Source organism: Arsenophonus apicola, assembly GCF_020268605.1.
GTDB classification, from domain to species: Bacteria; Pseudomonadota; Gammaproteobacteria; order Enterobacterales; family Enterobacteriaceae; genus Arsenophonus; species Arsenophonus apicola.
On the sequence record NZ_CP084222.1, the window covers coordinates 807,401 to 1,730,146 of the forward strand.

The following is a 922,746-nucleotide window of genomic DNA, read 5'->3' on the forward strand; positions in this document are numbered from 1 at the left end:
ACCTTTAAATTATCAATTCTACCTTCCAGTAATTGAGGATAGTAACCGCAATATTCAAGCGCCGAAGCCTCATCGGTAATTACCGCTTTTTGCGCTAATGCTTGAGTCAAACAGTTTTTAATTAACGCTAAAGGAAAAAATTGTGGCGTCAGTGCATGCCAAAGTTCTCTTCGTTCAACAGTATGACTAATATCTTTTTTTCCTTGAACTGAACGTTTCATTGTATCTCTTACTGGCGCTGCCAAAATACCACCATACGAAGATTGCTGGCTATCAATAAAACGAATAATACTATCTAAATCAGCTTGATGTAAGCAAGGCCGAGCTGCATCATGAACTAAAACCCAGCAAGGATCTAGCTGTAAATTGTCTGATAAATAATTCAGTCCAGCTAACACTGAATCAGCCCTTTGACAACCCCCAGTGACGGTTTTAATTTTTGGATTTTTTGCAATAGCCAATTGATGAAAAAAGATATCATCTTTATTCAACGAAACAATTATTTGGCAAATTCTCGGCTGCTTAAGTAAGGCAGATATACTATGCTCAATAATTGTTTTTCCCGCTACTTGCAGATATTGCTTGGGAAAATCAGCTTTCATGCGACTGCCAATACCAGCGGCAGGTATTAAAGCAGCAACCTGCATTTTATGATTAGATATAAATTTATTCATTGCTTTAGACTGTTTTTTATGAATTACTACTTTTTCGTCATAATATTTTTAAATAATTTTGTGGCCCGACAAGATATTATTAATTAAAAATTTTATTTATGGTTGGGAAAAGAATTCTCATTCACTATACGGTAAAAAGACTCTCCAGGTCTAATCATTCCAAGTTCAGTACGCGCTCGCTCCTCAATAGCTTCACGTCCCTCATTCAAATCATCTATTTCAGCAAATAAACGTTCATTGCGTACTTTAAATGTCATGTTCAACGTCTCTAGCGCTGCAACTTCATTCTTTACACGCAAATAGTCATGGACACCATTTTTACCCAACCACAGTGAATACTGTAACCAGCAAAGCACCGCCAACAATATCAACGCTAATTTCCGCATCGAAGCCCCCTGCAAGACTCACTCATCATCCCATAACTTACTCCATGACGCTACCAATCACAGATAAGTTATTAATAAAAAATTGATAAATAAATATGAAATAGAGTCAAACGGGTGTTTTTATTGACAAAGTATAGCTTAGCTATATGTCAAAAAAAAGTTTGTTTTTACTTACTGATGGGTTAATAAATTAAAAATATTTTGTTTATCAAATGTTTTTTTTTAATTTGAAGTAAAATTCTGCTGAAAAATCATTTTCTTCTATTTTATATTCATTAAGTTATAACAAAACGCCAAGATAATAAGATAATATAAGCATATCTCATTTTTAAAATGATTAAATTATTTTTAATTGACATAATGAGATTAATTAATCAAAAGTTTCAAATATAAAAAATGCATTTATTCAGATAAAATGCTTGTATTAATACAATTGATAGGTGCCACAATGAGTGCAACAATTTTTAAAGAATTTCAATTTGAGGCTGCCCATCGACTACCCCATGTTCCCGCTGGGCATAAATGTGGGCGTTTACATGGGCACTCATTTATGGTCAGATTAGAACTAACCGGCGAAATTGATCCGCAAACAGGCTGGGTCGTTGACTTTAGCAATATTTCTAAAGCTTTTAAACCTTTATGGCAACAATTAGATCATCATTATCTTAATGACATAGAAGGATTAGAAAATCCTACCAGTGAAGTTATTGCACGTTGGATTTGGCATAAAATGAAACCCATATTGCCACAATTGAGTTCGGTAATGATTAAAGAAACGTGTAATGCAGGTTGTAAATATCGCGGGAAATAAACACAACACTTCGGTTTCAGCACCCTTTGGTGCTGAATATTATTAAGCGATGTTTAAATATTTATGCATTTGTACTGACAACCGCCAATTACGCTTAATACAGGCTTCAATACAAAGGTTAGTTGCATTAGCATTTTGACTAATTGGTTGCAAACAAATATGCGGAGCAGGATGATTGGGTGCGAGCTGATTAATCAAATGTTCTAACACCTCAATATCTTTTTGACGACCGACTGGATGTTTAATTTCATTCGCCCGATTTAACGCTGCCGGTAATATCTTAAAACCCCCACGCATCGCCACTTTTGGAGATACAGTTACCCACGTTTTTTCAGAACAATAAATATCATGTGTTCCACTTGTTTCAATTTGACACTGATAACCTTTTTTTTCTAAGTAAGCAGTTAATTCAGTGAGATCATATAAACAAGGCTCTCCACCCGTAATTACGATATGACGAGCGGTGTAATTTTTTTGTTCGAATAAATCAACAATTTGTTCTGAGCTACAGGTTGCCCACTCATCATTATCGCTTTTTTTAGCTAAAATTATCGATAATGGCCGTTGTTGTTGCTTATTTTTAGCCCAAGTATGCTTAGTATCACACCAACTACACCCGACCGGACAACCTTGTAAACGAATAAAAATTGCTGCTACTCCAGTAAAATAGCCCTCTCCCTGTATTGTTTGAAAAATCTGATTGATTGGATAATCCATAACGTTCTCTAAAATAACTTAATAATTTGCCTATTATTGCAGATATCTATCCCTAGAACACCTTTCTTTATGTTATGGTTAACAACTTGTGCTTTGTAGTTATCAAAACCATTTAGGTTGTGAACTGGGAGCATATCCAGCACATTAAAAGTAAGATGGAAAGACGACACATGAACAATACAAATCAACTTAAACGGGGATTAACTGGCAGACACATTCGCTTTATGGCGTTAGGCTCCGCAATTGGTACAGGGCTTTTTTATGGTTCAGCTTCAGCGATTCAGGCTGCTGGCCCAGCAGTTTTGCTTGCCTATATGGTCGGTGGAGCCGCAGTTTTCATGGTCATGCGAGCACTTGGTGAAATGGCGGTTCATCATCCGGTACCAGGTTCTTTTTCGCAATATGCCAGCCACTATATGGGACCACTGGCCGGTTTTCTAACTGGATGGAATTATATCTTTGAGATGTTAATTGTCTGTCTAGCTGACGTAACCGCTTTTGGCACTTATATGCGTTTTTGGTTTCCGCATGTTGATCAATGGATATGGGTATTAAGTATTGTCCTATTTATTGGCGCATTGAATTTGTGTCATGTGAAAATTTTCGGCGAAATAGAATTTTGGTTATCAATTATTAAGGTAATTGCTATTATTGCCATGATCATTGGCGGCGGTGCAATCATGTTATTTGGTTTCGGTCAAGGTACCGAACATCATGCAACAGGTTTATTTAACCTGTGGCAACATGGTGGTTTTATGCCAAATGGCGTAGAAGGAATTATCGCCTCATTAGCAATCGTTATGTTCGCCTTTGGTGGTATTGAAGTAATCGGTATTACGGCCAGTGAAGCTAAAGAACCAGAAAAAACTATCCCTAAAGCCATTAATGCTGTGCCATTACGTATATTACTGTTTTATGGTTTAACGCTATTGGTCTTAATGTGCATTTTTCCTTGGAACCAAATTGGTCAGAATGGTAGTCCATTTGTGCAAATTTTTGCCAATTTAAATATTACTTCTGCCGCCAATATCTTAAATATTGTTGTCATTACGGCTGCTATCTCTGCTATTAATAGTGATATTTTTGGGGCGGGACGGATGATGTACGGTATGACTCAAGAAGGACAAGCACCTCGCTCATTTATGAAAGTTAGCCGCACTGGTGTTCCCTGGATGACCGTAGTTGTTATGTCGGTTATTATGCTGATTGGCGTTTATCTCAATTATATTATTCCACAAGATATTTTTGTAATAATTGCCTCTTTAGCAACATTTGCTACCGTTTGGGTTTGGTTAATGATATTGCTTTCTCAAGTTGCTATGCGCCGTAAAATGAGCGCTGAAACGGCAAGCAAACTAAAATTTAAAGTCCCTTTTTGGCCGATTGGTCCACTCATCACCATCTTATTTATGATATTTGTCATCGTGCTGTTAGGCTTTTTTAAAGATACACGCGTTGCGCTGATCGTAGGAATGATTTGGATCGTCTGCTTGTCAATGACTTACTACTTATTTGTTAAAAAAGAGAATATATCAATAAAATAGCATTGCTAGATCTCGCCATAACCCGATTGCATACATACTATTTAAAATAGAAGTGCTGAAACAGCATTTCTATTTTTTCTCTTACTAAAACTATTTGATACTAAAGTTAACAGAAATGGGATTATGATCAGAAGATTCCGTTTTAATCACTTCTGCATAAAGAAGAGTCAGACTACGATAAAAAACATAATCTAATGGGTAACCAAAAATCATAGTGCGCACATCGGGGTCAAAATTGACTTCTTTCATTCGTAAACTGCGCGTAAAACGTTTAAGTGCATTTATACGTTGTCGACTCCAGGTATTAAAATCCCCAGCAAAAATCACTGGCCCTTGATGTCTTTTAATATGCTCTCCGATATTCTGTAATTGCCGACTATAAATATCCACACCAAAACTAAAATTAACCGCATGAATATTAATAATCATCAAATTTCGGCCATTATGTAGCGGATAAACAGTGATTAACGCTGATTTGGGTAAACGAAGTAATGGCTCTTTTTCACGCAATGGGCAACAATAAATTGGATGTGCTCTCGCTAGCGTCATTACCCCAGAAGCGTGTTGAGGGAAAACAATTGCCGGTACCTGATCAGCAACTAAATGTTGAGAGACGACAAAATCAATAAGTTGAGGTGAGGTTTGAGCTTCTTGCAATAAAATCAAATGCTTATCTATGACTAATTTATTTAAAACTGCATGCCAGTTTGGGCGTTGCTGTTTATAAATATTCCATGAAACAATACTTAACTCATCACTTTCTGAGAATAGTGGCAACCCTATGGGTAAATCATCATCAAGCGTATATTCAGATACAGGTAAAATACGCTTTGCCGGCTGGCCTGCAATATAGCGCACAGAATAAATTTTTTTTGCCACCTCAAATAGCCCTTAAAAATCGAATATTTATTAACCTATCTTATACATAGATAATAGATAAAACTCATCATTTAGAAGCATAGTTGCATCTTAAAGTTCAAGAAAATAAAAACAAAATACTTTATAAAAAAATATTTATATATTTAACAAGTTATTTTTAATAAACAGCAAAAAGCCCTGTGATATTTTCACAGGGCTTACTTCCGATATTATTGGCGGTGCGGACGGGGCTCGAACCCGCGACCCCCGGCGTGACAGGCCGGTATTCTAACCAACTGAACTACCGCACCACCCGATTTATTTCACTAATGGACTCAACCCATTAGCATTAAATTAACGTCTGGCAGCTCCCTACTCTCACATGGGGAGACCCCACACTACCATCGGCGCTACGGCATTTCACTTCTGAGTTCGGCATGGGATCAGGTGGCACCACCGCGCTATTACCGCCAGACAAATTCTTTTTTCGCTATCCTGTTTCGTTACGCTACTGCCTCGGGCGCTCATCTCGGCTGCCTCTCGCTATGCGCAGGCCATCTCGCCCGTTGACTTCTAGCGCCGTAACCGCTTACAGGCACCAATCTCTGAACAAGCTAAAATCTCTTCTCTCTTCTCAAAACACCTTCGGTGTTGTCAGGTTAAGCCTCTCGGGTCATTAGTACTGGTTAGCTCAACGTATCGCTACGCTTACACACCCAGCCTATCTACGTCCTCGTCTCGAACACCCCTTATAGGACATTACTGTCAGGGAAGACTCATCTTGAGGCAAGTTTCCCGCTTAGATGCTTTCAGCGGTTATCTCTTCCGCACTTAGCTACCAGGCGATGCCATTGGCATGACAACCTGTACACCAGTGGTGCGTCCACTCCGGTCCTCTCGTACTAGGAGCAGCCCCCCTCAATCTTCCTTCGCCCACGACAGATAGGGACCGAACTGTCTCACGACGTTCTAAACCCAGCTCGCGTACCACTTTAAATGGCGAACAGCCATACCCTTGGGACCTACTTCAGCCCCAGGATGTGATGAGCCGACATCGAGGTGCCAAACACCGCCGTCGATATGAACTCTTGGGCGGTATCAGCCTGTTATCCCCGGAGTACCTTTTATCCGTTGAGCGATGGCCCTTCCATTCAGAACCACCGGATCACTAAGACCTACTTTCGTACCTGCTCGCGCCGTCACGCTCGCAGTCAAGCTGGCTTATGCCTTTGCACTAACCTCACGATGTCCGACCGTGATTAGCCAACCTTCGTGCTCCTCCGTTACTCTTTGGGAGGAGACCGCCCCAGTCAAACTACCCACCAGACACTGTCCTCAGCCCGGATTACGGGCCCAAGTTAGAACATCAAACATTAAAGGGTGGTATTTCAACGTCGGCTCCATGCGAACTGGCGTCCACACTTCAAAGCCTCCCACCTATCCTACACATCAAGGCTCAATGTTCAGTGTCAAGCTATAGTAAAGGTTCACGGGGTCTTTCCGTCTTGCCGCGGGTACACTGCATCTTCACAGCGAGTTCAATTTCACTGAGTCTCGGGTGGAGACAGCCTGGCCATCATTACGCCATTCGTGCAGGTCGGAACTTACCCGACAAGGAATTTCGCTACCTTAGGACCGTTATAGTTACGGCCGCCGTTTACTGGGGCTTCGATCAAGAGCTTCGCCTTACGGCTTACCCCATCAATTAACCTTCCAGCACCGGGCAGGCGTCACACCGTATACGTCCACTTTCGTGTTTGCACAGTGCTGTGTTTTTAATAAACAGTTGCAGCCAGCTGGTATCTGCGACTGGCTTCAGCTCCATGGGCGAACCACTTCACCTAACGCCAGCGTGCCTTCTCCCGAAGTTACGGCACCATTTTGCCTAGTTCCTTCACCCGAGTTCTCTCAAGCGCCTGAGTATTCTCTACCTAACCACCTGTGTCGGTTTGGGGTACGATTAATGGTTACCTATCGCTTAGAGGCTTTTCCTGGAAGCCGGGCATCAACTACTTCACCACCTTAGTGGCTCGTCATCACGCCTCAGTGTCTTGGTCATGCGGATTTGCCGGCATAACCCACCTACACGCTTAAACCGGGACAACCGTCGCCCGGATAGCCTAGCCTTCTCCGTCCCCCCTTCGCAGTCACCCTTAGTACGGGAATATTAACCCGTTTCCCATCGACTACGCTTTTCAGCCTCGCCTTAGGGGTCGACTTACCCTGCCCCGATTAACGTTGGACAGGAACCCTTGGTCTTTCGGCGAGCGGGTTTTTCACCCGCTTTATCGTTACTTATGTCAGCATTCGCACTTCTGATACCTCCAGCAGACCTCTCAGTCCACCTTCGACGGCTTACAGAACGCTCCCCTACCCAACAACATTGCTGTCGCTGCCGCAGCTTCGGTGCATGGTTTAGCCCCGTTACATCTTCCGCGCAGGCCGACTCGACCAGTGAGCTATTACGCTTTCTTTAAATGATGGCTGCTTCTAAGCCAACATCCTGGCTGTCTAAGCCTTCCCACTTCGTTTCCCACTTAACCATGACTTTGGGACCTTAGCTGGCGGTCTGGGTTGTTTCCCTCTTCACGACGGACGTTAGCACCCGCCGTGTGTCTCCCGTGATTACATTCTTCGGTATTCGGAGTTTGCATCGGGTTGGTAAGTCGGGATGACCCCCTAGCCGAAACAGTGCTCTACCCCCGAAGATGAGTTCACGAGGCGCTACCTAAATAGCTTTCGGGAGAACCAGCTATCTCCCGGTTTGATTGGCCTTTCACCCCCAGCCACAAGTCATCCGCTAATTTTTCAACATTAGTCGGTTCGGTCCTCCAGTTAGTGTTACCCAACCTTCAACCTGCCCATGGCTAGATCACCGGGTTTCGGGTCTATACCCTGCAACTTGACGCCCAGTTAAGACTCGGTTTCCCTACGGCTCCCCTATGCGGTTAACCTTGCTACAGAATATAAGTCGCTGACCCATTATACAAAAGGTACGCAGTCACCCCATCCTCAAATGTCCCGCTTGTCTTTGCGGCCAATCTTGTCCGCTTTTTTAACTTCCGCTGCTCGTGTACTTTTAGGTACACTGCGCTGCGGCTTGAAAAAACCGAACAACCTTGTTGGCAAAGCCTGCGCTGTTATTGTGATGGTATGCCATCACCCAACTGCCGAGGCACTTGAGTGATGGGGCTCCCACTGCTTGTACGTACACGGTTTCAGGTTCTTTTTCACTCCCCTCGCCGGGGTTCTTTTCGCCTTTCCCTCACGGTACTGGTTCACTATCGGTCAGTCAGGAGTATTTAGCCTTGGAGGATGGTCCCCCCATATTCAGACAGGATAACACGTGTCCCGCCCTACTCTTCGAGCTCACCATACTAACATCTTCGGATACGGGGCTATCACCCTTTATTGCGCGCCTTTCCAGACCCTTCTCCTGATGCTAATATCGATGCTGACTCTGGGCTGCTCCCCGTTCGCTCGCCGCTACTGGGGGAATCTCGGTTGATTTCTTTTCCTCGGGGTACTGAGATGTTTCAGTTCCCCCGGTTCGCCTCGTTTGACTATGTATTCATCAAACGATAGTGCATTAATGCACTGGGTTTCCCCATTCGGACATCGCCGGCTATAACGCTTCATATCAGCTTACCGACGCTTTTCGCAGATTAGCACGTCCTTCATCGCCTCTGACTGCCTAGGCATCCACCGTGTACGCTTCATTCGCTTAACCTCACAACCCGAAGATGTCTTTATTTCACTATCATTCTGATAGGTTATGGCTGCGCGTACAGTAATTCTTTGTTGGGTAGTGCTCGCAATGCTCACGTACTTTTGTACGCTGCGCTTGCTGCGCGCTGGCCGCCTCGAATTCCTGACTGCTCGCTCATAACGCCTGCCTTCCTGACTGTGATGACACTTCACGTTGGAGTATTGAGAGTTCTCCACATTATTTTCTCAATAATGTGTGTTTCAATTTTTAGCTTGTTCCAGATTGTTAAAGAGCATTATTATTCGCAGCATACTGTTGCCAGCCTGCTCTGAATAACCTTTTATCTAGTTTTATCTTGCAATATGGTGGAGCTAAGCGGGATCGAACCGCTGACCTCCTGCGTGCAAAGCAGGCGCTCTCCCAGCTGAGCTATAGCCCCATTAAGATTCTCGTATCATTACTCCTTACCGCTAACTTCACCTTTGGGCAAAATCCGACAGCAATGTTGGTAGGCCTGAGTGGACTTGAACCACCGACCTCACCCTTATCAGGGGTGCGCTCTAACCACCTGAGCTACAAGCCTAATGATACCTTCTGCTCAATCTTCATCAGACAATCTGTGTGAACACTCACATTCCATCTATCTCGGTAAGGAGGTGATCCAACCGCAGGTTCCCCTACGGTTACCTTGTTACGACTTCACCCCAGTCATGAATCACAAAGTGGTAAGCGCCATCCCGAAGGTTAAGCTACCTACTTCTTTTGCAACCCACTCCCATGGTGTGACGGGCGGTGTGTACAAGGCCCGGGAACGTATTCACCGCGACATGCTGATCCGCGATTACTAGCGATTCCGACTTTATGGAGTCGAGTTGCAGACTCCAATCCGGACTTCGACGTACTTTCTGAGTTCCGCTTCCCCTCGCAGGCTCGCCTCTCTCTGTATACGCCATTGTAGCACGTGTGTAGCCCTACTCGTAAGGGCCATGATGACTTGACGTCGTCCCCACCTTCCTCCGGTTTATCACCGGCAGTCTCCTTTGAGTTCCCGACCTAATCGATGGCAACAAAGGATAAGGGTTGCGCTCGTTGCGGGACTTAACCCAACATTTCACAACACGAGCTGACGACAGCCATGCAGCACCTGTCTCAGCGCTCCCGAAGGCACGCCTTTATCTCTAAAGGCTTCGCTGGATGTCAAGAGTAGGTAAGGTTCTTCGCGTTGCATCGAATTAAACCACATGCTCCACCGCTTGTGCGGGCCCCCGTCAATTCATTTGAGTTTTAACCTTGCGGCCGTACTCCCCAGGCGGTCGATTTAACGCGTTAGCTCCGGAGGCCACAGTTCATGACCACAACCTCCAAATCGACATCGTTTACAGCGTGGACTACCAGGGTATCTAATCCTGTTTGCTCCCCACGCTTTCGCACATGAGCGTCAGTCTCTGTCCAGGGGGCCGCCTTCGCCACCGGTATTCCTCCACATCTCTACGCATTTCACCGCTACACATGGAATTCTACCCCCCTCTACAAGACTCTAGCTAACCAGTCTTGAATGCCATTCCCAGGTTAAGCCCGGGGATTTCACATCCAACTTAATTAACCGCCTGCGTGCCCTTTACGCCCAGTAATTCCGATTAACGCTCGCACCCTCCGTATTACCGCGGCTGCTGGCACGGAGTTAGCCGGTGCTTCTTCTGTCGCTAACGTCAATTGCTAAGAATATTAACCTTAACACCTTCCTCACGACTGAAAGTACTTTACAACCCGAAGGCCTTCTTCATACACGCGGCATGGCTGCATCAGGCTTGCGCCCATTGTGCAATATTCCCCACTGCTGCCTCCTGTAGGAGTCTGGGCCGTGTCTCAGTCCCAGTGTGGCTGATCATCCTCTCAGACCAGCTAGAGATCGTCGCCTAGGTGAGCCTTTACCCCACCTACTAGCTAATCTCATATGGGTTCATCCGAAGGTGTGAGGCCTAATGGTCCCCCACTTTGCTCCTTAGAGATTATGCGGTATTAGCCACCGTTTCCAGTGGTTATCCCCCGCCTTCGGCCAGATCCCCATACCTTACTCACCCGTCCGCCGCTCGCCGGCAAGAAAGCAAGCTTTCTCCCGCTGCCGCTCGACTTGCATGTGTTAGGCCTGCCGCCAGCGTTCAATCTGAGCCATGATCAAACTCTTCAATTAAAAGTTTGATGCTCAAAGAATGTTTTACTGGCCGTAACGCTTCTTTTTGCCACTTTGTCGACGTTTTAACGCCTTCGCTGTGGCCCAAAATCACGTTACTGCTTATTAATTCATATATGAATTAACTGTTTTGTCACTCTTCAAGACTTAATCTTCAAATAGTTTTTGATGATGTCTTGCGAGTGCCCACACAGATTGTCTGATTAATTGTTAAAGAGCGTGCGACCCAGGTCGCGAGGTGGCGTATATTACGCTTTTCACCTTAATTCTCGTTATACTTTTATTCACTAGTTGATGAATAAGTTGCGATAACAGGATGGGCATTATAGATTTATTTTATCTTTACACAAGTACTTTTTTGAAAAAAATAATTTTGCTTTATTTATGAACAATACGCTCATTTTAATTGACGCTTTTTTATCTTATTCGGTAAATCTGCCAGACTATTTATAATCCAATCAGCATATTTTTTATCATCTTCCGTGACAGACTTTGCTGTAGTAACCAATACATTTGTTCCAATATGCGCCTCTTTACCGGCTTGCATATCAGAAAGTTTATCGCCCACCATATAAGAGGCTTTCATATCAATATTGAGGTGTTTTTGCGCTGCCAATAACATACCGGCCTTCGGCTTACGGCAATTACATATTTGTCTATATTTTTGTTCAATTGCATCCGGATGATGAGGACAATAATAAATGCCATCAAGCTCAACGCCACGATCAATAAGAGACCAATCCATCCATTCCGTCAATGCAAGAAATTGTGCTTCTGTGAACAATCCTCTGGCAATACCTGATTGATTGGTAACCAGAATCAATGCATAACCCATTTTTTTCAATTCAAGCATTGCCTCAATGGCACCTTCGATAAATTGAAAATTATCTATCTCACAAACATAACCATGATCGTGGTTAATGGTACCATCACGATCAAGGAAAATCGCCGGAATACTTTGACTCACCGTATTACTCCATTAAATTTAACTTCGTTGATTATATGAAAAGCGGTTAAATAAGAACAAGATCAATATTTACATTTTTGTTGACTTAGACGTCTAGACACCTTAACATCCAGACCAAATATGATCGAATTTTCTCACCAATTTCCATTATTTAGTAGATCACAATGATAAGACTTTCTAACATTAATAAAATTTTTCACCAAGGAACAAATGCAATTCATGCACTAACCAATATTAATTTGCATGTTCCTCAAGGCCAAATTTACGGGGTTATCGGTGCTTCCGGTGCCGGGAAAAGTACGCTAATTCGTTGTGTCAATATGCTTGAGCGCCCAACATCAGGAGAAGTATTCATTGATGGACAAGCGTTGGCCGATCTTTCTGAAAAAGAGTTAATCTTCACACGTCGTACTATCGGAATGATCTTCCAGCATTTCAATCTACTTTCGTCGCGAAATGTTTTTGATAATATTGCCTTGCCTTTGGAGCTAGATAACACACCAAGAGCCAAGATCCATCAACGCGTAACAGAGTTATTAAAACTAGTCGGTTTAGCAAATAAAAAAGATGCCTATCCAGCTAGTCTATCTGGTGGACAAAAGCAACGTGTTGCTATAGCTCGCGCTTTAGCCAATTCTCCTAAAGTACTATTATGCGATGAAGCAACAAGCGCATTAGATCCGGCAACAACCCGTTCTATTCTTGAGTTATTGAAAGATATTAATCGACGTTTAGGTTTAACCATCTTACTTATTACTCACGAGATGGACGTTGTAAAACGTATATGCGATCAAGTCGCGATCATCAGTGAAGGGCGCTTAATAGAACAAGATAGCGTGAGTGAAGTATTTTCTCATCCAAAGACACCGATTGCGCAAAATTTTATTAAATCAACCCTGGTATTAGATATTCCTGAAGATTATCAAAGGCGTTTACAGATGACGCCGGCATCCGATTTATCGCCATTATTGAAAATGGAATTTACCGGCAAGTCGGTCGATGCGCCATTGATTTCAATGGTAGCTAGAAAATTTAATATCGACATTAATATATTAAGTTCACAAATTGATTACGCCGGTGGGGTTAAATTTGGTTTTATGCTGGCTGAACTTCATGGTCTTGATGAAGATATTGAAAAATCAATTACCTTTTTAGAAGAGCACCATGTAAAAGTGGAGATCTTAGGTTATGTCTGAAAAAATGATTATCCTGCTACTAAATGGTACCCTTGATACACTTATTATGACTTTTGTGTCAGGATTTTTGGGGTTTTTATTAGGACTTCCGATTGGAATATTACTTTATGTAACACGCCCCGGCCAAGTTATGGAAAACCAGACACTATACCGAACAGTATCTGCATTAGTTAATGTGTTTCGTTCCGTTCCATTTATTATTTTACTGGTTTGGATTATTCCATTAACTAAATTCATCGTCGGCACATCTATCGGTATTCAGGCTGCTATCGTTCCACTGACTATCGGCGCAGCACCTTTCATTGCCCGTATGGTGGAAAATACGCTGTTAGAGATCCCCAATGGCTTAATTGAAGCGGCTCGTTCAATGGGCGCAACGCCGCTACAAATCATTGCTAAAATCTTGTTACCTGAATCTTTACCCGGTTTAGTCAACGCAGCGACCATTACGTTAATTATGTTAGTCGGTTACTCTGCGATGGGCGGGGCGGTGGGTTCTGGCGGATTAGGTCAGATTGCGATGCAATACGGCTATTATACCTATAACCCAACTGTGATGAATACGGTACTTGCTTTACTGATTATTTTAGTTTTCGCTATTCAATTTGTTGGCAATCATCTAATGAAAAAAACACGTAAATAGAATCACTGCTTAAAAAGGTTAAACTGAGTCTTAGTGGGTCTTAAAGAGGTAATTATGTCTATCAAAATAAAAACTAGCGCCGCTGTTGCAGGACTATTAAGTATATTATTTTTTAGTGGCTGTGGTGAAAAAACAGAAAAACCTAATCACATCAGAGTGGGGGTCATTATGGGCAAAGAGTTAGCAGTGGCTGAAGTCGCACAAAAAGTTGCCAAAGAAAAATATCAGCTTGATGTAGATTTAGTTGCCTTTAATGATTTTGTCCTGCCAAATGAATCTCTAGACAAAGGCGATATTGATGTTAATGCATTTCAACATAAACCTTATTTAGAGCAACAAATTAAAGATCGCAATTATAAATTAGTCGCTGTTGGCAAAACATTTATTTATCCTATTGCAGCTTACTCTAAAAAAATTAAGTCTGTTAAACAACTAGCTGATGGTGCCCAAATCGCTATTCCCAATGATCCAACCAATTTGGGACGTTCACTATTGCTGTTACAAAAACAAGGGCTAATCAAAGTAAGCGAAAGTGCCGGTTTACAACCTACTGTATTGGATATCACTGAAAATCCTAAAAAGTTGAATTTTATTGAATTGGAAGCGCCACAATTGCCTCGTAGTCTAGATGATCCCAAGATTGTACTTGCGATTATTAATACAACGTGGGCTAGTAGCGCCGAACCTAAATTAACGCCAGCAAAAGATGGATTGTTCGTTGAAGACAAAAATTCACCTTATGTAAATCTCATCGTCAGTCGTGTAGATAATCAAGATAATGAAAATGTGAAAAAATTTATTAAAGCCTATCAATCCGCCGAAGTTGCTGAGGCAGCAAATAAAATTTTTGACGGTGGTGCTATTCCTGGTTGGTAATCGCTTTATCAAAAAGAGTAACATTTTAATAAAATAAGCGGATATAATCCGCTTATTTTATTATCAAATTCATTCAGCCAATTATTTCTATTATGATGGCTAAAACTGGTTATTAGTTCTATTTGTTTTCTTTAAAAAGGAATGGATATGCGCCTATTACTCTGTTGTCTTACACTCTGTATCTCAGGCTGTAATTTGCTTTCTGCAACTGAATATAATAAACAAGATAACTCGCTAAAAAACAAAAAAATGTTATCAAAAAAATCTCACCGCGAAAGGGATCTATGGTAAAAATTATTGATAAAACAGAAGTGTTATTAGGTAAGCCATTTAAAGATTTGGATATTGTTTCCGGTATTTCATGCCAACCTAATCGACAAGCTCCCAGTGTAAGTATTCCAATCGCAAAAAAAAACATGTTGAAAAAGGCCTCTTCTTTAGGTGCCAATGCCGTATTATTGCATCGTTGTGAAATAATTAGTACACCAGATTGTTATCAAACTGCTATCTGTGAAGGCTCTGCGCTGAATATTATCAATGAATAATTTTCAATTTAAGGTAATTGGGGTGATAGAATCACCTTATAAAGAAAAATTTGCTATCCCGAGACAACCGGGCTTAATTGATGACGGACGGGGTTATCTGCGTCTATTGCCGCCTTATAATCATCCTGATGCGGTTCGCGGATTAGAACAATTTAGCCATATTTGGGTTATTTTCATTTTTCATCAAACCATACAACAAAGTTGGCGCCCATTGGTAAGACCTCCCCGTTTAGGTGGTAATACTAAAATGGGGGTTTTTGCCACTCGTTCTCCATTTCGTCCTAATCCAATAGGTATGTCATTAATTGAATTGAAAAACTTAACTATCCGTGATAACGAAGTAGGTCTGACTCTAGGTAGTATTGATTTAGTTGATGGAACCCCTGTTGTTGATATAAAACCCTATATTCCTTTTGCCGAATCTTTACCAAAAGCGGTTGCTGGATTTGCCCAAGCTGCGCCGGTCAGTGAAATGTCTGTTGTTTTTGCTGCTATTGCCCAAAAACAGCTAATTGAACAACAAACTCGCTACCCTTTCCTTGAGCGTTTTATTCGTCAAGTTTTAGCCCAAGATCCGCGTCCGGCATATAAAAAAAATGTTGCTGATGAAAAAATTTACGCTGTCCATCTGCTTGATTTTAACGTTAGATGGCAGATTTCAACCAATATGGTTGTCGTTCTCTCCTTAGATAGGCTAAAAAATTAAGTTATCGCTTTTGACAATAGCAAGTCGCTGGTAGACTAGGAATAATTTTGTTTTAATGGTTGGTTAATGCCAACTGGAAGTAATTCGTCGTTGATGGAAGCTAATAATGCGTACAAGCCAATATCTTCTCTCTACTTTAAAAGAGACTCCCGCCGACGCTGAAGTTATCAGTCATAAGCTGATGCTTCGCGCAGGTATGATCCGTAAACTTGCTTCAGGGCTATATGACTGGCTACCAACCGGTGTTCGTGTGCTGCGCAAAGTTGAGAACATAATTCGTGAAGAAATGAACCGCGTTGGAGCAATTGAAATTTCCATGCCAATAATTCAGCCAGCAGATCTATGGCAAGAAAGTGGGCGTTGGGAGCAATATGGGCCAGAATTACTTCGTTTTGTTGATCGTGGCGAGCGACCTTTTGTGTTGGGCCCAACTCATGAAGAGGTGATTACTGATCTTATTCGTAACGAAGTAACTTCTTACAAGCAGCTTCCGTTGAACCTTTATCAAATCCAAACAAAATTTCGTGACGAAGTAAGACCACGTTTTGGCGTTATGCGTTCCCGTGAATTTATTATGAAAGACGCTTATTCTTTTCATACCAACCAAAACTCTCTGCAACAAACTTACGATGCTATGTATGCGGCATATAGTGCAATCTTTACGCGTATTGGCTTCAATTTTAGGGCAGTTCAAGCAGATACTGGTTCTATTGGGGGTAATGCATCACATGAATTTCAAGTATTAGCAGATAGTGGTGAAGATAATATTGTTTTTTCTACCGCTTCAGATTACGCCGCTAATATTGAGCTAGCCGAAGCCATTTGTGTTACGAAAGAACGAGCTGCACCCGTTGAAAATATGCGTCTTGTCGATACACCTAACGCCAAAAGCATTGCCGAGCTTGTTGAGCAACATAATTTACCTATTGAGAAAACAGTTAAAACTTTAATTGTTAGTGCCGCAAAAGAGAGTGGCCATCAGCTGATTGCCTTATTGATCCGGGGTGATCATGAATTAAATGCGATAAAAGCAGAGAAACATCCTCTGGTCGCAAGTCCATTGAAATTCGCAACAGAAGAAGAAATACGCGCCACTCTGAAAGCTGGCCCAGGTTCATTAGGCCCTGTTAACTTGCCAATACCGGCGATTGTCGACCGCAGCGTTGCCGTGATGAGTGATTTTAGTGCTGGCGCCAATATCGATCATAAACACTATTTTGGTATCAATTGGCAACGTGATCTCCCTTTGCCCGACGTTTATGATCTACGTAATGTCGTAGAAGGTGATCCAAGTCCAGACGGTAAGGGTACACTACAAATTAAACGTGGAATAGAAGTTGGTCACATTTTTCAACTTGGAACTAAATATTCTGAAGCAATGAAAGCCAGTGTGCAAAATGAAGATGGCCATAATCAATCGGTAACGATGGGATGTTATGGTATTGGTGTCACGCGGATTGTCGCAGCGGCAATTGAACAAAGCCACGATGATAAAGGAATTATTTGGCCTGATGCGATCGCGCCTTTTCAGGTTGCTATTTTACCGATGAATATGCATAAATCCTATCGAGTTAAAGAGGTTGCTGAAAAACTTTACCGTGATTTGCAAGCCAATGGGATTGATGTCCTTTTTGATGATCGCAAAGAGCGGCCTGGTGTGATGTTTGCTGATATGGAGCTGATTGGCATACCTCATACGATTGTGATCGGTGATCGTAATTTAGATAACAACGAGGTTGAATATAAACAGCGGCGAAATAATGAGAAAGAATATATTAACCTTGCTGGGATAGTTGATTTTCTGCAAGCAAAACTTAGCTAATCAGCCACGCTGAGGCAAAATGCCCAGTTATTTTTGGCTGGGCATTACATATAACTGATAATTAGTGAGATGGACAAGCTCGTAATTTATCAAATTTAATCGTGCCTGTCTGGATCAATGTTGTATCAAACAATCCATCTTCCATTGAAGGGCGGATGGTATAATAGCCCTCAACTTCAACATAAACCGGTTTACCTGCTTCAACACCAGTTGCGCGATATTGGTTTTCTAAATCGATACCATTGACAGTATAAGTACGTCCTGTTTTACACTCCTTAAATAGAGCCGCGTCGGCGATATAGCGATATTCTCCGCTCTTTTTGTCAGGTGTTACTTGCTCTAATGTATAATTTAAATTGCTTTCTATTTTATTTCCATCCTGATCGAGATATTCTATTGTTTTACCATCAGTGCTAGGTTGAAAATAGGTTTTTTGCTCTTCAGTATCAATCAAAAATAATTTAGTGTCTTTTTTTGTCCAGTTTCCGCTAGAAAAAAAAGTATTTTTTTGGTCTTCCTTACCTAAATAAGTTAATTGTTCAATAAATGTACCATTCGGATTAAAAAGAACTGTTGTTTCAATACCTGAACAATCTGCGCAAGGGAGTACGCCAGTATAAACTTTATCCACTGGCTGGCTTGGAGATTGTGGTAATTTATGCTGACAGCCAGCAAAGCTCACCGCACCAATTGTAAGCAATATTATTAATACTTTTTGATTCATCATTCGCTCCAAAATCCATCAACAAAATAGATATATTACAATAACAATCGTTTATTTTGGCCAAATCATTTTACCTGGTTAAACAATATTTAAAACTTTTTATTTGATTTCATTGAGTAGCATAAATATTAGCCAAAATCATACTGACCTTTTCTTTCTTCGTTACAAAAAAAGTCAGGGACAATTATGCGCTTTAAGCAGTAGATGCTTATAATTACAAATATTCGAAGGCGGCAAATAACCGCCACTTAACAATAGTGGTGAGGGATTATGTCTAAAGATACTGAATACAAACCCATAAACTGTGATGACTATGATTATTTAGAACTCGCTTGTCAACATAGTCTTCAATTAACCATAAAACTGAATAATGGGGAGATTATTGCAGGCAAAGCAATTGATCTACAGTTAAAGAAACAGGTTGAATATCTGATTGTTGATGTGGCTAATGAGAAAAAGCAACTGCGATTAGATCATATTGTTAGTTTTAGTCATCCTGAAATTGGAAATATCGTTATTGATCATTCTGGATCATAAAAGAAACCATGATTAAACCAGCGCAATGATAGCCCTTACTTGTAAAGTAAGGGTTTTTTATCTGTTAGCCATTTTACCTTCAATTCAGACTGCCCTTGAATACATCGCCCTGATTCGGTAATAAATACACCAACAGCCGCAATAAGTTCATCATTATAATAAATCAAAGGTGTTCTTTCTCTTAACCACGGAGCAACACCTAATTCTTGCCAAAGCTTTTTACTTCGTCTAGCGTGTTGGCGACCAATAATTTTAATATTACCTTTTAATCCAAATCGAATAGTCACTTTCTCATGGGAAAATGGTGCGCGAATACCCTCCCCCGTATCTGCGATCATTAGCGTCCCTAAGTTATCGGGCAATTTAATCGCGGTAGGTAGTTGCCAGGCTAAACAAATTTTGGTCAGATCGTTAAATTGTGGTAACAACCAAAGCTGTTGTTTAAAACGTCGAATAACATTGTTGTTAGCTAACGTAAATTGCGGTTCGGCATCTGGCCGAGCACAGATCACGTCTTGCCAAATCTGTTTTAATTGAACCCGTGAAGGCATCAAAATTCGATGTAAACTTAACCAACGGCGTAATATTGCGTTGCGTTTTATTTCAGAATAACTTGCTAACGCATCAAGCTGCAAGGCTCCCTCCGCCGTTACTAGCTGAGATAAGTAATCTTGTAGTAACTCATTTAGTAAGGCTTCTTGTTCAGCACATAAACTAGCACTTCTGGCGACTGCTTGCGAAAAATGCGGCCAGCGGCGATTAAAATGCGGCATTATTGTTAAACGTAAAAAGTTACGATCATAGCGCTGATTTTGGTTACTATCGTCCTCTATCCAGCTAAGCGCTTTTTTTTGCGCATAAACAACCAATTGCTGACGGCTAAATGATAATAGGGGTCTGATTAAATAGCTATCAGCAAACGGAATAGAAATTGGCATGGCAGATAAACCTGCTGGCCCACTCCCTCGTTTTAATGCTAATAAAAAAGTTTCTGCCTGATCATCTAAATGTTGAGCAGTTACAATAATTTCTTCTGGTAATAATATTTCACGAAACGCTTGATATCGCGCATCGCGCGCCGCTGCTTCTATCCCTTTTTTAGTCGGATCGATATAAACCTGTTGTGAATAAAACGCTACCTGCAAGTCACAACAAACTTTCTGGCAATGGATAGCCCATTCATCAGCTTTATCATTGAGTCCATGATGAATATAAACTGCGCGGATGTTAAGGTTTGGCAATGTGGTTTGACGTAATGTCACTAAAGCATGTAATAAAACTGTTGAATCCAATCCACCACTAAAGCCTACCAATATTCGGCATGTAGAGCCGATAGTTTTTATAATTTGCTTTAGTAATGCAGCCTCATCAACATTCATAATTATTTTTACTACCTCTTCCGGCATTAATTATTTGCTCTATTTTCCACTCATTATACTAATAGTATTAATATAATGTATTGTATTAAATAAAATTTACTTAGAAAACAAAATGAGGAATAAATTTTCTAACGATGATTTCTGATAACAATCAACAATCAACAATCAACAATCAACAATCAACAATCAACAATCAACAATCAACAATCAACAATCAACAATCAACAATCAACAATCAACAATCAACAATCAACAATCAACAATCAACAATCAACAATCAACAATCAACAATCAACAATCAACAATCAACAATTAACAATCAACAATTAACAATCAACAATCAACAATCAATCATTTTAAATCAATAAAAAAATGGAAATAACCATTAATAGTTATTTCCATTTTATTAGTTAGCTACCGCAATATCAGCAATAACCACATTCCATTAAACGTTGATAACGACGGTTTCTCAACTCTTCGGGACTAAATACATCAATATCACTTAAATCAGTTAAAATACGCTGCTTAAGATTATGCGCAATTTGCTCATAATTACGATGTGCGCCACCCAGCGGTTCTTCAACAATGTTATCAATCAAATTAAGTGATTTTAGACGCGAAGCGGTGATCCCCATCGCTTCAGCGGCTAATGGTGCTTTATCGGCGCTTTTCCAAAGAATAGAAGCACAACCCTCAGGTGAAATAACAGAATAAGTGCTGTACTGTAACATATTCACTTTATCCCCCACGCCTATAGCTAATGCGCCACCAGAGCCTCCCTCACCAATTACGGTACAGATAATAGGTACAGAGAGCCGCGACATTTCGCGTAAATTACGAGCAATCGCTTCAGACTGACCGCGTTCCTCCGCCCCAACACCAGGATATGCGCCCGGTGTATCAATAAAGGTAATAATGGGTAATTTAAAACGCTCAGCAATTTCCATTAATCGTAAAGCTTTACGGTATCCTTCTGGGGCTGGCATACCAAAATTACGCCGAATTTTTTCTTTGGTTTCACGGCCTTTCTGATGGCCAATAACCATGACCGGACGCCCATCTAATCGAGCCAATCCACCAACAATAGCTTTATCATCAGCATAAGCACGATCACCCGCTAGCTCCTGGAAATGAGTGAATATACGCTGAGTATAATCCAGGGTATAAGGTCGCATCGGATGACGAGCAAGTTGTGCTATTTGCCAAGCACCTAGGTCAGAAAAAATTTTGCGTGTTAACTCTAAACTCTTTTCGCGAAGTCTAGCGACCTCTTCATCTAGGTCAATATCTAGCTTGGTATCCTGACGATTTACTGCCGTTAACGAGTCTATTTTTGCTTCCAACTCCGCAATCGGCTGTTCAAAATCCAGAAAATTAAGGCTCATAATATTCCTATTTAGTCAAATTCTAATTCTACCTGCTGATTACCTAGCAGAGTTCGCAGCTCAGTTAGAAGATTATCTGTCGGAGTAACCCGCCAAGTGACGCCTAATTTTAATTTAGCGCGCGCGTCTTTCTTCTGATAATAAAGATGAACCGGTATTGTTCCTGAACGATAAGGTTCCAACGTGCTACGAAGACGGTTTAATAATTGGTCATCAATTTGTTTATCTGTCAATGAAATAGCAATGCTCCGGGCATATTTTTCACGAGCTTCACTAAGATCCATCAACTCACGAACAGACATTTTATTACCACCATTGAAATCATCAAAGCTGACCTGACCTGTGGCAATTAATATTTTATCTTTCTCTAGTAAATGCTGATACTTTTCTAATGCATCAGAAAATAACATGATATCCAAGTGCCCAGAGCGATCATCTAAAGTACATATGCCTATTCTATTGCCACGTTTAGTTGTTACCACTTTAGCTGTCAGCGCTAAGCCAACCACCGTTAACATTTGCCCCCGCGGCGTTGGATTAACATCCTTTAATCTCAATCCACTAGTATAACGTTCAATCTCAGACAAATAAGCGGTAATAGGATGGCCAGTTAAATAAAGACCTAAAGTTTCCCGTTCACCTTCTAATATTAGATGTTCAGGCCATTTAGCTACACTGGCATAAGATTGTTCAACCTGCTCGGGCGCTTCAGCTAATACACCAAACATATCAGTTTGCCCAATAGCTTCTGCTTTCGCATGTTGATCTGCCGCTTTTAAGGCATCTTCTAATGAAGACATTAAGGCGGCACGGTGCGGGCCTAAATGATCAAAAGCACCGGACATGATCAATTTTTCCATCACTCGACGATTTAACTTTTTAGTATCGACCCGCGCACAAAGATCAAAAATTTCTTTAAAATAACCGCCTTTTTGTCGAGATTCAATGATGGCTTCTATTGGGCCTTCACCAACACCTTTAATTGCACCAATACCATAAACAATTTCACCTCTGTCATTGACATGAAAATGGTATAATCCACTGTTGATATCGGGTGGCAGTACTTTCAAGCCCATACGCCAACACTCATCAACTAAACCAACCACTTTCTCGGTATTATCCATATCCGCTGTCATCACTGCGGCCATAAATTCAGCCGGATAATGGGTTTTTAACCACAGGGTCTGGTAAGAAACTAACGCATAAGCAGCAGAATGTGATTTATTAAATCCGTAACCGGCAAATTTTTCCACCAGATCAAAGATTTTCATGCCTAACTCACCGTCTATACCATTTTTAACCGCTCCCGCTTCAAAAATTGAGCGCTGTTGTGCCATTTCTTCAGGCTTTTTCTTACCCATTGCCCGCCGGAGCATATCTGCTCCACCTAGCGTATAGCCAGCAAGCACCTGCGCAATCTGCATAACTTGTTCTTGATAAAGAATGATACCGTAGGTAGGTTCTAAAACCGGTTGTAATGATTCATGCTGCCATTCAACATCAGGATAGGAGATAGCTTCCCGTCCATGCTTACGATCAATAAAATTATCTACCATCCCTGACTGTAATGGGCCGGGACGAAAAAGTGCTACTAAAGCTATCATATCTTCAAAGCAATCAGGACGTAATCGCTTGATCAAGTCTTTCATACCCCGAGATTCAAGTTGGAATACTGCTGTCGTCTCCGCCCGTTGGAGCAGGTCAAAACATTTTTGATCAGTGAGTGGGATCGTCGTGATATCAATGGGCGCTAAATTTTGTTTTGCTCGACGTTGATTAATCATATCTAACGCCCAGCTAATGATTGTCAAAGTCCTAAGACCCAAAAAATCAAATTTTACTAGACCGGCGTATTCAACATCATTTTTATCAAATTGAGTAAGCGGATTTTGCCCTTCAGGATCACAATAAAGTGGTGCAAAATCGGTTATTTTGGTTGGTGCAATCACCACCCCACCAGCATGCTTGCCTGCATTGCGCGTCACACCTTCCAGTTTACGCGCCATATCTATCAATGCCCTAACTTCTTCATCAGCATCATAAATTTCTTGCAGTTGTGGCTCGACAACAAATGCCTTTTCAAGGGTCATACCAGGATCAGGTGGAACTAATTTTGAGATACGATCAACAAATCCATACGGATGACCCAGAACCCGACCAACATCACGAATTACTGCTTTTGCTGCCATGGTACCAAAAGTAATAATTTGTGAGACAGCTTCACGACCATACATTTGCGCAACATGTTCAATGACCTGATCGCGTTTCTCCATACAAAAATCAACATCAAAGTCAGGCATGGATACACGTTCAGGATTAAGAAAGCGTTCAAATAGCAGATCAAATTCAAGCGGATCCAAGTCGGTAATTTTTAATGCATAAGCCACTAAAGAACCCGCACCTGAACCACGCCCCGGGCCAACCGGGATAGCGTTATCTTTTGACCATTGAATGAATTCCATTACGATCAGAAAATAACCGGGAAATCCCATCTGGTTAATCACGCGTAACTCGCTATCTAAACGTTCATCATATTCTACCCGTCGCTCCGCTCTCTCTTTTTCATCGGGATAAAGGAATTGCAAACGTTCTTCCAGCCCGGCTTTAGCACATTTGATAAGGAAATCTTCCGTTGCCATATCGCCAGTGGGAAATTGCGGCAAAAAATATTCCCCTAAACGCAACATGACATTACAGCGCTTAGCAATTTCGACACTATTTTCAAGTGCTTCAGGAATTTCGGCAAATAATTCAACCATTTCCTGTTCACTGCGTAGATATTGCTGAGGACTATAATTTTTAGGTCTTTTTGGATCAGCGAGTGTAAAACCATCATGAATCGCTACCCGGATTTCATGTGCGGCAAAATCATCACTATTAATAAAGCGGACATTATTGGTGGCAACGATTGGCACACCTTTTTCAGCCGCCAATTGAACTGCCGCATGTAAATAGCTTTCTTCATCAGGCCGTCCTGTCCTGACAAGTTCCAGATAATAGTTATCAGGGAAATGAGTTTGATAAAAATCCAAGCATTGCTCAACCAGTTGCTGATTGCCGCGTAACAGAAATTTACCCACATCCCCCAGGCAACCACCAGAGAGTAATAATAACCCCTCTTTATGGGTTACCAGCCATTCTCGCTTGATTGTTGGGCCAATCGCACCATAACCTTTTTGATAGGCGGCTGAAATAAGTAATGTCAGATTATGGTAACCTTTATTATCTTTAGCCAGGATGGTTAAATGAGCAACTTCATCACCGAGTAATTCACTTTCCAGATAAAAATCTGCACCAATAATCGGCTTAATACCCGCGGCATGAGCAGCGCCATAGAATTTTATTAAACCATAAAAATTAGTAAAATCAGTTATTGCCAGTGCCGGCATGCCTAATTCTGCCACTCGATTAACGAGTGGGTTAATTTTTGCTAATCCATCCATAATGGAATAGTCACTATGTACGCGCAAATGTATAAAACGTGGTTCGGCCATTTTCTTAGCTATACTCTTTGAAATTCAGTACTCGGCGAACAGGAGCAAAACTTTTACGATGGAACTGTGTTGCACCATGCAGAGCCAGTTTTTCTAAATGAAATGCCGTTGGGTAACCTTTATGTTGAGCAAAACCATACTCTGGATAAAGAATATCTAACTCTCGCATTTCCCTATCTCGGGTCACTTTTGCTAATATTGACGCGGCACTGATTTCCTGCACTAAACTATCACCTTTTATAATTGCCTGAGAAGGTACAGGAAAACCTGGGCTCTTATTGCCATCTACCAAAACAATATCTGGTATAGTGGTAAGTCCCGCCGCTGCCCTGCGCATGGCTAAAAAAGTAGCCTGTAATATATTGATTTTATCTATTTCTTCAGGCTCTGCACGCCCAATACTCCAACATAATGCCTTGTCTTTAATCTCAATATAGAGTGCATTACGCCGCTTTTCCGTTAATTTTTTTGAATCCGCCAATCCTATTATTGGCTGTTTGGGATCTAAAATCACGGCCGCTGTCACCACCGCCCCGACTAAAGGCCCTCGACCAACCTCATCAACACCAGCAATAAACTTAGCTTTAGGGTAAACAAAATTATTCATTTTTTACTTAGCTCCAAGACGGCTTCTGCCGCTTGTTGATCAGCATGGCAACGGATACTTTTATGTAGCTGCAGGAAAGTCTGCTTTAGCTGCTCAATCTTTTTTTCGTCATTTAGTAGAGATTTAAGTGAGGCGGCTAATTGTTCAGGTTGACAATCCTGCTGAATAAATTCTTTAACTAACTCTTCGCCCGCTAATAAATTAGGCAATGAAATAAAAGGAATTTTAACCAGCCGTTTAGCTATCCAATAAGTCACTGGCTTCATTCGATATCCTACTACCATTGGACATTTTACTAACATACATTCTAATGAAGCGGTCCCCGAAGCTAATAAAGTGACATCAGCTGCCATCATCGCTAGCCGTGCTTGGCCATCTAAAATGTTTAGTGGTAAGGTTGGTGAAACCTCTCGATAAATCGCTTCAAATTGCTGCCGACGTTGTTGATTAACTAAAGGAACTAAGATTTGCAATTGAGGAAAGTCTTTTATCAAAATTTGGGCAGCTTGCAAAAAATCCGCACTTAACATTTCAACTTCAGTCCGCCGACTACCCGGTAAGATAGCCAAACATTTAGCATCATGGGTTATATTGAGTTGTGCTCTGGCTGCCTGTTTATCAGGCTGTAACGGTATGATATCAGCCATGGTATGGCCGATAAAACGACAGGAAATGTTGTAGCGATCATAAAACCTTTTTTCAAAGGGTAACAAAGCCAGCACCAGATCTGTCGCCTCCCCTATCTTGAAAACACGATCTTGTCTCCATGCCCAAACAGAAGGACTAACATAATGAATGGTTTTTATCCCTGTTTGCTTTAATTTCCTCTCAAGCGTAATATTAAAGTCAGGCGCATCTATACCAACAAATACATCAGGCTGTAATTTAGCAAAACGTCTAGTTAGGTCAACTCGAATTTGTAACAAACGCGGTAGTCTTCCCAAAACTTCAACAATCCCCATAACAGCAAGTTCTTCCATTTCATACCAGGCTTCACAGCCCTCTGCTTGCATTAATGGGCCAGCAATGCCGACAAAACGCGCATTAGGGACTTGCTGTTTAAGCGCACGAATAAGACCCGCACCAAGTATGTCGCCTGATGTTTCACCCGCAACGAGACCAATAGTCAAAGGCCGTTGTTGCATTGCAACTTGATGACTATTCGCCAAAGATTTCTCCTATTTAGGCTGCTTGTTAACGAATAATACCGCGGTTAGATTGAGCTGAATTTTCTAAAAAATCACTCAGTATTTTTACCTGTTGATTTTCTTTGCCTAGTGCGACCAACTCTTGTCTGGCCTCATCTAGCGTTTTACCACACCGGTAAAGGATCTTATACGCGTTCCTAATCGCATGTAGTGATTCTTTATCAAAACCACGACGTTTTAAACCTTCAATATTCACACCATAAGGAGTTGCATGATTACCTTGCGCAATGACATAAGGCGGAACATCTTGAGCAACACCGGAACAGCCACCAACCATAACATGAGCACCAATTTGACAAAATTGATGCACCGCACTCATGCCACCAATAATGGCATAATCATCCAGTTTAACATGTCCACCAAGTGTGCCGTTATTAGCGATTATACAATAATTGCCCAACAAACAATCATGGGCGATATGAGTATTGACCATTAATAGATTATCATTACCTATTTTGGTTAAACCGCCGCCTTGTAGGGTACCACGGTGAATAGTGCAACTTTCCCTAATGCGATTGCGATCACCAATCTCAACGCGCGTTGGCTCTCCTTGGTATTTTAGATCCTGATTAATTTCACCTATAGTGACAAACTGAAATATTTGGTTATTACAACCAATTTTGGTATTGCCATCGATAACCACATGAGATTTCAAGGTGGTATCTGTCCCAATTTCAACCTGAGAACCAATATAGCAAAACGGGCCTATACGGACATTCGCACCGATAATCGCGCCCTCTTCAATAATAGAAGAGGGATGAATAATCGCTGTTTTATTAATCATTTCAGCCCTCATTTTTACGCTTCTTGACTGCGAGCACACATCATTGTCGCTTCACATACAACTTTATCACCCACTTTTGCTATACCTTCAAAACGTGTCAAACCACGCTTCGTTTTAACAAACGTTACCTCAAAAATCATCTGGTCGCCAGGTTGTACCGGATGTTTAAATCTTGCTTCATCAATGCCTGCGAAATAATAAAGTTCACCAGGTTCCAATTTCCCAACACTCTTGAAGGCTAAAATACCTGCAGCCTGAGCCATGGCCTCAAGAATTAATACACCCGGGAATATTGGTTTACCAGGAAAATGACCTTGAAAGAAAGGTTCATTAAAAGAGACATTTTTTACTGCACGTAAAAATGTACCTTCTTTAAAATCCAATACACGATCAACTAACAAAAAAGGATAACGGTGGGGCAACAACCCTAAAATTTCTTCTATATCCAGAGTATGTTTATCACTCATAGAAAAGACTCTTCTTATTTAAATTTAAAAAATTATATATGAATAATGCGGCCTGCTTAAACCTTAAATAAGGTTACTTCGCAGGCCGCAATTAACAAATCTACACAAAGGTATTTAGTTATTTTTACCAAATGCCTTACGTTCTAGTTTCTTCAGGCGCTTAGCCATTGCATTAATATTCAAGACTAAAGCAGCTGTTTTTCGCCAAACCTTATTTGGTTGTAATGGAATGCCTGAAGAGTATATTCCCGGCTCACTAATTGGACGCATTACCATTCCCATTCCGGTTATGGTAACTTTATCACAAATTTCCATATGTCCATTAATCACGCTAGCTCCACCAATCATACAATATTGGCCTATTTTCAGACTACCGGCCATAGTAACCGCACCAGCAATAGCAGTATGATCACCGATAATCACATTGTGAGCAATCTGACATTGGTTATCAATGATGACCCCATTACCAATAATTGTATTTTCCAGTGCGCCGCGATCAATGGAGGTACAAGCACCAATTTCAACATTATTACCAATGATTACTGTACCTAATTGCGGTATTTTTACCCATTGGCCTTTTTCATTTGCATAGCCAAAACCATCCGAACCAATGACTGTTCCTGATTGGATCAGACACTGTTCACCGATCTCGACATTATGATAAATAGAAACATTTGCCCATAAACGCGTAGACCGACCGATCTTGACATTTTTACCAATAAAGCAACCTGCACCGATAATAACCTGATTACCTAATGTCACTCCAGACTCGATAACGGCATTAGCTCCAATGGCAACATCTTCGCCAAGCTGAACATCTTGCGCAATAACCGCTGAAGGATGGATATTTTGTGCAGGTTTAGGCGTGGTATCCAAAATTTGAGCTAATCGCGCATAGGCAAGATAAGGATCCTTGACCACTAATGCTGCTATATTACTATCTGGTAGATCCTTCTGCTTTAATACTACAGCAGCAGCTTTACATTTTGCTAATTGCGGTAGGTAACGGCTATCCGATAAAAAAGTAATTTGCCCTTCCTTCGCTAAATGCATAGGCGCAATACCGGTGATGATAATATTACCATCACCTTGTAGCTGCGCGTCCAATTTTTGGGCTAAATCAGCTAATCGAATAGAAACCATCTATTATTTAACCTTCTTTATAACCAGATCGGTAATATTTTTCAGGCTGGAACGATTTTCAGGATAGAGAACCGCATTCTCATCAACCACAACGTCGTAACGCTCTTTCTCAGCAACAGCTTTGGTTGCCGCCTTTATAGTTTGCAATATTTTATTGCGCTCTTCTTGCTGACGACGTTGGTTATCTTGTTCAAATTGCTGTGCTTTTTTAAGAAAATCTGTCCGCTTAGCTTCAAACGCTTGCAGATCTTTCTCATTAGGCTTAGCCGCATTTTTTTGCAATTTTTCCGCCCGAGCCTGCAAATCTTTTTCCATATTTTGCAACTCGTTTGCTCGTCCTTTAAACTCTTTTTCAAGTTGCTTGGATACCGCTTTCTTGGTCGCTATGTCCTGAAAAATTTCACCAACACTAATAACGGCAATTTTCTCGGCATAAGCACTGGCAGATACGGATAAAATCAAACCTAATCCTGCTGCACACAACAATTTTTTCACACTAAACTCCTTATCTCTTATGAACTGACCACAAGCGAATTGATGAATTGACGTTTTACCACGTCCTACCGATGTTAAATTGAAACTCTTCAGATTTGTCACCTTCATAATCTTTTATTGGCTTGGCATAAGAAAAGACCAGTGGGCCAAGTGGTGACATCCATTGTAATGCAATCCCTGTCGAAACTCGAATATTGGATGCCTTACCATAGTCAGGCATGCCTGCTCTCCAGCTTGCTTGGGTATTACTCCAATTCGAATCCCAAACAGTACCCGCATCAATAAAGAAAGAGGTTCTAATTGAATTAGCATACTTTTCATCAATAAATGGGGTTGGCGTAATTAACTCTAATGACGCTGTTGCCATTGCATTACCACCAACAGCATCCGTTGATGGACTACCCGATTTTGGACTTATTACACCATTTTTATCTTCAAGATAAATCGCTTTAGGTCCGATATTATTGGAACGGAAACCACGTACCGTTCCGGCACCACCAGCATAAAAGTTTTCATAAAACGGTAATTCTTTACCGCCAAAACCATTACCATAACCCAGTTGTGCTCGACCTAATACCACCCATTTTTTATCTTCATCAATGGGATAATATTGCGACGTATCAAACCGGATCTTATAGTACTGATTATTAGAACCTGGAATAGTGATTTTACTATTTAAAGAGGTTTTATTCCCTGATGTCGGGAAGAAACCACGATCCAAGTTATTATAAGTCCAGCCTAAATTAAGGGTAAAATCATTAGCATTATAGCGCGCTTTATCATCAAAATTGAGATTTTCACCCATACTTTGTAAATAACGCCACATGCCAACTTGAGCTTTCATATCAGATAAAGAGTTATGAACAAAACCTGCTCCAATTCGAAACGCATTATTTTCATTAAAAGGAAAACTCAAGGTACTATCAACACCATATGTTTTATTATTATAGCGTGAAAGATCGGCATCCTTAGCACTAAAATCATTATAGAATAATCGCCCACCTAAACTGACACCATTCACCGTAAAATAAGGATCAGTTAATGATAATTCTGCATAAGTCGAATAATCATTCTTACTCGCACTAATACCAACGGCATTACCTGTACCAAGCCAGTTTTCCTGTTGAACTCCGACCTGGAAACTGATACCACTTTCAGTACCAAAACCAATACCAAAGTTCATCGAACCGGTATTACGTTCTTTAACTTTATAGACAACATCCACTTGATCTGGTGTGCCAGGTACACGTTGCGTTTCAACATCAACGGTTTCAAAAAAACCGGTCCGATTTAATCGTTCTTTACCCAGGTTAACCAAATCATTGCCTAACCAAGCGCCCTCCATTTGACGCATTTCACGACGTAAAACAGAATCTTTACTAACATCATTGCCGACAAAACGGATTTGGCGAACATAGAAACGACTACCCGCATCAACATTCACATGCAGTTTAACCGTTTTATCTTCATCGTTGATTTCAGGTTGGGTAATAACACGGGGATAGGCATAACCATAACGGCCAAGGAGATCCTTAATTTTGTTCTCCATGTTAGTGACTTCAGTACCATTATAAAGCGAAGCAGGTTTGATGGTGATTAATTGATTGATTTCATCATAATGACCAGCGGTTTCGCCATTCAATTCAACGCCTGATATGGTATATCTGTCGCCTTCTGTCACATTGATGGTGACATAAATACCTTTCTTATCTGGTGTGAGACTGACATTGGTTGAGTCGATATTAAATTTGGCATAACCTCGGTCAAGATAAAAACTACGTAGTGTTTCTAAATCGCCAGCCAGCTTTTGTTTTTGATATTTTTGATCAGCAATAAAATTCCACTTAGGCACATCATCACGTAATTGAAAACGATTTACCAACTCAGCCGTAGTAAATGCTTTATTACCGACAATATTAATCTGTTGGATCTTAGCTGAAACGCCTTCAGAAAAAATTAATTTTAAGTCGGCACGATTACGCGGTAGCGGTGTGACGACAGCTTTAACCGTCGCATTATACTTACCAACACTGTAATAAAAATCTTCAAGACCTTTTTCGATATTCGCCAGCTTTGTGCGATCAAGCGCTTCACCAACGCGAATATTTGAAGCCTCAAGATTTTGCTTTAATAATTCGTCTTTAACAGATTTATTACCAGAGAATGTGATGCTTGCAATGGTTGGCCGCTCTTTTACTTGAACTATTAGCGTATTTCCATCACGCAAAACTCTAACATCTTCGAAATTACCCGTTGAAAATAGCGCTCGAATAGTACGACCTATATCGTCATTATTAATCGTATCTCCTACCCGAACCGGCATATTCAATAGTGCTGCACCAACGGCTACGCGCTGAAGACCTTCAAAATGAATATCTTGTACTACAAACCCGTCTGAACCGTATGCAGTGGCGCTGCCAAATAGCAGCGATGCTATGAGCAACTTTTTCATCGCCATTGTTGTTATGAGTATTCCTAACTAGTCTCTCTCTTAAAGACGAAAGAAATCATTGAAAAGTGCAAGCCCCATTAATAATATCAATGCAATAGCACCAATACGATAGCTGAAGTCTTGTACACGCTCAGACACTGGCTCTCCTTTAATCTTTTCGATTAGCAAGAAAAGTAAGTGCCCACCATCTAATACAGGCAAAGGAAACAGGTTAATGATCCCTAAATTGACACTAATTAATGCAATAAACATCAGATAATACACTAACCCAGAGCCAGCGGAAATGCCGGCTCCTTTTGCAATAGAAACAGGCCCACTAAGATTATTGAGTTTAATATCACCAGTAACTAATTTACCTATCATGCTTACTGTCAATTTCATCAACTGCCAAGTTTTATCCGTTGCCTGATACAGCGCATAAAACGGACCATATTGCTGAGTCATTTTATACTCATCCGCAAGTGGTATTACTGATAATTCAAGCCCAGCAAATCCAATTTGCTGCCCTTTAGCTATCGTTTTTACTTCCGGTGTCAACGTTAATTGCTGTTGCTCACCTTGTCTTTCGACAGTCAATAACAATGGAGTGTTAGGACTTTGTCGAACAAAATAGGTGAATGGATGCCAAATATCTATTATTTGCTCACCCACTTTTACAATCCTGTCTCCAATTTGTAAACCTGATAATGCCGCCGCTGAACCAGGTTGAATATTACGCACAACGGGATCTTGCCGGGCACTAACTGGCATAATTCCCAAAGATAAAACTGGATCTTGAGTTTCTAGATCAAAATGCCATTCCCTCAAATCAATCACTTTGTTTATCGGCGTTGAATTTCCAATAGGTAAAACCTTCACACTTAATTCTTCATCACCAATTTTACTAATTAAGGCGAGACGAACTGCGTTCCAGTCAGGGGTTTCGATACCGTCTATTGATTTTAGTTCCATACCTGGCAAAATATTAGCTTGCTCAGCAATTGAGTTTGATTGAATATCTTCAATAACAGGGCGTACGGAAGGTATACCAATAATGAATACTAACCAATAAGCAAATATTGCCAATAAAAAATTGGCTATAGGTCCAGCACTAACCACTGCAGCACGCTGACCTACTGTTTTATTATTGAAAGCAAAGTGACGACGCTCTGGCGCTACAGGAGCAACTCGCTCATCTAGCATTTTAACATAACCACCTAAGGGGATTAGAGCGATAACAAATTCTGTTCCATGACGATCTACTTTACTCCATAAGGCTTTGCCAAAACCAATGGAGAAACGCTCCACATAAATACCACAGCGCCTAGCTACCCAGAAATGGCCAAATTCATGTACGATAATTAGCACACCTAATGCAATAATAAATGCAGCTAAACTCCAAAGAAATCCCATGATATACCTTAACAACTAAAAAAATAACAATGTCAATCCTGCAAAAACAGGTATAGCCGCTGTCAAACTATCAATTCGATCTAATATGCCACCATGTCCTGGAATTAAATGGCTACTATCTTTAATGCCAGACTGTCGTTTAAACATACTTTCCGTTAAATCACCAAACACAGAGATAATCACAACAATAACAGAACAAAAAAGTAAATTCTTGGATATCAGCAAAGCGGGCATGGATAAACTAAATAGCCAGGCAATAATACCTGCTGTCAGCATACCACCGAGCATACCTTCCAAAGTTTTACCAGGAGAAACCTTGGCTGCTAGTTTATGTTTACCAAATAAATGACCAAAAAAATAAGCGCCTGTATCTGCACTCCAAACTAATAGCATGACATAAAGCACCCACCAAGCACCGGTAAAATTGTCAATATGATAATCGACACTTTTTAACACCAACATGCCACAGTAAAAAGGTAAAATAGTTAAAACACCAAACAAAATTTTTAATATTGCTGACTGAGACCAGAATTGAGCAGAGGTAGGAAAAGTGACAACCAATATTATCGCAACTAACCACCAAACTAATCCAGCCAACAATATATAAATAATCAAAGGCTCTGTTGTTAATTGACTGAGATCTTGAAATGATAATTGTAAACTCAATAAACAAATACCAAATAAAACAGCACATATAATTCGTTTAATCTTCGCTGTCCAGCCAATAAATTGGCTCCATTCCCAAGCAGCTAACGAGCAAATAACAATGATAACATAACCAAATAAATTAAGCGGTAAGAAAAAAAGTGCAGCAATAACTAATGGAACAAGTATGATAGCTGTAATGATACGAGAATTTAAGTTTAACAAAAGAGTCCCCTATTCTTCATTGATATCATCAGGCTCAGTGTTACCAAAACGTCGTTTACGTTGATTAAAAGCCACAATTGCACTTTTGAAAGCTTCCTCATCAAAATCCGGCCAGAGCACATCGGTAAAATAAAATTCAGCATAAGCAATCTGCCATAAAAGAAAATTACTGATGCGATATTCTCTCCCAGTTCTAATCACTAAATCAACGGTTGGTTGATCATGTAGACTAATAAATTCATTTACTTTATTTTCGTTAATATTTTCTGGCAATAATAAACCGGCTTTAACTTTTTTAGCAATAAGTCGCATTGCATTGGTAATATCCCAACGACCACCATAGTTAGCAGCAATATTGAGCTTTAGTCCAGTATTATTTGCGGTTAATGCAACCGCGTTTTTAATACGATTTTGTAATTTAGGTTTAAATCGACTGATATCGCCAATAATAGTTAATTTAACATTATGAATATTTAAGTTTTTAACTTCATCATCCAGGAACCAAGTAAAGAGTTCCATCAGAGCACTAACTTCAGTCTCTGGTCGATTCCAATTTTCACTACTAAATGCATAGAGCGTTAAAGACTGAATCTCATTTTCAATCGCAAATTTTACCGCTTTTTGCACCGCTTCTGTCCCTGCTCGATGCCCTTTAATTCTTAACTTTCCATGTAGTTTCGCCCAACGTCCATTACCATCCATAATAATAGCAACATGCCTCGGAATTCGTTGCTGTGAGCTATTATTATCATACATAAGTTTCATGCCAAAAAAGTTCCTTTACTATAAGCTAACATTGCTGTTGTGCTTAATTATTTTGGATAATAAGAATAAAATTACTTAAGATAAGGTAAACAATTTTCATATTTACTAATAAGTTAATAGTTAGCTTTTTATACATTTTTAATCCCCTTAACCCATTATAATTTTATAAAAATTTAACCTGAGATAATTAGAGAAACATTTAAGTAACTAAAATTATTTATTAGTAGGAGATAGCTAATGTTTCAATATAATGAATTGCCATTTGACGAGCTTCACTATCAATCGCTAAAACAGCATCAATGCAATCAGGTTCAGCTAAACTTAACCTTTCTACTATATCCAAATTAACTTGCGCAATATCTGTAAATCGAAGCTTTCCTGCCAAAAATGCAGCCACGGAAACTTCATTCGCAGCATTTAAAATTGTGGTTGCGGCTTGTCCATGATGACAAGCATCAATCGCTAACTTCAAACAGGGGTAACGTTGGTAATCTGGCGCAATAAAAGTCAATGAAGATAATTGGTTAAAATCAAGCGCAGACGCACCTGAAAGAATACGATCTGGATAAGCCATACTATAAGAAATCGGTGTTCTCATATCAGGGGTACCTAATTGAGCGATAACACTGCCATCCTGATAACGTACCATCGAATGAATGATAGATTGTGGATGAATGATAACTTCCATTTGTTCGGCTGAAGCATTAAAAAAATACCGTGCTTCAATATATTCAAGCCCTTTATTCATCATCGTTGCCGAATCAACCGAAATCTTACGCCCCATCGACCAATTAGGATGATTACAAGCCTCATTAGGCGTCATGTTCTTAAGAGTAGCGAGGGGAATTTCACGGAAAGGACCACCCGAGCCAGTTAATACTATGCGAGTTATTCCTTGTTGTTCCAGATTAGCAAAACCTAAATTACGCTGAATTTCAGTCGGTAAACTTTGAAATATCGCATTATGTTCACTATCAATCGGCAGTACTTGAGCCCCATATTTTTTAATTGCAGCGAAAAACAGTTGCCCACTCGTTATCAATGACTCTTTATTGGCTAATAAAATACGTTTCCCTTGACGGATCGCAGCTAATGTTGGTATTAAACCAGCAATTCCAGTAATCGCGGACATAACTTGATCCACATTATCCAGTGCAGCTAGTTCACAAACTCCCTTTTGGCCGGATAAAACTTCAGTTTTACATCCTTGTTTATTTAATATGCTTCTTAGATTATTGGCTGATCTTTCGTCTGACATAGCAGCATATTGTGGCTTGAATTCCAAGCATTGCTGAACCATAGTAGCCACATTTTTATGTGCAACTAATGCGATAATTTCAAATTTTGCTGGATTTTCTTTGACTACTGATAGTGTCGTTTTACCAATTGAACCCGTCGAGCCTAAAATTGTCAGACGTATCATTGTGATATGTATGCTCTACTATTTAATTAAAAAGGATTATACCCAACTCAGCCATATAGCATAACATAAAAATGGAGCAATAAATTTAGCGATATAACAAAGCCATACTTACTTTTGTATAAAGCGTATGGCTTTATTATAAAAATGTTTAAAATTCCATCAATTCTTTTTCTTTTTGCTCCAGAGCTTCATCAACTTTTTTAATAAAATTATCGGTCAACTTCTGGATTTCATCTTGTGCACGACGTTCATCATCCTCACTAATTTCTTTATCTTTTAATAAGGCCTTGATTTTATCATTCGCATCACGTCGTGCATTACGAACAGATACACGCCCCTGTTCAGCATCATTACGCACAACTTTAATCAAATCCTTACGTCGTTCTTCCGTCAACGGCGGTAAAGGCACCCGTATTATGGTTCCTGCAGAAGAAGGATTAAGACCCAGATCTGATGCCATAATGGCTTTTTCCACTGCCGGTGCCAACGTACGATCAAACACAGTAATGGCCAGAGTACGTGAATCCTCAGCGGTAATATTTGCTAACTGACGCAATGGCGTTGCAGCACCATAGTATTCAACCACTATACCATCCAATAAACTTGGCGATGCACGGCCAGTACGAACTTTACTAATTTGACTTTTCAATGCTTCAACGCTTTTTTCCATACGTTCTTGCGCATCTTTTTTGATTTCATTAATCACATTTAAACCCTTAGCAACTGGTTATAAATATTTAGGCTATAACCGATAACCCAATTCAATTATTTTAACGATGCTGATAATATCATACCGCTAAAAATCATCCGTGTCTCTCAACAGATTAATCACGTGAGATTAGCGTGCCTTCATTTTCACCCATCACAATCCGACGTAACGCACCGGGTTTATTCATGTTGAAAACGCGAATAGGTAAATTATGATCACGAGCCAGAGTAAATGCCGCCAAATCCATCACTTTTAATTCGCGTTCTAGTACGTCTTGATAAGTTAACTTATCATAAAAAACCGCATCATAACTCTTTGATGGGTCAGCGGAATAAACACCATCAACTTTGGTTGCTTTTAAAACTACATCCGCTTCAATTTCTATGCCTCGTAAACAAGCCGCTGAATCCGTTGTAAAAAAAGGATTCCCAGTACCCGCCGAGAAAATAACAACTCGGCCATTGCGAAGCAAACTAATAGCTTCAGCCCAACTATAATTGTCACATACACCATTTAATGGTATTGCGGACATGAGCCTGGCATTAACATATGCACGATGTAAAGCATCACGCATGGCTAATCCATTCATTACTGTCGCTAGCATGCCCATATGATCGCCAACGACACGGTTCATGCCAGCCTCAGCTAGTCCTGCACCACGAAATAGGTTGCCACCACCAATAACGACACCAACCTGTATCGCTAGCTCTACCAGCTCCTTAATTTCTTGCGCCATACGATCCAAAATGCTCGCATCGATACCAAAACCTTCTGAACCTTGTAGAGCTTCGCCACTAAGCTTAAGCAAGATACGTTTATATACGGGTTTTGCATTAGTTGCCATGGTGTTTCATCCTGAGCAGATAACTTATTGAAGGTTTAAAATTCTTAGTTCAAAGTCTGAATGCAAAATACTTGATTAGTTATTTTTTTTATTTCTTTAGTAAAAATATAATTTAGTTTAAATACTAATCCTAACCCATTGAATTAAGCATATGCTGAATCAAATAATTTAGTGGCATATTTACACATAAATTATTATTGATAATGTATTAACAGACAGATAAAAAATAGATCATCGATATTAGATAAAACAGAACCGCCCATTGGCGGCTCTAGTTATCAATTGGTATCATTATTTACTCATTGCCGCTACTTCAGCAGCAAAATCAGTTTCCACTTTTTCGATACCTTCACCAACTTCAAAACGGATAAAGTTAGTCACTGTTGCATTTTTCTCTTTTAATAACGCACCAACTGTTTTGCTTGGTTCCATAACAAATTGTTGACCTGTTAAAGAGATCTCACCAGTAAATTTATTCATGCGGCCAGTAACCATTTTTTCCGCAATTTCACGCGGCTTACCCGATTGCATTGCAATATCTAACTGAATTTGATGTTCATGGGCAACAACATCGGCTGGCACATCGGCTGGTGTAACATATTCAGGTTTGCTCGCCGCAATATGCATAGCAATATGTTTAACAAGCTCATCATCTGCACCTTCAGCAGAAACAAGAACCCCAATGCGAACACCATGTAAATAACAGCCGATTTTTTCACCTTCTAGGATCTCGACTCGGCGAATATTAATATTTTCACCAATCTTGGCTACGATTGCTGTACGTTGCTCTTCAAATTTTGCCTTCAATTCATCGATATTTGACAATTTATTTGCCACAACGGCTTGCAATACTTCATTACCGAATGCAATAAAGCTCGCATCCTTAGCCACAAAATCCGTTTCACAATTCAACTCAAGCAAGGCACCAAATTTGCCATCGGCAGAAACTTCCGCCATGATCACACCTTCAGCAGCCACACGACCAGCTTTCTTAGCCGCTTTTGCTTGACCAGATTTACGCATATTGTCGATAGCTAATTCAATATCTCCATTAGCTTCAACCAATGCTTTTTTGCACTCCATCATACCTGCGCCAGTACGTTCGCGCAGTTCTTTTACCAAAGCAGCGGTAATTCCAGACATGTGATTTATTCCTCAATCTATCTGATGGGAAATCATCCCATGCAGACAATTCTCATTCTGATAAGTAAAAAGGAGCCGATCAGGCCCCTATAACCAATATATTGTAATACCTGGTTCATAAGGGCTCTTCTGTGCTTAACGAAGAGCTGGCCTTATTATTCAGTCTCTATCATGTTTTCTTCTGGTTTAATCGCCTGGTCTTGAGAACGACCTTCATGAACAGCTTTAGCAACAGCATCCAGATACAGTTTAACTGCACGGATCGCATCATCATTACCAGGGATGATGTAATCAACACCATCGGGATCAGAATTAGTATCAACAATCGCAAATACAGGGATACCTAGGTTGTTTGCTTCTTTAATTGCAATATGCTCATGTTCCGCATCAACAACAAATAAAGCGTCAGGCAAACCCCCCATCTCTTTAATACCACCCAAACTATTTTCTAATTTGCTAAGCTCGCGGGTACGCATCAACGCTTCTTTTTTGGTCAATTTATCAAAAGTACCATCCTGAGATTGTGCTTCTAAATCTTTTAGGCGCTTAATAGACTGACGAACCGTTTTCCAGTTAGTCAGCATACCACCTAACCAACGGTGATTAACGAAATACTGATCACAACTATTAGCCGCTTCTTTTATAGCTTCGCTTGCTGCGCGTTTGGTGCCAACAAACAGAATTTTGCCTTTTCGTGATGCAATTTTAGTCAATTCAGCTAATGCTTCATTGAACATAGGAACAGTTTTTTCCAAATTAATGATATGCACTTTGTTGCGCGCACCAAAGATGTAAGTTTTCATCTTTGGATTCCAGTAACGAGTTTGGTGACCAAAGTGAACGCCCGCCTGAAGCATATCGCGCATGGAAACAGTTGCCATTTAAACCTCTATAATTTAGTAAATTGGGGTTATGCCTCCACAGATCCCATTCCCCGACTCATTAGCTGTAGGTTTGCCTACATAAGAGCACCCCGGAAAATGTGCCGATCTGTGTGTGTTATAACACAGTTAAGTTTATGTTAGAGCTAATCTGCGTTTTTCCACATTGAAAATATACAGAATGCCGGCGCGCTTTATACCATAAAATAAGATAAAACACCACCCATAGTTATATTTTTCTGAACTTAAGTCATTTAGTTGAATAAAATACACTATGACTATATTTTATTGTGCGTTGTTTTTAATACCATGATTTCTATGATTTTTTCGGTTGACTAATAATAATTCAATTTGAAATAACCTAACATTACTTTTAGGCTATTTTCATATTTTTAAAAAAATTGATATGTTAAGGCGTTAGTTGGCATAACCGCGCTTCACTGCTAACATAACCGTCAACATACATTATTTATATTTAATCAACAAAATTGGCTGATGAGTGCATTATTACTGACTTAAATCAGCATAAATAGGCAGAATTCATGGCTATCTCAATTAAAACGGAAGAAGATATTCAGAAAATGCGTATCGCCGGACATTTGGCGGCAGAAGTGTTAGAAATTATTGAACCTTATATAAAACCGGGCGTTTCCACCGGTGAACTTGATCGTATCTGTCACTCCCATATTGTCGAAAAACAGCAAGCTATCCCAGCCTGTTTAAATTACCACGGCTTCCCTAAATCTATTTGTACCTCTGTTAACGATGTTATTTGCCATGGTATTCCGAGTGATGAGAAAATCTTAAAAGAAGGTGATATCATTAATATTGATGTCACTGTTATTAAAAATGGCTTCCATGGCGACACGTCCAAGATGTTTATTGTCGGTAAACCAACGATCCAAGGCGAACGGTTATGTAAGGTAACACAGGAAAGCCTTTATCTGGCCTTAAAAATGGTCAAACCAGGTATTCGTTTACGAACGATAGGTCAGGCAATTCAACAATTAGTTGAACAACATCATTTTTCTGTCGTGCGTGAATATTGTGGCCATGGTATTGGTCAAGTTTTTCATGAAGAACCTCAAGTATTACATTATGATGCTGATGACGGCGGTGTAATACTGCAAAAAGGCATGACGTTTACTATTGAACCGATGGTAAATACCGGCGATCATCGTATTAGAACGATGAAAGATGGCTGGACAGTAAAAACAAAAGATCGAGGTTGGTCTGCCCAATATGAACATACATTAGCTGTCACCGACGATGGATGTGAAATTTTAACCTTACGAAAAGAAGAAGAACCATTTATTTCGGCTATATTAGTCAATAAATAATTTTCTGCTTAGCCTCCATAATTTTGGAGGCTTTTCTGTTAATGATATTGTTTTACTGCTTTTTATTTGTTTATTAATACTATTTATTAGTAATCTTATAAATTAGATCCCCTGTAGCAATTTCGGTTACGCAACCATGATGAAAAGTAATCAACCTGTCCCACTTGTCCTTACTCTTGATAAACTATCTCAAGAGGATTTTACTTTACCTTTACTAAAACAACAGGTAGAGCGCTTGCAAAAATGGTTAGAACAATCTTTTAAGCAGGGTATTGCGGCCGCTGAACTTATTGCCATGCGTAGCCATTATCTTGATAAATTGTTACAGCGTCTTTGGCAGATTCATGGTTTTGAAGCAATTCCTCAATTATCTTTAATTGCAGTAGGCGGTTATGGTCGACAAGAATTACATCCGTTGTCAGATATAGACTTATTAATTTTAAGTCAGCATCCTTTAGCTACCACTATCACAGCTAAGATAGGTCAATTTATTACGCTATTATGGGATTTAGGTTTCCAAATCGGTCATAGTGTACGTACATTAGAAGAGTGTTTACAAGCAGGACAGGCAGATCTGTCGATTGCAACTAATCTATTTGAATCAAGGTTAATTTGTGGCGATCAATCTCTGTTTCGATCATTACAACAAGCCATATTTAACGATAATTTTTGGCCATCTAATATGTTTTTTGCGGCCAAACGTAATGAACAACACCTACGCCATCAACGTTATCATAGTACTAGTTACAACCTTGAGCCAGATATCAAAAGTAGTCCCGGCGGTTTGCGTGACATTCATATATTGTTATGGGTCGCGCGGCGACATTTTGGCGCAACCACCATTAAGCAGACAGTTCAGTTCGGCTTTCTAAGCCCAGCAGAATATCGTGAATTAAACATTTGTCTAAATTTTTTGCTGCGTATTCGATTTGCGCTGCATTTAATAATAAAACGTTATGATAATCGCCTACTATTTGCACATCAATTAAATGTTGCCCGCTTACTAGGCTATCAAGGTGAAGGCAATCAGCCTGTTGAGCAAATGATGAAAGACTACTATCGTGACACACGACGTGTCCAAGAACTCAATAGCATGCTGCTACAGCTGTTTGATGAAGCGATTCTTAGCGAAAAAAATCTAGCTGCACCATATAAACTTGATCATGAATTTCAACTTAGGGGAGATCTGATCGATCTGATTGATAGTTCACTGTTTCATCGTGATCCCACTGCCATTTTACGGCTATTTTATCAAATGGCCGAACATATAAATATTCAAGGAATATACTCAGCTACGCTACGTCAATTGCGTCTTGCTTGTCAAAAACTGGCTAAACCTCTGTGTGAAATCCCGCTTGCTCGTGAAATGTTTATTACTATTTTGCGCCATCCTAGAGCGGTCAAAGGTGCCATTGTGCCCATGCACTTACATGATGTACTCAGTGCATATATGCCGGTTTGGCAAAATATTGTTGGACAAATGCAATTTGATCTTTTTCATGCTTACACCGTCGATGAACATACTATTCGGGTATTACAAAAACTTGATCAATTTGCTGATGAAAAAAATAATCGCCAACATCCTTTATGCGTTGCCATTTATGCTAAGCTTGCTCAGCCTGAAATTTTACGGCTGGCGGCTATGTTTCATGATATTGCTAAAGGTAGGAAAGGCGATCACTCTGAACTGGGCGCAAAAGATGCAAAGCAATTTGCCCTAGCCCATGGCCTATCTGAACCTGATTCATCCTTAATTGCCTGGCTTGTACGTCAACATCTTTTGATGTCAGTGACTGCCCAACGGCGTGATATTCAAGATCCCGTTGTTATTAAACAATTTGCCCGTGAAGTAAAATCAATAAACCGTCTCGATTCTCTGCTGTGCCTGACTGTTGCCGATATATGCGCAACCAATAATACCTTATGGAATAGCTGGAAACAGAGTCTATTAAAAGAGCTGTATTTGATAACTAAAAAGCAATTAAATCAAGGTGCGCAAGCAATACCTACTTTACGTCAACGTATCCAACTCCATCGCCTACGAGCGTTAACCCTGCTACAGGAAAAAAATATTGATGAAGATGAGCTGAAAAAATTATGGTCACGCTGCCATGCTGATTATTTTTTACGTCATAACCCACAGCAACTTGCCTGGCACGCTAGCGCTTTATTAAAACACAATTTAGATAAACCACTGATACTGATTAGTACCGTATCTGTTCATGGTGGTACCGAAATTTTTATCTGGTGTCCAGATCGACCATCACTATTTGCCGCTGTTGCCGGAGAACTTGATAGACGAAATCTTAATATTCATAGCGCTCAAATCTTTACTAACAAAGATAATATGACAATGGATACGTTTGTGGTATTAGATCCTAAAGGCCAACCGCTAGCTCTTGATCGCTATGAAAATATTCGTCAAGCTTTATTAAAAGTTATTAACACTCCAGATAACCAAACATTAAAAACGCGTAACGCCCATCATAAATTTCGCCATTTTAATGTACCAACTAAAGTTCATTTTCTGCCCAATCAAAATGCTAGACGAACTTATATGGAACTTGTTGCCCTGGATCAACCTGGATTATTGGCACAAATCGGTAATATATTTACTGAAATGGCCATGCTGTTACACGGAGCCAGGATCACAACCATTGGCGAAAGAGTTGAAGATTTATTTGTACTTACTGATCAAAACAACCAAGCACTCGATCAAAATAGCCAACAAAAACTGGCAGAGAAATTGACCCAAGCCTTGACTTCAATAGATAAAGAAAAAAGTAAACATGTTAAATAATTACAACCCAGAGGATAAGTAATTTTATGGAGCAACTCAAAACCATTATTGAAAATGCTTTTGAACGTCGAGCAGAAATCACACCGGCGACGACCAATGTGCAATTAAGTGATGCAATCAATCAAGTGATCAGCCAACTGGATAAAGGACAGTTAAGGGTTGCTGATAAGATCAATGGACAGTGGATAACTCATCAATGGCTTAAGAAAGCCGTACTACTCTCTTTTCGTATTAATGATAATCGATTAATCGAAGGCGCAGAAAGCCGCTATTTTGATAAAGTAGCGATGAAATTTGCTGACTATGATCATGCCCGTTTTCAACGCGAAGGTTTTAGAGTTGTTCCACCCGCAACGGCTAGAAAAGGGGCCTTTATCGCGCCAAATACCGTTTTGATGCCATCTTATATTAATATCGGTGCTTATATTGATGAAGGATCCATGATCGATACCTGGGCAACGGTTGGCTCGTGTGCGCAAATTGGTAAAAATGTTCACTTATCCGGTGGTGTGGGTATTGGTGGTGTGCTTGAACCCTTACAAGCTAATCCAACCATTATCGAAGATAACTGTTTTATTGGGGCTCGCTCTGAAATTGTTGAGGGTGTCATTGTTGAAGAAGGATCAGTTATCTCAATGGGCGTCTATATTGGCCAGAGTACCAAAATTTATGATAGGGAAAGCGGTGAAATTCTCTATGGCCGAATTCCAGCTGGCTCTGTCGTCGTCGCAGGTAACTTACCCGCCAAAAATGGCAACTATAGTCTATATTGTGCGGTTATTGTCAAAAAAGTCGATGACAAAACCAGAAAGAAAGTTGGCATTAACGAGTTACTAAGAACAATAGACTAAAATTTATTATAGCGGATTATTGTTATCTATCCGCTTCTTCTTATTATTATGCTAACCTATAATAATTGTTAAATAACCTTTTTCCAGCAATATTAATATGTATGATAATCTAAAAAGTTTAGGTATTACTCAACCTGAAGATATCGATCACTACACCCTTCGCCAAGAAGCAAACCATGATATTCTTAAGATCTATTTTCGCAAAGATAAAGATGAACATTATGCTAAAAGCGTAAAATTCAAATATCCACTACAACGAAAGCTGATTAATCTTGACAATAATCTCAAAGAAATCAATGAAATTAATCTCCACCTACGGGATGTGATCGAAGAATTAAATCAAATTTGTCAACATGACCAAACCAAACATGATTTAAAAAGTAAGATATTAAATGATTTATGCCATTTAGAATCTGTAGTAATAAGCAAAATTGCTGAAATTAAATCAGATTTAAAAAAGCTCTCCTGAAAAATCCATAGCAGCTTATATGCCAATACTAACTGGCTGTTAAGCCATATTTACCTATCAAACACATTAACATAATAATTTAGTATTAAAATTTATATCATTGATAAATATTGACTCTCGAGTTCAGGCACCATGCCTAACCAACCAAACTGTGATAACAAATGCATCCAAGCATCATCCCACTTTGCAGTTAATTGCAATTTATCGCCTGTTATTGGATGCTTAAAAGATAAATAACTCGCATGTAACATTAAACGGTTGGTAGCAAAATGGTGTGCAACACCCCGATTTTGACGCAGATCGCCATGGGTGGTATCACCAATTATAGGATGACGGATATGTGCCATATGACGTCTTAATTGATGTTTGCGACCCGTCTTCGGCTGCAACGCTAACAGCGAGGAACGTGATGTAGGATAACGACCTATCTCTATCGCACATTCAACTCTAGCTAATGGCGAATAATGAGTAATACACGCTTGAGGCTGGCTTATTTTGCTAGCATATTTGTTTGCAATTTTATCTTTCTCCTCCGTTAATGGATAGTCTATAATATCAGCTGCATTAACATAGCCACGTACAATCGCATGATACTTTTTTTCTATTGCATGGTGCTCAAATTGCTGCGCTAAAAGACAAGCAACTTCACTAGAAAGTGCCATTAATAACACCCCTGAAGTTGGTTTATCTAAACGGTGAACAGGGAAAACATACTGACCAATTTGATCACGCACTGTTTGCATAATAAAACGAGTTTCATGACGATCAAGCCAACTCCGATGTACAAGCCATCCAGTGGGTTTATTTATGGCAATCAAATGCTGATCCTGATAAAGCACTTCAAGCATCCGTTGAATTACCTTGTGAAAAAATTTTATCTAACGCTCGTAAATATTCCAATAATTGGCAATATCGCCCTTCTTGTTGTTCTTTATAGATTTCTTCAAAATAGGGAGTGATAGCGAATATGTTTGGCAAAACAATATCTTGTTCAATAATCTTATAGAGTTTTGGTAATAATACCCATTGCAACCATTCATGTGCCTCCATGGTGTCAATGGCAAAAGGCAAATGACTAGCAAAAGCTTCCGCTGACGGCGGTGTATTATTCCAAAGATTAAGGTTTTTCATTTCAGCTTCAATGAGACGCAGTTTTTCTATAACTATCAAATTGGTATTCATTTCCTACACTAGTATCATAAGTAAAAATAAATGAATCATAACATTATTAGCTATCAAACAAAAAAGTAGCCGGCGATATTAATTTTATTACTCATTATTAAATCACAATAAAACGATCTAGCTATCGAAATTTTAATCAATAAAAATACACCTATTAATAACATTATAAGTAAGTAATGTTATATTTTTATCAGCGACTAGGTCATTAAAATAATCTTTTGTTGAGCTATCTTAACCATAAAAAAACCAGCCTATAAAATCGACTGGTTATATAATATGTAACGCTATTAAATAGAATATTTATGCATCCTGAATTATCAGCATCCTGCTGAATAGATCTTCCTACTATTTACGAGGTAGTTATTTGTAAGCAATCATACTTATCAATCGTTATCCCTAACACTACCCTTCTTATTTCTCTATATTATTAAAAATTTAATAATTTCAAAGTTAGAAAATAAACTCTCATTCACCACTTATTATTAGTAACAATCACTGAATTTATTCCGTGCAATAAACTGCTGTTAGGTTATTTCTACTTCTCGTTACGATTTATGGTTCATTTGATAAATGCTAACTTATCGGCGGGCATAAGAATGTCGGATTTATCTGAGGAACACAAGAATAGAAAAAATAGTTTTTAATCATTTTTTCTCGATAATTACAGAATATTTTTTTATCCTACTGAAATAAAAAAATATTTCATCTCGCTTCATGGTTTTAAAAGCAATAAACGCAGATATAACTTACATAATTTGTAAGCTATATCTCACAAAAAAATAAGTAAATATCTCAATTATATTGCTCTTCAATTACAGGAATAAGTTGTTTTAAAAATTCAATCAGATTACAAGCTAAGACGCTACGCGTTGTTTGACCCAATGTTTCTAATATAACTTGGCCAGTGAGATTATCTACGGAAATAATTTCAAATTCAGAATCTAGACTGGCAATAAAAAGAGTTGGGGTTAGTCTACGTCTTTTTTGCGTAATTAAATGTCCAATTAAGTTCTCTTGTAAACGAGTAAAGTCTGTCATATTCCATACTTGAATTAAATCCAGTTGCCTACCTTGAAATTTTACTCGCATATCAGCCGCTAATTGCGTGGTATAAAATTGGTGAATATTAGGATAAAAATGAATTTCCAACGCTTTTTCAACAGAATGTAACTTTTGATTTGGCATCGGAAAAGGTTTTGGTAACCAAAAGGTGACTTCATCTTTACTATATTCAATACAAGGCGAAGGAATACTGTAAAAACTCTTACTAGCCGGTAAACCACCGGTCTGCTGTTGCCAGTAAGTAATATAACGCTGTGTGAGTTCCTTTAATGCATGAGAAATCGTTGTTTCCATGGTCAATTATTCTTATTGGTGACGAATTATAGCAATAAATCATTCTAATATATGAAAGTATCATTAGGTATTATTATCTATCTACACAATTTGTTGTTAAGCTATACATTGAATAACAAACTTACTCTAATATATCGATTAAGCTAGCAACTATCATACTGATTTTCTATTTTAGAAGGAACTCTATGCCAATTTATCAAGATAATGGCGAGCTACAACACCTAACGCTCGGAAAAAAAACCGAATATCAAGATAACTATGCACCGCATCTACTGCAGGCTGTTCCACGTCGCTTAAATCGGCAACCTTTAGGATTATCATCAGATAAATTACCTTTTCATGGCGCAGATATTTGGACACTGTATGAGCTTTCATGGCTAAACAGTCGAGGAGTTCCTCAAGTTGCTATCGGCCATGTTACCATTGATGCTAATAGCGTAAATCTAATTGAATCCAAAAGTTTTAAACTCTATCTAAATAGTTTCAATCAGACAAAATTTATCAATTGGCAAGAAGTTGAAAAACAACTAAACCAAGATCTTACAACCTGCGCTGTAGGAGAAGTGACAGTAAAATTACAGCCTCTTACTATATTTTCCGATCAAACTATTCACAATTTGCCTGGTGAATGTATTGATGAGCAAGAGATAGAAATTACTGATTATAAATTTAATCGTGATTATCTTAAAAATGCAACCGCGAGTATTAAAGTAGACGAAACATTAGTTAGCCATCTGCTAAAATCTAATTGCTTAATTACCAACCAACCTGATTGGGGCTCAATACAAATTCATTATTTTGGCCCTAAAATTGATAGAGAAAAGCTACTGCGTTATTTAGTCTCTTTTAGACATCATAATGAATTTCATGAACAATGTGTCGAGCGCATTTTCAATGATATTCTTCAATTATGTCAACCAGATAAGTTAAGTGTTTATGCCCGTTATACACGCCGTGGCGGGCTGGACATTAACCCTTGGCGTAGCAATGAGAATTTCCAGCCAACAATAATGCGATTAGCACGGCAGTAAGGAGTTTAATTTGATAACACATGTCAGCCCGTTAGGTTCAATGGATCTACTATCTCAAATTGAAGTTAGCATTCTTAAACGTACTGCCAGTAGCGATCTTTATCAACTATTTAGAAACTGCTCCTTAGCTGTGCTTAATTCAGGCAGTAAGACAGATAATAGCAAAGAATTAATCGCTAAATATCCCAATTTTGATATCAATGTTCTCCAGCGTGAACGCGGCGTGAAACTAGAATTAATTAATCCGCCAGAAAAAGCTTTTGTTGATGGTAAAATTATCCGTTCACTACAAGCAAATTTATTTTCTGTATTAAGAGATATTCTTTTTGTTCATGCCCAGATTATATCCGCAGAAAAACTGCTGGCATTAAGCCTGCATAATAGTATCAATATCACTAATATTATTTTTACCATTCTGCGTAATGCCCGAGTCCTGCATCTGGATGAAGATCCAAATATCATTGTTTGCTGGGGAGGCCATTCAATAAACGAAATTGAATATCTTTATGCCCGCAAGGTTGGCAATGAATTAGGATTACGTGAATTAAATATCTGCACTGGCTGTGGCCCTGGTGCAATGGAAGCACCGATGAAAGGCGCCGCAGTAGGCCATGCACAGCAACGCTATAAAAATGGCCGCTTTCTTGGGTTAACTGAACCTTCGATTATTGCAGCTGAACCACCTAACCCTCTGGTTAGTGAACTTGTTATCATGCCAGATATTGAAAAACGCCTTGAAGCATTTGTGCGGATAGCTCATGGTATCATTATTTTTCCAGGCGGTGCAGGCACGACAGAGGAACTACTTTATTTATTAGGTATTTTAATGGATCCGGCCAATAATAATCAGGCATTACCATTGATACTAACTGGCCCAAAAGAGAGCCAAGCCTATTTTGACACTCTTGATGATTTCATTAAGCATACTCTTGGTGAGCAGGCGTGTAATTATTATCAAATTATCATCGATGATCCAGAAGCCGTAGCCCGTGAAATGAAAAAACTGATGCCTCTAGTCAAAGAAAGTCGTCTCAATACTGGTGATGCCTACAGCTTTAATTGGTCAATAAAAGTTAATTCAGAACTGCAAAAACCCTTTGCCCCTACCCATGACAATATGGCAAAACTTAATCTATTTTGTGATCCGCAGCAGCCAGAAAAATTGGCCGCTAACTTACGAAGAGCCTTTTCTGGCATTGTTGCAGGTAATGTGAAAGAAGTAGGTATGAAAGAAATTGAAAAGCATGGTCCTTATAAACTCCATGGTGATGCCATAATTATGGCTCACATGGATACATTATTACGCGGGTTTGTTAGTCAACATCGAATGAAGCTACCTAGCAGTTCAGCCTATATACCCTGCTATGAAATAATCAAATAACTGACCAGACAAACGATGCACAAAAAATCATGATCCACTTACTTATTGTTGATGCTTTAAATCTAATCAGACGTATTCATGCTGTTCAAGGAAGCCCTTGCGAACAAGCTTGTATTTCAACTCTTCGCCAGCTGATTAACCATACTTTGCCCACCCATGCAGTGGCAATATTCGATAGCAAAGAACAGCAGACAAATAACTGGCGGCAACAACTTTTACCTCAATACAAAGCTGGCCGACAAGCCATGCCGGAGGATCTGTATCATGAAATAAATAACCTTGAAATCGCATTTAAAGCGCAAGGATTAGCCTGTTGGCATGCCTTCGAAAATGAAGCAGACGATCTGGCGGCAACATTAGCAATTAAAGTGGCTACTGCCGGATATCGTGTCACCATCATTTCAACAGATAAAGGCTATTGTCAGCTACTTTCATCATCGATTTATATTCGTGATTATTTTCAAAAACGCTGGCTTGATTTATCTTTCGTTAATAAAGAATTTGGTGTTAAACCTGAACAATTACAGGATTATTGGGGACTAACTGGCATAAACAGCAGTAAAATCCCCGGTATAACCGGCATAGGTCCTAAAACCGCAGCAACCTTACTTCAGCAATATCCTACCTTAGAGGCTATTTTTGCTAATATCAACTCGATACCTGAGAAATGGCGCAAACGGATTGAACCGGCGCAAAAAATAGCTTTCATTAGCCGACAGGTGGCTTCTCTTAAAACGGATCTACAGTTAAATGGAAATTTGCAACAACTGAGATTTATCCCATAACTCAGTAAAAAATATAAATTTTTATTATTAATTACTTCTTTTCTAATCCCGTTCTGGTATAGAGGCTGACCAAATTCGTCTTACATGTACCGTTATCTCTTCGCGATCATGGTAGAGTTGCTTCGCTTGAATTTGAGCATTAATACCATTTTCGTTTAGTGTCTGTGATATTTTGTGCAAAATATGTAAAACTTCTTGATAACGTTTTTTCATCGGTAACTTTAAATTAAATATTGCTTCCCGGCACCATCCTTTTAACAACCAACCTGTTATTAAAGCAGCAACTTTTGCTGGTTTTTCAACCATATCACAAACCAACCAAGTAATATTCTTAGTGTGTGGGATAAATTTAAAACCATCAATACGATGATGCCGTACCTGACCTGTTTGCATTAAGCTTTTCGCTATTGGGCCATTATCAATCGCATCGACCATCATACTGCGCTTCACTAATTGATATGTCCATCCACCTGGACAAGCGCCTAGATCAACTGCCTTCATACCCGATGCTAAACGCTCTTCCCATTCATCATAAGGAATAAATAGATGAAATGCCTCTTCCAGTTTTAATGTTGAACGACTTGGCGCATCAACTGGCAGTTTTAACCGAGGGATCCCCATAAAGAAAGGTGAATTGTTATTCACATAAGAATAGCCAACATAACAACAACCGGCCGCAATAAAAAATACATGTATAACTGGACGCTGATGGTTTTCTTTTAATAACAATATTTTTTGTTGACGAAGCGCATGACGTAAGGGCACCGTAAATTTACGGCAAAATTTCAGTAGTTCTTTACTCTCATTGGTATCAGGCACCTCAACCCGTAATTCACCAGCCCGTTCAACGACACCTTGCAATAACGCAACAATCGGCGATACGCGATCGTCGGATGGCAAATCTTTCAATAAATTGCTAACAACTACTAATTGGCGAGCAAATATTAATGTGGCAAAGGGTATCTCTTTAGCCAAACGCTCTGCATCAGTAGACTGATAGCATTCAAATAAGACATAACCGCTATTATCTTTTACTTTAGCATAACCATACACACCGATCTGCGTAGCCTTCTCGGTAATTTCTGCCGCACACTCTTTTTCAAATCCTGCACGGCAATATAAAATAATATTTTTATTCATGACGTATTATTGGATTCCTAAGCCGAGTTGCGCCAATAACAATTAATATCCAGCCAATCAAAAAGCAAAAGCCGCCTACTGGTGTCAAATGAGCAAAATATTTTACCTGCAATAGTGCCATACAGTAAAAACTGCCACTGAACAATAAAATGCCTATACTGAAGAAAATACCTCCCCAGTAAAACCATAATATGACTTTACGTAATAAAATAGCACCTAATATCATCAGTACTAAAGTATGCATTGATTGATAACGTAAACCAATACAAATCCATTCTCTTTGATCATGGTTTAGTAAAGGTGATAATAAATGTGAACCTATTGCGCCAAATGCAACGCAAAAAAATCCACTAATTCCTGCAAATATCAACATTAAACGAGCATTCACGTTAATATCCTTTCCCTTTTTAAATTAATTTTTTTACTTGTCATATAGTTTACGGCTCACCAGTAACAAATCCCCATTTTTGTTGCTCGCTAGCTGCTTTTGCAAGGATCCATTGACGAAATGCAGCAATCTTACCTAACTCCGCTTGAGTATCATGACAAACCAAATAGAAAGCTTTTTTACTAATTAAAACATCATTAAACGGACATACTAAACGACCTGTATCAAGTTCATTTTTTGTCATAATGTTATTAATCAATGCGATACCTTGACCATGTATGGCGGCTTGAATAACCATAGCACTATGACTGAAAATGGGTCCTTGTTCTACATTAATAATGTCTTGTAATGATAATTGACGTGCATAAGCTTGCCAATCACGCCGAGAAGAATCATGTAGCAATGTATGATGAATTAAATCTTGCGGTTTTTTCAATGGATAACGCCCCGCTAATAAGGCTGGCGCACAAACTGGTATTAAGTATTCCGCATACAAACGATCTGTTCTTAAGCCTGGCCAATTACCATAACCATAAAAGATGGCCACATCAACATCATTGGCCATTTTATCTCCCTCATGATAAACAGCCTGTATACGTACATCAATATCAGGATAAGCATGATTAAAACTCGATAAACGCGGCACTAACCATTGAATAGCAAAACTCGGTAATAAACTGACGGTTAATGCTCCCTTTGCGCTAAGTGCCTGTAATTTCCGAGTAGCTTCACGTAATGAAGAAAAAATTTCTTTAATATCTAAATAATAACTTTGCCCTTCTTTAGTTAATAATAATGAACGATTACGCCGACGAAATAATTTCAAACCCAAGAAATTTTCTAAACCTTTTATTTGATGACTTATTGCCGCCTGAGTAACATAAAGCTCTTCTGCTGCTTTAGTAAAACTTAAATGACGGGCTGCAGCATCAAATACCCTTAATGCATTAAGAGGAGGCATACATTTTGACATGATCGCTTCTTACTCATCCTTATATATCCATTAGTTTTTATAATCTGAAGCATTATAAATTGTCCATTGTAGATAAACCAGTATATGTCTATAGTAAGGCTGCTTCCTGGGCCTGAATGAATCGCTAAATTGTTAATTTATATAAAATTCTTGGCTTTATGGATGTGATGTTTTGTTTGCAAATTATCTGGTTTTTCCAGGTTGAATAGTTAATACTACTATTTTCACTCCTATACTTTTACCTTGTCTGTCCATAGTAATTTTATCGCGCCGCATTTATCGCGGCGTTTTTTTATCCACTAAATATATATCTTTTTCATCGCCGAATATAATCGGATAATATACTTATGATACAGATAGAATAGATATTATTAATCAAGACTAGTACTATTTTTCTAATTTTAAGTGAATATAACAAACCTGGTGAGAAAGATCATTTTTGACAAGATAAAATTGCAATAATTAGATATAGAGAGCCTAAATATTTTGATAGCTGTGCTTTTCATGCCAATAACATTTTCTATAGCACTATTTCGCCAATATTTCCCTGTTATCCAAGACAAAACTAGCGCTCAAATTTTATCTCTTGATTAGGTAGATATTTTAAACAAATGGGACTCGCTCAACAACTCAGTACTTCAAGAATTGATGACATTCAATCACGGGTTTAAGCCTGCCAAAAAATCGCTCAAAATGCGCTTTGATTGCTAATAATTAGCAAATTATTTCATTTTCTTTCGCTAGCCATCATTTTACGCTGTAATTTTTTTAATACATGCGCAACCGCAACAAAACCAAAACTAGCTGTTACCATTGTTGCTGCTCCAAAACCGGCGGCACAATCCATACGCATTGTTCCTCCCACATTACTTTTAGTCCTACAGACGGTGCCATCACTTTGTGGATAAACTAATTGTTCGGTCGAGAAAACACAGTCAATACCTAATTTACCTTTGCTATTTTTGATTATTTTAAAATCACTTTTTAATTTTTCACGTAATTTGGCAGCTAAGGGATCATGGATCGTTTTCGCTAAATCTTTGACTTGGATCTGGGTAGGATCAATTTGTCCACCGGCGCCACCAGTGGTCACAATGGGGATTTTATAACGACGACAATAAGCTAATAAAGCAGCTTTAGGCCGTATGCTATCGATAGCATCAATTACATAATCAAATTGCATTGATATCAGCTCAGCAAGATTAGTCGTCGAGACAAAATCATCAATAATATTAATTTGACATTCAGGGTTAATTTGCAAAATACGCGATTTCATGACTTCAACTTTTGATTGACCAATAGTTTCGCTCAATGCATGCAATTGTCGATTAGTATTTGTCACACATACATCATCCATATCAATCAGTGTGATAGTGCCGATCCCTGTTCTTGCTAATGCTTCCGCAGCCCATGAGCCTACACCACCAATACCAACAACACAGACATGGGAACGAGCAAAAAGCATTAACGCTTTTTGACCATAGAGACGGCCGATACCAGCGAAGCGCCGTAGCCAAGCTTGTGAAAGGAGTAATTGCATGTCTAACCTTAGTTAATAAAAATAGCGTGTTCACCAATAATAAAAAAGAAACTAATTTATTAATTCAAATCCTGATTATATCTATTATGATAATAAAACCGACTCGTTATCTATTTATCTGCAGGCCGTAATAACCGATTAGCTAATAACGATTAGCTTATATTATCTGTTTCATTCTTATCTGCTTAATTGACCTCATTCTGGATATTTAAATTAGTAATAAATTATACCCTCACCCGATCATCAAGATAATTTCTGATAAAATATTTTACTGATTTAAGATAATAATTAAATAACTACTTTTATATTACCATTAAAAAAATAAGTATTTATTTGTTGATTACTTTTTTGGCTATCATTTTTTGCTGACTTCTTATATCAATAAGCATGATACCTAATATGCATAAAAGAACAAAAATTAATCATCAAGTCTTTTTTATGTACAAGATATAATAAAATATCGCAATATTTAAGAAAAAAACTTGCATCGGATCTGATCCTGAGTATAGTGAGCCGCTATCGGACGCGGGATGGAGCAGCCTGGTAGCTCGTCGGGCTCATAACCCGAAGGTCGTCGGTTCAAATCCGGCTCCCGCAACCAATAAAAAACATTAACCATTTCAGGCGCGGGATGGAGCAGCCTGGTAGCTCGTCGGGCTCATAACCCGAAGGTCGTCGGTTCAAATCCGGCTCCCGCAACCAATATTAAAAACAAGAATCATTTCAGACGCGGGATGGAGCAGCCTGGTAGCTCGTCGGGCTCATAACCCGAAGGTCGTCGGTTCAAATCCGGCTCCCGCAACCAATATTAAAAACAAGAATCATTTCAGACGCGGGATGGAGCAGCCTGGTAGCTCGTCGGGCTCATAACCCGAAGGTCGTCGGTTCAAATCCGGCTCCCGCAACCAATAAAAAACATTAACCATTTCAGACGCGGGGTGGAGCAGCTTGGTAGCTCGTCGGGCTCATAACCCGAAGGTCGTCGGTTCAAATCCGGCTCCCGCAACCAATAAAAAACATTAACCATTTCAGGCGCGGGATGGAGCAGCTTGGTAGCTCGTCGGGCTCATAACCCGAAGGTCGTCGGTTCAAATCCGGCTCCCGCAACCAATATTAAAAACAAGAATCATTTCAGACGCGGGGTGGAGCAGCTTGGTAGCTCGTCGGGCTCATAACCCGAAGGTCGTCGGTTCAAATCCGGCTCCCGCAACCATCTTTCGTTTAATATCAGATTAGTTTCCCGACAAAGCTATTATTTATCTAATTAACACGCTTAACGCAAAGCCAGTTTTCCACCGTTGTCAAAATAAGCTTTAATACCCCGGAAAATAGATTCCGCCATCTGCTGTTGGAATTTTGCTGTTTTTAATTTTCGTTCTTCTTCAATATTACTAATAAAAGCCGTTTCAACCAGAATAGACGGAATGTCTGGTGCCTTTAATACCGCAAAACCCGCTTGATCAACGATGTTCTTATGCAACTTGTTCACGTTACCCATCCGTTTAAGCACTTCGGTACCAAATTTCAAGCTATCATTAATAGTCGCTGTCTGAACTAAATCAAACATGGTGTGATCAAGATATTTATCACCACTTTTACTGACACCACCAATCAGATCTGCCTCATTCTGTGTTTGTGCTAAATATCGAGCGGTATTACTGGTGGCGCCTTTGGTTGATAATGCAAATACGGAGGAACCTCTCGCTTTACGATTAGTAAAGGCATCAGCGTGAATAGAAACAAATAAATCAGCCTGCATTTTTCTTGCTTTTGCAACTCGTACTTTTAAAGGAATAAATACATCTTCATTACGAGTCATATAAACTTTCATCTTAGGTTCACGATTAATTAATATTTTTAATCGCCGCGCAATTTGCAATACAATATCTTTTTCCCGCGTTTTATATTTTCCTATCGCACCAGGATCTTCCCCACCATGACCAGGATCGATCATAATGACAATCGGCCTATCTCTACCTGCTTTACCTGGCTTTTTCGTTATAACCGGCAACGCATCATCCAATTTACCTTTATTGTAATCTTCTAGTAGTGCTAATAACGGATCGTCATCAGTGTAAACACCAGAAGCAGGATAAAAATCAACAACTAAGCGATGTTTAAAACCAGCAACAGGTGCAATAGTAAACATTTGTGGTTCAACATGAGTTTTCACTTCAAAAACTAATCGAACCGTTTTTTGATCAAATTGCCCTACTCTGACTAATTTCAGATAAGGATCACGCGAACTGATTTGCTTGCCTACCCCTTGCAAGACACTATTTAATTGTACGTTTTCTAAATCCACGACAATCCGATCAGGAGCAGACAAAGCAAATTGACGATATTTTAAAGCAATATTCGATTCTAAAGTTACTCTGGTATAACTAGAAGCAGGCCAAATACGAATAGCAACTATACTTGAAGACAAGGCTAGCCCCAATGGACTAATACTTAACAGTATAGTCGCAGCTGCTCCTTGCAGAAGACGTCGTCGTGAAAAACCGTGTTTTGAATGATCCATCGAAAAACCCACTTAAAACATCAAATAATTACAAACCGCTCAATATTATCAACAACAAAAAAATAACTATAGAAAACTTTAACCAAACATTAATGAGCTGTCATTAATAAATTACTCTCTAAAAATAATTAGTCACTCATATATTCTGAAACAATAATGATGATTTTTCATGCATTTTTTCTTGCTATTTTGTGTCAAAAATCATAAAAAGACTTTCATTAGGAACAATCATTTATATGAGAAACATATGGAAGGACGTAGTACTGATTTAGTTAATGGATTTCGCCACTCTGTTCCCTATATTAATATACATCGCGATAAAACTTTTGTTATTACATTGAACGGTAACGCTATCGCAGATAAAAATTTTACTCATATCATTAGCGATATCGGTTTATTACACAGTCTGGGTATTCGATTGGTTTTAGTTTATGGTATACGCCCACAGATAGATAAAAAACTCTTAACCCGTCAATATCCGGCAATCTACCATAAAAATATTCACGTCACAGATGCCAATACCATGGAGTTAGCTAAAAAAATATCAGCTACATTACAATGGGATATTACCGCTCTGTTATCGATGAGTCTCAACAATACTCCATTACAAGGTGCCCATATTAATGTCGTCAGTGGTAATTTTATTATTGCTCAACCTTTAGGGATCGACAAGGGTGTTGATTATTGTCACAGCGGAGGTATACGCCGAATCGATGATATCGCTATCAATTATCAATTAGAGCGCGGTTCCATTGTATTAATTGGTCCAATTGCTGTTTCTGTAACGGGAGAAAGTTTTAATCTAGCCACGGAAACCATCGCAAGCCAATTAGCGATTAAGCTCAAAGCAGATAAATTAATTGGATTTTGCTCTTCACAAGGTATCAGTGATAAAAATGGCAATATATTATCGCAACTCTCACCGAATGATGCTGAAATACATATTGATGAACTGGAAAAACAACACAATAATCATTCTGACATACTCCCTTTTCTACGTAGCGCAACTAAAGCATGCCGGCAGGGTGTTCGTCGTAGCCATTTAATAAGCTATCAAGAGAGTGGCGCTTTGTTACAAGAACTTTTTTCTCACAAGGGTATTGGTACCCAAATTATAATGGAAAATTCTGAACAAATTCGTCGAGCTAATATTAATGATATCAGTGGAATATTAGAATTAATTCAACCGCTAGAACAGCAAGGAATACTGATTTGCCGTTCACGTGAACAATTAGAAATGGAAATCGACAAATATACTATCATCGAACGAGAAAATTTGGTCATCGCTTGCGCAGCACTTTATACCTATTTAGAAGAAAAGTCGGGAGAAATGGCTTGCCTGGCTGTACATCCTGACTATCGTAATTTATCAAGAGGAGAAAAACTGCTTGAACACATTACTCTGCAAGCCAAAAATTTAAAATTAGAAAAACTTTTTGTATTAACAACCCAAAGTACACATTGGTTTCAGGAAAGAGGTTTTTTGCCGGCAAAAGTTGATATGTTGCCAATAAAAAAACAATCTCTTTATAATTACCAACGATGCTCAAAAATTTTAATACTTAATATTAATTAGATTACTATAAAACTAATTAAAAATTTAATTAATAAACTCTATTGTAATAAAAAATACATTATTTAAATAAACAAAAATTTCTATTGCTATTAAGCAAAAAAATAGCGGATCTTCTCTATTTAACCAAGAGAAGATCCAAAAATAAAATAACGGTTAATTAGTTGTTTCAATTGCAGGCTTTGGTGCTGACGCTGCAAGAGAATCACGCAAATTCCACATCGTTGAAAAATGATTAACCATTAGATTATCAGTAGGCATAGCATTTATAACCCCACTACCAATATTTAATGCCTGAGCATAGACCGTCGAATCCAAAACAGTACTAGCCGATAGAAAACTTGCTACAAAAGCTTTTCCTCTATTTTCAATTACTACTTCTGGCTCATCTAGCTGATTTTTTATAGGCAAATTATTGTAAATGTGATCTGCCTTCTTTTTTGCAACCGCTATTTCTGAAATTATATCAACCGGTTGATAATCATGCACAATCCCGATGGCTAATCCAGCTTGATAAAACCTTTTCGTCTGCTCAGTGGACTCAGGGTATTCGAGATAACTAGAAGATGTGAATTTTTTTTTAACTGCATCAAATAAATCATTTTCTTTTATTTTTATCTCGTGCAAATCAATATAAGAATTTCATACTGTTAGAAATTGAGAAACTATTTTATTTTCTGTATTTGCCCCTGTTAAGGCAGAAGCCACCTGTTGGTTAACTACCTGAGATGAATGATCACTAATCTGAGATGTATGATTGATTGAATTTAACATTTATTTGCATCCTTCCATCGAATAATAATAAGGTTCAAATATTTTATGCAGCATCTCAAATATCGACCATTTATACTTCTAAAAAACAATTAATATAAAAATAAGAATAATAACTAATACAAATAACTTATTCATTGATAAAAGCGGAAACTAAAGTTATATACCGCAATATTCTAATCCTGTTCATTATGCTTAAAAATTTATTTTTTTATTGCGTTGGCTATGAATAATATAAAACAAACCAGCAAGCTAAATAAATTCTACTTTCATCAAACTAAACGCTCAGTCAAACCACTGCGCCGCTCTGTCGGCGTCACTAGCGCTTTAGCAAAAACATGACGATCAGCATAAATCGTCAGCTGATTTTTCGCTCGTGTAATTGCCGTATAAATAAGCTCTTTACTAAGAATAGGTGTAAAAATTGGTGGTAAAACCAATGCGGCATGTTCAAATTCTGACCCTTGAGATTTATGTACAGTTATCACAAAGGCAGTTTCATGCTGAGGTAAACGACTGGGTTGTATTCTTTTAACCACCCCATTTGGCAACTGAAAATAAGCTTTTAAACCCTGTTGTCCATCGCGTAGCATGATACCAATATCCCCATTAAATAAACCAAGAGGACGATCATTTTTAGTGATCATGATTGGGCGGCCTTCATAGTTTTTATTCCAGCTATACGCTGAACGTCGAATACTTGCCTGACGATGCAAAAGCTGTTCTAACTTGTCATTTAGCCCTATAACCCCGTATGGTCCCTCCCTTAGAGCAGCTAATAAGCGATAACGATTAAAAGCAGTCAGGATCTCTTCAGGATCGCGACCCGCTTTTATCATATCCAGATAATAACGGTAGCATGCAGTAGCATCAGAAATTAATTTGCCATATCTCACAGGCGAATCAATTGAGTGAAAAGCAATATCCGCACTTGGCTGTGTTAATAGCTGCTCAACATATTTGATATTAGCTTGGTTAATTGCCGTAGCCAGTCGACCAATTCCTGATTGTGCATCAAAACGATAGCTCTTTCGTAATAAGCAAATCCGATCTTTAACATCTGGTCCTTCGTTCGATATAAAATCAGATAAATCACAGTCAGTGATTTTAGTCAGTTGTGCTGCTCTTGTACGACTATATCCGCATTCGGAAAAACGACAAAGATCACCGAGAACAGCACCCGCTTCAACCGAAGCTAATTGATCTCTGTCACCTAACAAAATAACACGTGCGTGGTGAGGCAGGGCTTCAATCAATCTGGCCATCATAGGCAAATCAATCATCGATGCTTCATCAACTATTAATACGTCTAATAACAGTGGATTGTCTTTATGATAACGTAATAACTGGCTATCTGGTTGAGCACCTAATAAACGATGAATAGTCTGCGCTTGTTCGGGAATAACCGCTTGCTCAGTTGCAGATAAATTCAGTTTTAATAATGCATTATTTAATGATTCAGTTAATCGTGCAGCCGCTTTTCCTGTCGGTGCTGCTAACTGAATGATTAACTTTTCATGACTTAATTTGACTAAAGTGGCTAATAAACGTGCTACTGTCGTTGTTTTACCAGTACCTGGCCCACCAGAAATAACAGCAATCCGACTGGTTACTGCAACTGCCACAGCTATTTTTTGCCAATCTTGTGTGTTCGAGGGCGTAAAAAAATGCGTTAAAATAGTTGCTAGCCGCTGTTCATCAACGGTTTCTAACACATGACGAGAAAAAAAGTCAGCCACTAATCCTTCATCAGCCCACATCCGCTGAAAATAGAGTTTGTTATCTGATAACACTAATGGCTTAGCTGTGGGTTGCTGAGCATCACAAACAGCATTACATTGTTTAAGCTCAGCATAGATCCTGCTACTATCAGGCGTTCCCGCCATTTCCCATAGGGCAAAAGCCATTTCAACCTGCCTACCTTCAAATAAATAGAGTGGTTGGAGCTTATCAATAAACAAACAAACATGCCCTGCTCGAGTTTCAGCGCTCAATAATGCAAATATCAATAATAATAACGGGTTTTCATTTTCCACTAACCGAATAGCAAGCTGTACGTCTAAAGAATTAAACAAATTAAGCTCAGCAGCTCGCTTTAGTAAAGTTATCATCCTTCTTCACCTCGATTAGTTGCATTAAATAGCTCATCCAAGCCATTAATTAACTCATAAGCAGGAATTGTATGATAAATACCATAACCAAGGTTATTAATATCAACCCCTCGCAAAAAAAGGTAAATAACACCACCAAAATGGTTTTGATAATCATAACCAGGCAAACGATTTCGTAAATAACGATGCAAAGCTAATGTATAAAGCTGATACTGTAAATCATATCTATGATCAATCATCGAGCTCTGTATTGCCTGCTGACTATATGCCAGACTATTTTCTCCTAACCAATTTGATTTATAATCAAGCAGATAAAATTTGTCTTGCCAGCAGAAAACTAAATCAATATAACCTTTTAAAACACCTGTTACTGGCTCAAACCTAAGTGGTGGACAACGTTGGGATAAGACATCATATTGATGGGCCAATCTGTCTAATTCAGATGGCGATAATAATTTTTCTATTGGTAAATGAAATTGCATTTCATTTAATTGATACTCAGGTGTGATCTTTGACAAACTGAAATTATTTTTAAGTAATGGAGTGTCAAAAATATTTATTAGCCACATTTTTAGCAAAGGTGCCCAATCAACAGAAAAACCGGCTTGTGCTAATTTTTCAGCTAACCAAGACTCTTGCGGATGTTGATTAAATGGCAATAATTCCAACAAGGAGTGTAAAAAAGTTCCTGCTGTGGCGCCCTTAGGAAAGGTATGAACACTTCTATCTGCTATTTCACCTTGAACCAACAAATCGTCACCTTGCGCATCAGCGTCCATTTTAGGTGCCAAAGCTTGGATAGCAATCTCAATATTTACATCACTAGCAGTAAACTTATCAGATAAAGAATATATATCATGATAAGTTAATCCTGAGTAGCTAGTAACTCGCCAGCTATTTTGGATCTGACCTGTAAAATTTCGCGCCAATAACTTCACAGGTTTATTTTCTTTAGGATACCAAGGCGATAGGTTAATATCACTAATGGCTGTGATACTAATATTTTCACTAGCTAATGCGCCTAAAGCATCGCGTAAAAGAGCGGCATTGCCTTGTTGGCCGTTTTGTAATAAGTAACCTAATGCGCTTTGATGTAAATCAGTGTCACCACTTTCCCTACTCACGCGACCTTTTATTAAAGGGGCAATACCAACACTACAATGAAATTTTGAGCGCGTTAGTGCAACATATAACAACCGCAAATCTTCTGCTAAACGTTCTTCATTAGCCAGCCTAATGCTCTCTTCTTGTTGTGTCAGATCAAGACATGTTTGAAAATTATCACGATCATGAAAAGTGGCCAATTTTTGCTGAGAGAATTGACAAGCAAAGGGTAGCCAAACAATCGGGAATTCTAAACCTTTAGATTTATGGATGGTACTAATACTAACTAAGTGCTTATCACTCTCTAAACGTATCTGCTGGTTTTCTAATAAAGCATCCGGTTGGTCTATCTGCCGTGCTAACCAGCGGACTAGAGCATGCACACTATCAAGTTGTAATTCAGCCTCTTGCAACAATTCACTAAGATGCATCACATCCATCAAGCGCCGTTCACCCTCTATATTATCCATTAGCAGGTTTTCAGCAATTCGGTGGTTAACCATAATAGCTCGTAATATAGGCAAAATACCATGTCGCTGCCAAAGCAATAAATAATTGGCAAACTCTTCAACCCGTATTTCCCACTGATTTTCATCCTGGTTTAATTGTTCAATATCTTGTGCATTTAGCCCGATTAAACGGGTAGCCAATGCACAACGTAGCGTGCGTTCCTTTTCAGGTGAGAGCACGGCTTGTAATAACCATAATAAATCGCGCGCTTCATCAGTAGCAAAAACGCTTTCTTGATTAGAAAGAAAAACTGACGAAATATTAAATTTACTTAACGCTTCTCGTATTATTACTGCTTCACGACGGCTTCTGACTAACACCATAATATCGGCAGCCGTTACCGGCTGTTTTACATTATCTCGATACAGCCAGCTTGTCCCATTCTCGCCCCCTTTAAGCCAATCACATATCTGACTAGCACACTGGTGGGCCATCGTTTGCTGATAATCCAAAGTTGAAACATTTTCTTTGTCTAAATAACAAAAATTTAATGCTGATAGTTTTTCTGTTTTATGAATAAACGCTAAATGCTGATTCGCAGGGGCTGGATTAACGGCATTAAACGGTATTTGCTCAAATACAAACGGCTTTGCTACCCGACTAAATAATTGATTAACTGCCGCAATCATATTTGGTGAAGAGCGCCAATTGGTATCAAGGGTATAGTGTGATTCAATCTGATCCTTAGCTTTAAGATAAGTAAAAATATCCGCACCACGAAAAGCATAAATAGCTTGTTTAGGATCACCAATAAATAATAGACAACAATGATTATGCCCTTGATAAATACGCTGAAAAATTCGATATTGTTGCGGATCCGTATCTTGAAACTCATCGACCATAACAACTGGGTAGCGATTACGAATCGCGTTAGCTAATCGCTCTCCACCTTCGGCCTGCAATGCCTGATCTAAATAACTTAATAAATCATCAAATCCAATTTCTCCACGCCGTTTTTTCTCTTGAACAATCGTTTGCCGAATGTTGATAATTGCTTTTGAAATAATAAGATCACGTAATGTAAGTGATTGTTGCAATAAATTATCAATAGCAAGAAAAACCTCATGTTCTGGTACATTACCCGTTGGTGTCTTATCTAGCAGTTCAGATTGGGAAAAGCGAGCCAGTTCTTTCGGTGTTTTATAATCTACGGTCGCTGACTGTGCCCAGCTATTGACCGTGGCTAACCAAACCGGTAAATTACGGCGACTATAGCTACGTTTATTTACAGCGGAATTACTAATTAAATCAAGGAAACTGGCCGAATTTATAAGCCACTGCTCTTTTACTATTTTTATCGTATCAATTAGCGTTTTATGACGCTGTTTTATTGATTGAGCTTCAATGGGTTGGTTGATAAAGGCTGGAATATCTCCTTGTAAATAAGGCTTTATTTCAGCTAACAGTGTTTCTGGATCACTCCATTCGTCAACAATAACCTTTGATATAGAATAATCCAATGGATAGCAGTTACAGCGCCAAAAATCAGCACAAGCCTGTTGCTGTAAGGTATGTTCGTCTTTTATTATTGATTGCTCAAATAGCATGCCTGACTCAAAAGCATTATGCACCAACATGCGTTGACAGAAACCATGGATGGTATAAATCGCTGCTTCATCCATTTGACGTTCAGCAGCAAGTAACCATTGAGCGGCCACATTTTTATCTGCAATAGAAGATAGTAAGGTTCGATATATTGAATTTTCATCAAAACCAATACCATCTCTAATACAAGCCATTCTCATCTGATGAATATTGTGGCGAATACGTGATCGTAACTCATCGGTTGCCGCTTCTGTAAAAGTTACCACTAAAATCTCTTCTACACTTAATGGACGAGAAAATGCATTTTTTTGCCCAACACCCAATAATAATCGCAAATAGAGTAAAGCTATCGTATGGGTTTTTCCTGTTCCTGCTGAAGCTTCTATCAGCCGTTGACCATAAAGAGGCAAACGATAAGGATCCAGTTGATAAGCTTGTATTCTCCTATTCCTCACTTAGCATCTACCTCAATTGGCAAAATCTTTTGTAATTCAGACGCCGTGGGATAAGTTATCCAATCTTTTAATTGAGCATAACCCTCTTTATTAACACCTTTGGCTATAATTTGTGAAACAAAAGCTAAACCTTTTTGTTGCAAGATGGCATTATTATAAAAAGTTACTAAATCCTGTTGTGTAACTGTTTTCAACATTTTGATTATTTTTTCTCTGCTATCAAAAGCAAAATTATTCCTCGCAAAATCGGGTAAAAAACGATCTATCTCTTCATAAAAAGTTTGCGGAGGCTGTTCCATTTCCGTCAATAGTGCCTTTTTATATTGCTCAAAATCTTTTTTTTGCAACGCATTTAATTTTTTAAAGGCTAATTGATAAAAATTTTGATAACGTCCATTCAAATAGGCGGGAGTTTTATTATTGCTTTGTAATAAAAAACCTAATCCCCATTGCTCACCAAAATTAGTATTAAAGGCAAATACAGCATAGCCCAATTGCTCTTGCGTCCTCAGTTGTTCAAAAAACCAAGGATGCAAAATATTGGCCAAAATATTTGATAATACAAATCCACTATAACGGTCATATCCTGTCGGAATAAATATTTCTGCTAACGCATTATCCGTACTATTTGCTTGATGTTGAAAATTTACTTTATGCTGTTTATCTACAACAATAATATCTCCTCTCCACCAATTTTTACCTTTATTATTTAATAAATGATAAATGGACTTAATAATATCAATCCCTTGCTTCTGTGTTAGATTGCCAAAAACAATTGCTTGTAGGGCTGCATTTGCAATAGTATCTTGACGGTAGTTTAAGATGTCATTTGCTGTAATCGTTTCTAAGGCCTTTAAGCGCTGTCCTTGCTCAAAATAAGGTACATTTTCTAAACGTTGTTTTGGCTGCATTGCCAACTCAAAGTCTTTAAGGTTATTAGTAACTTCAAGCTGTTCTCTATACCATGATTTTGCTTGCGCAACTTCGTCAGCAGAAACTGTAAAGGTAAGAAATTCCTTGATCATTTTTGTTGTCAATTCAGCTAGATGTTGAGTATAACCACTCGTTTTCAATTGCAACCCTAAATTTGAGGAAACCACAAGCTCCATTCCAGCGACCGACGCTTGGTAACTTAATTGAGACAATTTCAAAGTGGCTAAGTATTCTAATAACGCTGCACTAACTTGAGATTTAGCCGTTTTATTGCTCTGCTCATTACGTAAATCTAAAGCGATACCCCCTTTAGGTTCATCAGCGAAATATTGACTTGGCATATAAACTATCCGCACATTTCCTTGCTCATATACTAATTCAGGATGCTGATAATGACGGGAACGTTTAATTAAAGAAAAATCATTAGCAATATAAGGGTTCAATTCAGGTAACGAAAAATGGATTGTTTTTTTTAACTCAGCCCAGCGCTGATATTGCTGGCTGTTAATTTTATCAACTTGATAAGGCGCATTGAGAAAATAGGCTTCTTTATTATGGGGTTCATTTGGTGCAATAAACCAAATTCTAGCATTCTTGGCAGTTAATTGTGCTAAACGGCTACTTATTGCTTTAGGATCAAAACGATCAGCAATGTAATTGGCATCAAGCACATGGGCGATTGGCACATTCAACATTTGATTAGATAGTTGTTGAATATAATTCATATCACGCACAATGGAATCATGTTGAAAAGAAAGTTTTAAAACATTAGCGATCTCGTTAAAATAATTGTTCTTAATACCTTTCTCTTTTAATAAATCAATATAAGAAAATATTGCTGCAATAATCTTATCTCTATTTTCCAATCCCTTATCTGTCAATAAAACATTAATCGAAAAAATGCCGTTATTACGATCAACATTGGGTGCCACGTCTACATTAATTTCTTCAGCAAGTCCATCTTTTAGCAACCAATCAGCAAGGGTATTATGACTGCGGTTTCCTATTAAATAACCAATATATTCGTCAGTCTTACTACGAAATTCAGTTATATTATTTGCAATACTAAATTCCAGTTGTAAAGCTTTTTTAGGTTGTGCTGGCACATAATGAATAATTATTCCTTTTTCTTTATCGGTTATAGCAGGTACTGTTATCTCTGGAACAATAACCTTTCGATCCGGAATGCGGCCGAAAGTTTCAACTGCAATTTTAGCTAATTGATTTAATGATTGATTGCCATACAAAATACCTTTCATCAAATTAGCCGAATAAAAGCGATAATAAAAATTCTTGAGCTCAGTCTGTAAACGACTACCTGGTTTATCACTTAACGTTTCTAAATTTCCACCAGAAAAACGTGAATTAGGATGAGCCGGATTAAGTGTCTCAGAACGAACCTGCCATAATCGCATTTCATCACGAGCTCGTGCCATTGTTAATTCTGCATTAACAGCATTACGTTCTCGAGCCGCATTTTTTGGATCAAGCAATGGCTCAGCTAGTGCGCTTGCCAAGCGATCTGTGGCAGCTCTTAAAGCACCATTTTCAACCTCTAAGTAGTAAGCCGTAAGATTTGCAGTCGTACTAGCATTATGACTGCCGCCATGTTTTTGCAAAAACTCTGATATTGCACTTGGTTCAGGATAGCGTTTAGACCCCATCAATACCATATGTTCAAGATAATGCGCCAAACCAAGTTGTTGATCCGGACTTTCCATTGTACCTACTGGTAAAGTGATTGCAGCTAATGATTTACTGGCCTTCGGATCAGACACCAACAATACAATCATATTGTTAGCAAGTTTTATTGCCTGATACCCTCGAGTATCTTTTTCACTTTTATTTATCTTATCAGGCAAAACTTGCCAATTCTGCTTAGCAAAGCTTACGGTACCAAATAATAATAAGAGCACGACTATCATGTTTTTCATAACAACCCTTGTCATTTTAAGCATCTTATTACACCCTCTTTCTATTTTTTTCTAAAAATTGCCATTGGCAATAAGTAAGTACGTGCCTTTTTTTGTATTATTTTAAGCAAATTGTTATCTATTTTACTGAAAGCCCGGCCAATATAGCTATCTTCTATCTCGCCTGGCTGATTATATGTGCCTTGTAAAGATTGGATAAATTGCATTTTTGCTTTTTGCAAAACAGCATCAGACTCAAAATCAAATTGATCACTCTTTTTGTTATAGCATGACATTAACCAATTCCAGCCACTTTTATTAAAAAGTGGCAATGGCGAGTTCATTCCCTCTTGATAACCATTAATAAGCTGTTGTAAATATATTTTCGCCTGATATTTATCCACTGGTACAAAACACCATTCACTATTATCTCTCCCCCAATAGTAACTTTCACCAGCTCTAACCGTTAAACAAAAAATTAAATGTTCTATCCATAGTGATAAACCATCATTAATCGTTAAATTTGCAGGACGATAACGAATAATACCGTTTTGCTGAATATTTCGTAATTGTCCGACCAAGCGAGCATTGTCAAAAGGTTCAACGAATAGTTTGTTAAAACATTCATGACAATTTATCTTTACTTTATCTGCTAATGGCTGCATATCTTGGATCTGTTTTTCCCAATAAATTTGACCAAAATGTTCTGCCGGTAATCCACCCGTTGCTCGTAAAGTCGCGAACAGCTCCTCCAGTGACGCTTCATAAATCATAGCGTTAAGTAAGCGCTCATTAAATTTATAGCGTTGCAAATTATTTACAATAAAGGGCTCATTCTCCGGTAATTGTACTTCTTCATTAAAAAAATTAACTTTTAACCTTTGTTGAAAAAAAGCTCGGATCGGGTGGCGATAAAAAGAGAGTAACTGCTCTAATAATATTTCATTTTCATGTTCTAGCATTGGCGCCAACTGCGTACAGAATTCAGTCGGTGGATTACCTTGTTTTTTTGCGGCTGCTAACCATTCGGTGGCATAACTCTGATGAATGCTATTAGGTACATAATTCTCTGTCGCAAAAGGTACTCGAGTGTGCTTAGTAACTAAATGTTCTTTTACTCTGTCAGCACTATCATCAACATTTAATTGTTCATCGCCCTCTAAACAAAAACTTTGGCTGATATAATCCAGTAATTCATTTACTAGCACTGAGGGATTCTGTGGTTGATTGTCACGCATCGCATGGCCAATATAGCTAAGATAAAATAGTTGAGAAGCGGAATTTAAAGCCTCCAAAAAGAGATAACGATCATCATCTCGACGCTTTCTGTCACCTCGTTGTGGCTGTTCAGCCATTAAATCAAATCCTAATGGCGGTATAGAACGTGGATATATCCGATCGTTCATACCTAATAAACACACAACTTTAAAAGGGATAGAACGCATTGGCATTAGAGTACAAAAATTAATTGCACCAGCAAGAAAACGTTGACTAATCTTTTCATCATCAAAACATGCGACTAGCTCATCACGAATAAGCGATAGAGGAACCCTATCTTCATATTTTGTCACTATTCCAGTCTCAATAGTTTTCTGCCATTGTTGAAGTATAAAAATGAATATCGATTCAATTTGTTCATCAGTCTCAAAAAAAGCATCTAACAGACATTGACATAATGGCAACCATTCTGACAGTTTCCTTTCCTGATTAAGGATACTTCTCCAGTTGGTTAATGAATCAATAAATGTGGCAAGCTGCCCCGCTAATTGTGCGGCCAAACCTGTACATTCATCATAAGGCAAAATTTTATTCCAAGTCCCTACATGACTATCCATCGCATAGCCAAGCAGCATTCTATTTAAACCAAAGGCCCATGTATTCTGACCTGTTACCGGTAACTCCAACATTGCAATATTTTCATCATTAAGCCCCCAGCGTATACCTGATTCGTTGATCCATCGACGCAATAAAAGTAATTCATCATCATAGATAGAAAATCGTCGAGCCAGGGCAGGTACTTCCAACAATGCTAATACTTGCTCTGTCGTAAAACGACTTTGGGGTAAATCAAGTAATGAAATAAAAGCTTGTAAAATAGGATGCACCTGCCGAGCTTTTCGATCTGAGATAGAAAAAGGGAGCTGACGTTCAGTTGATACATGACTAAACACAGCCTGAATATAAGGTGCATAACTGTCAATATCCGCCACCATCACAATGATATCTTTGGGGGTTAGGGTTGCATCTTCCTCAAATAGACGTAACAAATAATCTTGCAGTACTTCTACTTCACGCTGTGGGCTATGGCATGAATGAAATGTCAGTGATTTATCCTGTTTGCTTAATTGCCTTTTTAAAAAACTATTATTGTAACTTGCTTCGGTTAAACCCAGTTGAGCATGATCTTCTAAATCCAAAATATCTCTTTGAACCTGGTGCAATAAACTATCACATGGTAAATCTACAAAGGCAGCAATTTCATTCGATTGCTCCAATTGAGAAAGAAAATAGAGATTGTCACGTCCTAACTTGCCCCAAGAAGCTAAAAGTGGATTAGTCAGAAATTGTTCACCTTGTTGATTAAATAAAGTATCAGATGAACCTTCTCTCTTAAAACGCATAATTTCATGTTGATCACGATAATCCTTTAACTTACGCCGCTCAAGTTTTGCCAAAAAAGCATAGCTCTGAATATCTCCCCAATAATAACGACATGGGTTAGTAAACATTAAATGAATATCTATATGTTGGCCGAGGGCATTTAATGCCTGCAAATAGACGGGGGGTAATGCAGCAATACCACAGATAAATACGCGTTTTGGCAAGGTAATATGTGAAGGCACATTAACCTGCAAACTTTGTATAAATTGTTGATAGAGATTTGCGCGATGCCATTTAGGTTGATTAAGTTTTTCAGTATACTCAATTAATGCTAACCAAAGGCGTTTTTGCCATTGCTGATTATCACTTAATCCCTCAATTAGTTGTTTCTTATGCCAGCTTTCTAACCATTGTGGACGGTAAACTAAATATTGATCAAACAAATCGGCAATACGACCGGATAACTGATACAACTTGCGTTTACCCGTATCCTCATTCAGATATTGTCTTAGTGGTTCAAACTCCGGCTCGTGTAGCAAGGATGGTAAAATTGTCATTAATTTCCAAGCCATTGCCCCTTTGCTAAAAGCACTCTCTTTTGGAATATCAGGTAAAACCCGAGTAAACATGTCCCAAATAAAAGTTGCCGGTAGAGGAAAAGAAATATTAGCAGCAATTCCTAAACTTTGTGCAAGCTCTATTTGTAGCCATTGCGACATACCTGGACTTTGAACCAAAATAATTTCTTGTTCAAACGGATTGGCCAAGGGATCATTTTTGATCAAACTAGAAATCAGTTCTTTATGAATTTCTAATTGATTAGAATGATAAATTTGTAGCATACCCTCTCCCTGACGAACAGTACCACCTTGATGCAGTTGTCAAATGATTGTAAGGCATCTTAAATGTAATTAACATTTGCTTACAAGTATCTGTAACATTCACATAATGATATGATAAATCAGTATTTTTAAGTGTATTATTCGTTATATCAGCGATAGTAGAATCAATGCTTAGCATTGCTTCTTCACTTTCAAAAAAAGTGTGCATCAATCTAAATTGTTGTGTTTTTTGCCAGGCAAGAAAAAAGCCTGCCTTTAGATTATGAACATATTTTATTAATGCTATAGCTGAAATAGCAAATAACGCTATAGCAATCATCACTTCGGTTATTGCCATGCCAGATTGCCTATTGAGTTTAGCGCGTTTCATTGACAAAATTCCGTTCTTTTAACTAGACAAAAATCCAGCCATCCTTGCCTTAAAGGAATAAAACCAGACATTACATTTTTATCTGCTTTGAGCCATAGATAAAGTGAAAATACCGTTTTATTGTCAAAATAAGCATGGCCGGCTAATAGAAAATAATCATTTTTATAGTGGCGCAAACAACTTTTGAAATTAGCACCTAACGGCTGCTGACAAGACCAGGAAGAATTTTTTTCCTTATTAATAATCCAAGGTTGATACTTTCCCCATGCTAATGCAGACTCTGCTTGCTCAAAAAAAAGCCAATAATGTTGTTCACTTTCCAACATCTGCAATAGATTATCCTGATGATGATGCAATGCTTTTAACATTAATAAACTCATAGTAATCAGCATTATTATTGCCATTAATAAAATGCTCCCTTGCTGTTGGATTTTGTGGGAAAAAAACCAATTTATTTGTTTCATATTGATTGATTTCTTAAATAAATTTTCAGTTTATATTCCCTTAATAGATCTGGATATGCTCGTGGAAATAGACTTAAAAACACAGTTAAAAAACGTTTCTTATCCATTGTTACTGCTGTTAATGCAAATTGCGAAACCACTATTTTTTTGGGATCAAATAGGTTTATCCATCCTTGTCCTTCACAATCTTCTCTACTACGGTGTATTTGCAACCTACCTTGATGCATACGATAGATAAAGAAATCAGAAGTCTCATCTTTTGCTTTTTCCCATTTGCCATCTAAATTGTAATCGTAAATAAGATGGATGCAGGAATGCTCTGCTTCCCCTTTTTTTTCACTGATTTTCAATGCCATTCCAACACAATCGCCAAAACAATAACCTGAACGTCGAGCATCCTTTTCCAACATTAATAAGAATTGTCTTGCCATCATATCAAGATGATAAGTTTGATATAATCGATTAATTTGCTGCGTTAATAAGGGATATAGCGTTATAATAGCGAGAAAAACAATACTACTTATCATTAAGCTGATTAGGACTTCAATCAGTGAAAAACCTTGTTGCTTTAGACTAAAAGAAATTGGTCTATTTAGCACCTGGCTATTCCTCCCAGCCTTTGATGACTACATAAACGCACTCGCCCCAAAGCAGAAATAATGATCAAAATATCTTCTGAGTGATTGCTAAAACGTAAAGTAGTTGGTAATGCTGTTCCTCTTTTGCCAAGCAACAAGGTCGATACTCGGCTGTAATTTTGTAACACAATTTCATTATGCCTATTGATCAACTTCATCTCTTTACTTGGTTGGCTATCCTTTTTACCTTTAATTGTTACTATCAGCATCCAATTTGAGGTTTTATCCGTTTTAATTATTAATTTCCTCTCCTGATTCAAATATGCTGCCTGCATTTGGTGACGGGCAATAAAAGCAGCAACTTTTTGTGTGACAATAATTAAATGTATTTTATGTTGATAATTTCGCCATCCCTTAATACTAACAACAGCAATCAACGCAGTTATGGCAATCGCAATGATAATTTCAAGCACTGTGAACCCTTGTTGGCGCATCTGTTTTTGCCATATGTAGCCCAATTAACACAGACTATTGTTATGTATTTAGGATAAAAAAATAAATCGTCAAATGAGATAGAAGGGAAACAGGTCTATTAAAAATTTTGTATTACAAAAAATTGGAAAACAAAAATAGAAACGCCTCCCAAATTTTAATGTTTTCAGAAGCTATTTATTTACTAATGCAACCATAATATTAATTAAAAATAGTCATGAGAGGATCGTTACTGATTGCACATTGGATGATTACAGTAACCGATAAAAGTCGTCATACCGTAAATGGATATTTAATTGCATCATGAAATTGATAACCAATGACCTCAAAATCATTACTACTTACCCAGCTTTCAATATCTTTTAATGTCTTAATGTCAGGATTAATCCGCAATTGTGGCAAAGAATAAGGAGCACGCTTCAACTGGATATCACGCATGATTGAAAGTTGATTTTCATAAATGTGAGCATTCACTATCTTATGATAAACCTTACCTGGTTTGTGACCCGTGATCTGGGCAATGAGTGCCAGTAAAACAAAACATTGAATTTGATTAAAGTTCAGTCCTAAAGGAACATCACAACTACGTTGGTATGAAGTTAAATAGAGTGTGTCAGCTAACAGAGAAAAAGTGTGAGTATGCATACAAGGGCGTAAACAACCTAATTCAAATTCACCCGGATTGTAAAAAGTGATTATTTCCGCACGATCATCTATCCCAACCGAAAGGTTACTAATGACTTTTTGTAGCTGATCTAAATAAGTACCATCAGGCCGTTGCCACGAACGCCCCTGAACACCATAAACCCGCCCCATGTCATCTTCACCTTTACGGTTCGGATTATTGAGCCATGCCTGATTTTCATTTGCATTGGCATTCCATGTATTACAGCCAATATCTCGAAATTGTGCAGCGCTTGAATAACCTCTTAGGTAACCTAGTAATTCAGCAATAGCTGCTTTATAAAAACTTTTACGAGTTGTAATTAAAGGAAACTGGTTATTTGCGACATCGTATTCAAGATCAGCATTAATAATTGTTAAACACCGAACACCTGTGCGTTTATTTTCTACCCACTGACCTTCATCAATAATACGCTGACATAAATCCAGATATTGTTTCATTATTATTACCCGCTAAAAATTTATTATTTAATCCTATAAATAAAAAAAACCTATTGTTATCCTCTGCTACTTACTCTTTTCTACCTTGCTAGTAATAGAATAATTTGTACAATGGCTATCCTTCTTATATGCCCAGACCATCATAAAAATACCAATAATAATCATAGGGATTGATAGAATTTGTCCCATACTTATACCACCAAATAGCCCCAACTGCGCATCTGGCTGCCGGAAAAATTCAATAAAAATACGGAAAGCACCATAACCAATCAAAAATAATCCTGAAACACTCCCCATTGGACGGGGCTTACGAATAAACAAATTCAAAATAATAAATAAAATAATCCCTTCAAAAAACATCTCATAAAGTTGGGAAGGGTGACGTGGTAATACACCATACTGTTGTAAAATTGGTAATAAAGAAGGGTCTTGACTGACGATTTGAATATCTTCTGTTCGTGAACCTGGGAATAATATTGCCCATGGCGTATCTAATGTTATACGTCCCCAAAGCTCGCCATTAATAAAATTACCAATACGTCCCATGCCTAATCCAAAGGGAATTAATGGTGCAACAAAATCGGCAACTTGAAAAAAATGGCGATGGGTTCTGCGAGCATACCACCACATGGCACATATCACACCAATTAACCCGCCATGAAAAGACATTCCTCCGTCCCAGACTTTAAATAGATACAACGGATTGTTCAAGAAGACAGGCAAATTATAAAATAAAACATAGCCTAGACGCCCGCCAATAAAGACGCCTAAGAAACCGATATAGAGCAGATTTTCAACTTCATTTTTCGTCCAACCGCTATTCGCTTTACCAGCCCTTCGCTTTGCCAGCCATAAAGCAAAAACAAATCCCACCAAATACATTAAACCATACCAATGAAGGGCTACTGGATCAATCGAGAATATAACAGGATCAATATTAGGAAACACAATATAACTATTATTCATCGTCTCCACTCTTTAGTTTTATAGAGTTTGATAGAATTGCATGACTGCATGCGGTTTAAAATCTAATGGTATCCTATTGATTAAATACATTAACCAATCTATTCAATGCCTATTTTGGCAAGCAAATTCTGTCAAAAAACAAACAAGAGTAGTTTTCACTACTCTCACTTTGCTTTATAAGCAACTAAAATCGGCCATTAAAATATTAACCTACTTTTGTTAAATTTATTTAGCCACGTTTACGCCTATAGTTATGACTCTTATATGATGTCACTACACTACTTTGCAGTGACATAACGATCGGAGCAAATTCTTTCATCACACGCCGATAAACATCGCGTTTAAAAGAAACAACCTGACGAACAGGGTACCAATAACTCACCCAACGCCAACTATCAAATTCAGGCGTTTTACTTGTTTGCACATTAATATTATGTTCATTACAAACCAATTGTAATAAAAACCAACGTTGCTTTTGCCCAATACAAACTGGCTTTGTGTCCCAACGCACCAAACGTTTAGGTAATTTGTAACGTAACCAGTTCCGGGTAGATGCCAATATTTTAACATCTTTACGATCCAACCCAACCTCTTCGAATAATTCCCGATACATCGCCTGTTCTGGCGATTCTTCAGAATTAATGCCCCCTTGAGGAAACTGCCATGAATGTTGTCCATAGCGACGAGCCCATAATACCTGGCCTTGTCGATTACAAATTACAATTCCTACATTCGGGCGGTAGCCATCATTGTCAACCATCTGACTACCTCGTTAAAAATTTAAAAGATAGCTTATTGTTTCATACTACTCTATATGGTAAGCCTTTATCAAATATAGTATTTGCAATTATAAGATAACATCTTACAATAAGGCCATCTCAACGGGGTGTTAGCTATGCTCAATATTGTTAATAGCTGGCTGAGAAAAACTCGTCGAACCTGATCCGATTAACATCGGCGTAGGGATTTGAGCCACTCTAATGATTTATTCATCAATAAATAGCTTCATTACTGTCTATTCCTCAGATCCTATAGCATCACTATTATTTAATTATATAGGAGAACTCAGTATTGAAGAATGTACTGCTAAAAATAGTTAGTGCTAGCTTAATTTGTTGTTCAGCTTTCGCGCTCCAAGCAAAACCGATATTAACCGTTTACACTTATGATTCCTTTATCGCAGATTGGGGGCCAGGGCCTACAATCAAGCCTGCCTTTGAACAAATATGTAACTGTGAGCTCAAACTAATTGGTCTAAATGATGGAGTCGCGTTATTAAATCGACTTAGAATGGAAGGAAGAAATAGTCCTGCCGATATTGTCCTTGGACTTGATAATAACTTAATTGATCTGGCAAAAAAAACTGGCTTATTTACTGTAAGTCAAATTGACATGAGTCAACTGAAATTACCTATAAAATGTAATAACAATATTTTTATCCCTTATGATTATGGTTATTTTGCTTTTATTTATGATAAAACGCGGGTCACTGAAGTACCAAAAAGTCTCGATGAACTGATTAATAGTCCCCAACCATGGAAAATTATTTATCAAGATCCACGTACCAGTACACCAGGCTTAGGGTTGTTACTTTGGATACAAAAAATTTATGCAGAAAATAGTGCCCAAGTTTGGCAAAAAATAGCCGCAAAAACCGTAACTGTTACCAAAGGTTGGAGCGAATCATATGGACTGTTCTTAAAAGGTGAAAGTGACTTTGTCCTCAGTTATAGCTCTTCACCCGGTTTTCATCTGTTAAATGATAAAAAAAATAATTATGCTGCGGCAATATTTAGTGAGGGCCATTATCTGCAAATTGAAGTTGCTGCCCAATTAGCAACGAGTAAACAACCTAAACTAGCTCAACAATTCATGCAATTTATGCTATCGCCAACCTTCCAAAAAACGTTGCCGACAACCAACTGGATGTATCCGGTTATTGATATCCCCTTACCTAACGTTTATCAACAAATACCTGTGCCGAAAAAATCATTACAATTTAATGCAGAAGATATTACTCAACATCGCAATGATTGGATCTATTTATGGCAAAATGCCGTCAGCCACCAATAGGCAGTTCACTTTGGCCTGGTGTAGTCGTGTCCGGCCTATTAATCACTATTGCTGTAGTTACGTTCAGCACTTTATGGTTACACGCACCTCAAATAAGTTGGCGAGGATTTATTGATGATAGCTATTTATGGCATGTCATTGGTTTTACTTTTTGGCAAGCATTACTATCAACCTTATTATCGGTTATCCCAGCGATATTTTTAGCCAAAGCCCTTTTTCGGCGCCATTTTCCCGGTCGTACACTATTTTTACGCTTATGCTCTATGACACTGGTATTGCCTGTTCTGGTGGCTATTTTTGGTTTATTAACTGTCTATGGTCGAGTGGGATGGATCGCTCAATTTTGTCAATGGTTAGGTATTAATTACCAATTTACGCCTTATGGCCTAAAAGGTATTTTATTAGCACATATCTTTTTTAATTTACCATTAGCTAGCCGAATGTTATTGCTCGCACTAGAAAGTATAGCTGTTGAGCAACGCCAGCTTGCCGCTCAGCTAGGTATGAACCAATGGCAACATTTTCGTATTGTTGAATGGCCTTATCTTAGGCGACAGATTTTACCAACATCCAGCCTGATTTTTATGCTGTGCTTTGCTAGTTTTGCTACTGTACTAACGCTTGGTGGGGGACCTGCTGCAACCACTATTGAATTGGCTCTCTATCAATCGTTAAGTTATGATTTTGATCTAAATAAAGCCGCTTTGCTGGCCCTGATCCAACTTTTTTGCTGTTTAGGCTTAGTATTATTAAGCCAAAAATTAAATGTTATTTTTTCCGTCGGCGTTAGTCGACAATTTCAGTGGAAAAACCCAGCTGATAATCGCTGGCAAAAATGGTGGGACAAGCTACTGATTAGTATTACAATATTTTTCCTACTTCTACCTTTATTGGCGATTATCATTGATGGTTTAAACTTAACACTATTACACGTGTTACAACAGCCTGGCTTATGGCAAGCATTTATTAATTCGGTTTTTATCGCGATTAGTGCTGGCGTACTTTGTATTATTTTTACTATGATGCTGCTTTGGAGTAGTCGCGAATTACGTCTGCGCCACTCAATGCTCCCCTATCGAATTCTTGAATTGAGTGGATTATTGATACTTGCAATGCCAGGCATAGTTTTAGCAACTGGTTTCTTTTTATTGCTGAATAATACCCTTAGTTTAACTTATTCACCTTATACTTTAATCATCTTAACAAATGCTTTAATGGCTATTCCTTATGCTTTAAAAATATTAGAAAATCCGATGTATGATTTAGCGGAACGCTATAATTTATTATGCCTTTCATTACAGATCAAAAGTATAAATCGACTCATTCTAATTGAATTAAAAGCCTTAAAACGTACAATAGGACAAGCCTTCGCTTTTGCCTGTATACTCTCAATAGGTGATTTTGGTGTTATTGCATTGTTTGGTAATGAAAACTTTCGCACCCTACCTTATTATCTCTACCAACAATTAGGCTCTTACCGTAATAATGATGCGGCAGTTACTGCATTGTTAATGCTATTACTTTGTTTCAGCTTATTCAGTTTATTAGAATATTTATCAGGAAAAGAGCATGATTAAATTAGATCACCTTGTCTATTGTTATGAAAATCTAACCATGCAGTTTGATTTTCAAATAAATAAAGCCGAAAGGGTGGCGATATTAGGCCCTAGTGGCGCAGGCAAAAGTACGCTATTGGATTTGATCGCCGGATTTCAATATCCAAGGCAGGGTGAAATTTGGCTAAATAGACAAAATCATACTGCTACCTCACCCGCCAAGCGGCCGGTTTCCATGCTTTTCCAGGAAAATAATCTGTTTTCTCATTTAACTGTTTGGCAAAATATTGCGCTAGGTATTTCACCAAATTTACGTTTGAATCAAGCGCAACATCGCGCAGTAAAACAGATCATAGAACAAGTTTCGCTTAATAATTGTATCACTCGTTTACCCGCTCAAATATCCGGCGGACAACGTCAACGTACTGCGTTAGCGCGTTGTTTGATCCGCCAAAAACCAATTTTATTGTTAGATGAACCTTTTTCTGCCCTTGATCCGGCTTTACGTAATGAAATGTTAACATTACTTAAACAGGTGTGTGATGAACGCCAATTGACCTTACTGATGGTTTCCCATAATTTGGAAGATACGAGCCAAATAGCAACTCGCGCTATCGTCATTACAGAAGGAAAAATCGCCTATGATGGTCAACCAGACTGTCTAATTAATGGTTTAACCCCAGCAAGCATACTGCTAGGTATATCTCATTCCTGACATTAGTTATAAAATTAATTAATCATTAATTCACTCTTTATCAAATAATTGGAGGATATTTTTTACATTTATAATGCGGTGCCTTATATTAACAAAAGGCAATATCATTTTTCGCTATAATAAAGAGAGATGTTGCCACAATTTTGTTAGGGACATACCTGCTTATTTTTTATTTAAATAAAATCTGTTTTAAATATTAAAAAATATCAAGTACCAAAAAATTTTATTTTTTCCATAAATTAAAGAAACACAAATATATCATAAATTTCACCAATATTTAATAATTATCTTTTTTAATAATATAGAAGCAATAATTCTGTAAATAAAACTGACATTAACTTATCGCATCATTTTTCTTATATTGATATTCATTATCCCATCTCGCTTTCAACAAAATAAATTTGAAAAAAGCTATTAAGCACACTATTTACTTAATGAAATATTAAATCAATTGTTATATGGATTTGATAAAAACAACTGGTATGTTAAATAGGATATTTAAAATAGTGTGAAATTTTATTAAATATAACGGCCAAACTACACTGGACATTTTACTATATATCACTCCTTTAGCAAAAGATAAGATTGTTGCTCACTAATTACAATAATCAAGTAGTTAAATAATAATTTTAAGTGACTAAGAAAATAAAAATTATTAATATGCAAAATTAATTAATTAGAAATAATCAAGCTATTTTTAGCTTACTAACCCACTCAAATATTATAAAATATTGATGTTAACTACTTCGTTGAAGTAATTTTATATATATTTTAAAAAATAATAATAAAAAATTTAAATTATTATAATAACTACACTAATTGTATGATATTTTCATTATAATGTTATATCTCTGTTTTATTTTTTCATGAATAAATTTTATTTTTTATTCTTTAAATGAAAATCCATTTTTTCTATAAAAATAAAAAAACAATAGCGAAATTTAATAATGAAAATGCTAAATTTTGAATTTGATTTTATATATCTCTTAAAGCAATGTAGTTCTTGTTTTATATGAAATATAAATACGCATTTTATTAGTCAAATTTTAATATACCAAACAATAAATGAGGTTATATATGTCAAATAATCAAGAACAATTAGCCATTCGTTTTTTAAACAAAACTGGTGATGGTTTTCCTTACCGGGCGTTTATCCGTGTGCATGGAATTGACTAAGCAGCATATATCGATTCAGACAAAGATTTTGTTACAGTAGGTAAAATTCTTGATGATGGTATGCAACATGTTGCTCATCTCGTCATTTATGATAAATATAATTTAGTTAAATTTAACACTGCGACTTACTTTGAATACAATGCTACTACAAATCAAATTGAAGTCAATTCAGATACCCTGCCTCTTGAATTAGAATTCGAGAGAGTCGATGGCTTTCGCTTTAATTTACTTTTAAAGAATGACGATTAATTATATTTTTCCACAAATTATTGAAAAAAACTAATTAACTACCCAATCTTAATCTAATATTGAGGTATTATTTATACTAAAGTTTATTAGATTAAGTTGGGTTTTAAGGATCAAGCAGATAATTTTAATAACTATGATAAAAAATTTTACTACAGCCAAGATTTTCACATAATATAACTTTTTTATTTCTATACTTTATTTTTTATCAATATTTAATTAACGATAATATCTATATAATTTGCTTTATATATGAGTTAATTATAAATTAATGGGCAAAACGGTAGGATATAGATTTATAAAAAATGGTAATTTGTTCTTTTTTTCATCTGCTTAATACGTTAACATTCTCTGTTACAACACAAATAAATGATAATATCTTATCAAAAAGCATTTTTATAGGTGACTATTGGCACCGCATTTATTAACATACAGTCCTTTCAAAAAGAGAGTAAGATATTATTTTATGATTAATATAATTTACTCTCTTCAAAACAAACAACCCATAATTTTCTCAAACATACGGATAAACTGAGTTAAAATTTATGCCATTTATTCTTGGTCAACGCTGGATAAGCGATACAGAAAGTGAACTTGGATTAGGTACCGTGGTGGCTATTGATAACCGCATGGTTACATTACTTTTCCCCGCAAGCGGAGAAAATCGCCTTTATTCGATAAATGATGCACCAATTACACGCGTTATGTTTAATGAAGGCGATCTGATCACCAGCCATGAAGGCTGGCAGCTTAGAGTTGACTATGTACAACAAGAGGAGGGAGTACTTGTCTATACAGGAACTCGTATCGATTCCGATGAAAAAAATGTCAGTCTGCGCGAAGTGTTTCTTGATAGCAAATTAACATTTAATAAACCACAAGATCGTTTGTTTGCCGGTCAACTTGATCGAATGGATCGTTTTGCATTACGCTATCGCGCGTTGAGTTTCCAATACCAACAATTTGGTCACCAAACCGGTGGACTAAGAGGTATTCGCGCCAATTTGATCCCCCACCAACTTTATATTGCTCATGAAGTGGGTAAACGTCATCATCCACGCGTTTTGTTAGCGGACGAAGTTGGATTAGGCAAAACCATTGAAGCAGGAATGATCATTCATCAACAACTACTTGCTGGGCGTATTGAACGGGTCTTGATTATTGTACCTGAAAGTTTGCAACACCAATGGCTAGTCGAAATGCTGCGCCGTTTTAATTTGCATTTTTCACTGTTTGATGACAGCCGTTATAGTGAATCATTACACGATAGCGAGAATCCTTTTGAAACAGAGCAGTTGGTTATCTGTTCTCTTGATTTCGTTCGCCGCAATAAAAAACGTTTTGATCATCTGCTGGAAGCTAATTGGGATATAATGGTTGTTGATGAAGCCCATCACCTGGTCTGGAGTGAACAGTCGCCTAGCCGTGAATACCAAGCTATCGACACGCTCGCTCAACAAATTTCTTCAGTGCTGTTATTAACTGCAACTCCTGAACAATTGGGGCAAGAGAGCCATTTTGCTCGTCTGCGTTTACTGGATCCTAATCGCTTTCATAGCTATCAACACTTCATTGAAGAACAACAAAATTATAGTCCTGTTGCCGAAGCCGTTAGCTTGTTGCTCTTAAGTGAAAAATTAAATAATAGGCAGCAAAATTTACTGACAGAATTAATTAAAGAGCAAGATATTGAGCCTCTGCTTAAAGCCAGTAATAGTGATAATGAAGAAAGTGAAAAGGCACGCCAGGAATTGATTAGCATGTTGATGGATCGTCATGGAACGAGCCGTTTACTATTTCGCAATACCCGTAATGGTGTTAAAGGCTTCCCTCGGCGTGAACTACATGCTATTAAGTTACCGTTACCCCCACAGTACCAAACAGCAATTAAAGTTGCTGGCATAATGAATGCTAAGAAATCCGTTGATATCACTGCTCGGGAGATGCTCTACCCTGAGCAAATTTATCAGACATTCGAAGGTGAAAATGCAACTTGGTGGAATTTTGATCCTCGCGTTGAATGGCTTAAGCAGTTCTTAACAACCCATCGGCAAGAAAAAGTTTTAGTTATCTGTTCTCAAGCGACGACTGCCATACAATTGGAACAGGTATTAAGAGAAAAAGAAGCGATTAGAGCGGCCGTTTTTCATGAAAATCTAACATTACTGGAACGGGATCGGGCGGCAGCCTATTTTGCCTCCCAAGAACAAGGCGCTCAGGTATTACTATGCTCAGAAATTGGTTCTGAAGGACGTAATTTCCAATTCGCCAACCAGTTGGTTATGTTTGACTTACCTTTTAATCCCGATTTGCTTGAACAAAGAATTGGTCGTTTGGATCGGATCGGTCAAAACAGGGATATCCAAATTAGTGTAACTTACCTTGAAAATACGGCCCAAGCTATTTTGCTACGTTGGTATCATGAGGGGCTTGATGCCTTTGAATATACTTGTCCAACTGGACGCGCTATTTATGATAAATATTATCCGCAACTGATTGATTATTTGGCTAAACCGACCCTGCTTGATAATTTTGAGGATTTTATTAAGTCCTGCCGAGCCAAACATAACCAACTGAAAACCCAATTAGAGCAAGGACGTGATCGCTTATTAGAAATGAATTCTAATGGCGGCGAGGCTGGTCAAATATTAGCCAATCAAATTGCAGAACAAGATAATAGTATCGATTTAATTAATTTTTCATTAAATTTGTTCGATATCATTGGTATTAACCAAGAGGATCGTAGCGATAATCTGATCGTTCTTACACCTGCTGAACATATGTTGATACCTGATTTTCCTGGCTTGCCTCAAGATGGTTGTACTATTACCTTTGATCGTACTCAGGCACTCTCTAGAGAAGATACCCAATTTATTAGCTGGGAACATCCCATTATTCGTAATGGGATGGATTTGATTCTTTCAGGCGAAATTGGCAGTTGTGCAGTGTCACTATTAAAAAATAAAACCTTACCGGTTGGAACACTGCTTACTGAATTGATTTATGTTGTTGAAGCACAAGCACCCAAAAATCTACAAGTCACTCGCTTTTTACCACCTACACCAATTCGTATCCTAATGGATTTAAAAGGCAATGATCTTGCTAAGCAGGTTGAATTTGAAAGTTTTAACCGTCAGCTAAAAGCGGTCAATCGCCATACAGGTAGTAAGTTAGTAAATGCCGTACAAAAAGAGGTACATAATATACTCCAACTTTCTAAAACCATGATAGAAAAAGAAGCAAGTAGGTTGATTACTGAAGCAAAAGCGCAAGCGGATAAAACATTATCATTAGAGTATTCGCGATTAGAGGCATTAAAATCTGTCAATCCGAATATTCGCCCTGATGAATTAAGCGCTATTGAACATGAACGCCAACAGCAATTGCTCAATATTGAGCAAGCTAATTGGCGATTAGATGCTATACGCCTGGTGATTGTTACCCATCAGTAATTATTAATTGCCAGAAACAATAAAGTTTCTGGCCACGTTGGAGCAAATGAGATGTTTTACCATCCGCCTACCGATCCATGGCTGCATATTCTTTATCAAGATCAGCATATTATTGTGGTTAACAAACCTAGTGGCCTGTTATCAGTACCGGGTAAAGCGGCCGAACATAAAGATAGTATAATGACACGAGTTCAGGCGGATTTCCCAACCGCAGAATCTGTTCATCGCCTGGATATGGCAACCAGCGGAATTATGGTCGTGGCATTGAATAAAACCGTAGAAAAAGAGTTAAAACGTCAATTCCGCGAAAGAGAACCGCAAAAAATTTATCAGGCAAGAGTTTGGGGTCATATTAGCAATAAAAAAGGACTCATCGATCTGCCGCTGATCTGCGATTGGCCAAATCGACCTAAACAAAAAGTGTGCTTTACAACCGGTAAACCAGCACAAACTAAATACGAAGTGTTAGCTTACGAAGAACAAACAACGCTGGTCAAACTTATTCCGATTACAGGTCGTTCCCACCAATTACGTGTTCATCTGCTTTCACTCGGCCATCCCATTATTGGTGATCGATTTTATGCCCATAACGCGGCGCTAATACTCTCCTCACGCCTGCAATTACATGCAGAAGAGCTTTACATTACTCACCCAATTTATGGATCGCCTATCCATTTTACTTGTAAAGCAGATTTTTAGCAGTTGGAAAACTTATTCAACAAACGTTTAACACTATAAATTATTTGAAATGACGTTCTTTCTTGATCAAATCATAAGCAGCTTGAATTGATTGTGCTTTTTGTTTAGCAATTTCCATCATTTCTGGTGGTAACCCTTTAGCCACCAATTTATCTGGATGATGTTCAGCCATTAATTTGCGATAGGCACGTTTAATTTTGGTTTGTTCATCATTAGGTTGCACACCTAATACCTTACAAGCATCTGCTAATGTTGGTCCTTGGGCAGTATGTCGATAGCGATTGGAACCATAAGAATAGTTACTACTATGTTCAAACCGTCGGCCACCTTCCATCATATGCAAGAACTGTTCAAACTGATTATGTGAAATGCCTAACTCTTCTGCAATAATAAACAACACTTTTCGCTCATTAGGATGTAAAGCGCCATCAGCAAAAGCAGCTTGTATTTGAATTTCCAGAAACATCTGAATAAGATCAAATCGACCAAAACAAGCTCGACGTAATTTTTTCAGCGTTTCCCTTAGAGGAAATTTTTGCTCTTTACCTTCTCTAAAAGCATTTTGTGCTGAAATTCTGGCATCACCATGCAACTGCATTCTGTCCATTAGGTTTGTTGCCAGTTTAATATCAACTTCAGTGACTCGACCTTTTGCTTTAGTCAGATGGCCTAAAATTTGAAATGTGCTGACGAAAAAAAGTGCCTGACGGTTCTGTTTAGCGCCTGTTTTCTCTAAATTTTGCTGTTCTGATGCTTTATCATATGCATGACCGATAATGAAACCGATGATAACACCCCAAATATGAGTGCCAGACATGATCCCCAACATTAGACCAATAATTTTTCCCCAATACCGCATAAACTTCTCAATTCCCCAATGCCCTGAGTATAATTTTGCATTATCATACTACTCATTCTACTCTGTGCCTAATAACCTGAAATATATAGCTGATGGTTTTATACAGACAAGAACCGTTAAGTACGTTAATTGTTGAACTTTTGCCTACACGATAATATCGATGAAGGAACTACATACAGAATGATGAAAAAAAGTCACCCGACACTACTTGCTACCATGATTTGGATAGCTGTTCATAGCCAACATGCCCATGCTGATCTAACAGAACAATGCATGCTAGGGGTACCGGTATATACTAAACCCATCGTGAAAGGTAATCCCAATGATCTACCCGTCCATATCACCGCAAAAGATGGGGCTGGTGAATATCCTCATTTCATCGCGTATAAAGGTAATGTAGATATTCAACAAGGTAACCAGACCCTCACTGCCGATGAAGTTAAATTGACCCAAACAGAAACGACGAGCCAAAACCCAGTGCGTACGGTGGTCGCAACGGGAAATGTACATTATGATGATCCACAAATTATCCTAAAAGGGCCTAAAGCATGGTCAAATCTGAATAATAAAGATACCGATGTTGAAAAAGGTGATTATTTAATGGTAGGCCGTCAGGGACGCGGCTACGCAAATAAAATGAAATTGCGGGGTGAAAATCGCTATACCATTTTAGAAAAAGGCATGTTTACTGCTTGCCTCCCCGGTAATGATAGCTGGAGTGTTGTTGGCTCAGAAGTTATTTTAGATCGCGAAGAAGAAGTTGCCGAAATATGGAATGCGCGCTTTCGTATTGCTAATGTACCGGTTTTTTATAGCCCTTATTTACAATTACCTATTGGCAATAAGCGTCGTTCCGGTTTTTTATTACCTAATGGTAGTTATTCTAAAGGTTCAGGATTAGATTTCGCGCTTCCCTTTTACTGGAATATTGCACCTAATTACGATGCCACCATTACACCACAATTTATGACTTTTCGTGGCGTAAAACTGAATAACGAATTTCGTTATCTAACTATTGCTGGAGCCGGTACCCTTGCCGTTGATTGGCTAAAGCACGATCGCAGCTATATTAAAGATAAAAATAGTGGCAAGTATCCCGCTCGTGATAGTGATGATCGCTGGTTGTTATATTGGGGCCATTCTGGCGTACTCGATCAGGTATGGCGCTTTAATTTTGATTATACAAAAGTCAGTGATTCAAAATATTTCACCGATTTTACTTCTAAATATGGTAATAGTACTGACGGTTATGCCACCCAAAAATTCAGTGTCGGTTATGCACAACCAAACTGGAATGCAACCTTAACACATAAACAATTTCAGGTTTTTGTTGATTCACCTAATAGTAAAGCCTATAAAACTGAACCTCAATTAGATCTTAACTATTATAAAAATGATTTGGGGCCATTTGATCTAAAAACTTATGCTCAAGCAGCGCGTATTACTAGTGTTGGAGCCAATAATCCGGATGCCACACGGTTACACATCGAACCAGAACTTAATCTGCCATTATCTAATGATTGGGCAAGTATTAACAATACGGTAAAGGTGATGGCGACCTATTATGATCAGGATATCCCTGCCAACCTGGCTAATAGCAATCTGAAAAAACAGGTTACTCGTATCTTACCCGCGTTAACTTCTGATGCAAAACTGGTTTTTGAACGCGACCTATTGATCAATAGCAATTATGTACAAACGTTAGAACCTCGGGTTCAATATCTTTACGTGCCTTATCGTGATCAAAGTGATATTAATAATTATGATTCTTCCTTACTACAGGCTGACTATAACGGTTTATTCCGTAACCGCATCTATAGTGGACTCGATCGTATCGCTTCTGCTAACCAATTGACAACCGGTATTACTACACGTATTTATGATGAAGAATTAACTGAACGGTTTAATTTTTCTGTCGGCCAAATATACTATTTTGAACGTCCAAGAACCGAAGATTCCGATTTGCCTATTGAAGATAAAAGTAATACTGGCTCACTATTATGGGCGGGCGATGCTTATTTACGACTAACTGATAACTGGGGATTACGTGGCGGACTCCAGTATGATAGACGTCTGGGTGATATTACTATGGGTAATGTGATAACAGAATATCGTCTGGATTCAGATCGCTTATTGCAGCTGAATTATCGTTTCGTCGATCGCGATTATATTCAAGCAACTCTTAAAGAAGCCGCACCAGCCTTTCAAAAAGGAATTTCCCAAATTGGCGCGGTAGTAAGTTGGCCTTTAGGCGATCAGTGGGGCTTCGTTGGCTCATACTATTATGATTTGAAAGAAAACCAACCCGCGAGTCGATTGATCGGTTTACAATATAGTACTTGCTGCTGGTCAATTAATATGGGTTATGAGCGTAAAATTGTGGGATGGCAACAACAAAACTTCAGTAGTGACTATGATAATCGATGGTCAATCAATGTGGAACTAAAAGGCCTAAATAATAATCATAATTTGGGAAGTCAGGATATGCTTGCTAGTGGTATTTTACCTTATCAACGAGCCTTCTAATAAAATTGATATTTTTATCTATCAAATAGAAGAAACCTGAAATAGGATCAAACCGTAATATAATCGAACAAAATGAGAATTTTATGAATTATTGGAGAAAACTGATTATTGGCTTGTTGTTCTCAGTCAGTACCACCACACTAGCAGCGCTACAGCAATTGGATAAAGTGACTGCTATCGTTAACGATGGCGTTGTGCTACAAAGTGACGTAGATAGTATGCTAGATATCGTAAGAATAAACGCCAGAAATGCAGGAAAACAAATTCCCGATGAAAATGCATTACGTCACCAAATATTAGAACGTTTGATCATAGATAAAATTATTATGCAAATAGCTGAAAAAATGCAGATCCAAATTCCTGATCAAGCCATAGACGTTACTATCGCCAATATTGCAGCACAAAATGGATTAACTCTTGGCCAATTGCAACAACGATTGTCGATGGATGGCATCAATTTACAAAATTACCGTAGCGATGTTCGTAGAGAAATGATGATCGCAGAAGTACGTAATAATGAAGTTCGTCGGAGGATCACTATTCTGCCGCAAGAAGTCGATTCATTAGCTGCGCAACTTAATTCGCAAGCCGGCCAGGATGCTAATGTAAACTTAAGTCATATTTTGATCCCATTACCAGAAAATCCAACCAATGCACAAAGTCAATCAGCAATGGATACGGTAAATAAAATTATTGCTCAATTAAAGCAAGGCGCTGATTTTGGTAAACTTGCCATTACTTACTCTGCCGACCCTAATGCCTTAAAAGGTGGGCAAATGGGCTGGAGTAAAGCGGAAGAATTGCCAACCGTTTTTGCTCAACAAGTTCAGCATGCGAAAAAAGGTGATATCATTGGGCCTATACGTTCTAGTGTCGGATTTCATATCTTAAAACTTAATGATATACAACGTGGCAATATGCCCATTTCAGTCACCGAAGTAAAAGCTCGCCATATTCTTATTAAGCTCTCACCTATTATGAATAACGAACAAGCGCACGCAAAAATACAACAAATTGCGCAGCAAATTAAAACGGGTCAAATAACTTTTGCCGAAGCAGCTAAAAAATACTCACAAGATCCTGGTTCTGCGTTACGAGGTGGTGAACTTGGTTGGAATATGCCCAATGTTTATGATCCAGCATTTCGTGATGGTTTAATGCGGTTAAGTAAAGGGGAAATAAGTCAGCCAATCCACTCTTCTTTTGGTTGGCATCTTATTCAGTTAGAAGATACGCGCCAAGTTGATAAAACCGATGTAGCACAGAAAGATCATGCCTACCGTCTGTTATTCAATCGTAAATTTAATGAAGAAGCACAAATTTGGATGCAAGAGCTACGCGCATCTGCCTATGTAAAAATTCTTAATGATAGTGATGCACAATAATTTTTATGGGAAAAATAACTAACGCTATCGTTCTCACCCCGGGTGAACCGGCCGGGGTAGGTCCTGATCTTTTGATCCAACTGGCTCTACAAAATTGGCCGGTTAGATTAGTTGCTTGTGCTGATCCAGACCTGCTACTAACTCGGGCTAATCAACTTTGTTTAGAATTAGAATTAACTATCTATTCGCCTGATTCTCTGAATAACGGCCAAGCTGCCAAAACACTGACGGTTTTACCGATAAAATTACCCACAGAAGTCAAAACAGGCCAACTAAATAAACAAAATAGCCCGTATGTAATAGAAACCCTTAGTCGCGCATGTGATGGCTGTATGACCGGTGAATTTTCAGCATTAGTTACCGGCCCTGTCCATAAAGGAATTATCAATGATGCAGGCATTTCTTTTACCGGTCATACTGAATTTTTTGCTGATAGAAGTAAAGCCCAAAAAGTGGTCATGATGTTAGCGACAGAAACATTGCGTGTCGCGCTGGCAACGACCCATATACCGCTCAAACAGGTTGCAGATGCCATTACTTTTGAGAGCCTACAACAAGTTATTTATATTTTAAATAATGAGTTAAAATCTAAATTTGGCATTAAAACACCCGCTATCTATATCTGTGGATTAAATCCTCATGCCGGCGAAGGCGGACATATGGGACATGAGGAAATCGACACTATTATCCCAGTTATCCAGAAATTGCGTCATGAAGGATTGCAACTTTATGGCCCTTTCCCAGCGGATAGCCTATTCCAGCCAAAATATCTGAACCAAGCTGATGCAATCTTAGCCATGTATCACGATCAAGGTCTACCTGTGCTAAAATATCAAGGTTTTGGTCACGCGGTAAACATTACTTTAGGCTTACCCTTTATCCGTACATCGGTTGACCATGGTACCGCCATCGAGCTGGCAGGAAGTGGGCAAGCAAATGCAAACAGTTTTATAACTGCCTTAAAATTAGCTATTAGCATGATACAAAATAACAATGAATAAACGAATCCATCAAGGGCACTTTGCCCGTAAGCGCTTTGGGCAAAATTTTTTAACTGACCCATTTATTATTGACAGTATGGTGACTGCATTTAACCCAAAACCTAATCAAGCTATTGTTGAAATCGGTCCTGGTTTAGGCGCCCTGACGTTACCCATCAGTGACCAGATAGAGAATATGACAGTAATTGAGTTAGATCGTGATCTTGCTGCCCGTTTAGCCGCCCACCCTGCACTTAGGGCGAAACTAACAATTATACAAAACGATGCCATGACGATCGATTTTGGCGCAATAGCGAAAGAAAAAGGTCAACCCCTTAGAGTGTTCGGTAACCTGCCTTATAATATTTCAACCCCATTAATGTTCCATCTTTTCACTTATACTACCGCTATCGCTGACATGAACTTTATGCTACAAAAAGAGGTTGTTAATCGCTTAGTCGCAGGACCAAATACTAAAGCATATGGTCGTCTTAGCGTTATGGCGCAATATTATTGTCAGATAATCCCTATTCTAGCCGTACCTCCCTCGGCTTTTACCCCAGCACCAAAAGTGGATTCAGCTGTAGTACGTTTAATTCCTCATCAACGAAACCCTTACGCTATTTGTGATGTCAAATTATTAAGTCGTATTACTACCCAGGCATTTAATCAACGCCGTAAGACGATTCGTAATAGTTTAAGTGATTTATTTAGCGTGCAGGATTTTGAACAATTAGGTATTGATCCTAACTGTCGCGCGGAAAATATTTCAGTAGAAAATTATTGTAAGTTAGCCTGCCAATTGGCTAAAACCACGATCTGATAGTGATAAACTTTGGGGGCACTATGCTAAATGAACCAAACATCTGCATACAAGTTCAAAGTGTCTATATTGAAAATCAATCTTTACCAGAAGAAGCCCGGTTTGTTTTTGCCTATACGATTTCTATTCGTAATCTTGGCCGTACACCAGTACAGTTAATCAGCCGCTATTGGCTAATTACTAATAGTGATGGTAAACGCACCGAAGTACAAGGCCAGGGTGTTGTAGGAGAACAACCCATCATTCAACCCGGCGCCGAATATCGTTATACCAGTGGCGCTATTATAGAAACGCCAATGGGAACTATGGAAGGCCATTATGTAATGTTAGATAATGATGGTAAAAATTTTTATGTTGATATCCCAGTCTTTCGTCTTGCTATCCCAACACTTATAAACTAATTATGGCTACTTATCTTATCGGAGATATTCACGGTTGCTATCGTGAACTTAAGGCACTTCTCAAACAAGTAAAATTTGAGCCACAAAAAGATGTTTTATGGCTCACCGGTGATCTGGTCGCCCGTGGCCCGGATTCTCTAAAAGTTTTACGTTACATTAAAACATTAGGCTCATCCGTCAGAATGGTACTAGGTAATCATGATCTCCATCTTATCGGTGTATATGCCAACATTAGTCATAATAAACCTAAAGACAAACTGAAAAAATTACTAACCGCCCCTGATGCTAATGAACTAGTTAATTGGTTACGACGTCAGCCGCTATTACAAGTGGACAATAAGGAAAAAATCATCATGGCACATGCTGGGATCACACCGCAATGGGACTTAGCAACAGCCCAGATGTGTGCTAGAGAAGTAGAGGCTGTTCTTAGTAGTGATACCTATCCTTTATTTATCGACTCTATCTATGGTGATATGCCGAACAACTGGTCGCCCAATTTAACAGGATTATCCCGTTTACGTTTTAGTACCAATGTCCTAACCCGGATGCGCTATTGTTTTCCTGACGGTCAGTTAAATATGGCCTGGAAAAATAAACCTGAAAACACCCCTCCGCCTTTAAAGCCTTGGTTTGATCTGCCACGAAAAATTCCACCAGAATATGCCATTATTTTTGGTCACTGGGCTTCCCTGGAAGGGAAAGGAACGCCTAAAGGGATTTATGGACTTGATACCGGTTGTTGCTGGGGAGGAAAACTGACTTTACTTCGTTGGGAGGACAAAAAATATTTTAGCCAGCCTGCATTTACTAAAAGATAACTAACACTATACTTGTCGCTAAACAGCAGATAATAGAATATAACTAATAAACTAATTAATTTTGTTTTAATATTACTAAAATAATGATTATAAACCTATTTAAATAAACCCCTATTTATAACTATTTGACTTAAATTATTTAATTAATAATACAAATTTAATTTTTATTTATATATTTAACATCACCTAATTCAAATTAATAATAAAAAACCGAAGTGTTAGCCTTCGATTTTTTATTACCACTAGGAGTCTCACTTAGCTTTGTGAGCGACGTTCTAATATCTCAAAACAATAATTATGAGAATTTTTTTCATCTGCTTCATGGTATTCAGTAAATACGGAATCCCACTCATCAGGTTCATAAACAGGAAAATAGGTATCACCAATCACTTCTGCATCTACATGCGTTAAATAAAGACGATTTGCCAGAGGTAAGAATAATTCATAAATTTTCCCCCCGCCTATAATCATTATTTCTTCTACTTCCCCAGCTGCGGCTAGTGCCTCGTCAACTGAGTTAACCCAAACAACGCCTTTATCATTACTCGAATGTGTTTGACTAAGAATAATATTCAAACGTTGAGGTAAAGGTTTACCTATAGCTTCATAAGTTATACGTCCCATTATAACTGGCTTATTTAACGTATTACGCTTAAACCAGGCTAAATCACCGGATAACACCCATGGCATGTTATTTTCCAAACCAATTACCTGATCCGCCGCCATTGCTGCGATTAAACTAATATTCATTAGGTCACCATATTGGCATAATAGAAAATTGGATTTTACATTTAAAAAATCCAATCACTCTTCAATAAATCTACATTTTTATAAAAACAATCAAATCATTAATTACTATTATATAGATAATTTTAAATAATAAATAACAATCAAAATAATAAAAACATAAAATAATACAAATTACTTTTTTATTAATCAGCCGCAAAAATATTCTATATTATAGAAATAAATTAAGCTGATGGGTTGATCACCATCTGTGCAGTTGAGCCTTTATCCGCTTTCTCTAAATTTTGACTAAAATACAAAAAAGGAAAATGATCATAAGACGGTTGTAGCATATTAACTAATAATTCACTGTAGCCATTTATCCATACTGTATCTTTCCAGCCATAATCCTCTGGGCCAGGTACAACACCATTATGATTAATAACTTTGAAACGAACACCTTCAATATGAAATGCTTGAGGCTCATGCGCTTTTACTATCCAGCGTTCCCATGCTCCCTGCTGAGTGATTAAGTCAATACGATTTACATCCCGCATCATACCATTAATGCCAAAAGGTTTACTAAGGGTCACTTCACGATTACGAATAGTCGATGTGATTTGGCTAGTGTCATTAACCAGTGTTTTTGGTAAATTATCGGTTACCAATGATAATAGCCCTGATGAACAAATGGTTAAAACCTTGGTCGAATTTAATAAAGTTGATGGTTCGAAAAGTCCTTTAATCCGATCCATAATACCTGCCGCTCTGCCAGCCGTTATCGTCAATAACTCTGTTTTGGACATATCAATTAATACTTCTCGACGCTCGCCAGGCGCCATAGGTAATTTATCGATACTCACCGGAGCAGGTAGTAACCCTTGATCACTCGCTATCAAAAAAAATGGTCGCTTATCACTGATTTCCAATACGTAGCGTCTTGAATTTGATGCATTAAGTAACCGTAAGCGGATCCAGCCGCGAGCGACTTCAATATACGGCTCCTGCACACCATTAACTAATAAAGTATCACCTAAAAAACCTTCCGCTGTCGCTTTATAGTGTGGTGTTCCAAAACTATCTAGCCGTTTATCTTGCATAATAATAGGAAAATCATCCACGCCGTAATGATTAGGAATATTTAAATTCTTACTGGTCTTATCAGACACAATCCACATACCAACCAAACCATCATGAATTTGTCTTGCCATCTTGCCAGGTGTATTCGCATGATACCAACAGGTCGCAGCGGGTTGACGGATCGGCAGTACCGGCGACCAATCAACATTGGGTGACATTAATCTGGCTGCCCCACCAATTTGAGTACCTGGAACTTGTAACCCACTGACTGTCATAGCAACTTCTTCAGAGAGTCGATTACTATATACCAATTTCAAATCACTATCCGTTTCTACTCGAATGGTTGGCCCTAAATAATAACCATTGCAACCAATAGTCGTAGTACGATGGCTACCATCAAAAGACCAATAAGATTTTTTCAACGTAAGAAACAACGGTTGACCCAAATGAGATTCTAATAGAGGCGGGATTGGTAATAATGGGTATCCTGCATTTTTTTCTGCTCTAACCGCAGTAGGAAGCATAGAAACACTCATTGCTATACTTGATAGCTTAAGAAATCGACGCCGACTTAGTGACATAGCCTCTCCACAAAATCATTAATAAGCTAGCGCCATTTATTGTTCATAAAGGAAATATACTTATCCTACTATCTGCTAGTAATTGTGTTATCCCAATTATTTGATAACTCTATTCAATTAAGACAATAGATTGCTACAACGCCAAATATTAATATATTGTTAAATATGATCATTTAGAAACTAATTTGCTTGAAAATGAACTTAAATTTTATTTCATTTTTTGCTCTATTTCTGCTACTTCTTTATTTAATTCTGCAATTTTAGCTTTAAATAAATCATGGCAATAATCTGCCAATTCACGCACGTTTTCTCGATTATACTTTGTTGTGTCAATAGACGGTAGCATTTCGACGATCACTACTCCATTATTCCAACGATTTAGTTTAATGCGCCCTTCTGTTTCAGATAAACAGACCGGTATTATTGGCACACCTGCTGCAATTGCTGCATAAAATGCACCGGTTTTAAATGGCAGTAAACCTCGACCACGACTACGGGTTCCCTCAGGAAACATCCAAACAGAAATTTTTCTTTTTTTGATCTGTTGAACAACCTGCGAAATGGTATTGTGCGCTTTAGTTCGATTAGCCCTATCAATAAGAATATTACCAGACAACCAATATAGCGGACCAAAAAAAGGAATAAAGACTAAGTTTTTTTTCCCAACAGTAACGGTATTTGGCTGTACTGCATTTGACATCGTCACCATATCATAGTTATTTTGATGATTACCTATATAGATACTGGGACCGTAATCTTTGGCTTCAGCTGGCACTCGACTAATAATGGTAATACCAAAAACATAAGATAATTTACCAAACAGCCGGCCAAAGCGCATAACATGGCTTGGATTTCTTGGACTAAATAAGCAAAAAAAACATCCTAACACGCAAACCAATATCGTAAATAGGATCACAATAATAATACGAACTATAGCTAACATATTTACCTCAAGTAATAAGTAACTTCACCCATCTATAAAAACAATCGAAGATTATTTATTACTAGCAGGTGTTACTTCTATACGCTCAATACTCTGTAATCCACGAGGTAATGGAGAACCTTTACGACCTCGTTCAGCACGATATTTTTGCAAATCTTCTGGATTTAATTTCATTTTTCGTTTACCCAAATAGAGTGTAATTGAAGACTGAGGCTGCAAAAATATTAACCAAACTAGCAGATCCTCTCCGCTGGCTGATTGAGCAGCAGAAATATTAATAATTTTATTACCTTTTCCTTTAGAAAGCTGTGGGAGATCGCTAACAGGAAATATTAGCATTCGGCCTGCTTTAGTAATTGCTAATAATAAATCTTGCTGTTCATTGTTAACTTCTAATGGTGCTAATACCTTAGCATTATTCGGTAAGGTAATTAATGCCTTACCTGCTTTATTTTTTGCTACTAAATCACTAAAGGTACAGATAAACCCATACCCCGCATCCGATGCCAACAAATATTTTTGCTCTTCAGGCGCTGTCAATACATGTTCAGTCGTTGCGCCAGGTGGTAATGCCAATTTGCCAGTAAGAGGTTCTCCCTGCCCTCGTGCAGAAGGAAGATCAAGCGGATCTAATGAATAACTTCGCCCTGTGCTATCAAGAAAAACGACCGGTTGATTAGTTTTACCTTTTGCTGCACTACGGAAACCATCACCCGCTTTATAATTAAGGTTAGTCGGATCAATATCATGACCTTTTGCGCTTCTCACCCATCCCATAACAGAAAGGACAATAGTAACCGGATCAGAAGGCAAAATATCATGTTCATTCATGGCTTTTGCTTCAATACGCTCCTTAAGCGGTGAGCGACGATCATCCCCATAGGTCTGTGCATCTGTTTCAATTTCTTTCTTGATTAAGGTGTTTAAACGACGTTCAGAACCCAAAATAGCTTGTAGTTGATCACGCTCTTTCGCTAATTCATCTTGCTCGCCACGTAACTTAAACTCCTCTAGTTTAGCCAAATGACGCAATTTCAATTCCAGGATAGATTCAGCCTGAGTTTCTGAAAGAGCAAAACGAGCCACTAATACGGCTTTAGGCTCATCTTCATTACGGATAATATGGATAACCTCATCTATATTCAGATAAGCTATTAATAAACCGTCAAGAATATGTAAGCGTTTTAATACTTTTTCTAAACGATGATTTAAGCGGTTACGCACAGTTTCTCGTCGAAATAATAACCATTCATTTAAAATTTCAACCAGTCCTTTAACTGCTGGGCGATTATCCAAACCAATCATATTCAAATTGACCCGATAACTTTTTTCTAGATCCGTCGTGGCAAATAAATGCGTCATCACTTGTTCTAAATCAATCCGATTACTTCTTGGTACAATCACTAAACGTGTCGGGTTTTCATGATCTGACTCATCGCGTAAATCTTCTACCATCGGTAATTTTTTGGCGCGCATTTGTGAAGCAATCTGTTCTAACACTTTAGCACCAGATACCTGATGAGGCAGTGCAGTAATAACAGCATTACCATCATCCATTTCCCATACGGCACGTAGCCGAATAGAACCACGGCCTGTTTGGTAAATTTTTTGAATATCTTCTTTTGATGAAATAATCTCTGCTTCTGTTGGGTAATCAGGAGCAGGAATAAAATTCATCAACATATTAAGATCAGCTTTTGGATTTTCCAATAAAGCAACTAATGCACTTGCTACTTCACGAGCATTATGTGGCGGAATATCGGTCGCCATACCAACTGCAATCCCTGTGGTACCATTTAACAGTATATTGGGTAATCTTGCCGGTAGGGTTTTGGGTTCAGTTAATGTTCCATCAAAGTTAGGCGTCCAGGCTACTGTTCCTAATCCTAATTCACTAAGTAGCGTTTCCGCGTATTTTGACAATCTTGATTCAGTGTAGCGCATCGCAGCAAATGACTTAGGATCATCGGGTGCTCCCCAGTTCCCCTGGCCATCAACTAATGGATAACGATAGGAAAACGGTTGTGCCATCAACACCATAGCCTCATAACAAGCACTATCACCATGTGGATGATATTTCCCCAATACATCACCGACTGTACGTGCTGATTTTTTGTATTTAGCCGCATTACTCAAACCAAGCTCAGACATGGCATAAACAATTCGGCGTTGAACAGGTTTTAACCCATCGCCAATAAATGGCAATGCTCTGTCCATGATGACGTACATGGAATAATTGAGATAGGCATTTTCGGTAAAGGTGTAAAGTGGTTGTTGCTCTACACCATCGTGAGTTATCTCACTCATTCATTTAATTCCTCAGTCTCTGATTAACAGTGTCGATTACACTTCAATTTCTATCGCATCGCCTTTATCTTGTAACCAATTTCGACGATCTTCTGCCCGTTTTTTCGCCAGTAGCATATCCATCATCGCTAGTGTTTCTTGATAATTATCATCATTAATAATGAGTTGGACTAAGCGTCGTGTATTAGGATCAAGCGTGGTTTCACGTAATTGCGTCGGATTCATCTCACCTAACCCTTTAAAGCGCTGGACATTCGGTTTGCCACGCTTATAACTTAGCCGATCGAGAACAGCAGCCTTTTCACCTTCATCGAGGGCATAATAGACTTCTTTACCTAGATCAATACGATATAAAGGTGGCATAGCAATATAAATATGGCCTGCTTTTACTAAAGCGGGAAAGTGGCGAACAAAAAGCGCGCAGAGTAATGTTGCAATATGCAATCCATCCGAATCTGCATCGGCCAGAACACAAATCTTACCGTAACGGAGCTGGCTAAGATCATTGCTGTCTGGATCGATACCAATAGCCACTGAGATATCATGAACTTCCTGTGAAGCTAAAACTTCATCGGAAGAAACTTCCCAGGTATTCAGTATCTTGCCTCTTAACGGCATAATCGCCTGATATTCACGATCACGAGCCTGCTTAGCCGATCCACCGGCTGAATCGCCCTCAACTAAAAATAGTTCAGTGAAATTAAGATCTTGAGATGTACAATCGGCTAGCTTACCGGGTAACGCAGGCCCGCTGGTCAGTTTTTTGCGCACAACTTTTTTCGCTGCGCGTAGACGCCTTTGCGCACTAGATATGGTGAGCTCCGCTAATTGCTCAGCTTCTTGAACATTTTGGTTTAACCACAAACTAAAAGCATCTTTTACCACACCGGAAACAAACGCAGCGCTCTGGCGAGAAGAAAGACGTTCTTTAGTCTGGCCGGCAAATTGAGGATCTTGCATTTTAACTGATAGAACATAAGCACAGCGTTCCCAAATATCATCACCCGTTAATTTCACACCGCGGGGAAGTAAATTACGGTATTCACAAAACTCCCTCATCGCATCCAGCAAACCTTGACGTAATCCATTAACATGGGTACCACCTTGTGCCGTTGGAATAAGGTTAACATAACTCTCGGTTAATAGTTCCCCACCCTCTGGTAACCAGAGCAATGCCCAATCGACCATTTCTAATTGGCCAGCGAAATTACCAACAAACGCTTTTTCCGGTAAAGTAACTAAACCGTTCACTGCCTCCATTAGATAGTCGGTTAAGCCATCGTTATAACGCCATGTCTGCTCAGTATTATTTATTTTATCCTTAAAGATGATTTCAACACCAGGGCATAGCACAGCCTTGGCTTTTAATATGTGTACTAAACGTGAAATAGAAAATCGTGGGTTGTCAAAAAAATGGCTATCGGGCCAAAAACGCACACCAGTCCCGGTTGTCCGTTTAGCACAACTACCAATTACCTCGAGTTCCTGAACTTTTTCGCCATTTTCAAAAGCTATTCGGTATATTTGGCTATCACGACTGACAGTTACTTCAATACGTTTTGATAACGCATTCACTACGGAAATACCAACACCATGTAGCCCGCCAGAGAATTGATAATTTTTATTAGAAAATTTTCCCCCAGCATGTAAATGCCCCAAAATCAGCTCTACAGCTGGCACTTTCTTTTCCGGGTGGATATCAACGGGCATACCTCGGCCATCATCAATCACTTCCAGCGACTGATCTTCATACAAGATGACATCGATACGTTTGGCATAACCGGCAAGCGCCTCATCGACACTGTTATCAATAACTTCCTGCGCCAGATGATTTGGTCGAGAGGTATCGGTGTACATGCCCGGGCGACGACGTACAGGTTCTAAACCACTGAGGACCTCGATTGCCTCTGCATTATAATTAGATTGAGTCATATTATTTTCTGCGGTAATTGACGATTAATTAGGCAAATAAATGCTGAGATACTGATGATAATAACAGTGATTCAGCTATTTTGAATAATTTTTTACTTATTTTGTCTTTGCCAAAGCTAAAAAACGCATAATTTGTGGAAAATAGTAGTCAAATCCAACAAAAGCATGGTTACCTCCTGACTCAATTGTTTGCTTACACTCCATAAGATAGGTAACAGCTTGACGATAGTCCAATATTTCATCACCAGTTTGTTGTAATAACCAAATCAGATCAGGTGCCGTTAATGTCTTAATTTGTATCTCTTGCAGTTCATTTAAATGATGGGGTTGCAAAATGTAGCATTCCTTTGTGTAAGGATTGACTTGCTCACCTAAATACTGTTGAAACAAATCAAAGGGGCGTACTGCTGGATTGACAATAACTGCGGGTAAACTAAATTTTTGCGATAACCAAATAGCAAAATAACCACCCAAGGAAGAACCTATCACGCCAATCGGCTCTCCCGCATGGGCCGTTACGAGATTCTGTAGTAACTCAATCGTTTCTGCCGGATAACAAGGAAGCTGGGGTATCAGCATATTAACTTCTGGGTGTTGCCCGCTTAACCAAGTTTTTAAGCTATTTGCCTTCTGTGATAGAGGGGAACTATTAAAACCATGAATATAAATTAATGTTGACATTAATAACCGCCTGAATCGAAATCTGGACGGTATTTATCACTAGCCAATCTGAAAACTTGGGTATCCAACACATTTTCACCGTCATCATTGATAGAAAGATCAAGATAACGCCATCCCGGTGCCAGAATATCTAATGTAAAATTAGTACAATGAGGTTTAAATTGGATACAAGTTGATGGTGTTGCCATCATGCGGATCCCTTGCCAATATTCATCTATTTCTTGATGAATATGCCCACATAAAATTGCTTTAATTTGCGGATATTGCTTTAAATAGTCAGCCACAATATGAGAATTACGCAAGCAATGTTGATCAAGCCAGGTACAACCTGTTGACATCCTCCCCACCTTCACACTTCGTGACTCAGGAGGGGATTCCTGTTAGTCGGAGACTATCTGATCGCTCAGAAGCCTGGTTCCTGCTGCTGACGGCATTACTGCACCGTTCACTTCACAGGCTAACACGGCATGTCCTGCCGCTAAAATGTTACGAGCTCCGTTGATATCTGCGTTCTCTGTATACCCGCACTCAAGGCACTCGAATCTACTTTGTGATTGACGATTTTCTTTCGCTGTATGACCACAACATGCACACCGTTGACTTGTATATGCCGGAGGCACAGCTAATACCTGACCACCGCGCCATAGCTGCTTGTACTCAAGCTGACGGCGCATTTCATACCAACCCTGATCCAGTATCGAACGGTTAAGTCCTGATTTTGCCCTGACATTCCGTCCGTGCTGCTCTTGTGTACCTTTTGCCGATTTCGACATGTTACTGACCTTTAAGTCCTCAATGACGATCATCGCGTGGTTTTTGCTGATTTCACTGGTGACTTTGTGAAGGTAGTCTTTGCGGATATTGGTTATATGCGAGTGGAGACGTTGGATTTTTCGCTTCTGTTTTTCCAGTTATTGCTGAATTTAACTTTACAGCTTAACTGACGCTGGAATTTCGCCAGCTTTTTTTGGTTGGTTTTAAAACTGTTTACAGGTTCAAACACTGTGCCGTCTGACAGCGTGGCGAGTCTGGTTACACCTGCATCCAAACCAATCATTGTTGCTGACGAATGAGGCTGAATGTCCATTTCCAGTTCGACCTGAAACGATATATACCAGTGTCCCGCATGTTGGCTAACGGTTGCGTTTTTAATCTTACCGTACAGCTTTTGCGACTGCCGGAACTTTACCCATACCAAACCTGACGGTAATCTCACTCTGCCATTATCGAGCTGACAATATTTATCAAAATTAACAAAACGAACTGAATCACGCCCGTCATTTTTCCTTTTAAATACAGGAGCTTTTGCTGCCAGTTTTTTATCAAAGCAGCGTTTCCATGCCCCGTGCAGATCTTTGAGTTTCTGCTGAAGATTATCCGTGTAGGCTTCTTGCAAAAGGAATGTTCCGGCTTTTTTTCCATTCTGTGAGCATCCGATTTAGTTCAAACGCTGACGGTAGTTTACCGCCGGATTCAATAATGCGTTGCGTCTCTGCTAGCCCGTAATTCCAGATAAAACGAGCGCATCCGCACAACTGCCGCAAACGTTGCGACTGTTTTTCGGTTGGTTCGAGTCTGAATTTGTAGGCTTTTAGAATTAGCATTATTACTCAGTGTGTAGTAAATTATCTCACTATCTTACCGTATATCCGGTTAATTTCAATGCAAAAATATAAAATCAACCGTTCAAGACATGCAGCGTTTCTTTTACATGTTCACCTTGTCTTTGTGACTAAGTACCGAAAGAAAGTACTCAGTGGCTTGCACTACAAAGCATTTCATCAGTATGCAGGTGAAGTGTGTCGCGACTTTGGGGCTGATTTAAAGGAAAGTAACGGAGAGTCCGATCACGTTCATATGCTGATCGAGTACCCGCCCACAGTGCAGTTGTCAGTACTAGTAAACTCGCTGAAAGCGGTAACGTCTCGTCGTCTGCGTAATGAGTTTCTAGACTTGCGTGGGGCTTACGGCAAGCCAGTGTTGTGGTCTCGATCATACTTTGCAGGTTCGTGCGGGGGAGCACCGCTGGAAGTTGTTAAGCAATACATTCAAAATCAGCGTGGCTGATCATTCTTCGGGCTTTTCAAGCCCGACCAAATTCCCCTCCCACCTTATGTCGGTGGGAGTACCCTTTGGAGGTTAAGATGGTAAAGGATGATGATGTAACATCAGTAAATGACTACGCTCATTGTAGGCATCAAAACAGCTTTTCATCCATAACAATTGTTGATTGGACAATTTCCCATGTACCGCACCCTGAATTTGGCTGTCCAACATAAGGATTTGCCTATTATCATTAATTAGCACCTGTTTAGAGGGTAAAATTCCTGCTTTCGCTAAAGTAGCTACCATTGCCGGTTGATAATCATGATTGCCTGGCAACCAAACACAAGGAGCAGCCAACCGTTTGATCCCTTCTGCAAAATGCTGATAGGCTTGGGCGGATTGATCTTGAGCCAAATCACCGGTAGCGACAACCAGATCAACATTTTCATTGCGCGCTAAAATTGCATCAATCACTGCATGAAAACTAGCAAAAGTATTGACGCCAAGTAGAGTATCATCAACATTAGCAAAAAGGTGAGTATCAGTAATTTGTAAGATCCTCACTAAATTTTTTTGCTTTGTTGTTAATTTAAACAGACTATCCAAGCAATTTCCTTAGTTTCTACCTACTTTATACGTTATTTTAACATTAATACTTTATCAATAACTGTTGGCTGATACACACTTCTTTTTTATATCTATGAATAAGTAGTTATTTTAAGTTATTCAACCAATTGTTTTTCAATCTAAGATGATTTAATTGTAACCACTGTATTGCGATTACAGTAGCCGCATTATCAATTACCCCTAATTCCACCCATTGATAAGCTTGTTCGCGACTAACAACATGGACACGAATATCTTCATTTTCGCTGTTCAATCCATGTATGGTGCCGGGTTTGATTGCTAATGCATCAATTTCACCGATATGTACATAAATACGCTCAGTGGTGCCGCCTGGGCTAGTAAGATAACTTAGTGCATAGTGACAACGCAAAATGGTAATACCCGCTTCTTCTTTAGCTTCACGACGAACTAGCTGTTCTAAGTTTTCATTTTGTTCTACCATGCCAGCAATAGTTTCTAATAGCCACGGTGTTTTGCTAGTTTCAATCGCCGGGAGCCGTACTTGTTCAACTAACACGACCTTATCAAGACAAGGATCATAAGGTAAAATAACGCCCGCATTGCCCCGTTCTAAAACTTCACGTCGAATTTCCTTGCTCCAACCCCCGTTAAACAACTTATGTCGAAAACGGTATTCTACAAAACGAAAAAAACCACTATAAAGATCGAACTTAGCCGTAATTTCCACATCATTTTGGCTAAACTTGAAGGGTAAATTTTTTTTATCACTCATAAAAACTCTCTGAATTTATATGCATTAACTGACAAAAAAGTGAGACTTATATAACGTTTTTTAAGGAAATTAACTTATAAATAATGTAACATCGACCAGATTTAACATGCTAGATGGCACAAACAGCTACCATGGAATAATGACATATTCTGCTAAAATTAGCGGTATTAATGTTTTTCTGAGATAACTAAAGCAAAAAATTGCATAATAAATTGCATAATCAAGGAATAAGAATGAAAAAATTTATCTCTCTTTTTATCACCATTAGCCTAATGGGACTAAGTGCCACAGGGCAAGCTGAAAATTTATTGCAAGTCTATCAGAAAGCAAAAGAAAGTAATCCAGATTTACGTAAATCACTAGCAGAACGCGACCAAGCATTTGAAAAAATTAATGAAGCTCGAAGCCCTTTACTGCCGCAATTAGGTTTAGGTGCAAATTTCACCTATAACAGCGGTTATCGTGATAACCGAGACACAGAAAACAACCAACTTGGCGCCAATATTAAACTCACCCAAACCATCTTTGATATGTCAAAATGGCAACAGTTAGACATACAAGAAAAAACCGCCGGTATTGCTGATGTTACTTATCAAACTAATCAACAAAAATTAATTCTTGATACTGCCACAGCTTATTTTGACGTGTTACGCGCGATTGACTTATTAGACTATATTGAAGCCCAGAAAAAAGCCGTTTATCGCCAGTTAGATCAAACAACCCAACGTTTTAACGTAGGATTAGTGGCTATTACTGATGTACAAAACGCCCGTGCTAATTATGACAGCGTATTGGCGCAGGAAGTATCGAGCCGTAATCAATTAGAAAATGCGTTGGAAAAATTACGCCAAGTTAGCGGCATCTATTACAGCCAATTAGCCGTTTTAAATATTGATCACTTCCGCACGCAAACACCTGCTCGAGTAGAAAAACTATTAAAAGATGCTGAAACGCGCAACTTAAGTTTACTCAGCGCGCGTTTGTCACAAGATTTGGCGCGAGAAAATATTCGCTATGAACAGTCAGGACATTTACCTACCCTTGGATTAGAAGCATCAACGGGCGTTAACAACACTCATTATCACGGTAGTGCTAATCATCTATGGAACCGAAATGATACTAGCTATACTGGCCAAAATAGCGTCGGACTAACGTTAAGTGTGCCGTTATATACCGGTGGCAAAACTAACTCACGCGTTGAACAAGCACAGTATGGTTATATTAGTGCCAGCGAACAGCTCGAAAGTACTTATCGCAATGTTATTCAAATAGTACGCTCTTCCTACAATAATGTTATATCTTCTATTAGTAGCATCAAGGCTTACCAACAATTAGTCATTTCAGCACAAAGTTCGTTAGATGCGATGGAAGCAGGCTATCAAGTCGGCACGCGAACAATCGTGGACGTGTTGAACGCAACAACAACCCTTTTTCAGGCAAAACAGAATCTAGCTAATGCACGTTATGACTATCTGATTAACGATCTGAAAATCCAGTATGCTCGTGGGACGTTAAATGAAAGCGATCTGATCCGTTTAAATAATAGCTTAGGCAAAACATTATCAACCTCACCGGATACAATTATTAATCCGATGAATGTTCCACAAATACATTAAATAAATACTCGCTTATTAATGCCCACATATTGTGGGTTTTTTTAGTGTAGCGAAAATTAATTAGAAAAGTTGTATTTTTACCACTTAAAATAAATAATCCGATTGATAGCCATATTTCTGTCAGCTTTATGCTTTAATTTCCACCGTAATTACCCTATTCTATCCTAGTTTGACGATTTTTATTTCGACCTTTAGGATAGGTAAATGATGATGAAAATAAAGCGCACGAAGAATATTAATCAAGATGCTTTTCGTAAAAGCTGGCGCGCCTACCGCTTAGCACCTGTCGCCTTAGCGATTAGTACGGTATTTATGTTGTCCGCTTGTGAACAAAGCGACGAAAGCGTATCTTTATATACTAATGCAGAGGATTGTGCCCAGAAAAACCCCGCTCAAAGTGAACAATGTTCGCTTGCTTATAAAAATGCATTGCAGGAAGCAGCAAAAACTGCACCTAAATATGCGACACGTGAAGATTGTGTGGCTGAATTTGGTGAAGAAAAATGTACTCAGGCTTCCAGCCAAATTGCAACGCAAACTACAGCTCAAACTGCAACACAAACTCCAGCTCAAGCCGGTTTGGCAGAAAATCAAGCCAGTGGACAAAGTGGTAGTTTCTGGATGCCATTAATGGCAGGTTATATGATGGGACGCCTAATGGGTGGTGGTGCAAATGCCCCAGCGCCTGCAGCGCAACCTCTGTTTAGCTCAAACAATCCTGCAAGTCCGGCCAATGGAAAATTTGTGGATGCCAGTGGCAAAAACTATGGACCGGCGGTAGCGGGAGGCAGAACAATGACTGTACCGCCATCAGCTCTTGCCCCCAAACCGGCAACGACGACCACTATCACTCGTGGTGGTTTCGGCGAATCAGTTGTTAAACAACAGGCTCACATGCAGCGTCAAAGTGCCACTTCGTCTTCTCAGCGTTCTATGGGAGGTTAATGGCGATGATAAGGATGCCCATCACTGAACGCCCTGATTGGAAAGAAAAGGCAACTGAATTTGGTTTTCATTTTCACACCTTATACGGTGAACCTTATTGGTGTGAAAATGCCTATTATCAATTTACTATGCAACAAGTGGAAGATCTTGAAGCAACCACCGCTGAAATACATCAAATGTGCCTGCAAGTGGTGGAAAAAGTAGTGAATAACGAGGAATTATTGTTAAAATTTCAGATCCCTAAACATTGTTGGGAATTTGTTAATCACTCATGGAAAACTAATCAACCTTCACTCTATTCCCGATTAGATTTAGCTTATGATGGTAAAACACCGGCAAAATTATTAGAAAATAATGCAGATACACCCACATCTTTATATGAAAGCGCATTTTTTCAGTGGATCTGGTTAGAAGATCAGATCAATGCTGGCAATTTACCAGCCAATGCTGATCAATTTAATAGTATACAAGAGCAACTTATTGAACGCTTTACGCAACTACGTGAATCATTTGGCTTTAACTGGTTACATTTTGCCTGCTGTCAAGATAGTGACGAAGATCGCGGCACTATCCAATACTTACAAGACTGTGCTTACGAAGCCAATATTGCAACCGAATTTCTCTATGTTGATCAAATTGGTTTAGGTGAAAAAGGACAATTTACCGATCCTAATAATCAAGTTATTAGCAATCTGTTTAAATTATATCCTTGGGAGTTTATGTTTAGAGAGATTTTTTCTACTAAGTTAGCCGATGCCGGAGTAAAGTGGTTAGAGCCAGCCTGGAAAAGCATTATTTCTAACAAGGCATTACTACCTATGTTATGGGAAATGTTTCCTAATCATCCCAATCTGTTACCTGCTTATTTTGCTGAAGCTAATCCGCCGAAACTGGATCGCTATGTGATCAAACCTATTTTTTCACGCGAAGGGGCAAATATTCGTATCATCGATAATGAACGTGAAATTGCCTCAATAGATGGCCCATATGGCGAAGAAGGTATGATTATTCAACAATTTTATCCCCTGCCTCAATTTGAAAATAACTATACCTTAATCGGTAGTTGGCTGGTAAATGATCAACCGGCAGGAATTGGTATTCGAGAAGACAAGCAATTAATTACCCAGGATCTGTCCCGTTTTTATCCGCATATTATTCTAAACTAACTTTTGCAACATAGGCGCAAGATAATGACAAGCTAATCATTATCTTGCTGTTGTTACTATTATGATTAGCAGATTAAAAATAGACAATAAAATTAGCCGGCGGACAAATTAATTAGCAACTATTTTTTGTCTGAGCACTCCACCTCAGTTCAGCCAAGCAAATTTATTCGTTTAAGCACTCAGCCTATATTTCCACTCTATAGCGATAGATTTAAAATGTGTTTGTTATTTAATAAACACTTTCCAGTATGACAGCACTGGTTAACCATAAAACTCATATAGGACAAAATTCCATCATGAAATATGGCTTATTCCGTCGGCTAACCGGCCTTTTGAGTAAATTGCTGACGATAGGTTACCAGATCTTCAATCGTTATTACCGGCATATCATGTTGCTTGGCAAAGATAAGCACTTCTGGCATACGGGCCATGGTACCATCGTCATTTGTCAACTCACATAAAACGCCTGCTGGCTTAAAACCGGCTAAAGTCACCAAATCAATGGTCGCTTCGGTATGACCGCGACGCTGCAATACTCCCCCTTGTTGGGCTCTTAACGGAAAAACATGCCCTGGCCGATTAAGATCGGTAGGCTTTGCATCATCGGCAATGGCTTTACGAATAGTCATTAAACGATCACTGGCCGAGACCCCGGTTGTCACCCCTTCAGAAGCCTCAATAGTGATAGTAAATGCGGTTTGAAACTGACTGGAATTTTCTTCAACCATCATTGGTAATGCTAGCTGCTTACGGCGTTCTTCCGTTATACAAAGACAAACAATTCCACTGCCATGGCGGATAGTTAATGCCATCTGTTCAACTGTCATTGTTTCAGCGGCAAAAATAATATCACCCTCGTTTTCACGGCTTTCGTCGTCAAGTACCATAACACCTTTACCTTGACGTAATGCCTCAAGAGCGCGCTCTATACGTTCGATCGGAGTGCCATATACGGAAAGTGACGTCTGATTCATGGTAAAACCTCATCAATAAATACTAAATTACCAGAACCAGGGCGAGCTTGGGAGTATAAAAAATCAAACTAGTATCTTAAAAACCTGCGCACAATTGGCAGATCGCAAAACTACAGATATCGTTATTCTCTCCCATCCGGACTATAACCGTCGGTTCCAGAATCTCACTGGATCTGCTGACTTCCATCGCACATTGCTACAACGGAACGCTCGCGGACTTGGTTATTCAATTAGCAGAATAAATATCACCGCCGGTGGGGAATTTCACCCCGCCCTGAGATAAACAGCTAAACTATATCGTGAATATAGATCTGTGGCAATCAACAACAGCAAAATATATGATTGAAACAGTATTATCATCTATATAGTCAGCCAACTTGGTTTTATGTGGTTATTTCCGCTAATTTAGAGCCATTTTTATCACCAAATTTATTAAAAATAATTTTGTCAAAGCTAGCTGATTATTTTAAGATCTATTATTAAATAACCGATAGATTATAATTTGTGACCTGAAAGGATATAGTAATGCTTGACGCGAAAAAAATTGAACAAGTTGTTCGCCAGATCAAAGATACCTTACCGCAAGGGATACGTGACTTAGGCGAAGATCTTGATAAAAAGCTACGGGCAATATTACAGTCCCAATTAGGAAAATTCGATTTAGTTTCGCGTGAAGAATTTGATATTCAGACACAAGTTTTACTGCGCACCCGTGAAAAAATGATCGAAATGGAAAAACGCATCGAACAATTAGAAAAAAAAGAGGTAGCTAACGAAAACAAAAATGAATAACAAAAATGCCACGATATTACTATCGTGGCATTGCTATTTTTTATGCCAAAATATTAATCATTTTTCATAATGCTATTAATGATATTTGTTGTAGACAGCCCTTGTTCAAAATTAAGCACTTTAACTTCGCCACCTGCCGCCCAGACCTCTTGGCTACCGGCAATATCTTCCGGCTTATAATCACCACCTTTAACTAATACATCGGGTAAGATTTCACTGATCAGGCGTTGAGGCGTATCCTCTTCAAACGAGACCACCCAATCTACCGAACCTAGCGCTCCTAATACGGTCATACGTTGAGCTAATGGATTAATAGGACGATCATCACCTTTTAGCCGTTTAGTTGAAGCATCACTATTGACAGCAACAATCAATCGATCGCCTAGTTTACGCGCATTGGCTAAATAGATAACATGCCCGGCATGTAAAATATCAAAGCAACCATTGGTCATCACGATCTTCTCACCACGACTACGAGCCGCAGCAACCGCATGCTTTAGTTGCTGTTCATTCATCACCCCAAAACCATCATCAGCGCGACCATGAATGGCATTCTCCAACTCAATCGGTGATACAGTTGAAGTACCTAGTTTTCCAACCACAACTCCAGCGGCCGCATTAGCTAATACACAAGCTTGATGAAAATCCTGTCGCGCGGCTAACGCCGTGGCCAACACAGCAATAACCGTATCGCCGGCGCCGGTAACATCATAAACTTCCTGCGCTTGGGTCGGTAAATGTAAAGGCGGTTTTTCACGTTGTAATAATGTCATCCCTCGTTCTGAACGAGTGATCAGTAATCCTTTAAGATCAAGGGAATCAATTAACTTCATTCCTTTCTGCTCAATTTCAGCATTGTTAGCACATTTACCAACAATGGCTTCAAATTCAGACATATTGGGGGTCAATAAAGTCGCTCCACGATAACGCTCAAAATCATTACCTTTCGGATCAATAAGTACCGGTACTTGAGCAGTATTTGCTAATGCAATGATCTGTGAAATTTGTGCTAAAGCACCTTTACCATAATCAGACAATACCAGTGCCCCAACATGTGGCAAAGCTTGCCGAATACGATCTAACAGCGGATTTATATCGACACTAGCAAAGCCTTCTTCAAAATCAAGCCGAATAAGTTGTTGATTATGAGATAGAATTCTCAGCTTAGTAATAGTAGGATGCGTTGATAAGGTAACAAAATCACAACATACATTGGCTTGATTGAGTTTCTCTGTTAATACTTCAGCAGCATCATCAATACCTGTCAGCCCTACCAGACGAACATTAGCGCCTAAAGCAGCAATATTCATAGCAACATTAGCTGCACCACCTGGCCGTTCTTCTTTCATTTCCACTTTGACAACTGGAACGGGCGCTTCTGGCGAAATTCGGTTAGTTAATCCATACCAATAACGATCTAACATAACATCGCCGATCACCAAAATATTAGCCTGTTTAAAATCAGGGAGAGTGATTTTCATCCTTACTCCAATTACAAATAAATTACCGCAATCAAGATTGCTACCAATAGTAACATAGCCCAGCCCTATCAATCATATTAAAAAGTATGGCCAGTCAATTCTATTTCAACTTAATTGGCATAAAACCATTTTTGCCAAATAAGCAGGACTTTTTCACGTTGTTGTTTAAACTGAGAGACTAACACTTTGCTGGGCAACGCCTGTAATGACAAATGATGCAATGTGTCTCGCATTTCAGTATAAATCTTAATTAGCTGTTCAGCTTCCTCGTTAGACATTACCGCATATTCAGCTAACAAGGTAAAAATACGCACATTATCTGACCAACGAAGTAATGCTACATTATCTGCACAGTAACGTAATACCAGATATTGAGCAATAAATTCAATATCAGTGATACCGCCAGGATCGGTTTTTAAATCAAAATATGCCTGCTGCCGGTTAGCTTGGTGCTGATACATTTTTTGTCGCATCTTAACGACCTGCTGACGCAATATCGTTTCTTCTCTTGGTATGAGCAGAGCTTCTCGTCGAATTCGGTTAAACGCTTGTTCTAATTGCGGTTCAGCAAAAACCATTCGCGCTCGGATCAAAGCTTGATGCTCCCAAGTCCAGGCTTGCGTTTTCTGATAATCCTCGAATGATTGGAATGTACTCACCAACATGCCAGATTCACCTGATGGGCGCAAACGAGCATCTACCTGATAAAGGATACCTGAAGAAGTTCGGGTACTAAAGAGATGAAGAATTTGCTGGGCGAGTCGTAAATAAAACTGGCGACCTTCAATGACGCGTTGCCCATCGGTGACAATACCTAATGGGCAATCAAACAAAAAAACTAAATCTAAATCAGAACCATACCCCAATTCAAAGCCACCCAGTTTACCATAACCTACAACGGCAAAACCGGTTACGCCAACTGGTTGTTGAGATAGATGAGCAGGTTTACCATAACGCTTAGTTAATTTATTCCACGCCAGTTGTACCACTACTTCAATAATAGCTTCGGCCAAATAGGTCAAATGATCACTCACTTTCATAACCGAAAGCACGCCAGCAATATCTTCAGCAGCAATGCGTAAAAGCTGAGCTTGTTTGAATTGCCGCAATGCTTCAAGCTGCTGTTCATCATCATTTTCATCAATGCGCAATAAATATTGGCGTAATTCATCGCGATAAGCGGTAACGGGTAATGGCTGGTAAAGTGAGAAGGGATCGATTAATTCATCTAGTAATAATGGATGACGAGCTAATTGCTCAGCAATCATTGGTGATGCTGCACAAAAACGGATCACATGCGTTAATACCTGTTCAGATTCTAAAATTAATTCTAAATAAGTTGTCCTACTAACTATACTGATAAGCAAGGGAATAATTCGTTGTAAAATCCGATTAATATCATCTCTATGATAGATTTTAGCTATCAATTTTGGCATTAATTGATCAAGTACCTCGCGACCACGGGGACCAATGGTTCGCTTAGCTAAATCTTGGCGAAATGGCCATAACTGTTTAATAATATTTTGTTTTTTCTCGTCTTTACACTCAGATAATAGGGTTTCCAGTTCACTTTCACTACTAATTTGTTGCCAGAAATAAACAAAAAATGTTAACAGAGTATCATCGCTTTTCTCATCATTTCGACCAATAATTTGCACAAATATCGCGTGGACACTTTGCATTCTAGCTGTAAGTTGCTGATAAAATGCCGGCCAATCGTTAAACCCCATCGCCCATGCCAGTCGCGCCTGTTGTAAAGCTTGCTTAGGTAACATCTGAGTTTGTTGATCATTAATAGATTGCAATATATTTTCTGTTCGCCGTAAAAACAGATAATTATCCGTTAATTGCGTTACCTGTTCTGTTGTCAGCAATGAAAGCTCATCAATAGCGATTAATGTAGGCAACAAAGCCGGCGAGCGTAAGCTAGGTTCACGGCCACCTCGAATTAACTGGAAAACTTGGCCAATAAACTCTATTTCACGGATACCACCGGCACCCAATTTAATATTATCTTGCCAACCCTGGCGACGGACTTCACGCTCAATCATGTTTTTCATATTACGCAACGATTGAATAACACTAAAATCGATATAGCGGCGAAAAACAAAGGAACGCAACATATTTTTTAATCCATCACTATAAACTGAGTTATCATCACCTATAATGCGCATTTTGATCATCGCATAACGTTCCCAGTCGCGTCCCTGTTCCTGGTAATAATCTTCTAAAGCAGCAAAACTAAAAACTAATGGCCCACTATCACCAAACGGACGAAGGCGCATATCAACCCGATAGACAAAACCATCTATCGTTTTCTGCGCCAATAAGTTAATTAATTTTTGGCCTAATCGGGTAAAAAACTGGCTATTTTCCATCTGACGGCGTCCCCCTTGGGTAGCACCATTTTCAGGAAAGGCAAAAATCAAATCGACATCGGACGAGAAATTTAACTCTCCACCGCCTAATTTGCCCATAGCAAGGATCAGTAATGGTTGTGGTTGTCCCTCTGGATCACAAGGAGTTCCCCAATTTCGACAACACACCGCATACAGCCAATCTCTCGCAACGATGATTAACGTTTCGGCTAACTCACTCAAATGCCGTAATATCTGCAGCTTACTATTGCTATCATCATGGAATAGTTGTAACCAGGCGATCCTAATTAGCATTTGATGACGAAATTGCCTTAGGATCCGCTGCAACTCCTCCTCACCAGCAATATTGGCTAGCTGTTTGGTTAACCATTGATGATAATGTTGCCATTCGCCTATTTGCGGTGGCTGTTGACGAATAGCCGTCCACCAAGCTGGATGGTTTTTGATCTGCTGATAGGCAAAATCACTTAAGGCAAAAAATATTTTTTCTTGCGGCGATAGCGGTAAAAGTTCAGGCGCATGACACTGAAAATCATCTACCACCCATTGCGCCTGCTGAACCAATATTGATGGCAGCAATTTCATAAAATGCCTTTCATTAGGCTAGTGTTAACGCGGTAAGCCATTGGGTAAAAGCCAGTTTGCAACGCAACCAATTCGCACTATAACAGAGTATTTCCGGTTGTATATCGGTAGCCATTGATAATATTGTTATTTCCTTTAATGGCAGTGTTTGAATAAAATGAGGTACAGAATAAGCATAATGAACTAAAAATTGCTCTATTATGACTAACAAATGACTTAAATTTTGCTTTGCTTGCAACTGATTCTCTAACCAACACTCCTCATAGCACTGCCAATATACTAATAACTGGCTTAAACCCTGTTCAATCGGCATAGTAAACCAATTAGAAGGAGGCAATAAGAGCTCAGTGTCTACATGATCGCTAGTTTGGATCAGTGAATAGCCTCGTTCAGCCTTACTTTTATTTGCTAAGCGCAATCCTTCAATATTAACAAACTCTTTTGCTAACGCTAAAAGCTCAATTAAAGTGCCCCTTTTCAGTTCCAGTTCAATTTCCATAATAGGTTTTTTTCTGGCGCCAGCATAAATACTACCTTGATCTAATACAATTTCAATTTCACTACCTAGATAAGTAACAATCCATTTTTCACGAGAAAAATTGGTATAAAATAAGGTTGTTAACTGAGACTGTAAACGATTAACATCGGTATCCTTAGGCCATATTTCGGCCGGAAATGCTAAAAGATTGATCTCAGGTTTATGAATTTCAATATTGTATTCAGGTCGTTGATGTAAACCACCCATAACCTTACCGGCGGTTTTCATCGTCATTTCGTAACGACCATCGCAACCGCGGATCCTTAACCCCATATCCCAGCGACGTAATTGATGATCCACTGTCTCAAAATAGATATTTGACAGCTTATGTAAGGAAAAATGCGTATAGGGAAAGGATATGATTTTTTCACGGATCCGCTTAATAGCTTCCGGACGAACCGACAACTTTAATTCAATTTCTAGATGACTCATATTTAGTCCAGATTTTCTGACATCTTCTATCCCTAAGAATAAACGTTACAATTTTTATTTATACTGTCTAGACTCATACTTAATGTAGATTATCATTTTCAATTTACTATGTTGTTGACAAAAACTAACGGACAACCTCATGACTAACGATTGAAAAGATCTACAAGTTTAACATAAATAAGCTAGAAAACGGCAATCAATGCGGGTTCACTTTTCTTACCGTCAGCAACATATATTTGCTAAAAAAAAATAATTATAATATTGAATTAAACTATATTAATAACTAAATACCAGAAAAATAACTGATAGAGAATTTTATTCTATGTTTTTGCCTGAAAATAATAAAAAATGAAATATTATTAATAATGGCAAATCAATTTAAAGAATCATTATTTTACTTTTTTAGATTTGCATCAATACATTTAACGCATTAGTATCAGCTAATAGCACTTTTTTTCACAGTTTGAAGATAGTTGAATACAATGAGAAAATTTCCTTTATTTATTCTAGCATTGATAGGATTAAACCTCTCAATGACGACACAAGCGGAAGAAACTCTTTATGTTTCTGATGAACTCCCCACCTTTATCCACCGAGGGCCTGGAACCGATTATCGTATTATTGGTAGCCTAAAAAGCGGTGATCAAGTTCAATTATTAAGCACAGATCAAGAAACCGGCTACGCTCAAATTCGTGATTATAAAGGCCGAGTCGCCTGGTTACCCAAAAATCAACTTAGCCAAACACCCAGTGTAAAAGCACGTATTCCCTTACTCGAAAAGGAAAATCAAGAATTACGTGAAAAATTAACTAACATTGATAGTAACTGGAATAATCAAACCAGCGAAATGCAAAGCAAAGTTGCCGCCAGTGATCAAATTATTGCTAACCTAACTGCAGAAAACGAAAAACTAAAAAATGAATTAATTCGCTCAGGAAAAAAATTAGAAATTGCGCAAATTAATCTTGATGATAATCGCCGTGAACTCATTTTGCAGTGGTTTATGTATGGCGGTGGGGTTGCCGGTGCTGGTTTAATTTTTGGTTTGTTATTACCTCATATTATTCCTCGACGTAAAAAACGTAATGATCGCTGGATGAATTAAAGAAAATAGCATGCAGATTTATCTTGTTGGTGGTGCGGTAAGAGATCAGCTATTAGGATTGCCAGTCTCTGACCGTGACTGGGTCGTGGTTGGCGCTACTCCAGATGATTTAATCAAATTAGGTTTCCAGCAAGTAGGCAAGGATTTTCCCGTTTTTCTCCATCCCAAAACACGTGAAGAATATGCCCTTGCCCGTACAGAACGCAAAACCGGTGTAGGCTATACCGGCTTTTCTTGCCATGCCGCACCTGATGTCACGATAGAAGAGGATCTGTTACGTCGAGATCTGACAATTAACGCCATTGCCCAAACTGAAGATGGCAAACTGATTGATCCTTTCCAAGGTGAACAAGATATAAAAAACCGCTTATTACGCCATGTTTCCACAGCTTTTGCAGAAGATCCTTTACGCATACTTAGAGTGGCGCGTTTTGCTGCTCGACTGGCTAAGCAAAAATTTACTATTGCCAATGAAACACAGTCTTTGATGAAAAAAATGGTTTCTAATCATGAAATTAGTACAATTAGTGCAGAAAGAGTGTGGAGCGAAACAGAAAAAGCATTACAATCATCTGCGCCAGAAACTTATTTTCATGTCTTACGTGATTGTGGCGCACTAGCTATTCTTTTTCCTGAAATTAATCAATTATTTGGCATACCCAGCGCAACAGAATCACATGCCGAAATGGATACCGGAATACACACGCTGTTAACCTTAAAAATGGCGGCATCATTAACTGACAATATCGAAACTCGCTTCGCTGCCCTCTGCCATGACTTTGGTAAGGCATTGACCCCGCCAGAACAATGGCCTGCTCATGGGGATCATGCAATCAAGGCTATTCCCTTGATTGAGGCTATGTGTAACCGATTGCGTATTCCTAGTAGAATCAAGGAATTAGCTAAATTAGTTGCCCGTTTTCATCAACAAATCCACCAAATTAATCAGTTACAACCTGAAAGTGTGATCAATCTATTCAATCAATTAGATAGTTGGCGAAAACCAGAGCGTATCAATCAACTGGTTATTGCCTGTGAAGCCGATGCCCGTAGTTGGCTGGAACGAGAGCATATCACTTATCCACAAGCAAAATTTGTTATTGAGGCATTTGAAACAGTACAAAAAGTATCAAGTAAAAATCTTATTGAACAGGGTATTAAAGGTATCGCGATCAGGGATGAGCTTACTCGACAGCGTATTCAGGCATTAACTGATTGGCGGCGGCAACAAACCATTTTACCCATTTAAGTTAACCTAAAGCCGATTTTGTTCGTTCAATAATCACACCAACCTGCTTAGCACGTGCCACCGCACCAGGTTTAAAGACTTTAACGCGTACCCAACAGCTATTGAATTGATTTAAAATAATATCAGCAACCTCCTGCGCAACCCGTTCTATCAAAGCAAATTTTTGAGTTTCTATATGTTCAATTACCACTTGGCTAACCTGAGCATAATCTAAACAATATTCCACTTGATCATTTTTAGCCGCATGCTGAGTATCCCATCCCATTTCGATATCTAGTAACAGTTTTTGTTGGATAGTTTGTTCCCAATCATAAGCTCCAATAGTTGTGAATACTGATAACTGCTCAATAAATATAATGTCCATTTACCCTTCTCTCATGTTTAATCTATACCAATAAATACTATCCAGATACTTGTCTATTTTCATTGGGAAAATGACCCTATGATCACACATTTTAGTAAAATTTGCGGTAATAATAGGGGAATAAAAATTATTATGCGGCCAAATAGTGCTAGAAACCCAAAGGTTGAAAAAATAATTCATCATAACTTAAAAATAAATCTAGATAGATATTTGTTAGTTTTACTTACTACTATACTGTATATTTTATTAATGTTCTGATATTACCCTGATCTTCAAAATTCGGTATGCAAATAATACTTCGATAAAATACAATTATTATTAATACCTTAAGTTAAAAGATCTTGATTATTTGGAGTAATGATATGAGTGCAATCGCACTTGGCATGATTATCTTCGCCTATCTCTGTGGTTCAATCTCCAGTGCCGTCTTGATCTGCCGATTGATAGGTCTTCCTGATCCTCGATACCATGGTTCCGAGAATCCTGGAGCAACAAACGTGTTACGAATCGGTGGTAAAGCAGCTGCCGTAGCCGTGCTCATTTGCGACATTCTAAAAGGAATGATCCCTGTATGGCTAGCCTATTATTTAAATGTCCCGCCCTTTTATCTTGGAATTATCGCCATTGCCGCCTGTTTAGGCCATATTTACCCGATTTTCTTTCATTTTAAAGGCGGAAAAGGCGTTGCTACAGCTTTTGGCTCCATTGTCGCCATTGGCTGGGGGTTATCTGGCGTTATCGCTGGTACCTGGCTACTCACTGTACTACTCAGCGGATATTCATCATTAGGCGCGATTGTCACTGCTATATTAGCTCCCTTTTATGTTTGGTGGTTTAAACCAGAGTTCACCTTCCCGGTGGCGATGCTTTCATGTCTAATACTCTTTCGTCATCATGATAACATTCAGCGGCTATGGCGGGGACAAGAGAGCCGTATATGGCAAAAAATAAAGAAAAAAAGCGAAAAAACTGATAAAGAAATTATTCAAGCCACTAAAAAACAAGAAAAAAATGATTGATCCCATTATTAATTTTTATGCTTTAATTCGATTTATGCAACGATTTGAATGTTAACGGTGACAAATCTGCCAGTGGCCAACGCGCTTTAACCGTGATATCCAGACTATCACTGACGCCACTTTTTAAACGGATCATACCAGCTAGTGCTATCATTGCGCCATTATCGGTACAGAATTCTGGGCGAGCATAAAAAACCTGTCCGCCAATTTTTGTTATCGATTCTGCCATTTTCAGTCGTAATGTACGATTTGCACTTACACCACCCGCCATAACCAACCGTTTAGCACCCGTTTGCTCTAAAGCGCGTTTACATTTGATCACTAATGTATCCACAACGGCATCCTCAAATGCCCGAGCAATATCCGCAGCGGTTTGTTGATCCATCCTATTATTACGAATGGTATTGGCAGCAAACGTTTTTAAACCGGAAAAACTAAAATCTAGTCCAGGGCGATCTGTCATCGGACGAGGAAATATAAAACGATCCACCTGTCCTTGTTGAGCCATCAATGATAATGCCGGCCCACCCGGATAATCTAATCCTAATAATTTTGCTGTTTTATCAAAAGCTTCACCTGCAGCATCATCAATTGATTCGCCTAATAACTGATATTGACCAATCGCCATGACATTAATTAACTGAGTATGACCACCGGAAACCAATAGCGCCACAAAAGGGAATTCAGGACGGTTTTCTTCCAACATTGGCGCCAGTAAATGCCCCTCCATATGGTGAATAGGGATAGCCGGCACTCGCCAGGCAAACGCCAACGAACGCCCTATTGTTGCTCCCACCAATAAAGCGCCGATCAAACCTGGCCCTGCGGTATAAGCAACAGCATCAATATCACTATCGGTTAAATCCGCTTGTTGCAATGCCGCTTTAATTAAAGGAATTGTTTTACGAATATGATCGCGAGAAGCTAATTCAGGCACTACACCACCATAATCGGCATGCAATTTTACCTGACTATATAATTGATTGGCTAATAAACCGACTTGATCATCATAAATCGCGATACCCGTTTCATCGCAAGATGTCTCTATACCTAAAACACGCATATATTACTCACCACCTTCGCTAATAACGCAAGTTTATCACTATTTATGTAAAAAAGGTGCAACTTCTCAGTAAATAAATAACTGTCTATCTGGATTAAATCAGTTATAATTAACATAAATAATTTGTATGGCTTATCCATTATCAGCTAGATTATGCCAACTATTTTTTTATTAAAAATAATTAATTGGCCGATTTTGTGCGTTTCGTTTTTATACAGCACTTTACAAAGCCCTACACATTGAAGTAAAATTCCGCACCATTTTGAAGAGAGCTGGCTATGATATTGCTAGCAAAAACCGATTTTTTTGAGGTGAAAGGCACATGCCGGTAATTAAAGTACGTGAAAACGAGCCATTTGACGTAGCACTGCGTCGTTTTAAGCGTTCTTGCGAAAAAGCAGGGATATTAGCTGAAGTGCGCCGTCGTGAGTTCTATGAGAAACCAACGACTGTACGTAAACGTGAAAAAGCATCAGCAGTAAAGCGCCACGCTAAAAAATTGGCTCGCGAGAACGCACGCCGTACTCGTTTGTACTAATTGCTACGGTTCAATAACCGTAACAATTCGACAGCAGTGATTAAGTGATTACAAAAAGGCCGTGCTTCCTAATAAGAAGCACGGCTTGTTATCTTTCTTCAATGAAGAGTTTATGGCTGGACGAATTCCGCGTACATTTATCAATGACTTATTGGCTAGAACCGATATCGTTGATCTTATTGATACTAAAGTGCCGCTAAAAAAGCAAGGCAAAAACCATCACGCGTGTTGCCCATTTCATAATGAAAAAACACCTTCATTTACTGTTAATGGCGATAAACAATTTTATCACTGCTTTGGCTGTGGTGCTCATGGTAATGCCATTGATTTTTTGATGAATTATGACAAGCTTGATTTTGTCGAAACAATTGAAGAGCTTGCTACCATGCATGGGCTGGAAATTCCTTATGAAACCGGTAACAGTTCAAATCAAATAGAGCGGCATCAGCGACAAAATCTTTATCAATTAATGAATGATATTAATCAATTTTATCAACATTCATTGAATAAATTAGACTCACATAATGCAAAACAATATTTAATACAACGCGGCTTAAGTGATGAAATTATTCATCGTTTTTCTATCGGTTTTGCACCAACCGGCTGGGACAACCTACTTAAGCATTTTGCAAAAAATGCTGAGAGCCGTAAACAGCTAAATGCTGCCGGTATGTTAGTTACCAATAATAATGGTCGTACCTACGATCGCTTTCGTGAACGGATCATGTTTCCGATCCGGGATCGTCGAGGACGTGTTGTGGCTTTTGGTGGTCGTGTTTTAGATAATACGTTACCAAAATATCTCAATTCACCAGAAACTGAGATTTTTCATAAAGGCCGCCAATTATATGGCCTATATGAAGCAAGCCAAAATAATCTGGCACTTTCTAAACTATTAGTTGTCGAAGGTTATATGGATGTTGTTGCTCTGGCGCAATTTGGTATTAATTATGCCGTAGCGTCATTAGGTACATCAACAACGGCAGAGCATATCCAGTTACTTTTCCGCACAACGGATACAGTTATTTGTTGTTATGATGGGGATAAAGCAGGTCGCGAAGCCGCATGGCGAACGCTCGAAACAGCACTTCCCTATTTGAGTGATGGCCGCCAGCTACAATTTATGTTTTTACCTGATGGTGAGGATCCTGATTCACTAATACGTAAAGAAGGTAAAGCAAATTTTGAACAACGAATGGATAAGTCACACTCTTTGTCTACATTTTTGTTTGATACATTGGTTGCACAAGTTGATTTAGCTAGTCATGAAGGTAAAGCAAAATTCAATCGTCTAGCTATGCCTTTAATTAAAAAAGTGCCAGGTGATACTTTACAGTTATATTTGGCACAAGAATTGGGTAATTTTATTGGTATTCCTGATACTTCGCGTATTCTTGCCATGATTGAAAAAGGTTCGGCTGAAAAAACAAATTATCAGACACCAAAAATTAAACCAACAACCATGCGAATATTGATCGCATTATTGGTACAAAATCCAAATTTTGTGAGCCTAATTCCTACTCTTGATGGCATTAAGCACTCACAGTTACCAGGATTAATGCTGTTTTTAGAGTTAGTTGAACTTTGTCAATCTCATCCTGGTATAACTACGGGTCAATTACTGGAATGCTATCGTAATAATAAATTTGTTAAACAACTTGAAAAACTGGCAACTTGGAACGATATAGAGATAGAAGAGATAGCGGAAAAAATGTTCAAGGATGCCTTGGAGCATTTATTTATTACCGCGCTTGATGAAAGGTTCGAATCTCTGATGGCAAAAGAGCGGACAGAAGGTTTAACCAGTGAAGAACGTGAAGAAGTTCGTTTAATTACTGTTGCAAGAATAAAACAGTAATCTTGAAAAAGTAAAATAGATCCGGCTTGAGTGCCGCATAACGTAGGGCAAACGCCTGTAAGTTGCCATGATGTAAAGGGCATGGCACAAAAAATAATTAAATTCCCTTTAATTTTATTGTTGGCTGACTTGTTTTCGCCGACCAACACCAACCCAAATTATGAAGTGTGGATACCGTCTTATGGAGCAAAACCCGCAGTCACAGCTGAAGCTACTAGTTACCAAAGGTAAAGAGCAAGGCTACCTGACCTATGCTGAGGTCAACGACCATCTGCCGGAAGATATCGTCGATTCAGATCAGATTGAAGATATCATCCAAATGATTAATGATATGGGCATTCAAGTGATGGAAGAAGCGCCTGATGCCGACGATCTTATTCTGGCAGAAACCGCCACTGATACTGACGATGATGCTGTTGAGGCTGCTGCCCAGGTATTATCCAGTGTTGAAAGTGAAATAGGCCGCACAACAGATCCTGTGCGAATGTACATGCGTGAAATGGGTACCGTAGAACTACTGACCCGTGAAGGCGAAATTGATATTGCTAAACGCATCGAAGATGGCATTAATCAGGTTCAGTGTTCTGTTGCTGAATATCCTGAGGCTATCGCTTATCTATTAAACCAATACGAACGTGTAGAAAAAGGTGAAACCCGCCTATCTGATATTATTACCGGCTTTGTTGATCCTAACGCTGAGATAGATTTAGCACCGACAGCAACCCATATCGGTTCAGTGTTACCGGAAGAAGCCTTAAATGATGACGAAGATGAAGATAAAGACGAAGATGATGATAGTGACGACAGTGATGAAAACAATGTCGATCCAGAACTCGCTCGGCAAAAATTTTCAGAGCTTCGTGAACAATATGAACGCACGTCCCTTGAAATTCAAAAAAGTGGCCGTAACCATGCTAATTCAATCGCAGAAATTGAGCAGTTGTCTGAGATTTTCAAACAGTTCCGTTTAATACCAAAACAGTTTGATTATTTAGTCAACAATATGCGTGATATGATGGAGCGTGTTCGCTCTCAAGAGCGCCTCATCATGAAACTCTGTATTGAGCAATGCAAAATGCCAAAGAAAAACTTCATTACCTTATTCTCAGGTAATGAGACCAATGTTAATTGGTTAGCTGCGGCGAAAGCAATGAATAAACCCTGGTCTGAAAAATTAGTTGAAGTCGAAGAAGAGATCCAACGCTCTTTGCAAAAACTACAACAGATTGAAGAAGAGACCGGTTTAACCATTGAACAGGTAAAAGATATTAATCGCCGGATGTCTATTGGTGAAGCAAAAGCGCGTCGAGCGAAAAAAGAGATGGTTGAAGCTAACTTACGTTTAGTTATCTCTATTGCTAAAAAATACACCAATCGAGGCTTGCAATTCCTTGATCTGATTCAGGAAGGTAACATTGGTCTAATGAAAGCGGTCGATAAATTTGAATATCGTCGTGGATATAAGTTTTCAACTTATGCAACCTGGTGGATCCGACAGGCGATCACTCGTTCAATTGCTGATCAGGCACGCACTATCCGTATCCCAGTGCACATGATCGAAACGATCAACAAACTGAACCGTATTTCTCGCCAAATGTTACAGGAAATGGGACGCGAACCCTCACCTGAAGAATTGGCAGAGCGTATGTTAATGCCTGAGGATAAAATCCGTAAAGTACTAAAAATTGCCAAAGAGCCTATTTCAATGGAAACACCAATTGGCGATGATGAAGATTCACATCTTGGTGATTTCATTGAAGATACGACCTTAGAGCTACCTTTAGACTCTGCTACCTCGGAAAGTCTGCGTTCAGCCACCCACGAAGTTCTGGCTGGCTTGACGACCCGTGAAGCAAAAGTTCTGCGTATGCGCTTTGGTATTGATATGAATACGGATCACACATTAGAGGAAGTGGGTAAACAGTTTGATGTTACCCGCGAGCGGATCCGTCAAATTGAAGCAAAAGCGTTACGTAAACTGCGCCATCCAAGCCGTTCAGAAGTACTGCGTAGTTTCTTAGATGAATAAAACAATTATTTATCTTTAGAATAGTAGAAAGCACCTATCTTGATAGGTGCTTTTTTATTGATAGCTATCATTAATCAAACAGATCATTAGTAAAACTTTTAGCCACTGTAATAACATAAAACAGTAAAAATGCCCTATCAACACTAGTTTCTTAAACACCGTCATTCGAATTTTGCTAGCTGAGATTTAATTATCCATCAACATGAACTGAACTCATTGCTAGTTTTGCTACAGAAATGGCTGTTTTAATTGCTCTAAAAAACATCAATAATTATTGCCGCAGTAGCTTCTACCTTGCAGCAATAGACCATTCCTGCATTTAGCTACAATAGCAAAACACCACTCATTAGAGTGGTGTTAATTGGCTGCTAACACAGCTTAAATTTGGTGGCCCCTGCTGGATTTGAACCAGCGACCAAGCGATTATGAGTCCTTTAAATCGCCTAACAAAAACAATAATTTACTTTAATTTCAATGAGTTAATAAACGAATAAACACGAATAAATGCGGTGATAGTTTTTTTTGCTGCCATTTTGCTGCCATTAAATTAGTTTTTGTAGTGGATTGAACTCTATTGCTTCAGAAAGATGATTAGGCGAAAAGTGAGCATATCTCATTGTCATCTTGATATCGGTGTGCCCTAGTATTCTTTGCAATACTAAAATATTGCCACCGGACATCATAAAGTGCGAAGCAAAAGTATGTCGTAAAACGTGAGATGATTGACGTTCAGGCAATTCAATATCTGTACGTTCTAAGGCAGAGCGAAATGCAGAATAACAAGATTTAAATAATGGATTGTTGCCCTTCACTTTTGGCAATGTTTTTGCAAACTCTTCACTGATGGGAACTGACCTATTACGCTTACCTTTTGTCTTGATAAATGTGATTGTGTTATTTCTGATTTGTGATGCTGTCAGTTTTTCGGCTTCTGACCATCGCGCACCAGTTGCTAGGCAAATTTTAACGACATGAATCAAATCTTTTGAGCTACTTTTCTCACATTCAGTTATTAGTAGTCTCATTTGCTCATCATCAAGGAAAGCCATTTCCTGTTCGTCAGTTTTATATGACCTGACTTTTGCTAATGGGTGTTCTTTTGTCCATTCATCCAGCCTAATTAGTTCATTGAACATAGCCCTAAAGTAAGCAAGTTCTAAATTAACCGTGCGCGGAGTAACAGTTTTTAATCTATCTGTTCGCGTGATTTCGCCACTTAAGCGTTTTTCACGATATACAGAAAAAACCTTTGCATTAAATTCAATAGCGAGAGGGTCACCCATGGCATCACAGGCAAATATCATTAAAGATTTACGCTTTTCACCATCACCAAGGGTCACACCATGAGCACGGAACCAAGTTTCAACTAATTCAGTAAGCTTACGTTTATCTTGTTTTTCGCCCAGCCACGGCTTATCTTGTGTTTCATCAAGAATATGGCGTTCAAATGCAATGGCTTCACCTTTGGTTGTAAAAAGCTTACGAACTCTTTTACCCTCACGACCATTTGGAAAACATTGAACAAGCCAACGCCCGTCAGGCTGTTTTTTAACTGTCATGACAACCCCAAATTAACGATGTTCAGTAAAGTCACCTGTATCTAAAACGCCACGAAATTGCTTTTCGCTTGAAATAATAACTCCCATTTCGCGAGCTTTATCCATCTTCATTTGGCTTGCGTTATATCCATAACAAAGTAATTTTAAAGCTTTAGTTACTGATTTTCTAACATCCATACCAGCATCACTAGCTAGCTTTTCTAATTCAGACTTATCGTCTTTTTTAAATCCAGTAAAATGGACGTCAAAAGTTTCAGGTTTTGGTTCCTTTATTTCAAAATCACCGCATTCAATCATGTTATCAATGAATAGTTGTGCTTCATCTAAACTATCGAAATATTCAATTACACGGTCTTTTCTAAAAGTTTTAAATTTACCCTTTTCATCAGGATTAAGGCTTATTCCTTGAATATATGTATCATTATGAGATATATCATCAATTGCTTGTATTGATACTATTTCTCTTGAATTAACATACACAAATAATAAAGATTGTTTCATAACGAGACATTACTGATTATCAATAATAGTAACTACACGCCCAATAATAGAAATGTCTTTTAGCTCACAGTCAAAAGCCATACCTGCGCCAGAAACTCGAACACGCTGCATAGGCATGCGAGTAAGTTCTCTTATGCTTATCTTATCGTCAATTCGTACCAGCCACTTGCCGTCGTAAACTTCACCAAATTTACGGTCAACAATAAAATAATTTTGCCCATCTTGAACCACTATTGGTTCCTTAGGAAATGGTACTCCTTGTTTGAACAGCACTTTATCAAACATGGCCATGCCAGCATCAAACTCTTCACCATCGATTATTTTATATTTTTTCAGACGAAGTATATCTAACTCTTCATCGTCAAATTTTTTACCGTGACCAGTTGCTAGCCATTGTAAGCTAACCCCTGTTTCAGCTACACATCTAACTACCATATCGGCGGGGAAATTGTCTCTTTTATATCGACCTGCGAGACTGCTTGATGCTATTTCAAAGTGTTGTGCCAACATAATTTTAGAGTTAAAGCCATAAGCTTCAATAATGCGGTCAAGAACTGGCTCACTCTTGCCAAACATTTCTAGATGAAATTTTCCCATATTCATTCCGTCACCTTCGTAAAATACGACAAATATCTTGACTTGTAGTTAAATACGAAATAGACTCACCTTATATTGTAGTTAAATACGAATAAACTCGGATACCACCGGATAAAACCCGAATTGGAGATTTTGCACTATGCGCCCTAATATTACAATCACCATTCCTGAGCCGTATCTCACTATAGAAGCCTACTGTGAAAGATTTGGAATGGCTAAAAGTACAGTTACAGACATGATTAAGGATGGTCGCTTACCTGTCCGCAAAAAGCACAAAGAAATGAAAAATGGTCGTGTTTTTATAAATATGGCAAAGCTAACCGTTGAAGCATTATCAGACTGTAATATTTCGCTTAATGCATAATTAATTATTCGCTTTAGGAGAATAAAAGCCATGTTTGATTATCAGGCTTCCAAACAAAATCACTTTGATAATGCATGCCGCGCTTTTGCGATTGCTCACAAAGGTGACCTTGTTCAGATAGCGGAAGCAATCGGCATGAATGCGCAAATATTGCGTAACAAGTTAAATCCTGAACAACCGCATCAATTTACTTGTGCTGATATTGTAAGCGTAACGGATGCAACAGAAGATGCAACTTTAATTGATGGTTTGTTAGAGCAACTTCAATGTCAGCCGTCAGTACCTTTAAATAATGCCAGTGGGGGAAATTTCCCTACATATATTTTAAATGCAACAGCCGAAGTTGGAAAGCTAGCAAGCCAAGTAGTTTTGGCAGGTCGAATTAATAATGCCCGTTCTGCTGAAATTAAACAGTGTGTGAATAATGCGATCCGTTGTTTAGCATTAGTCGGTGTGACAATTTCAGCTCGTCTACATTCATCTCCTGCGTTAGTTACTGCAATAGATACAGTTGCGGGATTTAGTCAATCAATGGTTTGATATAGCTTTATGAGAAATTTATTAGGTTATAAATAAAGATTTTGGAGATTATACAAATGACTCAGATAGATAAGCAGCAGTTTAAATATAAATTAACGGGCGATTCATTTAAAAATAAACGTAACAACGATTTGAAATATATTGTTCCTGTTATTTTATTCGCCATAGGTTATTTAATTTCGAGAATATAGGTGATTTCGATGCAACATGATCCAGCATTATCAGAAACGCAGTACAACCCTATGCCTATTAAACAACGTGCTTACGGTTTACATAAAATTAATCAATTAAAAAATGAACTATTTGGTTCAGAAGATAAAGCACTTCAAGAGTTCATTGATAATATGCGTGATAAATTTAATGATGATGCCAGTAATAATAAAAAATTTTTAGGGATGATTTTATATTATGCAGGAATTAATAAAAATCGACATGATTGTAAATATGAAGAGTTTACAAAAGAAGAAATTAAATTAATTGTTAATGCGATTAATATAATTAAAAGTGGCGTCGCCATGTTTCCTAAAAAACTCCCTTCAATTTTTAAATAAATAATTCTAAATCAATTAAATGACGTTTGCGCGTCAGGGATATTTACATTTTAAATTTAGGAATGACATAAATGAATCTATCAGAACCAACATTTACCCCTGTATTAGATGCCGCTTCAACAGATGCATTTTTAATTAATGATTGTATTAACTGGAATCGTCAGGATGAACGCCAAGTTTGTAATGACCGTTATGCGTCACGCCTGCGTAAATTACAAAGGTATGTGCTGACTGAAAAACCTGATTATGTGGCTATCAGTCAGTTATTAGAAAGTGAAATTAATCACATTGAGAATATGAAAGGAACTATGTAATGAGTATTACTCTTTTCTCTGGGTATATTGAGGGTATACCCCGTTTTCCACTTTTGGCGTCAGTCCAGAATCAACCTGAGCAACCCAAGCAGGATAAATATCACCAGACACCAAAGACGCTAGAAACTCATTCATGCGTGAAGGCACAACAAAAACATCCGTTTTTACGGTCAAATGTCGGTTGTCTCCACTCTGAAAAAGCAAAATTGTCTTATAAGTTGTCCGAATCGCAAGGTGTAAGTCTGTCTCTAATTCTTCCAAAGAATCCCAAAACTCAGATTCAGATATACGGGGGTGGTTACGTCCATGAATCATACTTTCCAATCCGTGCTCAATTAGTTCTGTCCATTTTGCGTGCTCTATCCATTCGTTTGGAAAAATCGTGCGCAGGTGGTGCGCCAACGCATTTCGACAATCTTTTGATGGAAGCCAACGCCTTTCTATATGGTTTCGAGTGGCGCGCTGAAAAATGCCGCAAACCTCGTACAACTCGCCATTTGATAAGAGCCTTACTTCGTTTGGAGGAACGCTTACAGAAGACAAAAACTTGATGTTGTCTTCGTACCAATTGTTAGCGGGTTTATTCATCGAACGCCTCGTAGCTAAAAACAAATAGCGGCATAGCCAATAACATGCCGCTGAATTTATTAAAAAACACCCCAGTTTTTCTTTTTCATGAGGTTTTAATGACTATAGTTTCAAGCAACACAGTTAATCAAACCTTATATTACAAGCCAAGTCAGCCTATTGAAAGGCCGTTTCCAACTTATCCTGAACTTCATGAAAAAGAAAAAAGAGCCAAAGCATTAGCAAATGCGCAAACGTTACTTTCAGAACAACCTAAAATTGTTCAAATTACCGTTAATAAACGCTTTGATACGTTATTAAAAGAACAGGGTCGTGAGCGTGCGAATGCTTATCTTGCTAAAAATTTTTGTGAACGGATATATCCAAGAATAGAACTTGTCACTAATCGTTATTGTGTAAGGAAAAAGAATGCAGAAACTTATCGATTTTTCAGTCGATTCAATCTGATACCCGATATGTCCCGAAAATCACTAGAATCATTGGCGTTTGATCTGTCGGGTTTTGTGTTTTTGGCACTCACTAATATCAGTAAAAACCGAACCGAAGAAAGCGATTTGAAAATAGCCTATCTTCTTTATCTTGAAGCCGCGACAATCACACGCGCATACCGTCAAGATCCCCCTCGCGCAGCTAAATTATTAAAACAATGTTTTAACGAAAAAGAGGCTTTTATCGCTATTGCGCAAATGACGTCTGAAAAATGGTGGTTAGGCCGTTTGCGTAAACATGCGGCAAAGTGGCGAGAACATTTACAAATTGCGCTAACAAACGTCAGCAAGCGTACCAGCATTTATGCAAGCGCGATGACGAAGAGTGAGTGGAAAGAACAGAAACGGCGGACCCGTGAATTTTTAAAATCCATGGAATTAGAGGACGAGGAAGGTAATCGCTTTAGTTTGATTGATAAATACTATGGCAGCGTAGCAAATCCTGCCATTCGTCGTACTGAAATGATGGTACGAATTCGTGGTTTTGAAAATATCTGCAATGAACTCGGTTATATCGCTGAATTCTATACACTGACCGCCCCTTCAAAATATCATGCAACAACGATCCATGGTCATCGCAATAGAAAATGGAACGGTAGTAGCCCTGCGGATACTCAACGCTATTTAAGTCAAGTATGGAGTAAAATAAGAGCGAAATTGCATCGTAAGGATTTACGGATCTTTGGTATTCGCGTAGCAGAGCCCCATCATGATGCAACACCCCATTGGCACATGCTCCTTTTTATGTTGCCTGAACAAGCGGATAGTATCCGTGAAATTCTCAGAGAATATGCATTCCAAGAAGATGAAAGCGAGCTTTCTACCCTTAAAGCGAGGAAAGCACGTTTCCATGCTGAGGCCATTGATCCCGATAAAGGTTCAGCAACCGGTTATGTTGCTAAATACATTTCTAAAAATGTCGATGGTTACGCATTAGACGGCGAGCTTGACGATGAAAGTGGACGCCCTATGAAAGAAGCGGCAATGGCTGCCGCTGCATGGGCTGGTCGCTGGCGAATACGTCAGTTTCAATTTATTGGTGGCGCACCTGTTACCGTTTATCGTGAATTACGCAAGATGGCCGATCATGATACTGCGGTGGGGCTAGATGTGGAATTTGCCGCTGTACATGATGCTGCTGATTCAGGCGATTGGGCGGGTTATATCAACGCACAAGGTGGTCCGTTTGTGCGTCGTGACGATCTTATTGCTCGTTTATGGTATCAAGAAAGCGAAGAAACCAACGCTTACGGTGAGGAAATCATACGGGTAAAAGGTGTGTTTTCGTCTTTAGTGGGTTCTGATAGCCCCATTATCACCCGACTCAAAAGCTGGAAGATTGTTAAGAAGTTAGACGAAGCGATAGCGGAGTCTGCTTTTAGTGATGCGAATGCATCACCTAGGAGTTCTGTCAATAACTGTACGGGGGTTCTAAGTAAAGTTAAAGATAAAAAATATGCTGTGACGGAAATTGTGAGAAAAGCGAAGGAAATTGGCATCATTTTAGACCCAGAAAAGGACAAATTTATGATCCATGCAGTCGCCAGAGGGGCAATTTGTACTGGAAATGGTCAGCGAGTGAGGTTTCATGCGAATGGCCACATTCAAAAAAATAGTTATTAAATCAGATAAACAGCTAAAAATCCGCGAGAAATTAACTAATGCAATGGCTCGTATCCAACAACGGATCGAAGAAAATGGCAAAAACAACATCAGAGTGCATAGCAGAGCAACGTAAAAAGCAAAAAAGATAATGTTGAAAAATAATTGCGCTGATCCGCAGACCATCGCGATAGCCTTACGAAATGAATGAGTATATTCAGCTTGTTGGCTAACAAAAGGTTAGCTTGAATTGAGGTTAGATAATTTTGTCTAGACGTGTCACAAAACAGATAGTTTATTAATAAATTATATGAAATTGTAATTAGCACAAATTTTTATTAATTTCTGTAATATAGTGTTTTCTAATGACTTTATTTATGTATACTGTATATATGTACAGTATAAAAATGGGAATTTGAGTATGAGCGATTTTTTTTCAGAGTCAGTCGTGTTTGAGCGTATTAGTGTTATTGCAAAACTGGCGAGTTTAGAGTGTTGCAACCATTATGAGCGTCAAGTTGTACTCATACTGATTACCGAGCTTGCGGACAATGCAAGAGAAAAAATAGTCAAAAAGAACAACCAAAATTTAGACGGCTTTGTAGCCGTCCTGAATCAAGCATAAAACAATCATGCAGTTTTGATGTTAATAAGTCCAGCGCCAACTGGCGCTGTTTAGTATTAAAATTCTCAATCATTGATTGAATCAAGTCATTAGAATGGGCGCTAGGGCTTATCGTGTGGCTAAATGTCAGATTTAAAACAAAAGTGTGACCACATTCAACATCATTACAAGCGCAGTAAAGGTCTGAAATTTCACGATGTTTACGATTTGATTTGCGAATTGTCGCACGTTGTCCGCAAATGGGGCAGAATATTTTTAATACTCTCACGTTCCAGACCTCCGATTGATAATAACGACTTAATTTTACCTTATTTTTAGACATTATTCATTTTCCTTGGTGATATTTTGACGAAAAATTAATTTAAGTGATTCATTCCTACCGACTTCATTATTTATGGCATTCATGAATAGATTTTGAACAGGGATTACTTCATCTTGTCGATAGGCTTCCCTTGCTTTTAATGGGTCACCTAAACCGCCAGAGCCTAAGCCGGGAATGATGCCAGCAAGCCCAGCAGGGAAACGATGTGCATTTAAAACGTCTTGTGCGCTGATACTTTTTACATTGCTAAATTCATCGTTTGCTGAAATATCACCAACGGGAATAAATTTAATGCCATCAGGGTCACCATTTGGCACACTAACAAACATCGTTTCAAAATTGCCGATTCCCTTACTTTGGCTGAGTTTTTGAATAATTTGTTCTTCAACTTCATCAGTCATGTTTGGGTCATTGCAATAAATCATACCGCCTGTATGTGCACCGTTGTGGTAATAACGACGACGAAATATGGTTGCTTCACTGTTTAGTAATGCCGCATGAATACCGCCGATGTAATCCGGTAAACCGTAGACTTGCTGTTGTGGGTCATACATTTTGATGTAAATAATATCGTCAGGCTTATAAGCCAGCGGCTCACCTTCTTGTAAAATGACAAAATCCCCATCTTTGCGGCGTCGCAAGTAAAGTGAGGGTAAAACCGCTAATCCGATTATCTCCCCCCAACCGTTACGCACTTTTAAAATTGCCACATCACCGAACAGAAAATAATTAAAAACGGCCGCTTTTAATTGCTCATGAGTTAGGCCACCGCCGATATAGTCACTCGTCACCATATTATGACGAGCGTAAAGCACACCGCCATGCTGTCCATTTAAATTAACGAGCTGTGCGAGTGCTTCACGGTCAATCGGGGGTGTCCAGTGGTCAAACTCGTTGTCATACCAAATATTTTTATAGTCAGTATGCGTTGTTAGAATGGGCGTAGGCTTACCCAGTGTGATACTAAACCCTTTTGATGGTGCTTTTTTTGACTGCACCATTTGAGTATTTGAATTCCGTTTCTTTTTCATTATGCCGCCTTCGATAAAATATATTTAGATTTGCGCTTTTTATCCGTATTAAGCGGCTCTTTGATCACGGCGTGAGACGTTGCCCAAAAAACGTCAGCGTGGCCTGTTTCCTGTGTTCTATCGGCAACGAAAGTCATTGCGCCCCCTTTGCCCGTCATGGTGTGTCTGATACATAAAAATGACGCAGGGATTTCTTTCTGATCCCTATCCCACTCGATACGTTGCTCATCAACGATATCTATCATTTTCATGACAAGTTGTGTTTTCATTTGTAAGCTGTAAAGAATAGGTTGTGTGATCCGTGGTGCAAAATCTTGTACCATTTCATACACAGATTGACCTATCCCTGTTGTATCGATACCGATATGAGTAAAGCGATATTTCTTTGTTAAATCTTCAATTAGTTTGGCTTGGTGTCGCCAGCTAAAGCCCTGCCAGTAAAATGTCGCTAATACTCTGAAAACTTCCGGTGCCATTATCGGTGGCGCTACAATCACAAATGTTGAGGTATCGCCAGAGCGAGCGGGGTCATAGCCGCCCCACACTTCGCGGTTACCGAATGGGCGCGGTTCTTTTGGCTTGTGGTCCTCCCATAAATTAATATCTACACCGCATTTTTCGAGTTGATCATATTTAAAAACGGATGCGCCACTGTCGATAAAGACACACATATACAACATGTTAAAGGTGTCAGTGTTATAGCGCTGGCGTAATTTATCAATCGATGCTAAGTTAAAGCCGCCTTTAATTGCATCTTCAAGGGTAATAACATAGCGCCATTGACCATCAGGGCAATCACGACCACCGTCGCGCATTTCATCTTCACTTGGAAACTCAACTTTTTTACGCTTTGGATCATTGCCGCGCCATTCATCACCCATCCAAAATTTATAACCTGCATGCGTTTTAGAACTCGGTGTTGATAAATATGTAGTACGCCATTTGTCGTGTGTCGCCATCGCTGATGCAACGTCATTTAAGCGTTTGAAATCAGGCACCCACAAGTATTCATCACAGTACAAATGACCACTGTAAGATTGAGCCGTATTTTTATTGGTAGAAAGAAAGCGTAACTCTGCACCATTACTTAATCGGATGGGGTTACCTGTTAATGTCACACCAAAAAACTTCTCGGCAATATTGACAATATAAGACCGAAAAACTTCGGCCTGTGGGCGTGATGCAGATAGAAAGATTTGCGGATCACCCGTTAAACAGGCATTTTCAAACGCTTCAAAAGCAAAGTACCATGTCGCCCCGATTTGACGACTTTTTAGAATGTTACGGATCGCTTTTGTAATGTTAATGCGCAGATGTTTTTGATAACCAAATAGCATTTCATCAGCGAATTTCTGAAAATCTTCCTCAGTAATACCGGATATATCGTTTTTCCTGTACCGCTTTTTCTTTTTAGGTTTATCGTCACTATCCAACAAATAATCGCCACGCCCTTGCATTTCATCCGATTGTGCTTTGAGTGCAACTATTTTTTCCGTGTGCTTATTGGCTTGCGCCATTAATTTAACGTGATGGGCAATAAGGCGATCGAGTTCGTCTTGTTCTAACTCTGTCTTTTTATCACGGCCTGTTAAAAGCACAATTCGACGATTAATTGCCTCAATAACCGTTTCATGACTGAGCATGGCTGCCCAGTCCCATTTTTGTGCCCAATAGTAAACGATCCGTCGATTGGGCAAGCCTAATTCGTCCGCAATTTCAGCAGGCGTGTAATGTCGTAAATACAGGGATTTAGCGACTTGTATTTTTGCATCGTTATATTTAGCCATAATGCAAACATTGTGCCTCGACCTTTAATCGCTGGCATCAAGATGCTTTCGGCAAAGGATTTATAACCGAATTGAACGGGTCGCCAGTGAAAGAAATGTGGGCGATACTAAAAACCTAACGAAATGGAAGCAAATTTACCCATGGATGGGAGCAACATGTAAATATGTCTCAATTAATGACAAATTGGATTTGCATCGCGACTGAGGGTGACACGGTTGACGGTCGAAAAATTGAGGCTTCATGGATAGCGGAAGCCGCTGAACTTTACGATGCGAATGTATATACCGCCTGTATTTGGCCTGAGCATGAGCGCTATTTTGGTTCAATGGGTGAGGTATTAGCCGTTAAGGCTGAGAGAGATAAAGATGGGGTATTAAGGTTATATGCTCAATTGTGCCCAAATCACCATCTATTACAAGCCAATCGCGACGGGCAACTTCTATTTACCTCTGCAGAGTTTACACCTGATGGTAACTTTAGAGGCACAGGCAAAACGTATTTAGAGGGGCTTGGTGTTACCTGTTCTCCCGCAAGTATTGGAACAACACGATTACGCTTTAAATCAGGAAAAAACCAATATCGATACGGCTCACTGAAACCGCTTGTTATCGATGAAGTTAAACAGTTTAAGGACAAAATAAAAATGGCTAAAGAGAAAAAAAGCGGTTGGAAAAGTTTTTTCAATATTGAAGATTCAAACGATGGTGGTTCATCTTCTACCGATGAAATCACACTGGAAAATATTAAAGAAGCAATTCAGGATCTCCACACACGATTGATTGCAATTGAACAGCGCCTTTCTACAACAGAAACCGATGTTGAAGAAGTTCAAGAAGACATTGAAGTCGTCAAAGACGTTGTTGATACCGCAGAATTCAAGCAGTTAACAGACAATATTTCAAATATTGTTAGAAATTTCAGTAAACTAGACTCTAAGGTAACGAGGTTACCCAGCAAAAACCCGCGCGGTGATAAAAATAAAGAAAAACGTTTCAATCACTTAGTTTAATGCTGCTTAATTAAACTAAAAATTTGAAATTGGAAAAATTAGGAGAGGGATTTCCATGTTATTAAACCAAAAAGCGCGTGAGTTTCTACATAATTATGCAATTGCGTTAGCTAGCGAAGTTGGCGTTGATGATGTATCGCGTTATTTTGCAATTACTGACCCAAAAGAAACACAATTGCGCGATGCGTTGTTAGAGTCAGTTGATTTTCTTAGCATGATCAACGTGCAATACGTCGACCAGCTGCAAGGCCAAGTAGTGACCACAGGTAACCCCGGTATTTACACAGGGCGTCGTAAATCTGGTCGTTTCTCACGTAACTTAGATGTTGATGGTAATACTTATCAACTTTATGAAACAGATTCGTGCGCTGCGCTAACATGGCATTTATTGTCTGTTTGGGCTAACTCAGGTAGTGAAGATGAGTTTTTCCAAAAAATGCAAGGTTTTACACTGAAATCCTTTGCATTAGATCAATTACGTATTGGTTTTAATGGAACACATGTTGCCGATGATACGGATCCGAAAAAATATCCAAACGGTGAGGATGTTAATATCGGTTGGCATGCTATCGCTAAGAAATGGGATGGTGGTAAACAAGTTATCACAACACCTATTACATTAGATGAAAAAGGTGATTTTAAATCGTTGGATGCAATGGCACAGGATATTGTCAATAGCTGCATTCCAGCAGAGTTTCGCAATGACCCGCGTTTGGTAGTACTTGTCGGGGCTGATTTGGTCGCGGCAGAACAATATCGCTTATACCAAGCGGCAGACCGTCCAACAGAGAAGATTGCGGCACAAATGCTAGGTTCAACCATTGCAGGTCGTACAGCCATTATTCCGCCATTTATGCCGGGTAAACGTATGGTAGTTACACCATTAGCTAACTTGCATCTGTACACGCAAAGTGGTACCGGTCAGCGTAAGGCTGAATTTGTTGAAGACCGCAAGCAATTTGAAAATAAATATCTGCGTAATGAAGGGTATGCGCTTGAATATCCGCAGTTGTACGGTGCTTATGATGAAAGTGCGGTAACCATTGGTAAATTAGAAGAACCCAAGGAAACCGTAGAGTAATGCTATCACCCGCACAGCGCCACCGCCAAGCTGTAGAGCTACGCCAAAAGCTAGAACGGCAAGAAGCCGTCACTATCTTCGATGGTGGCAGTATGCACTTACAAGCGAGGGCGATTGAGCGGGATGTCAAAAGACTGCGTGAGCAACCGACAACAGCAGACAGAATAGAGATGAAAAAGCAGGAGTTACTCCCCGCTTATCTTCCCACCGCTGAACGTTATTTGTCCGAGGGCGAAGTGTATCGAAACCCGATTTTTGCTTACTGCACAATTTGGCTATTTGATGTGGGGGCGTTCGATAAAGGATTGGACTGGGCGGATATCGCTATAGAGCAAGGACAGCTCACCCCTGACAATTTCCGCAGTAATTTTCCGGCCTTTGTCGCTGATACCATATTAGCGTGGGCACACTTAGAAAATGAAACGGGGAACAGTATCGAACCTTATTTTTCACGCACATTTAAAAATGTCACTGAAAAGTGGAAGGTGCATGAAAAAATCAGGGCAAAATACTACAAATTTGCAGCATTGAATTTGCTAAGAAGCAATATCAATGAAAATGCGAAAGCCAGTGCCATTGATTGTGTTGATACATTGGAACAAGCCGCATCATACATGCAAAAAGCACGACAGCTTAATCCTAAAGTGGGTGTTAATACGCACTTAAAACGAATAGCTATGCGCATTCGAGCATTAACCGCCGAATAAAAACGACTACCGCAAGCCAAACGGGCGCGGTGGAGGCAAAGCAAATTGATTGCGATTGACCATGGAAACCGGACAGCCCGTTTTTTACAAGGAGTGTTATGTTTAACGGCAACGACTTAAATTATCAGGATAATCCGATTATTAATGATGGTTTTTGGCCTGATTTGAATTTGGAAGATTTTCAAAAACAACGGCAGGTGCCCTTGGATTTAGATGTCGATTTGCTAACGGACTCACTATTAGCCAGTGCTGCCGAGATTAATTTATCGCTGGCGTCATTGAAATCGCAGTTAATGGTAATGGGGTATAAAACAGCTAATGACGTGCCAGGTGTAAAAGCCAATGGACAAAATGCGCTTTCTGCACAGTATAAAAAAGCGGTCTATGCTCGAGCCAAAGCGGATTTAATCGGCGAATACACTTCAATTGTGAGCCGAGCACCTAATCAACAGCAAGAAAGCCCCGAAGTCCGCATTAGATTACTCGCAGAAGCCGCCTTTGTTATTCGTAATATGAAAGGCTTAAAACGTGTAACGGTAGCAATGATATGAGTAAATTACAACGTCTCACCCAATTTTTAAAAACCAATTTGCCGGACCGCGTCTGTAAGGTCGAGTTTAGCAGCGAAATGGATGAAATACAGTTCATTCCGGCTCACAAAGATTTAGGCTTAGAACAGTATCAAATGATGATACAGCAATATATTGCAATAATTGCGTGGGGACGATTCCCATATCGTGAGCTTGATCCACGTTATATACCCCTTTTGATTGATGCGTGGTTTGCAAAGCAAGATAACGAATTAGGCGATAGTAATATTGCACAAGAGCCACCCAGTATGGCTATTGACATAGATGGGGAGCATGCAGAAATTATCGTTTCTTTGTCGATTTCTGAACCAATAGTAATGAAGGAAGACCAAAAAGGAATCGTCCCGTTTGATGGTAAGCGCTGGTCTTTAACTAAAACTGATTTGTGGCTAGCTGAACAGGCGGAAATTTATAGTGAGATAGAAACATAATGATTAATGGTCAACTCAATGATGAACAACTAAAAAAACTTAAAAAATTATTGAAAGACCTTGAATTTCCCCCTGCAAAAAAACAAAGGTTATTGTGGCGACTGGGAAAAATGGGCGTTATCGCATCGTCAAAGAGGTATGCAAAACAACAACAATCTCCTGACGGTAAAAAATGGGCTGCAAGGCAATCTCCATGGCGAGTAAAAATGCTCAGGAAATTACCGACACACCTTCACATTAAAGAAATGCCTGCTATCAGCGCAATAAAAATTTATATGCAAGGGGGTGGCTATAGAAATGGTAAAAAACCCGTGCCAGCAGGTGTTGTTGGTTATGCTCAGCAAAATGGTATGGATGTCACGATTTCAAGTAATAGTTATAAAAAAAATAAAAAAAAGACTGAGCTTGAAGACAAAAACAAGTCTGACAAAGATGTGCCCAAAAAAGCGGTAAAAATGGCTACAGACAAACAAGCTAGACGATTAAGAGCGCTTGGATATAAAGTTAGCGCAGGCAAAAAACTAAAAACAATTTCCGCTAAGAAAATTGCCGCCACAATGACATATAAACAAGCGGGGGTCATTATAAGGAAAATGAAAAACCAAAAAACAAAAAAATCGTGGCGTGTAAAAGTTCCTGCAAGACCATTTCTAGGCATTAATGATGCGGATTTTAATAAAACCTTAGCAAGGCAGTTACAAGGAATAGGCTTTGGCTGGGATGTCAAAGCGCAAGATATCAAATAAAAGGACTTAACTATGTGGCCTAATGTTCGGGTTAATCAAGTCAATCAGTTACAAGGCGAATCCAAAGAAATTGAACGTGTTTTGCTGTTTGTGGGCAAAGGGAAAAACCATATTGGTGAAACCTTAGCTATTAATACTCAAACGGATTTAGACACGTTATTGGGAGCAGAAAATAGCCCTTTAAAGTCGAATATCAAGGCAGCAATGGCGAATGCGGGGCAGAACTGGTTTGGTTATGTTCATATTCTTCCCGCAAATGCCACTGACACCGATTTTGTCGATGGTGTGCTCAAAGCACAGTTAATCGCCAGTGTAGAGGGTTATGTTTACATTGGGGAAACTACCAAAAAAACCATCAAGGCCGCGCAAACACTCAGAGCAACGTTACTGGCTAAATATGGACGTTGGGTGTGGGCGCTATTGTCTGTTGCAGGGTTACAAGATAAAGAAACATGGCAAACAGCATTGACCCGTTTATGTGATCTGCAAAAAACCGAAACCGAATCGTCTATTCAACTCGTGCCGATCATTTGGGGGCATGAGGCAGGAGTATTAGCGGGTCGTTTATGTAACCGTGCGGTAACTATCGCCGATAGTCCGGCGCGAGTGAAAACAGGCGCGTTAATTGATTTAGGTAGAGTTGATTTACCCAAAGACAGTAAAGGTGTCGAAATTGATTTGGCCACGCTTCAAGCGCTGGAAAAACTGCGTTATAGCGTGCCGATGTGGTACTCAGATTATGACGGTATGTATTGGTCAGATGGGCGAACGTTAGATGTTGAGGGAGGCGATTATCAATCTATCGAAAGTCTACGCATCGTCGATAAAGTCGCGCGTCGTGTACGTTTGCAAGCCATCGCAAAAATTGCAGATCGTAGCTTAAACAGCACGCCAAACAGCATTGAAAGTCATAAGTCCTATTTCTCACGTACCCTACGTGAAATGTCACGCAGTGCAGAAATTAACGGTGTCACGTTCCCCGGCGAATGTCTGCCACCGCGTGATGATGATGTCGTCATTGTGTGGAAAACCAAAAAAACAGTGGAAATTTATATTACTGTGCGTACCTATGAATGTCCGAAAGGGATTACCGTCAGCATCTTACTGGATGCCAGCTTGGAGGCGAATTAATGAGCCAGCGTTTATCGGGTCAAAGTTTTGACGTTAATATCGACGGTGATTTAATTCACGTCGAAAAAATAAATTTATCTATTACGGATAATTCAGCAGCAGCTCAAACGCGCGGCATGCCTGACGGTTTTATCTCGGGTGATGTGAGCGCAGAGGGTGAGCTAGAACTAACCGCAAAATATTTTGCGATTATTACCGCAAAAGCACGGGCGGCGGGGTCATGGCGTGGTATTAAACCGCAAGACTTTCTTTGGTATGCCAAGGCTGGCAATGAAGAAATGAAAGTGGAAGCGTTTGGTTGCAAATTAATTGTCAGTGATATTTTAGATATTGATCCGAAAGGTGGTGCGGTCACTACCCATAAAATCAAATTCTTGGTCACTAGCCCTGACTTTGTGCGCATCAATGGGATTTCCTATTTAGAATCAGAATTGACGCAATCCCTTATTGGATAAGGAAAACTGTTCATGGAAGAGCACGAAAAGACATTCATTGCGCTATTTTTTTATCGGTATATTTATTGCGATTGGTAAAATCTTAACCAGTGAAGAGCAAATTACTACCCGCCTGTTTTTTGGTCGGGTCATTTTGGGGTCGGCAGTTTCAATGTTAGCAGGCGCAGTTTTAATTTGGATACCGGATATTTCACCGCTTGCGATTACTGGCCTTGGGTCAGCATTTGGCATCGTTGGTTATCAATTAATTGAACTGTGGTTAAAAAAACGTGGAAGCGCACTATTAAAAGGAAAATTTAAACAATGAATGTGAAAGCAGCGCGAGGAATTCGAAATAATAATCCCGGTAATATTGATTACAATCCTGTAAATAAATGGCAAGGACAATTGCCCGTAGATAAAAGTATTGAATCACGTTTTGTCGTTTTGTTAGTCCTGAATATGGTATTCGAGCTTTAATGAAATTGCTTCAAAATTATAATCTTTCCGGTTTCAATACCATTGAAAAGATGATTAATCGATGGGCACCGCCCGTTGAAAATAAAACGCATAGTTATATTTATAGTGTAGCCAAAGCTCTAAATGTTAAACCAACAGATTGTGTAAACCCATTTGATAATAAAACTGTAATAGAGTTGGCAAAAGCGATCATCTTTCATGAAAACGGTCAACAGCCTTACGATGATGAGATTTTTGAAAAGGCATTTGCATTATTATGACTAAACAACTCGCACTGATAATGACTTTATTGCTCTGTGCCTTTGGTGCGGGTTGGAAGGTCAACGGGCTTTATCACGACAGCTTAGAACTGACCGCTCAAAAAGTGGCTGATAAGACCCGTCTTAACCTTGAAGAAATTTCTAGCCAATCAGGCCAACGGCTAGAAACAAAATTGGAGGGGATCGCCAATGCTGCCCCTAGAGAAATACGTACTGAGATTATTAAGCCTGTATTTACTAACATTTGTGTTAGTGATGAGTTTGTCAGCATGTACAACAAAACGCTCGACATTATCGGACGTGAATTATCAGGAAAACCTGCTAAAAAAATGCTCGACAGAAATCCCGAAGTTGACAGGAACAACAGGCTGTGATTTATCAATAGCGTTAATAGATTTAGCTTTTTATATGGCGAATGCGCCGCACGACATAATGTATTAACGGACGAAATTAAACAGAGAAAGGAATTGTCTCATGACTAAAAAAATTATCACTTTAACGATTAACGAAAAAGACATTAGCTTTGAGCCAAACATCACCGCGTATAACAGCATGATTAATGATATGGCCATGGATAATAAAGTCGCCCCCGTCACCACTTATCTAAAACGTATTGTTTGCCCTGAAAGCAAAGAATTATTGGATGAATTACTTGCCATTCCAAGTGCAGCAATGCAAATCGTTGAATCCGTTAACAAAGAATATGCGCCTAAACTGGAGATCAGCGTAAAAAACTAACCAACCGTGTCACTGCGATTGAAAATAATCCGCTGCAACAGTTTTTAATCCTGCGACAGCGGTATTTACCGCATGAACCAGACACGGAAGATAATATTGCCGCCGCGATTTGGCTAGATAATCGCTATTGGGAAAACCACAGAATATCTATCGCAAATGGCATAACAACCGCCTTTAAGGGGGATTCATGAGCGAATTAGATTTCACACTCAGTCTTATCGACAACATCACAAAACCCATTCGGCAGGTACAATCTGCCGTTTCTACTTTTGCCCGTGATAGCCAAGTCGCATTTGGCAAAATTGCCGTGGGCGGAGCAGGTCTTGCCGGGGCTTTTTGGTCTGTTAAAAGTATTCTTGACCCGGCCATTGAAATGAACGATGCCATGATGACTGCATCATTACAGGGTATTGATAGCGGTGTCATGGATAAAATATCAAAAGATGCCCTAAAATTTGCGGCGCAATACGGGAAATCGTCTATTGATTTTGTTCACTCCACAACCGCAATAAGCCGAGCGATAAACAATGTCACTCAGCAAGATTTGCCGCAACTCACTCGTATTACCAACACGACTGCCGCCGCACTCAAAAGCACACCGGAGGAAGCATCCCAATACATGGGGCAAATGTTCAATCAATTTGAACGTTACGCGAACCAAGTGGGTCAAGTGCAATTTGCGGAAGAATTTGCGGGAAAAGCCGTGACTATGTCGAAAGCCTTTGGCGTGTCCATGGCAGACATTACCGGACTCATGGAAGGCGCAAAAAATGCAGGGACACAATTTGGTGTCGGCATTGATGAACAGTTGGCTGTACTTGGGGAGCTACAAAGAACCCTTGGCGGCGAGTCATCCAGTGCTTATGAAGCCTTTATGAAAACGGCGGCTGATGGTGCTAGAAATTTAGGACTATCGTTTGTCAATGCTTCTGGCCAAATGCTCTCAATGCCTGAAATGTTGGATAAATTACAAACCAAATATGGCGCAAGTATTGAGGGCAATTTAAAAGCCCAAAAGAAATTGAAGCCGCCTTTGGTGATTCAGCGGTAGTCGTTAAACGGCTTTATGGTAATGTCGATATTTTGCGTAAAAATATCGGTTTCTTGGGTGCGAGTGATGGTATGAAACGCACGACGGAACAAGCGGAAAAGTTAGCCAACCCTTGGGAACGGCTTATGTCAATTTGGCAATCCATCCGCATTGCTATCGGCATGACGCTATTACCTGTCATTACACCGCTAATCAATAAATTGGCGGAGGGCACTCAAACCCTTGTGCGTTGGTTTACCTTGTTCCCCAATATTGCGCGATGGGTCGGATATCTTACGATGGGAATGCTCGCTTTTGCAGCGGCTGGCGCATCTGCCAATATCGTGATGGGGGTTTCAAAGTTCATTATGACGGGCTTACTGCCTTTGCTTAACTTAATAAAGTTTGCGGCATTGGGTGCTGCAACAGGATTTACAGCTATCTCGTGGCCTATCCTTGCCATTATTGCTGTTATAGCAGCATTAACCGTGGCTGTTGTGCAATTCTGGCAACCCATTAAAGCCTTTATTGCTGGGTTTATTGAGGGCTTTCGTAAAGCATTTGGCGTACTGCCCCCTATTTCTGATGCATTTGTTGAAATCAGTGGCGCAATAAAGTTGATATGGGATGGGATTAAGTACGTCTTCTCTTTGTTCACTCGGTTACTTAAACCCATTCAATACACCTCAGATGAACTAAAAGGCGTCACAGAAGCGGGCAGTTCGTTTGGTTTTATCGTGGCGAGTGCAATTAAAGTGATCCTCCTTCCTTTTTCGTTGGTTTTTGATGCCTTTAGGCAATTAAGTAACATGATGTTCGAAGTGGGTAATTATATTTATGAAAATTGGAATTCTATTTGTGATTTCTTCAGTAATTCCCCTATAGATACTGTATTTGCAGCGATGGGAGACAACATTAAAGCCATTTTTTCAGGTGTTTGGCAATCAATAACCGATACTTTTTCAGGGATATGGAACAGCATTGTTGAAAAACTCAATTACTTGCCGGGTATCAATATTGGAACCAAATTAACCGGAACCGTTGACGGTGCGCCAGCCACAGCCAGCGCGGCAGGTTTATTGATTGGTGGCCAACTAAAAGACGTCGAAAAAGGTGGCATTAGTCGGCAAATCAGCAATAACCGAACCCAATCGGTTGATAATAGCAAGCGATACGATACAGTAAATATCAATGTGACAAATGGAATGTCACCCTCGGATTTAGCGGAATGGACTGCGCTTGAAAATGGATAATTTACGCTACTTTGATTTATTAATTACTGACAGAAACTTTACGCTCAACTCCGGCAATGAGCCAAAGTTGTGTAATAACCGACAGTCAATCACACAAGATGTGGCGCACAGTATCATTGAAAGTGGGCTAGCAACACAATTAGTGGCAGAGCGAAGCCCAACCCTCCGCGCTGATATTCGTACGCAAATGGAGATCTTAGTCGAAAGTGACGAGCGATTAGTGCCCGGTACGATTGTAATAGATGAAGAAAGTACAAAACGACTTTGGGTGACGGCGGAAACCTATGATTTTGGCCGTATTAATTTGGGGGTAAATTATGAACTGTAAAAACATCCCTAACATTGATTATGAACAAGTCTTGCGCGATAGCGGAATGCCTGTTTCCGAAGATGAAATTAGCGACAAATTCGTGTCGCTTGTCCATGAAGAGGGGCTGATTACTAACACGTCGAATATGTCTCCATTTTGGCGTTTGATTAATACGATTGTGACTCGGCCTGTTCGTTGGCTGACCGAAGCATTAATTAATGTCACCTTGAAAAATATGTTTTTAGCCACTGCATCGGACAATTGGTTAGATATGTTCGCATGGGGCGTTAATTTAACTCGCAAACCTGCTACCGAAGCAAAAGGTGTGATCCGTTTTTATCGTGATGTGGGCGCGGGAACTATCATTGTTCCAGCGGGAACGGTTATTCAAACAGAGCGTATTAATGACATCATTTACAGTGTCAAAACCGTTGAAACCAAGGCGATTGATACTGATAGCGCATTAGTGCCGGTGATCGCTGAAAATGCCGGAGGGGCTTACAATCTTGCCCCAGGTTATTTCCGCATTTTACCCGTGTATATTTCAGGGATTGAGCGCGTACAAAACGAAGATAATTGGTTATTGGTGCCGGGAGCAGATGCAGAGAGTGACAACGATTTGCGTGATCGTTGCCGCAATCAGTACAACTTAGTCGGCAGCTATCACACTGACGCGGTTTATCGTGGCATGATTGCCAGTGTGGTGGGATTGAGTATTGACAGAATTTTCTTTTTGCATGATGCGCCGCGGGGTCCGGGTACCGCAAATGCCTATTTGCTCCTAGACAGTGGCGTAACAAGCCAGCCGTTTATTGATAAAGTGAATGATTACATCAACAAACAAGGCTATCATGGTCATGGTGACGATATGCAGTGCTTTCCGATGCAGGAAACGCAGCATGTTTTAACCGTAACACTATTTGTGCAGAGCGTGGAAAATTTCAGCGCGGAAGAACTGAAAAAATTAAAGCAAGATGCAGGCGATTTAGTGCGTTGTGCTTTTCGTGAAAACGCACTTTATGATGTTAAAAAGACATGGCCCTACTCCCGTTTTTCATTCTCAAATTTAGGACGCGAGCTGCATAAACAATTTATTGTGCTGGATTCTATCGTTTTTAGCATTCCCGATATTGTCAGTGATTTAAGCGTACCACGTTTAAAGTCGCTCACCGTTGAGGTGCAAAATGCCAGAATTTAAAACGCGATTAAAACGACTGCAATTGCCGTCGTGGATGAATAAAGGCGAGCCAGCAACGCTACTGCGAGCAACGAAACGTTTTTGGGAAATCATTCACGTTTGGATAACGTGGCCATTAGTGCAATTGGATGTAGAAACCTGCACTGAATCATTATTAAATTTGCTAGCTTATCAACGCGATATTCATCGATTTAATAATGAACCGTTGGATTTATACCGTAAGCGCGTAAAATACGCGTTTATCAATGCGAAAGATTCCGGCAGTGTCGCCGGATTTATTGAGATATTTAAACGCCTTGGCGTAGGCTATGTCGAAATTAACGAGCGACAACCGGATATTGACTGGGACGTCATTATCTTACGCGTTAGCGACGGACAAATAGCGAATAACCCAGATTTATTGTTAAACATCATCAGGCAATACGGGCGTACTTGTCGCCGTTATCGTTTTGAAGTGATGGCTGTACACTTAATAGCGATGCGCGTTGGTTTTGTTGAAGCTGAATATATTTGCTATTACGCCACATTACCTAATCAGCCGCTCTATATTCGAATTGGACAATTTTCAGCGTCGAGCCAAGTCTACGGCGCTTCATTAATGTAAGGGACTGCATTATATGGCATCAGTTATTACACTCGCTTTTGAAGGATGGAAAGCCCAAGAAGGCGCAAGCGGTAAACCCGTTTTACTTGATGAATTTGTGTTTGCGAATGTGTCGAACCTTGACCCATCAAAACCCATTGACCGCAACGAAAAGCTACCCCCTGAAAATCAAATTGTTCACCGTCAAGCAGTTAATAAAGCAGGATTGGTGAGTGAGAACGCCGTCGCATACAGCGTCACTTTAGGTGCAGAAGTCGGCGATTTTGATTTTAACTGGATTGGATTGCTCAATAAAGAGTCTGGTACAGTGGCCATGATCACCCATGCCCCTATACAGAAAAAATTGAAAACACAAAATGGTCAACAGGGTAACGTGTTGATCCGTTCATTCTTGCTTGAATTCAACGGTGCAGCCGAAGAAACGCAAATCAAAACCAGTGCGGAAACATGGCAAATTGATTTTACTGCGCGTTTGTCTGGCATTGATGAAATGCAGAGGCTTATTAATCATGATCACTATGGTGAAGCCGCTTTTTTTGACGATGGGTTTGAAGTCACCCGAAAGGATGAGCAATACACGGTTAGCAAAGGGTTAGCTTATATCAGTGGTCTTCGTGGCCAATTGGAAAAAAATCAAATACACAATGGTCTGCGTAACACGAATATTTATGCGGATTTTAGCTACCAAGGCAATATCGTTAGTCAGTGGAATACCGTGGTAAAAACGACTATCGCTACCTCGCTTGCTAATTATGTAGACGAAGCTGGATTTACACATTTTGTCTTTGCGATAGCCAGTATTGATGCTAACGGAAACGTAAAAGATTTACGTCCAAAAGGGTCGCTGAGTCATCAATCGATGATAGCGTTTGAAACGCAATTTAAATTGAATTTAACCAAAAAGGTCGATAAGACCAACATTTCAGGTGTCAAGGGCAATAATAATGACAAAGTGCCAAGTTTAAATTTATTCACAACCGAAGTGGACAAACTACAACAAAAAGGCGATTACGCCACAAATGGTACAGTAATTTCAAAGTTTGAAATAGCGAATAATAACGCTAACAGTCGGGTTCCTGATATGCGCAAAGTGAATGGAAAGCAACTAAACGCTGATATTTCCTTAAGTGCGAGTGATGTGGGGGCGTATACCAAAACCGAAACTGATAGTAGAGTCGCTGAGGCAAAAAAGACTGGCACAAATGCACAAACTACTGCGAATGCTGCGAATACGGCGGCGACAAATGCCAATAACAATGCCAACGGACGGGTCCCAAGTGGGCGAAAGGTCAACAATAAGCCACTCAGTACAGATATTAGTCTTTCTGCGGCTGATGTGGGGGCATATAGCAAGACAGAAATGGATGACAAACTCAAAATCATTAGTGGAAAAAATACTGCAAATAAATCCATTAGCGGTTGGTGGAAATGTGGCGATACGGGTGTCATTATTCAATGGGCACGCTATGGGAAAGGAAAAGGCGCGGGAACCTATAATTTTCCGTTACCTATGAAATTTCCGAACACAGGATTATTCTGTATTGGTTATGTGGCTACGGCTATAGCTTATGATAATGACCGCCAATCTCAATCTGCTCATTTAGTTAATGCCGCCACAGTTAGAGTTACTGTAGATAATGGACTTGAAACGCTAGTATTAGCGATAGGCTTTTAAAGGAAAAAATATGTATTATTACAGCGCAAAAGAGAATACCTTTTGTCCAGCACAGTTTAAACAAGATTATATTGATGCAGGGAGCTTTCCTGAAGATGCATGCGAAGTAAGCGAAGAGGTTTGGCTTGAATTTGCAGGCAATGCGCCACCTGATGGCAAAGAACGTATCGCAGGACAAAACGGACTGCCAGTTTGGGTTGATATACCACCTTTGACGCAAGATGAACGCATCGTAATGGCTGAAAAAGAGAAAGCCATTCTTATGAAAATTGCTTCAGAAGCCATATCTCCCTTACAAGATGCAGTTGACCTTGGCATAATCACAAATGAAGAGTTCGTCGTACTGCAAGAATGGAAAAAATATCGCGTATTATTAAACCGTGTTGATACTTCAACTGCATCGGATATCGAATGGCCAAAGAAACCGTAATTCTTCCAAAATGGTGTAAAAGCCTGATGAAAATGTCCCCTACCCTGTCGAGCATAACCTGTTCGATGGTGCAAGCTCACCCATTTGTGTATGGATTAGGACAGAAAACAGCAACTGGCAGCTATTTAAGCCCAACCAATGCAATCAACCACATTGCAAAAAAATTGGTAGGCGCAGCAGAGACCGAAATAGTCGTCATGATGATCTGTGCGAAAACACAAACCGAATTTATGACACTCTTACAGCAATTTTCGACGGTTTTCTCACTGCCTGTTTTTTCACAGGTTGAGCGTATGGCAAAAACAGCAGGATCACTGCAAGTCACTAAAATGAAGCTGCCAGCACCTCAATTCGGCGGCTTACCGAAACCGCAAACACTATCAACATCAAACAGCCGTGACACGATTAACGCTCAGTTGGTAGAGCAGGCAAAAAACAGTATAGGCAGTGCAAGCGGTATTGATGCCATGAAATCGACTATGTCTGGATTCAAGTCTGCGAGGGAAAATGCGCTTAAAAGTATTAGTGATAAATTGACTGATCTACTGGGTAGATCCGTGTTCATTTGGAGTTTTACAGGCAAAGGCACGGGCGATTATCTTGCTGAACACCTGCAAAAGAGATCCCAGAGCAGGACGCCATTTTTACACTTGCAACACTGTTCGCAGGGAGCGAACTATCGTCATTACAAGGAATGCTTCATGATCCAACAAAACCAATTAACAGCACAGAATCCGACAATAACCTTAGCCCTTGATGGTGAAGCTATTCCGCTAAAAAACATCAAAGTTAATCCGTCGGTACAATTTCAGGATAAAGACCAATCCGGTCAAACTTCCAGCACAGCTGTTGCAGAGCATGGAATTAAGCCAAAAGAGCTACGAGTAAATGGCGTGATCAACTTCACTGATGACAAAATTCTCACACGCTTATTTGCCCTTGCAGAAGCGAAAGAAGGTGGAAAATTGAAGCGCTATCGCGTGGCTAATCATACCGCAAAAGCGATTAATTTCCGCATAGCCACGTTTACCGGAAATATTGACGCCAGCGAAATCGACGGGCAAATGGCTTGGCAAGTCACATTCACGCTCAGAGAGCATTTATCTGTCTCAGAGAAAAAAGACGCTCGGGCAGCAGGCCAAGTGCAAGCTAAAATTCAAACAGGCAACCCGAAAGTACCAACGAGCGCGGCAAAAGAAGAAAAAGACGAACTGACATGGTTTGAAAGTACGGTTTTGAAACCCATTGATGATTTTGGGAATAAATAATAATGAAACCAATTAGCCGCTGTTATTTATCTAATGATGACGTCCATATTATTGACGCAAAAATCATGTTGGAGCTATCGGCCTGTGGTCGAGGCTTTTTAACGGTTGAAACCGAAAGTGATTACACTGGCAAATTAGTTCGCTTTGACACGGGTTACACCGATTCATTGTATCGATACTTCACAGGCTATGTAGAACGTGCAATGCCAGCGGATAACGGTTTTCAAAAATTGTTCGTGCGCGAGCTGGTCGGTGTTTTTGATAAAATGTGGCCTTGCGCATTTCAGCACCCAACCTTAAAAACTATTACCGATTATTTACAGGAAAATAGCGGCTTAACCTTTATTTTACCTGATGCAAAATATATTAACTCGCCTATCCCTCATTTCACGCACAACGGTACAGGTTTTCAATTATTAGCCAATCTAGGCCATGTTTTTGCCATTTCTGATTACGTGTGGTATCAAATACCTGATGGGAAAATCTTTGTCGGCAGTTGGTCTGATTCGATGTTTAAAAATGATAACCACAGTGTACCCGCTGAATTCTCAAAAGGGCAGTCAGCAGGTAACAGCGCCACCTTTCCATTAATACCCGCCTTACGAGCCGGAACAGTGGTAAACGGTAAGCGCGTGCATAAAGTCCAGCTTGATAACGATGATATCACGCTTTACTGGTTGGCGATTAATCCACTTACTGGAGAGGCCAAAAATAAAACCCCAATTCAAAGCCAGATAGATAAAGCTTACCCCGAATTATCAGCAGGTTTGCATTTACCAAAATTCGCGCGAATTGAATCACCAAGTGAAGCAGTCAGTGCCGGTGATATTTCTGATCCGTTCCGGCCAAAATATGCTGTAGATGTGCAATTACTGGATAGTGATGGCAACGAATCAGCCGCACCTACCTACAAAGCAGTGCCGCTGCCTTTACCCATGGCAGGGGTTGAATGTGGTATGTTTCAATTTCCACCGGAGGGAACTTTAGTTGAAATTGCTTTTGAAGGTGGGAGGCCCGATAAACCGTTTATCCGGCAAACACTCAGTCAAAATAATACCCTCCCAGACATACAACCAGGGGAACAATTGCAGCAGCAACGCAAAGAAGTTTTTCAGCGCGTGACACAAGATGGTAGCTGGAATCGTGAAACAGACCAAAGCATCAATGAAGCATCAATGATCCGAAATATCAAAGCGGACAAAGAACAACGCGAACTGGTCGCGAGAGAAACCACAGTACAGGCCAATGACACATTAACCGTTTTAGGTACTAGAAAACTATTAGCAGGTGCAATCCAGAATTTAGCCGAGGGTGACTACGCAATAGCAACATCATCAAACTATGTCGGCAGTATTGAAAAAGACATGACTATTGAGGTTGGACAGAATGCCACTGTAGAAATTGGACAGAAGCTAATAGAGAAAGTTGGGCAAATAAAGCAAAGTATTGCTGGCGTACAACAACAAATCATAGCCCCTATCATTTGGATAGGTAGCCAACAAATCAACGTTGCTCAGCTGATGATAGATACGTTAGATGTGGTCAAGGAATTAGCAGAACTCACCGCATCACATACTCACAGTAATACAGGCACACCAACTAACGCATCAGCTATCAAAGGCACTGGCACCAAGTCAGACAGCTTGAATAAAAAGTATTCCCCTGTTATTGGTAAGTAAAGTTATCGTCCACCATTTGCCCATCTAACGTGGGCTTTTTGTACCTTCAATAAAACTGTCTGAGCGCCATTCTGAGCGCATCACATAACAAACCACATCAACGATAAACAAAATGGAACGCACCTGCTGCATAGCCCTGAGAAATCACAGCGCCCACGAAATAAAAGTTTTCACCACGTAAAGAATGATGAGGAAATAGAAAATGTCAAAGTGTACTTAGCTCATTAATTAGCGTTGGATTACGCTCAAGCATTTTAAGTAATTTAAGTGCTGAACCAGAAGGAATACGGCGGTGTTGTTCCCAGCTCTGAATTAAGGATGCAGAAACGCCAACAGCTTCGGCAAATTCACTTTGCTTTAAGCCAAAGGTTTCACGTAGGTTTTTTACATTAGGCAGACGATGGCGATGAATATTTTCAGAAGGAATAGAACGTTCCCCTTTTTCCATCGCTACCATCTGATTCATGCTTTCAACCAGATCGCCAAAAAGTTTTTTGTCCATCGTGCCTCCGTTGTATGAATATGTCGCGTATCTACGCAGCGGTTGATTATTGCAATTTATTAATGATGGCTTTAAGTACTTCTTTTTCTTTTGAGGTTAAGTCATCTTTTTTATTTTTTGGGTAGATTAAAAGAAGATAGATCTTTCCAATTTTCGTCATGGTGTAGTAAATGATTCTGACACCGCCCTGTTTTCCCATTCCTTCCCTCAACCAACGGATCTTTTTACATCCTCCAGTAGCGCTAATGGTACTGCCTTGTTCATGATTTTTTAGTAAGTATTGTTGTAGTTGTCTAAATTCATCATCGGTTAACAGTTCTGTACGTTCTCTACTAAATACAGGGGTTTCAATAAAAAGTAGGTATTCCATAAAAAACATCCTTTCCTTCTATAGTTAATAGATTACTCGTACTACGTACGATTGTCAAGATATTATCGTACATGGTACGAAAATTTAATATTCAAAGGAATATATAGTTGACCTTCCGAAAGTAATTCATTAAAGTTCTGCACACGAGGACTCAAAACCTCTTAAAGCGGTACAAACCAACCCCGTCAGTGTTGGATTTTTTATGCCTATCATTATTGAGCGCATTATGCGTTCATACCCGGAACAATGTCGGGAGGGCGACTAATACAACACCCTAGAGGGGAATAAGTCCGCGGTATCTTTAAGCCGTTTTGAGCCTCCCGACGCCATATTATTGGTATAAATATAAATCTCAAAAAAATTAAAGAGGCTATAATGGCTAGCTTATTAATCACTCCTTTCATGTTTGAAAATCATCAATTACGCACATTTGTTAAAAATGGCATCCCTTGGTTTGTTGCTCAGGATATTTGCGATGCTTTACAGATTACAAATAGTCGAAAAGCTATCGCAGCACTTGATGATGATGAAAAGGATGTAACTTTGAGTTACACCCTTGGCGGAAAACAGAGAATAAACATTATCAATGAATCGGGAATGTACACTTTAGTACTCCGTTGTCGTGATGCTGTTAAACAAGGAACGCTACCTCATCGATTCCGCAAATGGGTAACAAATGAAGTATTGCCTTCAATTCGCAAAACTGGAAGTTATCAAACTTCAAAGAGAGTTGCTTCAACCGCCACCCTTGTGACTTGTCCTTGCTGCAAAAAGCCAGCAGGTATAATCACGATACATAAGACCCATAGAGAACATACAGAAATAGTAGCTATATGCCAAGACAGGCATTGCCAGAAAGAACCATTCAAGTATGACTTAACCTTTTCATATTACATAGAACTTAGCAAAATAAAGATCGATAATAAGGCTAAAAAGGTCATAGATAAACTCTCATAAAAAAACAATTAGCTCTTGCGAAGTAATTGTCTCATTAAATGATTATTTGCCCACATTACGTGGGCTTTTTGTACCTGCAATAAAACTGTCTGAGCGCCATTCTGAGCGTATCACATAACAAACTACATCAACAGATAAACAAAATGGATCGCATTCACTGAATAGCGCTGACGACTCACAGCACCCACGAAATAAAAGTTTTCACCACGTAAAACGCACTACACCGCACCCGCCTGCACAATTTGGATCTAAAAATTATTTCAGTTTTAAAATTCTACAAAACATATCGCCAAGCCGCGCCAATACTAAGGACTTGCCGAAAACTTCAAATTGAAATGTGTGAAAATAATTTCAATAGATTTCCGTTTTTAGATCACGAACTGGATCGCACAAAAATACAACGCAATGAAATATAAAAGAAAATTCTATTTTACGTGGGTTTGATTGGATCGCGAAATGAGCCGCATAATTTCAAAAAGCTAGTAAACATGCGGCTTGAGAGGACATGAAATACTGAAATACATGTAACAATTATTTTTCTTGTTCTTCTTTATCGTCTGCATGAGCAATGCGAATTGTGTCGCTTGCTTCGATTAAGCGGAGGGCTTCTTCTTCTGAGTAGCCTTTTAAATCGACATTCTTTTTGTCGGTATAAACTTCAATTCTAACGTTACGTTCTTGACCAAACATTTTTAATATCCCTATAAATTTTTTAGCCATTTCGGACTTAGCAGCAGTTTCGTATAGCACTCTTATGATGCTAGGCGGATTTGTTGAAAAGCATTTTAATTCACCAGCATCAACGCCAGCCTGTTCACATTCTAACAGAAATTGTTCTTTCAAGTCCGCAGGTATAGTCATGCGAATGGAACTGTACTTAGCTACAGAGTTAGTATTGCTCATACAAACTTATCCTAAAAAATATCAAGTTTGTCTAGTGTGACATATTTTAGAAAAAATAAAACACGGCGTGACATGTCACGAAAATGATTATGTGGTTAGAATGCTATTGACCTCAAAAGGATAATTATCTACTGTTCATATTGATGGTAAATACATCCTATTCAGTAATGTCGGGAGGGTGGCAAATATAACACCTGAAAGGGAAATAAGCCCACGGTACTTGTAGCCGTTTTGAGCCCCCTGACACCATCATATTATAATATTATTGACCTTTAGGACATTATTATTTATTGTCTACTCGCGAGGCGTCGAAAACCTCTAAAAGCGGATCACACCAACCCCGTCAGCGTTGGCTTTTTTGTGCCTATAAACGGCTCTCTGGCATAGTTCCATCCGAATTATGTTGGGAGGACGGTGAATAAAATACCCTTAGGGGAAATAAACCGTGTGGTTACTTTTGGCCATTTCGAACCTCCCAGCACCCAACTTATTCGAAAAAAACAAAAGGAGTCAGTAATGGCTAATCTATCATTAACCCCATTTATATTTGAAAATCAGCAAATACGCACATTGATTAAAAATGGTATCCCTTGGTTTGTTGCTCAAAATATTTGCAACGCCTTGCAGATCACAAATAGCCGACAAGCTATCGCCACACTTGATGATGATGAAAAGGGTGTAACTTTAAGTGACACCCTTGGCGGGAAACAAAAAGTAAACATCATTAATGAATCTGGTATGTACACATTAATGCTGCGTTCTCGTGATGCCATTAAAAAAGGTTCGATATCCCATAGGCTGAGAAAATGGGTTACAAGTGAAGTAATTCCATCTATCAGAAAAACAGGTAGTTACTCACATAATAAAAATCCTAATCAAATAGAATTTATATGCCCTGAGTGTGGATCAAAAGCAAACATTATAGAGAGTCAATATAGGCATCGTTGCTTAACAGAGTGCTATATAAAATTTACGAACAAGCATTGTTTAACTGCAGCATTGCTGGACATTCAACTTAGACAAATTCTGACATATCCCAATAAAGATAAAGTTAAAAAGACAATAATGTCTATGAGCAAAATGGATAGGGCAATAGCACTTGATATGCTGATGAGCTAATTAAAAGTGTCCACTTGATTATAAGTGGTGGACGCAAAGTGGTCATTAGGTAAATCAAAGGGGCTACGTTTTCACGTAACCCCTTGTTTTATTTGGTGGAGCTGGCGGGAGTTGAACCCGCGTCCGAAATTTCTACATCCTCGGTACTACATGCTTAGTCTAGTCTTTACATTCGCCAGCTAGCTGTGGACAGACACACTACTAACAGACTAGCCTGATTAAGTTTAACGCTTCAACCCCAGGCTAGGCATCCACGCGATCTCTTTTAGGTTTGACCTCTCTTGATCCCCGTCCTAAGAGCGGAGGCTAGGGAGAGAGGGCTCTAAGCAGGTTATTAAGCTGCTAGAGCGTAGTTATCGTCGTTTGCGACTATTTTTTTGCGGCTTTTTACGAGGCCAACCGCCCCTCGGCATGCACCTTGGGTTTCGCAAATCCCGTCGAATCCAGAATCAGCCCCAAGTTGATTATTCAATTATATCAGAAAAAAACTTAATAATGCTAGCACTTAGCTCATTAGCGGCCAGCATTTTTCATAATTCTTGCTTTGTCTAACTTCCATTCGCGCTCTTTAATATCTGAACGCTTGTCGTGCTCTTTTTTACCCTTGGCGACACCAATTTTGATTTTACACCAGGCATTTTTCCAGTAAAGGGATAATGCTACCGCAGTGTGTCCTTCGCGATTGATTTTACCAAACAGCGAATCAAGTTCACGTTGATTTAGCAATAACTTTCGGGTACGCATTGGATCACACACCACATGGGAAGAAGCCACATTTAGCGGGGTAATTGTGGCGCCAAAAAGATATGCTTCACCCTCTTTTAGTAAAACATAACTGTCACTAATATTGGCTTTGCCTGCGCGTAGTGCTTTAACTTCCCAACCTTGCAAAGCTAGACCCGCCTCGATTTCTTCACTAATGAAGTATTCATGGCGTGCTCTTTTATTTAGCGTAATCGTTGCCGAACCAGGCTTGTGTGCTTTTTTCTTTGTCATAATCGGCGATTATACTGTATGTATAACTAAATGGCACGGTAAGGATCTATTATTTGGTGTTAAGTGAGCATTTATTAGACTAAGTTGCCGCCCAGAATTTTTATTTCAGTGTATATCAATGTTATTATTGTTTTTGATTTACTTGGTGAGAATGGTTATGCCGCAAATTAGTCGTTCTGCATTAGTGCCTTATAGTGCGGAGAAAATGTACAATTTAGTCAATGATGTGGATTCATATCCGCAATTTTTGCCCGGTTGTGTGGGTAGTCGGGTGTTGAATTATGCTAATAATGAAATGACCGCGTCTGTTGAGGTTGCTAAAGCAGGTATTAGTAAAACTTTTGTTACTCATAATATATTAAAGGATAATAAGAGTATTAAAATACAGCTGGTAAAAGGGCCATTTCGTAAGTTAATGGGTAATTGGTTATTTACACCATTGAATGAAAATGCCTGTAAAGTAGAGTTATACCTTGATTTTGAATTTACTAATAAACTGATAGAGTTGGCTTTTGGTCGTATTTTTAAAGAGCTGGCTGGAAATATGGTGCAAGCTTTTACTCAACGGGCGCACGAGGTTTATCGTGGCTGATATAGATATTGAAGTGGTTTTTGCATTGCCAGATAGGCAATTTCTGTTGCACGTCAAGCTAGCAGAAGGCGCTTGTGTTGAAGAGGCGATTGTGCAATCAGGTATTTTGGCGCTTCGTGATGACATTGATTTAAGTAAAAATAAAGTGGGTATTTATAGTCGACCCGCTAAATTATCCGATATTTTATCTGATGGTGATCGGGTTGAAATTTATCGTCCGTTACTTGCTGATCCGAAAGAAATACGGCGAAAGCGGGCAGAAAAAGCCAAACAAAAATCTTAGTAACTTATTTGTAATGAACTAGAGTGACCGCCAATTGTGTTGCCGTTTAATTGGCGGTCTAGTGATAATTTTACATAAATATCAATAGCATTGCGTAGGGGTTACATGAGTGTTGATGCTTTCTGTGCTGCTAAGCTATCGTTATTTTTGATATCGACTAAAATACCATTGCGATCAAAAGTAAGGGTTAATGTTTGTTGTTTAACCTTTTCATGTCCAGGCTGTTGACGGAAAATATAATACCAAATTAGCTGGCCAAACGGATCCTTTAGCATTGGTGTGCCTAATGTATAGGCGACTTGCTGTTGAGTCATCCCTTTTTGGATTTTTGCAACATCACTGGCAGAAAGATAGTTGCCTTGATTAATGTCAGGACGGTAAACAAGCCGTTCTGCCATAGAACAACCTGCTGTTAAAACAACAGACATTGCAGCAGCAATTAACAGTTTACAACGCATGGTCATATATTCCTTTGAGAGTCAGAATATCGATAATAATCGACATTGATGAAATTGAAAACCTTTCCTCATTATTCTATGAGCCATAATATACAATAAAGTTGAGGATGTTTTTAGGCAGCAAGTAGATCTTTTGCGCTAGCTAGGATGTTTTTAGTTACTTCGCTACCGCCCAGTAACCGGGCAATTTCTTGTAAGCGGTTTTTTTTATCTAATAATTGCATTTGCGTTTCTGTTTCACAACCATTAGTTTGTTTGCTCACATAAAAATGGTGATGACCACAGGCTGCAACTTGAGGTAAATGGGTAACGCACATAACTTGAGTTGAATTGCCTAATTCGCGTAATAGTTTTCCAACCACCGCGGCGGTAGGACCACTAATCCCCACATCAACCTCATCGAAAATGAGTGCGGGCGTATCCATTTTTTTGGCTGTTATCACTTGTATGGCCAGTGCGATACGTGAAAGTTCTCCACCTGAAGCAACTTTTATTAATGCTTGATGAGGTTGTCCCGGATTGGTTGTAACGTTGAATTCGACTTGGCTTGCTCCATCAATTTGTAAATGTTCAGGATTAAAATTGACATCAACCGTAAAATAGCCATGCGGCATTGAAAGTTGATGCATACTGTTGGTGATTAATTGACTTAATTCACTGGCATATTGTTGCCGTATTTGATGCAGTTTGCTGGCTATTTCTAACGCATATTGATGATGACCTTCGACTTGAGTCGTTAGGTGGTCACAATCATCTTGTTGCTGATTGAGCTTTTCTTGTTCTGCCAGTAGTTGTTGATGTAATTCAAACAGTAATTCGGGCGCAACGCGATGTTTACGGGCTAAATTGACATATTTTGCGATGCGTTGTTCTAATTCGAATAGTTGGCTAGGATCTAGCTCTGTCCGGTCACCATAATGACGTAATTCATTACTCACTTCATGAATTTGGATCGAGGCTTCTTCAAGCATATCAAGTAAATGACTGAATTGATTACTAACAGAAGAAAGCTCATTAATCTCTTGCTTTACATGATTTAGCATACTGATAATATTTTGTTCTTCATTGTCATTAAGGATTTGTAATGCATTTTGACTTAAGGAAAGAAATTGTTCATGGTTGGCCAGTTGTTTATATTCTTGCTCTAGTTTTTGATATTCATCCGCTTGTGGTTTTAATTCATCCAATTCTTTCAGATGATATTCAATAAGTTGTTGGCGTGATAGGCGTTCAGCGGCTTGTTGTTGAAATTTTGTTAATTCTTGGCAGCTTTGATGCCAATTTTTCCAGGCTGATTTCATTTCAGCTAAGATAGCGGTTTGGTTGGCGTAAGTATCCAACAGATATTTTTGATGCTGATTATCTAATAGTAATTGGTGAGCGTAATGGCCATGTATTTGAATAAGTAATGTCCCTAGTTCACGTAATTGAGATAAGGGAACCGCGGTGCCATTAATAAAACCGCGTGATCGTCCATCAGCCGTGATGATTCTGCGTAGCAAACATTCATTATGGTTATCTAATTGGTAATTTTTTAGCCAATCTTGTGCTGTGGGAGTGTCAGTAAGGGAGAAATGGGCACAAATATCGCTACGAGAAGCACCAGGACGCACGATATTGGTATCAGCTCGGTTGCCTAAACATAAACCCAATGCATCGATTGCAATTGATTTACCAGCGCCTGTTTCGCCGGTAATGGCGGACATCCCTGGATAAAAATCAATTTCCAGTTTGCGGACAATGGCAAAATTATTGATGGTTAATTGAATAAGCATGTGCTTCTCCTGTATGTAAAAACACTACTGTTAATAAATACAGTATAAACTGGTTTTTTATACAGTAAAGTAGTAATTAAAAAAAATCAAAAGGTTTTCTTTGACCAGCCTAGTTTTGAACTTAATGTATTGAAATAATTATAATCTTTTGGATGGATGAGATTAAGTTTTTTATTACTTCGTTTGATTAAGACCTCATCATCATCTTGGATAGGTAAAATGATTTGGCTGTCACAACTGATTTCATAATTGATGTTTTTTTGTCTAAATTTTAATTTAATACTACTGTCACTACTGATAACGAGAGGTCGTGATGAAAGAGTATGCGGAAACATAGGAACTAACGCGATAGCCTCAAGGTTGGGGGTGAGGATTGGGCCTCCGGCAGAGAGCGAATAAGCGGTTGAGCCCGTCGGTGTGGTAATAATCAGTCCATCGGAGCGTTGAGAAAAGGCAAAGCGATCATCTATATAAACTTCAAATTCGATCATATGAGCCACTTTGCCTGGGTGTAAAATGACTTCATTAATTGCCGTACTCATGCGCGGTTTGTGATTTTTTTTGCTGATTTGGGTTTCCAATAAGAAGCGCTGTTCTTCATAAAAATGGCCAGCTAATACGTCTGTCAGTTGCTGTAGCGCGTTATCTGGCCCCAGATCAGTTAAAAAACCAAGGTTACCGCGATTGATGCCAATAACTTTATTCTCATAGCGTGATAGGACGCGAGCAGCGCCTAGCATATTACCATCACCACCAACAACGATTATTAAATCAGCGGTTTTACCAATGTCTGTAAATCTACCGATGTTGGCATTTTTTAACTTAAGCTGTTGGGCAATTTGTTGTTCAACAATAACTTTATATTTTTGCGCTCTTAGCCAGTTATAAAGTTGTTCATGAGTTGCCAATGCCTCTGGATGTCTAGGGTGACCGACAATGCCAATATATTCAAATAATGCCTTTTTTGCTGGTTTTCCGGTCAGCATGGTTTATTTCCTCTTACAAGTTGGCGTGCTCTCTTGAATCCCAAACTTTTATCCCCATAATAAGCTAATAATCTGGATTAATGCTAAAAAGAATGTGGAGATACTCATGAGTAGTAAAGATCATAAAGTGCATGATGAGCAAGCCTCTAAACAAAAAGAATCAAAAAAATCACAAAAAAATGAGGCAAAAGAACCAGCAATTCAGACCGAGCAACCAGTGAGTTCTACGGAAGAAGTATTAATTGATCCACGGATTACTGAATTAGAGCAGCAGTTGCTAGAAGCGCAAAAACGTGAGCGTGAAGCATTGTTGCGCGCTAAGGCTGAAGTGGAAAATATTCGTCGCCGTACTGAGCAAGATGTTGAAAAAGCGCATAAGTTTGCTCTAGAGCGGTTTGCTAATGAATTGCTACCTGTGATTGATAATCTGGAAAGGGCCATCGAACTTGTTGATAAGGAAAAAGCTGAATCAATACCAATGCTGGAAGGACTTGAATTAACCTTAAAATCTTTTTTAGCCACAGTAGGCAAATACGGTATTAAGGTAGTAGCGGAGAAGAATGTTCCTTTCAACCCAGAACAGCATCAAGCCATGACGATGATCGATTCTGCAGAGCATGAACCTAACCAAGTTATTGATGTTATGCAAAAAGGTTATACCTTAAATGGTCGTTTATTGCGTCCGGCAATGGTGATTGTGTCAAAAGCAAAGTAAATGCAGATAATGCCACCCATATGGTGGTGGCATTCAGTTTATTCTTCAGGAATGATCGGCGTCCAGTCAATAGGGCTTAACCCCTGTCTTATGAGTATTTCATTGGTTTTAGAAAAATGTCGGCAACCGAAAAAACCTCTATGGGCAGAAAGAGGGGATGGATGTGGTGCTTTAAGGACAAAATGTTTATGGTTATCAATAAATTGACCTTTTTTCTGTGCATGGGCACCCCACAGTAAAAAAACGACACCAGTGCGGTATTGATTAATTGCTGCAATTACCTTATCGGTAAAGGTTTCCCAACCGAGATGGGCGTGAGAATGTGCTTTGCCTTGTTCCACGGTTAAAACCGTGTTTAATAATAATACTCCTTGCTGGGCCCAACTGACCAGATAACCGTGATTGGGGTAGTGGAAATCTGGAATATCTTTTGCAAGTTCTTTGTACATATTAACCAGTGAAGGTGGCGCAGGAACACCTGGTCGGACAGAAAAAGAGAGACCATGCGCTTGATTAGGGCCATGGTAAGGATCTTGTCCTAGTATCACCACTTTTACTTCACTCAGTTCGGTATAACGGAAAGCATTGAAGACATCTTTTTGTGGTGGAAAGATTGTCGTACCTTGTTGGCGTGCTTTAGCAACATAAGCCAGGGTGTTACGGAAATAATCTTGTTCTTTTTCTGAACCGATGACATCGTGCCAGGTGGGCAAAGCGGACATAACCATTCCTTTAGATTTTGATTAATATAAGGTTTAACTTAACATTTACGTTATGTGAGGTAAATTTTAAAACGGAAATCGCTTGTTTTTCATTATAATTTTCGGATTAAAATTATTTTCTAAAAAATATAAATTTTTTTTAAACAAAAAATTGATTTAAAACAGAAAGTTGTCGATCTCATTATTAATTGCGAACCGAAATTATTGATTTATATCAATGAATTACCGATATTTAATTGTTATATAGTCTATAGAAATAATGGTTATAGCAAATAGCAAATTTGAAAATAATTTCAAATTGTTATTTTAATCTTGTTCGAATTTGGAGGTCGACATGGTTATTGGTATACAGATTACTAAAGCAGATAATGCAGCATTATTAAATTCTTTTTGGTTATTGGATGACGAAAAAAATGAAGCTCGCTGTATTTGCGCTAAAACTGATTTTAATGAAGGACAAATTGTTGCCAAGAAGATGTTAGGTTCATTTGAATATCGGGAAATCCCCCTTGAAGTTAAACCGCAGGTAGCGGTAGAAGGAGGACAACATCTTAATGTTAATGTTCTATCTCGTGAAACTTTAGAAGATGCGATTGAAAATCCGGAAAAATATCCACAATTAACCATTCGGGTTTCAGGTTATGCAGTGCATTTTAATTCCTTAACACCTGAGCAGCAACGTGATGTAATTACGCGTACTTTTACGCAAAGTTTATAATTAAATAGTACTTAATAAGTTGAGAAATAATATCTAACAGCCTGATAATGGTTTCAGGCTGTTAATTTTTGTTAGTTAAGCAGAAAAATTAATAAGTGGTTGGGATAATCATTCGCTGTTATCAGTTTGCTTTACTGATGGTTTACGACGTTTACCGATATTTTTACTGTCGCGATGGCGCTCTTTGGTTTTTTTCTTTTGTTGTTGGTCAGTTTTTTTCTTTTCTTGCCGTTTTAGTCGAATTTTTTTCGAGGGTTTGGCTTTACGTAACGAACCTTCAGACGGTGCTTTTGTGGTTGGCCGAAGGCTATCGATGACGCGTATTTTTAATGGCTCTTTAAGATAACGGCTGATTTTACCTAATAGCGGCTGATCATGGGCTTCGACTAAGCTAATTGCTATTCCTTTGCGCCCAGCGCGTGCGGTTCTACCAATACGGTGCAAATAGACATCAGCAGTACGCGGTAAGTCAAAGTTGAATACATGACTAATATCGTCAATATCTAGGCCACGTGAGGCCACATCGGTTGCCACTAAGACGTTAATTTGTCCACTATTTAGACGTTTAACCGCTTCAGTCCGCTTTGCCTGAACCATTTCTCCTTCGAGTAACCAGGTTTTTATATTGGCTTGCTGTAACCATTGAACCAACTCATGCGCTCTTTCGCGTTTGCGGACAAAGATAATCGATTTGGTAGCATCGGGTTGCTTTAGTAGATGGCAAAGTAGTGCGGTTTTATGTTCGAGGTTATCAGCGCGGTAATAGTATTGTTGGATCTTTTTTCGTTCGCGTCTTGAAGGATCAGCATCAATTTCATGAGGATTATTCAGTAACCGATTAGCAAAATCGTGAATGGCTTCACCTGCGAGTGTTGCTGAAAATAACATAGTTTGTTTGCGCCAACGTGTTTCACCTGCAATAGTTTCAATGTCGTTGGCAAATCCCATATCAAGCATTCGATCGGCTTCATCTAAAATTAAGGTTTCAATTGCCCGACAATCAAAATTTTCTTCTTTAATATACTGTAATAAGCGTCCAGTAGTTGCGACAACAATATCTTGATTTTCACTAAAAATTTCAGCGTGGTTAACATAGGATACCCCGCCGGTAATGGTTGCGATATCAATATGGGTGTATTTGGCTAACGCTTTTGCCTGTTCAGCCACTTGCATTGCTAGTTCACGAGTTGGCGCTAAAATCAGAATACGTGGAGGTCCAGATCGTTTACGCGGAAAGTCAAGTAAGTGTTGGATCACCGGTAGTAAATAAGCGGCGGTTTTTCCTGTTCCGGTAGGCGATGAACCTAAAATATCGCGTCCTTCCATAGCGGCAGGGATAGTTGCAAGCTGAATGGCTGTCGGGCGCTCATAGCCTTTATCATCCAGTGCATTGAGCAGACTTTGGTCTAACTCAAGTTCAGAAAATGTAGTTGCAGTCATTGTATACCTCTGGTTAGGCAATGGATTATAAACAGAACGCTCAAATTGTTCATCTATTAAAATGGTTTGTTGAGTGATGATATAAAGAATTATTAGCAATCAATGACAAATCAGCTAGCAGCTTTGTCCAGTATAGATAAAAGGGGGTAATTATATTCCCCTCTTTAGTCATTTAATTGAAAGGGCTCAGAATAGTCGCTTTAGCATCCGGTTGCTGTTGCGGATAATCTAATGTGTAATGTAATCCACGACTCTCTTTACGCTTAAGTGCACAGCGGATCATTAATTCAGCTACTTGTACCAGGTTACGCAGTTCCAATAAATTATTTGATAGACGGAAATTTGAATAGTATTCATCTATTTCTTGTTGTAGTAATTGGATACGATGTAATGCCCGGGTCAGTCGTTTGGTCGTTCTGACAATACCCATATAGTCCCACATAAACAGTCTTAACTCATGCCAATTATGTTGAATGACAACTTGTTCATCTAAATCATGGCATTGATTTTCATTCCATTGAAAGAGTGTTGACGGTTTATCAATTTGTTCGATTTGTTGCATTATCTGTTTTGCCGCAGACCATCCATAGACAAGACATTCTAATAATGAATTTGATGCTAGCCGGTTGGCACCATGTAACCCGGTATAACTAACTTCACCAATAGCATAGAGGTGTCTCAGATCCGTTTGACCATACTGATCAACCATAACACCACCGCAAGTATAATGGGCAGCCGGTACAATTGGAATTGGCTCATTAGTCATGTCAATACCTAATGTGGCTAATTTTTGATAGATAGTTGGGAAATGTTGTTTTATCGCGCTTTCGGGCTGATGGCTAATATCAAGAAACATACAATCTGCCCCTAAACGTTTCATTTCATGATCAATGGCACGAGCAACAATATCACGAGGGGCGAGTTCCGCTCTTTTATCAAAATCGGGCATAAAGCGGCTACCATCAGGTCGTCTAAGATAGGCACCTTCACCTCGTAAAGCTTCGGTTAGTAGAAAATTGCGTGCTTGTGGATGATAAAGACAAGTCGGATGAAATTGATTAAATTCAAGATTAGCCACCCGACAACCGGCTCGCCAGGCCATGGCAATGCCATCGCCTGATGAAATATCGGGATTAGTGGTATATTGATATACTTTAGCGGCTCCTCCGGTTGCTAATACAGTTACTTTTGCATGACAAATAACAATCTGTTGTTGGTCGAGATCCCAAATGTAAGCACCGGTAATTGTCGCTGGATCTTTGTCTGAACGGAGCAAATCGATAGCATTGTGTTGCTCCTTAATCGTGATATTCGGATGCTTAATAGCTTTTTCAACCAAGGTTGTTTCTACCTGTTTACCTGTTGCGTCGGCATAATGAAGAATACGACGATGGCTATGGCCACCTTCTTTTGTTAAATGATATTGTTCTTTACCCGCTTGATTGATCTGTTTATCAAATAAAACACCTTGCTCAATTAACCACTGTACACAGTGGTAAGCATTACAGGCGACAAATTCAACGGTTTTTTTATCACACAACCCGGCCCCAGCAATTAAAGTATCTTTAACATGGGCTGCTATGCTATCTGTTTGATCAAAAACCGCTGCAATTCCACCTTGGGCATAGTAAGATGCGCCTTCAGTTGAAATGTTTTTACTAAGTATGGTTATTTGGTATTGTGATGCTAATCGAAGCGCTAACGATAGACCGGCGATGCCACTACCAATGATTAAAATGTCCGTATAGTGTTGTGTTGATGGCATAATGTTTGATTACTGAGCTTTGATAATAGAGTAAATTACCATGTTAGCCTATTCTTTTATTTAGAGTAAATATGGTGGCCTTGAAAGAACTTTTCTTATGGTTTAGCTTAAATTGAATATGAAATAATTTAAATTGACTGGAACTTTGCAAGTTTTTGTCACTCAAAAAAATGCTTGCTTACAAATGAGAGAAAACATGGCGGGTTCAAATAAGGAAAATATGAGGCTTATTTTCGGGAGAAGTGACCTCGGATGAGCGAGCAGTTGACAGACCAGGTGCTGGTTGAACGGGTACAAAAAGGGGATAAAAAAGCTTTTAATTTACTGGTTATTCGATACCAGAATAAGGTTGTGAGCCTTGTTTCTCGTTATGTACCGCAGGGAGATGTCCCGGATGTAGCCCAAGAGTCATTTATTAAAGCTTATCGCGCTATCGGTTTATTTCGTGGTGAAAGCGCATTTTATACTTGGCTTTATCGGATCGCAGTCAATACAGCTAAAAATTATCTTATATCCCAAGGACGTCGACCGCCATCGAATGATTTGGATGTAGTTAATGCAGAAAATTTTGAAGCTTCTAATGCATTAAAAGAAATTTCGAACCCTGAGAATTTAATGTTGTCAGAAGAATTGAAAAAGGTAGTTTTCCGGACCATAGAGTCACTTCCTGAAGATTTACGCCTGGCAATTACGCTGAGGGAGTTAGATGGACTGAGTTATGAGGAGATAGCGCTTATTATGGATTGTCCTGTTGGTACAGTTCGTTCGCGCATTTTTCGGGCAAGGGAAGCTATTGATAATAAAGTGCAACCGCTAATACGAAATTAAGTGTGGTTCACATTTTACTGAAGGGTACTTTGGCATGCATAGAGAGAGACTTTCCGCTTTAATGGATGGAGAGATCTTTGATTCAGAATTGATCCATACCATTTTACAAGATGTTTCGTTACAGAAACGATGGGAGAGCTACCATCTTATCCGCGACAGTTTGAGAGGCGATATCAACGAAGTTATTCATCTTGATATTACCGGTAAAGTAGAGCAGGCGCTGGCAAGTGAGCCTATCCAAATTGCGCCTGATGCAATACCGGAGTCACAACCTGAGCCAGCTAGCTGGCGTTTAATGCCTTTTTGGCGTAAGCTTCGCCCTTGGGCTAATCAGATAACGCAAGTTGGTGTAGCAGCTAGTGTTGCCGTAGCTGTTATTGCTGGTGTGCAGAATTATAATACGTCTAATATAGAGACGGATGGCAAATCTGACTCACCCATATTTAATACAGTACCTATCATGGGTGCTGCGTCGCCTGTGAGTTTAAATGTTTCCAATGATCAATTGTTTGCTCAACCGCAAACCGAACAGTTAGAACAACGTAATCGCCGACTTGGTTTGATGTTACAGCAATATGAACTTGAGCGTCGTTCAATGCTGAATCAAAGCGTAACATCGTCTTCACCAGTAGTGGAAAAAACTCACTCAGGAGCAGAATAGCAGTAATGAAGCATTGGTTATCCGCCCTCTTTTTTTTGCTGGGCGGTTTATTGTTGCCTTTACATTCCTATGCTAAAGAATTATCGGCTGAAATTTTATTAACTGATATGGGTAATGCGGTAAAATCTTTACCTTACGAGTTATCATTTATTATTATCAACCCTCAAGGTATAACGCCGATCAGATATCGTCATGTCATTATTAACAATAAACCCATTGCTCAAATAATGCAGATGGATAGCTCTCGTCGTGAAATTATTCAAAAAGGTAATCAAATTAGCTATTTTGAGCCAGGCTTTGATTCTTTTACCCTAGATGGCTCTTATATCGTTGATTATTTACCATCAGTTGTTTTTGCTAATTTTACTAAACTGCAATCTTATTACAATTTTATTCAGTTAGGCAGAACGCATATAGGTGATATAAGCTGTCAGGTTATTCGGGTTATCCCAAAAGACAATTCACGGTTTGGCTATATCTTATTAATTGATGAAAAAACCAAGTTACCAATGCGCATTGATCTATTAGATAGTAAAAATGAAATATTGGAACAATTTAGAGTTGTTTCTGTAGTTTTTAATAGTCAAGAGTTGCTAAAATCGATGCAAGTGATTGCATCATTGAATATGCCTCCTTTGTTACTTATTCCCAAATCAATTACTAAGCAATTTAACTGGCAAGTAAACCAACTTCCGTTGGGATTTGAAGAAATATCTCGTAGCTGTAATGAGATAGCAACCGATGAATCATTAGAGACCATGATATTTGGTGATGGGTTATTTAGTTTTTCTATTAATGTCACTAAAGCAGGAGAGCGACCACTTATTGAACAGCCATTTCGTAAAGGTGGTTTAACCATTTACACGGTAATAAAGGGGCAATACGAAATTACAGTTATTGGTCAATTACCTTTGTTAACTGCTAGTCAGATTGCTGCTAATATTAGTTTTAAAGAGGCAAATTAATGGTTAAAGAGTGGGCCACGGTAGTGCGTTGGCATAATGGTCGTGTTGTTTTGCGATATGGTTCTAATTCCGGTTGTGGTAGTTGCGCTGCTCGTTCAACCTGCGGATCTTATATTCTAAATAAAATAGGACCGAAAACTGAGTATCAATTAGAACTTGAGATCAGCCAGCCTCTGGTTGTTGGTCAGAAAGTGGAAGTAGGGATCCCAGAAGGCAGTTTATTACGTTCAGCCATGCTTGTTTACCTTACCCCATTACTTGGGCTTTTTATCGCCGGTGGCGTTATGCAATTTTTCTTTTTAAATCAATTAATTATCTTTTTTGGTGCCGTTGTTGGTGCAAGTGTTGGTTTTTTTCTGGCAAAAAAAATTGCGCATTATTGGGAAAAAGAAACCCTATATCACCCCACCATTTTGCAAATCGGTTTACCGCCTAATGAATTAAAAGAGCAAGTATGAATGACATAGTCAGTCAAAATGCTTATCGATAGTAAAAACAAATCGTCACTAATCATGCGTATAAACGCCTTATTCATAAAAACGACTTTTCATTATTAATGATTCTTTGAGTTGTTTGTCGCTTATATGTAAAATGCATTCCCAAGATTGTTATAACAGCTTTTATTAGTTTTAGCTTTGTAGGCTAAACTATCGCTAAAACTGATTTTATAAGGCCATTTAGAAGAAGATATAACCTTGAAAATCAAACATATAAGAAATTTTTCCATCATCGCTCACATTGATCATGGTAAATCAACTCTGTCGGATCGTATTATTCAGATCTGCGGTGGCCTTTCTGATCGTGAAATGGCCGCCCAGGTATTAGACTCGATGGATTTGGAGCGAGAACGAGGGATCACCATAAAAGCCCAGAGTGTTACCCTTGATTATAAAGCCAGTGACGGCGAAACTTATCAGCTTAATTTTATTGATACTCCCGGTCATGTGGACTTCTCTTATGAAGTATCCCGTTCTTTAGCTGCTTGTGAAGGCGCATTACTGGTTGTTGATGCCGGGCAAGGTGTGGAAGCGCAGACCCTTGCTAATTGTTATACCGCTATTGAAATGGATTTAGAAGTTGTTCCTGTGCTAAATAAAATCGATTTACCAGCGGCTGAGCCTGATCGGGTGGCTGAAGAAATTGAAGATATCGTTGGCATAGATGCACATGACGCGGTTCGTTGTTCGGCAAAAACTGGGTTAGGGGTACAGGAAGTAATTGAACGTTTGGTTAAAGAGATCCCACCGCCAAAAGGTGATCCGGCAGCTCCTTTGCAGGCATTGATTATCGATTCGTGGTTTGATAATTACCTAGGCGTTGTTTCGCTGGTACGAATTAAAAATGGTACTCTTGGTAAAGGCGATAAAATTAAAGTGATGAGCTCAGGTCAGCTTTATAATGTTGATGGCTTAGGTATTTTCACACCCAAACGCATTGATCGCCAACAGTTAAATTGTGGTGAAGTAGGTTGGTTGGTCTGTGCCATAAAAGATATTCACGGCGCGCCGGTTGGTGATACATTGACCGGTGCTCGTCATCCGGCTGAACAGGCGTTGCCTGGCTTTAAAAAAGTAAAACCACAGGTTTACGCCGGTTTATTCCCCGTTAGCTCTGATGATTATGAAGCATTTCGTGACGCTTTAGCTAAATTAAGTTTGAATGATGCTTCGTTATTTTATGAACCAGAGAGTTCAACTGCTTTAGGTTTTGGATTTCGCTGCGGTTTCCTTGGTCTACTTCATATGGAGATCATCCAGGAGCGTTTGGAACGTGAATATGATCTGGATCTTATTACCACTGCACCTACAGTTATTTATGAAGTTGAGTTAACGAATGGTGATGTCATTTATGTTGATAGTCCCTCTAAGTTACCGGCGCTTAATAACATAAATGAATTACGTGAACCCATTGCAGAATGTAACATGCTAATGCCGAAGGAATATCTTGGTAATGTCATTACGTTATGTGTAGAAAAACGCGGTGTGCAGACTAATATGGTCTATCATGGTAATCAGGTCGCATTAACCTATGAAATTCCTATGGCTGAGGTGGTGTTAGATTTCTTTGATCGTTTGAAATCGACTTCTCGGGGATATGCTTCATTAGATTATGGTTTTGTCCGTTTCCAAGCGGCGGATATGGTGCGTGTAGATGTGTTAATTAATGGTGAAAGAGTGGATGCTTTAGCATTGATTACGCATCGTGCAAATGCACCATACCGGGGTCGTGAGCTGGTAGATAAAATGAAAGATCTGATCCCGCGCCAGCAGTTTGATATTGCAATTCAGGCCGCTATTGGTACCCACATTATAGCGCGTTCAACGGTGAAACAATTACGTAAAAATGTATTAGCTAAATGTTATGGTGGTGATGTTAGCCGTAAGAAAAAATTACTACAGAAACAGAAAGAAGGTAAAAAACGAATGAAGCAGGTTGGTAATGTTGAACTACCGCAGGAAGCATTCCTAGCTATCCTTCACGTAGGTAAAGATAACTAACCGTTATAAGGAGTCATAATGGCTAACACTTTTTCTTTGATTTTGACGCTGGCGACCTTAATTACAGGGATTATCTGGCTTATTGATCGTTTTAAATTAGCTCCTGCTCGCAAGAAAAAAATGGCACAGCAGCAAAAGGTGATTGAGGGAAGCGTAGAGCAGACGCACTTAGCTGAAAGTATACATAAACCATCATGGGTTGATACTTGTTCATCTATTTTTCCGATATTAGCGATTGTATTAGTAATACGCTCATTTATTTATGAGCCGTTTCAAATTCCATCAGGTTCAATGATGCCTACTTTATTGGTTGGTGATTTTATACTAGTAGAAAAGTTTGCTTATGGATTAAAAGATCCTGTTACACAAACAACCTTATTGGAAACAGGAAAACCTAAACGTGGTGATATTGCGGTTTTTAAATATCCTAAAGATCCTAGTGTAGATTTTGTTAAACGTGTTATTGGTCTACCTGGTGATAAAATTGTTTATGATCCTGAACAAAAAGAGTTACGCATATACCCGAATTGTTCAAGTTCAAACTGTGCGCGAGCATTACCAATTATCTATTCTTCATTAAAAGAGAGTGAATGGGCCTTATTTTTTAATATGGATTCAATGGTAGAAAGCCAGAAAGGGGGTTATCAAATTCCATTGGGTGAACCAGTTCCAACTAACGCATTACGTCAAGCGGAAAGAATTGAAAAATTAGATGATGTTAGCCATGAAATCTTAGTGATCCCACAGGTATATACCCAGTCACGTTATCAACAGCCCGGTTTACCAGACAATGAATGGATTGTTCCGCCTAAACACTATTTTATGATGGGAGATAATCGGGATAATAGTGCAGATAGCCGTATGTGGGGTTTTGTACCTGAAGAAAATTTAGTTGGGCGTGCCGTTATTATCTGGTTTAGTCTTGATAAGCACGAGGGTGAATGGCCAACTGGGGTGCGTTTAAGTCGAATTGGTGCAATTAACTAATAAAATAAACTAATCATTGATGCTAAATTGATTTATATAGCAATCGAGATAGAATATAGCGAGACAATCAAATATGATGGTTTCCTAAGTGATATCAGGAAACCTACCAACGCAGCAGCTTTGTAAAAATTAATTTTACAGATCTGTTGCGTATGCTTTTTGTAATTTGATAATAAAATAATTGGTAGCACATGAATTCTTCTTTAATTGAGTGGTCAGAGCGGCAAGAAATTAAACAGCTACAGCGTAAGCTTGGTTATGCTTTTAAACAAATTGAATTATTGAAACAAGCATTAACTCATCGTAGTGCCAGTAGTAGTCATAATGAAAGATTGGAATTTTTAGGCGATTCAATTCTTAGTTTTGTGATTGCTAATGATCTTTACCATCGTTTTCCTAAAGTTGATGAAGGTGATATGAGTCGTATGCGCGCAACATTGGTCAGAGGAAATACTCTGGCTGAGCTTGCACGAGAGTTTGATTTGGGAGAATGCTTGCGCTTAGGGCCAGGTGAATTAAAAAGCGGTGGTTTTCGTCGAGAATCAATATTGGCAGATACTATCGAAGCTTTAATTGGCAGTATTTTTTTAGATAGTGATATTCAAACCACTGAACGAATTGTTTTGGCCTGGTATGACACTCGATTAATAGAAATTAGTCCCGGCGATAAACAAAAAGATCCTAAAACACGTTTACAAGAGTATTTACAGGGACGCCATCTACCTTTACCGAATTATTTGGTCGTTCAAGTTCGCGGTGAAGCGCACGATCAGGAATTTACTATTCATTGTCAGGTTAGTGGCATAAAGGAACCTGTTCAAGGAGTGGGTTCAAGTCGTCGTAAGGCTGAACAAGCAGCCGCTGAGCAGGCATTAAAAATATTGGAGCTTGAATGAGCAAACCGAAAACCTATTGTGGATTTGTCGCTATTGTAGGGCGTCCAAATGTGGGTAAATCAACATTACTGAACCAATTACTTGGGCAAAAGGTTTCTATTACTTCACGTAAACCACAGACAACCCGTCATCGCATCATGGGAATTGAGACAGAAGGTAATTATCAAACAATTTATGTCGATACCCCCGGATTGCATGTAGAAGAAAAGCGCGCAATAAATCGTTTAATGAATCGGGCAGCAAGTAGTTCAATTGGTGATGTGGAACTGATTATTTTTGTTGTTGAAGGTACACATTGGACAATCGATGATGAGATGGTGGTAAATAAACTGCGTCATGTGCCTTGCCCGGTATTATTAGTGATCAATAAAATTGATAATGTAGTGGATAAAACCCGCTTACTGCCTCATATTGGCTTTCTTAGTAAGCAAATGAATTTTCTGGATATTGTGCCGATTAGTGCGGAAAAAGGTACTGGTATTGATATTATTACTAAAATTGTTCGACAACATATGCCAGAAGCGGCGCATCATTTTCCAGCAGACTATATTACCGATCGCTCACAACGCTTTATGGCTGCTGAAATTATTCGTGAGAAGTTAATGCGTTTTCTTGGTGATGAATTACCCTATTCGGTCACAGTTGAAATTGAACAATTTGTGGTAAATGAACGCGGTGGCTATAACATTCATGGTCTGATTCTGGTTGAAAGAGATGGCCAGAAAAAAATGGTTATTGGCAATAAAGGTAGCAAAATTAAGAAAATTGGCATTGAAGCTCGGATGGATATGGAAAAACTTTTTGCGACTAAAGTTCATCTTGAACTTTGGGTCAAAGTTAAAGCTGGATGGGCTGATGATGAACGTGCACTGCGTAGTTTAGGCTATATAGATGATCTTCATTAAGGCGGATTTCAGTGGACGGTTGGCAACGTGCATTTGTACTTCATACTCGCCCTTATAGTGAAACGAGCTTATTATTAGATTTTTTCACCGAAAATGAGGGTCGAATTCGACTATTGGCCAAAGGTGCTCGTAGCCGTCGTTCTAATCTAAAAGGCTGTTTACAACCCTTTACGCCCTTGCTGATCCGTTGGGGAGGCAAGGGAGAAATGAAAACGTTACGTGGCGCAGAACCAATTTCTTTAGCGCTACCATTTACCGGTACCGTGCTGTACAGCGGTCTATATGTTAATGAATTGCTTGCGCGAGTTTTAGCCTACAACATCCCTTTTCAAAGCCTATTTTTTGAATACCTTACCTGTTTGCAGATATTGGCTGGCAGTGAATCTACGCCAGAACATGCATTGCGTCGTTTTGAATTATCATTGTTATCTCATTTAGGTTATGGTGTTGATTTTTTACACTGCTCTGGTAGCGGTGAACCGGTGATAGATAGCATGACTTACCGTTACCGGCAAGAGAAAGGTTTTATTGCCAGTTTGGTTATTGATCACTTGAGTTTTACCGGCAAGCAGCTTAAGGCATTTGCCTATCGTGAGTTTCCTGATATTGATACATTGAGAGCAGCAAAACGTTTTACACGCGTTGCGCTTAAACCTTATTTAGGGGGAAGTCCATTAAAAAGCCGCGAGCTTTTTTGCCAGCTTATATTGCCTAAAACGCGTTGAAGTGGGGTCACTAACACCTATTTCAAGATATTATGATTGCATGGATAAACGAAATTCTAACTATGAAATGGATAACAGGAGTTTAATATGGCAGAGTTATTATTAGGCGTTAATATTGATCATGTTGCGACAGTGCGTAATGCACGGGGAACTCAATATCCTGATCCAATACATGCGGCATTTCTTGCTGAACAGGCGGGTGCAGATGGGATCACCGTCCATTTGCGTGAAGATCGCCGCCATATTACTGATCGTGACGTTAAGTTACTTCGCCAAATGTTACAAACGCGGATGAATCTGGAGATGGCAATAACAGATGAGATGGTCAATATTGCCTGTCAGATCAAACCTCAATTTTGTTGCCTGGTACCAGAGCGACGTGAAGAAGTTACGACGGAAGGTGGGCTTGACGTTGTTGGCCAACAAGCGTTAGTCGCAACGGCTGTCAAACGATTAGCCGAAGCAGGTATCACGGTTTCTTTATTCATTGCTCCTAACGATAAACAAATTGATGCGGCAGTGGAAATTGGGGCGCCCTTTATTGAAATTCATACCGGTGCTTATGCTGACGCTAACAGCGAGTTAAAGCAGGAAGAAGAGTTTAAACGTATCAAGCAAGCGGTAAGTTATGCTACGGCGAAAAAGCTTAAGGTCAATGCGGGTCATGGGCTAACTTACCATAATGTCCAGCGTATTGCACAGTTGCCAGATATATATGAACTTAATATTGGTCATGCGATTATTGGGCGAGCCCTTTTTAGTGGTATGGCAATGGCGGTCAGTGATATGAAGAAAATTCTTCGTGAGGCGCGTGGTTAATGGCGATTATTGGATTGGGTACCGATTTGGTTGAAATTATACGTATAGAGCAGATTATCGAGCGTTTAGAAGAACGCCTGGCAAAACGTATATTGTCTGCTCAAGAATGGCGACAATATCAAAGTCACTCTCAGCCAGTCCGTTTTTTGGCAAAGCGCTTTGCTGTCAAAGAAGCAGCGGCAAAAGCTTTAGGAACCGGTATTCGAAATGGTTTAGCACTTAATCAATTTGAAGTTTTTAATGATGAATTAGGTAAGCCAGGGCTGAATTTGTTAGGGCAAGCAAAAATATTGGCTGATTCATTAGGTGTGCAACACATACATGTATCATTATCTGATGAACAAAATTATGCTTGTGCCACGGTGATTATGGAAAGTTAAATTTTATCGGCATGGTGTAATAAGACAAATTTATCCCATAATTGTTCTTCTGTTTCAGTGTTATTCGGATCTTTAATAATGGTATTGCTGATCGGACAAACGGATTGGCAAGTTGGCTTATCATAGTGGCCAATGCATTCAGTACAGAGATTGGGGTTGATTTGGTAAAATTCTTCTCCCATTGAAATCGCTTCATTAGGACATTCTGGTTCACACATATCACAGTTGATACAGCGATGAGTAATTAATAGTGACATTTTAAGCTTTATTTAAAATATTAGTTATATTATTAAGTAAGTAAAAAGCTGCATTTATTATTAGGCTTGAAGCGAAAATAAACACAGCTTATTTTATATTGTCTAGCGTAAATTATCACGCTAAAACAATAATATTATTACCTTATTAACCGGTTTGCTCTTTGGCATACTGCTATGGTGCCATATCGGCCGGTAATTTTGTATAGTCAATTCGTTTATTGCTAAAGTCAATGACACTATTTTGTTGTGAACAAATATCGTTTGAAATCATATTACAGGAATGGTCAATACTGGGATGGTCAATACCTGACCATTCAGAAAATAGACTTAAAAAGTTAATTCCACTTCTGGCAGCGTTGATGTACTGCCGGTCGTTAGAATTATAAGCACTAATAAACAGTGGTACTTCGTAATCCTGACGATATTGGTCGTTATGGGTGAGTTTAAGGTCACTCGGATTGTTTTTATTGACGAAACCCAGACCATGATCAGAAAAGTATATCATGCTCCATTTTGACTGGCTGTTAGTTAAATATTGATGAATCGTTGCTAGTAGCTTATCAGTATTTTTTATGCTCTGGATATAACATGAGATTTCTTTACTTTTATAAAAGATATCATAATGATTATCAGTTCTTACGCAGGCACGGGGATGGCTGCCAATTAAATGAACAATAATCAATTTTTTGGCAGGAGGAGCTTTGATTGCTGCCGCGATTTGCGGTAGCAATTCATCATCGTTGGTATCTTTACTATTATTATAACTTCCTCTTTTAAGGAAAAACGGCTGGTCGGCTTTTTTACCCATTGAGGCAATCGGTGTGTCATAGATACCAACCGCTCCCTGATTTGATAGCCAATAGGTGGTAAATCCCCATTTTTTAGCGAGTGCAATAATATTATTGGCTAATTTAGGTGGCTGAGCTAGGGAATGAGTTAATGATGGTACGGTTGTTGAGGCGGCTGAAATATAATGATTAAATATAATACCATTTGCACTATCCATAAATGGGGTATTATTAATTGGAAAGCCATAAACATGCATAAAGTCACGTCTGGCGCTTTCTCCAATCACTATAACATAGGTATCATAAGGTGTGGCAGCATTGTTTGGTTGGAAATCATCTTTCTGCGCAATTAAACTAAAAAGTTTTGTCGCCTCTTGTTTAGCATAGTAAAAATCGTTGATAAATTTAATTTCAGGATAACCACTATTTAAAATATCAAATTTACCCATTTCTTTATAATCTTTTATTGGACCATAGAGAAGAAACAGTACAAAGGTAATAAAAGCCCAAATCTTTATTTTTTTTGAGCTTTTAAGCTTAAATTTTGCACAGGAAAAACCGAACAGCAAAATAAATACTGAGCCGGCGTAAAGATAGTATGGAATATTAGTAATAAATTCTATTGCTTCATGTAAATTGGTATAAGTAACCGATGTTGCTATGGTGAGTGAGGGCGCACCGTACAGAAACCTGGCTGGAAAATATAGCGCTGCAATAACTGAGAATATGATAATAAACCCACTATATATTATCCGTAATGGACTGATAACGATGAGTAATGCGACGATACCCGCTGTATAGTTTAGCCTTGCTGGGTAGCCCATAGCATAATGAATTAGGCTGAATAATATAGTAAGGAGCAATATTTTTAGCCAAAAATACTGATTGTTATTTATTAATTTTTTTATCATTTAATATACACATGTTAAATAGGTTATTATCTTTAATTTAAAGATGTGCAAGGTCAAATAGGCTAATTTTAAGTAATAGCATAGATTATTTTACAGATAGTTTATCAACGTGATTAACTATCTTCATTAGTTTCATTAAACCATAAATTGATATTATGTTATAACAATTTTTGTCGTGTAAGTTAATTTTTGAGGTTTTTATTCGTGGAGCAAGCCGAAAAAGATGTTTATTGGATGCAAAAAGCTATTTTACTCGCAGAAAATGCGCAAGCAAAAGGTGAAATTCCAGTAGGTGCAGTATTGGTACATGAAGATAAATTGATTGCAGAAGGTTGCAATCATCCTATTTCCGCTCATGATCCATGCGCTCATGCAGAAATTTTAGCTTTGCGCGCAGGTGGTCAATATTTACAAAATTATCGCTTACTTAATACTACCCTTTATGTGACACTAGAACCTTGTATTATGTGCGCTGGGGCTATGATCCATGCACGTATTGGTCGCTTGGTTTATGGTGCCCCGGATCAAAAAACCGGTGCTGCGGGATCAGTAATTGATGTTTTTAATCATCCTGATATGAATCATCGTATTTTGGTATTGGGAGGGATTTTGGCCGATGAATGTTCGGAGATGTTAAGTTGTTTTTTTAAACAGCGGCGAGCAGAAAAAAAGTTGGCCAAGAAAGCGCCACGTTGCTAAATTAAATCTGCCTAAGTAGCTTAGTGAGGCTACTTAGGCAGAAATAGAGGCTAATACTATTTAGTGATTTTTGGCTAAATTAATCACTACTCTCTTTTTTGCTACTGGTTCTAGAGAATAAAAGAGGATCCCTGGCAGCAAGCTGCATATTTTGATTCATTTCCTTATTCTGTAGGTAACCCACCAAGCTCTGGTGATAACGGCGAATATTTTCCACATAGCGATAGGCTTCATAACCACGCGCATAACCGTAAGTTAATTTAGCAAAATATTTTTTCTTGCTAAGTAAGGGAAGTCTGGCTTTTACATCTAACCAACTGTCTGGATCACCGCCTTGCATGCGTGTCAGTTTCCTGGCATCAAGCATATGTCCCAACCCCATATTATAAGCTGATAATGCAAACCAAATGCGATCATCAGGCGCAATAGTGGTTGGTAAGCGTGAAATTAGGTATTGTAAATAAGCGGCGCCACCTTTAATACTTTCCTCTGGATCCAGCCTATCTGACACACCCATAGTTTGTGCAGTAGGAACCGTTAGCATCATCAAACCACGAACCCCAGTTGGTGATGTGGCAAGTGGATCCCAGTGTGATTCCTGCCAGGAAATTGCTGCGAGTAGACGCCAATCCATATTTTCTGCATATTTTTTAAACAGATGTTTATAGGTTGGCAAAGTTTTATTAATCGCAGTAATAAAAGTAAGCGTATCAAAATAATCAAAGCTAGCTACATGGCCAAAATATTTTTCATCTAGGCGTGTTAAAAGTTCTTCTTCTTTGCTTTTATTGAAGAAGTCTAACATTGCTGCATTTAGACTATTATCTTTTGAACGTTTCATATACCAATTAAGGCTATGATCGTCGCTAACATTAAAAGCTACCGCAATGTTTGGATGAATACGTTGCTGCATGGCGACGACAATAGAGTTTTCTATAGTATAATCAATTTTCCCTTCGGCTAGCAGTTGTAATAACTCAGTCGCATTATAATGACTGGTTTCTTCCCATTGAAGATTAGGATATTTTTGCTTCAACCGTTGCAATGTACTAGCGTGTACTGAATCAATGGCAACGACAAACTTGCCTTTTACATCATTCAAGGATCGTGGACGATTTATCCCTTTACGATAAATCAGTTGTTGTGAAACGGTATAGTAGGCAGGGCCCGGCTGTGCTTTATCGAGGCGCTTCTCATTGTAAAGAAGTCCTGCAGTAATGAAGTCACTATTACCGTTTTCAAGATCATTAAAAAGTTGATTGATATTTGAACGTACATTGATACGTAGCTTTACGCCAAGGTAATCGGCAAAGCGTTTAGTCAGTTCGTAATCAAATCCGCTTGCTTCTTGCTTATCGTTAAAGGACATAAGTGGTGAATTAATGGTACTTACACGTAGTTCACCACGAGAAATAATTCTCTTCACCTGGTCTTGCTGCTGGTTGGGCCACTCAATATTAAGTGCAATGACACCAACAGAAATTATAGAGACGATAACGATAACAAGATAATTAATTCTAATATTAATCAAATGGTTATATCTCGTTAGTTAAACATATTATCTTAATTAAAATGACCAAATTATGGTCAATTTTTTAAGAGCCCGACATTTTGCTTAACAAAAAAAGGATTTGCAACGTAATTTAATCTATTTTACATATCTTTAACATTTCCCAGTGAGTGATAAATGTTCACGCAAACGGTTTCGTAACGGCTCATGATGCTTTATAATAGTCAGCCAGTTTTCCTGATACTTATCTTCAGGCCAGCTTTATAAGTTAAGAGAATCTATTACTATGGAACTTCTGCGTGGCTCACCCGCTTTATCGACATTTCGCATTACTAAGCTTCTTTCTTTATGCCAACAACAACAACTGCCGGTTATTGACATTTATGCTGAATATGTACACTTTGCTGAACTTGGTGCGCCATTAAATCAGGAAGATCGACAAAAACTGAGTCAATTGCTCCATTATGGCCCTTCATTAACTGAGCAACAGCCTAAGGGCCAGTTACTCTTAGTTACTCCACGGCCAGGCACTATTTCACCTTGGTCTTCAAAGGCAACGGATATTGCTCATAACTGTGGATTACAGCAGGTGATCCGGCTTGAGCGTGGCATTGCTTATTATATTATTTGTTCTGCGCCATTGGATATATCACAATTGGATGATTTATCTGTCATTTTGCATGATCGTATGGTTGAAGCTGTTTGGACTTCTTTTGAACAGGTAAAATCCCTCTTTATGCACCATAAGCCGGCGCCGATGGTAACGATAGAAATATTAAAAAATGGTCGTCGTGCACTGGAATTGGCAAATACTGAATTAGGGTTAGCGTTAGCCACAGATGAGATTGATTATTTAATGCATGCCTTTCAAGCATTAGGCCGGGATCCAACGGATGTTGAGCTCTATATGTTTGCACAAGCTAATTCAGAACATTGTCGGCATAAAATTTTTAATGCCAGTTGGGTTATTGATGGTAAATCTCAACCTAATTCTTTGTTTAGCATGATAAAAAATACTTATCAACAAACCCCTGATTATATTTTATCGGCATATAAAGATAACGCTGCCGTAATGGAAGGATCGAATATCGGGCGTTTTTTTCCTGATCCAGTAACCGGTAAGTATGATTATCATCATGAAAATGCGCATATTTTGATGAAAGTAGAGACGCACAACCACCCGACTGCCATTTCTCCTTGGCCAGGAGCTGCAACCGGTTCGGGTGGAGAAATACGCGATGAAGGTGCAACTGGACGTGGTGCAAAGCCTAAAGCAGGCTTGGTTGGATTTGCAGTTTCTAACTTACGTATTCCAGGCTTTAAACAACCTTGGGAACAAAATTTTGGCAAACCGCAACGTATTGTTAGTGCGCTGGATATTATGCTTGATGGGCCATTAGGGGGCGCCGCTTTTAATAATGAATTTGGGCGACCCGCTTTGTTAGGTTATTTTCGTACTTATGAACAACAAGTGGATAGTCATAATGGAGCAGAATTACGTGGCTACCACAAACCGATTATGTTAGCGGGTGGTATAGGTAATATTCGGGCAGAACATATTCAAAAAGGGAATATACCCGTTGGCGCTAAATTAATTGTATTAGGCGGCCCGTCAATGAATATTGGACTGGGAGGCGGCGCAGCTTCATCGATGACTTCCGGGCAGTCTGATATTGATCTTGATTTCGCCTCGGTACAACGTGATAACCCTGAAATGGAGCGTCGTTGCCAAGAGGTTATTGATCGTTGCTGGCAGTTAGGTAAGGATAATCCGATCCTATTTATCCATGATGTAGGCGCGGGAGGGCTTTCTAATGCCATGCCTGAGCTCGTGAATGATGCGGGTCGCGGGGGAGTATTTGAACTACGCCAAATATTGAATGATGAACCAGGTATGGATCCACGTCAGATTTGGTGTAATGAATCTCAAGAGCGCTATGTATTGGCAGTGTTACCTGAACAACTTCCTTTATTTGAGTCTATTTGTCGTCGAGAACGCGCGCCATATGCTGTAGTTGGTGAAGCAACGGAAAATCGGGATTTGGTTCTTAATGATAGTTATTTTAAAAACCAGCCTATTTGCATGCCGCTTGATGTTTTGTTAGGTAAAGCACCCAAGATGCAACGTGACGTTAGTTCTCAATATGCAGCCGGTAAACCGATTAATCGCGAGACGATAACTCTAACAGAAGCAGTTAAACGGGTATTACATTTACCCGCTGTCGCAGAGAAAACTTTTCTGATTACTATTGGTGATCGAAGTGTTACCGGAATGGTGGCGCGAGATCAAATGGTGGGGCCTTGGCAGATCCCGGTTGCTGATTGTGCGGTCACGACTGCTAGTTTAGACAGTTATTATGGTGAAGCTATGTCTATCGGTGAGCGCTCACCAATAGCACTTTTGGACTATGCGGCATCTAGCCGGATGGCGGTTGGAGAAGCGTTAACCAATATCGCTTCTGCTTATGTTCAGGAGCTAAAACGGGTGAAGCTTTCCGCTAATTGGATGGTCGCCGCGGGACATCCTGGTGAAGATGCAGGTTTGTATCAAGCTGTGAAGGCGATTGGTGAAGAGCTATGTCCAGCATTAGGTTTAACCATCCCGGTTGGTAAAGATTCAATGTCAATGAAGACCACCTGGCATGAAGGCGAACAGATTTGTGAGATGACCGCGCCACTTTCTGTTGTTATTACGGCTTTTTCTCGGGTTGAAGATGTTCGTTTAACGGTTACACCTGAACTGAAAAGTGATCAAGATAATGCATTATTATTAATAGATCTCGGCCAGGGGCATAATGCATTGGGTGGTTCAGCATTGGCGCAGGTTTATCAGCAATTAGGTGATCATGCACCGGATGTGCGTGATGCTAACTTATTAAGAGGCTTTTTTAATGCGATTCAGGCGCTTATAAAAGAACAAAAATTATTAGCTTATCATGATCGCTCTGATGGTGGCCTATTTGTTACATTAGCTGAAATGGCATTTGCTGGTCACTGTGGTTTGAATATTGATATCGGTCATTGTGATAAAGATATTCTTGCGGCTTTATTCAGTGAAGAATTAGGTGCAGTCATCCAAGTCAAGCAAGCGGATAGGGAAATGGTGGAAGCTTGTTTAGCTGAGCATGGATTGGCTGAGTGTGTTCAGTATATTGGTATGGCAATTAATGACGATATTGTTGCTATCAACAGCCATGGCAAAGAAATTTATCGTGAAAAGCGTAGTCAATTGCGATTATGGTGGGCTGAGACCAGTTGGCAAATGCAACGTTTACGAGATAATCCTGAGTGTGCCGATCAAGAACATCAAGCTAAACAAGATCTGACAGATCCGGGATTGAATGTAAAATTAAATTTTGATCCAGCAGATGACATTGCTGCGCCCTATATTATGACAAACCGCTCACCAAAAGTGGCTGTTTTACGTGAACAGGGGGTCAATTCCCATATTGAAATGGCGGCTGCATTTTATCGTGCAGGTTTTACTGCCATCGATGTGCATATGAGTGATTTGTTAGCTGGTAGAGTAACACTCGCTGATTTTCAGCTGTTAGTTGCCTGTGGCGGCTTTTCTTATGGTGATGTATTGGGTGCCGGAGAAGGCTGGGCAAAATCAATTTTATTCAATTCACGTGTACATGACGAATTTGCTGACTTTTTTACTCGCTCTGATACTTTATCTTTAGGCATATGTAATGGGTGTCAAATGATGTCTAATCTCCATCAGTTAATTCCAGGTGCTGAACATTGGCCACGATTTGTACGTAATCGTTCAGAGCGGTTTGAAGCGCGTTTTAGCTTGGTAAAAGTGATGGAAAGTCCTTCGCTATTTTTACAAGATATAGCCGGTTGCCAGCTACCAATAGCGGTTTCTCATGGTGAGGGACAAGTTGAGATGCGTAACATGGCTGATGTTAACCAGTTGGAAAAAAATCATTTAGTCGCGCTACGCTTTGTTGATAATTATGGTCAGGTTACTCAACAGTATCCTGCAAATCCAAATGGTTCGATTAATGGTATTACTGCGGTGACGAGCTTAGATGGGCGGGCGACTATCATGATGCCGCATCCGGAGCGAGTATTTCGTACAGTTAGCCATTCCTGGCATCCACCAGAGTGGGGCGAAGATAGCCCCTGGATGCGTATTTTCCGTAATGCTCGTCGTCAGTTGGGTTAATTAGATATTTTCTTCTGTGGCTAATTTTAGTGATAAAAAAATGGTTAGAGATAGGCGATAAAATGTAACGATAATTTTTTGATTGAAAATAAGTAGAATAGGTTTGATGATCAGCTAAATTTAGTTGAAACTCAATGTTAATTATTATTAAAATTAATTAATAATTGGTTAAATTGTTGGTTAAGTTCTCTAACTGTCGCTAATTGACAAGTAATCAAAATAAATTGTCTCAAAACGGAGACATTTAATTGTATGATTTTTTATTATTATCTCATTCACTCTATGAAATGTCGCAAATAGGCGACATTTTTACTAAAATAGAGGCATTAAATTTAACGAAACACCATTTTAAAACCTTAAAAATTTTATTTTTTATTAAATTTCAATCAATTATAATTTCTTTTAAAAAGATGGCATATAAAATGCATATTATGTTGGGTAGTTGCTCATTCAACTTTTTATGTCGGACCCAATGTAGAGGGATATATACCACATAAACCAGGAATGATGCCAAAAGTAAGGTGCCTACCGTCCAGCAGCATGATATTGCTTATTAACTGGCTTTATCAAACATCGGGCGACACGTGGAGTGAGGCACCATTTATAAAAATTCGCTGCTCTCCTCGCCGATATGGGCGGGGTGCAGTGAGTTATTAGATAAAGTATTTATTGCTGCTTTAGCCCATGAATATTATTTACCTTCCTTGTCTTACTTCCTTATTGATTATTTAAAATTTCATCCTTGATATTCGTGATTAACAGGCTGTTTTTAACATAACAATTGATTAGATATTTTTATTAAATTACGAGACAAATTCACTATCGCATAAAAGTTCTGTTACCATAATAGTATGAATAGGTAATGAGATGATTTCTTTGAATAAATGGCATTCTTTTCCGCGCTCACTACGCCAACTGGTGGTGATGGCTTTTTTATTGGTTCTATTGCCATTATTAATATTGGCCTATCAGGCCTATCAAAGTTTAGATGAGTTGAGTAATCAAGCAGCTGATATTAATCGTACTACCTTGCTTGATGCCAGGCGAAGTGAAATCATGACCAGCACTGCGCTTGAAATGGAACGTAGTTATCGTCAATATTGTGTGTTAAACGATCAAACTTTTGCTGCGCTTTATAAGAAAAAACGGCAAGAATATAGTGATATGTTAGCGCGTCAACTGGCTATTTTGCCCGATAAAAGCCAAATCGCCACTATTCAAACCTTACTGGAAGATCTCTCCGATTTAAAATGCGAAAATAATTCGCCTATTCCAGAAATGGCTACGGCGCTTGAACGTTTTTCGGTTACCAATAACCAATTAGTACAATTAACACGGGATGTCGTATTTGGACGTGGTACTCAATTGCAGAATGCGATTGCTGAGAAAGGGCAATATTTTGGTTGGCAAACACTAATTGTCTTTTTATTGAGTGTATTATTAGTTGTTTTATTTACTAGAATGATTATTGGTCCGGTGAAAGCTATAGAGCGTATGATTAATCATCTTGGGGCAGGAGGAACACTTTTTACTAGATTAGAGCGTTTTAAAGGCCCCAGTGAACTACGTTCATTGGCTCAGCGTATAGTTTGGTTGAGTGAACGACTTCGTTGGCTGGAGTCACAACGACATGAATTTTTACGTCACATTTCTCATGAATTAAAAACACCTTTAGCCAGCATGCGTGAAGGGGCTGAACTATTAGCTGATGAAGTAGCAGGACCTCTAACTTTAGATCAACGAGAGGTTGTCGCTATATTGGATAATAGTAGTAAACATTTGCAACAACTTATTGAGCAATTATTAGACTATAATCGTCAGTTAGCTGATGGGCCGGCACAGATTCAGCAAATTGATTTAACCAAGTTGGTGGCAAATGTCGTTTCTTCACATAACCTAACGGCTAGATCTAAAAATATGCAAACTGAAATTGAGTTGAATATGACTCACTGTCGTGCAGAGCCTACATTTTTGGCTAGAGTGATCGATAATCTCTATTCTAATGCAGTGCACTACGGTTCTGAATCGGGTAAGATTTGGATAATAAGTAATGAAACTGATGATAAACTCCAAATCGATATCGCTAATACAGGAACACCCATTCCAGAAGCTGAACAAAATATGATTTATGAACCTTTTTTTCAGGGATCTTTATTGCGTAAAGGGGCAGTAAAAGGTAGCGGGTTAGGATTAAGTATTGCCCAAGATTGTATTAAGAGAATGAATGGTCAATTGTTGCTTATCGACTGTCCGTTTGCTGATGTCTGTTTTCGTATTGAACTACCACTAACCACAGAGTATGAATAATGCCAAATTGGTCTAATTACAACACCCTAATAGCCGCAGGGATAATGCGGAAAACATGGCATATTGCATCAGCTAGTCTAAGTTGTGAGGGATTTTTTTCCACTAGCTGGAAAATAAAGTTAACAACACTTTTTTTACCCTTTTTATTAATAGCATGTAGTAAGTCTCATCATCCATTACCTCTGGATATGATAAATGAATCGATGCCAATAGAAGAACGTATAACAGATTATCGCTACGTAAATTGTGAAAAAATATGGAATATAGACAGTGAGAATGCTACCGATAATCCGCTTTACTGGTTGAGAATAGTTGATTGCGCTAATCGATTGAATAAAGAGCAAGCGCGTTTGATGACTAAAACGATCCAGTTAATTAATTGGCAGAATGTTTTTCGTCATAGTATCTTACTCGATGTTACAGAACCAACAGTCATCGCCCGGCGTAAAATGATTGATAATTTGAATATTTATAGTTTGCAGTTTCCTGCACCTATTCGCCCACTATTAGAATTATGGCGCGAAAATCAAATACAGACTGTTTATCTTGAAGAAGCAAATGCTAAATATTTACGTTTACAACAAGAAAGCGATAATAAATTAGACCGTCTTACTGAACAAAATGCTCATCTCACCTATGAATTAAATATTATCTCACGTAAGTTGGAAAATCTGAAAGATATTGAACGACAACTTTCTTCACGTAAACAGGAACAAGCAGTAGCAAGCGGAAAAATGGATAAAAGTAGTGCCAATTCTGCACCAAATAGCACAGAGTCAAAAACACCAGATGTGACTAAAGAGTCGCATTCGGTTGATAAAAGTGGAGAAAATCCGCAATGACAGTGCATAAATCAGCCAACTTACTGTTGGTAGATGATGATCCCGGTCTGCTGAAATTATTGGGCATGCGTTTAACCAGCGAAGGATTTAAAGTGGTTACCGCAGAAAATGGTGCGGATGCCTTGAAAATTTTAGCAAAAGATAAAATTGATCTGGTAATCAGTGATTTGCGTATGGATGAAATGGATGGCATGGCACTTTTTGCTGAGATACAGAAACAACAGCCAGGTATGCCGGTTATTATTTTAACGGCACATGGTTCAATCCCTGACGCGGTAGCTGCAACACAAAGAGGGGTATCAAGTTTTCTTACTAAGCCGGTTGATCGTGATGCCCTTTATAAAGCGATTGGTGAAGCCTTGGCTATGTCAATTTCCGTTTCTGATGAAAATTGGAGTGAAGAAATTGTCACCCGGAGCCCGATAATGCTTCGTTTATTAGAACAGGCACGTATGGTGGCGCAATCTGATGTTAGTGTATTAATCAATGGCCAAAGTGGCACCGGTAAAGAAGTATTGGCGCGTGCAATTCATCGTGCTAATTCTAGAGCTAAAAAGCCCTTTATTGCAATTAACTGTGGGGCTTTACCTGAGCAGCTTTTAGAATCTGAGCTGTTTGGCCATGCCAAAGGCGCTTTTACCGGTGCGGTTACCCATCGTGAGGGTTTGTTTCTTGCCGCGCAAGGGGGAACATTATTTCTTGATGAAATTGGTGATATGCCTTTGTCGCTTCAAGTGAAACTATTACGGGTTTTGCAGGAACGTAAAGTACGCCCTTTGGGCAGTAACCGGGATCTAGATATTGATGTTCGAATTATTTCAGCCACTCATCGTGATTTACCAAAGGCAATGGAAAAAAATGAATTTCGAGAAGACCTCTATTACCGTTTAAATGTGGTAAATATCAAAATTCCTGCCCTTAATGAACGTCCAGAAGATATTCCTTTATTAGCTAATCATTTGTTAAGGGAATCAATAAAACGTCATAAACCTTTTGTGCGTAGCTTATCGAAAGATGCGATGAAATGTTTAATGGCGGCAAGTTGGCCGGGTAATGTAAGGCAATTAGTGAATGTGATTGAGCAGTGTGTTGCATTAACCACGGCGCCAGTTATTAGTGAAGCATTAGTCATGCAGGCGCTGCAAGGCGAGAATACCGCATTACCTACTTTTGTTGAGGCTCGCAATCAATTTGAACTGAATTATTTGCGCAAATTATTACAAATGACAAAAGGCAATGTTACCCACGCAGCACGTATGGCAGGTCGCAATCGAACTGAGTTTTATAAATTATTAGCCAGACATAAACTGGATGCTAATGATTTTAAAGAATAATTATTATGTCTGGAGAGTGAAATTTTATGAACCGAACGCTGAATATTGCACTAGCACAATTAAATTGGCTGGTAGGTGATATTGAAGGCAACTGTGAACGCATGTTGCAGGAAGCTAAGGCTCAACAGTTACAGGGTGCGGATCTTATTCTGTTTTCGGAATTGGCTTTAACTGGCTATCCGCCGGAGGATTTACTTTTTCGGTCGGATTTTTACCAACGTTGTAACAAACAGCTTGATCGCCTTCAAGAGGCTAGTCAAAATATAGCCATTGTCGTAGGTCATCCATGGCAGCAAAATGAAAAATGTTATAATGCATTGTCATTTTTCTGGCAGGGACAAATGGTGGCGCGTTATTTTAAGCAACAATTGCCTAATTATGGTGTTTTTGATGAAAAGCGCTATTTTTATGCTGGTCACGAAAGTTGTGTATTATCTTTTAAAGGTTATAAATTAGGTTTTTTAATTTGTGAAGATGTTTGGTTTGATGAACCAGTTGATAAAATTAAAGCATTAGGCGCTGATGTTCTGATTATCATTAATGCTTCACCTTATAATCGCGAAAAACCCCATATCCGTACAAAGTTATTAAAATCTCATAGTCAAAGAACGCATTTGCCAATTGTCTATTTAAACCAGGTTGGCGGGCAGGATGAACTTATATTTGATGGTGGCTCAAAAGTATTTAATGGAAAGGGTGAGGTAACGCATTATTTAGCGCAGTTTGCTGAGCAAGTTATCCTGTGTAAATTTAATGATTACGAACCGCTGCCAGTAGCTAATTTAGCTAAAACTTTATCGCCTACCGCTCAAGTTTATGAAGCATTAGTCATGGCAACCCGTGACTATATTAATAAAAATGGCTCCTCTGGCGTTATTTTGGGATTATCAGGTGGAATTGATTCAGCTTTAACCTTGGCTATTGCAGTAGATGCTTTAGGAAAAGATAAAGTTCAGGCTGTAATGATGCCTTTTAAATATACAGCTGAGATAAGCATCCATGATGCCAGAGAACAGGCAGAATTGTTAGGGATTGAATTTGCGATAGTATCTATTGAAGCTATGTATGATGCATTTATGGCTGGTTTGTCGCCCTTATTTGCAGACATGACTGCCGGCACAACCGAAGAGAATTTGCAGGCTCGCTGTCGGGCTATTATTCTGATGGCAATATCCAATAAGAGTGGCCGTTTAGTATTAACGACCAGTAACAAAAGTGAATCGGCAGTAGGTTATACTACTCTCTATGGTGATATGGCCGGTGGTTTTGCGGTATTGAAAGATGTACCGAAGACGTTAGTATTTGAGCTGGCAAAATATCGTAATACCATTTCAGCAAACATCCCTCAGCGCGTGATTGAGCGGCCACCTACTGCTGAGCTAGCGCCAGGGCAACTCGATCAGGATAGTCTACCACCTTATCCTGTGCTGGATGCGATCTTGGAAGGTTATGTAGAACAGGATAAATCGGTCAGTGAATTAGTTGCGGCTGGATTTGATGAGGTAACAGTACGTAGGGTGATCAAGCTAGTTGATATTAATGAATATAAACGACGTCAAGCACCAGTAGGTCCGCGCGTTACAATTAGAAATTTCAATAAGGATAGGCGTTACCCAATTACTTCGGGTTTTGGTCGTAAAAACTGGTGATAATAGGATAAATTTGATGAAAAAAATTGATGCAATTATCAAACCTTTCAAGTTAGATGATGTAAGAGAAGCTTTAGCCGATGTAGGCGTAACCGGAATGACAGTCACGGAAGTAAAAGGGTTTGGACGGCAAAAAGGTCATACAGAACTTTATCGCGGTGCAGAATATATGGTTGATTTTTTGCCTAAAGTAAAAATTGAAATTGTTGTTTCAGACGATATTGTTGATAGTTGTGTCGAGACGATAACGCAAACCGCACAGACAGGAAAAATTGGTGATGGTAAAATCTTTGTTTATGATATTGCTCAGGTGATCCGAATTCGAACCGGTGAGCAGGATGAAGCGGCTATTTGATTTTAAAGGGTAACAGATGGTTGAAAGTTACAAAGGAGTTGATATGGAATCTGTAACCTCCTATCCCACCTGTTACCACTTATCTTGCTTTTAGTGTTGGTTTTAATGGTTATTGTCTATTTTCCTCAATAACTTTATGTGGCCCAAAACACTCATAATGGATGTGACTGGTATTTACTCCCATGGCGAGCAACTGTTTGGCAATAAATTGCATAAAGTTGACAGGGCCACAGAAGTAGTAATGCATATTTTTAATATTAAGCCGTTGTTTTACTTTTGATAGATTCATTAGTCCTTGATATTGATACTGTTCGTGTTGTCTATCTTGCTCTCGCGGATTGTTATACCAAATGGCACTGAAGCCATGGATAAAATCAGTTAATTTATTTTTCACTTCATTAGCAAAAGCGTGATGTCCGCTATGCTCTGTCGCATGTAGCCAATTTAATGGTGCTGCATGTTGTTGTTGATATAGTTTTTCCAACATACTTATCATCGGCGTTAAGCCGACACCGGCTGAAATCAGTGTCACTGGCGTATTGCTATTGGCCGTCAGAAAAAAATCTCCGCAGGGTGGTGCCAGTTTGACGATATCACCTTCGTTTATCTCGTTGTGCAGATAGTTTGATACACTACCTTTTTCTTCACGTTTTACCGCTATAGAATAACTTTTACCATTAGGCGCATTAGTTAATGAGTATTGCCGAATTTGTTGATTGGTTAGTTTTTCACGATCTTGTAAATAAATGGTTAAATATTGTCCTGGTAGAAAATCGACTACCTCATTACCATCTTCTGGAATAAATTGAAAACTGGTAATTGTTTCGCTACGAGGGATCTTTTTAGCCACTTTGAAGCGACGTAAGCCACGCCAACCACCGATACTTTTTTCATTTGTTTTATAGATTTGTTCTTCACGGTTAATAAAGATATCGGCCAGCACAGCAAAAGCTTTAGCCCAGGCCTCAATAATTTCTTTTCCAGGCTGAAATAGCTCATCAATGGTATGTAGAAGATGATGACCAACAATCGAATAATGTTCAGGTTTTATATTCAGACTAGCGTGTTTGTGGGCAATTTTTTCAACGGCGGGTAGTAAGGCAGAAACATTATCAATATTGGTGGCATAGGCGCAAATGGCATTAAATAACGCTTCTTTTTGATCCCCATTAATTTGATGACTCATATTGAAAATATCTTTTAATTCAAGGTTATGTTGAAACATACGTTGATAAAAATGAGCAGTTAATTTAGGGCCGGTGGAGACTATGAGAGGAATAGTTGATTTAACGGTCGCAATAGTTTGAGTATCAATCATATAAAATTCCTAAATTAGCTAATGGTTTTAAAGTTGCATTAAAAATGCAACTTAAATTGTTTCCGATTAAAAGTAAATAATTAATTGTAAAAATGAGATTGAGTTAGCGTATTTAAGTTGGCAATAAAATCGCTATCGAGAAATGTTTTATTTGATGCTACATATATAGCAATCGTTTGCGTAATTTTTTATTTTGGGGCTATCTCAGTGAGCTAAAAGAGTTTACACTGTGTGCTATTCATTTAATTGAATAGCGATTTAAAATGTGGCTGAGTCAGGAGAAGTAAATGTTAAAGCGTGAAATGAGTATTGCAGATTATGATCAAGAACTATGGCAGGCAATGGAAAATGAAGTTAAGCGTCAGGAAGAGCATATTGAGTTAATCGCTTCAGAAAATTATACCAGTCCAAGAGTTATGCAAGCTCAAGGTTCCCAACTTACGAATAAATACGCTGAAGGTTATCCAGGGAAGCGTTATTATGGTGGTTGTGAGTATGTTGATATTGTTGAACAACTCGCTATTGATCGCGCGAAAACTTTATTTGATGCGGATTTTGCTAATGTTCAGCCACACTCAGGTTCACAAGCTAATACTGCTGTTTATATGGCCTTATTGCAGCCCGGCGATACGGTATTAGGCATGAATTTGGCACATGGTGGACATTTAACCCATGGATCACCGGTCAATTTTTCCGGTAAGCTTTATAATATCGTTCCTTATGGTATCGATGAAAAGGGTAAAATTGATTACGACGATATAGCCACTCAGGCACAAAAATATAAACCTAAAATGATTATTGGTGGTTTTTCCGCTTATTCAGGCGTGGTAGATTGGGCTAAAATGCGTCAAATTGCAGATAGTGTAGGTGCTTATTTATTTGTTGATATGGCGCATGTCGCTGGTTTGATCGCTGCTGGTGTTTATCCTAATCCTGTTCCTCATGCACATGTTGTGACCACCACCACCCATAAGACTTTGGCCGGCCCTCGCGGTGGTTTGATTTTGGCTAAAGGTGGTGATGAAGAGTTTTACAAAAAACTAAATTCTGCTGTATTCCCTGGCGCTCAAGGTGGTCCGCTAATGCATGTTATTGCTGGGAAAGCGGTTGCACTAAAAGAAGCGATGGAGCCTGAATTTAAAACCTATCAACAGCAAGTGGCTAAAAATGCGAAAACGATGGTTGATGTTTTCATCAAGCGTGGTTACAAAGTTGTTTCTGGTGGAACTGAAAACCATTTATTCTTATTAGATTTAGTGGATAAAGGGATCACCGGTAAAGAGGCGGATGCCGCACTGGGTCGTGCTAATATTACCGTCAATAAAAATAGTGTACCAAATGATCCAAAGGGTCCATTTATTACTTCAGGTATTCGTATTGGTACACCCGCCATCACTCGTCGTGGGTTTAAAGAAAAAGAATCTGCTGAATTAGCTAATTGGATATGTGATATTTTGGACAATATTGATAATGAAAGTGAGATTCAAAATATAAAACAAAAAGTATTGTTAATTTGCCAGCAGTTTCCGGTTTATGCATAAATAAGTTAAAATTTTGTTATCCGTTTCAGCCTGTTTTAGTTATTTACTGAAATGGGCTTTTTACATCGATAATTAAATGGCAATAAATAATGATTATTCCATCAACACGTTGGCTTGCGTTAGATTATTTCACTTATTTTTTTGCTTATGGCATTTTTTTGCCTTTTATCGCAATTTGGCTAAATAGTGAAGGGCTTGAGGCCGATATAATCGGTATTTTGTTAGCATCGGGCCTAATTGCGCGTTTTATTGGTTCTTTGCTGATCGCACCAATAGTAACAGGATCCCGTCACCTAATTACCACCTTGCGTCTATTTGCTGGTTTAACACTGATTTTTGCAGTTGGATTTACCGTTAGTTCACATTGGTTATGGTTATTATTTATCATGTTGGCTTTTAATCTTTTTTTTTCACCGATGATACCTTTAACCGATGCGTTAGCCGCTAGTTGGCAAAAACAGATAACATTTGATTATGGTAAAGTGAGGGTTTGGGGTTCGATTGCATTTATTATTAGCGCTTCTTTGATCGGTTATTTAGCGAATAACTGGGGACATAAAATAATTATCTATGCATTACTTGTCAGCATAATAATTATGCTGTTGGCGATGTTATTACAACCTACTATTATGCCTAAAGCTACTTATCGCCAGATCGCCAATACAACTATATCATTGAAGCAATTATTGCTTGAGAGCTCAGTTTGGCGTTTTTTACTGTGCACAACCTTATTACAGAGTTCTCATGCCGCTTATTATGGTTTTTCTTCAATTTATTGGAAAGAAGTGGGTTATTCCGATACTACTATTGGTCTGTTATGGGCTTTAAGTATTGCTGCTGAAGTGATTGTATTTACCTTTAGCTATGTGCTTTTTCGTCATTGGCAGGCAAGTGGATTATTATTGTTAGCAGCAAGTTGTGCGGTTATTCGTTGGGGATTAATGGCTAGTTTTACCGCTTTACCAATATTGATAGTGAGCCAACTTTTACATAGTGGTACTTTTACTGTTTGTCATCTTGCGGCAATGCGTTTTATTAGTGGACGTAGCGAAGATGAAATTATTCGTCTACAAGCATTTTATTCGGCATTGGGGCTAGGAGCGGGGTTAGCGATAGTGACAATCGTGGTGGGTTTTGTGTATGAATTTTTCCCTTTTCACCATAACTGGGTATTTTGCTTAATGTCATTGATTGTCATTCCAGCATTATTTATTCGACCGAGTGAAAAATCACATCAATAAATTTGATGGTATAGTCGAACTAGTTAGCTAAACTTGTTCATTTAACTTGAATAACAGATAAATATTAACCAAGGATGCAAATAAAATTTTTTATATTAAAACTAAGCAAGTTGGCCAATCATTAAAATCCTCCTTTGCTAGCAAACAGCAATTTAATATTCCCTCATTACGTCTATTGCTTACGACTTTAATGGCGAATTGCTGATTAAATCTTTTCCACCATGTTGAAATATATAACTTATCACGCAAGCGTATTATATCCAAAATTACTTTGTCTGGTTGATAAATTATATTAATAAAATTAGTTATTTAATATTATTTATATATATATTTATTACAAAAATGTATAAAAAACATAATGGAAATGATTATTATTTGCTTTATCATTAGCAACATTGCGATTTAGATTATTCAACTCAATCGTAATGAATAAGGTCATCTATTAATTAGGCGTCACAATACCCTAGGAGATTGAAATGAATTATTCAGTAAAATACGGATTATTAATATTATCAATTTGTTACATGATTTCAATTTTGTTCCCTTCCATGGCGATGGCGGCCAATGACAAAAAAGATAAGCAATATATGTGTCACGGTTGGCACGGTTATCCAAACAAGCAAATGGATTTATTTGATCAGCCTGTTACTGCTGCTAATGAAAAAGAAGCCTTACAATCAGCGATGGGGCTAATAGGAGAGAAAGTTAAAGCGTCTAGTGATGCTAATCAGAAAATTCATACTCAAAGATGTGATGAACTTTCAGCTCAGTAAAGTTAACTAAAAGCGTTGGTAAAATACCCCTTAATACCTAAATAGGGTTAGGGGGTTTAATAGACAATCATTCTATAAGACGGCATCGACAATAACAGCAAATCTGGAAAATATTTGCCAGTTTATCTAAGCAGCTAAGTCGTGGCGAATCTTATATCTATTTGAGAGCCGCCGCCAACGAGTTAATGACAAAACCACGTCATCAAAGATTACAAACTAAATAATAAATATTGGCTAGGGCTATTTTTATTTTTTTAGCTTTTTAGTGGATCGCTTAACTCAGTCTGTATTTCTGGTACCATTTTTTTCACCATACGTGGACTGCCTGCCAGCAAATTGCCTGAGCAGAGATAATTATGACCGCCAACAAAGTCAGTTATAATACCACCTGCTTCACGTACTAACAGCTCACCGGCCATAAAATCCCATGGTTTTAAGCCAATTTCAAAAAAGGCATCGACGCGACCAGCCGCAACATAAGCTAAGTCTAAAGCTGCTGACCCTGTACGGCGAAAATCGGCGCATTTTTTAAATAGTTTAGCGATAATATTAATATATGCGGCTGAATGTTGTTTCGCTTTGAAAGGAAAACCCGTGGCAATAATTGCCCCTTCTAATTCATTGGTATTTTTAAGACGAAGGCGGTAACCGTTTAATTGTGCTCCTTGGCCACGTACTGCAGTAAATAGCTCATTAAGCATAGGATTATAAATGGTGGCAACTTCTGTACGGCCGTTAATACGTACCGCGATAGAGACGGAAAAATGGGGTAAACGTTTAGTAAAATTGGTTGTGCCATCCAAGGGATCAATAACCCACTGAATATCATTCTTCTCACCAAGTATTTGACCACTTTCTTCAGTAATAATGGTATGGGTAGGATAAGATTTCTGGATGACTTCAATAATAATTTGTTCCGCTTTTTTATCGATATTGGTCACAAAATCATTTTGGCCTTTTGCCATTATTTCAATAGAATCCGGTTTTTCATAGCTTTTAGCAATAAAGTTGCCTGCTTGGCGAGCTGCTCGAATAGCAATAGTTAGCATTGGATGCATGGGTTATTTCCACTGGAATGTTAAAGAACAAGGATTAAGCAAAGGTGGCAGTATAACAGAGATTCGTCAACATGACTATGATTGTGGTAGAATAGCCTGATGATCAACGCCAAATAAAGACAATTATGTTAGAAAATATTCGCATTATTTTGGTTGAAACCTCGCATACTGGAAATATGGGATCAACTGCCCGGGCGATGAAAACGATGGGACTAACTAATTTATACTTAGTTAATCCACTTATTTTACCGGATTTACAAGCTATTGCATTATCTGCTGGGGCCAGTGATGTGATTGGTCAAGCGACTATCGTGGCGACATTAGATCAAGCTGTACTTGGATGCAGTTTGGTAATTGGAACTAGTGTGCGCGCTCGTACTTTATCATGGCCACAGGTGACACCACGAGAGTGTGGTGAAAAAACCATTCGTCAGGCAATAAATTCCCCGGTGGCTATCATTTTTGGCCGCGAACGCGTTGGCTTAACCAATGAAGAACTACAGAAATGCCAATATCATCTTCATATTCCAACCAACCCTGAATATGGTTCACTCAATTTGGCAATGGCTGTTCAATTGATCAGTTATGAAATTCGTATGGCATACTTGACAATAAATGAAAAAAAATCCTCGGTGGATAATAAAGATAAGGTACAATATCCGCCAATTGAGGATATAGAACGTTTTTATATCCATCTTGAAGCAGTGCTCAATGCATCTGGATTTATCAGAAAGCGTCACCCTGGACAAATCATGAATAAATTGCGACGTTTATTTACTCGAGCGCGTCCTGAAATGCAGGAACTCCATATTTTGCGTGGTATTCTCACATCAATTGAAAAATGGCATAAATAATAGTTGAGTAAAATACTAGGTTAAATAGTTGACTAAAATACTCAGGAATGACACAATTTTTGTCACATTTAACTATGGGGATATATTATGAGACTAACATCTAAAGGACGCTATGCAGTAACAGCCATGCTGGATGTGGCATTGCATTCAAAGACTGGGCCAGTGCCATTGGCTGATATATCGGAACGCCAGGGAATTTCGCTTTCTTATCTTGAGCAACTGTTTTCTCGACTTCGCAAAAATGAATTAGTTGCCAGTGTTCGTGGCCCTGGTGGCGGATATTTATTAGGTCGGGAGGCAAAAACTATTTTCATCGCTCAAGTTATTTCTGCTGTTGATGAGTCGGTTGATGCAACTCGTTGTCAGGGAAGAAAAGAAGGATGCCAAGGTGGAGAGCGTTGTTTGACCCATGCATTGTGGCGTGATTTAAGTGACCGTATTACCAGTTTTCTTAGTAATATTAGCTTACAAGAGTTGGTCAATAATCAAGAAGTACAAGAAGTTGCTGATCGTCAAGATAACGATAAACATCCGGTGAGAGCGACTCATCAATCTGAACCCATTATTAATATGCAAGCATAAATTGAACGGTTCAACAAAATAGAGTAATTGCAAAGTAATAAAATTTTGAGACGTTTTTCGTCTTATGGAGCTAGTGAGTTAATGAAACTACCGATTTATTTAGACTACTCGGCGACCACACCGGTTGATCCTCGTGTCGCTGAAAAAATGATGCAGTGTATGACTATGGATGGCAATTTTGGTAATCCGTCATCCCGTTCTCACGTTTTTGGCTGGCGGGCTGAAGAGGCTGTTGATATTGCGCGTAATCAGATTGCTGAGTTAATTAATGCGGATCCGCGCGAGATTGTTTTTACTTCAGGAGCGACTGAATCAGATAACTTGGCTGTGAAAGGGGTTGCCAATTTTTATCAGAAAAAAGGCAAACATATCATTACCAGCAAAACTGAGCATAAAGCAGTTTTGGACACTTGCCGTCAACTTGAGCGTGAAGGTTTTGAAGTGACTTATCTTTCGCCAAAAAGTAGTGGTCTTATTGATCTACATGAACTTGAAGCCGCTATGCGTGTGGATACAATTTTGCTGTCAATCATGCATGTTAATAATGAGATCGGTATTATTCAAGATATTGCCGCTATGGGTGAGCTTTGCCGCAATCGCGGTATTATTTTTCATGTTGATGCGACCCAGTCAGTAGGTAAATTACCGATTGATTTAAATGAACTAAAAATTGATTTAATGTCTTTCTCAGCACACAAACTGTATGGACCAATGGGAATAGGCGCACTTTATGTACGTCGTAAACCCCGTATTCGACTAGAAGCCCAACAGCATGGTGGTGGTCATGAACGAGGGATGCGTTCAGGGACATTACCAGTACACCAGATTGTAGGAATGGGTGAAGCTTATCGGATTGCTAAAGCAGAAATGGCAGTAGAATCTGTTCGATTACGCGCCTTACGCCAACGCTTATGGAACGGTATTAAGAATATTGAAGAGGTTTATCTTAATGGGGATCTGACCAACGGCGCTCCTCATATTCTCAATGTTAGTTTTAACTATGTGGAAGGTGAATCATTGATGATGGCGCTTAAAGATTTGGCGGTCTCATCAGGTTCAGCATGTACATCGGCAAGCCTTGAACCTTCATATGTACTAAGAGCATTGGGAATGAATGATGAGTTAGCACATAGTTCAATTCGTTTCTCTTTTGGTCGATTCACTACAGAAGAAGAAATCGACTATGCCATCGAGCTAATCCACAATGCGATAGGTCGGCTGCGCGATTTTTCTCCCCTATGGGAGATGTATAAGCAGGGTGTCGATCTTAATAGCATCGAATGGGCTCATCATTAATAGACGAATAGACGGTTTCAGGAGTTTACAATATGGCATATAGCGAAAAAGTAATTGATCATTATGAAAATCCACGCAACGTAGGTTCGTTTGATAATGATGATCCCATGGTAGGTAGTGGGATGGTAGGGGCACCAGCTTGTGGTGATGTGATGAAACTTCAGATCAAAGTTAATGACGCAGGTATTATCGAAGATGCGCGCTTTAAAACTTATGGTTGTGGTTCGGCAATTGCCTCTAGTTCATTAGTAACGGAATGGATGAAAGGTAAGACTTTGGATGAAGCAGAGACTATCAAAAATACGGCTATAGCTGAAGAGTTAGAGTTGCCACCAGTTAAAATTCACTGTTCTATTTTGGCAGAAGATGCGATTAAAGCGGCCATTGCAGACTATAAAAATAAACGGCAAAGCAAATAGTTAATTAATATAAAATCCCTTTTAGGCGTGATACTGGTTTACTTTTATTTATCGTATCCGCCTGTACTGGTTTTGATTGTGAAGTGTTGTATGTCAATTTCTCTGACTGAAAATGCGGCAGAGCGTATTCTGACTTTCTTACATAACCGAGGAAAAGGTGAAGGCCTACGTTTAGGTGTAAGGACTTCTGGCTGTTCAGGCATGGCTTATGTGCTTGAATTTGTTGATATCATTAATGAAGATGATACTGTCTTTGAAGACAAAGGCGTAAAAGTTGTCATTGATGGTAAAAGTATGATTTACCTCAATGGAACAGAATTGGATTTTGTTAAAGAAGGTCTTAATGAAGGTTTTAAGTTTAACAATCCTAATAGCAAAAATGAATGTGGCTGCGGTGAAAGTTTTAACGTATGAGAATTTATTTATTATTTGATAAACCTAAAGCTGAATAGACGAAGGCTGTGACATAAATTTCCCACTGCCGGTTTCATATTTTCAACCTAGAGCATTTATGGACTATTTTACCCTTTTCGGTCTGCCATTTTCATATTCTATTGACCTTGAGCAATTAACTTACCGTTATCAGGAATTACAGCGTCAGCATCATCCTGATCGCTTTGCTAACCAACCTGAAAGTGCCAAACTAGGTGCACTCCAACAGGCTGCGACAATCAATGCCGCTTATCAAGCCTTAAAACAGCCGTTAAAACACGCTGAATATATGCTAACTCTATATGATATTGATATCAATAATGAGCAATATACTATGCATGATACGGCTTTTTTAATGGAACAACTTGCGCTGCGTGAAGAGTTGGCGTGTATCGAAACCAATGAGCAAGCAGAAGAGGCATTAGCCTTATTTTCCTCTGATTTAGCTAAAACAATAACAAGCTACTTGCAGTAAATGGAAAAACAGCTGAATGATGAACAGTGGACGAAGGCGGCAGATATTGTTCGCAAACTTCGTTTTCTCGATAAGTTGCAGCAACAAGTTGAACAATTGGAAGAGCGTTTATTCAATCGTTTTTAGAGTAAATTTTATGGCATTATTACAAATTAGTGAGCCGGGCATGTCGTCGATGCCACATCAGCGCCGTTTAGCGGCTCGTATTGATTTAGGTACAACAAATTCTTTGATTGCAACGGTTCGCAGCAAAAAAGCGGAAACACTGCCTGATCCGGCAGGATGTGAATTGTTACCTTCTATAGTCAGTTACCAATCAGCGGCTATTACAGTAGGTAATCAAGCGAAAGCAAAAGTGGAACAAGATCCGGCTAATACCATTATTTCAGTTAAACGCTTATTGGGCCGCTCATTGACTGAGATCCAGCAACGCTATCCTAATTTACCTTATCAATTGACAGCAAGTAAAAATGGCTTACCGTTGATCCACACAGCCATAGGGCAAGTTGATCCTATTCAAGTTTCTTCTGAAATATTAAAGTCATTGGTACAGCGGGCAGAGGAAACCTTGAATGGTAGATTAGACGGTGTAGTGATCACCGTGCCTGCTTATTTTGATGATGCGCAACGTCAAGTAACTAAAGATGCGGCGCGTTTAGCCGGATTGCAGGTATTACGCTTATTGAATGAACCTACTGCGGCGGCTATTGCTTATGGTTTAGATTCACAGCAAGAGGGCATCATCGCTGTTTATGATTTAGGTGGTGGTACGTTTGATATTTCCATTCTTAGGTTGCAGCGTGGCGTATTTGAAGTGTTAGCAACGGGCGGAGACACAGCATTAGGTGGAGATGATTTTGATCAATTGCTGGTGGATTGGATATATCAACAAGCGGGTATTACTGATCGCCAGGATCATCGCTTACAGCGGCAGATTTTAAATATAGCTAGCCAGGCGAAAATAGCATTAACGGCTGATGATCAGACTGAAATTGAAATCAATGGTTGGCGAGGAACCCTGTCAAGGGAGCAGTTGAACGTATTAATTCGGCCATTGATCCAACGCACTTTATTAACCACTCGTCGTGCATTGAAAGATGCCGCAATTGATATTGATGATATTTTGCAGATTGTAATGGTGGGTGGTTCGACCCGGGTACCGTTGGTACTTTCTATGGTTGAGGAATTTTTTGGCCTCACAGCCTTAACTTCAATTGATCCAGATAAAGTTGTAGCCATTGGAGCGGCTATTCAGGCAGATATTTTAGTCGGTAATAAACCGGATAGTGAAATATTGTTACTTGATGTTACTCCTTTATCGCTTGGTTTAGAAATCATGGGGGGATTGGTTGAAAAAGTGATCCCACGTAATACGACACTACCTATCGCTAAGGCGCAGGAATTTACTACCTTCAAAGATGGACAAACAGCCATGACATTTCATGTTGTATAAGGCGAACGTGAAATGGTTAATGATTGCCGTTCTTTAGCGCGTTTTACCCTACGTGGAATACCGCCATTGCCGGCTGGAGGTGCGCATATTCGGGTCGTTTTCCAAATAGATGCCGATGGATTATTGAGTGTTAGCGCGGTAGAAAAATCAACGGGTGTCAGTTCTTCGATTCAAGTTAAACCTTCATATGGTTTAACCGATGACGAAATTGCCAATATGATCACTGACTCAATTGTCAATGCGCAAGATGATATGGTAGAGCGTCGTCTTACCGAGCAGAAAGTTGAAGCCAGGCGGTTAATTGAAACGTTACGGGTCGCATTGAAAAAAGATGCTCATTTATTGAATAAAGAAGAAAAAGCAGCGATTGATAAGGCTGTAAATGAATTAGTTAACAGCACACAGGGAAGCTCCTGTGTTGCGATTGAAAATGCACTTAAACAACTGGATAAGCAAACACAGGATTTCGCAGCTCGACGTATGGATATCTCTATTCGTCAAGCATTGTCAGGTCATTCTGTGGACGAGATATAATAATGCCGAAGATAATTTTTTTACCGCATAAAGAGTTATGCCCGGAAGGGGCGGTTGTGGAAGTGGAGAAAGGTGAATCCATTCTTGATGCTGCTTTACGTAGTGGCATTGATATTGAACATGCTTGTGAAAAATCTTGTGCTTGTACAACTTGCCACTGTATTGTCCGTGAAGGCTTTGATTCTCTGGAAGAAAGCTCTGAACTAGAGGATGACATGCTAGATAAAGCATGGGGATTAGAGCCTGAGAGCCGTTTAAGTTGTCAGGCCATTGTGACTAATGAAGATCTGGTCATAGAAATTCCTAAATACACGATTAATCATGCCAGAGAGCATTGATCCTTATATTTAATTGTAGGAGGGGTGGTGAGTTTAAAGTGGACCGATAGCCGTGCAATTGCAGAGGCACTCTATGATAAATATCCTAATATTGATCCGCAAACGGTTCGTTTTACCGATATGCATCAGTGGATTTGCCAACTAGATGGATTTAATGACAATCCGCAAGCTTCCAATGAAAAGATCCTGGAAGCTATTCTATTAATATGGCTTGATGAGTATCAATAATAGCTGATTAAAAGATTAAATTACCTACAAAGCTGGGAATTGCCAGCTTTTTTATTATTAACATTTATCGTGCAATGTATGAACTCATGATAACCTCTATTATTAATATCTTATATTTATCAATGATTCCATAAACACATATGACAAACTAAGGTGGGAAGAGGGGATGGAAAAGCAGATCATGCAAGTCTCGCTATCTTATCAAGCAGCGGCGCCTTGCTGGGGAAAGAATGCATTAATTAGCTTCTGTGAGCAAGGGATAGTTATTCACTTGCAGCCACAAGCAAAGCTGTGTGCGATCCAAAGTGCAGGTCGTCGATTAGATAGCCAAGGCATTCATCATGTCATGTTAGTAGGTGATGACTGGGACTTGGAAAAAAGTTGGGCATTTTGGCAAGGTTTTAGAGCACCCAAGGGAGTCCGTTCTATTGAATGGCCAAATTTATCTGAACATGAGAAAAAAGAACTACATTATCGCACACGAATTATTGATTGGGTTCGCGATATTATTAATACACCGGCTGAAGAATTAGCGCCTGAGCAGTTAGCGCAGCGCAGTGCCGACTTATTATGTAAAACAATAAAGGATAATATCAACTACCGTATCATTCAGGGTGACGAATTAGCAAAACAGAAATATAGTGGAATTTATACCGTAGGCCGTGGCTCGAGTCGCCCGCCCGCATTACTTGTGCTGGATTATAATCCAACAGGTAATTTAAAAGCGCCAGTATTTGCTTGTTTGGTTGGAAAAGGGATTACATTTGATTCTGGTGGTTATAGTATAAAACCCTCTTCATCAATGAATTCAATGAAAGCAGATATGGGTGGGGCAGCTATGCTAACTGGGGCGTTGGCCTTAGCAATAAGCCGAGGTTTAAAACAACGAGTAAAACTTTTCCTCTGCATTGCGGATAATATGGTCAGTGGTAATGCCTTCAAATTAGGTGATATTATTCGCTACCGTAACGGCAAGTCTGTTGAAATTATGAATACTGATGCGGAAGGAAGACTGGTGTTGGCTGATGGATTAATCGATGCGGGTAAAGAAAAACCAGCATTGATTATTGACGCTGCAACATTAACCGGCGCAGCCAAAATGGCAGTAGGTAACGATTATCAAGCGGTATTAAGTTTTGATGACAAGTTAGTGGCTGAATTGATGTCTGCTGCGGAAATGGAAAATGAACTCTTCTGGCGTTTACCTTTGGCGGAATTTCATCGTCGCCAATTACCTTCTGCCTTTGCCGATCTAAATAATATTGCATCACCCTCTCATACTGCTGGTGCCAGCACCGCCGCTGCTTTCTTATCACATTTTGTTGAAAATTATCGTAAGGGATGGTTGCATATCGATTGTTCAGCTACTTATCGTAAATCTGCCATGAATTTATGGGCGGAAGGTGCAACCGGCATTGGCGTCAGAACTATTGCTAGTTTATTACTGAAAAAGGCAAAATAGCCATTTCTTGTATGATTATTTACCAAGAAATTCATTTCTCTGGTAAATAATTAGTTGGCAAGAGAGTATTAATTATAAAGGAAGCTAAAATGGCGGCCGATAAAATCAATCAAACTGCGCTGATGACAACAATTACAGTGCCAGTCGATAGTGCTATTAAATTGAGCATACTTGAAACCTTACCACAAAAATTAATCAGTGGGCTGTGTCATTTTTTTCAACAATATAAAATCATACGCCGTGCTTTTTTACTACAAGCAAAGGATAAGACAACAGCAGAAGAGCCGGTGATGCTTATTGCTTTAGAAATTAGTCTTGGTTATGAAAAGGAAGGGCAACAATTAATACCACAGTTAGGAAACATAGCGCTTGATTATCTTGAAGATAATCAGTCAATTGATTTTTATTTTTTGCAACCTAATGGCACAGGTATTGATCATTTTATTATTCACCATACGCAGCCATTTTATCAACGTAAAATAGGTGGTTGGTTGCGTAACACTATTGCTGTTAAAAATTGTTAAATTTTGCTAGCCATTGTTTCCTTATTGATATCAAGCTGATTTTTATATTTAAATTTATCTAAGCCTAAAACGTTAAAAAGAGTTGAGCTGATTATTTTGATAATCGAATTTATGGTTTTAAATTTTAGAAAAATGTGATTTAAGCTAAAAAAATAAAAAAATTGTATAAAAAAAATTAACAAAATTTGTCGTCAAGTGGGCAATTGAATTGCCAATATCTATAATAGCCAGCTATTTTGCCTTAATAAAAATGATGATAAATCTTTTTCTTGGCAGGCAGTATGGATGCAAGGCAAAAATATCATGATGAAAAATAATAGCTAAGAGGATTTCTAATGACGATGCAACGTACGTTTTCCATTATTAAGCCAAATGCGGTTAAAAAAAATGAAATTGGTGCGATTTATAACCGTTTTGAGCAAGCTGGATTGGAAATTATTGCAGCTAAAATGGTGCATTTAAATCGTGAACAGGCTGAAGGTTTTTATGCTGAACATAAGGGTAAGTCTTTTTTTGCTGGATTAGTCGAATTTATGATCTCAGGCCCCATTATGTTGCAAGTCTTAGCGGGTAAAGATGCTATACAGCGTTATCGTGATTTAATGGGAGCAACGGATCCCTCAAAGGCATTGGCAGGAACATTACGTGCAGATTATGCAGATAGTTTCACCGCCAATGCAGTACATGGTTCAGATTCTGTCGTGTCCGCAGAACGAGAAATTGCTTATTTCTTTACTGACGACGAAATATGTCCGCGTTAACAAACAGAAATAGGATATTATTAGCAAAATATTAATAAAGTTTGTAAAATGCCATACCTTGTTAAGAGATTTATTGGCAAGGTTATGGCATATAATGCTATTAAAAATAATATTTAATCCAATAAATAAAGTTAATTGTTATAATACCTACAGTTTTCGCCGAAAAGTGTAATAACGAGGCAATAGAAATGTTTCAATCTAAAACAACAGCACAGTGTGTGCCTTCTTTTTCTCCTGTCAGCCAATCAGCAAAAGTCAATTTGTTGGATATGGATCGTAAACAGATGCGGCAGTTCTTTAGTGATATGGGGGAAAAACCATTTCGCGCCGATCAGGTAATGAAATGGATTTATCACCACTGTTATGATGATTTTGATTTGATGACAGATATCAATAAAGTGCTGCGGAATAAATTAAAGGAAGTAGCTGATATTCGGGCACCTGACATTGCGCAAGAGCTGCGTTCTACTGATGGTACCATCAAATGGGCAATAACGGTCGGTGAGCAACAAGTAGAAACAGTCTATATCCCTGAAGATGATCGCGCGACACTTTGTGTCTCTTCTCAAGTTGGCTGTGCCCTTGAATGTAAATTTTGCTCAACCGCACAGCAAGGTTTTAATCGAAACTTACGCGTTTCAGAAATTATAGGCCAAGTGTGGCGGGCTGCTAAAGTTATTGGCTCTTTGAAATCCAGTGGTCGGCGCCCGATTACCAATGTTGTGATGATGGGAATGGGAGAGCCCCTATTAAATCTAAACAATGTTATTCCAGCAATGGAAATTATGATGGATGATTTTGGCTTTGGATTGTCAAAGCGACGGGTAACTTTATCGACTTCGGGTGTAGTACCGGCTCTTGATAAATTGGGTGATATGATTGATGTTGCTTTAGCAATTTCCTTACATGCGCCGACTGACGAAATTCGTGACGAGATTGTACCGATTAATAAAAAATATAACATTGAAACCTTCCTGGCCAGTGTCCGGCGCTATCTGACTAAATCTAATGCCAATCAGGGCCGAGTTACTGTTGAGTATGTCATGTTAAATGGTGTAAATGATAGTATTGAGCATGCACATCAGCTAGCTGAATGTCTTAAGCATACACCTAGCAAAATTAATTTAATTCCTTGGAACCCATTTCCTGGCGCGCCTTACAGTCGTAGTTCAAATAGTCGTATTGACCGTTTTGCCAAAGTATTGATGAAATATGGTTTTACTACTATTGTGCGTAAAACCCGTGGCGATGATATTGATGCGGCCTGCGGTCAATTAGCGGGTGATGTTATTGATCGAACAAAACGAACCTTGAAAAAACGTCGGGTTGGTGAACCAATTATAGTAAAAGCAGTCTGAATGTTAATTATGTAAATAAAGGGAATTAGATAATAGAATTCCTTTTATTACCAGCAATATAAATAAATGAGAGTGATATGATAAGGATATCTATCATTAATATTCTATTGTTAGTGGGTTTATTAATAGGATGTACTAGTATTAATAAAGACGTTGATATTGCGATTGTGACACGGACACAGCTAGGCATTGCTTATTTATCAGCAGAGAATTTTCCAGCAGCCTCTTATCATTTTGAGAAGATACTGCTGGCGGAACCGAAAAACGGGATTGCTAATTTAGGAATGGCGGTCATTATGCGTCAGCAAAAGCAACCAGCCTTAGCATTAAAATATTTTAAAGTGGCAATTCGTTCATCTGCAATCAATAATAAAAGTATACGAGATTATTATTTAGACTTTTTATGCTCTGAAAATGTATCTGAGGAGATGGTTAAACTGAGGAAAGAAGAAGAACGTAGAGGGCTTAATTGTCAAAATATTTCCAAATAAGGTAAGAAATATTATCGGTATGAAGGTTTTTGATTAACTTTATAGATGAAGTTTTTTTGAAAGTCTTCATGATGTTAAAACTCAAAAAAGACCAATAATTCCGCGAATGAATAGCAAACCTAAAACAGAAAAAACAGAAATCACCGTTGGCCAACGTTTATTGCAGGCGCGGGAAACGCTTGGTCTTTCCCGAGAAATCGTTGCCGAGCTACTTTGCTTAAAAGTATGCACCGTACGTGAGATAGAAGAGGACAGCAATTCCAATAGTGTTGATCCTACTTTCTTGCGTGGCTACATTCGTTCTTATGCAAAATTAGTGAAAATTCCAGAAAAAGAAATTCTTGAATTATTGGATAAACATACGCCAGCAAAAGCAGCTGTAGTTTCTCCTATGCAAAGTTATTCCCTAGGTAAAACGCGCAAAAAACGGGAAGGCTGGTTAATGAAATTTACCTGGCTAATTATCATTATTTGTATTGCTATGGTAGGTATTTGGTGGTGGCAGGGTTATAAAGTACAAAAACAAGAAATTGCCACTATGGCTGAACAGAATCGCTCGAATGCTGCTCAAATGCCGGCAGAACCACCCTCTTCTACGCTTGGCGCAGCAGCTACGACTGAACAAAATAATGTCAATACGCCGTCAACCGAAACTAGTATGCAGCCGGCAACCTCAGCGATAGCTAATAATGTCATATCCCCGGTACCTCAATCTCCATTACCTTCTGAAACACTAAAAAATAGTGATATCAATGTTAATACCGAGTCAGTCAATCCGGCAGAAGTAAAAACAGTACCCTTGCCAGGCAGCATGACCAATAATAGTAATCCAGAACGGAGTAGGGCAGAAGAAGCTGCTGTTGATACTGCTAGTATAGAATCTGGTGATGGGATTGTAATGAACTTTAAAGGGCAGTGCTGGTTAGAAGTTCGTGATGCTAAAGGCAAAATTTTATTTAGCGGTATGAAAAATGCAGGTCAGAAACTTGAATTAAATGGTGAACCTCCATATGAGTTTAATATTGGAATACCCGCCAATGTTAATTTGTTATTCAAAGGTAATTCGGTTGATCTAAATCGTTTTATTAAAGCTAATCGTCCAGCTAAGTTTAAATTGCCTGGATTGTAAATGAATATTGTAAGACAACATCTATAAATAATGATAAATTGTGAACAAATAAGAAGCCATCGTCAATCCGATGGCTTCAATTATAGAAATAGCGTAAATTATTAAACATGGATGTTGAGGGAGAGTAATATGCATAATCAATCACCGATAAAAAGGCGTAAATCAACACGAATTTATGTAGGTAATGTTCCTGTTGGTGATGGTGCACCAATCACAGTTCAATCAATGACCAACACGCGTACAACGGATGTTGCAGCGACAGTCAAACAGATTAAATCTTTAGAGCGCGTGGGCGTTGATATGGTACGTGTTTCTGTACCCACAATGGATGCAGCAGAAGCATTTAAGCTCATTAAGCAACAAGTTAATGTTCCGGTTATTGCTGATATCCATTTTGATTATCGTATCGCACTAAAAGTTGCTGAATATGGCGCGGATTGTTTACGCATCAATCCAGGTAATATTGGTAATGAAGAACGTATTTGTCAGGTTGTTGAATGTGCACGTGATAAAAATATTCCTATTCGGATCGGTGTTAATGGTGGTTCATTAGAAAAAGATATTCAAGAAAAATATGGTGAACCCACGCCGGCAGCGTTAGTTGAATCGGCTATGCGCCATGTGGATATATTGGATAGATTAAATTTTGATCAGTTTAAGATTAGTGTTAAAGCTTCAGATGTTTTTTTGGCCGTAGGCGCTTACCGGTTGCTGGCTGATAAAATTGATCAGCCTTTACATTTAGGTATTACCGAAGCGGGTGGTGCGCGAGCAGGTTCGGTCAAATCAGCTATCGGGCTGGGAATGTTATTGGCTGAAGGGATTGGTGATACATTACGTATTTCATTAGCTTCTGATCCCGTCGAAGAGGTTAAAGTTGGTTTTGATATTTTAAAATCACTGCGTATTCGTTCACGAGGTATTAATTTTATTGCCTGTCCAACCTGTTCACGACAAGAATTTGATGTCATTGGTACCGTTAATGCATTAGAAGAGCGATTAGAAGATATTATTACTCCGATGGATGTTTCAATTATTGGTTGTGTTGTTAATGGTCCTGGTGAAGCTGAAGTTTCTACCCTTGGTGTAACTGGAGCAAGGGCAAAAAGTGGATTTTATGAAGACGGTGTTCGTCAAAAACAGCGGTTAGATAATACTGATATGATTGAACAGTTGGAAGCTAAAATTCGGGCAAAGGCTATTATGTTGGATGAAAATCGGCGGATTGATATCAAACGATTAGATAAGTAGTTTAGTAATATTGGCTCAATATTGTGGTGAGCCAATTTTGTTTATGGATTGCACCCTGTTAATATTCACTTTTATAATCCATATTATGGTAGATTTTTAAATAGAGAAATAACGTGGCTAAAAACATTCAATCTATTCGCGGTATGAATGACTGTCTTCCTGCCGATATTCAATTCTGGCAAAAAATTGAAAACAAATTAAAACAAATCCTTTCTAGTTATGGTTTTAGTGAGATACGAACTCCCATCGTAGAACAAACCGCATTATTTTCGCGCGCAATAGGTGAAGTCACTGATGTGGTTGAAAAAGAGATGTATAGTTTTGATGACCGGGATGGCGACAGTTTAACATTGCGCCCAGAGAATACCGCAGGTTGTGTGCGCGCTGGAATCGAACATGGTTTATTGTACAATCAGCAACAACGTCTTTGGTATTTAGGACCGATGTTTCGTTATGAGCGACCACAAAAAGGACGTTATCGCCAATTCCATCAGCTAGGTGCTGAAGTTTTTGGTTTAGCCGGTCCGGATATTGATGCCGAACTTATCATTATGACAGCACGTTGGTGGCGTGAGTTGGGAATTGCTAAACATGTCTCACTGGAATTAAATTCGATTGGTTCATTAGCAGCACGAGCAAAGTACCGTCAGGCATTAGTCGCTTTTTTGCAACAATATGAAGATAGATTGGATGAGGATTGCCGGCGTCGACTATCGACTAATTCATTACGCATCCTTGATTCAAAAAATCCAGACGTGCAAAAACTACTTAATGATGCTCCATTATTGGCTGATTATCTTGATGATGATTCGAAACAACATTTTACTGGACTTTGTAAATTACTTGATGTAGCAGGTGTTCAATATCGAATTAATCAACGTTTAGTTCGTGGTTTAGATTATTATAATCGCACCGTATTTGAGTGGGTTACTGATGCATTAGGTGCTCAGGGTACGATATGTGCGGGTGGGCGTTATGATGGTCTGGTTGAACAGCTTGGGGGAAAAGCGACATCAGCAGTAGGTTTTGCAATGGGAATGGAGCGTATGGTGTTATTGGTGCGCCAGATAAATCCAGATTTTGTTCCTGAGTGTTCCTTAGTTGATGTTTATTTGGTTGCTTGTGGTGAGGCAAGCCAACAGGCAATATTAGGCCTGGCGGAAAAAATTCGCGATCAACTGCCAGTGTTGAAATTAATGACTCATCATGGTGGTGGTAATTTTAAGAAACAGTTAGCTCGAGCAAATAAATCCCAGGCGAAAATTGCCTTAATTTTAGGTGAAGATGAGTATCAATCAGGTGAAGTCACGATAAAAGATTTACGTACGGGTGAACAGGAAAAAATTTCTCAGCAGAATATTGCAGTACGTTTGGCTGAACTTTTAGGTTAAAGGAGACTCTGTGGAAGTCTATACCACTGAAAACGAGCAGATAGATGCTATTAAACGTTTTATTGCCAACAATGGCAAAGCGTTATTAATTGGGCTAGTTATCGGAGTTGGCGCGATTATTGGTTGGAATTATTGGCAATCACATCAAGCGAAAAGCTTGCAAGAAAGTGCTCAATCTTTTGAGCAAATTTCTTCTCAATTGCAGACCGGTTCACACCAAGCTATGGCCGCTGCTGAGCGATTTGCTAGCGAAACAAATAATATTTATGGTGTTTTGACCAATATTGAGCTAGCCAAAATTGCGGTGGAAAAAAATGATATTGCTGGTGCAGAAAAAACATTACTAAAGGCATTAGCAATAGCTAAATTAGATGATCTCAAGGATTTACTTAATGTTAGATTGGCGCGCGTACAGCTAGCGTTAAATAAGCCAGATCAAGCTCTAATTACTTTGACGCAAGTGCAGGATAAGGGGTGGAGTGCGATTGTTGAAGATATTCGCGGAGATGTATTACTGAAAAAAGGTGATATTGCCGGTGCTCGTGCTGCTTATTCTAAAGGAATTGAATCAAGTGGAGCTGAAATGATGAAGACAATATTAAAAATAAAAATTAATAACTTGCCAAACTAAGAGGAATATTAACATGCAATTGGGTAAAACGCTCTTGGTTGGTTTATTGGCAGTGACTTTATTAATGGGATGCTCAACGGAAAAAGATTCTATCGTGATGTCTCCTCTACCTGAGGTTGAGAATCAATTTACTCCTTCTATCATCTGGCATCGCTCGATAGGGGATGGCAGTGGTAAATATTATTCTCAACTTTCACCGACTTACGATGATTCTGTGGTTTATGCCGCAGATCGTAAAGGAACGGTGAAAGCAATAGACGTTGATTCAGGTGAGATATTATGGTCAATTGATTTATCGCAACAAGTTGGTTTTTTCACCGCTAATTTGCCGGCATTACTTTCTAGCGGTTTAACGGTTTCAGGGGATAAACTTTATATAGGAACAGAAACCGGTAAAGTTATTGCACTGAATAAAGCTGATGGAGAAATGGCATGGGAAACGGATGTTGCCGGAGAAGCGCTTTCGCAGCCAGTAGTTAGTGATGGTTTAGTATTGATCCATACCAGTAATGGTGTGTTACAAGCATTAGATGCGCAGAGTGGACAGAACAAATGGAGTCTTAATTTAGACAGCTCAACATTATCAGTCAGAGGAAAGTCAGCACCGGCTACCGCTTATGGCGTCGCCATTGTTGGTAGTGATGGTGGTCGTATCAGTGCCGTAATGCTTGCTCAAGGACAGATTGCGTGGCAACAATATATTTCTCAGATCCGTGGTGCAACCGAAATTGATCGTTTACACGATATTAATATGACGCCGGTTATTGATATTAATTCAGGCGCTATTTTTGCTATTGCGTACAATGGTGATTTAGTGGCAATGGATATGCGTTCTAGCCAAATTATTTGGAAGCGGGATCTAGGATCGGTGAATGATATTATTGTTGTTAATGATATTATCTACTTAGTTGATCAAAATGATCGCGTGTTGGCAATTCGCAAAAGTGATGGTGTTACTCTATGGACTCAAGATGCCTTATTACATCGTAATTTAACTGCACCGGCTATTTATGATGGTTATTTAGTGGTTGGTGATGGAGAAGGTTATCTCCATTGGTTAGATACCCAAGATGGTCAATTTGTGGCACAAAATAAAGTTGATAGTTCGGGATTACGCAGCCGTCCGGTGATTGCCAGTGACAAGTTACTTATTCAGGCAAAAGATGGAACCGTATATCTGATTGAACGTTAATTTTCTGACATTTTTTTATTTTCCAGATAGAATTAACGGCTGCTAATTTTCGCGGCCGTTTTATATTTTAGTATTCTGAAGATTGAAATCAGAATACCGATTTTAATTTTTATGAGGCATCTTAAAAATGATACCTGTCATTGCGCTAGTAGGGCGTCCAAATGTAGGAAAATCTACCTTATTTAACCGATTAACTCGAACCAGGGATGCACTGGTTGCTGATTTTCCTGGTTTAACGCGTGACCGAAAATACGGTAAAGCAGAGTTTGCAGGGCAGGAATTCATTATTATCGATACCGGTGGTATCGATGGTTCAGAAGAGGGGATAGAAACCCATATGGCTTCTCAATCCTTACTGGCAATTGAAGAGGCTGATATTGTTTTTTTTATGGTTGACGTGCGTTCGGGATTAATGCCAGCAGATCATGTGATTGCTAAACATTTGCGCAGTCGTAAGAAGGATACTTACCTGCTAGCAAATAAAACCGATGGTTTGGATATTGATACGGTATTAGGTGATTTTTATGCACTTGGCATTAAAGATATTTATCCGATTGCCGCATCCCATGGCCGTGGTGTTACTCAACTGATAGAAAAAGTGGTTGCTCCCTATTCTGTGCAAAAAATAGCCAATGATATGGAATTATCGGAAGAGGAAGCCAATGCGGCTTATTGGCAGGCTCAGGAAGAGAAACTGGCGATTGAAAATAGTGAAGAAGAAACCTTTGATCCGCGTTCACTACCCATTAAATTAGCGATTGTTGGTCGACCAAATGTGGGTAAATCGACATTAACTAACCGTATTTTGGGCGAGGAGCGGGTCGTTGTTTATGATCTGCCTGGTACCACGCGTGATAGCATTTATATTCCGATGGAACGTGATGGATGCGAATATGTACTGATTGATACTGCTGGTGTTCGTAAACGGGGAAAAATAACTGAAACCGTCGAAAAATTCTCGGTGATCAAAACATTACAATCAATTGAAGATGCTAATGTTGTTTTACTTGTTATTGATGCCCGGCAAGGGATCTCTGATCAAGACTTATCATTACTAGGCTTTATTTTGAATGCTGGACGTTCTTTGGTGATTGTCGTCAATAAGTGGGATGGTATGTCACAAGAAGATCGTCAATCGGTAAAAGATATGCTGGATTTACGCTTAGGTTTTATTGATTTTGCCAAAGTTCATTTTATTTCAGCGTTGCATGGTAGTGGTGTAGGTAATCTATTTGAGTCTATTCATGAGGCTTACGAATCGGCAACCCGGCGAGTGGGTACAGCATTATTAACGCGTATAATGAAGATGGCAGAAGAAGAGCATCAGCCACCACTAATACGAGGCCGCAGAGTTAAAATGAAATATGCGCATGCCGGTGGTTATAATCCACCGATTGTAGTCATCCATGGTAATCAAGTTGCTGATTTACCGGATTCTTATAAACGTTATTTAATGAACTATTTTCGCCGCACATTACAGGTTATGGGGACGCCGATACGCATCCAATTTAAAGAAGGTGATAATCCTTATGCCGGTAAAAAAAATAAATTAACGCCAACACAGTTGCGTAAGCGTAAACGTCTAATCGCGCATCTTAAAAAACGTTAATCACAAAAGGCACGCTTAAAAATAAGTGTGCTGTTCAGCTTTATACCCACTCTTTTGCAATTAAAAATTGGTTATAAAGTTTTTCTTCATCTGAATTGGATTCAGGATGATAATTATATTCCCAGCGAACTAGTGGTGGTAAGGACATTAAAATTGACTCTGTTCTGCCGCCAGTTTGTAACCCAAATAGGGTTCCACGATCGCACACCAAATTAAATTCTGCATAACGTCCTCGACGATATAACTGAAATTGGCGTTCGCGCTCCCCCCAAGCTATCTGTTTTCTTTTTTCAACAATCGGCAAATATGCATTAAGAAAACCATCTTAACCTCCAAAGGGTACTCCCACCGACATAAGGTGGGAGGGGAATTTGGTCGGGCTTGAAAAGCCCGAAGAATGATCAGCCACGCTGATTTTGAATGTATTGCTTAACAACTTCCAGCGGTGCTCCCCCGCACGAACCTGCAAAGTATGATCGAGACCACAACACTGGCTTGCCGTAAGCCCCACGCAAGTCTAGAAACTCATTACGCAGACGACGAGACGTTACCGCTTTCAGCGAGTTTACTAGTACTGACAACTGCACTGTGGGCGGGTACTCGATCAGCATATGAACGTGATCGGACTCTCCGTTACTTTCCTTTAAATCAGCCCCAAAGTCGCGACACACTTCACCTGCATACTGATGAAATGCTTTGTAGTGCAAGCCACTGAGTACTTTCTTTCGGTACTTAGTCACAAAGACAAGGTGAACATGTAAAAGAAACGCTGCATGTCTTGAACGGTTGATTTTATATTTTTGCATTGAAATTAACCGGATATACGGTAAGATAGTGAGATAATTTACTACACACTGAGTAATAATGCTAATTCTAAAAGCCTACAAATTCAGACTCGAACCAACCGAAAAACAGTCGCAACGTTTGCGGCAGTTGTGCGGATGCGCTCGTTTTATCTGGAATTACGGGCTAGCAGAGACGCAACGCATTATTGAATCCGGCGGTAAACTACCGTCAGCGTTTGAACTAAATCGGATGCTCACAGAATGGAAAAAAAAGCCGGAACATTCCTTTTGCAAGAAGCCTACACGGATAATCTTCAGCAGAAACTCAAAGATCTGCACGGGGCATGGAAACGCTGCTTTGATAAAAAACTGGCAGCAAAAGCTCCTGTATTTAAAAGGAAAAATGACGGGCGTGATTCAGTTCGTTTTGTTAATTTTGATAAATATTGTCAGCTCGATAATGGCAGAGTGAGATTACCGTCAGGTTTGGTATGGGTAAAGTTCCGGCAGTCGCAAAAGCTGTACGGTAAGATTAAAACGCAACCGTTAGCCAACATGCGGGACACTGGTATATATCGTTTCAGGTCGAACTGGAAATGGACATTCAGCCTCATTCGTCAGCAACAATGATTGGTTTGGATGCAGGTGTAACCAGACTCGCCACGCTGTCAGACGGCACAGTGTTTGAACCTGTAAACAGTTTTAAAACCAACCAAAAAAAAGCTGGCGAAATTCCAGCGTCAGTTAAGCTGTAAAGTTAAATTCAGCAATAACTGGAAAAAACAGAAGCGAAAAATCCAACGTCTCCACTCGCATATAACCAATATCCGCAAAGACTACCTTCACAAAGTCACCAGTGAAATCAGCAAAACCACGCGATGATCGTCATTGAGGACTTAAAGGTCAGTAACATGTCGAAATCGGCAAAAGGTACACAAGAGCAGCACGGACGGAATGTCAGGGCAAAATCAGGACTTAACCGTTCGATACTGGATCAGGGTTGGTATGAAATGCGCCGTCAGCTTGAGTACAAGCAGCTATGGCGCGGTGGTCAGGTATTAGCTGTGCCTCCGGCATATACAAGTCAACGGTGTGCATGTTGTGGTCATACAGCGAAAGAAAATCGTCAATCACAAAGTAGATTCGAGTGCCTTGAGTGCGGGTATACAGAGAACGCAGATATCAACGGAGCTCGTAACATTTTAGCGGCAGGACATGCCGTGTTAGCCTGTGAAGTGAACGGTGCAGTAATGCCGTCAGCAGCAGGAACCAGGCTTCTGAGCGATCAGATAGTCTCCGACTAACGGGAATCCCCCTCCTGAGTCACGAAGTGTGAAGGTGGGGGAGGATGTCAATACCTACATCCTGAGCGAAGTGAAAGCAGGTAGTAAAATCAGGTTGGTTTAAATCATCAAAAAATAGACCACCAACGCCACGTGGCTCATTGCGATGTTTGATAAAAAAATAGCGATCACACCATTTTTTATAGTTAGGATAAATTTCTTTTCCATAAGGTAAACATACAGCGAGTGCCGTCTTATGCCAGTGTATAATATCTTCTTCAAAACCATAATAGGGAGTTAAATCAAATCCCCCACCAAACCACCATACGGATGGTTCACCTGGTTTTTCTGCAATGAAAAAGCGGACATTAGCATGAGCTGTTGGAATATAAGGGTTGAGTGGATGCGTCACTAAAGAAACGCCCATTGCTTGATAGCGACGTCCTGCTAGTAGTGGGCGATTTTCTGAGGCAGAAGCAGGTAATTGCTCACCACTGATATGTGAAAAGTTAACTCCCGCTTGCTCAAAAATTGTCCCATTTTTTAATATACGACTCCGACCTCATCCTTTTTGTTTATGTTGCCAGTTTTGTTCGGCAAATTTAGCGTTGTTATCGACATGTTCAAGTTGTTGACACAGCTTATCTTGCAAAGTGAGAAGAAATGCCTTCACTGCATTAATATCAGGTATATTCATAACATTAATTTTGATTATTAGAGCAGGAGATTAGCGTTTAAGTATACACTTAATGCTGTCTGAGTGCATTTTGTTATTAATAGATTGGTTAGTATGGCAATAACGCTAGCAAAATATTAAATATGATTGCCTATTGATACTAATCGTAGAGTGATACATGTTTCCGTTAGTTCAGTAAGGGAATTGCAGCCTATTTAAAAACTGTCGTTGTTACCAGTTTAAGTCTATGGTTAATACTATAATTATTGGGTAGTAAAGTTAATCTTACCCAATATCAGTTTAAAAGCGGAAGTATTTAGCTATTTTCTTATCGTCAGAATGGATTTAATATAAAATTAATTTTAACAAATAAAATTCTACAATTATTTAATGCTGTTATTATTATTTTAGTAAATTTAAATTATTTGGTATTAAAAAGCTAAGCAGCGCGGTGTTAAGTAAATAGAATAATAGGTTTAAGTGATAACCATATGGTTTATTGTAAATAAATTAAATTATTTAAAAGTGAAATAATGATTTATGGGGCATAAAATCAACATTTTGGCGCTATCTTATCCATTTTATTTTGCTACTATCATTTTTGTTTAGATGATAAGAATGCAAATCTTTATTCCTCGCTAACTAGGTAAGAAAATATGGAAATAAGAACCTTTCGGCAAGATGATTTTGAAGAAATCATCACACTATGGGAGCTTTGTCAGCTAATCCAAACAGATAGAGATCCTGAAGCGGATATCGAGCGCAAGATGCTATCAGGCCCAGATCTTTTTTTAGTCGCTGAAATGGCAGGTGAAGTTGTTGGTACTATCATGGGAGGATACGATGGTTATCAAGGCTCTGCTTATTATTTAGCTGTTCATCCTGAATATCGCGCTAGAGGGATTGCCAATGCATTAATTAGTCGTTTAGAAAAAAAATTAATTGCTAAGGGATGTCCACAAATTATGTTTTTAGTACCGGAAGAAAATGATGCGACCATCTGTATGTGTGAGAAAATGGCTTACGAAGAGTTGCAACAGGAAAATATTTTATATACAAAACGATTAATTGATGATCAAGCGTTTAAGTGATTAACGCAATTAATTTGATGATAGCAATATTTCTCTTTTTTGATATAAAATTTTATTGATTTTTTTTTGGAAAAATTTTTTATGAGTATTAGTGAGTTATTTCAAAATTGTCAGATTAATAAAAGTTAATTTGCCTCTATATTTAGAAAAAGCTTGTTTTGCTTGATTTTTTGTAGATTGTTAACCTGTATTCTATCATGCTGTTAACTTCACATATTATAAACATATATTAAATAAAATTATTAATATTTTTTACTTTTTTATTATGTTGTAAATTAATTTCAAGGGGTTTTTATGCCACAACTTTTTGGGAACAGCCGATTAAATTGGTTAAAAGTGTCATTTCTAACGAGCTTATTTTCACTTACAGGATGTAGTAGTATTTCATGGTCAAATTTATATCCAATGAATTGGTTTGCTAGTTCAGTTAAAATTTCTGCTACCGGCATGGGTCAGATTAATAAAATGACCCCGATGAAAGAGCAGATTATTGCAGCAGCATTAGATAACCGATACCATTTTCGTTCTGGCATGCAAACTGAGCAAGGGCAGTTAATATCTCTTTTTCAAGGTATAAAAAATGATCAAGAAAAAATAGTCATTTATGGTGTTGAAAAGGGGGAAGTTAAGCGAATTGAAATTATGGATGAAGATATAAAAACTGTGTGGGAGACACAAATAGGCACAGCATTTTCACAAATCTACCAAAATGCAGTGCAAGGTAGTTGTTACCCTGAGCCAGATCAAACTAATATGTTAACCATCAATTGTGTTTCTCCCCAATCTACCTATGTCACTTATCGTTTTACTGGCAAATAGTGGGCCTAAAAATTTAGTGCCATCAAATGATATTTTAGCTAACTGGAAAGTTAGTAGTATTATTTGGTCTGCACAATAATAATTTAATTTAGTAGTAAATTATCAAAGCATGACATAAACAATGAATTATTACATTCTTTAATTAACGTGGCATATTATAAATTTATCGCCGGGATTATCAGCTATTTTTGTTGTGTATAATAATTTTAGCGTTATTTTATTCTTTACTATAAAAATAATCAGGTAAATAATGTGAGTTATTTGGAAAAATTTATTGGTAATACGCCATTAGTTAAACTTAAAAGATTGACTAAAAATTGGGATGCTGAGATTTGGGTAAAACTAGAGGGGAATAATCCTGCCGGTTCAGTCAAAGATAGAGCGGCACTTTTTATGATCCAGCAAGCAGAAAAGCGCGGTCAAATTACACCTGGTGATACCTTAATTGAAGCAACTAGTGGTAATACAGGAATTGCATTGGCAATGATAGCCACCATAAAAGGATATAAACTAAAATTATTAATGCCGGAAAATATGAGTATTGAGCGTCAGTCAGTGATGCGAGCTTATGGTGCTGAAATAGTTCTGGTAAGTGAAGCGGAAGGAATGGAAGGGGCACGTGATCTTGCATTAAGGATGCAATCTCGATATGAAGGTAAGGTACTTGATCAATTTAATAATCATGATAATCCATTAGCCCATTTTATGACGACAGGCCCTGAAATCTGGTGCCAGACGGCGGGGCGGATCACACATTTTGTCTCCAGTATGGGGACAACCGGGACAATTACCGGTGTCAGCCAATATTTAAAATCCAAATCAAATAAAATAGAAATTATTGGTTTGCAACCGGCAGAACATAGCTATATTCCAGGAATTCGGCGTTGGTCGCAAGATTATATTCCTAGTATATTCAAATCTGAACAAGTTGATAGAATATTCGATATTACTCAGATAGAAGCAGAACAAATGATGAAGAAATTAGCAATAGATGAAGGCATCTTTTGTGGTGTTAGTTCAGGCGCCGCAGTGGCAGGCGCATTGCGCGTTGCTAAACAAAATCCTGGGGCGATTATTGTGACTATTATTTGTGATAGAGGGGATCGCTATCTTTCTACCGGGTTATTTGATTGAATTAAATTATATTAAAGACAAATTGTTGCTTACAGGAAACAGTTCTTGCGACTAAATCGTGATATGAAGGCGAAATTCCCTTCATAAATAATTCATGAAGGGAAGAATTGTAGTTTATTTTTTGATCTGCATAATAACGGTTTCACCTACAACGACAGAGCCAGTTAGTTTAGTTAGCTCTTTTATTTCATCCATATTAGAAATCACCACGGGTGTTAATGTCGATTTTGCTTTTTCTTCTAATAGAGGAAGATCAAGTTCAAGCACTAAATCGCCTTTTTGAACTTTTTGCCCTTCCTCTGCTAGGCGAGTAAATCCTTCACCCTTTAACTCAACTGTATCAATACCAAAATGGACAAATAGCTCAATACCATTATCTGATTCAATAGAAAATGCATGGTTAGTTTCAAATATTTTACCAATCGTCCCATCAACTGGAGCAACAATTTTGTTACCAGTAGGCTTAATAGCAATACCATCACCAACAATTTTCTCGGCAAAAACAACATCTGGAACATCTTCTATATTAACAATTTCACCTGAAATTGGGGCAATAATATCAATATTACCGGTGCTATTTTTATCATCTGAAACCAGTGATTTGAGTTTGTCAAACAGACCCATGGATCTTCTCCTAATTAATTGTTTTCTTATGGGGTCAAGAGTTGGTTGATGATTTTAGCAAAGTGTTTTTTCTTTAATAAATGTTTCAACCAAATCCATCAATTCCTTCGCTGTCGGTTGATTAAGAGCTTGTTCTGCTAATGTTTTTGCATCTTTGAAATTTGCATTTCGGATAATTTTTTTAATACTTGGGATTGAGATTGCACTCATACTAAACTCATCTAATCCCATACCAAGTAATAATAGTGTAGCACGTTCATCACCAGCAAGCTCACCACACATGCCTGTCCATTTACCTTCTGAATGAGAAGCATCAATAACTTGTTTAATAAGTTTCAATACGGAAGGAGACATTGGATTATAAAGATGAGAAATCAGATCATTTCCGCGATCAACGGCTAAGGTATACTGTGTTAGATCATTGGTTCCGATACTGAAAAAATCAACTTCTTTTGCTAAATGATGAGCAATAACGGCAGCTGCTGGTGTTTCAATCATTATTCCAACTTCAATCGATTGATCGAAAGCGTGCTTTTCCTCGGTTAACTGTTTTTTAAGTATTGCTAATTCTTCTTTCAAGGTACGAATTTCTTCTACAGAAATGACCATAGGAAACATAATACGTAGCTTACCGAAGGCAGAGGCTCTTAAAATAGCACGTAATTGAGCATGAAGGATTTCCTTGCGGTCAAGGGAAATACGAATTGCTCGCCAGCCAAGAAAGGGATTCTCTTCTTTCGGTAGGTTCATATAAGGAAGATCTTTATCTCCACCAATATCCATGGTACGAATAATAATAGCTTGTGGATCCATCGCTTCTGCGACTGCTTTATAAGCCTGAAATTGTTCTTCTTCGCTAGGAAGATTATTGCGATCCATAAACAGAAATTCAGTACGATATAATCCTACACCTTCAGCGCCATTACGCTCCGCACCTTCTACATCACGTACAGTACCAATATTTGCACAAACTTCAACTTGATGACCATCTAAAGTTATTGCTGGCAAATCTTTCAATTTTGCGAGCTCGCTTTTTTCACGTAAATATTCTTCTTTAATTTGTTTAAGCTTGTCAATCTCGCTATCAGATGGATTTTGATAAATATGATTATTGATAGCATCTAAAATAATATAATCACTTTGTTGGATATTCTTGGTTGCATTGCTGGTGCCAACAATAGCCGGAATTTCCAGCGATCGGGCCATAATTGAAGTATGAGACGTGCGTCCGCCTAAATCGGTAATAAAGCCAAGCACTTTCTGCAAGTTTAATTGTGCTGTTTCAGACGGGGTAAGATCAGCTGCAACCAAAATGACTTCTTCTGTAATTGAACCAAGATCAACAATAGGCAATCCGAGAATATTTTTTAGCAGGCGTTTACCAATATCTCTGACATCAGCGGCACGCTCTTTGAGGTATTCGTCATCTAATTCTTCTAATGCTGTGGCCTGTTCTTCAATCACTTTTTGCGCTGCAGCATCTGCAGTTTTGTGCTCTTTTTTTATGAAAGAAAGAATTTCCTGCTCAAGTTCTTCATCTTCAAGCAGCATTATATGACCTTCAAATATTTCCGCTTTTTCTTCACCAAGATTTTTTTCTGCGGTCTTTTTTATCGTTTTTAATTGTTCTATTGCTTTTACGCGTCCAGCAATAAAGCGGTTAATTTCACTGTCAATTTGGTCATCAGAAATTTTCTTTTGATTGACAACAATTGGCGCTTCTTTAAGAATTAGTGCCTTGCCGAAGGCGATACCTGGTGATACTGAAATTCCTGAAATCATAAATGTTACCTTACTACCAATGGGCGAAAAATAGTTAGCTCATAGGACTATGGCTTTAATACTTACGGTTAAATAGATATCCCCGGATAAAGGTATCCAGGGATAAAAAATAGAAGATAAATGCTATATTGCCCGTATGTCATTACTCCAATTCAGCCATCAGCTTAACCAGATGTTCTACTGCTTTCTGCTCATCTTCACCTTCGGCAGAAATAGTGACAACAGTTCCCTGAGTCAATCCGAGTGTTTGCAGTTTAAATAGGCTTTTTGCGCTAGCCGATTTGCCATTATAGGTAAGTGTTATTTCAGAAGAAAAACTTTTTGCCTCTTTGACAAATTGAGCCGCCGGGCGAGTGTGAAGACCATTAGGTGCTGTGATGGTGACTTCTTGTTGGAACATATTATTTCCCTCAACAAACTTAATATTTTTTATTAGTAAATCCAAAATATTTTAGCTGAAATAATTTGAATTTGCGTATTACTTTTCAGTGATAATATAAGAAAAACGTTTTCATTTTATTATCAATCATAAATTTTATGTATACCGACATTATAGCCAGGCATGATAATTTGCCTAGTTTATGTTCTATCAGTAAAATTTTTACTGCTCATTTTTTGATTAATTTCGATTGTCGAAATAATTAGTGACTTAAATACTAAACTCGTTTCAAGAAATCATCTTAATCCACACTAAACTTTGATCTACAACACAAAAAAAGCACTTTTAAAGTGCTTTTTTAGCTAATTGTGCTCAAAAATAGTTATTAGCGTGGTTGGGCAGCAGAAAATAAATCTGTACTCAAATAACGTTCACCGGAAGAAGGTAAAATAACCACAATATTCTTATTTTGAAATTCTGGTTTTGCGGCTAATTTTACCGCGGCTGCAACCGCAGCGCCTGATGATATACCGGCTAAAATACCTTCTTTCTGCATAATTAACTGAGCGGTCTGTATCGCTTCGTCGTCGCTAATAGCAAATACACCATCAATAAGAGAGAGATCAAGGTTATCAGGAATAAAACCAGCGCCAATGCCTTGGATTTTGTGTGGACCCGGCTTTATTTCTTTACCAGCTAATGTCTGGCTTATTACTGGTGATGCGGCAGGCTCAACAGCAATCATTTTAATGGCCTCACCGCCTGCTGTTTTTTTTAAATAACGGCCAATGCCAGTAATTGTACCACCAGTACCAACTCCCGCGACGACAGCAGCGATTTGACCATCTGTATCTTGCCAAATTTCCGGTCCGGTTGTTTTTTGATGAATTCCAGGATTTGCTGGATTATTAAATTGTTGCAAAAGAAGGTATTGATCAGGTGCACCGGCAACGATTTCGATTGCTTTTTCAATTGCGCCCTTCATGCCCTTAGCACCTTCAGTTAAGACTAGATTAGCACCAAGCGCTTTTAATAATTTACGCCGCTCAAGGCTCATTGTTTCAGGCATAGTCAAGGTAAGCTTATATCCGCGTGCAGCGGCTACGTAAGCTAGGGCAATCCCGGTATTGCCACTAGTCGGCTCGATTAAAGTTTTATTGGTTGCTAATTTGGATAGTTTAGGGGTTAACAGTCCCTTTTTTTCTGCATCCCAAATCATATTTGCGCCAATACGGCATTTTACGCTAAAACTCGGATTACGTGATTCGATTTTTGCTAACAAATTTCCGTTACCAAAGTGTTTCAAACGAACTAATGGAGTATGACCAATAGTTAGTGAGTTATCTTCATAGATGTTACTCATCGATCGTCCTTAGTATTTTTCAAAAGCTATAAACATGCCTAAATATAGTACTAATCACCATACGCTAAGCGAATTATTTTGGAAATAAAAATTTATATTATTGTTATATTGAAGAGGTAGTTATCGCGTCTTGATAAATTTTTACTAACGGATATAACACAATATTTAGTGCTAACTAAGGATTATGTTGCCATGAATTAAGCGCAATTTTTTAGCTGATTGTGGTTATTAGCATCAAATAGGCAACCCTCTTTTTTATGATTATTGTTGCCATCTGAGAATAGCTGAAGTCAGTGTAAAAAATTTTAGCTAACTTCAGCATTTGAGTTAAGAGCTGGTATGGCGCAGACGGTAAAGATCAACCCACATTGCTGTTGCACCACAGATTGCAACAGGCATGATAACCAGATTGATAATCGGGATCATGGTCAACAAATTGACTAATGCACCGAACTGGATACTGGTTGCTCGATTCGTAGCAAGGGCCAACTTCATTTGATCAAATTTTACTTTATGATTATCAAAAGGATAATCACAATATTGAATTGCCATCATCCAAGCACCAAATAAAAACCATAAAATCGGGGCGATTGTTTGCGCAATACCGGGAATAAAAAATAGGATAAGCAACGGAATAACACGAATAAGGTAGTAGCATAATTTGGTTACTTCCCGCGCTAAGATTCGCGGTATATCTGCAATAAGTACCGCAAAACTGCTATTGGGTGCCGGTGTTCCCGTTAATTCGGCTTCCAATTTTTCTGCTAGCCAGCCATTAAAAGGAGAAGCAATAAAATTGGCGATAGTACTAAAGAAGTAGCCAAATATAAGCAAAATCGAGATCACGGCAATAGGCCATATTAGATAACTTAACCACTGCATCCAGCTGGGAACATAAGAGAGTAACGTTTGGATCCAGTCGCCTAATTTACTATAAAGCCACCAAAAGGCACTACCAAGTAAAATAATATTTGCTAATAGAGGTAAGATAACGAAACGTCTTATACCAGGGCGAGTAACTAGCTGCCATCCTTGAGCAAAATAATAGAAACCGTTCGCAGTTTTTAGTGATTTTATTGAATTAATCATACTTCATATTTTCTCCTTTAGATTTGATCTTGTATCATATAGATAGGATTTTTAGCTGGCTAGTATTTTGTTGGCTAAAAAAACAGCAAAAAAAGAATAAATATCTAACTTTTTGTAAGAAAATTATGTAGAGGGTTGCACTTAACGTTATTGGCAAATACTCTTAATATAATGATAGCGCCATGGTGGCGATTATTTTTCAAACAACAGAGATAGAGCGATGCAGGATTTGCGTCTAATATTAGTGGTCGTTGGTGCGATAGCTATAATAGCTTTACTGTTACATGGCTTTTGGACAAGTCGTAAAGAGCGTTCGAAGCTATTTAAAGATCGCCCTATGAAGCGCCGTAAACAACCTAACCAGGATACACCTGAGAGTGTAGGCTCGCCATCGCTTGATGATAAAACGGTGGAGGCACAACAATCGGCATCTAAATTAACTGATCAGCAGGCAAATCAACAATTTGCTTCCCGAAAATCTGAATCATCAAAGGTCGTTAAAACCTTTAACGATGATCCACATTTAGCTGATACTGAAGTAGAAATTGGATCGGGTGTTAAGCAAGAAAAAAACGTTCAAACTAAACAGCTTGAACTGGAAATTTCTGAGCCTGCGCTAAATTCAATGAATAGTGAAGAAAGGGAAGGATCTTTCGTAGCAAACACAGCAGAAAGCAACCAGCAGGTTGTTGGTCAAGTTGAACATTCTGCTGGAGGAGAGCAACACAGTAAATTAGCTGCTGAAGCTAATAAAAAAGATCTTGTTGTTGTTTTACATGTTGCGGCTCTGCAAGGTCAAGTTTTAGGTGGTGATCTATTGTTACAAAGTATTTTTCAATCAGGTTTTCAGTTTGGTGAAAAACAGATATTTCATCGTCATGTTGATCCTTCTGGTTCTGGGCAGATTTTATTTAGCTTAGCTAATATGGTGAAACCTGGTTCTTTTGAGCCCGAAGCCATGTCTGATTTCACCACGCCGGGTATTTCTATATTTATGATGGTACCTTCATATGGTGATTCAGCCCAAAACTTCAAATTGATGTTGCAAGCAGCCCAACGTATTGCGGCTGATGTTGGTGGTGTCGTACTTGATGAGGATCGCAAAATGCTGACTCCCCAAATGATTGAGGTATATCATAGCCGAATTAGAAATGCATTAACTTAAATAGTAGCATGATTAGTAATCGACCCCCGTGATAGCGGGGGTTTTGTCTTTAGTTGTATGGTGAATAATGAAAGAACAACAAAATTATCTTGCACGGCTTAAACAGCAATTACGGCATCATGAATATCTTTATCATGTATTAGATACGCCTGAAATACCTGATGCAGAATATGATCGGATGATGCAGGAATTGAAAAAATTAGAGGCTGAGCATCCAGAATGGATCACGGCTGATTCGCCAACACAACGAGTCGGTGCTGCGCCATTAACGGCTTTTGAGCAGGTACGCCATGAAATACCGATGCTGTCTCTAGATAACGTTTTTGATGAAGAGAGTTATTTAGCTTTTGATAAACGAGTGCATGATCGTTTAAAAAATAATAGTCAGTTGACATTTTGTTGTGAGCTTAAATTAGATGGTTTAGCAGTCAGTTTGTTATATGAACAGGGTGAACTGGTACAAGCAGCTACGCGGGGTGATGGTACCACCGGCGAAAATATAACTGCCAATATTCGTACTATTCGAGCAATTCCGCTGCGTTTAACCGGCGATAATATTCCTGAGCGGATTGAAATTCGTGGTGAAGTTTTTATGACCCATCGGGGGTTTGAAAAGCTAAATGAAGAAGCTCGGCGTGATGATGGTAAAATTTTTGCCAATCCACGTAATGCCGCGGCAGGCTCATTACGTCAGCTTGATCCCCGTATTACTGCCAAAAGGCCCTTGTCCTTTTTTTGTTATGGTTTTGGCCTTCTGGCCGGTGGGCAATTACCTGCTAGCCATTATCAATGTCTTATGCAGTTTAAAAAATGGGGATTACCCGTTAGTGATAAGATAGCGCTTTGCCAAAATAGCCAACAAGTTTTAGCCTATTATCACCAAATTGAGCATGAACGTTTAGGCTTAGGTTTTGATATCGATGGTGTCGTTATAAAAGTGGATCCATTGCAATTGCAAGAACAGCTCGGTTTTGTTGCCCGTGCGCCGCGTTGGGCGACAGCATTTAAATTTCCAGCTCAAGAACAGATAACTTTATTACATGATGTTGAATTTCAAGTGGGGCGTACCGGTGCTATTACGCCAGTTGCTCGATTAGAGCCTGTTCAGGTTGCAGGTGTTACTGTAAGTAATGCAACATTGCACAATGCTGATGAGATAGGCCGATTAGGTGTACGCATTGGGGATACCGTCGTTATTCGCCGAGCGGGTGATGTGATCCCGCAGATTGTTAATGTACTGGCTGATCGTCGTCCTATTGATAGCCGAGAAATTCGGTTTCCTATTCACTGTCCGGTTTGTGGTTCAGCCATTGAGCGTATTGAAGGTGAGGCGGTGATCCGTTGTACTGGCGGTTTAATTTGTGCGGCACAACGTAAAGGCGCCTTAAAGCACTTTGTTTCACGCCGAGCAATGGATATTGAAGGAATGGGTGATAAGATTATTGATCAATTGGTTGATAAAGAGTATGTAACGACAGCGGCTGATCTTTACCGTTTAAATCTGGATATTTTAGCCAGATTAGAGCGTATGGGGCCAAAGTCGGCACAAAACTTAATTAATGCGCTTGATAAATCCAAACAAACCACATTAGCCCGCTTTATTTATGCGTTGGGTATTCGGGAGGTAGGGGAAGCAACGGCAAGCAATTTGGCGACCCATTATACCACGTTAACTTCTCTTATGGCTGCCGATATAGAGTCGCTCAAAAAGGTTCAAGATGTTGGCGAGATAGTGGCGAAGCATATTGTTAATTTTTTTCGCGAACAGCATAACCGGGATGTTGTTAATCAATTAGTGAACGAAATTGGTATTAGCTGGCCAGCCATGCCGGCTAAGAAAACCGATAGTGCATTCACTGGTAAAACAATAGTTTTAACCGGTACATTAAATCGTTTAACACGTGATGAGCTAAAAGATAAATTAATATTACTTGGCGCAAAAGTCACGGGCAGTGTTTCTAAAAAAACCGATCTAGTGATTGCAGGTGAGGCCGCTGGTTCTAAATTGGCCAAGGCCAATGAGTTAGGAATAAGAACTATTAATGAGGATGAATTAATAGTGTTACTCGAAGATCATTAATATTTTATAGCTTTTTGGCGTAGTAATTCGCAGGATATTGACTGCTTTGATTTTGCAATGGTTTTATTCATTATCAATTAGCTATCTGCAAGTTAAATCACTAACTTACTCACTTAATGTTATTTTTAGTGATTAAAATCACGCCTGATTATTTTCTATTACATAAAATAATATAACTATTTGTTAAATTAAAAACCGACTTGGAAATATTTTTGTCTGCAGTTTTTCACTTTCTTTTATCCATTATTCTCATTGGTGGATTATCGATTTTAACCAGTAGCGATCGTGCTAGTATTCGCATTCGTTACGTTTTGCAACTATTAATTATTGAGTTACTGTTAGCTTGGTTCTTCCTCAATTCAGATATTGGACAGGGATTTATTGCTGGATTTGCTAAATTTTTTGATTATCTATTAGTTTATGCAGCGGCGGGCACCGATTTTGTATTTGGTGGTATGATGGATGCAAATCTCGCTACCTTCTTTTTACGCGTATTGTGTCCAATTATTTTTGTCTCAGCGCTAATTGGCATCTTGCAACATATCAAAGTGTTACCTTTTATTATTAAAATAATCGGCACATTACTGGCTAAAGTTAATGGTATGGGAAAGCTGGAATCTTTTAATGCGATCAGTTCATTAATTCTCGGTCAATCAGAAAACTTTATTGCATATAAAGATATATTGAGTCAAATGTCGCCACGTCGTATGTATACAATGGCAGCAACAGCCATGTCGACGGTGTCTATGGCGATTGTTGGCGCTTATATGGGAATGCTTGAGCCTAAGTACGTCGTTGCGGCACTGATCCTAAACATGTTTAGTACATTCATTATCCTATCGTTAATTAATCCTTATTCAGTAAAAGAGGAAGAGGATATTCAAGTCAGTCATCTGCATGATGGACAAAGTTTTTTTGAAATGTTAGGCGAATATATTCTGGCGGGTTTTAAAGTTGCTTTAATTGTCGCGGCCATGTTGATTGGTTTTATTGCGATTATTGCCGGAATTAATGCCATTTTCAGTGCAGTGATAGGAATAAGCTTTCAGGATTGTTTAGGCTATGTGTTTTATCCATTAGCTTGGATTTTGGGTATTCCTGCTGAAGATGCACTTCAAGTGGGTAGTATTATGGCCACCAAATTAGTGTCTAATGAATTTGTAGCGATGGGCTATTTGAAACAAATTGCCGCTGAGTTATCTCCTCGTTCAGTGGGTATTTTGTCGGTCTTTTTAGTCTCTTTTGCTAACTTTTCATCAATAGGAATTGTTGCCGGCGCAATTAAAGGCCTCGATGAAAAACAGGGAAATGTCGTTTCTAGTTTTGGCTTAAGATTATTATATGGTTCCACGCTAGTAAGTTTCTTATCTGCCGCGATAACGGGCTTAGTTTTGTGATAATTTAATCGTCAGTTTTACCAAGCGGCATTCTTTATTAACGAATGTCGCGTTTGCTTCAATCAACGAATACATTGGAATGCTGTATGCAGAAACAGGATCTGATCGATATTGCTAATACTGTTATCCCATTTGGTAAATACAAAGGAAGGGTTTTGATCGATTTACCCGAAGAATATTTACTTTGGTTTGCGCGTAATGGTGAATTTCCTCAAGGGAGATTAGGTTATTTAATGGAAATGACATTAACAGTGAAAGTAGAAGGACTAGACAATTTAGTTAAACCACTAAAGCGTTCATAGTAAACAATGTGGTTTTAAGATCGATTAAAACTATTTGGCTGGAATTTAAATTTGGTGGAGCTAAGCGGGATCGAACCGCTGACCTCTTGCATGCCATGCAAGCGCTCTCCCAGCTGAGCTATAGCCCCTACACAAAGTCGATTAGACGAGCGCATGATATGCAAGCTGTATAAGACTGTCAATCGATTAATATAAAAATAGCGGTTAACCGATGAAAAAATGCTCATACAGCCTCGTATGATAAATAAAGTTACAATAATAATGTGTTTTTACGCTAGCCTAATTTCATTAGTTAGCACTTTTTTCACGTTGATTAATATAAACCAAAGCGTTATCAATACGTTTTAATGAACGAGTTTGGCCAATAGCATGCACAGTGGCATCAACACTTGGCGATTGGCCTGTTCCTGTCACGGCGACCCGTAGTGGCATACCCACTTTTCCCATCCCAATTTCAAGTTCTGTCGCCGTTGATTCAATTGCCTGATGGACATTTTCACATGTCCAATTGCTAATTGCTGCTAATTTTGCCCGTACCGTTTCTAATGGCAAGCGCGCTATTGGGCGTAAATGTTTTTTAGCGGCGCCGGCGTCGAACTCAGCAAAATCCTGATAGAAATAGCGACATGAAGTGGCTATTTCTTTTAAGGTCTTACAGCGTTCACCGAGAAGCTTGACTATATCTGCTAAGCTTGGTCCGATTTGGGTATCGATACCTTGCTGCTCAATGTGCCATGCTAAATGAGTAGCAACATATTCGGCAGGTAATGAATTGATATAATGATGATTAAGCCACAATAATTTGTCGGTATTAAAGGCACTAGCGGATTTGCTAATCGCATCTAAGGAAAAATAACTGATCATTTCATCCCGGCTAAAGATTTCTTGATCGCCATGGGACCATCCGAGACGTACCAAATAGTTTAATAAGGCTTCTGGTAGATAACCGTCATCGCGGTATTGCATGACACTGACCGCCCCATGACGTTTAGATAATTTTTTACCATCATCGCCCAAGATCATTGAAACATGCGCATATACAGGTATTGGCGCGCCAAGTGCTTTTAATATATTAATTTGTCGCGGAGTATTATTAATATGATCTTCACCACGGATCACATGAGTGATTTTCATATCCCAGTCATCAATAACAACACAGAAATTATAGGTAGGAGAGCCATCGGTACGGCGTATGATAAGATCATCTAGCTCAAGATTACTAAATTCAATTGGGCCACGGATTTGATCTTCAAAAATCACAGCGCCTTCTGGCGGGTTACGAAAGCGCACTACGTGAGCTTCATTCGGTGTATGATTATGAGCATGATCACGGCAGCAGCCATCATAACGAGGTTTTTCGCCTCTAGCCATCTGCTCTTCACGTAAATTGTCTAATCGTGTTTTAGAACAGTAACAGCGATAAGCTGTCCCGGCGCTAAGCATTTGATCGATAACGGCATGATAACGTTCGAAGCGTTTAGTTTGATAGTAAGGACCTTCATCCCAATTTAAACTCAACCAGTTCATTCCATCCATTATGGCGTCAATGGCTTCTTGTGTTGAACGCTCAAGATCGGTGTCTTCAATACGTAAGACAAAATCGCCGTTATTATGTCGACTATAAAGCCAAGAATAGAGTGCAGTACGAGCGCCGCCGACGTGAAGATAACCAGTTGGACTGGGTGCAAAACGAGTTTTTATTTTATTCATTAGGATTGCCTTAATGACCTTTTTTTATATCGAATCTAATCAGTGATAAATTTACAGTCGGTTATTTTATCACTGCAACTTAATTCCTCAATGCTGTTAGCACGATATTCATACTTCATTTGTTAATTTTGCAGTAAAAATGCTTAATTTATCCTGATAAGATCTAGACTAAATAAGTTTAAATAAATATTATTTTGTGGCGATAATATTAGGTGCATCTTGCTTAATTTTGCAACGAACGGATATTTTCCTTTGAAAAACCGTTGACTCATGCAGAACTATCCCTATAATGCACCTCCAACACGACGGGCGATTAGCTCAGTTGGTAGAGCATCTCCCTTACAAGGAGGGGGTCATCAGTTCGAATCTGGTATCGCCCACCAATTGTCGTGATGATTTTATTATGATTGGGCGATTAGCTCAGTTGGTAGAGCATCTCCCTTACAAGGAGGGGGTCATCAGTTCGAATCTGGTATCGCCCACCAATCATAATTAAGAATCATGCTTAAGTAAAAGTGTTGTCTGTTTTTGTTATGAATGGGCGATTAGCTCAGTTGGTAGAGCATCTCCCTTACAAGGAGGGGGTCATCAGTTCGAATCTGGTATCGCCCACCATTCAAGCCAAAAATGAAGCATTATTTGTTTAAGTTATTTATAATGTGTTTTGCTATTAATAGGGTCGTTAGCTCAGTCGGTAGAGCAGTTGACTTTTAATCAATTGGTCACAGGTTCGAATCCTGTACGACCCACCATTAATAGTATTAGATAAGATTTTTGTTTATTTTTTTTGCTATTCACTAAGAATGATCAAGATCAGCAGAATCCAGCTTAATCAGATGGGTCGTTAGCTCAGTCGGTAGAGCAGTTGACTTTTAATCAATTGGTCACAGGTTCGAATCCTGTACGACCCACCATCTAAAAAATTCTTCATACTTTCCAACAAAACTAAAATAATATATTGCAATGCGAGTACAGGATGAGAAGCTGTGTAGGTTCGAGCCGAGCGTAGCGAGACAGCGTTGTGCTTTGCACAACGACCCGCAGGGCGAGGCCGTAGGCCGAGTGATCCTGTACGACCCACCATCGATATTACCTCAGCAACGATGATTTGCTACCCAACTTTGGCGAAATTGAGCAAATCATTCTACAATCATTAACATAGAGATATATTTATTTACTTGAAAAACTATTAGATAAAAATAGAGTAAGTGGATAGTGTGTAGCTTGAGCGCTTAATTTATTATCTAATAGATTGAGGCTTAGATTTATTTCCTCAAAACTAAGTGATGGAGGTTATATGGGATTATTTGATTTCTTAAAAAGCGCCGGCGACAAACTATGGGATCCTGCTACGGCGACTAAAGATGATAAAGAAAAAAAACTGAAAGAACATCTTGATTCACTAGGGATCAAAGGGGCGGATCAGGTCAATGTTAATGTTGATGATAATGGTAAAGTCACCGTTTCGGGTGAAGGCATTGTTGCTGACATGAAAAATAAGATTTTGGTTGCGCTAGGCAATGTTGCTGGTATTGAAAAGGTTGAAGATCATACTGGCGGTGGTAGTGTTGATGTTCAGCACTACACAGTAGTAGCGGGTGATACCTTAAGTGCTATTTCAAAAAAAGTTTATGGTGATGCCAATCTTTATCAGCAAATCTTTGAAGCAAATAAGCCGATGTTGAAAGATCCGAATAAAATTTACCCTGGACAGGTATTAATTATTCCTAAACGGTAAATGGGATAATTATTAACCATCAATTAATGTTAATAAAGCCGCTTATTAGTTTAGCGGCTTTATTGCTTAATGCTGTTTTTTTAATCTGTAGGATCGTGACCTATGTGATGTTAGTTAGTATCCTGTTTGGCAAGTAATTCAAGTAAATTGTAGCGCTTAAGTGCCGCTATCTCTGCTTGCTTGGCCAGTATTTCCGCCTGTTCAGGGAATTGTCTGGTTAATTGAGAAAAGCGCTGCTCTTTTTGTAAGATATCCGTTAGCGATGCTGTCGGTGCTCTTGAATCAAGTATTAACGCCGGTTTTCCTGCCTGTCTACGTTGTGGATCAAAACGATATAATGGCCAAAATCCAGCTGCTGTAAGCTGTTTGCTTTGTTCATGACTATAGGCAAGATCATAACCATGCTCTTCACAAGGACTGTAAGCGATAATCAATGAAGGGCCAGAATAGGCGGCTGCTTGTTGAATAGCTTTAACAGTCTGATTCATTTGAGCACCAATAGCGATTTGTGCTACAAATACATGTCCATACATCATCATGGTTATTCCCAGATCTTTACGGCTCTTTTGTTTACCATTTTGACCAAACTTAGTTACAGCACCAATTGGCGTTGCTTTTGATTGTTGGCCACCTGTGTTGGAATAGCATTGTGTATCTAGCACCAGAACATTGATATTTTCACCACTATTGAGTACATGATCTAAGCCACCATAACCAATATCGTAGGCCCACCCATCTCCACCAATGATCCATACTGATTTATCAATCAAATAGTGAGCATCGGTGCTTAATTGTTGGGCTTCAGCGGTATTGATTTTATTCAGTAATGATTGTAATTGAACAATTAATTGACGCTTTAACTCAATTGATAAAGAATCATCCTGTAGTTGATTAATTAGTGTAATCGGTAATTGTTTAGCTAAGCCATTTAGCAGACGAGAGACTCTTTTTTTATGCTGCTCTAATGTTAAACGAAATCCCATACCAAACTTTGCATTATCTTCAAAGAGGGAATTTGCCCATGCGGGTCCTCGCCCCTCGTTATTCTTGCTATAGGGGCTAGTAGGAAGATTACCACCGTAAATAGATGAACAGCCAGTGGCATTGGCAATCAGTAGCCTATCACCATATAACTGAGTCAGTAATTTAATGTTAGGGGTTTCACCATAACCGGCACAAGCTCCTGAATATTCAAACAACGGTGTAATTAATTGTGAAGTCCGAATATCTATACGTTCTAGTTGATGTGGGGCAATATCGGGAATTTGCAGGAAAAAATTAAAATTTATTTTTTCCTCTATTAGATGTTCAACCCGAGGCTGCATATTAATGGCGCGGATTTGTGGATTTTGCCGATCTTTAGCCGGACAAACTTCATAACAAAGATTACAGCCAGTACAATCTTCTGGCGCGACTTGTAGTACATAATTGAGTCCTCGCATATCTCGTGATTTAACGGCTAAAGAGGGTAAGCTAGGCGGTGCAGCTGCCAGTATTTCGGCAGAAGTGACTTTTGCACGAATCGCAGCATGTGGACAGGCGGCAACACAATAATTACATTGGGTACATAGAGCCGGTTGCCAAATAGGGATCGTTTCGGCGATATTGCGTTTTTCCCATTTTGTCGTGCCTGTTGGCCAGCTACCATCGGGTGGAAATACTGACACGGGAAGGGTATCACCTAAATCTGCGATCATTTTTGCGGTTACGTTTTTTACAAAATCAGGGGCATTATGAGCTACCGTTGCGGGTCGGCAAAGGCTGGTGATATCAATCTCCTGTAAATCAAATTTTTTTATTGCCCTGATGGTGAGATCAACGGCGTTAATATTATTTTCAACGACATCAGCCCCTTTTTTGCTATAACTTTGGCTAATTGCCTCTTTTAATTGCTGCTTTGCTTCAGACATAGGCAATAGTTGGGTCAAATAGAAAAAAGCCGTTTGCATAATGGTATTGATACGACCACCTAATTGGCATTGTCGGGCGATTTGATAAGCATTGATGGTATAGCATTGTGCCTGTTTTTGTCGTAACAAATATTGTATTTCCTGCGGCAGATGATGCCAGATTTGATCAGATCTATAAGGACTATTGATTAAAAAAATACCACCTGGTTTTAATTTTTCAATTAACTGGTATTTGTGGATAAATTGCCACTGATGGCAGCCGACAAAATCTGCTTGCTTAATAAGATATGATGAATAGAAGGGATAGGGGTTAATACGTAAATGTGAAACCGTTAACCCACCTGCTTTTTTAGAGTCATAAACAAAGTATCCCTGTGGAAATAAAGGGGTATGGTTGCCAATAAGTTTAATCGTATTTTTTGTTGCGGATACTGAGCCATCGCTACCTAAACCATAAAATAGGGCGGCTAATTTGTGGGTATTAGGGAGTGATGCTTTAATAATCGGTAAAGACAGTCCAGTGACATCATCCTGAATGCCAATAGTAAACCGTGTTTTGGGTTTAGTCAGTTTAAGTTGGTGAAAAATGGTGATCACACAGTCAGGATCAAACTCTTTGGAGGATAAACCATAGCGACCCGAGATAACATTAGGTAATCTATCACGTTGGTCCTGGCTAAAAGACTCCGCTAATGCCGTCATAATATCCAGGAACAGCGGTTCCGCTTGTGCCCCTGGCTCCTTAGTTCGATCAAGCACCGCAATAGATTTTACTGCTAGTGGCACCACTTTAAGAAAATGTTGGGCAGAAAAAAAGCGAAAAAGATGCACTTTTACCATGCCGACTTTTTCATTTTGTGTTAACAGTTGATCGATAACTTCAGCACAAGCTCCGGCCGCTGAACCCATTAAAATGATGATTCGTTCAGCATCAGGATGGCCATAATATTCAAACGGTTGGTAGTAACGCCCGGTAACATTACCAAAGACCTGCATGGCATTTAAGACATGCTGGTAAGCATCAAGATACCAAGGATTAATCGCTTCGCGAGCTTGAAAATAGGTGTCTGGATTGGCTGCGGTTCCTCGGATAGTGGGTGCCTCTGGTGACAAAGCGCGTTGACGATGTTCTTGTATCGCTTTTTCAGGTATTAGTTGTTGCAGTATTTCATCGGAGATTGGATGAATTTTGTTGATTTCATGTGAGGTACGAAAACCATCAAAAAAATGGATAAATGGCAATCTACTATTCAGAGCGGATATTTGTGCAATAACGGCAAAATCCTGGGCTTGTTGCACATTATTAGCACATAGCATAGCACAACCTGTTTGACGTACGGCCATCACATCGGAGTGATCACCAAAAATAGATAATGCATGGGTGGCGACAGTTCGGGCGGCGACATGTAACACAAAAGGCTGTAATTGGCCGGCGAGCTTATAAAGTGTTGGGATCATCAATAACAATCCCTGAGATGAGGTAAATGAGGTAGCCAGTGCTCCGGTTTGTAGGGCACCGTGTACTGTCGCAATGGCACCTGCTTCGGATTGCATCTCAATTATTTTAGGTGTGTCTTGCCAAATATTCTTTCGATTATCCGCTGCCCATATATCTGCTTGCTCAGCCATACTGGAACTAGGGGTGATAGGATAAATGGCGATAATTTCATTGAGTCGGTATGCAACAGAAGCAACGGCAGAATTTGCATCTGTTGTTATATAAGAACAAGTTAAATTACTCACAAAAATGGCCTTTTGATTTTTTGATAATAGTTTATAGGTCAAAGAAATTAGCAAAATAAGCAAGTAAAATTTATCAATATTGTGGGGAATTGAATTTAATTAAAAGAGAAACAAAATATTTAAGTTATTAAATTTATAGATTATTTTACATTAAGTGATCAATTTTAATTTTTGGTGAGTAATTTGTTATTATTCATAAAGTAATAAAGGCGACTTTTGTAATTGATCAGCCTTTGATTTTAGAATATTAATTCAATTAATTAAGTTGTTTTTTTAGAAAATGGCTATAAGCATCCAGCCATTTTTGTAAGAATACTTTCGTTCTTTCCAGCAAATTACCTTGCTTGTCAATAATATTCTCATTCCATTGGATAAAAGCCTCTGGTTGATTTAGTGTTGGCATATCGAGAAAAGTTAACACATTTCTTAAATGTTGTTGTGATAGTGCACTTCCCATGGCGCCAGGTGAAGTACCGATAACGCCTGCTGGCTTTTGTGCCCACACGTTTTTTCCATAAGGTCGAGAACCTTGATCGAGGGCATTTTTTAATACGCCAGGAATAGAACGATTATATTCAGCAGTGACAAAAATAACGCCATCAGCATCGGCGATTTGTTGTTTAAAATCTTGCACCACTTTACTTGGCTGTTCATCATCATCTTGATTATAGAGTGGCAGTTTTCCTATTTCGACGAAAAAAAATTGGATTTGTGGATGAGCCAGTTTGATTAATTCGTTAGCCAGTTTTTTATTATATGATCCTTTTCGCAAGCTACCCACGATGATAACGACTTTGTATTCTCTCATATAGCACCTTTAACTTATTTAAGGTCAAGCCAGTAATAGATTTGGCAAAAATTAATTATGTGATTTAATCATATATACCAATGGATGATTTCTCTTAAAATAAGAATAATAATTAATTAGTGATATTACCAGCTAGGCGGGATGATTATTCCCGCTCAACCGTGTTTATCTAATCACTAAAACCGGAATTTTAGCGTAATTCACCACTGCGGCAGCGGTTGAACCTAGTAAATGGGTTTTAAAGTTAGGCCGGCGAGAGGCAATAACAATCAAATCAGCGTTAACTTCATCGGCAATTTCTAAAATAGCGTCTCTTGGTGGTTCTGCTTTAATTAAACAGTGTACTTTTTCTTCTGGTATAGCAAATTTCTTTGTCATACTTTGTAGGGTTTGTAGAGCTTGCTGCACAATTTCATCGTCATTGCGAATTGGCTGTTTAGAATAGACAATTTTGCTAGCAATGAAAAAAGAAGGCGCATAAATAGCAGAGATAAAATAGAAATCGGGATTATCCGTTTGACTTAGCGCGTTAATATGGGGAACAACTTTTTGCGTTAAGGTCTCTTCAGACAGATCGATCGGGACTAAAATAGTTTGGTACATATTGTCTCCTGTCTTGACATGATTTAACAAAATTTCAGACGTTATTATTTTATCATCAAATAAATGAAATGGCCTCAGTCATGACGATCAGCTAATAGCAGGTTATGTTATTTAATTTTTAATGGTAGTGAAAATGAAAATAATTATTGCCCCGGATTCATTTAAAGAAAGTCTGACGGCTAAGCAGGCGGCATGTGCGATCAAAGCTGGTTTTATGGCCGTTTTTCCAGCAGCCGAATATGTATGTTTTTCTATGGCTGATGGTGGGGAAGGCACAGTTGATGCATTTATTGCTGCAAAAGGGGGGCAACGTATTGAAGTGACCGTAGCAGGGCCTTTAAAAACTCCCGTAAAAGCTTATTATGGCTTACTAAATGATGGTGATACCGCCGTGATAGAAATGGCGGCAGCCAGTGGATTAATGCAAGTTCCTTTAGACCAGCGTAATCCGTTATTGACAACTAGTTTTGGTACCGGTCAATTAATACTTGCTGCGCTTGATTACGGCGTTAAAAAGATCATTTTAGCTGTTGGAGGAAGCGCTACGGTGGATGGTGGTATTGGTATGATGCAGGCGTTGGGCGCCCGCTTTTATCGTAAAGATGGTCACTTATTAGAACTTGTTGCTAAAGAAATGGTTGCACTGCAACGGATAGATTTATCAACTTTAGATAGCAGATTGCAACAGTGTCAAATTGAAATAGTCTGCGATGTTAATAATCCCTTAATTGGTGAACAAGGTGCGGCAAAAATATTTGCGCCTCAAAAAGGGGCTACCCGCGAAATGGTTAGCCATCTAGAACAGGGTTTAATTCATTACGCCGATATTATTCAATCCATGACTGGCACTGATTATCGGTATCTGCCAGGATCTGGCGCTGGTGGTGGAATTTCTATCGCGGCATTGGCTTTTCTCAATGCAACATTGCGCTCTGGAATTGAAACAGTCTGTCAGGCGATGCAGTTTAAAGATGAATTAGCTACGACCGATTTAGTTATAGTCGGTTAAGGAAGTATGGATGGACAAACATTAGGTGGAAAAGCGCCAATTGGTATTGCTAAGCTTGCGGCTAAAAGTGGTATTCCCGTTATCGCCATAGTGGGTATCCAAGGAAAAAACATTGCAGCTGTTTACCAGCAAGGGATCAATGCTGTATTTAGTATTTTACCCTGCCTGTTATCACAGCAAGCAGCTTTAGCGCAAGGAGAGCTAAATCTACAGCATTGTGCATATAATGTTGCAAAAGTTTTACAAACCGGGATAATACTAGCCAAAAATTAATAGTTTTAGCTTTGAAATTAAAACTTATTTTTCGCTCATTTTTAGCAAATTTAATTAAATTAGCGTTTGATAGATAAAATGCTGACTTATTGGCTATTGAGTAAATGATTGGATTGTACTTGTTAATCTATTCTTAACAAAGCCCTTATTCATATAGCTAAATAAAATAGTACTTAATTAGGCTAGCTTTAATAGTGGAAAATATATTTTAAATGCTTCGCAAAGCCATTTCTTTGTTATAAAAAAGTAATAATCTAATTTAATATTAATAATTTTGAGTTTTGCTACTTGTTTAATATATATCATTATTTTAGTGCTTGAAATTTAAATACAGTTTTATTTCGCTAATAAACATTATTTACTGATTGTTAAAAGTTTTATTAGCAAAATATAAAGGAGAAGCGTTGATGATAGGACTGGTGAAAATTTCCAGTCATATTAGGTGGTTTACATTCCTCAGTTGGACATTAATTTATTTTATTTCGGCTGTTATTTCTAAGGAAGTACAAGTACCGTATGATGAATCGCTAGTTGTGGTATGGTTTCCTGCTGGTGTGAGTATTGTGGCGTTTTTAATATCACCAGTCCGTGCTTGGCCGGCTTTTTTGCTTTTATTTAGTTTGGTCAATTGGTATCTGGAGCCATTCGATATTGTCTCTTCTGCGATGAGCATGATTAGTGCAGTTAGTTTACTTATTTCTCCATTATTAATTGCTTCTATTGTAAGATATTTAGCACAATATCAATCGCCATTAAATACCATTATAACTTGGATTATAATTTCAGCAGTAGTATGTGCTATCGATAATTGGTTGAGTGTCCTGTTGTTGGGATCTCTTGATGAGAAGATCAATTTAGATGATTTTCTTACCAGTTGGCTGGCCGATATGTCAGGTATCTATTTTGCCGTCGCTATGTTATTAGGTTTAGTACAACCACAATCATTAAAGCGACTTAACAGTATTAAAAAAATATTATTAACATTATGTTGGTTAATATTGCTGGCAATCAGTAGCTGGTTAATTTTTTCTGATCAGATCACAGGGCTGAAAGGTTATATTAATTATCATTATGGTTCAGCATTAAATATTATATTGGCTTGCATACCCATTATTTTTATTATTCTTTTGATCCTGTTTTTGCAAGATTTTGGTCGAGGAATTGGATTATTAGTGTTGGGAACCATTGTTATTTTCTATTGTGAACAGGGCTATGGACCTTTCTTTTTGCCTGGTTTATTAAGAGAAGAGCCTCTATTACTTGCTCAAACTTACCTGTCCGTTATTGCCATTTTTATGTTGCTACTTTCATTGCTTGCTGCATCTCAATTAGAAAGAACGATAAAACAAGCATCAAAATCCCTTATTCGTTACCAACTATTTATTTACGAAAACAAAATAAAATTTGATCCACAAATTAAATTAATCACATCGTTACCGGTGAAAAGTGATGTTCACCATATATTACAAGCGATTGAAATTTCAGCCCATGAAATGTTAAAAGAGCATTGGTCATTAGTAAGCTCTTATCATGGTATTCCGGTTAGTTTTCAGTTAAAGGGGTTAGATGGGGCATGGCTCAATGTGCGTGATCGAATATTAATTACTATTGCTGATAAAACCAATCCAATGCTATTAGGTGAATGGGAAATTCTTTCAAAATCAAAGGTTGATTTATAACGGATTGTCTATGTTGCAAATTGCTTGTTTACTGATAGGTAAAAAATTTATGCACCAGCAGGCGATTTGGTTGCTAATTGGTGGGTTATTATGGGCTTTATTGGGCTTAGTGATATTTTGTGATGAAGTAGCACAAACGCGTTATATTCCGGTGGTCTGGATAAGTATATTCACATTAATAGAGAGTTTAATTACCTTAAGTGTTGCCAATAGTGGCATTGGCAGCCAAAAATTTATTCTTTTTCTCAAAGGTGGATTATTTTTTCTGGTATCTGTTTCTCTTTTAATTGATGATAATTATAGCCATTTGATTTTATCAATAGTGTTAGGCTTTAATTATTTATTGCTTGCTATATTTAGCATTGTGTCTGCTTTAGTGGTTCGGCATCGTCTATGGAAACGTACTATTTGGTTAGGTGGATGTTATTTATTCTTTGCTATGGTGATCTTATTTCCTTATCCGCTTAGTTATCAATCGACATTTCCAATCGTTTTGGCTGTGTTATTAATGCATAGTGGAATATCTGCCATCCGTTTCGCCAGTAAATTACGGGTTATTCGACATGGCCAAACGATATTTACTTTAATGGCTGATAGCGCATTATCACAAAGAGAATTTGAACAGCAAGAAATTAACATAGATGTAGTTATGCCATTGACGCCAGAGCAGCAAACGAATATCAATCTGTCTCATACTTCACCGCTCACGGTGCATATTTGGACGCCAGAAGGCTCGGCTGATTTACCGCCCAGACCTCGCCCCGTAATTAATCGTTACATTGCCGCTGTTGATGGTAATGGTGTTATTTCTACTGGTCACGCGGCATTGGAGATCAGACATCAGATTTATATTAGCTTATATCCAATCGATGATATTGATCGTTCTCCTTCCGAATTTTTAAATAAATTAAAAGCTACCGCAGAAAATAATGTTGCTGGTGAATTTCAGCCTGATTATGACACTGAAGTTTCACAGTGGTGTCGCTCCGATTTTCAGATCCATTTTTATCATTATAACGCGGTTACTTTGGCAATTTTTTGGCAAAAGTATCGGCAAAGAGCGCTTTATAATTTAACTTACCGCAATTGCTCTAGTAGTGTGGCTTATGCGCTAGAAGCTGCGTTAGAGGGGGTACTGGCTGATAAAAGCAACAATTTTTTAACGCTGGTGAAATTATTGTTGGCGCCAGAATTATGGGTTGCATCGCAAATTCGCCAGCGAGCGATATCCATGGCGTGGACGCCGGGATTAGTTATGGATTATTCTCGCGCCTTGAATGCATTAGTACATCCTACACCATATTGCTGGTATCAACGTTTTTTACGTATTTTTCATTCTAGTTGAGGGAAATAGCCAGTCAAATAAATTATCATGAGCAATTTGGTTCACTTTAACTTATTGTTTTAATAAGCCAATAGTATAAATTGAGTTTTTTATAAATCACTAGTTATTGGTTATAATTTATGCAAATTATTAATGAAAATAGTAAGCCCACTTTATCATTTTTTGTGTTAATTGATGGCATGCAATAAATAGAAGTATTAGATTTATTTTCGACCACTACCTATTTAGGCTTAAGTTTAATTTAATATATTAAGATTAATGTTGTCATTTTTCTGATGATATTGCTTTTAATTTTGTGTTGCTGCGTTTATCATTCTGTCTTTATTCAATTTATTGGCGCAACTGGTTTTGGCTATTGCTGGGAGTCTTCCTGATTAGCTAATACAGTCTTTTTCCTGTTGCGGTTCTATCTGCATTACTATAAGGGATAGAGTGATATTTTAAATGACTGAGACAACCTCTCTTACACCATTAATCGAATTAAAATCCTTAACTAAAGGTTTCGATGGCAAAAATATTATTTCACAGTTTAATCTTACGATTAATGATGGTCAATTTCTTACTATATTAGGTCCCTCAGGATGTGGTAAAACGACTATTTTGCGGTTAATTGCTGGATTAGAGCACGTTGATAATGGGCATATTTTCCTTGAAGGTCAGGATATTACGGATATTCCGGCTGAACAGCGTCATGTAAACACTGTCTTTCAAAGTTATGCCTTATTCCCCCATATGTCGGTATTTGATAATGTTGCGTTTGGTTTACGTATGCAGAAAAAATCTTTTCAAGAGATAAAACCGAGAGTGGAAGAAGTGCTACGTATGGTGCAGTTAGAAGATTTCGCCAAGAGATATCCACATCAGTTATCGGGTGGACAGCAGCAAAGAGTGGCAATTGCCCGTGCAGTTATCAATAAACCTAAAGTTCTTTTATTAGATGAGTCCTTATCGGCGCTGGATTATAATTTGCGTAAAAAGATGCAAAGTGAATTAAAATCCTTACAACGTCAGTTAGGGATCACTTTTATTTATGTCACTCACGATCAAGAAGAAGCGTTAGCCATGTCTGATCGTATCTTAGTTATGCGAGATGGGCATATTGAACAAGATGCATCGCCCCGTGAAATATACGAAGAACCAAAGAATTTATTCGTTGCACGGTTTATCGGCGAAATTAATATTTTTGATGCGATTGCTTTACATCGTATCGATGAACAGCGTATTAGAGCCAATGTTGAAGGCTATGAGTGTGATATTTACACCAAGCTTGCTGTATCAGAAGGTCAGCCATTAAAAGTTTTATTGCGGCCAGAGGATTTACGCGTTAAAGAGATAGACGACGAACAACAGCCAACCGGACTAATTGGACATGTACGTGAACGCAACTATAAAGGTATGATGCTTGATACTGAAGTAGAAATGAGCAATGGTAAGCGGGTGATGGTGAGTGAATTTTTCAATGAAGATGATCCGGATGTAGACCACTCGTTGGCACAAAAAATTGCCGTGACATGGGTAGAAAGTTGGGAGGTCGTCCTTCTCGATGAAGAATAATCGTAAATTTTTTCAAAATGTTATCGTTATTGGGTTGGTTTCATGGTTGCTATTGTTTGCCTTCTTACCAAATTTAATGATCATTATTACCAGTTTTTTGACCCGTGATGATGCAAATTTAGTCGACATGGTTTTTACTCTCGATAATTATACCCGGCTATTTGATCCCTTATACGTGGAGGTGATGTTCCACTCACTAAATATGGCAATTATTGCCACATTATGTTGTTTAGTCATTGGCTATCCATTTGCATTTCTTCTGACGCGATTATCGCCAAAATTACAGCCATTAATGTTATTTTTATTGATTGTACCATTTTGGACTAATTCACTTATTCGTATTTATGGGTTGAAGATTTTTTTGAGTACCCGCGGCTATTTAAATGACTTTTTGCTCTGGATTGGGTTGATAGATAAACCTATTCGTATCATGTATACGCAAGAAGCCGTCATTTTGGGATTGGTTTATATTTTGTTACCATTTATGGTGATGCCGCTTTATTCAAGTATTGAAAAATTGGATAAATCCTGTCTTGAAGCTGCACGGGATCTTGGCGCTAACAAATTTCAGACTTTTTTACGCATTATAGTGCCGTTAACTATGCCAGGTATAATAGCGGGATGCTTATTAGTGCTATTACCTGCAATGGGATTGTTTTATGTAGCGGATTTGATGGGCGGGGCAAAGAATTTATTAATTGGTAACGTTATCAAGAGCCAATTTCTTAATTTGCGCGATTGGCCTTTTGGCGCAGCCACTAGTATTGTATTAACTATTGCGATGGGTCTACTACTCTATGTTTATTATCGTGCTGCAAATTTGCTGAATAAAAAGATGGATTTGGCATGATTGGACGTTTTTTACGAAGTGGTTTTCTCACCATCATTTATGCCTATTTATATATACCAATTATTATTTTGATTGTTAATTCATTTAATGCCTCACTCTTTGGTAATGTGTGGCAAGGATTGACTATAAAATGGTATGACATGTTGTGGAATAATGATAGTTTATTACAAGCCGCAGGTCATTCAATAACGATAGCAATGATTTCAGCTAGTTGCACTACTTTGATTGGTTCATTAGCAGCGGTAGCTCTATTTCGCTACCAATTCAGAGGAAAATCATTTGTTAGTGGTATGTTATTTGTTGTCATGATGTCTCCTGATATTGTAATGGCAATTTCATTACTATTAGTCTTTATGTTGTTAGGAATTTCTTTAGGTTTTTGGTCTTTACTCTTCTCTCATATTACATTTTGTTTACCTTTTGTCGTTATTACTGTTTATGCGCGGCTAAAGGATTTTGATGTGAAAATGTTAGAAGCTGCGCGAGACTTAGGCGCTGGTGAATTAACTATTTTACGGCAAATTATTTTACCACTAGCATTGCCAGCTGTAATTTCGGGTTGGTTATTGAGTTTTACCCTTTCAATGGATGATGTGGTTGTATCTTCTTTTGTTACTGGACCAGCATATGAAATATTGCCTTTGAAAATTTATTCGATGGTAAAAATAGGAATTTCACCAGAAGTTAATGCACTAGCGACAGTTTTATTACTATTTTCATTAATACTTGTACTGCTGAGTCAATGGATGTTAAAAATAAAATCGGTAAAAAATATCAATTAAGCTAGTGCAAGAATTAAATGCGGTGGATCGCAAGTATTGGCATATTATCAGTATGCTAATTAGTTGTATTTTGGTTAGCTATTATTTTTTATTTTATTAAAAATCCGAAATAGTTTTTTCTAGTAAAATTCATCACTAAATGGCATTTATAAGCTTTACCAATTACAGGTGCCCATATAATAACTTTTTTACCTAGACAAAAAAGTCTATTGGGTTTTCACTCACTATTGTTTTATGAAGGAAACACTATATGAAAAAGTGCTCCTCATGGCTTGCAGCAGGGATCATAGCCGCGAGTATTGGCTCAGCTGTAGCAGCTGATGATAAGGTAGTCTATTTTTATAATTGGTCAGAATATGTTCCTCCCGGGCTACTTAATCAGTTTACTAAAGAAACGGGTATCAAGGTCATTTATTCTACTTATGAATCTAATGAAAGTATGTACACCAAACTCAAAACTTATACTGAAGGTGCTTATGATTTAGTGGTACCTTCAACCTATTTTGTGGCGAAAATGAGTAAGGAAGGCATGCTACAAAAAATTGATAAAAGTAAATTGAGTCAATTTAAAAACCTTGATCCAAATCTATTACATAAATCATTTGATCCTGAAAATGATTATTCAATTCCTTATATTTGGGGAGCGACAGGAATTGGTATTAATAGTGAGGTTATCGATCCTAAAACCATTACCTCTTGGGCAGATTTATGGAGACCCGAATATAAAAATGGACTGTTATTAACTGATGATGCACGGGAAGTGTTTCAAATGGCGCTACTTAAGCTGGGTCATTCAGGTAATACAACCGATCCGACATTGATTAAAACAGCCTATGAAGAGTTAAAAAAATTAATGCCAAATGTCATGGCATTTAATTCTGATAATCCGGCTAATCCTTTTATACAAGATGAAGTCGATGTCGGCATGCTATGGAATGGTTCTGCCTATGTAGTGCGCCAATCAGGAGCCCCAATACAATTTATTTGGCCGAAAGAAGGGGGCATTTTTTGGATGGATAGTTTAGCGATCCCAGCCAATGCGAAAAATGTTGAAGGGGCGCTTAAGTTAATTAATTTTTTGCTGCGACCTGATATTGCGGCTCAAGTAGCGCAACAAATTGGTTATCCAACGCCCAATTTAGCCGCCAAGCAATTATTACCAGCAGAACTTGTGGCAGATAAAACCCTCTATCCTGATGAAGAAACCTTAAAAAAAGGAGAATGGCAGAATGATGTGGGCAATGCTAATATTTTGTATGAAAGTTATTTTCAACGATTAAAAGCAGGTCGTTAAATTTCATTAGACTATTTTTATCTTGAACAAAATTATTACAAGAAGCACCATCATAACATTATGGTGCTATATTATTTACTGCTAGCTATTAAATCAAAAATCATAATCATATTTAATAGTTTTGTTAAAAAATTAATTAAGTTATTCTAAATTAATAAATTTAGAGCTTTAAAGTCAGAGATATATTTACTAATTAAAGATGGTGTAATAGCTGGTATTGTATTTCCCACAGCAGAAGAGAATTTATTAGGCAGAAGCCAAAAATTGCTAGTTATTTTTCTGGCTGCTTTAATTTTCTAATAACAGGTAACATAGAATACTGTTTTAAATTATTAGGTAATTTTTGCATAGCTAATTTAAATTGTTGATACCATTCTTCATAATCATCTATTTTCTTAATATTAATCCCTGAATTAATTAACCAATCAATAATCGTGTCAAGAGACACTTTATCATTTTGTGGATTAACCATATTGAAAGTAAGTTGCTGATTGTCATTATTTTTTGATAATTTGATTATTGATGAAACAACAAAATCAACCGCTAATCCATTATAATGAGGGGAGAGATTACTATTTGATTGATAAAAAGATTTTGGCGCAATTTTAGTATTAACGATACTTAATAATAATCGAGTAAATACATCAATAATATTAAGCTCAGTAGCATATTGGCGATGTGCCAGTATCATACTAGGGCGAAAAATGGTAACGGGTAATTTAAAACGGTTATATGCCTCATGGAGCAAAATTTCACTCGCCCATTTACTAATAGCATAGCCATTCGCGTATTGATTATAAATTTCTTGGTAAGGTATTGCATCACATATATTATCATCTTCGTTTAATGGTTTATTATTATCGGAAGGTATCGCAACGATAACGCTGGAAATGAAAACGAAATGTTTCAATTGATTGACTAGCGCTAATTTAATTAATTCTGCTGTACCTAGCACATTTGTTTCAAACAAATGTTGATATGGCAGTACATGATTAACTAAAGCGCCAGCGTGAAAAATATGATCAATAGTCTGTGATAAATAATGCCATGTTTTTTCATCAACTCCTAGCTGTGGCTTAGTTAAATCACCCGCGAATACTGTTAGATGTTTATCGGCAAGTTGTTTAAATTTAAACATTAACTCGCGATTGTGGGGACTAAAAGTATTAATTAAACGTTGCCTGGCACTATCATTATCTTTTTCGCGTATTACACAAATTAATTTACCATCAGTTTTATTTAATTCTTCGAGTAGCGCTAAACAAAGAAATTTTCCCAGATAGCCATTGGCTCCAGTCAATAATATGTTATGAAAGCTCGATAAGGATCGCGAAGAATTTTTTATTGGTTGGAAAATTTCCGGATCGATAAACTTATCTAAAGCTAATTGATTGGCATAAATTTTCTTCTTATCTATTCCGTGGATAGTAGCGAAACTTGGACGTGAATTTATTAGATGTTGATTTGATTTTATATAATCAGCAATATCATCTAGTGTACAAGTTGGATTGGCAATCTTATCGACAGGGATCATGACATCCCAAATTTTTTCTATTTCTAATGAAAATTGTAATGCAGATAAAGAGTCGCCACCAAGTTGGCGAAATGTTACTGCTGAATGAATAACCATATCAGGAGAGCCTACTAGATATTGAGTCAGTTTTATTAAGGTTTCTAATATATTACTTTTATTAATATGTTGTGAAAAATTAGAGTAATTATTATTGTAAATTTCTTGATATAATTTATTTAAATCATCAATATAATGAGCTTTAATTTTTTGCCTTAATGGTTTTCCTAGTTCGGATAATAAGTTATTTTTCTGACTGAAAGGTTCTGTATCGATTAAGAAATCTCGTGGCACTTCATAGGATTTTAAACCGGCGTCTTTAGCAATTTTTTCGAGTGATTGGTGAATTAATCGTTTTATTTCGCTCTGTTGTTTATTATACCGATATAATAATTCTGGTGTAGGAATAATAACAGCTAATAAATAAGACCACTCACTATTGCCATAAATAAAAATATCTTTTATTAAAGGGCTATCTTTATACAAAGTCTCAAGCATTGTTGTAGTTATAAACTCACCTTGAGAAAGCTTAATAACGTTTTTTCTTCTTTCTAAAAAGACTAAATGATCTTTTGCTGTCTCTTTGACGATATCTCCAGTTTTATAATAACCTTGTTCATCAAAAAGTTGGCTATTTAATTTAGGATATTTGTAATAACCGGGAATAATGGTAGATGTTTTAAGTAATAACTCACCTCGTGGATAAGGTTTATCGGTTGAATAATAACCTAGTTCAGGAACATCGAGAAGTTTATAATCCTCAACCGGTGGTTTTAATACCTTATTATTGTTACAGATAGCTAATGTTTCTGTACTACCATATTGATTATATAATTTTATTTCAAATAGTGATTCAATGAAATCAGCTAACTTCTTAGCAAGAGATCCTGAACTAAAGCTTATATGTGTTATTCTACCGCCAAAAATATTGATACGTATCTCTCTTTTAAGCTTGCTATCAAGCAGTGGTTCATTGGTGGTTTTTTTTCTAGCTTCTAATTCACTTTGATATTGTTGAAATATCATTTCAGCTACCCTGGGTACTAATAAAAGTTCAGTAGGTTTTGCTAAGGCAATATCTTCGAATAACGTGGATAAGTTACTTTTAGCGACCAGATAACAAGTACCACCTCTAGCTAACTGATTGTTAAGTAGTTGGCTTGCCAAACCATGACTTATCGGTAGATACAGAATAGTCGTATTTTCTTTATTCGTATTATTAGCAAATAGGTTAGCGTCCCACATATTTGCTACCAATTTTTCTGTATAAATAGCGCCTTTGGGTGCACCAGTACTACCTGAGGTATAAATTATCATTGATATTGAGGATGTATCATCACTATTTTCGGGATAAGGTACTTTCGGTAACTGGCTACCAAAACGGATAATATTGGCTAATACTTCGATTTTGATAGTTAATTGACTTTGTAATTGTTCTAGTTTTTCTGCATTGTCATGGGAAGGGTCATAATCGAAAACAATGATTCGTTTTATTGAGTTATTATTTTTGGCTAACTCTACTGCCATAGGTAAGTATTCTATGCTGGCTGCGATTATTTGTTGTTCTATTTTTTGTAAAATAAGTGTTAATTCTTTTTTTGATAAATTAGTTTGTAGAGGAACTAGAATTGCATTAATTTGAACACAAGCGAGATTAATAGCAATATAGTCACTATGAATAAAGGATAGGATAGTTACTTTATCACCGGCTTTTAGTGGGTATTGGTCATTGTGATACCATTCATTAGCAATACTTTCAGCTCTATTCCATAATTGTTTATAAGTCATTGTTTGATATTTTGCTGCTAATTGGCAAACAATGCGCTTGGATTTAGTATCTTTTATATAATGCTTAACGCGTTCGCCAATAGCAGGGCGATTATGATATTTTTTTATAATATTTTCAATAATATAAACTAAACGCATAACACCTCCTTGTTATTTTTTTGCTCAAAATAAAAGTATATTAATTATACAAGTAGGCTTAACGTATGTTCAGTGATATTAAGTGAGTTGCAAATCATGGGAAAGATAAATTTACGCAAAATAGGGTAGGGATGGTAATTAACAATAAGAAATATATGAGAGAGTAACTATAACTTTTTGTTGATTAAAATAAATTATTACAAATATGTTAATGGTGTCCCCTGCAGGAATCGAACCTACAATTAGCCCTTAGGAGGGGCTTGTTATATCCATTTAACTAAGAGGACATAAATCTTTTTAATCTAACTTATCTTAATATGCCACTCATTCTACTATTAAATCCCTATTAAAATCAAGTTGTTGAATGCCATTGGTTTAATTTTATTGCTGATGACTAGATTTGTGTTTAATTGGTTTGTTTGTTAGTTATGTTATATAAATAGATTATTTGTAAATTTATAGTTTTTATAAATTATAAATTAATGAATGATTTAATAATTATTGTTATTTAATTTAGTTGTCTATTTTACATTATGCCGTTTTCATCATATTGAGAATAATTTTTATTATTTTGTTTTTGTTAATATTTTTTGTCTATAACTTGGAGTAATTTATTTGTTTTTTTAACCTATCTGCTTATTTCAAATAATGGCCTGCACATTATATGCTTAGATAAATAGTGATTAAATTCTTATCATTAAATAAAAAAGTAAGTAAGATTAAATTAATGTGGATATATAATTATGAATGGACAATCTATGTGAGGGTGTTTTGTTGAATAGAAAAACAAGATTTAAAACATATCGCTTATGCGGAGTATTGTTTGCAGTAGGATTGCTAACGAGCTGTTCCAGTACACCTACTGATAATCAACAGCGCTCTGATCCGCTAGAGAGTTTTAATCGAACAATGTTTGATTTTAATTACCATGTGCTTGATCGTTATGTGGTGCGTCCAGTTGCGGTCGCCTGGCGTGATTATGTTCCTATGCCTGCTCGTAATGGTCTAGTCAATTTTTTGGCTAACCTGGAAGAGCCTGCAAGTATGGTGAATAATTTTCTACGTGGCGATATCTATCAAGGAATGAAACATTTCAATCGTTTTTTCCTAAATAGTGTTTTTGGTATGGCAGGTTTGATCGATATTGCTTCAATGGCTAATCCTAAACTTGCTAAACAAGAGTCTAATCGTTTTGGTAGTACCTTAGGTTATTATCAGGTTGGCTATGGTCCATATGTGGTATTGCCAGGTTATGGTAGTTTTACCTTACGAGAAGATGGGGGCGATTGGGCTGATAAGGCTTACCCGATGCTAAGTTACCTTACTTTTTGGATGTCAGCTGGAAAATGGGTATTAGAAGGAATCGAAAAGCGGGCACTTTTATTAGATTCTGATGGTATTTTGCAAAACTCTTCCGATCCTTATTTAATGATTAGGGAAGCTTATTTTCAAAATAAAGATTTTAAGGCGCAGGGAGGTGTGTTGAAACCGACGATTAATCCTAACGCCGCAGTGATTGAAGAAGATTTGGATTCTATCGATTAGTAAAAGGTGGGTATATTTAATTTAAATGTTCATTGGTAAAAAATAACGAGCAGATGATTTATTGATTTGTGTGGTCACGGTCACTTGATTCTCTATAAATTAAAAAGGCAATTAATAATATAATTTTTTACTAATCATCATCTTCGATGAATTATTTATTATTATTTAATTAGTGGATGCTGGTATTGCTACGGTATTAAGATTTAAGATTATTATCACTAAATATTTCCTACTAACCGATTTTAGGAAGGATAGCTGTGGCTATCCCTTTTATGTTTTCAGCAAAAATTAAAATTTGTAGTTAAAGTTAACGCCAGCTAACCAAGCGCTTCCACTAGATTTAAATTCATAGGCCGGCAGAGCTGGGCTAGCAGGTATTGCCGGCATTTCTTCTTTGATTTTTACGTTTTGACCATGCATGTAGGAAATTCCTACGTCAACTGAAGCATTTTCGTTAAAGGCATAAGTCGTACCGGCACTGATCCAAAAGCGATCTTGATCAGGAATTGAGATCGAGCGATTTTTAGCTGGCACCGGGCTATCATCAAAGGCTATACCAGTACGAAACGTCCAATGATCATCATGATAGTAGGTAGTGCCTAACGCAATTCGGAAAACATCTTTAAAGCCTTCATGTTTATTGAATAAAACTCGTCCGTCATCTTTTGCGGTGGCTTTCAGTTCTTTGAACTGACTCCAACTGGTATAGGCTAAACTATAATGAACAGCCCATTTAGGTGCGACTTTATTATAACCGGAGATTTCCCAAATTTCAGGTAGATTCAAATTGAGTTTACCTTTAATGCTGTTGCCGCCTAAACCACCAGGTATAAATGTGGGAAGCTCATTACTATAGTCGCCGTTAAACTTTATTTTAACTTCTGAACGATAAGTAAAGCTGTAACGATTATTCTCATCTAATTCATACAAAATACCAGCTTTCCAGCCATATCCCCAATCATCACCTTTAAGTTTGGCAATAGTGGTTGATTCAGGTAGCCCTTTTAGACGTCCAAGCTCCCCCATATGACGGGTAATTTCTGCATCGGCATAAACTGCATTTAAACCCAAACCTGCACTGAAATGCTCATTAAACCGATAAGCCCCACTTAAATTAAGGTTAAGTGTGGTCAGATCGGTTTTGCCGCCAATAGGCCCGGCATTATAGTTGTGATTGAATTCGGTGGCTAAGCCGTAATTAGTGGTAATTGAAGAACCAACCGCCCATTTTTCATTTACTGGAAAAATAAAATGGGCATTGGGTATCCAGGCATGAGGAGCGATGTTTCTTGAAGTGGTACTGTTACCAGTGACAGGTGATTTTCCTTTTATATCAACGTCAGGATTAATATAAATTGCACCAAAAGAGAGCACAGGGTTATTGAATAACATCATAGCAGCTGGATTGCGACTACCAACGCTAGCATTATCGCCAATCGCACCTTCGCCTGAAAAAGCACGCCCCAATGCAGAGGTGGAATATTCGTTTAGTTGAAAGCCAGCAGCGCTAGCATTTGTTGAAATAAAACTTACAGCCATTGCCAAAATTGTATGTTTGAACAGGTTTTTCTGGTTCATGACCAAAACCCCTTAAATTATATTTATGATAAGAGCGACATTGTTAGTCGCAATAGAAAGGCCAGCAATTGTATTGGCTCCATGCCAATATGGCAAATCAGACCAGTTGACAGAGTATAGAATTGAATACCGGTTTTATTACAAGCATGTTCACCGCGTATGTGTTATTTGTTTGTAAAAATGTGATTTATTTAACATAAATTGATGCATCATTTATGCGAAGTGGTTGAGACAGGGTAACAATAGGATATTAGATCAAATAACTATTTGATATTTTATAAATTATTAGATAGTGACTAGTATCTTTTTGTTAATTGGCGTTATGATTATATTTTGTTAATGTTTATTGTTGGAAATAATTATGTCGGATGCTAAAAATCGTTGTCATGCTGAAGAAACTGCTGCTTGCTGTTGTGTTGATGTGGGTACAGTGATAGATAATCAAAATTGTACTGCTTCTTTTGAAAAAATTTTTTAAATCAACATGAAGCTGAAACAATGTTAGCACAGTTGATGGAAAAAGCGCGCGCCGTTGAATCGGAGCCTTGTAAGATCGAACATCAGATTCAGCCTATTGCTGAGGGTGTCAAATTAATAGCGAATTTTACCTTTTGTTGTGAAGCTGAAACGCTAATTTTTCAATTAAATTTACGTTAATTGAGTTTAACCCTGCCTACAGATATTCTGTAGGCATTTGATCCTTGAGCTGTGCTCAATATTTTGACTTGTTTAACAAATAAATATTCATATCTTGTGTGCCGCCTCTCAGTTTTTAATTTTTATTATTTTTCTTTCACTACATTTGAATAACAATTGATTATCAGATCAGACCTCTGTGAAGTATTGGCAATGATTAACTATAGTTTCATTTTTCATTTTTTATAAAAAGGGAAGCGAGATCTGCTATGAACTACAACGTTAAGAATACTGATCGTATCGCAATTGTTACTGGGTTACGCCTTCCTTTTGCTAAACAGGCAACGGCTTATCATAATATACCTGCTGTCGATTTAGGCAAAATGGTAGTTCGTGAATTAGTTATTCGTAGTGGTATTGATTCTCAATTTATTGATCAAGTGGTTTTTGGCCAAGTCGTTCAGATGCCTGAAGCGCCGAATATTGCTAGAGAGATTGTTTTAGGGGCAGGGCTACCTGTTTCAGCAGATGCTTATAGTATTTCTAGAGCCTGTGCTACTAGTTTTCAGGCTATTACCAATATTGTTGAAAGTATGATGGCAGGCACCATCAAGGTAGGTATTGCTGGTGGTGCTGATTCATCATCAGTTTTACCTATTGGGGTAACTAAAAAAATGGCAAGTACTTTAGTTAACCTTAATAGAGCAAAATCAATAAGCCAACGTTTGCGACTCTTAAGCACATTAGGTTTTCGTGATTTTCTTCCAGTCTCACCCGCAGTAGCCGAATATTCTACAGGTTTAAGAATGGGAGATACTGCCGAACAGATGGCAAAAACCTATCATATCAGTCGTGAAGAACAAGACGCTTTTGCTCATCGTTCCCATATTCTAGCTGCCCAGGCTTGGGATAGTGGTGTATTACATAAAGAAGTTATGACAGCCCATATACCGCCTTTCCGAGAGTCATTATCGGAAGATAATAATGTTCGAAAAGACTCAACCCTTACTTCTTATGCAAAGTTAAAACCCGCTTTTGATCGTCAACATGGTACTGTTACCGCTGCGAACAGTACGCCAATGACTGATGGTGCTGCTGCCGTAATGTTGATGTTTGAATCCAATGCGAAAACATTAGGTATAACCCCATTAGGTTATATCCGTAGTTATGCTTTTTCGGCTATTGATGTATGGCAGGACATGCTGTTAGGCCCTTCTTATGCAACACCATTGGCTCTTAAGCGCGCTGGATTAAGTTTAAAAGATCTTACCCTAATTGATATGCATGAAGCTTTTTCTGCTCAAGTATTAGCCAATATAAAAATGTTTGCGAGCAAAAAATTTGCTCAAGAGAAATTAGGGCAATCTGAAGCAATTGGTGAAATTAATATGGAAAAATTTAACGTACTAGGCGGCTCTATTGCTTATGGCCATCCATTTGCTGCTACAGGCGCTCGTATGGTGATACAGACACTTAATGAGTTACATCGTCGTGGTGGTGGTTTGGCGTTAACAACCGCTTGTGCAGCAGGCGGTTTAGGTGCAGCAATGATTTTGGAGGCTGAGTAATGATAACCAATAAAAATGAAGAAAAGAACTTACCTGCAATTACTAGCTATCCGGTATTTCATTTGTCCGTCCAACAAAACAATATTGGTGTTATTTCTATTGATGTTCCTGGCGAAAAAGTTAATACATTAAAAGCTGAATTTGTTGATCAATTTTATATGATATTACAGCAGGCGCAAGCAATCGCGGGTTTGAAAGGTATCGTTATTATTTCAAATAAACCAGGGTGTTTCCTTGCGGGTGCTGATATTAGTATGATTTCCAATTGTAGAACAAAAGAAGAAGCTACACAGCTTGCTATGACAGGGCAAAAATTATTCACCCTGCTTGAAAATTATCCACTACCGGTGGTCGCAGCAATTGATGGTGTATGTTTAGGCGGCGGATTAGAATTAGCGCTTGCTTGTCATATAAGAATTTGTACTCTGTCAGAAAAAACGCGTCTTGGTTTACCTGAGGTGCAATTAGGCTTAATACCTGGCTCTGGAGGAACACAACGTTTACCTCGTTTAATTGGTTTAATTAATGGATTAGATTTGATTTTGACTGGTCGACAATTAAGACCAAAGCAATCATTAAAATTAGGTTTAGTTGATGATATTGTTCCGAGCGAAATTTTATTGGAAACGGCAATTAGCTGGATTGATAAAGGAAGAAAAGACAAAGCATGTTTGCCTCTTAGACGGCGTTTATCAGAATTACCCATTATCAGAAATATCTTATTCGCCATAATTAAAAATAAAACAAATTCAAAAAGTAAAGGTCATTACCCAGCGTTAGAAAAAGCGATTTCAGTAGTTACTATTGGCTATGAAAAGGGTATGCAAGCCGGGCTTGAAGCAGAAGCAAAAGCCTTTGGGGAGCTGGCAATGACACCAGAATCCGCTGCTTTACGCGGTCTTTTTTTTAGCTCGACATCGCTAAAAAGTGAAATGGGTAGTTTTGAAAAATCTGCTACAATTCATCAGGTGGGTGTGTTAGGCGGCGGTCTCATGGGAGGCGGTATTGCCTATGTGACAGCAACGCGTGGAAAATTACCTGTTCGAGTGAAGGACATTAACAATAGTGGGCTTAATCAGGCATTAAAATTTAGTTGGCATCGCTTAACGGAGCAAGTTAAACGTAAACGCATTTCTGTACGAGCACGTGATCAACAGATGATGTTAATTTCAGGCACATTAGATTATAAAGGCCTTGAAAAAGCACAAATTATTGTAGAAGCTGTTTTTGAAGATTTAGCATTAAAGCGTCAAATGGTACAAGAAGTGGAGGCCATGACATTAAATGAAGTTGTTTTTGCCTCTAATACATCTTCGTTACCTATTCATAAAATTGCAGAGTTTGCTAAACACCCAGAACGTATAATTGGACTTCATTACTTTAGTCCAGTCGATAAAATGCCATTGGTTGAAGTTATCCCTCATAGTAAGACGAGTAATAAGACGATTGCTACTGCTGTGGCATTGGCAAAAAAACAGGGTAAAACTGCAATTGTTGTTGCTGATGGTGCAGGTTTTTATGTTAATCGCATATTAGCACCTTATATTGCTGAAGCGACCCGTTGTCTGTTAGCTGGTGAATCAATTGAGCATATCGATAATGCTTTAGTTAAATTTGGTTTTCCCGTTGGCCCATTGACCTTGCTAGACGAAGTTGGAATTGATGTAGGCACTAAAATTATGCCGGTGCTTGTTGAACAATTTGGCGAACGATTTTCTGTTCCTTCAGAACTTAATATCATATTGGAAGATGATAGAAAGGGACGTAAAAATGGCCGTGGCTTTTATCTTTATAAGAAAAATAAGATTAGTTGGCCTTGGTGTAAAAAACAGCGTCAAGTCGACACAACCATTTATAAATTACTTAATATTCAACCGAAAACAATTTTATCTGATCAGGAAATTGTTCAGCGCTGTATTATGCTGATGCTGAATGAAGCTACTCGTTGTCTTGACGAAGGGGTTATTCGTCATGTAAATGATGGTGAGATTGGTGCAGTTTTTGGAATTGGTTTTCCTCCTTTTACTGGTGGACCATTTCGATATATGGATCAACAGGGTATAGCGAATATTGTTGACATAATGCATCAATTGGCACAGAAATATGGTAACAATTTTGTTCCTTGTGAAAGGTTAATTCAAATGGCTAAATCAAATAAAAAATTTCATCAGTAGTCGTTTATTGCTAGTACTTTTAAACCTTACTAATTTCATGGCCTTAAGCGTAATTTCTATTTAACTTAATATAAAATAAACTTTTTTTTCGATTTTTATGAAAATAAAGCGGTTCCTTTTTTTGTGATTTTAGTGCAGAATCTCGGGTTGCCTTGCCCTGCATATTTTCCGACAACAACATTAGCGAGTAATTAGAGGGCTCCTATGTAGGGGGTTAGGTGAAAATATTTTACTCAAATGGTGGATTATGCAAGTTTTTATTATGCGTCATGGTGACGCAACTCTAAATACAATTAATGATGCAGCAAGAGAACTCACTCTTAAAGGAATAGAAGAATCTAAATTAATGGCCAGTTGGCTAGCACAACAAAATCCAGTCTTCGACCGAGTGTTTACCAGCCCATATGTAAGAGCAGTACAAACTTATCAGGCAATGCAGCCATTATTGCCATATTCAGGTCAACAGGAAGTATTAGCGGAACTTATTCCTGATGGCGATCCGCAATCTATTGCTAATTATTTGCAATTACTTGCCGAGGGAGGTGTAAGCACAGCATTGATTATTTCACACTTGCCATTAGTCGGTTATTTGGTATCGGCTTTATGCCCACAAGAAATCCCACCTATGTTTGCAACCTCTGCAATTGCTTATGTAGAGATAAATACGGAAATGCGGCACGCGGAATATAGATGGCAACGGGCACCTTCTCAAATTTTGCAAAGTGTTAATAAACTAGCTGCACATTTCTAGTTGCTTTTAGCTGTTATCTGCGTTGAGTTTCATCGGTTTCGACCAGGATCAGCAACGAAGCGCTACCACCCCAAACTTTGGGGGCTTGATGAAAAGCAGTGATATTAGGATGTTGAGCAAGCCAAAGGGGAATTTGCTGTTTTAAAATGTGTTTTCCGTGACCATGCATAATACAGGCACAATGGATATTATCTCGGTAGCAAGCTGCGATTAGTGCTGCAATTTCTTGTTTAGCTTGTCGTTGAGATAAACCATGTAAATCGAGAAACAGTTCAGGCGTATAATCACCCCGACGTAGTTTTTTTAATTCATAAGGATTTATATCGGGTCGTAGATAACGAGTAGGCCCTTCTTCTGCCAAAAGGGGTTGATATTCATCGGAAAAGTAATAACTAACATCGAGTTGCTCTTGGAGCAAACGTTTTGCCGCAAATTGCGATTTTATTCGATGATGTCGTTGTGGTGAGTGACTAACGATATCATGTAGTAAAGGTTTAGTCCCTGCGACTGTTTCCTTGAATAGTTTTATTTCCTCAGCACTCAATTTGAACTTATTTTTCATTGTCATTCTGTTAATCAATTAGTCAATTATTCTGTTAATTTTATCTTAATTTTTCTGTTATTACCTTCCTTATAAGCTGTAAGCTTTATCAGATATGGCTAGTATTCGAATGTTAATTAATGTAGTTGCTATAAAATTCCTAAACAATAAGCTGATTTGTTGAGTTGTTCATGGCAGACTATCAGTATTAAATAGATCAACCTTTTATTGGTTAGGAGGAGTTTTGGACAAGATTTTTGTAGATGAGGCGGTTGCGGAACTACATACCATCCAAGATATGTTGCGTTGGGTAATTAGTCGGTTTAATGCAGCAAATATTTATTACGGTCATGGAACAGATAATTGTTGGGATGAAGCTTTGCAACTTGTTTTGCCATCACTTTTTTTGCCCTTGGATATTCCTCAACCATGGTGGGTTTCTCGTCTGACGCTAAGTGAACGTCATCGTATCGTGGATCGAGTATTACGTCGTATTAATGAGCATATCCCCGTTGCTTATTTAACCAATAAAGCCTGGTTTTGTGGACATGAATTTTATGTTGACGAGCGTGTATTGATCCCCCGTTCTCCGATAGGCGAACTAATTAATAAACATTTTGCCGGCATCATTAATTATGAGCCAGCAACTATTCTAGATATGTGCACTGGTAGTGGATGTATTGCTATTGCCTGCGCTTATGAATTTCCGCAAGCACAAATTGATGCGGTTGATATTTCGGCTGATGCATTGGCAGTCACTGAACAAAATATTATCGATCATGGCCTGGCCGATCGGATAGTACCTATTCGTTCAGACCTGTTTTTGAATATGCCACAAATTAAATATGATTTAATGGTTACTAACCCACCCTATGTGGATGCTGAAGATATGTCTGATTTACCAGCTGAATATCTGGTCGAGCCTAAATTAGCGCTTGCAGCAGGGTCTGATGGTTTAAAACTTGTCAGGCGAATTCTAGCCAATGCCTCACGTTTTCTAACAGAAAATGGAGTGCTAATTTGTGAAGTTGGCAATAGTATGTTACATCTTATTGAACAATATCCGGATATGCCGTTTACTTGGTTGCAGTTTGAACAGGGTGGCGATGGGGTGTTTATGCTAACGCAGAAACAACTCATTGAACATCAAGAGAAATTTAAATTATTTATTGATTAACGGGTAATTATCTTTTTTCATACAATAAAATAATTTATTCATTAATTATTATTATGATAAATGAGAAAAATAGGAAGCAGAGGGGATGGCGGGAAATTCGATTGGACAGCTTTTTCGTGTAACCACATTTGGTGAATCGCATGGTTTAGCACTAGGATGTATTGTGGATGGCGTTCCTCCTGGTATGGCGTTATCAGAAAAAGATCTGCAAACCGATTTAGATCGTCGTCGGCCTGGCAATTCTCGTTATACGACTCCACGCCGTGAACTTGATCAGGTTAAAATTTTGTCCGGTGTTTTTAATGGCATAACGACCGGAACGCCTATTGGTTTGTTGATTGAAAATCAGGATCAACGGTCGCAGGATTATAGTGAGATCAAGGATATTTTTCGCCCTGGGCATGCAGATTACACTTATCAACAAAAATATGGTTTACGTGACTACCGCGGTGGCGGGCGTTCTTCAGCACGTGAAACGGCCATGCGTGTTGCTGCGGGTGCGATCGCAAAAAAATATCTGCAACAAAAACTAGGTATAACTGTTCGGGCTTATTTAAGTCAAATGGGTGATATTTGTTGTGAACTAAAAGATTGGGATTTAGTTGAACAGAATCCTTTCTTTTGTCCTGATGCAACAAAATTGGATGCTTTGGATGCCTTATTACGTTCATTAAAAAAAGAGGGTAATTCAATTGGGGCTAAAGTAACTGTTGTTGCTGAGCATGTTCCAGCCGGATTAGGTGAACCTGTTTTTGATCGATTGGATGCGGATATTGCCCATGCAATGATGAGTATCAATGCCGTTAAAGGTGTTGAAATTGGGGCTGGTTTTAAGGTGGTCACATTAAAAGGCAATGAAAATCGGGATGAAATAACCCATGACGGATTTGCCAGTAATCATGCCGGTGGTATATTAGGTGGCATCAGTAGTAGTCAACCGATTATTGCCCATTTAGCTTTAAAGCCGACTTCGAGTATCACCATACCGGGTAAAACAATTAATCAGCAAGGTGATGAAGTTGAAGTGATCACCAAAGGACGTCATGATCCCTGTGTCGGTATCCGGGCTGTACCGATAGCCGAAGCGATGATGGCAATTGTACTTATCGACCATTTTTTACGCCATCGAGCACAATGTGGTGAGCCAGATTTTTAATGGTATGATGTAAATATCAATGAAAGAACATAATTATAATCATCTTATTAACATTTTTAGTATTTGTTTTGAGAAATAGTATTGCACACGTTTAATTAAAGGAGATGATGAACCTATCTATCTGCCTGCAGATAATGAAATACCCTATCATCGAATTATTTTTGCACGTGGTTTTTATGCGAGTGCTTTACATGAAATTTCCCACTGGTGCATTGCCGGCGAAATTCGGCGCCAACAAATAGATTTTGGTTATTGGTATTATCCAGATGGCCGGAATGAGCAAACACAAAACGCTTTTGAAAAAGTTGAAGTTAAACCGCAAGCACTTGAATGGATGTTTTGTGTGGCGGCAGCATTTCCCTTTAATGTTAGTTGCGATAATTTGGCCGCTAATTTTGAACCTGATCGGTTTGCTTTTCAGTGCAAAGTTTATCAGCAGGTGCTGGATTACCTAGCAAATGGTATCCCGGCCCGAGCGGAGAGATTTATTCAAAATCTACAATTGTTTTATAATACGCCTCCCTTAGTGAAGCAAAATTTCATTTACCCCAAAGAGCTATAAAAAATTTAGCTAGTATAAAGGAACAAAACCATGCTTGCGGAATTGGAAACGCGTATTTTAACGCAAATTGATAACAATGTTGATGATGCTAGTCAAGATGAGCTTTTTGCGGGTGGTTATTTACGTGGCCATTTAACATTAGCTATTGCTGAACTAGAAGCTGAAAATAAAAATAATATTGCAGCGCTTTCTGATCGTGTTGAAAAGAGTATTGATCAGGCAATTAAGGCTGGTGAATTAAGTCCCCCTGATCAGCGATTGATATTAAATACTTGGCGCAAGTTGTTAGAAAATGCGCTTCAATAAGCATAAAGTGAGTAACTTTAAATAGTGTATTGTCGCATTTTTAAATGGGGTAACGATGTTGGTAAGATTGGCACTACCCACTGAAGCAGAAAAATTAGTCAATATTGAACGGTCAGCGGCGACTTTATTTCGTCAAATTCCCGAGCTTGCTTGGCTTGCTGATGCACAAGGTAAATCCATTAACCAACATTTAGAGTTTATTGTTGATGGCGATTGTTGGGTAGCCGTTGTGGAACAACAGCTTGTTGGTTTTATTGAAGTTGAAGTGATGGATCAAGCTTTGCATATTTGGGAATTATCCGTTGCTAGCCGATGGCAGAGAAGAGGAATTGGTCAGATTTTATTGCAACAGGCCATTATTCAAGCAAAACAGCTAAGCTGTGATCATGTTACTTTAACAACTTTTCGTGATGTTGCCTGGAATGGCGCTTATTATCAAAAATTGGGTTTTACAATTATTCCGGCCGAAAAGCTTACTTTGCCACTACAAGCTATTTTAAAAAGAGAAGTGGCGTATGGATTTACTGCATCTTCGCGTTGTGCAATGCAATATACTCTTTAATAGAGATTAAATATTTTTTGTTAAAAAGTTATTTATCTAGTTTAATCGCTCGGCCTTGCAACAATTTTCTGATCCAAAATCGGTTAGGATGGAGATTAGCCAGTATATCGTCGGCAAAAGGTAATGGTTCAGCAAAAATTTGGCTGCAAAGTAATTCCGCGCAAATTGGCGCACTACACAATCCTCTTGCTCCCAATGCACCAATAACAAATAGATTGGCATGAACAGGCGCTTGCAAAATATGCTGCTGCTCATTGAGCTGTTTATCTAATTGTGTATATTGAAGAATAAGTTGATTAACATCGGGTACATTACCGACCATTGGTAAATGATCACGTGTAACACAGCGAATGCTTTGACGTGATGCATTTTGGCTGATATCAACTTCTTTTGTCCATCCAACATCAGGCAAACAAGTTAACAAGCGAGAATGGTTTTCTTGTTGCTCCAGTTTGGAATATTCTAATGTCAGTTGATGACGTTTATAACTCGCGCCTAAGCAGTGATATTGATGATTAGCTGGCGTTAAATATCCGGCATAACAGAGTGTTGTTTGCAGTTGGTTGAGTGTCAAAGTGGTCGGAATATGACTAACTTGTCCTCGAACAGCACTAACTGGCAATTTTTCCGTTTGAGAAAATAGAGGTAATTGATGGCCATTAGCGATAATAACGGTTTTATGCGTTATTTGCCGTTGCGCTTGTCCTTGTTTCAATATCAATTTCCAGCCAGCGGGAGTATTTTCAAGTTGAATAAGACGATGATTAAAATAACTTTTTAAACCTTGTTGTTGCGCATATTGCCAGCTATTGAATGTCAACTCGGCTGGGCATAACCAGCCGGCAGTTGGATAGTAAATGCCATCATGGTTAACATCAACACCACAAATAGTTTGTAATGTTTGTCGAGTTTCATAGCGCGCAAAGTCAGAAGGCCAGTTTTTTGTCAATATTTGCTCGATTTTTTGTTGGCTTTTTACGCCATAACCTAATTGCACTAAGCCGCTCCAGTCATGTTCAAATGCAATGCCTAACTGTTCAAGTTGACTATAGTAACGTTTTGCATAAGAAAAAGCGGTAATAAAAAAGCGCTCTAAGCTATCGTGACGACCGGTTAATAATGGATAAAGTGCACCTTGACGATTGCCAGAAGCGTTTTGTGCCACGCAGGGATCTTGGCAATATAAAGTTATCCGACTACCTCTACGTAATAAAGCAAGCGCAATCATCATACTGGCAATACCGCCGCCGATAATGGCAATATCTTCAGTGGTGGATGCAGCTTGTCGAGCAAACCAGGGCTGTGGAGCAAGTTGCTGATTTGCAGGTAATTGACCGATTAGCATTTCACGTTTACGGCCAAAACCTTTGATTTTTTTTACTTTAAAACCGGCTTTTTCTAATCCACGACGAACAATACCGGCTGAAGTGAAAGTGGCAAAAGTGCAACCATTACGTCCCCAATTTGCCATTGTAGTGAACAGTTGTTCACTCCACATTTCGGGATTTTTAGCTGGAGCAAAACCATCTAAAAACCAACTGTCTATTTTATTGAAAAAATTAGCTTTTAATTGAGGTAATTGTATATTTATATCGCCAAACCAGAGATCGAGGATTATTGCCCCATTTTCTATAACTATTCTATGACAACCAGGTAACGATTGAGGCCATTGTTGACAAATTTGTTTAGAAAAAGTGGCGAGCTCAGGCCAAAATTGATGAACGCTTATTAAATCTGTAATAGACAAGGGATATTTTTCAAAACTGATATAGTGTAAAAGTTGTAATTGGTTTTTAGGTGCTTGTTGGCGAAACTGGATAAATAACTGACAGACTGCCATAAAGTTTAGTCCAGTGCCAAAACCCGTTTCTGCAATAACATACTGTTTAGCTGAGTGAGAGAAAAAGCGATTTGGCAACTGATTGCCGGCTAAGAAAACATAACGGGATTCTTCTAAACCATTTTGGTTACAAAAATAGACATCATCAAACTGTTCAGAGATGGGGATAGCTTGTTCATTCCAGCTTAATTTAGCTTGGCTGATCTCATTTGTATTCACAAAATTATCTACAATATTTTAAATAATTAGCCAATTGTAACGAATTTAATCTGAGTGTGCTAGCTAGCGCTAAAATATAAAAGTGACCAAAGATAATATTTTCTGCAAATTTTTACCTGATCGGACTTGTTCAGCTTACAAGTGTAAGCTAAAGTAACAGGCTAAACTCCCAGTAAATGAATTTCGACTATGAGGTAATACAATCAATGAAGCGTGCAGTCATCACTGGTCTGGGCATTGTCTCCAGCATAGGTAATAACCAGCAAGAGGTACTGGCTTCTCTGAAAACGGGTCGTTCTGGCATCAGGTTTTCAGAAGAATTTGAAAAAATGGGGTTACGCAGCCATGTCTGGGGTAATATTCAACTAACGGAAGAGTATATTAAACAAAAAATTGACCGTAAAATTCTTCGTTTTATGAGTGATTGTTCTATATATGCTTACTTGTCGATGGAAGAGGCTATTTCGGACGCTAAATTGACGCAGGCGCAGATCTCAAATATTCGTACCGGTTTAGTGGTTGGCTCTGGTGGTGGCTCACCGCGTAATCAATTGGCTGGCTCTGATGGTATGCGGGCAAAGGGATTACGCGGTGTTGGTCCCTATATGGTCACCAAAGCAATGGCTTCAGGTGTTTCAGCTTGTTTAGCCACGCCGTTTAAAATTAAGGGCGTTAATTATTCTATCAGCTCTGCCTGCTCAACTTCCGCCCATTGCATTGGCCATGCTGTTGAGTTGATCCAATTAGGTAAACAGGATGTTATTTTCGCTGGTGGTGGTGAAGAGTTAAGTTGGGAATTAACCTGTGAATTTGACGCAATGGGGGCATTATCGACTAAATATAATGCAACTCCAGAAAAAGCTTCACGCACCTATGACCAGGATCGGGATGGTTTTGTAATTGCTGGCGGTGGAGGTATTGTTGTGGTAGAAGAATTAGAGCATGCTTTGGCGCGTGGCGCACATATTTATGCTGAAATTGTCGGTTATGGTGCAACCTCAGACGGTTATGATATGGTTGCCCCTTCCGGTGAAGGAGCTGTGAGATGTATGAAAATGGCATTGGCAGATGTTAAACAGGTTGATTATATCAATACTCATGGCACTTCAACGCCAGTTGGCGATACCAAAGAATTAGAAGCAATTACTGAAGTGTTTGGTAGCAATACGCCAGCGATTTCAGCGACTAAAGCAATGACCGGCCATTCTCTGGGGGCAGCAGGGGTTCATGAAGCTATTTATAGTTTGTTAATGTTAGAGCATGGATTTATTGCCCCAAGCATTAATATTGATAATTTAGATGAAAAAGCGCAAGCAATGAATATTATTACGCAGGCCACTGAGCAGAAATTAAATACGGTAATGTCAAATAGTTTTGGGTTTGGTGGAACTAATGCCTCGTTGGTAATGAGTAAATATCATTCATAAGTATTTTACTATAAAAAACAATTACCTACTGATAATTTATCAGTAGGTTTTTTGTTATTTACAATATAATCAATTGATTAAATAAGTTATTATTCTTTTTTATTAGCGTTAGATTGGTGGTGATTAAAAAGTTGTGTTAATGGAGTGCTTAATTGCTGCGCTAAAATAACACCGAGTAACACACCCCCACCACCAATTAAATGGTAGCTGTGCATTTTTTCTTTTAAAAATAAAACAGCGATAATGGCCGTAAATACCGGTGCTAAATTCATAAATATTGAGGTTGTATTAGCGCCAAGTCGAAACACTCCTTGGATCCATAAATAGGGTGCAATCAGCGAAGCGGCAATTCCGGCAAATAAGATCAAATTAATATTTGCCGAGGTAATCTCTACTGATTTAGCCAGTAAAAAGTTAGGCAATAATAGTATCAAAGCAAAACTAATTTGGATGTAAAGTGATTGCCAATTGGGTAATGGGATCGCCCAATGCTTGGTTAATACCCCATAGAGTGAATAAGAAAGAGCAGCAATAAACATCAGTAATTGCCCTCGATTAATTCCCTGGCTAAAAAATATCATTGGTTCACCTTGACTAACAAGCCAGATAAGCCCCAGTAAGGATAAAAGGCTACCGATCACTATACCAATAGTAGGAATAGTACGTAGCACAAAAATGCTGAGTATCACCGTTAACAAAGGAATAACTGAATTTAATACTCCCATAAAGGTGGCACTAACCGTATGAGCAGCATAATAAGCCAAACTTTGGTAAAGAACCATGCCAAGGGCGCCTAATATAAACAGTTTGCCGCCATATTGTCTTATTATTGTGCGATTTTTAACTATCCCTTTAATCATAAAAGGGGTGAGTACTAAAAAGGCCAATAACCAGCGATAAAAGGAAATAGCGGCAGGATCAATAACATTTGCCGCGGCTTTACTTACCACCGCATTAATTGACCATAATAAAACCGCGAGCAGGGGAAAAAGAAAATTTTTCATTATTGAGTCATATTTACCTTCTGATAACTATTATGCTATTTTAACATTGTCTATTTTATTATATATATTTATAATCAGCCAATTGATCCACCCTTTTTGTCAACATTACTGTGATGAAAAAAATTAGACATAGACTTGAGCCTAATATTATTGAGCCAAAATTTATAGTTTTTCGGAATAATGAATGGTTAGGTGATACTGAGTGTCAATTACATCGCCATAGCTTTGGCCAATTAATTTATGTAGTGAAAGGTGTGATAGAGATGCAAGTGGCTACGCAGCATTATATTGCGCCCCCGGAATTTTGTATCTGGATCCCATGCGGTGTTGAACATGCCACTTACAACAAAAAAAGTGTTAAGTTTAATATATTAGATATTTGTCAAACAGTTAGTCATGTTTTATGTAAAAAAACCTGTATTATTCGTCAAACACCTATTTTTCATACCATATTATTAGATTTTTATGCGCGTAACATAACCCAACCAACAAGCGCAGAAGATATTCGCTTAGCTAATGTATTGATTGATCAATTAAAACGTTCACCTATTCAAAAGACCTATTTACCCGCCAGTAAAGATAAATTTTTAGCGCCTATTTTAGCGCAATTACAACAAAATCCAGCAGATAATACCGCTTTAGCGATATGGGCCAAGCGGGTTTATACCTCAGAACGTACCTTGTCACGTCGTTGTCAGCAGGAACTGGGGATGTCATTTAGTGAGTGGCGCCAGCGGTTACGTTTTTTACATGCCATAATGAAATTGGAGCAAGGACAGACTGTTCAACAAGTGGCTTTTGATGTCGGTTATAGTTCTGCATCAGCATTTATTACCATGTTTCAACAGATTTCAGGCACAACACCAGAACGCTTTCGCCAAAAAAGTGACGCTGAGCAAACCAGTTGTTAGGATTTATATCATTAACATGGCAAAATAGCATCTTGCTACCTAATCGAATAGTAAAAAGCGATGGGTTAATTTTAATAAAGATAATTGGGCATTAGATAAGTGAAAATATTGGTTGATGAAAATATGCCTTACGCAACTCAATTGTTTGCAACATTAGGTGAAGTTAAGGCAGTTTCTGGGCGATCAATCTCATCGTCACAGCTAGCAACAGCAGATGCTTTAATGGTGCGTTCTGTTACTCAAGTCAATGAAGTATTACTTAAAGAGAGTAAGGTAAAGTTTGTTGGTACTGCAACAGCCGGATTTGATCATGTTGATAGGCAATGGTTAGCGCAAGCGGGTATCGCTTTTTCTGCTGCACCGGGTTGTAATGCGATCGCGGTGGTAGAGTATGTTTTTTCCGCTTTGTTGTTACTGGCTGAACGTGATGGTTTTGATTTGCGAGAAAAAACAGTCGGTATTGTTGGAGTTGGCAATGTTGGCAGTCGTCTTAATGCACGTTTAAAGGCTTGGGGCGTGAATACATTACTTTGTGATCCGCCTCGGGCAGAGGCAGCTGTTAATAGCGAACAATTTTGGTCACTAGAAAAACTAGTTAGTCAGGCGGATATCTTAACTTTTCATACCCCTTTAAATAGATCTGGCCGCTATTCATCTTATCATTTATTAAATGAAGAGTTGCTAGCTGCCATGCCGGCGGGACGTATTTTGCTAAATACTAGCCGCGGGGCTGTTGTTGATAATCAAGCATTATTAAAAGCCTTAGAAAATGGTAAGAAAATCGACGTGATATTGGATGTTTGGGAACATGAGCCCTCTCTTTCCTTACCTTTGTTAGCTAAAACTCGCATTGGCACGCCACATATTGCCGGTTATTCTCTAGAAGGTAAAGCGCGTGGTACTACTCAGATTTTTGCCGCATTTAGCCAGTTTTTAGGCCAAGAGGCGCAAATTAAACTAGCTGATTTATTACCTATTGCAGAGTTTAATGAGATTACCTTTCGCGGTGAATTAACCCAGGCAAATTTAAAACGTTTAGTACATTTAGTTTATGATGTTCGTCGTGATGATGCGCCATTAAGAAAAGTTGCTCATCTTGTTGGCGAATTTGATCATTTACGCAAATATTATCCAGAACGCCGTGAATGGTCATCGCTAAAGGTCAGTTGTGATAATGTCGATGCCGCTAACATATTAAAAATGCTGGGTTTCAATAGTAAATTAATTTGAGCGAAATGCACAGAAGATTGGAGAAAACCAACATGACAGAAGGTTGGAGTATTGCACTATTAGGCGTTACCGGCGCGGTCGGTGAAGCCGTATTGAGTTTATTACAAGAGCGCCAGTTCCCTGTTGGTGAGTTATTTCTATTAGCTAGTGAAAATATTGTCGGAGAAAGTATCCGTTTTAATGGAAAACAACACTCTGTCATGGATGCACAGTTATTTGATTGGACACAGGCACAAATCGCTTTTTTTGTTGCCGGTACAGCAGCATCTGCGCGTTATGCAGAGCAGGCGGCACAAGAGGGTTGTATAGTCATTGATAGTAGTGGTTTATTTGCGCTAGAACCGGATATTCCATTAGTCGTACCTAATGTTAATCCTCATGTGCTGGCTGATTATCGTAACCGTAATATTGTTGCCATTGCTGATAGTTATGTCAGTCAATTGTTAGTCGCCATTAAACCGCTAATCAATGTTGCCGGTATTCAACGTTTAATCTTAACCAATTTATGTTCAGTTTCAGTGCATGGTAAAAGTGCAGTGGATGAATTGGCCGGTCAAAGTGCCCGATTATTAAACGGTTTACCCGTTAATAATGACCGTTTTGCTAAACAGTTAGCATTTAATCTATTACCCTTACTAAGTGATATTGAAGGTTCTGTCCCACAAGAGCGCTGTTTAGTTGATCAAGTGCGTAAAATTTTACAGAATGATGGATTATCGATAGTTGTCAGTTGCATACAAGCGCCGGTTTTTTATGGTAATGCACAAGTGGTTCATGTGGAAACATTACGTCCAATGACCGTGCAAGAAGCCTGGCAAGAAATTGCTCAATTTGATGATATTCAGTTAGTTGGCGAAGATAACTTTCCAACTCAGGTAACCGATGCTTCAGGTAGTGATCAATTAAGTATCGGTTGTATGCGTAATGATTATGGCGCACCTGAGATATTACAGTTTTGGTCGGTAGCCGATAATACCCGGTTTGGCGGTGCTCGAATGTTAATAGAAACTGCGGAGCAATTAGTGCAGGAGCAATATTATTAATGTTGGAAAAGCAACCTTCTTTGCCGATGACTAAAATTGCCTTAGGCATTGAGTATGATGGTAGCCATTATTATGGTTGGCAGCGACAACAACAGGTAAAAAGTATCCAAGCTTGTTTGGAGTTTGCGCTTACTAAGGTTGCGAATGAGTCCATCCAAGTCTGTTGCGCTGGACGCACTGATGCGGGGGTGCATGCAACAGGCCAAGTGATCCATTTTGAAACTTCTGTGATACGTAAAGACTCTGCCTGGACAATGGGTGTTAATAGCCATTTACCTGCTGACATTGCCGTACGTTGGAGCAAAGTTGTTGAACCGGATTTTCATGCTCGTTTTAGTGCCACCGCGCGTCGATATCGTTATATTATTTTTAATCACCGATACCGACCAGCGATATTAGCCGCAGGCGTCACTCACTATCATGCACCTCTAGATGCTGAAAGAATGCATATTGCTGCTCAGGCCTTGGTTGGTGAGCAGGATTTTACTTCATTTAGAGCTATTCAGTGTCAATCTAAATCGCCTTGGCGTAATATAAAGCATGTTCATGTCAACCGTTATGGTGACTATATTGTGGTTGATATCAAAGCCAATGCCTTTGTTCATCATATGGTACGCAATATTGTTGGTAGTTTGCTGGTGATAGGCTGCGGTGAGCAGGATATTAGCTGGATAGCCGAGCTTTTAGTATTGAAAGATAGAACTAAAGCGGCGGCAACTGCAAAAGCAGAAGGGCTTTATTTAGTTGCTGTCGATTATCCGTCAAAATATAAATTACCTAAAACGACCGTAGGACCACTTTTTTTACCAGAATAATGAATTTAATTTTGCGTTTAAATAGGCAGTGTTAAAGTTGCCAACTATTGGATTTTTTATGGAATTTATTACTTTTATTATTGATTTTATTATACACATCGATCTTCATTTAGCTGAATTAGTTGCTAAGTATGGCATTTGGCTATATGCCATTTTATTTTTGATAGTATTTTGTGAAACTGGACTCATTGTTACGCCTTTTTTACCGGGTGACTCACTATTATTTGTGGCTGGGGCATTAACGGCATTGGAGAGTAATGATCTAAACGTTCATTTAATGGTAGTATTAATAATTATTGCTGCGATTATTGGTGATGCGGTTAATTATACTATTGGTCGCTTATTCGGCGAGCGTCTATTTCGTAATCCCAATTCAAAAATTTTTCGCCGGGTCTATTTGGAAAAAACGCATCAATCTTATGAAAAACATGGCGGTAAAGCGATTATTTTAGCTAGATTTATACCTATTATTAGAACGTTTGCTCCATTTGTCGCAGGGATGGGAAAAATGTCGTATCGGCATTTTGCTTTTTATAATGTGGCCGGGGCTTTATTATGGGTTCTATTATTTACTTATGCGGGTTACTTTTTTGGCGATTTGCCAATTGTTCAGCAGAATTTAAAATTATTAATTGTGGCAATTATTTTAATTTCTATTCTGCCGGGTATTATTGAGATTTGGCGCTATCGTCGAGCATCAATTAAGGAAAAACAGGTTGTTAAACCAAAAGAATAGATAGTCATTAGCAGGTTTGATCAGTTTTTTATCCACTATGCTTTGGCATTGTGGTTTAATGATTAACATAATAATGAGACTGATAATGTAATTTCAGACAGAAAGGTCTATTAATGAGCTGGATTGAAAAGATTCTTAATAAAAGCAATATTACCCAGACCCGTAAAGCGAGTATCCCAGAAGGGGTCTGGACAAAATGTGATAGCTGCGGGCAAGTGCTCTATCGTGCTGAATTAGAAAGTAATTTAGCCGTATGTCCAAAATGTGATCATCATATGCGTATTTCGGCCCGTCAACGTCTGGCTTCTTTTCTTGATGAAGGAACCACGGCAGAATTAGGTAGTGAATTAGAACCGAAAGATATTTTGAAATTTCGGGATTCAAAGAAATACAAAGATCGCATATCAGCGGCACAAAAAGCGACACATGAAAAAGATGCTTTAATTGTGATGAAAGGCACGCTTAAAGGTATGCCGGTTATCGCGGCAGCTTTTGAATTTGCTTTTATGGGTGGCTCAATGGCGTCGGTTGTTGGTGCACGTTTTGTACGTGCGGTTGAGCAAGCACTGGAAGATAATTGTCCACTGGTTTGTTTTTCTGCCAGTGGTGGTGCTCGTATGCAAGAAGCATTAATGTCGTTGATGCAAATGGCAAAGACTAGTGCAGCACTGGCGAAGATGCAGGAGCGAGGGCTTCCCTATATTTCAGTACTTACCGATCCAACCATGGGTGGAGTATCAGCAAGTTTAGCCATGTTAGGGGATATTAATGTTGCCGAACCGAAAGCGCTAATTGGCTTTGCAGGGCCTCGAGTTATTGAGCAAACAGTACGTGAAAAATTGCCAGCTGGTTTTCAACGTAGTGAATTTCTGATTGAAAAAGGCGCGATTGATATGATTGTCAGACGGCCTGAAATGCGGGATAAATTAGCTGAATTACTGGCTATGTTAACTCATCAAACCGTTCAAGACGAAAGTCAAATCGATGTTATTACCTTAGTTGACGATGATCTGGAGCCACCCTATCGTGAGAAACCCGAAATTGATAACAAATCCGATCAAAAATGACAATATATCTGATCCCTTGATGATACCAGAGGCGTCTTCTTCTTTAGCCAGCTGGTTAACTTATTTAACCAATCAGCATAGTAAAATTATCGATATGGGGTTGGAGCGAGTTGGTATCGTTGCTCGGCAATTGGATCTTTTGCATCCTGCACCGAAAGTGGTTACGGTTGCTGGAACAAATGGTAAAGGAACCACTTGCCATACACTGGAATCTATTTTAATTGAAGCCGGATTAAAAGTCGGCGTTTATAGCTCTCCACACCTGTTAGATTATACAGAGCGTGTCAGGATCCAAGGTGAGACGTTGCCTGAAGAGGAGTTTTGCCGTGTTTTTGCTGATATTGAATCTAAACGCGGCACAACTACGCTGACCTATTTTGAATATGGCACCTTAGCTGCGTTGCAATTATTTAAACAAGCTAAACTTGATGTGGTTATTTTAGAAGTCGGATTGGGTGGCCGGTTAGATGCAACCAATATTGTGGATGCGAATATTGCTGCGATCACCAGTATTGCACTGGATCACATTGATTGGCTGGGTAGTGATCGTGAACAGATTGGCTATGAAAAAGCCGGAATTTTTCGTTCAGGGCGCTATGCGGTTGTGGGTGAGCCGGATATGCCAAAGTCGATTAATGAGGTAGCGCAAGCCGTTGGCGCAAAGTTATTTCGTTGTGGGGTAGATTGGCAATTTGCGCCACAAAATGATCATTGGGATTGGCAATCTCTTGAGCACAATTTTAAGCAGTTACCTTTGCCAAATGTCCCATTGGCCAATGCTGCCACAGCATTGGCAATTATTGATTGTTTAATCAAAGAGGGTGATGCCATTAGTCAGGCCATATCATTGCAGGCTATTCACCGGGGATTAATCAAGGCAAAATTACCAGGCCGTTTTCAAATTATTAGCCAGCAACCTTGTGTAATTTTAGATGTTGCCCATAATCCTCATGCGGCGGCTTATTTAGCTGATAGACTCTCTGGCTTGCCCAAACAGGAAAATACTAAAGTCCATGCTGTTGTTGCTATGTTAGCCGATAAAGATATAAAAAGTACTTTATCTTATCTGGCTCCTCAAGTTGATAAATGGTATCTCGCTTCATTAAGTGTCATACGCGGCGCTGGTGCTGAACAATTAGCACAATATGTTGATTCACCTTACCAATTTGATACGGTTAAAGATGCCTGGTTGCAGGCCATGGCGGCAGCTAACGAACAGGATATTGTAGTGGTTTGTGGCTCGTTTCATACTGTCGCTGAAGTTATGGAACTGCAAACAAAAGAGGAAAGCTTAAGTGGCCAGTAAGTTTCAAAACCGTTTGGTGGGAACGATTGTTATTGTTGCAGTTGGCGTTATTATATTACCGGTATTATTGGATGGTAATAAGAAATATAATGAGACTGAATTTGCAGCGATCCCTTTGGTGCCTAAAGCCAGCGATGAATATGAAATTGAACCTATTGCGCCAATTAATCCTAAACCACTAGTGACACCTTCAGAAAGCGCTGCACAAGCAATGATTTCTGCAGCCATTTCTGATTCAAAAGCCAAAATAGCAGATAGCCAGTCCACTCAACAACAAACAAAATCAAAAGCCGCAGCCAAAGTTGAAAAATCAGCGTTGGAGCCAGAACAAAATACTAAATCGAATGAGAAAACCCAAGCGCCACAGGGACGGGCTTATGTCATTCAATTGGGCGTATTGAAAAATGCAGCAAAAGTGGAAGAGATTATTGCCAGATTACGTTTATCTGGCTATCAGGTCTACACTGAACCCACAATACCGGTTAATGGTCAATTGACACGAATTTTTATTGGCCCGAATGCGTCGAGAGAAAAATTGCAGTCCAGTTTGCCGGAATTGAAAGATTTAACCGGCTTACAAGGTCAAATACGCAGTTATAAACCTTAAAGTGGGTATGTACTAATAGACAAAACATATTAATACTAATCGATTATATTAATTATTTACGCGGCGATGATGATTTATCTTTTCGCCGCAACTTTTTGCGGCTTTTCAGCAAAATATCTAACGCAAACGTTTTCGTTTTCTGCTAGAATGCGTTCGACCATGCTGAATGTTTAATTTTTGGATTAAAATTATGGTTTGGATTGATTACGCTATTATTGCCATTATTGGTTTTTCTGCTTTAGTTAGTTTAATTCGTGGTTTTGTACGAGAAGCTTTGTCTCTGATTACCTGGGGTTGTGCTTTTTTTGTTGCTAGCCAATTCTATTCTTATCTGGCGACTTATCTGACTCGTTTTGACGATCCGCTGATCAGAAATGGTATTGCCATTGCGATCTTATTTATCGCAACGTTAATTGTAGGTGCTGTAGTCAATTATGTGATTAGTTCGTTAGTTGAGAGAACTGGATTATCAGGTACAGATCGTGTGTTAGGCGTCTGTTTTGGCGTATTGCGCGGTATATTAATTGTGTCGGCAATTTTGTTTTTTCTAGATACTTTTACACCCCTGCCAAAAAGTGAAGATTGGCAACGTTCTGAATTGATACCCCAATTTAGTCATATTATTAGATGGTTTTTTGATTATTTAAAAAATGCATCAAGTTTTTTACCGGAAAGTATTACTCCGCTTGGCTGATGAGGAAAAAGTAGATGTGCGGTATTGTCGGTATTGCTGGTTTCACACCAGTTAACCAATCAATTTATGATGCGCTAACAGTGCTTCAGCATCGTGGGCAAGATGCTGCAGGTATTGCGACGATTGATGAAAATAAGCAATTTCGTCTACGTAAATCAAATGGCTTAGTAAAAGATGTGTTTGCTGCTCGCCATATGCTACGTTTGCGGGGCAAAATGGGGATTGGCCATGTGCGTTACCCAACCGCCGGTAGCTCCAGCGCTTCCGAAGCACAACCTTTTTATGTTAATTCACCTTTTGGCATTACATTAACCCATAATGGTAATTTGACTAATGCACATGAATTAAGAAAAACGCTATTTGAAACGGCCCGTCGTCATGTAAATACTTCTTCTGATTCAGAAATCCTACTCAATGTCCTGGCTCATGAACTGGATCAATTTGCTCATTTTCCCCTGACAGCAGAAAATATTTTTACTGCTATTGGTGCAATGCATAACAAAGTTCGCGGTGCTTATGCTTGTGTTGCGATGATTATTGGTCATGGTTTAGTGGCGTTTCGTGACCCGTTTGGTATTCGCCCTTTGGTGCTTGGTAAGCGCACATTGGAAGGCGGCCAAAATGAGTATATGGTTGCTTCGGAAAGTGTCGCTTTAGATACCCTTGGTTTTGAATTTTTGCGTGATGTAGCACCAGGGGAAGCAATTTATATTACTGAACAGGGGCAACTTTTTTCCCGTCAATGTGCAGAAAATCCACAGCTAACCCCTTGTCTATTTGAGTTTGTCTATTTAGCCAGACCCGATTCTTTTATTGATAAAATATCGGTTAATAAAGCTCGTTTGCGGATGGGGCAAAAATTGGGTGCCAAAATTGCTCGCCAATGGCAGGATTTGGATATTGATGTTGTGATCCCCATCCCTGAAACTTCTTGTGATAGCGCGCTAGAAATCGCCTATATTTTGGGTAAACCTTATCGCCAAGGATTTGTTAAAAATCGTTATGTGGGGCGCACTTTTATCATGCCGGGGCAGCAAGAGCGACGTAAGTCGGTACGTCGTAAGCTGAATGTTAATCGAGCCGAATTCCGCGATAAAAATGTTTTATTAGTGGATGATTCTATTGTGCGCGGAACCACTTCTGAACAGATTGTTGAGTTAGCGCGCGAAGCAGGAGCTAAAAAGGTCTATTTTGCTTCGGCATCACCAGAAGTTCGTTTCCCCAATGTGTATGGCATTGATATGCCGTCGGCTAATGAGTTGATTGCCCATGGGCGTGAAGTGGATGAAATTCGTCAACTTATTGGTGCCGATGATTTAATTTTCCAGGATCTTTCTGATTTAATTGCCGCTGTTAGAGAGGAAAATCCAGATATTTCCACTTTCGAAAGTTCGGTCTTTAATGGTATTTATGTCACGAAAGATATTGATCAAACTTATCTGGACTATCTGGAAAATCTCCGTAAGGATGATCAATTAAAAGAACATAATGAAATTGAAAATTTAGAAATTTACAATGAAGGCTAATTTGTTGTTATATTTTGAATTTAGACTTCATCGGATATCGTTAAGCCTACAGTAGTGAAGTCTATTTTATCGTTATTATTGAGCAAAAATGATGCAGAGAATAATTATCGGACTCACAGGCGCCAGTGGTGCGATTTATGGTATTCGATTACTTGAAGTTTTACGTTCTGTTGCTGACGTTGAAACCCATTTAATTGTTAGCGCAGCCGCCAAGCAGACGTTAGCATTGGAAACCACTTATAGTCTACGTGATGTTCAAGCAATGGCTGATGTTGTTTATGATAATAGGGATATTGCTGCGGCCATTTCTTCAGGTTCATTTATTACTTCCGGTATGATTATTATGCCGTGCTCAATAAAAACCTTATCTGGTATTGCTAATAGTTACAACGATACCTTAATTGCGCGCGCGGCTGATGTGATTTTGAAAGAGAAGCGTAAATTGATTTTGGGTGTCAGAGAAACACCTTTACATCTAGGCCATTTGAGATTAATGATGAATGTTATAGAGATTGGTGCGATAATTTTTCCACCGATGCCAGCTTTTTATCATCAGCCCCAAACAATACAGGATATTGTCGATCAAACTGTCAATCGTGTATTAGATCAGTATGGTATCACTTTACCCCAAACTTTGTTTACTCGCTGGCAGAATGTTAAGTAATTGTCTCTTCGGATGAAGTTAGTAGTAATGATTCTAGCGCTTCTTTTAGGTCAACATAGTGAAATTTAAATCCAGCTTCTTCAAGCCGCTTTGGAATAGCTTGCTGTCCACCTAACATTAATGCAGCGGATTCTCCCATAATCGATTTAATAACAAATTCTGGCGTTCTAATCAGTGCTGGGCGATTAAGAACTTCAGCCAGGATGGCACTGAACTGATCATTATGAACGGGATAAGGCGATGTAATATTAAACGCGCCAGATAATGTTGGCGTCTCAAGTAGGTAAAAGATAGCATTGATCACGTCATCAAAATGGATCCAGGGAATATATTGTTTGCCTTTGCCTATTGGCCCGCCTAACCCGGCTTTAAATATTGGTAACAACTTCTTCAGTACACCGCCCTCTTTTGCCAGTACGACTCCGGTTCGTAGCAAACAAACACGTGTTTTATCACTTTCGGCTTGTAATGCCAAGGATTCCCATTTTTGGCATAGCTGGTTAGTGAATTCGGCATGAGGTATATCAGATTCAGTAACAACGGTTTGTCCCTGATCACCATAAAAGCCAACCGCTGAGCCAGAAATAAATGTTTTTGCTGGTTTTTTGCTAGCCTTAATCAGTTGGCTTAAGCGTTCGGTCATTTTCCAGCGGCTTTCACACAGAATTATTTTTTGTTCTTTAGTCCAAGGTTTATTTGCAATTGGCTCACCGGCAAGATTAATAATGGCATCAAAGCCATCAAGGTTATCAATTTCATTTAAGTTTGTCAGGCAATCAACATGTCGACCAAATAGGGTGTATACTTTTTGACATGATCGGCTCAAGACGGTGATGGCATGTGAATGCATCACAAGTTTTTGTACCAAACGCGAGCCAATTAAACCTGTACTACCAGTAATAAAAATCCGCATTATCACTCCGTGGTTTTCATTTACGTTATAAGTAACTATAGCATTGATATTTAAAGAAACAGCAGATAATTAGACTGAGGTTATAATCAATAAACTGGCCAGAAAAATGATTGCCAATTTATTATTTTATAAAAACTTAGCCAAAATTGGTTAATTAATAATATTTGTGTGGCTAATATTAATTTTTAGTTAGTTTATTGGTTAATTAAAACTAATACAAATTAAATAGTAAGTTTTCTAATAATAGTTTATTCATATATCTTATGAAACTATTAAATCAATGTTTAAAATCATATTATACAAGTTTATTTATTTTAATTTTTCATGAAAAGAGATTTATATTCATGAATAAACTAATTGTAAAAACAACCTGTTATTTTACAAATTGTTAGTATATAAACAATGAAATTAAAGAGATAGTATCGATATATTCAAACAATATTTTATTAATTATTGTTGATATTGTTTATTATTTATAAAAATAACTCTGATTATAGATAAAAGTAATTAATATTGAAATAGATAATATATTTCAGTCATTTTTTGTCGTTTATTTAGCGGCTAAAAGGAGTCTATTTTTTTTTATATTTTACTAAATTAGCGCTTATTATCATTTTATTACGGTTATAAAATTTATAGATGTGATTTTATGCCTATTTGTTTATTTCATCTATCATCGACGGTAACGGTAAGGGCTTTTGTATCTGCTAATAACAGACTATGATTATTTAGGCTGTAGTTAAAAAATGTAGTGCGGAAAGTGCGCAGATGGCTATTTAAGTTTGAGACTTGGTTTGCATCAAAATGTTACTGAGTTTAGACTCAAGTAAATAGATTGATGACCGCTTAATAATGAGAAAGGTTTTAAGATGGGGCAAGTAATAAGCGAAGTAGTTGATGCAGAATGGATTGATATTGTTGACGATAAAAATAAAGTCATTGCCCAGGCAACACGCCAGCAGATGAGAGCGGAGAATTTACGTCATCGAGCGGCGTATATTATTGTACATGATGGTATGGGCAAAATTTTAGTTCAACGTCGTACTGAGATAAAAGATATTTACCCTGGTTTACTGGACGCCACCGCTGGTGGGGTGGTAAACCAAGGTGAAAGTATGTTGGCTGCTGCACGCCGAGAAGCAGAAGAAGAGTTGGGAATTGCCGACGTACCTTTCGCTGAGCATGGACTTTTTTATTATGAAACCCCTAAATGTCGGGTATGGGGCGGCTTATTTAGTTGTGTTAGTCATGGCCCTTTTGCTTTACAGGAAACGGAAGTGGAATCGGTTTTTTGGTTAACATCAGAAGAAATTCATGCCCGCAGTCATGAATTTACGCCCGACTCGCTAAAAGCCGTGTCACTTTGGTTAGCGCGCAATAACAATGAGTTGCAAAAGACTAAGTTATGCCAGAAGGTTGATTAGCGATTAGTTAGCAACTTTTACATCATGATATAGAACAATAAAAATAAGTTTTAATTAGCAGTAATCTATCAATTTTTATTGACAATATATTGTAATATTATTTGGCAAGAAATTTTTATGTTTTCTTTTCCATATGCTAGTAAATCATGACGCCATAGTCGCTAAAACAGACAAGACACTCAGACACCATATTCTGCTGCCAGGAGGCAAATTTTTTGCAATCGGTTTTTATTGATCATATTCGGATTATATTTTAGTCACGTCAAGGTTATTTTTTGTTCATATTGGTGATAGTATTGCCATACAGATACTATGGTAAACAACAAGGAAGTTGTCCTATGAAAAATAAAATGACTGCTGTAATGATGCTGGCTGCGACAGCAATTAGCAGTACTGTGCAAGCCAGTGATATAAATATGTGGCGTGAACCTGCACCGGTTGTCAAAGAAGGTAAATTTTTCTCCGTTATTCAGGACCGAGGAACTTTGCAAAAGGCGGTTAAAAGTAGCAATAACGAATTTCTTTTTTCAGAAAAAGGTGCTGGCGTTAAGCCGCTGGTACTCATCGGCTCAACTGTGGAGATTTTTGAATATCTGAAAAAAAATGAAACCTGTGGCATCGAAAACCATCTACAGGAAATCCCTGAAATATACATGGGTATCACAAGCTACATACCGCGCAAACGTTTTAGTGGACTTTTCCCGTTGCAGGATTTTTTAGTTCAAACCCTTGAGCAGGTGCTTAAATTTGTACCTGCCGGGACAGTTATTACCGATGCAGCGGGTATTCCTGCGGATCTAAAAGAACTTTACAGCATTACAAATTCGTTAAATAGTAAAGAAAAATCTGATGGTGATATACTCTACGTAAAATTTAGTTATCTTCCAGAAGATGGAATGCAAAAAATTGGTAGTCGTTCGGTTAGTTTTGGTCGTGTATTATATTTGATGCAGAATAAAAATTAACAGTCGGGTCTGTTAAAAGTAATAAAAATGGCGTTTAGGGTTAGGAAAATTAAAAATCTGTTTTATAACTATCCTGACCATGAATGTTATTGCCACGCTACCAATGATAGTAAACCGTCTGCTGGGGAATTCGCGCCCACTGGCGCCAAAGTGCTATCTTATCCATGAATATCGTATTACCAGGTAAGTGATAGCATATTATCTTTTTTATTTTAGATAATATGCTATTGGTTTGAAAAAATGACTAATTTGTTAAATCTGCTGCAGTATCATTTTCATCTTCACTGACAGTCAACCAGGGATAATATTGTTGGCGTCGCTCATAGCCTTTAGCGGTAACCGTTCGTATTTCCCGCCCTAACGGATCGTAATAGTGGGTATCAGCATAGTAGTCATCACGGCCGCTATCATCAATAATATAATGCCAGCTATTGCTAAAAAAAGGTTGATATTGGCGAACAACTAACCCCTTATTATCATATTCTACCCGACCAGTAACTGCCCATCGGGTGCTGGTAGGCGCTTGTTTTGCTGTACCACGTTTATTTTTGGCTAAATTGCCAGCTTTTGTGACGATGTAAGCATCACCCGCGGGAACCCTTAGTGCTGTTTGTAGCGAGCGGCCGGCGCCATCAATAAAGTTAATTTGTTGGCGTTGCTGCTGTTGAACATCAGGATAATAACGATCAGTGGTGACAGTTAAAATATAGGGAGGTTGCCTTTCAGTATCATTTGCAAACTGAGTGTTATCTACCGACGTTTTGTTATTCCGTAACCAGCGTTGATAACCAATAACATTAATATTATCTTTTTCATCAATAACTTGCTTATAGTCATAGGAGGAGTTTGCCACTATTGAGACAATCTCTTTTGTTGCCGGTTTCATCCATGCTTCTGGTGCATAAAAGTAAAATTGGGCGACAGGTTGTGGTGATGGCATAGTCAATGCGGCATCAATCGAGTCAGGTGGAGTAAAAGGAACAACATCAGGTAACGGAAATCCCGCCGGCTGTCCTTCTTCAGTGCCCCAAATTCGACTGGAAGAGACGCGTCCAAAGGCATCAAAATTGGCATAACTGATATTATCGTTAATATCTATAATCTGATAAGGTGTCAGAAAACGGTAATCATAATCCGCATATGTAAAGTAGCCGGCAGCATCAGTCGTACTTACTATCACACAGTAATAGGTATCCCATTGATAATCGGTTGCGCCGGTTAGTAATGAATGTCGCTGACGATAAGGGTAATAGAATCCCTTTGCGCTATAATATTCACTATAGTTAAGTCGGGTTACCCAAATACTTTTATTTTCTTCCCCCGGACGAGGGAACAAGTATTCAGTTTTGATATAACCGGCATTGGTTAAATATTCTTCAATTTGTGCCTCAGTGAGTACCGGTTCAAATGCCACCAAACTCAGTTGATCAAACTCGGCTTGTTCAGTAAAGGCGACCAAGGCTTGGAGAGTGGGAACCGATATTAGTTTATTTTCCCCGCCAGCAAGGTAGTATATTTTACTTTGTCCGGCATACTCTCGCGGTGTATTTTCACTCAATATACCATCGGGATTTAATAGTGATTCTAGCGAAAATCCTTCAGTTGGCACATCGCTGGCCGGCAAGGTAATCATATCTGTTCGTTGCGCATCAGCAATATTTAACCGCCACTGTTCTTGGGTTTTTAAATTGTGATAGCGGATTTGATTTTCGCTTATGCGTAATAGTTGTTGTTGCGGATCATAACTCTGCTCAAAGGCACCCTCTGGTAACCAGAGCGAAGGCGGTATTGTACTGTTTGGCCGACGAGGATAATTGATGGCAACATTATGAATTAAGGTGCCGTTGTCATCAAAAGCAAGATTAACGTTTTGGCCATAGAGGGGGTCTTCTGCAATACGTTCATAATTGTAATCCCATTGCTCCAAAGACATTGGTGCCATCGCTAGGCCAGTTTTGGCGGTTGTGACAGCCGGAATTAGCCTAACTTGATAACGGTAATAGCTAACGCTATAAGGATTTTCGGCGTCAACGGCATGATCTAAACCATAAAGTTCACTACGTAATAGACTGCCTTTTAATGATCGATAAGCCCAGAATTTTTGCTGTTCATCCGGCGAGATGATCGGAACATCCTGATCTTGCTGGTATTGGGTGAGGCGGGTTTTACCGGCAGGAAACGCCTGTTTATCCCCTTGCCAGTATTCGCTAGTAAAAGACACTTCGTCATTAATATTACCGGTATGAAACCATTGGCGTAAGAGTGACGGCATACTACGTTGGTCGGTGTTACCGGTTGCGTCTTCTGTTGAGTCGACAATATCGACGCGGCCAAATCCACGGAATTCGCGCTCTATACCATCATACATGCCATGAAAATAATTAACACTTTGGCTAAAACAACTCATGGTAATTTCATCAAGCTGATTAATTTTATTGAGTAGTTGGATGGGGAATGGCAGGTGGCTGGCATAGCTTTTATTTTGTTCGATTGCTTGTTGTTTTTCATCTAACCAGAATTGGACTGAACTGCGATAGTAAAAACTGCTATCGGTACCACAATTATTATTTTGCCGATTAAGCAAGTAAGGTTTTTGACTGGCTAAATCATAACGCCAGTGCTGTTGTTGCATATGCGGTTTACTCAAGATCAAACTGGCGACGCCTAAGCCCTGGATATCAGCAATCCACAACTGACAGGTATCATCATAAGCCACACCGTCAGGCAGTGGTATAGTTACCGGTGCGGCGAAGCTATTGCCGGACTGATTCAGGTAAATCAACAGGTGATCGGACATTAAATAGATAATATCGGTTGTGCCGGAGCCATCTAGATCGGCTAAATAGAGTTGTTTTGGATCAAAGCTATCTTGTGGTTGCTGAAAACCATTAAGCTGGATCGGGTCACCAAATAAACCCTGGCCAAGGTTAGGCCAGCAGGTCACTTCGTTATGGCGAATACTGACCAAATGTTGCTGGCCTGAACCTAATAGATCACTAAAGGCGACTAATTGGCGCTCATCTTTGCCCATAATCGGTAATTCGACAGATGGGGCTTGTGGGCAATTGATTGCCGCAGCAAAACTTTCCCGTTGATTAGCATAAAAACGCACGCTTTTCGGGCCAATTAGGCTAATGTCCGCTAAACCAGCGCCAGTAATATCGGCAAATTGGGCTTGGTTATTTTGTAATTCGTTAGGAATAGCTAGCAGTGGGATATAATCACTCCAACTTCTATCTGGATGTTGGGCATAATAACCAGCAATATTGATTTGGCTTACAAACCATTCCAGCCGTCCATCACCATTGATATCCATTAAAGTGCCACCGTGGAGTAGGGTGGGTATATTAGGTAACTGTTGTGGTGGTGAATAAGTGATCTCATCGGTTTGTAGTTGGCCACGTATCGGGTCACGATAGTACCAGGCATAATTATCTTCATACAAAATACCGGCAGTACCTTCACCATACAGATCAACCAGATAATACTGTTGTTGATCTTTCATGCTGTTAAATTCGATTAAGGGCTGCCAATCACTAGCGGGAGGTGGGCCAAATGGTTGATAATCAAATTCAATCGGTGGCAGCAGTAGCGGGTTATTTTCATCGTGGGCCAATTGTCGGCAACGGATTAACTGGCTAACAATGGCTTGTTGATTCATAGTGTAACTGTAAACGACGAACCAGTGTTGGAGGTGTGTTTTCATGAGGTAAGCCTTGCAGTTGTCGCAGGTCATGAAACATGAGTATTTGTTGGCATAGACGGCGAGTGCGGATATCAAAACCATATTCATAACGAGAAAAGGGATCTTGCCGCATAGACCAGGCTTGTTGTGGCAGAAATTCAGGCGCTTTATCGGTTTGATTACTCCGCTCGCCATAATCCAATATTAGATAAAATAACCAATCGGTTGGTGGCGGTATTGTGTCGGTTAAGCTATAGAGTGGCGCATAGGGGCGTAGGTTACCGTAACTTACCGTCGTCAAATATCGCTGAGCAGTGGCTAATGGATGTTGTCGCCGTTCTTGCTCAGAAGTTGCTTGGTCATTTTCCGCTTGATATTGATAAAAAATGTGCTCTCCGCTAGGTGTAACTGATTCTTCCAGTAACCATACGGCAATGTGTTGCTCTTCTTTAGGGTCAAAAATTCTGGCATTAGCCGATTTGCCAAAACAGTGGATTTGCCCATCTGGTGAGAAGATCAACCAAAATGGCATTTGACTGGATTGCGCCGCTACTGGTTGCCAGTATTCGACACGTTCGGAGCCAGTGCCAATGCGTGATTGATATTGAGTAATTTGATAGCTTTCAGCTAGTTTTATATTTTGCCAGCTATCTTTTTGATAACGGATAGGTTGGCCGGCTTGATCAACGGCGACAACCAACACTTCATTATCTATGCCAATATAGGTATCGTCTAACTGATAAAGTGGCCGGCCGTGACTGGTTTGGCGACGTATGCTGGGTAAGTCAATATTCCAGCCGATAGCAAAGGCACTGTTACCAGAGCCACTGTTATAATTTAAGTTCAAAGAAGGTGCATAACCGCGACCGCTGGAAATAGGTAAAGGTAGTGTAATATGCACCATACCATCAGAGCCTGGTGTGCCAACGGTTTCGCCCATGCCTTGTAAGCTTCCGCCACCTTTCGGTAACGAAAGAGGCGCAATAGATAATTTATCTTGATTATTTGGATTATCTAACATTTTTAAACTCCCATAAGGCCCTAAGTAGGGCCTAACGAAATTAATTAAACGATAAAAAATAGTGATTAACCGTTATAACGAATGGTGTAGCGAATATGCAAGATGATATCGGTTAGACTATTTAATAAGGCTTTCTGTTTTTCGGTCGCATTCGGGAATTGTAAAATTAATCCTCCTTGATCTTCGATGGGGATCCCCTCAAAAGGCAGGTACTTACTGTCGTTAAAATCCAGTTGGAATTGGCCACTATCATTAGTACCGCGAGAAATAGCGATAGCTTTACAGCCATTACTGAGTTTTATAGCACCTGTGTATTCCAGCACGGCTTGTATATCTTGATAAGGGCCAATTAGCGCAGGTAACGACACACTAATTTGTTTGATACGTCGGACGTTACCCAGGTTAAGATCACTGGGGTAGTCATCCTGTATTTTTAAATCGGCAATTTTGATGGCGGCGGATAAGGTATTTTGATCCAGACTGACTTTATTATCCCCATTCCCGACCGGCCCGCTACTTTCGCCATTAATCAATTTACGAATGGTTTCTCGTAGATCAAATCCATCGGGCATATCCTGATAGAATTCAGCCAAAGAAACGGTACGGTCAACATCGAGTGCTCTGGCTTCCCATTTCAGATAAGCTTCTTCCATGGTAACTAAGTTGAGCATCAAGGCTTCACCACACAGTAAGCCGGCGTAAGTACTTTGCCAGGCGCCAGGTTTTATAAATTGGCTAGATTTTTGTGTTTCCCACTGGAATGAACTTTGGGCGCGTAAACAGCGAGCAATAACCAAATCATAGAATTGGAAATAGATGGCGGATAAGCGACCGCGCAGCCAGTTATACAAGGCTTCATTAGTGAACTTGTTTTTCAATAAATTAAATTGCTCTAAGGTATTGGTTTGCTGGGTTGCCAGGTAGTTATATTGTTGATTAGCTGCGGTAAGGCGTTGTTCTAGCGCCGCTAATTGAGCGGTCAATTGTTGCTCTTCATAGTCAGCAGTTTGATACATTTGTTGCCAATCTTGACGGCGACGACGGTATATCTCTGATTGGGTCGTTTTATCAGCGCTAGTCAAGATACCACTGGCTGCAGTTTCTATACCTAAGGCTATTGCAGTAGGAACAGCACCATATTGCATACCGCCATCGGCTAAACCAAAGATATTGGGTGCTAGATTAGCTAACGCGGCGGCCATATAGATTGGTTTGGTTGTCGTCATTAAAGTATCGGCGGCGATATGTAAATCGATAACTTTTTGTTCACCCGTATTCATATTTTGATCATACAGGGCTTTGTAGTGATCTTTACGCTCTTTGGCCGCGGTGATGGCAATTTGCAGCGCCTTTTTTTCCTCATTTAATTCGTCTTGGGCGGTTTTCTGCATTTCCAGGCTTTGCTTTGATAAGGCTAAACCTTGGGTTTGCAATAGCATTGCCATTTTTTCTGCATCTTGTCGTTCAATAATAGCAAGCAAGGTATTACCGTACTGGGTAAGTTGTGTCACTACCCCTTTGGCACTTTCAAGGGTTGGTGGAAAACGATACAAGCCCAAAGTAATATCGGTTGGTAGTGGAATACCTCCTTGCGCATTGGCAACCGCTGCACTTAATAGATCGGCTGGATTAGCTGGCGTGGCAAACAAGGGTAAGGAGAGTGGTTTACCATCGATAGTGAGATTATGACGTAAGTTGTACAGTTTTTGTATCAACGTGAAGCGTAGCTCTTGCCACTTGGTATTTTTTTCAGGTTTAAATATTGCGTGTTCTTCTAATTGGGCGGCATTTTTTAGCGTCGGATTTTGCCAACTAGTTGGTCTGGAAGGTTCATCTTCACCCATCAGTTCCAGCGCTTGCACATACCACATTTTGGCTTCCGCCAAGGTATCCCGCTCTAACTGACGATAATCTTGATCACCGCGGGCGATGAGTAGCTCTATCATATTCATCAAAGTGGATAACTTATAATGCATCGGATCGGCTTGCGCAATCGCATCGGGATCGGTGATATCCTCAGGCACTTCATTCCAGCTAGTATCTTCCAGCAATGGGCGCGTATTCCAGTACTGATTTTGCTGACCACGATCATAACCTGCCGAGCTAAAAATAAATTTTAACCAGCTGGCTGAATCGGCAAAATTTTGCTCTTGCATCAGGCGTTTCATTACTAGCATTGGTCCGTAATAGAATAGCTCCCAGAAATAGAGCGCATTAGCACCAGCAAAGTCCATTGGTTCAGTTGTATTGTCCATTTTAGCAAAGAAGCTTTCGACGTTATCAATACTTTCTAAGCCGGGAAAGGTACCACCATGATAATTTTTGTCTAATTGCCATTCTTTCTTACCATCTATCTTATGAAATAAAATATCCGGTTGTTTGCCACTTTGATATTCTGCTTCTAAATAGAGATTATCTTTATTACCATGGGCATCGTTATAACGATTTAAGAAACAGGTCACGGTAGTCGGTTGATCACTCAGTTCGCCGGTGTAAATTAGTAATGAATCACCACTTACCCAAATATCAGTCTCTCTAAGTTTAAAGATTTTGTTACTGCCATGAATAATTTCATTATAAGGTTTTAGCGTTAAGGTTACTTGCACACCGGTACGTGGCAGGTTAGGCTCAGGCATATATTGGGTATCAAGGCTTAATAAAGTATCTAGCCCACGATCAGCGCGAGAAGTCAGTTCTTTAGCAAATAGTGTATTTAAGCGGACTTGATAAATACCGCTATGCTTTTCCAGCTTGTTGGATTGATAAATATAACTTAACCCGCCTTCCATATATTGTGCTTTATTACTGGCCGTTTTAAGTAATAGCGGTTGAGTATCATCGGCAGTTTTTCTTTCTAATGGGATAACATGTGTTACTGAACCTAAGTTGCCATTATCTCGATCTCTGACCGTGATAGTTAATTCTATATTTGATGCTGAAGAAGTTATGTTTTCATTTATATCAAAGTTCCATGATTGATTTGCTAATATCATGTTCCAAGTACTATCACCATTAACGATTTCCTTCGGCTGAATCGGAACAACAAGTCCGTTTACAATAGCTCTAGGCGCTAAAATGTATTTATACGGTCGTTGAATAAGCATGGATGGTTCAGCATTACCATCTACAGTAAATACCTGGCCATTGGCTTGAGTATAGATTTCGGCAAGAGTAGAATTATCTGGCGCATCAATAACATCGGTTTGCCAGTTATCAAAGTTCTGTTGTTTATTTGGCAAAACTATACCATTAAAGGTACGCATAATAGAGCTAGCGAAAAAGGAGGTGTTATTCGTATAGGTGACTACGGTGTATTTATTGGCTGCCAATTTTAATATTGCGGTTAGAAAAACGAATTTAGTTGGAAAATTAGGCACATTATAATAATTGACTAAAACCTGACCGTAAGGGGTTGTTTGATATATTTGCTGTAAATGATCCATGAAGAGATCTAAATCATTATCACCAGTATTTAAGTAATGGTTGTCCTGGCCCTTGGCTTCTATACGGATAATTGTTCCAGTTAAACTATATTGATTATTGATTATTTCTTTTGCTAGCAATAATTGGCTTAAGCCCTGTGATAACGGCGCAAGACCATTGGGTATAGCAGGGGCAATAGAATAAAAAGTTGTAATAATATTAGTAGGAACTTGAACTTTATTGTGTTCGATAAATGGTGCGGGCACACCGAGATACCTGGTGGTGTCTAATTCACGTTTAATAACTTGTAGACTGAGGAAATAATTTGTTTGCTCATTGTTGTCATGGATAAGGGAAAAATCTTGGGTAATTTCCCAAGCTTGTCCCTCAGGAATAAATGCTTGGTCATATTTTTCGTGCTTTTGGTACAATATGACTAAAATATCTTTTTTAGTCAGGTCGCTACTAACAAATAAACCCACTTGTTCATGGATGTCAGGGTTGTCTTTATCTAAAAGAAGAAGCAGTCCATCACGGATGTTGAGTGTGGTGTAAGTATATGGCGTGCTCCAATTACCATCGTACAATAGATGTGAATGTTTTAAATCGTAAGTGTATTCGGGAATAGACGGTTCTTTGGCTTTTTTAGCGTTATCCTTTTTCTCAACATTAATTTGCCGCTGTTCTAACCAAAACAGATATAAGCGTGATTTATAGATCATCGGCCGAATAAGATTTCGATACGGTTTGGCTGAGGCGGTAATGGCTTGCCATTCACTCCAGGCATCAGCAGGAAATCCTTGGTTGATAAACATATTATGATTAAGGCTACGCCAAGAATAAGTAGGAGAAGCCTCTTGGCTGGCACCAAGAAGATAGGTAAAACCTGTTTCAACATTCAATTCATCATGATAGCCACTGATTATGGTTAAGTTAGCAACCAATTCAAAATCCGTCAGGTAGTTATGATAAGCTTGTTCAACGATATCGCTGGTTAATTGACTTTGATTAATTGCTTGTAGCAGCTTATTCATCATCTGGGTTTGGCCGATCCGTTGGGTTGGATCAATATAGTTTTCCGGATAGTAATCTAGTTCTCTGATACCAGCCCAGCTACTGTAGCGGCGATTATATTGCTCCCAGTTTTGGAAAAATGACCGTTGTAGCGCGGAATAATTTACCCCAACTTCATGCTCTGGCTGCTGGATACAGCGGTTAATATAGAGTTGCACACTAGCATTGGCTGCGGCTATCTGGCTGGTGGTGACTTGATAACTGTCTTGGTTATCAATTAGCAAGTAACTATACAATTGATCTCGATTGGTAAGGGCAAGACTGTTATCGGCAACATGCTCCAGATAATAATAAGATTGAGCGCTACTCAGGTTTTCAGCCAGAAGGCCGTCTACGGTTTTGCGTTGTGTCTTGTTAAGAGCATTTAACAAGCTGGTGGCTAAGGAGAATAAAAAGGGATCCAGATCCGGCTGAGTGGGAATAGCAATCTTTAATTCTGTCGCCAGTTGGTCGATAAAACTTTGTGTTGGATAATCTTGCCGTTGGAAATTAACTGGGCTGATGGTGGTAATCGGATCACCGTGATCACATAATACCAACGTAAGCATATCCGTATCTTCAATCTCATGCCAATCAATGTAAGTGGTCAATTCATAATGTGAGCCCGGCTCGTTTTCAACGTCTTTGACATTGCCTAAGTATTGAAACCCTTTTGGTGATAACCAGCCCCAACCCAATTTTCTACTATCAGGATGCTCGGTTTGATAGATAATTTTAAATTGATTGTTACCGAACGGGTAAACTTCTACGTAAAGATAATAAGCATCTATCTTTTGCCGCACTAAATCCCATAGCTCAATATCACCATCATTATCAATAACAGCGGCTTGATAGAAATTACCCTTATGATACTCTTTGGTTATGTTGGCAATACCTACTTTTAATTGATTGAAGGGAAGTTGGGTTTGTAGCTGTAGTGATGAAAGCGATAATGGATAATTATTACTAGGATCATATAAACTGCCAACTACCGTTGCATCAACTGCTAAGATTTCTCCCGCCTGATACCACTGCTGAATAAATAAACAGTGTTGCACATCAGTAATAATGGTGTCGCTGGTGGCAAGAGGATCCACTTGTTGTGCCGCAGCAGTGAATTCATCAAGTGGTGCATTAATGGCTTTGGCCAGCATGCTAACCGTCAGTTGATCTTTAGATAGGGTGGTAATAACGACTGGCGCTTGAGTCATTAATTGCATTGTCCAGTTGTGGAATTGTGTAATAAACTGCAAATTTTCCACCGTTGGATAAACTTTAGTTAAGTTTTTTTTCAAATGGTCAGGTTGATTAACAATCAGTGTCACTTCAGCTAAGGATAGTTTAAAGATATTGGTGATAAGCGCTAATTGCGCAATGCGGTGACAATAACGGATGGCTTCTTGACTAAGGGTAAAAGGCTTATCAATATCGATTTTAGACACTTGCTGCCAAAATTGATTAGTGTCCAGATCTTCCGGATGGATTTTTATATTATCTAGCCAAACCAATAATTGATAAGCGATGTCTGGCGAAGAGAGGGCCAATTGAGAGGCAAAATAGGGAGCCAAAGCCTTTTTGAGCGGGTTATCTAATAAAGTCGTGTCGTGTAAATTACTGTTTAAAGTAATAATTAGATTTTCGATTTCAGGTGATTGATTAGTATCAAAATTGTTAGTTGTTAGGGCAACTAAGCTTGCGACATTAAGATTTTGGTTATTGAGCCATTCAACGGTGGTATGGAGTTTGTTAATAAATGTTTCAATGGGAATCTGATGATGATCTAGTAGGTCATATAAAATTGTTAATTCTGCAATAGTCAGTTGATTAGCAGTAGCGAGCAAATAAAATTCATAAAAAGCCGTGGTGTAAGTTATATTATTTTTACAAAGGCTACTATTATCATTATCGTTAAATATCAGGAACATTTGATATAGTTCTTGATCATTCACTGCAAATGCTTGCTTTAAGTTTGATTTAAAGACGTTTTGCGCGTTAGGGGCTACATCATACTCTTTATCGTCTGGGGCGAATTTTTGGCCATATAAAGGCGGGTTATTAAATAGTTGATCGTATTGACTAAGCTGGCCATTAACCGCAGTTTGACTGATTTTTATACCGACCCAAATGCGCGCTTGCTGCTCTTGCAAGCGGTAGAATTGCTCATACTGTTTGATATGCAAAATATCAACGAGAGTGTTATCAGTAATATTATCGCTATATTCGGTCATTAATTCCGACAGGGTTAATGGGGTCAGTTGTGTGGTTTTATGTAATAAAACGATTTTATGCACTTTTAATAGATGCTGTTTTAATTGTGCTTCCGTATCATCTTTATTGGGTAGTAATAGTTCAAAGAATTCAGGTGGTAAATAGTAATGTTCTGCCAGCGCAATCGCTGTCATCAGGGTTTGTGGCGCAATGGCGCCAAACACTTTTTGATACTCAGCGTTAAGATTATCGGGTGTAATTGCCGTCGTTAGCAATGTGTAAATGGGTGGCGATATTTTCAAATCCGTACATATGATAAATGTTTGATTGGTATTTGCGGGACGATTTTCCGGCTGAATTAATTGGGCGAGTGTGACATTATGGTTTTGCAATACTTGTTGGATGGCGTCGGTGTAATAATAATAGGGGCCATCGGGGTTTAATGTATCTTGAGCTAAGGCATCGAGAATTTTTTGCTTATCGTCATCACCGATTTTTTTACCAATTTGCGCTGCTAGTATTTGATTGGAAAGTGACAAGGTGGATAGTGGTGTATCCATGTTTTCCTGACTTAAAATCAGATCGGCCAAATCAGGGCGACGATTATCGATATTATAGGGTGAATTTGCAGGTTGCAGTGTTTGCGCTTCGCGATAAAGTCTTACCAGATAAGCGGCAGGTGAAAACATCGACGCAATATTACCCTGATTAACAAAATCGGTATCACGATTGGGGATAAAGTTGTTACTAAAAGCCATTGTTTCGTCATACTGGAGTTGTTGCGCTTTAGCGTTGCTAAAATTTGTCTCTAGTTGCGTCGCGACGAGGTGTGTTGATTGTTTAGGAATGGCTTGACGAGTAATTTGTTGCCGGTATTGAGTACTATTTTTGGCCTGGATTTTTTTAGCCTGAGCTAAAAGTAGGTCACAATCATGTAAGCTTAATTGATCATCAGCAACTTGATAAAGTTCTTCTTTAGCGTAATCAGCCAGTTCACTTAATGATTTAGCGTTAATTAACTAATAATATTCTGAATTGCATTTTCATTAATTTGGTGTGACATAAAACCCTCACTTATATTAGATGGCTTTATCGGTGTTTTAAAGAAAAGGAATATGAATTAATAGAATATAAAATCTTTGATGATGATTTATATTCATATTTTTTAATTTATTATTTATTAATAAGAAATGAATAGAAAAAAATCATAACATATTTTTTTTTTTAAAAGCTAGCGGTTTTTTTATTTGAATTTTTAATAAAATTTTTAATAAAAACATGAAATAATTGAGTTAAGTTTAGTTGAGTAATTAAATTTATTTTTACTATTAGGTGATTTCACATTTTAATTTACCAATAGTTTTTAATAATAAATTAACTGTAATTTCGTTTTTGTTAATTATTTCCAACTGTAATTAAAAAATTAATAGAGGATGTTTTTTCATTAGCTGAAACGATTAATCTAACAACTTTTTTTGCATAATTATTTGGTTTTTTATGAATATTTAATTGAATAATTATTGATAGTTATTGTTGTTGATTTTGAAAATATTATTTTTATCAAAATTAAATATAGCTATTTATATCGTTATAAAATAAAAGTTTATTTTGCGGAAATTTTTTTGTGCGGTTTTTGTGTCTTATTTATTTTTATTTTCTATATATTTATGTACAGTAACTATTCCTTTGCTGAAACCTTGTATATTATAAAGTTTAATCGTATTAATTTTCTTTATTAGAACCTTTTGAATATTTTTCTATTTGCTTTTGTTTTTATATTTATAAATTAAATCGTTAATTTAAGTTAATATAAATGTTAAATGCTAATCATGAAATTTTATTATGAAATTTTTTAATAATTTTTTTATATGTAGTTGTAATTGTTTTGATTAGAAATTAATTTATTTATTAATATTAAATATAACAATACAAAGGAATAGTAATGAAAAACTCAACTCAATATCAGCAGGCAAGCTATCGTGGGCGTTATCCATCCGATGAGAATGGCACAGTAATAATAATGAACCCGGAACGGGGTTTTAGATATGAAAATATGATTTTATTAAACGAAGATTTAATAAATCCTTTTTCTAGAGAAAAACAAAATGGCAATATTTTACTCGAATTATATAAAAAAGAGATTGTCGGTGAACGTTATCAAATTGTTCAGCAATATATTTATCTGACAGAATATATAAATAGCGATCTTGATGACAAGGCTATCGAGCTAATTAATTATATTTTTAGCCAGGCTAAATTAGCCGGTGTTAAGCTTTTGGTTAGATTTGTTTATAAATATGCTAACCATATCCCAGAGCCTGAGGTAGAAAGAGTAAAACAACATATGCGACAATTAAAGCCAATATTGGCCAATAGCATAATATATGCCTTTCAGTACGGTTGGATTGGTACCTGGGGCGAGCAACACGGTAGTTGTTACAAAGATGAGCAAAAGCGGCAAATCTACCATACATTTTATATCGACTTTATGCCAGCTAATAGAAAAATAACCATGCGCTATAAGGCTAATCGAGATATGTTGATTAACTCACTTAGCCCATTACAGTTTAATGATCATTTGCGTATCGGTTTTAATAATGATTACTATACTTAGATGCGCATAAATATGCTGCTGGCAATGACTTTACCTGGCGAAGTGAAGTGTATCAAGATCTAAAAAAAATTGGCGTAAATTCTATTTATGACGTTGAAATGCCTTACAACGATGATGGGCGTGATCCCTGGTGCCTTAATACAATTCCTGCTGATTTTGGCTGGGGTACGATTTGGCGCTTTACTGAATTAGGCGCTGCAACATTTAGTATTATACATAATTTAAATTTATGTATAGCGGCTCTACGTAAAGCGGTTATTGATTTAAAAAGGTTTGAAAATGCTGGGTTTGTCTGTGATCGCGACTATTTTTGGGATCACACAAAGACAAATTATACCACCAGGAGTGCCTTTGAATATATTAGAGATCATCTTGGCTATAGGCTGATACTTGAAGAAGCGACTTACCCATTATATGTTAAAAATGGTGATTATTTTGATTTAAAGTTTAGCCTAAAAAATTATGGTTTTGCCCGACCAGTAAATAACAGACCGATTGTTATTGTATTCCTCGATGAGCAAGATGAGATCAAATGGCAACTCTTTATGCCAGAAGGAGCTGAGTTGTGCGCAGCGGGTAGGGGTTATACATTTAGTATTTCCAGTCAGCTTGATAATATAAAAAGCGGAAAATATCAGTTAGCATTATGGTTACCCGATGAAAGCCCCTTGCTAAGAGATAGTCCCCTATATGATATACAATTGGCCAATGGTGGAAGTAATTTCCGTTTAATTGAAACGGAAAGACATCGCTTTAATGTTTTCGCCGAGGTACAAGTTATTGAATAAAATCCAGCTAGTTAAGAACGCTAGCCGGTTTTTAGCCATTAATTGCCGTTTTTCCATTTAGTTAGCGATGAATAAAACTTAATTTTATCGATTAAAGTGAGTTATAAATTAAGTGGTTAGTGAGTAAAAAAAGCTGAAATACTCTGTATTTCAGCTTTTTTTGTCAGCCAGAAAAAATCAGTTATTTTGCGTTGCCTGAATCGCGGTAAGGGCAATGGTATAAACAATATCATCAACCAATGCGCCACGGGACAAATCATTAACCGGTTTACGCATCCCCTGTAGCATTGGGCCGATAGAAACCAGATTAGCTGAGCGTTGCACCGCTTTATAGGTAGTATTGCCAGTATTAAGATCTGGAAAAATAAACACCGTTGCTTGACCGGCTACCGGTGAATTCAGTGCTTTAGATTTAGCCACATCGGCCATAATGGCTGCATCATATTGTAATGGACCGTCAATCACTAAATCGAGTCGTTTGTTTGTGCCAGATAGATAGGATATTTTATGCAAAAAAATCACTTATTTCATGAGTAATAAGTGATTTTAAGGCTTTTTATTTTTTATAGATTATTATAATCGAGTGGAAACATTTGCACTAGCTTGCGGTTTTTTAATTTGATAACGAGTAAATTCACTGAGTTTTTGCCTATATATTTCACGTTTTTGACTAGGGGTAACATTTTCTGCAATTAGTGTGTCTCTGGCAATGTTGGTTTCAGTTGCCTTAAGGCCTTTTAAATACATACTCTCTGCACGATATATAGTCTTTTCATATAAATAGCCTGGCCCATCAACATCTATTACTTTAGCTTGGGATAAATCAGCATTATTTTCTTTAAGATAGTCAATTGACGCTAATTTTTGCTTTATTGTTGGTTTATAATGACCACTTTTGGTGGTTAATGAAAGAATTTGTCCATTGAGTACACTTATCATTCCGGCGTCCAATACATTTGCTCCAGCCATAAATGAAGAGTGATGGAAAGATTGTGGTACGTGCTTATTAAGATAAAGTTTTTTATCTAAACTGATAACGTAAGCATAAACAGTTGCATTCCATACACTATGATCACCTGATTCTCCGTACTCATTAGTTTGATTAAAAAGGCTTTGACTTATTTTATTACGTAATAGTCCTTCATTATCAACTTCTACTTCATAATACATTCTTTCCTGTTCACTTAAATATTTTATGTTTGTTTGTCTATCAATTTGTTGGTACATACTGTCCATAACAATTTGGGGTAAGTATTCTTTTTGTTCAGGTCGTTGGATGGCTAATGGCGCTGTAGCTGCTGCGATACTTTTTGTCGGTTTGTTATTTTTGCCAAAAAGTTTTTTAAGTGGCGAGTTCCCATTGGGATCATATAAGTTAACGGGATTATTCCTTACCATTCGATAGAGATTTAATCCGTCAATAGTACCGGCTGGATCAGGATTTAGCCATCGTCCAATCCATGGCTGATAATAGCGAGAACCATAGTAATATAGCCCGCTAGCAACCCGTTCTTTGCCTGAATAACGATAGGTTTTATAATAAGCTTCAAGCTGATTTTGCGCTGCCCACCAGGCAGTACCACCATAAGGGAAAAATTCTTCTTCACTACTTAATTGGCCTGCTTCATTTAATTCTAAAATGCAACTGTCAATTTGATTATTTATACTATAACGCAACGCATTATTGCCGATTTCAGGCGGGGCATCTTGAGCATTCGCCCAATGCAATACTCGTACGTTTTCTAGCATGATGACAGTCCGTAAGGATTGTCGTTGTGGGGGTTGCCCTTCTGCTGTTTGTAGATCATGAGTGATTATTTCAATTCCCGGTAAATAACAACTGGTTTTAATATGGGTTACATTGCCAGCTAGATACTGTTCTTGTTTGACTAAACGCACTCCCTGGCTATCATAACAGTAGATTTCACTATCATTTTCCGCTGTTTCCCGTGTAATTGGCGTAACTGAAGCTAATTGATTTTGACCATTCCAAGTTAAATTTTGACCGATTTGCAATTGGAGTTGATTGCCAGCAGCATCAAAGTAATCTTCAATAGGCAAGTCTGATGTTGAGGGGAAAAAAGAGTCAGATAAAGCATGGTTACTGGTAGCAGAAACATAAATACGTTTTGTCCATTGACTAGCGCCCAGATGTTTTATCATCGTTAAATTACCTGAAGCATCATATTGATATTGGCGGGTATATGGAGTGCTTTGATAGGCAGCATCAGCAGGGGAGGAAAGAAAACGTTGAGTAAAAGGATGGCGATTTGTTAGTGATTCTCGTCCAGTCGCTTCAATGAGCTGATAGAAGGTATCATAGCGGTAGTGATTTTCAGGAATGGATTTTTGATTATGATAAAAGCGTGATGCATGGGCATCATTCTGAATAAGAATAATATTACCGACAGGATCATAGGTGTAGCGTAAATCTTGGAAAGTTAAATAACCTAAGGGATGATGCACTGGACGGTAAGTTTTTGCCATTAATAGATAACCTGTTTCAGCTTCATAGCTATAATCAGTAATTACGCCATTGCCAAGTATCTCCTGTCTGATTTGTCCATTAGCTACATAATCAGCGGCTCGTAAGACAATTTGTTGAGGTTGATCTTTAACTTGTAATGAGCGAGAAATTAACTGTCCCGCACAGTTATAACGCTGTTGTTGAATGTTGCCATCAGCATCGATTTGCTGTAGTAGGGCACCGCCGATATCATAGTCCTGGCGGGTAATAAAGGTATCTGTAGAGAGTTTTTGTTGCCACTCTTGTTCTGTACCCTGCCAATCGCTTGGATAAGAAAAATCAGCCAGCAGTTGGCGTTGTTGAATTTGAAGATAGCCGTTGAGAGCAACACTTTATATTTGTTGACAGCCAGCGGTATCATAGTGACGAATGACTTGGCCACATAAATTATATGCTTGGTTTTGTCGTGTTACTGGCGCATAGATTAAGCGTTCAAGAATTCGTGATGCTTGATTAGCTACTTGCTCATCGATAGCAAGTAACCTTCCCATAAAAGGCCTTTCTGTAGATTCATATAACCAGTTACGCTGAGTATGTCTGGCATCTTGTTGGTAAAAAGGTCGTCCTTCAATATCATTTAACGTTAATAAGTTACCACTGTCCTGGCTTTCAGTATGGATGATATTACCGGTTAATGATGTTTGATAAGAGAAATTGGGGATAGGAAGTCGAGGATCTTGTTGCGAGAGGAGGTGACCTGTAGCGGTAAATTTTTGCTGGGTCAGCCGTAACTCTGGTGGATCTTCGCTGGTTGTCCGATAAAATTGTAATGTTCGAATTGCTAGACCCCGGTTATCTTGAACTTTGATAGTGGGTGTCCCTTGATGGATTGTAGCAAAAGAAATAGACATAAAACCTCCGATGTTAAATTTAAGGGTTATGAATATTACCCTCACCACTACTTACTTATAGGTATTTTAGCGGTGAGTTTGGTTAGTATAACGAAAAACTTAGCGTTAAATAAATCTATTATTAATTCGCCTTTTATCTAAAGATAATATTTTGTATTAAATTAAATCAGAATATAAATATTGTGTATTTAGATTAACGCTTTTTATTATTAATTATTGTTATTAGTTAGTGGGAAAATTTTATTCTTTGAGGTATGTTAACTTTGTAATAAATTGATTTTTAACGCTTTTTATAATGTATAACACAATTTCTTTCAATTTATTAGTGGATATTGCCTGTATTTTATGTAAAAAAAAGCTGAAATACAGAGTATTTCAGCTTTTTTGATAGCCAGAAGAAATTAGTTATTTTGCGTAGCCTGAATCGCGGTAAGGGCAATGGTATAAACAATATCATCAACCAATGCGCCACGGGACAAATCATTAACCGGTTTACGCATCCCCTGTAGCATTGGGCCGATAGAAACCAGATTAGCTGAGCGTTGCACCGCTTTATAGGTAGTATTGCCAGTATTAAGATCTGGAAAAATAAACACCGTTGCTTGACCGGCTACCGGTGAATTCGGTGCTTTAGATTTAGCCACATCGGCCATAATGGCTGCATCATATTGTAATGGACCGTCAATCACTAAATCGGGTCGTTTTGCTTGTGCTAAACGGGTTGCTTCTCGCACTTTGTCCACGTCACTGCCGGCACCGGAGTTACCGGTAGAATAAGAGATCATTGCCACTCGCGGCTCAATACCAAATGCTTTGGCCGAATCTGCCGACTGGATGGCGATTTCTGATAATTGTTCCGCCGTTGGATCTGGATTTATTGCGCAGTCACCATAAACTAACACCTGCTCAGGTAATAGCATAAAGAATATCGAAGAGACGATTGAGCTGCCAGGGGCAGTTTTGATCAGTTGTAACGGTGGGCGAATAGTATTCGCCGTGGTATGAACAGCGCCGGAAACTAAACCATCAACCTCATTTTTTTCCAGCATCATGGTGCCTAACACCACATTATCTTCTAACTGTTCACGCGCTACAATTTCAGTCATGCCTTTATTTTTGCGCAGCTCAACTAAGCGCTCAACATAGTTTTTTCGTACTGATTTAGGTGCCACAATTTCGATTCCGGCACCTAATTCAACCCCTTGCGCGGCGGCAACCCGTTTTATTTCATCGGGATCACCTAGCAGGATACAGGTGGCAATCCCCCTTTCAGCACAAATAGCTGCCGCTTTTACCGTACGAGGTTCATTACCCTCCGGTAGTATGATACGTTTGTTAGCTTTACGCGCTAATTCAGTTAATTGATAGCGGAAAGCGGGAGGTGATAGCCGTTTAGGGCGTTCTGAGTCAGCAGTGAGTGAATCAATCCATTGCTGATTGATATGCAAGGCAACATAGTTTTGAATTTTTTCAATCCGTTCATGATCATCCGCATGCACTTCTAAACTGAAACTTTGCAGACTTAACGAAGTTTGCCAGGTATTGGTATCTACCATCAATACCGGTAAACCGGTTTCGAAAGCGCGGTGACAGAGGGAGTGTATTGGCTTGGCAATAGGGTAACCACCCGTTAATAGTAATGCTCCAATTTCGACACCATTCATGGCGGCTAAACAGGCAGATACAATAACATCAGGGCGATCAGAAGAGGTTACTAGCAATGAACCGGGACGAAATAGCTCTACCATATTGGGCACACTGCGGGCGCAGAAAATAACCGATTTTATACGCCGGGTTTGTAGTGCGCCTTCATTGATAATGCTGGCATTTAGATGATTAGCAATATCAATACCACGGGTGGCGATTAGATCAAAATTCCATGGAATACAACCCAATATTGGCAGTGGACTATTGTTAGCTAACGTTTTGCTATCAATTTTTGTGATTGTAGCTTTAGTCGACTCATCAAATATCTCCGATAAATCAGGGCGGGTACGGCCATGCTCATCAACTGGTGCATTGAGTTTATTAATAATTACCCCGGTGATATTTTTATTTTGTAAACCACCAAATTCTGCGCGGGCTAATTCAATGCGCTCTTTTAACTGTTCCGGGGTGTTGTTACCTAATGCGGTAACAAAAATAACGTCAGCGCCTAACGTCTTGGCGATATCATAATTTAACGATTGGGCAAAAGGGTGCTTACGGGTAGGCATTAAACCTTCGATTAGAATAACTTCAGCCTGTTGCGTATTGTCATGATAACGAGCAACAATCTCTTCCATTAAAATATCTTTTTGATCATTAGCCAGCAGAGATTCAACATAACTCATTTTTAGTGGTTCAGCGACCTGAACACTAGAATGGGAGCGTAATACTTCGGTTGTCTGATCTTTATCACCAAAACGGGGTTGAGCAATGGGCTTAAAAACCGTTAGACTAACCCCTTTTTGTTCCATTGAACGGACGACCCCTAAACTGACGCTGGTTAAACCAACACTAATGTCAGTCGGAATTAACATTATTGTACGGGACACAAATACCTCTTTAACAGTTGCAAGATGTTTAACCTCTTACTGCCAATTGGTAAACTGGCAGCTTCTAATCTATTTATGCCGTTAGGCGGCTAGCGTCCTGAGCAATAACTAACTCTTCATTCGTTGGAATAACCAGAGCAGGAATGCTATCGTCAGTCGTAATCTTGCCCGATTTGCCAAATCGTGCAGCTAAGTTGCGCTCGTGATCATACTTAATACCAATTAAAGATAATTTTTTAAGTGTTAATTCACGTACTAGAGCTGAGTTTTCTCCAATACCACCGGTGAAAATAATAGCATCTAATCGCCCTTCCATTAATGCGCAGTAAGCGGCGATATATTTGGCTAAACGATGACAATAGACATCCATTGCCCGTTTTGCATCTGGTTTAGTGTCATAATTGTCTTCGACATAACGACAATCGTTGGTGACTTCAGTTAATCCAAGTATGCCAGACTCTTTAGTTAATAATGAATTGATTTTATCAACACTCATACCCAAAGCGTCATGAAGGTGGAACACAATAGCCGGATCGATATCACCACTACGCGTTCCCATCACTAGGCCTTCTAGCGGTGTGAGACCCATCGAGGTATCAACAGATTGTCCATTGACTATTGCAGTAACCGATCCACCATTGCCCAAATGGCAGGTGATAACATTCAGATCATTGATCGGTTTATTCAGTTCTTTGGCTGCTTGCCGGGAGACATAATAGTGGCTAGTACCGTGCGCGCCATAACGACGGATACCATGTTCTTTGTAAAGATTATAAGGTAGAGCATATAAATAAGCTTCAACCGGCATCGTCTGATGGAAGGCGGTATCAAATACAGCAACATGTTTGTCATTTAAATGTGGAAATGCTTTTTTCGCTTCTTCAAGTCCAATAATGCCAGCAGGATTATGTAATGGCGCAAATGGAATAGATGCTTTAATGCCTGCAACGACTTCATCATTGATAATAACCGATTGGGTAAATTTTTCACCGCCATGCACAATACGATGACCAATAGCAGAAATGGCTTGGGCTAATTCTGGTTTTTGGGTAAGAATTTGATTGACAATGAAAGTCATTGCTTCACTGTGTGCAGCGCCTGCGCCTAAAGCAGCTTCGTTTTTCGTGCCATCTATTTTCCATTTAATGCGGGCTTCTGGTAGATGAAAACATTCTGCTAAACCAGATAGTTGTTCTTCGCCGTTAACAGGATCAATGATAGCAAATTTAAGGGAAGAGCTACCGCAGTTGAGGACAAGTACCAGCTTACTTGACATGGAATTACCTACTATATCGTTATCATGGAGTCTTCTTTGTCGGGTTAACCAGGAAGACTAGGGTTAAAAAACATCAATCCAATAGAATGCTAGTAGCCTAGCTTATCCCTGGGATTATATTGAATGATTAATATCATATTTACGCAATATTATGATATTTTAATCGTATTTATCGACTAAATAACTATGTTTGCCATGTTGATATTAAAGATGCAATATAATATTAACATTATGGATTGAAAACATAGTAATAGACCAAATATAAACTTTATATGATATAAGTTTTTCTACAGATTATAGAAATCGTGGCCTCCGGCAACCGATGTTGCCCTATAAATTCTACTAAAAAGATTTTATGCTTTATATATATTTTTTAAATTTTGCATGAAAAATTGATTGAAGTCATGTGAGGTATTGATGAATACGACACCAGAAACGACCCCGGGTTTCATACAAAAGTTGAAACTAGGGAGGCAGTATGCCAAGACATTTCCGTTAGAGAAATGTTTGATACCTATTTTTCCCGAGCATCGCGTAATCACCGCTAGCCGATTTGCGATTCGTTACATGCCTGCGGTTGCTATTTTTACCCTTAGCTGGCAGATTGCATGGGGTGGTCTGCTGGGACCGGCTGTGGGGACAGCTCTTTTTGCTTGTAGCTTACCATTGCAGGGATTATGGTGGTTAGGTAAGCGTTCAGTTACGCCGCTACCTTCTGCATTACTTAGTTGGTTTTATGAAATTCGTGAAAAATTTAAACAAGCTGGAATTACCATCACGCCAGTTAAAGGTACCCCGACTTATCAAACACTAGCAGAATTGTTAAAACGCGCTTTCAAACAATTAGATCGCTCTTTTGTTGATGGTATTTAACTTAATTTGAAATGATAGTGGAGTAGCTGGTCAGCGAGAGAGATAATTGGCATTAGAAAATAGTTTTTTAATAGTTAAAAATTGAAAAGCCTTTTTAGATCAATAAAAGGTGTGTTATCACTATAAAAGGCAGGGCGGTAATGCGATGATTTAGCAAATTTCCTAGTATAGGAGAGCCATAATGGAAATGACCAATGCACAACGCTTAATTCTGTCTAACCAATATAAAATGCTGATCATGCTTGATCCGGATAATGCTAAACACTATCGACGCTGTCAAACCATCATTGAAGGTGGTTTTGGCTTGCAAATGAAAGAGTTAGCACAAGATTTTGCTGAGTTGTCAGAAGAAAATTGCCAGACTATCATTGATATTATGGAAATTTATCATGCCTTACAAGTTTCCTGGGAAAATTTGCCGTCTAAAGCCGATATTACGGACAGGAGAGTTATCTTTTTAGGCTTTGATGCTGTTACGGAAGCACGTTATCTTAATTATGTTCGATTTTTGGTGAGTAGTGAAGGTCGCTATCGTCATTTTGTTAATGGTAGCGATAATTTTAATGCTCAGACACCCATGTGGGATAAGTATCTGAGAATGTTAAGTGTTTGGACATTTTGTCCGCGTCAGTATCATCTTTGTGCAGTAGAAATTAATCAAATCATTAATGCATGATTTATTTAAGGAGCATCAATGGTATTAAAATGTAAGGGATTTCTATTTGATTTGGATGGCACGCTGGTTGATTCTTTACCAAATGTTGAACATTGTTGGCGAGAATTTAGCCATCGGATCGGTGTTTCAGAAACAGATGTTTTACACTATATTCATGGCAAACCGGCAATTAATTCTATTCGTCATTTTATGCCAAATGCTACTGAAACTGAAATTGATGAAGTTTTCTATTGGCTAGAAAATTTGGAAGCAGCCAATACGTCAGGTATTGTGGCACTACCCGGTGCGATTGCTCTACTTGAACAACTAAATGCATTTGCTATTCCATGGGCAATAGTCACTTCTGGCACCATTCCGATTGCTTTTAATCGTAGTAAAGCCGCAGGCTTGCCGGAACCCAAACACTGGGTCACGATTGAACGGGTGGAACAAGGTAAACCGCAGCCAGATCCATTTTTGCTTGGTGCACAACTACTAAATTTACCGCCAGAAGCCTGTATCGCGGTTGAAGATGCGCAGGCCGGCATCTATTCGGCCTTAGATGCGGGGTGTCAGGTTATCGCTGTACATGCGCCGGTAGGTATGCCACGGCGAGAAGAAATTTCGCTAATTATCAAATCATTTACTGAATTAAATATTTCAAAACCAGATAACCAAGGTATTGTTACGGTGACTCAGCGATAAACGTATGTTAATTTCATAAAGTAGGCCGGCAAATTTGTACTATTTATGACAAATTTGCCCTATGAATAGACTTAATTTGAGGTCATTTTGAATAGCCAACTGGTATGGGTATTAATTTTACTGCTAATCGTGGTCACTCTTTTTATGACTAATAAGATCCGTATGGATGTGGTTGCATTATTAGTCATTGTGGCTTTAGTATTAAGTGGAACTCTAACGCTTAAACAAGCAACAATCGGCTTTAGTGATCCCAATGTGCTGCTAATTGCTGCACTTTTTGTTTTTAGCGAGGGATTAGTGCGCACAGGTATTGCTTACCAAGTTGGTGATTGGTTAGTCGGTGTAGCCGGTAATAATGAAAATAAGATGCTGATTTTTTTTAATGATAACAGTTGCAGGTTTAGGCGCATTTATGAGTTCCACCGGCATTGTTGCCATTTTTATTCCAGTTGTTCTTAATGTTGCTAAACAAATGAAAATTCCACCAGGACGCTTGATGATGCCATTAGGCTTTGCTGGACTTATCAGTGGGATGATGACGTTAGTAGCGACACCGCCAAATATGATAGTTAATAGTGAACTAGTCAGAGAAGGTTATACGGGATTCAAATTCTTTGCTATTACACCCATTGGGATTGCGGTACTGTTGCTGGCAATTATTTATATGTGGATGGTTCGTCATTGGTTAGGTAACCGTGAAATTACAGTGGGTAAGGATCCTCAGCGGCGAACATTTCACGACTTTATTCGTGATTATAAGCTAACCGGTCGTGCTCGTTGTTTGGCCATTTGCCCGGGTTCCCCCTTAATAGGTTACTCTCTTGATGAATTACATTTGCGTTCACGTTATGGTGCCAATGTTATTGGTATTGAACGTTGGCATCGTTTTCGTCGACTTATGCTAAGTGTAACGGCCACAACGGAGTTACATGAACGTGATGTGTTATTAGTCGATATGGCTGATAGTGAAGTTGATCTCAATGAATTTTGTCATCAACAAAAATTGACACCAATGATTTTGCGCGGTGAATATTTTTCTGCTCGCTCGCGTGAAGTTGGAATGGCGGAGTTTTCCTTAGCGCCGCAATCTGAGTTATTAGGCAGTACATTGCGAGAAATTAAATTTCGCACGCGTTATGGTCTTAATGTTGTTGGCATATATCGGGAAGGAAAAACTATCGATGATAAATTAATTGATCAGCCAATGCGTTTAGGTGATATTTTACTGATCGTGGGTGACTGGAAATTAATTCGCTTATTGTCAACTGATAGACATAATTTTATTGTATTAAATTTGGCCGCTGAGGTAGAGGCGGTGGCGCCTGCTGCATCGCAAGCGCCACATGCGATCTTTTGTTTAGCATTAATGGTTACTATGATGGCAATAGATGAGATCCCTAATTTTATTGCTGTACTTATCGCCTGTCTTTTGATGGGAAAATTTCGCTGTATTGATATGGAAAGTGCTTATCGAGCCATACATTGGCCGAGTATTATGTTGATTGTTGGATTAAATAAAAGTAATTATATTTCAGAGTGTTATAAGTGAAGTATCACTATAATTCACTATTTATTCACTATAAATTTTTAAATTTCAATCCAATTATTCTGCCTATCATCCTGATATTTAGCTGTCATTTCTGCTGATTTATGGCCTAACAATTTACGAGCAAATTCACTTCCATTTTTTTCTGTATACAATCTGGCAGACAAACTTCGGATTTCATGAAATGATGGAGGTGTACCTTCCCATGTTAGATTTGTTTTATCCCTAAGTTTTGCAAATCCTTTTGATATTTTTTCTATTGAAACTTTTTTGCCCGTATCATTAATAATATATTCTGAATCGTGTTCGTTAATTTTTATTATATCTGATAACCTGATATTTATTATTTCAATATTTAAAGGAATTGTTATTTTAGTCTCGGTTTTTTGTTGAATGACCCATAACTTGTTATCATGAATATCTTCATACCTCATTTTTGAAATATCAGATATCCTCTGACCAGTAACTAAAGCCAGTTTCATTGCATGAGTTAACCAATGATTACCATCGTTATTCAAGTTCAAAATAGTTTTAAAATCATTGAGAGATAATCTTACTCTTTGAATTTTAGCTTTTGGGGTTTTTGTTAGCTCAGCAGGGTTCAATTGTACTAAACCACTAGCTAATGCTTCTTTAAAGCAATCAATTATTGATCCTCTCAATAATTTTGCAGTTGTAGTTTTTCCTTCATTAATAAAAGGATGGAGAAAATCTGCAATATTTTTTGTAGTTATGTTTTGTACCGGTGTATCTAGAAATCCTTTTCTGATTATTCTTATTCTTTGCCTATATTCTTTTAATGTTGTTTCCCTCAATCCTCTTGTTTTCAATATTTCTTCATATCTATCTAAAAACTCATGAAAATAGACAGTTCCCTGCCCGTCGATCCTTTCTGTTAGTGGCTTTACTTTCTCTGCTTTCATCAATAACTGATTTGCACTAATAGCCTCGTTAATTGCATAGGCTTTGTTTCTACCCAAACCGTATTCCTTACGTGTACGTGGGTCCCTATAGGAATAATACCCGTTTCTTTTGTATAGGTTAGGGGGCAAATCCCGATTTTTTGTTTTTCTGATTCTGGTCATGGCCTATCCTTTGCAGCAACATACTTTTTTGACTAACTTCGTTAATGCTGTTAACTTTGATTGCACTCTCTTCAACTAAATATTCTCTTCCATCCTTGATGGGGGGAGGTTGAATTAGCCCATTTCTAACCCAACCCCTGACTGTGTCCATTCTTCTTGGTCTATCCCTCCTTGCATTCCATTCCGCTAAAGTAATCATGTTTATTTATCCTCATTCAAAAACAGATAGCCTAAGCACACATTGTTATGTGTTGAAATATGATCAGTTATGAATTATCTGTGGTAAGATTATTGCTGTTGTGTTCGTAACCACATCATTTCCCTAATATTGCCAGCCTTGCGTTGGTCTTTTTTTGAGTGATTCAGAAATACCAAATAGTGGTCAATCTCTAGTGAGTACGTTGGCTATTAGCAAATAACGATTTCAGATTGATACCGTATACCTGTAGCCATGATTCAGCAGGCCATGACTTAACCTGACCATAACGAATATCAGGCACTTCGGTTGCTTCCATCTGGTTCTCACGGCACCATCTGCGAAGTGGGGCAAATTTGTATTCTTTCCCTGTGGCATTCTTTACAGCTGTGATGGTGGCATGTTTAACACTTTCTCCCAATCGTTCTGTCAGTTCCCGATTTTTACGGGTAGCAACGCTGAGTTTACCCATTGCAGAAGCTTCACGAGTGCGGCTGATTTGTGATTTTGTTCTAATAGCTTCATCACGCTCACTGCTTATTTTTTCCACTTGCTCGGTATAGCTAATCAGCATTTTTCGTAATTGTGCAGGATTATCTAACCAGTCTGTTGTTGGGGTGACAGGAGCTAATCTTCCTGTTTTGTAATCCAGGAAGGTTTGATTAACCATCAATCTGAATTTTGGCGAAATCCAGCCAGCATACTCAATGGCTAACAGCTCATGAGCAAAAGTGCCTGGATTTATGCCGCCTTTTTGAACTTTGATTACTTCTTGACCTAAGGCGGAATTCTGCCTTAGCTCTTCAATTAACTCTTTGGCTTGTTTTGTCTCAAGCCATGTTTTAGGGCGTTTAGCATCTTGCCGCCACTGGCTTTATGTAACGCATTTAGGTTGAAACGACCATCTGAGTCTGTCGTGATTTCTACGCCAGCAATGATAGGGTAATGTTCATTTGTTAAATTTCGCATATAGTTATCCTTCAATATTAAAATTGATGAACGGGTATTAATTAAGTGGAATAGATTAGGGTGGGTAATGATTTCTTGTTTTGCAACTACTTCTTCATAGTATCGATAAATACTCCCAAAATGATCATAAGTGCTGGCACCAGCATGACACCAATAACCAGTAGCTCTTGTCCGCCTAAATGAATATTGCCTAATTCACCACGTTTAAACCTGATTTGCGGGTCAATGACGGCATCGGCGTGCGCGAGATGTCCAACAATGAGTTCAAAGGCAAACGCTGCACCGATAAACAAAAATGTTGTGATTAGTAATTTAATGATGTTAAGTTTCATGATTGAACCTTTTAACATTGGATTATTTCTTAATGCAAATTGCTTTTGCGTTGATATCCTTGAAAGTTTCAAATTCACGCTCAAACTGTTTAGCGGCGAATTGGCACATATTCTCAGTGTCAAATTCCTGAGTATGAACACTTGCAAAGTCATTTGACGCGTAAGGGCTGGCGTACATGGATAGGATTAAAACCCACATGGTAGGAACTCCTTGTCTAAAAAAGATTAAACTCATTATTTACTGGCGTATGAGTTGGTCTACGCTCGTCTCTATCTTTTATAGTGCGCAACAAGTTTTTAACTGCTTGTGCGGGTTTGTTTTCAACTTTTCTAAAAGCGTTTGTCCAGTGTTTGCTACAAATGGCATACGGATATCAAAGCTGTAACTTTCATCGCCATTTTTCTTCGTTCTTAGAACTTTTGCAAAACAAGTCCTACTTTTTTTGCCATGGAATTCTGGCGCAACCAGGTTATTGTTGTGGACAACCGAGGTTACTCGCTGAATTCCAATGCATCCCATCATGGCATTGACCATATTTTGACCGAAAGGGTTTACCGTGCCGTCATTTTTCTTACAACAAATACTTAGATAGTTAACTTTTCTGCCATCCTCCGATTCACCTGAGAATTCAATAAACTCAGCGCCTTTATCACTTTTGCTTAATTTTGCCTCTGCAATTGTGATCACATACGCGCCTGATTCATTAATGAACCCCCCTTGATAGGTTAATAAGGCTGACTCCTCGCTGTAGGTAAAGATAATGTTGTGGTTCATGCTGTTTTCTCCGTTATGTTAGTTTTTTTTAAGCTGTAATAGTCACAAATCGCTGTATCAACTGCGTTTATGTCGTTTTCAATTTCGGGTGTTTCAAACATTCCCATTGGGGATTTGACGGTATCATAACCGCTGTTTTGTGTTGAAAATAAGTATTGACCATCCTTAACTATCGTTTTCAGTACAATAGTAAACATGCCCTCAACGGTTATTTTTTCATCAAGCATTTTGCCAATTGTTTTCATCTTGACTTTACCTAATGGTGTTTCTTCGGTATGCGAGAGAAAATATATCCTTAGATCATCTGATGATGATTTTACTGCCGCATTGATCACATTCCATGTGTGAGCGCCTATTTCTGTGAATTTATCGAAAGATTTTTCATCTGATCTGCGCATGAATTCATTTGCCATCAGATATTGAAAATCATCAATAACAACTATCTTTTTTTCGTAACTTGAGGCTTTTTCGATAGCTTTCATGATGTATTGCCAACAGTCACTGACAAATATTGAGGTTGTGGCATCTTTTTGATCCCAATTTCGCCATTGAGTTGATTTAAACGGCAAAGGTTTTTTTAACGTTTGGATTAATAAAGTTTCTTCAGGGCTTAGATGTCTAAGGCTAGCGGATTTTCCTGTCCCTGACTCACCCAGTATTAGTGTTGCGGTCGCCATATCTAATCACCTCTTATTTTTCCACCTAACGGTCCATCTCTTAGTTCTTGATCAATGAAAGGATTGTATTCTTTATTTTGAACATATATAGGATTGTAAGTATTTGGCGAGGATTGAATTATTAGTTTTTCAATCTCTTTTGCTTCTTTGTCATACATTTCCATTGCTTGACGCTTTTCTTTCATCGATGGCGACAATGGTTCTTTTCCTTGCCTGGTTGCCTCCATCTGTTGTATTGCATAGGCAATAGCGTCTTCTTTTGATTGGCATCTCCTTTTATCCGTTAGCCTCGGCATTTTCATGTAAAATCTCCTCGAAAATCCTGCCAGCTAACAGGAACATTTTGTTGCCCCAGTACCTCACGTTGATGTTCATATTTGTAATGTTCCTTAAGCTCATTGCTTTTTCTTTGCTCCTTGAGCAACTGAGTTAATTCAAATAAAGTCATGAGTTATTCCTATCTTGCTAACAATAAAACGAGGCTTGCCAACGCAATGATTAGCACGGTGGGGATAATTTTTAAGCTGTCTTTTCTGGCGAAGCTGTCGCTATTTAAGACGTAGCGAAGCTCCTGCTGTTTAAGCTGGTTCATTTTTTTGGCTCCTGGTTATTTAACGATTGAACAGGAAAAGGTAATCAGTGTTTAAGGTAAATACCGTTAATAGACTTGTCATGAGTATGTGAACCATTCCACGTCAGTTTCATGGGTAGCTTGTAATCCAGATACAAATCATAGAGACGTTGCGCCCCTTTTTTGAGCAATACAGGCTGATAACTGATGAATGGGTTAGCACCGTGTAGGCTTATTTCGCTTTGTTTTTCAGTTAAATATTTATCCCGTGCATAAGAAGCAACACGCCAGCGTATGCCGGATTTACTTTCGTTGTAGAGCCATTTACGCTCTGCCAGAAAATGATTTATCTGCTGACTGTTTACGCCATTAAGCATTTTGCTAAATTGGGTAGGGGTCATACCTTCCTTAAAGAGATTTTTAAGACAATCGTTTTCGGTTGAGAGACTTTTATTTTCCAGTAATAACTGTTCTTTCTCTTCTTCAGCACGAACAACCATGAGAGCGAGTTCTTTTTTTGTTGGTAGTAATGTTTGAATGTGAAGTTGAGGTTGTAAAACACGTCTTTCGCATTCAATAAAATACTGCCTTGCCTGTTTCCCTTTTTCATTGCGTTCAACCATGGATAGCTCTTTCGCCATATCGATGGCGATATAGTAGTCTTTCATCATACGTTGGCGAGATTTTGCACTACTCAAATTTGAGTAGCTCAAATTTTCAGCAATAATATAGTCAATGTTCTCTTCAAAACTATATTCTGCTATACGCCTATTTATCCAATCATTAAATCGCGTAGTAATTTCTAAAAACGCATGTAAATCACGGGCATTAACCGTTTGGATTAATTCACCACTGATGTTTTTTGTTTCGATGTTGATCAAATTTTGCATGCAGAGATTCCTCAAAGTTAATTGATGAATAAATATTGGTGTTTGTTAATGTGGTGCACGCTTCCGTTTGAAACGGAGACGTGCTAAGGAAAAAGCAAGTTATTCAGAAAGTTTTTTAATTAATTCATCTTTGTGAATAATCATGTAACCAGCACGACGACCAATTTCGAACAATGACTCTAGTGAGGCAACGTATTCGTTATCACGAATAACACGGGCACTATCTACTTTCCCATTGGGAAGTAAGGTGAGAAGAACTTTATTAGTGGCTCCAGTTACGGTAACAGCATTGTTTAATTGTGCTTCCATACGATTAAACTCAGCAATATAGGCTTCTTTGAACTGTGCTGCCTTTTTGCCTGTAAATCCCATAACCAAGAATACGAAGCCGTCTTTGGTCATTTCGTACATTGGTCGAGATTTCTTTTGTTCATCTAAATATTCAGCCGCCTCAAAATTGAGGGCGCTAAATTTTTCTGAGCAATCAAGGTTATCAATAGAGCGTAAAACATTATCATGGCGCTTGCCGAAATAATCAGCAACGTCTTTAGAAGTGGTTACAGCTTTGTTATTGTTGATAGTAACTTTAGGAGTGATGGTAGATAATTGAAGGGTCATAATGACCTCCTGATAGTGACTTAAGTTTATCACCACTTTGAGGTTCCAAGCTCTATATTGGTGGTGAACTGAATAGGGTTGGAACTACCGGAGTCACCGCCGGCCAACCTTTCGGTTGCCCCATCCAGCCCACCATTGAATATGGCTAGATTACGACAATAAAAAACACGCTCGCGGCGTGTACTGTCGCGATGACTCTAACGGTGTTCCAATCCCGACACCTGATTTATCAGATGCGGTTAAACTATAGCGCATGATTTGTTCTTTCGTCAATGGTTATTGTTAGGTTATACTTACCAAAAAGGAGGATTACCTATGGGTCAGGTTGCATTTGATACACTAAAATTTGTTGAAACGCTTGAAAGCGCTGGATTACCAACAGAACAGGCGAAAGCGATTTCTATTGCTGTGCGTGAGTCACACGAAGCGGTTGATGTAGCAACAAAGAGAGATTTAGATGATGTCCGCAAAGATTTAAGCGCGCAAATATCTGATGTTCGTAAAGACATGGAAATAGTCCGCAAAGACCTACAGCTAGAGATGTCAGGCATTCGTGCTGAACAAAAATTAATACGCTGGATGTTGGGGGCGGGTATTTTAGGTATCCTTTCTCTTGTGGTAAAAGCCTTTTTGATGCCTGCCTTATGATTGTCAGTGAACTGTTAGCTGAATGGTAAAGCAGTAAATGAAGTTTACTTATTGCAGGTTCAAATCCTGCACAGCCCGCCAATTTCACGGTATATCTTCATCAGTCTCCGGTTCTCTTTCTTAAGACGATCATTTTCATTTGTTAAGCACTGTATGATTGTCTTAAAAGAGCGTACTTCTCTGTCATCATCATCACTAATATCAATACTGCTTAAGTATATTGAATCGCTCAAATGGCGACTGCCATTAGTCACCCCAACCAGATTACCCATATTAGGGTGTTTTGCCGTTACAATGCGTGGATTGTCCAATTTCATCGTGTTTAATCCTTCTTATTGTGCCGTTTGGTTTAACCAGTCAGGGCGCTCACCTTTTCCCAGGTAAAAATCCAGCATATCAAGTAAGCGAGGGTAGAACTCAAGCGCTTTTCTGCCATCCATATTTGCGATGTCTTCTTTGCTAAATTGTCGCCACTTTTCTACCGAATGATGTTGACATCCTGCACGAAGATTTTCTCCATTTGTAATCATTATTGGATAGGGTTCACCCATAATAACGAATGTATCATGGGGTAAGTCAGCTCCACATAGGTTTGCTCCATGTAGGTTGGCTTCACGGAGGTCGGCTTCATGTAGATTGGCTCCATGTAGGTTGGCTTCATATAGGTCTGCTCCACGTAGATTAGCTCCCCATAGGTCTGCTCCCTGTAGGTCTGCTCTAATTAAGTTGGCACCACTTAGATTGGCTTTACGACCATTCTTGCCCATCGAATCTACCCAAAACTTATGCTCATCAAGAATTTTTCTTAATTCATCGTTATTCATTTAATTACCTTCAGGTGAAAAAAAAGACCTAATTAGGTCTTATGCATGAGTTAGGACGTGTGCCCAAGTGCCTCTTGGTGTCCGATTACAGTCATCACGGACGGGTAAACGCAATCAAACTATATTTAGCTATTTGAAAGATAATTTATAGTCTTGACTGTCCCACGAGCGCATAGCCGCATTCACACATCCCAAAACTAACTTGATGCCTGTCTTTTAACCACTTCAGGCTCGGTGGCATCGTTTATTGAGGCTATTGATGCGCTAACTGGTTGCCACCCAGAAACTCAGTGATGCTTATTAGCCATCTTTCCCTCACTACGCCGCAGTAGGAACCAGACCTATTTTGTTTATTAAACAACGTCGTCTTTCACGCGCTACACTCTCGTAGTAGCCAACGCTCGATGCCATCGAGACCTCTTTTTGGGTATCCCTAGGATCCCTCATCACTAACCGGTGTCTGATTGGTCGTCAGACAGAAGTACCGGCACGTCTTCTTCTTCATAACCCTAACCAGCGCGTGTGCAGTTCGACCTGCTTCTGGCTCCCAAAGAGACTCGGGGCTACTTCATGACAGTAGCTTGCAAGTTGCCCATCACTTAATTCACCATAACGATATCTCCATATTTTATTTTAATTTACTTCATCAATTTTTTGTTATCTACAAGGATTAAATTAAACGCTCATGGGTAAAACAATAATGAATGTATTTTCGTTTAACTCGACAATTGCGGCACTGTCATTACCGTTAGGTTTAATTTTTATTGATTTATATTTCGGGTTATAAATTTTTGCTACTTTTTCGATATCCGCAAGATAGCTGGCATTGAAGCCAATCTCTGAAACGGGCTTGCTTTCTTTAGGAATTACTCTGTTAATGTCAGGATATTTCCCTTCAATAACCTCACAGATTGCTGCACCAACGCGTAACCCGTCTTTATCAAGATAGGTCACAATTCCATATTGGGTATCAATCTGTGCCTTGTCAAAGCGAGTAAATTTTGCGCCTTTAATTGAAATTATCACGCTTTCATGTAGCGATTCAGTCTCATGCTCACCAATAAAAACTCGATAGCCGTCAGCAGCATACAGCTTTTTATCAGGGGCAAAACAAATGCCGTTTAGATAATATCTGACATCACATTTAGCCTGAAAAATCATTGCACTGAGAAGTGCTTTTTTACCGACCGTCAAAATCATTTTGATACCTTTAACAGTTAGCAGTGACTCCAAAGTTGGATTTAGGTTTACTGTTAAAACGTCTAGAAGTATACAAAGCTGCTATAGGCAAACAGCAGTTACTAAATGCGTCATAAACTTTAGTAGGACGAATTGATATTGCTTTTTCTACACGATTAATCACTTTTCTTTTTAGTGAAAGGATAGGGCGTTTAGTGTTTGTTGGTGTTTTTTGCTGAGAGGGTTTACTTCGATTTAAGGCTGCTTTCAGTGCCATATTAAGTGCTTTGTTATATTCATAAGCTACTTGCTTGGCTCTTCTACGCTCATTTCTACGACGACGAGCATTATCATAACCATGAAAGTTACACATATTACCTCCTGACAATAAGTTTTGGTGGTGTGTGCCGGAGGTATCCGGTTCATATTTACAGTCATCTTGGTAGTATCCTGGTGTTGGTTTCAACTTTATGGCTGTATTTTGGTTATTTCACACACCCCAAAACCGACTGTTTGGGTGTTTTGTGGTTACGCTTTTTCAGCGAAAGAGTGTTAAAGAGCGGTAGTATTCAACTGTCGTCACTTGCCTTCATGTTCATATGCCTCAGGCTGGCTACTTGGCAACGTCCGGCAAGGTTTCAGATAACTCATGGTATTGTCTGGCGTTTGCCTGTTGCAGTGAGTTGATAGGGTAAATTTATCTTAATGATAAAATAAAATCAAGCGAAATTGATAAATAATTTATCAATGCATGTGATAAAAATTTAACTATTTGAATAATATTGATAAATTATTTGCTTAAAAATTTACCATAAAAAACCAGCTATTTAGCTGGCGTTAGTTGTGATTGATTGGCGAATAAGTAGCTATCCTAGCCTAGAGTAATTTATATTCCATTTACCTATTGCAAACCCATTTATACTGAATTGTTCTTCGTTATTGCAGTTTATTTCCCATTTTTCATAGAGGCTGTTATCACTAATTACTAATAATTTATCCCCAGCCAATTGTAGTCGTTTTATATGCATATTTTCACCAAAAGTGAATGCATATATCCCATCTCCTATGTATTGTTTAATCGTTTTGTCAATAACTACAAGAGAACCAGGATCTATTGTACCCAACATGCTATCACCTACAGCTGTAATAATAGCTAATGATGTAGACGGTCTTTCTCCAAACATTTTTAAGGCATGATCCGGGTTTATTTCAACTGCCTTTATAATAACTGGATACTCACTATACACTCTACCACCTCCACAGCTATACTCTGTATCGTAATGGTTTATCCTGTATACATGATCAGTATAGTTTTTGGAGGAATTTTGCAAAATGCAACAATCATCTTTTTTAGATGGATTTAAAGTTTTGTTATGAATAACATCCATCCATCCTATAGGAAGGTTTAAGGATTTCTCAATACGACGGGCAATTTTATCGCCTATATTACGTATTGGATTATTACCGCTGATCTGACTAAGCTGCGCAGCAGGTATGCCTATTTTATCAGCCAACTGAGATTTCTTATTTTTTCCTGATACAGTGAAATCCTGAATCAAGGCATGCAAATTAGCACGTCTAATGTCTTTTGTTTCCATATCTACATATTGGCATCTTTAATCAATTTGATAAATGTACAAATTGGTAAATTAATCTTGTTATTTATTTATCATTAAGATAAAGTGATTGTGTTATAATCAACTTTAAAGGTAAATTGTATGACAAACGATTTACTCCGTTGGAGAAAAGAGTCTACCCAAGATGATTGGGTACGTCTTGCTCAACTAGCAGGGACAAGTGTCGGTTATTTAAATCTAGTAGCTTATGGATACCGCAGGGTATCTCCCAAAAAAGCTGAGCAAATCGAATTAGCAACTAAGTATTTTAATTACTTACCCGTAAAAAAAGAATTATTAGTTTTTACTACTTTAAAGACTAGCACAAATTAGCAACACCGCTCTTTAACAACCTGGCCTCCCTGAAATTGGGAGATTTATAAATTCCCAGCCCATCGGGAGGGAATACTATTATCTGAAACTTGTGGAATTAAGTGTAGAACATGATTGCTGCAAAGACTATCAAATTGTCAGGCAACTCTTAACTTAGTGAATCTTGTTCGTGATACCGCAAAGATTGAAGCATTGGGAAGTAAAGCAGCATTTTTATGTTTTACTGGCTTACTCTGACCATAACATTTACGGCGTACATCACGAATAATAGCTAATTGATAGTCACTTGCTGTTGGGTGAAATTCTTTAATGTGTTCGTAAGATTTATTCGGATTGAAACGTTTAGAACATACAGGGCATATAGCAGATGTTTTTTTCATAATATTTTTCCTTAACAAATTAGATGAATAAATAGTCCTGTTTGTAATGGAAAATGGGTTCTGCCACTTCGGTACATTGTCTCTTAAGAGATACGCCGTCCGCCCGTGCGTTAGAGTGCGCCGTTCACTTTTTTCAATCTCTGGCTGTTTGCCTTTGATAAATATTATATTGAACTATAAGTACAATAAACACAAGTACTAAAAGTACATTATTTTGGTAAAATTTTTTTAATGAATATTATCTTCTTGATTTATAGAGGATTATTTTTTTTCTTTTTTAACATTTCATTGAAAACAGAATCAAAATATTTTTTTTGTTTTCTCATTTCTTCAAGGAAATATAAAGCTTTTTCTTCTGGAAGATCATTAAATAATTCGATTAATTCAATATGTTCTGGAGTTAAAGTTTCTTGAAATGATTTTAGATTATTATCAAAGATGATATGTGAAGCAGGGTTTATTTTACCATGTTGCAACCAAATAGGATCACACTTTAAAAAATTAGCAAGAGCATAAATTTTATCTTGTCTTGGCAAAGACTCAGCATTGAACCATTTACTAACAGCCTTAGAAGTGACACCTATAGCTTTAACTATAGCTGCACCTCTACCGTGTTGGCTTAACCCAGCTTGTTCACAGGCTTGTGCTAGCCTCTGGGAAAATTCTTTACGCACTTTTTCACTCTGTACCATAGGTACAATATAAACCTCTTGCAAAAAACTATCAGTACGATAATATACGTACTGTAAGTACATAAGGAGAATGTCATATGAACAATCTATATGACCCAATTAAGAATATAGGTATATCTAAAGTTGCTAATGCATGCGGTGTTAGTGATAGAGCTGTTTATAAGTGGTTAAAAAATGGATTTTTACCTAAACAGAATTTTTTGGTAAAACGAATTATGCCCAAACGATACAAACAATATCCGATGGAAAATACAAAGCAGAAGATTTACTTAATTTGAGTAAGAAAAATCTTCTCTCAAATTGAATAACATATCTACATTTTACCGAACGATGCGGTATACCATCGGGCGACCGGATAGCATTCTGCTAAATGGCTGAAGCGGCAAAACCCACTTAATAACTCACAATCTCACTCTATCTATTATTTTTTCACAAACCTCATAGGAATATTGAGGTAGGGAATTTTATTACTTAAGGATTATAACCATGGAATATTCAAATACTATCAAAATCACTTGCAAACCAGAGCATCTAGAATCTTACTTCTACCAGAAGATGGCATCAGAAGGGGGTAATAACGGGTTTGCCAAATCACTAGGGATACACCCCTCAACAGCGAGTCGGGATAAAACCAGAATATTTAAATTAGCCTGTCAGGTCGTTTCAGAATACGGCTTGCCTAAGCATGTGGTGAGTGTGCCTAATTCATCGACGCAGGAAGTGGTCATAACAAATATCTCAGGTGAAGAGATACGCAAGCTGATAGATATGCTGGAACATTTGAGATTGCCAAAAAAAGAAGCTCCAGAGTTAAAAAACAATGGAGCCTGCAAACATCATATCCAACTTTAAGTTTGGGTTGCCTTTCAAGGAGAAGGGAAACGCCAGTTTTCCCTTTTTTCTTTCAATTTCAGCGAGGTCATTATGGCAAATAAACGCCGATTTATCAATAAAAACCATGAAGAAAAAGCCCATCCAGATAGTCCTGATGGGCTATTGGTTACTGCATCAAAAAATAAGCTTTTCGCACATCGGTTTGTAGCAGAATTCAGAAAGTCACAAGGAGTTAAAAATGGCTGCAACAGTCACCATTGAGAATTACAAAACTAGAGCTAAAAAGTTACTTCCTCAGCTACCGAAAGAAAATGGTTTTACTTTTATCCCCAACAGATTTCTTGATGATCTTCTGAAAGAGGATTTCTCAGTAGAGCAACTCAACGAAATTCTTAGCATTTTTAAACAGGAGGTTGTAAATGGGTAATTTAGCAATAGATAACGTCGTCCAATTAAGACCAGCTGATGGCATGGAGAAAAAAGTGGCAAAAATAGAAGACGGATACACAAAGCTTGCGAATGAGCTTTATGAAGCCTTTATTGGTGCTGATTTAACCAGAAATCAGGCTAAAGTTGCTCATGCCATTTGTCGTAAAACTTATGGTTTTAACAAAAAAATAGATCGAGTTTCAGATAATCAATTAAGCGAGTTAACTAAGCTGCCGAGACAAAAAGTCAATAAAGCTAAAAACGAACTTATCGCTATGAAAGTTATCGTTAAAGTTGGGATGATGATAGGTCCAAACAACAATCTTTCTGAGTGGGAAATTTTAGAATGTCACCAAAACAGTGACAAATTAAATAATGTCACCAAAACAGTGACAAAAAGTGTCACCAAAAGCGTGACAGGGTTGTCACCAAAACAGGGACACACAAAAGAAACTATTACAAAAGAAAATAAATATAATAATACACCCCTCACCCCTCACGAGGTGAAAGGGGAAGAATTGGCTAGACCTGAAAAGCGAAAACCCCAAACACTGAATTACAACGATTATCTGGTTGCCTACAACGAGGAAGTGGGTGACAGACTACCCCACGCTGTTGAAGCCAATCCCAAGCGTAAAACCCGTTTGAAGAAAATTGTTGGCTTACTGGCTAATCCAAACCTAGATGGCTGGCGAGCCTACGTGAGAGCATTCGTTGGCATGGCAAAGCCGTTTTACTTTGGTGAGAACAACACGGGCTGGACAGCGGATATTGATTACCTGCTGAGAGAAACCACGCTAACAGGCGTTCGTGAAGGGAAGTTTGCCGATAGGGGGTATTAACATGGTCAACTATCAACTTGAGGCAAGCGTGATAGGGGGTTTGCTGATTTCAGGTTTAACGCCAGACGCCAGTGATGTATTGTCTACGCTTGAGCCTAATGCTTTTTCCTCCCATTTCTGTCGTGAAATCTACAAAATAATTCAATGCCAGGCTAAAACCAGAAGCATGATTGATATGGTGATGGTGGCTGAACAGATGGGAAAGGGTAATTTTATTCAGGTTATGTCGATGGCTAAAGATTGCCCGAGTGCAGCCAATTTGAAAGGTTATGCAAAAATGGTTGCTGAGAATTATCAACGACGGGAATTTTTAGCGATGATAAATTCGGTCAAGGATGTTGTTGCTAATGGGTCTATCCAGTCAGCCACGCAGGCTATTGATGATTTTTTGTCGAAAGCGACAAAATTGCGAACTTCGAAAGAAGAAATCAAGCCTGTAAATTTGAAGGAACTTATTAGTGATTACACCGAGTTACTGGAAAATCGTCTACAAAACGGTGAACAGTCAAGCGCCTTAAAAACAGGTATAAGTGAGCTGGATGAGATAACGGGAGGTATTAATCCGGTGGATTTAGTGATTGTTGCTGCCAGACCGGGTATGGGGAAAACCGAATTTGCATTGAAGATTGCCAGAAGTGTTGCCAGTCAGGAAATCAGGGACATAAATCAGCGGCGTGGCGTGCTTATTTTTTCAATGGAAATGGATTCAGGCCAAATCATTGAAAGACAGATTGCCCAGGCGTCAAATCTCCCCGTTTCAATGTTGAGAAATCCCTCACGATTAGAGCAGGAACACTGGAATAAGATAACTGGTGCGATTGGTTTGTTGCATGATTTAGATGTATGGATAGTGGATGCAAGTAAACTTACTGTTGAGCAGATAGCCTCTGTTGCCACCAGACAAAAAAAAGAATATCCCCAACTGTCGTTAATCATGGTTGATTACCTCGGATTAATTGATAAACCGAGAGCTGAACGAAATGACCTTGCGATAGCGCATATTTCCGCGAATTTGAAACGGCTGGCAAAAACATTAAAAACGCCCGTAATCTCATTGAGCCAGTTATCAAGAGAGGTTGAAAAGCGGACAAACAAGCGCCCAGTTAACGCTGATTTACGGGATTCTGGCAACGTTGAGCAAGATGCAGACAGCATTATCATGCTGTATCGTGACGGGGTTTATAACGAAAATTCACTCTCAGCGAAGTATGCTGAAATTATTGTAACCAAAAATCGATTTGGCAAAACGGGTACGGTTTATCAGGAGTTTAAAAACGGTCATTTTATCGATACCAATCAACAGGAAGCAGGAGCAATCTCACAATCATCTCATCAACAAAGTTTAAGGCGCTACGCTCAAGGCGCAACGATTTAATCAGGACCCCCCCAATGAAATACCAAATTGAAGCAACCCTTGTTAAGGATGGCGGCGAGCCTGTGCATTGGTATCGCTTTAGCGACAAAGCACTATCAGAAAAAGATTGCCTGAAAATGTTATCCCAGCCGTCCATGTTCAAAATGCAATTTAGCGAGCTTGATTACTACTGGACTGCTGTCAATCTAAAAGCTGGAAAGCCAGCTCAAATCAAGTTGATAAATTTTATCTGTAAGGAGATTTAAAGTGATTGTGAAAACAAGCGAGCTTAAAGACTGTCCGTTTTGTGGAAGTAATGATTGCTTGATTTGCACAATGAATGGGACACCAACAGTGAGGTTTGCTGATGGTTATCAGGCTTTATGTCTGAAATGCGGAGTAAGAACGGCCTGGCATTCAAAAAGAAAAGAGGCGGTGAAAATTTGGAACAAGAGAGTTGATAATGAGTGAAATCATGATTTTGTTATTGGGTGGCTGCTGGCTATTTATGTTACTCGGTATCAGTGTGACTGCGGGAATCTTTCTCTATGAAGAAAACGTCGAATTTCTCATTGCAAAGTTTATATCGATGCTAGCTTTCGCCTGTTGTATGGTTTTGGGTGTTTATTTCATGTATCAGTATTTTTCTAATTTATAACATGGAGAAATATGGAAGAAAACTTACTCTTCCACGAATCAACTAAACAATCCGTCTGGCAAACTTTAAAAGCTGTTCTTGCAACAAACCAACCGCATCAACTTGTTATCAAGCCCTTCAAGCAGACTCGAAGCCTATCGCAAAATGCACTTTTTCATTTGTGGGCATCTGAGATAAGCAAATATCTGTGTGCAAATGACGCTAATTACACTCCAGAGCAGGTGAAAGAAATGTTGAAACATACATTCTTAGGTTATGAAGTTGTAGAGCGTATCGATGTGACCACACAGCAGCCAGAGCGCGTCAGAACGCTCAGGAGGACATCAAAACTTGATACGGGGGAAATGCATGTCTTTATGCAAAAAGTGGAATGTTGGGCGATTGGCATACGTTGTTTTGTGACGATACCGGAAAGTTCGGAGTATATGAAATTAAAACAGGCATAGGAAAATTAAATGGCACTAAAAAGGGATAAATACGATGCCGTGTTCTCTGAATTAGTTCGCGAAAGAACGAACTGGATATGTGATTATTGCGGACGACATTTTCAGCATGAACGCGCTAAGCTGCACTGCTCACACTTCAAATCAAGACGACATAAAGCCACCCGTTATCACCCCTTAAATAGTTTTTCGCACTGTCAAGGCTGTCATCGTAAATTAGGCGAAGACCCTTACGAGTTTACCGCGCATGCAGAAATTACCTACGGTGAGATGACCATTGCCAAAATAGCGATGCTAGCAAATACCCCTGTAAGGCTCAAGGTGGGTGAAATGGATGAAATCTACCGTCAAATGAAAAGTGAGCTAAAAAGAATGAAAACGATGCGACTTAAAGGTTTTTTAGGGCGCATTGAGTTTTTCTTGCCGGATTGGTATCAGGCCGGCATTACCTTTCGAATGGGCGAAGAAAAAGCCCACACACTTTAAAACACCATTACTATTCAACGCAGGGCATTGATACCATGCCTCAATTCATATTTTTGCCGGAGGGGAGATGAGTAGGCACGTAAAAGATTTACTGGAAGCATGGGGAAACTGGAGCATGAGCCGCATTGGAACCGAGTACAAAGGTATGTCTACCATTGCTCCTATTAAATTCGATGATGACAGACCTTGGCTAAGTGATGAGGAAGGCGAAATAGTTGATAAGGCCGTAGCAGGATTAAAGAAATATGACATCGATGGATATAACATTATTTGCTTACATTATCAGCATCATATTTCATGCCGAATGATAGCTAAAAACTGGAAGAAAAGACCTGATTATATCACGGCTTACATGGGTAGGGCTGAATCCTACATAGCGGGCACAGTTCACACACTCCTTAAAGCAACAAATTGACAACACCGTATAGACTATCGTATGCTGACCGCACTAGAATTCACAAGCGGTCATCCGCACCCGATAGCCCTGCGGCTTTTTTATGCCTATAAAACGGCGTAAGCACATCCGAAGGCCGGGTGGAGAGGCGTAATAAAACACCCGAAAGGGGAATATGCCCGGAGCGTCTTGTGAAGCTCTAGTTGACGCCCGGCTACCAGCTACTGACTGGCAGACGTAACTAAAATTCGCAAGGAGTTTAATCATGGCTACTATAGCTATTAAATCTGTTGAATTTAAATTTGAAGATCAAGACATTCGTACAATCATCAGCAATGGTGAACCGTGGTTTATCGCAGAAGATATTTGCAATGTTCTTCAATTAAGTAATCCCTCTATGTCATTGAAATCATTAGATGAAGATGAACGGTCTAAGTTTAACTTAGGGCGTCAAGGTGATGCTAATATCATCAACGAGTCTGGTCTTTACACTCTAGTATTACGGTGTCGTGATGCTGTTAAGCAGGGGACTTTACCTTGGCGATTTCGTAAATGGGTAACAAATGAAGTCCTTCCATCGATCCGCAAAACGGGTAAGTATGAGCACCCGCAATATTCTCCAGAAGCCAGAGAATTATTAACCGCAGATGACACCTCACATCTTTCTCGTTTAATTTGGACGATGGCCAACGGCTTCCGATTTGAGCGTTCATGGACACAAGGCATCTGGTATGCTTTACGTCATGCAACAGGCGTAGAGTCACCACAAAACTTTGAAGTTAACCAGATACCGATAATAGCAAAAGAATGCGAAAAGATTTATAACTTCACCAATGGCGTTAAAGAAGCGATCTATGAAGCGGAGAAACAGGCCGTAAGGCGAGTACTACGCAAACGTGAGGACGCAGAGAAGGTTTTAGCTGAGATGAAACAATTACTTAAAGAGAGTAATCAGGAGCATACCTTTGTTTTGACCGATACATTAGCACGCTGGCAACAAGCAGAGATACAGCAATTTTTACAGCGGCGTTAAATACTGATCAAATCCTCAGTAAAATACTTGACTGTCCGTACATCCGTACAGTATTATATGCTATAGTAGCGTAAAGCTATTGAGTTAGCGCTTAAACATATATTAGAACCTCGCTTTTTGCGGGGTTTTTTGTTGCTTCATTAACCAAATAATAATATCTTATCAACGCACTACTTTTTGTAAGCTCGTATGGTACATATAGGTAAATAAGGCAGTAGTGCATAGCCCCATGTGAAAGCGTGGGGTTTTACTTTTTATGCTATTTTGAAAACGGATTGATAGCCGTGATTATATGACTCAAAAGCATCTTTATGACGAAGAGCGCCAGCTTGACTATCTGAAATTTGAGTTAAAACTGAGTCGTCATAAGCTTTTTGCGCTCCAGTAAGCGCATGGTGACGACCTAATTCATAGGCGCATCCCGCACATTTGTGACGACTATTTTGACCTTGATTATTAGAAAGAGATGTAAATAAATGGTTGTAGCGATGAGGCTTTTGACAAATATTCTTATTCATTAAAATCAGTCCTGTATATAAACAGGGCTTTACACAGATCACCAAGTGAAATAAACTAAATGCGTGATCACATGTAAAACCTTGTCGTTTTATCTTCTGTCCCTGATAGTTGTCGCTATCAGGGATTCCTATATATAGTATTTAGTATTCAAAATATATACTATATGTCGTTATTATATTCTTGAGCAAAAAAAGATCAACGAAAAGATCGACTTACGAATTTTCACCCCTTGTTGATGGTGGGGCTTTTCGTTTTCGCCACCGCAAAACTGTCAGTTCAAATAGCTTAAACAAGTAAGGCGGCTGTCTTCCTGTTTAATTGTTAAACATGAGGTTAAAGTATGGACGAACGTATAGAAGTATTAGAAAGTAGAATAGCTGAATTGGAAAAACAGTTCACAGAGATGAATAAGGTGAACTGCTGTACTAAATCAGAACATGGTGTTAATGCTATTGTTCAAAACGTTTTAGATTTAACCCGAGTAAAAAAGGCTACATCCAATTTTAAAACAAATTGTAAAGTCAATTATCAACACAGTGTCGATGCGGGGATGTGTATTAAAGCTGATTTGCGTCAATCAGCTTAATATTTTTAACTACGTCTTTCATTATTGGTGAGTTAATCTCTGACAGCCCATCTAACACAACTTGTCTTTTCTCATAGTCAGTTGCAATTATCGCCAATAAAACTTGCTTAATAGCTACAAGCTCGTGTACAATGGGTTCTGGAATAGATTTATTCATGTTAAATTTAAATGGGTAAAATTTTTTCTCAATCATTTTTTCATTCTCTAGTTTATTAATTTAAGTATCAGCTAATTCATCAATTAGCTGTATCGCAATCTTAGCTTAATTTAATCAAATTAACATTTATTCAAAGCAATGGAACCCTCAATAGGAGGGTATATGCGTATGTCTGAAAAATACTCAACACCTACCGCCTACCTTTGGGGCATCATGACGACTGTTCTAGGTTTCTTTACCCTTGAGCAGTGGGTAGCCGTAGTAGGCATTGTCTGCACGATAGGGACATTTTTAATCAACGTGTACTACCGCAAAAAGGAGTACAAACTTAAGGAGCGTCAATATGAAAATACCGAAAAAAATATTGATGGCAACAGGCGGTAGTGCATTGCTTTTAGCGTCAAGCATGATAACCCATTTCGAAGGGCTGAGACTTAAGCCCTATTTCGATGGTGGCGGTGTGCTTTCTGTTTGTTACGGTCACACAGGTAACGATATTCACCGTAACCGGACTTACACACAAGAAGATTGTGATAAGTGGCTTGATGACGATTTGAAGGTGGTTAAACGGTATGTTGACCCGCTGGTCAAGGTCAATATCAACACACTGACTCAAGCAGCGCTTTATTCATTTTCTTACAACGTGGGTGTGGGAAATTTTGCCAAATCGACATTACTCAAAAAGCTCAACGCTGATGACCGAAAAGGCGCTTGTGAAGAAATGAAACGCTGGGTTTATGTCGATGGCAGAAAGTGGAAAGGATTAATGACCCGTCGGGAAATAGAGAGCGTAATATGTTATGGAGACCTTACGCATTTGGCGTAGTGATTATTGTGGGGTTAATCGTCTGGGCGTCTTGGTTGTTGACATCCTTAAACGAAGTCAAGGCATTAAATAAAAACCTCACCGTTGACCTCAATAAACAGATAGCCATCACCACTAATGCTTTTCAGTCAATGAAGGTAATCAATGATATTGCACGAATTAATAGTGAGACCCGTCAGCGTAAAGCAGTTGACTCTCAGGCAACACAAGCAGCAATTAAAACGCATGTCGTCCATCAGGATTGTGCCAATCGCATTATTCCTCATGGGGCTATTGTCGAGTTGCAGCAGCACACGAAACGAATACGTTCAGACGCCTCACATTCCGATACCCCCTTACCTACTCGCTGATTGCTTACCGCCAGCCATCACAGATATGATGACATGGCGTGATAGTCTGGTACTCAATGAGCAGTTACTGACAGTGATTGAGCTGTGTAATCTTGACAAACAGGCGATAAGGCGAATTGAAGAAAGTAGTTATAAAAATTTAAATGATATGATTGAGCCACCCCACAATTTAGTGAGATAGCTCAACAAGATTATTTCGCCTTGGAAAATATTGGTTAAAAACTAAAAGCAGATAAATCTTCTGCAAGAAAATATTAAAAACGAATATTACCAGTTTTTATCTTGGACAAATAAGCTGCACTTCTCCATCTGGCTGGATGAAATGACCTAATGCTTCAGTTTTTCCAAACTGAGTATCACAAAAATATTTTGGTTCATTTTTAGTTTGGGACTGCTCTTGGTTATTTTCTTGAGCTAATGCGGTTAAGCATGTAGATAGAATAGAACAAATAATTATTGATTTTGATAATAGTCTCATTTGTAACTCCTATTTGGTTAATGAAATAATATTCAAAGTATCGTTCAGATATTAAATATTTCAACTAATTTTCGTTACTGCGCCCTCACTGCGCATTAATCAAACACAGAACCTAACAGAAAGTCGAGCCTGAGAATTGCCGTTTAAAATGGTACTTTTCTGTGGGCGGCTTTTCTGTGTGAGCAGGCTCGACTTTCTGTAAGGAAAAGTACGATGAAAGCAGTAACAACTATGAGCAATGTTAAAATCTATTAATTAACAATTTTAAAACTTACCACCCAGCGTACCACATGCGCAACTAATCCAAACATCGAACCCGTTATTTAGGAATGAGCCTTTGAGGTAATCAGTTTTGCTGATGTCACTTCGATGGGCTGATTTCCTATGTGGCAAAGGTTCATTACCTAAGTAAGGAAGACATCATGGATCATGTATTAACATTTAAAACACACAATATTGCTCCCTTTAATAACGGTGACGGGAAAATCTGGTTCACTAATAAACAACTATCTATCTTACTGGAATACAAGGACGAATCTTCTATTACTCGCATTTTTAACAGGAATAAAGATGAGTTTACAAATGAGATGTCAAGGACGGTCAATTTGACCGAGACTAATAAAAACAATGAGTTACGCTATAAAAAAATAAGAATTTATTCAGTTCGTGGTGCTCATCTAATCGGAATGTTATCTAAAACCAAAGTTGCTAAAGCACTGCGTAAGTGGTTACTGGATTTAGCGGAAAAGAAAGCCACCCAGCAAATCTTGCTCTGTTAGATATGGAAGGATTGAAATCATTAACGATTGGCGAAATGCAAAACAGGTTGGTTGCTGCAAATAAATGGTCGTTTGACAATTTTGGTAGAAAGGGAAGCGACTTAATGAACCTACGTAAGCGTCATCTGAATAAGATACGTAAAGCAGAAAAAACAATTATGGCACTTTCTCAATTAAGACTACCAGGATTTGATGATACGCCAAATGGAGAAAGTCAAGCATGACTCCTGAACAATTCATTGAGACGAATGTCAAGGCCGAGTTAATGAAGCTTGGTTTTTCTCTATCTGTAGCCAGTTTAGCAACAAATGAAGCTATTAGATACTATCGACAATCTAAATCAACACAACGCGGTAAAATGATGGCCAACTGTCTTGATGTAGCTAAACAGTGGGTGGGAAGAAATTCAGTAAAACAGTGGTAGATTTGTGATGAACCTCTTCAAAGTAAGAATAGTTATGATTGGTTTATTATTGTTTCTGTCTAGATGGGCTAGCGCAATAACCGTGACCTTCAGGACAAAGAAAGCACTTATGTTTCTTATGATATAATTTTAAACATTCAGCGTTATTTGTACCTTCAGTAGGATAATCGATTATTGGCTCTTGGGTTACAGCAAAAAAAAGGACTAATGCTTAAAAAACCAATCGAAATAATCAATGCATTGGATAATGATTTCATGTTTTATCCCCCAGAAGAAAATGAATATTATTACTAATAATATCTCTTTAATTTAACATTTAAATAACTTTTTTGTAAAATAATAAAAATTCTATAAAAGTGAAATTATCAGCATTTTATGTAAGTTTATTCGATGTGCTGTCTCAAATATTCCCGATGTTACACAAATCAAACCAGCATAATATTCTTATTGGCATTCATTAAATACACTGATCATATTGTGAAATTTTTTAAATTAAAACAAACAAGGTAAAGATATGGCACTCACAGACAAGCAGGAAGCATTTTGTCGCGAGTACCTGATTGATTTGAATGCGACTCAGGCAGCAATTAGAGCCGGGTACAGTGAAAAAACAGCAAAAGATATCGCATGCCAAAACTTAGCAAAACTCAACATTCAAAACGCATACAAACCCTCATGGAAGAACGTAAGAATCGCATTGAGGTTAATGCTGACTACGTGCTTAAGCGGCTGGTTGAGATCGACCAAATGGATGTACTCGATATTCTGACCGATTCTGGCGATTTAAGACCGATCAAAGATTGGCCTAAAGTTTGGCGGACAACATTAAGCGGTTTAGATATTGCAGCCATACGAGTTGATGGTGCAGAAGCATTGCTCAAAAAAGTAAAGTGGCCAGATAAAGTTAAAAACCTTGAGTTACTTGGCAAGCATGTCTCAGTACAGGCTTTTAGAGAACAAGTAAAAAATGAGCATGATGTGGTCGGAACGTTATCTAATCTTATGGACGAACTTTCACAAAAATAACTATGAAGCCACAACATTTAGCTTTATTGCGCGATAAGCTTTGGCGACTAAATCATCTTTATTGGATAACGGATAAAACCGGAAAACCAATTCGATTTGACATGACCCCTGAGCAGTTATTCTATTTTGAAGGAATGCATACCAGAAATATCATTCTAAAGGCGCGTCAGCTAGGGTTTACGACTGAAGTGTGTATTATTCAGCTTGATGCGGCGTTATTTGAATCTGCCAGGTGTGCATTAATTGCGCATACTCTTAATGATGCTAGGCGATTATTCAGAGAAAAAACCAAATACGCTTATGAGCGACTACCGGCTGAAATAAAAGCGGCTAACCCAGCCAGTAATGATTCAGCGGGTGAGCTGGTATTCCATAAAGGGGGTTCACTTTACATTAGTACTTCATTTCGCGGTGGTACATTGCGTTATCTGCATGTTTCTGAATTTGGCAAGATTTGTGCAAAATATCCTGATAAGGCACGTGAAATTGTAACTGGTGCTTTTGAAGCGGTATCCAATGATTGCTTTGTCACTATAGAAAGCACGGGCGAGGGAAGATCTGGTTACTTTTATGATTATTGTCAGTCTGCTGAAAAAGCACAACTTCAAGTAAAAAAACTTTCACAGCTCGATTGGAAATTCTTTTTCTTCCCATGGTGGGAAAACAATAATTATGCAATTGATCCGGTTGAGCCCATTCCAAAGCGGCTAATTGATTATTTCACTGAGCTGTCCGGCAAACATGGCATTTGGTTAACCGACAAACAGAAAGCCTGGTATTACGCAAAAGAGAAAACGCTTGGTGATGATATGAAGCGGGAATATCCCTCACTTCCCGCTGAAGCTTTCCAACAATCAGTAGAAGGCGCCTACTATGCCAGGCAGTTTCGTTATCTTTATCAAAATAAACGCATTGGGACATTGCCTAATAACAGCCATTTGCCAGTACATACATATTGGGATATTGGGGTAGGTGATTCAACGTCAATATGGTTTGTACGTGAAGTGGGAAATGAATTTCATATTATTGATCATTACTCAAATAGTGGTGAAGGGTTGCGGCATTACATGAAGATACTGAAAGATAAAGGCTATACCTACGCCAGTCACAATGCACCTCATGATATTGATAATCGTGAATTTGGTTCTGACGCAAAATCCAGGCGTGAAATTGCCAGAGAAGGCTATGAGATTGATGGGCAGAAATATGCAATACGATTTGATGTAGTGCCAAAACTTTCCATTGATGAAGGGATTGAGGCGGTACGTGAAATATTGCCAAATTGTGTATTTGATGAACATCGATGTGCCGATGGAGTTGCTCATTTAGAAGCTTATCGCAAAGAGTGGGATGACAAGCTGGGTTGCTGGAAAGATAAACCCCTACATGATTTTACGTCACATGATGCTGATGCATTTCGATATTTTGCGATTAGCCGAAAAAATAAACAGCGTCCCGCCTTTGAGATTAATTTAGGAACCACATTCTAATGAGTATGTCTAGTGTTGATTTTACCCGTCCTGAATATAAATTGTTTGTGTTGCAATGGGCATTAGTTCGGACAGTTTGTAAAGGGGATGATTCAGTAAAAAACTATCTGCCGATATTAGAAGAATCGAATAAAGAACGCAAAAGGAAACGTAATAGCGATTATCAAGATCGTGCGGTGTTTTATCCGATAACCGGTCATACCCGTAATGGGATGATAGGAATGGCTTTTAAAAAAGATCCGCTGGTTGAGATTGATGAAAGACTGGCTTATCTGAAAGAGGATGCTGATGGAGCGGGTTCAAGTCTTTATCAGTTAGCCCAATCGTCATTGGAATCCGTCTTGGAAGTGGGACGACATGGCTTATATGTCGATTATAATAACGAGTCAAAGCAAGTCTATTTTTTTCAATACAAAGCCGAAGATATTATCAACTGGCGAATGCAACGCATTAATGGTCGTAATCGCTTAACTCTGGTGGTATTACGTGAAACAGTAGAAGAACAAGACGGTTTTGGATTCAAGGATACCATTCAATATCGTGTTCTGGCTATTGAAAAAGGGAAATTTATCTGTCGCGTTTATCGAAAACCTGCAGGAAACAGTGTTTACCAAATAGATGTTGAATATATCCCTGATCGCGGTGGCTCAGGTGCTTGGGAGGAGATCCCGTTTACCTTTATAGGTGCTCAAAATAATGATCACACTATTGATGAAGCGCCGTTACTTGGACTCGCCAAAATCAATTTGGGTCATTATCGAAATTCCGCCGATTATGAAGATTCGGTTTTTTTCTGTGGTCAGGTGCAACCCTATATTAGCGGCTTGAAAGATGAATGGCGTGACTGGTTAGAGAAAAAGGGTATATTAGTCGGCTCCCGCTCACCCATTTTGTTACCTGAGCAAGGTTCCTGTGGTTACATTCAAGCACAGCCTAACATGCTAGCGAAAGAAGCGATGGACAGTAAGCGTGATTATATGGTGGGGTTGGGCGCTCAATTAGTTTCTGCTGATAATAAAGTGAAAACCGTTATTCAATCAGTGGGTGAATTAAGTGCACAAACATCTGTCCTGAGTATCTGTTGCGCGAATGTCTCAGAAGGTTTAACTAAAGGGTTAAAGTGGTGCGCTGAATATGCGGGTGCTGAACCTGATAAATGCGTATTTGAAATTAATAGGGACTTGGTCAATCACATTGCCGATAGCACGATGATACGTGAGATAGTGTCAGCCTGGCAATCTAGCGCCATTCGTCAATCTGACCTGGTGCGTAACTTGCAAAAATTTGACATTATCAATCCGGCTGATGAGGTTGATGTGGTGGTGGATGAACTCAATAATCAGCAACCCACTATGATAGGTGAGCGATGAGAACGGTGAATGAGCGCCTGATGGATGAATTACTTGCTCACTCGCTGTTTTCTGGTCGTTATGCTAGTGGGGTTGCTAAAAAGATGGTTAACACCCTGAATGCATTTGACGCTCAGCTCAGTGCATCCTTAATTGTGGCACTGGATGATGCCAATATCGATGCTGATAGTTTTACTGTCAGGCGATTAGAATCTTTGCTCGCCAGTGTTAAGGCTATTAATAAAAATGCGGTAGCCAACGCGTTTTCCCTTTTAAAGGGCGAGATGAAGGCGCATGCACAATATGAGGTAGATTATTATCCCGCTTTATTTGATTTTCTAATGCCAGAGGTTGTTCTTCGTCAATATCCATTGATGAGTCTCACCACAGATATGCTTTATGCAGCGGTGATGGCGCGCCCATTGCAGGGAAAACTGTTATCTGAGTGGGCTGAGGGTCTGGAAAAAGACCGCATGACGCGCATTAATAATACCGTTCGCAATGGGTATTTGAATGGCGATAGCGCTGTAGAAATGGGTCGTAAAATACGTGGTAATGTCAAGCAAGGCTATAAAGACGGTGCACTACAAATCAGTCGGGCAAATGCAACCAGTATTGCCAAAACCGCAATTAATCACCTACAAGCCACCGCCCGAAATCAGTTTGCAGAGGCTAATAAAAAACTCCTTGAGGGTAAGCAGTGGTTATCGACGCTGGACAACAAAACCTCTCATGCCTGTATTGTTCGCGATCGATTGAAATATACCCTTGAAAGTAAGCCAATCGGCCATAAAGTGCCCTATTTGCAAGGACCAGGAAAAATTCACTGGAATTGTCGTTCGACTGAAACATTGATCACTAAATCATGGCGTCAATTGGGAATTGATGTTGATGAAATGGACGAAAACACTCGGGCCTCGATGGATGGACAAACACCAGCCGAGACAACCTTTCTTCAATGGATACAACGACAATCCGCTTGGCGACAAAAGCAGGTATTTGGTGAAGTACGCTACCGGCTAATGAAAGAGGGTGGCATGCATCCGGCCCAGTTTTATAGCGATAAAGGTGAGTTTATTACTTTGGCACAATTACGAAAGATAGATGGACAGGAATTAAAAGAAGCTGGGATGGGATTTTAACCAGTATACATAGCAATCAAGGTCACTTCGGTGGCCTTTTTTGTTTGCTAAATTCGGCCTAGGGCTGAGGTAATTTAACGCGCAAGGCGCATAGATAAAATCCCAAGGGGACATAATGAGCATTTTAAACATCGGTAGCAACTATCATTCATCAGTAGAAGACCCGAATGGTGGTGGCGGGGCTAGCGGCACAGCAATCACACCGGAAGTTCAGGCTATTATTGATAAGCAGATTAATGAGCAGGTGACAGGACTAAAGGCAAAAAATAGTGAATTACTCGGTTTGCTCAAAAAGCAAACTGATAATTTAAAGCGCTTTGAAGGAATCGATCCTGAACAGGTCAAAGGCATTTTGCAACGTTTTGACAATGATGAAGAAGCGAAGTTGATTGCCGAAGGCAAGATTGACGAGGTTATCAATAAGCGCACGGAACGATTGCGCCATGATGTAGAAAAAAAACTACAATCTGAGAAGCGACGGGCGGAAAAGGCAGAAGAATTTGCCAATAAATTCCGCAGTCGGGTTTTAGGCGATGAAATTCGTGCAGCTGCAAGTCAATCCGGCGCGTTAGCCAGTGCTCAGGAAGATTTAATATTACGTGCCAAGGGCATATTTAAAATCAATGACGAAGGTCAGGCCGTCGCTGTTGATGAGGAAAACAATCCGATTATGGGTAAAGATGGCCGTACACCTTTAACCCCCGCTGAGTGGATTGATTCGCTAAAAGAAAGTGCCCCCCATTTATTTCCTTCTGCATCCGGTACAGGTTCAGGGGATAGTAAGTCAGGGGGCGCACATTTTAAACGTTCTCAGATGTCTTCATCTGATAAGGCCGCATATATCCGGCGATTCGGTCGTGAAGCTTATCTGGGATTACCAAAGTAAGGAATTAATATAATGGCAACGACGGTTAATAGTGATTTAATTATTTATAATGATTTGGCTCAAACCGCATTTTTAGAGCGCAGACAAGATAATCTTGAGGTGTTTAATCAGGCATCAAATGGCGCAATTGTACTGGATAATGTTTTTATTGAAGGCGATTTACGTAAACGGGCATTTTATCAGATAAGCGGTTCGATTGAACATCGTGACGTGAATTCTACGGATAAAGTTACCGGTAAGAAAATTGGTGCGGGAGAATCCGTTGACGTTAAAGCCCCTTGGAAATATGGCCCCTATGAAATCACCGAAGAGTCATTTAAACGACGTGGCAGGGATGTTTCAGAATTTTCTGAGCTTGTGGGTACGGATGCTGCTGATGCTTCGCTTGAGGGCTATATCAAGTATTCCCTAGCAGCATTGGGGGCTGCGATTGGCGCTAATACGGATATGATGGTCACAGCTAATATTGCTACCGATGGCAAGAAGACCCTCACTAAGGGGTTACGCAAATACGGGGATAAATTCAACCGTGTCAATCTGTTTGTCATGCACTCAACAACCTATTTTGACATTGTTGATCAGGCGATTGATAACAAGGTTTATGAAGAAGCAGGCGTGGTAATTTACGGCGGCCAACCTGGAACGCTAGGTAAACCCGTATTAGTCACCGATACTGCGCCTGTTGATGCTATATTTGGGTTAGTCCCAGGGGCTATCACTATCACGGAATCACAGGAACCTAATTTTCGCTCTTATGAAATCAACGATCAGGAAAATTTAGGCGTTGGCTATCGGGGTGAAGGCGTGGTAAATGTGGGCGTGCTCGGTTACAGCTGGGATGAATCAAAAGGGACTAATCCTGATCTGACAAAATTGGGCACAGCTGGCAACTGGAAGAAACATTTCACCAGTAACAAATTAACGGCAGGCGTAATGATAAAATTGCAGCATGAAGCGAGTTTAGGGTTATCTGTGGATAAAACCACCGCGACAGCCAATAACAGCGATGCGGTGACCATTTCACTTGATTACTCAAAAGATAATCAACCTGTTCAGGGTGGCAATGTTGAGTGGTCAAGCACAGGTGGAAAATTGAGTAAAGCGGCGACTAAAACCGATGCAAAGGGTAAGTCCAGCGTCAAATTAACCGCCAGTACAGCAGGACAATTTACCGTCACTGCGACAGTAGATGGTGAGATGCGCACCACAGAAAGTATCACTTTTTCATAAAGAAAAATAAAGTTAAGGGGACTTTTGTCCCTTTTTTTGAGGTGAATATGATTGATTCGGATAAAAATTCGCCAACATTTAATAGTTATGCCAGCGTTGAGGATCTAAAGCGCTATGCCCGTGAAAGAGGAATTGATATACCCACTGATGGCTCACATATTGAGTCGATGCTGGTGAGTGCGATGGACTATTTAACGTCACAGCCATGGTTAGGAAAACGAACCCACTTAACCCAACCGCTATCCTTCCCACGCACAGGGTTATTTTATGACGGTGTGCCTATTGAGAATGACGCCATCCCTAAGCAACTCATTATGGCCCAGTGTCGGCTGGCGATTGAGTCAGAGAACGAAGATTTACAGCCAACGTTAGGGGGCGAAGTGACCACAGAACGTATTGAGGGGGCTATCACGGTCCAATATGCCTCGGGGACAAATTCGGGTTTACCCAAATTTGCCTGGTTAAATGGTTTGCTTAATGGCTTGTTAGATATACGTTCTGGATTTGCCATCAACACCTTTTCGGTGAGGTGATGATGAATCTTTATACTCGAATGGGTAAAACGACTGAGCGCTTGATAAAGCAGTACGGCATGGAGTATGTCTTAAAAAGAAAAGGCAAATTTTATGTTGATAAAAAGGGTCAGGAAATTATCGAACCCGATATGGTATTAAAGGCGGTCGGAGTAAAGACACAGTTTGCTATCAATGAAGTGGACAATTCCCTCGTTTTAACCAGTGATATTAAATTCATTGCGCATGCAAAGAGTAATATTCAACAGGGGGATATCATTATCATCGATAACAGAAATCATCGAGTGATTGCTGTAAAAGAGATAAAGCCCCAACGCCAAACTATTTGTTTCATTGCACAATTGAGAGCTTGATATGACAAACAATTTTACAGCCGCCATTAATGCGTTTGTCAGTAAAGCAGAAGAAAAAATGGAAGTGGTTACAAAGGTGACATTCATTAAGATACTTGCAAGGTTAGTCATGATGTCGCCTGTCGGTAATCCTTCTATCTGGCAAGTGAATGCTAAAATAGCCGGAAAGGGAAAAGGAAAAGAAAGGAAGCCTGCAGGGTATACGGGGGGAAGGTTTCGTGGCAACTGGCAAGTGACGTTTGATGAAGTACCAATGAAAGAAACGGGACGAATAGATAAAAGTGGCGAGGTAACACAAGCTGAGGGCAATCATGTTATTGGTCAGTTTAAAGTGGGCATGAAGTCAGTCTATTTTTCCAATGTGGTTCCTTATGCTTATCGACTTGAGATGGGGCATTCAAAACAGGCACCGAAAGGTATGGTACGGCTCACGGCACAAGAATTTCAGCAGTTTTTTCATCAGGCCATCGCAGAGCGTAAAGGATGAACCCATTAACCATTAATACCGCGATACGGGCACATATTGCTCAATTTGCTGAGTCTGAAAATATCAAGGTTGCCTGGCCAAATTGTGAATTCGATGATATCAATGAACCCTATTTACAACTACACACCATGCCAGCGACAACGAATAATTTGAGTTTATCGCTCGATATGCCTGTATTTAGCGGTGTCATACAGATAAATGTAGTTGGCAAAGCAGGAACGGGCGACGCATTGGTCATGAATGTCGCTAATCGTTTAATAAATTTTCTAACAAACGGTTTTTCGTTGACCGATAATCTTTTTTTAAACGGCGAGCCATGTTTATTTCCAGCAATCTGTGATCAGGTTAATTATATTCTCCCCGTCAGCGTTGCTTATCGTTGTCACTCTACAATATAACATTGCCGCCATATGGTGGTTTTTCAACAGCCAATAATGAGGTTTTATCATGGCATATAATATTCCTAATGGTTCGCGTGTTTATGTAGCTAGTAAATATGCGGATGAGATAACAATTACGGCGGCTACCAATGCGACAGAGGCGGTATTAACTGTCAATTCGATTGGCAGTATTAAAACGGGCGATATTGTCCAGATTGATTGTGGCTGGAAAAAAATGTCAGGCGCTTTCAAAGTGAAAAAAGCAGCTGATACCAGTATTACACTGGAATCAATCGATACCACCGATAAAGCCGTTTTTCCCGTTGGTGGGGCTAAAGGAAGCTTGAAGAAAGTGGAAGAATGGGAGGCGATGCCGCAAGTCATGACATTATCGACGGAGGGCGGTGAGCAGCAAACGCAGGAAATTCAGTTTTTGGAAGATGAACAGGCAGAAACCGTTGATACCTTTAAAAACGGTATCACGCAGGTTTATACCTTTGCACATGATGCAAAATTACCTATTCGTAAGTTATTGATGAAACTGGATGACAGCAAGCAAATTACGGCAATGCGTTTTTCAATAAACGTGCCAGTGAGGATCGTTATTTTACTGCTTCGGTCTCTTTCCAGCGCGTGCCCAATACAGCTATCAACGAGGTTGAAAACGTGGTAGCCCGTTTCTCACTTAAATCTGATTTGCAAATCTATGCAGTATAATTAAGGATGCAGCATGGCGAAATTTACATTGATACCCAAGCCAACGTTTAAAGCCAATGTCCTCATTCCGGTGGCAGGCAAAAAAGAGCCAGAGGTGGTGACCTTCACCTTTAATCACAAAGCCATGAGTGAACTGGAAACCATGCGTGAAATGCCGATTGATGAGTTCTACCAGCAGATTATTGCTGACTGGGCGATTGAAGAGCCTTATCACGCTGATAATTTAAAGCTGCTATTTGACAACTATCCCTCAGCTGCGAGCGCCATTAGTACAACGTATTATAGCGAACTATTAGGCCAACGCGAAAAAAACTTCTAGCGGTCGTTGAGGCCATGTATGGCGGCATGACCGAGACCGATATCCGCAACTTTGAAGCTGCCTTTGGTTTTACGCCGGAAGACAGCGAGGTCGAAGTTTGGCCAGATGTCTGGGAGGCTTATCTTACTTTTAATGCGCTTCGTACTCAGTGGCGAATGGGGGCGAATGGCCCCACAGGGCTGGATTACAGCGTGTTATCCGACGTCATCGATTATTTGGGTATTAATCAGGATAAAGGCGCTTTATTTAATGATATACGGGTGATGGAAGCGAAAGCCTTAGCGATAATGCACCAATAAAGCGGATATTTTTATCACAGGCTTTGAAGTGGGAAGGATATCAATTTTTATTATCATACAATTTAAGTAATGTATTGAATACCATTTTCTTAACTTCTTCAGCTTGAGAATCGACTAGTTTTTCAATATCGGTTTTGTAATCTTGTGGGGTAACTGATTTATCAAGGGCATCTAGGACAATCTGCGTCAATTCTGCATTAATAGATCTGCCATTCATTTTGGCGCGCCGTTTAATTTTTTCTTTAATTTCATGGGGCATTCTGAAATTAAATTGTGGGTCATCTCTTGCCATGTCAAAATCCTTAAGTTTATTAATTATTTCATATGATTAACTTACTGGATCTATTCATTGCAGGCAGAGATATATCAATGTGTACTGCAGGTATAAGTAAATTTGTTTTTGGAATAGTATTGGTAGCGATCTTTTCTATCGGGTAACGCTGATCAAACGGTGCTAAAGAAGATTCTTTTAAACCATAAAAAAATTGCCTAAACATTGTATGTTTGTGATTAATTACTGCTAGTACAAAATCTCCATCCATAAGTACATTGCATTTAGATATATCAAAAATAACTATTGCCTTTTTGGGAAAGCATATTCCATTGGACCCAACAGTTGACATAGCAGGTTCATCGATTTCTAAAGCAAATGAACCAGAGCTTTGGATGGTTTTTATTTCGCGCTCTACACATTCATCTAATAAATCGTCCGATTTCCCTGTTGGATCCATAGTATAGTGTAGCCAGTCAATTATTCTATTATGTTTTAGCACTGGCATGAATGACACATTCATTCTAGGACGACTAACATTATCAACTGGATGCATTAATTGAATAGGAGATTTACCAAGAACAGATCCCAGCTTTAGCAAAGTGTTTCCTCTTGGTTTAGCATTACCTGACTCATAAGCTGCTATTTGTCTCTGTGATACACCCACCAATGAAGCAAGTTGGGCTTGAGTTAGTGATTTATACGCCCGAAGGATCGTTATTTTTTGGCTAAACGGAAGCCTTGAGAACTCTTCTTCATTAATGTTCATCTTTTTCGCACTTGATTTATTCATAAAAGTTCATTAATATCCTTTTTATGAATTATTATGGCTATTTATGTAGTAATAAGCAAGGTAATATAATTGGTAAAAAGCTAATGTTGTTGATTAACATTATTTAATTAACTCTCGTGATTAAAAAAGACTTACATTTGATCAAATTTTATTTAATAGCTAAATCTAGAAGCGGTTGATGTTGTGTCTAGTAGAAAAGGCGAAGCCTTGACTAATTAGGATAGTCAAGGCCTCAAGTTTGTCCGAACCACTGAAGGAAACGAACATGAATAATATATCAATAACTAAAGCAGTTTGCACGATAAATGTACCGTTCCATGGCGCTGAGCTTTATATCGTCAACTATAACGGCGAACCATTTACCCCGATGAAGCCGATAGTAGAAGGGATGGGAATGATTTGGGCTGCTCAGTTTGTTAAGTTAAAACAAAGATTTATTTCAACTATTTCGGAAATCGAAATGGTTGCAGATGATGGCAAATCACGAAAAATGGTTTGCTTACCTCTTCGTAAACTTGCTGGGTGGTTGGCAACCATTAGTCCAAACAAAGTTAAGTCAGAAATCCGTGATAAAGTTATTCAGTATCAAGAAGAGTGTGATGATGTTCTCTATGAGTATTGGACTACGGGTGAGGTTAAAGCTAAACCACGTAAAAAAAGTTAAGCAAATTGCTGGATGTATTACAGTAGAACAGCAAGAAGCCATCAAACAACTGGTACTGACTCGTGGCAAAAGCGTGCCACATGAACATCAGGGCAAAGCGACCATCACACTCTGGTCAGCACTGAAAAGTCATTTTGGTTGCAGTTATAAAGAAATCGCCGAAGAAAAAATTTACTGAGGCACTGTCTCTTGCTGCTCGTGTACCGATTGAGGGTGAGTTCATTGGCAAAGCTCCTTTGCAAAATAATTTACCCGCTATTTGTGGAAGAATTATTCTTGACTATGAAAATGGCAGTGTAACTCGGACAGAAGTCGTCCCTCTAATTATTTTATCGGGGATATTGAGACGCTAATGGAATATATAGAAAGACGCGGGGTTGTCGTGCTTGCTGATGAAACGGAACGCCGAAACTTTGTCAAAGAGAATCTCTTGCGATTAATCAACTGAGAAAACGATACATCAATCAATTGAGCACCTTAAGGTATAAATCACTTACTACGCCAGCCCTGTGCTGGCTTTTTGTTGCAAGGAATCCGGTATGACCGATATCGCCACGATTTCATTAAAAGTAAACACGGCGGATTTGGAAAGAGGTGAACAGAAGTTAAAGTCATTTCAGGGAACAGCGGAAAAGGTTGAAAAGGCTTCCTCAAATCTGGAGGGTGGATTAAAAAAAGTTAGCTTAGCCTCACTGAGAAATGTCGAAACCATTAAGACGCAAAAAAGTGAACTTAACGACCTGTTAAATCGAATTAATCCCACCAATAAAGCGTTTGATGAACTGGATAAAATTAGCCGTAAACTCGCCGCTTCACATCAAAAAGGTTTACTCCCCCTTGACCAGTTTGTTGATTACAACACGATACTGGAAGAGTCGAGAGATAAGCTAAGCCGGATGAATCTGGCACTGACCGCAGAAGGGAGGGCGCTACTTGCACAGGAAGAAGCTTCAAAACGAGCGAAGTTAGCCGCTGATAATTTTCTAAACACATTAAAACAGCAATCAGACACGATAGGCAAGACGCGAACTGAAGTTCTTGAACTAAAAGCGGCGCAGATGGGCATTTCTCAACAGGCAGCGCCGATGATTGCCAAATTAAAAGAACAAGAAAAAGCGTTTATGAATGGCGCGGTAACGATGGGGCAATATCGTCATGCAATGCGTATGTTACCTATGCAGATGACCGATGTGGTGACCTCATTGGCTTCCGGTATACCGGCCTGGATGGTATTGGTGCAGCAAGGTGGACAGATTAAAGACTCGTTTGGTGGTGTTGGTAATGCCTTTAAAGCAATAGGCTCAATATTAACCCCTACCCGATTGTTGATGGGAGGATTGGCAGGTGTTACGGCAGCTGTTGCCATCGCCGCTTATAAAGGCTCACAAGAGTTTAGTGAATTTAACAATAAACTCATTTTAACGGGTGGGTATGCAGGGAAAACGGCAGGGCAACTTGCTATGTTGGCCAAACAGTTGTCAGCAGATGGCATAACACAAGGTGGAATGGCGGATGTAATAACTAAAGTTGTGGGGTCAGGTTCATTTTCTGGCAATGAAATTGATAATATTGCCAATGTCGCTGCCAGAATGGAAAAATTGGTGGGTCAATCTGTTGATGAAACAATAAAACAGTTCCAGCGCATTAAAGATAACCCAGTTAAAGCGATTAACGAACTTGACAAAAGCCTACATTTTCTGACTACAACGCAACTAGCGCAAATATCGACATTACAGGAACAGGGAAGAAAGCATGAAGCCGCTAAAGTTGCCATGGAAGCCTATGCGACTGCAACGAAAAATAGAACTCAGCAGATAAAAGCGAATTTAGGTTATCTTGAGTCAGCCTGGGCAGTGGTTAAAGATAAAGCAAGACTCGCTTGGGATAGCATGTTAGATATTGGTCGTGAACACACATTAGACCAGAAGATACGTGATTACGAGGAAAAATTAGTTGCATTCCAGGTAAATCCGGTTGCAAGATTAAATTATTATAATGCCTCAGGGAAAACAGCGACAGATTTAAGGCGTGAACTTGATTTACTGAAAGAGAAAAAATATCAACAGGATATTGAAAATCAGAGAAAACAAGCGGCGGTAAGGGCTCAAGAGGCAGAGAAAGCACGTTTTAGGGTTGACCAGGAGCTCAAACACAAATTTGAAAATGCGGAAGAAAAGCATCAAAGTGAGCTTGAAAGAATAAGAAATTCGGGTGGTTCAAAATCCGTTATCGATGAAGCGATAAGGCGTGAAAATGCCCGTTATGCGAAAGAAAAATCAAGTTCAGACTCAAAAGCTGATGCATACCGCCCATCTTTAGGCACACGTTGGGAAGAAGAAGCGCAAGCCAGAAACAGAGCACTGCAGGCAGAATTACGAACATTACAGGATGAAAGTCAATATGTTGGGATTATCAGCCAGCAACGCAGGGAACTTTTCAAAACAGAAAACCAGCTAGTCATTCTTGAAGAGGCCAAAAGTGGCACAAACAAACGCCGTCTGAGTGAAGATGAGCGGTCATTATTATTAAAAAAAGAAGCCATTCTCTCTGAGAAGCGTGAAGCTGCACAGATAGGCGATAAAATTGAGAAACAAAAACAACTCAATGCCTTGCGGTTATCGAATGATGGATTGCAAGAAGAAATAAGACTCAGGCTGGAGAGCATTGGCAAAACCGAGATTCAAATAGCGAAGGAGCAAGAACTAAAGAAATATCGTGAAGAAATGGCCCGTAAAGGGATTGAGCAAGAAAATCCTGAGTATGGTCGAGGACTTTCACTGATTGATGAGAAATACAAAAATGAGGAGTCATTGCGGAAAAACTGGGAAGCAGGGATTAAGCAAGGATTTTCAAATTTCGAACAACAAGCGAGGGATGCTTATGGCAATGTCGCTAATGTTACCAAATTTGCCTTTGAGGGAATGAGTCAATCACTGACGGATTTTTTAGTGACGGGGAAGGCTAATTTTGCTGACTTCACTAAATCATTACTTGAGATGATTGTGAAGTTAATGACGCAAATGGCGATGCTTCAGGCGATGAAAGCGGCTTTTGGTGGACAAACAGGCGGAGTTGGAGGAGCGATTGCTAATATTTTTGGTTTTTCATCAGGCGGATATGTGGGCGGTGGGGGTAAATATGACCCGAAAGGTATCGTTCACGGTGGGGAATTTGTATTTACCAAAGAAGCGACTCAGCGGTTAGGTATCGCTAACCTGTATCGCCTGATGGATGGAAGTAAGCGAGGTTATGCGTCTGGCGGATATGTGAGCACATCTTCAACGCCCATGTACGGCATGCAACCCGTAACAAACGGTGTTAATGTCAATTTAGGCGGTATTCATGTTGACGGTCAACCGCAGCAGTCCAGCCCTTCCAATGTCGATATGCGCGCAGCGGAGCAATCCTTAACCCAGAAAATCAAATCGGTCTTAGTGGCAGAGAGTCGAGATGGAGGTGATTTGCATAAAATTATCAAGGCAGTCAATGGGCGGGGGTATTAATCGATGAGCGCATTTTTGATAGGAAAAAATTTCACTTTTGTTATGCTTGGCATCAATTTAGACTAAGTCAGTATTGGCCAAACGTAAAATCAAAGGAAAAACAATGAAAAAAACGTTACTGTTTTTAATCCCAACCCTATTTTCTGGCGCTGTAATCGCAAAGGGTGGTGAGAGTACGCTTTCGATGGGATACATACAGATTAAATCAGATGGACTTAAAAAGGATGTTAATTTATTAAATCAGTCAAACAAACTTGCTGGTGATGCTATTTCTAACAGTTTAGGGGTTTCAGCTAGAGTTGATTCTGATGATTATTCTAATCCAGGCGGTGCCTTTATACGCTACACGTATGAGTTAAATGATGGGTTCGGTGTTATTGGTTCAGCATCTTACTCTGAGAGTGATTTCGGTACTTCAGCGTTTGGAACCACAAATAAAGGGAAAGACAATTCTAGAGTTGATGGGCGCGTGAAGGGAAAATATATCTCATTGATGGTTGGTCCTACTTATCGATTTAATGAATATATTAACGTTTATGCGCTAGTCGGATTGGCAAACAAAAAAATGTCTTATGAATTTGGTGGGAATGCTTTTAAAAACGGTAAGTTAATTAAAGACGAAAAACGCTCAAATAGTGACAGTAGAAATGACCTGGCCTACGGCGTTGGTATGCAAGTGAATGTTTACGAGGGAGTTACCGTTGATGTAGGCTATGAACGTTCAGGCAGTGGCGAGTGGAAGACGGATGCATTCACGGTTGGTTTAGGATATAAGTTTTAAGCTGTAGCTCACCTGACAGTTACTCGCTATTAATGTGATAACTGTCAGGTTAACTTAAGGCAACAAAGTTACCTACATTATAAGTTTTACCCGCTAAGTTGTTTATTTTTTTAGCAACAATATAATGAAAATTCTAAGAAGACTATAAATTGAAAAATGAACATGAACATATAATAGAGGAATGATGAAAAAAGTTAATTATTGGATTTATCTCTATCGTAGCCTTGAATGGATGTATGTCAACACCAAATGAAGTGAGGCTAGATAAGCCTTTGTTTGAAGTTTATAGCAATAAATCTCCTCAAGAATTAGCAAAATGTATTTATGATGGTTGGACAAATACAAGGACGCTAATGGAAAGGGACAATACGACTCATACTGAAAATTTTGGAGATATTATAACAGTCTTTAGTTGGCACGATATAATTTTTGTTGATATAACAAAGTTAAAAGAAGGATCATTAGCAAAATGTATAAAACAACTGGCGGGGCATACGCTTTAGAAATTAATAGAAAAGAAGTCATTAAACTTTGTAAGTAGGTTTTTGAAGTGGATATTTATAGAAAAGTTTTATTGTTAATAAATTGTATTATTAACCTGATTTCAGGATGAGTGAAAGTTTTGAGAAAATAAAAATAACTCACTTATTGATTAAAAAACTTCAATCCAATCTGTAAGTTTCATTTACAGAATATCTGGAGCACATGTGCGTTTATTTTTTTATAAACTTTTTTATTTTATCCAAATCAATAGTTAACAAATGCTCGCCTTTATTTCCTATATTAATGGCAACGAATTTTACCGTATCTTCAGAAAAATTAATTTGATTTTTATTATCTAATGTATTTTGCAAGATTTTGATTATTTCTGAATTCATTGAACGTCCGTTAGCTTCAGCTCTTTTAGCTATAGCATCTCGCATTCCATCAGGAAATCTGACTGTAAACTTATCTTGAGTTTGACTTGGGAATTTTTTTCATTTTTAGACCAATAGCATTTTTAATAAAAATAGTATGGTGGCTACTTGACTTTATTGTCAATCGTGTTAAATTGACTCTAATGGCAAATAGCCATTATAAAGGAGAAAAGAAATGAATGATTCACTATATACTCAAAGAGCAACAGAAAAGTTAACATTACGGTTACCAAAGGGAGTAAAAGCTCAAGTTGAAAGAAAAGCAAAAGAAGAAGGTTTGTCTTTAAATTCAGCAATTATTCAAAGACTTGTTTGGAGCATTAATTATGATAAAAAAATGTTTGGGAAATAAAGCAAAAACCCCAACGGCGGCAACCATTGGGGTTTATAAAATGTTAACCACGAATGAAGAGATCAACACTATGACTATAGCAAATAAAAATCTTCCTGTCATTTCTGGAGTTGAAATTAGTACTGATATCGAAGGTCGTTTTAATTTGAATGCATTACACAAAGCGAGTGGTTTAGGAGAAGAGAAAGCTCCTGCTAAATTTCTGCGTAATAAAACGGCCAAAGCATTGATTTTAGAATTAGAAAAACAAACTGGACAAATTTGTCTAGTTAGCTTTGAGGGAAAAAATGGTGGTACGTTTGCCCATGAAATTATTGCTATTGAATATGCTGGATGGATACGTCCTGATTTTCGTATCAAAGTTAATCAAACTTTTTTAGATTTTAAAGCGGGAAAATTAGCGCCTGTTGTGATAGACCCTATGGTTGCATTAAATGATCCGGCCGTAATGAGAGGCTTATTGCTAAATTATAGTGAAAAAATCCTTGAGCGTGATCATCAAATAGCAGTAATGAAGCCCGATGTAGAAGCATTAGAACGTATAGCAAAATCCGATGGTGCTATGTGTGTGACTGATACAGCCAAGCAACTACAAATACGTCCCAAAGCCCTGTTTGATTTCTTAAGTGAAAATAAATGGATTTACAGACGATTAGGCAGCCCGTGGATTGGTTATCAGGAAAAGATTCAACAGGGGTTGATTGAGCATAAAGTGACAATGATTACCCGAAATGATGGGATTGATGAAACTAAAACACAGGTTCGTATCACACCAAAAGGAATTGCTAAATTGGCAAAACTGTTAAGCGTGGAGGTGGCAGCATGAATAACGCTCTCTCTACAATTAATGTCTCATTTTACGGTGATGATTTGTATGTGGTGAATTACAATAACGAGCCATATGTACCCATGAAGCCCATTGTTGAAGGTATGGGATTAGACTGGAAAAGTCAGTTTGTTAAGATTAAACAGCGTTTCAAATCAACTATGGTGGAAATCACCATGGTTGCTGGAGATGGCAAAGAACGGAGTATGATTTGTCTTGCTCTTCGTAAACTTGCGGGCTGGCTATCGACTATTAGCCCGAATAAAGTAAAAGCAGAAATCAGGGATAAAGTTGTCCGTTATCAGGATGAGTGTGATGATGTTCTCTATGAGTATTGGATGACCGGAGAAGTCAGGAAAAAAGAAGATAAATTATTGGTGCTTAATCGCTTTTCAGGAGAAAGTGGTAGAATTTTGATTACGATAAAAAATAATCAAATTTATCGCACGGACATGGTGCTCGAAAATGAGCATTTGTTAACACTGGACTCTTTCTTGGAGTTGGCTCATCGTGCAGGGTACTTAATTATTCGTAAGGATAAACTGTTGTCACTGCACAATGAGTGGTAATACGTAACAAATCAATCATCGTATAATTTACAGGTCACTGCTCAGGTGGCCTTTTTTATGGAGTCAAGTTAATGGATGAATTTAGATGGCGAACCCAGATACAAGACAGCCCAACGGGCGAGTACAGGCACCGAATCAAAGAAGTTGAATTTGGTGATGGTTACAAACAGGTAGCAGCCGATGGCATTCATCCCGAATCGCAATCCTGGCCATTTTCTTATTTAGGTAAAAAAAGCCGAAGTGATGCCTATCTTTGATTTTATTCGCCAACACACTTCAAAGTCTTTTATCTGGATTCCCCTTTGGTGTCAAGGGAGTGTATCGGGTAAAAGCTGATTCGATCAAGATGACTCCGGTTGCGCGTGATGTCATGAAAATATCAGCCACGTTTGAGGAGGCTTTCTCAGCTTGACTGCTCCCCTACCTAAAGGAAGGGATTCCCAATTCACAGAGCCTAACCTAAGCCGCATTAAGCGATTTAGGGCTTATAGGCTCTCCAGAGCTAACACCGCTAGACCAGCGGCTTTTATGTTTTAGCAGCGTTAATATCTCGGTCATGATTAACGCCACATTCAGGACAGCGCCACGACCGAATATTTAACGCTAATTTAGATAGTGTATATCCGCAATCGCTACAGCGTTTTGACGAAGGAAAGCACTGATCGATGGCAACAATAGTGCGCCCGTACCAATTAGCCTTATATTCAATTTGGCGAACAAATTCGCCCCAACTTGCGTCAGCTATCGCTTTAGATAGCTTAGGATTTCGGATCATGTTTTTTACTTTCAGGGATTCAACACAGACAACTTGGTTTTCGTTAATCAGTCTATGGGATAGCTTATGCAAGTTATCCAGTCGGCAATCAGTTATTTTCGCATGGAGTTTTGCAACTTTTAAACGTGCTTTAGTACGATTGTTTGAACCTTTTTTCTTTTGCTCAAACGGCGTTGTAGTAAAGCTAATCGTTTCTGAATATTTAGTGGTGTGGCGGGGATTGCCGGTTTTTAATCCGGTGTCGGTGACGAACAAGTCTTTTAAGCCAATATCAATACCTGTCATTTTTTCAGAAACAGGTAGTGATATTGGTTCAAATTCACACAAACAGGACGCAAAGTATCGTCCAGATGCGTCTTTAGAGATGGTAACAGTTGAAGGTGCTGAAGGTAGTTCTCGACTCCAGCGAATATCTAAAGGTTCTTTACTTTTCGCTATGTACAGCTTGCCGTCACGGTATTTAAACGCACTAGCGGTAAATTCAGCAGATTGTTTGTGGTGTTTGGTTTTAAAGGTCGGGTATTTGGCGCGCCCTGAAAAGAAGTTAGAAAAAGCTGCTTGTTGGTGTCGTAAAACCTGCTGTAACGGTACGCAAGAAACACTGTTAAGCCATTGTACATCCGTTTCTTTCTTTAAGGCAGTCAATCGTGCGTTGGCTTGAATATAGCTAATTTTTTCTTTTCTTTCGTAGTAGGCATCGGTGCGCCAGCGAAGAATTGAGTTATAGACAAAACGCACGCAGCCGAACGTATTAGCTAAAAGCTCAACTTGTTCAGATGTTGGGTAAAACCGATATTTATAGGCGCGCTTCATATTCACATTATCACATTAAATATGTGAGGTTGTAAATGTATATAGTAAAAGTAATGTTAGTTCCCTCTTTCCTCCTCCCCCTGAAGGGCAAGGTTTCCAGAGGGCATTATTGATGATAATCCATTCAGATGTGCAAAAATTAGAACCCGGTGAAAAAATCCAGTTGGTGGAAGTAGACGGCAATGCATTTGGTGGCCCTGTTTTGCGTTTTCATGCTTACAACCTTCGTTACACACCCGAGGAAATTGAAAAGGCAGAAGATAAATTAAAACCGAAGCCTATCTGGTGGCAAGGTAACGAATATGGCGCATGGCCTTATGAAATTTCGGGTTTATCAAAAGTAGTGAAGGCAGCCAAGCCAGACCGATACTGAAAGTGGGTAATATTGATAGTCTGATATCATCACTGTGCCTGGAATTTGATGATATGGTTCAGGCAAAAGTAACCATTTATGAGACCTTTTCGCATTATCTGGATAGGAAAAATTTCCCTGATGATAATCCTACTGAGAATCCTGATGAATGCTTTAAGCAAGTATTTTATGTTGACCGAAAAGTCATGAAGAAGCGGGGGAATTATTCAGTTTGAACTGGCTTGCCCGTTTGATTTACAAGGCGTTATGTTGCCAGTACGTCAAATTCATAATCTCTGTTACTGGTGCATGCGGGTTGGTATCGTTCAGGTAATGGGTGTGCCTATAATGGTAAACGCTATTTTGATGAGAAAGGCAATTCGGTGGATGACCCCGCCTTAGATGTTTGTGGTGGTCTGATGAGCGATTGTAAAAAACGATTTGGTGAAAATGTGCCCTTGGATTTTGGCGGATTCCCTGCGGCAGGTTTGATAAGATGATAACAAAAAGTCTTACTGAAGCAATATTCAACCACGTTAAAAAGGTATTTCCGCAGGAAGCCTGTGGGGTAATTTGCCAAAAGAGTCGTGTGAAACGCTATTTTCCTTGCCGTAATCTTGCTGCAAATCCCACTGAACAATTCGAATTATCACCAGAAGACTATGCCAATGCGGAAGACTGGGGACTGCCGGTTGCTATCGTCCATTCTCATTGTGGCGATGGCGTGACAACACACCCAAGTGAAATAGATAATCTGCAATGCGATGCTAGTGAATTACCGTGGGTAATTGTGTCGTGGCCTGAGGGGGATTTGCGTATAATTCAACCAAGAGGTGAGCGTGAATTAACGGGAAGAACGTTTGTTTTGGGTTACTCCGATTGCTGGACGCTGATTGTTGATTATTTTCGGCAAGAACACGGTATTACATTGAATAATTATAGTGTCACTTATCCTTGGTGGGAGCAAGGTGAAAATCGTTATATGGAGAATTTCATCAAAGAAGGTTTTGTTGAAATTAATGACATATCCAAAGTCAGTGATGTGGTCATTATGCAGGTTCAGTCTGATGTCGCCAATCATGCAGGTATTTTGCTGGATAACGGCATGCTACTGCATCATTTGTACGGGCAATTAAGCCGTGTCACGCCCTACAGTGATTACTGGCGTGACCGAACCGTCAAGATTGTCAGAAGGAAAGAATGGGCATGAGTGAACTGAGAACCGTCAGGTTATATGGAAAACTGGGCACAAAATATGGACGCGTCCATCAACTGGCCATCAGCTCCCCAAAAGAAGCCATTAAAGCATTATGTGTGCTTTACTCAGGTTTTGAGCGTTATCTGGCTGATGCCCATTTGAGAGGCGTCGAGTTTGCGGTCTTCAAGGGAAAGCATAATATCGGCGAAGATGAGTTTCACCTTGATACAACACAGGATATTCGTATTGCCCCGATAATTAAGGGAAGCAAAACGGAGGACTGTTCCAAACTATATTAGGGGTAGCCATGATAGGCGCAGCAATGATGTTGGGGCCTGTTGGGTGGGCAGCCTTTGGGGCAGGCGGTTTTATGGGCGGTGCTTTAGCGTTAGGTGGGGCATCAATGGCATTAGGCGGTATAGCACAAATGTTGTCACCGCAACCGCCAGGAGCTTCGGTTCGTCAGGATGCCGATAATAAACCGTCTTATGCGTTTGGTGGTGCAGTGAATACGACTGCCCAGGGTAATCCAGTGCCGTTGCTGTATACCTTGGATAGAAAAGAGATAGGTGGGGCAATTATATCCGCAGGGATTTACACCGAAGACCAAAGATAGCATTAATCAAGAACTTTGAGTCGCTGAGGCGGCTTTTTCTATGGGTAAAATATGACAAACCTTATTTTTGGGGCAAAAGGTGGTGATGGCGGTGGGCATAACCCCGTAGAGTCACCCGATAGCTTGCTATCAGAATCAACCGCAAAATTACTCTTTGCTATCTCTGAGGGAGAAATTGCTGGCGGACTAGATGCTACCCGTATTTTTCTTGATGGTACGCCTATTGGTAATGCTGACGGCAGTAAAACTTCGAGGGCGTGACGTGGGAGTTTCGACCGGGCAGTGAGCAACAAGAATACATCAAAGGCATTCCGTCAGTTGACAATGAGATTAGCATAAGCAGGGAATTAAAAGATGAACAACTGTATATCAGGTCGATAAATAATATCCAGCTGTCAGCTATTCGGTTACGTTTCTCTGTACCACAACTTCTAGAACAACACGATAATGGCGATACCTCCGGTTACCGTATTGATTATGCCATTGACCTGTCAGCGGATGGGAGTGGCTACAAAGAAGTGTTGCGGGCTGCCTTTGATGGAAAAACAACCAGCGAATATCAGCGGACGCACCGTATCGATTTGCCTGTAGCCAAAACCGGCTGGCAATTGCGTGTTCGTCGCCTCACTCCTAACAAAAAATACGGCGCGAATTGCCGATAAAGTGGTTGTTGCAGCCATTACTGAGGTGATTGACGCAAAATTAAGATATCCTAATACCGCTTTATTGTTTATCACCTTTGACGCAAGACAATTTAATAATCGCATCCCCAAAGTCAGCTTGCGTCCCAAAGGTGGTTTACTGGTAAAAGTACCCTCAAACTATGACCCTGTAAACCGAACTTATTCGGGTGTCTGGAATGGAACTTTCAAGCTAGCCGCGACGAACAATCCAGCCTGGATTTTTTTATGACTTGGTTTTAAATAACCGTTACGGTTGTGGAGAACGGATTAATAGCACACAGATAGATAAGTGGGATTTATACCAGATAGCCCAGTATTGCGATGAATACGTCCCTGACGGTCAGGGTGGTTCAGGTAAAGAGCCTCGTTTTTTATGTGATATTTATATTCAGTCTCAGGAATCGGCTTATCAGGTATTGCGTGATATTGCGGGTATTTTTAGGGGTATGACGTTTTGGGCGGATAATTCTGTCAAAGCGGTGGCTGATATGCCATCGGATATCTTTCGGATTTTCACGCAAGCAAATATCGTCGATGGAAAGGTGACCTATTCAGGCGGTAGTCAGCAAAACCGTTATACGCAGGTACTGGTTTCCTATTCGGATGCCGATAATCACAGTCATGATGCTATTGAGGCGGTCTCTGATAGCAAACTGCAGCGTCGTTATGGTGTGCGTAAAACGGATATTTCGGCGATTGGTTGCACTCGACAATCAGAAGCAAACCGACGCGGACGCTGGATATTATTAACGAATGCTTATGACAGGACGATAACCTTTTCAACTGGGCTGGAAGGTGCTATCCCAACGCCTGGGCAGATTATTGGCGTGGCAGACGCAAATCTTGCTGGCCGTATTATTGGTGGCAGGATTTCATCTGTTGATGAGAGAAAAATTACGCTCGACAGGAAGGCAGATATTAAATCGGGTGACAGACTTATCATTAACTTACCTGATGGAAAATCAGAAGCAAGAACAGTCCAGACGGTTAACGACAATATTATCACTGTAACAGCCCGTTATTCTCAACCCATTGAAAAAAATGCGGTTTGGACAATAGATGCCAACGACCTGGCAATTCAGCTTTATCGCGTAATTAGCATTCAGGACAATGCCGATAATACCTATACCATCACGGGGACTTTCCATAATCCAGATAAATATGCGCATATTGATGCTGGAGCCAGGATTGATAAAAGACCCATTACTGTCATCCCCCCTGGTGTCCAATTACCTCCAAAGAACGTACATATCTCTGCTTATACCCATATCAATCAAGGGATTGCTGTTACAACGTTAAGAGTTGACTGGGATGCCACAGAAAATGCGATTGCCTATGAGGCACAATGGCGAAGAGGGAATAATAACTGGGTAAGTATACCTCGAACGTCAACACCGAGTTTTGAAGTTCAAGGGATATATGCCGGACGCTATCAGGTAAGAGTAAGAGCCATAAACTCATCGGATATCTCATCTATCTGGGCGAATGCTCCTGAGACAATACTGAAAGGTAAGGAAGGCGAACCTCCTGCACCTGTTAACTTCAGGGCTTCCACATTGGTGTTTGGGATAAAATTAGACTGGGGATTTAACGAAAATACGGAAGACACGTTAAAAACAGAGATTCAGTACAGCGAAACCAATGACGGTGAAGGTTTGATGTTACTGGCTGATATACCTTATCCTTCAAAAAGCCATGAAATGTCAGGGTTGGCCGCAGGGACAGACTTTTATTTTCGCGCAAGACTGGTTGATAAATCCGGTAACCAGTCACCGTGGACAGAATTTGTGCGGGGTGAGGCAGAATTTGATGCTAGCAGTATCATTGATGAAATAGACAAAAAAATTAACGATACGGAAGCGATTAAGCAGTTAAAGAAAGGGATAGACAGTAGCACAGAAGCGATACTGGAAAACGCGAAGGGACTCAACGGCAATACGCAGTATTTCATGCGTCAAAACGGCAAAATGAAAGCGGAAATTGTCAGGGTTGATAATTATGTGGTAACCGAGACTAAAGCCTTAGCCGAGTCTATCCATCAGGTCAGAGCGACAGCGGATAAGTCATGGGCAGCCGCTCAGAATTCACTACAAGCTAAGTACGACATGAAAAAGGGTGAGGCTTCTGCAACTTGGACATCGTTAGTCAAGATTCACTATGACGGCGTCTCTTATGATGCAGGAATGGTGATTGGCGCTGAGCTCAAAAACGGTAAAGTTAGTACACAGATTGGCTTTAGCGCCCAAACATTCATCGTATACAATCCGGCCAATGGCAAGATGGAGCCGGTTTTTGCCATCAAAAACGGTCAGGTTGTTATGAGTTCAGTTTTTATTGGTGATGGAACGATAACAAATGCAAAAATTAAAAATGGAGCAATCACAAGAGCCAAAATAGTAGAGTCGTTAGAATCAGATAATTATGAGAAAGACAAAAAAGGAATAAAAATTGATTTTGCTAATGGGATTATGGAGATGAATAGTTATGAAGAAGGGCAGGGTCGGATGGTTATTAATAATAATAAAATTGATGTGTTTGATGGATCTGGTGCGCTAAGAGTGAGGATAGGTAAGTTATGAGTAATTTTGGTTGCCAAGTTTTTTTAAAAAATGGTGCTAACATAGAGACATTAGTCGTGCCAGTTTTCTTTTTAGACTTTATAACAAATGGAAATGGCGAAAAGACATACACAATACCAGAAAATCGATCCCTTAAAGTCTTGCATTCAAATACTTTTAGTGATGGTAGCGCTAAAAAAACTGAAGCAGATATAAAAGGAAATAAAATAACTTACAGAAACACATCAGAAGAAAGACCATTATTGGTTATTGCGGAGTAAATTATGTATGGAGGAAAGATAATTTCAGAAAAAGGCACAGTGTGGATATCGCCTGATGTAACGCCCCTTAATTTAGTAAAACGCGTTGATTTGACTATTACAACTGGCACATTCGGTCAAATTATAAAAACAGAAATACCAAATAATAGACCCATTGTTTTTTTTACTCGTGTCTTCTCTGACAAAATAGGAGTAGCAGCAGTGCCACTCAATAGTAATGGGCAATGGAGCTTAGAAATAAGAGCCGCAAGAAATGCAAAAGGTACAACGGAATCAGTGAAAATAAGGTTTTACATATTTAGTAATTTTGTCCCTAAAGATGTAAGTTCAGACTGGGGTATTCAATACTTTAATGCGAAAGGAGAGCTAACTTGGACTGGAGACATGATACCTTTAGAAGTTTATTCTGGAGTAGCTCCTAACGATAGTAATTACAAGGTTGATGTAGGATTTACTTGTGCAGTTGCGCCTTATTTTTCTGCATCCTACACAGCAGGATTTATCCCCGGTAAACCCCCAGTCTATATATGGATTACTAACGCCTGGAAGGCGTATGGAAATGTTATATCATCATACATAGTTGACAATATTAATTCATCTAGCTCAGGTTATGATCAATTTTACTCTAACAATTACTACTATATAAAAGCTAGTAATTACGATTACTAATGTCTTTTTTATCAAAAACAACAGTTAAATTAACAAATTTTTTTTGGTTTGTTTTTTTCAAATCTTTGTTTGTATAAAGCTTTTTTCACAGCCTGATCAAACATAAATGCTGGTTTAGATTCTAAAATCTTTATGTTCTCAACTGAGCCATTTTCGTCAATATCGTAAACAACCTTAACATATCCATTCTGGTTTAAATGCCATGCTCTATCTGGGTAGTCAACTTCAATGGCAGTGCAAAAAGAGTGGTATAAATACGCTATTAACAAGATCAAAACTGATTTCATAGACTTTCCTTTTTCTAAATATATTTGGATATGTAACATGATATACAACACAGGCACAATTACAACCGCGTCAGGGTCTTCTGTTGTCAAAGGCACAGGCACGAAATGGAATAGTAATAATCCACTCGTATCACCAGGCATGTTAATGCTGATTAAAAACGGCGATATAAACTATCCTTACATGATATTGGCAGTTAATAGTGACACTGAATTAACGTTAGCAGATAAGCCGACTTTTAGCGCAACAGATACCACTTACAGCATTAATCTCACTGAACCCAATAATAATTCTGATGCGGCAAGAGCACTAGTTGCAGCTAACACTTACATCCTTTACTTTCTGCAAAACATGGATACCTGGATGGGGGACAACGGTGTCGTTGAAATAACGTTACCGAGCGGTAAAACAGTCAAGTTAGAGTCGATTAAAGCACTACAAGAGTTAGTAGAAGGAAAAGCTGATGCGAGTAGTGTTGAAGAGATAAAAACAGCAGTAGAAGGAAAAGCTGATGCGAGTAGTGTTGAAGAGATAAAAACAGCAGTAGAAGGAAAAGCTGATGCGAGTAGTGTTGAAGAGATAAAAACAGCAGTAGAAGGAAAAGCTGATGCGAGTAGTGTTACTGAAATTAGCGAAAACTTAGATAAAAAGTATGATAAAACTGGCGGTCAGATAACCGGCGATGTGCAATTAAACACAGGAAAAATAAAAGCAAAGAATGCAAACAATGTTACTGATCATGTTTTTCAAGATAAGAACGGTACATTGATGCATGTCGGAGATTTTGGCATCGGTATTGTTAATCCAGCCTCCCTTAAAGATATAAATGTAACACTTGAAGCAGGATTTTATAGTGCTAATGGAAATGCTACTGGTGTACCGAGTGGCGCAGGCGGAACAAATTTCATACAGTCCAATGGTGATAATTATTGTTTTCAAATAGGAAAGGAAAATTTAACTAATGACTTGAAGTTGCGCATTAAGAAAAAAAACGTATGGTCTGCATGGGTAAATATTTTAACTAAAGCAAATACAACATTTGATGCAAATGGGTTTTTAAAAAGAGCATCGCCAATAGTCAAAATCCATCCATCCGGAAGCTTTGAAACTAACGAAGAATCAGCAGGAGTCAATGTCCAGCGAACTGGATTAGGAGTCTATTTCATCTCAGGTGTTATGGGCTATAACTCGGATGGTGGATGGGGTACAAACTCCGGCGCATCAGTACCTAAAAATAATAATGGTTTGGAGCTTATTTATATTAAAGATAAAATCCTACCTGACGGTAATATTGAAATACAAACATTCCACCGTCAGCACAGTCATTTGCCAGAAGATTTTCAGAATTGGCGAGTTAAAGAAATTATTAACGAAAAACCAGTTTATTACGCTGACGGTGAACAAGTTGATATTCCACCTTCAACATGGCTAGATATCCGTGTAGAAATGCCCGTTGATTCAATCTGGAATCGGCAGCATGCGCAAAACTAATAGCCCCGTCACAGGGGCATCCTATTAGCAGCGTTGGAGGAAGTGGGTCAATTCCGCTTTATGCCAGTTTGATAGCGCACCATTTAGCATTAGCTGGTTATCCTGTGTAGTCTGAGATAACAAAGTTTCTATCTCAGCAATAACTTTGTCGGCATTTTCACGTTTGCGAATAATGCGTTTAATCGCTGTTTTTTCTGCATCGGCTATTTTATCCTGAAGCTCTTCCGTTACGTGCCAGATACGCTCACACTCTGTAGCGATAGAAGGGACTAGTAGTACTTCCATTGGATAGGGTGAAGGAATGCCGGTAACTTCTCTCAATGCATACCAGATAGCATTATTCCATGCGTCCCTGAAACGAAAGTTTTGCGTCATCAGTGCAATGATACGGGCGAGATTTTGGGTATCTTTGCTGCTGAACTTTTCGTGAGCTTCGGGTTGGTATTTTGGTGCAGAATGTAGCTCTGCTTCCATGCGGTTGAATGCATTTATGTAATTGACTTTCCATTGTAATGCTTTCTTTCCCGTAAAACCCATTGCTAGTAATACAAAACCATCACGTGTAAGTTCAAACATTGGCATTTTACGTACCGCTCCATCACCACCAATAACGTCCCTGACCACCTCGTTAAAATTAACGAGGTGGTAATTTTTATCGCAGTCAGTAATAACTGACCGTATTTTTTTGAGTACGTTGTCATGTGTTTTTTGAAAGTAATTAGCTATAGCAACAGACGTTGTTACAACCTTACCGTTATGGATTACTACTTCTGGATGGAATAAAGAAAGTTGGTTGTTCATTTTTTGTCCTCTTAGATTGTTGAACCCATTAAGTATGGGTGATCGGGTGCTTCAACACCGCTAAGAGACGGCCCGTAGTTTTTCCGTAAGGTATTGTATGTTCTACACGCCACCCGATCATAAATCTAGGACATAAAAAAGCCGCATGGCTATCGGGTGCGGTATCCGCTCTTAGATGGTATGTTGAGTACCTTGTAAGAACTATAGCGCATGATTTGTTCTTTCGTCAATGGGTATTTCATATTCGTAGTTAAACGAATGATCAAGGTTATTTGGGAATTAAAAAAGAGGGTGAATTTAAACTGAGATTTCAGTCAAAATTAGGTAAAATTGGAACTCACTATGAGCGGTAACTAATTGATTTATAGTGAGTGAAATCGCTTGTTTTTACGTGTAAATGCGTATATTAAGTGAGCTATATATTTATAAGTAACTGATTTTTAGTTATTATTTATTTTTAAACCCACTATTATGTTGATTGTAGGTATGATGCCCTTTGCATTAGCATTACAAAAAACCGGTGGGATCGATTTGATTGTTAATTTACTCATGGATATTGCTGGTAGCATGGGACCAAGGATAATGCTGCTTTGCTTATTTATTGTTTGTGCAGTGACTGGATTATTTATTTCTAATACCGCAACAGCAATATTAATGGCACCGATTGCTATTGCTGTCGCTAATCATATGAATGTTTCGCCGATACCTTTTGCTATGGTGGTCAGTGTTGCTGCTTCTGCCGCGTTTATGACCCCAGTTTCTTCACCGGTTAATACCTTAATTTTGGCGCCTGGTGGCTATAAATTTAGCGATTTTGTTAAATTTGGTGTCCCTTTTACTTTTTTAGTTATGGCTATCACTATTGTTATTGTTCCTGTATTGTTTCCATTTTGACATTATCACCTATAATATGTAACAAATGGTAAGATAATGATACTGTTCATATTTTGTATGTTCTGTTAACTACTAATTTCATCTAAAGATAGACTAAATCCAGGAACAAAAACTTCAATAAAGTATTGCATTTCTTCGCTATAACGTTCAGAAAGCGTTTTTTCCAGTCGCGTTTTAGCTAAATTAAATTCGGTGTTACCCGCAGATAGCTCTTCTAAGCATTTTAAATAGGCACAAAGTGCATCAGCTTGTTTAACGATAGCCCGTTCTTCCTCAGTATGGTATTGATCATCCAAAATCGGCTGAAAATCTTGTTGTAATTCTTTTGGTAGCATAGCGATAAGTTTTTGTTGGGCGAATTTTTCAATTTTTTTATATTCGTTCGCAATTTGCGGGTTATGATATTTTATCGGTGTTGGCAAATCACCAGTGATCACTTCACTGGCGTCATGATACATGGCAAGTAATGCGATACGTTCAGGATTAATTTGACCATTAAATTTCCGATTTTTAATGCAAGCCAGTGCATGAGCGACAAAGGCAACTTGTAAACTATGCTCTGAAATATTTTCTGAACGTACATTGCGCATCAATGGCCAACGATTAATTAATTTCATACGAGAAAGATGGGCAAAAAAATAACTCATAAACTTTCCTCATGCGATTGTTATAGTGCTAAGCATTGTGAATTTATTAGATAAATAAGTAAATAATTAAATAACAAAATAGAACATCCTTAAGTAAATTAAGGATGTTCTATGGTTGGGCAACTATTGGCGATAGTTTAGCAGGAATTGGCTAAATTTATTAATTGCAGCTTCAAGCTGGCCAACATAAGGTAGGGTAACAATTCTGACGTGATCAGGCTCAGGCCAATTAAAAGCAGTTCCCTGCACTAATAAAACTTTTTCCTGTAATAGTAAATCAAGTACCATTTTTTGGTCGTTTGAGATATTGAACTTTTTAATATTAATTTTGGGAAACATATATAAAGCACCTTGCGGTTTAACACATGATACCCCAGGAATTTCATTAATTAGTTCCCAGGCCCGATTACGTTGTTCATATAATCGTCCACCGGGACAGATAAATTCGTTAATACTTTGATAACCGCCTAACGCAGTTTGGATCGCATGTTGCATAGGAACGTTAGCACAAAGCCGCATGGAAGCTAATATTTCTAAGCCTTCTATATAACTTTTGGCATTATCTTTCGGGCCACTTAGCACCATCCATCCCTGACGAAAACCAGCAACCCGATAAGTTTTTGATAAACCATTGAAAGTGATAGTTAATAGATCCGGTGCTAGTGCGGCAATTGAATGGTGCTGTGCATCATCGTAAAGTATTTTATCGTAGATCTCATCGGCAAAAATAATCAGTTGATGCTGACGGGCGATTTCGACAATCTCCATCAATAATGCTTTGCTGTAAACAGAACCAGTAGGATTATTAGGGTTAATGATGACAATGCCCCGTGTGCGCGGCGTAATTTTTTTGCGAATATCATTTAGATCGGGAAACCAGTTTTGTTCTTCATCACATCTATAGTGCACCGCTTTGCCGCCGGAAAGCGATACCGCAGCAGTCCATAACGGATAGTCAGGGGCAGGAACTAACATTTCATCGTTATTATTCAATAAGGCTTGCATTGATTGCACGATAAGTTCAGAAACACCATTACCAATAAAGATATCTTCAATATTAATGTCAAGCATTCCTCTTGCTTGATAGTGTTGCATGATTGCTTTACGAGCGGAGTAAATTCCTTTTGAATCACTGTAACCTTGTGAGTGAGTAAGGTTGCGTAGAACATCAAATAAAATTTCATCTGGCGCTTCGAAACCAAAAGGTGCAGGATTCCCGATATGAAGTTTAAGAACTTTATGGCCTTCTTCTTCAAGACGCTTGGCTTCTTTAAGAACTGGCCCTCTTATGTCGTAACATACGTTATCCAATTTATTGGATTTAGTGATTGTATTCATTTACTCGGTTTAAACCTCAATGTTAATAGTATATGAGGAAATTTTTCTGCATATTTATGTTCACACTCTACTCTTAGTTGGAAAATTTTTGAAGATACCGCTTTATCTTTGGTAGAAAAGATTGACTTGAATAATTAAACAAGGTCAAAAAAACTTTTCATCTAACTTAGTTAGATAAATAAATTCAAAAATATTATATAGGTTAGTCTTATATTTTAAACATGCGCTGATTTTTAGTAAACAAAAAATAAATCAATTAGTGTTAATGGTTTGGTAATGCATTTTTTGTTACAAACCATTGGTGGTTTCATGATAGAAATATTGTTTTTATAACATATAATTAAAGTTAATATGTTATCGCCGTATCTGAGCAAATAAAGTTTTGCTGCTGATTATCAATTTATATTTTTCCAAGCTGCATTATCTTTGACGGTTATTTTGTTGACAATAACGTATTTTTTCCCTGTTTGGAAAATCGTTATTTTGGCATAGATTTGGAATTAAAAATTATTCTAATAAAAACGAGAAGAGGAACATTCTCATTGGCATTTTGTTTATCAATATGTAAAACATGCTTATTATTAAACAATTTAAGTTAATAAAAGTGCATACACAGTAATAAATACTGCATTAATAGAAATAAATTTTAATTTGTAAGGTTTTATCTTTTATTTCTTTAACTATCAATGATTTTAATATCTATTGAATTCGTAAAAACACCAGGAATGATATAAGAGAACAAAATGATAAATTCAAATCGCCCAATTATGAATCTCGATCTTGATTTACTTAGAACTTTTGTTGCAGTTGCCGATCTTAATACATTTGCTGCAGCCGCTGCGGCTGTTTGTCGTACTCAATCAGCTGTTAGCCAACAAATGCAGCGTTTAGAGCAGTTAGTTGGCCGTGAGCTCTTTGAGCGCCATGGCCGTAATAAATTATTAACGGATCATGGTTTGCAGTTATTAGGTTATGCGCGGCAAATATTACGTGCTAATGATGATGCTTCAGCTTCACTAACGTATAATGATGCAAAAGGCGAGTTGCGAGTAGGTGTTTCTGATGACACTACCAATACTCTATTGCCATTTCTGCTTAATCGTATTGCATCAGTATATCCACGTATGGCTGTCGATATTTATATAAAACGCGCTCATCTGATTAAAAATATGTTGGATAATGGTGAAATTGATTTAGCACTCCTACCGACAGAATTGAGTCAATATCCAAGTACTCTTTTACGTTCTGCGCCAATTCTTTGGCATTGTGCACCTGATTTTCAGCATCAATTGAATGAGCCAATTCCGTTGGTTGTAATGGATGAAACCAATCCTTTTCGTGAAATAGCAATAAGTACCTTAAATGCTGCGGGTATCAAATGGCGTATTGCTTATGAAGCCGCTTCGTTATCAGCAGTGCTTGCAGCAGTTAATGCTGAAGTCGGTATCACTGCGCGTCCGTTGGAAATGCAAAATGGCGATCTAAAAATTCTAAGTGAAAGTGATGGTTTACCTCGTTTACCTGAAATTCGTTATTGGTTTTACCGTAATATTGATGAACAAAATGAGGCTATTTTAACTGTATTTGGTGCAATTAAAAATAAGAAAACACCTTATATAGTACAGCCGGTTAGCGAGATAATTAATAAAGAAATATTATAAATCTGAAGGTTAGAAAATTACGCTTTAGTCTAGGTTGTTATTTAAGTTAAATATCGCGAGCGATTCTATTATTCCAGCACTGTTTCTCTATTTTTAAATAGTTATAACAGTGCATTTTTTATTTCCCATAAAAAAGCTTATTTTATTTCGCTGACAATAGCCCAAAATATTAGTACATAAAATATTCTTTATTATTGCAATAAGGAAGGCATTGATTAACAAAAATTATTTAAATATTCTTATCAATAGTACTAAATTTTATTTTGGCAAAAATTTATTCTGCCTTAAAGAGTTTTGATTTTATCTAAAAATTAGGCTTATTTATTGATTTGTGAAAAATGATAGTCGTTAATATAATCATATAAAGTTGATTGTTTTTTGAACAACTGTATTTTTTCAACAGAATTGTGCGCATGATCAAAAAATAGCGGAAGTGATGCTGTTTTAAAACAGGTTTTTCCTGAGATAATGGTGTAGAAAAAACGAAATATCAGTTACACTAGTTACTAGCTGTGAGTATTAGTTGAATGAGCTGTCCCGTTTTAGCTAGCGATGTTTTTAATTTATAGTTTACGGTAAAAGGTACAAACAGAGCATTATTATATAAACAAAATAGTGATGAGAGGGGCAAAGTTGAAGAAAATGGATGTTTGTCTGTCTATTTTGATTTTTTCTTCTCATCTAATTATGGTTAGTGTGGTGTAATATTGCGCTAATTCAAGAGCAAAGCAATGACACCGTTTTTATTTATAATGAGTAAGCAGCGAGTATGTCTACATCTATTGAAGTATTTGCTCATCATTGGGCTTTTGCAATCTATCTTATCGGTGCTCTTGGTCTGTGTTCCTTAATGTTACTTGGTGCCTATTACCTTGGTGGTAGATCCCAAGCCAAAGCAAAGCATATCCCTTATGAATCGGGTATTAATTCTGTTGGTAGTGCCCGTTTGCGTATATCAGCCAAATTTTACTTGGTTGCAATGTTTTTTGTTATTTTCGATGTTGAAGCGTTATTCCTTTATGCGTGGGCAGTCTCAATTAAAGAAAATGGTTGGTTAGGCTTTATTGAGGCAAGTATTTTTATTTTGGTGTTATTGGTGGGCTTATTCTACTTGGTTCGTATTGGGGCACTTAATTGGACGCCAGTGCGTTCACGTCGCCATGTTACAAAACCGAGGGAAGTAATTAAAACCAACAATCGTCACCCCTAGTAAAATTGAGGCATTTAAAGATGGATTATACGCTCACTCGCATTGACTTAAATGGTGAGAATGACCGTTATCCCTTGCAAACACAACAAGTTGTCGGGGATCCATTAGAGCAGCATGTTCATCGTAGTGTTTATATGGGTAAATTAGAGCATGCTTTACATAATATGGTAAATTGGGGCAGAAAAAATTCTCTCTGGCCGTACAATTTTGGCCTTTCCTGTTGTTATGTTGAAATGGTGACCTCTTTCACGGCTGTGCATGATGTTGCTCGGTTTGGTGCTGAGGTACTACGGGCATCACCGCGACAAGCTGATTTTATGGTTGTTGCCGGAACCTGTTTTACTAAGATGGCACCTGTTATTCAACGACTTTATGATCAAATGTTAGCGCCTAAATGGGTGATTTCGATGGGAGCTTGTGCTAACTCGGGGGGTATGTACGATATTTATTCTGTTGTTCAGGGCGTTGATAAATTTCTTCCTGTTGACGTCTATATACCTGGTTGTCCACCACGCCCGGAAGCTTATATGCAAGCTTTATTATTATTACAAGAATCTATTGGTAAAGAACGTCGCCCATTATCATGGGTAGTCGGTGACCAGGGTGTTTATCGCGCGAATATGCAATCTGAAAAAGAGAGTAAACGTGGTGAAAGGATAGCGGTCAAAACGCTACGAACACCCGATGAAATATAAGGCTTTAAAATAAGCTATTCAGCGTAACAGAAGCAATGTGTTGCGGTCGTAATAAACCTGATCAAGCGTTGTGGTGCAGAATGATAACAGATCAGATAACGCAAGAGAGTGTCAGGCCAGTATGGCAAACTTATGATCATTGCGATGATCCCATAATTTTGGCACTGCGTAACCAATTTAGTCCTGATGCTTTCACCATTCAATCAACTCGTACGGGAATGTTGGTCATCTGGATCAAACGTGAACAACTTCTTGCCGTAGTTGAGTTTTTGAAAAAGCAGCCTAAACCTTATGTGATGCTGTTTGACTTACATGGGGTTGATGAGCGGCAAAGAGTATATCGGCAAGGTTTACCTGAAGCTGATTTTTCCGTTTTTTACCATCTCATTTCCATTGAGCGTAACCGCGATATTATGTTGAAAGTGGCGCTTAGTGAGAAAGATCTTAATATTCCATCTCTAGTGTCTTTATTTCCCAATGCTAATTGGTATGAACGTGAAGTATGGGATATGTTTGGCATAACATTCAATGGCCATCCAAATTTGCGCCGGTTATTAATGCCAATGACCTGGCAAGGACACCCGTTATGTAAAGATTATCCGGCCAGAGCCACTGAATTTGATCCTTTTGTTTTAACCAAACAAAAACTTGATTTAGAGATGGAGTCACTGACCTTTAAACCAGAAGAATGGGGGATGACGAGAGGCAATGAACATGAGGATTTTATGTTCTTGAATCTGGGTCCTAATCATCCTTCATCTCATGGCGCTTTTCGGATTGTACTGCAACTAGATGGTGAAGAGATTATCGACTGTGTACCGGATATTGGTTACCACCATCGGGGTGCAGAGAAAATGGGCGAGCGCCAATCCTGGCACAGTTATATTCCTTACACTGACCGCATTGAGTATTTAGGTGGTTGTGTTAATGAAATGCCTTATGTCTTAGCGGTAGAAAAGCTGGCAGGTATTGATGTACCTGATCGCGTTAAGACTATCCGTGTCATGTTGTCAGAGTTATTTCGTATTAACAGCCATTTACTCTATATCAGTACTTTTATTCAGGATGTCGGTGCAATGACACCGGTTTTCTTTGCTTTTACTGATCGGCAAAAAATATATGACATTATTGAAGCGATCACCGGTTTCCGTATGCATCCAGCTTGGTTTCGAATCGGAGGTGTTGCCCATGATTTACCACAAGGTTGGCAGAAACTGTTGCAGGAATTTCTTGATTGGATGCCAAAGCGTCTCGATTCTTATGTAAAGGCTGCATTGCAAAATAGTATTCTTAAAGGGCGTTCAGTGGGTGTAGCCGCTTATACAACTAAAGAAGCATTAGATTGGGGGGTTACAGGCGCTGGATTAAGGGCGACGGGCCTTAATTTCGACATCCGTAAATGGCGACCCTATTCAGGTTATGAAAACTTTGAATTTGAGGTTCCAATCGGCAACAACGGCGATTGTTATGATCGTGTGATGTTAAAAGTAGAAGAGCTACGGCAAAGCCTGCATATTCTTAAGCAATGCTTAAATAATATGCCGACCGGACCATTTAAAGCCGATCATCCACTCACGACTCCGCCACCGAAAGAGCGCACATTACAACATATTGAAACCATGATTAACCATTTTCTACAAGTTTCATGGGGGCCAGTTATGCCTGCAAATGAGGCTTTTCAGATGATTGAAGCAACAAAAGGGATCAATAGTTACTATCTTACCAGTGATGGTAATACGATGAGCTATCGCACACGCGTTCGCACACCAAGTTTTGCTCATTTACAGCAAATTCCTGCGGTGATCAGAGGCAGCCTGGTGTCTGATCTTATTGTCTACCTTGGTAGTATTGATTTTGTCATGTCAGATGTGGATCGTTAATAATGCAAGATGAATTTAATCCAAATCAACAGCAGAAGCGGCTCGATGTCGCTAATAGGATAGAGTCTCACACCAAATATGATTTTGCTTTGACCGAAGAAGAGCAAGAAGCGATTGAGCAAGAAAAACATCACTATGAAGATCCCAGAGCCGCTTCAATTGAAGCATTGAAAATTGTGCAAAATAAGCGCGGTTGGGTGGAAGATGGTGCTATTTATGCAATTGCCAATCTGTTAGGTATTCCTGCTAGTGATGTAGAAGGCGTAGCGACCTTCTACAGTCAAATTTATCGTCAACCTGTTGGTCGCCATATTATCCGTTATTGTGACAGCGTGGTTTGTCATATTACCGGTTATCAAGGTATTGAGAGTGAAATTATCAAGTTATTACAGATTGCGCCCGGACAAACAACCGCCGATGGCCGTTTTACCTTATTACCAACTTGTTGTCTGGGTAACTGTGACAAAGGTCCTACTATGATGATTGATGAGGATACGCATAGTCATGTCAAGCCATCTGATATTCAACGGTTATTGGAGCAGTATCCATGACAACCCAGCGACAAATTACCCGTAATAAGCAGACCCATCCATTAACTTGGCGTTTACGTGAAGATCAGCAGCCCGTCTGGTTAGAGGAATACTTAAGTAAAAATGGTTACCAAGGCGCTAAAAACGCCCTGTCAAGCATGTCGCCAGATCAGGTGGTTAGCTTGGTTAAAGATGCTGGTCTTAAAGGTCGTGGTGGTGCTGGCTTTTCTACCGGTCTTAAATGGAGTTTAATGCCGAAAGATGACAGCATGAATATCCGTTATCTACTTTGCAATGCTGATGAAATGGAGCCAGGAACTTATAAAGATCGTCTTTTAATGGAACAGCTACCGCATTTGTTGATCGAGGGAATGCTAATTGGCGCTTATGCATTGAAAGCATATCGTGGTTATATTTTTTTACGTGGTGAGTATATTGAGGCAGCCAAACATTTACGTAAAGCGATTGAGGAGGCGAAAGCAGCGGGTTTATTAGGTAAAAATATTCTGGCTAGCGGTTTTGATTTTGAGCTTTTTGTGCATACCGGTGCTGGGCGTTATATTTGTGGTGAAGAAACAGCGCTAATTAATTCCCTTGAAGGACGCCGAGCAAATCCGCGTTCAAAACCGCCTTTTCCGGCAACATCCGGTGTTTGGGGTAAACCAACTTGCGTCAATAATGTGGAAACGCTCTGTAATGTGCCGGCGATTATTACACATGGTAAAGAGTGGTATCTGGGCCTTAGCGAAGGTAAAAGCAAAGATGCTGGAACGAAGCTGATGGGATTTTCTGGCCGGGTCAATAATCCCGGCTTGTGGGAATTACCTTTTGGTATCACTGCACGTGAAATCCTAGAAGATTATGCAGGTGGCATGCGTGCAGGTTTAACGCTTAAAGCCTGGCAACCAGGCGGAGCAGGTACCGATTTTCTAACGGAAGCGCATCTTGATTTAGCCATGGATTTCGACACTATTGCTAAAGCTGGCAGCCGTTTAGGTACCGCACTGGCCATGGCGGTTGATCATGAAATTAATATGGTTGCTTTAACCCGCAATCTAGAGCAATTTTTTGCCCGCGAATCGTGTGGTTGGTGTACACCGTGTCGTGATGGCCTACCTTGGAGTGTAAAAATTTTACAGGCGTTAGAGCGTGGTGAGGGGCAACCAGGTGATATTGAAACATTAGAGCAACTTTGTCGTTTTCTTGGGCCAGGTAAAACTTTTTGTGCCCATGCCCCCGGTGCGGTTGAACCTTTGCAGAGTGCTATCAAATATTTTCGTGCTGAATTTGAAGCTGGCATCAGCCAACAAAATTTGGCCAACTTGAGTCCAATTGCAGGTATTCAGCCAAATTTGTTAAAGCAGCGTTGGTGATAACCTACGCTAAGCTAAATAAAAAAGTATTTAAGTCGACTGAATTTTTGATTAACGCCTGCTAACAAGCAGGCCATTAGGAAGCATGCTGACTATGGCTACAATATATGTAGACGGCAAACGATATGATGTTAATGGGGCTGAAAATCTATTACAGGCCTGTCTCTCTCTGGGGCTGGATATCCCTTACTTTTGCTGGCATCCAGCGTTAGGCAGTGTTGGTGCTTGCCGTCAATGTGCAGTTAAGCAATATCAAAATGCAGACGACACCCCTGGTCGTCTAGTAATGTCCTGTATGACACCGGCTTCTGATGGAACCTATATTTCCATTGACGATGATGAAGCCAAGCAGTTTCGTGCAAGTGTTGTTGAGTGGTTGATGACAAACCATCCACATGATTGCCCGGTTTGTGAGGAAGGCGGCAATTGTCATTTACAAGATATGACAGTGATGACTGGTCATACCATGCGTAAATATCGTTTTACCAAACGAACCCATCATAATCAGGATCTAGGCCCATTTATTGGTCACGAAATGAATCGCTGTATTGCTTGCTATCGCTGTGTCCGTTATTACAAAGATTATGCTGATGGCACGGATCTAGGTGTTTATAGCGCACATAATCATGTCTATTTCGGCCGCGTAGAAGACGGTACGTTAGAGAGTGAATTTGCGGGTAATTTAGTTGAGATCTGTCCTACGGGTGTTTTTACTGATAAAACCCATTCTGAACGTTACAATCGCAAGTGGGATATGCAATTTGCACCAGGAATATGTCAACAGTGTAGTATCGGTTGTAACACTAGCCCTGGTGAACGTTATGGTGAATTACGTCGGATTGAAAACCGTTACAACGGTATGATCAATCACTATTTTTTATGTGATCGTGGCCGTTTTGGTTATGGTTATGTTAATCGTAAAGATCGTCCCCGCCAGCCTCAATTAGCTAAAAAAGGAAAACGACACACTATTTCGGCAGTAGAGGCGATGCAAACGGGGGCGAAAATTTTACGCCAAGCAAAAAAGACTATTGGTATTGGGTCGCCACGAGCCAGTATCGAGAGCAATTATGCATTGCGAGCACTGGTTGGCGAAGAAAACTTTTATTCCGGTATTTCCACAGCACAGCAGCGTCGTCTCGAATTAATGGTCAACATTTTGCAAAAGGGTGGCGTCTATACGCCGACATTGCGCGAAATTGAAAATTACGATGCGGTGCTGGTTTTGGGAGAAGATTTAACTCAAACTGGGGCGCGTATTGCATTAGCGGTTCGTCAGGCGGTGAAAGGTAAAGCCAAAGCAATGGCTGCAGCACAAAAAGTGGCAGATTGGCAAATCGCCGCCGTGTTAAATATAGGCCAACATGCTAAATATCCCCTATTTATCACCAGTATAGATGATAGCCGGTTAGATGATGTTGCGGCATTTAGTTATCGGGCACCGGTTGATGACCAAGCTCGCTTTGGTTTTGCTATTGCTCACGCTTTGGACAGTAAAGCGCCAGCCGTCAATGATTTGCCGGCGGATCTCAAAACGAAAGCAAAATTAGTTGCTGCAGCTTTATTGCAGGCCAAAAAGCCGCTTATTATTAGTGGCAGCAATGCCGGTTGTGATGCACTTATTCAGGCCGCGGCTAATATTGCCTTTGCATTAACAATGAATAATGTGGCAGCAGGAATTACCTATATTGCCGCTGAAGCGAATAGTTTTGGCTTGGCTTTGATGAATGCTAAGCCGTTAGATATGGCAATCGAGCGTATTGCATCCGGTGAGGTTGATACCGCCGTTGTTATGGAAAATGATCTTTATCGCCATAGTGATGTTGACAGCGTTAATAATGCTTTGGGTAAGCTTAATAAATTGATTGTCGCAGATCATCAGCGTACCGCTATTATGGATCATGCCGATCTTATTTTACCCGCCGCCAGTTTTGCTGAAAGCTCTGGAACGTTAATTAATAATGAAGGCCGTGCACAACGTTATTTTCAGGTGTTTGATCCGACTTATTATCAACCTAATATTGCCATCAATGAAAGTTGGCGTTGGTTCCATTCATTGCAGGCAGAGTTTGAAACACGTCAGATAGACTGGTCACAATTAGATCACGTGATCAAAGCCTGTGTAACAGCTATGCCTCAGTTTACTGCGATTGTTGATGCGGCACCTAATGCGACATTTCGTATTCGGGGGCAAAAACTAGCGCGCTCTCCTCAACGTTATAGTGGCCGTACCGCAATATTGGCTGATATTTCAGTTAGTGAACCTGGTCAGCCACGTGATATTGATACGCCATTTGCTTTTTCGATGGAAGGTAATAACAGCCCCATGGCTAAACGCCAACAAATTCCATTTGCTTGGTCGCCAGGCTGGAATTCACCTCAAGCATGGAATAAGTTTCAAGCTGAAGTCGGCGGGCCATTACGTTTTGGTGATCCGGGTATCCGATTATTTAATTCGACCGATAGCCGCCTAGATTATTTTACTGCTATTCCGCTGGCGTGGCAGCGGCAAGATAACCAATGGACGGTTGCCCCTTACTATCATTTATTTGGTAGTGATGAAACCTCACAGCGCGCGGAGGCAATACAACAACGTATGCTAGAGGCTTATATTATGCTCAATATTCAAGATGCTGAAAATCTAGCGGTGAAAGTTGGTGCCATGCTTGAATTCAGTTATGGTGAGCAAGTTTATCGATTGCCAGTTCGTCTCAGCTATCATTTGGCTCCAGGGCAGATTGGCTTACCGCTTGGTATGCCCGGCATTGCGCCAACGATGGCAGGTGTTGCTGTGAAAAATTTACGGAGGGCAACATAATGACGCTGTTTTCTGCCGAAATCACTGCTGCGATTATTGCTGTTATACAAGCAATAGTTATTTTGCTGGTAGTGGTTATCTGTGGCGCTTTAATGAGTTTTGGCGAACGTCGCTTATTGGCACTGTTCCAGAATCGATATGGACCTAATCGGGTAGGGTGGGGTGGTTCATTACAGATTGTGGCTGATATGATAAAAATGCTATTTAAAGAAGATTGGATCCCACAATTTTCAGATAAGCGCATTTTCATGTTGGCACCGGTAATTGCTTTTTGCTCCATGTTATTGGTGTTTGCTATTATTCCAGTTAGCGCAACTTGGTATGTTGCCGATCTTAACATCGGTCTGCTGTTTTTTTTCATGATGGCTGGATTAGCGGTTTATTCAGTACTATTTGCGGGTTGGGCAAGTAATAATAAATACTCTTTATTAGGCGCGATGCGCGCTTCTGCTCAGACCTTAAGTTATGAAGTCTTTTTGGGACTTTCATTAATGGGAGTCGTCGCTCGCGCCGGCTCCTTTAACTTAATGGATATTGTCAATTCACAAGTAGGACTATGGAATATTATTCCACAATTTTTCGGCTTTTTAACCTTTGTCATTGCTGGCGTTGCAGTTTGTCACCGTCATCCATTTGATCAACCTGAATCAGAGCAAGAACTGGCTGATGGCTATCATATTGAATATTCTGGTATGAAATTTGGTCTATTTTTCGTCGGTGAATATATCAGTATTGTCACGGTTTCCGCATTAATTGTGACCTTATTTTTTGGCGGCTGGCTTGGCCCATTTTTACCTGGTTTTATTTGGTTAGCCTTAAAAACCGCCTTCTTCATGGTGATGTTTATTCTGGTTCGCGCCTCGTTACCACGTCCGCGTTATGATCAAGTGATGGCTTTTGGTTGGAAAGTGTGTTTGCCATTGACGTTGATCAATCTGTTAGTAACCGCAGCGGTTATTCTATGCAACGCTTAATAAGGGAGGATTGAGCCATGACATTAAAAGAGTTAGTGGTTGGTTTAGCCACCCAGATACGTAGTATTTGTATGATTGGCCTACATGCTTTTCATAAACGTGAAACCAAAATGTATCCGGAAGAACCGGTTTATTTACCTCCCCGCTATCGTGGGCGAATTGTATTAACCCGTGATCCTGATGGTAAAGAGCGTTGTGTGGCTTGCAATTTATGTGCGGTAGTTTGTCCAGTAGGTTGCATTTCACTACAAAAAGCGGAACAGCCAGATGGCCGTTGGTATCCAGAATTTTTCCAGATTAATTTTTCCCGTTGTATTTTTTGCGGTTTATGTGAAGAGGCTTGTCCGACTACTGCTATCCAGCTAACGCCGGATTTTGAAATGGGCGAATATAAACGCCAAGATTTGGTTTATGAAAAACAGGATTTGTTGATTTCAGGGCCAGGTAAATATCCAGATTATAATTTTTATCACAAAACGGGTATGGCGATTAATGGTAAAGATAAAGGTGAAGCAGATAATGAAGTTAAGCCAATTAATGTCAAAGATTTGTTGCCTTAAGGAGCGATGTTTATGGAGTTTACATTTTATGTCGCCGGATTGGTTGCTATTTTGGCGACGCTAAGGGTAATAACACATACCAATCCAGTTCATGCGCTGTTGTATCTGATCGTTTCCCTGTTAGCTTTATCAATTGTTTTCTTCTCGGTTGGATCCTATTTTGCTGGTGCCTTAGAGATTATCGTTTATGCCGGTGCGATCATGGTGCTGTTTGTGTTTGTTGTCATGATGCTCAATTTAGGTAAATCAGTCGTTGAGCAGGAGCGTGCCTGGCTACAACCCAAAGCATGGCTTGGCCCAGCTATTCTTTCAGCCATTTTACTTGGCGTTATTGTTTATGCCATCGTGGCCATAAAACATAGCCAGATCAAAGGCGAGATGATCAGCGCTATGGCGGTTGGCATAAGTTTATTTGGTCCTTATGTGTTAGCTGTTGAACTGGTTTCTTTATTGTTAATGGCGGGTCTTGTCGTGGCATTTCATATCGGGCGTGAAAAGCGGCTTCATGCTGTTGATAGTCATTCTGAGGTGGAGGAACAAGTATGATCCTTCTGCAACATGGTTTAATTTTAGCGGCGATTTTATTTGTTTTAGGTTTAACTTGTTTGCTGATCCGGCGCAATCTTCTCTTTATGTTAATTGGATTAGAAATAATGATTAATTCAGCTGCATTGGCTTTTGTGGTGGCTGGTAGTTATTGGGGACAAGCTGATGGCCAAGTGATGTATATTCTAACAATTAGTTTGGCTGCCGCAGAAGCAAGTATAGGATTGGCGTTGTTATTGCAACTTCATCGTCATCGCCAGAACCTTAATATTGATGAAGTCAGTGAGATGCGCGGATGAATTTACTCTATTTAACCATTTTGCTGCCACTATTGGGATTTCTACTGCTCGCATTTTCTCGCGGACGTTGGTCAGAAAATTTGTCCGCTACCATCGGGGTTGGTTCGATAGGTTTGGCAGCATTGATAACATTTTGGCTAGCGATTGATTTTTATGCTAATAATGCTGATGGTGGCTATGTTTATCGTCAGACGTTGTGGAATTGGATAGCAGTAGGTAACTTCAACATTCCTATTACACTGGTGCTTGATGGTTTATCATTAACCATGTTAGCGGTTGTGACCGGCGTCGGCTTTTTAATTCATCTATACGCCTCTTGGTATATGCGTGGTGAAGAAGGTTATTCACGCTTTTTTGCTTATACCAATTTGTTTATTGCAAGTATGGTTGTTCTCGTGTTGGCTGACAACATGATGCTAATGTATCTTGGTTGGGAAGGCGTCGGTTTATGCAGTTATTTGCTAATTGGTTTTTATTATACCAATCCAGAAAATGGCAAAGCAGCTATGAAGGCTTTTTTTGTCACACGTATTGGTGATGTATTTTTAGCCATTGGCATGTTTATTCTCTATAACCAATTTGGCACACTGAATTTCCAGCAATTAAGCATATTAGTACCACAGCAAATTAGCGCTGGTTCGCCCCTTATCAATTGGGCAACCTTAATGATCCTTGGCGGTGCTGTTGGTAAATCTGCTCAATTACCTTTGCAGACTTGGTTAGCCGATGCAATGGCCGGTCCAACCCCAGTATCGGCACTTATTCATGCAGCAACCATGGTCACTGCAGGGGTTTATTTAATTGCCCGCACGCATATTTTGTTCTTGATGGCGCCGGAAATATTGCACTTAGTCGCTATTATTGGTGCGGTTACCCTAATATTGGCTGGATTTGCGGCCTTAGTACAAACCGATATCAAACGTGTATTAGCTTATTCGACAATGAGTCAAATAGGTTATATGTTTTTAGCTTTAGGTGTTCAGGCTTGGGATGCGGCTATTTTTCATTTGATGACCCACGCGTTTTTTAAAGCTTTACTCTTTTTATCCGCTGGTTCAGTAATTGTTGCCTGTCACCATGAACAAAATATATTTAAAATGGGTGGCTTACGTAAAACGCTACCCTTTGTTTATGCTTGCTTTTTAATCGGTGGCGGGGCGTTAGCGGCAATACCACTAGTCACTGCAGGTTTTTATAGTAAAGACGATATCTTATGGGGAGCTGCTCGGCAAGGCGAAACTGTTTTATTGTGGGCTGGCATAATTGGTGCATTTATGACCGCTTTCTATACCTTCCGTATGATTTTTATTGTCTTTCATGGCAAAAAACAGGCTAAAGCTCAAGCTGTTGGGGGGATTAGTCATACCCTGCCGTTAGCGGTATTAGCCGTATTATCCACGGTGGTTGGTGCATTGATTGTGCAACCTTTAGCCGGTATATTCCCTATCAGTGAAACAATCAATGAGTCAGGTAAAGTTAGGCTAGAAATAGTTTCAGCGATTGTTGCATTACTCGGACTGGCACTAGCGATATTTCTCTATCTAGGTAAACGTAAGGTTGTTAAATTCATTGCCAAAAGTGCGGCAGGACGTTTTTTTACTGCTTGGTGGTATCAGGCATGGGGGTTTGACCAACTTTATAACCTTATTTTTATAAAACCCTTTAAAGTAATTGCTCAATTATTGGCAAATGATCCTGTCAATTCATTAATGAATATTCCAGCTGTGATGTCACGTTGGGGCAATAGAGGCTTAACTTTTAGCCAGAATGGGCAGATCCGTTGGTATTTGGCTTCTATGGGGTTAGGGGCAGTGTTGATGTTAGCACTGTTACTTCTGGTTTAATTAAGGGACACATTGCGCCATGCTATTACCTTGGCTAATACTTCTTCCCTTCATCGGTGGTGTGCTATGCTGGCAGTCCGAACGATTTAATCAACGGGCGCCACGCTATTTGGCACTGCTTGTGATGGGGTTAACACTACTCCTCTCTGTACTACTTTGGTTACAGGGAAATTATTCGTTGACTAACACTTTGGCATTACCCCAATGGCAGGCGATCTTTTTTATGCCATGGATCACGCCATTAGGTATTAATATTGCCTTGGCCATTGATGGTTTATCATTACTAATGATAGTGCTAACGGCTATCATGGGAATTTTTTCGGTATTGAGTTCGTGGAGTGAAAATCAACCAAACCAAGGTGCTTATCACTTTCATTTAATGTGGATTCTAGCTGGCGTGATGGGAATTTTCCTGGCGGTGGATCTGTTTTTGGTTTTTTTCTTCTGGGAAATGATGCTGATCCCAATGTATTTTCTGATTGCTAATTGGGGGCATAAAGGCTCGGAAGAACGTGCACATGTCAATGCAGCTAGTAAGTTTTTTATTTATACCCAAGCAAGCGGTCTGATTATGTTGGTGGCAATTGTTGCATTAGCATTAATTCATTATCAATCAACGGGTAATTGGTCATTTGCCTATCACGATCTGTTAAATACCAAAATGTCAGCGCTGACGCAGTATTTATTAATGCTGTGTTTTTTTATTGCATTTGCGGTGAAGATGCCTTTGGTACCTTTTCATGGCTGGATGGCAGACACACAAGAACAATCGCCAACAGCTGGCTCCGTTGATATATCTGGTATCATGCTTAAAACGGCAGCTTATGGTTTATTGCGTTTCACATTACCGCTCTTTCCGACCGCATCGATTCAATTTACCCCTATCGCGATGACACTTGGCGTGATCAGCATATTTTATGGTGCATGGTTAGCATTCAAACAGACAGATATCAAACGCCTGGTGGCTTATAGCAGTTTGTCGCATATGGGCTTTGTTACCGTCGCTATTTATGCCGGTTCTATCCTGGCTTACCAAGGAGCAGTGTTACAAATGATTGCTAATGGCTTATCAGGTGCGGCTTTAATAATTATTAGTGGTCAACTTTATGAACGTACTGGAACCCGTGATATGCGCATGATGGGAGGATTATGGAAACGGATCATGTGGCTACCTGCACTATCACTGTTTTTTGCCGTGGCAACGTTGGGCATGCCGGGTACCGGAAATTTTGTTGGTGAATTTATGATCCTATTTGGTACTTTTGGGCAATTTAAATTGGTGACAACAATTATGGTATTCGGTGTGGTATTTGCGTCGATCTATGCACTTTGGATGATGCAACAGGTCTATTATGGCACCACAAAATCAGAAAAAGTACTACCCGCTTTAAATGGTCGCGAGATGTTGGTTTTAGTGACATTAGCATTGTTATTAGTGGTATTAGGTTTTTATCCGCAACCCGTATTAGATACTTCAAAAAATGTGATGGAATCGCTGCACAGTTTGTATTCTATTTCGTTTTCAACCTTAAGGCCATAATTCGTCATGACCATAACTTTTGAACAATTGATCGCATTGTCTCCACTTTTGATCGTTGGGCTATTAGTGGTGATTGTGATGTTATCCATTGCCTGGCGGCGTCATCATTTACTCAATGCCATATTAACAATAGCCGGTTTTATTATTGCTCTTTTGGCCTGCTGCTTAATTGGCGATAAATTACCGCTTGAAGTCACCCCATTAATCTATGTAGATAAATATTCACTCTTTTATAGCGCACTGATTTTGCTTGCTGGTATTGGCACAGCAATTTATGCCTATGGATGGCTTACAAGATACCCGGATAACAAAGAAGAGTTTTATTTATTATTAAGTATTGCGGTAGCTGGTGGGATCTTGTTATCAATGGCCAACCATTTAGCAACCTTATTCATTGGTATTGAATTAATTTCATTGCCATTATTTGGCTTGGTCGGCTATGCCTTTACCCAGAAGCGTTCATTAGAAGCTAGCATTAAATATATGTTGCTATCCGCCGCCGCCTCTGCATTTTTATTGTTCGGTATGGCATTACTTTATGCTGAATCCGGCAGTTTGCTATTTGCCAAATTAGGTTTAAGCCTAAATGAGCATATTATTCACTATCCAGTCATTATGGTTGGTGTTGGCATGATGTTGGTCGGCATTGGTTTTAAACTCTCTTTTGTACCTTTTCAATTGTGGACACCGGATGTTTATCAAGGTGCGCCTGCACCGGTGGCAACATTTTTAGCAACAGCTAGCAAGATCGCCATTTTCGCAGTTTTAATGCGTTTACTAATGACATCAGCGATAGCAGAAAGTCAGGCATTATTGTTAGTACTTAGCATTATTGCCATGGCTTCTATTCTGTTTGGTAATTTAATGGCCATCTCGCAACAGAGTATTAAGCGGCTGTTAGGTTACTCATCTATTGCCCATATGGGATATTTGCTATTGCCGTTAATTGCGTTACAGACTGATAGTGTTGCCGCACAAATTACCGTCGCAATTTATTTTATGGGGTATTTATTGGCCAGTTTAGGTGCTTTTGGTGTTGTCAGCATTCTCTCAAGCCCCTACTGTGGTGATGATAAAGACGATATTAATGCTTATCGGGGATTATATTGGCGCCAACCGGTGTTGGCGATTATTTTGACCATTATGATGCTGTCGTTAGCGGGCATACCAATTACCCTAGGTTTTATTGGTAAATTTTATCTCATCATTACTGCTATTAATGCCGAATTATGGTGGTTAACGGCAGTCGTGATTATCGGTAGTGCGATGGGGTTATACTATTATTTACGTTTTATGGCTATTTTATATAGCCGTGAGCCGCTAACTAATGGCCAACCGCACAAACAATTAAATGTTAATTTAGCCACTTTATTTGCGTTATTGTGTGCTGTTATTACAATTTTATTGGGAATATGGCCATAACCTTTGTTTGAGATTGCACTTGCTGCTTTGGCGGCATAATTATCAGTATGCGTTAATAGCCCAGCGTTAATATCGCTGGGTTTTTTATGATTGAGATTGTTAATAGCAAAAATTTAATAATAGTTTGCTAAAGCAACAAATAGCAGAATAAATACATGATTAGCCAATTGGTTTAATAAAATGATTTATTGGAGTCAAGAGGATAGTAATAGTGGTTAATATTAGCGAGTTCATGGCAAGTGTTTATCAATTTTTATCTGAACGACAAATCGATGGGACAAGTGGGCAACAATATCAATTTCCTTTACCCGCTGATATTAAATTTCCTGCTTTAGACTGGCTAGCCAGTCAGCAATTTTATCCTCAATTTTATTGGCATCATCGCGATGGTCACGAAGAAGTGGCTTTACTCGGTGAGGTAAAACATTTTACTAATATTGTCGATGCTGAACAATTTTTACAGCAACAACCCGCTACCACAACCATGCGTATCTGGGGATTGAATGCTTGGCAGCCACTGCCTAATAATGAATATTATGCTGGTTTTGTTGGTGTTGAGAGCTATTTATTCATACCGCGGCTCGAGTTTCGTTATGGTCAGGGAAAGTGGATATTAGCTATCAATATTATTGATCAACAAGATCTGCCGCACGCCCTGCAATTTTTATCTGGATTGCAATCAGTTAAACCCATTTCTCCACTTAATAGCAGTATTAAGCGAGTTCAACATCTGCCTGAATACCCACAGTGGCGAGATTTAACCACTCAGGCAATACAACTGATTAATAGTGGGGTTATGGATAAAGTGGTGATTGCCCGCCAAACGGATATTTAATTAACAAAACCATTAAATGCGGCCAGTCTGATGTTGGCAAGTAAAGCGGTTAACCGTCAATGTTACCATTTTATGCTGTCGTTTAACCCTCAACATACCTTTTTATCATCAACGCCAGAGCGTCTTTATTATCGTGAATTTCAACAACTTTATACTGAAGCATTAGCTGGAACGGTAGTCAATTCATCAGATCAGTCAGTCAGGCAAGCCCATTCGGATTGGTTAATGAATGATGATAAAAATCAGCATGAAAATCGACTGGTCGTAGAGGATATTTGTCAAAGATTACAAAATAATTGTGAAAGGATTAGTATTTCCTCACCTGATATTATTTTGTTACGTAAAATTCAGCATTTGCGTCGTCTTATTCATGTCACGCTACGTGATGCTAGTGATAGTGACTGTTTATACCTTTTACAGCCGACAGCGGCGGTTGCGGGTGTGCCAAGAAAAATAGCGAAGCATTTTCTACAGCAAAATGAGCCTATTTGCCGTGGTTGGTATGCAGGTAGTGCCGGCTATCTATCACTAAATCAAAGTGAATTTGTTGTAGCGTTACGTTGTGCACATATAAATGACACTCGTCTTCGACTTTATGCCGGTGCCGGTATCGTTAACGATTCAGATCCATGGCAAGAATGGCTTGAAGTGGAAAATAAGGTTGCAGGTTTACAAACATTACTAAATACGGAAACATTTTGTTGTGAAAGTTGATTTTTACAACAAAAATAATTTTTTAGCGTCATTTTATTGAACTGGAATAAGGAAAATAACGTAATTTCACTTAAAATTGCTATTATTTTATTTCTTATTTCTGCTTTGAGTAAAGTATGTCGCATAGTGTTTTTAACCGTCAATGGGCGCAAGTCATTCTGGAAGCATTAACACGACATGGATTAAGCCATGTTTGCATTGCGCCAGGTTCTCGCTCGACACCATTGACATTAGCCGCCGCGGCAAATAGTAAGTTAATTTGTCATACTCACTATGATGAACGTGGATTAGGCTATTTTGCTCTGGGCTTGGCAAAAGTGGTTAGCAAACCGGTGGCTGTTATTGTCACTTCTGGTACCGCAGTGGCTAACTTATATCCCGCTTTAATTGAAGCCGGCTTAACGGGTGAAAATATCATTTTTTTAACTGCCGATCGGCCAGCAGAATTAATTGATTGTGGTGCTAATCAAGCGATTCGGCAAACTGCTATTTTTGCTGATCATCCAGCACAAACATTAACATTACCCAGTCCCACCCAAGATATCAGTGCGCAATGGTTGATTAGTACCATTGACAATGCAATGAATAATCTTTCCCATGGCGCTGTGCATATCAATTGCCCATTTGCTGAACCTTTATATGGTCAAGCTTCAGCACAAATTGACTGGCAAAATTCATTGGCTAGTTGGTGGCAATCTTCTACACCCTGGTTGAGCGGTGGTGGCTGTCACTCGTTAGCATTGGTAACAAATTGGCATGTTTGGCGACAGAAAAAAGGTCTAGTGATCGCGGGCAGAATGCGACCTGATGAGGGAGCGCAAGTTGCACAATGGGCAGAAATGTTAGGTTGGTCAATAATTAGTGATGTTTTATCACAAACGGGACAACCCTTACCCTGCGCCGATCTTTGGTTATCCATAACAGCAGTGAAAAACATTTTGCAAAATGCCCAATTAGTCGTCCAATTTGGCTCAAGTTTAACCAGTAAACGTTTATTAGAATGGCAAGCACAATGTCAACCTGAAGAATATTGGATTATTGATCCTATTCCTGGTCGGTTAGATCCGGCTAATCATCGTGGTAAGCGATTGGTTAGTTCAGTGTCTAACTGGTTAATTGGCCATCCGGCAATAACTTGTTTACCTTGGGCGAACGAATTGATTGCTATTGTTAATAGCGTTTATAGCGGCGTCAGGAAACAATTGGATCAACAATTTTCAGAAGCCGCCATTGCGCATCAACTGGCACAATTGTTACCGATAAACGGGCAACTTTTTGTTGGTAATAGCTTGATTGTCAGATTGATTGATGCTCTCTGCCAATTACCGGCAAATTATCCAATCTATAGCAATCGTGGAGCTAGTGGCATTGATGGTTTGATTGCTACCCTAGCCGGTGTGCACGCGGCCAATGCGAAGCCTACGCTAGGCATCATCGGCGATATTTCGGCGCTTTATGACTTAAATAGTCTGAATTTATTACGTGCTTGCTTGGCACCCACGGTGTTGATTGTAGTGAATAATAATGGTGGCCAAATCTTCTCTATGCTACCTACCCCTGAAGCGGAAAGAGAACGTTTTTATTGCATGCCTCATCAGTTGCAATTTAAGCATGCGGCTGCCATGTTTGGTCTATCTTACGCGGCCCCGTCAAATTGGCATGAGTTGAAAGATACCATCAATGATTATTGGCAGCACGGTGGTAAGGCGTTGATGATTGAATTGTTAGTAGCAGGTGATGAAGGGGCAAAAACACTCAATCAACTTGTTAATCAGATGATGCAATTATGATGTTATATACTCGACGATACCATGAAAAATGTGCTGGAACATGGTTAGTTTGGTTACATGGTTTACTTGGCGAAGGCGGCGAATGGCTACCTATTATTGAACAATGCAACAATCATCCATCACTGACAATTGATTTACCGGGCCACGGGCGTTCACCATATATTCAACTGACAGATTTTTCTCACTTAAGTCGGTTAATTGAACAGGCAATTCAAGCTAATCAAATTGACAGTTATTATCTAATTGGCTATTCGTTGGGTGGTAGGATTGCTATGTATTACGCTTGTCAGTCTCAACCTACTAAATTGAAAGCATTAATTGTTGAGGGGGCCAATGTTGGTTTAAAACAGCCCACTGAGCGCCTGCTACGTTTAAAGCATGATCAGTCTTGGGCAAAACGCTTTCGATGTGAGCCTATGGATAATGTCTTATCCGATTGGTATCAGCAAGCCGTCTTTCATGACTTATCTGTCGAGCAACGACAACAATTAATAGCTGAGCGCAGGAATAATTGCGGCGAATATGTTGCCCATTTATTGGAAACGACTTCATTAGGTAAACAACCTTTTTTAGTCAATAAATTATTACAGCGAAACTACCCTTTCAGCTACCTCTGCGGTGAGTATGACGAAAAGTTTTGCGCTATCTCACAACAATTCTCGTTACCACTTATTCGGATACCTGAGGCTGGGCATAATGCCCATCGTAGTAATCCTATTGCTTATGCTAAAGCAGTGGAGCGTTTTTTAAATTTTCTGACGGAAGGAATTGAATATGCAGTGTCTGAATAAAGAACAACCTTATGCTGCTGCACAATGGCATGATCATTCGGCCCAAGTTGAAGATATTCTTTATCATAAAACTAAAGATGGGATTGCTAAAATTACTATCAATCGTCCCCATGTGCGTAATGCATTTCGGCCGCAAACCGTCAAAGAGATGATCCAAGCATTATCTGATGCCCGTTACGATAATGCGATAGGTTGTATTATTTTAACCGGCCAGGGAGAAAAAGCCTTTTGTGCCGGCGGTGATCAAAAAATTCGTGGTGATTATGGTGGCTATCGAGATGATAATGGCGTCCATCATTTAAATATTTTAGATTTTCAACGCCAAATTCGAACCTGTCCAAAGCCGATTGTTGCTATGGTTGCCGGTTATGCGATTGGCGGTGGACATGTATTACATATGATGTGTGATTTAACCATTGCTGCTGACAATGCCATATTTGGGCAAACTGGGCCTAAGGTGGGTTCATTTGATGGTGGTTGGGGCGCTTCTTATATGGCGCGTATTGTTGGACAAAAAAAAGCGCGCGAAATTTGGTTCTTATGTCGTCAATATGATGCCCGGTCAGCATTGGATATGGGATTGGTAAATCAGGTTGTACCTTATGCTGAACTTGAGTGTGAAACAGTAGGTTGGTGCAGAGAGATACTAAAAAACAGCCCAATGGCACTACGCTGTTTGAAAGCCGCGCTGAATGCGGATTGCGACGGCCAGGCAGGTTTACAAGAGTTAGCCGGTAATGCCACGATGTTGTTTTACATGACTGAGGAAGGTCAGGAAGGCAGAAATGCTTTTAATGAAAAACGGCAACCGGAATTTTCAACCTTTGAGCGTAATCCATAATGCGTAAGGCGGCAATATATCAATTTAGTTTACCAATGGAAACGGGGATCATATTACGGCAGCAACGATTAAAAACCCGTGATGGCTTTCTTATTCATTTACAAGAAAATGGTTCTCAAGGTTGGGGGGAAATTTCACCTTTACCGCAGTTTAGTGTTGAAACACTAGAAACGGCTCGATTGGCACTGCAAACCCGTTTACGTGATTGGTGTCAGGGGGCAACAATAGAAGAATGCGATATCCCATCAGTGGCTTTTGGACTTAGTTGTGCACAGGCTGAATTAATGGCCGAATTACCAGAAATCACCCATTATCCAAAAGCTCCCCTTTGCACCGGTGATCTGGATGAGCTTATTTTACAATTAAATGCTGCTAACAGTGAAAAAGTGGCTAAGGTTAAGGTTGGGTTTTATGAATCAGTGCGGGATGGGATGGTAGTTAATTTACTACTTGATGCTGTTCCTTGCTTGCGTTTACGCTTGGATGCTAATCGAAGTTGGAATCAATCCCAAGCGGCCGCATTTGCCAAGTATATTAAACCTGCTAATCGCGCTAGAATTGATTTTATTGAAGAGCCTTGTAAAACCATGCTTGACTCGTTGGCTTTTGCTCAACAAACGGGGATCGCCATTGCTTGGGATGAAAGTGTGCGTGAGCCGGGCTTTCAACTTAAAAAGCAGCCGGGCGTTAGCACCATCATTGTTAAACCCACCTTACTAGGTAGCTTAAATCGTTGTAAGCAACTTATTCATGACGCTCAGGCTTTGGGATTAGAGACCGTGATTAGTTCTAGTCTAGAAAGTAGTTTTGGCTTAACCCAATTAGCGCGAATAGCAAACTGGTTAACACCAGAAAGCGTGCCAGGATTAGATACCTTGTCTCTACACCAGGCTCAACTTGTCCGTCAATGGCCTGAAAGTTCGTTACCGCTAATCGGATTAAATGAATTAGCACAAATATGGCAACATGAATGACATTTAATCAATGGCCCTGGCTTTATTAGGCTGAACAATCACCGACTGACATTGCACTGATAACCGAGAATAGACAATATTGCTGGCGTCAATTGGTGGTAAAAATTAATACTATTGCCGCCCATTTTCAACGTCAGCTGTTTGCTCCCCAGCAGATGACTATCATGCTTAGGGGTAAAAATAGTCTTTCTTTGCTGTTATGTCAGTTGGCATTATTACAATTGGGTGCTCGGATTTTGCCCCTCAATCCACAACTGCCAGAGAGCACAGTAACAGAATTAACTGCCAGTTTGGCGATTGATTGTATGATTGACTTTACTGATAAGCCGTTGTTTTTGCCGCATGTAAAATTGCTAGATTATCGAGCAGCTACAATAAAATCAGCTAATTATCAATATGATATCACTAGCGCAGTGCCTTTTATGTCATTGTTGCCTGCGACATTAATACTAACCTCAGGTTCGACCGGTTTAGCGAAAGCGGTAGTACATAATATTGCCGCTCATCTCAATAGTGCAAAGGGAGTGCTTACGTTATTGCCATTTCAGCGTAAGGATTGCTGGTTGCTTTCGTTACCGCTTTTTCATGTCTCAGGCCAGGGAATTGTTTGGCGGTGGTTATTTCGCGGTGCTAGGTTAGCAATAAAAGCCACCCGTGAATTACCTCATGCATTACAGCAATGTAGCCACGCTTCTTTAGTGCCTACTCAATTATGGCGTTTATTGCAGATAAAAAATGTTGAGCAAAAAGCCAGTTTGCAAAACGTGTTATTAGGCGGCGCGATGATCCCGCACGAACTAGTTGCTGCGGCAAAACAGCATGGCATCCGCTGTTGGTTAGGTTATGGTATGACAGAAACAGCTTCCACCGTTTGCGCTAAACCAGCAGATAGCGGTAAGGGTGTCGGTTTACCTTTAACCGGCAAGTCGCTTCGTTTAGTCAATAGTGAAATTCATATTCAAGCTGACAGTTTGGCATTAGGCTATTGGTGGCAGGGCAAAGTGCTACCATTAGCATTAGCTAATGGTTGGTTTGCTAGCCGTGATAAAGGGGCATTTACGGCAGTAGAATGGCAAATTTTAGGTCGATTGGATAATCAATTTTTTAGTGGCGGGGAAGGGATTCAACCCGAAGATATTGAAGCTATCATAAATAGCCATCCCGATATTAAACAGAGTTTTGTTATGCCAATACCCGATAAAGAATTTGGTCACCGCCCAGTTGTGGTTATTGAGTCTGATAATAAACAACTGGTAACCAGTTTAAATCAGTGGCTAGATCCTCAGCTAGCCGCTTTTCAACGGCCTATTGCTTATTATTTATTGCCTAGAATGTTAACACAGAATGCCGGCATTAAGCTTTCCCGTCACAATATCCACCAATGGCTTTTACAGCATCATCATAATAATAAACGGATTTAAACTAGTATAGCGTTGGCTCTAAGGCGATGAGGAGATCTTTGGGTAAATCCATTTTTTAGCCAGTCATTAATGTAAAAATGATTTGGAGAGGTTTTAGCCTCTCCTTGACTACTAAAGCGTTTTATTTATGGTGTTTTTTTCGCTGTTTTTCTAATGCTTTTTCAACCCCTTTACCATATTTAGGGTGTACCTTATAAAATAACGCAACCTGCCGCTGCTGAGTTTCAATTGATGCTTCAACTAATTCACTGGCGATCCTTTCAAACATACGTTTATGTTCATGTTTACTGAGCAATTCAAAAAGTGCGCGAGGCTGGCTATAATAATCATCATCTTCGCGATGATTCCAGTGATCGGCTGCTCCCGTCAACGTTAATGGCGGTTCTTTAAATTGCGGCTGTTCTTGAAATAGGCCGGCGCTATTCGGCTCGTAAGTCACTCCGTTGCCGCTATTACCATCCACTCGCATAGCGCCATCACGGTGATAGTTATGAAATGGACAAGTGGCAAGAGGCTTATTGACTGGGATCTGAAAATTATTGACACCTAAACGATAACGATGGGCATCTCCATAAGAGAATAGCCGGCCTTGTAACATTTTATCTGGTGAAAAACTAATCCCTGGCACAATATTAGCTGGGCTAAAGGCGGCTTGTTCCACATCAGCAAAGTAGTTATCAGGATTGCGGTTTAATTCAAATTCACCCACATCGATTAATGGACAATCTTTATGTCGCCATACTTTAGTCAAATCAAATGGATTGTAGGGTAATTTAGCAGCATCGGCTTCAGGCATGACTTGGATTTGCAATTTCCAACGCGGATAATTTTTGTTTTTAATGGCATCAAACAGATCCCGTTGCGAACTTTCACGATCTTTACCGACAATTTTTTCTGCTTCGTCATCCATTAAATTTTCAATGCCTTGTTGGCACCGAAAATGAAATTTAACCCAGAATCGCTCATTTTTTTCATTAATGAAACTATAGGTGTGACTACCGAAACCGTGCATATGACGGTAAGATTTGGGGATACCTCGGTCACTCATATCGATAGTTAATTGATGAAGAGATTCAGGCAAATGTGAGAAAAAATCCCACTTATAAGCAGGGTTACGTAAATTAGTGCGCGGATCCCGTTTTACAACATGGTTAAGATCGGGAAATTTTAATGGATCACGTAAATAAAAAACCGGTGTATTGTTACCCACTAAATCCCAATTACCCTCTTCGGTGTAAAACTTTAAGGCAAAACCCCGAATATCTCGTTCTGCATCAGCAGCGCCCCGTTCGCCAGCAACGGTAGAAAAACGGATAAATAATTTGGTTTCTTTACCTATTTGAGAGAAGATTTTTGCCCGCGTATATTGGCTAATATCATGGGTAACGGTAAAAGTACCAAATGCACCTGAGCCTTTAGCGTGCATACGGCGTTCAGGTATAACTTCACGGTCAAAGTGTGCCAATTTTTCTAAAAACCAAACATCTTGTAACAGCATTGGGCCTCGAGGGCCTGCGGTGATAACGTTATTATTATCAACGACGGGTGAGCCTGCAGAGGTCGTAAGACCTTCTTTTTTCTCCATTACACATCTCCAGTTTTTTTGAAATAGAAAAATGTATTTAAAAACAATTAGCAGGTGTTACATAATTTCATTAATCTTATTAAAGTTATATCAAATGAATTATCTAAGCCAATAAGATATATAGCCAATCAAAAATACCTATTGCTGCGATATATCTGAGTCAAAAATATTTTTTACAAAAAAATAATAATAATTCGCAAGAAAATGAAATATATTGTCGATATTTTAGTAACCAGAATAATTAATGACTTAGGATAACTATTTTGATGAAAAGGTTTTTATTACCCGTAACAGTTGGATGTTTTTTATTCTCAGGCCATTCTAATGCCGCTTCTGTCAGTGCACAAGTAGGAAAAGATTTTACTGAACTTACGGCTGGTATTGGTAGCAAAGGGGCAGGCCTGGGCATAAATGGCAATTGGACACGTAGTGATCATGATGGTCAAGTAGCCAGTTTAGGCGCGACTTTTGGTTTACCTTTGGGGCCTTTTAGCGCTTATATTGGTGGAAAAGCTTATTATTTATCACCGCAGGATAATAATAACGGTTTTGCCTTTGCTGCTGGTGTTGGCGCTAATTGGCAGATTATGCCATCATTGGCTTTATATGGGGAAATTTATGGCTCACCGCGTGATTTTACTTCAGGTAATTATGCTTATCAGGAAGCGGATGTTGGCATCAAATATGAAGTGATTAAACCACTAGCCATTAATTTGGGTTATCGTTTCATTAAAGTACAAGGTAAGCATCATCATCCTAATAATACTATTGCTGATGGTTTTTATCTTGGTGCAGGCGTCAGTTTTTAGCTGCTTCAATGTTTGCACCATATAGTTTATGGTGCTTTCCCTTATATTAAAGCGTGTTATCCCACAGCAGGTAAAATGTCAATAACAATGGCGATCTGTATTAAAATCATAGCAATACCACAAATCAATACTACCAGTAACGCGGCTGTTCCACCTTTAACTCGATAACGATTAGTTTTGTCAGTTTCAATCTTTCTGACCCGCATAACCATCAGCGCGGGTAGGATGAGTGCTAAGATAGATAAAGCGACGGCAGCATAAGTTAAGGCTTTAACAAAACTGCTAAAAAAAAGTGCACAGATTAGTGGTGGCAGGAAGGTTAATAATCCACTTTGTAAGCGACCAAATGCGCTATTTTTACGTTTAAACATATCGGCCAAATAGTCAAATAAACCCAATGTGACCCCCAAAAAAGAGGTTGCCAACGCCAGATCCATAAATAGGTTAACCGCAATAGTAACTTGTGAAGTGGCAACGATATCATTAATTGCAATGAGTAATCCGTTTAAACCGGACTGGGCAGCTAAAATACCGATAAAGGTGTTTTGGGGGATAGCTCCTAAGGTGGCTATTTGCCATAAAATATAAGCGAATAATGGGATCGCACTGCCAATAATAAAAATTTTACGTAACTTTTTGATATCCCCATTCATATAGCTTACCAGGCTAGGAATACTGCCGTGAAAACCAAAAGAAGTAAAAATAACCGGGATGGCTGATAAGACTAAACCTTTTTCTACTGGCATAGCGGTGAGATTGGTATTTTTTACGTGTGGCATCATAACGACTAGCATGATGAGCAGAAAAACAATTTTAGCGATAAACAGCATGCGATTTATCAAATCGACAGAATGCGTACCAATACAGACAATCGTACCTCCAATAAGAGTGAATAAAATAATAGCACAATTGATGTTAATATTTATTCCAATCCAAGATGAAAGACTATTCGCGAGCAAAATACCTGCTCCGCCGATATAAGCCGTCGCTAATGCATACATCAGTAGTAGCATACTTAAACTGGTTATCACTTTTCCCGGTAAACCAAGATACCGTTTGGCAATAGAGCCTAAACCTAAATATGAAGGATTGTATTGATATACTTCGACTAACAGTAGCGCGGTATAACTCATTAAAGCCCATAGCCCAATTAGCATAAGCGCTATCATGGGAAAGCCAACGCCTGATGCGGCAAGCGGCATCGCTAACATACCTGCACCAATTGTTGTGCCAGCAACAATCAAAATACTACCCAGTGTGGGATTTTTCACAAGTGATCCTGAGTTTTATCGCTAAGTTTATTATAGCGGCAGAGTAAATGATTGCTTAGTGTGTGTCAAATTAATATTACATTATTTGGAACTTTATGTTTACATTGTGAGATTGAGTATTGGTGAATTGAATAATGATCAGGCATAATATAAAAATTCGATTAGTGAGTGATAGTTAAGCTAATTTTATACCAATCATTGGAATTTTAGTTATGAAAGAAAATATTTATGATCAGGATGATTTTTTTATCGCCTATAGCCAATTTCCGCGTTCTGTTGATGGATTGGATGCCGCCGGCGAATGGCCTGCATTGCAACGTTTATTACCTAATTTTCAAGGTAAATCAGTATTGGATTTAGGCTGTGGTTATGGCTGGCATTGTATATATGCAGCACAACAGGGTGCGATAAAAGTGATTGGCACAGATATTTCGCAGAAAATGTTAAAGGTGGCAAAAGAAAAAAATCCCTTTCCTACAATCATTGAATATCGGCAACAAGCGATAGAGGATATGCAATTTGCCAATGCTAGCTTTGATGTAGTCGTCAGTTCGTTAGCGTTACATTATGTCGCCGATTTTGCGCAAATATGCCACAAAATCCACGCTTGTTTAACAGAAAAAGGCCAGTTTATATTTTCGCTCGAGCACCCGGTTTTTACTGCTCATGGTTCCCAAGATTGGTGTTATGATCATTCCGGCGCTAAGCTTCATTGGCCTGTAGATAACTATTTTAGCGAAGGGGCTCGTCAGGCAGAATTTCTCGGTCATAAAGTGACTAAATACCATAAAACTTTAACAACTTATTTAACCAGTTTATTAACGGCTGGATTTTCAATTGAACAACTTATTGAGCCTCAGCCGGCTGATTATCTGTTAGATAAAATTGCTGGCATGAGGGATGAACTACGGCGTCCGATGATGTTACTGGTGGTTGCTAAAAAAGCGTAAATAGTTTTACTGTTAGCGTCTGATGCTGTTATTAATCACTATCAATATCAATATCGCTAAGGGGTTGGCAACAGCAGGCTAATATCTCATTTTTATCAATGAATGCAATCGGTTTATGACGATATCTCACTTTCCCTTTGCATAGACGAAGCCGGCAGGCACCACAAAAGCCTTCTCGACATTGAAATTCAATCTGAATTTTACTCTGTTCAAGGGCATCAAGTAGACTAGTATGCTGTTCGGTATGAAAAGGAATTTGTCTACCCTGCGCGTTGCGCAGGGTAATTTTATAGCTAGCCATAACAGTTATAACTCAAAACTACGTAGTTCATCGGTATCAACCTGAGCATCAATTTGCCCTACTAAATAGGAGCTCACTTCCACTTCTTGTGGTGCTACCTGAACATTATCAGAAACTAACCAGGCGTTGATCCATGGAATAGGATTAGAGCGAGTTTCAAAAGGTAATTTTAATCCAACCGCCTGCATGCGAATATTGGTAATATATTCAATATATTGACATAAAATATCTTTATTAAGACCGATCATTGAACCACCAGAGAATAGATACTCTGCCCACTCCTTTTCCTGTTCAGCGGCTTGAACAAACAATTGATAGCATGCTTCTTCACACTCTTTGGCAATCATAGCCATTTCAGGATCATCTTGACCGGAACGCATTAGATTTAACATATGCTGAGTGCCTGTGAGATGCAGTGCTTCATCACGTGCAATTAATTTGATAATTTTAGCGTTTCCTTCCATCAATTCGCGTTCAGCAAAGGCGAATGAGCAAGCAAAACTGACATAAAAGCGAATAGCTTCTAACGCATTAACACTCATTAGACATAAATAGAGTTGTTTTTTTAGCTCATGTAAAGAAATGATTACATTTTTATCATTAATGGTATGATTGCCTTCACCTAACATATGGTAATAGCTGGTCATCTCAATTAAATCATCATAATAACCTGAGATATCTTTTGCCCGCTTTAAAATTTCGTTATTAGTTACAATATCGTCAAAAATAATTGATGGGTCATTAACAATATTACGAATAATATGGGTGTAGGAACGCGAATGAATAGTTTCTGAAAATGACCAGGTTTCTACCCAGGTTTCAAGTTCAGGAATGGAAATAAGGGGCAGCAGTGCTACATTAGGACTACGTCCTTGAATAGAATCTAATAGTGTTTGATATTTTAAATTACTGATGAAAATGTGTTTTTCATGTTCAGGTAGCGCTTGATAATCAATACGATCACGAGAAACATCAATTTCTTCTGGGCGCCAGAAAAAAGAGAGTTGTTTTTCAATCAACTGTTCAAAAATAGGATATTTTTGCTGATCATAACGCGCAACATTGACCGGCTGCCCAAAGAACATAGGTTCTTGCAATTGATCATTTTTGGTTTGCGAAAATGTTGTATATTGGTATTCCATACGTCCTCACGTTAAATCTTACAAGCTCCGCCGTCACAATCGCTATCAGCAGATTCAATAACCTCTTCAAGATCGGCTTGGGTATCTTCTGCGCCATCACGGGTATTATGGTAATAAAGCGTTTTTACTCCATATTTATAAGCGAGTAATAAATCTTTCAGTAGCTGGTTCATTGGAACTTTATTATTTGGGAAACGGGTTGGATCATAATTAGTGTTAGCAGAAATAGATTGATCAATAAATTTTTGCATAATACCAACCAACTGCAAATAACCGTCATTGTTGGGCATTTGCCATAATAATTCATAATCATTTTTCAAGCGTTCGTATTCGGGAACTACTTGGCGCAAAATTCCATCTTTTGATGCTTTAATGCTGATATAACCGCGCGGTGGTTCAATGCCATTGGTGGCATTAGATATTTGGGAAGATGTTTCTGATGGCATCAATGCGGAAAGCGTTGAGTTACGCAAACCATATTGCTTGATATTTTTGCGTAAAGTTTGCCAATCATAGTGCAGTGGTTCAGATGTTAGTGCATCTAATGATTTTTTATAACTATCAATCGGCAAAATACCTTTTGCATAAGTGGTATCGTTAAACCATGGGCAAGCACCTTGCTCTTTTGCCAGTTCATTGGATGCTTTCAATAAATAATATTGGATCGCTTCAAAGGTTTTGTGGGTTAGATTATTGGCACTACCATCGGAGTAGCGAACACCCTGTTTTGCTAAATAATAAGCATAATTAATGACACCAATACCTAAAGTACGACGACCCATAGAGCCTTTTTGCGCCGCAATAATCGGATAGTTTTGATAATCGAGGAGTGAATCTAATGCACGCACGGCCAATATCGCTAACTCTTCCAATTCATCTAATGAGCTAATGGCGCCTAAATTAAAGGCGGAAAGAGTACAAAGTGCAATTTCACCCTTTTCATCGTTAATATCATTTAGTGGTCGGGTTGGCAAGGCGATTTCTAGACAGAGATTTGATTGGCGAATTGGTGCAACATTAGGATCAAATGGGCTATGGGTATTACAGTGATCGACATTTTGAATATAGATGCGACCCGTAGAGGCTCGCTCTTGCATCATAAGTGAAAACAGATCGAGCGCTTTCACACGTTTCTGGCGTATGCTTGCGTCTTGTTCATATTTTAAATATAAACGTTCAAATTCATTTTGATCAGCGAAAAATGCTTCGTATAAGCCGGCAACATCAGAAGGGCTAAATAGGGTAATTTCTTCACCTTTGATGAGACGTTCATACATGAGTTTATTAATTTGTACGCCATAGTCCAGATGACGAACACGATTGCCTTCAACGCCACGATTATTTTTCAAAACCAATAAGCTTTCAACCTCTAAATGCCAGAGAGGGTAAAATAGCGTAGCGGCACCACCACGTACGCCGCCTTGAGAACAAGATTTTACCGCGGTTTGGAAATGTTTATAGAAAGGAATACAGCCGGTATGAAACGCTTCACCTCCCCGAATTGGACTACCTAGCGCGCGAATATGACCGGCATTAATACCAATACCGGCTCGTTGAGAAACATATTTCACAATCGCGCTGGAGGTGGCATTAATTGAATCGAGGCTATCACCACATTCAATTAATACGCATGAACTAAATTGGCGGGTTGGCGTGCGTACCCCTGCCATAATCGGGGTAGGTAGTGAAATTTTAAAAGTGGAAATTGCATCATAAAAGCGATGAATATAGTTTAACCGCGTCTCTTTTGGGTAGCGTGAAAAAAGGCAAGCTGCAACAAGAATATAAAGAAACTGAGCGCTTTCATAAATTTCACCGCTTACCCGGTTTTGCACCAAGTATTTGCCTTCTAATTGTTTAACTGCCGCGTAGGAAAAATTCATGTCACGCCAGTGATCTAGAAAACTATCCATCTGCTCGAATTCTTCTGCTGAATAATCTGTGAGCAGATGTTTATCATATTTACCTATATTAACCATATGTAAAACATGCTGATATAATGCAGGTGGTTCAAATTGGCCATAGGCTTTTTTACGTAGATGGAAAATAGCTAATCGCGCTGCAAGATATTGGTAATCAGGTGTATCAGCTGAAATAAGATCTGCCGCCGCTTTGATCATGGTTTCATGAATATCGGAAGTTTTGATGCCATCATAAAATTGGATCTGAGAACGTAATTCCACTTGTGAAACGGATACATCTTTTAGCCCTTCAGCTGCCCAGGTAATGACTTTATGGATTTTATCAAGATCAATACGTTCTTTATGTCCATCACGTTTAGTGACTAACAGACTTTGGTTCATGAGTAGATACACCTAAAATTAACTAGCTAAATATTTATTGATCACTACCCTCGAGGATTAATAACAAAAATACAAAACGGCGTGCTGTTAAATCGCTTATTAAGTTTGTATTTTGAACTAAACAGGAGAGTAGTAAACACAATATATAGTGTTTGATTGCGTTTATACTAACAAGATAATGGTATTTGCTACTTTTATCAAGTGTATAAACAATGGGGTTTTTAGCAATTATCCAGCGCTGAATTTTGCCAATTAGCCGATAACTCTGTGTGATAATAGGAGAATATTATAATTTATGTTACCAGCAATGGTGAAAAATAAATTCGTAATGACCAACTGATTGCTGTTTTATTCAGCAAATGTTAACAATTTTTGGTACTGGATAAATGCAACATATAATTAACATCAACATTCGATCCTAAGAAAAATTTATCGCTGATAGGATTATAGTGTAATCCAGTGATATGTTGTTCTTGTAAAGATGTTTTATCTACCCAATTGAGTAGTTCTGAAGGTCGAATAAATTTTTTCACATCATGCGTACCCTTGGGAACCATTTTCAAAATATATTCAGCGGCAATGATTGCTAATAACCAGGCTTTTTTATTACGATTAATTGTAGAAAAAAATACATGGCCGCCTGGTTTGACTAATGTTGCACATGATTGAACTATTGACTCAGGATCAGGCACATGCTCCAGCATTTCCATGCAGGTGACAATATCGTAAGTTTTAGGGTATTTTTCTGCATGGCTTTCAGCGGTTTCTTGTAGATAGTTAATTTGCACATTGCTTTCTAATGCATGGAGCTTGGCGACTTCAAGTGGCTCTGTGGCCATATCAATTCCAGTTACCAGGGCACCTTCTTTCGCCATGCTTTCTGATAAGATCCCACCGCCGCAACCGATATCGAGAACTTTTTTACCAAACAGGCCATCAGCATGTTGCAAGATATAATTTAAACGTAATGGATTAATCCGATGAAGTGGTTGGAATTCACTCGTTTGATCCCACCAACGAGTGGCAACAGAGCTAAATTTGTCGATTTCAGCTAGATCAACATTGGCCTGACTGAGCGAATTTTTGTTATTCATCAGAAAATTTACTCCTTAATTTTTTTATTAACATAGACTGTATAGTGGCATTAGGTCATTATACATGTTTTATTGATCATTATGCGTTTCCTGTTTTTATAAAATGGCGATTTTGTGGTATAATTTTACTCCTTAATGAATAAGGAGTATGAGGGACAGTGGCTCCATGAGTGACATAGCAAGAGAAATTACCCCAGTCAATATCGAAGAGGAGCTGAAAAGCTCTTATTTGGATTATGCGATGTCTGTAATTGTTGGACGCGCCCTTCCAGATGTACGAGATGGATTAAAACCTGTTCACCGTCGCGTATTATATGCGATGAATGTGTTAGGTAATGATTGGAATAAACCTTACAAAAAATCAGCCCGTGTAGTCGGTGACGTCATTGGTAAATACCATCCTCATGGTGATAGTGCTGTTTATGATGCGATAGTTCGTCTGGCACAACCTTTTTCAATGCGCTATATGCTAGTTGATGGGCAAGGTAATTTTGGCTCTGTTGATGGCGACTCTGCTGCTGCCATGCGTTATACCGAAGTACGCATGGCAAAAATTGCCCATGAGCTGTTGGAGGATTTAGATAAGGAAACTGTCGATTTTATCCCTAACTATGATGGTACAGAGCAGATCCCTGATGTTATGCCAACACGGATCCCAAACTTGTTGGTTAACGGTTCTTCAGGTATTGCTGTTGGCATGGCTACCAATATTCCACCTCATAATCTTAGTGAAGTTATTGATGGCTGTTTGGCTTATATCGATGATGAAAATATTAGTATTGAAGGATTACTGGAGTATATTCCAGGTCCTGACTTTCCAACCGCAGCGATTATTAATGGTCGCCGTGGTATCATCGACGCGTACCGGACTGGGCGTGGCAAAGTCTATATTCGTGCACGTGCCAACATTGAAGTTGATGATAAAAATGGACGTGAAACAATTATTGTCAACGAAATCCCTTATCAGGTTAATAAAGCCCGGTTAATTGAAAAAATTGCTGAATTGGTTAAAGACAAGCGTGTTGAGGGAATTAGCGCATTGCGTGATGAGTCTGATAAAGATGGCATGCGTATTGTGATTGAAGTAAAACGGGATGCAGTGGCCGAAGTGGTACTAAATAATTTGTATTCCCTTACCCAACTTCAAGTCTCATTTGGCATTAATATGGTCGCCTTATGTGATGGTCAACCTAGACTTTTAAACTTAAAAGAAATTCTTGAAGCTTTTGTTCGCCACCGTAGAGAAGTGGTCACTCGGCGGACTATTTTTGAATTGCGTAAAGCGCGTGAGCGTGCTCATATATTGGAAGCGCTTGCTGTTGCATTAGCAAATATTGATCCGATTATTGAACTTATCCGCCAAGCATCGACGCCTCATGAAGCGAAATTGGCCTTGATTGCTCGTCCTTGGCAATTAGGTAATGTTTCTGCCATGTTGGCAAGCGCCGGTGATAATGCAGCTCGTCCTGAGTGGCTCGAACCTCAATACGGTGTGCGAGATGGTCAATATTATTTGACTGAACCGCAAGCTCAGGCAATTCTTGATTTGCGTTTGCAAAAATTAACCAGCTTAGAGCATGACAAAATATTAGATGAATATCGTGAGCTGTTAAAACAGATTGCAGCATTACTCTATATATTAACTAGTCCAGAACGTTTAATGGAAGTTATTCGTGAAGAGCTGGAAGCTGTTAAAGAACAGTATCGTGGTGTTCGTCGCACGGAAATTACTGAAAATAGCGCAGATATTAATATTGAAGATTTAATTAACCAGGAAGATGTAGTCGTTACCTTATCACATCAAGGGTATGTTAAATATCAGCCACTCTCTGATTACGAAGCACAGCGACGTGGAGGTAAAGGTAAGTCGGCAGCGCGAATTAAAGAAGAAGATTTTATTGAGCGTTTGTTAGTTGCCAATACCCATGACACAATTCTATGCTTCTCGAGCCGTGGCCGGCTCTATTGGATGAAAGTTTACCAGTTACCGGAAGCTAGCCGCGGTGCGCGTGGACGCCCAATAGTCAATTTATTACCATTAGAACAAAATGAACGGATTACCGCAATCTTACCGGTACGTGAATTTGATGATGGTCATTATGTATTTATGGCGACGGCAAGTGGCACGGTTAAAAAGACTTCACTAAAAGATTTTAGTCGTCCTAGAAGCGCCGGGATCATTGCCGTTAACCTTAATGAAGGTGATGAATTGATTGGTGTTGATTTAACCGCGGGAAAAAATGAGGTAATGCTTTTCTCTGCTGGGGGTAAGGTAGTTCGTTTTGCAGAAAATGCGGTTCGTCCGATGGGGCGCACTGCTACGGGTGTTCGAGGTATTAAGTTAAAAGCAGGGGATAAGGTTGTTTCATTGATTGTACCTCGTGGTGAAGGTGATATTTTAACCGTTACAGAAAATGGTTATGGTAAACGAACCGAGCAGAGTGAGTATCCAACAAAATCCCGGGCTACCCAAGGTGTTATTTCCATTAAAGTTAGTGAACGTAATGGTAATGTAATTGGGGCGATTCAGGTAGAAAAAACTGATCAAATTATGATGATCACTGATGCTGGCACCTTGGTGCGTACCCGAGTTGCAGAGGTTAGTATTGTCGGAAGAAATACTCAGGGTGTCACTTTGATTCGTACTGCTGAAGATGAAAAAGTAGTTGGTTTACAGCGTGTTGTTGATCCTGAAGAAGAGGAAGATGATAACCAAATATTGCCAGAAGATACAATTAGAATAAAAGCAGAGCCTGATATTAATAACATAGAAAATCTTACGCTGAATGAATGATCGATTAGCTTTGTCTGTGCGGGCACTTTAGGTGCCCGTTTTTACGATTTATGTCAATTCACTATTAGTGATAACTTTTTATTATTTCGCTTATCGTATATGCTTTACCATTAATACACTTCTTTTATAGTTAGGACAGTGTTTGAGATATATATCTTCATTTAGAACGTCATTAAAAATTTCTCGCTATTTGTTCCGTACTCTCGGCGTTATGCTGTGGATAATGGGAGCAGTAATAACACTTTTTTATCTATTTAATATTTTTAATAAAGTTAAATCTAATATACATCAACAGTATATATCCACTTATGACAGTATGGTTGAATATGTGAATTACACAGATAAAACCCTAAGGTCAATCCAATATATGGTAGATAGCCATATCGAAAAATTAGCGCTAGATCCCAATTATATGCCCGTGTTGCCGAAACAACTTAATTTCACCTATTTACCCCTCACGGCAGATGCCGATTGTAGCAAATTGCACGAAACATCAAAGAATTACATAGTTGCATTTAATCAATTATTCTCCTTTTGGCGAAATAATATTGTGCCACCACAAGGCTTAAAAACAGTTTTTATTGTTGGCCCAGAAAGTAATTGTATGATTGATTTAGCTATCCGAAACAGTACTACCAGTCTCCAGTCGTTAAAAAAAATAATCCATGAAAATATGCGAACTTATATGAGTTTGAGAGCACAAGGAAGAGAGCAAAATATTTATTGGATCACGCCAGCCTCGGGAACTGATAATGGCTCTTTCTACATATTAGCGCCTATTTATGATAAAGGGACTTTGATTGGTTTAATTGGTTTAGAACGTTCAATACGACTGGAGCAGTTTAATTTACGTTATGAAAGACCCATTAGTACCTTTGTCTTAAATACAAATAATAGATTAGTATTGCATTTTCCTTATGATAGCAATTTAAGATCTGATGATTATGTTTATAAATTAGAAAACTTTCATTTTGGTTATGATAATGATTTTAGTCGATTAATTTATAAAAATCGCTTACTACCTTCGCTATTAAGTGTGGTTTTCTCTGTGCCTATTAGTGATATTCTTAATGAGTTTAAGCTGTCAATTATAAACGGCATACTCTTAAATATAATCTCATTTATTTTAATCACTTTTTTGATCTGGCTATTAGAAAGGAAGATGTTATTACCGGCAGAAAATAATGCCATACGTTTAGAAGAACATGAACAATTTAATCATAAAATAGTAGCGTCAGCGCCGGTTGGTATCATTATTTTACGCCTGGTTGATGGTGTTAATATATTGAGTAATGAACTTGCCCATGATTATTTTCGATTATTAAGTCATGATGATAAAAGCCGTATCCTATCAATTATCCAAGATAAATCTAGTAGCTATATTGATGTTGTTACCACCAGTCATACTCATTTACAAATAAGTTATGTTATTTCACGCTATCAAAATAAGGAAGTCGCTATTTGTGTTCTGGTTGATATTAGTGCTCGCGTTCAGATGGAAAAATCTTTACATAATATGGCACAGGCATCAGAGCAAGCTAACCAGGCCAAATCAATGTTCCTAGCTACAGTGAGTCATGAACTACGAACTCCACTTTATGGCATCATCGGTAATTTAGAACTATTACAATCTTATGAATTACCCATTCAAGCAGATCGTCTATTGGCGACAATGGATCACTCTTCATCATTATTATTAAAAATAATTAATGATATTTTAGATTTTTCAAAAATTGAATCTAAGCAACTTAATATTGATCCGGCACCATTTAATTGTCGTGAAGTTTTCTCATTTATTATTTCTAATTATATTCCTCTAATAGGCAAAAAGGGTCTTTCCATTTATTACAATATCGATCCTAATGTACCCGACATCATTAATGCTGATTCGGTTCGAGTACAGCAAATTATTTCTAATATTTTAAGTAATGCGATTAAATTTACAAAAACTGGTTTTATTCTTTTAAATATTTTTATAAAAGATTTTTATATTTATATTGAAATTAGGGATACTGGAATTGGCATACCTGATAATATATTAATGCAACTTTTTGATCCTTTCTTTCAAATTAAAGTTAATAATGAAAGTTTTTCCCAGGGAACCGGTTTGGGCTTACCTATTTGTGAAAAATTAATTAACTTAATGGATGGTGATATTGAAGTTAACAGTCAAGTTGGTATAGGTAGTAGCTTTACGGTCAGGTTGCCTTTATTTGATAGTGAATATGTAACTTATAGACAGCCAGAATATCGGCAAAATTTTAGTATTGGTTTGTATTTTTTTAATCATCATCTGCGATCTTATCTTCAAACTTATTTAAACTACAATGGCTTTAATCTAACGACAGTTTGGGATGAACACAGTAAAGGTAAAATATATGATTTGATTATCACCGATTCTGAAAGCTTAGTGACAGAAAGTAAATTTATGCTTAGGCTATTTTCAACTTTTATCGGTGAACCGCAGGAATATGCGAAAAATGATTGGTTTCATAATACTTACCAACTTGATAAATTAGCTAATTTTATTGATCAATTAGTGATGGAAAATAGTGAGCACGAAGCTGCTAATCAATCTTCAATAATGTCGCTACCAGATAAAAAATTATGTTTTCTTACGGTATTGATTGTTGATGATCATCCGATTAACCGAAGTTTACTAGCCGATCAACTGAAATCAATAGGCTTTAATATAGCACTTGCTGAAGATGGGCTAATTGCTTTGGATTATATTCGACAAAATAATATAGATATTGTTTTGACAGATGTGAATATGCCTAATCTGGATGGCTATGGTTTGACAAAGTTAATTCGAGAAGAAGGTTATGCGATACCTATCGTTGCTTTAACTGCAAATGCAATGGCAGAAGAAAAACAGCGTTGCTTAAGTGTTGGAATGGATGATTGTCTATCCAAACCGGTTACATTAAAAAAATTAAAGCAATCGCTGATGAAGTGTTGCGATGCTAGCATGTTAACAACACAAGAAAATAATAATTAAGGACTATTTTAAAATTCAACTGGTTATTAATTTATAAAACAGAATGGAAAACCGATTAATCTTATTCATTACCTATAAAATTAGGATCAATCAGTTTTTTATTTACTATCACATTACTAGTTAATTTCTTTCTCTATTGTGACTGAAGAAAGATAATTTAATAATGCTATATCATTTTCAACACCAAGTTTTAGCATAGCCGACTTTTTTTGGCTACTAATTGTTTTAATACTTCGATTAAGTTTTTTTGCAATTTCGGTGACTAAAAAGCCTTCCGCAAATAGGCGCAACACTTCACTTTCTTTTGGTGATAAACGTTTATCGCCATAACCATTAGCATTAACTTTCTCCAATAATTTCGACACATTTTCAGGAGTGAATTTTTTTCCTTTCTGTAAGGCTGCTAATGCCTTTGGTAAATCTGCAGGTGCACCTTGTTTCAAAACGATGCCTTCGATATCTAAATCTAATACAGCACTTAATATTGCAGGATTATTATTCATGGTAAGGACAATGATTGATAGGTTAGGGTAATGGCGTTTAATATATTTAATTAATGTAATTCCATCACCGTATTTATCACCAGGCATCGAAAGATCAGTAATTAGAATATCTGCATTAAGTTTAGCTATATTATTGATAAGAGATGTGGAGTCTTCAAATTGACCAACCAAATTAATTCCCTCGATTTGCTCAAGAGATTTTCTTATACCAAATAGTACAATAGGATGATCATCAGCGATAATGACATTAAGGTTATTCATTTTATTGGTTACCCTCTGGCATTAGTTTTTTGATAAAGATATCAATATCTCTAATGCTATTTAAAATCTCAAATTCATTATTATCTGCTATGTGCTGTTCTAATTGTTCACATGCTTTTTTAAGAAGCTCGAAGTTTAGCATAGCAAAAACACCTTTTAGTCTATGTGCTGTATCTTTTAGTTTTTTTAAGTTACCTTTTTCTTGGTTAGTATACAGCTTATTAATATCTATAGGTACTGTAGTAAGGAATAAATTACGATAGTCACTATCAGAAAGCTCTTTTTTATAATCCTCAAGGATTATAGGGTCTGAATTATTGTTATGATTGATGATAGTAAATATTGATTTATCTGTTGATTCTTGCTCTGCAATCAAATTATCTTCAATTAAGATAGAAATTGCGTTAATAAGCTCATCATTAAAGTTGAAATTACATTTTATCAAATTTTGTTTTACTACTCTATGATTAATAATATTATCGACAAGATAAATTGTCGGTTTATCATATTCTGTTTTATGATCAGTTATAAATAAATCATAGGATGAGTGACAATTATTTTTGCCTATATCAGAATAATGAGCTCCATAACTCATTAAATGCTGCTGAGTAATTTTATGGATTTCAGGATTTCTAATATCAAGCAGTATATTAACACCATCAAGAAGAGGTAATAGCTTAGAACTTTGTTCATTTTCTAATTCTAAGGGCAATGTCACAGTATAATGAGAACCAATTCCAACTTTGCTTTTTATGAAAAATTCACCTTTCATACGGTAACATAGCTGATGACAGAGATAAAATGTCATTCCTGAATTGGATAGGGTGCCATCATTATTTGTGGAGCTAGCAAAAGGCATGTGAATATTTGCCAGATCCATTGCATTAAGTCCGATACCGCTATCAATGATTTCAAAGGATAGACGTTTAGTTTCATAGTTCACAATAACAGTAATTTTACCAAAATTAGTTGTATTGATTGAATAACTCAATAAAAGTAAAATAATTTTAAATAAAGCGTTATTATTTGAGGTGATATATTGTTCATAATTTAAATTATTATGATAGTAAAGTGAAAGACCTTTATTAATAATCAGTGATATTTTTTCTTTTAGTATCTTATTCATCATCTCAGCGATTGAGACTGGTTTAAATTCATTTGGCTGCTCTAACTTCCATTCACCAGATTCAATGGTATTAAGTAGAGCAATATTATCTATCCAGTTAACGATATAATGTATTCTAATTAATGATTCATTAATTAAATATTTTATGTTGTGATTATCAGAAGCTTCTTTTAGTTGGCAAATAAGACTATTAATTTCTATGATGGGAGTTTGGATCTCCTTACACATATTCGACAGCATCGAGCGTCGGACTTGAATATTTTTTTCATATTCATGTTTAGCCATTAGTAATTTTTTATTTGTTAATGCTTCTTTATCTTGATCATGAATAAAAAACATATAAGTATTATCTAATAATTGATTATTTATTAATTTTATTTCATAGATAGTATCTTCAATTGAAATTTGAATGGCGCCATGATGCTGGATTGCCATATCACGAATACGTATCAAATCCATATGGGGTAAAAGCAATTCAGCTATCCCATTACTCATAATTTTGCGATTAGTAGAGAAATTATAAAGTAGGAAACCAATAGGAATGTTTGAAATAATATAGTTGCTAATTGTGTTTGTAATTTGTATTTCGTGGAACATATTTTGATTAGGGGCAATAAAACGCGTCCTAATGTGTAAACTGCCAACAATAGAAATAGTCGTAAAAAAACAAATGGCGATTATGGCCCATAAGTTATTATATAAAAGATCCCATAAAACATCCTTTATTGGTAATTGATAGACTAACAGATAAGTTGTTCCAGGAATAGGTTGGGTAAATTGTAGTGAAAGGCCATTAAATTCAATATCAACTAGGTTGCCATTGTTGTGCATTATTTCATTTGAAAAAGCAATTGATAAATATTCAGGATTTATATTTTTTGACAGTAATAAATTTATTGGTAATTCAAAAGTTATGATAGTGGTTAATTGGCCTGGTGAGTTAAACATGGTACGGTAAGTATAATAATATGAATTATCAGGGCGTGTACGATGAATGTCGGACAAGCTTTCACGTTTGTCTATTGCCGATGATAATGTCAACATTTCAGAGCGTTTTTCTTCTGCAGTTAAAGTTAAATAACTCTCTTTATAGCGTATCTCAGGTTTTAGTATCGAATGGGTAGTTACCAATAAAAGTGTATTATCAGGACCATTAAGATAGTACATCGAACTATATTCATTTTTAGCGCCCCATATTATGCCCATATAGTTAGATAATTTATATGCCAGATTGATATTCGTATTATTTTGCCGACCAAAAATAATTGCATCGACATGTCGCTCATAGTTATTGATCCAAAAAATATCAGGGCGCAATTTTATTGGTAAGGGGGTATCACTCTTAGTTTCATCTTCACCATCGTTAGCAATATAATAGAGTTGACTTGCGTAATAACGGTAATCTTCAATTTCATATTCAAGTTGTTTAGTGATGTTACTCATTGCATTTTGACTATTATTGATCCAATTATGAAAGTAATTGTAGGCAAATAAACATAACAATAATACAAGCGAGCTGATAAACATTATAAAAAAGCGAGTTAGTGATGAAAGTTGTAAAGTTGGTTGATTATAATCCATTGGTAGAAGAGGCGCCTTTTTATTAAACAAGAAAAAAATCAGGGTATTGACTACTAATTAAACAATTCTGTCTTATTATTTTAACAGGTAATTTCGCATAGTATAATTTTAGTGATCAAACTTTGAACAAATGATAAAAAAAATAATTTTTTTTCTCTCAAGGTCTAGACAAGGTCATCACATTTCGCCATAATTCCGCGCCATGGAAGGATGGCCGAGCGGTCGAAGGCAGCGGTCTTGAAAACCGCCGATGGGAAACCATCCTAGAGTTCGAATCTCTATCCTTCCGCCAAATTTCGCCGGCTTAGCTCAGTTGGTAGAGCAACTGACTTGTAATCAGTAGGTCACCAGTTCGACTCCGGTAGCCGGCACCAAATAAGTTAAAAGCTATTTAGTGTATCCCACAGCACCTTATGTTGGCTGGGATATTTCTGGGGTGCTTTTATAGCATTAATATCTATTTATTGCCGATATCTGTTGGGTAGATAGGCACATCTGTGAGATATTTCGTTTGATATCAATCCTAATCTCTATGAGGGAAATGTGTAGTTGATGTTTAAACTAGCAGATCGATATCTTAAAATCATTTGAGTAAAAGTGTTTAATATTTTAATTTGATTTTAGGCAGTATGTTAAACAATCCCTATTTTTACCTTGTCACCACAGCACAATGATTGAGACTAATATAAATGATATCGTTATAATCAACTATAGCAATTTCATTGTTTACTTTGGTTCGTAGTTAGATATTTATATCATTGTCATCAACAAGACCGTCTTTGTCCCAACAAAATCTTTCTCCCATTTTGTCATCAAAATGACATGCTGTAAAAAAACCATTTTTGTTATATATATATTTATCCACCGCTTTATCGCTAGTGGTTACATCAGCAAATGAATATGACTGAATAAGAGGTAAAGAAATAATAGATAATATTTTCAAGCTATTTTTCATTATTTTTCCTTGGTTTTTTAGGCTAATAATAAACAAAATAAGTTTATCAACAATACATTAATAATATCAATTAATTTTAAATAATTTTATTGCTCTTATCTATGAGATAATATTACTAGAGTTTTATATTAATTATTATTTGCTTGGTGTTAGAAAATATCACAAATTTAGACAAGTGAAGTTTTATATTTAATATGATTAATGTTATCATCGTAAATATTAATGTGAAAATTGATATTAATATTCAGCATAGTATTAAAATTAGTTACTTTATATGGAAATTGAATGTGGCTTTTTATTCACAAAAGTTAGAAATTCAAAAATGATTAAGCCATAGTATATTAGTAATTGGATTAGTTAAAATATAATTAAAACTTCTTGTACTTATTAATTTATAATATATGGAAATATGTTTTAGATTTTTTTAAATCAAATCAAATCAAATCAAATCAAATCAAATCAAATCAAATCAAATCAATTTAATTTATTATATAAAATTTTAAACAATAATTTTGTGAAAATTAAATTATTTTTTAAATCTAATGGCTTGTCGTTTTTTTACTTTAACTATTTGAATTTTTTATAATATTGTTACCTATAATGTTGCTTTTATACTTAGCATTAATCACTCATAGGATATATTATTGTTGTGTTTTATGATTGATCTAATATTGTTATTCCACGACGAAAATAGAAATCATTAATCCTATCTTAACCTCCAAAGGGTACTCCCACCGACATAAGGTGGGAGGGGAATTTGGTCGGGCTTGAAAAGCCCGAAGAATGATCAGCCACGCTGATTTTGAATGTATTGCTTAACAACTTCCAGCGGTGCTCCCCCGCACGAACCTGCAAAGTATGATCGAGACCACAACACTGGCTTGCCGTAAGCCCCACGCAAGTCTAGAAACTCATTACGCAGACGACGAGACGTTACCGCTTTCAGCGAGTTTACTAGTACTGACAACTGCACTGTGGGCGGGTACTCGATCAGCATATGAACGTGATCGGACTCTCCGTTACTTTCCTTTAAATCAGCCCCAAAGTCGCGACACACTTCACCTGCATACTGATGAAATGCTTTGTAGTGCAAGCCACTGAGTACTTTCTTTCGGTACTTAGTCACAAAGACAAGGTGAACATGTAAAAGAAACGCTGCATGTCTTGAACGGTTGATTTTATATTTTTGCATTGAAATTAACCGGATATACGGTAAGATAGTGAGATAATTTACTACACACTGAGTAATAATGCTAATTCTAAAAGCCTACAAATTCAGACTCGAACCAACCGAAAAACAGTCGCAACGTTTGCGGCAGTTGTGCGGATGCGCTCGTTTTATCTGGAATTACGGGCTAGCAGAGACGCAACGCATTATTGAATCCGGCGGTAAACTACCGTCAGCGTTTGAACTAAATCGGATGCTCACAGAATGGAAAAAAAGCCGGAACATTCCTTTTGCAAGAAGCCTACACGGATAATCTTCAGCAGAAACTCAAAGATCTGCACGGGGCATGGAAACGCTGCTTTGATAAAAAACTGGCAGCAAAAGCTCCTGTATTTAAAAGGAAAAATGACGGGCGTGATTCAGTTCGTTTTGTTAATTTTGATAAATATTGTCAGCTCGATAATGGCAGAGTGAGATTACCGTCAGGTTTGGTATGGGTAAAGTTCCGGCAGTCGCAAAAGCTGTACGGTAAGATTAAAAACGCAACCGTTAGCCAACATGCGGGACACTGGTATATATCGTTTCAGGTCGAACTGGAAATGGACATTCAGCCTCATTCGTCAGCAACAATGATTGGTTTGGATGCAGGTGTAACCAGACTCGCCACGCTGTCAGACGGCACAGTGTTTGAACCTGTAAACAGTTTTAAAACCAACCAAAAAAAGCTGGCGAAATTCCAGCGTCAGTTAAGCTGTAAAGTTAAATTCAGCAATAACTGGAAAAAACAGAAGCGAAAAATCCAACGTCTCCACTCGCATATAACCAATATCCGCAAAGACTACCTTCACAAAGTCACCAGTGAAATCAGCAAAAACCACGCGATGATCGTCATTGAGGACTTAAAGGTCAGTAACATGTCGAAATCGGCAAAAGGTACACAAGAGCAGCACGGACGGAATGTCAGGGCAAAATCAGGACTTAACCGTTCGATACTGGATCAGGGTTGGTATGAAATGCGCCGTCAGCTTGAGTACAAGCAGCTATGGCGCTGTGGTCAGGTATTAGCTGTGCCTCCGGCATATACAAGTCAACGGTGTGCATGTTGTGGTCATACAGCGAAAGAAAATCGTCAATCACAAAGTAGATTCGAGTGCCTTGAGTGCGGGTATACAGAGAACGCAGATATCAACGGAGCTCGTAACATTTTAGCGGCAGGACATGCCGTGTTAGCCTGTGAAGTGAACGGTGCAGTAATGCCGTCAGCAGCAGGAACCAGGCTTCTGAGCGATCAGATAGTCTCCGACTAACGGGAATCCCCCTCCTGAGTCACGAAGTGTGAAGGTGGGGGAGGATGTCAAATTTTAATTAGATTAAGTGTTTCTTTTTTCTTCTTTTGCTGCCGAATTATTAATACTATTGTAGAGTTTAAAATCAAACCAAGAGATATGAGAAATTTCATCAGTAGAAACAACAATATTTAAATCTTTTATTTTATCAGGATATACATTTGTAAATTCTAACAACATAGTATCTTTGTCTCGATAGCCTGACATAACAGGAAAGAAAGAGATATATTTATTTGGTTGTTCTTTTTCGTTTGGATCAGATAATCCGCTGATAATACCAATGTAAACTTTTTTTGAAGAGAGGTTTATCAATACAGGACGTTTAGGTGTTGACTCTAAAGCATCAAGTAACATGCAGTCGATACTACCATTTGATAATGTTTTTCTCAGTACTCTCGCATTTTTAGCTTGGTATATTTTATTGTAAGTTGCTAAATGTTTTTTGCTGTAAAAGTAACCAAGTAGATAGTTTTTTATCCAAACAATAAAAACGTATATCCATGAAAATAAAATTGATGTGACTGATAATAATGTTAACAATGCATAGATATGATCATTTCTTTCATCACCAGTTAGGATAAAATTTTTTGCAATCAGATCTATCAAATGAAAATTTGGCAAAAAGAATTTAATTAATACGGCAATTATTGTGGAACAAAAAAGGCAAAAAGTACCGTAAGTAGCTACTTTTAGGTATAAAAGTTGCCCATCGTGCCTGTGTAATCTAAAGTAGTGGTAGGGATTTTGGACTATCATAATATAGCCGCTAACTAAAATGGGAATAAGAAGTAATGCTAACAAGCTATTTCCCTGTACACGTTTTTTTCTGTTTTACTATCAAGCTAGCCATCTTTTGCATTTCTTTTACTTCGGGTAATGCTGCAATTTCATTAGAAGGAATATAAGCGGCACCACTTTTGTCAACACGTACGAATGCAGAAATTTTATCATTTTGTCTTTTGCTCGTTTTCTGATGATCATTCGGAAAGTATCTGGTAATCCAATTCCGCAATGTTGACATAATAACCACCTATGAACATAGACTTTTTATCAGTTAATTGATTGCTTGTTTGATGGTTTGAGCATCAAACAATATTATATACTTTTTGTTGTCAATTTGTATACAGTCCATCCTCTTATGGTAGTTAAATTTATCGCAGCGTATTATCTTCTATCATATTAATAATGATTTCCTATGTTAAAGAGAAATCCTGAAAAATAACTATTGATTTTGTTTTATAATCATATAAAAAGATGATACAGCTAGCGGCAATTGAGTCAAATACGTTTGGACTATCTCACATGTAAGAGTAATAAATTGAATTTCGATCAAATGGCGATATTAAATAAATTTTGCGCTATCTTTGAAAAATAGTCACGACTTTTGAAAAATTTCTACTATTATTTTTTAGTGAATCTAATAAAAATGGTTAGTGTAGAATCAATGGCTTAAATGAAAAGACTATAATTCATATTTATAATTTTCAGCTACTTAGCTTGCTGGTCTATTCATTGTTATGCAATAAGAAAATAATATGCCTATTATGTCAGGTTTTAGCTAATCTTTCCCTAGCTATTAGAGTAGCTAAGCTAACATGAGAGTGATATTGATGCTACCTATATCGCAGTCGATAATTTTATATCAGACAATTGTTTTATTTTATCAGTCATCGTTGTGAACAGAACTTTTCTTATCTTTTTAGTTGCCAAATTGTCAAATTTATCAGGTTTTGCTCGGATGTTATTATAAAGCTTTTCTAGTGAACAATTTTTATTTTTTGTCATCAGGTCAGTACAATTACATTTTTTGTCATTTAGAGTATTAAGCTGTGATGAATATCATACTAATTAGTTTTTAGATCAATATTCGAGCAAATTTGTGTTATGTTTCGTTATTCGCTGCAATTGATTGGCTTTATATTTTAGTTATTTGTCTTACATCATTATTTTTTCCTGTGTGTTTTGGCCAGCTTAGCTGGCTTTTTTTTCAACTTTCTATGGTGATGTTGTGCGTTTAATTACAGTATGTTTAGCAAAAACAAGCGATAAATTTAACCCATTGCTCATCTGATTATCAATGTCTCAGCAGGGTTATTTTTAATCAAAATTTATTACTCATTCAATTAGCAAGGAAATTTTTTGACAATTTTACCCCTGATAAATTTCAGGCACAAAAAAACCAATCATAACTGATTGGTTTTCTTGGTAAAAGCTGGTCGGCATGAGAGGATTTGAACCTCCGACCCCCGACACCCCATGACGGTGCGCTACCAGGCTGCGCTACATGCCGATATAGGCTCGCTATACTACCGTTTTTTTGGTTAAAATCAATAGCAAATGCTACGACTGCTTGATTTTTAAGCATTAATTAATATTGAAGCGGGTAGATTCGGCAAAAGCTTTTAGTAGCTGGGTCAAATCAGGTTTTTCTCCTGTTATTTTGCTACCTTTATCATCAAAGATATAAACCTCTCCATTTTGATGAAGATAAAGAGTTTTATTGGAATAATTCATAATCAGCACCTGTTCATCACCTGATAAGACCCAGGGTTGGTTACGTTTAGGGGTAAAGAGATCCTCACCTTGAGAATAGTCTTCTGGTGAATTATCAACATAAAGTAAACGTTGCATTAAGGTAGTCATAATATCTTGATGACTGGTTAACTTATTAATTTGTTGTGGCGGGGTATTGGGCCAATATACCCATAAAGGCACTTTCATTTGTTTAAGGTTGAATTTACCGTTAGTGAGCCATTTTGTTGTTGCATGTGTTTCTGTATTGCCACTATGGTTCGCCGTAATGACGATAACGGTATTGTGTAACATATTTTTTTGTTTTAACGCATCAAGAATACGTTTAATTTCATAATCTAATTGTACTTTATTGTCACTTTGCGACTGATGGTTATCAAAACCATTAATATTAAGGAAAGAGAACCATTTGGCATTAATTTCTATGTTATTTAGCCATTCAAGCCACTCACTGGTAGTTTGATAATCATTACCACTAGTATTTTCGGGTAACGAATAATCGGCCAAAATTGCATGACGAAAGAGGGGGGAGCTAAAGCCATCCGATGAAAACAGACCAAATTGGTAGTTGTGATATTTTAATGCTTCAATTAAAGCAGAGGGTTTTCTGCTATTAAGAATACTATCTAAATAATTAGGTGATAAACCATAGAATAGACCAAATAGCGCGCGTTGATTTTGAATACCTGCACTGAGGTGCTGATCGAATTGTGTACTGATTGCTTTAACAGTATTTAATATTGGCATACCCTCAATGGTATCTTGATAGCCAAGGTTATTAACCACAAGCAGCAATAAATTATATTTTGGTACTTGTTTTTGGTAGCTAAGTGGTTTAAGTGGATATTCAATAGACAGTGCAGAAGGGTTGCCTTCTTGTTGTATCTTGCGTTGATATTCAGCTTGATCGAGATAACCGTAACGTTCAAGAAATTTTCGTGCTGTCATTGGATGAGATAACGGGTAATTAGTGCGTTGCATTGTTATTGGACGATAAAAATTTGCATCAGCCCAAATATACATTAAATGCGAAGCAACAAATGCCGAGATAAAGATACCAACCAAGGGTTTAGTGAATCGTTGACGGTTTAGACTACGTAATTTTTGCCAACTCCAGGTAGCAAATAACATCTCAATTAAGAAAATGACCGGCACACAAATAAACATCAGTTGCCATTCTCGTGCCATTTCGCCGTTTTTAGGATTTATTAATAATTCCCATAGTAGCGGCGTTAAATGAAGGTTATAGCGCGAAAAAAAAGCGATATCAAAAATGAGAAAAGTCAGTATGGTTGTCGTAATAATAGTATATAGAAATCTTAATAGTCGCTGTGAACCGACAATAAAAGTAATAGGAAAGATAATTAAAAGATAGCAAGCAAAAATAACAAAGCTAAAATGCCCAAGCCAACTAACAATGGCATAAATACGGCCGAATAGCGTACTCGGCCAATCAAAAACAAACAGATATCGGCTGCTTAATACTAAACTGAGTACTATATTAAATAACGTAAACCAGTGTCCCCAGCTTATCATTTGGGAGACTTTTTCACGATAGTTTCGAGAGTTGGTCACCATGTTTTTAATTTTATCTGCTAAATTAGTGGATGTTTTCTTCATTAACGGAAGAAAGTAACGCTTGAGCGAAAGATTCTGCGATAGTTTTACGCTGAGTCAGTGTAACAGCTGTATTAATTAAATTTGTTACCATGTTACCTAATACTATCAATGATAGATTAGTGGGTGCTTTATGTTTTTCTAGCACCTTAACTAATTCTAGGAGTAGATGTTCAATTTGCTCATCACTATAACGGGATGATTGTGGCATAATAAAAATCCTGAATGAATAAAGCTTTATATTTTAGCGTATTGTTACGTTTTTTGCTGTAGCTGTTTTGTCTAATTAACAGGATAATTTCATTTAGTAATATTTTAAATTAACCCGTTTCCATAAGTTATAAATCTTATTATATGCCCATAATACAAAAATGTTATATCAATAGATACCAATTTGACCGCGGGAAAAGGTTATCGATGTTTGAATACCATTGATCTTTATGCCATAAAGAAAATAAGGAGTAAATGGTGAGTCTGGATATTTGCCAGATTGCTTTACATCAGTTGATTAAACGTGATGAACAAACACTAGAGGTTGTACTACGTGATTCTTTATTAGGCACGGATAATATCGTGCAAGAAATGATGGCAGAATTGCATCGAATTTATAGCGTTAAAAGTAAAGCCTTTGCCACTTTTAATCAAGCGAGCGAATTAGCTGAAGCCTTAGTTTCTTTAAGAAAAGGAGATGAAAACTTTTTGGGATTTAGCCGTGCGGCTACAATTCGTTTGCGTGATGAATTGGCAAAATATCCATTTGCAGAAGGTGGTGTGGTACTGTTTTGTCAATATCGTTATTTAGCGGTAGATTACTTATTAATAGCCATATTAAATAGCTGTAATAGTATGTTTGTTAATGATAATTTAGAGTTAAACACTACGCATTATCTTGATATTCCGCATGTTGATATTGTTGCTCGCATAGACTTGACTGAATGGGAAACAAATCCTGCTTCCGAACGTTATTTAACTTTTTTAAAAGGACGAGTTGGGCGTAAAGTTTCTGATTTTTTTATGGATTTTCTATCAGCTAGCGAAGGCATGAATACTAAAATACAGAATAAAGGATTACTGCAAGCCGTAAATGATTATTGTGACTCTTCTGAGTTAAACCAGGCAGCAACGCAGGAATATCGACAGCAAGTTTATCGCTATTGTAATGAGCAACAACAAGCCGGAGAAGAAATTGAATTAAAGAGTTTATCAAAAGAGTTACCCGTTTTAGGAGAGCAGAATTTTGCTGAATTTACTCAACAAAATGGCTATCAATTGGCAGAAAGTTTTCCAGCAGATCGTACGACTCTCAAACAATTAACCAAATATTCAGGTAGTGGTGGTGGCTTGACCATTAACTTTGATGCTTTGTTGTTGGATGAGCGTGTTTTTTGGGATCCGGCAACGGATACTTTAACAATTAAAGGCACACCACCAAACTTACGTGAACAATTAGAGCGTAGTAAAAAAAGCCGTTGATGATGTTGAAAAACAAATAACGCCGCAAAGGCGGCGTCTCAATTATGAATTATGCGTCTGAAATAAAAGGATTTATTTCTATCGATGTCCACATATCGACCACATCTAAAAATACCGCTTTAATTAAAGCGGTATTTTATATCAATAATCTGTTCAGCTACTTGATGACACATACTGCACATTGTTGTGATGTTTTTATGATGAAAAAAGGCGTTAAAATCATCCACTGTGATCGTTTTTAATTTCTCGATTAAAATATGCTTTTTTTTATCCTCATTTGAAAAAATCATCATAATTCACCGATAAAAATAAATATCCAAGTCCACCACCACAAACTCAACAATGGCCAAATCAAAAATTCCCAATTCCATTTTGTGCTTTCTTTTTGTTTATCTAATTTCTGTGACGAAAGGGCTAATTTTTTATTTTTTCTTTGGCTATCTTCTAACAACAAGATAAAACCAAGACCTTTTTTCATGTCTTCCTTTGTAGAAAAATCATCAAACCGAAGGGTTGCATATCGTCCTCTCAGCACCCTTAGAGCAATAAAAAAGTAAGTAAAAGCGAGTTTAGCGCGTTTTTTAAATGAAGCATGACTACAGAAGACTATTTGCATGGGAATAACCTTCTAAACGGCGAGTGACATTTGTTGCTCGGTGCAATGTGGGGTAACGGGGTCAATCTTACCCGGTGTTGAAATAAAGCGGGTTAAGCTCTCGTGGCTGACAAAGGTGGCGCCACAATTAATGTTGTGACATTGGTTATAACGTTCACGGGTGTTTTCTGAAATCTGGTGGGAACTTCGCGTATGGGCCGCATGACCACAAAGGGGGCAATTCATCATAATGACATTCTCCTTTTTTCAGCTATTTTACCAGCAAGTTAGTGACTTTTCATCTCTAAATCGGTGATTTTTACTTCCATTTCAATCGAGGTAGTAAAGCCTTTGTCATTGAGATTATGGGTCACTTTCACCACAATCCAGTCGGCGTTATCGATTTGGGGTTTAAAGCCCCGGACGTTAATCGGGGTTTCCGGGTAAATATCGGCCCGTCCTTTGGCTAACTGAATCGAAAAACTGGCGATACCGCGTTGAATTTTTGCCCAGGTGGCTTTTGCCGCCCGTGCCGCATTGGCACGATTGGCGTAGGTGTGTGAAAGCACCAGTACATTGCCGTCCTCACCGATAAAATAATCGCCCTGTTTGTTTTTTGTTGACGCAGAAGGCTTTTTGCGCGCGATTTTAACGGTGTGGGTTTTTTCAGGCTGCTGGGTGTTCAGCCAACTGGCAATCACCCCCGTATAGGCGCTGCGGTCTGCCAGTGAAAACGAATAATTATCCCCGTCTTTTCGACTCAAGGTCAGGGGCGGTATCCCTTTACCCGAGGCGGTTTGACTTTTCCCCTGTTGCAAAAATAACAGCTGGTCATTTTTCACCGTCGCCAGTGCGCCTTCCTGCTGACCTAGTCGGGTTAAAAACGCGCCGTCCGATTCGTTTGTCTGGTCGATATGAGCAATTCGGATAGGTTTAAGCGCCGCATCAATACAGGGGGTTAACTGATTGCGACCAGCAAGGGTGGTCACAATTTCTTCCAGCGTTTTATTGTGATATGAGGCTTCACGTCGCGTGTTGAGGGTCGCGCGAAAATCAGCGCTTCGCGCACGTAATGTCAGACGGTCAGGCGCGCCACTGTATTCGATTTCATCAACAATGAATTTCCCCTTCGGGATGAGACTTTCGTTTTTCCAGCCCAGTGCCAGGGTCAGCGTTTCCCCGCGTCGCGGTAAGGCCAGTTTGCCGTCACTATCATCCAGCTCAATGTCTAGCTGGTCGGCTTCAAATCCCCGATTATCGGTCAGCGTCAGTGACATCAATCGGCCTTCAATCAGCGGATTAATATTTTTACTGCCGGCTGTTAGCGCAAACGCCGGGATATTTTCCGTGTTGAAAAAGGGCATTAGAAAAGCCCCTTAATTTGGTCATTTAAATCACCAAACTTCGCCGAGAGCGAATCATCGACCCGTTTTAATTTAAGGGTAAATTCAATCTTACGGGGTGCGCCATCGGCAAAAAAAAGACTTTTGCTTTGGCTGATTTCTTCTATCACGAACATCCCGTAAATATTGCCTTCACCATCTAGAAACGGCCAGGCTTTACCGCTTTCCGCCATCGCTTCGAGCGCAATCATGGATAATCTGCCACCTGTCAATTCCGGATAAAGTGCCCCTGATAGGGTGATATCGTCATTATCCAGCCCAATAAACTGAAAGGCAGGTCGGATACCTAATCGGCTGTTAAACCCATAGCGCCAGCGCCGATTGATTTGCAGTGTCTGATAGGGCGCAGTTTTAAGCTGAAACACAAACAGTCCCAATGTGGCCATCGGCATATTAATATTCCTCAGGGTTGTCGCTAAACCGTCCCCGTTGTTGCGCCTGTTGCTGGCGTTGAAGCTTAAGAAGTTGTCGGCTCACTTCCTGTGCGATATCGTGCGCAGAATGGTTGGGGGCGGCATTAATGGTAATGTGAATTGTTGACTGGGCGCTCGTGTGCGGTGTCCGGATAACCGCCGCGTCGGTTTTATCAGCCACAAAAGGGTGGATGGGCTGGTTGGCGTAAGCATTACTCAATGTCAGCGCGGCAGCGGCAAAGGCCGCCGTATGGCGACGACTTAGTACATGCGCAGGGCCGGTAACAATTTCAGGGCCGTTCTCGCCAACAATCCCCGCCGTTCCGCGACGGATAACACCACCCTTATCAAACAGTCCTGCGCCTTTGATACCGGCATTTAACACCGTCAAGGATTGGTTCGCGCGTAAGGTTTTGGTTTCGTCAGAGACCATCCAATCGGGTAACAAATCGGTGACGGTGTTTTTAATCTCGGTAAACAGCGATTTTAACTGTTGCCATTTTTCCATCACGCCAGTTTTCAGGTTATCAATCAGTTCACTGCCAAAGTTTTTAATACTGTTCTTGATTTTTTGACAGCCGTCGGCAAAAAAACGATACGTTTTTCCCCATAAATTTTTGAAAAAGGGGGCGATATTATCCCAATAGCGATAAATCAGTAGCGCGGCGACCGCAATCGCCGTGATAGCTAACACAATCGGGTTGGTGAGTAGCACGGCTGTTAAGCGGATCAAGCCGGCACTTAACAGGCTTAACCCCAGTCTAACCGCCGCCAATGGCCCAGTCAGTGCCGCCATGGCTAATGTCATGACGCCCCCAATGGTGATCAGTGCCGCAAACCCCGCGATGGCCACGCCAAAATAGCGGGTCATTGTGGGGTGAGATTTGAAAAAATCCGCTAATTTACTCAATTGCTGGTTAAGCATTTCCAACCCCTGGGTATAAAGCGGTAACAGATTATTTCCCATCTCACGGTATAAGTCCGCTTTTTTGGCTTCCAGTTCAATTTGTTGCCCCTGGGCGGTTTTTTTTCCTTCGGCAATCAGCTGCTCAAGGCCATAAGCGGCATTGCCGGCCTTGATTTGTTTCTCAATGTTGGCATGTTCGCGATACATCGTCACAAATAAATCCGAGCCGGTACGGCTGGAAAACAGTTGCGCGATTTGGGTTTCCATTTGCGATTCGGTTAATTGCGGGTATTTCTTCCGAATACGCGGCACAATTTCGTCCATCAGATAGCGAAAAGGGTCGCGTTTGTAGAGTTCTACATTCACCAGCGCATCGTTATTCATTTTGGTGACGTGACCGGTTTTGCCGTATTTGACTGATCCTTTTTTCAAGAGACCGAGTCCCATCAGGTTTTCCATCGCACCTTGGGTCGTTTTGCCTTTTACCAGATTCTGATAAGCACTGTTTAATGAGGTGCCGGTTCGGTCACCGCCTAACTGCTGGATAAGATGTGACATACCAAAATAGAACGCATCGGTGTTCATCTGTTTGACAGCGGTGCCACCCGTTTTCATCATCGCCAGATAATCTTCCGGCAAGACCATCCCCCCACTGGCGGTCATCGATTTTGCCGTCATATCAACCGAGCGTTTAAATTGCGCAGGGGTGTTAATTTCATTACGTAACTCGGCAATTTTGAGCACAGCAGGTGACTGGTCACGTAACGCCTCGGCAGCGGATCCACTGACGCCATGTGACGACATAAATTTAGTGGCGAATTGAAGCTTAAGCAACGTCGGCGAGACCAGTTCAGTTTCATGATAATTGCGTAAAACGGAGTAAGCCTCTTTAATCACTTTCAGGTTTTCGGTCGTGCTGTTACCAAAAATATGCATGCTTCTGGCAAACTTTTCAGCATCCGCCAGCATCTCCTCTCCACCCCCGAGCGCTTTAAAGGAAATCGCTTCTTTTTGATAAATCGCCGCTTCATTGAGGGTCGGTTTGACCGCCATGGCGGTGGCGGCACCGGTGGCGACCATGCCCGCCCCATGAGACAGTAGATTGCTTCGGCGGTTCATACTCTGTTGATAACGGTTTCGGGCGGTGGTGAGGTGTTTTTCGCGGGCTGATATTTTGGCAAGCTGGCCTTCCTGGCTTTTTAACGCCTGCGTATATTTCTGCGTTTCTTGCCGGATATGGGCGGTGGCCTGGTCCGCGTGATTGACGGATAACCCCATTTTATCAAACGACGACCGGATTTTTTGATTTTGGGTGAGAAAGCCCTGATACTGACGCTCAAGTTTCGCCACGCTGGCCCACTGTTTTTCTAGTGTGGCGGTTTGTTTTTGGGTGGGATTTTGGAGACCCGCCATCTCAAGGCCCATCATTTTGCCTTTCAGGCGCGCTTTTTCCAGTGCCTGACCGAGAGTATTGATTTTGCCACTGAGCGTCTGTAACTGGGTCAGTTTTTGGCTCGCCTGATTGAGTTGCGTCAAGCGCTCGCGCGTGCTTTTAAGCTGTTTCGCCAGTCGGGTATTGGCGGTTTTGGCTTTCTCAAAGGGGCCACTGAGCCTGTCGATAGCACTTAAAATGACCTGTAGACGTAAATCTTTACTCATGCGTTTGACTTCGTAGGTAAGCCTGATGCCGCCACATCAGCAAATCTGACAATGACAGTTGGCCGGTTTCAGACGGGGGCCAGTGGAAAATGACCGCAATATCGGCTTCCAGGGCTTCGACGGTTAACGCGTCGGGAAGTCGGCCGTCACCGATTTCGGCAACAAAAAAAGCCCAAGCTCATTGGCTAGATTGACAAAATCGCCCGGGCTCATTTGTCGCATTTCCTGCTCGTTTAAGCTCGGGGTCATAATACGCGGTAAGACTTTCATCACGGTATCGACATCTATCTGCATCAGCGGACTTAACTGGACTCCCCGCAGGTCGCCGACTTGCGGTTTGCGTAGTGTCACCTGATTAATCGGTGTTTCACCGCGTGCGATGGGTTCTTCCAGGTTTATGATTCGGGTATTTGGTGTTTTTTTCATGGGTTATAGTCCTAATGCGGCGCGTTGTTTTTCAAGGCGATTAACGCCGGCCACTTTTTCAATTAAATTAATTACATCAATTTCAATCAGTTCCTGACCGTCCCACAGCAGCTTGAAATAGGTGGCTTTAAAGCTCAGTTTGGTTTGCGTGTTATCGCCGGACTTGGCACTACCCGGGTCAATTTCAGAAAATCGGCCGCGGGTGACGATTTCAACGGCGGTCACTTCCCCCGTGTCGTCGCGCTGATAGGCGCCACAAAAACGCAGTGGCACACCATCAAGGGTGCTTATCCCCCATTGCTTATAAAGCTGTGCATCAAGACCCCCTAACGTGAATTCCATATCCAGCGCACCGCCGTCAAGCCCTAAGTCAATCTGCGCTTCGCCATTCATGCCACCGCCGCGGTAGGCTTCCATTTTGCGAGTCAGTTTGGGCAGTGTGACCTCTTCAATCACGCCTAACCAGCTTTGCCCATCATCAAACAGGTTCATGTTTTTTAACTTGCGAGGTAATGCCATACTTAACCCTTAATCTTGTTGCTAAAATCCAGTAAATACTGGTCAGTAATACGCTGGCGTAATAACAGGTTTTCCAACGGCGGCACCGGCGTATAGTCATAATCCAGTGTCAGCTTGCCGTCTTTGAGCGTTTCTTTGGTATTCACCTTGTCGTCATACCAGCACTGCCCACCCAGTAAAACCCCCTCGGCAATCAAACGTCGAAGTTTGGCGTTAATGCCTTCAATAATATCGCGCGTCAGCGATGGACTGAGCGTTTTGTCTATCGCCCAGAAATGCGCCTCGGCAAAGGTATCGGCTAAAATATGGGCGGTGCGGGTGGCACTTTCAAATTGAAAAAGCGGTTCATCCGAGCAGGTACGCGACCCCCAAAACCGGAAACCATCCTGACGAATAAGCGTGGTAATGGCGTTCTGGTTTAATAATCCGGCATCGGTATTCGGGTCTTGCAAATCCCACGACAGGTCAGCGGAAATCCCCGTCACGCCATTAATGCCGACATTAGACAGTGTTTTATGCCACCCCGTGTCATTATCGATTTTTGCCCGCAACCCTAATGCAAACGCCGTGGCATAGGTGGTTTGTTCACGATGGGTGGCACTGTTCCAGGCTAAAAAATCCGGCCAAATCAGCATCAGCTCACGCTGGCTAAAATTTTTGCGATACGCTATCGCGTCGGTCACGGTATGACACCCTGCGGCACTGATATAGGCCATCGCGCGTAACTTTTGGGCGACGGTCGCCAGCGCCGTTGCGACCGCCTGGTTATCCAACCCAGGCACGGCTAAAATACGCGGTTTTACACCGAGCTGGTTGTTAGCGGATAACAGCGCCTGTAAGCCGGTTTTTTTACCTTCAGGCGTGGTGGTGCCAATGATATTGGTGGTGGTCTCCTCGGGGGTTTTCCCTTCGGCGACCCGTACGACCACTGTTATTGGGTTGGTTTGGGCTAAAATCGCGGTTAAAACAGGCCCGAGCGTTCCCTTTTTTCCGGCTTTGCCTATCGCAGCGGCGAGGTCAGTTAACCGCACCGCGGTATTAAGTGGAAAGGTGGTACTGTCGGCATCGCCTGCGGTACAGACGACACCGGCAATGGCGGTGCTGCTGGTGCGGATAGAGCGCGTGCCTTCATTGATTTCAATCACACGCACGCCATGATGATAGTCTTGCGGCATAATCGGATTCCTGATTTCGTTATATTATTCAGTGTCTATCATCAAGGGGATAAAAGCCTGTTATTGGCATTGTATCAGCGCTCAGACAATCACGCCGGTTTTATCGGCCAGTCAATATCAGGTGCTGTTGAAGTATCAGTGCGATTAACTAATACTCTGTATTTTTTCCAGTCAACCAACCGCTTTTTCTCCACTTCCGTAGCTATGTCTAAATCTATGGCATCTTGAAGAGGTGCAATTTCACAAGTGGCATCATATAATTTTTGTTGTTTGAGACCTTCTAATTTCTTTCTTTCTGCTAATTTTTCAGCTTTAATATCCTTGACCCATTTTTCACCATTCCAGACATCAAATTCGCTTTTTGGAGCTAATGGTGTCAAATATTCCGGTACTTTTCCCAATTTCATAATGGTGACAGATTGACGGTTTTTCGTATCAAACAAAACCAAGCCGCGATGATCTTCCTGATATTCCCATTCCTGATTTTTTTCATTAAAAAACAACAGCGAAACCTTCTTTTTTGTCAATCGGTTTTTTTTCGGTATGAAAAGGCAATATGTCATGCGTTTCATCCGTGTAAGCATCGCAAGAACCAATCAACTCATAGGTATCACTCGTGTAATTATAAGCTTTAAAAATTCTGGACATTTTGATTCCTTAGCTGATTCTGTACCAGCCCATCAAAGTAACAAAAGCATTCGTTATATTAATTTCGCTACCCCCTCCGGTTTTTACAGTTGTACCTGAAACCGTATGTGAATGCGGGCCGATTGCTACAGTGTGCGAGTGATTTCCACTAGAAGAAGTTGTTGCATTAACTTTTTGATTGGATGCCGCAACCCAGGCCGAACCTGATGCTCCTATATATCCACTGTTTTTGGTATAGTTATGTACGTGATTACCTGTTGTATTGGTATTTTTATTACCATAATCATAGCTACTCGTCGTTGCTGAAAAGGTATGTCCATGCGCGGGTAATTGCGCTTCGGTAAGCTTAATAGCATCAGCGCCTCCGCTGGTAAATACATTAGAGCCATCTGCTTTCGCTAACCGGATAGTTTTATTTTCACCAATGTATTGCCACTTCGTATTAGGAAATAAGGTATTGGGATTTTTGTTTTGAGCAAACCAGATAACCACCCCAACAGGGTAAAGCGTATTGATATTCATCGCATTTTGTAATGCTTTAGTCACCGCATCTTGACTTATTACTTTTTCAGTAGAATTACCGATTGTTTGCACGATTTTTGTCTTATCGATTTTGTTGTTTAATTCCTGGTTAAAGGCCAGTTGGGTGACATAATCGCCAATCGGTTGTTTGGTATCTAATGCCTTCGTGACACCTTCCTGGCTGATAACATCGGTTGGCGAATCCCCTGTTGTTTGTTTAATCGCTTGCTTGTCAATTTTTTTATTTATTTCGGTATCGACATACTGTCGGGTCGCCAGTACCACCGAGGGGTCAATTTTAAGGGTCACCGCCTCGGTATGACTGACAATAAAAACCGCCCGTATCGTCTGGGTTCGACCTGATCCTTCGGCTAATTGCGGTTTGTAGGTTTCCGGGCAGTTACCGACCGCAATGAGCACATTCTCTTTATCAAAGAGTCCCACCTCCCGTATCCACCAACCGCCTTCATTTTCGGGAATAATCTGCTCAGCAATCACTTGGTTGGGATTATTTTTATCGACCCAAAGCTGATTAATCGCGGCTCGGCGACGTTCATTAATCAGTTGGGTCTGTTGGGTGTCTGGGGTGGGTAACGAGCCACCCCCATCGCCAACGGCCATTTGCGTAATGGCGATTTTTGTACCCAGTGCTGTCGCTTCGGCAACACGGTGTTCGCCCTGGCGGGTTAACAGGCAAAAGTATTTCATGATGCGCTAATCCTTACGGTATCAATCAGGTGTAATGCCAACCCCTGTTGCACGGTGCCACTCGTGCAAATCAACGCGGGCGTGTAGGCATAAACGGTTAATTCATCGCCCAGATAGACACTCGCACCCGTAAAAAAAGTGCCGCGCGTTTCCAGTTGAATCGACAGCCCCAATAAGTGCCGACTGGCAGGCTTCGCATCTTCAATCAACGCTTCAATCTCATGATACATCGATTCGGTAATGCCACTTTCCAGTACGCCAATGTCTAATCGAAAGGTGCCCGGCGCATCGCCCGTTTTCCACCATTCAATCACCCGTATCAGGTAGCCAAGCGGTTCAACAACGCGGCGCAGTGCGCCGATGGTACCTTTATGCTGATGAATAAAGAGCGCGGCTTTAATGGCCTCGCGTTTGGTTTTCTCCGGCCAGTTTTTATCCCACCTGTCAACGCTGAAACTCCAGGCCAGATAAGGCAGCAAATGGACGGGGCACGTGTCGGGATTGACGAGGGTGCGAAGCGGAATGGGTAAGGTCAAAATCTGTGACAACGCCACTGAGGCCGCTTTTTCAAGCGCCGTGGAGCCGGTCGGTAATAACGTCTTATGCATCGGTTTTGCTCTCCATCTTAAGATTGATGTCGGTGCAAAAGCTGGCTTGCGTTTTGGCTATCTTGATATCCTGTTTCGGTGTGTGAATGACCACCCGGGTTACGCCAGTGACGTGTAAGGCGGCATACAGCGCACTTAAGGCCACATCACGGCCTAATCGGTGTTGTTCGCGCGTATAGGCGATCAACTTTTCGTGTGCCGTTTCCAAAATCGGTTCATATTCCGGTGCAGGCAACAGATAAAGCGTGGCATCGACCTGGTAGGGTATGATGTTGGCCGATTGCACCGTAACCCGGTCGGCGACGGGGCGCACATTTTCATCATTCAGGGCTTTTTCCACCGTGTTAATCAGGGTTTGACTGGCCGTGCCATTCCCGTCGCGTGACAGGATAGTGACGGTCACTTCTGCCGGTTTCGGGCTAATGACCGACGCATCGGCGACCTGTCCATCGGCGCTGCGGGCGTAAAATTCGTAGCTGCCGGTGGGGCCGGCTACACTCAGCCCTTCAAAGGCGGCCGGGATACGCAGACGTAAATCGTTATCGGATTCAAAGATGGGCAGCACCGGTGGGATAGCCGTCGCGTTGCCTTCTGTTAAACGCAGGCGTCTGACATTGTTATTTGCCGCCAGATGGTCAAGATCGGCACCTTGGGCAAAGGCCACCATATTGGCTAAGGCGGCTTCATTAATGCGGCGGCGCAACAGCAAATCATAATAGGTGTTCTCTTCCAGTAACTTGGTTAACGGTTCAGAGTGCAGCGCCAGGGTTTGCGCGATGGCATCACGGATTTCAGCCGGACACGCGGCAATCAGGGCATTTTTACGCTTGGCAAGCAGGGTGTCAAAATCCAGTATCTCAACCACTTCGGGTTTTGGTAATTGGCTTAAATCGATGGTTGTCATCTCGATCTCACGGGAAAATGAAAAGAAAACGCGGTGCCACTGTCGATAATTTGTGCCACAATCGCAATCTGCGAAGTCTCCGCGTGTTGTTCGATGTTAATTTTTTCCAGCCTGATCCGCGGCTCAAAGCGTAAAAGTGCGCTAAAGCAGGCTGCCATCAGTTGGAGTCTTAATGCCGGAGTTTGGGGTTTATCTAGCAGACTAAACAGCAGTGAGCCATAATCACGGCGCATGACCCGACTGCCCACCGGGGTCAGTAAAATATCTTGCACCGACTGGGCAATATGCGCATTTTCGCTGATAAATTGGCCGGTTTGCCGGTTCATCCCCAGGGCATTCATTGCGGTCCCTCCGTCATGGCGCTGCCGCGTTCAACACCGCCGTGACGATGGTTGTCAACACGAATGCCGTTAGACATCAAGGTACCGCCGGAGTGGGTCACATCCCCCGCCATCTGTGCGCCTTGGGTGACCGTGAGTGACGTGGTGGTCAGATTTTGGGTGCAAATAACATTGGGGGTGTCGAATTCAATATTCACTGCCGCCTTGACGGTGACTCGCTTTGCACTCACCGTCAGGCTATTTTTTGCTTCAATGCAACCTTGTTCAATGCCGGTTGCTTTTAATAGGCCGGTGGCGGGTTCATATTCAATGACGGCACCATCGGCATAGGTACGATGGTCAGCGGTCAATGAGGGGATCGGCGCAGGATGGCAATCGGAAAAAATGCCCATCAGCACAAACGCGGTGGTGAGTTCACCACCTAATGCCAGAATTAACACCTGTTCACCGGGGCTCGGTGCACTGAGTGTCCGGGTTTGTCCCGCTCGCAAGGTGAGCCATTTAAGCCAGTCTGTAATCAGTTCACCGGTCTTAACCCGGCAACCTTTTTGGCTATCCACCTCAACAACCACCCCGACCCGAATAAGATTTTGTAAGCGACGCAACAGATTTGCGGTCATTATCCTTTCCTGTCACTGGTAAATCAACGTCATAGCGATATTGTTACGCATATCAAGGTGTGTTGCTCACGATTGGTCTTGTTTGAATGCTCAGACAATTAACGGGTCAGAAAATCGAGTAGCTGATTTTCAATATAAATCATCTCTTGCGCCGTCAGCCCCAATAACTGGCGGGTAGGATAATGTACCGTTTTGCCGTGATAGCGCTCCGTCAGCCCAAAATGATGAACCCGTGCTATTCGCGCGGCAGAAGGCAAAAAGGCTAAGTTGATGCCTTGGCTGTCGGTTTTTAGGCGTAAGAATCGGGCGGTGGCCAGTTTTTTAAACATACGCTGTTGATGGGTTAATCGCCGAGCAGTGATCCGTGTTTTTTTGCTTTCAAGAAAGGTTTGAATGTCCGCCAGTTGCACGCTGCGCTTCTGGCGGCGTTTGGCGTCAATGCCGGTGATTCTTTGGCCTCGTTGCCGCACATCCGTTAAATGCACCGGTTCGCCATCAATTAACAGTGTCATCTCGCGTCGAAGGGCAATAAAACCCTTTTTTCGCGGGGTAAATGGGCTACCGTCCGGGTTTTGTTGGGCGCGAAGGCGGGCAAACTGGGATTGGCGCAACCGTTGGCCAATCGATCGTGCCAGTTTTTTACGTTCGGCGGTCGTCAGATGCGATAACAGCGCAGTAAGCTCCGCTTCAAAACGGCGTAATGTCTCGTCCATTAATCGACTCCAGGCTACTTATCGAATGGATCCTCGGGTTCAGGGATGGCTTCGACCACCTGTTTACCGCCGTTGGTTTTAACCAGCACCCGCTCGGTGAGGTCTATTTCAATACTGATATGCGCGGTCTGATTATCAATAAAGTCCATTTCAAAACGAAAATCGTGTTGCCGTCGGTCGGGATTAGCGAAGAGTTCAGGTTGATATTGCCGTATCCAGTCGACCAAAACGGCCATCAGAATATCCTGATTTCCACCAAAGCGCTCAATGATGAGGTTAATCGTATAACGATACTCAAAAGAGATTGACGGCGCCATTGTCGCTATCACGTGACCATTTTCGACAAATACCGTCATCAGTTCCGGATTGTGGTTCAAAAACGGCACGTGCTGCGATAGGTGATCACGCAGCTGTTCTGGCTTTTTCATCCTTCATCCTTATCGATTGTGCCTGCCGGATGCGTTTTTCGGCAATGTCAAAATAGGCTTTATTGGCTTCGATGCCGACAAAGTGGCGTCCGGTCTTCACGCATGCCACGCCCGTCGAGCCGCTGCCCATGGTAAAATCGAGCACCGTATCACCCGGATGGCTGAAGGTCTCGATTAAATCGGTTAGTAACGCCACCGGCTTTTGGGTTGGGTGCACACTCGGCACGTCTTTCGGGTAGTAAAAGACATTGGATTTGAATTTTTTACCCTCGGGAAGGTTAAAAGTCCGTTTAAACGGCTGCCACGCTTGTAATTGTTCATAGGATTTCCACGCGGGGAAAGCGCTAAGTGAAAAGCATTCCGTCAGCTGCTGCCAGGCCGCTTTGGTGCAAAGCGAAAATTGCAAATTTTGGTGTTTTAAAAAATGCGCAAATTGCTGACCGTGTTCGGCAATAATCGCTTTCGGTGGTTCGCCGATAAATTCGAGCAATTTTGCGACATAATCCCGCCTCGGGTCACGCTTGTTACTATCAAACTTTTTGTAAAAGACGCCGATGTCTTCAAAAAAATTCACCGGCATCCGGCGACAGGAAAGGGGATGGCCAAAATGATTTTTAACCCAAATCAGCCGATAAGAAAAGGGCAGGTTGGTATGAGGGGTCTGAATTAACTGGCTCGTCAACGGTTCTTTTGAAAAGAGTAAAATCATGCCCTTCGGTCTGACTACCCGATTGAGTTCAGCCCAGATTTTTGTCTGATCCAGACGTTCATCCCAGCGCAGTTTTTCGGCGTACCAACCGGTTTCGCCGTTGCACTTCATAATCCCGTAGGGCGGGTCTGTTAACACCAAATCGACACTATCGGGCGGCAGCGTGGTCAATAATTGATGGCAATCACCATTTAAAAGTTGGGTGGTCATGTTATTTTCCTAAACACTCGGTTTTAATCTATTTTTGCCGATATTCCGTCTGTTTTTCGTTCTCTGCGCTTCAATTCGCTTTATTGCCTTTTTGTCAAGATTACACAGCTCAATCACTGTCAGTAACTGCTCATTGAGTACCAGACTATCACGCCATGTCATCATATCTGTGATGGCTGGCGGTAAGCAATCAGCGAGTAGGTAAGGGGGTATCGGAATGTGAGGCGTCTGAACGTATTCGTTTCGTGTGCTGCTGCAACTCGACAATAGCCCCATGAGGAATAATGCGATTGGCACAATCCTGATGGACGACATGCGTTTTAATTGCTGCTTGTGTTGCCTGAGAGTCAACTGCTTTACGCTGACGGGTCTCACTATTAATTCGTGCAATATCATTGATTACCCTCATTGACTGAAAAGCATTAGTGGTAATGGCTATCTGTTTATCGAGGTCAATGGTGAGGTTTTTATTTAATGCCTTGACTTCGTTTAAGGATGTCAACAACCAAGACGCCCAGACGATTAACCCCACAATAATCACTACGCCAAATGCGTAAGGTCTCCATAACATATTACGCTCTCTATTTCCCGACGGGTCATTAATCCTTTCCACTTTCTGCCATCGACATAAACCCAGCGTTTCATTTCATCACAAGCGCCTTTTCGGTCATTGGAGTTGAGCTTTTTGAGTAATGTCGATTTGGCAAAATTTCCCACACCCACGTTGTAAGCAAATGAATAAAGCGCTGCTTGAGTCAGTGTATTGATATCGACCTTGACCAGCGGGTCAACATAGTGCTTAACCGCCTTTAAATCGTCATCAAGCCACTTGTCACAATCTTCTTTGGAGTACGCTCGGTTACGCTCAATATCGTTACCGGTGTGCCCGTAGCAAACAGAAAGCACACCGCCACCATCGAAATAGGGCTTAAGTCTCATCCCTTCGAAATGGGTTATCATGCTTGATGCTAAAAACAACGCGCTACCGCCTGTTGCCATCACTATTTTTTTGGTATCTTCATCATGGCCTCCCTTTGATGTTGCGCGCTTTTAACCGGTACTCCTTGCGTTTGTAATACCAGTTGACCAGACAGGTGATGACCGTGCAGACAATACCTATTAGGCCAACCCACTGTTCGAGCGTGAAAATGCCAATGACTGTTGTGACAATTCCGCCCATATACGACAAGGGACTGGAATACTTTTCAAACATACGCATCACTCCCCCTTTTTCAGGGTATCCATTTCCTGTTTAGTCCCATAGGACAATCTGCGAACGATTTGAGGTGGCCGCGCTGATTTCCGGTAATTGAATTTCAACGCCCATCGGCAATCTGGCAGCGTGGCTGCAAAGTCCGGGATTAACTTCAAGCACTCGCTCAACGGTGCCAACGCAAGTGCCATAGTAGCGAAAACAAATCTCATCCAGACTCTCGTTTTGTTGACTCAGTACCTTCATATCAGTGCCACCACGTTATGACCCTGCCCTTTAATTCGTGCTATCGCCCAGAGGGCATCACGTCGGTAATCATCAATCGTCGGCGACAGACTGTCAGCTTTTTTGTGGCCGGATGCCTGCGTGTCGATATCTCGAAACCGTTCAGACAAGTTAGCCTTAGCGAGGCCAAATACCGCGCGTTCATACAGCAGGCAAAGCGCACTGTCGTCATTAATATGCATGGCCGGAATATTAGCTAAATAGTTAAATCCTTCGCGTTTTTTCTGGGTTTGCCAGTCCCGCAGTTCGTACGCCACTTCAATCATCGCGTGGGTGAGTGCATCCTTAAGACGCGAAGCGATGATGGTGCCATCGTTCTCACGCATCACTGCGCGGTAATTTTGAGGTGACACGGCAGGCCAGAAGGGATCGTCGGTCACCAGATCACTTTCTTCTTTAGGCGGTTTTTCCGGCGAAATAAAATCCATATCCTCACCTCAATAGGTCGGGCGGTGGACAGTGAACATAACGCGGTCTTTCACTGTGCCGCCCGAGTGCGTGGGCACAACTCATGTTTTCGGTAACGCGGTGTTGAGCGCTTTTTCCAACTTTTTGATCTCGCCTTTGACGCCAACCCCTTGGAAAAGTATTAGCGCGCGTTTTAAGGTGTCGAGCGCGGCGGCGAGCAAGCCATTATCGCGCTGGCAAAAACCCACCCATTTATACAATTCCGCTCTGACCACATCCGGCATGTCTTCCTCATCCGTTAAGGTGACGGTTTGCGCTAAAAGCGACAAACTCAGCGGTACCTTCTGCTGGTAAGCGGTTTTGGCCGCCGCCGCTATTTCTTCTGCAATCGCGCACCCCGTCGTACGGGTATGTCCAGCCGGCATTAAAAGCCCATGCGCTAACGCATATTCGGCGATAGCCAGCGCGCCTTCAATGTCACCGGCGTCAATGCGCCAGAGCATCACCATCATCAGCGTGTCGTCCTGCTGGCCGTCGCCGTTTTCCAATACTCCGCTCACCCAAGGGGCATAACGGGGTAACACCGTTTTTTTATATTCGGCTTTCCGTTCGGTTGACTGGATGCGTTTTAACTGACGTTTGTCCTGCTGAAACATCAACAAAATTTGCTGTGTGGCGTTATCCCATAACGGATGGGCGCCCCGCGGTTTTTCACCCACCAAGCGCAGCTGGTGACATTGCCAGGGGGTGAGCATTAGCCATCGCCCTGATTAGTCTGACTGCTGCCACCTGAATCGGGTGTATTCCCACCTTGCAGTCCTGATTGGGGTTTATCTTCGGGTAAGATGTCAATATTTTCGACCAGTGCCACCCCGCGATAATCTTCCACCACATAGGCTTCATTGACCGACTCATAATTTTCAATCCGGTCACGCTCGGGCGTATCCTTGATTTGGCGCCGACGGGTGTCTTGCTGATAGTAAATCGAGAGATTATCCAGACGGGTAATGAGCAGAGATTTATCTGGGAAGAATGGGGCGCGAATAGCCGGTAATCCACCCAAGCGTTTTTGACTGATAATCACATCGGCGGCCAGCATTTCGCTATTCGCCTGTTCTTTGTTAACAATCGGAAAGTATTTATCGGCAAGCAAGGAACGACCACAAATAATCACCAAATCGGTATCATCCTGATACACTTCATCAATCACCCGTTCAACCGTGTCCATTACCAGCGCATCCAAATTTTTGTAATCGCCTTTTTCGCCAATGCGAATGGTGTTTGAGGCCACTTTGCCTTGACTATCGGTGATGTTAGCCATCACATGGGTCGGGGCATCATTGCGAATTTTTTGCAACCAGCCGATATTCACATCCTGTAATTTGGCATTTTGAGTACGGTCTGAGGTTTTTTCCCGTTTGATACCATTAAAACCAATCATAATGCGGTCAAGGGCCTGACGGCGCACAATCGCATCGCGGATACGACGCTGAAAATCGTTAAATTTGGCCCACATATCGAGCTTGGCATAGCTGATGGCAGTATCGAAATTGGTTTGATAGCAATAGTAGTCAATCGTGTCCAAGGACGTCGGGTCAATCGGTTCTCGACGTTTGCTACTCGTATCGGTGGTGCCGGCCACCGTAGAGCCCATCCCGAGTCCTATCACCTGACCTTGCTGTTCAAGTACCGGTACCAGATTTATTTTTTTCAAAAAACCGGCACTTTGCTGGATTTGACTTTCCAGTACCTGTGCTTTGGACGGTTCAATATTCACTTTCCCGGCAAAATCCTGCGGCGAGACGTGATAGATTTCCCCCAGGCGACTTAAGTACTGATTGAATTTTAATTTGGTTTCTTTTCTCATCGTCTTCTCGTTAACAGTTGGTCAGGGTATCGGTATCCCGTATCCGACCGAGTGAAACAGGGCGCGTCGGTGTTTCTTCTTGCGCCAGGCTGGTCGTCAAAGTCGTCAGTTCAGTTTTCAGTTGCTGGTGCTTTTCTGCACTGGCATTTTTTAGCGCAGTTAACGCAACCCCTAATTCGGCGATTTGTTGTTCACTCTTTGCCTGCTGGTTTGCACAATACTCAATTGCCTGCTGGATATCGCTAAAGATCTGGCCTTGCTCATTGCGCTCATGCCCAAATAAGGCTTTAACTTTTTCAAGCAGGTTGAGTGATGGATTAGAAACGGTGGTCGTTTCGTCGATAAATTCGAGCAAGGTTTCTTCGGCAGCAGTAAACACGCTATGGGGGGATAATTTACGCTCAGCGAGACAATCAGGTTTACCGTGACTGAATGCCAGCATACTGGTGCCCAGACTGGCGGGATTATCCGTCACCGCAAGACCGACGAGATAGGCTTTACCCGTATCGGCGAAAGCCGTATCAATTTCGACTGAGGTGTAAACTTTTTGCCGTTGTTTATTCATGGCAATCAATTCATCGGTGGGCGATAGCACCCCGTAAAGTCCAAGTTTTCCGGCTAATGCCCCTGTTTTGATTTCTTCCGTATAAACGGAAAGCACATCGCCAAAGCAGGGCATCCAGGGCGATTTCAAATGTTCAAGGTTAATTCGTGCCCCAAAAGTGTCCGGGTCGTAGTTTTTTTCAATATCGGTCAGCCACTCTCGCTGGACTTTACGGCCATCGGTGGTGGCACCTTCCACACAGATACGAATCGGTTTGGTTTTTTTCATTACACAGGCTCCCGCCAGGGTAGGGTTTGTTGACATCATGGGCATAGGATTAAAAAGATGAGAGAAGGAAACAAGGCGGTGGGATTGTTTGAACGGTCAAACAAATTTTCACCCAGGCAATCCTTGGGAAATCTTCGTTATGCTAGCCACATGAAAAATGAAAACCCCTTTTTACGACACCGCGCCCGACAACTGGCTTTAGAAGGCTACAGCCCGAGTCAGATTGCCCATATGTTGGGGCAAAATGTCTCCACCGTACATAGCTGGAAACGACGAGACCAGTGGAATGCGCAAAAGGCCACGCAAGCTGTCAAACTGAGCCTGGAGGCGCGACTTTGCCAGCTCATTGGCAAAGAACAGAAAGACGGTAAAGATTTTAAGGAGATTGACCTGCTTTATCGGCAACTGGAGCGCCAGTGTCGAATTGAACAATACCAACAAGGCGGAAGGGAAAGCGGGCGTGATAAAAAAAATAACCGGACTCCACCTGAAAAGAATGCCTTTAGTGATGAGCAGATTGCGTCGCTGTTAAAACATTTTCACCAACATCTTTTTGATTACCAGAAGCACTGGTATCAGGCGGGATTAACCTATCCGATACGCAATATTTTAAAATCACGCCAGATAGGCGCCACCTGGTTTTTTGCTCGCGAGGCGTTGATGGACGCGTTAACCACCGGCCGCAATCAGGTCTTTTTATCCGCCAGTAAATCTCAGGCGCATGTTTTTAAGGATTACATCATCAAGATGGCGCAGGAAGTGGATGTTGCCCTAAAAGGTGACCCTATCGTGTTAGCCAACGGCGCCACGCTTTATTTTCTTGGCACTAATGCGCGCACGGCCCAAAGTTATCACGGCAATCTTTATCTGGATGAATATTTCTGGATCCCGAAATTTCAGGAATTACGTAAAGTGGCGTCGGGCATGGCGATGCAGAAAAAATGGCGGCAGACCTACTTTTCAACCCCGTCAAGCCTGACGCATAGCGCTTACCCGTTCTGGTCTGGCAAACTGTTTAACCGGGGAAGGTCAAAAAAAGACCAGATTGATATCGGCATCAGCCACAAGTTGTTGGCGAACGGTCGCTATTGTGAAGATGGCCATTGGCGACAAATCGTAACATTAGACGATGCCATTAACGGCGGCTGTAACCTGTTCGACCGTGAAGGGTTAAAAAAGCGCTATAGTCCGGATGAATATCAAAACCTGTTGATGTGTGAATTTGTTGACGATATCGACTCGCTGTTTTCGTTTTCACTGATGCAGGCCTGTCAGGTGGATAGCTGGGACGTGTGGGCGGATGTCAGTCCCTTGATGTCACGGCCTTATGGGTCACAAAGCGTCTGGATAGGCTACGACCCCGCCAAAGGCTCCCAGCACGGTGACAGCGCAGGCTGTGTCGTCATTGCACCACCCACCACACCCGGTGGAAAATTTCGCATTCTGGAGTACTTCCAATGGCGGGGACTGGACTTTCGCGCGCAGGCCGCCGCAATTCAACAACTCACCACCCGTTATCAGGTCGACTACATCGGACTGGATGCAACGGGTATCGGCCATGGCGTTTTACAATATGTGCGCGATTTTTTCCCACAGGTCAACGAATTTATCTATAACCCGGCGCTGAAAAATGCGCTAGTGTTAAAAGCCTATGATGTTATCAGCCATCACCGGCTCGAATATGATGCCGGGGCGCAGGATATTACCCGTGCCTTTATGGCGATTAGACGCGCCACGACCGCCAGTGGGAACCGTCCCACCTATGAAGCGGATCGCAGTGAAGATGCCAGCCACGCTGATTTAGCCTGGGCCACCATGCATGCGCTGTACCATGAACCGTTAACCGGCGATGGCCAGCAACACAAACCCATTATCGAGCTATTCTAATATGCGAAAAACGAAAAACCGTACGCTCACCGCCACAAAAAAACCGTCAGTAGACGCCTTTACCTTTGGTGACCCGGTGTCCATGCTTGACCGGCGCGAGATTTTTGATTATTTGGAATGTGCACTTATCGACAATTACTACGAGCCGCCAATAAGTTTTGAGGGTTTATCGCGCATTTTTCGCGCTGCGGCCCATCATAGCAGTGCCATTTATGTCAAACGCAATATTTTAAGCAGTACTTTTGTGCCACATCAATGGTTAAGTCGTCAGGATTTTGACCGTTTTGCGCTGGATTTTCTGATTTTTGGCAATGCCTATCTGGAACGGCGAAAAAATGGCTTAAATAAAACCATTTCGCTAAAATCCATCCCAGCCAAACTCACCCGGCGCGGTGAGGATTTAGCCACTTATTACCTTTTGCATGCAGGTTTTGACAGCGTGCCGTTTACTTTTCAAAGGGGGCAGGTTTTTCATTTGCTTGAGCCGGATATCAATCAGGAAATCTACGGCCTACCCGAATATCTGGCCGCCATGACCGCCATTTTACTCAATGAATCGGCAACCCTCTTTCGCCGTAAGTATTATCTGAACGGCTCTCATGCCGGCTATATCCTGTATATCAATGATACAATTAACTTCCAGGATATTGATAATCTCCGCGAACAGCTAAAAAGCAGTAAAGGCTTGGGAAACTTTCGCAATCTGCTTTTGTATTCACCCAACGGCAAGAAGGATGGCATACAAACCATTCCGTTATCCGAAGCCGCTGCGAAAGATGAATTTTTAAATATCAAAAACGTCAGTAGGGACGATATGTTAGCTGCTCACCGCGTGCCACCACAATTAATGGGTATTATGCCACAGAATGTGGGGGGATTTGGGGACGTACAAAAAGCGGCTAATGTGTTTATCTGCAACGAATTACATCCGTTGCAACATAAAATGCAGCAGCTTAATGAGTGGCTCGGCGAAGAAGTGATTCAGTTTACCCCTTACGCCTTGAATCGGATAAAAAATAAAATCTAATCCTTGCAGAGGGTGTTTAACTGCGCCTCAGAAAGCCCCGTTGATTGGTCTGTCTTTCAACGCTTATTATTTAAGTCTTTGAGCATTGCCGCTCTTAAAATTGCGTTTAAACGCGTCTGATAGCCTTTCCCTGATCCTCTGAGCCACGCCAAAACATCGGCATCAATGCGGACAGAAGCATGCTGTTTAATAGGACGATAAAAATTACCCCGATGGGCATTTTGCCATGTCACTTCATCCATTGGTGGGATGTCACTAAAATTTATTTCACTTTCCGGCATACCAGCCAGTACTTTCAACTCTGCTTTGCGTTTATCAGTTAATGTTGGTAAGGCATTTTGTTTAATAGTAACTTTTTTCATAATGTTTTCTCTCTGCGCGCGTCGCTCTTCGGGCGCTGATTATTCGAATAATTTCTACTGAATTTTCAAAATTTATCGTGTGTGCGACAAAAACAATAATACAACCTCCAACTTGCCCAATGGTTTGCCAACGCAATTCTCCATTTTCGAAACGATCCTGATGAGATAAATGCATAGGATCATTGAAAACCTGTGCAGCTTCTTCAAATCGAATCCCATGTTTTTTTAAATTTGATGCTGATTTTTCAGGATCCCATTCAAATTGTAGTGACATTGAGCACCTGTAATGACAAAAATGTATATATATTACTGTATATACAATATTGAATTATGTCAATCGGATAGGAAGTTAAATCAAAAAAACATGAAAAATCGCAGTGGTAGCCCCGCCGCGCCTGCCCGCAAAACATGTCGTTTTTTGTGCAGTTGGACAACGCCACTTAGCGTAGGCCAGTACTGCCCTTTTCGGTGATTTCAGGTGGGCAAAAACTTGTGCAAATTTGTGCATTTTTGTGCAAATCCATGCACTTATTTTTTAATAAAAACAAAGATCACTAAAACAAGAAGAAAAAGCCTTTTTGATATTTAACATTTTAACAAAATAATAACTTATTTTGCGCTAAAAAAAGGGGGTATGCGTCGGAAAACGGTTACAACAGTTAGAATGCGCAAAAAAAGGACTTAACTCCATAATTAAAATACGATTTTTTTGTAACCTTCAAACGGTTACAGTGGGGTTACAAAACAGAATAAAAAAGTTACATTGTTATAAATCAATAAGTTAAGTTTTTAGTTTTAAACGTTTTGTAACCGTTACATGTAACCCTACTGTAACCATTTTGTAACCGTTTAAAGTTTTTAAAATATATTATATTATCAATTAATTATAATAGTTTTTTATTTTTGTAACCATTGTAACCGTTTTCCGACACATACCCCAAAATTTTGAAAATAGATAATAACGATTAAATGATGAACAGTTATGTTAAATAAATATTAACGTTTATGTATGATGAATATCTTGCTATTTTGGCTGTGAGTTAATCGCTCGTGGTGATGTCTGGAAAATATCGCTAAACGATATAGCTTAAGTCGCTTAGCGAATTTAAATAGGTCTTGGTAATGGGTAACTAAGGAAGGAATTTTTTAAGTTTATTCTCTAAAGATTTTACTTTATTATATTCTGTTGTAATCAAGTTGAACTTATCTTCAATATTCATTTTGAATGATAACCCTAGACTTATTATTGATAAGATAAAAATTATCATAATAATAAGTATTAATCCTGATAATAAGTTCCTGCGTTTTATATTATTTTTTATTTCCTCAATATCTTTTTGAATATCATTCAATGACATTTCTTGTTTCTTTTCGGTCATAAATTTACCTTATCGATAGTTAAAATCTGTGACATCCTGCCAAGAAGAATGGGTTCTTATATTACTTGACAGGAAGTTAAATGTAACCATTTATGATAGCTGACCAGTCAAAAATTGATATCAATAGTTATATAATCGCTAATATCAAGCCCTGATTTAGGGAGAGTGAAGGGTGAATATGAATAATCTGCTGAAAAACCTTTAAGATTAGCAAGGTAAATCTAAACAAAAGTCAGATTATAAACAGGAGACAGAGCAAATGGATTTATATATAAAACTGCGTCCCCTGCGTTAATATCTGATAAAAACAAAGGCAAGATAGGAGTATTCTTTCATTTTTTCAATAATTAGTTTCAAATACCCAACATTTAACGACGTCAGGTTTTTTTAGCGCACTTAAGGTTGGTAATGCCTGATTATATTGGTTATTAACGTGACTTCTCACCGTTTTAATCCCAACAAAACGACGTCTTTTACCCATTTTAAGCAGGGATTTGATTTCTGACAGATTGGGCATATTTTGGCGGTATTCACTGGCCACCTGTGCCAGATGATTAAAGTTAACCGCATAAATATTCTCTTCATTACTGTGATTAACGCCATATGGGGTATTTTGATTGAGATAATCAAACATATCCCAAAACTCAGTGACCAGGGTATTATCGGCTTCTAATGCCTGAACACGTTCTTTTGCCAGTTCGACGATAAAGGTTTCTGTTTCTGCTACTCGGCTTTCTTTGATGGGCAGAAAACAGGATAACGTGCGTAACAGAACGATGAGTTGAGCGTGATTTTTAGCAATGCGTTCATGGCCAATCGCTTCATCATCGAAGAGTTGTCGCTGAACTTCATCGAGAGAAGTTTCGTAAGCCGTTACAATCGCATTTTCACTTAACAGCGCTTTGGGCAAAAAGCCGGATAATTGTTCAATAGGGTAGCGTTCCAGGCGAATGGCCGCCTGACGGGTCTGTTCGCTTTGACCTGACTTATCGGTATGGAGATGAATAATCCGCTCTAATACCGCTCTTGAGGCTTCGACACTGCTATTCTGGGCGATAATAATGCTGCCCTTAAAGAGCGGCTCATAGGTTTCGTTCTGATTGGTTTTTATACCTGTTGAACGTGTTGCACGACCATTGTAAAGGGATTTCATTTCTTCCCAATCGAAAGCCCGTTTTACGTTATCCTGCATTCGGTCACTTTCTATCAAACAAACAGGAAGATTACTCACCTGGGCAAAATTACGCGCACGGCCTACCAAGGTCGACTTTGAAGGGTCAAAGCCTTCGTAATCAGCGCGACCCGTTAACCGCCAGAAGAACTCTATCAGGGTACTTTTGCCTGAGCCGGGTTCCCCCATAATTTCCAGAAAAGGGTAACTTTTACTTAACTTTCGTATCTGTTCGGCAAACAGTGACCCGAGCCAGAACGCAAGCACAGTATAGCCTTTAACCCCAAAAGCAAGCCATAAATCGTCCAACCAGTGAACATCGAAGTCGCTGAGTTCATGATTAATTTCCAGTCTTGGACTGCTACTTAATGTTTTGATATCGAGATGCTCCAGTGAAAAATAATCCTCTTCATTCAGGGTATATAATTTGCCGTTTTGCACGGCAATATCATTAAACACATAAACGCCCAGTACTTTGTTGTAACCAATAAAATTTTGGGTTTTTACTTCCTTGATATGCGGTAATTCGTTTTTGCAAAAGCGGTCAAGTTGATGGGTGTCCCCAGTGTAAACAGCACCTTTAGCGACATGCAAAAGCCGTTTTTTGAATTCAGAAGCGCTGGTTAACTGACTGGCGGTAAAAGTGGCTTTGACGTTGGGTCTTTGTTGCGGGAAATCCAGTTTTAAATAATACCAGGATTCGTCGGTTTCTTCGGATTTCTGAAAATAAAGCGGAGTCGGGTAACAGTTGGCGATTTCGTTGACAGCGCCGGACTCTTTTAACGCTTTTGTGGTGGCTTCTTCTTTAGTTAGCTTTTCTGAGTCTAAAATTCGTTCAACCGCCTTTAAATGCCTTTCAATATCGAGTTTAAACCAGTAAAAACGGCTATCAAATTGAAAATAGAAGTCATTACGGTGGGTATAATTGAATATTAACATTGCCTTATCGGTAGCACTTTTTGTCAGTAACAAGTCGCCATAATAACGATAACGCATTAAGTCATAACGTTCGAGCTTACCTTTGAGGTGTAAATCGTTCCAGTCTTCATTTTTAAATTGCGAAGGTAAGGCGGCACAGGATTTCCAGCCTTCTTGCTGACTGCGTGCAACGTGTTTTCTTATCGCTTTTTCGCCCGCATTACCCTTATCAAGTGCCCAGACCAATAGGGGCTTTTTGTTCGCGCCCAATGCCGTTTTAAGCGCCGCCAAGGCGTGCTCTGGGTAATTATGACAACTCATCAGGGAAACGGCATACAGTCCATTCTGAGCAAGACTAATTGCATCAAAAATCCCTTCGGTTAGCCAGATTTCAGTTGCCTTTGTTAAATTCTGTTGTGGCAGACTCCACCAATACCCTTTGTAACTGCCAAAAAAGTTAGCCTTGCGGTCAAAGCGTTGTGGGTTATCAATAATTCGCTCCCAATAAGCGCCATTGGGTAAGGTAAATTTTACGGTTGCTGAACCCAGCCCTTTAGCGTGATAACCGGATTCAATATACAATCCTTTTAATGGGGCAATATCTAATCCTCTAGCCTGTTGCAGATAGGCATCCGCTGCGGCATTTGGGGCTTGTTGTGTTTTAGGGTAGTGCGTTGACCAATTATGAAACAGCTCAGGATAAATTTCTTTAACAATAATTTCAGCCCCACATTTATTTTCACGGCCACACTTAAGTACAAAGGGTTTTTCAATAGCGGTAAATAACTCTTTTTTGTTGCACTGGGGACAAACACCCTGACGTAGATAGCCGTTTTGTTCTTTAAAATGAAAATCCGCAATTAATCGGCTGATGATAAAATCTGACTGGTACATGTTATTACCCCTGGCAAACCTTTATAAACGTGTTGGCGACTTGATTTGCATCAAGAAGTGCAAATCGTTCGGCTTTAATACGAACAGGCCAGCATTGAGTGGCAAATTGACTGTTTTTGTTGTAACAAACGTTCATTTCCTGCTCTTTTTAAAATGTTTTTGGGCGGATTCCCAAAGAGATTGACAGTCGACGCAGCGATTGCAGCCTGGGGAAGCGATACGGCGCGCTTCAGGTATCGCTTTTTCACAATCCTCACAATGAAAACGGGCGATACCCCTGTTGCGCTCGGTCACCTGTTTAATCTGGTAAATTAATTGTTGTTGGGCGAAGTCATTCGCTTTATCAATCGTGTCAGACATGGTGTAAATTCTCTGCTCGAAGTTCAAAGTGGTGACTGATTTCCACCACGTGCTGATAAGCGGTGTGATAAGACATCTTTTGATGAAGAATTTGATAGGCCAGCGACGTTAAATGAGCAGAAAATTGTCTCAATAAGTGTTTCCTTTCATCTTCCCGATTTTGCTTTAGCATATCGGTGAGTTTTAATACGCCGAATTGTGCAGTCATATTTTCTTACTTCTCCTTTCCTTATTTTGGATAAAACAATCCCTTGGTGTGGCTAACACCGTTAATTTTCATTTATAAATTAAAGTGGCAGTGCGATATTTTTAGGTATTAATGCAACGAGCACCTGTAATTGAAATAGCGCGTTAATAATCGCCTGTTTTTCTTTTTTATTAAATTCATCAAATTTCAAATGATGTTTTTTATTATCAATATTGGCTAAATAAAAAATTAAATTAACAAACCGTTTATTATGTTCTCGTAAATATTCAATAAATCCCAACAGGCATTGATTATCGGGATTTTCTTTATTTTTATTAAAATGAACGGTTCGACATTTCGCTGCCTTAATTAACCCATCGACGCGCGCATTAATGGGTAGTCCTTCATTGCGATAAATACCCGTCTTTATTCTATTAATCTCACCGGCATTATTTTGTAATGTGTTAACCGAGTGAATTAATGTATTTGTTAATGCGTGTTTATTCGTCATCATTTTATTTAATAATTAGGGTGAGAAAATAAAAAATAAATAATCCGCCAAATAACAATATTAATTTATCGATTAACGTCAGTTTTTTATTCCTCTTATTATTAATATGATAATTTTTAACGGACTCGCCCGTTAATCGATAGGGGTAGTGCTGATTAGATTTATGCATAAATATCCTCATTAAGTTATCGGTTTTGTTGCCCTGACCGAAAACAGGGTGTTGTGATATATTTTTTATGCCTGTTGATTCTTAGAAGGGAGATACAGGCATAAACTGACTTATCACAACAAGGAAAATAACAATGTCTGTTAATGAAAAAATTAAACAACAGTTAACTGAACTCATTAAGCAAGTCGAACAAATAGAAACGCTAATTATTTGTGATAATGCAGTAGAAATAAGTGCGTTATCACATCATCTATCCCAACAAATCCACGATAAAATCAGGTCACCACAGAAAAATATTGTTAAGTGGTTTTAATTTTTTCTGACCATAATAGCCATGACTGCATCAAAGGTGGATTTAAGATCCTGTTCATAAAAGCGGTTAATGTTTGAACAGGTTTCGCTTATGGCATTCATGATAGTGATCATGAGTGCTAATTTTTCTTTTGGAGTAAGATTTTTTATCTCCTGTTTTTTATTTTCTTCAGAAAGTCCCGAAAATAGCGAATGAATGGTATTAATGACTAAGTGATCTAACGGTTTAGTCTCTAGCGCTAATCTTTCCTCGTTATCCTTTTTTTGGTAGTTATTTGCCTTGTTCAATATGGATAATTCGGCAAATTTTTTATCGTCGTTAAATAACTCAATGCGATTACTATCAACGGTGAGGCCGTGAAGGTTATTTATTCCAAACGCTTTAGCATGTTCAGTAAGATGTGCGATGACTTGATAATAAACTGCCATAGTTAACCTCTTAAAAATTAGATTAGTGAGTCGGTTTTTATACCCTGACCGAAAACAGGGTGTTGTGGTATCATGTTTATGCCCACTTTTTCTTTCCAGTGAGAGGTGGACATAAAATCCAACAACAAGGCGTGAAATCCATGTCCCAAGAAAGAGAAGACTATACCCGATTACATAAACCTGCCCCGTCACAGCAAGAAGAGCAAAAGACTGGGGAGAACGATAAAAAATAAGGAGCCCCAAAATGGAACAGCCATCCGAACACATTAAATTTGAAGTCTACTACTCGATTTACCTTGCCGAAATGACAGAAATTTTTAATCGCCGAGTTGAACAATGTTGTTCTTTTTGGCAGGTATTTCTGGGTGCTTCTGTTTTTGCACATTTCCAATACGGATGGCTGTTGGGTTTTCTTATTGCCTTGATTTCCGCTATTCAGTTTGTTGTTAAATTTGGTGAAAAAGCCGGTAGCGCAAAATCTCAAGTAAGACGGTACCGAAGGCTGGCAGATGAACTTCCGCAACTGGATGAAAACCAGATTAAAGCGAGATTGCGAGAAATTGAAGAAACTGACACTCAACCCCTGACCGCGCTTTATAATCCCGCCAGAAAAAGAGCAGGTATTGCGTTGTATGGTGTTGATAGACAAGCTGGACACCCCCTTACGCGATGGGAAAAAATGATGGCTTTCATCGGCGGTGGTATTCCTAAGTAGTGACATCGGGTTACCTCTTGAATGCGTTTGGGTAATATGTGGTGACGATACTTCATGTCGTCACTCGCCATAGCAAAGTTAAAAATTTCCCTGGTGTTAAATAAAAAATAATTAGTTATATTTTTAATGATTAATTGTTTTAAAAATTTTATTTTGATTGAGTTGGTAATCTTTAATTTCTGGTTATAATTCAATCTGAATCAGTAAATGGTCATGAAGATATAATCGTAATAACTTACCGTCACAAGAGGGCACAACGGAACGTTCATCTATGCCCATTACATAAGCCAGTCTTGTTGCCTTGACGCTTACGCTAGGATTTCTCATCATTTATCCCCTGGTATAATTTATCGATATAATGGATTGCCTGAGCCATTGCATCAAATTTACCCAAAGAGTCTTTGCCATACCAGACGTGATAACGTGTGATGGGATTCATTATTTTTCTGGGTAATTTTATAATGTCAAAATCCCGATAACAAAAACTGTGAGGACTTATTTGTTTAAACGTCATGATTTCAGTCCTAACCATGTTAACCAGCCTTCTCTAATTTCTTTAGGTAAAGATTCATAAGCCAACTTCAGTCCTAAGTTCCAGGCAGGTAAATAAATATAGTATTCACCACGAGAACTTTTGGGGTTCTTCATTTCAATTACGGGCAGTTTGCCATCTTTACGCATATCTGAAATTGCTTGCTTGGTTTTTCCAACCATTTCTGCAAACTTGGCTTCAGTAACACCATCTGAAGCACTAGAAACATTTACGATTTCTTTATTCATCTGATAATCTCTTTTATTGAAGCTCTTCGTAGCCCCTATTTTCTCTTAGCTGCTAGCTATGGGAATTTCTTTTAATCTAAAATTTAGAGGATATGAAAAAATATGTCAACCCCGAAAAATGAAAAATTGAAACTTATTAGAGAATCTGAGAGATTAAAACTTAAAGAAATGACTGATTTAACAGGAATTAATTATCACACTTATCATGGTTATGAATCAGGAAAAATGAATATGTCACTTGAATCAGCAGAAAAATTATTTTCTATAGCACGATTTCGGAAGTATATGGATTGGTTTATGTTTGATGAAACCAATCCAGAAGCTGGTCAAATTGCACCAGCTCTCGCACACAATGGGCCAGAGAAAACAATGTCAGTCCAATCAAAGAAAAAGACTGGTTAACATTACATAAGGATTTTTGTCAATTCATTGACTCCAAGAGTCTTTGTGCCATTGGAGGGATTTCTTATGTCAATTAAGAAACTCGAAGATGGTCGCTATGAAGTGGACATTCGTCCAACTGGCCGCAACGGAAAGCGCGTCAGACGGAAATTTGATAAGAAGTTTGAAGCCGTTAATTATGAACGGTATGTAATGGCTAACCACTCGAAAGAATGGACACCGAAGTTGACCGATACCCGCAGGTTAAGCGAAATCGCGCAACAATGGTGGGATTTATTTGGCAAGCACCTCGACCATGGTCGGGATCAAAAGAACAGAATTAATATGTTTTGTCGTGTGATGTCAGATCCAGAGGTGCCAAAAATAAACAAATCCTTTATATCCCAGTATTGCCAGTTACGGGTAGCCCATGGGGTTAAGGCATCGACAATTAATCGTGAAATTACAGCTGTGCGCGGTATTTTTACATATTTAATTGATACCGGCCTCTACCATGGCGAACATCCTTTCAGCGGCTATAAAAAGCTGAAAGAACAGGCTACGGAAATGTCATATCTGACTGATGACGATATCAACAGGTTGCTGACTCACCTTAGCGGTGATAACTATAAAATTGCCGTTCTTTGCCTCAGTACTGGCGCACGATGGAGTGAAGCAATTAGGCTAAAACGGGAACATGTGATTCAAAATAAAATACGATTCACATTTACAAAAAACCGTAAGCCCAGAATCGTACCGATCTCTGATAACGTTGCCGGCATGATATGTGACGGAAAGAACGGGCTGTTGTTTCCTGATATATCATATCAGTGTTTCCGGAAAATTTTAAAGGCTGTTAAACCGACGCTACCGAGCGGACAGGCAACACATGTTTTGAGGCATACTTTTGCAACGCATTTTATGATGAACGGCGGTAGTATTCTGACGCTACAGCGGTTGCTGGGACATGCTAATTTATCTCAAACGATGACGTATGCACACTTTGCCCCGGATTTTCTACAGGATGCAATCAGCCTGAATCCACTGAAAGGGAAATGTCATTTTTAGATAAAAGTGTCCACACCGTGTCCACAGTCATGCTGTTTAGTGCTCTCTGTTGCACCTTGTAGCCCTATGATAACCATATGTTTTTATTGAGGATGCTGATAGAACAGAAACAAATAACGCCGCAAAGGCGGCGTTATTGATGATGGGCTTGATAAAAAGCACAATTTTTGGTTATTAAACCCGCAAGAAATCAATATGGGTTAGTTTAGGCTTAAACGGATGGCGTTGAACCGCTTGTACTTTAACTTTGGTTTTTTTGCCGTCAACCACCAGCGTTAATACTTCATAAAACTCTGGCTTACTTTCTTGGTTGATAACTTCATCATGGTTGAGTTCAATAGAAACAGGTTCTTGATCACCACCATAGACGATAGCCGGTAATTTGTTATTTTTACGCAGGCGGCGGCTCGCACCCTTACCCTGCTCTTTGCGGATTTCTGCATTAATAGTTAGCATGATTTGTTCTCATAATATAAAAAGGCTCTGCGACAGGCGACCCAGTAGCAGATCCGTTAATAAAAACTTGTTAGTGATTGCTAATCAAGCGGGCGGCATTTTAACGAAAAAACCGCTCTACAGCAAATGAAAAAATGACCTAATTTTAGGACATTTATATTCTTTTAAGCAACAACGGCTAGATAGCAAAGAGAAATAGAAACCATTATGTTAATAGAGGTCGTTAGCCAGACGATACTTTCCATGATAATCAAAAATTTTTTCTCTTATTTGCCAAAACTGGTTTTGTTTACGTGCGATAACAAAGTTAGGATGACGTAAGCTCGTTTTTTGACGTAGAATGTCGTCTACTGTTTGCCATTGGAAAGGAAGGCCTGGAGCTCGCTGGTGTTGCAACAGAAAACGTTGTTCAAAGATTTTGCGCTGAGCCGACGTTGCTAATCGAAATCTTTCTGAGACGTTGCTGCCATCTTCATCATAATAAGTGACTTTTAACCATTCTCCTTTCTTATCGTGTCCAGCCGTCAGTTGCATGCCGCCGCAGCGAAGGATCAGTGAATTTTTCAATTTTAACGCCGCTTTTAACATATCATCTGGATCAACTAAAATTGCCTGACATTGATGACAACGTCGTGCTGCAATGTCATTTTCAGCATTACAGTCGGGACATTGTTTAAAACGAAAGCGAAATTGACACTGTTTTTTTTGTCCATTATGCATTTCTTCCCAGCCTTGGCAGCGACGGCCGTAATGTTCAATTACTTGACCGTCAGGATCGCTTTTCCCCCAGAATAGATTGGCAAAATGACAAAGTGGGCAAAAAACTTGAACGGGTACGTTTTGTGGATCATTTTTGGCACTGCCAACTTCTGGCATATAAAGATCATGGGGATTTCCTGCATAATCAAGAATAATACATTGGCTTTTATTCGGAAATAGTCTTAATCCGCGACCAATTATTTGTTGATAGAGACTGACTGATTCAGTGGGACGTAAAATAGCAATCAAATCAACATGAGGAGCATCAAAGCCAGTTGTTAAGACCGATACATTAACTAAATAGCGAATTTTTTGTGCTTTAAACGCATTAATCGTTTTTTCACGATCCATTGCTGTCGTGTCTGCGCAAATTAATGCTGCTTTGTTATTAGGTAATAATGCCAAAATTTCTTTGGCATGTTCAACAGTAGCGGCGAAGATCATACAGCCTTGACAGGAACGGGCATATTCGATAATTTGCTTAATAATTAAGGGAGTCACTCTATGCTGACGTTTAATTTCCTGATCTAAGTCAGTGTGATTAAAAATACCTTCTTGACTTAGGCGCAATTGACTAAAATCGTATTGAATAATCGGCATATCTAGGCGTTTAGGTGGCACAAGGTAATGATTTTTTATCATATACCTTAACGGAAGTTCATAAATACAATCACGAAAAAAACAGTTCTCATCGCCTTTTATCATACCATGGTAGTGATACTGATATATCCAGCCTTCAGACAGACGATAAGGTGTTGCCGTTAATCCTAAAACACATAAATTAGGGTTATTAAGTTGCAATTTTTGTATGATTTGTTGATATTGACCATCGTTATTGAGACTGATGCGGTGGCATTCATCAATAATTAATAGCGAAAAGGGAGCATTAAAATCAGTTAAATTTTTTGCCACAGATTGTACGCTAGCAAAAATAACTTTATTTTTATTTTGTTTTTTATTAAGCCCGGCGGCATAAATGTCAGCCGTTAAACCATAGGCCTGATATTTATTATGGTTTTGTTCAACGAGTTCTTTTACATGGGCTAATACTAGTACACGTCCACGGGCCAATCGGGCTAATTCAGCAATCACTAGACTTTTTCCTGCGCCAGTAGGTAATACAATAACCGCCGGTTCTTTATGGCGGCGAAAATAGTTTATTGCTGCATTAACGGCATCATGTTGATATGGTCTTAGCGTAACGATCATGATTATTAATTAAGATATTAAAATAAATAATAAGTAAATTAGCATTTTTCGCTAATTCATGTCGAAGTAATCTATATTAAAAATAAAATCTACTGTAGCAAGCTATATCTTCTCTAACAAGTTATTGATATAATTGATTGCGTTATAGTTATTCACGTTACTTATTGTCTTAATTGTTTTAAAAGCAATTATTGTAATCATCCAATGATTTAGCATAATAATACATATGCATTCTAACTCTTTCATATAAATTTAAAAATTATGATGCGACTCGATAAGTTTTTATCTCAACAACTAACAATCAGCCGTGGCTTGGTCATGCGAGAATTACGAGCAGGAAAAGTTATGGTTAATAATGAAGTAATAAAAACCGGATCTTATCAAATTACATCTGAGATGGTAGTTAGTTATGAAGATGTCGTACTGCAACATATTATCGGCCTGCGCTATTTTATGTTGAATAAACCACCAGGATATGTTTGTTCGACGGTAGATAGCGTTAATCCAACAATTTTATCGTTTGTTGATGAACCAGCTATAACAAAGTTACACATTGCCGGCAGATTAGACATAGATACCACCGGGTTAGTGATTATAACAGATGATGGTAAATGGACACATAAAATGATCTCGCCCAAACATCATTGTGAGAAAACTTATCTTGTCACCTTGGCACACCCGATTTCAACTGAGGTAGTGGATAAGTTTTTAACAGGCATATGGTTTAAAGGAGAAAAATTACCCACAAAACCCGCAAAACTATCGATAGTTTCATCAAAGCAGGTACGTTTGACAATAAGTGAAGGCCGGTATCATCAAGTCAAAAGAATGTTTGCAGCGGTGGGTAATCACGTTTATGCACTTCATCGTGAACGCATTGGAGGTATTTATCTTGATCCAGCATTAGAGGCTGGCGAATACCGTTCTTTAACACAAGAAGAAATCAAAACTATTTAAATTATATTTTTACTTTCTCGATTTGGGAGTATGTTAGTATGCAACGTCAGCGTTCCTCTTATTTCAGCCTAATTTTGATTTTAGGCCTTATATCCATGTTGATGCCATTAGCCATTGACATGTATTTGCCTAGTTTACCATCGATTGCAAAAAGTTTTAATGTTGATACCGGTCAAGTTCAGATGACCTTAAATAGCTATATTTTCGGTTTTGCAATAGGCCAACTGTTTTATGGTCCGATGGCAGATAGCATAGGTCGAAAGCCCGTGATATTAGGCGGTGTGATCATTTTTGCTATTACTTCAGGGATTTGTGCACTCGCTAACAGTATTGAGCAATTTATTTTTGTCCGCTTTTTACAAGGATTATCGGCGGCGGCAGCAAGTGTTGTCATCACTGCTTTGATGAGAGATATGTTTAGTAGTGATGAATTTTCACGTAGCATGTCTTTCGTTTTGTTAGTCATGACCATCGCGCCATTATTAGCACCAATTTTAGGTGGTATGGCAATGATCTGGTTTTCCTGGCATGCTATTTTTTGGATTATATCCATAGCAGCCATCATAGGAGCTTTATTAGTTACTTTTTTTATTCAAGAAACGTTACCTCAGGAAAAAAGGCAAAAATTTCATTTACGTAATACTATAAAACAAATTCTTACCTTGTTTCGCGCTAGGCCAGTCTTTTGCTATATTCTTGCTAGTGGGTTTTCGTTTGCTGGGTTGTTTTCATTTTTAAATACCGGGCCATTTGTCTATATTGAATTAAATGGGGTTTCACCACAGCATTTTGGTTATTATTTTGGCTTAAATATTGTTTTTTTATTTTTACTGACTACGTTGAATAGCCGTTATGTACGCCATTTTGGCGCATTGAAAATGTTGCATATTGGCTTAACACTGCAATTCATCATGGGAATGTGGCTGATTTTTAGCACTATATTAAACTTAGGTTTTATTCCAATGATATTTGGTGTTGCTGTTTATGTTGGTAGTATTGCTATGATATCTTCTAATGCAATGTCAGTCATTTTAGATAATTATCCACATATCGCTGGAACAGTTTCATCTTTAGTTGGTACAATACGTTTTGGTATCGGCGCATTTTTTGGTTACTTGCTTTCTTGTTTCAAAACAACGACAGCTTGGTCGATGGTAGGATTTATGGGATTATGCGTTTTTCTTGCAATGGAGTTTGTTCTGTTAGCTAATTACAGCAAAGACTAATATAATTAGAATTATTATCTATTTAATAAAAAAATAAATTTTATTCGTGTTATGTTGTTATTTAAATACTCATTTTATTCATATGGACTCAGTATAATTTCTTATCACTAACTTCGATAACAATCACAATTTAGATAGGCTCAATCCACGAGCCGTTCAATTTATTAAATATTTTATCTTTCATTATTGCTTATTTAAGCTAATTGGTTGATATATGGTTTTATATAAAAAAATCAAATCAAATATGATCATTTTACAATTGAAAGATAATATATTTCGTTAAATTTCTTAACATATTTTGTTTTGTTTAAGCTGGATTTTTATATTACAATAACAAAAATTTATCATATTAATATGATGTAAAATACCAAGATAAGTATAAAATAGCTTGATAAGTTAGTATGTTAAGTTATTTCTTTACTTAAATAGAAAAATAATATAATTAATTAGAATATAGGGTTTTTTGTGGGTAATTTTAAGTTATCTGTCATTCATCGTTTACCGCAAAATTATCGATGGTTAACAGGGCATATAGGTAAAAAAATCGAGGTAATGCCTGATAATATATCCAGTTCCAAGTCTAATATATTAATTGGCTTTAAAGTACTTTGCTATGAAATTAGCGATAATTTAGCGGTGTTAAAGCATTTAAGTTCAGCTTTAGACGAAATACAAATTGCTAATGATTTGCTTGAATGGCAAGGTCAAATTTGTCTTTTTATTCGTTATGAAGATGAAGGTTTAGCAACTTGTCATTTTAAAACAGCGGGTGTTGCTATTGCGGAATCAATAACGCTGCCTGCTCGTCCTTATTCTCATTAAATATTAATAGCTATCGATGATTCGACGAGCGGCATAATAACGCTTACTCCAATAATCATCATTTATTGTAGAAACAGTTACACCACTACTTGTTGATGCATGGACAAATTTATCATTACCAATATAAATACCGACATGTCGGTTGGTTGGCCCAGTTCTAAAAAAAACCAGATCACCAGGGCGTAAATTTTGTTGTTTAACCCAGTGGCCGGTATATTGTTGTTCATTTGTTGAGCGAGGTAAATTAACTCCAAATTTCTCACTAAACATACGTTGGGTAAAGGCAGAGCAGTCAATACCTTTCTTAGTTGTACCACCAAAACGGTAGGCTACACCTCTCCAGTTTGCATACTGCTCTAAAATTTTAGTTTTAATTTCCACATTGCGTACTAATTGTTCAAACTCAACTTGCGATACTTGATAAAGTGAATTAGATTGTGCTTTATATAGTGACGAATTTGGTGAATTACAAGCGGATAGCAATAGAGTAATGACTAGTGCCGGTGTAGGCTTCATACAGTATTTCAGTAACGGTTGTAGTTTGACCATTATTGATTTATCCCTTGTTATCCATATGTGGATATTTGCCATAAAGTAAATTTGACGATATTTTATTTTTCCTGTTGAAGGCTAAAATATCAACAATATTGTTAGTTATATAAATGTATATAGCTCAACACCTTTTTCAAATACATTAATATGTTAAACATAAACAAGTTTATACAAGGAAATAAAAAATGGCGAGTTTTCTTGTATTAATTTACAAAAAAACAAATTTTTAAATTAAAAAGTAAAGTCGATATTGATAAATTTATTGTAAAAAAATCTAATATTTGAGTTAAGTAGACTATTTAAAAATAAAATTATTGGTGATTAGCAATGCAAATTAGCTAATTGATAAAAAAACATGCAAAAATGGTTAACAATATTTTATTAATTTATAGTTAGTTCTTTTGTTAAAAGTTTTTATAAAATTGAGTTTGTTATTTAAAATAAATGAGTCTGTTTTCAGTAGCAAAAATTTTTTAATTATGTATAAATATAAAAATTATCATTTTAAAATTTTGTGTTAATGCGTTGTTTTTTGTTTATTAGTGAATTTTTTGATTTTATAAGTCAGATAGATGATATTTATCATTTTAAACTAGTAGTTGAAATGCCTATAGAGTGCTAAATTTAAATAGCAATTAAATTAGAATGATTAGTAAATAATAAAAAAGAGTGGTAACTTATTATATTTAAACAATAAAATAGTAAATTTATTATCACATAAAAACTATGTTATGCTGAATTTCGTGGTTAACTATATTTTATGTTTCAATCAGATATTGAGTTATGGTAGTAAATGTAATTTTACTAAATCATTAGCAAATTCAAAGCAATTATTTAATAAAAATATTCAATAGTAGTTTTATATATTGACCAGGCTTAAACCTCTTATGGTTTTATATGAAAAATATAGCAATGCTCAGCCTAAGGGTTAGAAACCCTATTTATTTAAATAAGAATTTTTTGTTTATACTAGCATTAATCTTATCAGCACATATCTATAGTGAAACAGATAATGGCGGAGTAATTCATTTTTATGGCGCTATCACTGCACATGCTTATCAAAATATTGTAAATGATAATATGTTAGAAACGAATTATTGGCATAAATCTAGCGAAGTGGTAACGCGTGAAGTATGTAAGAATTTATTAATAAAACAGCGGCAAAAATCACTCGCTAAATATGCTAAAACTCGTTTTTTATGGGTTAATAAAACAAACAGCAGGGCATGCTGGAAATTAGCTATTTTTGATTTTATTTTCAAGTTAATCACTTTTTTTATTAATATTACTGCTCTTTAATTAAGAGCAGCCATTGTTTAAATTTTATCCATTTTAGTCACAACGCCCCATATAACGGCGCTCTGCAATGTGGATGCGAATTTTTTCGCCGATTGATAATTATTCGGGAACTGGTATTATTAGCCCAGTTGCCATCTTGGCAGGTTTTGTTCTTGCATTGGCTGATGCCCCTTTAATACTCGGTGCTGTTTCTACAATGAACATATCAACAGTTTGAGGAAGTTGTAATGCAATAGCTTGGTTATTTATTACTAAAACTTGCAAACCAGGGATCCCTGAGTCAGTAAAGAATAAAAGTTCTTCTTCTATATCTGTTTTTTTAAAATTGTAGAGAGTGAAATCTTCATTATCCATAAATATATATTCATCAGCATCAACATAAGAAAAACTTACTGCCCGATGAGTTAAGTGGATTGTTTCAAGATTATCATCGCCTTTAAAACGTTCTTCAACTTTTTGTCCGGTTTTAATATCAGTAAAACGCATTTTGTAGAGGGTGCTGGCGCCTCGTGCACTTGGTGTTTGAATATCAATATCTTTTACTAATAGCAACTTGCCATTTAAGTTTACTGCATAGCCTCGTTTTATTTCATTGGCTTTAGCCATATGAATTCCTTTCATTAGGTAATAATAATTTTAATTTTATTATAAAATTGCCTGCAATTAGAATACAAAGTAATGCTTAGTTCCCATTTGCCTCATGACAACTAGGATCACCTAGTATGAGGCGTTGGAATTAATCTAAGCAAGGGTGATACTATTTATAAACTGGCAAAATATCAAATAGTGCTAATATATGAATAACTGCGTTAATCAAACCAAATAGGATGACAAAATAAATTAATAGATCACCGCCAGGCGCATGATAGGCTGCTTGCGGGAATTTTTTGCGACTAGCTTTAGCCATCATTGCCGGCACAATTACTGCCCATATAGTTGCTGCTAGGCCAGCAAAACCAATGGCATGAATAAAACCATCAGGATAATATAAAGCAAAAAGGGTAGGTGGAATGAAGGTTATCAAGGCGGATTTTAAACGGCCTCGATTATTATCTTTAAATTTGAAAAAATCGGCAATGAAATCAAACAGTCCAAGTGTAACGCCTAAAAAAGAGCTCGCAAGTGCCATGTAAGAAAACAGATTTAAACACTGTTTTACAATATTGTTATTGATGCTGTGATTCATTTGTTTTAATAGCGAGTCAACATTACCACCTTCAGTCATAATTTGTTTAAAGGCTGTACGAGATATATTACCTTGAATAGCATACTGCCATAAGATATAAATGACTAAAGCAATAAGGGTACCATATAACAAACTCCGAACAACTGCTTTGCTTTCCTTATGGTAATATTTTACTAAACCAGGCACATTACCATGGAAGCCAAAAGAGGTTAGTAAGTAAGGTAAAGCAATAAATGCATAAGGTAAATAATCCGTATCCAGACTATTTTTATTGAATAAGATAGTAGATGAAACGCTATTAAACATGCCACTCACTGACATAATAAAAGTAATAACCATTCCACCAATCAAAATCGTACTTAGACGGTCAACGGCTTTAGTCGATAGCCAAACTACAAAAGCAATCAATAAGCTAAACAATAAACCGGCAACAGGATGATTTATTGGTATGAACTGATTAAGATTATGCGTAATGATCGATCCACCAGCTGAAATATAAGCATAAGTTAATATATAAAGAACAAATGTAATTGAAATGCTATTTAGTAAATTCCAGCGGGCGCCAAGTAAGTCTTTTACCATGGTATGAAAGCTGGCACCGCAAGGATAATTCATGTTGGCTTCTAGGATCATTAAACCAGAAAAAAACATACATGCCCAAGTATAAACTAATAAAATAATTGAACCTGTAAACCAGACGCCAGAAGTAACAATAGGAATAGAAAACATACCGGCACCTACAGTTGTGCCTGCAATGATCATGGCACCACCAAGTAAGGGAGGGCGTTTAAATTTTTGAATTACATCACTAGCCATTATTGCCTCTGATATTATTGCTTTTATGTACTAGCTCGATGATACACGATGAGTGATATTTAAGTAAATTAATATTTATTTCAATTTATAAAAAATTGTTTTTAACCTTAGTTTTAGAATGTTGTACTTGGTCGGTTTTTGGTGTTGATAAATTAATCAATGGGTTTTTGCTAAGTTATTGATCTATTGTTATTTACAGCTTGATAAAGAATAGCCTAGTGAGTTGAGGATTAAACAGATAGAAATGCAATATTGATTTATTATCTTACAATTTTAACTCACCATAATAACTATATATTATGGCTGGTTACAGATAAAAATTAACCATAATAGATAAATTTTCACCTATTTTCAGAACGATTGATTTGATGAAGGTTAGTTATTGTTGTGATTTTAACCAGGCAATTTCTTGAGACCAGATCTCCGGATTGATGGTTTCAAGAATCAAAGGTATATTATTGAAGCGGTTATCCTTCATAATATAACTAAAAGCGCTGTAACCGATATTACCTTGGCCTAGGCTTTGGTGGCGATCAATATGACTGGCAAATTGGCTTTTGGCATCATTTAAATGCATGGCTCGTAGATATTGAAAACCGACAATTTTATTAAATTGGGCAAAAGTATTATCGCAAGCTTCTTTTGTTCTTAAGTCATAACCTGCCGCAAAAGCATGACAGGTATCCAAACAAACACCCACTCGCTGTTTATCTTCAATATCTTCAATTATCGCTGCCAAATGCTCAAATTTAAATCCTAAATTGGAGCCTTGACCGGCAGTATTTTCAATTACAGCAATAACATTTTTAGTTTGCGCTAAAGTAATATTGATTGATTCAGCTATACGGGCAAGACATACATCGACGGTAATTTTATTCAGATGACTGCCAGGATGAAAATTGAGCAAAGTAATACCTAATTGCTCACAACGTTGCATTTCATCCAGGAAAGCGGCCCGTGATTTTTTCAGTGCTTCAGTTTCCGGATGGCCTAAATTAATAAGATAACTATCGTGTGGCAGTATTTGCTGTTTGCCAAAACCATATTTCTCACAATTGAGTTTGAATTGTTCAACTGTTTCCGGTTTTAAAGGTGGAGCTTGCCATTGACGCTGGTTTTTAGTGAAAAGAGCAAAGGCAGTGGCATTGATTTCGTGAGCACGGAGTACTGCTTGATCAACACCGCCAGCAGCGCTGACATGGGCTCCAACAAATTTCATTTTTTTCTCCTGATTTTATTTTAATTATGACACTTTTGGCTTAAAAATGAAATGTATAGCGTTAAGTCATTTCGGCCATAAGAATTTCTGTTTGCTAGCTGCAGGGGATAAAAAACAAAATTCTATCGAATGTTATTGAAAAAACGATTGCATCAAACAATTTATAAATAAGCCACCGATAGTTAGCCAGCCAAAAAGGCAGATAGCCATAACTAGTGGTTTGATCCTAGCTTGTCGAACCACACTAATATGGGTAGTTAATCCAAGTGCAGCCATTGCCATAGATAATAGAATAGTATCAAGAGTAATAATGGATTGAACTAAAATTTGTGGCAATAAATGAAAAGAGTTTATGTACGCAATGATAATAAAAAATATTGCAAACCAAGGGATCACAATAGTGGGTTTTGATTGGGATAAATTGCTGGTTATCATTTTGCGATTTAGATAACTTGATAATATCAATAAAAATGGTGCTAACATCATAACGCGGATCATTTTACTGATCACTGCACTATTTTCAGCTTCAGGGCTAATTGCATGGCCAGCAGCAACTACTTGAGCGACTTCATGCACAGTAGAGCCAATAAAGATACCAAACTGAGCCAGATCAAGTGAAAACCAGTGATAAATTTGATTTAAATGGTAAAACCACGGATAGACAAAAATAGCCAAGGTACCAAAAATAACTACAGTTGCAACTGCAATTGTCACTTTATCAGCCGATGTTTTAATGACAGATTCTGTTGCTAAAACTGCAGCGGCGCCACAAATGCTACTACCGGCTCCAATCAATATGGTCGTCTGACTATCCAACCTCAAAAAATATTTACCGATCAACAGTGCAATTAAAAATGTGGAAGTTAGCATAATCAGATCAATCATAATACCAATCGTACCAACCTCCATAATCTGTTGAAACGTCAATCGAAAACCGTACAAAATAATCCCTGTTCTTAATAAATAATGTTTAGCGAATTTGATCCCTTCGGTACGAGAGGGTTTTACGACAAAATAAATGGTATTTCCAACCACAATGCCCAACAGAATTGCCAGGCTTAAAGGACTTAATCCGATATTTGCAAACCATTCTTTATTACCAAGATAAACGGCAATAGTAGTTACAAACCCTGTCAATAGTAATCCAGGTATATATTTAAAATTTTTATGTTTTATTTGTGTTGTCATAATTGTTTTAACCATTGGTTTATGCAATCTGCACAATTTTATTCTGTTCTAAGCATATATCATTACAATATATCTTGAAAATAGATAGTTTTTCTATTATTTATTAGAAAAAGTGGTAAATTGATGGTTAGCTAGATTATTATGGTAGTCTGATTTATATGGTTAATTAATAAAGTGAGCATGGTTATGCGAATTACTTTTAGACAACTTGAAGTTTTTATTGAAATTTTTCAATGTGGCTCAACAATTCAGGCTGCTCAATCATTGGCATTATCACAATCAGCAGTAAGTGCTGCTTTAACAGATTTGGAATCTCAACTTGAAGTACAGTTATTTGATCGCGTTGGTAAACGTTTAGTAACTAATGAATATGGTCGGTTATTATATCCAAAAGTATTAGCATTACTTGAACAGGCAACTGAAGTTGAACAAATTGCCAAAAATGGATTAGCAGCGGTAAAAGTGGCGGCAAGTACCACGATTGGTAATTATATATTGCCAGGGAAATTGGTCCATTATCGTCATGATAATCCCACTATTCCGTTTGAATTAACGATAAATAATACTGCGGAAGTGATCAAAGCAGTACTCGAATTCAAGGTTGATTTAGGTTTAATTGAAGGAAGCTGTTATGAAACAGAATTGATTACTATACCATGGAAAAAAGACCAGTTGGTGGTATTTTGTTCGCCGAATAACCCACTGGTAGGCCGTCAATTAAAACAACATGAACTCGAAAATGAGAATTGGATTTTGCGTGAAAGCGGTTCTGGAACCCGTAATATTGTTGATCAACTATTATTGAGTAAACTAAGCCAGTGCAATATTTTAATTGAATTTAATAATTCTGAAGCCATTAAGCATGCTGTTATAAATGGTATGGGAATAAGTTGTTTATCTTATCTTACAATAGAGGAACAATTAAAGAATGGTTCATTGGTCGCGTTAAATATTGATGAACTCGAACTTTCACGGACATTATATTTAATTCATCATCAAAATAAACATTTATCTAAGGCGTTATTACTTTTGTTAGAATATTTTCAATGAAATTTTAATAATAAGATCCTGCGCAAAACTAATAATTTTCCGTCAATTATGAAGGTATCTTATAACTGGGAATAGTTGCTTATTCCTGGTAACTCTATCTGTTACAATCACTGATGTTAAGATCCACGTTGAATAAAAGGTCATTAATGTCAGAACAATCTACCCAGACATCACCGGGCGCTACAACAAAATTGCGTCGAGAACTAAAAGCACGTCATTTGACGATGATAGCTATCGGCGGCTCTATTGGTACCGGATTATTTGTTGCTTCCGGCGCAACGGTAGCGCAAGCGGGGCCAGGTGGTGCTTTATTATCTTATATTATTATTGGTTTAATGGTTTATTTTTTAATGACCAGTTTAGGTGAGCTAGCAGCTTATTTACCCGTTTCCGGCTCTTTCTCTACTTATGGTTCACGATATGTCGATGAAGGCTTTGGTTTCGCTCTTGGCTGGAACTATTGGTATAACTGGGCGGTCACTATAGCTGTTGACTTAGTTGCTGCGCAACTAGTTATGGGATATTGGTTTCCTGCAATTGATGGTTGGATTTGGAGCGCGATTTTTCTGTTTATCATTTTTATGCTTAATTATATCTCTGTGAAAGGATTTGGTGAGGCAGAATATTGGTTTTCGTTAATTAAAGTCATTACCGTCATTATTTTTATTGCGATTGGCGTATTGATGATTATTGGTATTTTCCGCGGGGCAGAAAATGCTGGCTGGCATAATTGGCAGATTGGGGAAGCACCTTTTGTCGGTGGATTTTCGGCAATGATTGGGGTTGCTATGATCGTCGGTTTTTCTTTTCAGGGTACGGAATTAATTGGTATTGCTGCTGGCGAATCTAAAGATCCGGGTAAAAATATTCCTAAAGCGGTACGTCAAGTATTTTGGCGGATTTTGTTATTTTATGTTTTTGCTATATTGGTGATCAGTTTAATTATCCCATATATGGATCCACGCTTGTTGCGTAATGATGTCAGTGACATTAGTGTCAGTCCTTTTACCTTGGTTTTTGAAAATGCAGGATTATTATCGGCTGCTGCTGTCATGAATGCGGTCATTTTAACGGCAGTATTATCCGCCGGTAATTCAGGTATGTACGCTTCTACCCGCATGTTATATACCCTGGCTAAAGAAGGAAAGGCGCCAAAAATCTTTTCACGCTTATCACCGGGAGGAGTTCCTCGTTATGCTTTAATTGCGACTACCGTTGTGGCAGCACTCTGTTTTTTAAGTTCAATGTTTGGTAATCAGGTTGTTTACTTATGGTTATTGAATACTTCAGGTATGACCGGATTTATTGCTTGGTTAGGGATTGCTATCAGCCATTATCGTTTTCGTAAAGGTTATATGTTACAAGGCTATGATTTGAATAAATTGCCTTATCGTTCAAGCTTTTTTCCAATTGGACCTATTTTTGCTTTTGTTCTCTGTTTAGTCATTACATTAGGCCAAAATTATCAGGCATTTTTAGTTGATAAGATTGATTGGTATGGTGTGATTGCTACCTATATTGGTATTCCTCTATTCCTTGCTATATGGTTTGGTTATAAACTGATCAAGAAAACGCATTTTGTTCACTACCAACAGATGAATTTTCCTGAGTATGATCAAAATCTAAACAAGTAATTGTCAATAATCCTCTCGATTTTCTATAAAGACACACGTATTTTATGCGTGTGTCGAGCGTTAATTTTTTACCTAGGTCAAAGAATAAATAAAAAAAAGTAACGTTAGTAATAATCGTATTGATAATAATTATTATTTTCTTTATTGTTACGCGCAAATCGGATCAGTTGAATGGAGAGGCAATCAAGTGAAGTTTGCGTGCAGTTTTATTACCAAGAGCGTTAATAGTTGTTTATTAGCGGGTATAACGTTAATGACATCATTTGCAGCATGGTCAGTAACGGTTACTGATATAGCGGGTCGCACTGTTCAGGTACCAGATAAAGTAAATCGTATTCTGTTGGGAGAAGGGCGCTTATTTCATGCGATTGCTTTACTGGAAGGAAAAAAACCTTTAGCGCGCATTGTTGGTTGGCAAGGTGATTTTCGTAAACTTGATCCGCAATCTTATGCTGTTTATAAAGCCAAGTTTCCAGAAATTGAAAAAATTCCCTTAATTGGTAATACCAGTGCCGAAAGTGTTAGTGCGGAGAAAGTATTAACACTAAATCCTGATATTGCTATTTTTGGCCTATCTGGCCACGGCCCGGGCAAAAATAGTGAATTGGTCATGCAACTAGAAAAGGCTGGTGTGCCAGTTATTTTTGTTGATTTTCGTAGTGAGCCACTGAAAAATACTTTACCCAGTATTCGCTTATTGGGTAAGGCGTTGCAGCGAGAGCAACAGGCTGAAAAATACGCCAATTTCTATGAAAAAAATCTTAAGCTAGTAACGGATATTACTAATAAAATTCCTAACGATAAAAAACCGACTGTTTTTATTGAATTAAGAGCGGGTTCCTCCGAAGACTGCTGTGGTACAGCGGGAAATGGTAATATGGGCAATTTTATTGATCTAGCTGGTGGAATAAATATCGCTAAAAATGCGTTACCCGGACCATTAGGGATGATGAACCTTGAGAAAGTGATTGCTGATGATCCGGCAATTTATATTGCAAGTGGAGGCAAGATGCCTGGTAGCAAAGAATTAGGCGTACAATTAGGTGCCTTATCAACAGAAAAAGCAGCTATAACAAGTTTAACCAAAATAACTGAACGTAAAGGTATTAACACACTCTCAGCGATTAAAAATGGACGTAGCTATGCTATCTGGCACAATTTTTATAATTCGCCTTATAACGTTATTGCCACTCAAATTTTTGCTAAATGGTTTTACCCAGATAAATTTGCCGATCTGGATCCGCAAACTACGATGAAAGAGTTATATCATCAATTTTTAGCCATAGAACCAACGGGTGTTTACTGGGTTAGTCAAGACTCATTAAAAAGCAGGTAATTATTTGCATGAGTATGACGACTGAAACTATGTCAGCTTTTAGGCAGCAAGCTAACCATGATGGCATAAATATTAAAGCGCATTATCAATATATATTGAAACGTCGGATTATATTGATATCGTCAATTATTATGTTAATTATGCTGTCATTAGTAATTGATTTTACCTTGGGCCCATCAGGTCTTTCTTTAGCTAAGCTATGGCAAACGTTGATCTCACCTGCGAGTGTTGATATTGCTACACAAGTAATTGTTTGGGATATTCGCCTACCTTATGCATTAATGGCTGTTATGGTTGGTATGTCACTTGGACTTGCTGGTGCTGAAATGCAGACTATCTTAAATAATCCGCTAGCCAGCCCTTTTACATAAGGTGTTTCTAGTGCTGCCTCTTTTGGTGCCGCATTAGCGATTGTTTCTGGCATTGGCATTGCCGGTATCTCTGAACAATGGTTTATTTCTGTCAATGCTTTTATCTTTGCTTTACTAGCGGTATTAATGTTGGATGCGATCACTCGTTGGACACGCATTGCAACTTCCGGCGTGGTACTGTTTGGTATTGCATTAGTATTTAGCTTTAATGCATTAGTTTCGATAATGCAATTTATTGCCACTGAAGATACTCTGCAGGGATTGGTCTTTTGGACAATGGGGAGTTTGGCAAAGGCAACGTGGGCTAAGCTGGCAATTATGGCAGTCATTTTTGCAGTTATTTTTCCCATCTCCATGCTGAGTGCTTGGAAGTTAACTGCGTTACGTTTAGGGGAAGATCGCGCAATCAGTTTTGGTATAGATGTTCGTCGATTGCGTTTGGGGACATTATTAAGAATCAGTATGTTGGCAGCTTTATCCGTCGCTTTTGTCGGCCCTATCGCTTTTATTGGTTTAGTTGCTCCCCATATTGCTCGAATGATGTTTGGTGAAGATCATCGATTTTATTTACCAGCCAGTGCTTTAATTGGCGCTTTAGTACTATCGATGGCTTCGATTGCGTCAAAGAATATTATTCCCGGCGTCATTATACCTGTGGGTATTGTAACTTCATTGGTCGGAGTTCCTTTTTTCTTGAGTATGATCCTGCGTCATAGAGGAAATATTTAATGATAAATGGATTACAAATAAATCAATTTAATGCAGGTTATCCTAAATGTCCGGTGATCCAAAATTTGTTCACCGGTATTTTACCTAAAGGCAAAATTACTGTTTTGCTTGGGCCAAATGGTAGTGGCAAATCTACTCTATTACGTTCTTTGGCTGGATTAAATAGCGCAGCAGGCCAGTTATGGTTAAATGGCCTGGATCTGATGACGATGAATTTTGCTCAACGCGCTAAACAAGTTGTTTATTTGCCCCAATCATTACCGGCTGGTGTTCATTTACATGTGCTGGAATCAATTATTGTTGCCCAACGTGCTGCTGGCGGAGAGTGCCATCAAATCTGCCAATTAGAGGTGATGAAACTGCTACGGCAATTAGGCATAGAGCATCTGGCCTTGTGTTATTTAGATCAGTTATCAGGTGGACAAAAACAGCTAGTGGGTTTAGCCCAATCCCTTATTCGGCAACCAAAGCTATTGTTACTTGATGAACCATTGAGTGCGCTGGATTTAAATTATCAATTTCATGTTATGGATCTAGTGGCTAAAGAAACTAAGCGCAGAGATACTATTACTATTGTTGTTGTGCACGATATTAATATTGCCTTAAGACATGGTGAACATATATTAATGTTAAAAGAAGGTTGTTTGGTTGCAGAAGGTTCGGCTGAAGAAGTTATTACAGCTGAAAATTTGGCTAATGTTTATGGTGTCGTTGGACGCATTGAGCACTGTTCACAAGGGGTTCCTCAAGTATTAATCGATGGATTAGTTGCCAATTTATTCTAATTGAAATCTCAAATTAGGTTGTGCTTTTCGAGTGAAATAAAAAATTAATAAAAAAAGACCGGGAAAATTAATTTCACTGGCATCTGAGCTTATGTTGATTTTCTGACTAATAAATAATCCTGCTATTTCTTGGAGAATAGGGAATGAATTTTTTTAATAAAAATAAATTAACATTAATAATTATCGCGTTTATTTCTGCGGCCGGTTATGCTGCTGAAGATAGTGACACCATTATTGTTACTACCGCATCTGGCTTTCAGCAGAAAATTGAAGATGCGCCTGCATCTATATCAGTCATAGATCGAAAACAACTAGAAAATAAAGCTTACCGTGACGTAACAGATGCATTAAAGGATCTGCCTGGCGTCCAAGTAATAGGGGGTGCAAGTAGCACCGATATAAGCATTCGAGGTATGCCAGCCAAGTACACCATGATTTTAGTTGATGGCAAACGGGTAGATACTCGTAATACTCGACCCAATAGTGATGGTTCTGGTATAGAACAAGGTTGGCTACCGCCATTGGTTGCGATTGAACGTATTGAAGTGGTGCGTGGGTCGATGTCTTCACTTTATGGTTCAGATGCCATGGGAGGAGTGATCAACATCATTACGCGTAAAATAGGTAAAAATTGGTATGGTAGTTTGCGGGCGGATGCAACTATTGCTGAACGTAGTAATTCGGGCAATGCGGGTCAGGGTAGTTTTTATCTGGCTGGCCCATTAATTGACGGTGTGTTGGGAGTGAAAGCGAATGGTCTTTATTCCCAGCGTAATGAAGATAAATTTGTGGGTGGTTATAAGAAACAACTAATGGGTAACGCTGGGGTAACATTTTCATTCACCCCCGATGAGCAAAATAATTTTGATCTGGATTTAAAGCACGATGAACAGCAACGTGACTCGACAATTGGTAAAACCCGAGCTTGCACAAAACGATCATGTGAAGATGATAATACTACTTATCGACGTAATAACTATGCATTGACGCACAATGGTAATTATCAATGGGGTTCAATGGATACATTTATCCAACGTGATGAATCAGACAACCCTGGTAGAAATATGCAATATAATGATAACCTACTCAAAAACCAGACAGTATTTGATTTAGATTCACATAAGCTCAGTATTGGTGGCCAATATCGTTATGAAGATTTACATGACCAAGGTAATCAATTACCGACAGCGGCCAATTTTAATAAATTAACCCGCTGGAGTTGGGCACTATTTAGCGAAGATGAATGGACTATTACTAATGACTTCAGCTTAACCGCCGGCATTCGAATGGATAAAGATGAGAATTTCGGTTCACATTGGACTCCTCGCTTATATGGTGTTTGGCATATCAATGATCAATGGATAGTTAAAGGTGGTGTTTCGACCGGCTATCGTTCACCTGATTTACGCCAAGTCGCGCCTAACTGGGGCCAAATAAGTGGTGGGCAAACGAGTAAAGGGATCATTCTTGGCAATCCTAACCTAAAACCGGAAAAGAGTATTGGTCAGGAAATTGGTTTATTATGGAATAATCAGGATAATCTGAATATTGGTGTAACGATTTTTAATACTGATTTTAAAGATAAAATTATGGAATACCGTCTTTGTGGCGATAAATTAGCGGCTTGTAGTAATGCGATTATTCCCGATGGTAGTCAATATGATTTTATTAGTACCCGTGATAATGTTGATAAGGCTAACTTGCGGGGTATTGAGGCAACATTTAATTGGCAAATTGAGGATAATTTATCACTAGCAGCCAATTATACCTATTCAGATTCTGAACAACTAAGTGGCAATTATAAGGGGCAAGCCTTTAGTCAGACCCCAAAACATATGGCAAATGCATCGTTAAGCTGGCAGGCAATAAGTGAATTAGAAGCTTGGACACGAATAAATTTCCGTGGCAGAACAAATCAATATCTTTCTCGCTCATCAATGGCCAATCAATTACCTTCTTATACCTTTATTGATATGGGAATAAACTATGCGCTAAGTAAAAATCTCTCTTTATTAGCTGGGGTTTATAATATTTTAGATAGACGGTTAGTGGATAACGATAACAACGCCTTATTAGACGGTCGTCGCTATAATTTAGGATTAAATTATAACTTTTAAAATCATTTTGAGTAAAAAAGTTAGCTAGCTATACTCATCCTAAGAGTTAGCTAAATTTTTAATAAAAATTAAAAAAATATTGCTATTTCATATGATGAAGGGCAGAATGCGCCATCAGAAATAACTGATGCTCATTAATTGCATCGGTTATTTTTTTATTTTAAGCTGATTTCTTTAATTTTATATGAGGCCGGAAACCTGGCCGGGGTTGATACCACTGTTAGAAAAAACGCGTAGTCAAACTAGAGCAGGCTACCGTCGTGAGGAATGCTATTATGGCGCAATTATCTATTTTTGCACCTGTGCCAATCGGTCATGGTTGCTGTATTATTAATGACTACGGAGCGTTCAGCTTCGAAAATACTTTATTCTCTCATTTCTCTTTTTTCTCAGCCTATAGGCGTGAGCGAACTCTTCCTTATAACTATCGATTAAGTCATAATATCAAGACAAAATCGGAAGTTGTGGGAGGTTTTGCCCATGTCAAATAATATCTCATTAGCTCTCAGTAAAGAACCGACCGAGATAAATAATCGTGCTCAACTGGTTAAGACATTAACTTTAATCCAGGTTGTCATGATGGGGTTGGCTTATTTGCAGCCAATGACGGTTTTTGACACTTTTGGTTTAGTGTCATTAAAAACTGATGGGCATGTTCCCTCTTCTTATATTATTGCTTTGATTGCTATTCTTTTTACCGCATTGAGTTATGGTAAATTGGTAAAACGGTTTCCTTCCGCCGGATCGGCTTATACCTATGCGCAAAAATCTATGAATTCACATATAGGTTTCATGGTGGGATGGTCATCTTTGCTTGATTACTTATTCATGCCGATGATTAATATATTGTTAGCTAAAATTTATCTTGAAGCCATTTTCCCGGGCATTGCTCCCTGGATTTTTGTTGTCGGATTAGTTTTATTGATGACTATTTTTAATCTGCGCGGTATCAATTTAGTCGCAAATTTAAATACGATTATCGTTATTATTCAAATCGCTGTCATGCTCGTTTTTTTAGCGGTTCTGATCCATGGATTATCTAAAGGCGAAGGTTCTGGCCAGATTTGGTCATGGAGACCTTTCACCTCTGAACAGGCACATTTAATTCCAATGATCACCGGGGCGACGATTTTATGTTTTTCATTTCTCGGTTTTGATGGCATCAGTTCACTATCGGAAGAAACACCAAATGCAGGAAAAGTGATCCCAAAAGCAATTTTTTTGACGGCATTGATTGGTGGTTTGATTTTTATTGGCGTTTCTTATTTTTTACAGATGTATTTTCCTGATGTTTCGCATTTTAAAAAACCTGACGAATCACAACCGGAAATTATGTTATATGTTGCTGGTGCTCTATTTCAGTCTATTATTTTGGTTTTTTCTTGTGCAACCGTCTTAGCTTCAGGCATGGCTGCCCATGCCGGTGTTTCGCGTCTCATGTATGTTATGGGCAGAGATGGTGTTTTTCCTGAGCGTTTTTTTGGTTATGTTCATCCTACCTGGCGAACACCTGCTTTTAATGTCATTTTAGTTGGCATATTGGCGTTAACAGCAATTTGGTTTGATATGGAAATTGCGACAGCGTTGATTAATTTTGGGGCATTAATTGCATTTACTTTTGTTAATCTTTCGGTTATTTCACAATTTTATTTTAGAGAGCGTCGTTGCCATACTTGGCAGGATAAGTTTAATTACTTAATTTTACCTATTATGGGCGCTTTAACCGTATCTGTGCTTTGGATTAATTTAGAGAAAACTTCCATGTTGTTGGGGATGGTATGGGCGGCGGTTGGCATTTTTTATATGGCAATTATTACTCGCCGTTTTCGTCGGCCATTACCACAAATGAATGACGTTTAGTGATCGCAAAAATTAACGCTATTAACAGTTTATCCGCAGCAAAGGTCAATTATTTGGCCTTTGCTACGTTAGGCTACCATGCTTTTGTATTGTATAAACATAAACGAAATTAACTGGCGATCTGATTGGCATAATCTACCAGCGCTTTTAGTTGCTGGCACTTTTGTTTATTTTCTTGATGTTCGGCAAATAATTGCTCGATAGTTTGCAGATATTGGGTTATTTTCTCGCTAGTTAATCTATCGCGGCGATGGTGTAACCAGGCAAGCTGTTCTTGTTCTGTCAGTGTGGCCGGATAGTTCCTGGCACGGTAACGAAAAAATAATTGGCTCATGCGTGGATCGTCAAATTTGAGATCTAATGCAGGTAAATTTTGTGGTAAAGTTTGACGGATAATGGCCATTGTTGAGCGATCATTATCACTAAAGAAACCGGAATATAGCATAGCATCTACATCAGTTGCGCTAGGAAAAGGTTGCGCCTCAGTAAATAGCCGAATAACTTTATCTCGCACTTCACTATGTTGTCGCAATATGGCTAAATTATTCTGACAAACATCCAGATCAAGAGCTATGCGCTGAGCATCTGCTGTCCGCAGGGTGTTGGCAGGGGCCAAAATGGGACATTTATTAATATGTATCAGTTTGATAGGAATGGCTAATTCACCGGCTAACTCGGCCTTAGGCGTATATAAACGTTGCCTGAGTGTATCACTATCTAATGTTAGCAGTGGACTAATATCTGCGGCCAGATCACAGGCAATAATCGCATTACGGTTTTCGGGATGCCAAGCGAGTGGGGCAATTAGACTGGTATTGGCTCGTATTGCACCAAACATGCCAGAAACATGAACTAGCGGGGTCATTGCAATAATATCAATCAATTGCTTAACTTCATTTTTATTTCTTAATTGAAAGAAGTAATCAAACATTTTCGGCTGTGCTTGCTTAATTAATTTTGCCATTTCGATAGTCGCATAAACATCCGCTGTTGCATCATGCGCATTGGCATGCTCAATACCGTTTGCAACGGTTAAATGTTCTAGTTTAAAACTGGGGAGTCCCTCGTCATTGCTAGGCCAATTAATACCATCAGGACGTAATGCATAGCAGGCCCGTAACACATCTAGTAAATCCCAACGTGAATTACCTTGCTGCCAGCTATAAGCATATGGATCATAAAAATTACGATAGAAGATATGGCGAGTGACTTCATCATCAAAACGAATATTGTTGTAACCGAGAATACAACTATTAGCTATGCTAAATATTTCATGAATACGTTTAGCGAATTCTGCTTCATTTATGCCATGAGCTATTGCATATTGGGGGGTAATACCCGTGATCATTACTGCTTGAGGTTGAGGAAGATAATCATCGGCAGGAGCACAGTAAAAAATTTGTGGATCTTCGATAATGTTGAAATTTGAGTCAGTTCTGATACCAGCAAATTGTGCGGGTCGATCGAGAGCAGTATGCTGCCCAAAAGTTTCATAATCGTGAAACAGAAATGAGGATTTTTGCTTATTGGCCAAAATATTTTCCCATTTTTTATGTAGCGCAATATATTGTTTAATAATATTAAAATATTCTAATCTGACAATGAATGTTTTTTTACTCTACACGTTAACTTATTTTTAATTACTCATGGGTGACTAAATCAAAGATAAGTTTTACGCTTTAAATTATCCGCAATAATCTGAATAAATAATTGAACTGAATATCCTCATGATGTAATCAATTATTGTTGTATTGGCGTTAATTTTGAAGATTTTACTTATTTGTATTTATTGGGTTAATTTAATTTGGGTTGTTAATAACACAAAATTAATAAAAGCAAAAGAGAGAATTTATTATTAACGCCAGGATAATAAAACAGAGTAAAAATGCTAGAAATTAGCTTGTTTCAATCAGTTAATCGCCGTATCGTGTAGTTTGTTATTCATAATGCATATGTTTTATTGAAAGGTGTAAGAAATGACAAGTAAAAATAAGCAGTCATTCCAAAATGTACTGGAGTTTGTGCGTATGTTTCGTCGTAAAAATAAGATCAAACGTGAATTAGCAGATAATGAAAAAAAAATTCGTGATAATCAGAAGCGAGTTCTACTGTTAGATAATTTAAGTGAATATATTAAAGAAGGCATGACCATTGAAGAGATCAGAGCAATAATCGCTAATATGCGTAGCGATTATGAAGATCGTATCGATGATTATAATATTAAGAACGCCGAATTATCAAAAGAGCGGCGAGAGTTAACCCAAAAATTAAAAACCGGCCCTGATAGCGACAGCCAATAATACGGGTAAAAAACTTTATTAACCCCCTGTGACACTATTTTACTACAGGGGGTTGGTAATGGTTATTTGATATTTAAACTTAAATTTGGAGCTATTACTGTTTAGATCTGTTGATAAGTTAGCTTATTTTCAGCAATATTAGACAGCTCTTCTATAGCAATATCTTGCCATGTAACCTAGCCTATTTGGTGGAGTTAAATCCGTTGGTGATTACCTGTAGTAGGTAAATCAAGTAGCTCACTAGGCCGAAGAATAGTGTAATTTAATGAACTGGTTTTTTAGGTAGCTCTCTATCATCGATTTATGGGCGAATTACAGACCGAAAAGCGCTTTAGATGAAAGATATTTCCATCCATCACCACAGCCGACAAAGGTCACGAGTAATAATCGTTTAAAATTTAACATTTCGGCCGATTTGATAATATTAAGATTGCCGATTAGGTAGTTATTACTACCAAGAGTACTAAATATAATACTGTTATTAGGAATATTAGCAAAAATATTTTTTATGTCGTTATATTGGCAAGCATCTCCAACAATGAATTGCGCGCCAATCTTTGTTAGTCGTGTTTTATATTTTACATTACGAATAAAAGAGATCACTTAATGACCTTGCTGAGGACCATATTATACGAGAAGATAACCCATCCCTTTGCCTGCGCCAAAAACAATCCATTGAGACATATATATTCTACTAAAAGGACTTTGATATAAAAGGTGCTTAAGTGAGTTTTAATTAAAATTCAGAATAAAAAATGCCCTAATTCGGGCATTTTTTTATTGATCATCATTTGGGTTTAAACATTTTGGATGTAGCAACATTGGTTGCTACATGACCGCCAGCACCATTTTTGCCATGGAAAGTTATTGTAGGTCGTACATAAGCTTTAATTTCCAAATAGCTTTCAGTAATTTCAGGCGCCGGTGCCTTTGTGGTAGGGGCAGAGGAAAAACCGGTTTTTTTGCCTGTTTTTAACGTGGTAATTCTTTCCTTACGATGATTGGTTTTTTTTGCAATGACATCAGTCACAGAAGATATATTTGGCTGAACATGGCTACAATTTTCATCCGATAAGATGGCTATTTTTTCCTGACTCATTTCTTGGACTGAATGTTCATCTTTATTAATTCCATCGGCTATGAAAAATTCATCATTAACAGATAGACTATTTTGTCGCTGCTCATCAGCTGCTGCACCACTTTGTACTTGCTTTTCTACCATTACATTAAGACTGTTTTCAGACATCACTTTGGCTTCAGTAAGTGGTTGACAAGCTTTTTCATTTTGTTCAGTAGCTTGATTCTTAATGGGAATAAGTAATATTTCAGCAGAGGGTAGAGACCTTTCTGTCGCCGTTGATTGGTCAGGCAAAAGCCATATTTCCGTTGATTGAATCGCTTCACTAATTGATGCTGTTTTTTCTTCTGTTTCAACCTTATCGATGATGTCATTACCATCAATTGGCTTAGCAGAAGATGCTGTTTTTTCACTAATTGTCATCATATTTTTGCTATTAGATGACATTTCATGCGATTCATTTAATTTAATCGGATACTGGATCCAGACTTTACCTGAAGATAATTCAGGAGAAGCAACGGCCATTTTTAATGGTACTAAGGATTTGTCCTGATTTTTATCACGATAGCGACGACGACGTTGTCCGCTAACGCGTAGGTGACGGGGAGAACGTCTTGATCGCCGCGGAATGATGGTGTCTTGTCGTTCATTAGCAGAATTGGTAGATGCTTCATGAGATTCAGCCTGTTCTGTCACATGCGGCATATTGATTGTTTTTTCTTTCGCTATCGATTCAGTTGGCATAATGGGTGCGGTAGTTAACAAAGCAGGCTCTGAGTCTGCACCATTTGTAATAGGCAACTTAATATCCTGATATTCTTTATCAATAGGTAGATTTTGTTGCTCTGCCACGCTATTGGTGATCCTCACCGATTGAACCAATTGACGCTGTTGACGGCGGAGCGGGACAACGACCGTTTTTTCCGTTTCAGTCTCTTTCTTATCTAGTGGCTGCGTTTTTGTCTCAAGTTGCTGTTGTCGTTTTTCCTCCTGACGACGGCGACGTTCAGCTCGCTGTTCGCGACGCTGTTGTTGAGTTTCACGTGCAGCACTATCTTGAGTATCGTTAAAATGACTTTTCTGATTACGGCTCTTACGCGTTTGCGGATCATCAGTATTGCCATGATTTTGGCGGTTATCTATATTGTCGTTCTGTTCACGACGCTGAGTTGGCCGACGATTATTACGTCGTTCACTATTACGTCGTTTGTCATTAGCGTTTTTCGATTTTTTTACTGTTTCTGCAATAGGTGGTTGGGATTGAGTAAATAATTTTTTCAAGAAAGAGGTAATACGATTAAATAGACTTGTTGAAGTCTGCTTGTTGGTTGATTTCCTCTGTTTACTTGATTTGCCCTTAACAACCACGGCATTTTTTGTATCTGCTTGAGATTGGAGAGCAAAAGTAGAAATAGCCGGTTGTTCCGGTAGCTTTTTCTCACCGCCAGCATCATCTATTTGATTATTGGTTTCAGCTTCGTGATATTGCGCGAGATAGTAACTTAAGGCTGAAACTTCTTCACCTTTACGAATGCGAATTACATTGTAATGAGGTGATTGCATCTGATCGTTAGGAACAATAATGACACGTATATTATGTTGTCGACGCTCAATTTCAGTGACAGATTGACGTTTTTCATTCAGTAGATAAGATGCAATGGGTACCGGTACAATCGCGTGTACTTCATGGGTATTTTCTTTTAATGCTTCTTCTTCGATTAAACGTAAAATAGAGAGTGAAAGTGATTCATTGTCACGAATTGTTCCTGTACCGCTACAACGAGGGCAAACGTGATGACTGGATTCACCCAGTGATGGACTCAAACGTTGGCGTGACATTTCAAGCAGACCAAATCGTGATATCCGAGCGATTTGGATACGTGCTCGATCTTGGCGTACCGCTTCACGCAAACGGTTTTCGACTTCACGCTGATGGCGAACAGGTGTCATATCAATAAAATCGATAACAATCAGTCCACCTAAATCACGTAACCGTAATTGACGGGCAATTTCATCAGCAGCTTCTAAATTGGTGTTGAATGCGGTTTCTTCAATATCGCCACCACGGGTTGAACGTGATGAATTTATATCGATAGCAGTTAATGCCTCAGTGGTGTCGATAACCAGTGCACCACCCGACGGTAAACGAACCTCACGTTGAAAAGCGGACTCAATCTGTGACTCGATTTGATAATGGCTAAAAAGGGGAACATCTCCACTATAGTATTTAATTTTACTTGCAAAATCGCCACGACCAATCGCTTCAATATGATGGCGAGCCATGTCGACAATTTTCGCATTATCAATCAGGATTTCACCAATATCAGGGCGCAGGTAATCACGAAAGGCTCGTACAATGACGTTACTTTCTTGATGAATTAGGAAAGGCGCGGCTCGGTTTTCCGCTGCTTTTTTTATGGCTTGCCAATGCTTGAGACGATATTGTAGATCTTGTTGTAGCGCTTCCGCTGATTTTCCAACACCCGCAGTACGGACAATTAATCCCATCCCATCGGGTATCTCCAATGAGGATAATGCCTCTTTCAGTTCTGTGCGATCTTCACCCTCAATACGTCGTGATATTCCACCTGCACGAGGGTTATTTGGCATTAAAACAAGATAGCTGCCCGCTAAACTAATAAAAGTCGTTAGCGCAGCCCCTTTATTTCCTCGTTCTTCTTTATCAACCTGGATAATAACTTCCTGGCCTTCTTTTAAAACATCCTTTATGTTAGGGCGACCGTGAGGTTGATAATGACTAGGGAAATATTCACGAGCAATTTCTTTAATTGGGAGAAATCCATGCCTTTCTGATCCATAGTCAACGAATGCTGCTTCCAAACTAGGTTCTATACGGGTAATTTTGCCTTTGTAAATATTTGCTTTTTTTTGTTCGTGTCCGGGATTTTCAATATCTAGGTCATAAAGACGTTGCCCATCAACAAGAGCAACGCGCAACTCTTCTTGTTGAGTTGCGTTAATTAACATTCTTTTCATTATAAATACTCATTATTCTACTAAGTCAAAAAGTTGCGACTAAAAATGGTTACTGTTGACCGATGGTTTCGTGACTTTTACAAAATCGTCAACCTCGCGGTTGTCGGTTGTATTGAAACGCAATTTTTCGGTGAAGCTACGTTTAAATAAAATGCTGCATTCTTAAATTAGTACTGTTGCTGAATTTATTCGTTCAATGTACAGTTTAGCTAATCCAGTAAACCTTTGTTCACAATTCAATAATTTATTTTGATTTTACACACCGTCTTACACCATTGCTGCGTTTATGTGTCATCAAAATAAAATAGATAGATCTCAAATTACGCCAACGATTGTTTTAATAAACATTATGGCAACTGTCCATTATTCCATTGCTTATGGGTAGATATCAAGATAACTTTTGCGATTTATTGCTTTTTTATAGGGGAAAATGTGAAAAAAATGCATTTGACAAAGGAATTGACAATGTTTAAGAAAAAAAGGCGGAAACAAGGTATCATAATATTCGGTCACACTATTTACCAAACTTAAATGTTAACAAAATGTTGTAATAAAATAATGAAAATACAGAATCAGGTTCAATTTGTTACTATCAATAATGATGAAGCAGGGCAACGTATTGATAATTTTTTATTGACACGTTTAAAAGGCGTTCCTAAGAGTATGATTTACCGGATTATTCGTAAGGGTGAAGTAAGAATAAATAGTGGTAGAGTTAAACCTGAATATAAAATTCAAGCGGGCGATTTAATTAGGATACCGCCCGTTCGACAGGCAGAGAAACAGCAGAATGTTATTTCGGCTAAATTGGATAAAGTAGCCGCACTCACTGATTGTATAATTTACGAAGATGAACATTTGCTGGTTTTGAATAAACCTTCCGGTATGGCTGTTCATGGTGGTAGTGGGGTAAATTTTGGGGTTATTGAAGCTTTACGTGTATTACGTCCTGAAGCACGTTTTTTGGAACTTGTACATAGGTTAGATCGCGAAACATCAGGGGTTTTATTAATAGCTAAAAAACGTTCAGCGCTCAGGGCATTACATCAGCAGTTGCGTCTGAAACAGATGCAAAAACAGTATCTTGCGCTGGTAAAAGGACAATGGCCATCGCATATTAAAGTTATTCAGGCTCTTTTATTAAAAAATATTTTACAAAGTGGCGAACGGATAGTGAAAGTCGGCGCCGATGGTAAATATTCAGAAACCCATTTTAAAATTGAAGAACGTTTTTCTAATGCTACTTTAGTCAAAGCCAGTCCAATAACAGGGCGGACACATCAGATTAGGGTACACGCACAATATGCAAAGCATCCTATCGCCTGTGATAACCGTTATGGTGATCTCGATTTTGATCAACAGTTAATTATTACTGGTTTAAAACGACTTTTTTTGCATGCGAGTTCATTAATGTTTATCCATTCCGCCAGTGGGGAAAAATTAACTTTTAACGCCCCTCTAGACCAACAACTTAAAAGCTGTTTAGCAATATTACGTAAGCAATAGTGCATAGCTAATCAAATTAGCAAACCAGATTGAATTATCAACCGGTTTGCTTTTTGTATGCAGTGATATTATTAATTGAGAGGATTGATGCCGTGTGTGCGTAACATATTGATTAAACTAATTAAAGGTAACCCAATTAAAGTATTAGGATCCCGTCCCACCAGTTTTTCAAATAATGTAATGCCTAACCCTTCTGACATAAAGGCCCCCGCGCATTGGTAAGGTTGTTCTTTTAACAGATAATTTTCAATTTCCATATCATTTAAATGGCGAAAATGGACGGTGAAAAGTTCACATTTGGTGTTGAATTTTCCAGTTTCACTATCAAATAAGCAAAGGCCAGTATAGAAGGTGATTTTTTTACCAGAAGCTTGCTTAAGTTGTTTGAAGGCCGCAGTATGAGTTAATGGTTTTCCTATTATTTGATTTTCTAGCAGACCCACTTGGTCAGCACCTATTATTAAATGGGTTGGATATTTAATGGCTAATGATTTTGCTTTTTCAGTGGCTAAACGAGTGACGAGAGAAGTTGCTGATTCATTGATTAATGGGGTTTCATCAATATTTGCTGCATCGGCAGTAAAAGGTAAGCCTAACTTTTCCAGGAGCTGATAGCGTGAAGATGACATTGACGCCAATACAATTGATTTCATAAAATATCTAAAATGCATAGCTAAATGAGGTAAGACATTTTAAACTAAACAGAGCTTAAATAGCGAATATTTGATGGGAAAATAGGCAAAAGCTGCCATTTCCTTTGACTATGTCTCATTACAAAGATAATATGCGCGCCTTATGCAAAAGGTAAAATTACCCTTAACGATTGATGCGCTTCGCGCAGCACAAAAAAAATTGGATTATTCAGGATATTATTCACCTGAACAAGTTTTGCGTGTCGTAGGATCAGTAGTAAGTATAGATAGTGATGTAACTTGTGAACTGTCGTTTGCAATAGATAATCAACATTTAGTTGTCATAAAAGGTGATTCTGATGTTGATGTCACGTTAAAATGTGAACGTTGTGGTAAAAATTTTAACCATCATGTTCATGTCACTTATTGTTTTAGTCCTGTCATTGATGATGAGAGGATTGCGTTATTACCTAAAGAGTATGAGCCAATCACTGTTGATCAATTTGGTGAAATAGATTTGCTAGCAATGATTGAAGATGAAATAATCCTCTCTTTGCCGGTGATCCCAGTTCATAACTCTGAACGCTGTGAAGTGTCCGACGCGGATATGGTTTTTGGTGAGCTGCCTAACGAGGCAGAAAAGCCAAATCCTTTTGCCGTATTAGCTAGTTTAAAAAAAAGTACTTAAGGAGTAAGGTCAATGGCCGTACAACAAAATAAACCCACTCGTTCTAAACGTGGTATGCGTCGCTCACATGATGCATTGACAACTGCTGAAGTGTCAGTAGATAAAACTTCTGGTGAAAGCCATTTGCGTCATCATGTGACTGCTGATGGCTACTACCGTGGTCGCAAGGTTATTAATAAATAATTGTTGTGTTAATTATTAAACGATTAATGCCTTGGCTAATTTAATCTTAGCATTAGATGCGATGTGTGGGGACAAAGGTCCTCATATCATTGTGCCTGCTGCGTTGCAGGCACTTGCATCTAACCCACAGTTAAGATTATTACTGGTCGGTATTCCCGAAATTTTAAACCCACTGCTTGCAGATCAGCCTGCTGAGCTGCGTGATTGTTTGCAAATTATACCTGCAGAATATGCTATTGCTAATGATATCAAGCCGTTACAAGCAATTAGACAAAGTAAAGGCTCGTCAATGCGGATTGCGTTAGAATTAGTGAAGTCTGGTCAGGCTCAAGCATGTATTAGTGCTGGAAATACTGGTGTACTTATGGGGTTAGCAAAACTCATATTGAAAACCATACATGGTATTGAAAGGCCAGCGCTGACAACGATTTTGCCAAATCAAAAACATGGTAAAACCGTTGTACTTGATTTAGGCGCTAATGTTAACTGCCATAGCCAAATGCTAGTACAATTTGCCGTGATGGGCGCAGTAATGGCTGAAGAGATTGCTAATATAAGCAATCCACGCGTAGCGTTATTAAATATTGGTGAAGAGGAAAGTAAGGGCTTAGATAATATCCGCGAAGCCGCCTCAATATTAAAAGCAACGTCTTCTATAAATTATATTGGTTATGTAGAAGGTAATGAATTATTGACGGGTAAAACTGATGTATTCGTTTGTGACGGCTTCGCAGGTAATGTGACGTTGAAAACAATGGAAGGTGTAATACGCGTTATTTTATCTTTAGTAAAGTCTTCAACTACAGAAAATAAGATCTCATCGTGGCTGATGAAGTTGATTAAACCTTGGTTACAAAAACGTATCACAAAACGTTTTGGGCACCTGGATCCTGATCAATATAATGGTGCTTCACTTTTAGGATTACAGGGCATTGTAATTAAAAGTCATGGAGCGGCAAACCAAAAAGCATTTAAGGCTGCAATTGAACAGGCGATTCAGGCGGTAGAAAAGCAAATTCCTAATAGAATTGCGACTCGCTTGAATACCTTACTACCCAAGAGTGATTAAAGCAAAATGTATACAAAAATCTTAGGTACTGGCAGTTATTTGCCTGTACAGATTCGTACGAATGCTGATTTAGAAAAAATGGTAGATACCTCTGACGAATGGATAACTACCCGTACAGGGATTAAAGAACGCCGTATTGCTACAGGAGAAGATAACGTATCTACAATGGGCGCTAAAGCTGCGCAAAAGGCGTTGGAAATGGCAGGCATTGCAGCTAATGAAATTGATTTAATCATTGTCGCAACGACTTCTTCGACTCATGCTTTTCCTAGTGCAGCGTGTCAAATTCAGCAAATATTAGGTATTCCAAACTGCGCCGCATTTGATATTGCTGCTGCATGCGCTGGCTTTACTTATGCATTAAGTATTAGTGATCAGTTTATTAAAACGGGGATGGCGAAAAAGGTATTAGTTATCGGTTCTGATGTATTATCAAGCGTATTAGATCCGAATGATCGTAGTACACTCATTTTATTTGGTGATGCCGCGGGTGCAATTGTTGTCGGTTGTTCACAAGAGCCTGGGATTTTGTCAACTCATTTACATGCCAATGGTAATTATGGTGATTTGTTAACTTTACGTCATCAAGAGCATAGTAAACACGCCGAGCCAACATATGTGACCATGGCGGGTAATGAGGTTTTTAAGGTAGCGGTGAATGAGTTAGCCAATATTGTGGATGAAACATTAGAAAAAAATGCGCTCGATAAATCAAAATTAGATTGGTTAGTCCCTCATCAAGCTAATTTACGCATTATTCAAGCAACAGCAAAAAAACTGGCTATGCCAATTGATAAAGTGGTTATTACTCTGGATAGACATGGTAATACTTCAGCGGCTTCAGTACCGACAGCGTTTGATGAAGCTGTCAGAGATGGCCGTATTCAGCGCGGCCAAATGGTATTGCTTGAAGCATTTGGCGGCGGTTTTACTTGGGGTTCAGCGCTGATCCGTTTTTAAGTTATACAGGAAAATAAAAATGTCTAATTTTGCAATGATCTTTCCTGGCCAAGGTTCTCAATCTCTAGGTATGTTAGCTGATTTAGCAAAAGAGTTTACCGTAGTAGAGGAAACGTTTGCTGCGTCTTCTGATGTCTTAGGATATGATTTATGGGATTTGGTTCAGAATGGCTCAGAAGAAGAGTTAAATAAGACTTGGAAAACGCAGCCAGCACTTTTAACCGCATCTGTGGCAATTTTTCGAGTATGGCAGGAAAAAAAAGGCAAAATGCCTAAACTTATGGCAGGCCATAGTTTAGGTGAATATTCTGCATTGGTTTGTGCCGACGTCATCGATTTTAAGTCCGCTGTCAAATTAGTAGAACTACGCGGGCAATTGATGCAAGAGTCTGTACCGGCAGGAATGGGTGCTATGTATGCAATTATTGGTCTAGATAATGAATCGGTATTAGCATCATGCCAGCAAGCTGCGCAAGGTCAAGTCGTTTCGGCTGTTAATTTTAATTCGCCTGGACAGGTTGTCATTGCAGGTGAAAAGAGTGCTGTTGAGAGAGCAGCAGCCTTATGTAAAGCTGCTGGGGCAAAACGTACTTTGCCATTGGCGGTCAGTGTACCTTCACATTGTGCTTTAATGCAGCCCGCAGCAAACAAATTAGCACAAGCATTAGAAGAAGTTGTGTTTAATAAACCTAACATCGCTGTTGTAAATAATGTTGATGTTAAAATCGAAAATTCGGTAGACGGCATTCGGCATGCCTTAGTCAGGCAGCTGTATAATCCTGTACGCTGGGTTGAAACCATCGAATTCATGGCGGAGCAAGGGATCGTGCAACTATTAGAAATAGGGCCAGGTAAAGTATTGATTGGTTTAACTAAGCGCATTGTGAGTACGATTAATTCAGCAGCAATTAATGATAGGGCATCATTAAACGCTGCGTTGATAGATAATTGAGGAAAACATGAGTTTTGATGGAAAAATAGCCTTGGTAACTGGAGCTAGTCGTGGTATCGGGCGCTCAATAGCTGAACTGTTGGCTGAACGTGGTGCAAAAGTAATTGGTACCGCTACAAGCGAAGAAGGTGCTAAGGCGATTAGTAGCTATCTTGGTGATAAAGGTAAAGGTTATGTCTTGAATGTGACAGATACTGAATCTATTGATACTACTCTATCTAAAATTCGTGAAGAATTTGGTGAAATTGATATTTTAGTCAATAATGCAGGTATTACCAGTGATAATCTATTGCTGCGAATGAAAAAAGAAGAGTGGAACAAAGTTATTGATACAAACTTAACTTCGATCTTTAGTTTATCCAAAGCTATAATGCGTTCAATGATGAAAAAACGTTATGGGCGCATTATCTCTGTTGGCTCAGTGATCGGTACAATGGGTAATATTGGACAGGCAAATTATGCAGCGGCTAAAGCAGGTGTTATCGCTTTTAGTAAATCGTTAGCGCGTGAAGTAGCTACCCGTGGTATTACGGTGAATGTTGTTTCTCCTGGTTTTATAGAAACGGATATGACTCGAGCGTTGACAGACGAACAGCAAGCAGGCATTTTAGCTAATGTTCCTGTGGGGCGGCTCGGTGATGCAAAAGAAATTGCCAGTGCTGTAGCATTCTTAGCTTCTGATGAGGCGGCTTACATCACGGGTGAAACATTACATGTCAATGGTGGCATGTGTATGATTTAAAAACCAATGAATCATTTGCATGATTAATGCTAAAATAGCATATAATAATGCGAAATCAGGTTCGAATAGCCAGGATTGGGTTGTGCCTTTCCTGTATCTAAACTACGAAAATCATCGTGAAAGCGAGTTTTAATAGGAATTTAAATAGTATGAGTACTATAGAAGAACGTGTTAAGAAAATAATTGGTGAACAGTTAGGTGTTAAACAAGAGGAAGTTAAAAATAATGCTTCATTTGTTGAGGATTTAGGTGCGGATTCTCTTGACACTGTTGAACTAGTAATGGCATTAGAAGAAGAGTTTGATACTGAAATTCCTGATGAAGAAGCGGAAAAAATCACGACAGTGCAAGCTGCTATTGATTATATCAATGCTCATCAAGCATAAGCCGCAAATTTAATTATAGAGAGCATTTATGCACATATTCAGGCGGTCAATCGACCGCCTATATTTTCACCAAAACTTATTTCTTTTTCTGGAGGATATACGTGTCTAAGCGTCGAGTAGTTGTGACTGGACTCGGCATGTTATCTCCTGTCGGCAACACAGTTGAATCATCTTGGAATGCTGTATGTGCTGGACAGAGTGGCATCAGCCTTATAGAGCATTTTAACACTGAAAACTATACAACCAAGTTCGCCGGTCTAGTTAAAGATTTTAAGCATGAAGATTATGGTATTTCGGCCAAAGATGCGCGCAAGATGGATCTTTTTATTCAATATGGGCTTGCTGCGGGTAAACAAGCTATCAAAGATGCAGGCATAGAAATTACAGAAAAAAATGCGCATCGTATTGGAGCCGCAATTGGTTCTGGCATTGGCGGATTAGGTCTAATCCAGGAAAACTGTAATGATTTGCTGACTAATGGTCCACGTAAAGTAAGTCCTTTTTTTGTCCCTTCAACCATTATCAACATGGTAGCTGGGCACTTAAGTATTATTTATGGTTTTAAAGGCCCCACTATCTCTATTGCTACTGCTTGCACTTCAGGGGTGCATAATATTGGTCATGCCGCGCGTATTATTGCTTATGGTGACGCTGATATCATGCTGGCAGGTGGCGCAGAAAAAGCAAGTACATCTTTAGGAATTGCTGGATTTGGTGCCCTTAAAGCCTTATCAAGACGTAACGACGAACCTGAGCGAGCAAGCCGCCCTTGGGATCAGGAGCGAGATGGTTTTGTATTAGGTGATGGAGCCGGTATTTTGGTGCTGGAAGAGTATGAACATGCTAAAGCTCGAGGCGCTAAAATTTATGCTGAATTAGCTGGTTTTGGCATGAGTAGTGATGCCTATCATATGACGTCACCACCAGAGAATGGTGAAGGTGCAGCACTGGCTATGATAAATGCATTACACGATGCAGGTATAGAAGCCGAGAAAATAGGTTATATTAACGCTCATGGTACATCTACACCAGCAGGAGATATTGCTGAAGCGCGTGCAGTTGCGTCGATTTACACAGGCCAGAGTAAAATAATGGTTAGCTCGACTAAATCGATGACCGGTCATTTATTAGGAGCAGCAGGTGCAATTGAAGCTATTTTTACGATTTTGTCGTTAAGAGATCAACTTATTCCACCAACGATTAACCTTGAAAATCTCGATAGTAAATTAGATAAATTAGTGAAGACAGGCCCGCTAGATTTTGTACCTGAAATGGCACGTAGAGTTAAAGATATGCAGTATGCATTATGCAATTCTTTTGGTTTTGGTGGTACAAATGGCTCGATTATTTTCCGTAAAGTTAATTAATTGATATTTTCTTATAAATAGGCCTCAACTTGACTTAAGTTGAGGCTTTTTTATTGCTGTAAATAGGCAATTTCTCATAAACTGTAGCGATAAATAGTAGGTATTCAGTTTGAAAAATAAGTTAACAAAATGATATGTTGGATTAATGGTGAGCAGCGAAATAATATTTCTGTAGAGGATAGAGCTGTTCAATTTGGTGATGGCTGTTTTACAACAATCCGGGTGGTTGGGCATCAACCTGCCTTATTGTCGCATCATATTTATCGATTACAAAAAGGGGTTAAACAACTACTTTTACCTACACCGGATTGGCAAAAATTGGTTGCTGATATAAACAAGATAGCGCAATTGAATAAAAAGGATTTAGCAGTTATTAAAGTTATTGTTAGTCGTGGTGAAGGTGGGCGAGGGTATAGCTTAGCGGGCTTCAACAAAGCAACAGTCATTATTTCGTTAACTGATTATCCAGCTATTTATTTAAGTCAACAGCAAACAGGTATTGATTTAGCGTTGAGTTCAATAACTGTAAATAACAATCGTTATTTGGCTGGCATTAAACATCTAAATCGCTTAGAGCAAATATTAATAAAGCAACAAATTGAGTTATTGAATGTTGATGAAGCTATTGTGACGGACACGAATGGCATATTGATTGGATGTTGTGCAGCAAATATTTTTTTGCGTAAAGGTAAACAAATTTATACGCCAAATTTAGATCACGCTGGTGTTGAAGGTATAATGCGCAAACAGGTTATTGCCTGTTTATCTGATACTGATTATGAACTTTTCTATATCAGCGACTATCCTAATATATTGGCGTATAGCGATGAGGTAATAATTACCAATGCTTTAATGCCTATATTATCGGTTAACCGTATTTTAACTCAGACAAAGCAACCCGTATGGCACTATTCTTCTCGTGAGTTATTCAATTTTCTTTTGCCATATTGTTTGAGGTTGAATTAATTTTGCGATTAATATTAGATTAATTTTTGTAGTGTAATATTAGGAAACGAGTGTTAAATGAAGTATGCAAGACGTATATTGTGGTCGATTATTTTTTTATTAATATTGAGTGGCTGTATTCTTTATACATTTTATCGTCAGATACAAAATTACGCTGATACAGCGATTAATATTGATGAAACTACTATTTTTACTTTACCTGCAGGTACAGGGCGAGCAGGATTAGAATTATTGTTGACAGAACAGAAAATCATAAATCCGACGGATATTTTTCAATGGTTACTGAAACTGGAACCCCCATTAGCGCAATTTAAAGCGGGAACATATCGATTAAATCCTGGCATGTCTTTGCGGTCAATGTTAAAAATGTTTTCTGCTGGTAAAGAGGCGCAATTTAGTTTGCTGTTCATTGAAGGTTCTCGCTTCGAAGATTGGAAAAAATTATTACAGCAAGCCCCTTATTTAAAACAGACTATTGGCAATCAATCTACGGATAAATTAGCGCAGGATCTAGGGTTAGCATCTGGCCAATTATTAGAGGGGAGGTTTTATCCAGATACTTATTATTACACAGCGGGAATGAGTGATATTGATATATTAAAGCGCGCGCATCAGAGAATGTTAATGGCGCTAGAATATGAATGGCAAGGACGGGCGGCTAATCTGCCATATAAAACACCATATGAAATGTTAATTATGGCTTCAATTATTGAAAAAGAGACGGGGATTGATACGGAGAGAGCTAAAGTAGCATCAGTTTTTATTAATCGATTAAAGAAAAAAATGCGGCTGCAAACGGATCCCACTGTTATATATGGTTTAGGTGATAAATACCGTGGGGTGCTCTATCGTAGTGACTTAAATAAATCAAGTCCTTATAACACATATTTGATTGCTGGTTTGCCACCTTCGCCAATTGCTATGCCCGGCAGAGCTTCAATTAAAGCAGCAGCTCATCCTGATGAAACTGGTTATTTTTATTTTGTTGCCACGGGTAATGGTGGGCATACTTTTACTACCAATATTAATGATCATAATCAGGCGGTTAAACATTATCGTCAGACAAAAGATAAAAATGAATGAAAAGTCGTTATATAGTTATTGAAGGTCTTGAAGGCGCAGGAAAAACTACTGCGATAAAAACGGTTGTAGAAACACTTGCTAAGATAGGAATAACTGAGATTGATTTTACCCGGGAGCCAGGAGGAACACCGTTAGCAGAAAAATTGCGTCAATTAATTAAGCATGGTACGGCTGAGGAAAAAGTCACTGATAAAGCGGAGCTACTCATGCTTTATGCCGCGCGTATCCAATTGATTGAAAATGTTATCAAGCCCGCTTTGGCAAAGGGAAGATGGGTTATTGGTGATCGCCATGATCTCTCATCACAAGCATATCAAGGTGGAGGACGTGGGCTTTCCCCCAACTTAATGAAAGTATTACGTAATAGCATCCTGGATGATTTTCGACCTGATCTAACACTCTATCTTGATATAGAACCTGCTCTAGGCTTGCAGCGAGCGCGGGAGCGTGGTGAACTAGATCGGATAGAAAAAGAGTCATTAGACTTTTTTAAACGAACCCGTCAGCGCTACCTTGAATTAGCCGCTGAAGATGACACAATCATCACAATTGATGCTAACCAATCATTAGAAGAAGTGCAAAAAACCATTCGCCATGCATTATTGAATTGGTTGACAGCTCAAGGCAAGTAAAATGAACTGGTATCCATGGTTAAATCATGCATATAGACAAATAATTGCTATGCACCAAAACAAGCAAGGGCATCATGCATTGTTGTTACATGCTAATGCTGGAATGGGAAGTGAGGCACTCGTTTATGCTATTAGCCGATGGCTAATATGCCAACAGCCGTCGGCGATGAAAAGCTGTGGTAGTTGTCATAGTTGTCAACTAATGTTAGCAAAGACGCATCCAGACTGGTATAAAATTGACGCCGAGAAGGGTAAAAATACGATAGGTATTGAAAGTATTCGTTATTTAACCGAAGTTTTAGTTAGCCATGCACAGCAAGGTGGCGCTAAAGTTATTTGGTTTCCTCGTATTGAAGCATTAACCGAAGCGGCAAGTAATGCGTTATTGAAAACTTTAGAAGAACCGACGAACAATACCTATTTTTTGTTAGAGTGTCGTGATCCTGCACTATTGCTAGCTACTTTACGTAGTCGCTGTTTCTATTATTATCTTCCTGCGCCGGAGCATAAAACGGCTATTTCTTGGCTACAAAAACAAAAAATATCGTTAGCGTTAGTTGATATTGAAACGGCCATAAAACTTAATGCGGCAGCACCTCTGGCTGCGTTAGCCCTGTTACAGCCAGAAAATTGGCAAAAAAGAAAGCAATTCTGCCAATCACTGATGCAACATTTAGCAACTAAGACACTTTTCAGTTGGTTACCTGAATTGGATCAGCCAGATGCAGTCGAACGGATCAATTGGTTGATAAGTCTATTGTTAGATGCAGTAAAATATCAACAGCAAGCAGGTAATTACTGTGTTAATCAAGATCAGCCATCATTAATTACTAAATTGGCCGCTATTAATACTGCTGATGTCTTATTAAAAAGCGCGATGGAATGGCAAAGTTGTCGTTATCAATTAATGTCAGTGATGGGGTTAAATCAGGAATTACGATTGGCATCTCAGTTAATTAACTGGCAGCGCGCACTATATCACCAAAATTAAAAGAGTTTATTATGTTTTTAGTTGATTCTCACTGTCATCTCGATTGTTTAGATTATAAGAATAAGCATAAAGATATCGATGATTTTATCGCAAAAGCGGCAGCAAACGAGGTAAAATATATTCTGGCTATTGCGACCACGCTGCCGGGCTTCATTAGTATGAAAAAGCAGATTGGTCAGCGTGACAATGTGGCATTTTCATGCGGTATACATCCACTTGATCTTAATAAAGGTTATGATTTTGATGAACTAGCCTGCTTAGCGTCAGGCTCTGAAGTTGTTGCATTAGGTGAAACAGGTTTGGATTATCACTACCAAAGTGAGAATGCTAAATTACAACAAACCGCTTTTCGTCAACATATTCGTATAGGTTGTCAATTAAACAAACCCGTTATTATTCATACGCGAGCAGCCCAGCAAGACACATTAACAATATTAAAAGAAGAACAGATTGCTGATTGCGGTGGGGTTTTACACTGTTTCACGGAGGATGAGCGGATGGCTAAAGCATTATTAGATTTAGGGCTTTATATCTCATTTTCCGGTATAATGACATTTCGTAATGCCGAACAGATCCGCCAAGCTGCACGTATGGTGCCCTTAGATCGCATTTTGATTGAAACCGATGCACCTTACTTGGCGCCCGTTCCCTATCGCGGCCAAGAAAATCAGCCAGCTTATGTAAGAAATGTGGCGCAGTTTTTGGCTCAATTAAAAGGCGTAGATATTGAAGAAATTGCGCGAGCTACTACGCAAAATTTTTGTGATCTTTTTCATTTAACCATTAAACGTGATTAACCCGCTTGCAACTTCATAAAAAGATTTAAAGGATGAAATTATGGCAGCAGAAACAATTTTTAGTAAAATTATACGTCGTGAAATTCCTGCTGATATTGTTTATCAGGATGATTTAGTGACAGCCTTCAGGGATATAGAACCACAGGCACCAGTGCATATTTTAATTATTCCCAATATTTTGATCGCTTCCATCAATGATGTGAAACCTGAGCATGAACAAACATTAGGCCATATGATCACAGTCGCGGCAAAGATTGCTGAGCAGGAAGGTATTGCTGATAGCGGCTACCGTTTAATTATGAATTGTAACCAACATTCCGGTCAGGAAGTTTTCCATATTCATATGCATTTAGTCGGTGGTCATCCCTTAGGGCCGCTATTAACAAAAAAGTATAAATAAATTTTTAAATTGTTATTTTGTGGATTTGTTATTAAAGAGACAACTAACGTTTTGTTGGTTACTCTTTTAATTATAAAGCAATTTATATTGCTATTTTGGCACAGGCTTTATTATTCAGTTTACCTTGCAATTTAAGGTATACAGGAGAAGAGTAAATGAGACGTATTTTTCAACTTATGGTCGTGACATTCCTATTAGTCGGTTGCTCATCGATAACGAGTAAAAAACCGGCACCTGTCATTACAATCGAACCCACTGAGCCTAACGAGCAACCAATAACACCAACATCGCCAGATACTGTACCGCAACTACCAAAATTAAAAACAGTAGATTGGTCAACCACGGTTATTCCTTTAGCCAATCAATTGGTGCAAGCCCCAGGGGTTGAGTCAGGCAAAGTGTTATTGATTGATTCAATAAAAAATAATACCAATATGTCAATTCAATTAATGCCAGCAACCGACGCCATTATTGATGCTGTTAATAACCAAAATGTATTCAAATTAGTTCCACAAGATGTGGTGGCAAATGCCCGTAAAGCTTTGGGCTTATCTCAGGAAGACAGTTTAGTTACGCGAAGTAAAGCTATCGGCTTAGCGCGTTATGTACAAGCTGATTATGTGCTTTATTCAGTTATTTCTGGTAATCAACAACAGAGTGAAATTGAAATGCAGTTAATGGGAGCACAAACGGGTGAGATCCTATGGTCGGGAACAAATCGCATTGAATAAAAAAGAAACACTTATAATTTTGTTATTACAAAAATACCCGACAATAGCCGCTAATAAGTGGCAAATTAAAGCATTACCAGGGGCAAGCGGAGGAAGTTTCTATGTTAAAGCAAGCCCAAATATTAAATTGATAGCCCGTTTTGCAGGAAAAAATGAGCGTTTATTAGGTATTAATCGACAAAGAGAGCGTAAAATATTACGTCTGCTTACGCAGTTTGTTGCTGCTCCCCAGATAATCGGGGCTAATAATGACTGGTTATTATTAGAATGGCTTGCAGGCGAGGTGGTTACTGATACAAGCACGAGTTTACAAGAATTATATCAACCACTAGGTCGTAGACTGGCCTCACTGCATTCCTATCCATTATCGGGTTACTCACTGCATCTTAAACAACATTTAGCCAGTTACTGGTATCAAATAGACCGACGCAGATTATCAGCTGATTGGTTAAATTTACATCATTTTTTTCAACATACCCGCCAACCTAAAACCAGCAAAAAAGTGCTCGCCCATCTTGATATCCATAGTGGAAATGTTCTATTGGCTGAGAATGGAGTTTTAAAACTGTTAGATTGGGAATATGCTGCTGACTGTGATCTGGCCTTTGCTTTGGCAACGTTATTCGCGACAAATGATTGGGATAAAAATGCCCAACACCAATTTTTGCACTATTATTGTCAGCAGCCACATGCATATAAAGATTTTTATATATTAAATCAACTAATTGCCTTATGGCAGCCATGGGTTAATTATATGAGAATGATGTGGTATGAAGTTCGCTGGATGCAGACAAAAAATCCGCAATACTTGGTATTGGCGCAACCTATTAGAGCAGGGTTAGGCTTAGTTTGAGCATACTGATATTAAACAGTGTTCATAAAGTATGATATTAAGCAGGTAATTTATGGGACCGATTATATTAGATCTTGAGGGATTTGAATTAGAGGCTGAAGAGCGTGAAATTCTAAACCACCCACTAGTTGGTGGTATTATTCTTTTTACCCGCAATTATCATGATCCTGAGCAACTGAGAGAGCTTGTCCGCCAAATTCGCCATGCAGCGCATAACCGTTTACTTATCACTGTCGATCAAGAAGGTGGCCGCGTGCAAAGATTTCGGCAAGGATTTACTGCGCTACCTGCGGCACAAGCTTTTGCTGCACTTAACGATCAGGATATAGCGGCTAAATTAGCAGCAGAAGCTGGCTGGTTAATGGCAGCAGAAATGATTGCGATGGATATTGATCTCAGTTTCGCACCAGTGCTGGATATTGGGCATTATTGTATTGCGATTGGTGATCGTTCTTTTCATCAACAACTTGATATCGCTATTGTGATGGCTGAAGCTTTTATTACAGGTATGCATGCTGCAGGAATGAAAACAACAGGTAAACACTTTCCAGGTCATGGAGCGGTTAGCGGAGATTCCCATAAACAGACACCAATTGATGAGCGTGCACTAGCTCAGCTCAGTTCACATGATATGAAAATTTTTAGTTATTTTATTCAACGAGGTTTACTTGATGCCATAATGCCAGCGCATATTATCTATACTAAAATTGATGAACGGCCAGCGAGTGCTTCGGCCTATTGGTTAAAATCAGTGTTGCGCCAACAGCTAGGATTTAGCGGAACAATATTTTCTGATGATCTTTCTATGGCCGGAGCGGCGATTATGGGAGGATATGCCGAGCGGGCACAGGCTGCTCTTAATGCTGGCTGTGATAGGCTACTTATTTGCAATAATCGTGTCGGTGCAATAAATGTATTAGATAGTTTACCGAATGAAAAATATAACCAAACGGTAAATCTTTTTCATCATGCACAGCCATACTCTTTAGCTGAATTGCAAAAAACACCACGCTGGCAAGCGGCGAATTTAGCATTAACGTCCTTGTGGGAAGAATGGCAGAGGTAGATATGATTATTTATTTACATGGTTTTGATTCAACTAGTCCTGGTAACCACGAAAAAATAATGCAATTACAATTTATAGATCCGGATGTGCGTCTTGTCAGTTACAGTACTCTATATCCCCGGCATGATATGCAACACTTACTTAAGGAAGTTGATAAAAATATTCAAAGTGTTACTGAAGAGCCAATTTTAATTTGTGGTATTGGCTTAGGCGGGTTTTGGGCTGAGCGGATAGGATTTTTATGTAATATAAAACAATTAATGATCAATCCCAATCTATTTCCTTATGAAAACATGATAGGAAAAATTACCCGGCCAGAAGAGTATTTAGATATTATGACTAAATGTGTAGATAATTTCAGGCAAAAAAACAAACATAAATGTATGTTAATATCATCTCGACATGATGAAATTATTAATAGCCAAAAGAGTGCCAATATTTTAAAAACTTATTAACCTATAATTTGGGATGAAAAACAAAATCATAAATTTAAAGATCTGTCATACCATTTAGCAACAATTAAATCATTTTATAATTAGGTTTAATATTTGATGTTATCTCTAGTAATATTATTATTTAATTATAAAAATTTAATGGTTTACTTTTAATTGAAATTTTCAAAATGGTAATATATAAAAATATATTACTAAATTAATTTGTTTTTATATATCATCCTAAATTTCTATTTAATTTTTGCTTGTTAAAAAATAAACTACTCTCTTTTATTTTTTTTATTTTTTGTTATTAATGGCATCTACTTTGACTTTTAAAAAATAATAATTTATAAGGTAAGGTACTATGCCAAATATTATGAAATATTTTTTTGATATTAGTTTTTCACAAGATAAATATATCTATAATGAGTTTGAAGATAAATTATTATTTATTTTTAGTAAATTTGTCGCAGCTAACGATAGTAAGATTACCGAAGGTATTACAGGTTTATGCGCAGCGATTAGTTCGGAATATTTAACACATGTTCGTCAGGGAGGTTTAGAACAAGGTAAAAACTACCTGGCCAGTATAAAATATTTGGCAAAAATTTTAGATAAACAGATCTCTCCCTACGATCCTCCTCTTTTTAAAGCCATGCTTCAGGCAAGAAAAATTCATGCGCAAGAAAAATTTAATCGTTTATTAATTGATTTGGCTAAGCGGCAGCGGGAATCTTTTGATATGATGGATATGGCCAGCTATTATCCCGCATACCCATTTTGGCCACACAAAGATCTAAGTGAGACTATATCCAATTATATGGAAAAAGTTATTTCATATGAAAGTGAAATGCAAAGTTTACGTAAAAATAGATATTGGTTCAAAGAACTATTTGTTGAGATAACACGTTAATTAGATAATGAGAATTATAATACTGAGGAAATTAAATTTTTCCTGAAAATGCATTTATTTCTCTTAAAAAGAAGTATATTGAAAAATATATCAAGTACTATAATGATAGAGGGTTAAAAACAATAAATAATAGTCAAAGATATATATTTAATGAAATTAATATTGATGAGTTTATCAAAAAAAATATAGACATTGATGATATAGATAAAAATAAATATTATGAATTTTGCTCTGTAGACCATATGATGGCTATTGTAATAGAGAAAAATAGTAAAACAGGAAAATTAATTTATGCTTTTTTTGACCCTAATAATGGGGTAATACAGATAGAAGATAAAGATATATTTATTGATTTTTTAAATTATATTGTTAAGATTAGACGGGATAGCTATAATTTTATTGGATTCCATGATGGAACTATTGATGTATTTATTTCTGAAATGGAATATAATGAGCAGATTACCGAACAGGCAATTTTACCTAAATTAGATGAAAACTTAATTAATATAACAACCAATAAGATCTTTTGTGAAAATCAGAATAGATTTATTCTTGATTTAAAAACTAAAATTAATTTTAAAAAATTTAATGATAATACTAGAACTACACTTATAGAATTTATTAGTGAAAAACATAAACCAAAACGTATTAATATTTTGATGGATTCTCTTTCAGTTGATGAAATATTAAAATTCTTTACTAGCCAACATAAAAATATTTTAGCATTATCAGATAATAATCTTCATGTACGTATAACTAATGAAAATTATAAGATCCGTAAAATAATCAATGGTAGCGACATTATTGATCGTTTGCCGAATAGAAGAGAACTATTAGAATTTTATCTCTCCGATCCTATTGCTATATTGTCGCGTGAACAATTTCCCGTTGAATTATTTGAACTTCATAATAATGAGGATTTGGGTGATATTGCACCAATGAAACTTGATAATTGGTGGGATCCAAGAGTTAATCCGGAACTTATTCCTCAGCAAAATAAAATGGAATTAGTAAAGCCACAGCTAGCACAAGCTAATAATCTTTATAATGTTATCATCCAGCTAGAAGGTGAAGAAATTATTAATAAAGCGGCGGCAAATTTAATTGGTAAACATCCAAATAATACAATATTAATTCAATATGATCTGGAAAATAATCAATATCGACTAGTATATGGTGATATTGATAAACTGTTAACTAGCAATAGCCGTTGGTTACTAATTGGGCATGGTCGTTTTGATGAACAGAAAAAACAACGAGTATTTGCTAATCAAAGTGCTTATACCATAGTTGATAAACTAAAAAAATTAAAAGAAACATTATTAGTCAATAATGAACCAGAAAAAATAATCTTATTGGGTTGTAAGCTTGATCAAAATAATTTACTGGATAATTTTGCTCTCAATATCAGTCAGGAGTTTTGGCATAAAGATTTTAAATCTACCATAGTGGCCTATACTAAAGATTTAGCTATTCATTACAATGGTAGGAAAGTAGTTTATTTGGATGAGAGTACAGATAGTAAACAGCCGGCAAAATACTATAAGAATCAGTATCAAAAAGATAATAATAGTGGTGAAATTATCATTAATGGTGAAGCTTTAATTTTATATCTTTTACGACAAATACATGCAGGCGATGTTTCGTTATCAAGTATAATAAATAATTATGATAATTATCTTAGCCAATATTTTCATTATTTTGATGGCAAGTTAAATTTAGATTTGCTAAAAATAATTGCTTATGATAACGAGGCATTTAAAATATTTACTGATTATTTTGCTAATCAGAATCGAATAAATAATAATTATGATATTGGTTTATTAATTGATAAGTTAAATGGAGAAAATATTTCTAATGTGCCATTATGGGCAAAAGTAAATGCAGAAAATATAAAAGGTAAATCAGCAGAAATATTAAATAAAAATAGCTCACAAATAATCTTTCGTTTTTCTGGCGATAAAAAATTTCGTCTACAGGCTGAGTTATTAGCTAAGGATAATCCAGAAAATACTTTTATTTTCCAAATAGATAAAAATTCAAATACAGCAATCTTAGAATATGGTGATTTAAATAAATTAAATAATACAGGGATTAAAAAATGGCTATTATTAGGTAATATTGTGACGTATGAGGAACAATCTCTATTCGAAGGAATGACATCGGCAAAACTAGTAGATACGCTTAGTGAAGTAAAGCTGTACCTTAGTCTAAATATTCCGGCTGAAGTTTGTTTCTTTTCTCAGCAAGCCTTAGGACAACTTGCTAATCCTTATGATCCAACTGGTATTGCCAATGAAACTGCAATAAATTTAGCAAAAAGAGCCATAAATAGTACTGTATCAACTTATCAGCAAGAAAATTATCAGTTACCATGGTTTTCATCAGAATATATAAATGAACAATATGTGCTTGCTGCTGATCATAAAAAATTATATCGATTTAATTATAATAATGAAATAAAACAGTTATATATTAACAATATTCCTATTGAACAAAGTTTGTTAATGGATATTGTGACAGAGAAAATTGATCTCAATAATCAAAGCCATAAATATGCTTATCATTTACAAAGCTATCTAGTTGATGAAAACAATTTATTAGATTTGAAAAAAATAGATCAAATTAAATTTGATCCTATTATTAATAAAAAAGTTAATAATTATTTTGAGGAGAATAAATATATTGGTACTCAGAAACTCATTGAGTGGCGTAAGTTATTTTTAAATAATAACTTACCCACTATACAACAACAAGCTTATGATGCAAAAATATTATTAGAAAATATTGCCTATCGTCCTGAAATTATTCACTATATTAGTCCTTACTCTAAATATCTATTATCTCAACTATTCGACTATCCAAATGGAATAATAAATATGCGAGAATTAATGATGTTAATTCATAATCATCAATTATTAGAGAATTTAAAAACATCATTAATAGAACTTGCAGGTATTGATGAACGGAGTGAACTCAGTCAATTAAGTTTGCCGCACGCTTTAAAAAAGAGCCAGCAATGGCATAACTATTATCTTAATAATATAATGAGCTTAGCTAATAGAGTTGCTAAAAAATCTCTTCCCATGTTTAACATAGCTATAAATCCTATGCCTCATGCTTTTTATTACCAAATGAATAGTCAATTGGGAAGAAATCTAGCATTATTATATGCTTACAATGAAAATAATATTGAAAATTTAACTCAGTTATTACAATACCATCATAGTTTATTAGAATTTTCTCGAAAACGAGCGTTAACTTATGAAGAGCAACAGTTCTTAGCAAATATTAATTCTGTATTTGATCGTATCGATTATCTTTTTACGCAAAATAAAATTGTGAATGAAAAAAATATTAATCAATTAGTAAAATTATCAATAGGTAAATATCAGTTAGATATAAATAATAATATTTTTACTATTTTAGTGCAGGATAAAAATGATGATTTTTACACTTGCAAAATTTATGATCCGAAAATGGGAGAAATAAGATTAGATTTTATTCGAAAAGATAGTGTATATGAAGATCTTCTATATTTTATGAAAATATATCTTGATGATGAAATTATTATTGGTAATAAAAAATATCATCGTTATGACATGTTGGGTATTAAAAAGGAACAGAACAATACCTATCGTATCAAATTATATGAAATAAAGCATGATGAAATATTTTATGCTAATTTAGCGAGATTAATAGTAAAATTACCGCTAAATCAACAAGAAAGCCAAGTTTCAGTTAAAATTGATGAAATTGTTATTCCACTTGCTATTTTACAGCAGGCTGGCGCATATGTTGATCAGAAAAAAATATCCCTATTCTCAATTAGAAACGTTACTGATTGGCAGAAAAAAATACGTTTTGATGTGGTAGCTTTAAATGATTACCTTAGTTTTTATCAAGACAGTCAAAATAATATTAACTTAATTAAAATTTTAAAAGCGAAAATTAATTCAATCAACAATTATACAGATCTATTCATTAATAGTGATAATTTGAACGATCTTGCTGTAATTATGCAGCGCTTTGCTTATATTGAGCAATATAATAGTCAAAAATTTGCTGATAAAAATTTACAATTAAGTTTGCAGAAAGGCATATCTCATTTGCCTCGCTATGCACTATTAGTTAATAAACTTGCTAATAGCATACCGTTATTCAGTTTGATCCAATTAGTGACCGCAACGCAATCTGTCACTATGCAACTATGTAACGACAATTTGTCTGATAATGAAAGGCAGTTATTAGAGGATAACCTCATAGTAGCCTGGGCTGCCAATATCACTAATTTTAGTGTGCAGGCTTTACAACCAATATTGTTAAAAGCGGCTTATAAAGTAAGTGGTTCATTGAGTAATGCCAGTAGGTTTGCTAATCGAGTTAACGCTGGCCTGACAATTGCCGCAACTGGTTTTGATCTTTACTATGCCTATGAAAATTTTAGCCAGTTAGAAAATGAACATGATTTGGCAATCAGGCAAGATTTGCTGGTTAATGGCATATTATCATTGATCAATGCAGGTGTTAGTGCTTCTACGGCTTTGGCTATTATGGCGGGATCATCAACGGCGGGACCATTAGGGGTGATTGTCGGTACCGGATTAATGTTAGGCGGTATGTTTTATAATGCTTATCGGCTTATTCAACGAGTAGAGGAAAAAATTGCCCTTACTAGCCACGAGAAATTTCAGCTAGCCATTGGTTCAATATTAGGACTGCAACCGAGTTATTCGATCCAAAATAAATTATTACAGCAACAAACTGCGGCTCAGTTAAGACTTTACCGACAACAGAATGAGGCAAATTTTTTTAAGCAAGTATTACAACCAGCTGGGTATAATTTGAGTATTTTCCGTTTGGAAGAAGAAAATATTGCTGAATTACCACTCTATCATTTATTTGATAACCACAATAATCGTTATCTGACTGCAAAAAAATATTATGATTATCAATATGATCTTCAATATTTAAAACATGATTTGGATATTTTGTCATTACCACTTAATTTGTGGAAGCAACAGCATATTGATGAAACACTAGAAAGCATAAAGCGCAAATTTACTAAACAAGAAGTAGAAAAAATTATTGCGCAACATCCTAATCGTTATCAAATAGAACTAACTAAGATAAAAACCTATATACCCGTTTCTTATCAGCCATCAGACGAAATAATATTATTTAGTAACAAATATAATCATGTTATTAAACTGATGTCTAATCAACCTTATTTTGATCGAAAATTACCTAGTGTCGAGACAGTAAACGCTATTTATTCATTACAAAATAATAATCAAATACAATATTCTAATGAAAGTTTGCAAAAATTTTTATCAAAAGATAATTTAATAAATTTTATAACCGGTATTAACTTTAATTTAGCCAATGGTGATGATGCCATTGTTGGTTCTCAGGTAGTTAAAAATCAGTTTATTTGTGGTAGTGGGAAAAAAATTTTTATTGGTGGTGAGTTTGACGATGTTTTTATTCTATTATTTGACAAAATAACAGGGGATGAAAATAAGTATTTCGATGGCAATAGTGGGAATGATACATTATCGGTCGAACTCTTACCTTATTATCAATTAGTCACAACTGATAGTTCCACCCAGCCAGCCAATAATCTAACAAAAGTAACAGGAACGTTTATTAATTTACCACAAGGTGAATTGAAGTATTTAACTGAAAACTATATTGATAATTTTGCCAATGTAGCAGCATTAATAAGAAAAAATTACTCAACGGAAGTTTTAGTAGATTTTATTAATATAGAGAATGTTATAGGTAGTAAACATAGCCAGGATTTAATTTTAGGTAATGAAAAGGATAATATCTTAAATGGGCGGGGAGGTATTGATATTATTTATGGGCAGGCAGGTAATGATACGTTGATATTAAATAATGGTTATGCAAATGGTGGCGAAGGAGCAGATACATATATTATCGAGCGTTATAACTGGTTGGATTATAGAGAAGAACTTCCTTGAAATGAACAAAGCTATTATTGGGATATTGATAATGAAAGATGGCAAAATTTAGATAACAATAAAATTGACTTAAAATTGGGTTATGATTTAAATGCCCATATTGTGATTGATGAAGTTGAGAAAGAGAATAGGAGTGTTATTGTTTTTAATTATAAATTAGATGAAATTATAGAGATTAAATTAGTGGATACCGATATTTATCTACAAATTTTATCAGATAAAGGGTTAATTAATGGTGAAATTAAGCCCGGTATAATCGATATAAGGTTAAAAAATGCCTATATAAGTTTAGGGAATGATGAATTTGCACTTAATCATGAATATCTATTACAAACTATGGATGGTTTTTTATTAACTTTGTGTTTACCTCAAAAGCTAACAAAACAACATATGCCAGAAAAAATATTTGAAATAATCTATTTTGATAAACTAGATAAACTTAATGCGGGCAATAATATTAGCGAAATTGAGATTAATTTAACGCAAAATAGTATAAAAAATGATCATAAAAAATATTTATTACCAGCTACAATTAAGCCTGTAACGACAATTAATAATGCGCAACATACTATTTTTCATGGTTATAAATATAACAATCATTTTACTTCAATCAAAAAAAATAATTATATCTATTTTTCACATGGTATTGATATTTATTTGCTTGATGATTTGGTTAGCACAGATAAAATAAACGATAGTATTACCTTTGATTTTAAAGAAATTAATGCTTCATTTACTAATGAAGATATTTTTATTATTGTAGTAAAAGAGTATAGTGGTTATGATTTTATTTTTGAAGACAATTGTTTATCTTATCAAGCTTCATCTCAATTAGCACAAATTAAATTTGTTAATAATTTAGGTGATTTTTATGGCAAAATATACCTTTTAGATAAAAATAATCAATATTTTTTTATTAATTATTAAAACAATAAATATCAAATTACGCCTTGTACTATAGTACAGGCACCGTCAGAATTCGATGACAATATTTTTTATCCTAAAGGTTATTCTCAAATTGAAAAAGTTAACTTATCATCAGGTAATGATATATTAACCGATATGAGTGAAACGGGAAAAATTATTATAGTAGGTGACGGTAATGATATTATTACCGCTAAAAACGGTGATAATATGGTTGTTGATGGCAATGGTAATGATATTATTTCATTTGGTGATGGTAATGATATTATTATATCAACTCAAGGTAATAATATTATTGATGCTGGTAAAGGAAATAATGTTTTAGCGATAAATCATGGTACAGGTGATATAAATGTATTGCTCAATGAAGGAAATAATAAAATTTTTATCCAAGGCTTAGGTGGTAGTGCTGTATTTGACTATCCAGATAATGATTTAGTTATATCATCACGTAATAATAATAATAAAATAACAATTTATGATTAAGAAAAATATAAAAACCAGCTTGAAATTAACACTTCATTAAATAGTGATATTTTACTTGATGAAAAAGATATTGCTTTATTAATCGATGTGGCATCTTCTTTTCAGCAAAAAAATAATGAATTTCAACTCATTTCTTTGACTGCGCATGAAAGAGATTTTGTTAATAAAGTGTTTCAATATAATAAAGTTAATTAAAATAATAACTCAATATTTAAAGTAAATATGGTCAATAAAGAAGAGTATTATTGAATAAATTTTAAGAGAATTTTTTATCAAGATTATATTATATTGCAATGGATTTCATTCATGAAATTTGAATCTTAAGTTACAAGGAATTTATTATGCCCAAAAAAAAGTATCAATTTAAACCAGGCTTTTCACAACAAAAATATATATTCGAAGCTTCTAAAGAACGCTTTGAACATATAGCTAATAAATTTATTTCATATAATGATCCGAGTATTGCAAAGGAAATAACGGGTATATGTTTAGCATTGAGTTCAGCCTATATAACGCAAGTTCGCGAAGGTGGCCTAGCACGGGGTGAAAAATATATTACCGGTATACAGTCATTAATTAAAACAATTGATTCAGAAACGGTAAGTTATGATCCTCCTTATATAAAAGCTCGGCATAAAGCCAGACAATTGCATGCTAAAGAAAAATTAAATCTTCTATTTATTGATTTAATTGGCAGGCAAAGATTATCTTTTGATTTATATGAAATGGCAAATTACCAGCCAAGTTATCATCTATGGCCACCAATACAAGAAAATGAAAATATGTATAATTATTTTACCAGGGTAGTCGAATTTGAAGGTAAACAAAAACTGCAATTTTTAGAAAGATTTTGGTTTAAAGAATTTATAGTAGAAGTACAACGTAGAATTAATATACAAGATAAGGACCTTAATAATTTCAAACTAACTGTACATAAAATCTATTTAAAATTAAAGAAAAAATATCTTACGGGATATATTAATTATTATAATGATAGAGGTTTAGAAATAACCAGAAATGATGGAAATGGTATATTAAATGACATAAAGTTTGAAGAATTTATTGAAATCTATATTGATAAAGATGATATTAGTAATAATTGTTATTTAGAACTCTCTTCTGAAGACCATATGATGGCAATTGTTATTGAGAAAAACAACCAAACCGGGCTATTAAAATATGCATTTTTTGATCCTAATTATGGCATTATTTACTTTAATGAACGAGAAGAATTTAAGCAATTTTTAACATATATAGTAAAAGAAAGAACGGATATTTAAAATTTTTTAACCTACGATAAAAATTTTTATATTAGTTCTATTATAGAATTAGAAAATAGTGATGTAATAAATAAAAGCAATATTTTTCCAATAATTGATCGTGATTCCGTAAATATAACAACGACGAAAATACTTTGTGAAGAGCAAAGTATTTTCTATCTTACAAGCAAGATAAAATTGCTTTTTAAGCGATTTGATGCAGAAATTGGAGTAACAGAAGTTATTCTTATTGATGAAAGTGAAAATTATAAATCAATAAATTTAAATATTAATTCTGTAAGTTCAGATCATATTTTAGAAATTATAACAGAGCAATATAGTAATATTTTGAAATTAAAATATAACGATATTAATTTAACTATAAATGACAATAAATGTTTTGTTTCTAGAATTAATTTTGGCAGAGATATAGAACTTATTACAGAATTGGTGCTTGAAAATATACCTGTAGACACATTGGAAATGCACAATAATGAATCTTTAGGTTCGGATGTTGCTATTGCTTTTGATGCATGGTGGGATCCAAAGATAAATCCGGAAAAAATTCCGTTACATACTGGCGCAGCGAAAAAAAGGTTAGCAGAAACAAATTATCGTCATAACTTGATCATTCAATTTGAAGGTGATGAAATCGTTAGTAAATCAGTTGCCAATTTAATTGGCAAGCATCCAGATATGACAACAGTGATCCAGTATGATCTTGAGCATGATCGTTATAGAGTGGGTTATGGTGATATTAATAAAGTGCCAGGTGAACGAACTCGATGGTTTCTTATTGGTCATGGCAGAACTGATCGCAGAACTAAAAAAAGAACCTTTGCCAGAAAAACAGCGCAATATATTGTCGCTAAATTAAAAGATTTAAAACATACTGAATTTAATAATAGTGATCCTGAAAAAATAGTTTTGCTGGGTTGCAAATTAGGGCAAGCCAGGATAGAAGATAATTTTGCCTTAGATATTAGCCAACATTTTTGGTACGAAGGATTTAGCTCAATAATAACTGCTTATACTAAAGATTTACATATTTGTCATAATGGCAGAAGAATAGTTTATTTAAATGAATATGAAAGTAGCCGTAAAGATGCCAGATATTATAAAACTATTTTTAATAAAGAAATGTCTCCAATGGGCATACAAATTAATCATGAAATATTAATTAATTATATTTTAAGAGAAATTAATTTGGGTAATATTTCATTGGATAGTGATATTATTAAAAATAGTGATTATGTAAAGCAATATTTTTACCTGCCAAATGGTAAATTAGATATTGATTTATTAAAATTAGTTGCTTTAGATAGTCGAGCATATCATATATTTGTTGATTATATGCATGAAACAAAAGCTATTTACGGTGGTTTTAACGTTAATGGTTTAATCGAAAAATTATATAACCAAAAAATTTTTGATACGCCTTTATGGAAAACCGTCAATCATGAAGCTATACGGCAAAACTTATATAAAGTCGATAAAAATGGTGTTAAAAAAATTATTTTTCGCTTTTCAGATCAGGAAAAATATCGTCAACAAGCTGAATTAATAGCGAGTGAAAATCCGGTTGATAACTTTATTTTTCAGGTCGATAAGCATTCAAAGAGAATTATTTTAGAGTATGGCCAGTTGGATAAGCTTAAAAATATCGCTGTTGATAAATGGATTTTATTAGGGAACATTGAACAGCATGATGCGAATTTCTTATTTGAAGGCATGACAGTAAAAAATGTAGTTGATGTCATGGATAATATCCATAAACAGCATTTATTAACTATACCAACAGAAATTAGCTTTTTTAATAAAAACGCCTTAGGTAAATTATCAAATCCGTATGATGTTTCAGCCATTGCCAGTCAACTAGCGATACAATTAGGGCAAGAAAATATAAATACCAATGTTACAACTTACCAAGTAAACTTAGATCCCTTTCCTATATCATCATCAGATGGTGTCTCTGAATATTTTCATTTAGTTAATGATAATAAATTGACTAAGTTTAGATATAATCAAACTAGTGAACAACTATTTTATAATGACCTTAATATTACACATGCTTTGTTAATGGATACAGCTAAGGAAAATATTGATATTGATAGTGATTTTGAAAATTATCTAGGTTATTTAAATAAATACCTATTAAATCCAGATGGTAATTTAATAACTAATAGAGTAAAAACAATTATCTATGATCCCATTATTAGTCGTAAAGTTAATAATTATTTTTTACACAACATGGATCAGCAGCCTAATGCGTCGGACCAATGGCAAAAAATTTTTTCAATTAATGATAATGAAGCATTAAATGTGAAGGTAAATAATATTAATACCTTACTAGAAAGTCTCTATTATCGTCCAGAGACCATTAATCATCTCAGCGATTATTCAAATAGTTTACTGACCGAATTATATTCTCGTACTGATGGCTCGCTAGATATCGGTGGTTTAATGCTGTTAGTTAATGATCATCAACATTTAAATCAGCTTCAAATGTCATTAACTGAGCTTACCGCTATTGATGAAAGAAGCGGACTTAATCAATTACCATTAAAACAGTCATTAATAAGAATTCAACAATGGCATCAATATTATTTTAATAATATTCTGTCATTAATTAAAATAAGCAAGGAGAATCCTAATGTTACCATAAAACCCTTGTTACATGCTTTTTATTTTGACAAAAATATTAATTTAGGCAAGTATATAGGACTATTTTATGCATTGACCTCTAATAATGCCCATGATCTAAATCTAGTATGGCAATATCATCGTGATTTAATAGAAATTTCTAGTAAAAGAAAATTATCAATTAGTGAACAGCAATTTATAAATAATTTTAATGAACTTGTTGATTTGACTACTTATATTGCTGATAATAAGGGCATATTAGAAGATCAACAACAATTAACTTTTTCTGCCAGCTTAGCAAGTGAAGCGATAGGAAAATATCAATTAAGTTTTGATCATGTGGTGTTTACCATTATTATTGCAGATAATGGTGATGGCTATTATCAGTGTAAAATATTTGATCCTCGCATGGGTGAAATAAAAATAAATCAGCTTAATAAAACTAATATAGATAGCGAAGTTATTTCTTATATTCGAAATTATCTTAATGATGATATTATAATTGATAATAATAATTATAAACGTTATGAGTTTATGGGACTAACAAAAGAGGCTGTTTTAAATGACCAATTTAAACTACAAAAAATTACTGACAGTTTACTAATTAAAACGAAAGGAAACAACTTAATTGATAAAGTCGCTATTGATGAAAGTATATTGACAACTAAAACTGATATAACGATAGCTGATAGTAACATTTCATTACAGACATTACAGCAAGCCGGTGCTCATATAGAAAATAGACCTATTTCATCATTTGCGATTAGAAATATTGCTAATTGGCAAACAAAAATAAAATTTGATGCAGAAAAACTTAATGATTACTTAATTTTATTTCAGGGAACAAAGGAACATATTGATATTATAAAATTTATTAAACAAAAAATAAAATTATTACCTAATCAGCAAGATATATTATTAACAAATAGTGATTTAAATGATTATTCTATTGCCATAGATCATCTAAACAATATTAATCATTATGATGAACCGCAGTTAATGAATAGAAAATTATGGCAAAATTTGAAAGTTAATATGGCCGGATTACCGCGCTATTCTCACATACTAAATAAGGTTTCTAACCTTACTCAATTAATGAGTTTTATCCAATTGGTTTCATCAACTCAGACGACATTAAGTTATTTAAATAATTCAGATCTTTCTGCTAATGAACGCCAGCATATTGAAAAAAACCTTATTATTGCTTGGGGTGCTGGTATCGTAAATTGGGGGGCTGAAATTTTACAACCGCGATTATTAAAATCTGTCTCTCAGATGATAGGAATGAAGTACAGTGCTAATCTGTTTGCCGCCAAATTATCAATGGGGATGAATATTGCCACTAGTGGCTTTGATTTTTATTATGCCTATGAAAATTTTAGTCAATTAAGCTATGAAACTGATCCGGCGATACGGCAAGACTTGATCGTTAACGGTACAATATCGCTACTAAGTGCGGGCGTAAGTATTAGCAGTGCATTGGCTATGCTGGCCGGTGCTTCATCAGCGGGCCCAATAGGGGTTGCTATTGGAGCAGGTTTAATGGTTGGTGGTATGTTTTATAACGCATATCGGACTGTTGAAAGAATCAAAGCTAATATTCAATTGACTGCTATGGAAGAGTTTCAAACCGGATTGAATGCTGCATTAGGATTGCAAGCGGGTTATTCGGTGCGTAATAAACTATTAAAACAACAAACAGCCAGTGCGCTTAAGGCTGATAAAATAGAAAATGAAAAAGATTTATTTATTAATGTCCTAAAACCTGCTGGCTTTAACCTTAGTATTTCTGTTTCAGAAGAAGAAAAAATTGTTGAATTACCTTGCTACCATTTATTTGATAAACAAACAAATCTTTACTTATTAAAAAATAAACAATCATCCATTCAATATGATCTTGAATATTTAAAAAAAGACTTAAGTTTTCTCTCCTTGTCTGTCAATTTATGGAAACAACAACAGCTTGAACAAGTTATTGAAGCGAGCAAACGAAAATTCACAGCAGAAGAAGTCAGAAAAATTATTGCTCAATATCCAGAGCGCTATTTAGTAGAACCAGCTAAACTTAAAACTTATATACCGATTAATGCTGAGGGTGATAATGAAGTTCTTATGCTAAGTAGAGAGCATGATAATTTAATTAAGTTGTTAAAAAATAAGCCTTACTTAGATAATTATTTATTTTCAAATGTCAATGCTATTTATTCATTATCTGGCACAGATCAACCCGAATTTATTTATGAAAATTTACAAGATTATTTAATGAAAGGTGGTTTAAAAAGAAAAATTACAGGTATTAATTTTAACTTTGGCTATGGTGACGATATTATCGTTGGTTTAGCTGAAGTAAAAAATCGTTTTCTATCATATGGTGGTCATAAAATATTTATTGGTGGAAAACAAGATGATACTTTTATTTTATTGGGCGAAAAAATAGGCGAGAATGAATATAAATATTTTAATGCCGATAACGGTAATGATACTTTAATTATTGCACAATTACCGCGTTACCATAGTAAGATATCGTTAGAAAAGGATGACAAATATGCTGGCAATGATGTGATGCTTTCTTTGACAGGAACATTTATTAATCTTGAGGAAGGTTCATTAAGATTTCTTAACGAACCTTATTTTACTAATTTTAACAATATTGAATTGTTAATTGATAATCATAATAAGACGGATGTTCATGCAGATTTAGTTAGTTTTGAAAATGTTATTGGAATAAAAAACAAGCAAGATGTTATTTTAGCTAACGATAAAGATAATATATTAAATGGTAATGGTGGTATTGATATTATTTATGGCAAGGGTGGCAAAGATACTATTATATTAAATAATGGTTATGCAAACGGTGGTGAAGAACAGGATACTTATATTATTGAGCGTTATAGTTGGAATGAATATATAGCCAGCATGGCTTGGCAAGGAATAAATTATATTTGGGATGCAGATAATGAAAAATGGATAAACGTTATAAAAAATAATAATAACATAACAGTTATTATTGATGAAAATGAATTTAAAGCTAAAAGTATTGTTAACCTTGATTATCAATTAGATGAATTATTAGTTTAGTTATAAATGGCAAAGATATTAATATTAATTTTTCGGCCACAGATAATCAGAAAAATTTAAATGCTCAACATCAAATAGATAAAAATAATATTAGTCTAATATTAAAAAATGCTTATAGATATTACGATAGTGATAGTTTAATCGCTAATCACGAATATGTTTTGCAAACAGCCGATGGTTTTTTACTATCGATGAATTTAACTGATAAAATAAAAATAAATACACCGTCAGATAAAATATTTGATACTATTCATATTAGTGAATTAGATAAAAATAAAAACGCTATGGTTAATAGTGATATAGAAATTAATTTGAAACTCAATAGTATAAAAAATTATCGGAAAAACTATATTTTACTAAACATGATTAAACCCTTATTGACTACACATAATGCACAAAATACCATATTTCATGGCGATGATGATAATAATCAATTTTTATCAATTAAAAACCATTCTTATATTAATCTTTCCCATGGTACAGATAGTTATATTATAGATGATATTAAAGTTAAAGATACTAAAAATAGTCAAGATATCATTTTTGATTTTAAGGAATTAGTAACAGGTTATACTGGGCAAGATATTATTGTTATAGTGCTAAAAAATTACAGTGGTCATGATTTTTTCTTTTATGAAGATAAATTATTATATAGTAAAGATCATGATGTCGCTGAGATTAGGTTTATTAATAATACAGATGATTTTAATGGTAAAATTTATCTCTTTGATCAAAATAACGAAAGCTTTACTATAGAATATAAAAATAACTTATATAGTATTAAGCCTACATTTGAGATAACAACTGCTACTGAGGATAATGATAATATAGTTTATAGTAAGCGTAATATTACCCAAAGAAAAATTGATGGGTTAAGCGGTGATGATATTATCACTGATATGACTGAGTTGGGTAATATTCTTATTGGTGGTAGTGGTAATGATATTATAACTGCTAAAGGTGGTAATAATGTTATCGTCGATGGAAGTGGCAATGATATTATCACATTAGGAGATGGTAATGATATTATTATAGCAATGCAAGATGATAATATTATTTCAACGGGTAAAGGTAATAATATAATAGTAATAAATTATAATAATAATGATACCAAAGTTTTTTTAAATGAAGGGAAAAATAAAATTTTTATCCAAGGAATAGAAAATATTTATCGGAATGAGTATATTGATAATAATTTAATTATTTCATCTTAAGATAATCAGCATAAAATAACAATTTATGATTATAATAAGTATGAAAATAATCTGGAAATTGATACCTCATTAAATAATGGTATACTGTTAAATAATCAAAATGTAGATTTGTTAATAAGTACCGCCGCAGCTTTTAAACAAGATAACGGTGGTGCAGTACTTACTGATTTAGCAGATAGTGAAAGAAATTTTCTTAACCAAATATATCAATATAGTGAAATGAGTAATTTATAAAAGTAATAGTTTATTTATCATAAGGATATATTCATGCCTGTTAATTATAATCCGGATATTAATTTTGCTCATAATACCTATCTCTATTTAATGGCAAAAGATAGACTTGCTTATATTGCTGAAAAATTTGTTTTACATGGTGATAAAAATATAATGAAAGATATTAATGGAAGTTTTGGTATTGGATTATCAATCTATTATATGGCTCATGTTCGACAAGGTGGTAATAAACAAGGAGGAAAATTTTTACTTGATTTAAATGATGTTATTAATATTATTGAAATGCCAATTTCAGACAATGCTCCATTATTAATGAAGGCAAAATTGATGGCGGAAAAAATTCATGCTAAAGAAAAATTAGATAGTATGCTTGCTACAGTAATTGATATTCAAAAACGCTATCTTAGTAGTATTGATATTAATAATTATGTATCAGATCCCTATATATGGCTTGATATGTTGCCGGCCGAGACGGCTCATCATTATATTGATAGAGTAAAAAATCGCGCTTTGGAATTGAATAATAGTTTAAAAAATGCCACCTGGTTTGCGGAGTTTTTTATTAGTTTAAAAGCCAGATATTTTAATAGCGATACCAGTTCGATTGATAATATTAAAGATAATTATAATGAACTATTAAGCAAAAAAAAATATGATTATTATATTGATAGTATTAGATTTACTTTAGATAATGGTGTACAAGCGATAAAATTTAGTGAAAGAGATGATCGTCATTATTATTTTTTTGATATTGATTATTTTTTTAAAAAATACCTTGATAATCCAGCAAAATATAATGCTCAGTATTTTGAGGTTTTTGCTGGTGATCATATTATGATACTATCAATAGAAAATGAACAGGATAAAATTAATTACTTTTTTTTGATAGTAATATAGGTGTATTTAATTTTGTTAATAAAGAAAAATTTAAATCGTTTTTTATTTCTTTTTTGCAAGAACATGAAAAATCTTATTACATAGTTAAAAATGAAAGTAATAATTATCAATTAAAAATAGCCGCCTATAAAGATAATAATGATATTAAATATCAATTAATTAACTTAAGTATTGAAAATGAAGTGATAGAGACAACAGCAGCAAAAATTATTTTTGAACAACAAGAAAAATTTGCCACTCGATATATTATTAGAGAACATGAGCTTTATCCGGTTGACTTTGAATTTGTAGATATTGATTTCGTTAATAAATTTTCTATTATTAAATTAACAGGCACTGTTGATAATAAAATAGTGATAAAAAAAGTAGTTATTCAGGAGTTATCCATTGATGAAATATTAAATATTCTCAGTAATGAAGTGAGCGACTTATTTTATTTGCAAAGAGAAATAACATTAATAAAATATGATCGCGATAATATCATCTATTATGAGTTTAATGATACGATTAATATTAATTAGCAACTTTCTGAAATTGAAAATGATAAAAAATTACCTTATTTGATCAAGAAAAATGATAATTTTTTATTTATGCATGATTATGTTGTTGGTAATGAGGATAATGAAAGTGTGTTTACAATGGACACTGTTTTAGATGATAAACATACCGTCATTATTCAGATTCAGGATGATAGCGTAATCAGTAATGGTGTTGAAAGATTAAAAAATAAGCATCCAGAAAATACTACTGTGATCTTTTATGATATTCGCAGTCATAAACACCAGGTTATTCATAATTCAACTGCTTTAGCAAAAGAAGGTAATGTCCGTTGGCTAATTACTGCTCATGGTTCATATTACAATGAACTATCACCGGAGTCTTTTGCTATTAGTTTACAAAATTTGAAATCTAAAATATTTGATAATCATGATCCGCAGAAAATTATTTTTTTAGGTTGTAAACAAGCTAATAATAACATAGTAAATGATAATGGCTTTAAATTTAGCCGTGCATTGTGGTCGAAGGGATTTAGTTCAACAATGGCAGCTTATACAGAAAATATTTATATTTCTGATTCGGGTCATAGGATGGCAAGAGTAAATTTTTTGGACCAACAAATGCGAGATATGCCTGCACATATATATAAAAATGTATATCAGTATCATCAAGAATCGGGGATGCTATTTGTTAATGAACAGGATTATATTTTTGCCCTATTAGATAGTATTAATCATAATCATGTATTGGATGATACCCTTTTATTAGAAAATCATGATTATTTAAAAAAATATTTTGTAAATAAGAATGGTCAATTGGATATTGACTTAATCAGATTGGTCAGTTACGAAAATGAAGCTTATCAAATTTTTAAGTCGTATTATCATGAGATAATTAATAATAATCTTAAGTTTGATAGTCAAACTTTAATATCTAGACTAAGGGAAAACGCTATAATTGAAATTCCTATTTGGCGAAAAGTCAACTTAGATTTTATATTAGCAGATAATAGTCATATACCCATTACAGCCAAAAAAAATATTATTTTAAGATTCGCTGGCGATAATAATGCTCGTCAGCAAGCTGAATTAATCGCCGCACAAGATCAGCAGAATACCTTAGTTGCTCAGATTGATACAAAACGAAAAAAATATTTTATTGAATACGGCAATTTGACTGATTTTCAAAGCCGAACTGAGCAGCATTGGTTGTTATTAGGTCAGGTTTCCCCATCAGGTAAACAATTTAGTGGTTTAGACTCACAACAATTATCACAATCTTTAATAACTCTGAAAGAGGAATTATCATTTAATAATCCGCAAGAAATATCTATTATTAGCACCACGCAGCTAGGACAACATAGTAATCCGTTTCGTGCTGATTGGATTGTATCAGGCTTAGCAAAACAGCTTTCTGCTGCTGATATTGATACTATTTTAACATTTTATACCCATAAAAAGAGTTTTTTGGTCAAACAAAATTTATTAGATTATCACGATAGTTTTTATTGCCGTTATGATCGAACCACAAAGCAGATTTTATTAAATGAAATTCCAATTACCCAAGCTTTATTGATGAGTATCGCATTAAAGGAAATTTCTATTTGGCAGGCAATAACAGAAAGCTCGTTTTACTTACAAAATTATTTCACCGATAAGCGAGGTAATATCGATGAAAATAGACTTAAACAAGCATTGTATGATCCGGTTATTAATAAAAAAATAAATCTTTTTTTTCAACAAAATTATCATATTTCTGTTAATGCCATGGACTATTGGCAAAAAATATTTATTAAAAATATTCAGCTACCAATATGGCAACAGGCGGATGAATTATCATTATTATTGGATGCAATATATGATGATCATAGCGTGTTGCATCACTTAAGTGACCGATCACGCTGGATATTAAGGCAATATTTTTCTTTAGGCCCTAATGAGATAGATCAGGGCAAACTATTCCGTTTAATTGCAAACTATCCTGAATATTTACAGCTACAGACTGCATTAAGTGATTTGATCGGCCTCTCCTCTGACAATGGCCTGGAAGGCTTATCGCTACAACTGGCATTAGAAAAAAGCAGTTATTGGCATAAACGCATACTTATCAATTTTCTCAATTGAGGCAACAAGTTAGCCACAGCGCAGATATTGAAGGGGGAATAAGATTGTTTCCCCATGCTTTTTTGTTACATGACCATAATATTTCCGCTGCTAGTATTGCAGCGACTTTAGGTATCATATATGCATATTCTATTGATTATAATGAAAATGTTCATCAATTATTGGTCTATCATCGTAAATTATATGAACAACGATTAAAGTATTCATTTGCTAGCGAAGAATTGTATTTTTTGCAACAATTTGAACATACGTTCAATAATATCAAGTATAACGAGATGATCGGTAACACCTCACAATTCATTACCAGACAATCACTCGAACAATGGTTATCAACGGCAGTAGCAGGCAGATATCAACTAAAAGCGGGCAATTTAGTCTTTACTTAGTCTATTACTCAACAGGCAGATAATTATCAATATGCTTTGTTTGATGCTAAGAGTGGCGAGATCAAACTAAGTGGGCAGGATAAACAGAATATTTCGACAGAACTATGTAAAGGATTGACTGCTTACTTAACCGTGGATCTGCCTAAGAATTTTATTATCAATAATAAGACGACTAGAGCTGCGGAAATGGGAATAGCAAAAAACGCTGTAGATCAATTTGAATTTGATATTTATCGACTCAATCTTGATCCAGTTATGAAGAATGAAATAAGTTCATTGCTATCACTATTACCCGGTAAATCTGAATCAACTGCTCTGCCATTAACTGTAAAAGTAGGCGCAATTGATATTCAATTGGCAACTTTACAGCAAGCAGGTGCGCAGATTGATAACAAACTCGTTACCTCCCAGTCAGTTAATTTATTGTCTAATCATCCAGATAAATTGACTTTTGATGTTCAGCAGCTTAATGATTATTTGACCTTGGCGAATGGTACACGAGAGAATGCAGCACTGGTTAGCCTAATTAAACAACAACTGCAGCGCTTAAATGCACAACATAGATTACTATCTAATCAACAAGATTTGGCTTCATCTGCTCTATTATTAGAAAGACTATCCGATATTAACCACGCGACTAATCTAGATAGGAGTTTTTGGTCTCGTTTTCGGCAAAATAGTATCAAATTACCTCGTTATGCCCGCATGATGAATAAAATCGGTTATGGTACCCAGGCTATTGGCCTATTCCAATTGGCTAATTCTACCCAGATGATGTTAGCAGAGCGACAGTTAGCACAATTAAGTGATGAGCAGCGAAGTACAATTGATAAAAATATTATCATTGCCTGGAGTGCTGCTGGAGCCAATTTTAGTACTGATATTTTACAACCATTACTATTAAAAATGGCTTATAAAGCCACTGGTAGCTATAGTGTAGCCGGAACTTTTACTGGACGAGCGGCCATGCTTTTAAATATAGTTGCGACAGGTTTTGATGTTTATTATGCCTATGAAAGTTTTAGTCAACTGGCGACAGAACAAGATGCTGATGTTCGCCAGGATCTGATAGTCAATGGTACATTTTCATTGCTGGGTGCAGGTATTGGCGTTGGCACGGCGTTTGCTATTTTAGTTGGTTCATCAGTGGCCGGCCCTGTTAGTATTGCTATTGGTGCCGCATTAATGCTAGGCGGAATGACGTATAATGCGGTGCGAACAGTCGAGAAAATTAAACAAAAGATTAAATTAACTTCTGAGGAAGAATTTGAAACCGGTTTACAGGCGGCTTTGGGATTGAATTTATCATATGTAATAAAAAACAGATTACAGCAACATCAGATAGCAGATACTTTTCAACGAGCGTTATTGGAAAAACAGCGCAATCAATTTGAAGATATACTTAAACCAGCAGGCTATAATTTACATTTTTATATCGAAGAAGCACAGCAGGTTGAAGAACTGCCTTATTTTCATTTGATAGATAAACAGACAAATGAATATATTGTTGACCAGGATATTGAAGAGTTAATAATAGCAAAAAATACCAATTTATTTTCAAATTCAGTGACAACTTTATGGACAACTGACAATATTGATTTTGCGATAGAACAGAATAAAAGACGTTTTTCTGAAGCAGAAGTGAAACTAATTCTACGACAATTTCCCCATCGTTATGAGGTTGATCGAGTAAAAATAAAAGAATATATTCCCACTTCTTATGTAGCTACTGAGGAAATTATTTTATTGGCACAGGATCATGATAATATATTGTCAAATTTTGGCGATATTGCTGTTGAACAAAATAAAATATTTACTTCTAATAGTGAAAAATCAAAAGTACTCTATTTCACCGCATTAAATAATCCCTATGATCATAATTATGATCTTATTGAAAACTATCTGACAGAAACTTACCAGAAAGAGAAGATTTCCGCAGTAAGTTTTAATACAGCCAATGGTAATGATGTTATTATTGGATTAGATACACTAGTCAATCGATTTGAAATTTATAATGGTAAAAAAATATTTATTGCGGGTAACAAAGATGATATTTTTATTTTCAATAATAGGCAATTTGCAATTAATGAAATAAAACATCTTTATGCTAAAGAAGGTAATGATAGCATTATTATCAATACCTTACCTATTCAACAAGATTTAGGCCTTATAGAGCCGGATTTTTCTATTTATAATAAACATAATGATACTAGTTTTTTTGGTAGTTATATTGATTTAGCAAATAGTACTGTAAAATATTTAAAACGACCTTTTCACCAATTTGAGTATTCCTGGAATGTAATGAAAAATTTTATTAATAGTAGCAGTAATACTTCCCAGCTTGTTGCGTCTATTAATAATTTTGAAAATGCCCGTGGGCCTGATAAGGCACATAATATTATTATCGGTAATGAAAAAAATAATATTTTATCTGCTGGTAATGGGCATGCAATATTACATGGTGGCGAAGGTAATGATGCGCTTTTGTTAACTAAGCGCTATGCTAATGGCGGCAGTGGCGTTGATCGGTATGTTATTCAACGTTATAACTGGATGGATCATATAAAATTTTTACCTGACCATCGTTTTTATAATCAATGGGATGCAGAACAGCAAATTTTTATTAATCCAAACCAACACAAGCCGCAATTTAAATTTAATCGATTGTTCGATTACCATTCTAACGTGGTTATTGATGAAGAAGGCGACAATGGTGAAACTATTGTTGAACTGGAGTATCAGTTAGATGAAATAAAATTATTTGCATTAAAAGATAGTGATGTCATCCTTAAAATTGAAATAGCGGTGCCATCTGAACTAAATAAAGTTGCTAAAAGTGATATCGAAATTAAATTAAAAAATGCCTATGGTTATCATAAAAATGGTAAGCATTTTTTAACTCATCAATATAATATCCTTACTCAGGATGGCTTTATATTGACACCTTACTTACCTCAGTCAGCCAATTTACTTAACGCTCAACCAATATTATATGAAGCTATGTATGTTAGGCGTTTAGAGCGTCATATTACCGCGGCTCGACCCTATTTTGTTGCCATTGATTTGGCTAAAAATAGCATAGAAACTTATAAAAAGGTTTATCACTTACCAGATAATATTAGGCCTATGCAAACCACATTGGAGGCGCTGGAAACAGTATTTTCCGGCGATCGGCATGATAATTATTTTTATAATATAAAAAGTGATAGCTATTTTCATATAACCAAAGGAGTGGATCATTATTATATTAGTGATATGTCAATATTAAATTTAGCCTCTATTTATATTACTTTTGATTATAGCAAAATAAATGAACATTATACTGACAATGACAGGATAATTATTTATCTTGCTGAATATAGTGGTTATGATTTTTTCTTTGTTAATAACGAATTAGTACATAAAGATAAAAAAAATGATATAGCCAGAATAAAATTTATAAATTGGCAGCAATTAGAATCAATAAATATTCTAATTCAGGACAAAAATCAGCAAAAATTTAATATAACTTTGTCTGAGCAGGGTAACTTTATAACACCATTGGATCCTATTCAGATGGCAACAGAACAAGATGATATTATTGTGTTGCCACTCGATTATCGCATAAATGACAAAATACTTGATGCCGGCGATGGTAATGATATTGTCACTGATGTTAGTGAAAAAGGGCATATTATAAAAGGCGGAAAAGGGAATGATATTATTACGGTTAAGGCGGGGAATAATATTCTGCTTGATGGTGAGGGTGATGATGCACTCTATGGCGGTGATGGCGATGATATTCTTATCTCCACTAGCGGAAATGTTACTTTAGCGGCAGGAAAAGGCAACAATATTATTTTTATCAATCAGCTTAATGGCGACGTTAAAATTATTAATAATGGGGGTAAAGATACCATTATTTTACAGGATAAAAAGATAGCGGATTATCAGATTGTGGATCACGATGGTAATCGCTCATATCTATCTACTGATGGTTTATCTAGCCTAGTGATCGAAGGTTATGACCAACAACATGCTGTTATTAATGCGGCGATTGGTCAGGGAGAAACGCTCAATAATAGACAACTTGATAGTTTAATTGATTTTATAGCTGCGTTTGATCCTAATGGAGAGAATGGCAGCATCAATTTAACTACTTATCTACCTACCTTTGATATTAATCTAGATTTTAGTGTTGCGACATTGATGTAAATACAATTATTAATAAATAAAAATTGAATATTAGGCTTTAGTGATTATTAACAATGACAGTTTTTTGTTTCATTTAATTATTAATAAGTAACGATGTAAAAATAACCAGCTAAATTGATTTTAATCAATTTAGGTATGAGCAAATAATCAACTATGTTATTCTTAGGCAAAATAAACTTTTTTTGAAAAATTATGCCATTTAAAGCTAATTATCAAATATATTTAAATAAGAAAAAATTATTTTAGGATAAGGTAGTTATGATGACGCCAAAAACCAAGATTATCATTGTCGGTGGTGGGGCAGGAGGATTAGAACTTGCAACTAAATTAGGGCATAAATTAGGGCGCAAGCATAAAGCTGAAATTATATTAGTTGATCGTAATCAAAGCCATTTGTGGAAACCGCTACTGCATGAAGTTGCGGCTGGCTCTTTGGATGACGGCGTTGATGCGCTGAGTTATTTGGCGCATGCCCGTAATCACTATTTTCATTTTCAATTAGGTTGTTTGACAGATATTGATCGTGAAAATAAAACCATTAAGCTTGCAGCGATACATGATAAAGAAGGGCAATTATTAGTTCCTGAACGACAGCTAGATTTTGATATTTTAGTTATGGCGTTAGGTAGTGTATCTAATGATTTTGGTACTGCCGGTGTAAAAGAACATTGTATTTTCTTAGATAACCCGAAGCAAGCACATCGTTTCCATGATGAAATGTTAAATTTATTTCTCAGTTACTCTGTGCGGCATAAACCGGATGATAAGATCAATATTGCGATTGTTGGTGGCGGTGCAACTGGAGTGGAATTGTCTGCTGAACTGTATAATGCTATCGAGCAATTAACGAGTTATGGTTTTGAAGGCTTGAATAAGGAAGCTCTTAATGTAACCCTGGTTGAAGCTGGAGAACGCATATTACCGGCTTTGCCTATACGGATCTCTACAGCAGCTCATCATGAATTAACTAAATTGGGTGTGCGTGTTTTAACCCAGACTATGGTAACTAGTGCAGATGCTGATGGTCTCAATACCAAATCGGCAGAAAAGATTAACGCCGATCTTATGGTTTGGGCGGCCGGTATTAAAGCACCTGATTTTATGCAGCAAATTGGTGGTTTAGAAACTAATCGAATTAATCAATTGATTGTTAAACCAACCCTACAAACGACACTTGATAGTACTATTTTTGCCATTGGTGATTGTGCCTCTTGCCCTAAAAAAGAGGGGGGATTTGTGCCTCCACGGGCACAAGCTGCCCATCAAATGGCGACTTTATGTTATAAAAATATTCTGGCATTACTAGAAGGTAAAGAGTTAAAAGAGTATGTCTATAAAGATCATGGCTCCTTAGTCTCATTGTCTCGTTTTAGTACCGTTGGCAGTTTGATGGGAAATTTAGTAGGCGGTGATATGATGGTTGAAGGAAAAATTGCTCGTATAGTCTATATTTCACTTTATCGCATGCATCAGATAGCATTACACGGTTATATTAAAACTGGATTGATGATGTTAGTGGGTAGCATTAATCGTATCATTCGACCGAGATTAAAATTACACTAATTTACGCTGAGTATTATTAATAGCTCTAGATTTGATATTAACCATTGCGTCTTATTTTAATTAAATAAGACGCAATGAATTAATTTATACTTGATGTGATTGAAAATCGGCTATTAATTGACCAACGAAAGAGAGCCTTTCAGTATAATTGCTTAGTGGTTTAACAAATTTCAATTTATTAGGCCCATCTAGCCGATAAATAGCGGGTGAATTTTGTAGTAATTCGATAAGAAAAGTGGCGTTGACTCTATTTTGTTCACTAAATTCAATAAATCCGCCTTTTTCATGTGCTTCTATTCGTTTAATACCTAATGCTTGCGCATGTATCCGGATGGCAGTAGATTGGAGTAACTGCTTGCCTGCATCGGGTAGGCTACCGAAACGATCGATAAGTTCAATTTTTAACTCATCCAACTCATTGTCATGTTTGGCGCTAGCGATCCTTTTATAAAAAGATAATCTGAGATTGACATCGGGTATGTAATCATCCGGCAGTAGTACCGGCATTCTTAACTCAATTTCAGTCTGTTGGCGGGTTAGCTCTTCTAAAGAAGGTTGTTTGCCTTGCTTTAACGCCTCAACGGCATTTTCTAGCAGTTCCATATAAAGTGTAAATCCGATAGTGGTCATCTGTCCGCTTTGTTCTTCACCAAGCAACTCTCCTGCCCCTCGAATTTCTAGATCATGGGTTGCTAATGCAAAGCCAGCACCAAGATCTTCCAGCGCTGCAATCGCTTCAAGCCGTTTTTGCGCATCGATGGTCATCGCTTTCGGCTGGGGTGTTAAGAGATAAGCATAGGCTTGATGATAAGAGCGACCAACTCTGCCACGTAATTGATGTAATTGCGCTAAACCAAAATGATCGGCACGTTCAATAATGATAGTATTAGCGCTAGGAATATCGATTCCTGTTTCAATAATGGTGGTGCAAATTAATACATTGAATCGCTGCCGATGGAAATCGGTCATCACTCGCTCCAAATCTCTCTCACGCATTTGCCCATGGCCAATTACAAAACGCGCTTCAGGTACCAGCGACTCCAAACGCTGTTTGGCTTTCTCAATATATTTTACATCATTAAACAGATAATAAACTTGTCCACCACGCAATATTTCACGCAAAATGGCTTCCCGCACTATTAAGTCGTCATATTGACGAACAAAGGTTTTAACGGATAATCGACGAGAAGGAGGAGTAGCAATAATAGACAGATCACGCATGCCACTCATTGCCATATTAAGGGTTCGAGGAATAGGTGTTGCCGTTAATGTCAGAATATCAACATTAGCTCGCATCGATTTAATTAACTCTTTGTGACGAACCCCGAAACGATGTTCCTCATCGACAATCAATAATCCAAGTGCTTTCCAACGAATATCATTTTGCAGTAATTTATGGGTACCAATCAAGATATCTATTTTTCCTTCAGCCGCTGCATTGATAATCTGTAGCTGCTCTTTGTTACTACGAAAGCGTGACAGCATTTCAATCCGTACTGGCCAGTTAGCAAAACGGTCGCGAAAATTATCGAAATGTTGTTGCGCCAGTAGCGTTGTTGGCACCAATACGGCAACTTGTTGATTATTGGTTATTGCCAGGAATGCAGCTCGCATCGCTACTTCGGTTTTACCAAAGCCAACATCACCACAGACTAAGCGATCCATGGCAATTGGTTGGCACATATCACTTAAAACAGCATTAATAGCTTGTTCTTGATCGACGGTGGTTTCGAAGGTAAAACCTTGACAAAAAAGTTGATATTGCATTTTATCGTGTTTGAAAGCAAAACCTGGCTTGATACTACGCTGAGCGTGAATATCTAACAACTCGGCGGCAACATCACGAATTTTTTCGGCTGCTTTTTGTTTCGCTTTAGTCCAGACATCACCACCTAATTTATGTAGTGGTGCACTTTCATCACTGGCACCACTATAGCGACTAATTAAATTTAGGGATGAAACAGGAACATAAAGTTTATCATTGCCAGCATATGTTAGCACTAAGTACTCGGCTTGAATACCGCCCGCAGCTAAAGTGGTTAAGCCCTGATAACGCCCAACACCATGTTCAAGGTGAACAACGGGTTGTCCTGGTCGCAATTCGGCTAGATTACGGATCAATAGATCGGTATTAATGGCTTTACGTTGTTCGGTATGACGTTGAATAACCCGTTCACCTAAAATATCGCTTTCACAAATAAAGGCAATTTGTTGATCTTGATTAATAAACCCCTGTTCAGCCGCACCCACTGTAATATAAAAACCAGGTTTATGAGCTTCATGCAAGGTTTTAATCCTGGTGGGATCAATTTTTATCCGTGCCAGTAACTCTTGTACTGTTTCACGTCGCCCAGCGCTTTCGGCAGAAAAAACAATCCGCCCAGTAAAATTCTTACTGAATTGATCGAGCTTATTTAGTGGAGCTTTATTCTGCTGACTGATACTTAAATCAGGTAAAGCTAAGTAGGGCAAGTTGGTATAGCCTGCTTTTTGGGCAACCGATTCAACGGATATTTTAATACGCGGCCATGCTTTAAGGCCACGATTAAGTTGTTCGCTATTTAGCCAAAGTGTTTCAGGGGGTAGTAGCGGACGCATGGGATCAACTCGGCGACTCTCATAGCGCTGATAAGTGTCAGTCCAAAATCTATCAGTAGCGGCAGCTAAATCTTGGGTAATTAGCAATGTATTGGCAGGTAAATAGTCAAACAGCGAAGATAACGGCTGATTAAAAAAAAGAGGTTGCCAATATTCAATTCCTGCAGGTAGTATTTTTTTACTGATTTGTTGATAAATATGCTCAGGATCACGGCGTACGTCGAAATGTTCTCGCCATTGGCTACGAAATAATTCAATGGCTTTATCATCAGTCGGGAATTCGTGAGCAGGCAGTAAATTTATCTGCTCAACTTCACTAATCGTAAGTTGGCTATCAACATCAAAAGTTCTTAAGCTATCGATTTCATCATCAAAAAAGTCAATCCGATACGGAAAGTCGCTACCCATTGGAAAGAGATCTAGTAACGCTCCACGTGTAGCATATTCACCATGTTCGAGCACTTGATCAACGTTTCGATAACCGGCTTTATCGAGATTATTACGCAATTTTTCACGTGCAAGTTTATCTTCTTTATGCATAACCAGGGCATTGCTGGTTAGAAAATCAATAGGGCAAACTTTTTGCATTAAGGTATTAACCGGAAGAATTAATAAACCTTTTGTCAGGGTTGGTAGTCGATAAAGGTTGGCTAACCGCGTTGAAATAATTTCTTGATGTGGTGAAAAACTATCATAAGGAAGCGTTTCCCAATCTGAAAGCATTGTGACTAAATTTGGCGAAAATTGTTGTATTTCATCACATAATTTTAAGGCATTATGCGTATCTTGAGTGATCAAAACCACAAGACCCGGATGGCGATCGACAATATCAGCACACTCAACAGCGGCTGCCGCGCCAATTAGACACCCCAAATGGCGAGTATCACCTTGCTGTTTGGGGAGTTGGTAATAATATTTTGCCGACATATGGATTAATTAATTCTCATTGATAGAAATTGTAATACTTGTTTTGTTGACACTAAAACAAACGAAAAATAGTCTAATCTGTTAAGTTAGATATAAAAAATCGTAAAACATTGGCTTAGGGTGGTTCCATTCAGTAACGCTACCCTTTATTATCGCCAAACACTTCGCTTTGGCAACAGAGGTATATCGGATTTCATGTCTCAGTCTGTTATCTTTTATATTGGTCTACGTTACATGCGTGGACGAACAGGTGACCGGTTTGGTCGGTTTGTATCGAGTTTATCTACGATTGGCATTGCACTAGGCGTTATGGCATTAATTACCGTCACTGCTGTTATGAATGGTTTTGAACGTTCATTGCAACAGAGTATTTTGGCATACATGCCACAGGCTATTTTAACGACACCTAAAGGTAATCTCAATCCCAATCAATATCCAGCAAAAAATGTAACCTATTTACAGGGAATTAATCGCATAGCCCCCATTGTTGAAAGTGATGTGGTATTACAGAGCAGGCAAAATGTGGGAGTTGCGGTTATGATCGGCGTTGATGAAGCGTCGAGCGAGCCTTTGTTAAAACATCTGCAAGAGGTTGATCCGACAGTTTTAACCGCCGGCAGTTATCATGTTATTTTAGGCATAAAATTGGCTGAACAACTGGAGGTAAAGCGAGGAGATCAATTGAGATTAATTGTGCCTGGAGTTAGTCAACTTACACCAATGGGCAGAATACCCAGTCAGCGTTTATTCACGGTAGCTGGCGTTTTTGCTACCCAAGGTGAAGCCGATAATAGTGAATTATTGGTTAATCAGCAGGATGCGGCACGATTAATGCGTTATCCGATCGGTCATATTACGGGTTGGCGTCTTTATCTTGATTCACCTTTAACTGTTGATAGCTTGAGTCAACAAACGTTACCGACAGGTATAAAATGGAAGGATTGGCGAGAACGAAAAGGAGAGTTTTTTCAGGCGGTTAGAATGGAAAAAAATATGATGGGCTTATTATTGAGTCTCATTATTGCCGTGGCAGCGTTTAATATTGTTACTTCACTTTCATTATTAGTCATGGAAAAACAGTCTGAAGTGGCTATTTTACAGACATTAGGTTTAAAGCGAGGCCAAATTATGGCTATTTTTATGCTACAGGGAGCTGGAGCTGGGATCATTGGTACCCTCATTGGCACATTATTAGGTCTATTTATCGCAAGCCAGCTTAATATAATAATGCCAATGTTAGGTTTATTAGCTAAGGGTATCGAATTGCCGATATCTATTGATCCTGGCCGTATTATATTCATTGCTTTATCTTCAATTGCTATCTCATTATTGGCTACCCTTTATCCAGCTTGGCGTGCAGCCACCGTACAACCTGCAGAGGCTTTACGTTATGAATAATTCTCCGCTACTAGTTTGCCAAGACCTCTGTAAAAGTTATCAAGATGGCAAAATTTCGACTAACGTGCTTAAAAATATCTCATTTTCTATCAACAAGAGTGAAATGATGGCAATTCTGGGTAGCTCAGGTTCTGGCAAGAGTACGCTACTTCATTTATTGGGTGGGTTAGATACGCCAACCAGTGGGGAGGTCATTTTTAATGGTAAAAAAATTAGTTCGCTTTCTACCAGTGACAGAGCAGAACTGCGTAATCAAGAGTTAGGATTTATTTATCAATTTCATCATCTATTACCGGATTTTACCGCGTTGGAAAATGTGATGATGCCATTATTAATTGGCGGAATGACACGGATAAAAGCGCAACAAAAAGCCGATGAAATGCTAGCCGCAGTAGGTTTATCGCATCGAGTAAATCATCGTCCGGCTGAATTATCTGGCGGTGAGCGTCAACGAGTTGCAATTGCCCGGGCAATCGTTAACGAACCCGCTTTAGTATTAGCCGATGAACCAACAGGTAATTTAGATTTACACAATGCAGATGTCATTTTTGATCTATTATTGGAACTTAATCAGCAAAAGGGAACGGCATTTTTAGTAGTAACCCATGATTTGCGGCTCGCTGGCCGTTTAACGCGTCAGTTGGAAATGCGGGATGGTTATTTACAGGATGAGCGGACCTTAAAGGGAGTGCAATAATCATGGCGGAATTGCCCGGTGCGTTAAAAATTGCACTTCGCTTTAGTCGAGGTAAAAAAAGGGCTGGCTTGGTTTCATTGATATCAATTATCTCTACACTGGGTATTGTGCTCGGCGTTGCTGTGTTAATTATTGGTTTAAGTGCGATGAATGGCTTTGAACGTGAATTAAAAAATCGCATACTTTCAGTTGTCCCTCATGGCCAGATTGCGGCAGTCAATCAACCTTATTTAAATTGGCAAGCTGATTTAGCTAAGGTGCGACAAACTTCCGGAGTGGTTGGTGTATCACCGTATATTAATTTTACCGGATTACTTGAAAAAGGAAGTGCGTTGAAAGCAATTCAAGTAGCCGGTGTTGATTTATCGTCAGAGCAAACTGTCAGTTCATTACCTAATTTTATATTGAATGATGCATGGCAAAAATTAAAACCAGGCAATAACGAAATTATTTTAGGTCAAGGTGTCGCAGAAACATTAAAAGTTTCGCCCGGCGATCATATTACCATCATGATCCCTAATCATGATGATAAATTACGTATTCAGCAACCGAATCGAATTAGTGTCACAGTTATTGGTGTATTCAAATTAAATGGCATGTTAGATCATCAATTGGCAATCGTACCATTGCAAGATGCCCAGCAATATTTAGCCTATGGTGATGGTATTACTGGTTTTCAGATCCGTGTAACGGATGTTTTTGCTGCCAATAAAGTTGTTTATGATGCAGGCATAAATACTGGCCATTATGTCACTATTAAAAGTTGGATAGCCGATTATGGTTACATGTATAGCGATATTCAAATGGTAAGAGGCATCATGTATCTTGCCATGATATTGGTCATTGGTGTTGCCTGTTTTAATATTGTATCTACGCTGGTCATGGCGGTAAAAGACAAAAGCAGTGATATTGCGATATTAAGAACACTTGGTGCTAAAGATAGTTTTATTCGTGCGATTTTTTTATGGTATGGATTAATAACGGGAATGGTTGGTTGTTTTATTGGTATGTTAGTTGGGGTTTTTATATCACTAAATTTAACGACTATTATTAAATGTATAGAAAATATTGTTGGTCATCCTATTTTGTCCGGTGATGTTTATTTTATCGATTTTTTACCCTCTGAGCTGCATATTACCGATGTATTTTATGTCATGTTAACAACATTAATTTTAAGTTTACTCGCTAGTTGGTATCCAGCTAAACGGGCAACAAAAATAGATCCGGCGCGTATTTTGAGTGGGCAATAACCGTTGTGGTTTTTGCTGGCATTATCTAAAAGAGGCGATTGTTTGATTGAAAGTAATGGGTCGTATAGCATGAAAAAGGATACTGTCTATGATGCGGTTTCATTGTCGGCTTAGAAAGTTACGTAAAAAGAAAAACTTACATCGACAAAGATTTCGTTGTTGTCTTTTTTACCGTGATAAACAGTTGATTGATAAGATGAAAAGAAAAAAAATTGTCATTTTAACCGGCGCCGGTATTTCTGCTGAGTCTGGCATTCGTACTTTTCGAGCTACAGATGGTTTATGGGAAGAGCATCGAGTTGAAGATGTCGCAACACCTGAAGGTTTTGTTAGAGATCCAGAATTAGTACAACGTTTTTATAATCAGCGTCGTTATCAATTACAGCAACCGGATATAAAACCCAATGCCGCCCATTATGCGTTAGCCAAATTAGAACATCTTCTGGGTGATAATTTTTTATTAGTTACGCAAAATATTGATAACTTGCATGAAAAAGCAGGTAATAGACGCATTATTCACATGCATGGTGAATTATTAAAAGCTCGTTGTTGCCAAACAGGTCAGATTATTGAATGGAAAGGTGATTTAACCACCGATGATCGTTGTCACTGTTGCCAATTTCCGCAACCTTTGCGTCCCCATATTGTCTGGTTTGGTGAAATGCCACTAGGCATGGAGGTGATTTATCAAGCTCTATCATCAGCGGATATTTTTATCGCCATTGGTACCTCGGGCCATGTTTATCCTGCTGCTGGATTTGTCCATGAAGCTAAACTTGCTGGTGCACATACTGTTGAATTAAATCTTGAGCCCAGTCAGATCGAAAGCCAGTTTGATGAAAAACATTATGGCGCGGCAACAAAAATTGTTGAAAAGTATATTGACGGTTTAGTTGCAGAGTTCAAACTATGATTAAGTATTAGTGTGTTTTATTAATATATGCTGCTAAAGCTGATTTGACGCAATAATTGTCATTAATTCCTTCCGCATAATGCGCTAACAATTCATTGAGGGAGGAGAAATGGATAGGCTTTTAGAGCGTTTTTGGGAATATATTGCGATTAACAGTCAGTCAAAGACTTATACAAAATCTAAGCCTAGCAGTTCTGGCCAAGTAAAATTAGCGCAGTTATTATTGAGCGAACTATCAGAGTTAGGAATTTCTACTAGCGAGCTGCTAGAAAACGGTTGTGTAATGGCGAAGCTACCCGCCAATATTGAACGTTCTATTCCTGCTATTGGTTTTATTTCCCATCTCGATACTTCACCTGATTTTGTCGGTAAAAATGTTAAGCCGCAACTCATTGAAAATTATCGTGGTGGTGATATCGCATTAGGTATTGGTAATTCGGTATTATCACCCGTGACGTTTCCCATTCTGCATGAAATGATAGGTAAAACGATAATTACTACTGATGGTAAAACTTTATTAGGGGCAGAAAATAAAGCGGGTATTGCTGAAATTATGACGGCGATAAGCCATCTAGAACAGCAAAATATTCCTCATGGTGATATTTATATAGTGTTTACACCCGATGCCAAAATAGGTCGTGGTGCGCATAACATCGATTTAAAAAAATTTAAGGTACAGTGGGCATATAATTTGATTGGCAGGGGGATTGGCGGGCTTGAATATGAAAATTTTAATATTGCTAATGTGAGGATAAAAATTATCGGTAAAGGGACACTTAAAGAGAGTTCTAAAGAGGGTATGGTAGATGCTTTGACATTGGCTACCCGTATTCATAATCAGATCCCAAGCCAAGAAATAGCAAAGTCAACCATAATGGATCAAGGTTTTTATCATCTAAATGGTATTAAAGGCACAGTAGAAAAAACTGAAATGAATTATATTATTTGTGATTTTGATGAGCAAAGCTTTGCCAAACGCAAACGAGCTATGTTCCATATTGCAGAAGAACTGGGAAAAGATTTGCATCCTGACTGTTACATTGAATTGACGGTCGATGATATTTGTTACAATATGAATAAAGTTGTTTGCCAGTATCCACATGTCATTGATATTGCTAAACAAGCGATGATTGACTGTAATATTAAACCTATTGTACAACCAATTCGAGATATTACCCATGGCGCACTGTTAGCCAATTATGGTATCCCTTGTCCAAATATTTTTACTGGTGGATATAATTTTGATAGTAAATATGAATTTATTTCTTTAGAGGGTATGCAGCAGGCAGTTGAAGTCATTCTTCGCATTGTCACTTTAACGGCACAATATGCTAAATCAGACCAAGTGGCTGTAAACGAATAATGATTAACCTGCCAATGAATTATCAACCAGTCAAGCTAATCATGTTTTATGATATACAGGTTAAACAATTTTAATCGTTAAAATACCAATATCCATCATTAATTAGTTTGGTTAATAATTGCATAAAACAATTGTTATTCAAAGCGTTATCTAACATATCAGCTTGGATCTGTGGTTTTTCAAACAATATATTGATGGCTGTGATAGGTGGTTTAAAAAATTTTAATTGTTCACCATTAACAAAGTATTGATCTGCTACACATAACGTACGTAAGCCATTAAGTTTGTATAGCGTATTTCCTTGGCGCAGAAGCTGAATAACTTGCTCAAGGGTATAGGATGGATCGGGCGGTGCAATATCTAACTCATGACGTGACTGAGAAATAAATGTGCCAAACCAATGAGTAAAAATTTGTGGTTGAGCAAGCATTTGTTGCATTATATGTTGGATTTCCGTTAATTCAGTGGGCAATATCATAGCAGGATGGTCACGTGTTGCTATATCTGGATCACGATAATGATAATTACCTAAGTCATTAGCGATAAGATAATCGGCAAAACTACTAAATAATTCACGGCTAGACGGTGATCTAAACCCAACGGAGTAATTAAGTGAAGTCTCTATGGAATAACCTTCATGGGGAAAGCCTGGCGGTATATAAAGAATATCACCTGGCTCAAGTTGTTCGTCAATAATGGCAGCAAAAGGTTCAACCTGGAGTAGATCTGGATGTGGACAATGTTGTTTTAGTGTGATCTTTTCACCTACTCGCCAATGACGACGGCCAAGACCTTGAATGATGAAAACATCATATTGATCAATATGGGGGCCAACCCCACCTGCTGGAACAGAATAAGAAACCATTAAATCATCAATTCGCCAATCAGATAAAACACGAAAGGGGGCTATTAGGGCCGATGCTGGATAATGCCAATGATTAACGGCTTGTACTAGTAGTGACCATCCAGTTTCGGCCAATTGATCATAGTTATCAAAAGGGCCGTGAGTAACATTCCAACTTCCAGCTTGAAAGCTAACTAATCGGCTATCCACTTCATCTTCCATAGCTAATCCTGCTAACTCATCAGCTGAAATAGGATCAATAAAATCAGTAAATCCTTGTTTTATTAATAACGGCCGCTTTTGCCAATAATTTTTGATAAAATCTGGCCAATTGATATTAAGTTGATAGTCAATCATTTTATTCTGCATATTTATTTAATTTGTTAGCTAAAAGGTAAGCAAATGGCGTTGCTATTTAGTGATATTAGCTATCTGTCACCGGGAGTTGTTGTCTAAAAGTGACAATCACTCGCGCTCCACCTAATGGATTATGAGTAATAGCAATATCTCCATCATATTGTTCAATTATTTCAGCCGCAATAGAGAGTCCCAAACCTTGTCCTGGTCGTAGAGTATCGATTCGTTGACCTCGTAAAAAAATCAAATCACTTTTATCTTCAGCAACACCAGGACCGTCATCATCTACGATAATAATTAATGAATTTTCAGTGCTACTAGCGCTAACTTCGACAAATTCAAGACAATATTTGCAGGCGTTTTCAATAATATTACCCATAATTTCCATAAAATCTATCGGTTGACCTAGCCAAGTCATTTCAGGTGAGACATCGAGGGTCAAATTGACGCCTTTTTGTTGATATACTTTTGTTAAAGCACTACATAGATTGTCTAATAAGGCGGAAACAGAAGAAATCTCTCGGATCGCGAAATGATCCTCACTATGTATACTTGCACGATGCAAATAGTAGCCGATTTGTTGTGAAATTCGGCCAATTTGTTCCAGCATGATAGGTTCAGCTTGTTCAATGGTCATTTGTTTGCTTGAGCGCACAGAACGGAGGGTTGATTGTAATACCGCTAACGGAGTTTTTAGGCTATGGCTCAGATCAGCCAGTGTAGTACGATATTTGGTATAGCGCTTTTGTTCGTTTACGAGTAAATTATTCAAGTTACGCACTAATCCGCTGAGCTCTAATGGCGGATTTTCATCCAGTGCCTCCCGCTCGCCTTTTTCGATGCCGCTTATTTGTGAGCTTAATGATTTTATCGGGTATAAACTCCAGGAAGTCACTAGCCAAAGTAGCGGAATGACCAGAATAAAATTGGTTAATATAACATAGCCAAACCATTCCCAAACTAATCCAGTTTTCTGTAGATCTAAAGGTAAGGTATCTATGACTACAATAGTAAGTTGCGGTAGATTTTCGGTTGCCTGATAATGGTTGACAGAAACTGAGTGAATTAAAGAGCGATCCTCAATATCAGTAACGTTTTTAGCCGGTTTACTGCCGTTAGGTGAAACTTTCATTAATTCACGAGTGGTATTTAAATCGGTGTCTAATTCATACAGCCCATCCTTTTTTAGCCACTCTTTTTCAATGGCTTTTTCAATGGCGGGAATATAGTGTTGTCGCCACAGAATTTCACCCTGTTGATTATAAATTAAAATAAAAGCCGAGGTATTTAAGGTGAAGTCAGTTGGAACATGAATATCTAACTTATTATTACGCCATTGAGCCAGGCTATAAAATAGATTACTTTGACTTCGTAGTAAGGTATAGGTTGTTTTATCAAAACTAACTAAATAGCCAACGATAGCAACAGCACCATAGGAGAGTGTTAATGCTAATATTATCCCTGAAGTCGCAAGTAAAAAACGAGTTCGCAACGAAAGAGGTTTTTTGCGTTTTATAAAATTAAATAGCATCATCAGGCTGTTCTGCGTCAAACCGATAACCTTGCCCACGAACGGTCACAATGACATCATTAGGCCACACTTGCATAATCTTTTTTCGTAATCGTCCCATTAAAACATCGATAGTATGACTTTCACGCAATTCTGCATCTGGATAGAGCTGGCGCATTAGTGACTCTTTACTCACCACCTTACTGTTATTGCGCATTAAAGTTTCTAAAATCTTATATTCAAATGCAGTAAGTTTGATATTTTTATCTTTAATAGTGAATTCTTTACGCGACATATCAATAATAAAATCACTCAGTTGAAGTATTTGCGAAGCAAGTCCACTGTTACGACGCATTAATGCTTGAATTCTTGCTAAGATCTCCTCCAGGTGAAAAGGTTTGGTAACATAATCATCGGCGCCACTATTTAAGGCAACCACTTTTTCTTGCCAGCGTTCACGAGCGGTTAATATTAAAATAGGCAATTTAATATTGTCTTGCCGCCAACGCCTGATCATACTTAATCCATCTTCACCCGGTAATCCTAAGTCAACAATTGCAATATCGGGGTTACTCTCTTGCAAAAAATAATCGGCTTCTTTAGCATCTGCTGCTGCATCTACTTGGTGACCGGTCTCTTTTAACTGGACAGTTAGATGGTGACGTAAAAGCGCATTATCTTCTACAATTAATATCCGCATAACAACCTCAATTTCTCAATAGCTCTACTAGAAAAAGTAGTAATAAATCCTATGTTAGAAGGATAGCTGGATGACGGCAAGATATTACTGAATGAAAAGAAAATAATTATATGGTTTGATTGACTGACTAAATGTAAAAGTAGGGTGAGCAATCAATATTGCTCACCGATTAACGTTATTTTAAATAGTCCACCAGATTAATTGAGTAACCAATATAGTTGGCCGGAGTCATTGTTTTTAATCGATCTTTTTCTGTTTGAGGTAAATCTAAGTCATCAATAAATGCTTTGATGTCATCTGCTGTAGCTCGCTTGCCGCGGGTTAACGCTTTTAGTTTTTCATAAGGTTTTTCAATTCCATAGCGGCGCATAACAGTTTGAATAGCTTCAGCCAGCACTTCCCAGTTTGCGTCTAATTCAGTTTGTAAATTTTGCTCATTAACTTCTAGCTTGCTTAAGCCTTTCAATGTCGCTTGATAAGCGACTAAAGCATAACCAATGCCGACCCCTAAATTACGTAATACCGTTGAATCTGTTAGATCACGTTGCCAACGTGAAATGGGTAATTTGTTTGCCAGATGATTTAATAAGGCATTTGCTAGTCCGAGATTACCTTCGGAATTTTCAAAATCAATCGGATTAACTTTATGTGGCATGGTTGATGAACCAATTTCACCGGCAACGGTTTTTTGTTTGAAATGGTTAAGGGCAATATAACCCCAGATATCCCGATTAAAATCGATCAAAATGGTATTGAAACGAGCAATACAATTAAATAGTTCAGCTATATAGTCGTGCGGTTCAATTTGGGTTGTGAACGGATTCCATTTTATACCTAACGAAGTGACAAACTCTTCACTGAACAAATGCCAGTTTATGTCAGGATAAGCTGATAAATGGGCGTTATAATTACCCACCGCGCCATTAATTTTGCCTAAAATTTCGATTTGCTCAAGTTGCTGATATTGCCGCTGCATACGATAAGCAACATTGGCAAACTCTTTACCTATCGTAGTCGGTGTCGCAGGTTGGCCATGGGTTCTTGATAGTAGCGGCAAAGCGCGATAAAGATGAGCCATCTCTTTTAGATTATTAATGATTTTTCGCCATTGTGGAAGAACTACTTGGTCACGGGCAGTTTTTAGCATTAGCGCATGGGATAGATTATTAATATCTTCAGAGGTACAGGCAAAATGAATAAATTCTGCCACTTTTTCTAGTTCAGGCATGGCGGCCATTTTTTGTTTTAGGAAATACTCAACCGCTTTTACATCATGATTCGTTGTTTGTTCAATTTGTTTGATCTGAATGGCATCATTTTCATTGAAGTTAGTAACAATTAGCTCAAGATAAGCCTTTGCTTCGGCACTAAAAGTGGGGACTTCTTGAATGTCAGCACATGCAGCTAATTTTTGTAGCCAGCATACCTCTACTTGAATACGATATTTCAGTAAACCAAATTCACTGAAAATTGGACGTAATAGACTGACTTTATCACTGTAGCGGCCATCAATTGGCGATACAGCAGTCAGTGAAGATAATTCCATTGCTAGTGACTCCCAAATTTATTAACAATGAGCAAGAATTTCTTTTGCTTGAGTGATCAAACTTTGTCGCGAAAACATTAATTGTAGGCGGCTGCCACCGATTTGTTGCCATAGAACGGCGCTACGAATACCCGTAAAAAGTAATGCACGCACTTTAGCTTGTACCGAACTATTTTGAAGGATATCAGGAGCACCCGTTACCTGAATACGAGGGCCAATAGGGCTAATCACATCCACATAAATACCCGCCAGCGCGTTAAAAATACCACTGGACATAGGCTCAAAATAATTTTTTTGGTGTTGAAGTAGTTCAATACGTCGTTTTAGTTCATTACTTGCCGATGGATTTTTTCTTAGTCGACGCTCTAATCCGATAAGACTTAATAAGTAGCGAGTTAAATTTGAGTAAAGGGTATTATTTGAGGCGGTAAGTATAGCAATTAAAGTATTTAAACCAATGCGAAGATTTGTCTCGCTATTGCCATAAACATCTAATGTGGAAGTTGGATTAATATTTAACGTGCTATTAATCATAACTTCTATTGCATTATCGTCAATTTTGCCATTATGAGCTATTTGGTGAACCAAATGACATGCTTGGCAGATACCGGCAAAAGCAAGTGTAATATTATAAAAATTTTTGCTCACATTGACTCCTGAATACGTGTTTCAATAACGCCACCGCCTAAACAAATTTCACCATGATAAAAGACTGCGGATTGACCGGGTGTAACGGCAGCAATAGGATAATCAAATTGCACGGCAATTTTATTGTCACTAAACTGCTCAATTGTACAGGGGATATCGGGTTGCCGATAACGCGTTTTAACTGTGCATTGCTTGGTTTCGTTTAATGCTGGTGGGTTAATCCAATGGATTTGTTGGACGATAAGTCCTGTCGACATCAAACGTGGATGGTTATGGCCTTGGGCAACAATGAGGCGATTATTTTTAATATCTTTATCGACAACGTACCAGGGATCGTCGTTAGCTTCTTTTACACCACCGATACCTAATCCCTTACGTTGACCTAACGTATGATACATTAAGCCTGAATGTTGGCCTAAAGTTTTACCGTCAACTGTTATAATTGCACCTGGTTTAGCCGGCAGGTAGCGAGCGAGGAAGTCGCGAAATTTACGTTCACCAATAAAACAAATTCCTGTTGAGTCTTTCTTTTTAGCCGTAATTAAACCAAGTTCTTCAGCGATACGGCGAACGGTTGATTTTTCCAGCTCACCGATTGGGAAAAGACTTTGTGCCAATTGCGATTGATCCAAAGCATAAAGAAAATAGCTCTGATCTTTGTTATTATCCAAGCCACGCAATAATTGATGGCACCCATCAACGGTTTTACGTCGAGCATAGTGGCCGGAGGCTATATAGTCTGCCGCCAGATCTTGCGCCGCGAATTCTAGAAATGCTTTAAATTTAATTTCTTTATTACACAGAATATCGGGGTTTGGAGTGCGGCCAGCTTTATACTCAGCAAGAAAATGGGCAAAAACATTGTCCCAATATTCGGCGGCAAAATTAACAGTATGAAGCTCTATATCGAGTTTATCGCATACGGATTGTGCGTCGGCAAGATCGGTAGCCGCTGCGCAATACTCTTCATTATCGTCTTCTTCCCAGTTTTTCATAAATAGACCAGCAACCTGATAACCTTGTTGTTTTAATAGGTAAGCGGCTACGGATGAATCTACGCCACCGGACATTCCAACGATGACTTTTTTCAACTGGTTATCTGACATGAATAAATCTCACTGCGGGCAAACATAAAAACAAATATTTTAACATGCTGTGGCAAGTTGCACCATAGTAGCATTGAATTAATCGCTATTAGCCAGCATGAAATTGATGAGCGTCGATTAATGTTAATGGGAAAAATTTTCGGGTCATAAAACAGCGTATGCTTTCTGCCACTAAAGGTGAACGAAGGCACCGACTAGATAATATTTCATCGGCAGTAAGCCATAAACATTGATGGATATCATTATCTTGTGGAGCGGTTTTAGGCATCTCATCCAGTTCAATTAAAAAAAGAAACCGCAAGAAAGCACAGCCATCAGGCGCTATCCATTGATGGATTTTTATTAATTGCTGGGGAAATGCATTAATACCGGTTTCTTCATACAGCTCACGGCTAGCGGCAGCCAAAATAGTTTCGTCGGCTTCTAGATGTCCAGCTGGTTGATTCCAGACTGATTTATTATTAATAATTTCTTCTACAACTAAAAACTTACCATTAACGTGAACGACATTAGCAACGGTTACGTGCGGTTTAAACAAGATCAATCTCCTTCCATTCACCATGTTGTAAGTTATCTAATTGAAAATTGGCAATACTATAGCGAATCAATCTTAAGGTTGGAAATCCTATGTTGGCGGTCATACGACGTATTTGTCGATTGCGGCCTTCTGATAAGGTGATCCTTAGCCAACAGGTTGGGATGTTTTTTCTGATACGTATAGGAGGGTGACGCGGCCAAAGCCAGTCGGGCTCAGCAACAAGTTCAGCTTTTGCCGGCTTGGTCATACCGTCTTTTAATAGCAAGCCACGACAAAATTTTTGTAATGCTGCTTGTTCCGGTATACCTTCTACTTGCACATAGTAAATTTTTTTTGTTTTATTGTTTGGCTGGGTCAATTTCGCTTGTAATTTTCCATCATTAGTGAGTATTAATAAACCCTCGCTATCACGATCTAAACGTCCTGCGGCATAAACATTGGTAACAGAAATGTAATTTTTTAATGTCTGGCGACCAATTTGGTCAGTAAATTGTGACAATACATCGAACGGTTTATTAAATAGTATTATTCTGCGTAAATTAATCGTATGTTTGACAAAAATTTACGCTATTTTTGTCATGGTGTTGTTTCGATTTGGACTTTTTATGATGCAAATTTGTCATAGCCATGAGTAATAAAAAATGAGATCCCTATTATACCTTAAATTAACAGGCATTGGCGTAGAAAAAGTATTCAAGTACCATGCAATATTCTTACCAAAAGTTAATAGGTATTGCGCTAAGATAACGAAAAGGAAAGATTGATGGAAAGCAAAGTAATAGTTCCTCAACAGGGTGAAAAAATTACATTGGCAGCAGGTAAGCTCAATGTCCCTAATAATCCAATAATTCCTTATATTGAAGGGGATGGCATTGGTGCTAATATTACCCCTGTGATGTTAAAAGTGGTTGATGCTGCAGTAAAAAAAGCCTATCAAGGTGACAAAAAGATTTCTTGGATGGAGATTTATACCGGCGAAAAATCAACCCAAATTTATGGCACAGATGTATGGTTACCGGCTGAAACACTCGATTTGATCCAGCAATATCATGTTTCTATTAAAGGGCCACTAACTACACCTGTGGGCGGCGGGATCCGTTCTTTAAATGTTGCTTTACGTCAACAACTTGATCTCTATATTTGTTTACGGCCTGTGCGTTATTATCAAGGTACCCCTAGCCCAGTAAAACAGCCAGAATTGACGGATATGGTTATTTTTCGCGAAAATTCTGAAGATATTTATGCTGGGATTGAATGGAAAGCGGGCAGCTCTGAAGCAGATAAAGTGATTAAATTTCTGCAAGATGAGATGGAGGTAAATAAAATTCGTTTCCCAACCAACTGTGGTATCGGTATAAAGCCTTGTTCAGAAGAAGGGACTAAGCGGCTAGTGCGAGCAGCAATTGAGTATGCTATGCAAAATAATCGTCAATCGGTCACTTTAGTGCATAAAGGTAACATAATGAAATTCACTGAAGGTGCTTTTAAAGATTGGGGATTCCAGTTAGCACAAGATGAATTCGGTGCTGAATTACTGGATGGTGGCCCATGGATGAAAATTAAACATCCAGAGACAGGTAAAGATATTATTATCAAGGACGTAATTGCTGATGCGTTTTTACAGCAAATTTTGTTGCGCCCAGCTGAATATGACGTTATTGCTTGTATGAACCTTAATGGCGATTATATTTCGGATGCCTTAGCGGCTCAAGTTGGCGGTATTGGTATCGCCCCTGGCGCGAATATAGGCGATAGTTGTGCACTATTTGAAGCAACCCATGGCACAGCACCGAAATATGCAGGTCTAGACAAAGTGAATCCAGGCTCTATAATCCTTTCTGCTGAGATGATGTTATGCCACATGGGCTGGACAGAAGCGGCCGACTTAATCATTAAAGGCATGCAAGGGGCGATTGCCGCCAAAACCGTGACTTATGATTTTGAGCGCTTAATGCCTGGTTCTAAGCTATTGAAATGCAGTGAGTTTGGCGATGCGATCATCAGCCATATGTAATTGTCTGTTTTACTTGATTGATAACGGGAGCTTAATGGTTTCCGTTTTTTATTATTCACTTTGTAACGGTTATCAAAACTTTATCAAAATAATTTATCAAAACTAGCTAAAAAATATTCAATTAAATAATAACTTTTATCCATTCTTTACCTCGATCATCATGGTATTTATCAGTTAGTAATTGACTTTTGTGGCCTAGTAAATCTTTGGTGTTGATCCCTTGTTCTCTGTAAAGGCGCTCTGATAATGAACGTTGCTCATGAAATGTTGCGGGTGTTCCTTCTCCCCAATCAATATCAGTTTTATTTCTTGCTTTTTTAAAATTAGTGGTTAGAGTGTTGGGTTTTACTTTTTCGCCACGTTTGGCTTGTGACGTTGTATAAAAATAATGAATTAGGTATGGACTAACTACATTATCACGGCAACGCTCTATTACTTCTCTTAGGGATATATTTATTGCCTCACATCTTAGAGAAAGTGGTATTGCCAATTTCGCGTTGGTTTTTTCCTGAATGACGTGCAAATCATTATCCCAAATATCGCTGAATTTCATTTTAGAAATATCACTCAAACGTTGACCAGTAACCAATGCTAGTAACATTGCGTTTCCCATGTAACGATGAGTCGTGTCAGCAATTTTAAAAATTTTTTTCCATTCATCCAAATTAAGCCGTTGTCTGGTTATTTTTCTTCTAGGTTGTTTTGTTGCTAACGCAGGATTATAACCAGGAGGAACTTCTCCTGCATGTTGTGCTTCCTTGAATACATCAATTAAAACAGAACGAATAACTTGAGCCATTCGATGTTGACCATTTATTTTATATTTATCTAATATCTGAGCGATATCTCTGGCATCGACTAACGTTAGTGGTTTTATCGATAATGCTTTTTGCATTAATTCAATGGGTTTTCTTTTTTGTTTGTAGGTGTTTAGCTTTATATCACCTTCTTTTAAACGTTCTTCTTGAATTTTCCAATATTTTTCTAACCAGGTGTTAACCGTAATCTCTTTTCCTTTAATACGCGCAATTCGGTCACTAATAGCTAAGATCTGTCGGTTACGTTGATCAGCAAACCGATTATTCGCTTCAATAGCAATTTGTTTTGCTTCAGCTTCATTACTACCAAGTGCATGATACTTTCCTGTTATTGGATGACGGTAACGCCAATAAATCTTGTTCGATTTACGACTGTATAATGGATACAAATTTGGAATACTAACATTATTTTTACGAGGTCTAGCAGCCATCATTTAAAATCCTTTGTAAGGTAGGGTTATCATTTTTATCAATAAATGGTTTTGTTAAATCTCCAACCAATTCTGCATCTTCCCTTACACGCCAAATGCCTCCTTCTTTTCGTGCTGGTGGATAAAAATGACCATTACGCGCATAACGTTGTAATGTATTTAGTTTTGGATGGTGACTTCTATATCGTTCACTAGCCCATTCTTCCAAAGTTAACATTTGCATAGTTGTTTCCTCGTGCGTATTTTCATAAAAAGAGAGCACTTAATTACATTCAAAAATTCACACTATTCTCAGGCGCTTCATTGCCCCATAGATCCCAGCCCTGCACTTTGTCACGAGCGAAAAGTTCAATACGTTTCACATCACCGTAGAGCTTCTCTAATCGGTAATGGACTTCTTTATGTTTTTGGCTATGCTCACCGAGACAGGCGTAGATAACTTGTTTGATGGATGCGTCCTTGCGTTCTAGTCCTTTCCCCTTGATGGCAATTAAACAGTCTTCTGAATTACTGCGGGTGTAGTTACCGCCATTCATGCGTGTTTCAGCATTGAGTAATGTCAGAAAATCATCAGCATAAGATAGCGCAGCTTTCTTGATAGCTTTAGAAATCCGCTCTTTGGCTAACTTATTCAACTTGACCCAGGTAAATCCCTTCATGGTTTTGACCTTAAATCCCCATGCTTCGGCTAATCGGATAGCTTCCAGCGCAAAGTTCCCCGTGTACCACATGCAGAGTACGGAGTTATCATTGACGATGGTTTCTATCGGTAGTCGGGTGAGGGAGTAAAAGTCAGTGGTGTTGTAGTGATTGTGTGCTGCGCCGTTTGATGCTTTGTTTTGGTATTGCCAGGGTGGGTCTGCGAGTATCAGGTCATACTTCACTTCATCTCCTAAACATACCAGCTTTTACTTTTATGCAAGTCGTCTATTTTTTCTAAGACAGTGATTTTATTACCGCCATTTCCGGTTAATGTTTTACTTTCTTCATCGGTATCAAATTGATATATCAATCCTTTGTTTGTTAATTTTTTTTCCTTCAATCTAATGATTTTCATCCTTTCACCATGATAAATAGCCTGCATCCCTGCTTTTACATGATGTAACGTTGTTCGGTATTCATGGATGTTATTCATACAGTTACTCCCATTACCAATCAAATGATTACCATTCTGATTAAAATTTAATCAATTTCAGTTAATTATGATATATTCATACCGTTGTGTGTTCGTAACCACATCATTTCCCTAATATTGCCAGCCTTGCGCTGGTCTTTTTTTGAGTGATTCAGAAATACCAAATAGTGGTCAATCTCTAGTGAGTACGTTGGCTATTAGCAAATAACGATTTCAGATTGATACCGTATACCTGTAGCCATGATTCAGCAGGCCATGACTTAACCTGACCATAACGAATATCAGGCACTTCGGTTGCTTCCATCTGGTTCTCACGGCACCATCTGCGAAGTGGGGCAAATTTGTATTCTTTCCCTGTGGCATTCTTTACAGCTGTGATGGTGGCATGTTTAACACTTTCTCCCAATCGTTCTGTCAGTTCCCGATTTTTACGGGTAGCAACGCTGAGTTTACCCATTGCAGAAGCTTCACGAGTGCGGCTGATTTGTGATTTTGTTCTAATAGCTTCATCACGCTCACTGCTTATTTTTTCCACTTGCTCGGTATAGCTAATCAGCATTTTTCGTAATTGTGCAGGATTATCTAACCAGTCTGTTGTTGGGGTGACAGGAGCTAATCTTCCTGTTTTGTAATCCAGGAAGGTTTGATTAACCATCAATCTGAATTTTGGCGAAATCCAGCCAGCATACTCAATGGCTAACAGCTCATGAGCAAAAGTGCCTGGATTTATGCCGCCTTTTTGAACTTTGATTACTTCTTGACCTAAGGCGGAATTCTGCCTTAGCTCTTCAATTAACTCTTTGGCTTGTTTTGTCTCAAGCCATGTTTTAGGGCGTTTAGCATCTTGCCGCCACTGGCTTTATGTAACGCATTTAGGTTGAAACGACCATCTGAGTCTGTCGTGATTTCTACGCCAGCAATGATAGGGTAATGTTCATTTGTTAAATTTCGCATATAGTTATCCTTCAATATTAAAATTGATGAACGGGTATTAATTAAGTGGAATAGATTAGGGTGGGTAATGATTTCTTGTTTTGCAACTACTTCTTCATAGTATCGATAAATACTCCCAAAATGATCATAAGTGCTGGCACCAGCATGACACCAATAACCAGTAGCTCTTGTCCGCCTAAATGAATATTGCCTAATTCACCACGTTTAAACCTGATTTGCGGGTCAATGACGGCATCGGCGTGCGCGAGATGTCCAACAATGAGTTCAAAGGCAAACGCTGCACCGATAAACAAAAATGTTGTGATTAGTAAATTAATGATGTTAAGTTTCATGATTGAACCTTTTAACATTGGATTATTTCTTAATGCAAATTGCTTTTGCGTTGATATCCTTGAAAGTTTCAAATTCACGCTCAAACTGTTTAGCGGCGAATTGGCACATATTCTCAGTGTCAAATTCCTGAGTATGAACACTTGCAAAGTCATTTGACGCGTAAGGGCTGGCGTACATGGATAGGATTAAAACCCACATGGTAGGAACTCCTTGTCTAAAAAAGATTAAACTCATTATTTACTGGCGTATGAGTTGGTCTACGCTCGTCTCTATCTTTTATAGTGCGCAACAAGTTTTTAACTGCTTGTGCGGGTTTGTTTTCAACTTTTTCTAAAAGCGTTTGTCCAGTGTTTGCTACAAATGGCATACGGATATCAAAGCTGTAACTTTCATCGCCATTTTTCTTCGTTCTTAGAACTTTTTGCAAAACAAGTCCTACTTTTTTGCCATGGAATTCTGGCGCAACCAGGTTATTGTTGTGGACAACCGAGGTTACTCGCTGAATTCCAATGCATCCCATCATGGCATTGACCATATTTTGACCGAAAGGGTTTACCGTGCCGTCATTTTTCTTACAACAAATACTTAGATAGTTAACTTTTCTGCCATCCTCCGATTCACCTGAGAATTCAATAAACTCAGCGCCTTTATCACTTTTGCTTAATTTTGCCTCTGCAATTGTGATCACATACGCGCCTGATTCATTAATGAACCCCCCTTGATAGGTTAATAAGGCTGACTCCTAGCTGTAGGTAAAGATAATGTTGTGGTTCATGCTGTTTTCTCCGTTATGTTAGTTTTTTTTAAGCTGTAATAGTCACAAATCGCTGTATCAACTGCGTTTATGTCGTTTTCAATTTCGGGTGTTTCAAACATTCCCATTGGGGATTTGACGGTATCATAACCGCTGTTTTGTGTTGAAAATAAGTATTGACCATCCTTAACTACCGTTTTCAGTACAATAGTAAACATGCCCTCAACGGTTATTTTTTCATCAAGCATTTTGCCAATTGTTTTCATCTTGACTTTACCTAATGGTGTTTCTTCGGTATGCGAGAGAAAATATATCCTTAGATCATCTGATGATGATTTTACTGCCGCATTGATCACATTCCATGTGTGAGCGCCTATTTCTGTGAATTTATCGAAAGATTTTTCATCTGATCTGCGCATGAATTCATTTGCCATCAGATATTGAAAATCATCAATAACAACTATCTTTTTTTTCGTAACTTGAGGCTTTTTTCGATAGCTTTCATGATGTATTGCCAACAGTCACTGACAAATATTGAGGTTGTGGCATCTTTTTGATCCCAATTTCGCCATTGAGTTGATTTAAACGGCAAAGGTTTTTTTAACGTTTGGATTAATAAAGTTTCTTCAGGGCTTAGATGTCTAAGGCTAGCGGATTTTCCTGTCCCTGACTCACCCAGTATTAGTGTTGCGGTCGCCATATCTAATCACCTCTTATTTTTCCACCTAACGGTCCATCTCTTAGTTCTTGATCAAGGAAAGGATTGTATTCTTTATTTTGAACATATATAGGATTGTAAGTATTTGGCGAGGATTGAATTATTAGTTTTTCAATCTCTTTTGCTTCTTTGTCATACATTTCCATTGCTAGACGCTTTTCTTTCATCGATGGCGACAATGGTTCTTTTCCTTGCCTGATTGCCTCCATCTGTTGTATTGCATAGGCAATAGCGTCTTCTTTTGATTGGCATCTCCTTTTATCCGTTAGCCTCGGCATTTTCATGTAAAATCTCCTCGAAAATCCTGCCAGCTAACAGGAACATTTTGTTGCCCCAGTACCTCACGTTGATGTTCATATTTGTAATGTTCCTTAAGCTCATTGCTTTTTCTTTGCTTCTTAACCAACTGAGTTAATTCAAATAAAGTCATGAGTTATTCCTATCTTGCTAACAATAAAACGAGGCTTGCCAACGCAATGATTAGCACGGTGGGGATAATTTTTAAGCTGTCTTTTTGGGCGAAGCTGTCACTATTTAAGACGTAGCGCAGCTCCTGCTGTTTAAGCTGGTTCATGTTTTTAGCTCCTGGTTAATTGAAGATTGAATTAAAAAATGGGTTTAGGCGGAAGGTTTTTCGATGGGTATTTAAGTGAACAGACACTCTTCAACTGTTTTGAGCGTGTTATTCCAGTCGATTCCATTCAAATCAACTTTAGCAACGAGTTCAGGTAGTTCGCTATCATCAGTTCCATCGTTTTCCCAACCAAAGCGAAAATCTTTTTTTATGGGTCTTTTTTTGAAAGACATCACGTCTCCCCATTCATCTGTTGCAATAAAGTGATGGTCTTCATTGATAGACATTTTAATACCAAAATAGAGTACAAATTTACGGTTAGCTGGAATAGCTAATTCGATGAGTTTCATGTTCATTATATTTTCCTTTAAGATTGAATTATTAAAATAAGCGTTAATTTAAGTTAAATTGATAAAAGAAAAAATTATTTCGCTTTTTGTCAATTTCACGGTATATCTTCATCAGTCTCCGGTTCTCTTTCTTAAGACGATCATTTTCATTTGTTAAGCACTGTATGATTGTCTTAAAAGTGCGTACTTCTCTGTCATCGTCATCACGAATATCAATACTGCTTAAGTATATTGAATCGCTCAAATCACGACTGCCATTAGTTACGCCAACCAGATTACCCATATTAGGGTGTTTTGCTGTTACAATGCGTGGATTGTCCAATCTCATCGTGTTTAATCCTTCTTATTGTGCCGTTTGGTTTAACCAGTCAGGGCGCTCACCTTTTCCCAGGTAAAAATCCAGTATATCCAGTAAGCGAGGGTAGAACTCAAGCGCTTTTCTGCCATCCATATTTGCGATGTCTTCTTTGCTAAATTGTCGCCACTTTTCTACCGAATGATGTTGACATCCTGCACGAAGATTTTCTCCATTTGTAATCATTATTGGATAGGGTTCACCCATAATAACGAATGTATCATGGGGTAAGTCAGCTCCACTTAGATTGGCTCCATGTAGGTTTGCTCCATGTAGGTTGGCTTCACTTAGGTTGGCTTCATGTAGATTGGCTCCACGTAGATTGGCTTCATATAGGTCTGCTCCACGTAGATTGGCTCCCCATAGGTCTGCTCCCTGTAGGTCTGCTCTAATTAAGTTGGCACCTCTTAGATTGGCTTTACGACCATTCTTGCCCATCGAATCTACCCAAAATTTCTGCTCATCAAGAATTTTTCTTAATTCATCGTTATTCATTTAATTACCTTCAGGTGAAAAAAAAGACCTAATTAGGTCTTATGCATGAGTTAGGACGTGTGCCCAAGTGCCTCTTGGTGTCCGATTACAGTCATCACGGACGGGTAAACGCAATCAAACTATATTTAGCTATTATAAGATAATTTATAGTCTTGACTGTCCCACGAGCGCATAGCCGCATTCACACATCCTTAAATTGATTAATTGCCTGAATGTTTAGCCACCTCAGGCGGCAGTGGTACACTTGGTGTTTCTCACAACAACCAAGAGGTAGAGTAATGAATGATTCATTAGCTAATTTCGATAGAAATTTACAATTTGAACTGCTTGAGTTAGCGGTGTACGATTACCCAGATGTTGTTGAAACAGAAAATATTTCTGATCATTTACGTTTAGTTGATAAATCCTGGCTACCTTCTGTATGTCTGCAAGATAACGCGCATCGAAGCCAATGATTGAAACAGGTTTATTTTCCTTGGGTATCACTTGCTCTATGTTCGGATATTTCCTGTCAATAACCTCACAGATTGCTGCACCAACACGTAACTCGTCTTCATCAAGATAGGTCACAATTCCATTTCGGGTATCAATTTGTGCCTTGTCAAAGCGAGTAACTTTTGCGCCTTTAATTGAAATTATCACGCTTTCATATAGCGATTCAGTCTCATGCTCGCCAATAAAAATTCGATAGCCGTCAGCAGCATACAGCTTTTTATCAGGGGCAAAACAAATGCCGTTTAGATAATATCTGACATCACATTTAGCCTGAAAAATCATTGCACTGAGAAGTGCTTTTTTACCGACCGTCAAAATCATTTTGATACCTTTAACAGTTAGCGGTGACTCCAAAATTTGATTTAGGGTTAGAATATAAAAAAACCGTTAGGTCTAGGTTTTTTCACTGGGTAAGAATTCAGTTGGTATTGATATTTAAGTCAATGGGATTGACACATCTAAGCTCACCGTTGGTGAGTTTATACGAGCTATTTTTTATACCTCCCGTACTCCCTATAGCCCTTTTAACCTTAATATTTCCTTGTTCAAGTTCGTTTAACCAACGATGTGCCGTGACTTCAAGTGGTTCATTTAGTGTTCCAATAATACAAGGAAGGTATCGCTCAATCTGTATCCATATGTTGCCACGCCGAGCAAAGAATTTTCCATTCTGTGTTGCATAATTTGTGCTATAAATTCTCGGAAATGCAAAAGTCATTTTAGTCGTTCCTTCTTCCGTTATTTATCAATTAGCAGTGATTCCGAAATACGATTTAGGTTTATTATTAAACCGTCTGGAAGTATACAAAGCTGCAATAGGAAGACAGCAGTTATTAAATGTGTCATACACTTTAGTAGGACGAATTGATATTGCTTTTTCTACACGATTAATCACTTTTCTTTTTAGTGAAAGGATAGGGCGTTTAGTGTTTGTTAGTGTTTGTTGCTGAGAGGGTTTACTTCGATTTAAGGCTGCTTTCAGTGCCATATTAAGTGCTTTGTTATATTCATAAGCTGCTTGCCTGGCTCTTCTACGCTCATTTCTACGACGACGAGCATTATCATAACCATGAAAGTTACACATATTACCTCCTGACAATAAGTTTTGGTGGTGTGTGATAGGGCTAACCAGTCAAATTTACAGCCATATTGGTAGTATCCTGGTGTTGGTTTCAACTTTATGGCTGTATTTTGGTTATTTTACACACCCCAAAACCGACTGTTTGGGTGTTTTGTGGTTACGCTTTTTCAGCGAAAGAGTGTTAAAGAGCGGTACTGCTTAACTGTCGTCACTTGCCTTCATGTTCATATGTCTCAGGCTGGCTACTTGGCAACGTCTGGCAAAGTTTCAGATAACTCATGGTATTGTCTGGCATTTGCCTGTTGCAGTGAGTTGATGAAGTTAATAATAACTATAGTTATATATACTGTCAATAGTTTTATGATATAAGTTATATAACTTTTTTTATTTGAAGATATTTAAGAGAATAAATAAAAAAATCCTCAATGAAGAGGATTTTGATTTGTAGGTATAATTAAATTAGCATAGCCACCCAAAATACTTTGCCAATTATATCTATTGAATCTATTGGTGCCACTTCATCAGGATACTCATTTCGATTGTAACTCCTGATAATGACTTCATTTTGAGACGATCTTATCAATTGCTTTACTCTTTTCCAACCATCTTGATTTATAGCATATACTTTTCCATCTATAATAATTTTATCGTTGCAATTGACGGATACGGTAGCGCCATCAGGAATTAATGGCTCCATGCTATTTCCTTTAATAGGAAAGCAAATTATACCACTTCCATCACTATTAGCATTAACTCGTCTAAGTGTAGATTTAGCAAATCTTAATTTAAATCCATTATAATCAGTTTCATTAAAACAACCATTACCGCAAGCAAATTCAATATCTTTTAAAAACGGTACTTCCACCTCATCATTGTCTAAGGGATCTTTACTATCCCATGTTGATACTTTAATCCATTCGTTTTCAGGAGGAATGTTGGAATCATCTACTGATGAATGCATACTTCCTTGCCCATGTATGAGCCATATCGGATTAATTTTTAATGCTAAAGCTAGATCAAATGCTTTTCTTGATGATTTAGCTTTTCCTGATATGAGTTTGGCTATAGCAGGTTGTGAAACTCCCACTATTTTGGCTAATTGCTCTTGTGACATACCAGCACCGTTAAGAGCAGCTTTTAAACGTTCGGCAAAAGTTTTCATATAAATATTATATAACTCCGGTTATTTCTTTTCAAAGAACCAAAGTTATTGATTTTTTGTATAACTTGGTTTATATATAGTTATAGCTTGAGGTTCTGAAGGATTTTTTATGAATCTTGTTATTAAGAAAGCTATTGGTATAGTTGGTGGTCAAAGAAAATTAGCCGAAATCTGTGGTGTCAGTCAACCAGCCGTTCATAAATGGCTGAAAGGTGAAAAAATCTCTCCTGAGAGAGTAATGACAATTGTTAATGCTACAGATGGCTTAATTAAGGCGTACGAACTTTGGCCTGATTTACCAATGCTATTCCCAATGAAGAAATAAACTAACCGCTCTTTAACAACCTGGCCTCCCTGAAATTGGGAGATTTATAAATTCCCAGCCCATCGGGAGGGAATACTATTATCTGAAACTTATGGAATTAAGTGTAGGATAAGATTGCTGCAAAGACTATCAAATCATTTTGTCTGTATGCTATTTGATTTGCGGTTTTTTGAGTATCTTCTCGCAGAATAGAGATAAGTATTCGGTAAGCAACAGTTATCAAATGAAGGCTGAGGCTTTTTGTCTTTTAGATTGAGAGTGAGTGATGCAATGGTATTAACGGTGTCATCCTGCTTGTTGAATATGGAATCAAGGATTTGCTCTGTAGAACGGATTTGGCATTTTTGTTCTGCTTCCTGACGTTTTTTAGCCAGAAATGCAGCTCTACGTTCATATCTACGTTGGGCGTAGTTAGTCCGTTTGATGACGGTAATCTGTGTCATTTTGACCTCCAAAGTAAGTTTTAGCTGTGATATAGCCACACCAAAACTCACTCAATGATGGTTGATTCAAGAGTGCCTGAATCCCTTCTAAGATGTTAAAGAGCAATAATGCTTAGTTACTGATGACTACACTTGCCTTCATGTTCATATGCCTCAGGCTGGCTACTTAGCAACGTCTGGCAAAGTTTCAGATAACTGGTGGTATTGTCTGGCGTTTGCCTGTTGCAGTGAGTTGATGAACAAAGTAAACCATAGATTTACTTTAAATGTCAATCTAAAATTTAATTATTGAGTTTTAGAAACAAAAAAACCGCCAAAATATGACGGTTACTTTAAAGGATAGGGTATTTTTACTTTGGTTAGCTTAATCTATTATTTTCGTCTTTATTTCTACGTTTAATATATTCTTCAACAAATTTATCTAATTCTTTAAGCCTCAATTTAAAAGCAGAAATCATGGTTTCTTGTTCATTTAGAGGTAATTGATTAAAAATATCTAATAGTTCTTTTTCATTTTGGCGTAATCCCTGTCGTTCATCAACTTCTTCTCCATATAACCATTCTAGGGAAACGCCAGCAGCTTCAGCTATTGATATAGCTGAATTTCTACTTATATTGCCCTTTACGAACCATGAATTTACGGCTTGTCTGCTTACTCCTGCTATTTTAGCCATTTCAGATTTAGACATGCCTCTATCATTTAATTCTGTAAGTCTCCGAACTAAAGGAGATTCTGATATTTTTCTTGTATTCATGAATAGCATTGTAAACTTTAACTTTATATTATCAATAAATTAAAAATTGACTTAATATGTAAGTCTATGCTTTACTATATTTACCTAAATAAGGAGATTTACATGACAGCGCTTGAAATTGCCATAAAAAAAGCAGGATCTGTTAGAAAGCTTGGGGCAATGATCGGAGTTTCTGGAATGGCTGTTAGCAGTTGGAGAACTAAGTACCAAGGTATAGTTCCTGCAAAAAGGGTAATTCCCATACATTATGCTACAGGGGTTCTTCCCCATGAACTTCGTCCAGATCTTTACCCAAACCCAACAGATGGTATCCCTGCTGATAAGCAAAATACTCTCTGAATAACACTGTTCTTTAACATTTTGACTCGCTCTAGGCTTTCTTGGAGCCACCACAACCTCATAGGAATATTGAGGTAGGGAATTTTATTACTTTAGGATTATAACCATGGAATATTCAAATACTATCAAAATCACTTGCAAACCAGAGCATCTAGAATCTTACTTCTACCAGAAGATGGCATCAGAAGGGGGTAATAACGGGTTTGCCAAATCACTAGGAATTCACCCATCAACAGCGAGTCGGGATAAAACCAGAATATTTAAATTAGCCTGTCAGGTAGTTTCAGAATACGGCTTGCCTAAGCATGTGGTGAGTGTGCCTAATTCATCGACGCAGGGAGTGGTCATCACAAATATCTCAGGTGAAGAGATACGTAAGCTGATAGATATGCTGGAACATTTGAGATTGCCAAAAAAAGAAGCTCCAGAGTTACAAAACAATGGAGCCTGAAAACATCATATCCAACTTTAAGTTTGGGTTACCTTTCAAGGAGAAGGGAAACGGCAGTTTTCCCTTTTTTCTTTCAATTTCAGCGAGGTCATTATGGCAAATAAACGCCGATTTATCAATAAAAATTATGAAGAAAAAGCCCATCCAGATAGTCCTGATGGGCTATTGGTTGCTGCTTCAAAAAATAAGCGTTTCGCACATCGGTTTGTAGCAGAATTCAGAAAGTTACAAGGAGTTAAAAATGGCTGCAACAGTCACCAGTCTTGATGATTACAGAGTTAAAAAGGAAGTCAGGGAGAATGCCGTGGCTGAGATTGAAAATGGGTATACCCAAATACCGGATGATATTCTTGATGCAATCATGTTAGCTAATTTAACAAAGCATCAATTAAATATTGTGTTAGCTGTATGGAGAAAAACCTATGGTTATCACAAGGAGTTGGACTGGATTAGTAATACTCAGTTCGAAAAGATGACAAAAATAGATTCGACAAAATGCTCTACCGCTAAGAATCAACTTATCAAGATGAAAATCCTTGTTCAGGAAGGGAGAAAAGTTGGTATTAACAAGAAGTTATCTGAGTGGGAAACGGATATTTACCGAAACAGTAAAAGCTTTACTAAAACGGTAAAGAAAAGTTTTACCGAAACAGTAAAAAGGGTTTTACCGAAACAGTCAAACACAAAAGATAATATTACAAAAGATATAAAATATAATAATACACCCCTTACCCCTCACGAGGTGAAAGGGGAAGGATTGGCTAGACCTGAAAAGCGAAAACCCCAAACACTGAACTACAACGATTATCTGGTTGCCTACAACGAGGAAGTGGGTGACAGACTACCCCACGCTGTTGAAGCCAATCCCAAGCGTAAAACCCGTTTGAAGAAAATTGTTGGCTTACTGGCTAATCCAAACCTAGATGGCTGGCGAGCCTACGTGAGAGCATTCGTTGGCATGGCAAAGCCGTTTTACTTTGGTGAGAACAACACGGGCTGGACAGCGGATATTGATTACCTGCTGAGAGAAACCACGCTAACAGGCGTTCGTGAAGGGAAGTTTGCCGATAGGGGGTATTAACATGGTCAACTATCAACTTGAGGCAAGCGTGATAGGGGGTTTGCTGATTTCAGGTTTAACGCCAGACGCCAGTGATGTATTGTCTACGCTTGAGCCTAATGCTTTTTCCTCCCATTTCTGTCGTGAAATCTACAAAATAATTCAATGCCAGGCTAAAACCAGAAGCATGATTGATATGGTGATGGTGGCTGAACAGATGGGAAAGGGTAATTTTATTCAGGTTATGTCGATGGCTAAAGATTGCCCGAGTGCAGCCAATTTGAAAGGTTATGCAAAAATGGTTGCTGAGAATTATCAACGACGGGAATTTTTAGCGATGATAAATTCGGTCAAGGATGTTGTTGCTAATGGGTCTATCCAGTCAGCCACGCAGGCTATTGATGATTTTTTGTCGAAAGCGACAAAATTGCGAACTTCGAAAGAAGAAATCAAGCCTGTAAATTTGAAGGAACTTATTAGTGATTACACCGAGTTACTGGAAAATCGTCTACAAAACGGTGAACAGTCAAGCGCCTTAAAAACAGGTATAAGTGAGCTGGATGAGATAACGGGAGGTATTAATCCGGTGGATTTAGTGATTGTTGCTGCCAGACCGGGTATGGGGAAAACCGAATTTGCATTGAAGATTGCCAGAAGTGTTGCCAGTCAGGAAATCAGGGACATAAATCAGCGGCGTGGCGTGCTTATTTTTTCAATGGAAATGGATTCAGGCCAAATCATTGAAAGACAGATTGCCCAGGCGTCAAATCTCCCCGTTTCAATGTTGAGAAATCCCTCACGATTAGAGCAGGAACACTGGAATAAGATAACTGGTGCGATTGGTTTGTTGCATGATTTAGATGTATGGATAGTGGATGCAAGTAAACTTACTGTTGAGCAGATAGCCTCTGTTGCCACCAGACAAAAAAAAGAATATCCCCAACTGTCGTTAATCATGGTTGATTACCTCGGATTAATTGATAAACCGAGAGCTGAACGAAATGACCTTGCGATAGCGCATATTTCCGCGAATTTGAAACGGCTGGCAAAAACATTAAAAACGCCCGTAATCTCATTGAGCCAGTTATCAAGAGAGGTTGAAAAGCGGACAAACAAGCGCCCAGTTAACGCTGATTTACGGGATTCTGGCAACGTTGAGCAAGATGCAGACAGCATTATCATGCTGTATCGTGACGGGGTTTATAACGAAAATTCACCCTCAGCGAAGTATGCTGAAATTATTGTAACCAAAAATCGATTTGGCAAAACGGGTACGGTTTATCAGGAGTTTAAAAACGGTCATTTTATCGATACCAATCAACAGGAAGCAGGAGCAATCTCACAATCATCTCATCAACAAAGTTTAAGGCGCTACGCTCAAGGCGCAACGATTTAATCAGGACCCCCCCAATGAAATACCAAATTGAAGCAACCCTTGTTAAGGATGGCGGCGAACCTGTGCATTGGCAGCGCTTTAGCGACAGAGCACTATCAGAAAAAGATTGCCTGAAAATGTTATCCCAGCCGTCCATGTTCAAAATGCAATTTAGCGAGATAGGTTACTACTGGACTGCTATCAATGTAAAAGCTGGAAAGCAAGCTCAAATCAAGTTGATAAATTTTATCTGTAAGGAGATTAATGATGAAGTGGATTAAATGTGAAGAACGATTGCCATTAGTAGACGAACTGGTTTTAATTTGTAAGCGTTGTAATGATGACTTTGAAATTGAAGTTGGCTGGCGAGAGAATGAGAATAGTACTTTCATTTATCATTGTAATAAAGATGAAAAATTAACTTTCGAGCCGGATTATTGGATGCCATTACCTGAGCCTCCTAAGGAAGACTGGTAATGCATGAAATAATTAACTTTATTTACAGAATTAGCATGAATCTATTTTGCTTTTTAGGTGTTGCGATGTCGGTGATAATGTTAACTATCACAACTGACAGCAGTACGTGGCTTATTAATTCTTTGAGGTTTTTGTCAGTAGTGGCTGTTACATCTTTAGCTATCTCAATGATATATTTATTTTTTGTCTTGTTTAACGATATTTTCTTGAAATAAAGATAACAGGAGGTGCATTTTGAAGATAAATCGTGAAATTTATTATGTTGACGAAAAATTTAAAACAGACAAAAGGTTTTGGATAGTAAAATTTGAGACTGATTATATTACTGAACATTATATTTTTCGTTTAAAGCCCACCAAAAAACAGGTTAGAGCAAGTAGAAAGGTTTTTAATAAATTAAATAAGTGGATGAAGGAGGAATATGGAGGATAATATAATCCTTCACGAATCAACTAAACAAAACGTCTGGCAAACCTTAAAAGCAGCTCTAGCAACAAATAAACCTCATCGTCTCATTATCAAGCCTTACCGTAAAACCCGTTCATTATCGCAAAATTCACTTTTTCATTTGTGGTGTGCAGAGTTAAGTAAGTATTTGTGTGCTAACAACGCTAACTTTACCGCAGAGCAGGTGAAAGAAATGTTGAAACATACATTCTTAGGTTATGAAGTTGTAGAGCGTATCGATGTGACCACACAGCAGCCAGAGCGCGTCAGAACGCTCAGGAGGACATCAAAACTTGATACGGGGGAAATGCATGTCTTTATGCAAAAAGTGGAATGTTGGGCGATTGGCATACGTTGTTTTGTGACGATACCTGATAACTCTCAATACATGAAACTTAAGAGAGAGCAAGATGGATAATTGGCTAATTTTTCTTATCATCTTTGTTATCATTTTTTGGTTATTAATCGCATTCGGAAACTTATAAAATATGAACTCAGCTAAAAAGCTGAGGCCGAAAATCTGTAAAATCTGCAAGAATAAATTCACTTCTCAAAAATCACTTCAACTTGTTTGCAATCATCAATGCGCAATTCAATATGCACGTCAACATCTAGATAAGTTAGCTAAAAAGCGAGTTATCGAAGAAAGACGTCAATTAAAGCAAAGAAAGACAGCATTAAAACCGCTGTCGCATTGGCTGTGCATGACGCAAAGAGTATTTAACGATTATATTCGAGAAAGAGATAAAAACGAGGGATGTATTAGCTGTGGCAGTAAAACAGCAATTAGTTATCATGCGGGTCATTACAAAACAACAGCCTCAGCTTCACAAATACGCTTTAATGAAAATAATTGTCATAAGCAATGTTCTGCATGTAATACACATAAATCAGGCGCTATATCTGAATATAGAATAGGTTTAATTAATAAAATAGGAATTAATAAAGTAATAGAATTAGAAAATAATAACGAAATAATTAAATACACGCCTGAAATATTAAAAGAAATTCGCAATAAATATAGAAAGAAAATAAAAGAACTTTGATATAATGTATTGGAGAATATTAATGCGAGACATACAGCAAGTACTTGAAAGATGGGGGGCATGGGTTGCTGATAATCCCTACGATGTAGCCTGGTCTCACATAGCAGCTGGTTTTAAAGGCGTGATACCAAAGAAAATAAAATCTAGGCCGCAATGCTGTGAAGATGACGCAATGATAATCTCCAGCTGTGTAGCAAAACTAAATAAAAATAATCGCGATATTCATGATTTATTATTTGAGTATTATGTTTTTGGAAAAACTTTTATTCAGCTAGCTCGACAATATAGTTGCTCAGATACACATATTGGTAAAAAATTACAAAAAGCGGAAGGGGTAATTGAGGGAATGTTGATGATGCTTAATATTAATTTAGAGATGGATAAATTTGTTCAAAGAATTAAATAAATAACTTTACGATCGTAAAAATAATGATATTGTGATAGTGTCTGTGTTTATAAAGACAATTTAGACACGAAATAAAATTAATTATCGATTCTTTTTGACTTGTGTTGTCACCCAAATAGTTATATCTTGTTGGTGCACTACTTTTTTTGTGAATTCGCACGATCCATACGGTAAATAAGCCAGTAGTGCATAGCCCCACGTGAAAGCGTGGGGTTTTACTTTTTATGCTATTTTGAAAACGGATTGATAGCCGTGATTATATGACTCAAAAGCATCTTTATGACGAACAGCGCCAGCTTGACTATCTGAAATTTGAGTTAAAACTGAGTCGTCATAAGCTTTTTGCGCTCCAGTAAGCGCATGGTGACGACCTAATTCATAGGCGCATCCCGCACATTTATGACGACTATTTTGACCTTGATTATTAGAAAGAGATGTAAATAACTGGTTGTAGCGATGAGGCTTTTGACAAATATTCTTATTCATTAAAATCAGTCCTGTATATAAACAGGGCTTTACACAGATCACCAAGTGAAATAAACTAAATGCGTGATCACATGTAAAACCTTGTCGTTTTATCTTCCGTCCCTGATAGTTGTCGCTATCAGGGATTCCTATATATAGTATTTAGTATTCAAAACATATACTATATGTCGTTATTATATTCTTGAGCAAAAAAAGATCAACGAAAAGATCGACTTACGAAGAAACACCCCTTGTTGATGGTGGGGCTTTTCGTTTACGCCGCCGCAAAACTGACAGATCGAATAATTAAAACCAGTAACGCGGTTGGCTCCCTGTTCAATGGTTAAACATGAGATAAAAAATATGGACGAACGTATAGAAGTATTAGAAAGTAGAATTGGTGAATTGGAAAAACAGTTCACAAAGATGAATAATGTGAACTGCTGTACTAAATCAGAAGATAGTGTGGATGCTATTTTTCAAAATGCTTTAGATTTAACGCATGTAAAAAATGCAACGTCTAATTTTAAAACAAATTGTAAAGTTACTTATCAACGAGTTTAAAATTGTCGAGCATATTTTTCACTACGCTGTTTTCAATATGTGCAGATATTTCATTAACCATCTCTTTACGTTGATTTTCTGGCAGCTTATAAAATAAATTAGTAATAATCATCTTTAATACATTAATTTCATTAAGTAATGCTTCAGGAGAACCGATGTTAGTTGTATATTTCATTTCAACAAGCAAGTTTTTTGATATTTCTGCATTCTATTTCCTCAATAATTTTTAGTGATTAGCCATTAACTAAAATTAATAGCTGAATAAATTTTATCAAATTGACAATTTAAATGCTGAGCAAAATTAGGTCTTGGCACAAAAAATCTTTCAACTCATCATTATTCAAAGCAATGGAACCCTCAACGGCAGGGTATATGCACATGTCTGAAAAATACTCAACTCCCACAGCCTATCTCTGGGGCATTATGACCACTATTTTGGGTTTCTTCACTCTTGAGCAGTGGGTAGCCGTAGTAGGCATTGTCTGCACGATAGGGACATTTTTAATCAACGTGTACTACCGCAAAAAGGAGTACAAACTTAAGGAGCGTCAATATGAAAATACCGAAAAAAATATTGATGGCAACAGGCGGTAGTGCATTGCTTTTAGCGTCAAGCATGATAACCCATTTCGAAGGGCTGAGACTTAAGCCCTATTTCGATGGTGGCGGTGTGCTTTCTGTTTGTTACGGTCACACAGGTAACGATATTCACCGTAACCGGACTTACACACAAGAAGATTGTGATAAGTGGCTTGATGACGATTTGAAGGTGGTTAAACGGTATGTTGACCCGCTGGTCAAGGTCAATATCAACACACTGACTCAAGCAGCGCTTTATTCATTTTCTTACAACGTGGGTGTGGGAAATTTTGCCAAATCGACATTACTCAAAAAGCTCAACGCTGATGACCGAAAAGGCGCTTGTGAAGAAATGAAACGCTGGGTTTATGTCGATGGCAGAAAGTGGAAAGGATTAATGACCCGTCGGGAAATAGAGAGCGTAATATGTTATGGAGACCTTACGCATTTGGCGTAGTGATTATTGTGGGGTTAATCGTCTGGGCGTCTTGGTTGTTGACATCCTTAAACGAAGTCAAGGCATTAAATAAAAACCTCACCGTTGACCTCAATAAACAGATAGCCATCACCACTAATGCTTTTCAGTCAATGAAGGTAATCAATGATATTGCACGAATTAATAGTGAGACCCGTCAGCGTAAAGCAGTTGACTCTCAGGCAACACAAGCAGCAATTAAAACGCATGTCGTCCATCAGGATTGTGCCAATCGCATTATTCCTCATGGGGCTATTGTCGAGTTGCAGCAGCACACGAAACGAATACGTTCAGACGCCTCACATTCCGATACCCCCTTACCTACTCGCTGATTGCTTACCGCCAGCCATCACAGATATGATGACATGGCGTGATAGTCTGGTACTCAATGAGCAGTTACTGACAGTGATTGAGCTGTGTAATCTTGACAAACAGGCGATAAGGCGAATTGAAGAAAGTAGTTATAAAAATTTAAATGATATGATTGAGCCACCCCACAATTTAGTGAGATAGCTCAACAAGATTATTTCGCCTTGGAAAATATTGGTTAAAAACTAAAAGCAGATAAATCTTCTGCAAGAAAATATTAAAAACGAATATTACCAGTTTTTATCTTGGACAAATAAGCTGCACTTCTCCATCTGGCTGGATGAAATGACCTAATGCTTCAGTTTTTCCAAACTGAGTATCACAAAAATATTTTGGTTCATTTTTAGTTTGGGACTGCTCTTGGTTATTTTCTTGAGCTAATGCGGTTAAGCATGTAGATAGAATAGAACAAATAATTATTGATTTTGATAATAGTCTCATTTGTAACTCCTATTTGGTTAATGAAATAATATTCAAAGTATCGTTCAGATATTAAATATTTCAACTAATTTTCGTTACTGCGCCCTCACTGCGCATTAATCAAACACAGAACCTAACAGAAAGTCGAGCCTGAGAATTGCCGTTTAAAATGGTACTTTTCTGTGGGCGGCTTTTCTGTGTGAGCAGGCTCGACTTTCTGTAAGGAAAAGTACGATGAAAGCAGTAACAACTATGAGCAATGTTAAAATCTATTAATTAACAATTTTAAAACTTACCACCCAGCGTACCACATGCGCAACTAATCCAAACATCGAACCCGTTATTTAGGAATGAGCCTTTGAGGTAATCAGTTTTGCTGATGTCACTTCGATGGGCTGATTTCCTATGTGGCAAAGGTTCATTACCTAAGTAAGGAAGACATCATGGATCATGTATTAACATTTAAAACACACAATATTGCTCCCTTTAATAACGGTGACGGGAAAATCTGGTTCACTAATAAACAACTATCTATCTTACTGGAATACAAGGACGAATCTTCTATTACTCGCATTTTTAACAGGAATAAAGATGAGTTTACAAATGAGATGTCAAGGACGGTCAATTTGACCGAGACTAATAAAAACAATGAGTTACGCTATAAAAAAATAAGAATTTATTCAGTTCGTGGTGCTCATCTAATCGGAATGTTATCTAAAACCAAAGTTGCTAAAGCACTGCGTAAGTGGTTACTGGATTTAGCGGAAAAAGAAAGCCACCCAGCAAATCTTGCTCTGTTAGATATGGAAGGATTGAAATCATTAACGATTGGCGAAATGCAAAACAGGTTGGTTGCTGCAAATAAATGGTCGTTTGACAATTTTGGTAGAAAGGGAAGCGACTTAATGAACCTACGTAAGCGTCATCTGAATAAGATACGTAAAGCAGAAAAAACAATTATGGCACTTTCTCAATTAAGACTACCAGGATTTGATGATACGCCAAATGGAGAAAGTCAAGCATGACTCCTGAACAATTCATTGAGACGAATGTCAAGGCCGAGTTAATGAAGCTTGGTTTTTCTCTATCTGTAGCCAGTTTAGCAACAAATGAAGCTATTAGATACTATCGACAATCTAAATCAACACAACGCGGTAAAATGATGGCCAACTGTCTTGATGTAGCTAAACAGTGGGTGGGAAGAAATTCAGTAAAACAGTGGTAGATTTGTGATGAACCTCTTCAAAGTAAGAATAGTTATGATTGGTTTATTATTGTTTCTGTCTAGATGGGCTAGCGCAATAACCGTGACCTTCAGGACAAAGAAAGCACTTATGTTTCTTATGATATAATTTTAAACATTCAGCGTTATTTGTACCTTCAGTAGGATAATCGATTATTGGCTCTTGGGTTACAGCAAAAAAAAGGACTAATGCTTAAAAAACCAATCGAAATAATCAATGCATTGGATAATGATTTCATGTTTTATCCCCCAGAAGAAAATGAATATTATTACTAATAATATCTCTTTAATTTAACATTTAAATAACTTTTTTGTAAAATAATAAAAATTCTATAAAAGTGAAATTATCAGCATTTTATGTAAGTTTATTCGATGTGCTGTCTCAAATATTCCCGATGTTACACAAATCAAACCAGCATAATATTCTTATTGGCATTCATTAAATACACTGATCATATTGTGAAATTTTTTAAATTAAAACAAACAAGGTAAAGATATGGCACTCACAGACAAGCAGGAAGCATTTTGTCGCGAGTACCTGATTGATTTGAATGCGACTCAGGCAGCAATTAGAGCCGGGTACAGTGAAAAAACAGCAAAAGATATCGCATGCCAAAACTTAGCAAAACTCAACATTCAAAAACGCATACAAACCCTCATGGAAGAACGTAAGAATCGCATTGAGGTTAATGCTGACTACGTGCTTAAGCGGCTGGTTGAGATCGACCAAATGGATGTACTCGATATTCTGACCGATTCTGGCGATTTAAGACCGATCAAAGATTGGCCTAAAGTTTGGCGGACAACATTAAGCGGTTTAGATATTGCAGCCATACGAGTTGATGGTGCAGAAGCATTGCTCAAAAAAGTAAAGTGGCCAGATAAAGTTAAAAACCTTGAGTTACTTGGCAAGCATGTCTCAGTACAGGCTTTTAGAGAACAAGTAAAAAATGAGCATGATGTGGTCGGAACGTTATCTAATCTTATGGACGAACTTTCACAAAAATAACTATGAAGCCACAACATTTAGCTTTATTGCGCGATAAGCTTTGGCGACTAAATCATCTTTATTGGATAACGGATAAAACCGGAAAACCAATTCGATTTGACATGACCCCTGAGCAGTTATTCTATTTTGAAGGAATGCATACCAGAAATATCATTCTAAAGGCGCGTCAGCTAGGGTTTACGACTGAAGTGTGTATTATTCAGCTTGATGCGGCGTTATTTGAATCTGCCAGGTGTGCATTAATTGCGCATACTCTTAATGATGCTAGGCGATTATTCAGAGAAAAAACCAAATACGCTTATGAGCGACTACCGGCTGAAATAAAAGCGGCTAACCCAGCCAGTAATGATTCAGCGGGTGAGCTGGTATTCCATAAAGGGGGTTCACTTTACATTAGTACTTCATTTCGCGGTGGTACATTGCGTTATCTGCATGTTTCTGAATTTGGCAAGATTTGTGCAAAATATCCTGATAAGGCACGTGAAATTGTAACTGGTGCTTTTGAAGCGGTATCCAATGATTGCTTTGTCACTATAGAAAGCACGGGCGAGGGAAGATCTGGTTACTTTTATGATTATTGTCAGTCTGCTGAAAAAGCACAACTTCAAGTAAAAAAACTTTCACAGCTCGATTGGAAATTCTTTTTCTTCCCATGGTGGGAAAACAATAATTATGCAATTGATCCGGTTGAGCCCATTCCAAAGCGGCTAATTGATTATTTCACTGAGCTGTCCGGCAAACATGGCATTTGGTTAACCGACAAACAGAAAGCCTGGTATTACGCAAAAGAGAAAACGCTTGGTGATGATATGAAGCGGGAATATCCCTCACTTCCCGCTGAAGCTTTCCAACAATCAGTAGAAGGCGCCTACTATGCCAGGCAGTTTCGTTATCTTTATCAAAATAAACGCATTGGGACATTGCCTAATAACAGCCATTTGCCAGTACATACATATTGGGATATTGGGGTAGGTGATTCAACGTCAATATGGTTTGTACGTGAAGTGGGAAATGAATTTCATATTATTGATCATTACTCAAATAGTGGTGAAGGGTTGCGGCATTACATGAAGATACTGAAAGATAAAGGCTATACCTACGCCAGTCACAATGCACCTCATGATATTGATAATCGTGAATTTGGTTCTGACGCAAAATCCAGGCGTGAAATTGCCAGAGAAGGCTATGAGATTGATGGGCAGAAATATGCAATACGATTTGATGTAGTGCCAAAACTTTCCATTGATGAAGGGATTGAGGCGGTACGTGAAATATTGCCAAATTGTGTATTTGATGAACATCGATGTGCCGATGGAGTTGCTCATTTAGAAGCTTATCGCAAAGAGTGGGATGACAAGCTGGGTTGCTGGAAAGATAAACCCCTACATGATTTTACGTCACATGATGCTGATGCATTTCGATATTTTGCGATTAGCCGAAAAAATAAACAGCGTCCCGCCTTTGAGATTAATTTAGGAACCACATTCTAATGAGTATGTCTAGTGTTGATTTTACCCGTCCTGAATATAAATTGTTTGTGTTGCAATGGGCATTAGTTCGGACAGTTTGTAAAGGGGATGATTCAGTAAAAAACTATCTGCCGATATTAGAAGAATCGAATAAAGAACGCAAAAGGAAACGTAATAGCGATTATCAAGATCGTGCGGTGTTTTATCCGATAACCGGTCATACCCGTAATGGGATGATAGGAATGGCTTTTAAAAAAGATCCGCTGGTTGAGATTGATGAAAGACTGGCTTATCTGAAAGAGGATGCTGATGGAGCGGGTTCAAGTCTTTATCAGTTAGCCCAATCGTCATTGGAATCCGTCTTGGAAGTGGGACGACATGGCTTATATGTCGATTATAATAACGAGTCAAAGCAAGTCTATTTTTTTCAATACAAAGCCGAAGATATTATCAACTGGCGAATGCAACGCATTAATGGTCGTAATCGCTTAACTCTGGTGGTATTACGTGAAACAGTAGAAGAACAAGACGGTTTTGGATTCAAGGATACCATTCAATATCGTGTTCTGGCTATTGAAAAGGGAAATTTATCTGTCGCGTTTATCGAAAACCTGCAGGAAACAGTGTTTACCAAATAGATGTTGAATATATCCCTGATCGCGGTGGCTCAGGTGCTTGGGAGGAGATCCCGTTTACCTTTATAGGTGCTCAAAATAATGATCACACTATTGATGAAGCGCCGTTACTTGGACTCGCCAAAATCAATTTGGGTCATTATCGAAATTCCGCCGATTATGAAGATTCGGTTTTTTCTGTGGTCAGGTGCAACCCTATATTAGCGGCTTGAAAGATGAATGGCGTGACTGGTTAGAGAAAAAGGGTATATTAGTCGGCTCCCGCTCACCCATTTTGTTACCTGAGCAAGGTTCCTGTGGTTACATTCAAGCACAGCCTAACATGCTAGCGAAAGAAGCGATGGACAGTAAGCGTGATTATATGGTGGGGTTGGGCGCTCAATTAGTTTCTGCTGATAATAAAGTGAAAACCGTTATTCAATCAGTGGGTGAATTAAGTGCACAAACATCTGTCCTGAGTATCTGTTGCGCGAATGTCTCAGAAGGTTTAACTAAAGGGTTAAAGTGGTGCGCTGAATATGCGGGTGCTGAACCTGATAAATGCGTATTTGAAATTAATAGGGACTTGGTCAATCACATTGCCGATAGCACGATGATACGTGAGATAGTGTCAGCCTGGCAATCTAGCGCCATTCGTCAATCTGACCTGGTGCGTAACTTGCAAAAATTTGACATTATCAATCCGGCTGATGAGGTTGATGTGGTGGTGGATGAACTCAATAATCAGCAACCCACTATGATAGGTGAGCGATGAGAACGGTGAATGAGCGCCTGATGGATGAATTACTTGCTCACTCGCTGTTTTCTGGTCGTTATGCTAGTGGGGTTGCTAAAAAGATGGTTAACACCCTGAATGCATTTGACGCTCAGCTCAGTGCATCCTTAATTGTGGCACTGGATGATGCCAATATCGATGCTGATAGTTTTACTGTCAGGCGATTAGAATCTTTGCTCGCCAGTGTTAAGGCTATTAATAAAAATGCGGTAGCCAACGCGTTTTCCCTTTTAAAGGGCGAGATGAAGGCGCATGCACAATATGAGGTAGATTATTATCCCGCTTTATTTGATTTTCTAATGCCAGAGGTTGTTCTTCGTCAATATCCATTGATGAGTCTCACCACAGATATGCTTTATGCAGCGGTGATGGCGCGCCCATTGCAGGGAAAACTGTTATCTGAGTGGGCTGAGGGTCTGGAAAAAGACCGCATGACGCGCATTAATAATACCGTTCGCAATGGGTATTTGAATGGCGATAGCGCTGTAGAAATGGGTCGTAAAATACGTGGTAATGTCAAGCAAGGCTATAAAGACGGTGCACTACAAATCAGTCGGGCAAATGCAACCAGTATTGCCAAAACCGCAATTAATCACCTACAAGCCACCGCCCGAAATCAGTTTGCAGAGGCTAATAAAAAACTCCTTGAGGGTAAGCAGTGGTTATCGACGCTGGACAACAAAACCTCTCATGCCTGTATTGTTCGCGATCGATTGAAATATACCCTTGAAAGTAAGCCAATCGGCCATAAAGTGCCCTATTTGCAAGGACCAGGAAAAATTCACTGGAATTGTCGTTCGACTGAAACATTGATCACTAAATCATGGCGTCAATTGGGAATTGATGTTGATGAAATGGACGAAAACACTCGGGCCTCGATGGATGGACAAACACCAGCCGAGACAACCTTTCTTCAATGGATACAACGACAATCCGCTTGGCGACAAAAGCAGGTATTTGGTGAAGTACGCTACCGGCTAATGAAAGAGGGTGGCATGCATCCGGCCCAGTTTTATAGCGATAAAGGTGAGTTTATTACTTTGGCACAATTACGAAAGATAGATGGACAGGCATTTAAAGAAGCTGGGATGGGAATTTAACCAGTATACATAGCAATCAAGGTCACTTCGGTGGCCTTTTTGTTTGCTAAATTCGGCCTAGGGCTGAGGTAATTTAACGCGCAAGGCGCATAGATAAAATCCCAAGGGGACATAATGAGCATTTTAAACATCGGTAGCAACTATCATTCATCAGTAGAAGACCCGAATGGTGGTGGCGGGGCTAGCGGCACAGCAATCACACCGGAAGTTCAGGCTATTATTGATAAGCAGATTAATGAGCAGGTGACAGGACTAAAGGCAAAAAATAGTGACTACTCGGTTTGCTCAAAAAGCAAACTGATAATTTAAAGCGCTTTGAAGGAATCGATCCTGAACAGGTCAAAGGCATTTTGCAACGTTTTGACAATGATGAAGAAGCGAAGTTGATTGCCGAAGGCAAGATTGACGAGGTTATCAATAAGCGCACGGAACGATTGCGCCATGATGTAGAAAAAAACTACAATCTGAGAAGCGACGGGCGGAAAAGGCAGAAGAATTTGCCAATAAATTCCGCAGTCGGGTTTTAGGCGATGAAATTCGTGCAGCTGCAAGTCAATCCGGCGCGTTAGCCAGTGCTCAGGAAGATTTAATATTACGTGCCAAGGGCATATTTAAAATCAATGACGAAGGTCAGGCCGTCGCTGTTGATGAGGAAAACAATCCGATTATGGGTAAAGATGGCCGTACACCTTTAACCCCGCTGAGTGGATTGATTCGCTAAAGAAAGTGCCCCCATTTATTTCCTTCTGCATCCGGTACAGGTTCAGGGATAGTAAGTCAGGGGCGCACATTTTAAACGTTCTCAGATGTCTTCATCTGATAAGGCCGCATATATCCGGCGATTCGGTCGTGAAGCTTATCTGGGATTACCAAAGTAAGGAATTAATATAATGGCAACGACGGTTAATAGTGATTTAATTATTTATAATGATTTGGCTCAAACCGCATTTTTAGAGCGCAGACAAGATAATCTTGAGGTGTTTAATCAGGCATCAAATGGCGCAATTGTACTGGATAATGTTTTTATTGAAGGCGATTTACGTAAACGGGCATTTTATCAGATAAGCGGTTCGATTGAACATCGTGACGTGAATTCTACGGATAAAGTTACCGGTAAGAAAATTGGTGCGGGAGAATCCGTTGACGTTAAAGCCCCTTGGAAATATGGCCCCTATGAAATCACCGAAGAGTCATTTAAACGACGTGGCAGGGATGTTTCAGAATTTTCTGAGCTTGTGGGTACGGATGCTGCTGATGCTTCGCTTGAGGGCTATATCAAGTATTCCCTAGCAGCATTGGGGGCTGCGATTGGCGCTAATACGGATATGATGGTCACAGCTAATATTGCTACCGATGGCAAGAAGACCCTCACTAAGGGGTTACGCAAATACGGGGATAAATTCAACCGTGTCAATCTGTTTGTCATGCACTCAACAACCTATTTTGACATTGTTGATCAGGCGATTGATAACAAGGTTTATGAAGAAGCAGGCGTGGTAATTTACGGCGGCCAACCTGGAACGCTAGGTAAACCCGTATTAGTCACCGATACTGCGCCTGTTGATGCTATATTTGGGTTAGTCCCAGGGGCTATCACTATCACGGAATCACAGGAACCTAATTTTCGCTCTTATGAAATCAACGATCAGGAAAATTTAGGCGTTGGCTATCGGGGTGAAGGCGTGGTAAATGTGGGCGTGCTCGGTTACAGCTGGGATGAATCAAAAGGGACTAATCCTGATCTGACAAAATTGGGCACAGCTGGCAACTGGAAGAAACATTTCACCAGTAACAAATTAACGGCAGGCGTAATGATAAAATTGCAGCATGAAGCGAGTTTAGGGTTATCTGTGGATAAAACCACCGCGACAGCCAATAACAGCGATGCGGTGACCATTTCACTTGATTACTCAAAAGATAATCAACCTGTTCAGGGTGGCAATGTTGAGTGGTCAAGCACAGGTGGAAAATTGAGTAAAGCGGCGACTAAAACCGATGCAAAGGGTAAGTCCAGCGTCAAATTAACCGCCAGTACAGCAGGACAATTTACCGTCACTGCGACAGTAGATGGTGAGATGCGCACCACAGAAAGTATCACTTTTCATAAAGAAAAATAAAGTTAAGGGGACTTTTGTCCCTTTTTTTGAGGTGAATATGATTGATTCGGATAAAAATTCGCCAACATTTAATAGTTATGCCAGCGTTGAGGATCCAAAGCGCTATGCCCGTGAAAGAGGAATTGATATACCCACTGATGGCTCACATATTGAGTCGATGCTGGTGAGTGCGATGGACTATTTAACGTCACAGCCATGGTTAGGAAAACGAACCCACTTAACCCAACCGCTATCCTTCCCACGCACAGGGTTATTTTATGACGGTGTGCCTATTGAGAATGACGCCATCCCTAAGCAACTCATTATGGCCCAGTGTCGGCTGGCGATTGAGTCAGAGAACGAAGATTTACAGCCAACGTTAGGGGCGAAGTGACCACAGAACGTATTGAGGGGCTATCACGGTCCAATATGCCTCGGGGACAAATTCGGGTTTACCCAAATTTGCCTGGTTAAATGGTTTGCTTAATGGCTTGTTAGATATACGTTCTGGATTTGCCATCAACACCTTTTCGGTGAGGTGATGATGAATCTTTATACTCGAATGGGTAAAACGACTGAGCGCTTGATAAAGCAGTACGGCATGGAGTATGTCTTAAAAAGAAAAGGCAAATTTTATGTTGATAAAAAGGGTCAGGAAATTATCGAACCCGATATGGTATTAAAGGCGGTCGGAGTAAAGACACAGTTTGCTATCAATGAAGTGGACAATTCCCTCGTTTTAACCAGTGATATTAAATTCATTGCGCATGCAAAGAGTAATATTCAACAGGGGGATATCATTATCATCGATAACAGAAATCATCGAGTGATTGCTGTAAAAGAGATAAAGCCCCAACGCCAAACTATTTGTTTCATTGCACAATTGAGAGCTTGATATGACAAACAATTTTACAGCCGCCATTAATGCGTTTGTCAGTAAAGCAGAAGAAAAATGGAAGTGGTTACAAAGGTGACATTCATTAAGATACTTGCAAGGTTAGTCATGATGTCGCCTGTCGGTAATCCTTCTATCTGGCAAGTGAATGCTAAAATAGCCGGAAAGGGAAAAGGAAAAGAAAGGAAGCCTGCAGGGTATACGGGGGGAAGGTTTCGTGGCAACTGGCAAGTGACGTTTGATGAAGTACCAATGAAAGAAACGGGACGAATAGATAAAAGTGGCGAGGTAACACAAGCTGAGGGCAATCATGTTATTGGTCAGTTTAAAGTGGGCATGAAGTCAGTCTATTTTTCCAATGTGGTTCCTTATGCTTATCGACTTGAGATGGGGCATTCAAAACAGGCACCGAAAGGTATGGTACGGCTCACGGCACAAGAATTTCAGCAGTTTTTTCATCAGGCCATCGCAGAGCGTAAAGGATGAACCCATTAACCATTAATACCGCGATACGGGCACATATTGCTCAATTTGCTGAGTCTGAAAATATCAAGGTTGCCTGGCCAAATTGTGAATTCGATGATATCAATGAACCCTATTTACAACTACACACCATGCCAGCGACAACGAATAATTTGAGTTTATCGCTCGATATGCCTGTATTTAGCGGTGTCATACAGATAAATGTAGTTGGCAAAGCAGGAACGGGCGACGCATTGGTCATGAATGTCGCTAATCGTTTAATAAATTTTCTAACAAACGGTTTTTCGTTGACCGATAATCTTTTTTTAAACGGCGAGCCATGTTTATTTCCAGCAATCTGTGATCAGGTTAATTATATTCTCCCCGTCAGCGTTGCTTATCGTTGTCACTCTACAATATAACATTGCCGCCATATGGTGGTTTTTCAACAGCCAATAATGAGGTTTTATCATGGCATATAATATTCCTAATGGTTCGCGTGTTTATGTAGCTAGTAAATATGCGGATGAGATAACAATTACGGCGGCTACCAATGCGACAGAGGCGGTATTAACTGTCAATTCGATTGGCAGTATTAAAACGGGCGATATTGTCCAGATTGATTGTGGCTGGAAAAAAATGTCAGGCGCTTTCAAAGTGAAAAGCAGCTGATACCAGTATTACACTGGAATCAATCGATACCACCGATAAAGCCGTTTTTCCCGTTGGTGGGGCTAAAGGAAGCTTGAAGAAAGTGGAAGAATGGGAGGCGATGCCGCAAGTCATGACATTATCGACGGAGGGCGGTGAGCAGCAAACGCAGGAAATTCAGTTTTTGGAAGATGAACAGGCAGAAACCGTTGATACCTTTAAAAACGGTATCACGCAGGTTTATACCTTTGCACATGATGCAAAATTACCTATTCGTAAGTTATTGATGAAACTGGATGACAGCAAGCAAATTACGGCAATGCGTTTTTCAATAAACGTGCCAGTGAGGATCGTTATTTTACTGCTTCGGTCTCTTTCCAGCGCGTGCCCAATACAGCTATCAACGAGGTTGAAAACGTGGTAGCCCGTTTCTCACTTAAATCTGATTTGCAAATCTATGCAGTATAATTAAGGATGCAGCATGGCGAAATTTACATTGATACCCAAGCCAACGTTTAAAGCCAATGTCCTCATTCCGGTGGCAGGCAAAAAAGAGCCAGAGGTGGTGACCTTCACCTTTAATCACAAAGCCATGAGTGAACTGGAAACCATGCGTGAAATGCCGATTGATGAGTTCTACCAGCAGATTATTGCTGACTGGGCGATTGAAGAGCCTTATCACGCTGATAATTTAAAGCTGCTATTTGACAACTATCCCTCAGCTGCGAGCGCCATTAGTACAACGTATTATAGCGAACTATTAGGCCAACGCGAAAAAAACTTCTAGCGGTCGTTGAGGCCATGTATGGCGGCATGACCGAGACCGATATCCGCAACTTTGAAGCTGCCTTTGGTTTTACGCCGGAAGACAGCGAGGTCGAAGTTTGGCCAGATGTCTGGGAGGCTTATCTTACTTTTAATGCGCTTCGTACTCAGTGGCGAATGGGGGCGAATGGCCCCACAGGGCTGGATTACAGCGTGTTATCCGACGTCATCGATTATTTGGGTATTAATCAGGATAAAGGCGCTTTATTTAATGATATACGGGTGATGGAAGCGAAAGCCTTAGCGATAATGCACCAATAAAGCGGATATTTTTATCACAGGCTTTGAAGTGGGAAGGATATCAATTTTTATTATCATACAATTTAAGTAATGTATTGAATACCATTTTCTTAACTTCTTCAGCTTGAGAATCGACTAGTTTTTCAATATCGGTTTTGTAATCTTGTGGGGTAACTGATTTATCAAGGGCATCTAGGACAATCTGCGTCAATTCTGCATTAATAGATCTGCCATTCATTTTGGCGCGCCGTTTAATTTTTTCTTTAATTTCATGGGGCATTCTGAAATTAAATTGTGGGTCATCTCTTGCCATGTCAAAATCCTTAAGTTTATTAATTATTTCATATGATTAACTTACTGGATCTATTCATTGCAGGCAGAGATATATCAATGTGTACTGCAGGTATAAGTAAATTTGTTTTTGGAATAGTATTGGTAGCGATCTTTTCTATCGGGTAACGCTGATCAAACGGTGCTAAAGAAGATTCTTTTAAACCATAAAAAATTGCCTAAACATTGTATGTTTGTGATTAATTACTGCTAGTACAAAATCTCCATCCATAAGTACATTGCATTTAGATATATCAAAAATAACTATTGCCTTTTGGGAAAGCATATTCCATTGGACCCAACAGTTGACATAGCAGGTTCATCGATTTCTAAAGCAAATGAACCAGAGCTTTGGATGGTTTTTATTTCGCGCTCTACACATTCATCTAATAAATCGTCCGATTTCCTGTTGGATCCATAGTATAGTGTAGCCAGTCAATTATTCTATTATGTTTTAGCACTGGCATGAATGACACATTCATTCTAGGACGACTAACATTATCAACTGGATGCATTAATTGAATAGGAGATTTACCAAGAACAGATCCCAGCTTTAGCAAAGTGTTTCCTCTTGGTTTAGCATTACCTGACTCATAAGCTGCTATTTGTCTCTGTGATACACCCACCAATGAAGCAAGTTGGGCTTGAGTTAGTGATTTATACGCCCGAAGGATCGTTATTTTTTGGCTAAACGGAAGCCTTGAGAACTCTTCTTCATTAATGTTCATCTTTTTCGCACTTGATTTATTCATAAAAGTTCATTAATATCCTTTTTATGAATTATTATGGCTATTTATGTAGTAATAAGCAAGGTAATATAATTGGTAAAAAGCTAATGTTGTTGATTAACATTATTTAATTAACTCTCGTGATTAAAAAAGACTTACATTTGATCAAATTTTATTTAATAGCTAAATCTAGAAGCGGTTGATGTTGTGTCTAGTAGAAAAGGCGAAGCCTTGACTAATTAGGATAGTCAAGGCCTCAAGTTTGTCCGAACCACTGAAGGAAACGAACATGAATAATATATCAATAACTAAAGCAGTTTGCACGATAAATGTACCGTTCCATGGCGCTGAGCTTTATATCGTCAACTATAACGGCGAACCATTTACCCCGATGAAGCCGATAGTAGAAGGGATGGGAATGATTTGGGCTGCTCAGTTTGTTAAGTTAAAACAAAGATTTATTTCAACTATTTCGGAAATCGAAATGGTTGCAGATGATGGCAAATCACGAAAAATGGTTTGCTTACCTCTTCGTAAACTTGCTGGGTGGTTGGCAACCATTAGTCCAAACAAAGTTAAGTCAGAAATCCGTGATAAAGTTATTCAGTATCAAGAAGAGTGTGATGATGTTCTCTATGAGTATTGGACTACGGGTGAGGTTAAAGCTAAACCACGTAAAAAAGTTAAGCAAATTGCTGGATGTATTACAGTAGAACAGCAAGAAGCCATCAAACAACTGGTACTGACTCGTGGCAAAAGCGTGCCACATGAACATCAGGGCAAAGCGACCATCACACTCTGGTCAGCACTGAAAAGTCATTTTGGTTGCAGTTATAAAGAAATCGCCGAAGAAAAATTTACTGAGGCACTGTCTCTTGCTGCTCGTGTACCGATTGAGGGTGAGTTCATTGGCAAAGCCCCTTTGCAAAATAATTTACCCGCTATTTGTGGAAGAATTATTCTTGACTATGAAAATGGCAGTGTAACTCGGACAGAAGTCGTCCCCTCTAATTATTTTATCGGGGATATTGAGACGCTAATGGAATATATAGAAAGACGCGGGGTTGTCGTGCTTGCTGATGAAACGGAACGCCGAAACTTTGTCAAAGAGAATCTCTTGCGATTAATCAACTGAGAAAACGATACATCAATCAATTGAGCACCTTAAGGTATAAATCAATTACTACGCCAGCCCTGTGCTGGCTTTTTGTTGCAAGGAATCCGGTATGACCGATATCGCCACGATTTCATTAAAAGTAAACACGGCGGATTTGGAAAGAGGTGAACAGAAGTTAAAGTCATTTCAGGGAACAGCGGAAAAGGTTGAAAAGGCTTCCTCAAATCTGGAGGGTGGATTAAAAAAAGTTAGCTTAGCCTCACTGAGAAATGTCGAAACCATTAAGACGCAAAAAAGTGAACTTAACGACCTGTTAAATCGAATTAATCCCACCAATAAAGCGTTTGATGAACTGGATAAAATTAGCCGTAAACTCGCCGCTTCACATCAAAAAGGTTTACTCCCCCTTGACCAGTTTGTTGATTACAACACGATACTGGAAGAGTCGAGAGATAAGCTAAGCCGGATGAATCTGGCACTGACCGCAGAAGGGAGGGCGCTACTTGCACAGGAAGAAGCTTCAAAACGAGCGAAGTTAGCCGCTGATAATTTTCTAAACACATTAAAACAGCAATCAGACACGATAGGCAAGACGCGAACTGAAGTTCTTGAACTAAAAGCGGCGCAGATGGGCATTTCTCAACAGGCAGCGCCGATGATTGCCAAATTAAAAGAACAAGAAAAAGCGTTTATGAATGGCGCGGTAACGATGGGGCAATATCGTCATGCAATGCGTATGTTACCTATGCAGATGACCGATGTGGTGACCTCATTGGCTTCCGGTATACCGGCCTGGATGGTATTGGTGCAGCAAGGTGGACAGATTAAAGACTCGTTTGGTGGTGTTGGTAATGCCTTTAAAGCAATAGGCTCAATATTAACCCCTACCCGATTGTTGATGGGAGGATTGGCAGGTGTTACGGCAGCTGCTGCCATCGCCGCTTATAAAGGCTCACAAGAGTTTAGTGAATTTAACAATAAACTCATTTTAACGGGTGGGTATGCAGGGAAAACGGCAGGGCAACTTGCTATGTTGGCCAAACAGTTGTCAGCAGATGGCATAACACAAGGTGGAATGGCGGATGTAATAACTAAAGTTGTGGGGTCAGGTTCATTTTCTGGCAATGAAATTGATAATATTGCCAATGTCGCTGCCAGAATGGAAAAATTGGTGGGTCAATCTGTTGATGAAACAATAAAACAGTTCCAGCGCATTAAAGATAACCCAGTTAAAGCGATTAACGAACTTGACAAAAGCCTACATTTTCTGACTACAACGCAACTAGCGCAAATATCGACATTACAGGAACAGGGAAGAAAGCATGAAGCCGCTAAAGTTGCCATGGAAGCCTATGCGACTGCAACGAAAAATAGAACTCAGCAGATAAAAGCGAATTTAGGTTATCTTGAGTCAGCCTGGGCAGTGGTTAAAGATAAAGCAAGACTCGCTTGGGATAGCATGTTAGATATTGGTCGTGAACACACATTAGACCAGAAGATACGTGATTACGAGGAAAAATTAGTTGCATTCCAGGTAAATCCGGTTGCAAGATTAAATTATTATAATGCCTCAGGGAAAACAGCGACAGATTTAAGGCGTGAACTTGATTTACTGAAAGAGAAAAAATATCAACAGGATATTGAAAATCAGAGAAAACAAGCGGCGGTAAGGGCTCAAGAGGCAGAGAAAGCACGTTTTAGGGTTGACCAGGAGCTCAAACACAAATTTGAAAATGCGGAAGAAAAGCATCAAAGTGAGCTTGAAAGAATAAGAAATTCGGGTGGTTCAAAATCCGTTATCGATGAAGCGATAAGGCGTGAAAATGCCCGTTATGCGAAAGAAAAATCAAGTTCAGACTCAAAAGCTGATGCATACCGCCCATCTTTAGGCACACGTTGGGAAGAAGAAGCGCAAGCCAGAAACAGAGCACTGCAGGCAGAATTACGAACATTACAGGATGAAAGTCAATATGTTGGGATTATCAGCCAGCAACGCAGGGAACTTTTCAAAACAGAAAACCAGCTAGTCATTCTTGAAGAGGCCAAAAGTGGCACAAACAAACGCCGTCTGAGTGAAGATGAGCGGTCATTATTATTAAAAAAAGAAGCCATTCTCTCTGAGAAGCGTGAAGCTGCACAGATAGGCGATAAAATTGAGAAACAAAAACAACTCAATGCCTTGCGGTTATCGAATGATGGATTGCAAGAAGAAATAAGACTCAGGCTGGAGAGCATTGGCAAAACCGAGATTCAAATAGCGAAGGAGCAAGAACTAAAGAAATATCGTGAAGAAATGGCCCGTAAAGGGATTGAGCAAGAAAATCCTGAGTATGGTCGAGGACTTTCACTGATTGATGAGAAATACAAAAATGAGGAGTCATTGCGGAAAAACTGGGAAGCAGGGATTAAGCAAGGATTTTCAAATTTCGAACAACAAGCGAGGGATGCTTATGGCAATGTCGCTAATGTTACCAAATTTGCCTTTGAGGGAATGAGTCAATCACTGACGGATTTTTTAGTGACGGGGAAGGCTAATTTTGCTGACTTCACTAAATCATTACTTGAGATGATTGTGAAGTTAATGACGCAGATGGCCATTTTAAAAGCGATGAAATCGGCTTTCGGTGGACAAACCGAAGGCTGGCGAGGAGCAGTGGCGGGTATTTTAGGTTTTTCATCAGGCGGATATGTGGGTGGTGGGGGTAAATATGACCCGAAAGGTATCGTTCATGGTGGAGAGTTTGTATTTACTAAAGAAGCGACTCAGCGGTTAGGTATTGCTAACCTGTATCGCCTGATGGATGGGGCTAAGCGAGGTTATGCGTCTGGTGGATATGTGGGGACATCTTCAGCGCCCATGTACGGCATGCAACCCGTAGCAAGCGGTGTTAATGTCAATTTAGGCGGTATTCATGTTGACGGTCAACCGTCGCAGACAAGCCCTTCCAATGTCGATATGCGCGCAGCGGAGCAATCCTTAACCCAGAAAATCAAATCGGTCTTAGTGGCAGAGAGTCGAGATGGAGGTGATTTGCATAAAATTATCAAGGCAGTCAATGGGCGGGGGTATTAATCGATGAGCGCATTTTTGATAGGAAAAAATTTCACTTTTGTTATGCTTGGCATCAATTTAGACTAAGTCAGTATTGGCCAAACGTAAAATCAAAGGAAAAACAATGAAAAAAACGTTACTGTTTTTAATCCCAACCCTATTTTCTGGCGCGGTATTAGCAAAAGCCGGTGAGAGTACGCTCTCTTTTGGTTATTTGAATGTGAAGTCTGGCGGAGAGAAGGAATTAACTGAGAAAGCGGATACTACAAAACCAGACCCTGAAGGAATTGCAACAGTTTATGCTATTGACATCCTCCCCCACCTTCACACTTCGTGACTCAGGAGGGGGATTCCCGTTAGTCGGAGACTATCTGATCGCTCAGAAGCCTGGTTCCTGCTGCTGACGGCATTACTGCACCGTTCACTTCACAGGCTAACACGGCATGTCCTGCCGCTAAAATGTTACGAGCTCCGTTGATATCTGCGTTCTCTGTATACCCGCACTCAAGGCACTCGAATCTACTTTGTGATTGACGATTTTCTTTCGCTGTATGACCACAACATGCACACCGTTGACTTGTATATGCCGGAGGCACAGCTAATACCTGACCACCGCGCCATAGCTGCTTGTACTCAAGCTGACGGCGCATTTCATACCAACCCTGATCCAGTATCGAACGGTTAAGTCCTGATTTTGCCCTGACATTCCGTCCGTGCTGCTCTTGTGTACCTTTTGCCGATTTCGACATGTTACTGACCTTTAAGTCCTCAATGACGATCATCGCGTGGTTTTTGCTGATTTCACTGGTGACTTTGTGAAGGTAGTCTTTGCGGATATTGGTTATATGCGAGTGGAGACGTTGGATTTTTCGCTTCTGTTTTTTCCAGTTATTGCTGAATTTAACTTTACAGCTTAACTGACGCTGGAATTTCGCCAGCTTTTTTTGGTTGGTTTTAAAACTGTTTACAGGTTCAAACACTGTGCCGTCTGACAGCGTGGCGAGTCTGGTTACACCTGCATCCAAACCAATCATTGTTGCTGACGAATGAGGCTGAATGTCCATTTCCAGTTCGACCTGAAACGATATATACCAGTGTCCCGCATGTTGGCTAACGGTTGCGTTTTTAATCTTACCGTACAGCTTTTGCGACTGCCGGAACTTTACCCATACCAAACCTGACGGTAATCTCACTCTGCCATTATCGAGCTGACAATATTTATCAAAATTAACAAAACGAACTGAATCACGCCCGTCATTTTTCCTTTTAAATACAGGAGCTTTTGCTGCCAGTTTTTTATCAAAGCAGCGTTTCCATGCCCCGTGCAGATCTTTGAGTTTCTGCTGAAGATTATCCGTGTAGGCTTCTTGCAAAAAGGAATGTTCCGGCTTTTTTTTCCATTCTGTGAGCATCCGATTTAGTTCAAACGCTGACGGTAGTTTACCGCCGGATTCAATAATGCGTTGCGTCTCTGCTAGCCCGTAATTCCAGATAAAACGAGCGCATCCGCACAACTGCCGCAAACGTTGCGACTGTTTTTCGGTTGGTTCGAGTCTGAATTTGTAGGCTTTTAGAATTAGCATTATTACTCAGTGTGTAGTAAATTATCTCACTATCTTACCGTATATCCGGTTAATTTCAATGCAAAAATATAAAATCAACCGTTCAAGACATGCAGCGTTTCTTTTACATGTTCACCTTGTCTTTGTGACTAAGTACCGAAAGAAAGTACTCAGTGGCTTGCACTACAAAGCATTTCATCAGTATGCAGGTGAAGTGTGTCGCGACTTTGGGGCTGATTTAAAGGAAAGTAACGGAGAGTCCGATCACGTTCATATGCTGATCGAGTACCCGCCCACAGTGCAGTTGTCAGTACTAGTAAACTCGCTGAAAGCGGTAACGTCTCGTCGTCTGCGTAATGAGTTTCTAGACTTGCGTGGGGCTTACGGCAAGCCAGTGTTGTGGTCTCGATCATACTTTGCAGGTTCGTGCGGGGGAGCACCGCTGGAAGTTGTTAAGCAATACATTCAAAATCAGCGTGGCTGATCATTCTTCGGGCTTTTCAAGCCCGACCAAATTCCCCTCCCACCTTATGTCGGTGGGAGTACCCTTTGGAGGTTAAGATGGAGTTGGCTCATCGTGCAGGGTACTTAATTATTCGTAAGGATAAACTGTTGTCACTGCACAATGAGTGGTAATACGTAACAAATCAATCATCGTATAATTTACAGGTCACTGCTCAGGTGGCCTTTTTTTATGGAGTCAAGTTAATGGATGAATTTAGATGGCGAACCCAGATACAAGACAGCCCAACGGGCGAGTACAGGCACCGAATCAAAGAAGTTGAATTTGGTGATGGTTACAAACAGGTAGCAGCCGATGGCATTCATCCCGAATCGCAATCCTGGCCATTTTCTTATTTAGGTAAAAAAGCCGAAGTGATGCCTATCTTTGATTTTATTCGCCAACACACTTCAAAGTCTTTTATCTGGATTCCCCCTTTTGGTGTCAAGGGAGTGTATCGGGTAAAAGCTGATTCGATCAAGATGACTCCGGTTGCGCGTGATGTCATGAAAATATCAGCCACGTTTGAGGAGGCTTTCTCAGCTTGACTGCTCCCTACCTAAAGGAAGGGATTCCCAATTCACAGAGCCTAACCTAAGCCGCATTAAGCGATTTAGGGCTTATAGGCTCTCCAGAGCTAACACCGCTAGACCAGCGGCTTTTATGTTTTTAGCAGCGTTAATATCTCGGTCATGATTAACGCCACATTCAGGACAGCGCCACGACCGAATATTTAACGCTAATTTAGATAGTGTATATCCGCAATCGCTACAGCGTTTTGACGAAGGAAAGCACTGATCGATGGCAACAATAGTGCGCCCGTACCAATTAGCCTTATATTCAATTTGGCGAACAAATTCGCCCCAACTTGCGTCAGCTATCGCTTTAGATAGCTTAGGATTTCGGATCATGTTTTTTACTTTCAGGGATTCAACACAGACAACTTGGTTTTCGTTAATCAGTCTATGGGATAGCTTATGCAAGTTATCCAGTCGGCAATCAGTTATTTTCGCATGGAGTTTTGCAACTTTTAAACGTGCTTTAGTACGATTGTTTGAACCTTTTTTCTTTTTGCTCAAACGGCGTTGTAGTAAAGCTAATCGTTTCGAATATTTAGTGGTGTGGCGGGGATTGCCGGTTTTTAATCCGGTGTCGGTGACGAACAAGTCTTTTAAGCCAATATCAATACCTGTCATTTTTTCAGAAACAGGTAGTGATATTGGTTCAAATTCACACAAACAGGACGCAAAGTATCGTCCAGATGCGTCTTTAGAGATGGTAACAGTTGAAGGTGCTGAAGGTAGTTCTCGACTCCAGCGAATATCTAAAGGTTCTTTACTTTTCGCTATGTACAGCTTGCCGTCACGGTATTTAAACGCACTAGCGGTAAATTCAGCAGATTGTTTGTGGTGTTTGGTTTTAAAGGTCGGGTATTTGGCGCGCCCTGAAAAGAAGTTAGAAAAAGCTGCTTGTTGGTGTCGTAAAACCTGCTGTAACGGTACGCAAGAAACACTGTTAAGCCATTGTACATCCGTTTCTTTCTTTAAGGCAGTCAATCGTGCGTTGGCTTGAATATAGCTAATTTTTTCTTTTCTTTCGTAGTAGGCATCGGTGCGCCAGCGAAGAATTGAGTTATAGACAAAACGCACGCAGCCGAACGTATTAGCTAAAAGCTCAACTTGTTCAGATGTTGGGTAAAACCGATATTTATAGGCGCGCTTCATATTCACATTATCACATTAAATATGTGAGGTTGTAAATGTATATAGTAAAAGTAATGTTAGTTCCTCTTTCCTCCTCCCCTGAAGGGCAAGGTTTCCAGAGGGCATTATTGATGATAATCCATTCAGATGTGCAAAAATTAGAACCCGGTGAAAAAATCCAGTTGGTGGAAGTAGACGGCAATGCATTTGGTGGCCCTGTTTTGCGTTTTCATGCTTACAACCTTCGTTACACACCCGAGGAAATTGAAAAGGCAGAAGATAAATTAAAACCGAAGCCTATCTGGTGGCAAGGTAACGAATATGGCGCATGGCCTTATGAAATTTCGGGTTTATCAAAAGTAGTGAAGGCAGCCAAGCCAGACCGATACTGAAAGTGGGTAATATTGATAGTCTGATATCATCACTGTGCCTGGAATTTGATGATATGGTTCAGGCAAAAGTAACCATTTATGAGACCTTTTCGCATTATCTGGATAGGAAAAATTTCCTGATGATAATCCTACTGAGAATCCTGATGAATGCTTTAAGCAAGTATTTTATGTTGACCGAAAAGTCATGAAGAAGCGGGGAATTATTCAGTTTGAACTGGCTTGCCCGTTTGATTTACAAGGCGTTATGTTGCCAGTACGTCAAATTCATAATCTCTGTTACTGGTGCATGCGGGGTTGGTATCGTTCAGGTAATGGGTGTGCCTATAATGGTAAACGCTATTTTGATGAGAAAGGCAATTCGGTGGATGACCCCGCCTTAGATGTTTGTGGTGGTCTGATGAGCGATTGTAAAAAACGATTTGGTGAAAATGTGCCCTTGGATTTTGGCGGATTCCCTGCGGCAGGTTTGATAAGATGATAACAAAAAGTCTTACTGAAGCAATATTCAACCACGTTAAAAAGGTATTTCCGCAGGAAGCCTGTGGGGTAATTTGCCAAAAGAGTCGTGTGAAACGCTATTTTCCTTGCCGTAATCTTGCTGCAAATCCCACTGAACAATTCGAATTATCACCAGAAGACTATGCCAATGCGGAAGACTGGGGACTGCCGGTTGCTATCGTCCATTCTCATTGTGGCGATGGCGTGACAACACACCCAAGTGAAATAGATAATCTGCAATGCGATGCTAGTGAATTACCGTGGGTAATTGTGTCGTGGCCTGAGGGGGATTTGCGTATAATTCAACCAAGAGGTGAGCGTGAATTAACGGGAAGAACGTTTGTTTTGGGTTACTCCGATTGCTGGACGCTGATTGTTGATTATTTTCGGCAAGAACACGGTATTACATTGAATAATTATAGTGTCACTTATCCTTGGTGGGAGCAAGGTGAAAATCGTTATATGGAGAATTTCATCAAAGAAGGTTTTGTTGAAATTAATGACATATCCAAAGTCAGTGATGTGGTCATTATGCAGGTTCAGTCTGATGTCGCCAATCATGCAGGTATTTTGCTGGATAACGGCATGCTACTGCATCATTTGTACGGGCAATTAAGCCGTGTCACGCCCTACAGTGATTACTGGCGTGACCGAACCGTCAAGATTGTCAGAAGGAAAGAATGGGCATGAGTGAACTGAGAACCGTCAGGTTATATGGAAAACTGGGCACAAAATATGGACGCGTCCATCAACTGGCCATCAGCTCCCCAAAAGAAGCCATTAAAGCATTATGTGTGCTTTACTCAGGTTTTGAGCGTTATCTGGCTGATGCCCATTTGAGAGGCGTCGAGTTTGCGGTCTTCAAGGGAAAGCATAATATCGGCGAAGATGAGTTTCACCTTGATACAACACAGGATATTCGTATTGCCCCGATAATTAAGGGAAGCAAAAACGGAGGACTGTTCCAAACTATATTAGGGGTAGCCATGATAGGCGCAGCAATGATGTTGGGGCCTGTTGGGTGGGCAGCCTTTGGGGCAGGCGGTTTTATGGGCGGTGCTTTAGCGTTAGGTGGGGCATCAATGGCATTAGGCGGTATAGCACAAATGTTGTCACCGCAACCGCCAGGAGCTTCGGTTCGTCAGGATGCCGATAATAAACCGTCTTATGCGTTTGGTGGTGCAGTGAATACGACTGCCCAGGGTAATCCAGTGCCGTTGCTGTATACCTTGGATAGAAAAGAGATAGGTGGGGCAATTATATCCGCAGGGATTTACACCGAAGACCAAAGATAGCATTAATCAAGAACTTTGAGTCGCTGAGGCGGCTTTTTCTATGGGTAAAATATGACAAACCTTATTTTTGGGGCAAAAGGTGGTGATGGCGGTGGGCATAACCCCGTAGAGTCACCCGATAGCTTGCTATCAGAATCAACCGCAAAATTACTCTTTGCTATCTCTGAGGGAGAAATTGCTGGCGGACTAGATGCTACCCGTATTTTTCTTGATGGTACGCCTATTGGTAATGCTGACGGCAGTAAAACTTCGAGGGCGTGACGTGGGAGTTTCGACCGGGCAGTGAGCAACAAGAATACATCAAAGGCATTCCGTCAGTTGACAATGAGATTAGCATAAGCAGGGAATTAAAAGATGAACAACTGTATATCAGGTCGATAAATAATATCCAGCTGTCAGCTATTCGGTTACGTTTCTCTGTACCACAACTTCTAGAACAACACGATAATGGCGATACCTCCGGTTACCGTATTGATTATGCCATTGACCTGTCAGCGGATGGGAGTGGCTACAAAGAAGTGTTGCGGGCTGCCTTTGATGGAAAAACAACCAGCGAATATCAGCGGACGCACCGTATCGATTTGCCTGTAGCCAAAACCGGCTGGCAATTGCGTGTTCGTCGCCTCACTCCTAACAAAAATACGGCGCGAATTGCCGATAAAGTGGTTGTTGCAGCCATTACTGAGGTGATTGACGCAAAATTAAGATATCCTAATACCGCTTTATTGTTTATCACCTTTGACGCAAGACAATTTAATAATCGCATCCCCAAAGTCAGCTTGCGTCCCAAAGGTGGTTTACTGGTAAAAGTACCCTCAAACTATGACCCTGTAAACCGAACTTATTCGGGTGTCTGGAATGGAACTTTCAAGCTAGCCGCGACGAACAATCCAGCCTGGATTTTTTATGACTTGGTTTTAAATAACCGTTACGGTTGTGGAGAACGGATTAATAGCACACAGATAGATAAGTGGGATTTATACCAGATAGCCCAGTATTGCGATGAATACGTCCCTGACGGTCAGGGTGGTTCAGGTAAAGAGCCTCGTTTTTATGTGATATTTATATTCAGTCTCAGGAATCGGCTTATCAGGTATTGCGTGATATTGCGGGTATTTTTAGGGTATGACGTTTTGGGCGGATAATTCTGTCAAAGCGGTGGCTGATATGCCATCGGATATCTTTCGGATTTTCACGCAAGCAAATATCGTCGATGGAAAGGTGACCTATTCAGGCGGTAGTCAGCAAAACCGTTATACGCAGGTACTGGTTTCCTATTCGGATGCCGATAATCACAGTCATGATGCTATTGAGGCGGTCTCTGATAGCAAACTGCAGCGTCGTTATGGTGTGCGTAAAACGGATATTTCGGCGATTGGTTGCACTCGACAATCAGAAGCAAACCGACGCGGACGCTGGATATTATTAACGAATGCTTATGACAGGACGATAACCTTTTCAACTGGGCTGGAAGGTGCTATCCCAACGCCTGGGCAGATTATTGGCGTGGCAGACGCAAATCTTGCTGGCCGTATTATTGGTGGCAGGATTTCATCTGTTGATGAGAGAAAAATTACGCTCGACAGGAAGGCAGATATTAAATCGGGTGACAGACTTATCATTAACTTACCTGATGGAAAATCAGAAGCAAGAACAGTCCAGACGGTTAACGACAATATTATCACTGTAACAGCCCGTTATTCTCAACCCATTGAAAAAAATGCGGTTTGGACAATAGATGCCAACGACCTGGCAATTCAGCTTTATCGCGTAATTAGCATTCAGGACAATGCCGATAATACCTATACCATCACGGGGACTTTCCATAATCCAGATAAATATGCGCATATTGATGCTGGAGCCAGGATTGATAAAAGACCCATTACTGTCATCCCCCCTGGTGTCCAATTACCTCCAAAGAACGTACATATCTCTGCTTATACCCATATCAATCAAGGGATTGCTGTTACAACGTTAAGAGTTGACTGGGATGCCACAGAAAATGCGATTGCCTATGAGGCACAATGGCGAAGAGGGAATAATAACTGGGTAAGTATACCTCGAACGTCAACACCGAGTTTTGAAGTTCAAGGGATATATGCCGGACGCTATCAGGTAAGAGTAAGAGCCATAAACTCATCGGATATCTCATCTATCTGGGCGAATGCTCCTGAGACAATACTGAAAGGTAAGGAAGGCGAACCTCCTGCACCTGTTAACTTCAGGGCTTCCACATTGGTGTTTGGGATAAAATTAGACTGGGGATTTAACGAAAATACGGAAGACACGTTAAAAACAGAGATTCAGTGCAGCGAAACCAATGACGGTGAAGGTTTGATGTTACTGGCTGATATACCTTATCCTTCAAAAAGCCATGAAATGTCAGGGTTGGCCGCAGGGACAGACTTTTATTTTCGCGCAAGACTGGTTGATAAATCCGGTAACCAGTCACCGTGGACAGAATTTGTGCGGGGTGAGGCAGAATTTGATGCTAGCAGTATCATTGATGAAATAGACAAAAAAATTAACGATACGGAAGCGATTAAGCAGTTAAAGAAAGGGATAGACAGTAGCACAGAAGCGATACTGGAAAACGCGAAGGGACTCAACGGCAATACGCAGTATTTCATGCGTCAAAACGGCAAAATGAAAGCGGAAATTGTCAGGGTTGATAATTATGTGGTAACCGAGACTAAAGCCTTAGCCGAGTCTATCCATCAGGTCAGAGCGACAGCGGATAAGTCATGGGCAGCCGCTCAGAATTCACTACAAGCTAAGTACGACATGAAAAAGGGTGAGGCTTCTGCAACTTGGACATCGTTAGTCAAGATTCACTATGACGGTGTGGATTATGACGCTGGCATGGTGATTGGGGCTGAGCTTAAAAACGGTAAAGTTAGTACACAGATAGGCTTTAGTGCGCAGACTTTCATTATTTACAATCCGGTTAATGGGGAAAAAGTTCCTATGTTTAGTATTCAGAATGGGCAAACTTTTATTAATGATGCGTTAATAAGTAAGGCAACCATTGAAAGTGTAGTAGTCGGTATGGAGATTCGTTCTAAAAATTACATTCCAGGGCGATCTGGATTTTATTGGAATATGCAAAATGGTCAAATGGAGAATATTGGCTCTGATAAACAAGGGAAGATGAAGCAAACCAATACCACAATTAGTATAGCTGATAATCAGGGACGCTTAAGAGTGCAAATTGGTAAAATAACGGGGGTTTTTTGATGTGGGGTTTTCGTACATGGGATGGAGCAGGACGAATAAATAATTCCGGCGTTATTCCGTTTTTAACGGCAGGAATAATAACAGTCAAGAAAAATCAAACCAATTTTAGCTACCATTATGATTTGCCGTCAGGCTATAAACTCGATTATACGATAATAGACGGAGGAGGAGATATCATATCCAATCTGGAGACAAAAAATACATTTGATATCAAAATCAACAATAATGAAGTGATAGGTTATCCTTCTTCATGGGGTATACCTTCTTCGACTGAAAAACAGATCTTAGTATTTTATAGGAGAAATTAATGTTCGGCGCTTTATTGACCGCCCCAGATGGAACCCCATGGATTCTCCCACAAAGTACTCCGCTTTGCCTTAAATCCATAGTCAATGATGTAAAAGATTTGCCAGGCTTGCCAGATGGCATATTGAGTTTGCGTTTCTTTCAATACGACCAGCAAAAAAAGTTGGCAAGATATTATCTTTTTACGAATGAAGAACAACAACCGCCTATTGGACAATGGGGTGTCAGTTTTTGGGATGAGAATGGGAAATGTATTGTACATACAAAAAGTAAGACACTAAATGTTAAGGGTTCTTTGCAAAACATAAGTAATGATAAAAAATATTGGCATATAAGAAGATATAAAGAAAAAATTAAAGGGAGTGTCGCTGTGTTAGATACGGTAGCGGGATATGGTTTTTTTTTAGTTAATCCTTATAATCCTGAAGGGAGCAATATATTTTTACCGATATACGTTTTCTATATACCCTATGCGTACAAGAACGGTAGCACAACTGAAATAGGCTATCGCTATGAAGGTGAAGATTTTAATTACAATGAGATTCTCTCAGAGAGATTCACAGGCATTCATAGCCGAATAGTTTATATTGACACTGCTGAATACGATTAAGGGCGCCCTCAATGATATATAACACAGGCACAATTACAACCGTGTCAGGCTCTTCTATCGTCAAAGGCACAGGCACGAAATGGAATAGCAATAATCCACTAGTGTCACCTGGCATGTTAATGCTGATTAAAAACGGCGATATTAACTATCCTTACATGATATTGGCAGTTAACAGTGATACTGAATTAACGTTAGCAGACAAGCCAACATTCTCAGCTACCGACACAACATACACCATTAATCTCACTGAACCCAATAATAATTCTGATGCGGCAAGAGCACTAGTTGCAGCTAACACTTACATCCTTTACTTTCTGCAAAACATGGATACCTGGATGGGGGACAACGGTGTCGTTGAAATAACGTTACCGAGCGGTAAAACAGTCAAGTTAGAGTCGATTAAAGCACTACAAGAGTTAGTAGAAGGAAAAGCTGATGCGAGTAGTGTTGAAGAGATAAAAACAGCAGTAGAAGGAAAAGCTGATGCGAGTAGTGTTGAAGAGATAAAAACAGCAGTAGAAGGAAAAGCTGATGCGAGTAGTGTTGAAGAGATAAAAACAGCAGTAGAAGGAAAAGCTGATGCGAGTAGTGTTACTGAAATTAGCGAAAACTTAGATAAAAAGTATGATAAAACTGGCGGTCAGATAACCGGCGATGTGCAATTAAACACAGGAAAAATAAAAGCAAAGAATGCAAACAATGTTACTGATCATGTTTTTCAAGATAAGAACGGTACATTGATGCATGTCGGAGATTTTGGCATCGGTATTGTTAATCCAGCCTCCCTTAAAGATATAAATGTAACACTTGAAGCAGGATTTTATAGTGCTAATGGAAATGCTACTGGTGTACCGAGTGGCGCAGGCGGAACAAATTTCATACAGTCCAATGGTGATAATTATTGTTTTCAAATAGGAAAGGAAAATTTAACTAATGACTTGAAGTTGCGCATTAAGAAAAAAAACGTATGGTCTGCATGGGTAAATATTTTAACTAAAGCAAATACAACATTTGATGCAAATGGGTTTTTAAAAAGAGCATCGCCAATAGTCAAAATCCATCCATCCGGAAGCTTTGAAACTAACGAAGAATCAGCAGGAGTCAATGTCCAGCGAACTGGATTAGGAGTCTATTTCATCTCAGGTGTTATGGGCTATAACTCGGATGGTGGATGGGGTACAAACTCCGGCGCATCAGTACCTAAAAATAATAATGGTTTGGAGCTTATTTATATTAAAGATAAAATCCTACCTGACGGTAATATTGAAATACAAACATTCCACCGTCAGCACAGTCATTTGCCAGAAGATTTTCAGAATTGGCGAGTTAAAGAAATTATTAACGAAAAACCAGTTTATTACGCTGACGGTGAACAAGTTGATATTCCACCTTCAACATGGCTAGATATCCGTGTAGAAATGCCCGTTGATTCAATCTGGAATCGGCAGCATGCGCAAAACTAATAGCCCCGTCACAGGGGCATCCTATTAGCAGCGTTGGAGGAAGTGGGTCAATTCCGCTTTATGCCAGTTTGATAGCGCACCATTTAGCATTAGCTGGTTATCCTGTGTAGTCTGAGATAACAAAGTTTCTATCTCAGCAATAACTTTGTCGGCATTTTCACGTTTGCGAATAATGCGTTTAATCGCTGTTTTTTCTGCATCGGCTATTTTATCCTGAAGCTCTTCCGTTACGTGCCAGATACGCTCACACTCTGTAGCGATAGAAGGGACTAGTAGTACTTCCATTGGATAGGGTGAAGGAATGCCGGTAACTTCTCTCAATGCATACCAGATAGCATTATTCCATGCTTGTTTGAAACGAAAGTTCTGCGTCATTAGGGCAATGATACGAGCAAGATTTTGAGTGTCTTTGCTGCTGAACTTTTCGTGAGCTTCAGGTTGGTATTTTGGGTGCTCATATTTACCCGTTTTGCGGATTGATGGAAGGACTTCATTTGTTACCCATTTGCGGAAACGATGAGGGAGTGTTCCTTGTTTGACTGCATCACGGCAACGGAGTACTAAAGTGTACATGCCTGATTCGGAAATAATATTAATTTCTTGTACGCGATTATCAAACATTTCTCTATGGCGAAGCCCTATGTTGAACATAGACCTCTCATCATCATCTAATTTTTCAATCGCTTGAGTGACATTTTGAATTTGTAGAGTTGTACAGACATCTTGAGCAACGAACCAAAGTTCACCATTGATAATAATTGTACGTACTTGATGGTTTTCAAAATAAAATGGAGTAATAGCTAATGTTGGAAGTGTCATATGACCTCCGTTGATAATCTGAATTTACCACCACCGTTGAGGTCAATCTTGGGTGGTGAACTGAACAGGGTTGACCTTACCGCGATTATCAGACGGCCAGCTTTTCAGCTGCCCTATCCAGCCCACCATTGAATTGTGGCTAGATTACGACATTAAAAAACACGCTCGCGGCGTGTGCATGTCGCGATAATCACAGCGAGAGGTCAATCCCGACATCTGATTTTGCAGATGCACACAAACTATAGCTCATGATTTCTTCTTTCGTCAATGGGTATTTTGTGGTTATCAAAACTAAATAAAATAAATGTATATATTCAATTAGTTATATGTCATCTATTTTAGCCATCTTAGGCTATAAGAAATTATAAAATAATAATATAAATCAATATTTTATTGAGTTTTTACCTATCTACTGTTACGCCACATGGGCTGGACAGAAGCGGCCGACTTAATCATTAAAGGCATGCAAGGGGCGATTGCCGCCAAAACCGTGACTTATGATTTTGAGCGCTTAATGCCTGGTTCTAAGCTATTGAAATGCAGTGAGTTTGGCGATGCGATCATCAGCCATATGTAATTGTCTGTTTTACTTGATTGATAACGGGAGCTTAACGGTTCCCGTTTAATTTATGCGCTATTTTTTCTCTACAAAACTTTAGCAAAACGCTTCTCCAAAACTGAACCCTTAAATGGCCATAGTTTGCCATTTTCTTCATAATTGTTGTGGTATGTTTCAGTCATTTTTCGGGATCTATCGCTGAGATTATTTGATTTCGTTTAATCTCAGCTTATCTTTTGTTGACTATCCTGCTCCTTTAGTGATTACTGTTTCATTATTTTAATTGTTTTTGCAAAGTTTTTGATTCTAATTATTGATAGGCTTTTGTTAGCAGGCAACTAATTTATGCTAGTTATAAATACATGGTAATTTCTGATTGTTTGTGTCATTTGTTTTGATTGTGGTTGGATATGAGGGACTTTATTATTGAGAAATTTAAATAATATTCTTATAAATTAATTAATTTTCAAATTGGTATATATCTATACAAAAAAATGATTTATCGATGGATGAATTTTTCTTCTTTTTTAAGATTAATTTCATCTAAAGCAAAATTTTTTCATCGTCACATATTATAAATTGTGCTCTACTTTTATTAGCAACTTCTACTGATTATCTTTCGCTGCAATTTTGATTATTGATAACTGAAATAGATACCAGTTATCTCAGTTAGTACTATGGCAAAAATATTATGCAAGGTAACGGATTTGTAACTATTTAATTTTATATGTGGATAATTTTAATCTTATGGAGTGAGGTTAATATGCAACATTTTGATTCAATAGCAATATTAAAAAATAGTGAATATACCGGCACGGTATATGTTTGTGGTTATTTCCAATCTGGCGATGGTGGCGGCGGTTATTATATTTGGGATAGTGCTAGCGCAAGAGATGACAATGGTGGTACTGTTATTGCTTCTAACGTTAGTGCTGATGGTCGTTGGTTATTAAAACATAAAGGACAGGCTCATTTTTACCACTTTGGTATTCTGGATGATAGCAAACCCGCTGATGATGCACTCGACGCTATGGTCAATGATTTGTCTATTATGCGTATTGAAGCAGGTAGTAATCTATTATTTCAACGCCGTCATCATTTTAATCGTTCAAGTATTAGTTTGAATTTTAATCATTACCATATTTCGACGCAAGGCATCGCTCCTATTGTTGGTGCAGATGATCCTTTTGCCGCAGTATTCTTCTTTCAGGGAGAAATTAGCACTGCAGAAAGACAATTTACCTTGACTGAAACATTGAATGAGCAGACTGATATTTTTCCAGTTGCTGATGCCACACAATTTAAGATTGAGGATTGGTACGCACTGCAAGTTAATCATTTAGCCGGTAGTGATGAGCGCGAATTGCAAAAATTGGTACAGGTAATCGCGATTATTGATGATGAACATATTCAAATCAATTATTCCAATGGTTGGCAACTTGATACTGGGCGTGTTATCAGTTGGCGTAAAGTCATACCAGTGCGAGACGTGACCATTAGTAACTTTCATTTTACCGGTGCTGGTATTGATGCAAAAACCGGTAGTCATCCGATAGCTTTCGAATATGCAATTTATAGCAATGTTTTTGCTGTGCATGCTATTGGTAGCTTTTGGCCAGTAATAATGCGTCGATGGAATACCCATTACATAACAAAACAATGTTCGTTGCAAAATCCTGTCAACACGGCTTATGGTGGAGCGGGTTATTTAACCCAACAAATCTACTGTCTATATGGGCATGTTAGTGATTGCTATGTTGCAAATGCTAGACATTTAAATGATTTTACTGCTTCCGCTTATTGTATGGTGGAAAATTGTCATGCCACGGGGCAAAGTGCAGAAAAAGGCCCATTTGTTACACATGGTCAGTATGAACATGATCTTACATATACAGGTAACTCTGGGCTGATGACATTTGCCAACTCTGGTGCCCAGTGGGGTGGTTGTGCTAAGCGGATTAATGTCCGGCAACATGTTTGTCCCTGGTTTGTGGATCGATATAAGATCAGTGATTTGACACTAGAAGATGTTATTGTTATCGCAGATGCGGCTATTCCTAGTTCTGGTATGTTATGGGTAAATGCAGATGGCTTACAAATGCGTGGCTGCAAAGTTGATCGTGAATTGCGCATAACACAGGCTTCGGTGCGATCCGTCCGTCGTAACCTAATTAATGGTTGTCATTTTAGCTGGCAAAATGAAACGCTACCAATTGTGCAATCTAGCGTTAAGAGTGCCGTAAATATCATAGATAGCGTGTTTGATGGTCTTAATGAGCATAGTTTTGCTAGTAGTGCGCCATTAAGTTTTGAGCGTTGTCAATTCAATGGTATGGCAAATACTGCACTATTAAAAGTAGCGGCGAATCGATTTTCGTTACGTGCTTGTGTGTTAGAGTCAATTTATCTGCAACTGTCTGGCGATAGTGAAAAACATTGGGATATTACCTTGTTGACTCAACATGGTGGTGGAATTGATTTTAGTGATTTTAGTGCCAACTCTTCATTAGTATTTGTTTATAACCGTTTGCAAAATAGTGAAATTATTGCCAAACCTGCCAGTAGTGACTATGTGATATGGCAAAATAATTTTATGTAATAACAGTATTTAATATTGCAAACAAGCGGGAAGTTTTATCTGTATTAAGCAACGGCCATTATATTAAACATATTCAATGTTATAAAAAATAAATTAAATATTATTAATTTTAATTAAATTTAATTTTGTAAAAAGAAAAATAATCAATTGTTATCTTTTTTATTTTGATTTTTTATTACAAATTAGCGACAGTTAGATTGCTTTTAAACATAATCTAAATTCGTATTTTCATTAATGGTAAACGGTTTATTAATTGATAAGTTCAATAATAGAAACCGCTTTTATTGTTAAGGAATAGGAGAATTAATATATGAGGAAACGTTTGAAGAAGCGTTTTTTATTATGAAATTAAATTCTATCATAATAATTATTGTAACATTAATATCCGCAATATTTGCCGTCATTTATAACGATTACAATCACCTAAAGTACCAATACCAACAACTCAAAGATGAATTACAACAACAAACAGAACTTAAAGACAATTATTTATACGAAATAAAATCGTTGCAACAAATTGATATTAAACGAACTCAGGAACTTAATAATGCGAAAATGGCAATACGTCAGCTTAGTAGTGATTTGCGTGATAACCATAAGCGCTTGCTCGTCAAAGCCGTATGTCCCGAAAACCATGGAATTGCCACCCCCACCACCGGCTTGGATGCTATCAGACCCACTGAATTGGCGCCAGACGCTGGACGAAATTATCTTCGTCTCAGACGTCAATTGGAAACATTAGAAGCCCAATTTTTGGGATTGCGGGCTAGAGTGCAGGAAATTTATAAACAAAAATAAATTTGTTATTCTTTTTTAAATAATAATTTTATTGTTGGTGATTAATATTGCCTTGAAATTAATTGTTACATTTTAAATAAGGAGTTAAATAATCGTTTCATTTATTATCGATAATAATTAAGCGGCCAAGAGGAAAAAAACATGTACTTAATCGATTATAATTCATATCGTTCAGTCAAAAGTTTTAACCGTAGGACTCGTTTTCTTGTTATGCATTATACTGCTTTAAACTTTCAAGCTTCAATTACGGCATTAACCGGTAATAGTGTTAGTGCGCATTATTTAGTGCCTGATCCAACTGACAAAACATATCAGGCTGCTGGTTTTAAAGATGTTAGAATTTTTAATTTGGTGGATGAAAATGAACGTGCATGGCATGCGGGTGTCAGCTTATGGGCTGGACGCTCAAATTTAAATGATACCGCGATAGGGATCGAAATCGTTAATGAAGCGGGTTATGCTAATGGAAAAATGATTTTTCCGCCGTTTAATGACAAACAAATCGATGCAGTAAAAGAATTAGCATTAAATATTATTCAACGTTATCCGGATATGTCACCAACCAATATTGTTGCACATTCAGATATTGCCCCTGGACGTAAAAGTGATCCGGGCGCTGTTTTTCCATGGAAAAAACTTTATGACGCCGGGATTGGAGCCTGGTATGAAGATGAAATAAAGCAGCAGTATATGGCGCAATTTAAAAATAAAATGCCAGAAAAAATGGAGATTGTCACCAAATTAAAGCGCTATGGCTATGATGTATCTCGAGTTGCCAATAATAATGACTATACAAAATTGATCAGAGCTTTTCAGTTACATTTTCGCCAATCAAATTATGATGGTAAAGTAGACGTTGAAACTGTGGCTATTCTTTATGCATTAGTAGCAAAATATTTTCCTTAATAATTTATTAATATTTACTTTATAAAAACTATCATGCAATTTTGATGGTTTTTATCTTTAAGTATGACAACCCAAAGTAACTGGTAGTGAAATGCTTACTGCAGCAAATATTATCTTAATTTTGCGAGTTTAAAAAATATTGGTTAAACCAATGCTTATTGGTAGTTTAGTTAACAGCAATAAGAAGAAGTCATTATATCCTTTTATTACTTTTTAGTCTTAGTCGGTATTTTGTCACATTAATCTATCTGTTTGAAAAAACATTTTTTATGGATATTAATGGTTTTAGAATATTAAAATGAGGTGATAAAGTAGTGTTTTTTTTTAATTTGAGTTTTTAATACACAGAGGATGTTAATATTTTTATTTGAAACTTAATGTTAAGATTTTATTTAAAAAATACAGTTTACTATACTGTATTCGCCAGTAAATTATTATTCTTCCATACAATACTCGGTAAAATTTACGCTATGTTAATCATTCGCGATAACCGTATGATTTTATATTTAATTATTAGGTTTTTACCTTATTTTGCTAACCAGCCATATCGGCTGGTTTTTTGAATTATTACTTTTTGCTACCAAACTGGCACGATCATCACTTTATATTAAGGATAATCTCTATTTAAATTAGCGAGTTCTTCTTCATGATTTTCTATATTGCTATTACTATTATGAACAGAACTGCCTGAGTTATGGCTGTTGGGTTTAATGCTAGTGTTACGTCTACCAGTTTGATCCATGTAATTTACGCCATTATGGAAAGTTGTTGAGACATAAGTATCAAGACTTTTTCTGGTTGCTACATTGGTTGCCTTAAAAGACTCTGTGATGCCAGTTTGTGCAATAGTTGAACTTTTATCAATGTTAGTCATTACCGTTTCTAAGGCTTTATTGGTTATAGTATTAGAAAGTTCCAGGCTGGATTTTAGCGACTCTAAATCATTTTTTACTGTATTGTTATGAATAGCAGTATATGCAAAATTAAAAGCTTTATCGATAGTAGAATCAGCGAAATTTAAATTTTCGGTAGCTACAACTTTAGTATAGTTGAGATTTTCCTGTAGCATGATTCTAGCTTGAGCCAAATTTCTTGCGTCATCGCTTTTATATCTTCACACCTATGGTAATGTCTTTTGTTGTGCTTTGGAATATCTGTAATTCTAGTCGGGAAAGGGGGCTGTATTTTGTCAGCTATTGCTGGCACAAAATGACAGATAGATAAGATAATAACAATGGATACTTTATATAATAATTTCATAGCTTATCTCCTAATATATTAATTGTTATTAAGTATAGCCGATTATAACAATTATTTAACATTTTAAGGTGTTATTCAAATGTCAGCCTGGCTGTTTAATCATGGCAGTGGTTGAAATAATGTAATTAATGGACAGAAAAGATAACTTTGTAAGATATGTTGGCTAATACTTTTTATGGTTAATAAAAAGCGGTTATTTATCATAAAATTAGTTAACTAACTAATTGAATTGTAATTTAAAATAGTTATATTATTAATATCTCTCTCTTTCATCAGCTAAATAAAAGAGAGATAGGATATGCATTTTTCATGAAGTGATAAATAGTGGTTACTAACAACGACTATCCTTGGTATGTAGTGGCAATTTCATCTTCTGTGATATTATCAATATTACTATTATCAGCGGCGTTGGCTGTACCTACCCTATTGTTATTAAGAGCTTTATTATCATTGGTTGGATCTGCAATCGTAAGAGAGCGGTTAGTAGTAGAATTTGCCAGATTAAGACCTTGATTAGTCGTTGAATTAACAAGCTCTGAACTGGCATGCGCGGTGTTAGCAGCCATATTTAAGCCATTGTTAGCGGTATCTTTAACTGCCTCTATTGTTATTTGAGAAATAGCCTTGTTTGAATCAAAAGTCTCATTAAGCGCTGTTTCCGCTGCGTTAAAGCTTGTGTCGAGAATAAGGTGAGTTATATCGAAGCTATCATTAGCAGTTTTACCCACTAGTGCTAGCGTCTTATCTATCGCTTTATCGGCAGTATTCATCCCCATGTCAATCGCTTTGATGGCCAAATCTAAATTTTCAGGATTAGGGGCATTTCCAGGTTTTCCTTTTGAAATTTTTGTAGAGTATGATGTTACTTGATGAAAAATATCGTCGACAGATTTAAAACTATTATTGGAAGTAGCCTCTACCATGTCAAGTGTTCTATTGGTGAGATCGGCTGCCATTTCTAACCCTTTTTGTATAGTGTCGTTGGCTAAACTCAAAGCGCTATTGGTCGTTTGTTGATTGGCATTTAAACCAGAGTTAGCAATATTGTCGATAAGCTGGGTGCTATTATTGACGACGGATTGACTCAACTAATTGGCAGCAGTATTTGCTTTTTCAACTGTATTATAAGTTGTTCTTACTGTTTTGTTGGCGATATTTGAACCGCTTTGCAGAACTGAGTTTACAATATCCTCATTGGTGTGTGGTTCTGGATTATTTTGTGACTTATCTTTAGCCATGGTAATCGTAGAATTAAGTCCGATCAGTATTGTGATAATAGTAGATATTTTTGATAATGACTGCATGGTTTATACCCTCGAAAATAATAATCATTATCAAGTATAGTTTATTTTTAACATTAATTTAACGTTTGATCGGTTTTATAAATTTAATCCGCTTCACATCATTGAAATGGAGATGCTTATTTTTTCTGCCATGACTAATTATAATTAATAAAGTATAGCTGCCAATGGATGGCAGCAAAAAAAGAGCAAATTGATAGTTCTTTAGTAGTTAAGTTAATCCTTTAATATAATGTTGTAAGCTTTGCCATTAACATCATGGGTTAAACAATGACGTCTCTCATCTTCGACTGACACGACGATTTTCTCACAAGCATAGATAGCAGTTGGTGAAGTAAAGGCATGGCAAATATTAACAAAGTAAGCTGTTAAAACAGATATAATAGACAAGGTGTTAAATAAAATTTTCATCGTTAGTGTTAGCATATATAAAGCGGCAATCTTAATTCAACAAGCAGATATTTCAATGTTTTTTGTAAAATACTTACCAAGTTATTTCTAAGGTTTTTTATTAGAGTTTTGTATTGTTTTTTACTCTATATCATTGTCAAAATACTTAACATATAGCTAATTTAAACCGGATTATAAGTATGCAATGATTAAAATATGATAATGTTGTTGGTTTATAAAAAATTACGCTAATTTTATTGTAACTAGTGTAAGATAATTGACCATAGTGGTTTTAGTTAATCCATAAAATGGATTAGCAATAACAATATAGGATAAAGTTGTTTTTAATATAAATTCAGTAATGGATAAAATTATTTTAATATAGCAAATAGAGATATAATAAGACTTTTAACATAAAAATTTGGTTATTAGCTAATTATGACGAGAATAAATGTAATCCCGCCTAATGAATTATGCGATCAACACTTTTTGGCAGAACATAGAGAATTAACTCGGATACCAAACTATATTGTTAAAAAAGAAGGGCATGTTGCGTTGTCGACGTTAACTGCTTATACCTTGGGCAAAGGACATGTTCTATTTTTTAGAGATAAATTGTTATTTTTATATTTGCGATATACATCACTACATCAGGAGTGTCTTGATCGAGGATTTGCTGTTACTAATAAATGGCCAGCCGAAGTAAAAAACTATTCTCAGTTATGGAACAATTATCAAGTTACTGAGGTAGATATCATGATTAATAAGGCCAGGATAGCTGAAAGAATGCCATTAAAACCTCGATTTACGCCTCATAAAAAATAATATTATTAGCAAAATTTGCTTTCGATTTGCTGTTGATTTTTCGTTATGAATATTGAAATAAGTAGAATTTAATTTAGATAAAATTAGGTTTTTACGGATTGAGGATTTTATAAAATATTTTAAATTTGATTTTTAGATATAAAAATAACGCCCCTTTTCAGATTATAATCTAATAAAGGGGCGTTTTACTCGGTGGATACTCTTCAGTATTCATTTAATCATCCCATTTTGGGCTCATCATTGCGGCGAAAATACCAGATGCGCAAATCAGGCCGAGAATTAACAAAAACATAATATTCTCCTTATTTTTGGTTAATGCATTTCGATAGAAATACCTCGCTAACATGAAAGTTAAATGCCATTATTTGGCTCAATAATTTTAGTCAGATAGCGACAAGATAAAAAGTGGTATTTTACATAAAAGGTAGGTTATTTCATTTTGTTGAACTTTCATTTAATGTTTTTCGTTTTAGCCAAAAATTGGCAGCCTTAAGGAGCATGGGCACACTTTTAGTTTGATTAACTGGCTGTTTTAGTAATGAAATGCGGCTTGTAACTATTATTAAAGTAAGATCAAGTTGCGGTGGTGTTACTAAATTAAATTCTTGCAAAACATTTTAATTATTGTAGTTAAAAATATTTTATAAAAAATTTATCAAAAGAATGGCATGTTTTTTTGATATTTTAGGGAATTTATTACTAGTAATAAATTAATGTTAGATAAATAATATATTAAATAATTGATTAATGAAATAATAAACAGGCAACTGCTTTTATATTAAAAAAACGTATTAATAGTGTAATTAAATAAAGTTATTATAATAAATTTTAAAATATAAAATAAGTAATTGTTGATTTCATTACCGCTAAATATAAAAATAATACCAGCAAATAAAAGTATCAAAATAAACTTAATGAATAAGTTGCGAAAAATGAGATTTAGGTTATAGTTAAATATTATATTTAGTTTGGCTGATATATTAAATTACATTAGTAATTATAATTAATTAGTTGATTATTGTATGTTATTTTTATTTGGTGAAATTTAATATGAATAATTACTACAGTTATAGAATTAATATTAAATATATCTACTACTATCTATAAAAATATGAAGACAATTTGCTTATTGATGTCTAATATCGCTATGATTTACCTGATAATGATATAATTGATTATATACATTTAAACTCTGCAAATTGACAAATATCTTTGTTTACCTTTGGTTATATTGTCGGTTTGTAGCTAATCATAATTCTCACTTTTAAAATAAAAAGGTTACCTAAAGAGGATGTTTATGTTACATTTTAAGGCAGTTTTACTGCTTAGTAATGTTATTACTTTTCAATAAAAGAGTGAAATTTATACAAATAAAAGGGTCATTTTTAATAAAGGTTTAGTATTATTTATTAGTGTATTTGATTTTTTGGACAGTTTTTATTAGTACAGATAAGGGGAAATGTTTTGACGGAACTGATAGACAATTTTAATAATATTCTCTGGAGTGGTGTATTAATCTATTTATTACTTGGAGTAGGTATCTATTTTACGTTAGGCACTGGTCTTATTCAATTCCGCCATTTTGGGCATATGTTTACTATACTGAAAAATAGTAATAAATCAGATAGTTCAGGTATATCTTCTTTTCAAGCTTTGTGCACAAGTCTAGCAGCTAGAGTTGGAACTGGAAATCTTACGGGTGTTGCCATTGCATTAACTGCAGGAGGGCCTGGTGCCATTTTTTGGATGTGGCTTGTTGCTCTAATTGGTATGGCTACCTCTTTTGCCGAAAGTACATTGGCACAATTATACAAAACAAAAGATGATCAAGGAAATTATCGTGGTGGCCCCGCTTACTATATGGAAAAAGGCCTTAAAATGCGTTGGATGGGAGTCCTTTTTTCTATCTTTCTTATCATCGCTTTTGGTTTAGTATTCAATTCTGTTCAAGCTAATTCAATTGCTCAAGCAACAGCCGTCGCCTTTGGCTTTAATCCTCTTTACGTAGGAATTGCGCTTGCAATAATTTGTGGCATTATTATTTTTGGTGGACTACGTTCAATTGCTCGGGTGGCAGAACTCGTTGTTCCTATAATGGCAATCGCTTATTTGATATTGGCATTTTGGGTGATGAGCAATAATATTGAAAGTTTGCCAGATGTTTTTCTGTTGATTATCAAACATGCTTTTGGTTTGCAAGAGGCTGTTGGCGGCGTAGTAGGTTATGGTGTTGCTCAGGCTATGACGCAAGGAATACAGCGTGGACTATTTTCCAATGAGGCAGGCATGGGGTCAGCGCCAAATGCTGCGGCAGCAGCTTCACCATACCCGCCACATCCGGCATCGCAAGGATATGTACAGATGCTAGGTGTTTTTATGGATACTTTAGTGATTTGTAGCGCAACGGCAATTATCATTATTTCTTCGGGGGCATTAGATAATGCTGAGGCCACTATTAGTGGAATTGAATTAACCCAGCGAGCTCTTTCTTCAGCTGTTGGTGATTGGGGCGCAATTTTCATTGCCATAGCTATTTTTTTCTTTGCTTTTACTTCAATTATTGCAAATTATGCTTATGCAGAAAGTAATATGGTTTTTTTAGAAAATAACCATACGGCCGGATTATATATTCTTAGACTTGCTACTTTAGGAATGGTTATTTTTGGCTCAATAGCAGAAATGCCCTTAGTTTGGAAATTAGCTGATGTTTCGATGGGCTTGATGGCGTTAACAAATCTAATTGCAATATTAATGCTTTCTGGTATCGCGTTTAAACTTACCAAAGATTACAACCAACAACGTAAAGCGGGCAAATTACCTACCTTTGATATAGATGCTTATCCTGATATAAAAAAGCAGGTAGAGGATGGTATTTGGGAAAAGAACAATTTAAAACAATGGAATGAACGAGGGGCTAATAGTTAGCTAATATAATAAAAACCTTCGTATAAGAAGGTTTTTATTACTATATTCATCTAAATTTTTATTTATTTGTTATTAGTACATATATTTGTAACAAAATTATAATGGAATAATATTTTACTGTAATTTAATAAAATAAAAGAGCGTATTTTTTATAAACTATTATCTATCAAAAGTTAGATAATTTAGCTTTGTATTTTAGTTATTTTTTATAATGTTAGTTAGATTTTTTTATCGAAATCAAAATCAAAGGTTTGATAAAACGCCATACCAGTATCAGCAATAATCCATAGTAGTACAACAACATGATGGCCTTTTTTTCTATCTACGGGTAATTGAATATCATGTTCGTATTTTACTGGTAAGTCATATGACCAGAATGGGACATCAGGGGAAATATCTTCGAAAAAAGGTGTCATTTCAAAATGGTTACGAGTTAATCGTGTGGTAGTGTCCCAGCCATTCTTAGTAATGTAGGCTACATAACCACGTGTTTTATGTTGTTGTGTATATTCCCATGTAAAGTGCTGTAAACCGTTTTTAGGAACTAGATGCTTAGGCCAAGCTATCTTTCCTTCTGCAATTAATTCATTATCTGTGGAATTTAAGTAAGCTCTTTCTCCTGTTCTTCCACCACTGACGATTAATCCATCTTTTGGTGGTGTACTACTCGCGACGTCTGATGGCTCACGTATACAAGGTCCACTTTTAGTTTGTGGAAAATTTTTTCCTCCTTCTAACTCATTAGTTTCCCAGCCTAATCCCCACCAGCCATTTATCGAAGCAAAGTGTCCGCGTGAAGCGGGTGTTATAATCCTACCATGAGCAGGCTGAATATTATCTAATGTTTCCCCATTATTCTGGATAAAATTATTAGGCATATTGTCTCCTGAAGTTTATTGAATGGTTAAGTGTGCTCACTTCTAAAACTAGATATATCAACACATTGGATAAAATATAGTTTTCTGTTTAGACTGAATAGATAAAATTATTTAAATTGTGATAATTAAAATGAATAAAATTTATATTTAATTATAATTTGTTATAATTTTTTTATTTTCTTTAATTGAGAAGCAATAATTAAATATTACATTGTTAAATTTCTTTTATATATTATTAATTAGTTTAAATATAATAGTATTGTCTTTAGTAAGAAAATATTTTGTGCTGACTTATTTTGATTTTATTTTAGTTAATTACTAATTTTAGTTATTCAAAGAAATATTCATTTTTGTTGGGTAAAATGTATATTATTTATATCATATGATTTTAAGAGTATAGTAATTATTTTCACTTAACAGTAAGATCATATTGAATATTAATAAAAGATGCTAAATTAAAATAAAGTCGCTGTAGATTTATGTCATCTTATCTTAGCATCTATAATAACCATTAATTTTTAATGGATTATTGATCACAGTGTTAGTTAGTTATCACTAGTTTGATTAACATATCATTTCCTTGCGGTTAAATATTTGATGAATGTTGGTAAATGAAATGTAGCGGCTCCTTGATTTCTAATTTGATATTGGGATTTTGCCGAAAATCGTAAGGTGTAATACCAAATTCTTTACGAAACATATAGGTGAAATGTGATTGTGAGCCAAAGCCAAAATCTAACGCAATATCAAAAATGGCTTTAGAACTATTTCTCAGAAGATTAACCGCTTTAGCTAGTCGACGTTGCCGAATATATTTACCAAGTGAAATTCCTGTGATCTCTTTAAAAATTTTTTGCATATGCCAAAGAGAATAACCTGAGTAGGCGGCAAGCTCTTCCAGGTAGATTATTCTCCCTATGTGTTCTTCGATCCATTTACTTAATTCGCAAACAAGTGCTAAGTGGGTATCTTGTAGCATTGTGATATCATACTAGTTATAGGTTAAAGAAGTATACACAACTTTTTTTAGGGATGACAAAGTTCGATAGCTGGATGTTTAAATAATTTATAGATAATTCATGTTTCTCTTCAAAAAGATCAGTATATCTCTCTATAAATGAGTGTTTAAACCATTTTTTATCTATAATGATTATTTTCAACAAGGGTAGTTTACTGATAAACAGTATGGACAATAAATTAATAAAAAGACTTTATTGATTTAAGCAATGGTACTATGGTTATTTCAGTAAATGACTTGATTTTTTATATCTAGTAACATATTAATTATTTTTATCCCATGTGTTATTAAAAATATGAAAAGGGTTAGATATTGAAAATAAAAAAAATAGTAATTGCGATAATCATCGTTTTACTCTGCTTATTTTTATATTTAGTTGCATTAGACAGTTATTGTGACCAAGATCAGAATGGTGGAAATTTTACCATTGGCATCTGTAAAGTAACCGGTTATTTGCCATTTTAACTAAAATTAATAGGGTTTTAATCTGATTTAATTAATTTAATATAGGCTTAAATAGAAATTAATGTTTTAATTAATAGTTTTGACATGCGCTTTTAGTTAAGGTTTGCATTGATAAAAATATTAGGAAATTAGAATAAAATGAAGGTTTAATTATGGCGGAACAAGTTGGGCAAACGCTTAAGCGCGGGTTGAAAAATAGACATATTCAATTGATAGCACTAGGTGGTGCTGTTGGAACAGGACTTTTTTTAGGAATTGCACAAACCATAAATATGGCAGGGCCATCTGTTTTATTAGGTTATGCAATAGGTGGATTTATTGCTTTCCTGATTATGCGTCAATTAGGAGAGATGATTGTTGAAGAACCTGTTGCTGGTTCTTTTAGTCACTTTGCTTATAAATATTGGGGCTCTTTTGCTGGTTTTTTATCTGGCTGGAACTATTGGGCAATGTTTATTTTGGTTGGTATGGCTGAACTGACTGCCGCAGGTATTTATGTTCAATATTGGTGGGATATACCAACCTGGATTTCAGCTGCATTCTTTTTTGTTGTGATCAATCTAATCAATCTTACGAATGTACGTTTATATGGTGAAACAGAATTTTGGTTTGCAATAATTAAGGTATTAGCAATTATTGCAATGATTATTTTCGGTTGCTATCTGCTAATTAGTGGAAAAGGTGGCCCACAAGCATCGGTAGCAAATCTTTGGCAATATGGGGGATTCTTTCCGAATGGCGTTACTGGATTGGTAATGGCGATGGCAGTTATTATGTTTTCTTTTGGTGGATTAGAGCTGGTTGGCATAACAGCTGCGGAGGCGGAAAATCCGACACATAGTATTCCTAAAGCGACTAATCAAGTTGTTTATCGTATTTTAATCTTTTATATTGGTTCTTTATTTATATTGCTCTCACTGTATCCTTGGATAAATGTTGTTAGTGGCGAAAGCCCGTTTGTACTTATTTTTCATGATATTGGCGATAAATTTGTTTCTAATTCGTTGAATATTGTTGTTTTAATCGCGGCATTATCCGTTTATAACAGTGGAGTATATAGTAATAGTCGTATGCTTTATGGTTTAGCAAAGCAAGGTAACGCTCCACATTTTTTAAATACAGTAACTAAGCGTGGTGTTCCTATAGTATCGATTGCTATTTCAGCGTTAGCAACCTCGGGTGGTATTTTAATCAACTATTTATTAGATGGTAAAGCGCTAGAATTACTAATGTCGTTAGTTGTGACAACCTTAGTAATTAACTGGGTTATGATTTGTATTTCTAATTTAAAATTTAGAGCGGTAAAAATAAAAGAAGGTGTTGAACCTAAATTTAAAGCATTATGGTATCCATTTGGTAATTATCTCTGTTTAGTTTTTTTATTTCTTATTTTAATTATCATTTTAATGACGGATGGAATTCGTATTTCAGTCATTCTTATGCCATTTTGGATTATGTTTTTATGGATAGGATTTTTATTCACAAAAATAAGAAAAAAAAATAAATCTAATTGGTAAAATAGTAACCGACAGCCCTGGATTATACCAGGGTATTAGTATAAAAATTAAAGAGTTTAATTCCATTGCCAACGTACCCAAGCAAAAAGCACATTACCGTTATTGTATGTACCAGGGACATATGTTGCTTGGATTGATAATTGCTTATATTCAATAGAAGCAATTGGAAGTGGTAATGGCAGGGGGAGATACCACAGTTCATTTCTGGCGGTTATACTTAGCGTAAAACCTGCTCCAATAAGAAATTCATCAATATTAATTGGTCGCCAAACTTTTTGAAATCCATATCCAACTATGGGCTGCACATTATTATGAGAATCAGCAAAAGCCATAGCATAAATAGAATGCCAATTACCATTTTGATCAAAGCGGTATTTACCTATACCTAATCCCCAAGGAGTTTCATTATAGTCGGAAATTTTTTTATTATCATAAGTTAACCGATTATGCCAAATTAAAAAAGGTAAATAAATTTCATAATGATGAGAATTCCATGTCTTATTAATATTATAAGTAAATCTTTGTACTAATGAGAAAGCATAATTATTTCTTGTATCAATAGGGTTAGATGAATTAAATGTCGCTATTGTGTAAGTTGGAAATATGCAGCAGGAAACTAATATACCAACTGAAACAATATTAATAAATCGTTTTAGATTCATTCTAGAGTCCAAAATTCAGTTATTATGTGACAAATATTCATATCCCTCCAATATAGTTAGAAATGTAGAATTGGTTTAATATAATTAAAGTTTTGCATTTAGTATTATAACTAATAATAAAAGAAAAATGAAAATAGTAAAGTAATTTGCTTAATATTAACAATAGAATTAATTATTATAGGCTTATATAACAAGTTTATGAATGCAACTTAAACATTTCAATTTTAGAATGCATAATGTATAAATAATTAAAATTATTGAATTGCTAATTGAAATAGATAAGACTACATGCGTATTTTTTATTGTATTTCTTTTATTTTCTTGATAGAAAATAGAGAAAAAGATTTTCCACTGTTAAGTTATTTAAAGTGACTCATAGCTCTAAGATATAAAATAATTTGCTATTGTAAATAAAGTATGTAATAGCACATATATAAGCAGTAATAATATATTGTTTAATATCTGTTGTGTTATTTAAAAATCAATTTATGGTATTAAAGGAAAAAAAATGACAAAGATCACTGGTACAGTAAAGTGGTTTAATGAAACAAAAGGTTTTGGTTTTATTACACCTGAAAGTGGTGGTAAAAATGTGTTTGTTCATTATACTGCTATTGATGTTAATGGTTTTAAAACATTGACAGTAGGTCAGAGGGTTGAATTTGATATTCAAGAAGGCAGTAAGGGTTCTGCGGCTAATAATGTAACGATTATTTGATTATTATTAAAAATGATAAGTTATGAATTACTTAATTGTAAGATAATTTATTTGATTGGCTATATCAATATTTTGACTCATCCTGCATATAACAGGATGAGTTTTATAGATAATAATAAGTTCAATTTTTATTATGTTTTATATTATATAGTTGTTAATTGGTATAATGTAATTTTAATAAAAACATAAGCTATATTTAAATAAAAAACGATTTAATGATCATTTGTTATTTAATACAAATTGACATGGATTCAGAATTTTATCCTTATCTTAGAATCCTTCATGAAATCATGTTATTAAAAAGAAAAATTAAGGCTATAATTAGTAGTAAATAAGATAAAAAATAGTTATCATATATAAGATAATCTTAATGTAATATCAAGTATTGACTATAAAGCATGCGATTAAAATGTACTTAAGCAAAATAAAAAATAATATTTGTTAATTATATGTAAAAATAGTACTGGCATTAAATTAAAATTGGAGTTTTAACTATTTTATGAAAAAATTTTTAGTAGTTTTAATTATGATTCAAGCTTTATTCGTCTCAGCGTGCTCTGATGAGAAGTCTAAAATTGAAGCATACAAGAATAATTTTGTTAAGTATTGTATAAGTTCTGCAAAAGGAACTGAAGGTAATATAAGTACTATCACTGATGTATGTAATTGCGCGTTTGATAAAATAGTTAAAAATTATGGTATGAATAAATTTATACAATTAGATAAACAATTAAAGGATAATGGTTATACTCCGCCAGAAGTTGAGCAGAATATGGTGAGCATTGTTGAATCTTGCCTGGCAGAATTAAAGAAAAACACTCATTAATTTTCTATCTTAGCGCTGTTATTGTTATTCTGATTAATCGGCGCTTTTTAAAAATTAAGTTAAATATAAAAATTGATGACATTAAGTTAACGCTAATTATTATTGGAAATTAACTTTATTTTAATCGGGTAGTTTTAAAGTGTTTTGCAAATACGAATTAGCAAAATTATTATTTCAGACTGATTTAAATTAACGTTTCATATCAAATGAATTGTTTTTGTTTTGTTAATGTTTATTTAAAAAAAAGTATATCTGTATTTTTTTAAAATAAAATTTTTAAAATCTAAATTTATAGCTTATGCTTATAATTAATAGATTAACTAAAATGGATAACCATTTATGATGAAGCGTAATGAAAGTCTAAAATATACATTAGAGTCAATGGCTTATGATCTTGCTATCCAAATAGTTTCTAAATCATCTTATTCGTGGAATTCTAATGACTTATTAGCAGAATTGGCTGGAATATTGCCAATGTGTATAGAAATAATTAAATTTCAGCAAGAAAGTATAAAGCATAAAAGTAATAAAGTTTTGCAATAATAATTAATTGATTATTTTTATATAAAATGATATTTATATTATAAATTTGTTTAATAATTTCTTTATTATAAAATTGTTTTAATACGAAATGTTAATCAATTAAAAATTATAGTATTAATAGTACTTTATTTTACTTATTATGATTATAATTTTTGTTATTAAAAATAAACTGATAATTTAACTTTAGATAATATATTGGTAATGTATTTTATCTAATATGAAATTTCATTTTTCTCTATAAAATATATGGTTATCAATATTAGCGCTATTATTTACGATTGATTTAGCACTTAGTTAGTACCGCTATTTTATAATTAATTATTATAAAATATTAAAAAACTATGTGAGAGTATTTAGGCGTAGCACTGTTTAATGCATAAAATAATGTTTAACTATTATTTTGGGTTTTATTTTAAGTAATATCACATTCAACTTATATAGATTTGTTTTTTTAAATGAAATATTTTCAGTTCACTATTATAATCAAATCTTTATTATAATTTTTTAACAATTGCATTATTATTTTATAATTATTTAAAAAATAATCATGTTAACTTTTATATTGTTATATTCCAATTAATTAATGCGCTGTCTTCGACAAAATAAATTTCTTACAAAAAATAAGTTTATTATTATATAATTTAAATTTTTTAACATTGAGTTTAATTTCAAATGGAAACTAAAATATTAGTTGATAGTCATATTTCTGCTAAAATTTGCCTATTATTATACTTTGATACTAATTAATTCTTTATTTTTTATGCATAAATGGCGTATATTGCTGTATATGCTTTGTTTACTTATGTAAAAGTTAGATGTTAAAAGCAGAATATGAAGCATATTCAAAAGTCTTAACTTATTGAATATATTTGCTATATTAGTTTTCATCCCGCGCTGTTAAAAGCATGAAAACAGCATGTTATAAATAATGGTGAGCGCATTTTTATGTCATACTTGACAAACTAACCGTGATCACTTGTTGGGATTATTTAGCTTTAATTTGATATTTTAATTTATAACTACAAAGTACACGGTGATGTTTCATGCATGTGTATATAACGTATTGGCTGTATAGAGGTAACTTGTGTCCACAATGAATAATAGCAAGAATATCAGTTTGAATGCTTTCAAACGACCACGTTCTTTTTATCTCATTTTTCAATTGAACTATGGGAAAGATTTGGCTTCAGTGGCTTACAGGGGATTTTGACAATTTATTTAACTCAAATGTTAGGAATGTCCGAAGCTCAATCTTTTATATTATTTTCTGCTTTTACTGCCTTAGTATATGGTTTTGTTGCAATTGGTGGATGGTTAGGTGATAAGGTATTAGGTACTAAAAGGGTTATTATATTAGGTGCTATCGTACTTATTCTCGGTTATGCTTTTATTGCTTATTCTAGTCACGATGTTTTATTGGTCTATCTAGGGTTAGCAACCATTGCAGTTGGTAATGGTTTATTTAAAGCAAATCCGTCTTCGTTACTTTCCACTTGTTATGATAAAAATGACCAGCGTCTCGACGGTGCGTTTACCATGTACTACATGGCTGTTAACATCGGATCATTCTTTTCTATGTTGGCCACACCCTGGTTAGCAAAGCATTATGGTTGGGATATTGCATTTTCATTAAGTGTGATTGGTCTGATTATTACTTTAGTTAATTTCTTATTATGTAAAAAGTGGGTCAAAGACTATGGTTCTAAACCTGATTTTCAATCGATAGAATTGTCTAAATATTTATTTACTATTATTGGTATAGTGGCACTCATTATACTTTCTAATTGGTTATTGCATAATATGGCTGTTGCAAGAGCCGCCCTGGCAATCATTTCATGTTTTATTGTAATTGTTTTTGTTAAGGAAACCATTACATTAAAAGGTGCAGCTCGCCGAAAAATGATTGTCGCATTTATTTTAATGATAGAGGCAGTTGTATTTTTTGTACTCTATAGTCAGATGCCAACATCATTAAATTTCTTTGCGATACATAATGTAGAACATAATATCTTGGGTATTAGTATTGAGCCTGCGCAATACCAAGCTTTGAACCCACTTTGGATCATGCTTGCCAGTCCGATTCTTGCATCTATATATAATAAGATGGGTGATAATTTACCTATGCCCCATAAATTTGCAATTGGAATGGTACTTTGTTCGACTGCATTTCTTGTCTTACCACTAGGTGCTAAGTTTGCTAATGACGCAGGCATTGTTTCTGTTAAATGGTTAGTACTTTCCTATGGTTTACAAAGTATTGGTGAATTGATGATTTCTGGTTTGGGATTAGCAATGGTAGCACAGCTAGTACCTCAACGCTTGATGGGCTTTATTATGGGTTCATGGTTTTTAACCAGCTCAGCTGCTGCTTTTATTGCAGGTTTTATTGCTTCTATGACAGCAACACCTCAAGGGGAGTCATTAAGCCCTTTAATATCTTTAGGCATATATAGTGATGTTTTCATGAAGATAGGTATGGTAACAGCGGTTATTGCATTAATTATGTTACTTACGGCGCCGTTACTTAATCGCATGACACAAGTATAAATTAGATATTTTATATCCAAGAAGCTATTGAACTTATGTTCAATAGCTTTTTTATTATTTTCATTTCAGATAATTTCTGGCTTTTGTATTATCGTATCAATTTAGCAGAAATTTTTAGAAAGTCAGCATTGGTTTGTTTGAGCAATTTATTGTTAAAAAATTAACTTTTTTGAGATGATTTATCAACATAATAACGAGCCTGATCACATATATATTATTCAAACCTTTTGGTTAAAAAATAGTTATTGATTTTAAAAAATTGCTATGTTTTTATTTAGTTATTCAATAATAAAAAGGGCATGTTTATGCAGTATGAAGGTCAATGTTTACATGGACACGTTATATTAAAAACAGAGCAACCTTGGTATGCAATCACAGCCTGCCATTGTAAGATGTGTCAAAAATGCAATGGTGAACAGTTAATGAGTTTTATTATTGAAAATGGTTTATCAATCAAAGATAAATCTACTGTAAGTCATAGTCGCTCTTCTGCATGGCTAATACGAACATTTTATAATAAATGCACTACACATCTTTTTTTTAAGATATATGAGCCTGAAAGTCATGGTATTAATGCCGCTTTATTTGAACAGAATCAAATTGGGTTTCTAGTTACTCAGTTTTATATTGGTTGTAAATATATGTATTATAACCTTATTGAACAAAAGTCATTGTTTGCACAACAACATATCCTTAATACTTAAAAATAAAATAAACTAGTTTTTGTTAGATTTATAATTCTATAATCATGAGTATCTTGGTAAAATTTTGGTTGATAGTATTGAGGAGATTCAATGAAAATAACTAAATATAATATCAATATATCAAGGTTGTTACTGTTTCTTTTGAATTTTAGCTTGGTAATTTTAGCAATATTACTGGTATTCTTTTTAGCAAGTAAAACTTACCTGTCAATATTATTATTTAGTATTAATTTAGCGAAACCATATTACTATTTACTTGAAGCTATTTTTACTTATATTCTTTCTTTTGAATTTATTGCATTAGTCATTAAATATTTTCAATCAAATAATCATTTTCCTTTATGTTATTTTATTTATATTGGCACTACAACTTGTATGTGTTTGATTATTATTGTTCACAAATATGCTATCAATGCTATTATTTATGGTGGAACGATTTTATTATTGGTTTCAGCTTTATATTTTACCAATACAGAAAAAATAAAACACAAATAATGATAGAAAATTATATTTCAAATGGTTTTATATTTATTATAAATAGTATCTAGCATAATCAATAATACTTTTATTTTATTAAATTTCTATTTTAAGTTATAAAATAGAGTGGTCATCTAGCATAAATAAATTTATATATTAAAGATAATGATATTTTTATTACTTATCAGAAGAGGGAGATTTCTTTGATCAGTGTTTTATTAGTCGAAGATAATGAGTTTATTCGATTGGGAATGCAGTCTATTTTTGATAAAACAAAAGGTATGAAAATAGCTGGGCATGTTGTCTCTTTGAATCAAGCTATCCAATGGTGCCGAAAATATACGGCGGAAATTATTTTATTAAATGGGAGAACAAGTGACTATGAGTTAATTAAAAAATTACAAAGTTTAATTAGGATGATCCCTGATATAGGCATAATTATGTATTCTACTGAAAAGAAAAATATCTATTTAATGAAGGCGCTAGAAGCAGGAACGCGAGGTATACTAAGTGTGAAAGCAAAAGAGAGCGATTTACTGCATGCCATTCGCGTCGTCAAGTTAAAGCAAAAATATTTGTCGCCTGATATTGCCCAATGGCTTGTACTACATCAATTAGATACAGAAATGAGCAACCCATTAAACCTTCTATCTAATCGTGAATTACAAATTATGCTTATGGTAACGCGTGGTATACCGGTTGGTGAGATAGCAAAACAGCTCAACTTAAATACAAAAACAATAAATAGCTACAGATATAGAATGTTTAGTAAACTAAAAGTTCGTAGTGATGTAGAATTAACTCATATAGCTATAACGAATGGATTGATTCAAACAGAGAGTTTTTATTATAGTGTCTGAACTATTTGATCCAAAAGTATTTTTGCAAACAGTTACTAATCAACCGGGTGTATATCGTATGTATGATACATCTGGGATAGTTATTTATGTCGGTAAAGCGAAGGATTTAAAAAAACGTTTAGTGAGTTATTTTAGAAAACAAGTAACAAGCCGTAAAACGGAACAACTGGTTAAAAATATTGCTCAGATTGATATTACCGTAACACATACAGAAACAGAGGCTTTATTACTTGAACATAACTATATTAAACTTTATCAGCCTCGTTATAATGTTTTACTAAGGGATGATAAATCCTATCCTTATATTTTTTTAAGTGCAGATAAACATCCACGTTTGGCGATGCATCGTGGTGCTATGAAAGCAAAGGGCGACTATTTTGGCCCATTTCCAAGTGTTCATGCCGTTAGAGAAACGCTGGCTTTATTACAAAAGCTTTTTCCACTGCGTCAGTGTGAAGATAGTGTCTATCGAAACCGATCCAGACCATGTCTTCAATATCAAATTAATCGCTGTCTTGGTCCGTGTGTTAGAGGGCTGGTTACTGATGAAGAATATCATCAACAAGTAGAATATGTTCGTTTATTCTTATCAGGTAAGGATCAGCAAGTTCTTAATCAATTAATCCAAAATATGGAGCAGGCCAGTCAAACGCTTAAATTTGAAAGTGCAGCACGTTATCGTGATCAAATACAAGCTGTTAGGGCGGTTACAGAGCAACAATTTGTTTCTGGTAATACGCAAGATCTAGATGTAATTAGCGTTGCTTATCACCTAGGTATTGCATGTGTTCAGGTACTTTTTATTCGACAAGGAAAAGTCCTTGGTAGCCGTAGCTATTATCCAAAGATCCCAGCAAACACTCAATTAAGTGAAGTGGTGCAAACATTTTTAGGTCAATTTTATTTGCAAGGTAGTGAAATTCGTTCTTTACCTGCGGAAATATTATTGGATTTTTTATTACCGGAAAAAGCGCTATTTGCTAATTTATTGACTAAAATAGCGGGACGTAAAATTAACATTCAAGTGCAACCGCGAGGGATAAAAGCTAAATATTTAAAACTAGCTCGTACTAATGCAGCGACAGCATTGGCAGCAAAAGTTGCACAACAATCTACCATTCATCAAAGAATGGAGGCATTAGCTGACTTGCTAGGATTAGAAAAAATTTATCGAATGGAATGTATTGATATTAGTCATACTTCAGGACAACAAACTGTAGCATCTTGTGTTGTTTTTGATAGTAATGGGCCCTTACGTTCTGAATATCGTCGTTATAATATAATTGATATTACGCCTGGTGATGACTATGCTGCTATGTATCAAGTTTTAACGAGACGTTATGGTAAACATGTAGATGAAAGTAAAGTGCCAGACGTGATTTTTATTGATGGCGGTAAGGGACAATTGGCCCAAGCAATTGGTGTATTCCAGGCATTAAATGTCGATTGGGATATTACGCGACCCAAATTGATAGGGGTAGCTAAAGGACATGATCGCAAAGCCGGCTTAGAAACATTGTTTTTTAAACCTGATGGTGAAGGCCTTGCGTTACCGCCTGATTCACCCGCACTACACTTAATACAAAATATTCGTGATGAATCACATAATCACGCGATTACCGGACATCGTCAGCGTAGGGCGAAAGTTAGAAATACCAGCACCTTAGAGTCTATTGAAGGTGTCGGTCCTAAACGCCGGCAACTGCTACTTAAATATATGGGGGGCTTACAAGCTCTGCGTAATGCCAGTATTGATGAAATCGCAAAAGTGCCAACGATTTCATATGCTCTAGCAGAAAAAATTCATAATGCGTTGAAGCAATAAGCTTAGTGGAATTGTATATATATTTTATTTTGGCCAGACAATTATAGAGCATGATGCAATTAAATATCCCAACTTGGTTAACACTTTTTCGTATCATATTGATTCCGTTTTTTGTGTTATTTTTTTATCTTCCTTTTCATTGGGCGCCTTTAGTTTGTGCGTTTCTTTTTGTTATTGCTGCGTTAACCGACTGGTTTGATGGTTTTCTGGCCAGACTCTGGCAGCAAACAACTAAATTTGGTGCATTTTTAGATCCGGTTGCTGATAAGATTATGGTAGTAACAGCATTAGTATTGGTAACCGAATATTATCATACTTGGTGGGTTACATTACCCACAGTGACGATGATTGCGCGTGAAATCATTATTTCCTCATTACGGGAATGGATGGCTGAAGTCGGTAAACGCAGTTGTGTAGCTGTTTCTTGGATTGGAAAATTTAAAACAGCTGCCCAGATGGGCTCATTAGTTGGATTGCTGTGGCATCCTAATATTCAAATTGAGATCATTGCTATCATATTACTTTATTTTGCTGCAGCTTTAACGTTTTGGTCTATGTTTCAATATTTATCTGCAGCTTGGAAAAATTTGCATGAAGCTTGATCGAAATGATTGAAAAACCAGCGAACGAACCGAATTAATAAATAATAGTATTGACTCAATACAGGAAACAAGTAGAATGCAGCGCATCAAACGATGCTAGGTTTAACAAACTAACTAAGCATAGTGAAAATGCGGGAATAGCTCAGTTGGTAGAGCACGACCTTGCCAAGGTCGGGGTCGCGAGTTCGAGTCTCGTTTCCCGCTCCAATATCTGCCCTACAAATAAGCTAGATTGAGTAGGGCGCGTTGGCAGAGTGGCCATGCAGCGGATTGCAAATCCGTCTACCTCGGTTCGACTCCGGGACGCGCCTCCAAAATTTAGCCCAGGTGGTGAAATCGGTAGACACAAGGGATTTAAAATCCCTCGGCCTTAAGGCTGTGCGGGTTCAAGTCCCGCCCTGGGCACCATACTAAAAATTCGTTGAGTATCAGCGAGTTAAGCAAAAAAAAGAGCAACCTTTAGGGTTGCTTTTTTTGTGGGTGGGATCACGTTTCACTATTATTGCGCTATTAATTTTCGCTACTAACTTACCAATTTGTTCCCGCTTTTGTCCTCCAACAGTTGGGACAATAGCAACTTTACGATCATATCTTGCGGTCTGTGATGGTGTTTTATGGCCAGAAATACTTTGTTTCTCGTTCAAGGTTCCTTCTAAGTCAGAAATTCCCTTGGCCTTCAAATCATGAAATGTAAAATTAAAATCTAAATATGGAAATTTTTTTGCGGCTTCTTGTTTGGCCTTTTGCCAGCGACTATTAAATCCATCACGGGTATATTTTGCGCCTTTAGGTTGATGAATGACATAAAGACTACTGATACCAGAATTAATTGGTAATGCTTTACTTAATTTAATTGCAGCTTTCAATCGATCCGTCCAAGCTTTAATTTGTTTTTTACCTGTTTTACCTTGTTTAATGAAGATTCCGTTATCAGATAACTGCGAATAAGTAAGCGTTAAAACATCCGCTTGCCTGGCACTACATAAATAAGCAATCTCCATTGCCACTTTTACCACATCAGCTGAAACAGAGTAGAGCGCATTATATTCATCATCAGTGATGTATCTATCGCGCGCAATTTCCTTAAATTGACGCACGCCTTTGCATGGATTACCTTTTACCATTCCGCGCTCGTATGCCCAGCTGAAAAGGCGAGATAAAAAAGCTTTCTCTCTGTTGGCCTGAGTTTGGCTTTTCAGCCCTCGTTTATCCATGTATTTTCGAATATGTTCAGGTTTTATATTGTCAGGTAACATTTTGCCAAATACTGGTAATAGTTTTTTTGTGTATTTTCTATAGTCGCCCTGTGATGTTGGAGATAAGTTTGTGAAGTCAGCAGAGAAAAAGAATTTATCGACCAAAGCATTAAGCGTTTCTTCATTTTTTTGGTCATTAATAAATTTTTCATAAGCAATCCAAACTTCAGCTTGTGTGAGTGTTAGGTTACATAGTCTAATCGTTTTTCCTCCAGGTGCTTGAAATTCAAAAGCAGATTTCCCTCTTCGTACTCGAGGAGGCATCCAATTATCTTCAGCATTTTTTCTTCTTCTAATTCGAACCATAATCACATCGCTCCAAAATCTGGCTCCTCTTGCTCTGCTATTTTAGCGCTTACCGCTAGCGGATGATTAAAATGTCCCCAGGTGGTTTTTGGCCGCCCATCTGGACGTTTAATAAAAAAGATGCCAGCCCGTTGTAACACTTCACATTGTTTAGATGGAAACTGATAGCCAGTCAGTTCTACCATTTCCTCTGGTGTGATAATGTCATGCTTGTTTCTCATCTTGGTCTTGCCTTATCATTAATAAAATAATCAGGTCGGCGGTATCACAGGCGATTTTAATCTCTGTCGGTGAACAAGGTTGATGTTGTATACTGGCTGTGAGCCGACCTAACTTGATATCAAATTCCGTTAATAACGATTGTCCGGGTTGCCAGGATAGTAATTGCATGGCTGATCACTCATCAAAGTTAGAGAAATCGCCATGCTAATGGCCGTTAAAAAATAAAACTGATTATGCCTAATCAATTTTTGGTCGTATAAACTCCTCGATAGGATAACATTCGGCCAATTGTCTTTTTCTGCTTAACAATGCCTGATCAATTAAACAGCTCTGTTCGTTCTGATAGCGATAACCTGAAAGTTGGAACTGACAATTGAGTGAGCTACATATCAACAGAAATAAAGCAAACATTATTGTTTACTCCGTGAGTGAGCAGCGATAATCGGCATTGGTTCGATTTTGATATGCGCTGGAAAATCATAACAAATATTGCATCGTCGATCGGTAGAGATAAAGCCGGCAGTACCATCGGGTAACGTAATTTTGACAGGTTGATCTTTATAATGTTGGTGTCTTAGCATTGGTCTTGCCTCTGTTTAATTGGGTCATTTGCATAATGAATACTCCGTACTGATTAGCGTTAATGAAGAGCGGCGGGATTAACCGGATAATCGAACTGGACAAGCAACGCTTTTTGCATCTGAGTTAACATTTGTTGCTCCTTAGAGGTAACATCCTTAGTCGCTGCCGTTGACCATTCAATCCGGCATTGATTGCTGCTGTTATCATGCTGAATGATAATGACTAATTTTGTCGCCATAAATGTATCTCCTGAGAAAGTGCCCAAGCCTGGGCACATAAATGATTAACGTACCATCAGTGACCGTTCACCAATTTCCAGATGTGCACCTGGGACAACGCTGCCTTTTTCAATCGCTTCTTTAATGGCTTTTTTGTCCGGTGCCGTGATTGTCTGTACATCAACCAGTTCATCGGGAAGTAGTGACTCATCATCAATAATCACTTTCACCACGCCACAACGTGCTGAGAAGGTATTTTTGATAGTTTTAAGTTTTTCCAGACCGGCTTTTAACAGACAATCCAGGGCATAATGTTTTAGCTGTTTTGCTTGGATTTCAAATGATTTACTGCGCTCTTTTAGTCGCTTTGCTTCATCATCCAGTGTTTTTACCTGACCTTCGATGTTACGTACATGGATCATAATTGCGTCCAGTTTGTCACCGAGTTGGCCTTCAATGCCCTCTAAGGTGTCGGCAATTTCTTCGCTAGTAAACTCGCCCTTTTCGACTAATTGTTGCAATTTTTCGTAGTCAGCGGCTAGTGCGATTGCGGTGGTTTGGCTCATTGGGTTGCTCCTTCCAGTTTTACCAGACACTCATGTTCAATTTGATTCAGTCGACGTAAACGGTCAGAGAGGTATTTTTCATATTCTTCATCGTTACGATCTTTTGCATGCTTAAGATGAACCGACATTTCTCGGGTGATGGTGGAAGCGATGCCGCGTAATTCATTTTTGGTAACGGCGGTTCGCATCGTTGCTGTATTGCGGGTGAACTTTTCATCCAGCTCTTTGCGTAAGCGGGCCAGATCTTCGGCTTTATCACTGGCCGCTTTAATATCAAATTCAATTTTGTTATCAAACAGATATTCAGGATTATCATGCATGCCCATAAATACGTCCGCTGAGAATCCCATCATGGATAAGGCTTTTTTTATCGCATCGGTAAAAGATTTTTTAATTGCTTCACCATCGGTTTTAATGCCGTGTTTGGTTTTATAGCGATAGGGTGTTGCTCCATAACTTTCTATTTCTGCTCGTTCACCATCAATGACATACCAAAACAGAATTTTAATTGAGTGGTTTTGTTCATAAATCAGTGAACCATCAGCATCCCGTAAAAAGCGGCTGCCAATTTGCTTATAGTGGTTATCAACAATAGGTTCTAGTAATGGGATACCATTAACTAATTTCTCTTCTAAAACCTGGTAGCCCCAGCCTTTGCCTAATGCGCCAAATATTTCTGTCGCCCGCATAAACATATAGGTACTATTAATACTTGTTCCAGTAAAACCAACGCCATCTAATGGCTTGGTAAAGCGGGGATCCGTTCTTTGAACCTGTTTCCAAATGCGCAAGTTATTTTGTGAAGATGCATCTTGTTGTTTGATGGTATCTTCAATAACTGCCGCTGCTGTTGAAAATCTTCAGTTGTTTGTATTGCTGGCTTATCCATCTCAGGTTGAAGCGTTTCAATTACTGAACTGTTCTTTTCTTTGACTTTTATTTCTTTTGTTTTACGTCCACGTTTGGATTTTTCGTTAGCGGGCTGTTCTATTGCGGTTTGTTGATTGTTAGAGCCTGATAATTTCTCCTCTATAAATGACTTTCTGCCATTAGCATCATTTACTAGTTGGGGATACTGTTTACTTTCCGTGATTAGCGCAAAAACCTGCTCTCTCGGCACGGCTAAAATACCAGGGTAGGTACGTAGCTCCATCGACCAGCGCTGCCATACTTCATTTTTTTCATTAATTAATGTTTTCGCTTGTCTTACATGACTGCTTAAAATGTTTTCATGATTAAAATCATCCAGTAAGGCTAATGCAATTTCGGTATCAAGCGTTGCGTAATTACGTGCTACTACTGGCTCATTGATGGGTGCAGCAGTAGATGGTGTATCCGCTAGCCAGCTTTCGGCTAGCTTCTGTGCCTGCTCGATATTGACATTCTCATCGGCATAGTCAAACACTGCTTGCGCAATTTCATTGGTTTGTTCTGCATCCATCACCGCTACTTGGGTTATTTTCGCTAAGCCTGCGGCAATATTTCGGATTTTGGGTTGCGCTTTACTTTGATGGACGAAGTAAATGGCTTTGTTGATATCTGATTTGAAAAATGAAGTTTTAGCAAAGAGTAAAATAGCGGCAATACGAACTATAACCGCTATTTTTTTGAACTCCACTGGTTTAGCGGGTTGCCAACTTTTACCATTAAACTCATTTTCAAGCGCAAACTGTTCATCAAATTGACCGACAGCCGGGCGGGGTGAACCTACCTGATCGAGACAGATTATGGGTTCATCGGTGTTGAATTTATCAATATCATCAGGATAGCTTTCTGATAACCTGATCATGGCACTGGCAACCGCTAATTTTTCATTCGCCGCGGTTAACGCAATTGATAGCGGTAAAGCACCATCTGCCCGAGCACTTATGGTAGGCTCGAATACACAAATATAGGTCTTCATTGGTCTAGCCTCTGTTGGTCAGGGATTTTGTGTAGTTGGGTAAAGTGGTTTATTTGCTAGACAAAGCAAATTATTGCTTTGTTTCTTGTGTTGATGTTTTGTTTTTGTGTGAGCCAGTTCTGATCTACTTGGCTTGCTGAAGAAAAGAATTTTAGGTTGTGCTTTCATAGCAACTCCTGTTAAAATAAAGACTGATCGATGATAGTTATCATTGGTCTTGCCTCTTTAGCGGATTGGTCTCCGCTGAGAATTCTGGCTGACTTTGGTCGGTCAGCCAGGTAAAAGAGCCCACTGCAGTGGGTTTTTTTACGTCTGTCATTGGGTGTCCGTCTTTCCGGACTGTCAGGTCTTTCCTAGTTTCTATCGTTAATTGCTCGATAGTGTCTTGCCTTGTCGAACTTTGGTCGGCGAATAATATAGTTCCCTGGTGTTAACAAAAAACTGTCGTTTATCGTGGTAATCATGGCCGGTCGTGATGAGTGCAGCGGTTCTCCTCCAACAAACGACAGTGAATCAAATTAGTCTGAACACTTACCTAAACACTTGCTGTGTTGTTTTATATGAGCAAATCATCCAGTTATTCATATGCCACTGGCGGCTACTTCGCGGGCGTCCTGCCTGTTTGCTTTTTATCGTAGTTTAGTAAACAATAAACCAAAGTAAATTAAAAAATAAACAAAATAACTGAAATTTATTTTGTCTTAACTCATATATTGTTTAATATATTGATTATTAGAAAATTATTTTGATATATAGCGAAAGAAATTCACTAAAAAATATATAAATTATCAATTTGTTGATATAAAAATAATTAGTTAATCAAATAATTATCTAGGATAGATAGAGAGGGAGCTACAGTAGGAAATACTATAAACTGCATAAAACAAATATTAATATTGATTAGTTTGTTTTATAAGAAAATATTGTGATTCATTGCGCTTTTTTCTGTTGTTTTTTGTGTAATAATTCAGCTAGTAATTTATCATAGTGCTGTTTTTTCTCTTCAAGATTTTTTATCAAAGCATCAGCTTCGCAATCAGGTAGCGCATCAAATAGCTCTAATAATACTTTTTGTCTTGGCGTTAGCTTTATCTGGTAATGATTTTCTGAACAAGTGGCATTGAGAGCATCATCTAAATAGCCTTTAGGCATATGGTAATCTTTTTCTAATCGCCTAGCTGCTCTTTCACCAAAGGATGCCTTACCATTCAAAAGCTGTGATAAATAGCTTTTTTCCTTTTCAGGCAGTGTTTTGTTGGAAAACCATTCTTTCAATTTTTTTTGTCTAATATTCTTCATACTTATTTTATTCATAATGATTATATGTCTGGATTTCTACTTCTTATATCTGAATTCTGATTAGTATTCACTAAACAAGCAAATACTTAACAAAGGTTTAGCGTTCATTAAACTGATTTTATTTCAAATGAAGAGGTGTTTATGAAACTAAATGAATACATAGCTAGTTTAAAGCATGGTGAAGCTAAACTTTTAGCTCAAAAACTGGGCGTTTCTAGTTCCTATTTATCACAAATGGCACATGGCTATGCTCCGGTTCCGCCAACAAGGTGTTTTGCCATAGAAAATGCGACTAATGGCAGAGTGACAAGGCCTGAACTTCGACCACACGATTTGCAAAAAATCTGGCCAGAAATGAATATTAACTAAAAAAATAAACATAAACTGATTAATACTAATCAATTTTGCGACAGGAGACGCAAATCAACATGGAAATTGATATCCAAGCGCTCAAAGATGAAATAGAAATTTGGGCAATGGCCAGCGGACAGGAGCGTGTAGCGATTGAAGTAAGCCGCATGTATTTTCAGCTTAATTCAGGTGGCAAACCTAGGTTAAGCCAGATCGAAGATAAAGCAGGACAAGCAGATTGGAAAGCCATTAACAATAACCGGCAACAGATTTTCCGTTGGTTACGGGGTGACTCCAAGGCGGCAAAACAAAAGTTTTGTGATTTGATACCAGCCATTATGGCGGTTTTACCTGCTGAACAGAAGGCAAAAATTGACGGTAATCGCATCAATTATTTAGCTTCAATTGCCATCAAACAATTCGCAGCGGCAATGTCTGAGACATTGTTAGGAGGACATGACATATCACGACAAATTACTAATGCAGTAACCGCTTTAAACGCTATCCAATACCGCGCCTGACCAGCGTATAACAGACTTGGGGTAAGACTAAATGTTAAGGACTATCGATATGATCACTTATCGTGATGGCTTTCGCTTAAACGGTAAACCTGCCACGATTGACCAGATCCAACCTATTTATGATGGTCGCTATGCAGCTGCACTCTCCATTTGGCACCAATACGAACAGCAAAAAGCGAAACTGCGTCAGCTTAATCTTAATTCAACCGAGTATCAAAACGCATGCCGTGATATTGCTCGCGCGCTGGGAGTGTAATATGCAAAATTATATGACCGCGACTGTGGCAAGCATGGCAAAAATTAACATATCAGGCAATATAATACCGGCAACCTGGTGGAAGAATGTAAAAATGCCGTCAGGTAAACCAGATTGTAAAGCTATTATGCTGTTGTCTGAAATTGTTTATTGGTATCGGCCGATGGAGGTGAGGGACGAATACAGCGGAGAATTTAAGGGGTTTCGCAAACGTTTTAGTGGTGACAAGTTACAGCGTAGTTATCAGTCATTTGCTGATCGCTATGGCTTTACTAAACGGGAAGTCACCGATGCGATTAAGCGATTATCAGCGCAAGGCTTAATCACTATTGAATTTAGGACCATCAATACCGCTAAGGGTGTGGCGAATAACGTATTATTTATCGAGCCGGTGGTCGCTAAAATAGAAAAAATTACTCATCCAGGCCAGCAAGATAATTTTTCAAGTGATGCCAGTCATTCATCTTTAGACCCTATCACCAATAAACGGGATAGCTCCTGCGAAAATTCGGCAGACCTATCACAAAAAAATGCGATAGCTCCCCCGAAAATTCGGCAGACAAATACAAAAGATTATAACAAGATTAATAAAGATATTACTGATGGTGTATCAGACGGCGCTGACACACCGATTACAGAAGCAAATAAATTAAACTATCAACAAATTATTGCAGCCTACCATAACCTCTTGCCTGATATGCCAGAAATCCGGGTTTTGACCGATGCCCGAAAGCGCATGCTTAAAAATTTCTGGCAGAAATTTAAATTCAATCAGCAGCGATGGGAAAATTATTTAACTTATATCGCTGACCATTGCCGTTGGATGCAACAAGATCGGGAAAATGGCCGTGGCGGATTGTGGCGAAGAAAAAATTTAGATTATTTGATCACTGAGCGTTGTTATGTTGCCGTCAAGGAGGAGCGGGCAAATGACAAATAACTTCATGCAGCCACCTCATAATCTTAGTGCTGAACAGGCAGTGCTTGGCGGTTTGATGTTAAGCACCGATGACGAGAAACGCTATTTGGTTACTTCGCTAATTAAAGCCGGATCGTTTTATCAAGGGTCACATCAGCGTATTTATGCCGAGATTGTTAAACTAATAAAATCCAATAAGCCGACGGATATTATCACCGTTAGTGATTCATTGAAGGAAAACGGCGAATTAACCAATGTGGGTGGTTTTGCCTATATTGCCGAGTTGTGCCAATTACCGACCACGGCAAATATTGTCAGTTACGCAAAAATCGTCAGAGATAAATCCATCCAACGCTACGCAATCGATAATTTAAATTCCTGTATTGAAATGATGATGGCCAATGATGGGATTGAGACAAATATAAAATTATCCCATATGCAACAAATGATCAGCCAGCTGATAGAGCATGCCAGAACAGGTAAAAGTAAAGGTTTAAGGCCGGCCAAAGAGGTTATTGGCGATTGGCTGAATGAGGTAGAAAGGCGTTTTGCTGATCCACAAAATGCCGCCGGGTTCACATTAGGCATTGGATCATTAGATGAAATTATGGCGCCTAAACAGGCATTACGTGGCTCATTAGTGGTTATCGGCGCCCGGCCTAAAATGGGGAAAACTGCTTTTTTCAACCGTGTTGCCAGCCATTTTCCTTAAATCATCAATTGCCAACTTTGTTATTTAGTCTGGAAATGACCGACAGAGGCATTATCGAGCGAATGGTTGCGCAGGAAGGCAATGTGTCGGCAGATATTTTTTACACCGGCGCTTATGATGATAGTGATATGAGTAGGGCACTAGCCAGAGCGCAAGAGATTGCTGAATCCAATATGTATATTGATAGCACGCCCGGGGTTGATATTCACCATATCATTGCAGAGTGTCGAAAAATAAAACGAGCAAAAGGACAAATTGGCCTCATTGGGGTTGATTATTTGACGCTAATCAAAGCAGGTAAAGCCGAACGGCGAGATATTGCTTATGGTGATATCACTACTGAATTAAAAAATTTAGCCAAAGAGATGGATTGCGTCGTTTTGCTGCTGACGCAACTGAATCGCAAATTAGAAGAGCGAGCGGATAAAAGACCTTATCCAGCCGATAGTCGCGATACAGGCCAAATCGAGCAGGATTGTGACGTCTGGATCGGGTTATATCGGGATGTGGTATATAACCAAAATAGCGATGCGTCATTAATGGAAATAATTTTGCGACTAAATCGTGATGGTAAAACAGGTACCGCTTATGCGCAGCTGGTCAATTCCTATATTAAAAATATCGATAACAATGAAGCCAAGTGGTTACTGCAGAAAGGGAAAAGTCAGAGTGAACATTATGCGCGTAAAAGGGCAAATCATTATCAGCGAGAAACGCAAGGGTTTTGAGTGTAGTAAGTTGCTTTGTCTAAAAATTAATTTTAATGTGATATTTCTATCATTTTTGTTATCAGAAATTGCACTTAATAAATTTATCCATATGATTAATAATCAATTTTTATTGATTGAGGATTGTGATGCGTAGTCGTTTTAAAGGATTTTATGATCTGACCACTAAAGAAGAAAAAGCAATATTTAATAGTAAAGATACAATTTTAGTATTCGATACTAATTGCTTTTTCAATCTATATAGGTGTGAAGAAGATAGCAGACAAGTTTTTATTAATGTTTTGGAAAAAATCGAAGATCGATTATGGTTTCCCTTTCAAGTATGTTTAGAATATCAAAGAAATAGACTATCAACGATCCAAAGTTCGTTAAATGAGTTAAAAAGTATAGACGCTGATTTTAGAAATATTGTAGACCAGTTGAATAAATTATGTAGTGATAAAGGAAATATTAAGAAAAAATATCAGAATTTACATGGTGAATTATGTAAGTTACGCAATGGTGTAAAAAATGATTTAGAAGATTTTATCACTAAAAATATCGAACCAAGAATAAGTGAAAATGACTATATATTTAATACTGATGAAATTAGGAATTGGATTGATGAAATTTCCAAAGATAAAATAGGCGAACAATTAACGCAGAAAGAAGTAGATGAAATAAACACTGAAGGTGAAAAACGTTATAAAAATAAAATAGGTCCTGGATGGGGAGATGAGAAAAAAGAAAAAGAGCATTGTTTTAACGGAATTTATTATAAAGGTAAGTTTGGTGATTTGTATTTATGGAAGGAGTTATTAAAAAAAGTATCTAATAAAAAGATTAAAAATGTAATTTTCATAACGAATGATGCAAAAGATGATTGGTGGTATAAGCTTGAAAAAATAATAGAACCTTTAGGTTCTTTAGAAATATTAAAAACAGAAATAACTAGCAATGGGGCTGATACATTTAAAATGTATACCCAGTCATCATTCCTTCTTGCCGCGAAGAATTTTATAAAAGACGCTGAAATTAGTGATTCGTCTATTACAGAATTTGAATATTTAAATGATAATACAAACGATTATACATCATTAGTAAAATCAATATATGATCAATTAGATGAATGTGAATATCCATTCACAGAATTTTTAGAAGCTAATCCTAGTTTACTTAGCTATATATTTGAACGTGATCATTTCAAAAGATCTTTTATTAGTAAAAATAATAATTCTGATTGGAAAGCAATTCTTGAATTCATTAATAATGATTCATCTTATTGTCTAGATGAGTCTACTAAAGTTAAAAATTTAAATTATTATAATGTTAGTTCGCGTTATAGATTAAAATTCTTAGGACAGAAATAAATATAATACATAAGAAAATTAAAGAATTACGTGATAGTAATATAAGTGAGAATGATTGCCAAATTGAAGATTTAATAATTAAATTAGAACATAAAATTAATGAATTAAAACAATTGGAAAAATTGCTTGAATAAGGTATATCTTAATCTATAGCATATGTATAATATACTCAATTGGCCTGAACACCCAATAACCTAAACACTTGCTGTGTCAACTAAGAGAAAAGTATGACACAGCATAACTTTATCAAAATTTCAAACGACACTCTGGTCGCAGCAGATCCGGCGACTAAAGATTACCTCCATTACAAAATCAAATGTGGTGATGTGCTTTATGCTGATGTTAAAAAGGCACGCAATCCACGCTTCCACCGTAAATACTTTGCCCTCCTCAATCTGGGTTATCACTATTGGCAACCGACGGGCGGGACTATATCGCCGACGGAAAAACAGCTTATTAATGGTTATGTAAAGTTTCTTGCTTATTACACCGAGCATGCTGATGCACTGCAGTCTGCAGCAGATGTCTATCTTGCCGAAATAGCGCATAAGCGCGCTGGTAATATTTCTATCACTAAATCCTTTGATGCCTTTCGCTATTGGGTTGTTGAACAAGCCGGCCATTATCAAACTTATCAAATGCCTGACGGAAGCTTAAGACGGGTCGCTAAATCAATCAGCTTTGCCAAAATGGACGAACTTGAATTTGGCGAACTGTATAAATCTACCCTCGATGTGCTATGGAACTTTATCTTACACCGCAATTTTCCAAACCAACAAGCGGCTGAAAATGCCGCTGCCCAATTGTTAAATTTTACTTAAAGAGGCAAGACCAATGACTAAAGCAAAAAACAAAGATGAACAGCAGTGGCTGGCAGATGTCGCCCAGTTAGGCTGTATTTGTTGTCGTAATATGGGCTGTGGTGCAAGCTTAGCGGAAATTCATCATGTTCGTACAGGACAGGGAATGGGGCAACGGGCTAGCCACAAGGAAGTGTTAGGTTTATGTCCACCTCACCATCGAGCCAGTTATCCTACTGGTTTTCATGCGGCACCGAAAAGCTGGCAACGGATTCACGGTACCGAAACCGAGTTATTAAAGCAGACTGAGCGAGAAGTGATGGAGCTGCGCGCATGGCGAGTATGAAACCTGTTTCTGATAGCTTGTGTCTTACGCAGGATCAGGATCTTTGGCTACAACATTGGCTATCAAAATTTGGTGCCTGGGTATATAGCGGGCGGTTAGAGAAAAGACAAAGTAGCATTATCGCTCAATTAATGTTGACAGTGGAGCGACGGGATGAACCATGGCGCGAAATGTGTAGTGACGATGACGGACTATTTATAGCAAAAGTGGTTGATAATATATATCAGCTGGATCGGATCGCTTTTTCGTTATTACTCTGTCGTTATGTGTTTAATCGTTCTGATCGGGCGATTGCACGCTATTATCATAGCCTGGTAAAACCTCGTGTAATGATACGGCGTAATCGAACTCAGGAATACCGCAAACCTTCAATGTCAACTTGTCGTCGGGAAGTTAATGAAATTCTCAGTGCGGCAGAATATCTTATTTATCCAATACTTAAAAATGCGTTTAAAAAGCGTGAAAATGAGTCGAAAACAAGAAAAAATGACAAGAACTTGTTGACATCGTTGATCCAATGAGCCACTATTCTAATATAAGTTGCCGTTTTTATAACAGTGACCAACTGACCCAGCCGCCGCGCTGGGTTTTTTGTTTCTACAGAACTTGCTATTCACTTTGGACAGAGTTACATGTGTGTATACGCACAATAACTGACTAAAGGTTTAAAATAGCATGTTAAAACAAACTGATATGACTGCACAGGCCGCATGCGTTTTAGCGGCATTGCCAGTCAATAAATGGTTAACCGTACCGGTAATCGCAGAAATAACGGGGTTACCTGAACCCCGCTGTCAATTGCTATTAACGCAATTCAGTCTGGCCGGCCTGATAACAGGCCGGGATAACTACACATTATTTAAACGACTTTAAGCTGTGAAATGGGCGGCTGGTGGGTGTTGGTAGCACCTTACCAACCATTTGCCCGTTAAAAAGATCACGGACAAACCAAGGCCCACTGCTTGTGTGCACAAAGCAAGTTAAGCCTAGCAAAAAAGGTTTTCTTGATCTATGAAAAAAACAGTGAATTTAAATAGCGTTAATTTAATTAACGATGACTCACTTAGCTATATCAAAACACTGCCTGATAATTACATTGATTTAATTGCTACTGATCCACCTTATTTTCAGGTTAAAAACTGTGCCTGGGATAACCAGTGGGAAAATGTAACGGCATATTTGCTATGGCTTGATGCGATGCTAGTTGAATTCAAACGGGTACTAAAACCCAATGGGAGTTTATATATATTTTGTAGTTCAAAGTTGGCGGCGGATACTGAATTATTAGTGCGCGACCGATTTAATGTACTTAATCATATCGTCTGGGCAAAGCCGTCAGGTATTTGGCGCAGGCAGAATAAAGCAAGCTTGCGCAGCTACTTTCCTGCGACTGAGCGAATAATTTTTGCTGAACATTACCATGGGCCATTTGAAGGTAAAACTAATGAATATCTTAAGCAATGCCGTGAATTAAAAATTAACGTATTTAAACCCTTAATAGACTATTTCAGACAAGCGAAGGTAATATTAAATATAGCGGCAATGGAGATTAATCAGGTAACCGGTAAGAAAATGACTAACCATTGGTTTGGTTATAGTCAGTGGCAATTACCGACTGAACAGGATTATCAAAAGCTGCAGCTTTTATTTGAAGTGGTAGCGAGAAAAAAACAACTTGATAATCCATTAGCAAGAAAATATTGCTCATTGTTAACTGAACAAGACGAATTAAAAAAACAATATCACAAACAGGCAGAACAACATCAACTGTTACGTCGTTATTTTCTGGTCACCGTCAATGTAAAATATACAGATGTATGGCACTATCCGCCGGTACAGTATTACCCGGGTAAACATCCTTGTGAAAAACCGGCGGCAATGATGGAGCACATAATCAAAAGCAGTAGTCGCGAAGGCGATTTGGTTGCAGATTTTTTTATGGGATCAGGTGCCACCATCAAAGCTGCATTAAAACTTAATCGTAGGGCACTAGGGGTTGAATTGGAAAAAGAGCGATTTGAGCAGACGAAATATGAAATAACCCAATTATAAAATCATATTGATATCCTATCGCCTATTTGAACAGGGAGAGGGATTGTTATTTCCCAGAATGGAAAGTAACCATCATATAACATTTCGGTTTCTTCTTGCCAATAGAGATCAAGTCGATGTGACAGTTCGAGAGGTGTACAATTTAGGCTAAGTAGATTCATATCACCGCGATGAAAACTATCTGTATCAATTTTATAAATGGGTGAATTAGTTGGATATTGAAATTTGCCACAGAGCCATAAGGCATCTTCTTTGGTTTCACAAGCAAACACCGATTGAAAGCGAGATGGTTTTTCAGGATATTTTGATTTTCTTCGTTCCTCTAACATTATTTCGATAATAGCACTCATGTTTCTATCTGATTGCCAAAGATTAAGCTTCGGATCAAGAAGATAATTACAACCATGTCGGGATATCCCTAATTCATATAAATCAGATAAATATGTTAATTCTGGAGTGTTAGGTATAATAGATGTTAAATTAATTGTTAACTCACTGGATAAACTGTTTGCTCGATCAAGAGTAAAAAAAGTACTCACCATTGTTCCTTCTTTTTAAATTGTGATATTTGACAATAAGATAATATCAAAGAAGGATAAACATCACGCCATATTTATATCAAAACAATAATGCATTAATGTGAGCAATCTTCATATTTATTATTAGCTTAATGCAAATTCTTTTTTATTAATCACACAAATTTATGGATACACTCCTTAGGGGTGGATATGCGCATGCCTGAAAAATACTCCAGTCCTATAGCCTATCTGTGGGGCATCTTGATCACTATTTTAAGTTTTTTCACTTTAGAGCAGTGGGTGGCTATTGTCGGTATTGTCTGCACGATAGGCACTTTTTTGGTTAATTGGTACTACAAGCGTAAGGAATATAAATTGAAGGAATATCATTATTATGAAGATACCTAAAAAGATTGTAGTGGCGGCGGGTGGTGGAGTGATGTTACTTGCTTCCACCATGATAATGCATTTTGAAGGGCTAGAGTTAGCGCCTTATTTTGATGGCGGTGGAGTGCTTTCAGTATGCTATGGTCATACGGGAAAGGATATTGAGCGTAAGCAAACGTACACCAAAGCAGAATGTGAACAGTGGCTTAACAATGATCTGCAGACGGTTAAGAAACAGGTCGACCCGTTAATACAGATCAAAATCAATACGCTGACCCAGGCCGCTATTTACTCTTTTGTTTATAACGTTGGCATTGGCAATTTCCAGCGTTCCACACTGCTCAAGAAGCTCAATGCCGGTGATCAAAATGGCGCCTGTGAAGCGATGAAACAGTGGGTTTATGTCGGTAAGGAAAAATGGCAGGGACTGATGACGCGTCGTGAAATTGAGTCAGCCATATGTGCAGGCAATATATGAAATTAAATAGCTTGCCATTTTTTATCGCCATATTGGCTTCTACATCGCTTGTAATTTTATATAACTATTATGCCCAACTTAAGTATCAATATAATCAGCTGGTGGCTGAATTAGACAAAGAGACAGAACTCAAAAACACATATTTAAAAGAAGCTAAATTACTGTATCAACTGGATACCAAACGGACACAGGAACTTAATCATGCTAAAGCTGAAATTACCAGGCTTACTGACGATCTGCATAATGGCACTAAGCGGTTGTATGTCAAAGCGGTGTGTGCAAAGTCCGACAATATTACCGCCTCCTCCGGCCTGGATGATGCAAGACCCGCCCAATTGGCGCCTGACGCTCGGCGAAATTATCTCCGTCTTAGACGTCAGCTCGAAACCTTAGAAGCACAGTATTTGGGATTAAGGGAGAGAGTCAGTGAGATTTATAAGCAACAGAGCAAGTAATTGTCTAAGTGGAGTAAAGGCAGAAGTCATTTTGAGATTAACCTCTTCAAATTAAGAAGAGGTATGAAATTTGGTTTCTTTTGTATTCTACTTGTTATTGTAATCTTTGTTTAATTCTGGAGTTAATATTTTGAGAGGTTTTGAAACTAGAATAAGCTCTCCGTCTTGATTTAAGCAAACATCTCTCCCAAATTCATCGACCCCGCAAAACGATTTGAACTGATTGTTAATTGGGTTGTCATTAGCCAATGACAAGTAACTAAACCCCAAAAGCGATACAATTGTTAATGTTTTGAATAATGATTTCATAATTGATCCTCTTGAAATAAATAATAATCATTATCAGTATTCATGCTTATTATTAACAACTCAACAACATTAATGTAAATGCAACAAAATCTCACAAATAAAATTTTTTTAATTTTTTATATAAGTTTTTACACTAATTGGACTTATACGTTATCAATAAATATCAATGTGGATGATGTAAGACCTAATTGCACCTGACGCTCGGCGAAATTATCTCCGTCTCCGACGTCAACTCGAAACCTTAGAGGCGCAGTATTTGGGTTTGAGGGAGAGAGTGAGTGAGATTTATAAGCAACAGAGCAAGTAATTGTCTAAGTGAAGTAAAGTCAGAAGTCATTTTGAGATTAACCTCTTCAGATTAAGAAGAGGTATGAAATTTGGTTTCTTTTGTTTTCTACTTGTTATTGTGATTTTTGTATGGATTCTGGAATTGATTTTGGCATAGATTTTGGAACTGGAACAAACTGTCCATTTTGATTTAAGCAAACATCTTTCCCAAATTGATCCGTCCCGCAAAGCAATTTCCACTGACTATTAATTGGGTTGTCATTAGCCAATGAGAAGTAACTAAATCCCAAAAGCGATACAAGTGTTAATATTTTGAATAATAATGTCATAATTAATCCTCCGGAAATAAATAATAATCATTATCAGTATTCATGCTTATTATTAACAACTCAACAACATTAATGTAAATGCAACAAAATCTCACAAATAAAATTTTTTTAATTTTTTATATAAGTTTTTACACTAATTGGACTTATACGTTATCAATAAATATCAATGTGGATGATGTAAGACCTAATTGCACCTGACGCTGAGCGAAATTATCTCCGTCTCAGACGTCAGCTCGAAACCTTACAAGCGCAGTATTTGGGGCTTTGGGAAAGGGTTAAAGAGATTTATAAGTAAAAATAGTAAAAGACATAAATTTCTTAAGAATAATTTTTTACAAATAAATCAAAAGATAGAAATCTATTGGTTAGATCTGTTAGGCACTGAATCCCTATCTGGAACAATCTTGCAACCATTCAAATCTTGCTGTTTGCAAAATCTGTCTCCATTGGGAACGTTCCAGCATACCTTAGGGCATCCTGCATCGTCAAAGTCAGACGTGGTATCTAATTCTCCTCCCATAAAATCAGTCTGTTTTGCATAAGAAATAGCAGTAATACTAAAACCAAATAAAAATGCAATAGGTAATATTTTAAAGTAGTTTTTCATAAGTTCTCCTTATTATTGATAAAACAAAAGCTATTAAAAGTTAGTCACATTTAACAATTTTGCAACAAAAAATAAATTAATGAGTATTTCCGATAGCGGAATACCGATGTCGTTCAATTTCGTTGCGCAATGCACGCACAATCAATAAATTAAAACAAATAAGGTAAAAATATGGCACTCACAGACAAACAAGCCGCATTTTGTCGCGAGTACCTCATCGATCTTAATGGCACACAAGCTGCTATCAGAGCTGGTTACAGTGAAAAAACAGCCAAAGATATTGCCGCTGAGAACCTAGCAAAACCCAACATTCAAAATCGAATTCAGCAATTAATAAATAGCCGCAATGAACGTCTGGATGTTGATGCGGACTATGTTCTGAAACGTCTTGTTAGTATTGATCAAATGGACATTCTCGATATTTTGACGGATGAAGGTGATTTAAAACCTGTCAAAGCGTGGCCAAAAGTCTGGCGCACTAGCTTAAATGGTTTAGATATTATGGCCATTTCATCGGCGGAAGATACAACTGAGGCGCTACTAAAGAAAATTAAGTGGCCAGACAAAATTAAAAACCTTGAGTTACTTGGTAAGCATATCTCAGTCATGGCATTTAAAGAGCAGATTACGCAAAAAATAGAAGCGACCTGTAACATTATGCCAGTTCCTGCCTGTGACAGTGTCGATGATTGGGAAAAAGTCGCTCAGCAACAACAAAGTGAGGCACTAAGTGGATGAATTACAAGGTAGTGTGGAAACCTTTGCCGGGCTCTCAATCGTTATCGCTAAGTTGTCCTTGCAATGAAATACTGTATGAAGGCACTCGCGGCCCAGGTAAAACCGCTGCCCAGTTAGCGCGATTCAGGCGTAATGTTGGTATCGGTTACGGTACATTCTGGCGAGGTATTATATTCGATACTGAATACAAAAACCTGGCCGATATCATTACTCAGTCAAAGCGTATCTATCGCCTGTTTAAAGATGGTGCACGGTTTCTGGCCTCAGCTTCAGAATTAAGATGGGTATGGCCAACAGGTGAGGAGTTACTTTTTCGCTTTGGCAAAGAAGCCGATGACTATTGGGATTACCATGGGCAAGAATTCCCCTTATTCCCGTAGCAGGTCAAAAAGCGGCTGAAATTGTAACTTTCACTTTTAATCATAAAGCGATGAGTGAACTGGAAGCAATGCGCGAGATGCCGATTGAAGAGTTTTATTGCCAGATTATTGCTGACTGGGCGATAGAACAGCCCTATAACGCCGACAATCTAAAATTACTGTTTGATAATTATCCCGCGGCGGCCAGTGCGATCACGACCACCTATTATCAGGAATTATTAGGACAACGGGAAAAAAACTAATCGCGGTCGTTGAGGCCATGTATGGTGGCATGACCGTGACCGAAATCTGCAATTTTGAAACCGCATTCGGCTTTACCCCGGAAAGTTGTGATATTGAAGTTTGGCCAGATGTCTGGCCTGCCTATCTCACCTTTAATGCCATGCGTACCCAATGGCGAACAGGCATCAATGGCCCAACAGGTTTAGATTATGGCGTTCTGTCACAGGTTATTGATTTATTAAACCTGACTAGCGATAAAACGACTTTGTTTAATGATATACGGGTGATGGAGGCGAGGGCTTTAGTGATGATGTATCGGTGAGGTTGTAATTTCAAAATATAATCGTTTTTGAAAGATTATACTTTTGGGAAAGTGATCACATATGCTTATGTTTTTAGTGTTTAGAATTCTGTTTTGTAAATATACAATCAGAGGTAATATTAATGCATTATGCTCAAATCACTGAAGAGTAAAAAAAAGTTTCTTTTTATTTTTTTTACTGGTTTTCCAGGTTTGAATATCTTATCAAAGCTCAGAGATTACTTAAAAGTGAAAAAATTGGTGATATAGCTGAGCCAGATTGGGATAAATTTGTAAATAAATATAAGGATAAATATCATATTACTGATGAGGCTAATAAATTAATTAATTTACATCCTAAAAAACAAGTTGTTTCTCGTGGTGATGAGTTTGCTTGGAAACCAACAGGAATCGCTCACTGCAATAATGATTTATGTAAAGTTGTAGCTATGTTAAGAACGTTAAGAAATAATTTATTTCATAGTGGTAAACATGGTGATAGAGAGGTTGATGATATAGAAAGGAATAAACAACTTCTTAAATTGGGAAAAATAATTTTAGATGATCTAGCCGATAGATTTGATATTAGTGGTGATTACGAAAGAGTGTATTAAATGCGTTGTATTTTACCATAGGATCTACAATTAATCGATAACCTAAATTTTATTGATAAGCCCCATCTGGGGGCTTATTTATACTTTTTTCTATAGCTAATGACTGGTAAGTAACAGATACAGTAAGCCAGGAAGGCTTACTGTCATCGATTGGAAGAAAATTAAATATTCACATACTAAAAATTATTGTTTTATAAAAAATAATGGCACAATTGGTGTTGTGATTTTGGTTTAAAAGATTTACTATTTTTGTATGAATAAAATGAGTTTTTAGCTAATAAAGGTACGTATAGGATAGGAGGCTAAAAATGAGATTACATTGTATGATTTATCCTCAAGGTAATGTATATGTGGCTGCTTGCCTTGATTTGTCGTTAGCAGCACAGGCTGATTCTCTAAATGAAGCAAGAAAAAAACTTGAAGAACAAATTGATAGTTATCTTTTAGAAGCGCATTCTGAGCTTGAATATACCGAAGAACTACTAAAAAGAAAAGCATCATTATCTATGTGGTTAAGATATATAAGTATTTATATGAAGTGTATATTTAATCGGATTATTACAGGAAAAGGTGATAGTTTTATTATATTTAAGGCGGAAAGTAAGCCAGCATAATTATAAAATAGAATGGCTAAATATGGTTTTTTATAAATTAACACCACTGAAATATAAAGAAGTTGTAACAGCTTTAAAAATTTTAGGTTTTGAGTTAAAACCCAAAAAGGCAACATCACATGAGCAATGGATAAAGAAAGAAACGGAATATAAATGGGTTGTTACAGTTGATAAGCATCATGCGCCATTTTCAAAAGATTTAATAAAATCGATGGCAAAGCAGGCTGGGATGAAACCTAGAAAATTTCATTCATTATGCAAGGGAAACATTGAACATAAAGATGTTCTTAATGATGATTTGTCTAGCGAATAAGAGAAAATTTAATTTGAAATCAATTATCATTAAAAGTTAACTACTAAGCCACCCAGCGTGGCTTTTTGTATTTTAAACTGATTAAAATAAAATTATAAATAACCCGTTGCTTAGGCGGGTTTTTTCTGCCCAAAGGAAAGCGCAATGACTGATATCGCGACCATTTCATTAAAAGTGAACACCGCTGATCTGGAAAGAGGTCAACAGAAATTAAAGTCTTTTCAGCAAACGGCAGAAAACGTTGATAGGGCGTCGTCAAATCTGGGCAGCGGATTACAAAAAGTCAGTCTGGCGTCACTGAGAAATGGGCAAACCTTTAAAGCGCAAAAAAATGAACTTAATGACCTACTGAATAAAATTAATCCTACCAATAAAGCCTTTGCTGAACTGGATAAGATCAGCAGTAAATTGGCCGCTTCCCATAAAAAAGGCTTACTGTCACTTGACCAGTATATCGATTACAACACTATATTGGAGCAATCGAGAGATAAATTAACCAAAATAAGTATGGCGTTAACGGCGGAAGGTCAAGCGTTACTGGCTCAAGAAGCGACATCAAAGCGGGCAAAGGTCGCGGCGGATAGTTTTCTGGTATCACTGAAACAGCAGTCAGAGACGGTAGGTAAAACCCGAACGGAAATGCTGGAACTGCAAGCGGCCCAAATGGGCGTTTCGCAACAGGCAGCGCCGATGATTGCCAGGTTAAAACAACAAGAAAAAGCGTTTATGAGCGGTGCTCTGACAGTGGGGCAGTATCGCTACGCCATGCGCATGTTACCTATGCAGATGACCGATGTGGTGACCTCCTTGGCTTCAGGTATGCCAGCCTGGATGGTATTGGTGCAACAGGGTGGACAGATTAAAGACTCGTTTGGTGGTGTAAGTAATGCCTTAAAAGCGATGGGTTCAATATTAACGCCAACCCGTTTGTTAATGGGTGGATTGGCTGGCTCTACAGTGGCCGCTGCTATTGCCGCCTATCAGGGAGCGAATGAATTTGATCAATTTAATAAACAGCTTTCGCTCACGGGCGGCTACGCCGGAAAAACGGCAGGCCAGTTACAGGATTTAGCCAAAAGATTATCAGCAAACGGTATTACGCAACATGCTATGGCTGATTCTTTGGCCAAGGTAGTTGGTAGCGGAACATTTAAAGGCAATGAACTGGAAATAGTTGCTAGCGCTGCAGCAAAAATGAAGTATGCGGTAGGCAAAGAAGTTGATGAAACCATTAAGGAGTTTGAAAAACTTAAACAAGATCCGCTTAGTGCTATTGAAGCACTGAATGACAAAATGCATTTCATGACAGCGGCACAATACGAATATATCAATTCTCTCGTTGAACGCGGAGAAAAAGAGAAAGCATCAACAGCTGCAGTAAAAATTTTAGCAGCGGCTTCTGATGCTGCTGCCAATGCTGTTGTACGAAATCTTGGCTATATGGAAAAAGCCGCTAATGCGGTAGTTAATTCGCTTAAATATATTTACGATCGTCTACGCGATATTGGTAGACCCGATACACTGGAAGATGCCTTACAAAAGGCGCAAAAAGTTAAAAAATTATTAGCTAATGACAATACCCCATGGGCTAGCTGGTCAAAGAAAAGAGCAGACGACGAAATAGCTGGCTTAACGGCGGTTAAAAATATGACTGAGCTACTTAATAACGCGAATAATGAACGCATAAAATATGAAGAACAGCAAATTGACAACATAAAAACGCGTACTAAATATGAAAAAGAGTATGCAACAGAAGCGGAAAAAGTAGAAAAGAAAATAAAAGCAATCAATAAAGCCTATGCAGATGGTGCAATATCAGCGGCAAATAGAGATAAGTACATTGCGACAGAACGTGAAAAACTGAATAAATCTAAAGCAGCTACTTATAAAGTGGACTATGGTAGCCAAGTCAATGAGTCCAATAATGCGGCAATATTAGCCCTGCAGGCTCAGCTTAAAGTACTGCGAGAGCATCGTGATGTTACGGCGGTTATTAGTGCTGAACGGCGTAAACTTTGGCAGATGGAAGCGAAGTTTTCGATTATTGAAAGCGTTGCATCAAAGCGTAAGCTGACTAACCATGAGCAAGCGCTTATTGCGCAAAAAGAGTCCGTGTTAGCATCCCAGCGTGAGTTAGCCATTCTTGGTGATAAAGTAGAAGCTGAAAAACGATTAAATACTGAAAGGCAAAAGCAGCAGAAACGGCTGGCTGAAATTGCAGCCAGAACGAAGGCAATGATGGCAAGCGCCGGATTGTCTGATAGACAATATCAACAACAGATTGCAATAGAAAAGGTTGAAACCCCAGCAGAAAAAGAAGCACTAAAAAAACACTTTCAGCAAGAAGAATCGCTAAGAGGGAATTGGGAAAAGGGTGTTAAAAAAGGCTTTGCTGAATTTCAAGATCAAGCTACAAACGCCTATGCCAATGTTGCCAATATTACCCAGTTTGCCTTTGAGGGAATAAGCCATTCTCTGTCGGATTTCCTGCTGACCGGCAAAGCCAATTTTGCTGATTTTACCAAATCGGTACTTGAAATGATTGTCAAGATAATGACGCAAATGGCAATTTTAAAAGCGATGGAATCAGCCTTTGGTGGTACTTCTTTTGGTGGTTTTTTAGGTCTTAAGGGGCATGCATCAGGCGGTTATACCGGCGATGGTAATAAATATGATATTGGTGGCTATGTGCACAAGGGTGAATTTGTGTTTACCAAGGGAGCCACTAGCCGCCTTGGTGTAGCCAATCTCTACCGTTTAATGAATAACACTAAAAAAGGTTATGCGACCGGTGGTTATGTTGGTCCTGCGCCAACCCCGCTGTACGGTATGCATCCGGTTGCTGGTGGTGTTAATGTCAATTTGGGCGGTATTCATCTTGATAATCAACCCTCACAATCTAGTCACACAAATATGGATATGCGTTTGGCAGAACAATCATTGACGCGAAAAATAAAGTCAGTGTTAGTGGCAGAAAGCCGCGATGGCGGTGATCTACATAAGATTATTAAAGCGGTTAATGGCAGGTAGTATTAAATCCTGTTTAAGTAACAAATAATGCCTTCTGTTTGCTTCATTTTACTCCGCATCTTAGTTAAAATTTTCAAATTTGATTAATTCGAGGATGTAATAAATGGAAGTAATATTTTATGCTATTTTTTTAGGGTTAATACCCGCCATGATTGCAAATAGCAAAGGGCGATCATTTGCACTGTGGTGGATTTATGGCACATTAATTTTTATCATTGCGCTAGTACATTCTATTTTGATCAGAAAAGATAATCATGTAATTGAAAAACGGCTAGCTTCTGATGGACTGGTTAAATGTCCATTTTGTGCTGAAATGATCAAACATGAAGCAATCAAATGTAAGCATTGTGCTAGTGACTTACCAAAAGCGCAATTACACGCTTCCAACCATCCAAATGACTTCGATGTAACCGCATTAACTATTAGAAAAAAAGAGGGTTACCTGATTAATGATGATGAAGTCAAAAGTTTGTTGAATATTTACTTAAAAAATCATCAGAAGAGTGTGACATTGATGTTGAATTTAAGGATGAAATTAATTCCGTCAGAACAGCACTACCTAGTGAGGTACATGAATCATTTGATAGAAGGATACAATACTGGCAGTCAGCATTAGCAAACTAAAATGTTCAGCCCCAATTGGGGCTTATTTTTTTCCTTTGTTTACCTATATACGCCATTGACTTATAATTTAAAGGCGTATAACATGTTCTCAAATATACACCAATGGCGTAGTTAATATGATATTCATTGAGACGGTTATTTTTACTGAAGATTGCAAAGGGTTATTGACCGATGATGAATATCGCGAGTTTCAACAATATCTTGCAGACAACCCTGATGCTGGCGATGTTATTCAACGTACCGGTGGATTACGTAAAGTCAGATGGGCGTCAAGTGGTAAAGGAAAACGCGCTGGTGTCCGGGTAATTTATTATCACAAGGTTGATGTATCTCATATCAGGCTATTACTGATTTATAAAAAGGGCATTAAAGATGACCTGAGTGAGTCAGAAAAAAAAGTACTGAGAACACTAAATGAGGGGTGGTAACAATGGATAAAAAACTATTTTCCAGGCTAACTGAAAGCATGGAACAGATGAATGAAATTATCAGTGGTGAACGAGCACCTTCTCGTGAAACGATGGTTGAGGCAGTAAAAGTAAAACAAATTCGTAAGGCAACAGGCTTGAGCCAGGCCGGTTTTGCTAAATTAATCTCGGTAAATGTTGGCACACTTCGTAACTGGGAACAGGGCAGGCGCGACCCGACGGGTCCGGCCAAAGCGTTATTAAGAGCGATAGAGAAAGATCCAGTCCACGTTTTAAAAGCTTTATCTATCTAGGGAATGGCTGTAAAGGTCATCACCGTGCGATAAATAAGTTACTACTTTAAGTATTACGAAGACCTATTTTATATATCTTTTGATTGCCGCTTGACACGTACTTTTGTAAAACCTGTTGCATGATAAATATAGTAATGTACAATTGTAATACAAACGTCATTACATTATGGTGATATTATGAGCACTATTCAAATAAGAGTGGATGAAGAGCTGAAAAAAAATGCCTATCGCGCATTTGATAAAATGAATCTTTCCCCTTCTGATGCTATGAGGCTTTTTTTACGCTATGTGGTAGAGAATGAAAAACTGCCATTCACAGAAGTATCGGTATTGATCGCAGAGCAAGATGATGACAATGACATTTTAGAAGTTGTGCGCGAACGTCTAAAGAAACCAGCTAGACGAGTCCGGGTAAACCTTGATGAAATTTAGTATAGAATTTGATGAACGTGCGCTAAAAGAATGGCAAAAGTTGGATATAAATATTCGCGAGCAGTTTAAAAAGAAGTTAAGGAAGTTACAAGATAATCCCTATATCGAATCAGCCCGATTACATGGTGAATTAGCGGGATGCTTTAAAATAAAACTCCATTCATCGGGCTACCGCCTGGTCTACCAGGTGATAGACGAAGAAATTGTGATATGGGTGATAGCAATTGCTAAACGCGAAAAATCAACAGTTTACAAATCAGCTACTGGCCGTATTGCGCGATGAGCTGTACTCTTGTCATATAATTGTTTTATATGTTTTTTGTTGGTTTTTCCTGTTCAAGAGAAATGCTTTATAAAACTAGATTATTTTTCAGTCGAGCAGATAAAATAGGCACGGCTCGCAATAAAAATCATCAATAGAATGATAAAGACTCATTCAAAAAAATAAGCTGTTATTGAAATTAAATAATTTCCCTAAAACCCGCCTTGCGCGGGTTTTTCTTTTATAGGTACAAATAGATATGGCGATGGAAGAATTCAAATGGCAAACACAGATTCAACATCAACCGGCGGGAGAATTTTCACATCGGATTAAAAAAGTCGAATTTGGTGATGGTTACAGTCAGGTTGCTGCTAATGGCATTAATCCAGAAACACAATCATGGGCATTTATATATTTAGGCAAAAAAGAGCAAGTGATGCCGATATTTTATTTTATCCGCCGCCACACCTTTAAATCATTTATTTGGATGCCGCCGTTTGGTGATAAAGGACTCTACCGGGTCAATGCGGACTCAATCAGCATGACCCCACTAGCGCGTCAGGTAATGAAAATATCCGCTATTTTTGAAGAGTCTTTTTGCGCATGAATATTCTATCTGATGTACAACAATTGGAGCCAGGCGAAAAGATCCAACTAGTGGAAGTGGATGCCAGTATTTTCGATGGTCCAATATTACGCTTTCATGCTTACAATATTCCCCATACTGCAGAAGAAATTAACACTGCAGAGGGTCAATTAAAACCGAAACCCATATGGTGGCAGGGTAATGAATACGGTGCCTGGCCATATGAGATAACCGGGTTAACAAAAAGTAGCGATGGTAGCCCGGCCAGGCCAACATTAAGTGTGAGTAATATTGATAGTCTGATCTCGTCACTCTGTTTGCAGTTTGCCGATATGGTGCAGGCCAAAGTGACAATTTTTGAGACCTTTTCCCATTATCTGGATAGCAAAAATTTTCCGGCTGGCAATCCTGCCGCCAACTTGGATGAATGCTTTAAGCAGGTTTTCTATATTGATCGTAAAAGCCGTGAAATAGCCGGCGGCATGATTGAATTTGAATTATCCAGCCCTTTTGATTTACAGGGTGTTATGTTGCCAATGCGTCAGATACACAATCTGTGCTATTGGTGTATGCGTGGCTGGTATCGAAGTGGTAATGGCTGTGCTTACAATGGTCAGCGTTATTTTGATGAAAAAGGCAACATTGTTGCCGATCCGGCCTTGGATGTTTGCGGCGGTATGATGAGTGATTGCAAAAAACGATTTGGCGAAAACCAACCATTAGATTTTGGTGGCTTTCCAGCAGCAGGGTTAATACGATGATAACAGAAAAAATCAAGCAAGCGTTATTTGCCCATGTTAAACAGCAATATCCCAATGAAGCCTGCGGGGTTATTTGCCAAAAAAGCCGAGTAAAAAAGTATTTCCCCTGCCATAATCTCGCTAGCCAGCCAAGCGAACATTTTACCTTATCGCCAGCAGATTATGCCAACGCCGAAGATTGGGGCACACCTATCGCGATTGTCCATAGCCACTGTGGGGAAGGGGTAACAACTCAACCCAGTGAAATTGATTGTCTGCAATGTGATGCTAATGGTTTCCACTGGATCATTATCTCATGGGCAGAGGGGGATTTACGGTTCATACAACCAAGAGGTGAGCGTCAGTTAACTGGGCGTCCATTTGTTTTGGGTTATGCCGATTGTTGGACATTAGTGATGGATTATTATCGGCAAAAACACGCTATTCAGCTACATAATTACAGTGTTGATCGCCACTGGTGGGAACAAGGCGAAAATCGCTATATGGATAACTGGCAACAAGCCGGATTTGTCGAATTTGACGGGGCGGCCAAAGACGGGGATATGGTAATTATGCAGATCCAGGCCAATGTGGCTAATCATGCCGGTATTTTGCTGGAAAATGGCATGCTGTTACACCATTTATATGGCCAGTTGAGCCGAATTATTCCCTATAGTGATTATTGGCGCGACAGAACCGTGAAAATTGTGCGCAGGGAAGAATTATTATGAATGAACTTAAAACAGTCCGCCTGTATGGACAACTGGGAGTCAGGTTTGGCCGTGTTCATCAATTAGCGATTAGTTCACCAAAAGAAGCAATTAAAGCCTTGTCGGTGCTGTACCACGGTTTTGAGCGCTATTTGGCTGATGCCCATTTAACCGGTATTGAGTTTGCCATCTTTAAAGGTAAGCAAAATATGGTTAAACAGGAATTTCACTTGAATACCATAGAGGATATTCGTATAGCACCGATAATAAAGGGCAGTAAACGAGGTGGTTTTTTTCAAACCATGCTAGGGGTAGCCATGATTGGGCTAGCGGTCTGGAATCCAGCATTTTTAGCCATGTCTTCTACGGTTGCTGGTGCGTTAATGGCCGGCGGGGTTTCAATGGCCTTAGGTGGTGTAGTGCAACTATTATCACCTCAACCGCAAGGCCCCGCAATTCGTCAAGAGGCGGATAATAAGCCCTCATATGCTTTTGGTGGTGCAGTAAATACCACCGCTCAAGGTAATCCAGTGCCATTACTTTATACCTTGGACAGAAAAGAGATCGGTGGAGCGATTATTTCCGCCGGTATTTACACCGAAGATCAAAAATAAGCGTAATAAATCTAATTAAGTCGCCGCTGGCGGCTTTTTTTATGGGTGATGAATGGCAAAGATAATTTATGGCGCTAAAGGAGGTGATGGAGGCGGTCATACTCTGGTTGAGTCCCCAGATAGCCTATTATCGGAATCAACAGCAAAAATTCTGTTGGCTATTTCAGAAGGTGAGATTGCGGGTGGATTAGATGCAACGCGTATTTTTTTAGATGCCACTCCGCTGGCTAATGCAGATGGAACAAAAAATTTTGCCGGCGTTAGCTGGGAGTTCCGGCCAGGTAGTGAACAGCAGGAATATATCAAGGGGATCCCTTCGGTTGATAATGAAATTGGCATTGACATGGAACTTAAGGATGAAACACCCTATGTCAGGGCGATAAGCAATACGCAATTATCCGCTATTCGGATCCGTTTTTCGCTACCGCAATTGCTGCAACAACACGATAACGGCGACACTTCAGGTTATCGCATTGATTATGCCATCGATCTATCGACTGATGGCACAGGTTATAAAGAGTTATTGCGCTCATCCTTTGATGGTAAAACGACCAGCGAATACCAGCGCACCCATCGTATTGATTTGCCAACAGCTAAAACCGGATGGCAATTACGCATTCGGCGCTTGACGGCCAATAAAAATACCGCGCGAATTGCCGATCGGCTTTTTATTGCTGCGATAACTGAAGTCATCGATGCCAAACTGAGATACCCTAACACGGCGCTGTTATTTATTACTTTTAATGCCAGACAATTTAATAACCGAATTCCCAAAATAAGCCTGCGCCCTAGAGCTGGCTTATTAGTAAAAATTCCAACCAATTATGATCCAATTAATCGAAGTTATTCCGGCGTTTGGGATGGCACCTTTAAAATGGCCGCTTCGAATAATCCGGCTTGGATTTTTTATGATTTAGTATTAAATAACCGTTATGGCTGTGGTGATCGAATTAATGCCAGTCAAATTGATAAATGGGATTTATATCTGATTGCTCAGTATTGTGATCAGTTAGTGCCGGATGGCTATGGCGGCGAAGGTAAAGAGCCACGTTTTTTATGTGATATTTATATTCAATCGCAAGAGTCGGCTTATCAAGTATTACACGATATCGCGGGCATTTTTCGTGGTATGACATACTGGGCGGATAATGCGGTTAAAGTGGTCGCTGATATGCCAGCGGCGGTAATTAGGGTTTTTACCCATGCCAATATCGTCGGTGGTAAGCCTGAATATTCTGGCGGCAGCCAACAGAATCGTTATACGCAGGTTTTAATTTCCTATTCTGACGCCAATAATCATAGTCATGATGCGATTGAAGCCGTATCTGACAGTAAATTGCAACGTCGATATGGTGTCCGTAAAGTGGACATATCAGCCATTGGCTGCACTAGACAGTCAGAGGCTAATCGCCGTGGTCGTTGGCTGTTATTGACCAATGCGAATGATCGCATGATCACTTTTCCAACGGGTTTGGAGGGGGTTGTCCCTTCACCCGGCCAGATTATCGGCGTCGCTGACGCTAACCTGGCCGGGCGTATTATCGGTGGCCGAGTGTCAGCGGTTGATAACCGCAAAGTCACTTTAGACCGGCCAGCGGATGTAAAAGCCGGTGATCGGTTAATTATTAATTTAGCGAATGGCAAATCAGAAGCTAGAACGGTACAAACAGTTAATGGAAAAAAAGTCACTGTCACCACGGCTTATTCCCAACCGATAGCAAAAAATGCGGTCTGGTCAGTGGATGCGCCTGATCTGGCAATTCAACTTTATCGGGTAATTAATATTAGCGATAACGGCGATCATAGCTACACCATTACCGGCACTGTGCATAATCCAGACAAATATGAACATATTGATGCTGGAGCCAGGATCGACGAAAGACCTATCACTGTTATTCCACCCGGTGTTCAGCCACCGCCAAAAGCGGTACGCATCACTGCTTATTCACAAATCAATCAAGGCATTGCTATCACCACACTAAGAGCCGACTGGGATGCGGCCGAATATGCCATTGCTTATGAAGCTGAATGGCGAAGGGGCAATAATAATTGGGTATCTGTTGCACGCACTTCGACATTAGGCTTTGAAGTTGAGGGAATTTATGCCGGCCGTTATCAGGTGCGGGTGCGGGCGATTAATTCCTCTAATATCTCATCGATATGGGCCAATGCGCCGGAGACAGAATTGCAGGGCAAAATTGGTGACCCACCGCCTCCGATCAATTTTCGTGCATCTACACTGGTATTTGGTATTAAATTAGATAGGCAATTTGCCCAAAATACCGAAGATAGCCTAAAAACAGAAATCCAATACAGCAAAAGCAAAGATGCTGACAATCTAATGCTGTTGGCTGATGTTCCCTATCCACTAAAAACCTATCAAATGTCAGGATTAGCCGCGGGTGTAATTTTCTATTTTCGTGACCGTCTGGTTGATAAATCGGGCAATCAATCGCCCTGGACAGAGTTTATTCGTGGTGAAGCGGAATTTGATGCTAGCACTATTATTGATGAAATCTCAGACAAAATTGCCGACAGTGAGTCTATCAAGCGCTTAAGGGAAGGGATAAACGGTAATAGCGAAGCGATATTGGAGAATGCTAAAGGCTTAAATGGTATTTTTCAGCACTACATGCGTGAAAACGGCAAAATGAAGGCCGAAATTATTGAAGTTCGCAATTACGTAGTGACCGAAACGACCGCATTAGCTGAAAAGTTAGATCAGGTCAGAGTCACGGCTGATGATTCGTGGGCAGCGGCGCAAAACGCCTTGCAGGCTAAATATGATCTAAAGAAAGGCGAAGCTTCGGCTACTTTTACTAACCTGGTTAAGATTGTTTATGACGGAGTTTCATATGATGCAGGCATGGTGATCGGTGCTGAGCTTAAAAATGGCAAAGTAACTACGCAAATCGGCTTTAGTGCTCAAACCTTTATTGTTTACAACCCAAGTAGCGGCAAGTTGGAGCCAGTCTTTGCCGTCCAAAATGGCCAGGTGTTTTTTAATTCGGCTTTTATTTCTACTGCTTCTATTACTAATGCCATTATTAAATCTGATATTCGTTCACCTAATTATGATCCAATCACTAAAACCGGAATGCGGATTAATTTTGCGGGTGGCACACTTGAATTTTATGGCAATGTTGCAGGTAAAGGCAGTATGACACAAGATAATAATCGTCTTGTAGCCAGAGACAATAAAAATGTAGTTAGAGCGGTATTCGGTTATCTGGAGGGTATTCAATGAGTTATGGCTTAAAAACCTATGATCAGCAAGGAAGAGAAATTATCTCATTAACAGACAGGTTAGGAAGAATTGTAGGTTATCATCGCATCCAACTAAAATTAGGACAACATTATCAAAATACTTTCAATCATCCGGAACTGGCGGGTTTAGGTCAGCTTTTTTACTGGATGCGAGACTGGGAATTTTGGAGTTTGGAGGGGCGAGGTTCGGTTACTATTTCTGGCACGGCTTTACGTGTTGATCTAATGGTAACTAAAGGTGGATCGGGAGCCCCTGGCTTGGGGCCGGTTGATATCTTTTATGGAGTCCGATAATGACCTACGGATTAAAGATTTATGGTCAACATGGTGTCTTACAGATAGATAATAGTTATGAGAAATTGAGTCTAGGGGTTAAAAGTAGTATTCATTTAAAAGGCGGAAACGAAGGCAGTAGTGCATGGGGTGAAACGGGAGCCTATAACCGCTTTAATGCTGACTGGAGTAATGATATTTCATTTTTTGCCTACACTTCATCAACCTGGATAAAAAGAGGCAATAAAGGGATTTGGCAACCTCTTGATCAAGGTTCTGGTAATTGTGTACTTTATGGATTTGGCACACAGAAAATAGACTGGTTTCCTTCATCTTATGAAATAGTGGTTAGAAATCAAGCCGGCGTAAATATATTTAAAAGCAGTTGGGCAATTTGTCGGATAATTGATGTTTTTAATTTATCTTTTACCGAATATTGGTCTTATAATGTGCCGGCGGGTAAAACCTATGCTATAGCTTTTGGTGGCGGGCGCGATCAATACAATGCAGTTAATGATGAAATGGAAGGTTATTCACACTATTTTAGAACGACCGGCAGCAAAATAGAAATAAGTTACCTGGCTGGATCGTGGTGGTTCAAAGATGGCGATGAACGGACTTATACCGCGAAAGAATTTCCGCTTTCAATTATTATTATTGATGTGACAAATTATTAAATATGACAAAATCATTCTTAATTTTATTTATAACAGTATTAGCTGGTTGTAATGGTATTAATTGGCAAGTCAAAAAAGTAGATTGTGCCGGCATCATTCATATTCAATCAGTCAAAAAGAGCGAAGCAGTCAGATTAATTAAATATGATGTAATTAATAATCAATATTATAGCCCTGGCAAACCTTTTCTGGGCATGATGGGATGGTTCGATCCTGCTGCTTTTGATGAAATTCGTTGCAGTCACTAACCCCCCTTAAATATTCAATAACGACTTATTATAAGTCGTTTTTTTATGACAAAATTTTAGGAAAACTTATGATATATAACACTGGCACAGTCACAATAGTGTCAGGATCAGCTATTGTTAGCGGTACTGGCACCAAATGGAATAGTAATAATCCGGTTGTTTCGATTGGCATGTTAATACTTATAAAACATAACAATATTAATTATCCCTACATGATCAAAGCGGTTAACAGTGACAATGAATTAGTTTTAGCCGAAACCGCAACATTTAGTGCAACAAATACCACCTACACCATTAATCTTACTGAACCCAATAACAATAGTGACGCCGCACGTGCCTTGGTCGCCGCGAATGCCTATATTAATTATTTTCTGCAAAATATGGACACATGGCTGACAGAGACTGGCGTGGTTGAAATTACGTTACCAAGTGGTAAGGCAGTTAAATTAGAGTCGATTAAAGCACTGCAAGAACTTATCAAAAAAACAGGCAAAACTGTGGGTGATAAATTTGATAAAAACAGTGTTGTGCAAGCAATTGGTAGCGCTACTGACAAAGTGATGAGTCAAAAAGCTAACACTGATACTTTTGCGAGAAAAACTTCGAATGAAATTTTTACTGCAGGTCAAATATTATCACAGGCAAATTATGCTTCTATTATCTTAAATAAAACTGAAGATAATAGCCGATTCTACATTGAGCATGGCCCTGGAAGTTCTCAAGCTTACATGCTGTATAGAACGTCAAATAATGAAAATCGAGGTAAAATCGACATACCTTATGGCAAAAACGGTATGGTGGCATTAAAACATGAAAGTTTTGATGCTGACATATCAAGAACAATACATGAAAATGTCAAAGGTGGTTTACGAAACTATGACAGCTGGCCTGTAAATAGTATCGCGTTTGGCTACACAACCGGCATTCCTGATGGCCCTGGTATTGTGGGGCCAGGTTTGTGCTGGGGAAGAGGTGAATATAAATGCCAACTTGTTGGTGGATATTCAAATAATAAGATTAAATATAGAGTCAGAAATGGCGATAATAAAACATGGTCAAAATGGTTTGACATATTAACTAATACAAATACAACGTTTGATGCAAATGGGTTTTTAAAAAGAGCATCGCCAATAGTTAAAATTCATCCTGACGGCAGCTTTGAAACCAACGGTGAATCAGAAGGCGTCAATGTTCAACGAGTTGGAGTCGGATCTTATTTCATCACAGGCGTCATGGGTTATAACGCAGACGGTGCGTGGGGCATAAACGCCGGCATATCTGTGCCTAAAAATAGTAACGGCCTAGAACTTATTTATATCAAAGATAAAGTATTATCTGATGGCAATATTGAAATACAAACATTTCAAAGGCAGCACTCGCATTTACCAGATGATTTCCAAAACTGGCGAGTTAAAGATATTATTGAAGGCAAACCGGTTTATTATGCTGACGGTGAACAAGTTGATATTCCGATGTCGACATGGCTTGATGTCAGGGTAGAGATGCCACCTAATTCTGTGTTGCAGCAGAAATAGGAAGATAAAATTTAAATAGATATTAACATAATTTATTTTTTAACATGTGAGATATAAAAAAGTAAATTTTTGTCATTTTCATAAATATCACCAATCATCATTGCTAATGCTTCTCTTGCTGGTCGATACTGCAATTCATCATATACTATATCTCCATCTCTTAAGCATTTTAAAATTATGAAATCAAATAATTTTTTAGATGTAATTTTTTTATTTTTCATTAAATAATATAAAATAGAATATTCTTCATCAAATTTATCTAATATGTTAATTCCGTTAACAATAAGTGCTGTTGCCATTCTAGATTGAATTAATGGCTTTTTTTCATTTTCATAATATATTTTTAACCAATCGCTAAATTTAATTAATGTAATTTCATCATATTTTGATGCAGAAAAATTGAATAAATTTTTTATAAATTTCATTGTGGACATCTCATTTCAATAATTCGTAAGCCTCATTAAAACCTTTTGTTGATATTGTGTACGTTTTACCTCGTATTTCAATTTTGACAGGTTTATCTTTTTTAAGTGATTCAACAATATTTTCAGGATCTAATACGGCATACATTTGTCTTGAGGCTACCCGACCCTTTCTATATCCGGTAAAATCTTTGGCATCGACACATTTAGTTCCCCATATTTCCATCACCCCATTTAATTTCACATATACTTGTTCGATATCATTTTCTGTTGGACATGAATACCCTACTGCAATAGAGTCAAGCGGAAAGAAGAGAAAGCCCTTTCCTTTGTCGTCACTCTGAATTTGAGCTAATACAATGTTATCCATAATATAGATATTATTAGGATCTGATGCTACCCATCCAACACTTTCGCTTGCGCTCGCTTTCATACCAGTTAATATCGCTATAACTAAAATAAAAATTTTCATACATTCCTCTCAAAAACTTCCTGTTAGCCAAGGGAAAAAATTATAGTAGATAGATAAATGGTGATATATTTACGCAGCAAATGATTAAATGTTTTTTGATTTAGCGCATAATTAAAATAATTATTTTAATTGATTATAAATTTTGAAAATTGAGTTATATGAAGTCCTTGGTACATTCAATTAATCGAAGAATAGGAAAACCAGAAATAATTATTGGGCATTTTACAACTGGTGAATTTAGGCACAAAAAAACCAATCAGTTACGATTGGTTTTTTGTTAAATCCAGGTTGATATGAAAGGATTTGAACTTATACCTCCATCCACTTGAAGTTGAGAGAGATTATTTTTCATAACTCCTCCAAAACTCTGTCTAGAGGGAATATGATTATACCTAATTGATTCTTGGTTTTTTGTTTAACTTATCTTTCGAATATATTTCATTTAGCCAACTTTTCTATAATCTCATCTGAATGCATAAAAATATAACCTGATTTCTTGGCAATAAACGCTATTGAGTCTATGGTTGTTACAAATTCATCATCATGTAATTCCTTAACGCTGACAACATTGCCGTTCTCGACAGAAACTATTGCCTTAAAGTTAAGGTTGTTTTGTGATTTTTTGTTAAGTTCGGTTTCCATGCGGTTGAACGCATTGATGTAGTTTATTTTCCATTGTAGCGCTTTCTTTCCTGTAAACCCCATAGCGATTAGCACAAAACCATCACGAGTTAGTTGATAATATGGGCTTTTTCTTTTTGCGCCTTTTGCAACTTCCACATCTAGGAACATCTCGTTAAAATTAACGACATGATAATCATAGTCACAATCAGCAATAACTGAACGTATTTTTTTGAGTACATTATCATGTGCTTTTTGAAAATAATCGGCTATAGCCATAGATGTTGTTACAACTTTATCGTTGTGGATGATGACTTCTGGATAAGATAAAGAAAGTTGATTATTCATTTTATATCCTTACTATATTTTTGAATTACCCATTTTAGGGTGGTCAGGCGCTCAAAACCGTAGTAAGTCGGCGGGCATATTTCCCTTTCAGGTATTGTATTAGCCGCACGCCCGACCATATCAAAATTATATGGATATAAAAAAACCACAATCTTTCGGGTGTGGAGACCGCTTACTAAGGTGTTTTGAGCACCTTTGTGGAACTATAGCGCACGATATATTACCTCGTCAATGACGATTATTAAATGATGTTTTTAGGTTATGCTACAGTAAATTCATTTACCATGATAGCTAACAGGAGAGGAATATAATCTGGTTATGTCAGAGGGGAGATGCCAGCGTGTTCGGTGTGGTGTAAATTTCAGAGGAAAAATTACATAATGAATTATTTGTTATAAATGTTAATTATCAATGACAATATTTTTAATAATTTAGACATCATTACACATAAAACGATATTTTGTTGAAATAAACTCATCTAATAGATCAGCAAAAATGATGGATTGTTCATCTTTATAAACTTGAACTACCAATATTTGCGAATTGTTTTTATTGTTATCAGGAAAATAATAATTTATTGTTTTTATTTCACCGCCTTTTTCCAAAGGAATACTTTCATCTTTTTTAAACCCTATAAATACCGTTGCTCTATCTTGTGTATTCCTTTTTTCATCTCCCAGTGCATAGTTAACATTAGCTCTATATTCTTCACCTTCATCTGTTAAATGTATGAAGATATTTTGTGGAAGCATATTAGCATTATCATCATAAGCTGTGCATATATAACTTTTTTCCATTCCTATTACAAAAATGAAAGATCATAATAATTAGCATTAAGAGTATTTTTTTCATTTTATAGATTATTTTATTTTTATCACTAGTTCTGATAGTGTACCTCCAATTTGCTTTAAAAAAACTAACATCTTCTTGTTTTTACACGATTTTTGAACGGCCATGATTGTTTGTCGATATAATTTCTAATATTTAGATTATCCTGTAGTGATTTTATTCATCATGAGACATCATGGCATAAGAAAGTAACTCAGTTAGATAGGTTGAAGGTAAAACTACTAATTCAATTTAGAGTTAAATTTATACTATTTTAGGAAAATATAATTTTACATATTGATAACAATGTTTATTATGTAAAAGTGGTAAAATATTTGTTCTTGAAAATTAATTTTATGCACTGAAATTAATGGATTTATGTATGCAACCACCTGTTTTAGATTCAAATTTTATTCACAAAATATCTGAAGAAGCTGATGAGATTTTGGAGTCGCGTAATCATGAAAAGCTTCAATCTTTTATAAGATCACATTTTGATATTGAATATAGATTTGCAAGTTTGTTGGATGAAGCTCAATTTTTCTATGTATTAGGTAATTGCTATCAAGTGTTCTATAACAAAAATAATTCGGAGTGGTTTTCTAACGATTTAAGTCGATCTGTTATATCCTTTAGGCGGGCACTATATGCTATAAATCAAATAAAATTTTTAACTGATAAAGAAAATTACCTATATAGCTGTATTGAAACAAATCTTGGTATTGTTTTAAGAGCACAAGGGCGGGTTTTTTGTTGTATTCCTTTATGGAATAGTGCTTATAAACGTACTCAAAACCATGTGGCTATCATATCTAAAGCACGACATGAAATTTTTCTTGCTAATTGTATTTATGATACTATCCAGAAGGAGTGCCATTATTTTAATGCATATAAATTGATTAATTTATATCTTACATGCTTTTGTCCAAAATTAGAAGGCATTTATCCTGAAACAGATCAAAAATTTTTAGAATTCAAAAAATGGTTTGAAAATAATTTCAATATAAAAGAATTTGATAATTTAGAGCTATTTGATAAAAAAACAAAGAAAAAAAGGATGCGTGATTATTGGCAATGGTGTGGTGATAATGGATTATTTATAAATGATTTAAATGATAATTGTGCATATGATATTTGTTATAATGATAGTCTGGGATTGCCGGGGTTTTCTTTTCGTATAAATAATTCTTTATCATTGTATGAAGAGCTTACATATCATGGTAATTTTGATGAATTAAAAGATGATTATTGCTATGCACGTTATTTAGTTTTTTCTGCTAAAAATATGACCAATGATCAAAAACATTTTTTTAACGATACATATTATCATGTGGATGATATGTAACATTCTATTACTAATTTAAAAGCACAACATTACAAAAGTGCATTTAAAAATTTATATGCAATTTTTGATAAATTGCTTATTTTATGAATAGATTTTTTGATTTAAATAATATAGAAAAAGATAGTAAATTAATATTAATAGTGTATTTAAAGATTTTAATAGCCGTAGTTGCTGGAAGCCAAATAAAAAAATAGAAGATAGTAAGAATATTTTTATACATGCACTATTTTATGTTCTTAAAGATATTCGTGATGTTCAGGATTCTGACTCTGTTAGTCGCTGGCTTGATCCTGATACTAAGTCATTTTATGAAATTAGAAATGCTATAGAACATCGTTCTTTTAAGATTGTTGATAATTTCGGTTATACCTTAACACAATCTGATAAAAAAATTAAACAATATAACCTTATAAAGATTAAATATAAGAAAGAAAATCTTAAGAAACGGTTAGATGAAGTAAATAATGAAATATCTGAACTTAATAATAGGAAAAATTTTTCCACTCACAAGTTAGATATACTAAAAAAAGAAAAACAAAAAATTGAAAACAAATTGAATATTATAGAAAAACTAATATACGAACAAAAAAAATGTTCAAGTCATTCTATGATGATTACAGAAAATGAATTTGAAATGGAATTAATGACACTAATGAAGCTAGTCAGAAATTCAATTATGTATCTTGCTTTAGCTCTTCATATGGAGGAAAAAAATAAACCCGAGCATGAAGGAGCAGTCTTTTCTAGAGAAGTTCCAATGAAAAGTGAATAGATAAAATTAGTTAGTATTAATTATAAGAAAACTGTATTGGATAGTTTTCTTTTTTTTAAAAAATAGGTGTATTTTAAAATCATTGCTTTAAATTTATTTAAATATTGTTAAATGAATGAAATTAGCGGTTTAATGGATTACAAATTTTATTAAATATTAAGAAATTGATGGAAATTAAGGGGTTAGACTGGTAGTGTAATTCTTGCGTATGTAGGTAGATTTGTTGGTTGTGTATCGCAACCGGTCATTTTAATGGCGGGAACTCTCGCTTTCCTTGAATTGTTCTAATGGCAATGCGGTAATTAAGCTGCGCGAAAGAGTACCTACATACGTTTTCTTTTCTAGGATGAAGAATTAACATGACGGATACCAAAAAAATAGATGCGTTGAAAAATGCATCATCTCGTAGTGATTTGGCAAAATTATTAAATGTTAATGTGATTTTTTTGACTAACATTCTTTATAAGGTTGGAACGGATAACCAATATAAGCAATTCTCTATTCCTAAGAGAGGGACAGGGATAAGAGTTATTTCTGCTCCGAATGATAAATTAAAAGACCTCCAGCGTAGAATAGCTAATTTGCTGATAGATTGTAGGCAAGAGTTGTTCAACTCTAAAAAAATTAAAAATAATTTCTCATTTGGCTTTGAGAAAGATAAATCAATAATTTCCAATGCGAGTAGGCATAAAGGTAAACGGATAATTCTTAATCTTGATTTGAGAGATTTTTTTGGAAGTTTTAATTTTGGTCGAGTTAGAGGATACTTTATTTCAAATAGAGATTTTAAGTTAACGCCGGTTGTTGCGACAACACTGGCTCAGGCTGCTTGTTATAAAGGAGTTTTACCGCAGGGGAGTCCCTGTTCACCAGTTATAACTAATTTTATATGTAATATTATGGATATGAGATTAGCAAAGTTAGCTAAAGAGTTAGGCTGTACTTATACTCGATATGCGGATGATATTACTTTCTCAACCAATAAAAAGATTTTCCCTGAAGAGTTAGCAATACCTGAATTAGAAGGTGTAATTTTAGGCTCTCGACTTGTTAATGAAATTACAAAGGCAGGATTTAAAGTTAATGATGCTAAAACAAGGCTTGCTTATAAATCATCTAGGCAGGAAGTTACAGGACTGACTGTCAATCAGATTGTTAATGTAGATAGACGTTATGCCAAAAAAGTCAGAGCGCTAGCGCAAACACTTTACAGTACTGGAAAATATAAATTGCCTGATAAAAATGGTAATATGATTCTCGGAAACCTTGCTCGTTTAGAAGGCATGTTTAGTTTTATTAATTTCATTGATAAATCTAATAATATTGAAAATAAAAAAAATAAACAACCTGAAAAATACGTAAAAGTCCAAGAAAAATTAAATGGCTATCGTTTGCGACTAAATGCTAGGGAAAAGGCCTATAGCAAGTTTATTTACTATAAGTATTTTCATGGTAATACTATTCCTACAATTTTAACAGAAGGTAAAACTGACCGAATTTATTTAACAACAGCTTTGCATTCACTTTCGGCTATCTACCCTAATTTAATTGAAGAAACTAACAATGGCAAAAAGATTAAGCTTAATATCTGCAAGTCTAATACTAAGGCAAGTTATTTTTTAGATTTGTCAGGTGGAACTGCTAATCTTAAAAAATTTGTTATGAGATACAGGGATGAATATGAACTTTATTATGGAACTGATGCTAAAAATCCTGTGATTATTATACTTGATAATGACTCAGGTCCAAACAAGTTACTTGACCATCTAAAAAACAAGGTTGAAAACTGCCCTAATGACGTGAAGTCTATGAGAAGAATGAAATATATTCACGTAACTCACAATTTATATATAGTTCTTACACCATTGAGTGAGTCAGTGAGGGAAACCTCTATGGAGGATCTTTTTTCGCCAGAGGTTTTAAACATAACGCTTAATGGAAAATATTTTAATAAAGCTAATGATCAGGACACTGAAACAGAGTATAGCAAGCATATATTCTCCACCAAAGTAGTTCGTGATAAGAACAGGAATATCGATTTCAAAGGATTTAAGCCAATATTTGATGCTATTGAAGCAATCATTAAACATTATCAAGAATTGTCAAAGTCTCGAATTATAAATAAAGCTCGCTAAATTGTTTCAGTATTATTTAAATATAAATTCCTTATTGTTTTTTCACTATATCAACCCTATCATCTTAGATAACTCATTGATTTTATTAGATCATGAAAATAGTTTTTATAGTGAAAATTGAGGCTAACCTATTAATATTTAAATAAAAAAAGATGAATTTAAAATCCCTCGGCCTTAAGGCTGTGCGGGTTCAAGTCCCGCCCTGGGCACCATATTAAAAATTCGTTGAGTATCAGCGAGTTAAGCAGAAAAAAGAGCAACCTTTAGGGTTGCTTTTTTGCGTTTGGAGCTTGTCATTAAAAATCAAAAAATGGCAGCAAAAGGGTAGTAAATTGGCAGCACCGGTTGTAACGACCGTATGGGTTTAAATGAATTCTTTTTTGCATATGGTCTTTATAGCAAAAATGACAAGGGGAAACTGGCTGTGATTACATGTTTTTTCTTGTCCATATCGTATTTTTCTATGTTCATTACAATTTAAAAATAAAAAGAGCAAATATGTCACATCAAATTTCTGATTGGAATGCAATAGCGCAAGATTTTGTCGATGGAAATGGCGCATTGCTTATTGGTAATGGTGCTAGTAGGGCAGTTGACACTCGTTTTGAATATATCTCTTTATTTAAACACGCCAAAAAAAAACTTATGACTGCTGATGTACAAAAATTGTTTACCTTTTTTAAAACTAAAGATTTTGAATTAGTATTAAGACTTGTATGGCAGGCAACAAATATTAATCAAGCGCTGGGTATTAGTGATAATAAAACTAGAGATGCATATTTACACATTCGTGATTGTTTAATTGAGGTAGTAAGGGAAATTCATCCTGACTACCAAGAGATAGCAGAGCAAACAATATCGACAATTTACTCTTTTATTAAACAGTTTCATACCGTCCTATCTCTAAATTATGATTTGATATAATATTGGGCGGTAATGTATGGCCGTGATAAAAAAGATGGGTATGAAGTAAAAGACTGTTTTATCAATAAAAGGTTTGATGATGATTGGAGACGTTTTCGCGAGCCGTTAAGAAGAAATTCAACTAACACTACGCTTGTTTTCTACCCACATGGCAATTTAATGCTTTGTCGGAATAAAATAGAATCAGAATATAAAATAACTGTAAGCGGTGAAGATAACAATCTTTTGAAGTCAATACTTAAGCAATGGAAAACAGAAAACTATGTTCCCTTATTTGTAAGCGAAGGAACTGCTACGCAAAAAATTAATGCCATAAAGAGCAGTAATTACTTAAACACTGTCTATCGTGAGGTTCTTACTGATCTTGGGAAAAAATTAGTGATTTATGGTTGGGCTATTAGTGAGCAGGATCAACATATTTTAGACAGAATAAAATTATCAAAACCCGAAAAAGTAGCAGTATCTGTTTATGATAATGATCAAGTATATTGCAACAAAGTAGAACAGATAATAAGTGATAAGTTTGGTGCGAATACTGACATTGTATTTTATAAAAGTGATAGCTCTGGTTGTTGGAAAAATTAAGCTATCGTACTTAAAAGAGCCATAGTTGTATGGCTCTTTTATTATGAGTGTGAATGATATTGCTTACAGATTAGCTACCGATTAGGTGCTGCTGCATTAATCAACTGCGGTTTTATAATATACCTCGCCACTGTTTCATGACTAACAAATATCGTGCTGCAATAGACATTTTGACACTGGTTATAGTTTTCTTTGGTTTCGTTGGTAATATAGCGGGAACTACGAGCGCGGGCTGGCTGGCTGCAAACAGGACATTTCATCATGATATTCTTACCTTGGCCATGATGTGAATATTGTCGTCAATGGTTTTATTGTAATAAGACATTTAACATTTAGAGATAAACGAAAATCTGTGCTACGACGACGACTACGTAAGGCTAATTACCCGTCGCTGTCATCTAATTCAATATTTTGCTGGTCAATTTCAAATCCGCGATTGTCCGTTAGAGTTAAGGATATTAATCGGCTCTGTATTAGCATATTGATATTACAACGGCTGGCAGCTAACGCATAGGCAAGGGTATTTTCTTCACTTGTCCCATTCAATCAATATATGGCATTATTGTTATTTTCAACAATGCCATTTTATTTTATTCCTAAGCGACTCTATTTGAAGCGTTTATCGCCAAGCTGGTGGGATAATTTTTTGTAATATGGGCTTGCAGTGCTCGTTAGCATAAACAATCATCTGATCAGCCAGCAGAGCGCTACAAGTGAAGGCGCCATTTTTACCAAGTAATCGATTTTCCCAATCATTAAATGTATGTTGACCGATTAAGCTGGGATCAAGTTTATGCGCTTTTTCTAGTAAAGCATAAGCATAATATCGCAGCATCGTAGGAGAATCCCATTCGGTACCAAAGATTGCACTGGAGGAATAACGAGTAAAAACCGCCGATAGCGAGAAGAGATGTTCCGCTTTTTCTCTATTTGAACTTGATGTTAGTTCGTAGATATTAATAATCTGGTCATAATTTTCATTTTTCAATGTGTAACCCCGTTCAAAATCAAGCACACGAGAAAAGGTTTGGCTAAGTGCTTTTTGACTAGCATTATCTGTCAGTTTTGTAGCAAATACATTGGATTTAATGGCATCCAAGAATAAGGTTTAAGTTGGTCACTTAAATTTAATGTCGTAATTAATTTATCAAATGCTGTTTTATAATGAATATGCGAGAATGGATTAGAGAATAGGGGAAATTCTTGATTGTAACACTGTTGCAAACTATATTCTGCTGGACTTAAATTCTTGCCATCCTGAAAAAGAAAAATATTATTCCATTTTGTTTCCAGTTCAGGATGCAACATTTGATTGAGATCATTTTCAGTAATTACTAACACTCTACCGGGTTTTGTTGGAGACAATAGTAGATAATTTGCCGCTTGATTATCTGCCCAGTCCGCATGGCCGGCATAGTCACCAAAAATGCCCTCAATTTCTGCATGTTGTAGTTGTTGCTGAATAGCGGGCAAATCCAGATACTTTTTATACAACTGCTGCGCTGCAGTTTTCATTCCCTCAGTTCCTTTTATTCTGGCTGCTAGTATGGTTTGAATAAAGGCACTATTCAATTCGTCGGAAACCATCAACCGAGGGTGTTGGTTAAAATAATTGATAAAAGTATCAATTATTGTCGGATGCGTTTTCAATTTACTGAGTAGATGTGATGTATTGTTTTCTAGATATTTATCAATTAGTTTGTTAACAAACTGATTAATTTCTGAATTTTTTATGAAGGGCATTTTTCCTAAAGTATCTAACAACGGTAATGTGACAGAAGCAAGATTAAAAGTACTATTATCAATTTCTTGAATTAATTGCAGTGCCAATTTGGTTTTTAGCGCACTATATTGATTATCGATACTATCAATAGCGGTTAGAACACTTTTTCCACTATTATTAAAATGATTAAGCTCAAGATCTAGTATATCCATATAATTCATATGAACTCTAGAATTGAAATAATTGTTAAATGGGAGATTAAGAGAGAAAGTATCAATTGTGTTGTCCAGATTGGCGCCAGTGAAATTAGCACCACGAATAGTTACTGCGCTTAAATTAGCATGATTTAAATTTGCTTCAATTAGATTAGCATTAGTTAAATTAGCTAATTATAGGTTAGCTTCAGCCAGATTAGCCTGCTTCAGAACGCTATTTTTCAGGTTAGCCAAACTTAAATTAGTCTGAAATAAACAAGTATTCACTAAAGTAGCATTTATTATCTTTGCTTCATATAAATTAGCTTCAGTGAGATTAGCTTTATCTAGATTAGCTTCACTCAAGTTAGCCCTATTCAAGTTAAAATTACTTAAGTTTGATTCAGATAGGTTACTTTGTGTTAGCATAGCGTCAGAAAAAATGATTTTTCTCTTGTTAAGTTTAGTGAAATTTATCTTACTTAAGTTCTTCCTCATTAAATTAATATTTTGTCCTTGTTGTGTTAATAAATTTTTTAGCCTATAAAGGGAGATCCTCGTTAATGAATCTCCCATTTGGTCTTGCTCTCCCCAAACTCTCTCAGCCATTTTATATCCCAGTCCGCCCAACCCCTGAGTTCTGAGATGATAAAGACGCTCACCGATTGGAACTGGCGCTAACTCAAGATTACCGGCGGCATCCCGCAGATATTTTCGGCCAAATGGCTCGCCAGTTGCCGGATTTACCTGTACATAAATCGCATTGCCCCGTTCATGACCGATGTTAATAACCGAAACCTCTTTTGCCAGATCAGGTCGATAAGCGGTTTCTATATTAATTTTCTCAATTGGCGCAGCCGGAAAATCAGAGGCCTTTTTTTCGAGTGCTTTTATTAGTTTATTTAATCCACTGATTTCTATTTTTGACTGACTCGCAGCTTTTTTTAACGCATTAATCCCTTTTATTCCGCCGGATGTCAGCAATTCAAATCCCGGATCGACGCTGCGCAGAAAAGCGGTGCCTAATTTAGCTACCACATTGGGAGGCAGGATATTTGCTACATGAGGAATGCCAGATTTGACTAATTGTTTGCCTCCTTCGCTTAATGCCTGGCGGAATGTAGCCTGCTTTAATGCGGTTTGCAGTCCGTTAAGGGCAGCTTCTCCCGTGGCTATACTAAATCGTCCGCCAATATATACCGTTAAGCCAATAAAAGACAAAAAACCGGCCATATCCCATAGCCCTGCTTGAACAGCTTTGTCAGTATTCCCTTGTTGAGCTTCAGTAATTACCGTGTAGAAAGGAATAAGACTCAAGAAAAAAGCATCGCCTCTTTGGCGGGCGGTTTCCTGATAACCTTCTTGTTGGAGTTTATTAACTAATTTGTCGCGATGTAATGTCGCTAGTTGGTCAATTAAAACTTGCGGTTTTTCAGCGGTTTTTTTTAGCAAAGATGCGGAATGAAACTTTAATTGATACTCATTGTCAGTGCGAATTTCCGGCTCATGAGGAAACAGGTCGAGGATGTCATTTTTATTATTATCGACCCGAGAGAGTTTATAGCGTCCTATTTTTGTATTCGGTTGTTTTTGTAATGCATAGATCCGTTCTTCGCCGTTAAAGGTACATTTAAGCATATCAATCGAATCGGGAACGGGTGTAATAAATACACCCGAAGCCATTATCCCATCCCTGGATGATGGCGACAATGAAACGCCTCGAATACTGCCGAGGGCATTAAATTCGGCTTTTACCAGTTCAATTTTTGCACTTTCAATAAATTGCTGTTCTGCTTCTGTAAGCGAGTTAAAAACCTGAGGTAATAATGCCAGTTCTGTTTGTTGTGCAAAATCGGCAATTTTTTGATTCTGTTGGTTAAAAATAGTGTCGATATTGGGTAATAATACCGTCTGACCTTGTCTGTTTTGATATTCCACCGCACTATTTTTATACAGATAGTTATTTAACCAACTTTCATCAATATCATTTTCTTTTAGTTGCTGGCGGGCCAGAGCTGGCCGGCTATGCCAATTTTGTGATAAATTACTGAGTTGGATAAATGGATTATTATTGTTATGGTGCTGGGTTAAATGGTCAAAATAAGCGTGATAAACTGAGGCCATCGCTTTTTTATCACTCTCAGCCACTCTCGCTTGATCAGCATTTGTTAATACATCATGGATCATGGCCGGTAATTTGAAATAGTGAACATAGGTAGCCGGTACGGTTTCCTTAGATATTGAGGTTTCAAGCCACATACCGATATCGATAATTTCATCCAGACTCATGTTATTTAAATCCGCACCACTTTCACTCAGTAATCCGGCACCTGCATGTAAGTAGCCCCATTCGGGTTCATTTAACACCATCTTTTGCAGCCGTTGCCTTTCATCTGGGGTTTTTGGTTGCAATGTCAGTGTTGGCAGAATGCGATTTAAAATCCGTTGTTGATAATAATCACGAATTTCTGCATAGGGCAAAGTTAATTCGATATGATTGTGGTGATCATTTTTCAGATCTTGATGGCGTAACAAAAAATTCTCGGATGATTTAATCTGTTCTGTCTGCATTAAACGCCAGCTATCTGATGGAATACCTCCCATTATCATTTGTTGCAATTTATCGGTGATGGTGGCCGCTTGAATAAAGGCATTCTGCTGTGGTTGATATTTTTTTATCTGTGCTAGCAGCCAGTTATCAATAGGCATACCAAAAATTGCGTATTGCAGCCAGTTGGTAATAGCTGCCTGCTGACGTGCATAAGGTGCAGTTTCACCTTTACTAGCGCCATATTCTCCTAAAGGCTTTAACAGTAACCTGGCGAGCTCCGCTATCTTATCTTTGCTATAATCATAACGGTTAAGATAATCAATAATGCCGTTAGCAAGCTCCCGGGTCGGTATCGCCTTATCCTCTTGATTAATTATCTTTTCTTTAATTAACAGCGAACGCAACAGTCGATTTTGTTCATCATGGGCAAGCTTATCAAATTCTTCAATAGCTATTGATAGTGGTGGGTTAATAAATTGGTTAATTAAATTGAGGGTGTCATTTTTGTGCTGAGCTTCATTTTTATTTGACAATATAGTTATTGGTTTTTCTTGTTGGTTATGTATTTGCTCTTGTGGATTTACGTTGTTATTCGCTGGAACTTTATTCAAGATATTTTCGAGATTTTTTTTATCATTCTGGGAAAAATCTAATATTGATGTCATCCATGTCGTAGAGTAAGGAGAGTGAGTTATTGCTGGCATTAGGGATCCTATATTTACGTTTAAAAAATTAATTATATTGAAAACAAAATGTTAAAAAAATAAAAATTGTTTGTGTTTGTCAGTTAAAGTAATAATATTATTGATAAATTGTTTGGCGTGGCTGTTTAACTCCGTTAGAACAGCGTTGAAGACAATGACATTCTAGAAATTATACGTGAACGACTAAAGAACCCAGCTAAACGCGTCCGGCTAAACCTTGATGAAATTTAGTATAGAATTCAATCAACGCGCATTAAAAAAAAGGGTAAAAGCTGGATAAAAATATTCGTGAGCAGTTTAAAAGAAGTTAAAAATTTACAAGATAATCTCTATATCGAATCAGCAAGATTGCATGGTGAATTAGCAGGATGCTTTAAAATAAAACTACGTTTATCGGACTACATTATAGCCTACTAGGTGATAGAAGAAATTGTGATATGGGTAATAGCAAGTGCTAAAACGAAAAAATCAATAGCTCACAAGTCAGCTACGGGTCATATAACGCGATGAACTAAGATTTTGTTATTTAATTGTTTTATCTGTTTTTTTGTTGGTTTTCCTGGTTTAAAGAAATGTTTTGAGAAACTAGACTATTTTTCAGCCGCGCAGATAAAATAGGCATGGCTCGGGATAAAAATTACCGATAGAATGATAAAGATTCATTCAAAAAAATAAGCTGTTGTTTGAAATTAAATAATTTTGCTAAAACCCGCCTCGTGCGGGTTTTTCTTTTACAGGTACTGATATGGCGCGATTGAACAATTTAAATGGCAAACACAAATTCAACATCAACCGGCGGGAGAATTTTCACATCGGATCAAAAAGTCGAATTTGGCGATGGTTACAGTCAGGTTGCTGCTGGTGGCATTAATCCAGAAACACAAGCAGGGTCATTTTTATATTTAGGCAACAAAGCTCAAGTAACGCCTATATTTTAGCCGCCGCCATATATTAAAATCATTTATTTGCCCACTGCCATTTAGTTTTTTAATGGTCAACGATGATATCGCGTGCAGCCATTATTAAAAAATAGCATGTTAATTAATGACTACTTAATGCAATAGAAACAGATAGGTGGTTTAAAGTCTCACGGTTGGATAAGTGAGACATTTAGCTGATATTAATATTTTTATTCTGCATACTTTGGTATGCATGTCGTTATTTTATGAAGATTAGTAACGCAGATGTCTTTATTGTAAAGAGGTATTTATCATGATAACTAGCGTCCATCAATACTTAAATCTTGCTGGTTGGTTATCACCCATTTCTTTAAGTATGATATTTGTGTATTCAACAATAGGCCCTCTGTCATGTTCATTATCTTTATCAGGCAGCATTGTTAAAGCATGCACAATTTCATGCATAAATGAACGAAGCAAGCTAAAAGGCACGCGACTGCCATCTTCTATTTGGTATGTATCATAAGGATCTGGCTTTTCGAGAGGATCCATATTTAAGGAAATAATTTTTTTACCATCAGCAGCGGCTATCTGTTCGGCTGTGATAGTAGTACCAAACTCCTCATCTGCGGCTAATATCCATCCACCTTCATGGAGGATTTGGTCATAACCATAATTGAATAATCGTCTGAATGTTGAACTTTTGTCATAGGCAAACTCCATGATATTGGATAGAGCCTGTTCGCATTTTTTTGCTGCTTTTGATTTAGGGCTTTATCAGGGTCATATCTTCCGGCACCAGGAATAAATAGAGATTTTATTTCGGCAGCTGCATGTAATCGTTCGTTATTTGTTGCCAGTTTATCATGTTCAACTCTCATTAGTGATGGGTTGATAGATTGCATATTTAAGTCTGAATATTGTTTAGCTAACATCTCATCAATATTAGTTTTTATAGCTGCATTATCATTTAAGATAGTAGCAGGATAATGGCAGGCAGGATTAATTTTATGCATAATGAATATCCCCTTGGTTTGATAACTGAGAAGAATGAGTTTGTGATTTTAAATGTTAAATTTTATATGAAAAAAATAATTATTTGCATATTGGATTTTAACAATTATAAAACTAAATGAATGTTTTATATTATTTGAATGGGAAACATATTAAAGAATAAGAAAAGAGGGTTTGTGATCTGGTAAGACTGCGCATTGAGAAGGAATACTTGTGTGCTATGTTATTAAAAGCAATTATTCAAAATACTTTAACTTTACCCCGTGTAAGGAAACTATCCCGTTCGTTCTTTCACTCAATATATTAAGTAGGATAATTTACCATCTCGATAATTTTTTTATAGCAATTTTAGGTGCCTTATTAAGATGTCTAATCACTTTAAATGGCTGTATTTTTTGTGTTCCATCTAGGAATAACAAAAATGCTGAGAACAATATTTTCAAGTGCGGCAACTTTTACTTAAAAAAATATTTTTGCTATTATTTTTTTTGACATTAATCAGCTATTACTCCAATTAATTTATATTACGCTGAGTTGAAATCTTAACTTAAATATTAATCAGTAACTTTAACTTTTCACATTTAAACATGGACACACGCCTGAAGGGTTGAATATGCCCATGGCTGAAACACACTTCCGGGCGATAACTTATCTTTTCGCTTTCCTGATCATGATTTTATATAACCATTATGTCTAATTTAAGGATTAACTATAATAGATCAGGGATCAATTAATAAGCAGACAGAACTCAAAAACAGTTATTTAAAAGAAGTAAAATTACAGCTTCAACTTGATACGCAACGGAACTCGCAACTTAATTATATGAAAGCCAAGTTGATTGACGATTTGCAAAATGGCATAAAGCAGTTGCTCATCAAAGCGGTGTGTGCAAAGTCCGATAGTATTATTGGCATCACCCTTAGCACGGATAACGCAAGAACTGCTAAACAGGTGTCTGACGCTGAAGAAAATTATCGCTATATTAAGCTGTGAATTGAACCTCAGGACCTTTTTTGGCAGTTAGAAAAAAACAAAGAGGTTTATTGATAAAAACAAATACATTATCTAAAAATTATTTTTTGCTTATGAACAGCTATAGATAATTTTGTAACCAAAAATAAACCTACAATTAAGTAGGTTTATTGATATCTCATTTAACAATCTATTTAAAATATAAACTATTTCATTTGTGCTGGCATGCTTCTTTATTAGGTGCGGGTTCGCAATGGGTAGCGCCTGTTGCGAGATAATAACAGAGATCACCATTATTATTTATCCAGCAAAGCGGGGTTGTTGGGCTCCCGGTACTGACTGGATGTGCTCCTGTTGCTTCGGAATTTGTACCAGCTAGCGAATGATTATTAAATGTTAAAATTGCAATAACGATAAATAAATTAAATAATGCTTTCATAATTTTATCCTAAAAAATTTAAGAAAGGTTATTTTTTATCTAACACTATGATTTCTATGATAACATCATGTGTGCTCATGGCGCTATATTAATTTCATCTGCAGGCTGATATTGTGAATTAGATGCTTGCGTTTTGCTAGCTTCTTGATGAGTGTCTTTATCATTACTGGCTTCTTCTGTATTCGCTGTTTGATTATCAACATGCGCCGTAGCCGGTAGCGTGCTGAATGCAAAAACAGATAAAATAGTCATTAGTTTAAAAAAGGTTTTCATAAGTTGTCCTTGTTATTGATGAAAAAGCTATTAAACAATAGACGATATTAACAACTTTGCAACAAAAAGTGGTTAAGGTAATAAATATTCACTATATATTAATTACATCAAATGGTTAGCTTTAAATGGCGCAGCTACATTGGGTGACAATGGGATAAAATAAAGGACAAATATTATGTCACCGATCTGGGTGAGGCAAGATCCTCCCAATTGACGTTTGAAGTTGAGCAAAATTGTTTCCATTGCTATTAATTAAACAAAAACTCTTAATTTACATCAGATTAACAACATCACATATGAATGGTTTTTTTATAAGGAAATGAAAATGGCGCTCACAGAAGAACAAGAAGCATTTTGTCGTATATGGTTAATCAATTTTAATGGCATAAAAGCCGCTAGCAGACTTGGTTACAAAAAAATCAAAAAATAGCCTTTGAAACTTCATATTCAAAAAACGTATTCAAATTGTAATGGCAGGGTAAACTAACTGCTGAAGATTGATAAAGTGCCTGCTATTTTTTATCAGTAATATATCGATCTCTGGCTTGTTTTTTAAAATTGTCTAACTTCTTTATCAGGATTTCACTTTACTAATTCACGCTGTTTATCACAACCAAATATTCGGCAACATAATTTTTTTATCACTTAACCTAGGTTCTACTCTTTATACCTTTTTTATCCATATATTTTAAACCTGCTGGGGCTTAATATAAGTTGCCGTTAGGTAACAGTGACCAACTAATACAGTCAACGAGCTGGTTTTGTTATTAAAAAAGACAATTGTCTGTGTGATAAAGCTATCTATTGTTTTGTTGGATGAGTTAATATTCATCTAAAGATAAAATGGCTAATCCAAAGCTCCACTCTAAACACGTGGAGCTTTATTTTTTTACTCTTTAGGACTCCAAGTGCCAGTTACAGGATCACATACAACTCCGCTACTAGCATTGGTTGGGCAGCAATTACCATTAGGTTTATCTAATGGACATTCAATTTTTGTATTTATTGCAGAAACATTTGGTGGTTTTCTTTGTCCTTCAACTTTATCACTTGCGTAGGATAAACAATTGGCTGTCAGAATAAATAGAATAAAAAGTGTTTCGAAAAATTTGTTCATTATATTTCCTCATTATAATTTTTGATAAAGATAACTATAATCTTTTATAAAATTAGTATGATGTTTTAATTATGCAAAATTTTTTATTAGAGATATTTCATTAAGGTTGTCATAGAAAATAAAAATGAAATTATTTGGTAGCGAGCCAATAAAAAGCGAAAGTATGGCATCGACATGATACGTAAAGAATAAAATATAAAACAATATTAAGGTTTATCTATCGTTGTGAATAATTTTTCATCTCTTTTCTATATATTCTATTTGGTAACGTCATTATTTTATAATTAATTACTTTTATTATGTCATTTCTGGATTAATAAAATTCATCAAATTTAATAATCTTTCTCTCCGTTACTTGATTAAAACAGCGCTATTCTGGCAAAAATCGCAAAATACAAAGTAAAACGCGGATATTAGTTTACAAAGCAAAATAAATATTAGTTGCATCGCGAAATAACAGAATTTTATTTGAGCATCACATTAATCCTTTAACAAACTAAAGAGCAAAACATGAATAACCAATTTACCAGTCAGTCTGGCAATTTTGTCAGTGCCATGCAAACGGGTGTTGATCCGCGCACCGGACAGTTTCAAGTCAATTTCCCCCTCGCCCAGTTTACGGCCAATCGGTTACTGGGTCCTGAGTTATCTTTGTCATTAAGTTATTCGGCACTGGCGAGCGATAACTGGGGATTTGGTCAAGGGTTTTCCTTAGGCTTAACCCAATATGATAATCGCAGCCAGCTGTTGTCGCTAAGTAGTGGGGAAAAATATCGCATAGCGGCGGGCAGTGATGTTGTTCGTCATCAAAAACTAAAAAATGTTCGCTTTGTGTTTACCAATGGCCATGATGATAGTCAAGGTTATCAGGTGATTTGGAAGGAAGGCAAAATAGAGTACCTAACCTTAGTGGGACGTGGCTTCTTTGTTGTTAGCCAGATAGTTTCGCCCTTAGGTCATGCAGTAACGTTGAAGTGGGATTTTAATGGTCAGGTGCCTTTATTAAGGCGTATTCAGGATGCGTATGGTGAGTTATGCACGATAGATTATCGCGATAACGGTGCGAGTGTGACGGTTTGGCCACAGACGACGGCGCGTTATCAACTGGATTTTGTGCTCACCAATAGTCGCTGGTTAGATAATGTGATGCGCCGCAGTCAGAGCGGGCCGGCTTTAAGCTGGCAGATGTATTATAGTCAGGCGGGCCAGCGGCAAGAATATCGCCTATTGTCGGCGGTGGATTATCCGACTGGGATGCGCGATGAGGTAACTTACCATGGTACCGAAGGATTACGTTTTCCCACCGCATCGGGCAGGACGGACTACTTACCGGTAGTATTACGCCATCGTCACCTACCGGGCGGTGGTCAAGCGGTGAGTGAGACGGAATATCGTTACAGTACGCAAAACTTCCTGGGTTTTAATGGTAACTTTGGTGACTGGGCGGCAGACAGTGACTATTTATATAACACGTTAACCAATTATACCTATGATTCAATTGCCACGACTCGCCATGAAGAGCAAGTGGTGACGGTGAAGCGCACCTACAATAATTATCATTTACAAATTGAAGAAGAAGTGTGGCGTGATGGGCTCATCCAACGCAGTGAGAGTGAGTATTATGCGCAACCGGGGGTGTTTATTGAGGGTCAGCCGGCACAGTTTTTATTGCCGCGCAAAACGACGCAATATTATATTGATAACAGCGGTGCGACTCGTCAGGAAATCACCCTGACTGAATTTGATGAGTATGGTAACCCAACCCGACAGGAGGGGCCAGATGGTACGGTGACTGAGACGATTTATTATCCGGCTGAGGGAGAAGGCAGTGCGTGCCCGGCAGAGCCAAATGGTTTTGTGCGATTTATCAAACAAAAAGTGATCACGCCGCGGCCGAGTGATTATCCTGATACACCCGCGATGAAAACGCAGTATACCTATAAAGTATTGGGTAATAATCGTGGTGTTGTGCAGGCCAGTGAAGCGCAATATGGTGACCAGCAGTTGTTGGTGATGCGCGAAACGGACTACCAAACCAGTGGGAGTGAGCTGGGACGGATCACATTGATAACGGAAACGCGCTATCAGGACGGTACTCCTTATTGCAGTCAGCAGCGTTTTAGCAGCCAGGTCTCCGGTGAGCAGTTGGTGCAGACGGTATTTTCTACCGGTCATGATGGATTAACCAGTAACATGACCCGGGTACAGCAAGTGGATAATGGTCAACTATTGCAGGAAACGGATATCCAGGGAATTACCATCGCTTACCATTATGATGATTTGGGGCGCATTCTGCTGAAGACGCATGCCGCCGGCACCGGTTATGCAAGCCACACTCGTTGGAGCTATAGTCTGGAGGCCAGCGGGCCGGTGACTATCGAAACGGATGCTAAAGGTGTACAAGTAAAAAGCTGTTTTGATGGCCGGGCCCGCCAGATAGGCCAGTATCGTTATGAATCGGGCCAGTGGTATGAGATAACCCGCCAACGTTATAACGCGTTAGGCGAGCAACAACATGGTAGCGGCCAGGACTGGTTATTGAGTATGTCGGGTCAATTAACGCAGGGTTCGGGTTTAAAAATCGCCTGTGAGATGGAGTATGATGGCTGGGGTTTGCAACGGACATTGCGTTTTTCCGATGGTTATCAGCAGCATCAGGAGAATAATCCCGTACAACTAAGTCAAACGGTCTATGGTAGCGGCGGTGGGTTAAGCAGCGGTAAACACTGGTCACAGCAGGATAGGCGAAGCCAGTTACTGCAACAGGAGGTCTGGTATGATAGTCGTGGCAACGCGCAGGGCAGTAAACAGTATCGCTGGGATGGATTGGGGCGGTTACGCCATGAGACCGATGAACTGGGTCAGGTCACGCAGCGCAGTTATGATATTCATGGGCGGGTATTAACGCAAACCCTGGCCGATGGCACGATATTAAGCCGCACCTATGCGCCGCATTTAACTGGAGAGCAAATAACCAGTATTAGTGTGAGTGGGTTAGATGGCCAAGGCCAACAGCGCAGTTGGCAATTGGGGGAACAGCAGTTTGATAGCCTGGGTCGAATAATACGTCGGCAAAGCGGCGGGCGGGTAACCCAATATCAGTATGACGGGGTGTCGCCGTTACCCAGTCGGATTATCAGACCATCAGGTGAGGTGGTGAGTTTTGATTATCTGCCGGCTTTAGGTAATGTGGTCAGAAAACTCACCACGACCAATATCGAGCAAACCTTTCGTTATGACAACCAGACCGGCGAGATGCTGTCGGCCGAGGTGAACGGTCAAACAATTAGTTACCAGCGGCGGGCGGATGGAGAAGTGATAGCGGAGACATTCCAGCAAGCCGGTCAGGCGCGCACGGCCAACTATCAACGCAGCTTATTAAGTTTACTGACTGGGATGATGGATATTAGCGGGCAACAAACGCGCTATCAGTATGATGAACTTGGTCGTCTGATAAAGATAGCCGATAGCACGCTGGAAACGGAGTTAGCGTACGATGGATTAAAGCGGTTGGTACAACAAACCACCCGTAGTGCCGGTGGTGATAATCAGGTCACGACCCGGTTAAGTTATGATGATTTGGGGCGCGAGATAAGCCGGCAGATAGAGACGACCTCCGGTGACGTGCTGACGATAAGCCAAAGCTGGCTAGCCAACGGATTACTGGCCTCACGACAGGTGAGCCAAAACCAACAAGTATTACAGCAGGCGCAGTATCGTTATGATAACCGTAATCGACTGATTGATTATCAATTAAGTGGCAATGAATTACCGCAAGATGGCTATGGTCAAAGGATGAAGGGGCAAACTTACCAGTATGATGCACTAAATAACCTGCAAAAAGTCACCACCACCTTAGCGGATGGGAGTGGTAATGAGAGCCACTATTTTTATACTAACTCCCAGGACCCGACCCAGTTAACCGCTTTGACCCATAGCCACCCGGCTTATCCGCCGCAAATCACCCTTGAGTATGATAACGAAGGTCGATTGACAAAAGATGAGGCTGGCCGGCGGTTACGCTATAACGCTTTAGGGCAGTTGGTGCAAATCGGCGGTCAGCAAGGCAACAGTCACTATAATTATGATGCACTTAATCGGTTAATCAGCCAACAGCTCGATGATGAGCCGACGCGCGCTTTATATTATCAGGGGCAGGAGCTAGTGAATGAAGTGACGGGCGGGCAGGCGCGGCGCTTTATTAAGGCAGGTCATCAATGCTTAGGGGTGAGTGATGACAGCGGGGTAACACTAACGGCGACCGATAGTCACGCCAGTGTATTGTGGTCACAAGGGGGTCACCATCCGGCGGGTAAAAGGCACAACTGGTCAGCCTATGGTAGCGGTGAGTCAAGTGACGGGTTATTGGGCTTTAATGGTGAACGGCCAGACCCGTACAGTGGCGTTTATCATTTAGGTAATGGTTATCGCGCGTACAGTCCGGTGTTAATGCGCTTTACCTGCCCGGATGAGTTAAGTCCCTTTGGCGCCGGAGGCATCAATGCTTATGCTTATTGCGCGGGCGATCCGATCAATCACACCGACCCATCAGGACATCTTAGCTGGCAGAGTATTGTGGGGATCATCGGCGGGATTATTGGTTTTGGCTTGACGGTTATTACTGGCGGAATGGCGATAGCGGCAGCTGGCGGGGTGATGGCTGCGATAAGCGCCGCTTCGACGACCACACTACTGGTTGGTGCAGCTGGCGTGGTATCCGATATTACCGCGATTGCCAGTGGAGCAATGGAGGACAGTCACCCAGAAGCCTCCTCAACTTTGGGTTGGATCTCTTTTGCTGCGGGATTGATTGGTGCCGCTATTGGTATTGAGTTATTTGCCAGATCTTTGTGGCGCTCTATTGGTTAAATAAAGCTGCTACAGCAATGAAATCTGGTATGCAATATACCAAGATTAGAGAGATGAGAATTGACTCGCCCAGGGTTCTTGGATCTCACGCATTTAATGGTTTTAACCCAAATCCACATATTCCGTCTCAAGGCGTTCATCTTTCTTATGTGGCAATTGATACTGATAATTTTGTCCGTAGATTAAATATTGTATCCCATGGTACACCGGGACGTGTATTTCTAGATGGAGTCAATGGCTTAAATGCTGAGGGGCTCTATCATGCATTGTTTGAGCACGGTATTATGGATTATAACTTTACTGAAATTAGAATGCTGGTTTGTCATAGTGCTGATATGACGAATGAGGGTATCAGTGTGGCTGAGCGCCTTTCACAGCTAACACAGAGGCCGGTACAAGGATATTATGGTACGATGACAATGTATGAAACCATGAATATTGCCGGTGCTAGTATCCCAGCACACTACATGGTTAATGACGCTTTTATGCAAGGGGGGGCGTTTGGTGCGACAGCTTGGATGCATCATAATCGTTCTTTTATATCAATCGGGGAATATCCTTTTCCACGAATACCTAATCATTCTGAAACGTTTTATCCATTTTATTAGGGAGTAAGAGAGTTTTTGTACTACTGGTGGCTGAATGATTTTGTTCATTGCAACGCAGATACTGCAAAATAGTCTAGAAGAGAGTATGTCGAACCAGTGTCAAATATTAAGATTACTATTGATGAACTGGGTAGAGATATTGGAAATCAAATAGGGCGTTAATAAATAATAAGGAGCATTACATCTCTTTTTCAGTTAGCGGATTTTAATTTGAAAATATGGTTGAGCATTAACAGTTAAATTAATACCATAATCCAGTAGAGTTTTGATAAAGATTAGTATGGCATCATTTATTAAATTGATGCTATTTAATTTCATCCTTGTTATCATCTTATTAAGCTGCTTCATATCATTTTGATTTATTTAAACTAATATTTGGCTTAATTCTTTAAATCCTGGATATTCTTAAAAGCAATAATAAAAGAAACACCAATTTATAGGGTTCCTGGTATTCGAAGGAGATTTATATTAACAGATAAAAAAATGCTATTCAAAACACCTAATTTCCTGTATTGATCTTCATAACTTATTTAACTTACACCTCATTTTAATGATTATCCACTTGTTATTTCATGCTTTTGTATTTAAAAAAGGTCTTACAAGGTTACAAAGATTATTTTTGTCAATTATAAATGGAGATCTTAACATCTTGTTATTGCTTAGCTGTTACAATATTAATATAGAATATAGCTATTTAAATGAAATAACTGTCAGTTTTTCAATCAGTGGTAAATTTCGGATCAATTTCTGTGTTAATTTCTTTTATCATTCAGTTGTATTAATACCAAAATATTCAGTTTGCTAGAATAAATAATTTTTTAGTTAACTAAAAGGTAAAATTTCTCTAGAGGGTTGATAATTTAATTCTAAATAGCAATTTAATTATTTAAACAATATATGTAAAGGTTTAAGTTTTATTCTTGTTATCATAATAAAATTATTTTATTTTGGTATTTAAAGTAAATGTTTTATAAATTAAATAATTAATTATTATCATGATAATAATTAATTTTATCTTAGTAATCAATATAATTATTGACTTATTATAGTTGTTTTTTACGTTATTTTAAACTCTTTTACTTATTATAGTTAATTGATGTTTAATGGAGTTGTTTTTATTTATAAAAAAATAAAATAATTTTTTAATAATTACTTTTGTTTTGGAATTTTTTTTTAAACAAATTAACTATTAATAACAACATGATTTTAATTTTTTTTGATAATATTCCAACTGATATTTATCCAATATCAATTACGTTTAGATATTCTTTCAAATATATGAGGTAACAGATGAATAATATTAATATAGATGTAATATGGGGTAATTTCTATCGTTTGGATAGCCTTGATTTATCTTTTGTAGGGAATGCAACAGCTGAAAAAGCAATTATTTTTTGTAATGATACCAATCAAATTGCTATTTCAGTAAAAGTTAAAATTGTTGATAAAAATAATCAGCCATTAATTATTCCTTCTGATGAATTACTTAAACACTTACATTTAGTTTATTTTAGAAATGGGGAACCATTAAATAGGGAGAATAACAGTTCTAATTCTAGCGATCCGTGGGTGTATTCAGAAAAGAGCAAGGGTTATACTAATGTACCCTCCTTTGATATAGCTTTTAGCAACAGCAAAGTTGTAAATGATACAGCAAAACTGGAGGTTATCTTTTATCTCTCGTCTAAAAAAGAGAGTAGTATCGATATCGCAGCCGGAATCTATATTCCAGAAGTAGGTTATTTTAATACCAGTCAAAATGGTACAAATACAAAAAATGGACCAGGTGGAAGAGAAGGCTCACCGTATATCGTTCCGAAAAAAAGACATATTGAGGCGCTTGAAGAAATTGTTTATGACAAAAGTAACACTGAGCTAGTTGCCAGTCCTTTAGTCTTCAAAAATAATTTTAATTGGGCATCACGTTTTTGGGCACGAATTTTTAAATCGCATAATGATGGAAAAGTAGAATTTCGTAGTGTCCAGTTAAAACCAAAAGCAGCCAGCAAAATTACTGGGTTTGATAGCTGGCATTTTTCTAGTGGGGGGAAATTAACCAATAGTAGTGTAAACAGAGGTCCGATTGAATGGGATTATGATAATGAAGTGACGGAAGATGCCTTTTCTTGCATTAGAGATGGTTCTCAAAAGGCATGTGCTATTATTCATAAGAGCGCGGCAGGGGCGGGAAATAATGATAATCATGTCAATATGTGGTTTTTTTCCTCAGTTGACAGTGAAGCTTCTCGTAAACACACACCTATTTCAGTAAATGGCCAATATTTTGTAGTTGATAGCAATTATACCTATCGAGCAGCGGTTTACACCTCTGATAGCCAATATGGTGATGAAAAGATCCCTGAACTATATCTGTATAAATTTGTGCTGCCAACATGTGGTGGTAGTTGGCAAACACAGTGGGTAAATGCTGTTGATACACCAACAATTAGTGTTACTGATAAATATGGTAATACAGGAAAAATTAAGTTTGGCTTTAATGACGGTGAGCATTTTGATCTGCCTGGCATTATATAATGCTGAATTTGTATTAATTATAGAGGCTAATTAATTATTTAACTAGCATAAGCTTATCTGATAGTTATGAGTAATTTATTTTAATTTTATATTTTTAAAAGGGTTTATATCCCTATTTAACAAATTATTACTTTAGAATAACTAGATATTTTACCGCAATTATCAGGTTGTTTTTGTCACATTCAGTAATAGTAAGTGCTAGTTCTATTGCAAGAGTGATTTTCGGCTAGTGTTTAATATATAGCTAGTTAAATATACTTTTTGTCGCTAGGTTGATTTATAAATTATTAATATTGACACCACTAAACATACAAATTCGTTATTGTTATTATTTTTACTGCAAAAAATGTTATTAGTACATACTAGAATTTATATAAATAATTTATTTTATTTGTTTAACAAAAGTATAATTATCGACCATAAAGAAAAATTTTACCTGCGCTTAATTCGTTAAAAAATAAACAATTAATATTTATTGTTTAGCGAAAGCCATAATTTTTCCAATTAGTTAACACCTTATTTTTTATACTCTTTGGATATGAATGTTGGAAACAGGCGGTCGTGGCATGCATTTTGCCATCGTACTGTTCCGCTAGCAGGCAATTAATAATTGCTTTACCGCCACAGCCTAGTATTTTATCTCCATGATTAAGATAAGGTACCATAGGAAATTCTTTAATGGCAGGGAAAATAAAATGATCTCTGGCTGGATGTGAACGGGTCGCCAGCGCCCAGACAACCTGATTGATATCACTAAAATCAATATCATTGCTAACTAATATAAGCTTGGGAATTAAGTAGCCGGCATGAGAGTTGAAAACCACTTGCGCAATCTGTGCTGCAAAATCGCTAGCATGGGTTTTCAGTGCGGCAAGTTTTACTATATCAATAGCAATCACCGCCCAACATGTTGCTGCTTCATAAGAACACCAGACAAAATCAACGGGTAACTTTGCCTGCTGCATAATTTCCAGCAACTAAGCAGAGATCATTGTTCCCCAAATCGTATGATTTTCATCTTTACTCTATTGAAAGGAACGATTTTCTATTGATCTACGGGTTTTAAATAGTATGGTTATAAATTAACAATCTGTAGCAATTTAATTTTATATTATAAATAAAATTTATAAAGTCATTAAGAACGCAAGAAAAATATATATTGTTAGTAGATTTATTATATTGCTGTATTAAAGAAATAAGAATAATGGCGATGATAATTATTATCGCTAATATCAAGATATTGGCTTTTACTTTCTCTAGTCTATTCTTATTAATAATAAGCCATTATTTATAAACTATGTTAGGTATGCATAATAAATATTTCCATTAGCTAAATCTATTGAATTTTTTTTTTGCAGTGATTTTTTTATTGTCATTTCAATAGCCTGTTTAATTGTGGGATTAGCTTGTATTAGTATTGTACCATTCTTATATAAATAGATGCTTACTCCCTGCGGTAACTGATAACAAAAGCAATATCCTTTTGTTATTAGTTCTATTTTACCTAAACCACATTTAGCTAAAAAATTACTAAAAGTATCAAAACAATATGGATATTTTAACATTATTTTTACCTCCTTGTGATATTTCTAACGTTATTTAATTTATAAAATATAAAAATTGTGATCTTTAATCAACATAATGATAATGGAAATATTAATTTCATGGATTCAATAAATAATATTAATCACTCGCGACCTAGATCTAATAAATAAAGTGATAATTAGCAAGGAAGCTTGATCAGTTATTTATTGCAACACTCTACCATTATTGTTATTAATTTGCTCAGGAGCTACTATATTTGGCTTTTTGTAATATATCGACATTAACCGATGGTGAGAATTTCAATATACAGAGTAAATGATTTGCTATATTTATTGGATTTAATAAAAATAAAAAATTATAAACGGTGATACAAAATTAGCATTTATCACCGTCAACACATATATTATTAATAACACAATACTATTTAATTAAGTGGTAAATACTAAGCAATGGTTATTTTTTTATTTAAGTAAACATCTTGCACTGCATTTATAAGGGCAATACCTTCTTTCATCGATTTTTTAAACGCTTTTCTGCCAAGAATTAATCCCATACCACCGGCTCGTTTATTGATAACTGCGGTACGAACTGACTCTTTTAGGTCATTTGAACCAGCAGCCCCGCCGGAATTAATTAACCCAGCTCGACCCATATAGCAATTTGCTAATTGATATCTCACCAAATCGATCGGATGATCGGTTGTCAAATAGCTATATACCCGTTCATCGGTATAACCAAAGCCAATAGCCTTAAAGCCACCATTATTTTCTGCCATTTTTTGTTTAATAATGTCAGCACCAATTGTTGCTGCTAAATGGTTTGCTTGGCCAGTAAGATCGGCACTAGTATGATAATCATTTTTCCCTTTTTGAAAGGCTGAATTGCGTAAATATGCCCATAGCACCGTCACCATACCCAGTTCGTGGGCGCGTTCAAAGGCAGCGGAAATTTCTTCAATCTGGCGTCGAGACTCCAGTGACCCATAGTAAATGGTGGCGCCAACCGCAACTGCACCCATGGCAAAAGCTTGCTCAACACTGGCATAAAGCGTTTGATCATATTGAGTTGGATAACTGAGTGTTTCATTGTGATTCAGTTTTACTAAAAAAGAAATTTTGTGCGCATAACGACGTGAAACTGCCGCTAAAACACCATAGGTAGAGGCGACGCAATTACATCCAGCTTCTATAGCCAGTTCAACAATATTTTTAGGATCAAAATAGAGTGGATTAGCGGCGAAAGAGGCCGCCGCTGAATGTTCGACGCCTTGATCTACTGGTAGAATTGAAAGGTAGCCACTACCCGCCAGTCTGCCGTGATCAAACAGGGTTTGCATTGAGCGTAAGACTGAGTTTGGGCGGTTATTATCTATCATGACGCGATCAATAAAATCGTTGCCGGGGAGGTATAATTTTTCTTGGGCGATGGTTTGGCAGCGATGTTGTAATAGACTGTCAGCTTCAGAGCCTAGCAATGTCTCGATATCGGTCATGATTTACTCCCGTTTATTGACGATGTGATTGATTGTTATCCATTATAGTTTGAAAAACAAGCTATATTGCTTTAGTTAAGAGAGGTGGATCGCTTCAGTTTAATGTTAGTTTTCAAGTTGCTGGTTAATGTGGTGTGCACTATTTTATTAACGATTTACTGTTATTTTGCTTAACAATATTGGCTGGCAAAAGAGTAGAAATTTATCGGCTACAAAAAGAAAAAGCTAACTCAAGGGAGATTGAGTTAGCAAAGAAGGTGGTTCCTAGTCTTACTATTAATTTCTAGTTCTACATTTTTCGCTAACTATCTTATGATAATAAATATTATGTTGCTGTGATCTAATACATAAAAATGGCATTTTTTCCTTAAATTATGCATTAATATTATCGTTATTTAAGATCGCGTAAATTGATAACAAAGGGTTATAACTAAAGCAAACTTGTTACTGTTTACTTTAGTATTTGCAGTTATTTTACCGTTTGCAGTTGTTGCTTGCCGTGGGGGTCTCTGGTTGTTGTTCCAGCCAAATTGCGAATTAATAGCGCAAAATGCAGGTCAACGTCCGCAGGAATGGGGAGGTAAACTTTATAGCCATTGCCTGGTGCCACTTGAATAGGTAGATTTTTTTTATCAAATAAGTCAGTTAAGGTAAATTGGATATTACCTGCCGGTGTCATTAGCTCTAAATTATCACCCAGACTAAATTTATTTTTTACGTCCACTTCTGCCAGCCCATCTTTACGTTGGCCAGTGAATTCACCAACAAATTGTTGGCTATCAGAAACAGAATAACCATATTCATAGGTTTGGTATGCATCATGAGTATGTCGACGTAAAAAGCCCTCGGTATAACCTCGGTGAGCTAAGCCTTCTAATGTGGTTAATAATGTAGGATCAAAAGGGTTACCAGCAACGGCATCGTCAATAGCCCGACGATAAACTTGAGCAGTTCGAGCACAATAGTAGAAGGATTTGGTGCGTCCTTCAATTTTTAATGAGTGAACACCAATCTGAGTTAAACGTTCTACATGTTCAATTGCCCGTAGATCTTTTGAATTCATAATATAGGTGCCATGCTCATCTTCAAAAGCGGTCATATATTCACCGGGACGTTTCGTTTCTTCAATTAAAAAAACTTTGTCGGTGGGTTGCCCACTACCTAAAGTGGGCTGAATATTTTTTATCTTGATAGGTTCGTGATGATGAACAATATTACCGATTGCGTCTTCTTTTCCTTCCTGTACTTTATATTGCCAACGGCAAGCATTGGTACAGGTTCCTTGATTGGGATCGCGCTTATTGATATAACCCGATAGTAAACAACGACCCGAATAGGCCATACAAAGTGCGCCGTGAACAAAAATTTCTAATTCAATCTCAGGTACTTGTTGGCGAATCTCCGCAATTTCTTCAATAGAGAGTTCACGAGACAAAATAATGCGACTTAATCCCATTTGTTGCCAAAATTTTACTGTTGCCCAGTTAACGGCGTTTGCTTGGACAGAAAGATGGATTTCCATGGCTGGAAATGTTTCTCTCACTAGCATGATTAGACCAGGATCGGACATAATCAAAGCATCCGGTTGCATTTCAATAACCGGAGTAAGATCACGAATAAAGGTTTTTAATTTAGCATTATGCGGCGCAATATTAACCACCACATAAAAACGTTTTCCCATTTCATGGGCTTCTTTAATACCTTTAGCTAAATTCTCATGATTGAATTCGTTGTTACGAACACGGAGGCTATAGCGAGGCTGTCCAGCATAAACAGCGTCAGCGCCATAGGCAAAAGCATAACGCATGTTCTTTAGGGAACCTGCGGGAGAAAGTAATTCTGGCGTAAACATGATGAGTTCTCAATCTGATAACAAGTCAGTACTTATTCTTAAGCGGATAAGTTTTAAGTTGTTAATTCTAACGTCTTATGAGATGAAAGCCAAATTAACCGGCAGCTGGATTGGCAAAATTTAATTAAACTGGTTCCCAACGATAACCTAAACCGTATACTGAACGAATAAATTGCCGTTGTTTATCTAATAGTTGCAACTTGCGGCGCAAGTTTTTTATATGGCTATCAATGGTGCGATCAGTAACGATACGATAATCATCATAGAGGTTATTCAGCAGTTTATCACGGGAAAAAACTTTACCTGGATGCTGGGATAAAAATTTTAATAAGCGAAATTCAGCCGGAGTTAATTCAACGGTTTGATGTTGATAATGGATCTGATAAGCGCTGTCATCCATAATCAGCTTCAGATCGCTATTTTGGGCGTTAGTTTGTCGATAGCAACGACGTAAAATGGTTTTAATTCTAGCTATCACTTCACGGGGGCTAAAGGGTTTACAGATATAGTCATCAGCCCCAATCTCTAAGCTAACTAAGCGATCGTGCTCTTCTGTTTTGGCTGTCACTATAATAATAGGAATGTCTGAAAATTGACGTAATTGACGGCAAATTGATAGGCCATCCGTTCCTGGCAACATTAGATCAAGTAGAATTAGATCAGGTAAAAAATTTTTTACTTGCTTAATAACACTATTACCATCGAGTAGCCAATCACTCTGAAAACCTGCGGCTTGCAGATAATCAACTAACAGTTGGCCTAACTTTGGTTCATCTTCAACAACTAAAATACGGTAGCAGACATTTTCGCAACTCATACACTTTGGCTTTTATGGTTATCATCTAACGGTAATTCTAAGCTAATTTTTACCCCACCTAAAGAGGAGGCTGAAGCGATAATTTTGCCGCCATGGGCTTCGATAATATTGTAGCAAATTGCTAAGCCAAGCCCTGAACCGCCACTGGCGCGATTACGAGAGTTTTCAACCCGGTAAAAGCGTTCAAAGATATAGGGATATTGATCGTCTAATAAGCCGGGTGCACTATCTTGCCAAATGAGATAAAAGCTATGTTCAGCAACATAACCTTGAATAACCAGTGAGCCTGGTGAGTGAGTATAACGCAAGCTATTTTCCAGTAAATTATGCCATAGTTGAGCTAAACGATCAGGATCTGCATTTAACGTTATTTTACTAGGCAGTGTAATATTTAACGTTATTTGTTTATCAGCAAATCGGCTACGATAGCTACTGATAGCTAACTCAATTTGCTGGACTAAATTGATATTTTTTTTTCGATAAACCAGTGAACCGCGATCAGACAAGGATAACTGATGTAAGTCATTGACAAGTTTAATTAATGTATTTGTTTCAGCCAATAAAGAGTGTAATGTTGTAACGGAAAGCGGCCGCACACCATCCTGAATGGCTTCGAGCTCACCCCGTAATATAGCTAATGGGGTGCGTAATTCATGAGAGATATCTGCCATATAATCACGCCGCATATGTTCATTTTTTTCTAATGTTGAGGCTAACTGATTGAAATATTTAGCCAATTGGCCTAGTTCATCGCGGCTCGAGATCTGCACACGAACGGCAAAATTACCAGTAGTAAGTTGGTGAGTCCCCTCAAGAATATGTTTAATTGGTTTGAGAAAATTTCTGGCCAGTAAAAAAGTGGTGATCAGCGCCAGTAGCAATGAGAACATGGTGACCAGAGAACTGGTGATATGTTGTTGACGATCAAAATTAATATCCGCTTCACGACTGATTTTATCAGCTGCATTACTCATCACCCAACCCACGATCTGGTTATGATACTTGACTGGCTTTTGAATAATATCTTCACTAACAATCGGTAATTTTCCACGACCTGAAAGTCTGTCCATATTATGATCAACAATCCAAACTTGCGTACGCCAGCTTTTTGCTGAAGATTGCGTCGGCAGAAAGTTTTCTTGTTCCAGGGTATTAATGATCCTGGTTACTGCGCGGCCATTATGTTGCAAAAAAGACCAATTACCGGTTTGCTGATATTGTTCCGTCAGGGCTTGAGCAATTAGGCTGGTACGTAATTCATTGGTTTGTTTTATGTAGCCAATAAAACCTTGCTCAAAAGTTAATCTAATTCCCCAATGCATAGTAAAAACGATCAACAGACAGAGGGCGAAGATAGCAAAAAAAAGCTTACTGGTAACACCGCTAAAGTGTATTTTCATGCAAGCCTCGCCAACTGGCGTTTTTGTTGTAGATAGCCTTGAAGCTTATCGAAAGCGAGATAAACCACTGGAGTGGTATAGAGTGTTAATATTTGACTAACAATTAAGCCGCCAACAATGGTTATACCTAGTGGTTGGCGTAATTCTGCCCCATCACCATTACCTAGTGCTAGCGGTAGCATGCCAAAAATCGCCGCGATGGTTGTCATTAATATGGGTCGAAACCTTAATAAGCTGGCTTTAAATATGGCATCGTGTGCGCTTAGTTGACCCTGCCTTTGCGCCTGGATGGCAAAATCCACCATAATAATGGCATTTTTCTTAACAATACCAATTAATAACATAATACCAATCAGTGCAATTAAACTGAAAGGGGTATTAAACAGCTCTAATGCTAACAAAGCACCTAAACCAGCAGAAGGTAACGTGGAAATAATGGTTAATGGATGGATATAGCTTTCATAGAGAATACCAAGGACAAGATAGACTGCACCGATGGCGGCAATAATCAGAAATAATTGGGTTTTTAAGGTTTCTTGAAATATTTTTGCAGTACCCGAGAAGGTACTACGCACTGTTGATGGCACACTTAATTGGATCATGGTTAATTCAATGGCCTCAATGGCATCATCAAGAGTATAACCTTCACTAAGGTTAAAAGAAATCGTTGATGAGGCAGATAACCCTTGATGATTAACACTTAACGGGGCATTAGCGGGTTGCCATTTGGCAAAAAAGGAGAGCGGAATTGCTTTGCCATATTTATTAATTACAAACATTTTTGCTAATGAACTGGCATCTTGGGTATATTCAGGTGCCACTTCCATTACAACTTTATATTGATTCATAGGTTGATAAATCGTTGATATTTGTCGCTGGCCAAAGGCATCGTTAAGTAAATTATTCGCTTCTTTAACATTAATGCCTAATTGTGCCATTTTGTCACGATCATAAGTTATCGCCATTTCAGAGCCTTTGTCCTCTTTGTCAGAATTAACATCGGCCAGTTGTGGCAGCTCAGCCAGGGCTTTACGAACTTGTGGTTCCCACTGACGTAATTGATTAAGATCATCAGCAAGTAGGCTAAATTGATAACTGGCAGTAGCCTGACGCCCACCCGCGCGAATATCCTGCACTGGTATAAGAAATAAATTAGCGCCTGGTTCATTTGCTAGTTGAGTTCTCAATCGCTGAATAACTTGGTTAGCGGTTTCTTTACGCAGGTTAAGGGGTTTTAAAGAGATAAACATAAAACCGCTATTAATTCGGCTGCCACCTGTAAAACCGGTTACATTGTCTATGCTTGGATCTCCTGCCAATTGGGTCATAAATTGTGTCATTTTGTTTTTCATGGCTTGAAAAGAGATACTCTGATCGGCCCGAACATAACCTAGCAATCGGCCGGTATCCTGTTCGGGGAAGAAGGTTTTTGGGATACTGATATAGAGATAAATGTTTAAAGCCATGGTCGCGAATAAAACTAATAACACATTACGTTGATGGGCTAAAACCCAATTTAATGTGACGCCGTAACTTTGTTGTATTTTTAATAATAGCCGACCTACGCCACTTATCTTATGGGTACTGTGTTTTTTGGTTTTTTTTAATAGATAAGCACACATCATGGGGGTAAGAGTAAGGGAAACAAATAATGAGATCAAAATGGCTGTGGCTAGGGTAATGGCAAATTCATGGAAAAATCGGCCAACTAATCCCCCCATAAAGAATAGTGGGATAAAAACGGCAATTAAGGAAATACTCATCGACAAGACGGTAAAACCAACCTCACTGACACCGATAATAGCCGCTTTATGTGGCGCTAAACCATTTTCTATGTGGCGCATAATATTCTCAATCACCACAATTGCATCGTCGACAACAAAACCGGTCGCGACGGTTAGTGCCATCAGCGATAAGTTATTCAGGCTAAAACCACATAAATACATAGCTGAAAAACTACCAATTAGCGAAACGGGTACCACAATAGCGGGAATAATAGTTGCTCGACCAGAGCGTAAGAATAAGAAAACCACTAAGATCACTAAACCAATTGCAATCGCTAATGCTCGCTCAACTTCCGTCAGCGAAGCTCGAATTGTCGGCGTTCTATCTTGGGCGATGGTTAAATTGATACTTGCAGGTAGCATTTTTCTAAGTTCAGGCAGCTCGGCACGAATACGATCGACGGTAGCAATGATATTGGCGCCCGCTTCTCGGCGAATGACTAAAATAATGGCTGGTTTGCCGGCAGCCATACCGGCGGTACGAATGTCTTGTACCGAGTCTTTGATATTAGCAACATCCTGTAGTCTAACTACAGAGTTATTATGGGAATGAATAATAATCGGTCGATAATCGGCAGCGGTTTTTAATTCATCATTGGTTTTTATTTGCCAGCGTGATTGTTCATCATGAAGGTAACCTTGTGGACGACGAACATTGGCATTATTAACCGCTTCTCTGACTGCATCAAGGGCGATCCCTTGATTAAATAGGGCCGAGGGATTGAGTTCAATACGTACTGCTGGTAACGAACCACCGCTAACAGAAACCTCACTGACACCGGCTATTTGGGCAAGACGTTGTGCCAGGCGCGTCGAAGCCATGTCATATATTTCACCGATGGGGTAGCTATTAGAGGTTAAGGTTAGGATCATAATCGGCGCATCGGCTGGATTAGTTTTGTAGTAACGTGGCCGTGATGGCATACCGCTAGGTAGCATACTTTGCGCCGCATTTAATGCCGCTTGTACTTCCCTGGCAGCACTATTGATGTCTTTATCAAGATCAAATTCCAGCGTAATGTTAGTACTACCGAGCGAACTGTTGGAAGTCATCTCGTTAATACCAGCAATTTGACCTAAAGCACGCTCTAAAGGGGTCGCGACCGAAGAAGCCATAGTTTCCGGTGATGCCCCTGGCAGTGAGGCGGTGACTTTAATAACGGGAAAATCCACTTGTGGTAATGGTGCGATCGGTAACAACATAAATGTTAAAACACCGCAAAGGGTAATTGCCACGCTCAGTAGGGTTGATGCTACCGGACGTTCGATAAATAATGCGAACAATTTCACAGCGATGGCTCCTCTCCTTTTGATACCTGTTGATGTTGACGGCCAGATTTCCAATAATTAGCTAGCCTGTCAAAAAGTAGATAGATCACGGGTGTGGTAAAAAGGGTTAAGATTTGACTCAAAATTAAGCCACCAACCATGCCGGTTCCTAGCGGCCGGCGTAACTCAGCGCCGACGCCGGTACTTAACATTAAAGGTAGCGCGCCTAGCAGAGCGGCCATAGTAGTCATCAAAATAGGTCTAAAGCGTAATAAACAAGCTTGATAGATGGCTTCCTGGGGCGATAAACCTTGTTCGCGCTCTGCAGCTAAGGCAAAGTCGATCATCATAATAGCGTTTTTCTTGACGATCCCAATCAGTAATATGATGCCGATCACGGCAATAATATCCAGTTCATAGCCTGCCATCATCAAGGCTAATAGCGCGCCCACCCCTGCGGTGGGCAAGGTAGAAAGAATGGTGATTGGGTGGATAAAACTTTCATATAAGATACCTAGCACAATATACATGGCAATAATAGCGGCTAATATTAACCATAAAGTGTTAGCTAGTGCTCTTTCAAATGCTAAGGTTGCTCCTTGGAACTGAGTAACAATCTCATGGGGTAATTTAATTTGATCTTCGATCTGTTTGATTGCCTTAACCGCCCCTTCCAACGAGCTACCTTTGGCAACATTGAAGGAAAAAGTGGCCGAGGGAAATTGGGCTAAGTGATTAATTGATAAAGGCCCATAATGTTGTGCAACTTTAGCTAAAGTATTAAGTGGCACCATGGTATTTTGGTTGCTTCGCAAACGAATATTATTCAATGCCGCCAGACCAACTCCTCCTTCAACGCCATGCTCAAGAATAACTCGGTACTGATTGGCTTGGGTATAAATGGTCGAGATCATTCGTTGGCCAAAAGCATTATATAATGCGTTATCAATGGCCGACATACTAATGCCTAAACGGCTGGCCGTATCGCGGTCAACCGTTACATTGGCAATTAACCCTCTATCTTGCCAATCGCTACTTACATCAGTAAGTTGCTGATCGGCATTTAATGCGTTGAGAAGCTTGGGTACCCATATTGACAGTTGTTCTAAAGATGTTGCTTGTAGAGTAAATTGATATTGGGTACGGGAAATTTGCGTATTAATGGTTAAATCTTGCATTGGCTGTAAAAATAACTTAAGACCGGGAATATTGTTAACCGCATGTTGTAGCCGAGGGATAATAACGTCAATTCGCTCATGACGTTGATTTAATGGCTTAAGGGTAATTTGCAATCGCGCATTATTGAGGGCCGAATTGCTACCATCGACACCGACAAAAGTAATGACATTTTCTACTGCTGGATCGGCTAATATTCGTTCAGCCACTTGTTGCTGCTTATCAGCCATGGCGGCATAGGAGCTTGATGGTGGTGCTTCTATTACACCTTGCAGTAATCCATTGTCTTGTAAGGGAAAAAAACCTTTTGAAATAATAAAATAGAGTAATGCGGTCAGTAATAATGTGCCGACCGCGATAGCTAATATTATCCATTCATGATTGAGAATGCGTTTAAGCCAGGCGCCATAAATCGCAATCATTTTATCAAACACTATCTCACAGCCTTGCTCGAAACGATTGTATTTGGTTTTTACCTCAGCTTTAAGTAAACGGGCACACATCATTGGTGTCAGAGTGAGGGAGACTACAGCTGAAATTAAAATTGCTACGGCCAGCGTAATGGCAAATTCACGAAATAAGCGACCGACAATATCACTCATAAAAAACAGTGGGATCAGCACAGCAATTAATGAAAATGTTAATGAAATAATGGTAAAACCAATCTCACCAGCGCCTTTCAGCGCTGCCGTTAACGGTTTATCCCCTTTTTCCAAGTAGCGGGAGATGTTTTCAATCACCACAATCGCATCATCTACCACAAATCCTGTTGCTACCGTTAAGGCCATCAGGGTGAGATTATTAATCGAAAAACCACAAAAATACATGACGGCAAAAGTACCCACCAGGGATAGAGGAACGGCGATGCTCGGAATTAAGGTTGCGACACCATTGCGTAAAAAGAGATAAATCACCATGACAACTAATGCGATCGCGAGTATTAATTCAAATTGCACATCTTTAACTGAAGCGCGAATAGTCGTTGTTCGATCGGTCAGGATATTAACTTTAACTGCTTTTGGTAAATTTTTAACTAACTCAGGTAGAATTTTTCGAATATTATCGGTGGTTTTAATGACATTCGCCCCAGGCTGGCGCTGTACATTAATCACAATAGCTGGTTTTTTATTTGCCCAAGCGCCTAATTGCGTATTTTCCGCTGCTTGTGAAATCGTAGCAATATCACCTAGCCGGATCGCGGCACCTTGCTTATAGGCAATAATGAGTGAGCGATAATCGGCTAATGATTTCATTTGATCATTAGCCGAAAGCGTAATTGATCGAGCGGGGCCATCAAGGCTGCCTTTGGCTGAATTAACATTGGCATTGTTAATAGCGAGCCGAATAGTTTCATTATCCAGTTGCTGAGAAGCAACGGCTTGGGGGTTTAGTTTAATACGGACTGCCGGACGTTGACCGCCCGCCAGGGTGACTAATCCAACCCCATCGACTTGAGAAATTTTTTGCGCTACCCGTGTTTCAACCATATCTTGCAGCTGGGTCATAGGCAGGGCATTGGTGGTCACGGCTAAGGTTAAAATGGGCGGATCGGCCGGGTTAACTTTGCTATAAACGGGAGGATAGGGCAGATCTTTCGGTAATAGATTACTGGCTGCATTAATAGCTGCTTGTACTTCTTGTTCAGCAATATCTAATGGCAGTGACAATTGAAAAGTTAACGTAATTACTGAAGAACCGCCAGCACTTTGGGAAAACATCTGCTTTAAACCAGCCATTTGTCCCAACTGACGTTCTAATGGTGCGGTGATAGCGGAAGTCATCACATCAGGGCTGGCACCCGGATAGAGGGTGACGACTTGAATAGTCGGATAATCAACTTGTGGCAAGGCTGAGACCGGTAAAAAACGGTAACCAATAATACCAGCCAATAAAATGGCAACCATAAATAACGTGGTTGCTACCGGGCGTAAAATAAATAACCGTGAGGGACCCCCACTTTTTTCCGGAGTCTCAAACTGCATTAAGATTTCTCCGTCGTATTAGCATAGGAAGTTAATTGATCGTTTGGGGTAACCACCTGAACTTTTACCCCATCAACCAGCCTATCGACACCATCGGTAACAACACCAACACCAGCGTCCAACCCTGTGCTAATAATAGTCTTTTGACCATCCTGTAAACCCACTGTTACTTTCTGTTTACTGACAACATTATTTTTATCTATTGTCCAGACAAAGTGACCAATACTGCCCATTTGTAAGGCGGCGGTTGGGATCACCACCACATTTTTTAGCGTATTAACTTGAATATGGATATTGATAAATTGGTTAGGAAAAAGCCTATTATCTTGGTTGGGGAAGCGCGCTTTCATTTTTAATGTGCCAGTGGTGCTATCAATCTGGTTATCGGTACTTAACAGATAACCGGCTGCAATTTGGGCGCTATTATTGCGATCCCAGGCGATCACTGGAATTTTAGTGTTTTGCTGTTGAGCGATTTTGATCAGCGAAATATCGGCTTCAGGTAGTGCAAAAAGAGCATCAATCGGGGTTGTTTGAGTGATGATAACGATAGGTGAAGTTGAACTGCCGGCGATGAAATTACCAATATCGACCTGTTTTAAACCTACACGACCGGCAATGGGTGCCGTAATTCGGCTATAGGTCAGTTGCAGTTTAGCATTACTGATTGCTGCTTGATCAATTTTAACACTGCCTTCTGCTTGTTGAACCAAGGTTTGCTGTTTATCTAACTCTTGTTGTGAAATAACCTTACTGGCGGCTAGTTTTTGATAACGCGCTAAATCTTGTCTGGCATTACGTAATTGTGCCTGATCTTTCGTTAATTGTCCCTCTGCTTGTGCCAGCGAGATTTGAAATGGCCGCGGATCGATTTCAGCTAATAGATCGCCGGCTTTAACCGTTTGTCCTTCGGTAAAATGGAGTGCCATTAATTGTCCCTGCACACGGCTGGTTACCGTTACGGTATTGGCAGCTTGTACGGTACCTAATGCAGTCAGAATGTGGGGAATACTTTGTCGCACTGATAATGCCGCTTGCACCGGCGGTAATGGTATTTTACGTGATTTAGTTGAGCTTTGGTTTGGTGCTTGCGTTGTTGATAAGGAACCTGACGTTGTGGTTTGTGGATAAAAATAATGCCAGGTAAACATCCCAATAAAGGATAAAAAAACAATGGCAATAGCAGATATGACAATTTTTCGGCGGCGATTATTTTTGTTCATCATGTCCTTAGCGTTCTTATTGTGCTGGCAATAGTAAATATTTTTTTAATTGCTTAAATAAATTATTTTCATTCTATAGTTTAGCGAGTATTTGCTATAAAAAAATGAAGGAAATATGGAAATTATATCAGTCAGTCAGTGATAAGCATAAATTAGCTAAAGGGTATAGGTTAAAGATAGTGATTAATAACAAATATGTTTATTACTGCCATTTAGATAAGTATGTAATAACAAAAAAGAATTGCTAGGGGTAATTAAATAGTGGTTTTTTATATCATATTATTTTATCAATAACTAACATACTATCTCGCTTTCATTATGAACTAATCAAGGAATGTGTATGCGTGTGACAACCACTAACCGTGCCGATGTTATCGTTAATTCAGCTCACAGTGCTTCAGATTCATCTTCCCGTTTCCAACGTTTAAGCCAGACAATCTTGACTATTTACAATAATCATAAAGAGGTGGTACATCGAAATAATTGTCAGCGCATAAAGAAATTAATTAACAAGGACTGCCATTTTGTTAGCCAATTTTTAATTAAGATCCGCCTCAGTGGCAATAATTTATCAGGTATTGATCTGCAAGATGCCAATTTGGCATCTTTACCCTTGAGCAGAGTCAATTTATCTCACGCTGAACTGCAACATGCTGATTTAAATCATAGTAAATTGAAAAATGCGTTATTGATAGCTGCTAATTTGACAAAAACTAATTTGTCTCAAGCAAATTTACGTGGTGCGGATTTACATGATGCCGATTTGAGTGATGCAGATTTAGGTGGTGCCAATTTACGTGGTGCAAATTTACATGGTGCTAATTTACGTGGCGTGAATTTAACTGATGTCGATTTATTTGGCGTAGATTTAAGGGCGGCAGATTTAGCTGGTGCGAATTTGACTAATGTAAAGTTAATTGGTGCGAAGTTAGCAGGTGCAAGTTTTCGTGGGGCTACTTTCGCTAAAGTGAATTTATTAGGCGTAGATTTACGGAAAGTGGATTTAAGAGAGGTGGATTTTAGAAAAACAAATATCTATATCACGACGTTACGTGGGATAAATTTAAGTGGAGCAAATTTAAGTGGCAAAAATTTAAGTGGGTTGGATTTACGTGGCGCTGATTTAAGTGGCGCGGATTTAAGTAGTGCAGATTTGTCTGGGGCTAATCTAAGTGAGGCTAAATTAGCGGGTGCAAACTTATGCGATATAAAACTACCTAGCTGGAACCAGGATAATCTGGATCGCTATCTTAATCACATAAACAATAGGACCAGTCTGCTTAAAACCATCGCCAGCATTGATCTTAAGTATCGTGACGAGAAAATAGCGCTGGTGCATCAGCTTATTAATTCATTAGACCAACGTTGCCCAGATATCTCACTGTCATCGGTGGTAGAGCCATTGTTAAATATTTTGGCTAATGCGCCTTATAATCAGGATCCGAAAATTATTAACTGGCTTAATGACAATATTTTGCCCCTTTATTTGGCCAAATATGATACCAGCATGATGCCGATACCGACTGATCCCCTGTTGCCAACCTTGTTGAGTTGTATTAGCAAGCAAAAGGAACTAATGTTTAGCCATAATGGGGCCTTTATTCAATTGATTTCACAAGCAATGGCGGGTAATAGTTGCTTCAGGCATCAGACTAAAACGCTGTACAATTATTATCTACAGGATAACCGTATTATCCCTTATACTGAAGGTAATTTTGGTGATTATGCTGGTCAGGCTGATTGGTCTACTAGAGATGCCGATAATCTTATCCTACTTTCTGTACAGTCAAATAGTGACTATGCCATGATAATGTCACAAAATCAGTTACAGCAAATGCTGGATATGCAAACGGAAAAAGCGGATATCAACTGGCATGGCTTTTATCTCTATCAGGGGCAGGAGAATATTGGCCCGGCGGATTATCAGTTAGATAATCTTTTTCAGTATCATTTTAAATTATTTATGCCAAACTATCGTTTTCATCAATCGCAAGCCAGCTTTAAAAAATTATTGGCTAGCTTGGCATTAGGTGATTTACAGTCGATCTTTCAAACAGCGATAACACAACCTTTTTGTCAAATAAAGTTAATCGATTTTGCTAGTCAGGCAAAATTGGCAGTAATATTTAACCATAAGTTTAAGCAATATACAGAAAATGGCGTGACAGGTTATCGTTTAACCGATAATTATAGGCAACAATTGCTGCAAGCTTATGATTTGTCTAACGCAGATAGATCAACGCAGGCGGAAACCTTATTAAGCCTGGCCGCCGTTTTTAGCAAATATTCTTCCAGCGCAATATTCAGTACTGAAACCGAGTCACCTAATGCATTAAGGTATTTTGCTTTTGCTCTAATGGAGCAGGCATATCAATTGGCACCTGAAATATTTTCATCTGAAGAACAGTATCAAGATTGGAGCAATAGATTGCTAGGCAACGATAATGCATTTAGTTGTACAGCAGTGTTATTCACTATTATGGTTAACCATATAAAACAACATTTTTCTACCACACTGGCTAGTATTATGCCGCCGGCCTGGAGTTAGTTGCGCTGATTATATCACCTTAAATTTAATCGATGAGTCGTCTCTGATTATTTGTTATTAGAGACGTTAATTTTGTCAGCTTTCGTCACAAGCTTGCCTAATAGATATGCAACATAATTAGCCAAAAATATTTTTTAAAACAGATAAAAAAATAATAAAAGTCAAAAAATGATTAAATAATAATTAATAGCCATTAAATAGCGGTTTTTTGCAATCATACTCTATTTAATCACTCGTATATTACCCTTTCCACATTTATAAATTAATCAAGGAGTGATTATGCAAGTTTCCTCTTCTAATGGCGCTAATTCTATCTTTCGCTCAACTACTGATACACCCTCAGAGCCACATTCTGACTTAACAATTTTAAGGCAGGTCATTTCTGATGATTGTGGTATTGATGACAAAAGAGATTTACAACAACGCAAACGTGAGATTTTAGATAAATTAATTATGCAACGTCCGGTTGGTGCTGAGCTAGATTTGCGTAAAGCTCAACTAAACGAAGTTGATTTAGCAATGCTTGATTTCGAGCGGGCTAGATTGCAAGAAGCTAATTTAGATAAAGCCCGTTTAAATGGCGCCAATCTGCAAATAGCTAATTTGACAGATGCCACACTAAAATATGCCAGATTGGATAGTGTCAATCTTGATTATACCTGTCTTAATGGTGCTAAGCTGAATATGGCAACGTTATGCCATGCTAGGTTGTATAGAACTAAATTAATAAAGGCGGATCTGAGTGATGCCAATTTAAATGATGCTAAGCTGTTTGATGTTGAGCTAAATGGGGCTAATTTGCAAAATGCTAAGTTAGTGAAGGCTGATTTACAGCAAGTCAAATTGGTCGAAGCTAATATGCGCCAGGCTGACTTTAGTCACTCTAATTTACAATCCAGTGTTTTTATTGAGGCTGATCTGGCAGAAGCTAATTTAAGCCACACTAATCTAAGCTCCACTAATTTCACTAACGCTAAGTTGAATAGTGCCAATTTAAGTAACGCTAATTTTACTAAAGCTAAGTTGAATGGGGCTGACTTAAGTAAGGCTAATTTTAAGGGGGCCAATCTGAATGGTGCTATTTTAACTGGTGCTAATTTAGACAAGGCAAAGCTAAGTGATATCGCTTTACCGGTTTGGAATATTGATAATTTAGATCGTTATCTTAATTATATCAACAATGATTCTAGTTTGTTAACGACCATTGATAGTATCGATGAAAAATATAATAAAATAAAAATTACCTTGGTACATCAGCTAATGAATTCATTAGACAACAGCGCTGAAGAAGTTTCACTATTATCGGTGGTTGAGCCTTTGTTAAATACTTTGGCAAAAGCACCCTATAATCAGGATCCAGATATCATCAACTGGCTCAATAACAATATTTTGCCACTCTATTTGACACAATATAATATCAGCATGATGCCAATATTAGACGATCCTTTGGTAGCAACTTTACTGACTTGTATGTATACCAAGCCAGAGCTGATGTTTAGCCATAATGGCGCCTTTATTCAGTTAATTTCACAAATAATGGCGGGGGATAGCAGCCTTAAAGAGCAGACTAAAACGCTGTATGATTTTTATCTGCAAGATAGACGTATTGCACTTTATACGATGATGCCTGATTTTGGTAATTATGCCGGCAATTCTGATTGGTCTAATAAAGATGCTTATAATTTTATATTGCTCTCCCCACAGCAAAATAGTCACTATGCCATGATGATGTCACAAAATCAGCTACAGCAAATGGTCGGTATACAAGCGCAAAAAGTGGATATCAACTGGCATAACTTCTATTTGTATCAGGGGCAGGAGAATATCGGCCCGGCAGATTATCAGTTAGATGATCTTTTTCAGCATCATTTTAAATTATTTATGCCAAACTATCGTTTTCAACAACAACGAGCAAAATTTAGCAAATTATTAACTACCTTACAGCTAGGTGACTTACAGTCCACCTTTCAAACCGCGACAAAACAACGCACTTCTCAAATAAAATTAATTGATTTTTACAGTCAGAATAAACTGGCAGCCATATTTAATAATAAGTTTATGCCATATACGGAAAATGATGCGGCAGGTTATCGTTTAACTGATGGTTATAGGCAACAATTGCTGCAAGCTTATAATTTGTCTAACGCAGATAGATCAAAGCAGGCAGAAACCTTATTAACGCTGGCCGCTGTCTTTAGTAAATATTCTTCCAGTGCAATATTTGGCACTGGAACCGAGTCACCAAATGCATTAAGGTATTTTGCTTTTGCTTTAATGGAGCAGGCACATCAATTGGCACCGCAAACATTTGCTTGTGAAGAACAGTATCAAGATTGGAGCGATAGATTGCTGGGCTACAATAATGCCTTTAGCTGTACGGCTGTGCTGTCAACCATAATGGTTGAGCATATAAAAAATCATTTCCCTACCACGCTGGCTAGCATTATGCCACCGGCCTGGAGTTAATACTGGCATTTTTATCGTCAGTTAGCCCCGATTTTTCCGCTCAGGTATCAGTCTTATGACTGATACTCTTTATTAGGATTGGATTTATCTGGTTGAGGATTTTGCCATCCTTGATAAGCTAGGGGTAAAAAACCAACCAAAATAGCTAATACTGCCACGATACTGACATAGTAAATTGGCGCCAACTGAGACTGTTGTAACCAGAAGCCAGTGATAATTGGCGTTAGGCCACCGAAGATCGCATAAGCGATATTGTAGGCAAAGGACAGGCCGGAATAGCGGATAACCGGAGGGAACGCACGGGTAGCGATAATCGGTGTTAAAACAACCGCGCCAACGAATAGTCCCATAATGCCATAATAGCTACTTAACGCTAAAAAGGAGAGAGAGGGTGATAATATATAATAAAAATAGCTAGTTGAAATAATAAGTCCACTATAGGCAATTAGCATGGTGATACGAGAGCCAATTTTATCACTTAAGTAACCCCAAAAAATACAACCAATTGTCAACATCAGCACGGCAACGCAATTGGCTTGCAAGGCGCTATTGCGATCAATATGGTAGATCCCGCGTAAAATAACGTCAGGCGTCATTAAAATGATCACGATAATAGCGGTAGATAAGGACCAGGTTAACGCAGCGGTGATCAAACAAGCCTGTTTATGGGATGTTAACACCGTCTTGATCGGTAACTCATTACAAAGCGCTTTTTGCGCCGCTAATTCTTTAAATATTGGAGTTTCCTGTAAAAAGCGTCGCAGATAGACAGAAATAAAGCCAAATATACCACCGATAATAAATAAGATGCGCCAGGCAAAATCAACAATTTGTTGTTCGCTAAAATGATATTCAATGCTAATGGCAACTAAAGAGCCGAGTAAAATACCACCGGTAATGCCCGAAGTCAGTGTACCAATTCCTAAACCATAACGCTGTCTTGGCGTATGTTCAGCGATAAATACCCAGGCGCCGGGCATTTCTCCGCCAATTGCTGCTCCCTGCAGAATACGCATCAATAGTAATAACAGTGGAGCTACGATACCAATCGTTGCATAAGTGGGCAGTGATCCTATGACTAAAGTAGGCAGAGCCATCATAAATATACTTAGACTGAACATGCGTTTACGGCCGATTTTATCGCCATAATGCGCCATAATAATGCCACCTAATGGACGAGCCAAATAACCGGCAGCAAATAAGCCAAGCGTTGCCATCAGCGCGAGAAATTGATTGCCACTTGGGAAAAAAAGTTGCGAGATGATTTTGGCGTAAAAGACAAAAATAACAAAATCATAAAATTCAAGTGTGCCACCTAACGACGATAATGCTAGTGTTTTATAATCTTGCCGATTTAGTGGCCTGGCAACGGGCTGACTTTGCGTGTTGGTTAGCGATGGCATGTTTTTATCCTTTTTATTTTATTTACAGGCAAAATAGTGTATTCGAATGCTGGATAAATTATTCTAACAATAGGTAAAATTTGGTGATTGGTTTTATTTTTTAAATCAGCAAAGATTAATGCAATAATGGTATTTTATTAAGCAGAAATCATTATCTATTCATGATCTAGAAGTTATAACAAATATCTTCTATTTTTATCATCATTTTCTAAATAAACATTAATAGCAGATATTATAATATCTCACTTTGAATGAGCTTTAAATAGGATAAATATTGGGTTATTAGCTTTTAATTAAATCGATAACTCGCAAAACCAAGAATGGGATTTAACTAGTTATCTATATTTTTTTAGCAATATAAATAGATTAAATTGTGATATTAGCACTCATATATAGAGAAAAATTTGCTTATTAATTTAAATAGATTGAGATGGAAAAGCTATTTAATAAATTGGGGTTTATGGCGCTATTCTAATGTTGCAATAATAGATTAGCGCTAGCGATTTAAATGAGAAAAAGGGTTGCTAAGCCTAAGAAAATAAAGAAGCCGCCGGTATCAGTAATTGCGGTTATCATTACACTTGAGCCAATGGCCGGATCTCGACCTAGTTTGACCATAATTAATGGGATAATAACGCCCATTAACGCGGCCATCATTAAGTTCAGTATCATGGCTAATGTCATCACCGCGCCCATCTCTAGGTTACCATAAAGTAAATAGGTGATGATGCCCATAATGCCGCCCCAGACAATACCATTAATTAAGGCTACCCCTAACTCTCTCAGTAAGAGAAATGAGAAATTACCAGTCTGGATCTGATGCAAGGCAATTGCCCGCACAATCATAGTGATAGTCTGATTGCCTGTATTGCCACCAATGCCAGCTACAATAGGCATTAATGTTGCCAGCGCGACAAGTTGTGAAATGGTATTTTCAAAAACGCCAATCACCCGTGAAGCGATAAAAGCGGTACATAGGTTAACGGCAAGCCAAGTCCAGCGAGTTTTTACCGCTTGCCCGACCGGGGCAAAAACATCTTCTTCAGGACTTAATCCTCCCATGCGACGAATATTGCTATCACTCTCTTCATTAAGATTATCAACTATATCTTCAACTGTTAGGCGTCCCATTAATAAACCATTATTATCAACCACAGCAGCGGAGATCAAATCGTATCGTTCAAAAGCACTTGCGGCGTCTTCTGCTTTTTCCTCGGGCAAGAAGCTTACTGTAGCGGTTTTCATCACATCAGCCACAGTTTTTGTCGGTGGTGCGGTTAAAATCGTCGTTAATGGCAATTCCCCCTGTAAGCGATTTTGTATATCAACAATAAAAATTTTATCGGTTGCTTCAGGAATATTGCCACGTTGCCGTAGATAGCGTTGAACGGTTTTCAGGCTAACGTTAGGTCTAACGGTAATAAATTCAAAATCCATCATTTGGCCCACGCTATCTTTAGGATATTGCAGGACTTCACGGATCTGATTACGTAGACTGGGATCAAGATAAGTCAATAAGCGACGCATTGTATCGCGAGGTAAATGTTCGGCGATATAGGCTTGTTCGTCAACATGTAGATTAGCCACAGCACGTAGCAATTCTCTATCTGACATGTTTTTTAGTAAACTTTCCCAGACTGAGGTTGACGCCTCAACTAATACCTGACCGCGTATATTATTATCGATTAAATACCATAACGATGAGCGTTCATCATAAGGTAACATCTCTAATAGATCAGCAATATCTGCTGCATGTAAGGCATGCAATAGTGATTTAATTTGGGTGATTTTTTGATCTTGTTTTACGCTTGATGAGCTTTGTTGTTTGCCATGTTGGGTGGCTAATATTTTAATCGCCTCTTCATTTTCCATAAAAAGCGTTAAAATATCTTGCCTAATTTGAGCCAGCTTTTGGGAATGTGGATTAATAAGTGAGGTAATATTTGATGAAGAGGCTGGTTGAGACATGGTTATCCTTAAATACTAATAGTCGTAACCTATTATCAGGTATTATCATTTATAAAACTTTTGATTAAATGCACACATTGTTTTAACAACTACTATCAGCATTAGGATAGATAAGTTATCCGATAGAAATTAAGCAATTAAATTAGATTTATATTTGGTAAATTTTATTTTTTATAATACCAAAATATCAAGTAGATTCCTCTTTAATTTTTAATTTCCAACCAGGTACCTCTTGCCAGTATTTTTGTTCTTTTTCTAAATCTAGCAGCATTAACGCATTTTGCTGTAAATAGTGAGAAGGGAAGTAGAGCGTCCAATGACTTTGATCGGTTTTTAAACGCAGTGAATTTGGCGTTGTTGTTGATTGACGTTGATTGTTAAGAAGAGTAGCCAACCGTAAAAGTTGGATCATCGGTAAAAATTGTTTTTTCTTAAACAGATTTAACTTAGGAATATCTTCCGATTTAATGCTTTTTTTATGATATCTCACCAATGTTGCCAGTAATAACTGTTGCTCTTGGTTAAATCCCGGCAGATTGGTATTGTGTAAAATATAGGCAGAATGACGGTGTAAGCCATTATGATTTATATTTAATCCTACCTCATGCAGCATAGCGGCCCAGATAAGTAACACTTTCAATTGTGGGTTAGCTAACTTGGGATTTTGTTTGGCCCATTGTTGATATAGAATTTCGATGGTTTTTGACACTCGCTGGGTTTGTTCATGATCAATATTATAGTGTTCAGCTAAACTTAATGCAGTACGCTGGCGAATGTCTTGATGACGAAAACGCCCTTCCATTTCATATAGAACTCCTTCACGCAAAGCGCCGTCAGACAGAGATAATTGTTTGATCTGTAGAGAATCAAATATACCACATAAAATGGCCAATCCCGGAACAAAAACATGAGCACGCTCTGCCGATAAGCCAGGTAGATCGAGGGATTTAAAATTTTTATACTTTAGTACTAATTTCTTTAATTTAGCTAAGCGTTCAGGGGTAATGATGCCATCTGAGTCACCCAACTGACAAAGTACCTCATGGATTGCTTTTATGGTTCCTGAAGCGCCAAAGGCACAGTCCCAACCTTTCATTTTATATTGGCAAGCAAGATTTTCCAGTTTTTGCTGGCTAGCAAAATAGGCACGCACAAAATTGGTTTCATTAATGATATTATTGGCAAAAAATTGACGGCCATAACTAATGCATCCCATTTTACGGCTTTCCATTAATACAGGCTTAAAATCTTCGCCAATAATGAGTTCCGTTGATCCACCACCAACATCAATCACCAACTTGCGGCCCTTTTCTGGCTGGGTATGTTCTACACCCATAAAAATAAGTCGCGCCTCTTCTTGGCCTGAAATAATTTCAATTGGATAGGGGATAATGGCTTTAGCGCGTTGCAAAAACGCTTTGACGTTAACCGCTTCTCGTAAGGCATGGGTGCCAACAATACAGACATTATCTGCGCTAAAGCCTTGTAAACGTTCAGCAAAAAGTGCTAAACATGTTAAGGCACGCTGAATTGACTCTTCGCTTAATTTGTTATGCTCATCTAAGCCGTCAGCCAGATGAACGCGTTTTTTAATACGGGTTAAAATCTGTAGAGCACCATTAACAATTCGTGCCACAATCATATGAAAGCTATTAGAGCCTAGATCAATGGCAGCAATTTCCATCGGCCTTGATGCTGAAGGTTTAGTTAATGGCATAGTATTAAGCTCTTGTCTCGGGATGTTCAAGTGATTTTAAATAATCGTAGACGGCAAGTTGGGCTTGGATTTTGCGTTTATTACCACGTGGTACGTAACGATTAGTTAACTCTTTATCGATATAACGAGCTTTAACTGTATCGTTAAATTGTAATTCAAGAATATCGAGCACGCGCTGTTTCAGTTGTTGATCAACCAATTTAACCGCGACTTCAATACGAAAATCGATATTGCGCGTCATCCAGTCAGCCGATGAGATAAAGACTTCTTCGTTACCATTGTTGCTAAATACATAAACTCTATCATGTTCGAGAAAGCGGTCAACAATGCTAGTAACTTGAATATTTTCACTAAAATTAGCTTGGCCAGGAACCAGTGAACACATGCCGCGGATCAGCAGGCGAATTTTTACGCCAGCATTGGAGGCATCATAAAGACGATTAATTAACTCTTTGTCGTCTAAATTATTAATTTTTAAAAATATAGCGGCCGCTTTTCCCACCTGAGCGTTGGTAATTTCCCGCTCGATCAGTTGCGTCAGCCGAGTGCGTGAATTTTGCGGTGAAACCATGAGATTTTCAAAACTGACGGGCCGGTAAGGATTTTCAATAAAGTTAAATACCCGCCTTACTTCATTGGTAATTTGTTGATTTGCCGTTAATAAGGAATAATCGGTATAAAGGCGAGCGGTTTTTTCGTTAAAATTGCCGGTGCCAATATGGGCATAGCGAATAATTTCACCTTGTTCGAAGCGGGAAATAATAAAAAGTTTAGCGTGGATTTTCAGGCCAGGTGCAGAGAAAATAACATGTACTCCGGCTTCAGTAAGATGCTTGGCCCAATGAATATTGGCCTCTTCATCAAATCTAGCTTGTAATTCAACCACCACGGTGACTTTTTTACCGTTGTGAGCAGCATTAATCATCGATTCAATGATGCGTGAATCCTTGGCTACACGATAAATATTGATTTTAATTGTCAACACGTTGGGATCAAAAGAGGCTTGCCGTAATAATTCTATCGTATGTTCAAAAGTGTAATAAGGATAGTAGAGGAGAACATCCTTTTCTCTGATGGCATCAAATCCATTACGGAAGTTATCAAAACGACGATGACGTAAGCGCGGCAGTGGCTTATTAAGTAAATTTTTATTACCTTCATTCGGAAATTTAATGAAATCTTTAAAATTATGATAACGGCCACCCGCAATAACCGAATCATCATTAGATAGTCCGAGTTTTTTTCTCAGTAGTTCGACCATTTCATCAGGCATGTTGCGTTGATAAACAAAACGAACAGGTTCGGCATTAAGTCGCTGTTTTAAACTGGATGACATCAACTCTAGCATGCTGGATTCCATCTCAGTAGTTAAATCATATTCCGCATCGCGCGTCATTTTCATAGCGTAGGCGTTTAATTGGTCATAGTCAAAAAAGCCTTTAAATATTTCGTCTAGACAATAACGCAAAATATTATCTAGCAGGATCATTGACTTCCTGCGTTTTGGCATTTCAGGCGGTAAATGAATAAATCGAGGCTGTTTGCCCGCCGGAATTTCGAGTAAAGCATATTGAATATTTTGCCCTTGGATAATCTCAACGGCTAAATAGGTATAGTCATCTTTTAGAAATTCAACTAAATCTGTTTCTGGTGTGATCAAGATAGGCGTAATATGTTGACGAAGTTGTTGGCGAAAAAATTGACGTAACCAAATTTGTTGGTTCGGTGAAATTTGCCGCTCGTTAATGAGGAAAATTTGGTTATGCGCCATTTCCAGTAACAGCTCGTTATACAGTGAGTCAAATTCTTGATCGAGCTTAGCAACTTTGCTTTCTATTCTCTTTAGTAGCTGGCGTGAACTGGATGCGCTTCCTTGTTCTTCATTAATTAATATCCGTCGCTTAACATCGGCAAATCTAATTTTATAAAATTCCTCAAGGTTATTGGAATAAATGCCCAAAAATCGCATACGTTCAATCAGCGGATTACGTTTATCTGCTGCTTCTTGCAAAACTCGCTCATTGAATGATAGCCAACTGATCTCTTTTTCTATATAGAGTCGATCTTGAGACATCTTTACTCCATAACCAATATTGTTATTTAGTAATATAGGATATTGATACTTACCAGCTTATCTGATTACTAATGATTTTTCAGATATTTTATTGCTCTCTAGTAGGGATTTTTTTTTCATTTCACTGTATTGATGTTGAAAAATACTCATCCGTATGACAGTGCGATATTTGCCATTAATAAAAAAATTCATCCACCAGATCGCCTTCAATATGAAAACCTAATTTTTTATAAATATGCAGCGCTTTGGTATTTTCTTTATCCACAATTAAGTAGACTTTATAGAGGTTTAAGACTGAAAAGGCATAATCCATCGCTAAGTTAGTGGCTATAGCAGCGTATCCTTTACCTTGAAAGGCCGGATCAATAATAATACCAATTTCTGCTCGACGATGAATGTAATTTATTTCTACTAATTCGATTAATCCAATTTTAGTACCTTCATTTTCAATAATGAACCGACGTTCTAATTGATCATGAATGTGTTTATCATACAGGTCGCTTAATTCAACAAAGGCTTCATAAGGTTCTTCGAACCAATAACGCATGACACTGGCGTTATTATCTAATTGATGGACAAATGGGAGATCTTCACGTTCTAAGGGTCGTAGTGTAATCGACTCGTTTTTTTTGCCAGTAGGCATTGGATACCTCGATTGCGAGTAAAACTTAGCATATAAAAATAGTCACTATGGATGTTCTGTATTTTTAGTTACTCTGGTCAGTCAAAAATAGCAGAATCAAGCTAAGTGATAAATAAGAGCAACTATATTTTAGCAATAAACTCAGTTTTCGATAACTAATTCGTTAAGTATTGGTTGATTATTCTTATAAAATTAATCAATTAGAATTGGTATAAGTATGGGGCAATATTAGTATACAGAATTGTGATGCCTATGGCATCACAAAGTAAGCAATAATACTAATCTTCATCATTGGCATAACCGTGTTCAGGTAGTTTACAACCATCCAGGAAAGCTGAATTATTAACCATCGCTAATCGACCTTTAACAAACCAATTAATGACTAACGGATAAATACGATGCTCTTGTGTTTGAACACGCGCAATAATATCTTGTGGTTGATCTTCAGCAAAAATAGGCACTTTGGCTTGTAAAATAATCGGGCCTGCATCCAATTTCTCGGTGACAAAATGAATTGAAGTACCATGCTCTTTATCACCATTAGCCAGCGCTTTACGGTGGGTATCCAATCCTGGGTATTTAGGCAATAGAGAAGGATGAATATTAATTATTTTGCCTAAATAATGGCTGACAAAGCGTGGTGTGAGAATGCGCATATAACCAGCCAATACAATCAGATCTGGCTGATATTGTGCTATCTCGGCCATAAGTGATACATTATATGTATGGTTATCGGCGTAATCTGCTTTTGGCAGCACAACGGTTGGGATCGCGGCTTGCTTAGCCCGTTCTAAACCATAAGCAGTTCGATTATCACTGAAAACCGCACTAATTTGTGCGGCAATAGTTTGTTTTTTGCAAGCATCAATAATGGCTTGTAAATTACTGCCATTGCCAGAAATTAATACCACGAGATTTTTCATTTGCTAATTGTCACCTGCGGTTCATTCGCGTTAATCGCGACAATTTTACCTATTTGCCAAGCATTTTCACCTAGTTGATTAAGCAGTTGTAATGTGTCGGAGACTTCTTTTGCGGGTATTATAATTAACATGCCAACACCACAATTAAAGGTGCGGTACATTTCATGGGTAGTTACATTACCCGTTTGTTGTAACCAACTAAATATGGCTGGCCATTGCCAGCTAGCACCATCAATCTGTGCTTGGGTATTTGCTGGTAAAACACGTGGAATATTTTCCCAAAAACCGCCACCTGTTATATGAGCAATGGCATGTATATCCACTTTTTCAATTAATGCTAGAATATTTTTAACATAAATGCGTGTTGGGGCTAATAAATGATCCGCCAGTGACTTATTTTCTAATTGTATTGTGACTGGATCTATTTGGCTTAGTTGTAAAATTTTTCTAATTAATGAATAGCCATTGGAATGGGGGCCGCTAGAGCCTAAAGCAATAATGACATCGCCAGCTTTAACTTTGCTACCATCAATAATTTTTGTTTTTTCAACCACACCAACACAAAAACCGGCTATGTCATAATCTTCACCATGATACATACCCGGCATCTCTGCTGTTTCACCACCCACCAAGGCACAACCTGATTGTTTACAGCCTGCGGCAATGCTTTTGATCACACTGCTAGCTATGTCCACATCTAGTTTACCGGTTGCATAATAATCGAGAAAAAAGAGGGGTTCCGCACCTTGAACAATCAGATCATTAACGCACATGGCAACTAGATCAATGCCAATGGTATCATGGCGTTTTAAGTCCATTGCTAATCGCAGTTTGGTTCCGACACCATCTGTACCTGAAACTAATATTGGCTCACGATACTTTTGTGGTAAGGCACACAGTGCGCCAAATCCGCCTAATCCCCCCATTACTTCCGGGCGGCGGGTTTCTTTAACAGCCCCTTTAATACGTTCGACCAGTGTATTACCTGCATCGATATTGACACCAGCATCTTTATAGCTGAGAGAAATTTTATCTGTCACAGCAAGCTCCCAAGGCGATTGCATTTAGTAAAATAGATGGAAACAGCGATAATTCTACCAGCCTAAGCAAACGTTTGCGAGACCCTTTATGGGTTTTGATTATATAGTGCAAAAGTGTGTAAAAAGAACTTCAGGCATAGAAAACCATGATCTAGCAGTGGAAGAGGGCAGAAAAAGCGCTATAATCTGCTAATTTTTTATTTGTAGATAGTTTTTACTGAAGGAGAGTAGCGTGAAAATCGTTGAGGTGAAACACCCGTTAGTTAAACATAAATTGGGTTTATTGCGGGATAAAGATATTAGTACTAAACGTTTTCGTGAATTGGCCTCAGAAGTGGGCAGTCTTTTAACTTATGAAGCAACAGCTAACTTAGAAACCGAGACAATTGCAATAGAAGGTTGGTGTGGTCAGGTAAATATCGAGCAAATCAAAGGAAAAAAAATTACCGTTGTGCCAATCTTGCGTGCTGGATTGGGAATGATGGATGGGGTATTGGAAAATATTCCTAGCGCCCGGATAAGTGTTGTAGGTGTTTATCGTGATGAAAAGACGCTGGAGCCTATTTCATATTTTCAAAAGCTGGCTTCAAATATTAATGAACGCATGGCATTGGTTGTTGATCCGATGTTGGCCACCGGTGGTTCAATGATTGCCACGATTGATTTACTTAAACAAGCAGGCTGTCAGGTTATCAAAATATTGGTATTAGTTGCCGCTCCCGAAGGTATTAAAGCTCTAGAAGCTGCCCACCCGGATGTTGAACTTTATACGGCAGCGATTGATGACCATTTGGATGAACATGGTTATATTGTTCCTGGTTTAGGTGATGCGGGCGATAAGATATTTGGTACTAAATAACCTTTATTGTTCAAGTTATTTTTTATTAATGATAGTCATTGAAAAAAATAAGATTGGCTAGCGATACCAATCTTATTAAGCATCAAGATTATTATTTTAAATTTAATCAGTTAATTTTTTGGCGTTTTTTTCGCTCTATTTTTATCCAACCAACGTTTTAGTCCTTCATATTTTTTATTTAATTCAATTTTGGCATTTTCTACCGTCAGTTTATTGGGATCAAAAACAAATTCTTGGGCGACATAATTAAAATTATAGCCGGAAGCGAGATTAGAATACAGACTGTAATAAAATAGTTTAGCTTGATTGTCTGCTTTTATTACTGGTTCAATAAACTGAATAAAATTATGATCCTCTTCATTAAATTTTACAAAATTGGTTAGATTGGTTGCTAACTCTTTGGTTAAATTGGCACGTTCATTATTGTCAATAAATTTATGCGTGGCAATAATATGTTCGGCTAAGTGGTGAGGATTAGTCGTTTGGAAGCTGCCTGAACGGCTATTAAAATTTAAAATATAGTTAAAGGTTCTAATTTGATAGAGATAATCTAAGTAGTTTCTTAAATAAAGCGATGCATTATCTAATGAATTAGTCGGCGCCCATTTTGCTTGGTCACGGATATTGGTTATTATTGTGGTAACGAAATTTGTCGGTGAAGCGGCCAGTTTTTTGGCATTTGTTTCTCTATCACTATTTTCATTCCATAGATGATCATCTTGGATAGCTTTTTCCTTTCCTTGACCAAATATTTCAGCACAACCTAATAAATGACTAATATTTTCATCACTATATTTTGATGTATCAATAGAATTATCGATACTATTAAATTTATTTGTATTTATCATAAAGATTCCTTTAATTAAAATAATCCATTTTATAATTTATTGAGTCTAATTTTTTTAAAAATTTTTTATCCGCTAATTTAAAATATATTGTCATAATTTTATTAAATAAAACGGTAATGGTTATTCTCCTGAAACTAACTAGATAACCTATATTATTATTTAATTTTAATATACTATGTATAATTAATTATGATATAAGAAAATCATTGGCATTTTTTGATTTTGTAATCAAAGTAGTAAAGTATATTAATTAAAACACAGCGAATAGTTATTATTTTCTACTTTAGTATTGTTTTGTTTTAACCAATCAGAAAGTAGAGCAAATTTAACTTGAATAATACTTTTTATATCTTCAGATGATAAGTTAAAATTCAAAAAATTAAGGGTTAATCTTGCTATCTTTATTACAATAAATTTTGTTTTTTCTTGGTGATTAGTCCTAAGAAATGGTTTTTATCTTACCAGAGCTTACTTAATATTTGATACAATTTTCTGTTATGAAATTAAAATATTAAAAGGTGGGCTTTATTGATCAGTTTTGATGAGTAATAATATATCAATTATTAGTTATTGAGAGGATATTGTTAATGACCCGCCGCGTAATTGGCGTAGCAGAAAGGCCGCCGCTAAGAGAAACCATTCCATTAAGTTTTCAGCATCTGTTTGCTATGTTTGGTGCGACAGTATTAGTTCCCATTTTATTTAACATCAACCCTGCAACCGTTTTATTGTTTAATGGCATTGGTACATTGCTCTATTTGATTATTTGTCGGGGGCGTATTCCTGCTTATCTGGGCTCAAGCTTTGCTTTTATTTCGCCAGTTTTATTGTTATTACCCCTTGGTTATGAGTTAGCATTGGGCGGATTTATTGTTTGTGGACTACTTTTTTGCTTGGTATCACTGATTGTAAAAATAGCCGGTAGAAATTGGATCAATATAATCTTTCCTCCTGCAGCGATGGGCGCGATTGTGGCTGTTATTGGTCTGGAATTAGCGCAAACGGCGGCTGGCATGGCAGGACTTTTACCTAAAGCGGATATAGCGGTTGATTCAAGCAATCTGATTATTTCAGTGGTGACGTTGATCGTGACCATTTTATGTTCGGTAGTTTTTCGCGGCTTCTTAGCGATTATTCCTATTTTAATTGGTGTGATTGCCGGTTATCTACTCGCATTTTTAATGGGAAAAGTTGATTTAACTCCGGTTATTAGCGCGCCATGGTTTGCATTACCCACATTTTATTCTCCACGATTTGAGTGGTTTGCTATTTTGACTATTTTGCCTGCTGCGCTAGTTGTTATTGCGGAACATGTGGGTCATTTGGTGGTAACCGCGAATATTGTTGGGCGAGATTTATTAAAAGATCCCGGTTTACACCGTTCAATGTTTGCCAATGGTTTATCAACCACCATTTCAGGATTTTTTGGTTCAACACCGAATACCACCTATGGTGAAAATATTGGGGTGATGGCGATCACTAAAGTATATAGCACCTGGGTAATTGGTGGCGCGGCAATCTTAGCTATTATGCTTTCCTGTGTAGGTAAATTAGCCGCTACAATTCAGCTTATCCCAGTTCCAGTGATGGGGGGCGTTTCCTTATTACTTTATGGTGTTATCGCGGCATCAGGTATCCGAGTATTAATTGATTCTCGAGTAGACTATAATAAGCCACAAAACTTAATATTGACTTCAGTTATTCTTATTATTGGGGTAAGTGGTGCCACAATCCATATTGGTGCCGCTGAGTTGAAGGGGATGGCGCTTGCTACCATTATCGGTATTATTATGTCGTTAGTTTTTCGCCTGATTAATATTATTCGGCCAGAAAAAACTTATATAACCACTAAGCTTGAGTCGGTTGATCCGATTAAAAAATAGCTATTTTTATTGCAATAATAGCTAGATTGCTAGTTTCATTGGATGATATTGTTTAAGTTCATCTAATTACAACTTTTGTGTTAAGCTGTATGTGTTTTCTTATCTATACAGAAAGAGGTGCTTCTGAATACGCCGTCGCAGCTTTCATTACCTTTATCTACGCCTGATGATGAAACCTTTGCCAGTTTTATTACTGGCGAAAATAGTATTTTATTAGCGGCCATTAAATCTGCTATTAATCAATTCCATAGTAGCTATATTTATTTTTGGTCTCAGCAAGAAGGTAGTGGCAAAAGCCATTTATTACATGCTGCATGTACTGAATTGTCACAAAAGGGTGAGGCAGTTGGCTATGTTCCACTGGATAAACGTAGCTATTTTGTTCCTGATGTTTTAGATGGTATGGAGCATTTAGCGCTGGTTTGCATTGATAATGTTCATTGTATTGCCGATGATGAAGAGTGGGAAATAGCACTTTTTAATTTATATAATCGTATCTTGGAAAATGGTAAAAGCTGTTTATTGATCACCGGCGATAGGCCGCCAAGATTGATTGATTTAACTTTACCTGATTTAGCCTCCAGACTTGATTGGGGGCAGATCTATAAACTTCATCCACTTAGTGATGAAGATAAGATCCAGGCACTCCAATTACGCGCTAAATTACGTGGTTTTGACTTATCTGAAGAGGTTAGTCGTTTTGTATTAAAGCGTTTAGATAGAAAAACCCGCACATTATTTACTATGTTAAATGAGTTAGATCATGCTTCGATTGTTGCGCAGCGCAAACTGACCATTCCCTTTGTTAAGGATATTCTTAAGCTCTAATTTAAGAGGTAAACTTGTTTTACCTCTTCAAGATAGCAGGCTATTTAAATAGTTTTTTTACTAATTCTGGTGGTCGACCTAGTTGAGCATGCCCATTGACAACAACGATCGGTCTCTCTATCAATATCGGATTAGCATGCATTGCTTGGAGTAACATCTCGTCTGATAACGCGCGGTCAGATAAATTAAGCGTTTGATATACTGTTTCATTGCTCCTCATCAATTGACGCGGATCAGTGAAACCTAATTGTGAAAGTAAGGTTTTTAAGCTATCTATAGTTGGTGGTGTTTTAAGATATTCAATGATGCGTGGTTTAATCCCCATATCTTCTAATAGTTGTAGAGTTTGCCGGCTTTTTGAGCAACGAGGATTATGGTAAATTGTCACTTGTTGAGACATAGGATCAGTTCCTTAGCGTTTTTGTAATTGTTTATCACGGATTTGTAACTGGCGAAGTGCATCAATGCGTGCATCATATCTGGCTTGATCATAACTACCGGTTTTTGTTAGTCGGCTGGCATCTGTAAGATATTGAATGGCGGTATTATAATTACCTTGCAAAGCCATTCCTTCAGCATAAGCGGCTAACTCTTCACTTCGCTTAGCTTGTTTAGCTGAAACTCCTGCCAGTAAAGTCCAACCATTTAAGTCATTCGGGTTATCGAAGGTATATTTACGCAACAATTGACTGCCTTGTTCATACTGTTTATTGGCAATATAGGCATTAGCTAGATTTATTTGTAACACTGGGTCATTTGGGGTTTTGGTTAGTGCACTTTGTAAACGAGAAATCGCCTTTAGTGGTTGATTTAACCCTATATCAATATCAGTCATTAGATCAATAAACCAGGGATTAGCGGGTTGTTTAGCTAAAAGTAAGTTCACAATATTACCGGCGGCCTGATATTTTTTATCTTCATTAAGTCTTAGTGCATAACCATAATCAGCTGCCATTCTTTCTTTAGTACCACCCTGGCTATATTGTGATAAAATTTGTTCAAGGATAGGTTGTTGCCCATCAGTATACATGGCAAGAATGCGCACTCGAGCCAGCATAAAATCCAGTGACGGAGGGAGATTAACTTTCGGGTATTGATTTGAACGATTTAATGCATCAGCTAAACGACTATCTGGTAATGGATGGGTTAATAGCATCTCAGGTGGTTTTGACATATAACGGCTCTGATCGGCTAAAATTCGCATAAAGTCAGACATAGCGCGTGGATCGAAGCCGGCACGACGTAAAGTTTGTATACCAATTCGATCGGCTTCTTGCTCGTTAGATTGCGTAAAGCTTATTATACCTTGTTGCACTCCTGCTAAGGTTCCCGTCAAAGCCGCAATACCTGCTTGTGGATTAGCCATCACTAGCAGTGCTGAACCAATCGCGCCTATCCAGGCTAATGGTGCATTTCGTTCACGATCTTCTAGCATACGAGCAAGGTGTCTTTGTGTTACATGAGAAATTTCGTGGGCGATCACTGAGGCCAGTTGACTTTCATTTTGGCTATAGCGAAAAAGGGCCGAATGGAGGACGACATTGCCACCAAAATAAGCATAGGCATTAATATTAGGGTTATTTATCAGATAAAAATGGAACGGTGGTTTTACTGAGTGGGCATTTTTTACTAAACGCATGCCGAGGTGATTGATATATTGATTCAATAAGGGATCGTAAATAAGTGGTGAGCTAGCACTTAATTGGCGTGTTAGTGCGTCACCAATAATGATCTCTTGATCAATAGTTAATGTACCGCCTGCTGTGGTACCAATATCAGGCAGATTATCGTCAACAGCGGTATAAACAGGTTGCATTGGAACTGCTAACATTATTGTTATTACAAGAGTAATGAGTGGTTTAGTAAATTTTGTATTCATAAACCGGAAGTATCCCTTACGATTGATTATGTTATTAAATGATATTTTTTATGATAGCAAACCTTACTGGATAATCTGTCAATTGGTATAATTTCGTGGATTAAAAGGCTAATTTACCACATTCAGGAGTGAATATATGCTGGAGATGTTTTTGCAATGGTATCGTCGAAGATTTTCTGATCCTCAGGTCGTTGCATTGTTTATCAGCTTGATTATCGGTTTTTGTATCATATTCTTTTTTCATGATATTTTAGCTCCTTTATTAGTTGCTATTGTGTTGGCTTATTTACTTGAATGGCCAACGCAAAACTAGGTAGGTTAGGCTTATCAAGGCTGGCGGCGGCGTCCATTGTGCTGACAATATTTATGGGTATTAGTGCCATGGTTTTTTTAATTATTGTCCCCATTGTCTGGCAGCAAGGAATGAATTTATTATTTGATTTACCTTCAATGGTTAATAGCTTTAATGAATATGCTAAAGCATTACCTGAACGTTATCCCGCTTTGGTCGATGCGGGTATTATTGATATGATTGCGGATAATTTACGCGGTCGTTTATCGGCTTTAGGTGAATCTGTCGTTAAGTACTCTGTTGCCTCACTTATTGGCATTATTACCATCGCAATATATCTGGTTTTAGTGCCGTTAATGGTATTTTTTCTGCTAAAAGACAAGACTAGAATGATACGTGGATTACAACGTATTTTACCTCGTGATCGGTTATTAGTCGGACAAGTTTGGCAGGAAATGAACCAACAGATCACTAACTATATCCGTGGTAAAGTTATTGAAATGGTTATTGTCGGTATCTGTACTTATATCGCCTTTGCTTTTTTGGGTTTGCGCTACTCGCTATTTCTGTCAGTACTTGTTGGTATTTCTGTCTTGATACCTTACATTGGTGCGGTGGTGGTTACTATTCCTGTCGTATTGGTTGCGCTTTTTCAATGGGGTATTGGACCCGATTTTTGGACTTTACTTATCGCGTATTTGATTGTTCAAGGGCTCGATGGCAACTTACTGGTGCCGATTCTATTTTCTGAAGCGGTTAATTTACATCCACTCGTTATTATTTTATCTGTCGTGGTCTTTGGTGGGCTTTGGGGCTTTTGGGGCGTATTTTTTGCCATTCCACTGGCAACGTTAATTAAAGCCGTAATGCATGTTTGGCCGGAAGATAATCTAGTAACTGAAAAATAGTGTTTAATTGTTAATTGCCAGCAAAACATGCAAGGGCAATTAACAATCGATTTTAATCACGGATGAGTATTAAGATAGTCCAGTACAATTTGATGGTGATCCGCGGTTTTGAATTTGTCAAACACATGCTCAATCTCACCTTTGCTATTAATCAAAAAACTAACACGATGAATACCATCAAACGTTTTTCCCATAAACTGCTTTGCTCCCCATACTCCGAATTTTTCCGCAACCTCGTGCTTGTGATCCGATAGTAATGTAAATTCTAGCATCTCTTTTTCAGCGAAACGTAATAACTTTTCTGGTTTATCAGTGCTGATGCCAAAGACTGCGACACCCATTTGTTTAAATTTATCCCATTCGTCACGTAATCCACAAGCTTGTATTGTACAACCGGGAGTCATTGCTTTGGGATAGAAATAAATCAAAACTCGTTGACCAAGATAATCAGATAAATTGATTATTTCGCCATCTTGGTCAGGAAGGCTAAATTGAGGGGCCTTATCACCGGCTTTCAATGGGCTCATTAGATTCTCTCCATTTAATTCTATGTGTTATTGCGATTTACTGATAATGCTAATTGTACCTTGGGTATTTAATTTTGTGCACAATTGTTTAAATCTATTTTTGCTAATTCATTCATTATCATCAATAAGGGGCATTTATATCAATTTCAAGTTATTCATCCTATTTGTTTGTGGCTTGATCTTATTTAATCCTAATTGGGCTAGCTCGAAGCTCTGTGTGATAAATAAGCAAGTAAATTGTTTAACTATCTCGGGAACAATATAAACAATAACCTTGAATATCGTATGGTAACCATAAAAAAAAGCTCCTGCCAAGATAAAAAACAAATATATCAATATAATACGCTGACAGAGTAATGAGTAATTAAATGATATTTAATGGAGTGAAATAGTGTCTTTTTAGCTAGTTTTTTAATTTTAAAAGATTCATTTGCTGATAAAATAATAAATTAGGCAAGAAAAATAAACAGGAAAGTAGGCTGATAATCATTATTTATTTTTCTTAATACAGCGTGGTTATTAATAAATTTCATTAAATTTTGTGTATGAGAAGGTTTTTTTCTTTAGACTGAAAAAGTACCATAATTTTAATGTCACATTTAGGAAAAAGGTTATGGTTAATAATTCTATTGAATATCGGAATTTTTTGCGTGGAAGTCTAGCTGCTATTGTTACCCCAATGGATATAAAAGGACGAATAGATAAGCCTAGTCTGAAAAAACTGGTTGATTATCATGTGAATAATGGCACAAGCGCGATTGTATCTGTTGGTACAACAGGAGAATCAGCAACCCTTGAGCATAGCGAGCACTTGGATGTGGTATTGACCACATTAGAGTATTCTGATGGCAGAATTCCAATTATTGCCGGCAGTGGCGCAAATGCCACCAAACAAGCAATTGCAGTAACTAAATCTTTGGAAAAAACCGGTGTAGTTGCTTGTTTGGCGGTAACTCCTTACTATAATAAACCTTCACAAGAAGGACTTTATCAGCATTTTAAAACCATAGCCGAACAGACAGATTTGCCGCAAATCTTATACAATGTTCCTGCGCGTACCGGATGTGATTTATTGCCTGAGACAGTTGCTAGATTAGCAAAGTTAGGTAATATTGTTGCTGTTAAAGAAGCCAGTGGTGATTTAAGTCGGGTAAATCGCATTCGCAGATTAACCAATGATGATAATTTTATTTTGCTTAGTGGTGATGATGCAACTGCGTTAGACTTTATACAATTAGGTGGGCAAGGGGTAATTTCTGTAACAGCTAATATTGCTGCCAAATTAATGGCTGAAATATGCAAGCTTGCATTAGCAGGAAAGTATGCCGAAGCGCATAAGTTAAATTATCGACTAAGTGACTTGCATCATCAATTATTTATCGAGCCTAATCCCATTCCCATTAAATGGGCTTGTTATCAGTTAGGACTTATTAATTCTGATACAATGCGCTTACCGATGACACCATTAACACTGACCGGTCAGATAGCGGTACAAAAGGCGCTAAAGATTTCTGATTTACAAAAAATTTAGGGAAATTTAATGGCAACATTATTACATGAATCAAAGGTTGTTAAGCTTGTAGCACTGTCACTTGCGGTATTTTTGGTCGCTTGCACGACTAATCAACGTTATAAGCGTCAAGTTAGTGGTGACGAGTCATATTTAAATACACCAGCCTTAAAAAATTTGACTATTCCGCAAGGTATGTCGTTACCATTACAAAACGGTGAATATGATATTCCGCCAGCTAATCAAAATGGTGCTGTAGGTAAAGCATTAGATATACGCCCTCCCATTCAAACCCTTTCGCTACTTAGCGACACTCATACCGAAAATAGTTTAACTGCGAGTCGCTTATTTTTAAGTAATACAGTTGAAAACAGCGCTCTTTGGTCGCAAATTAACGCTATTTTGCAACAAAAAACGATCAAAATTAGGCAAAAAAACGATTCTGACCATTTCTTGATTACCGATTGGATTACTTGGCCGCGAGGAGATGAAGATATTCCTTTACAAACTCGGCAGAAAATTCAATTGGATGCACAAAATACTCAAATAGTTGTTACTGTGACTAATGAAGGTATAAAGCAGGGTGAAGAGCTGATAACCGATGCGGCAGAAATACAACGCTATAATATTTTAATGTTAAATGAGCTGATTGATTCAATAAATAAATTGCGTAATACCGCAACCAGTTCTGATATCCAGGGGCGTTATGCCATTATTGATGTGCAAACGGGTAGTGATAGCAGTGGGTTGCCGCAAATCATTGTGCGTGCGCCGTATGATGTTGTTTGGGATAGATTACCCTCGGTGCTTGAAAGCATTGGCATGCAAGTTGGTGATCGTAGTCGTTCGACGGGAGCAATTAACCTCACTTATAATGGTATGAGTGATAGTGATTGGCAAGCGATTGGCGTCGATAATCCAACCATGGCAAAAGGTGATTATAAATTGCAAGTTGGCGATATGAATAATCGTAGTAGTTTGCAATTTATGGCGGTAAAAGGGACAACCTTAACACAAAAACAAAATGATGAAATGGTCTCTGCATTAAAAACGGCGTTTAGTAAAGTGAGCAGCAATTAGTTAATAAAACGGAGTTAATTTCCTGACCTAAAACATTGCCTAAATAAATGATGGATGATTTATAGTGATTTATTTACTATAGATCATCTGTTTTTTTTATTTTACTCGCTGAGTTTATGGGCTAACAAATGTTTCCTTTAAAGTTATTTAATTAACATAAATAACTGCTAATATGTTATTCTCATCTATCAAACAAAGTAAACGTTTGCGTCTTGCTTTAATGTCCTATTTAAGTGTTTTTTTATTAAAATGATCAAATTTCGGAGTCAATAAAATGCAGAAAAAAGCTGAGTTGTATCGCGGAAAAGCGAAAACCGTATATCTTACGGATGATCCTAATTTATTAGTATTAGAATTTCGCAATGATACATCGGCACTAGATGGTGAGCGTATAGAGCAGTTTGAACGTAAGGGAATGATAAATAATAGATTTAATTATTTCATTATGCAAAAACTGGCGCAAGCCGGCATTCCAACTCAAATGGAACGCATACTGTCAGATACTGAATCATTAGTAAAAAAATTGACTATGATCCCAGTTGAGTGCGTTATTCGTAATCGAGCAGCCGGTTCTCTCGTTAAACGGCTAGGTATCGAAGAGGGTAAATTGCTTGAACCACCTATTTTTGATCTTTTTTTGAAAAATGATGCTCAGCATGACCCAATGATTAATGAGTCTTATTGTGAAACTTTCGGTTGGGTTAGCGGGACACATCTTGGCGAGATGAAACGACTAAGTTATAAAGCGAATGAAGTATTAAATGCACTTTTTGATAAAGCAGACTTGATCCTCGTTGATTTTAAACTTGAATTTGGTCTGTTTAATGGTCAAGTTGTTTTAGGTGATGAATTTTCACCAGATGGTAGTCGTTTATGGGATAAAAAAACTAAGAATAAATTAGATAAAGATCGTTTTCGTCAGAGTCTAGGTGGATTAATTGAAGCTTATGAAGAGGTTGCTAAGCGCATAGGTGTTTGCTTAGATTGAAGAAGTTATTTACAAAAAAGTCTCAAATAAAGATTGTTTAATAACCAGCATTATTCATTGATTGTTCATATTAGCTACTACTTCTAATAATTGATTAGAACAGCTTAAGTATTTATTGGCTGCTCGCAGTGTTCTATAAAATAAACGAGATGGATAGACTATGAGGTAAATTGCTATCGTAAAATTTTAATCTTATTTTATAAATAGGTAATTTATTGTTTTTTTGTGGCTGCGTTTTAATCGAATTGGTGATTGTTTTTACTGGTCTTTTATCATGTTAAATTCATATTTTTATTATTTAATAAACAAAATAGTTAAATATAACTAAATAAAACGATTAAAAATAAAAAAAATTAAATTATATGAATAGCTTAAATTGGACAAAGTTGGGTATATAGTTATTTACCAATGATATGGATAAATTTCAATATTAATTTTTTAACTAAAATTATCACACTTAGATAAAGGTATAGTTAATAATGAATACAATCCTTATGAGAAAAAACAATTCAGCATATTTGCTTATGATAGCAATTAGTCACAATATGATGGCGGCTACAAGGTTGATTATGCAAATCCTCAATCCAGTTGTGCATCGATATTTTACCGCTTTGCACTGAGCTGGCATTATTTTTTTGCTTAATTTTTTATTATATAGTCATTTTCTATTTAATTCGTAGCATGGGGATGAATTTATTGAATTATATCCTCCATTGTGCGTTAATAATTACACAATAATGAAGATGATTCGCTATAATCCCATTAAGGGCTAATTATTGATGTCATAGTGGGAGATGATATGCGCTGGCGGGATCATCGTAGAAGCGATAATATTGAAGACCGACGAAATCAATCTGGTAGAATGGGATCACCTTTTGGTGGCGGCGGTATGCGGTTGCCATTACGTGGAAAAAGTGGTTTATTCATTTTGGTAGTTGTTCTCGTTGCCGGCTATTATGGTATCGATCTAACCAGTTTTATCACTGGCGGATCCAACATTAATTCCTCTCAACAAGCCAATTACCAACCAATCAGTGCTAAAGATCAGCAATTAGCTGATTTTACCTCAGTGATATTGGCTTCAACGGAAGATGTCTGGCAAAAAGAGTTTAGTCGGTTGGGGCGTAGTTATACTGAGCCTAAATTAGTACTTTATCGAGGTTATACAACCACTGCCTGTGGCACTGGTCAGGCAATTATGGGACCATTCTATTGTCCTGCTGATCAGAAAGTTTACATTGACCTGTCATTTTATGAAGAGATGAAAAATAAGCTCGGGGCAGTAGGTGATTTTGCGCAAGGCTATGTTGTGGCCCATGAAGTGGGTCATCATGTGCAACATTTATTAGGTATTGATCAGAAAGTTAGAGAAGCGCAACAGAGTATGAGTCGTAGCGAAGCGAATAAGCTTTCGGTTAAGCTTGAACTTCAGGCTGATTGTTTTGCCGGTGTTTGGGGTAATAAAATGGATGAGCAAGGTCTCCTTGAAGAAGGGGATTTACAACAAGCTTTAGCTGCCGCTCAGGCAATCGGTGATGATCGCTTACAGCAACAAAGCCAGGGACGCATCGTGCCAGATAGTTTTACTCATGGTACCTCAGAGCAGCGTTATACTTGGTTTAAAAAAGGCTATGATACCGGCGATTTTAAAAGTTGTAATACTTTTGGCGCGCTTTAATGCGATAAAAGTCGTTATATTTTAGCATAATTTTAGCCACGAGTAGGGTTTTATTATTTATTTTGCTCGGTCATGATTTATTGATAGGATAAGTTAATTATATATTTTTATTGGTAAATAATTTTATGGGTAATTTTGATCCAACATTACTTATTTTATTAGTATTGGCTGGTTTGGGAATAATTAGTCATAACATGACGGTTACCTTGGCGATGTTATTTTTGCTGGTTGTTCGAATTACGCCGCTTAATAATTTTTTCCCTTGGGTTGAAAAATATGGCTTAACCATAGGTATTTTGATTTTAACTATTGGTGTAATGGCTCCTATTGCGAGTGGCAAAATCTCACCACATGATGTTGTTAACTCTTTTTTTAACTGGAAATCGTTGTTGGCAATTGTGATTGGCATTTTAGTCTCATGGTTGGGCAGTAGAGGCGTCTCTTTGATGACTAATCAACCGTCAACTGTTGCCGGATTATTAGTTGGCACGGTGATAGGTGTTGCTGTTTTCCGTGGTGTTCCAGTTGGTCCATTAATCGCAGCCGGTCTTCTCTCTTTATTGATTGGCAAGTTTTAGTGACTATTGCTAGCCTGATTAATTTACAACTTCAGTTGTGCATTCAGGGCCAACGGCGCTTACTAGTGCTAAGTGGTCAGAGCAACTGGATCCTTACACAGCTAGTTGCGCTTAAGCAAGGGATGGTTGGTGATTGGCAAACCATTTCATCGCATTGGCCTGACGCTATAGCACCACAAAAAGCGGCGTCACTGTTAGGACAAGAGTTCTTACATGGGGTTTTTGATGCAACAAAGGGATTTCATACTGAAGCATTGCTGATGTTGGCCGGGACGCTAAAAGCGGGTAGCTATCTTATCATTTGCCTACCTGAATGGACAACCTGGTCTCAGCAGCTGGATCAAGATAGTCAACGCTGGAATGAAGTCGCCTCGATAATAGCGGTGCCAAATTTTGTTTCCTGGTTAAAGTATCATCTACAACATGATGCTAACGTTTTGCTATGGTGTGAAGGGAAACCTTTTACCGCTCTTGCGCTACCCCAAATATCCGCTTGGCATCAGCCCAATGGGCAACCAACGATTGAACAAGAAAAAATTTTGCAGCATCTACTGACCGGTGAGGACGGAATTTGGGCATTAGTTGCACCACGTGGTAGAGGAAAATCTGCCTTGGCTGGTATGTTGATTGAAAGGTGGCAGGGGGAGTGCTGGGTTTGTGTACCGGCAAAAACAGCGTCAACGGTATTAACTCACTATAGCAACAAAAAAATTCGCTATTGGTCGGTTGACAATTTATTGGCTACTTGTCAATTACAAAAACCACTTGAAATTGATTGGTTAATTATTGACGAAGCGGCGATGATCCCGATTGCCCAACTAAATCAATTAACACACTATTTTCCACGCTTACTCTTTACGACGACGGTTAATGGCTATGAAGGTACAGGGCGAGGATTTTTGCTAAAACTTTGTACTCAATTTACGCAATGTCACATTATCACGCTAACGACTCCGATCCGATGGGCATCAAATGATCCTTTGGAAAATTGGTTAAATAACAGCTTATTACTAAAAGAATATTTACCCAAACCAGCAACGATAACTAAATTAAATAACCATCACATTGCGTTGTTACCCATATCGCAATCTTTATTGATTGAAAAGCCACAATTATTATCAGCCATATATGGTTTGCTGACTAACGCGCATTATCGTACCTCCCCCCTTGATTTAAGACGATTATTGGATGCGCAAGGAATGACTTTATTGGTTGCGCAACAAAAAAAACATCTGCTAGCTGTATTATGGTTAGTAAATGAAGGGGGATTATCTGCATCGCTTGCTCATGAAGTATGGGCTGGACGACGTCGACCTAGAGGTAATTTAGTTGCTCAATCTTTAGCAGCACACAGTTATTTTCCGCAAGCGGCACAAATGAATTCTCAGCGAATAAGCCGTATAGCCGTTACTGCAGCTTTCCGTCGCCAGGGTGTAGCAACAAAATTACTTACTTTTTGTCAACAGCAGGCAATTAAAGAAGGAAAGGATTTTCTTTCTGTTAGCTTTGGCTATTGTGAACAGTTGCAGGGATTATGGCAGCAAAATGGTTTTCATTTGGTCAGGATCGGTAGCCGTAAGGAAGCAACAAGTGGATTTTATACCGCTATGGCGATATTGCCCTTATCACCCAAGGCTAAACTATGGGTGTCACGAGCACACTATTTGTTAAAACGCGACGCCTTTTATATCAACCAGTTAACTGGTTTAACTCTAACAGCTATTAAGGATGATCAATTAAATGATGAAGATTGGCAGGTTTTGGCTGGCTTTGCTCATGGTAATAGAAGTTTTTCAGTTAGCTATCCCTCAATTCGACGGTTATTAATGCAATCAAGACTGGCTTTAACAGCAACGAGAATTCATTGTGAACATAATCTACCTATTGAGGTATGCTGTCAGCAGTTAAAATTAACTGGACAAAAAATGTGGTTAAAACAGGTACGCAACGATATTGCTGATGCATTATCAGAATTAGACTGGCAGCGAGCAGAAAAACTTAAATTATGGGTTAATGTTTTTTTTGATTAGGCCAGTCATCTTCATCATCCCATTTGTCATTAAAATCACGATGAGGAGGAAGTTTGGGTTTATTATCTAAAAAACGTTTAGGATCAATTTTTTGCATCTGTTTGACAGCACTCCAGATAATGCCAATCAGAAGCAGAATGATAATCCACCAGTAATCAGCTAACCAATGCATGGACGTTTTCCTATTAGCAATGTAGTAAATAAAAGTATACTCTGTTTTCCATCATCGTATAACTATTATTGATTTCAGTATGCATTTACAACGAGTTTTACTCATTATTATGGGCTGGATTAGTATTGTCTTAGCGACATTTGGACTACTTTTACCCTTATTACCCACTACCCCTTTTTTGCTATTAGCGGCCTGGTGCTTTTCTCGCTCATCGCCACGTTTTCATCACTGGTTACTTTATAACTCATGGTTTGGTAAATATATTCGCCATTGGCAACAGCATAGAGCATTACCTAAAGGCGTTAAAATTAAGCTAATTATTATAATTTTATTTACTTTTGTTTTCTCACTTTGGTTAGTTACAAGTTGGTGGATCAGAGGGGGACTATTAATTATCTTAGCGCTATTGCTCGGTTATATATCCAGGTTGCCAGTAATCGATGGGTCTAAGAATTAGCCCAATTTATTATCTTGTTAAGAATAAAGCTAGTTAACTAAAATTTTAGGCCGGCAATAATATTTTTTGCATAATTTGCTGATAAATAAAGCTTAATTGCTGTAGATCAACAACACTTACACATTCATCAACTTTATGAATAGTTTCATTTAAAGGCCCTAACTCAACAATTTGGGCGCCCATTTTAGCAACAAAACGGCCATCAGATGTGCCGCCATCGGTTGATAGCTGAGGTTGATAGCCGCAATATTGCTCTATAACCTGGCTAACAATATTAATTAATTTACCTTTTTTGGTTAAAAAAGGATGGCCGGATAATGACCACTCAATTTCATAACTAAGTTGATATTTTTTTAGCATTGCTTCTACTTGTTGGCGAATTTGTTGCTCGGTGAGCTCAGTGCTAAAGCGAAAATTGAATTGTATAATTAACTTACCAGGAATAATATTGTTACTGCCAGTGCCAGCATGGATATTGGAAATTTGCATGCTGGTGGGAGGGAAAAATGCATTACCGATATCCCATTTTTTATTAACCAGCTCATTTAAAAACGCTAATGAACTATTTATCGGATTATTGGCTAAATGTGGATAAGCGATATGCCCTTGTGTTCCTTGGATAGTGAGTTTTGCGCTTAATGAACCTCGACGACCATTTTTGATTATATCACCTAGCTTTTCCTGACTAGACGGTTCACCTACAATGCAATAATCAATTTGTTCGTTGCGTGCCATTAATTTATCAACCACTTTTACCGTTCCATTAGTCGCTTTAGCTTCTTCGTCAGAGGTAATTAAGAAGGCTAATCGGCCAGCATGGTTGGGATAATCATTAATAAATCTTTCGGCAGCAACAATCATTGCTGCAAGCGAACCTTTCATATCAGCTGCTCCTCGGCCATAGAGCAGCCCGTTATTTAATATTGGTGTAAAAGGAGGATAACGCCAATCTTGAGTTGCACCTGCCGGAACAACATCGGTATGCCCAGCAAAAGCCAGCGTTTCCCCTTGTTCCCCATGATAGGCCCATAGATTGGCGGTATCGTCAAAGGGCATGACTTCAACTGAAAAACCAAGTTTTTTCAGTCGATTAATTAAGATGGTTTGGCAGCCATGATCATTGGGGCTAATAGAGGGTTGTTGAATAAGTTGTTGCGCTAGCTTAAGAACAGGACAAATCATAGTTAGCCTCTGTGATGCATAAATCGTTGGTACTCGTCTATTGAAAAACCGAGTAGATAATGGTTATCAGTAGTTGTTAATAATGGGCGTTTAATAATTGCTGGATATTTTAACATTAACTCTTTAGCACTAGCGACATCAATAATATTCGCTTTTTGCTCATCGGACAATTTTTTCCAGGTCATACCACGTTTATTGATCAAGGCTTCCCATCCCAAATGTTGAATAAAAATTTCGAGTAATTCAATTGAGATCCCATCTGTGCGATAATCATGAAATTGATAGATTATATGATGATTATCAAGCCACTGACGTGCCTTTTTAATAGTATCACAATTTTTTATACCATAAAGTATGTAACTTATTGATGTTGACATCATAATTTCCTTTTTGGATATGTAGCACTAAGATCTCTATAATGCTGCAAAATGCGATAATAATCTATATAAGGCTACCATTAAGTAGAATACTTATTAAATGTATTAGAAATCGATTATAAAAATATTTAATAAAATATATTTTACATCACATAAAATGATGTATTAATTAAGCAATGCATATAACTATGTATCATGGGATGATTTTTTAATAAATCATTTCTTCTTCCTTTAGTGATATTTTGTCTATGCTAATTTTATTTAGCGCGCATATAAACTAAACTGGCTTCTAAGCGAGAACGCACATTAAGTTTTTTCAATAAATTACGAATATGTACTTTGACTGTTTCTTCAGAAATAAAAAGAGATTTAGATATTTCTCTATTTTTTAATCCATTAGCAATTTCGCGTAATACTTCAAATTCACGTTTTGTTAATGAAGAAAGTGGATCTTGATATTGATGACGATTATTTAAATATTGATGAATTTGATTGCTAAAAATCGGTAAACCATTTGCTGCACTTTTTAAGCTATTAACTAACATATCTAATTCGCAATTTTTTAATAAATAACCATTAGCACCAGCATCGATAGCATTATAAACATCAATTCGATTAGCAGAAAGAGAGAGAATTAATATATAAGATTTAATCCCCTCTTTTCTAATTTGACGAATAACTTCAGGACCATACATATTAGATATATTAATATCTATCATAATAATATCTGGTTTTAATTGATTTGCTACATTAATAACATCAATACCATTACTTACTTCGGCAACAACAGTAAATTCAGGTGCGGCTTTAATGAGCTGTTTTAAACTATGACGTATAAGGGGATGTTCATCAACCAACATTATTGAATGATTAGACATAGTATATTCCTTTTTAAATGCCTGTAGAAATAAATGGTGTTTTTACAACTGATTTTAATTATTAGTCTTTAAAGTTTTTTGAAAAAATAAAACAGTGCAAGAATATAAGAAAAACAATATTAATGAAATAACCAAAAGGTAATTATCTTAAATAAAAAACACATAGAATTTAATAATTTTAAATTCAATAATCTTAAATTTTATAATTATAAAAAAATTAATAATATAAATGTAACTAGTTTTATATTTTAATTTTAATATTATTTAGTTATGTTAATTTTACTGATATGATGTTTGCGGTTTACTTGTTTCTATCGAAATTGTTGTATATGTCATGATTTCATTGATAGAGATTATTATAATGGGGATGTTTTTTGCTAATAAAATTCTTTAAGGACACACAATGGATGAAAAATTAAAACAAAGTGCGCTTGATTTTCATGAGTTTCCCCAACCAGGAAAAATTGAAGTTACCCCAACTAAACCATTAACGGCACAACGCGATCTGGCTCTCGCTTATTCTCCCGGTGTTGCTTATCCTTGTCTTGAAATCGCAGCAGATCCTTTGGCCGCTTACAAATATACGGCTAAGGGTAATTTGGTGGCGGTAGTTTCTAATGGTACGGCAGTATTAGGTCTTGGAAATATAGGTGCTTTGGCCGGTAAACCCGTTATGGAAGGCAAAGGGGTTTTATTTAAAAAATTTTCCGGCATTGATGTCTTTGATATCGAAATAGACGAATCTAATCCAGATAAACTGATCGATGTTATTGCTGCATTGGAGCCAACCTTTGGCGGAATCAATTTAGAAGATATAAAAGCGCCAGAATGTTTCTATATTGAGAAAAAACTGCGTGAAAAAATGCAAATTCCCGTTTTCCATGATGATCAGCATGGTACGGCCATTATTTCAACCGCCGCGATATTGAATGGTCTGCGTATTGTTAATAAAAAAATTGAGCAGGTACGTTTAGTTGTTTCCGGTGCAGGTGCTGCTTCTATCGCCTGTATGAATTTATTAGTGGCATTAGGTCTTAATTGTAGCAATATTATTGTCTGTGATTCAAAAGGGGTTATTTATCGAGGCCGCGATGAAGTAATGGATGAAACCAAAGCCGCTTATGCAATCGAAGATAATGGTTTACGTACTTTAGCTGATGTTATTCCAGGTGCGGATATTTTCTTAGGCTGTTCAGCACCCGGTGTATTGACGGCAGAAATGGTAAAATCGATGGCTAATGCCCCGCTTATCTTAGCATTAGCCAATCCAGAACCAGAAATTCTCCCCTCATTAGTAAAAGCTGCCCGGCCTGATGCGATTGTCTGCACTGGGCGTTCAGATTATCCTAATCAGGTAAATAATGTACTCTGTTTTCCTTTTATCTTTCGTGGCGCGTTGGATGTTGGTGCCACCACAATCAATGAAGAGATGAAACTAGCTTGCGTTCAGGCTATTGCTGATTTGGCATTAGCTGAACAGAATGACGTTGTTGTCTCTGCTTATGGTGATCAGGAATTAAAATTTGGTGCTGATTATATTATTCCGAAACCTTTTGATCCGCGCTTAATCGTTAAAATTGCGCCGGCAGTTGCTAAAGCAGCGATGGAGTCAGGAGTAGCAACCCGACCTATTGAAGATTTTAATTCTTATATAGAAAAGCTTAATGAGTTCGTCTATAGCACCCACCTATTTATGAAGCCAATTTTTTCTCTGGCTCGCAAAGAGAAAAAACGGATTGTATTAGCGGAAGGTGAAGAAGAACTCATATTGCATGCAACACAAGAATTAATATCTTTAGGTTTAGCTTATCCGATTTTAATTGGTCGACCCAGTGTTATTGAAAAGCGGATTGAGAAACTTGGGTTACAAATTAAAATTGGTGATGATTTTGAGTTAATTAATAATGAAAACGATCCGCGTTTCAAAATCTATTGGCAACAATATTATCAATTAATGAAGCGCCATGGTGTTTCGCAGGAAATGGCACGTAGGGAAGTCATTAATAACCCAACCTTAATCGGTGCGTTAATGATCCACCAAGGTGAAGCTGATGGCATGATTTGTGGTACTGTGGGTAGTTATCATCAACATTTTAATATTATAAAAAATGTGCTTGGCTTCCGGCAGAATAGTTCGGTTGCTGGCGCCATGAATGCACTTATGTTGCCAACAGGAAATACTTTTATTGCTGATACCTATGTGAATGATAATCCCACACCAGAGGAGCTGGCAGAACTTACACTGATGGCAGCACAGGCAGTAAGGCATTTTGGTATTGAGCCTAAAGTGGCACTATTATCTCGCTCATGTTTTGGTTCTTCAGACTGCCCATCGGCGCAAAAAATGCGTAAAACATTGGCCCTAGTTAAACATGCCGCTCCTGAGTTGGAAATTGATGGTGAAATGCATGGCGATGCAGCGTTAGTTGAAAGTATTCGGCGAGATATTATGCCAGATAGTACATTAAAAGGATCGGCTAATTTGTTGATTATGCCTAATATGGAGGCTGCGCGTATTAGCTATAACTTACTTCGTGTTACTAGTTCTAATGGAGTCACTGTGGGGCCGGTATTAATGGGAGTAGCAAAACCAGTACATATATTAACACCGGTTGTGTCGGTAAGACGTATCGTTAACATGGTTGCGCTTGCAGCAGCGGAAGCACAAACTCAGCCATTATAGTATAAGACTCATCACCAATTTAAACCTCTGTAATAGCAATTACAGAGGTTTATTGTGTTATGGCAATAAAATAGAGCTTGTAAATTGGGTTAATTAATTATTTATAAACTTATTTAAAAAAAGGGGTAATTAATTGCGATGGCTGTCTTTTATTGATTAAATTTTTGTTATTAAATAACTAAACAGTTGCTAATAGGGTGTTCTTGATAATGATGCAATTAAGCCACTGCTTTCCTTATCGATATTTAAACATGGTACTATTAACCTGGTTGTTAAATATAATCGTGTTTACCAGCTATGCAGGAGAAAAAATGATAATTCCAATGGCAGAAAAGCAACCACATAAAATGGTATTACATGGTGATACCCGCATTGATAATTATTATTGGTTAAGAGATGATACAAGAAAAAATAAAAAAATTATCAAATACTTGACTGAAGAAAATCAATATACCAATACGGTATTAAAATCGGGCACTGCATTAAGGGAACAACTGTTTAGTGAGATGGTCGCTCGTATGGAGCAACAAGATCAATCGGTGCCTTATATTTATAATGGTTATATTTATCGTACCCTTTATCAAGAAGGTAAAAATTATCCTATTTATCAGCGTAAACCTGTTAACCAAAATAGTGATTGGCAGATGTTAGTTGATGGTAATGAACGTGCGAAGGGACATCAATTTTATACATTGGCTGGTATTGCTGTTTCTGAAGATAATAATCGTTTGGCAATTGTTGAAGATTTCCAAGGGCGTCGTCAGTTTGAGGTTTCATTTAGACAATTAGATAGTAAAAAATGGCAAAATGGGGTAATTAAAAATACCTCGGGTAATATTGTATGGTCTAATGATAATCAAACACTCTATTATATTAAAAACCATCCACAAACATTGTTACCTTATCAAGTCTATTACCATCAATATGGAAAAGAGCGGGTTGAAGATAAAAAAATTTATCAGGAGAGTGATGACCGATTTTACTTGAGCATAGCAAAAAGTAGCTCAAAAGCGTATATCCTGTTATCGATTAGTAGTACAGAAACAACAGAATATCGATTGATCGATGCCAATAACCCCACTGAAGCGCTTACGGTATTTTCACCTCGCCAAACTGGTCGTGAGTACGACTTAGATCATTTTCGTGATAATTTCTATATTCGCTCTAACCACCAATCGGAGCAATTTGGCTTATATACCACTCAATCAATTGAACAGCCGTGGCAAACGGTTATTACACCAAATAAAGAGACTGATCTAGAAAATTTTGCGCTTTTTAACCGTTGGCTGGTGGTTGAAGAGCGTCGTAATGGATTGGTAAATCTTCGTCAAATAGACTGGCAGACAAAACAGCAAATAATGGTTCCATTTGATGAACCGGTATATAGCGCGTGGATTGATTATAATCCAGAACCTGATTGCGAAACTTTACGTTACGGTTATTCATCACTGACTACACCAATATCCGTTATGCAGATAAATATGCAAACTGGACAACGTGATTTGCTAAAACAACAACAAGTCAATGGATTTAATAAGTCACTGTATACCAGTGAGCGTATTTGGGTTCGAGTAAAAGATGGTACCGAAGTACCGATTTCGTTGGTATATCGCAAAGATCTATGGCAAAAAAGCAAAAATCCTATTTTGATCTATGGTTATGGTGCTTATGGTATTAATGTGGATCCGGTTTTTAGTTCAGCACGTTTGAGTTTATTAGATAGAGGTTTTGTATATGCATTAGTCCATGTTCGTGGTGGCGGTGATTTAGGTAAAACCTGGTATCGGCAAGGTAAGCTTGAAAATAAGGCTAACAGTTTCAGTGATTTTATTGATGCAACTAAGATATTGATTGCCAAGGGTTATGCTGATGTAAAACGGGTATATGCGATGGGAGGCAGTGCTGGTGGTTTATTGATGGCAACGGTGATTAACCAGGCACCGGAACTCTATCGAGGGGTGGTTGCTCAAGTTCCTTTTGTCGATGTTGTGACAACGATGCTTGATCCCTCAATTCCATTAACAACCGGAGAATATGATGAATGGGGTGATCCTGCTGAACAAGAAGCTTATTTCCGCCTAAAATCATACAGCCCCTATGACAATATTAAACAGCAACGTTATCCAAATTTACTGGTTACCACGGGCCTGTATGATTCCCAAGTTCAATACTGGGAGCCGGCTAAATGGGTGGCTAAATTAAGGGAGTATAAAGTAGGTAATACTGTCTTATTGTTGGAAACAAATATGAAAGCCGGCCATGGTGGTCAATCGGGTCGTTTTAACCGCTTAAAGGATACGGCACTGGAATATGCTTTTATTTTGATGCTAGATGATAATAAAAAATATTTTCCTGATTTTGATATTCAATAAATTTTTGCTGGCCTTATATAATAATTTAATATAAGGCTAATAAAACTATTTTTATATATGATAATTTATTTAAATTAAGTAATTTTATTGATCGATAAGATTTTACTTTCAAGCCAGCCATCTTTTAGGCGAGTTTTTATTTTTCCCCCAATATCTGCTTGTTGGGTATTGGTTAAAATCCTGCCATCAGGTAATTCACTGATGCTATAACCACGCGCTAATGTTGCTAATGGACTTACTGCTTGAAGACGAGAACAGCTAATAGCAAATTTTTCTCGATATTGGCTTAATGTTTGATTAATTAATTGTTTTAATTGGAATTCATGTTGAATATAGCGTTGGCGACAATTTTGTAATTGTGGTCGCGGATCACATAATATTAAACGTTGTTCCAGGCTATATTGTTGACGATTAAATTGCTGTAAATATTGTTGGGTGGCGCTAACAAGTTTTTGTTGCAGCTGAATCAAATAATTTTGTTGGCGGGTTATCCGCAGTTCAGGATGTTGTTGTTGTAGTTTATGTTGTAATTGATTAAACACACGTAGTTTACGCGCCAAGAAATAGTCCATCGCCATTTCCAGTCGCTGTTTTTGTTCAAGTAGTTGGCGGAGTAATTCTTGTTGGTTACGACTGACTAGTTCTGCCGCTGCTGAGGGTGTCGGGGCACGTAAATCGGCAACGAAATCGGCAATAGTTACATCGGTTTCATGACCAACCGCAGCAATAATTGGTAACTGACTGGCAAAAATTGCTCGCGCAACTTTTTCATCATTAAAAGCCCATAAATCCTCCAATGAACCACCACCCCGGCCGACAATCAGTACATCACACTCTTGCCTGTGATTAGCCAACTTAATGGCACGAACAATTTGGCAAGGTGCATCTTCCCCTTGCACGGCGGTGGGATAAATAATGACAGGTAATGAAGGATCGCGGCGTTTTAATATATTCAAAATATCGTGTAATGCGGCGCCTGTTGCTGAAGTAATTACCCCTAAGCGTTTGGCGGGCATTGGTAGCGCTTGTTTGTAATATTGAGCAAATAGTCCTTCAGCTGAAAGTTTTTGTTTCAATATTTCAAATTGTCGTTGTAATAACCCATCACCTGCAGGTTGAATATTGTCGATAATTAATTGGTACTCTCCTCTCGGTTCGTACATGGTAACAGTTGCTCTAACTAACACTTGTTGACCATTTTGTGGCCGAAAATTGACCCGTATATTTTGACCACGAAACATCGCAGCGCGTAGCTGCGCTTTTTCATCTTTTAAAGTGAAATACCAGTGGCCAGAAGCCGGCTGAGAAAAATTAGAAATTTCTGCATTAAGCCAAATTCTGCCAATTTGAAGTTCAAGTAATTGCCGAACAGATTGATTAAGTTGGCTAACTGAGTAAATTACACTATTTTCTGAAGTTAACATATTAAGTTAGCAACACCTTGTAAATAAAATTAATAGCTAAATATTAGCAGCTATTGTTTTTATTATACATAGCATCATAGTAAAGAATACAACTGTTTATCCCATTCATGTTGCTCAAGGTTGGCTGTTTTCATTCGTATGGTTATATTTTTGTCTTTAGGATTAGACTTTATATCGGTGATAATAAATTCTGTTTTTGGCCAGAATAATACTTCATGTTTGCCATCTTTTAATAAAGCGGAAATATTGGCACCGACTAAAGGTTCACTATATTGAATTTCATATAACACATTAATTTCATTAATAGCTAATGAATTGATGTCTTTTAAATAAGATATAACATTATCAAGGATATCACTGGTACTGAAGAAATTATCAAGTTTTTGCGAACTATTCCTTTGCAAGAACATCATATCGGCAGCTTTTCTGACTTCACCACGATAAACCATTCTAGGCACAAATTGGCTATGATAATTATCGAATAATGATAAATGCATTAAAGATAAATTTAATTGGGCCACTAAAGGGTGATGATGATTAGCCGCAGCCCCAAGTTTTAGCATACTATTTAAATAAGTGTAGCTGCTGTATTGGTAATCTTGAATACTATACCAATCAATAAAATGGCATTTCTTATAACCTTCTAATTGATTAAATTGATTCATTGTTGATACAAAATTAATTTTAGATTTATTTTCAACATAATCTTTATCATAAATTGGGGTTAAAAGTGCTAACGCTTCATCATATGAGTGTATGGGGTGACTAATATCCTCATTAGTATAGAGAGAATCCAGAAAATGAAGATGCTGTTTTTCAATTGTTGAAAGCGAGGGAGAAGCTCTTCGTGTATCTGATTGGTAAGTGGGTATTTGATTGAAGTTCGTTTTATTAATGGCGAACATAACTTTCCTTAGTTTAACCCGTTAATTTTACCCATATTTTAAGTGAGAACTAAATTTTAAAAAGTGATGTTTAGAGCAGAATAATTTAAACAAAATAACTAATCCCAGTAAAAATTTATTTGATTTGAAATTAATTAAACAATTCTGTCAATAAATTATTAACAAGTTAAAATCTGAATTTGATAATGTAATTATGCGTTTTTGTCGGCAAAAAAAGAATTTTAGTAAGAAAGTAGTGGAGTCAATAAATTTCGTCATGTATAATATGGTCGCAATATTTTATCTTTTTCCGAATTCTGCCTGGTGAGATATTGCTCATGCTACGTATAAAGAAAGAAGCGCTAACATTCGATGATGTATTGTTAGTTCCCGCACACTCAGATGTATTACCTAATACGGCTGATTTATCAACTCATTTAACTGCCTCGATCCGTTTAACAATCCCTATGCTTTCTGCTGCCATGGATACTGTGACTGAATCAGATTTGGCCATCGCATTAGCCCAAGAGGGCGGAATTGGTTTTATTCATAAAAATATGTCAATTGAGCGTCAGGCAGAAGAAGTTCGCCGAGTTAAAAAGTATGAAAGTGGTATTGTTATCGATCCAGTTACCGTCACGCCTGAAACCACAATTCGTGAAGTGTATGAGATGGAAGAACGCAATGGTTTTGCTGGTTATCCTGTGGTTAACAATAATAAAGAATTGGTTGGCATCATTACCGGTCGTGACATCCGTTTTGTCACAGATTTGGATCAGCCGGTTACCGCAGTAATGACAGCTAAACCGCATTTGGTCACGGTGAAAGAGGGTGAATCCCGTGATGTGGTTTTACAGAAATTGCATGAAAGGCGTATCGAAAAGGCATTAGTGGTTGATGATAATTTTCATCTGTTTGGTATGATCACAGTAAAAGATTTTCAAAAAGCTGAACGCAAACCTAATGCATGTAAAGATGAGCAGGGTCGTTTGCGAGTCGGGGCGGCAGTCGGTGCGGGTGGCAATAATGAACAACGGATTGAGGCATTAGTCGCGGCCGGTGTTGATGTATTGTTAATTGACTCCTCGCATGGACATTCACAGGGTGTTTTACAGCGTATTCGTGAAACGCGGGCAAAATATCCTGATTTGCCAATTATCGGAGGTAATGTTGCTACCGGCGAAGGGGCAAAAGCCTTAGCTGAAGCCGGCGCCAGTGCGGTAAAAGTCGGTATTGGCCCAGGCTCTATCTGTACAACACGAATTGTGACTGGGGTTGGTGTCCCCCAGATCACTGCAATCGCTGATGCTGTTGAGGCACTTAATGGCATGAATATACCAGTAATTGCCGATGGGGGAATTCGCTTCTCGGGTGATATTGCTAAAGCACTGGCAGCGGGCGCTTCATGCGTTATGGTTGGTTCAATGCTTGCTGGTACCGAAGAATCACCCGGCGAAACTATTTTGTTTCAGGGACGCTCTTATAAAGCTTATCGAGGAATGGGATCATTAGGTGCTATGTCGAAAGGCTCTTCTGATCGTTATTTCCAAACCGATAATGCGGCAGATAAATTAGTTCCTGAAGGAATAGAGGGCCGGGTTGCTTATAAAGGATTATTGAAGAATATTGTTCATCAGCAAATGGGTGGCCTTCGTTCTTGTATGGGGCTAACAGGTTGTGCCACCATTGATGAATTAAGAAGCAAAGCAGAATTTGTCCGGATCAGTGGTGCGGGTATCCAAGAGAGTCATGTGCATGATGTTACCATCACCAAAGAATCACCCAATTATCGCTTAGGTTAACCATTTTATCAGCGGTTTTTCCCTATAAACCGTCAAATTATTATTTGTTTTTGGAATTATTTTTAGATGACAACCGACATTCATCAATACCGAATTTTGATCCTCGATTTTGGTTCACAATACACGCAATTAATTGCCCGTCGCATTCGTGAAATTGGCGTTTATTGTGAGCTTTGGGCATGGGATGTTTCCGAGGCACAGATACGCGAATTTAATCCCAACGGAATTATTCTTTCTGGCGGGCCGGAGAGCACGACCGAGCAAAACAGCCCACGTGCACCGGAATATGTTTTTCAAACCGGCGTTCCGGTATTAGGTATTTGTTATGGTATGCAAACGATGTCCATCCAATTAGGTGGGCAAGTTGAAGTCTCTGGCGAGCGAGAGTTTGGCTACGCCCAGGTGTCAATTCAACAATCTTGTGAACTATTTCGTGATATCTATGACAGCTTAAGTGCTGATGGCAAGCCATTGCTTGATGTATGGATGAGCCATGGCGATAAAGTGACTGCTATTCCGACGGATTTTAAAGTTATAGCCAGTACCGATAGCTGCCCATTTGCTATCATGGCAAATGATGAAAAACATTTCTATGGCGTCCAATTTCACCCTGAAGTGACCCACACTCATCAAGGTGCGGCTATTTTACAGCGTTTTGTATTAGATATTTGTGGTTGTGAAGCCCGTTGGACTGCGGCGGCAATTGTTGAAGATACGGTACAACGCCTAAAGGCACAGATTGGTGATGATCAAGTGATTTTAGCGTTATCTGGCGGTGTGGATTCATCAGTTACTGCGCTATTACTCAATCGTGCGATTGGTAAACAACTGACTTGTGTATTTGTTGATAATGGTTTATTACGCTTAAATGAAGCGCAGCAAGTTATGGCCATGTTTGCTGGTAAATTTGATCTTAATATTATTCATGTGGCTGCCGAAGAGCGCTTTCTTAGCGCATTGGCGGGTATTGATGAGCCAGAATCAAAGCGTAAAACGATCGGTCGTGTTTTTATTGAAGTATTTGATGAACAAGCCGCTAAACAAACGCAAGTAAAATGGCTAGCACAAGGGACTATTTATCCAGACGTAATTGAGTCCGCTGCTTCGGCGACCGGTAAAGCACATGTCATTAAATCTCACCACAATGTAGGCGGCTTACCAGCAGAAATGAAACTGGGTTTAGTTGAGCCCTTAAAAGAGTTATTTAAAGATGAGGTGCGTAAAGTAGGCCTGGAGTTAGGACTTCCTTACGACATGTTATACCGTCATCCATTTCCTGGCCCTGGCTTAGGAGTAAGGGTATTGGGTGAAGTGAAAAAAACTTATTGTGATCTCTTACGCCAGGCAGATGCCATTTTTATTGAAGAATTACATAAAGCCGATCTTTATCATAAAGTCAGCCAGGCCTTCACCGTTTTCCTGCCGGTGCGCTCAGTTGGTGTAATGGGAGATGGTCGCAAATATGACTGGGTCGTATCATTACGAGCCGTTGAAACCATTGACTTCATGACCGCCCATTGGGCACATTTGCCTTATGATTTTCTTGGCCGCGTGTCCAATAGGATCATCAATGAAGTCGCTGGTATCTCTAGGGTAGTTTATGATATTAGTGGTAAACCTCCAGCGACAATTGAGTGGGAATAAAAAACGCATATTTGCCAAAATAACTTCCCCAAACAACCCAGTGAAAATACATTTACTGGGTTTTTTTATTAGGCAATACTTTTATAATTGTTATTTTTAATAAAAAAGTAATTTAATATTTTATTTATAATCGATACAAAATACCTATTTAAAAATTAATTTTAGTGATATGTTACATAAGAAATTACTTTGATAACTTATTTAATTATCTATTTTATTATTTAATTAAATATTTAATGTTATATATAAAGCGCATATTTACTGAACATCTATAGTATTAAGATTATATTAAAAAGTGGCTAAAAAGCATTACTATTTATTTATATTTATTAATCAGTTGTTAAAAGAAATATAAGTATTTTTTTAAGCATTAACTAATTATTTTAAATTGCTATAGTGCTTGTTCTGGGATGATAATTTTCAGTGCTGTTATTGCATTTATTACTCATTATTTCTTTGCAGAAATAAAAATTATTGATCAAGGAGTAAGCGAAATGAAAACAAGATTACTGTTGACAATGTTAACGTTAATGAGTGCCTCGAGTTTTGCCAGTATCACCACTGATATTAAATCAATGCATGGCTATATTGATAGCCCAGCGAGTCGGGCTTATTTGTGTTCAATGTTGGAAAACAAAAATTGTGGTCCAATTGAGTATGAACCGCAATCAGTGGAAGGACGAAAAGGTTTTCCACAAAGAGGGCCAGCGGATGGCAAAATAGCCAGCGCTGGTGTAGGAATGTTTAAGCAATTGGATGAACAATCAGTAACGCGCTGGACTAAGGTTAATATGAGATCAGGTGAAAATGTGTTTCACTGGACATTAACTGCCCCACATAGTACCACCGACTGGGAATATTTTATTACCAAACAAAACTGGGATCCTAATGTCCCATTAAGTCGCGCTGCGTTTGAATTACAACCCTTCTGTTCACGATTTGATGGTGGTGCAGTACCCGCCCGAGAAGTTACCATGAAATGCATTGTACCTTATCGTACGGGTTATCAAGTGATTTTAGGTGTCTGGACTATTGCAGACACATCAAATGCCTTCTATCAAGTGATTGATGCCAATATGAATGCTCGTTAGTTTTAATTGGCTAAATAGGATTATTTTTTGATATTTATTTTATTCTAATAAAAATTAATTTTATGGTAATACAATGATTAATAAATATATTTCTAACGGTATACCAGCTGAACCAGGCGAATTTCCCTTTTTTTGTGCATTATGTCTTTCTGATTCTGCGGATATCAATAGACATCGCTGTGGTAGCGTTCTTATTAATAAACGTTGGGTATTGAGTGCAGCACATTGTATTGAAAATATTGATGTTGCAAAACTTAATGTTTATGTTGGCATGGAGCACTATAACCCCGGTGCAATTTATCAAGATAAAGTAAAAATTAAACAGATTATTAGCCATCCTTATTGGCGTAATCCACCCACTGATGTAGATTGTCCTGCGCCGTTTGATGTACCTTATGATATTGCTTTACTCGAGTTAGCCCGCGAAACAATTAGTAATGATTTTGCCAGTATTAATGGTATCAATAAACATGTTGATTTACCTGAAGGTACTGAAGTAACTGCGATTGGTATGGGGGATACTGAATTGGGCAAAACATCTGAATATTTGCGAAAAACAATTATTTCGATCGCCAATCCTAAACGATGTATTGAAGTACCCAGTGGTTACCCATCAACTTGCCATAAGCCAGCCTTACATATTTGCGCAATTGGTAATAATACCATAACAGGAGGAGGGGATTCAGGTAGTCCAATATTAGCTAACGATGGTAACAACACAGTAGTAGGTTTAGTCTCGCGTAGAATAATGCAGTCAATGCAATTTACCAGAGTAAGTTATTATAGCGATTGGATCCTAAATAATATTAATAAGTAATTTTCTTGATTTTATTATGTAAATAAAACAACTTATTACCATTAGGATTTTTGCTTAACAAACCTGGTGTAGCTACTGCCAGGTTTGTTATTGATTTTTTAACGTTTTCTACCACCTAAAATACCACGTATAATTTGATTACTTATTTGACGCACCGCAGATTTAGTTGCCGTTTGCACTAAACCCTCTTTTTTACCTCCTCTGGGGCCAGTTGAACCAAATAGGAAATCTTTTAAGCCGCCAACAAACCCACTATCTTCACTATTTTTTGTGATTTGATTTGTTTGGCTAGTAGCCGTTATATTATCGCTGGTTTGATTTGCCAGTTTTTCATAGGCTGATTCACGATCCAACATTTTTTCATACTTGCCATAGAGATCTGAATGATTAAGTAGCTGACTGCGTTCTTCGCTAGTTAAAATTCCCATGCGTGAATCTGGCGCAATAACAAAAGCCCGTTGAACAATGTTAGGACGTCCTTTTTCATCTAAGAACGAAATTAATGCTTCACCTACACCCAGTTCAGTTATCGCCTGCTCAGCTTTAAACTTTGGATTTGCTCGCATGGTTTCGGCTGCTGCTTTAACGGCTTTTTGATCACGCGGCGTAAAGGCGCGTAATGCATGTTGAACCCGGTTGCCCAGTTGTCCTAGGATATTATCGGGAATATCAAGAGGATTTTGCGTAACAAAATAAACACCAATGCCTTTTGAACGGATCAGCCGAACAACCTGTTCGATTTTTTCTAGTAAAGCGGTCGGTGCGTTAGTAAAAAGTAGATGTGCTTCATCAAAGAAAAACACCAGTTTCGGTTTTTCAACATCGCCCATTTCAGGTAAACGTTCAAAAAGTTCCGATAATAACCATAATAAAAACACAGCGTAAAGCTTAGGTTGATTATATAGTTTGTCTGCCGCAAGAATGTTGATCATTCCCTGGCCTTTAGAATCGGTTTTGATCAGATCAGCAATATCAAGCATGGGTTCGCCGAAAAAGTAATCAGCACCTTGCTGTTCAAGGGTTAATAAGCCACGTTGTATGGCGCCGATTGAGGTACTGGCAATGTTACCGTATTCAGTTTGAAATTGTTTTGCATTTTCACCAACATATTGAACGGTAGCACGCAGATCTTTCATGTCTAACAATAGTAAGCCATTGTCATCGGCGATTTTAAAAATAAGTTGTAATACACCACTTTGTACATCATTTAAATTCATTAAACGAGATAACAGCAATGGTCCCATATCTGAGATTGTTGCTCTTACCGGATGTCCTTGTTCTGCAAAAACATCCCAAAAAGTGACAGGGCAAGCAGCGGGATGCCAGTCTGTTACACCAAGCGCTTCTAGGCGTGATTGCAATTTAGGTGTTAAAACTCCTTTGGCACCAATCCCCGAAAGATCACCTTTCACATCAGCCATAAAAACCGGCACCCCAATTTGAGAAAAACTTTCTGCCATTTTTTGCAGCGTTACGGTTTTACCTGTTCCTGTTGCACCGGTAATTAATCCATGTCGATTTGCTAGCGCAGGCAATATGGCTAATTCAGTTTCACTATTTTTAGCGATAACGAGAGATTTTTGCATCTAAAATTATCCTCTGTAGTCGGCATGATGGGTATAATTTTGTTGTCAGGCTCGATAGCAGATTTTCGTTAAATTTTAAATTACCAGACAAAATAGGGTAAATACGCCTGTTATAATATGATTAATTAATAAAAAATTATAAAAGAGTATAGGGTAAAGATAGCTGATGGTGGTGTATTTGGTATTTTAATAATAAAAAATTCAGTAAATGCTGCCAGATAAAGTAATCTATGGGGTAGGGAGAATTTTAGCTGACAATCATTAATTGCTGCTGAAAAATTCTCCTGTAGGATGTTTAAAACCGATGTTTTACCGCTTCAGCCAATATAGATAGTAATTGTTTGGTATCCCGCCAACCCAAGCAAGGATCCGTAATAGACTGACCATAAACTAGGGGTTTACCGGCAATGACTTGCTGGGTACCCTCTACAAGAAAGCTTTCTGCCATAATACCGGCGATTGTTCTCGAGCCTGCTTGCAGTTGTTGCGCAATGTTTTTAGCAACATCTAATTGGCGCTGATGAATTTTTTGACAATTACCATGACTAAAGTCGATAACTAATTTTTCAGGTAAGCCTAATTGACGTAACTGACGGCAGGCAACGGCAATATCTTCTGCGCTGTAATTAGGCTGTTTTCCTCCGCGCATAATTATATGGCCATAAGGGTTACCATGGGTTTGATAAACAGTCATTTGGCCATTTTTATCGGGCGATAAAAATACATGGCTAGCACGTGCAGCACGAATAGCATCCAGAGCAATATTAATATTCCCGTCAGTACCATTTTTAAAGCCAACCGGACAAGAAAGAGCCGATGCCATTTGGCGATGGATTTGGCTTTCTGTGGTTCTGGCGCCGATGGCTCCCCAGCTAATTAGATCGGCAACATATTGGCCGATTATCATATCTAAAAATTCAGTTGCTGTTGGCAGCCCGAGTTGGTTAATATTAGTAAGTAGCTCACGGGCTAATCGTAGGCCTTTATTAACTTGGCAGGAATTGTTCAGATCTGGATCGGAAATTAAACCTTTCCAGCCAACCACTGTACGGGGTTTTTCAAAATAGGTACGCATCACGATTTCAAGATAATCTTTATATTCGACGCGCAACTTAGCCAGCATTTTTGCGTATTCAAGTGCTGCTTGGGTATCATGTACTGAACAGGGGCCAATGACCACCAACAGTCGATGATCTTGGCCAGTTAAAATTGATTCAATCGCTTTGCGTGACGTTGTCACGTTTTCGATAATTTCTTTAGATAGCGGAAACTCATCCGCCAGCGCTTGAGGCGTAATAAGGCTATCAATAGGTTGAGTTCTTAACTCATCTGTTTTATACATATTTATCTCATATATGCTTCAATGTGGCAGATCTTGTTGCTAAATAAATTAGCATTACCCTAACTGAAAATAAACTGCTTCCAAGGGTTGTTTAAGATAGCGTTAAAGTAATGAATATTTCTTAGTTAATTTTGAATTATTAAAATATACGACGAGTTAGACCAAATGTATCGATGACTTTGGCTGAAATCTCTTCAACCGAGTAATTAGTTGTATTTAAATAATGGATATTGTGTCTTCTAAATAAAGCCTCTACCTCCGTTAACTCTATCCGACATTGACGTAAAGAAGCATAACGACTTTTTTCACAACGCTCTTCACGAATTGTGGCTAATCGCTCAGGACTAATTGTTAGGCCAAAAAGTTTATTCATATAAGGTTTCAATGCAGAAGGTAATTGCAAATTATCCATATCATCTGCGGTGAAAGGATAATTGGCAGCCTGAATAGCAAATTGCATCGCTAAATAGAGGCTAGTTGGTGTTTTACCGCAGCGGGAAACACCTAATAAAATTACCTGAGCCTGATCCAGATTTTTTAATGATATGCCATCATCGTGCGCTAATGTATATTCAATCGCCGCAATTCTAGCATCATATTGATTTAGATTAGATAGTCCGTGGGTTCGGTTGAGCTTTGGTTCAGGTTTTAAGCCAATCTCTTGCTGGATCGGATCAATTAAAGATTGGACGATATCATAACAACAGCCGGCACTAGTGGTAATAATTTTTTTTACTGTTGGCGAAATAATTGAGTAAAAAACCAACGGACGAATCTGGGTTTTAGAATAGATTTGATCAATTCTGTGTTTTATTTCTGTAGCACGTTTTCAGTGGTGACAAACGGTAGTGAATAAGAAGAAAAATGGAGTGGAAATTGTGATAAAACAGCATGACCGAGCGTCTCTGCTGTGATCGCAGTTCCGTCGGAAATAAAAAATACACAGCGTGCTAAATTTTTAGCGTGATGTTGGTCCATTGGTTAATTTTCCTTTTCATTTTATTTTATTTTTAAAAAGTAAAATAATAAAGATCAAATGTAAAAATTTGTTATCCGAATGATAGATTATATGGCGTTAAAAAATATTATTATGAGCTTGATCGATTCACCATTCCATTATGGGTTCAACATTATGTTAGTCTTAACGATAAGATAGTTTTACCAACTAACTAACATATTTACATTTCTATGAATTTTAATAAGGGTTCTTTTCAATGTCCGATAAAGGCCGTACTTCATACAATATACTTTGGTATAACCAGCTTACTATGAATGATGTTGATTTAGTTGGTGGAAAGAATGCTTCGTTAGGTGAAATGATCACACATTTAGCTGCTGTGGATGTTCTGGTACCAAATGGTTTTGCCACTACCGCCTGTGCTTTCAATGATTTTTTAGAGCAAGGTGGTGTTAATCAACGTATATACCAATTATTGGATGAAATTGATATTGACGATGTAGAGCAATTAGCCAAAGCGGGTAGCCAAATTCGGCAATGGATCATTGATACCCCGTTTAGCTCTAAATTAGAAAAAGATATCCGTCAGGCTTTTTTGCAATTATCTGCCGATGAGCCTGATATTTCCTTTGCAGTGCGTTCTTCTGCTACTGCCGAGGATATGCCAGATGCTTCTTTTGCTGGTCAGCAAGAAACTTTTTTGAACGTCCAAGGTATTGATGCGGTAATGGTCGCAATCAAACATGTTTTTGCTTCCCTATTTAATGACCGGGCTATCTCATATCGTGTTCATCAAGGGTATGATCATCGTGGGGTCGCTCTTTCTGCCGGGATCCAACGTATGGTACGTTCTGATTTAGCTTCTTCGGGCGTAATGTTTACTTTAGATACTGAATCAGGTTTTGATCAGGTTGTTTTTATTACCTCAGCGTTTGGTCTTGGCGAGATGGTTGTGCAAGGTGCGGTTAATCCTGACGAATTCTATGTGCATAAACCAACATTAAAAGCGGGGCGTCCAGCTATTGTACGCAGAACGTTAGGCTCGAAAAAAGTGCGAATGGTTTATGCTGATAATCATCAACATGGTGAACAGGTAAGGATTGAAGAGGTAGCAGAAAAAGAGCGTAATTGCTTTTCTTTAACTGATCATGAAGTTGAAGCGCTTGCGCATCAGGCATTATTAATTGAACAGCACTATGGCCGACCAATGGACATAGAGTGGGCTAAAGATGGCCATAATGGTAAATTATATATTGTCCAGGCTCGACCTGAGACTGTCCGTGCTAATCAGCAGATGATGGAACGCTATCAAATAAAAAAAACCGGTAAAGTATTAGTAGAAGGGCGTGCTATTGGTCAACGTATTGGTGCAGGAACGGTTAAAATTATCCACGATATTAGTGAAATGAGTCGTGTGCAGGCAGGCGATGTTTTGGTTACAGATATGACCGATCCTGATTGGGAACCGATTATGAAGCGAGCCGCCGCTATTGTCACTAATCGTGGCGGACGTACTTGTCATGCGGCGATTATAGCACGTGAATTGGGTATTCCAGCTGTGGTTGGTTGCGGAGATGCAACTGAGCACTTACATGATGGTCAATTAGTGACAGTCTCTTGCGCTGAAGGTGATACCGGTTTTGTTTATGCTGATAAATTGCCATTTGAGATCAAAAGTTGTCAGGTTGATAAAATGCCATCGTTGAAGGTGAAAATCATGATGAATGTCGGTAACCCTGATCGCGCATTTGATTTTGCTTGTTTACCTAATGATGGTGTGGGTTTGGCCCGTTTGGAATTTATTATCAATCGCATGATTGGTGTGCATCCACGTGCTTTATTAGAGTTTGAGCAACAATCGGCTGAGTTACAGGCGGAAATTCGAGCGCTAATGCTGGGTTATCAGGATCCTGTCGAGTTTTATATAGCCCGTTTAACAGAAGGAGTTGCTACTCTAGCGGCCGCATTTTGGCCGAAACGGGTGATTGTTCGCTTATCTGATTTTAAATCAAATGAATATGCTAACTTAATCGGCGGTGATCTTTATGAACCGCATGAAGAAAATCCGATGTTAGGTTTTCGAGGCGCTGGGCGCTATGTGGACAATAGTTTTCGTCAATGTTTTGCCCTTGAGTGTGAAGCGGTTAAGCGGGTGCGAAATATTATGGGATTAACCAATGTTGAGATTATGATCCCATTTGTGAGAACTGTTGCTCAAGCAGAAGCTGTTATTGAGGAGTTAGCACATCATGGTCTAAAACGTGGTGAGAATGGTTTGAAAATTATCATGATGTGTGAAATTCCATCAAATGCCCTATTAGCAGAACAATTTCTTACTTATTTTGATGGATTCTCTATTGGTTCAAATGATATGACTCAATTAACACTCGGACTGGATCGTGATTCTGCTATTATTTCTCCGCTATTTGATGAACGCAATGAAGCGGTAAAAGCATTAATTTTGATGGCGATAAAAGCCGCTAAACAGCAAGGCAAGTATGTAGGTATTTGTGGTCAAGGTCCTTCTGATCATCAAGATTTTGCGCAATGGCTCATGAAAGAAGGAATTGATAGTCTTTCACTTAATCCTGATACGGTGATGACAACTTGGTTTTCCCTGGCGGAAAATAACTAGCACTGATTAATTTTTTATTCATTAAACTGGTCTTGTAAACTGAGTCTGAAAATGAAAATAACAGACTCAGTTAATGATGAACAAAATATAATATTTATTGCTTTAGCTGGTGATTATCGATCAACTTAATCAGTTAGTGGCGTAAAAATATTTGCGGAACCTTCTTGTCTGGATGAGTTTTCACATAAAGATTAGCTCTGTACCAGCGGCGTAAATTTTCTTCTGTCATGACTTGTTGCGGTGTGCCGACACTAACCAGTTGACCCTCATACAGTAAATAAATGCGATCTGCATATAATGCTGCCAGATTTAGATCATGCAATATACAACAAACACCAATAGACTGTTGACGATTTAATCGATGTAATAAGCGTAAACTTTGTTGCTGATGATAGAGATCAAGTGCTGAGGTTGGTTCATCCAAAAACAGGTAGCTATTATTGGGCTCAGGATGCCAAAGTTGGGCGATAACACGGGCTAACTGCACACGTTGTTGTTCTCCGCCAGATAGTTGTTGGTAATTTCGATAGCGTAATGCCAGACAATCAGTTTGTATTAATGCACTTTCGATAGCTTGACTGAAATAAAAACTACCATAAGGACTTCGTCCCATTGCCACAATTTCTTCAAAGCTAAATGGAAAATTGAGTTGGTGATGCTGGCGCATTACCGCCCGTTTACGTGATAATTTATTAATATCCCAGCCTGTCAGCAACTTTCCTTCTAATAGGCACTCTCCAGTATGTGGGGTAAGAAAACCGGTCAATAAACGTAGTAAGGTTGATTTTCCAGCACCGTTTGGCCCGATAATAATACTTATTTGGTTGTGATAAAGTGACAGTGATAAATCATCAATAACATTTTGCCTAATTACGCGATAGCAGAGTTGTTTTTCTTCAATAAAAGGTATAGAGGAACGGCACATAATTTTGTCACTAACCTTGTGGCTGTTTTAAAATAAGATAGAGAAAATAGGGGGCACCAATTAACCCGGTAATTAAGCCTACTGGAATTTCTGCCGGTGTGGCTAAGGTACGAGCGAGGGTATCAGCAGTAAGTAGTAAAACGGCGCCGGCTAAAGCGCAAGCAGGTAATAACCATTTATGATTGGCGCCAAATGTCATTCTAATAAGATGTGGGACGACTAAACCAATAAACCCAATTATACCACTTGACGCGACTGCACAACCAATTAAAAGAGAGCTCAGTACTAAAAGTATAAACTTGGTTTTTTTTACTTTTAAGCCGAGATAATGTGCTTCTTCATCGCCTAATTGTAATAAATTAAGTTTCATACTTTGTTGTAAGACCATAAGCATGGTAAGGCTAATGATGGTAGCGGCAATGGTTACAATGGCAGCATTATTTTGACTTAAAGAGCCCATCATCCATAGTGTCAGGCTACGTAACTGCTGATCATCGCTAAGGTAGCTAAGAAGACCAATGAAAGATACGCATAAGGTATTAATCGCGATGCCCGATAAAAGTAATTTCGTTAAATGGCCATTTGAATAATGCGTTAATGAAAAAATAACTATTGCAACGATAAAGCTGCCAACAAAAGCCGCCACCAGATAACCATAATCACTTAACAGTGAAGAAATAGGCAAGGGAAGAACAATAAAAAGCGCAACGCTAAGAGCTGCTCCGCTACTGATGCCAAGTAAGCCGGGATCGGCTAATGGATTACGAAATAGCCCTTGCATAATAGCACCCGCAACCGCTAATGCGCAGCCGACTAATAATGCCAATAAAATACGGGGTAAGCGAATAGTTAGCCAAATTTGCCAATGATTATCCGTTAAGGGTAGTTGCCAAAGTGAATGAAACGACAAAGACATAGCACCCACATTTGCCGCCAGTAAGACAATTAAAATAACAAGACAAAATAGAATTAATAATACCGATTTTGGATAAGCGAATTGTTTCATCATTTATTGGTTTTTTTATTGGTTTTTTCCAAAGCATCGCGTATTTGTTTCATAACACTCGGCGTTGATAATCCAAATCCGAGAAGCCCTAAATCATTAACGATGAGTAATGCCTGGTTTTTGCCGGCAGGTGTCATATTAATACCGGGTAATCGCCAGATTTTTTCTATTCCACCTAAGGAATGAATACCTTCAATGGTAATTAAAATCCAATCGGGTTGACTGGCAATAATTGCTTCTTGAGAGAGAGGAAGATAGCCGTTAAAACCTTGCAGTGCATTTTGGGCACCGACAGTCGAAATAATACTATCTGCTGCGGTGCGTTGACCGGCAACAAGAGGCACAGTTCCATTATGGCTGAATATAAAAAGGATTTTTTGTTGTATAGGAGCGGTATTAATCAATGACAATTGCTCATTAAGTTTATTGATGAGCGCTTCTCCTTTTTGGGGTTGCTTAATTGTATGAGCTATGGTACGAATTTTTTCTGGTATGGCTGCCAGTGTAGGAGCTCCTGTTACTTTTACTATCTTAACGCCTGTTCGTTGTATTTGTTTTAGGGCTAATTCGGGTTTAGCTTGTTCACTTGCTAAAATCAATGTTGGCTGTAGCGATAAAATGCCTTCCGCATTTAACATACGCATATAACCGACGTCTGGCAGCTTTAATACCGAGTCTGGTTGACGACTGCTACTATCGCGAGCAATAACCTGTTTTCCTTCATTAAGGGCAAAGATAATTTCGGTGATGTCGCCCCCAAGCGTAATAATGCGTTCATTCGCTTGAGAATAGGGGATAAGTAAAGATATGATAATTGAGAGAAGCCATAATTTCATTTTAAGTTTAACTCCTGGCATTATATTTTTGTTAAGGTTGAAATTTGCTTCTGCCAATCTAATTGTTCAGGTTCTCCTTCTCTACGCTTACCAAATAATTGAATGATTTGATTACCTTGATGATCAAAAATTTCCAGGCTGGTCACGATACCATCCTTAGTTGGTTTGCGCGTTACCCAACTGTTAGCAATACCAGTTTCAATTACATTGAGGGAGAATTTTGGATTTAAAACATTAATTTTTTGTAGTGCACTTTGTTTGTCATGATAAGCTGCCAGTTTTTGAATGCATCCGGTAAATATTTGTATGCAACCCAGGTTACCAACGAAGATCATAATTTCATTTTGCTGATTAAAGACTGTATGCAGAATTTTGTAGAGAGAATGATTATCAACTTGATAAGCTAGTTCGTCGCTGACTGCGGCGAAGATTTGTTGTCGTTTTACATTATATTTTTGTAATAGTTGAAAAAATTGATGGATATTTGTCATGTTACGCCAATCGGTTTCTAGTTGTTTTTTTACCGTTTCGTTAATTTGTGGTGGTTGTGGATGAGTAGAAACAGGACGCAAATTTAACGGTGGGTTTGTGGTCATCTGATATTGATTAATCAACTTATACCAAACAGCCATATTGGTTTTTTCAGTGGCGTAGAGCTTATGGATGGCATTACCATAATAATCAAAAAACTGTATACTGTGTTTGATATTATCGCAAGATGTCTCAGTTAAGGCAAAGCTAATTGCCCAATGATCAAGAAATATACGCAAATCAAGCTCTTTGGGATTGAGTACAATACCCGTATGCTGGGTTAAACGAACGTTTTTAAACTCACCAATATGTATGTGAGTAGCATATTTATTAGCTGTAATTGCTTTTATTTCGCCTAAATTGGCCAGTTCAGGTAATAATAGTGCTGTATCTACATTTAACCGTTTAGCATCATCAGCATTAGCACACGCGTAGATTAATTCTGCTTCTGTCACATTTAAATGGTTAGCCACTTCTGCAATCGATTGTAGGTTACTTTGCTGTTTTACTTGCTGGTAGCGGTTATAAAGTGAATCGTTCATACTTTCATTTCCTTATTATGTATATTGTGTAGATCCATATATTTTTATTGCTATCATTAACCTGCTATGCCTGATGCTAAACATCGGCATAAATTATTACCTCTCACTCGTCTGTTAACCTAAAATCCTGTTTGCTAGCACTAATAGCTTAAATAGAAATCTTTGGCTCTATAAACCTCTTGTTGCTGTAGATTGTCTGATTTTTGCTGTTTTGTTTATTTTTTGCACTAAATAACCTATTTATGACAAGATTTTGAACGGATAAAGCGAGAGAGTGCCATAAAAATTAATTGTCATGAGTAAAATAAGTAATCAATTACTCATGACTTAGTAGTAGGCATATTAAAAATAATTACCAGCGATAATTTATTTTAAAATGTATATTCCTGCTTTCTTGTGGAACACCTAATGATGAGCTATATGACTTATTAAATGCATTGGTTAATGATAGGGTGGTATCTATGCCTGATAACTTACCATCACCTTGATAACGGATATAAAAATCATTAACACCATACCCCGCTTGTTGCATAATAGGTTGCGAATATTTATCTTTACCGGTTTTGCGATCGCCAGAACGATTGGTTTTGGCGGCAAATTGGCCAACCCAACCTAAGAAAAAACCGCTATTAGCCAGCGGTACATCCAATGAAGCGGTTAAACTTTCTGGTCGAATTGATGAAATGCTCATGCCTGTTATGGTGTCTTTAGCATGAGTGTGATTGTAAGCTAGCACAGCATTAAACCAAGGCGTGGTATAGTTAAGACTACTGTCGATACCATGAATGACCACAGAGGGTGTATTAATGCTTATTGTTTTCCCTAACGGTGGAATAGGGCCATAGACTTCAGTCTTGATGTAGTTAGTTGCTTTAGTATCAAAAAGGGCTGTTCGCCATTGTAAGCGGTCATTAGTTAGTAACTTATTATCAAACTGTAAGCTTATTCCATATTCATTTGTCTGATTGCGTTCAGGTTGCAAATTCGGGTTTGGTTTGAAATAATCCCGCGCGAAGTGTTTGGAATCATTATAAATTTCATTTAAGCTAGGTGTTCTGTAGCCTTCAGCATAAGAGCTGAAAAGTTCCAGCCAGTTTGTTAGAGTAAAGCTAACTGCGCCACGCGATGTCCATTGAGAATTCTGATTGCTACCGTATTTATCACTATCATTTCTATAGTTAGAGTAACGGGTGCCAATAGAAAATGTGATAGGCAAGGTGTTTAATCGGATTTCGTCCTCTAACCAGACTGCAATATTACGTAATGTTGCTGGTGGAAAGAAATCCGCTTGTTCATTAGCCTCTTGCTGTTGTTGATTAAATTCGCTACCAATGTTGAAATGGTGAGCCGCTAACTGATCATGATCCCAGATAAAATAGTTAGTTATCTTGCTCCCTTTGCTAATTAGCGAGCGTTTTTCCTCATCACACTCACTAATGGGTTTTTGTTCGATTATCACCTTACTGTAGTAAAGATCCCAATCTATAAGCCAATTTTCTGCTTGAAGTGGATAAATTTTCTGTGTTAATTGAATATCATGTTGGCTAGTATTACGATCGTAATGGCTATTTTTGTACTTGCTGGGTTCGACAATTTCTGGGTTTTTAAGCTGTATTCCATCATTTTTATAATAACGTAATTGAGCTGAAATTGTATATGACGGCGTAATCATCCAGTTTGCTTTACCAAGTAAACTGTAAATATCCTCCTTATTATAGGGAACTGAGCCATCACTTAAATGAAAGGAGCCTTTAGCTCGTCTACTAAATGCTATTAATTCATCAACTTGGTGAGTTTTACCAAAAAGTAAACTACCATATTGATATCCCTGATCGTTATGGCTACGGCTTAATGTCAAAATAGCACCATGAGATTGTTCTGGTGCCAGCAAATCTTGTGCATTAACCGTTTTTAAGGCAATCGTCCCACCCAATGCCCCACTACCATGCTGTAAACTATTGCTACCATGTATGGTAATGATTTTTTTTACCAACATTGGGTCAAGAAATGTGCCCGTGATTGTGCCGGCATCAATATCTTGCCGAATACCATCAATGGTGATGAGAACCCCAGCTCTTTCATAGCCCCGCATATTTAAAGTTTGCCCATTTGTACTACCAATGCCTGAAAGACTTATTCCTGGTGTTTTTTTTAATAAAACTAATGCATCAGTTGCATATTGATATTTTGGCTGATTAGTATCAATGACAGTATATGTTTTAGCGGTAGTAGAGATATTTTGCATAGCTTTATCCGCATATATGATAATGGTTTTGTCGTCTGATTTTGACCAGTATTGTTGCGAAATGATCAGTCCAATGATACAAGGTACACCATATAGTGAATGCTTAATATAATTAATTGATTTTAAGGCAGTTTTTTGCTTGAGATCCATAGTATCCGTTCCTATAATTATAGTAGATCTAAACGTTGGCTGCCTGATAGTCATTAGGTGGCTTGGCGTTAAATAAATTCTATTTAGTTAATATCAATTTACCTGTTCTAGTCTGGCGTAATTGATAAATTTCGCCTTGATGGTAGATATTCGCAATTCCTTTTTGATTTAATAAATGTTGGCTATTAATGGTATTAATTACCGGAGTTGATATTTGCTTAACATCTGAATTAAGCAGATTACTTTGGCTGATTTTATTCATAATAAATAGATTACTTTGGCTGAGTGTGTTCATATCGAAGAGGTATAACCAAATAATGGTAATGATAATTATTATCATTATTGTCTTGTTGTTAATCAAGTTTTTTCCTCTTCAGATAAACAGTAATAAAGTGAAATAATGATAATTAATTACAAAAATTTTTTTAAAAACAATCAAATAGAATTATTCTCATAAAGGATAGTTGAAAAAATATAAATAATTTTTATAAAGTGTAATTATCGTTTTAGAGGATATTAGAATAATCAGTTATTTTTATTAGTTTTTTATAGCTTTTTATTCATATATTGAACGGTATAATAGATAATAAATATGTTTTTTAATCTAAATTCAATTATATAATAAAATGTTATTTTTTGAATAACATTTTATATTTGCTTATATTATAGTCAGTAGCTATCGCTCAAAACTCTTATTTGATTTTCATGATTTTTTATTCACTTATTTATTGTTAACTTTAGGTTATTTTTACTATTTTATTTATATCCAGTGACGTTAAAGAATAAAACATAGTTTAATTTTGTAAATTATATGTTTAATTATGACTGGTCTGATGACAGACCAGATTATGAGATAGAATAAGTTTTATTCGCTGTTATATAATAGAAATCAAATAATAATATATGGTATTGGCTAGTCAATAAATGGGAAATGAATAACAAGTAAAGTTTATGTATGTTTTATTAATAATCAATATTTGTCAGGCTTAATTAAAAATATGAATATTTATCGATAAGTATCTTACTTATAAAAGTCGCTCTTAAGACTTGATAAACGCAACCGAATAATATCATTATAAATCAATTAATTAAAATGGATATTATTGACTGCTATAGAAAAAAAAAGCCTATCATGGGCTGACAGGCAAAGACTACACACAGCAATATTCGATAGGTTTTATCATTTTTATATTGCATAATGACGCTAAAAATAATTGAAACCAATAATTCATAAAGAGGTTAATCTATAAGCATTAGATTAAGATAACTCTAAGGTTTAATCACTAAGAATTATCTCAATAAAAATTTTACTTTCAAGTATAATTATATAAGATTATTATTTAATCATACTAATGTTAAAATTAATCGAATTTAATTACGCTCTATTTATCGATATTTTGGCAAATTTTTAGCGGAGCAATTTTTAAATAATTTAACTATAATGATTAACAAGTATATTAATTAAGTCAATCTTTTTTATTTAAGGATCTTTCTTATATAAATTAGATTTGTTTAAATTGTTTAATAATTTAGTTGGTCTCGCGACCTCATTTATCCAGGCGGTTAGTAAATTATGTGAGACAGCTAAAACTACCGGGCCAATAAAAAGACCAATCACACCGAATGATAAAATTCCACCAATAACGCCAATTAAGATCAGGATCATTGATAAATTTGCCCCCATCTTTATTAAGATTGGACGTAGTACACCATCCATTGTTGCGACAATTATGCTCCATACAATCATAATAATGGCCCAGCTGGTGTCGCCTGACCAGAATAACCATATTATGGAGGGTACCATAATCAATAAAGGACCAAGTTGGGCAACACAACATACAAAGATAAGAATTGTTAATATTGCGGCGTAAGGAATATCTGCTAAAGCTAAACCAATACCACTGGTAATCGCCTGGATTAATGCGGTTACAACGACACCTAACGCAACGGCACGAATTGATTGACCTGCAAGCACAATAGCGGTATCACCTCGTGTACCTGCCAGGCGAATAGCAAAATGTCGGATATTTAATATCACACTTTCCCCTTTTAGATAGAGTAATGCACTAAATAGTAACATTACGATAAGATGGAACATAAAGCGCCCGGCATTAATGGCTTGGGCTAAGAACCAACTGGTTGCTTCTCCAACATACGGTTGTAGTTTAGCAATTAATGTATTACCGCCATTAGCGACTAAGGTATGCCAACCATAAAAGAGTTTATTACCAATCAAGGGGAGATTTTTTAACCACAATAATTCAGGTAATCTTATTTCAGTTGGCGACTTGGCCCATTCAATTAGTGGAGCACTATTTTGTATAATGCTGCCAATTAATATTGCAAAAGGAATAACGAACAATAAGATTACTATTAGTGTCATGGCTATACTGGCTAGCCATTTTTTATGCCATAGTTTGCTTTCAATTTTTTTAAATAATGGCCAGGTTGCAATAACCACCATGCCTGCCCAGAGAAAACCAAGTATGAACGGTTTTAATACCCAAAAACATGCTGTTATCATTAATAAAATAGCAATTATACTAAAAATAAATTTGGGTAAATCATTAGGGGATTGCGTTTTTTCCATATATTAGCCTGATTATAAAAAATGACGGGTAGATATTATCGTTTATCTATTACATGATTAATCATGTTTTTGTAACTAATAAAAGCAGGGTGATAATGAAAACTGTATTGTTTACAAAATGTTAATTGCTAAATTTTATCTGGTATGTACTCTCAATCAAAGATAGTACATAAAATGCAAAGTGAACACTAATTAAAAAGAGTTACTACTATTATGATCCCACGTATAGGACGCGCTCATCAAATCAGTCAACAGGTAAACAAGTATGTAACTATATTAAAAGAAAAAGGTTTTAGCGGTGATTTAACGACCAGTTATGCTGAACGTTTATCTATGGCAACAGATAATAGTATCTATCAGCTCCTTCCTCAAGCGGTTGTCTATCCACGTTCGACTAGCGATGTTCAACTATTGGCAAAACTCGCCAGTGATAAACAATTTCAGTCATTAAGCTTTACCCCTCGAGGAGGAGGAACTGGCACCAATGGCCAGGCTTTGACTGAGGGTATTGTGGTTGATATGTCGCGCTATATGCAAAAAATTTTGCAAATTGATATTGCCCAAAAATGGGTTAGGGTTGAAGCGGGCGTGATAAAAGATCAGCTTAATCAATTTTTGGCACCTTACGGTTATTTTTTTCACCTGAATTATCAACCAGTAACCGAGCTACTTTGGGTGGCATGATCAATACTGATGCATCAGGTCAAGGTTCATTAGTTTATGGTAAAACATCGGATCATGTACTGAGTGTTAAAGCGGTGTTACTTAGTGGCGAGGTATTAGAAACCGGTCCAATGCCAGTCGAGTCGGCGGAGCGTATTTCACAGCAGCAATCTACTATTGGCCGCATATATCGCACTGTTTATCAACATTGTCGTCAGCAGCGACAGCTAATTCTAGCTAAATTTCCGCGCTTAAATCGTTTTTTAACCGGTTATGATTTGCGCCATGTGTTTGACGATAATATGACTCAATTTGATTTAACCCGAATCTTAACCGGCTCTGAAGGAACGCTGGCTTTCATTACTGAAGCCAAGCTAAATATTACCCCATTACCTAAAGTAAGACGATTAGTTAATATAAAGTATGACTCATTTGATTCAGCATTACGTAATGCACCGTTTATGCTGGCAGCCAAAGCATTATCAGTAGAGACGGTGGATGCTAAAATTCTCTCTTTAGCGCGTCAAGATATTATCTGGCATTCAGTGAGTAAATTAGTTAACGATGACGATGCAAAAAAATTATCTGCATTAAATATCGTTGAATTTAGTGGGGATAACGAAGAAAAAATTAATCAGCATTTAACCAACTTGTGCACACAATTGGATAAGCTAATTCTAGCAGGTAATTCTGGCATCCTTGGTTATCAAATATGTCATCAATTAGCAGATATTGAACGTATCTATACGATGAGAAAAAAAGCGGTTGGTCTGTTGGCTAATACTAAAGGATTAGCAAAACCAATACCCTTCGTAGAAGATACGTGCGTGCCACCGGAGCATTTAGCCGATTATATTACAGAATTTCGTGCATTGCTTGATCACAATAATTTAGCTTATGGCATGTTTGGTCATGTTGATGCAGGCGTACTGCATGTTCGCCCGGTAATGGATATGTGTGATCCTCAGCAAGAAGTATTAATGAAGCAAATTTCAGATCAAATTGCTCAACTTACGCTTAAATATGGCGGCTTATTATGGGGCGAACACGGTAAAGGTTTTCGCTCCAGTTACGGCGCCCAATTTTTTGGCGACCAGCTTTATCAAATACTCTGTCAAATTAAAACCGCATTTGATCCATTGAATCAATTAAATCCAGGCAAAATATGTTCATCGCTTAATGTAGCTCTTCCTTTAAAGCCGATCGATGCCGTGAAAAGAGGAACTTATGATCGCATTATCCCAATTAATATAAGGCAAACTTTTGAATCTGTTATGGCTTGTAATGGCAATGGTTTATGTTTTAATTTTGACGTTAATAGTCCAATGTGCCCTTCGATGAAAATATCACAACAACGCATTCATTCACCTAAAGGAAGGGCAACTTTAATGCGAGAGTGGTTAAGACTACAGGTTAAACAAGGAGTAAATCTAAAGTTATTTAGTGAGGATATGAATAATTATAAACTGCCTTGGCCACAAAAAATAACACGCCTATACCACACTTTGCGTGCTAAGTGTGGACAATATGATTTTTCCCATGAAGTAAAAGAGGCGATGGCGGGTTGCTTAGCTTGTAAAGCGTGTTCAACTCAATGCCCAGTTAAAATTGATGTTCCCACTTTTAGGGCAAAATTTTTAGCGCTCTATTATAGCCGTTATTTGCGACCAATCAGTGACAATATTGTAGCTAATATTGAATTAACTTTACCATTAATGGCAAAGCGACCACGCTGGTTTAATTTTATATTGCAGCAAAGGTGGATACAAATTCTGAGTCACAAGGTAATTGGATTAACAGATCTTCCCCAGCTTTCTACGCCCAGCTTACAACAACAATTGGTTAAGCATGCAGCCTTATCCCTGTCATTGCAACAATTAGAAAGTTTACCACAAAAGGCGCGTAGCCAATTTGTTTTTATCGTCCAAGATCCATTTACCAGCTATTATGATGCTAAGGTTGTTGCTGATTTTATCTATTTAATTGAAAGACTAGGTTATCGACCAATATTATTGCCATTTTCTACTAATGGAAAAGCATTACATATCAAGGGATATTTAAGTCGTTTTGCCAAAACAGCACAAAAGACAGCGGATTTTCTTAATCGCTTAGCTAAATTATCAATTCCTATGGTCGGTATTGATCCAGCTTTAGTGCTCTGTTATCGCGATGAATATAGCCAGATCCTCGGTAATAAACGTGGGGATTTCGAGGTTAAACTAGTCAATGAGTGGCTAATAACAGCGTTAGCATCAAAAGTAGTATCGAAGTTAACAACTGAAAAATGGTATTTATTGGGTCACTGTACCGAAATATCATTGCTCGCTGATAGTGTTCAGCAATGGATTAAAATTTTTGCTCAGTTTGGCTGTCAACTTATCAATGTAAATGTTGGCTGTTGTGGCATGGCAGGAACCTATGGTCATGAAGTTAAACATTTGACAAATTCAAAGGGAATTTATGCCTTATCTTGGGGAAATCGATTACAAAAATTACCCAAAAAACGTTGTTTAGCGACCGGTTATTCCTGCCGTAGCCAGGTAAAACGAATGAAAATGAAACCATAAAACATCCATTACAAGCATTATTGGAGATCATTAAATGATTTGGCAACGTTTTTATAGCCTTGAAGAAATTAATAGTTGGAATAATAACAGCATGTTATCCCATTTAGGAATTGTTATGTTAAGTATCAATGATGATAGCATTGAAGCAACAATGCCGGTTGATCAGCGTACTATGCAACCGTTTGGATTATTACATGGTGGTGCTTCGGTAGTACTGGCTGAGTCCTTAGGTTCGATAGCTGGATATCTCTGTACTCAAGGAGAGCAAAAAGTGGTCGGTACTGAAATAAACGCTAGCCACATCAGAACAGTATCTTCAGGAAAAGTGCGTGGCGTATGTAGTGCGATCCATCTTGGGCGTCGGCAACAGGTCTGGTCGATAAAAATCTTTGATGAACAATTAAAACTAAGCTGTATATGCCGTTTAACAACCGCAATAATTTAATTGCCTGTGATTAAGAACAAAAGTAATTTGTTTAACAACAGGTTGTTTTTCAACTGGAATATATATAAATTTACTTGTTAATTTAATTTTAAAATATATATCAGTAAGTTAAATTTATTGATAAATTAAAAATTGTCAAATAATAGTAAAATAAATGCCACTTTTTGCTGGAAAAATACCCTAATAAAAATATCCTCTTAAAATAAATGGTTGAAGTGAGAAATGTTATCATTACCATATATAGTATTAAGCAAAAAAAGTCTAGTTACACTCATAGTGTAATATAGTGAAAATATTAGTTTAGTGAGGTCAATAATGGCAGAGCATGTTGATACTTTTTCTTTACATGAAACAACTTGGCAGGGCCTTACCATGACCGATAAAGCAGCTGCTCAAATTCGTAAATTAATGAAAGAAAATCCTGCGAGTCAGGGATTATCTATTAATATCAAGCAATCAGGCTGTGCAGGATTTAGTTATGTCATTGCATTGATAGATAATCCAACCAAAGAATATTTGCTGTTTGAAAATAATGGCGCCAAACTTTTTGTGCCTCTAAAAGCAATGCCATTTATTGATGGCACTGAGGTTGATTATGTTCGTGAGGGACTTAATCAAGTATTTAAATTTAATAATCCTAAAGCTCAACACGCGTGTGGTTGTGGTGAAAGCTTTGGTATTTAAGTGAATTAAATTATGTCACAGCGTAATGTAGAAATTGGTGACGATGTTCAACAATGGTTAGCAGAGCATCGTTATAAAGAGGGTTTTTTCACTCAGGTTGCAACGGATGAATTAGCTAAAGGCCTCAATGAAGAGGTTATCAAAGCCATTTCAGCCAAACGTAATGAGCCTGAGTGGATGTTACAGTTTCGTTTAGAAGCTTATCAACATTGGTTGGGTATGGAAGAGCCGCACTGGCTTAAAGGCTATTATCCTGATTTAAATTATCAGGAATATAGTTATTATGCCGCACCCTCCTGCAATAGTTGCGATGACAATTGCCACACTGATGCTGATTCATCAGCAGACGAGGGTAATGAGCATAGCAATAATTATCTAACTGCAGAAGTTGAAGAAGCATTTAATAAACTTGGCGTGCCAGTACGTGAGGGTAAATCGGTTGCGGTAGATGCTATTTTTGACTCGGTTTCAGTTTCGACAACCTATCGTAGTGAATTAGCAAAACTGGGGATTATTTTTTGCTCTTTCGGTGAAGCGATCCAACAATATCCTGAATTAGTAAAAAAATATATTGGTACGGTTGTTTCTAATCGGGATAATTTTTTTGCTGCATTGAATTCTGCTGTTGCTTCTGATGGCACGTTTGTTTATGTGCCAAAAGGTGTTCGTTGCCCGATGGAATTATCTACCTATTTTCGTATAAATGCGGCTAAGACAGGTCAGTTTGAACGCACTATCTTGATTGCTGATGAAGGCAGCTACGTTAGTTATATTGAGGGATGCTCTGCTCCAGTGCGAGATAGTTATCAATTACATGCGGCTGTAGTTGAAGTTATCATTCATAAGGATGCTGAAGTAAAATATTCTACGGTACAAAACTGGTTTTCAGGTGGTCAGAATGAAAGCGGTGGAATTTTAAACTTTGTCACCAAACGCGCTTTATGTGAAGGTGAAAATGCCAAAATGTCCTGGACGCAGTCTGAAACAGGTTCAGCGATTACTTGGAAATATCCCAGTGTTATTCTGCAAGGGGATAATTCAGTGGGGGAATTTTTTTCAGTTGCTTTAACTAATGGTAATCAACAGGCTGATACCGGCACAAAAATGATCCATATTGGTAAGAATACGCATTCCACTATCATTTCCAAAGGGATTTCAGCTGGCCGCAGTCAAAATAGCTACCGTGGTTTAGTCAAGATTTTACCGACCGCAGAGAACGCCAGAAATTATACCCAATGTGATTCTATGTTAATTGGTACCGAATGTGGCGCACATACCTTTCCTTATATCGAAGTAAAAAATAGTAGCGCACAGTTAGAGCATGAGGCCACGACATCCCGTATTGGTGAAGATCAACTCTTTTATTGTTTGCAACGTGGTATTAGTGAGGATGATGCCATTTCCATGATTGTAAATGGCTTCTGTAAAGATGTCTTTTCTGAATTACCGTTAGAGTTTGCCGTAGAAGCGCAAAAATTGTTAGCAATTAGCTTGGAACATAGAGTGGGTTGATGGTTCCTATTAAAAGAATACTAAGTTATTCAAAGGCCAATGAAATGTTAAGTGTTAAAAATTTAAATGTCAGTATTGAAGGTAATCAAATTCTTAACGGATTAAATCTAGAAGTAAAAGCGGGTGAAGTACATGCCATCATGGGGCCTAATGGATCAGGTAAGAGTACATTATCAGCAACTCTGGCTGGACGTGAAGAATATCAAATAGAGCAGGGTGAAATTCTATTCAAAAATAAAAATTTGCTGGAGTTATCGCCGGAAGAACGTGCAGGAGAAGGTATATTTTTAGCCTTTCAGTATCCAGTGGAGATCCCTGGCGTAAGTAATCAATTTTTCTTACAAACTTCCGTTAATGCAGTCAGAGAATATCGTCAGCAGCCACCCCTAGATAGATTTGATTTTCAGGATTTTATTGAAGATAAAATTGAACTGCTTGATATGCCGAAAGATTTACTTACTCGCTCGGTTAATGTCGGTTTTTCTGGTGGTGAAAAAAAACGCAATGATATTTTACAGATGGCGGCGTTAGAGCCTGAATTATGTATTTTAGATGAAACGGATTCGGGTCTTGATATTGATGCCTTGAAAGTAGTGGCTAATGGCGTCAACTCGCTACGTACTGCTAAAAGGGCTTTTATTATCGTTACTCACTATCAGCGTATTTTGGATTATGTGCAGCCTGATTTTGTTCATGTCCTCCATCAAGGTAAAATTATTCAATCAGGTGATTTCTCATTAGCCAAAAAACTGGAGGTAGAAGGCTATGGCTGGCTTATTGACCAACAGTGAAAGAGCAGAAAAACAGCGTCAAGTCACTATGTTAAATCAACTGGCGCTAAAAGGTTTTGCGGCTCTTTTTTATGCCAGTAAAAGAGCCAATGAAAAACAAGCTCAGAGTTATTGGCAGCAGGTAGAAAAAATCGGTTTTCCGCCATTTCGCCATGAAGAGTGGCATTATACACCGTTGGCAAAAGTACTTAACGCGCAATACCAATTAAATAGTGATAGCGTTGACACCATTACTGCTAAGCAATTAAAACAGTTGGCTATCGCCATTGATGGCTGGCAAATTGTTTTGTTTAATGGATGTCTTATTCCTACGCTAAGTAGCGATAACTTTGGTCCTTATCTAATTCAAATGATGGATAAGCTAGCACAGCCTCCGGCGCCTATCGTCAACGATGAAATATTTCTCTACTTAACTGAAAGTCTAGCCGCTCAACCCTTATTGATTAAACTAGCTGCTAATCAACAGGTAGAAAAACCCCTTTATATCTTAAACATTACCTCGGGTTCAGGCCGTGGCGATTATGTTAATACCAGTCACTATCGCTATCATTTAGAAATTGGTGCTAATTGCAAATCGCAAGTTATCGAACATTTTGTTTCTATTGATAATAAACCGCATCTGACAGGTAGCCGATTAACCGCTAATATTGGTGATAATAGTCATTTCAGTCATATCAAGCTTAGTGTTGAAAACAACCAAAGTAACCATTTTGCCCATAATGACATCTTATCAGGCCGTGATAGTCAAATAAAAAGTAGTGGTATTTTTATCGGCTCAGCATTACTTCGCCACCATACCAGCGTGAAGTTAAATGGAGCAGGTAGTAGATTAGAGCTTAATAGTTTATTGTTGCCACAAAACAGTGAAATTGTCGATACCAGAACTTATCTTGAACATAATCAGCCCCATTGTGAAAGTCGTCAGTTACATAAAACGATCGCGCTAGATGAAAGCAAAGCTGTTTTTAATGGCATGATCAAAGTTGCACCAGCAGCACTTAAAACCGATGGTCAAATGACAAATAACAATTTGTTATTAGGTGAATATGCAGAAATTGATACCAAACCACAGTTAGAAATTTATGCTGATGATGTCAAGTGTAGTCATGGTGCTACAGTAGGCCGTATCGATGATGAGCAACTATTTTATTTACGTTCACGGGGTATTCCTCTCAATGATGCAAAACATATGATCATGATTGCCTTTGCGGCTGAAGTCATCGAAGCTATTGATGATGAAGGTGTAAGTAATAAGGTAATGGATATTATTCAGCAGCGCTTGGTAGGGATTTAATATGACATTTTCAGTGGCATCCATTCGCAAAGATTTTCCTATGCTGGCAGAAAAAATTAAGGATCAACAGTTAGTTTATTTGGATAGTGCTGCCAGCGCGCAAAAACCGATACAAGTGATTGAAAAGGAAAAACAGTTTCTTTGTTATCACTATGCAGCTGTACACAGAGGGATCCATAGCTTAAGCAGTGATGCAACGGCGATGGTAGAAAATGTTCGCCAACAAGCCGCTGATTTTATTCATGCTGCTAATGCAGAAGAAATTGTTTTTGTTAAGGGAACAACGGAAGGCATAAATTTAATTGCTAATAGTTATGGACGTGGTTTTATCCAACCAGGCGATAATATTATTATTAGCCAAATGGAACATCACGCTAACATTGTTCCTTGGCATCTGCTTGCCGGCCAAATTGGTTTTGATATTCGTATATTACCTATTGATAATAATGGAAAATTAATTTTTGAACAATTAGATAAGCTAATCGATAGCCGGACTCGATTACTCTCTTTTACCCATATGTCCAATGTTTTGGGTACCGTTAATCCAGCAAAAACGATTATTGCCTTTGCTCGCCAATGCGCAGCAAAAAAGGCAGCGCAATTGCATATTTTGCTTGATGGCGCCCAAAGTATTATGCATCAAATGATTGATGTGCAAGATTTAGATTGTGATTTTTATGTTTTTTCCGGTCATAAACTGTATGGACCTACCGGTATTGGTGTTCTGTATGGCAGAAAAGCATTATTAAATGCTTTACCACCATGGCAAGGTGGTGGAGCTATGATTGATAAAGTTAGTATGACGTTAGCTGAGCCCTCAAATATCCATATTACCTATGAAAAGGCACCTTGGCGATTTGAAGCAGGCACGCCAAATATTGTAGGCATTATTGGCTTAGGTGAGGCATTACGTTATGTTAATAATATTGGTTATGAACAAATATCTGCCCATGAAACCGCACTAATGCAGTATGCTAACCATCGTTTAAGTATGGTAAACTCTTTGCGTCTTTACGGCTCAGATGAGCGTCAAGGGGTTATTGCCTTTAATTTAGGCGATCATCATGCTTATGATGTCGGCAGTTTTTTAGATAATTATGCTATTGCCATCCGAACAGGTCACCATTGTGCGTTGCCATTGATGGATTTTTATCAAGTACCAGCCATGTGTCGTGCTTCGCTAGCGGTTTATACTACTAAAGAAGAAATTGATATTTTGGTTGAAAAACTACAACATATTGAAAAATTACTGGGTTAATCTATTTTAAAGTACATATAAGGGTAAAATGATGGCAGCCTTGCCTGATGAGAATAAATTGTTGCGTAATTTTTCACGTTGCCAAAACTGGGAAGAGCGATATCTTTATTTAATTGAATTAGGGGAAAAATTATTACCCCTAAGTGCTCAACAAAAACAAGCAAAAAACCAGGTTTCAGGTTGTCAAAGCCAGGTTTGGATTGTTATGCAGCCGGATAGTGACGGCCGGATCCAGTTCTCCGGCGACAGCGATGCAGCTATTGTTAAGGGATTGATTGCATTAGTAATAATTATTTTTCAAAATAAAACCGGGCAACAAATTTTGACGACAGATAGTAAAACATTCTTCCAAAAGTTATCATTGGAGCAGCATTTAACCCCATCAAGAAGCCAGGGATTGCATGCGATGATCCGAACAATCCACCAGCGAGCCGAAAAAATTATCCAATCAAGCACTTAAACATTTAGTTAACTACTGATATTATTAAAGTGACGCTTATTCATCCGATAAACTTTGTACGTTCCTTAGGAGGAAAAAGTATGAAGAGAATTCTATTTTTTATCGGCTTGTTGTTTTTAAGCGGACTGACTGTCAATGTCAGTGCTGCTGAATACTCCTTGCCATCCACTACAGCACGCTTAATTGGGGAAAATAGGCATTATGTGGTGCCTAATGATGGGCGTCCTCTGGAAGCTATTGCAAGTGAATTTCAGATAGGTTTGCTTGGTATGTTGGAAGCTAATCCAGGTACCGACCCATACTTACCTAAAGCCGGTATGACGTTGATTATTCCATCGCAAATGTTATTACCGGCAACGAAGCGTGATGGGATCATTGTTAATTTAGCCGAATTAAGACTGTATTATTTTCCTAAAGGAAGCAATAAAGTTATTGTTTATCCGATTGGTATTGGCCAATTGGGTGCCAATACGCCTAAAATGGTGACAACTGTTAGTCAATTAATTAAAAATCCAACTTGGACACCGACAGCGAATATTCGCAAGCGTTATGCTGCCGATGGCGTTATTTTGCCGGCGGTATTTCCAGCCGGACCTGATAATCCGATGGGACTTTATGCCTTGCGACTGTCTTATGGTAAGGGGCAATATTTGATCCATGGTACTAATGCTAATTTTGGTATTGGGTTACGGGTCAGTTCGGGTTGTATTCGTTTAAGACCTGAGGACATAGAAGCATTATTTAACTCTATACCGGTAGGAACGCGTGTACAGGTAATTAATGAACCCATTAAGTACTCTAAAGAGCCTGATGGAAGCTATTACATCGAAGTTCATCAACCATTATCTAAAAAGGAGTCTGATGATCCGCAAACGATGCCATTAATATATAGCAATGAGTTTAAGGCATTTTTACAACAACCTGGTATTGATCAGAGATTAGTTGCTCAAGCCGTGGCACGTCGCTCAGGAATGCCGGTAAAGGTAAATAAGACATAAATTTATATTAGGCATGGCAATACATAGGGTAGATTTGCTATTTTTATAAAAAATAGTGAATTTATTAATAATCAGATAATAGTATTATTAAAAATTAGTTGTGTGTAATAAATAATAAGGCACCCGTTGGGTGCCTTATTAATATATCGAGTGATCCATTAAATGCAATTGGATTACTTTTTATATCTACGAACTTGATTATCCAAACGTTGATTAGCACGAGCAGCTTCATCTTTAGCAGTCTGAACATCAGTACGTAATGACTGAACGTCATTTGATAGTTGATCGACTTTACCGTTTAACGTTTGAACATCTGAGGACAGTTTGTTAATTTGGCTACTGTTTGAACAGCCTGCTAACAAAGCAGAAGCCAGAACGATAGAGCCCAGTACAACTTTAGTACGATTCATTATATTACCCTCTAGATTTAGTTAATCTCCAAGTAGCAAGGTAAGTATTACACATTCCTGGCAAAACAGAGAATAAATTTCTGTCTCTAACTTTGAATTATTAGATCTTTTTCAAATTCAGGCAGAATACTTACTTATTCTTATGCTAGTACTTAATTAGAATATTTTCTACTTAAAATCTGACAAGTTGTTTAATAAAATTAAGAAAACAGAATAAATTTGTTTATTTTTTGTTCATTTTACTTGCCTGGTAGGCAATTTTTAATTATCTCATTACGTTATTTTGGCAATTATTTTTTACCACTCGATATAAAATAAAATTAACACGATAACAGTTATTTTTTAAATAACATGTCGATTATGATCTTTTTAACTGGAAATATTTGTTTTGCACTAATAGACTGGATTTTAAATAAATACTTAGTGGTAAAAGTGCCTAATGGGCATTTTGATTATAAATTACCAATATTAGATATTTGCCATCTAATATTACTTTATTAAAAAAAGAAAAAATAAATTCCCCGCTATTTTATTCAGAGGAATTTATTTTGTTAACAGAATTATAAGATATGTACAGATGAAGTATTTGTCGTACCACTTGGCACTAATGCACCTGAAACCATAACTACAACATCACCTTTTTCAGCCATATTATTTGTTAAAGCAACTTGTTTACCAATACGATAGAAATCATCTGTAGAGGCAATTTCTTTAACTAATTGCGGAATAACGCCTTTGACTAATAATAATTGACGGGCAGTCTCTTCATTGGTTGTTAAAGCAAGGATCGGGGCTGTTGGAAAATATTTGCGTACTGATTTTGCTGATTTACCGCCATAGGTTGCCACGATAATCAATTGCGAGTTTAACTTTTCCGCCATTTCAACCGCACCGCGGCAAACCGCTTCAGTAATGCGTAATTTTTGGTTTATTTTGCTATCATCAATGCGGCTTGGCATAACTCGATCGGTACGATCGCAAATAGTGGCCATAATTTTTACTGCTTCGATCGGATATTTTCCTTTCGCGCTTTCGCCAGATAGCATAACTGCATCTGTACCGTCCAAGATAGCATTGGCCACATCACCGGCTTCGGCACGAGTAGGGCGAGGGTTTTTGATCATCGAATCTAACATTTGGGTGGCAGTAATGACGATTTTACGGGCTGCAACGCATTTTTCGATCATCATTTTTTGGGCAAAGATAACTTCTTCAACTGGGATCTCGACGCCTAGATCACCGCGAGCCACCATGATCCCATCAGAGGCTTCTAAAATTTCATCGAAATTGTTTAATCCTTCTTGGTTCTCAATTTTAGAAATGATTTGGATATTTTTACCACCATGCTGGGCGAGGTGGGCGCGGATTTCTTCTACATCAGCGCGTTTACGGATAAAGGAAGCAGCAACAAAATCAACACCTTGCTGGCAACCAAAAATAAGATCTTGTTTATCTTTTTCCGCTAGTGCGGGTAAACCAATCGATACGCCAGGTAAATTAACGCCTTTATTTTCACCTAAATCGCCATTATTAAGTACTTTACAAATTACATCACTAGCGGTAACGGATAAAACTTTCATACCAATTAAGCCATCATCAACTAGGATGATATTACCTGGCTTAAGATCACTAGGTAAACCTGCGTAGGTTACAGCGACACGCTCTTGATTACCTATCACTGTAGTGTCGGTAGTAAAGGTAAAATTTTGTCCAGCGGTTAGCGATACATCCTTGCCATTTTCAAGCCGCATTGTGCGGATCTCTGGCCCTTTCGTATCTAATAATATGGCGGCCTGATGGTTTTTTTGGCTACAGACGGCACGAAGATTTTTAATGCGTTGACCATGTTCCTCATGATCACCATGTGAGAAATTTAGTCGCATAACATTCATGCCAGCATTAAGCAATTGTGACAGTTTTTCTTCAGATTCAGTTTTGGGGCCGATAGTACAAACAATTTTGGTTTTTTTCATGACAATTAATCTACAGGTTTTATAGCAGTATTTTATGAATTAATTGCGGTGTTTATATCAGTTTTTTGTTTTGATATAGGTTATACGCCGTAACAAATAGCTAAAAATCCACTGGTATTTAATAAAGATAAAGCAAGTGGCACAAGTATAAATATCATGCGTTATTATTGCAACTGGCCGCTTATTTATCAGATGCATCATTGAATAATATATAACGTATAATGATATTGTAGTTAGCGTTATTCATGCCATCAACGGAAAAACTATATAAACATAAGCCAATTGCCAGGATATTTGCTAGAAAATAATAGCGCCGATAAATTTTATCTGAAATGATAAAATTTGACTGAAAATATTCAGCAAAACTAACTGTTTATTTATATACTCGATAGGGAATAATGTTATTTAACCTTAAATAAAATTGAATATTTGATATTTAATTCTATTAAATTGTGTATTGATAAATAATTATAAACGGTTCAAGGAGGATATTTATGTTTAGACAAGTAATTGATAATCACTCGCATAGCAATATAGCCGCAATTCAGATTAGTCAAGTAGATAATATTACTATTTCTTCATCCCACCCAATGGGTTCTCAGCTTGCACAGCAAATTCGACATATTAGTAATAATCATGTCCATTGGCAGTCGGCTATGATGAATAATGAAGGGGAATTTAGTATTGCCCAATCGACTGGTACAAATCGCCTAACGGTAGCAATGCAATGCACTAATATTAGAGCAGCGGATGAACAGCTAGTGCCTAATATGAATTTGAATATGACTGTAGAGCTTGATCCAGAACCATTACCAGAGACTTTTCTTGATCCTGGCAGAAATATTGCTAATTATAGCGCTTCATCGTTTAGTGAGCCTAATGATGAATTAGCTGGACTAGAAAGCGTTTCTCGTGAACAATTTCAGGATCTTAGTCAGTATATTAATCAACTAGAGCGTGAGCGAGCCACCCAGCCAGTAGCTGAAGATGAACTTTCACCGTTGCATGCTGAAGAAAATGGTTTAAATTCTACTCTCAACGTTGAAGATTTTGATAGATTGCTGGCGCAAAATAGACAAAGGGATTTTTATGAAGCAAACATTGATAATATAAGAGCCGCCGAACGTCGAGCTGCTGAAGCTCGACCCGTAGAACGTGAAGAATTTATAACAAATAGGGATCGGGCGCCAGTGGATGATGAAGTCGAAATGGTAGGATCCGATGTGTTTGGTTTGGAGGAAAGTTTTATTCCCATTGAGGAAGCTCCTAACGGGCGACAGCCATCATCAGCGGCTGGATTATCAGAAAGGCTAAATCAAAACAGCACTGAAAATATTTCTTCAGTTAGGATGCCAATTGAAGATCATGATCCATCAATTAACTGAAAAATAGCCAAATAATTCAAAGGAAAATTAAAAATTGCAATGCCATCAGATTAATACCAAATTACACTTAGTTTTATTCATCGTATCCTAGAGTGTAATTTAGGGGTTATTTGAACAAGATTATGGCCTTGTTATTAGTGGAAATATGCCATAACAGCCATAGCTAAGCGTCTGTTATGGCTGTTTAACTGTTTAACGCTTTTTCACATCAAAGATAATAAATTATTGCAATAAATTTTGTTCAACAAATGGCCAGTTAGCAAGTGACCAAAAATTCGTCAAATATTCTGCTCGTACATTACGATAATCAATATAGTAAGCATGTTCCCATATATCGACAGTCAGCAATGGTTTATCATCACCGCTAATTGGCGTTGCGGCATTTGAGGTATTGATGATGGAAAGCTTCCCGTTTGCCTGTTTGACTAACCACGTCCAGCCTGAACCAAAGTTTTTAATTGCCGCGTCGGTAAACTGCTGCTTAAATTTTCAAAACTATCAAACTGTTGATTAATAGCCTCAGCTATTTTACCCGTTGGTTCGCCACCGGCGTTAGGTGCTAAACAATGCCAATAAAAGGTATGATTCCAAACTTGGGCTGCATTATTAAAAATCCCTCCTTGCGCGTTTTTTATAATTTCTTCTAATGTTTTCCCCTCGAAGTTAGTGCCTTTAATTAAATTATTTAGATTATTAACATAAGTGCTATGGTGTTTGCCATAATGGTATTCTATCGTTTCTTGAGAAATATGGGGTTCTAAGGCATTTTTAGCATAAGGTAATGACGGTAATTGGAAAGACATTGCAGACTCCTTTTTTATTTGTATTGCGCAACCAGTGGTTAAATACAAAATATAACCATATTGAAATTATCATTTTTAAATTGATAACTTACTAATTATATTAATCAGTTTTTATTAAATATGATTGGTACATAATAAAGATAGCAGTAAAGGGTTATCAAGTATTGATAGAAAATGGTATTCTTAATCAATGTTAAGTTTGTGTAGTGCAAAATAATAAATTTAGTTTTTAAGGAAGTGACAATGACGACGATAGAAAAAATTGAACGCCAGATAAATGAAAATCCCATTCTTTTATACATGAAAGGTTCACCTAAATTCCCCAGTTGTGGTTTTTCAGCCCAGGCGGTTCAAGCTCTTTCTGCTTGTGGTGAACGTTTTGCTTATGTAGATATTTTGCAAAATCCCGATATTCGCAGTGAGTTACCTAAATATGCAAACTGGCCAACATTTCCTCAGCTATGGATTGATGGTGAGCTCATTGGAGGTTGTGATATCCTTATTGAAATGTATCAGCAGGGTGAATTACAGAAATTAGTCACCGCAACCGCCGATAAATATCGCACGTCAGAACAGCCTGACGCTGAATGATTAAATCATATCTATAAAAAACAAATAGCAAGAAGGCAGTGAAATTATGCGTTACCACTGCCTTTGATTATTAATCGGATGTTAGCGGCCAGCCACCTAATTTTTTCCATTTATTGACAATTTCACAAAACAATAATGCGGTTCTATCGGTATCGTAAAGTGCGCCATGTGCCTGTTTGCCGTCAAACCGGATCCCGGCGGCATGACAAGCTTTAGCTAAAATTGTTTGGCCAAAAACCAGCCCACTCAGTGTCGCAGTATCAAAAGTGGCAAAAGGGTGGAACGGATTCCGTTTTAGATTGGCTCGTTGAGCGGCGGCCATGATAAAACTATGATCAAAATTGGCATTGTGGGCAACTATAATTGCACGATTGCAATCGTTATTTTTAATCCCTTTTCTAACCATCTTAAAAATGGCATGTAAAGCTGTATATTCATCGACAGCGTTACGCAAAGGATTAGTTGGGTCAATACCCGTAAAAGCGAGTGCAGTTGCTTCTATATTTGCACCCACAAAAGGCGCAACATGGAAATGACGTTTTTCATCAATCTCTAACCAACCCTCTTGATCCATTTTTAGTGTCATGGCCGCAACTTCTAATAGGGCGTCTTGCTGTGCATTAAAGCCACCAGTTTCTACATCGATAACAACAGGATAATACCCTCGAAAACGCTTTGCCAGCGTGTTAACATCATTTTTTTTATTAGACATGTGTTTAAGACTTTATACTTGGGAATAAAGATATTATGCCAAATTTTGGTTAAAATGCATTAAATTGGCTTAAGTATAGAAAATGTATGGATAGTTGCTCAATCAATGACGTTCAGGATCAGCTACCTAAAGCATTACTGGCATTTTTATTTTCAATCAGTTCAATTTTATAGCCATCAGGATCTTCCACAAATGCAATAATCGTTGAGCCGCCTTTGACTGGCCCAGCTTCACGCGTCACTTTACCGCCTGCTCGACGTATGCTATCACATGTATCTGCAACATTATCAACCCCTAGTGCAATGTGACCAAAGGCGGTGCCCATCTCGTAATGCTCAACACCCCAATTATAGGTCAATTCGATCACAGCCCCTTTACTTTCATCATCATAACCGACGAAGGCAAGTGAGTATTTATATTGCGGATTTTCACTTGTGCGTAATAGACGCATACCTAATATTTCAGTATAAAAGTGAATTGAGCGTTGCAGAGAACCAACACGTAACATGGTATGAAGTAAGCGCATACAAGCCTCTTTTCTGAGTTTAAAAACCATTCATTACATATATTAATATAACGTGAACTTTACTATTATTTCAATTTATATAGTTGGTTGATTAATTAAAATTTACAATATAATTGATTGTATAGCTTTAGTGTTGAACATTGGCTGCTTAAGAATGTCTGTATACTAACTTTATAATCGCTATTCATTATAACTAATTGCTTATGTCATTATAAGCTATTTATTATCATAATATTGTGAACGGAACAATTACTTTCATTTGTTAATTATGCATTGGTAATGCATAACAATTACTTTTTTATTATCACTAACGATTAATGCATTTATTTATTACTTAGCTATATTTTTATATTTAAATTATTTGTTGACTTATTTGCTTATTTTATTTGGTATTATTTATTTAAGATATAATATGTTTTTATTAGTTTTTTTTCAACTTTCAGGTAATTTATTAAAAATCAATATAGACTTAGTATCTAAGTATAGCTGAATAAATGCTTTTAAGAATATTTATAATAACTTGTTTTAAAATGGTTTTTATTTTTTATTGTCTATTTTTTGCAAATTAAAAATAATATTAATATAAAAACATATAGAATAGAATTTAGATGAAGGCTATTCTTATAAGGATATTTAACTAATCGCCTTTTATTTTATTTAGTAAATAAGTGGGTAATGATTAGAACACTAATTAAGTTAATTTAATACACTAATAATGAAATATAAATTTATATATTATTATGCTAAATATAAATTTAATTACTTACTCATTTCTATACTAACATCTTAGTGAATAGAATTTGATATATATTTCTAGGATATTAATTGGCAATTTAATAATTATAGATATAGATGGTATTCTATTTTTAAGGAGGAACAATTGGAATCAAAAATAGGAACTGATCTTGCGCGTTTAGTTCGAGTCTGGCGGGCATTGATTGATCATCGTCTGAAACCATTAAAGCTCACCCAAACTCATTGGGTAACCTTATACAACATTAGCCAGCTACCGCCTGATCAATCACAAATTCAATTGGCCAAAGCAATAGGTATTGAACAGCCATCGCTAGTTAGAACCCTCGATCAATTAGAAGAAAAAAAATTGATTACACGTCACACCTGTGTCAACGATAGACGAGCAAAAAGAATTAAATTAACAGAAGAATCGATGCCATTTATTAAACAGGTTGATGATGTAATTGAAAAAACACGAAAGGAGATATTAGGAGGTATTACACATGATGAATTAAATACACTTTATTCATTGATATTAAAACTCGAGCAAAATATTATTCGGTTACATAATCATTCATAATAAATGATAGAATAATAAAAAACAGATAGCATTATAATTTAATGCATACGCGGCTAATTATTTAAATTTAGCCGCGGTATGCTATTTTAGTTGAGTTAACGAGGTGAAACAGTAATGCTATTTCCACTTCCTATAATAGATACACGTTGGCCAATACGGAAACTGTTTGGATCACCTTTTTGCACCACAGAGATAATGCGTCCATTATCTAGCCTAATTTCCAATTGAACGCCTTTTGTTTTGTTAAGTGCCCCTTGAACATTTTGACCGGCAACACCGCCTGCGATCGCGCCCGCAGCTGTTGCAAGGGTTTTTCCTGTGCCCCCGCCAACTGTATTACCCAATAGTCCACCAAGAACAGCACCACCTAGTGCACCTATGATGTTTTCGTCACCACCAGCCTGAATATTAACCGGGGTTATGCGAGTAACTGTACCATAGGTTACGCTTTGTACTTGTTTAGCTTGTGAAGCGGTATAAGTGTCCCCAGAAAGACTACCTGTATTTATACAGCCGGATAAAGCTGTAACTGTAAAAATACCGACGAGAACTTGCTTTAACATGATGACTCCTTTTGGAAATCTGATTTACAGTGTAATAATAATCATGAATACACAGACATCATAATTTATTATATATAAACTAACTGGATAATCAGACAAATAGCAAAATTAATTTACTTTCTACAATCTAAATATAGTCTAAACATTAATAATTTTTCCTTAAAGTAATAAATTCAGTTTAATAAATTTATATTTAATTAACATATTTTCAAATTATTATTTTTATGTTTTATTTCAATCGGTTAAATAACTAAAAAAAACATGACATTAAGTATATTGAATGACTGAAACGAAGTATAGAGAAAAATAATCAGAGGACAAACATGAAAGCAGGTCGTTATATAGGCGTTATGTCAGGTACCAGCCTTGATGGAGTTGATGTTGTTTTGGCTGAGATTGATGACAAAAATGTAGTTCAATTAAGTGCGATTTCATTTCCTTTTCCCACAGAATTAAAAAATCAAGTCTTGTTAATATGTCAAGGTCAAGCGGTCACCCTGGCAACAATAGGTGAAATTGATTATCAGCTCGGCACCTTATATGCTGATGCAATCAATAACCTATTGAAACAGCAATCATTACCTGCCACGGAGATTACCGCTATAGGGTGTCATGGGCAAACCGTTTGGCATCAACCTACAGGCCAAAGGCCTTTTACTCTGCAATTAGGCGACAATAATAGAATTGTTGCGTTAACTAACATCACGGTAGTAGGCGATTTTCGCCGTAGAGATATGGCGTATGGTGGGCAAGGAGCACCTTTAGTACCCGCTTTTCATCATAAAGTACTTAGTCATCCAGATGAGAATCGCATTATTTTAAATATTGGCGGCATCGCTAATCTCACTACTTTATTCGGGAATTCAATAATTAAAGGCTATGATACCGGACCTGGAAATATGCTGTTGGATATCTGGGCTAATCAACATTTAAATAAACCTTATGATAATAATGGCGATTGGGCGCGAACAGGGCAAGTCAATGCGTCGCTTCTGGCTGAAATGCTAGCGGATCCCTATTTTAAGCAGCCAGCACCAAAAAGTACCGGCAGAGAATATTTTAATTCTGCTTGGTTACAAAAATAATTAACACCTTACTCAAATTTATCACCAGAGGATGTACAGGCGACGTTATCACAATTAACCATCCGTTCAATTGTTGAACAAGTTTTACTTTATGACCAGCTAGATTGTTTATTGGTTTGTGGTGGAGGCGCTAAAAATAGCTACCTTATGGCAGGCTTAAGCGAATTGTTAACCGATATTATGGTAGCACCAACAGATAAATATGGTTTGAGTGGTGATAATATGGAAGCTTTGGCTTTTGCGTGGTTAGCCGCTCGTACCTTATCGGGTTTGCCAGGCAATTTACCTTCTGTAACTGGTGCTAGTCAGGAAACAGTATTAGGCGCAATTTATCCGGCCAATGGTGCATAATATGATATCCATCAAAACAAGACAGAGGCAAAAAAATGGCAGAAAAAATGCAGTTGGATATTGCTAATTTAAGACGGGAATATACTCAAGGGGGCTTAAGGCGTAAAGATTTAACCGACGAGCCATTGGTTTTATTTGAACGCTGGTTAAAACAGGCTTATGAAGCAAAATTAGCCGATCCGACTGCCATGTGTGTTGCTACGGTAGATAGTGATGGACAACCCTATCAACGAATTGTATTACTCAAGCATTATGATAAAAATGGACTCATATTTTATACCAATTTATCTAGTCGCAAGGCACAACATATCGCCCATAACAATAAGGTCAGTTTACTATTTCCTTGGTATCAGTTAGAGCGACAGGTTTGCTTCCTGGGTAAAGCAGAAAAACTTTCTCCACTTGAAGTAATAAAATATTTTCATAGTCGACCAAAAGATAGTCAAATTGCGGCTTGGGTTTCACGGCAATCAGCAAAAATTTCCGCTAGAAGTCTATTAGAAAATAAATTTCTTGAATTAAAACAAAAGTTTAAAAATGGTGAAATTCCTTTACCTAGTTTTTGGGGTGGATATCGAGTCAGATTTGACAGTGTTGAATTTTGGCAAGGTGGCACTAAACGGTTACATGATCGATTTTTATATCAATGGCAACATGATCATTGGCAAATTGATCGCTTGGCGCCTTAAACGGAAAAATGATTTTTAACTGGCACTTATTTGACTAGCGTTTTATTCTATTGCGCTTATTTATATTATATTTATCCACAAAATCGACGAAATAAAAAAATTGATGGAGTTATTGATGGTTAGCAAGAACCTAATTGAACAATTGCAAGAGCGGGGTTTAATTGCCCAACTGACGGATGAAAAGGCATTAATAGAGAAACTATCCCAGGGATCAGTGACGCTCTATTGTGGATTTGATCCAACCGCTGATAGCTTGCACTTAGGGCATTTGGTTCCTTTGCTATGTTTAAAGCGCTTTCAGCAGATGGGTCATCAACCGGTAGCTTTAGTGGGTGGGGCGACAGGTTTAATTGGCGATCCTAGCTTTAAAGCTACTGAGCGTAAATTAAATACGAGTGAAACGGTTCAGCAATGGGTTGAAAAAATCCGTCAACAGGTCTCGCCATTTCTGGATTTTGATTGTGGAAAAAATAGCGCTAAGGTTGTTAATAATTATGACTGGTTTGGTCAAATGGATGTCTTAACCTTTTTGCGCGATATTGGCAAACATTTTTCTGTTAATCAAATGATCAATAAAGAAGCGGTTAAACAACGTCTTGAGCGCGATGATGCAGGTATCTCTTTTACTGAATTCTCCTATAATCTATTGCAATCTTATGATTTTGCTAATCTGTGCCATCAACATAATGTTGAATTACAGATAGGCGGCTCTGATCAATGGGGCAATATTACTTCAGGTATTGATCTAACTCGTCGTCTACATCAAAAACAAGTTTTTGGCCTAACGGTACCACTAATTACTAAATCTGATGGCACTAAATTTGGGAAGACGGAAGCGGGGGCAGTTTGGTTAGATCCACAAAAAACCAGTCCATATAAGTTTTATCAATTCTGGGTGAATACGGCCGATGCGGATGTTTATCGTTTTCTTAAATTTTTTACCTTTATGCCAATTGAAGAAATTGACGCATTGCAAGAAGAAGATCAAAACAGCGGTAAAGCGCCGAGAGCGCAGTATGTATTAGCGGAAAAAGTCACCCAGTTAGTACATGGTGATGAAGGCTTAAAGGCTGCCAAGAGGATCACAGAAAGCCTATTTTCCGATACCATTGCGGCATTAACCGCAGCAGATTTTGCCCAGTTAGCGCAAGATGGCATGCCGATGATCAAACTAAATGCCGAGGCAGATTTACAGCAGGCTTTAGTCGAGGCAAAATTGGTTCCTTCGCGCGGTCAGGCAAGAACGATGATAAGTTCGAAGGCGGTAGCGATTAATGGCGAAAAATGTGTTGATCCTGAATATATTTTTACTGCTGAAGATCGTCTATTTGGTCGCTATTCTTTAATTAGGCGTGGTAAAAAACATTACTGCTTAATTAATTGGCAATAATGAGTGCGCCCAGCGTAAATGTAATCATCTTAAGGTTTATCTAATATAGCAATTAACTTATTGGTATTTGTTAGATTAATTACGAATATATTAATTGCTTGTTTAGCTTGTAATCATTTTTTATTACAGCAAATATTATTAAAAATAAAATGAGTGGTATATGAAAAGCGTTCTTTCGATTCAGTCGCATGTCGTTTTTGGCCATGCGGGTAATAGCGCCTCGGTTTTTCCCATGCAACGGCTGGGAATTGATGTCTGGCCGCTAAATACTGTTCAATTTTCTAATCATACACAATATCCACAATGGACAGGTAGTGTCATGTCATCTGAACATTTAACGGATATTGTTAACGGTATTGCTCAGATCCAGCAATTAAAACATTGTGATGCGGTTCTCACGGGCTATATTGGTTCCGCTGAACAAGGAAAAGCGATTGTTGATATTGTTAGACAGATAAAAATAACAAATCCGGCGGCTTGGTATTTCTGTGATCCGGTGATGGGACATGCTGAAAAAGGCTGTATTGTTGCCCCAGGGGTAGCAGAATTTTTATGTCATGAAGCTTTACCTATCTGCGACATAATGGCGCCTAACCTGTTAGAGTTGGAAACATTAGTTGGAAAATCAATTACTAATGTGGAACAAGCAATATCAGCGGCGAGAGAATTGTGTCTGAAAGGGCCTAAAACGATTTTGGTAAAACATCTCAGTCGTGCCGGTTATCATGCCAACTGTTTTGAAATGCTATTAGTGACTAAAGCGCATAGCTGGCATATTAGTCGGCCCCTAATTGATTTTGGTAAACAGCAACCGGTCGGGGTTGGCGATTTAACCAGCGGTTTATTGCTAGTCAATTTATTAAACGGTAAATCGCTGCCTAGTGCATTAGAGCACGTAGCAGCCGCGGTTTATGAAGTGATGCTAAAAACCAAAGCCATGGAAAAATATGAATTACAACTGATTGCTGCGCAGGATAAGATGGTAAATCCTACTTATCACTTTAAGGCGCTACAGCTTGATTAATTGTGTTATCTAATGACATTGCTCTTCAAATTAATGGGAACTTGAAGAGCAAAAAATAAAAAAACAATCTCAGATTAAACCTTCTGTTGTTAATGCTTCTTGTACACTTTTACGTGGGCTAATTTTTTCTTCAATATACTGTTTTAGATGTTGATATTGACTAAGATCCACATTAACGGCTGTAGCCCAACGATTGATAGTAAAAAGATAAGCATCTGCAATAGTAAAGTGTTCACCGCAGATAAATTTCCGCTTAGCCAACAAATTTTCTATATAGCTGAATTTTGTGATCAAGGATTTTATCACTATCTCGCGGTAATTATCTGGCGTTAAAGGTGAAAATAGCGGGCTAAAACCTTTATGTAATTCCGTGGCAATATAGTTAACCAATTCTAGCTGATGATAACGTTGTAGGCTGCCCATAGGTGCAATTAATTTATCATTTGATCCTGCGGCTTGATCGGCAATATATTGTAAAATAATCGCATTTTCCGTTAAAATATCATGGTTATCTAACTGTAAGACCGGTACCTGGCCTTTAGGATTAATCGTATAAAAATCCACGTCTTTCTCGGTACATTTTTTCTTTAAATCAACCCGTTCAATACTAAAATCTAAGTCAGTTTCTCTTAACACAATGTGAGGAGCCAGTGAACAAGCGCCGGCAGAATAATAGAGTTTCATAGTGACATTCCTTTGGATTTGATAGGGTTTATTGCTGTTAAAATAACAGCATAGCAGTTGCTAAAAATTTTATTACTTTATTTTTATCTTGGCTAAGAACAATAAGAGAAAGTCGCTAAATGAAAAAGCTGCCATTATCTGCAGCTTTTAGATAAGGAATAAACAGATCAAGTTTCGCTGGTGAGATCTTTAACTTGTTTGGTTGGGCCATTTTTTTGTACTGAAGCAATCCCTTTTTGTACTGCAGCTTTGGTTTTATACATCTCACTGGTGGCAATAACTTCATGATTAGCGGCTTTTAATACAAAGTAGTATGGTTGATCAGTACTTTTACTACTTTTTTTAATTTCATAGTAACCCATGCGTGCTCCTATTGAAAAGAATGCTAATAACTTATTGAATATGGCTGACATTTTAATAACCTTAACACCCTAGAGTATATTAATTTAACCATCTCTAAATATGGAAGTAGTTTGAAAATTTGTCAAATTTATAGGTAGTTAGATTAAATTAATATTATTTACCATTTAAATAAAAACTATATTAGTGTCTCAAAGTAATATAAAAAATATTTATTATATTATTAAATGTCTAATTAAATATAATTAGTTTTTATATAAAAAGTTGCTCTGGTTATGACGATTTGAATGTAATTTGATATTTATTTTTATTGGCTAATTTATAATTATTATTAGGATAGATAAAATCAATAGGGAGTCACAATGAGTTATAACAATGCCACCATGCCAATTTCGTTAACATCCTATAAAAAGCTAAATCCAGATAGAGAGTTTATAGCGATTAAGTTGTATCCGGTTTCTAAAGAGATTAACAGTATTAACAATAGCGCTCAACGTCTCGCCAATAACGAAAAACTCAATGATAGTAGATTAAGTAGCGAAAAAAATATAGTTTCAACACTGTCCAATTTTTCTGTTTTTCTTAATTCCCATTTACATGATGTTTTTATTACTGCAAAAAATGCAGAAAACGTGTTACAGCTTGCAAAATTTCAAAGTGCAAATTTATATTCTGCGCCTTTTGATGTAATTAGAGAAAAAGAGCCTATTTATCATGTCCCTAATGATGATATTGCAAAACAACAGTCTGTCAATTACGCAGCTCATTATAGTGTTATTGGCGCCGAGCTCAATAATGACGAAGTTTATTCTTATCCGCAAGAATATGCTACGGTAGGAGAAGAGGCCCACATTTATGACGAAATTGACTATGCAACTATTGGAGAAAAGGAGGAGCATATTTATGAAGAAATTGACTATGTTACTATTGGAGAAAAGGAGGAGCATATTTATGAAGAAATTGGCAATTATGCCAGTGATAGAGCAACAAACCAGTTGCATAGCAACAAAGAGATAAATTTAACTAAGCCAAATGATTTTTCTTCTCTTGAAAAGACGGTTTTTACAGCAGTGGAGCTCATTAATTAACGAAATAAGATAACGCAGTTGGCAAAACGAACGTTTGCTGCGCCTAAATTTTTTATTTCTCGTCTTGCTAGCTCTATATGGAATACTCTGTTTGGTGCGAAAAATGAATCAGTGATAGTAGCGCCTGCTGAGTTGGTCGCTCGCGCTATGCGGACTAATATAGGCGGAATTTGCCATGCTTTAAATAAACAGATAGCAAATGGTACAGTTGACGGTATTTTTCGGCAATCTCCTGATAGTGCAACATATAATAAAAATAATGCAGCTCAACTAGTTAAAGTCTTTAATAGCGATGAGTGTTATTCAGATCCAATCGCGTCGGCATGGATGGTAAAGTACTATATAGCTGAAAATTTACCTAAAATAACTATCGAAGAATTTAATGATAGTAAAAATCAAGATGAATTTAATGGTTTACTTGATAATAAAATTAATCAAATAAACTGTGAAAGGACACGAGAAAATATACAAGCCTGTTTTAGCACTATTGCAAAAGCAGTAAATCTGGCTGAGCGATTAAAGACGAATAATGGGGAAATAAAATTAACACAAGCTAGTATTATTGGCTCAATGTTAACCGCCTTTATCGAAAAATCTACAGATCCGTTGGCTGAACTCAATTTCATGAAAGATAAACAAAGCCAATTTTCCAACATGATGGCAAAATATGTTGTTAATAACGATAAGTAAATAAATATAATTAAATGTCTGCTAAAATATGCCTTATTATTAACAAATTAATAATTATTTTGTGAGTAATATTTATTAGCAGACTTTATTTAATTATTTCTTATTAAAAATTTGTTTTTTATTTGCCGGGTTAACATAATTATTGCCAGCGGAATAATATTTGCCATCTATTTTTAACTTAATCTTAACAATAAGATATATTTTTCCTTTAATATATATAACATAATATAACAATATAATATCTAACGTTATTTTTTGTTATATTGACTATTCATATAATTATATAAACTCATTTTATAACTATTTCATTTTCTACAAATAATATATTTACTGTTTATAAAAAGTTAGTTATTTATTTTGTAGAAAATAGAAAAGCTAAATTTAGTATTGGTGTTATTTAATTATATTTACACTTGTCGATGCAAATATATAAAATAAATAATGGAGTTAAAATGCGTTTAGATAGTTTTTCCAACACCAACAATACAGAACCATCATGGACAGAAGCAACCTCAGCAACTTCGGTAATATCAACAATTCAAAGAAGCTTTAATAATTTTATCAATACAGTAACGAGTTTGGTAAATAATTTCACGGGAGTAAAAAATAGTTCCAGTGAATTTGAATGGAAATCAAGGGATGCATTTAGCTATTCATCCCAACCGCTAAAATTTCCCGTTGAATTACGTAAAGTAATTCATTATCGTCAGATGGAATGACTTTAACCAACCAAAACTCGTCAGAGGTAGCACGATCATCTTCTGTAAAATCCGAAAGCACGTTATTAAAAACACCAGAGTTGGCACGATCAACTTCTGTGAAATCCGAAAGCGCTATTTTAAATGAAAAACAGCAGAAAACTGGCCTCAATGGTTTTTTCAAATTTAACATGTCTACTTTTTGGCAGAAAAATGTTTCCTCAACCAATGATAATGTTGATCAGAATAAAGTAGCAGCAACTAAAATTGCTGAAGTTGCTAAAGCGTGTGTTGAAGAAGCGATGCACACCGGTATTGGTGGAATTTGCGCCAATTTAAATCAACATATTAGTAACAAGTGTGTTGAAGGTATTTTTAGGGGAGATCCTAGTAGCCAAATTTATAATAAAAATGATAATAGCAAACTGATTAAGGCATTTAGTACACCAGAATTACAATCTGAATCCATCGCGTTGGCCTGGATGGTAAAAACCTATTTAGGTGAATTTTTTCCCAAAGTCACAATGGATGAATTAGATATAATTATGACAATGGATAAAAGTGTGCCAGATGAAGTGCAACAATTAGATCAGGTCGTTGCACAAGAGGAATTTAAAAATTTAATTGATGACAAAATTAGTACGATTGGATCAGAGGAAACACAAAAAAATCTGAAAGCTTGCTTTGCCTCAATGGCACAGGCACTCTGTTTGATTAAGAGTGATGACAATATTCAAGGCTTAACAAAATCGAGTATTGTGACATCAATGTTACCCAGGATCATCGATATAACGCCTGCACAATTTATGAGTTATACCGCAAATACAGGTAGGATCACCGATTTGATGGCAAATTATCTTACTAGCCAGCATTAATTTATCTAACTAACAACAGCCCGCCTTTAAATGATATTCTTGATTAGCCAATATATTATTGTTGGTATATCAATTTATTGGCGGGCTGATTATCCTTATTAGGCCTTTAATTCCAGTTCATTCATTGCAGCAATACTGAATCCACCATCAACATGCAGAATTTCACCGGTAACTCCCGCCGATAAATTAGAACAGAGAAAAGCGGCACAATTGCCAACATCTTCAATCGTCACCGTGCGGCGAATCGGGGTCACTGATTCACAATGTGATAGCATTTTACGAAAATCTTTAATGCCTGAGGCCGCTAATGTGCGGATTGGACCGGCTGAAATACCGTTAACTCGAATAGCTTCAGGCCCCATTGCGTTAGCCATATAACGAACATTTGCTTCCAAAGAGGCTTTTGCTAATCCCATAATGTTATAGTTAGGGATCGCGCGTTCAGCACCCAAATAGGTTAGAGTGACCAGAGCAGAATTAGGATTTAACATACTTCGGCAAGCTTTTGCCAACGCAACAAAGCTATATGAACTAATGTCATGGGCAATGCGAGATCCCTCGCGGGTAACCGCATCAACATAATCACCATCAAGTTGATCGGCTGGTGCATAGGCAATTGAATGGACAAAACCATCAAATTTAGGCCATACTTTTGCCAGCTCGGCAAATAATGCCGTGATACTTTCATCGGAAGCGACATCACATGGCAAAACAATACTAGAGCCAAAGTTGTTTGCCATCTCTTCCACGCGAGATTTCAGCTTATCTCCTTGATAACTAAAGGCCAGTTCAGCGCCTTGTTGGTGCATTGCTTGTGCAATACCGTGAGCAATAGATAGTTTACTGGCTAAACCAGTGATCAGAATGCGCTTGCCGCTCATAAAGCCCATAAGCCGTATCCTTGTAAATTTTTAAATAATAATACTAATGTACACAGCATAAATTATCTATTGTAAATAGTATTTATGCATTATTTGTTTGATAAACGGCAAAGAGTTTATCATGACAGAAGAAAATATGTTGCATTACCTCGCTGATCCGATCAGTTTTTTTGTCTTTATACTAGATAACATCTTGTCGCCAGGCATCGGCAGATAAAAGTTCACCAAAGTGGCTAGCAATTAAGCGTCGGGTCACTTCATGTAAGGGTGAAGCCAGCACTTCGGCGGTATTACCTCTTTCGACCACAACGCCATTATCCATCACCAGCACTTTATCGCTGATATGTTTCATCATACCAAGATGTTGAGTAACATAAATATAGGAAATACCTTGTTTTTCTTGTAGTTCAAGCATTAAATTAATGATTTGAGAACGCATTGTCATATCTAGGGACGCCAGTGCTTCATCGGCAATAATAATCTCAGGTTGAAGAATTAACGCTCTTGCCAGTGCTACTCGCTGTTTTTGACCCGCGGCTAACATATGCGGGTAATAGCCAGCGTGATCAGGTAATAGCCCAACTTGACGAAGAGTCTGTTCTATACGCTCTTCACGTTCGTGAACGGAAAGTGAAGTATTTAGAATTAAAGGGATTTCAAGAATTTGACCAATACGTTGTCTGGGTGTTAAAGAAGTACTGGGATCTTGAAATATCATGCGTATGCGTTGACTACGATAACTATAATCGCCAAAGTTAAGCTGATGGCCATTAATAAAAATTTCACCACCCGTGGGTTCAATCACACCTGATAACATGCGGGCTAGGGTTGATTTACCTGATCCGTTAGCGCCGATAATAGCCAAGGTTTCACCAGATTTTAGGGTAAAACTTAACGGCTTTACTGCTTCTAACAGTTGAGTTTGAAATAACCCGGTGCGATAACGAAAGGTTTTAGTCAGATTTTTAATTGCCAGTAACGGTGTTGTCATGGTGTTTCCTCCATGTTAAGAGGAAAATGGCAGGCAAAGGCCCGACTTTTTATGCTGCGTAGCGGCGGGGTTATAATACACGTTTTTTGGGCATAGGGACAACGAGGGCCAAGACGGCAACCAATCGGCAAGTGCTCTAAAGAAGGAATCGCCCCAGGTAGTGTATTTAGTCGACTTTTATGAGGAAGTGGGCTGCCAAAATCGGGTACAGCACGTATTAAGGCTTGGGTATAAGGATGATGAGGGCGGACCAATAACTCTTCAGGAGTTGCACTTTCAACGGTTTGACCGCAATAGAGTACACTAATACGATCAACCAGTTTGCTCATCATTTGCATATCATGACTAATTAGTAGAATTGTCATATTATTGTTTTGATTTAATCTATCAAGCAGACGAAATATTTGCGCTTGCGTCGTGGATTCCATTGCATTGGTGGGTTCGTCTGCAATCAATAATCGTGGTTGGTTTGCCAGCGCAATAGCTATCATCACTTTCTGACATTCACCTTCTGTAAGCTCATAAGGATAGCTGTACATAATATCATCGTGATCTTTAATTCCGACACGATGGAGCAATTCAATTGCGCGTCGCCTACGCCAGCTAAATCGTTGCCACCACCGGCCTTTAAAAGTCCATTGAGGTATTGATTGAATGAGTTGTTTACCAATATTTTCAGCTGGATCTAAACAGGATTGAGGCTCTTGAAAAATCATGGAAATATTATGGCCTATCACTCTGCGCCGCTGCCGTGCCGTAAGTTTTAGCAGATCTATATCAAGAAAATAAAAACGATCGGCTGTCACTTTTAGATTATCTTTAGTAACGCCACAAATGGCTTTAGCAATTAAGCTCTTACCTGAACCAGATTCGCCAGCTAAGCCGCGAATTTCGCCCTCATTTAATTGTAAAGAAACATTATCGACAGCTTTTACTGGCCCTTTCGCAGTCATAAATTCGATAGTGAGGTTACGGATATCTAATAATGGCATTATTCAACCCCCGCATTAATCGCGCGATGTAAGCCATCACCAAGTAAGTTAACAAACAATACGCTGAACATAATGGCTGCACCAGGAAGAAAAACCGTCCATGGTGCCACATAAATCAACTCTAAACTATCACCGAGCATAGTGCCCCATTCAGCAGTGGGTAATCTTGCGCCTAAATCAAGAAAGCCTAACGCAGCCATATCCAAAATAGCCATAGAGAGAGTGCAAGTAATTTCCGCTACTAAAATAGGTGTAATATTGGGTAATACGGTATACCAAAGGATATAAAAGTTTGACGCACCGTCAAGTCGAGCGGCAAGAACATATTCTGTATCAAGTTCATCGCGTACAGCGCTGTAGATTGTTCTAACAATTCTTGGTAATAAGGCTAGCCAAATTGCAATCATCGCATTTTCAAGGCTTGAACCGGCAAAAGCAACAATGATAATCGCCAGTAGCAGTGAGGGAATGGATAATAGAGTATCTAACACATGATTTAAAATAGCTGATTTTAAGCCATGAGTGATACCCGCTAAGCAACCTAATATTAATCCAACCAACGTCGTGCTAATGGTGATCACTAGTGCAGAGCCGAAGGTAGATGCGGTACCAATAAGTAATCGACTTAAAATATCACGGCCCAGATCATCAGTACCCAAAAAAAATGCCACATTACCATAATGTGACCAGGATGGAGGTAGTAGCTGGTAGCCTAAAAATTGTTGGTTAATGGTATAGGGGGCTAAGTAGTTGCCAAGTAATGTCAAAACGAAGAGAAAAACAACACCATAAAAACCAGTCATTGCCAATATATCATTAGAAAAGAATCGCCAGACAACCCGGATTGGCGATGGCATTTTTTGTTCGCGATAAAAATTATCTGAAGACATACCCATCCTTATATTTAGAAGGGTTCATCATAGCGCCTAAAATATCCGATATGACATTAACGAAAATAACTAAAGTACCAATAATCATTACGCCAGCAGAAATCGCTGAGTAATCATTTTGCCGAATCGCCGTTACTAACCAACGCCCCAATCCTGGCCAATTAAAGACAAGCTCAGTGATCATCGCTAGTGTGATCATAGTAGAAAATTGCAAACCTAGCTTTGGAATAATGGGGGGAAGTGCATTGTGTAATACATGGCGTTTGATAATAGTAATACGGGATAGTCCTCTGGTTGCCGCTGCTTTAATATAATTTTCACCCATAACGGCTTCAGTACTATTTTTCATTAAACGTATCATTTCCGAAATGGGCGCAATAGCTAATGTAATAACCGGTAAAATCAAATGTTCTAAGAGATTAATAAACATTTGACTACGATAGATTGAATTAGATAGCCACACATCGATTAAGGCAAAACCAGTAACCGGTTCAAGATCATACAGTAAATTAATTCTTCCAGAGACCGGTAACCAGCCTAACTTTAATGAAAAAAGCAGGATAAATAATAAAGCCAACACAAAAATTGGCATAGAAAAACCGATAAGGGTAAAAATTTTAATAATGTAATCAATGGGTTTATTTCGCCAAACACCAGCAATAATACCGGTTGGAATGCCGATCATTAAAGCTAAGATAAATGCTAAAAAACACAATTCCATGGTGGCAGGAAAAGTGGCATTTAGCTGATCACTAATGGGTTGGCCATTAATACTGGAAAAACCAAAATTCCAATGTAATAAACTGGTTAAATAAAAAATATAGGCATCCCATAATGAAAGTCCACTTAAGGGAGCATCCGCAGTAAAATAGTTTAAACTAAAACTAATTAGCGTCAGTAGAAATAAGGTAATAATTAATAGCAATAACCGCCTTAATGCGTAAATAATCACCACGCAGCTCCTTCCGCATCATCAAAATAAGAGTCCGCTGGCAGTGGGGTTTTAATCGACTCATCACGATAGACCCCGGCAAAAGATGAATTACCAAAGGCGCTAATAACTAGCCCTTTGATATCGTAGCGATAAGCTTGTAAATGTAATGAATAAGCTAGCGGTAATACGGGTAATTCTTTGGCCAATAATGATTGTGCTTGATGGTAATAATTAATGCGTGATGAAATACTTTGGCTTACCAATGCCTTACGTAAAAGCTCATCAAAGTAGGGGTTACACCATTGGCTCAAATTAGTATGAGATTCAATTGCTGGGCAACTAAGCAGAGGACGGAAAAAGCTATCTGGATCATTACTATCCGTTGACCAACCGTCAAGAACCATATCATAGTTGCGATCATTGAGTTTATTTTCTAATAGATTGCCTTCTACAGGGTGAATATCCATCTTAATGCCTACTTTGGCTAAATCTGCCTGAATAAGTTCTGCAGTTTTTAACGGACTCGGATTATATGATTGAGAAATCACTGGCACCCAAAGATCTAATTTCATACCAGACAAGCCTAGCTCTTCCAGCATCTGTTTAGATTTTTCTGGATTATAGTCGGTTACTTTAATTTGATTATCATAAGCCCATGAAGCTCTTGGTAAAACAGAAGTTGCCGTTTCAGCGGTGCCATAATAAATAGATTGCATTAATCTTTCATTATTAATGGCATATGCAACGGCTTGTCTAACCTTTAATTGATCAAACGGCGGATTACTAGTGTTAAAAATCAGGTAGGCGATATTCATGCCAGCGCGCATTGATAGCCGTAAACGGGCATCTTCACGTAACACCTTTAATTGACTAGCAGCTGGATAAGCTAATACATCGCATTCGCCGGTTAATAATTTAGATATGCGTCCTGTACCACCTGCACCAAGATCAATTACAACTTGCTTCATTAAAGGTTTGCCTTTCCAGTAATTATCATGGCGAGTTAGTTTGATAAATTGACCGGTTTGATAACCAGCCAATATGAAAGGACCGGTACCAATAGGTTGCCAATCAATAAATTCTTTATGATTAATTTTATTAAGATATTGCGCATATTCTTGCGAAAGTATGGGAGCATAACGAGTAGCCAAATGCCAGAGAAATGATGCATCAGGCGTATATAGTTTAAATTCAACGGTATAATTATCTATCTTACGAATGCTACGGATATTGTTAGCTAATTGCAGGCTATCGAAATAGGGATAGTTGCCACCACCGACATAATGATAAGGATGGTTTTTATCAAACATACGGGAAAAACTAAACACAACGTCATCAGCATTGAGCGTTCGTGTCGGCGTGAACCAATCCGTTGTTTGAAATTGAATATTGCGTTTTAAATAGAATCGATAAGTTGCCCCTTTATCGAATGATTTCCAGCGTGAGGCGAGTTCGGAATTTAGTTTGTAGGTAAATGGATTAACTTCTAATAACCGATCGTAAAGTTGAGCGGCAAGTGGGTCAATAATCAGCCCGGTGCTAGCAATTTGAGGATTAAATGTGGTAACAATGCCATTAACGCAATAGATGAAACTGGTTTGACGAATTTGTGGTGGAAGGGTGTCTGCTAATGCATTTATTGTCACTACATTTATTAAAATAATCCATAAAATTAGGTACCGCATATAAAAACCTATTATAATTGCGAATGGCTTTATTGTAGCTTAACTCCCGCTATGCAACAAAATAGAGTTGATAAAATTATTAGTTATTTGTTGAGAAAAATTCTCAACAAACTGCTTTACAAACGATATTGATAACTACTATTATCAGCCTGTCTGCTAAACGGGTTATCATCAACTAGTCGCCTTAATTTACTGTAGACACGACATTGCTCACATTGCTTCAATTTTTTTGCCAGCATCGGGTGCTGGCTATTTTCTTGATTACTTACTTTTTTTTACATTTTTGTGATCAGGCAAGTTATGCTTTTTCAGTAATCCTCTTAATTGATGATAGGTTAGTTTTAATTGCGCAGCGGCTAGCCGCTGATTAAAGTGACTTACTTGTAATGCCTGTTCGAGCAAAATTTTTTCCGCTGTATGCTGCCATTGTTTTAAATCAATCGGAAGTTCAGGCAGTCCATCCTTTTCTTTTGTTACCACCGATGTCTTTAACCTGCTAGCAAAAGGATCGAAGATAATTAAATCTAATGGTTCAGTGCTATCACCGTGTCGATAGACGGAACGCTCAATAACATTCTTCAATTCACGCACATTGCCAGGCCAAGGATACATGGACAAATTTTGTTGCGCTTTAATGGAAAATCCAGGAAAAAACGACAAATTGAGCTCGCGGCACATATTAATAGCGAAATGTTCGGCCAGTAACATAATATCGGTTAATCGCTCACGTAATGGTGGGATGTGGATGACATCAAAGGCCAGACGATCAAGTAGATCGGCCCGAAATAAGCCTTTGCTAGCTAATTGAGGTAGATTAGTGTTGGTTGCGCAAATAAGCCTAACATCAACTTTCAGGCTTTGACTACCCCCAACCCGTTCTAGTTGGCCATATTCGATAACGCGCAATAGTTTTTCTTGCACAATCATGGGGGCGGTGGCCAATTCGTCAAGAAAAAGTGTGCCTCGGTTTGCGCGCTCAAAGCGACCTAAATGTCTTTTCTGTGCGCCAGTAAATGCGCCAGCTTCGTGACCAAATAATTCGGAATCTAACAAATTTTCATTCAGTGCACTGCAATTAAGGGAAATAAACGGCTCTTGCCAACGTGGTGACAGATAATGAAGGCGATTAGCTATCAACTCCTTACCTGTCCCACGCTCACCTATAACTAAAACCGGTTTACTCAGTTTGGCAAGGGCTGAAGTTTGCTCCAGTATTTCTAAAAAATTATCAGCAGTGCCAAGAATATTATCAGTAGTGTCTGGTGTGGTCATTTTAGCCATTTATTGGTCATTTTAATTCATATGCAAATTATAGCGAAAAGTGAGCTAAAAGATAACAAAATAAAAAGCGATTTATTTCATAAGGTTATATCAATTTATTAAGTTGGCACGAAAATTGTTTATCAATAACTATGTTAAAAATAAATGACAAATCAATCATTCAATATAAATTGAGGAATTTATCGATGGGTATTTTTACACGTTTCGCAGATATCATTAATGCTAATGTTGCTTCTTTATTAGATAAAGCAGAAGATCCACAGAAAATGATCCGCTTAATGATCCAGGAAATGGAAGATATGTTAGTTGAGTCCCGTTCAATCTCGGCCCGCACCTTAGCAGAGCAGAAAGGATTAGAACGTCGTATTGCCACTGGTGAAAAGCAAATTATTCAATGGCAGGAAAAAGCAGAACTGGCGCTAGTTAAGGATAAAGAAGATTTAGCTCGCGCCGCATTAATAGAAAAGCAAAAAGTGGCTACCCTGGTTGATACACTAAAAAGTGAGTTAATCATGGTTGATGAAACTTTAGTGCGAATGAAAGGTGAGATTGCCGAATTAGAGCAAAAACTGACTGAAACACGGGCAAAGCAGCAAACTATGGTATTAAGGCATCAAGCGGCTCAATCTAGTCGTGATGTGCGTCGCCAGTTAGATAGTGGTAAGCTGGATGAAGCGCTGGCACGTTTTGAACAGTTTGAACAGCGAATTGATCATATGGAAAGTGAGGCACAGAGTTATCAGGTAGGAAAACAAAAATCTTTAGAGCAGCAGTTTGCTGAATTGAAAGCTGATGATGAAATCAGTGAGCAATTGGCTGCGTTGAAAGCTAAACTGAACAAAGAAGATTAATCTATTGTAGCCAAAATTAATGATGAATAAGGAAATGTGATGGGCTCTATATTTATTGGGTTAGTTTTATTGATCTTTATTATCTTTATTCTACCTATCTGGTTATGGTGCCACTACGGTAAGAAAGGCGTTAGCCATAGTCAATTAACGCAGAATGAGATCCAGCGACTAACACAGTTAGCCGAGCGAGCACAACGCATGCAGCAACGGATCAAAGCGCTGGAAGATATTCTGGATGCAGAGCATCCAAATTGGAGGCAATTATAATGGCAAAAATGGGCGATAGAAAACTTTATCGACTGACTGATCAGCGTATGATTGGTGGTGTTTGTGCTGGGCTGGCGCATTACTTTGATTTACCCGTGAATTTAGTCCGGGCACTGGCAGTTGTGGCATTATTCTTGGGATTTTTTGCCATTACTATCGTTATTTATCTGTTAATGTGGTTTTTTATTGAACCGGCACCGGCGGGTTATCAGGACGAATCGGATATTAGTCTTAAGGTCACTAAGTTACTAAATGAAATTGATCAGCAAATGAAAGCCGGTGAAAAAAAGCTGCGCCAGATGGAGCGCTATATCACTTCTGATAGATTTAGTATTGATAGTCGCATCAATAAATTGTAACTATTTGTCAAATGGCGGTAGAGTAAATTATGCTCTACCGTAAAATCATTTTTCTTATCAATTAGACTTATTCTAAGTATTAACTTAATCATATGATGTTAAGCGGACAAAAATTGAAACTTCTAGGCAAAAAAACGGCAAGAATAGCCATAGTTATGGCTATTCATTACGCGCCAGCAGGAATAATCGGTCTAATGTTAAAATATATTAGCCGAAAACCTTTGCGATGGTTTATGTTAATAGTGATGCAGCCATTGCTACGTTTAGGCATTGCTAAACTTGGGCGTAATTTGTTGTGGGAGAAATATGAGAAGATTGCGAAGTGAGCTGAGTCAACTTGTCAATCGAAGTGTAGATCGTCATGTCCGTATAGCGGTTACCGGGCTTAGTCGTAGTGGTAAAACGGCATTTATTACGTCAATGGTTAATCAATTTCTGCATGTGCAAAGTGGGGCGCGTTTACCACTATTTTCCGCCGCTAGAGAGGGTCGTTTATTAGGTGCAAAGCGGATCCCGCAGAAACATTTTAATATTCCCCGTTTTGCTTATGACGAAAGTATAGCAGCATTGTACCATTTTCCTCCTCAATGGCCGATTCCTACTAGTGGGATCAGTGAAATATGTTTACAACTACGTTATCGATCACAACACAGTTTGCTACGCCACGTTAAAAACACTGCTAATTTATATGTTGAAATTATTGACTATCCAGGTGAATGGTTGCTGGATCTACCTATGTTGACTCAGGACTATTTTAGTTGGTCACGGCAAATGCAACAGCTATTAAAAGATCGTGGCAATGAGGGCGCGCAGCAATGGTTGCAACTTTGCCAACAGTGCGACCCTTTTGCGGCGGCTGATGAGAAACTATTAGCCAATATTGCCCAGGCTTATACCGATTACTTGGTTTTTTCTAAACAACAGGGACAATATTTTATTCAACCAGGGCGATTTATTTTGCCGGGTGATCTGGCCGGGGCGCCAGTATTGCAGTTTTTTCCTTGGCTTAATATTGATACAACGGATGAACAGAAATTAAAGCAAGCGGACAAACAGTCTAATATTGGTATGCTGCAACAGCGTTATAATTATTATTGCCAGAAAATTATCAAGCGTTTTTATAAAGAGTATTTTCAACATTTTGATCGGCAAATTGTCTTAGTTGACTGTTTAACTGCGTTAAATAATGGTTCGGCAGCATTTAATGATATGCAGAATGCATTGACCCAAATTATGCGTAGCTTTCATTATGGTAAAAGCACATTATTGCGGCGCATGTTCTCACCTCGCATCGATAAATTACTTTTCGCAGCAAGTAAAGCTGATCATATAACTCATGATCAACAGGCCAATTTAGTCTCATTGCTACAGCAATTAGTTCGTACGGCCTGGCAAAATGCTGCTTTTGAAGGGATCAGTTTGGATTGTATCGCGCTGGCTTCAATTCAGGCGACGGAAAACGGCAGGATTGAATATCAGCGAGAGCAGTTACCTGCATTAAAGGGACATAGATTAAGTGATGGTCAATTAATGACCTTTTTCCCTGGCGAGGTGCCCAGACGTTTGCCTAATGCTGATTTTTGGTTAAAGCAGGAATTTGATTTTGAATCTTTTCTGCCTCGCGAAACAGCGACTGATCAGCCTGTTGCTCATATTCGATTGGATAGTGCTTTAGAATTTTTACTCGGAGATAAATTGAAATGAGTAAACCGCTAAAATCCCGCATCGATTTTGATGAGTCTTTGCCATCAAATAAACAACCAAAGTTAAAAAAAGCCAAAGTATTTGATCCATTAGTATCTGAACAATTCGCCGCTAGCAGTCAGCAAACAGAAGATGATGAGCGAGAAGGTGAAATTGAGGCACTGGTTAATGCTGCGCTCAAACCGCGCTATAGTTTTTGGCGTAAACTGGTGGTTATTGCATTAAGCTTAATTGTGGTTAGTTTTTTTGCCCAAACAGCTCAATGGGTTTACCGAGCGTGGTTAAAGCAAGTTTGGGTTTCTTTAGCTTTTGTCACAGCGGGAGGCTTAATTATTATTGCCGCTATTGGCAGCATAATAACCGAATGGCGGCGGCTTTATTATTTAAAAGAACGAAGTCAAGAACGCATTCAGGCTAAAGCATTTTTGCAAAGTCATGGTATGCATGGTGGGCGTGAATTTTGTCTAAAACTAGGCCAACAATCGGCGCTTGGCCTAGATCATCCGGCGATGAAGCGTTGGCAGAGAACCATCCATGATAGTCATAATGACAAAGAAATTGTGACTCTTTATAGTCAATTAGTGCAACCTATTTTAGATGAGCAAGCTAGAAAAGAGATCAATCGCTCATCCGCTGAATCGGCGTTAATAATTGCTGTTAGTCCTTTGGCCATTGTAGACATGGCATTTATTGCCTGGCGCAATATTCGATTAATTAATCGCATTGCTACTATTTATGGCATTGAACTGGGTTATTATAGCCGTATTCGATTATTTAAAATGGTATTGCTTAATATTGCTTTTGCTGGAGCAAGTGAATTGGTGCGTGAAATTGGCATGGATTGGTTATCGCAAGACATTATGGCCAGGCTCTCAACTCGAGCAGCTCAGGGGATTGGCGCCGGTTTACTCACTGCTCGCTTAGGAATTAAAACGATGGAGTTATGCCGTCCCTTACCGTGGATGGATGATAAACCTAAATTGGCTGATTTTCGTCGTCAATTATTCAGCCAGTTAAAAAATATTATGCCAAAGGCAGTTGAGCGCAAAAATGTTTAACCAATCCATAATTAAGCTTAATAACGTCTTTTTTAATTATCTCCACTTTGATTAGATGGTGACGAGCAAAATTAGATTAATGCTTATTCGTTTATAATTTCTTGTGTTAGTGCTTATGTGTTAAAACATTTTCTATGGCAGCTTAATAAATAAAAATGCATACTTAACTAATTGAATAGTGAATTATATAGATATAAGGTTTTCAGTGATGCGATTAGAAGTGATTTGCCAAGATCGAATGGGGTTAACACGTGAATTACTTGATTTACTTGTTTTACAAAACATTGACCTTGAAGGGATTGAAATTTCACCAAATCGTCATATTTATCTCAAATTTGCTCAAGTCGACACCATGACATTTCAACAGTTAATGACTGAAATTCGGCGTATTCGCGGTGTTAAAGATGTTAAGACGGTCTCTTTTATGCCTTCTGAACATGAAAAAAAATTATTATTGACTTTATTAAATACTTTTCCCGATCCTATTTTTTCAGTTAACAGCAAAGCTAATATCGAATTAGCTAACTCTGCAATGTTAAAATTGTTTGCTATTCATAATAACCAATTAAAAGAAAAAAAATTCAATCAGCTAATAAATCATCAGCGGTTGGCAAAATTACTGGAACAAAATAATTTACAACCTTATTCGGAACGACTATTAATCAAAGGTAATAAATATCTGCTCCAGGTTACGCCAATTAACAATAATAAAATAACGGATTCGACTGACAATACAGGCGCTATTATTTTATTAAAGGCCTTGCCCGCAGAGCAGCAATATCAAGCAAATGAAAAGGGAAAAGTAGATAGTTTTAGTCAGATCATTGCGGTTAGTCCCAAAATTAGTCAGCTAGTTGAGCATTTAAAAAAAATAGCCCTACTTGATGAACCGTTGCTATTGGTTGGTGAAACAGGAACGGGTAAAGATATTTTAGCTAAAGCATGTCACTTACAGAGCATGAGAGGTGATAAACCTTTCTTAGGATTGAATTGTGCATCGATGCCAGAAGATGTGGTAGAAAGTGAACTATTTGGTTACGCAGCAGGGGCTTATCCAAATGCCATTGAGGGCAAAAAGGGATTTTTTGAGCAAGCGAATGGTGGTACTGTTTTATTGGATGAAATTGGCGAAATGTCGCCACAAATGCAGATCAAACTGTTACGTTTCTTAAACGATGATACATTTCGTCGGGTAGGTGAGGAGCAAGAAGTTAAAGTTGATGTCAGAGTGATCTGTGCGACCCAAAAAAATTTGTTGGAATTAGTTGAAAAGGGACATTTAAGGCAAGATCTTTATTACCGCCTGCATGTGTTAACGGTAAACTTACCCCCGCTGCGTGAACGACAAGCGGATATAATGCCGCTTACAGAAGAATTTGTCAGGCAATTTTCACTGGAGCAACACATTGAAAAACCGAAACTTTCACCTAAATTAGCGCCTTACCTTGCCAATTATCATTGGCCTGGTAACGTAAGGCAGCTACGTAATGTTCTCTATCAGGCTTTAATTCAGTCGGCGGGACGAGAATTAACACCGCAAGATATTAATTTGCCAGATCTAAAAGATATTTCTCTATTTTCCGCCGATCAATTAAATGGCACGTTAGATGAATTGACAAAACATTTTGAAGCTTCAATATTAGCTCGACTTTATCAAGATTATCCTAGTACGCGTAAATTAGCGAAACGGCTGAATGTATCGCATACAGCAATTGCAAATAAGTTGCGGGAGTATGGATTAAGTCATAAAAAAGAGAGTGAAACTGAGTGATAGATTAACCAGAATTGAGATAGCGATAAGTTTTATCGCTATCGAATTAGAGTGACACAACTAGTTTAATAAAAAAATATTTTCATTTAGTATTATTATCATTATTTTAATGCATTGAGGGCTGCATCATAGTTGGGTTCATGGCTAATTTCATCAACTAATTCACTATAAATCACTTTATCATTTTCATCGATAATAACCACAGCACGAGCGGTTAATCCTTTTAATGGCCCAGAAGTCATTTCTACACCATAGTCTTTACTGAAGCCTGGCGCACGGAAAACTGATAATGTAACTACATTATCTAGCCCCTCAGCGCCACAAAACCGGCTCTGTGCAAAAGGAAGATCGGCAGAAATACACAATACAACACTGTTTTCTAGTTGGCTGGCTAACTGATTGAATTTACGAAAAGAGGTAGCGCAGACACCGGTGTCAATACTAGGAAATATATTAAGAATTTTTCGTTTGCCTTGATAATCTGACAAAGATTTTTCTGCTAGATCGTTAGCGACAAGGGAAAATTCTTTAGCTTTATCACCCGGTTGCAAGAAAGTACCATTGATAGCAACAGATTGCCCTTTGAAATTTGTACTAGTTGACATCTTATCCTTTCCTCGCTTAATAACATTTAGTTCAACAATTCTAAATGAAAATAATTAAGTTTCCTATCTAAATCGTTACAACAACTTGTTATATCTAATTGTTTTAACCAAATTATTTTCTATAATTATAATAACATCGGGATATAATATGGAAATCTATATGCTTCGCTATAAAACAGCATTAGCAATATTCTTTTTTAATTGTATCGTGAATACTAAACCTGCAGTAGCTGCAGTAGCTGCAGTAGCTGCAGTAGCTGCAGTAGCTGCAGTAGCTGCAGTAGCTGCATTAGTGGCTAGAGGGGACTCATTAGCTGAAAAACAAGAGGTAGTTAGGCAAATTAATGCAGATCCAACTTCTTTTGATCCTATTAGAGAGATTGGTTTAGCCGAAGCACATGTAATACGTGATTTATTCGAAGGATTAACTAATCAAAATGAAGCAGGCCGTCCCATTCCAGCTGTAGCCAATAGTTGGACAAATGCTGGTAATCGTATTTGGTTTTTTTATTTAAGACCAGATGCCAAGTGGTCAAATGGTGACCCTGTCACGGCCAAGGATTTTGTTTATAGCTGGCGTCGCTTAGTTGATCCGATAAATCATTCACCATTTGCTTATTTTGCCACTTTGGCGGGTATTAAAAATGCGCAAAAAATTATTAATAATGAATTACCTATTGAAAAATTAGGTGTAGAAGCCCTTGATAATTATACTTTTGAAAGTGACTTTGGAACAGCCAGCACCCTATTTTCTAAATTTAACTAGTCATTTTAGTTTCTTTCCAGTTAATCAAAAAATAATTGCCAGATATGGCCAAAATTGGCTGACACCGACTAACTTAGTTGGTAATGGTGCTTTTCGCTTATCTGAGCGGATTGCCGGCGAAAAAATAGTTTTACAACCTAACCGATACTACTGGGATCATAAAAATACAATTTTAACTAAAGTGACTTTTGTGCCGATTAAGCAAAGTGCTCGCGCATGGCAAAGTTATTTTGCCGGTGATGTTGTCGAAACTGAATTTTTGCCTGAACATTTAGATAGCAAATTATTGCAGCAAATACCGGATGAGTTTTATCTGGTTGGGCAGTTGGCGACTTATTACTATGTTTTTAATACGCAAAAGCCCCCTACTGATGATAGGCGAGTGAGAAGAGCATTAACTGTATCAATTGATAGAGATGTTATTACCAACAAAATATTAGCTGATGGAGAGAAAGTCGCTTATCGCTTTATACCCGATGTCATCGCCGATTTTACCCCGGAAAGAGGTTGTTATGATGGCTATGGACAAAAAGAGTTAGACGAACAAGCTAGAGTTCTATTACATTTAGCCGGATTTAGTAGCCATAATCCGTTAAGGCTTTCTCTTGTCTACAATAATTCAGAAAATAATAAAAAGGTAGCTATAGCTATCGCCTCAATGTGGAAAAGAAAGTTAGGCGCTCAGATAACCTTGATTAATCAACAATGGAAAACTTACACTGAGAGTCGTAATTCTGGTCATTTTAATGTGCTGGGTGCAGCCAGAGTTGCTGAATATAATGAGCCCTCGAGTTTTTTAAATGTCATGACATCTTCTAACCGTGGTAATTGGGCTAAATTCCAAAACAGTGACTATGACCAAATTATTGCCTCGGCGATGATGGAAAAGAGTAGTAAAAATCGCAATCGATTTTATAATCGTGCAGAAAAAATGTTGTTAACACATGCGCCTATTGCACCGATTTATTATTACAGTCGCGGTTACTTAATTAAATCTTGGTTAAAGGGCTATCCAGTCAATAACCCAGAAAATGTAAGTTATAGCCATACACTATATGTTATTAAACATTAAGTTAATCTTTAATTAGCCTGTTTAATGCAGGGCCGTGATGAAATTTATGCCCTGACGTCATATAAGGCGATTAAGATGGCAAATTAGACCACTAGAATCGATAACCTAAACCAATATTTAATCCATTAAATGTGGGATTTGTATGATCATTATGACTATTGGCGCCTTCATAACCTATATAGAGGCTAAGCATTTTGATTGGGTGAATTTTTATTCCAGCTCCCCAGCTAAGGCCGGTGGTATGTTTCATGGAATCAATAATTATATTTTCAATCTCGAACTTTTCGGTGTTTTTTAGGGTAAAACGGGCAAAACCGATGGTGCTATATAAAGTTAAATAGTCATTTAAACGATAACTGGGACCGGCTTGTAAGCTGAGGTAATTAGTATTAACTTTATGTTTGATCAGTTGATGGAGATTATTGTAGCTGTACCAATGATTAACACCTTTATTCCAGCTTATCGATGTTAATACCCCCCAATAATTATCTATTTGGTAGTCATAGTTAAGATTTAAACCGGTAACAGAATTACCATGATAATAGAGATTAGAATAGCCTAGACTAAAGGTTTGCGATTGAGGCGAAGCTGCAAATCCTGTTGGCGAAAAAAATAAATGGGTCATTAAAGTAAAAATAACTGTTTTTTTCATAACTGTCCCTAGTTTATGGTTTTTATTATAATTATTTTAATTATTTTTTATTTGTAATCAACTTTTAATTAATTTGTTTTTAATTATAATATTTTGAATTTAAAAGTATTATTAATTAATTTGAATTTATTTTATTTTTGTTTTAATTAATTTTTATGATGTATTTTGACGAATAGAAAGGCTTAGTGACATAAAAATAAAATGTTAGTCGCAAATTAATCATATAACAATTGAGTAAGAAAGCTTTAATTAAACAGAAATGCGACTATTTTTAAAAGGAAAAAACAAAAATTCACCGTAATAGGGGGATAGGTGTTGTGGCTATTTATGGCTCAATAATACAGGGTTCTGAACCTGTGCATGCATACCAATTAGATGGTGAAGGTGGCTTCATAACGATTGATGTTAATGCGGAAGCGACACCACAGATGCCGTTTTGGCTGCACTATGATTATAGAAATAAAGCCAGTTATCAATGGATAAAGCATTCTGCATTATTCAATTCAACTATTAAAGATGGATTAACTGGAAATATTAATCGGTTGCGTATAATAAGAACCGGTGATGGCACACTGATTAATTTACAAACGATTAATAAAAATATTGGTGACCGGCCTGAACAGTTGGTTGCCTTTCGTATTTATATTAATAATCAGATAATTGTTTCCAGTCGCCACCGTAAAGTTAAATCCCTTGAGCCAGTTATCGACGATCTGACTCATCATGTTGGCGCAAAAACGAGCGGTGAATGGTTAGTCGAGGTCGCTGATTCGATTAACGATGAAGTCAGTGATTTTACCGATATATTGCATGATCGTTTAATTAAAATGGAAGAAAAAATATTAACTGAAGAGATCCCGGAGCGGGGAAAATTAGCGTTGTTGAGAAAACAGATTATTATCGTGCGCCGTTATATGTCTACTCAACGGGATGTATTTGCTCGTTTAGCCACCGAAAAATTTCAATGGATGAGTGATGATGATCGCCACCGCATGCAGGAAAATGCTGAAAGACTTGGGCGATGCATTGATGAATTAGATGGTTTTGTTGCTCGTACCGCTGTTATTACCGATGAAATTAATGCGTTGATATCAGAAGCAACTAATAAACGGATTTATACTATGTCAATGTTAGCGATTGTTTTTCTTCCATCAACCTTTTTAACCGGATTATTTGGGGTCAACCTCAATGGTATACCTGGTAGTGAGTTTAAATTTGCCTTTAGTATTTTTTGTTTATTATTAAGCTGTTTAATTACTTTTGTGATCTGGTGGTTAAAAAGGGGAAAGTGGTTATAAAATAAAACATTTTCTAATATAAAATTTACAGTTGTTTAGTTTAGTAAAAATAAATTGAGCTATATCAAGAAGTTTTATACTTAGTTAAGGCAGAATTGATTTCGCAGGTGAATGCAACGTTAAGCGATGAACGTTGTGCTCCATAATTGTAGTTTTTCTCATATTGAGTTCTTATACAGAATAATTGACCACTATCAGCCGATGTTTAATACATCGGCTTTTTTTATTCTGTTTCAACGATATTAATTCGATTTGAGTGAGGGCTATCTGGCTCGGTAAAATGGTGGGCGTTGATTATGGAAAATGTTTCGTTATCAAATGCCAAATCGCCACCATTAACAATGTTGCTGGTATGGTTAAGTTGTTTGAAGTTGAATAGGTTACTGTCGCATAAATGAGAAGGAACAATATTTTGCATTGCTTGAAACATTGTTTCAATTCGCCCTGGGTACTGTTTGTCCCACTCTCTTAACATATTGCCGATGACTTGCCGTTGTAAATTGGGTTGAGAACCACAAAGATTGCAAGGAATAATTGGAAATGCTTTAATTTTTGCGTAGTTGGCAATATCTTTTTCCCGGCAATAGGCTAAGGGTCGAATAACAATATGTTGACCATTGTCACTCATTAACTTTGGTGGCATCCCTTTGAGTTTGCCACCATAAAACATATTGAGAAATACGGTTTGTAAAATATCATCACGGTGATGGCCTAAAGCGATTTTAGTGGCGCCAAGTTCGCTTGCAGTGCGATATAAAATACCGCGACGTAGGCGAGAGCATAGTGAGCAGGTCGTTTTTCCTGCCGGTATTTTTTCTTTCACAATACCATAAGTATTTTCTTCAACTATTTGGTATTCAATCCCGAGTTTATCGAGATAAGATGGCAAAATATCAGCCGGAAAACCGGGTTGCTTTTGGTCAAGATTAACGGCAAACAGAGTAAAATTTACTGGCGCGCTTTTTTGTAAATTTTGTAATATTGATAATAATGTGTAACTATCTTTGCCACCAGAAAGGCAAACCATAATCCGATCATTTTCTTCAATCATATTGAAATCAGCGATCGCCTGGCCAACGTTACGACGCAACTTTTTTTGTAGTTTATTAAAGTTATACTGTTCTTTTTGTTGATTCATATTTATTACTGATGTATTAAAGGTAATCGATTTTATTATCAAAAGAATGATTTTTAAATCCACTGCGATAAGAAAACGCGACCAGTTTAGGCTAGTTTAAAGCAAAAGAAAACTTTTGCTGATTATTTTAGTTTTACCCCAAGACTGGCGATCAATGTTTCGATTATCTTACCATTGTGATGATATAGTTTATATTTAGGAGTATAAATGAACGGATTGGCTTATTTATTAATGTCGATTGTGGCTGAAGTAATAGCAACCACATCATTAAAGGCTTCTGATGGTTTTACCCGTTTGTTGCCATCGATTATTGTTGTTGTTGGTTATAGCATTTCATTTTTTGGCTTATCACAAGTAGTCAAAATGATGCCATTAGGCATTGCCTATGCTATTTGGTCTGGTTTAGGGATCGTGCTGGTGTCAGTGGCAGCGTTGTTTCTTTATCAGCAAAAATTAGATTGGCCAGCTATTTTAGGAATTTTGTTAATTATTTCCGGGGTTTTAGTTATTAATTTGCTGTCTAAAAGTAGTGTTCATTGATAATCGTTATAAGGTGTATCAGTTAATAATCTATTCAATCTCACACTTATTTAGCGGTTTACTATTTCCAGCTAATAACCCCGTAATATTTTCATTAAATCGTCATAGCGAAAGCTGGACTGAAAATTATTAGTCCAGCTAAAATTGTCTTAATAACTATTTTTTTTAAATCCTAAAAATTGGCTTAACAGGACAATTATTGCTAACAAAAAATAAGCAATAAAAATAATTAATAACCATACAGACATTTCTATATTTAAAAATGACCACTGTTTTTGAATGCAGTCACCATAGGCTTCAAAAACAGCTGGAAACCAGTGATTAAGTGGTAGCCATGATGGAAGGTTAACGGCAAAATCGCACGAGTCAAAAGGCGATGGGTAAAATTTTAGTCGGGTATGTTCCCAGGTTAGTTTCAATCCTTGCCAACTGCTGTATAACCATAAAATGAGAGCCACGTAGCGAAGAGTACTTTTTGGTGCGATGGCCGCGATTAAACCAGCCGCCAAGATAGCGAACAGTGCAATCCGTTCGTAAATGCATAATACACAGGGTCTAAGTCCCATACCGTGTTGAAAATAAAGTGCAATAATTTCTAACATACAGGCGCTGATAGCCAGTAACAACCAGGATTTTCTGGTCTGAGAGTAGGAGTAAAAAAATTTAAACATGTTTATTCTATTCCATTTCTTCGAAAAGTTAGTTAGGGAAGCATATGATCTTATTTTGTTTAGACCAAAAAAAATAGCTAATTTAAATTTGTTAATAAGATAGGATAATGAATTGAAATGTAAAATGAAATTTTTCTTTAGCTGATAACTTTTTGTCTTAAAGGAAAATAAAATGCTATAATTTTCAATTAAATAATAGCATTTCTAATAAAAATTATTTAGCTATATTTATCAAGCCTAATGAAGCGAACCACTCAGTTGCTGGGATCAACCATAGTTCTATTGCTAATAAACCGACTAATGTCATCACAATAGTATAAGGTAATGCCATAATAACCATTCTGCCATATGAGAGGCGAATAAGTGGTGAAAGTGCTGAAGTCAATAAAAACAGAAAAGCAGCTTGACCGTTTGGTGTTGCTACTGAAGGTAAGTTAGTTCCTGTATTAATGGCAACCGCCAGATATTCATATTGTTGGCGTGATATTAACCCTTCTTTTAAAGCACTCATTGCTTCATTTATATAGACAGTACCAACAAAAACATTGTCTGAAATAGCAGAAAGTAACCCATTGAATAAGTAGAATAAAAACAGTTGTGATGATTCAGATGACTGTAATACAAATTGAATAAATGGTGTAAAAAGATGTTGATCAATAATAACTGCAACAATTGAGAAAAATACCGTTAATAAGGCGGTAAAGGGTAAAGCTTCTTCAAATGCTTTGCCAATGGTATGTTCGTCAGTGATGCCACAAAATGAGGTAATTAAAATAATCACAGATAAACCAATTAAGCCAACTTCTGCAAGATGGAAAGCTAAAGCAATAATTAACCAAACACCAACTAATGCTTGAGTTATTAGTTGCAGTTTTTCCCGTCGATCCCGTTTTCTACTGGCATTTTTATCGTGCATTTGCAAAATATGGCGGACGCTTTCTGGTAATTCTGCTCCGTAACCGAATAATTTAAAATGTTCGACGCAATAGCAAATAATTAAGCCACATACAAATACCGGTAATGTTACTGGGATCATATGTAAGAAAAAAGCACTAAAATTCCATCCAACATATTTAGCAATAATTAAATTTTGTGGCTCACCAACCATTGTCATTACACCACCTAATGCAGTTCCAATGCCGGCGTGCATCATTAAGCTACGTAAAAAAGCGCGAAATTGTTCAAGGATTTGGTTTTTTTCCCTGGTGTCGGCGTTATTTTCCGGCTGAAAAGGTTCTTTCTGACTGGATACATAGTTATGATAAATAGAATAAAAACCAACGGCTACACTGATCACGACAGCAATTACCGTTAACGCGTCTAAAAAAGCGGAAAGAAAAGCGCTTGCTAGGCAGAAAGCCAGGGAAAGTATACGTTTAGAATGAATTGACAGCAGTAATTTTGTGAAAGCAAATAACAATAATTGTTTCATGAAATAAATGCCTGCCACCATAAAGATCAGCAGCAATATCACTTCAATATTATTAGCGATTTCATGACTAACTTGTTTCGGTGAAGTCATGCCAATGATTATCGCTTCAATAGCAAGTAATCCACCCGGCTGTAGCGGGTAGCATTTTAGCGCCATAGCAAGGGTAAAAATAAATTCGGCAATTAGTAACCAACCGGCAATAAAAGGGTTAACGAAAAAAAAGCACAGTGGATTGATTATCAAAAAGAAAATAATGGTCAATTTGTACCATTCAGGGGAATTACCCAGGAAATTTTTCAACATAATTTGTCTGGTATTTATATTCATTATTACTTGCTTTCCTTCACTAGTAGGTAAGTAAAATTGGCTAACGTAGCATACTACGTTTTTTCAATGCTAGAAATTAAAAGAACGATCTCCTAATTAACGACAAATTGTATTAACTCTTTATGATCAGATTAGTATTTCTTAATAACTTGGCTACCTCAAAGTTTTTCATTCTGATATTATCTCGTTTTATAATGACAAAAAATTTGTTTTAGGTAGAGAAAAATATGATTATTAGAGCGCAAAGTCCCGCTAATTTTGCAGAAGAGTATATAGTTGAAAGTATTTGGAATAATCATTTTCCCCCAGGTTCTATTTTACCTGCAGAACGTGAGCTATCAGAACTGATCGGTGTTACAAGAACAACATTACGAGAAGTTTTACAGCGGCTGGCAAGAGACGGTTGGCTAACTATTCAGCATGGAAAACCAACTAAAGTAAACAATTTTTGGGAAACTTCAGGACTTAATATTTTAGAAACGGTGGCTCGCTTAGATCATAGTGGGGCACCAAAATTGATTGAGGATTTATTATCGGTCAGAACCAATATTTCCGCTATTTTTATTCGAACTGCCTTTCGTAAAAATAAACAAAAATCATTGGAGATATTATCAATAAGAGAAAATATAGAAGATTGTTCTGAAGCATTTAGTAGAGTTGATTATAATATTTTTCGTGGACTGGCATTTGTTTCTGGTAATCCTATTTATGGCTTGATCCTAAATGGTTTAAAAGGACTATATACCCGCGTTGGTCGCTACTTTTTTTCTGATCCTACAGCGCGTCAACTTGCTTATAATTTTTATCATGATTTAGCTAAAATATGTGAACAAGAAAAGTGTGAGCAGGTGCTAGATAGGGTTCGTAGCTATGGCAAAGAGAGTGGTAATATTTGGCGTGAGATGAAAGATAAAGACAATATGATAAATAATTTGTCTGAATCACGTTAACCTCATTGCTCGCTGCACAATCAGTATTTTTTTATTCCCTCATCAAAAGTGAGGGCGTTGATTGAGATCGCAGTAATTCGTATAAAATGCTAATAAAATTTATCAATAGTTATCATTATTTTTTACATAAAAATCGCAAAGTTATCGCATGACGTCTTGCATTTTAATACTACGCACACCTAAGATTAATGACATCCGGGCAGGATTTTCACCTTCTGGTTGCATTGGTTGGCTAATATGAGCAGTTTCAAGACATAGCATTTTTTTGTAACCATCGCTGGTCATGTCTTTTATTGCACTGGATAGTTCAGCACCAGGATTCCAACATACTACATCACTATGATGGTAATGATGTATTTCTAAAATACGTTGCCAATTTTTATCATACACCAAATTACAATCATCGGATTCGGTATAAATACGATCAGTCCGTGCGGTTATATAAGTTTTTATCTCTTCAGGGTAAACGTCACGATCAGCCACTTTATCAACATAATGTTTACCTAATCCTTTAATGTATATTTTATTTATATCACTGACTTGTAAATAAGTATGTAATGCACCAGTAGCAGGCTCAGTACCATAATATTCAAATTCAATTTCACAGGTGGTAGCGAGTTTAAAGCGCATTATTAAGGTAAATTCATGTGGCCATATCTTTCTTGTCGTTTCATTATCAGTAAGTGTTAGCGTAAGGATCACACAATCGGTATGCTCACTATGTGCTGTCAACTGCCATTCTTGTAAACGAGCAAAACCATGGCTGGGTTGCGCGACCAGACCAAACCATGGCCAGCAAATAGGAATTCCGCCGCGAATAGCAATATTTTTTTTAAATAGACTATTTTTACTCAACCATATACAGGCTTTTTCCCCATCAGGCTGCCAGCTAAGTAGTTGCGCTCCCTAAAGGCTGACTGCAGCATTCACTTTAGGATGAGAAACAATAATGACCGTCAGTTCATCGAGCTGGCGAAGTGTAATATAGGCCGAAATTTTTTCTCTTACCGGTAAGCTAAACAGTGTCGTGTCATTCATAATTTCGACCTTTTATCTTTTTTATGATTGCCAATTAGTCAGTTTAAAAATACCGTTGGATTATATGCCAGAATGAAAAAAGCCGCCATTGATGGCGGCTTGAAGTGAGTAATTAGGCTATTTATTTAGCAATATGCGCAATTAAATCTAAAACTTTATTCGAATAACCAGTTTCATTATCGTACCAGGCGACTAATTTTACAAAACTATCGTTTAAGGCAATACCCGCTTTGGCATCAAAAATGGATGTTAATTTATCGCCATTAAAGTCAGTGGAAACAACGTCATCTTCTGTGTAACCAAGGATACCTTTTAATTCACCATTTGCGGCATGTTGGATCGCCTGGCAAATTTCTTTATAAGTAGCAGGTTTATTTAAACGAACAGTTAGGTCGACCACTGAAACATTCGGTGTTGGAACACGGAACGCCATACCGGTTAATTTACCATCTAGTTCAGGAATGACCTTACCAACAGCTTTAGCAGCACCGGTTGACGAAGGAATGATATTTTGTGAAGCACCACGGCCACCACGCCAATCCTTAGCTGAAGGTCCGTCAACAGTTTTTTGAGTTGCAGTTGTTGCATGAACGGTGGTCATCAGACCTTCAATGATACCAAATTTGTCATTGATAACTTTCGCTAACGGAGCTAAACAGTTAGTGGTACAAGAGGCATTAGAAACAATATCCTGACCATTATAGGTGTTATGATTAACGCCCATAACAAACATTGGGGTTTCATCTTTAGAGGGGCCGGTTAAAACGACTTTTTTTGCCCCTGCTGTAATATGTTTGCGTGCGGTTTCATCAGTTAAGAAAATACCCGTCGCTTCAGCAACCACATCAACACCAACTTCGTTCCATTTCAGGTTAGCAGGGTCTTTTTCTGCCGTACAGCGAATAGTTTTACCATTAACCACCAGGTGACCATCTTTAACTTCGACAGTACCATTGAAACGGCCGTGTGTTGAGTCGTATTTCAGCATATAGGCCATATAATTGGCATCTAATAAATCATTGATTGCCACGATTTCGATATCTTTACGCTCTTGGGCAGCACGAAAAACAATACGGCCAATACGACCGAAACCATTAATACCTACTTTGATAGTCATAGTATTTCCACCAGCTATATTTTAATTTAAAAGAATTTAATATTGTTTCTAACGTTACCAAAACCTTGCCATCCGTCAAGCGGAATCGTGTCAATTACCCTAAAAATTGACATATAAAGCACCTTTTGTATGTTTAATAAACAAGCCTAAGGTTAATGTTTTGATTCACTATTATCGTTCTGGACAGGGAGATTTAAAGTGAATATTGATAATATATGTGAATTATATCACAAATCAGATCACAAAAATCTATTTTGCTAGGCTAAAAATAATTGAGATAGTTTAGAGTTAACTTTTACTCATCAGCTAAATATAATTACATTTACTTGAAAATAAGGAAAGCTTTCTTATGACAGAAAAAGAACAAAAACACATTAAGTCGAAAAAACTTAATGAAATACAACATCATGTCACTCAAGAAGCCGGAACAGAGCCGCCTTTTTCAGGTAAATTATTACATAATCAACGAGAAGGTATTTATTACTGTCTATGTTGCCATGCGCCGCTTTTTCTATCGCAAACAAAATTTGATACGGGTTGTGGCTGGCCAAGTTTTTACCAACCGATTAACGATCACGCTGTCAATTATATTGATGACTTTTCCCATGGCATGCAGAGAATTGAAGTGCGTTGCCGTACCTGTAATGCACATTTAGGCCATGTTTTTGCCGATGGCCCACAACCGACTGGGCAACGTTATTGCATTAATTCTGTCGCATTAAGTTTTACTGATCAACAATCTGGTGAGGTAACTGAGGGTTAAGTAACACTTATTCGATGCAATAGAGGTTAATCAACAACAAAAAAGGGGATACAAGATGGAGCTTAATGAACTGGTTGATTTAATGACAGTTGATATTTATCAACGATTGCTGACCGCCGTTGAGTTGGGTAAATGGCCAGATGGTGTTGCGTTAACCCCAGAGCAAAAAGAAAATAGTCTGCAAGCGGTTATGCTTTGGCAGGCTAAGCATAATCATAATGCACAGCATATGACGGTAGGTACGGATGGTAATATCACTTTGAAAACAAAAAATGAGTTAAAGAGCTTATTTGAAAGTGAAAAAAGATAACCAGAGTTTGATTAAATGTTAATAAGTTGGTCACTTCTAGCGAAAATCATTAGCACAGTCATAAGATTGAACATGTAAATCAGAAGATGTTATTAGTTTGGCGCCAGCTAATGCCATTTCTTGTAATGCGTTATGACTGTCTTCTGGATGAAGATTAACGCCCCGACAACCATCTTGGATTACCGTTACTTGATAACCTAATTGTATTGCATCAAGGACGGTAAATTTTACGCAGTAATCTGTTGCTAAACCCATAATATATAAATGTTTGATTTGATTTTTTGTTAACCAACCATCTAACTGGGTTGCATGTTGATGATCATTATCAAAAAAAGCACTATAACTATCGATTGTCGCATTGACTCCTTTTTGAAAAATAGCTTGGATTGCTGACTGATTGAGTGCTGGATGAAATTCCGCTCCTTTCTGATGTTGCACACAATGAACTGGCCACCAAATTTGGCGTAAGCCATTAAGTTTACCCTCGCTACCTACCTTAGTTCCTGAGTTGACAGCAAAACTTAAATGATCAGCAGGATGCCAGTCCTGGCTGGCGATAATAGTAATTCCTTGTTGCTGACAGTAGGTGATAATTGCATTGGCTATATTGATAACACTTTCACTTTCTGATATGGCGAGGGCGCCCCCATTACAAAAGTCATTTTGCAGATCGACTAATAATAGTGCGCTATGTGTCATCATATTATCCTTAGTAATTGTCACTATAACTCAGTTCACCGCGCAAATTTTTTTGCATCAGTGTACGAATATCATTTGTTGTTAAAGATTGGCTGAGTAAATAATGAAGTTTGGTAAGTGTTGCCTCAAAAGTCATATCATAACCACTAATAACACCAACTTTGGCTAATGCGTGCCCGGTTGCATAGCCATTCATGTTAACTCGCCCAGACAGGCATTGTGTCAGATTAACGACGATAATATCGTGTTGACAGGCTTTTTCAAGGCATTTTAACAACTCAGTTTGCGAAGGCGCATTACCGACACCATACGAACGGAGAATCAGTGCCTTGGTTGGTTGCAATAAGATATTTTCGATACTTTGTACTGAAATCCCAGGATAAATGGTAACAACACCAATAGGTTGAGGTGTTATTTTATAGCTGCTGAAATCGTCGTTGTTTTTTGGCAGCGGGCAGCTTTGTAAACAACGGATATGAATACCTGCGTCAATTAACGGAGGGCAATTAGGCGAAGTAAAGGCATCAAAACCATCAGCATGGGATTTGACGGTACGGTTACCTCTAAATAATTTGTTATTAAAAAAAAGCGTCACTTCATTGATAGGGTAATTTGCCGCCAAGTACAAGGCATTGAGAAGATTGGTTTGGCCATCAGATCTTAACGCTTCCAGTGGTATTTGTGACCCTGTCACAATAATGGGCTTGTCTAGATTGTCAAACATAAATGAGAGTGCGGAGGCGGTAAATGCCATGGTATCGGTACCATGTAGAATCACAAAACCATCATAGTTTTTATAGTTATCGCTGATATCATCAGCAATACACTGCCAATCTTGTGGCGTCATATTAGCAGAATCAATTAAAGGATTATGTTCCCGGATGGTGAAATGTGGCATTTCAGCCCGGTGAAATTCTGGCATGCTGGTTAGTTGTTTTTGCAGATGGCCGGAAGCTGGCACATAGCCACGCGTGGAATACTACATGCCAATGGTGCCGCCTGTGTAAACAACATAGATGGATTTTTTTTCCATTCTCAGTACCTAACAATATGAATAAGCAAAAAAAGATAAATTTAAAGAATTATAAAGTAGTTAGTTAATAAAATCTGTGGCATGTTAAATATTAATATAAAACAAAGCGCCCATATGCTGGGCGCTAGTGTTATGACAATGTGATACCTATTTACTAATAAACCTCACCACAATTTAAACAAAATGCATAGCGATTTTGTGGATCATTCATATGGCGGTAAAATTTGATTTGTTGCTGAAGGTCACTAGCTGTCTTTTGTGGTAGTAGTAAGTTCAGTGTATCAGGCATCATTGCCTCAGCACTTGATGTTAATTCAAGTATCAATTGATCAATAAAAGAACGTTCAGGCTGCATCCAATCAAGTGTAGGGGCAGTAATTTTAGCTAATTCAGCCGCTTTATTTACGGCATCGTCAAAATCACCCAGTTTATCAACCAGACCATTTCGTAGCGCGTCTGAACCTACCCATACCCGACCTTGCGCAATTTTGTCTATCTCTGCCGGAGTCTTATGGCGCGCCTGAGCAACATATTTTAAGAAGGTATGATAGCCATTTTCAATAATGATTTGCATCATGTCAGAAAATTGTTTATTAATGCCTTTAGTCGCTGAGATATCCGCTAATGGCGTGGTGGAGACACCATCATTATAAACACCAATTGTATCTAAACTCTTTTCAAAGGTATTTATCACACCAAAAATACCAATTGAGCCGGTCAGGGTTGTCGGACTGGCAAAAATATAATTGGCTGGTGTTGAAATCCAATAGCCACCCGATGCTGCCATTCCCCCCATCGAGACCACAATAGGTTTATTAGCATCACGGGCAGCAACCAGTTCATTACGGATCGCTTCTGAAGCAGTAACACTACCACCAGGACTATTAACACGTAAAACAATTGCTTTGATATCTGGATTAAGTCTTGCTTTACGTATTTGCGCCACGGTTGTTTCGCTGCCTACCATGCCAGGCTCTTGCGGTCCATCAATAATGGCGCCTTGGGCAATTATCACAGCAATATTGCCAGGTTGATCATCCGATTGCTTTTGTTGCATCAGTTGGCTTTGTTGCGGTTGTTCATTGGCATAATCATAAATACTAATGTAATTAAAATGCTGCTCTTTATCATTCCAACCAAATTTTTTGCTTAATTCTTTCTCCATAACGGCAGCGGTAAAAATATGATCAACGAGTTTTTGTTTAACGGCATATTGCGCACTGTCGCCATTGACGTTTTTCATTTCTTCAATCAATTTATCGGCCCCAGGAAAAATATTTTCTGCTGTCGTTTGTCGGTTTTGCGCAAGGGTTGATAAATAATGTTGCCATAGTGAACCGATCCAGACTCTATCTGCTTCACGTGCTTCAGGTGACATATTGTCGCGAATAAATGGCTCTACCGCTGATTTATAGGTGCCAACACGGAAAATATGGCTATTGACTTTGAGGTTATCCAATAGCGTTTTATAATACAGTTTATTGGTTGAAAAACCGTAAATTCCAACATTACCTTGTTGTGACATATAGATATTATTGGCAAAACTGGCTAAATAATATTGTGATTGATTATAGCCATTACCTACGGCGTAAATAGGTTTTCCAGCCTGTTTAAACTCGGTCAACGCCTTACCAATATACTGTAAGGAGGGCTGATCAGAACCAATGAGATTATCCAAATGTAAAACGATACCGGTAATTTTATCGTCATAAGTTGCCCGGCGAATAGTATTTACAATATCAAATAAGGAGTTTTCTTGCATGCGGTTGCTTGATGAGCCTAATAATTCGCGGCTCATTTTGCTAAGGGGATTAGGGATTGAGACTTGATCTACAATCACACCTTGTAGGTCAATAAGCAGTGCACCATGATATTGGCTAGTCGATTTTTTTTCACTTTTATAGGCAAAATAACTACTTGCTGCGATAAAAATCAAAAAAAGACAGATAAAACTAGTGACAAATCGTCTGATAAAATTAAGTAATCGCCAACTAAATTTAAAAAAGGCTGCGATTAAATTCCATGGGTTTCGCATGTGATCTCCAATTATATGATTAACATATTTATCTTAAAAGGACATAAGATAATTGTCAGCCATGACTCATAGAATAATTAAAATATTATTTTATTGCTATTCAAGCTGATTAAAAATGTTACCTTACTATACTAATGCTGACGATAATATTCTATTTTTGGGAAACTTACTTATAAAACCGTCATTTCTAACCTATTTGTAACTATTCAAAAAGTTGCAATTAAAATTACTATTAACAAGGAGGAGTCTATGGATGCTTTAACGCTATTGTTAACCCGTCGTTCCATGAGCCATCTGACTGCACCAGCACCTGAAGGTCAATCACTAGATAATATTTTAGCAGCCGGAATGCGAGCACCTGATCATGGTGGGTTACGACCCTGGCATTTTGTCGTCATTAAAAATCAAGGGCTGGTTAAATTTGGCCAGTTACTAGAAAAAGCTGCAATTAACGCTAATTTGGGCAAAGCGGTGGAAGAAAAAGCAAAAAAAGCGCCTTTGCGAGCCCCTTTAATTATTGCTGTCATTGCCAAAATTGTCGTCGATACAAAAATTCCTGTCTGGGAGCAAGTTGTTACTGCTGGTTGTTGTGTTCATGCTATGCAGATGGCCGCTGTTGCTCAGGGGTTTGCTGGCATTTGGCGAACCGGTTCTTGGACGACGGATCCAATTGTTAGATCAGGTTTAGCTTGCCAAGAACATGATAAAATTGTTGGCTTTCTCTATTTAGGAACCCCAAAATTCAACCTTCCTATGAAGGCATCTGCACAAGATATGAAGAATTTTGTGAGTTATTATTAAAGGAAAAAAAATGCCAGCAGAAATCAAATTAACTCAATTTAGTCACGGAGCAGGTTGTGGCTGTAAAATTGCGCCAAATATATTGGAGACCATTTTATATAGTGAACGTAAAAAATTTAATGATCCTCATTTGCTGGTCGGCAATGAGACCAATGATGACGCTGCTGTTTATGATCTTGGCAATGGCATAGGGATTATCAGTACTACGGATTTTTTTATGCCAATAGTTGATAAGCCGATTGATTTTGGGCGTATTGCTGCCACTAATGCAATTAGTGATATTTATGCGATGGGCGGCAAACCCATTTTGGCGATTGCGATTTTAGGTTGGCCCATTAATAAAATTCCAGCTGAGATCGCACAGCAAGTGATTGAAGGAGGGCGTATGGTTTGTCAGGATGTCGGTATATCACTTGCTGGAGGTCATTCAATTGATGCGCCAGAGCCTATATTTGGTCTTGCCGTGACAGGTGTTATTAATACCGCTAAAGTAAAAAAGAATAGTACTGCGTTAGCCGGTAGCCAATTATTTTTAACTAAACCGTTAGGAATTGGTATACATACAACAGCAGAAAAGAAAAAGTTATTATTACCTGAACATCAAGGGCTAGCTACTAAGATTATGTGTCAATTAAATAAATCAGGCACAGAGTTGGCAAATATTGAGGGTGTTACTGCCATGACTGATGTAACAGGTTTTGGCCTGTTAGGCCATTTAACGGAAATTTGTCGGGCAGCTAATTTACAGGCAACGGTGGCTTTTTCGCAAATAGCTAAGTTACCACATATTGAAAGTTATATTGAACAAGGGTGTGTACCAGGTGGAACCCAACGTAATTTTGCGAGTTATGGCCATTTTTTAGGTCAGATAACACCGTTACAACGTAATGTTTTATGTGATCCGCAGACATCAGGAGGATTATTAATGGCTGTTTTACCAACGGCAATTACTGAAGTCAAACAAATCGCTTGGCAAAATAATTTATCCTTTAGTGCAATTGGTCAACTAGAGAAACTTAAATCTGGCAGAGCAATGATTGAGGTAGTGGAATAAGCTATGCGCCGTCTATTTATTGCAGAAAAACCTAGTTTAGCGCGTGCAATTGCTGATGTTTTACCAAAGCCACATAAACGACAAGACGGCTTTATTGTGTGTGGTGATTCACAATATGTGACTTGGTGTATTGGTCATTTATTAGAACAAGCTGAACCTGAAGTTTATGATCCCCGTTTCGCACGTTGGTCATTAACTGATTTACCGATCATTCCTGAAAAATGGCAATTAAAGCCTCGAGCTGCGGTTATAAAGCAACTTAATACGATCAAAACACTATTGGCTCAGGCTGATGAAATTGTGCATGCGGGCGATCCTGATCGCGAGGGACAATTGCTGGTGGATGAAGTATTAGATTTTTTAGCTTTGCCTAATGATAAAAAACAGGCTGTTCAGCGTTGTTTAATTAGCGATCTCAATCCGCAAGCAGTGCTTAAAGCCATTGAACGGTTAAGGAATAATCGTGATTTTGTTCCACTTTGTGTATCTGCATTGGCTCGGGCTAGAGCAGATTGGCTGTATGGCATAAATATGACGCGGGCTTATACTTTGCTTGGGCAACGAGGAGGCTATCAAGGGGTATTGTCTGTTGGCCGAGTTCAAACGCCAGTATTAGGATTAGTCGTTAGAAGAGATGAAGATATTGAACATTTTATTGCCAAAGATTTTTTTGAAGTAAAAGCACATATAATCACGCCAAATGAAGAACGTTTTACTGCTATCTGGCAACCAAGTGAAGCGTGCATTGATTACCAGGATGAAGAAGGGCGTCTTATACATCGCTCTTTAGCCGAGCATGTGGCGGCACGAATTACTCATCATCCGGCCTTAGTTGTTGCATATCAAAATAAGCAAGAATTAGAAATTGCGCCCTTGCCTTATTCATTGTCGGCTTTACAAATTGAAGCGGCCAAAAAATATGGCTTAAGTGCAAAGGAAGTTCTTGATGTCTGCCAACAATTATATGAAAAACATAAAGTTATTACTTATCCTCGTTCCGATTGTCGTTACTTACCGCAAGAGCATTTTGCCAGTCGTTATGGGGTATTAAAAGCTATCTCTATTCATCAACCCAGCCTCACAAATTTTGAGTTGGCTGAGTTAGATAAGCAAAATCGTTGCTGGGATGATAAAAAAGTTGATGCTCATCATGCAATTATTCCTACCGCTCGAGCAACAGCAGTGCAGCTTAACCAAAACGAAAGTAGGATTTATGCTTTGATTGCTAGTCAATATATTATCCAGTTTATGGCCAGCGCAAAATTCCATAAACGAGTTATTGAACTGGAGATCGCTGGTGGAAAATTTATCGCCAAAGCACGTTTTTTGGTTAAACCAGGTTGGCGAGCAATAATGAGTACCAAGGAACAGGATGCTGATAATGATGGTATGCCACTACCAGAAGTAAAGGTAAAAGATGAACTATTTTGTCAACAGGGTGAGGTAATAGAAAAGCAAACCCAGCCACCAAAACCTTTTACTGATGCCACTTTGTTGTCAACTATGACCGGCATTGCCCGTTTTGTGCAAGATAAAGCGCTGAAAAAGGTATTGAGAGCAACGGATGGTTTAGGTACAGAAGCAACTCGAGCGGGTATTATTGATTTATTGTTTAAACGAAAATTTTTAGTTAAAAAAGGCCGTTATATCCATGCTGCGCCAGCAGGAATTGCCTTATTTAAGATCTTACCGCAGGTGGCAGTATTGCCGGACATGACAGCTCACTGGGAGTCTAGATTAACCCAAATCAGTGAAAAACAGTTTCGTTATCAGGATTTTATGTCACCACTGGCGCTGACACTGAAAATGTTAATCGAACAAGCAAAACAACAAACCGATTTAACTATATTCCGTAACTTATCGCTCATCGAAGATAAAACAGAGAAAAAATTATCAGAAAAGAAGAAAAGTCGTCGAAAAATGAAATCAAATGATAACTTATAATAGTGCTATCATTTGATTTTAACTTAACTTAACCTAAATTTTGCCCAAATAGGGGCATGATCTGAAGGTTTTTCCATACTCCTGATGTCATAATCAATGCCTGTTTCAGCACAGCAGGCAAATAATGAACTTGATGCAAGGATCAAATCAATTCGCAAACCTCGGTTATCAACAAAACCTTTTGAGCGGTAATCAAACCAAGAAAATTGATCAGAAATTTCTGGGTTTTTTTGACGATAAGTATCGATCAATCCCCAGGATTTTAATTTATCCATCCATTCACGTTCTTCAGGTAAAAAAGAGCATTTCCCTGCACTTAACCAACGTTTTCTATTAATTTCACCTATGCCGATGTCATGATCCGTTGGGCTAATATTCATATCTCCCATAATAATAATATGGGATTGAGGTGAAAGATTGTTTTGTAGATAAAGTTGCAAGTCTTGGTAAAATTTTGCTTTTGCTGCAAATTTTGTTGGATGATCACGGCATTCTCCTTGTGGAAAATAACCGTTTATTATGGTAATTACTCCTTTTTCTGTCTCAATATCGGCCATAATAATACGGCGCTGGGCATCAATAGCGTCGCTAGGAAAGCCTTTTTGAATAGTGATTGGTTTTTGTTTGCAAAAAAGTGCGACACCATAATGTGCTTTTTGTCCATGATAGCAGATATGATAGCCTAATCGATTAACTTGCTCTAAAGGGAATGCGCCATCATCAACTTTGGTCTCCTGTAAGCCAATGACATCAGGTTGGTGTTTTTCTATGATGGCTTCAAGTTGGTGGATACGAGCTCTTAGGCTATTAATGTTAAATGAGACAAATTTCATTCTAATCGGTTACCTAATTGAAATATATTTATGTAAATATTTTATCAGATTGAATATATAAATGTAACCCATTGTATAAAACATTTTCTTTTATTTATTAAGGGTTTATATTTTATATTTAAATTATCTCGTGTAATTGATAATTATATAATTTTAAAAAAAATATATAATTTTAAAAAAATAATTAATTTTATTCAAATTAATAAACTATAATTAAAAAATGCACTATATGAAAATTTGTTTTTTTGTGAGGAAATAATAGTTAGATGTAATGATGTCGTTTGCTAAAAATCAATTTATGAAATTAATTATCGAGGTTTAATTATTTTTCTTTAAATTACTAGCCTAAGTGCTTTTATCTTAAAGAGCTGTAAAAAGGTATTCTTTTGAATTTCTGGGTCAGCTAAAAATTATTAAATAAAGTTTTAAATATTTCTATTTGATATTTAAGATTGAAGTGGAGTAATCATTATGTTTTTCTCAAGAAAATTAGAAGCTTTTATGGCTGTTGTTGAACAAGGTTCATTATGCAAGGCGGCAAGAATATTGCACCGCACGGCGCCCCCTGTAGCAAAATCAATTAAAGATTTTGAAGCCGTATTAGGTAAGACATTGTTTAAAAGAAAAAAATCCGGCATGACTTTAACGAAAGAGGGGCAAGAACTTTATAATGATTTAAAAAATTTATATTTGCAGGAAAAAGAAATTACTAAAAGATATGTTAGTAATGAGTTTCGTAATGTAGTTAATATTTATTATGATTGGGGTAAAGATCATCACTTGATAAAACTTTATCAAACAGCGGGTATTAATAAAATACCCATAAATGTTTTAAAATTTGATTATGATAAAGTAAATGAAATTTCAGATTATGATGGCAATATTTTAATTTTAAGTTCAGAAAAAATTGTAAGTGAACGTTTTATTTTGTTAAAAAAATTACAAAAAGAAGCTCTTGGTATTTGTTGCCGTAAACAACTTTACGAACATGCTGAAAATAATCTATTAAAATTATTGAATCAATTTCCTTGGTTGTGTGATCCTGTTTTATACAAAAGTCAATTTATTCGAGATATAGAATCAAAGGCGACGCTAGGAGCAAATAGGATCAATATTAGGTGGATGGAAAACAGCGGCTTCTGTGATGGATTAATACAAAATGGTGATTATATAGGTTTAACCGATAAATTACCGGAAAGCTGTCAATCAACCCCTGACATTATTTTTTTACCGTTAGATGAGCTTAGTATGACAAATAGTTGTTATTTTTATAAATCTAAGGCTCATGGTAGTATTTTGAATCGGTTTATTGATGCAATTGAAAAAATAAATTAATTATTAGGTAAAATATTTGATTAGCAAAATTATTGTTAACCTGCGGTTAATAACAGCAGCTTTTGCAACCTACGCGTTTACAACAATAAATAGACAGAATATTTATTTTAACCATTATAAGTACTTAACACTTAATATTTAAGAGTTTAATTAGCAGTGCTATTCTACTAATCTGTTGTTTAGGTGAGATTTAAATGTAATGAAAGTAACAGATTTTTAAACATAGTAAAAAATCATTTATCATAAAAATAATTAAATAAATTATTTTATGAAATATGAAATCTAATAGAATAATTATGATGGCTTAAAGGTAATATTATGTGCTTTATATAATAGTTACCTTTAAAAAATAAGTCAGTTTTTTTCAACTAGAAGGGTAAATTAGAGAATAATCGTACGGTTGCCATGAACAAAAACCCGTTGTGCTAATACCCAATATAAAGCGTGACTTAAGACATTTTTCTCAACGTCTCTACCTGCTCGCATCATATCCTCGGCAGTGTAACTGTGGTCAACATTAATCACATTTTGGGTGATAATAGGGCCTTCATCGAGATCATTATTGACAAAATGAGCCGTTGCACCAATGATTTTGACACCACGTTGATAAGCTTGATGATAAGGTTTTGCACCGATAAAAGCTGGCAAAAAAGAGTGATGGATATTAATAATTTTATTGGGGTAATGTTGAACAAAATCAGGTGTGAGTACGCGCATATATTTTGCTAAGATGACATAATCAGGCTCATAGAAGTCAATTTGTTGTTTTAATAAATGATCATGTTGTTCGCGCATTAAATTTTCATGGCTAATGAAGTGAAAAGGGATATTAAATTGTTCAACGAGTGATCTGAGTGTCTCGTGGTTACCAATTACAGCAGCAATTTCAACATCAAGGCCACCATAGGTGCTTTTCATTAATAGATCACCTAAGCAGTGCGCTTCTTTAGTTACCATAATCACAATACGCCGTTGATTTGAGGTACTTAATTCTCGTTTAGAGCCTAATGGTAAAGCATCTTCGAGATCGGCTAATAATGTATGATCGTTAAAAATACCTTCAAGTTCAGTGCGCATAAAAAAACAGTTCGTATGGTGATCAACAAATTCATTATTTTGAATAATATTTAATTGATGTTTATAACAAATATTTGTGATTTTAGCGATTAACCCTTTTGCGTCAGGGCAGATGGTACGAAGAATTTTTTTTTGTGTGTTCTGTTGCATGAATGGTATTTTCCTTAAAAATTTTTGTTACAAATATCGCAAAATAGCAAACTTTAATCTTATAACGATAAAATGCGGTAATTTTGACGCTTTTAGGTCAGTTATGGCAATGTTTTTTTCAAAATTTCATTAAATTTATTTTAAAAAGTATCTTTTTATTTTTGTTACTCACATTTTTATCATTTGGAATATTGATTAATTAAAGGCAAACAGACGCTATAATAGATAGTTATCAGTTATTTATGATTAATTAATCTGAAAACTTTAACAAGGTTCATTTTTATCTTTATATTCACTTTTAATTGGGTAAATAATGTTACTTAGCAGTGACTAAATCATCCCAATGCTTTTGATAATTCATCTATTTTCTTTGCTGATATGAATTTTAGATATTGATAATAAAGTAATAAATAGTTTTTTAGTTGCTAGAGTCAGGTTGAAAAAAACATAAGATAATTTTGATTTACAATAGAGATTATTTTGATTAAAGAAAAAAGGAACAAAATTAAGAAAGTAATTTCTAATTATAATAACTGTATAAAAGTAAACAATTGATTCCAATAAGTGAAAAAATAATTATATATTTCAATACAAAAAAATATATAACTTTAAGTGTAAATCCGTAAAATATTTGTTCTATCATAAGTACTATTTTCTAAAAAGATAATATCGTCAATGGCATTTTATGTTATGTAAGGCTGGCATATGAAAGGGAAGAAAATATTAATTGTAGAAGATGAGGTGGTTTTTCGTTCTGTACTGAGAAATTACCTTAAATCATTTGATGTGATTACTTATACAGCCAGTAATGGGCAGGAGGCGTTAGATATTATTAATGCTGTTGAGCATCTTGATTTGATTCTATGTGATTTAAGTATGCCCGTGATGAGTGGTGAAACTTTAATGCATAAACTAGTGGAAATGAAGTGTAAAATTCCAGTGATTGTTATTTCAGGCACAAATCGAATCAGTGATTTAGATAGAATGCTTCGACTTGGTGTAAAAGATGCTTTATTAAAGCCGATTGTTGATTTTGATGACGTCAGAGAAACAATTATACGCAATTTGTATCCAGATATTGTAGAAACAACAACCCGTTTATCTGCTGAACTTTCTCATATTAAGCAAATGATACAACACGAAAAAAATGATATTTTGCCAGTTTTACTAGAGCTGCAGCCTAAAGTAAATCAAACATTGGCAAATTATAAAATTAATTATCGGCAACTAAAAGATATTAATAAAATTGGATTAATATTTGATTTAGCAGAACTTTCTGATAAACAAATAGGTTTTTATTGCCTTGATATTGAGTATTCAGCGGGTGATGGTGTTATGGCTGCATTATTACTTAGAGTTGCATTTAATGAATTATTGCAAACCTATCTTAATAGCCAAGCCAACAGATTATTTAATATTAGTGAAATGCTTGAGCAAATAAATACTTTATTAATAGATTTAGGTATTAAAGGACAATTTCCAATTTTGTTAGGCTATTTTCACACTGAAAGCAAAACAATTGTATTAGCTTCAGCCGGACTTAATGTAAAACTAAAAACAGAGAATAAAGAAGTCAAATTATCATCAAATATGCCATTAGGTAGCTTACAACCAATGGCTTATCAACAAATAATAGAAAAGGGTACAGATTGGCAATGTAAAGTATGGAATCATAAACATCGACTGACATTAATGTTTAATTCATTGGTAGAAATATTATAATTAGTTACTTTTCACAGGATTGTTAACCTAGGCCAATTTTCTCTAGTTCGCTATTTATTTGGTACATTTTACTGCTATACTCGCCACATAAGTTGTTGAAAATCTATTTGTCTTATTTCATTAGCATATTGTATATAAGTAACTTGGAAGAAAAAATGCAACTAAAAAAAGCGGAAAAAAAAGTGAGCAAAGCAGTTATTCCTGTCGCTGGATTGGGAACTCGTATGTTGCCTGCCACGAAAGCGATTCCTAAAGAAATGTTGCCTTTGGCGGATAAACCCCTTATTCAGTATGTCGTGAATGAATGTATATCTGCCGGTATTCATGAAATTATATTAGTCACCCATTCTTCAAAAAATTCAATAGAAAACCATTTTGATACCAGTTTTGAATTAGAAGCAATTTTGGAAAAGCGAGTCAAACGGCAATTATTAAATGATGTACAATCTATATGCCCAAGTCATGTCACAATTATGCAAACGAGGCAAGGTATCGCAAAAGGGCTTGGGCATGCCATTTTATGTGCCAAACCATTGGTAGGGGATGGACCTTTTGCTGTGGTTTTACCTGATGTAATTATCGATCAATATTCATCTGATTTGAAACAGTATAATTTGACGGCGATGCTCAAACGTTATCATGAAACGTCAGCTAGCCAAATTCTTGTTGAACCGGTACCAAAAGAATTTGTATCTAATTATGGTGTTGTGGACTGTGACGGCTATGAATTAAAACCTGGTGAAAGCAAAATTATTAAAGGTGTTGTAGAAAAACCTAAAATTGACGAGGCGCCATCTAATTTATCTATTGTTGGCCGTTATGTATTGTCAGAGAAAATTTGGGCTTTATTAGAGAAAACCCCAGCGGGTGCGGGTGATGAAATTCAATTAACCGATGCGATTGAAATGTTAATAGAAAGTGAACCCGTTGAGGCTTATCATTTACAGGGTAAGAGCCATGATTGTGGTAATAAATTGGGTTATATGAAAGCATTTGTTGAATATGGTATCCGGCACGAATCTTTCGGTGACGAATTTTTTGCTTGGATAAAAAAAATATCTTAGATTGCTAATTATCAATAAATTTGACTCAAATCAATAAAAAATCCCTATGGTTTTTATATAAAATATTGCCTGCTTGTTATTATATATTTATTTTAACAAGTCCTATTTATACATGAAATTGAAAACAGTTTTATTGATTTTGTAGCTAGAGTAACATGTTGTATAAATGGAGATATTACATACTATTTCAAATAATAATAATTTGATTTATGCAGTTCATATATCGTTTTGCAGCTTGTTAAATTTTCTTATGTAAGTAAACGATTTTTTATCAATAATATTTACACTAACACTGATCATAATTATGATAGAAAAGTATAGTAATTATATTTAATTGATTTAGCATGCATCATATTAGCTATTTATTTTTTGTTCATAAGCTAATCTGTTTATTATTTCTATAGTAAATTTTTTCATAATGAATAGAATGAAATTTAACAACCTAACTAACAAAATAAATATAGAGTAATCTAATAATGAACATTGAATGCATGAGTTTATGACAATAAAAATCAACGATACTATTTCTGATAGGAATAATTTGAAATGTTTAGATGACAAAAATTTACATAACATGATGTATCGTTGATAACAAAATATTTATATTAATTGCAGTTGTATATTTTGATATAGACATCTTTATTAAGGGGAAGGTATACGTTAGCTATTAGTAAAAGGTAGCGATTAAGTAAATGTATTTAAGTATTATTAATGTTATTTTATACAGCAGGAATTTTTACTTTTGATATTTATTAGGCTTTATTAAGGTCGGTTATTTATTGTATGATAAATGTTAATAATATGTGTAATAAAAATACCCTTTATATAAAGGGTATTTTTAAAGTAGAGAAAGAACACTTAGATTAAAAAATCGTCTAATTTTTTACCTTTTTGTTCCATCGCTTTTTTAATGACAGCTGGTGTACGACCTTGACCGGTCCAGGTTTTAATTTCACCATTTTCATCTTTATATTGATATTTAGCTGGTCTTGCAGCGCGCTTAGTACGGCTGGATGTTTTTGAAGGAGCCTTTGCAGTAACTAGATCATCTAGACTGAGTCCTTCCCCTTCAAGTAATTTAATATATTTTGCAATTTTTTGACTATGAACTTCTAATTGAGCTCTCTCTTGTTTATCACTTTCGATTCGATCTTCTACAACGGTTTTGAATTTATCATATATTTCTTGCAATGATTCTAACGGTGTTTCTCTTGCTATAGCACGTAAGGTACGAATGTTATTTAATGATTTAAAATATTTCAATGAATCGCTCATTTTCCTGGTCTCGAATTAAAATGAATGTTGGCTGATGTCTACTAATAATAGAATGCTATTTTATTTTCTGCAATAGTGAAGTTACAAAATAAGGTTAAATTTATTGTTTTGTTAAACTTAAACTTCTTTGCAAAAGCAATATAAGCTTTTACTAGAAAATATTATATATCTTATATTAGATACCGAGGATACTTAAAAGTCTATACGAAAATGATAGTATTGCTTTTATATTTGAATTTCATTCATATGTAAAGACGATGTTTTTTATTTTTATTCAACTTTATGGTATGTAACATAAACTAAATTTTAACTTAATATGTGTAAAAGAGTTTGCTTATTAAGCTTTTGTTGAGTTATTACTGCTAGGTATCTATGTTTTATGATGAATGCTAGCTATTAATAATCTTTTCTTATCACATACTCTGTTAAAATAAAGACGTTGTTTGTAGAAAGTGGCATTTAAACATACTGACTTTTTCATGACTATAAACATTACTAAAAAATCTGTTATGTTAGTTATCAATATTTATAATCAAATGAAATGAAGAATAATGTTTGATAATGTATGTGGTAAACTTTCAAAATGTTTGTCTAAATAGGTAAGAGGAAAGGGCTAATGGCTCAGCTTTATTTCTATTATTCAGCAATGAATGCGGGTAAATCAACTTCACTACTACAGTCTTCATACAATTATAATGAACGGGGAATGAATACGCTTATTTTCACCGCTGAAATTGATACGCGATTTGTTCAAGGTAAAGTAACGTCCCGAATTGGTTTAGTTGCGGATGCACTATTATTTTCACAACGGACAAATATGGGAAGATTAATAAAAGAAAAAAATAGCTATCAAAAAATTCATTGTGTACTTGTTGATGAGTGTCAGTTTTTAACTAAAGAGCAAGTTAGTCAGCTTTGTGAAATCGTTGATTATGACAACATACCGGTTCTGTGTTATGGATTAAGAACAGATTTTCGTGGTGAGTTATTTATTGGCAGTCACTATTTGTTAGCTTGGGCAGATAAGCTTATTGAACTAAAAACAATTTGTTATTGTGGACGTAAAGCAAGTAGGGTTTTGCGATTAGATGATAATGGACTTGCAGTCTATCAGGGAGAGCAGATTGAAATTGGCGGCAATGAGAAATATATTTCAGTTTGCCGTAAACATTATATGGATGCAATTAATCACACTAAAAGTATTGAGGCAGGCGAAAAACCTTTTTCAATTGTTCCATTTAAATAAATTTGATTTCCTTTATTAGATTATTATTCTTAAATGAAAATTAATTACCTAAAATAACTATTTTGGTTTTAAATTATTTTCAAATAAGGATCGATAAAATATTTTGAGATTAAAAAAGCACCGAATATATATTCAGTGCTAATTATTAAATAAATGGTTACAAATAAAATGTCTATTAAATAGATTCTTTTACTCGATGACTTTTTTCCTCTGCAGGCAGAAATATATTTTTCTCTTCGGTAAAATTATTACCATAGTAAGAATCCAACATAATTTGTTTAAGTTCAGCAATCAGAGGAAAGCGAGGGTTTGCACCGGTACATTGATCATCAAAGGCATCTTCAGATAACTTATCAACTTTTGCTAAGAAATCTTTTTCTGCTACTCCGGCTTCACGAATAGATTTAGGAATACCAAGTACAGTTTTAAGTGTTGCTAACCAATTAAGGAGTTTTTCAATTTTGTTGGCCGTACGATCACCCGATGAGGTTAGTCCTAAATGATCAGCAATTTCACCATAGCGACGACGAGCTTGAGGACGATCGTATTGGCTGTATGCTGTTTGCTTCGTTGGATTATCATTAGCATTATAACGAATGACATTTTCAATTAGCAGGGCATTAGCTAAACCATGAGGTAAATGAAATTCGGATCCTAATTTATGTGCCATTGAGTGGCAAACACCTAAAAAGGCATTAGCGAAAGCAATTCCAGCAATAGTTGCTGCATTATGCACTCGTTCGCGAGCAATCGGATCCTTTGACCCATTTAGATAACTTGCTGGCAAATATTCTTTTAACAGTGTTAAAGCTTGCAACGCTTGTCCATCAGAGTATTCACTTGCAAGAACTGAAACATAGGCTTCTAATGAATGAACAATCGCATCGAGTCCACCGAATGCAGTAAGGGATTTAGGCATATGCATAACAAGATTTGCATCAACAATAGCCATATTTGGTGTAATTGCATAATCGGCTAAGGGGTATTTTTGACCGCTAGCATCATCAGTAACAACAGCAAATGGTGTGACTTCAGAGCCGGTACCTGATGTTGTGGTGATGGCGACCATTTTGGCTTCAACACCCATTTTAGGGAACTTATGGATCCGCTTGCGAATATCCATAAAACGTAAAGCAAGCTCTTCAAAATGGGTTTCAGGATGTTCATACATTACCCACATGATTTTAGCTGCATCCATAGGAGAACCGCCACCTAATGCGATAATCACATCTGGTTTAAAGGTATGCATTAAAGCGGCACCTTTACGTACAATGCTCAACGTTGGATCAGCTTCAACTTCAAAAAAGACTTCAGTTTCTACATTATAAGCTTTCAATACATTAACGACTTCATCAACATAACCATTATTGAATAAGTAACTGTCAGTAACGATAAAAGCCCGCTTAGCCCCATCAGTAGCAATTTCTTCCAGCGCTAGGGGTAGGCAACCACGACGAAAATAAATAGAATTAGGAAGTTTATGCCACAACATATTTTCTGCTCTTTTCGCTACCGTTTTAGTATTAATTAGGTGCTTAGGACCCACGTTTTCAGAAATGGAATTTCCACCCCAGGAGCCGCATCCTAATGTTAATGACGGAGCCAATTTAAAATTATAAAGATCACCGATCCCACCTTGCGATGCCGGAGTATTAATTAAAATACGGGCAGTTTTCATTTTTTCGCCGAAATAATTAACTCGCTCAGTTTGATTGTCTTGATCGGTATAAAGACATGAAGTATGACCAATACCTCCCATCTCAACCAATTTTTCTGCTTTTGCAACGGCATCAGCAAAATCTTTACTGTGGTACATGGCAAGTAATGGCGAGAGTTTTTCATGGGCAAAAGGTTCGCTCTCATCGGTATCTTTTACTTCCCCGATTAAAATTTTAGTGTTTAGTGGTACTTTTATACCGGCTAATTCAGCAATTTTTACCGCAGGTTGACCAACAATAGCTGCATTTAAATTACCATTTTTTAAAATAATATTTTGTACCGCTTTAAGCTCTTTACCTTTTAATAAGTAGCCACCATGAGTGACAAAACGTTCGCGCACTTGATTGTAAATTTCGTCCACAATGATAACCGATTGCTCTGACGCGCAAATAACACCATTATCAAAGGTTTTTGACATCAAAATTGAAGCAACTGCACGTTTGATGTCGGCAGAACTGTCAATAACTACAGGTGTATTGCCTGCACCTACACCTATGGCAGGTTTTCCTGAGCTATAAGCTGCTTTTACCATACCCGGCCCACCAGTTGCTAAGATAAGATTAACATCTGGGTGGTGCATTAATGCATTTGAAAGCTCGACTGAGGGCTCATCGATCCAGCCAATGATATCTTTTGGTGCACCCGCAGCGACAGCAGCTTGTAAAACAATTTTGGCGGCGTTGTTAGTGGCTTTTTTAGCGCGAGGGTGAGGGGAAAAAATAATACCATTACGGGTTTTTAGGCTAATTAAAGATTTAAAAATGGCTGTTGAAGTAGGATTGGTTGTTGGAACAATACCGCAAATTAAGCCAATAGGCTCTGCGATTGTCATAGTACCAAAAGTAAGATCTTCTGACAGAACACCACAAGTTTTCTCATCTTTATAGGCATTATAAATATATTCCGAAGCAAAATGATTTTTAATCACTTTATCCTCTATAATTCCCATACCTGATTCTTCAACTGCTAATTTTGCTAACGGAATGCGAGAATCAGCAGCAGCCAGAGCAGCAGCACGAAAGATTTTATCAACTTGTGCCTGAGTAAAATTAGCAAATTCTTGTTGTGCTTTTTTAACACGGGCGACAAGTTCATTGAGTTCAGTAACATTAGTTACAGACATAATGGTTACTCCTAATAAAATGTTAAATTTTTTTAGTCAATTAGCCTAGATTAGGAGCAATATAATTAAATATGAAATGACATATTTTATATAAGTGCTGGTTAGCTTTTAATAAGCTAATTAACTTAAAAAAATTCCATTATAAAAATAAAATAAAACGCTCATTATATTTATGAGTACTCAATAGATATATAGCTTACCATTTATAAATAGCGCTAAAGTGATCTTTATCAAAAAAAGTGCATACTGAATCAATTCAGTAATAAGATATATAAGGATAATTTCAATTAGCAATATAAGTGAATAGCGAAAAGTTAAGTTAACAAAATTTCGTATACCCGCTAATTTTGAAACTTATTTTGTTATTGGATTTAGTTTTTGAATTTTAGCTAGATAAGTATGCTACGCTAAGATAAAGTGTTTTTCCTGCATCAGCTAAATATTATTTGTTATGAGTAATTAATTTTTAGCTAAGCGTTAATATTTGATTGAGGGACTCAATTGTGGTTGGTACTTTACTGGATCTTCCTAATTATATTAAGTTTTTTTTAGCGCTTTTTGCGTTAGTTAATCCGATAGGAATTTTGCCTGTATTTATTAGTATGACTAATTATCAATCTGTGACAGAAAGAAATCGAACAAATTTAGTGGCTAATTTTTCTGTGGCAATTATTTTATGTATTTCGTTATTGGTAGGTGAGGTTTTTTTACAACTATTTGGTATTTCTATTGATTCTTTTCGTATTGCTGGCGGAATAGTTATTGCGGCCATTGCTATGTCTATGATCAGCGGTCGAATAGGTGAAGATAAGCAGAATAAACAAGAAAAATCAGAAAGTGTTATTCGTGAGAGTATTGGGGTTGTTCCTTTAGCACTACCATTAATGGCTGGGCCTGGCGCAATCAGTTCATGTATTGTCTGGTCTTCTCGTTGGCAGGGATGGCAAAATTTAGTTGGTCTATCGTTAACTTGTATCTTTTTTGCTTTGAGTTGTTGGTTACTTTTTCGCTCAGCAACAATTCTAGTTAAGTATTTAGGACAAACGGGCATTAATGTTATTACGCGTATTATGGGATTATTGTTAATGTCACTTGGGATTGAGTTTATCATTACAGGGACTAAATCGGTTTTTCCTGGATTACTTTAAACTAGCAATAATATCTTAACTCAGGGATCCTGATGATTTATTGATAAATTTTTGGATATTGATATTGTTATAAAAGCTATATTAATTATTTTATTTATCTAATAGTTATAACTTTTTAAGATTATTAATTCATTATAAAACTAAATTCAAAAGGTTAAAAAACGTTTTTTTGCTAAGATAGCGATATCGATTTTAGTTTAGATCTAATAGGGTGATTTGAAATTGAAGCATTTTTGTTAGTGATCCGTTTGATTATGATGCATATAAATATAAATTATACTTTGATTTGCCTAATTTAATAATTAGGTAATTAACTGTGTACACCATTAGTTATAAAAATTAGCTTATTTTTATAACTAAGATGTATATATCAATATCGCTAACTGACAATTATGGAAACAAATGTTATTCGTTGATTTAATGGCATTGGTTTAATTTAATAAAAATAATTTTAAAACCTGATCATTCTATAAAAATATTACAATAACGGACTAAAAAAATAGCAAATACGTTCAATAACACGGTTCCATAATGGGCGTTTATTCCAATTCTTTTGCATCAAAGGCGTAGAGCGAGCAATGTAGTCGTATTGAACTAATATTAGATCGTTACCAAAACTTTTATCATCAATAACAACAGTTATCTCAAAATTAAGCCAAAGGCTTCTCATGTCTAGATTAACAGAACCGATTAAGCTTAATTCACCATCAACCGATAGGCTTTTAGTGTGCAAAAGCCCATCATTGAATTGATAAATTTTAACGCCGGCTTCTAATAGCTCAGAATAAAATGCCCGGCTTGCCCAACGAACTAAAAAAGAGTTATTCCGGTTAGGGATCACCATTAACACTTCAACACCTCGCAACGCTGCAGTGCAAATAGCATGAATTAGATCATCACTGGGAACAAAGTAAGGGGTGGTAATGATCAGTTGCTTACGTGCAGAAAAAATAGCCGTTATTAGAGATTGCTGAATTAATTCCTCTGGAAAACCAGGTCCTGACGCAATAACTTGGGTTGTATGACCACTCGCTTGTTCAAATGGCATAATATTGGTATCGGGAGGAGGAGGAAGAATGCGTTGACCGGTTTCCATTTCCCAATCAAAGGCGTAAACAATGCCAAGTGTTGTGGAAACTGGTCCTTCCATTCGGACGACGATATCTATCCATTGTCCCACGCCGGCATTTTGCTTAAAAAAGCGAGGATCAACCATATTCATACTACCAACATAGGAAATATAGTTATCAATAATAATTATTTTTCGATGTTGACGGAGATCCATTCGACGCAGAAAAAAGCGGAACAAATTTACTTTTAATGATTCTATTAATTCTATTCCAGCTTCTCGCATTTTTTTCGGTTGATGGCTGTGAAAAAAAGACCAGCTACCGGCGGAATCAATCATAATTCGGCATTTTATACCTCGTTTTGCTGCATTAATCAGAGCTTCTGTAACCTCATCAACTAATCCTCCGTCTTGCCAAATATAAAATACCATTTCGATATTGTAATGAGCTGAGTTAATATCGCGAATAATGGTAGTCAAAGCATCTTGATAATTGGTTAAAAGTTGAATTTTATTACCTTTAACGCCGCCAATTCCTTGTCTTTTTTCGCATAGTTCAAATAAAGGTTCAGCCACTCGGCTATAACTTTTACAAAAAATATGTTTAGATTGTTTGAGTTTTTCTAGCCAGGTTTCCACTGAAGGCCACATACCCTTTGCCTTCATTACTCGTCGTTTGCCAAGGTGTAACTCACCAAAAGCCAGATATGCAATAACGCCAACTAATGGAATGATATAAATAATCAATAGCCAGGTTAGGGCAGAAGTAACCGGGCGTCGTTTTAATAAAATGCGTATAGTAACCGTGGCGATCATTAGCCAGTATAGAAAAAGTAAAGCCCAGTTTAATAATATATAGACGGTTGCCATAGGCAAAGATGTTCCTATCTTAGAGTTAATGAAGACTCTTGATTATCTGGTTATTCACTATAGCAAAATAAAATTTGTTATGAATATTAAAAGTATGATTTTTAGCTTAAGTGAAAGTAATTTAATGTATTTTATGAATATTTAAAATATTTTTATATTTTTTTACGCTAGATGTATGCGTCATAATTTGTCAGATCAACTAGTCATTTATTATTTTACACCACAAATGTTAAGCTCGGTTATTTTAAATGAATAAATGTATTAATGATTGGTTAATTTTTGCAGCTTGTTATGTTGATATTGTTAATTAGAAACTCGATCACTGCCTAATCTTATCGACTGCAAGATACTTTTTTAATCTTAGCAGGCTATCCTTATTGAATATGATTGCTATTTGCATTTAGAATACAACTTACTTAATTTGCTTAATTTAAGAAAGAATTTTCTCATGCGTTGGATTCGTTCGGCTTCATTTATTGGCTTATCATTATTTCTTCATGCTTCGTTAGCAATATCTTGGTTTTTACTACAGCCAACGTTATCAGCTTCGACAACTGAATCTATGTCAGTAGCGATGGTCACCTTGGCTGCACCTAATGGTATTAGCAAGTCGGTTAATGTCGCTGTTAATGAGCCAGAAGCGGTTATACAACCTAAAATAGAGTCTGATGTTGAACCCACAATGGCATTACCTATGAAAAAGAAGGTTATGCAGAAAAAGTTAATTGCTGAACAAAATCCTAAATCTAAGCAGTTATTAGAACAGCATATTAAAAAAACTATTGTTGAACAGCCAAATCAACAACAAGCTAATGTAGTAAGCAATGATAATGTTGGGGTTAATAACCATCAGCAGGCTAGCCCAATGGATTCATCATCCATTGCCATAGATGGTCCTAAGGCATTAAGAATTCAGCATCCAGATTATCCAGATCGCGCTCGCAAATTGGGTAAAGAAGGCTATGTAAATGTTCTGTATGATATTGATGAAAATGGCAGAGTTGTTAATCTTGAAGTAGTTGATTCATCACCTAGAGGTATGTTCGAAAGGGAAGTTAAGCGCGCGATGAATCGTTGGTATTATGAAAAAATTCCGGCTAAGGGATTAAAAAAGACATTCCTCTTCAAAATTGATGGTTCAATTAATCTTTCTTAAATTGGTTTGACTATAAAACTTGTTTAAAGGCCAAGTTAAATTGGCCTATTAAAAGTGCTCAAGAGGCAGTTGCATTATTGGAGTTAGATAACTGGTAATGACGTTTATCTTCAGGTAAACAACGAGGAGAATTATCCTCATTAACCGCAACATAAGTGAAAATCGCTTCTGTGGCTCGATAGCGTTGACCTACTGGCTCACTAGCAACTTTCTTAACCCATACTTCAATATTTATGGTGATAGAAGTATTACCTGTTTTTATGCAATGCGCATAACAACAAATTACATCGCCAACCGAGACTGGTTTTTGGAACGTGATCCCATTGACGGCGACAGTAACAACACGGCCAAGCGCGATTTCTTTTGCTAGAATTGCGCCGCCAATATCCATTTGTGACATTAGCCACCCACCGAATATATCACCATTAGCATTTGTATCGGCAGGCATTGCTAAGGTACGGAGAACTAATTCTCCTTGTGGTAATTGTTGTTGTGTCATGAAAAATTTACTTCTGTTATTTTCTTCAATATACCTATTATTAATAGGTATCCGTGGTTATCATATCAACTTACTTTTGTTCTTTAGGAAGATGTTTATAAATATACACCATGCTGAGTATTGTAAATATTAGCGTGACTGCGGTCAAACCAAAAACTTTAAAATTAACCCAGACGTCCTGAGGTAGCCAAAAGGCAACATAAATATTAACTAGCGCACAGAGGGCAAAAAAGATTGCCCACGATAGATTTAATTTACGCCAAATTTCATTAGCTAAATGGATCTCTTTACCCAGCATTCTTTGGATTAATGGTTTTTCGGTAAAATACTGGCTGACTAATAGTGCTAATGAAAAAATAGCGTAAATAACTGTCACTTTCCATTTAATAAAAAGATCACTATGGAAAATCAAGGTCAATCCACCAAAAATTATCACGATTACTAAAGTAATTAACGAACTTTTCTCAATTTTTTTATAGATAAAATAGATGGCTAACATAGATAAAGCGGTTGCAATCATTAATGCGCCAGATGCGTAAAAAATATCTACTTTTTTATATACAATAAAGAAAACAATGAGAGGAATAAAATCTAATAGTTGTCTCATAAGGGCGCTTGTCCTGATCCTTTGCGAGTAAATATGAAATTTTTATAATTATTTGATTAATAAATTATAAAATATCATATTGCCAATTTGTTTTATATTATATTACCTTATTTGATAAAATGTTACACGGTTTGTAGCTGTAAATTTTTATCGATAAAATTATCTTCTGATCAATAAAATTCACACATTAACATTAAAGTAATTAGTTTGTTATTATGAATGAAATTAAATTTGAGTCAGAATATTGATTCGGCGATAGATGATTAATTGTTTAAGCTGATAATAAAATCTTACCACGGCATCTAACGACAAATAATAACCGTGGTATTTTTATCTACTTAGTTTGTTGTTTTGCTGATTAACATGTAGAGACGGAAAAAATAAATCAAAGTAAAAGAGGTAAGTAAATTATTCAATGTAAAAGAAATAATATTATTCACCATACCCGGTAAAAAACGAAATTGTCCAAGTAGCATAGTAAGTAACATTTGTAATGCCAACCATAGTAATAAAATTGATAAAATCAACCACCAATGACGAAATGCTATTTTCCAACTTTGACTAATGGCTCGTAGCGGCATGATGTTTTTGTTGGTTATTAAAATGATAGGCGATAAGGAAAAACCGATAGCTAAAATAACACCCGGTAAGATGAACAGCATAAAACCAAAATAAATTATAATAGTGCATATAACTAGCAAAATTAACATGCTGGGTAATATACGTAATGAAAGTATAAAAGCTTGCAATGCACTGATGCTATTGCCGGTACTGAGTTCTGACAAATAAGTAACAACAGAAGAAACTAAGAGTATTAATCCGATAAAAACGGCAGTCAATGAGAGTAGTGAAACTCTCATCATTATCGCTTTTTCTTCATCAGATAGTTGACTTACCCAGGTTAAAAGTGAAGTTGAGTCATTTTGACCACCTAAGGTTTTGACAATAGTTACCATTTCATCGATAGGTACCAGAAAATAATAGAGTATTAGACTGATGGTAGCTGAAATGAATGACAGGATAAAAAGGCCGCTCAGCTGATTTTTAAAAAAATTAAAGCTATCGCTGATAAGTGAGTTGGCCGTAATGGACATGAAAACTGCTCCTATAACTGGTTTTTATCATCACATTTTGGTTGCATATTGTAACTGACAGTGAAGAGAGCGTATAGCATTTCTATGGTAAAGCTAATGCGATATCAGTAAATTTTGTGGTTATTCTATAAGTAAGAATAAAAATTAAAAAAGAATTATATTTATATTATAGTAATTTTGGATATAGCAATATAATTATTCATTTAAGTAATTGATATATTATAACTATTTGGTAATAAAACCGTTGTTATTTTTATTATATGATAAGAGGAGCAAATGGCGGTAAATTATATTTATTTCAGCCCCAATTGGGGCTGAAGACTAAAACCATCATCGTATTTTCATCGAATCAATAACTGACTGCACACCTGCTACACCTTGTGTTACTTGCACTGCACGTTGAGCGTCGGCACGCGAACTGACAAAGCCACTCAATTGCACACGTCCTTTAAAGGTTTCAACATTGATTTGCGTTGATTTCAAGTTTTTTTCTGCCAATAGTGCTGTCTTCACTTTAGTTGTAATAACCGTGTCATCGATATATCCACCAGTTCCTTCTGTTTTTGCTGTTGGAGCACAAGCAGAAAGGAATAATGCCATAAATAACACGGTACAGAGCGCTGTCATTGATTTAAGATATTTCATTATTCAATTCTCCATCAATACGAGGGTTATTTTTATTTATCTTGTATGAATGCGAAATGAGTATTTTCATTGCAGTCAATATACTGATTATTGATGAAATAGGGATAAATTACAAATGAATAGCTGGCACTAGTAGCGACGGGTTAGTTACAATTGCTTATTAGAATCGAAAATTAGTAATTGCAAAACTGACCAGCTATCAACCCTTTTCAATAACCTTAAAATGTCTATTTGTGTGTCGCCATTTTCATCTGTAAAACAAACTGTTTTAATTTGACCAGTAATATATCAGGTTGTTGATGATAAGTTTCAATTATTTTAACCACGGCTGAGCCAGATATTGTACCTACTACACCATTTTTGATTGCTTCAGTGACTTGTTTTGGTTCAGTAATACCAAAACCTAAAAGTGGTGGGGCAGCATGATAGTCTTGTAACTTGGTGAGTAATTGACTAACAGGAATATGGGCTTTTTTTTCTGTGCCGGTTACACCTGAACGCGAGAGTAAATAAGTATAGCCACGACCATATAAAGCAATTTTGCGTAAAAGCTGCTCATCTGCATTAGGCGGGCAAATAAAGATCGGTGCAATATTGTGCCGCACTGCCGAGATACGAAAGGGTTCGGACTCATTCATGGGTACATCAGCGATTAAAACGGAATCGATGTCGCTATTCTGACATTGGGCATAAAAGTTATCAATGCCATTACTAAAAACCAGATTAGCATAAACTAATAGGCCAATAGGAAGCAAAGGATGCTTTTTACGGATCTGTGATAATAATTCAAAACAACGGGTTGGCGTAATATTTGCATTAAGGGCACGTAAATTTGCCTTTTGAATAGTAGGACCATCAGCCAGAGGATCAGAAAAAGGAATACCAATTTCTAATGCATCAGCTTGCGCTTCAATTAATGTATCAATAATTTTTTGTGACATTTCTGCATTGGGATCGCCTAAGGTGACAAATGGAACGAATGCTCCCTGATTTTTATCATTTAAGCGCTTAAACAGTTGTTGATAACGGTCCATTAGATCTCTCCTTTGGCTCGCAAAATAGGATGTACAGTATAAATATCTTTGTCGCCACGGCCGGATAGATTAACAATCAGTAATTGTTCTTTTTCGGGGTCTGCTTTGATCATTTTTAAGGCATAAGCCAGGGCGTGTGACGATTCCAAGGCTGGAATAATACCCTCATGAGTGGATAATTTTTTAAATGCAGCTAAAGCTTCATCATCGGTAATTGAGACATAATCAGCCCGGCCAATACTATTTAAATAAGCATGCTCGGGTCCTACTGAGGGAAAATCTAGCCCGGCAGAGATAGAATAAGACTCTTTAATTTGTCCTTTATCGGTTTGTATAATGGGCGATTTCATGCCCAAGAAAATGCCAAGCCGTCCATGTTTTAACGGAGCGCCGTGAGAGCCAGTATCAATACCCAGACCGGCCGGCTCTACCCCAATTAAACGCACGTTTTGCTCAGGCTTAAAAGCTGTGAATAAGCCAATGGCATTAGAGCCACCACCGACACAAGCGATCACCGCATCGGGTAATCGTCCTTCTTTGGCTAAAATTTGGGCTTTAGCTTCATCACCAATCATACGTTGAAACTCTCGTACCAGCGTTGGATAAGGATGGGGGCCGGCAGCGGTGCCAAGTAAATAGTGTGCTTGGTGATAGCTGCCTGACCAATCTCTCAATGCTTCATTACAAGCATCTTTTAAGCTAGCTGAACCATTATTTACCGCAATAACTTTAGCTCCCATTAATTGCATACGAAATACATTGGGTGATTGGCGATGGATATCTTTTTCACCCATATAGATACGACATTTTAGCCCTAATAATGCACAGGCTAGCGCGGTAGCAACGCCATGTTGCCCGGCTCCGGTTTCAGCAATAATTTCTGTTTTGCCCATTCGTTTTGCCAATAAAGCTTGGCCTAATACTTGATTTGTTTTATGGGCACCACCATGCAATAGATCTTCTCGTTTTAGATAAAGTTTGGTTTTAGTCCCGATAGTTAAATTGCGACATAGCGTTAAGGCAGTGGGACGGCCTGCGTAATTTTGTAATAGATCGTGAAACTGTTGTTGAAAGGTATTATCTTGTTGTGTTTCGATAAAAGCCTGTTCCAGTTCGTTAAGTGCGGGGATAAGAATTTCCGGCACATATTGGCCACCAAATTGGCCAAAGTAGGGATTTAATTTCTTCATTAATTATTCCGTTGATCTATACATTAAATTGTTACGCTCATAAATAATTAAACAATTTTTCAAAGATAATCTGTAACTTGTGGCAACTTTTTATACCAGGCTGGTGTTCAGCGCCAGAATTGAAATCAAGACCTCTACAGCCTAACGCTGCGGCTTGTTGGCAGTTGTCGGCATTAAGTCCACCGGCTAGCATAATTTGCTCAAGATGATCCAAGGGTAATTTTGACCAATCAAAGGTTTTACCAGTGCCACCTTCACCGTTATCAAGTAGATAACGATCGATATTGTTTAAGTTGAAACTGGTAGCTGGTTTGGTCATATTTACCGCTTGCCATATTTCACAATTTGGCGGTAATAACGTTCGAAGTTGTTGAATATCAGCGGCTGTTTTATCACCATGTAACTGGATAGCAAATAAGCTCAGTTTATGACTAATTTCAGCAATAAATGAGTTAGCTTGATGTTGAAAAACGCCAACATAGTTAAGAGGAGCTGCCTTTATAATGATTTTGGCTTGCTCTAATGTTACTTTTCGTGGTGATTTATCGGCAAAGATCAAGCCACCATAAATCGCCCCGACTTGATAAGCACAGTGTGCATCTTGTGGCCGAGTGAGGCCACAGACTTTATTGTCACCTATAATTAGCCTACGGATAGCTAACATTAAGTTTTCCTCGCTCATTAACGCGCTGCCGATCAAAAAGCCATCAACTTGTTTACTGAGTTGACGAATTTGTTGGTGGTTATAAATACCTGATTCACTAATAACTAAAGTTTCTGCGGCTAATTGCGGGGCAAATTGTTTGGTGCGATTTAAATCAATGGACAGATCGCGAAGATCACGATTATTGATACCGACAATGTTAGCTTGTAGCCTAATCGCTCGTTTTAGCTCTTGTTCATTACTCACTTCAGTCAAAATGCCCATCTTTAACTTATCTGCCAGTGTCGCTAAAGATAGATAGGTCTGATCATCTAATATTGATAGCATCAATAAAATAGCGTCTGCCTGGTAAAAGCGAGCTAAATAGATTTGATAGGGATCAATAATGAAGTCTTTGCACAAAATCGGTTGTGGCACAGTGTTACTAACCAGGCGTAAAGAGTCAAAACTGCCGTGAAAATATTTTTCATCCGTCAGCACTGATATTGCTGACGCATAATTTTGGTACTCTTTCGCAATTTGCACAGGATCAAAGTGATGACGAATAATGCCTTTCGATGGTGAAGCTTTTTTACATTCTAGAATAAATGCCGGATGATTTTGTGAAATAGCAGTGAAAAAGTCACGCTCACTGGGTTTAACTTGCGTAATAAAGCTAGCTAATGGTTGCTTTAGTTTTTTTGCCGCTAAATCGTTCACTTTATCAGCAACAATTTTTTGTAAAATAGACGCTTGCATTAATGAAACTCCTTTCTATTTGCTAGCGTGGTTAGCCGTTGGTAGGCTTTGCCGCTACTAATAACTTGCAAAACAAAATCGGTATTGGTTTTTAGATCTTCATAATTATTGAGCTTCATCAGTAATGCCACATTGGCAGCTACAGTATTAGTATGAGCAGGCTTCCCGTTACCCTGTAACAATGTGGTAATAAGTTGATGATTTTTTTCAACCGAACCGCCAATTAATTCTGTTGAAGAATAGCTTGGTAAGCCAAAATCTTGGGCGGTGAGTTGGTAAGTTAAAATTTCATCCTGATTTAATTCAGCGACTTGAATAGGACCATGTAATGCGACTTCGTCTATTCCGCTGCTGTGTACAACGGCTGCTCGCTTATATCCTATTAATTGCAAAGTCTTAGCAATAGGTATAATGAGCTTAGGATCATAAACACCAATAAGTGCAATTGGCGGTTTAGCTGGATTTATTAATGGGCCAAGAATATTAAAGAGGGTGCGAGTTTTTAATTGACTGCGTATTGGGGCAGCATAGCGAAATCCCTGGTGATATTGTGGCGCGAATAAAAAACATATACCGATCTCATCTAAAGCACGTCGTGCAGAGCCTGGTGTCATATCGAGCGGAATGCCGAAAGAGGCCAGTAAATCGGATGATCCAGCACGACTTGATATACTACGATTGCCATGTTTAGCAACTTTTAAACCACACTCTGCGGCGACAAAAGCACTGGCAGTGGAAATATTAATACTATTGCTGTGATCACCGCCAGTACCCACGATATCGCAGAAATCGTAATTAGGTCGAGGAAAAGGTTGCGCGTTTTCTAAACAAGCTAACGCGGCACCAACAATTTCATTCGGCTCTTCTCCACGCATTTTCATGCTAATCAATGCACCTGCAAGTTGAGACTCGGTTAATTCACCTCGAATCATAGTGCTAAAAAGTAAATGACTTTCTTGTTGAGTAAGTACCTGTGCATTAAATAATTTGTCCAAAATAAATTGCATTTTGTTGCTCCTTAATTTAATGCCCATAATAGGGTTTGGTTTAATAAAGCGGTTCCCTCAGGAGTTAAAATCGACTCAGGATGGAATTGAAATCCGCAGGCTTTATGTTGGCTATGACGTACGGCCATTACTGCGTCTTGGCAGTGAGCATTAATGATCAAATCAGCAGGAATCTTTTCACCAATTAGAGAATGGTAACGGGCAATCGCGAGTGGATTGGTTAGGCCACTAAACATAAATTGGTTATCATGTATAGCGAAAGATGATTTACCGTGTATGATCTCTTTCGCCGATGAAACTTTTCCGCCATAGGCTTCAATAATTGCTTGATGACCAAGGCAAATACCAATTACTGGGATTTTACCCAGTACTGATGGCAGCAGTTTAGGCATACAGCCAGCATCGGCTGGTTTACCGGGGCCGGGAGAGAGTATTAGTACAGGCGAAGACATCCTTTTAAGCCGCTGTTCAATGATGGATCCAGGCAGTGAATTGCGGTAAATAGTGACGGTATGACCTAATACTCTTAATTGATCAACCAAGTTATAAGTAAAAGAATCAATATTATCGAGTAGTAAAATATCAGCCATTAGCATACCTCCAAGCTTTGATGAGATTGCATAATGGCATTAATAACCGCCTGGGCTTTATTGCGCGTTTCGTCCGTTTCAGACTGTGGATCCGAATCCAACACCACGCCAGCACCGACCTGAACACTGGCAATGTTGTCTTCAATATAGGCGGCACGAATAACAATACAGGAGTCAAAATCTCCATTGCCCTTGAAATAGCCTATTGCGCCACCATAGCTGCCTCGATTCTCCTTTTCATAGTTAGCAATAAGCGTCATTGCTTTGATCTTAGGCGCGCCAGTTAAGGTTCCCATATTCATACAGGCTTGATAAGCATGCAATACATCCAGATCAGTCCTTAATTTACCAACTACCCGGGAAACAAGGTGCATAACATGGGAATAACGATCAACCGAGGTTAAATTAGCAACATATCGACTACCTGGCTGACAAATACGCGCCAAGTCATTACGAGCTAAATCAACTAACATAATATGTTCAGCGAGTTCTTTCTGATCGGTTCTGAGCGCAAGTTCAATTTTACTGTCCAAATCAGCATCTATTTCGCCTAGCACAGTGCGTCCTCTTGGCCGAGTTCCGGCGATGGGATATATTTCAATTTGTCGACTTTTGGCGTCATACTTGAGGGCGCTTTCAGGTGAAGCACCAAATAGAGTAAATTCCTGATCTTGCATATAAAACATGTAAGGGCTAGGATTTTGTCTGGTAAGTCGTTGATAGGCACTTAATGGTGCGGTACATGGCAACATAAATTTACGTGAAGGTACCACTTGAAAAATATCACCTTGATAGATGTATTTTTTTAGTTTCTCTACCATCGCGCAGTATTCACTATCGTTTTTATTGACCACTAAAGGTGTTGATATCTCAGCGCCAGTTGGCAAGGGTAATAATGGTTGCTGAGTTGCGGTAATAATTGCTTGATGACGGTTTAATATCGTTTTAGCAATCGATTGTTTTGCTGAAAATTGACAACTTATGAGTTTTGCTGACTGTTTTTGATGTTCGATCACAACATAGTGTTCAGCTAAATAGATACAGTAATCAGGACAACGATTAGATTTTGCTACAGGGGGTAAATTTTCAAAATAAGCCACTAAATCGTAGGAGAATAAGCCTGCTAACAGAATTTTATCTGCATCAATGGTGTCATGTTTGGCTAAATGATGAATCAAACGTAACGCATCAAAAGATGAAGTTGCTTTTAATCGGCTATCTTCGTCAAGATGGGGATCAATTGTTGGATAATTAACCACTAATTGACCATCAGACTCGATCTTTTCTAATTCACTCGGTAATGCGAGGTAAATATGGCTTAATAGCGCATTTCCATTAGGACTAAGAGCGGCAAAAGATACTTGCTGTTGATTGGCGGTAATTCGTAATGCACTATTAACAATCAAGATACTTTGTTGATTTTGCTTGCTATCAACGGCAGCAGATTCTAATAATAATGTGTCAGAGTCATTATTGCATAAATGTTGAAATAACAAACAAGGTTCAGGGTGATAATTGATCTCATTTTGTAATATACAAAAAGTTGTTTGATTAACTGTTGTGTTTGCCATATTAATTGCCTTTTATATTATATTAATTGGCTATAAAAAAACCCGCTTCATGGCGGGTCTTGATCTGGTATAGCGTTATTTATTCACGCACAGGAAGAAACCGCCCATTTATGAGAGTTTTGCCACCAACGAATTTTGGCGATAATAAAAAATTGCAATGTCATTTTTGTTCTTCCTCGCAATGTGTCATGATAGATTAGCTATATCGCCATCCACCGTACTAGTAAACTAGATCATTCGGGTTGTGTCAAGAAATTTATGACACACTATGAATTTTCTCTATAATTGTCAGCAGTAAAATGAGGGTAAAATTTTGGCACAAGACAATGAGAAGCTATCTGTTATTTATGATTTACATAGTCATACAAGAGCTTCTGATGGTGATCTCACACCCTTAGAGTTAGTTGATAGAGCAGTATTAATGGGAGTCGACGTATTAGCTATCACTGATCATGATACGGTGAATGGAATTTTACCGGCACGGCATCATATAGATGAAAAAAATAAGCCGCTAACATTAATTGCCGGAGTTGAAATTTCCACGATTTGGCAAAAGATTGAAATTCATATCGTGGGTCTTAATCTAAATCTAGATGCTGACAGTCTTAAACATTTACTTGCAATGCAAACGGCACGGCGTAATCAACGTGGAGAAAAAATAGGTTATAAATTAGAAAAGTTCGGTATTCCTGATGCCTGGCAAAATGCTAAAGCCTATGCCGCAGGGGGACAGGTAACACGGAGCCATTTTGCTCGTTATATAATGGCTCATGCTAAACAAAAAAGTATCGGTCATGTTTTTAAAAAATATTTAACGCGTGGTAAACCAGGTTATGTTCCGGCTGATTGGTGTAGTCTTGCTGAAGCAATAGAAGTTATTCATCAAGCGGGCGGCGTAGCCGTCTTGGCACATCCTGGCCGCTACTCACTATCGGCAAAGTGGCAAAAAAGGTTAGTTTTATATTTTAAACAGCAACAAGGTGATGCGATGGAAGTTGCTCAATGCCAGCAGTCGCCTGAAGAGCGAAAAAATTTAACTGAGTTAGCTAAGCTACATAATTTATATGCTTCGGTTGGTTCTGATTTTCATCGTCCTTGTGCTTGGGCTGAGTTAGGTAGAAATCTTTGGCTACCGGCAGGTGTCGTTCCTGTTTGGCAAATATGGCAATAAAATAGGGAAGTATTTTACTGGGGTAAATATTATATAGTAAGCGGTTGATTTATATTGCTAGCTTAATTTTCAAGTTTAATTAAATAATATATAGAGATCATTCATGGGACAATCTTTGCAAATTCACCCGCAAAATCCACAACCTCGCTTAATTAGTCAATGCGTAAATATATTAAACAAAGGCGGCATTATTGTTTATCCGACTGATTCTGGGTATGCAATTGGATGTAAGTTGGATAATAAAAACGCGCTTACGCAAATTTGTCGCCTACGTCAATTGGATTCTCGTCACAATTTTACCCTGATGTGTCGTAATTTATCTGAAATAGCTGAATATGCTTATCTGGATAATCCTGTATTTAGAATGATTAAAAATAGTACACAAGGCCATTACACCTTTATTTTACTTGCAACAAAAGAAGTGCCACGTCGGATAATGAACAAAAAACGCAAGACAATAGGGATACGTTTACCTAGTAATCCAATTGCAAGAGATCTGCTTGACGGAATCGGCGAACCTTTATTATCGACTAGCTTAATATTGCCAGGTGATGATTCTGCACAATCTTCCGCCGAGGAGATCGAAAGTTTAATTGGCGAACAAGTTGATTTGATTATAAATGGCGGTTATATAAGTGAAAAACCAACTACCGTGGTTGATTTAACGGAGAGTACCCCAAATATTATTCGGGTTGGAATGGGCTCACCAACACCATTTGAATAAAAAAACTGCGGCTGGGGATAATAGAAAAACTGTGTATAATAAGCACAGTTTATTTTTTTAGTTGTTTTTATGATTATGACGCCTGTGAAGGTGACACAAGAGGTTTACGCTATGAGCGTTAAAAAGCAAAAAAGTGAAAAGTTACAAAAAGTACTTGCTCGTTGTGGTTATGGTTCGCGCAGGGAAATAGAAAGTTTTATTCAATCCGGCAGGATCAGTGTTGATGGTCAATTAGCGACCTTGGGTGACCGTATAGAAGTTAAGGCTAACACTAAAATTCGCTTAGATGGTCACCTGTTGAAGATCAAAGAAGTGGAGAAAACCATTTGCCGGATATTAGCTTATTATAAGCCGGAAGGCGAGCTATGTACTCACCATGATCCAGAAGGACGTCCAACCGTATTTGATCGCTTACCGAAATTAACGGGTTCTCGCTGGATTGCGATAGGACGCTTAGATGTCAATACCTGTGGCTTATTATTGTTTACCACAGATGGAGAACTGGCTAATCGTTTGATGCATCCACGTCATGACGTTGAACGTGAATATGCCGTTCGTGTTTTTGGTGAAATTAATGATGCTAAAATTCATCAATTGACCAAAGGTGTTCAACTGGAAGATGGTGAAGCTAGTTTTAAGACCCTGAAGTTTCGTGGCGGAGAAGGCATGAATCAATGGTTTAATGTTACATTAACTGAAGGGCGTAATCGTGAAGTAAGGCGCTTATGGGAAGCAGTAAACATCCAAGTCAGTCGTCTGATCCGTGTTCGTTATGGTGATATTTATTTACCAAAAGGATTACCTAGAGGCGGTTGGACGGAATTAGGTTTAGTTCAGATTAATTATTTACGTCAGTTGGTAGGTCTTAGCGATGAAACAGCCAGTAAGATATCGGTTGAGCAAGATAGACGTCGTATTAAAGCAAATCAGATCCGTCGCGCTGTCAAACGACATACCCAAGTTTCTTCGATGCGGGTAGCAAATAAACGAGCAACAGGAGCGGCCAAGGGGCGTAGTAAATCTTCGCGTAAAGTATAATATAAAATTAAAGGTAATATTAGAGTCTAATTTAGCTACCTAATACTTGTTTAATAGATAAAAATAGTGCTATATAAATACTTTTAATTTAATTGAGAAGAACCTCAAAATAAGCTACTGTCATTGGGTTAACTTGATTAGAAGGTTGAAATTTTATATGCCACAATTTTGGCAAATTATCGCTAGCAGCTTATTCGTATTGCTGTTAGCAAGCTGTGATGAGCGGCAATCAAGCAATTCAGCTGATGGGAAGTTTTACATTAGTCATAATAACAAGGATGCCCTTTATTTTAAGATTGATAATCATCCGATTAAACTTATTCAAGGTGAAATTAAGCACGTTGATTTACAATCTGGCAAGCATACGATTGAATATCCTATTGGTCAAAAAACTGAATTTATCGTATACCCTGGTAACCAGGGTGGAATTATTAATCCTACCCGACAATATTATTATGCTTACAGCTCGGTTTTCAAAGAAATCATTTCTAACCAATCACTCTTTTTAAAACACAATCAAATTATTGTTGATGGAATAAAAGTACAGGGTCCAATATTAAGTAGTAATGCCTTACTTATTGATAATAATGTTTTTAAATGTGATTACGCGATAGGCACATCTTTTCTGAATGTTTTAGCTTTAAATAAAAGCAAGCAATTAGATAGGCATGTGAAAACAAAATGTTTTACTAAAGAGGAGTTTATTCATTTTTTGTCACTAGTAGAATCAAAAGTTGATAATATTCATATTATTGATAAAGGCATAAATGAACAAAATACGGTCACTCATTCATTTGAATATGCACTTCCAATGGCAAATTTCAATAATTACTCTTTACAATCTTATGCTAATAAAATTGTCGAAATTGTTGATAATTTTAAAAACATTAATAACGTAGAGTCTAAAGCGCAAATCTATGAAGAATATTATCAATATCTTTACAATATGGCGAAAGTTTATAGCTCTTTCCATTTAGGGCAGAATAAACATGATCGTGATGAGTATTCTGCTTTTATTAATCAAACAAATATGATTTTTAATGCAGGGATATTGAAGCGTCGTCCAGCTAAGATCTATAAAGTTCACTAATTGCGTAATGACTTTGTTTGATAATTAGTTACATCACTCATTACTGATTTTTATTGTTATTAGTTTTTATGTGACAAAGTTAAATTGACACACCTGGTTTGCGATTAGGTTGTGCATCAAAGCTTATTCCTGATTCCTTAATACTATCTTCTCCCATTAGATAAAGATATAGCGGCATAATTTCTTGTGGGGTCTTTAGTTTCATAGGATCCTCTGAGGGAAAAGCATCCGCTCTCATTTGCGTTCTTGTTCCTCCGGGATTAATGCAATTAACCCGTAAATTAGTCTCTTTGTATTCATCAAATAATACCTGCATTAGACCTTCGGTTGCGAATTTGGAAACTGAGTAGGCCCCCCAATTAGCGCGTCCTCGTCTGCCAACACTTGAAGTGGTAAATATTAAGGAACTATTTGGTGCTTGTAAAAGCAACGGTAATAGCGCTTGGGTTAGCATAAAAGTTGCATTAACGTTTACTTGTATAACGTCGTGCCAGAGTTGTATGGGTTGATCAACAATTGGTGCGATTTTTCCTAATATACTGGCATTATGTAATACACCATCAAGATAGGAATAATTTTTGCTAATGTCAGTTGCTAGTTCATGGCATTGTGATTCGGTTATTGTTAATAAATCAAGGGTATAAATAGAAACTGAAGATGTAAATTTGTTATTAGAAATAATTTTCTGTTTAACATGTTCAAGTTTTGCCGTTGTTCTACCGACTAAAATAAGATTGGCGCCATAACTTGAATAAGTTAATGCCGCTTCACGCCCAATGCCATCACCAGCTCCTGTTATTAGAATGGTTTTTTGGTTAAGTAAATCAGCTTTAGCTTGGTAATGTAACATGATATTTTCCTACTTTTGATTATTCAAATTTATTAATGAGAGTTATAAGCATTTTATCAAGTTTTTAGTTACAATACTCCCATTGTTTATATTCTGTAAAGAAGGATAGAATTGTGGAATTTCTTTCATCGTATGGATTATTTGTTGCTAAAATAGCCACTGTAATTGTCTCTATTATATTGATTTCATTGTTTATTTTTAGTATTGGGCTGCGTAAACAGAACAAAAAAGGTGATTTAAAACTGATTGATTTAAGTGAAGCTTATCGCGAACGTCAGCGTGAAATGCAACAGGTTAAGATGAGTGATGCTGAATATAAAGTCTGGTTAAAAACCTATAAGAAACAACGTAAAATTGAAGAAAAAAAACAGAAAGCAGATGCTAAAGTTGGTCAAACAACAGTCAAAAAACCTTGTCTTTTTGTGATTGATTTTAAAGGCAGCATGAATGCTAATGAAGTCAATGCATTACGTGAAGAAATTACGGCAATTCTTTCAATTGCTGATAACAAAGATGAAGTTTTACTCAGGCTTGAAAGTCCTGGTGGTGTTGTGCATGGCTATGGTTTAGCAGCTTCTCAACTAAATCGTTTACGAGAAAAAGGCCTTAAATTAATTGTTTCGGTGGATAAAGTAGCGGCTAGCGGCGGTTATATGATGGCTTGTGTCGCCGATCGTATTGTTGCGGCTCCCTTTGCGATTATTGGCTCTATTGGTGTGGTTGCACAAGTACCCAATTTTCATCGCTTACTAAAGAAAAAGGATATTGATGTAGAGTTGCATACCGCTGGCGAGTATAAACGTACTCTCACTTTGTTGGGTGAAAATACCGAGCAGGGACGCAAAAAGTTTGTACAAGACTTAAATGAAACACATCAACTATTTAAAGATTTTGTCCATCAAAAACGGCCAACCCTTGATATTAATGCTGTTGCAACCGGAGAGCATTGGTATGGTAGCCAGGCGAAGGAAAAAGGATTAATTGATGAAATAGGGGTTAGTGATGACCTTATCATCAATCAAATTGAAGCCCGTGAAATTATTGCAGTGACTTATACACCCGCTAAACGTTTTGTTGATCGTTTAATGGGTAGCATGATAGAAAATGTAGATAAATTGTTGATACGCTGGTGGCAAAGAGGGCAAAAACCACTATTTTAAATTAAGATTAAAAATAATTACCGGCATTTAAAGCCGGTATTTTTATAACGTGATGGTTAAAATTTAATTATTTTATTGAAAATAAAATATTAATTAATTACTTAAAAACAGATAAATAATTTTATATATCATAATTAAGCTATTTTATTTGGAAATTAATTTGTTTCTAAAAATTTTATTTATTTATCCGTTTGAACTATATTTCTGATGCTTTTTATATAATTTTATTGCTTTTTTTATAATGTATTCATAACTTATTGAGGTAGTTTTCGTTGTTATAAGAATAGTAGCAAATAAAATAAGTGGTTGCGCATCGTTTTTTATCAGGTAGAGTGTAGGCTTTTTATTACTTAATATGCTTTACTTTTTGTCATTTTTTTGCTGACAAAATTGTATTATTGCATCTGATTACAGTATGAATTAACAAAGGTTTTTATCTTTATGGCGAAGTATTTAAGCAAAAAAAAGTTGATATATTGTAAATCTGACGCAATATAAAAAGAGATTTCATTTCATCTGGCTGGAAAGCCAGTACGCTTAGACAATATTTTAGGTAAAGATAACTATGGGTAAAGCTCTTGTTATTGTGGAGTCCCCGGCAAAAGCCAAGACAATCAATAAATATCTTGGTAATAATTACGTTGTTAAAAGCAGCGTAGGGCATATACGTGATTTGCCAAAAAGTGGTGGTTCCAGCTCACAAAAGAATACAAACTCAGCCAACAAGGTTAAAAAAGTAAAAAAAGATGAACATGAGGCGCTTGTAAATCGAATGGGAGTTGACCCATATCATGGGTGGAAAGCTAATTATCAAATTTTACCTGGCAAAGAAAAAGTCGTTGCTGAATTAAGATCGCTCGCTTCTGACGCTGAACATATCTATCTGGCAACGGATCTCGATCGTGAGGGGGAAGCGATTGCTTGGCATTTGCGAGAAGTAATTGGAAATGATAATCAACGCTTTAGTCGAGTGGTTTTTAATGAAATTACTAAAAATGCGATTAAGCAGGCTTTTGATAATCCCGGTGAATTAAATATTGATCGAGTTAATGCTCAACAAGCTCGGCGTTTTTTAGATCGGGTTGTTGGCTATATGGTTTCACCGTTATTATGGAAAAAAATTGCTCGCGGTCTTTCTGCTGGACGTGTTCAGTCAGTTGCTGTGCGGCTAATTGTTGAACGAGAACGCGAAATTAAAGCATTTGTTCCACAAGAGTATTGGCAGCTTCATGCCGAGTTACTTACCGTTGATACGGCATTGATTCGAATGGAGGTCACGCACGAAAAGGGTAAGCCGTTTAAACCCGTGTCGAAAGCACAAATTGATGCTGCCATTGCATTATTAAACAATGCTCACTATCAGGTATTAGATCGCGAAGATCGACCTACAATTAGTAAACCTAGCGCTCCTTTTATTACCTCAACGCTGCAACAAGCGGCAAGCACACGTCTTGGTTTTGGCGTTAAAAAGACCATGATGATGGCGCAGCGGCTTTATGAAGCGGGTTATATTACCTATATGCGTACTGACTCGACTAACTTAAGTCAGGATGCGTTAACTATGGCTCGCGATTATATTGACCATCAATTTGGTAAAAAATATTTACCTAAACAGGCGAATGTCTATACCAATCAAAAAAGTTCTCAAGAAGCACATGAAGCTATTCGTCCTTCAAATATTGAGGTTAATGTTGACTCTTTAACAGGGATGGAGGCGGATGCTAAAAAATTATATCAGCTGATTTGGAACCAATTTGTCGCTTGCCAAATGACACCAGCAGAATTTGATTCAACAACATTAACCGTCAAAGCTGGAGATTTTGAATTGAAAGCTAAAGGGCGTATTTTGCGTTTTGATGGTTGGACCAAAGTTATGCCTGCATTGCGCAAAGGTGATGAAGATAAAATATTACCAATGGTCAAAGTTGGTAATCAGCTTGAATTAGAAAAATTGTCTCCTAGTCAACACTTTACTAAACCCCCTGCGCGTTTTAGTGAAGCTTCACTGGTTAGAGAACTAGAAAAACGTGGAATTGGTCGACCTTCAACCTATCCGGTTATTATTTCAACTATCCAAGATCGAGGTTATGTAAAAGTTGAAAATCGCCGCTTTTATGCTGAAAAAATAGGTGAAATAGTTACTGATCGGTTAGATGAAAATTTTAGTGAATTAATGGACTATGATTTTACTGCTCGAATGGAAGATCAACTTGACTTGATAGCAGAAGATCGTATTGAGTGGAAGAGTGTATTAGATGAATTTTTTGCTGCTTTTTCCGAGCAGCTTGAAAGCGCAAACAAGGCTCCTGAGGAAGGCGGCATGCGACCCAATCCGATGGTATTAACATCGATCGAGTGTCCTGATTGTCACCGAAAAATGGGGATTAGAACTGCTTCTACAGGTGTTTTTCTTGGATGCTCTGGTTATAGCTTGCCTGCAAAAGAGTGTTGCAAAAAAACCATTAATTTAATTCCCGAAGATGAATTATCGAATATTCTGCTTGGAGAAGAGGAGGATGTAGAAACCCATGCTTTGCGAGCCCGCCGTAGATGCCCTAAATGTGGTACCGCAATGGATAGTTACCTTATTGATAATAAACGTAAGTTACATGTATGTGGTAATAACCCTGCATGTAATGGTTATGAGGTTGAAGAAGGTGAATTCCGCATTAAAGGTTATGATGGGCCAGTTATTGAATGTGACAAATGTGGCTCAGAAATGCATTTAAAAATGGGGCGATTTGGAAAATATATGGGATGTACCAACGATGCTTGTAAAAATACTCGCAAAATTTTAAAGAGTGGTGAAGTGGCGCCACCGAAAGAAGATCCTATTCCACTGCCGGAATTAGTTTGTGAAAAATCTGATGCTTACTTTGTATTAAGAGACGGTGCTGCGGGAATATTTTTAGCTGCAAACACTTTTCCAAAATCAAGAGAGACTCGCGCCCCATTAGTTGAAGAGTTGGTGCGTTTTAAAGATCGTCTGCCAGCCAAATTTAGCTATTTAACCTTAGCGCCGCTGGAGGATCCTGAAGGTAATAAAACGATTGTTAGATTTAGCCGTAAGACTAAACAACAATATGTATGTTCAGAAAAAAATGGTAAAGCCACGGGCTGGAGTGCATTTTATATCGATGGTAAATGGATAGAAAAAAACAAATAAAAGGCTATCTGCTTCCTATAATTAAACAAGGCTACTGAAATCAGTAGCCTTATTTTTAGATTAGTTATCTTCGCTATTTAAAATCATAACAAGGATTAATATCTATGAAATTAAAAATGTTACTGATTGTCAGTGCTTTTTTTACTGCAACTTCGCTAGCTAATACAATTACAGTGCCAATGCAGATTGTTAGTGCAAAGGATAACGGGCCATCGGTTGGTAAAATTACCATCACGGAAACGAAGTTTGGCTTATTATTTACCCCCCAATTACAACAATTAGTGCCAGGAATACATGGTTTTCATATTCATGAAGGTGCTAGTTGTGATGCTTTGCAAAAAGAGGGAGAGCTAGTAGCAGCAGGAAAAGCAGGTGGCCATTTTGATCCTAATAAAACGGCTAAACATAAGGGTCCATATAATAACAGCGGGCATTTAGGTGATTTACCGGGTTTAGTCGTTAATGCCAATGGTAGTGCTGATTATGCCATTTTAGCTCCGCGTTTAAAATTAATAAGTCAAATTAAGAATAGAGCATTAATAATCCATCAAGGTGGCGATAATTATTCAGATCATCCAGAAACATTAGGCGGTGGTGGTTTAAGGATAGTTTGCGGTATTATTAAATAAATTAATTTATTTAATGCCATTCAAAGTTAGTTTAAGAAATCTTTAGTAATAGAGAACGGCTTTGTTTGGCTTTTTATTTTTAACATTCAATCAATTAATAAATCTTGGCAAAATTTATATTCATTATAACTAATAAATATATAATTAATTGTTAGTAAAATAAGTTCATTATATAAATAATATTTTATTTGTAATTTATTTGTTGTTATATTCACAACCACATATGTTATTGATTATAATAAATAACACTTATATTTCTTTTTGTTATAATATACTTACTATAAGTTATTAAATAATTAATCCTTTATTCAATTTATAAGGACGCTGAATAAGATGAAATTACAGCAATTACGTTACATTGTAGAGATTGAAAATCATAATTTAAATGTTTCATCAACAGCTGAAGGGTTATATACATCACAACCAGGTATAAGCAAACAGGTTCGTATGCTTGAAGATGAACTGGGAGTGCAAATTTTTGGACGCAGTGGTAAGCATTTAACCCATGTTACTCCAGCCGGAAAGGAAGTTATTAAAATTGCTCGAGAAGTGATGACGAAAATGAACGCGATACGTGCAGTCGTCGGTGAACATACTTACCCTGATCGTGGCATATTAGCAATTGCTACTACACATACTCAAGCAAGATATGCTCTTCCTGCGGTTATTAAGCAATTTATTGAACATTATCCACAAGTTTCATTACATATGAGCCAGGGCTCGCCAATCCAAATTGCAGAAGATGTCAGTAAAGGGAATAGCGATTTTGCTATTGCAACGGAAGCTTTACATCTTTACAAAGATTTAGTGATGTTACCTTGTTATCATTGGAATCGATCAGTTGTCGTGAAAGCAGATCATGCTTTGGCTGACAAGAAAAATATTACTATTAATGAGTTAGCGCAATATCCGATTGTGACTTATACCCATGGTTTTACTGGTCGCTCTGAGTTGGATGAGGCTTTTTATAAGGCAGGTTTACAGGCTAAGATTATTTTTACTGCCACAGACGCTGATGTTATTAAGACTTATGTAAGATTAGGATTAGGTATAGGAATTATTGCTAGCATGGCGGTTGATCCTAATCAGGATCAAGACTTAGTTATTATTGATATGCGGGATAAGTTTAGCTATAGCACCACAAAAATAGGTTTTCATCGTAATAGCTTTCTACGTAGTTATATGTATGATTTCATTTGGCGTTTTGCCCCACATTTAACGCCTGATGTTGTTGATAAAGCGATCTCATTGCGTTCAAATGATGAAATAGAAGAGATGTTTAAAGAAATCCAATTACCAACAATATAATTTCAGTAAAAATTAGCGTTTATTTCCGACTAATCGTTTTTTATTTTATATTTTTTCTTAGGCATTAATTTCATATCAAGCTAGAGCTATTTAACGTTAATATTTTTTAATTTATTTTGAACAAAATCATATTTAATGATCATTATGTGTTACTTAAGCGAAAAATATTTCTAATATAATATCTTTATAAGATGCTTCATCTTAGCTAGTTGGATAAAAAATAAAAAAAGGAGGAGTTATGTCGTTAAGTCTAAGAACGGACTGTGCATCCACACTCTCCGCTGGAAGTAAACACTACGAATATTTTAGTTTGTCTAGGGCAGCAAAACAGTTAGGTGATATTTCGAATCTACCAAAATCACTTAAAGTACTGTTTGAAAATCTACTACGCCATCTTGATGGAAAAGCTGTCGTATTAAAAGATTTGCAGGCGATGGTTGATTGGCAGCATACCGGGCATGCTGAGCGTGAAATTGCCTATCAACCCGCTCGAGTTTTGATGCAGGATTTTACCGGTGTGCCAGCAGTTGTTGATCTTGCTGCAATGCGTGAAGCTATGCAACGATTAGGTGGTGACGTTAATAAGGTAAATCCCCTAACGCCTGTCGATTTAATTATTGACCATTCGGTTATGGTTGATGAATTTGCTACCCCGCAAGCCTTTATTGATAACGTGAATTTTGAAATGCAACGCAATCATGAACGTTACCTATTTTTACGTTGGGGAAAAAAAAAAGCTTTTAATCGTTTTAGAGTCATGCCACCAGGAACAGGTATCTGTCACCAGGTAAATTTGGAGTATTTAGGTAAGGCGGTGTGGTATGAAGAACGAGAGGGAAAATTGTTCGCTTATCCAGATACATTGGTTGGCACTGATTCACACACCACGATGATCAATGGTTTGGGGGTCTTAGGTTGGGGCGTTGGCGGTATTGAAGCTGAAGCTGCGATGTTGGGCCAACCAATTTCGATGCTCATTCCTGATGTTGTTGGTTTTAAATTAACAGGTAAACTCAACGAAGGGATCACCGCTTCCGATTTAGTTTTGACTGTGACGCAAATGCTACGTAAACATGGTGTAGTGGGAAAATTTGTTGAATTTTATGGTGATGGTTTGGCCGATTTACCACTGGCAGATCGCGCAACCATTGCCAATATGTCACCTGAATATGGTGCTACATGTGGTTTTTTCCCCGTTGATGAAATCACGTTAAGTTATATGCGATTAACAGGGCGTTCGGAAGATGAAATTGCTTTAGTTGAAAATTATACTAAAACACAAGGATTATGGCGCCATCCCGGCGACGAGCCTATTTTTACCAGCACATTAGCATTAGATTTAGCCTCGGTTGAAGCAAGTCTAGCCGGACCAAAACGCCCGCAAGATCGGGTTGAATTGAGCCAGGTTCCACATGCGTTCAAAGATTCAGTTGATCTGGAATTAAATAAATCAACCAAACAGCATGCACCCGCGGTCAGTTATGATGGTAAAAATTTTCAATTACAAGAGGGGGCGGTGGTTATCGCAGCAATAACTTCCTGTACCAATACTTCAAACCCAAGTGTTTTAATGGCAGCCGGGTTATTAGCCAAAAAAGCGGTTGAAAAAGGCTTACAGCGTAAGCCTTGGGTAAAATCTTCGCTAGCGCCAGGCTCAAAAGTGGTTACTGATTATTTAGCTAAAGCTGGATTGACGGATTACTTAAATCAATTAGGTTTCAACCTAGTTGGTTACGGCTGTACTACTTGTATTGGTAATTCAGGGCCACTACCAGCACCAATAGAAGAGGCAATCAAGAAACATGATCTTACTGTCGGTGCAGTACTATCAGGTAATCGAAATTTTGAAGGTAGGATCCACCCATTGGTAAAAACTAATTGGTTAGCGTCACCACCTTTAGTAATCGCTTATGCTTTGGCAGGTAATATGCAAATAAATCTTGCAAATGAGCCGTTAAGGCAAGATAAAAATGGTAAAGATGTATTGCTAAAAGATATCTGGCCAACCAGTCAGGAAATTGCCCATGCAGTACAATTGGTAAAATCTGACATGTTCCATAAAGAATATAATGCGGTTTTTGATGGCGATGAAGCATGGCAGGCACTTAATGTAAAAAGTTCAGCCACTTATTCATGGCAGCCTGATTCAACTTATATTCGTAATCCGCCTTTCTTTGATGATATGCCGCTAGTACCTGCGCCTATCACTGATATTCATGGCGCCCATATTCTGGCAATTTTTAGGCGATTCTGTTACCACCGATCATATTTCCCCCGCTGGCAATATCAAAGCGGATAGCCCCGCTGGTCGCTACTTACAATCACATGGCGTTCAAGCAGAAGATTTCAATTCGTACGGTTCAAGGCGAGGTAATCATGAAGTTATGATGCGAGGTACATTTGCCAATATTCGTATTCGTAATGAAATGCTACCAGGAGTTGAAGGCGGATTTACTCGCTATATACCCACACAGACTAAGCTAGCTATCTATGATGCTGCTATGCAATATCAGCAAAATAACATACCGCTCGCCATTATTGCTGGTAAAGAGTATGGCTCCGGCTCCAGTCGTGACTGGGCGGCTAAAGGAACGTTATTACTAGGAGTAAGGGTGGTTATTGCTGAATCTTATGAAAGAATTCATCGCTCTAATTTAATTGGTATGGGGGTTTTACCATTAGAATTTCCGGCTAATGTAAATCGTAAAACGTTAAAATTGACTGGTGATGAGACAATTGACATTGCAGGCTTGCAATCGATTACTCCAGGTCAGATGATTACAGTAACCATTACGGATAAAAATGGTCAGATAATGACAATTGCCATGCGTTGCCGAATAGATAAGATGACCGAATTGGAATATTTTCGTCATGGCGGTATTCTTCATTATGTTATTCGTCAAATGTTAAAGTAAACAAATATGAACCATCAAAAACTGTTCTGCAAAAAAAAACAGACAGTTTTTGATAATAACTGTGTGATTATTTTTTAGTATCATCGGATAGAATATGACCTAATTTGCTGGCCTTTACATTGAGATAGTCACTATTTTTAGGATTACGGCCAACAATAAGCGGAACTCGTTCTACGACATTAATTCCGGCTTCTTTCATAATTTCTAGTTTTTGGGGATTGTTTGTTAATAATCTTACTTCATTAATAGCGAGTAATTTATACATGTCAGCGCAGATAGTAAAATCACGTTCATCAGCTTTGAAGCCAAGTTTTAAATTGGCTTCAACCGTATCTAGACCTTTATCTTGCAGGGAATAGGCGCGAATTTTATTTAATAATCCGATATTACGCCCCTCTTGACGATGGTACAGTAGTACTCCGCGACCTTCTTGTGCAATTTGTTTAAGTGCTGCTTCTAGTTGAAAACCACAATCACAACGTAAACTAAATAAAGCATCACCGGTTAGACATTCCGAGTGAATACGGGAAAGGACGGGTTTTTCATCAGTAATATCACCATAAATAAGTGCTATATGATTATTACCATTAACAATTTCTTCAAAACCGACAAGGAGAAACTCACCAAAAGGAGTAGGTAGCTTGGCTTCAGCTATACGTTTTAGCTGCATATTGTTATACATAATCAACGAAACTCTGGATTTAAAATTAAGGGAAAATGCGTTAAAAAATAGTTAAATGTAGTTATCAAGTTGTTTTTTACCTATATATTTTACTAGGCTAGCGGATATCATCAGCAGATAAGATTATATTCATATTACTACAATATGATTATTAAAAAATTAACTATTTTAATTATAAGCACATTTTGTTTATCAATTTAGATTGAGATTTTATAATTGAGATGAGCGCGAATCTCAATGAAGAAACTGAATTTTTATTCACTTATTGAAAAAAACCGCCCGCAACACTAGTATTTCGTTGAATGGAATAAATACCAGCCAGAATCTTTTGATGACAATATTTTTCACCATTAACATAATATAGAAAATTTTTGTGATAACGCATTCTGTTATCTACCATTGAAATGTTTATTTAAATAAAAAGGTGAGTATTGATATAATTCACTTTCTTTATTGGGTTATCAAATGTTAAGTTAACAAAAGAAAAGTGATTTAACCGCTTTTCCATCATTAAGCAATAATAGGAAAAAATGTGAAATATTTTTTAATTTTATTACTTGCTATAGCCATTTTTATTGTTTCCGTGACACTTGGCTCAAGCAATAATCAGATAATAACATTTAATTATTTGATTGCCAAAGGTGACTATCCAATATCAACATTACTAGCAGTCCTTTTTGCGGTTGGATTCGTACTGGGTTGGCTTATCTGCGGGGTATTTTACGCAAAGGCATTAATTTCATTATCGAATGCAAGACGTAAAATTAAACGATTAGAAAGTCAATTAGTTGAATCACCCCAAAGTGAAAATGACACTAAAGTGGTGCTTGTTACAAATGAAAAAAGGTAATTTTTTATGTTAGAGCTGCTATTTCTGCTACTGCCTATTGCCGCTGCCTATGGTTGGTATATGGGACGCAGAAGTGCTCAACATGACAAACAGCAAACTGCCGATCGTTTATCCCGTGAGTATGTAGCTGGCGTCAATTTCTTACTATCTAATCAACAAGATAAAGCTGTTGATCTGTTTTTAGATATGCTAAAAGAAGATAGTTCGGCGTTTGAAGCTCATTTAACCTTGGGTAACCTTTTCCGTTCAAGAGGTGAAATTGAGCGAGCTATTCGTATTCATCAATCCTTATTTGAAAGTAACTCACTATCATTTGAGCAGAAACTACTAGCCGCACAGCAGCTTGGGCGAGATTATTTAGCGGCTGGGCTTTATGATCGCGCAAGAAATATTTTTTTGCAGCTAGTTGACGAACAAGATTTTCGCTTTAGTGCACTACAATCTTTACTTGCTATTTATCAAGCAACCAGTGATTGGCATAAAGCAATCGATGTTGCTGAAAAATTAGTCAAAATGGGCAATCCTCAATTAAAAGAAGAAATAGCCCATTTTTATTGCGAACTAGCGCTCTTGGAATTGAGTAGTGATAATCTAGATGGGGCATTTCTTTTACTGAATAAAGCCGCCCAAGCAAATAAAAACGGAGCCCGAGTTTCTATTATGAAAGGACGCATTCATATCGCTCGTGGTGAATACGAAAAAGCAATTTCTGTACTTAAGCAAGTTTTTGACCAGGATAGAGATTTAGTCAGTGACACTTTAGCTATGCTTTATGAATGTTATTATCATTTAGCTAGCTGGAGTGATTGGGAAGCTTATATTCAGCAATGTGTTGCCGGGGATAGTGGGGCAACGGCTCAACTTTATTTGGCGGAAATAATTGAAAAAAGGAAAGGGCCAGTAAAAGCACAAATATTTATTAAACAGCAGCTAGAACGTCATCCAACGATGCGATTGTTTTATAAACTGATCGATTATCATTTAGCAGACGCAGAAGAAGAAAGGGCAAAAGAGAGTCTGGAATTACTGCGCAATATGGTTGGTGAGCAAATACGTTCAAAACCTGATTATCGTTGTCGTAAATGTGGTTTTACTACCCATTCTTTATATTGGTATTGTCCTTCATGCCGTTCTTGGGATACGATCAAGCCAATAAAAGGCCTTGATGGTCAGTGACAACGTAACTGAAATTGCATTCATTAAATTTTGAAAGGTTAAAAATGATAGTTCGTACGCAAAATACACCCTCTGTCTCTACTAATTCCCCCGTTATTGTTGCATTAGATTATCATGATATAACCAGGGCATTATCCTTTGTTGATAATATTAGCCTACAGGATTGCCGCCTAAAAGTGGGTATGCAGATGTTTACTTTATATGGCCCACAATTTATTCAAACTTTACATAATCGAGGGTTTCAAGTTTTTTTGGATTTGAAATTTCATGATATCCCTAATACGGTTGCACAGGCTGTTAGAGCCGCTGCAGAAATGGGTGTTTGGATGGTTAATGTGCATGCTTGTGGCGGTGCCAGAATGATGATGGCAGCTAAAGAAGCATTAGTTGAATATGGTAAAGATGCACCATGGTTGATTGCGGTTACTGTATTAACTAGTATGGAACAAGCAGATCTAGACCAGGTTGGTATTAAACAACCACCGACTGATCGCGCTTTGCAGCTAGCAAAATTAGTCAAGCAATGTGGTGTGGATGGGGTTGTCTGTTCAGCTCATGAAGCATTAACACTGAAATCGGCTTGCGGTAATGATTTTTTATTAGTTACACCGGGGATCCGGCCTAATGGTGCAGAAGCGGGCGATCAGCGGAGAATAATGACACCAGAGCAGGCTATTAATGTTGGGGTTGATTATATGGTTATCGGTCGTCCTATTACCCATAGCGCTGCTCCAGCGTTAACTCTGGCGCAAATTAATCGTTCAATTGGATGGGTAAAATGAGTAACTCACGTTTAGTATATTCGACAGAAAGTGGCAGGATCGTCGAAGTAGAAAAAAAATCATCACCGACAAAAGGTGATGGTATTATTCGCATCAGACGTGAAAGTTCGGGACGGAAAGGTAAAGGTGTTTGTGTTATTAGCGGCTTGGATTTGAATAAAGATGAATTAATTTTGCTTGCGGCTGAGTTAAAGAAAAAATGCGGTTCAGGTGGCTCAATTAAAGCGGGTAATATTGAGATCCAGGGTGATAAACGGGAGCTTATCAAGCAATTATTAGAAGCTAAGGGAATGAAAGTTAAGCTGGCCGGTGGCTAATAATATTTATAAATAAAGCCAGATAATAACTGGCTCTATTATAGTTTGTTGAGGGCGATTATTTTTTACCGACCTGATGACCAATTAGGCCACCAATAGCCGCACCTCCTACCGTACCTAATCCACTTCCTTCAGTCAGAATAGCCCCACCGACTGCACCAATACCAGCACCGATAGTGGTATTTTTGTCGCGTTGTGACATATTAGAGCAGGCAGTCATAAACAGAAAGGAAAAGACCGATATTAATGTCAGTAATATGTGTTTTTTTGCACGCTTCATTTTTCTATCCTATTGATATGAAATGTAAAATTCAAATTAACTCAGATAGCGACTTTTTAATCCCCATTTTCGACAAGCCAATAATGGAATAGCTATAATAGTAAAGTCGCTATTCTGTACAGATAGCTCGGTATCAGCGAGCTATCTGTGAAATGTCCTTAGGCCACAAGTCGTGCAATAATATTGCGGGTTTCCATTCGAACTTCTTCAAGTTGAACATTAATCACATCGTTAAGTTTATAAACAGCAACACCTTTAATAAGTATAGCGCCTACTTCTTGACTACACTGTATTTCTTCCCGCACGGAATGAATAAAAGGTGCGGGAATGAAGGCATTGGCGCCATTATCTGTTAAGCGAATGCGGAGCCCACCTCGAGTAATGTCGATTATTTCAGCAGCAAAAATGGTGTTAGTTTTTGCAAAGGGTTTTAGAAAACGCGCATATAACCAATCACCTACATCGCGTTCAGCTAAACGATTAGCACGCTTGCGATCAGTAATTTTTGCCATCAAAGTTTCAGAGGGTTTTTCGACATGATGTTGCTCATTATTTATTATGGCTTTTAATAAACGGTGATTGATGATATCGGTATACTTACGGATCGGAGATGTCCAGGTGGCATAGGCATCAAATCCCAAACCATAATGGGCAGCTGGCGTGGTTTTAATTTCTGCAAAACCTTGAAAACGGCGTATTCGACTATCTATAAATTGAGTGGGTTGGCTATCTAATAAACGCCGTAAACGACAAAATCCTTCAAGGGTTAATAGCGTTTCTGCATCTTGTTCGATATTACTTTCTTGCAAAGTAGCAATAACGTTATCAATTTGGCTAGAGTCAAAACCATTATGAACATTAAAAATACCGATTCCTAATTTATCTTTTAATACTTTTGTTGCGCAAAGATTGGCGGCAATCATCGCTTCTTCGACGATACGATTAGCAATTCGACGTTTTTCCGCCAAAATGTTAATAACATGACCATTTTCATCAAGTACAAAACGATAGTCTGGTCGATCCTTAAATACTAATGCATGGGCTAGGCGCCAGGAGGAACGTTTTTCGCACATTTCATTGAGTAATAATATTTGCTGCTTAATTATTTCATTTTCGACTTGCAATTTATCTTGCTGTTCCAGCCAGTCAGAAACATCATCGTATACCAACTTGTTTTTTGATTCGATCCAAGCCAGGCAAAATTGAATATTTTCGGCTAATTGTCCATCTTGTTTAATATCAAATTGACAGACTAGCGCAGGGCGACGCTCATTAGGGCGCAGAGAGCACAAATCATCCGATAATTCACGTGGTAACATCGGAATATTGAAGCCAGGTAAGTAATTGGTATATCCACGTTGTTGGGCAATGGTATCTAACTCACTATTTACCGGGATATAACAGGTTGGATCGGCAATGGCAACAAAAAGGCGTAATTGATCATCATCAATACGCTCTATATAAAGCGCATCATCCATATCTTCCGTGCTAGCACTGTCAATAGTGATAAAATTGAGATGAGTAAGATCTTGGCGCTCTGTTGTCTGCTCTTCAATTGTGCAGCTTTGCATTTTTGGTGCTTCGCGCTCTAATTGATGCCGACTAAGAGTTACCCACCAAGGGGCAAAATGGTCATCGCCACAAGTAATATATTGGGTTATTTCAGCTTGAAAGCCGCCTTGATTTTTTAATGGATGACGACGAATTTCAGCTATGACCCAATCATTATGGGCAAAATCATGCCTAAGATGTTGTGCCGGACGACAAAAAATGTTCTCTTTTAAAATTGGGTGATCGGGTTTGACATAAAGCCGATTATCATTATTTCTTTTTTGAATACGTCCGACGAATCGGGTGAGAAAGGGTTCAACCAATTGCTCTGGTTCAACTATTTCGCGATCTTTATTGGTGTGAATAGCGGCGATAATCCGATCACCATGCATCACTTTTTTCATTTGTGGTGGTGGAATGAAATAAGTTTTCGTTCCATCGACCTCAAGAAAACCAAAACCTTTTTCTGTACTTTTAACAATCCCTTCAACACGAGGCGTTTGGGCATGTAATTGCTGTTTTAGCTGCGCTAGCAGCGGGTTATCTTGAAACATACTATCCGTATTTGTGTCATTAAATTAAAATTTACCCACATTTTGCTCAAGTTGAGTGCTATGGGCAAGCAGAAAAATAATATTTGTCACTTTAACAAAGGGTGTATATAAGTTCGTCTGGCAAATGCGATTTGTTAATTGTTAGATTGCTAACTCTGGTTTGTCGTCAAATTCACATAAATCTTCAATAATACAAGAGCCGCAGCGTGGTTTTCTAGCAATACATGTGTACCGGCCGTGTAATATAAACCAGTGGTGACAATCCACTTTAAATTCAGTCGGTACTACTTTGAGTAACTTTTGTTCTACCTCGATAACATTCTTACCTGGGGCAAAATTTGTGCGATTACAAACGCGAAAAATATGGGTATCAACAGCAATTGTAGGCCAGCCAAAAGCGGTGTTCAATACCACATTGGCGGTTTTACGACCAACGCCGGGTAAAGATTCTAATGCTTCGCGATCTTCAGGTACTTCGCCGTTATATCTATCAATTAATATCTGACAGGTTTTAATAATATTTTCCGCTTTGGTGTTAAATAAGCCGATTGTTTTGATGTAACGCTTTATTTCATCAAGACCAAGAGCCAGCATTTTTTCAGCTGTATTAGCGACCGGGTAGAGTTTTGCTGTGGCTTTATTAACACTAATATCCGTTGCTTGGGCGGAAAGTAAGACAGAAATAAGTAATTCAAAAGGCGAATTAAAAGTAAGCTCGGTTGTTGGTGTTGGATTGTTGTCACGTAAGCGAGTCAAGATGGCTATCCGCTTTTGTTTATTCATATTTTGTTTGCTCTTGATCCTTGGCTAAATGACTTTGATTGGGGAAAGAAGCTGATTTTACAACAGCGAGTTGTTGTTTTTGACTGATATATTTTTTTATTCTTTCATCGATTAAATATTTACCTGCTAGCATCAATCCTAATCCAATGAAAGCGCCAGGCGGTAATATGGCTAATAAAAAAGGTGAATTAAGATGAATAACTTCAATACGTAGTATTTTTGCCCATTCTCCCAATAGCAAATTGGCACCATCAAATAATGTCCCATTACCTAAAATTTCTCGCATTGCGCCTAAAAAAAATAGCGCCATAGTCGCACCCGCACCCATTGCCAAACCATCGATCGCTGAGTGATAAACATTATTTTTGGCGGCATAAGCTTCAGCCCGCCCAATAACAATACAGTTAGTAACGATTAGCGAAATAAAAATACCTAAAGATTGATATAAACCAACGGCATAGGCGTTAATTAACATCTGCACAGCGGAGACAACCGATGCAATAATCATGACATAAATAGGAATACGTATTTCGTTTGGGATCCAATGACGAAATGTTGAAACCGTAATATTGGTAACAAACAGCACTAATGTTGTTGCCAGTCCTAGTCCTAACGCGTTAGTGGCAGTTGAAGAAACCGCTAGCAACGGGCATAAACCTAATAATTGAACCAGTGCCGAATTGTTTTTCCATAATCCTTGGATAAAAAGTTTTTTAGTTTCATTCATGGTAATTAATTTGAGCATGCTGGATAAGTTGATAATTTTTGTGGTACCGATTGTATAAACATGGCAGTACGCTTAGTGGCATTAATTACGGCTCTTGGCGTAATAGTGGCGCCAGTAAATTGGTCAAAATCACCGCCATCTTTTTTTACTGCCCAATGCGAGCTATGTTCTGAGTCAATTTTTTTACCTGAGAAATAATTGATCCAATTTGAAATACGAATATCAATTTTATCACCTAACCCTGGTGTTTCATGATGTTCAGTTACACGGACACCGAGTACTTTACCATGGAAATCAGCTGCGACCAGTAATTTTATTGCGCCTGAGTAGCCATCAGGTGCGGTACTTTCTATGATGGCTGCTATCGGTTTTCCTGCTTTTCTAGCAATGTAGAGATGATGAGGCAGCGAGCTACCTAATGCTTCATTTTTACTGACTAAATAACACTCTTTGGTTAAATCATTATCATATAAGTTAGGAGAAATAATTTGATCAAAAAGTTTTTGTTGTTGGATCAGAATCTGGCTATTGATGGTACTTTTGGTGAGCGTATAAACCGTTGCTACCAGTCCGGTGGTAGCCGCAGCAAAAACAGCCAATATTAAGCCATGATGTCTAATGGATTTTAACATAACTGTTCCTTATTTATGGCCATAAACACGAGGTTGGCTATAGTGATCAATCAGTGGTACCGCAATATTGGCCAGTAATACCGCAAAAGCAACAGCATCAGGATAACCACCATAAACCCGAATGATCCAGATTAGTAATCCTATCATTGCACCATAAATGAGACGGCCCCGCGGTGTGGTTGCGGCTGTAACTGGATCGGTAGCAATAAAAAAGGCGCCGAGCATGGTTGCCCCTGAAAATAGATGGAGCATCGGAGAAGCGTATTGTGATGGCATAATTAACCAACTCAATAATGAACACAATAACAGCATAGCTAAAAATGCCAGAGGAATTTGCCAGCTAATTATTCGCCGGCTAAGCATGATAATACCACCAAACAAATAGGCAACATTAACCCATTGCCAACCGATACCAGCAAATGAACCTTGTAAAATAGGCTGTTGCAGTATTTGGCTGATCGAGTATGTCAATAAACCCGTTTTAAAACTATCGAGTGGTGTCGCTTGACTTATACCATCAAAACCTAGCGTTAATTGGCTTAATGTGGCACCTGTCGCGGTATGACCGGTAAAAATTACCTGTAGGCTAGCTAAGGCATTGGTATGGATAGATTGAAGTTCTATCGGAGGTAACCAACTGGTCATTTGCACAGGAAATGAGATCAATAATACCACATAACCTACCATGGCTGGATTAAACGGATTTTGACCTAATCCGCCATAAATGTGCTTAGCAATTAATATGGCAAAAGCTGTACCTAAAACCACTAGCCACCAGGGTGATAAAGGCGGAATACTGATAGCTAATAGTAAGGCGGTTACTAAGGCGGAATTATCTTTTAAGTGGGGCATAACCGGTAATTTTCGTAACTGTAAGGCGCCAGCCTCACTTATGAAAGCCGTTATGATGGCGAGTAAAATTTGGTAAATTGTCCCGCTACCAAAAAAGTAAATTTGGCAGACAATACCGGGAATGGCTGCTATAACAACCCACAACATCAGTTTACTGGTAGTTTGTTTTTGATGGGTAAAGGGTGAACTTGCCATTTTTAAGCGGTTCATTCGATGATCAGTAGGTATTGGTCTGAATTTCATTTTTCAGCTCATTTGTTGTTTAATTATTAGCGAGTTTTACTCTGCGCATCGCGTTTTGCTTTAACACGAGCAATCGCTGCGGCAACGGCCGCTTTGCGTGGATCAACCGGTTGCTGTTCTGTCGTTACTTCTATGGCTACGGTAGATTGACTTTCTGCCGCTTTTTTGGCTTTAACACGAGCAATCGCTGCGGCAACGGCCGCTTTGCGTGGATCAACCGGTTGTTGTTCTGTCGTTGCTTCTATGGCTACGGTAGATTGACTTTCTGCCGCTTTTTTGGCTTTAACACGAGCAATCGCTGCGGCAACGGCCGCTTTGCGTGGATCAACCGGTTGCTGTTCTGTCGTTGCTTCTATGGTTACGGTAGATTGACTTTCTGCCGCTTTTTTGGCTGCTTGAATAACACGCAATTGAGCTTTTCTGGCATGGCGCGCTTTAATAGCAGCCTGGTTATCCATTGGCTCAAGGTTACCATTGTCAGTCTGTTTTTGTTGCGTATTAATTCGCATCACTGCAGCGTTGATTGCGGCTTTGTCTTTTGCTTCGATCTTAACGACCGCTTGGTTATGACGTTGTTGACGTAGCATTTTTTCACGTTCAAGCCGAGCTTTTTTAGCTTCAAACCGTTTTTTGGCCGCAGAAGCACGTTGTTTTTCTTGGGCAATAGCTTTAATTGCTGCCTTTTCCTGTCGATAGTATTGAACCAGAGGGATATTACTTGGGCAAACATAAGCGCAGGCACCGCATTCTATACAGTCGGATAAATTATGTTTTTCCGCTTTTTCATGCTCCTGTCCTCGACTAAACCAATAAAGTTGTTGTGGTAATAAATTGACAGGGCAAGCTTGAGTGCAAAGACCACAGCGAATACAAGCTTCCTCGATGGCAGGTTTACCTATTTCTGCCAAAGTTGGAACAAGGATACAGTTGCTAATTTTAACAATAGGCACGGTTAAATCAGGCAAAGTAAATCCCATTAATGGTCCTCCCATAATAACCATTTGTTCTGACTGTGGCACCATACCAACTTGTTGTAATAGGAAATTGACCGGAGTGCCCAAACGAACCCAATAATTACCAGGATTTTGTATTGCACCGCCGGTTAATGTTACCACTCGCTCAATCAACGGTTCGCCATTGATAATCGCCCGTTTAATAGCAAACACAGTGCCAACATTTTGCATTAATATACCAATGAAAGAAGAGTGAACTCCGTGGGGTATTTCCTTACCAATTAATATCTTTGTTAATTGTTTAGCTCCACCGGAAGGATACTTGGTTGGGATCACTCTTAATTTAATGATAGCTTGTTGGTCTAAAAGTGCTTTTTTTAAGGCAGCTATTGCGGCGGGCTTATTATCTTCAATCCCAATTAAGACTTCTTTTGGTTTTAGTATATGAATCAATATCAATATACCTTCGATGATTTCATCAGCATGCTCCTGCATTAATCGATCATCGGCGGTTATATAAGGTTCGCATTCTGCTGCGTTAATGATCAAGGTATTAATTAATTTATTACCATTTTTCAATTTTGTGGCAGTAGGAAAACCTGCGCCACCTAATCCTGCTATGCCAGCTTGCTCAATATGTGACAATAAGACTTGAGCAGAATGTTGTATGTAGTTGGCTAAAGGTTTGCGCTCACACCATTGATCTTTACTATCCGGCTGTAGCCGAATACAAAGCGTTTTTAGGCCGGACGGGTGTGCGGTTATATGTGGCGCTATGGCAGTAATAGTGCCTGAGGTAGTAGCATGGACAGGGAGCCTACGATCACAACCTTTAGTTAGGGCTTGGCCTTTTAATACATAGTCACCGGTTTTAACAATGATATCGCCAGCTGTGCCTATATGCTGTTGGACAGGAATAATCAATTCATCAGCTAAGGGCAGTGTAAGTAACGAAACCTGGTTTGATTGTGTTTTCATTTCAGGTGGATATATGCCCCCCGAAAAAGACCAAATTTTTTCTTTATTTGCAGTAAGTTTTTTAAAAAAGTCAAACATTTGCTCGCTCCTTGCTAGCAAATGCAACTGTTGGTGTTGAGCTCGATGGGGGGGTAATATTTTTTACTGGAATAGTGGTCAGATCCCATTTCCAGTTTTTGATCGTGGTTTTTATCGGTCGCATAGTAATACAGTCTGTTGGGCAGGGGGCAACGCAAAGATCACAACCGGTACAGAGATCTTCTACCACCGTATGCAAAGCGCGCGTTGTTCCAACAATCGCATCAACGGGGCAAGCTTGAATACATTTAGTGCAGCCAATACAGTTGGCCTCATCGATAAAAGCCACTTTTCGCTCAGGTGTTAATTTATCTTCATCAAGCGCTTGGGGCTCCACATTAAGTAATTCGGCAATTTTTAACATGGCCTGTTCGCCGCCTGGCGCGCATTTATTTATGGTTTCACCACTATTGGCTATTGCTTCAGCATATGGACGGCAGCCAGGATAGCCACATTGGCCACACTGACTTTGAGGTAAGATATGATCAATTTTCTCCACTATCGGATCATCTTCTACTTTAAAACGAAGAGCGGCAAATCCTAAAATAAGACCAAAGATAAGGCCAAATCCGGCAATAACACCAATGGCAATTAATAAAGTACTCATTAGAATTTTACCAAACCACTAAATCCCATAAATGCTAAAGACATTAAGCCGGCAGTAATGAGACCAATAGATGAGCCACGAAAGGGAGCTGGGACATTTGCCACCGCAATGCGTTCACGGATGGCAGAAAATAGAATCATTACTAAAGAAAATCCTACTGCGGCTGCAAAACCATAGACGGCAGATTGTAAAAAATTATGTGATTGATGGATATTCAGCAATGCCACGCCAAGAACTGCACAGTTTGTGGTAATTAACGGTAAAAAAATACCTAAAAGACGGTATAGGATTGGGCTGGTTTTGCGCACCACCATTTCTGTAAATTGGACAACAACAGCAATTACCAAGATAAAGCTTAATGTGCGTAAATAAAGCAAATCTAACGGTATTAAAACATATGTATCCATAAGCCATGAACAAATGGATGCTAAAGTCATTACAAATGTAGTTGCAAATCCCATACCAATAGCAGTTTCTAGTTTTTTCGAGACCCCCATAAACGGGCATAAGCCAAGAAATTTTACCAGCACGAAATTATTTACCAAAACGGTGGCGATAAATAATAAAAAATAATCTGTCATCTGAACGCCTAAATTTTTTTATTTAGTCAGTAGAAGTTATAAACATAAATGGTCGGCTATGATAGCAACTGATTGCAATATAGGTTATCGATCTTGTGTGAAAGTCGATTTTAGCCAGTTAAACATTTTTGCCAAAATGAAAAATAGTGATTGCAGCTAAAAAATAAAGGGGTAGGCTAAGTAACATGAATTGCCTGCTCTAGTTGTAATATGGTTTTTTAAGTTTGACATATGATTGTTTTAAGGGGTTGTTATGAATAAACCTATTAAGGTTGGTTTGATTGGTTACGGTTTTGCCGGTAAAACCTTTCATGTTCCTTTTATTACAACAATAGAAGGATTTCAATTATCAGCTATTGTGAGTAGTGATGTACAAAAAGTGAAAAAAGATTGGCCTAATGTTCCTATTTTTGCTTCGCTTGAACAACTTTTGGCTGAGCAGCCAGAAGTAGATTTGATTGTTATTCCAACACCAAATAAAACCCATTTCCCATTAGCTAAACAAGCGCTTGAAGCAGGTAAACATGTTATTGTTGATAAACCGTTTACCTTGACTGTGCAAGAAGCCATATCATTAAAACAACAAGCGCAGGAAAAAGGTAAATTATTATCTGTCTATCATAACCGACGCTGGGATTCAGGTTTTTTAACGGTAAAATTTTTACTAGAAAATCAAACATTGGGTGAGCTGAAATATTACGAATCACATTTTGATCGTTATCGACCTGAAGTTCGTCAACGATGGCGAGAATCAAATGAGGCAGGAAGCGGTCTATGGTATGATTTGGCGCCGCACATGCTTGATCAAGTATTGCAACTTTTTGGCAAACCTAAATCGATTATGGCTGATATAGCGATGATCCGCCCAAATGCTGAAGCGGTTGATTATTTTCATGTTTGCTTAAATTATTCAACTATCAAGGTTGTTTTACATGCAACCACTGTTGCAGCGGCAGAGTCACCGGTTTATCTACTTCATGGTATGCAAGGAAGTTATATCAAGTATGGTTTGGATCCACAAGAAGAATGCTTAAAGGCAGGGCAGTTGCCAACAGCAGAAAATTGGGGTAAGGATAGCCGCGACGGAAATGTGACGCTGTCACAAAATGGTGAGCTGATCGTTAAGCCATTAGAAACTGAACAGGGTAATTATGGTATGTATTATTGTGCTATACGTGAGGCAATTAATAACGCTGCACCTAATCCAGTTACCGCCGAAGAGGCTATTTTGGTGATGAAATTGATTGAGGCGGGAATCGAGTCAGCAAAAACGCAACACACGGTAGAGCTGGCACTTTAATTTTATTTATTTTGTCTATTCTTATTTTTAAAAATTAAAATATTAAAGGAAGCGTTATGAGTTGGTGGCGTCGTTTACAAATTGACAATTTTTAGCTGCTTATGCTAATGACCATCATGCTTGCTTCCTTTTTTCCTTGTCAAGGTAAAGTAAAAATCGTATTTCAGCATTTAACGACCATCGCTATTGCGTTACTTTTCTTTCTTCATGGGGCTAAACTTTCACGCCAAGCTATTTTAGCGGGTATCGGTCACTGGCGATTACATCTGTTAATTTTTGCCAGTACCTTTATTTTATTTCCTCTTATTGGTTTAGCATTAAAGCCTTTGCTGCCTGATTGGCTTTCACCGACTATTTATATCGGATTTCTTTACCTTTGTGCTTTACCTGAGACAGTATAGTCTGCAATTGCGTTTACTTCTGTTGCCGGCGGAAATATTGCCGCTGCAATTTGTAGTGCATCCGCTTCCAGCTTATTGGGGGTGTTTTTATCGCCAATATTAGTTAGCTTCTTGATAGATATCGATAATCATCAACAGATTAATCTGTTGTCAAATATTGGTGCTATTTTACTGCAGATTATGTTGCCATTTATAGTAGACCATTTGTTCAGGCCATTAATGATAAAAATGGATTAATCGCTATCGAAAATTGATTACTATTTCTGATCGTTCATCTATTTTATTAGTGGTTTATGTTGCTTTTAGCGAGGCAGTGATTGAAGGGATATGGCATAAAGTTGATGGTTGGTCATTGTTATTGATTACGATTATTAGTTGTTTACTGCTAGCTATAGTGGTTTTATTTAATATTTTCACTGCGCGCTATTTTGGCTTTAGTAAAGCAGATGAGATCACGCTAGTGTTTTGTGGCTCTAAGAAGAGTTTAGTGAATGGTGTTCCAATGGCTAATATACTCTTTCCTGCTCATCTGGTTGGTATTATTTTACTGCCGGTGATGATTTTCCATCAAATTCAATTAATGGTATGTGCGGTATTAGCCCAACGCTATGCTAAGAGTGTAGTTAACGTTAATGATCAATAATGTTATTTAATTGATGATATATATCCATTTAATTTAGCTCTTTCATTTTGTATTTTTTTTTCTTGCTGAATTTGTTTAACTTGTATAAGTTTTTGGCTTAATAGAAAAGGGCAGACGGGTAACGACAAGCTTTCAGTTGAATGTAAGTTTTTTGGCGTTCCTTGCAGGGCGACATTTTCTGTCGTGGAGTTATATTCTAGATTAAGACGCGAAGTTAAATGAAAATGATGATAATTTTTTATTTGAATTGAACTGTCAAGATTAAGACGTAACATTAGTTGCTGATAAAATTTAGCCTTACTTGAACCAATTGTTGTTGAAATATGAATGTTATTTAGTACAGAACAATTTTTTATTTTTTTTATTTTACTAATTATAGAGTTTGTTTTTGGTTGATTTTGCTGCTGGCTATTTTTTATTAAAGGTCTATTTTTAGTAATATTAATTTTATTCGGCATAGCACCACCTCAAATATTAAAAATTAATGCAAAAGAGCCAGTATTTTAACTGGCTCTTGTCATTTTACTAAGTTTTAATTTGATTGTGGCGTGGTTTTCGGTATGGTTGATGGCTAAGAGGAGGGGTTGTCCATTAAGCCGATATTAATTAAAAACTGATCTAATTTAAATTTCTGCTTATTCATTTCCAGTTCATCACCCGCATATTCAATATCCATAGTCATATTATCTTTTGTTACCAACATCCACGGCAGGAATGGTCTGTTTTCATTCAATTGTGCTTTTTTCTCATCACTGAGAAAATATTCCGTTGGTGACATAAAGACATTTTGTTTTGCTGAACTTTCAAATTCACTAATCTGTGCGGTTGCTTTCTGGCTAAACAATGTTTTTTGTTCTGCTGTGGCAATTTTATCATCTGAACTGAGTACTTCTGTTTGGGTAAGCATTTCTATCAACATTGGTTTTGATAAATCGATATTGATATTAAAATGATTAAATAGTGCTTTGATTACCTGATCATATTGATTATTTTGGCTGTAAACAGAGAGTTGATTTAACGTCCAGGGCTTCATATCTATATCTATTTTGATATTGCTTGTACCGGCGCTATTTTTCCAATAGAAGGGCTCGATGACAATTCTCGGGCTATTTTTTAACAAACTAGGTAAGTTATCAATTAATAATTGGGCGAACAGGGTATCGGCATTATAAAGTGGGTTACCATTAGCTAAGTTGTGAGCAATTTCATCATTATAATTTTTTAAGAAATTACCAAAAGCTTTAGCATCCATTCTTTCAATTAATAAGGTAAGTTCACCAGAACCTAAGTTTTGTTCCTTAGCGATGAAATCATTAATGCTATAGGAAATTTTACCGTCAATACTATCACCATTTAGTACCGAATTTAAGTTAATAGCGAAGTTTTTAAATGAAAATTTAATATCATTACTATTAAAATTAATATCAGAAATGTTAAGCGTCTGTTTGCCGGAATAGAAATTAAACGGAGTCAGTGATAAATCACTTTGGATATTAAGTCCTTTAAGAGTCATGTTTTCCGTTTTTTCTTTGTTGCCGATAACAAAATTATCACTAACAACGGAAACTTTTATATCTTTAAGATCGGTATTACCCACATAATTTATTGTACCACCGCTAAACGTTATATTTTTGCCATAACTATTACCGTCAAGTGGACTTAAGTTTAAATTTGCATCTAGACCTTCATTAAAACCAACATCAACATTACCAGTTATAAAAGCTTGTTCCTGAGTATATTTGAAGAGTTCTTCTGTGGTCTCATTTTTAACAAGTTCAATACTCGCTGAGGCTAACCTTGGTAGCAGATTAAGTTTAACTATTTTATTAATAGGAAAAGGGCCATGAAAAATTTTTGTGGCAAACTTAACAATGGTAGTTTTTCCTTCGTCATTCTCTTTTAAATTAATAATGATATCTGCGTTAGAAGTGAAAATTCCACGCTGATAATTTTCTGTTTTAACATTAATACCAGCTTCTGGTGCATTATTCTTTAAGGTAGTATTTGTACGCTCAATGAAAGTATTAAATTCTCCCTCAATTTTTTTTCCAGCATACCAAGAGCCAATGGTCCAAATTATGACAACAATTGCAATGACACTTACAGCTACTAACGATTTCTTCATATATCCATCCCTTAAGGATTTTAGCGGGTAAAAGTAATCAAATTTAATAAAATATATTATATACAGCTTTGCATGTATTTTAATTTTTGCTAATAATTAAAAACTCTGGCCAATTTACCTTTTCCATTAAGCATAATTTGCCTTTCGGATGCGGATATAAATATTGATTCACCAGATAGAATTTCGGCAGTTTGGTTTTCTGAGGTGATAGATATCTTACCATCAACACAAAATAAAATGGTCGCTGAACTGTTTTCTATTGTAGTTAATTGATGATCAATCAGATATAAAGAAAAAGCAAAATCATCAACTGGAATGGGATAACAACATTCATTATCGCGTATATTCGGTTGTAGTAATAATGTATTGCAGGGTTTGCTAATGAAATCTATATTAGCCAGTAATTCAGCAATATCAACATGCTTATTAGTTAATCCCGCACGTAGTACATTGTCAGAATTAGCCATCACCTCTAATCCAACGCCTTCAATATAGGCATGCGGCGTTCTAGCATAAAGAAACATTGCTTCACCGGGTTGTAATTCAATAATATTCAATAACAATGGTGCAAAGAGTCCATTATCGTCAGGATAGAGTGGCAGCATTTTTTTGATTGTGAGCCATGGTTCTCCATCTCCTTGAGGTACAACAGATTTTAAGGCGGTGAGTAGCCGTTGCTTTTCTCCTGTTGGCAGGTTTAATAAATGTTTAAAAAGTTGTGCTAGTTGATTTTCTGTTGGTGTCTTTAAAAATAGCTGGATAATTGGTGAAGCTTCTGCAATCGGCGTCAAGAGATTAGTGATTTCTTTTAAAGGGCGAAATGAATTTAGCGCTTTGAAGGGTGTTAAAGCATAAATTAATTCAGGTTTATGATTATCATCTTTATAATTACGCTTTGGACAATTGTGGGCAATCCCGGCGGCGTTTTCCTGCTTAAAACCTGCTTCGGCAGCAATTTTATCTGGATGCACCTGAATTGAAAGTGGTTGTGCAGCACAGAGTACTTTGAATAAAAAAGGTAAGCGATGAAATTTTTGCGCAATTTTTTTACCGAGGTAATATGTCGGATCGGTTGCGATTAATTTATCTAACGATATTTTTTGCTGATTATTAATATCTTCTACAATGGAGCTGGCTTTAGGATGTGCACCCATCCATAATTCAGCCATCGGTAAATGCTGAGGATTTTTGATATGGTAAAGCTTGGTTAGGGCATCTTTACTTCCCCAGTCATAGTGTTGAATCTTATTGATCATTTTAAACATATAATACTGCTCTTAGTTGATAAAATTTTATTTTTAACTGTAATGCAATAAACCCGCTTATCTCTCACATTTTAAATTAAAAATAGTGCATGATTTCAAGTACAATTAGTTTATCTGCAAAGATGGATTTATGCATATCCAATTATTTTATGCTAAGGAGATAACAATAATGTCAGAATATCGCATTGAAAAAGACTCAATGGGTGAAATTAAAGTCCCAGCGGATAGGCTATGGGGCGCACAAACGCAACGCTCGCTCGAGCATTTCCGTATCTCAGTGGAAAAAATGCCTGTTGCCTTGATCCATGCATTGGCATTAACTAAAAAAGCAGCAGCTGAAGCAAATACTGATTTAGGTTTGATAGCAAAGGATAAGGCTGATGCTATTATCGCCGCTGCTGATGAAGTCTTAGCGGATAAGCATATGGCTGAATTTCCATTAGCCATCTGGCAGACTGGTTCTGGTACGCAAACTAATATGAATATAAATGAAGTCTTAGCGAACAGAGCGAGTGAAATTTTAGGCGGAAAAAAAGGTCAACAACGTTTAATTCATCCAAATGATGATGTAAACAAAAGCCAGAGTTCTAATGATGTATTTCCAACAGCAATGCATGTGGCTGCTGTTATTGCTTTACACCAACATCTGTTACCTAAATTAAACCAGCTACGAACTACTTTTAAGCAGAAATCTGACGCTTTTAATGATATTGTCAAAATTGGCCGCACGCATCTTCAAGATGCAACACCTTTAACGTTAGGCCAAGAAATATCAGGATGGGAAGCCATGCTAGCTTATAATATTCGTCATATCGAAGAAAGTATTCCTCATCTTAGTGAATTAGCCTTGGGTGGAACTGCGGTTGGTACCGGGTTAAATACCCATCCTGAATATGCTGTTAAGGTTGCCAGTAAAATTGCAAAATTATCCGGTTTACCGTTTGTTACTTCACCTAATAAATTTGAAGCTTTAGCGACGTGTGATGCTTTGGTTCATGCTCATGGTGCTTTAAAAGGTTTAGCCGCTTCATTAATGAAAATCGCTAATGATGTAAGGTGGTTAGCCTCAGGTCCTCGTTGTGGTATTGGCGAAATTATGATCCCTGAAAATGAGCCTGGTAGTTCGATAATGCCAGGAAAAGTCAATCCAACTCAGTGTGAAGCATTAACTATGCTTTGTGCTCAAGTTATGGGTAATGATGTAGCTATTAATATTGGTGGTGCATCAGGTAATTTTGAACTTAATGTTTTTCGACCCATGATTATAGATAATTTTTTACAATCAGTGCGTTTATTAGCGGACGGTATACTGAGTTTTAATGATCATTGTGCTAAAGGAATTGAACCTAATCGCCAGCGTATAGACAAATTATTACATGAATCATTAATGCTAGTTACTGCACTAAATACGCATATTGGTTATGATAAAGCCGCTGAAATCGCCAAAAAAGCCCATAAAGAAGGTTTAACCCTTAAGCAAGCAGCATTGAAACTCGCTTATTTAACGGCAGAAGAGTTTGATAGTTGGGTGCGGCCTGAAAATATGGTAGGTAGTATGAAAAAGTAGTTTTATTCTTTATAAAGAAAGAAACCGAGACAATATCTCGGTTTTTTACTTAAATCTCTTGATAAAGATGTAACCGAGCAATAATCAATTTTAGTTTTTTATTTTTTGGTTTATGTTTTATTTTTATATTATTAATATCATAGTCAGAAAGTGTACCTAATTTTGTTAAATGGTTGGTATTACAACTAAACGATAAAAGTGGAAGTGGGCAAGCATATTGTACTTGTCGTTTTTCATTTGCGTACCAAACTCTGGCAATCGGTTGAACTTTTACCGGGCGTTGTATTTTTAATATGGCATCATTAGGAATGCTATTTATATCTTGGATCTCTTTTTCAACTAAATGACGCCATTGTTGCTTAGTATATGCCGACATTGCTTTTTCAGATCGATAGTTTTTATCTAGTCGTTCAAGTATTTGCGCTTTTGTCACCTTATTGACGATATTTTTATTAGCCCAGCCAAAATTTATACTATCAGGTGAGTCAACATAATTGATTTTACGATAGGCATTAAGGGTAATTAATCCATGCAATTGTTGATGAATAAATTCAAAGCGTTGTTCTTTTTTTATGCCTGATTCAAGAGTAACAATATTTTTTAACTCTATTTTTAACTTATTAATTGTTTCCAGTTGTTTTTTTATTACGGAGTAACGTTGTGGTGATAGGTGAAAACATAATGCACCAGGTAGTCTTATTGCCGTTTTATTACTAATGTGGTGTGGATTATCATGAATAAATAATCTGTTATAGTTTGTTAATGCTAAGTTTAAAGCTGTTTTACCTGTTAACGTGTTAATTGCTATTTGATTAATATCATTATTTTCATCTCCTTTCTTGGTTTCAGGTAATTTAAATACTATTGCTGAGGTTAAAGTTAAGGTATTAAGTTCAGTTAATAAGATAGCTAATTTATCTTTTAATAGATCAAAACATTTACATAATTTATATCTTGCGTCGTATTTCATATAAAACCTTTATTTAGTTACAACATACTATTTATTATAATCATAAAAATACCTAACCTACTAAGAAAATAATAAAATTTCTACCAATTAGAGAGAAAGGCTATTATAACCAGGATTTCTACTCAAGTAGCTCAAAGAGTCGGGGTACTAATGGCGGGTATTAAACTAAATCAAAAGGTAGGATTTGTCTTAGCTCATATCTTTGATTTAATGCAGGTCTTAAATTAACAAAGTAGTACATCTTGTTATCAAAAGGTAATTAATGAAACTTATTAAATTATTTTTTACTCTTTTCATTTGTTTTTGTACTCAAAGCCATGCCTTATCACAAGAAAAAAATTTTCAGCTTTCAGATATTATTATCTATTATCAGCAACTGCTAGCCGCCAATCCGATAAAATATTCTATTTATGGCCGAGATAAAATAGACGATGTAGAACTTATAAAATACAAAATGGTATCTCAAGTGTGGTCACCAGAAAAATTAGTTCCCCCACAAACTTGGCTTCATAATCTTGATATATATATTCCAACAATACCAAAGCCTAAATATGCGCTTATTATAATAAATGGTGGGGGAAGGTATGATAACAAAAATTTTTCGCCAGATTTTAACAAAGAAATGCTTCTCGATATTGCCAAAAAAACTAATGTTATTGTTATTTCAATTAATAATATCGTAAATAGCTATGTTATATCGAATAATGATAATAAATTTCTCAGTGAAAATGAGCAACAATATGATTTTATTGCTCGTAATTGGGCGCTATTTATGAATAATCCTGAAAGAAGAGCATTACCAGTAGATATACCGATGACTGCCGTTGTTTCGCAAACTATTCGGTTTACTAAACAAGAATTAAAAAAATGGAATATCAATAAATTTATTGTATCAGGCGTCTCAGCTCGAGGATGTACAGCATGGTTAGCTGCTATTGCCAATCCTGATATTGCTGCCATCGTGCCTTTTGCTAATGATGGTCTTAATACCAATAAAATGCTAAAACATGTATATCGGAGTTATGGAAAAAATTGGCCATTCGCATTTCTTCCTTTTTATAATCAAAAAATTGATCAAATGATCGGCTCATTTCATTTTTTAAAGCTAATGCAAATAGTTGATCCGCTACAATATCTTCATTCAGATCATCAAAACCGACTTAGCATACCCAAATATATTATTAATGCGAGCAGTGATAACTTTTATACCCCAGATAACTCTCGTTTTTACTATGATAAATTACCTGGCATTAAATCGTTAAGGATCATACCAAATACTAATCATATTAATATATTAGCTTTCACCGCCCCCTCTTTAATTTCATTTATTAATCGCTTGAATAGAAAAGTACCATTACCAAAATTGAGTACCTGTATGGGTAAAAATAAACTCACTGTTCACTTCTCAGAAAAACCTGTCAAAATTACCCGCTGGATAGCAAAAAATCCCGTTGCGAGAGATTTTCGTCGCTCATGTGGTATAAAGTATCTGCCTTCATCAATCAAAATTGGCACGGATGAAAATATAACTGTTGCTATAAACACTAAAATAATGGGTTGGCAAGCCACTTATATTGAAGCTATTTTTAGTGACGGCTATGTTGCTACAACTGAGGTATACATTACACCCGATGAAAAATTTCCAATAACTGCGCCACCGGTAAAAAACTCAAACTGCCAAACTTTACCAGGGCGAATTTAAAGTTAATTAGTGCTAATATAGATAAATTAAAGTCTTAATTAAAGCACAAAGTTTTATATTTGATTAAGACCAGCAATTTATATTTTCCTTAGTTTAATACTAAATAATTAATCCAAGAGAAGTTAAAAATATAATAAAACCGATAATTCCATTCCATTTCCAATTACTCCAAAATACACTGCCTAATGTGCCGGCTATACTGGATCCACCATAATAGCTGAACAAATACCATGATGATGCCTGAGCTTTAGCTCGCTTTGCTCGTTTACCAATCCAGCTACTGACAATAGCATGAGCAGCAAAAAAACCTACCGTCAATATCACCATACCTAATAAAATAATTGTGATCGGGGAAAAAAAAGTAATTGCGATACCAATAAACATTAAACAAATCGCAATAAATAAAATATCTGCATAATTATACTTTAATGCTAAAAAACCAGCTTTAGACGCGCTATAAGTTCCGGCTAAAAAAATGAAAGATAATAACCCAATCATAGTCTGAGTAAAATTATAAGGAGCTTCCAATAATCGATAACCTATATAATTATAGAGTGTTATAAAACTTCCCATAATGATAAAACCAATCATAAATAAAAAAGGTAATCCTTTATCTCTAAGATGGACTCTAAAATTAACCCATAGGAAACGGGGACGAACTGAGGAGGCTCTAAAATGTTGCGAAGGCGGTAATAAACGCCAAAAAATAATGGCAGCAATAAAGGTGAGCAAACTAAATACAATCGTTGCTATTCGCCAAGAAAAATGATCGGTTAGAATACCGGTAATTAAGCGCCCACTCATACCACCTATCGAATTACCACTAATATATAATCCCATTGAAAGTGCTAAATAGTTGGGATGAATTTCTTCACTAAGATAAGTCATGGCAACAGCCGCAACACCACTCAAAGCAAGACCAACCAATGCTCTAGTTAATAAAATACCATCCCAACTTTGTATAAATGCACTGATAAAGGTAATAATAGCCGCACTCATTAAAGCAATCACCATAATATTTTTGCGGCCTATCGCATCGGAAAGGGGACCGGTAACAAGCAGTCCCAGCGCAAGCAAGCCTGTACACAATGAAAGTGACATACTAGATTGGGCAGGTGATATTTTAAACTCGCTTGACAAAATGGGAAGTATTGGTTGCACAAAATAGAGTAAGGCAAAAGTCGATAATCCCACCATATAGAATGACAAAGTAACCCGTATATAGAGAGCATCACGATATTTTATATGATGCTGAAAGTTGTCTTTTTGGCAACTATCATTCTCTTTATTATCTTTTTGAGATATTTTCATCGAATACCTGATAATTATTAACTAGTCATTGATACCAGAATAAATAAAATGACATATTTTGTCCAATATATAAATTGAATAAGCATATTAAAGATAACAACATAAATAACAAAAGGTGTATTACTTTAATTAAAAAATTTTAACTAAAATGCCTGACAAAACTTTTGTAAATACTTTTTTTCTTCTGCTCATTTATATATTTATTATATCAATTATAAATTAATCCATTAACTTAATAAATTGAATGAAATTTAATTAATCATTATAAAACATCTAGATGCTTATCATTTTTTAATCATTAAAAAATTATCAATCAAAGTTATACTAAAAAACATTTAATCAAACATAATAAAATTTTGTATATCTATATATTTTTATTTTTCATTAGTATTATCTCTATAAATTTCACCTTTATTTTGATATTAAAAGATATGCATTAATATCTTAACGCTCTAAAATTATTACTGCGCTATTATACAATTCATGAAAATAGAACTGAGCAGAAGGAAAGAGCAGTTATGGCTAACAAAATAACGAGTCAAGTAAAATGGCTACCTCTAATGATTATCACTATAATCGCAACATTTTTTTGGTATCAAAACCCACCAACAGGCTTAAGTATTGCTGCCTGGCAGACCGTTATTATTTTTATAGCAACTATTGCTTCAATTGTTGCTAAAGTATTACCCATCGGGGCAATTGGTCTAATTGGAATTACCATTTTTGCCCTTACTCACGCCGCCGGAGATGAGAGTGCAAGTGATGCCATTGTAACTGCTTTAAGTGAACTTAATATTAGTTTAATTTGGCTTATTGTGGTTGCTTTTATGATTGCTAGAGGTTTTATCAAAACCGGCTTAGGACGACGAATTGCATTACAAATGATCCGGTTATTAGGTAAAAGAACTCTAGGATTGGCTTATGGTCTCGCGGTGGCTGATTTGATTTTATCTCCAGCTATGCCAAGTAACACGGCACGTTGTGGTGGTGTTATTTATCCAATCGCTGATTCTTTAGCACGTAGTTTTGACTCCCATCCAGAAAACGAATCACGGCGAAAAATAGGAACTTTTCTGATAACTTGTATTGGTAATATTAATGATATTACTGCGGCAATGTTTATGACAGCTTATACGGGAAACTTACTGGCTGTTAAACTAGCCTCTAATGCAGGTGTTACCTTTACCTGGGGTAGCTGGCTATTAGCGGCGATTATTCCTTGCCTAATCTCATTTATTATTATTCCTCTATTGGTATATTGGTTAGTTCGACCAACTATTCGTCATACTCCAGATGCGCCAAAAATCGCACATGATGAATTAAAAAACGTAATGAATGGTTAATGTTAGCCACCGTATTGTTGCTACTTATATTATGGATATTTGGTGATATTTTAGGTATTGATCCTACTACTGCTTCTTTTACTGGTTTATCTGTATTACTACTTAGCGGTGTACTAACTTGGGAAGATGTAAAAAAAGAAAAAGATGCTTGGGATACCCTTATCTGGTTCGCCGCTCTATTAATGATGGCTAATGAGCTGAAAATTCTAGGATTTACGACTTGGTTCGGCAATCTTATTGGTGACAGTCTCAGCCATAGTATGTTAAATACTAATTGGGTTATTATTCTATTGATACTTAATGCCGCCTATTTTTACATCCACTATTTCTTTGCCAGCGGTAATGCTCAAATTGCTGCACTTTATGCCGTCTTCTTAGGGGTTGGTATCAATTTAGGTATTCCCACAGTTCCCACAGCATTAATGCTTGCTTTTTCTAGCAGCCTATATTGCTCTTTAACTCAATATCCCATGCTCGTGGGCCAATTCTTTTTGGTGCAGGTTATGTCCCAACAGGCGTATGGTGGAAGGTTGGTTTTATTATTAGTTTAGTCAATCAGGCCATTTTTCTTACAATTGGCCTATTATGGTGGAAAGTGCTCGGTTTTTATTAGAATAATATTTATGGCATAAAAACTTATTCTTTATGCCATAAATTGCAGTTAAAAATCATGCTATCGATTAAGTTAATTGCTATTAATACTTCTTTTTATAAGATGTTTTTTTTATAACTGTATTCTAGATCACAAAATAAAAGCTAAAATTCACATATACAAAAAATGCTCTTCATAATTGCAATTGATTTTAATACATTGAGTAAAATTTTTATGAATCAGCAAGTAGGGCATACTGATCAAATAAAACAGATCAACTTAAAGCTTGTCTATCGACTTATCGATCAATTTGGATCTATATCTCGAATTTCTTTGGCAAAAAAAGCCCGACTAGCGCCAGCTAGTATCACAAAAATTACCAGAGAACTTATTAATGCACACTTGATAAGAGAGGTCGAATTCCCTGATTTAGGTTTTAGGGGGAGGCCAATAACTGGCTTGGAAATTGTTAGCCAAGGTTGGCAGTTTTTATGTATTAGGATTAATAAGGGTTCATTAATTCTATCGTTATATGAACTAAATAATAAACTTTTACATGAAGACATTACTGAGCTAATTGCCAATGATAATGACTCATTTAACGAGCAGCTATTAACAAAAATCGAATATTTTTTTTCCTGCCATCAAGGTTGTTTAGAGCGATTGGTAGCAATTAGTGTAATTACTAATGCTATTATTAATTCCATCGATGGCATTATAATTAGCTCACCTTATTATAGTATTAAAAATTTTCCACTAAGAGAACGTTTAGAAACTCGTATTGGTCTACCTATCTATTTGCAAAATTGTACTACTGCCTGGACCATGAGTGAGTTTTTTTCCGATACATCTAAGTATAAAAAAAATATAATTCAAATCGTGGTTGATGATCATGTCAGTGCTTGTATTGTGACTAAAGGGAGTATCCTACCTTTAGGTAATAGTCATGCAATTGAAATTGGGCATATAAATATCAATTTTGAGGGGGTAGATTGCTATTGTGGTAACCAGGGTTGTTTGGAAACTCATATTGCAATCCCACAAATATTAAAAAAAGTTCAATCTATCGCTCATCAATATCCCAATTCTATCCTAAATAAAGAAAAAATCTCTATCCATGATTTTTGTCAGGCTATTAACCTGCAAGATCCAATTGCTGTTGATATTCTAGAGAAGGTAGGCCGACAAATCGGTAATACCCTTGCTGTAATGGTTAATATTTTCAATCCCCAATTAATTTTAATTGGCTCGCCTTTAAATGAAGTAAAAAATCAACTATTTCCTGTCATTAGTAAACATATTCTACAAAAATCTTTACCTTGTTACCAAAATAAAATGTCCCTTGTAGCCACTAAATTTAATAATGAAGGAACAATATTAGCTACCGCTATTATCAAAGATGCCTTATATAATGGTTCTCTATTGGCTAAATTAATGAAAGGATAAAAATTTGGCAAAAACGAATTAAGTAAAAAATTGAGCTAACGCAATTTTCTAAAAAAATACAATATCTTAAACTTCTTCAAAATTTCTTAATCTATTATAGATAAGGTTTAAGATATGTTGACAAGTTTATTTATAACAGGAACAAATACCCATGTAGGTAAAACAATTGCTACCCGTGCTTTATTGCAATCACTCAACAATAACGCTGGCAGTGCAATAGGTTATAAGCCTATTATAGAGACAAAATTTCAAAAGACATCAGTCGTGGATGAACTAACCAAATTTACCAGTACTATTATACAATCATCACCTATTTCTCTAACTGCTAATGAAATAAATCCAATAATCATTCAAAATAGCCAAGAACAAGAGTCAGTTATTGATTTTAATGAAATTAATAAAAAAATAACTATTCTAAAGCAAAAAGCCAATTATATTATTATTGAAGGTTGTGGAGGGTGGCGTCACTTACTTAATCAGCAAACGTTTTATTCCGACTGGGTGATCCAACAGAAAATACCCGTTATTTTAGTTGTTGGTATACAACCCGGCTGTATTAATCATGCTCTATTAACAGCACACGCTATTATTCAAGACGGCGTTAGTTTAATTGGATGGATAGCCAATCGTATTAATCCTGGTTTAACTTGTTATGCGCAAATTATTGATAGGTTACAGTGTCACATACCAGCACCTAAACTAGGGGAAATTCCTTATTTACTGAGGCCGGAAGAGCGGGATTTATCTGAGTATATAGATAAAAAGCTGTTAAAAAACATGATTAGAAATTGCTAATACTAAAACAAAAAAGGGTGCATCTTTAATGTCACCCTTAATCATTAAGTACTAATAATGTAGGAAGCGGGTATAAACAATTTTAAATTTATCATCTTGACAATGACCAACAACTTTAACTTTTGTTGCATCTACTTGTTTAGTTGGTAAAATCTCTAGTTTAAATGCATTCAAGGAAACGCCTTTTTTAACAATTTTGTCTGTAATATCCTGCTTAATATTTTCACAAGAAGATGATGCTAGTGCCATCGTTGGTACGGCAAAACATAGCAATAAGCTTAATAAAGATATTTTTTTCATGTCCATTCCCTTAAGGTTTAAAACATTTTTAAGCACGTATAGGTTGCCCTGTATTACTGTCCAAACAACGTTTAGTTTTAGATTCCCAATAAGCACTCAATTTACTACTTTTATAGCAAGCCTCACTTTCGTCAATTGCCTTATCTAACTTATCAAACTCCTTTTCTGTCCGTTTATTAACTTTTTTACGTAATAGTTGCGTTTCATTCCATTGCTCTTTCTGTTCACGCGCTTGTTCTTTTGTTAAAGCACTATTACCATCATGAACAAATAATTCTACCGCCGAAACAGTTCCGATAGACAAATAACCAGCCAATAAAGCTAATATTGATATATTTTTAAACATAATTTACCACCTTCTTATTAGTAAAAAAATATTTACTCTAGTTAAATAGAGCTATATTATAACAAAATATATTTAAAGATTAGCAATTATCGTTATAAAATTCTCTATCTATGCTTAGGCCAGCAAATGATTGGCAAACAGGCATCATTTCCAAAATATTAATATTAACATGTGCAGGTAACGTTGAAACCCATAAAACAGCTTCAGCAATATCTTCTGCTGTTAAGGCATTGGCGCCTTTATAAGTTTCGGATACTTTTTCTGCATCACCTTTAAATCGTATATTAGAGAATTCCGTTCCGGATACCAAACCTGGCTCAATATCCGTTATCCTTATTTTTTTGCCTTGTAAATCAGCACGTAAATTTAAAGAAAATTGTTTTACAAAGGCTTTAGTGGCACCATATACATTTCCTCCCTTATATGGCAAATAGCTGCAATGGAACCAATATTAATGATGTGACCATGATTAGCAGCTACCATTGCTGGTAATATTGCGCGCGTCATATGAACTAATCCTTTCACATTAGTATCAATCATAATATCCCAGTCATCTGTATTAGCCGTTTCAGCGGTATCTAAGCCTAAAGCTAGACCAGCATTATTTACCAGTACATCAACTTTTTTAAAATTTAAGTTATTAACTACATCATTAATGGCTTGCTTATCCATTATATCTAGCAGGATAGGGTGAAAATTTTTTCCTAACTGCTGATGCAGTTTTTTTAACCTTGTTTCTCGTCGACCTGTACCAATAACAATGTGGCCATTAGCAATAAATTTTTTAGTTATTGCCTCACCAAACCCCGAGGTAACACCAGTGACAAAAATTATCATTATTTACCTTCTTTTATTATTATGATTCTAATTAGCTGTAAGTAAAAAACCTCGCATAAAAAGAGTCAAGTAATATCTTTAAAGCATGCTAGCTGCGTATTAAAGTTACATTCCGTTAAAAAAGAAAAATAATTAGCACATTAAATTAACAAATAGATAGAATAAACTTACATATACCTTATACTGGATGAGCAATAAACGCTGATAGTCGCGCTAAATCAGCCATTCTAAAATGCTTTTAAGGAAATTTTTATAATAGGATTTTTTATGAAAAAAACTATCAAATTAGTCCTCAAGATATTTTTTGCTTTACTTTTATCTATATTAATTTATTTTGCCTATATAAAAATAAATAGTGATAAGTTATGGCAAGCTATTAATCAACAATGTATCCCTCAGTTTAAAAATGGCAATTTACAATCTCCATGTATCAAAGTTGACCAACAACATCGGTATGTTATTTATAAGGACATGAAGGGACCATTACATGATTTATTATTACCGTTAGATAAAATCTCTGGCATTGAAAGTCCTATTTTGCAACAAAAAAATACAGAAAATTATTTCATGTTAGCATGGCAAAATCGGGAGCTATTTATAAAATCAGCCAATAAACCCATCAATGAGCAATTTCTTTCTCTTGCTATAAACTCAAAATATGGTCGCACACAAGAGCAATTACACATTCATTTAGCCTGTTTAAAACCTGAAGTCTATCAATCAATAAAAGAAAATGAGCATACCATAACCGCGAACTGGCAACCCTTAAAGGAAAGAATTAATAGTCATCAATACCTAGCCATTAAAGTTTTCGCGTCAGACATAAATAAAATATCACCCTTTAATTATCTAGAAAAGTATGTCGCAGAGCAGGGTGATAATATTGCCTATTATGGCTTAGCGATGATACCCAGCACACAAAAAAATGAGTTTATTTTGTTGGCAAGCCGATTAAAATTGCTCGATTTCAATCTTGGTTCAGCGGGGACAATTCAAGATTATCAGTGCAAATTAAGTGATAATTAACGCTATTTTTAATAATAAAACATCAGTAAAAAAGTGGCTAATCTAATAGATAATTAGTCGCTTTTAATTATACTTTTAATATAAATTATCATTTAAAATAACTATCAAATTCATTATATTACTTCAACAAAATAACGCTTATCTTGTTATCAAAATAGTAACGAATCACACTTATAAAATTAAAAAATTAACTTAAATAATAATTTTATAATTCTTCTGATTTAGAATAAAAGTATAAAAATTATAACATAAGTCAACATTTCTAACCGAAGATACATTGTAATATACAAAAGCTAACTAATATCATGAATAATGATTAATTTTGTTGCAATTTAGCTATTTTATAATAGGTAAAAAAGTGCTATTTATTTTCTCTATATAATAACAATCCGTATTTTGCATTATGGGAACATTAAAAAGATGATTTAATTTAAAAAATCAATCTATGAGACATGTTAATCTAGCAGTATTTAACAAAACACTAAATACCTTAACAACAACATCCGCTTTATATAAAAGTGAAACGATTAATGACATAAAATTATCATGGAGATGACAAAAAAAATTTTTACTTTACGCATCATAAACTCTGCATTTAATACTGTGCTAGTTAATTAAAATCCGGTGGAGGACTAGGTGCGATTAATCAATGTAGCAATTGTTGCATGGTGTTTTTCTATTATCATGTATTCTACTGGTTTTTTTTGGGGTTGCTTTAGCAGTGGATTAGTCTCTAGCCTGCTAATTATCTATTATTTTAGGAGAAAGATTTTGTTTAAGAAACGGGAAATTGAAAGTACAGAAAACAAACAAAGCACAGAGAATAATCTTGAAAACAAAAGTGACATGAAGACCATTATATGCGCTGAAACTTGTTTTACTGGCGATATTGTTTCAGATGCAGATATCCTTATTGATGGTAAATATATCGGCAATATTTTATGTAAACAAAACACGGTAATTGTAACAAAAACTGGCATTGTAACAGGCAGTATATTAGCTAAAAAATCAATTATCGATGGCAAAATTGAAGGTCGTGTTGAATCAAATTTAATCGAAATTCAAAAAAATGGCATGATTGAAGGTGAAATTTATAGTGAAAATCTGTCCATCGAGGATGGTGGATTCTTTATTGGAATATCGAAAAAAATCACAGTAGATCTGAATAAAAAAATACCTGAACGAAATAATGTGCAAGAACATAAAAAACATCAAAAAATTGATGCTGCAAATACGGTTGCCTTAAAAGAAAAGAAAGAAAAAGTTTCTTAATTTACTTATCGGTTAGGATCGCTGGAAACATATTTAATGTTTCCAGTTGTAACATTTCTATAGGGAAGGGTAAAATCAAGGATAACAATATGTTCACATGCATAAAAATTTTGATATTATGAATATAAATAACTCTAATTATTCAAATTTAAATCCATCAGCTGTAAAAAAAGATGACCGCATTTATCACGATTCAAAGGCAAGACCTGTTGGGATAGCAGGAAAATTTAATCGTGTTACCAACAAAGTGGAAGTCCCGCAAAATATCCCGTTGATGACACCCGAGGATAAAATGCACCTTAATCGTATGTTTGATCGCTGTTTTACTACCGCCGAAAAATACGCGCATTTAAACAGATAAAATAACTTACAGCCCCGCTTTCAATGAATTTTATAATAAATATTCGCATAATGTATATTATGTTAAATTGCCATCATTTATATGAAACGATAAAGAAATAACTATATGTATATATTATCAGTTTTTGCCACTCTCTATTAATTATCCAGGCAAGGCATCGCTTTTATTATTTCTACGCACACATATGGTTTTTCTGATGTAAAATTAGCATCATTTTTATTTACACATAATTTTCTATTTTCGTCATAATAAAAACCATTAGGACAAGCATTAGCTAAAAACGTATAAATTAACAATAATGAACCCGTTGAGATTTTCAAATTTCGCCCTCCCTTACTATTCACGATAAAAAACTTTAGGGAACGTGATTCTTATTAAAAATCACCTCCCTCTGAAATTTATTTAATTACATCCAGGCATACTTTTATAATTTACACAATCTGCCTGTATAGGATGCTCACTATATTTTGTTCCCTTTGGTGCCCATGAGTAATCAACCGCATAAGCACGATAAATCTTATTCGACTTGTATTCAACAGGATTAACGGCATTGCCATAATATGGATTGACATATTCCCATACTATTTCTCCTTCCGCCGTTATCTGAAATAACCGGCCATTTTGCCCCTCAGTAATCAAAGTATTGCCATTTGGCAAACGTTGAGCATTACTCATGAAGGAGCTATAAAAATTATATAAAGGTTGCTTAGATTTGTCAGCATTATACTCCCAGACAATTTTCATTGATTGGGGGTCAATTTCAATCACTCTGGAAGCTGAGACGATGTTATTTTCTGCCTGTGGAAAGCCTGCTGCACCTTGGTTGTCGAATATTAATAGATTCCCTGCCCCTGGTAATCCATAAGGAATCATATGAATATTATGCGAACCTATTATCTGGTCAATTGGCCTGGGTATTCCCCCTTGATAGTTAACTGATGGAAAGTGAGGCCCTAGCCTCCAGACTATTTCACTGGTTTTACGGCAAATGATAACAGCTAAATTACCATTTCTTGAGTTGATAAGTATATTATCTGCAGCAAAGCGTTTATCTCCACTGTCATACCATTTATTTTTGCCTAATGGTGTAGCAGTATTTATATGAAATAAATTGCCAATTCTGGAACCCTTCATTATTTTTTGTTGTTGTGAGTCAAAGCCAAGCTTATCAAAGTGATCAGCAACCGACCAATGCCAAACGCTGTTTCCCTCTGGGGATATTATATCTATATAATCATCGATTATATCGTGATCCCATCCATCGATCCTTTTCTTCTTAGCTCGTAAAATAAGCATGTTACCATCAGGCAAACGCTGAATTTCATGATGCTGATGAGCAGGATCAATTTTCGAACCATATTGCCAAACAACTTTTCCTTGCCAGTTGACTTCGCCAATACTGACATTTCGCATTCCAGTAAACGGTTGATAATCTACACCATAATTATCTATAGTAGCGAGTTCAACTAAAATTTTACCTGAATTTTCGCCTGTTATAGGCCATGCAGGAAAAGCATGATAGGGCCAACGGTTAATTTCATTTCCCGTCATGTCTATAAGATAAGTTTTGGCGTCCCGACTGGCAAAAAGTATATAACCACTCCATGCCTTTGCGGGATCATAAAGTGTTGTGCCGTGTTTAATCGCCATTGGAATGGCATTAGCCGTTAAAGATAATGACATTAAATATAATGCTATAATTTTAATGATATCTTTCATCAATCACCTCCTTTTTTTATTAAAATACTCCTTTAATTATTTGGGCAGGGCATCTTTGCTTTGTCCATAAAACAACCGCTCTACGCTTTAACAGCATAACCGGATTTCCTTAGTTAAACTAACGACTATTATGCTGAGTTAAAGGATATGAGGGAATGTTAATACTTGATAAAAATCGATTAGTTAATTAAAAATAGGTACTAAAAAACAATTAAAATAACTAAAAAACCGCTCCATTAATATCCTGAACGCAAAACTATCCATTAATTAAGTGGCTATGATCCCCCTCTTCATGCCGCTGCAAAAAGTTTGAATTCTAAAGGGGTAAATTTTTTAGCTAGCTTTAACATAGGCTCCCACAACCCCGATTAGGGGTATCACCTGATACCCCATTCTGCCATCTTCTTGTCATAGTATAACCACTCTCCGGCTATAACTGCCTTAATCGTCGTTAGTGTGTCTCCTATATTGCAATAACTGGGCGACAAGTTTCAGCGGTTTGAGAACCGAAGGTCTAGAGCAGTATGCTGGCTCTGTTTCGGTGTTGTACACATACCAAAGCTGCTACCGCCCTTTAGCGTACTGACTATGGCGATAAAACCAGAGCAGACTGACCGGGGAACAATGAACGTTAATGCTGATCATGAAAAAATCTCAACAGGCTGCATTATACATTGATTTAACCAATTAGAGACTTTACTAAAAATGACTACATCACTTAATACTTACTTCAGAGCTTTTCAAGCATCAGATAACCTGGCTTACGCCGCGGGAAACTATGATAATTCGATGATGACAAAATTTGCCAAGTGTGCTGTCGGTGTCCTAACACTGGGTTTGGGATATGGGATCCTCTATCTTGTCGAACGGTATGCCAATGTAAATCCCAAAATTCATGAATTTTGCTATAACGCTAAAGCTATCGCGGATGAATTATCAGTAGCGATCGAGAATGGTAAAGACCATATAACAGTCACTTTAGATAATGGCCAGGAAATAACAATTCAACAAGATGGATGCAATCTACTGTTACGATCTCAAAACGAGCAGACGCAAATATTGAATGAAATGGATTTGGCAAAACTTTATCACAAAATCATTGATGACATTGAGTCCAATCCGGGGATCTATAGAATAGAGCTACCTAAAGAAGTGGAAATTAAAAATTCAAAAGAACCGCTAACTATATCCGAATTAGTAAAATTTATATCAAAATTAGTAGAACTAAATAACAAAATATCTGCTGATGATTGCTTATTGTTACGAAAGTCACCAGATGGAAACTATTTTTACGTGGCTAAAATGGAAGAGGTAAATAAGTCTAGCACACTGCACTTTCGCGCAAATCAAGCGGCTGAATTCATTGGGAATATGCTAGGGAAAGAGATTAAAACAAATCTCAGTATGGCTGACTTTGCCATACTGACATCACCACACGTCCCCGTCAGTCCGACACAGGCCTTTAATAAACCGGTATGTAGTACACCGTCAGAGGTTACAATGCGTTGGATAACGACATTAGCTCAAGCCTTAACTAAATTCGAGAATACAGAGCAGCAAAAAAAACTGATAACGGATTTGTTACAGGCGCAAAAAAGTCGCTGGTTGGCCCATGATATGAACTTGGAAAAAACTGTAAAATCGCTCACTAACGACAGTAATGCTCTGCGTAGCGATGGATTAAACGATTTAGCAAATCTGGCCTATTGTGAAAATTCTCCTGCGACAGATTTAGTATATCTTTTACCTAGAAATGAAAGAGATCTTCATTTGACGCGACTACACGATAATATTTATGGCAGGTATTTTGAATCAGTCTGGATCGCTGAGCTTGTCAATAATCCTCCTCAAGAGGTATTGAACGTGATGCATGCTATTGGAAATGGAATAGCGGATTTATTGGAAAGCCAAGCGGACTCAACACAAAGAACGTTGGTAGAATATTTACAAAAACGTGTTAAAGGTGATACAAGATTTTGGTTTAATCAAGTAGATGGTATTAGCCAATTTCCTGTATCTGCTTGGCCAAAATCAAAGGAATTACTGCTAAAACTATTACGTAATGAAATAACCAATGGGTTTGAAAGTATTGTTATCCCCTATTTATCCGTTAAGTTATTTAATGGCTTTTCTCAAATAGATAACTTAAGAAATGCCCCTTGGTACCAACAGATCAACTCAAATTACAAATCTGTGCTTACTCCACACCGAGGTCGCACTGACTCAACCCCAAACAATCCTGTTTCCCCTGCTGCAGGGATAACGCTGCGGCATCAATTAGCCGCAGTGTCAGAAAGCTGGATGACAATAACCGACAGACCGGCATTGCATTACAAACCTAAACTACATCAGAAAATAACTCCTATGCTTACCGCCCTGCGAAATGGGATCCCTTATAGTGCCGGGATATCTGGCTCAACGAACATTATGCTTGGTATTGTGTCATACCTACGTGAGCAAGGTCTGAACATCGACCCTAATTTTGCGCTGCTTGGCACCATGATGTTTATGACTTACGATGGCGGACACTCACCGCACGAGGTTTTATGGACGGCAAACCAATTTGGACCTAAAGTAGGATTTGACTTCAGCACACACTTAAATAATGAGACAACAAAATTCGCCCCATTAGATTTTGTTTCTGATTATCAGTTGTTCGCTAATATGTATAACGAAACCGGTTGTGAAAAGGCCATGCAGGATGCAATTGCTCTCGCTTTTGAAAAGACGATATCGCATTGTGAAAAATTAGGCAAACGATAATGCTGCTAATCACAGCTTGCCAAGCGTCAGGGCCAAAATAACTTCGCAGAAATAGCCATTACGCTCTGAGGAGAGAATGCGGGCTGTTAAACAGCCCCACTCATCTTCTATGTCCGCTGTTCCATTTTATACGCTACCCTATGTTATGTATAACCCCTTGCCCGCCAAAAGGTTTTATAGCCTCATGGTAGTGAAATAAATTCAGTGTCTGTGTTAGCAGCGAATACACCCAATTACTGCCATGAACCAAACACATTGCTCAAATGTAAACGATACTCTTCGATATAAGCTTGAACATTAGGAGACTTAATCACATCATTAACAATAAATGTTGATAAAGGTTCCATACCCAGAAATTGATTAGCCTTATGAAAAGCTAAATAAACACCATCTACACCGGCCGCATTAAAAAATTGGCTTTCATCGGTAAAAGCTTCTAAAGGTGCATTCCAGGTTAGTGATAACATATATTTCTTGCCCTGAATTAACCCACCCGAGCCATATTTCTTACTAGCATCTGAGCGGGTGCGTCCATCGCTGGCATACAATAAGCCGTGACCTTGGGTAAAAACTTCATCCATATATCTTTTCACCGTCCATGGCGCGCCCATCCACCATCCCGGCATCTGCCAAATAATCACATCAGCCTGTAAAATTTTTTGTACTTCAGCGTTAACATCATATTGGCTGTCAGCATGTACCACTTCAACAGCATGACCTATTTCAGCTAAATAATTTTCTGCTACTCTAGTTAGCGTATCATTTAATTGACCCCCAGAATGGCCAAATTTTTTGCCGCCATTAATAATTAAGATACTACTCATCATAACCTCTAATTAACTTCGTTATAATTATAATAGGCGGTAAAAAACCACGCTTAAATGAAGAGAATGTATAAAATTATTTGCTTATATAACAATAATCTGATCAATGACTAAAATCACTACTAAACAAATGGTATTATTTTTATTGGTGGTCAAAAAATTAATTTTAAAGTTATCTAATTTGTTTAGCTTGCCTAAGCATTAGTAACTGGCTGTAGGAATAATATTAATGAAAGCAAATTCTGAAGAGTTGATGATTTTTGTATCAGTAGTAGAAAATGGCAGCTTTAGCCAAGCAGCAGAACAACTGCAATTAGCCAATTCTTCTGTTAGTCGAGCAGTAAAAAAACTGGAAAAAAAACTTGGTGTCAGCTTGCTTAATCGTACTACTAGGCAACTTAGTTTAACTGATGAAGGCAAACACTATTTCAACCGTATTCAACATGCATTGCAAGAAATGACGGCGGCTGAAAATGAGTTGATGGAATCTAAAGATAGGCCAAGTGGTTTATTACGTATTGATGCAGCAACTCCTGTGGTGTTGCACTTACTGATGCCAATGATCAAAACGTTCCGTATGCGTTATCCTGAAATAACAATATCGCTGATCTCTTCCGAAAGTTATATCAATCTTATTGAACGCAAAGTTGATATCGCTATTCGTGCAGGTAAGCTAGCTGACTCTAGTTTACGAGCTAGATTACTTTTTTCCAGCAGACGAAAAATCGTTGCTTCACCAGAATATTTACAACAATTTGGTGTTCCCCAAACGATTGATGAGTTACAAAATCACCTTTGTTTAGGTTTTACTGAACCCGGTTCTCTGAATAGTTGGCCAATATCCGAGCACTCCGGCCAACAACATACAATAGCTGTTGGCCTTTCTTCCAATAGTGGCGAAACCCTTAAGCAGCTCTGTTTAACCGGTAACGGTATTGCATGCCTGTCCGATTTTATGATCGATAAAGAGATCGCCGCTGGTCAACTTGTTGAGTTGTTTGTTGAGCAACGTTTACCACTGACAATCCCCTTCCATGCAGTATATTACAGTGATCAGCCAGTCAGTGTAAGGATCCGAATATTTATTGATTATCTAATTGAATTTCTAAATAGCTCCCGCAGGAGCCTAATTCATGATTAAAAACAACAAAATTTAATTATCCCATTTAGGAGCCAATCCTTCAGGGCTAACCAGACGTTCATCACGATCAAGCGTTGCTATTACAGCCATATCTTCGCTATCTAGTTTCAATTCAACCGCTTTTAAATTACTGGCTAAATTTTCCCGTTTTGTTGAAGATGGGATCACACTATAACCTAGCGCCATCGCCCAGGATAATATTACCTGTGCCGGCGTAGCCTGATGTTTTTTAGCTATCTGATGGATAACTTCATCTTGCAACGCTTTACCATAAGCCAATGTCATATAAGAAGTAATATGTATTCCGTGCTCTTTTGCCCAGGCGGTAACACGGCGATTTTGCAAATATGGCGACAGTTCAATCTGATTGGTCGCAATGTGTTCTATGCCAACGGCGGCTACAGCTTGTTGCATTAAATCAATAGTAAAGTTCGACACACCAATTTCACGTGTTAGTCCCATTTCTTTGGCTGTTAATAAAGCCTCCATACTTTCCTTAACACTAACCACGTTATTGGGAGACGGCCAATGAATTAAGGTTAAGTCGACATAATCTGTGCCTAGTTTGTGCAAACTCTGTTGAAGACTAGCGATTAATTTTTCTTTACTCAGATTTTCTGTCCATATTTTTGTCGTAATATAGATATCTTGACGTGGTACTGCACTCTCTTTTATTGCTTGCCCTACATCAGCTTCATTATCATAAATTTGCGCCGTATCAATAGCACGATAGCCCAATTCAAGCGCATTTTTTATCGATGAGATCACAACATCACTTTTAAGACGAAAAGTACCTAATCCAAAAGCAGGAACTGACATAAAAACCTCTTAGCATTAAATGTATGAATGATTATTGTTAGAAAATTAAGCTTAATAATAAAGTATCAGATTGGCACAAATTTTTTGCTGATTGAGCAATAATTGTTTTTTAACTGCTTTTTTATAACCTATATAATGTCCTTATATATGAACTTTAAGCGCTATTATTGTAAATAAAGTCCCCGCTTAAGCACATTATACAATAACATGATAAAGCCATCATAATGTGCTAATATATACTCATAAATGCCACTTTAGTGCTTTAATGTGCTTAAATGAGGATACTATGAGCATAGTTGAAAAATCAGCTTCAGCGATTGCAGCAGAATTAGGCGGACGTTTAAAACAAGCTCGATTAAATCATGATTTAACTCAAGCTGAAGTAGCTGAAATGGCCGGTATCAGCCGAAAAACAGTTCTCAATGCGGAAAAAGGTAATGTCCAATTAGAAATCTTAATCGCTATTATGGCAGCATTAAATTTGCTTGAACAATTGAATCTGTTTTTGCCTAAACAAGATATCTCGCCTATTCAACTTGCTAAGTTACAGGGTAAAAAAAGACAACGCGCATCTGGACATAGAAAAAATAATACAGAGGATTTAACAGAATGGTAATGGAAGTTATTAATGTCACCTATAAAGAATATGAGGTGGGAGCAGTAAGTTTTGATACCAGCCAAGGTTTAGGTTTTTTTGAATACAATGCCAGCTTTATTAAACAAGGGATCGAGTTATCGCCATTAAAAATGCCATTAGCAACGCGTATTTACAGTTTTCCCGAATTGAATTTTAATACCTTTAAAGGATTACCTGGTTTAATCGCTGATTCGTTACCCGATGACTTTGGGAATGCGGTACTTAATGCCTGGGTTGCAACGATGGGTAAATCACCTGATACCATTACACCATTACAGCGACTACAATATACCGGTAAAAGAGGAATGGGCGCGTTGGAATATGTGCCTGCAACCAGGATCAAAAGTCTCAATGCTTCACAACACGTTGAGATCAGTTCTCTGGTTGCTATCACTCAAGAAATTCTTGATTCAAGGCAAAAATTTACCGTTGAGCTGCATAAAAATGGTCAGGAAAATCGCGAAGCGATGATGGCACTACTTTCCGTTGGTATGAGTGCTGGTGGCGCGCGACCAAAAGCCGTTCTTGCTTTTAATCAAGATTTTACCCAGGTTCGTTCTGGACAAACCCATATTCCAGACGGTTTTACCCATTATTTAATAAAGTTCGATGGTGTTAGTGAACATAATAAAAATCAACAAACCTTTGGTGATCCAGTCGGGTTTGGTGCAATGGAATATGTTTATTATTTGTTGGCAACCCGCTGTGGCATAGAGATGATGCCTTGTCAGCTACTCCCTGAAGGTAATAGACGCCATTTTATTACTGAGCGCTTTGATCGTTTTGGTAATAAAAAACGCCATGTACAAACCTTAAATGGCCTTGCTCATGTTGATTACAAAAAACCAGGCTCTTTCTCCTACGCCGAATTATTCGCTGTTGCGAGACAATTAAAACTTTCAGCCAAAGAAGCAGAACAACTACTAAAAAGAATGACGTTTAATATTGTAGCTCGTAACCATGATGATCACGCTAAAAATTTTTCTTTTATGTTAAAAGGCGATAAGTGGATGTTAGCCCCTGCCTACGATTTAGCTTATAGCTACAAGCCCGGCAGTAAATGGGTAAACAGCCATTGGATGAGCTTAAACGGGAAACTTGACAATTTTTCTCGCCAGGATTTTTACTCATTAGAAAAACTAAGCCCCCTGTTTACTCGAGATATGATCAACGGAATTATTGATGAAACGATAGAGAAAGTTTCACAGTGGCAAAAACTGGCGGTAGAGTATGAAGTACCTACTTTGTTAGCTCAGGAAATTAACGCAAATTTATGTTTAAATATCTAGTATAGTGTCTATTTACTAATCAACGGTAACTTAGCTGTCCGGCAATCATCCGGACAGTTTTAGCTAACATTTTAATGCGTAATTGGCTGTTGCTATTACCATAACTGATAAAGTTCAACTTGCGGCGTTAATTTTAACTGAAAAAACGCAAAATCTTGCTGTTGCTTTTTCCAGAAACTGTTGATCACTCATTCTTTGGCTCCTGCATTTTGTAAAATATGCACAAGTTGTTGATAACCTTTTTGTTTAGCTAACTTTAATGGTGTATTACCTAAATTATCAGTTAAGTTAACATCAGCACCACCATTAATTAATTGTTGCACTATCTGAACGTATTTATTACTACCATCACCAAGAATAATCGCTTCAATTAATGCCGTCCAACCCAGACGATTGACATGATTAACATCTACACCAGCGTCAATCAATATTTGTACTACTTGTACATGGCCCCGTTCTGCTGCCGGGATCAAAGCCGTTCCACCATAACGATTAATACTTTTTAAATCAGCGCCATGAGTCAATGTCATGATTAAAATTTCTTTCAATCCCTTAGCTCCAGCATAGAGATAAGGTGAATCCAAGCTGGCATCTTTCGCATTAACATCTGCCCCATGTTCAATCAAAAATCGTGCAACTTGAATTTGATTAGTATGAGTAGCCGCCATTAAAGGTGTACGTAAACGCCAATCGCGTTGTTCTAGATCAGCGCCATTTTTAAATGCATGTTCAATTGCCAATAAATCGCCAGTTTCTGCATATTTAATTAAATTTATCTTGGCTGATTGTGCCATCGCACAGGCTATCAATAATAGTGACAATACGATTCCTCCTAAGATCCATATTGGAACATGATATTTTTTCATATACGGCTCCAGCAAACCTTACTAATTTGTTAAAATCATTATTAATGAATAACGCTAATTTTAGTTTAAATAGCTAAATTCAAATGACTATTTAATTAAAAAAATCAAGAAAATATTTGCAGTATAAGTATAAAAAATAAGCCAAAATTTTTAATACAATTAATTGCAAAAAAATTTATTTTTTGCTATTAAATTTACATTAATAAATAAAATTGAAATTAATTTTCAGTTTAGCCAATAAATGGTGTAAAAGCTTTTTATTTTTAATATGTTATTTTATGTAAAAGGTTAATTTTAACTTAATAAAAAACCAACATTCTGAATTCTTAATAAATTTTTATATCACATTAATATATCAGGCATAAAGTCCTAACCCGTCTACCATTTACTTCATTGCCATATCCATTTATAAAAAATTTGATGCTATGCAATCTAATAAAAATAATTTTATTTTAAAAAACTAACAATATTCGTTATAGAATAAAAAAAGAAATAATTAAAATATTTTATTATTTAGCTATTGCTATTTCTTTATCATCATAACCACATTGGTTTAATAAATAGAGCTTAGATACTGAATCGGCAAAAGCCATCCTTTACCGAGTTGAAGAGTTTATGAAAGCCGCTGAGCTAACCAAAAAATTATCTGCCCCAATACCTGCAACAGCAATGACAACGCCGATCCCAGCAATAAGTTGTCCTCATGTTTCTTTAGAAGAACTACGCAATCAATTATTACGCACTAGAAACTTAAATCATAATTTAGATTTTATCGATTATTTCTAATTATAAAAAAAGCCATCCATTGCCGGATGGCTTCTGCTCTTAACGTAAACACCCTATTAGTTCAATATAATTGTGTTTAAAACCATTTATACCAGCCTCTTAATGATCCTAAACTGCAACATGATTAAAATAAGTAATGTATTGGTCAATATTCAATCATTAATACTTTTGTTACAATAATAAATTGTTAATAAATATTTACTATTGTTAATATTTGGTTTATTAATTGTTTTTTTATTAAAAATAAAGGACTGTTAATGCCAACTATAGATTCAACCCAACCATCTCCATGGTTACCCTCTGCATCAGAACCTTTACCTCATAATAAAAGCAACACTGAGCGCACAACGATTGATAACGTCGATTTGGATAAGCCAATCCAGCAAGGTAAAAAAATATCATCAAATACACCGCAGACTGAAGAACCAGGCGCTGCAACTGAAAGTAGCTCCAATATAAGTTCTGACCAAGCAGATAACAGTGTTGATACTTTGTTAATGAGACCAACCCAGCCGGTTAATATCACTTTACCCGCTTCAGAAACCGCCTTTTTTTATCATTTAGCCTATCGTGAACAGAATAGACTTTTACAACTCTTTCTGGCTAAAGAAAGTGATAACGTCAATCAATATAATAAAGCCCTGCCACCCCCTAATCTGGTTAATGAAGTCATTGATTATCTGGCAAAACATAAAAACGACGCAACAAAAATAGCAATCCTTGTTAAGCAATTATTAATTCCATTAAATGAATATGGGGCTGGTGAGAGAGAGAAAATTCCGCCAGAACATCAACAAAAAACTCTAGCAGATTGGCTACAATTGGCGGTATTCGGGATGCCTTGCGATCACTGGCTATCGAAGCAACTCGCTGACAATAAAGCAAACCCTATTTCATTACTGAATTACGCAAATCTAAAAAAATACTATTTGGAGCAGTTAAATAGTAAAACAGAATTTGGCTACCTCTCTGCCGAAGCCAAAAATTATTATCAACAACATGTTCTAAAGCGAGTAATGCCAACATTAATGTTGCAATTTAACACCCCACTTGAACATGAAAGACTACAAAAAATGACAGTAGATCAAGCGCAATGGGGCTATTTGCATGCCGGGGCGATGCTGCTGGTAGAAAATGGCGCTGAAATTGATAAAATGTCGCTGGATGACATTATTACAACTGGCATGTTACTAGACACGCTTTTACTGGCAGGAAAAACGACAGCTGAATATTCTCGTTATTTTAATTTACCCGCTACAATTCATAACCAATTAGATCCTGAAAACAAACATGATATTGCACAACTAACTGAACAAAATAGACAAACTATTTATCAGCAATATGTTAATTACTTACACCACTTCAGTCAGAATAATCCCTTTATCCAACTCAGTCAGTTATTACAAGATTGGCAAAGCCGGCCCGCGCTTGCCCGTCAACAACTAAAACTACATGCTATTGCTGAAGATTGGTTAAATACTTACTTATATAAAAATAACGAGGTTGAGTATCACAATAATCAAGGCGAAATAGCGTTATTACCCAATATCGATGAGATTTTTAAACAACAAAATCAACATATCGCTGATGTTTTTAAACAAACAGACTATGTTCTTTTACCTCAAATATTTAATGCACTTAGTGAAGAAGAACAACAATTTCTGCAACAGGCAGAAATAAATCAAGTTAAAGTTGAATATAACGCCCGAGATAGTAGCATTCATCCTCTGCCACCTGACGTAGCGGGACGAGTCGCTAACGATGGACTCATTATTCCTGTGCCTGAGGCAATTGATATGCTCAGCTGTTCGTTTAACGGAGAAGAGCGTATATATGCCTTGCAGAAAGATCAAAAAATGGCTAACTATAAATTATCACGCGTTGACCGCAAGCGAGATTTAATCTTTGATTTAATAAAAGATCATAAAAATACCCGCCATAACAAAAATTTCACCTTGAAAATCCACTCCCCTACCTTACTAAAAAAAGCGGTTGAACAGCCGAAAATAGCATTAGAAAAACTGGCCGTATTGCATGCTAACCAGCTGTTTAAAAAACTCCATGATGCAGGCGAGCAGAAAGACATCCCCCCAAAAATCGATGCTTTTTTCTTAAGTCATATTCCTTTTTATGCCTGTATTACTGAGGCGCAAAAAAGCAATGATAAAAAAACTATCGATACTGGTTTATTTGATATATTAAGTTTTTTACCCTTTTTGCAAAAAGGGCTGCAAATCGGCGGACAATTTAGTAGTGCAATGGGTGAAACTACCACTGAAAAGCTTTTAATCGCAGCAAAACAAGCAACACTTGCTCAGGCGGTAAAGCAAGATGGTAAGCACTACGTTAATACCGGCATTTCCCATAAGGAAAAAATTGTACCATCATCCGCTTACCTTGAATTGGGAGCTCCCTCTATTCACAGCGCAAATCCGGGATTTGAATTGCTGGCATCAGGAGGCCTAAAGGGGATTAATAATTTAAAAGATGCAGCCAACAAATTAAACCAAAACAATCATGGCTTAACTCCTCTCGTCGAAGCGCTGGAAAAACAAGTAAAAAATTTACCGCTCACATCGCTTAAACCCGATAAAATTGAAACCGCCTACCGGCCTGAGTTAAAAAAAACCGTTCTAGTCATTAATATCGGGAAACAACAGGGTGAAGATATCTTTGTGCAGCTAAATCCAACAACCGGCACACCCTATGGCCGAAAATATCACCGTGATGTTGCAGGTAATCTAGTATTAGCGCCTGTCCGGCTACAAGAACGTCTTTATCATCTAAAAACCCAAGGCTTAGGCGGCAAAGGCTCAAAAATGGCGGCGCAAAAGTGGCGAGAGGAAGAAAATATTTCAGCTGACCAAATACAAATGGAAAAGCGCAAAGGAATTTTGGCATTAAAAAAATATTGGCAAATCCCAACTCCATTATAGATTTAGAGGGAAAAAATTTAACTAATATAGATATGGTGGCTACTTTAAAAGGTCGCAGAAATTTCTACCGTGCCAAACTAAATAATGCTAATTTTAGCAAAGCTAATTTTACTGCTCTTAACCTGATTGAAGCTCAGATGATCGGGACTAACTTGTCTCATGCTAAGTTAACCTCAACCAGAATGAAGGCCGTTGAGTTAACCAACGCTAAGATGATAGGCGCTAACTTGTCTCATGCTAGCCTATTTTTAGCACAAATGAATGGCGTTGAGCTGACAGAAGCGATCATGAGAGGGACTTATCTGTTTCATGCTAATTTAACTTCAGCCAAAATGAACGCTGTTATCCTTACTGAAGCTGATCTGACTGACGCCAATATAACCGAGGCTAACTTAACGCAGGCTAACTTATCTTTAGCCAAAATGGTAAAGGCCAACTTAACACGCGCTAATCTAACCGATGCTAAGATGGTAGGGGCTAATTTATCTAATGCTAATTTATTTTCAGCTACAATGCATGCCGTTGATTTGACTGAAGCTAAGATGATAGGAACTAATTTGTCTTATGCTAACCTATCTTCAGCCAAAATGGGTGCGCTTGAACTAACTACAGCTAAGATGACAGGCGTTAACTTGTCTAACGCTAACCTGTTTTCAGCCAATATGAATGGCGTTATTCTCACTCAAGCTAGGATGATAGGAACTGACTTATCTAACGCTAACCTAGCTTCAGCTATCATGGATAAGGTTGATCTGATTGAAGCTAAGATGATCGGCGCTAACTTGTCTAACGCTAGCCTAATTTTAGCCAAAATGCAGGGCGCTAATCTGACGGAAGCTAATCTAACTCATGCTTGGATGACAGAGGCTAACTTAACTCACGCTAACTTATTTTTAGCCAAAATAACATATGCAAACTTAACACGCGCTAATCTTGTCTACGCTAAAATGGTAGGAGCTGACTTATCTAACGCTATCCTAACTTCAGCCATCATGAATGGCGTTGATCTCACTCAAGCTAATCTGGCTGATACCGAGATGACAAAGGGTAACTTAATTAGCGCTAATTTTTCTTTCGCTAACATGGAGCAAACAAATTTAACTGAAGCTAACTTATCCAAGGCTAAGATGACCGGAGTTGACTTATCTCACGCTAACCTATCTTCCACTAGAATGATTACTGTTGATCTTACTGAAGCCAAGATGGTAGCGGTTAACTTGTCTAGAGCTAAGCTATCTGGTGCCCAAATGCATGCAACTGATCTCACTAACGCTCATCTAACGGACGCTAGTATGTCAGATGTTGACTTAACTGACGCTAACTTATATTTAGCCAAAATGACACATGCAATCTTAACGCGCGCTAATCTTAGCAACGCTAAAATGACAGGAGCTAACATGTCTAACGTTAACCTAACTTCAGCTCAAATGAATGGCGTTGATCTGACTGAAGCTAACCTGATTCATGCTTGGATAACGAATGCAAACATGGCTGACGCTAATCTTTCTTTTGCCAATCTGGAGGGCTCATTTTTAATTAACTCTGAACTAACCAACACTAACATGATAGAAGTTAATTTGTATAAAGCCACCTTATCTTCAGCCAACATGAATGGCGTTGATCTTACTGGAGCTAATATGATAGAGGCCAACATGTCGAAGGTAAGACTGGCTAATACTAATCTTAGCAAAGCGAATTTAACTGGAGCAAATTTAACTAAAGCTAACATGGCTGACGTTAATTTTTCTTTTGCCGATATGGAGGGCTCATCTTTAGTTAACTCTGAACTAACCAACACTAACATGATAAAAGTTAATTTGTATAAAGCCACCTTATCTTCAGCCAGCATGAATGGCGTTGATCTTACTGAAGCTAATATGATAGAGGCTAACATGTCGAAGGTAAACCTGGCTAATACTAATCTTAGCAAAGCTAATTTGGCTGGAGCGGATTTGACTGAAGCTGATTTAGTTGGCGTTAACCTAACTGGCGCTAACTTAACCGGCACTAAACTAAATAAGGTTAACTTGTGCAATATTGATCTGCATAATGTTATTTTACGCGAACTCGATATTAATCAGACTAACTTTGCCGGAGCGACGCTAAACGATAGCTTAACCCTAGCGCTTCCTAACCATTGGAATGCAACTAACCTTGATATTAAGCTTAATCATTTCAATAACCAAGGTAGTCTGTTAACCAGTATTGAAAGTATCGATGATCGTTATAGTGAATTAAAAACTAAACTGGCTCTGCAATTAATTCATTCTGTTGACCAGCCAAACGTTAATCTTTCCCCTGTCAGATTGCCGCTATTAGATACCCTCAGTAAGGCTCCTTTTAATAAAAATCAACAGATTAATCAGTTTGTCAATATATTGATAGCCAGTTATCTAGAAGATCACGCTTTGCAATTACTCAGTAAGTTGGATGCCAATCCGACTATTATCACTAGCTTTCTTCACTATTTCGACCAACACCCCCATCTGATGGCTTTAAACGAATTGAATAGTGCTTTTATTCAAACCATACTGGCTGCCAGAACACAGGATATTAATACCACCAGTGCCGTTATTGCCTATCCTTTATATGAAAAATACCTAGCGTTACCTAAAATACAGCAACAATTACAGCATGAAGAAATTAAAGCTATTTTTGGTGATTATGCCGGTAATGCCGATTGGTCAGATAATGATGCACAAAATTATCTGCTATTATCACCGAAAATAGAGAAAAGAGTTTTAATCGTGGCGGAAAATGTTCTCTCGCAAATGTTGCATCCTAGCCCTAACACGAAATGGAATAACATTTTTCTTTTCCAGGATGGACGCTGTTTAAGTCCAACTGAATACAATCTGAGCCAATGTTATCATCAAGAATTCCCTTTATTTTCCGACCCATTTGCTAATAGTTTACATCAAAAAACTAAACAGTTAATTGAGACGCTAAATTTAGATAACCAACTAAAACCGCTATTTCTTGAGGCCCTATGTACTAAAAGATATGCCACAAAGCTAACAAGTAATGCCCATCAACAGAAATTAAGTGAAATTTTTTCTCAGCTGCTTGATTTTCAACAAGGTTATAGCTTGAGACAACAAAATTACCTGCAAATTATCAATTTATATGATTTGGCATTGAGTACCAATAGAACTAAAGCAGAACATTTATTCGCTTTATCAGCGGTTTTTACCCACTATTCATCCAGTAACACTTTTGGTACTGAGGGGAATTCTCCATTAATGCTGCGATATTATGCTTATGCCTTAATGGAGAAAGCTCACCAACTTGATGCAACACTACTTGGTCCGCATATATTCACTGATTGGAAAAATCGATTACTTGGAACAGGCGATGCCTTTACTTGTACATCTATGTTATACGATCAAATGGTTGATTATGCAAAAGAGCATTGTAGCGACACGTTAAAAAAAATTATCCCTGCAGCCTGGCGATAAGCTCATTGCCAGTAATATATTTAATAAGAAACAACCCCTTGGCCGTGGGGTTGTTGATGCTTAAAAATAGCCGCTATAGGGCGATTGATAGCAAGAAATTTTTTATTGCATGCTGTTCATCAGATACTGACTGGCACTCAGTGATGCTTTCGCCCCTTCTCCCGCCGCAATAATGATCTGTTTATAAGGAACAGTTGTACAATCGCCGGCAGCAAAGATACCTTTTATATTGGTTTCACCTCTGTCATCAATCTGAATTTCACCCATTGTATTAAGCGTTATTACGCTATCTAACCAATCAGTATTAGGCAATAAACCAATTTGGACAAAAGTTCCAGCAACCGCTAAATCGTGTATTGAACCATCCAGCCGATTTTTATACTGTAAGCCAGTCATTTTTACACCATCCCCTTTCACTGCTAGGGTTTCAGCCTGCAAAATGATATCTACATTGTTTAAACTTGCTAGTTTCTGCTGCAAGACTGCGTCTGCTCTCATTTCTGCGGCAAATTCTAATAAAGTTACATGTTCAACAACACCGGCAAGATCAATTGCCGCTTCAACGCCGGAATTACCACCACCAATCACAGCAACTCGTTTGCCCTTAAATAATGGCCCATCACAATGGGGGCAATAAGTTACTCCTTTGGTACGATATTCTTTTTCGCCTGGCACATTCATATCACGCCACTTAGCCCCGGTCGCAATAATAATACTGCGAGAAATTAAAGTAGCACCCGATACTGTTTCAATCTTATGCAACTGACCCGCGCTGTCGGCAGGAATGAGTTTTGCCACCATTTGTGAATCGATAATATCAATATCATAATCATTGACATGGCTACGTAGTGCAGCGGCTAATTTAGGTCCTTCGGTTTTCGATACAGAAATATAATTTTCAATATCAATAGTATCTAAAACTTGCCCACCAAAGCGCTCGCCAATAATACCAGTACGAATGCCTTTGCGAGCTGCATAAATAGCGGCTGAAGCACCGGCCGGGCCGCTACCCACAATCAAGACATCATAAGGTGGCTGCTGATTCAGTTTTTGAACGGCATTTTTTTCAGCATTAACATCAATTTTAGTGACAATGTCACTTAAAGTCATGCGCCCTTGCCCAAACTCTTGGCCATTTAGAAAAACGGCTGGCACCGCCATAATATTTCGTTGCTGAACTTCAGACTGAAAAATAGCACCATCAATGGCAGTATGCGTAATATTAGGATTTAAAACCGCCATTAAATTTAAAGCTTGAATCACATCCGGGCAATTATGACATGACAATGAATAATAGGTTTCGAAGTGAAACTGCCCTGCTAATTGACGGATCTGATCTAATAATTCTACCGCTTCTTTTGCTGGATGACCGCCAACTTGCAACAATGCTAAAACGAGGGAGGTAAATTCATGGCCTAGCGGCAAACCGGCAAACCTTAATCCGCTATCTTTACCCGGATTAGTAATTAAAAACGAAGGTTTACGTACCGCTAATTTATTGTCTTTAATAAAAGTTATTTTATCAGACAGTGTGCTAATATCCTGTAATAATGCGTTTATCTCGGCAGACTTTTCACTTTCATCTAATGTTGCAATCAACTCAACTGGCTGGATTAATTTTTCTAAATAGATTTTAAGTTGAGATTTCATATTACTATCAAGCATTGCTCTATCCCCGAAAAAAACGGGTGCTAATGCACCCGAATACAGTAAAATTACTCACAAAATTTTTAATTAGATTTTTCCTACCAAATCAAGTGAAGGCGACAATGTTGCTTCTCCTTCTTTCCATTTGGCTGGACAGACTTCCCCTGGATGGCTTGCGACATATTGCGCAGCTTTGATTTTACGTAATAGATCAGATGCATCACGTCCAATACCTTCAGCAGTAATTTCTACAGCTTGAATAATACCTTTCGGATCAACAATAAACGTACCACGATCCGCTAAACCTAATTCTTTCTGTTCATCATTTTCTTGATACTTACGCATCACTTCAAAATTACGCGTTAATGTCCAACTTGGATCACCAATCATGGTATATTTAATTTTACCAATCGTATCTGAGTGACTATGCCACTCTTTATGAGTAAAATGGGTATCCGTTGAAACAGAATAAATTTCGACGCCTAATTTCTGAAATTCTTCATAGTGATCAGCTAAGTCACCTAATTCAGTTGGGCAAACAAAGGTAAAATCAGCAGGATAAAAGAAAAAAATGCTCCATTTACCTTTGATATCCTTATCAGATATCTCGATAAATTTTCCATCTTTAAACGCGGTATTTTGAAAAGGTTTAATTTCTGTATTAACCAAAGACATTTTACTGCTCCCTTCTATTTGATATGTACATAATGTATAAACATAAAGAAATTACGTCTAATTCCTTTATACTATTAATTCAATAGGTATTACCTATCGTGAGTAAATATAAAATATAAAAAACCGATAAATGAGTCGATTTTGATTTGAAAAATAGTGTGCCTGATTAATTTTATGACTATCAATTAGAAAATAATCAGTATCACCGGCCAAATTACTAATTACTGGCAAGATCTTTAGGCGTTTTTTGTGCAGTTACAACAATATTGTAAGTACATAAAAATGACTGTTTTGGCACTCGATAAAAATTTTGAGGCTGGCTAACCGGTTGAATAACAATATCACCTGCCCGTAATAATTGTTTTTTTCCCCAGCTATTGATAAAGGTAAACGCTGATTCAGTTTCAGGTACAATAAAATAATTCATCATTTTACCTGTAGGAATAAAACGTAAATAGTTGGGTTTGCCTAATACTGTAACTGGATCATGATAATATTGGTGAAATTTTGCTTCTTCAACTAAATATTGCTCATTACCTGTAGCAGGACAAATATTTTCTACCACCCAATCCCCCTCCTGTGCAGGAGGTGATATTAACTCAGTGCCAACGCCTTTAATGATGGTCTTAATAATTTCACCCGGCGTTGCTAGCCGCGCATAGACTGACTTACTTTTTTGCGCAATGCCTGTCAACCCTTCTTGTTGTGCTTGCTTGAAATAAGCCACAATATCTTTTGTTGGATACTGTTCTAACGAAGCTTGTCCATCATGGGCTAAAACTTGTAAAGGTAATAATATAACAAGTAACTTTAGGTAATTAGATCGTTTATTCATGTAATTTAATAATAAATATTTAACCATAGAATAGCTCTCAGTGAGATGAAAAAGATACTAAAAACAATATCAAAAGTGCTCGTTAACTAATACTAGTTTACCAATTAAATCACCTGACTCCATAAAACGATGCGCTTTTTCTGCTTGTTTTAATGGGTATGTTTTAGCAATAATGGGTTTAATTTTACCTGAAATAATCAGCGGCCAAACCTTATTTTCTAACTCAGTCGCAATGGCTATTTTTTCCGCTAATGTCCTTGCTCGCATTGTTGAACCAGTATGAATTAATTGTTTAACCATTAATGGCATTAAATTTACCTGCTGAGGTACCCCACGCATCATGCCAACCTGAATAATGCGGCCATATTTAGCGGCTATTTGATAATTTTTATTCACATAATCGCCACCAATCAGATCAACCACCATATTGACCCCTTTATTTTGGGTATAGTGAGCTATTTTTTCAGCAAAATCTTCTGTCAAATAGTTAATAACTATATCAGCGCCTAAAGAAGATGCCACCTTCATTTTTTCCACTGAACCTACGGTAGTAAATACTTTAGCCCCAAAAATTTTTGCTAACATAATAGCGACACAACCGATACCAGAAGTACCACCATGGATGAGAATCGTTTCATTTTTTTTAAGTTGACCAATTTGGAAAACATTAGCCCAAACAGTAAAAAAGTTTTCTGGCAATGCCGCCGCTTCAATATAACTCAGATCACCAATAGGTAAAGCGATAGCTTCATGCACCAGACAATATTCAGCATATCCTCCACCGGCAACTAAAGCACAAACTTTATCGCCTTTTTTCCAACGCTGACAACCTTCCCCGACACTAACAACCTGACCGGCAATTTCTAATCCTGGTATTGGAGAGGCATCTGTTGGGGGTGGATAAACCCCCATTCGCTGAAAAACATCAGGCCGATTGACACCCGCAGCTGCAACCTTAACCAGTAAGTGTGATTTTTGGGGTTTTATCAATGGTAATTGGGTGGGTTTGAGTTTTTCCGGACCGCCCGGCTCCACAATTTCGATAGCAAGCATCGTTTTTGGTAAAACGTCTATATGGTGAGGCATTCAATAATCACTCCGTTGCTGAGTAAAACAACTGATTATTGTACTTGAGAACCGTAAATTTTCCTCTAATTATTTAACCAATATTTAATATTATATTTTGACTAAATATAAAAAATAAATAAGTTGATCAGAAGTGCCACTGGGCAATGAAATTAAATTTAGTTAATTTATAATTAATACCATCTATTTCGTTAAGAAATCTCGTTCCAAAACTAACTTTATGATTTATTTTATAATTTATATTAAATTCAATTTCCATAGCATCAAAATTTCTCATTCTATTTAATTCTCTACTATTAGAAAACTGACTTAAATTATTAAAATAAAATTTCTTGTTGCTATCAGTTGTGATAAAATTGATCTTTAATTTATCATTTATATTATTTTTTTGTTGTTTTAAACAGGACTTAGTGACAGCGTCACTTATCGAATTACATATATTACTTACTGTAATATTGGATGGTAGCTTATATCTATTTTTAATATCAATAAGATAATTTATATAACACTTCATTGACATAGAATTTATTGGCATTTTTTGTTAGCCAATAAAGTCGGTTTAAGCCTTGTTCTTTGACTAAAAAAGTCATTTTCATTACTAAGTGATGGATAAAAATTACTAGCCCAGCGTTGCTGCACTATGGATGGACATGATATTACTTGTGGATAAGAAAAAAATAGCGCTACAGCATAACCGTTGTTAATCTGCAATATGATAATAATGGCAATGCCTAGCTGCCAACCTTTCACAATTTACCACCTTCTTAGCTATTTTCCATAAAAAAATAATAAGACAGCAATAAAACTATTTCTATAAGTTATTAGTTGGTAAAATTTCAAAAATCGTCGTTTTTAGTCATATATCGTTTAATAAAACAATCGCTATGAATATGTTTTATAATAAAAAAACTTTATTAACTAATATTATTAGGAAATAAATTTCACTAAAAACAAATAAATAATGTATAAAGTTAAAAATAATCACATTTTCAAAACTAATTAAAAATTAATATATTATTAGGCAAAATTTGATTTTATTTTTACTTTTCTATAAGTTATATCAATTAGCTTAAGTAAAATAAATGACTGTCAAGTGAACTGCTTATATTGATAATATTAGTTAAATAAAAATACAACTAATTATTAATTCTTTTACTCAAGCATAGAATATGTGTTAAAATTGACAAAAATCAATATTTCTTATCATAATGAGTCAAGTAATATGATCCCAGAAAAACGCGTTGTTCGCCGAATCCAGTCTGGTGGCTGCGCTATACATTGCCAGGACTGCAGTATTAGCCAGCTTTGTATTCCATTCACATTGAATGAACATGAACTGGATCAACTCGATGCTATTATTGAACGTAAAAAACCAATCCAAAAAGGGCAAACCTTATTTAAAGCGGGTGATGAATTAAAATCACTTTATGCCATACGATCAGGAACAATAAAAAGTTATACTATTAACGAGGAAGGTGATGAACAAATTACCGGTTTTCATTTAGCCGGTGATCTAGTTGGTTTTGATGCTATTATCCATAATCAACATCCAAGTTTTGCTCAAGCTTTTGAAACTTCGATGGTTTGTGAAATTCCTTTTGAAACACTCGACGATCTTTCAGGTAAAATGCCTAATTTGCGACAACAAATAATGAGATTGATGAGTGGTGAAATTAAGGATGATCAAGAAATGATATTACTGCTTTCGAAAAAAAATGCAGAAGAAAGATTAGCTGCTTTTATTTATAATCTGTCGCGCCGTTTTGCTCAACGTGGTTTCTCAGCAAAAGAATTTCGCCTAACAATGACTCGAGGTGATATTGGTAACTATCTCGGTTTAACCGTTGAAACAATTAGTCGTTTATTGGGTCGCTTCCAAAAAAATTATACTCTCAGTGTCAAAGGTAAATATATCACAATTAATGATATGTATAAGCTGACCGAAATTGCGGGTAAAACCTCAGTCTAAACAATGTCATAAATGTAAGCCAGATCACATTAACTTATTATTTTTTTGTGATTTGGCTATAATACTATCTATTATCCCAACCCATATTGGTTTATCTTTAGTGATATAAATGTTGTCCAGCCTCTAAGAGGAACCATTATGGTTAATTACCGGAATCTGTTAGTTGCTATCGACCCAAATCAGGATGACCAGCCTGCACTCAGACGTGCTTTATATATAGTAAAACGCAATGGTGGGCGCATTAAGGCTTTCTTACCCATCTATGATCTCTCTTATGACATGACAACCTTATTATCTCCTGAAGAACGCAATGCAATGCGCAAAGGTGTGATTAGTCAGCGAAAAGTATGGATAAAACAACAAGCACACTACTATTTAGAGTCTGGCATTGATATTGAAATCAAAGTGATATGGCATAACAGACCTTATGAAGCGATTATTCAAGAAGTTATTGCCGATAAACATGATTTATTATTAAAAATGACCCATCAAAATGTTCGTTTTGATGCCATGATATTTACTCCCCTTGATTGGCATTTACTACGTAAATGTCCCTGTGCAGTTTGGATGGTAAAAGACAAAGTATGGCCTAACGATGGTGCTATTGTTGTTGCTGTTAATTTATCTAATGAAGAATCCTATCATGATAAACTTAATATTAAACTAATTCAGGAAACGAAAAATATCAGTAATAGGATTGTTAAAAATCCACATATACATCTCGTAAGTGCCTACCCTATTGCCCCAATAAATATTGCTATTGAATTACCGGATTTTGATCCCAATATCTACAATCAGGTCTTGCGGGGTCAGCATCTTATTGCGATGAAAAAATTAAGACAAAAATTTACCATTGACGAAAAATATACTCATGTTGTTGAAGGGCCGGTTGAGAACATAATCCCTGAAATCTGTGACGAATTACATGCTGGCATTGTTGTATTGGGTATTTTAGGCAGAACAGGTATTTCAGCGGCGTTTTTAGGCAATACCGCTGAACAAATCATTGATAAGTTAAGATGTGATTTATTAGCCATTAAACCGGATGGTTTTATCTGTCCAATAAATCCAGCAAATGGCCCTATTAAATAGAGCCATACGATTATTAAAAATCTTATAAAGCGCGCAAAATAGCTTCTACACTTACTTTTGCATCACCGAATAACATTTGAGTATTTTCTTTAAAAAATAACGGATTTTGAACGCCGGCGTAACCCGTGTTCATTGAGCGTTTAAATACAATAACATTTTGCGCTTTCCAAACCTCCAGCACAGGCATACCCGCTATTGGGCTATGAGGATCATCTTGCGCTGCTGGATTAACGGTATCATTTGCGCCAATTACTAATACCGTATCGGTACTAGCAAAATCATCATTTATTTCATCGAGCTCTAAGACGATATCGTAAGGAACTTTTGCTTCAGCTAATAATACATTCATATGTCCAGGTAGACGTCCCGCAACAGGATGGATCGCAAAACGAACATTAATCCCTTTTTCACGTAATTTTATCGTAATATCGTGGATGGGATATTGCGCCTGCGCCACCGCCATTCCATAGCCAGGAGTAATAATTACCGAATGGGAATTTTTTAATAATTCAGCCACTTCCTCTGCTGTGGTTTCACGATAATTTCCTTGGCTATGCTCATCGTCCACTAATATTCCATCAGTGCAAAACCGCCGGCAATAACACTAATAAACGAGCGATTCATGGCTTTACACATAATGTAAGATAAAATTGCACCAGAAGAACCTACTAGCGCTCCAGTAACAATTAACAAATCGTTACTCAACATAAAACCTGCAGCAGCAGCGGCCCAACCTGAATAAGAGTTCAACATTGATACCACAACCGGCATATCTGCACCACCAATTGAGGAAACTAAATGCCAGCCAAATGCTAAGGCAATGATAGTCATCATTAACAAAACAAATACTTGTAAGCCAGTAGCCGTCGTTTTTACGAAAATAACTAACAAAATAAATGAAATTAATAACGCCAACAAATTAAGTTTATGGCGATTAGGAAGCATTAAGGGTTTAGATGCTATTTTGCCGCATAATTTACCATAAGCAACAATTGAACCAGTAAATGTTACTGCCCCAATAAAAATACCCAGGAAAATTTCAGTCAGATGAATATTCTCCATTATCTTATCTGAAAATACATCGTGTGCAATAAAGCTATTGAAACCTACTAAAACAGCAGCCAGACCGACGAAACTATGCAAAATAGCAACCAGTTCTGGCATCTCGGTCATGGCGACTTTATTTGCTAAACGCACCCCAATAAGTCCACCAAGAACCATTGCAATAATAATCCAGCCAATATTATGCGCATCGGGACCTAAGATAGTGGCAATTAAAGCAATTGCCATCCCGGTAATACCCAATACATTACCGCGTTTAGAACTTTCGTGACGAGATAAACCGGCTAAGCTGAAAATAAATAAGATGGCCGCTACAATATATGCCGCTGTTACCATTCCACTTGACATAATATAAACTCCTTATCCTTTACGGAACATTTTCAGCATACGTTGCGTGACTGTAAATCCACCAAAAATATTGATACTGGCAATAAGTACCGCAATAAATGAGAAGAAAGTAACCCAACCGCCATTACCAATTTGCAGCAATGCACCTACCACTATAATACCTGAAATCGCATTGGTTACCGACATAAGTGGTGTATGTAGTGAATGGCTGACATTCCATACTACGTAGTAGCCAACAATACATGCCAGCGCAAATACGGTAAAATGAGAAAGAAAATCTTTAGGCGCTACACTTGCAAAACCACTAAAAAGTATAATCGCCAACATTAGAGAAATATATTTTAACCAGGGTGAGACTTTTTTCGCTGCCAGTTTTTCTTCATATTTTATCAGTTGATTTTTTGTTTGCGGTTGTTGGGATACTTGAATCGGCGGGGACGGCCAGGTAATTTCTCCTTCTTTAATAACAGTAATGGCCCGCACAACAATATCATCAAAATCAATGACTAGTTGACCATTTTTTTCTTTACAAAGCAGCTTGATTAAATTAACGATATTAGTCGCATAAAGTTGTGAAGATTGGGTTGGTAAACGACTAGGTAAATCGGTATAACCAATAATTCTAACCTCATGCTCAGTAACAATCAGTTTATCTGGCTGGGTTAACTCGCAATTTCCGCCCGACTGTGCTGCTAAATCAACGATGACACTACCCGGCTTCATCGAGTCAACCATCTCTTTGGTGATCAATTTTGGCGCAGGTTTTCCAGGTACTAATGCGGTGGTGATAATAATATCCACCTCTTTTGCTTGCTTAGCGAATAAAGCCATTTCAGCTTGAATAAAAGCCTCGGACATCTCTTTAGCATAACCATCACTACGTGCCGAGTCCTGTTTGAAATCTAATTCAAGATACTCAGCTCCCATGCTTTGTACTTGTTCTTTTACTTCTGGTCTGGTATCAAATGCACGCACAATAGCCCCTAGACTACCTGCTGCTCCTATCGCTGCTAAACCGGCAACACCTGCGCCAATAACCAGTATTTTAGCTGGCGGCACTTTGCCAGCTGCAGTAATTTGCCCCGTAAAAAAACGCCCAAATTGATAGGCTGCTTCCACCACTGCCCGATAACCGGCAACATTAGCCATAGAACTTAGTGCATCAAGTGATTGCGCTCTGGAAATACGTGGCACTGAATCCATTGCTAAAACGGTGATTTTACGCTCTGCTAATTTTTGCATTAAATCTGGCTGTTGTGCCGGCCAAATAAAGCTAACTAATATTGCACCCTCTTTAATAAGCGCAATTTCGGTTTCTAGCGGTGCATTAACTTTAAAAATAATATCTGCATCCCATACAGATTGTTGCTCGACAATTTCAGCGCCAGCTTCCTCAAAAGCAGCATCTTGGAAACTAGCAAGATGACCCGCTTCTCGTTCAACGACGACATAAAAACCTAATTTAATGAGCTTCTTTACTGTTGATGGTGTTGCTGCAATACGTGCTTCATTAGTAATTCTTTCTTTCGGTACACCAATACGCATAATGATCCCTTCTAGTTCAAAGTTGCTTGATGTTTCTTCCCTGCTAACATAACTAATTATATTCTATAGATCTGTTATATTGAGTGAAAAAACATTGTTGAAACCTACTGAAAATAGTAATCATGAGCCATAATTTATCGGATTTCCACGACATTAAATTAAATTTTTTGGCAAAAAATGATATTAGTCAAATAGCTCACGACTTGATATTAATTTATAGAAATAATTGGCAAAAACAGTGAGTATTCAACTAAATTAATAGTTTCACAAGAAAACAATGGGACAATTGCTGTTATTACATGTAATAATTATTATCTGTATGATACGACTATTAATTCAGCATTTTGATAATAAATTGTGTAATGCGGAAGGATTTTGTATGAAGCTGAAAATAACGGCCATCACAACTGCGGTACTTTCACTAAGCAGTATAATAACTGTGCAAGCCGCTGTAGAATTAACACCGGAACAAGCTCAAGAATTAAAGCCTTACCAAAGGATCGCTGTCACAGGCCGCTTTAATGCCATTTATGAAGCATCCGATGCAGTTTCTCGTCGAGCAGATAAAGAAGGCGCCTATTCCTACTATATTCAAAGCCTAGATGATGTAGGCGATAGTGGTAATTTACGGGTAGTTGCTGATTTATATCGTAAAGATGCGGCAAAAGTAACCCAACCCCCTTATCGAATCTTTGCTGGTATCAAAGAATTGCCTAAAACAGAAGCAGTAAGATTATTGCCATTTGATACGGTAACAGTCAGCGGTTTGTATAGCTCTGAAGCTGCACTAAATGAGGCTCTGGCTAAAAAGGCCAAGAAAAAAGGGGCGGCTTATTTTTATGTTGTCCGTAATGTTGCTTTAAATGATGGTGGTAACACCCTTGCTACTGCTTATATTTATGCCACAGATGCCCCACAACGGATAGTACAAAATGATAATGCCGTAGTACCCGCCGATACAGAGACGGGTAAAGCTTTATTAGCTAAAGGAGGCGAAGAAGCTAAAAAAGTTATAATACCTGGAGTAGCCTCATCTTCGGCACCAAAGGAAAGCGTAGGCCGCTTTTTTGAAACCTCAATGTCAGGTTCGGGGAAAACCAACGTAACACTACCTAGCGGATATCAAATTGAAGAAGTAAATAAAGCAGCAGCTGCACAAATGGTACCTTTCGATTCAATTACTTTCTCCGGTTTCTATACTTCCACGCCAGAAATCAGATATCAAATTGCTAAACGTGCAGAGAAAAAAGGTGCAAAATATTTTCATATTACGCGTGAATGGCAAGCTAATGGTGGTAGCGTTACAATTAGTGCAGATCTCTATAAGTAAAAAAATATTACAATGTTATCATATGGTTAAATTAATAAGTATTTTAACGGACTAAATTGTCCGTTTTTCTTTTGAGTGATAGATAAAATAAAAAATAACGATTCTTTAATAAAAGCAAAACGAATATTTTTTCTTTTTTATGCATATTTAACGATTGCATATCATGTTCCATAACCGTAAAATTCAGCTAAATTTTCTCTTTCTATCTAATTCAAGTCAATTTGGTTTTTTACTATCTGAACAAATTGTTATTAATGGCATAAACCTAATTATGGCAAATAGATTTTAGGATATTTTCTTTGAACAATAAAAAATTAAATCTGACGGCTTTAACCGCTTTAGTCTTGAGTTCAATGGTTGGCGCTGGTGTTTTTAGTCTGCCGCAAAATATGGCTGAAGTCGCTAGCCCCTTAGCACTTATAATAGGTTGGAGTATTACCGGTATTGGCATTTTATTTCTTGCCATATCTTTGCTGTTACTTTCACGCATTAGACCTGATCTAGATGGAGGAATTTACACTTACGCTAAAGAAGGCTTTGGCGAACTAGTTGGTTTCTGTTCAGCCTGGGGTTATTGGCTATGTGCTGCTATCGCTAATGTTTCCTATTTGGTTATCGTATTTGCTGCCTTGAGTTTTTTTACTGATAGCTCAGATAATATCATTTTTGGTGATGGAAATACTTGGCAATCTTTGATTGGTGAATCTATCTTACTATGGATCATTCATTGGTTGGTATTAAGGGGTACCCAAACTGCGGCCGGTATCAATAAATTAGCCACGTTCGCTAAATTGATTCCACTTAGCCTATTTATCATTCTAGCTATTTTTGCATTTAAAATAGATATCTTTCAATTTGATTTTAGTGGCGTTGAAATGGGCATACCAATTTGGCAACAAGTCAAAAATACTATGCTAATCACGCTATGGGTATTTATTGGTATTGAAGGAGCTGTAGTTGTTTCAGCTCGAGCTCAAAGACGTAAAGATGTTGGTTTGGCAACGTTACTTGCGGTAATATCGGCCTTAAGTATTTATATATTAGTTACCTTACTCTCCCTAGGCATCGTACCGAGGGCTGAACTTTCTGAAATGAAAAATCCCTCGATGGCATCACTTATGATCAATATGATGGGAAATTATGGTGAAATTATCATTGCAGCCGGTTTAATTCTTTCTGTTTGCGGCGCTTATTTAAGCTGGACTATTATGGCGACAGAAATTCCTTATATTGCATCGCTCCATGGTTCATTTCCTAAAATATTTAAATATCAAAATAAAAATAACGCCCCCTCTTCATCTCTTTGGCTTACAAACGGCGCAGTACAATTATCGTTAATATTAATTTGGTTGAGTGGTAGCAACTATAATATGTTATTAACGATAGCGTCAGAAATGATTTTAGTGCCTTATTTTCTAGTAGGCGCTTTCCTAATCAAAATCTCTTTTGTTCGCACTAACAAGGCATTACTTATTATTGGTACAGTAACCAGTTTATATGGTTTATGGCTACTTTATGCTTCAGGAACCATCAACCTACTTTTATCTGTTATTCTTTATATGCCTGGTTTATTTATCTTTCTATATGCTCAAAAGCAAAATAATAATAAATCACTTAGCCGCTTAGAAAAAAGTGCAATAGTAATGATTATTTTCTCTTCTATTCCTGCATTTTGGTATTTACTTCATATTTAATCAAAAAGATTAAATCATAATCAACATAATCAATTAGTTGCAATTATGTTGATTATTTCTATTTTAATAATAAATTTTCAACTTAAAGCATTTGTCTCGCTGGTTAACGGCATGGTTTTATTTTTTCACCAATAAAAGCATGTTGTAACTAAAACGCAGTTTACCTTATAATTTGGTATGCTTAAGCTTATTATTAGTTGCTAATAAAATCAGCAATTTATTATAAATATCACAAACAGAATAATTTTTGGTAATAGTAAAATAAATGGGGTTCATTTGGGAAACGGAAGAACTGTTTTCATACAGAGTCAGATCAGAATCGTTATTTTTTATTTTATCTTTTGGACGCCATACGCTAGACATAAGAAAAACGGTTCAGCCTACTTGCAACTTTATATTCAGAAATTCGCGTGTATTTTCTGGCTATCATAGTACCCAAAGTAGCTTTCCGACTAAGGCTTGAACCTGATTTATGGTATGAATATGCATTCAGTGAACAAACTTGCTGGGAACATATCAATCTGATTAAAATTTATATCTGACGTAATAACTTAACTGGGCTAAGTAAAATACTGCCCATTACGCGCGGTCGACATCGTTCTGTACAAAAAATAGTCTTCGTGTGAGATATTTTCCGATTTCCAACTGAACCTCAGATTAATAACTATCTTTCATATTTTATAAAATAACTATTATTCAATAACTGCAGAAAAATGATTTTATAGTTAGGAAATGAGTTTTTTTAATTTTATGCATTTAATATTATTTTAAATACTCTATCATTTCTTTATTTCATTTATATTAAAGAAAAAACAATTATTATATTTTGTTAGAATACCTCTTGCCTAAAATAAAAATAGCAGTATTCTTAAAATTTAAATAGTAATGATATTCGTTGTTCAATTTAAAAAAAATAAAAGGTAAAACTCATGCATAGCTTATTAATGGCAAGCTTATTGTCCATATTTTCTTTATTTCAATTTTCTGTTCATGCCTGGGATGGAAATATTAAATTTACGGGTGAAATTATTCAGTCGTCTTGTACATTTAAAGCACTTAATAAAGATCAAACAGTATCATTAGGCACTGTAGCAACTAATAGTTTTAAAAAAGCACATGACACAGCCTCACCAACCGTTTTTAATATTGAGGTCAACAACTGCCCAAATAATAGTAAAGAGGTTTTTATCATATTCGACGGTGTTAAAGATAAAATAAATAATGAGTTGTTAGCTATCAAAGAAGGTAATGGCTATGCGACAGGCGTTGCAATTGGTATTTACAATAGTGATAGTGAACATCATATCCCATTAAATAACAAAACCAATGTTTATTCAATTACTGATAAGCTAGCTAGCCTAAAATTTATTGCAAAATATGTTGCGACAGAACATATTGTTTTACCTGGAAAAGTCGAAGCTAACGCTCATTTTACATTAGTCTATAATTAAATAGGTGAAATAAAAAAGTTTCGACTTTTCTACGCTATTTATTTTTAATAAAAGAAAATTATTACATAGAAATAAGATTATTTTATCATTTAAATATTTTCATTATTTTATAAAGTATAATATAAATAAATTCATTTAATTCAATAAACAAATAATATTTATAATAAAATTAATATATAAAAAATTATTTATAATAAAAATTTAATTCTTTCTTGATTGTTATTTTATTTGCGCTTAATTATATTTTTTTTATAAAAAATAATTTCAATCATTAAATAAAATTTATTATCTATTAAAAATACCTATTGTTTTTTTTAAAAAAACATTAATATTCTCCTGGCTGAAATTATGTGTTAATTTTTTGTAAAATTAATTAGTTTTATAATATAAATCATTTAATTAAATTATGTTTTTATTAAATTAAGGATTAGTAATAATATGCTTAAGTTATTAATGGCATTATCATTGTCAGTAACCTCTTTATCTCAATTTTCTGCTTATAGCAGTGATGGCTCTATCATTTTTAATGGACAACTTATTGGTTCCACCTGTCAAGTCACCGCAAATACTAAAAATCAAACCGTTACCTTAGACACATTATCAATAAATAATTTTCAAAAGAAAAATGATACATCGATTGGCAAACCTTTCAATATTGCCTTATCCAATTGCCAACCAACAGATAATATCAGTGTTGTTTTTCATGACGCTAAAAATGGTCTCACAGATGAGGGATTGATAGTTAATCAAACTGGTGATGATTATGCACAAGGTATCGCCATTGGTATTTATGATAATGATAATAACCTTATCAAAATGAATGAAAAGATAGCTACAGATAATAACAATGATACCCGCAATATCGCACTTATCGCAAAATACGTCGCTATAGCAGATAAAGTTCAAGCGGGACAAGTCGTTTCAACGGTCAACTTTACCATAACTTATTAGCTAACTAATAGCAGGAACAATAGGAAATTTTATTGTTCCTATCTTACCGAGATAAGAAAATGCGATATTTTTTATTATTATTAATCATAGCGATATTTTCCTCGTCATCGCTTGCTAATGTGATTATCGGGGGCACCCGCGTTATTTATCTTTCAGATAAACGTGAGGTTTCTATTGCGATAAACAATTTAGACAAAGAGAATTTATTTTTAATCCAATCATGGATTGAAGATGAAGATGGTAATAAAGTCGATGATTTTATTATAACCCCTCCTTTATTTAAATTATTGCCAGAAAAAGAGAATAAAATAAGAATTATCAATTCAACAAATCAATTACCAAATGATAGAGAGACTGTCTATTGGTTAAATATAAAATCAATTCCGGCATTGAGAAAAAGTGACGAAAACCGCTTAAATATTATATTAAAATCACGGCTTAAACTTTTTTATCGGCCTAAAGAAATAATTACCGAATCCACTGAAATATATAAGAAAATAGAATTAAAACAACTAAACAAACAACTTGTTGTGCATAATCCAACCGCTTTTTATATTAATTTTAATTCGATAAAAATAGGAAACTTTAAAATAGAAACTCCTGGAGTGTTACCACCATATAGCCAGAAGATATGGCAAATTAAGCCAAATAAAAATAACAAAATAGACTGGTCATTTATTAATGATTACGGTGCCATTATAGAAACAATTAGCCTATTAAATGATAATAACAATGAACAAAAAAAATAAAATTAGATATTACATCTCTCCCATTTATTTTAGTTTATTATTTAATATTTCCTCTAATTTATACGCTAAGAATGATGATTACTATTTTGATGAAGAAGCAATAGAATATGATAAAAAACGCCTATTAACCTTACTCATTTTCTAAAAGATAACAATCAGTTAGCTGGCGTATATAGAGTAGATATTTTTATTAACAATAAAAATGTGGCCACCCAAGATATTACTTTTCTTAATGATAAACAAGGCAAGCTTTACCCTATCGTCAATAGTAGTCTATTAAATAGCTGGGGAATTGATGCTAATTTTATTAAGCAAAAAATTATCGATCAATTAAACGCTGATACGATAATTGATTTCTGGCAACAGAATAAATTAGCTATTAGCGCTGAATTTGATTTTAATCAGCAAAGTTTATACCTTACTTTTCCTCAAATAGCGTTAATAAAAAACCAACAAATATCATCATGGCAATCGGGTGTGCCGGCATTTTTTGTTAATTATCGTTATCAAGGTGCCAATACTTGGACAAAAAATGGTACTGATAAGCAAAATCACTTTATTGGTTTACTGATAGGCGCTAACTGGCAAGCCTGGCGATTACGCCATTATGGTAGCTACTCTTCTCACTATCACTGGCAAAATTATCGCACCACACTTTCCCGTGATATTCATGCATTCCATAGCCAATTAAGTTTAGGTGAAAATTATACCTCTTCAATACTGTTTGAGCGCTTTCAATTTAAAGGTTTACAATTACAAAGTGACGATAGCATGCTACCCGACAATGCCAAAGGTTACGCTCCAGTGATCCAGGCTATTGCTGAAACCTACGCAACTGTCACTGTATTACAAAATAATATTGCTATTTATCAAACCTATGTGCCGCCGGGTCCTTTTATTATTAATGATCTGCTTCCTTCTTATTCTAATGATAAACTTAAGATCATCATTGTTGAAAGTAATGGTAGACAACGAATAATTTATCAACCATACACGACTTTACCCAATATGCTACGGGTTGGTCGTTTCCGTTATGCGCTTAATCTTGGCCAATATTCCCCCTCAACTATCAGTGCTTATAAAGCTAAATTCATCCAGTTTGATTATCAATATGGTCTATCAAATTATCTGACTCATTATGGTGGAATAATTATCGCCAACAATTATTATTCAAATTCATTAGGATTTGGGGTTAATGTAGGTCAATTGGGTGCGGTTACTTTCGATGCTAGCTATGCAAAAGCAAAAGAAGTAAAAGGATCATATGACGGTGGTTACGTCTATCGTTTTCAATATGGCAAGTATTTTTCTACCACCAATACCCAATTAACGTTAGCAGGCCAACGATATAGCGAGAAAAATTTCTTCACATTTAGTCACGCTAATAAACTTAAAAATAGCCCTTCTCCGCTATTTTACTACGCCAAGAAAAGCCAGTTACAACTTAACATCAGACAAAATTTAGCTAGCTTGGGTACTCTCTACTTATCTGCATATCAGAAAAATTATTGGAATTATGATGATAAAGAAGAAAGCTACGCAATTAATTACAGTTCAAGGATCTGTGATTTAGATTATACGATTAACTATAGCTATACAAAAACCAGACGAGAACAATCCGCGGATCAGATCCTGTCTATCAACTTGCAAATTCCCTTTAAGCGATGGTTAAAACGAACCTGGGGAAGCTATGGTATACAAAATAGCTTTGATCAGCGCTCTATTCAGCAAATTAATATCCACCACTCTCCATTTGCTGACGAAAGTTTATTTTTAACGCTGCAGCAAAACTATGAACGACACTATAGAAATCATACTAACGCTATTAGTGGGGCGCTTTATAGCCAATATCGAAATCAATTTGCAATCTTCAATTTAGGTTATAATCACGATCCCTATCAAAAGCAATTAAATTATGGTCTACAAGGCAGCCTGGTTGCTCATCCTTATGGTTTAACCTTAGCACAACCTATTGGTGAAACAGCGGCATTAGTGATCGCAAAAGATGCTGTTGGCGTAAAACTGGAAGATCATTCAGGTATAAAAACTAACTATCAGGGTATCGCTATTATTCCCAATATCAATAGTTATCGGACAAACCAAATTGCACTCGCAACTGAAACGCTTCCTGATGGCGTTGATATTGAATCTAATATACAAACAGTAACTCCCACTCGTGGCGCAATCGCCCTCGCCAATTTTGCTACCCAAGTTGGTTATAGAGTAATATTTAAACTTCAACATCATAGCAAGCCGATTCCATTCGGTGCAATGGCAACTTTAACCGATAAAACCACAATTACTACAACTGGCATCGTAGATGATCAACAGCAGCTTTATTTAACTGGGGTGCCTGCTCAAGGTGAATTCCTTATCACAGCTGGAAACAATAATAACAATTATCGCTGCACATATGCCCTACCTGATGACGCCATACTAGCTAAAGTTCACAAAATTACTGCCGTCTGTCAATCAAAGGAGTGAAAATGACAAGCCTTTCAACTAAAACGATAATTCTGTTTTTTTTACTGCTAGGGGTATTTTCTTTAACTGCTCATGCATCCAACTGTAACTACATGCTAGGCTCCCAACCAGTAGAGGTTTTTATTCCCTTGCCAAATGAAATTGAGGTCTCACCTACCTTACCCGTAGGTAGTGTTATTAAAAAAGCTTATGGATCCCATGCAAGAGGCAATCATAAAGGTTTTATCATTTGCCAATCAGAACAAATCAAACATCAATGGAGAAATGGTCAACAATACGTAATATTGCCGTCATCTGATGCTATTTACCCAACAAATTTAGCCGGAATTGGATTAAAAATTATTTATCATGCTGGCAACTTACAGCCTTATATTGCACCTTGTAATGACCAGCCCGCGGGTAAAATATTTTGCGGAGAAACATTCTATAAAATCGAACTGCAATTAATAAAAACAGCTGAGCAGATAGAGACTGGTAATATTTCACAACAACAATTAATTGCAGCAACCATTGGGGATTTACCCATAGTAAATTTCAACTTAGCAAATACTCAAATTACCGTTCCTAAATTAAGCTGTTTTATCAATAACAACGCATTAGAGATCAATTTAGGTCGTCTAAAAACCACTGTTTTTAACGGCATATATAGTACAGCGGGCAAAAAAGCATTTTATCTCGAATTAAATTGTAATCATGCCTCAATGGTTGAAATCAGAATGGATGGAGATACATTACCATCAAGCGATGATAAAATTTTAACCTTAAATAAATATAATGCTGCACAAGGTATCGGTTTACAGATTTTGTATGAAAATAATCCCATCAAATTCAACCACTGGTTTATATTAAAAAGAGTACCTGACACTAAAAGTATTCCGCTATTTTTTCATGCGCAATATATTCAAGTGGCAGAACAAGTAAAACCCGGGCAAGCAAATGCCCTTGTCACTTATCATATTAAATATCACTAAAAAAGCGATGGTAACATCGTTTTTTTACTTTTTACTCTGGCAGTAATGAAATTTGTGCCATAGCTTGTAGAATACGCTTATCTGAAATAGGATAAGGTGTTCCAAGCTGTTGAGCAAATAGGCTTACTCGCAACTCTTCAATCATCCAGTATATTGCTTGTACCTCAGGCAGTTGTCTTTGTACGATAGGCAACTTAGCTAGCCAACTCTGCCATTGCTGTTTAATATGCTCAATGCGTACCATATGCGCCCGATCACGGTTGGGATCAATAGCTAACTTCTCCAAACGACGCTCTATTGCATTGAGATAACGAATAATATCAGGTAGTTTTTGCCAGCCATGAGAGGTAACAAAACCTTTAAATATTAATCCACTGAGTTGAGATTTAATATCAGAAAACGGCAGAGCCAAATGAATATCGACCCGCCCTTTTAAACGCTTATTAACTGCAAATACGCGAGTTAAAATTATTTCAACCTGTTTGGCAATCTCAACCACGACATCATTAAGCTCAGCACGAACATAAATTTGCAATCGCTGATAATCATCTGCTGTCCATACCAGCCCACCAAATTGAGCAATTAATTTATCGACTCCGCAGCCGATACAATCATCAATTAGCTCAAGAACTTTGCCAAAAGGATTGAAATAAAGTCCCAGTTTAGATTTATTTGGCAATTTTTCATGCAGATATTTTATCGGCGAAGGAATATTAAGCAACAACAGTCGCCTTAATCCTTTATTCATCGCCTGCTTTTGCTCTAGTTGGGTTTCAAACATGCGGATTGCCACACTATTTTTTTCATCCACTAGCGCTGGAAAAGCTTTAACTACATAACTACCACGTTTCTGTTCATAAAGCTGAGGTAAATCACCGAAACTCCATATATGTAAGCCACTTTGCTCAATACTAGTGTTAATAACCGCAGATAATGTTTGTTGAATTTGTTGTTTTAACTGTATTTTTAACGCTGTTAGATCACGGCCTTCTGCTATAGTTTGATTATTTTCATCAACAATGCGAAAGGTCATTTTTAGATGAAAAGGCAATTTTTCCGCCGACCAGGCTGCAGAATCAATGCTAACTCCCGTCATAAGTCGCAACTCTCGCGTTAAGCAATCTAACAACTTGCCCTGCGGAACAGGTACCCGTTGTAAAAATGCTTGGGCATAATTTGGCGCCGGCACAAAGTTACGGCGTAACGATTTAGGTAATAATTTAATCAATGTGATGACTAGCTCTTCACGCAATCCCGGTATTTGCCAGTCAAAACCTTCATCTTTAACTTGATTAAGCAGCGATAGTGGAATATGAACAGTTACACCATCAGCCGCATTACCAGGTTCAAACTGATAGGTTAACGGCAACTTAAGTGCTTCTTGATGCCAAAAATTGGGATATTCTGCTAGAGTAACGTTATTCGCCGTTTCCCTCATTAGCATTTTTTTATTAAATGTCAGTAAATCAGGCTGTGCTTTGCTAATCTCTTTCCACCAGCGATCAAAATGACGAGATGAAACAACCTGACTGCCAACTCGCTGTTCATAAAAATCAAATAGGGCATCATCATCAACCACAATATCACGACGACGAGATTTGTGCTCTAGCTCTTCTACCTCAGCTAATAATGTTAAGTTTTGTTGGTAAAAAGTGTGGCTGGTTCGCCAGTCCCCCTCAACTAGTGCATGGCGAATAAATAGCTCACGACATAATAATGGGTCAACCCTACTGTAATTAACTTGACGACCAGCCACGATAGGTAAACCCAATAGGGTGACACTTTCCGATGCCATAACAGCACCTTGTTTTTTTGACCAGTGTGGCTCGCTATAATGATACTTCACTAAATGCCCGGCCAGTGGTTCTATCCAGTCAGGTTCGATTATGGCCGCGATACGCCCCCAAAGTTTATTGGTTTCAACTAATTCTGCCACCATAACCCATTTAGGTGGTTTTTTAAATAAACCAGAAGCGGGAAAAATCATAAATCGTGTATTTCTGACGCCCAAAAAATCAGCTTTATCCGCCCTTTTTTGACCGATATGTGAAAGCAAGCCGGCAAGTAGCGAAATATGAATAGCTTCATAATCAGCAGGTTCGCTGTTGATAGCAATACCTAATTCTTTGATCACCTGGCGTAGTTGGCTATAAATGTCCTGCCACTCCCTTAAGCGCATGAAATTAAGCAGATCCTGCTTACATTGCTTACGAAATTGCACATTGGATAAAATAGCTTGTTGCTGTTTAACAAAATCCCATAGATTTAAATAAGCCAGAAAGTCCGAGCGTTTATCGATAAAACGATGATGCTTTTCATCTGCAATTTGCTGTTTATCTAATGGCCTTTCACGAGGATCCTGGATAGAAAGTGCAGAGCTGATCACCATAATTTCACGTACACAGCCATGTCTTCTCGCCTCTAAAACCATCCGGCCTAAACGTGGATCGAGCGGCAATTGTGCCAGTTGATGACCGATTTGCGTCAGTTGATAATTGCTGTCAGCCGTTTTCTTGCCAATGGCGTTTAGTTCCTCGAGTAATCGAATACCATCTTGAATATTGCGCTTATCTGGCATTTCAATAAAAGGAAATTGATTAATATCACCTAATCCGACCGCCATCATCTGTAAAATAACCGAAGCAAGATTGGTACGTAAAATTTCAGGATCGGTATACATTGGTCGTGCTAAAAAATCTTCTTCCGAGTACAAACGGATACAGATCCCCGCAGAGACACGGCCACATCGCCCTTTACGTTGCTCAGCAGAAGCTTGCGAAATTGGTTCGATTGGCAAACGCTGTACTTTTGTGCGATAACTATAACGACTAATGCGCACATAGCCGGTATCAATCACATATTTAATACCAGGGACGGTCAATGAGGTTTCAGCCACGTTGGTCGCTAATACGATCCTTCTGCCTGAATGAGATTGAAAAATTCGGTTTTGCTCACTGTTAGATAAACGAGCAAAAAGCGGTAAAATTTCTGTATGTTTTAAATTCAGTTTATTAAGTGCTTCGGCGGTATCTCTGATCTCACGTTCACCACTCATAAAAATTAAAATATCACCGTTAGCTTGTTGACTTAATTCATTAACCGCATTAATTATGCCATCAAGCTGATCACGATTACTGTCGTTGCTGTCGCCAATAATTGGTCGGTATCTAACTTCTACTGGATAAGTTCTTCCCGATACCTCAACAATCGGTGCGTGATCAAAATGTTGGGAAAAACGCTCGGGATCGATGGTCGCAGATGTAATAATAACTTTTAAATCAGGTCGTTTAGGTAACAATTGACGCAAATAGCCCAGAATGAAATCAATATTTAAGCTACGTTCATGTGCCTCATCGATAATTATC

The 922,746-nt window shown here is 37.8% G+C and carries 836 protein-coding genes, 24 tRNA genes, 3 rRNA genes, 2 other RNA genes, 62 pseudogenes, 2 riboswitches and 1 other annotated feature (2 of these 930 only partly in view); of the genes and pseudogenes, 531 read left to right on the forward strand and 396 right to left on the reverse strand.

Annotation, left to right across the window (positions count from 1 at the left end; genetic code table 11):
* Both ispD and ftsB read right to left on the reverse strand, forming a co-directional pair.
* On the reverse strand, window positions 1–674 hold the 5' portion of the coding sequence (gene ispD / locus LDL57_RS03470) for a 2-C-methyl-D-erythritol 4-phosphate cytidylyltransferase (protein WP_180560660.1). It extends 55 nt beyond the left edge of the window; the window shows 674 of its 729 coding nt (coding positions 1–674); the start codon lies at window positions 672–674; its stop codon lies beyond the left edge, outside the window.
* A 92-nt stretch (window positions 675–766) separates the two neighbouring features.
* A complete protein-coding gene (gene ftsB, locus LDL57_RS03475; RefSeq protein ID WP_180560661.1) occupies window positions 767–1,060 on the reverse strand; it encodes a cell division protein FtsB in 294 nt (97 codons plus the stop codon).
* A 448-nt stretch (window positions 1,061–1,508) separates the two neighbouring features.
* Between ftsB and queD the strand changes: the two genes are divergently transcribed.
* A complete protein-coding gene (gene queD / locus LDL57_RS03480) occupies window positions 1,509–1,871 on the forward strand; it encodes a 6-carboxytetrahydropterin synthase QueD (protein ID WP_180560662.1) in 363 nt (120 codons plus the stop codon).
* A 42-nt stretch (window positions 1,872–1,913) separates the two neighbouring features.
* On the opposite strand, the gene queE is transcribed toward queD, so the two are convergent.
* A complete protein-coding gene (gene queE, locus LDL57_RS03485) occupies window positions 1,914–2,588 on the reverse strand; it encodes a 7-carboxy-7-deazaguanine synthase QueE (protein WP_180560663.1) in 675 nt (224 codons plus the stop codon).
* Between the two features lie 170 nt (window positions 2,589–2,758).
* On the opposite strand from queE, the gene hutT reads away from it, so the two are divergent.
* Window positions 2,759–4,132: an L-histidine transporter HutT gene (gene hutT, locus LDL57_RS03490; RefSeq protein ID WP_180560664.1), complete on the forward strand. Its 1,374-nt coding sequence runs from the start codon at window positions 2,759–2,761 to the stop codon at window positions 4,130–4,132.
* A gap of 90 nt (window positions 4,133–4,222) precedes the next feature.
* Here hutT and LDL57_RS03495 read toward each other — a convergent pair whose 3' ends face one another.
* The 8 genes from LDL57_RS03495 to gmhB all read right to left on the reverse strand — a co-directional run bounded on the left by LDL57_RS03495 (window position 4,223) and on the right by gmhB (window position 11,857).
* The gene (locus LDL57_RS03495) at window positions 4,223–5,011 is read right to left on the reverse strand and encodes an endonuclease/exonuclease/phosphatase family protein (RefSeq protein WP_180560665.1); all 789 of its coding nucleotides are present in this window, start codon (window positions 5,009–5,011) and stop codon (window positions 4,223–4,225) included.
* 213 nt (window positions 5,012–5,224) lie between these two features.
* Window positions 5,225–5,301: transfer RNA gene (locus LDL57_RS03500), tRNA-Asp, on the reverse strand.
* Window positions 5,302–5,349: 48 nt separating this feature from the next.
* Window positions 5,350–5,465, reverse strand: a 5S ribosomal RNA gene (gene rrf / locus LDL57_RS03505).
* 180 nt (window positions 5,466–5,645) lie between these two features.
* A 23S ribosomal RNA gene (locus LDL57_RS03510) occupies window positions 5,646–8,720 on the reverse strand.
* Window positions 8,721–9,062: 342 nt separating this feature from the next.
* Window positions 9,063–9,138: transfer RNA gene (locus tag LDL57_RS03515), tRNA-Ala, on the reverse strand.
* Between the two features lie 67 nt (window positions 9,139–9,205).
* Window positions 9,206–9,282, reverse strand: a tRNA-Ile gene (locus tag LDL57_RS03520).
* A 66-nt stretch (window positions 9,283–9,348) separates the two neighbouring features.
* A 16S ribosomal RNA gene (locus LDL57_RS03525) occupies window positions 9,349–10,890 on the reverse strand.
* The 16S, 23S and 5S rRNA genes sit together here with 3 tRNA genes alongside, the layout of an rRNA operon.
* Window positions 10,891–11,287: 397 nt before the next feature.
* Window positions 11,288–11,857, reverse strand: coding sequence for a D-glycero-beta-D-manno-heptose 1,7-bisphosphate 7-phosphatase (gene gmhB, locus LDL57_RS03530; RefSeq protein WP_180560439.1), 570 nt, complete (start codon window positions 11,855–11,857; stop codon window positions 11,288–11,290).
* A 164-nt stretch (window positions 11,858–12,021) separates the two neighbouring features.
* On the opposite strand from gmhB, the gene metN reads away from it, so the two are divergent.
* From metN to proS, 6 genes are all read left to right on the forward strand, one after another.
* On the forward strand, window positions 12,022–13,053 hold the full coding sequence (gene metN, locus LDL57_RS03535) for a methionine ABC transporter ATP-binding protein MetN (protein ID WP_180560440.1): 1,032 nt from the start codon (window positions 12,022–12,024) through the stop codon (window positions 13,051–13,053).
* Window positions 13,046–13,696 (forward strand): methionine ABC transporter permease MetI, encoded by a 651-nt coding sequence (metI, locus tag LDL57_RS03540; RefSeq protein ID WP_180560441.1) that lies wholly within the window; start codon window positions 13,046–13,048, stop codon window positions 13,694–13,696. Before metN ends, metI begins: the two co-directional genes overlap by 8 nt.
* 54 nt (window positions 13,697–13,750) lie before the next feature.
* On the forward strand, window positions 13,751–14,572 hold the full coding sequence (locus LDL57_RS03545; protein WP_180560442.1) for a MetQ/NlpA family lipoprotein: 822 nt from the start codon (window positions 13,751–13,753) through the stop codon (window positions 14,570–14,572).
* A gap of 284 nt (window positions 14,573–14,856) precedes the next feature.
* Window positions 14,857–15,117 (forward strand): Rcs stress response system protein RcsF, encoded by a 261-nt coding sequence (gene rcsF / locus LDL57_RS03550; RefSeq protein ID WP_233458162.1) that lies wholly within the window; start codon window positions 14,857–14,859, stop codon window positions 15,115–15,117.
* A complete protein-coding gene (gene tsaA, locus LDL57_RS03555; protein ID WP_180560443.1) occupies window positions 15,110–15,823 on the forward strand; it encodes a tRNA (N6-threonylcarbamoyladenosine(37)-N6)-methyltransferase TrmO in 714 nt (237 codons plus the stop codon). Before rcsF ends, tsaA begins: the two co-directional genes overlap by 8 nt.
* 106 nt (window positions 15,824–15,929) lie before the next feature.
* On the forward strand, window positions 15,930–17,645 hold the full coding sequence (proS, locus tag LDL57_RS03560) for a proline--tRNA ligase (protein WP_180560444.1): 1,716 nt from the start codon (window positions 15,930–15,932) through the stop codon (window positions 17,643–17,645).
* Between the two features lie 61 nt (window positions 17,646–17,706).
* Here proS and nlpE read toward each other — a convergent pair whose 3' ends face one another.
* Window positions 17,707–18,372 (reverse strand): envelope stress response activation lipoprotein NlpE, encoded by a 666-nt coding sequence (nlpE, locus tag LDL57_RS03565; protein ID WP_304488596.1) that lies wholly within the window; start codon window positions 18,370–18,372, stop codon window positions 17,707–17,709.
* 267 nt (window positions 18,373–18,639) lie between these two features.
* Between nlpE and rof the strand changes: the two genes are divergently transcribed.
* Window positions 18,640–18,906, forward strand: coding sequence for a Rho-binding antiterminator (rof, locus tag LDL57_RS03570; protein ID WP_180560445.1), 267 nt, complete (start codon window positions 18,640–18,642; stop codon window positions 18,904–18,906).
* A 35-nt stretch (window positions 18,907–18,941) separates the two neighbouring features.
* Here the strand turns inward: rof and tilS are convergent, their stop codons facing one another.
* Window positions 18,942–20,312, reverse strand: a complete 1,371-nt coding sequence (tilS, locus tag LDL57_RS03575) for a tRNA lysidine(34) synthetase TilS (RefSeq protein WP_225507070.1) — start codon at window positions 20,310–20,312, stop codon at window positions 18,942–18,944.
* Window positions 20,313–20,419: 107 nt separating this feature from the next.
* On the opposite strand from tilS, the gene LDL57_RS03580 reads away from it, so the two are divergent.
* Window positions 20,420–20,653, forward strand: a complete 234-nt coding sequence (locus LDL57_RS03580; RefSeq protein WP_225507072.1) for a hypothetical protein — start codon at window positions 20,420–20,422, stop codon at window positions 20,651–20,653.
* 57 nt (window positions 20,654–20,710) lie between these two features.
* Here LDL57_RS03580 and accA read toward each other — a convergent pair whose 3' ends face one another.
* The 17 genes from accA to rpsB form a co-directional block, all read right to left on the reverse strand.
* A complete protein-coding gene (gene accA, locus LDL57_RS03585; RefSeq protein ID WP_180560446.1) occupies window positions 20,711–21,670 on the reverse strand; it encodes an acetyl-CoA carboxylase carboxyl transferase subunit alpha in 960 nt (319 codons plus the stop codon).
* An 11-nt stretch (window positions 21,671–21,681) separates the two neighbouring features.
* Complete coding sequence (gene dnaE / locus LDL57_RS03590) at window positions 21,682–25,164, reverse strand: DNA polymerase III subunit alpha (RefSeq protein ID WP_180560447.1); 3,483 nt, start codon at window positions 25,162–25,164, stop codon at window positions 21,682–21,684.
* A gap of 4 nt (window positions 25,165–25,168) precedes the next feature.
* Window positions 25,169–25,771 (reverse strand): ribonuclease HII, encoded by a 603-nt coding sequence (gene rnhB, locus LDL57_RS03595; RefSeq protein WP_180560448.1) that lies wholly within the window; start codon window positions 25,769–25,771, stop codon window positions 25,169–25,171.
* Complete coding sequence (gene lpxB / locus LDL57_RS03600) at window positions 25,768–26,916, reverse strand: lipid-A-disaccharide synthase (protein ID WP_180560475.1); 1,149 nt, start codon at window positions 26,914–26,916, stop codon at window positions 25,768–25,770. The genes rnhB and lpxB overlap by 4 nt, the downstream gene beginning before the upstream one ends.
* Window positions 26,917–26,965: 49 nt before the next feature.
* Window positions 26,966–27,763: an acyl-ACP--UDP-N-acetylglucosamine O-acyltransferase gene (gene lpxA / locus LDL57_RS03605; RefSeq protein WP_180560449.1), complete on the reverse strand. Its 798-nt coding sequence runs from the start codon at window positions 27,761–27,763 to the stop codon at window positions 26,966–26,968.
* A 14-nt stretch (window positions 27,764–27,777) separates the two neighbouring features.
* Window positions 27,778–28,230, reverse strand: coding sequence for a 3-hydroxyacyl-ACP dehydratase FabZ (gene fabZ, locus LDL57_RS03610; RefSeq protein WP_180560450.1), 453 nt, complete (start codon window positions 28,228–28,230; stop codon window positions 27,778–27,780).
* Between the two features lie 114 nt (window positions 28,231–28,344).
* On the reverse strand, window positions 28,345–29,373 hold the full coding sequence (gene lpxD, locus LDL57_RS03615; RefSeq protein WP_180560451.1) for a UDP-3-O-(3-hydroxymyristoyl)glucosamine N-acyltransferase: 1,029 nt from the start codon (window positions 29,371–29,373) through the stop codon (window positions 28,345–28,347).
* A 3-nt stretch (window positions 29,374–29,376) separates the two neighbouring features.
* On the reverse strand, window positions 29,377–29,868 hold the full coding sequence (locus LDL57_RS03620; RefSeq protein ID WP_225507074.1) for an OmpH family outer membrane protein: 492 nt from the start codon (window positions 29,866–29,868) through the stop codon (window positions 29,377–29,379).
* 55 nt (window positions 29,869–29,923) lie between these two features.
* Window positions 29,924–32,326, reverse strand: a complete 2,403-nt coding sequence (gene bamA / locus LDL57_RS03625; RefSeq protein ID WP_180560453.1) for an outer membrane protein assembly factor BamA — start codon at window positions 32,324–32,326, stop codon at window positions 29,924–29,926.
* Between the two features lie 33 nt (window positions 32,327–32,359).
* A complete protein-coding gene (gene rseP, locus LDL57_RS03630; protein WP_225507463.1) occupies window positions 32,360–33,715 on the reverse strand; it encodes a sigma E protease regulator RseP in 1,356 nt (451 codons plus the stop codon).
* 12 nt (window positions 33,716–33,727) lie between these two features.
* Window positions 33,728–34,582, reverse strand: coding sequence for a phosphatidate cytidylyltransferase (cdsA, locus tag LDL57_RS03635; RefSeq protein WP_225507076.1), 855 nt, complete (start codon window positions 34,580–34,582; stop codon window positions 33,728–33,730).
* A 9-nt stretch (window positions 34,583–34,591) separates the two neighbouring features.
* Window positions 34,592–35,347 carry a polyprenyl diphosphate synthase gene (gene uppS / locus LDL57_RS03640; protein ID WP_180560454.1) on the reverse strand — a complete coding sequence of 252 codons (756 nt, stop codon included), beginning with the start codon at window positions 35,345–35,347 and terminating at the stop codon, window positions 34,592–34,594.
* A 220-nt stretch (window positions 35,348–35,567) separates the two neighbouring features.
* Window positions 35,568–36,770, reverse strand: a complete 1,203-nt coding sequence (gene ispC / locus LDL57_RS03645; RefSeq protein WP_180560455.1) for a 1-deoxy-D-xylulose-5-phosphate reductoisomerase — start codon at window positions 36,768–36,770, stop codon at window positions 35,568–35,570.
* 148 nt (window positions 36,771–36,918) lie between these two features.
* Complete coding sequence (frr, locus tag LDL57_RS03650; RefSeq protein WP_180560456.1) at window positions 36,919–37,476, reverse strand: ribosome recycling factor; 558 nt, start codon at window positions 37,474–37,476, stop codon at window positions 36,919–36,921.
* A gap of 118 nt (window positions 37,477–37,594) precedes the next feature.
* Window positions 37,595–38,323 carry a UMP kinase gene (gene pyrH / locus LDL57_RS03655; RefSeq protein WP_180560457.1) on the reverse strand — a complete coding sequence of 243 codons (729 nt, stop codon included), beginning with the start codon at window positions 38,321–38,323 and terminating at the stop codon, window positions 37,595–37,597.
* Window positions 38,324–38,614: 291 nt separating this feature from the next.
* A complete protein-coding gene (gene tsf / locus LDL57_RS03660; RefSeq protein ID WP_180560458.1) occupies window positions 38,615–39,466 on the reverse strand; it encodes a translation elongation factor Ts in 852 nt (283 codons plus the stop codon).
* Window positions 39,467–39,621: 155 nt separating this feature from the next.
* Complete coding sequence (rpsB, locus tag LDL57_RS03665) at window positions 39,622–40,347, reverse strand: 30S ribosomal protein S2 (RefSeq protein WP_225507078.1); 726 nt, start codon at window positions 40,345–40,347, stop codon at window positions 39,622–39,624.
* Window positions 40,348–40,889: 542 nt separating this feature from the next.
* On the opposite strand from rpsB, the gene map reads away from it, so the two are divergent.
* The 4 genes from map to LDL57_RS03685 all read left to right on the forward strand — a co-directional run bounded on the left by map (window position 40,890) and on the right by LDL57_RS03685 (window position 45,807).
* On the forward strand, window positions 40,890–41,687 hold the full coding sequence (gene map, locus LDL57_RS03670) for a type I methionyl aminopeptidase (protein ID WP_180560460.1): 798 nt from the start codon (window positions 40,890–40,892) through the stop codon (window positions 41,685–41,687).
* A gap of 139 nt (window positions 41,688–41,826) precedes the next feature.
* The gene (gene glnD / locus LDL57_RS03675) at window positions 41,827–44,487 is read left to right on the forward strand and encodes a bifunctional uridylyltransferase/uridylyl-removing protein GlnD (protein ID WP_370520693.1); all 2,661 of its coding nucleotides are present in this window, start codon (window positions 41,827–41,829) and stop codon (window positions 44,485–44,487) included.
* A 26-nt stretch (window positions 44,488–44,513) separates the two neighbouring features.
* A complete protein-coding gene (gene dapD, locus LDL57_RS03680) occupies window positions 44,514–45,338 on the forward strand; it encodes a 2,3,4,5-tetrahydropyridine-2,6-dicarboxylate N-succinyltransferase (RefSeq protein WP_180560462.1) in 825 nt (274 codons plus the stop codon).
* 97 nt (window positions 45,339–45,435) lie between these two features.
* Window positions 45,436–45,807 (forward strand): DUF3461 family protein, encoded by a 372-nt coding sequence (locus LDL57_RS03685; protein ID WP_180560463.1) that lies wholly within the window; start codon window positions 45,436–45,438, stop codon window positions 45,805–45,807.
* A 92-nt stretch (window positions 45,808–45,899) separates the two neighbouring features.
* Here the strand turns inward: LDL57_RS03685 and truC are convergent, their stop codons facing one another.
* The 3 genes from truC to syd form a co-directional block, all read right to left on the reverse strand.
* Entirely contained in the window at window positions 45,900–46,655 is a 756-nt protein-coding gene (gene truC / locus LDL57_RS03690) for a tRNA pseudouridine(65) synthase TruC (RefSeq protein WP_180560464.1), read from the reverse strand.
* On the reverse strand, window positions 46,648–46,989 hold the full coding sequence (locus tag LDL57_RS03695) for a YqcC family protein (protein WP_180560465.1): 342 nt from the start codon (window positions 46,987–46,989) through the stop codon (window positions 46,648–46,650). The genes truC and LDL57_RS03695 overlap by 8 nt, the downstream gene beginning before the upstream one ends.
* Before the next feature lie 792 nt (window positions 46,990–47,781).
* The gene (syd, locus tag LDL57_RS03700; protein ID WP_180560466.1) at window positions 47,782–48,345 is read right to left on the reverse strand and encodes a SecY-interacting protein; all 564 of its coding nucleotides are present in this window, start codon (window positions 48,343–48,345) and stop codon (window positions 47,782–47,784) included.
* A 185-nt stretch (window positions 48,346–48,530) separates the two neighbouring features.
* Here syd and queF point away from each other — a divergent pair, with 185 nt between their 5' ends.
* From queF to xni, 3 genes are read left to right on the forward strand one after another with little or no spacing between them, the layout of a single operon-like run.
* A complete protein-coding gene (queF, locus tag LDL57_RS03705; protein ID WP_180560467.1) occupies window positions 48,531–49,376 on the forward strand; it encodes an NADPH-dependent 7-cyano-7-deazaguanine reductase QueF in 846 nt (281 codons plus the stop codon).
* Window positions 49,377–49,386: 10 nt separating this feature from the next.
* Entirely contained in the window at window positions 49,387–50,757 is a 1,371-nt protein-coding gene (gene ppnN / locus LDL57_RS03710) for a nucleotide 5'-monophosphate nucleosidase PpnN (RefSeq protein WP_180560468.1), read from the forward strand.
* Between the two features lie 29 nt (window positions 50,758–50,786).
* On the forward strand, window positions 50,787–51,542 hold the full coding sequence (gene xni / locus LDL57_RS03715; protein ID WP_180560469.1) for a flap endonuclease Xni: 756 nt from the start codon (window positions 50,787–50,789) through the stop codon (window positions 51,540–51,542).
* Between the two features lie 42 nt (window positions 51,543–51,584).
* On the opposite strand, the gene rlmM is transcribed toward xni, so the two are convergent.
* The 4 genes from rlmM to tcdA form a co-directional block, all read right to left on the reverse strand.
* A complete protein-coding gene (rlmM, locus tag LDL57_RS03720) occupies window positions 51,585–52,682 on the reverse strand; it encodes a 23S rRNA (cytidine(2498)-2'-O)-methyltransferase RlmM (RefSeq protein WP_180560470.1) in 1,098 nt (365 codons plus the stop codon).
* Complete coding sequence (locus LDL57_RS03725) at window positions 52,675–53,055, reverse strand: DUF423 domain-containing protein (RefSeq protein WP_180560478.1); 381 nt, start codon at window positions 53,053–53,055, stop codon at window positions 52,675–52,677. Before LDL57_RS03725 ends, rlmM begins: the two co-directional genes overlap by 8 nt.
* A gap of 64 nt (window positions 53,056–53,119) precedes the next feature.
* Window positions 53,120–54,043 (reverse strand): transcriptional regulator GcvA, encoded by a 924-nt coding sequence (locus LDL57_RS03730; protein WP_180560471.1) that lies wholly within the window; start codon window positions 54,041–54,043, stop codon window positions 53,120–53,122.
* Window positions 54,044–54,770: 727 nt separating this feature from the next.
* Window positions 54,771–55,583, reverse strand: a complete 813-nt coding sequence (tcdA, locus tag LDL57_RS03735) for a tRNA cyclic N6-threonylcarbamoyladenosine(37) synthase TcdA (protein WP_180560472.1) — start codon at window positions 55,581–55,583, stop codon at window positions 54,771–54,773.
* Between the two features lie 524 nt (window positions 55,584–56,107).
* Here tcdA and LDL57_RS03740 point away from each other — a divergent pair.
* The 7 genes from LDL57_RS03740 to LDL57_RS03770 all read left to right on the forward strand — a co-directional run bounded on the left by LDL57_RS03740 (window position 56,108) and on the right by LDL57_RS03770 (window position 56,796).
* A tRNA-Met gene (locus LDL57_RS03740) sits at window positions 56,108–56,184 on the forward strand.
* 24 nt (window positions 56,185–56,208) lie between these two features.
* A tRNA-Met gene (locus LDL57_RS03745) sits at window positions 56,209–56,285 on the forward strand.
* Between the two features lie 26 nt (window positions 56,286–56,311).
* Window positions 56,312–56,388: transfer RNA gene (locus tag LDL57_RS03750), tRNA-Met, on the forward strand.
* 26 nt (window positions 56,389–56,414) lie between these two features.
* Window positions 56,415–56,491: transfer RNA gene (locus LDL57_RS03755), tRNA-Met, on the forward strand.
* Between the two features lie 24 nt (window positions 56,492–56,515).
* Window positions 56,516–56,592, forward strand: a tRNA-Met gene (locus LDL57_RS03760).
* Window positions 56,593–56,616: 24 nt separating this feature from the next.
* Window positions 56,617–56,693, forward strand: a tRNA-Met gene (locus tag LDL57_RS03765).
* 26 nt (window positions 56,694–56,719) lie between these two features.
* Window positions 56,720–56,796 (forward strand) — tRNA-Met (locus tag LDL57_RS03770).
* Between the two features lie 60 nt (window positions 56,797–56,856).
* Here LDL57_RS03770 and amiC read toward each other — a convergent pair.
* Window positions 56,857–58,104, reverse strand: a complete 1,248-nt coding sequence (gene amiC, locus LDL57_RS03775; protein ID WP_180560159.1) for an N-acetylmuramoyl-L-alanine amidase AmiC — start codon at window positions 58,102–58,104, stop codon at window positions 56,857–56,859.
* Between the two features lie 247 nt (window positions 58,105–58,351).
* Here amiC and argA point away from each other — a divergent pair, with 247 nt between their 5' ends.
* Window positions 58,352–59,680 carry an amino-acid N-acetyltransferase gene (gene argA / locus LDL57_RS03780; protein ID WP_180560158.1) on the forward strand — a complete coding sequence of 443 codons (1,329 nt, stop codon included), beginning with the start codon at window positions 58,352–58,354 and terminating at the stop codon, window positions 59,678–59,680.
* A gap of 153 nt (window positions 59,681–59,833) precedes the next feature.
* Here argA and LDL57_RS03785 read toward each other — a convergent pair whose 3' ends face one another.
* From LDL57_RS03785 to rppH, 12 genes are all read right to left on the reverse strand, one after another.
* A complete protein-coding gene (locus LDL57_RS03785; protein ID WP_225507080.1) occupies window positions 59,834–60,304 on the reverse strand; it encodes a hypothetical protein in 471 nt (156 codons plus the stop codon).
* 416 nt (window positions 60,305–60,720) lie between these two features.
* The gene (gene recD / locus LDL57_RS03790) at window positions 60,721–62,559 is read right to left on the reverse strand and encodes an exodeoxyribonuclease V subunit alpha (protein WP_225507082.1); all 1,839 of its coding nucleotides are present in this window, start codon (window positions 62,557–62,559) and stop codon (window positions 60,721–60,723) included.
* On the reverse strand, window positions 62,556–66,173 hold the full coding sequence (gene recB, locus LDL57_RS03795; RefSeq protein WP_225507084.1) for an exodeoxyribonuclease V subunit beta: 3,618 nt from the start codon (window positions 66,171–66,173) through the stop codon (window positions 62,556–62,558). The genes recD and recB overlap by 4 nt, the downstream gene beginning before the upstream one ends.
* Window positions 66,170–69,055: a pitrilysin gene (gene ptrA, locus LDL57_RS03800; RefSeq protein ID WP_180560164.1), complete on the reverse strand. Its 2,886-nt coding sequence runs from the start codon at window positions 69,053–69,055 to the stop codon at window positions 66,170–66,172. Before ptrA ends, recB begins: the two co-directional genes overlap by 4 nt.
* A 26-nt stretch (window positions 69,056–69,081) precedes the next feature.
* Entirely contained in the window at window positions 69,082–72,462 is a 3,381-nt protein-coding gene (gene recC, locus LDL57_RS03805; protein ID WP_225507086.1) for an exodeoxyribonuclease V subunit gamma, read from the reverse strand.
* Window positions 72,440–72,832 (reverse strand): type IV pilus modification PilV family protein, encoded by a 393-nt coding sequence (locus LDL57_RS03810; RefSeq protein ID WP_180560153.1) that lies wholly within the window; start codon window positions 72,830–72,832, stop codon window positions 72,440–72,442. The genes recC and LDL57_RS03810 overlap by 23 nt, the downstream gene beginning before the upstream one ends.
* Window positions 72,829–73,296, reverse strand: coding sequence for a YgdB family protein (locus LDL57_RS03815; RefSeq protein WP_180560152.1), 468 nt, complete (start codon window positions 73,294–73,296; stop codon window positions 72,829–72,831). Before LDL57_RS03815 ends, LDL57_RS03810 begins: the two co-directional genes overlap by 4 nt.
* Window positions 73,293–73,895, reverse strand: coding sequence for a prepilin peptidase-dependent protein (locus LDL57_RS03820; protein ID WP_180560151.1), 603 nt, complete (start codon window positions 73,893–73,895; stop codon window positions 73,293–73,295). The genes LDL57_RS03815 and LDL57_RS03820 overlap by 4 nt, the downstream gene beginning before the upstream one ends.
* Complete coding sequence (locus LDL57_RS03825) at window positions 73,889–74,368, reverse strand: prepilin-type N-terminal cleavage/methylation domain-containing protein (RefSeq protein ID WP_180560150.1); 480 nt, start codon at window positions 74,366–74,368, stop codon at window positions 73,889–73,891. Before LDL57_RS03825 ends, LDL57_RS03820 begins: the two co-directional genes overlap by 7 nt.
* A gap of 271 nt (window positions 74,369–74,639) precedes the next feature.
* The gene (locus tag LDL57_RS03830) at window positions 74,640–75,491 is read right to left on the reverse strand and encodes a thymidylate synthase (RefSeq protein WP_180560149.1); all 852 of its coding nucleotides are present in this window, start codon (window positions 75,489–75,491) and stop codon (window positions 74,640–74,642) included.
* A 66-nt stretch (window positions 75,492–75,557) separates the two neighbouring features.
* Window positions 75,558–76,457, reverse strand: a complete 900-nt coding sequence (lgt, locus tag LDL57_RS03835; RefSeq protein WP_180560148.1) for a prolipoprotein diacylglyceryl transferase — start codon at window positions 76,455–76,457, stop codon at window positions 75,558–75,560.
* A 229-nt stretch (window positions 76,458–76,686) separates the two neighbouring features.
* Window positions 76,687–77,217, reverse strand: a complete 531-nt coding sequence (gene rppH / locus LDL57_RS03840) for an RNA pyrophosphohydrolase (protein ID WP_180560147.1) — start codon at window positions 77,215–77,217, stop codon at window positions 76,687–76,689.
* A gap of 112 nt (window positions 77,218–77,329) precedes the next feature.
* Window positions 77,330–77,441: riboswitch (TPP riboswitch) on the forward strand.
* Window positions 77,442–77,540: 99 nt separating this feature from the next.
* Between rppH and thiB the strand changes: the two genes are divergently transcribed.
* From thiB to rluA, 6 genes are all read left to right on the forward strand, one after another.
* Entirely contained in the window at window positions 77,541–78,530 is a 990-nt protein-coding gene (thiB, locus tag LDL57_RS03845; RefSeq protein ID WP_202881810.1) for a thiamine ABC transporter substrate binding subunit, read from the forward strand.
* Complete coding sequence (gene thiP, locus LDL57_RS03850; protein WP_225507088.1) at window positions 78,503–80,107, forward strand: thiamine/thiamine pyrophosphate ABC transporter permease ThiP; 1,605 nt, start codon at window positions 78,503–78,505, stop codon at window positions 80,105–80,107. Before thiB ends, thiP begins: the two co-directional genes overlap by 28 nt.
* Window positions 80,100–80,801 carry a thiamine ABC transporter ATP-binding protein ThiQ gene (gene thiQ, locus LDL57_RS03855; RefSeq protein WP_180560144.1) on the forward strand — a complete coding sequence of 234 codons (702 nt, stop codon included), beginning with the start codon at window positions 80,100–80,102 and terminating at the stop codon, window positions 80,799–80,801. Before thiP ends, thiQ begins: the two co-directional genes overlap by 8 nt.
* Before the next feature lie 1,185 nt (window positions 80,802–81,986).
* Window positions 81,987–82,226, forward strand: a complete 240-nt coding sequence (locus LDL57_RS18340; protein ID WP_510516325.1) for a hypothetical protein — start codon at window positions 81,987–81,989, stop codon at window positions 82,224–82,226.
* A gap of 542 nt (window positions 82,227–82,768) precedes the next feature.
* Window positions 82,769–85,675, forward strand: a complete 2,907-nt coding sequence (gene rapA / locus LDL57_RS03860; protein ID WP_180560142.1) for an RNA polymerase-associated protein RapA — start codon at window positions 82,769–82,771, stop codon at window positions 85,673–85,675.
* 51 nt (window positions 85,676–85,726) lie between these two features.
* Window positions 85,727–86,374: a bifunctional tRNA pseudouridine(32) synthase/23S rRNA pseudouridine(746) synthase RluA gene (gene rluA / locus LDL57_RS03865; protein WP_180560141.1), complete on the forward strand. Its 648-nt coding sequence runs from the start codon at window positions 85,727–85,729 to the stop codon at window positions 86,372–86,374.
* Window positions 86,375–86,414: 40 nt separating this feature from the next.
* Here the strand turns inward: rluA and djlA are convergent, their stop codons facing one another.
* Window positions 86,415–87,233, reverse strand: coding sequence for a co-chaperone DjlA (gene djlA / locus LDL57_RS03870; protein ID WP_180560140.1), 819 nt, complete (start codon window positions 87,231–87,233; stop codon window positions 86,415–86,417).
* A gap of 183 nt (window positions 87,234–87,416) precedes the next feature.
* Here djlA and lptD point away from each other — a divergent pair, with 183 nt between their 5' ends.
* The 6 genes from lptD to apaH all read left to right on the forward strand — a co-directional run bounded on the left by lptD (window position 87,417) and on the right by apaH (window position 94,169).
* Window positions 87,417–89,759 carry an LPS assembly protein LptD gene (gene lptD / locus LDL57_RS03875; RefSeq protein ID WP_225507465.1) on the forward strand — a complete coding sequence of 781 codons (2,343 nt, stop codon included), beginning with the start codon at window positions 87,417–87,419 and terminating at the stop codon, window positions 89,757–89,759.
* Between the two features lie 83 nt (window positions 89,760–89,842).
* Complete coding sequence (surA, locus tag LDL57_RS03880) at window positions 89,843–91,144, forward strand: peptidylprolyl isomerase SurA (protein ID WP_225507089.1); 1,302 nt, start codon at window positions 89,843–89,845, stop codon at window positions 91,142–91,144.
* Between the two features lie 5 nt (window positions 91,145–91,149).
* The gene (pdxA, locus tag LDL57_RS03885) at window positions 91,150–92,145 is read left to right on the forward strand and encodes a 4-hydroxythreonine-4-phosphate dehydrogenase PdxA (protein WP_180560138.1); all 996 of its coding nucleotides are present in this window, start codon (window positions 91,150–91,152) and stop codon (window positions 92,143–92,145) included.
* A complete protein-coding gene (rsmA, locus tag LDL57_RS03890; RefSeq protein ID WP_180560137.1) occupies window positions 92,138–92,947 on the forward strand; it encodes a 16S rRNA (adenine(1518)-N(6)/adenine(1519)-N(6))-dimethyltransferase RsmA in 810 nt (269 codons plus the stop codon). The genes pdxA and rsmA overlap by 8 nt, the downstream gene beginning before the upstream one ends.
* Window positions 92,948–92,970: 23 nt before the next feature.
* The gene (gene apaG, locus LDL57_RS03895; protein WP_180560136.1) at window positions 92,971–93,348 is read left to right on the forward strand and encodes a Co2+/Mg2+ efflux facilitator ApaG/CorD; all 378 of its coding nucleotides are present in this window, start codon (window positions 92,971–92,973) and stop codon (window positions 93,346–93,348) included.
* 2 nt (window positions 93,349–93,350) lie between these two features.
* Window positions 93,351–94,169, forward strand: coding sequence for a bis(5'-nucleosyl)-tetraphosphatase (symmetrical) ApaH (apaH, locus tag LDL57_RS03900; protein WP_180560135.1), 819 nt, complete (start codon window positions 93,351–93,353; stop codon window positions 94,167–94,169).
* A 255-nt stretch (window positions 94,170–94,424) separates the two neighbouring features.
* Here apaH and folA read toward each other — a convergent pair whose 3' ends face one another.
* The 8 genes and pseudogenes from folA to LDL57_RS03940 form a co-directional block, all read right to left on the reverse strand.
* Window positions 94,425–94,919: a type 3 dihydrofolate reductase gene (gene folA / locus LDL57_RS03905; RefSeq protein ID WP_180560134.1), complete on the reverse strand. Its 495-nt coding sequence runs from the start codon at window positions 94,917–94,919 to the stop codon at window positions 94,425–94,427.
* Between the two features lie 221 nt (window positions 94,920–95,140).
* A complete protein-coding gene (gene ftsP / locus LDL57_RS03910; RefSeq protein WP_225507091.1) occupies window positions 95,141–96,556 on the reverse strand; it encodes a cell division protein FtsP in 1,416 nt (471 codons plus the stop codon).
* Window positions 96,557–96,764: 208 nt separating this feature from the next.
* Complete coding sequence (locus tag LDL57_RS03915; RefSeq protein WP_180560132.1) at window positions 96,765–97,499, reverse strand: 1-acylglycerol-3-phosphate O-acyltransferase; 735 nt, start codon at window positions 97,497–97,499, stop codon at window positions 96,765–96,767.
* Between the two features lie 51 nt (window positions 97,500–97,550).
* Window positions 97,551–99,806: a DNA topoisomerase IV subunit A gene (gene parC / locus LDL57_RS03920; protein ID WP_225507093.1), complete on the reverse strand. Its 2,256-nt coding sequence runs from the start codon at window positions 99,804–99,806 to the stop codon at window positions 97,551–97,553.
* Between the two features lie 36 nt (window positions 99,807–99,842).
* On the reverse strand, window positions 99,843–101,738 hold the full coding sequence (parE, locus tag LDL57_RS03925) for a DNA topoisomerase IV subunit B (protein ID WP_180560130.1): 1,896 nt from the start codon (window positions 101,736–101,738) through the stop codon (window positions 99,843–99,845).
* A gap of 96 nt (window positions 101,739–101,834) precedes the next feature.
* Window positions 101,835–102,419, reverse strand: coding sequence for an esterase YqiA (gene yqiA, locus LDL57_RS03930; protein WP_180560129.1), 585 nt, complete (start codon window positions 102,417–102,419; stop codon window positions 101,835–101,837).
* Window positions 102,419–102,757, reverse strand: a pseudogene (locus LDL57_RS03935) (metallophosphoesterase family protein); the annotation flags it as partial. The pseudogene LDL57_RS03935 and the gene yqiA, both read right to left, overlap by 1 nt.
* 114 nt (window positions 102,758–102,871) lie before the next feature.
* Window positions 102,872–104,023, reverse strand: a pseudogene (locus LDL57_RS03940) (RNA-guided endonuclease InsQ/TnpB family protein); the annotation flags it as partial.
* A gap of 58 nt (window positions 104,024–104,081) precedes the next feature.
* Between LDL57_RS03940 and tnpA (LDL57_RS03945) the strand changes: the two are divergent.
* Window positions 104,082–104,486 carry an IS200/IS605 family transposase gene (gene tnpA, locus LDL57_RS03945; protein ID WP_225505529.1) on the forward strand — a complete coding sequence of 135 codons (405 nt, stop codon included), beginning with the start codon at window positions 104,082–104,084 and terminating at the stop codon, window positions 104,484–104,486.
* 75 nt (window positions 104,487–104,561) lie between these two features.
* On the opposite strand, the pseudogene cpdA reads toward tnpA (LDL57_RS03945), so the two are convergent.
* Together cpdA and nudF are read right to left on the reverse strand one after the other, a co-directional pair.
* Window positions 104,562–105,071: pseudogene (gene cpdA / locus LDL57_RS03950) on the reverse strand (3',5'-cyclic-AMP phosphodiesterase); the annotation flags it as partial.
* A gap of 106 nt (window positions 105,072–105,177) precedes the next feature.
* Complete coding sequence (gene nudF / locus LDL57_RS03955) at window positions 105,178–105,825, reverse strand: ADP-ribose diphosphatase (RefSeq protein WP_180560127.1); 648 nt, start codon at window positions 105,823–105,825, stop codon at window positions 105,178–105,180.
* A 233-nt stretch (window positions 105,826–106,058) separates the two neighbouring features.
* On the opposite strand from nudF, the gene tolC reads away from it, so the two are divergent.
* The 3 genes from tolC (at window position 106,059) to LDL57_RS03970 (ending at window position 109,552) form a co-directional block, all read left to right on the forward strand.
* Window positions 106,059–107,441: an outer membrane channel protein TolC gene (gene tolC, locus LDL57_RS03960; RefSeq protein WP_225507095.1), complete on the forward strand. Its 1,383-nt coding sequence runs from the start codon at window positions 106,059–106,061 to the stop codon at window positions 107,439–107,441.
* Between the two features lie 210 nt (window positions 107,442–107,651).
* Window positions 107,652–108,386 carry a DUF1190 family protein gene (locus tag LDL57_RS03965; protein ID WP_180560162.1) on the forward strand — a complete coding sequence of 245 codons (735 nt, stop codon included), beginning with the start codon at window positions 107,652–107,654 and terminating at the stop codon, window positions 108,384–108,386.
* Window positions 108,387–108,391: 5 nt separating this feature from the next.
* Window positions 108,392–109,552 carry a glutathionylspermidine synthase family protein gene (locus tag LDL57_RS03970; RefSeq protein WP_180560125.1) on the forward strand — a complete coding sequence of 387 codons (1,161 nt, stop codon included), beginning with the start codon at window positions 108,392–108,394 and terminating at the stop codon, window positions 109,550–109,552.
* A gap of 320 nt (window positions 109,553–109,872) precedes the next feature.
* Here LDL57_RS03970 and ribB read toward each other — a convergent pair whose 3' ends face one another.
* On the reverse strand, window positions 109,873–110,526 hold the full coding sequence (gene ribB / locus LDL57_RS03975; RefSeq protein ID WP_225507097.1) for a 3,4-dihydroxy-2-butanone-4-phosphate synthase: 654 nt from the start codon (window positions 110,524–110,526) through the stop codon (window positions 109,873–109,875).
* Window positions 110,527–110,646: 120 nt separating this feature from the next.
* Window positions 110,647–110,812, reverse strand: a riboswitch (FMN riboswitch).
* Between the two features lie 239 nt (window positions 110,813–111,051).
* On the opposite strand from ribB, the gene ubiK reads away from it, so the two are divergent.
* Complete coding sequence (gene ubiK / locus LDL57_RS03980; RefSeq protein WP_180560123.1) at window positions 111,052–111,318, forward strand: ubiquinone biosynthesis accessory factor UbiK; 267 nt, start codon at window positions 111,052–111,054, stop codon at window positions 111,316–111,318.
* A 53-nt stretch (window positions 111,319–111,371) separates the two neighbouring features.
* Here the strand turns inward: ubiK and hldE are convergent, their stop codons facing one another.
* From hldE to LDL57_RS03995, 3 genes are all read right to left on the reverse strand, one after another.
* A complete protein-coding gene (hldE, locus tag LDL57_RS03985; RefSeq protein ID WP_225507099.1) occupies window positions 111,372–112,799 on the reverse strand; it encodes a bifunctional D-glycero-beta-D-manno-heptose-7-phosphate kinase/D-glycero-beta-D-manno-heptose 1-phosphate adenylyltransferase HldE in 1,428 nt (475 codons plus the stop codon).
* A 110-nt stretch (window positions 112,800–112,909) separates the two neighbouring features.
* On the reverse strand, window positions 112,910–115,762 hold the full coding sequence (gene glnE, locus LDL57_RS03990) for a bifunctional [glutamate--ammonia ligase]-adenylyl-L-tyrosine phosphorylase/[glutamate--ammonia-ligase] adenylyltransferase (protein WP_180560121.1): 2,853 nt from the start codon (window positions 115,760–115,762) through the stop codon (window positions 112,910–112,912).
* A gap of 13 nt (window positions 115,763–115,775) precedes the next feature.
* Entirely contained in the window at window positions 115,776–116,732 is a 957-nt protein-coding gene (locus LDL57_RS03995) for a CYTH domain-containing protein (RefSeq protein WP_180560120.1), read from the reverse strand.
* A 482-nt stretch (window positions 116,733–117,214) separates the two neighbouring features.
* Here LDL57_RS03995 and LDL57_RS04000 point away from each other — a divergent pair, with 482 nt between their 5' ends.
* Together LDL57_RS04000 and LDL57_RS04005 are read left to right on the forward strand one after the other, a co-directional pair.
* Window positions 117,215–117,838 (forward strand): TIGR04211 family SH3 domain-containing protein, encoded by a 624-nt coding sequence (locus LDL57_RS04000; protein ID WP_180560119.1) that lies wholly within the window; start codon window positions 117,215–117,217, stop codon window positions 117,836–117,838.
* A 10-nt stretch (window positions 117,839–117,848) separates the two neighbouring features.
* The gene (locus tag LDL57_RS04005) at window positions 117,849–119,087 is read left to right on the forward strand and encodes a multifunctional CCA addition/repair protein (RefSeq protein ID WP_180560118.1); all 1,239 of its coding nucleotides are present in this window, start codon (window positions 117,849–117,851) and stop codon (window positions 119,085–119,087) included.
* Between the two features lies 1 nt (window position 119,088).
* Here LDL57_RS04005 and folB read toward each other — a convergent pair whose 3' ends face one another.
* Window positions 119,089–119,451 (reverse strand): bifunctional dihydroneopterin aldolase/7,8-dihydroneopterin epimerase, encoded by a 363-nt coding sequence (gene folB, locus LDL57_RS04010; protein ID WP_180560117.1) that lies wholly within the window; start codon window positions 119,449–119,451, stop codon window positions 119,089–119,091.
* A 362-nt stretch (window positions 119,452–119,813) separates the two neighbouring features.
* Here folB and plsY point away from each other — a divergent pair, with 362 nt between their 5' ends.
* Window positions 119,814–120,470 (forward strand): glycerol-3-phosphate 1-O-acyltransferase PlsY, encoded by a 657-nt coding sequence (gene plsY / locus LDL57_RS04015; RefSeq protein WP_180560116.1) that lies wholly within the window; start codon window positions 119,814–119,816, stop codon window positions 120,468–120,470.
* A gap of 22 nt (window positions 120,471–120,492) precedes the next feature.
* On the opposite strand, the gene tsaD is transcribed toward plsY, so the two are convergent.
* Window positions 120,493–121,533 carry a tRNA (adenosine(37)-N6)-threonylcarbamoyltransferase complex transferase subunit TsaD gene (gene tsaD, locus LDL57_RS04020; protein ID WP_180560115.1) on the reverse strand — a complete coding sequence of 347 codons (1,041 nt, stop codon included), beginning with the start codon at window positions 121,531–121,533 and terminating at the stop codon, window positions 120,493–120,495.
* 322 nt (window positions 121,534–121,855) lie between these two features.
* Between tsaD and rpsU the strand changes: the two genes are divergently transcribed.
* From rpsU to rpoD, 3 genes are all read left to right on the forward strand, one after another.
* A complete protein-coding gene (gene rpsU / locus LDL57_RS04025) occupies window positions 121,856–122,071 on the forward strand; it encodes a 30S ribosomal protein S21 (RefSeq protein WP_026821546.1) in 216 nt (71 codons plus the stop codon).
* A gap of 112 nt (window positions 122,072–122,183) precedes the next feature.
* The gene (gene dnaG, locus LDL57_RS04030; RefSeq protein ID WP_180560114.1) at window positions 122,184–123,929 is read left to right on the forward strand and encodes a DNA primase; all 1,746 of its coding nucleotides are present in this window, start codon (window positions 122,184–122,186) and stop codon (window positions 123,927–123,929) included.
* 181 nt (window positions 123,930–124,110) lie between these two features.
* On the forward strand, window positions 124,111–125,958 hold the full coding sequence (gene rpoD / locus LDL57_RS04035) for an RNA polymerase sigma factor RpoD (protein WP_180560113.1): 1,848 nt from the start codon (window positions 124,111–124,113) through the stop codon (window positions 125,956–125,958).
* 542 nt (window positions 125,959–126,500) lie between these two features.
* Here rpoD and LDL57_RS04040 read toward each other — a convergent pair.
* From LDL57_RS04040 to LDL57_RS04050, 3 genes are read right to left on the reverse strand one after another with little or no spacing between them, the layout of a single operon-like run.
* Entirely contained in the window at window positions 126,501–127,517 is a 1,017-nt protein-coding gene (locus LDL57_RS04040) for a phage integrase (RefSeq protein ID WP_180560112.1), read from the reverse strand.
* A gap of 12 nt (window positions 127,518–127,529) precedes the next feature.
* Window positions 127,530–128,018, reverse strand: a complete 489-nt coding sequence (locus tag LDL57_RS04045) for a hypothetical protein (protein ID WP_180560111.1) — start codon at window positions 128,016–128,018, stop codon at window positions 127,530–127,532.
* Window positions 128,019–128,027: 9 nt separating this feature from the next.
* The gene (locus LDL57_RS04050) at window positions 128,028–128,615 is read right to left on the reverse strand and encodes a phage repressor protein CI (protein WP_180560161.1); all 588 of its coding nucleotides are present in this window, start codon (window positions 128,613–128,615) and stop codon (window positions 128,028–128,030) included.
* 139 nt (window positions 128,616–128,754) lie between these two features.
* Here LDL57_RS04050 and LDL57_RS04055 point away from each other — a divergent pair, with 139 nt between their 5' ends.
* The 4 genes from LDL57_RS04055 (at window position 128,755) to LDL57_RS04070 (ending at window position 130,384) form a co-directional block, all read left to right on the forward strand.
* Window positions 128,755–128,979, forward strand: coding sequence for a helix-turn-helix transcriptional regulator (locus LDL57_RS04055; RefSeq protein WP_225507101.1), 225 nt, complete (start codon window positions 128,755–128,757; stop codon window positions 128,977–128,979).
* A gap of 30 nt (window positions 128,980–129,009) precedes the next feature.
* Window positions 129,010–129,519 (forward strand): phage regulatory CII family protein, encoded by a 510-nt coding sequence (locus LDL57_RS04060; RefSeq protein WP_180560109.1) that lies wholly within the window; start codon window positions 129,010–129,012, stop codon window positions 129,517–129,519.
* A 200-nt stretch (window positions 129,520–129,719) separates the two neighbouring features.
* Window positions 129,720–130,070 carry a DUF5347 family protein gene (locus LDL57_RS04065; RefSeq protein ID WP_180560108.1) on the forward strand — a complete coding sequence of 117 codons (351 nt, stop codon included), beginning with the start codon at window positions 129,720–129,722 and terminating at the stop codon, window positions 130,068–130,070.
* Window positions 130,071–130,141: 71 nt separating this feature from the next.
* On the forward strand, window positions 130,142–130,384 hold the full coding sequence (locus tag LDL57_RS04070) for a DUF2732 family protein (RefSeq protein ID WP_225507103.1): 243 nt from the start codon (window positions 130,142–130,144) through the stop codon (window positions 130,382–130,384).
* 6 nt (window positions 130,385–130,390) lie between these two features.
* Here LDL57_RS04070 and LDL57_RS04075 read toward each other — a convergent pair whose 3' ends face one another.
* On the reverse strand, window positions 130,391–130,972 hold the full coding sequence (locus LDL57_RS04075) for a hypothetical protein (RefSeq protein WP_180560107.1): 582 nt from the start codon (window positions 130,970–130,972) through the stop codon (window positions 130,391–130,393).
* A 98-nt stretch (window positions 130,973–131,070) separates the two neighbouring features.
* Between LDL57_RS04075 and LDL57_RS04080 the strand changes: the two genes are divergently transcribed.
* Both LDL57_RS04080 and LDL57_RS04085 read left to right on the forward strand, forming a co-directional pair.
* On the forward strand, window positions 131,071–133,083 hold the full coding sequence (locus tag LDL57_RS04080; protein WP_225507104.1) for a replication endonuclease: 2,013 nt from the start codon (window positions 131,071–131,073) through the stop codon (window positions 133,081–133,083).
* Window positions 133,055–133,198 carry a hypothetical protein gene (locus LDL57_RS04085; RefSeq protein ID WP_225507106.1) on the forward strand — a complete coding sequence of 48 codons (144 nt, stop codon included), beginning with the start codon at window positions 133,055–133,057 and terminating at the stop codon, window positions 133,196–133,198. The genes LDL57_RS04080 and LDL57_RS04085 overlap by 29 nt, the downstream gene beginning before the upstream one ends.
* A 511-nt stretch (window positions 133,199–133,709) precedes the next feature.
* Here the strand turns inward: LDL57_RS04085 and LDL57_RS04090 are convergent.
* From LDL57_RS04090 to LDL57_RS04100, 3 genes and pseudogenes are all read right to left on the reverse strand, one after another.
* A pseudogene (locus LDL57_RS04090) lies at window positions 133,710–134,009 on the reverse strand (Ogr/Delta-like zinc finger protein); the annotation flags it as partial.
* Window positions 134,009–135,040, reverse strand: a complete 1,032-nt coding sequence (locus LDL57_RS04095) for a phage portal protein (protein WP_375141948.1) — start codon at window positions 135,038–135,040, stop codon at window positions 134,009–134,011. The gene LDL57_RS04095 and the pseudogene LDL57_RS04090, both read right to left, overlap by 1 nt.
* Window positions 135,040–136,827, reverse strand: a complete 1,788-nt coding sequence (locus LDL57_RS04100; RefSeq protein ID WP_225507108.1) for a terminase large subunit domain-containing protein — start codon at window positions 136,825–136,827, stop codon at window positions 135,040–135,042. The genes LDL57_RS04095 and LDL57_RS04100 overlap by 1 nt, the downstream gene beginning before the upstream one ends.
* Before the next feature lie 164 nt (window positions 136,828–136,991).
* Here LDL57_RS04100 and LDL57_RS04105 point away from each other — a divergent pair, with 164 nt between their 5' ends.
* The 23 genes and pseudogenes from LDL57_RS04105 (at window position 136,992) to LDL57_RS04210 (ending at window position 153,882) form a co-directional block, all read left to right on the forward strand.
* Window positions 136,992–137,837, forward strand: coding sequence for a GPO family capsid scaffolding protein (locus LDL57_RS04105; RefSeq protein ID WP_225507111.1), 846 nt, complete (start codon window positions 136,992–136,994; stop codon window positions 137,835–137,837).
* Window positions 137,838–137,892: 55 nt separating this feature from the next.
* Entirely contained in the window at window positions 137,893–138,918 is a 1,026-nt protein-coding gene (locus LDL57_RS04110; protein WP_225507113.1) for a phage major capsid protein, P2 family, read from the forward strand.
* Window positions 138,918–139,625 carry a phage terminase small subunit gene (gene gpM / locus LDL57_RS04115; protein WP_225507115.1) on the forward strand — a complete coding sequence of 236 codons (708 nt, stop codon included), beginning with the start codon at window positions 138,918–138,920 and terminating at the stop codon, window positions 139,623–139,625. Before LDL57_RS04110 ends, gpM (LDL57_RS04115) begins: the two co-directional genes overlap by 1 nt.
* A gap of 98 nt (window positions 139,626–139,723) precedes the next feature.
* Entirely contained in the window at window positions 139,724–140,176 is a 453-nt protein-coding gene (locus tag LDL57_RS04120) for a head completion/stabilization protein (RefSeq protein ID WP_225506947.1), read from the forward strand.
* Complete coding sequence (locus LDL57_RS04125; RefSeq protein WP_225506945.1) at window positions 140,173–140,646, forward strand: phage tail protein; 474 nt, start codon at window positions 140,173–140,175, stop codon at window positions 140,644–140,646. The genes LDL57_RS04120 and LDL57_RS04125 overlap by 4 nt, the downstream gene beginning before the upstream one ends.
* On the forward strand, window positions 140,643–141,392 hold the full coding sequence (locus LDL57_RS04130; protein WP_225507467.1) for a hypothetical protein: 750 nt from the start codon (window positions 140,643–140,645) through the stop codon (window positions 141,390–141,392). Before LDL57_RS04125 ends, LDL57_RS04130 begins: the two co-directional genes overlap by 4 nt.
* A 12-nt stretch (window positions 141,393–141,404) precedes the next feature.
* Window positions 141,405–142,523, forward strand: coding sequence for a DUF2586 domain-containing protein (locus LDL57_RS04135; protein ID WP_225506943.1), 1,119 nt, complete (start codon window positions 141,405–141,407; stop codon window positions 142,521–142,523).
* Entirely contained in the window at window positions 142,523–142,978 is a 456-nt protein-coding gene (locus tag LDL57_RS04140) for a DUF2597 family protein (RefSeq protein ID WP_225506942.1), read from the forward strand. Before LDL57_RS04135 ends, LDL57_RS04140 begins: the two co-directional genes overlap by 1 nt.
* Before the next feature lie 12 nt (window positions 142,979–142,990).
* Window positions 142,991–143,285 (forward strand): annotated as a pseudogene (locus tag LDL57_RS04145) (phage holin family protein).
* Window positions 143,282–143,437, forward strand: a complete 156-nt coding sequence (locus LDL57_RS17935; RefSeq protein ID WP_310740157.1) for a hypothetical protein — start codon at window positions 143,282–143,284, stop codon at window positions 143,435–143,437. Before LDL57_RS04145 ends, LDL57_RS17935 begins: the two are co-directional and overlap by 4 nt.
* On the forward strand, window positions 143,437–143,697 hold the full coding sequence (locus tag LDL57_RS17940) for a hypothetical protein (RefSeq protein ID WP_310740158.1): 261 nt from the start codon (window positions 143,437–143,439) through the stop codon (window positions 143,695–143,697). Before LDL57_RS17935 ends, LDL57_RS17940 begins: the two co-directional genes overlap by 1 nt.
* On the forward strand, window positions 143,694–144,071 hold the full coding sequence (locus LDL57_RS04155; protein WP_225506935.1) for a hypothetical protein: 378 nt from the start codon (window positions 143,694–143,696) through the stop codon (window positions 144,069–144,071). Before LDL57_RS17940 ends, LDL57_RS04155 begins: the two co-directional genes overlap by 4 nt.
* Before the next feature lie 100 nt (window positions 144,072–144,171).
* Window positions 144,172–144,435, forward strand: coding sequence for a putative phage tail assembly chaperone (locus tag LDL57_RS04165; protein WP_225506931.1), 264 nt, complete (start codon window positions 144,172–144,174; stop codon window positions 144,433–144,435).
* Window positions 144,436–144,485: 50 nt separating this feature from the next.
* Window positions 144,486–144,626: a DUF6890 family protein gene (locus LDL57_RS18090; protein ID WP_375141957.1), complete on the forward strand. Its 141-nt coding sequence runs from the start codon at window positions 144,486–144,488 to the stop codon at window positions 144,624–144,626.
* A complete protein-coding gene (locus LDL57_RS04170; RefSeq protein WP_225507117.1) occupies window positions 144,623–145,486 on the forward strand; it encodes a phage tail tape measure protein in 864 nt (287 codons plus the stop codon). The genes LDL57_RS18090 and LDL57_RS04170 overlap by 4 nt, the downstream gene beginning before the upstream one ends.
* A gap of 32 nt (window positions 145,487–145,518) precedes the next feature.
* Window positions 145,519–146,718, forward strand: a complete 1,200-nt coding sequence (locus tag LDL57_RS04175; protein ID WP_225507119.1) for a phage tail family protein — start codon at window positions 145,519–145,521, stop codon at window positions 146,716–146,718.
* Entirely contained in the window at window positions 146,711–147,046 is a 336-nt protein-coding gene (locus tag LDL57_RS04180) for a DUF2590 family protein (protein ID WP_225506926.1), read from the forward strand. The genes LDL57_RS04175 and LDL57_RS04180 overlap by 8 nt, the downstream gene beginning before the upstream one ends.
* Window positions 147,036–148,226 (forward strand): baseplate J/gp47 family protein, encoded by a 1,191-nt coding sequence (locus LDL57_RS04185; protein WP_225507121.1) that lies wholly within the window; start codon window positions 147,036–147,038, stop codon window positions 148,224–148,226. The genes LDL57_RS04180 and LDL57_RS04185 overlap by 11 nt, the downstream gene beginning before the upstream one ends.
* On the forward strand, window positions 148,213–148,830 hold the full coding sequence (locus LDL57_RS04190; RefSeq protein ID WP_225507123.1) for a phage tail protein: 618 nt from the start codon (window positions 148,213–148,215) through the stop codon (window positions 148,828–148,830). The genes LDL57_RS04185 and LDL57_RS04190 overlap by 14 nt, the downstream gene beginning before the upstream one ends.
* Before the next feature lie 13 nt (window positions 148,831–148,843).
* Entirely contained in the window at window positions 148,844–150,505 is a 1,662-nt protein-coding gene (locus LDL57_RS04195; RefSeq protein WP_225507125.1) for a phage tail-collar fiber domain-containing protein, read from the forward strand.
* 10 nt (window positions 150,506–150,515) lie between these two features.
* On the forward strand, window positions 150,516–150,935 hold the full coding sequence (locus LDL57_RS04200) for a tail fiber assembly protein (RefSeq protein WP_225507127.1): 420 nt from the start codon (window positions 150,516–150,518) through the stop codon (window positions 150,933–150,935).
* Window positions 150,936–151,636: 701 nt separating this feature from the next.
* Complete coding sequence (locus LDL57_RS04205; RefSeq protein WP_225507469.1) at window positions 151,637–152,203, forward strand: baseplate complex protein; 567 nt, start codon at window positions 151,637–151,639, stop codon at window positions 152,201–152,203.
* 2 nt (window positions 152,204–152,205) lie between these two features.
* On the forward strand, window positions 152,206–153,882 hold the full coding sequence (locus LDL57_RS04210; protein WP_225507128.1) for a phage baseplate assembly protein V: 1,677 nt from the start codon (window positions 152,206–152,208) through the stop codon (window positions 153,880–153,882).
* 205 nt (window positions 153,883–154,087) lie between these two features.
* On the opposite strand, the gene nadS (LDL57_RS04215) is transcribed toward LDL57_RS04210, so the two are convergent.
* Window positions 154,088–154,384: a NadS family protein gene (gene nadS / locus LDL57_RS04215; protein ID WP_180560259.1), complete on the reverse strand. Its 297-nt coding sequence runs from the start codon at window positions 154,382–154,384 to the stop codon at window positions 154,088–154,090.
* 46 nt (window positions 154,385–154,430) lie between these two features.
* Window positions 154,431–154,754 (reverse strand): type II toxin-antitoxin system RelE/ParE family toxin, encoded by a 324-nt coding sequence (locus LDL57_RS04220; RefSeq protein WP_180560260.1) that lies wholly within the window; start codon window positions 154,752–154,754, stop codon window positions 154,431–154,433.
* A 375-nt stretch (window positions 154,755–155,129) separates the two neighbouring features.
* On the opposite strand from LDL57_RS04220, the pseudogene LDL57_RS04225 reads away from it, so the two are divergent.
* A pseudogene (locus LDL57_RS04225) lies at window positions 155,130–155,483 on the forward strand (BRO-N domain-containing protein); the annotation flags it as partial.
* 759 nt (window positions 155,484–156,242) lie between these two features.
* Here LDL57_RS04225 and LDL57_RS04230 read toward each other — a convergent pair.
* Window positions 156,243–156,614, reverse strand: a complete 372-nt coding sequence (locus tag LDL57_RS04230; protein ID WP_180560262.1) for a hypothetical protein — start codon at window positions 156,612–156,614, stop codon at window positions 156,243–156,245.
* 516 nt (window positions 156,615–157,130) lie between these two features.
* Between LDL57_RS04230 and LDL57_RS18095 the strand changes: the two genes are divergently transcribed.
* The gene (locus LDL57_RS18095) at window positions 157,131–157,733 is read left to right on the forward strand and encodes a BRO-N domain-containing protein (protein WP_375141950.1); all 603 of its coding nucleotides are present in this window, start codon (window positions 157,131–157,133) and stop codon (window positions 157,731–157,733) included.
* Between the two features lie 93 nt (window positions 157,734–157,826).
* On the opposite strand, the gene ssrA is transcribed toward LDL57_RS18095, so the two are convergent.
* Window positions 157,827–158,190: a transfer-messenger RNA gene (gene ssrA / locus LDL57_RS04240) on the reverse strand.
* A 56-nt stretch (window positions 158,191–158,246) separates the two neighbouring features.
* Window positions 158,247–158,729: an SsrA-binding protein SmpB gene (gene smpB / locus LDL57_RS04245; protein ID WP_180560264.1), complete on the reverse strand. Its 483-nt coding sequence runs from the start codon at window positions 158,727–158,729 to the stop codon at window positions 158,247–158,249.
* A gap of 157 nt (window positions 158,730–158,886) precedes the next feature.
* Here smpB and LDL57_RS04250 point away from each other — a divergent pair, with 157 nt between their 5' ends.
* Both LDL57_RS04250 and LDL57_RS04255 read left to right on the forward strand, forming a co-directional pair.
* Window positions 158,887–159,321, forward strand: coding sequence for a type II toxin-antitoxin system RatA family toxin (locus tag LDL57_RS04250; RefSeq protein WP_026821677.1), 435 nt, complete (start codon window positions 158,887–158,889; stop codon window positions 159,319–159,321).
* Window positions 159,314–159,604, forward strand: coding sequence for an RnfH family protein (locus LDL57_RS04255; protein ID WP_180560266.1), 291 nt, complete (start codon window positions 159,314–159,316; stop codon window positions 159,602–159,604). The genes LDL57_RS04250 and LDL57_RS04255 overlap by 8 nt, the downstream gene beginning before the upstream one ends.
* Window positions 159,605–159,705: 101 nt before the next feature.
* Here LDL57_RS04255 and bamE read toward each other — a convergent pair whose 3' ends face one another.
* From bamE to nadK, 3 genes are all read right to left on the reverse strand, one after another.
* Window positions 159,706–160,062, reverse strand: coding sequence for an outer membrane protein assembly factor BamE (bamE, locus tag LDL57_RS04260; protein WP_180560267.1), 357 nt, complete (start codon window positions 160,060–160,062; stop codon window positions 159,706–159,708).
* Between the two features lie 113 nt (window positions 160,063–160,175).
* Window positions 160,176–161,837: a DNA repair protein RecN gene (gene recN, locus LDL57_RS04265; RefSeq protein WP_225507130.1), complete on the reverse strand. Its 1,662-nt coding sequence runs from the start codon at window positions 161,835–161,837 to the stop codon at window positions 160,176–160,178.
* Window positions 161,838–161,923: 86 nt separating this feature from the next.
* A complete protein-coding gene (gene nadK / locus LDL57_RS04270; RefSeq protein WP_180560269.1) occupies window positions 161,924–162,823 on the reverse strand; it encodes an NAD(+) kinase in 900 nt (299 codons plus the stop codon).
* Between the two features lie 106 nt (window positions 162,824–162,929).
* Here nadK and grpE point away from each other — a divergent pair, with 106 nt between their 5' ends.
* A complete protein-coding gene (gene grpE, locus LDL57_RS04275) occupies window positions 162,930–163,538 on the forward strand; it encodes a nucleotide exchange factor GrpE (protein ID WP_180560270.1) in 609 nt (202 codons plus the stop codon).
* 38 nt (window positions 163,539–163,576) lie between these two features.
* Here grpE and ung read toward each other — a convergent pair whose 3' ends face one another.
* The gene (gene ung / locus LDL57_RS04280) at window positions 163,577–164,260 is read right to left on the reverse strand and encodes a uracil-DNA glycosylase (RefSeq protein WP_180560271.1); all 684 of its coding nucleotides are present in this window, start codon (window positions 164,258–164,260) and stop codon (window positions 163,577–163,579) included.
* Window positions 164,261–164,594: 334 nt separating this feature from the next.
* On the opposite strand from ung, the gene grcA reads away from it, so the two are divergent.
* Entirely contained in the window at window positions 164,595–164,978 is a 384-nt protein-coding gene (grcA, locus tag LDL57_RS04285; protein WP_180560272.1) for an autonomous glycyl radical cofactor GrcA, read from the forward strand.
* A gap of 108 nt (window positions 164,979–165,086) precedes the next feature.
* On the opposite strand, the gene srmB is transcribed toward grcA, so the two are convergent.
* A complete protein-coding gene (srmB, locus tag LDL57_RS04290; protein WP_180560273.1) occupies window positions 165,087–166,418 on the reverse strand; it encodes an ATP-dependent RNA helicase SrmB in 1,332 nt (443 codons plus the stop codon).
* A 172-nt stretch (window positions 166,419–166,590) separates the two neighbouring features.
* Window positions 166,591–168,183 (reverse strand): L-aspartate oxidase, encoded by a 1,593-nt coding sequence (gene nadB / locus LDL57_RS04295; protein ID WP_180560274.1) that lies wholly within the window; start codon window positions 168,181–168,183, stop codon window positions 166,591–166,593.
* Between the two features lie 252 nt (window positions 168,184–168,435).
* Here nadB and rpoE point away from each other — a divergent pair, with 252 nt between their 5' ends.
* The 11 genes from rpoE (at window position 168,436) to acpS (ending at window position 177,847) form a co-directional block, all read left to right on the forward strand.
* Window positions 168,436–169,011: an RNA polymerase sigma factor RpoE gene (gene rpoE, locus LDL57_RS04300; RefSeq protein WP_225507132.1), complete on the forward strand. Its 576-nt coding sequence runs from the start codon at window positions 168,436–168,438 to the stop codon at window positions 169,009–169,011.
* A 34-nt stretch (window positions 169,012–169,045) separates the two neighbouring features.
* Window positions 169,046–169,672 (forward strand): anti-sigma-E factor RseA, encoded by a 627-nt coding sequence (gene rseA / locus LDL57_RS04305; protein WP_180560276.1) that lies wholly within the window; start codon window positions 169,046–169,048, stop codon window positions 169,670–169,672.
* A 5-nt stretch (window positions 169,673–169,677) separates the two neighbouring features.
* Window positions 169,678–170,637, forward strand: coding sequence for a sigma-E factor regulatory protein RseB (gene rseB / locus LDL57_RS04310; RefSeq protein WP_180560277.1), 960 nt, complete (start codon window positions 169,678–169,680; stop codon window positions 170,635–170,637).
* On the forward strand, window positions 170,637–171,095 hold the full coding sequence (rseC, locus tag LDL57_RS04315) for a SoxR-reducing system protein RseC (RefSeq protein ID WP_180560278.1): 459 nt from the start codon (window positions 170,637–170,639) through the stop codon (window positions 171,093–171,095). The genes rseB and rseC overlap by 1 nt, the downstream gene beginning before the upstream one ends.
* Before the next feature lie 243 nt (window positions 171,096–171,338).
* The gene (gene lepA / locus LDL57_RS04320; RefSeq protein ID WP_225507471.1) at window positions 171,339–173,135 is read left to right on the forward strand and encodes a translation elongation factor 4; all 1,797 of its coding nucleotides are present in this window, start codon (window positions 171,339–171,341) and stop codon (window positions 173,133–173,135) included.
* Between the two features lie 18 nt (window positions 173,136–173,153).
* Window positions 173,154–174,122 carry a signal peptidase I gene (gene lepB, locus LDL57_RS04325; RefSeq protein ID WP_225507134.1) on the forward strand — a complete coding sequence of 323 codons (969 nt, stop codon included), beginning with the start codon at window positions 173,154–173,156 and terminating at the stop codon, window positions 174,120–174,122.
* Window positions 174,123–174,313: 191 nt separating this feature from the next.
* Window positions 174,314–175,018 carry a ribonuclease III gene (gene rnc, locus LDL57_RS04330; protein ID WP_180560280.1) on the forward strand — a complete coding sequence of 235 codons (705 nt, stop codon included), beginning with the start codon at window positions 174,314–174,316 and terminating at the stop codon, window positions 175,016–175,018.
* Complete coding sequence (era, locus tag LDL57_RS04335; RefSeq protein ID WP_180560281.1) at window positions 175,015–175,923, forward strand: GTPase Era; 909 nt, start codon at window positions 175,015–175,017, stop codon at window positions 175,921–175,923. Before rnc ends, era begins: the two co-directional genes overlap by 4 nt.
* A gap of 11 nt (window positions 175,924–175,934) precedes the next feature.
* Window positions 175,935–176,648: a DNA repair protein RecO gene (gene recO, locus LDL57_RS04340; protein ID WP_180560282.1), complete on the forward strand. Its 714-nt coding sequence runs from the start codon at window positions 175,935–175,937 to the stop codon at window positions 176,646–176,648.
* 87 nt (window positions 176,649–176,735) lie between these two features.
* Window positions 176,736–177,467 carry a pyridoxine 5'-phosphate synthase gene (pdxJ, locus tag LDL57_RS04345; protein ID WP_180560283.1) on the forward strand — a complete coding sequence of 244 codons (732 nt, stop codon included), beginning with the start codon at window positions 176,736–176,738 and terminating at the stop codon, window positions 177,465–177,467.
* Complete coding sequence (acpS, locus tag LDL57_RS04350) at window positions 177,467–177,847, forward strand: holo-ACP synthase (protein ID WP_225507136.1); 381 nt, start codon at window positions 177,467–177,469, stop codon at window positions 177,845–177,847. Before pdxJ ends, acpS begins: the two co-directional genes overlap by 1 nt.
* Here acpS and LDL57_RS04355 read toward each other — a convergent pair.
* Both LDL57_RS04355 and LDL57_RS04360 read right to left on the reverse strand, forming a co-directional pair.
* Window positions 177,844–178,104, reverse strand: coding sequence for a YfhL family 4Fe-4S dicluster ferredoxin (locus LDL57_RS04355; protein ID WP_225507138.1), 261 nt, complete (start codon window positions 178,102–178,104; stop codon window positions 177,844–177,846). The two genes, acpS and LDL57_RS04355, sit on opposite strands and share 4 nt — an antisense overlap.
* A 172-nt stretch (window positions 178,105–178,276) precedes the next feature.
* Window positions 178,277–179,803: a phosphoethanolamine transferase family protein gene (locus LDL57_RS04360; protein ID WP_225507141.1), complete on the reverse strand. Its 1,527-nt coding sequence runs from the start codon at window positions 179,801–179,803 to the stop codon at window positions 178,277–178,279.
* 234 nt (window positions 179,804–180,037) lie between these two features.
* Here LDL57_RS04360 and tadA point away from each other — a divergent pair, with 234 nt between their 5' ends.
* Window positions 180,038–180,502 (forward strand): tRNA adenosine(34) deaminase TadA, encoded by a 465-nt coding sequence (gene tadA, locus LDL57_RS04365; RefSeq protein WP_180560328.1) that lies wholly within the window; start codon window positions 180,038–180,040, stop codon window positions 180,500–180,502.
* A gap of 79 nt (window positions 180,503–180,581) precedes the next feature.
* On the opposite strand, the gene mltF is transcribed toward tadA, so the two are convergent.
* On the reverse strand, window positions 180,582–182,033 hold the full coding sequence (mltF, locus tag LDL57_RS04370) for a membrane-bound lytic murein transglycosylase MltF (RefSeq protein ID WP_180560287.1): 1,452 nt from the start codon (window positions 182,031–182,033) through the stop codon (window positions 180,582–180,584).
* Between the two features lie 265 nt (window positions 182,034–182,298).
* On the opposite strand from mltF, the gene purL reads away from it, so the two are divergent.
* The 6 genes from purL to glnB all read left to right on the forward strand — a co-directional run bounded on the left by purL (window position 182,299) and on the right by glnB (window position 192,676).
* Window positions 182,299–186,189, forward strand: coding sequence for a phosphoribosylformylglycinamidine synthase (gene purL / locus LDL57_RS04375; protein ID WP_180560288.1), 3,891 nt, complete (start codon window positions 182,299–182,301; stop codon window positions 186,187–186,189).
* Between the two features lie 867 nt (window positions 186,190–187,056).
* Entirely contained in the window at window positions 187,057–188,496 is a 1,440-nt protein-coding gene (locus tag LDL57_RS04380; RefSeq protein ID WP_225507145.1) for a sensor histidine kinase, read from the forward strand.
* Window positions 188,497–188,540: 44 nt separating this feature from the next.
* Window positions 188,541–189,338 carry a two-component system QseEF-associated lipoprotein QseG gene (qseG, locus tag LDL57_RS04385; protein ID WP_225507147.1) on the forward strand — a complete coding sequence of 266 codons (798 nt, stop codon included), beginning with the start codon at window positions 188,541–188,543 and terminating at the stop codon, window positions 189,336–189,338.
* Window positions 189,335–190,672 (forward strand): two-component system response regulator GlrR, encoded by a 1,338-nt coding sequence (gene glrR, locus LDL57_RS04390; protein ID WP_180560291.1) that lies wholly within the window; start codon window positions 189,335–189,337, stop codon window positions 190,670–190,672. The genes qseG and glrR overlap by 4 nt, the downstream gene beginning before the upstream one ends.
* A gap of 26 nt (window positions 190,673–190,698) precedes the next feature.
* Window positions 190,699–192,321 (forward strand): NAD+ synthase, encoded by a 1,623-nt coding sequence (locus LDL57_RS04395; protein ID WP_180560292.1) that lies wholly within the window; start codon window positions 190,699–190,701, stop codon window positions 192,319–192,321.
* A 16-nt stretch (window positions 192,322–192,337) separates the two neighbouring features.
* The gene (gene glnB / locus LDL57_RS04400; protein ID WP_180560293.1) at window positions 192,338–192,676 is read left to right on the forward strand and encodes a nitrogen regulatory protein P-II; all 339 of its coding nucleotides are present in this window, start codon (window positions 192,338–192,340) and stop codon (window positions 192,674–192,676) included.
* A gap of 109 nt (window positions 192,677–192,785) precedes the next feature.
* On the opposite strand, the gene hmpA is transcribed toward glnB, so the two are convergent.
* Window positions 192,786–193,994, reverse strand: coding sequence for an NO-inducible flavohemoprotein (hmpA, locus tag LDL57_RS04405; RefSeq protein ID WP_180560294.1), 1,209 nt, complete (start codon window positions 193,992–193,994; stop codon window positions 192,786–192,788).
* Between the two features lie 287 nt (window positions 193,995–194,281).
* Here hmpA and glyA point away from each other — a divergent pair, with 287 nt between their 5' ends.
* The 3 genes from glyA (at window position 194,282) to LDL57_RS04420 (ending at window position 197,549) form a co-directional block, all read left to right on the forward strand.
* Entirely contained in the window at window positions 194,282–195,535 is a 1,254-nt protein-coding gene (gene glyA, locus LDL57_RS04410) for a serine hydroxymethyltransferase (RefSeq protein WP_180560295.1), read from the forward strand.
* An 89-nt stretch (window positions 195,536–195,624) separates the two neighbouring features.
* On the forward strand, window positions 195,625–196,776 hold the full coding sequence (locus LDL57_RS04415; RefSeq protein ID WP_180560296.1) for a 3-phenylpropionate MFS transporter: 1,152 nt from the start codon (window positions 195,625–195,627) through the stop codon (window positions 196,774–196,776).
* A gap of 476 nt (window positions 196,777–197,252) precedes the next feature.
* Window positions 197,253–197,549, forward strand: a complete 297-nt coding sequence (locus LDL57_RS04420; protein WP_180560297.1) for a hypothetical protein — start codon at window positions 197,253–197,255, stop codon at window positions 197,547–197,549.
* A gap of 254 nt (window positions 197,550–197,803) precedes the next feature.
* Here the strand turns inward: LDL57_RS04420 and suhB are convergent, their stop codons facing one another.
* Window positions 197,804–198,607: an inositol-1-monophosphatase gene (suhB, locus tag LDL57_RS04425; protein WP_180560298.1), complete on the reverse strand. Its 804-nt coding sequence runs from the start codon at window positions 198,605–198,607 to the stop codon at window positions 197,804–197,806.
* A gap of 125 nt (window positions 198,608–198,732) precedes the next feature.
* Here suhB and trmJ point away from each other — a divergent pair, with 125 nt between their 5' ends.
* The 20 genes and pseudogenes from trmJ (at window position 198,733) to der (ending at window position 217,017) form a co-directional block, all read left to right on the forward strand.
* Window positions 198,733–199,461: a tRNA (cytosine(32)/uridine(32)-2'-O)-methyltransferase TrmJ gene (gene trmJ / locus LDL57_RS04430; protein ID WP_180560299.1), complete on the forward strand. Its 729-nt coding sequence runs from the start codon at window positions 198,733–198,735 to the stop codon at window positions 199,459–199,461.
* An 87-nt stretch (window positions 199,462–199,548) separates the two neighbouring features.
* Window positions 199,549–200,043, forward strand: coding sequence for a Fe-S cluster assembly transcriptional regulator IscR (gene iscR / locus LDL57_RS04435; protein ID WP_180560300.1), 495 nt, complete (start codon window positions 199,549–199,551; stop codon window positions 200,041–200,043).
* Between the two features lie 81 nt (window positions 200,044–200,124).
* Window positions 200,125–201,339 carry an IscS subfamily cysteine desulfurase gene (locus LDL57_RS04440; protein WP_180560301.1) on the forward strand — a complete coding sequence of 405 codons (1,215 nt, stop codon included), beginning with the start codon at window positions 200,125–200,127 and terminating at the stop codon, window positions 201,337–201,339.
* A 32-nt stretch (window positions 201,340–201,371) separates the two neighbouring features.
* Window positions 201,372–201,758: a Fe-S cluster assembly scaffold IscU gene (iscU, locus tag LDL57_RS04445; protein ID WP_180560302.1), complete on the forward strand. Its 387-nt coding sequence runs from the start codon at window positions 201,372–201,374 to the stop codon at window positions 201,756–201,758.
* Window positions 201,759–201,848: 90 nt separating this feature from the next.
* On the forward strand, window positions 201,849–202,172 hold the full coding sequence (iscA, locus tag LDL57_RS04450) for an iron-sulfur cluster assembly protein IscA (protein WP_180560303.1): 324 nt from the start codon (window positions 201,849–201,851) through the stop codon (window positions 202,170–202,172).
* A 97-nt stretch (window positions 202,173–202,269) separates the two neighbouring features.
* Window positions 202,270–202,791: pseudogene (gene hscB, locus LDL57_RS04455) on the forward strand (co-chaperone HscB).
* 10 nt (window positions 202,792–202,801) lie between these two features.
* Window positions 202,802–204,652, forward strand: a pseudogene (gene hscA, locus LDL57_RS04460) (Fe-S protein assembly chaperone HscA).
* 2 nt (window positions 204,653–204,654) lie between these two features.
* On the forward strand, window positions 204,655–204,990 hold the full coding sequence (gene fdx / locus LDL57_RS04465) for an ISC system 2Fe-2S type ferredoxin (protein WP_026821717.1): 336 nt from the start codon (window positions 204,655–204,657) through the stop codon (window positions 204,988–204,990).
* Between the two features lie 27 nt (window positions 204,991–205,017).
* Window positions 205,018–205,218 (forward strand): Fe-S cluster assembly protein IscX, encoded by a 201-nt coding sequence (gene iscX / locus LDL57_RS04470; protein WP_180560304.1) that lies wholly within the window; start codon window positions 205,018–205,020, stop codon window positions 205,216–205,218.
* Between the two features lie 166 nt (window positions 205,219–205,384).
* A complete protein-coding gene (gene pepB / locus LDL57_RS04475) occupies window positions 205,385–206,680 on the forward strand; it encodes an aminopeptidase PepB (RefSeq protein ID WP_180560305.1) in 1,296 nt (431 codons plus the stop codon).
* Between the two features lie 89 nt (window positions 206,681–206,769).
* Window positions 206,770–207,204 carry an enhanced serine sensitivity protein SseB C-terminal domain-containing protein gene (locus LDL57_RS04480; protein ID WP_180560306.1) on the forward strand — a complete coding sequence of 145 codons (435 nt, stop codon included), beginning with the start codon at window positions 206,770–206,772 and terminating at the stop codon, window positions 207,202–207,204.
* A 335-nt stretch (window positions 207,205–207,539) separates the two neighbouring features.
* A complete protein-coding gene (gene ndk / locus LDL57_RS04485) occupies window positions 207,540–207,965 on the forward strand; it encodes a nucleoside-diphosphate kinase (RefSeq protein ID WP_180560307.1) in 426 nt (141 codons plus the stop codon).
* A 188-nt stretch (window positions 207,966–208,153) separates the two neighbouring features.
* Window positions 208,154–209,323 carry a dual-specificity RNA methyltransferase RlmN gene (rlmN, locus tag LDL57_RS04490; protein WP_180560308.1) on the forward strand — a complete coding sequence of 390 codons (1,170 nt, stop codon included), beginning with the start codon at window positions 208,154–208,156 and terminating at the stop codon, window positions 209,321–209,323.
* A 77-nt stretch (window positions 209,324–209,400) separates the two neighbouring features.
* Window positions 209,401–209,814 (forward strand): tetratricopeptide repeat protein, encoded by a 414-nt coding sequence (locus LDL57_RS04495; protein WP_180560309.1) that lies wholly within the window; start codon window positions 209,401–209,403, stop codon window positions 209,812–209,814.
* 106 nt (window positions 209,815–209,920) lie between these two features.
* Window positions 209,921–210,943 carry a cytoskeleton protein RodZ gene (gene rodZ, locus LDL57_RS04500; protein WP_225507149.1) on the forward strand — a complete coding sequence of 341 codons (1,023 nt, stop codon included), beginning with the start codon at window positions 209,921–209,923 and terminating at the stop codon, window positions 210,941–210,943.
* A gap of 129 nt (window positions 210,944–211,072) precedes the next feature.
* Window positions 211,073–212,194: a flavodoxin-dependent (E)-4-hydroxy-3-methylbut-2-enyl-diphosphate synthase gene (gene ispG / locus LDL57_RS04505; RefSeq protein ID WP_225507151.1), complete on the forward strand. Its 1,122-nt coding sequence runs from the start codon at window positions 211,073–211,075 to the stop codon at window positions 212,192–212,194.
* Between the two features lie 113 nt (window positions 212,195–212,307).
* The gene (gene hisS, locus LDL57_RS04510; protein ID WP_225507153.1) at window positions 212,308–213,585 is read left to right on the forward strand and encodes a histidine--tRNA ligase; all 1,278 of its coding nucleotides are present in this window, start codon (window positions 212,308–212,310) and stop codon (window positions 213,583–213,585) included.
* A 10-nt stretch (window positions 213,586–213,595) separates the two neighbouring features.
* Entirely contained in the window at window positions 213,596–214,216 is a 621-nt protein-coding gene (locus LDL57_RS04515; RefSeq protein WP_180560313.1) for a YfgM family protein, read from the forward strand.
* A gap of 13 nt (window positions 214,217–214,229) precedes the next feature.
* Window positions 214,230–215,408 carry an outer membrane protein assembly factor BamB gene (bamB, locus tag LDL57_RS04520; RefSeq protein ID WP_180560314.1) on the forward strand — a complete coding sequence of 393 codons (1,179 nt, stop codon included), beginning with the start codon at window positions 214,230–214,232 and terminating at the stop codon, window positions 215,406–215,408.
* Window positions 215,409–215,535: 127 nt separating this feature from the next.
* Window positions 215,536–217,017, forward strand: coding sequence for a ribosome biogenesis GTPase Der (gene der, locus LDL57_RS04525; protein WP_180560315.1), 1,482 nt, complete (start codon window positions 215,536–215,538; stop codon window positions 217,015–217,017).
* Between the two features lie 40 nt (window positions 217,018–217,057).
* Here the strand turns inward: der and LDL57_RS04530 are convergent.
* Window positions 217,058–217,342: pseudogene (locus tag LDL57_RS04530) on the reverse strand (coproporphyrinogen III oxidase); the annotation flags it as partial.
* A gap of 76 nt (window positions 217,343–217,418) precedes the next feature.
* A complete protein-coding gene (gene tnpA / locus LDL57_RS04535) occupies window positions 217,419–217,823 on the reverse strand; it encodes an IS200/IS605 family transposase (protein ID WP_225505529.1) in 405 nt (134 codons plus the stop codon).
* A gap of 58 nt (window positions 217,824–217,881) precedes the next feature.
* Here tnpA (LDL57_RS04535) and LDL57_RS04540 point away from each other — a divergent pair.
* Window positions 217,882–219,106: pseudogene (locus LDL57_RS04540) on the forward strand (RNA-guided endonuclease InsQ/TnpB family protein).
* Between the two features lie 52 nt (window positions 219,107–219,158).
* Here the strand turns inward: LDL57_RS04540 and hemF are convergent.
* Window positions 219,159–219,782 (reverse strand): annotated as a pseudogene (gene hemF, locus LDL57_RS04545) (oxygen-dependent coproporphyrinogen-III oxidase); the annotation flags it as partial.
* 635 nt (window positions 219,783–220,417) lie between these two features.
* On the opposite strand from hemF, the gene LDL57_RS04550 reads away from it, so the two are divergent.
* The 4 genes from LDL57_RS04550 to cysM all read left to right on the forward strand — a co-directional run bounded on the left by LDL57_RS04550 (window position 220,418) and on the right by cysM (window position 222,805).
* The gene (locus LDL57_RS04550; RefSeq protein ID WP_180560316.1) at window positions 220,418–220,852 is read left to right on the forward strand and encodes a GNAT family acetyltransferase; all 435 of its coding nucleotides are present in this window, start codon (window positions 220,418–220,420) and stop codon (window positions 220,850–220,852) included.
* A 294-nt stretch (window positions 220,853–221,146) separates the two neighbouring features.
* The gene (locus LDL57_RS04555) at window positions 221,147–221,671 is read left to right on the forward strand and encodes a DUF1131 family protein (RefSeq protein ID WP_180560317.1); all 525 of its coding nucleotides are present in this window, start codon (window positions 221,147–221,149) and stop codon (window positions 221,669–221,671) included.
* Window positions 221,643–221,750, forward strand: a complete 108-nt coding sequence (locus LDL57_RS18100; RefSeq protein WP_180560318.1) for a DUF1131 family protein — start codon at window positions 221,643–221,645, stop codon at window positions 221,748–221,750. The genes LDL57_RS04555 and LDL57_RS18100 overlap by 29 nt, the downstream gene beginning before the upstream one ends.
* A 173-nt stretch (window positions 221,751–221,923) precedes the next feature.
* Window positions 221,924–222,805 (forward strand): cysteine synthase CysM, encoded by an 882-nt coding sequence (gene cysM, locus LDL57_RS04560; protein ID WP_180560319.1) that lies wholly within the window; start codon window positions 221,924–221,926, stop codon window positions 222,803–222,805.
* A gap of 114 nt (window positions 222,806–222,919) precedes the next feature.
* Here cysM and crr read toward each other — a convergent pair whose 3' ends face one another.
* From crr to cysZ, 5 genes are all read right to left on the reverse strand, one after another.
* Complete coding sequence (gene crr, locus LDL57_RS04565; RefSeq protein ID WP_026821732.1) at window positions 222,920–223,429, reverse strand: PTS glucose transporter subunit IIA; 510 nt, start codon at window positions 223,427–223,429, stop codon at window positions 222,920–222,922.
* Between the two features lie 54 nt (window positions 223,430–223,483).
* Entirely contained in the window at window positions 223,484–225,211 is a 1,728-nt protein-coding gene (gene ptsI, locus LDL57_RS04570; protein WP_180560320.1) for a phosphoenolpyruvate-protein phosphotransferase PtsI, read from the reverse strand.
* A gap of 142 nt (window positions 225,212–225,353) precedes the next feature.
* Window positions 225,354–225,611 (reverse strand): phosphocarrier protein Hpr, encoded by a 258-nt coding sequence (gene ptsH / locus LDL57_RS04575; protein WP_026821734.1) that lies wholly within the window; start codon window positions 225,609–225,611, stop codon window positions 225,354–225,356.
* 364 nt (window positions 225,612–225,975) lie between these two features.
* Window positions 225,976–226,953 carry a cysteine synthase A gene (gene cysK / locus LDL57_RS04580; RefSeq protein ID WP_180560321.1) on the reverse strand — a complete coding sequence of 326 codons (978 nt, stop codon included), beginning with the start codon at window positions 226,951–226,953 and terminating at the stop codon, window positions 225,976–225,978.
* Window positions 226,954–227,280: 327 nt separating this feature from the next.
* Window positions 227,281–228,042 (reverse strand): sulfate transporter CysZ, encoded by a 762-nt coding sequence (gene cysZ / locus LDL57_RS04585; protein ID WP_180560322.1) that lies wholly within the window; start codon window positions 228,040–228,042, stop codon window positions 227,281–227,283.
* A gap of 220 nt (window positions 228,043–228,262) precedes the next feature.
* Here cysZ and zipA point away from each other — a divergent pair, with 220 nt between their 5' ends.
* From zipA to LDL57_RS04605, 4 genes are all read left to right on the forward strand, one after another.
* Window positions 228,263–229,207, forward strand: a complete 945-nt coding sequence (zipA, locus tag LDL57_RS04590; protein WP_180560323.1) for a cell division protein ZipA — start codon at window positions 228,263–228,265, stop codon at window positions 229,205–229,207.
* Window positions 229,208–229,274: 67 nt separating this feature from the next.
* Window positions 229,275–231,287 (forward strand): NAD-dependent DNA ligase LigA, encoded by a 2,013-nt coding sequence (gene ligA / locus LDL57_RS04595; protein WP_180560324.1) that lies wholly within the window; start codon window positions 229,275–229,277, stop codon window positions 231,285–231,287.
* Between the two features lie 242 nt (window positions 231,288–231,529).
* Window positions 231,530–232,684 carry a NupC/NupG family nucleoside CNT transporter gene (locus LDL57_RS04600; protein WP_375141958.1) on the forward strand — a complete coding sequence of 385 codons (1,155 nt, stop codon included), beginning with the start codon at window positions 231,530–231,532 and terminating at the stop codon, window positions 232,682–232,684.
* A gap of 86 nt (window positions 232,685–232,770) precedes the next feature.
* Complete coding sequence (locus LDL57_RS04605) at window positions 232,771–232,986, forward strand: DUF3820 family protein (RefSeq protein WP_180560326.1); 216 nt, start codon at window positions 232,771–232,773, stop codon at window positions 232,984–232,986.
* Between the two features lie 52 nt (window positions 232,987–233,038).
* Here LDL57_RS04605 and LDL57_RS04610 read toward each other — a convergent pair.
* Both LDL57_RS04610 and gltX read right to left on the reverse strand, forming a co-directional pair.
* Window positions 233,039–233,114: transfer RNA gene (locus LDL57_RS04610), tRNA-Ala, on the reverse strand.
* Between the two features lie 160 nt (window positions 233,115–233,274).
* A complete protein-coding gene (gene gltX / locus LDL57_RS04615; RefSeq protein WP_180560258.1) occupies window positions 233,275–234,696 on the reverse strand; it encodes a glutamate--tRNA ligase in 1,422 nt (473 codons plus the stop codon).
* A gap of 307 nt (window positions 234,697–235,003) precedes the next feature.
* Between gltX and LDL57_RS04620 the strand changes: the two genes are divergently transcribed.
* From LDL57_RS04620 to lysM, 7 genes are all read left to right on the forward strand, one after another.
* Window positions 235,004–235,079, forward strand: a tRNA-Val gene (locus LDL57_RS04620).
* A gap of 26 nt (window positions 235,080–235,105) precedes the next feature.
* Window positions 235,106–235,181, forward strand: a tRNA-Val gene (locus LDL57_RS04625).
* A gap of 54 nt (window positions 235,182–235,235) precedes the next feature.
* Window positions 235,236–235,311 (forward strand) — tRNA-Val (locus tag LDL57_RS04630).
* A 61-nt stretch (window positions 235,312–235,372) separates the two neighbouring features.
* Window positions 235,373–235,448 (forward strand) — tRNA-Lys (locus LDL57_RS04635).
* Between the two features lie 86 nt (window positions 235,449–235,534).
* Window positions 235,535–235,610, forward strand: a tRNA-Lys gene (locus tag LDL57_RS04640).
* A 41-nt stretch (window positions 235,611–235,651) separates the two neighbouring features.
* Window positions 235,652–235,779, forward strand: a non-coding RNA gene (locus tag LDL57_RS04645) — RtT sRNA.
* Between the two features lie 214 nt (window positions 235,780–235,993).
* Window positions 235,994–236,434, forward strand: a complete 441-nt coding sequence (gene lysM / locus LDL57_RS04650; protein ID WP_180558642.1) for a peptidoglycan-binding protein LysM — start codon at window positions 235,994–235,996, stop codon at window positions 236,432–236,434.
* Window positions 236,435–236,544: 110 nt separating this feature from the next.
* Here lysM and nifJ read toward each other — a convergent pair whose 3' ends face one another.
* The 3 genes from nifJ to LDL57_RS04665 form a co-directional block, all read right to left on the reverse strand.
* Window positions 236,545–240,087: a pyruvate:ferredoxin (flavodoxin) oxidoreductase gene (nifJ, locus tag LDL57_RS04655; RefSeq protein ID WP_225507157.1), complete on the reverse strand. Its 3,543-nt coding sequence runs from the start codon at window positions 240,085–240,087 to the stop codon at window positions 236,545–236,547.
* Between the two features lie 256 nt (window positions 240,088–240,343).
* The gene (locus tag LDL57_RS04660) at window positions 240,344–240,895 is read right to left on the reverse strand and encodes an NADPH-dependent FMN reductase (protein WP_225507159.1); all 552 of its coding nucleotides are present in this window, start codon (window positions 240,893–240,895) and stop codon (window positions 240,344–240,346) included.
* A 165-nt stretch (window positions 240,896–241,060) separates the two neighbouring features.
* Window positions 241,061–241,498 (reverse strand): universal stress protein, encoded by a 438-nt coding sequence (locus LDL57_RS04665; protein ID WP_180558641.1) that lies wholly within the window; start codon window positions 241,496–241,498, stop codon window positions 241,061–241,063.
* 133 nt (window positions 241,499–241,631) lie between these two features.
* On the opposite strand from LDL57_RS04665, the pseudogene LDL57_RS04670 reads away from it, so the two are divergent.
* The 7 genes and pseudogenes from LDL57_RS04670 to potD all read left to right on the forward strand — a co-directional run bounded on the left by LDL57_RS04670 (window position 241,632) and on the right by potD (window position 250,284).
* Window positions 241,632–242,780, forward strand: a pseudogene (locus LDL57_RS04670) (glycerate kinase).
* Window positions 242,781–243,187: 407 nt separating this feature from the next.
* Window positions 243,188–244,459, forward strand: a complete 1,272-nt coding sequence (locus LDL57_RS04675) for an MASE1 domain-containing protein (RefSeq protein ID WP_225507161.1) — start codon at window positions 243,188–243,190, stop codon at window positions 244,457–244,459.
* Between the two features lie 10 nt (window positions 244,460–244,469).
* A complete protein-coding gene (locus LDL57_RS04680) occupies window positions 244,470–245,804 on the forward strand; it encodes an MFS transporter (protein ID WP_225507163.1) in 1,335 nt (444 codons plus the stop codon).
* A 444-nt stretch (window positions 245,805–246,248) separates the two neighbouring features.
* A complete protein-coding gene (potA, locus tag LDL57_RS04685; RefSeq protein ID WP_180558639.1) occupies window positions 246,249–247,358 on the forward strand; it encodes a spermidine/putrescine ABC transporter ATP-binding protein PotA in 1,110 nt (369 codons plus the stop codon).
* The gene (gene potB / locus LDL57_RS04690) at window positions 247,348–248,208 is read left to right on the forward strand and encodes a spermidine/putrescine ABC transporter permease PotB (RefSeq protein WP_180558638.1); all 861 of its coding nucleotides are present in this window, start codon (window positions 247,348–247,350) and stop codon (window positions 248,206–248,208) included. Before potA ends, potB begins: the two co-directional genes overlap by 11 nt.
* Complete coding sequence (potC, locus tag LDL57_RS04695) at window positions 248,205–248,990, forward strand: spermidine/putrescine ABC transporter permease PotC (protein ID WP_180558637.1); 786 nt, start codon at window positions 248,205–248,207, stop codon at window positions 248,988–248,990. The genes potB and potC overlap by 4 nt, the downstream gene beginning before the upstream one ends.
* Window positions 248,991–249,240: 250 nt before the next feature.
* Window positions 249,241–250,284: a spermidine/putrescine ABC transporter substrate-binding protein PotD gene (gene potD / locus LDL57_RS04700; RefSeq protein WP_180558636.1), complete on the forward strand. Its 1,044-nt coding sequence runs from the start codon at window positions 249,241–249,243 to the stop codon at window positions 250,282–250,284.
* Between the two features lie 271 nt (window positions 250,285–250,555).
* On the opposite strand, the gene LDL57_RS04705 is transcribed toward potD, so the two are convergent.
* Both LDL57_RS04705 and LDL57_RS04710 read right to left on the reverse strand, forming a co-directional pair.
* Window positions 250,556–253,780 (reverse strand): thioester reductase domain-containing protein, encoded by a 3,225-nt coding sequence (locus LDL57_RS04705; protein ID WP_180558635.1) that lies wholly within the window; start codon window positions 253,778–253,780, stop codon window positions 250,556–250,558.
* A 212-nt stretch (window positions 253,781–253,992) separates the two neighbouring features.
* A tRNA-Arg gene (locus tag LDL57_RS04710) sits at window positions 253,993–254,067 on the reverse strand.
* A gap of 487 nt (window positions 254,068–254,554) precedes the next feature.
* On the opposite strand from LDL57_RS04710, the gene mlaA reads away from it, so the two are divergent.
* Window positions 254,555–255,325 carry a phospholipid-binding lipoprotein MlaA gene (gene mlaA, locus LDL57_RS04715; protein ID WP_225507165.1) on the forward strand — a complete coding sequence of 257 codons (771 nt, stop codon included), beginning with the start codon at window positions 254,555–254,557 and terminating at the stop codon, window positions 255,323–255,325.
* Window positions 255,326–255,613: 288 nt separating this feature from the next.
* Here mlaA and fadL read toward each other — a convergent pair whose 3' ends face one another.
* Window positions 255,614–256,903, reverse strand: a complete 1,290-nt coding sequence (gene fadL, locus LDL57_RS04720; protein ID WP_180558633.1) for a long-chain fatty acid transporter FadL — start codon at window positions 256,901–256,903, stop codon at window positions 255,614–255,616.
* A 361-nt stretch (window positions 256,904–257,264) separates the two neighbouring features.
* On the opposite strand from fadL, the pseudogene LDL57_RS04725 reads away from it, so the two are divergent.
* The 4 genes and pseudogenes from LDL57_RS04725 (at window position 257,265) to sixA (ending at window position 262,032) form a co-directional block, all read left to right on the forward strand.
* Window positions 257,265–257,560: pseudogene (locus tag LDL57_RS04725) on the forward strand (YfcZ/YiiS family protein).
* A 248-nt stretch (window positions 257,561–257,808) separates the two neighbouring features.
* Window positions 257,809–259,107: an acetyl-CoA C-acyltransferase FadI gene (fadI, locus tag LDL57_RS04730; RefSeq protein ID WP_180558632.1), complete on the forward strand. Its 1,299-nt coding sequence runs from the start codon at window positions 257,809–257,811 to the stop codon at window positions 259,105–259,107.
* A complete protein-coding gene (gene fadJ, locus LDL57_RS04735) occupies window positions 259,107–261,281 on the forward strand; it encodes a fatty acid oxidation complex subunit alpha FadJ (RefSeq protein WP_180558631.1) in 2,175 nt (724 codons plus the stop codon). Before fadI ends, fadJ begins: the two co-directional genes overlap by 1 nt.
* Window positions 261,282–261,528: 247 nt before the next feature.
* Window positions 261,529–262,032 carry a phosphohistidine phosphatase SixA gene (sixA, locus tag LDL57_RS04740; protein ID WP_180558630.1) on the forward strand — a complete coding sequence of 168 codons (504 nt, stop codon included), beginning with the start codon at window positions 261,529–261,531 and terminating at the stop codon, window positions 262,030–262,032.
* A 13-nt stretch (window positions 262,033–262,045) separates the two neighbouring features.
* On the opposite strand, the gene smrB is transcribed toward sixA, so the two are convergent.
* A complete protein-coding gene (gene smrB, locus LDL57_RS04745; RefSeq protein ID WP_180558629.1) occupies window positions 262,046–262,594 on the reverse strand; it encodes an endonuclease SmrB in 549 nt (182 codons plus the stop codon).
* A 223-nt stretch (window positions 262,595–262,817) separates the two neighbouring features.
* Between smrB and prmB the strand changes: the two genes are divergently transcribed.
* From prmB to LDL57_RS04770, 5 genes and pseudogenes are all read left to right on the forward strand, one after another.
* Window positions 262,818–263,750: a 50S ribosomal protein L3 N(5)-glutamine methyltransferase gene (gene prmB / locus LDL57_RS04750; RefSeq protein ID WP_180558628.1), complete on the forward strand. Its 933-nt coding sequence runs from the start codon at window positions 262,818–262,820 to the stop codon at window positions 263,748–263,750.
* Window positions 263,751–263,835: 85 nt separating this feature from the next.
* Window positions 263,836–264,906, forward strand: a complete 1,071-nt coding sequence (aroC, locus tag LDL57_RS04755) for a chorismate synthase (protein ID WP_180558627.1) — start codon at window positions 263,836–263,838, stop codon at window positions 264,904–264,906.
* Window positions 264,907–264,925: 19 nt separating this feature from the next.
* A pseudogene (locus tag LDL57_RS04760) lies at window positions 264,926–265,468 on the forward strand (elongation factor P hydroxylase).
* A gap of 30 nt (window positions 265,469–265,498) precedes the next feature.
* Complete coding sequence (locus LDL57_RS04765; RefSeq protein WP_180558626.1) at window positions 265,499–265,774, forward strand: YfcL family protein; 276 nt, start codon at window positions 265,499–265,501, stop codon at window positions 265,772–265,774.
* 55 nt (window positions 265,775–265,829) lie between these two features.
* Window positions 265,830–266,336, forward strand: coding sequence for a GNAT family N-acetyltransferase (locus tag LDL57_RS04770; protein ID WP_225507167.1), 507 nt, complete (start codon window positions 265,830–265,832; stop codon window positions 266,334–266,336).
* 28 nt (window positions 266,337–266,364) lie between these two features.
* On the opposite strand, the gene mnmC is transcribed toward LDL57_RS04770, so the two are convergent.
* Window positions 266,365–268,395: a bifunctional tRNA (5-methylaminomethyl-2-thiouridine)(34)-methyltransferase MnmC2/FAD-dependent 5-carboxymethylaminomethyl-2-thiouridine(34) oxidoreductase MnmC1 gene (mnmC, locus tag LDL57_RS04775; protein ID WP_180558624.1), complete on the reverse strand. Its 2,031-nt coding sequence runs from the start codon at window positions 268,393–268,395 to the stop codon at window positions 266,365–266,367.
* 206 nt (window positions 268,396–268,601) lie between these two features.
* Here mnmC and fabB point away from each other — a divergent pair, with 206 nt between their 5' ends.
* Window positions 268,602–269,822, forward strand: coding sequence for a beta-ketoacyl-ACP synthase I (fabB, locus tag LDL57_RS04780; RefSeq protein WP_180558623.1), 1,221 nt, complete (start codon window positions 268,602–268,604; stop codon window positions 269,820–269,822).
* Between the two features lie 89 nt (window positions 269,823–269,911).
* Here fabB and LDL57_RS04785 read toward each other — a convergent pair whose 3' ends face one another.
* The gene (locus tag LDL57_RS04785) at window positions 269,912–270,826 is read right to left on the reverse strand and encodes a DMT family transporter (RefSeq protein ID WP_180558622.1); all 915 of its coding nucleotides are present in this window, start codon (window positions 270,824–270,826) and stop codon (window positions 269,912–269,914) included.
* Window positions 270,827–270,939: 113 nt separating this feature from the next.
* Between LDL57_RS04785 and LDL57_RS04790 the strand changes: the two genes are divergently transcribed.
* The 11 genes from LDL57_RS04790 to LDL57_RS04840 all read left to right on the forward strand — a co-directional run bounded on the left by LDL57_RS04790 (window position 270,940) and on the right by LDL57_RS04840 (window position 281,425).
* Window positions 270,940–271,737, forward strand: coding sequence for an AraC family transcriptional regulator (locus LDL57_RS04790; protein WP_225507169.1), 798 nt, complete (start codon window positions 270,940–270,942; stop codon window positions 271,735–271,737).
* Window positions 271,738–271,836: 99 nt separating this feature from the next.
* The gene (gene pdxB / locus LDL57_RS04795) at window positions 271,837–272,967 is read left to right on the forward strand and encodes a 4-phosphoerythronate dehydrogenase PdxB (RefSeq protein ID WP_225507170.1); all 1,131 of its coding nucleotides are present in this window, start codon (window positions 271,837–271,839) and stop codon (window positions 272,965–272,967) included.
* A gap of 32 nt (window positions 272,968–272,999) precedes the next feature.
* A complete protein-coding gene (locus LDL57_RS04800) occupies window positions 273,000–274,010 on the forward strand; it encodes an aspartate-semialdehyde dehydrogenase (protein ID WP_180558619.1) in 1,011 nt (336 codons plus the stop codon).
* Window positions 274,010–274,825 carry a tRNA pseudouridine(38-40) synthase TruA gene (gene truA, locus LDL57_RS04805; protein ID WP_180558618.1) on the forward strand — a complete coding sequence of 272 codons (816 nt, stop codon included), beginning with the start codon at window positions 274,010–274,012 and terminating at the stop codon, window positions 274,823–274,825. Before LDL57_RS04800 ends, truA begins: the two co-directional genes overlap by 1 nt.
* Window positions 274,826–274,883: 58 nt before the next feature.
* Window positions 274,884–275,561 (forward strand): DedA family protein, encoded by a 678-nt coding sequence (locus tag LDL57_RS04810; RefSeq protein WP_180558617.1) that lies wholly within the window; start codon window positions 274,884–274,886, stop codon window positions 275,559–275,561.
* Between the two features lie 113 nt (window positions 275,562–275,674).
* Entirely contained in the window at window positions 275,675–276,628 is a 954-nt protein-coding gene (gene accD / locus LDL57_RS04815; protein ID WP_180558616.1) for an acetyl-CoA carboxylase, carboxyltransferase subunit beta, read from the forward strand.
* A 4-nt stretch (window positions 276,629–276,632) separates the two neighbouring features.
* Window positions 276,633–277,934 carry a bifunctional tetrahydrofolate synthase/dihydrofolate synthase gene (gene folC, locus LDL57_RS04820; protein ID WP_180558645.1) on the forward strand — a complete coding sequence of 434 codons (1,302 nt, stop codon included), beginning with the start codon at window positions 276,633–276,635 and terminating at the stop codon, window positions 277,932–277,934.
* A complete protein-coding gene (gene dedD / locus LDL57_RS04825) occupies window positions 277,924–278,541 on the forward strand; it encodes a cell division protein DedD (protein WP_180558615.1) in 618 nt (205 codons plus the stop codon). Before folC ends, dedD begins: the two co-directional genes overlap by 11 nt.
* Window positions 278,542–278,731: 190 nt before the next feature.
* A complete protein-coding gene (cvpA, locus tag LDL57_RS04830; protein WP_180558614.1) occupies window positions 278,732–279,235 on the forward strand; it encodes a colicin V production protein in 504 nt (167 codons plus the stop codon).
* A gap of 14 nt (window positions 279,236–279,249) precedes the next feature.
* Window positions 279,250–280,761 (forward strand): amidophosphoribosyltransferase, encoded by a 1,512-nt coding sequence (gene purF, locus LDL57_RS04835; RefSeq protein WP_180558613.1) that lies wholly within the window; start codon window positions 279,250–279,252, stop codon window positions 280,759–280,761.
* Between the two features lie 91 nt (window positions 280,762–280,852).
* Window positions 280,853–281,425: a UbiX family flavin prenyltransferase gene (locus tag LDL57_RS04840; protein ID WP_180558644.1), complete on the forward strand. Its 573-nt coding sequence runs from the start codon at window positions 280,853–280,855 to the stop codon at window positions 281,423–281,425.
* On the opposite strand, the gene LDL57_RS04845 is transcribed toward LDL57_RS04840, so the two are convergent.
* Window positions 281,418–282,338: a TIGR01777 family oxidoreductase gene (locus tag LDL57_RS04845; RefSeq protein WP_180558612.1), complete on the reverse strand. Its 921-nt coding sequence runs from the start codon at window positions 282,336–282,338 to the stop codon at window positions 281,418–281,420. The two genes, LDL57_RS04840 and LDL57_RS04845, sit on opposite strands and share 8 nt — an antisense overlap.
* A gap of 869 nt (window positions 282,339–283,207) precedes the next feature.
* On the opposite strand from LDL57_RS04845, the gene yfcD reads away from it, so the two are divergent.
* Complete coding sequence (gene yfcD / locus LDL57_RS04850) at window positions 283,208–283,762, forward strand: NUDIX hydrolase YfcD (protein WP_180558611.1); 555 nt, start codon at window positions 283,208–283,210, stop codon at window positions 283,760–283,762.
* 338 nt (window positions 283,763–284,100) lie between these two features.
* Window positions 284,101–284,727, forward strand: a complete 627-nt coding sequence (locus LDL57_RS04855) for a hypothetical protein (protein ID WP_180558643.1) — start codon at window positions 284,101–284,103, stop codon at window positions 284,725–284,727.
* A 244-nt stretch (window positions 284,728–284,971) separates the two neighbouring features.
* On the opposite strand, the gene LDL57_RS04860 is transcribed toward LDL57_RS04855, so the two are convergent.
* The 3 genes from LDL57_RS04860 to LDL57_RS04870 all read right to left on the reverse strand — a co-directional run bounded on the left by LDL57_RS04860 (window position 284,972) and on the right by LDL57_RS04870 (window position 297,133).
* Window positions 284,972–288,433 carry a toxin TcdB middle/C-terminal domain-containing protein gene (locus LDL57_RS04860; RefSeq protein WP_225507172.1) on the reverse strand — a complete coding sequence of 1,154 codons (3,462 nt, stop codon included), beginning with the start codon at window positions 288,431–288,433 and terminating at the stop codon, window positions 284,972–284,974.
* Window positions 288,366–289,433 carry a SpvB/TcaC N-terminal domain-containing protein gene (locus LDL57_RS04865; protein WP_225507174.1) on the reverse strand — a complete coding sequence of 356 codons (1,068 nt, stop codon included), beginning with the start codon at window positions 289,431–289,433 and terminating at the stop codon, window positions 288,366–288,368. The genes LDL57_RS04860 and LDL57_RS04865 overlap by 68 nt, the downstream gene beginning before the upstream one ends.
* A gap of 65 nt (window positions 289,434–289,498) precedes the next feature.
* A complete protein-coding gene (locus tag LDL57_RS04870) occupies window positions 289,499–297,133 on the reverse strand; it encodes a Tc toxin subunit A-related protein (RefSeq protein ID WP_310740177.1) in 7,635 nt (2,544 codons plus the stop codon).
* A gap of 926 nt (window positions 297,134–298,059) precedes the next feature.
* Between LDL57_RS04870 and LDL57_RS04875 the strand changes: the two genes are divergently transcribed.
* Both LDL57_RS04875 and LDL57_RS04880 read left to right on the forward strand, forming a co-directional pair.
* A complete protein-coding gene (locus LDL57_RS04875) occupies window positions 298,060–298,731 on the forward strand; it encodes a DUF4874 domain-containing protein (RefSeq protein WP_180558608.1) in 672 nt (223 codons plus the stop codon).
* Window positions 298,732–298,778: 47 nt separating this feature from the next.
* Entirely contained in the window at window positions 298,779–299,519 is a 741-nt protein-coding gene (locus tag LDL57_RS04880) for a DUF4832 domain-containing protein (protein ID WP_180558607.1), read from the forward strand.
* Window positions 299,520–299,696: 177 nt separating this feature from the next.
* On the opposite strand, the pseudogene LDL57_RS04885 reads toward LDL57_RS04880, so the two are convergent.
* From LDL57_RS04885 to LDL57_RS04905, 5 genes and pseudogenes are all read right to left on the reverse strand, one after another.
* Window positions 299,697–299,999, reverse strand: a pseudogene (locus LDL57_RS04885) (phosphate acyltransferase); the annotation flags it as partial.
* Window positions 300,000–300,092: 93 nt separating this feature from the next.
* On the reverse strand, window positions 300,093–302,006 hold the full coding sequence (locus LDL57_RS04890; protein WP_225507176.1) for an RHS repeat-associated core domain-containing protein: 1,914 nt from the start codon (window positions 302,004–302,006) through the stop codon (window positions 300,093–300,095).
* A gap of 372 nt (window positions 302,007–302,378) precedes the next feature.
* Window positions 302,379–302,897 (reverse strand): hypothetical protein, encoded by a 519-nt coding sequence (locus tag LDL57_RS04895; protein ID WP_180558605.1) that lies wholly within the window; start codon window positions 302,895–302,897, stop codon window positions 302,379–302,381.
* Window positions 302,898–303,298: 401 nt separating this feature from the next.
* Window positions 303,299–305,434, reverse strand: coding sequence for a phosphate acetyltransferase (gene pta / locus LDL57_RS04900; protein WP_180558604.1), 2,136 nt, complete (start codon window positions 305,432–305,434; stop codon window positions 303,299–303,301).
* Window positions 305,435–305,507: 73 nt separating this feature from the next.
* Window positions 305,508–306,710 (reverse strand): acetate kinase, encoded by a 1,203-nt coding sequence (locus LDL57_RS04905; protein WP_180558603.1) that lies wholly within the window; start codon window positions 306,708–306,710, stop codon window positions 305,508–305,510.
* 417 nt (window positions 306,711–307,127) lie between these two features.
* Here LDL57_RS04905 and yfbV point away from each other — a divergent pair, with 417 nt between their 5' ends.
* From yfbV to LDL57_RS04925, 4 genes and pseudogenes are all read left to right on the forward strand, one after another.
* The gene (gene yfbV, locus LDL57_RS04910; RefSeq protein ID WP_180558602.1) at window positions 307,128–307,583 is read left to right on the forward strand and encodes a terminus macrodomain insulation protein YfbV; all 456 of its coding nucleotides are present in this window, start codon (window positions 307,128–307,130) and stop codon (window positions 307,581–307,583) included.
* Window positions 307,584–307,764: 181 nt separating this feature from the next.
* Complete coding sequence (locus LDL57_RS04915) at window positions 307,765–308,259, forward strand: YfbU family protein (RefSeq protein ID WP_180558601.1); 495 nt, start codon at window positions 307,765–307,767, stop codon at window positions 308,257–308,259.
* Between the two features lie 18 nt (window positions 308,260–308,277).
* Window positions 308,278–308,943 carry a sugar phosphatase gene (locus tag LDL57_RS04920; RefSeq protein ID WP_180558600.1) on the forward strand — a complete coding sequence of 222 codons (666 nt, stop codon included), beginning with the start codon at window positions 308,278–308,280 and terminating at the stop codon, window positions 308,941–308,943.
* Window positions 308,944–309,030: 87 nt separating this feature from the next.
* Window positions 309,031–310,456, forward strand: a pseudogene (locus LDL57_RS04925) (SLC13 family permease); the annotation flags it as partial.
* Window positions 310,457–310,530: 74 nt separating this feature from the next.
* Here the strand turns inward: LDL57_RS04925 and LDL57_RS04930 are convergent.
* The 11 genes and pseudogenes from LDL57_RS04930 to LDL57_RS18110 all read right to left on the reverse strand — a co-directional run bounded on the left by LDL57_RS04930 (window position 310,531) and on the right by LDL57_RS18110 (window position 316,602).
* Window positions 310,531–311,574: a site-specific integrase gene (locus LDL57_RS04930; RefSeq protein ID WP_180558599.1), complete on the reverse strand. Its 1,044-nt coding sequence runs from the start codon at window positions 311,572–311,574 to the stop codon at window positions 310,531–310,533.
* On the reverse strand, window positions 311,531–311,773 hold the full coding sequence (locus LDL57_RS04935) for an excisionase (protein ID WP_180558460.1): 243 nt from the start codon (window positions 311,771–311,773) through the stop codon (window positions 311,531–311,533). The genes LDL57_RS04930 and LDL57_RS04935 overlap by 44 nt, the downstream gene beginning before the upstream one ends.
* Before the next feature lie 610 nt (window positions 311,774–312,383).
* A pseudogene (locus tag LDL57_RS18105) lies at window positions 312,384–312,739 on the reverse strand (KilA-N domain-containing protein); the annotation flags it as partial.
* An 86-nt stretch (window positions 312,740–312,825) separates the two neighbouring features.
* Window positions 312,826–313,089, reverse strand: a complete 264-nt coding sequence (locus tag LDL57_RS04950) for a hypothetical protein (protein ID WP_225507180.1) — start codon at window positions 313,087–313,089, stop codon at window positions 312,826–312,828.
* 197 nt (window positions 313,090–313,286) lie between these two features.
* A pseudogene (locus LDL57_RS04955) lies at window positions 313,287–313,846 on the reverse strand (DUF669 domain-containing protein).
* Window positions 313,843–314,523, reverse strand: a complete 681-nt coding sequence (locus tag LDL57_RS04960; RefSeq protein WP_225507184.1) for a DEAD/DEAH box helicase family protein — start codon at window positions 314,521–314,523, stop codon at window positions 313,843–313,845. Before LDL57_RS04960 ends, LDL57_RS04955 begins: the two are co-directional and overlap by 4 nt.
* Before the next feature lie 2 nt (window positions 314,524–314,525).
* Window positions 314,526–314,825 carry a hypothetical protein gene (locus LDL57_RS04965; protein ID WP_225505806.1) on the reverse strand — a complete coding sequence of 100 codons (300 nt, stop codon included), beginning with the start codon at window positions 314,823–314,825 and terminating at the stop codon, window positions 314,526–314,528.
* Entirely contained in the window at window positions 314,822–314,971 is a 150-nt protein-coding gene (locus LDL57_RS04970) for a hypothetical protein (RefSeq protein ID WP_225507186.1), read from the reverse strand. Before LDL57_RS04970 ends, LDL57_RS04965 begins: the two co-directional genes overlap by 4 nt.
* 9 nt (window positions 314,972–314,980) lie before the next feature.
* Complete coding sequence (locus LDL57_RS17715; RefSeq protein ID WP_255653916.1) at window positions 314,981–315,115, reverse strand: hypothetical protein; 135 nt, start codon at window positions 315,113–315,115, stop codon at window positions 314,981–314,983.
* 44 nt (window positions 315,116–315,159) lie between these two features.
* Entirely contained in the window at window positions 315,160–315,984 is an 825-nt protein-coding gene (locus tag LDL57_RS04975) for an antA/AntB antirepressor family protein (RefSeq protein ID WP_225507188.1), read from the reverse strand.
* Window positions 315,985–316,083: 99 nt separating this feature from the next.
* Window positions 316,084–316,602 carry a Rha family transcriptional regulator gene (locus LDL57_RS18110; RefSeq protein WP_375141951.1) on the reverse strand — a complete coding sequence of 173 codons (519 nt, stop codon included), beginning with the start codon at window positions 316,600–316,602 and terminating at the stop codon, window positions 316,084–316,086.
* 315 nt (window positions 316,603–316,917) lie between these two features.
* Between LDL57_RS18110 and LDL57_RS04985 the strand changes: the two genes are divergently transcribed.
* Together LDL57_RS04985 and LDL57_RS04990 are read left to right on the forward strand one after the other, a co-directional pair.
* Complete coding sequence (locus tag LDL57_RS04985; RefSeq protein WP_180558297.1) at window positions 316,918–317,250, forward strand: CCDC90 family protein; 333 nt, start codon at window positions 316,918–316,920, stop codon at window positions 317,248–317,250.
* A gap of 6 nt (window positions 317,251–317,256) precedes the next feature.
* A tRNA-OTHER gene (locus tag LDL57_RS04990) sits at window positions 317,257–317,331 on the forward strand.
* Here LDL57_RS04990 and LDL57_RS04995 read toward each other — a convergent pair.
* The 5 genes from LDL57_RS04995 to LDL57_RS05015 form a co-directional block, all read right to left on the reverse strand.
* A complete protein-coding gene (locus LDL57_RS04995) occupies window positions 317,310–317,567 on the reverse strand; it encodes a hypothetical protein (RefSeq protein WP_225507190.1) in 258 nt (85 codons plus the stop codon). The two genes, LDL57_RS04990 and LDL57_RS04995, sit on opposite strands and share 22 nt — an antisense overlap.
* 15 nt (window positions 317,568–317,582) lie before the next feature.
* Window positions 317,583–318,074: a pentapeptide repeat-containing protein gene (locus tag LDL57_RS05000; RefSeq protein WP_225507192.1), complete on the reverse strand. Its 492-nt coding sequence runs from the start codon at window positions 318,072–318,074 to the stop codon at window positions 317,583–317,585.
* A gap of 675 nt (window positions 318,075–318,749) precedes the next feature.
* On the reverse strand, window positions 318,750–319,274 hold the full coding sequence (locus LDL57_RS05005; protein ID WP_225507194.1) for a beta clamp domain-containing protein: 525 nt from the start codon (window positions 319,272–319,274) through the stop codon (window positions 318,750–318,752).
* A 10-nt stretch (window positions 319,275–319,284) separates the two neighbouring features.
* On the reverse strand, window positions 319,285–319,626 hold the full coding sequence (locus LDL57_RS05010) for a hypothetical protein (RefSeq protein ID WP_225507196.1): 342 nt from the start codon (window positions 319,624–319,626) through the stop codon (window positions 319,285–319,287).
* A gap of 493 nt (window positions 319,627–320,119) precedes the next feature.
* On the reverse strand, window positions 320,120–320,851 hold the full coding sequence (locus LDL57_RS05015; RefSeq protein ID WP_180559270.1) for an XRE family transcriptional regulator: 732 nt from the start codon (window positions 320,849–320,851) through the stop codon (window positions 320,120–320,122).
* A 120-nt stretch (window positions 320,852–320,971) separates the two neighbouring features.
* On the opposite strand from LDL57_RS05015, the gene LDL57_RS05020 reads away from it, so the two are divergent.
* Window positions 320,972–321,202 carry a helix-turn-helix domain-containing protein gene (locus LDL57_RS05020; RefSeq protein ID WP_180559271.1) on the forward strand — a complete coding sequence of 77 codons (231 nt, stop codon included), beginning with the start codon at window positions 320,972–320,974 and terminating at the stop codon, window positions 321,200–321,202.
* A 137-nt stretch (window positions 321,203–321,339) separates the two neighbouring features.
* On the opposite strand, the gene LDL57_RS05025 is transcribed toward LDL57_RS05020, so the two are convergent.
* From LDL57_RS05025 to LDL57_RS05030, 3 genes and pseudogenes are all read right to left on the reverse strand, one after another.
* Window positions 321,340–321,582 (reverse strand): hypothetical protein, encoded by a 243-nt coding sequence (locus LDL57_RS05025; protein ID WP_180559272.1) that lies wholly within the window; start codon window positions 321,580–321,582, stop codon window positions 321,340–321,342.
* Between the two features lie 251 nt (window positions 321,583–321,833).
* On the reverse strand, window positions 321,834–322,058 hold the full coding sequence (locus LDL57_RS18345; protein WP_510516326.1) for a hypothetical protein: 225 nt from the start codon (window positions 322,056–322,058) through the stop codon (window positions 321,834–321,836).
* Window positions 322,047–322,274 (reverse strand): annotated as a pseudogene (locus LDL57_RS05030) (helix-turn-helix domain-containing protein); the annotation flags it as partial. The pseudogene LDL57_RS05030 and the gene LDL57_RS18345, both read right to left, overlap by 12 nt.
* Before the next feature lie 77 nt (window positions 322,275–322,351).
* Between LDL57_RS05030 and LDL57_RS05035 the strand changes: the two are divergent.
* The 13 genes and pseudogenes from LDL57_RS05035 (at window position 322,352) to LDL57_RS05095 (ending at window position 328,747) form a co-directional block, all read left to right on the forward strand.
* A pseudogene (locus LDL57_RS05035) lies at window positions 322,352–322,578 on the forward strand (helix-turn-helix domain-containing protein).
* A gap of 251 nt (window positions 322,579–322,829) precedes the next feature.
* Complete coding sequence (locus tag LDL57_RS05040) at window positions 322,830–323,126, forward strand: hypothetical protein (RefSeq protein WP_225505432.1); 297 nt, start codon at window positions 322,830–322,832, stop codon at window positions 323,124–323,126.
* A gap of 72 nt (window positions 323,127–323,198) precedes the next feature.
* A complete protein-coding gene (locus LDL57_RS05045) occupies window positions 323,199–323,369 on the forward strand; it encodes a hypothetical protein (RefSeq protein ID WP_180559276.1) in 171 nt (56 codons plus the stop codon).
* On the forward strand, window positions 323,347–323,535 hold the full coding sequence (locus LDL57_RS05050; RefSeq protein WP_180559277.1) for a hypothetical protein: 189 nt from the start codon (window positions 323,347–323,349) through the stop codon (window positions 323,533–323,535). The genes LDL57_RS05045 and LDL57_RS05050 overlap by 23 nt, the downstream gene beginning before the upstream one ends.
* Window positions 323,528–324,379 (forward strand): replication protein, encoded by an 852-nt coding sequence (locus tag LDL57_RS05055; RefSeq protein WP_225507198.1) that lies wholly within the window; start codon window positions 323,528–323,530, stop codon window positions 324,377–324,379. The genes LDL57_RS05050 and LDL57_RS05055 overlap by 8 nt, the downstream gene beginning before the upstream one ends.
* 1 nt (window position 324,380) lies before the next feature.
* Window positions 324,381–325,754 (forward strand): replicative DNA helicase, encoded by a 1,374-nt coding sequence (locus LDL57_RS05060; RefSeq protein WP_225507200.1) that lies wholly within the window; start codon window positions 324,381–324,383, stop codon window positions 325,752–325,754.
* Window positions 325,755–325,768: 14 nt separating this feature from the next.
* Window positions 325,769–325,999, forward strand: a complete 231-nt coding sequence (locus LDL57_RS05065; RefSeq protein ID WP_225507202.1) for a DUF1187 family protein — start codon at window positions 325,769–325,771, stop codon at window positions 325,997–325,999.
* A gap of 7 nt (window positions 326,000–326,006) precedes the next feature.
* Window positions 326,007–326,204: a Lar family restriction alleviation protein gene (locus LDL57_RS18115; protein ID WP_225507477.1), complete on the forward strand. Its 198-nt coding sequence runs from the start codon at window positions 326,007–326,009 to the stop codon at window positions 326,202–326,204.
* Window positions 326,197–326,391 carry a hypothetical protein gene (locus tag LDL57_RS05075; protein WP_180560166.1) on the forward strand — a complete coding sequence of 65 codons (195 nt, stop codon included), beginning with the start codon at window positions 326,197–326,199 and terminating at the stop codon, window positions 326,389–326,391. Before LDL57_RS18115 ends, LDL57_RS05075 begins: the two co-directional genes overlap by 8 nt.
* Window positions 326,392–326,402: 11 nt before the next feature.
* The gene (locus tag LDL57_RS05080) at window positions 326,403–326,837 is read left to right on the forward strand and encodes a recombination protein NinB (RefSeq protein ID WP_225507203.1); all 435 of its coding nucleotides are present in this window, start codon (window positions 326,403–326,405) and stop codon (window positions 326,835–326,837) included.
* A gap of 9 nt (window positions 326,838–326,846) precedes the next feature.
* The gene (locus tag LDL57_RS05085; RefSeq protein ID WP_180560106.1) at window positions 326,847–327,320 is read left to right on the forward strand and encodes a hypothetical protein; all 474 of its coding nucleotides are present in this window, start codon (window positions 326,847–326,849) and stop codon (window positions 327,318–327,320) included.
* A gap of 67 nt (window positions 327,321–327,387) precedes the next feature.
* Entirely contained in the window at window positions 327,388–327,735 is a 348-nt protein-coding gene (locus LDL57_RS05090; RefSeq protein ID WP_135677634.1) for an antiterminator Q family protein, read from the forward strand.
* Window positions 327,736–327,979: 244 nt separating this feature from the next.
* On the forward strand, window positions 327,980–328,747 hold the full coding sequence (locus LDL57_RS05095) for a BRO-N domain-containing protein (RefSeq protein WP_180560105.1): 768 nt from the start codon (window positions 327,980–327,982) through the stop codon (window positions 328,745–328,747).
* A gap of 254 nt (window positions 328,748–329,001) precedes the next feature.
* Here LDL57_RS05095 and LDL57_RS05100 read toward each other — a convergent pair whose 3' ends face one another.
* The gene (locus tag LDL57_RS05100; protein WP_180560094.1) at window positions 329,002–329,265 is read right to left on the reverse strand and encodes a hypothetical protein; all 264 of its coding nucleotides are present in this window, start codon (window positions 329,263–329,265) and stop codon (window positions 329,002–329,004) included.
* Between the two features lie 341 nt (window positions 329,266–329,606).
* On the opposite strand from LDL57_RS05100, the gene LDL57_RS05105 reads away from it, so the two are divergent.
* The gene (locus LDL57_RS05105) at window positions 329,607–329,852 is read left to right on the forward strand and encodes a hypothetical protein (RefSeq protein ID WP_180560104.1); all 246 of its coding nucleotides are present in this window, start codon (window positions 329,607–329,609) and stop codon (window positions 329,850–329,852) included.
* Here the strand turns inward: LDL57_RS05105 and LDL57_RS05110 are convergent.
* Window positions 329,824–330,045: a hypothetical protein gene (locus tag LDL57_RS05110; RefSeq protein ID WP_180560103.1), complete on the reverse strand. Its 222-nt coding sequence runs from the start codon at window positions 330,043–330,045 to the stop codon at window positions 329,824–329,826. The genes LDL57_RS05105 and LDL57_RS05110 overlap by 29 nt on opposite strands.
* A 126-nt stretch (window positions 330,046–330,171) precedes the next feature.
* On the opposite strand from LDL57_RS05110, the gene LDL57_RS05115 reads away from it, so the two are divergent.
* From LDL57_RS05115 to lysC (LDL57_RS18280), 4 genes are read left to right on the forward strand one after another with little or no spacing between them, the layout of a single operon-like run.
* Window positions 330,172–330,393 (forward strand): phage holin family protein, encoded by a 222-nt coding sequence (locus LDL57_RS05115; protein WP_225507205.1) that lies wholly within the window; start codon window positions 330,172–330,174, stop codon window positions 330,391–330,393.
* Window positions 330,353–330,835, forward strand: a complete 483-nt coding sequence (locus tag LDL57_RS05120; protein ID WP_225507207.1) for a lysozyme — start codon at window positions 330,353–330,355, stop codon at window positions 330,833–330,835. Before LDL57_RS05115 ends, LDL57_RS05120 begins: the two co-directional genes overlap by 41 nt.
* Window positions 330,805–331,185: a DUF2570 family protein gene (locus LDL57_RS05125; RefSeq protein ID WP_180560409.1), complete on the forward strand. Its 381-nt coding sequence runs from the start codon at window positions 330,805–330,807 to the stop codon at window positions 331,183–331,185. Before LDL57_RS05120 ends, LDL57_RS05125 begins: the two co-directional genes overlap by 31 nt.
* On the forward strand, window positions 331,100–331,366 hold the full coding sequence (gene lysC, locus LDL57_RS18280) for an Rz1-like lysis system protein LysC (protein ID WP_441293616.1): 267 nt from the start codon (window positions 331,100–331,102) through the stop codon (window positions 331,364–331,366). The genes LDL57_RS05125 and lysC (LDL57_RS18280) overlap by 86 nt, the downstream gene beginning before the upstream one ends.
* 96 nt (window positions 331,367–331,462) lie before the next feature.
* Here lysC (LDL57_RS18280) and LDL57_RS05135 read toward each other — a convergent pair whose 3' ends face one another.
* Window positions 331,463–331,663, reverse strand: coding sequence for a hypothetical protein (locus LDL57_RS05135; protein WP_180560410.1), 201 nt, complete (start codon window positions 331,661–331,663; stop codon window positions 331,463–331,465).
* Between the two features lie 422 nt (window positions 331,664–332,085).
* Here LDL57_RS05135 and LDL57_RS05140 point away from each other — a divergent pair, with 422 nt between their 5' ends.
* The 16 genes and pseudogenes from LDL57_RS05140 (at window position 332,086) to LDL57_RS05215 (ending at window position 343,077) form a co-directional block, all read left to right on the forward strand.
* On the forward strand, window positions 332,086–332,442 hold the full coding sequence (locus LDL57_RS05140) for a BRO family protein (protein ID WP_225507211.1): 357 nt from the start codon (window positions 332,086–332,088) through the stop codon (window positions 332,440–332,442).
* Between the two features lie 2 nt (window positions 332,443–332,444).
* A complete protein-coding gene (locus LDL57_RS05145; protein ID WP_225507213.1) occupies window positions 332,445–332,666 on the forward strand; it encodes a hypothetical protein in 222 nt (73 codons plus the stop codon).
* The gene (locus LDL57_RS05150) at window positions 332,663–332,866 is read left to right on the forward strand and encodes an NUDIX hydrolase (protein WP_180560412.1); all 204 of its coding nucleotides are present in this window, start codon (window positions 332,663–332,665) and stop codon (window positions 332,864–332,866) included. The genes LDL57_RS05145 and LDL57_RS05150 overlap by 4 nt, the downstream gene beginning before the upstream one ends.
* Before the next feature lie 514 nt (window positions 332,867–333,380).
* Window positions 333,381–333,778, forward strand: a pseudogene (locus LDL57_RS05155) (terminase small subunit); the annotation flags it as partial.
* A gap of 116 nt (window positions 333,779–333,894) precedes the next feature.
* A complete protein-coding gene (locus LDL57_RS05160; RefSeq protein WP_225507215.1) occupies window positions 333,895–335,382 on the forward strand; it encodes a terminase large subunit in 1,488 nt (495 codons plus the stop codon).
* Window positions 335,382–336,752 (forward strand): DUF4055 domain-containing protein, encoded by a 1,371-nt coding sequence (locus tag LDL57_RS05165; RefSeq protein WP_180560415.1) that lies wholly within the window; start codon window positions 335,382–335,384, stop codon window positions 336,750–336,752. Before LDL57_RS05160 ends, LDL57_RS05165 begins: the two co-directional genes overlap by 1 nt.
* Window positions 336,749–337,873: a putative phage head morphogenesis protein gene (locus LDL57_RS05170; RefSeq protein ID WP_225507217.1), complete on the forward strand. Its 1,125-nt coding sequence runs from the start codon at window positions 336,749–336,751 to the stop codon at window positions 337,871–337,873. Before LDL57_RS05165 ends, LDL57_RS05170 begins: the two co-directional genes overlap by 4 nt.
* A 115-nt stretch (window positions 337,874–337,988) precedes the next feature.
* A complete protein-coding gene (locus tag LDL57_RS05175) occupies window positions 337,989–338,759 on the forward strand; it encodes a hypothetical protein (protein ID WP_225505417.1) in 771 nt (256 codons plus the stop codon).
* Window positions 338,760–338,771: 12 nt separating this feature from the next.
* A complete protein-coding gene (locus LDL57_RS05180; RefSeq protein WP_180560418.1) occupies window positions 338,772–339,989 on the forward strand; it encodes a major capsid protein in 1,218 nt (405 codons plus the stop codon).
* 47 nt (window positions 339,990–340,036) lie between these two features.
* Window positions 340,037–340,522, forward strand: coding sequence for a DnaT-like ssDNA-binding protein (locus tag LDL57_RS05185; RefSeq protein ID WP_180560419.1), 486 nt, complete (start codon window positions 340,037–340,039; stop codon window positions 340,520–340,522).
* Window positions 340,522–340,875, forward strand: coding sequence for a hypothetical protein (locus LDL57_RS05190; protein WP_225507219.1), 354 nt, complete (start codon window positions 340,522–340,524; stop codon window positions 340,873–340,875). Before LDL57_RS05185 ends, LDL57_RS05190 begins: the two co-directional genes overlap by 1 nt.
* A gap of 1 nt (window position 340,876) precedes the next feature.
* Entirely contained in the window at window positions 340,877–341,362 is a 486-nt protein-coding gene (locus LDL57_RS05195; RefSeq protein WP_180560421.1) for a hypothetical protein, read from the forward strand.
* Window positions 341,359–341,760: a phage tail terminator-like protein gene (locus tag LDL57_RS05200; RefSeq protein ID WP_180560422.1), complete on the forward strand. Its 402-nt coding sequence runs from the start codon at window positions 341,359–341,361 to the stop codon at window positions 341,758–341,760. Before LDL57_RS05195 ends, LDL57_RS05200 begins: the two co-directional genes overlap by 4 nt.
* Before the next feature lie 49 nt (window positions 341,761–341,809).
* Window positions 341,810–342,415: a phage tail tube protein gene (locus LDL57_RS05205; RefSeq protein ID WP_225507221.1), complete on the forward strand. Its 606-nt coding sequence runs from the start codon at window positions 341,810–341,812 to the stop codon at window positions 342,413–342,415.
* A gap of 57 nt (window positions 342,416–342,472) precedes the next feature.
* Window positions 342,473–342,778 carry a phage tail assembly chaperone gene (locus tag LDL57_RS05210; RefSeq protein ID WP_180560424.1) on the forward strand — a complete coding sequence of 102 codons (306 nt, stop codon included), beginning with the start codon at window positions 342,473–342,475 and terminating at the stop codon, window positions 342,776–342,778.
* Window positions 342,779–342,804: 26 nt separating this feature from the next.
* A complete protein-coding gene (locus LDL57_RS05215) occupies window positions 342,805–343,077 on the forward strand; it encodes a DUF1799 domain-containing protein (protein WP_225505409.1) in 273 nt (90 codons plus the stop codon).
* A gap of 40 nt (window positions 343,078–343,117) precedes the next feature.
* Here the strand turns inward: LDL57_RS05215 and LDL57_RS05220 are convergent, their stop codons facing one another.
* Both LDL57_RS05220 and LDL57_RS05225 read right to left on the reverse strand, forming a co-directional pair.
* Window positions 343,118–343,369, reverse strand: coding sequence for an Arc family DNA-binding protein (locus LDL57_RS05220; protein WP_180560426.1), 252 nt, complete (start codon window positions 343,367–343,369; stop codon window positions 343,118–343,120).
* A gap of 28 nt (window positions 343,370–343,397) precedes the next feature.
* On the reverse strand, window positions 343,398–344,141 hold the full coding sequence (locus LDL57_RS05225; protein WP_202881811.1) for a helix-turn-helix domain-containing protein: 744 nt from the start codon (window positions 344,139–344,141) through the stop codon (window positions 343,398–343,400).
* 265 nt (window positions 344,142–344,406) lie between these two features.
* Between LDL57_RS05225 and LDL57_RS18120 the strand changes: the two are divergent.
* The 6 genes and pseudogenes from LDL57_RS18120 to LDL57_RS05245 all read left to right on the forward strand — a co-directional run.
* Window positions 344,407–344,802, forward strand: a pseudogene (locus tag LDL57_RS18120) (phage antirepressor N-terminal domain-containing protein); the annotation flags it as partial.
* Entirely contained in the window at window positions 344,771–344,983 is a 213-nt protein-coding gene (locus LDL57_RS18125; RefSeq protein WP_375141952.1) for a hypothetical protein, read from the forward strand. The pseudogene LDL57_RS18120 and the gene LDL57_RS18125, both read left to right, overlap by 32 nt.
* On the forward strand, window positions 344,940–345,158 hold the full coding sequence (locus LDL57_RS18130; protein WP_375141953.1) for a hypothetical protein: 219 nt from the start codon (window positions 344,940–344,942) through the stop codon (window positions 345,156–345,158). The genes LDL57_RS18125 and LDL57_RS18130 overlap by 44 nt, the downstream gene beginning before the upstream one ends.
* A gap of 186 nt (window positions 345,159–345,344) precedes the next feature.
* Window positions 345,345–348,308 carry a phage tail tape measure protein gene (locus LDL57_RS05235; protein WP_225507223.1) on the forward strand — a complete coding sequence of 988 codons (2,964 nt, stop codon included), beginning with the start codon at window positions 345,345–345,347 and terminating at the stop codon, window positions 348,306–348,308.
* Between the two features lie 103 nt (window positions 348,309–348,411).
* Window positions 348,412–349,089 (forward strand): Ail/Lom family outer membrane beta-barrel protein, encoded by a 678-nt coding sequence (locus tag LDL57_RS05240; RefSeq protein WP_180558852.1) that lies wholly within the window; start codon window positions 348,412–348,414, stop codon window positions 349,087–349,089.
* A gap of 236 nt (window positions 349,090–349,325) precedes the next feature.
* Window positions 349,326–349,592 carry a hypothetical protein gene (locus tag LDL57_RS05245; RefSeq protein WP_225507225.1) on the forward strand — a complete coding sequence of 89 codons (267 nt, stop codon included), beginning with the start codon at window positions 349,326–349,328 and terminating at the stop codon, window positions 349,590–349,592.
* Window positions 349,593–349,939: 347 nt separating this feature from the next.
* Here LDL57_RS05245 and LDL57_RS05250 read toward each other — a convergent pair.
* A pseudogene (locus tag LDL57_RS05250) lies at window positions 349,940–350,012 on the reverse strand (Arc family DNA-binding protein); the annotation flags it as partial.
* Between the two features lie 169 nt (window positions 350,013–350,181).
* On the opposite strand from LDL57_RS05250, the gene LDL57_RS05255 reads away from it, so the two are divergent.
* The 4 genes and pseudogenes from LDL57_RS05255 (at window position 350,182) to LDL57_RS18135 (ending at window position 352,010) form a co-directional block, all read left to right on the forward strand.
* Window positions 350,182–350,358: an Arc family DNA-binding protein gene (locus LDL57_RS05255; protein ID WP_225505395.1), complete on the forward strand. Its 177-nt coding sequence runs from the start codon at window positions 350,182–350,184 to the stop codon at window positions 350,356–350,358.
* A complete protein-coding gene (locus LDL57_RS05260) occupies window positions 350,333–351,184 on the forward strand; it encodes a phage antirepressor KilAC domain-containing protein (RefSeq protein ID WP_225505394.1) in 852 nt (283 codons plus the stop codon). Before LDL57_RS05255 ends, LDL57_RS05260 begins: the two co-directional genes overlap by 26 nt.
* Window positions 351,181–351,546: pseudogene (locus LDL57_RS05265) on the forward strand (phage antirepressor N-terminal domain-containing protein); the annotation flags it as partial. The gene LDL57_RS05260 and the pseudogene LDL57_RS05265, both read left to right, overlap by 4 nt.
* Window positions 351,547–351,824: 278 nt before the next feature.
* Window positions 351,825–352,010, forward strand: coding sequence for a phage tail protein (locus tag LDL57_RS18135; protein WP_375141954.1), 186 nt, complete (start codon window positions 351,825–351,827; stop codon window positions 352,008–352,010).
* A 269-nt stretch (window positions 352,011–352,279) separates the two neighbouring features.
* Here LDL57_RS18135 and LDL57_RS05275 read toward each other — a convergent pair whose 3' ends face one another.
* Window positions 352,280–353,341 (reverse strand): RNA-guided endonuclease InsQ/TnpB family protein, encoded by a 1,062-nt coding sequence (locus LDL57_RS05275; RefSeq protein ID WP_375141955.1) that lies wholly within the window; start codon window positions 353,339–353,341, stop codon window positions 352,280–352,282.
* A 112-nt stretch (window positions 353,342–353,453) separates the two neighbouring features.
* On the opposite strand from LDL57_RS05275, the pseudogene LDL57_RS05280 reads away from it, so the two are divergent.
* From LDL57_RS05280 to LDL57_RS05305, 6 genes and pseudogenes are all read left to right on the forward strand, one after another.
* A pseudogene (locus tag LDL57_RS05280) lies at window positions 353,454–354,193 on the forward strand (phage minor tail protein L).
* Entirely contained in the window at window positions 354,190–354,903 is a 714-nt protein-coding gene (locus LDL57_RS05285) for a C40 family peptidase (protein ID WP_225505393.1), read from the forward strand. The pseudogene LDL57_RS05280 and the gene LDL57_RS05285 overlap by 4 nt, the downstream one beginning before the upstream one ends.
* Window positions 354,900–355,507, forward strand: a pseudogene (locus LDL57_RS05290) (tail assembly protein). Before LDL57_RS05285 ends, LDL57_RS05290 begins: the two are co-directional and overlap by 4 nt.
* 51 nt (window positions 355,508–355,558) lie before the next feature.
* Window positions 355,559–358,769 (forward strand): annotated as a pseudogene (locus tag LDL57_RS05295) (TipJ family phage tail tip protein).
* Window positions 358,766–359,029: a hypothetical protein gene (locus LDL57_RS05300; RefSeq protein ID WP_180559773.1), complete on the forward strand. Its 264-nt coding sequence runs from the start codon at window positions 358,766–358,768 to the stop codon at window positions 359,027–359,029. Before LDL57_RS05295 ends, LDL57_RS05300 begins: the two are co-directional and overlap by 4 nt.
* A 3-nt stretch (window positions 359,030–359,032) precedes the next feature.
* On the forward strand, window positions 359,033–359,698 hold the full coding sequence (locus tag LDL57_RS05305) for a hypothetical protein (protein ID WP_180559772.1): 666 nt from the start codon (window positions 359,033–359,035) through the stop codon (window positions 359,696–359,698).
* Between the two features lie 29 nt (window positions 359,699–359,727).
* Here the strand turns inward: LDL57_RS05305 and LDL57_RS05310 are convergent, their stop codons facing one another.
* Complete coding sequence (locus LDL57_RS05310; protein ID WP_225507227.1) at window positions 359,728–359,985, reverse strand: TonB family protein; 258 nt, start codon at window positions 359,983–359,985, stop codon at window positions 359,728–359,730.
* 37 nt (window positions 359,986–360,022) lie between these two features.
* Here LDL57_RS05310 and LDL57_RS05315 point away from each other — a divergent pair, with 37 nt between their 5' ends.
* Window positions 360,023–361,474 carry a phage tail fiber protein gene (locus tag LDL57_RS05315; protein ID WP_225507229.1) on the forward strand — a complete coding sequence of 484 codons (1,452 nt, stop codon included), beginning with the start codon at window positions 360,023–360,025 and terminating at the stop codon, window positions 361,472–361,474.
* A 24-nt stretch (window positions 361,475–361,498) separates the two neighbouring features.
* Here LDL57_RS05315 and LDL57_RS05320 read toward each other — a convergent pair whose 3' ends face one another.
* Window positions 361,499–362,275 carry a Rha family transcriptional regulator gene (locus LDL57_RS05320; RefSeq protein WP_225507231.1) on the reverse strand — a complete coding sequence of 259 codons (777 nt, stop codon included), beginning with the start codon at window positions 362,273–362,275 and terminating at the stop codon, window positions 361,499–361,501.
* Window positions 362,276–362,737: 462 nt separating this feature from the next.
* On the opposite strand from LDL57_RS05320, the pseudogene LDL57_RS05325 reads away from it, so the two are divergent.
* Window positions 362,738–363,169, forward strand: a pseudogene (locus LDL57_RS05325) (SLC13 family permease); the annotation flags it as partial.
* 65 nt (window positions 363,170–363,234) lie between these two features.
* Here LDL57_RS05325 and yfbR read toward each other — a convergent pair.
* A complete protein-coding gene (yfbR, locus tag LDL57_RS05330) occupies window positions 363,235–363,816 on the reverse strand; it encodes a 5'-deoxynucleotidase (protein ID WP_180559783.1) in 582 nt (193 codons plus the stop codon).
* A 123-nt stretch (window positions 363,817–363,939) separates the two neighbouring features.
* Window positions 363,940–365,154 carry a pyridoxal phosphate-dependent aminotransferase gene (locus LDL57_RS05335; RefSeq protein ID WP_225507234.1) on the reverse strand — a complete coding sequence of 405 codons (1,215 nt, stop codon included), beginning with the start codon at window positions 365,152–365,154 and terminating at the stop codon, window positions 363,940–363,942.
* A 743-nt stretch (window positions 365,155–365,897) separates the two neighbouring features.
* Here LDL57_RS05335 and LDL57_RS05340 point away from each other — a divergent pair.
* From LDL57_RS05340 to menE, 20 genes and pseudogenes are all read left to right on the forward strand, one after another.
* Complete coding sequence (locus LDL57_RS05340) at window positions 365,898–366,815, forward strand: LysR substrate-binding domain-containing protein (protein ID WP_180559785.1); 918 nt, start codon at window positions 365,898–365,900, stop codon at window positions 366,813–366,815.
* A 769-nt stretch (window positions 366,816–367,584) separates the two neighbouring features.
* Window positions 367,585–368,025, forward strand: coding sequence for an NADH-quinone oxidoreductase subunit A (locus LDL57_RS05345; protein ID WP_225507236.1), 441 nt, complete (start codon window positions 367,585–367,587; stop codon window positions 368,023–368,025).
* Between the two features lie 20 nt (window positions 368,026–368,045).
* Window positions 368,046–368,720 (forward strand): NuoB/complex I 20 kDa subunit family protein, encoded by a 675-nt coding sequence (locus tag LDL57_RS05350; protein ID WP_180559787.1) that lies wholly within the window; start codon window positions 368,046–368,048, stop codon window positions 368,718–368,720.
* 80 nt (window positions 368,721–368,800) lie between these two features.
* The gene (gene nuoC / locus LDL57_RS05355) at window positions 368,801–370,600 is read left to right on the forward strand and encodes an NADH-quinone oxidoreductase subunit C/D (protein ID WP_370520682.1); all 1,800 of its coding nucleotides are present in this window, start codon (window positions 368,801–368,803) and stop codon (window positions 370,598–370,600) included.
* 2 nt (window positions 370,601–370,602) lie between these two features.
* On the forward strand, window positions 370,603–371,151 hold the full coding sequence (nuoE, locus tag LDL57_RS05360) for an NADH-quinone oxidoreductase subunit NuoE (RefSeq protein WP_180559788.1): 549 nt from the start codon (window positions 370,603–370,605) through the stop codon (window positions 371,149–371,151).
* On the forward strand, window positions 371,148–372,503 hold the full coding sequence (nuoF, locus tag LDL57_RS05365; protein WP_180559789.1) for an NADH-quinone oxidoreductase subunit NuoF: 1,356 nt from the start codon (window positions 371,148–371,150) through the stop codon (window positions 372,501–372,503). The genes nuoE and nuoF overlap by 4 nt, the downstream gene beginning before the upstream one ends.
* Before the next feature lie 85 nt (window positions 372,504–372,588).
* Window positions 372,589–375,321, forward strand: coding sequence for an NADH-quinone oxidoreductase subunit NuoG (gene nuoG / locus LDL57_RS05370; protein WP_225507237.1), 2,733 nt, complete (start codon window positions 372,589–372,591; stop codon window positions 375,319–375,321).
* Window positions 375,321–376,295 (forward strand): NADH-quinone oxidoreductase subunit NuoH, encoded by a 975-nt coding sequence (gene nuoH, locus LDL57_RS05375; protein ID WP_180559791.1) that lies wholly within the window; start codon window positions 375,321–375,323, stop codon window positions 376,293–376,295. The genes nuoG and nuoH overlap by 1 nt, the downstream gene beginning before the upstream one ends.
* A gap of 17 nt (window positions 376,296–376,312) precedes the next feature.
* Window positions 376,313–376,855: an NADH-quinone oxidoreductase subunit NuoI gene (gene nuoI, locus LDL57_RS05380; protein ID WP_180559792.1), complete on the forward strand. Its 543-nt coding sequence runs from the start codon at window positions 376,313–376,315 to the stop codon at window positions 376,853–376,855.
* A gap of 12 nt (window positions 376,856–376,867) precedes the next feature.
* Window positions 376,868–377,401 carry an NADH-quinone oxidoreductase subunit J gene (nuoJ, locus tag LDL57_RS05385; RefSeq protein WP_180559793.1) on the forward strand — a complete coding sequence of 178 codons (534 nt, stop codon included), beginning with the start codon at window positions 376,868–376,870 and terminating at the stop codon, window positions 377,399–377,401.
* A complete protein-coding gene (gene nuoK / locus LDL57_RS05390) occupies window positions 377,398–377,700 on the forward strand; it encodes an NADH-quinone oxidoreductase subunit NuoK (protein ID WP_180559794.1) in 303 nt (100 codons plus the stop codon). The genes nuoJ and nuoK overlap by 4 nt, the downstream gene beginning before the upstream one ends.
* Window positions 377,697–379,544 carry an NADH-quinone oxidoreductase subunit L gene (gene nuoL, locus LDL57_RS05395; protein ID WP_180559795.1) on the forward strand — a complete coding sequence of 616 codons (1,848 nt, stop codon included), beginning with the start codon at window positions 377,697–377,699 and terminating at the stop codon, window positions 379,542–379,544. The genes nuoK and nuoL overlap by 4 nt, the downstream gene beginning before the upstream one ends.
* 19 nt (window positions 379,545–379,563) lie before the next feature.
* Entirely contained in the window at window positions 379,564–381,084 is a 1,521-nt protein-coding gene (gene nuoM, locus LDL57_RS05400) for an NADH-quinone oxidoreductase subunit M (RefSeq protein ID WP_225507239.1), read from the forward strand.
* Between the two features lie 6 nt (window positions 381,085–381,090).
* Window positions 381,091–382,506: an NADH-quinone oxidoreductase subunit NuoN gene (gene nuoN / locus LDL57_RS05405; protein ID WP_225507240.1), complete on the forward strand. Its 1,416-nt coding sequence runs from the start codon at window positions 381,091–381,093 to the stop codon at window positions 382,504–382,506.
* A 232-nt stretch (window positions 382,507–382,738) separates the two neighbouring features.
* A pseudogene (gene menF, locus LDL57_RS18140) lies at window positions 382,739–384,055 on the forward strand (isochorismate synthase MenF).
* Between the two features lie 116 nt (window positions 384,056–384,171).
* Window positions 384,172–385,845, forward strand: coding sequence for a 2-succinyl-5-enolpyruvyl-6-hydroxy-3-cyclohexene-1-carboxylic-acid synthase (gene menD, locus LDL57_RS05420; protein WP_180559798.1), 1,674 nt, complete (start codon window positions 384,172–384,174; stop codon window positions 385,843–385,845).
* Window positions 385,842–386,636, forward strand: coding sequence for a 2-succinyl-6-hydroxy-2,4-cyclohexadiene-1-carboxylate synthase (gene menH / locus LDL57_RS05425; RefSeq protein WP_180559799.1), 795 nt, complete (start codon window positions 385,842–385,844; stop codon window positions 386,634–386,636). Before menD ends, menH begins: the two co-directional genes overlap by 4 nt.
* Entirely contained in the window at window positions 386,620–387,477 is an 858-nt protein-coding gene (gene menB, locus LDL57_RS05430; protein WP_180559800.1) for a 1,4-dihydroxy-2-naphthoyl-CoA synthase, read from the forward strand. Before menH ends, menB begins: the two co-directional genes overlap by 17 nt.
* Window positions 387,477–388,451 (forward strand): o-succinylbenzoate synthase, encoded by a 975-nt coding sequence (gene menC, locus LDL57_RS05435; protein ID WP_180559801.1) that lies wholly within the window; start codon window positions 387,477–387,479, stop codon window positions 388,449–388,451. Before menB ends, menC begins: the two co-directional genes overlap by 1 nt.
* Window positions 388,452–388,510: 59 nt before the next feature.
* Window positions 388,511–389,872: an o-succinylbenzoate--CoA ligase gene (gene menE, locus LDL57_RS05440; protein ID WP_310740178.1), complete on the forward strand. Its 1,362-nt coding sequence runs from the start codon at window positions 388,511–388,513 to the stop codon at window positions 389,870–389,872.
* A 121-nt stretch (window positions 389,873–389,993) separates the two neighbouring features.
* Here menE and LDL57_RS05445 read toward each other — a convergent pair whose 3' ends face one another.
* Entirely contained in the window at window positions 389,994–391,457 is a 1,464-nt protein-coding gene (locus LDL57_RS05445; RefSeq protein ID WP_180559802.1) for a catalase, read from the reverse strand.
* Window positions 391,458–391,723: 266 nt separating this feature from the next.
* On the opposite strand from LDL57_RS05445, the gene LDL57_RS05450 reads away from it, so the two are divergent.
* Complete coding sequence (locus LDL57_RS05450; RefSeq protein WP_180559803.1) at window positions 391,724–392,266, forward strand: YfaZ family outer membrane protein; 543 nt, start codon at window positions 391,724–391,726, stop codon at window positions 392,264–392,266.
* Between the two features lie 56 nt (window positions 392,267–392,322).
* On the opposite strand, the gene tyrP is transcribed toward LDL57_RS05450, so the two are convergent.
* On the reverse strand, window positions 392,323–393,537 hold the full coding sequence (gene tyrP / locus LDL57_RS05455) for a tyrosine transporter TyrP (RefSeq protein WP_225507244.1): 1,215 nt from the start codon (window positions 393,535–393,537) through the stop codon (window positions 392,323–392,325).
* Window positions 393,538–393,749: 212 nt separating this feature from the next.
* On the opposite strand from tyrP, the gene LDL57_RS05460 reads away from it, so the two are divergent.
* Entirely contained in the window at window positions 393,750–394,487 is a 738-nt protein-coding gene (locus LDL57_RS05460; protein ID WP_180559805.1) for a class I SAM-dependent methyltransferase, read from the forward strand.
* Between the two features lie 31 nt (window positions 394,488–394,518).
* On the opposite strand, the gene yfaE is transcribed toward LDL57_RS05460, so the two are convergent.
* The 4 genes from yfaE to ubiG all read right to left on the reverse strand — a co-directional run bounded on the left by yfaE (window position 394,519) and on the right by ubiG (window position 399,327).
* The gene (gene yfaE / locus LDL57_RS05465) at window positions 394,519–394,788 is read right to left on the reverse strand and encodes a class I ribonucleotide reductase maintenance protein YfaE (RefSeq protein ID WP_180559806.1); all 270 of its coding nucleotides are present in this window, start codon (window positions 394,786–394,788) and stop codon (window positions 394,519–394,521) included.
* 5 nt (window positions 394,789–394,793) lie between these two features.
* Window positions 394,794–395,930 (reverse strand): class Ia ribonucleoside-diphosphate reductase subunit beta, encoded by a 1,137-nt coding sequence (gene nrdB, locus LDL57_RS05470; RefSeq protein ID WP_180559807.1) that lies wholly within the window; start codon window positions 395,928–395,930, stop codon window positions 394,794–394,796.
* 11 nt (window positions 395,931–395,941) lie between these two features.
* Window positions 395,942–398,233, reverse strand: coding sequence for a class 1a ribonucleoside-diphosphate reductase subunit alpha (gene nrdA, locus LDL57_RS05475; protein ID WP_180559808.1), 2,292 nt, complete (start codon window positions 398,231–398,233; stop codon window positions 395,942–395,944).
* A 362-nt stretch (window positions 398,234–398,595) separates the two neighbouring features.
* Complete coding sequence (ubiG, locus tag LDL57_RS05480) at window positions 398,596–399,327, reverse strand: bifunctional 2-polyprenyl-6-hydroxyphenol methylase/3-demethylubiquinol 3-O-methyltransferase UbiG (RefSeq protein WP_180559809.1); 732 nt, start codon at window positions 399,325–399,327, stop codon at window positions 398,596–398,598.
* Window positions 399,328–399,493: 166 nt separating this feature from the next.
* On the opposite strand from ubiG, the gene gyrA reads away from it, so the two are divergent.
* Both gyrA and rcsC read left to right on the forward strand, forming a co-directional pair.
* The gene (gyrA, locus tag LDL57_RS05485; RefSeq protein WP_180559810.1) at window positions 399,494–402,121 is read left to right on the forward strand and encodes a DNA topoisomerase (ATP-hydrolyzing) subunit A; all 2,628 of its coding nucleotides are present in this window, start codon (window positions 399,494–399,496) and stop codon (window positions 402,119–402,121) included.
* 142 nt (window positions 402,122–402,263) lie between these two features.
* A complete protein-coding gene (gene rcsC, locus LDL57_RS05490) occupies window positions 402,264–405,122 on the forward strand; it encodes a two-component system sensor histidine kinase RcsC (RefSeq protein WP_180559811.1) in 2,859 nt (952 codons plus the stop codon).
* A 116-nt stretch (window positions 405,123–405,238) separates the two neighbouring features.
* On the opposite strand, the gene rcsB is transcribed toward rcsC, so the two are convergent.
* Window positions 405,239–405,886 (reverse strand): response regulator transcription factor RcsB, encoded by a 648-nt coding sequence (gene rcsB, locus LDL57_RS05495; protein WP_180559812.1) that lies wholly within the window; start codon window positions 405,884–405,886, stop codon window positions 405,239–405,241.
* 1 nt (window position 405,887) lies between these two features.
* The gene (gene rcsD, locus LDL57_RS05500) at window positions 405,888–408,593 is read right to left on the reverse strand and encodes a phosphotransferase RcsD (RefSeq protein ID WP_180559813.1); all 2,706 of its coding nucleotides are present in this window, start codon (window positions 408,591–408,593) and stop codon (window positions 405,888–405,890) included.
* Between the two features lie 204 nt (window positions 408,594–408,797).
* Here rcsD and LDL57_RS05505 point away from each other — a divergent pair.
* Both LDL57_RS05505 and LDL57_RS05510 read left to right on the forward strand, forming a co-directional pair.
* Window positions 408,798–408,885: transfer RNA gene (locus LDL57_RS05505), tRNA-Ser, on the forward strand.
* Window positions 408,886–408,891: 6 nt separating this feature from the next.
* Window positions 408,892–408,967, forward strand: a tRNA-Thr gene (locus tag LDL57_RS05510).
* A gap of 368 nt (window positions 408,968–409,335) precedes the next feature.
* Here the strand turns inward: LDL57_RS05510 and LDL57_RS05515 are convergent.
* Together LDL57_RS05515 and tnpA (LDL57_RS05520) are read right to left on the reverse strand one after the other, a co-directional pair.
* Entirely contained in the window at window positions 409,336–409,548 is a 213-nt protein-coding gene (locus LDL57_RS05515) for a hypothetical protein (protein WP_180559814.1), read from the reverse strand.
* A gap of 787 nt (window positions 409,549–410,335) precedes the next feature.
* Entirely contained in the window at window positions 410,336–410,740 is a 405-nt protein-coding gene (gene tnpA / locus LDL57_RS05520) for an IS200/IS605 family transposase (protein WP_225505529.1), read from the reverse strand.
* Window positions 410,741–410,798: 58 nt separating this feature from the next.
* On the opposite strand from tnpA (LDL57_RS05520), the pseudogene LDL57_RS05525 reads away from it, so the two are divergent.
* Window positions 410,799–412,023: pseudogene (locus LDL57_RS05525) on the forward strand (RNA-guided endonuclease InsQ/TnpB family protein).
* Window positions 412,024–412,086: 63 nt separating this feature from the next.
* Here LDL57_RS05525 and LDL57_RS05530 read toward each other — a convergent pair.
* From LDL57_RS05530 to LDL57_RS05550, 5 genes are all read right to left on the reverse strand, one after another.
* The gene (locus LDL57_RS05530) at window positions 412,087–412,863 is read right to left on the reverse strand and encodes a hypothetical protein (protein ID WP_180559815.1); all 777 of its coding nucleotides are present in this window, start codon (window positions 412,861–412,863) and stop codon (window positions 412,087–412,089) included.
* A gap of 1 nt (window position 412,864) precedes the next feature.
* A complete protein-coding gene (locus LDL57_RS05535; RefSeq protein WP_180559780.1) occupies window positions 412,865–413,083 on the reverse strand; it encodes a hypothetical protein in 219 nt (72 codons plus the stop codon).
* Window positions 413,084–414,275: 1,192 nt separating this feature from the next.
* Window positions 414,276–414,352: transfer RNA gene (locus LDL57_RS05540), tRNA-Pro, on the reverse strand.
* Between the two features lie 74 nt (window positions 414,353–414,426).
* On the reverse strand, window positions 414,427–416,172 hold the full coding sequence (yejM, locus tag LDL57_RS05545; protein ID WP_225507247.1) for an LPS biosynthesis-modulating metalloenzyme YejM: 1,746 nt from the start codon (window positions 416,170–416,172) through the stop codon (window positions 414,427–414,429).
* 22 nt (window positions 416,173–416,194) lie between these two features.
* The gene (locus LDL57_RS05550; protein ID WP_180559816.1) at window positions 416,195–416,422 is read right to left on the reverse strand and encodes a DUF1414 domain-containing protein; all 228 of its coding nucleotides are present in this window, start codon (window positions 416,420–416,422) and stop codon (window positions 416,195–416,197) included.
* 257 nt (window positions 416,423–416,679) lie between these two features.
* Between LDL57_RS05550 and yejK the strand changes: the two genes are divergently transcribed.
* Both yejK and LDL57_RS05560 read left to right on the forward strand, forming a co-directional pair.
* Entirely contained in the window at window positions 416,680–417,684 is a 1,005-nt protein-coding gene (gene yejK, locus LDL57_RS05555; protein WP_180559838.1) for a nucleoid-associated protein YejK, read from the forward strand.
* Window positions 417,685–417,728: 44 nt separating this feature from the next.
* Window positions 417,729–417,926, forward strand: coding sequence for a hypothetical protein (locus tag LDL57_RS05560; protein ID WP_180559817.1), 198 nt, complete (start codon window positions 417,729–417,731; stop codon window positions 417,924–417,926).
* Between the two features lie 47 nt (window positions 417,927–417,973).
* On the opposite strand, the gene LDL57_RS05565 is transcribed toward LDL57_RS05560, so the two are convergent.
* The 28 genes from LDL57_RS05565 to LDL57_RS05700 form a co-directional block, all read right to left on the reverse strand.
* Window positions 417,974–418,300, reverse strand: a complete 327-nt coding sequence (locus tag LDL57_RS05565) for a hypothetical protein (protein WP_180559818.1) — start codon at window positions 418,298–418,300, stop codon at window positions 417,974–417,976.
* Window positions 418,301–418,312: 12 nt separating this feature from the next.
* Window positions 418,313–418,528 (reverse strand): ogr/Delta-like zinc finger family protein, encoded by a 216-nt coding sequence (locus LDL57_RS05570; protein WP_180559819.1) that lies wholly within the window; start codon window positions 418,526–418,528, stop codon window positions 418,313–418,315.
* Window positions 418,529–418,566: 38 nt separating this feature from the next.
* Complete coding sequence (locus LDL57_RS05575; RefSeq protein ID WP_180559820.1) at window positions 418,567–419,643, reverse strand: phage late control D family tail protein; 1,077 nt, start codon at window positions 419,641–419,643, stop codon at window positions 418,567–418,569.
* Complete coding sequence (locus tag LDL57_RS05580; RefSeq protein WP_180559821.1) at window positions 419,643–420,074, reverse strand: phage tail protein; 432 nt, start codon at window positions 420,072–420,074, stop codon at window positions 419,643–419,645. Before LDL57_RS05580 ends, LDL57_RS05575 begins: the two co-directional genes overlap by 1 nt.
* Before the next feature lies 1 nt (window position 420,075).
* Complete coding sequence (locus LDL57_RS05585; protein ID WP_180559822.1) at window positions 420,076–422,661, reverse strand: phage tail tape measure protein; 2,586 nt, start codon at window positions 422,659–422,661, stop codon at window positions 420,076–420,078.
* Window positions 422,654–422,815 (reverse strand): GpE family phage tail protein, encoded by a 162-nt coding sequence (locus tag LDL57_RS05590; protein ID WP_180559839.1) that lies wholly within the window; start codon window positions 422,813–422,815, stop codon window positions 422,654–422,656. Before LDL57_RS05590 ends, LDL57_RS05585 begins: the two co-directional genes overlap by 8 nt.
* Window positions 422,785–423,087 (reverse strand): phage tail assembly protein, encoded by a 303-nt coding sequence (locus LDL57_RS05595; RefSeq protein WP_180559823.1) that lies wholly within the window; start codon window positions 423,085–423,087, stop codon window positions 422,785–422,787. Before LDL57_RS05595 ends, LDL57_RS05590 begins: the two co-directional genes overlap by 31 nt.
* 3 nt (window positions 423,088–423,090) lie before the next feature.
* A complete protein-coding gene (locus LDL57_RS05600; protein WP_180559824.1) occupies window positions 423,091–423,606 on the reverse strand; it encodes a phage major tail tube protein in 516 nt (171 codons plus the stop codon).
* 2 nt (window positions 423,607–423,608) lie between these two features.
* The gene (locus LDL57_RS05605; protein ID WP_180559825.1) at window positions 423,609–424,781 is read right to left on the reverse strand and encodes a phage tail sheath protein; all 1,173 of its coding nucleotides are present in this window, start codon (window positions 424,779–424,781) and stop codon (window positions 423,609–423,611) included.
* A gap of 89 nt (window positions 424,782–424,870) precedes the next feature.
* Entirely contained in the window at window positions 424,871–425,284 is a 414-nt protein-coding gene (locus tag LDL57_RS05610) for a tail fiber assembly protein (protein WP_225507249.1), read from the reverse strand.
* Complete coding sequence (locus tag LDL57_RS05615) at window positions 425,274–425,429, reverse strand: hypothetical protein (protein WP_225507251.1); 156 nt, start codon at window positions 425,427–425,429, stop codon at window positions 425,274–425,276. Before LDL57_RS05615 ends, LDL57_RS05610 begins: the two co-directional genes overlap by 11 nt.
* A gap of 9 nt (window positions 425,430–425,438) precedes the next feature.
* The gene (locus LDL57_RS05620; RefSeq protein ID WP_180559827.1) at window positions 425,439–426,659 is read right to left on the reverse strand and encodes a phage tail-collar fiber domain-containing protein; all 1,221 of its coding nucleotides are present in this window, start codon (window positions 426,657–426,659) and stop codon (window positions 425,439–425,441) included.
* Complete coding sequence (locus tag LDL57_RS05625; RefSeq protein WP_180559828.1) at window positions 426,656–427,267, reverse strand: phage tail protein I; 612 nt, start codon at window positions 427,265–427,267, stop codon at window positions 426,656–426,658. The genes LDL57_RS05620 and LDL57_RS05625 overlap by 4 nt, the downstream gene beginning before the upstream one ends.
* The gene (locus LDL57_RS05630; RefSeq protein ID WP_180559829.1) at window positions 427,260–428,171 is read right to left on the reverse strand and encodes a baseplate assembly protein; all 912 of its coding nucleotides are present in this window, start codon (window positions 428,169–428,171) and stop codon (window positions 427,260–427,262) included. The genes LDL57_RS05625 and LDL57_RS05630 overlap by 8 nt, the downstream gene beginning before the upstream one ends.
* Window positions 428,168–428,512 carry a GPW/gp25 family protein gene (locus tag LDL57_RS05635; RefSeq protein WP_180559830.1) on the reverse strand — a complete coding sequence of 115 codons (345 nt, stop codon included), beginning with the start codon at window positions 428,510–428,512 and terminating at the stop codon, window positions 428,168–428,170. The genes LDL57_RS05630 and LDL57_RS05635 overlap by 4 nt, the downstream gene beginning before the upstream one ends.
* Window positions 428,509–429,132, reverse strand: coding sequence for a phage baseplate assembly protein V (locus tag LDL57_RS05640; protein WP_180559831.1), 624 nt, complete (start codon window positions 429,130–429,132; stop codon window positions 428,509–428,511). The genes LDL57_RS05635 and LDL57_RS05640 overlap by 4 nt, the downstream gene beginning before the upstream one ends.
* Before the next feature lie 98 nt (window positions 429,133–429,230).
* Window positions 429,231–429,845, reverse strand: coding sequence for a phage virion morphogenesis protein (locus tag LDL57_RS05645; RefSeq protein WP_180559832.1), 615 nt, complete (start codon window positions 429,843–429,845; stop codon window positions 429,231–429,233).
* Between the two features lie 14 nt (window positions 429,846–429,859).
* Window positions 429,860–430,273 carry a phage tail protein gene (locus LDL57_RS05650; protein ID WP_180559833.1) on the reverse strand — a complete coding sequence of 138 codons (414 nt, stop codon included), beginning with the start codon at window positions 430,271–430,273 and terminating at the stop codon, window positions 429,860–429,862.
* Entirely contained in the window at window positions 430,248–431,192 is a 945-nt protein-coding gene (locus tag LDL57_RS05655) for a DNA-methyltransferase (protein ID WP_180559834.1), read from the reverse strand. The genes LDL57_RS05650 and LDL57_RS05655 overlap by 26 nt, the downstream gene beginning before the upstream one ends.
* 9 nt (window positions 431,193–431,201) lie before the next feature.
* Complete coding sequence (lysC, locus tag LDL57_RS18285) at window positions 431,202–431,468, reverse strand: Rz1-like lysis system protein LysC (RefSeq protein ID WP_441293614.1); 267 nt, start codon at window positions 431,466–431,468, stop codon at window positions 431,202–431,204.
* Window positions 431,383–431,763, reverse strand: a complete 381-nt coding sequence (locus LDL57_RS05665; protein ID WP_225507254.1) for a DUF2570 family protein — start codon at window positions 431,761–431,763, stop codon at window positions 431,383–431,385. The genes lysC (LDL57_RS18285) and LDL57_RS05665 overlap by 86 nt, the downstream gene beginning before the upstream one ends.
* The gene (locus tag LDL57_RS05670) at window positions 431,733–432,152 is read right to left on the reverse strand and encodes a lysozyme (RefSeq protein ID WP_225507256.1); all 420 of its coding nucleotides are present in this window, start codon (window positions 432,150–432,152) and stop codon (window positions 431,733–431,735) included. Before LDL57_RS05670 ends, LDL57_RS05665 begins: the two co-directional genes overlap by 31 nt.
* A gap of 61 nt (window positions 432,153–432,213) precedes the next feature.
* Entirely contained in the window at window positions 432,214–432,411 is a 198-nt protein-coding gene (locus LDL57_RS05675) for a phage holin family protein (RefSeq protein WP_180560170.1), read from the reverse strand.
* A 33-nt stretch (window positions 432,412–432,444) separates the two neighbouring features.
* Complete coding sequence (locus LDL57_RS05680) at window positions 432,445–432,651, reverse strand: tail protein X (protein ID WP_180560171.1); 207 nt, start codon at window positions 432,649–432,651, stop codon at window positions 432,445–432,447.
* Complete coding sequence (locus LDL57_RS05685) at window positions 432,648–433,118, reverse strand: head completion/stabilization protein (RefSeq protein WP_180560172.1); 471 nt, start codon at window positions 433,116–433,118, stop codon at window positions 432,648–432,650. The genes LDL57_RS05680 and LDL57_RS05685 overlap by 4 nt, the downstream gene beginning before the upstream one ends.
* 81 nt (window positions 433,119–433,199) lie before the next feature.
* Window positions 433,200–433,817 carry a phage terminase small subunit gene (gene gpM, locus LDL57_RS05690; protein WP_225507258.1) on the reverse strand — a complete coding sequence of 206 codons (618 nt, stop codon included), beginning with the start codon at window positions 433,815–433,817 and terminating at the stop codon, window positions 433,200–433,202.
* A 35-nt stretch (window positions 433,818–433,852) separates the two neighbouring features.
* Window positions 433,853–434,965, reverse strand: coding sequence for a phage major capsid protein, P2 family (locus tag LDL57_RS05695; protein ID WP_180560174.1), 1,113 nt, complete (start codon window positions 434,963–434,965; stop codon window positions 433,853–433,855).
* 10 nt (window positions 434,966–434,975) lie between these two features.
* A complete protein-coding gene (locus tag LDL57_RS05700; protein ID WP_225507259.1) occupies window positions 434,976–435,797 on the reverse strand; it encodes a GPO family capsid scaffolding protein in 822 nt (273 codons plus the stop codon).
* A gap of 150 nt (window positions 435,798–435,947) precedes the next feature.
* Here LDL57_RS05700 and LDL57_RS05705 point away from each other — a divergent pair, with 150 nt between their 5' ends.
* A complete protein-coding gene (locus LDL57_RS05705) occupies window positions 435,948–437,684 on the forward strand; it encodes a terminase large subunit domain-containing protein (protein WP_180560251.1) in 1,737 nt (578 codons plus the stop codon).
* 1 nt (window position 437,685) lies between these two features.
* Entirely contained in the window at window positions 437,686–438,711 is a 1,026-nt protein-coding gene (locus LDL57_RS05710; protein WP_180560175.1) for a phage portal protein, read from the forward strand.
* 56 nt (window positions 438,712–438,767) lie between these two features.
* Here the strand turns inward: LDL57_RS05710 and LDL57_RS05715 are convergent, their stop codons facing one another.
* From LDL57_RS05715 to LDL57_RS05750, 9 genes are all read right to left on the reverse strand, one after another.
* Window positions 438,768–439,073: a BrnA antitoxin family protein gene (locus LDL57_RS05715; protein ID WP_180560176.1), complete on the reverse strand. Its 306-nt coding sequence runs from the start codon at window positions 439,071–439,073 to the stop codon at window positions 438,768–438,770.
* Entirely contained in the window at window positions 439,054–439,347 is a 294-nt protein-coding gene (locus tag LDL57_RS05720) for a BrnT family toxin (protein WP_180560177.1), read from the reverse strand. Before LDL57_RS05720 ends, LDL57_RS05715 begins: the two co-directional genes overlap by 20 nt.
* 75 nt (window positions 439,348–439,422) lie before the next feature.
* A complete protein-coding gene (locus LDL57_RS05725; RefSeq protein WP_180560178.1) occupies window positions 439,423–439,581 on the reverse strand; it encodes a hypothetical protein in 159 nt (52 codons plus the stop codon).
* A 622-nt stretch (window positions 439,582–440,203) separates the two neighbouring features.
* Complete coding sequence (locus LDL57_RS05730; RefSeq protein WP_180560179.1) at window positions 440,204–440,452, reverse strand: hypothetical protein; 249 nt, start codon at window positions 440,450–440,452, stop codon at window positions 440,204–440,206.
* 340 nt (window positions 440,453–440,792) lie between these two features.
* Window positions 440,793–443,435 carry a toprim domain-containing protein gene (locus tag LDL57_RS05735; protein ID WP_180560180.1) on the reverse strand — a complete coding sequence of 881 codons (2,643 nt, stop codon included), beginning with the start codon at window positions 443,433–443,435 and terminating at the stop codon, window positions 440,793–440,795.
* Between the two features lie 4 nt (window positions 443,436–443,439).
* Window positions 443,440–443,571: a hypothetical protein gene (locus LDL57_RS17720; protein ID WP_255498994.1), complete on the reverse strand. Its 132-nt coding sequence runs from the start codon at window positions 443,569–443,571 to the stop codon at window positions 443,440–443,442.
* The gene (locus tag LDL57_RS05740; protein ID WP_180560181.1) at window positions 443,568–443,795 is read right to left on the reverse strand and encodes a TraR/DksA family transcriptional regulator; all 228 of its coding nucleotides are present in this window, start codon (window positions 443,793–443,795) and stop codon (window positions 443,568–443,570) included. Before LDL57_RS05740 ends, LDL57_RS17720 begins: the two co-directional genes overlap by 4 nt.
* On the reverse strand, window positions 443,788–444,003 hold the full coding sequence (locus tag LDL57_RS05745; protein ID WP_180560182.1) for a DUF2732 family protein: 216 nt from the start codon (window positions 444,001–444,003) through the stop codon (window positions 443,788–443,790). Before LDL57_RS05745 ends, LDL57_RS05740 begins: the two co-directional genes overlap by 8 nt.
* A 79-nt stretch (window positions 444,004–444,082) precedes the next feature.
* A complete protein-coding gene (locus LDL57_RS05750; RefSeq protein ID WP_180560183.1) occupies window positions 444,083–444,496 on the reverse strand; it encodes a DUF5347 family protein in 414 nt (137 codons plus the stop codon).
* A gap of 299 nt (window positions 444,497–444,795) precedes the next feature.
* On the opposite strand from LDL57_RS05750, the gene LDL57_RS05755 reads away from it, so the two are divergent.
* Entirely contained in the window at window positions 444,796–444,975 is a 180-nt protein-coding gene (locus LDL57_RS05755) for a hypothetical protein (protein ID WP_180560184.1), read from the forward strand.
* Here the strand turns inward: LDL57_RS05755 and LDL57_RS05760 are convergent.
* Window positions 444,972–445,403, reverse strand: a complete 432-nt coding sequence (locus tag LDL57_RS05760; protein ID WP_180560185.1) for a hypothetical protein — start codon at window positions 445,401–445,403, stop codon at window positions 444,972–444,974. The genes LDL57_RS05755 and LDL57_RS05760 overlap by 4 nt on opposite strands.
* A gap of 59 nt (window positions 445,404–445,462) precedes the next feature.
* Between LDL57_RS05760 and LDL57_RS05765 the strand changes: the two genes are divergently transcribed.
* On the forward strand, window positions 445,463–445,636 hold the full coding sequence (locus tag LDL57_RS05765) for a hypothetical protein (protein WP_180560186.1): 174 nt from the start codon (window positions 445,463–445,465) through the stop codon (window positions 445,634–445,636).
* An 11-nt stretch (window positions 445,637–445,647) separates the two neighbouring features.
* The gene (locus tag LDL57_RS05770) at window positions 445,648–446,118 is read left to right on the forward strand and encodes a hypothetical protein (RefSeq protein ID WP_180560187.1); all 471 of its coding nucleotides are present in this window, start codon (window positions 445,648–445,650) and stop codon (window positions 446,116–446,118) included.
* Window positions 446,119–446,301: 183 nt separating this feature from the next.
* Here the strand turns inward: LDL57_RS05770 and LDL57_RS05775 are convergent, their stop codons facing one another.
* The 3 genes from LDL57_RS05775 to LDL57_RS05785 all read right to left on the reverse strand — a co-directional run bounded on the left by LDL57_RS05775 (window position 446,302) and on the right by LDL57_RS05785 (window position 446,898).
* The gene (locus LDL57_RS05775) at window positions 446,302–446,448 is read right to left on the reverse strand and encodes a hypothetical protein (protein ID WP_180560188.1); all 147 of its coding nucleotides are present in this window, start codon (window positions 446,446–446,448) and stop codon (window positions 446,302–446,304) included.
* Complete coding sequence (locus LDL57_RS17945; protein WP_310740164.1) at window positions 446,432–446,557, reverse strand: hypothetical protein; 126 nt, start codon at window positions 446,555–446,557, stop codon at window positions 446,432–446,434. The genes LDL57_RS05775 and LDL57_RS17945 overlap by 17 nt, the downstream gene beginning before the upstream one ends.
* Before the next feature lie 71 nt (window positions 446,558–446,628).
* Window positions 446,629–446,898, reverse strand: a complete 270-nt coding sequence (locus LDL57_RS05785) for a Cox family DNA-binding protein (protein WP_180560190.1) — start codon at window positions 446,896–446,898, stop codon at window positions 446,629–446,631.
* 102 nt (window positions 446,899–447,000) lie between these two features.
* Between LDL57_RS05785 and LDL57_RS05790 the strand changes: the two genes are divergently transcribed.
* Together LDL57_RS05790 and LDL57_RS05795 are read left to right on the forward strand one after the other, a co-directional pair.
* Window positions 447,001–447,300 carry a helix-turn-helix transcriptional regulator gene (locus LDL57_RS05790; RefSeq protein WP_180560191.1) on the forward strand — a complete coding sequence of 100 codons (300 nt, stop codon included), beginning with the start codon at window positions 447,001–447,003 and terminating at the stop codon, window positions 447,298–447,300.
* A 66-nt stretch (window positions 447,301–447,366) separates the two neighbouring features.
* Window positions 447,367–448,409: pseudogene (locus LDL57_RS05795) on the forward strand (phage integrase).
* Window positions 448,410–448,521: 112 nt separating this feature from the next.
* On the opposite strand, the gene rplY reads toward LDL57_RS05795, so the two are convergent.
* The gene (gene rplY / locus LDL57_RS05800) at window positions 448,522–448,803 is read right to left on the reverse strand and encodes a 50S ribosomal protein L25 (RefSeq protein WP_180560193.1); all 282 of its coding nucleotides are present in this window, start codon (window positions 448,801–448,803) and stop codon (window positions 448,522–448,524) included.
* Between the two features lie 210 nt (window positions 448,804–449,013).
* Window positions 449,014–450,771 carry a DNA repair helicase RadD gene (gene radD / locus LDL57_RS05805; RefSeq protein WP_180560194.1) on the reverse strand — a complete coding sequence of 586 codons (1,758 nt, stop codon included), beginning with the start codon at window positions 450,769–450,771 and terminating at the stop codon, window positions 449,014–449,016.
* 264 nt (window positions 450,772–451,035) lie between these two features.
* Here radD and rsuA point away from each other — a divergent pair, with 264 nt between their 5' ends.
* The 3 genes from rsuA (at window position 451,036) to LDL57_RS05820 (ending at window position 453,776) form a co-directional block, all read left to right on the forward strand.
* Window positions 451,036–451,728 (forward strand): 16S rRNA pseudouridine(516) synthase RsuA, encoded by a 693-nt coding sequence (rsuA, locus tag LDL57_RS05810; protein ID WP_180560252.1) that lies wholly within the window; start codon window positions 451,036–451,038, stop codon window positions 451,726–451,728.
* Between the two features lie 38 nt (window positions 451,729–451,766).
* The gene (locus LDL57_RS05815) at window positions 451,767–452,954 is read left to right on the forward strand and encodes a Bcr/CflA family multidrug efflux MFS transporter (protein ID WP_180560195.1); all 1,188 of its coding nucleotides are present in this window, start codon (window positions 451,767–451,769) and stop codon (window positions 452,952–452,954) included.
* Window positions 452,955–453,419: 465 nt separating this feature from the next.
* A complete protein-coding gene (locus tag LDL57_RS05820; protein WP_180560196.1) occupies window positions 453,420–453,776 on the forward strand; it encodes a YejG family protein in 357 nt (118 codons plus the stop codon).
* A gap of 3 nt (window positions 453,777–453,779) precedes the next feature.
* Here LDL57_RS05820 and mepS read toward each other — a convergent pair whose 3' ends face one another.
* Window positions 453,780–454,325 (reverse strand): bifunctional murein DD-endopeptidase/murein LD-carboxypeptidase, encoded by a 546-nt coding sequence (gene mepS / locus LDL57_RS05825; protein ID WP_180560197.1) that lies wholly within the window; start codon window positions 454,323–454,325, stop codon window positions 453,780–453,782.
* A gap of 900 nt (window positions 454,326–455,225) precedes the next feature.
* Between mepS and LDL57_RS05830 the strand changes: the two genes are divergently transcribed.
* Entirely contained in the window at window positions 455,226–455,627 is a 402-nt protein-coding gene (locus LDL57_RS05830; protein ID WP_180560198.1) for a hypothetical protein, read from the forward strand.
* Between the two features lie 33 nt (window positions 455,628–455,660).
* Here the strand turns inward: LDL57_RS05830 and yeiP are convergent.
* From yeiP to LDL57_RS05850, 4 genes and pseudogenes are all read right to left on the reverse strand, one after another.
* A pseudogene (gene yeiP / locus LDL57_RS05835) lies at window positions 455,661–456,233 on the reverse strand (elongation factor P-like protein YeiP).
* Window positions 456,234–456,384: 151 nt separating this feature from the next.
* Window positions 456,385–457,629, reverse strand: a complete 1,245-nt coding sequence (gene mtr, locus LDL57_RS05840; RefSeq protein ID WP_180560199.1) for a tryptophan permease — start codon at window positions 457,627–457,629, stop codon at window positions 456,385–456,387.
* Between the two features lie 379 nt (window positions 457,630–458,008).
* Window positions 458,009–458,848 (reverse strand): deoxyribonuclease IV, encoded by an 840-nt coding sequence (gene nfo / locus LDL57_RS05845; protein ID WP_180560200.1) that lies wholly within the window; start codon window positions 458,846–458,848, stop codon window positions 458,009–458,011.
* A 132-nt stretch (window positions 458,849–458,980) separates the two neighbouring features.
* Window positions 458,981–460,051 carry a YeiH family protein gene (locus LDL57_RS05850; protein ID WP_180560201.1) on the reverse strand — a complete coding sequence of 357 codons (1,071 nt, stop codon included), beginning with the start codon at window positions 460,049–460,051 and terminating at the stop codon, window positions 458,981–458,983.
* A gap of 171 nt (window positions 460,052–460,222) precedes the next feature.
* Here LDL57_RS05850 and LDL57_RS05855 point away from each other — a divergent pair, with 171 nt between their 5' ends.
* From LDL57_RS05855 to LDL57_RS05890, 8 genes and pseudogenes are all read left to right on the forward strand, one after another.
* Complete coding sequence (locus LDL57_RS05855) at window positions 460,223–461,086, forward strand: LysR family transcriptional regulator (protein ID WP_180560202.1); 864 nt, start codon at window positions 460,223–460,225, stop codon at window positions 461,084–461,086.
* Between the two features lie 146 nt (window positions 461,087–461,232).
* Complete coding sequence (locus LDL57_RS05860) at window positions 461,233–462,720, forward strand: amino acid permease (protein WP_180560203.1); 1,488 nt, start codon at window positions 461,233–461,235, stop codon at window positions 462,718–462,720.
* Window positions 462,721–462,973: 253 nt separating this feature from the next.
* A complete protein-coding gene (locus LDL57_RS05865) occupies window positions 462,974–464,056 on the forward strand; it encodes an ABC transporter substrate-binding protein (RefSeq protein ID WP_180560204.1) in 1,083 nt (360 codons plus the stop codon).
* 29 nt (window positions 464,057–464,085) lie between these two features.
* A pseudogene (locus LDL57_RS05870) lies at window positions 464,086–465,156 on the forward strand (FecCD family ABC transporter permease).
* Window positions 465,156–465,941, forward strand: coding sequence for an ABC transporter ATP-binding protein (locus tag LDL57_RS05875; RefSeq protein WP_180560205.1), 786 nt, complete (start codon window positions 465,156–465,158; stop codon window positions 465,939–465,941). The pseudogene LDL57_RS05870 and the gene LDL57_RS05875 overlap by 1 nt, the downstream one beginning before the upstream one ends.
* 143 nt (window positions 465,942–466,084) lie before the next feature.
* Window positions 466,085–468,058, forward strand: a complete 1,974-nt coding sequence (locus tag LDL57_RS05880) for a ligand-gated channel protein (protein ID WP_180560206.1) — start codon at window positions 466,085–466,087, stop codon at window positions 468,056–468,058.
* 275 nt (window positions 468,059–468,333) lie between these two features.
* On the forward strand, window positions 468,334–468,549 hold the full coding sequence (locus LDL57_RS05885) for a hypothetical protein (protein ID WP_180560207.1): 216 nt from the start codon (window positions 468,334–468,336) through the stop codon (window positions 468,547–468,549).
* Window positions 468,539–469,918: an APC family permease gene (locus LDL57_RS05890; RefSeq protein ID WP_180560208.1), complete on the forward strand. Its 1,380-nt coding sequence runs from the start codon at window positions 468,539–468,541 to the stop codon at window positions 469,916–469,918. Before LDL57_RS05885 ends, LDL57_RS05890 begins: the two co-directional genes overlap by 11 nt.
* Window positions 469,919–470,027: 109 nt before the next feature.
* On the opposite strand, the gene sbcB is transcribed toward LDL57_RS05890, so the two are convergent.
* Window positions 470,028–471,455, reverse strand: a complete 1,428-nt coding sequence (gene sbcB / locus LDL57_RS05895; protein WP_225507487.1) for an exodeoxyribonuclease I — start codon at window positions 471,453–471,455, stop codon at window positions 470,028–470,030.
* Between the two features lie 439 nt (window positions 471,456–471,894).
* Between sbcB and tmaR the strand changes: the two genes are divergently transcribed.
* A complete protein-coding gene (gene tmaR / locus LDL57_RS05900; protein ID WP_180560210.1) occupies window positions 471,895–472,218 on the forward strand; it encodes a PTS system regulator TmaR in 324 nt (107 codons plus the stop codon).
* Window positions 472,219–472,530: 312 nt separating this feature from the next.
* Here the strand turns inward: tmaR and LDL57_RS05905 are convergent, their stop codons facing one another.
* Together LDL57_RS05905 and rne are read right to left on the reverse strand one after the other, a co-directional pair.
* A complete protein-coding gene (locus LDL57_RS05905; RefSeq protein WP_180560211.1) occupies window positions 472,531–472,821 on the reverse strand; it encodes a Rossmann-fold NAD(P)-binding domain-containing protein in 291 nt (96 codons plus the stop codon).
* 184 nt (window positions 472,822–473,005) lie between these two features.
* Window positions 473,006–476,293, reverse strand: coding sequence for a ribonuclease E (gene rne / locus LDL57_RS05910; protein ID WP_225507261.1), 3,288 nt, complete (start codon window positions 476,291–476,293; stop codon window positions 473,006–473,008).
* A gap of 558 nt (window positions 476,294–476,851) precedes the next feature.
* On the opposite strand from rne, the gene rluC reads away from it, so the two are divergent.
* Window positions 476,852–477,799 (forward strand): 23S rRNA pseudouridine(955/2504/2580) synthase RluC, encoded by a 948-nt coding sequence (gene rluC / locus LDL57_RS05915; RefSeq protein WP_180560213.1) that lies wholly within the window; start codon window positions 476,852–476,854, stop codon window positions 477,797–477,799.
* Between the two features lie 71 nt (window positions 477,800–477,870).
* Here rluC and LDL57_RS05920 read toward each other — a convergent pair whose 3' ends face one another.
* Complete coding sequence (locus tag LDL57_RS05920) at window positions 477,871–478,452, reverse strand: Maf family protein (protein ID WP_180560214.1); 582 nt, start codon at window positions 478,450–478,452, stop codon at window positions 477,871–477,873.
* A 142-nt stretch (window positions 478,453–478,594) separates the two neighbouring features.
* On the opposite strand from LDL57_RS05920, the gene yceD reads away from it, so the two are divergent.
* The 31 genes and pseudogenes from yceD to LDL57_RS06075 all read left to right on the forward strand — a co-directional run bounded on the left by yceD (window position 478,595) and on the right by LDL57_RS06075 (window position 519,130).
* The gene (yceD, locus tag LDL57_RS05925; protein WP_180560215.1) at window positions 478,595–479,119 is read left to right on the forward strand and encodes a 23S rRNA accumulation protein YceD; all 525 of its coding nucleotides are present in this window, start codon (window positions 478,595–478,597) and stop codon (window positions 479,117–479,119) included.
* Between the two features lie 12 nt (window positions 479,120–479,131).
* Complete coding sequence (rpmF, locus tag LDL57_RS05930; RefSeq protein WP_180560216.1) at window positions 479,132–479,302, forward strand: 50S ribosomal protein L32; 171 nt, start codon at window positions 479,132–479,134, stop codon at window positions 479,300–479,302.
* Window positions 479,303–479,333: 31 nt separating this feature from the next.
* Window positions 479,334–480,371 carry a phosphate acyltransferase PlsX gene (plsX, locus tag LDL57_RS05935; RefSeq protein WP_180560217.1) on the forward strand — a complete coding sequence of 346 codons (1,038 nt, stop codon included), beginning with the start codon at window positions 479,334–479,336 and terminating at the stop codon, window positions 480,369–480,371.
* A 6-nt stretch (window positions 480,372–480,377) separates the two neighbouring features.
* Complete coding sequence (locus LDL57_RS05940) at window positions 480,378–481,331, forward strand: beta-ketoacyl-ACP synthase III (RefSeq protein WP_180560218.1); 954 nt, start codon at window positions 480,378–480,380, stop codon at window positions 481,329–481,331.
* A 19-nt stretch (window positions 481,332–481,350) separates the two neighbouring features.
* Entirely contained in the window at window positions 481,351–482,283 is a 933-nt protein-coding gene (gene fabD / locus LDL57_RS05945; protein ID WP_180560219.1) for an ACP S-malonyltransferase, read from the forward strand.
* Between the two features lie 7 nt (window positions 482,284–482,290).
* On the forward strand, window positions 482,291–483,025 hold the full coding sequence (gene fabG, locus LDL57_RS05950; RefSeq protein WP_180560220.1) for a 3-oxoacyl-ACP reductase FabG: 735 nt from the start codon (window positions 482,291–482,293) through the stop codon (window positions 483,023–483,025).
* A 149-nt stretch (window positions 483,026–483,174) separates the two neighbouring features.
* Window positions 483,175–483,411, forward strand: coding sequence for an acyl carrier protein (acpP, locus tag LDL57_RS05955; RefSeq protein ID WP_180560221.1), 237 nt, complete (start codon window positions 483,175–483,177; stop codon window positions 483,409–483,411).
* A 101-nt stretch (window positions 483,412–483,512) separates the two neighbouring features.
* Complete coding sequence (gene fabF, locus LDL57_RS05960; RefSeq protein ID WP_180560222.1) at window positions 483,513–484,778, forward strand: beta-ketoacyl-ACP synthase II; 1,266 nt, start codon at window positions 483,513–483,515, stop codon at window positions 484,776–484,778.
* 129 nt (window positions 484,779–484,907) lie between these two features.
* A complete protein-coding gene (gene pabC / locus LDL57_RS05965) occupies window positions 484,908–485,744 on the forward strand; it encodes an aminodeoxychorismate lyase (RefSeq protein ID WP_180560223.1) in 837 nt (278 codons plus the stop codon).
* 57 nt (window positions 485,745–485,801) lie between these two features.
* On the forward strand, window positions 485,802–486,827 hold the full coding sequence (mltG, locus tag LDL57_RS05970) for an endolytic transglycosylase MltG (protein ID WP_180560224.1): 1,026 nt from the start codon (window positions 485,802–485,804) through the stop codon (window positions 486,825–486,827).
* Window positions 486,824–487,459, forward strand: a complete 636-nt coding sequence (tmk, locus tag LDL57_RS05975) for a dTMP kinase (protein ID WP_180560225.1) — start codon at window positions 486,824–486,826, stop codon at window positions 487,457–487,459. The genes mltG and tmk overlap by 4 nt, the downstream gene beginning before the upstream one ends.
* Window position 487,460: 1 nt before the next feature.
* A complete protein-coding gene (gene holB / locus LDL57_RS05980) occupies window positions 487,461–488,450 on the forward strand; it encodes a DNA polymerase III subunit delta' (RefSeq protein WP_180560226.1) in 990 nt (329 codons plus the stop codon).
* An 11-nt stretch (window positions 488,451–488,461) separates the two neighbouring features.
* Window positions 488,462–489,247, forward strand: coding sequence for a metal-dependent hydrolase (locus tag LDL57_RS05985; RefSeq protein ID WP_180560227.1), 786 nt, complete (start codon window positions 488,462–488,464; stop codon window positions 489,245–489,247).
* A gap of 40 nt (window positions 489,248–489,287) precedes the next feature.
* Window positions 489,288–489,647: a purine nucleoside phosphoramidase gene (gene hinT, locus LDL57_RS05990; protein ID WP_180560228.1), complete on the forward strand. Its 360-nt coding sequence runs from the start codon at window positions 489,288–489,290 to the stop codon at window positions 489,645–489,647.
* A 155-nt stretch (window positions 489,648–489,802) separates the two neighbouring features.
* Window positions 489,803–490,378: a penicillin-binding protein activator LpoB gene (gene lpoB, locus LDL57_RS05995; protein ID WP_180560229.1), complete on the forward strand. Its 576-nt coding sequence runs from the start codon at window positions 489,803–489,805 to the stop codon at window positions 490,376–490,378.
* The gene (locus LDL57_RS06000; protein WP_180560230.1) at window positions 490,341–491,231 is read left to right on the forward strand and encodes a phosphotransferase; all 891 of its coding nucleotides are present in this window, start codon (window positions 490,341–490,343) and stop codon (window positions 491,229–491,231) included. Before lpoB ends, LDL57_RS06000 begins: the two co-directional genes overlap by 38 nt.
* Before the next feature lie 52 nt (window positions 491,232–491,283).
* Entirely contained in the window at window positions 491,284–492,297 is a 1,014-nt protein-coding gene (gene nagZ, locus LDL57_RS06005; protein ID WP_180560231.1) for a beta-N-acetylhexosaminidase, read from the forward strand.
* Between the two features lie 2 nt (window positions 492,298–492,299).
* Window positions 492,300–492,836: pseudogene (ycfP, locus tag LDL57_RS06010) on the forward strand (alpha/beta hydrolase YcfP).
* Between the two features lie 259 nt (window positions 492,837–493,095).
* A complete protein-coding gene (locus LDL57_RS06015; RefSeq protein WP_180560232.1) occupies window positions 493,096–493,644 on the forward strand; it encodes a hypothetical protein in 549 nt (182 codons plus the stop codon).
* A 242-nt stretch (window positions 493,645–493,886) separates the two neighbouring features.
* Window positions 493,887–499,631, forward strand: a complete 5,745-nt coding sequence (locus LDL57_RS06020; RefSeq protein ID WP_225507263.1) for a C80 family cysteine peptidase — start codon at window positions 493,887–493,889, stop codon at window positions 499,629–499,631.
* A gap of 75 nt (window positions 499,632–499,706) precedes the next feature.
* Window positions 499,707–500,558, forward strand: a complete 852-nt coding sequence (locus LDL57_RS06025; protein ID WP_180560234.1) for a hypothetical protein — start codon at window positions 499,707–499,709, stop codon at window positions 500,556–500,558.
* 135 nt (window positions 500,559–500,693) lie between these two features.
* Window positions 500,694–501,041 (forward strand): calcium-binding protein, encoded by a 348-nt coding sequence (locus LDL57_RS06030; protein ID WP_180560235.1) that lies wholly within the window; start codon window positions 500,694–500,696, stop codon window positions 501,039–501,041.
* A 341-nt stretch (window positions 501,042–501,382) separates the two neighbouring features.
* Window positions 501,383–502,321 (forward strand): hypothetical protein, encoded by a 939-nt coding sequence (locus LDL57_RS06035; RefSeq protein ID WP_180560236.1) that lies wholly within the window; start codon window positions 501,383–501,385, stop codon window positions 502,319–502,321.
* A gap of 177 nt (window positions 502,322–502,498) precedes the next feature.
* On the forward strand, window positions 502,499–508,021 hold the full coding sequence (locus tag LDL57_RS06040) for a C80 family cysteine peptidase (RefSeq protein WP_225507265.1): 5,523 nt from the start codon (window positions 502,499–502,501) through the stop codon (window positions 508,019–508,021).
* 161 nt (window positions 508,022–508,182) lie between these two features.
* Window positions 508,183–509,235, forward strand: a complete 1,053-nt coding sequence (locus tag LDL57_RS06045) for a hypothetical protein (protein WP_225507266.1) — start codon at window positions 508,183–508,185, stop codon at window positions 509,233–509,235.
* Window positions 509,236–509,502: 267 nt separating this feature from the next.
* Window positions 509,503–510,366, forward strand: coding sequence for a hypothetical protein (locus LDL57_RS06050; RefSeq protein ID WP_225507268.1), 864 nt, complete (start codon window positions 509,503–509,505; stop codon window positions 510,364–510,366).
* Window positions 510,367–510,419: 53 nt separating this feature from the next.
* On the forward strand, window positions 510,420–510,887 hold the full coding sequence (locus tag LDL57_RS06055; RefSeq protein ID WP_225507270.1) for a hypothetical protein: 468 nt from the start codon (window positions 510,420–510,422) through the stop codon (window positions 510,885–510,887).
* Between the two features lie 69 nt (window positions 510,888–510,956).
* Entirely contained in the window at window positions 510,957–512,987 is a 2,031-nt protein-coding gene (locus LDL57_RS06060; protein WP_180560241.1) for a C80 family cysteine peptidase, read from the forward strand.
* 44 nt (window positions 512,988–513,031) lie between these two features.
* Window positions 513,032–513,373, forward strand: coding sequence for a hypothetical protein (locus tag LDL57_RS06065; RefSeq protein ID WP_180560242.1), 342 nt, complete (start codon window positions 513,032–513,034; stop codon window positions 513,371–513,373).
* Window positions 513,374–513,409: 36 nt separating this feature from the next.
* On the forward strand, window positions 513,410–517,567 hold the full coding sequence (locus LDL57_RS06070) for a calcium-binding protein (RefSeq protein WP_225507272.1): 4,158 nt from the start codon (window positions 513,410–513,412) through the stop codon (window positions 517,565–517,567).
* Window positions 517,568–517,825: 258 nt separating this feature from the next.
* Complete coding sequence (locus LDL57_RS06075; protein ID WP_180560244.1) at window positions 517,826–519,130, forward strand: NAD(P)/FAD-dependent oxidoreductase; 1,305 nt, start codon at window positions 517,826–517,828, stop codon at window positions 519,128–519,130.
* An 84-nt stretch (window positions 519,131–519,214) separates the two neighbouring features.
* Here the strand turns inward: LDL57_RS06075 and mfd are convergent, their stop codons facing one another.
* The gene (gene mfd, locus LDL57_RS06080; RefSeq protein ID WP_225507274.1) at window positions 519,215–522,655 is read right to left on the reverse strand and encodes a transcription-repair coupling factor; all 3,441 of its coding nucleotides are present in this window, start codon (window positions 522,653–522,655) and stop codon (window positions 519,215–519,217) included.
* Window positions 522,656–522,850: 195 nt separating this feature from the next.
* Between mfd and lolC the strand changes: the two genes are divergently transcribed.
* From lolC to pepT, 5 genes are all read left to right on the forward strand, one after another.
* The gene (lolC, locus tag LDL57_RS06085) at window positions 522,851–524,053 is read left to right on the forward strand and encodes a lipoprotein-releasing ABC transporter permease subunit LolC (RefSeq protein WP_225507276.1); all 1,203 of its coding nucleotides are present in this window, start codon (window positions 522,851–522,853) and stop codon (window positions 524,051–524,053) included.
* Complete coding sequence (gene lolD / locus LDL57_RS06090; RefSeq protein WP_180560247.1) at window positions 524,046–524,750, forward strand: lipoprotein-releasing ABC transporter ATP-binding protein LolD; 705 nt, start codon at window positions 524,046–524,048, stop codon at window positions 524,748–524,750. The genes lolC and lolD overlap by 8 nt, the downstream gene beginning before the upstream one ends.
* 2 nt (window positions 524,751–524,752) lie before the next feature.
* Window positions 524,753–526,000 carry a lipoprotein-releasing ABC transporter permease subunit LolE gene (gene lolE, locus LDL57_RS06095; RefSeq protein WP_180560248.1) on the forward strand — a complete coding sequence of 416 codons (1,248 nt, stop codon included), beginning with the start codon at window positions 524,753–524,755 and terminating at the stop codon, window positions 525,998–526,000.
* Window positions 526,001–526,091: 91 nt separating this feature from the next.
* On the forward strand, window positions 526,092–526,913 hold the full coding sequence (gene cobB / locus LDL57_RS06100; protein ID WP_180560253.1) for a Sir2 family NAD+-dependent deacetylase: 822 nt from the start codon (window positions 526,092–526,094) through the stop codon (window positions 526,911–526,913).
* Between the two features lie 109 nt (window positions 526,914–527,022).
* Complete coding sequence (pepT, locus tag LDL57_RS06105; RefSeq protein ID WP_225507278.1) at window positions 527,023–528,276, forward strand: peptidase T; 1,254 nt, start codon at window positions 527,023–527,025, stop codon at window positions 528,274–528,276.
* A gap of 70 nt (window positions 528,277–528,346) precedes the next feature.
* On the opposite strand, the gene LDL57_RS06110 is transcribed toward pepT, so the two are convergent.
* From LDL57_RS06110 to rluE, 8 genes and pseudogenes are all read right to left on the reverse strand, one after another.
* Window positions 528,347–529,474 (reverse strand): ribosomal protein uL16 3-hydroxylase, encoded by a 1,128-nt coding sequence (locus tag LDL57_RS06110; protein ID WP_180559131.1) that lies wholly within the window; start codon window positions 529,472–529,474, stop codon window positions 528,347–528,349.
* Between the two features lie 70 nt (window positions 529,475–529,544).
* Window positions 529,545–531,008, reverse strand: coding sequence for a two-component system sensor histidine kinase PhoQ (phoQ, locus tag LDL57_RS06115; protein ID WP_180559132.1), 1,464 nt, complete (start codon window positions 531,006–531,008; stop codon window positions 529,545–529,547).
* Window positions 530,998–531,687 (reverse strand): two-component system response regulator PhoP, encoded by a 690-nt coding sequence (gene phoP / locus LDL57_RS06120; protein ID WP_180559125.1) that lies wholly within the window; start codon window positions 531,685–531,687, stop codon window positions 530,998–531,000. Before phoP ends, phoQ begins: the two co-directional genes overlap by 11 nt.
* 175 nt (window positions 531,688–531,862) lie before the next feature.
* Window positions 531,863–533,233: an adenylosuccinate lyase gene (gene purB, locus LDL57_RS06125; RefSeq protein WP_180559126.1), complete on the reverse strand. Its 1,371-nt coding sequence runs from the start codon at window positions 533,231–533,233 to the stop codon at window positions 531,863–531,865.
* A 21-nt stretch (window positions 533,234–533,254) separates the two neighbouring features.
* Entirely contained in the window at window positions 533,255–533,881 is a 627-nt protein-coding gene (gene hflD, locus LDL57_RS06130) for a high frequency lysogenization protein HflD (protein ID WP_180559127.1), read from the reverse strand.
* Window positions 533,878–534,987 carry a tRNA 2-thiouridine(34) synthase MnmA gene (mnmA, locus tag LDL57_RS06135; RefSeq protein ID WP_180559128.1) on the reverse strand — a complete coding sequence of 370 codons (1,110 nt, stop codon included), beginning with the start codon at window positions 534,985–534,987 and terminating at the stop codon, window positions 533,878–533,880. Before mnmA ends, hflD begins: the two co-directional genes overlap by 4 nt.
* Before the next feature lie 88 nt (window positions 534,988–535,075).
* Window positions 535,076–535,525 carry an NUDIX domain-containing protein gene (locus LDL57_RS06140; protein WP_180559129.1) on the reverse strand — a complete coding sequence of 150 codons (450 nt, stop codon included), beginning with the start codon at window positions 535,523–535,525 and terminating at the stop codon, window positions 535,076–535,078.
* Window positions 535,518–536,060, reverse strand: a pseudogene (gene rluE / locus LDL57_RS06145) (23S rRNA pseudouridine(2457) synthase RluE); the annotation flags it as partial. The gene LDL57_RS06140 and the pseudogene rluE, both read right to left, overlap by 8 nt.
* Window positions 536,061–536,288: 228 nt before the next feature.
* On the opposite strand from rluE, the gene icd reads away from it, so the two are divergent.
* Window positions 536,289–537,539 carry an NADP-dependent isocitrate dehydrogenase gene (gene icd, locus LDL57_RS06150; RefSeq protein WP_225507280.1) on the forward strand — a complete coding sequence of 417 codons (1,251 nt, stop codon included), beginning with the start codon at window positions 536,289–536,291 and terminating at the stop codon, window positions 537,537–537,539.
* A 121-nt stretch (window positions 537,540–537,660) separates the two neighbouring features.
* Here icd and LDL57_RS06155 read toward each other — a convergent pair whose 3' ends face one another.
* The 18 genes and pseudogenes from LDL57_RS06155 to LDL57_RS06240 all read right to left on the reverse strand — a co-directional run bounded on the left by LDL57_RS06155 (window position 537,661) and on the right by LDL57_RS06240 (window position 547,194).
* Window positions 537,661–538,788, reverse strand: coding sequence for a phage integrase Arm DNA-binding domain-containing protein (locus tag LDL57_RS06155; RefSeq protein ID WP_180558692.1), 1,128 nt, complete (start codon window positions 538,786–538,788; stop codon window positions 537,661–537,663).
* Entirely contained in the window at window positions 538,778–539,011 is a 234-nt protein-coding gene (locus LDL57_RS06160; protein ID WP_225507282.1) for an excisionase, read from the reverse strand. The genes LDL57_RS06155 and LDL57_RS06160 overlap by 11 nt, the downstream gene beginning before the upstream one ends.
* A gap of 49 nt (window positions 539,012–539,060) precedes the next feature.
* Complete coding sequence (locus LDL57_RS06165) at window positions 539,061–539,672, reverse strand: MT-A70 family methyltransferase (protein ID WP_180558690.1); 612 nt, start codon at window positions 539,670–539,672, stop codon at window positions 539,061–539,063.
* Between the two features lie 8 nt (window positions 539,673–539,680).
* Entirely contained in the window at window positions 539,681–539,923 is a 243-nt protein-coding gene (locus LDL57_RS06170; protein WP_180558691.1) for a hypothetical protein, read from the reverse strand.
* 598 nt (window positions 539,924–540,521) lie between these two features.
* Window positions 540,522–540,877 (reverse strand): annotated as a pseudogene (locus LDL57_RS18145) (KilA-N domain-containing protein); the annotation flags it as partial.
* 86 nt (window positions 540,878–540,963) lie between these two features.
* Window positions 540,964–541,227: a hypothetical protein gene (locus LDL57_RS06185; protein WP_225507284.1), complete on the reverse strand. Its 264-nt coding sequence runs from the start codon at window positions 541,225–541,227 to the stop codon at window positions 540,964–540,966.
* Between the two features lie 197 nt (window positions 541,228–541,424).
* Window positions 541,425–541,919, reverse strand: coding sequence for a DUF669 domain-containing protein (locus LDL57_RS06190; RefSeq protein WP_375141959.1), 495 nt, complete (start codon window positions 541,917–541,919; stop codon window positions 541,425–541,427).
* A 62-nt stretch (window positions 541,920–541,981) separates the two neighbouring features.
* A complete protein-coding gene (locus tag LDL57_RS06195; protein WP_225507287.1) occupies window positions 541,982–542,383 on the reverse strand; it encodes a hypothetical protein in 402 nt (133 codons plus the stop codon).
* Between the two features lie 41 nt (window positions 542,384–542,424).
* Window positions 542,425–542,664, reverse strand: a complete 240-nt coding sequence (locus tag LDL57_RS06200) for a DNA ligase-like domain-containing protein (protein ID WP_225507289.1) — start codon at window positions 542,662–542,664, stop codon at window positions 542,425–542,427.
* Window positions 542,665–542,666: 2 nt separating this feature from the next.
* Window positions 542,667–542,966 (reverse strand): hypothetical protein, encoded by a 300-nt coding sequence (locus LDL57_RS06205; RefSeq protein ID WP_225507291.1) that lies wholly within the window; start codon window positions 542,964–542,966, stop codon window positions 542,667–542,669.
* Window positions 542,963–543,112: a hypothetical protein gene (locus tag LDL57_RS06210; protein ID WP_180558291.1), complete on the reverse strand. Its 150-nt coding sequence runs from the start codon at window positions 543,110–543,112 to the stop codon at window positions 542,963–542,965. Before LDL57_RS06210 ends, LDL57_RS06205 begins: the two co-directional genes overlap by 4 nt.
* Window positions 543,113–543,121: 9 nt before the next feature.
* Complete coding sequence (locus tag LDL57_RS17730) at window positions 543,122–543,256, reverse strand: hypothetical protein (RefSeq protein WP_255498959.1); 135 nt, start codon at window positions 543,254–543,256, stop codon at window positions 543,122–543,124.
* Between the two features lie 71 nt (window positions 543,257–543,327).
* Complete coding sequence (locus LDL57_RS06215; protein ID WP_225505450.1) at window positions 543,328–543,612, reverse strand: hypothetical protein; 285 nt, start codon at window positions 543,610–543,612, stop codon at window positions 543,328–543,330.
* Between the two features lie 37 nt (window positions 543,613–543,649).
* On the reverse strand, window positions 543,650–543,934 hold the full coding sequence (locus LDL57_RS06220; protein ID WP_225507293.1) for a hypothetical protein: 285 nt from the start codon (window positions 543,932–543,934) through the stop codon (window positions 543,650–543,652).
* 15 nt (window positions 543,935–543,949) lie between these two features.
* A complete protein-coding gene (locus LDL57_RS06225) occupies window positions 543,950–544,456 on the reverse strand; it encodes a pentapeptide repeat-containing protein (RefSeq protein WP_225507295.1) in 507 nt (168 codons plus the stop codon).
* 294 nt (window positions 544,457–544,750) lie between these two features.
* A complete protein-coding gene (locus LDL57_RS06230; RefSeq protein WP_180559260.1) occupies window positions 544,751–545,272 on the reverse strand; it encodes a beta clamp domain-containing protein in 522 nt (173 codons plus the stop codon).
* Between the two features lie 424 nt (window positions 545,273–545,696).
* Window positions 545,697–546,035 (reverse strand): hypothetical protein, encoded by a 339-nt coding sequence (locus LDL57_RS06235; RefSeq protein ID WP_225507297.1) that lies wholly within the window; start codon window positions 546,033–546,035, stop codon window positions 545,697–545,699.
* A gap of 451 nt (window positions 546,036–546,486) precedes the next feature.
* Window positions 546,487–547,194: an XRE family transcriptional regulator gene (locus LDL57_RS06240; RefSeq protein ID WP_180559262.1), complete on the reverse strand. Its 708-nt coding sequence runs from the start codon at window positions 547,192–547,194 to the stop codon at window positions 546,487–546,489.
* A gap of 109 nt (window positions 547,195–547,303) precedes the next feature.
* On the opposite strand from LDL57_RS06240, the gene LDL57_RS06245 reads away from it, so the two are divergent.
* Window positions 547,304–547,519 carry a transcriptional regulator gene (locus LDL57_RS06245; RefSeq protein ID WP_180559263.1) on the forward strand — a complete coding sequence of 72 codons (216 nt, stop codon included), beginning with the start codon at window positions 547,304–547,306 and terminating at the stop codon, window positions 547,517–547,519.
* 134 nt (window positions 547,520–547,653) lie between these two features.
* Here LDL57_RS06245 and LDL57_RS06250 read toward each other — a convergent pair whose 3' ends face one another.
* Window positions 547,654–547,962 (reverse strand): transcriptional antitermination N peptide, encoded by a 309-nt coding sequence (locus LDL57_RS06250; protein WP_180559264.1) that lies wholly within the window; start codon window positions 547,960–547,962, stop codon window positions 547,654–547,656.
* A gap of 359 nt (window positions 547,963–548,321) precedes the next feature.
* On the reverse strand, window positions 548,322–548,651 hold the full coding sequence (locus LDL57_RS06255; RefSeq protein ID WP_233458132.1) for a helix-turn-helix domain-containing protein: 330 nt from the start codon (window positions 548,649–548,651) through the stop codon (window positions 548,322–548,324).
* Between the two features lie 168 nt (window positions 548,652–548,819).
* Here LDL57_RS06255 and LDL57_RS06260 point away from each other — a divergent pair, with 168 nt between their 5' ends.
* The 11 genes from LDL57_RS06260 (at window position 548,820) to LDL57_RS06310 (ending at window position 554,318) form a co-directional block, all read left to right on the forward strand.
* A complete protein-coding gene (locus tag LDL57_RS06260) occupies window positions 548,820–549,056 on the forward strand; it encodes a transcriptional regulator (RefSeq protein WP_180559266.1) in 237 nt (78 codons plus the stop codon).
* A 175-nt stretch (window positions 549,057–549,231) separates the two neighbouring features.
* Window positions 549,232–549,507: a hypothetical protein gene (locus LDL57_RS06265; protein WP_225507299.1), complete on the forward strand. Its 276-nt coding sequence runs from the start codon at window positions 549,232–549,234 to the stop codon at window positions 549,505–549,507.
* Window positions 549,508–549,600: 93 nt separating this feature from the next.
* Window positions 549,601–549,774, forward strand: coding sequence for a hypothetical protein (locus LDL57_RS06270; protein ID WP_180559268.1), 174 nt, complete (start codon window positions 549,601–549,603; stop codon window positions 549,772–549,774).
* Window positions 549,749–550,588, forward strand: coding sequence for a replication protein (locus tag LDL57_RS06275; protein ID WP_225507301.1), 840 nt, complete (start codon window positions 549,749–549,751; stop codon window positions 550,586–550,588). The genes LDL57_RS06270 and LDL57_RS06275 overlap by 26 nt, the downstream gene beginning before the upstream one ends.
* 1 nt (window position 550,589) lies before the next feature.
* Complete coding sequence (locus LDL57_RS06280) at window positions 550,590–551,963, forward strand: replicative DNA helicase (RefSeq protein WP_180560101.1); 1,374 nt, start codon at window positions 550,590–550,592, stop codon at window positions 551,961–551,963.
* A 14-nt stretch (window positions 551,964–551,977) separates the two neighbouring features.
* Window positions 551,978–552,223, forward strand: a complete 246-nt coding sequence (locus LDL57_RS06285) for a DUF1187 family protein (protein ID WP_180560100.1) — start codon at window positions 551,978–551,980, stop codon at window positions 552,221–552,223.
* A complete protein-coding gene (locus LDL57_RS06290; protein ID WP_180560099.1) occupies window positions 552,207–552,419 on the forward strand; it encodes a DUF551 domain-containing protein in 213 nt (70 codons plus the stop codon). The genes LDL57_RS06285 and LDL57_RS06290 overlap by 17 nt, the downstream gene beginning before the upstream one ends.
* Window positions 552,420–552,653: 234 nt before the next feature.
* Window positions 552,654–552,851, forward strand: a complete 198-nt coding sequence (locus tag LDL57_RS06295) for a hypothetical protein (RefSeq protein ID WP_180560098.1) — start codon at window positions 552,654–552,656, stop codon at window positions 552,849–552,851.
* Complete coding sequence (locus tag LDL57_RS06300; protein ID WP_180560097.1) at window positions 552,841–553,284, forward strand: recombination protein NinB; 444 nt, start codon at window positions 552,841–552,843, stop codon at window positions 553,282–553,284. Before LDL57_RS06295 ends, LDL57_RS06300 begins: the two co-directional genes overlap by 11 nt.
* A 70-nt stretch (window positions 553,285–553,354) precedes the next feature.
* Window positions 553,355–553,912: a recombination protein NinG gene (locus LDL57_RS06305; protein WP_180560096.1), complete on the forward strand. Its 558-nt coding sequence runs from the start codon at window positions 553,355–553,357 to the stop codon at window positions 553,910–553,912.
* Window positions 553,913–553,934: 22 nt separating this feature from the next.
* The gene (locus LDL57_RS06310; RefSeq protein ID WP_180560095.1) at window positions 553,935–554,318 is read left to right on the forward strand and encodes an antiterminator Q family protein; all 384 of its coding nucleotides are present in this window, start codon (window positions 553,935–553,937) and stop codon (window positions 554,316–554,318) included.
* Between the two features lie 222 nt (window positions 554,319–554,540).
* On the opposite strand, the gene LDL57_RS06315 is transcribed toward LDL57_RS06310, so the two are convergent.
* Window positions 554,541–554,804, reverse strand: a complete 264-nt coding sequence (locus LDL57_RS06315) for a hypothetical protein (RefSeq protein WP_225505424.1) — start codon at window positions 554,802–554,804, stop codon at window positions 554,541–554,543.
* Between the two features lie 342 nt (window positions 554,805–555,146).
* Here LDL57_RS06315 and LDL57_RS06320 point away from each other — a divergent pair, with 342 nt between their 5' ends.
* Window positions 555,147–555,347 (forward strand): hypothetical protein, encoded by a 201-nt coding sequence (locus LDL57_RS06320; RefSeq protein ID WP_180560093.1) that lies wholly within the window; start codon window positions 555,147–555,149, stop codon window positions 555,345–555,347.
* On the opposite strand, the gene LDL57_RS06325 is transcribed toward LDL57_RS06320, so the two are convergent.
* Window positions 555,328–555,522, reverse strand: coding sequence for a hypothetical protein (locus LDL57_RS06325; RefSeq protein ID WP_180560092.1), 195 nt, complete (start codon window positions 555,520–555,522; stop codon window positions 555,328–555,330). The two genes, LDL57_RS06320 and LDL57_RS06325, sit on opposite strands and share 20 nt — an antisense overlap.
* A 203-nt stretch (window positions 555,523–555,725) precedes the next feature.
* Between LDL57_RS06325 and LDL57_RS06330 the strand changes: the two genes are divergently transcribed.
* From LDL57_RS06330 to lysC (LDL57_RS18290), 4 genes are read left to right on the forward strand one after another with little or no spacing between them, the layout of a single operon-like run.
* Complete coding sequence (locus LDL57_RS06330) at window positions 555,726–555,941, forward strand: phage holin family protein (protein ID WP_310740167.1); 216 nt, start codon at window positions 555,726–555,728, stop codon at window positions 555,939–555,941.
* Window positions 555,901–556,383 (forward strand): lysozyme, encoded by a 483-nt coding sequence (locus tag LDL57_RS06335; protein WP_225507207.1) that lies wholly within the window; start codon window positions 555,901–555,903, stop codon window positions 556,381–556,383. Before LDL57_RS06330 ends, LDL57_RS06335 begins: the two co-directional genes overlap by 41 nt.
* The gene (locus tag LDL57_RS06340; protein ID WP_180560409.1) at window positions 556,353–556,733 is read left to right on the forward strand and encodes a DUF2570 family protein; all 381 of its coding nucleotides are present in this window, start codon (window positions 556,353–556,355) and stop codon (window positions 556,731–556,733) included. Before LDL57_RS06335 ends, LDL57_RS06340 begins: the two co-directional genes overlap by 31 nt.
* Complete coding sequence (gene lysC, locus LDL57_RS18290; RefSeq protein WP_441293616.1) at window positions 556,648–556,914, forward strand: Rz1-like lysis system protein LysC; 267 nt, start codon at window positions 556,648–556,650, stop codon at window positions 556,912–556,914. The genes LDL57_RS06340 and lysC (LDL57_RS18290) overlap by 86 nt, the downstream gene beginning before the upstream one ends.
* A gap of 96 nt (window positions 556,915–557,010) precedes the next feature.
* On the opposite strand, the gene LDL57_RS06350 is transcribed toward lysC (LDL57_RS18290), so the two are convergent.
* Window positions 557,011–557,211: a hypothetical protein gene (locus LDL57_RS06350; RefSeq protein WP_180560410.1), complete on the reverse strand. Its 201-nt coding sequence runs from the start codon at window positions 557,209–557,211 to the stop codon at window positions 557,011–557,013.
* 422 nt (window positions 557,212–557,633) lie between these two features.
* Here LDL57_RS06350 and LDL57_RS06355 point away from each other — a divergent pair, with 422 nt between their 5' ends.
* The 16 genes and pseudogenes from LDL57_RS06355 to LDL57_RS06430 all read left to right on the forward strand — a co-directional run bounded on the left by LDL57_RS06355 (window position 557,634) and on the right by LDL57_RS06430 (window position 568,611).
* Window positions 557,634–558,215: a BRO-N domain-containing protein gene (locus tag LDL57_RS06355; protein WP_225507305.1), complete on the forward strand. Its 582-nt coding sequence runs from the start codon at window positions 557,634–557,636 to the stop codon at window positions 558,213–558,215.
* Complete coding sequence (locus LDL57_RS06360; protein WP_180560412.1) at window positions 558,212–558,415, forward strand: NUDIX hydrolase; 204 nt, start codon at window positions 558,212–558,214, stop codon at window positions 558,413–558,415. Before LDL57_RS06355 ends, LDL57_RS06360 begins: the two co-directional genes overlap by 4 nt.
* A gap of 514 nt (window positions 558,416–558,929) precedes the next feature.
* The gene (locus LDL57_RS06365) at window positions 558,930–559,442 is read left to right on the forward strand and encodes a terminase small subunit (protein ID WP_180560413.1); all 513 of its coding nucleotides are present in this window, start codon (window positions 558,930–558,932) and stop codon (window positions 559,440–559,442) included.
* A 2-nt stretch (window positions 559,443–559,444) separates the two neighbouring features.
* Window positions 559,445–560,932 (forward strand): terminase large subunit, encoded by a 1,488-nt coding sequence (locus tag LDL57_RS06370; protein WP_225507215.1) that lies wholly within the window; start codon window positions 559,445–559,447, stop codon window positions 560,930–560,932.
* Window positions 560,932–562,300 (forward strand): annotated as a pseudogene (locus LDL57_RS06375) (DUF4055 domain-containing protein). The gene LDL57_RS06370 and the pseudogene LDL57_RS06375 overlap by 1 nt, the downstream one beginning before the upstream one ends.
* Window positions 562,297–563,421, forward strand: coding sequence for a putative phage head morphogenesis protein (locus tag LDL57_RS06380; protein WP_225507307.1), 1,125 nt, complete (start codon window positions 562,297–562,299; stop codon window positions 563,419–563,421). Before LDL57_RS06375 ends, LDL57_RS06380 begins: the two are co-directional and overlap by 4 nt.
* A gap of 114 nt (window positions 563,422–563,535) precedes the next feature.
* A pseudogene (locus tag LDL57_RS06385) lies at window positions 563,536–564,299 on the forward strand (hypothetical protein).
* A gap of 12 nt (window positions 564,300–564,311) precedes the next feature.
* The gene (locus LDL57_RS06390; RefSeq protein ID WP_225507309.1) at window positions 564,312–565,538 is read left to right on the forward strand and encodes a major capsid protein; all 1,227 of its coding nucleotides are present in this window, start codon (window positions 564,312–564,314) and stop codon (window positions 565,536–565,538) included.
* A 37-nt stretch (window positions 565,539–565,575) separates the two neighbouring features.
* Window positions 565,576–565,911, forward strand: a complete 336-nt coding sequence (locus LDL57_RS06395) for a DnaT-like ssDNA-binding protein (RefSeq protein ID WP_225507310.1) — start codon at window positions 565,576–565,578, stop codon at window positions 565,909–565,911.
* A 147-nt stretch (window positions 565,912–566,058) separates the two neighbouring features.
* Window positions 566,059–566,412, forward strand: coding sequence for a hypothetical protein (locus LDL57_RS06400; protein WP_225507219.1), 354 nt, complete (start codon window positions 566,059–566,061; stop codon window positions 566,410–566,412).
* A gap of 1 nt (window position 566,413) precedes the next feature.
* Window positions 566,414–566,898: pseudogene (locus tag LDL57_RS06405) on the forward strand (hypothetical protein).
* Complete coding sequence (locus LDL57_RS06410; RefSeq protein WP_180560422.1) at window positions 566,895–567,296, forward strand: phage tail terminator-like protein; 402 nt, start codon at window positions 566,895–566,897, stop codon at window positions 567,294–567,296. Before LDL57_RS06405 ends, LDL57_RS06410 begins: the two are co-directional and overlap by 4 nt.
* A 49-nt stretch (window positions 567,297–567,345) precedes the next feature.
* Complete coding sequence (locus LDL57_RS06415) at window positions 567,346–567,546, forward strand: hypothetical protein (RefSeq protein WP_225507312.1); 201 nt, start codon at window positions 567,346–567,348, stop codon at window positions 567,544–567,546.
* Window positions 567,547–567,568: 22 nt separating this feature from the next.
* Window positions 567,569–567,949 (forward strand): phage tail tube protein, encoded by a 381-nt coding sequence (locus LDL57_RS06420; RefSeq protein ID WP_255653918.1) that lies wholly within the window; start codon window positions 567,569–567,571, stop codon window positions 567,947–567,949.
* 57 nt (window positions 567,950–568,006) lie between these two features.
* On the forward strand, window positions 568,007–568,312 hold the full coding sequence (locus tag LDL57_RS06425; RefSeq protein WP_180560424.1) for a phage tail assembly chaperone: 306 nt from the start codon (window positions 568,007–568,009) through the stop codon (window positions 568,310–568,312).
* A 26-nt stretch (window positions 568,313–568,338) separates the two neighbouring features.
* Complete coding sequence (locus LDL57_RS06430; protein ID WP_225505409.1) at window positions 568,339–568,611, forward strand: DUF1799 domain-containing protein; 273 nt, start codon at window positions 568,339–568,341, stop codon at window positions 568,609–568,611.
* 40 nt (window positions 568,612–568,651) lie between these two features.
* Here the strand turns inward: LDL57_RS06430 and LDL57_RS06435 are convergent, their stop codons facing one another.
* Window positions 568,652–568,903 (reverse strand): Arc family DNA-binding protein, encoded by a 252-nt coding sequence (locus LDL57_RS06435; protein WP_180560426.1) that lies wholly within the window; start codon window positions 568,901–568,903, stop codon window positions 568,652–568,654.
* Between the two features lie 403 nt (window positions 568,904–569,306).
* A complete protein-coding gene (locus LDL57_RS06440) occupies window positions 569,307–569,672 on the reverse strand; it encodes a helix-turn-helix transcriptional regulator (RefSeq protein ID WP_225507314.1) in 366 nt (121 codons plus the stop codon).
* Between the two features lie 265 nt (window positions 569,673–569,937).
* On the opposite strand from LDL57_RS06440, the gene LDL57_RS06445 reads away from it, so the two are divergent.
* The 3 genes from LDL57_RS06445 to LDL57_RS06455 all read left to right on the forward strand — a co-directional run bounded on the left by LDL57_RS06445 (window position 569,938) and on the right by LDL57_RS06455 (window position 574,154).
* Window positions 569,938–570,783, forward strand: a complete 846-nt coding sequence (locus LDL57_RS06445; RefSeq protein ID WP_225507317.1) for a phage antirepressor N-terminal domain-containing protein — start codon at window positions 569,938–569,940, stop codon at window positions 570,781–570,783.
* 91 nt (window positions 570,784–570,874) lie between these two features.
* Window positions 570,875–573,838: a phage tail tape measure protein gene (locus LDL57_RS06450; RefSeq protein ID WP_225507319.1), complete on the forward strand. Its 2,964-nt coding sequence runs from the start codon at window positions 570,875–570,877 to the stop codon at window positions 573,836–573,838.
* A gap of 103 nt (window positions 573,839–573,941) precedes the next feature.
* Window positions 573,942–574,154, forward strand: a complete 213-nt coding sequence (locus LDL57_RS06455; RefSeq protein WP_180560429.1) for a hypothetical protein — start codon at window positions 573,942–573,944, stop codon at window positions 574,152–574,154.
* Window positions 574,155–574,173: 19 nt separating this feature from the next.
* Here LDL57_RS06455 and LDL57_RS06460 read toward each other — a convergent pair whose 3' ends face one another.
* Complete coding sequence (locus tag LDL57_RS06460) at window positions 574,174–575,400, reverse strand: RNA-guided endonuclease InsQ/TnpB family protein (protein ID WP_180558336.1); 1,227 nt, start codon at window positions 575,398–575,400, stop codon at window positions 574,174–574,176.
* 58 nt (window positions 575,401–575,458) lie between these two features.
* Between LDL57_RS06460 and tnpA (LDL57_RS06465) the strand changes: the two genes are divergently transcribed.
* Together tnpA (LDL57_RS06465) and LDL57_RS06470 are read left to right on the forward strand one after the other, a co-directional pair.
* A complete protein-coding gene (gene tnpA / locus LDL57_RS06465) occupies window positions 575,459–575,863 on the forward strand; it encodes an IS200/IS605 family transposase (protein WP_225505529.1) in 405 nt (134 codons plus the stop codon).
* Window positions 575,864–576,087: 224 nt separating this feature from the next.
* Window positions 576,088–576,429 carry a phage tail protein gene (locus LDL57_RS06470; protein ID WP_180559778.1) on the forward strand — a complete coding sequence of 114 codons (342 nt, stop codon included), beginning with the start codon at window positions 576,088–576,090 and terminating at the stop codon, window positions 576,427–576,429.
* Window positions 576,430–576,475: 46 nt separating this feature from the next.
* Here LDL57_RS06470 and LDL57_RS06475 read toward each other — a convergent pair.
* Window positions 576,476–577,605, reverse strand: a pseudogene (locus LDL57_RS06475) (RNA-guided endonuclease InsQ/TnpB family protein).
* Window positions 577,606–577,715: 110 nt separating this feature from the next.
* On the opposite strand from LDL57_RS06475, the pseudogene LDL57_RS06480 reads away from it, so the two are divergent.
* From LDL57_RS06480 to LDL57_RS06510, 7 genes and pseudogenes are all read left to right on the forward strand, one after another.
* Window positions 577,716–578,454, forward strand: a pseudogene (locus LDL57_RS06480) (phage minor tail protein L).
* Window positions 578,451–579,164: a C40 family peptidase gene (locus LDL57_RS06485; protein WP_225505393.1), complete on the forward strand. Its 714-nt coding sequence runs from the start codon at window positions 578,451–578,453 to the stop codon at window positions 579,162–579,164. Before LDL57_RS06480 ends, LDL57_RS06485 begins: the two are co-directional and overlap by 4 nt.
* A complete protein-coding gene (locus LDL57_RS06490; protein WP_225507321.1) occupies window positions 579,161–579,769 on the forward strand; it encodes a tail assembly protein in 609 nt (202 codons plus the stop codon). Before LDL57_RS06485 ends, LDL57_RS06490 begins: the two co-directional genes overlap by 4 nt.
* 51 nt (window positions 579,770–579,820) lie before the next feature.
* Window positions 579,821–583,006, forward strand: a pseudogene (locus tag LDL57_RS06495) (TipJ family phage tail tip protein).
* Complete coding sequence (locus LDL57_RS06500; RefSeq protein ID WP_180558310.1) at window positions 583,006–583,314, forward strand: hypothetical protein; 309 nt, start codon at window positions 583,006–583,008, stop codon at window positions 583,312–583,314. Before LDL57_RS06495 ends, LDL57_RS06500 begins: the two are co-directional and overlap by 1 nt.
* Entirely contained in the window at window positions 583,314–583,922 is a 609-nt protein-coding gene (locus LDL57_RS06505) for a hypothetical protein (RefSeq protein ID WP_225507323.1), read from the forward strand. The genes LDL57_RS06500 and LDL57_RS06505 overlap by 1 nt, the downstream gene beginning before the upstream one ends.
* Before the next feature lie 11 nt (window positions 583,923–583,933).
* Window positions 583,934–585,385, forward strand: a complete 1,452-nt coding sequence (locus tag LDL57_RS06510) for a phage tail fiber protein (RefSeq protein ID WP_225507325.1) — start codon at window positions 583,934–583,936, stop codon at window positions 585,383–585,385.
* A 24-nt stretch (window positions 585,386–585,409) separates the two neighbouring features.
* On the opposite strand, the gene LDL57_RS06515 is transcribed toward LDL57_RS06510, so the two are convergent.
* Window positions 585,410–586,204, reverse strand: coding sequence for a BRO-N domain-containing protein (locus LDL57_RS06515; protein WP_225507327.1), 795 nt, complete (start codon window positions 586,202–586,204; stop codon window positions 585,410–585,412).
* 409 nt (window positions 586,205–586,613) lie between these two features.
* Here LDL57_RS06515 and LDL57_RS06520 point away from each other — a divergent pair.
* From LDL57_RS06520 to LDL57_RS06535, 4 genes and pseudogenes are all read left to right on the forward strand, one after another.
* Window positions 586,614–586,781: pseudogene (locus tag LDL57_RS06520) on the forward strand (isocitrate/isopropylmalate family dehydrogenase); the annotation flags it as partial.
* A gap of 745 nt (window positions 586,782–587,526) precedes the next feature.
* Window positions 587,527–589,362 (forward strand): putative phage tail protein, encoded by a 1,836-nt coding sequence (locus LDL57_RS06525; RefSeq protein ID WP_225507329.1) that lies wholly within the window; start codon window positions 587,527–587,529, stop codon window positions 589,360–589,362.
* A gap of 342 nt (window positions 589,363–589,704) precedes the next feature.
* The gene (locus LDL57_RS06530; RefSeq protein WP_180558857.1) at window positions 589,705–590,160 is read left to right on the forward strand and encodes a lysis system i-spanin subunit Rz; all 456 of its coding nucleotides are present in this window, start codon (window positions 589,705–589,707) and stop codon (window positions 590,158–590,160) included.
* A 141-nt stretch (window positions 590,161–590,301) separates the two neighbouring features.
* On the forward strand, window positions 590,302–591,066 hold the full coding sequence (locus tag LDL57_RS06535) for an N-acetylmuramoyl-L-alanine amidase (RefSeq protein WP_180558858.1): 765 nt from the start codon (window positions 590,302–590,304) through the stop codon (window positions 591,064–591,066).
* A gap of 607 nt (window positions 591,067–591,673) precedes the next feature.
* Here LDL57_RS06535 and LDL57_RS06540 read toward each other — a convergent pair.
* From LDL57_RS06540 to LDL57_RS06550, 3 genes are all read right to left on the reverse strand, one after another.
* On the reverse strand, window positions 591,674–592,153 hold the full coding sequence (locus LDL57_RS06540; protein WP_180558859.1) for a hypothetical protein: 480 nt from the start codon (window positions 592,151–592,153) through the stop codon (window positions 591,674–591,676).
* Window positions 592,154–592,667: 514 nt separating this feature from the next.
* Window positions 592,668–593,414 carry a hypothetical protein gene (locus tag LDL57_RS06545; RefSeq protein ID WP_180558860.1) on the reverse strand — a complete coding sequence of 249 codons (747 nt, stop codon included), beginning with the start codon at window positions 593,412–593,414 and terminating at the stop codon, window positions 592,668–592,670.
* Complete coding sequence (locus tag LDL57_RS06550) at window positions 593,415–593,630, reverse strand: hypothetical protein (protein ID WP_180558861.1); 216 nt, start codon at window positions 593,628–593,630, stop codon at window positions 593,415–593,417. It lies immediately after the preceding gene.
* Between the two features lie 825 nt (window positions 593,631–594,455).
* Between LDL57_RS06550 and LDL57_RS06555 the strand changes: the two genes are divergently transcribed.
* Window positions 594,456–594,842: a pyrimidine dimer DNA glycosylase/endonuclease V gene (locus LDL57_RS06555; protein WP_180558863.1), complete on the forward strand. Its 387-nt coding sequence runs from the start codon at window positions 594,456–594,458 to the stop codon at window positions 594,840–594,842.
* A gap of 214 nt (window positions 594,843–595,056) precedes the next feature.
* On the opposite strand, the gene mgtS is transcribed toward LDL57_RS06555, so the two are convergent.
* Entirely contained in the window at window positions 595,057–595,188 is a 132-nt protein-coding gene (mgtS, locus tag LDL57_RS18150) for a protein MgtS (protein ID WP_180558864.1), read from the reverse strand.
* 1,118 nt (window positions 595,189–596,306) lie between these two features.
* Here mgtS and LDL57_RS06565 point away from each other — a divergent pair.
* Window positions 596,307–597,767, forward strand: a complete 1,461-nt coding sequence (locus tag LDL57_RS06565) for an alanine/glycine:cation symporter family protein (RefSeq protein WP_225507331.1) — start codon at window positions 596,307–596,309, stop codon at window positions 597,765–597,767.
* A 218-nt stretch (window positions 597,768–597,985) separates the two neighbouring features.
* Here LDL57_RS06565 and LDL57_RS06570 read toward each other — a convergent pair whose 3' ends face one another.
* Both LDL57_RS06570 and LDL57_RS06575 read right to left on the reverse strand, forming a co-directional pair.
* Window positions 597,986–598,645 carry a lytic polysaccharide monooxygenase auxiliary activity family 9 protein gene (locus LDL57_RS06570; protein WP_180558866.1) on the reverse strand — a complete coding sequence of 220 codons (660 nt, stop codon included), beginning with the start codon at window positions 598,643–598,645 and terminating at the stop codon, window positions 597,986–597,988.
* A gap of 586 nt (window positions 598,646–599,231) precedes the next feature.
* Window positions 599,232–599,624, reverse strand: coding sequence for a helix-turn-helix domain-containing protein (locus LDL57_RS06575; protein ID WP_180558867.1), 393 nt, complete (start codon window positions 599,622–599,624; stop codon window positions 599,232–599,234).
* Window positions 599,625–599,975: 351 nt separating this feature from the next.
* Here LDL57_RS06575 and mgrB point away from each other — a divergent pair, with 351 nt between their 5' ends.
* Both mgrB and LDL57_RS06585 read left to right on the forward strand, forming a co-directional pair.
* Complete coding sequence (mgrB, locus tag LDL57_RS06580; protein WP_180558868.1) at window positions 599,976–600,128, forward strand: PhoP/PhoQ regulatory lipoprotein MgrB; 153 nt, start codon at window positions 599,976–599,978, stop codon at window positions 600,126–600,128.
* 152 nt (window positions 600,129–600,280) lie between these two features.
* A complete protein-coding gene (locus LDL57_RS06585) occupies window positions 600,281–601,645 on the forward strand; it encodes an amino acid permease (protein WP_180558869.1) in 1,365 nt (454 codons plus the stop codon).
* Between the two features lie 56 nt (window positions 601,646–601,701).
* Here LDL57_RS06585 and pagP read toward each other — a convergent pair whose 3' ends face one another.
* The gene (gene pagP / locus LDL57_RS06590) at window positions 601,702–602,307 is read right to left on the reverse strand and encodes a lipid IV(A) palmitoyltransferase PagP (RefSeq protein ID WP_180558870.1); all 606 of its coding nucleotides are present in this window, start codon (window positions 602,305–602,307) and stop codon (window positions 601,702–601,704) included.
* A 508-nt stretch (window positions 602,308–602,815) separates the two neighbouring features.
* Between pagP and LDL57_RS06595 the strand changes: the two genes are divergently transcribed.
* The 12 genes and pseudogenes from LDL57_RS06595 to LDL57_RS06650 all read left to right on the forward strand — a co-directional run bounded on the left by LDL57_RS06595 (window position 602,816) and on the right by LDL57_RS06650 (window position 611,817).
* A complete protein-coding gene (locus LDL57_RS06595; RefSeq protein ID WP_225507333.1) occupies window positions 602,816–603,025 on the forward strand; it encodes a cold-shock protein in 210 nt (69 codons plus the stop codon).
* 499 nt (window positions 603,026–603,524) lie between these two features.
* A complete protein-coding gene (locus tag LDL57_RS06600; protein WP_180558872.1) occupies window positions 603,525–603,851 on the forward strand; it encodes a hypothetical protein in 327 nt (108 codons plus the stop codon).
* 339 nt (window positions 603,852–604,190) lie between these two features.
* A complete protein-coding gene (locus LDL57_RS06605; RefSeq protein WP_180558873.1) occupies window positions 604,191–604,394 on the forward strand; it encodes a hypothetical protein in 204 nt (67 codons plus the stop codon).
* A gap of 1,084 nt (window positions 604,395–605,478) precedes the next feature.
* Window positions 605,479–606,941 (forward strand): annotated as a pseudogene (gene dtpA, locus LDL57_RS06610) (dipeptide/tripeptide permease DtpA).
* A 305-nt stretch (window positions 606,942–607,246) separates the two neighbouring features.
* Window positions 607,247–607,645, forward strand: coding sequence for a GFA family protein (locus tag LDL57_RS06615; RefSeq protein ID WP_180558874.1), 399 nt, complete (start codon window positions 607,247–607,249; stop codon window positions 607,643–607,645).
* A 90-nt stretch (window positions 607,646–607,735) separates the two neighbouring features.
* Complete coding sequence (locus tag LDL57_RS06620) at window positions 607,736–608,140, forward strand: phosphate-starvation-inducible PsiE family protein (protein WP_180558875.1); 405 nt, start codon at window positions 607,736–607,738, stop codon at window positions 608,138–608,140.
* A gap of 185 nt (window positions 608,141–608,325) precedes the next feature.
* Window positions 608,326–608,982, forward strand: a complete 657-nt coding sequence (locus LDL57_RS06625; protein ID WP_180558876.1) for a LuxR C-terminal-related transcriptional regulator — start codon at window positions 608,326–608,328, stop codon at window positions 608,980–608,982.
* Complete coding sequence (gene uvrC / locus LDL57_RS06630; protein ID WP_180558877.1) at window positions 608,975–610,807, forward strand: excinuclease ABC subunit UvrC; 1,833 nt, start codon at window positions 608,975–608,977, stop codon at window positions 610,805–610,807. Before LDL57_RS06625 ends, uvrC begins: the two co-directional genes overlap by 8 nt.
* A 53-nt stretch (window positions 610,808–610,860) precedes the next feature.
* On the forward strand, window positions 610,861–611,409 hold the full coding sequence (gene pgsA, locus LDL57_RS06635) for a CDP-diacylglycerol--glycerol-3-phosphate 3-phosphatidyltransferase (RefSeq protein ID WP_180558908.1): 549 nt from the start codon (window positions 610,861–610,863) through the stop codon (window positions 611,407–611,409).
* A gap of 131 nt (window positions 611,410–611,540) precedes the next feature.
* Window positions 611,541–611,616 (forward strand) — tRNA-Gly (locus LDL57_RS06640).
* Window positions 611,617–611,649: 33 nt separating this feature from the next.
* Window positions 611,650–611,723: transfer RNA gene (locus tag LDL57_RS06645), tRNA-Cys, on the forward strand.
* 7 nt (window positions 611,724–611,730) lie between these two features.
* A tRNA-Leu gene (locus LDL57_RS06650) sits at window positions 611,731–611,817 on the forward strand.
* A gap of 20 nt (window positions 611,818–611,837) precedes the next feature.
* Here LDL57_RS06650 and LDL57_RS06655 read toward each other — a convergent pair.
* The 11 genes from LDL57_RS06655 to LDL57_RS06705 all read right to left on the reverse strand — a co-directional run bounded on the left by LDL57_RS06655 (window position 611,838) and on the right by LDL57_RS06705 (window position 617,761).
* Entirely contained in the window at window positions 611,838–612,971 is a 1,134-nt protein-coding gene (locus LDL57_RS06655; RefSeq protein ID WP_225507335.1) for a tyrosine-type recombinase/integrase, read from the reverse strand.
* Window positions 612,972–612,973: 2 nt separating this feature from the next.
* Window positions 612,974–613,192 carry a DUF4224 domain-containing protein gene (locus LDL57_RS06660; protein ID WP_180558878.1) on the reverse strand — a complete coding sequence of 73 codons (219 nt, stop codon included), beginning with the start codon at window positions 613,190–613,192 and terminating at the stop codon, window positions 612,974–612,976.
* Window positions 613,176–613,361: a hypothetical protein gene (locus LDL57_RS06665; protein WP_180558879.1), complete on the reverse strand. Its 186-nt coding sequence runs from the start codon at window positions 613,359–613,361 to the stop codon at window positions 613,176–613,178. The genes LDL57_RS06660 and LDL57_RS06665 overlap by 17 nt, the downstream gene beginning before the upstream one ends.
* A gap of 69 nt (window positions 613,362–613,430) precedes the next feature.
* A complete protein-coding gene (locus LDL57_RS06670) occupies window positions 613,431–613,604 on the reverse strand; it encodes a DUF1482 family protein (protein WP_180558880.1) in 174 nt (57 codons plus the stop codon).
* Entirely contained in the window at window positions 613,604–613,774 is a 171-nt protein-coding gene (locus LDL57_RS06675) for a hypothetical protein (protein ID WP_180558881.1), read from the reverse strand. Before LDL57_RS06675 ends, LDL57_RS06670 begins: the two co-directional genes overlap by 1 nt.
* 59 nt (window positions 613,775–613,833) lie before the next feature.
* A complete protein-coding gene (locus tag LDL57_RS06680) occupies window positions 613,834–614,013 on the reverse strand; it encodes a hypothetical protein (RefSeq protein WP_180558882.1) in 180 nt (59 codons plus the stop codon).
* A gap of 45 nt (window positions 614,014–614,058) precedes the next feature.
* Window positions 614,059–614,559, reverse strand: a complete 501-nt coding sequence (locus LDL57_RS06685; RefSeq protein ID WP_180558883.1) for a siphovirus Gp157 family protein — start codon at window positions 614,557–614,559, stop codon at window positions 614,059–614,061.
* On the reverse strand, window positions 614,556–615,350 hold the full coding sequence (locus tag LDL57_RS06690; protein WP_225507337.1) for a hypothetical protein: 795 nt from the start codon (window positions 615,348–615,350) through the stop codon (window positions 614,556–614,558). Before LDL57_RS06690 ends, LDL57_RS06685 begins: the two co-directional genes overlap by 4 nt.
* The gene (locus tag LDL57_RS06695; RefSeq protein ID WP_225507339.1) at window positions 615,296–616,462 is read right to left on the reverse strand and encodes a phage-associated endonuclease; all 1,167 of its coding nucleotides are present in this window, start codon (window positions 616,460–616,462) and stop codon (window positions 615,296–615,298) included. Before LDL57_RS06695 ends, LDL57_RS06690 begins: the two co-directional genes overlap by 55 nt.
* 18 nt (window positions 616,463–616,480) lie before the next feature.
* A complete protein-coding gene (locus LDL57_RS06700) occupies window positions 616,481–616,630 on the reverse strand; it encodes a hypothetical protein (RefSeq protein ID WP_180558884.1) in 150 nt (49 codons plus the stop codon).
* A 762-nt stretch (window positions 616,631–617,392) separates the two neighbouring features.
* Entirely contained in the window at window positions 617,393–617,761 is a 369-nt protein-coding gene (locus LDL57_RS06705) for a hypothetical protein (RefSeq protein WP_225507341.1), read from the reverse strand.
* Window positions 617,762–617,902: 141 nt separating this feature from the next.
* Between LDL57_RS06705 and LDL57_RS06710 the strand changes: the two genes are divergently transcribed.
* The 12 genes from LDL57_RS06710 (at window position 617,903) to LDL57_RS06765 (ending at window position 625,795) form a co-directional block, all read left to right on the forward strand.
* Window positions 617,903–618,130 (forward strand): transcriptional regulator, encoded by a 228-nt coding sequence (locus LDL57_RS06710; RefSeq protein WP_180558886.1) that lies wholly within the window; start codon window positions 617,903–617,905, stop codon window positions 618,128–618,130.
* Window positions 618,131–618,189: 59 nt separating this feature from the next.
* Window positions 618,190–618,633: a toxin YdaT family protein gene (locus tag LDL57_RS06715; RefSeq protein ID WP_180558887.1), complete on the forward strand. Its 444-nt coding sequence runs from the start codon at window positions 618,190–618,192 to the stop codon at window positions 618,631–618,633.
* 31 nt (window positions 618,634–618,664) lie between these two features.
* Window positions 618,665–618,889: a hypothetical protein gene (locus tag LDL57_RS06720; RefSeq protein WP_180558888.1), complete on the forward strand. Its 225-nt coding sequence runs from the start codon at window positions 618,665–618,667 to the stop codon at window positions 618,887–618,889.
* Window position 618,890: 1 nt separating this feature from the next.
* Complete coding sequence (locus LDL57_RS06725) at window positions 618,891–619,829, forward strand: hypothetical protein (RefSeq protein ID WP_225507343.1); 939 nt, start codon at window positions 618,891–618,893, stop codon at window positions 619,827–619,829.
* The gene (locus LDL57_RS06730; RefSeq protein WP_225507345.1) at window positions 619,819–620,520 is read left to right on the forward strand and encodes a replicative DNA helicase; all 702 of its coding nucleotides are present in this window, start codon (window positions 619,819–619,821) and stop codon (window positions 620,518–620,520) included. The genes LDL57_RS06725 and LDL57_RS06730 overlap by 11 nt, the downstream gene beginning before the upstream one ends.
* A 35-nt stretch (window positions 620,521–620,555) precedes the next feature.
* Entirely contained in the window at window positions 620,556–621,248 is a 693-nt protein-coding gene (locus tag LDL57_RS06735; RefSeq protein WP_233458122.1) for a DnaB-like helicase C-terminal domain-containing protein, read from the forward strand.
* Between the two features lie 128 nt (window positions 621,249–621,376).
* Complete coding sequence (locus LDL57_RS06740; protein WP_180558890.1) at window positions 621,377–622,597, forward strand: PIN-like domain-containing protein; 1,221 nt, start codon at window positions 621,377–621,379, stop codon at window positions 622,595–622,597.
* A 227-nt stretch (window positions 622,598–622,824) separates the two neighbouring features.
* Window positions 622,825–623,418 carry a DUF1367 family protein gene (locus LDL57_RS06745; RefSeq protein ID WP_180558891.1) on the forward strand — a complete coding sequence of 198 codons (594 nt, stop codon included), beginning with the start codon at window positions 622,825–622,827 and terminating at the stop codon, window positions 623,416–623,418.
* A gap of 13 nt (window positions 623,419–623,431) precedes the next feature.
* The gene (locus LDL57_RS06750; protein ID WP_180558892.1) at window positions 623,432–623,743 is read left to right on the forward strand and encodes a Ref family recombination enhancement nuclease; all 312 of its coding nucleotides are present in this window, start codon (window positions 623,432–623,434) and stop codon (window positions 623,741–623,743) included.
* On the forward strand, window positions 623,731–624,264 hold the full coding sequence (locus LDL57_RS06755) for an antiterminator Q family protein (RefSeq protein ID WP_180558893.1): 534 nt from the start codon (window positions 623,731–623,733) through the stop codon (window positions 624,262–624,264). Before LDL57_RS06750 ends, LDL57_RS06755 begins: the two co-directional genes overlap by 13 nt.
* Before the next feature lie 154 nt (window positions 624,265–624,418).
* A complete protein-coding gene (locus LDL57_RS06760; RefSeq protein ID WP_180558894.1) occupies window positions 624,419–624,616 on the forward strand; it encodes a hypothetical protein in 198 nt (65 codons plus the stop codon).
* A 138-nt stretch (window positions 624,617–624,754) separates the two neighbouring features.
* Window positions 624,755–625,795 carry a DNA-methyltransferase gene (locus LDL57_RS06765; protein WP_225507348.1) on the forward strand — a complete coding sequence of 347 codons (1,041 nt, stop codon included), beginning with the start codon at window positions 624,755–624,757 and terminating at the stop codon, window positions 625,793–625,795.
* 2 nt (window positions 625,796–625,797) lie between these two features.
* Here the strand turns inward: LDL57_RS06765 and LDL57_RS06770 are convergent, their stop codons facing one another.
* The gene (locus LDL57_RS06770; RefSeq protein WP_180558895.1) at window positions 625,798–626,337 is read right to left on the reverse strand and encodes a DUF2441 domain-containing protein; all 540 of its coding nucleotides are present in this window, start codon (window positions 626,335–626,337) and stop codon (window positions 625,798–625,800) included.
* Window positions 626,338–626,523: 186 nt separating this feature from the next.
* On the opposite strand from LDL57_RS06770, the gene LDL57_RS06775 reads away from it, so the two are divergent.
* The 3 genes from LDL57_RS06775 to LDL57_RS06785 are packed head-to-tail and all read left to right on the forward strand — an operon-like array spanning window position 626,524 to window position 627,633.
* Complete coding sequence (locus tag LDL57_RS06775; RefSeq protein WP_180558896.1) at window positions 626,524–626,721, forward strand: phage holin family protein; 198 nt, start codon at window positions 626,524–626,526, stop codon at window positions 626,719–626,721.
* Entirely contained in the window at window positions 626,708–627,178 is a 471-nt protein-coding gene (locus LDL57_RS06780; RefSeq protein ID WP_180558897.1) for a lysozyme, read from the forward strand. Before LDL57_RS06775 ends, LDL57_RS06780 begins: the two co-directional genes overlap by 14 nt.
* Complete coding sequence (locus LDL57_RS06785) at window positions 627,175–627,633, forward strand: lysis system i-spanin subunit Rz (protein ID WP_180558898.1); 459 nt, start codon at window positions 627,175–627,177, stop codon at window positions 627,631–627,633. Before LDL57_RS06780 ends, LDL57_RS06785 begins: the two co-directional genes overlap by 4 nt.
* Window positions 627,634–627,720: 87 nt before the next feature.
* Here the strand turns inward: LDL57_RS06785 and LDL57_RS06790 are convergent, their stop codons facing one another.
* From LDL57_RS06790 to LDL57_RS06800, 3 genes are all read right to left on the reverse strand, one after another.
* Entirely contained in the window at window positions 627,721–627,942 is a 222-nt protein-coding gene (locus LDL57_RS06790; protein ID WP_180558899.1) for a hypothetical protein, read from the reverse strand.
* 401 nt (window positions 627,943–628,343) lie between these two features.
* Entirely contained in the window at window positions 628,344–628,559 is a 216-nt protein-coding gene (locus LDL57_RS06795) for a hypothetical protein (RefSeq protein ID WP_180558900.1), read from the reverse strand.
* A gap of 358 nt (window positions 628,560–628,917) precedes the next feature.
* Window positions 628,918–629,166, reverse strand: a complete 249-nt coding sequence (locus tag LDL57_RS06800; protein WP_180558901.1) for a hypothetical protein — start codon at window positions 629,164–629,166, stop codon at window positions 628,918–628,920.
* A 171-nt stretch (window positions 629,167–629,337) separates the two neighbouring features.
* On the opposite strand from LDL57_RS06800, the gene LDL57_RS06805 reads away from it, so the two are divergent.
* The 22 genes and pseudogenes from LDL57_RS06805 (at window position 629,338) to LDL57_RS06910 (ending at window position 646,067) form a co-directional block, all read left to right on the forward strand.
* Window positions 629,338–629,904 carry a terminase small subunit gene (locus LDL57_RS06805; RefSeq protein ID WP_180558902.1) on the forward strand — a complete coding sequence of 189 codons (567 nt, stop codon included), beginning with the start codon at window positions 629,338–629,340 and terminating at the stop codon, window positions 629,902–629,904.
* A pseudogene (locus tag LDL57_RS06810) lies at window positions 629,901–630,272 on the forward strand (terminase); the annotation flags it as partial. The gene LDL57_RS06805 and the pseudogene LDL57_RS06810, both read left to right, overlap by 4 nt.
* Window positions 630,245–630,526 (forward strand): phage tail assembly chaperone, encoded by a 282-nt coding sequence (locus LDL57_RS06815; RefSeq protein WP_225507350.1) that lies wholly within the window; start codon window positions 630,245–630,247, stop codon window positions 630,524–630,526. The pseudogene LDL57_RS06810 and the gene LDL57_RS06815, both read left to right, overlap by 28 nt.
* A gap of 35 nt (window positions 630,527–630,561) precedes the next feature.
* A complete protein-coding gene (locus LDL57_RS06820; RefSeq protein ID WP_370520648.1) occupies window positions 630,562–630,828 on the forward strand; it encodes a DUF1799 domain-containing protein in 267 nt (88 codons plus the stop codon).
* 428 nt (window positions 630,829–631,256) lie between these two features.
* Window positions 631,257–631,421, forward strand: coding sequence for a hypothetical protein (locus LDL57_RS06825; RefSeq protein WP_180558904.1), 165 nt, complete (start codon window positions 631,257–631,259; stop codon window positions 631,419–631,421).
* 308 nt (window positions 631,422–631,729) lie between these two features.
* Window positions 631,730–632,035: a DUF1902 domain-containing protein gene (locus LDL57_RS06830; RefSeq protein WP_225507354.1), complete on the forward strand. Its 306-nt coding sequence runs from the start codon at window positions 631,730–631,732 to the stop codon at window positions 632,033–632,035.
* Between the two features lie 22 nt (window positions 632,036–632,057).
* Complete coding sequence (locus tag LDL57_RS06835) at window positions 632,058–632,348, forward strand: type II toxin-antitoxin system HicA family toxin (protein ID WP_180558906.1); 291 nt, start codon at window positions 632,058–632,060, stop codon at window positions 632,346–632,348.
* A 144-nt stretch (window positions 632,349–632,492) separates the two neighbouring features.
* Window positions 632,493–635,378: a phage tail tape measure protein gene (locus tag LDL57_RS06840; protein ID WP_225507356.1), complete on the forward strand. Its 2,886-nt coding sequence runs from the start codon at window positions 632,493–632,495 to the stop codon at window positions 635,376–635,378.
* Window positions 635,379–635,481: 103 nt separating this feature from the next.
* Window positions 635,482–635,994, forward strand: coding sequence for a zinc ribbon domain-containing protein (locus LDL57_RS06845; protein WP_180560068.1), 513 nt, complete (start codon window positions 635,482–635,484; stop codon window positions 635,992–635,994).
* 124 nt (window positions 635,995–636,118) lie between these two features.
* A complete protein-coding gene (locus LDL57_RS06850) occupies window positions 636,119–636,430 on the forward strand; it encodes a type II toxin-antitoxin system RelE/ParE family toxin (RefSeq protein ID WP_180560067.1) in 312 nt (103 codons plus the stop codon).
* A 2-nt stretch (window positions 636,431–636,432) separates the two neighbouring features.
* Window positions 636,433–636,723 carry a NadS family protein gene (gene nadS, locus LDL57_RS06855; protein WP_180560066.1) on the forward strand — a complete coding sequence of 97 codons (291 nt, stop codon included), beginning with the start codon at window positions 636,433–636,435 and terminating at the stop codon, window positions 636,721–636,723.
* Between the two features lie 177 nt (window positions 636,724–636,900).
* Window positions 636,901–637,155, forward strand: a complete 255-nt coding sequence (locus LDL57_RS06860; protein WP_180560065.1) for a type II toxin-antitoxin system RelB/DinJ family antitoxin — start codon at window positions 636,901–636,903, stop codon at window positions 637,153–637,155.
* Window positions 637,145–637,438: a type II toxin-antitoxin system RelE family toxin gene (locus tag LDL57_RS06865; RefSeq protein WP_180560064.1), complete on the forward strand. Its 294-nt coding sequence runs from the start codon at window positions 637,145–637,147 to the stop codon at window positions 637,436–637,438. The genes LDL57_RS06860 and LDL57_RS06865 overlap by 11 nt, the downstream gene beginning before the upstream one ends.
* A gap of 238 nt (window positions 637,439–637,676) precedes the next feature.
* Entirely contained in the window at window positions 637,677–638,024 is a 348-nt protein-coding gene (locus LDL57_RS06870) for a phage tail protein (protein ID WP_225507358.1), read from the forward strand.
* Entirely contained in the window at window positions 638,021–638,764 is a 744-nt protein-coding gene (locus tag LDL57_RS06875; RefSeq protein ID WP_180560063.1) for a phage minor tail protein L, read from the forward strand. Before LDL57_RS06870 ends, LDL57_RS06875 begins: the two co-directional genes overlap by 4 nt.
* On the forward strand, window positions 638,761–639,474 hold the full coding sequence (locus tag LDL57_RS06880; RefSeq protein WP_180560062.1) for a C40 family peptidase: 714 nt from the start codon (window positions 638,761–638,763) through the stop codon (window positions 639,472–639,474). The genes LDL57_RS06875 and LDL57_RS06880 overlap by 4 nt, the downstream gene beginning before the upstream one ends.
* Window positions 639,471–640,067 (forward strand): tail assembly protein, encoded by a 597-nt coding sequence (locus LDL57_RS06885; protein WP_180560061.1) that lies wholly within the window; start codon window positions 639,471–639,473, stop codon window positions 640,065–640,067. The genes LDL57_RS06880 and LDL57_RS06885 overlap by 4 nt, the downstream gene beginning before the upstream one ends.
* Window positions 640,068–640,119: 52 nt before the next feature.
* The gene (locus LDL57_RS06890; protein WP_180560060.1) at window positions 640,120–643,314 is read left to right on the forward strand and encodes a TipJ family phage tail tip protein; all 3,195 of its coding nucleotides are present in this window, start codon (window positions 640,120–640,122) and stop codon (window positions 643,312–643,314) included.
* Window positions 643,311–643,628: a hypothetical protein gene (locus tag LDL57_RS06895; protein WP_180560059.1), complete on the forward strand. Its 318-nt coding sequence runs from the start codon at window positions 643,311–643,313 to the stop codon at window positions 643,626–643,628. The genes LDL57_RS06890 and LDL57_RS06895 overlap by 4 nt, the downstream gene beginning before the upstream one ends.
* A complete protein-coding gene (locus LDL57_RS06900) occupies window positions 643,628–644,284 on the forward strand; it encodes a hypothetical protein (protein WP_225507360.1) in 657 nt (218 codons plus the stop codon). Before LDL57_RS06895 ends, LDL57_RS06900 begins: the two co-directional genes overlap by 1 nt.
* Window positions 644,285–644,286: 2 nt before the next feature.
* Window positions 644,287–644,532 carry a hypothetical protein gene (locus LDL57_RS06905; RefSeq protein WP_180560057.1) on the forward strand — a complete coding sequence of 82 codons (246 nt, stop codon included), beginning with the start codon at window positions 644,287–644,289 and terminating at the stop codon, window positions 644,530–644,532.
* Between the two features lie 68 nt (window positions 644,533–644,600).
* A complete protein-coding gene (locus LDL57_RS06910) occupies window positions 644,601–646,067 on the forward strand; it encodes a phage tail fiber protein (RefSeq protein ID WP_180560056.1) in 1,467 nt (488 codons plus the stop codon).
* Window positions 646,068–646,099: 32 nt separating this feature from the next.
* On the opposite strand, the gene LDL57_RS06915 is transcribed toward LDL57_RS06910, so the two are convergent.
* From LDL57_RS06915 to LDL57_RS06930, 4 genes are all read right to left on the reverse strand, one after another.
* Entirely contained in the window at window positions 646,100–646,492 is a 393-nt protein-coding gene (locus tag LDL57_RS06915; RefSeq protein WP_180560055.1) for a hypothetical protein, read from the reverse strand.
* Window positions 646,493–646,502: 10 nt separating this feature from the next.
* Window positions 646,503–646,961 (reverse strand): hypothetical protein, encoded by a 459-nt coding sequence (locus LDL57_RS06920; RefSeq protein ID WP_180560054.1) that lies wholly within the window; start codon window positions 646,959–646,961, stop codon window positions 646,503–646,505.
* 438 nt (window positions 646,962–647,399) lie between these two features.
* Window positions 647,400–647,930, reverse strand: a complete 531-nt coding sequence (locus LDL57_RS06925) for a Rha family transcriptional regulator (RefSeq protein WP_225507362.1) — start codon at window positions 647,928–647,930, stop codon at window positions 647,400–647,402.
* Window positions 647,931–648,361: 431 nt separating this feature from the next.
* A complete protein-coding gene (locus tag LDL57_RS06930) occupies window positions 648,362–648,727 on the reverse strand; it encodes a hypothetical protein (protein ID WP_180560052.1) in 366 nt (121 codons plus the stop codon).
* 413 nt (window positions 648,728–649,140) lie between these two features.
* Here LDL57_RS06930 and LDL57_RS06935 point away from each other — a divergent pair, with 413 nt between their 5' ends.
* The 4 genes and pseudogenes from LDL57_RS06935 to LDL57_RS06955 all read left to right on the forward strand — a co-directional run bounded on the left by LDL57_RS06935 (window position 649,141) and on the right by LDL57_RS06955 (window position 654,519).
* Window positions 649,141–650,103, forward strand: coding sequence for a hypothetical protein (locus LDL57_RS06935; RefSeq protein WP_225507364.1), 963 nt, complete (start codon window positions 649,141–649,143; stop codon window positions 650,101–650,103).
* 214 nt (window positions 650,104–650,317) lie between these two features.
* Window positions 650,318–650,875 carry a hypothetical protein gene (locus LDL57_RS18350; protein ID WP_510516327.1) on the forward strand — a complete coding sequence of 186 codons (558 nt, stop codon included), beginning with the start codon at window positions 650,318–650,320 and terminating at the stop codon, window positions 650,873–650,875.
* A gap of 359 nt (window positions 650,876–651,234) precedes the next feature.
* Window positions 651,235–653,010: a retron Ec67 family RNA-directed DNA polymerase/endonuclease gene (locus LDL57_RS06950; protein ID WP_225507368.1), complete on the forward strand. Its 1,776-nt coding sequence runs from the start codon at window positions 651,235–651,237 to the stop codon at window positions 653,008–653,010.
* A 498-nt stretch (window positions 653,011–653,508) separates the two neighbouring features.
* A pseudogene (locus LDL57_RS06955) lies at window positions 653,509–654,519 on the forward strand (DUF4917 family protein).
* A 74-nt stretch (window positions 654,520–654,593) separates the two neighbouring features.
* Here LDL57_RS06955 and LDL57_RS06960 read toward each other — a convergent pair.
* The 5 genes from LDL57_RS06960 to LDL57_RS06985 all read right to left on the reverse strand — a co-directional run bounded on the left by LDL57_RS06960 (window position 654,594) and on the right by LDL57_RS06985 (window position 659,691).
* Complete coding sequence (locus tag LDL57_RS06960) at window positions 654,594–654,782, reverse strand: ogr/Delta-like zinc finger family protein (protein WP_180560049.1); 189 nt, start codon at window positions 654,780–654,782, stop codon at window positions 654,594–654,596.
* A 118-nt stretch (window positions 654,783–654,900) separates the two neighbouring features.
* A complete protein-coding gene (locus LDL57_RS06965; RefSeq protein ID WP_202881809.1) occupies window positions 654,901–655,065 on the reverse strand; it encodes a hypothetical protein in 165 nt (54 codons plus the stop codon).
* Between the two features lie 73 nt (window positions 655,066–655,138).
* Entirely contained in the window at window positions 655,139–655,618 is a 480-nt protein-coding gene (locus LDL57_RS06970; protein WP_225507370.1) for a hypothetical protein, read from the reverse strand.
* A complete protein-coding gene (locus LDL57_RS06975) occupies window positions 655,579–656,463 on the reverse strand; it encodes a hypothetical protein (protein ID WP_225507372.1) in 885 nt (294 codons plus the stop codon). The genes LDL57_RS06970 and LDL57_RS06975 overlap by 40 nt, the downstream gene beginning before the upstream one ends.
* A gap of 168 nt (window positions 656,464–656,631) precedes the next feature.
* Complete coding sequence (locus LDL57_RS06985; protein WP_225507374.1) at window positions 656,632–659,691, reverse strand: pentapeptide repeat-containing protein; 3,060 nt, start codon at window positions 659,689–659,691, stop codon at window positions 656,632–656,634.
* Between the two features lie 767 nt (window positions 659,692–660,458).
* Here LDL57_RS06985 and LDL57_RS06995 point away from each other — a divergent pair.
* Window positions 660,459–660,629 (forward strand): phage tail protein, encoded by a 171-nt coding sequence (locus tag LDL57_RS06995; protein WP_225507376.1) that lies wholly within the window; start codon window positions 660,459–660,461, stop codon window positions 660,627–660,629.
* A gap of 291 nt (window positions 660,630–660,920) precedes the next feature.
* Here LDL57_RS06995 and LDL57_RS07000 read toward each other — a convergent pair whose 3' ends face one another.
* Complete coding sequence (locus LDL57_RS07000) at window positions 660,921–661,313, reverse strand: PipA/GogA/GtgA family type III secretion system effector (RefSeq protein WP_180560047.1); 393 nt, start codon at window positions 661,311–661,313, stop codon at window positions 660,921–660,923.
* A complete protein-coding gene (locus LDL57_RS07005) occupies window positions 661,223–661,606 on the reverse strand; it encodes a hypothetical protein (RefSeq protein WP_180560046.1) in 384 nt (127 codons plus the stop codon). Before LDL57_RS07005 ends, LDL57_RS07000 begins: the two co-directional genes overlap by 91 nt.
* Window positions 661,607–662,426: 820 nt before the next feature.
* Here LDL57_RS07005 and LDL57_RS07010 point away from each other — a divergent pair.
* A complete protein-coding gene (locus LDL57_RS07010; RefSeq protein WP_180560045.1) occupies window positions 662,427–662,597 on the forward strand; it encodes a hypothetical protein in 171 nt (56 codons plus the stop codon).
* 190 nt (window positions 662,598–662,787) lie between these two features.
* On the opposite strand, the gene LDL57_RS07015 is transcribed toward LDL57_RS07010, so the two are convergent.
* The 3 genes from LDL57_RS07015 to LDL57_RS07030 all read right to left on the reverse strand — a co-directional run bounded on the left by LDL57_RS07015 (window position 662,788) and on the right by LDL57_RS07030 (window position 664,405).
* A complete protein-coding gene (locus LDL57_RS07015) occupies window positions 662,788–663,015 on the reverse strand; it encodes a hypothetical protein (RefSeq protein WP_180560044.1) in 228 nt (75 codons plus the stop codon).
* Window positions 663,016–663,090: 75 nt separating this feature from the next.
* Window positions 663,091–663,288: a hypothetical protein gene (locus LDL57_RS07020; protein ID WP_180560043.1), complete on the reverse strand. Its 198-nt coding sequence runs from the start codon at window positions 663,286–663,288 to the stop codon at window positions 663,091–663,093.
* Window positions 663,289–664,177: 889 nt separating this feature from the next.
* Entirely contained in the window at window positions 664,178–664,405 is a 228-nt protein-coding gene (locus tag LDL57_RS07030) for a hypothetical protein (protein WP_180560042.1), read from the reverse strand.
* A gap of 510 nt (window positions 664,406–664,915) precedes the next feature.
* On the opposite strand from LDL57_RS07030, the gene LDL57_RS07035 reads away from it, so the two are divergent.
* The 3 genes from LDL57_RS07035 to LDL57_RS07045 all read left to right on the forward strand — a co-directional run bounded on the left by LDL57_RS07035 (window position 664,916) and on the right by LDL57_RS07045 (window position 672,417).
* Window positions 664,916–669,274: an RHS repeat-associated core domain-containing protein gene (locus tag LDL57_RS07035; RefSeq protein WP_180560041.1), complete on the forward strand. Its 4,359-nt coding sequence runs from the start codon at window positions 664,916–664,918 to the stop codon at window positions 669,272–669,274.
* A 17-nt stretch (window positions 669,275–669,291) separates the two neighbouring features.
* Window positions 669,292–669,882, forward strand: a complete 591-nt coding sequence (locus tag LDL57_RS07040; protein WP_225507380.1) for a DUF4347 domain-containing protein — start codon at window positions 669,292–669,294, stop codon at window positions 669,880–669,882.
* A gap of 1,290 nt (window positions 669,883–671,172) precedes the next feature.
* Window positions 671,173–672,417, forward strand: coding sequence for a hypothetical protein (locus tag LDL57_RS07045; RefSeq protein WP_225507382.1), 1,245 nt, complete (start codon window positions 671,173–671,175; stop codon window positions 672,415–672,417).
* Between the two features lie 479 nt (window positions 672,418–672,896).
* Here the strand turns inward: LDL57_RS07045 and LDL57_RS07050 are convergent, their stop codons facing one another.
* From LDL57_RS07050 to LDL57_RS07090, 9 genes are all read right to left on the reverse strand, one after another.
* Window positions 672,897–673,382, reverse strand: coding sequence for a UbiD family decarboxylase domain-containing protein (locus LDL57_RS07050; protein ID WP_310740171.1), 486 nt, complete (start codon window positions 673,380–673,382; stop codon window positions 672,897–672,899).
* 330 nt (window positions 673,383–673,712) lie between these two features.
* Complete coding sequence (locus tag LDL57_RS07055) at window positions 673,713–673,982, reverse strand: hypothetical protein (protein ID WP_180560037.1); 270 nt, start codon at window positions 673,980–673,982, stop codon at window positions 673,713–673,715.
* A 422-nt stretch (window positions 673,983–674,404) separates the two neighbouring features.
* Window positions 674,405–675,454, reverse strand: coding sequence for a class I fructose-bisphosphate aldolase (gene fbaB, locus LDL57_RS07060; protein ID WP_180560036.1), 1,050 nt, complete (start codon window positions 675,452–675,454; stop codon window positions 674,405–674,407).
* 469 nt (window positions 675,455–675,923) lie between these two features.
* Window positions 675,924–677,306: a prephenate-dependent tRNA uridine(34) hydroxylase TrhP gene (gene trhP, locus LDL57_RS07065; RefSeq protein WP_180560035.1), complete on the reverse strand. Its 1,383-nt coding sequence runs from the start codon at window positions 677,304–677,306 to the stop codon at window positions 675,924–675,926.
* Window positions 677,307–677,430: 124 nt separating this feature from the next.
* A complete protein-coding gene (gene baeR / locus LDL57_RS07070) occupies window positions 677,431–678,123 on the reverse strand; it encodes an envelope stress response regulator BaeR (protein WP_180560034.1) in 693 nt (230 codons plus the stop codon).
* Window positions 678,120–679,523, reverse strand: a complete 1,404-nt coding sequence (baeS, locus tag LDL57_RS07075; RefSeq protein WP_180560033.1) for an envelope stress sensor histidine kinase BaeS — start codon at window positions 679,521–679,523, stop codon at window positions 678,120–678,122. Before baeS ends, baeR begins: the two co-directional genes overlap by 4 nt.
* Window positions 679,520–682,597 (reverse strand): multidrug efflux RND transporter permease subunit MdtC, encoded by a 3,078-nt coding sequence (mdtC, locus tag LDL57_RS07080; protein ID WP_180560032.1) that lies wholly within the window; start codon window positions 682,595–682,597, stop codon window positions 679,520–679,522. Before mdtC ends, baeS begins: the two co-directional genes overlap by 4 nt.
* Window positions 682,594–685,734 carry an MdtB/MuxB family multidrug efflux RND transporter permease subunit gene (locus LDL57_RS07085; protein WP_180560031.1) on the reverse strand — a complete coding sequence of 1,047 codons (3,141 nt, stop codon included), beginning with the start codon at window positions 685,732–685,734 and terminating at the stop codon, window positions 682,594–682,596. The genes mdtC and LDL57_RS07085 overlap by 4 nt, the downstream gene beginning before the upstream one ends.
* A complete protein-coding gene (locus LDL57_RS07090) occupies window positions 685,734–686,957 on the reverse strand; it encodes an MdtA/MuxA family multidrug efflux RND transporter periplasmic adaptor subunit (protein WP_180560087.1) in 1,224 nt (407 codons plus the stop codon). Before LDL57_RS07090 ends, LDL57_RS07085 begins: the two co-directional genes overlap by 1 nt.
* 340 nt (window positions 686,958–687,297) lie before the next feature.
* On the opposite strand from LDL57_RS07090, the gene LDL57_RS07095 reads away from it, so the two are divergent.
* Both LDL57_RS07095 and LDL57_RS07100 read left to right on the forward strand, forming a co-directional pair.
* Window positions 687,298–689,505 (forward strand): pentapeptide repeat-containing protein, encoded by a 2,208-nt coding sequence (locus tag LDL57_RS07095; protein ID WP_180560030.1) that lies wholly within the window; start codon window positions 687,298–687,300, stop codon window positions 689,503–689,505.
* A gap of 279 nt (window positions 689,506–689,784) precedes the next feature.
* Window positions 689,785–691,971, forward strand: a complete 2,187-nt coding sequence (locus LDL57_RS07100) for a pentapeptide repeat-containing protein (RefSeq protein WP_225507384.1) — start codon at window positions 689,785–689,787, stop codon at window positions 691,969–691,971.
* Window positions 691,972–692,024: 53 nt separating this feature from the next.
* Here LDL57_RS07100 and LDL57_RS07105 read toward each other — a convergent pair whose 3' ends face one another.
* The 7 genes and pseudogenes from LDL57_RS07105 to purM all read right to left on the reverse strand — a co-directional run bounded on the left by LDL57_RS07105 (window position 692,025) and on the right by purM (window position 701,739).
* Window positions 692,025–693,374 (reverse strand): MFS transporter, encoded by a 1,350-nt coding sequence (locus LDL57_RS07105; RefSeq protein ID WP_225507386.1) that lies wholly within the window; start codon window positions 693,372–693,374, stop codon window positions 692,025–692,027.
* A 504-nt stretch (window positions 693,375–693,878) separates the two neighbouring features.
* A pseudogene (gene mgtE / locus LDL57_RS07110) lies at window positions 693,879–695,153 on the reverse strand (magnesium transporter); the annotation flags it as partial.
* Window positions 695,154–695,529: 376 nt separating this feature from the next.
* On the reverse strand, window positions 695,530–697,059 hold the full coding sequence (gene ppx / locus LDL57_RS07115; protein WP_180560026.1) for an exopolyphosphatase: 1,530 nt from the start codon (window positions 697,057–697,059) through the stop codon (window positions 695,530–695,532).
* 4 nt (window positions 697,060–697,063) lie between these two features.
* Window positions 697,064–699,133, reverse strand: a complete 2,070-nt coding sequence (gene ppk1, locus LDL57_RS07120; RefSeq protein ID WP_225507388.1) for a polyphosphate kinase 1 — start codon at window positions 699,131–699,133, stop codon at window positions 697,064–697,066.
* Window positions 699,134–699,190: 57 nt separating this feature from the next.
* A pseudogene (speG, locus tag LDL57_RS07125) lies at window positions 699,191–699,776 on the reverse strand (spermidine N1-acetyltransferase).
* 278 nt (window positions 699,777–700,054) lie between these two features.
* A complete protein-coding gene (gene purN, locus LDL57_RS07130) occupies window positions 700,055–700,699 on the reverse strand; it encodes a phosphoribosylglycinamide formyltransferase (RefSeq protein ID WP_180560024.1) in 645 nt (214 codons plus the stop codon).
* Window positions 700,696–701,739, reverse strand: a complete 1,044-nt coding sequence (gene purM, locus LDL57_RS07135) for a phosphoribosylformylglycinamidine cyclo-ligase (RefSeq protein ID WP_225507390.1) — start codon at window positions 701,737–701,739, stop codon at window positions 700,696–700,698. Before purM ends, purN begins: the two co-directional genes overlap by 4 nt.
* A gap of 232 nt (window positions 701,740–701,971) precedes the next feature.
* Here purM and upp point away from each other — a divergent pair, with 232 nt between their 5' ends.
* Window positions 701,972–702,598 carry a uracil phosphoribosyltransferase gene (gene upp, locus LDL57_RS07140; protein ID WP_225507392.1) on the forward strand — a complete coding sequence of 209 codons (627 nt, stop codon included), beginning with the start codon at window positions 701,972–701,974 and terminating at the stop codon, window positions 702,596–702,598.
* Between the two features lie 110 nt (window positions 702,599–702,708).
* Here the strand turns inward: upp and LDL57_RS07145 are convergent, their stop codons facing one another.
* Window positions 702,709–703,446, reverse strand: a complete 738-nt coding sequence (locus tag LDL57_RS07145) for a hypothetical protein (protein ID WP_225507394.1) — start codon at window positions 703,444–703,446, stop codon at window positions 702,709–702,711.
* A gap of 587 nt (window positions 703,447–704,033) precedes the next feature.
* Between LDL57_RS07145 and uraA the strand changes: the two genes are divergently transcribed.
* On the forward strand, window positions 704,034–705,329 hold the full coding sequence (gene uraA, locus LDL57_RS07150; protein WP_180560020.1) for a uracil permease: 1,296 nt from the start codon (window positions 704,034–704,036) through the stop codon (window positions 705,327–705,329).
* Window positions 705,330–705,434: 105 nt separating this feature from the next.
* Window positions 705,435–706,157: a DnaA inactivator Hda gene (hda, locus tag LDL57_RS07155; RefSeq protein ID WP_180560086.1), complete on the forward strand. Its 723-nt coding sequence runs from the start codon at window positions 705,435–705,437 to the stop codon at window positions 706,155–706,157.
* A gap of 40 nt (window positions 706,158–706,197) precedes the next feature.
* Here hda and arsC read toward each other — a convergent pair whose 3' ends face one another.
* Both arsC and bepA read right to left on the reverse strand, forming a co-directional pair.
* Window positions 706,198–706,557, reverse strand: coding sequence for an arsenate reductase (glutaredoxin) (gene arsC / locus LDL57_RS07160; RefSeq protein WP_180560019.1), 360 nt, complete (start codon window positions 706,555–706,557; stop codon window positions 706,198–706,200).
* Between the two features lie 12 nt (window positions 706,558–706,569).
* Window positions 706,570–708,036, reverse strand: coding sequence for a beta-barrel assembly-enhancing protease (gene bepA, locus LDL57_RS07165; RefSeq protein WP_180560018.1), 1,467 nt, complete (start codon window positions 708,034–708,036; stop codon window positions 706,570–706,572).
* A gap of 136 nt (window positions 708,037–708,172) precedes the next feature.
* Here bepA and LDL57_RS07170 point away from each other — a divergent pair.
* A pseudogene (locus LDL57_RS07170) lies at window positions 708,173–709,236 on the forward strand (AI-2E family transporter).
* Window positions 709,237–709,292: 56 nt separating this feature from the next.
* On the opposite strand, the gene bcp reads toward LDL57_RS07170, so the two are convergent.
* The gene (gene bcp, locus LDL57_RS07175; protein WP_180560017.1) at window positions 709,293–709,763 is read right to left on the reverse strand and encodes a thioredoxin-dependent thiol peroxidase; all 471 of its coding nucleotides are present in this window, start codon (window positions 709,761–709,763) and stop codon (window positions 709,293–709,295) included.
* Window positions 709,764–710,376: 613 nt separating this feature from the next.
* On the opposite strand from bcp, the gene dapA reads away from it, so the two are divergent.
* From dapA to LDL57_RS07205, 6 genes are all read left to right on the forward strand, one after another.
* Window positions 710,377–711,294 (forward strand): 4-hydroxy-tetrahydrodipicolinate synthase, encoded by a 918-nt coding sequence (gene dapA / locus LDL57_RS07180; RefSeq protein ID WP_180560016.1) that lies wholly within the window; start codon window positions 710,377–710,379, stop codon window positions 711,292–711,294.
* 9 nt (window positions 711,295–711,303) lie between these two features.
* A complete protein-coding gene (bamC, locus tag LDL57_RS07185) occupies window positions 711,304–712,353 on the forward strand; it encodes an outer membrane protein assembly factor BamC (RefSeq protein WP_180560015.1) in 1,050 nt (349 codons plus the stop codon).
* A gap of 274 nt (window positions 712,354–712,627) precedes the next feature.
* Window positions 712,628–713,341, forward strand: coding sequence for a phosphoribosylaminoimidazolesuccinocarboxamide synthase (gene purC, locus LDL57_RS07190; protein WP_180560014.1), 714 nt, complete (start codon window positions 712,628–712,630; stop codon window positions 713,339–713,341).
* A 799-nt stretch (window positions 713,342–714,140) separates the two neighbouring features.
* A complete protein-coding gene (gene ypfJ / locus LDL57_RS07195) occupies window positions 714,141–715,019 on the forward strand; it encodes a KPN_02809 family neutral zinc metallopeptidase (protein WP_180560013.1) in 879 nt (292 codons plus the stop codon).
* Between the two features lie 125 nt (window positions 715,020–715,144).
* A complete protein-coding gene (locus LDL57_RS07200; protein WP_180560012.1) occupies window positions 715,145–715,597 on the forward strand; it encodes a DUF441 domain-containing protein in 453 nt (150 codons plus the stop codon).
* Window positions 715,597–717,627 (forward strand): tRNA(Met) cytidine acetyltransferase TmcA, encoded by a 2,031-nt coding sequence (locus LDL57_RS07205; protein WP_225507396.1) that lies wholly within the window; start codon window positions 715,597–715,599, stop codon window positions 717,625–717,627. The genes LDL57_RS07200 and LDL57_RS07205 overlap by 1 nt, the downstream gene beginning before the upstream one ends.
* Here the strand turns inward: LDL57_RS07205 and LDL57_RS07210 are convergent.
* The gene (locus LDL57_RS07210) at window positions 717,608–717,799 is read right to left on the reverse strand and encodes a YpfN family protein (protein ID WP_180560011.1); all 192 of its coding nucleotides are present in this window, start codon (window positions 717,797–717,799) and stop codon (window positions 717,608–717,610) included. The genes LDL57_RS07205 and LDL57_RS07210 overlap by 20 nt on opposite strands.
* A 79-nt stretch (window positions 717,800–717,878) precedes the next feature.
* On the opposite strand from LDL57_RS07210, the gene LDL57_RS07215 reads away from it, so the two are divergent.
* Window positions 717,879–718,256 (forward strand): DUF454 family protein, encoded by a 378-nt coding sequence (locus tag LDL57_RS07215; RefSeq protein ID WP_180560010.1) that lies wholly within the window; start codon window positions 717,879–717,881, stop codon window positions 718,254–718,256.
* Between the two features lie 45 nt (window positions 718,257–718,301).
* On the opposite strand, the gene dapE is transcribed toward LDL57_RS07215, so the two are convergent.
* From dapE to LDL57_RS07230, 3 genes are all read right to left on the reverse strand, one after another.
* On the reverse strand, window positions 718,302–719,438 hold the full coding sequence (gene dapE, locus LDL57_RS07220; RefSeq protein ID WP_180560009.1) for a succinyl-diaminopimelate desuccinylase: 1,137 nt from the start codon (window positions 719,436–719,438) through the stop codon (window positions 718,302–718,304).
* Window positions 719,439–719,440: 2 nt separating this feature from the next.
* The gene (locus tag LDL57_RS07225; RefSeq protein ID WP_180560008.1) at window positions 719,441–719,818 is read right to left on the reverse strand and encodes an ArsC family reductase; all 378 of its coding nucleotides are present in this window, start codon (window positions 719,816–719,818) and stop codon (window positions 719,441–719,443) included.
* A gap of 254 nt (window positions 719,819–720,072) precedes the next feature.
* A complete protein-coding gene (locus tag LDL57_RS07230; RefSeq protein ID WP_180560007.1) occupies window positions 720,073–720,693 on the reverse strand; it encodes a response regulator in 621 nt (206 codons plus the stop codon).
* A gap of 403 nt (window positions 720,694–721,096) precedes the next feature.
* Between LDL57_RS07230 and LDL57_RS07235 the strand changes: the two genes are divergently transcribed.
* Both LDL57_RS07235 and LDL57_RS07240 read left to right on the forward strand, forming a co-directional pair.
* Window positions 721,097–723,376, forward strand: a complete 2,280-nt coding sequence (locus tag LDL57_RS07235; protein ID WP_180560006.1) for an NADP-dependent malic enzyme — start codon at window positions 721,097–721,099, stop codon at window positions 723,374–723,376.
* A gap of 311 nt (window positions 723,377–723,687) precedes the next feature.
* Window positions 723,688–725,748 (forward strand): S9 family peptidase, encoded by a 2,061-nt coding sequence (locus tag LDL57_RS07240; protein WP_180560005.1) that lies wholly within the window; start codon window positions 723,688–723,690, stop codon window positions 725,746–725,748.
* 74 nt (window positions 725,749–725,822) lie between these two features.
* Here the strand turns inward: LDL57_RS07240 and xseA are convergent, their stop codons facing one another.
* Both xseA and LDL57_RS07250 read right to left on the reverse strand, forming a co-directional pair.
* On the reverse strand, window positions 725,823–727,172 hold the full coding sequence (xseA, locus tag LDL57_RS07245; protein WP_180560004.1) for an exodeoxyribonuclease VII large subunit: 1,350 nt from the start codon (window positions 727,170–727,172) through the stop codon (window positions 725,823–725,825).
* Window positions 727,173–727,246: 74 nt separating this feature from the next.
* Window positions 727,247–728,077, reverse strand: a complete 831-nt coding sequence (locus LDL57_RS07250; protein ID WP_180560003.1) for a hypothetical protein — start codon at window positions 728,075–728,077, stop codon at window positions 727,247–727,249.
* Between the two features lie 317 nt (window positions 728,078–728,394).
* Between LDL57_RS07250 and guaB the strand changes: the two genes are divergently transcribed.
* The 4 genes from guaB (at window position 728,395) to LDL57_RS07270 (ending at window position 733,410) form a co-directional block, all read left to right on the forward strand.
* Complete coding sequence (guaB, locus tag LDL57_RS07255; RefSeq protein ID WP_180560002.1) at window positions 728,395–729,858, forward strand: IMP dehydrogenase; 1,464 nt, start codon at window positions 728,395–728,397, stop codon at window positions 729,856–729,858.
* Window positions 729,859–729,924: 66 nt separating this feature from the next.
* Window positions 729,925–731,502: a glutamine-hydrolyzing GMP synthase gene (gene guaA / locus LDL57_RS07260; RefSeq protein WP_180560001.1), complete on the forward strand. Its 1,578-nt coding sequence runs from the start codon at window positions 729,925–729,927 to the stop codon at window positions 731,500–731,502.
* Window positions 731,503–731,996: 494 nt separating this feature from the next.
* On the forward strand, window positions 731,997–732,593 hold the full coding sequence (locus LDL57_RS07265) for a lytic polysaccharide monooxygenase (protein WP_180560000.1): 597 nt from the start codon (window positions 731,997–731,999) through the stop codon (window positions 732,591–732,593).
* Between the two features lie 73 nt (window positions 732,594–732,666).
* On the forward strand, window positions 732,667–733,410 hold the full coding sequence (locus LDL57_RS07270) for a S1 family peptidase (protein ID WP_180559999.1): 744 nt from the start codon (window positions 732,667–732,669) through the stop codon (window positions 733,408–733,410).
* 98 nt (window positions 733,411–733,508) lie between these two features.
* Here LDL57_RS07270 and LDL57_RS07275 read toward each other — a convergent pair whose 3' ends face one another.
* The 3 genes and pseudogenes from LDL57_RS07275 to ppsR all read right to left on the reverse strand — a co-directional run bounded on the left by LDL57_RS07275 (window position 733,509) and on the right by ppsR (window position 737,316).
* Window positions 733,509–734,996, reverse strand: coding sequence for a helicase HerA-like C-terminal domain-containing protein (locus LDL57_RS07275; RefSeq protein WP_225507399.1), 1,488 nt, complete (start codon window positions 734,994–734,996; stop codon window positions 733,509–733,511).
* A gap of 295 nt (window positions 734,997–735,291) precedes the next feature.
* Window positions 735,292–736,338 carry a 3-deoxy-7-phosphoheptulonate synthase gene (locus tag LDL57_RS07280; RefSeq protein WP_180559997.1) on the reverse strand — a complete coding sequence of 349 codons (1,047 nt, stop codon included), beginning with the start codon at window positions 736,336–736,338 and terminating at the stop codon, window positions 735,292–735,294.
* A 139-nt stretch (window positions 736,339–736,477) separates the two neighbouring features.
* Window positions 736,478–737,316 (reverse strand): annotated as a pseudogene (gene ppsR, locus LDL57_RS07285) (posphoenolpyruvate synthetase regulatory kinase/phosphorylase PpsR).
* A gap of 236 nt (window positions 737,317–737,552) precedes the next feature.
* Here ppsR and ppsA point away from each other — a divergent pair.
* A complete protein-coding gene (gene ppsA / locus LDL57_RS07290) occupies window positions 737,553–739,931 on the forward strand; it encodes a phosphoenolpyruvate synthase (RefSeq protein WP_180559996.1) in 2,379 nt (792 codons plus the stop codon).
* Between the two features lie 133 nt (window positions 739,932–740,064).
* On the opposite strand, the gene LDL57_RS07295 is transcribed toward ppsA, so the two are convergent.
* The 7 genes from LDL57_RS07295 to ydiK all read right to left on the reverse strand — a co-directional run bounded on the left by LDL57_RS07295 (window position 740,065) and on the right by ydiK (window position 748,756).
* Window positions 740,065–740,856 carry a heme ABC transporter ATP-binding protein gene (locus LDL57_RS07295; RefSeq protein WP_225507400.1) on the reverse strand — a complete coding sequence of 264 codons (792 nt, stop codon included), beginning with the start codon at window positions 740,854–740,856 and terminating at the stop codon, window positions 740,065–740,067.
* A 10-nt stretch (window positions 740,857–740,866) separates the two neighbouring features.
* A complete protein-coding gene (locus LDL57_RS07300; protein ID WP_180560084.1) occupies window positions 740,867–741,862 on the reverse strand; it encodes a FecCD family ABC transporter permease in 996 nt (331 codons plus the stop codon).
* The gene (locus tag LDL57_RS07305) at window positions 741,862–742,698 is read right to left on the reverse strand and encodes a heme/hemin ABC transporter substrate-binding protein (protein WP_180559994.1); all 837 of its coding nucleotides are present in this window, start codon (window positions 742,696–742,698) and stop codon (window positions 741,862–741,864) included. The genes LDL57_RS07300 and LDL57_RS07305 overlap by 1 nt, the downstream gene beginning before the upstream one ends.
* 20 nt (window positions 742,699–742,718) lie before the next feature.
* Window positions 742,719–743,771: a hemin-degrading factor gene (locus tag LDL57_RS07310; RefSeq protein ID WP_180559993.1), complete on the reverse strand. Its 1,053-nt coding sequence runs from the start codon at window positions 743,769–743,771 to the stop codon at window positions 742,719–742,721.
* A gap of 352 nt (window positions 743,772–744,123) precedes the next feature.
* Entirely contained in the window at window positions 744,124–746,166 is a 2,043-nt protein-coding gene (locus LDL57_RS07315; protein WP_225507402.1) for a TonB-dependent receptor domain-containing protein, read from the reverse strand.
* 79 nt (window positions 746,167–746,245) lie between these two features.
* Window positions 746,246–746,428 (reverse strand): hemin uptake protein HemP, encoded by a 183-nt coding sequence (gene hemP / locus LDL57_RS07320; RefSeq protein WP_225507404.1) that lies wholly within the window; start codon window positions 746,426–746,428, stop codon window positions 746,246–746,248.
* A 1,218-nt stretch (window positions 746,429–747,646) separates the two neighbouring features.
* Complete coding sequence (ydiK, locus tag LDL57_RS07325; protein WP_180559990.1) at window positions 747,647–748,756, reverse strand: AI-2E family transporter YdiK; 1,110 nt, start codon at window positions 748,754–748,756, stop codon at window positions 747,647–747,649.
* Window positions 748,757–748,969: 213 nt separating this feature from the next.
* Here ydiK and ydiJ point away from each other — a divergent pair.
* From ydiJ to LDL57_RS07370, 9 genes and pseudogenes are all read left to right on the forward strand, one after another.
* Window positions 748,970–752,024 (forward strand): annotated as a pseudogene (gene ydiJ / locus LDL57_RS07330) (D-2-hydroxyglutarate dehydrogenase YdiJ).
* Window positions 752,021–752,431, forward strand: a complete 411-nt coding sequence (locus LDL57_RS07335; protein ID WP_180559989.1) for a hotdog fold thioesterase — start codon at window positions 752,021–752,023, stop codon at window positions 752,429–752,431. The pseudogene ydiJ and the gene LDL57_RS07335 overlap by 4 nt, the downstream one beginning before the upstream one ends.
* A gap of 312 nt (window positions 752,432–752,743) precedes the next feature.
* On the forward strand, window positions 752,744–753,115 hold the full coding sequence (gene sufA / locus LDL57_RS07340; RefSeq protein WP_180560083.1) for a Fe-S cluster assembly scaffold SufA: 372 nt from the start codon (window positions 752,744–752,746) through the stop codon (window positions 753,113–753,115).
* A gap of 12 nt (window positions 753,116–753,127) precedes the next feature.
* A complete protein-coding gene (sufB, locus tag LDL57_RS07345) occupies window positions 753,128–754,627 on the forward strand; it encodes a Fe-S cluster assembly protein SufB (protein WP_180559988.1) in 1,500 nt (499 codons plus the stop codon).
* Window positions 754,628–754,671: 44 nt separating this feature from the next.
* Window positions 754,672–755,418 carry a Fe-S cluster assembly ATPase SufC gene (gene sufC / locus LDL57_RS07350; protein WP_180559987.1) on the forward strand — a complete coding sequence of 249 codons (747 nt, stop codon included), beginning with the start codon at window positions 754,672–754,674 and terminating at the stop codon, window positions 755,416–755,418.
* A complete protein-coding gene (gene sufD / locus LDL57_RS07355; RefSeq protein ID WP_180559986.1) occupies window positions 755,393–756,712 on the forward strand; it encodes a Fe-S cluster assembly protein SufD in 1,320 nt (439 codons plus the stop codon). The genes sufC and sufD overlap by 26 nt, the downstream gene beginning before the upstream one ends.
* A gap of 1 nt (window position 756,713) precedes the next feature.
* A complete protein-coding gene (gene sufS / locus LDL57_RS07360) occupies window positions 756,714–757,970 on the forward strand; it encodes a cysteine desulfurase SufS (RefSeq protein ID WP_180559985.1) in 1,257 nt (418 codons plus the stop codon).
* A 31-nt stretch (window positions 757,971–758,001) separates the two neighbouring features.
* Window positions 758,002–758,430, forward strand: a complete 429-nt coding sequence (gene sufE / locus LDL57_RS07365) for a cysteine desulfuration protein SufE (RefSeq protein ID WP_180560082.1) — start codon at window positions 758,002–758,004, stop codon at window positions 758,428–758,430.
* 80 nt (window positions 758,431–758,510) lie between these two features.
* Window positions 758,511–759,428 carry a L,D-transpeptidase family protein gene (locus tag LDL57_RS07370; RefSeq protein ID WP_180559984.1) on the forward strand — a complete coding sequence of 306 codons (918 nt, stop codon included), beginning with the start codon at window positions 758,511–758,513 and terminating at the stop codon, window positions 759,426–759,428.
* Between the two features lie 173 nt (window positions 759,429–759,601).
* On the opposite strand, the gene LDL57_RS07375 is transcribed toward LDL57_RS07370, so the two are convergent.
* Window positions 759,602–759,838: a major outer membrane lipoprotein gene (locus tag LDL57_RS07375; RefSeq protein ID WP_180559983.1), complete on the reverse strand. Its 237-nt coding sequence runs from the start codon at window positions 759,836–759,838 to the stop codon at window positions 759,602–759,604.
* A 560-nt stretch (window positions 759,839–760,398) separates the two neighbouring features.
* Window positions 760,399–761,811, reverse strand: coding sequence for a pyruvate kinase PykF (gene pykF, locus LDL57_RS07380; protein WP_180559982.1), 1,413 nt, complete (start codon window positions 761,809–761,811; stop codon window positions 760,399–760,401).
* A 494-nt stretch (window positions 761,812–762,305) separates the two neighbouring features.
* Between pykF and LDL57_RS07385 the strand changes: the two genes are divergently transcribed.
* Window positions 762,306–763,196 carry a hypothetical protein gene (locus LDL57_RS07385; protein ID WP_180559981.1) on the forward strand — a complete coding sequence of 297 codons (891 nt, stop codon included), beginning with the start codon at window positions 762,306–762,308 and terminating at the stop codon, window positions 763,194–763,196.
* Between the two features lie 222 nt (window positions 763,197–763,418).
* Here LDL57_RS07385 and sodB read toward each other — a convergent pair.
* Window positions 763,419–763,999, reverse strand: a pseudogene (sodB, locus tag LDL57_RS07390) (superoxide dismutase [Fe]).
* A gap of 243 nt (window positions 764,000–764,242) precedes the next feature.
* Between sodB and LDL57_RS07395 the strand changes: the two are divergent.
* The gene (locus LDL57_RS07395; RefSeq protein WP_180559979.1) at window positions 764,243–764,590 is read left to right on the forward strand and encodes a Grx4 family monothiol glutaredoxin; all 348 of its coding nucleotides are present in this window, start codon (window positions 764,243–764,245) and stop codon (window positions 764,588–764,590) included.
* 70 nt (window positions 764,591–764,660) lie between these two features.
* Here the strand turns inward: LDL57_RS07395 and rnt are convergent, their stop codons facing one another.
* Window positions 764,661–765,302 (reverse strand): ribonuclease T, encoded by a 642-nt coding sequence (gene rnt, locus LDL57_RS07400; RefSeq protein ID WP_180559978.1) that lies wholly within the window; start codon window positions 765,300–765,302, stop codon window positions 764,661–764,663.
* A 118-nt stretch (window positions 765,303–765,420) separates the two neighbouring features.
* On the reverse strand, window positions 765,421–765,828 hold the full coding sequence (gene gloA, locus LDL57_RS07405; protein WP_180559977.1) for a lactoylglutathione lyase: 408 nt from the start codon (window positions 765,826–765,828) through the stop codon (window positions 765,421–765,423).
* Window positions 765,829–766,708: 880 nt separating this feature from the next.
* Here gloA and slyA point away from each other — a divergent pair.
* Complete coding sequence (gene slyA, locus LDL57_RS07410) at window positions 766,709–767,143, forward strand: transcriptional regulator SlyA (protein WP_026823660.1); 435 nt, start codon at window positions 766,709–766,711, stop codon at window positions 767,141–767,143.
* A gap of 95 nt (window positions 767,144–767,238) precedes the next feature.
* Here slyA and LDL57_RS07415 read toward each other — a convergent pair whose 3' ends face one another.
* Complete coding sequence (locus LDL57_RS07415) at window positions 767,239–767,706, reverse strand: outer membrane lipoprotein (RefSeq protein ID WP_225507406.1); 468 nt, start codon at window positions 767,704–767,706, stop codon at window positions 767,239–767,241.
* A 323-nt stretch (window positions 767,707–768,029) separates the two neighbouring features.
* Here LDL57_RS07415 and anmK point away from each other — a divergent pair.
* The 4 genes and pseudogenes from anmK (at window position 768,030) to pdxY (ending at window position 772,245) form a co-directional block, all read left to right on the forward strand.
* Window positions 768,030–769,142 (forward strand): annotated as a pseudogene (anmK, locus tag LDL57_RS07420) (anhydro-N-acetylmuramic acid kinase).
* 35 nt (window positions 769,143–769,177) lie between these two features.
* Complete coding sequence (gene pdxH, locus LDL57_RS07425; RefSeq protein ID WP_180559975.1) at window positions 769,178–769,831, forward strand: pyridoxamine 5'-phosphate oxidase; 654 nt, start codon at window positions 769,178–769,180, stop codon at window positions 769,829–769,831.
* A gap of 115 nt (window positions 769,832–769,946) precedes the next feature.
* Window positions 769,947–771,221: a tyrosine--tRNA ligase gene (gene tyrS, locus LDL57_RS07430; RefSeq protein WP_180559974.1), complete on the forward strand. Its 1,275-nt coding sequence runs from the start codon at window positions 769,947–769,949 to the stop codon at window positions 771,219–771,221.
* A 160-nt stretch (window positions 771,222–771,381) separates the two neighbouring features.
* Window positions 771,382–772,245, forward strand: a complete 864-nt coding sequence (gene pdxY / locus LDL57_RS07435) for a pyridoxal kinase PdxY (protein ID WP_225507408.1) — start codon at window positions 771,382–771,384, stop codon at window positions 772,243–772,245.
* Between the two features lie 69 nt (window positions 772,246–772,314).
* Here the strand turns inward: pdxY and gstA are convergent, their stop codons facing one another.
* Both gstA and LDL57_RS07445 read right to left on the reverse strand, forming a co-directional pair.
* Window positions 772,315–772,929 carry a glutathione transferase GstA gene (gstA, locus tag LDL57_RS07440; protein ID WP_180559972.1) on the reverse strand — a complete coding sequence of 205 codons (615 nt, stop codon included), beginning with the start codon at window positions 772,927–772,929 and terminating at the stop codon, window positions 772,315–772,317.
* A 167-nt stretch (window positions 772,930–773,096) separates the two neighbouring features.
* Entirely contained in the window at window positions 773,097–773,291 is a 195-nt protein-coding gene (locus LDL57_RS07445; RefSeq protein ID WP_180559971.1) for a YegP family protein, read from the reverse strand.
* Window positions 773,292–773,651: 360 nt separating this feature from the next.
* Here LDL57_RS07445 and LDL57_RS07450 point away from each other — a divergent pair, with 360 nt between their 5' ends.
* The 4 genes from LDL57_RS07450 (at window position 773,652) to LDL57_RS07465 (ending at window position 776,640) form a co-directional block, all read left to right on the forward strand.
* A complete protein-coding gene (locus LDL57_RS07450) occupies window positions 773,652–774,377 on the forward strand; it encodes a hypothetical protein (protein WP_180559970.1) in 726 nt (241 codons plus the stop codon).
* 18 nt (window positions 774,378–774,395) lie between these two features.
* Complete coding sequence (locus LDL57_RS07455; RefSeq protein WP_180559969.1) at window positions 774,396–775,067, forward strand: hypothetical protein; 672 nt, start codon at window positions 774,396–774,398, stop codon at window positions 775,065–775,067.
* Between the two features lie 452 nt (window positions 775,068–775,519).
* Window positions 775,520–775,786, forward strand: coding sequence for a hypothetical protein (locus LDL57_RS07460; RefSeq protein ID WP_225507410.1), 267 nt, complete (start codon window positions 775,520–775,522; stop codon window positions 775,784–775,786).
* Window positions 775,783–776,640, forward strand: coding sequence for a hypothetical protein (locus LDL57_RS07465; protein ID WP_225507411.1), 858 nt, complete (start codon window positions 775,783–775,785; stop codon window positions 776,638–776,640). The genes LDL57_RS07460 and LDL57_RS07465 overlap by 4 nt, the downstream gene beginning before the upstream one ends.
* 98 nt (window positions 776,641–776,738) lie before the next feature.
* Here LDL57_RS07465 and fabI read toward each other — a convergent pair whose 3' ends face one another.
* From fabI to pspF, 7 genes are all read right to left on the reverse strand, one after another.
* Entirely contained in the window at window positions 776,739–777,530 is a 792-nt protein-coding gene (gene fabI, locus LDL57_RS07470; RefSeq protein WP_180559967.1) for an enoyl-ACP reductase FabI, read from the reverse strand.
* Window positions 777,531–777,702: 172 nt separating this feature from the next.
* Entirely contained in the window at window positions 777,703–778,512 is an 810-nt protein-coding gene (gene sapF, locus LDL57_RS07475; RefSeq protein ID WP_180559966.1) for a putrescine export ABC transporter ATP-binding protein SapF, read from the reverse strand.
* Window positions 778,509–779,504: a putrescine export ABC transporter ATP-binding protein SapD gene (sapD, locus tag LDL57_RS07480; RefSeq protein ID WP_180559965.1), complete on the reverse strand. Its 996-nt coding sequence runs from the start codon at window positions 779,502–779,504 to the stop codon at window positions 778,509–778,511. Before sapD ends, sapF begins: the two co-directional genes overlap by 4 nt.
* On the reverse strand, window positions 779,504–780,394 hold the full coding sequence (gene sapC / locus LDL57_RS07485; RefSeq protein ID WP_225507413.1) for a putrescine export ABC transporter permease SapC: 891 nt from the start codon (window positions 780,392–780,394) through the stop codon (window positions 779,504–779,506). The genes sapD and sapC overlap by 1 nt, the downstream gene beginning before the upstream one ends.
* Window positions 780,381–781,346 carry a putrescine export ABC transporter permease SapB gene (sapB, locus tag LDL57_RS07490; RefSeq protein WP_180559963.1) on the reverse strand — a complete coding sequence of 322 codons (966 nt, stop codon included), beginning with the start codon at window positions 781,344–781,346 and terminating at the stop codon, window positions 780,381–780,383. The genes sapC and sapB overlap by 14 nt, the downstream gene beginning before the upstream one ends.
* Entirely contained in the window at window positions 781,343–783,013 is a 1,671-nt protein-coding gene (gene sapA / locus LDL57_RS07495; protein WP_180559962.1) for an ABC transporter substrate-binding protein SapA, read from the reverse strand. The genes sapB and sapA overlap by 4 nt, the downstream gene beginning before the upstream one ends.
* A gap of 261 nt (window positions 783,014–783,274) precedes the next feature.
* Window positions 783,275–784,294: a phage shock protein operon transcriptional activator gene (gene pspF, locus LDL57_RS07500; RefSeq protein WP_225507415.1), complete on the reverse strand. Its 1,020-nt coding sequence runs from the start codon at window positions 784,292–784,294 to the stop codon at window positions 783,275–783,277.
* 185 nt (window positions 784,295–784,479) lie between these two features.
* Between pspF and pspA the strand changes: the two genes are divergently transcribed.
* From pspA to tyrR, 7 genes are all read left to right on the forward strand, one after another.
* Complete coding sequence (gene pspA / locus LDL57_RS07505; RefSeq protein WP_180559961.1) at window positions 784,480–785,145, forward strand: phage shock protein PspA; 666 nt, start codon at window positions 784,480–784,482, stop codon at window positions 785,143–785,145.
* Between the two features lie 39 nt (window positions 785,146–785,184).
* On the forward strand, window positions 785,185–785,412 hold the full coding sequence (pspB, locus tag LDL57_RS07510) for an envelope stress response membrane protein PspB (protein ID WP_180559960.1): 228 nt from the start codon (window positions 785,185–785,187) through the stop codon (window positions 785,410–785,412).
* Entirely contained in the window at window positions 785,412–785,771 is a 360-nt protein-coding gene (gene pspC / locus LDL57_RS07515) for an envelope stress response membrane protein PspC (RefSeq protein WP_180559959.1), read from the forward strand. The genes pspB and pspC overlap by 1 nt, the downstream gene beginning before the upstream one ends.
* A gap of 113 nt (window positions 785,772–785,884) precedes the next feature.
* The gene (locus LDL57_RS07520) at window positions 785,885–786,097 is read left to right on the forward strand and encodes a phage shock protein PspD (protein ID WP_180559958.1); all 213 of its coding nucleotides are present in this window, start codon (window positions 785,885–785,887) and stop codon (window positions 786,095–786,097) included.
* Window positions 786,078–787,475, forward strand: coding sequence for a YcjX family GTP-binding protein (locus LDL57_RS07525; RefSeq protein ID WP_225507418.1), 1,398 nt, complete (start codon window positions 786,078–786,080; stop codon window positions 787,473–787,475). The genes LDL57_RS07520 and LDL57_RS07525 overlap by 20 nt, the downstream gene beginning before the upstream one ends.
* Window positions 787,472–788,533 (forward strand): YcjF family protein, encoded by a 1,062-nt coding sequence (locus tag LDL57_RS07530; protein WP_180559956.1) that lies wholly within the window; start codon window positions 787,472–787,474, stop codon window positions 788,531–788,533. The genes LDL57_RS07525 and LDL57_RS07530 overlap by 4 nt, the downstream gene beginning before the upstream one ends.
* Window positions 788,534–788,741: 208 nt before the next feature.
* Window positions 788,742–790,304 (forward strand): transcriptional regulator TyrR, encoded by a 1,563-nt coding sequence (gene tyrR / locus LDL57_RS07535; protein WP_180559955.1) that lies wholly within the window; start codon window positions 788,742–788,744, stop codon window positions 790,302–790,304.
* A gap of 101 nt (window positions 790,305–790,405) precedes the next feature.
* Here tyrR and tpx read toward each other — a convergent pair whose 3' ends face one another.
* Window positions 790,406–790,909 (reverse strand): thiol peroxidase, encoded by a 504-nt coding sequence (gene tpx / locus LDL57_RS07540; RefSeq protein WP_180559954.1) that lies wholly within the window; start codon window positions 790,907–790,909, stop codon window positions 790,406–790,408.
* Between the two features lie 208 nt (window positions 790,910–791,117).
* Here tpx and LDL57_RS07545 point away from each other — a divergent pair.
* Window positions 791,118–792,747, forward strand: a pseudogene (locus LDL57_RS07545) (peptide ABC transporter substrate-binding protein).
* A 91-nt stretch (window positions 792,748–792,838) separates the two neighbouring features.
* Here the strand turns inward: LDL57_RS07545 and LDL57_RS07550 are convergent.
* Window positions 792,839–793,399, reverse strand: a complete 561-nt coding sequence (locus tag LDL57_RS07550) for an Ail/Lom family outer membrane beta-barrel protein (RefSeq protein ID WP_225507420.1) — start codon at window positions 793,397–793,399, stop codon at window positions 792,839–792,841.
* Between the two features lie 317 nt (window positions 793,400–793,716).
* On the opposite strand from LDL57_RS07550, the gene zntB reads away from it, so the two are divergent.
* Window positions 793,717–794,697, forward strand: coding sequence for a zinc transporter ZntB (gene zntB / locus LDL57_RS07555; RefSeq protein ID WP_370520684.1), 981 nt, complete (start codon window positions 793,717–793,719; stop codon window positions 794,695–794,697).
* Between the two features lie 306 nt (window positions 794,698–795,003).
* Here the strand turns inward: zntB and ttcA are convergent.
* A pseudogene (gene ttcA / locus LDL57_RS07560) lies at window positions 795,004–795,841 on the reverse strand (tRNA 2-thiocytidine(32) synthetase TtcA); the annotation flags it as partial.
* A gap of 201 nt (window positions 795,842–796,042) precedes the next feature.
* On the opposite strand from ttcA, the gene LDL57_RS07565 reads away from it, so the two are divergent.
* On the forward strand, window positions 796,043–796,375 hold the full coding sequence (locus LDL57_RS07565) for a DMT family transporter (protein ID WP_180559952.1): 333 nt from the start codon (window positions 796,043–796,045) through the stop codon (window positions 796,373–796,375).
* A gap of 149 nt (window positions 796,376–796,524) precedes the next feature.
* Here LDL57_RS07565 and dsbB read toward each other — a convergent pair whose 3' ends face one another.
* Together dsbB and nhaB are read right to left on the reverse strand one after the other, a co-directional pair.
* Window positions 796,525–797,046, reverse strand: a complete 522-nt coding sequence (gene dsbB, locus LDL57_RS07570) for a disulfide bond formation protein DsbB (RefSeq protein WP_180559951.1) — start codon at window positions 797,044–797,046, stop codon at window positions 796,525–796,527.
* 214 nt (window positions 797,047–797,260) lie between these two features.
* A complete protein-coding gene (gene nhaB / locus LDL57_RS07575) occupies window positions 797,261–798,805 on the reverse strand; it encodes a sodium/proton antiporter NhaB (protein WP_180559950.1) in 1,545 nt (514 codons plus the stop codon).
* Window positions 798,806–799,032: 227 nt separating this feature from the next.
* Here nhaB and fadR point away from each other — a divergent pair, with 227 nt between their 5' ends.
* Window positions 799,033–799,755, forward strand: a complete 723-nt coding sequence (fadR, locus tag LDL57_RS07580; protein WP_180559949.1) for a fatty acid metabolism transcriptional regulator FadR — start codon at window positions 799,033–799,035, stop codon at window positions 799,753–799,755.
* Window positions 799,756–799,896: 141 nt separating this feature from the next.
* On the opposite strand, the pseudogene LDL57_RS07585 reads toward fadR, so the two are convergent.
* Window positions 799,897–800,793, reverse strand: a pseudogene (locus LDL57_RS07585) (D-hexose-6-phosphate mutarotase).
* Window positions 800,794–800,914: 121 nt separating this feature from the next.
* Window positions 800,915–801,910, reverse strand: coding sequence for a glyceraldehyde-3-phosphate dehydrogenase (gene gapA, locus LDL57_RS07590; protein ID WP_180559948.1), 996 nt, complete (start codon window positions 801,908–801,910; stop codon window positions 800,915–800,917).
* Between the two features lie 349 nt (window positions 801,911–802,259).
* On the opposite strand from gapA, the gene msrB reads away from it, so the two are divergent.
* Entirely contained in the window at window positions 802,260–802,673 is a 414-nt protein-coding gene (gene msrB, locus LDL57_RS07595) for a peptide-methionine (R)-S-oxide reductase MsrB (protein ID WP_180559947.1), read from the forward strand.
* A gap of 55 nt (window positions 802,674–802,728) precedes the next feature.
* Window positions 802,729–802,983: a YeaC family protein gene (locus LDL57_RS07600; protein ID WP_180559946.1), complete on the forward strand. Its 255-nt coding sequence runs from the start codon at window positions 802,729–802,731 to the stop codon at window positions 802,981–802,983.
* A 36-nt stretch (window positions 802,984–803,019) separates the two neighbouring features.
* Here the strand turns inward: LDL57_RS07600 and pncA are convergent, their stop codons facing one another.
* From pncA to sppA, 3 genes and pseudogenes are all read right to left on the reverse strand, one after another.
* Window positions 803,020–803,682, reverse strand: coding sequence for a bifunctional nicotinamidase/pyrazinamidase (gene pncA, locus LDL57_RS07605; protein ID WP_180560078.1), 663 nt, complete (start codon window positions 803,680–803,682; stop codon window positions 803,020–803,022).
* 10 nt (window positions 803,683–803,692) lie between these two features.
* A pseudogene (gene ansA / locus LDL57_RS07610) lies at window positions 803,693–804,715 on the reverse strand (asparaginase).
* A 154-nt stretch (window positions 804,716–804,869) separates the two neighbouring features.
* On the reverse strand, window positions 804,870–806,750 hold the full coding sequence (sppA, locus tag LDL57_RS07615) for a signal peptide peptidase SppA (RefSeq protein WP_180559945.1): 1,881 nt from the start codon (window positions 806,748–806,750) through the stop codon (window positions 804,870–804,872).
* A 249-nt stretch (window positions 806,751–806,999) separates the two neighbouring features.
* Between sppA and LDL57_RS07620 the strand changes: the two genes are divergently transcribed.
* The 3 genes from LDL57_RS07620 to LDL57_RS07630 are packed head-to-tail and all read left to right on the forward strand — an operon-like array spanning window position 807,000 to window position 810,549.
* Entirely contained in the window at window positions 807,000–807,551 is a 552-nt protein-coding gene (locus tag LDL57_RS07620; RefSeq protein ID WP_180559944.1) for an NAD(P)H nitroreductase, read from the forward strand.
* 10 nt (window positions 807,552–807,561) lie between these two features.
* Window positions 807,562–808,605 (forward strand): selenide, water dikinase SelD, encoded by a 1,044-nt coding sequence (selD, locus tag LDL57_RS07625; RefSeq protein WP_225507424.1) that lies wholly within the window; start codon window positions 807,562–807,564, stop codon window positions 808,603–808,605.
* Window positions 808,606–808,608: 3 nt separating this feature from the next.
* Entirely contained in the window at window positions 808,609–810,549 is a 1,941-nt protein-coding gene (locus LDL57_RS07630; protein WP_225507426.1) for a DNA topoisomerase III, read from the forward strand.
* Between the two features lie 23 nt (window positions 810,550–810,572).
* On the opposite strand, the gene xthA is transcribed toward LDL57_RS07630, so the two are convergent.
* Window positions 810,573–811,382 (reverse strand): exodeoxyribonuclease III, encoded by an 810-nt coding sequence (gene xthA / locus LDL57_RS07635; RefSeq protein WP_180559941.1) that lies wholly within the window; start codon window positions 811,380–811,382, stop codon window positions 810,573–810,575.
* Between the two features lie 471 nt (window positions 811,383–811,853).
* Here xthA and LDL57_RS07640 point away from each other — a divergent pair, with 471 nt between their 5' ends.
* A complete protein-coding gene (locus tag LDL57_RS07640; protein ID WP_180559940.1) occupies window positions 811,854–812,717 on the forward strand; it encodes a helix-turn-helix domain-containing protein in 864 nt (287 codons plus the stop codon).
* A gap of 381 nt (window positions 812,718–813,098) precedes the next feature.
* Here the strand turns inward: LDL57_RS07640 and purU are convergent, their stop codons facing one another.
* Window positions 813,099–813,944: a formyltetrahydrofolate deformylase gene (purU, locus tag LDL57_RS07645; RefSeq protein ID WP_180559939.1), complete on the reverse strand. Its 846-nt coding sequence runs from the start codon at window positions 813,942–813,944 to the stop codon at window positions 813,099–813,101.
* Between the two features lie 705 nt (window positions 813,945–814,649).
* On the opposite strand from purU, the gene rssB reads away from it, so the two are divergent.
* Together rssB and galU are read left to right on the forward strand one after the other, a co-directional pair.
* Window positions 814,650–815,666, forward strand: a complete 1,017-nt coding sequence (gene rssB / locus LDL57_RS07650; RefSeq protein ID WP_180559938.1) for a two-component system response regulator RssB — start codon at window positions 814,650–814,652, stop codon at window positions 815,664–815,666.
* Window positions 815,667–815,821: 155 nt separating this feature from the next.
* Window positions 815,822–816,730 (forward strand): UTP--glucose-1-phosphate uridylyltransferase GalU, encoded by a 909-nt coding sequence (gene galU, locus LDL57_RS07655; protein ID WP_180559937.1) that lies wholly within the window; start codon window positions 815,822–815,824, stop codon window positions 816,728–816,730.
* Window positions 816,731–817,588: 858 nt separating this feature from the next.
* On the opposite strand, the gene LDL57_RS07660 is transcribed toward galU, so the two are convergent.
* Window positions 817,589–818,005 carry an H-NS family histone-like protein gene (locus LDL57_RS07660; protein WP_180559936.1) on the reverse strand — a complete coding sequence of 139 codons (417 nt, stop codon included), beginning with the start codon at window positions 818,003–818,005 and terminating at the stop codon, window positions 817,589–817,591.
* Between the two features lie 616 nt (window positions 818,006–818,621).
* On the opposite strand from LDL57_RS07660, the gene LDL57_RS07665 reads away from it, so the two are divergent.
* A complete protein-coding gene (locus tag LDL57_RS07665; protein WP_225507428.1) occupies window positions 818,622–819,251 on the forward strand; it encodes a thymidine kinase in 630 nt (209 codons plus the stop codon).
* A gap of 175 nt (window positions 819,252–819,426) precedes the next feature.
* Here the strand turns inward: LDL57_RS07665 and adhE are convergent, their stop codons facing one another.
* A complete protein-coding gene (adhE, locus tag LDL57_RS07670; RefSeq protein WP_180559934.1) occupies window positions 819,427–822,093 on the reverse strand; it encodes a bifunctional acetaldehyde-CoA/alcohol dehydrogenase in 2,667 nt (888 codons plus the stop codon).
* 503 nt (window positions 822,094–822,596) lie between these two features.
* Between adhE and LDL57_RS07675 the strand changes: the two genes are divergently transcribed.
* Window positions 822,597–823,241, forward strand: a complete 645-nt coding sequence (locus LDL57_RS07675) for a YchE family NAAT transporter (protein ID WP_180559933.1) — start codon at window positions 822,597–822,599, stop codon at window positions 823,239–823,241.
* Window positions 823,242–823,719: 478 nt separating this feature from the next.
* Here LDL57_RS07675 and cls read toward each other — a convergent pair whose 3' ends face one another.
* Window positions 823,720–825,180, reverse strand: coding sequence for a cardiolipin synthase (gene cls, locus LDL57_RS07680; protein ID WP_225507430.1), 1,461 nt, complete (start codon window positions 825,178–825,180; stop codon window positions 823,720–823,722).
* Window positions 825,181–825,628: 448 nt separating this feature from the next.
* Between cls and LDL57_RS07685 the strand changes: the two genes are divergently transcribed.
* Window positions 825,629–826,336 (forward strand): TonB family protein, encoded by a 708-nt coding sequence (locus LDL57_RS07685; protein ID WP_180559931.1) that lies wholly within the window; start codon window positions 825,629–825,631, stop codon window positions 826,334–826,336.
* Window positions 826,337–826,394: 58 nt separating this feature from the next.
* Here the strand turns inward: LDL57_RS07685 and yciA are convergent, their stop codons facing one another.
* The 10 genes from yciA to LDL57_RS07735 form a co-directional block, all read right to left on the reverse strand.
* Window positions 826,395–826,835, reverse strand: coding sequence for an acyl-CoA thioester hydrolase YciA (gene yciA, locus LDL57_RS07690; protein WP_180559930.1), 441 nt, complete (start codon window positions 826,833–826,835; stop codon window positions 826,395–826,397).
* Between the two features lie 70 nt (window positions 826,836–826,905).
* A complete protein-coding gene (locus LDL57_RS07695; RefSeq protein ID WP_180559929.1) occupies window positions 826,906–827,442 on the reverse strand; it encodes a septation protein A in 537 nt (178 codons plus the stop codon).
* 338 nt (window positions 827,443–827,780) lie between these two features.
* On the reverse strand, window positions 827,781–828,536 hold the full coding sequence (locus tag LDL57_RS07700) for a YciC family protein (protein ID WP_180559928.1): 756 nt from the start codon (window positions 828,534–828,536) through the stop codon (window positions 827,781–827,783).
* Between the two features lie 330 nt (window positions 828,537–828,866).
* Window positions 828,867–829,181, reverse strand: a complete 315-nt coding sequence (locus LDL57_RS07705) for a BON domain-containing protein (protein WP_180559927.1) — start codon at window positions 829,179–829,181, stop codon at window positions 828,867–828,869.
* Between the two features lie 227 nt (window positions 829,182–829,408).
* On the reverse strand, window positions 829,409–830,215 hold the full coding sequence (gene trpA / locus LDL57_RS07710) for a tryptophan synthase subunit alpha (RefSeq protein ID WP_180559926.1): 807 nt from the start codon (window positions 830,213–830,215) through the stop codon (window positions 829,409–829,411).
* Window positions 830,215–831,405, reverse strand: coding sequence for a tryptophan synthase subunit beta (gene trpB / locus LDL57_RS07715; protein ID WP_180559925.1), 1,191 nt, complete (start codon window positions 831,403–831,405; stop codon window positions 830,215–830,217). Before trpB ends, trpA begins: the two co-directional genes overlap by 1 nt.
* A 37-nt stretch (window positions 831,406–831,442) precedes the next feature.
* Entirely contained in the window at window positions 831,443–832,807 is a 1,365-nt protein-coding gene (gene trpCF, locus LDL57_RS07720) for a bifunctional indole-3-glycerol-phosphate synthase TrpC/phosphoribosylanthranilate isomerase TrpF (RefSeq protein ID WP_180559924.1), read from the reverse strand.
* Entirely contained in the window at window positions 832,807–833,814 is a 1,008-nt protein-coding gene (gene trpD, locus LDL57_RS07725) for an anthranilate phosphoribosyltransferase (protein ID WP_180559923.1), read from the reverse strand. The genes trpCF and trpD overlap by 1 nt, the downstream gene beginning before the upstream one ends.
* Before the next feature lie 11 nt (window positions 833,815–833,825).
* Window positions 833,826–834,404 carry a glutamine amidotransferase-related protein gene (locus tag LDL57_RS07730; protein WP_180559922.1) on the reverse strand — a complete coding sequence of 193 codons (579 nt, stop codon included), beginning with the start codon at window positions 834,402–834,404 and terminating at the stop codon, window positions 833,826–833,828.
* Window positions 834,404–835,975, reverse strand: coding sequence for an anthranilate synthase component 1 (locus LDL57_RS07735; RefSeq protein WP_225507432.1), 1,572 nt, complete (start codon window positions 835,973–835,975; stop codon window positions 834,404–834,406). The genes LDL57_RS07730 and LDL57_RS07735 overlap by 1 nt, the downstream gene beginning before the upstream one ends.
* 32 nt (window positions 835,976–836,007) lie before the next feature.
* Window positions 836,008–836,109: a sequence feature (Trp leader region), on the reverse strand.
* 179 nt (window positions 836,110–836,288) lie between these two features.
* Between LDL57_RS07735 and rnm the strand changes: the two genes are divergently transcribed.
* From rnm to LDL57_RS07755, 4 genes are all read left to right on the forward strand, one after another.
* Window positions 836,289–837,146 carry an RNase RNM gene (rnm, locus tag LDL57_RS07740; protein ID WP_180559920.1) on the forward strand — a complete coding sequence of 286 codons (858 nt, stop codon included), beginning with the start codon at window positions 836,289–836,291 and terminating at the stop codon, window positions 837,144–837,146.
* Window positions 837,147–837,249: 103 nt separating this feature from the next.
* Complete coding sequence (locus tag LDL57_RS07745) at window positions 837,250–837,870, forward strand: L-threonylcarbamoyladenylate synthase (RefSeq protein ID WP_180559919.1); 621 nt, start codon at window positions 837,250–837,252, stop codon at window positions 837,868–837,870.
* A gap of 111 nt (window positions 837,871–837,981) precedes the next feature.
* Window positions 837,982–838,908 carry a 23S rRNA pseudouridine(2605) synthase RluB gene (gene rluB, locus LDL57_RS07750; RefSeq protein ID WP_180559918.1) on the forward strand — a complete coding sequence of 309 codons (927 nt, stop codon included), beginning with the start codon at window positions 837,982–837,984 and terminating at the stop codon, window positions 838,906–838,908.
* A 157-nt stretch (window positions 838,909–839,065) separates the two neighbouring features.
* A complete protein-coding gene (locus tag LDL57_RS07755; RefSeq protein WP_180559917.1) occupies window positions 839,066–839,998 on the forward strand; it encodes a hypothetical protein in 933 nt (310 codons plus the stop codon).
* 79 nt (window positions 839,999–840,077) lie between these two features.
* On the opposite strand, the gene LDL57_RS07760 is transcribed toward LDL57_RS07755, so the two are convergent.
* Window positions 840,078–840,848 carry a YciK family oxidoreductase gene (locus LDL57_RS07760; protein ID WP_180559916.1) on the reverse strand — a complete coding sequence of 257 codons (771 nt, stop codon included), beginning with the start codon at window positions 840,846–840,848 and terminating at the stop codon, window positions 840,078–840,080.
* 113 nt (window positions 840,849–840,961) lie between these two features.
* Here LDL57_RS07760 and sohB point away from each other — a divergent pair, with 113 nt between their 5' ends.
* The 5 genes and pseudogenes from sohB to acnA all read left to right on the forward strand — a co-directional run bounded on the left by sohB (window position 840,962) and on the right by acnA (window position 850,026).
* Window positions 840,962–842,008 carry a protease SohB gene (sohB, locus tag LDL57_RS07765; protein WP_180559915.1) on the forward strand — a complete coding sequence of 349 codons (1,047 nt, stop codon included), beginning with the start codon at window positions 840,962–840,964 and terminating at the stop codon, window positions 842,006–842,008.
* A 565-nt stretch (window positions 842,009–842,573) separates the two neighbouring features.
* Entirely contained in the window at window positions 842,574–845,174 is a 2,601-nt protein-coding gene (gene topA, locus LDL57_RS07770; protein WP_180559914.1) for a type I DNA topoisomerase, read from the forward strand.
* Between the two features lie 104 nt (window positions 845,175–845,278).
* Window positions 845,279–845,803, forward strand: coding sequence for a superoxide dismutase family protein (gene sodC / locus LDL57_RS07775; protein WP_180559913.1), 525 nt, complete (start codon window positions 845,279–845,281; stop codon window positions 845,801–845,803).
* A gap of 333 nt (window positions 845,804–846,136) precedes the next feature.
* The gene (gene cysB, locus LDL57_RS07780) at window positions 846,137–847,111 is read left to right on the forward strand and encodes an HTH-type transcriptional regulator CysB (RefSeq protein ID WP_225505339.1); all 975 of its coding nucleotides are present in this window, start codon (window positions 846,137–846,139) and stop codon (window positions 847,109–847,111) included.
* 238 nt (window positions 847,112–847,349) lie between these two features.
* Window positions 847,350–850,026 (forward strand): annotated as a pseudogene (acnA, locus tag LDL57_RS07785) (aconitate hydratase AcnA).
* A 67-nt stretch (window positions 850,027–850,093) separates the two neighbouring features.
* Here acnA and ribA read toward each other — a convergent pair.
* Window positions 850,094–850,696: a GTP cyclohydrolase II gene (gene ribA / locus LDL57_RS07790; protein WP_180560077.1), complete on the reverse strand. Its 603-nt coding sequence runs from the start codon at window positions 850,694–850,696 to the stop codon at window positions 850,094–850,096.
* Between the two features lie 544 nt (window positions 850,697–851,240).
* Here ribA and LDL57_RS07795 point away from each other — a divergent pair.
* The 4 genes from LDL57_RS07795 to yciH are packed head-to-tail and all read left to right on the forward strand — an operon-like array spanning window position 851,241 to window position 853,833.
* Complete coding sequence (locus LDL57_RS07795; RefSeq protein ID WP_180559911.1) at window positions 851,241–851,558, forward strand: LapA family protein; 318 nt, start codon at window positions 851,241–851,243, stop codon at window positions 851,556–851,558.
* Between the two features lie 6 nt (window positions 851,559–851,564).
* Window positions 851,565–852,734, forward strand: coding sequence for a lipopolysaccharide assembly protein LapB (gene lapB / locus LDL57_RS07800; protein ID WP_225505340.1), 1,170 nt, complete (start codon window positions 851,565–851,567; stop codon window positions 852,732–852,734).
* Between the two features lie 44 nt (window positions 852,735–852,778).
* Window positions 852,779–853,516, forward strand: coding sequence for an orotidine-5'-phosphate decarboxylase (pyrF, locus tag LDL57_RS07805; RefSeq protein WP_225505341.1), 738 nt, complete (start codon window positions 852,779–852,781; stop codon window positions 853,514–853,516).
* A complete protein-coding gene (yciH, locus tag LDL57_RS07810; RefSeq protein ID WP_202881808.1) occupies window positions 853,504–853,833 on the forward strand; it encodes a stress response translation initiation inhibitor YciH in 330 nt (109 codons plus the stop codon). The genes pyrF and yciH overlap by 13 nt, the downstream gene beginning before the upstream one ends.
* A gap of 58 nt (window positions 853,834–853,891) precedes the next feature.
* On the opposite strand, the gene LDL57_RS07815 is transcribed toward yciH, so the two are convergent.
* From LDL57_RS07815 to rsxA, 9 genes are all read right to left on the reverse strand, one after another.
* The gene (locus tag LDL57_RS07815) at window positions 853,892–854,053 is read right to left on the reverse strand and encodes a YMGG-like glycine zipper-containing protein (RefSeq protein ID WP_233458155.1); all 162 of its coding nucleotides are present in this window, start codon (window positions 854,051–854,053) and stop codon (window positions 853,892–853,894) included.
* 218 nt (window positions 854,054–854,271) lie between these two features.
* Window positions 854,272–856,218, reverse strand: coding sequence for an exoribonuclease II (locus LDL57_RS07820; RefSeq protein ID WP_180559906.1), 1,947 nt, complete (start codon window positions 856,216–856,218; stop codon window positions 854,272–854,274).
* A gap of 141 nt (window positions 856,219–856,359) precedes the next feature.
* Window positions 856,360–857,001, reverse strand: coding sequence for an endonuclease III (gene nth, locus LDL57_RS07825; RefSeq protein ID WP_180559905.1), 642 nt, complete (start codon window positions 856,999–857,001; stop codon window positions 856,360–856,362).
* Complete coding sequence (locus tag LDL57_RS07830; RefSeq protein WP_180560076.1) at window positions 856,994–857,728, reverse strand: electron transport complex subunit E; 735 nt, start codon at window positions 857,726–857,728, stop codon at window positions 856,994–856,996. The genes nth and LDL57_RS07830 overlap by 8 nt, the downstream gene beginning before the upstream one ends.
* A 5-nt stretch (window positions 857,729–857,733) precedes the next feature.
* On the reverse strand, window positions 857,734–858,360 hold the full coding sequence (gene rsxG / locus LDL57_RS07835; protein ID WP_180559904.1) for an electron transport complex subunit RsxG: 627 nt from the start codon (window positions 858,358–858,360) through the stop codon (window positions 857,734–857,736).
* Window positions 858,361–858,369: 9 nt separating this feature from the next.
* Window positions 858,370–859,455, reverse strand: a complete 1,086-nt coding sequence (gene rsxD / locus LDL57_RS07840; RefSeq protein WP_180559903.1) for an electron transport complex subunit RsxD — start codon at window positions 859,453–859,455, stop codon at window positions 858,370–858,372.
* A 26-nt stretch (window positions 859,456–859,481) separates the two neighbouring features.
* Complete coding sequence (rsxC, locus tag LDL57_RS07845) at window positions 859,482–861,464, reverse strand: electron transport complex subunit RsxC (protein WP_180559902.1); 1,983 nt, start codon at window positions 861,462–861,464, stop codon at window positions 859,482–859,484.
* Window positions 861,457–862,071 (reverse strand): electron transport complex subunit RsxB, encoded by a 615-nt coding sequence (rsxB, locus tag LDL57_RS07850; RefSeq protein WP_180559901.1) that lies wholly within the window; start codon window positions 862,069–862,071, stop codon window positions 861,457–861,459. Before rsxB ends, rsxC begins: the two co-directional genes overlap by 8 nt.
* Window positions 862,071–862,652, reverse strand: a complete 582-nt coding sequence (rsxA, locus tag LDL57_RS07855; RefSeq protein WP_180559900.1) for an electron transport complex subunit RsxA — start codon at window positions 862,650–862,652, stop codon at window positions 862,071–862,073. The genes rsxB and rsxA overlap by 1 nt, the downstream gene beginning before the upstream one ends.
* A 253-nt stretch (window positions 862,653–862,905) precedes the next feature.
* Between rsxA and LDL57_RS07860 the strand changes: the two genes are divergently transcribed.
* On the forward strand, window positions 862,906–863,952 hold the full coding sequence (locus LDL57_RS07860) for an oxidoreductase (RefSeq protein WP_225505343.1): 1,047 nt from the start codon (window positions 862,906–862,908) through the stop codon (window positions 863,950–863,952).
* Window positions 863,953–864,053: 101 nt separating this feature from the next.
* A pseudogene (locus tag LDL57_RS07865) lies at window positions 864,054–864,996 on the forward strand (bile acid:sodium symporter family protein).
* Between the two features lie 2 nt (window positions 864,997–864,998).
* Here LDL57_RS07865 and LDL57_RS07870 read toward each other — a convergent pair.
* From LDL57_RS07870 to manA, 3 genes are all read right to left on the reverse strand, one after another.
* Window positions 864,999–865,454 carry a hypothetical protein gene (locus LDL57_RS07870; protein WP_225505345.1) on the reverse strand — a complete coding sequence of 152 codons (456 nt, stop codon included), beginning with the start codon at window positions 865,452–865,454 and terminating at the stop codon, window positions 864,999–865,001.
* A gap of 113 nt (window positions 865,455–865,567) precedes the next feature.
* The gene (locus LDL57_RS07875) at window positions 865,568–867,121 is read right to left on the reverse strand and encodes a YdgA family protein (protein WP_225505348.1); all 1,554 of its coding nucleotides are present in this window, start codon (window positions 867,119–867,121) and stop codon (window positions 865,568–865,570) included.
* Window positions 867,122–867,210: 89 nt separating this feature from the next.
* Window positions 867,211–868,386 (reverse strand): mannose-6-phosphate isomerase, encoded by a 1,176-nt coding sequence (manA, locus tag LDL57_RS07880; RefSeq protein WP_180559896.1) that lies wholly within the window; start codon window positions 868,384–868,386, stop codon window positions 867,211–867,213.
* Window positions 868,387–868,555: 169 nt separating this feature from the next.
* On the opposite strand from manA, the gene fumC reads away from it, so the two are divergent.
* Entirely contained in the window at window positions 868,556–869,953 is a 1,398-nt protein-coding gene (gene fumC, locus LDL57_RS07885; protein WP_180559895.1) for a class II fumarate hydratase, read from the forward strand.
* 49 nt (window positions 869,954–870,002) lie between these two features.
* On the opposite strand, the gene tus is transcribed toward fumC, so the two are convergent.
* Complete coding sequence (gene tus / locus LDL57_RS07890; protein WP_180559894.1) at window positions 870,003–870,923, reverse strand: DNA replication terminus site-binding protein; 921 nt, start codon at window positions 870,921–870,923, stop codon at window positions 870,003–870,005.
* A gap of 262 nt (window positions 870,924–871,185) precedes the next feature.
* Between tus and LDL57_RS07895 the strand changes: the two genes are divergently transcribed.
* Window positions 871,186–872,625: a PhoPQ-activated protein PqaA family protein gene (locus LDL57_RS07895; RefSeq protein WP_180559893.1), complete on the forward strand. Its 1,440-nt coding sequence runs from the start codon at window positions 871,186–871,188 to the stop codon at window positions 872,623–872,625.
* Window positions 872,626–872,724: 99 nt separating this feature from the next.
* On the opposite strand, the gene LDL57_RS07900 is transcribed toward LDL57_RS07895, so the two are convergent.
* Window positions 872,725–873,936: an MFS transporter gene (locus LDL57_RS07900; protein WP_225505350.1), complete on the reverse strand. Its 1,212-nt coding sequence runs from the start codon at window positions 873,934–873,936 to the stop codon at window positions 872,725–872,727.
* Window positions 873,937–874,454: 518 nt separating this feature from the next.
* Here LDL57_RS07900 and LDL57_RS07905 point away from each other — a divergent pair.
* The 3 genes and pseudogenes from LDL57_RS07905 to bioD all read left to right on the forward strand — a co-directional run bounded on the left by LDL57_RS07905 (window position 874,455) and on the right by bioD (window position 878,112).
* Window positions 874,455–875,892: pseudogene (locus tag LDL57_RS07905) on the forward strand (DASS family sodium-coupled anion symporter).
* A 213-nt stretch (window positions 875,893–876,105) separates the two neighbouring features.
* Window positions 876,106–877,317, forward strand: a complete 1,212-nt coding sequence (locus LDL57_RS07910; protein ID WP_180559891.1) for an ROK family protein — start codon at window positions 876,106–876,108, stop codon at window positions 877,315–877,317.
* A gap of 114 nt (window positions 877,318–877,431) precedes the next feature.
* Complete coding sequence (gene bioD / locus LDL57_RS07915; protein WP_180559890.1) at window positions 877,432–878,112, forward strand: dethiobiotin synthase; 681 nt, start codon at window positions 877,432–877,434, stop codon at window positions 878,110–878,112.
* Window positions 878,113–878,163: 51 nt separating this feature from the next.
* Here the strand turns inward: bioD and LDL57_RS07920 are convergent, their stop codons facing one another.
* From LDL57_RS07920 to LDL57_RS07930, 3 genes and pseudogenes are all read right to left on the reverse strand, one after another.
* Window positions 878,164–878,412 (reverse strand): DUF1161 domain-containing protein, encoded by a 249-nt coding sequence (locus tag LDL57_RS07920; protein WP_180559889.1) that lies wholly within the window; start codon window positions 878,410–878,412, stop codon window positions 878,164–878,166.
* A gap of 28 nt (window positions 878,413–878,440) precedes the next feature.
* Window positions 878,441–878,758, reverse strand: coding sequence for a DUF1283 domain-containing protein (locus LDL57_RS07925; RefSeq protein ID WP_180559888.1), 318 nt, complete (start codon window positions 878,756–878,758; stop codon window positions 878,441–878,443).
* Window positions 878,759–878,837: 79 nt separating this feature from the next.
* Window positions 878,838–879,595: pseudogene (locus tag LDL57_RS07930) on the reverse strand (SDR family NAD(P)-dependent oxidoreductase).
* A gap of 267 nt (window positions 879,596–879,862) precedes the next feature.
* Between LDL57_RS07930 and LDL57_RS07935 the strand changes: the two are divergent.
* From LDL57_RS07935 to LDL57_RS07945, 3 genes are all read left to right on the forward strand, one after another.
* Window positions 879,863–880,621, forward strand: coding sequence for a CDP-diacylglycerol diphosphatase (locus LDL57_RS07935; protein ID WP_180559886.1), 759 nt, complete (start codon window positions 879,863–879,865; stop codon window positions 880,619–880,621).
* 771 nt (window positions 880,622–881,392) lie between these two features.
* Window positions 881,393–881,893 carry a bactofilin family protein gene (locus tag LDL57_RS07940; RefSeq protein ID WP_180559885.1) on the forward strand — a complete coding sequence of 167 codons (501 nt, stop codon included), beginning with the start codon at window positions 881,393–881,395 and terminating at the stop codon, window positions 881,891–881,893.
* 97 nt (window positions 881,894–881,990) lie between these two features.
* Window positions 881,991–882,254, forward strand: coding sequence for a hypothetical protein (locus tag LDL57_RS07945; protein ID WP_225505352.1), 264 nt, complete (start codon window positions 881,991–881,993; stop codon window positions 882,252–882,254).
* Between the two features lie 402 nt (window positions 882,255–882,656).
* Here the strand turns inward: LDL57_RS07945 and LDL57_RS07950 are convergent, their stop codons facing one another.
* Window positions 882,657–883,973, reverse strand: coding sequence for an aryl-sulfate sulfotransferase (locus LDL57_RS07950; RefSeq protein ID WP_180559883.1), 1,317 nt, complete (start codon window positions 883,971–883,973; stop codon window positions 882,657–882,659).
* 705 nt (window positions 883,974–884,678) lie between these two features.
* Between LDL57_RS07950 and LDL57_RS07955 the strand changes: the two genes are divergently transcribed.
* Window positions 884,679–886,736, forward strand: a complete 2,058-nt coding sequence (locus LDL57_RS07955) for a hypothetical protein (RefSeq protein ID WP_225505353.1) — start codon at window positions 884,679–884,681, stop codon at window positions 886,734–886,736.
* A 233-nt stretch (window positions 886,737–886,969) separates the two neighbouring features.
* Here the strand turns inward: LDL57_RS07955 and LDL57_RS07960 are convergent, their stop codons facing one another.
* Complete coding sequence (locus LDL57_RS07960; protein ID WP_180560074.1) at window positions 886,970–887,560, reverse strand: NAD(P)H-dependent oxidoreductase; 591 nt, start codon at window positions 887,558–887,560, stop codon at window positions 886,970–886,972.
* Between the two features lie 229 nt (window positions 887,561–887,789).
* Here LDL57_RS07960 and yafC point away from each other — a divergent pair, with 229 nt between their 5' ends.
* A complete protein-coding gene (gene yafC / locus LDL57_RS07965) occupies window positions 887,790–888,701 on the forward strand; it encodes a DNA-binding transcriptional regulator YafC (RefSeq protein ID WP_180559881.1) in 912 nt (303 codons plus the stop codon).
* A gap of 12 nt (window positions 888,702–888,713) precedes the next feature.
* Here yafC and dkgB read toward each other — a convergent pair whose 3' ends face one another.
* On the reverse strand, window positions 888,714–889,520 hold the full coding sequence (dkgB, locus tag LDL57_RS07970) for a 2,5-didehydrogluconate reductase DkgB (RefSeq protein WP_225505354.1): 807 nt from the start codon (window positions 889,518–889,520) through the stop codon (window positions 888,714–888,716).
* A gap of 286 nt (window positions 889,521–889,806) precedes the next feature.
* Here dkgB and LDL57_RS07975 point away from each other — a divergent pair, with 286 nt between their 5' ends.
* Together LDL57_RS07975 and LDL57_RS07980 are read left to right on the forward strand one after the other, a co-directional pair.
* A complete protein-coding gene (locus LDL57_RS07975; RefSeq protein WP_225505355.1) occupies window positions 889,807–890,136 on the forward strand; it encodes a helix-turn-helix transcriptional regulator in 330 nt (109 codons plus the stop codon).
* Entirely contained in the window at window positions 890,130–891,446 is a 1,317-nt protein-coding gene (locus tag LDL57_RS07980; protein WP_180559879.1) for a type II toxin-antitoxin system HipA family toxin, read from the forward strand. Before LDL57_RS07975 ends, LDL57_RS07980 begins: the two co-directional genes overlap by 7 nt.
* A 188-nt stretch (window positions 891,447–891,634) precedes the next feature.
* Here LDL57_RS07980 and LDL57_RS07985 read toward each other — a convergent pair whose 3' ends face one another.
* Window positions 891,635–892,312, reverse strand: a complete 678-nt coding sequence (locus LDL57_RS07985; RefSeq protein WP_180559878.1) for an ankyrin repeat domain-containing protein — start codon at window positions 892,310–892,312, stop codon at window positions 891,635–891,637.
* A 615-nt stretch (window positions 892,313–892,927) separates the two neighbouring features.
* Here LDL57_RS07985 and LDL57_RS07990 point away from each other — a divergent pair.
* From LDL57_RS07990 to LDL57_RS08000, 3 genes are all read left to right on the forward strand, one after another.
* Window positions 892,928–893,098: a hypothetical protein gene (locus tag LDL57_RS07990; protein ID WP_180559877.1), complete on the forward strand. Its 171-nt coding sequence runs from the start codon at window positions 892,928–892,930 to the stop codon at window positions 893,096–893,098.
* A 257-nt stretch (window positions 893,099–893,355) separates the two neighbouring features.
* Window positions 893,356–896,034: a hypothetical protein gene (locus LDL57_RS07995; protein WP_225505357.1), complete on the forward strand. Its 2,679-nt coding sequence runs from the start codon at window positions 893,356–893,358 to the stop codon at window positions 896,032–896,034.
* Window positions 896,010–899,492: a pentapeptide repeat-containing protein gene (locus LDL57_RS08000; protein ID WP_180559875.1), complete on the forward strand. Its 3,483-nt coding sequence runs from the start codon at window positions 896,010–896,012 to the stop codon at window positions 899,490–899,492. Before LDL57_RS07995 ends, LDL57_RS08000 begins: the two co-directional genes overlap by 25 nt.
* Window positions 899,493–899,594: 102 nt before the next feature.
* Here LDL57_RS08000 and ahpF read toward each other — a convergent pair whose 3' ends face one another.
* From ahpF to LDL57_RS08030, 6 genes are all read right to left on the reverse strand, one after another.
* On the reverse strand, window positions 899,595–901,157 hold the full coding sequence (ahpF, locus tag LDL57_RS08005) for an alkyl hydroperoxide reductase subunit F (protein ID WP_180559874.1): 1,563 nt from the start codon (window positions 901,155–901,157) through the stop codon (window positions 899,595–899,597).
* A gap of 69 nt (window positions 901,158–901,226) precedes the next feature.
* On the reverse strand, window positions 901,227–901,814 hold the full coding sequence (gene ahpC / locus LDL57_RS08010; protein ID WP_180559873.1) for an alkyl hydroperoxide reductase subunit C: 588 nt from the start codon (window positions 901,812–901,814) through the stop codon (window positions 901,227–901,229).
* Between the two features lie 217 nt (window positions 901,815–902,031).
* On the reverse strand, window positions 902,032–902,676 hold the full coding sequence (locus tag LDL57_RS08015; protein WP_180559872.1) for a hypothetical protein: 645 nt from the start codon (window positions 902,674–902,676) through the stop codon (window positions 902,032–902,034).
* 42 nt (window positions 902,677–902,718) lie between these two features.
* The gene (locus LDL57_RS08020; protein WP_225505359.1) at window positions 902,719–903,735 is read right to left on the reverse strand and encodes an NAD(P)H-quinone oxidoreductase; all 1,017 of its coding nucleotides are present in this window, start codon (window positions 903,733–903,735) and stop codon (window positions 902,719–902,721) included.
* A 127-nt stretch (window positions 903,736–903,862) separates the two neighbouring features.
* Complete coding sequence (locus LDL57_RS08025) at window positions 903,863–904,270, reverse strand: hypothetical protein (RefSeq protein ID WP_225505361.1); 408 nt, start codon at window positions 904,268–904,270, stop codon at window positions 903,863–903,865.
* Window positions 904,261–904,485 (reverse strand): hypothetical protein, encoded by a 225-nt coding sequence (locus tag LDL57_RS08030; RefSeq protein ID WP_180559870.1) that lies wholly within the window; start codon window positions 904,483–904,485, stop codon window positions 904,261–904,263. The genes LDL57_RS08025 and LDL57_RS08030 overlap by 10 nt, the downstream gene beginning before the upstream one ends.
* Before the next feature lie 472 nt (window positions 904,486–904,957).
* Between LDL57_RS08030 and fnr the strand changes: the two genes are divergently transcribed.
* Both fnr and uspE read left to right on the forward strand, forming a co-directional pair.
* Window positions 904,958–905,704, forward strand: a complete 747-nt coding sequence (fnr, locus tag LDL57_RS08035) for a fumarate/nitrate reduction transcriptional regulator Fnr (protein ID WP_225507497.1) — start codon at window positions 904,958–904,960, stop codon at window positions 905,702–905,704.
* Between the two features lie 138 nt (window positions 905,705–905,842).
* A complete protein-coding gene (gene uspE / locus LDL57_RS08040; RefSeq protein ID WP_180559868.1) occupies window positions 905,843–906,796 on the forward strand; it encodes a universal stress protein UspE in 954 nt (317 codons plus the stop codon).
* A 22-nt stretch (window positions 906,797–906,818) separates the two neighbouring features.
* Here uspE and pntB read toward each other — a convergent pair.
* Together pntB and pntA are read right to left on the reverse strand one after the other, a co-directional pair.
* Window positions 906,819–908,206, reverse strand: a pseudogene (pntB, locus tag LDL57_RS08045) (Re/Si-specific NAD(P)(+) transhydrogenase subunit beta).
* Between the two features lie 12 nt (window positions 908,207–908,218).
* Window positions 908,219–909,751, reverse strand: coding sequence for a Re/Si-specific NAD(P)(+) transhydrogenase subunit alpha (gene pntA, locus LDL57_RS08050; protein WP_180559867.1), 1,533 nt, complete (start codon window positions 909,749–909,751; stop codon window positions 908,219–908,221).
* 379 nt (window positions 909,752–910,130) lie between these two features.
* Here pntA and ydgH point away from each other — a divergent pair, with 379 nt between their 5' ends.
* From ydgH to LDL57_RS08085, 7 genes are all read left to right on the forward strand, one after another.
* A complete protein-coding gene (ydgH, locus tag LDL57_RS08055) occupies window positions 910,131–911,081 on the forward strand; it encodes a DUF1471 family protein YdgH (protein WP_180559866.1) in 951 nt (316 codons plus the stop codon).
* Window positions 911,082–911,434: 353 nt separating this feature from the next.
* Window positions 911,435–912,775 carry a basic amino acid/polyamine antiporter gene (locus LDL57_RS08060; protein WP_233458154.1) on the forward strand — a complete coding sequence of 447 codons (1,341 nt, stop codon included), beginning with the start codon at window positions 911,435–911,437 and terminating at the stop codon, window positions 912,773–912,775.
* A 929-nt stretch (window positions 912,776–913,704) separates the two neighbouring features.
* Complete coding sequence (locus LDL57_RS08065) at window positions 913,705–914,226, forward strand: fimbrial protein (RefSeq protein ID WP_180559864.1); 522 nt, start codon at window positions 913,705–913,707, stop codon at window positions 914,224–914,226.
* Between the two features lie 438 nt (window positions 914,227–914,664).
* Entirely contained in the window at window positions 914,665–915,177 is a 513-nt protein-coding gene (locus LDL57_RS08070; RefSeq protein ID WP_180559863.1) for a fimbrial protein, read from the forward strand.
* Between the two features lie 32 nt (window positions 915,178–915,209).
* Window positions 915,210–915,926, forward strand: coding sequence for a fimbrial biogenesis chaperone (locus tag LDL57_RS08075; RefSeq protein WP_225505362.1), 717 nt, complete (start codon window positions 915,210–915,212; stop codon window positions 915,924–915,926).
* A gap of 123 nt (window positions 915,927–916,049) precedes the next feature.
* Window positions 916,050–918,410, forward strand: coding sequence for a fimbria/pilus outer membrane usher protein (locus LDL57_RS08080; protein WP_225507499.1), 2,361 nt, complete (start codon window positions 916,050–916,052; stop codon window positions 918,408–918,410).
* Window positions 918,411–918,412: 2 nt separating this feature from the next.
* Window positions 918,413–919,381, forward strand: coding sequence for a fimbrial protein (locus LDL57_RS08085; protein ID WP_180559860.1), 969 nt, complete (start codon window positions 918,413–918,415; stop codon window positions 919,379–919,381).
* Window positions 919,382–919,412: 31 nt separating this feature from the next.
* Here the strand turns inward: LDL57_RS08085 and hrpA are convergent, their stop codons facing one another.
* On the reverse strand, window positions 919,413–922,746 hold the 3' portion of the coding sequence (gene hrpA / locus LDL57_RS08090; protein WP_225505363.1) for an ATP-dependent RNA helicase HrpA. It continues 566 nt past the right edge of the window; only the last 3,334 of its 3,900 coding nucleotides appear in the window; the start codon falls outside the window, past its right edge; the stop codon is at window positions 919,413–919,415.

Coding starts and splice junctions, on each gene's coding strand:
- ftsB (WP_180560661.1), bottom strand. CDS start 1,060: ATGCGGAAATTAGCGTTGATATTGTTGGCGGTGCTTTGCTGGTTACAG.
- queD (WP_180560662.1), top strand. CDS start 1,509: ATGAGTGCAACAATTTTTAAAGAATTTCAATTTGAGGCTGCCCATCGA.
- queE (WP_180560663.1), bottom strand. CDS start 2,588: ATGGATTATCCAATCAATCAGATTTTTCAAACAATACAGGGAGAGGGC.
- hutT (WP_180560664.1), top strand. CDS start 2,759: ATGAACAATACAAATCAACTTAAACGGGGATTAACTGGCAGACACATT.
- metN (WP_180560440.1), top strand. CDS start 12,022: ATGATAAGACTTTCTAACATTAATAAAATTTTTCACCAAGGAACAAAT.
- metI (WP_180560441.1), top strand. CDS start 13,046: ATGTCTGAAAAAATGATTATCCTGCTACTAAATGGTACCCTTGATACA.
- LDL57_RS03545 (WP_180560442.1), top strand. CDS start 13,751: ATGTCTATCAAAATAAAAACTAGCGCCGCTGTTGCAGGACTATTAAGT.
- rcsF (WP_233458162.1), top strand. CDS start 14,857: ATGGTAAAAATTATTGATAAAACAGAAGTGTTATTAGGTAAGCCATTT.
- tsaA (WP_180560443.1), top strand. CDS start 15,110: ATGAATAATTTTCAATTTAAGGTAATTGGGGTGATAGAATCACCTTAT.
- proS (WP_180560444.1), top strand. CDS start 15,930: ATGCGTACAAGCCAATATCTTCTCTCTACTTTAAAAGAGACTCCCGCC.
- nlpE (WP_304488596.1), bottom strand. CDS start 18,372: ATGATGAATCAAAAAGTATTAATAATATTGCTTACAATTGGTGCGGTG.
- rof (WP_180560445.1), top strand. CDS start 18,640: ATGTCTAAAGATACTGAATACAAACCCATAAACTGTGATGACTATGAT.
- tilS (WP_225507070.1), bottom strand. CDS start 20,312: ATGCCGGAAGAGGTAGTAAAAATAATTATGAATGTTGATGAGGCTGCA.
- LDL57_RS03580 (WP_225507072.1), top strand. CDS start 20,420: ATGATTTCTGATAACAATCAACAATCAACAATCAACAATCAACAATCA.
- accA (WP_180560446.1), bottom strand. CDS start 21,670: ATGAGCCTTAATTTTCTGGATTTTGAACAGCCGATTGCGGAGTTGGAA.
- dnaE (WP_180560447.1), bottom strand. CDS start 25,164: ATGGCCGAACCACGTTTTATACATTTGCGCGTACATAGTGACTATTCC.
- rnhB (WP_180560448.1), bottom strand. CDS start 25,771: ATGAATAATTTTGTTTACCCTAAAGCTAAGTTTATTGCTGGTGTTGAT.
- lpxB (WP_180560475.1), bottom strand. CDS start 26,916: ATGCAACAACGGCCTTTGACTATTGGTCTCGTTGCGGGTGAAACATCA.
- lpxA (WP_180560449.1), bottom strand. CDS start 27,763: ATGATTAATAAAACAGCGATTATTCATCCCTCTTCTATTATTGAAGAG.
- fabZ (WP_180560450.1), bottom strand. CDS start 28,230: ATGAGTGATAAACATACTCTGGATATAGAAGAAATTTTAGGGTTGTTG.
- lpxD (WP_180560451.1), bottom strand. CDS start 29,373: ATGGTTTCTATTCGATTAGCTGATTTAGCCCAAAAATTGGACGCGCAG.
- bamA (WP_180560453.1), bottom strand. CDS start 32,326: ATGGCGATGAAAAAGTTGCTCATAGCATCGCTGCTATTTGGCAGCGCC.
- uppS (WP_180560454.1), bottom strand. CDS start 35,347: ATGAAACTTATGTATGATAATAATAGCTCACAGCAACGAATTCCGAGG.
- ispC (WP_180560455.1), bottom strand. CDS start 36,770: ATGATACGTCTGACAATTTTAGGCTCGACGGGTTCAATTGGTAAAACG.
- pyrH (WP_180560457.1), bottom strand. CDS start 38,323: ATGGCAACTAATGCAAAACCCGTATATAAACGTATCTTGCTTAAGCTT.
- tsf (WP_180560458.1), bottom strand. CDS start 39,466: ATGTCTGGAATTACCGCTGCTTTGGTAAAAGAACTGCGCGAACGTACT.
- rpsB (WP_225507078.1), bottom strand. CDS start 40,347: ATGGCAACTGTTTCCATGCGCGATATGCTTCAGGCGGGCGTTCACTTT.
- map (WP_180560460.1), top strand. CDS start 40,890: ATGGCTATCTCAATTAAAACGGAAGAAGATATTCAGAAAATGCGTATC.
- glnD (WP_370520693.1), top strand. CDS start 41,827: ATGAAAAGTAATCAACCTGTCCCACTTGTCCTTACTCTTGATAAACTA.
- dapD (WP_180560462.1), top strand. CDS start 44,514: ATGGAGCAACTCAAAACCATTATTGAAAATGCTTTTGAACGTCGAGCA.
- LDL57_RS03685 (WP_180560463.1), top strand. CDS start 45,436: ATGTATGATAATCTAAAAAGTTTAGGTATTACTCAACCTGAAGATATC.
- truC (WP_180560464.1), bottom strand. CDS start 46,655: ATGCTTGAAGTGCTTTATCAGGATCAGCATTTGATTGCCATAAATAAA.
- LDL57_RS03695 (WP_180560465.1), bottom strand. CDS start 46,989: ATGAATACCAATTTGATAGTTATAGAAAAACTGCGTCTCATTGAAGCT.
- syd (WP_180560466.1), bottom strand. CDS start 48,345: ATGGAAACAACGATTTCTCATGCATTAAAGGAACTCACACAGCGTTAT.
- queF (WP_180560467.1), top strand. CDS start 48,531: ATGCCAATTTATCAAGATAATGGCGAGCTACAACACCTAACGCTCGGA.
- xni (WP_180560469.1), top strand. CDS start 50,787: ATGATCCACTTACTTATTGTTGATGCTTTAAATCTAATCAGACGTATT.
- rlmM (WP_180560470.1), bottom strand. CDS start 52,682: ATGAATAAAAATATTATTTTATATTGCCGTGCAGGATTTGAAAAAGAG.
- LDL57_RS03725 (WP_180560478.1), bottom strand. CDS start 53,055: ATGTTGATATTTGCAGGAATTAGTGGATTTTTTTGCGTTGCATTTGGC.
- LDL57_RS03730 (WP_180560471.1), bottom strand. CDS start 54,043: ATGTCAAAATGTATGCCTCCTCTTAATGCATTAAGGGTATTTGATGCT.
- tcdA (WP_180560472.1), bottom strand. CDS start 55,583: ATGCAATTACTCCTTTCACAAGCTTGGCTACGGCGCTTCGCTGGTATC.
- amiC (WP_180560159.1), bottom strand. CDS start 58,104: ATGGATCATTCAAAACACGGTTTTTCACGACGACGTCTTCTGCAAGGA.
- argA (WP_180560158.1), top strand. CDS start 58,352: ATGGAAGGACGTAGTACTGATTTAGTTAATGGATTTCGCCACTCTGTT.
- recD (WP_225507082.1), bottom strand. CDS start 62,559: ATGATAACTTTACTAAAGCGAGCTGCTGAGCTTAATTTGTTTAATTCT.
- ptrA (WP_180560164.1), bottom strand. CDS start 69,055: ATGACAAGGGTTGTTATGAAAAACATGATAGTCGTGCTCTTATTATTA.
- recC (WP_225507086.1), bottom strand. CDS start 72,462: ATGCTACAAATTTATCATTCTAATCAATTAGAAATTCATAAAGAACTG.
- LDL57_RS03810 (WP_180560153.1), bottom strand. CDS start 72,832: ATGAAACGCGCTAAACTCAATAGGCAATCTGGCATGGCAATAACCGAA.
- LDL57_RS03815 (WP_180560152.1), bottom strand. CDS start 73,296: ATGAAACAAATAAATTGGTTTTTTTCCCACAAAATCCAACAGCAAGGG.
- LDL57_RS03825 (WP_180560150.1), bottom strand. CDS start 74,368: ATGCGCCAACAAGGGTTCACAGTGCTTGAAATTATCATTGCGATTGCC.
- LDL57_RS03830 (WP_180560149.1), bottom strand. CDS start 75,491: ATGAAACAATATCTGGATTTATGTCAGCGTATTATTGATGAAGGTCAG.
- lgt (WP_180560148.1), bottom strand. CDS start 76,457: ATGAATAATAGTTATATTGTGTTTCCTAATATTGATCCTGTTATATTC.
- rppH (WP_180560147.1), bottom strand. CDS start 77,217: ATGGTTGACAATGATGGCTACCGCCCGAATGTAGGAATTGTAATTTGT.
- thiP (WP_225507088.1), top strand. CDS start 78,503: ATGGCAAAATGCCGTCAGCCACCAATAGGCAGTTCACTTTGGCCTGGT.
- thiQ (WP_180560144.1), top strand. CDS start 80,100: ATGATTAAATTAGATCACCTTGTCTATTGTTATGAAAATCTAACCATG.
- rapA (WP_180560142.1), top strand. CDS start 82,769: ATGCCATTTATTCTTGGTCAACGCTGGATAAGCGATACAGAAAGTGAA.
- rluA (WP_180560141.1), top strand. CDS start 85,727: ATGTTTTACCATCCGCCTACCGATCCATGGCTGCATATTCTTTATCAA.
- djlA (WP_180560140.1), bottom strand. CDS start 87,233: ATGCGGTATTGGGGAAAAATTATTGGTCTAATGTTGGGGATCATGTCT.
- lptD (WP_225507465.1), top strand. CDS start 87,417: ATGAAAAAAAGTCACCCGACACTACTTGCTACCATGATTTGGATAGCT.
- surA (WP_225507089.1), top strand. CDS start 89,843: ATGAATTATTGGAGAAAACTGATTATTGGCTTGTTGTTCTCAGTCAGT.
- pdxA (WP_180560138.1), top strand. CDS start 91,150: ATGGGAAAAATAACTAACGCTATCGTTCTCACCCCGGGTGAACCGGCC.
- rsmA (WP_180560137.1), top strand. CDS start 92,138: ATGAATAAACGAATCCATCAAGGGCACTTTGCCCGTAAGCGCTTTGGG.
- apaG (WP_180560136.1), top strand. CDS start 92,971: ATGCTAAATGAACCAAACATCTGCATACAAGTTCAAAGTGTCTATATT.
- apaH (WP_180560135.1), top strand. CDS start 93,351: ATGGCTACTTATCTTATCGGAGATATTCACGGTTGCTATCGTGAACTT.
- folA (WP_180560134.1), bottom strand. CDS start 94,919: ATGAATATTAGTTTAATCGCAGCAATGGCGGCGGATCAGGTAATTGGT.
- ftsP (WP_225507091.1), bottom strand. CDS start 96,556: ATGTCACTAAGTCGGCGTCGATTTCTTAAGCTATCAAGTATAGCAATG.
- LDL57_RS03915 (WP_180560132.1), bottom strand. CDS start 97,499: ATGTTAGCTATAGTTCGTATTATTATTGTGATCCTATTTACGATATTG.
- parC (WP_225507093.1), bottom strand. CDS start 99,806: ATGAGTGAGATAACTCACGATGGTGTAGAGCAACAACCACTTTACACC.
- parE (WP_180560130.1), bottom strand. CDS start 101,738: ATGACTCAATCTAATTATAATGCAGAGGCAATCGAGGTCCTCAGTGGT.
- yqiA (WP_180560129.1), bottom strand. CDS start 102,419: ATGTCAACATTAATTTATATTCATGGTTTTAATAGTTCCCCTCTATCA.
- tnpA (WP_225505529.1), top strand. CDS start 104,082: ATGCAAAAATATAAAATCAACCGTTCAAGACATGCAGCGTTTCTTTTA.
- nudF (WP_180560127.1), bottom strand. CDS start 105,825: ATGAGTGATAAAAAAAATTTACCCTTCAAGTTTAGCCAAAATGATGTG.
- tolC (WP_225507095.1), top strand. CDS start 106,059: ATGAAAAAATTTATCTCTCTTTTTATCACCATTAGCCTAATGGGACTA.
- LDL57_RS03965 (WP_180560162.1), top strand. CDS start 107,652: ATGAAAATAAAGCGCACGAAGAATATTAATCAAGATGCTTTTCGTAAA.
- LDL57_RS03970 (WP_180560125.1), top strand. CDS start 108,392: ATGATAAGGATGCCCATCACTGAACGCCCTGATTGGAAAGAAAAGGCA.
- ribB (WP_225507097.1), bottom strand. CDS start 110,526: ATGAATCAGACGTCACTTTCCGTATATGGCACTCCGATCGAACGTATA.
- ubiK (WP_180560123.1), top strand. CDS start 111,052: ATGCTTGACGCGAAAAAAATTGAACAAGTTGTTCGCCAGATCAAAGAT.
- hldE (WP_225507099.1), bottom strand. CDS start 112,799: ATGAAAATCACTCTCCCTGATTTTAAACAGGCTAATATTTTGGTGATC.
- glnE (WP_180560121.1), bottom strand. CDS start 115,762: ATGAAATTGCTGCCATCAATATTGGTTCAGCAGGCGCAATGGGTGGTA.
- LDL57_RS03995 (WP_180560120.1), bottom strand. CDS start 116,732: ATGAGTCATCTAGAAATTGAATTAAAGTTGTCGGTTCGTCCGGAAGCT.
- LDL57_RS04000 (WP_180560119.1), top strand. CDS start 117,215: ATGAGAAAATTTCCTTTATTTATTCTAGCATTGATAGGATTAAACCTC.
- LDL57_RS04005 (WP_180560118.1), top strand. CDS start 117,849: ATGCAGATTTATCTTGTTGGTGGTGCGGTAAGAGATCAGCTATTAGGA.
- folB (WP_180560117.1), bottom strand. CDS start 119,451: ATGGACATTATATTTATTGAGCAGTTATCAGTATTCACAACTATTGGA.
- plsY (WP_180560116.1), top strand. CDS start 119,814: ATGAGTGCAATCGCACTTGGCATGATTATCTTCGCCTATCTCTGTGGT.
- tsaD (WP_180560115.1), bottom strand. CDS start 121,533: ATGCGTGTTTTAGGTATAGAGACATCTTGCGATGAAACGGGTATCGCG.
- rpsU (WP_026821546.1), top strand. CDS start 121,856: ATGCCGGTAATTAAAGTACGTGAAAACGAGCCATTTGACGTAGCACTG.
- dnaG (WP_180560114.1), top strand. CDS start 122,184: ATGGCTGGACGAATTCCGCGTACATTTATCAATGACTTATTGGCTAGA.
- rpoD (WP_180560113.1), top strand. CDS start 124,111: ATGGAGCAAAACCCGCAGTCACAGCTGAAGCTACTAGTTACCAAAGGT.
- LDL57_RS04040 (WP_180560112.1), bottom strand. CDS start 127,517: ATGACAGTTAAAAAACAGCCTGACGGGCGTTGGCTTGTTCAATGTTTT.
- LDL57_RS04045 (WP_180560111.1), bottom strand. CDS start 128,018: ATGAAACAATCTTTATTATTTGTGTATGTTAATTCAAGAGAAATAGTA.
- LDL57_RS04050 (WP_180560161.1), bottom strand. CDS start 128,615: ATGGGAAAATTTCATCTAGAAATGTTTGGCAAGAGTGAGCCAGTTCTT.
- LDL57_RS04055 (WP_225507101.1), top strand. CDS start 128,755: ATGCGCCCTAATATTACAATCACCATTCCTGAGCCGTATCTCACTATA.
- LDL57_RS04060 (WP_180560109.1), top strand. CDS start 129,010: ATGTTTGATTATCAGGCTTCCAAACAAAATCACTTTGATAATGCATGC.
- LDL57_RS04065 (WP_180560108.1), top strand. CDS start 129,720: ATGCAACATGATCCAGCATTATCAGAAACGCAGTACAACCCTATGCCT.
- LDL57_RS04070 (WP_225507103.1), top strand. CDS start 130,142: ATGAATCTATCAGAACCAACATTTACCCCTGTATTAGATGCCGCTTCA.
- LDL57_RS04075 (WP_180560107.1), bottom strand. CDS start 130,972: ATGAATAAACCCGCTAACAATTGGTACGAAGACAACATCAAGTTTTTG.
- LDL57_RS04080 (WP_225507104.1), top strand. CDS start 131,071: ATGACTATAGTTTCAAGCAACACAGTTAATCAAACCTTATATTACAAG.
- LDL57_RS04085 (WP_225507106.1), top strand. CDS start 133,055: ATGGCCACATTCAAAAAAATAGTTATTAAATCAGATAAACAGCTAAAA.
- LDL57_RS04095 (WP_375141948.1), bottom strand. CDS start 135,040: ATGAAAAAGAAACGGAATTCAAATACTCAAATGGTGCAGTCAAAAAAA.
- LDL57_RS04100 (WP_225507108.1), bottom strand. CDS start 136,827: ATGGCTAAATATAACGATGCAAAAATACAAGTCGCTAAATCCCTGTAT.
- LDL57_RS04105 (WP_225507111.1), top strand. CDS start 136,992: ATGTCTCAATTAATGACAAATTGGATTTGCATCGCGACTGAGGGTGAC.
- LDL57_RS04110 (WP_225507113.1), top strand. CDS start 137,893: ATGTTATTAAACCAAAAAGCGCGTGAGTTTCTACATAATTATGCAATT.
- gpM (WP_225507115.1), top strand. CDS start 138,918: ATGCTATCACCCGCACAGCGCCACCGCCAAGCTGTAGAGCTACGCCAA.
- LDL57_RS04120 (WP_225506947.1), top strand. CDS start 139,724: ATGTTTAACGGCAACGACTTAAATTATCAGGATAATCCGATTATTAAT.
- LDL57_RS04125 (WP_225506945.1), top strand. CDS start 140,173: ATGAGTAAATTACAACGTCTCACCCAATTTTTAAAAACCAATTTGCCG.
- LDL57_RS04135 (WP_225506943.1), top strand. CDS start 141,405: ATGTGGCCTAATGTTCGGGTTAATCAAGTCAATCAGTTACAAGGCGAA.
- LDL57_RS04140 (WP_225506942.1), top strand. CDS start 142,523: ATGAGCCAGCGTTTATCGGGTCAAAGTTTTGACGTTAATATCGACGGT.
- LDL57_RS17935 (WP_310740157.1), top strand. CDS start 143,282: ATGAATGTGAAAGCAGCGCGAGGAATTCGAAATAATAATCCCGGTAAT.
- LDL57_RS17940 (WP_310740158.1), top strand. CDS start 143,437: ATGAAATTGCTTCAAAATTATAATCTTTCCGGTTTCAATACCATTGAA.
- LDL57_RS04155 (WP_225506935.1), top strand. CDS start 143,694: ATGACTAAACAACTCGCACTGATAATGACTTTATTGCTCTGTGCCTTT.
- LDL57_RS04165 (WP_225506931.1), top strand. CDS start 144,172: ATGACTAAAAAAATTATCACTTTAACGATTAACGAAAAAGACATTAGC.
- LDL57_RS04170 (WP_225507117.1), top strand. CDS start 144,623: ATGAGCGAATTAGATTTCACACTCAGTCTTATCGACAACATCACAAAA.
- LDL57_RS04180 (WP_225506926.1), top strand. CDS start 146,711: ATGGATAATTTACGCTACTTTGATTTATTAATTACTGACAGAAACTTT.
- LDL57_RS04185 (WP_225507121.1), top strand. CDS start 147,036: ATGAACTGTAAAAACATCCCTAACATTGATTATGAACAAGTCTTGCGC.
- LDL57_RS04190 (WP_225507123.1), top strand. CDS start 148,213: ATGCCAGAATTTAAAACGCGATTAAAACGACTGCAATTGCCGTCGTGG.
- LDL57_RS04195 (WP_225507125.1), top strand. CDS start 148,844: ATGGCATCAGTTATTACACTCGCTTTTGAAGGATGGAAAGCCCAAGAA.
- LDL57_RS04200 (WP_225507127.1), top strand. CDS start 150,516: ATGTATTATTACAGCGCAAAAGAGAATACCTTTTGTCCAGCACAGTTT.
- LDL57_RS04205 (WP_225507469.1), top strand. CDS start 151,637: ATGATCCAACAAAACCAATTAACAGCACAGAATCCGACAATAACCTTA.
- LDL57_RS04210 (WP_225507128.1), top strand. CDS start 152,206: ATGAAACCAATTAGCCGCTGTTATTTATCTAATGATGACGTCCATATT.
- nadS (WP_180560259.1), bottom strand. CDS start 154,384: ATGGACAAAAAACTTTTTGGCGATCTGGTTGAAAGCATGAATCAGATG.
- LDL57_RS04220 (WP_180560260.1), bottom strand. CDS start 154,754: ATGGAATACCTACTTTTTATTGAAACCCCTGTATTTAGTAGAGAACGT.
- LDL57_RS04230 (WP_180560262.1), bottom strand. CDS start 156,614: ATGAGCAATACTAACTCTGTAGCTAAGTACAGTTCCATTCGCATGACT.
- LDL57_RS18095 (WP_375141950.1), top strand. CDS start 157,131: ATGGCTAATCTATCATTAACCCCATTTATATTTGAAAATCAGCAAATA.
- smpB (WP_180560264.1), bottom strand. CDS start 158,729: ATGACAAAGAAAAAAGCACACAAGCCTGGTTCGGCAACGATTACGCTA.
- LDL57_RS04250 (WP_026821677.1), top strand. CDS start 158,887: ATGCCGCAAATTAGTCGTTCTGCATTAGTGCCTTATAGTGCGGAGAAA.
- bamE (WP_180560267.1), bottom strand. CDS start 160,062: ATGCGTTGTAAACTGTTAATTGCTGCTGCAATGTCTGTTGTTTTAACA.
- recN (WP_225507130.1), bottom strand. CDS start 161,837: ATGCTTATTCAATTAACCATCAATAATTTTGCCATTGTCCGCAAACTG.
- nadK (WP_180560269.1), bottom strand. CDS start 162,823: ATGCTGACCGGAAAACCAGCAAAAAAGGCATTATTTGAATATATTGGC.
- grpE (WP_180560270.1), top strand. CDS start 162,930: ATGAGTAGTAAAGATCATAAAGTGCATGATGAGCAAGCCTCTAAACAA.
- ung (WP_180560271.1), bottom strand. CDS start 164,260: ATGTCCGCTTTGCCCACCTGGCACGATGTCATCGGTTCAGAAAAAGAA.
- grcA (WP_180560272.1), top strand. CDS start 164,595: ATGGTTATTGGTATACAGATTACTAAAGCAGATAATGCAGCATTATTA.
- srmB (WP_180560273.1), bottom strand. CDS start 166,418: ATGACTGCAACTACATTTTCTGAACTTGAGTTAGACCAAAGTCTGCTC.
- nadB (WP_180560274.1), bottom strand. CDS start 168,183: ATGCCATCAACACAACACTATACGGACATTTTAATCATTGGTAGTGGC.
- rpoE (WP_225507132.1), top strand. CDS start 168,436: ATGAGCGAGCAGTTGACAGACCAGGTGCTGGTTGAACGGGTACAAAAA.
- rseA (WP_180560276.1), top strand. CDS start 169,046: ATGCATAGAGAGAGACTTTCCGCTTTAATGGATGGAGAGATCTTTGAT.
- rseB (WP_180560277.1), top strand. CDS start 169,678: ATGAAGCATTGGTTATCCGCCCTCTTTTTTTTGCTGGGCGGTTTATTG.
- rseC (WP_180560278.1), top strand. CDS start 170,637: ATGGTTAAAGAGTGGGCCACGGTAGTGCGTTGGCATAATGGTCGTGTT.
- lepB (WP_225507134.1), top strand. CDS start 173,154: ATGGCTAACACTTTTTCTTTGATTTTGACGCTGGCGACCTTAATTACA.
- rnc (WP_180560280.1), top strand. CDS start 174,314: ATGAATTCTTCTTTAATTGAGTGGTCAGAGCGGCAAGAAATTAAACAG.
- era (WP_180560281.1), top strand. CDS start 175,015: ATGAGCAAACCGAAAACCTATTGTGGATTTGTCGCTATTGTAGGGCGT.
- pdxJ (WP_180560283.1), top strand. CDS start 176,736: ATGGCAGAGTTATTATTAGGCGTTAATATTGATCATGTTGCGACAGTG.
- acpS (WP_225507136.1), top strand. CDS start 177,467: ATGGCGATTATTGGATTGGGTACCGATTTGGTTGAAATTATACGTATA.
- LDL57_RS04355 (WP_225507138.1), bottom strand. CDS start 178,104: ATGTCACTATTAATTACTCATCGCTGTATCAACTGTGATATGTGTGAA.
- LDL57_RS04360 (WP_225507141.1), bottom strand. CDS start 179,803: ATGATAAAAAAATTAATAAATAACAATCAGTATTTTTGGCTAAAAATA.
- tadA (WP_180560328.1), top strand. CDS start 180,038: ATGCAAAAAGCTATTTTACTCGCAGAAAATGCGCAAGCAAAAGGTGAA.
- purL (WP_180560288.1), top strand. CDS start 182,299: ATGGAACTTCTGCGTGGCTCACCCGCTTTATCGACATTTCGCATTACT.
- LDL57_RS04380 (WP_225507145.1), top strand. CDS start 187,057: ATGATTTCTTTGAATAAATGGCATTCTTTTCCGCGCTCACTACGCCAA.
- qseG (WP_225507147.1), top strand. CDS start 188,541: ATGCGGAAAACATGGCATATTGCATCAGCTAGTCTAAGTTGTGAGGGA.
- glrR (WP_180560291.1), top strand. CDS start 189,335: ATGACAGTGCATAAATCAGCCAACTTACTGTTGGTAGATGATGATCCC.
- LDL57_RS04395 (WP_180560292.1), top strand. CDS start 190,699: ATGAACCGAACGCTGAATATTGCACTAGCACAATTAAATTGGCTGGTA.
- glnB (WP_180560293.1), top strand. CDS start 192,338: ATGAAAAAAATTGATGCAATTATCAAACCTTTCAAGTTAGATGATGTA.
- hmpA (WP_180560294.1), bottom strand. CDS start 193,994: ATGATTGATACTCAAACTATTGCGACCGTTAAATCAACTATTCCTCTC.
- glyA (WP_180560295.1), top strand. CDS start 194,282: ATGTTAAAGCGTGAAATGAGTATTGCAGATTATGATCAAGAACTATGG.
- LDL57_RS04415 (WP_180560296.1), top strand. CDS start 195,625: ATGATTATTCCATCAACACGTTGGCTTGCGTTAGATTATTTCACTTAT.
- LDL57_RS04420 (WP_180560297.1), top strand. CDS start 197,253: ATGAATTATTCAGTAAAATACGGATTATTAATATTATCAATTTGTTAC.
- suhB (WP_180560298.1), bottom strand. CDS start 198,607: ATGCATCCAATGCTAACTATTGCTATTCGAGCAGCTCGCCAAGCAGGC.
- trmJ (WP_180560299.1), top strand. CDS start 198,733: ATGTTAGAAAATATTCGCATTATTTTGGTTGAAACCTCGCATACTGGA.
- iscR (WP_180560300.1), top strand. CDS start 199,549: ATGAGACTAACATCTAAAGGACGCTATGCAGTAACAGCCATGCTGGAT.
- LDL57_RS04440 (WP_180560301.1), top strand. CDS start 200,125: ATGAAACTACCGATTTATTTAGACTACTCGGCGACCACACCGGTTGAT.
- iscU (WP_180560302.1), top strand. CDS start 201,372: ATGGCATATAGCGAAAAAGTAATTGATCATTATGAAAATCCACGCAAC.
- iscA (WP_180560303.1), top strand. CDS start 201,849: ATGTCAATTTCTCTGACTGAAAATGCGGCAGAGCGTATTCTGACTTTC.
- fdx (WP_026821717.1), top strand. CDS start 204,655: ATGCCGAAGATAATTTTTTTACCGCATAAAGAGTTATGCCCGGAAGGG.
- pepB (WP_180560305.1), top strand. CDS start 205,385: ATGGAAAAGCAGATCATGCAAGTCTCGCTATCTTATCAAGCAGCGGCG.
- LDL57_RS04480 (WP_180560306.1), top strand. CDS start 206,770: ATGGCGGCCGATAAAATCAATCAAACTGCGCTGATGACAACAATTACA.
- ndk (WP_180560307.1), top strand. CDS start 207,540: ATGACGATGCAACGTACGTTTTCCATTATTAAGCCAAATGCGGTTAAA.
- rlmN (WP_180560308.1), top strand. CDS start 208,154: ATGTTTCAATCTAAAACAACAGCACAGTGTGTGCCTTCTTTTTCTCCT.
- LDL57_RS04495 (WP_180560309.1), top strand. CDS start 209,401: ATGATAAGGATATCTATCATTAATATTCTATTGTTAGTGGGTTTATTA.
- rodZ (WP_225507149.1), top strand. CDS start 209,921: ATGAATAGCAAACCTAAAACAGAAAAAACAGAAATCACCGTTGGCCAA.
- ispG (WP_225507151.1), top strand. CDS start 211,073: ATGCATAATCAATCACCGATAAAAAGGCGTAAATCAACACGAATTTAT.
- bamB (WP_180560314.1), top strand. CDS start 214,230: ATGCAATTGGGTAAAACGCTCTTGGTTGGTTTATTGGCAGTGACTTTA.
- der (WP_180560315.1), top strand. CDS start 215,536: ATGATACCTGTCATTGCGCTAGTAGGGCGTCCAAATGTAGGAAAATCT.
- tnpA (WP_225505529.1), bottom strand. CDS start 217,823: ATGCAAAAATATAAAATCAACCGTTCAAGACATGCAGCGTTTCTTTTA.
- LDL57_RS04550 (WP_180560316.1), top strand. CDS start 220,418: ATGGAAATAAGAACCTTTCGGCAAGATGATTTTGAAGAAATCATCACA.
- LDL57_RS04555 (WP_180560317.1), top strand. CDS start 221,147: ATGCCACAACTTTTTGGGAACAGCCGATTAAATTGGTTAAAAGTGTCA.
- LDL57_RS18100 (WP_180560318.1), top strand. CDS start 221,643: ATGTCACTTATCGTTTTACTGGCAAATAGTGGGCCTAAAAATTTAGTG.
- crr (WP_026821732.1), bottom strand. CDS start 223,429: ATGGGTCTGTTTGACAAACTCAAATCACTGGTTTCAGATGATAAAAAT.
- ptsI (WP_180560320.1), bottom strand. CDS start 225,211: ATGATTTCAGGAATTTCAGTATCACCAGGTATCGCCTTCGGCAAGGCA.
- ptsH (WP_026821734.1), bottom strand. CDS start 225,611: ATGTTCCAACAAGAAGTCACCATCACAGCACCTAATGGTCTTCACACT.
- cysK (WP_180560321.1), bottom strand. CDS start 226,953: ATGAGTAACATCTATGAAGATAACTCACTAACTATTGGTCATACTCCA.
- cysZ (WP_180560322.1), bottom strand. CDS start 228,042: ATGATTAATTCAATAAAATCACTAAAAACTGCGAACGGTTTCTATTAT.
- zipA (WP_180560323.1), top strand. CDS start 228,263: ATGCAGGATTTGCGTCTAATATTAGTGGTCGTTGGTGCGATAGCTATA.
- ligA (WP_180560324.1), top strand. CDS start 229,275: ATGAAAGAACAACAAAATTATCTTGCACGGCTTAAACAGCAATTACGG.
- LDL57_RS04605 (WP_180560326.1), top strand. CDS start 232,771: ATGCAGAAACAGGATCTGATCGATATTGCTAATACTGTTATCCCATTT.
- gltX (WP_180560258.1), bottom strand. CDS start 234,696: ATGAATAAAATAAAAACTCGTTTTGCACCCAGTCCAACTGGTTATCTT.
- lysM (WP_180558642.1), top strand. CDS start 235,994: ATGGGATTATTTGATTTCTTAAAAAGCGCCGGCGACAAACTATGGGAT.
- LDL57_RS04660 (WP_225507159.1), bottom strand. CDS start 240,895: ATGAGAGAATACAAAGTCGTTATCATCGTGGGTAGCTTGCGAAAAGGA.
- LDL57_RS04665 (WP_180558641.1), bottom strand. CDS start 241,498: ATGTACCAAACTATTTTAGTCCCGATCGATCTGTCTGAAGAGACCTTA.
- LDL57_RS04675 (WP_225507161.1), top strand. CDS start 243,188: ATGATAGGACTGGTGAAAATTTCCAGTCATATTAGGTGGTTTACATTC.
- LDL57_RS04680 (WP_225507163.1), top strand. CDS start 244,470: ATGTTGCAAATTGCTTGTTTACTGATAGGTAAAAAATTTATGCACCAG.
- potA (WP_180558639.1), top strand. CDS start 246,249: ATGACTGAGACAACCTCTCTTACACCATTAATCGAATTAAAATCCTTA.
- potB (WP_180558638.1), top strand. CDS start 247,348: ATGAAGAATAATCGTAAATTTTTTCAAAATGTTATCGTTATTGGGTTG.
- potC (WP_180558637.1), top strand. CDS start 248,205: ATGATTGGACGTTTTTTACGAAGTGGTTTTCTCACCATCATTTATGCC.
- potD (WP_180558636.1), top strand. CDS start 249,241: ATGAAAAAGTGCTCCTCATGGCTTGCAGCAGGGATCATAGCCGCGAGT.
- LDL57_RS04705 (WP_180558635.1), bottom strand. CDS start 253,780: ATGCGTTTAGTTTATATTATTGAAAATATTATAAAAAAATATCATAAT.
- fadL (WP_180558633.1), bottom strand. CDS start 256,903: ATGAACCAGAAAAACCTGTTCAAACATACAATTTTGGCAATGGCTGTA.
- fadI (WP_180558632.1), top strand. CDS start 257,809: ATGAACTACAACGTTAAGAATACTGATCGTATCGCAATTGTTACTGGG.
- fadJ (WP_180558631.1), top strand. CDS start 259,107: ATGATAACCAATAAAAATGAAGAAAAGAACTTACCTGCAATTACTAGC.
- sixA (WP_180558630.1), top strand. CDS start 261,529: ATGCAAGTTTTTATTATGCGTCATGGTGACGCAACTCTAAATACAATT.
- smrB (WP_180558629.1), bottom strand. CDS start 262,594: ATGAAAAATAAGTTCAAATTGAGTGCTGAGGAAATAAAACTATTCAAG.
- aroC (WP_180558627.1), top strand. CDS start 263,836: ATGGCGGGAAATTCGATTGGACAGCTTTTTCGTGTAACCACATTTGGT.
- LDL57_RS04765 (WP_180558626.1), top strand. CDS start 265,499: ATGCTTGCGGAATTGGAAACGCGTATTTTAACGCAAATTGATAACAAT.
- LDL57_RS04770 (WP_225507167.1), top strand. CDS start 265,830: ATGTTGGTAAGATTGGCACTACCCACTGAAGCAGAAAAATTAGTCAAT.
- fabB (WP_180558623.1), top strand. CDS start 268,602: ATGAAGCGTGCAGTCATCACTGGTCTGGGCATTGTCTCCAGCATAGGT.
- LDL57_RS04785 (WP_180558622.1), bottom strand. CDS start 270,826: ATGAAAAATTTTCTTTTTCCCCTGCTCGCGGTTTTATTATGGTCAATT.
- LDL57_RS04790 (WP_225507169.1), top strand. CDS start 270,940: ATGAAAAAAATTAGACATAGACTTGAGCCTAATATTATTGAGCCAAAA.
- LDL57_RS04800 (WP_180558619.1), top strand. CDS start 273,000: ATGACAGAAGGTTGGAGTATTGCACTATTAGGCGTTACCGGCGCGGTC.
- truA (WP_180558618.1), top strand. CDS start 274,010: ATGTTGGAAAAGCAACCTTCTTTGCCGATGACTAAAATTGCCTTAGGC.
- LDL57_RS04810 (WP_180558617.1), top strand. CDS start 274,884: ATGGAATTTATTACTTTTATTATTGATTTTATTATACACATCGATCTT.
- accD (WP_180558616.1), top strand. CDS start 275,675: ATGAGCTGGATTGAAAAGATTCTTAATAAAAGCAATATTACCCAGACC.
- cvpA (WP_180558614.1), top strand. CDS start 278,732: ATGGTTTGGATTGATTACGCTATTATTGCCATTATTGGTTTTTCTGCT.
- purF (WP_180558613.1), top strand. CDS start 279,250: ATGTGCGGTATTGTCGGTATTGCTGGTTTCACACCAGTTAACCAATCA.
- LDL57_RS04840 (WP_180558644.1), top strand. CDS start 280,853: ATGCAGAGAATAATTATCGGACTCACAGGCGCCAGTGGTGCGATTTAT.
- LDL57_RS04845 (WP_180558612.1), bottom strand. CDS start 282,338: ATGCGGATTTTTATTACTGGTAGTACAGGTTTAATTGGCTCGCGTTTG.
- yfcD (WP_180558611.1), top strand. CDS start 283,208: ATGGGGCAAGTAATAAGCGAAGTAGTTGATGCAGAATGGATTGATATT.
- LDL57_RS04855 (WP_180558643.1), top strand. CDS start 284,101: ATGAAAAATAAAATGACTGCTGTAATGATGCTGGCTGCGACAGCAATT.
- LDL57_RS04860 (WP_225507172.1), bottom strand. CDS start 288,433: ATGAAAACACACCTCCAACACTGGTTCGTCGTTTACAGTTACACTATG.
- LDL57_RS04865 (WP_225507174.1), bottom strand. CDS start 289,433: ATGTTAGATAATCCAAATAATCAAGATAAATTATCTATTGCGCCTCTT.
- LDL57_RS04875 (WP_180558608.1), top strand. CDS start 298,060: ATGAAAAACTCAACTCAATATCAGCAGGCAAGCTATCGTGGGCGTTAT.
- LDL57_RS04890 (WP_225507176.1), bottom strand. CDS start 302,006: ATGGCAAAAACTTACCGTCCAGTGCATCATCCCTTAGGTTATTTAACT.
- LDL57_RS04895 (WP_180558605.1), bottom strand. CDS start 302,897: ATGTCTATTTCTTTTGCTACAATCCATCAAGGGACACCCACTATCAAA.
- LDL57_RS04905 (WP_180558603.1), bottom strand. CDS start 306,710: ATGTCAAGTAAGCTGGTACTTGTCCTCAACTGCGGTAGCTCTTCCCTT.
- yfbV (WP_180558602.1), top strand. CDS start 307,128: ATGAATACGACACCAGAAACGACCCCGGGTTTCATACAAAAGTTGAAA.
- LDL57_RS04915 (WP_180558601.1), top strand. CDS start 307,765: ATGGAAATGACCAATGCACAACGCTTAATTCTGTCTAACCAATATAAA.
- LDL57_RS04920 (WP_180558600.1), top strand. CDS start 308,278: ATGGTATTAAAATGTAAGGGATTTCTATTTGATTTGGATGGCACGCTG.
- LDL57_RS04930 (WP_180558599.1), bottom strand. CDS start 311,574: ATGACCAGAATCAGAAAAACAAAAAATCGGGATTTGCCCCCTAACCTA.
- LDL57_RS04935 (WP_180558460.1), bottom strand. CDS start 311,773: ATGATTACTTTAGCGGAATGGAATGCAAGGAGGGATAGACCAAGAAGA.
- LDL57_RS04950 (WP_225507180.1), bottom strand. CDS start 313,089: ATGTTAAAAGGTTCAATCATGAAACTTAACATCATTAAATTACTAATC.
- LDL57_RS04960 (WP_225507184.1), bottom strand. CDS start 314,523: ATGGCGACCGCAACACTAATACTGGGTGAGTCAGGGACAGGAAAATCC.
- LDL57_RS04965 (WP_225505806.1), bottom strand. CDS start 314,825: ATGAAAATGCCGAGGCTAACGGATAAAAGGAGATGCCAATCAAAAGAA.
- LDL57_RS04970 (WP_225507186.1), bottom strand. CDS start 314,971: ATGACTTTATTTGAATTAACTCAGTTGCTCAAGGAGCAAAGAAAAAGC.
- LDL57_RS17715 (WP_255653916.1), bottom strand. CDS start 315,115: ATGAACCAGCTTAAACAGCAGGAGCTTCGCTACGTCTTAAATAGCGAC.
- LDL57_RS04975 (WP_225507188.1), bottom strand. CDS start 315,984: ATGCAAAATTTGATCAACATCGAAACAAAAAACATCAGTGGTGAATTA.
- LDL57_RS18110 (WP_375141951.1), bottom strand. CDS start 316,602: ATGACCCTTCAATTATCTACCATCACTCCTAAAGTTACTATCAACAAT.
- LDL57_RS04985 (WP_180558297.1), top strand. CDS start 316,918: ATGGGTCAGGTTGCATTTGATACACTAAAATTTGTTGAAACGCTTGAA.
- LDL57_RS04995 (WP_225507190.1), bottom strand. CDS start 317,567: ATGAAATTGGACAATCCACGCATTGTAACGGCAAAACACCCTAATATG.
- LDL57_RS05000 (WP_225507192.1), bottom strand. CDS start 318,074: ATGAATAACGATGAATTAAGAAAAATTCTTGATGAGCATAAGTTTTGG.
- LDL57_RS05005 (WP_225507194.1), bottom strand. CDS start 319,274: ATGATTTTGACGGTCGGTAAAAAAGCACTTCTCAGTGCAATGATTTTT.
- LDL57_RS05010 (WP_225507196.1), bottom strand. CDS start 319,626: ATGTGTAACTTTCATGGTTATGATAATGCTCGTCGTCGTAGAAATGAG.
- LDL57_RS05015 (WP_180559270.1), bottom strand. CDS start 320,851: ATGGAAACAAAAGACATTAGACGTGCTAATTTGCATGCCTTGATTCAG.
- LDL57_RS05020 (WP_180559271.1), top strand. CDS start 320,972: ATGACAAACGATTTACTCCGTTGGAGAAAAGAGTCTACCCAAGATGAT.
- LDL57_RS05025 (WP_180559272.1), bottom strand. CDS start 321,582: ATGAAAAAAACATCTGCTATATGCCCTGTATGTTCTAAACGTTTCAAT.
- LDL57_RS05040 (WP_225505432.1), top strand. CDS start 322,830: ATGGCATCAGAAGGGGGTAATAACGGGTTTGCCAAATCACTAGGGATA.
- LDL57_RS05045 (WP_180559276.1), top strand. CDS start 323,199: ATGGCAAATAAACGCCGATTTATCAATAAAAACCATGAAGAAAAAGCC.
- LDL57_RS05050 (WP_180559277.1), top strand. CDS start 323,347: ATGGCTGCAACAGTCACCATTGAGAATTACAAAACTAGAGCTAAAAAG.
- LDL57_RS05055 (WP_225507198.1), top strand. CDS start 323,528: ATGGGTAATTTAGCAATAGATAACGTCGTCCAATTAAGACCAGCTGAT.
- LDL57_RS05060 (WP_225507200.1), top strand. CDS start 324,381: ATGGTCAACTATCAACTTGAGGCAAGCGTGATAGGGGGTTTGCTGATT.
- LDL57_RS05065 (WP_225507202.1), top strand. CDS start 325,769: ATGAAATACCAAATTGAAGCAACCCTTGTTAAGGATGGCGGCGAGCCT.
- LDL57_RS05075 (WP_180560166.1), top strand. CDS start 326,197: ATGAGTGAAATCATGATTTTGTTATTGGGTGGCTGCTGGCTATTTATG.
- LDL57_RS05080 (WP_225507203.1), top strand. CDS start 326,403: ATGGAAGAAAACTTACTCTTCCACGAATCAACTAAACAATCCGTCTGG.
- LDL57_RS05085 (WP_180560106.1), top strand. CDS start 326,847: ATGGCACTAAAAAGGGATAAATACGATGCCGTGTTCTCTGAATTAGTT.
- LDL57_RS05090 (WP_135677634.1), top strand. CDS start 327,388: ATGAGTAGGCACGTAAAAGATTTACTGGAAGCATGGGGAAACTGGAGC.
- LDL57_RS05095 (WP_180560105.1), top strand. CDS start 327,980: ATGGCTACTATAGCTATTAAATCTGTTGAATTTAAATTTGAAGATCAA.
- LDL57_RS05100 (WP_180560094.1), bottom strand. CDS start 329,265: ATGAATAAGAATATTTGTCAAAAGCCTCATCGCTACAACCATTTATTT.
- LDL57_RS05105 (WP_180560104.1), top strand. CDS start 329,607: ATGGACGAACGTATAGAAGTATTAGAAAGTAGAATAGCTGAATTGGAA.
- LDL57_RS05110 (WP_180560103.1), bottom strand. CDS start 330,045: ATGATTGAGAAAAAATTTTACCCATTTAAATTTAACATGAATAAATCT.
- LDL57_RS05115 (WP_225507205.1), top strand. CDS start 330,172: ATGCGTATGTCTGAAAAATACTCAACACCTACCGCCTACCTTTGGGGC.
- LDL57_RS05120 (WP_225507207.1), top strand. CDS start 330,353: ATGAAAATACCGAAAAAAATATTGATGGCAACAGGCGGTAGTGCATTG.
- LDL57_RS05125 (WP_180560409.1), top strand. CDS start 330,805: ATGTTATGGAGACCTTACGCATTTGGCGTAGTGATTATTGTGGGGTTA.
- lysC (WP_441293616.1), top strand. CDS start 331,100: ATGGGGCTATTGTCGAGTTGCAGCAGCACACGAAACGAATACGTTCAG.
- LDL57_RS05135 (WP_180560410.1), bottom strand. CDS start 331,663: ATGAGACTATTATCAAAATCAATAATTATTTGTTCTATTCTATCTACA.
- LDL57_RS05140 (WP_225507211.1), top strand. CDS start 332,086: ATGGATCATGTATTAACATTTAAAACACACAATATTGCTCCCTTTAAT.
- LDL57_RS05145 (WP_225507213.1), top strand. CDS start 332,445: ATGGAAGGATTGAAATCATTAACGATTGGCGAAATGCAAAACAGGTTG.
- LDL57_RS05150 (WP_180560412.1), top strand. CDS start 332,663: ATGACTCCTGAACAATTCATTGAGACGAATGTCAAGGCCGAGTTAATG.
- LDL57_RS05160 (WP_225507215.1), top strand. CDS start 333,895: ATGAAGCCACAACATTTAGCTTTATTGCGCGATAAGCTTTGGCGACTA.
- LDL57_RS05165 (WP_180560415.1), top strand. CDS start 335,382: ATGAGTATGTCTAGTGTTGATTTTACCCGTCCTGAATATAAATTGTTT.
- LDL57_RS05170 (WP_225507217.1), top strand. CDS start 336,749: ATGAGAACGGTGAATGAGCGCCTGATGGATGAATTACTTGCTCACTCG.
- LDL57_RS05175 (WP_225505417.1), top strand. CDS start 337,989: ATGAGCATTTTAAACATCGGTAGCAACTATCATTCATCAGTAGAAGAC.
- LDL57_RS05180 (WP_180560418.1), top strand. CDS start 338,772: ATGGCAACGACGGTTAATAGTGATTTAATTATTTATAATGATTTGGCT.
- LDL57_RS05185 (WP_180560419.1), top strand. CDS start 340,037: ATGATTGATTCGGATAAAAATTCGCCAACATTTAATAGTTATGCCAGC.
- LDL57_RS05190 (WP_225507219.1), top strand. CDS start 340,522: ATGATGAATCTTTATACTCGAATGGGTAAAACGACTGAGCGCTTGATA.
- LDL57_RS05195 (WP_180560421.1), top strand. CDS start 340,877: ATGACAAACAATTTTACAGCCGCCATTAATGCGTTTGTCAGTAAAGCA.
- LDL57_RS05200 (WP_180560422.1), top strand. CDS start 341,359: ATGAACCCATTAACCATTAATACCGCGATACGGGCACATATTGCTCAA.
- LDL57_RS05205 (WP_225507221.1), top strand. CDS start 341,810: ATGGCATATAATATTCCTAATGGTTCGCGTGTTTATGTAGCTAGTAAA.
- LDL57_RS05210 (WP_180560424.1), top strand. CDS start 342,473: ATGGCGAAATTTACATTGATACCCAAGCCAACGTTTAAAGCCAATGTC.
- LDL57_RS05215 (WP_225505409.1), top strand. CDS start 342,805: ATGACCGAGACCGATATCCGCAACTTTGAAGCTGCCTTTGGTTTTACG.
- LDL57_RS05220 (WP_180560426.1), bottom strand. CDS start 343,369: ATGGCAAGAGATGACCCACAATTTAATTTCAGAATGCCCCATGAAATT.
- LDL57_RS05225 (WP_202881811.1), bottom strand. CDS start 344,141: ATGAATAAATCAAGTGCGAAAAAGATGAACATTAATGAAGAAGAGTTC.
- LDL57_RS05235 (WP_225507223.1), top strand. CDS start 345,345: ATGACCGATATCGCCACGATTTCATTAAAAGTAAACACGGCGGATTTG.
- LDL57_RS05240 (WP_180558852.1), top strand. CDS start 348,412: ATGAAAAAAACGTTACTGTTTTTAATCCCAACCCTATTTTCTGGCGCT.
- LDL57_RS05245 (WP_225507225.1), top strand. CDS start 349,326: ATGTCAACACCAAATGAAGTGAGGCTAGATAAGCCTTTGTTTGAAGTT.
- LDL57_RS05255 (WP_225505395.1), top strand. CDS start 350,182: ATGAATGATTCACTATATACTCAAAGAGCAACAGAAAAGTTAACATTA.
- LDL57_RS05260 (WP_225505394.1), top strand. CDS start 350,333: ATGATAAAAAAATGTTTGGGAAATAAAGCAAAAACCCCAACGGCGGCA.
- LDL57_RS18135 (WP_375141954.1), top strand. CDS start 351,825: ATGGATGAATTTAGATGGCGAACCCAGATACAAGACAGCCCAACGGGC.
- LDL57_RS05275 (WP_375141955.1), bottom strand. CDS start 353,341: ATGAAGCGCGCCTATAAATATCGGTTTTACCCAACATCTGAACAAGTT.
- LDL57_RS05285 (WP_225505393.1), top strand. CDS start 354,190: ATGATAACAAAAAGTCTTACTGAAGCAATATTCAACCACGTTAAAAAG.
- LDL57_RS05300 (WP_180559773.1), top strand. CDS start 358,766: ATGAGTAATTTTGGTTGCCAAGTTTTTTTAAAAAATGGTGCTAACATA.
- LDL57_RS05305 (WP_180559772.1), top strand. CDS start 359,033: ATGTATGGAGGAAAGATAATTTCAGAAAAAGGCACAGTGTGGATATCG.
- LDL57_RS05310 (WP_225507227.1), bottom strand. CDS start 359,985: ATGAAATCAGTTTTGATCTTGTTAATAGCGTATTTATACCACTCTTTT.
- LDL57_RS05315 (WP_225507229.1), top strand. CDS start 360,023: ATGATATACAACACAGGCACAATTACAACCGCGTCAGGGTCTTCTGTT.
- LDL57_RS05320 (WP_225507231.1), bottom strand. CDS start 362,275: ATGAACAACCAACTTTCTTTATTCCATCCAGAAGTAGTAATCCATAAC.
- yfbR (WP_180559783.1), bottom strand. CDS start 363,816: ATGAGTTATTTTTTTGCCCATCTTTCTCGTATGAAATTAATTAATCGT.
- LDL57_RS05335 (WP_225507234.1), bottom strand. CDS start 365,154: ATGAATACAATCACTAAATCCAATAAATTGGATAACGTATGTTACGAC.
- LDL57_RS05340 (WP_180559785.1), top strand. CDS start 365,898: ATGATAAATTCAAATCGCCCAATTATGAATCTCGATCTTGATTTACTT.
- LDL57_RS05345 (WP_225507236.1), top strand. CDS start 367,585: ATGTCTACATCTATTGAAGTATTTGCTCATCATTGGGCTTTTGCAATC.
- LDL57_RS05350 (WP_180559787.1), top strand. CDS start 368,046: ATGGATTATACGCTCACTCGCATTGACTTAAATGGTGAGAATGACCGT.
- nuoC (WP_370520682.1), top strand. CDS start 368,801: ATGATAACAGATCAGATAACGCAAGAGAGTGTCAGGCCAGTATGGCAA.
- nuoE (WP_180559788.1), top strand. CDS start 370,603: ATGCAAGATGAATTTAATCCAAATCAACAGCAGAAGCGGCTCGATGTC.
- nuoF (WP_180559789.1), top strand. CDS start 371,148: ATGACAACCCAGCGACAAATTACCCGTAATAAGCAGACCCATCCATTA.
- nuoG (WP_225507237.1), top strand. CDS start 372,589: ATGCTGACTATGGCTACAATATATGTAGACGGCAAACGATATGATGTT.
- nuoH (WP_180559791.1), top strand. CDS start 375,321: ATGACGCTGTTTTCTGCCGAAATCACTGCTGCGATTATTGCTGTTATA.
- nuoI (WP_180559792.1), top strand. CDS start 376,313: ATGACATTAAAAGAGTTAGTGGTTGGTTTAGCCACCCAGATACGTAGT.
- nuoJ (WP_180559793.1), top strand. CDS start 376,868: ATGGAGTTTACATTTTATGTCGCCGGATTGGTTGCTATTTTGGCGACG.
- nuoK (WP_180559794.1), top strand. CDS start 377,398: ATGATCCTTCTGCAACATGGTTTAATTTTAGCGGCGATTTTATTTGTT.
- nuoL (WP_180559795.1), top strand. CDS start 377,697: ATGAATTTACTCTATTTAACCATTTTGCTGCCACTATTGGGATTTCTA.
- nuoM (WP_225507239.1), top strand. CDS start 379,564: ATGCTATTACCTTGGCTAATACTTCTTCCCTTCATCGGTGGTGTGCTA.
- nuoN (WP_225507240.1), top strand. CDS start 381,091: ATGACCATAACTTTTGAACAATTGATCGCATTGTCTCCACTTTTGATC.
- menD (WP_180559798.1), top strand. CDS start 384,172: ATGTCGCATAGTGTTTTTAACCGTCAATGGGCGCAAGTCATTCTGGAA.
- menH (WP_180559799.1), top strand. CDS start 385,842: ATGATGTTATATACTCGACGATACCATGAAAAATGTGCTGGAACATGG.
- menB (WP_180559800.1), top strand. CDS start 386,620: ATGCAGTGTCTGAATAAAGAACAACCTTATGCTGCTGCACAATGGCAT.
- menC (WP_180559801.1), top strand. CDS start 387,477: ATGCGTAAGGCGGCAATATATCAATTTAGTTTACCAATGGAAACGGGG.
- LDL57_RS05445 (WP_180559802.1), bottom strand. CDS start 391,457: ATGGAGAAAAAAGAAGGTCTTACGACCTCTGCAGGCTCACCCGTCGTT.
- LDL57_RS05450 (WP_180559803.1), top strand. CDS start 391,724: ATGAAAAGGTTTTTATTACCCGTAACAGTTGGATGTTTTTTATTCTCA.
- LDL57_RS05460 (WP_180559805.1), top strand. CDS start 393,750: ATGAAAGAAAATATTTATGATCAGGATGATTTTTTTATCGCCTATAGC.
- yfaE (WP_180559806.1), bottom strand. CDS start 394,788: ATGGCTAGCTATAAAATTACCCTGCGCAACGCGCAGGGTAGACAAATT.
- nrdB (WP_180559807.1), bottom strand. CDS start 395,930: ATGGAATACCAATATACAACATTTTCGCAAACCAAAAATGATCAATTG.
- nrdA (WP_180559808.1), bottom strand. CDS start 398,233: ATGAACCAAAGTCTGTTAGTCACTAAACGTGATGGACATAAAGAACGT.
- ubiG (WP_180559809.1), bottom strand. CDS start 399,327: ATGAATAACAAAAATTCGCTCAGTCAGGCCAATGTTGATCTAGCTGAA.
- gyrA (WP_180559810.1), top strand. CDS start 399,494: ATGAGTGACATAGCAAGAGAAATTACCCCAGTCAATATCGAAGAGGAG.
- rcsB (WP_180559812.1), bottom strand. CDS start 405,886: ATGAATAACCTTAATGTCATTATCGCTGATGATCATCCTATTGTACTA.
- rcsD (WP_180559813.1), bottom strand. CDS start 408,593: ATGGATTATAATCAACCAACTTTACAACTTTCATCACTAACTCGCTTT.
- LDL57_RS05515 (WP_180559814.1), bottom strand. CDS start 409,548: ATGAAAAATAGCTTGAAAATATTATCTATTATTTCTTTACCTCTTATT.
- tnpA (WP_225505529.1), bottom strand. CDS start 410,740: ATGCAAAAATATAAAATCAACCGTTCAAGACATGCAGCGTTTCTTTTA.
- LDL57_RS05535 (WP_180559780.1), bottom strand. CDS start 413,083: ATGTCAACATTGCGGAATTGGATTACCAGATACTTTCCGAATGATCAT.
- yejM (WP_225507247.1), bottom strand. CDS start 416,172: ATGGTGACCAACTCTCGAAACTATCGTGAAAAAGTCTCCCAAATGATA.
- LDL57_RS05550 (WP_180559816.1), bottom strand. CDS start 416,422: ATGCCACAATCATCCCGTTATAGTGATGAGCAAATTGAACATCTACTC.
- LDL57_RS05560 (WP_180559817.1), top strand. CDS start 417,729: ATGAATTATGCGTCTGAAATAAAAGGATTTATTTCTATCGATGTCCAC.
- LDL57_RS05565 (WP_180559818.1), bottom strand. CDS start 418,300: ATGCAAATAGTCTTCTGTAGTCATGCTTCATTTAAAAAACGCGCTAAA.
- LDL57_RS05570 (WP_180559819.1), bottom strand. CDS start 418,528: ATGATGAATTGCCCCCTTTGTGGTCATGCGGCCCATACGCGAAGTTCC.
- LDL57_RS05575 (WP_180559820.1), bottom strand. CDS start 419,643: ATGCCCTTTTTCAACACGGAAAATATCCCGGCGTTTGCGCTAACAGCC.
- LDL57_RS05580 (WP_180559821.1), bottom strand. CDS start 420,074: ATGCCGATGGCCACATTGGGACTGTTTGTGTTTCAGCTTAAAACTGCG.
- LDL57_RS05585 (WP_180559822.1), bottom strand. CDS start 422,661: ATGAGTAAAGATTTACGTCTACAGGTCATTTTAAGTGCTATCGACAGG.
- LDL57_RS05595 (WP_180559823.1), bottom strand. CDS start 423,087: ATGAAAAAAACACCAAATACCCGAATCATAAACCTGGAAGAACCCATC.
- LDL57_RS05600 (WP_180559824.1), bottom strand. CDS start 423,606: ATGGCATTACCTCGCAAGTTAAAAAACATGAACCTGTTTGATGATGGG.
- LDL57_RS05605 (WP_180559825.1), bottom strand. CDS start 424,781: ATGCCGCAAGACTATCATCATGGCGTGCGTGTGATTGAAATCAATGAA.
- LDL57_RS05615 (WP_225507251.1), bottom strand. CDS start 425,429: ATGTCCAGAATTTTTAAAGCTTATAATTACACGAGTGATACCTATGAG.
- LDL57_RS05620 (WP_180559827.1), bottom strand. CDS start 426,659: ATGAAATACTTTTGCCTGTTAACCCGCCAGGGCGAACACCGTGTTGCC.
- LDL57_RS05625 (WP_180559828.1), bottom strand. CDS start 427,267: ATGCATAAGACGTTATTACCGACCGGCTCCACGGCGCTTGAAAAAGCG.
- LDL57_RS05630 (WP_180559829.1), bottom strand. CDS start 428,171: ATGACAACCATCGATTTAAGCCAATTACCAAAACCCGAAGTGGTTGAG.
- LDL57_RS05635 (WP_180559830.1), bottom strand. CDS start 428,512: ATGAATGCCCTGGGGATGAACCGGCAAACCGGCCAATTTATCAGCGAA.
- LDL57_RS05640 (WP_180559831.1), bottom strand. CDS start 429,132: ATGACCGCAAATCTGTTGCGTCGCTTACAAAATCTTATTCGGGTCGGG.
- LDL57_RS05645 (WP_180559832.1), bottom strand. CDS start 429,845: ATGGACGAGACATTACGCCGTTTTGAAGCGGAGCTTACTGCGCTGTTA.
- LDL57_RS05650 (WP_180559833.1), bottom strand. CDS start 430,273: ATGAAAAAGCCAGAACAGCTGCGTGATCACCTATCGCAGCACGTGCCG.
- LDL57_RS05655 (WP_180559834.1), bottom strand. CDS start 431,192: ATGACCACCCAACTTTTAAATGGTGATTGCCATCAATTATTGACCACG.
- lysC (WP_441293614.1), bottom strand. CDS start 431,468: ATGGGGCTATTGTCGAGTTGCAGCAGCACACGAAACGAATACGTTCAG.
- LDL57_RS05665 (WP_225507254.1), bottom strand. CDS start 431,763: ATGTTATGGAGACCTTACGCATTTGGCGTAGTGATTATTGTGGGGTTA.
- LDL57_RS05670 (WP_225507256.1), bottom strand. CDS start 432,152: ATGATAACCCATTTCGAAGGGATGAGACTTAAGCCCTATTTCGATGGT.
- LDL57_RS05675 (WP_180560170.1), bottom strand. CDS start 432,411: ATGCGTATGTTTGAAAAGTATTCCAGTCCCTTGTCGTATATGGGCGGA.
- LDL57_RS05680 (WP_180560171.1), bottom strand. CDS start 432,651: ATGAAGGTACTGAGTCAACAAAACGAGAGTCTGGATGAGATTTGTTTT.
- LDL57_RS05685 (WP_180560172.1), bottom strand. CDS start 433,118: ATGGATTTTATTTCGCCGGAAAAACCGCCTAAAGAAGAAAGTGATCTG.
- LDL57_RS05695 (WP_180560174.1), bottom strand. CDS start 434,965: ATGAGAAAAGAAACCAAATTAAAATTCAATCAGTACTTAAGTCGCCTG.
- LDL57_RS05700 (WP_225507259.1), bottom strand. CDS start 435,797: ATGAAAAAAACCAAACCGATTCGTATCTGTGTGGAAGGTGCCACCACC.
- LDL57_RS05705 (WP_180560251.1), top strand. CDS start 435,948: ATGAAAAATGAAAACCCCTTTTTACGACACCGCGCCCGACAACTGGCT.
- LDL57_RS05710 (WP_180560175.1), top strand. CDS start 437,686: ATGCGAAAAACGAAAAACCGTACGCTCACCGCCACAAAAAAACCGTCA.
- LDL57_RS05715 (WP_180560176.1), bottom strand. CDS start 439,073: ATGAAAAAAGTTACTATTAAACAAAATGCCTTACCAACATTAACTGAT.
- LDL57_RS05720 (WP_180560177.1), bottom strand. CDS start 439,347: ATGTCACTACAATTTGAATGGGATCCTGAAAAATCAGCATCAAATTTA.
- LDL57_RS05725 (WP_180560178.1), bottom strand. CDS start 439,581: ATGCACAAATTTGCACAAGTTTTTGCCCACCTGAAATCACCGAAAAGG.
- LDL57_RS05730 (WP_180560179.1), bottom strand. CDS start 440,452: ATGACCGAAAAGAAACAAGAAATGTCATTGAATGATATTCAAAAAGAT.
- LDL57_RS05735 (WP_180560180.1), bottom strand. CDS start 443,435: ATGTACCAGTCAGATTTTATCATCAGCCGATTAATTGCGGATTTTCAT.
- LDL57_RS17720 (WP_255498994.1), bottom strand. CDS start 443,571: ATGAACGTTTGTTACAACAAAAACAGTCAATTTGCCACTCAATGCTGG.
- LDL57_RS05740 (WP_180560181.1), bottom strand. CDS start 443,795: ATGTCTGACACGATTGATAAAGCGAATGACTTCGCCCAACAACAATTA.
- LDL57_RS05745 (WP_180560182.1), bottom strand. CDS start 444,003: ATGACTGCACAATTCGGCGTATTAAAACTCACCGATATGCTAAAGCAA.
- LDL57_RS05750 (WP_180560183.1), bottom strand. CDS start 444,496: ATGATGACGAATAAACACGCATTAACAAATACATTAATTCACTCGGTT.
- LDL57_RS05755 (WP_180560184.1), top strand. CDS start 444,796: ATGTCTGTTAATGAAAAAATTAAACAACAGTTAACTGAACTCATTAAG.
- LDL57_RS05760 (WP_180560185.1), bottom strand. CDS start 445,403: ATGGCAGTTTATTATCAAGTCATCGCACATCTTACTGAACATGCTAAA.
- LDL57_RS05770 (WP_180560187.1), top strand. CDS start 445,648: ATGGAACAGCCATCCGAACACATTAAATTTGAAGTCTACTACTCGATT.
- LDL57_RS05775 (WP_180560188.1), bottom strand. CDS start 446,448: ATGATGAGAAATCCTAGCGTAAGCGTCAAGGCAACAAGACTGGCTTAT.
- LDL57_RS17945 (WP_310740164.1), bottom strand. CDS start 446,557: ATGAATCCCATCACACGTTATCACGTCTGGTATGGCAAAGACTCTTTG.
- LDL57_RS05785 (WP_180560190.1), bottom strand. CDS start 446,898: ATGAATAAAGAAATCGTAAATGTTTCTAGTGCTTCAGATGGTGTTACT.
- LDL57_RS05790 (WP_180560191.1), top strand. CDS start 447,001: ATGTCAACCCCGAAAAATGAAAAATTGAAACTTATTAGAGAATCTGAG.
- rplY (WP_180560193.1), bottom strand. CDS start 448,803: ATGCTAACTATTAATGCAGAAATCCGCAAAGAGCAGGGTAAGGGTGCG.
- radD (WP_180560194.1), bottom strand. CDS start 450,771: ATGATCGTTACGCTAAGACCATATCAACATGATGCCGTTAATGCAGCA.
- rsuA (WP_180560252.1), top strand. CDS start 451,036: ATGCGACTCGATAAGTTTTTATCTCAACAACTAACAATCAGCCGTGGC.
- LDL57_RS05815 (WP_180560195.1), top strand. CDS start 451,767: ATGCAACGTCAGCGTTCCTCTTATTTCAGCCTAATTTTGATTTTAGGC.
- mepS (WP_180560197.1), bottom strand. CDS start 454,325: ATGGTCAAACTACAACCGTTACTGAAATACTGTATGAAGCCTACACCG.
- LDL57_RS05830 (WP_180560198.1), top strand. CDS start 455,226: ATGAAAAATATAGCAATGCTCAGCCTAAGGGTTAGAAACCCTATTTAT.
- mtr (WP_180560199.1), bottom strand. CDS start 457,629: ATGGCTAGTGATGTAATTCAAAAATTTAAACGCCCTCCCTTACTTGGT.
- nfo (WP_180560200.1), bottom strand. CDS start 458,848: ATGAAATTTGTTGGAGCCCATGTCAGCGCTGCTGGCGGTGTTGATCAA.
- LDL57_RS05850 (WP_180560201.1), bottom strand. CDS start 460,051: ATGGTTAAAACAATTATGACAACACAAATAAAACATAAAAATTTTAAA.
- LDL57_RS05855 (WP_180560202.1), top strand. CDS start 460,223: ATGCGAATTACTTTTAGACAACTTGAAGTTTTTATTGAAATTTTTCAA.
- LDL57_RS05860 (WP_180560203.1), top strand. CDS start 461,233: ATGTCAGAACAATCTACCCAGACATCACCGGGCGCTACAACAAAATTG.
- LDL57_RS05865 (WP_180560204.1), top strand. CDS start 462,974: ATGACATCATTTGCAGCATGGTCAGTAACGGTTACTGATATAGCGGGT.
- LDL57_RS05875 (WP_180560205.1), top strand. CDS start 465,156: ATGATAAATGGATTACAAATAAATCAATTTAATGCAGGTTATCCTAAA.
- LDL57_RS05880 (WP_180560206.1), top strand. CDS start 466,085: ATGAATTTTTTTAATAAAAATAAATTAACATTAATAATTATCGCGTTT.
- LDL57_RS05885 (WP_180560207.1), top strand. CDS start 468,334: ATGGCGCAATTATCTATTTTTGCACCTGTGCCAATCGGTCATGGTTGC.
- LDL57_RS05890 (WP_180560208.1), top strand. CDS start 468,539: ATGTCAAATAATATCTCATTAGCTCTCAGTAAAGAACCGACCGAGATA.
- tmaR (WP_180560210.1), top strand. CDS start 471,895: ATGACAAGTAAAAATAAGCAGTCATTCCAAAATGTACTGGAGTTTGTG.
- rne (WP_225507261.1), bottom strand. CDS start 476,293: ATGAAAAGAATGTTAATTAACGCAACTCAACAAGAAGAGTTGCGCGTT.
- rluC (WP_180560213.1), top strand. CDS start 476,852: ATGAAAATACAGAATCAGGTTCAATTTGTTACTATCAATAATGATGAA.
- LDL57_RS05920 (WP_180560214.1), bottom strand. CDS start 478,452: ATGAAATCAATTGTATTGGCGTCAATGTCATCTTCACGCTATCAGCTC.
- yceD (WP_180560215.1), top strand. CDS start 478,595: ATGCAAAAGGTAAAATTACCCTTAACGATTGATGCGCTTCGCGCAGCA.
- rpmF (WP_180560216.1), top strand. CDS start 479,132: ATGGCCGTACAACAAAATAAACCCACTCGTTCTAAACGTGGTATGCGT.
- LDL57_RS05940 (WP_180560218.1), top strand. CDS start 480,378: ATGTATACAAAAATCTTAGGTACTGGCAGTTATTTGCCTGTACAGATT.
- fabD (WP_180560219.1), top strand. CDS start 481,351: ATGTCTAATTTTGCAATGATCTTTCCTGGCCAAGGTTCTCAATCTCTA.
- fabG (WP_180560220.1), top strand. CDS start 482,291: ATGAGTTTTGATGGAAAAATAGCCTTGGTAACTGGAGCTAGTCGTGGT.
- acpP (WP_180560221.1), top strand. CDS start 483,175: ATGAGTACTATAGAAGAACGTGTTAAGAAAATAATTGGTGAACAGTTA.
- pabC (WP_180560223.1), top strand. CDS start 484,908: ATGATATGTTGGATTAATGGTGAGCAGCGAAATAATATTTCTGTAGAG.
- mltG (WP_180560224.1), top strand. CDS start 485,802: ATGAAGTATGCAAGACGTATATTGTGGTCGATTATTTTTTTATTAATA.
- tmk (WP_180560225.1), top strand. CDS start 486,824: ATGAAAAGTCGTTATATAGTTATTGAAGGTCTTGAAGGCGCAGGAAAA.
- holB (WP_180560226.1), top strand. CDS start 487,461: ATGAACTGGTATCCATGGTTAAATCATGCATATAGACAAATAATTGCT.
- LDL57_RS05985 (WP_180560227.1), top strand. CDS start 488,462: ATGTTTTTAGTTGATTCTCACTGTCATCTCGATTGTTTAGATTATAAG.
- hinT (WP_180560228.1), top strand. CDS start 489,288: ATGGCAGCAGAAACAATTTTTAGTAAAATTATACGTCGTGAAATTCCT.
- lpoB (WP_180560229.1), top strand. CDS start 489,803: ATGAGACGTATTTTTCAACTTATGGTCGTGACATTCCTATTAGTCGGT.
- nagZ (WP_180560231.1), top strand. CDS start 491,284: ATGGGACCGATTATATTAGATCTTGAGGGATTTGAATTAGAGGCTGAA.
- LDL57_RS06015 (WP_180560232.1), top strand. CDS start 493,096: ATGCCAAATATTATGAAATATTTTTTTGATATTAGTTTTTCACAAGAT.
- LDL57_RS06020 (WP_225507263.1), top strand. CDS start 493,887: ATGATGGCTATTGTAATAGAGAAAAATAGTAAAACAGGAAAATTAATT.
- LDL57_RS06030 (WP_180560235.1), top strand. CDS start 500,694: ATGAGTGAAACGGGAAAAATTATTATAGTAGGTGACGGTAATGATATT.
- LDL57_RS06035 (WP_180560236.1), top strand. CDS start 501,383: ATGCCCAAAAAAAAGTATCAATTTAAACCAGGCTTTTCACAACAAAAA.
- LDL57_RS06050 (WP_225507268.1), top strand. CDS start 509,503: ATGCCTGTTAATTATAATCCGGATATTAATTTTGCTCATAATACCTAT.
- LDL57_RS06060 (WP_180560241.1), top strand. CDS start 510,957: ATGCATGATTATGTTGTTGGTAATGAGGATAATGAAAGTGTGTTTACA.
- LDL57_RS06075 (WP_180560244.1), top strand. CDS start 517,826: ATGATGACGCCAAAAACCAAGATTATCATTGTCGGTGGTGGGGCAGGA.
- mfd (WP_225507274.1), bottom strand. CDS start 522,655: ATGTCGGCAAAATATTATTACCAACTCCCCAAACAGCAAGGTGATACT.
- lolC (WP_225507276.1), top strand. CDS start 522,851: ATGTCTCAGTCTGTTATCTTTTATATTGGTCTACGTTACATGCGTGGA.
- lolD (WP_180560247.1), top strand. CDS start 524,046: ATGAATAATTCTCCGCTACTAGTTTGCCAAGACCTCTGTAAAAGTTAT.
- lolE (WP_180560248.1), top strand. CDS start 524,753: ATGGCGGAATTGCCCGGTGCGTTAAAAATTGCACTTCGCTTTAGTCGA.
- cobB (WP_180560253.1), top strand. CDS start 526,092: ATGCGGTTTCATTGTCGGCTTAGAAAGTTACGTAAAAAGAAAAACTTA.
- pepT (WP_225507278.1), top strand. CDS start 527,023: ATGGATAGGCTTTTAGAGCGTTTTTGGGAATATATTGCGATTAACAGT.
- phoQ (WP_180559132.1), bottom strand. CDS start 531,008: ATGCTATTTAATTTTATAAAACGCAAAAAACCTCTTTCGTTGCGAACT.
- phoP (WP_180559125.1), bottom strand. CDS start 531,687: ATGCGGATATTAATTGTAGAAGATAATGCGCTTTTACGTCACCATCTA.
- purB (WP_180559126.1), bottom strand. CDS start 533,233: ATGGAATTATCTTCACTGACTGCTGTATCGCCAATTGATGGCCGCTAC.
- mnmA (WP_180559128.1), bottom strand. CDS start 534,987: ATGTCAGATAACCAGTTGAAAAAAGTCATCGTTGGAATGTCCGGTGGC.
- icd (WP_225507280.1), top strand. CDS start 536,289: ATGGAAAGCAAAGTAATAGTTCCTCAACAGGGTGAAAAAATTACATTG.
- LDL57_RS06155 (WP_180558692.1), bottom strand. CDS start 538,788: ATGGCTGCTAGACCTCGTAAAAATAATGTTAGTATTCCAAATTTGTAT.
- LDL57_RS06160 (WP_225507282.1), bottom strand. CDS start 539,011: ATGCAAATGTTAACTTTGGAAGAATGGGCTAGTGAACGATATAGAAGT.
- LDL57_RS06170 (WP_180558691.1), bottom strand. CDS start 539,923: ATGAATAACATCCATGAATACCGAACAACGTTACATCATGTAAAAGCA.
- LDL57_RS06185 (WP_225507284.1), bottom strand. CDS start 541,227: ATGTTAAAAGGTTCAATCATGAAACTTAACATCATTAATTTACTAATC.
- LDL57_RS06195 (WP_225507287.1), bottom strand. CDS start 542,383: ATGCGCAGATCAGATGAAAAATCTTTCGATAAATTCACAGAAATAGGC.
- LDL57_RS06200 (WP_225507289.1), bottom strand. CDS start 542,664: ATGGCGACCGCAACACTAATACTGGGTGAGTCAGGGACAGGAAAATCC.
- LDL57_RS06205 (WP_225507291.1), bottom strand. CDS start 542,966: ATGAAAATGCCGAGGCTAACGGATAAAAGGAGATGCCAATCAAAAGAA.
- LDL57_RS06210 (WP_180558291.1), bottom strand. CDS start 543,112: ATGACTTTATTTGAATTAACTCAGTTGGTTAAGAAGCAAAGAAAAAGC.
- LDL57_RS17730 (WP_255498959.1), bottom strand. CDS start 543,256: ATGAACCAGCTTAAACAGCAGGAGCTGCGCTACGTCTTAAATAGTGAC.
- LDL57_RS06215 (WP_225505450.1), bottom strand. CDS start 543,612: ATGAACATGAAACTCATCGAATTAGCTATTCCAGCTAACCGTAAATTT.
- LDL57_RS06220 (WP_225507293.1), bottom strand. CDS start 543,934: ATGAGATTGGACAATCCACGCATTGTAACAGCAAAACACCCTAATATG.
- LDL57_RS06225 (WP_225507295.1), bottom strand. CDS start 544,456: ATGAATAACGATGAATTAAGAAAAATTCTTGATGAGCAGAAATTTTGG.
- LDL57_RS06230 (WP_180559260.1), bottom strand. CDS start 545,272: ATGATTTTGACGGTCGGTAAAAAAGCACTTCTCAGTGCAATGATTTTT.
- LDL57_RS06235 (WP_225507297.1), bottom strand. CDS start 546,035: ATGTGTAACTTTCATGGTTATGATAATGCTCGTCGTCGTAGAAATGAG.
- LDL57_RS06240 (WP_180559262.1), bottom strand. CDS start 547,194: ATGAAAACTTTTGCCGAACGTTTAAAAGCTGCTCTTAACGGTGCTGGT.
- LDL57_RS06245 (WP_180559263.1), top strand. CDS start 547,304: ATGAATCTTGTTATTAAGAAAGCTATTGGTATAGTTGGTGGTCAAAGA.
- LDL57_RS06250 (WP_180559264.1), bottom strand. CDS start 547,962: ATGACACAGATTACCGTCATCAAACGGACTAACTACGCCCAACGTAGA.
- LDL57_RS06255 (WP_233458132.1), bottom strand. CDS start 548,651: ATGTCTAAATCTGAAATGGCTAAAATAGCAGGAGTAAGCAGACAAGCC.
- LDL57_RS06260 (WP_180559266.1), top strand. CDS start 548,820: ATGACAGCGCTTGAAATTGCCATAAAAAAAGCAGGATCTGTTAGAAAG.
- LDL57_RS06265 (WP_225507299.1), top strand. CDS start 549,232: ATGGCATCAGAAGGGGGTAATAACGGGTTTGCCAAATCACTAGGAATT.
- LDL57_RS06270 (WP_180559268.1), top strand. CDS start 549,601: ATGGCAAATAAACGCCGATTTATCAATAAAAATTATGAAGAAAAAGCC.
- LDL57_RS06275 (WP_225507301.1), top strand. CDS start 549,749: ATGGCTGCAACAGTCACCAGTCTTGATGATTACAGAGTTAAAAAGGAA.
- LDL57_RS06280 (WP_180560101.1), top strand. CDS start 550,590: ATGGTCAACTATCAACTTGAGGCAAGCGTGATAGGGGGTTTGCTGATT.
- LDL57_RS06285 (WP_180560100.1), top strand. CDS start 551,978: ATGAAATACCAAATTGAAGCAACCCTTGTTAAGGATGGCGGCGAACCT.
- LDL57_RS06290 (WP_180560099.1), top strand. CDS start 552,207: ATGATGAAGTGGATTAAATGTGAAGAACGATTGCCATTAGTAGACGAA.
- LDL57_RS06300 (WP_180560097.1), top strand. CDS start 552,841: ATGGAGGATAATATAATCCTTCACGAATCAACTAAACAAAACGTCTGG.
- LDL57_RS06305 (WP_180560096.1), top strand. CDS start 553,355: ATGAACTCAGCTAAAAAGCTGAGGCCGAAAATCTGTAAAATCTGCAAG.
- LDL57_RS06310 (WP_180560095.1), top strand. CDS start 553,935: ATGCGAGACATACAGCAAGTACTTGAAAGATGGGGGGCATGGGTTGCT.
- LDL57_RS06315 (WP_225505424.1), bottom strand. CDS start 554,804: ATGAATAAGAATATTTGTCAAAAGCCTCATCGCTACAACCAGTTATTT.
- LDL57_RS06320 (WP_180560093.1), top strand. CDS start 555,147: ATGGACGAACGTATAGAAGTATTAGAAAGTAGAATTGGTGAATTGGAA.
- LDL57_RS06325 (WP_180560092.1), bottom strand. CDS start 555,522: ATGAAATATACAACTAACATCGGTTCTCCTGAAGCATTACTTAATGAA.
- LDL57_RS06330 (WP_310740167.1), top strand. CDS start 555,726: ATGTCTGAAAAATACTCAACTCCCACAGCCTATCTCTGGGGCATTATG.
- LDL57_RS06335 (WP_225507207.1), top strand. CDS start 555,901: ATGAAAATACCGAAAAAAATATTGATGGCAACAGGCGGTAGTGCATTG.
- LDL57_RS06340 (WP_180560409.1), top strand. CDS start 556,353: ATGTTATGGAGACCTTACGCATTTGGCGTAGTGATTATTGTGGGGTTA.
- lysC (WP_441293616.1), top strand. CDS start 556,648: ATGGGGCTATTGTCGAGTTGCAGCAGCACACGAAACGAATACGTTCAG.
- LDL57_RS06350 (WP_180560410.1), bottom strand. CDS start 557,211: ATGAGACTATTATCAAAATCAATAATTATTTGTTCTATTCTATCTACA.
- LDL57_RS06355 (WP_225507305.1), top strand. CDS start 557,634: ATGGATCATGTATTAACATTTAAAACACACAATATTGCTCCCTTTAAT.
- LDL57_RS06360 (WP_180560412.1), top strand. CDS start 558,212: ATGACTCCTGAACAATTCATTGAGACGAATGTCAAGGCCGAGTTAATG.
- LDL57_RS06365 (WP_180560413.1), top strand. CDS start 558,930: ATGGCACTCACAGACAAGCAGGAAGCATTTTGTCGCGAGTACCTGATT.
- LDL57_RS06370 (WP_225507215.1), top strand. CDS start 559,445: ATGAAGCCACAACATTTAGCTTTATTGCGCGATAAGCTTTGGCGACTA.
- LDL57_RS06380 (WP_225507307.1), top strand. CDS start 562,297: ATGAGAACGGTGAATGAGCGCCTGATGGATGAATTACTTGCTCACTCG.
- LDL57_RS06390 (WP_225507309.1), top strand. CDS start 564,312: ATGGCAACGACGGTTAATAGTGATTTAATTATTTATAATGATTTGGCT.
- LDL57_RS06395 (WP_225507310.1), top strand. CDS start 565,576: ATGATTGATTCGGATAAAAATTCGCCAACATTTAATAGTTATGCCAGC.
- LDL57_RS06400 (WP_225507219.1), top strand. CDS start 566,059: ATGATGAATCTTTATACTCGAATGGGTAAAACGACTGAGCGCTTGATA.
- LDL57_RS06410 (WP_180560422.1), top strand. CDS start 566,895: ATGAACCCATTAACCATTAATACCGCGATACGGGCACATATTGCTCAA.
- LDL57_RS06415 (WP_225507312.1), top strand. CDS start 567,346: ATGGCATATAATATTCCTAATGGTTCGCGTGTTTATGTAGCTAGTAAA.
- LDL57_RS06425 (WP_180560424.1), top strand. CDS start 568,007: ATGGCGAAATTTACATTGATACCCAAGCCAACGTTTAAAGCCAATGTC.
- LDL57_RS06430 (WP_225505409.1), top strand. CDS start 568,339: ATGACCGAGACCGATATCCGCAACTTTGAAGCTGCCTTTGGTTTTACG.
- LDL57_RS06435 (WP_180560426.1), bottom strand. CDS start 568,903: ATGGCAAGAGATGACCCACAATTTAATTTCAGAATGCCCCATGAAATT.
- LDL57_RS06440 (WP_225507314.1), bottom strand. CDS start 569,672: ATGAATAAATCAAGTGCGAAAAAGATGAACATTAATGAAGAAGAGTTC.
- LDL57_RS06445 (WP_225507317.1), top strand. CDS start 569,938: ATGAATAATATATCAATAACTAAAGCAGTTTGCACGATAAATGTACCG.
- LDL57_RS06450 (WP_225507319.1), top strand. CDS start 570,875: ATGACCGATATCGCCACGATTTCATTAAAAGTAAACACGGCGGATTTG.
- LDL57_RS06455 (WP_180560429.1), top strand. CDS start 573,942: ATGAAAAAAACGTTACTGTTTTTAATCCCAACCCTATTTTCTGGCGCG.
- LDL57_RS06460 (WP_180558336.1), bottom strand. CDS start 575,400: ATGCTAATTCTAAAAGCCTACAAATTCAGACTCGAACCAACCGAAAAA.
- tnpA (WP_225505529.1), top strand. CDS start 575,459: ATGCAAAAATATAAAATCAACCGTTCAAGACATGCAGCGTTTCTTTTA.
- LDL57_RS06470 (WP_180559778.1), top strand. CDS start 576,088: ATGGATGAATTTAGATGGCGAACCCAGATACAAGACAGCCCAACGGGC.
- LDL57_RS06485 (WP_225505393.1), top strand. CDS start 578,451: ATGATAACAAAAAGTCTTACTGAAGCAATATTCAACCACGTTAAAAAG.
- LDL57_RS06490 (WP_225507321.1), top strand. CDS start 579,161: ATGAGTGAACTGAGAACCGTCAGGTTATATGGAAAACTGGGCACAAAA.
- LDL57_RS06500 (WP_180558310.1), top strand. CDS start 583,006: ATGTGGGGTTTTCGTACATGGGATGGAGCAGGACGAATAAATAATTCC.
- LDL57_RS06505 (WP_225507323.1), top strand. CDS start 583,314: ATGTTCGGCGCTTTATTGACCGCCCCAGATGGAACCCCATGGATTCTC.
- LDL57_RS06510 (WP_225507325.1), top strand. CDS start 583,934: ATGATATATAACACAGGCACAATTACAACCGTGTCAGGCTCTTCTATC.
- LDL57_RS06515 (WP_225507327.1), bottom strand. CDS start 586,204: ATGACACTTCCAACATTAGCTATTACTCCATTTTATTTTGAAAACCAT.
- LDL57_RS06525 (WP_225507329.1), top strand. CDS start 587,527: ATGCAACATTTTGATTCAATAGCAATATTAAAAAATAGTGAATATACC.
- LDL57_RS06530 (WP_180558857.1), top strand. CDS start 589,705: ATGAAATTAAATTCTATCATAATAATTATTGTAACATTAATATCCGCA.
- LDL57_RS06535 (WP_180558858.1), top strand. CDS start 590,302: ATGTACTTAATCGATTATAATTCATATCGTTCAGTCAAAAGTTTTAAC.
- LDL57_RS06550 (WP_180558861.1), bottom strand. CDS start 593,630: ATGCAGTCATTATCAAAAATATCTACTATTATCACAATACTGATCGGA.
- LDL57_RS06555 (WP_180558863.1), top strand. CDS start 594,456: ATGACGAGAATAAATGTAATCCCGCCTAATGAATTATGCGATCAACAC.
- mgtS (WP_180558864.1), bottom strand. CDS start 595,188: ATGTTAGCGAGGTATTTCTATCGAAATGCATTAACCAAAAATAAGGAG.
- LDL57_RS06570 (WP_180558866.1), bottom strand. CDS start 598,645: ATGCCTAATAATTTTATCCAGAATAATGGGGAAACATTAGATAATATT.
- LDL57_RS06575 (WP_180558867.1), bottom strand. CDS start 599,624: ATGCTACAAGATACCCACTTAGCACTTGTTTGCGAATTAAGTAAATGG.
- LDL57_RS06585 (WP_180558869.1), top strand. CDS start 600,281: ATGGCGGAACAAGTTGGGCAAACGCTTAAGCGCGGGTTGAAAAATAGA.
- pagP (WP_180558870.1), bottom strand. CDS start 602,307: ATGAATCTAAAACGATTTATTAATATTGTTTCAGTTGGTATATTAGTT.
- LDL57_RS06595 (WP_225507333.1), top strand. CDS start 602,816: ATGACAAAGATCACTGGTACAGTAAAGTGGTTTAATGAAACAAAAGGT.
- LDL57_RS06600 (WP_180558872.1), top strand. CDS start 603,525: ATGAAAAAATTTTTAGTAGTTTTAATTATGATTCAAGCTTTATTCGTC.
- LDL57_RS06605 (WP_180558873.1), top strand. CDS start 604,191: ATGATGAAGCGTAATGAAAGTCTAAAATATACATTAGAGTCAATGGCT.
- LDL57_RS06615 (WP_180558874.1), top strand. CDS start 607,247: ATGCAGTATGAAGGTCAATGTTTACATGGACACGTTATATTAAAAACA.
- LDL57_RS06620 (WP_180558875.1), top strand. CDS start 607,736: ATGAAAATAACTAAATATAATATCAATATATCAAGGTTGTTACTGTTT.
- pgsA (WP_180558908.1), top strand. CDS start 610,861: ATGCAATTAAATATCCCAACTTGGTTAACACTTTTTCGTATCATATTG.
- LDL57_RS06655 (WP_225507335.1), bottom strand. CDS start 612,971: ATGGTTCGAATTAGAAGAAGAAAAAATGCTGAAGATAATTGGATGCCT.
- LDL57_RS06660 (WP_180558878.1), bottom strand. CDS start 613,192: ATGAGAAACAAGCATGACATTATCACACCAGAGGAAATGGTAGAACTG.
- LDL57_RS06665 (WP_180558879.1), bottom strand. CDS start 613,361: ATGCAATTACTATCCTGGCAACCCGGACAATCGTTATTAACGGAATTT.
- LDL57_RS06670 (WP_180558880.1), bottom strand. CDS start 613,604: ATGTTTGCTTTATTTCTGTTGATATGTAGCTCACTCAATTGTCAGTTC.
- LDL57_RS06675 (WP_180558881.1), bottom strand. CDS start 613,774: ATGCTAAGACACCAACATTATAAAGATCAACCTGTCAAAATTACGTTA.
- LDL57_RS06680 (WP_180558882.1), bottom strand. CDS start 614,013: ATGGCGACAAAATTAGTCATTATCATTCAGCATGATAACAGCAGCAAT.
- LDL57_RS06685 (WP_180558883.1), bottom strand. CDS start 614,559: ATGAGCCAAACCACCGCAATCGCACTAGCCGCTGACTACGAAAAATTG.
- LDL57_RS06695 (WP_225507339.1), bottom strand. CDS start 616,462: ATGAAGACCTATATTTGTGTATTCGAGCCTACCATAAGTGCTCGGGCA.
- LDL57_RS06700 (WP_180558884.1), bottom strand. CDS start 616,630: ATGAAAGCACAACCTAAAATTCTTTTCTTCAGCAAGCCAAGTAGATCA.
- LDL57_RS06705 (WP_225507341.1), bottom strand. CDS start 617,761: ATGAAGAATATTAGACAAAAAAAATTGAAAGAATGGTTTTCCAACAAA.
- LDL57_RS06710 (WP_180558886.1), top strand. CDS start 617,903: ATGAAACTAAATGAATACATAGCTAGTTTAAAGCATGGTGAAGCTAAA.
- LDL57_RS06715 (WP_180558887.1), top strand. CDS start 618,190: ATGGAAATTGATATCCAAGCGCTCAAAGATGAAATAGAAATTTGGGCA.
- LDL57_RS06720 (WP_180558888.1), top strand. CDS start 618,665: ATGTTAAGGACTATCGATATGATCACTTATCGTGATGGCTTTCGCTTA.
- LDL57_RS06725 (WP_225507343.1), top strand. CDS start 618,891: ATGCAAAATTATATGACCGCGACTGTGGCAAGCATGGCAAAAATTAAC.
- LDL57_RS06730 (WP_225507345.1), top strand. CDS start 619,819: ATGACAAATAACTTCATGCAGCCACCTCATAATCTTAGTGCTGAACAG.
- LDL57_RS06735 (WP_233458122.1), top strand. CDS start 620,556: ATGACCGACAGAGGCATTATCGAGCGAATGGTTGCGCAGGAAGGCAAT.
- LDL57_RS06740 (WP_180558890.1), top strand. CDS start 621,377: ATGCGTAGTCGTTTTAAAGGATTTTATGATCTGACCACTAAAGAAGAA.
- LDL57_RS06745 (WP_180558891.1), top strand. CDS start 622,825: ATGACACAGCATAACTTTATCAAAATTTCAAACGACACTCTGGTCGCA.
- LDL57_RS06750 (WP_180558892.1), top strand. CDS start 623,432: ATGACTAAAGCAAAAAACAAAGATGAACAGCAGTGGCTGGCAGATGTC.
- LDL57_RS06755 (WP_180558893.1), top strand. CDS start 623,731: ATGGCGAGTATGAAACCTGTTTCTGATAGCTTGTGTCTTACGCAGGAT.
- LDL57_RS06760 (WP_180558894.1), top strand. CDS start 624,419: ATGTTAAAACAAACTGATATGACTGCACAGGCCGCATGCGTTTTAGCG.
- LDL57_RS06765 (WP_225507348.1), top strand. CDS start 624,755: ATGAAAAAAACAGTGAATTTAAATAGCGTTAATTTAATTAACGATGAC.
- LDL57_RS06770 (WP_180558895.1), bottom strand. CDS start 626,337: ATGGTGAGTACTTTTTTTACTCTTGATCGAGCAAACAGTTTATCCAGT.
- LDL57_RS06775 (WP_180558896.1), top strand. CDS start 626,524: ATGCGCATGCCTGAAAAATACTCCAGTCCTATAGCCTATCTGTGGGGC.
- LDL57_RS06780 (WP_180558897.1), top strand. CDS start 626,708: ATGAAGATACCTAAAAAGATTGTAGTGGCGGCGGGTGGTGGAGTGATG.
- LDL57_RS06785 (WP_180558898.1), top strand. CDS start 627,175: ATGAAATTAAATAGCTTGCCATTTTTTATCGCCATATTGGCTTCTACA.
- LDL57_RS06790 (WP_180558899.1), bottom strand. CDS start 627,942: ATGAAATCATTATTCAAAACATTAACAATTGTATCGCTTTTGGGGTTT.
- LDL57_RS06795 (WP_180558900.1), bottom strand. CDS start 628,559: ATGACATTATTATTCAAAATATTAACACTTGTATCGCTTTTGGGATTT.
- LDL57_RS06800 (WP_180558901.1), bottom strand. CDS start 629,166: ATGAAAAACTACTTTAAAATATTACCTATTGCATTTTTATTTGGTTTT.
- LDL57_RS06805 (WP_180558902.1), top strand. CDS start 629,338: ATGGCACTCACAGACAAACAAGCCGCATTTTGTCGCGAGTACCTCATC.
- LDL57_RS06825 (WP_180558904.1), top strand. CDS start 631,257: ATGTTAAGAACGTTAAGAAATAATTTATTTCATAGTGGTAAACATGGT.
- LDL57_RS06830 (WP_225507354.1), top strand. CDS start 631,730: ATGAGATTACATTGTATGATTTATCCTCAAGGTAATGTATATGTGGCT.
- LDL57_RS06835 (WP_180558906.1), top strand. CDS start 632,058: ATGGTTTTTTATAAATTAACACCACTGAAATATAAAGAAGTTGTAACA.
- LDL57_RS06840 (WP_225507356.1), top strand. CDS start 632,493: ATGACTGATATCGCGACCATTTCATTAAAAGTGAACACCGCTGATCTG.
- LDL57_RS06845 (WP_180560068.1), top strand. CDS start 635,482: ATGGAAGTAATATTTTATGCTATTTTTTTAGGGTTAATACCCGCCATG.
- LDL57_RS06850 (WP_180560067.1), top strand. CDS start 636,119: ATGATATTCATTGAGACGGTTATTTTTACTGAAGATTGCAAAGGGTTA.
- nadS (WP_180560066.1), top strand. CDS start 636,433: ATGGATAAAAAACTATTTTCCAGGCTAACTGAAAGCATGGAACAGATG.
- LDL57_RS06860 (WP_180560065.1), top strand. CDS start 636,901: ATGAGCACTATTCAAATAAGAGTGGATGAAGAGCTGAAAAAAAATGCC.
- LDL57_RS06865 (WP_180560064.1), top strand. CDS start 637,145: ATGAAATTTAGTATAGAATTTGATGAACGTGCGCTAAAAGAATGGCAA.
- LDL57_RS06870 (WP_225507358.1), top strand. CDS start 637,677: ATGGCGATGGAAGAATTCAAATGGCAAACACAGATTCAACATCAACCG.
- LDL57_RS06875 (WP_180560063.1), top strand. CDS start 638,021: ATGAATATTCTATCTGATGTACAACAATTGGAGCCAGGCGAAAAGATC.
- LDL57_RS06880 (WP_180560062.1), top strand. CDS start 638,761: ATGATAACAGAAAAAATCAAGCAAGCGTTATTTGCCCATGTTAAACAG.
- LDL57_RS06885 (WP_180560061.1), top strand. CDS start 639,471: ATGAATGAACTTAAAACAGTCCGCCTGTATGGACAACTGGGAGTCAGG.
- LDL57_RS06890 (WP_180560060.1), top strand. CDS start 640,120: ATGGCAAAGATAATTTATGGCGCTAAAGGAGGTGATGGAGGCGGTCAT.
- LDL57_RS06895 (WP_180560059.1), top strand. CDS start 643,311: ATGAGTTATGGCTTAAAAACCTATGATCAGCAAGGAAGAGAAATTATC.
- LDL57_RS06900 (WP_225507360.1), top strand. CDS start 643,628: ATGACCTACGGATTAAAGATTTATGGTCAACATGGTGTCTTACAGATA.
- LDL57_RS06905 (WP_180560057.1), top strand. CDS start 644,287: ATGACAAAATCATTCTTAATTTTATTTATAACAGTATTAGCTGGTTGT.
- LDL57_RS06910 (WP_180560056.1), top strand. CDS start 644,601: ATGATATATAACACTGGCACAGTCACAATAGTGTCAGGATCAGCTATT.
- LDL57_RS06915 (WP_180560055.1), bottom strand. CDS start 646,492: ATGAAATTTATAAAAAATTTATTCAATTTTTCTGCATCAAAATATGAT.
- LDL57_RS06920 (WP_180560054.1), bottom strand. CDS start 646,961: ATGAAAATTTTTATTTTAGTTATAGCGATATTAACTGGTATGAAAGCG.
- LDL57_RS06925 (WP_225507362.1), bottom strand. CDS start 647,930: ATGAATAATCAACTTTCTTTATCTTATCCAGAAGTCATCATCCACAAC.
- LDL57_RS06930 (WP_180560052.1), bottom strand. CDS start 648,727: ATGGAAAAAAGTTATATATGCACAGCTTATGATGATAATGCTAATATG.
- LDL57_RS06935 (WP_225507364.1), top strand. CDS start 649,141: ATGCAACCACCTGTTTTAGATTCAAATTTTATTCACAAAATATCTGAA.
- LDL57_RS06950 (WP_225507368.1), top strand. CDS start 651,235: ATGACGGATACCAAAAAAATAGATGCGTTGAAAAATGCATCATCTCGT.
- LDL57_RS06960 (WP_180560049.1), bottom strand. CDS start 654,782: ATGATGAAATGTCCTGTTTGCAGCCAGCCAGCCCGCGCTCGTAGTTCC.
- LDL57_RS06975 (WP_225507372.1), bottom strand. CDS start 656,463: ATGAATTATATGGATATACTAGATCTTGAGCTTAATCATTTTAATAAT.
- LDL57_RS06985 (WP_225507374.1), bottom strand. CDS start 659,691: ATGCCAGCAATAACTCACTCTCCTTACTCTACGACATGGATGACATCA.
- LDL57_RS06995 (WP_225507376.1), top strand. CDS start 660,459: ATGGCAAACACAAATTCAACATCAACCGGCGGGAGAATTTTCACATCG.
- LDL57_RS07000 (WP_180560047.1), bottom strand. CDS start 661,313: ATGGAGTTTGCCTATGACAAAAGTTCAACATTCAGACGATTATTCAAT.
- LDL57_RS07005 (WP_180560046.1), bottom strand. CDS start 661,606: ATGCATAAAATTAATCCTGCCTGCCATTATCCTGCTACTATCTTAAAT.
- LDL57_RS07010 (WP_180560045.1), top strand. CDS start 662,427: ATGAAAGCCAAGTTGATTGACGATTTGCAAAATGGCATAAAGCAGTTG.
- LDL57_RS07015 (WP_180560044.1), bottom strand. CDS start 663,015: ATGAAAGCATTATTTAATTTATTTATCGTTATTGCAATTTTAACATTT.
- LDL57_RS07020 (WP_180560043.1), bottom strand. CDS start 663,288: ATGAAAACCTTTTTTAAACTAATGACTATTTTATCTGTTTTTGCATTC.
- LDL57_RS07030 (WP_180560042.1), bottom strand. CDS start 664,405: ATGAACAAATTTTTCGAAACACTTTTTATTCTATTTATTCTGACAGCC.
- LDL57_RS07035 (WP_180560041.1), top strand. CDS start 664,916: ATGAATAACCAATTTACCAGTCAGTCTGGCAATTTTGTCAGTGCCATG.
- LDL57_RS07040 (WP_225507380.1), top strand. CDS start 669,292: ATGAAATCTGGTATGCAATATACCAAGATTAGAGAGATGAGAATTGAC.
- LDL57_RS07045 (WP_225507382.1), top strand. CDS start 671,173: ATGAATAATATTAATATAGATGTAATATGGGGTAATTTCTATCGTTTG.
- LDL57_RS07050 (WP_310740171.1), bottom strand. CDS start 673,382: ATGCAGCAGGCAAAGTTACCCGTTGATTTTGTCTGGTGTTCTTATGAA.
- LDL57_RS07055 (WP_180560037.1), bottom strand. CDS start 673,982: ATGTTAAAATATCCATATTGTTTTGATACTTTTAGTAATTTTTTAGCT.
- fbaB (WP_180560036.1), bottom strand. CDS start 675,454: ATGACCGATATCGAGACATTGCTAGGCTCTGAAGCTGACAGTCTATTA.
- trhP (WP_180560035.1), bottom strand. CDS start 677,306: ATGTTTACGCCAGAATTACTTTCTCCCGCAGGTTCCCTAAAGAACATG.
- baeR (WP_180560034.1), bottom strand. CDS start 678,123: ATGAGTTGCGAAAATGTCTGCTACCGTATTTTAGTTGTTGAAGATGAA.
- baeS (WP_180560033.1), bottom strand. CDS start 679,523: ATGAAAATACACTTTAGCGGTGTTACCAGTAAGCTTTTTTTTGCTATC.
- LDL57_RS07085 (WP_180560031.1), bottom strand. CDS start 685,734: ATGCAGTTTGAGACTCCGGAAAAAAGTGGGGGTCCCTCACGGTTATTT.
- LDL57_RS07090 (WP_180560087.1), bottom strand. CDS start 686,957: ATGAACAAAAATAATCGCCGCCGAAAAATTGTCATATCTGCTATTGCC.
- LDL57_RS07095 (WP_180560030.1), top strand. CDS start 687,298: ATGCGTGTGACAACCACTAACCGTGCCGATGTTATCGTTAATTCAGCT.
- LDL57_RS07100 (WP_225507384.1), top strand. CDS start 689,785: ATGCAAGTTTCCTCTTCTAATGGCGCTAATTCTATCTTTCGCTCAACT.
- LDL57_RS07105 (WP_225507386.1), bottom strand. CDS start 693,374: ATGCCATCGCTAACCAACACGCAAAGTCAGCCCGTTGCCAGGCCACTA.
- ppx (WP_180560026.1), bottom strand. CDS start 697,059: ATGCCATTAACTAAACCTTCAGCATCAAGGCCGATGGAAATTGCTGCC.
- ppk1 (WP_225507388.1), bottom strand. CDS start 699,133: ATGTCTCAAGATCGACTCTATATAGAAAAAGAGATCAGTTGGCTATCA.
- purN (WP_180560024.1), bottom strand. CDS start 700,699: ATGAAAAATCTCGTGGTATTAATTTCTGGCAATGGCAGTAATTTACAA.
- LDL57_RS07145 (WP_225507394.1), bottom strand. CDS start 703,446: ATGATAAATACAAATAAATTTAATAGTATCGATAATTCTATTGATACA.
- uraA (WP_180560020.1), top strand. CDS start 704,034: ATGACCCGCCGCGTAATTGGCGTAGCAGAAAGGCCGCCGCTAAGAGAA.
- arsC (WP_180560019.1), bottom strand. CDS start 706,557: ATGTCTCAACAAGTGACAATTTACCATAATCCTCGTTGCTCAAAAAGC.
- bepA (WP_180560018.1), bottom strand. CDS start 708,036: ATGAATACAAAATTTACTAAACCACTCATTACTCTTGTAATAACAATA.
- bcp (WP_180560017.1), bottom strand. CDS start 709,763: ATGAGCCCATTGAAAGCCGGTGATAAGGCCCCTCAATTTAGCCTTCCT.
- dapA (WP_180560016.1), top strand. CDS start 710,377: ATGGTTAATAATTCTATTGAATATCGGAATTTTTTGCGTGGAAGTCTA.
- bamC (WP_180560015.1), top strand. CDS start 711,304: ATGGCAACATTATTACATGAATCAAAGGTTGTTAAGCTTGTAGCACTG.
- purC (WP_180560014.1), top strand. CDS start 712,628: ATGCAGAAAAAAGCTGAGTTGTATCGCGGAAAAGCGAAAACCGTATAT.
- ypfJ (WP_180560013.1), top strand. CDS start 714,141: ATGCGCTGGCGGGATCATCGTAGAAGCGATAATATTGAAGACCGACGA.
- LDL57_RS07200 (WP_180560012.1), top strand. CDS start 715,145: ATGGGTAATTTTGATCCAACATTACTTATTTTATTAGTATTGGCTGGT.
- LDL57_RS07210 (WP_180560011.1), bottom strand. CDS start 717,799: ATGCATTGGTTAGCTGATTACTGGTGGATTATCATTCTGCTTCTGATT.
- LDL57_RS07215 (WP_180560010.1), top strand. CDS start 717,879: ATGCATTTACAACGAGTTTTACTCATTATTATGGGCTGGATTAGTATT.
- dapE (WP_180560009.1), bottom strand. CDS start 719,438: ATGATTTGTCCTGTTCTTAAGCTAGCGCAACAACTTATTCAACAACCC.
- LDL57_RS07225 (WP_180560008.1), bottom strand. CDS start 719,818: ATGATGTCAACATCAATAAGTTACATACTTTATGGTATAAAAAATTGT.
- LDL57_RS07230 (WP_180560007.1), bottom strand. CDS start 720,693: ATGTCTAATCATTCAATAATGTTGGTTGATGAACATCCCCTTATACGT.
- LDL57_RS07235 (WP_180560006.1), top strand. CDS start 721,097: ATGGATGAAAAATTAAAACAAAGTGCGCTTGATTTTCATGAGTTTCCC.
- LDL57_RS07240 (WP_180560005.1), top strand. CDS start 723,688: ATGATAATTCCAATGGCAGAAAAGCAACCACATAAAATGGTATTACAT.
- xseA (WP_180560004.1), bottom strand. CDS start 727,172: ATGTTAACTTCAGAAAATAGTGTAATTTACTCAGTTAGCCAACTTAAT.
- LDL57_RS07250 (WP_180560003.1), bottom strand. CDS start 728,077: ATGTTCGCCATTAATAAAACGAACTTCAATCAAATACCCACTTACCAA.
- guaB (WP_180560002.1), top strand. CDS start 728,395: ATGCTACGTATAAAGAAAGAAGCGCTAACATTCGATGATGTATTGTTA.
- guaA (WP_180560001.1), top strand. CDS start 729,925: ATGACAACCGACATTCATCAATACCGAATTTTGATCCTCGATTTTGGT.
- LDL57_RS07265 (WP_180560000.1), top strand. CDS start 731,997: ATGAAAACAAGATTACTGTTGACAATGTTAACGTTAATGAGTGCCTCG.
- LDL57_RS07270 (WP_180559999.1), top strand. CDS start 732,667: ATGATTAATAAATATATTTCTAACGGTATACCAGCTGAACCAGGCGAA.
- LDL57_RS07275 (WP_225507399.1), bottom strand. CDS start 734,996: ATGCAAAAATCTCTCGTTATCGCTAAAAATAGTGAAACTGAATTAGCC.
- LDL57_RS07280 (WP_180559997.1), bottom strand. CDS start 736,338: ATGTATAAAACAGATGAGTTAAGAACTCAACCTATTGATAGCCTTATT.
- ppsA (WP_180559996.1), top strand. CDS start 737,553: ATGTCCGATAAAGGCCGTACTTCATACAATATACTTTGGTATAACCAG.
- LDL57_RS07295 (WP_225507400.1), bottom strand. CDS start 740,856: ATGTGCCGTTCCTCTATACCTTTTATTGAAGAAAAACAACTCTGCTAT.
- LDL57_RS07300 (WP_180560084.1), bottom strand. CDS start 741,862: ATGAAACAATTCGCTTATCCAAAATCGGTATTATTAATTCTATTTTGT.
- LDL57_RS07305 (WP_180559994.1), bottom strand. CDS start 742,698: ATGAAATTATGGCTTCTCTCAATTATCATATCTTTACTTATCCCCTAT.
- LDL57_RS07310 (WP_180559993.1), bottom strand. CDS start 743,771: ATGAACGATTCACTTTATAACCGCTACCAGCAAGTAAAACAGCAAAGT.
- LDL57_RS07315 (WP_225507402.1), bottom strand. CDS start 746,166: ATGGATCTCAAGCAAAAAACTGCCTTAAAATCAATTAATTATATTAAG.
- hemP (WP_225507404.1), bottom strand. CDS start 746,428: ATGAATAAAATCAGCCAAAGTAATCTGCTTAATTCAGATGTTAAGCAA.
- ydiK (WP_180559990.1), bottom strand. CDS start 748,756: ATGGAAAAAACGCAATCCCCTAATGATTTACCCAAATTTATTTTTAGT.
- LDL57_RS07335 (WP_180559989.1), top strand. CDS start 752,021: ATGATTTGGCAACGTTTTTATAGCCTTGAAGAAATTAATAGTTGGAAT.
- sufB (WP_180559988.1), top strand. CDS start 753,128: ATGTCACAGCGTAATGTAGAAATTGGTGACGATGTTCAACAATGGTTA.
- sufC (WP_180559987.1), top strand. CDS start 754,672: ATGTTAAGTGTTAAAAATTTAAATGTCAGTATTGAAGGTAATCAAATT.
- sufD (WP_180559986.1), top strand. CDS start 755,393: ATGGCTGGCTTATTGACCAACAGTGAAAGAGCAGAAAAACAGCGTCAA.
- sufS (WP_180559985.1), top strand. CDS start 756,714: ATGACATTTTCAGTGGCATCCATTCGCAAAGATTTTCCTATGCTGGCA.
- sufE (WP_180560082.1), top strand. CDS start 758,002: ATGGCAGCCTTGCCTGATGAGAATAAATTGTTGCGTAATTTTTCACGT.
- LDL57_RS07370 (WP_180559984.1), top strand. CDS start 758,511: ATGAAGAGAATTCTATTTTTTATCGGCTTGTTGTTTTTAAGCGGACTG.
- LDL57_RS07375 (WP_180559983.1), bottom strand. CDS start 759,838: ATGAATCGTACTAAAGTTGTACTGGGCTCTATCGTTCTGGCTTCTGCT.
- pykF (WP_180559982.1), bottom strand. CDS start 761,811: ATGAAAAAAACCAAAATTGTTTGTACTATCGGCCCCAAAACTGAATCT.
- LDL57_RS07385 (WP_180559981.1), top strand. CDS start 762,306: ATGTTTAGACAAGTAATTGATAATCACTCGCATAGCAATATAGCCGCA.
- LDL57_RS07395 (WP_180559979.1), top strand. CDS start 764,243: ATGACGACGATAGAAAAAATTGAACGCCAGATAAATGAAAATCCCATT.
- rnt (WP_180559978.1), bottom strand. CDS start 765,302: ATGTCTAATAAAAAAAATGATGTTAACACGCTGGCAAAGCGTTTTCGA.
- gloA (WP_180559977.1), bottom strand. CDS start 765,828: ATGCGCTTACTTCATACCATGTTACGTGTTGGTTCTCTGCAACGCTCA.
- LDL57_RS07415 (WP_225507406.1), bottom strand. CDS start 767,706: ATGTTAAAGCAAGTTCTCGTCGGTATTTTTACAGTTACAGCTTTATCC.
- pdxH (WP_180559975.1), top strand. CDS start 769,178: ATGGCAGAAAAAATGCAGTTGGATATTGCTAATTTAAGACGGGAATAT.
- tyrS (WP_180559974.1), top strand. CDS start 769,947: ATGGTTAGCAAGAACCTAATTGAACAATTGCAAGAGCGGGGTTTAATT.
- pdxY (WP_225507408.1), top strand. CDS start 771,382: ATGAAAAGCGTTCTTTCGATTCAGTCGCATGTCGTTTTTGGCCATGCG.
- gstA (WP_180559972.1), bottom strand. CDS start 772,929: ATGAAACTCTATTATTCTGCCGGCGCTTGTTCACTGGCTCCTCACATT.
- LDL57_RS07445 (WP_180559971.1), bottom strand. CDS start 773,291: ATGGGTTACTATGAAATTAAAAAAAGTAGTAAAAGTACTGATCAACCA.
- LDL57_RS07450 (WP_180559970.1), top strand. CDS start 773,652: ATGAGTTATAACAATGCCACCATGCCAATTTCGTTAACATCCTATAAA.
- LDL57_RS07460 (WP_225507410.1), top strand. CDS start 775,520: ATGCGTTTAGATAGTTTTTCCAACACCAACAATACAGAACCATCATGG.
- LDL57_RS07465 (WP_225507411.1), top strand. CDS start 775,783: ATGACTTTAACCAACCAAAACTCGTCAGAGGTAGCACGATCATCTTCT.
- fabI (WP_180559967.1), bottom strand. CDS start 777,530: ATGGGCTTTATGAGCGGCAAGCGCATTCTGATCACTGGTTTAGCCAGT.
- sapF (WP_180559966.1), bottom strand. CDS start 778,512: ATGACAACACCGTTACTGGCAATTAAAAATCTGACTAAAACCTTTCGT.
- sapD (WP_180559965.1), bottom strand. CDS start 779,504: ATGCCATTATTAGATATCCGTAACCTCACTATCGAATTTATGACTGCG.
- sapC (WP_225507413.1), bottom strand. CDS start 780,394: ATGTCTTCAGATAATTTTTATCGCGAACAAAAAATGCCATCGCCAATC.
- sapA (WP_180559962.1), bottom strand. CDS start 783,013: ATGCGGTACCTAATTTTATGGATTATTTTAATAAATGTAGTGACAATA.
- pspF (WP_225507415.1), bottom strand. CDS start 784,294: ATGGCTAAAATGACCACACCAGACACTACTGATAATATTCTTGGCACT.
- pspA (WP_180559961.1), top strand. CDS start 784,480: ATGGGTATTTTTACACGTTTCGCAGATATCATTAATGCTAATGTTGCT.
- pspB (WP_180559960.1), top strand. CDS start 785,185: ATGGGCTCTATATTTATTGGGTTAGTTTTATTGATCTTTATTATCTTT.
- pspC (WP_180559959.1), top strand. CDS start 785,412: ATGGCAAAAATGGGCGATAGAAAACTTTATCGACTGACTGATCAGCGT.
- LDL57_RS07525 (WP_225507418.1), top strand. CDS start 786,078: ATGAGAAGATTGCGAAGTGAGCTGAGTCAACTTGTCAATCGAAGTGTA.
- LDL57_RS07530 (WP_180559956.1), top strand. CDS start 787,472: ATGAGTAAACCGCTAAAATCCCGCATCGATTTTGATGAGTCTTTGCCA.
- tyrR (WP_180559955.1), top strand. CDS start 788,742: ATGCGATTAGAAGTGATTTGCCAAGATCGAATGGGGTTAACACGTGAA.
- tpx (WP_180559954.1), bottom strand. CDS start 790,909: ATGTCAACTAGTACAAATTTCAAAGGGCAATCTGTTGCTATCAATGGT.
- LDL57_RS07550 (WP_225507420.1), bottom strand. CDS start 793,399: ATGAAAAAAACAGTTATTTTTACTTTAATGACCCATTTATTTTTTTCG.
- LDL57_RS07565 (WP_180559952.1), top strand. CDS start 796,043: ATGAACGGATTGGCTTATTTATTAATGTCGATTGTGGCTGAAGTAATA.
- dsbB (WP_180559951.1), bottom strand. CDS start 797,046: ATGTTTAAATTTTTTTACTCCTACTCTCAGACCAGAAAATCCTGGTTG.
- nhaB (WP_180559950.1), bottom strand. CDS start 798,805: ATGAATATAAATACCAGACAAATTATGTTGAAAAATTTCCTGGGTAAT.
- fadR (WP_180559949.1), top strand. CDS start 799,033: ATGATTATTAGAGCGCAAAGTCCCGCTAATTTTGCAGAAGAGTATATA.
- gapA (WP_180559948.1), bottom strand. CDS start 801,910: ATGACTATCAAAGTAGGTATTAATGGTTTCGGTCGTATTGGCCGTATT.
- msrB (WP_180559947.1), top strand. CDS start 802,260: ATGACAGAAAAAGAACAAAAACACATTAAGTCGAAAAAACTTAATGAA.
- LDL57_RS07600 (WP_180559946.1), top strand. CDS start 802,729: ATGGAGCTTAATGAACTGGTTGATTTAATGACAGTTGATATTTATCAA.
- pncA (WP_180560078.1), bottom strand. CDS start 803,682: ATGACACATAGCGCACTATTATTAGTCGATCTGCAAAATGACTTTTGT.
- sppA (WP_180559945.1), bottom strand. CDS start 806,750: ATGCGAAACCCATGGAATTTAATCGCAGCCTTTTTTAAATTTAGTTGG.
- LDL57_RS07620 (WP_180559944.1), top strand. CDS start 807,000: ATGGATGCTTTAACGCTATTGTTAACCCGTCGTTCCATGAGCCATCTG.
- selD (WP_225507424.1), top strand. CDS start 807,562: ATGCCAGCAGAAATCAAATTAACTCAATTTAGTCACGGAGCAGGTTGT.
- LDL57_RS07630 (WP_225507426.1), top strand. CDS start 808,609: ATGCGCCGTCTATTTATTGCAGAAAAACCTAGTTTAGCGCGTGCAATT.
- xthA (WP_180559941.1), bottom strand. CDS start 811,382: ATGAAATTTGTCTCATTTAACATTAATAGCCTAAGAGCTCGTATCCAC.
- LDL57_RS07640 (WP_180559940.1), top strand. CDS start 811,854: ATGTTTTTCTCAAGAAAATTAGAAGCTTTTATGGCTGTTGTTGAACAA.
- purU (WP_180559939.1), bottom strand. CDS start 813,944: ATGCAACAGAACACACAAAAAAAAATTCTTCGTACCATCTGCCCTGAC.
- rssB (WP_180559938.1), top strand. CDS start 814,650: ATGAAAGGGAAGAAAATATTAATTGTAGAAGATGAGGTGGTTTTTCGT.
- galU (WP_180559937.1), top strand. CDS start 815,822: ATGCAACTAAAAAAAGCGGAAAAAAAAGTGAGCAAAGCAGTTATTCCT.
- LDL57_RS07660 (WP_180559936.1), bottom strand. CDS start 818,005: ATGAGCGATTCATTGAAATATTTTAAATCATTAAATAACATTCGTACC.
- LDL57_RS07665 (WP_225507428.1), top strand. CDS start 818,622: ATGGCTCAGCTTTATTTCTATTATTCAGCAATGAATGCGGGTAAATCA.
- adhE (WP_180559934.1), bottom strand. CDS start 822,093: ATGTCTGTAACTAATGTTACTGAACTCAATGAACTTGTCGCCCGTGTT.
- cls (WP_225507430.1), bottom strand. CDS start 825,180: ATGGCAACCGTCTATATATTATTAAACTGGGCTTTACTTTTTCTATAC.
- LDL57_RS07685 (WP_180559931.1), top strand. CDS start 825,629: ATGCGTTGGATTCGTTCGGCTTCATTTATTGGCTTATCATTATTTCTT.
- yciA (WP_180559930.1), bottom strand. CDS start 826,835: ATGACACAACAACAATTACCACAAGGAGAATTAGTTCTCCGTACCTTA.
- LDL57_RS07695 (WP_180559929.1), bottom strand. CDS start 827,442: ATGAGACAACTATTAGATTTTATTCCTCTCATTGTTTTCTTTATTGTA.
- LDL57_RS07700 (WP_180559928.1), bottom strand. CDS start 828,536: ATGTCCATTACGGCCAACTCACTTATCAGCGATAGCTTTAATTTTTTT.
- LDL57_RS07705 (WP_180559927.1), bottom strand. CDS start 829,181: ATGAAATATCTTAAATCAATGACAGCGCTCTGTACCGTGTTATTTATG.
- trpA (WP_180559926.1), bottom strand. CDS start 830,215: ATGGACCGTTATCAACAACTGTTTAAGCGCTTAAATGATAAAAATCAG.
- trpB (WP_180559925.1), bottom strand. CDS start 831,405: ATGAAGAAATTAAATCCCTACTTTGGCCAATTTGGTGGCCAATATGTG.
- trpCF (WP_180559924.1), bottom strand. CDS start 832,807: ATGCAAGCGTCTATTTTACAAAAAATTGTTGCTGATAAAGTGAACGAT.
- trpD (WP_180559923.1), bottom strand. CDS start 833,814: ATGCAATTTATTTTGGACAAATTATTTAATGCACAGGTACTTACTCAA.
- LDL57_RS07730 (WP_180559922.1), bottom strand. CDS start 834,404: ATGGCTGATATTTTACTACTCGATAATATTGATTCTTTTACTTATAAC.
- LDL57_RS07735 (WP_225507432.1), bottom strand. CDS start 835,975: ATGGCAAACACAACAGTTAATCAAACAACTTTTTGTATATTACAAAAT.
- LDL57_RS07745 (WP_180559919.1), top strand. CDS start 837,250: ATGGGACAATCTTTGCAAATTCACCCGCAAAATCCACAACCTCGCTTA.
- rluB (WP_180559918.1), top strand. CDS start 837,982: ATGAGCGTTAAAAAGCAAAAAAGTGAAAAGTTACAAAAAGTACTTGCT.
- LDL57_RS07755 (WP_180559917.1), top strand. CDS start 839,066: ATGCCACAATTTTGGCAAATTATCGCTAGCAGCTTATTCGTATTGCTG.
- LDL57_RS07760 (WP_180559916.1), bottom strand. CDS start 840,848: ATGTTACATTACCAAGCTAAAGCTGATTTACTTAACCAAAAAACCATT.
- topA (WP_180559914.1), top strand. CDS start 842,574: ATGGGTAAAGCTCTTGTTATTGTGGAGTCCCCGGCAAAAGCCAAGACA.
- sodC (WP_180559913.1), top strand. CDS start 845,279: ATGAAATTAAAAATGTTACTGATTGTCAGTGCTTTTTTTACTGCAACT.
- cysB (WP_225505339.1), top strand. CDS start 846,137: ATGAAATTACAGCAATTACGTTACATTGTAGAGATTGAAAATCATAAT.
- ribA (WP_180560077.1), bottom strand. CDS start 850,696: ATGCAGCTAAAACGTATAGCTGAAGCCAAGCTACCTACTCCTTTTGGT.
- lapB (WP_225505340.1), top strand. CDS start 851,565: ATGTTAGAGCTGCTATTTCTGCTACTGCCTATTGCCGCTGCCTATGGT.
- pyrF (WP_225505341.1), top strand. CDS start 852,779: ATGATAGTTCGTACGCAAAATACACCCTCTGTCTCTACTAATTCCCCC.
- yciH (WP_202881808.1), top strand. CDS start 853,504: ATGGGTAAAATGAGTAACTCACGTTTAGTATATTCGACAGAAAGTGGC.
- LDL57_RS07815 (WP_233458155.1), bottom strand. CDS start 854,053: ATGACTGCCTGCTCTAATATGTCACAACGCGACAAAAATACCACTATC.
- LDL57_RS07820 (WP_180559906.1), bottom strand. CDS start 856,218: ATGTTTCAAGATAACCCGCTGCTAGCGCAGCTAAAACAGCAATTACAT.
- nth (WP_180559905.1), bottom strand. CDS start 857,001: ATGAATAAACAAAAGCGGATAGCCATCTTGACTCGCTTACGTGACAAC.
- LDL57_RS07830 (WP_180560076.1), bottom strand. CDS start 857,728: ATGAATGAAACTAAAAAACTTTTTATCCAAGGATTATGGAAAAACAAT.
- rsxG (WP_180559904.1), bottom strand. CDS start 858,360: ATGTTAAAATCCATTAGACATCATGGCTTAATATTGGCTGTTTTTGCT.
- rsxD (WP_180559903.1), bottom strand. CDS start 859,455: ATGAAATTCAGACCAATACCTACTGATCATCGAATGAACCGCTTAAAA.
- rsxC (WP_180559902.1), bottom strand. CDS start 861,464: ATGTTTGACTTTTTTAAAAAACTTACTGCAAATAAAGAAAAAATTTGG.
- rsxB (WP_180559901.1), bottom strand. CDS start 862,071: ATGAGTACTTTATTAATTGCCATTGGTGTTATTGCCGGATTTGGCCTT.
- rsxA (WP_180559900.1), bottom strand. CDS start 862,652: ATGACAGATTATTTTTTATTATTTATCGCCACCGTTTTGGTAAATAAT.
- LDL57_RS07860 (WP_225505343.1), top strand. CDS start 862,906: ATGAATAAACCTATTAAGGTTGGTTTGATTGGTTACGGTTTTGCCGGT.
- LDL57_RS07870 (WP_225505345.1), bottom strand. CDS start 865,454: ATGCCGAATAAAATTAATATTACTAAAAATAGACCTTTAATAAAAAAT.
- LDL57_RS07875 (WP_225505348.1), bottom strand. CDS start 867,121: ATGAAGAAATCGTTAGTAGCTGTAAGTGTCATTGCAATTGTTGTCATA.
- manA (WP_180559896.1), bottom strand. CDS start 868,386: ATGTTTAAAATGATCAATAAGATTCAACACTATGACTGGGGAAGTAAA.
- fumC (WP_180559895.1), top strand. CDS start 868,556: ATGTCAGAATATCGCATTGAAAAAGACTCAATGGGTGAAATTAAAGTC.
- tus (WP_180559894.1), bottom strand. CDS start 870,923: ATGAAATACGACGCAAGATATAAATTATGTAAATGTTTTGATCTATTA.
- LDL57_RS07895 (WP_180559893.1), top strand. CDS start 871,186: ATGAAACTTATTAAATTATTTTTTACTCTTTTCATTTGTTTTTGTACT.
- LDL57_RS07900 (WP_225505350.1), bottom strand. CDS start 873,936: ATGAAAATATCTCAAAAAGATAATAAAGAGAATGATAGTTGCCAAAAA.
- LDL57_RS07910 (WP_180559891.1), top strand. CDS start 876,106: ATGAATCAGCAAGTAGGGCATACTGATCAAATAAAACAGATCAACTTA.
- bioD (WP_180559890.1), top strand. CDS start 877,432: ATGTTGACAAGTTTATTTATAACAGGAACAAATACCCATGTAGGTAAA.
- LDL57_RS07920 (WP_180559889.1), bottom strand. CDS start 878,412: ATGAAAAAAATATCTTTATTAAGCTTATTGCTATGTTTTGCCGTACCA.
- LDL57_RS07925 (WP_180559888.1), bottom strand. CDS start 878,758: ATGTTTAAAAATATATCAATATTAGCTTTATTGGCTGGTTATTTGTCT.
- LDL57_RS07935 (WP_180559886.1), top strand. CDS start 879,863: ATGAAAAAAACTATCAAATTAGTCCTCAAGATATTTTTTGCTTTACTT.
- LDL57_RS07945 (WP_225505352.1), top strand. CDS start 881,991: ATGCATAAAAATTTTGATATTATGAATATAAATAACTCTAATTATTCA.
- LDL57_RS07950 (WP_180559883.1), bottom strand. CDS start 883,973: ATGAAAGATATCATTAAAATTATAGCATTATATTTAATGTCATTATCT.
- LDL57_RS07955 (WP_225505353.1), top strand. CDS start 884,679: ATGACTACATCACTTAATACTTACTTCAGAGCTTTTCAAGCATCAGAT.
- LDL57_RS07960 (WP_180560074.1), bottom strand. CDS start 887,560: ATGAGTAGTATCTTAATTATTAATGGCGGCAAAAAATTTGGCCATTCT.
- yafC (WP_180559881.1), top strand. CDS start 887,790: ATGAAAGCAAATTCTGAAGAGTTGATGATTTTTGTATCAGTAGTAGAA.
- dkgB (WP_225505354.1), bottom strand. CDS start 889,520: ATGTCAGTTCCTGCTTTTGGATTAGGTACTTTTCGTCTTAAAAGTGAT.
- LDL57_RS07975 (WP_225505355.1), top strand. CDS start 889,807: ATGAGCATAGTTGAAAAATCAGCTTCAGCGATTGCAGCAGAATTAGGC.
- LDL57_RS07980 (WP_180559879.1), top strand. CDS start 890,130: ATGGTAATGGAAGTTATTAATGTCACCTATAAAGAATATGAGGTGGGA.
- LDL57_RS07985 (WP_180559878.1), bottom strand. CDS start 892,312: ATGAAAAAATATCATGTTCCAATATGGATCTTAGGAGGAATCGTATTG.
- LDL57_RS07990 (WP_180559877.1), top strand. CDS start 892,928: ATGAAAGCCGCTGAGCTAACCAAAAAATTATCTGCCCCAATACCTGCA.
- LDL57_RS07995 (WP_225505357.1), top strand. CDS start 893,356: ATGCCAACTATAGATTCAACCCAACCATCTCCATGGTTACCCTCTGCA.
- ahpF (WP_180559874.1), bottom strand. CDS start 901,157: ATGCTTGATAGTAATATGAAATCTCAACTTAAAATCTATTTAGAAAAA.
- ahpC (WP_180559873.1), bottom strand. CDS start 901,814: ATGTCTTTGGTTAATACAGAAATTAAACCTTTTCAAAATACCGCGTTT.
- LDL57_RS08015 (WP_180559872.1), bottom strand. CDS start 902,676: ATGGTTAAATATTTATTATTAAATTACATGAATAAACGATCTAATTAC.
- LDL57_RS08020 (WP_225505359.1), bottom strand. CDS start 903,735: ATGCCTCACCATATAGACGTTTTACCAAAAACGATGCTTGCTATCGAA.
- LDL57_RS08025 (WP_225505361.1), bottom strand. CDS start 904,270: ATGCCAATAAATTCTATGTCAATGAAGTGTTATATAAATTATCTTATT.
- fnr (WP_225507497.1), top strand. CDS start 904,958: ATGATCCCAGAAAAACGCGTTGTTCGCCGAATCCAGTCTGGTGGCTGC.
- uspE (WP_180559868.1), top strand. CDS start 905,843: ATGGTTAATTACCGGAATCTGTTAGTTGCTATCGACCCAAATCAGGAT.
- pntA (WP_180559867.1), bottom strand. CDS start 909,751: ATGCGTATTGGTGTACCGAAAGAAAGAATTACTAATGAAGCACGTATT.
- ydgH (WP_180559866.1), top strand. CDS start 910,131: ATGAAGCTGAAAATAACGGCCATCACAACTGCGGTACTTTCACTAAGC.
- LDL57_RS08060 (WP_233458154.1), top strand. CDS start 911,435: ATGGTTGGCGCTGGTGTTTTTAGTCTGCCGCAAAATATGGCTGAAGTC.
- LDL57_RS08065 (WP_180559864.1), top strand. CDS start 913,705: ATGCATAGCTTATTAATGGCAAGCTTATTGTCCATATTTTCTTTATTT.
- LDL57_RS08070 (WP_180559863.1), top strand. CDS start 914,665: ATGCTTAAGTTATTAATGGCATTATCATTGTCAGTAACCTCTTTATCT.
- LDL57_RS08085 (WP_180559860.1), top strand. CDS start 918,413: ATGACAAGCCTTTCAACTAAAACGATAATTCTGTTTTTTTTACTGCTA.